General features: G+C 63.1%; 810 protein-coding genes, 2 tRNA genes, 1 other RNA gene, 33 pseudogenes and 1 riboswitch (1 of these 847 running past the window's edge). Of the genes and pseudogenes, 500 read left to right on the plus strand and 346 right to left on the minus strand.

Annotated features, from left to right (window positions below; all coding sequences use genetic code 11):
* Positions 1 to 7 precede the first annotated feature (7 nt).
* A complete protein-coding gene (locus tag ACVWYQ_RS30490; RefSeq protein WP_057027770.1) occupies positions 8 to 469 on the plus strand; it encodes an Lrp/AsnC ligand binding domain-containing protein in 462 nt (153 codons plus the stop codon).
* A 172-nt stretch (positions 470 to 641) separates the two neighbouring features.
* Here the strand turns inward: ACVWYQ_RS30490 and ACVWYQ_RS30495 are convergent, their stop codons facing one another.
* From ACVWYQ_RS30495 to ACVWYQ_RS30510, 4 genes are all read right to left on the minus strand, one after another.
* Complete coding sequence (locus ACVWYQ_RS30495; protein ID WP_008563500.1) at positions 642 to 842, minus strand: cold-shock protein; 201 nt, start codon at positions 840 to 842, stop codon at positions 642 to 644.
* Between the two features lie 208 nt (positions 843 to 1,050).
* On the minus strand, positions 1,051 to 1,359 hold the full coding sequence (gene sorB, locus ACVWYQ_RS30500) for a SorB family sulfite dehydrogenase c-type cytochrome subunit (RefSeq protein WP_271541433.1): 309 nt from the start codon (positions 1,357 to 1,359) through the stop codon (positions 1,051 to 1,053).
* 12 nt (positions 1,360 to 1,371) lie between these two features.
* Complete coding sequence (sorA, locus tag ACVWYQ_RS30505) at positions 1,372 to 2,571, minus strand: SorA family sulfite dehydrogenase catalytic subunit (RefSeq protein WP_271541435.1); 1,200 nt, start codon at positions 2,569 to 2,571, stop codon at positions 1,372 to 1,374.
* A 332-nt stretch (positions 2,572 to 2,903) separates the two neighbouring features.
* On the minus strand, positions 2,904 to 4,631 hold the full coding sequence (locus tag ACVWYQ_RS30510; RefSeq protein ID WP_404543776.1) for an adenylate/guanylate cyclase domain-containing protein: 1,728 nt from the start codon (positions 4,629 to 4,631) through the stop codon (positions 2,904 to 2,906).
* A gap of 354 nt (positions 4,632 to 4,985) precedes the next feature.
* On the opposite strand from ACVWYQ_RS30510, the gene ACVWYQ_RS30515 reads away from it, so the two are divergent.
* The gene (locus ACVWYQ_RS30515) at positions 4,986 to 6,548 is read left to right on the plus strand and encodes a glycosyltransferase family 39 protein (protein WP_404546348.1); all 1,563 of its coding nucleotides are present in this window, start codon (positions 4,986 to 4,988) and stop codon (positions 6,546 to 6,548) included.
* An 8-nt stretch (positions 6,549 to 6,556) separates the two neighbouring features.
* Here ACVWYQ_RS30515 and ACVWYQ_RS30520 read toward each other — a convergent pair whose 3' ends face one another.
* Positions 6,557 to 7,684, minus strand: coding sequence for a threonine synthase (locus ACVWYQ_RS30520; RefSeq protein ID WP_275508126.1), 1,128 nt, complete (start codon positions 7,682 to 7,684; stop codon positions 6,557 to 6,559).
* 349 nt (positions 7,685 to 8,033) lie between these two features.
* Between ACVWYQ_RS30520 and ACVWYQ_RS30525 the strand changes: the two genes are divergently transcribed.
* The 4 genes from ACVWYQ_RS30525 to ACVWYQ_RS30540 all read left to right on the plus strand — a co-directional run bounded on the left by ACVWYQ_RS30525 (position 8,034) and on the right by ACVWYQ_RS30540 (position 11,580).
* Complete coding sequence (locus tag ACVWYQ_RS30525) at positions 8,034 to 9,290, plus strand: GTP cyclohydrolase II (RefSeq protein ID WP_404543773.1); 1,257 nt, start codon at positions 8,034 to 8,036, stop codon at positions 9,288 to 9,290.
* A 5-nt stretch (positions 9,291 to 9,295) separates the two neighbouring features.
* Positions 9,296 to 10,534, plus strand: a complete 1,239-nt coding sequence (locus ACVWYQ_RS30530; RefSeq protein WP_404543771.1) for a URC4/urg3 family protein — start codon at positions 9,296 to 9,298, stop codon at positions 10,532 to 10,534.
* 136 nt (positions 10,535 to 10,670) lie between these two features.
* Positions 10,671 to 11,300 (plus strand): uracil phosphoribosyltransferase, encoded by a 630-nt coding sequence (gene upp, locus ACVWYQ_RS30535; RefSeq protein WP_036009715.1) that lies wholly within the window; start codon positions 10,671 to 10,673, stop codon positions 11,298 to 11,300.
* A gap of 67 nt (positions 11,301 to 11,367) precedes the next feature.
* Entirely contained in the window at positions 11,368 to 11,580 is a 213-nt protein-coding gene (locus tag ACVWYQ_RS30540) for a hypothetical protein (protein WP_036009716.1), read from the plus strand.
* An 18-nt stretch (positions 11,581 to 11,598) separates the two neighbouring features.
* Here the strand turns inward: ACVWYQ_RS30540 and ACVWYQ_RS30545 are convergent, their stop codons facing one another.
* Positions 11,599 to 12,708: a M48 family metallopeptidase gene (locus ACVWYQ_RS30545; protein WP_271541447.1), complete on the minus strand. Its 1,110-nt coding sequence runs from the start codon at positions 12,706 to 12,708 to the stop codon at positions 11,599 to 11,601.
* Positions 12,709 to 12,711: 3 nt separating this feature from the next.
* The gene (locus ACVWYQ_RS30550) at positions 12,712 to 13,866 is read right to left on the minus strand and encodes a DUF898 family protein (RefSeq protein ID WP_456727215.1); all 1,155 of its coding nucleotides are present in this window, start codon (positions 13,864 to 13,866) and stop codon (positions 12,712 to 12,714) included.
* Positions 13,867 to 14,166: 300 nt separating this feature from the next.
* Between ACVWYQ_RS30550 and ACVWYQ_RS30555 the strand changes: the two genes are divergently transcribed.
* Positions 14,167 to 15,432: a cytochrome P450 gene (locus tag ACVWYQ_RS30555; RefSeq protein WP_271541451.1), complete on the plus strand. Its 1,266-nt coding sequence runs from the start codon at positions 14,167 to 14,169 to the stop codon at positions 15,430 to 15,432.
* A 24-nt stretch (positions 15,433 to 15,456) separates the two neighbouring features.
* A complete protein-coding gene (locus ACVWYQ_RS30560) occupies positions 15,457 to 16,731 on the plus strand; it encodes a cytochrome P450 (RefSeq protein WP_271541453.1) in 1,275 nt (424 codons plus the stop codon).
* Between the two features lie 225 nt (positions 16,732 to 16,956).
* Here the strand turns inward: ACVWYQ_RS30560 and ACVWYQ_RS30565 are convergent, their stop codons facing one another.
* Positions 16,957 to 17,877: a LysR substrate-binding domain-containing protein gene (locus ACVWYQ_RS30565; RefSeq protein ID WP_404543767.1), complete on the minus strand. Its 921-nt coding sequence runs from the start codon at positions 17,875 to 17,877 to the stop codon at positions 16,957 to 16,959.
* Positions 17,878 to 18,002: 125 nt separating this feature from the next.
* Between ACVWYQ_RS30565 and ACVWYQ_RS30570 the strand changes: the two genes are divergently transcribed.
* The 4 genes from ACVWYQ_RS30570 (at position 18,003) to mdlC (ending at position 22,912) form a co-directional block, all read left to right on the plus strand.
* Entirely contained in the window at positions 18,003 to 19,172 is a 1,170-nt protein-coding gene (locus ACVWYQ_RS30570) for an acyl-CoA dehydrogenase family protein (RefSeq protein WP_057027777.1), read from the plus strand.
* A gap of 10 nt (positions 19,173 to 19,182) precedes the next feature.
* A complete protein-coding gene (locus tag ACVWYQ_RS30575) occupies positions 19,183 to 20,283 on the plus strand; it encodes a CaiB/BaiF CoA transferase family protein (RefSeq protein ID WP_404543763.1) in 1,101 nt (366 codons plus the stop codon).
* Positions 20,284 to 20,298: 15 nt separating this feature from the next.
* Positions 20,299 to 21,150 carry an FAS1-like dehydratase domain-containing protein gene (locus tag ACVWYQ_RS30580; RefSeq protein WP_271541461.1) on the plus strand — a complete coding sequence of 284 codons (852 nt, stop codon included), beginning with the start codon at positions 20,299 to 20,301 and terminating at the stop codon, positions 21,148 to 21,150.
* A gap of 139 nt (positions 21,151 to 21,289) precedes the next feature.
* Positions 21,290 to 22,912 carry a benzoylformate decarboxylase gene (gene mdlC, locus ACVWYQ_RS30585; RefSeq protein WP_404543761.1) on the plus strand — a complete coding sequence of 541 codons (1,623 nt, stop codon included), beginning with the start codon at positions 21,290 to 21,292 and terminating at the stop codon, positions 22,910 to 22,912.
* 8 nt (positions 22,913 to 22,920) lie between these two features.
* On the opposite strand, the gene ACVWYQ_RS30590 is transcribed toward mdlC, so the two are convergent.
* On the minus strand, positions 22,921 to 23,697 hold the full coding sequence (locus ACVWYQ_RS30590; RefSeq protein ID WP_456726666.1) for an SDR family NAD(P)-dependent oxidoreductase: 777 nt from the start codon (positions 23,695 to 23,697) through the stop codon (positions 22,921 to 22,923).
* A gap of 141 nt (positions 23,698 to 23,838) precedes the next feature.
* Here ACVWYQ_RS30590 and ACVWYQ_RS30595 point away from each other — a divergent pair, with 141 nt between their 5' ends.
* Complete coding sequence (locus ACVWYQ_RS30595) at positions 23,839 to 24,297, plus strand: MarR family winged helix-turn-helix transcriptional regulator (protein WP_404543756.1); 459 nt, start codon at positions 23,839 to 23,841, stop codon at positions 24,295 to 24,297.
* Positions 24,298 to 24,460: 163 nt separating this feature from the next.
* Here ACVWYQ_RS30595 and ACVWYQ_RS30600 read toward each other — a convergent pair whose 3' ends face one another.
* A complete protein-coding gene (locus ACVWYQ_RS30600; protein WP_128266575.1) occupies positions 24,461 to 25,255 on the minus strand; it encodes an SDR family oxidoreductase in 795 nt (264 codons plus the stop codon).
* Positions 25,256 to 25,296: 41 nt separating this feature from the next.
* Positions 25,297 to 25,992: a PAQR family membrane homeostasis protein TrhA gene (trhA, locus tag ACVWYQ_RS30605; protein ID WP_036009743.1), complete on the minus strand. Its 696-nt coding sequence runs from the start codon at positions 25,990 to 25,992 to the stop codon at positions 25,297 to 25,299.
* 185 nt (positions 25,993 to 26,177) lie between these two features.
* Here trhA and ACVWYQ_RS30610 point away from each other — a divergent pair, with 185 nt between their 5' ends.
* Both ACVWYQ_RS30610 and ACVWYQ_RS30615 read left to right on the plus strand, forming a co-directional pair.
* On the plus strand, positions 26,178 to 27,647 hold the full coding sequence (locus tag ACVWYQ_RS30610; protein WP_271541471.1) for a YcjX family GTP-binding protein: 1,470 nt from the start codon (positions 26,178 to 26,180) through the stop codon (positions 27,645 to 27,647).
* Positions 27,644 to 28,672 (plus strand): YcjF family protein, encoded by a 1,029-nt coding sequence (locus ACVWYQ_RS30615; protein ID WP_271541473.1) that lies wholly within the window; start codon positions 27,644 to 27,646, stop codon positions 28,670 to 28,672. Before ACVWYQ_RS30610 ends, ACVWYQ_RS30615 begins: the two co-directional genes overlap by 4 nt.
* Positions 28,673 to 28,691: 19 nt before the next feature.
* Here the strand turns inward: ACVWYQ_RS30615 and ACVWYQ_RS30620 are convergent, their stop codons facing one another.
* Both ACVWYQ_RS30620 and ACVWYQ_RS30625 read right to left on the minus strand, forming a co-directional pair.
* Positions 28,692 to 29,507, minus strand: a complete 816-nt coding sequence (locus tag ACVWYQ_RS30620) for a DUF2927 domain-containing protein (protein WP_036036088.1) — start codon at positions 29,505 to 29,507, stop codon at positions 28,692 to 28,694.
* A 71-nt stretch (positions 29,508 to 29,578) separates the two neighbouring features.
* The gene (locus ACVWYQ_RS30625) at positions 29,579 to 30,079 is read right to left on the minus strand and encodes a L,D-transpeptidase (protein ID WP_404546346.1); all 501 of its coding nucleotides are present in this window, start codon (positions 30,077 to 30,079) and stop codon (positions 29,579 to 29,581) included.
* Between the two features lie 341 nt (positions 30,080 to 30,420).
* Between ACVWYQ_RS30625 and ACVWYQ_RS30630 the strand changes: the two genes are divergently transcribed.
* The 6 genes from ACVWYQ_RS30630 to ACVWYQ_RS30655 all read left to right on the plus strand — a co-directional run bounded on the left by ACVWYQ_RS30630 (position 30,421) and on the right by ACVWYQ_RS30655 (position 35,186).
* Positions 30,421 to 31,968, plus strand: coding sequence for an acetolactate synthase large subunit (locus ACVWYQ_RS30630; protein WP_157284959.1), 1,548 nt, complete (start codon positions 30,421 to 30,423; stop codon positions 31,966 to 31,968).
* A 38-nt stretch (positions 31,969 to 32,006) separates the two neighbouring features.
* Positions 32,007 to 32,525: a hypothetical protein gene (locus tag ACVWYQ_RS30635; protein WP_271541478.1), complete on the plus strand. Its 519-nt coding sequence runs from the start codon at positions 32,007 to 32,009 to the stop codon at positions 32,523 to 32,525.
* A 175-nt stretch (positions 32,526 to 32,700) separates the two neighbouring features.
* Complete coding sequence (locus ACVWYQ_RS30640) at positions 32,701 to 33,039, plus strand: hypothetical protein (RefSeq protein WP_036009769.1); 339 nt, start codon at positions 32,701 to 32,703, stop codon at positions 33,037 to 33,039.
* Positions 33,040 to 33,317: 278 nt separating this feature from the next.
* Positions 33,318 to 33,845 carry a hypothetical protein gene (locus ACVWYQ_RS30645; protein WP_404543749.1) on the plus strand — a complete coding sequence of 176 codons (528 nt, stop codon included), beginning with the start codon at positions 33,318 to 33,320 and terminating at the stop codon, positions 33,843 to 33,845.
* A 55-nt stretch (positions 33,846 to 33,900) separates the two neighbouring features.
* Positions 33,901 to 34,383, plus strand: coding sequence for a transcription elongation factor GreA (greA, locus tag ACVWYQ_RS30650; protein ID WP_157284957.1), 483 nt, complete (start codon positions 33,901 to 33,903; stop codon positions 34,381 to 34,383).
* Positions 34,384 to 34,508: 125 nt separating this feature from the next.
* Entirely contained in the window at positions 34,509 to 35,186 is a 678-nt protein-coding gene (locus tag ACVWYQ_RS30655) for a hypothetical protein (protein ID WP_157284956.1), read from the plus strand.
* Positions 35,187 to 35,341: 155 nt separating this feature from the next.
* On the opposite strand, the gene ACVWYQ_RS30660 is transcribed toward ACVWYQ_RS30655, so the two are convergent.
* Positions 35,342 to 36,115 carry an SDR family NAD(P)-dependent oxidoreductase gene (locus ACVWYQ_RS30660; RefSeq protein ID WP_404543745.1) on the minus strand — a complete coding sequence of 258 codons (774 nt, stop codon included), beginning with the start codon at positions 36,113 to 36,115 and terminating at the stop codon, positions 35,342 to 35,344.
* Positions 36,116 to 36,370: 255 nt separating this feature from the next.
* On the opposite strand from ACVWYQ_RS30660, the gene ACVWYQ_RS30665 reads away from it, so the two are divergent.
* The 4 genes from ACVWYQ_RS30665 (at position 36,371) to ACVWYQ_RS30680 (ending at position 42,439) form a co-directional block, all read left to right on the plus strand.
* Positions 36,371 to 40,483 (plus strand): GAF domain-containing protein, encoded by a 4,113-nt coding sequence (locus ACVWYQ_RS30665; RefSeq protein WP_456726667.1) that lies wholly within the window; start codon positions 36,371 to 36,373, stop codon positions 40,481 to 40,483.
* A complete protein-coding gene (locus ACVWYQ_RS30670) occupies positions 40,480 to 40,869 on the plus strand; it encodes a response regulator (protein ID WP_036009791.1) in 390 nt (129 codons plus the stop codon). The genes ACVWYQ_RS30665 and ACVWYQ_RS30670 overlap by 4 nt, the downstream gene beginning before the upstream one ends.
* A 118-nt stretch (positions 40,870 to 40,987) precedes the next feature.
* A complete protein-coding gene (locus ACVWYQ_RS30675; RefSeq protein WP_404543740.1) occupies positions 40,988 to 41,827 on the plus strand; it encodes a universal stress protein in 840 nt (279 codons plus the stop codon).
* Positions 41,828 to 41,896: 69 nt separating this feature from the next.
* A complete protein-coding gene (locus tag ACVWYQ_RS30680) occupies positions 41,897 to 42,439 on the plus strand; it encodes a 2'-5' RNA ligase family protein (RefSeq protein ID WP_404543738.1) in 543 nt (180 codons plus the stop codon).
* Positions 42,440 to 42,467: 28 nt separating this feature from the next.
* Here the strand turns inward: ACVWYQ_RS30680 and ACVWYQ_RS30685 are convergent, their stop codons facing one another.
* Positions 42,468 to 42,899 carry a hypothetical protein gene (locus tag ACVWYQ_RS30685; protein WP_404543735.1) on the minus strand — a complete coding sequence of 144 codons (432 nt, stop codon included), beginning with the start codon at positions 42,897 to 42,899 and terminating at the stop codon, positions 42,468 to 42,470.
* 598 nt (positions 42,900 to 43,497) lie between these two features.
* Here ACVWYQ_RS30685 and ACVWYQ_RS30690 point away from each other — a divergent pair.
* Positions 43,498 to 44,829 (plus strand): tyrosine-type recombinase/integrase, encoded by a 1,332-nt coding sequence (locus ACVWYQ_RS30690; protein ID WP_456726668.1) that lies wholly within the window; start codon positions 43,498 to 43,500, stop codon positions 44,827 to 44,829.
* Here the strand turns inward: ACVWYQ_RS30690 and ACVWYQ_RS30695 are convergent.
* From ACVWYQ_RS30695 to ACVWYQ_RS30705, 3 genes are all read right to left on the minus strand, one after another.
* Complete coding sequence (locus ACVWYQ_RS30695; protein WP_456726669.1) at positions 44,774 to 45,646, minus strand: hypothetical protein; 873 nt, start codon at positions 45,644 to 45,646, stop codon at positions 44,774 to 44,776. The two genes, ACVWYQ_RS30690 and ACVWYQ_RS30695, sit on opposite strands and share 56 nt — an antisense overlap.
* A 459-nt stretch (positions 45,647 to 46,105) precedes the next feature.
* A complete protein-coding gene (locus ACVWYQ_RS30700; RefSeq protein WP_100235003.1) occupies positions 46,106 to 46,300 on the minus strand; it encodes a hypothetical protein in 195 nt (64 codons plus the stop codon).
* 219 nt (positions 46,301 to 46,519) lie between these two features.
* Complete coding sequence (locus ACVWYQ_RS30705; protein WP_456726670.1) at positions 46,520 to 46,930, minus strand: phasin family protein; 411 nt, start codon at positions 46,928 to 46,930, stop codon at positions 46,520 to 46,522.
* Positions 46,931 to 47,266: 336 nt separating this feature from the next.
* Between ACVWYQ_RS30705 and ACVWYQ_RS30710 the strand changes: the two genes are divergently transcribed.
* Complete coding sequence (locus ACVWYQ_RS30710; protein ID WP_456726671.1) at positions 47,267 to 47,521, plus strand: hypothetical protein; 255 nt, start codon at positions 47,267 to 47,269, stop codon at positions 47,519 to 47,521.
* Between the two features lie 2,209 nt (positions 47,522 to 49,730).
* Here ACVWYQ_RS30710 and ACVWYQ_RS30715 read toward each other — a convergent pair.
* On the minus strand, positions 49,731 to 50,696 hold the full coding sequence (locus ACVWYQ_RS30715; protein ID WP_456726672.1) for a hypothetical protein: 966 nt from the start codon (positions 50,694 to 50,696) through the stop codon (positions 49,731 to 49,733).
* A 674-nt stretch (positions 50,697 to 51,370) separates the two neighbouring features.
* On the opposite strand from ACVWYQ_RS30715, the pseudogene ACVWYQ_RS30720 reads away from it, so the two are divergent.
* From ACVWYQ_RS30720 to ACVWYQ_RS30735, 4 genes and pseudogenes are all read left to right on the plus strand, one after another.
* Positions 51,371 to 51,591: pseudogene (locus ACVWYQ_RS30720) on the plus strand (hypothetical protein).
* A gap of 26 nt (positions 51,592 to 51,617) precedes the next feature.
* Positions 51,618 to 51,984 (plus strand): annotated as a pseudogene (locus tag ACVWYQ_RS30725) (hypothetical protein); the annotation flags it as partial.
* A gap of 839 nt (positions 51,985 to 52,823) precedes the next feature.
* Complete coding sequence (locus tag ACVWYQ_RS30730; RefSeq protein WP_456726673.1) at positions 52,824 to 56,168, plus strand: AAA family ATPase; 3,345 nt, start codon at positions 52,824 to 52,826, stop codon at positions 56,166 to 56,168.
* Between the two features lie 260 nt (positions 56,169 to 56,428).
* Positions 56,429 to 57,193 carry a molybdate ABC transporter substrate-binding protein gene (locus tag ACVWYQ_RS30735; RefSeq protein WP_456726674.1) on the plus strand — a complete coding sequence of 255 codons (765 nt, stop codon included), beginning with the start codon at positions 56,429 to 56,431 and terminating at the stop codon, positions 57,191 to 57,193.
* A 529-nt stretch (positions 57,194 to 57,722) separates the two neighbouring features.
* Here the strand turns inward: ACVWYQ_RS30735 and ACVWYQ_RS30740 are convergent.
* Both ACVWYQ_RS30740 and ACVWYQ_RS30745 read right to left on the minus strand, forming a co-directional pair.
* Positions 57,723 to 58,919 carry an alpha/beta fold hydrolase gene (locus ACVWYQ_RS30740; protein ID WP_456726675.1) on the minus strand — a complete coding sequence of 399 codons (1,197 nt, stop codon included), beginning with the start codon at positions 58,917 to 58,919 and terminating at the stop codon, positions 57,723 to 57,725.
* Positions 58,920 to 58,935: 16 nt separating this feature from the next.
* Complete coding sequence (locus ACVWYQ_RS30745) at positions 58,936 to 60,384, minus strand: DUF4403 family protein (RefSeq protein ID WP_456726676.1); 1,449 nt, start codon at positions 60,382 to 60,384, stop codon at positions 58,936 to 58,938.
* 462 nt (positions 60,385 to 60,846) lie between these two features.
* Here ACVWYQ_RS30745 and ACVWYQ_RS30750 point away from each other — a divergent pair.
* Positions 60,847 to 61,062, plus strand: a pseudogene (locus tag ACVWYQ_RS30750) (tyrosine-type recombinase/integrase); the annotation flags it as partial.
* Here ACVWYQ_RS30750 and ACVWYQ_RS30755 read toward each other — a convergent pair.
* The 3 genes from ACVWYQ_RS30755 to ACVWYQ_RS30765 all read right to left on the minus strand — a co-directional run bounded on the left by ACVWYQ_RS30755 (position 61,007) and on the right by ACVWYQ_RS30765 (position 68,002).
* The gene (locus ACVWYQ_RS30755) at positions 61,007 to 61,366 is read right to left on the minus strand and encodes a hypothetical protein (protein WP_456726677.1); all 360 of its coding nucleotides are present in this window, start codon (positions 61,364 to 61,366) and stop codon (positions 61,007 to 61,009) included. The pseudogene ACVWYQ_RS30750 and the gene ACVWYQ_RS30755 sit on opposite strands and share 56 nt — an antisense overlap.
* Positions 61,367 to 61,900: 534 nt before the next feature.
* Positions 61,901 to 62,944 carry a tyrosine-type recombinase/integrase gene (locus tag ACVWYQ_RS30760; protein ID WP_456726678.1) on the minus strand — a complete coding sequence of 348 codons (1,044 nt, stop codon included), beginning with the start codon at positions 62,942 to 62,944 and terminating at the stop codon, positions 61,901 to 61,903.
* Positions 62,945 to 63,595: 651 nt separating this feature from the next.
* Entirely contained in the window at positions 63,596 to 68,002 is a 4,407-nt protein-coding gene (locus tag ACVWYQ_RS30765; RefSeq protein ID WP_456726679.1) for an NACHT domain-containing protein, read from the minus strand.
* Here ACVWYQ_RS30765 and ACVWYQ_RS30770 point away from each other — a divergent pair.
* Both ACVWYQ_RS30770 and ACVWYQ_RS30775 read left to right on the plus strand, forming a co-directional pair.
* Complete coding sequence (locus ACVWYQ_RS30770; protein ID WP_456726680.1) at positions 67,979 to 68,914, plus strand: hypothetical protein; 936 nt, start codon at positions 67,979 to 67,981, stop codon at positions 68,912 to 68,914. The two genes, ACVWYQ_RS30765 and ACVWYQ_RS30770, sit on opposite strands and share 24 nt — an antisense overlap.
* A 68-nt stretch (positions 68,915 to 68,982) precedes the next feature.
* Positions 68,983 to 70,311, plus strand: coding sequence for a hypothetical protein (locus ACVWYQ_RS30775; protein ID WP_456726681.1), 1,329 nt, complete (start codon positions 68,983 to 68,985; stop codon positions 70,309 to 70,311).
* Positions 70,312 to 70,332: 21 nt separating this feature from the next.
* Here the strand turns inward: ACVWYQ_RS30775 and ACVWYQ_RS30780 are convergent, their stop codons facing one another.
* Both ACVWYQ_RS30780 and ACVWYQ_RS30785 read right to left on the minus strand, forming a co-directional pair.
* Positions 70,333 to 70,917, minus strand: coding sequence for a mobile mystery protein B (locus ACVWYQ_RS30780; RefSeq protein ID WP_456726682.1), 585 nt, complete (start codon positions 70,915 to 70,917; stop codon positions 70,333 to 70,335).
* Positions 70,914 to 71,366, minus strand: a complete 453-nt coding sequence (locus tag ACVWYQ_RS30785) for a mobile mystery protein A (protein WP_456726683.1) — start codon at positions 71,364 to 71,366, stop codon at positions 70,914 to 70,916. The genes ACVWYQ_RS30780 and ACVWYQ_RS30785 overlap by 4 nt, the downstream gene beginning before the upstream one ends.
* Positions 71,367 to 71,626: 260 nt before the next feature.
* Between ACVWYQ_RS30785 and ACVWYQ_RS30790 the strand changes: the two genes are divergently transcribed.
* The 4 genes from ACVWYQ_RS30790 (at position 71,627) to ACVWYQ_RS30805 (ending at position 75,968) form a co-directional block, all read left to right on the plus strand.
* Positions 71,627 to 73,261, plus strand: a complete 1,635-nt coding sequence (locus tag ACVWYQ_RS30790; protein WP_456726684.1) for a VPA1262 family N-terminal domain-containing protein — start codon at positions 71,627 to 71,629, stop codon at positions 73,259 to 73,261.
* The gene (locus tag ACVWYQ_RS30795) at positions 73,246 to 73,926 is read left to right on the plus strand and encodes a hypothetical protein (RefSeq protein ID WP_456726685.1); all 681 of its coding nucleotides are present in this window, start codon (positions 73,246 to 73,248) and stop codon (positions 73,924 to 73,926) included. Before ACVWYQ_RS30790 ends, ACVWYQ_RS30795 begins: the two co-directional genes overlap by 16 nt.
* Positions 73,883 to 74,728: a hypothetical protein gene (locus tag ACVWYQ_RS30800; RefSeq protein WP_456726686.1), complete on the plus strand. Its 846-nt coding sequence runs from the start codon at positions 73,883 to 73,885 to the stop codon at positions 74,726 to 74,728. The genes ACVWYQ_RS30795 and ACVWYQ_RS30800 overlap by 44 nt, the downstream gene beginning before the upstream one ends.
* Positions 74,729 to 74,891: 163 nt before the next feature.
* Entirely contained in the window at positions 74,892 to 75,968 is a 1,077-nt protein-coding gene (locus ACVWYQ_RS30805) for a restriction endonuclease (protein WP_456726687.1), read from the plus strand.
* On the opposite strand, the gene ACVWYQ_RS30810 is transcribed toward ACVWYQ_RS30805, so the two are convergent.
* Together ACVWYQ_RS30810 and ACVWYQ_RS30815 are read right to left on the minus strand one after the other, a co-directional pair.
* The gene (locus ACVWYQ_RS30810; protein WP_456726688.1) at positions 75,941 to 76,552 is read right to left on the minus strand and encodes a hypothetical protein; all 612 of its coding nucleotides are present in this window, start codon (positions 76,550 to 76,552) and stop codon (positions 75,941 to 75,943) included. The two genes, ACVWYQ_RS30805 and ACVWYQ_RS30810, sit on opposite strands and share 28 nt — an antisense overlap.
* A gap of 135 nt (positions 76,553 to 76,687) precedes the next feature.
* On the minus strand, positions 76,688 to 78,388 hold the full coding sequence (locus ACVWYQ_RS30815; RefSeq protein WP_456726689.1) for a hypothetical protein: 1,701 nt from the start codon (positions 78,386 to 78,388) through the stop codon (positions 76,688 to 76,690).
* 282 nt (positions 78,389 to 78,670) lie between these two features.
* On the opposite strand from ACVWYQ_RS30815, the gene ACVWYQ_RS30820 reads away from it, so the two are divergent.
* The gene (locus ACVWYQ_RS30820; RefSeq protein ID WP_456726690.1) at positions 78,671 to 78,976 is read left to right on the plus strand and encodes a hypothetical protein; all 306 of its coding nucleotides are present in this window, start codon (positions 78,671 to 78,673) and stop codon (positions 78,974 to 78,976) included.
* Between the two features lie 147 nt (positions 78,977 to 79,123).
* On the opposite strand, the gene ACVWYQ_RS30825 is transcribed toward ACVWYQ_RS30820, so the two are convergent.
* The 5 genes from ACVWYQ_RS30825 to ACVWYQ_RS30845 all read right to left on the minus strand — a co-directional run bounded on the left by ACVWYQ_RS30825 (position 79,124) and on the right by ACVWYQ_RS30845 (position 85,983).
* Positions 79,124 to 79,858 carry a peptide arginase family protein gene (locus ACVWYQ_RS30825; protein WP_456726691.1) on the minus strand — a complete coding sequence of 245 codons (735 nt, stop codon included), beginning with the start codon at positions 79,856 to 79,858 and terminating at the stop codon, positions 79,124 to 79,126.
* Between the two features lie 347 nt (positions 79,859 to 80,205).
* Entirely contained in the window at positions 80,206 to 82,869 is a 2,664-nt protein-coding gene (locus ACVWYQ_RS30830; RefSeq protein ID WP_456726692.1) for a M48 family metalloprotease, read from the minus strand.
* Positions 82,859 to 83,347, minus strand: a complete 489-nt coding sequence (locus ACVWYQ_RS30835; RefSeq protein ID WP_456726693.1) for a hypothetical protein — start codon at positions 83,345 to 83,347, stop codon at positions 82,859 to 82,861. Before ACVWYQ_RS30835 ends, ACVWYQ_RS30830 begins: the two co-directional genes overlap by 11 nt.
* Before the next feature lie 637 nt (positions 83,348 to 83,984).
* Positions 83,985 to 84,722: a helix-turn-helix transcriptional regulator gene (locus ACVWYQ_RS30840; RefSeq protein ID WP_456726694.1), complete on the minus strand. Its 738-nt coding sequence runs from the start codon at positions 84,720 to 84,722 to the stop codon at positions 83,985 to 83,987.
* A 274-nt stretch (positions 84,723 to 84,996) separates the two neighbouring features.
* Positions 84,997 to 85,983, minus strand: coding sequence for a LysR family transcriptional regulator (locus tag ACVWYQ_RS30845; RefSeq protein WP_456726695.1), 987 nt, complete (start codon positions 85,981 to 85,983; stop codon positions 84,997 to 84,999).
* A gap of 770 nt (positions 85,984 to 86,753) precedes the next feature.
* Here ACVWYQ_RS30845 and ACVWYQ_RS30850 point away from each other — a divergent pair.
* From ACVWYQ_RS30850 to ACVWYQ_RS30885, 8 genes and pseudogenes are all read left to right on the plus strand, one after another.
* Positions 86,754 to 88,328, plus strand: a complete 1,575-nt coding sequence (locus tag ACVWYQ_RS30850; RefSeq protein WP_456726696.1) for a phytoene desaturase family protein — start codon at positions 86,754 to 86,756, stop codon at positions 88,326 to 88,328.
* 65 nt (positions 88,329 to 88,393) lie between these two features.
* Positions 88,394 to 88,585, plus strand: coding sequence for a hypothetical protein (locus ACVWYQ_RS30855; protein WP_456726697.1), 192 nt, complete (start codon positions 88,394 to 88,396; stop codon positions 88,583 to 88,585).
* Positions 88,586 to 88,593: 8 nt separating this feature from the next.
* A complete protein-coding gene (locus tag ACVWYQ_RS30860) occupies positions 88,594 to 89,355 on the plus strand; it encodes an SDR family NAD(P)-dependent oxidoreductase (protein ID WP_456726698.1) in 762 nt (253 codons plus the stop codon).
* A 19-nt stretch (positions 89,356 to 89,374) separates the two neighbouring features.
* Positions 89,375 to 90,652 (plus strand): MFS transporter, encoded by a 1,278-nt coding sequence (locus ACVWYQ_RS30865; protein ID WP_456726699.1) that lies wholly within the window; start codon positions 89,375 to 89,377, stop codon positions 90,650 to 90,652.
* Positions 90,649 to 91,698: a quinone oxidoreductase family protein gene (locus ACVWYQ_RS30870; RefSeq protein WP_456726700.1), complete on the plus strand. Its 1,050-nt coding sequence runs from the start codon at positions 90,649 to 90,651 to the stop codon at positions 91,696 to 91,698. The genes ACVWYQ_RS30865 and ACVWYQ_RS30870 overlap by 4 nt, the downstream gene beginning before the upstream one ends.
* A gap of 133 nt (positions 91,699 to 91,831) precedes the next feature.
* Positions 91,832 to 93,469 carry a CocE/NonD family hydrolase gene (locus ACVWYQ_RS30875; RefSeq protein WP_456726701.1) on the plus strand — a complete coding sequence of 546 codons (1,638 nt, stop codon included), beginning with the start codon at positions 91,832 to 91,834 and terminating at the stop codon, positions 93,467 to 93,469.
* A gap of 191 nt (positions 93,470 to 93,660) precedes the next feature.
* A complete protein-coding gene (locus tag ACVWYQ_RS30880; RefSeq protein WP_456726702.1) occupies positions 93,661 to 95,676 on the plus strand; it encodes an acetoacetate--CoA ligase in 2,016 nt (671 codons plus the stop codon).
* A 122-nt stretch (positions 95,677 to 95,798) separates the two neighbouring features.
* Positions 95,799 to 95,991, plus strand: a pseudogene (locus ACVWYQ_RS30885) (D-amino-acid oxidase); the annotation flags it as partial.
* A gap of 72 nt (positions 95,992 to 96,063) precedes the next feature.
* Here the strand turns inward: ACVWYQ_RS30885 and ACVWYQ_RS30890 are convergent.
* Positions 96,064 to 96,792, minus strand: coding sequence for an IclR family transcriptional regulator (locus ACVWYQ_RS30890; RefSeq protein WP_456726703.1), 729 nt, complete (start codon positions 96,790 to 96,792; stop codon positions 96,064 to 96,066).
* A 230-nt stretch (positions 96,793 to 97,022) separates the two neighbouring features.
* Here ACVWYQ_RS30890 and ACVWYQ_RS30895 point away from each other — a divergent pair, with 230 nt between their 5' ends.
* The 8 genes from ACVWYQ_RS30895 (at position 97,023) to ACVWYQ_RS30930 (ending at position 103,297) form a co-directional block, all read left to right on the plus strand.
* Positions 97,023 to 97,865 carry a cyclase family protein gene (locus tag ACVWYQ_RS30895; RefSeq protein ID WP_456726704.1) on the plus strand — a complete coding sequence of 281 codons (843 nt, stop codon included), beginning with the start codon at positions 97,023 to 97,025 and terminating at the stop codon, positions 97,863 to 97,865.
* A gap of 55 nt (positions 97,866 to 97,920) precedes the next feature.
* Positions 97,921 to 98,274: a cupin domain-containing protein gene (locus ACVWYQ_RS30900; protein ID WP_456726705.1), complete on the plus strand. Its 354-nt coding sequence runs from the start codon at positions 97,921 to 97,923 to the stop codon at positions 98,272 to 98,274.
* Entirely contained in the window at positions 98,271 to 99,068 is a 798-nt protein-coding gene (locus ACVWYQ_RS30905) for an SDR family NAD(P)-dependent oxidoreductase (RefSeq protein ID WP_456726706.1), read from the plus strand. Before ACVWYQ_RS30900 ends, ACVWYQ_RS30905 begins: the two co-directional genes overlap by 4 nt.
* Positions 99,068 to 99,991, plus strand: coding sequence for a 3-hydroxyacyl-CoA dehydrogenase family protein (locus ACVWYQ_RS30910; RefSeq protein WP_456726707.1), 924 nt, complete (start codon positions 99,068 to 99,070; stop codon positions 99,989 to 99,991). The genes ACVWYQ_RS30905 and ACVWYQ_RS30910 overlap by 1 nt, the downstream gene beginning before the upstream one ends.
* A 4-nt stretch (positions 99,992 to 99,995) precedes the next feature.
* Entirely contained in the window at positions 99,996 to 100,937 is a 942-nt protein-coding gene (locus ACVWYQ_RS30915; RefSeq protein ID WP_456726708.1) for a 3-keto-5-aminohexanoate cleavage protein, read from the plus strand.
* 34 nt (positions 100,938 to 100,971) lie between these two features.
* Entirely contained in the window at positions 100,972 to 101,640 is a 669-nt protein-coding gene (locus ACVWYQ_RS30920; RefSeq protein ID WP_456726709.1) for a DAPG hydrolase family protein, read from the plus strand.
* A gap of 69 nt (positions 101,641 to 101,709) precedes the next feature.
* Entirely contained in the window at positions 101,710 to 102,924 is a 1,215-nt protein-coding gene (locus ACVWYQ_RS30925) for an amino acid ABC transporter substrate-binding protein (protein WP_456726710.1), read from the plus strand.
* Entirely contained in the window at positions 102,917 to 103,297 is a 381-nt protein-coding gene (locus ACVWYQ_RS30930; protein WP_456726711.1) for an ABC transporter permease subunit, read from the plus strand. The genes ACVWYQ_RS30925 and ACVWYQ_RS30930 overlap by 8 nt, the downstream gene beginning before the upstream one ends.
* 180 nt (positions 103,298 to 103,477) lie before the next feature.
* On the opposite strand, the gene ACVWYQ_RS30935 is transcribed toward ACVWYQ_RS30930, so the two are convergent.
* From ACVWYQ_RS30935 to ACVWYQ_RS30945, 3 genes are all read right to left on the minus strand, one after another.
* Positions 103,478 to 104,332: an endonuclease/exonuclease/phosphatase family protein gene (locus ACVWYQ_RS30935; protein WP_456726712.1), complete on the minus strand. Its 855-nt coding sequence runs from the start codon at positions 104,330 to 104,332 to the stop codon at positions 103,478 to 103,480.
* A 103-nt stretch (positions 104,333 to 104,435) separates the two neighbouring features.
* On the minus strand, positions 104,436 to 104,564 hold the full coding sequence (locus ACVWYQ_RS30940) for a hypothetical protein (protein ID WP_456726713.1): 129 nt from the start codon (positions 104,562 to 104,564) through the stop codon (positions 104,436 to 104,438).
* Between the two features lie 96 nt (positions 104,565 to 104,660).
* Complete coding sequence (locus ACVWYQ_RS30945) at positions 104,661 to 108,014, minus strand: P-loop NTPase fold protein (RefSeq protein ID WP_456726714.1); 3,354 nt, start codon at positions 108,012 to 108,014, stop codon at positions 104,661 to 104,663.
* A gap of 1,288 nt (positions 108,015 to 109,302) precedes the next feature.
* Between ACVWYQ_RS30945 and ACVWYQ_RS30950 the strand changes: the two genes are divergently transcribed.
* On the plus strand, positions 109,303 to 111,564 hold the full coding sequence (locus tag ACVWYQ_RS30950) for a DUF2235 domain-containing protein (protein WP_456726715.1): 2,262 nt from the start codon (positions 109,303 to 109,305) through the stop codon (positions 111,562 to 111,564).
* Positions 111,565 to 111,727: 163 nt separating this feature from the next.
* Here the strand turns inward: ACVWYQ_RS30950 and ACVWYQ_RS30955 are convergent.
* Positions 111,728 to 111,973 (minus strand): annotated as a pseudogene (locus ACVWYQ_RS30955) (catalase); the annotation flags it as partial.
* A gap of 63 nt (positions 111,974 to 112,036) precedes the next feature.
* Positions 112,037 to 112,678 (minus strand): HD domain-containing protein, encoded by a 642-nt coding sequence (locus ACVWYQ_RS30960; RefSeq protein ID WP_456726716.1) that lies wholly within the window; start codon positions 112,676 to 112,678, stop codon positions 112,037 to 112,039.
* Positions 112,679 to 112,783: 105 nt separating this feature from the next.
* Between ACVWYQ_RS30960 and ACVWYQ_RS30965 the strand changes: the two genes are divergently transcribed.
* The gene (locus tag ACVWYQ_RS30965; protein ID WP_456726717.1) at positions 112,784 to 113,776 is read left to right on the plus strand and encodes a GlxA family transcriptional regulator; all 993 of its coding nucleotides are present in this window, start codon (positions 112,784 to 112,786) and stop codon (positions 113,774 to 113,776) included.
* A gap of 175 nt (positions 113,777 to 113,951) precedes the next feature.
* Here the strand turns inward: ACVWYQ_RS30965 and ACVWYQ_RS30970 are convergent.
* Positions 113,952 to 114,331, minus strand: a pseudogene (locus tag ACVWYQ_RS30970) (hypothetical protein); the annotation flags it as partial.
* Between the two features lie 158 nt (positions 114,332 to 114,489).
* Here ACVWYQ_RS30970 and ACVWYQ_RS30975 point away from each other — a divergent pair.
* The 4 genes from ACVWYQ_RS30975 to ligD (ACVWYQ_RS30990) are packed head-to-tail and all read left to right on the plus strand — an operon-like array spanning position 114,490 to position 118,157.
* Positions 114,490 to 114,951 (plus strand): hypothetical protein, encoded by a 462-nt coding sequence (locus ACVWYQ_RS30975; protein ID WP_456726718.1) that lies wholly within the window; start codon positions 114,490 to 114,492, stop codon positions 114,949 to 114,951.
* Positions 114,952 to 116,634, plus strand: coding sequence for a helix-hairpin-helix domain-containing protein (locus ACVWYQ_RS30980; RefSeq protein WP_456726719.1), 1,683 nt, complete (start codon positions 114,952 to 114,954; stop codon positions 116,632 to 116,634).
* Positions 116,634 to 117,197, plus strand: a complete 564-nt coding sequence (locus tag ACVWYQ_RS30985) for an MOSC domain-containing protein (protein WP_456726720.1) — start codon at positions 116,634 to 116,636, stop codon at positions 117,195 to 117,197. The genes ACVWYQ_RS30980 and ACVWYQ_RS30985 overlap by 1 nt, the downstream gene beginning before the upstream one ends.
* Positions 117,198 to 117,209: 12 nt before the next feature.
* A complete protein-coding gene (gene ligD / locus ACVWYQ_RS30990; RefSeq protein WP_456726721.1) occupies positions 117,210 to 118,157 on the plus strand; it encodes a non-homologous end-joining DNA ligase in 948 nt (315 codons plus the stop codon).
* A 32-nt stretch (positions 118,158 to 118,189) separates the two neighbouring features.
* Here ligD (ACVWYQ_RS30990) and ACVWYQ_RS30995 read toward each other — a convergent pair whose 3' ends face one another.
* Positions 118,190 to 119,014, minus strand: coding sequence for a ribonuclease HII (locus ACVWYQ_RS30995; protein ID WP_456726722.1), 825 nt, complete (start codon positions 119,012 to 119,014; stop codon positions 118,190 to 118,192).
* Positions 119,015 to 119,246: 232 nt separating this feature from the next.
* Here ACVWYQ_RS30995 and ACVWYQ_RS31000 point away from each other — a divergent pair, with 232 nt between their 5' ends.
* Positions 119,247 to 120,350, plus strand: coding sequence for a DNA topoisomerase IB (locus tag ACVWYQ_RS31000; RefSeq protein ID WP_456726723.1), 1,104 nt, complete (start codon positions 119,247 to 119,249; stop codon positions 120,348 to 120,350).
* A gap of 375 nt (positions 120,351 to 120,725) precedes the next feature.
* On the opposite strand, the gene ACVWYQ_RS31005 is transcribed toward ACVWYQ_RS31000, so the two are convergent.
* From ACVWYQ_RS31005 to ACVWYQ_RS31025, 5 genes are all read right to left on the minus strand, one after another.
* Positions 120,726 to 121,142 carry a hypothetical protein gene (locus ACVWYQ_RS31005; protein ID WP_456726724.1) on the minus strand — a complete coding sequence of 139 codons (417 nt, stop codon included), beginning with the start codon at positions 121,140 to 121,142 and terminating at the stop codon, positions 120,726 to 120,728.
* 18 nt (positions 121,143 to 121,160) lie between these two features.
* Positions 121,161 to 121,361, minus strand: coding sequence for a hypothetical protein (locus tag ACVWYQ_RS31010; protein ID WP_456726725.1), 201 nt, complete (start codon positions 121,359 to 121,361; stop codon positions 121,161 to 121,163).
* 271 nt (positions 121,362 to 121,632) lie between these two features.
* On the minus strand, positions 121,633 to 122,307 hold the full coding sequence (locus ACVWYQ_RS31015) for a class I SAM-dependent methyltransferase (protein WP_456727216.1): 675 nt from the start codon (positions 122,305 to 122,307) through the stop codon (positions 121,633 to 121,635).
* Positions 122,308 to 122,746: 439 nt separating this feature from the next.
* Positions 122,747 to 123,634 carry an SMP-30/gluconolactonase/LRE family protein gene (locus ACVWYQ_RS31020; RefSeq protein ID WP_456726726.1) on the minus strand — a complete coding sequence of 296 codons (888 nt, stop codon included), beginning with the start codon at positions 123,632 to 123,634 and terminating at the stop codon, positions 122,747 to 122,749.
* A 12-nt stretch (positions 123,635 to 123,646) separates the two neighbouring features.
* Positions 123,647 to 124,315 (minus strand): GntR family transcriptional regulator, encoded by a 669-nt coding sequence (locus ACVWYQ_RS31025; RefSeq protein WP_456726727.1) that lies wholly within the window; start codon positions 124,313 to 124,315, stop codon positions 123,647 to 123,649.
* 175 nt (positions 124,316 to 124,490) lie between these two features.
* Here ACVWYQ_RS31025 and ACVWYQ_RS31030 point away from each other — a divergent pair, with 175 nt between their 5' ends.
* From ACVWYQ_RS31030 to ACVWYQ_RS31080, 11 genes are all read left to right on the plus strand, one after another.
* Positions 124,491 to 125,507: a TRAP transporter substrate-binding protein gene (locus ACVWYQ_RS31030; protein WP_456726728.1), complete on the plus strand. Its 1,017-nt coding sequence runs from the start codon at positions 124,491 to 124,493 to the stop codon at positions 125,505 to 125,507.
* 19 nt (positions 125,508 to 125,526) lie between these two features.
* The gene (locus ACVWYQ_RS31035) at positions 125,527 to 126,042 is read left to right on the plus strand and encodes a TRAP transporter small permease (protein ID WP_456726729.1); all 516 of its coding nucleotides are present in this window, start codon (positions 125,527 to 125,529) and stop codon (positions 126,040 to 126,042) included.
* Between the two features lie 21 nt (positions 126,043 to 126,063).
* Positions 126,064 to 127,344: a TRAP transporter large permease subunit gene (locus tag ACVWYQ_RS31040; RefSeq protein ID WP_456726730.1), complete on the plus strand. Its 1,281-nt coding sequence runs from the start codon at positions 126,064 to 126,066 to the stop codon at positions 127,342 to 127,344.
* A 25-nt stretch (positions 127,345 to 127,369) separates the two neighbouring features.
* Positions 127,370 to 127,852: a type II 3-dehydroquinate dehydratase gene (locus tag ACVWYQ_RS31045; RefSeq protein WP_456726731.1), complete on the plus strand. Its 483-nt coding sequence runs from the start codon at positions 127,370 to 127,372 to the stop codon at positions 127,850 to 127,852.
* A gap of 16 nt (positions 127,853 to 127,868) precedes the next feature.
* Complete coding sequence (locus ACVWYQ_RS31050) at positions 127,869 to 128,525, plus strand: hypothetical protein (RefSeq protein ID WP_456726732.1); 657 nt, start codon at positions 127,869 to 127,871, stop codon at positions 128,523 to 128,525.
* Between the two features lie 59 nt (positions 128,526 to 128,584).
* Positions 128,585 to 130,312 carry an FAD-dependent oxidoreductase gene (locus ACVWYQ_RS31055; RefSeq protein ID WP_456726733.1) on the plus strand — a complete coding sequence of 576 codons (1,728 nt, stop codon included), beginning with the start codon at positions 128,585 to 128,587 and terminating at the stop codon, positions 130,310 to 130,312.
* A gap of 90 nt (positions 130,313 to 130,402) precedes the next feature.
* Positions 130,403 to 132,232, plus strand: a complete 1,830-nt coding sequence (locus ACVWYQ_RS31060; protein WP_456726734.1) for a tannase/feruloyl esterase family alpha/beta hydrolase — start codon at positions 130,403 to 130,405, stop codon at positions 132,230 to 132,232.
* A 583-nt stretch (positions 132,233 to 132,815) separates the two neighbouring features.
* Positions 132,816 to 134,258: a DUF4403 family protein gene (locus ACVWYQ_RS31065; RefSeq protein WP_456726735.1), complete on the plus strand. Its 1,443-nt coding sequence runs from the start codon at positions 132,816 to 132,818 to the stop codon at positions 134,256 to 134,258.
* Positions 134,259 to 134,445: 187 nt separating this feature from the next.
* On the plus strand, positions 134,446 to 135,471 hold the full coding sequence (locus ACVWYQ_RS31070) for an alpha/beta fold hydrolase (protein ID WP_456726736.1): 1,026 nt from the start codon (positions 134,446 to 134,448) through the stop codon (positions 135,469 to 135,471).
* A 1,064-nt stretch (positions 135,472 to 136,535) separates the two neighbouring features.
* Complete coding sequence (locus tag ACVWYQ_RS31075; protein WP_456726737.1) at positions 136,536 to 136,757, plus strand: hypothetical protein; 222 nt, start codon at positions 136,536 to 136,538, stop codon at positions 136,755 to 136,757.
* Positions 136,758 to 136,763: 6 nt separating this feature from the next.
* The gene (locus tag ACVWYQ_RS31080; RefSeq protein ID WP_456726738.1) at positions 136,764 to 137,546 is read left to right on the plus strand and encodes a hypothetical protein; all 783 of its coding nucleotides are present in this window, start codon (positions 136,764 to 136,766) and stop codon (positions 137,544 to 137,546) included.
* Positions 137,547 to 137,674: 128 nt separating this feature from the next.
* On the opposite strand, the gene ACVWYQ_RS31085 is transcribed toward ACVWYQ_RS31080, so the two are convergent.
* Complete coding sequence (locus tag ACVWYQ_RS31085; RefSeq protein WP_456726739.1) at positions 137,675 to 138,667, minus strand: hypothetical protein; 993 nt, start codon at positions 138,665 to 138,667, stop codon at positions 137,675 to 137,677.
* A gap of 1,278 nt (positions 138,668 to 139,945) precedes the next feature.
* On the opposite strand from ACVWYQ_RS31085, the gene ACVWYQ_RS31090 reads away from it, so the two are divergent.
* From ACVWYQ_RS31090 to ACVWYQ_RS31135, 10 genes are all read left to right on the plus strand, one after another.
* Complete coding sequence (locus ACVWYQ_RS31090) at positions 139,946 to 140,773, plus strand: S1/P1 nuclease (protein ID WP_456726740.1); 828 nt, start codon at positions 139,946 to 139,948, stop codon at positions 140,771 to 140,773.
* Positions 140,774 to 140,937: 164 nt separating this feature from the next.
* Positions 140,938 to 142,902, plus strand: coding sequence for a DNA/RNA non-specific endonuclease (locus ACVWYQ_RS31095; protein ID WP_456726741.1), 1,965 nt, complete (start codon positions 140,938 to 140,940; stop codon positions 142,900 to 142,902).
* 282 nt (positions 142,903 to 143,184) lie between these two features.
* Complete coding sequence (locus tag ACVWYQ_RS31100) at positions 143,185 to 143,979, plus strand: hypothetical protein (protein ID WP_456726742.1); 795 nt, start codon at positions 143,185 to 143,187, stop codon at positions 143,977 to 143,979.
* A 659-nt stretch (positions 143,980 to 144,638) separates the two neighbouring features.
* Positions 144,639 to 145,667, plus strand: a complete 1,029-nt coding sequence (locus ACVWYQ_RS31105) for a phosphatase PAP2 family protein (protein ID WP_456726743.1) — start codon at positions 144,639 to 144,641, stop codon at positions 145,665 to 145,667.
* Positions 145,660 to 146,841: an acyltransferase family protein gene (locus ACVWYQ_RS31110; RefSeq protein WP_456726744.1), complete on the plus strand. Its 1,182-nt coding sequence runs from the start codon at positions 145,660 to 145,662 to the stop codon at positions 146,839 to 146,841. Before ACVWYQ_RS31105 ends, ACVWYQ_RS31110 begins: the two co-directional genes overlap by 8 nt.
* Positions 146,842 to 147,067: 226 nt before the next feature.
* Positions 147,068 to 148,783, plus strand: coding sequence for a GspE/PulE family protein (locus tag ACVWYQ_RS31115; RefSeq protein WP_456726745.1), 1,716 nt, complete (start codon positions 147,068 to 147,070; stop codon positions 148,781 to 148,783).
* A 50-nt stretch (positions 148,784 to 148,833) separates the two neighbouring features.
* Positions 148,834 to 150,057, plus strand: coding sequence for a type II secretion system F family protein (locus ACVWYQ_RS31120; protein WP_456726746.1), 1,224 nt, complete (start codon positions 148,834 to 148,836; stop codon positions 150,055 to 150,057).
* A gap of 2 nt (positions 150,058 to 150,059) precedes the next feature.
* The gene (locus ACVWYQ_RS31125; RefSeq protein ID WP_456726747.1) at positions 150,060 to 150,512 is read left to right on the plus strand and encodes a GspH/FimT family pseudopilin; all 453 of its coding nucleotides are present in this window, start codon (positions 150,060 to 150,062) and stop codon (positions 150,510 to 150,512) included.
* The gene (locus ACVWYQ_RS31130) at positions 150,505 to 150,903 is read left to right on the plus strand and encodes a PulJ/GspJ family protein (protein WP_456726748.1); all 399 of its coding nucleotides are present in this window, start codon (positions 150,505 to 150,507) and stop codon (positions 150,901 to 150,903) included. Before ACVWYQ_RS31125 ends, ACVWYQ_RS31130 begins: the two co-directional genes overlap by 8 nt.
* The gene (locus tag ACVWYQ_RS31135; RefSeq protein ID WP_456726749.1) at positions 150,900 to 151,547 is read left to right on the plus strand and encodes a prepilin-type N-terminal cleavage/methylation domain-containing protein; all 648 of its coding nucleotides are present in this window, start codon (positions 150,900 to 150,902) and stop codon (positions 151,545 to 151,547) included. The genes ACVWYQ_RS31130 and ACVWYQ_RS31135 overlap by 4 nt, the downstream gene beginning before the upstream one ends.
* 29 nt (positions 151,548 to 151,576) lie before the next feature.
* Here the strand turns inward: ACVWYQ_RS31135 and ACVWYQ_RS31140 are convergent, their stop codons facing one another.
* The 8 genes from ACVWYQ_RS31140 to ACVWYQ_RS31175 all read right to left on the minus strand — a co-directional run bounded on the left by ACVWYQ_RS31140 (position 151,577) and on the right by ACVWYQ_RS31175 (position 159,158).
* Entirely contained in the window at positions 151,577 to 152,350 is a 774-nt protein-coding gene (locus ACVWYQ_RS31140; RefSeq protein ID WP_456726750.1) for a prepilin peptidase, read from the minus strand.
* Between the two features lie 28 nt (positions 152,351 to 152,378).
* Positions 152,379 to 152,873 carry a type II secretion system major pseudopilin GspG gene (gene gspG, locus ACVWYQ_RS31145; protein WP_456726751.1) on the minus strand — a complete coding sequence of 165 codons (495 nt, stop codon included), beginning with the start codon at positions 152,871 to 152,873 and terminating at the stop codon, positions 152,379 to 152,381.
* Positions 152,873 to 153,838, minus strand: a complete 966-nt coding sequence (locus ACVWYQ_RS31150; protein WP_456726752.1) for a cytochrome-c peroxidase — start codon at positions 153,836 to 153,838, stop codon at positions 152,873 to 152,875. Before ACVWYQ_RS31150 ends, gspG begins: the two co-directional genes overlap by 1 nt.
* 101 nt (positions 153,839 to 153,939) lie before the next feature.
* Complete coding sequence (locus ACVWYQ_RS31155) at positions 153,940 to 154,797, minus strand: hypothetical protein (RefSeq protein WP_456726753.1); 858 nt, start codon at positions 154,795 to 154,797, stop codon at positions 153,940 to 153,942.
* Positions 154,766 to 156,739, minus strand: a complete 1,974-nt coding sequence (gene gspD, locus ACVWYQ_RS31160) for a type II secretion system secretin GspD (protein ID WP_456727217.1) — start codon at positions 156,737 to 156,739, stop codon at positions 154,766 to 154,768. The genes ACVWYQ_RS31155 and gspD overlap by 32 nt, the downstream gene beginning before the upstream one ends.
* Positions 156,740 to 156,973: 234 nt before the next feature.
* Entirely contained in the window at positions 156,974 to 157,522 is a 549-nt protein-coding gene (locus ACVWYQ_RS31165) for a hypothetical protein (RefSeq protein WP_456726754.1), read from the minus strand.
* Entirely contained in the window at positions 157,519 to 158,103 is a 585-nt protein-coding gene (gene gspM, locus ACVWYQ_RS31170) for a type II secretion system protein GspM (protein ID WP_456726755.1), read from the minus strand. The genes ACVWYQ_RS31165 and gspM overlap by 4 nt, the downstream gene beginning before the upstream one ends.
* On the minus strand, positions 158,100 to 159,158 hold the full coding sequence (locus tag ACVWYQ_RS31175; protein ID WP_456726756.1) for a PilN domain-containing protein: 1,059 nt from the start codon (positions 159,156 to 159,158) through the stop codon (positions 158,100 to 158,102). Before ACVWYQ_RS31175 ends, gspM begins: the two co-directional genes overlap by 4 nt.
* A gap of 722 nt (positions 159,159 to 159,880) precedes the next feature.
* Between ACVWYQ_RS31175 and ACVWYQ_RS31180 the strand changes: the two genes are divergently transcribed.
* From ACVWYQ_RS31180 to ACVWYQ_RS31195, 4 genes are read left to right on the plus strand one after another with little or no spacing between them, the layout of a single operon-like run.
* Positions 159,881 to 162,955, plus strand: a complete 3,075-nt coding sequence (locus tag ACVWYQ_RS31180; RefSeq protein ID WP_456726757.1) for an IPT/TIG domain-containing protein — start codon at positions 159,881 to 159,883, stop codon at positions 162,953 to 162,955.
* Positions 162,956 to 163,005: 50 nt separating this feature from the next.
* Positions 163,006 to 163,914, plus strand: coding sequence for a carboxypeptidase-like regulatory domain-containing protein (locus tag ACVWYQ_RS31185; RefSeq protein WP_456726758.1), 909 nt, complete (start codon positions 163,006 to 163,008; stop codon positions 163,912 to 163,914).
* Between the two features lie 26 nt (positions 163,915 to 163,940).
* A complete protein-coding gene (locus ACVWYQ_RS31190) occupies positions 163,941 to 168,086 on the plus strand; it encodes an RHS repeat-associated core domain-containing protein (RefSeq protein ID WP_456726759.1) in 4,146 nt (1,381 codons plus the stop codon).
* Between the two features lie 51 nt (positions 168,087 to 168,137).
* Positions 168,138 to 168,809, plus strand: a complete 672-nt coding sequence (locus ACVWYQ_RS31195) for a CPBP family intramembrane glutamic endopeptidase (RefSeq protein ID WP_456726760.1) — start codon at positions 168,138 to 168,140, stop codon at positions 168,807 to 168,809.
* 65 nt (positions 168,810 to 168,874) lie between these two features.
* Here the strand turns inward: ACVWYQ_RS31195 and ACVWYQ_RS31200 are convergent, their stop codons facing one another.
* The 8 genes and pseudogenes from ACVWYQ_RS31200 to ACVWYQ_RS31235 all read right to left on the minus strand — a co-directional run.
* Positions 168,875 to 169,705, minus strand: coding sequence for an IS66 family transposase (locus ACVWYQ_RS31200; RefSeq protein ID WP_456727218.1), 831 nt, complete (start codon positions 169,703 to 169,705; stop codon positions 168,875 to 168,877).
* Positions 169,609 to 169,919, minus strand: a pseudogene (locus ACVWYQ_RS31205) (IS66 family transposase); the annotation flags it as partial. The pseudogene ACVWYQ_RS31205 and the gene ACVWYQ_RS31200, both read right to left, overlap by 97 nt.
* Entirely contained in the window at positions 169,835 to 170,107 is a 273-nt protein-coding gene (locus ACVWYQ_RS31210) for an IS66 family transposase zinc-finger binding domain-containing protein (protein WP_456727219.1), read from the minus strand. The pseudogene ACVWYQ_RS31205 and the gene ACVWYQ_RS31210, both read right to left, overlap by 85 nt.
* Positions 170,108 to 170,200: 93 nt before the next feature.
* Positions 170,201 to 170,830, minus strand: coding sequence for a hypothetical protein (locus tag ACVWYQ_RS31215; protein WP_456726761.1), 630 nt, complete (start codon positions 170,828 to 170,830; stop codon positions 170,201 to 170,203).
* A 19-nt stretch (positions 170,831 to 170,849) separates the two neighbouring features.
* On the minus strand, positions 170,850 to 171,080 hold the full coding sequence (locus ACVWYQ_RS31220) for a hypothetical protein (RefSeq protein WP_456726762.1): 231 nt from the start codon (positions 171,078 to 171,080) through the stop codon (positions 170,850 to 170,852).
* A 1,125-nt stretch (positions 171,081 to 172,205) separates the two neighbouring features.
* On the minus strand, positions 172,206 to 172,427 hold the full coding sequence (locus tag ACVWYQ_RS31225) for a hypothetical protein (RefSeq protein ID WP_456726763.1): 222 nt from the start codon (positions 172,425 to 172,427) through the stop codon (positions 172,206 to 172,208).
* Between the two features lie 513 nt (positions 172,428 to 172,940).
* A complete protein-coding gene (locus tag ACVWYQ_RS31230; protein ID WP_456727245.1) occupies positions 172,941 to 173,321 on the minus strand; it encodes a hypothetical protein in 381 nt (126 codons plus the stop codon).
* Between the two features lie 657 nt (positions 173,322 to 173,978).
* Positions 173,979 to 174,599, minus strand: a pseudogene (locus ACVWYQ_RS31235) (winged helix-turn-helix domain-containing protein); the annotation flags it as partial.
* Between the two features lie 159 nt (positions 174,600 to 174,758).
* Here ACVWYQ_RS31235 and ACVWYQ_RS31240 point away from each other — a divergent pair.
* Both ACVWYQ_RS31240 and ACVWYQ_RS31245 read left to right on the plus strand, forming a co-directional pair.
* On the plus strand, positions 174,759 to 175,454 hold the full coding sequence (locus ACVWYQ_RS31240; protein ID WP_456726764.1) for a hypothetical protein: 696 nt from the start codon (positions 174,759 to 174,761) through the stop codon (positions 175,452 to 175,454).
* 26 nt (positions 175,455 to 175,480) lie between these two features.
* A pseudogene (locus ACVWYQ_RS31245) lies at positions 175,481 to 175,817 on the plus strand (hypothetical protein).
* Between the two features lie 208 nt (positions 175,818 to 176,025).
* On the opposite strand, the gene ACVWYQ_RS31250 reads toward ACVWYQ_RS31245, so the two are convergent.
* Positions 176,026 to 176,322 carry a DUF1127 domain-containing protein gene (locus tag ACVWYQ_RS31250; protein WP_456726765.1) on the minus strand — a complete coding sequence of 99 codons (297 nt, stop codon included), beginning with the start codon at positions 176,320 to 176,322 and terminating at the stop codon, positions 176,026 to 176,028.
* A 245-nt stretch (positions 176,323 to 176,567) separates the two neighbouring features.
* Between ACVWYQ_RS31250 and ACVWYQ_RS31255 the strand changes: the two genes are divergently transcribed.
* Together ACVWYQ_RS31255 and ACVWYQ_RS31260 are read left to right on the plus strand one after the other, a co-directional pair.
* Positions 176,568 to 178,046 carry a winged helix-turn-helix domain-containing tetratricopeptide repeat protein gene (locus ACVWYQ_RS31255; RefSeq protein WP_456727220.1) on the plus strand — a complete coding sequence of 493 codons (1,479 nt, stop codon included), beginning with the start codon at positions 176,568 to 176,570 and terminating at the stop codon, positions 178,044 to 178,046.
* A 248-nt stretch (positions 178,047 to 178,294) separates the two neighbouring features.
* Positions 178,295 to 178,510, plus strand: a pseudogene (locus ACVWYQ_RS31260) (caspase family protein); the annotation flags it as partial.
* A 192-nt stretch (positions 178,511 to 178,702) separates the two neighbouring features.
* On the opposite strand, the gene ACVWYQ_RS31265 reads toward ACVWYQ_RS31260, so the two are convergent.
* The gene (locus ACVWYQ_RS31265; protein WP_456726766.1) at positions 178,703 to 179,551 is read right to left on the minus strand and encodes an SDR family NAD(P)-dependent oxidoreductase; all 849 of its coding nucleotides are present in this window, start codon (positions 179,549 to 179,551) and stop codon (positions 178,703 to 178,705) included.
* 162 nt (positions 179,552 to 179,713) lie between these two features.
* Positions 179,714 to 180,346 carry a tyrosine-type recombinase/integrase gene (locus tag ACVWYQ_RS31270; protein WP_456726767.1) on the minus strand — a complete coding sequence of 211 codons (633 nt, stop codon included), beginning with the start codon at positions 180,344 to 180,346 and terminating at the stop codon, positions 179,714 to 179,716.
* A 306-nt stretch (positions 180,347 to 180,652) separates the two neighbouring features.
* Here ACVWYQ_RS31270 and ACVWYQ_RS31275 point away from each other — a divergent pair, with 306 nt between their 5' ends.
* Positions 180,653 to 182,527, plus strand: coding sequence for a tetratricopeptide repeat protein (locus ACVWYQ_RS31275; protein ID WP_456726768.1), 1,875 nt, complete (start codon positions 180,653 to 180,655; stop codon positions 182,525 to 182,527).
* A gap of 690 nt (positions 182,528 to 183,217) precedes the next feature.
* Here the strand turns inward: ACVWYQ_RS31275 and ACVWYQ_RS31280 are convergent.
* Entirely contained in the window at positions 183,218 to 183,346 is a 129-nt protein-coding gene (locus ACVWYQ_RS31280) for a hypothetical protein (RefSeq protein WP_456726769.1), read from the minus strand.
* A 91-nt stretch (positions 183,347 to 183,437) separates the two neighbouring features.
* Positions 183,438 to 185,213, minus strand: a complete 1,776-nt coding sequence (locus tag ACVWYQ_RS31285) for an adenylate/guanylate cyclase domain-containing protein (RefSeq protein WP_456726770.1) — start codon at positions 185,211 to 185,213, stop codon at positions 183,438 to 183,440.
* Positions 185,214 to 185,884: 671 nt separating this feature from the next.
* On the opposite strand from ACVWYQ_RS31285, the gene ACVWYQ_RS31290 reads away from it, so the two are divergent.
* The 3 genes and pseudogenes from ACVWYQ_RS31290 to ACVWYQ_RS31300 all read left to right on the plus strand — a co-directional run.
* Positions 185,885 to 186,832 carry an ABC transporter substrate-binding protein gene (locus ACVWYQ_RS31290; protein ID WP_456726771.1) on the plus strand — a complete coding sequence of 316 codons (948 nt, stop codon included), beginning with the start codon at positions 185,885 to 185,887 and terminating at the stop codon, positions 186,830 to 186,832.
* A gap of 482 nt (positions 186,833 to 187,314) precedes the next feature.
* Positions 187,315 to 187,773 carry a GFA family protein gene (locus tag ACVWYQ_RS31295; protein WP_456726772.1) on the plus strand — a complete coding sequence of 153 codons (459 nt, stop codon included), beginning with the start codon at positions 187,315 to 187,317 and terminating at the stop codon, positions 187,771 to 187,773.
* 101 nt (positions 187,774 to 187,874) lie between these two features.
* Positions 187,875 to 188,003 (plus strand): annotated as a pseudogene (locus ACVWYQ_RS31300) (N-acyl homoserine lactonase family protein); the annotation flags it as partial.
* 81 nt (positions 188,004 to 188,084) lie between these two features.
* Here ACVWYQ_RS31300 and ACVWYQ_RS31305 read toward each other — a convergent pair.
* The 3 genes from ACVWYQ_RS31305 to ACVWYQ_RS31315 are packed head-to-tail and all read right to left on the minus strand — an operon-like array spanning position 188,085 to position 190,631.
* Positions 188,085 to 189,092, minus strand: coding sequence for a methyltransferase (locus tag ACVWYQ_RS31305; RefSeq protein WP_456726773.1), 1,008 nt, complete (start codon positions 189,090 to 189,092; stop codon positions 188,085 to 188,087).
* Positions 189,093 to 189,104: 12 nt separating this feature from the next.
* On the minus strand, positions 189,105 to 190,082 hold the full coding sequence (locus ACVWYQ_RS31310; protein ID WP_456726774.1) for a Bug family tripartite tricarboxylate transporter substrate binding protein: 978 nt from the start codon (positions 190,080 to 190,082) through the stop codon (positions 189,105 to 189,107).
* Positions 190,083 to 190,106: 24 nt separating this feature from the next.
* Positions 190,107 to 190,631, minus strand: coding sequence for a MarR family winged helix-turn-helix transcriptional regulator (locus tag ACVWYQ_RS31315; protein ID WP_456726775.1), 525 nt, complete (start codon positions 190,629 to 190,631; stop codon positions 190,107 to 190,109).
* Positions 190,632 to 190,907: 276 nt separating this feature from the next.
* Between ACVWYQ_RS31315 and ACVWYQ_RS31320 the strand changes: the two genes are divergently transcribed.
* Positions 190,908 to 191,453, plus strand: coding sequence for a hypothetical protein (locus ACVWYQ_RS31320; RefSeq protein WP_456726776.1), 546 nt, complete (start codon positions 190,908 to 190,910; stop codon positions 191,451 to 191,453).
* 130 nt (positions 191,454 to 191,583) lie between these two features.
* Here the strand turns inward: ACVWYQ_RS31320 and ACVWYQ_RS31325 are convergent, their stop codons facing one another.
* On the minus strand, positions 191,584 to 193,257 hold the full coding sequence (locus tag ACVWYQ_RS31325) for an amidohydrolase (protein WP_456726777.1): 1,674 nt from the start codon (positions 193,255 to 193,257) through the stop codon (positions 191,584 to 191,586).
* Positions 193,258 to 193,450: 193 nt separating this feature from the next.
* Here ACVWYQ_RS31325 and ACVWYQ_RS31330 point away from each other — a divergent pair, with 193 nt between their 5' ends.
* A complete protein-coding gene (locus ACVWYQ_RS31330; protein WP_456726778.1) occupies positions 193,451 to 195,112 on the plus strand; it encodes a winged helix-turn-helix domain-containing tetratricopeptide repeat protein in 1,662 nt (553 codons plus the stop codon).
* A 634-nt stretch (positions 195,113 to 195,746) separates the two neighbouring features.
* On the opposite strand, the gene ACVWYQ_RS31335 is transcribed toward ACVWYQ_RS31330, so the two are convergent.
* The 7 genes and pseudogenes from ACVWYQ_RS31335 to ACVWYQ_RS31365 form a co-directional block, all read right to left on the minus strand.
* Entirely contained in the window at positions 195,747 to 196,250 is a 504-nt protein-coding gene (locus tag ACVWYQ_RS31335) for a septal ring lytic transglycosylase RlpA family protein (RefSeq protein ID WP_456726779.1), read from the minus strand.
* 894 nt (positions 196,251 to 197,144) lie between these two features.
* Positions 197,145 to 197,318, minus strand: coding sequence for a hypothetical protein (locus tag ACVWYQ_RS31340; RefSeq protein WP_456726780.1), 174 nt, complete (start codon positions 197,316 to 197,318; stop codon positions 197,145 to 197,147).
* 1,443 nt (positions 197,319 to 198,761) lie between these two features.
* Positions 198,762 to 198,986: pseudogene (locus tag ACVWYQ_RS31345) on the minus strand (NYN domain-containing protein); the annotation flags it as partial.
* Between the two features lie 19 nt (positions 198,987 to 199,005).
* On the minus strand, positions 199,006 to 201,177 hold the full coding sequence (locus ACVWYQ_RS31350) for a peptidase domain-containing ABC transporter (RefSeq protein WP_456726781.1): 2,172 nt from the start codon (positions 201,175 to 201,177) through the stop codon (positions 199,006 to 199,008).
* Entirely contained in the window at positions 201,155 to 202,441 is a 1,287-nt protein-coding gene (locus ACVWYQ_RS31355; RefSeq protein ID WP_456726782.1) for an HlyD family efflux transporter periplasmic adaptor subunit, read from the minus strand. Before ACVWYQ_RS31355 ends, ACVWYQ_RS31350 begins: the two co-directional genes overlap by 23 nt.
* A gap of 77 nt (positions 202,442 to 202,518) precedes the next feature.
* Complete coding sequence (locus ACVWYQ_RS31360; protein ID WP_456726783.1) at positions 202,519 to 202,716, minus strand: hypothetical protein; 198 nt, start codon at positions 202,714 to 202,716, stop codon at positions 202,519 to 202,521.
* A 63-nt stretch (positions 202,717 to 202,779) separates the two neighbouring features.
* Positions 202,780 to 202,968 carry a hypothetical protein gene (locus ACVWYQ_RS31365; protein ID WP_456726784.1) on the minus strand — a complete coding sequence of 63 codons (189 nt, stop codon included), beginning with the start codon at positions 202,966 to 202,968 and terminating at the stop codon, positions 202,780 to 202,782.
* A gap of 131 nt (positions 202,969 to 203,099) precedes the next feature.
* Between ACVWYQ_RS31365 and ACVWYQ_RS31370 the strand changes: the two genes are divergently transcribed.
* The 6 genes from ACVWYQ_RS31370 to ACVWYQ_RS31395 all read left to right on the plus strand — a co-directional run bounded on the left by ACVWYQ_RS31370 (position 203,100) and on the right by ACVWYQ_RS31395 (position 209,362).
* Positions 203,100 to 203,351: a hypothetical protein gene (locus tag ACVWYQ_RS31370; protein WP_456726785.1), complete on the plus strand. Its 252-nt coding sequence runs from the start codon at positions 203,100 to 203,102 to the stop codon at positions 203,349 to 203,351.
* 257 nt (positions 203,352 to 203,608) lie between these two features.
* Entirely contained in the window at positions 203,609 to 204,370 is a 762-nt protein-coding gene (locus ACVWYQ_RS31375; protein ID WP_456726786.1) for a response regulator transcription factor, read from the plus strand.
* Positions 204,371 to 205,492: 1,122 nt separating this feature from the next.
* A complete protein-coding gene (locus ACVWYQ_RS31380; RefSeq protein ID WP_456726787.1) occupies positions 205,493 to 207,049 on the plus strand; it encodes a hypothetical protein in 1,557 nt (518 codons plus the stop codon).
* A gap of 51 nt (positions 207,050 to 207,100) precedes the next feature.
* Complete coding sequence (locus ACVWYQ_RS31385) at positions 207,101 to 208,138, plus strand: TAXI family TRAP transporter solute-binding subunit (protein WP_456726788.1); 1,038 nt, start codon at positions 207,101 to 207,103, stop codon at positions 208,136 to 208,138.
* Positions 208,135 to 208,767, plus strand: a complete 633-nt coding sequence (locus tag ACVWYQ_RS31390) for a hypothetical protein (RefSeq protein ID WP_456726789.1) — start codon at positions 208,135 to 208,137, stop codon at positions 208,765 to 208,767. The genes ACVWYQ_RS31385 and ACVWYQ_RS31390 overlap by 4 nt, the downstream gene beginning before the upstream one ends.
* A gap of 22 nt (positions 208,768 to 208,789) precedes the next feature.
* Positions 208,790 to 209,362, plus strand: a complete 573-nt coding sequence (locus tag ACVWYQ_RS31395) for a DsrE family protein (RefSeq protein WP_456726790.1) — start codon at positions 208,790 to 208,792, stop codon at positions 209,360 to 209,362.
* A gap of 239 nt (positions 209,363 to 209,601) precedes the next feature.
* On the opposite strand, the gene ACVWYQ_RS31400 is transcribed toward ACVWYQ_RS31395, so the two are convergent.
* Positions 209,602 to 210,306 (minus strand): Crp/Fnr family transcriptional regulator, encoded by a 705-nt coding sequence (locus ACVWYQ_RS31400; protein WP_456726791.1) that lies wholly within the window; start codon positions 210,304 to 210,306, stop codon positions 209,602 to 209,604.
* A gap of 793 nt (positions 210,307 to 211,099) precedes the next feature.
* Here ACVWYQ_RS31400 and ACVWYQ_RS31405 point away from each other — a divergent pair.
* The 23 genes from ACVWYQ_RS31405 (at position 211,100) to ACVWYQ_RS31515 (ending at position 240,978) form a co-directional block, all read left to right on the plus strand.
* Entirely contained in the window at positions 211,100 to 211,903 is an 804-nt protein-coding gene (locus ACVWYQ_RS31405) for a LuxR C-terminal-related transcriptional regulator (RefSeq protein WP_456726792.1), read from the plus strand.
* Positions 211,904 to 213,186: 1,283 nt separating this feature from the next.
* Positions 213,187 to 213,729: a bacterial transcriptional activator domain-containing protein gene (locus ACVWYQ_RS31410; protein ID WP_456727221.1), complete on the plus strand. Its 543-nt coding sequence runs from the start codon at positions 213,187 to 213,189 to the stop codon at positions 213,727 to 213,729.
* A 429-nt stretch (positions 213,730 to 214,158) separates the two neighbouring features.
* Positions 214,159 to 214,347 (plus strand): hypothetical protein, encoded by a 189-nt coding sequence (locus ACVWYQ_RS31415; protein WP_456726793.1) that lies wholly within the window; start codon positions 214,159 to 214,161, stop codon positions 214,345 to 214,347.
* A 71-nt stretch (positions 214,348 to 214,418) separates the two neighbouring features.
* Positions 214,419 to 216,743, plus strand: coding sequence for a phage tail sheath family protein (locus ACVWYQ_RS31420; protein ID WP_456726794.1), 2,325 nt, complete (start codon positions 214,419 to 214,421; stop codon positions 216,741 to 216,743).
* A gap of 14 nt (positions 216,744 to 216,757) precedes the next feature.
* Positions 216,758 to 217,285, plus strand: a complete 528-nt coding sequence (locus ACVWYQ_RS31425) for a phage tail protein (RefSeq protein WP_456726795.1) — start codon at positions 216,758 to 216,760, stop codon at positions 217,283 to 217,285.
* Entirely contained in the window at positions 217,282 to 218,028 is a 747-nt protein-coding gene (locus ACVWYQ_RS31430) for a T4 family baseplate hub assembly chaperone (protein ID WP_456726796.1), read from the plus strand. Before ACVWYQ_RS31425 ends, ACVWYQ_RS31430 begins: the two co-directional genes overlap by 4 nt.
* 2 nt (positions 218,029 to 218,030) lie before the next feature.
* Positions 218,031 to 218,762, plus strand: coding sequence for a hypothetical protein (locus tag ACVWYQ_RS31435; protein WP_456726797.1), 732 nt, complete (start codon positions 218,031 to 218,033; stop codon positions 218,760 to 218,762).
* Positions 218,759 to 220,096 carry a DUF4255 domain-containing protein gene (locus ACVWYQ_RS31440; RefSeq protein ID WP_456726798.1) on the plus strand — a complete coding sequence of 446 codons (1,338 nt, stop codon included), beginning with the start codon at positions 218,759 to 218,761 and terminating at the stop codon, positions 220,094 to 220,096. Before ACVWYQ_RS31435 ends, ACVWYQ_RS31440 begins: the two co-directional genes overlap by 4 nt.
* On the plus strand, positions 220,093 to 222,054 hold the full coding sequence (locus ACVWYQ_RS31445; protein ID WP_456726799.1) for an ATP-binding protein: 1,962 nt from the start codon (positions 220,093 to 220,095) through the stop codon (positions 222,052 to 222,054). Before ACVWYQ_RS31440 ends, ACVWYQ_RS31445 begins: the two co-directional genes overlap by 4 nt.
* Complete coding sequence (locus ACVWYQ_RS31450) at positions 222,051 to 222,320, plus strand: hypothetical protein (RefSeq protein WP_456726800.1); 270 nt, start codon at positions 222,051 to 222,053, stop codon at positions 222,318 to 222,320. Before ACVWYQ_RS31445 ends, ACVWYQ_RS31450 begins: the two co-directional genes overlap by 4 nt.
* Complete coding sequence (locus tag ACVWYQ_RS31455) at positions 222,317 to 224,272, plus strand: eCIS core domain-containing protein (RefSeq protein ID WP_456726801.1); 1,956 nt, start codon at positions 222,317 to 222,319, stop codon at positions 224,270 to 224,272. The genes ACVWYQ_RS31450 and ACVWYQ_RS31455 overlap by 4 nt, the downstream gene beginning before the upstream one ends.
* A 50-nt stretch (positions 224,273 to 224,322) precedes the next feature.
* The gene (locus tag ACVWYQ_RS31460) at positions 224,323 to 226,566 is read left to right on the plus strand and encodes an eCIS core domain-containing protein (RefSeq protein WP_456726802.1); all 2,244 of its coding nucleotides are present in this window, start codon (positions 224,323 to 224,325) and stop codon (positions 226,564 to 226,566) included.
* Positions 226,567 to 226,607: 41 nt separating this feature from the next.
* A complete protein-coding gene (locus ACVWYQ_RS31465) occupies positions 226,608 to 227,222 on the plus strand; it encodes a hypothetical protein (RefSeq protein WP_456726803.1) in 615 nt (204 codons plus the stop codon).
* Entirely contained in the window at positions 227,219 to 227,587 is a 369-nt protein-coding gene (locus ACVWYQ_RS31470; RefSeq protein WP_456726804.1) for a Base plate wedge protein 53, read from the plus strand. The genes ACVWYQ_RS31465 and ACVWYQ_RS31470 overlap by 4 nt, the downstream gene beginning before the upstream one ends.
* The gene (locus tag ACVWYQ_RS31475) at positions 227,584 to 228,714 is read left to right on the plus strand and encodes a hypothetical protein (RefSeq protein ID WP_456726805.1); all 1,131 of its coding nucleotides are present in this window, start codon (positions 227,584 to 227,586) and stop codon (positions 228,712 to 228,714) included. Before ACVWYQ_RS31470 ends, ACVWYQ_RS31475 begins: the two co-directional genes overlap by 4 nt.
* Positions 228,711 to 229,223 (plus strand): phage baseplate assembly protein V, encoded by a 513-nt coding sequence (locus ACVWYQ_RS31480; protein WP_456726806.1) that lies wholly within the window; start codon positions 228,711 to 228,713, stop codon positions 229,221 to 229,223. Before ACVWYQ_RS31475 ends, ACVWYQ_RS31480 begins: the two co-directional genes overlap by 4 nt.
* 11 nt (positions 229,224 to 229,234) lie before the next feature.
* Complete coding sequence (locus tag ACVWYQ_RS31485; protein WP_456726807.1) at positions 229,235 to 229,558, plus strand: hypothetical protein; 324 nt, start codon at positions 229,235 to 229,237, stop codon at positions 229,556 to 229,558.
* Entirely contained in the window at positions 229,495 to 229,929 is a 435-nt protein-coding gene (locus tag ACVWYQ_RS31490; RefSeq protein WP_456726808.1) for a GPW/gp25 family protein, read from the plus strand. The genes ACVWYQ_RS31485 and ACVWYQ_RS31490 overlap by 64 nt, the downstream gene beginning before the upstream one ends.
* Complete coding sequence (locus ACVWYQ_RS31495; protein ID WP_456726809.1) at positions 229,926 to 232,538, plus strand: putative baseplate assembly protein; 2,613 nt, start codon at positions 229,926 to 229,928, stop codon at positions 232,536 to 232,538. The genes ACVWYQ_RS31490 and ACVWYQ_RS31495 overlap by 4 nt, the downstream gene beginning before the upstream one ends.
* Positions 232,535 to 235,267: a putative baseplate assembly protein gene (locus tag ACVWYQ_RS31500; RefSeq protein ID WP_456726810.1), complete on the plus strand. Its 2,733-nt coding sequence runs from the start codon at positions 232,535 to 232,537 to the stop codon at positions 235,265 to 235,267. The genes ACVWYQ_RS31495 and ACVWYQ_RS31500 overlap by 4 nt, the downstream gene beginning before the upstream one ends.
* On the plus strand, positions 235,264 to 237,405 hold the full coding sequence (locus ACVWYQ_RS31505) for a hypothetical protein (RefSeq protein ID WP_456726811.1): 2,142 nt from the start codon (positions 235,264 to 235,266) through the stop codon (positions 237,403 to 237,405). The genes ACVWYQ_RS31500 and ACVWYQ_RS31505 overlap by 4 nt, the downstream gene beginning before the upstream one ends.
* Positions 237,406 to 237,424: 19 nt before the next feature.
* Positions 237,425 to 240,073 carry a DUF6519 domain-containing protein gene (locus ACVWYQ_RS31510; RefSeq protein WP_456726812.1) on the plus strand — a complete coding sequence of 883 codons (2,649 nt, stop codon included), beginning with the start codon at positions 237,425 to 237,427 and terminating at the stop codon, positions 240,071 to 240,073.
* Positions 240,070 to 240,978 (plus strand): DUF6734 family protein, encoded by a 909-nt coding sequence (locus ACVWYQ_RS31515; protein WP_456726813.1) that lies wholly within the window; start codon positions 240,070 to 240,072, stop codon positions 240,976 to 240,978. Before ACVWYQ_RS31510 ends, ACVWYQ_RS31515 begins: the two co-directional genes overlap by 4 nt.
* 250 nt (positions 240,979 to 241,228) lie before the next feature.
* Here the strand turns inward: ACVWYQ_RS31515 and ACVWYQ_RS31520 are convergent.
* Positions 241,229 to 241,834, minus strand: a pseudogene (locus ACVWYQ_RS31520) (integrase); the annotation flags it as partial.
* 2 nt (positions 241,835 to 241,836) lie between these two features.
* Here ACVWYQ_RS31520 and ACVWYQ_RS31525 point away from each other — a divergent pair.
* Positions 241,837 to 242,148: pseudogene (locus tag ACVWYQ_RS31525) on the plus strand (transposase); the annotation flags it as partial.
* 655 nt (positions 242,149 to 242,803) lie between these two features.
* Here the strand turns inward: ACVWYQ_RS31525 and ACVWYQ_RS31530 are convergent.
* The 3 genes from ACVWYQ_RS31530 to ACVWYQ_RS31540 form a co-directional block, all read right to left on the minus strand.
* Positions 242,804 to 242,878 (minus strand) — tRNA-Val (locus ACVWYQ_RS31530).
* Positions 242,879 to 243,028: 150 nt separating this feature from the next.
* The gene (locus ACVWYQ_RS31535; protein WP_404543733.1) at positions 243,029 to 244,342 is read right to left on the minus strand and encodes a coiled-coil domain-containing protein; all 1,314 of its coding nucleotides are present in this window, start codon (positions 244,340 to 244,342) and stop codon (positions 243,029 to 243,031) included.
* Positions 244,343 to 244,462: 120 nt separating this feature from the next.
* Positions 244,463 to 245,068, minus strand: a complete 606-nt coding sequence (locus ACVWYQ_RS31540) for a DUF1134 domain-containing protein (RefSeq protein WP_157284949.1) — start codon at positions 245,066 to 245,068, stop codon at positions 244,463 to 244,465.
* Positions 245,069 to 245,207: 139 nt separating this feature from the next.
* Between ACVWYQ_RS31540 and ACVWYQ_RS31545 the strand changes: the two genes are divergently transcribed.
* A complete protein-coding gene (locus ACVWYQ_RS31545; protein WP_157284948.1) occupies positions 245,208 to 245,693 on the plus strand; it encodes a YHS domain-containing (seleno)protein in 486 nt (161 codons plus the stop codon).
* 9 nt (positions 245,694 to 245,702) lie between these two features.
* Here ACVWYQ_RS31545 and ACVWYQ_RS31550 read toward each other — a convergent pair whose 3' ends face one another.
* Positions 245,703 to 246,527 carry a 3'(2'),5'-bisphosphate nucleotidase CysQ family protein gene (locus tag ACVWYQ_RS31550; RefSeq protein WP_456726814.1) on the minus strand — a complete coding sequence of 275 codons (825 nt, stop codon included), beginning with the start codon at positions 246,525 to 246,527 and terminating at the stop codon, positions 245,703 to 245,705.
* A gap of 200 nt (positions 246,528 to 246,727) precedes the next feature.
* Here ACVWYQ_RS31550 and chpT point away from each other — a divergent pair, with 200 nt between their 5' ends.
* The 6 genes from chpT (at position 246,728) to ACVWYQ_RS31580 (ending at position 253,431) form a co-directional block, all read left to right on the plus strand.
* Positions 246,728 to 247,381 carry a histidine phosphotransferase ChpT gene (gene chpT, locus ACVWYQ_RS31555; RefSeq protein WP_198399822.1) on the plus strand — a complete coding sequence of 218 codons (654 nt, stop codon included), beginning with the start codon at positions 246,728 to 246,730 and terminating at the stop codon, positions 247,379 to 247,381.
* Between the two features lie 196 nt (positions 247,382 to 247,577).
* Positions 247,578 to 250,355 carry a hybrid sensor histidine kinase/response regulator gene (locus ACVWYQ_RS31560; RefSeq protein ID WP_456726815.1) on the plus strand — a complete coding sequence of 926 codons (2,778 nt, stop codon included), beginning with the start codon at positions 247,578 to 247,580 and terminating at the stop codon, positions 250,353 to 250,355.
* A 32-nt stretch (positions 250,356 to 250,387) separates the two neighbouring features.
* Positions 250,388 to 250,858: a chemotaxis protein CheW gene (locus ACVWYQ_RS31565; protein WP_036036030.1), complete on the plus strand. Its 471-nt coding sequence runs from the start codon at positions 250,388 to 250,390 to the stop codon at positions 250,856 to 250,858.
* Between the two features lie 75 nt (positions 250,859 to 250,933).
* Complete coding sequence (locus ACVWYQ_RS31570) at positions 250,934 to 251,299, plus strand: response regulator (RefSeq protein WP_007600538.1); 366 nt, start codon at positions 250,934 to 250,936, stop codon at positions 251,297 to 251,299.
* A 75-nt stretch (positions 251,300 to 251,374) separates the two neighbouring features.
* The gene (locus tag ACVWYQ_RS31575) at positions 251,375 to 252,562 is read left to right on the plus strand and encodes a protein-glutamate methylesterase/protein-glutamine glutaminase (protein ID WP_456726816.1); all 1,188 of its coding nucleotides are present in this window, start codon (positions 251,375 to 251,377) and stop codon (positions 252,560 to 252,562) included.
* Positions 252,559 to 253,431: a CheR family methyltransferase gene (locus ACVWYQ_RS31580; protein ID WP_456726817.1), complete on the plus strand. Its 873-nt coding sequence runs from the start codon at positions 252,559 to 252,561 to the stop codon at positions 253,429 to 253,431. Before ACVWYQ_RS31575 ends, ACVWYQ_RS31580 begins: the two co-directional genes overlap by 4 nt.
* 156 nt (positions 253,432 to 253,587) lie before the next feature.
* Here the strand turns inward: ACVWYQ_RS31580 and ACVWYQ_RS31585 are convergent, their stop codons facing one another.
* The 4 genes from ACVWYQ_RS31585 to ctrA form a co-directional block, all read right to left on the minus strand.
* The gene (locus tag ACVWYQ_RS31585; RefSeq protein WP_456726818.1) at positions 253,588 to 254,748 is read right to left on the minus strand and encodes a glutathionylspermidine synthase family protein; all 1,161 of its coding nucleotides are present in this window, start codon (positions 254,746 to 254,748) and stop codon (positions 253,588 to 253,590) included.
* A gap of 3 nt (positions 254,749 to 254,751) precedes the next feature.
* Entirely contained in the window at positions 254,752 to 255,135 is a 384-nt protein-coding gene (locus ACVWYQ_RS31590) for a hypothetical protein (protein ID WP_157285284.1), read from the minus strand.
* A 1-nt stretch (position 255,136) separates the two neighbouring features.
* Positions 255,137 to 255,541: a DUF350 domain-containing protein gene (locus ACVWYQ_RS31595; RefSeq protein WP_128262757.1), complete on the minus strand. Its 405-nt coding sequence runs from the start codon at positions 255,539 to 255,541 to the stop codon at positions 255,137 to 255,139.
* A gap of 165 nt (positions 255,542 to 255,706) precedes the next feature.
* Positions 255,707 to 256,408 (minus strand): response regulator transcription factor CtrA, encoded by a 702-nt coding sequence (gene ctrA / locus ACVWYQ_RS31600; protein ID WP_016848562.1) that lies wholly within the window; start codon positions 256,406 to 256,408, stop codon positions 255,707 to 255,709.
* 448 nt (positions 256,409 to 256,856) lie between these two features.
* Between ctrA and fliI (ACVWYQ_RS31605) the strand changes: the two genes are divergently transcribed.
* The 6 genes from fliI (ACVWYQ_RS31605) (at position 256,857) to ACVWYQ_RS31630 (ending at position 263,129) form a co-directional block, all read left to right on the plus strand.
* Complete coding sequence (gene fliI, locus ACVWYQ_RS31605) at positions 256,857 to 258,182, plus strand: flagellar protein export ATPase FliI (protein ID WP_036011877.1); 1,326 nt, start codon at positions 256,857 to 256,859, stop codon at positions 258,180 to 258,182.
* Positions 258,183 to 258,303: 121 nt separating this feature from the next.
* Positions 258,304 to 258,723, plus strand: coding sequence for a flagellar export protein FliJ (gene fliJ / locus ACVWYQ_RS31610; RefSeq protein ID WP_025032035.1), 420 nt, complete (start codon positions 258,304 to 258,306; stop codon positions 258,721 to 258,723).
* Between the two features lie 313 nt (positions 258,724 to 259,036).
* The gene (locus ACVWYQ_RS31615) at positions 259,037 to 259,582 is read left to right on the plus strand and encodes a sigma-70 family RNA polymerase sigma factor (protein ID WP_157285283.1); all 546 of its coding nucleotides are present in this window, start codon (positions 259,037 to 259,039) and stop codon (positions 259,580 to 259,582) included.
* Between the two features lie 37 nt (positions 259,583 to 259,619).
* Positions 259,620 to 260,681 (plus strand): anti-sigma factor, encoded by a 1,062-nt coding sequence (locus ACVWYQ_RS31620; protein WP_456726819.1) that lies wholly within the window; start codon positions 259,620 to 259,622, stop codon positions 260,679 to 260,681.
* A gap of 150 nt (positions 260,682 to 260,831) precedes the next feature.
* The gene (locus ACVWYQ_RS31625) at positions 260,832 to 261,791 is read left to right on the plus strand and encodes a helix-turn-helix transcriptional regulator (RefSeq protein ID WP_157285281.1); all 960 of its coding nucleotides are present in this window, start codon (positions 260,832 to 260,834) and stop codon (positions 261,789 to 261,791) included.
* Positions 261,792 to 261,908: 117 nt separating this feature from the next.
* On the plus strand, positions 261,909 to 263,129 hold the full coding sequence (locus ACVWYQ_RS31630) for an NAD(P)/FAD-dependent oxidoreductase (RefSeq protein ID WP_271538813.1): 1,221 nt from the start codon (positions 261,909 to 261,911) through the stop codon (positions 263,127 to 263,129).
* 280 nt (positions 263,130 to 263,409) lie between these two features.
* Here the strand turns inward: ACVWYQ_RS31630 and ACVWYQ_RS31635 are convergent, their stop codons facing one another.
* The 8 genes from ACVWYQ_RS31635 to ACVWYQ_RS31670 all read right to left on the minus strand — a co-directional run bounded on the left by ACVWYQ_RS31635 (position 263,410) and on the right by ACVWYQ_RS31670 (position 270,784).
* A complete protein-coding gene (locus ACVWYQ_RS31635) occupies positions 263,410 to 263,610 on the minus strand; it encodes a hypothetical protein (RefSeq protein WP_057027387.1) in 201 nt (66 codons plus the stop codon).
* A gap of 294 nt (positions 263,611 to 263,904) precedes the next feature.
* Positions 263,905 to 266,046, minus strand: a complete 2,142-nt coding sequence (gene flhA, locus ACVWYQ_RS31640; RefSeq protein ID WP_271538810.1) for a flagellar biosynthesis protein FlhA — start codon at positions 266,044 to 266,046, stop codon at positions 263,905 to 263,907.
* Between the two features lie 340 nt (positions 266,047 to 266,386).
* The gene (locus tag ACVWYQ_RS31645) at positions 266,387 to 266,689 is read right to left on the minus strand and encodes a copper-binding protein (protein WP_157285277.1); all 303 of its coding nucleotides are present in this window, start codon (positions 266,687 to 266,689) and stop codon (positions 266,387 to 266,389) included.
* Between the two features lie 17 nt (positions 266,690 to 266,706).
* Positions 266,707 to 267,162 carry a cupredoxin domain-containing protein gene (locus ACVWYQ_RS31650; protein ID WP_157285276.1) on the minus strand — a complete coding sequence of 152 codons (456 nt, stop codon included), beginning with the start codon at positions 267,160 to 267,162 and terminating at the stop codon, positions 266,707 to 266,709.
* A 32-nt stretch (positions 267,163 to 267,194) separates the two neighbouring features.
* Positions 267,195 to 268,529 (minus strand): multicopper oxidase family protein, encoded by a 1,335-nt coding sequence (locus ACVWYQ_RS31655; RefSeq protein ID WP_271538805.1) that lies wholly within the window; start codon positions 268,527 to 268,529, stop codon positions 267,195 to 267,197.
* A gap of 13 nt (positions 268,530 to 268,542) precedes the next feature.
* Positions 268,543 to 269,970: a TolC family protein gene (locus ACVWYQ_RS31660; RefSeq protein WP_404543718.1), complete on the minus strand. Its 1,428-nt coding sequence runs from the start codon at positions 269,968 to 269,970 to the stop codon at positions 268,543 to 268,545.
* A 9-nt stretch (positions 269,971 to 269,979) separates the two neighbouring features.
* Positions 269,980 to 270,261 (minus strand): hypothetical protein, encoded by a 282-nt coding sequence (locus ACVWYQ_RS31665; RefSeq protein WP_271538801.1) that lies wholly within the window; start codon positions 270,259 to 270,261, stop codon positions 269,980 to 269,982.
* A gap of 76 nt (positions 270,262 to 270,337) precedes the next feature.
* Positions 270,338 to 270,784, minus strand: coding sequence for a hypothetical protein (locus ACVWYQ_RS31670; RefSeq protein ID WP_404543715.1), 447 nt, complete (start codon positions 270,782 to 270,784; stop codon positions 270,338 to 270,340).
* Positions 270,785 to 270,933: 149 nt separating this feature from the next.
* Between ACVWYQ_RS31670 and ACVWYQ_RS31675 the strand changes: the two genes are divergently transcribed.
* Positions 270,934 to 272,199 (plus strand): MFS transporter, encoded by a 1,266-nt coding sequence (locus ACVWYQ_RS31675; RefSeq protein WP_271538855.1) that lies wholly within the window; start codon positions 270,934 to 270,936, stop codon positions 272,197 to 272,199.
* A gap of 74 nt (positions 272,200 to 272,273) precedes the next feature.
* Here ACVWYQ_RS31675 and ACVWYQ_RS31680 read toward each other — a convergent pair whose 3' ends face one another.
* Positions 272,274 to 272,678, minus strand: a complete 405-nt coding sequence (locus ACVWYQ_RS31680) for a DUF4864 domain-containing protein (protein ID WP_271538797.1) — start codon at positions 272,676 to 272,678, stop codon at positions 272,274 to 272,276.
* 219 nt (positions 272,679 to 272,897) lie between these two features.
* Between ACVWYQ_RS31680 and ACVWYQ_RS31685 the strand changes: the two genes are divergently transcribed.
* Positions 272,898 to 273,275, plus strand: a complete 378-nt coding sequence (locus ACVWYQ_RS31685) for a PRC-barrel domain-containing protein (protein ID WP_074448090.1) — start codon at positions 272,898 to 272,900, stop codon at positions 273,273 to 273,275.
* Between the two features lie 601 nt (positions 273,276 to 273,876).
* Here ACVWYQ_RS31685 and ACVWYQ_RS31690 read toward each other — a convergent pair.
* Together ACVWYQ_RS31690 and ACVWYQ_RS31695 are read right to left on the minus strand one after the other, a co-directional pair.
* Positions 273,877 to 274,365, minus strand: coding sequence for a hypothetical protein (locus ACVWYQ_RS31690; protein WP_271538794.1), 489 nt, complete (start codon positions 274,363 to 274,365; stop codon positions 273,877 to 273,879).
* A gap of 257 nt (positions 274,366 to 274,622) precedes the next feature.
* Entirely contained in the window at positions 274,623 to 275,276 is a 654-nt protein-coding gene (locus tag ACVWYQ_RS31695; RefSeq protein ID WP_271538853.1) for a TetR/AcrR family transcriptional regulator, read from the minus strand.
* Between the two features lie 238 nt (positions 275,277 to 275,514).
* On the opposite strand from ACVWYQ_RS31695, the gene ACVWYQ_RS31700 reads away from it, so the two are divergent.
* Genes ACVWYQ_RS31700 through ACVWYQ_RS31710 form a run of 3 tightly spaced genes read left to right on the plus strand, consistent with a single transcriptional unit; the run spans position 275,515 to position 279,318 of the window.
* The gene (locus ACVWYQ_RS31700; RefSeq protein WP_271538792.1) at positions 275,515 to 276,012 is read left to right on the plus strand and encodes a (2Fe-2S)-binding protein; all 498 of its coding nucleotides are present in this window, start codon (positions 275,515 to 275,517) and stop codon (positions 276,010 to 276,012) included.
* Positions 276,009 to 277,064, plus strand: a complete 1,056-nt coding sequence (locus ACVWYQ_RS31705) for an FAD binding domain-containing protein (RefSeq protein WP_271538790.1) — start codon at positions 276,009 to 276,011, stop codon at positions 277,062 to 277,064. Before ACVWYQ_RS31700 ends, ACVWYQ_RS31705 begins: the two co-directional genes overlap by 4 nt.
* Positions 277,057 to 279,318: a xanthine dehydrogenase family protein molybdopterin-binding subunit gene (locus ACVWYQ_RS31710; RefSeq protein WP_271538788.1), complete on the plus strand. Its 2,262-nt coding sequence runs from the start codon at positions 277,057 to 277,059 to the stop codon at positions 279,316 to 279,318. Before ACVWYQ_RS31705 ends, ACVWYQ_RS31710 begins: the two co-directional genes overlap by 8 nt.
* A gap of 233 nt (positions 279,319 to 279,551) precedes the next feature.
* Here the strand turns inward: ACVWYQ_RS31710 and ACVWYQ_RS31715 are convergent, their stop codons facing one another.
* Positions 279,552 to 280,100 carry a cupin domain-containing protein gene (locus ACVWYQ_RS31715; protein ID WP_018646206.1) on the minus strand — a complete coding sequence of 183 codons (549 nt, stop codon included), beginning with the start codon at positions 280,098 to 280,100 and terminating at the stop codon, positions 279,552 to 279,554.
* Positions 280,101 to 280,248: 148 nt separating this feature from the next.
* On the opposite strand from ACVWYQ_RS31715, the gene ACVWYQ_RS31720 reads away from it, so the two are divergent.
* Together ACVWYQ_RS31720 and ACVWYQ_RS31725 are read left to right on the plus strand one after the other, a co-directional pair.
* Positions 280,249 to 281,577, plus strand: a complete 1,329-nt coding sequence (locus tag ACVWYQ_RS31720; protein WP_404543704.1) for an aspartate aminotransferase family protein — start codon at positions 280,249 to 280,251, stop codon at positions 281,575 to 281,577.
* A gap of 66 nt (positions 281,578 to 281,643) precedes the next feature.
* A complete protein-coding gene (locus ACVWYQ_RS31725) occupies positions 281,644 to 282,909 on the plus strand; it encodes a D-amino acid dehydrogenase (RefSeq protein WP_404543702.1) in 1,266 nt (421 codons plus the stop codon).
* Positions 282,910 to 283,041: 132 nt separating this feature from the next.
* Here ACVWYQ_RS31725 and ACVWYQ_RS31730 read toward each other — a convergent pair whose 3' ends face one another.
* Positions 283,042 to 283,686, minus strand: a complete 645-nt coding sequence (locus ACVWYQ_RS31730) for a helix-turn-helix domain-containing protein (protein WP_271538780.1) — start codon at positions 283,684 to 283,686, stop codon at positions 283,042 to 283,044.
* Between the two features lie 175 nt (positions 283,687 to 283,861).
* On the opposite strand from ACVWYQ_RS31730, the gene ACVWYQ_RS31735 reads away from it, so the two are divergent.
* Genes ACVWYQ_RS31735 through ACVWYQ_RS31750 form a run of 4 tightly spaced genes read left to right on the plus strand, consistent with a single transcriptional unit; the run spans position 283,862 to position 287,342 of the window.
* On the plus strand, positions 283,862 to 284,620 hold the full coding sequence (locus ACVWYQ_RS31735; protein ID WP_456726820.1) for an ABC transporter substrate-binding protein: 759 nt from the start codon (positions 283,862 to 283,864) through the stop codon (positions 284,618 to 284,620).
* A 45-nt stretch (positions 284,621 to 284,665) separates the two neighbouring features.
* The gene (locus ACVWYQ_RS31740) at positions 284,666 to 285,319 is read left to right on the plus strand and encodes an amino acid ABC transporter permease (protein ID WP_024341720.1); all 654 of its coding nucleotides are present in this window, start codon (positions 284,666 to 284,668) and stop codon (positions 285,317 to 285,319) included.
* Positions 285,316 to 286,047, plus strand: a complete 732-nt coding sequence (locus ACVWYQ_RS31745) for an amino acid ABC transporter ATP-binding protein (RefSeq protein ID WP_404543695.1) — start codon at positions 285,316 to 285,318, stop codon at positions 286,045 to 286,047. The genes ACVWYQ_RS31740 and ACVWYQ_RS31745 overlap by 4 nt, the downstream gene beginning before the upstream one ends.
* An 11-nt stretch (positions 286,048 to 286,058) precedes the next feature.
* Positions 286,059 to 287,342: an NAD(P)/FAD-dependent oxidoreductase gene (locus ACVWYQ_RS31750; RefSeq protein ID WP_404543693.1), complete on the plus strand. Its 1,284-nt coding sequence runs from the start codon at positions 286,059 to 286,061 to the stop codon at positions 287,340 to 287,342.
* Positions 287,343 to 287,394: 52 nt separating this feature from the next.
* Here ACVWYQ_RS31750 and ACVWYQ_RS31755 read toward each other — a convergent pair whose 3' ends face one another.
* From ACVWYQ_RS31755 to ACVWYQ_RS31770, 4 genes are all read right to left on the minus strand, one after another.
* Positions 287,395 to 287,613 (minus strand): hypothetical protein, encoded by a 219-nt coding sequence (locus ACVWYQ_RS31755; RefSeq protein WP_198399845.1) that lies wholly within the window; start codon positions 287,611 to 287,613, stop codon positions 287,395 to 287,397.
* Positions 287,614 to 287,760: 147 nt separating this feature from the next.
* Positions 287,761 to 289,350, minus strand: a complete 1,590-nt coding sequence (locus ACVWYQ_RS31760) for a gamma-glutamyltransferase family protein (protein WP_404543691.1) — start codon at positions 289,348 to 289,350, stop codon at positions 287,761 to 287,763.
* A gap of 533 nt (positions 289,351 to 289,883) precedes the next feature.
* Entirely contained in the window at positions 289,884 to 290,060 is a 177-nt protein-coding gene (locus ACVWYQ_RS31765; RefSeq protein WP_198399843.1) for a hypothetical protein, read from the minus strand.
* Between the two features lie 9 nt (positions 290,061 to 290,069).
* Positions 290,070 to 290,303, minus strand: coding sequence for a DUF6894 family protein (locus ACVWYQ_RS31770; protein WP_157285260.1), 234 nt, complete (start codon positions 290,301 to 290,303; stop codon positions 290,070 to 290,072).
* Positions 290,304 to 290,503: 200 nt separating this feature from the next.
* Between ACVWYQ_RS31770 and ACVWYQ_RS31775 the strand changes: the two genes are divergently transcribed.
* From ACVWYQ_RS31775 to ACVWYQ_RS31785, 3 genes are all read left to right on the plus strand, one after another.
* Positions 290,504 to 292,591 (plus strand): PQQ-dependent sugar dehydrogenase, encoded by a 2,088-nt coding sequence (locus ACVWYQ_RS31775; RefSeq protein ID WP_404543688.1) that lies wholly within the window; start codon positions 290,504 to 290,506, stop codon positions 292,589 to 292,591.
* Complete coding sequence (locus tag ACVWYQ_RS31780) at positions 292,548 to 293,483, plus strand: SMP-30/gluconolactonase/LRE family protein (RefSeq protein WP_271538761.1); 936 nt, start codon at positions 292,548 to 292,550, stop codon at positions 293,481 to 293,483. Before ACVWYQ_RS31775 ends, ACVWYQ_RS31780 begins: the two co-directional genes overlap by 44 nt.
* Positions 293,484 to 293,608: 125 nt before the next feature.
* Positions 293,609 to 294,634 carry a histone deacetylase family protein gene (locus ACVWYQ_RS31785; protein WP_404543686.1) on the plus strand — a complete coding sequence of 342 codons (1,026 nt, stop codon included), beginning with the start codon at positions 293,609 to 293,611 and terminating at the stop codon, positions 294,632 to 294,634.
* A gap of 232 nt (positions 294,635 to 294,866) precedes the next feature.
* Here ACVWYQ_RS31785 and ACVWYQ_RS31790 read toward each other — a convergent pair whose 3' ends face one another.
* The 3 genes from ACVWYQ_RS31790 to ACVWYQ_RS31800 all read right to left on the minus strand — a co-directional run bounded on the left by ACVWYQ_RS31790 (position 294,867) and on the right by ACVWYQ_RS31800 (position 302,576).
* Positions 294,867 to 295,598, minus strand: a complete 732-nt coding sequence (locus ACVWYQ_RS31790; RefSeq protein WP_404543683.1) for a 4'-phosphopantetheinyl transferase family protein — start codon at positions 295,596 to 295,598, stop codon at positions 294,867 to 294,869.
* Positions 295,599 to 295,819: 221 nt separating this feature from the next.
* Positions 295,820 to 295,993: a hypothetical protein gene (locus ACVWYQ_RS31795; protein ID WP_275508170.1), complete on the minus strand. Its 174-nt coding sequence runs from the start codon at positions 295,991 to 295,993 to the stop codon at positions 295,820 to 295,822.
* Between the two features lie 139 nt (positions 295,994 to 296,132).
* Positions 296,133 to 302,576 (minus strand): amino acid adenylation domain-containing protein, encoded by a 6,444-nt coding sequence (locus tag ACVWYQ_RS31800; protein ID WP_456726821.1) that lies wholly within the window; start codon positions 302,574 to 302,576, stop codon positions 296,133 to 296,135.
* Positions 302,577 to 302,712: 136 nt separating this feature from the next.
* On the opposite strand from ACVWYQ_RS31800, the gene ACVWYQ_RS31805 reads away from it, so the two are divergent.
* The 3 genes from ACVWYQ_RS31805 (at position 302,713) to ACVWYQ_RS31815 (ending at position 308,011) form a co-directional block, all read left to right on the plus strand.
* Positions 302,713 to 306,171, plus strand: coding sequence for an ATP-binding protein (locus tag ACVWYQ_RS31805; protein ID WP_404543677.1), 3,459 nt, complete (start codon positions 302,713 to 302,715; stop codon positions 306,169 to 306,171).
* A 1-nt stretch (position 306,172) separates the two neighbouring features.
* On the plus strand, positions 306,173 to 306,967 hold the full coding sequence (locus ACVWYQ_RS31810) for a protein-L-isoaspartate O-methyltransferase family protein (protein ID WP_271538748.1): 795 nt from the start codon (positions 306,173 to 306,175) through the stop codon (positions 306,965 to 306,967).
* Positions 306,968 to 307,063: 96 nt separating this feature from the next.
* Entirely contained in the window at positions 307,064 to 308,011 is a 948-nt protein-coding gene (locus tag ACVWYQ_RS31815) for a DUF6492 family protein (RefSeq protein ID WP_404543674.1), read from the plus strand.
* A gap of 3 nt (positions 308,012 to 308,014) precedes the next feature.
* On the opposite strand, the gene ACVWYQ_RS31820 is transcribed toward ACVWYQ_RS31815, so the two are convergent.
* A complete protein-coding gene (locus ACVWYQ_RS31820) occupies positions 308,015 to 309,082 on the minus strand; it encodes an endo-1,4-beta-xylanase (protein ID WP_456726822.1) in 1,068 nt (355 codons plus the stop codon).
* Complete coding sequence (locus ACVWYQ_RS31825; RefSeq protein ID WP_404543672.1) at positions 309,079 to 310,167, minus strand: glycosyltransferase family 1 protein; 1,089 nt, start codon at positions 310,165 to 310,167, stop codon at positions 309,079 to 309,081. The genes ACVWYQ_RS31820 and ACVWYQ_RS31825 overlap by 4 nt, the downstream gene beginning before the upstream one ends.
* A gap of 278 nt (positions 310,168 to 310,445) precedes the next feature.
* Here ACVWYQ_RS31825 and ACVWYQ_RS31830 point away from each other — a divergent pair, with 278 nt between their 5' ends.
* Both ACVWYQ_RS31830 and ACVWYQ_RS31835 read left to right on the plus strand, forming a co-directional pair.
* Positions 310,446 to 311,882 carry a lipopolysaccharide biosynthesis protein gene (locus ACVWYQ_RS31830; protein WP_404543669.1) on the plus strand — a complete coding sequence of 479 codons (1,437 nt, stop codon included), beginning with the start codon at positions 310,446 to 310,448 and terminating at the stop codon, positions 311,880 to 311,882.
* Positions 311,883 to 312,133: 251 nt separating this feature from the next.
* Positions 312,134 to 313,675, plus strand: a complete 1,542-nt coding sequence (locus ACVWYQ_RS31835; protein ID WP_404543667.1) for a L,D-transpeptidase — start codon at positions 312,134 to 312,136, stop codon at positions 313,673 to 313,675.
* 29 nt (positions 313,676 to 313,704) lie between these two features.
* Here the strand turns inward: ACVWYQ_RS31835 and ACVWYQ_RS31840 are convergent, their stop codons facing one another.
* The 3 genes from ACVWYQ_RS31840 to ACVWYQ_RS31850 all read right to left on the minus strand — a co-directional run bounded on the left by ACVWYQ_RS31840 (position 313,705) and on the right by ACVWYQ_RS31850 (position 316,176).
* Positions 313,705 to 314,517, minus strand: a complete 813-nt coding sequence (locus ACVWYQ_RS31840) for a class I SAM-dependent methyltransferase (protein WP_271538735.1) — start codon at positions 314,515 to 314,517, stop codon at positions 313,705 to 313,707.
* An 89-nt stretch (positions 314,518 to 314,606) separates the two neighbouring features.
* Complete coding sequence (locus tag ACVWYQ_RS31845) at positions 314,607 to 315,146, minus strand: VOC family protein (RefSeq protein WP_271538733.1); 540 nt, start codon at positions 315,144 to 315,146, stop codon at positions 314,607 to 314,609.
* A 25-nt stretch (positions 315,147 to 315,171) separates the two neighbouring features.
* A complete protein-coding gene (locus tag ACVWYQ_RS31850) occupies positions 315,172 to 316,176 on the minus strand; it encodes a Bug family tripartite tricarboxylate transporter substrate binding protein (protein WP_404543663.1) in 1,005 nt (334 codons plus the stop codon).
* Between the two features lie 100 nt (positions 316,177 to 316,276).
* Here ACVWYQ_RS31850 and ACVWYQ_RS31855 point away from each other — a divergent pair, with 100 nt between their 5' ends.
* The 3 genes from ACVWYQ_RS31855 to ACVWYQ_RS31865 are packed head-to-tail and all read left to right on the plus strand — an operon-like array spanning position 316,277 to position 318,360.
* On the plus strand, positions 316,277 to 316,975 hold the full coding sequence (locus tag ACVWYQ_RS31855) for a TetR/AcrR family transcriptional regulator (RefSeq protein WP_404543661.1): 699 nt from the start codon (positions 316,277 to 316,279) through the stop codon (positions 316,973 to 316,975).
* On the plus strand, positions 316,953 to 317,513 hold the full coding sequence (locus ACVWYQ_RS31860; protein WP_271538727.1) for a carboxymuconolactone decarboxylase family protein: 561 nt from the start codon (positions 316,953 to 316,955) through the stop codon (positions 317,511 to 317,513). Before ACVWYQ_RS31855 ends, ACVWYQ_RS31860 begins: the two co-directional genes overlap by 23 nt.
* A gap of 1 nt (position 317,514) precedes the next feature.
* Positions 317,515 to 318,360, plus strand: a complete 846-nt coding sequence (locus tag ACVWYQ_RS31865; RefSeq protein WP_456726823.1) for an SDR family NAD(P)-dependent oxidoreductase — start codon at positions 317,515 to 317,517, stop codon at positions 318,358 to 318,360.
* Between the two features lie 51 nt (positions 318,361 to 318,411).
* Here ACVWYQ_RS31865 and ACVWYQ_RS31870 read toward each other — a convergent pair whose 3' ends face one another.
* Genes ACVWYQ_RS31870 through ACVWYQ_RS31885 form a run of 4 tightly spaced genes read right to left on the minus strand, consistent with a single transcriptional unit; the run spans position 318,412 to position 320,977 of the window.
* Positions 318,412 to 318,951 carry a DoxX family protein gene (locus ACVWYQ_RS31870; RefSeq protein ID WP_157285245.1) on the minus strand — a complete coding sequence of 180 codons (540 nt, stop codon included), beginning with the start codon at positions 318,949 to 318,951 and terminating at the stop codon, positions 318,412 to 318,414.
* Complete coding sequence (locus ACVWYQ_RS31875) at positions 318,948 to 319,730, minus strand: HvfC/BufC N-terminal domain-containing protein (RefSeq protein ID WP_456726824.1); 783 nt, start codon at positions 319,728 to 319,730, stop codon at positions 318,948 to 318,950. Before ACVWYQ_RS31875 ends, ACVWYQ_RS31870 begins: the two co-directional genes overlap by 4 nt.
* Positions 319,720 to 320,634, minus strand: coding sequence for an MNIO family bufferin maturase (gene bufB, locus ACVWYQ_RS31880; RefSeq protein ID WP_271538720.1), 915 nt, complete (start codon positions 320,632 to 320,634; stop codon positions 319,720 to 319,722). The genes ACVWYQ_RS31875 and bufB overlap by 11 nt, the downstream gene beginning before the upstream one ends.
* Before the next feature lie 37 nt (positions 320,635 to 320,671).
* Entirely contained in the window at positions 320,672 to 320,977 is a 306-nt protein-coding gene (locus ACVWYQ_RS31885; protein ID WP_036026732.1) for a BufA1 family periplasmic bufferin-type metallophore, read from the minus strand.
* 303 nt (positions 320,978 to 321,280) lie between these two features.
* Here ACVWYQ_RS31885 and ACVWYQ_RS31890 point away from each other — a divergent pair, with 303 nt between their 5' ends.
* The 4 genes from ACVWYQ_RS31890 (at position 321,281) to ACVWYQ_RS31905 (ending at position 326,362) form a co-directional block, all read left to right on the plus strand.
* Positions 321,281 to 323,371: an adenylate/guanylate cyclase domain-containing protein gene (locus tag ACVWYQ_RS31890; protein WP_271538717.1), complete on the plus strand. Its 2,091-nt coding sequence runs from the start codon at positions 321,281 to 321,283 to the stop codon at positions 323,369 to 323,371.
* 180 nt (positions 323,372 to 323,551) lie between these two features.
* Positions 323,552 to 324,490 carry an alpha/beta fold hydrolase gene (locus ACVWYQ_RS31895; protein WP_271538715.1) on the plus strand — a complete coding sequence of 313 codons (939 nt, stop codon included), beginning with the start codon at positions 323,552 to 323,554 and terminating at the stop codon, positions 324,488 to 324,490.
* Positions 324,465 to 325,052 carry a HutD/Ves family protein gene (locus tag ACVWYQ_RS31900; RefSeq protein ID WP_404543649.1) on the plus strand — a complete coding sequence of 196 codons (588 nt, stop codon included), beginning with the start codon at positions 324,465 to 324,467 and terminating at the stop codon, positions 325,050 to 325,052. The genes ACVWYQ_RS31895 and ACVWYQ_RS31900 overlap by 26 nt, the downstream gene beginning before the upstream one ends.
* A 104-nt stretch (positions 325,053 to 325,156) precedes the next feature.
* The gene (locus ACVWYQ_RS31905) at positions 325,157 to 326,362 is read left to right on the plus strand and encodes an adenylate/guanylate cyclase domain-containing protein (RefSeq protein ID WP_271538713.1); all 1,206 of its coding nucleotides are present in this window, start codon (positions 325,157 to 325,159) and stop codon (positions 326,360 to 326,362) included.
* Here ACVWYQ_RS31905 and ACVWYQ_RS31910 read toward each other — a convergent pair.
* From ACVWYQ_RS31910 to ACVWYQ_RS31925, 4 genes are all read right to left on the minus strand, one after another.
* Positions 326,349 to 326,642 carry a hypothetical protein gene (locus tag ACVWYQ_RS31910; RefSeq protein ID WP_128262803.1) on the minus strand — a complete coding sequence of 98 codons (294 nt, stop codon included), beginning with the start codon at positions 326,640 to 326,642 and terminating at the stop codon, positions 326,349 to 326,351. The genes ACVWYQ_RS31905 and ACVWYQ_RS31910 overlap by 14 nt on opposite strands.
* A gap of 262 nt (positions 326,643 to 326,904) precedes the next feature.
* Positions 326,905 to 327,084, minus strand: coding sequence for a hypothetical protein (locus tag ACVWYQ_RS31915; RefSeq protein ID WP_271538709.1), 180 nt, complete (start codon positions 327,082 to 327,084; stop codon positions 326,905 to 326,907).
* 86 nt (positions 327,085 to 327,170) lie between these two features.
* On the minus strand, positions 327,171 to 327,377 hold the full coding sequence (locus ACVWYQ_RS31920) for a hypothetical protein (protein ID WP_050991724.1): 207 nt from the start codon (positions 327,375 to 327,377) through the stop codon (positions 327,171 to 327,173).
* A gap of 94 nt (positions 327,378 to 327,471) precedes the next feature.
* Entirely contained in the window at positions 327,472 to 327,840 is a 369-nt protein-coding gene (locus tag ACVWYQ_RS31925) for a rhodanese-like domain-containing protein (protein ID WP_157285238.1), read from the minus strand.
* Between the two features lie 175 nt (positions 327,841 to 328,015).
* Between ACVWYQ_RS31925 and ACVWYQ_RS31930 the strand changes: the two genes are divergently transcribed.
* Positions 328,016 to 328,813 carry an adenylate/guanylate cyclase domain-containing protein gene (locus tag ACVWYQ_RS31930; RefSeq protein WP_271538706.1) on the plus strand — a complete coding sequence of 266 codons (798 nt, stop codon included), beginning with the start codon at positions 328,016 to 328,018 and terminating at the stop codon, positions 328,811 to 328,813.
* Positions 328,814 to 329,031: 218 nt separating this feature from the next.
* A complete protein-coding gene (ku, locus tag ACVWYQ_RS31935) occupies positions 329,032 to 329,973 on the plus strand; it encodes a non-homologous end joining protein Ku (RefSeq protein WP_271538704.1) in 942 nt (313 codons plus the stop codon).
* A 27-nt stretch (positions 329,974 to 330,000) separates the two neighbouring features.
* Here ku (ACVWYQ_RS31935) and ACVWYQ_RS31940 read toward each other — a convergent pair whose 3' ends face one another.
* Positions 330,001 to 330,270 (minus strand): hypothetical protein, encoded by a 270-nt coding sequence (locus ACVWYQ_RS31940; protein WP_157285235.1) that lies wholly within the window; start codon positions 330,268 to 330,270, stop codon positions 330,001 to 330,003.
* A 248-nt stretch (positions 330,271 to 330,518) separates the two neighbouring features.
* Here ACVWYQ_RS31940 and ACVWYQ_RS31945 point away from each other — a divergent pair, with 248 nt between their 5' ends.
* Positions 330,519 to 330,995: a DUF3833 family protein gene (locus tag ACVWYQ_RS31945; RefSeq protein WP_456726825.1), complete on the plus strand. Its 477-nt coding sequence runs from the start codon at positions 330,519 to 330,521 to the stop codon at positions 330,993 to 330,995.
* A 146-nt stretch (positions 330,996 to 331,141) separates the two neighbouring features.
* Here ACVWYQ_RS31945 and ACVWYQ_RS31950 read toward each other — a convergent pair whose 3' ends face one another.
* The 3 genes from ACVWYQ_RS31950 to ACVWYQ_RS31960 all read right to left on the minus strand — a co-directional run bounded on the left by ACVWYQ_RS31950 (position 331,142) and on the right by ACVWYQ_RS31960 (position 333,131).
* A complete protein-coding gene (locus ACVWYQ_RS31950) occupies positions 331,142 to 331,600 on the minus strand; it encodes a nuclear transport factor 2 family protein (RefSeq protein WP_128262808.1) in 459 nt (152 codons plus the stop codon).
* A 139-nt stretch (positions 331,601 to 331,739) separates the two neighbouring features.
* Complete coding sequence (locus ACVWYQ_RS31955) at positions 331,740 to 332,213, minus strand: methyltransferase family protein (RefSeq protein ID WP_456727222.1); 474 nt, start codon at positions 332,211 to 332,213, stop codon at positions 331,740 to 331,742.
* A 21-nt stretch (positions 332,214 to 332,234) separates the two neighbouring features.
* Entirely contained in the window at positions 332,235 to 333,131 is an 897-nt protein-coding gene (locus ACVWYQ_RS31960) for an NAD(P)/FAD-dependent oxidoreductase (RefSeq protein WP_271538697.1), read from the minus strand.
* A gap of 113 nt (positions 333,132 to 333,244) precedes the next feature.
* On the opposite strand from ACVWYQ_RS31960, the gene ACVWYQ_RS31965 reads away from it, so the two are divergent.
* The gene (locus tag ACVWYQ_RS31965) at positions 333,245 to 333,898 is read left to right on the plus strand and encodes a TetR/AcrR family transcriptional regulator (protein WP_456726826.1); all 654 of its coding nucleotides are present in this window, start codon (positions 333,245 to 333,247) and stop codon (positions 333,896 to 333,898) included.
* A gap of 222 nt (positions 333,899 to 334,120) precedes the next feature.
* Positions 334,121 to 334,534, plus strand: coding sequence for a hypothetical protein (locus ACVWYQ_RS31970; protein ID WP_271538849.1), 414 nt, complete (start codon positions 334,121 to 334,123; stop codon positions 334,532 to 334,534).
* Between the two features lie 1,408 nt (positions 334,535 to 335,942).
* On the opposite strand, the gene ACVWYQ_RS31975 is transcribed toward ACVWYQ_RS31970, so the two are convergent.
* On the minus strand, positions 335,943 to 336,068 hold the full coding sequence (locus ACVWYQ_RS31975; protein WP_271538691.1) for a hypothetical protein: 126 nt from the start codon (positions 336,066 to 336,068) through the stop codon (positions 335,943 to 335,945).
* A 411-nt stretch (positions 336,069 to 336,479) separates the two neighbouring features.
* Between ACVWYQ_RS31975 and ACVWYQ_RS31980 the strand changes: the two genes are divergently transcribed.
* A complete protein-coding gene (locus ACVWYQ_RS31980; protein WP_404543641.1) occupies positions 336,480 to 336,827 on the plus strand; it encodes an SDR family NAD(P)-dependent oxidoreductase in 348 nt (115 codons plus the stop codon).
* Between the two features lie 70 nt (positions 336,828 to 336,897).
* Here the strand turns inward: ACVWYQ_RS31980 and ACVWYQ_RS31985 are convergent, their stop codons facing one another.
* The 12 genes from ACVWYQ_RS31985 to ACVWYQ_RS32040 form a co-directional block, all read right to left on the minus strand.
* A complete protein-coding gene (locus ACVWYQ_RS31985) occupies positions 336,898 to 337,872 on the minus strand; it encodes a tripartite tricarboxylate transporter substrate-binding protein (RefSeq protein ID WP_404543639.1) in 975 nt (324 codons plus the stop codon).
* 24 nt (positions 337,873 to 337,896) lie between these two features.
* A complete protein-coding gene (locus tag ACVWYQ_RS31990; protein ID WP_050991723.1) occupies positions 337,897 to 338,613 on the minus strand; it encodes a GntR family transcriptional regulator in 717 nt (238 codons plus the stop codon).
* Positions 338,614 to 338,636: 23 nt separating this feature from the next.
* Positions 338,637 to 339,377: an SDR family oxidoreductase gene (locus ACVWYQ_RS31995; RefSeq protein WP_456726827.1), complete on the minus strand. Its 741-nt coding sequence runs from the start codon at positions 339,375 to 339,377 to the stop codon at positions 338,637 to 338,639.
* A gap of 23 nt (positions 339,378 to 339,400) precedes the next feature.
* Positions 339,401 to 340,171 (minus strand): SDR family oxidoreductase, encoded by a 771-nt coding sequence (locus ACVWYQ_RS32000; protein ID WP_456726828.1) that lies wholly within the window; start codon positions 340,169 to 340,171, stop codon positions 339,401 to 339,403.
* A 16-nt stretch (positions 340,172 to 340,187) separates the two neighbouring features.
* The gene (locus ACVWYQ_RS32005) at positions 340,188 to 340,568 is read right to left on the minus strand and encodes a carboxymuconolactone decarboxylase family protein (RefSeq protein WP_036011548.1); all 381 of its coding nucleotides are present in this window, start codon (positions 340,566 to 340,568) and stop codon (positions 340,188 to 340,190) included.
* Between the two features lie 29 nt (positions 340,569 to 340,597).
* Complete coding sequence (locus tag ACVWYQ_RS32010) at positions 340,598 to 341,833, minus strand: ABC transporter substrate-binding protein (protein ID WP_275497221.1); 1,236 nt, start codon at positions 341,831 to 341,833, stop codon at positions 340,598 to 340,600.
* 30 nt (positions 341,834 to 341,863) lie between these two features.
* Complete coding sequence (locus ACVWYQ_RS32015; RefSeq protein WP_271538677.1) at positions 341,864 to 343,096, minus strand: ABC transporter substrate-binding protein; 1,233 nt, start codon at positions 343,094 to 343,096, stop codon at positions 341,864 to 341,866.
* A 32-nt stretch (positions 343,097 to 343,128) separates the two neighbouring features.
* On the minus strand, positions 343,129 to 343,836 hold the full coding sequence (locus ACVWYQ_RS32020) for an ABC transporter ATP-binding protein (protein ID WP_036011537.1): 708 nt from the start codon (positions 343,834 to 343,836) through the stop codon (positions 343,129 to 343,131).
* The gene (locus ACVWYQ_RS32025; protein ID WP_456727223.1) at positions 343,823 to 345,595 is read right to left on the minus strand and encodes a branched-chain amino acid ABC transporter ATP-binding protein/permease; all 1,773 of its coding nucleotides are present in this window, start codon (positions 345,593 to 345,595) and stop codon (positions 343,823 to 343,825) included. Before ACVWYQ_RS32025 ends, ACVWYQ_RS32020 begins: the two co-directional genes overlap by 14 nt.
* A gap of 2 nt (positions 345,596 to 345,597) precedes the next feature.
* A complete protein-coding gene (locus ACVWYQ_RS32030) occupies positions 345,598 to 346,533 on the minus strand; it encodes a branched-chain amino acid ABC transporter permease (RefSeq protein ID WP_036011532.1) in 936 nt (311 codons plus the stop codon).
* Between the two features lie 79 nt (positions 346,534 to 346,612).
* A complete protein-coding gene (locus ACVWYQ_RS32035) occupies positions 346,613 to 348,007 on the minus strand; it encodes an MmgE/PrpD family protein (protein WP_456726829.1) in 1,395 nt (464 codons plus the stop codon).
* A 30-nt stretch (positions 348,008 to 348,037) separates the two neighbouring features.
* Positions 348,038 to 348,931, minus strand: a complete 894-nt coding sequence (locus ACVWYQ_RS32040) for an NAD(P)-dependent oxidoreductase (protein WP_456726830.1) — start codon at positions 348,929 to 348,931, stop codon at positions 348,038 to 348,040.
* 244 nt (positions 348,932 to 349,175) lie between these two features.
* Between ACVWYQ_RS32040 and ACVWYQ_RS32045 the strand changes: the two genes are divergently transcribed.
* The 4 genes from ACVWYQ_RS32045 to ACVWYQ_RS32060 all read left to right on the plus strand — a co-directional run bounded on the left by ACVWYQ_RS32045 (position 349,176) and on the right by ACVWYQ_RS32060 (position 352,069).
* The gene (locus ACVWYQ_RS32045; RefSeq protein ID WP_456726831.1) at positions 349,176 to 350,528 is read left to right on the plus strand and encodes an MmgE/PrpD family protein; all 1,353 of its coding nucleotides are present in this window, start codon (positions 349,176 to 349,178) and stop codon (positions 350,526 to 350,528) included.
* Between the two features lie 28 nt (positions 350,529 to 350,556).
* Positions 350,557 to 350,943, plus strand: coding sequence for a carboxymuconolactone decarboxylase family protein (locus tag ACVWYQ_RS32050; protein ID WP_157285224.1), 387 nt, complete (start codon positions 350,557 to 350,559; stop codon positions 350,941 to 350,943).
* A gap of 27 nt (positions 350,944 to 350,970) precedes the next feature.
* Positions 350,971 to 351,765 (plus strand): N-acyl homoserine lactonase family protein, encoded by a 795-nt coding sequence (locus ACVWYQ_RS32055; RefSeq protein WP_456726832.1) that lies wholly within the window; start codon positions 350,971 to 350,973, stop codon positions 351,763 to 351,765.
* Between the two features lie 151 nt (positions 351,766 to 351,916).
* Entirely contained in the window at positions 351,917 to 352,069 is a 153-nt protein-coding gene (locus ACVWYQ_RS32060; protein WP_456726833.1) for a hypothetical protein, read from the plus strand.
* A gap of 42 nt (positions 352,070 to 352,111) precedes the next feature.
* Here the strand turns inward: ACVWYQ_RS32060 and ACVWYQ_RS32065 are convergent, their stop codons facing one another.
* The gene (locus ACVWYQ_RS32065) at positions 352,112 to 352,717 is read right to left on the minus strand and encodes a MarR family winged helix-turn-helix transcriptional regulator (protein ID WP_456726834.1); all 606 of its coding nucleotides are present in this window, start codon (positions 352,715 to 352,717) and stop codon (positions 352,112 to 352,114) included.
* Positions 352,718 to 352,868: 151 nt separating this feature from the next.
* Here ACVWYQ_RS32065 and ACVWYQ_RS32070 point away from each other — a divergent pair, with 151 nt between their 5' ends.
* Genes ACVWYQ_RS32070 through ACVWYQ_RS32115 form a run of 10 tightly spaced genes read left to right on the plus strand, consistent with a single transcriptional unit; the run spans position 352,869 to position 362,024 of the window.
* Positions 352,869 to 353,387, plus strand: coding sequence for a flavin reductase family protein (locus ACVWYQ_RS32070; protein ID WP_404543623.1), 519 nt, complete (start codon positions 352,869 to 352,871; stop codon positions 353,385 to 353,387).
* Positions 353,388 to 353,407: 20 nt separating this feature from the next.
* Complete coding sequence (locus ACVWYQ_RS32075) at positions 353,408 to 354,877, plus strand: 4-hydroxyphenylacetate 3-hydroxylase family protein (protein WP_404543621.1); 1,470 nt, start codon at positions 353,408 to 353,410, stop codon at positions 354,875 to 354,877.
* Between the two features lie 17 nt (positions 354,878 to 354,894).
* Positions 354,895 to 355,275: a cupin gene (locus ACVWYQ_RS32080; RefSeq protein ID WP_404543619.1), complete on the plus strand. Its 381-nt coding sequence runs from the start codon at positions 354,895 to 354,897 to the stop codon at positions 355,273 to 355,275.
* A gap of 52 nt (positions 355,276 to 355,327) precedes the next feature.
* Positions 355,328 to 356,716 carry an ABC transporter substrate-binding protein gene (locus ACVWYQ_RS32085; RefSeq protein WP_404543617.1) on the plus strand — a complete coding sequence of 463 codons (1,389 nt, stop codon included), beginning with the start codon at positions 355,328 to 355,330 and terminating at the stop codon, positions 356,714 to 356,716.
* Positions 356,717 to 356,749: 33 nt separating this feature from the next.
* A complete protein-coding gene (locus ACVWYQ_RS32090) occupies positions 356,750 to 357,649 on the plus strand; it encodes a branched-chain amino acid ABC transporter permease (RefSeq protein ID WP_404543615.1) in 900 nt (299 codons plus the stop codon).
* Entirely contained in the window at positions 357,649 to 358,572 is a 924-nt protein-coding gene (locus ACVWYQ_RS32095) for a branched-chain amino acid ABC transporter permease (protein WP_456726835.1), read from the plus strand. Before ACVWYQ_RS32090 ends, ACVWYQ_RS32095 begins: the two co-directional genes overlap by 1 nt.
* Positions 358,569 to 359,315, plus strand: coding sequence for an ABC transporter ATP-binding protein (locus tag ACVWYQ_RS32100; protein WP_404543612.1), 747 nt, complete (start codon positions 358,569 to 358,571; stop codon positions 359,313 to 359,315). The genes ACVWYQ_RS32095 and ACVWYQ_RS32100 overlap by 4 nt, the downstream gene beginning before the upstream one ends.
* Positions 359,315 to 360,007, plus strand: coding sequence for an ABC transporter ATP-binding protein (locus tag ACVWYQ_RS32105; protein WP_456726836.1), 693 nt, complete (start codon positions 359,315 to 359,317; stop codon positions 360,005 to 360,007). Before ACVWYQ_RS32100 ends, ACVWYQ_RS32105 begins: the two co-directional genes overlap by 1 nt.
* Positions 359,991 to 360,674: a DUF2848 domain-containing protein gene (locus ACVWYQ_RS32110; RefSeq protein ID WP_404653540.1), complete on the plus strand. Its 684-nt coding sequence runs from the start codon at positions 359,991 to 359,993 to the stop codon at positions 360,672 to 360,674. Before ACVWYQ_RS32105 ends, ACVWYQ_RS32110 begins: the two co-directional genes overlap by 17 nt.
* Before the next feature lie 21 nt (positions 360,675 to 360,695).
* Complete coding sequence (locus tag ACVWYQ_RS32115) at positions 360,696 to 362,024, plus strand: amidase family protein (RefSeq protein WP_456726837.1); 1,329 nt, start codon at positions 360,696 to 360,698, stop codon at positions 362,022 to 362,024.
* A gap of 500 nt (positions 362,025 to 362,524) precedes the next feature.
* On the opposite strand, the gene ACVWYQ_RS32120 is transcribed toward ACVWYQ_RS32115, so the two are convergent.
* Positions 362,525 to 363,754, minus strand: a complete 1,230-nt coding sequence (locus ACVWYQ_RS32120; RefSeq protein ID WP_456726838.1) for an nSTAND3 domain-containing NTPase — start codon at positions 363,752 to 363,754, stop codon at positions 362,525 to 362,527.
* Positions 363,755 to 364,142: 388 nt separating this feature from the next.
* On the opposite strand from ACVWYQ_RS32120, the gene ACVWYQ_RS32125 reads away from it, so the two are divergent.
* From ACVWYQ_RS32125 to ACVWYQ_RS32140, 4 genes are all read left to right on the plus strand, one after another.
* Entirely contained in the window at positions 364,143 to 364,505 is a 363-nt protein-coding gene (locus ACVWYQ_RS32125; RefSeq protein WP_456726839.1) for an XRE family transcriptional regulator, read from the plus strand.
* 64 nt (positions 364,506 to 364,569) lie between these two features.
* Positions 364,570 to 366,318 (plus strand): SIR2 family protein, encoded by a 1,749-nt coding sequence (locus ACVWYQ_RS32130; protein ID WP_456726840.1) that lies wholly within the window; start codon positions 364,570 to 364,572, stop codon positions 366,316 to 366,318.
* A complete protein-coding gene (locus ACVWYQ_RS32135; protein ID WP_456726841.1) occupies positions 366,315 to 366,938 on the plus strand; it encodes a hypothetical protein in 624 nt (207 codons plus the stop codon). The genes ACVWYQ_RS32130 and ACVWYQ_RS32135 overlap by 4 nt, the downstream gene beginning before the upstream one ends.
* The gene (locus ACVWYQ_RS32140; protein ID WP_456726842.1) at positions 366,935 to 369,382 is read left to right on the plus strand and encodes an AAA family ATPase; all 2,448 of its coding nucleotides are present in this window, start codon (positions 366,935 to 366,937) and stop codon (positions 369,380 to 369,382) included. The genes ACVWYQ_RS32135 and ACVWYQ_RS32140 overlap by 4 nt, the downstream gene beginning before the upstream one ends.
* A gap of 301 nt (positions 369,383 to 369,683) precedes the next feature.
* Here ACVWYQ_RS32140 and ACVWYQ_RS32145 read toward each other — a convergent pair whose 3' ends face one another.
* Together ACVWYQ_RS32145 and ACVWYQ_RS32150 are read right to left on the minus strand one after the other, a co-directional pair.
* The gene (locus ACVWYQ_RS32145) at positions 369,684 to 370,277 is read right to left on the minus strand and encodes a DUF6036 family nucleotidyltransferase (RefSeq protein WP_456726843.1); all 594 of its coding nucleotides are present in this window, start codon (positions 370,275 to 370,277) and stop codon (positions 369,684 to 369,686) included.
* On the minus strand, positions 370,274 to 370,660 hold the full coding sequence (locus ACVWYQ_RS32150) for a hypothetical protein (protein ID WP_456726844.1): 387 nt from the start codon (positions 370,658 to 370,660) through the stop codon (positions 370,274 to 370,276). The genes ACVWYQ_RS32145 and ACVWYQ_RS32150 overlap by 4 nt, the downstream gene beginning before the upstream one ends.
* 231 nt (positions 370,661 to 370,891) lie before the next feature.
* Here ACVWYQ_RS32150 and ACVWYQ_RS32155 point away from each other — a divergent pair, with 231 nt between their 5' ends.
* From ACVWYQ_RS32155 to ACVWYQ_RS32180, 6 genes are all read left to right on the plus strand, one after another.
* Positions 370,892 to 371,200 carry a hypothetical protein gene (locus ACVWYQ_RS32155; protein WP_456726845.1) on the plus strand — a complete coding sequence of 103 codons (309 nt, stop codon included), beginning with the start codon at positions 370,892 to 370,894 and terminating at the stop codon, positions 371,198 to 371,200.
* Positions 371,197 to 371,562: a helix-turn-helix domain-containing protein gene (locus tag ACVWYQ_RS32160; RefSeq protein WP_456726846.1), complete on the plus strand. Its 366-nt coding sequence runs from the start codon at positions 371,197 to 371,199 to the stop codon at positions 371,560 to 371,562. Before ACVWYQ_RS32155 ends, ACVWYQ_RS32160 begins: the two co-directional genes overlap by 4 nt.
* On the plus strand, positions 371,562 to 372,467 hold the full coding sequence (locus ACVWYQ_RS32165; RefSeq protein WP_456726847.1) for an ImmA/IrrE family metallo-endopeptidase: 906 nt from the start codon (positions 371,562 to 371,564) through the stop codon (positions 372,465 to 372,467). Before ACVWYQ_RS32160 ends, ACVWYQ_RS32165 begins: the two co-directional genes overlap by 1 nt.
* Complete coding sequence (locus ACVWYQ_RS32170; protein ID WP_456726848.1) at positions 372,460 to 373,317, plus strand: thymidylate synthase; 858 nt, start codon at positions 372,460 to 372,462, stop codon at positions 373,315 to 373,317. The genes ACVWYQ_RS32165 and ACVWYQ_RS32170 overlap by 8 nt, the downstream gene beginning before the upstream one ends.
* An 86-nt stretch (positions 373,318 to 373,403) precedes the next feature.
* Positions 373,404 to 374,471, plus strand: a complete 1,068-nt coding sequence (locus ACVWYQ_RS32175; RefSeq protein ID WP_456726849.1) for a nucleotide kinase domain-containing protein — start codon at positions 373,404 to 373,406, stop codon at positions 374,469 to 374,471.
* Between the two features lie 15 nt (positions 374,472 to 374,486).
* Positions 374,487 to 375,383: a nucleoside triphosphate pyrophosphohydrolase family protein gene (locus ACVWYQ_RS32180; protein ID WP_456726850.1), complete on the plus strand. Its 897-nt coding sequence runs from the start codon at positions 374,487 to 374,489 to the stop codon at positions 375,381 to 375,383.
* Between the two features lie 12 nt (positions 375,384 to 375,395).
* On the opposite strand, the gene acpS is transcribed toward ACVWYQ_RS32180, so the two are convergent.
* Positions 375,396 to 375,785: a holo-ACP synthase gene (acpS, locus tag ACVWYQ_RS32185; protein ID WP_456726851.1), complete on the minus strand. Its 390-nt coding sequence runs from the start codon at positions 375,783 to 375,785 to the stop codon at positions 375,396 to 375,398.
* Between the two features lie 224 nt (positions 375,786 to 376,009).
* Here acpS and ACVWYQ_RS32190 point away from each other — a divergent pair, with 224 nt between their 5' ends.
* Positions 376,010 to 378,154 carry a metallophosphoesterase gene (locus ACVWYQ_RS32190; RefSeq protein ID WP_456726852.1) on the plus strand — a complete coding sequence of 715 codons (2,145 nt, stop codon included), beginning with the start codon at positions 376,010 to 376,012 and terminating at the stop codon, positions 378,152 to 378,154.
* On the opposite strand, the gene ACVWYQ_RS32195 is transcribed toward ACVWYQ_RS32190, so the two are convergent.
* The 4 genes from ACVWYQ_RS32195 to ACVWYQ_RS32210 all read right to left on the minus strand — a co-directional run bounded on the left by ACVWYQ_RS32195 (position 378,151) and on the right by ACVWYQ_RS32210 (position 381,115).
* Complete coding sequence (locus ACVWYQ_RS32195) at positions 378,151 to 379,410, minus strand: hypothetical protein (protein WP_456726853.1); 1,260 nt, start codon at positions 379,408 to 379,410, stop codon at positions 378,151 to 378,153. The two genes, ACVWYQ_RS32190 and ACVWYQ_RS32195, sit on opposite strands and share 4 nt — an antisense overlap.
* 90 nt (positions 379,411 to 379,500) lie before the next feature.
* The gene (locus ACVWYQ_RS32200) at positions 379,501 to 380,226 is read right to left on the minus strand and encodes an SOS response-associated peptidase (RefSeq protein WP_456726854.1); all 726 of its coding nucleotides are present in this window, start codon (positions 380,224 to 380,226) and stop codon (positions 379,501 to 379,503) included.
* Between the two features lie 3 nt (positions 380,227 to 380,229).
* A complete protein-coding gene (locus ACVWYQ_RS32205; protein ID WP_456726855.1) occupies positions 380,230 to 380,679 on the minus strand; it encodes a hypothetical protein in 450 nt (149 codons plus the stop codon).
* A 46-nt stretch (positions 380,680 to 380,725) separates the two neighbouring features.
* Positions 380,726 to 381,115 (minus strand): hypothetical protein, encoded by a 390-nt coding sequence (locus ACVWYQ_RS32210; RefSeq protein ID WP_456726856.1) that lies wholly within the window; start codon positions 381,113 to 381,115, stop codon positions 380,726 to 380,728.
* Between the two features lie 146 nt (positions 381,116 to 381,261).
* Here ACVWYQ_RS32210 and ku (ACVWYQ_RS32215) point away from each other — a divergent pair, with 146 nt between their 5' ends.
* From ku (ACVWYQ_RS32215) to ACVWYQ_RS32225, 3 genes are all read left to right on the plus strand, one after another.
* Positions 381,262 to 382,191 carry a non-homologous end joining protein Ku gene (ku, locus tag ACVWYQ_RS32215; protein WP_456726857.1) on the plus strand — a complete coding sequence of 310 codons (930 nt, stop codon included), beginning with the start codon at positions 381,262 to 381,264 and terminating at the stop codon, positions 382,189 to 382,191.
* Positions 382,192 to 382,255: 64 nt separating this feature from the next.
* Entirely contained in the window at positions 382,256 to 382,759 is a 504-nt protein-coding gene (locus tag ACVWYQ_RS32220; protein WP_456726858.1) for an NUDIX domain-containing protein, read from the plus strand.
* Positions 382,756 to 383,241, plus strand: coding sequence for a metallophosphoesterase family protein (locus tag ACVWYQ_RS32225; RefSeq protein ID WP_456726859.1), 486 nt, complete (start codon positions 382,756 to 382,758; stop codon positions 383,239 to 383,241). The genes ACVWYQ_RS32220 and ACVWYQ_RS32225 overlap by 4 nt, the downstream gene beginning before the upstream one ends.
* A gap of 10 nt (positions 383,242 to 383,251) precedes the next feature.
* On the opposite strand, the gene ACVWYQ_RS32230 is transcribed toward ACVWYQ_RS32225, so the two are convergent.
* Both ACVWYQ_RS32230 and ACVWYQ_RS32235 read right to left on the minus strand, forming a co-directional pair.
* Positions 383,252 to 385,765, minus strand: coding sequence for an AAA family ATPase (locus tag ACVWYQ_RS32230; RefSeq protein ID WP_456726860.1), 2,514 nt, complete (start codon positions 385,763 to 385,765; stop codon positions 383,252 to 383,254).
* A 715-nt stretch (positions 385,766 to 386,480) separates the two neighbouring features.
* The gene (locus ACVWYQ_RS32235; protein WP_456726861.1) at positions 386,481 to 386,744 is read right to left on the minus strand and encodes a hypothetical protein; all 264 of its coding nucleotides are present in this window, start codon (positions 386,742 to 386,744) and stop codon (positions 386,481 to 386,483) included.
* 822 nt (positions 386,745 to 387,566) lie between these two features.
* Between ACVWYQ_RS32235 and ACVWYQ_RS32240 the strand changes: the two are divergent.
* Both ACVWYQ_RS32240 and ACVWYQ_RS32245 read left to right on the plus strand, forming a co-directional pair.
* Positions 387,567 to 387,684, plus strand: a pseudogene (locus ACVWYQ_RS32240) (ArdC-like ssDNA-binding domain-containing protein); the annotation flags it as partial.
* A gap of 67 nt (positions 387,685 to 387,751) precedes the next feature.
* Positions 387,752 to 388,671, plus strand: a pseudogene (locus tag ACVWYQ_RS32245) (IS3 family transposase); the annotation flags it as partial.
* A gap of 257 nt (positions 388,672 to 388,928) precedes the next feature.
* Here ACVWYQ_RS32245 and ACVWYQ_RS32250 read toward each other — a convergent pair.
* A complete protein-coding gene (locus ACVWYQ_RS32250) occupies positions 388,929 to 389,951 on the minus strand; it encodes an IS110 family RNA-guided transposase (RefSeq protein ID WP_456726862.1) in 1,023 nt (340 codons plus the stop codon).
* 80 nt (positions 389,952 to 390,031) lie between these two features.
* Between ACVWYQ_RS32250 and ACVWYQ_RS32255 the strand changes: the two are divergent.
* Positions 390,032 to 390,310, plus strand: a pseudogene (locus tag ACVWYQ_RS32255) (integrase core domain-containing protein); the annotation flags it as partial.
* 45 nt (positions 390,311 to 390,355) lie between these two features.
* A protein-coding gene (locus tag ACVWYQ_RS32260) for an IS3 family transposase (RefSeq protein ID WP_456726863.1) occupies positions 390,356 to 391,455 on the plus strand; the annotation gives its coding sequence in 2 pieces (ribosomal slippage) (positions 390,356 to 390,608 and positions 390,608 to 391,455; 1,101 coding nt in all).
* Between the two features lie 313 nt (positions 391,456 to 391,768).
* Here ACVWYQ_RS32260 and ACVWYQ_RS32265 read toward each other — a convergent pair.
* Both ACVWYQ_RS32265 and ACVWYQ_RS32270 read right to left on the minus strand, forming a co-directional pair.
* Positions 391,769 to 392,917: a trypsin-like serine peptidase gene (locus ACVWYQ_RS32265; RefSeq protein ID WP_456726864.1), complete on the minus strand. Its 1,149-nt coding sequence runs from the start codon at positions 392,915 to 392,917 to the stop codon at positions 391,769 to 391,771.
* 287 nt (positions 392,918 to 393,204) lie between these two features.
* Entirely contained in the window at positions 393,205 to 395,379 is a 2,175-nt protein-coding gene (locus tag ACVWYQ_RS32270; protein ID WP_456726865.1) for an endonuclease, read from the minus strand.
* A gap of 668 nt (positions 395,380 to 396,047) precedes the next feature.
* Between ACVWYQ_RS32270 and ACVWYQ_RS32275 the strand changes: the two genes are divergently transcribed.
* Positions 396,048 to 396,362 carry a hypothetical protein gene (locus ACVWYQ_RS32275; RefSeq protein ID WP_456726866.1) on the plus strand — a complete coding sequence of 105 codons (315 nt, stop codon included), beginning with the start codon at positions 396,048 to 396,050 and terminating at the stop codon, positions 396,360 to 396,362.
* 59 nt (positions 396,363 to 396,421) lie between these two features.
* Complete coding sequence (locus tag ACVWYQ_RS32280; RefSeq protein ID WP_456726867.1) at positions 396,422 to 397,531, plus strand: endonuclease/exonuclease/phosphatase family protein; 1,110 nt, start codon at positions 396,422 to 396,424, stop codon at positions 397,529 to 397,531.
* A 57-nt stretch (positions 397,532 to 397,588) separates the two neighbouring features.
* On the opposite strand, the gene ACVWYQ_RS32285 is transcribed toward ACVWYQ_RS32280, so the two are convergent.
* Positions 397,589 to 400,138, minus strand: coding sequence for a hypothetical protein (locus ACVWYQ_RS32285; RefSeq protein WP_456726868.1), 2,550 nt, complete (start codon positions 400,136 to 400,138; stop codon positions 397,589 to 397,591).
* 582 nt (positions 400,139 to 400,720) lie between these two features.
* Here ACVWYQ_RS32285 and ACVWYQ_RS32290 point away from each other — a divergent pair.
* From ACVWYQ_RS32290 to ACVWYQ_RS32310, 5 genes and pseudogenes are all read left to right on the plus strand, one after another.
* Positions 400,721 to 401,068 (plus strand): DUF2958 domain-containing protein, encoded by a 348-nt coding sequence (locus tag ACVWYQ_RS32290; protein ID WP_456726869.1) that lies wholly within the window; start codon positions 400,721 to 400,723, stop codon positions 401,066 to 401,068.
* A 36-nt stretch (positions 401,069 to 401,104) separates the two neighbouring features.
* Positions 401,105 to 401,269: pseudogene (locus ACVWYQ_RS32295) on the plus strand (ParB/RepB/Spo0J family partition protein); the annotation flags it as partial.
* A gap of 304 nt (positions 401,270 to 401,573) precedes the next feature.
* Positions 401,574 to 402,836 (plus strand): hypothetical protein, encoded by a 1,263-nt coding sequence (locus ACVWYQ_RS32300; RefSeq protein WP_456726870.1) that lies wholly within the window; start codon positions 401,574 to 401,576, stop codon positions 402,834 to 402,836.
* Positions 402,837 to 403,032: 196 nt separating this feature from the next.
* Positions 403,033 to 403,389, plus strand: a complete 357-nt coding sequence (locus ACVWYQ_RS32305) for a hypothetical protein (protein WP_456726871.1) — start codon at positions 403,033 to 403,035, stop codon at positions 403,387 to 403,389.
* Positions 403,390 to 403,823: 434 nt separating this feature from the next.
* On the plus strand, positions 403,824 to 404,051 hold the full coding sequence (locus ACVWYQ_RS32310; protein ID WP_456726872.1) for a helix-turn-helix domain-containing protein: 228 nt from the start codon (positions 403,824 to 403,826) through the stop codon (positions 404,049 to 404,051).
* A 407-nt stretch (positions 404,052 to 404,458) separates the two neighbouring features.
* Here ACVWYQ_RS32310 and ACVWYQ_RS32315 read toward each other — a convergent pair whose 3' ends face one another.
* From ACVWYQ_RS32315 to ACVWYQ_RS32345, 7 genes and pseudogenes are all read right to left on the minus strand, one after another.
* On the minus strand, positions 404,459 to 405,064 hold the full coding sequence (locus ACVWYQ_RS32315; RefSeq protein WP_456726873.1) for a hypothetical protein: 606 nt from the start codon (positions 405,062 to 405,064) through the stop codon (positions 404,459 to 404,461).
* Positions 405,065 to 405,236: 172 nt separating this feature from the next.
* A pseudogene (locus ACVWYQ_RS32320) lies at positions 405,237 to 405,726 on the minus strand (IS3 family transposase); the annotation flags it as partial.
* On the minus strand, positions 405,727 to 407,082 hold the full coding sequence (locus tag ACVWYQ_RS32325; protein WP_456727224.1) for an IS110 family RNA-guided transposase: 1,356 nt from the start codon (positions 407,080 to 407,082) through the stop codon (positions 405,727 to 405,729). It lies immediately after the preceding pseudogene.
* A gap of 228 nt (positions 407,083 to 407,310) precedes the next feature.
* A pseudogene (locus ACVWYQ_RS32330) lies at positions 407,311 to 407,586 on the minus strand (transposase); the annotation flags it as partial.
* A 58-nt stretch (positions 407,587 to 407,644) separates the two neighbouring features.
* Positions 407,645 to 407,815: a hypothetical protein gene (locus ACVWYQ_RS32335; RefSeq protein ID WP_456726874.1), complete on the minus strand. Its 171-nt coding sequence runs from the start codon at positions 407,813 to 407,815 to the stop codon at positions 407,645 to 407,647.
* A 105-nt stretch (positions 407,816 to 407,920) separates the two neighbouring features.
* On the minus strand, positions 407,921 to 408,505 hold the full coding sequence (locus ACVWYQ_RS32340) for a hypothetical protein (RefSeq protein ID WP_456726875.1): 585 nt from the start codon (positions 408,503 to 408,505) through the stop codon (positions 407,921 to 407,923).
* A gap of 6 nt (positions 408,506 to 408,511) precedes the next feature.
* The gene (locus ACVWYQ_RS32345) at positions 408,512 to 410,899 is read right to left on the minus strand and encodes a DUF2235 domain-containing protein (protein WP_456726876.1); all 2,388 of its coding nucleotides are present in this window, start codon (positions 410,897 to 410,899) and stop codon (positions 408,512 to 408,514) included.
* A 266-nt stretch (positions 410,900 to 411,165) separates the two neighbouring features.
* On the opposite strand from ACVWYQ_RS32345, the gene ACVWYQ_RS32350 reads away from it, so the two are divergent.
* The 3 genes from ACVWYQ_RS32350 (at position 411,166) to ACVWYQ_RS32360 (ending at position 416,481) form a co-directional block, all read left to right on the plus strand.
* Complete coding sequence (locus ACVWYQ_RS32350) at positions 411,166 to 411,501, plus strand: retropepsin-like aspartic protease (RefSeq protein ID WP_456726877.1); 336 nt, start codon at positions 411,166 to 411,168, stop codon at positions 411,499 to 411,501.
* A gap of 790 nt (positions 411,502 to 412,291) precedes the next feature.
* A complete protein-coding gene (locus tag ACVWYQ_RS32355) occupies positions 412,292 to 413,152 on the plus strand; it encodes an ArdC family protein (RefSeq protein WP_456726878.1) in 861 nt (286 codons plus the stop codon).
* A gap of 383 nt (positions 413,153 to 413,535) precedes the next feature.
* Entirely contained in the window at positions 413,536 to 416,481 is a 2,946-nt protein-coding gene (locus ACVWYQ_RS32360) for a patatin-like phospholipase family protein (protein ID WP_456726879.1), read from the plus strand.
* Between the two features lie 153 nt (positions 416,482 to 416,634).
* On the opposite strand, the gene ACVWYQ_RS32365 is transcribed toward ACVWYQ_RS32360, so the two are convergent.
* Complete coding sequence (locus tag ACVWYQ_RS32365) at positions 416,635 to 416,970, minus strand: S1/P1 nuclease (RefSeq protein WP_456726880.1); 336 nt, start codon at positions 416,968 to 416,970, stop codon at positions 416,635 to 416,637.
* Between the two features lie 682 nt (positions 416,971 to 417,652).
* Between ACVWYQ_RS32365 and ACVWYQ_RS32370 the strand changes: the two are divergent.
* From ACVWYQ_RS32370 to ACVWYQ_RS32460, 19 genes and pseudogenes are all read left to right on the plus strand, one after another.
* Positions 417,653 to 418,008 (plus strand): annotated as a pseudogene (locus ACVWYQ_RS32370) (ArdC-like ssDNA-binding domain-containing protein); the annotation flags it as partial.
* Between the two features lie 180 nt (positions 418,009 to 418,188).
* Positions 418,189 to 418,716, plus strand: a complete 528-nt coding sequence (locus ACVWYQ_RS32375; protein WP_456727225.1) for a zincin-like metallopeptidase domain-containing protein — start codon at positions 418,189 to 418,191, stop codon at positions 418,714 to 418,716.
* Positions 418,713 to 419,243: pseudogene (locus ACVWYQ_RS32380) on the plus strand (ParB/RepB/Spo0J family partition protein); the annotation flags it as partial. The gene ACVWYQ_RS32375 and the pseudogene ACVWYQ_RS32380, both read left to right, overlap by 4 nt.
* Positions 419,244 to 419,308: 65 nt before the next feature.
* Positions 419,309 to 421,072 (plus strand): relaxase/mobilization nuclease domain-containing protein, encoded by a 1,764-nt coding sequence (locus ACVWYQ_RS32385; protein ID WP_275512474.1) that lies wholly within the window; start codon positions 419,309 to 419,311, stop codon positions 421,070 to 421,072.
* A 36-nt stretch (positions 421,073 to 421,108) separates the two neighbouring features.
* On the plus strand, positions 421,109 to 423,094 hold the full coding sequence (locus tag ACVWYQ_RS32390) for a conjugal transfer protein TraG (RefSeq protein ID WP_456726881.1): 1,986 nt from the start codon (positions 421,109 to 421,111) through the stop codon (positions 423,092 to 423,094).
* Between the two features lie 6 nt (positions 423,095 to 423,100).
* Positions 423,101 to 423,523 (plus strand): CopG family transcriptional regulator, encoded by a 423-nt coding sequence (locus ACVWYQ_RS32395; RefSeq protein ID WP_157286347.1) that lies wholly within the window; start codon positions 423,101 to 423,103, stop codon positions 423,521 to 423,523.
* Between the two features lie 135 nt (positions 423,524 to 423,658).
* Positions 423,659 to 424,987, plus strand: coding sequence for an MFS transporter (locus ACVWYQ_RS32400; RefSeq protein ID WP_157286346.1), 1,329 nt, complete (start codon positions 423,659 to 423,661; stop codon positions 424,985 to 424,987).
* 228 nt (positions 424,988 to 425,215) lie between these two features.
* Positions 425,216 to 426,130, plus strand: a complete 915-nt coding sequence (trbB, locus tag ACVWYQ_RS32405; RefSeq protein ID WP_157286372.1) for a P-type conjugative transfer ATPase TrbB — start codon at positions 425,216 to 425,218, stop codon at positions 426,128 to 426,130.
* A 1-nt stretch (position 426,131) separates the two neighbouring features.
* A complete protein-coding gene (locus tag ACVWYQ_RS32410) occupies positions 426,132 to 426,458 on the plus strand; it encodes a TrbC/VirB2 family protein (RefSeq protein ID WP_157286371.1) in 327 nt (108 codons plus the stop codon).
* On the plus strand, positions 426,458 to 426,721 hold the full coding sequence (locus tag ACVWYQ_RS32415) for a VirB3 family type IV secretion system protein (protein ID WP_157286345.1): 264 nt from the start codon (positions 426,458 to 426,460) through the stop codon (positions 426,719 to 426,721). The genes ACVWYQ_RS32410 and ACVWYQ_RS32415 overlap by 1 nt, the downstream gene beginning before the upstream one ends.
* A gap of 9 nt (positions 426,722 to 426,730) precedes the next feature.
* Positions 426,731 to 429,172 (plus strand): conjugal transfer protein TrbE, encoded by a 2,442-nt coding sequence (gene trbE / locus ACVWYQ_RS32420; RefSeq protein ID WP_456726882.1) that lies wholly within the window; start codon positions 426,731 to 426,733, stop codon positions 429,170 to 429,172.
* Positions 429,169 to 429,900: a P-type conjugative transfer protein TrbJ gene (gene trbJ, locus ACVWYQ_RS32425; protein WP_157286343.1), complete on the plus strand. Its 732-nt coding sequence runs from the start codon at positions 429,169 to 429,171 to the stop codon at positions 429,898 to 429,900. Before trbE ends, trbJ begins: the two co-directional genes overlap by 4 nt.
* Positions 429,897 to 430,268, plus strand: coding sequence for a putative entry exclusion protein TrbK-alt (gene trbK-alt / locus ACVWYQ_RS32430; RefSeq protein WP_275512477.1), 372 nt, complete (start codon positions 429,897 to 429,899; stop codon positions 430,266 to 430,268). Before trbJ ends, trbK-alt begins: the two co-directional genes overlap by 4 nt.
* Positions 430,265 to 431,494, plus strand: coding sequence for a P-type conjugative transfer protein TrbL (gene trbL, locus ACVWYQ_RS32435; protein ID WP_157286341.1), 1,230 nt, complete (start codon positions 430,265 to 430,267; stop codon positions 431,492 to 431,494). The genes trbK-alt and trbL overlap by 4 nt, the downstream gene beginning before the upstream one ends.
* 98 nt (positions 431,495 to 431,592) lie before the next feature.
* Positions 431,593 to 432,276: a conjugal transfer protein TrbF gene (gene trbF, locus ACVWYQ_RS32440; protein WP_157286340.1), complete on the plus strand. Its 684-nt coding sequence runs from the start codon at positions 431,593 to 431,595 to the stop codon at positions 432,274 to 432,276.
* Positions 432,273 to 433,307 carry a P-type conjugative transfer protein TrbG gene (trbG, locus tag ACVWYQ_RS32445; RefSeq protein WP_338122793.1) on the plus strand — a complete coding sequence of 345 codons (1,035 nt, stop codon included), beginning with the start codon at positions 432,273 to 432,275 and terminating at the stop codon, positions 433,305 to 433,307. Before trbF ends, trbG begins: the two co-directional genes overlap by 4 nt.
* Entirely contained in the window at positions 433,304 to 434,515 is a 1,212-nt protein-coding gene (locus tag ACVWYQ_RS32450; protein WP_456726883.1) for a TrbI/VirB10 family protein, read from the plus strand. The genes trbG and ACVWYQ_RS32450 overlap by 4 nt, the downstream gene beginning before the upstream one ends.
* A 3-nt stretch (positions 434,516 to 434,518) precedes the next feature.
* Complete coding sequence (locus ACVWYQ_RS32455; RefSeq protein ID WP_128263965.1) at positions 434,519 to 434,767, plus strand: DUF2274 domain-containing protein; 249 nt, start codon at positions 434,519 to 434,521, stop codon at positions 434,765 to 434,767.
* A gap of 1,376 nt (positions 434,768 to 436,143) precedes the next feature.
* A pseudogene (locus ACVWYQ_RS32460) lies at positions 436,144 to 436,551 on the plus strand (transporter substrate-binding domain-containing protein); the annotation flags it as partial.
* 94 nt (positions 436,552 to 436,645) lie between these two features.
* On the opposite strand, the gene ACVWYQ_RS32465 reads toward ACVWYQ_RS32460, so the two are convergent.
* Positions 436,646 to 437,542, minus strand: coding sequence for a LysR substrate-binding domain-containing protein (locus ACVWYQ_RS32465; protein WP_157286338.1), 897 nt, complete (start codon positions 437,540 to 437,542; stop codon positions 436,646 to 436,648).
* Positions 437,543 to 437,651: 109 nt separating this feature from the next.
* Between ACVWYQ_RS32465 and ACVWYQ_RS32470 the strand changes: the two genes are divergently transcribed.
* The 5 genes from ACVWYQ_RS32470 to ACVWYQ_RS32490 all read left to right on the plus strand — a co-directional run bounded on the left by ACVWYQ_RS32470 (position 437,652) and on the right by ACVWYQ_RS32490 (position 443,372).
* Entirely contained in the window at positions 437,652 to 438,401 is a 750-nt protein-coding gene (locus ACVWYQ_RS32470; protein WP_157286369.1) for an SDR family NAD(P)-dependent oxidoreductase, read from the plus strand.
* Positions 438,402 to 438,424: 23 nt separating this feature from the next.
* On the plus strand, positions 438,425 to 439,276 hold the full coding sequence (locus ACVWYQ_RS32475) for a transketolase (RefSeq protein ID WP_128263963.1): 852 nt from the start codon (positions 438,425 to 438,427) through the stop codon (positions 439,274 to 439,276).
* The gene (locus ACVWYQ_RS32480) at positions 439,273 to 440,283 is read left to right on the plus strand and encodes a transketolase family protein (RefSeq protein WP_193760455.1); all 1,011 of its coding nucleotides are present in this window, start codon (positions 439,273 to 439,275) and stop codon (positions 440,281 to 440,283) included. Before ACVWYQ_RS32475 ends, ACVWYQ_RS32480 begins: the two co-directional genes overlap by 4 nt.
* Positions 440,284 to 440,448: 165 nt before the next feature.
* Entirely contained in the window at positions 440,449 to 441,474 is a 1,026-nt protein-coding gene (locus tag ACVWYQ_RS32485; RefSeq protein WP_275497141.1) for a TRAP transporter substrate-binding protein, read from the plus strand.
* 35 nt (positions 441,475 to 441,509) lie between these two features.
* Positions 441,510 to 443,372, plus strand: a complete 1,863-nt coding sequence (locus tag ACVWYQ_RS32490) for a TRAP transporter large permease (RefSeq protein ID WP_456727226.1) — start codon at positions 441,510 to 441,512, stop codon at positions 443,370 to 443,372.
* Positions 443,373 to 443,416: 44 nt separating this feature from the next.
* Here ACVWYQ_RS32490 and ACVWYQ_RS32495 read toward each other — a convergent pair whose 3' ends face one another.
* From ACVWYQ_RS32495 to ACVWYQ_RS32520, 6 genes are all read right to left on the minus strand, one after another.
* Positions 443,417 to 444,307 carry an SMP-30/gluconolactonase/LRE family protein gene (locus ACVWYQ_RS32495; RefSeq protein ID WP_157286335.1) on the minus strand — a complete coding sequence of 297 codons (891 nt, stop codon included), beginning with the start codon at positions 444,305 to 444,307 and terminating at the stop codon, positions 443,417 to 443,419.
* A gap of 37 nt (positions 444,308 to 444,344) precedes the next feature.
* Positions 444,345 to 445,448, minus strand: coding sequence for an ABC transporter ATP-binding protein (locus ACVWYQ_RS32500; protein WP_275497139.1), 1,104 nt, complete (start codon positions 445,446 to 445,448; stop codon positions 444,345 to 444,347).
* A gap of 10 nt (positions 445,449 to 445,458) precedes the next feature.
* Complete coding sequence (locus tag ACVWYQ_RS32505) at positions 445,459 to 446,298, minus strand: carbohydrate ABC transporter permease (protein ID WP_128263957.1); 840 nt, start codon at positions 446,296 to 446,298, stop codon at positions 445,459 to 445,461.
* A complete protein-coding gene (locus ACVWYQ_RS32510) occupies positions 446,295 to 447,218 on the minus strand; it encodes a carbohydrate ABC transporter permease (protein WP_275497138.1) in 924 nt (307 codons plus the stop codon). The genes ACVWYQ_RS32505 and ACVWYQ_RS32510 overlap by 4 nt, the downstream gene beginning before the upstream one ends.
* A 61-nt stretch (positions 447,219 to 447,279) precedes the next feature.
* Complete coding sequence (locus ACVWYQ_RS32515; RefSeq protein ID WP_157286333.1) at positions 447,280 to 448,716, minus strand: ABC transporter substrate-binding protein; 1,437 nt, start codon at positions 448,714 to 448,716, stop codon at positions 447,280 to 447,282.
* A 44-nt stretch (positions 448,717 to 448,760) separates the two neighbouring features.
* Complete coding sequence (locus ACVWYQ_RS32520; protein WP_157286332.1) at positions 448,761 to 448,937, minus strand: hypothetical protein; 177 nt, start codon at positions 448,935 to 448,937, stop codon at positions 448,761 to 448,763.
* A 1,195-nt stretch (positions 448,938 to 450,132) separates the two neighbouring features.
* Between ACVWYQ_RS32520 and ACVWYQ_RS32525 the strand changes: the two genes are divergently transcribed.
* Positions 450,133 to 450,402, plus strand: a complete 270-nt coding sequence (locus ACVWYQ_RS32525) for a hypothetical protein (RefSeq protein WP_275512480.1) — start codon at positions 450,133 to 450,135, stop codon at positions 450,400 to 450,402.
* Positions 450,403 to 450,430: 28 nt separating this feature from the next.
* Here the strand turns inward: ACVWYQ_RS32525 and ACVWYQ_RS32530 are convergent, their stop codons facing one another.
* Entirely contained in the window at positions 450,431 to 451,057 is a 627-nt protein-coding gene (locus tag ACVWYQ_RS32530) for a LysE family translocator (protein ID WP_157286330.1), read from the minus strand.
* Between the two features lie 250 nt (positions 451,058 to 451,307).
* On the opposite strand from ACVWYQ_RS32530, the gene ACVWYQ_RS32535 reads away from it, so the two are divergent.
* Positions 451,308 to 451,571: a hypothetical protein gene (locus tag ACVWYQ_RS32535; protein ID WP_133408717.1), complete on the plus strand. Its 264-nt coding sequence runs from the start codon at positions 451,308 to 451,310 to the stop codon at positions 451,569 to 451,571.
* A 603-nt stretch (positions 451,572 to 452,174) separates the two neighbouring features.
* Here ACVWYQ_RS32535 and ACVWYQ_RS32540 read toward each other — a convergent pair.
* The gene (locus ACVWYQ_RS32540; protein WP_456726884.1) at positions 452,175 to 453,860 is read right to left on the minus strand and encodes a recombinase family protein; all 1,686 of its coding nucleotides are present in this window, start codon (positions 453,858 to 453,860) and stop codon (positions 452,175 to 452,177) included.
* 29 nt (positions 453,861 to 453,889) lie between these two features.
* On the opposite strand from ACVWYQ_RS32540, the gene ACVWYQ_RS32545 reads away from it, so the two are divergent.
* The 8 genes from ACVWYQ_RS32545 (at position 453,890) to ACVWYQ_RS32580 (ending at position 460,248) form a co-directional block, all read left to right on the plus strand.
* Positions 453,890 to 454,204, plus strand: coding sequence for a hypothetical protein (locus ACVWYQ_RS32545; protein WP_456726885.1), 315 nt, complete (start codon positions 453,890 to 453,892; stop codon positions 454,202 to 454,204).
* Positions 454,205 to 454,235: 31 nt separating this feature from the next.
* Entirely contained in the window at positions 454,236 to 454,955 is a 720-nt protein-coding gene (locus tag ACVWYQ_RS32550; RefSeq protein ID WP_456726886.1) for a hypothetical protein, read from the plus strand.
* Positions 454,956 to 455,142: 187 nt separating this feature from the next.
* Positions 455,143 to 455,358: a hypothetical protein gene (locus ACVWYQ_RS32555; protein WP_456726887.1), complete on the plus strand. Its 216-nt coding sequence runs from the start codon at positions 455,143 to 455,145 to the stop codon at positions 455,356 to 455,358.
* 15 nt (positions 455,359 to 455,373) lie between these two features.
* Positions 455,374 to 456,360 (plus strand): DUF7146 domain-containing protein, encoded by a 987-nt coding sequence (locus tag ACVWYQ_RS32560; RefSeq protein WP_456726888.1) that lies wholly within the window; start codon positions 455,374 to 455,376, stop codon positions 456,358 to 456,360.
* Positions 456,353 to 458,875 carry a hypothetical protein gene (locus ACVWYQ_RS32565; RefSeq protein WP_456726889.1) on the plus strand — a complete coding sequence of 841 codons (2,523 nt, stop codon included), beginning with the start codon at positions 456,353 to 456,355 and terminating at the stop codon, positions 458,873 to 458,875. The genes ACVWYQ_RS32560 and ACVWYQ_RS32565 overlap by 8 nt, the downstream gene beginning before the upstream one ends.
* A gap of 121 nt (positions 458,876 to 458,996) precedes the next feature.
* Positions 458,997 to 459,533, plus strand: coding sequence for a hypothetical protein (locus tag ACVWYQ_RS32570; RefSeq protein WP_456726890.1), 537 nt, complete (start codon positions 458,997 to 458,999; stop codon positions 459,531 to 459,533).
* Between the two features lie 165 nt (positions 459,534 to 459,698).
* Positions 459,699 to 459,854, plus strand: a complete 156-nt coding sequence (locus tag ACVWYQ_RS32575; protein ID WP_456726891.1) for a hypothetical protein — start codon at positions 459,699 to 459,701, stop codon at positions 459,852 to 459,854.
* A 70-nt stretch (positions 459,855 to 459,924) separates the two neighbouring features.
* A complete protein-coding gene (locus ACVWYQ_RS32580; RefSeq protein WP_456726892.1) occupies positions 459,925 to 460,248 on the plus strand; it encodes a hypothetical protein in 324 nt (107 codons plus the stop codon).
* Positions 460,249 to 460,546: 298 nt separating this feature from the next.
* On the opposite strand, the pseudogene ACVWYQ_RS32585 reads toward ACVWYQ_RS32580, so the two are convergent.
* The 3 genes and pseudogenes from ACVWYQ_RS32585 to ACVWYQ_RS32595 all read right to left on the minus strand — a co-directional run.
* Positions 460,547 to 460,869 (minus strand): annotated as a pseudogene (locus ACVWYQ_RS32585) (Ku protein); the annotation flags it as partial.
* A gap of 896 nt (positions 460,870 to 461,765) precedes the next feature.
* Positions 461,766 to 462,062, minus strand: coding sequence for a hypothetical protein (locus tag ACVWYQ_RS32590; protein WP_456726893.1), 297 nt, complete (start codon positions 462,060 to 462,062; stop codon positions 461,766 to 461,768).
* Between the two features lie 435 nt (positions 462,063 to 462,497).
* Positions 462,498 to 462,623 (minus strand): hypothetical protein, encoded by a 126-nt coding sequence (locus ACVWYQ_RS32595; protein WP_456726894.1) that lies wholly within the window; start codon positions 462,621 to 462,623, stop codon positions 462,498 to 462,500.
* 217 nt (positions 462,624 to 462,840) lie between these two features.
* Between ACVWYQ_RS32595 and ACVWYQ_RS32600 the strand changes: the two genes are divergently transcribed.
* The 4 genes and pseudogenes from ACVWYQ_RS32600 to istB (ACVWYQ_RS32615) form a co-directional block, all read left to right on the plus strand.
* Complete coding sequence (locus ACVWYQ_RS32600) at positions 462,841 to 463,293, plus strand: helix-turn-helix domain-containing protein (protein ID WP_456726895.1); 453 nt, start codon at positions 462,841 to 462,843, stop codon at positions 463,291 to 463,293.
* A 1-nt stretch (position 463,294) separates the two neighbouring features.
* Positions 463,295 to 463,771 carry a hypothetical protein gene (locus ACVWYQ_RS32605; protein WP_456726896.1) on the plus strand — a complete coding sequence of 159 codons (477 nt, stop codon included), beginning with the start codon at positions 463,295 to 463,297 and terminating at the stop codon, positions 463,769 to 463,771.
* 696 nt (positions 463,772 to 464,467) lie between these two features.
* Positions 464,468 to 465,957 (plus strand): annotated as a pseudogene (gene istA / locus ACVWYQ_RS32610) (IS21 family transposase); the annotation flags it as partial.
* An 8-nt stretch (positions 465,958 to 465,965) separates the two neighbouring features.
* Positions 465,966 to 466,688, plus strand: a pseudogene (gene istB, locus ACVWYQ_RS32615) (IS21-like element helper ATPase IstB); the annotation flags it as partial.
* 395 nt (positions 466,689 to 467,083) lie between these two features.
* Here istB (ACVWYQ_RS32615) and ACVWYQ_RS32620 read toward each other — a convergent pair.
* From ACVWYQ_RS32620 to ACVWYQ_RS32665, 10 genes are all read right to left on the minus strand, one after another.
* Positions 467,084 to 468,274 (minus strand): cupin domain-containing protein, encoded by a 1,191-nt coding sequence (locus ACVWYQ_RS32620; protein WP_456726897.1) that lies wholly within the window; start codon positions 468,272 to 468,274, stop codon positions 467,084 to 467,086.
* A gap of 76 nt (positions 468,275 to 468,350) precedes the next feature.
* The gene (locus ACVWYQ_RS32625) at positions 468,351 to 469,124 is read right to left on the minus strand and encodes an enoyl-CoA hydratase-related protein (protein WP_456727227.1); all 774 of its coding nucleotides are present in this window, start codon (positions 469,122 to 469,124) and stop codon (positions 468,351 to 468,353) included.
* A gap of 719 nt (positions 469,125 to 469,843) precedes the next feature.
* Complete coding sequence (locus ACVWYQ_RS32630; protein WP_456726898.1) at positions 469,844 to 470,077, minus strand: DUF6894 family protein; 234 nt, start codon at positions 470,075 to 470,077, stop codon at positions 469,844 to 469,846.
* Between the two features lie 180 nt (positions 470,078 to 470,257).
* On the minus strand, positions 470,258 to 470,563 hold the full coding sequence (locus ACVWYQ_RS32635; RefSeq protein WP_456726899.1) for a hypothetical protein: 306 nt from the start codon (positions 470,561 to 470,563) through the stop codon (positions 470,258 to 470,260).
* Positions 470,564 to 470,885: 322 nt separating this feature from the next.
* Complete coding sequence (locus ACVWYQ_RS32640; RefSeq protein ID WP_456726900.1) at positions 470,886 to 471,710, minus strand: alpha/beta fold hydrolase; 825 nt, start codon at positions 471,708 to 471,710, stop codon at positions 470,886 to 470,888.
* A 30-nt stretch (positions 471,711 to 471,740) separates the two neighbouring features.
* Positions 471,741 to 472,706, minus strand: a complete 966-nt coding sequence (locus tag ACVWYQ_RS32645; RefSeq protein ID WP_456726901.1) for a 3-hydroxyacyl-CoA dehydrogenase NAD-binding domain-containing protein — start codon at positions 472,704 to 472,706, stop codon at positions 471,741 to 471,743.
* Positions 472,707 to 472,760: 54 nt separating this feature from the next.
* Positions 472,761 to 473,684: a 3-hydroxyacyl-CoA dehydrogenase gene (locus ACVWYQ_RS32650; RefSeq protein ID WP_456726902.1), complete on the minus strand. Its 924-nt coding sequence runs from the start codon at positions 473,682 to 473,684 to the stop codon at positions 472,761 to 472,763.
* 33 nt (positions 473,685 to 473,717) lie between these two features.
* Complete coding sequence (locus ACVWYQ_RS32655; protein ID WP_456726903.1) at positions 473,718 to 474,947, minus strand: CaiB/BaiF CoA transferase family protein; 1,230 nt, start codon at positions 474,945 to 474,947, stop codon at positions 473,718 to 473,720.
* Positions 474,948 to 475,001: 54 nt separating this feature from the next.
* Positions 475,002 to 475,784 carry an enoyl-CoA hydratase-related protein gene (locus tag ACVWYQ_RS32660; protein ID WP_456726904.1) on the minus strand — a complete coding sequence of 261 codons (783 nt, stop codon included), beginning with the start codon at positions 475,782 to 475,784 and terminating at the stop codon, positions 475,002 to 475,004.
* Positions 475,785 to 475,912: 128 nt separating this feature from the next.
* A complete protein-coding gene (locus tag ACVWYQ_RS32665) occupies positions 475,913 to 477,133 on the minus strand; it encodes an acyl-CoA dehydrogenase family protein (RefSeq protein ID WP_456726905.1) in 1,221 nt (406 codons plus the stop codon).
* Between the two features lie 986 nt (positions 477,134 to 478,119).
* Between ACVWYQ_RS32665 and ACVWYQ_RS32670 the strand changes: the two are divergent.
* The 3 genes and pseudogenes from ACVWYQ_RS32670 to ACVWYQ_RS32680 form a co-directional block, all read left to right on the plus strand.
* Positions 478,120 to 479,367: pseudogene (locus tag ACVWYQ_RS32670) on the plus strand (PAS domain S-box protein); the annotation flags it as partial.
* Between the two features lie 24 nt (positions 479,368 to 479,391).
* A pseudogene (locus tag ACVWYQ_RS32675) lies at positions 479,392 to 479,742 on the plus strand (PAS domain-containing protein); the annotation flags it as partial.
* A 309-nt stretch (positions 479,743 to 480,051) separates the two neighbouring features.
* Positions 480,052 to 480,480 carry a sensor histidine kinase gene (locus ACVWYQ_RS32680; protein WP_456727228.1) on the plus strand — a complete coding sequence of 143 codons (429 nt, stop codon included), beginning with the start codon at positions 480,052 to 480,054 and terminating at the stop codon, positions 480,478 to 480,480.
* 9 nt (positions 480,481 to 480,489) lie between these two features.
* Here the strand turns inward: ACVWYQ_RS32680 and ACVWYQ_RS32685 are convergent, their stop codons facing one another.
* A complete protein-coding gene (locus tag ACVWYQ_RS32685) occupies positions 480,490 to 480,963 on the minus strand; it encodes a response regulator transcription factor (RefSeq protein WP_456726906.1) in 474 nt (157 codons plus the stop codon).
* 457 nt (positions 480,964 to 481,420) lie between these two features.
* On the opposite strand from ACVWYQ_RS32685, the gene ACVWYQ_RS32690 reads away from it, so the two are divergent.
* Both ACVWYQ_RS32690 and ACVWYQ_RS32695 read left to right on the plus strand, forming a co-directional pair.
* On the plus strand, positions 481,421 to 481,639 hold the full coding sequence (locus ACVWYQ_RS32690; RefSeq protein WP_456726907.1) for a hypothetical protein: 219 nt from the start codon (positions 481,421 to 481,423) through the stop codon (positions 481,637 to 481,639).
* A 328-nt stretch (positions 481,640 to 481,967) separates the two neighbouring features.
* Complete coding sequence (locus ACVWYQ_RS32695) at positions 481,968 to 482,600, plus strand: response regulator transcription factor (protein ID WP_456726908.1); 633 nt, start codon at positions 481,968 to 481,970, stop codon at positions 482,598 to 482,600.
* Between the two features lie 215 nt (positions 482,601 to 482,815).
* On the opposite strand, the gene ACVWYQ_RS32700 is transcribed toward ACVWYQ_RS32695, so the two are convergent.
* Complete coding sequence (locus ACVWYQ_RS32700; RefSeq protein WP_456726909.1) at positions 482,816 to 483,019, minus strand: hypothetical protein; 204 nt, start codon at positions 483,017 to 483,019, stop codon at positions 482,816 to 482,818.
* A gap of 29 nt (positions 483,020 to 483,048) precedes the next feature.
* Between ACVWYQ_RS32700 and ACVWYQ_RS32705 the strand changes: the two genes are divergently transcribed.
* The 8 genes and pseudogenes from ACVWYQ_RS32705 to ACVWYQ_RS32740 all read left to right on the plus strand — a co-directional run bounded on the left by ACVWYQ_RS32705 (position 483,049) and on the right by ACVWYQ_RS32740 (position 489,371).
* The gene (locus ACVWYQ_RS32705; protein WP_456726910.1) at positions 483,049 to 483,303 is read left to right on the plus strand and encodes a winged helix-turn-helix domain-containing protein; all 255 of its coding nucleotides are present in this window, start codon (positions 483,049 to 483,051) and stop codon (positions 483,301 to 483,303) included.
* Between the two features lie 14 nt (positions 483,304 to 483,317).
* Positions 483,318 to 483,443, plus strand: a pseudogene (locus ACVWYQ_RS32710) (sulfite exporter TauE/SafE family protein); the annotation flags it as partial.
* 9 nt (positions 483,444 to 483,452) lie between these two features.
* Positions 483,453 to 485,507 carry an FUSC family protein gene (locus tag ACVWYQ_RS32715; protein WP_456726911.1) on the plus strand — a complete coding sequence of 685 codons (2,055 nt, stop codon included), beginning with the start codon at positions 483,453 to 483,455 and terminating at the stop codon, positions 485,505 to 485,507.
* On the plus strand, positions 485,504 to 485,713 hold the full coding sequence (locus ACVWYQ_RS32720; protein WP_456726912.1) for a DUF1656 domain-containing protein: 210 nt from the start codon (positions 485,504 to 485,506) through the stop codon (positions 485,711 to 485,713). Before ACVWYQ_RS32715 ends, ACVWYQ_RS32720 begins: the two co-directional genes overlap by 4 nt.
* Positions 485,710 to 486,150, plus strand: coding sequence for a DUF983 domain-containing protein (locus ACVWYQ_RS32725; RefSeq protein WP_456726913.1), 441 nt, complete (start codon positions 485,710 to 485,712; stop codon positions 486,148 to 486,150). Before ACVWYQ_RS32720 ends, ACVWYQ_RS32725 begins: the two co-directional genes overlap by 4 nt.
* A complete protein-coding gene (locus ACVWYQ_RS32730; RefSeq protein WP_456726914.1) occupies positions 486,147 to 487,091 on the plus strand; it encodes an efflux RND transporter periplasmic adaptor subunit in 945 nt (314 codons plus the stop codon). Before ACVWYQ_RS32725 ends, ACVWYQ_RS32730 begins: the two co-directional genes overlap by 4 nt.
* A gap of 841 nt (positions 487,092 to 487,932) precedes the next feature.
* Positions 487,933 to 488,205 carry a hypothetical protein gene (locus ACVWYQ_RS32735; protein ID WP_456726915.1) on the plus strand — a complete coding sequence of 91 codons (273 nt, stop codon included), beginning with the start codon at positions 487,933 to 487,935 and terminating at the stop codon, positions 488,203 to 488,205.
* Between the two features lie 20 nt (positions 488,206 to 488,225).
* Positions 488,226 to 489,371, plus strand: coding sequence for a hypothetical protein (locus ACVWYQ_RS32740; RefSeq protein WP_456726916.1), 1,146 nt, complete (start codon positions 488,226 to 488,228; stop codon positions 489,369 to 489,371).
* A 663-nt stretch (positions 489,372 to 490,034) separates the two neighbouring features.
* Here ACVWYQ_RS32740 and ACVWYQ_RS32745 read toward each other — a convergent pair.
* The gene (locus tag ACVWYQ_RS32745) at positions 490,035 to 491,648 is read right to left on the minus strand and encodes a DHA2 family efflux MFS transporter permease subunit (protein ID WP_456726917.1); all 1,614 of its coding nucleotides are present in this window, start codon (positions 491,646 to 491,648) and stop codon (positions 490,035 to 490,037) included.
* A 4-nt stretch (positions 491,649 to 491,652) separates the two neighbouring features.
* Positions 491,653 to 492,861, minus strand: a complete 1,209-nt coding sequence (locus ACVWYQ_RS32750; RefSeq protein ID WP_456726918.1) for an HlyD family secretion protein — start codon at positions 492,859 to 492,861, stop codon at positions 491,653 to 491,655.
* 68 nt (positions 492,862 to 492,929) lie between these two features.
* On the opposite strand from ACVWYQ_RS32750, the gene ACVWYQ_RS32755 reads away from it, so the two are divergent.
* The 4 genes from ACVWYQ_RS32755 (at position 492,930) to ACVWYQ_RS32770 (ending at position 497,111) form a co-directional block, all read left to right on the plus strand.
* Complete coding sequence (locus tag ACVWYQ_RS32755; RefSeq protein ID WP_456726919.1) at positions 492,930 to 493,625, plus strand: TetR/AcrR family transcriptional regulator; 696 nt, start codon at positions 492,930 to 492,932, stop codon at positions 493,623 to 493,625.
* Between the two features lie 168 nt (positions 493,626 to 493,793).
* Entirely contained in the window at positions 493,794 to 494,249 is a 456-nt protein-coding gene (locus ACVWYQ_RS32760; RefSeq protein WP_456726920.1) for a (2Fe-2S)-binding protein, read from the plus strand.
* 2 nt (positions 494,250 to 494,251) lie between these two features.
* On the plus strand, positions 494,252 to 496,447 hold the full coding sequence (locus ACVWYQ_RS32765) for a molybdopterin cofactor-binding domain-containing protein (RefSeq protein ID WP_456726921.1): 2,196 nt from the start codon (positions 494,252 to 494,254) through the stop codon (positions 496,445 to 496,447).
* A 499-nt stretch (positions 496,448 to 496,946) separates the two neighbouring features.
* Positions 496,947 to 497,111, plus strand: coding sequence for a hypothetical protein (locus ACVWYQ_RS32770; protein WP_456726922.1), 165 nt, complete (start codon positions 496,947 to 496,949; stop codon positions 497,109 to 497,111).
* A 115-nt stretch (positions 497,112 to 497,226) separates the two neighbouring features.
* Here the strand turns inward: ACVWYQ_RS32770 and ACVWYQ_RS32775 are convergent, their stop codons facing one another.
* Both ACVWYQ_RS32775 and ACVWYQ_RS32780 read right to left on the minus strand, forming a co-directional pair.
* Positions 497,227 to 497,985, minus strand: coding sequence for a sulfite exporter TauE/SafE family protein (locus tag ACVWYQ_RS32775; protein WP_456726923.1), 759 nt, complete (start codon positions 497,983 to 497,985; stop codon positions 497,227 to 497,229).
* A 129-nt stretch (positions 497,986 to 498,114) separates the two neighbouring features.
* Entirely contained in the window at positions 498,115 to 498,774 is a 660-nt protein-coding gene (locus ACVWYQ_RS32780; protein WP_456726924.1) for a helix-turn-helix domain-containing protein, read from the minus strand.
* A gap of 277 nt (positions 498,775 to 499,051) precedes the next feature.
* On the opposite strand from ACVWYQ_RS32780, the gene ACVWYQ_RS32785 reads away from it, so the two are divergent.
* Entirely contained in the window at positions 499,052 to 500,140 is a 1,089-nt protein-coding gene (locus ACVWYQ_RS32785; protein ID WP_456726925.1) for a TRAP transporter substrate-binding protein, read from the plus strand.
* Positions 500,141 to 500,184: 44 nt separating this feature from the next.
* On the opposite strand, the gene ACVWYQ_RS32790 is transcribed toward ACVWYQ_RS32785, so the two are convergent.
* The 9 genes from ACVWYQ_RS32790 to ACVWYQ_RS32830 all read right to left on the minus strand — a co-directional run bounded on the left by ACVWYQ_RS32790 (position 500,185) and on the right by ACVWYQ_RS32830 (position 509,182).
* Positions 500,185 to 502,989, minus strand: coding sequence for an ATP-binding protein (locus ACVWYQ_RS32790; protein WP_456726926.1), 2,805 nt, complete (start codon positions 502,987 to 502,989; stop codon positions 500,185 to 500,187).
* A gap of 509 nt (positions 502,990 to 503,498) precedes the next feature.
* Positions 503,499 to 504,272, minus strand: coding sequence for a transglutaminase-like cysteine peptidase (locus ACVWYQ_RS32795; protein ID WP_456727229.1), 774 nt, complete (start codon positions 504,270 to 504,272; stop codon positions 503,499 to 503,501).
* Positions 504,273 to 504,367: 95 nt separating this feature from the next.
* The gene (locus ACVWYQ_RS32800; protein ID WP_456726927.1) at positions 504,368 to 505,351 is read right to left on the minus strand and encodes an efflux RND transporter periplasmic adaptor subunit; all 984 of its coding nucleotides are present in this window, start codon (positions 505,349 to 505,351) and stop codon (positions 504,368 to 504,370) included.
* Positions 505,348 to 505,791 (minus strand): DUF983 domain-containing protein, encoded by a 444-nt coding sequence (locus ACVWYQ_RS32805; RefSeq protein ID WP_456726928.1) that lies wholly within the window; start codon positions 505,789 to 505,791, stop codon positions 505,348 to 505,350. Before ACVWYQ_RS32805 ends, ACVWYQ_RS32800 begins: the two co-directional genes overlap by 4 nt.
* Positions 505,788 to 505,997, minus strand: coding sequence for a DUF1656 domain-containing protein (locus ACVWYQ_RS32810; protein WP_456726929.1), 210 nt, complete (start codon positions 505,995 to 505,997; stop codon positions 505,788 to 505,790). Before ACVWYQ_RS32810 ends, ACVWYQ_RS32805 begins: the two co-directional genes overlap by 4 nt.
* Positions 505,994 to 508,048 (minus strand): FUSC family protein, encoded by a 2,055-nt coding sequence (locus tag ACVWYQ_RS32815; RefSeq protein ID WP_456726930.1) that lies wholly within the window; start codon positions 508,046 to 508,048, stop codon positions 505,994 to 505,996. The genes ACVWYQ_RS32810 and ACVWYQ_RS32815 overlap by 4 nt, the downstream gene beginning before the upstream one ends.
* Before the next feature lie 25 nt (positions 508,049 to 508,073).
* Entirely contained in the window at positions 508,074 to 508,307 is a 234-nt protein-coding gene (locus ACVWYQ_RS32820; RefSeq protein WP_456726931.1) for a hypothetical protein, read from the minus strand.
* A gap of 12 nt (positions 508,308 to 508,319) precedes the next feature.
* Positions 508,320 to 508,676, minus strand: coding sequence for a hypothetical protein (locus ACVWYQ_RS32825; RefSeq protein WP_456726932.1), 357 nt, complete (start codon positions 508,674 to 508,676; stop codon positions 508,320 to 508,322).
* A 365-nt stretch (positions 508,677 to 509,041) separates the two neighbouring features.
* Positions 509,042 to 509,182, minus strand: a complete 141-nt coding sequence (locus ACVWYQ_RS32830; protein ID WP_456726933.1) for a hypothetical protein — start codon at positions 509,180 to 509,182, stop codon at positions 509,042 to 509,044.
* Positions 509,183 to 509,409: 227 nt separating this feature from the next.
* Between ACVWYQ_RS32830 and ACVWYQ_RS32835 the strand changes: the two genes are divergently transcribed.
* From ACVWYQ_RS32835 to ACVWYQ_RS32945, 23 genes are all read left to right on the plus strand, one after another.
* On the plus strand, positions 509,410 to 510,306 hold the full coding sequence (locus ACVWYQ_RS32835) for a LysR family transcriptional regulator (protein WP_456726934.1): 897 nt from the start codon (positions 509,410 to 509,412) through the stop codon (positions 510,304 to 510,306).
* Between the two features lie 252 nt (positions 510,307 to 510,558).
* The gene (locus tag ACVWYQ_RS32840) at positions 510,559 to 510,747 is read left to right on the plus strand and encodes a hypothetical protein (RefSeq protein WP_456726935.1); all 189 of its coding nucleotides are present in this window, start codon (positions 510,559 to 510,561) and stop codon (positions 510,745 to 510,747) included.
* A 47-nt stretch (positions 510,748 to 510,794) separates the two neighbouring features.
* Complete coding sequence (locus tag ACVWYQ_RS32845; RefSeq protein ID WP_456726936.1) at positions 510,795 to 511,121, plus strand: hypothetical protein; 327 nt, start codon at positions 510,795 to 510,797, stop codon at positions 511,119 to 511,121.
* 54 nt (positions 511,122 to 511,175) lie between these two features.
* On the plus strand, positions 511,176 to 511,661 hold the full coding sequence (locus tag ACVWYQ_RS32850; RefSeq protein ID WP_456726937.1) for a hypothetical protein: 486 nt from the start codon (positions 511,176 to 511,178) through the stop codon (positions 511,659 to 511,661).
* A 103-nt stretch (positions 511,662 to 511,764) separates the two neighbouring features.
* Positions 511,765 to 512,181: a cupin domain-containing protein gene (locus ACVWYQ_RS32855; RefSeq protein WP_456726938.1), complete on the plus strand. Its 417-nt coding sequence runs from the start codon at positions 511,765 to 511,767 to the stop codon at positions 512,179 to 512,181.
* A gap of 26 nt (positions 512,182 to 512,207) precedes the next feature.
* Positions 512,208 to 513,173: an NAD-dependent epimerase/dehydratase family protein gene (locus ACVWYQ_RS32860; protein ID WP_456726939.1), complete on the plus strand. Its 966-nt coding sequence runs from the start codon at positions 512,208 to 512,210 to the stop codon at positions 513,171 to 513,173.
* Positions 513,174 to 513,810: 637 nt separating this feature from the next.
* Entirely contained in the window at positions 513,811 to 514,377 is a 567-nt protein-coding gene (locus ACVWYQ_RS32865; RefSeq protein WP_456726940.1) for a helix-turn-helix domain-containing protein, read from the plus strand.
* 333 nt (positions 514,378 to 514,710) lie between these two features.
* Positions 514,711 to 515,925, plus strand: coding sequence for an acyl-CoA dehydrogenase family protein (locus ACVWYQ_RS32870; protein WP_456726941.1), 1,215 nt, complete (start codon positions 514,711 to 514,713; stop codon positions 515,923 to 515,925).
* A gap of 58 nt (positions 515,926 to 515,983) precedes the next feature.
* Complete coding sequence (locus ACVWYQ_RS32875) at positions 515,984 to 516,823, plus strand: enoyl-CoA hydratase-related protein (protein ID WP_456726942.1); 840 nt, start codon at positions 515,984 to 515,986, stop codon at positions 516,821 to 516,823.
* 25 nt (positions 516,824 to 516,848) lie between these two features.
* Entirely contained in the window at positions 516,849 to 518,075 is a 1,227-nt protein-coding gene (locus ACVWYQ_RS32880; protein ID WP_456726943.1) for a CaiB/BaiF CoA transferase family protein, read from the plus strand.
* A gap of 33 nt (positions 518,076 to 518,108) precedes the next feature.
* Entirely contained in the window at positions 518,109 to 518,891 is a 783-nt protein-coding gene (locus ACVWYQ_RS32885; protein WP_456726944.1) for an enoyl-CoA hydratase, read from the plus strand.
* A gap of 20 nt (positions 518,892 to 518,911) precedes the next feature.
* A complete protein-coding gene (locus ACVWYQ_RS32890; RefSeq protein WP_456726945.1) occupies positions 518,912 to 520,399 on the plus strand; it encodes a class I adenylate-forming enzyme family protein in 1,488 nt (495 codons plus the stop codon).
* A 16-nt stretch (positions 520,400 to 520,415) separates the two neighbouring features.
* Positions 520,416 to 521,339, plus strand: coding sequence for a 3-hydroxyacyl-CoA dehydrogenase (locus ACVWYQ_RS32895; RefSeq protein ID WP_456726946.1), 924 nt, complete (start codon positions 520,416 to 520,418; stop codon positions 521,337 to 521,339).
* A gap of 21 nt (positions 521,340 to 521,360) precedes the next feature.
* The gene (locus ACVWYQ_RS32900) at positions 521,361 to 522,398 is read left to right on the plus strand and encodes a 3-hydroxyacyl-CoA dehydrogenase NAD-binding domain-containing protein (protein ID WP_456726947.1); all 1,038 of its coding nucleotides are present in this window, start codon (positions 521,361 to 521,363) and stop codon (positions 522,396 to 522,398) included.
* A 36-nt stretch (positions 522,399 to 522,434) separates the two neighbouring features.
* Entirely contained in the window at positions 522,435 to 523,466 is a 1,032-nt protein-coding gene (locus tag ACVWYQ_RS32905; RefSeq protein ID WP_456726948.1) for a heme o synthase, read from the plus strand.
* Position 523,467: 1 nt separating this feature from the next.
* A complete protein-coding gene (cyoA, locus tag ACVWYQ_RS32910; RefSeq protein WP_456726949.1) occupies positions 523,468 to 524,343 on the plus strand; it encodes a ubiquinol oxidase subunit II in 876 nt (291 codons plus the stop codon).
* Between the two features lie 2 nt (positions 524,344 to 524,345).
* Positions 524,346 to 526,328, plus strand: coding sequence for a cytochrome o ubiquinol oxidase subunit I (gene cyoB, locus ACVWYQ_RS32915; RefSeq protein ID WP_456727230.1), 1,983 nt, complete (start codon positions 524,346 to 524,348; stop codon positions 526,326 to 526,328).
* Positions 526,325 to 526,957, plus strand: a complete 633-nt coding sequence (locus ACVWYQ_RS32920) for a cytochrome (ubi)quinol oxidase subunit III (protein WP_456726950.1) — start codon at positions 526,325 to 526,327, stop codon at positions 526,955 to 526,957. Before cyoB ends, ACVWYQ_RS32920 begins: the two co-directional genes overlap by 4 nt.
* A complete protein-coding gene (gene cyoD, locus ACVWYQ_RS32925) occupies positions 526,954 to 527,349 on the plus strand; it encodes a cytochrome o ubiquinol oxidase subunit IV (RefSeq protein WP_456726951.1) in 396 nt (131 codons plus the stop codon). Before ACVWYQ_RS32920 ends, cyoD begins: the two co-directional genes overlap by 4 nt.
* A 5-nt stretch (positions 527,350 to 527,354) precedes the next feature.
* A complete protein-coding gene (locus tag ACVWYQ_RS32930) occupies positions 527,355 to 527,810 on the plus strand; it encodes a hypothetical protein (RefSeq protein ID WP_456726952.1) in 456 nt (151 codons plus the stop codon).
* A 250-nt stretch (positions 527,811 to 528,060) separates the two neighbouring features.
* Entirely contained in the window at positions 528,061 to 528,285 is a 225-nt protein-coding gene (locus tag ACVWYQ_RS32935; RefSeq protein ID WP_456726953.1) for a hypothetical protein, read from the plus strand.
* Positions 528,282 to 528,515, plus strand: a complete 234-nt coding sequence (locus tag ACVWYQ_RS32940; RefSeq protein WP_456726954.1) for a DUF6894 family protein — start codon at positions 528,282 to 528,284, stop codon at positions 528,513 to 528,515. The genes ACVWYQ_RS32935 and ACVWYQ_RS32940 overlap by 4 nt, the downstream gene beginning before the upstream one ends.
* A gap of 90 nt (positions 528,516 to 528,605) precedes the next feature.
* Positions 528,606 to 529,493: a hypothetical protein gene (locus ACVWYQ_RS32945; protein WP_456726955.1), complete on the plus strand. Its 888-nt coding sequence runs from the start codon at positions 528,606 to 528,608 to the stop codon at positions 529,491 to 529,493.
* Here the strand turns inward: ACVWYQ_RS32945 and istB (ACVWYQ_RS32950) are convergent.
* The 3 genes and pseudogenes from istB (ACVWYQ_RS32950) to ACVWYQ_RS32960 all read right to left on the minus strand — a co-directional run bounded on the left by istB (ACVWYQ_RS32950) (position 529,463) and on the right by ACVWYQ_RS32960 (position 532,623).
* Positions 529,463 to 530,326 (minus strand): IS21-like element helper ATPase IstB, encoded by an 864-nt coding sequence (gene istB / locus ACVWYQ_RS32950; RefSeq protein ID WP_456726956.1) that lies wholly within the window; start codon positions 530,324 to 530,326, stop codon positions 529,463 to 529,465. The genes ACVWYQ_RS32945 and istB (ACVWYQ_RS32950) overlap by 31 nt on opposite strands.
* 8 nt (positions 530,327 to 530,334) lie before the next feature.
* A pseudogene (gene istA, locus ACVWYQ_RS32955) lies at positions 530,335 to 531,825 on the minus strand (IS21 family transposase); the annotation flags it as partial.
* 423 nt (positions 531,826 to 532,248) lie between these two features.
* On the minus strand, positions 532,249 to 532,623 hold the full coding sequence (locus tag ACVWYQ_RS32960) for a hypothetical protein (protein WP_456726957.1): 375 nt from the start codon (positions 532,621 to 532,623) through the stop codon (positions 532,249 to 532,251).
* A gap of 106 nt (positions 532,624 to 532,729) precedes the next feature.
* Here ACVWYQ_RS32960 and ACVWYQ_RS32965 point away from each other — a divergent pair, with 106 nt between their 5' ends.
* The gene (locus tag ACVWYQ_RS32965; RefSeq protein WP_456726958.1) at positions 532,730 to 532,933 is read left to right on the plus strand and encodes a hypothetical protein; all 204 of its coding nucleotides are present in this window, start codon (positions 532,730 to 532,732) and stop codon (positions 532,931 to 532,933) included.
* 135 nt (positions 532,934 to 533,068) lie between these two features.
* Here ACVWYQ_RS32965 and ACVWYQ_RS32970 read toward each other — a convergent pair whose 3' ends face one another.
* Positions 533,069 to 533,260 (minus strand): CsbD family protein, encoded by a 192-nt coding sequence (locus tag ACVWYQ_RS32970; RefSeq protein ID WP_456726959.1) that lies wholly within the window; start codon positions 533,258 to 533,260, stop codon positions 533,069 to 533,071.
* 490 nt (positions 533,261 to 533,750) lie between these two features.
* On the opposite strand from ACVWYQ_RS32970, the gene ACVWYQ_RS32975 reads away from it, so the two are divergent.
* Together ACVWYQ_RS32975 and ACVWYQ_RS32980 are read left to right on the plus strand one after the other, a co-directional pair.
* The gene (locus tag ACVWYQ_RS32975) at positions 533,751 to 534,104 is read left to right on the plus strand and encodes a hypothetical protein (RefSeq protein ID WP_456726960.1); all 354 of its coding nucleotides are present in this window, start codon (positions 533,751 to 533,753) and stop codon (positions 534,102 to 534,104) included.
* A 168-nt stretch (positions 534,105 to 534,272) separates the two neighbouring features.
* Complete coding sequence (locus ACVWYQ_RS32980) at positions 534,273 to 534,491, plus strand: hypothetical protein (RefSeq protein ID WP_456726961.1); 219 nt, start codon at positions 534,273 to 534,275, stop codon at positions 534,489 to 534,491.
* A 203-nt stretch (positions 534,492 to 534,694) separates the two neighbouring features.
* On the opposite strand, the gene ACVWYQ_RS32985 is transcribed toward ACVWYQ_RS32980, so the two are convergent.
* The 3 genes from ACVWYQ_RS32985 to ACVWYQ_RS32995 form a co-directional block, all read right to left on the minus strand.
* Positions 534,695 to 534,997, minus strand: a complete 303-nt coding sequence (locus tag ACVWYQ_RS32985; RefSeq protein WP_456726962.1) for a hypothetical protein — start codon at positions 534,995 to 534,997, stop codon at positions 534,695 to 534,697.
* A gap of 560 nt (positions 534,998 to 535,557) precedes the next feature.
* Positions 535,558 to 535,983, minus strand: a complete 426-nt coding sequence (locus tag ACVWYQ_RS32990) for a hypothetical protein (protein WP_456726963.1) — start codon at positions 535,981 to 535,983, stop codon at positions 535,558 to 535,560.
* Positions 535,984 to 535,990: 7 nt separating this feature from the next.
* Positions 535,991 to 536,320, minus strand: coding sequence for a hypothetical protein (locus ACVWYQ_RS32995; RefSeq protein ID WP_456726964.1), 330 nt, complete (start codon positions 536,318 to 536,320; stop codon positions 535,991 to 535,993).
* Between the two features lie 293 nt (positions 536,321 to 536,613).
* Here ACVWYQ_RS32995 and ACVWYQ_RS33000 point away from each other — a divergent pair, with 293 nt between their 5' ends.
* From ACVWYQ_RS33000 to ACVWYQ_RS33050, 11 genes and pseudogenes are all read left to right on the plus strand, one after another.
* Entirely contained in the window at positions 536,614 to 537,060 is a 447-nt protein-coding gene (locus ACVWYQ_RS33000; protein WP_456726965.1) for a hypothetical protein, read from the plus strand.
* 536 nt (positions 537,061 to 537,596) lie between these two features.
* Entirely contained in the window at positions 537,597 to 537,809 is a 213-nt protein-coding gene (locus tag ACVWYQ_RS33005; RefSeq protein WP_456726966.1) for a hypothetical protein, read from the plus strand.
* Between the two features lie 403 nt (positions 537,810 to 538,212).
* Complete coding sequence (locus tag ACVWYQ_RS33010; protein WP_271542116.1) at positions 538,213 to 538,650, plus strand: hypothetical protein; 438 nt, start codon at positions 538,213 to 538,215, stop codon at positions 538,648 to 538,650.
* Between the two features lie 1,121 nt (positions 538,651 to 539,771).
* Positions 539,772 to 541,319, plus strand: coding sequence for a tetratricopeptide repeat protein (locus ACVWYQ_RS33015; protein ID WP_271542115.1), 1,548 nt, complete (start codon positions 539,772 to 539,774; stop codon positions 541,317 to 541,319).
* A 389-nt stretch (positions 541,320 to 541,708) separates the two neighbouring features.
* Positions 541,709 to 543,125, plus strand: a pseudogene (locus ACVWYQ_RS33020) (glucan biosynthesis protein G).
* Positions 543,113 to 545,233, plus strand: coding sequence for a glucans biosynthesis glucosyltransferase MdoH (mdoH, locus tag ACVWYQ_RS33025; protein WP_456726967.1), 2,121 nt, complete (start codon positions 543,113 to 543,115; stop codon positions 545,231 to 545,233). The pseudogene ACVWYQ_RS33020 and the gene mdoH overlap by 13 nt, the downstream one beginning before the upstream one ends.
* Positions 545,234 to 545,378: 145 nt before the next feature.
* On the plus strand, positions 545,379 to 546,434 hold the full coding sequence (locus tag ACVWYQ_RS33030) for a sugar phosphate isomerase/epimerase family protein (RefSeq protein WP_271542112.1): 1,056 nt from the start codon (positions 545,379 to 545,381) through the stop codon (positions 546,432 to 546,434).
* A 15-nt stretch (positions 546,435 to 546,449) separates the two neighbouring features.
* The gene (locus ACVWYQ_RS33035) at positions 546,450 to 547,625 is read left to right on the plus strand and encodes a Gfo/Idh/MocA family protein (protein ID WP_271542111.1); all 1,176 of its coding nucleotides are present in this window, start codon (positions 546,450 to 546,452) and stop codon (positions 547,623 to 547,625) included.
* A 223-nt stretch (positions 547,626 to 547,848) separates the two neighbouring features.
* Complete coding sequence (locus ACVWYQ_RS33040) at positions 547,849 to 548,010, plus strand: DUF2934 domain-containing protein (protein ID WP_157281972.1); 162 nt, start codon at positions 547,849 to 547,851, stop codon at positions 548,008 to 548,010.
* On the plus strand, positions 548,007 to 548,192 hold the full coding sequence (locus ACVWYQ_RS33045; RefSeq protein ID WP_246732151.1) for a hypothetical protein: 186 nt from the start codon (positions 548,007 to 548,009) through the stop codon (positions 548,190 to 548,192). The genes ACVWYQ_RS33040 and ACVWYQ_RS33045 overlap by 4 nt, the downstream gene beginning before the upstream one ends.
* 142 nt (positions 548,193 to 548,334) lie before the next feature.
* Positions 548,335 to 548,613, plus strand: a complete 279-nt coding sequence (locus ACVWYQ_RS33050) for a DUF2934 domain-containing protein (protein ID WP_404543264.1) — start codon at positions 548,335 to 548,337, stop codon at positions 548,611 to 548,613.
* A gap of 287 nt (positions 548,614 to 548,900) precedes the next feature.
* Here ACVWYQ_RS33050 and ACVWYQ_RS33055 read toward each other — a convergent pair whose 3' ends face one another.
* Positions 548,901 to 550,688, minus strand: a complete 1,788-nt coding sequence (locus ACVWYQ_RS33055; protein WP_157281966.1) for a peptide ABC transporter substrate-binding protein — start codon at positions 550,686 to 550,688, stop codon at positions 548,901 to 548,903.
* Positions 550,689 to 551,019: 331 nt separating this feature from the next.
* Between ACVWYQ_RS33055 and ACVWYQ_RS33060 the strand changes: the two genes are divergently transcribed.
* The 8 genes from ACVWYQ_RS33060 to ACVWYQ_RS33095 all read left to right on the plus strand — a co-directional run bounded on the left by ACVWYQ_RS33060 (position 551,020) and on the right by ACVWYQ_RS33095 (position 558,904).
* On the plus strand, positions 551,020 to 551,802 hold the full coding sequence (locus ACVWYQ_RS33060; RefSeq protein ID WP_271542109.1) for a MetQ/NlpA family ABC transporter substrate-binding protein: 783 nt from the start codon (positions 551,020 to 551,022) through the stop codon (positions 551,800 to 551,802).
* Between the two features lie 160 nt (positions 551,803 to 551,962).
* Positions 551,963 to 553,000, plus strand: coding sequence for a putative FMN-dependent luciferase-like monooxygenase (locus ACVWYQ_RS33065; protein WP_271542108.1), 1,038 nt, complete (start codon positions 551,963 to 551,965; stop codon positions 552,998 to 553,000).
* 38 nt (positions 553,001 to 553,038) lie between these two features.
* Entirely contained in the window at positions 553,039 to 553,638 is a 600-nt protein-coding gene (locus ACVWYQ_RS33070) for a CMD domain protein (RefSeq protein ID WP_442869322.1), read from the plus strand.
* An 11-nt stretch (positions 553,639 to 553,649) separates the two neighbouring features.
* Positions 553,650 to 554,225 carry an alkylhydroperoxidase domain protein gene (locus ACVWYQ_RS33075; RefSeq protein ID WP_404543262.1) on the plus strand — a complete coding sequence of 192 codons (576 nt, stop codon included), beginning with the start codon at positions 553,650 to 553,652 and terminating at the stop codon, positions 554,223 to 554,225.
* 58 nt (positions 554,226 to 554,283) lie between these two features.
* The gene (locus ACVWYQ_RS33080) at positions 554,284 to 555,441 is read left to right on the plus strand and encodes an ABC transporter substrate-binding protein (protein WP_275497129.1); all 1,158 of its coding nucleotides are present in this window, start codon (positions 554,284 to 554,286) and stop codon (positions 555,439 to 555,441) included.
* A gap of 54 nt (positions 555,442 to 555,495) precedes the next feature.
* Positions 555,496 to 557,319 carry an ABC transporter permease gene (locus tag ACVWYQ_RS33085; protein ID WP_456726968.1) on the plus strand — a complete coding sequence of 608 codons (1,824 nt, stop codon included), beginning with the start codon at positions 555,496 to 555,498 and terminating at the stop codon, positions 557,317 to 557,319.
* Positions 557,319 to 558,167: an ABC transporter ATP-binding protein gene (locus ACVWYQ_RS33090; protein ID WP_198399649.1), complete on the plus strand. Its 849-nt coding sequence runs from the start codon at positions 557,319 to 557,321 to the stop codon at positions 558,165 to 558,167. The genes ACVWYQ_RS33085 and ACVWYQ_RS33090 overlap by 1 nt, the downstream gene beginning before the upstream one ends.
* Complete coding sequence (locus ACVWYQ_RS33095) at positions 558,164 to 558,904, plus strand: ABC transporter ATP-binding protein (protein ID WP_404543260.1); 741 nt, start codon at positions 558,164 to 558,166, stop codon at positions 558,902 to 558,904. The genes ACVWYQ_RS33090 and ACVWYQ_RS33095 overlap by 4 nt, the downstream gene beginning before the upstream one ends.
* Before the next feature lie 144 nt (positions 558,905 to 559,048).
* Here ACVWYQ_RS33095 and ACVWYQ_RS33100 read toward each other — a convergent pair whose 3' ends face one another.
* A complete protein-coding gene (locus ACVWYQ_RS33100) occupies positions 559,049 to 560,563 on the minus strand; it encodes a helicase HerA domain-containing protein (protein WP_456726969.1) in 1,515 nt (504 codons plus the stop codon).
* A 118-nt stretch (positions 560,564 to 560,681) separates the two neighbouring features.
* On the opposite strand from ACVWYQ_RS33100, the gene ACVWYQ_RS33105 reads away from it, so the two are divergent.
* Positions 560,682 to 560,807, plus strand: a complete 126-nt coding sequence (locus ACVWYQ_RS33105; protein WP_404543258.1) for a hypothetical protein — start codon at positions 560,682 to 560,684, stop codon at positions 560,805 to 560,807.
* Positions 560,804 to 561,388: a LysE family translocator gene (locus tag ACVWYQ_RS33110; protein WP_404543257.1), complete on the plus strand. Its 585-nt coding sequence runs from the start codon at positions 560,804 to 560,806 to the stop codon at positions 561,386 to 561,388. Before ACVWYQ_RS33105 ends, ACVWYQ_RS33110 begins: the two co-directional genes overlap by 4 nt.
* A gap of 27 nt (positions 561,389 to 561,415) precedes the next feature.
* Here the strand turns inward: ACVWYQ_RS33110 and ACVWYQ_RS33115 are convergent, their stop codons facing one another.
* The 5 genes from ACVWYQ_RS33115 to ACVWYQ_RS33135 all read right to left on the minus strand — a co-directional run bounded on the left by ACVWYQ_RS33115 (position 561,416) and on the right by ACVWYQ_RS33135 (position 567,855).
* Positions 561,416 to 562,480, minus strand: a complete 1,065-nt coding sequence (locus ACVWYQ_RS33115) for a ketopantoate reductase family protein (protein ID WP_036006955.1) — start codon at positions 562,478 to 562,480, stop codon at positions 561,416 to 561,418.
* A gap of 1,042 nt (positions 562,481 to 563,522) precedes the next feature.
* Complete coding sequence (locus ACVWYQ_RS33120) at positions 563,523 to 564,158, minus strand: MarR family winged helix-turn-helix transcriptional regulator (RefSeq protein ID WP_157281942.1); 636 nt, start codon at positions 564,156 to 564,158, stop codon at positions 563,523 to 563,525.
* 810 nt (positions 564,159 to 564,968) lie between these two features.
* Positions 564,969 to 566,294 carry a flagellar protein export ATPase FliI gene (fliI, locus tag ACVWYQ_RS33125; RefSeq protein WP_271542099.1) on the minus strand — a complete coding sequence of 442 codons (1,326 nt, stop codon included), beginning with the start codon at positions 566,292 to 566,294 and terminating at the stop codon, positions 564,969 to 564,971.
* 40 nt (positions 566,295 to 566,334) lie between these two features.
* The gene (gene flgF / locus ACVWYQ_RS33130; protein ID WP_036027436.1) at positions 566,335 to 567,063 is read right to left on the minus strand and encodes a flagellar basal-body rod protein FlgF; all 729 of its coding nucleotides are present in this window, start codon (positions 567,061 to 567,063) and stop codon (positions 566,335 to 566,337) included.
* A gap of 3 nt (positions 567,064 to 567,066) precedes the next feature.
* Complete coding sequence (locus ACVWYQ_RS33135; protein ID WP_275497125.1) at positions 567,067 to 567,855, minus strand: DUF1217 domain-containing protein; 789 nt, start codon at positions 567,853 to 567,855, stop codon at positions 567,067 to 567,069.
* Positions 567,856 to 567,996: 141 nt separating this feature from the next.
* On the opposite strand from ACVWYQ_RS33135, the gene motA reads away from it, so the two are divergent.
* The 37 genes from motA (at position 567,997) to ACVWYQ_RS33320 (ending at position 598,680) form a co-directional block, all read left to right on the plus strand.
* Positions 567,997 to 568,893, plus strand: coding sequence for a flagellar motor stator protein MotA (gene motA / locus ACVWYQ_RS33140; RefSeq protein WP_404543254.1), 897 nt, complete (start codon positions 567,997 to 567,999; stop codon positions 568,891 to 568,893).
* Positions 568,890 to 569,831, plus strand: coding sequence for a flagellar motor switch protein FliM (locus ACVWYQ_RS33145; RefSeq protein ID WP_456726970.1), 942 nt, complete (start codon positions 568,890 to 568,892; stop codon positions 569,829 to 569,831). Before motA ends, ACVWYQ_RS33145 begins: the two co-directional genes overlap by 4 nt.
* Entirely contained in the window at positions 569,812 to 570,117 is a 306-nt protein-coding gene (locus tag ACVWYQ_RS33150; RefSeq protein ID WP_036037681.1) for a hypothetical protein, read from the plus strand. The genes ACVWYQ_RS33145 and ACVWYQ_RS33150 overlap by 20 nt, the downstream gene beginning before the upstream one ends.
* Positions 570,118 to 570,193: 76 nt before the next feature.
* Positions 570,194 to 570,568: a flagellar motor switch protein FliN gene (fliN, locus tag ACVWYQ_RS33155; RefSeq protein WP_057030117.1), complete on the plus strand. Its 375-nt coding sequence runs from the start codon at positions 570,194 to 570,196 to the stop codon at positions 570,566 to 570,568.
* 2 nt (positions 570,569 to 570,570) lie between these two features.
* Positions 570,571 to 571,611 (plus strand): flagellar motor switch protein FliG, encoded by a 1,041-nt coding sequence (locus tag ACVWYQ_RS33160; RefSeq protein WP_157281925.1) that lies wholly within the window; start codon positions 570,571 to 570,573, stop codon positions 571,609 to 571,611.
* 13 nt (positions 571,612 to 571,624) lie between these two features.
* Positions 571,625 to 572,710, plus strand: a complete 1,086-nt coding sequence (flhB, locus tag ACVWYQ_RS33165; RefSeq protein ID WP_157281922.1) for a flagellar biosynthesis protein FlhB — start codon at positions 571,625 to 571,627, stop codon at positions 572,708 to 572,710.
* 64 nt (positions 572,711 to 572,774) lie between these two features.
* A complete protein-coding gene (gene flgB / locus ACVWYQ_RS33170) occupies positions 572,775 to 573,176 on the plus strand; it encodes a flagellar basal body rod protein FlgB (RefSeq protein ID WP_157281919.1) in 402 nt (133 codons plus the stop codon).
* An 11-nt stretch (positions 573,177 to 573,187) separates the two neighbouring features.
* On the plus strand, positions 573,188 to 573,604 hold the full coding sequence (gene flgC, locus ACVWYQ_RS33175) for a flagellar basal body rod protein FlgC (protein WP_036006988.1): 417 nt from the start codon (positions 573,188 to 573,190) through the stop codon (positions 573,602 to 573,604).
* 2 nt (positions 573,605 to 573,606) lie between these two features.
* A complete protein-coding gene (locus ACVWYQ_RS33180) occupies positions 573,607 to 573,936 on the plus strand; it encodes a flagellar hook-basal body complex protein FliE (protein WP_456726971.1) in 330 nt (109 codons plus the stop codon).
* Between the two features lie 18 nt (positions 573,937 to 573,954).
* Positions 573,955 to 574,743 (plus strand): flagellar basal-body rod protein FlgG, encoded by a 789-nt coding sequence (gene flgG / locus ACVWYQ_RS33185; protein WP_036006992.1) that lies wholly within the window; start codon positions 573,955 to 573,957, stop codon positions 574,741 to 574,743.
* A gap of 13 nt (positions 574,744 to 574,756) precedes the next feature.
* Positions 574,757 to 575,233 carry a flagellar basal body P-ring formation chaperone FlgA gene (gene flgA, locus ACVWYQ_RS33190; protein ID WP_198399648.1) on the plus strand — a complete coding sequence of 159 codons (477 nt, stop codon included), beginning with the start codon at positions 574,757 to 574,759 and terminating at the stop codon, positions 575,231 to 575,233.
* Positions 575,230 to 576,360, plus strand: a complete 1,131-nt coding sequence (gene flgI, locus ACVWYQ_RS33195) for a flagellar basal body P-ring protein FlgI (protein WP_128263899.1) — start codon at positions 575,230 to 575,232, stop codon at positions 576,358 to 576,360. The genes flgA and flgI overlap by 4 nt, the downstream gene beginning before the upstream one ends.
* A 67-nt stretch (positions 576,361 to 576,427) precedes the next feature.
* Positions 576,428 to 577,174 (plus strand): MotE family protein, encoded by a 747-nt coding sequence (locus tag ACVWYQ_RS33200; RefSeq protein WP_404653175.1) that lies wholly within the window; start codon positions 576,428 to 576,430, stop codon positions 577,172 to 577,174.
* Positions 577,175 to 577,882 carry a flagellar basal body L-ring protein FlgH gene (flgH, locus tag ACVWYQ_RS33205; protein WP_456726972.1) on the plus strand — a complete coding sequence of 236 codons (708 nt, stop codon included), beginning with the start codon at positions 577,175 to 577,177 and terminating at the stop codon, positions 577,880 to 577,882.
* 42 nt (positions 577,883 to 577,924) lie between these two features.
* The gene (locus ACVWYQ_RS33210) at positions 577,925 to 578,368 is read left to right on the plus strand and encodes a flagellar basal body-associated FliL family protein (RefSeq protein ID WP_404546309.1); all 444 of its coding nucleotides are present in this window, start codon (positions 577,925 to 577,927) and stop codon (positions 578,366 to 578,368) included.
* Positions 578,365 to 579,105, plus strand: a complete 741-nt coding sequence (fliP, locus tag ACVWYQ_RS33215) for a flagellar type III secretion system pore protein FliP (protein ID WP_404653174.1) — start codon at positions 578,365 to 578,367, stop codon at positions 579,103 to 579,105. The genes ACVWYQ_RS33210 and fliP overlap by 4 nt, the downstream gene beginning before the upstream one ends.
* 264 nt (positions 579,106 to 579,369) lie before the next feature.
* Positions 579,370 to 580,278 (plus strand): flagellin N-terminal helical domain-containing protein, encoded by a 909-nt coding sequence (locus tag ACVWYQ_RS33220; protein ID WP_157281907.1) that lies wholly within the window; start codon positions 579,370 to 579,372, stop codon positions 580,276 to 580,278.
* A gap of 270 nt (positions 580,279 to 580,548) precedes the next feature.
* On the plus strand, positions 580,549 to 581,463 hold the full coding sequence (locus ACVWYQ_RS33225) for a flagellin N-terminal helical domain-containing protein (protein WP_157281905.1): 915 nt from the start codon (positions 580,549 to 580,551) through the stop codon (positions 581,461 to 581,463).
* A 297-nt stretch (positions 581,464 to 581,760) separates the two neighbouring features.
* Positions 581,761 to 583,386, plus strand: a complete 1,626-nt coding sequence (fliF, locus tag ACVWYQ_RS33230; RefSeq protein WP_404543243.1) for a flagellar basal-body MS-ring/collar protein FliF — start codon at positions 581,761 to 581,763, stop codon at positions 583,384 to 583,386.
* A complete protein-coding gene (locus tag ACVWYQ_RS33235) occupies positions 583,383 to 584,078 on the plus strand; it encodes a hypothetical protein (RefSeq protein WP_404543242.1) in 696 nt (231 codons plus the stop codon). The genes fliF and ACVWYQ_RS33235 overlap by 4 nt, the downstream gene beginning before the upstream one ends.
* 6 nt (positions 584,079 to 584,084) lie before the next feature.
* Entirely contained in the window at positions 584,085 to 585,398 is a 1,314-nt protein-coding gene (locus ACVWYQ_RS33240; protein ID WP_404543241.1) for a MotB family protein, read from the plus strand.
* Positions 585,395 to 586,573, plus strand: coding sequence for a chemotaxis protein (locus tag ACVWYQ_RS33245; protein WP_404543240.1), 1,179 nt, complete (start codon positions 585,395 to 585,397; stop codon positions 586,571 to 586,573). The genes ACVWYQ_RS33240 and ACVWYQ_RS33245 overlap by 4 nt, the downstream gene beginning before the upstream one ends.
* A complete protein-coding gene (fliK, locus tag ACVWYQ_RS33250) occupies positions 586,570 to 587,913 on the plus strand; it encodes a flagellar hook-length control protein FliK (protein ID WP_404543238.1) in 1,344 nt (447 codons plus the stop codon). Before ACVWYQ_RS33245 ends, fliK begins: the two co-directional genes overlap by 4 nt.
* Positions 587,864 to 588,445, plus strand: coding sequence for a transglycosylase SLT domain-containing protein (locus tag ACVWYQ_RS33255; protein WP_404543236.1), 582 nt, complete (start codon positions 587,864 to 587,866; stop codon positions 588,443 to 588,445). Before fliK ends, ACVWYQ_RS33255 begins: the two co-directional genes overlap by 50 nt.
* Before the next feature lie 106 nt (positions 588,446 to 588,551).
* A complete protein-coding gene (locus tag ACVWYQ_RS33260) occupies positions 588,552 to 589,784 on the plus strand; it encodes a flagellar hook protein FlgE (protein ID WP_275497112.1) in 1,233 nt (410 codons plus the stop codon).
* A gap of 35 nt (positions 589,785 to 589,819) precedes the next feature.
* A complete protein-coding gene (gene flgK, locus ACVWYQ_RS33265; RefSeq protein WP_456726973.1) occupies positions 589,820 to 591,295 on the plus strand; it encodes a flagellar hook-associated protein FlgK in 1,476 nt (491 codons plus the stop codon).
* A 3-nt stretch (positions 591,296 to 591,298) separates the two neighbouring features.
* Positions 591,299 to 592,345, plus strand: coding sequence for a flagellar hook-associated family protein (locus ACVWYQ_RS33270; RefSeq protein WP_275497110.1), 1,047 nt, complete (start codon positions 591,299 to 591,301; stop codon positions 592,343 to 592,345).
* Positions 592,346 to 592,413: 68 nt separating this feature from the next.
* On the plus strand, positions 592,414 to 592,758 hold the full coding sequence (gene flaF, locus ACVWYQ_RS33275; protein WP_157281887.1) for a flagellar biosynthesis regulator FlaF: 345 nt from the start codon (positions 592,414 to 592,416) through the stop codon (positions 592,756 to 592,758).
* Positions 592,758 to 593,168 carry a flagellar biosynthesis repressor FlbT gene (flbT, locus tag ACVWYQ_RS33280; protein WP_157281885.1) on the plus strand — a complete coding sequence of 137 codons (411 nt, stop codon included), beginning with the start codon at positions 592,758 to 592,760 and terminating at the stop codon, positions 593,166 to 593,168. The genes flaF and flbT overlap by 1 nt, the downstream gene beginning before the upstream one ends.
* 15 nt (positions 593,169 to 593,183) lie before the next feature.
* The gene (flgD, locus tag ACVWYQ_RS33285) at positions 593,184 to 593,603 is read left to right on the plus strand and encodes a flagellar hook assembly protein FlgD (protein WP_036007048.1); all 420 of its coding nucleotides are present in this window, start codon (positions 593,184 to 593,186) and stop codon (positions 593,601 to 593,603) included.
* Positions 593,600 to 593,866 (plus strand): flagellar biosynthesis protein FliQ, encoded by a 267-nt coding sequence (gene fliQ / locus ACVWYQ_RS33290; RefSeq protein ID WP_025034323.1) that lies wholly within the window; start codon positions 593,600 to 593,602, stop codon positions 593,864 to 593,866. The genes flgD and fliQ overlap by 4 nt, the downstream gene beginning before the upstream one ends.
* A 73-nt stretch (positions 593,867 to 593,939) precedes the next feature.
* A complete protein-coding gene (gene flhA / locus ACVWYQ_RS33295) occupies positions 593,940 to 596,021 on the plus strand; it encodes a flagellar biosynthesis protein FlhA (protein WP_271542083.1) in 2,082 nt (693 codons plus the stop codon).
* Positions 596,018 to 596,770 (plus strand): flagellar biosynthesis protein FliR, encoded by a 753-nt coding sequence (fliR, locus tag ACVWYQ_RS33300; protein WP_271542082.1) that lies wholly within the window; start codon positions 596,018 to 596,020, stop codon positions 596,768 to 596,770. Before flhA (ACVWYQ_RS33295) ends, fliR begins: the two co-directional genes overlap by 4 nt.
* Before the next feature lie 7 nt (positions 596,771 to 596,777).
* Complete coding sequence (locus ACVWYQ_RS33305) at positions 596,778 to 597,197, plus strand: hypothetical protein (RefSeq protein WP_157281879.1); 420 nt, start codon at positions 596,778 to 596,780, stop codon at positions 597,195 to 597,197.
* A complete protein-coding gene (locus ACVWYQ_RS33310) occupies positions 597,194 to 597,673 on the plus strand; it encodes a rod-binding protein (protein ID WP_198399646.1) in 480 nt (159 codons plus the stop codon). Before ACVWYQ_RS33305 ends, ACVWYQ_RS33310 begins: the two co-directional genes overlap by 4 nt.
* 39 nt (positions 597,674 to 597,712) lie before the next feature.
* On the plus strand, positions 597,713 to 598,225 hold the full coding sequence (locus ACVWYQ_RS33315; protein WP_271542081.1) for a flagellar biosynthesis protein FlgN: 513 nt from the start codon (positions 597,713 to 597,715) through the stop codon (positions 598,223 to 598,225).
* Entirely contained in the window at positions 598,222 to 598,680 is a 459-nt protein-coding gene (locus tag ACVWYQ_RS33320) for a hypothetical protein (RefSeq protein ID WP_036007081.1), read from the plus strand. Before ACVWYQ_RS33315 ends, ACVWYQ_RS33320 begins: the two co-directional genes overlap by 4 nt.
* A gap of 112 nt (positions 598,681 to 598,792) precedes the next feature.
* Here ACVWYQ_RS33320 and ACVWYQ_RS33325 read toward each other — a convergent pair whose 3' ends face one another.
* Positions 598,793 to 599,563 (minus strand): response regulator transcription factor, encoded by a 771-nt coding sequence (locus ACVWYQ_RS33325; RefSeq protein WP_157281875.1) that lies wholly within the window; start codon positions 599,561 to 599,563, stop codon positions 598,793 to 598,795.
* Between the two features lie 817 nt (positions 599,564 to 600,380).
* On the opposite strand from ACVWYQ_RS33325, the gene ACVWYQ_RS33330 reads away from it, so the two are divergent.
* Positions 600,381 to 601,346: a hypothetical protein gene (locus ACVWYQ_RS33330; RefSeq protein ID WP_404543230.1), complete on the plus strand. Its 966-nt coding sequence runs from the start codon at positions 600,381 to 600,383 to the stop codon at positions 601,344 to 601,346.
* A gap of 12 nt (positions 601,347 to 601,358) precedes the next feature.
* On the opposite strand, the gene ACVWYQ_RS33335 is transcribed toward ACVWYQ_RS33330, so the two are convergent.
* Positions 601,359 to 601,937 carry a MarR family winged helix-turn-helix transcriptional regulator gene (locus ACVWYQ_RS33335; protein WP_271542079.1) on the minus strand — a complete coding sequence of 193 codons (579 nt, stop codon included), beginning with the start codon at positions 601,935 to 601,937 and terminating at the stop codon, positions 601,359 to 601,361.
* 613 nt (positions 601,938 to 602,550) lie between these two features.
* Between ACVWYQ_RS33335 and ACVWYQ_RS33340 the strand changes: the two genes are divergently transcribed.
* Positions 602,551 to 603,438: a dienelactone hydrolase family protein gene (locus ACVWYQ_RS33340; RefSeq protein ID WP_456726974.1), complete on the plus strand. Its 888-nt coding sequence runs from the start codon at positions 602,551 to 602,553 to the stop codon at positions 603,436 to 603,438.
* Between the two features lie 58 nt (positions 603,439 to 603,496).
* Here the strand turns inward: ACVWYQ_RS33340 and ACVWYQ_RS33345 are convergent, their stop codons facing one another.
* Together ACVWYQ_RS33345 and ACVWYQ_RS33350 are read right to left on the minus strand one after the other, a co-directional pair.
* On the minus strand, positions 603,497 to 604,765 hold the full coding sequence (locus ACVWYQ_RS33345) for a serine hydrolase domain-containing protein (protein ID WP_456726975.1): 1,269 nt from the start codon (positions 604,763 to 604,765) through the stop codon (positions 603,497 to 603,499).
* A 122-nt stretch (positions 604,766 to 604,887) separates the two neighbouring features.
* Entirely contained in the window at positions 604,888 to 605,736 is an 849-nt protein-coding gene (locus tag ACVWYQ_RS33350) for an SDR family oxidoreductase (protein WP_456726976.1), read from the minus strand.
* 154 nt (positions 605,737 to 605,890) lie between these two features.
* Between ACVWYQ_RS33350 and ACVWYQ_RS33355 the strand changes: the two genes are divergently transcribed.
* Positions 605,891 to 606,616 (plus strand): HAD family hydrolase, encoded by a 726-nt coding sequence (locus tag ACVWYQ_RS33355; RefSeq protein WP_456726977.1) that lies wholly within the window; start codon positions 605,891 to 605,893, stop codon positions 606,614 to 606,616.
* Between the two features lie 56 nt (positions 606,617 to 606,672).
* Here the strand turns inward: ACVWYQ_RS33355 and ACVWYQ_RS33360 are convergent, their stop codons facing one another.
* Positions 606,673 to 607,080 (minus strand): nuclear transport factor 2 family protein, encoded by a 408-nt coding sequence (locus ACVWYQ_RS33360; protein WP_157281862.1) that lies wholly within the window; start codon positions 607,078 to 607,080, stop codon positions 606,673 to 606,675.
* A gap of 95 nt (positions 607,081 to 607,175) precedes the next feature.
* Positions 607,176 to 608,660 carry a mannitol dehydrogenase family protein gene (locus ACVWYQ_RS33365; RefSeq protein ID WP_456727231.1) on the minus strand — a complete coding sequence of 495 codons (1,485 nt, stop codon included), beginning with the start codon at positions 608,658 to 608,660 and terminating at the stop codon, positions 607,176 to 607,178.
* Between the two features lie 159 nt (positions 608,661 to 608,819).
* Here ACVWYQ_RS33365 and ACVWYQ_RS33370 point away from each other — a divergent pair, with 159 nt between their 5' ends.
* The 6 genes from ACVWYQ_RS33370 to uxuA all read left to right on the plus strand — a co-directional run bounded on the left by ACVWYQ_RS33370 (position 608,820) and on the right by uxuA (position 615,197).
* Positions 608,820 to 609,632 carry a FadR/GntR family transcriptional regulator gene (locus tag ACVWYQ_RS33370; RefSeq protein WP_404543225.1) on the plus strand — a complete coding sequence of 271 codons (813 nt, stop codon included), beginning with the start codon at positions 608,820 to 608,822 and terminating at the stop codon, positions 609,630 to 609,632.
* A gap of 81 nt (positions 609,633 to 609,713) precedes the next feature.
* Positions 609,714 to 610,679 carry a sialic acid TRAP transporter substrate-binding protein SiaP gene (locus ACVWYQ_RS33375; protein WP_404546305.1) on the plus strand — a complete coding sequence of 322 codons (966 nt, stop codon included), beginning with the start codon at positions 609,714 to 609,716 and terminating at the stop codon, positions 610,677 to 610,679.
* Between the two features lie 219 nt (positions 610,680 to 610,898).
* A complete protein-coding gene (locus ACVWYQ_RS33380; protein WP_271542074.1) occupies positions 610,899 to 611,477 on the plus strand; it encodes a TRAP transporter small permease in 579 nt (192 codons plus the stop codon).
* Positions 611,478 to 611,481: 4 nt separating this feature from the next.
* On the plus strand, positions 611,482 to 612,888 hold the full coding sequence (locus tag ACVWYQ_RS33385) for a TRAP transporter large permease (protein ID WP_036042393.1): 1,407 nt from the start codon (positions 611,482 to 611,484) through the stop codon (positions 612,886 to 612,888).
* Positions 612,885 to 613,934: an L-idonate 5-dehydrogenase gene (locus tag ACVWYQ_RS33390; RefSeq protein ID WP_456726978.1), complete on the plus strand. Its 1,050-nt coding sequence runs from the start codon at positions 612,885 to 612,887 to the stop codon at positions 613,932 to 613,934. The genes ACVWYQ_RS33385 and ACVWYQ_RS33390 overlap by 4 nt, the downstream gene beginning before the upstream one ends.
* A gap of 75 nt (positions 613,935 to 614,009) precedes the next feature.
* The gene (gene uxuA / locus ACVWYQ_RS33395; protein WP_456727232.1) at positions 614,010 to 615,197 is read left to right on the plus strand and encodes a mannonate dehydratase; all 1,188 of its coding nucleotides are present in this window, start codon (positions 614,010 to 614,012) and stop codon (positions 615,195 to 615,197) included.
* Positions 615,198 to 615,436: 239 nt separating this feature from the next.
* Here the strand turns inward: uxuA and ACVWYQ_RS33400 are convergent, their stop codons facing one another.
* The gene (locus ACVWYQ_RS33400; RefSeq protein ID WP_157281852.1) at positions 615,437 to 616,375 is read right to left on the minus strand and encodes a LysR family transcriptional regulator; all 939 of its coding nucleotides are present in this window, start codon (positions 616,373 to 616,375) and stop codon (positions 615,437 to 615,439) included.
* Positions 616,376 to 616,586: 211 nt separating this feature from the next.
* On the opposite strand from ACVWYQ_RS33400, the gene ACVWYQ_RS33405 reads away from it, so the two are divergent.
* The 6 genes from ACVWYQ_RS33405 to ACVWYQ_RS33430 all read left to right on the plus strand — a co-directional run bounded on the left by ACVWYQ_RS33405 (position 616,587) and on the right by ACVWYQ_RS33430 (position 622,477).
* On the plus strand, positions 616,587 to 617,669 hold the full coding sequence (locus ACVWYQ_RS33405) for an ABC transporter ATP-binding protein (RefSeq protein ID WP_271542072.1): 1,083 nt from the start codon (positions 616,587 to 616,589) through the stop codon (positions 617,667 to 617,669).
* A 37-nt stretch (positions 617,670 to 617,706) separates the two neighbouring features.
* Positions 617,707 to 618,423 carry an HAD family hydrolase gene (locus tag ACVWYQ_RS33410; RefSeq protein WP_157281848.1) on the plus strand — a complete coding sequence of 239 codons (717 nt, stop codon included), beginning with the start codon at positions 617,707 to 617,709 and terminating at the stop codon, positions 618,421 to 618,423.
* Between the two features lie 14 nt (positions 618,424 to 618,437).
* On the plus strand, positions 618,438 to 619,745 hold the full coding sequence (locus ACVWYQ_RS33415) for an NAD(P)/FAD-dependent oxidoreductase (RefSeq protein ID WP_275497093.1): 1,308 nt from the start codon (positions 618,438 to 618,440) through the stop codon (positions 619,743 to 619,745).
* Between the two features lie 22 nt (positions 619,746 to 619,767).
* Positions 619,768 to 620,814 carry an ABC transporter substrate-binding protein gene (locus ACVWYQ_RS33420; protein WP_456726979.1) on the plus strand — a complete coding sequence of 349 codons (1,047 nt, stop codon included), beginning with the start codon at positions 619,768 to 619,770 and terminating at the stop codon, positions 620,812 to 620,814.
* Between the two features lie 68 nt (positions 620,815 to 620,882).
* The gene (locus ACVWYQ_RS33425) at positions 620,883 to 621,695 is read left to right on the plus strand and encodes an ABC transporter permease (RefSeq protein WP_456727233.1); all 813 of its coding nucleotides are present in this window, start codon (positions 620,883 to 620,885) and stop codon (positions 621,693 to 621,695) included.
* Positions 621,692 to 622,477, plus strand: a complete 786-nt coding sequence (locus ACVWYQ_RS33430) for an ABC transporter permease (RefSeq protein ID WP_036042384.1) — start codon at positions 621,692 to 621,694, stop codon at positions 622,475 to 622,477. The genes ACVWYQ_RS33425 and ACVWYQ_RS33430 overlap by 4 nt, the downstream gene beginning before the upstream one ends.
* Positions 622,478 to 622,508: 31 nt before the next feature.
* On the opposite strand, the gene ACVWYQ_RS33435 is transcribed toward ACVWYQ_RS33430, so the two are convergent.
* A complete protein-coding gene (locus ACVWYQ_RS33435) occupies positions 622,509 to 623,198 on the minus strand; it encodes an aspartate/glutamate racemase family protein (protein WP_456726980.1) in 690 nt (229 codons plus the stop codon).
* Positions 623,199 to 623,411: 213 nt separating this feature from the next.
* On the opposite strand from ACVWYQ_RS33435, the gene ACVWYQ_RS33440 reads away from it, so the two are divergent.
* The 4 genes from ACVWYQ_RS33440 (at position 623,412) to ACVWYQ_RS33455 (ending at position 628,015) form a co-directional block, all read left to right on the plus strand.
* Positions 623,412 to 625,073 carry a thiamine pyrophosphate-binding protein gene (locus ACVWYQ_RS33440; RefSeq protein ID WP_456726981.1) on the plus strand — a complete coding sequence of 554 codons (1,662 nt, stop codon included), beginning with the start codon at positions 623,412 to 623,414 and terminating at the stop codon, positions 625,071 to 625,073.
* Between the two features lie 4 nt (positions 625,074 to 625,077).
* Positions 625,078 to 626,343 carry an NAD(P)/FAD-dependent oxidoreductase gene (locus tag ACVWYQ_RS33445; protein WP_456726982.1) on the plus strand — a complete coding sequence of 422 codons (1,266 nt, stop codon included), beginning with the start codon at positions 625,078 to 625,080 and terminating at the stop codon, positions 626,341 to 626,343.
* A 9-nt stretch (positions 626,344 to 626,352) separates the two neighbouring features.
* Positions 626,353 to 627,096: an aspartate/glutamate racemase family protein gene (locus ACVWYQ_RS33450; protein ID WP_036007157.1), complete on the plus strand. Its 744-nt coding sequence runs from the start codon at positions 626,353 to 626,355 to the stop codon at positions 627,094 to 627,096.
* Positions 627,097 to 627,235: 139 nt separating this feature from the next.
* The gene (locus ACVWYQ_RS33455) at positions 627,236 to 628,015 is read left to right on the plus strand and encodes an SDR family NAD(P)-dependent oxidoreductase (protein ID WP_404543213.1); all 780 of its coding nucleotides are present in this window, start codon (positions 627,236 to 627,238) and stop codon (positions 628,013 to 628,015) included.
* A gap of 168 nt (positions 628,016 to 628,183) precedes the next feature.
* Here the strand turns inward: ACVWYQ_RS33455 and ACVWYQ_RS33460 are convergent, their stop codons facing one another.
* The 3 genes from ACVWYQ_RS33460 to ACVWYQ_RS33470 form a co-directional block, all read right to left on the minus strand.
* Positions 628,184 to 628,978 carry an IclR family transcriptional regulator gene (locus ACVWYQ_RS33460; RefSeq protein WP_404543211.1) on the minus strand — a complete coding sequence of 265 codons (795 nt, stop codon included), beginning with the start codon at positions 628,976 to 628,978 and terminating at the stop codon, positions 628,184 to 628,186.
* 77 nt (positions 628,979 to 629,055) lie between these two features.
* Entirely contained in the window at positions 629,056 to 630,789 is a 1,734-nt protein-coding gene (locus ACVWYQ_RS33465) for an FAD-dependent oxidoreductase (RefSeq protein WP_456726983.1), read from the minus strand.
* Between the two features lie 7 nt (positions 630,790 to 630,796).
* Complete coding sequence (locus ACVWYQ_RS33470) at positions 630,797 to 632,011, minus strand: ABC transporter substrate-binding protein (RefSeq protein ID WP_456726984.1); 1,215 nt, start codon at positions 632,009 to 632,011, stop codon at positions 630,797 to 630,799.
* Positions 632,012 to 632,410: 399 nt separating this feature from the next.
* Here ACVWYQ_RS33470 and ACVWYQ_RS33475 point away from each other — a divergent pair, with 399 nt between their 5' ends.
* Positions 632,411 to 633,712 carry an MFS transporter gene (locus ACVWYQ_RS33475; RefSeq protein ID WP_456726985.1) on the plus strand — a complete coding sequence of 434 codons (1,302 nt, stop codon included), beginning with the start codon at positions 632,411 to 632,413 and terminating at the stop codon, positions 633,710 to 633,712.
* Here ACVWYQ_RS33475 and ACVWYQ_RS33480 read toward each other — a convergent pair.
* Complete coding sequence (locus tag ACVWYQ_RS33480; RefSeq protein WP_404543206.1) at positions 633,701 to 635,263, minus strand: glycosyl hydrolase family 79 N-terminal domain-containing protein; 1,563 nt, start codon at positions 635,261 to 635,263, stop codon at positions 633,701 to 633,703. The genes ACVWYQ_RS33475 and ACVWYQ_RS33480 overlap by 12 nt on opposite strands.
* Positions 635,264 to 635,571: 308 nt before the next feature.
* Here ACVWYQ_RS33480 and ACVWYQ_RS33485 point away from each other — a divergent pair, with 308 nt between their 5' ends.
* From ACVWYQ_RS33485 to ACVWYQ_RS33500, 4 genes are all read left to right on the plus strand, one after another.
* Positions 635,572 to 636,033, plus strand: a complete 462-nt coding sequence (locus ACVWYQ_RS33485) for an Hsp20 family protein (protein ID WP_036042370.1) — start codon at positions 635,572 to 635,574, stop codon at positions 636,031 to 636,033.
* Positions 636,034 to 636,107: 74 nt separating this feature from the next.
* Positions 636,108 to 636,599: an Hsp20/alpha crystallin family protein gene (locus ACVWYQ_RS33490; RefSeq protein WP_057026078.1), complete on the plus strand. Its 492-nt coding sequence runs from the start codon at positions 636,108 to 636,110 to the stop codon at positions 636,597 to 636,599.
* Between the two features lie 87 nt (positions 636,600 to 636,686).
* A complete protein-coding gene (locus tag ACVWYQ_RS33495) occupies positions 636,687 to 637,022 on the plus strand; it encodes a hypothetical protein (RefSeq protein WP_157281818.1) in 336 nt (111 codons plus the stop codon).
* Between the two features lie 161 nt (positions 637,023 to 637,183).
* Complete coding sequence (locus ACVWYQ_RS33500) at positions 637,184 to 638,293, plus strand: trypsin-like peptidase domain-containing protein (protein WP_404653138.1); 1,110 nt, start codon at positions 637,184 to 637,186, stop codon at positions 638,291 to 638,293.
* 293 nt (positions 638,294 to 638,586) lie between these two features.
* Here ACVWYQ_RS33500 and ACVWYQ_RS33505 read toward each other — a convergent pair whose 3' ends face one another.
* On the minus strand, positions 638,587 to 638,763 hold the full coding sequence (locus ACVWYQ_RS33505) for a hypothetical protein (RefSeq protein WP_193760435.1): 177 nt from the start codon (positions 638,761 to 638,763) through the stop codon (positions 638,587 to 638,589).
* Positions 638,760 to 638,978 (minus strand): hypothetical protein, encoded by a 219-nt coding sequence (locus ACVWYQ_RS33510; RefSeq protein WP_157281816.1) that lies wholly within the window; start codon positions 638,976 to 638,978, stop codon positions 638,760 to 638,762. Before ACVWYQ_RS33510 ends, ACVWYQ_RS33505 begins: the two co-directional genes overlap by 4 nt.
* Positions 638,979 to 639,242: 264 nt before the next feature.
* Between ACVWYQ_RS33510 and ACVWYQ_RS33515 the strand changes: the two genes are divergently transcribed.
* Positions 639,243 to 639,647: a hypothetical protein gene (locus ACVWYQ_RS33515; protein ID WP_456726986.1), complete on the plus strand. Its 405-nt coding sequence runs from the start codon at positions 639,243 to 639,245 to the stop codon at positions 639,645 to 639,647.
* A 250-nt stretch (positions 639,648 to 639,897) separates the two neighbouring features.
* Here ACVWYQ_RS33515 and ACVWYQ_RS33520 read toward each other — a convergent pair whose 3' ends face one another.
* Positions 639,898 to 640,749 (minus strand): HpcH/HpaI aldolase/citrate lyase family protein, encoded by an 852-nt coding sequence (locus tag ACVWYQ_RS33520; protein ID WP_456726987.1) that lies wholly within the window; start codon positions 640,747 to 640,749, stop codon positions 639,898 to 639,900.
* Complete coding sequence (locus ACVWYQ_RS33525; protein ID WP_333919378.1) at positions 640,749 to 641,252, minus strand: MaoC family dehydratase; 504 nt, start codon at positions 641,250 to 641,252, stop codon at positions 640,749 to 640,751. The genes ACVWYQ_RS33520 and ACVWYQ_RS33525 overlap by 1 nt, the downstream gene beginning before the upstream one ends.
* Before the next feature lie 96 nt (positions 641,253 to 641,348).
* Between ACVWYQ_RS33525 and ACVWYQ_RS33530 the strand changes: the two genes are divergently transcribed.
* Positions 641,349 to 642,515 carry an acyl-CoA dehydrogenase family protein gene (locus ACVWYQ_RS33530; RefSeq protein WP_036007218.1) on the plus strand — a complete coding sequence of 389 codons (1,167 nt, stop codon included), beginning with the start codon at positions 641,349 to 641,351 and terminating at the stop codon, positions 642,513 to 642,515.
* Between the two features lie 20 nt (positions 642,516 to 642,535).
* Here the strand turns inward: ACVWYQ_RS33530 and ACVWYQ_RS33535 are convergent, their stop codons facing one another.
* The 3 genes from ACVWYQ_RS33535 to ACVWYQ_RS33545 form a co-directional block, all read right to left on the minus strand.
* The gene (locus ACVWYQ_RS33535) at positions 642,536 to 644,110 is read right to left on the minus strand and encodes an AMP-binding protein (protein ID WP_456727234.1); all 1,575 of its coding nucleotides are present in this window, start codon (positions 644,108 to 644,110) and stop codon (positions 642,536 to 642,538) included.
* A 33-nt stretch (positions 644,111 to 644,143) separates the two neighbouring features.
* Complete coding sequence (upp, locus tag ACVWYQ_RS33540) at positions 644,144 to 644,779, minus strand: uracil phosphoribosyltransferase (RefSeq protein ID WP_404653129.1); 636 nt, start codon at positions 644,777 to 644,779, stop codon at positions 644,144 to 644,146.
* 84 nt (positions 644,780 to 644,863) lie between these two features.
* On the minus strand, positions 644,864 to 645,604 hold the full coding sequence (locus tag ACVWYQ_RS33545) for a crotonase/enoyl-CoA hydratase family protein (RefSeq protein WP_456726988.1): 741 nt from the start codon (positions 645,602 to 645,604) through the stop codon (positions 644,864 to 644,866).
* Positions 645,605 to 645,689: 85 nt separating this feature from the next.
* On the opposite strand from ACVWYQ_RS33545, the gene ACVWYQ_RS33550 reads away from it, so the two are divergent.
* Positions 645,690 to 646,271, plus strand: a complete 582-nt coding sequence (locus ACVWYQ_RS33550; RefSeq protein WP_456726989.1) for a TetR/AcrR family transcriptional regulator — start codon at positions 645,690 to 645,692, stop codon at positions 646,269 to 646,271.
* A gap of 40 nt (positions 646,272 to 646,311) precedes the next feature.
* Here ACVWYQ_RS33550 and ACVWYQ_RS33555 read toward each other — a convergent pair whose 3' ends face one another.
* Together ACVWYQ_RS33555 and ACVWYQ_RS33560 are read right to left on the minus strand one after the other, a co-directional pair.
* Positions 646,312 to 646,503 carry a hypothetical protein gene (locus tag ACVWYQ_RS33555; protein WP_456726990.1) on the minus strand — a complete coding sequence of 64 codons (192 nt, stop codon included), beginning with the start codon at positions 646,501 to 646,503 and terminating at the stop codon, positions 646,312 to 646,314.
* A 23-nt stretch (positions 646,504 to 646,526) separates the two neighbouring features.
* Positions 646,527 to 646,991, minus strand: a complete 465-nt coding sequence (locus ACVWYQ_RS33560) for a hypothetical protein (RefSeq protein ID WP_456726991.1) — start codon at positions 646,989 to 646,991, stop codon at positions 646,527 to 646,529.
* A 393-nt stretch (positions 646,992 to 647,384) separates the two neighbouring features.
* Here ACVWYQ_RS33560 and ACVWYQ_RS33565 point away from each other — a divergent pair, with 393 nt between their 5' ends.
* The 7 genes from ACVWYQ_RS33565 (at position 647,385) to ACVWYQ_RS33595 (ending at position 655,815) form a co-directional block, all read left to right on the plus strand.
* On the plus strand, positions 647,385 to 647,591 hold the full coding sequence (locus ACVWYQ_RS33565; RefSeq protein WP_456726992.1) for a hypothetical protein: 207 nt from the start codon (positions 647,385 to 647,387) through the stop codon (positions 647,589 to 647,591).
* A gap of 11 nt (positions 647,592 to 647,602) precedes the next feature.
* Positions 647,603 to 647,692, plus strand: coding sequence for a K(+)-transporting ATPase subunit F (locus ACVWYQ_RS33570; protein ID WP_035698142.1), 90 nt, complete (start codon positions 647,603 to 647,605; stop codon positions 647,690 to 647,692).
* 113 nt (positions 647,693 to 647,805) lie between these two features.
* A complete protein-coding gene (gene kdpA, locus ACVWYQ_RS33575) occupies positions 647,806 to 649,509 on the plus strand; it encodes a potassium-transporting ATPase subunit KdpA (protein WP_456726993.1) in 1,704 nt (567 codons plus the stop codon).
* A 23-nt stretch (positions 649,510 to 649,532) separates the two neighbouring features.
* Positions 649,533 to 651,650 (plus strand): potassium-transporting ATPase subunit KdpB, encoded by a 2,118-nt coding sequence (gene kdpB, locus ACVWYQ_RS33580; RefSeq protein ID WP_275508596.1) that lies wholly within the window; start codon positions 649,533 to 649,535, stop codon positions 651,648 to 651,650.
* Positions 651,651 to 651,759: 109 nt separating this feature from the next.
* Entirely contained in the window at positions 651,760 to 652,365 is a 606-nt protein-coding gene (locus tag ACVWYQ_RS33585) for a K(+)-transporting ATPase subunit C (RefSeq protein ID WP_456726994.1), read from the plus strand.
* Positions 652,366 to 652,405: 40 nt separating this feature from the next.
* On the plus strand, positions 652,406 to 655,129 hold the full coding sequence (locus ACVWYQ_RS33590; protein WP_456726995.1) for a DUF4118 domain-containing protein: 2,724 nt from the start codon (positions 652,406 to 652,408) through the stop codon (positions 655,127 to 655,129).
* A complete protein-coding gene (locus ACVWYQ_RS33595) occupies positions 655,126 to 655,815 on the plus strand; it encodes a response regulator (protein ID WP_271542004.1) in 690 nt (229 codons plus the stop codon). Before ACVWYQ_RS33590 ends, ACVWYQ_RS33595 begins: the two co-directional genes overlap by 4 nt.
* 120 nt (positions 655,816 to 655,935) lie before the next feature.
* Here the strand turns inward: ACVWYQ_RS33595 and ku (ACVWYQ_RS33600) are convergent, their stop codons facing one another.
* On the minus strand, positions 655,936 to 656,820 hold the full coding sequence (gene ku / locus ACVWYQ_RS33600; RefSeq protein ID WP_157281790.1) for a non-homologous end joining protein Ku: 885 nt from the start codon (positions 656,818 to 656,820) through the stop codon (positions 655,936 to 655,938).
* A 118-nt stretch (positions 656,821 to 656,938) separates the two neighbouring features.
* Between ku (ACVWYQ_RS33600) and ligD (ACVWYQ_RS33605) the strand changes: the two genes are divergently transcribed.
* Positions 656,939 to 659,614, plus strand: a complete 2,676-nt coding sequence (gene ligD, locus ACVWYQ_RS33605; RefSeq protein WP_404543196.1) for a DNA ligase D — start codon at positions 656,939 to 656,941, stop codon at positions 659,612 to 659,614.
* Positions 659,615 to 659,744: 130 nt separating this feature from the next.
* On the opposite strand, the gene ACVWYQ_RS33610 is transcribed toward ligD (ACVWYQ_RS33605), so the two are convergent.
* Positions 659,745 to 659,909 carry a DUF3309 family protein gene (locus ACVWYQ_RS33610; protein WP_009798696.1) on the minus strand — a complete coding sequence of 55 codons (165 nt, stop codon included), beginning with the start codon at positions 659,907 to 659,909 and terminating at the stop codon, positions 659,745 to 659,747.
* Positions 659,910 to 660,089: 180 nt separating this feature from the next.
* Here ACVWYQ_RS33610 and ACVWYQ_RS33615 point away from each other — a divergent pair, with 180 nt between their 5' ends.
* A complete protein-coding gene (locus ACVWYQ_RS33615) occupies positions 660,090 to 660,407 on the plus strand; it encodes a polyhydroxyalkanoic acid system family protein (RefSeq protein ID WP_404543194.1) in 318 nt (105 codons plus the stop codon).
* A 3-nt stretch (positions 660,408 to 660,410) separates the two neighbouring features.
* Here ACVWYQ_RS33615 and treY read toward each other — a convergent pair whose 3' ends face one another.
* From treY to ACVWYQ_RS33645, 6 genes are read right to left on the minus strand one after another with little or no spacing between them, the layout of a single operon-like run.
* Positions 660,411 to 663,197 (minus strand): malto-oligosyltrehalose synthase, encoded by a 2,787-nt coding sequence (gene treY / locus ACVWYQ_RS33620; protein ID WP_404543192.1) that lies wholly within the window; start codon positions 663,195 to 663,197, stop codon positions 660,411 to 660,413.
* 1 nt (position 663,198) lies between these two features.
* Positions 663,199 to 664,950: a malto-oligosyltrehalose trehalohydrolase gene (gene treZ / locus ACVWYQ_RS33625; RefSeq protein ID WP_404543191.1), complete on the minus strand. Its 1,752-nt coding sequence runs from the start codon at positions 664,948 to 664,950 to the stop codon at positions 663,199 to 663,201.
* Positions 664,947 to 667,025, minus strand: a complete 2,079-nt coding sequence (gene glgX, locus ACVWYQ_RS33630) for a glycogen debranching protein GlgX (protein ID WP_404543190.1) — start codon at positions 667,023 to 667,025, stop codon at positions 664,947 to 664,949. The genes treZ and glgX overlap by 4 nt, the downstream gene beginning before the upstream one ends.
* 3 nt (positions 667,026 to 667,028) lie before the next feature.
* Positions 667,029 to 669,167 carry a 1,4-alpha-glucan branching protein GlgB gene (gene glgB, locus ACVWYQ_RS33635; RefSeq protein ID WP_404543189.1) on the minus strand — a complete coding sequence of 713 codons (2,139 nt, stop codon included), beginning with the start codon at positions 669,165 to 669,167 and terminating at the stop codon, positions 667,029 to 667,031.
* On the minus strand, positions 669,160 to 672,453 hold the full coding sequence (gene treS, locus ACVWYQ_RS33640) for a maltose alpha-D-glucosyltransferase (protein WP_456726996.1): 3,294 nt from the start codon (positions 672,451 to 672,453) through the stop codon (positions 669,160 to 669,162). Before treS ends, glgB begins: the two co-directional genes overlap by 8 nt.
* An 11-nt stretch (positions 672,454 to 672,464) precedes the next feature.
* A complete protein-coding gene (locus ACVWYQ_RS33645; RefSeq protein ID WP_404543187.1) occupies positions 672,465 to 674,411 on the minus strand; it encodes a maltotransferase domain-containing protein in 1,947 nt (648 codons plus the stop codon).
* 204 nt (positions 674,412 to 674,615) lie between these two features.
* Between ACVWYQ_RS33645 and malQ the strand changes: the two genes are divergently transcribed.
* Together malQ and ACVWYQ_RS33655 are read left to right on the plus strand one after the other, a co-directional pair.
* Positions 674,616 to 676,577, plus strand: coding sequence for a 4-alpha-glucanotransferase (gene malQ, locus ACVWYQ_RS33650; protein ID WP_404543185.1), 1,962 nt, complete (start codon positions 674,616 to 674,618; stop codon positions 676,575 to 676,577).
* Between the two features lie 30 nt (positions 676,578 to 676,607).
* A complete protein-coding gene (locus tag ACVWYQ_RS33655; protein ID WP_275497062.1) occupies positions 676,608 to 678,410 on the plus strand; it encodes a glycoside hydrolase family 15 protein in 1,803 nt (600 codons plus the stop codon).
* Between the two features lie 205 nt (positions 678,411 to 678,615).
* Here ACVWYQ_RS33655 and ACVWYQ_RS33660 read toward each other — a convergent pair whose 3' ends face one another.
* Genes ACVWYQ_RS33660 through ACVWYQ_RS33685 form a run of 6 tightly spaced genes read right to left on the minus strand, consistent with a single transcriptional unit; the run spans position 678,616 to position 686,105 of the window.
* Positions 678,616 to 679,428: an HAD family hydrolase gene (locus ACVWYQ_RS33660; protein ID WP_404543184.1), complete on the minus strand. Its 813-nt coding sequence runs from the start codon at positions 679,426 to 679,428 to the stop codon at positions 678,616 to 678,618.
* The gene (locus ACVWYQ_RS33665; RefSeq protein WP_404546297.1) at positions 679,425 to 679,931 is read right to left on the minus strand and encodes a gluconokinase; all 507 of its coding nucleotides are present in this window, start codon (positions 679,929 to 679,931) and stop codon (positions 679,425 to 679,427) included. The genes ACVWYQ_RS33660 and ACVWYQ_RS33665 overlap by 4 nt, the downstream gene beginning before the upstream one ends.
* 22 nt (positions 679,932 to 679,953) lie before the next feature.
* Positions 679,954 to 680,703, minus strand: coding sequence for a 6-phosphogluconolactonase (gene pgl / locus ACVWYQ_RS33670; protein ID WP_404546295.1), 750 nt, complete (start codon positions 680,701 to 680,703; stop codon positions 679,954 to 679,956).
* The gene (zwf, locus tag ACVWYQ_RS33675) at positions 680,703 to 682,214 is read right to left on the minus strand and encodes a glucose-6-phosphate dehydrogenase (protein WP_275508610.1); all 1,512 of its coding nucleotides are present in this window, start codon (positions 682,212 to 682,214) and stop codon (positions 680,703 to 680,705) included. The genes pgl and zwf overlap by 1 nt, the downstream gene beginning before the upstream one ends.
* A gap of 29 nt (positions 682,215 to 682,243) precedes the next feature.
* Entirely contained in the window at positions 682,244 to 683,242 is a 999-nt protein-coding gene (gene gnd / locus ACVWYQ_RS33680; RefSeq protein WP_057026081.1) for a phosphogluconate dehydrogenase (NAD(+)-dependent, decarboxylating), read from the minus strand.
* Between the two features lie 13 nt (positions 683,243 to 683,255).
* Positions 683,256 to 686,105, minus strand: a complete 2,850-nt coding sequence (locus ACVWYQ_RS33685; RefSeq protein ID WP_404543182.1) for a bifunctional transaldolase/phosoglucose isomerase — start codon at positions 686,103 to 686,105, stop codon at positions 683,256 to 683,258.
* Between the two features lie 849 nt (positions 686,106 to 686,954).
* Here ACVWYQ_RS33685 and ACVWYQ_RS33690 point away from each other — a divergent pair.
* Genes ACVWYQ_RS33690 through ACVWYQ_RS33700 form a run of 3 tightly spaced genes read left to right on the plus strand, consistent with a single transcriptional unit; the run spans position 686,955 to position 691,741 of the window.
* On the plus strand, positions 686,955 to 688,898 hold the full coding sequence (locus ACVWYQ_RS33690) for a PrkA family serine protein kinase (RefSeq protein ID WP_036007284.1): 1,944 nt from the start codon (positions 686,955 to 686,957) through the stop codon (positions 688,896 to 688,898).
* A gap of 30 nt (positions 688,899 to 688,928) precedes the next feature.
* A complete protein-coding gene (locus ACVWYQ_RS33695; RefSeq protein WP_338122584.1) occupies positions 688,929 to 690,206 on the plus strand; it encodes a YeaH/YhbH family protein in 1,278 nt (425 codons plus the stop codon).
* Complete coding sequence (locus tag ACVWYQ_RS33700) at positions 690,203 to 691,741, plus strand: SpoVR family protein (RefSeq protein ID WP_271541966.1); 1,539 nt, start codon at positions 690,203 to 690,205, stop codon at positions 691,739 to 691,741. Before ACVWYQ_RS33695 ends, ACVWYQ_RS33700 begins: the two co-directional genes overlap by 4 nt.
* 210 nt (positions 691,742 to 691,951) lie before the next feature.
* On the opposite strand, the gene ACVWYQ_RS33705 is transcribed toward ACVWYQ_RS33700, so the two are convergent.
* From ACVWYQ_RS33705 to ACVWYQ_RS33730, 6 genes are all read right to left on the minus strand, one after another.
* The gene (locus ACVWYQ_RS33705; RefSeq protein ID WP_157282129.1) at positions 691,952 to 692,389 is read right to left on the minus strand and encodes a DUF1801 domain-containing protein; all 438 of its coding nucleotides are present in this window, start codon (positions 692,387 to 692,389) and stop codon (positions 691,952 to 691,954) included.
* An 11-nt stretch (positions 692,390 to 692,400) separates the two neighbouring features.
* Positions 692,401 to 692,592: a hypothetical protein gene (locus tag ACVWYQ_RS33710; RefSeq protein WP_157282126.1), complete on the minus strand. Its 192-nt coding sequence runs from the start codon at positions 692,590 to 692,592 to the stop codon at positions 692,401 to 692,403.
* A gap of 51 nt (positions 692,593 to 692,643) precedes the next feature.
* Positions 692,644 to 693,072 carry an SRPBCC family protein gene (locus ACVWYQ_RS33715; protein WP_225182720.1) on the minus strand — a complete coding sequence of 143 codons (429 nt, stop codon included), beginning with the start codon at positions 693,070 to 693,072 and terminating at the stop codon, positions 692,644 to 692,646.
* Positions 693,069 to 693,392, minus strand: a complete 324-nt coding sequence (locus ACVWYQ_RS33720; protein WP_271541960.1) for an ArsR/SmtB family transcription factor — start codon at positions 693,390 to 693,392, stop codon at positions 693,069 to 693,071. The genes ACVWYQ_RS33715 and ACVWYQ_RS33720 overlap by 4 nt, the downstream gene beginning before the upstream one ends.
* A 217-nt stretch (positions 693,393 to 693,609) precedes the next feature.
* On the minus strand, positions 693,610 to 694,059 hold the full coding sequence (locus tag ACVWYQ_RS33725) for a DsrE family protein (protein WP_271541959.1): 450 nt from the start codon (positions 694,057 to 694,059) through the stop codon (positions 693,610 to 693,612).
* Positions 694,060 to 694,099: 40 nt separating this feature from the next.
* Positions 694,100 to 694,720: a hypothetical protein gene (locus tag ACVWYQ_RS33730; protein WP_271541957.1), complete on the minus strand. Its 621-nt coding sequence runs from the start codon at positions 694,718 to 694,720 to the stop codon at positions 694,100 to 694,102.
* A gap of 323 nt (positions 694,721 to 695,043) precedes the next feature.
* On the opposite strand from ACVWYQ_RS33730, the gene ACVWYQ_RS33735 reads away from it, so the two are divergent.
* Both ACVWYQ_RS33735 and ACVWYQ_RS33740 read left to right on the plus strand, forming a co-directional pair.
* Positions 695,044 to 696,576 (plus strand): SUMF1/EgtB/PvdO family nonheme iron enzyme, encoded by a 1,533-nt coding sequence (locus ACVWYQ_RS33735; RefSeq protein WP_404543180.1) that lies wholly within the window; start codon positions 695,044 to 695,046, stop codon positions 696,574 to 696,576.
* Positions 696,577 to 696,593: 17 nt separating this feature from the next.
* On the plus strand, positions 696,594 to 697,040 hold the full coding sequence (locus ACVWYQ_RS33740; RefSeq protein ID WP_271541953.1) for a DUF4399 domain-containing protein: 447 nt from the start codon (positions 696,594 to 696,596) through the stop codon (positions 697,038 to 697,040).
* On the opposite strand, the gene ACVWYQ_RS33745 is transcribed toward ACVWYQ_RS33740, so the two are convergent.
* The 10 genes from ACVWYQ_RS33745 to pqqA all read right to left on the minus strand — a co-directional run bounded on the left by ACVWYQ_RS33745 (position 697,041) and on the right by pqqA (position 707,168).
* On the minus strand, positions 697,041 to 698,096 hold the full coding sequence (locus ACVWYQ_RS33745) for a 2-oxoacid:ferredoxin oxidoreductase subunit beta (RefSeq protein WP_404543178.1): 1,056 nt from the start codon (positions 698,094 to 698,096) through the stop codon (positions 697,041 to 697,043). It lies immediately after the preceding gene.
* Positions 698,097 to 698,226: 130 nt separating this feature from the next.
* Complete coding sequence (locus ACVWYQ_RS33750; protein WP_404543177.1) at positions 698,227 to 700,074, minus strand: 2-oxoacid:acceptor oxidoreductase subunit alpha; 1,848 nt, start codon at positions 700,072 to 700,074, stop codon at positions 698,227 to 698,229.
* Positions 700,044 to 701,843 carry an FAD-dependent oxidoreductase gene (locus ACVWYQ_RS33755; RefSeq protein WP_404543176.1) on the minus strand — a complete coding sequence of 600 codons (1,800 nt, stop codon included), beginning with the start codon at positions 701,841 to 701,843 and terminating at the stop codon, positions 700,044 to 700,046. The genes ACVWYQ_RS33750 and ACVWYQ_RS33755 overlap by 31 nt, the downstream gene beginning before the upstream one ends.
* Before the next feature lie 240 nt (positions 701,844 to 702,083).
* Positions 702,084 to 702,761, minus strand: a complete 678-nt coding sequence (locus tag ACVWYQ_RS33760) for a hypothetical protein (RefSeq protein WP_404543175.1) — start codon at positions 702,759 to 702,761, stop codon at positions 702,084 to 702,086.
* 13 nt (positions 702,762 to 702,774) lie between these two features.
* Positions 702,775 to 703,761, minus strand: a complete 987-nt coding sequence (gene pip, locus ACVWYQ_RS33765) for a prolyl aminopeptidase (protein WP_404543173.1) — start codon at positions 703,759 to 703,761, stop codon at positions 702,775 to 702,777.
* On the minus strand, positions 703,751 to 704,932 hold the full coding sequence (gene pqqE / locus ACVWYQ_RS33770; protein WP_128263812.1) for a pyrroloquinoline quinone biosynthesis protein PqqE: 1,182 nt from the start codon (positions 704,930 to 704,932) through the stop codon (positions 703,751 to 703,753). Before pqqE ends, pip begins: the two co-directional genes overlap by 11 nt.
* The gene (pqqD, locus tag ACVWYQ_RS33775) at positions 704,929 to 705,240 is read right to left on the minus strand and encodes a pyrroloquinoline quinone biosynthesis peptide chaperone PqqD (protein ID WP_157281739.1); all 312 of its coding nucleotides are present in this window, start codon (positions 705,238 to 705,240) and stop codon (positions 704,929 to 704,931) included. Before pqqD ends, pqqE begins: the two co-directional genes overlap by 4 nt.
* Before the next feature lie 11 nt (positions 705,241 to 705,251).
* Positions 705,252 to 706,007 (minus strand): pyrroloquinoline-quinone synthase PqqC, encoded by a 756-nt coding sequence (gene pqqC / locus ACVWYQ_RS33780; protein ID WP_404546293.1) that lies wholly within the window; start codon positions 706,005 to 706,007, stop codon positions 705,252 to 705,254.
* Positions 706,008 to 706,027: 20 nt separating this feature from the next.
* Positions 706,028 to 706,957: a pyrroloquinoline quinone biosynthesis protein PqqB gene (gene pqqB, locus ACVWYQ_RS33785; protein WP_404543171.1), complete on the minus strand. Its 930-nt coding sequence runs from the start codon at positions 706,955 to 706,957 to the stop codon at positions 706,028 to 706,030.
* A 130-nt stretch (positions 706,958 to 707,087) separates the two neighbouring features.
* Entirely contained in the window at positions 707,088 to 707,168 is an 81-nt protein-coding gene (gene pqqA / locus ACVWYQ_RS33790; protein ID WP_007595659.1) for a pyrroloquinoline quinone precursor peptide PqqA, read from the minus strand.
* A 262-nt stretch (positions 707,169 to 707,430) separates the two neighbouring features.
* On the opposite strand from pqqA, the gene ACVWYQ_RS33795 reads away from it, so the two are divergent.
* The 5 genes from ACVWYQ_RS33795 to tarD all read left to right on the plus strand — a co-directional run bounded on the left by ACVWYQ_RS33795 (position 707,431) and on the right by tarD (position 711,407).
* Positions 707,431 to 707,688: a DUF6894 family protein gene (locus ACVWYQ_RS33795; protein WP_036007354.1), complete on the plus strand. Its 258-nt coding sequence runs from the start codon at positions 707,431 to 707,433 to the stop codon at positions 707,686 to 707,688.
* Between the two features lie 239 nt (positions 707,689 to 707,927).
* Positions 707,928 to 709,328 carry an amidase family protein gene (locus ACVWYQ_RS33800; RefSeq protein WP_271541933.1) on the plus strand — a complete coding sequence of 467 codons (1,401 nt, stop codon included), beginning with the start codon at positions 707,928 to 707,930 and terminating at the stop codon, positions 709,326 to 709,328.
* Between the two features lie 2 nt (positions 709,329 to 709,330).
* On the plus strand, positions 709,331 to 709,807 hold the full coding sequence (locus ACVWYQ_RS33805; protein ID WP_157281731.1) for a glutathione peroxidase: 477 nt from the start codon (positions 709,331 to 709,333) through the stop codon (positions 709,805 to 709,807).
* 11 nt (positions 709,808 to 709,818) lie between these two features.
* Positions 709,819 to 710,061, plus strand: a complete 243-nt coding sequence (locus ACVWYQ_RS33810; RefSeq protein WP_036007363.1) for a DUF3297 family protein — start codon at positions 709,819 to 709,821, stop codon at positions 710,059 to 710,061.
* 176 nt (positions 710,062 to 710,237) lie between these two features.
* A complete protein-coding gene (gene tarD, locus ACVWYQ_RS33815; protein WP_404543170.1) occupies positions 710,238 to 711,407 on the plus strand; it encodes a D(-)-tartrate dehydratase in 1,170 nt (389 codons plus the stop codon).
* Between the two features lie 227 nt (positions 711,408 to 711,634).
* Here tarD and ACVWYQ_RS33820 read toward each other — a convergent pair whose 3' ends face one another.
* Complete coding sequence (locus ACVWYQ_RS33820) at positions 711,635 to 712,987, minus strand: malonyl-CoA decarboxylase (protein WP_109144743.1); 1,353 nt, start codon at positions 712,985 to 712,987, stop codon at positions 711,635 to 711,637.
* 226 nt (positions 712,988 to 713,213) lie between these two features.
* Positions 713,214 to 714,089 carry an AraC family transcriptional regulator gene (locus ACVWYQ_RS33825; RefSeq protein ID WP_404543169.1) on the minus strand — a complete coding sequence of 292 codons (876 nt, stop codon included), beginning with the start codon at positions 714,087 to 714,089 and terminating at the stop codon, positions 713,214 to 713,216.
* A 51-nt stretch (positions 714,090 to 714,140) separates the two neighbouring features.
* On the opposite strand from ACVWYQ_RS33825, the gene ACVWYQ_RS33830 reads away from it, so the two are divergent.
* Entirely contained in the window at positions 714,141 to 715,313 is a 1,173-nt protein-coding gene (locus tag ACVWYQ_RS33830) for an MFS transporter (protein WP_275497045.1), read from the plus strand.
* A 267-nt stretch (positions 715,314 to 715,580) separates the two neighbouring features.
* Here ACVWYQ_RS33830 and ACVWYQ_RS33835 read toward each other — a convergent pair whose 3' ends face one another.
* The 6 genes from ACVWYQ_RS33835 to ACVWYQ_RS33860 form a co-directional block, all read right to left on the minus strand.
* Positions 715,581 to 718,733: an efflux RND transporter permease subunit gene (locus ACVWYQ_RS33835; protein WP_404543167.1), complete on the minus strand. Its 3,153-nt coding sequence runs from the start codon at positions 718,731 to 718,733 to the stop codon at positions 715,581 to 715,583.
* A gap of 12 nt (positions 718,734 to 718,745) precedes the next feature.
* Positions 718,746 to 719,942, minus strand: a complete 1,197-nt coding sequence (locus ACVWYQ_RS33840) for an efflux RND transporter periplasmic adaptor subunit (RefSeq protein WP_271541921.1) — start codon at positions 719,940 to 719,942, stop codon at positions 718,746 to 718,748.
* Between the two features lie 176 nt (positions 719,943 to 720,118).
* On the minus strand, positions 720,119 to 721,099 hold the full coding sequence (locus tag ACVWYQ_RS33845) for an NAD-dependent epimerase/dehydratase family protein (protein ID WP_271541920.1): 981 nt from the start codon (positions 721,097 to 721,099) through the stop codon (positions 720,119 to 720,121).
* Positions 721,100 to 721,166: 67 nt separating this feature from the next.
* On the minus strand, positions 721,167 to 722,240 hold the full coding sequence (locus ACVWYQ_RS33850; protein ID WP_404543165.1) for a hypothetical protein: 1,074 nt from the start codon (positions 722,238 to 722,240) through the stop codon (positions 721,167 to 721,169).
* 70 nt (positions 722,241 to 722,310) lie between these two features.
* Positions 722,311 to 723,801, minus strand: coding sequence for a flavin-containing monooxygenase (locus ACVWYQ_RS33855; RefSeq protein WP_404543164.1), 1,491 nt, complete (start codon positions 723,799 to 723,801; stop codon positions 722,311 to 722,313).
* Between the two features lie 99 nt (positions 723,802 to 723,900).
* Entirely contained in the window at positions 723,901 to 724,350 is a 450-nt protein-coding gene (locus ACVWYQ_RS33860) for a cupin domain-containing protein (protein WP_024339447.1), read from the minus strand.
* Positions 724,351 to 724,537: 187 nt separating this feature from the next.
* Here ACVWYQ_RS33860 and ACVWYQ_RS33865 point away from each other — a divergent pair, with 187 nt between their 5' ends.
* Positions 724,538 to 725,563, plus strand: coding sequence for an AraC family transcriptional regulator (locus ACVWYQ_RS33865; RefSeq protein ID WP_404543163.1), 1,026 nt, complete (start codon positions 724,538 to 724,540; stop codon positions 725,561 to 725,563).
* A gap of 29 nt (positions 725,564 to 725,592) precedes the next feature.
* On the opposite strand, the gene ACVWYQ_RS33870 is transcribed toward ACVWYQ_RS33865, so the two are convergent.
* Positions 725,593 to 726,225, minus strand: coding sequence for a cupin domain-containing protein (locus ACVWYQ_RS33870; protein ID WP_157281711.1), 633 nt, complete (start codon positions 726,223 to 726,225; stop codon positions 725,593 to 725,595).
* Positions 726,226 to 726,444: 219 nt separating this feature from the next.
* Between ACVWYQ_RS33870 and ACVWYQ_RS33875 the strand changes: the two genes are divergently transcribed.
* The 8 genes from ACVWYQ_RS33875 to ACVWYQ_RS33910 all read left to right on the plus strand — a co-directional run bounded on the left by ACVWYQ_RS33875 (position 726,445) and on the right by ACVWYQ_RS33910 (position 739,017).
* Positions 726,445 to 728,136, plus strand: coding sequence for a peptide ABC transporter substrate-binding protein (locus tag ACVWYQ_RS33875; protein WP_456726997.1), 1,692 nt, complete (start codon positions 726,445 to 726,447; stop codon positions 728,134 to 728,136).
* Positions 728,137 to 728,163: 27 nt separating this feature from the next.
* Positions 728,164 to 729,114, plus strand: a complete 951-nt coding sequence (locus tag ACVWYQ_RS33880; RefSeq protein WP_157281707.1) for an ABC transporter permease — start codon at positions 728,164 to 728,166, stop codon at positions 729,112 to 729,114.
* Between the two features lie 4 nt (positions 729,115 to 729,118).
* Positions 729,119 to 729,994, plus strand: a complete 876-nt coding sequence (locus tag ACVWYQ_RS33885; RefSeq protein WP_057026066.1) for an ABC transporter permease — start codon at positions 729,119 to 729,121, stop codon at positions 729,992 to 729,994.
* Between the two features lie 52 nt (positions 729,995 to 730,046).
* On the plus strand, positions 730,047 to 731,375 hold the full coding sequence (locus tag ACVWYQ_RS33890) for an NAD(P)/FAD-dependent oxidoreductase (protein WP_404543160.1): 1,329 nt from the start codon (positions 730,047 to 730,049) through the stop codon (positions 731,373 to 731,375).
* A gap of 7 nt (positions 731,376 to 731,382) precedes the next feature.
* Complete coding sequence (locus ACVWYQ_RS33895) at positions 731,383 to 732,309, plus strand: 2-hydroxyacid dehydrogenase (protein ID WP_404543159.1); 927 nt, start codon at positions 731,383 to 731,385, stop codon at positions 732,307 to 732,309.
* Positions 732,310 to 732,509: 200 nt separating this feature from the next.
* Positions 732,510 to 734,378 (plus strand): ABC transporter ATP-binding protein, encoded by a 1,869-nt coding sequence (locus ACVWYQ_RS33900; protein ID WP_271541903.1) that lies wholly within the window; start codon positions 732,510 to 732,512, stop codon positions 734,376 to 734,378.
* Between the two features lie 443 nt (positions 734,379 to 734,821).
* Complete coding sequence (locus tag ACVWYQ_RS33905; RefSeq protein ID WP_271541901.1) at positions 734,822 to 735,340, plus strand: hypothetical protein; 519 nt, start codon at positions 734,822 to 734,824, stop codon at positions 735,338 to 735,340.
* Between the two features lie 302 nt (positions 735,341 to 735,642).
* Positions 735,643 to 739,017, plus strand: coding sequence for an adenylate/guanylate cyclase domain-containing protein (locus ACVWYQ_RS33910; RefSeq protein ID WP_404543157.1), 3,375 nt, complete (start codon positions 735,643 to 735,645; stop codon positions 739,015 to 739,017).
* A gap of 3 nt (positions 739,018 to 739,020) precedes the next feature.
* Here ACVWYQ_RS33910 and ACVWYQ_RS33915 read toward each other — a convergent pair whose 3' ends face one another.
* Positions 739,021 to 740,244, minus strand: coding sequence for a polyhydroxyalkanoate depolymerase (locus ACVWYQ_RS33915; protein ID WP_271541897.1), 1,224 nt, complete (start codon positions 740,242 to 740,244; stop codon positions 739,021 to 739,023).
* Between the two features lie 164 nt (positions 740,245 to 740,408).
* Here ACVWYQ_RS33915 and ACVWYQ_RS33920 point away from each other — a divergent pair, with 164 nt between their 5' ends.
* Positions 740,409 to 741,065: a glutathione S-transferase family protein gene (locus ACVWYQ_RS33920; RefSeq protein ID WP_157281691.1), complete on the plus strand. Its 657-nt coding sequence runs from the start codon at positions 740,409 to 740,411 to the stop codon at positions 741,063 to 741,065.
* 280 nt (positions 741,066 to 741,345) lie between these two features.
* Here the strand turns inward: ACVWYQ_RS33920 and ACVWYQ_RS33925 are convergent, their stop codons facing one another.
* The gene (locus ACVWYQ_RS33925; RefSeq protein WP_024339451.1) at positions 741,346 to 741,570 is read right to left on the minus strand and encodes a hypothetical protein; all 225 of its coding nucleotides are present in this window, start codon (positions 741,568 to 741,570) and stop codon (positions 741,346 to 741,348) included.
* 184 nt (positions 741,571 to 741,754) lie between these two features.
* Here ACVWYQ_RS33925 and ACVWYQ_RS33930 point away from each other — a divergent pair, with 184 nt between their 5' ends.
* Positions 741,755 to 742,111: a hypothetical protein gene (locus ACVWYQ_RS33930; protein ID WP_271541895.1), complete on the plus strand. Its 357-nt coding sequence runs from the start codon at positions 741,755 to 741,757 to the stop codon at positions 742,109 to 742,111.
* 9 nt (positions 742,112 to 742,120) lie between these two features.
* Here ACVWYQ_RS33930 and ACVWYQ_RS33935 read toward each other — a convergent pair whose 3' ends face one another.
* A complete protein-coding gene (locus ACVWYQ_RS33935) occupies positions 742,121 to 743,224 on the minus strand; it encodes a mandelate racemase/muconate lactonizing enzyme family protein (RefSeq protein WP_271541893.1) in 1,104 nt (367 codons plus the stop codon).
* Between the two features lie 171 nt (positions 743,225 to 743,395).
* On the opposite strand from ACVWYQ_RS33935, the gene ACVWYQ_RS33940 reads away from it, so the two are divergent.
* The 4 genes from ACVWYQ_RS33940 (at position 743,396) to ACVWYQ_RS33955 (ending at position 747,707) form a co-directional block, all read left to right on the plus strand.
* Positions 743,396 to 744,229, plus strand: coding sequence for an AraC family transcriptional regulator (locus ACVWYQ_RS33940; protein ID WP_271541891.1), 834 nt, complete (start codon positions 743,396 to 743,398; stop codon positions 744,227 to 744,229).
* A 136-nt stretch (positions 744,230 to 744,365) separates the two neighbouring features.
* Positions 744,366 to 745,292: an SMP-30/gluconolactonase/LRE family protein gene (locus ACVWYQ_RS33945; RefSeq protein WP_271541889.1), complete on the plus strand. Its 927-nt coding sequence runs from the start codon at positions 744,366 to 744,368 to the stop codon at positions 745,290 to 745,292.
* Between the two features lie 158 nt (positions 745,293 to 745,450).
* The gene (locus ACVWYQ_RS33950) at positions 745,451 to 746,044 is read left to right on the plus strand and encodes a GNAT family N-acetyltransferase (protein WP_271541887.1); all 594 of its coding nucleotides are present in this window, start codon (positions 745,451 to 745,453) and stop codon (positions 746,042 to 746,044) included.
* Between the two features lie 16 nt (positions 746,045 to 746,060).
* Positions 746,061 to 747,707, plus strand: a complete 1,647-nt coding sequence (locus ACVWYQ_RS33955) for a GMC family oxidoreductase (RefSeq protein ID WP_271541886.1) — start codon at positions 746,061 to 746,063, stop codon at positions 747,705 to 747,707.
* A 1,001-nt stretch (positions 747,708 to 748,708) separates the two neighbouring features.
* Here the strand turns inward: ACVWYQ_RS33955 and ACVWYQ_RS33960 are convergent.
* Positions 748,709 to 749,551: an AAA family ATPase gene (locus tag ACVWYQ_RS33960; protein WP_036042145.1), complete on the minus strand. Its 843-nt coding sequence runs from the start codon at positions 749,549 to 749,551 to the stop codon at positions 748,709 to 748,711.
* A 107-nt stretch (positions 749,552 to 749,658) separates the two neighbouring features.
* A complete protein-coding gene (locus ACVWYQ_RS33965; RefSeq protein WP_008559660.1) occupies positions 749,659 to 749,904 on the minus strand; it encodes a GlsB/YeaQ/YmgE family stress response membrane protein in 246 nt (81 codons plus the stop codon).
* 161 nt (positions 749,905 to 750,065) lie between these two features.
* Between ACVWYQ_RS33965 and ACVWYQ_RS33970 the strand changes: the two genes are divergently transcribed.
* The 3 genes from ACVWYQ_RS33970 to sseA all read left to right on the plus strand — a co-directional run bounded on the left by ACVWYQ_RS33970 (position 750,066) and on the right by sseA (position 752,778).
* The gene (locus ACVWYQ_RS33970) at positions 750,066 to 751,241 is read left to right on the plus strand and encodes a vWA domain-containing protein (RefSeq protein WP_036013185.1); all 1,176 of its coding nucleotides are present in this window, start codon (positions 750,066 to 750,068) and stop codon (positions 751,239 to 751,241) included.
* A 129-nt stretch (positions 751,242 to 751,370) separates the two neighbouring features.
* Positions 751,371 to 751,784, plus strand: coding sequence for a rhodanese-like domain-containing protein (locus ACVWYQ_RS33975; protein WP_036013188.1), 414 nt, complete (start codon positions 751,371 to 751,373; stop codon positions 751,782 to 751,784).
* Between the two features lie 136 nt (positions 751,785 to 751,920).
* Entirely contained in the window at positions 751,921 to 752,778 is an 858-nt protein-coding gene (gene sseA / locus ACVWYQ_RS33980) for a 3-mercaptopyruvate sulfurtransferase (RefSeq protein ID WP_456726998.1), read from the plus strand.
* Between the two features lie 171 nt (positions 752,779 to 752,949).
* Here sseA and ACVWYQ_RS33985 read toward each other — a convergent pair whose 3' ends face one another.
* Entirely contained in the window at positions 752,950 to 753,720 is a 771-nt protein-coding gene (locus ACVWYQ_RS33985) for a hypothetical protein (RefSeq protein ID WP_271541879.1), read from the minus strand.
* Positions 753,721 to 754,087: 367 nt separating this feature from the next.
* Here ACVWYQ_RS33985 and ACVWYQ_RS33990 point away from each other — a divergent pair, with 367 nt between their 5' ends.
* A complete protein-coding gene (locus tag ACVWYQ_RS33990; protein ID WP_271541877.1) occupies positions 754,088 to 755,284 on the plus strand; it encodes a L,D-transpeptidase family protein in 1,197 nt (398 codons plus the stop codon).
* A gap of 55 nt (positions 755,285 to 755,339) precedes the next feature.
* On the opposite strand, the gene ACVWYQ_RS33995 is transcribed toward ACVWYQ_RS33990, so the two are convergent.
* Positions 755,340 to 756,302, minus strand: a complete 963-nt coding sequence (locus ACVWYQ_RS33995) for a D-2-hydroxyacid dehydrogenase family protein (protein WP_456726999.1) — start codon at positions 756,300 to 756,302, stop codon at positions 755,340 to 755,342.
* A 131-nt stretch (positions 756,303 to 756,433) separates the two neighbouring features.
* The gene (locus tag ACVWYQ_RS34000; RefSeq protein ID WP_128263772.1) at positions 756,434 to 756,649 is read right to left on the minus strand and encodes a hypothetical protein; all 216 of its coding nucleotides are present in this window, start codon (positions 756,647 to 756,649) and stop codon (positions 756,434 to 756,436) included.
* Positions 756,650 to 756,884: 235 nt separating this feature from the next.
* Here ACVWYQ_RS34000 and ettA point away from each other — a divergent pair, with 235 nt between their 5' ends.
* Positions 756,885 to 758,534, plus strand: a complete 1,650-nt coding sequence (ettA, locus tag ACVWYQ_RS34005; RefSeq protein WP_157281665.1) for an energy-dependent translational throttle protein EttA — start codon at positions 756,885 to 756,887, stop codon at positions 758,532 to 758,534.
* A 7-nt stretch (positions 758,535 to 758,541) separates the two neighbouring features.
* Positions 758,542 to 759,768, plus strand: a complete 1,227-nt coding sequence (locus ACVWYQ_RS34010) for a lytic murein transglycosylase (protein ID WP_456727000.1) — start codon at positions 758,542 to 758,544, stop codon at positions 759,766 to 759,768.
* Positions 759,769 to 759,847: 79 nt separating this feature from the next.
* Here the strand turns inward: ACVWYQ_RS34010 and ACVWYQ_RS34015 are convergent, their stop codons facing one another.
* Positions 759,848 to 760,129, minus strand: a complete 282-nt coding sequence (locus ACVWYQ_RS34015; protein WP_456727001.1) for a hypothetical protein — start codon at positions 760,127 to 760,129, stop codon at positions 759,848 to 759,850.
* 210 nt (positions 760,130 to 760,339) lie between these two features.
* On the minus strand, positions 760,340 to 760,660 hold the full coding sequence (locus ACVWYQ_RS34020; protein ID WP_057026972.1) for a hypothetical protein: 321 nt from the start codon (positions 760,658 to 760,660) through the stop codon (positions 760,340 to 760,342).
* Positions 760,661 to 760,785: 125 nt separating this feature from the next.
* Here ACVWYQ_RS34020 and ACVWYQ_RS34025 point away from each other — a divergent pair, with 125 nt between their 5' ends.
* The 3 genes from ACVWYQ_RS34025 (at position 760,786) to bfr (ending at position 762,159) form a co-directional block, all read left to right on the plus strand.
* Positions 760,786 to 761,103 (plus strand): hypothetical protein, encoded by a 318-nt coding sequence (locus ACVWYQ_RS34025; protein ID WP_404653052.1) that lies wholly within the window; start codon positions 760,786 to 760,788, stop codon positions 761,101 to 761,103.
* 161 nt (positions 761,104 to 761,264) lie between these two features.
* Entirely contained in the window at positions 761,265 to 761,537 is a 273-nt protein-coding gene (locus ACVWYQ_RS34030; RefSeq protein ID WP_036013202.1) for a (2Fe-2S)-binding protein, read from the plus strand.
* Positions 761,538 to 761,670: 133 nt separating this feature from the next.
* Positions 761,671 to 762,159 carry a bacterioferritin gene (gene bfr, locus ACVWYQ_RS34035; RefSeq protein WP_036013205.1) on the plus strand — a complete coding sequence of 163 codons (489 nt, stop codon included), beginning with the start codon at positions 761,671 to 761,673 and terminating at the stop codon, positions 762,157 to 762,159.
* Positions 762,160 to 762,254: 95 nt separating this feature from the next.
* On the opposite strand, the gene ACVWYQ_RS34040 is transcribed toward bfr, so the two are convergent.
* Entirely contained in the window at positions 762,255 to 762,857 is a 603-nt protein-coding gene (locus ACVWYQ_RS34040) for an MSMEG_1061 family FMN-dependent PPOX-type flavoprotein (RefSeq protein WP_271541862.1), read from the minus strand.
* Between the two features lie 77 nt (positions 762,858 to 762,934).
* A complete protein-coding gene (locus ACVWYQ_RS34045; protein WP_271541860.1) occupies positions 762,935 to 763,288 on the minus strand; it encodes a hypothetical protein in 354 nt (117 codons plus the stop codon).
* A gap of 259 nt (positions 763,289 to 763,547) precedes the next feature.
* Here ACVWYQ_RS34045 and ACVWYQ_RS34050 point away from each other — a divergent pair, with 259 nt between their 5' ends.
* Together ACVWYQ_RS34050 and ACVWYQ_RS34055 are read left to right on the plus strand one after the other, a co-directional pair.
* On the plus strand, positions 763,548 to 763,817 hold the full coding sequence (locus ACVWYQ_RS34050; protein WP_157281655.1) for a DUF2277 domain-containing protein: 270 nt from the start codon (positions 763,548 to 763,550) through the stop codon (positions 763,815 to 763,817).
* Positions 763,818 to 763,910: 93 nt separating this feature from the next.
* Positions 763,911 to 764,126: a hypothetical protein gene (locus tag ACVWYQ_RS34055; RefSeq protein ID WP_157281653.1), complete on the plus strand. Its 216-nt coding sequence runs from the start codon at positions 763,911 to 763,913 to the stop codon at positions 764,124 to 764,126.
* On the opposite strand, the gene ACVWYQ_RS34060 is transcribed toward ACVWYQ_RS34055, so the two are convergent.
* The 3 genes from ACVWYQ_RS34060 to ACVWYQ_RS34070 all read right to left on the minus strand — a co-directional run bounded on the left by ACVWYQ_RS34060 (position 764,123) and on the right by ACVWYQ_RS34070 (position 766,004).
* Positions 764,123 to 764,638, minus strand: a complete 516-nt coding sequence (locus tag ACVWYQ_RS34060; RefSeq protein ID WP_404543145.1) for a collagen-like protein — start codon at positions 764,636 to 764,638, stop codon at positions 764,123 to 764,125. The two genes, ACVWYQ_RS34055 and ACVWYQ_RS34060, sit on opposite strands and share 4 nt — an antisense overlap.
* A 168-nt stretch (positions 764,639 to 764,806) precedes the next feature.
* The gene (locus ACVWYQ_RS34065; RefSeq protein WP_157281651.1) at positions 764,807 to 765,055 is read right to left on the minus strand and encodes a helix-turn-helix domain-containing protein; all 249 of its coding nucleotides are present in this window, start codon (positions 765,053 to 765,055) and stop codon (positions 764,807 to 764,809) included.
* 181 nt (positions 765,056 to 765,236) lie between these two features.
* Positions 765,237 to 766,004 (minus strand): SDR family NAD(P)-dependent oxidoreductase, encoded by a 768-nt coding sequence (locus ACVWYQ_RS34070; RefSeq protein ID WP_271542776.1) that lies wholly within the window; start codon positions 766,002 to 766,004, stop codon positions 765,237 to 765,239.
* A gap of 111 nt (positions 766,005 to 766,115) precedes the next feature.
* Between ACVWYQ_RS34070 and ACVWYQ_RS34075 the strand changes: the two genes are divergently transcribed.
* Positions 766,116 to 766,601, plus strand: a complete 486-nt coding sequence (locus tag ACVWYQ_RS34075) for a J domain-containing protein (protein ID WP_456727002.1) — start codon at positions 766,116 to 766,118, stop codon at positions 766,599 to 766,601.
* 79 nt (positions 766,602 to 766,680) lie between these two features.
* Here the strand turns inward: ACVWYQ_RS34075 and ACVWYQ_RS34080 are convergent, their stop codons facing one another.
* From ACVWYQ_RS34080 to ACVWYQ_RS34090, 3 genes are all read right to left on the minus strand, one after another.
* Entirely contained in the window at positions 766,681 to 766,932 is a 252-nt protein-coding gene (locus ACVWYQ_RS34080; RefSeq protein ID WP_271542772.1) for a hypothetical protein, read from the minus strand.
* Between the two features lie 239 nt (positions 766,933 to 767,171).
* Complete coding sequence (locus tag ACVWYQ_RS34085) at positions 767,172 to 767,432, minus strand: hypothetical protein (RefSeq protein ID WP_057026969.1); 261 nt, start codon at positions 767,430 to 767,432, stop codon at positions 767,172 to 767,174.
* Positions 767,433 to 767,603: 171 nt separating this feature from the next.
* A complete protein-coding gene (locus ACVWYQ_RS34090; protein ID WP_157281647.1) occupies positions 767,604 to 767,987 on the minus strand; it encodes a RidA family protein in 384 nt (127 codons plus the stop codon).
* Positions 767,988 to 768,500: 513 nt separating this feature from the next.
* On the opposite strand from ACVWYQ_RS34090, the gene ACVWYQ_RS34095 reads away from it, so the two are divergent.
* On the plus strand, positions 768,501 to 768,935 hold the full coding sequence (locus ACVWYQ_RS34095; protein ID WP_157281643.1) for a hypothetical protein: 435 nt from the start codon (positions 768,501 to 768,503) through the stop codon (positions 768,933 to 768,935).
* Between the two features lie 103 nt (positions 768,936 to 769,038).
* Here ACVWYQ_RS34095 and ACVWYQ_RS34100 read toward each other — a convergent pair whose 3' ends face one another.
* Complete coding sequence (locus ACVWYQ_RS34100) at positions 769,039 to 769,734, minus strand: glutathione S-transferase family protein (protein ID WP_404543142.1); 696 nt, start codon at positions 769,732 to 769,734, stop codon at positions 769,039 to 769,041.
* Between the two features lie 232 nt (positions 769,735 to 769,966).
* On the opposite strand from ACVWYQ_RS34100, the gene ACVWYQ_RS34105 reads away from it, so the two are divergent.
* On the plus strand, positions 769,967 to 770,512 hold the full coding sequence (locus tag ACVWYQ_RS34105) for an HD domain-containing protein (protein WP_404543140.1): 546 nt from the start codon (positions 769,967 to 769,969) through the stop codon (positions 770,510 to 770,512).
* A 14-nt stretch (positions 770,513 to 770,526) separates the two neighbouring features.
* Here the strand turns inward: ACVWYQ_RS34105 and ACVWYQ_RS34110 are convergent, their stop codons facing one another.
* Positions 770,527 to 771,177: a glutathione S-transferase family protein gene (locus ACVWYQ_RS34110; RefSeq protein ID WP_456727003.1), complete on the minus strand. Its 651-nt coding sequence runs from the start codon at positions 771,175 to 771,177 to the stop codon at positions 770,527 to 770,529.
* 336 nt (positions 771,178 to 771,513) lie between these two features.
* Complete coding sequence (locus ACVWYQ_RS34115; protein WP_271542763.1) at positions 771,514 to 772,026, minus strand: mismatch-specific DNA-glycosylase; 513 nt, start codon at positions 772,024 to 772,026, stop codon at positions 771,514 to 771,516.
* 44 nt (positions 772,027 to 772,070) lie between these two features.
* Between ACVWYQ_RS34115 and ACVWYQ_RS34120 the strand changes: the two genes are divergently transcribed.
* Positions 772,071 to 772,625 (plus strand): DUF4262 domain-containing protein, encoded by a 555-nt coding sequence (locus ACVWYQ_RS34120; protein WP_271542761.1) that lies wholly within the window; start codon positions 772,071 to 772,073, stop codon positions 772,623 to 772,625.
* A gap of 94 nt (positions 772,626 to 772,719) precedes the next feature.
* On the opposite strand, the gene thiC is transcribed toward ACVWYQ_RS34120, so the two are convergent.
* From thiC to ACVWYQ_RS34150, 6 genes are all read right to left on the minus strand, one after another.
* Entirely contained in the window at positions 772,720 to 774,618 is a 1,899-nt protein-coding gene (gene thiC / locus ACVWYQ_RS34125; protein ID WP_404543136.1) for a phosphomethylpyrimidine synthase ThiC, read from the minus strand.
* 180 nt (positions 774,619 to 774,798) lie between these two features.
* The gene (locus ACVWYQ_RS34130; protein ID WP_404543134.1) at positions 774,799 to 775,404 is read right to left on the minus strand and encodes a thiamine phosphate synthase; all 606 of its coding nucleotides are present in this window, start codon (positions 775,402 to 775,404) and stop codon (positions 774,799 to 774,801) included.
* Positions 775,391 to 776,173, minus strand: a complete 783-nt coding sequence (locus tag ACVWYQ_RS34135) for a thiazole synthase (RefSeq protein WP_036028480.1) — start codon at positions 776,171 to 776,173, stop codon at positions 775,391 to 775,393. The genes ACVWYQ_RS34130 and ACVWYQ_RS34135 overlap by 14 nt, the downstream gene beginning before the upstream one ends.
* A 174-nt stretch (positions 776,174 to 776,347) precedes the next feature.
* The gene (thiS, locus tag ACVWYQ_RS34140) at positions 776,348 to 776,545 is read right to left on the minus strand and encodes a sulfur carrier protein ThiS (protein WP_157281625.1); all 198 of its coding nucleotides are present in this window, start codon (positions 776,543 to 776,545) and stop codon (positions 776,348 to 776,350) included.
* Positions 776,536 to 777,546, minus strand: coding sequence for an FAD-dependent oxidoreductase (locus ACVWYQ_RS34145; protein ID WP_404543131.1), 1,011 nt, complete (start codon positions 777,544 to 777,546; stop codon positions 776,536 to 776,538). Before ACVWYQ_RS34145 ends, thiS begins: the two co-directional genes overlap by 10 nt.
* Positions 777,534 to 777,662, minus strand: a riboswitch (TPP riboswitch). It overlaps the preceding gene by 13 nt.
* 160 nt (positions 777,663 to 777,822) lie before the next feature.
* Positions 777,823 to 778,383 carry a lytic transglycosylase domain-containing protein gene (locus ACVWYQ_RS34150; protein WP_157281621.1) on the minus strand — a complete coding sequence of 187 codons (561 nt, stop codon included), beginning with the start codon at positions 778,381 to 778,383 and terminating at the stop codon, positions 777,823 to 777,825.
* A 230-nt stretch (positions 778,384 to 778,613) separates the two neighbouring features.
* On the opposite strand from ACVWYQ_RS34150, the gene ACVWYQ_RS34155 reads away from it, so the two are divergent.
* A complete protein-coding gene (locus ACVWYQ_RS34155) occupies positions 778,614 to 778,814 on the plus strand; it encodes a hypothetical protein (RefSeq protein WP_157281619.1) in 201 nt (66 codons plus the stop codon).
* Between the two features lie 43 nt (positions 778,815 to 778,857).
* Here the strand turns inward: ACVWYQ_RS34155 and ACVWYQ_RS34160 are convergent.
* Positions 778,858 to 779,662: pseudogene (locus ACVWYQ_RS34160) on the minus strand (histidine kinase dimerization/phospho-acceptor domain-containing protein); the annotation flags it as partial.
* Positions 779,663 to 779,895: 233 nt separating this feature from the next.
* On the opposite strand from ACVWYQ_RS34160, the gene ACVWYQ_RS34165 reads away from it, so the two are divergent.
* Positions 779,896 to 780,423 (plus strand): PRC-barrel domain-containing protein, encoded by a 528-nt coding sequence (locus ACVWYQ_RS34165; protein ID WP_036013268.1) that lies wholly within the window; start codon positions 779,896 to 779,898, stop codon positions 780,421 to 780,423.
* Between the two features lie 78 nt (positions 780,424 to 780,501).
* On the opposite strand, the gene ACVWYQ_RS34170 is transcribed toward ACVWYQ_RS34165, so the two are convergent.
* From ACVWYQ_RS34170 to ACVWYQ_RS34200, 7 genes are all read right to left on the minus strand, one after another.
* Complete coding sequence (locus ACVWYQ_RS34170) at positions 780,502 to 781,332, minus strand: ABC transporter permease (RefSeq protein WP_404543128.1); 831 nt, start codon at positions 781,330 to 781,332, stop codon at positions 780,502 to 780,504.
* Positions 781,329 to 782,591 (minus strand): ABC transporter permease, encoded by a 1,263-nt coding sequence (locus tag ACVWYQ_RS34175; protein WP_456727004.1) that lies wholly within the window; start codon positions 782,589 to 782,591, stop codon positions 781,329 to 781,331. Before ACVWYQ_RS34175 ends, ACVWYQ_RS34170 begins: the two co-directional genes overlap by 4 nt.
* Positions 782,592 to 782,597: 6 nt before the next feature.
* Positions 782,598 to 783,647 (minus strand): ABC transporter substrate-binding protein, encoded by a 1,050-nt coding sequence (locus ACVWYQ_RS34180; RefSeq protein WP_036038424.1) that lies wholly within the window; start codon positions 783,645 to 783,647, stop codon positions 782,598 to 782,600.
* 64 nt (positions 783,648 to 783,711) lie between these two features.
* Positions 783,712 to 784,821, minus strand: a complete 1,110-nt coding sequence (locus ACVWYQ_RS34185) for an ABC transporter ATP-binding protein (RefSeq protein ID WP_456727005.1) — start codon at positions 784,819 to 784,821, stop codon at positions 783,712 to 783,714.
* A gap of 290 nt (positions 784,822 to 785,111) precedes the next feature.
* The gene (locus ACVWYQ_RS34190) at positions 785,112 to 786,680 is read right to left on the minus strand and encodes a DUF4403 family protein (protein ID WP_456727235.1); all 1,569 of its coding nucleotides are present in this window, start codon (positions 786,678 to 786,680) and stop codon (positions 785,112 to 785,114) included.
* A 272-nt stretch (positions 786,681 to 786,952) separates the two neighbouring features.
* Positions 786,953 to 787,591 carry a Vgb family protein gene (locus tag ACVWYQ_RS34195; RefSeq protein ID WP_404543120.1) on the minus strand — a complete coding sequence of 213 codons (639 nt, stop codon included), beginning with the start codon at positions 787,589 to 787,591 and terminating at the stop codon, positions 786,953 to 786,955.
* 29 nt (positions 787,592 to 787,620) lie between these two features.
* Positions 787,621 to 788,841: a helix-turn-helix domain-containing protein gene (locus tag ACVWYQ_RS34200; RefSeq protein WP_404543119.1), complete on the minus strand. Its 1,221-nt coding sequence runs from the start codon at positions 788,839 to 788,841 to the stop codon at positions 787,621 to 787,623.
* 90 nt (positions 788,842 to 788,931) lie between these two features.
* On the opposite strand from ACVWYQ_RS34200, the gene ACVWYQ_RS34205 reads away from it, so the two are divergent.
* Both ACVWYQ_RS34205 and ACVWYQ_RS34210 read left to right on the plus strand, forming a co-directional pair.
* Positions 788,932 to 789,726, plus strand: a complete 795-nt coding sequence (locus ACVWYQ_RS34205; protein WP_157281604.1) for a DUF899 domain-containing protein — start codon at positions 788,932 to 788,934, stop codon at positions 789,724 to 789,726.
* On the plus strand, positions 789,723 to 789,989 hold the full coding sequence (locus tag ACVWYQ_RS34210) for a hypothetical protein (protein ID WP_404543117.1): 267 nt from the start codon (positions 789,723 to 789,725) through the stop codon (positions 789,987 to 789,989). Before ACVWYQ_RS34205 ends, ACVWYQ_RS34210 begins: the two co-directional genes overlap by 4 nt.
* Positions 789,990 to 790,119: 130 nt before the next feature.
* Here ACVWYQ_RS34210 and ACVWYQ_RS34215 read toward each other — a convergent pair whose 3' ends face one another.
* The 3 genes from ACVWYQ_RS34215 to ACVWYQ_RS34225 form a co-directional block, all read right to left on the minus strand.
* Positions 790,120 to 790,458 carry a GIY-YIG nuclease family protein gene (locus ACVWYQ_RS34215; protein WP_456727006.1) on the minus strand — a complete coding sequence of 113 codons (339 nt, stop codon included), beginning with the start codon at positions 790,456 to 790,458 and terminating at the stop codon, positions 790,120 to 790,122.
* A gap of 196 nt (positions 790,459 to 790,654) precedes the next feature.
* Positions 790,655 to 791,071 carry a c-type cytochrome gene (locus ACVWYQ_RS34220; RefSeq protein ID WP_404543115.1) on the minus strand — a complete coding sequence of 139 codons (417 nt, stop codon included), beginning with the start codon at positions 791,069 to 791,071 and terminating at the stop codon, positions 790,655 to 790,657.
* Positions 791,072 to 791,182: 111 nt separating this feature from the next.
* Positions 791,183 to 791,905 (minus strand): L,D-transpeptidase, encoded by a 723-nt coding sequence (locus ACVWYQ_RS34225; protein ID WP_157281595.1) that lies wholly within the window; start codon positions 791,903 to 791,905, stop codon positions 791,183 to 791,185.
* A gap of 273 nt (positions 791,906 to 792,178) precedes the next feature.
* Here ACVWYQ_RS34225 and ACVWYQ_RS34230 point away from each other — a divergent pair, with 273 nt between their 5' ends.
* The 3 genes from ACVWYQ_RS34230 to ACVWYQ_RS34240 all read left to right on the plus strand — a co-directional run bounded on the left by ACVWYQ_RS34230 (position 792,179) and on the right by ACVWYQ_RS34240 (position 794,739).
* Positions 792,179 to 793,231 carry a glycosyltransferase family 4 protein gene (locus ACVWYQ_RS34230; protein ID WP_456727007.1) on the plus strand — a complete coding sequence of 351 codons (1,053 nt, stop codon included), beginning with the start codon at positions 792,179 to 792,181 and terminating at the stop codon, positions 793,229 to 793,231.
* Between the two features lie 33 nt (positions 793,232 to 793,264).
* The gene (locus ACVWYQ_RS34235) at positions 793,265 to 793,954 is read left to right on the plus strand and encodes a class I SAM-dependent methyltransferase (RefSeq protein WP_271542726.1); all 690 of its coding nucleotides are present in this window, start codon (positions 793,265 to 793,267) and stop codon (positions 793,952 to 793,954) included.
* Between the two features lie 125 nt (positions 793,955 to 794,079).
* On the plus strand, positions 794,080 to 794,739 hold the full coding sequence (locus ACVWYQ_RS34240) for a hypothetical protein (protein ID WP_404543113.1): 660 nt from the start codon (positions 794,080 to 794,082) through the stop codon (positions 794,737 to 794,739).
* Positions 794,740 to 795,045: 306 nt separating this feature from the next.
* On the opposite strand, the gene ACVWYQ_RS34245 is transcribed toward ACVWYQ_RS34240, so the two are convergent.
* Positions 795,046 to 796,710, minus strand: coding sequence for an aminotransferase class III-fold pyridoxal phosphate-dependent enzyme (locus ACVWYQ_RS34245; protein ID WP_456727008.1), 1,665 nt, complete (start codon positions 796,708 to 796,710; stop codon positions 795,046 to 795,048).
* A 35-nt stretch (positions 796,711 to 796,745) separates the two neighbouring features.
* Here ACVWYQ_RS34245 and asd point away from each other — a divergent pair, with 35 nt between their 5' ends.
* Both asd and ACVWYQ_RS34255 read left to right on the plus strand, forming a co-directional pair.
* Positions 796,746 to 797,609, plus strand: coding sequence for an archaetidylserine decarboxylase (gene asd, locus ACVWYQ_RS34250; RefSeq protein ID WP_128263736.1), 864 nt, complete (start codon positions 796,746 to 796,748; stop codon positions 797,607 to 797,609).
* A gap of 68 nt (positions 797,610 to 797,677) precedes the next feature.
* Positions 797,678 to 798,259, plus strand: coding sequence for an NUDIX hydrolase (locus tag ACVWYQ_RS34255; RefSeq protein WP_271542719.1), 582 nt, complete (start codon positions 797,678 to 797,680; stop codon positions 798,257 to 798,259).
* Positions 798,260 to 798,466: 207 nt separating this feature from the next.
* On the opposite strand, the gene ACVWYQ_RS34260 is transcribed toward ACVWYQ_RS34255, so the two are convergent.
* Positions 798,467 to 799,243 carry a DUF2147 domain-containing protein gene (locus ACVWYQ_RS34260; RefSeq protein WP_275508675.1) on the minus strand — a complete coding sequence of 259 codons (777 nt, stop codon included), beginning with the start codon at positions 799,241 to 799,243 and terminating at the stop codon, positions 798,467 to 798,469.
* Positions 799,244 to 799,437: 194 nt separating this feature from the next.
* Here ACVWYQ_RS34260 and ACVWYQ_RS34265 point away from each other — a divergent pair, with 194 nt between their 5' ends.
* A complete protein-coding gene (locus tag ACVWYQ_RS34265) occupies positions 799,438 to 800,337 on the plus strand; it encodes a DUF2147 domain-containing protein (RefSeq protein WP_404543112.1) in 900 nt (299 codons plus the stop codon).
* A 196-nt stretch (positions 800,338 to 800,533) separates the two neighbouring features.
* Here the strand turns inward: ACVWYQ_RS34265 and ACVWYQ_RS34270 are convergent, their stop codons facing one another.
* Entirely contained in the window at positions 800,534 to 800,713 is a 180-nt protein-coding gene (locus ACVWYQ_RS34270) for a hypothetical protein (RefSeq protein ID WP_271542713.1), read from the minus strand.
* A 95-nt stretch (positions 800,714 to 800,808) separates the two neighbouring features.
* Between ACVWYQ_RS34270 and ACVWYQ_RS34275 the strand changes: the two genes are divergently transcribed.
* Together ACVWYQ_RS34275 and ACVWYQ_RS34280 are read left to right on the plus strand one after the other, a co-directional pair.
* The gene (locus ACVWYQ_RS34275; protein WP_404543111.1) at positions 800,809 to 802,011 is read left to right on the plus strand and encodes an extensin family protein; all 1,203 of its coding nucleotides are present in this window, start codon (positions 800,809 to 800,811) and stop codon (positions 802,009 to 802,011) included.
* A gap of 134 nt (positions 802,012 to 802,145) precedes the next feature.
* A complete protein-coding gene (locus ACVWYQ_RS34280) occupies positions 802,146 to 802,733 on the plus strand; it encodes a histidine phosphatase family protein (RefSeq protein WP_404543109.1) in 588 nt (195 codons plus the stop codon).
* Positions 802,734 to 802,751: 18 nt separating this feature from the next.
* Here ACVWYQ_RS34280 and ACVWYQ_RS34285 read toward each other — a convergent pair whose 3' ends face one another.
* The gene (locus ACVWYQ_RS34285; protein WP_404543107.1) at positions 802,752 to 803,093 is read right to left on the minus strand and encodes a DUF6665 family protein; all 342 of its coding nucleotides are present in this window, start codon (positions 803,091 to 803,093) and stop codon (positions 802,752 to 802,754) included.
* 41 nt (positions 803,094 to 803,134) lie between these two features.
* Entirely contained in the window at positions 803,135 to 803,770 is a 636-nt protein-coding gene (locus tag ACVWYQ_RS34290; RefSeq protein ID WP_225128345.1) for a TetR/AcrR family transcriptional regulator, read from the minus strand.
* A 191-nt stretch (positions 803,771 to 803,961) separates the two neighbouring features.
* On the opposite strand from ACVWYQ_RS34290, the gene ACVWYQ_RS34295 reads away from it, so the two are divergent.
* The 4 genes and pseudogenes from ACVWYQ_RS34295 (at position 803,962) to ACVWYQ_RS34310 (ending at position 810,667) form a co-directional block, all read left to right on the plus strand.
* Positions 803,962 to 805,275: an efflux RND transporter periplasmic adaptor subunit gene (locus ACVWYQ_RS34295; RefSeq protein ID WP_404543106.1), complete on the plus strand. Its 1,314-nt coding sequence runs from the start codon at positions 803,962 to 803,964 to the stop codon at positions 805,273 to 805,275.
* 202 nt (positions 805,276 to 805,477) lie between these two features.
* Complete coding sequence (locus tag ACVWYQ_RS34300; protein ID WP_157287782.1) at positions 805,478 to 807,064, plus strand: DHA2 family efflux MFS transporter permease subunit; 1,587 nt, start codon at positions 805,478 to 805,480, stop codon at positions 807,062 to 807,064.
* A gap of 350 nt (positions 807,065 to 807,414) precedes the next feature.
* Entirely contained in the window at positions 807,415 to 809,214 is a 1,800-nt protein-coding gene (locus ACVWYQ_RS34305; protein ID WP_404543105.1) for an ABC transporter ATP-binding protein, read from the plus strand.
* 51 nt (positions 809,215 to 809,265) lie between these two features.
* A pseudogene (locus ACVWYQ_RS34310) lies at positions 809,266 to 810,667 on the plus strand (MATE family efflux transporter).
* Positions 810,668 to 810,698: 31 nt separating this feature from the next.
* Here ACVWYQ_RS34310 and ACVWYQ_RS34315 read toward each other — a convergent pair.
* Both ACVWYQ_RS34315 and ACVWYQ_RS34320 read right to left on the minus strand, forming a co-directional pair.
* Positions 810,699 to 811,442, minus strand: coding sequence for a sulfite exporter TauE/SafE family protein (locus ACVWYQ_RS34315; protein ID WP_404543102.1), 744 nt, complete (start codon positions 811,440 to 811,442; stop codon positions 810,699 to 810,701).
* A gap of 312 nt (positions 811,443 to 811,754) precedes the next feature.
* Positions 811,755 to 813,125, minus strand: a complete 1,371-nt coding sequence (locus ACVWYQ_RS34320) for an aminotransferase-like domain-containing protein (RefSeq protein ID WP_456727009.1) — start codon at positions 813,123 to 813,125, stop codon at positions 811,755 to 811,757.
* 79 nt (positions 813,126 to 813,204) lie between these two features.
* On the opposite strand from ACVWYQ_RS34320, the gene ACVWYQ_RS34325 reads away from it, so the two are divergent.
* Together ACVWYQ_RS34325 and ACVWYQ_RS34330 are read left to right on the plus strand one after the other, a co-directional pair.
* A complete protein-coding gene (locus ACVWYQ_RS34325; protein WP_404543100.1) occupies positions 813,205 to 813,645 on the plus strand; it encodes a DUF983 domain-containing protein in 441 nt (146 codons plus the stop codon).
* Positions 813,646 to 813,713: 68 nt separating this feature from the next.
* Positions 813,714 to 814,427 (plus strand): alpha/beta fold hydrolase, encoded by a 714-nt coding sequence (locus ACVWYQ_RS34330; RefSeq protein WP_404543098.1) that lies wholly within the window; start codon positions 813,714 to 813,716, stop codon positions 814,425 to 814,427.
* Between the two features lie 177 nt (positions 814,428 to 814,604).
* Here the strand turns inward: ACVWYQ_RS34330 and rnpB are convergent.
* Positions 814,605 to 815,035, minus strand: an RNA gene (rnpB, locus tag ACVWYQ_RS34335) — RNase P RNA component class A.
* A gap of 149 nt (positions 815,036 to 815,184) precedes the next feature.
* Here rnpB and ACVWYQ_RS34340 point away from each other — a divergent pair.
* Together ACVWYQ_RS34340 and ACVWYQ_RS34345 are read left to right on the plus strand one after the other, a co-directional pair.
* Positions 815,185 to 815,538, plus strand: coding sequence for a YciI family protein (locus ACVWYQ_RS34340; protein ID WP_157286942.1), 354 nt, complete (start codon positions 815,185 to 815,187; stop codon positions 815,536 to 815,538).
* A gap of 128 nt (positions 815,539 to 815,666) precedes the next feature.
* Positions 815,667 to 816,896: an RNA polymerase sigma factor gene (locus ACVWYQ_RS34345; RefSeq protein ID WP_404543097.1), complete on the plus strand. Its 1,230-nt coding sequence runs from the start codon at positions 815,667 to 815,669 to the stop codon at positions 816,894 to 816,896.
* A gap of 122 nt (positions 816,897 to 817,018) precedes the next feature.
* Here the strand turns inward: ACVWYQ_RS34345 and ACVWYQ_RS34350 are convergent, their stop codons facing one another.
* A complete protein-coding gene (locus tag ACVWYQ_RS34350; RefSeq protein ID WP_225136852.1) occupies positions 817,019 to 817,879 on the minus strand; it encodes an N-acetylmuramoyl-L-alanine amidase in 861 nt (286 codons plus the stop codon).
* A gap of 440 nt (positions 817,880 to 818,319) precedes the next feature.
* Between ACVWYQ_RS34350 and rsmH the strand changes: the two genes are divergently transcribed.
* The 20 genes from rsmH to ACVWYQ_RS34450 all read left to right on the plus strand — a co-directional run bounded on the left by rsmH (position 818,320) and on the right by ACVWYQ_RS34450 (position 846,106).
* Positions 818,320 to 819,309, plus strand: coding sequence for a 16S rRNA (cytosine(1402)-N(4))-methyltransferase RsmH (gene rsmH, locus ACVWYQ_RS34355; protein ID WP_404543096.1), 990 nt, complete (start codon positions 818,320 to 818,322; stop codon positions 819,307 to 819,309).
* A gap of 3 nt (positions 819,310 to 819,312) precedes the next feature.
* Positions 819,313 to 819,705, plus strand: a complete 393-nt coding sequence (ftsL, locus tag ACVWYQ_RS34360; RefSeq protein ID WP_128263717.1) for a cell division protein FtsL — start codon at positions 819,313 to 819,315, stop codon at positions 819,703 to 819,705.
* Positions 819,702 to 821,468, plus strand: coding sequence for a peptidoglycan D,D-transpeptidase FtsI family protein (locus tag ACVWYQ_RS34365; RefSeq protein WP_404543094.1), 1,767 nt, complete (start codon positions 819,702 to 819,704; stop codon positions 821,466 to 821,468). The genes ftsL and ACVWYQ_RS34365 overlap by 4 nt, the downstream gene beginning before the upstream one ends.
* An 86-nt stretch (positions 821,469 to 821,554) precedes the next feature.
* A complete protein-coding gene (locus ACVWYQ_RS34370; protein ID WP_404543093.1) occupies positions 821,555 to 823,027 on the plus strand; it encodes a UDP-N-acetylmuramoyl-L-alanyl-D-glutamate--2,6-diaminopimelate ligase in 1,473 nt (490 codons plus the stop codon).
* Positions 823,024 to 824,406 (plus strand): UDP-N-acetylmuramoyl-tripeptide--D-alanyl-D-alanine ligase, encoded by a 1,383-nt coding sequence (locus ACVWYQ_RS34375; RefSeq protein ID WP_404543092.1) that lies wholly within the window; start codon positions 823,024 to 823,026, stop codon positions 824,404 to 824,406. The genes ACVWYQ_RS34370 and ACVWYQ_RS34375 overlap by 4 nt, the downstream gene beginning before the upstream one ends.
* 138 nt (positions 824,407 to 824,544) lie before the next feature.
* The gene (gene mraY, locus ACVWYQ_RS34380) at positions 824,545 to 825,648 is read left to right on the plus strand and encodes a phospho-N-acetylmuramoyl-pentapeptide-transferase (RefSeq protein ID WP_157286936.1); all 1,104 of its coding nucleotides are present in this window, start codon (positions 824,545 to 824,547) and stop codon (positions 825,646 to 825,648) included.
* Positions 825,649 to 825,655: 7 nt separating this feature from the next.
* Complete coding sequence (murD, locus tag ACVWYQ_RS34385) at positions 825,656 to 827,053, plus strand: UDP-N-acetylmuramoyl-L-alanine--D-glutamate ligase (RefSeq protein ID WP_404543090.1); 1,398 nt, start codon at positions 825,656 to 825,658, stop codon at positions 827,051 to 827,053.
* Positions 827,054 to 827,281: 228 nt separating this feature from the next.
* Positions 827,282 to 828,433, plus strand: a complete 1,152-nt coding sequence (ftsW, locus tag ACVWYQ_RS34390; protein WP_271542677.1) for a putative lipid II flippase FtsW — start codon at positions 827,282 to 827,284, stop codon at positions 828,431 to 828,433.
* Positions 828,434 to 828,638: 205 nt separating this feature from the next.
* Positions 828,639 to 829,739, plus strand: coding sequence for an undecaprenyldiphospho-muramoylpentapeptide beta-N-acetylglucosaminyltransferase (murG, locus tag ACVWYQ_RS34395; protein WP_404543088.1), 1,101 nt, complete (start codon positions 828,639 to 828,641; stop codon positions 829,737 to 829,739).
* A 149-nt stretch (positions 829,740 to 829,888) separates the two neighbouring features.
* Positions 829,889 to 831,292: a UDP-N-acetylmuramate--L-alanine ligase gene (gene murC, locus ACVWYQ_RS34400; RefSeq protein WP_271542675.1), complete on the plus strand. Its 1,404-nt coding sequence runs from the start codon at positions 829,889 to 829,891 to the stop codon at positions 831,290 to 831,292.
* A 5-nt stretch (positions 831,293 to 831,297) separates the two neighbouring features.
* Entirely contained in the window at positions 831,298 to 832,215 is a 918-nt protein-coding gene (gene murB, locus ACVWYQ_RS34405) for a UDP-N-acetylmuramate dehydrogenase (protein ID WP_404543086.1), read from the plus strand.
* Between the two features lie 132 nt (positions 832,216 to 832,347).
* Positions 832,348 to 833,334: a D-alanine--D-alanine ligase family protein gene (locus ACVWYQ_RS34410; protein ID WP_271542672.1), complete on the plus strand. Its 987-nt coding sequence runs from the start codon at positions 832,348 to 832,350 to the stop codon at positions 833,332 to 833,334.
* A gap of 350 nt (positions 833,335 to 833,684) precedes the next feature.
* Positions 833,685 to 834,701: a cell division protein FtsQ/DivIB gene (locus ACVWYQ_RS34415; RefSeq protein ID WP_271542670.1), complete on the plus strand. Its 1,017-nt coding sequence runs from the start codon at positions 833,685 to 833,687 to the stop codon at positions 834,699 to 834,701.
* Positions 834,698 to 836,020 carry a cell division protein FtsA gene (gene ftsA / locus ACVWYQ_RS34420; RefSeq protein WP_036003557.1) on the plus strand — a complete coding sequence of 441 codons (1,323 nt, stop codon included), beginning with the start codon at positions 834,698 to 834,700 and terminating at the stop codon, positions 836,018 to 836,020. Before ACVWYQ_RS34415 ends, ftsA begins: the two co-directional genes overlap by 4 nt.
* An 87-nt stretch (positions 836,021 to 836,107) precedes the next feature.
* Positions 836,108 to 837,886 (plus strand): cell division protein FtsZ, encoded by a 1,779-nt coding sequence (gene ftsZ / locus ACVWYQ_RS34425; RefSeq protein ID WP_404543085.1) that lies wholly within the window; start codon positions 836,108 to 836,110, stop codon positions 837,884 to 837,886.
* Positions 837,887 to 838,250: 364 nt separating this feature from the next.
* Positions 838,251 to 839,210 (plus strand): UDP-3-O-acyl-N-acetylglucosamine deacetylase, encoded by a 960-nt coding sequence (gene lpxC, locus ACVWYQ_RS34430; protein ID WP_404543084.1) that lies wholly within the window; start codon positions 838,251 to 838,253, stop codon positions 839,208 to 839,210.
* Between the two features lie 242 nt (positions 839,211 to 839,452).
* On the plus strand, positions 839,453 to 840,343 hold the full coding sequence (locus tag ACVWYQ_RS34435; protein ID WP_404543083.1) for an outer membrane protein assembly factor BamD: 891 nt from the start codon (positions 839,453 to 839,455) through the stop codon (positions 840,341 to 840,343).
* Between the two features lie 13 nt (positions 840,344 to 840,356).
* Entirely contained in the window at positions 840,357 to 842,030 is a 1,674-nt protein-coding gene (recN, locus tag ACVWYQ_RS34440) for a DNA repair protein RecN (protein WP_404543082.1), read from the plus strand.
* Between the two features lie 165 nt (positions 842,031 to 842,195).
* Positions 842,196 to 844,349 (plus strand): NAD-dependent DNA ligase LigA, encoded by a 2,154-nt coding sequence (gene ligA / locus ACVWYQ_RS34445; protein WP_456727010.1) that lies wholly within the window; start codon positions 842,196 to 842,198, stop codon positions 844,347 to 844,349.
* Between the two features lie 308 nt (positions 844,350 to 844,657).
* Positions 844,658 to 846,106: a cell wall hydrolase gene (locus ACVWYQ_RS34450; RefSeq protein ID WP_404543080.1), complete on the plus strand. Its 1,449-nt coding sequence runs from the start codon at positions 844,658 to 844,660 to the stop codon at positions 846,104 to 846,106.
* A 157-nt stretch (positions 846,107 to 846,263) separates the two neighbouring features.
* Here the strand turns inward: ACVWYQ_RS34450 and nadC are convergent, their stop codons facing one another.
* Genes nadC through nadA form a run of 3 tightly spaced genes read right to left on the minus strand, consistent with a single transcriptional unit; the run spans position 846,264 to position 849,869 of the window.
* Positions 846,264 to 847,142, minus strand: a complete 879-nt coding sequence (gene nadC, locus ACVWYQ_RS34455; RefSeq protein WP_404543078.1) for a carboxylating nicotinate-nucleotide diphosphorylase — start codon at positions 847,140 to 847,142, stop codon at positions 846,264 to 846,266.
* Between the two features lie 10 nt (positions 847,143 to 847,152).
* Positions 847,153 to 848,757 carry an L-aspartate oxidase gene (locus tag ACVWYQ_RS34460; protein WP_456727011.1) on the minus strand — a complete coding sequence of 535 codons (1,605 nt, stop codon included), beginning with the start codon at positions 848,755 to 848,757 and terminating at the stop codon, positions 847,153 to 847,155.
* An 11-nt stretch (positions 848,758 to 848,768) separates the two neighbouring features.
* Entirely contained in the window at positions 848,769 to 849,869 is a 1,101-nt protein-coding gene (nadA, locus tag ACVWYQ_RS34465; protein ID WP_456727012.1) for a quinolinate synthase NadA, read from the minus strand.
* 339 nt (positions 849,870 to 850,208) lie between these two features.
* Between nadA and ACVWYQ_RS34470 the strand changes: the two genes are divergently transcribed.
* The 6 genes from ACVWYQ_RS34470 (at position 850,209) to ACVWYQ_RS34495 (ending at position 857,491) form a co-directional block, all read left to right on the plus strand.
* On the plus strand, positions 850,209 to 851,462 hold the full coding sequence (locus ACVWYQ_RS34470; protein WP_404653001.1) for an MFS transporter: 1,254 nt from the start codon (positions 850,209 to 850,211) through the stop codon (positions 851,460 to 851,462).
* A gap of 42 nt (positions 851,463 to 851,504) precedes the next feature.
* Positions 851,505 to 852,491 carry an acrylyl-CoA reductase (NADPH) gene (gene acuI / locus ACVWYQ_RS34475; RefSeq protein ID WP_456727013.1) on the plus strand — a complete coding sequence of 329 codons (987 nt, stop codon included), beginning with the start codon at positions 851,505 to 851,507 and terminating at the stop codon, positions 852,489 to 852,491.
* Between the two features lie 114 nt (positions 852,492 to 852,605).
* Positions 852,606 to 853,193: a hypothetical protein gene (locus ACVWYQ_RS34480; RefSeq protein ID WP_456727014.1), complete on the plus strand. Its 588-nt coding sequence runs from the start codon at positions 852,606 to 852,608 to the stop codon at positions 853,191 to 853,193.
* 163 nt (positions 853,194 to 853,356) lie between these two features.
* A complete protein-coding gene (locus ACVWYQ_RS34485) occupies positions 853,357 to 853,602 on the plus strand; it encodes a DUF6894 family protein (RefSeq protein ID WP_157286918.1) in 246 nt (81 codons plus the stop codon).
* A 200-nt stretch (positions 853,603 to 853,802) separates the two neighbouring features.
* Positions 853,803 to 855,539: a methyl-accepting chemotaxis protein gene (locus ACVWYQ_RS34490; RefSeq protein ID WP_456727015.1), complete on the plus strand. Its 1,737-nt coding sequence runs from the start codon at positions 853,803 to 853,805 to the stop codon at positions 855,537 to 855,539.
* Between the two features lie 263 nt (positions 855,540 to 855,802).
* Positions 855,803 to 857,491 carry a methyl-accepting chemotaxis protein gene (locus tag ACVWYQ_RS34495; RefSeq protein WP_456727016.1) on the plus strand — a complete coding sequence of 563 codons (1,689 nt, stop codon included), beginning with the start codon at positions 855,803 to 855,805 and terminating at the stop codon, positions 857,489 to 857,491.
* Positions 857,492 to 857,561: 70 nt separating this feature from the next.
* Here ACVWYQ_RS34495 and ACVWYQ_RS34500 read toward each other — a convergent pair whose 3' ends face one another.
* The 6 genes from ACVWYQ_RS34500 to ygfZ form a co-directional block, all read right to left on the minus strand.
* Positions 857,562 to 860,273: a DUF2339 domain-containing protein gene (locus ACVWYQ_RS34500; protein ID WP_456727017.1), complete on the minus strand. Its 2,712-nt coding sequence runs from the start codon at positions 860,271 to 860,273 to the stop codon at positions 857,562 to 857,564.
* Positions 860,274 to 860,403: 130 nt separating this feature from the next.
* On the minus strand, positions 860,404 to 861,372 hold the full coding sequence (locus ACVWYQ_RS34505; protein WP_271542642.1) for an NUDIX hydrolase: 969 nt from the start codon (positions 861,370 to 861,372) through the stop codon (positions 860,404 to 860,406).
* Positions 861,373 to 861,598: 226 nt separating this feature from the next.
* Entirely contained in the window at positions 861,599 to 862,105 is a 507-nt protein-coding gene (locus ACVWYQ_RS34510; protein WP_036038271.1) for a tyrosine phosphatase family protein, read from the minus strand.
* Positions 862,106 to 862,234: 129 nt separating this feature from the next.
* Complete coding sequence (locus tag ACVWYQ_RS34515; RefSeq protein WP_271542640.1) at positions 862,235 to 862,849, minus strand: HD family hydrolase; 615 nt, start codon at positions 862,847 to 862,849, stop codon at positions 862,235 to 862,237.
* Positions 862,846 to 863,472 (minus strand): DNA-3-methyladenine glycosylase I, encoded by a 627-nt coding sequence (locus tag ACVWYQ_RS34520; protein ID WP_036003631.1) that lies wholly within the window; start codon positions 863,470 to 863,472, stop codon positions 862,846 to 862,848. Before ACVWYQ_RS34520 ends, ACVWYQ_RS34515 begins: the two co-directional genes overlap by 4 nt.
* Complete coding sequence (gene ygfZ, locus ACVWYQ_RS34525; RefSeq protein WP_271542637.1) at positions 863,469 to 864,344, minus strand: CAF17-like 4Fe-4S cluster assembly/insertion protein YgfZ; 876 nt, start codon at positions 864,342 to 864,344, stop codon at positions 863,469 to 863,471. The genes ACVWYQ_RS34520 and ygfZ overlap by 4 nt, the downstream gene beginning before the upstream one ends.
* A 96-nt stretch (positions 864,345 to 864,440) precedes the next feature.
* On the opposite strand from ygfZ, the gene ACVWYQ_RS34530 reads away from it, so the two are divergent.
* The 5 genes from ACVWYQ_RS34530 to ACVWYQ_RS34550 all read left to right on the plus strand — a co-directional run bounded on the left by ACVWYQ_RS34530 (position 864,441) and on the right by ACVWYQ_RS34550 (position 868,709).
* Positions 864,441 to 865,775 (plus strand): dihydroorotase, encoded by a 1,335-nt coding sequence (locus tag ACVWYQ_RS34530; protein WP_271542635.1) that lies wholly within the window; start codon positions 864,441 to 864,443, stop codon positions 865,773 to 865,775.
* 141 nt (positions 865,776 to 865,916) lie between these two features.
* Positions 865,917 to 866,786: a sulfurtransferase gene (locus tag ACVWYQ_RS34535; protein ID WP_456727018.1), complete on the plus strand. Its 870-nt coding sequence runs from the start codon at positions 865,917 to 865,919 to the stop codon at positions 866,784 to 866,786.
* Positions 866,787 to 867,065: 279 nt separating this feature from the next.
* Complete coding sequence (locus tag ACVWYQ_RS34540) at positions 867,066 to 867,758, plus strand: RNA polymerase sigma factor (RefSeq protein WP_198399970.1); 693 nt, start codon at positions 867,066 to 867,068, stop codon at positions 867,756 to 867,758.
* 87 nt (positions 867,759 to 867,845) lie between these two features.
* The gene (locus ACVWYQ_RS34545; RefSeq protein WP_404543072.1) at positions 867,846 to 868,379 is read left to right on the plus strand and encodes a DUF4142 domain-containing protein; all 534 of its coding nucleotides are present in this window, start codon (positions 867,846 to 867,848) and stop codon (positions 868,377 to 868,379) included.
* A 9-nt stretch (positions 868,380 to 868,388) separates the two neighbouring features.
* Positions 868,389 to 868,709, plus strand: a complete 321-nt coding sequence (locus ACVWYQ_RS34550; protein ID WP_157286906.1) for a cupredoxin domain-containing protein — start codon at positions 868,389 to 868,391, stop codon at positions 868,707 to 868,709.
* Positions 868,710 to 868,907: 198 nt separating this feature from the next.
* Here the strand turns inward: ACVWYQ_RS34550 and ACVWYQ_RS34555 are convergent, their stop codons facing one another.
* The 4 genes from ACVWYQ_RS34555 to ACVWYQ_RS34570 form a co-directional block, all read right to left on the minus strand.
* Positions 868,908 to 869,174 carry a hypothetical protein gene (locus ACVWYQ_RS34555; RefSeq protein WP_036003643.1) on the minus strand — a complete coding sequence of 89 codons (267 nt, stop codon included), beginning with the start codon at positions 869,172 to 869,174 and terminating at the stop codon, positions 868,908 to 868,910.
* Between the two features lie 266 nt (positions 869,175 to 869,440).
* The gene (locus ACVWYQ_RS34560; protein WP_036003646.1) at positions 869,441 to 869,818 is read right to left on the minus strand and encodes a TIGR02301 family protein; all 378 of its coding nucleotides are present in this window, start codon (positions 869,816 to 869,818) and stop codon (positions 869,441 to 869,443) included.
* A 45-nt stretch (positions 869,819 to 869,863) separates the two neighbouring features.
* Positions 869,864 to 870,298 (minus strand): NUDIX hydrolase, encoded by a 435-nt coding sequence (locus ACVWYQ_RS34565; RefSeq protein WP_271542626.1) that lies wholly within the window; start codon positions 870,296 to 870,298, stop codon positions 869,864 to 869,866.
* Positions 870,299 to 870,307: 9 nt separating this feature from the next.
* Positions 870,308 to 870,817 (minus strand): hypothetical protein, encoded by a 510-nt coding sequence (locus tag ACVWYQ_RS34570; protein WP_036003651.1) that lies wholly within the window; start codon positions 870,815 to 870,817, stop codon positions 870,308 to 870,310.
* 63 nt (positions 870,818 to 870,880) lie between these two features.
* On the opposite strand from ACVWYQ_RS34570, the gene ACVWYQ_RS34575 reads away from it, so the two are divergent.
* On the plus strand, positions 870,881 to 871,645 hold the full coding sequence (locus ACVWYQ_RS34575; RefSeq protein ID WP_271542622.1) for an SOS response-associated peptidase: 765 nt from the start codon (positions 870,881 to 870,883) through the stop codon (positions 871,643 to 871,645).
* A gap of 115 nt (positions 871,646 to 871,760) precedes the next feature.
* Here ACVWYQ_RS34575 and ACVWYQ_RS34580 read toward each other — a convergent pair whose 3' ends face one another.
* The 7 genes from ACVWYQ_RS34580 to ACVWYQ_RS34610 all read right to left on the minus strand — a co-directional run bounded on the left by ACVWYQ_RS34580 (position 871,761) and on the right by ACVWYQ_RS34610 (position 879,068).
* A complete protein-coding gene (locus ACVWYQ_RS34580) occupies positions 871,761 to 872,954 on the minus strand; it encodes a CaiB/BaiF CoA transferase family protein (protein WP_271542620.1) in 1,194 nt (397 codons plus the stop codon).
* 35 nt (positions 872,955 to 872,989) lie between these two features.
* The gene (locus tag ACVWYQ_RS34585) at positions 872,990 to 873,919 is read right to left on the minus strand and encodes a glycine reductase (RefSeq protein WP_271542618.1); all 930 of its coding nucleotides are present in this window, start codon (positions 873,917 to 873,919) and stop codon (positions 872,990 to 872,992) included.
* A 143-nt stretch (positions 873,920 to 874,062) separates the two neighbouring features.
* The gene (locus ACVWYQ_RS34590; RefSeq protein ID WP_404542838.1) at positions 874,063 to 875,160 is read right to left on the minus strand and encodes an ISAs1 family transposase; all 1,098 of its coding nucleotides are present in this window, start codon (positions 875,158 to 875,160) and stop codon (positions 874,063 to 874,065) included.
* 248 nt (positions 875,161 to 875,408) lie between these two features.
* Complete coding sequence (locus ACVWYQ_RS34595; RefSeq protein ID WP_271542616.1) at positions 875,409 to 875,990, minus strand: NUDIX domain-containing protein; 582 nt, start codon at positions 875,988 to 875,990, stop codon at positions 875,409 to 875,411.
* A 183-nt stretch (positions 875,991 to 876,173) separates the two neighbouring features.
* Entirely contained in the window at positions 876,174 to 876,620 is a 447-nt protein-coding gene (locus tag ACVWYQ_RS34600) for a GNAT family acetyltransferase (protein ID WP_271542614.1), read from the minus strand.
* Positions 876,617 to 878,044: an FAD-binding oxidoreductase gene (locus tag ACVWYQ_RS34605; RefSeq protein ID WP_404543070.1), complete on the minus strand. Its 1,428-nt coding sequence runs from the start codon at positions 878,042 to 878,044 to the stop codon at positions 876,617 to 876,619. Before ACVWYQ_RS34605 ends, ACVWYQ_RS34600 begins: the two co-directional genes overlap by 4 nt.
* Positions 878,045 to 878,060: 16 nt before the next feature.
* On the minus strand, positions 878,061 to 879,068 hold the full coding sequence (locus ACVWYQ_RS34610) for an L-threonylcarbamoyladenylate synthase (protein ID WP_271542611.1): 1,008 nt from the start codon (positions 879,066 to 879,068) through the stop codon (positions 878,061 to 878,063).
* A 50-nt stretch (positions 879,069 to 879,118) separates the two neighbouring features.
* Here ACVWYQ_RS34610 and ACVWYQ_RS34615 point away from each other — a divergent pair.
* Positions 879,119 to 879,195, plus strand: a tRNA-Pro gene (locus ACVWYQ_RS34615).
* 273 nt (positions 879,196 to 879,468) lie between these two features.
* Here the strand turns inward: ACVWYQ_RS34615 and ACVWYQ_RS34620 are convergent.
* The 3 genes from ACVWYQ_RS34620 to ACVWYQ_RS34630 are packed head-to-tail and all read right to left on the minus strand — an operon-like array spanning position 879,469 to position 882,202.
* Positions 879,469 to 880,599 carry a DSD1 family PLP-dependent enzyme gene (locus ACVWYQ_RS34620; RefSeq protein WP_275508714.1) on the minus strand — a complete coding sequence of 377 codons (1,131 nt, stop codon included), beginning with the start codon at positions 880,597 to 880,599 and terminating at the stop codon, positions 879,469 to 879,471.
* A gap of 2 nt (positions 880,600 to 880,601) precedes the next feature.
* Positions 880,602 to 881,561: a tripartite tricarboxylate transporter substrate-binding protein gene (locus ACVWYQ_RS34625; RefSeq protein ID WP_456727019.1), complete on the minus strand. Its 960-nt coding sequence runs from the start codon at positions 881,559 to 881,561 to the stop codon at positions 880,602 to 880,604.
* An 11-nt stretch (positions 881,562 to 881,572) separates the two neighbouring features.
* Complete coding sequence (locus tag ACVWYQ_RS34630) at positions 881,573 to 882,202, minus strand: HAD-IA family hydrolase (RefSeq protein WP_275496926.1); 630 nt, start codon at positions 882,200 to 882,202, stop codon at positions 881,573 to 881,575.
* A gap of 71 nt (positions 882,203 to 882,273) precedes the next feature.
* Between ACVWYQ_RS34630 and ACVWYQ_RS34635 the strand changes: the two genes are divergently transcribed.
* Positions 882,274 to 883,185, plus strand: coding sequence for a LysR family transcriptional regulator (locus ACVWYQ_RS34635; protein ID WP_404543066.1), 912 nt, complete (start codon positions 882,274 to 882,276; stop codon positions 883,183 to 883,185).
* 141 nt (positions 883,186 to 883,326) lie between these two features.
* Here ACVWYQ_RS34635 and ACVWYQ_RS34640 read toward each other — a convergent pair whose 3' ends face one another.
* Together ACVWYQ_RS34640 and ACVWYQ_RS34645 are read right to left on the minus strand one after the other, a co-directional pair.
* Positions 883,327 to 883,626 (minus strand): hypothetical protein, encoded by a 300-nt coding sequence (locus ACVWYQ_RS34640; RefSeq protein WP_404543064.1) that lies wholly within the window; start codon positions 883,624 to 883,626, stop codon positions 883,327 to 883,329.
* A 20-nt stretch (positions 883,627 to 883,646) separates the two neighbouring features.
* A complete protein-coding gene (locus ACVWYQ_RS34645; protein WP_404543062.1) occupies positions 883,647 to 884,090 on the minus strand; it encodes a hypothetical protein in 444 nt (147 codons plus the stop codon).
* A 47-nt stretch (positions 884,091 to 884,137) separates the two neighbouring features.
* Between ACVWYQ_RS34645 and ACVWYQ_RS34650 the strand changes: the two genes are divergently transcribed.
* The 6 genes from ACVWYQ_RS34650 (at position 884,138) to ACVWYQ_RS34675 (ending at position 888,473) form a co-directional block, all read left to right on the plus strand.
* Positions 884,138 to 884,329, plus strand: coding sequence for a hypothetical protein (locus tag ACVWYQ_RS34650; RefSeq protein WP_275496925.1), 192 nt, complete (start codon positions 884,138 to 884,140; stop codon positions 884,327 to 884,329).
* Positions 884,330 to 884,675: 346 nt separating this feature from the next.
* On the plus strand, positions 884,676 to 885,635 hold the full coding sequence (locus ACVWYQ_RS34655) for an N-carbamoyl-D-amino-acid hydrolase (RefSeq protein ID WP_404543061.1): 960 nt from the start codon (positions 884,676 to 884,678) through the stop codon (positions 885,633 to 885,635).
* Positions 885,636 to 885,712: 77 nt separating this feature from the next.
* On the plus strand, positions 885,713 to 886,333 hold the full coding sequence (locus tag ACVWYQ_RS34660; RefSeq protein WP_404546287.1) for a TetR/AcrR family transcriptional regulator: 621 nt from the start codon (positions 885,713 to 885,715) through the stop codon (positions 886,331 to 886,333).
* Between the two features lie 83 nt (positions 886,334 to 886,416).
* Positions 886,417 to 887,604 (plus strand): MFS transporter, encoded by a 1,188-nt coding sequence (locus ACVWYQ_RS34665; RefSeq protein ID WP_456727020.1) that lies wholly within the window; start codon positions 886,417 to 886,419, stop codon positions 887,602 to 887,604.
* 122 nt (positions 887,605 to 887,726) lie between these two features.
* Positions 887,727 to 888,146, plus strand: coding sequence for a DUF4118 domain-containing protein (locus ACVWYQ_RS34670; RefSeq protein WP_157286987.1), 420 nt, complete (start codon positions 887,727 to 887,729; stop codon positions 888,144 to 888,146).
* A 129-nt stretch (positions 888,147 to 888,275) separates the two neighbouring features.
* Positions 888,276 to 888,473: a hypothetical protein gene (locus ACVWYQ_RS34675; RefSeq protein WP_157286986.1), complete on the plus strand. Its 198-nt coding sequence runs from the start codon at positions 888,276 to 888,278 to the stop codon at positions 888,471 to 888,473.
* Positions 888,474 to 888,708: 235 nt separating this feature from the next.
* Here ACVWYQ_RS34675 and ACVWYQ_RS34680 read toward each other — a convergent pair whose 3' ends face one another.
* Positions 888,709 to 889,686: a LysR family transcriptional regulator gene (locus ACVWYQ_RS34680; protein WP_456727021.1), complete on the minus strand. Its 978-nt coding sequence runs from the start codon at positions 889,684 to 889,686 to the stop codon at positions 888,709 to 888,711.
* Positions 889,687 to 889,804: 118 nt separating this feature from the next.
* Between ACVWYQ_RS34680 and ACVWYQ_RS34685 the strand changes: the two genes are divergently transcribed.
* From ACVWYQ_RS34685 to cbbX, 7 genes are all read left to right on the plus strand, one after another.
* Entirely contained in the window at positions 889,805 to 890,842 is a 1,038-nt protein-coding gene (locus ACVWYQ_RS34685) for a class 1 fructose-bisphosphatase (RefSeq protein WP_271542590.1), read from the plus strand.
* Between the two features lie 11 nt (positions 890,843 to 890,853).
* Positions 890,854 to 891,729, plus strand: a complete 876-nt coding sequence (locus ACVWYQ_RS34690; RefSeq protein ID WP_036003856.1) for a phosphoribulokinase — start codon at positions 890,854 to 890,856, stop codon at positions 891,727 to 891,729.
* 16 nt (positions 891,730 to 891,745) lie between these two features.
* A complete protein-coding gene (gene tkt / locus ACVWYQ_RS34695; RefSeq protein ID WP_271542588.1) occupies positions 891,746 to 893,764 on the plus strand; it encodes a transketolase in 2,019 nt (672 codons plus the stop codon).
* 12 nt (positions 893,765 to 893,776) lie between these two features.
* The gene (gene fba, locus ACVWYQ_RS34700; protein WP_271542586.1) at positions 893,777 to 894,862 is read left to right on the plus strand and encodes a class II fructose-bisphosphate aldolase; all 1,086 of its coding nucleotides are present in this window, start codon (positions 893,777 to 893,779) and stop codon (positions 894,860 to 894,862) included.
* A 38-nt stretch (positions 894,863 to 894,900) separates the two neighbouring features.
* Complete coding sequence (locus ACVWYQ_RS34705; RefSeq protein WP_271542584.1) at positions 894,901 to 896,361, plus strand: form I ribulose bisphosphate carboxylase large subunit; 1,461 nt, start codon at positions 894,901 to 894,903, stop codon at positions 896,359 to 896,361.
* 11 nt (positions 896,362 to 896,372) lie between these two features.
* Positions 896,373 to 896,780: a ribulose bisphosphate carboxylase small subunit gene (locus tag ACVWYQ_RS34710; RefSeq protein WP_271542582.1), complete on the plus strand. Its 408-nt coding sequence runs from the start codon at positions 896,373 to 896,375 to the stop codon at positions 896,778 to 896,780.
* Positions 896,781 to 896,880: 100 nt separating this feature from the next.
* Positions 896,881 to 897,712 carry the 5' portion of a CbbX protein gene (cbbX, locus tag ACVWYQ_RS34715; RefSeq protein WP_271542580.1) on the plus strand. 101 nt of this gene lie beyond the right edge of the window, so only the first 832 of its 933 coding nucleotides appear in the window; it begins with the start codon at positions 896,881 to 896,883; its stop codon lies beyond the right edge, outside the window.

The raw sequence follows: 897,712 nt of genomic DNA on the forward strand, positions 1-897,712 counted from the left end.
ATAAGCTATGGAACTGGATCGAACAGACCGGAAAATCCTCTCAATCCTGCAGGAGGATGGGCGCATTGCCAATGTCGAGCTCGCCGAGCGCATCGGGCTGTCGCCGACCTCGATCGGCGAGCGGTTGAAGCGCCTGCAGCGCGAGGGCTTCGTCGAAGGCTATGGCGCGCGGCTCAACCCGCACCGGCTGGGCCTTGGGCTCCTGGTGTTCGTCGAGGTGCTGCTCGACAAGACGACGCCCGAGAATTTCGAGCGGTTCGCCCGAGCCGTGAGGCTCGCCCCTGAAGTGCTGGAGTGTCACATGGTTGCCGGGGGCTTCGACTATCTTGTGAAGGCGCGGCTTGCAGACATGACCGCCTATCGACGCTTTCTCGGCGAGACCCTGCTGTCGATGCCGGGCGTGCGCGAGACGCGAACTTATGCGGTGATGGAGGAGATCAAGCGCGACGCACCGCTGCCGGTGGGTTAGCGAAGTGCAGTCGCGATTGTCATTGCTGTGGTTCGATGAGCGGTCTTCGCAAGGAAAAAATAGCTATCCTTGTGCAATCGCAACGCCTGTCGTCGAATGCACCGGCCGTCTTCTTAAATTTTCTTGGCCCGCTCCCGGACAAATCCGGGAGGCAGCAAAGGCTGGCGCGGGCTTATACTTTGAGGTTTTCCGCGGAGGTCTTGCCCCGGTTTGCGATCTCTTCATATTCCACCGTCTGTCCCTCGTTGAGGGTCGACAGACCGGCCTTCTGCACTGCCGAGATATGCACGAACACATCCTTGCCACCCGACGCAGGCTGGATAAATCCATAACCCTTCGTCGGGTTGAACCACTTGACCGTACCTTTAGCCATCACGACTTCTCCGCGGGTCTTCCTCCGAGATCTCGAACCGCCAGTCCCCGCCAACCGGCCGGTTCGGTCCTAACAGGATACGCGGAATGTGGCAGGCTTGGTAGCTCAAACCACATCGCCATTTCGCCGAATTCCGCTCAACTTCGCGGCGTTTTTGCCGGTTTTGCCCGTTTCGCGGTCAAATGGCCGGCACGCGTGACGGCGTCGGTCAGTAGGTCGCAGCCAGATAATCGACGATCTTGCCGACATCGGCATCGTCGATCGGTGCGCCATAGACCTTGATCATCTTGGTCACCTCGGCCTGCCAGAACGCCCTTTTGTCCTTCATCGGCGGCTGCGTGGCGACGTAGTCGGACGAGTGGCAGGCGCTGCAATTGCCCTGCACGACCTCGAGATTGGGACCGGGCTTGAAGGCGGCGACTTCGTCGGGGGTCTTGTAATTGACGGGCGCTGCAAGTGACGAGCCCATTAATGCGGCGACGGCGAGCGTGATGGCGAGGCGAACGATGCGCTGCATGGTCAGTCTCCTTCAGGCCACTCTGACGCGGACGGCTTCGACGGCGTTGCGCAAATAGCCCGCCGGGTTCCAGCGCGGCATGTCCGGCTGGGTCTCACCGCCATTGCCGGTGGCGCGGACCTTGAGCTCGTGGCTGCCGGCCGCGAGCTTCACCGGCAGCTTCCATTCGCGGAAGGCGTACTTGCCGAGGTCCTTGCCGAGCTTGGCACGGGCCCAGGTCCTGCCGCCGTCGGTGGAGACCTCGACCTGCTTGATGCCCTTGCCGCCATCGAACGCGATGCCGCGCAGGGTCACGGCTCCCGCCTTCAGCTTGGCGCCATCGGGGACGCTGGTGATGAAGGAGCGGATGGTGAAGCGGTTGATCGGAATCGTCGCCTTCGGCGCGGTGCCCGGCTCGACCGCATTGTTCGGCGTGTCGGGGATGCGGTAGGCCGACTTCATCCAGAAGCCGTCATAGACGTTGTCGATGACGATGATCTCGTTGAGGTGCTTGACCCAGTAGGTGCCGTAATAGCCGGGCACGACCAGGCGCAGCGGAAAGCCGTTGAGGAACGGCAGGTCCTCGCCGTTCATGCCATAAGCCAGCATCACCTCGCCGTCAGTGGCGTGATCGATGTCGAGTGCCTTGATGAAATCCGGCGTCTTGTCGTTGACCGGTCCGTCCATGCCGTTGAAGGTGACCTGCCTGGCGCCGCTTTGCACGCCGGCCATCTCCAGCACGTTCTTCAGCGGCACGCCGCGCCAGCGCGCGCAACCCATCGCACCGTTGGCGAGCTGGCCGCCGGCGACGCGCGGCTCGAAGAAGCCGCGGCTGTTGCCGGAGCACTGGTTGACGGCGACGATCTCCGTCGCCTTCATCTTGCGGATGTCCTTCAGCGACAATTTCAGCGGCTTGTCGACCTTGCCCTTGACCTCCAGCGTGAACTTGTCGGGGTCGAGATCGTAGGGCAGGTCGGAGAGGTGGTAGCGCACGAAGAACGCGTTGTTCGGCGTGATCGGGCCGTCATTGAACACCGCAAACGGCGTCTCGAGCTGCGGCGGCCGGCTGGTCAGGCCGATCATCGGCCGCTTCTGCGGATACTTCACCAGCGGCCGTTCGCCGTTGGCGAAGGGCAGGGTCACCGTGTCGAGGGCCAGCGCCTTGGTGGAATTCAGTGTGGCCGCCATGGCGGCAAGGCCTGCTCCCTTGAGCAGGTCGCGTCGATCGAACATTCCTTCTCCTCCCGGAGCTTCTCGTTGGATCGGCGGTCATCACCACGATCCTGCGCTCATCTGTCGCAACCATTTGCGTGAAGTCAATTCGCGCTTTCGCGGCAAGCCCGTGCCGCTGCGTTGCAGCAGGCCGGTGTTACGCATGTAGGAGATTGTGCCGAGCTGTGGCTGCGACGGCGGTGCGCTCCCTCGCCCCGTTCTTACGGGGAGAGGGTTGGGGTGAGGGGCCTCTCTCCACACCTTCGACTGCCGCGAGACCTGTACCCCCTCACCCGGAATCCGCGCAACGCGCGCATTCCGACCTCTCCCCGCAAGCGGGGAGAGGTGAACAATCACGCCGCCACGCGCTCGCTGCGATCGACCAGCGCCGCCAGCTCCCTCGCATTCGCCACCACCCGCACCGCGAGCGGCTGGTCGCGGCCGCGGATGGCGACCTCCTGCTGCGGCAGCGCGTCCTCTGCAATATCAGCGGTACGGCGCACTTCATCCGAGACGACGGCCTCGCAGGCCAGCGTCTTGGTCATGTCCTGCAGGCGGGCGGCGACGTTGACGGCATCGCCGAGCGCTGTGAAGACGATGTGATCGCGATAGCCGATGTCGCCGATGATGACCTCGCCGCCGTGGATGCCGATGCCGAAGCGGATCGGCTGGCGCAGATCGTGGCTCAGGAGATCGTTGAGCTCGTCGATATGCGCAGCGATTCCCGCGGCTGCCTTCATCGCCTGCCGGCAGGCGGTTTGCGGGTCGGCCGCGAGTCCGAACAGCGCCAGCATGCCGTCGCCGACGAACTGGTTCGGCTGGCCGCCGTTCTCGATCACCGCTTGCGACACCGCGCCGAGGAAGCGGTTGACGATGAAGACGGTGTCGAACGGCAGGCGCTTCTCGGCCAGCTGCGTCGAGCCGCGCATGTCCACGAACAGGCTGACGAGATACCGTTCCTGGCCGATACTGGCCGATGTCGAGGCTCCGTCCGTTGCATGCGTGTGAGCTGCGAAGAGCTGGAAGAAGGAGAGATCGGAGGTCGGACGCAGCTGACAGGCCAATCTGATCGAGGGATCGGCGGTGCCGACGCGGGTGAGCACGAAAGCCTCGCGCTGCGACGGAGTGGGCAGGGCATCATGATCGCCGATGATACGGATGCGGCAGGTCGAGCAGCGAGCGCGGCCGCCGCAGACGCTGGCGTGCGGCACGTTGTGGCGCAGGCTCGCCTCCAGCACCGACAGCCCCTTGGGGACCCGCACCGTCTTGCCGTTGCCGTAGGACAGCGCGATCATGCCGCCGCGCCGTTCGCGCAGGGCGCGCACGCCGCGCGCCGCCAGCACCAGTCCCAACAGACCGAAATAGCCCATGGTGAGACCGCCCGCGATGCGCTCGAGCGTGTTGCCTTCCGCAACCGTGCCGACCTGGCGGCGGGTGAGATGCTGCTTACGCCATTCGCCGTCGTCACTGTCGGCGGCGACGCTGCGGCCGCCCTGGTAGACGCCGAGCAGCGATAGCGTCGGGATCAGCACGGCGGCCGCGAGCAGATAGGGCGCCGCGCGCGTGAAGAACGGCTTCAGCCGAAGCCAGAAATAGACGCCGATGCAGCCGTGCACCCAGGCAATGAGAAGCAGGATCGTCATCTGCCAGAGCAGACCCGGCGCCGCGACGAAGAACAAATAGAGCTCCTGCGGATACAGCTTCTGGTGTCCGTACAACGTCTGTGCGAGCCGCACGCCGATGATGTGGCCCATGACGAGGACGGGGATGCTCAAGCCGAGCACGAGCTGGAGCGGCTCGATCGTTCGCCAGCGGAACTGGCGGCGCTGATACAGCGCGTAGAGGCCGAGGCCCATATGGGTGAGGGCGGCCGTGTAGAACACGATCGCGACCGGGAGGAACTGCCAGAACAGCGTGTGGTAGTAGACCCCGGCCTCCATGGCGTCGACCGAGATGTTGCCGAGCGCATGGTTGAGGAAATGGCTGACGACAAAGGCGAACAGGATGATGCCGCAGACGAGCCGCACCTGCCGCACCCCGGCGGCGCGGACGACTGACATCTGTGTGGGAGCGGTGGCCATGATTCGGTTGTGTCAGGTCATGGAGGAGACCAGCCAGCGTAACCTTTAATTCCGGCGGCGGACAGCCTGTCCGATATGCGTCGCAAGGCACCGCTGTCGTTCCCGGACGAGAACCGTAGGGTGGGCAAAGGCGCGCACTTGCGCGCCGTGCCCACCATTTTTATCCCGATATGCTCACGGTGGGCACGCTTCGCTTTGCCCGCCCTACGACGTCTGCGCTTGTCCGGGACCACCCCCGGGAAGAGAGTTTGCCCCACATTGACTCCCCCTTCCAAGTCGGGGAAAAGCGCCGCCGTGACGATCGCTCCCGACATCTCTGCGAAGCCGGCCGGCGCCGAACGGCGTCTGATCCTCATGGCCGCAGCGATCATCGCCGCGATGACGCTGCTCCGCATCGTCTACGCCTCGGCCATCGAGCTGCGCACCGACGAAGCCTATTACTGGACATGGTCCAAGGAGGCTGCGCTCAGCTTCCTCGATCATCCGCCCGGCATCGCCTGGCTGATCCGCTTCGGAACCGCGATCTTCGGCGACACCAATCTCGGCGTCCGCTTCGGCGGCATCGTCGCGATGCTGGTGACGCAGCTGCTGCTCGCCGACATCGTCCGCCGCCTCACCCATGATGCGCACGCGATCGTGTTCGCGGTGCTGATGCCGGAGGCCGCGCTTTATTACGGCCTGTTGATGGCCAAGGTCGCGCCCGACGTCGCGATGATCCCGTTCGCGGTCGCGATGATGTGGTCGCTGGTGCGGCTGGCGCAAAGCGGCGACGGCCGCTGGTGGCTGGCGGCCGGCCTGTTCGCGGGCCTCGCGATGCTGTCGAAATTCACCGTGGTCATGTTCGCGCCGGCCGTTGCCGCCTTTCTCCTGGTGCCGGATTGGCGCTGGCGCTGGCTGCGCAGTCCTTACCCCTATCTCGCCGTGCTGGTCGCGCTAGCGGTGTTCTCGCCGGTGCTGATCTGGAACGCGCAGCACGACTGGGCCTCATTCCGTTTCCAGGGCGTGCGCGCCACCGCCAATTACGGCATCTCGCTGCGTACGATCGGCGATTACGTCGGCCTGCAATTCGGTCTGGTCGGCTTCGTCTTGCTGCCAGTGGTGCTGACGGGCCTGGTGCTGACGGCGTGGCGCGGCTATCGCACGCGCGAGCCGGTCGCGATCCTTTTGTCGACGGCGGTGCTGGTGTCGTTCGCCTACTTCTTCTTCAAGTCGCTGACGCTGCGCGTCGGCGACACCTGGCCGATGTTCATGTGGCCAGTCGGTTTTGCCGCCACCGCGGTCAACCTCGTCACGATGAGGAAAGAGGGATGGTCCGCCAGGATGCTGGAGTCCTCGCTGTTCTGGGCCAGGACGGCGATCGTCTCAGGCATCCCCTTCGTCATCATCGTGTTCCTCTACTACGTTGCCGCGCCCTGGAATCTGCTCGGCAAGATCGACCCGATCGGCGCCGAGGCCGGCTACGAGCAGGTCGCCGCGCGGGCGCAAGCCGCCCTCGACGCAACAGGCGCGACCTGGATCGCAACCACGGACTACCGCACCTACGCCATGATGCGCTGGCTGTTTCGGGGCCGCGTGCCCGTTATCGAGATCAACGAGCGCGGCCGCTTCCAGGATTTCCGCGACCCCGGCATGGACAGGATCAAGGGTCATGCCGGCATCTATGTCGGGCGCGAGCCGGACAACCGCGCATCGCTGTGGGAGCACATTCCGGCGCAGCGCGAGCAACTCGCCACGGTCGAACGCCGCTGGCGCGGCGTCGTGACCAACACCTATGTGATCGAAAAGCTCACCGGCTGGACCCCGCAGCTCTCGCCGCCAAAGGACTCGCCGCTGTTCCAGTGGAAGGTGCTGGCGGACGCCGGCGGGCGCTCGCGTTCTCTCTCCAATCCCCTCCAGGAGCCTGGAGCGGGAGGGTAAGCGCGAGCCTACTGCACGAGATCGGCGACGGTGGTTGCGGCCTTGAGGCCGGTGCCGGTGAGAACGGCGACCGTGGTGTCGTTTGCATTGATGGCGCCGGTTGCGGCGAGCTTGTCGAGCGCCGCAGCCGCGCTGGCGCTGGTCGGCTCGGCAAACAGGCCCTGGCGCGCGAGGCGGCGCAGGGCGGCGACGATCTCGTCCTCGGTGAGCGCGATGGTGCCGCCGCCGCTCTCGCGCAGGGCGGCGATGATCTCACGCAGGCGGAGGGGAGTCTTGATCGCGGTGCCCTCGGCAACGGTCTTGCTCACCTCGCGCGCGACCGGCGTATCGACACCGGCCTTGAAGCTTGCATCGATCGGCGAGCAATTGAGCGGCTGCGCCGCGAACAGGCGCGGCAGCTTCGAGATCTGCCCGGCCTTCAACAGCTCGCGGAAGCCGAAGGCGCAACCCAGCAGACTGCTGCCGGCGCCGACGGGAATGATGACGTTGTCGGGCGCGCGGAATCCCAGATCTTCCCAGATCTCGTAGGCCAGCGACTTGGTGCCTTCGAGGAAGAACGGCTGCCAATTGTGGCTGGCGTAGAAGGTCTGGCTCGACTGGCGGATGGCCTCGGCTTCGGATTCCTCGCGCGGGCCCTCCACGAGCTGCACGGTCGCGCCGTAGGCGCGCACCTGCGCGATCTTGGCCGGCGAGGTCGAGGCCGGCGCCAGAATCTTGACGCGCATGCCGCCGGCCGCACCCAGCCCCGCCATCGACGAGCCGCCGTTGCCGGAGGAATCCTCCAGAATGGCGTCGACGCCGATCTGTCGCAGGAACGACAGCATCACCGCCGAGCCGCGGTCCTTGAAGCTGCCGGTCGGGTTGAACCATTCGAGCTTGAACAGCGGGCGCAGCGCGCCCCAGTCCTGCTGGACCAGCGGCGTGCAGCCCTCGCCGAGCGTGATCGGGTCCTTGATCTCGACCGGCAGCGCCGCCCGGTAGCGCCACAGCGAGCGCGTCCGGCCATCGATGTCCTCGCGTGAGATGCCCGCCCCCGGCGTCACCAGCAGCGGCGTGCGCTCGTCCGAGCACCAGCGCGGCTGGTCCAAGGGATAGAGCTTTCCGTTGCGGGGATCGATGTAGCTGGCGGCAGGCATGGCAGTCTCCAAGGCAGGGCAGCGCGGTGCGCCGAACTTGAAGCCCACCGCACGAAACGAAGCAACACCTTGAAAACACGAAAAATGGAACTATTTCAATTCCTTAAACTGGCCTCGCAGGCCGAGCGGCAAGCGCGATGCGCGCGCTGGCATCGGATGCGACAGGCCTGACGGCCCTCTCGATGACGGGAATTTGGCCCCGAACGGCCCCTGCGCCCTGCCACGATTAACTTGTCTGTCGTCGCCGGCCGCTACAATATGTTGGATTGAGCTTGCGCCGCCGGTTCGGCGTCGCAAGTGAGCCAGGCCCGTCCGAGCGGCGGGCCGTTGGCTTTTTGGGAGCCTGGACATGAGCCGTGCCAACCGTACCGACCACATCCGCCTGACCTCCCATCCGGAGCCGGGCAGGAAGGCCGCCTTTCCCATCCATTGGGGCGCCGCTGATGCGCGCGCGCGTGGGCCGATCATCGGCACGGTGTCGCGCGCAGGGGATCGCAACGTGATTGGCAGCCATGGCGGGTCCTACGCGATGTACCGCGCGCTCGCGGTCTCCGCCGGCGCGCTTGATCCGATTCGCAGGCCTGACCTCACAAACACCTTTCCGGCCGCGACCATCGGTCCGTTCGAGCAATGGACCGATCCCACAAAAATCGTCGCGCTCGATCCCTGGGGGCATCTGGTCGCCGAGAATTTTCGCCAGGAGATCGCTGAGGGCGCGGACATCCGCCCGAGCATCGCGGTGACGCGGGCGCGGCTCGATCTGCCGGAGATCCGCGACGCGCTCGCCGCAAAGCGGCTGCGCGCCGATGGCGAGGTCGTGCACGCCAATGGCAGCGTCTCGGTGGTGAAGATCGCGATCGATCCGGTGTGGCACCTGCCTGGCCTTGCGGCGCGCTTCGGCACCGGAGAGACCGAGTTGCGGCGCACGCTGTTCGAGCAGACCGCCGGCATGTTCCCGGAGCTGGTGACGCGCCCGGACATGAAGGTGTTCCTGCCGCCGATCGGCGGCACCACGGTGTATCTGTTCGGCGACGTGACAAAACTGCCGGACCATCGCACCAGGATCACCTGCCGCGTGCATGACGAGTGCAACGGGTCCGACGTGTTCGGCTCCGACATCTGCACCTGCCGGCCCTATCTGATCCACGGCATCGAGGAATCCGCGCGCGGCGCGCAGGAGGGCGGGCTCGGGCTCGTCGTCTACAACCGCAAAGAAGGCCGCGCGCTCGGCGAGGTCACCAAATTCCTGGTCTACAATGCGCGCAAGCGGCAGGAGGACGGCGATGCGGCCGCCGCTTATTTCGAGCGCACCGAGTGCGTGGCTGGCGTCCAGGACGCGCGCTTCCAGCAATTGATGCCGGATACGATCCACTGGCTCGGCCTCAAGCGCATCGATCGCTTCCTGTCGATGAGCGACATGAAATACGACGCGCTGACTTCGCAAGGCATCGACATCGTCGAGCGCGTGCCGATCCCGCTGGAGCTGATTCCGGCTGATGCCCATGTCGAGATCGCCGCCAAGAAGGCCGCCGGCTATTACTCCACCGACATCGCGCCGGAGCAGTCCGTGAACGGCGTCGTCGGGCGCTCGCTGGAGAAATACTGATCGCGATGGCGGACGCTTTGGACTCGCAGGCGCGCGCGTTGCTCACCGCAAGGGCGGTGCGCGCGCGCGCCGGGCAGATGCTCGAGCTCGGCCTTGCCGGCGGGCTCACCCATTTCACTGTCGATCTCGGCCGCATCGATGGCGTTGCCGATGCCGTGCTCGCGGTGACCCGTAAAGCCTATCCGACGCTCGACATTCCGTTCCATGCGCGCTGGCGGCACTTCGTGCTCGGCGGCGTCGACCGCTGGGCCCGGCTCGCCGATGCTGCGTCCTGGCCGGATCGCGCGGCGCGGGCGCGCGCCGAGTTCGACCTCGCCATCGTCAGCGTGCTGCTCGATGCAGGTGCCGGCGCAGCATGGCGCTATCGCGACAGCGTGACGGGAGCAGACGTAGGGCGATCGGAAGGGCTTGCGATCGCGAGCCTCGACATGTTCGCGAGCGGGCTGTTTTCACACGATGCGCGCGCGCCGTTCAGGGCGGATGCGGAGGTGCTCGCAAAGCTGCCCCTTGGCTCACTCACCTCCGCCTTTCAGGTGACCGAGGCCAATCCGCTGCTCGGCCTGGAGGGACGCACCGACCTGCTGCAGCGTCTGGGCAGGCAGGTCTCGGAGCGTGCGGACGTGTTCGGCCTGCACGATATGCCGCGGCCGGGCGGGCTGTTCGATCATATCGCAGCGCGTGCGGTCGGCGGCGCCGTCGCTGCGCCCGCGATCCTGTCCGCGGTGCTGAACCAGCTCGGGCCGATCTGGCCGTCGCGACTTGAGCTTGCGGGCGTGCCGCTCGGCGATTGCTGGCGGCATCCGGCGATCAAAGCGGACGACGGCACGGCAGGCCTCGTGCCGCTGCACAAGCTGTCGCAATGGCTGAGCTATTCGCTGATCGAGCCGCTGCAGCGCGCCGGCTTTGAGGTGACCGACATCGACGGCCTCACGGGCCTTGCCGAATATCGCAATGGCGGCCTGTTCGTCGATCATGACGTGCTGCGCCTGCGCGAGGCCGCCGACGCCGAGCGCGCGCATGCGGTGGATTCGCTGCTCGTCGTGGAGTGGCGCGCGCTCACAATTGCATTGCTCGACAGGTTGGCGGAGCGCATTCGCGCCAAGCTCGGCCGCACCCCTGAGACCTTGCCGCTTGCGAGCATCCTCGAAGGTGGCAGCTGGGCGGCGGGCCGCGCCATCGCACTTGCACGCCGTCCCGATGGATCGCCGCCGCTCAAGGTGATCAGCGACGGCACGGTTTTTTAGAGAATGGATAGAGATTTTCGGCCAAGCGCGTCATTGCGAGCGCAGCGAAGCAATCCAGAGTCCCACCGCGGGCAGATTCTGGATTGCTTCGCTGCGCTCGCAATGACGTCTCGGTGAATTTCAGGAGCATCCCATCATGGAAGGCGTCACGATCGTCGATCATCCGCTGGTGCAGCACAAGCTGACGCTGGTGCGGGACAAGTCCATCTCGACCAAGTCGTTCCGCGAGCTGATCAAGGAGATCGGCATGCTGCTGTGCTACGAGGTGACGCGCGACCTGCCGCTTACCGATACCGTGATCGAGACGCCGCTGGCGACGATGCACTCGGCCAAGATCGCCGGCAAGAAGCTGGTGTTCGTGCCGATGCTGCGCGCCGGCACCACCTTCGTCGACGGCATGATGGATCTGGTGCCGACCGCGCGCGTCGCCCATATCGGGCTCTACCGCGAGCCGCACAGCTTTGCCGCCGTGGAGTACTTCTTCAAATCGCCGTCCGACCTCAGCGAGCGCCTCGCCATCGTGGTGACGCCGGTGGTCGCCACCGCCAACACCGCCGTCGCCGCCATCGACCGGCTGAAGGAGCGCGGCGCCAGGGACATCCGCCTGGCTTGCCTGATCGCGGCACCGGAAGGGCTCGAGCGGCTGCGCGGATTGCATCCGGACGTGCCGATCTGGACCGCGGCGGTGGATGAAGGGCTCGACGACAACGGGTTCATCCTGCCGGGCCTCGGCGATGCCGGCGACCGCGCCTACGGAACGCGGTAAGCGCTGGGCGCGTTTTAGGAACAGCTTCCGCCGCGCGAGGTTCTCCTGCACCAACAGGGAGAGCACGATGACCTATCAGAATGATGACCCCAGGACTGACCGTGCACGCCGCAACAGCCCGGTCGGCTGGGCAGTCGGCGCGATCTTCGTGATCGCCGTGGTCGCGGCCGTCTTCTTCTACAATGGTCGCGAGTTCGGTCCCCAGACCACGACCTCGAACCCGAACACGGCGCCGAACGTCACCACCGGATCGAATCCACCGGCTGCGCCGGCGAAGTGATGCGCTAGGAGCGGGTCGTCACACCTTCCCGCTGCCGCAGATGCCCTTCAGTGCCTGCCATTCCTTGTCGGTCAGCAGCGGCGGGCCGCTGGCGGGCCGGTCCTCCTTCGTCATGCGCGCGAGGCGATCCTCGGTCAGCGGATGGCTGGCGAGGATATTTGTCAGGCCGGAGCCGCCCTCCTTGCCGGTGATGCGGAACATCAGTTCGGCCGCGGGCTTCGGCGAACGGCCGAGCGCATGCATGATCTCGATCGCGAAAGTGTCGGCGCCGGTCTCGGCTTCGCGCGAATAGGACGCTTCGACCAGACTGCGCGAGGCGAAGATCACGGCCGAGGAGCCGGTAATGTCGCCGAACAAGAGGCCGATCAGGAACGAGGTGCCGCCGTTGTAGATCAGGCCGCGCATGTTGTCGTAATGCTTGAGATGGCCGAGCTCGTGGGCGAGGATGCCGGCAAGCTCGTCGGGACTCTGGGCCTTGTCGAGCAGGCCCTTCAGCACGAACACCTTGCCGCCGGGCAGCGCGAAGGCATTCGGCACCGCGGTCGGCAGCACGCCGGCCGTCATGGTGTCGTCGAGGCCGGCCGCATCGCGCAGCCGGTTGACGAGCTTCGTGAACGCGGCCTTGCCCGCGGGGTCTTCGCACACGCTGCGGCCGAAGATGGTCTTCATCTGGACCTCGGCCGCGTCGCCGATGCGCCGTTCCACGGGCTTAGGCACCAGCGGCGCGAGCCGGTCGGCGGCGAGCGGCACGCCGAACAGGACGACGCAGACGATGGAGACGGCGGCGGCAACCGACCAGCCCACGATCTTCGCGACGCCGCTGCGCGTCGTCCGGTGCTCGTCGAGACGCGTGCAGCGGGCCGCCACGTCCGCGGCGAGCGCCGCATCGCGGATCTCCAGCCGAGCCAGAGGCGGTGCAGACGTCGCAGCCAGGCGCAGGATTCCGGGGGGACTGTCGGCGCGGCGAAGGTCGGCATAGGCCCAGCGAACTGGCGTTGCGCCGTCCTCGGCGATCTCGAGCGCATCACTGAGCGTCAGCGTCACCTGCCGTCTGCGGCTCGACACGCCGTCGAAGAAGATGGTCGGCCTCTCCGACTGCGCCGGGGGCTCGGCAAACACGTCACTCACAGCTCAGAATCCCGCGACATCGAGTCCGTCGGCAAAGCCTTCGCCGAGCGCGCCGGCAAGCTGACCGCTGCCGCGCACGTCCGCCGCGGCCCAGATGTTGTGTACCTCGACGGTCTCCAGCACCTTGGCCCAAAGATCGCGCTGAAGATAGACCCGCATGACGATGTTGATGGCAAGGGCGAGTGCGAAATAGCCGATCACCATCATCACCACCATCGGGATGCTCTTCGTCGCATTGTCGCCGGCGAAGATCTCCTCGGCGGAAACGCCGGTGAGCGAGACGACCAGGAAGGCGCCGCCGGCCATATAGGCCGTAAACGCGACCGTGAGCAGCATCCACCAGCCGATCACCTTCCAGTACAGGCCGTAGAATGCGTCATGCGGCAGCTTTGAGGACAGGCTGACGCCACCGATGCGGATGCCGTCGAGCCACCAGCGCCATTCGCGCGCCTTGAACTCGGCATAGAAGAACGGTGCGAGCGGGAAGACGACGAACGCGATCGGGCTGAGCAGCCACAGCCACCAGCCGCGCTTGAAGAAGGTCCAGCCGTTGGCTTCGAAATCGCCGCGGAGATCACCGTAATGGGTGTGCCGCATCTTGTAGCGTTCGAGCGCCGCCGCGCGCCAGGGCAGCGCAAGACCGAGCGTCAGGAGCACCAGCAAGCCCCACAGCATGGCGCGAAACGCGTAAGCCCAGCCCGAGCCGTCCATCCAGAAACGGACGCCGCGCCAGACCGTGCGCGTCAGGCGGTAGCGCCGCGCGCGAAAAATCGCGAACTGGCCGAAGGCGTAGAAGGCGATGAAGAGCGGCGTCGAGGCAAAGGCCTGCCAGCGCTCGAACTCAATGCCAATGAGAAAATAGGCGAGATAGATCGGCACCAGGATCGCGAGCGCGAACAGGAAGCCGACCAGGAGCTCCTTGGCCCGCCCGGTGTATTCGGCCGCGTCGCCGTCGATCGCGGTGTGCGTCCACAGGTGACGGCGGATGTCGGTGACGAGCCAGAACCGGTAGAAGCCGAAGGTGACGAGCTCGAGCATGGCACCCTTGGTGACCATTTTGCGGAACTCGGAGCGGCTGCCGGAGAAATCGACCCGCGTCGCCGGCAGCGGCGGGGGCAAGGGTTCGGACCCGATCGGGGTCCATTGCATGTCGTTCACGGCGGCAACCTCGGGATGCGGATCTGTTCCGGCCAAACTATAGATCAGAGGTTAGTCGATCCCCAAGATGAGCGGGTTCGATTTAGCTCGATTCCAGCGGATTTCTCGCGCGATACTCTGTCGTCCGGCGTGCGGGAGGTCACGTTCTCGTGGCGTCGTGACGATCGTGCAACGCGCTCGTGAAGGCTGGATGAGGCAAAACTCTCCCTTGCCCCGGCGCAGACAACCGGCTGTAATTGCAAATCAAATACCGCAGCGCAGAATTCAACGACGCGCGGTTCATATCCAGGGAGAACGGTCATGCATGGGACCATCGAAAGCGCGGGCAAGCTCGACGCCTTGCGCGAGCGCGCGATGTCGCTGCCGCTGGAGCAGTTCGATCCCGGCGACCCCGAATTGTTCAGGACCGATACGTTCTGGCCCTATTTCGACCGGCTGCGCCGCGAGGATCCCGTGCATTACTGCAAGGACTCGATGTTCGGGCCGTATTGGTCGGTGACGCGCTACAACGACATCATGGAGATCGAGACCAACCATGCGGTGTTCTCCTCGGCCTCCGCGCTCGGCGGCATCACCATCCGCGACATCGATCCGGATCTGCGCCGTGAGAGTTTCATCTCGATGGACCCGCCGCGCCATGCCGCCCAGCGCAAGACCGTGGCGCCGATGTTCACGCCGACACACCTCGACAATCTCGCCATCAACATCCGCAAGCGCTCGGCCGAGTGCCTGGACAATCTTCCCCGCGGCAAGGTGTTCGACTGGGTCGACCGCGTCTCGATCGAGCTCACGACGCAGATGCTGGCGGTGCTGTTCGACTTCCCCTGGGAGGATCGCCGCAAGCTGACGCGCTGGTCCGATATCGCGACCACCATTCCCGGTCCCGACGGCCTCGTCGCCACCGAGGACGAGCGGCAGGCCGAACTGACGGAATGCGCGGTCTATTTCTCGAGGCTGTGGAAGGAGCGCATCGAGCAGCCGCCGAAGAGCGACCTGTTGTCGATGATGGCGCATGGCACTGCTACGCGCGACATGGATGCGAAGAACTTCCTCGGCAATCTCATCCTCCTGATCGTCGGCGGCAACGATACTACGCGCAACACCATGTCGGGCTCGCTTCTCGCGCTGAGCCAGCATCCGGAGCAATATCGCAAGCTGCGCCAGAACCCCGATCTGCTCGACAGCTTCGTGCCGGAGGTGATCCGCTGGCAGACGCCGCTCGCGCATATGCGCCGCACGGCGCTGTCCGATTTCGAGTTCCGCGGCAAGCAGATCAAGAAGGGTGACAAGGTCGTGATGTGGTACGTCTCGGGCAACCGCGACGAGGACGTGATCGACAGGCCCTACGAGTTCATCATCGACCGTGCCCGCCCGCGTACGCACCTGTCCTTCGGCTTCGGCATCCATCGCTGCGTCGGCCTGCGGCTCGCCGAGCTCCAGCTCAAGATTATTTGGGAGGAAATTCTCAAGCGGTTCGACCATATTGATGTGGTCGGCGAACCCACCCGGGTCTATTCGAGTTTTGTAAAGGGTATCGAAACGCTGCCGGTGAAGATTGCTGCGTGAGTCGAACGCAACGGAGCCACGATCATGAACATCCAAGCGCCGGTTAAAGTGGACAAGGCCGAACGCATGCGGAAGGCGCGCGAGGAGGCCTATGCCACGCCGTTGTCGCAATTCCACCCCGGCGCGCCCCGGCTATTCCAGGACGACACGCTGTGGCCCTGGTTCGAGCGGCTGCGCAAGGAAGAGCCGGTGCATTACTGCACCAATGCGCCGATCGAGCCGTACTGGTCGGTGGTGAAGTACAACGACATCATGCATGTCGACACCAATCACGGCATCTTCTCCTCGGATTCCAAGCTCGGCGGCATCTCGATCCGCGACGTGCCGGAAGGCTACGACTATCCGAGCTTCATCGCGATGGACCAGCCCCGGCATTCGGCGCAGCGCAAGACGGTGTCGCCGATGTTCACGCCGACACACCTGGACGAGCTGGCAAAGCTGATCCGCCAGCGCTCGCAGACCGTGCTGGACAATCTGCCGCGCAACGAGACGTTCAACTTCGTCGAGCGCGTCTCGATCGAGCTGACCACGCAGATGCTGGCGACCCTGTTCGACTTCCCCTGGGAGGAGCGGCGCAAGTTGACGCGCTGGTCCGACGTCTCCACCGCGCTGCCCAAGAGCGGCATCGTCGCCAGCGCCGAAGAGCGCCGCCGCGAGATGGACGAGTGCTATGCCTACATGTCCAAGCTCTGGAACGAGCGTGTCAACTCCGCGCCGCGCAACGATCTGTTGTCGCTGATGGCGCACAACGAGGCCACGCGCCACATGGACCCCGACAACCTCATGGGCAACATCATCCTGCTCATCGTCGGCGGCAACGACACCACGCGCAACACCATGACCGGCTCGGTGCTGGCGCTGAACGAGAACCCGGAGCAATACGACAAGCTGCGCGCCAATCCGGAGCTGATCGATTCCATGGTGCCGGAGGTGATCCGCTGGCAGACGCCGCTGGCGCATATGCGTCGCACCGCATTGCAGGACACCGAGATCGGCGGCAAGCACATCAGGAAGGGCGACCGGGTCGTGATGTGGTACGTCTCCGGCAATCGCGACGAGGAGATGTTCGACAAGCCGAACGAGTTCATCATCGACCGCCCCCGCCCGCGCACGCACCTGTCCTTCGGCTTCGGCATCCACCGCTGCGTCGGCATGCGCCTCGCCGAGCTGCAGCTCAAGATCGTCTGGGAGGAGATGCTGAAGCGCTTCGACCGCATCGAGGTGGTCGGCGAGCCCAAGCGGATCTATTCGAGCTTCATCAAGGGATATGAGACGCTGCCGGTGCGGATTCCGGGCTGAGCTCTCTCCTACCGTCATTGCGAGGAGCGAAGCGACGGAGCAATCCAGACTGCCACTGCGGAAAGATTCCTGGATTGCTTCGCTACGCTCGCAATGACGGGGCGACTTCCGCGTATAACACTGGTCGCAGAAAGCTCGGCGGCAGCCCAGCTATAAAATTTCGGCATGACAGCTCGCGCCAGATGCGAAGGCACGACCGCGCGCGGCTGTTCTACCACACGCCATCTAACTCAGCCGGATGTCCCACACGCCTTCCTTGCGGCAGGCGGCGACTTCCTCGCGCAACAGCGAGGTGATGGCGAGCGAGGCCGTCGAGGCCGGGCGGTCGATTGGAGAGGCAAAGATGAGCTCGCGGGTCATCGGCTTCGATACGGGGGCGGTTTCCAGCCGCCCGTCCGCGACCTCGCCATGGACCGAGGACGGCGGCAGCAACGCGAAGCCCAGGCCCTCCTCGACCAGGCTCGTCAGGACGCGAAACGAATCCGCCTCCAGCTGGACGTCGAGCTTGATCTTGCGCTGGGCCGCGGCGTGCTCGATCAGCGCCCGGAGGCCGTGGGAATGAGAGGGCAGCACCAGCCGCTGCCGCAGCAGCCAACCGATGTCCACGCTCTTCTTGCGGGCAAGGCCGCAGCCGCGCGGACCGACCGCGACGATATTGTCGCGCCCCAGGCTCTGCACGTTCAGATGCAGATCGGCGGAACGGCCGTAGAGGATGGCGAGATCCATCTCGCCGCGATGCAGCCATTCGACCAGGTGGCCGCTATAGCTCTCGACGATGCGCAGCGAGATGCCGGGAAATTTTTCGACGCAGCGCCGTGCAAAGCGCGCCGACAGCACGCAGCTCACGGTCGGAACGAGACCGAGCACGACCTGACCCGAGGGCGGGCCCTTGGCCGACTGGATGTCGTCGCGGATCTGGTCGATCTGCCGCACGATGCCGGAGGTGCGCGCCAGCAGCAGGCGGCCGGCCTCGGTCAGCACCATGCCACGGCCGTTGCGCGTGAAGAGTTCTGTGCGCAGCTCGTGTTCCAGCAGCTTGATCTGCCTGGAGAGCGCCGGCTGCGCCACGCGCAACGTGTCGGAGGCCTTGGACAGGCTGCCGAGCTCCGCCACGCAACTGAAGGTCCTGAGCTGCCGGAAATCCATGCTTGCCAATCCTGGAAGGCTACTCCATACGCTATAACAAATGAGCATAGGGGGCGGGCATTGTTTTCACAACGCCCGTGGGTTGGCCGGCGTTATCTTAACTGCCGCTGAGAATTGGAAACGCCATGAGTCAAGAACACCACACCGAAGATTACGCCGACATCCGCGAGGCCGTAGCCAAGCTCTGCGCCCAGTTCCCCGGCGAATATTGGCGCAAGCTCGATCGCGAGATGGCCTACCCCAAGGCGTTCGTCGATGCGCTGACCGAGGCCGGCTATCTCTCGGTGCTGATCCCCGAGGAATATGGCGGCGCGGGCCTGAAGCTGTCGGCGGCCGCGGCGATCCTGGAAGAGATCCAGCGCGCGGGCTGCAACGGCGGCGGCTGCCATGCGCAGATGTACACCATGGGCACGGTGCTCAGGCACGGCAATGCCGAGCAGAAGGCAAAATACCTGCCGAAGATCGCGAGCGGCGAACTGCGCCTGCAGGCGTTCGGGGTTACCGAGCCGACCAGCGGCACCGACACCTCCTCGCTGAAGACGTTCGCGCGCAAGGACGGCAACGACAGCTACATCGTCAACGGCCAGAAGATCTGGACCAGCCGCGCCGAGCATTCCGATCTGATGGTGCTGCTGGCGCGCACCACGCCGAAGGACCAGGTCAAGAAGCGCACCGATGGCCTGTCGGTGTTCATCGTCGACATGCGCGAGGCCAAGAACAACGGCCTCGAGATCCGCCCGATCCGCACCATGATGAACCACGCCACCACCGAAGTGTTCTTCACCGACATGAGGGTGCCGGCGGAGAATCTGATCGGCGAGGAAGGCAAGGGTTTTCGCTACATCCTCTCCGGCATGAATGCCGAGCGCATCCTGATCGCCGCCGAATGTGTCGGCGACGCAAAGTGGTTCATCGCGAAGGCGACGAACTACGCCAAGGAGCGCGCCGTGTTCGGCCGGCCGATCGGCCAGAATCAAGGCATCCAGTTTCCGATCGCCAAGGCCTACGCCTCGATGCGCGCGGCCGAGCTGATGGTGAAGGAAGCCACGCGCAAATACGAGGCCGGGCTCGATTGCGGCGCGGAGGCCAACATGGCCAAGATGCTGGCGGCGGATGCGTCCTGGGAAGCGGCGAATGCCTGCATCCAGACCCATGGCGGGTTCGGCTTCGCCGAGGAATACGACGTCGAGCGCAAGTTCCGCGAGACGCGGCTCTATCAGGTGGCGCCGATCTCGACCAACCTCGTGCTGTCCTTCGTCGCCGAGCACGTGCTCGGCATGCCGCGCTCGTACTGAGGTTGCGGCCATGGGAGCATTGGACGGGATCAGGGTGATTGCGGTCGAGCAGGCGGTGGCGGCGCCGTTCTGCTCCTCCCGCCTGGCGGATGCCGGCGCGGAGGTGATCAAGGTCGAGCGGCCCGAAGGCGATTTCGCCCGCGGCTATGACGCGGCGGCCAAGGGCCAGAGCAGCTATTTCGTCTGGCTCAATCGCGGCAAGCAATCGGCGGTGGTCGATCTCACGACGAAGGACGGCCGAGCCGAGCTGGAGAAGCTGATCGCGAGTGCAGACGTGCTGATCCAGAACCTGAAACCCGGCTCGATGGACAAGCTCGGCTTCGCGCGCGAGCGGCTCTTGAAGGACTATCCCAAGCTGATTTCCTGCACCATCACCGGCTATGGTGACGAGGGTCCCTACGCCCACCGCAAGGCCTATGATCTCCTGATCCAGGCCGAGAGCGGGCTCGCCTCGATCACCGGCAATCCCGATGGCGCCTCGCGCGTCGGCATGTCGATCGTGGATGTTGCGACCGGCGCCACCGCGCATGCCGCGATCCTGGAGGCACTGATCGCGCGCGGGCGCACCGGCAAAGGGGCCGACATCCGCATCTCCATGTTCGACGTGATGGCGGACTGGTGCACCGTGCCGCTGCTCAATGCCGAAGCCGGCAATCCGCCCAAGCGCATGGGCCTGCGCCATCCATCGATCGCGCCCTATGGTGTGTTCACCTCCAAGGACGGCAAGGACATCCTGATCTCGATCCAGAGCGAACGCGAGTGGAAGACGCTGTGCGCGAAGGTGCTGGATCAGCCGGACCTGCCGGCCGATCCCCGCGTCGCCAACATGGTCGAGCGCGTGCGCAACCGCGACTTCACCGACACGACGGTGGCCGACATCTTCGGCAAGATGACGCGCGACGAGCTCCTGAAGCGGCTGTCGGACGCCGACATTGCATTCGCCGAGGTCAACACCATGGCCGACCTCGCCAACCATCCGCATCTGCGCCGCATCGAGGTCGACACGCCGAACGGCCGCGTCAGCTATCCCGCGCCGGCGCCGATCATCGTTGGCGAGACGCGCAGCTACGGCGCCGTGCCCGCCATCGGCGAGCGTCCCCAGTCCAAATAGCGAGAGCGAGGCGTCATGACCGAGAAGCTCGACATCGATCATCTCAGGCAATGGATCGGGCGCAGCCAGGAGGCCACCGACATCGTCACCGCGCAGCTCGTGAAGGGCCTGCGCGCGACGCTGTTCCAGGAGGTCGGCGAGCCCAAGGCGGGCGACGCTGCGCCGTTCACGGTGCACTGGTGCCTGGCGCAGCCGGTGTTCCCGATGTCGATGTTGGGGCCCGACGGCCATCCGACTCGCGGCGGCTTCCTGCCGCCGGTGCCGCTGCCGCGCCGGATGTGGGCCGGCGGCGAGATCGAGTTCTTGCAGCCCTTGCGCGTCGGCGATGAATCGACGCGGACTTCGCGCATTGCCGACGTGCAGGTGAAATCGGGATCGACCGGCACGCTGTGCTTCGTCTCGGTCGAGCACAGCATCTCCTCGCCAAGGGGCACGGCGATCCGCGAGCGGCAGGACATCGTCTATCGCGAGATGAGCGGCGGCGCGCCGGCTGGCGGCAAGGCGTCGCCTCCGCCGCCGCAGGCGCAGCATCGCGAAACGCATGTGTCCGATCCCGTGCTGCTGTTCCGCTACTCCGCGCTGACCTTCAACGGCCACCGCATCCATTACGACCGCGACTACGTCACTGAGGTCGAGGGCTATCCGGGCCTGATCTTCCACGGTCCACTACAGGCAGCGCTGATCGTCGAGATGGCGGCCAAGCTTCGTGGCGGCAAGGCGCCGAAGAGGTTTTCGTATCGCGGCGTGCAGCCGCTGTTCGAGGGCACGGAGTTCTCCGTCAACGCCAATGACAGCGGTGAGAGCATGGAGCTGTGGACCGCGAACGCGGAGGGGCAGCCGACGATGAAGGGCACGGCGGTGTGGTGATACTCTCTCCTCGTCATTGCGAGGAGCGAAGCGACGAAGCAATCCAGACTGCCTCCGCGGAGAGATTCTGGATTGCTTCGCTTCGCTCGCAATGACGAGCGGGGCTGGTAGGGCGTCAATAAACGCAGGGACGGAAACCATGGCCAAGAACGGCAAGACCGGCACCAAGCCCGTCACCGTGAAGCAGGCGACGCTCGACCTGCTGCGCGCCTTCGGCATCGACAGGGTGTTCGGCAATCCTGGTTCGACCGAGCTGCCGTTCCTCAGCGACTGGCCCGACGATATCGACTACGTGCTGGCGCTGCAGGAAGCTTCCGCCGTCGGCATGGCCGATGGCTATGCGCAGGCGACGCGCAATGCCGGCTTCGTCAACCTGCATTCGGCCGCCGGCGTCGGCAACGCGCTCGGCAACATCTACACAGCCCATCGCAACCAGACCCCGCTTGTGATCACCGCAGGCCAGCAGGCGCGCTCGATCCTGCCCTTGCAGGCCTTCCTCTATGCCGAGCGCGCCTCCGAGTTTCCGCGGCCTTATGTGAAATACAGCGTCGAGCCGGCAAGGCCGGAGGACGTGCCCGCCGCGATCGCGCGGGCCTATTACACCGCGATGCAGCCGCCGTGCGGGCCGACCTTCGTGTCGATCCCGATCGACGATTGGGCCCATGCCTGCGCGCCGGTCGAGGCGCGCAAAGTGAGCCGCGAGATCGGCCCTGAGCTGGAGCCGATGAAGGCGCTGGTTGCGGCGCTCGCCTCAAGCAAACACCCTGCGCTCGTCGTCGGCCCTGGAATCGATCGCGCCGGCGCGGTTGATCTGATGGTGCGCGTCGCCGAGAAGACCAGGGCGAGCGTCTGGGTTAGTCCGTTCTCTGCACGCTGCTCGTTCCCCGAGAGGCATCCGCAATTCGCGGGCTTTCTGCATGCCTCGCCGGCGCAACTGTCCGACGCGCTGCGCGAGCACGATGTCGTCGTCGTCATCGGCGCGCCGGTGTTCACCTTCCATGTCGAGGGCCATGCGGCGATCTTCGACGGCGGCGCGACCATCTTCCAGATCACGGATGATGCGGATGCCGCCGCGGTGACGCCATCAGGCACCAGCATCATCGCGACGATGAAGCCGGCGCTGAGCCTGCTGCTCGACCTGCTGCCGGAGAGCAAGCGCGCCGCGCCGAAGGGCCGCACGCTGCCGCCGGCGCCGCAGCCTGCCGATCCGCTGCCGGTCGAATTCCTGCTGCATTCGCTGTCGCAGGCGATGCCGGATGACGCATCACTTGTCGAGGAAGTGCCCTCGCACCGGCCGGCGATGCAAAAATTCCTGCCGATGCGCGGCCAGGACAGTTTCTACACCATGTCGAGCGGCGGTCTCGGCTACTCGCTGCCGGCTGCTGTCGGCATGGCGCTCGGCAAGCCGAAGCAGCGAACGGTGTGCCTGATCGGCGACGGCTCGGCGATGTATTCGATCCAGGCGCTCTGGACCGCCGTGCAGCGCAAGCTGCCGCTTACCGTCGTCGTGATCAACAATTCCGGTTACGGCGCGATGCGCTCGTTCAGCCAGGTGATGCAGGTGCGCAACGTGCCGGGGCTGGAGTTGCCGGGGATCGATTTCGTCCGGCTTGCCGAGGGCATGGGGTGCCATGCGGTGCGGGTGACGAAGGCTGCGGAGCTGGGCGAAGCGCTGAAGCGCGGCATGGCGTATGCGGGCACTAGTCTCGTCGAGGTCGTCGTGGATTCCGCAGTGCCGGTGCTGTACGGGCAGAAGCATTGACGGCGTCATCACGACGCCAAAAAACCTCCGTCCGCCGCGAGCACATGCCCGACGACATACGACGACGCATCCGACGACAACCACACCACCGCCTCGGCGACCTCCTCCGGGCTGCCCATCCGCCGCAGCGGCAATCCCGCACCGACCGTTGCCACATCGCCGACGCCGGCGCGCAGCATCATGTCTGTGACGACGCGGCCGGGCGCGATCGCATTGATGCGAATGCCACGCGGCGCGTTCTCCATCGCCGCCGAGCGTGTCAGCGAGATTGCGGCGGCCTTTGAGGCCGAGTAGAGCGAAAAGCCTGGATTGGGATTGCGCACCCCGCTGACGGAGGTGTTGACGACGATGCTGCCGCGCCCCTGCGCCAGCATCGCCGGCAACTGATGGCGCAGGCAGAGGAACAGCGCGCGGACATTGGTGTCGAACACGCTGTCGTAGATCTCCGTGCCCTGCTCCTCCAGCGGCGCGCGGCGCTCCTGGAAGCCGGCATTATTGAAAGCGACGTCGAGCCGGCCGCAGCGCCCGACGGCTGTGGCTACGAGGCGCGCGACCTCGTCATCCTCAGTGATGTCGGTCTTGAGCGCGATCGCCTCCGTGCCGAGCTCGCGGCACGCGGCGGCGGTGGCCTCGATCTCGGCCTCGCGCCGGCCGGCGACGACGACCGCTTCCGCCCCTTCGGCAGCCATCCGCAGCGCCGTCGCGCGCCCGATGCCGCTGCCGCCGCCCGTGACCAGGCAGACCTTGCCGCTCATCCGCTGACCTGCCGGCAAAGCTCCGCTCATGGTCCGCTCCAAGACACTTGAACTCCAAGACACTTGGACTCCAAGACACTTGGACTCCAAGACACTTGGACTCCAAGTCACTTGCGCGCGCCGTTGCGCCCATATAGTTGTATGATACAACTATATGGGTTGAGTCAAGCCATGGCCGAGCTTTCGCTGATTGACGACATCCGCGCCGCCTCGCGTCTGATGGTGCGCGAACTCGGCTTCATGGACGCCACGGTGGCGGCCTCGGGCTATCCGCCCTCGGCGGTCCACACCATCCTGGAGATCGGCATCCGCGGCCCGATGAATTCGGGCGAGCTCGGCGATTTCCTGCGGCTGGAGAAATCCAGCGTCAGCCGCCTGGTGCGCAAGCTGATCGATTGCGGCGAGCTCAAGGAGACGCCGGACGAGGCGGATGCGCGCAGCAAGCTGCTATCGCTGACGGCGAAGGGCCGGCGCACGCTGGAGGCCCTCCATGCGTTCGGCCGGCAGCAGGTGCGCGGCGCGCTAGCGGCGCTGACGCCGGCCGAGCAGCGCACGGTGTGCGAGGGCATGATGCTCTATGCGCGCGCGCTGCGGGCGAGCCGGGTGGGGGAGACGGTGGCGGTGGTGTGATGCGCGAGGTTGCTGAAGCTGCTCCTACACGCTCGGTGTCATCGCCCGCGAAGGCGGGCGATCCAGTACTCTGAGACGGTTGTGGTTGAGCCGACGGGGGCGGCATACTGGATGCCCCGCCTCCGCGGGGCATGACAGCGTCTAGCGTGGGAGCACCTAACGGTCACTTCCCGAATTCTTCCCGCATCCGCGCCTGGATCTTGGCCATGCCGCCGATCCAGCGGTCGTAATTCTCGGTCTTCTTGCGCATGTAGCCGAGCACTTGCGGGTGCGGCAGGATCAGGAACGTCTCCTGCTCGAGGCCGGCGAGCACGTCTTTCGCCACTTGCTCGGGCGTCAGGTCGCCGTCGCCGGATTGCGGGCCCTTGGGAATCGAGCGCAGCATGTTGGTGTCGACACCCTGCGGGCAGAGGATCGAGACCTTGATGTTGTGGGCCTTGTGCGAGATCGCGAGATTCTCGGCAAAACCGACCGCCGCGTGCTTCGTCGTCGAATAGGCCGGGCTGCCGACCTGCGACAACAGGCCCGCGGCCGAGATGGTGTTGAGGAAATAGCCGCCGCCGCGCGCCCTCATGCGGGGGACGAGATGCCGTGCCGCATAGACATGCGCCATGACGTGGATCGCCCAGCTGCGCTGCCACGGCTCGTCCGAAGCGCCGCCGGCATTCTCCGACATCGGATCGAAGCCGCCACCGATGCCGGCGTTGGAGCAGAACAGCGCGATCGGGCCGAACTGCCGCTCGGTCTCCTCGATGACGTGGACGATGTCCTTTTCCTGCGCGACGTCGCATTTGAACGCGGCGCCATCGACCATGGCCGCGACCGCTCGCGCATTGGCGGCGTCCATGTCCGCGACCACGACCTTGGCCGCACCCGCATTGTGAAAGGCCTCGCACAGCGCCTTGCCGATGCCGTTTGCGCCGCCCGTGACGACCACGACCTTGCCGGTCACCTGCATGCGACGTCTCCTCTCGTCTTATACCGCTTCGCGGAAACTTCTCAGCTCAACACGAGGTCGAGCACCGCGGTATAATGACATGCCGCGCCGGCCAAGACAAAGCCGTGCCAGATCGCATTCTGAAAGCGCAGCCGTCGCCAGGCGTGGAAGATCACGCCGAAGCTGTAGAGCAGGCCGCCGGCAAGGATGAAGCCCAGCACCAGCGTGGGCAACGCCCTGACCACGGCATCGTAGAGCATCATGCCGCTCCAGCCCATCGCGAGATAGATGCCGACCGAGACGCGGTCGAACCGGCCGGGATAGAGCAGCTTCAGCACGATGCCGAGGATTGCCACGCACCAGACGCCGGCCAGCAGCACCAACGCGAACACGCTGTCCTTCAGCTCCAGGATGAACGGCGTGTAGGTCGCGGCGATCAAAAGATAGATCGCGGAATGGTCGAAGCGGCGCAGCAGCCATTTAGCCGGCGAGACCGGCCAGAGATTATAGGTCGCCGACAGCACCAGCATCGAGAGCAGGCCGGCGACATAGACGGAGACGCCGACGATGTCGGTGGCGTCGGCATAGACCGCCGTCAGCACCACCAGCACCGTCGCGGCAATGATGCCCGCGAGCACGCCGATCCCGTGGACGATGCCGTCGGCGATCAGCTCGGCACGATCGTAGTCCCAGCCGATCGCGTCGGCTGCGGCGTGGACGGAAGAGGATGCAAGCTGCTTCAACTGGAAGACGGTCATGGCAATCCGCAAAGGCTCGAGGCAATGCCCTCTCGATGGGTGTTTCGGGACCGGCGGGTCGTTCAAACGGCTGATTTGCCGAGAAAGGCGGTGGAAGTATGAAAGCTTGAATTTCTTCAGGCAATTGCCACTTTTGTGACTAATCCGTTTTGCGTATCCCTCGCCCGAGATCCCCTCACGTTCATATGGCATTCAGTTTCCAGGATATGGTCGAGGAAGCGCGGCTGTCGGCGCGGGCGCTGATCGACTATGGCGAGCATTTCTTCAACCCGACGGTGCGGCTTGGTGTCACCGGTCTGTCGCGCGCCGGTAAGACCGTATTCATCACCGCGCTGATCCATGGACTGACGCGCGGCGGCAGGTTTCCGGTGTTCGAGGCCTATGCCTCGGGCCGGATCGCGCGGGCGCACCTGGCGCCGCAGCCGGACGATGCCGTGCCGCGCTTTGCCTATGAGACCCATCTGCGCGCGCTGATCGAGGAACGGCGCTGGCCGAGCTCGACCGTGGACATCAGCGAGCTCAGGCTCGTGATCGACTACCAGCGCCCGAACGGCGCCGACCGAACGCTGACGCTCGACATCGTCGACTATCCCGGCGAATGGCTGCTGGACCTGCCGCTGCTTCACAAGAGCTACGAGCAATGGTCGGCGGAGAGCCTGGCGCTGTCGCGCGAGGCGCCGCGCGCGCATCTCGCGGCCGAGTGGCACAGTCATCTCGCAACGCTCAAGCCCGAATCGCGCGAGGACGAGCAGGCGACGCTGACGGCCGCAAAGCTCTTCACCGATTATTTGCGCGCCTGCCGCGACGAGCGCTTTGCGATGAGCCTGTTGCCGCCCGGCCGCTTCCTGATGCCTGGCAATCTCGCCGATACGCCGGCGCTGACCTTTGCGCCGCTGGACGTGCCTGCTGTCGGGCAGGCGGGCGAGGGATCGCTGTGGGCGATGATGGTGCGGCGCTTCGAAGCCTACAAGGACGTCGTCGTGCGGCCGTTCTTCCGAGATCATTTCGCGCGGCTCGACCGTCAGATCGTGCTGGCCGACGCGCTCTCCGCTTTCAACTCAGGCCCCGAGGCGCTGCACGATCTCGAAGCCGCGCTATCAGGCATTCTCGACTGCTTCAACACCGGCCGCAGCACGATTCTCTCCAGCCTGTTCCGGCCGCGCATCGACCGCATCCTGTTCGCCGCGACCAAGGCGGATCATCTGCATCATTCGAGCCACGACCGGCTCGAGGCCGTGCTGCGCCGCGCGGTCGCGCGCGCGGTCGCGCGCGCGGAAAACACCGGCGCGGCGATCGACGTCGTGGCGCTGGCCGCGGTGCGCGCCACGCGCGAAGCGCAGGTGGCGCACGGCCGCGACAAGCTGCCGTCGATCCTCGGAACACCCGCCGCGGGCGAAAGCGCCGGGGGCGAGTTCTTCGACGGCAACACCGAGGTTGCGACCTTTCCGGGCGATCTTCCGCTCGATCCCGAACCGCTGTTCAACGGCACGGATGCGTTCCGCGGGCTCGCGACGGCGGCGGCCGGGAACAGCGATTTCCGCTTCCTGCGCTTCCGCCCGCCGAAGCTCGAACGCGAGGGTGCCGAAGAGCCGACGCTGCCACACATCCGCCTCGACCGTGCCTTGCAGTTCCTGATCGGAGACAAGCTGTCATGACCGAGCGATCCAAGCCACGGCGGCCGGCGACGTTCCGGCTCGACGATCCCGGCGTCGTCGTCGCCGAGGCCGATGAGACCGGCCGTCTCGGTCGCGTCACCATCCAGATCACGCCGGAGCCCGATCCGGCGATGCTGCCGGTGCCGGTGCAAGCCGCAGTCCCGGCGCGGCGCGGCTTTCCCTGGGGCACGCTGTTCTGGTCGGGGCTCGCCGGATTGACGCTGCTCGGCACCGGGCTCGGCGTGGTCCACCTGATCGAGGATCTGTTCGCGCGCAACGAGACACTCGGCTTCGTCGGGCTTGCCTTCGCCGCCGTCACCGCGCTGGCGCTTGCCGTGGTGATCGGACGCGAGGCGTTCGGTCTCGCGCGCCTTGCGACCATCGAGAAGCTGCACCAGCGCGCAGCTTCCGTGCTGGCCAGCGACGATCGCAAGGAGAGCCGCGTCATCGTCCAGGACCTGCTCAAGATCGCGCACCAGAATCCGCAGCTGGCGCGCGCCCGCGCGACGCTGGAGAGCCACGCCGGCGAGATCATCGACGGCGCCGACATGATCCGCCTCGCCGAGCGCGAGCTGATGTCGCCGCTGGACGCCGAGGCGCGGCGGCTGGTGTCCTCGGCCGCGCAAAAAGTCTCCATCGTGACGGCGGTGAGCCCGCGCGCCGCCATCGACGTGCTGTTCGTGTTCGTGGCGGCGCTGCGCCTGATCCGCCAGCTCGCTTATCTCTATGGCGGCCGTCCCGGCGCGCTCGGCATGATCCGCCTGCTTCGCCACGTCATCGCCCATCTCGCCATCACCGGCGGCATGGCCGCGAGCGACAGCCTGGTGCAGCAGATGCTCGGCCACGGCATCGCGGCGAAGCTGTCGCAGCGCTTGGGTGAAGGCGTGCTGAACGGGCTGCTGACGGCGCGGCTGGGATTGGCCGCGATCGATGTGACGCGGCCGCTGCCGTTCGCGGCCCTGCCGCCGCCGAAGCTGTCGGATCTGGCGACGGATCTGCTGCGGAAGAAGGACGGGGACGAGTAGATCGCTCCCTTGGACCGCCTCACTCCTTCAGATTATTCGCCCGCTTCACCCAAGCGCGCACGTCCTTGAGGACGGCGGGAAGCACGGCCTTGACCTCCGCCACGGTCATGCCCGCCTTGATGCGGGGATCGTACAGCAGGTTGAGGATGTACTGGTCGTAGACGTCGAAATAGCCCATCGAGACGTTGTCGTTGAACATGGTCCAGGGCACGCTCGTGGTGTCGTTGATCGGCCCGAGCGATTGCAGCAGCTCCTCATAGGCGCAATCGAGGAAGGTGAAATCGCCGTTGTCGACGGTGAGGATGACGTCGGAATGCTCGATCTCGAAATTGTCGTTCTTGCGGAAGCCGGACAGGCATTGCGGATCGAGCGAGGAGCGGATCTCGCGCGCCTTCTCGGCGCCGTAGAAGCTCGAGATGGTGCGGAACAGATCGCGGTCGCGCACCAGCTTCACGCGCACATTCGCCGCTTCGTTGGTGTCGATCATGGCGATGTCGAGATGCTGCACGCGCTTGCCGATGTCGGCCACGACCTTGGCGAGCTGCGTCTTGCGATCCTCGCGGTCGCTCTCGGCGTAGACGCGCACCGGCCCGTCGAACTTGCGGATGCGGTCGACGCGGCCGGCAAGATGGTATTCGGCGCCGAATGCCGTCTTCAGGAAGCCCTCGATGATCTCGCCGTCGGTGAAGCTCTTCTTCTCGGCGCGCTGGCGCGAGGACACCGCGGGCAGCTCGCCGGCGGCAGCCATGGGTGCGATGTCAGGCGCGCAGGCGAGCGTCGCGAGGGCCAGCAGGGCGAAGCGAAAGCCGGGCGAGGGCGGGACGAATGCGCTCATCGTGCTGTGACGCTGCCGCATTCGCCCCGCGTGCACAAGAGCGCAAATTCACGCGCCGCGCGGGTTCCTGGTCAGTTGTTCAGCACCACCACCGGGGTGCCGATCGAGACGCGGCTATAGAGGTCGGTGACGTCGTCGTTGGTCATGCGGAAGCAGCCCGAGGAGACGGCCTGACCGATCGTCTCCGGCTCGTTGGAGCCGTGGATGCGATACAGCGTCGAGCCCAGATACATGGCGCGGGCGCCGAGCGGGTTGTCGATGCCGCCCTTCATGTGGCGCGGCAGGTCCGGCCGGCGCGCCAGCATCTGCGAGGGCGGCGTCCAGTCCGGCCATTCCTTCTTGGCGGTGATCCTGTGCACCCCGGCCCAGCGGAAGCCGTCGCGGCCGACGCCGATGCCGTAGCGCAGCGCCTGCCCGTTCCCGAGCACCAAATAGAGCCGCCGCTCGGCGGTGTTCACCACGACGGTGCCCGGGGCGTAGGTGCCGTTATACATGACGGTGGTGCGGGGGATCGGGCTCGCGCCGCCGCGGCCGATATAGCTGGTGGAACTGGTGCCCGTGAAGTCTATCATCCCCGTCGCGGACGCGTCGGTTGCGCCAGCCAGCAGCAGCGCCATTGCGGCCATCGGAGCGGCAAAAAACCGGATCATCATCTCCCCCAGAAAAAATCGATTCAACCGGACCCAGAGGCCATATTTGCGCGCGTTTCGCAAGCCACGGGCCCGTGAGGGTCGCATCGTTAACGACTGACGTTACCAAATCGCAACTGCGCCAATTTGCTGGAAAGCGTTAGCCAAATCCGCGTCTCACCACGCGGGGCAGGGCCGCAATGCCCGCTATTGCTTTGACGGGCGGCGCGAACAATGATTGATCGAACGGATTGCTGGAAATGCCGGTTGCGGGAGCAGACAGAATGAACGGTGCGGAAAGCCTGGTGCGGACGATGGTCAAGGGCGGGGTGGACGTCTGCTTCACCAACCCCGGCACCTCCGAGATGCATTTCGTCGCGGCGCTCGACCGTGTCCCCGGCATGCGCTGCGTGCTCGGCCTGTTCGAAGGCGTGGTGACGGGCGCGGCCGACGGCTATTTCCGCATGAAGGGCACGCCGGCCTCGACCCTGCTGCATCTCGGCCCCGGCCTCGCCAACGGCCTTGCCAATCTGCACAATGCCAAGAAGGCCAATTCCGGCATCGTCAACATCGTCGGCCAGCACGCCGTCTACCACATCGGCTACAATGCCCCGCTGACCTCGGACATCGAAGGCCTGGCCCGGCCGATGTCGTCCTGGGTCCGCACCTCGCCGGATGCCAAATCGGTCGCCGCCGACGGCGCCGCGGCAATTGCCGCCGCCAAAAGCGCGCCGCCGCAGATCGCGACCCTGATCCTGCCCGCCGATACCGCCTGGAACGAGGCCGACGGCATCGCCGAGGTTCCGGCCGAGCAGCAGCGCGCCAGCTATTCGCCGCAGGCGGTCGAGCAGGCCGCAAAGATCCTGCATGGCGACGGCGAAGGCACGCTGCTCCTGATGACCGGCAGCGCGCTGAGCGCGCAGGGTCTGGCCCTGGCCGAGCGCATCGCCGGCAAGACCGGCTGCACGGTGATGGGCCCGACCTTCCGTCCGAAGATGGCGCGCGGCCGTGGCCGTTTCTCGATCGACCGCATCCACTACGTCATCGATCAGGCCCTGCCGATGCTGGCGAAATTCCGTCACATCGTGCTGGTCGAGTCCGACGACCCCGTGGCGTTCTTCGCCTATCCGAACAAGCCGAGCATGCTCAAGCCGCAGGGCTGCGAGGTGCATCGCATGACCTCCTGGGGCGAGAATTCGGTCGCCGCGCTCGAGGCGCTCGCTGGCGCCGTGAAGGCCAGCACCAGGGACGTCAAGCCGCAGGCGCTGCAGGAGCTGGTCAAGCCGACGGGCGCGCTCACCTTCGCCTCCATCGCGCAGGCCATTGCCTGTGCGATCCCCGAGAACGCGATCATGGTCGACGAATCCCTCACCACCGGCCGCGGCTTCTTCCCGCCGACGGCGGCGGCCGCCCCGCACGACTGGCTGCAGAACATGGGCGGCTCGATCGGCTTCTCGACGCCGCTGTCGATCGGTGCCGCGATCGCCTGCCCGGACCGCAAGGTGATCACCATGGTGGGCGACGGCAGCGCGATGTACACGATCCAGTCGCTGTGGACCCAGGCACGCGAGAACCTCGACATCGTCACCATCGTGTTCGCCAACCGCATCTACCAGATCCTGCGCGGTGAGTTCGACAATGTCGGCGCCGGCGAGCCCGGCCAGCGCGCCAACGACATGCTCCGCCTCGACCGCCCGACCTTGGACTTCGTGGCGCTGGCCAAAGGCATGGGCGTTCCCGGCCGCGCCGTCACCAACGCCGACGAGTTCAACAAGGCGCTGGCAGAGGCCGTCGCCGAGCCCGGCCCGCGCCTGATCGAAGTTCAGATGTAGGGCGGCAGCAGACAGAGCGCCGTGAGCCCGGAGGCACGATGCAGACCGAGCTGAACAAGGTGATCGCTTCTGTCAGGGACTTCTACGCCCACGAGGGCTTCCTGTTCGAGAAGGACGTCGGCGAGCGGGCGGTCACGCACCGTTTCGCCGTGCATCTGGAGAAGCAGTTTTCGGGCTGGTCGGTCGACTGCAATTACGACCGGCTCGGCGAGCGCACGCTGCATCTGCCGCACGGCACCATCATCTCGACCGACGACCATCTCGGTAAGTCGATCTACCCCGATGTCGTCGTGCATCAGCGCGAGATCCCGAACAATCTGCTCGCCGTGGAGATCCGCAAGGCGAGCAACCACACACCGCTCGATCACGACCAGCACAAGCTGCGGGCGCTGACCGACGTCCATGTCTGGTTTCCCTATTGGATCGGCCTGCTCCTGGTGCTGGACAGGCAACATGTGACGATGTCGGAGGTCTATGTCAGCGGTGCCGTCGACGAGCCGCTGTCACGCTGGTTCGCCTCGCGACTGGAGGAGGCCGGCCGCGCAGCTCGCGCATAGCCGAGCGCGCCATTGCGCACCTGCGCGCGCTGCGAGGTCGTGAGGCAGACCATGCCGGGAGTGTGACCCCCACCACAGTTTCGGCGTGCGATCAGGCCTATCTTGGGCGGACTTGCACGCGTCGATGCCGGAGGCCTACGCTGGCTCATTCGGATCAGGCACTTTGGAGGTTCTGATGCAGAAATCATATTTGCTGGCTGCGACGGCAGCGCTGATGCTCATGATGCAATCGCCGCTCGCGCTGGCGCAGGGCGCGCCGGCCACGGGCGGAACCGCTGCGCCTGCCGCGACAAGCACTGCGCCGGCTGCGACGACCACAGCGCCAAGCGCGACCACCGACACGTCCAGCCAGCCTACTGACGGCAAGAAGAGCGCGTCGAAGAAGCCGGCGAAGAAGAAGATGACCCGCCAGCAGGAGATCGATCATTCGGTCGACACCGGCACCGTGCCGGCGCGCTACCGCAGCTCGGTGCCCAAGCGATACCACCAATACATTCCGTTCGCTAAGCAGTAACGGATCGCACGCTATCGCCTATGACTTGTGGCGCGGCCGGCGCGCACGCCTCGTCCTTCGAGACGGCGCTTACGCGCCTCCTCAGGATGAGGCTCTGCGGCACCAGCGCTCGTTGAAGCTGCTGCCGCGCACTCCGACCTCATCCTGAGGAGCCCGCCAAAGCGGGCGTCTCGAAGGATGGCCGCAAGGGAAGAGCTCCCATGTGCGATAGCCCTGCCACATCGCCGGTGGCGGTCTGCGCGAGCGGTGCTAGAGTAGGCCGAAGCCCGGGGGGAATGATGAGCGACGAGGTGAAGGATGCCGGCCTTGTGGCCATGATCAGCAGCATCCTGGGAGGCAACAAGCGCGCAGACCCTGTTGCACCGCCTCCGCTCGCCGAGGTCCCGCCGATCGTTCCGGCGGATCCCGTGGAGCCGGCCGCGACGTCCAGGTCCGAGTCCAAGTCCGAGTCCAAGTCCGAGTCCAAGTCCGAGTCCGGATCCGATGCGGCCAAAGCCGAGAGCGCGCCCGATGCCGCAGCGGCGGCCGCCGAGCCGGCCGAGCCGCCCGCGCAAATCGCAACCACGCGTGACGGCAAGCGGCTGCTGCCGGCGGAGGCGATCGCCGATCTCGTGCTCGGCGAGCTGCGCAAGCTGGACAACTTCCCGAGTTCCGGCGTCTCGGTCACGGTCTATGGTTACCGGCACTGGAACGCGATGCTCACTTTCGCGCCGTTCTCCACCAGTTTCCGGAACGCAACCCGGTTCCGCCAGGCCGTGCCGGACCTCGTCTTCAAGCTCCGCCGTTTCGTCGAACTTGAGATATAATCTCGGTCGTCGGCGCCATGGCGTCGCATGCGAAACAGTTCGACAGGATCTTCAATTGAGCGTCGCCTTCACCAAGGAAGAGAGCGCCGAAACCGCGTCCGAGACGCTGTTGCCGGACCGCCCGATCTCGCCGCATCCGAACCTCGTGACGGAAGCAGGCCTCAACGCATTGCAGGCGCAGCTCGCCGAAGCGCGGGCGGCCTATGAAGCCGCGCAAGCCATCGAGGACGTCAACGAGAAGCGCCGGCAGTCCGCCGTGCCCCTGCGCGATCTCCGCTATCTCACCGAACGCTTGCGCACGGCGCAGGTGATGCCCGATCCTGTCGCGACCGAAATCGTCGCCTTCGGCAGCACCGTGAGCTTCAGCCGCGCCGACGGCCGCGTCCAGACCTACCGCATCGTCGGCGAGGACGAAGCCGATCCCAAGGCCGGCTCGATCTCGTTCGTCGCGCCGGTCGCGCGGTCGCTGATGGGCAAGGCGGTCGGCGACGTCGTCGGCTCTGGCGCGCAGGAGATCGAGATTCTGTCGATTGCCTAGAGGCGGGCACCCCGGGGAAGTTCGCGTGGCAAAGAGCGCCATCGACAGCAGCAATCCCATTCGCCTAAAGCATGATCCGGAACAGCGCGAGGCCGTCGTCTCCGCCAAACGAAGTTGATGATTGGATGAGACGGTTTTTGTCTGGAGCCTTGCCGTTCTATGCGCTGGCGGGCCTCGCCATGTGCATGTACCTCGTTCTCTACAGGACGAGCCTGTTCGACCTGAACGCCATCGTCCATGGTGCGGCCGGGTCGGCATGGTTTCCAGCCTTCATGTTCGCCTGCGTGCTGGTGGAAGCGGTCTTCCCGTATTTCGGCTATTTTCCCGGCACCGCCCTCATTCTGATGTCCGTGGCGCTCAGTCCGAAGGCCGTGGATGGCTCCGTCTTCCTCGCGGCGTGGCTCGCCATCATCCTGGGCGCCGTTCTCAGCTATGGACAGGCGCGTTTCTTCAGGCCGTTTCTGCAGCGGGTGGCCTCGAAGGCGGCCCTGCGCCGATGCGAGTCGCTGTTCGACGCCTATGGCCGCTATGCGCGCATTGCCTTGTTCGTTCATCCCAACGCCTGCTCGATGTATTTCACCGCGCTCGGACTGCTCGGCCGCAGCCTGACGCGCGAGCTCGCTTATCTCTGCGTGGGGGCCGCGGCCGCAGTGGGCATTCTGTTCGTCATCGTATCCCGGCTGGTGTCGTCCATCGGCCCCACCGACGATGGCGAATTGCAGGTGCTGCTGGCGGCCGCGCTGGTCGCCATGGGGACACTGATCGGCCTCTACACGGCCTGGCGCCCACAGCGCGCGATGTGAGGCGCCGCTCTCTCCACCGTCATTGCGAGGAGCCCTTGCGACGAAGCAATCCAGAGTCTTTCCGCAGAAGGATTCTGGACTGCTTCGTGGAGCCTGTCATCGGGCCGCGCTTCGCGCGGACCCGTTGGCTCGCAATGACGAGGATACATCGAGCGTCACACCTCCGGCAGCTCGACGCCCGTCAGCTCACTCAGTTTGCCGATGAGCCGGTCCTGAAATCTCGAATCCGTCGCCTCACGGGCCGGCGCTTGCTGCTCGAGGTGATGCCAGTAGCGCCCGCTCACGAGGGCCGCGGGATCCTCGCTGACTGCCAGCCAGGTCTGGGTGCGTTGCCCGGTGTCGATATCGACCGGGGCGCCTGCGCCGCCCATCTTCGTGCGCACCCAACCGGGATCGACGGCGTTGCAGAGGACGTTGGGCCAGCGTCGCGCCAGTGCGAAGGCGAGCGCGACGACGTGCAGCTTGCTCTCGGCATAGGCCGTGCCCGCGTCCCACGTCCGCTTGGTCCAATCGAGATCGTCGAGCGAGCCCTCTCCACCGCGGTGCAATCCGCTGCTGAGATAGACCAATCGGGCCGGCCGCGCGATCAGGGCCGTCAGCATGAACGGCGCTAGCGTGTTGATGGCGAGCGTCTCCGCATGGCCTTCCGGCGTCGACCCGCGGCTCGGCCGCATGTAGACGCCTGCATTGTGGATGACCGCATCCATGCGCCCGATCGCGTTGACCTGGTCGGCGATGCTCCGCGTCTCCGCCGCGCTCCTGAGATCGCCGACCACCAATCCCTTCGCACGCGACGCGAGCCCGCCGAGGGCTGCCCCACGATCGGCCGAACGCGCGTGCAGCACGACGCGGTGCCCCTGATCGAGCAGCGATTGCGCCGCCGCCCGGCCGAGGCCATCCGTGCTGCCCGTGATGAATATGGTCGCCATGCGGTTCTCCCAGGCTGTTTCAGGACGCAATCTACCGCCCCCGCGGATCATTTCAGATACGGCTCGTCGCTCACCATTTCCAGCCGCCCCCCTTTGTCCTTGCCGCAGATCGTGGAGGCGAATCGACGCGCAGTCGATTGAAAATCAACTCACGATAGGTCTGGTCGGAAGCACCTGATGGTGGAATAATCCCGACGCTTTCTTGATTGAATTTTGACGTCGGCCGCGAACCGGCTGGCGACGTGGATTTTCATCATGGCCGCGCTTCCTCAGGACGTTGTGGCGGAATTGCAGCAGGAGAACGCGCGGCTCCTGGCCGAGTTGCGCGCCGCACAAGATCGCGAGACCGCCACTGCGGACATTCTCAAGATCATTGCCAGTTCGCCATCGGAGGTAAAGCCGGTATTCGATGCTATCGCGAGGCGCGCAAATGCCTTGCTCGGCGGCTTTTCGACGACCGTATTCCGCTTCATCGACGGCAATGCCCACTTGGCGGCGTTCACGCCGACGAATTCTGCCGCCGATGAAGCCTTGAAGAAGATGTTTCCGCGTCCGATCGCCGATTTCGAGAGTTTTGCGAGGACAGAGGCCGGCAAGGTGGTGCCGACCCCCGATACGGAAGCGCTGACGAATGACATCAAGTTCATCGCGCGTGCCCGCGGCTTTCGCAGCATGTTGTTCGTTCCGCTCGCGACTGGCGGCACGGTGATCGGCATGATCAGCGTCACGCGAGCGGAGCCGGGGGCCTTCGCTCCGCATCACGTGCAGCTTCTGCAGACCTTCGCCGACCAAGCTGTCATCGCCATAGAGAACGCGCGGCTGTTCGACGAGGTGCAGGCGCGTACCGACGATTTGCGGGAATCGCTGCAGCAGCAGACCGCGACCGCGGATGTGTTGAAAGTCATCAGCCGCTCCGCGTTCGATCTGCAAACGGTTCTCGACACGCTGACGGAATCGGCGGCGTCGCTGTGTGGCGCCGACATGGCGGCAATCGTCCGGCAGGACGCCGATGGTGCCTACTCTCATGCAACTCGGTACAATTTCTCGCCCGAATGGGCCAAGGTCTCGGCGGGCATTCGGCTCAATCCCGGACGCGGTAGCCTGGTCGGGCGCGTCCTCCTGTGCGGCAAGGCCGTTCAGATCCCGGATGTCCTGGTCGATCCCGACTATGCCTATCCCGAGCAACAGAGGGCCGGCGGTTACCGCACCCTTCTGGGCGTACCCCTGCTTCGGTCCGGAGAGGTGATCGGCGTGCTATTCCTGGGCCGCAAGACCGCGAACTCGTTCACGGACAAGCAGATCGACCTTGTCTCCACTTTCGCTGATCAGGCCGTGATCGCGATCGAAAATGTGCGGCTGTTCGATGAGGTCCAGGCGAAGACGCGCGACCTCGCCGAGTCGCTCCAGCAGCAAACTGCGACGGCCGATGTGCTGAAAGTGATCAGCCGCTCGACCTTCGATCTGCAAACCGTGCTCGACACGCTGGTCGAGTCGGCGGCACGGCTGTGCGAAGCGGAGATGGCATTCATCATGCGCCGCGAGGGCGATGAATATCAGGCCGGAGCGGCGGTCGGGTTTTCCGAGGACTACATTGCCTTTCTGCAGGCTCATCCGATCGCCCCCGGACGGGCCACGGTCACGGGTCGGGCCGTCCTCGAACGCCGTCCGGTGCAAATCCTCGACGTCGCTGCCGATCCCGAATACGGCCTGCAGGCGTCGATCACGATCGCTGGTCAACGCACGGCGCTCGGTGTTCCCCTTCTGCGCGAGAATGAGCCGATCGGCGCAATCGTGATTGCCCGCAAGCGCGTGCAGCCCTTCACCGAAAAGCAGATCGAGCTCGTCGCCACATTTGCCGACCAGGCGGTGATCGCCATCGAGAATGCGCGGTTGCTCAAGGAGTTGCGCGAACGTACTGAGGATCTCAGCGAGTCGCTGCGCCAGCAGACCGCAACGGCCGACGTGCTGAAGGTGATCAGCCGTTCGGCGTTCGATTTGCCCAATGTTCTCGAGACGCTTGTCAGCTCGGCCGCACGGCTCTGCGGCGACCCCAGAGCCGCGATCTATCTCATTCGCGATGGGTTGCTGCACCTGGAAGCCTCCCATAACAACCCACCGGAATGGGTCGCGCTCCGCAAGAGCCAGCCGCTTGCGCCGAGCCGCGACACGCCGAGCGGCCGGGCAGCGCTCACTGGCCGCGTCGACCATGTCGCCGATCTCATGAAAGACCCCGACTTCTCGCGGCACGACCTCGCGAGAATCGGCGGCTATCGCGCGACCCTCAACATACCGCTAATACGCGAGGGCACCTCGATCGGGGTTCTCAGTTTGGCGCGACCGGAGCCGGGCCCATTTACCCAGCGACAGATCGAGATCGTGCAGACCTTTGCCGACCAGGCGGTGATCGCCATCGAGAATGTCCGGCTCTTCGAACAATTGCAAACCAGGACGCGAGATCTATCCGAGGCGCTGACGTACCAGACCGGCAGCGCCAATATCTTGCGGGTCATCGCTTCCTCTCCGACTGAAGTCGGACCGGTGCTCAAGGCGATCGTGGAAAGCGCATGCGGGCTTTGCGAGGCATATGATGCGCTGGTCGTTCTGAGGGATGGCGACGATATCGTCATCGAGGCGCATCATGGCCAAGTTCCCGTGGTGTGGAGCCGGCGGGCGATCAGTGTCAAATCGCCCACCGGCCGGGCAATTGTCGATCGTCGCACCGTTCAAGTGCACGACTTGCTTGGGCCCGATGGAGAGGAATACCCAATAGGACGCGAATATGCGGCTCGCTCGAACGTTCGGACTGTTTTGAGTGTGCCGCTCTTGCGCGAAGGCGAGAGCATGGGGGCGATCGTGCTGCGTCGTATGGAGGTGCGCCCATTCGACGACAAGCAGATCACCTTGCTGCAGACCTTTGCCGATCAGGCTGTTATCGCCATCGGCAATGTGCGTCTGTTCGAGCAATTGAATGAATCGCTGGAGCGGCAGACGGCAACGTCGGAGGTGCTGGAAATCATAAGCGCTTCATCGGGCGCACTCACCCCTGTCTTTCACAAGATGCTGGAGAATGCGACGCGAATTTGCGGCGCCGGCTTTGGCACCATGAATCTCTACGAGGAGGGCGGTTTTCGCACGGTCGCATTGCACAACGCGCCGCAAGCTTATGTCGATACCCGGCTGTACCAGAGCATTCGCCCACATCCCGCGAGCGGGCTCGGCACCGTCGAGAAGACTCATCAGACGGTTCATATCGACGACATCAGGACGCAGCCGCCCTATATTGAAGGCAACCCCAATGTTCGCGCGCTCGCTGCCCTCGCCGGCGCAAGGACCCTCGTCATCGTGCCCATGCTCAAGGAAGATGAGCTGATTGGCACCATCACGATCTTCCGCCAGGAAGTGAAACCGTTCACAGACAAGCAGATCGAGCTCGTGTCCAACTTCGCACATCAGGGCGTGATCGCGATCGAGAATGCACGCCTGCTGAATGAACTGCGCGAGCGCACCATGGAATTGTCGCAATCGCTCGAGGAATTGCGAAATGCGCAGGATCGTCTGATCCAGACCGAGAAACTTGCCTCGCTCGGGCAACTCACCGCCGGCATTGCGCACGAGATCAAGAACCCGCTCAATTTCGTCAACAATTTTGCTGCGCTGTCCTCCGAACTCACCGACGAGCTCGGCGAAGCGCTGCGCTCAGCCAGCCTGGGCGAGGCGGAAAGGCAGGACATCGATGCGCTGATCCACATGCTGCAAGGTAACCTGGAAAAGATCGTGCAGCACGGAACGCGCGCCGATTCCATTGTCAAGAATATGCTTCTGCACTCCCGCGAAGGGTCTGGCGAACGCCGCGCGGCGGACATCAACGCCATCCTCGAGGAAAGTCTCAACCTGGCCTATCACGGAGCCCGCGCGGAAAGAGCCGGCTTCAATATCACGCTTGAAAGAAAACTCGATCCGTCTGCGGGAGCGCTCGAGCTGTATCCGCAGGAAATCACGCGGGTGTTCCTCAATCTGGTTTCAAACGGTTTCTACGCGGCCAGCAAGCAAAAGGAGGTCGTCGGTGACGGCTTCGAGCCAAGGCTGCGTGCGACGACCACAGACCTCGGCGGCGCCGTCGAAATTCGCATTCGCGACAATGGCACCGGCATCCCGGCCGATGTCAGAGAGAAGATATTCAATCCATTCTTCACGACCAAGCCGGCCGGCGAAGGAACTGGCCTTGGGCTTTCGATCTGCCACGACATCATCGTGAAGCAGCACGGCGGCAGCATCGAGGTCGATACCGAGCCGGGCGAGTATACCGAGTTCATCATTACGCTGCCACGTACGCGGGCGGCACCATTGCAGAGCGGAGGCAGAAGTTGAGCGTCTATATCATGGTGGTCGACGACGAGCCCGATGTCGAGGCGCTGTTCCGGCAGCAGTTTCGGCGCGATCTGCGCGCCGGTCGTTTTCTGATGGAGTTTGTATCCTCGGCGCCCCTGGCATTGCAGCGCGCGGCCGAGATTGCGGATGCCACCCTGATTCTGATCCTGTCCGACATCAACATGCCCGGAATGAGCGGACTGGAGATGCTGCCCATCGTGCGCTCGGCCCGCCCCGATGTGCCTGTTATCATGATCACGGCCTACGGTGATGCCGAGACCAAGCGCAAGGCGCTGGAGAAGGGCGCCGCCGACCTGTTGACCAAGCCAATCGACTTCGCCGCGCTGCGCCAGGAGATCGATGCGAGGCTTGAGCAGGCCGCATGATTGCAACCGTTGCCGGTGGTAAACCAGAGCGGCTCGCAAAGTGAAGCTGTTGCAGACGCCGCCCCAATTGAGAGCATGCATCCACCGTCAATCTTCGTCAGAAAATCGGAGATTCGAAATGAAGACGCTCCTGGTTCCGCTTCAGAATATTCCGATGATGACAGACACGCTCGCTGTGGCCGTAGGCCTAGCGCGTCGCTCCGGCGCCTATATTGAAGGCTTTCCACTCCGGTTCGGCATCCCACAATATGCGGCCGCCGAATTGGCCACCGGCATTCTCCTGGATTCGTATCAAGTGAAGAGCGAAGCCGAGCTGAACGACATGCGCAACTTTTTTGAAGCATTCATGCTGAAGCATGATGTTCCCCGCGCCACTGCAGGGTCGAACCCGCCTTGCTTCGGCTGGCTGGAGACCGCGCCTGAGGGCGAAGACTTTGTCGGAAGTTATGGGCGCGCTTTCGATCTGATCGTGATGGCGCGGTCTGATATTGATGCTGCGGGCCCTCACCGCCGCGCGATTGAGTCCGCGCTGTTTGAGAGCGGCAGGCCCGTTCTACTGGCGCCGTCGAATGGACCAAGAAGCGTCGCAACAAACATTATGATCCACTGGAACGGGAGTACCGAGCAAGCTCGGGCAAACGCATTTGCCATGCCGCTGCTTCGTCTGGCCGAAAGGGTATCGGTCCTAACCGTTGTCGGCGGCCAAGCGGTGCCAGGACCGTCTGCCGGTCAGATCGCTCGGCAACTCCAATACAATGGCATTGCGGCCAGCTTGATCAGCGTTGAGCTGGACGGGCGCGAAACTGGTGAGGCGGTCCTCGATGCCGCCAGGGCACACGGTTGCGATCTATTGATCAAAGGAGCCTTCACCCGCACGCGGCTACGGCAGATGATATTCGGTGGAGCGACCAGCTATATCATGGAGCACGCGGATATCCCCGTCCTTATGGCTCACTAGCGCACAAAAGGCCTGGTTTTGTTGCCATTGGTGAGGCAAAAATCCATTGCTTCACAGAGCGACCGGCGCATGGCTTTGGCTATCAACATTCGGTCCGACCATTCCTCCGCAGAGCGGATCGAAGCCTTGTGGGATGAAGTTGCCGCGTTTGAGAGCCAGCCTTCGATGAGGGGTCTCGGCTATCGGCCGCATTTTACATTCGCCATTTATGATGCGCCCGAGATTGCCGCCAAGACCGCGTGGGAGACCATGCTCCGCGCAGTTGGAGGCGAAGGGCCATTGCAGGTCGGGTTCAAGCGAATTCGTTGGTTCGCAGGTCCGCCACTCGTGCTCTGGGCGGAGCCGGAGTTCGATGAAACGCTCGTCCGGTGGCACGCTTCCATCAGCGCTGCAATCGATCCAGCCTTGTGTCGGCTGCATTATCGGCCGGAAAACTGGCGACCTCATTGCACGCTCGGCACACAGATTGCCGATGCAAAGCGCGATGACGCGATCGCTTTCGCTCAGTTATTCAGCGGCAGCATCAGGGTGCTGTTCGACGTCGTGGATTGCGTTTCTTTTCCGCCTGTGCGCGTGGTTGCGGAGCAGAGATTGCCGGTTCGGGCTCCGTGAAGTGGTGATCATTCGTCGAGCCCGCAGATCATTTGTAATCGATCCGGATCGAGCCGACCTTCTCATCGTGCCGGATGAAGCCTCCCTCGACCCCTGGCATCATCGCAATTTCGACGACGTTGCTCCCGCGCCAGCTGGGTAGTATCTCCGCGTGACCGGCGAAGCCGACGAATGCGTGGTTGCGATCGGGTGAAAAGGTCCGGTCCATCGGCGCGATACTCGCATATGTGGAATCCGGTACCGTTGCGTTGCATTCCTGCCTGAAGACGAACACGGCCTTGGTGCCGTCGGGCGACCGGGTCGAGCTCAGGACCACGTTGCGGCAGCTGGCGAACCCTTCGAGTGCGAACCAGATGAGACCAACCATGACCGCGACTCCGATCCCGGCCACCGCAAGCCCCGTGATCGCGATTCGTATCCAGAGTTTCGAAGGAGGGCGAGGGAGCGTCATCCAGCTCATCCCTGAATCTCTAAGCCGGCGATGCCGTGCGGGCGGTCAGACGCAGCATGCTCATCAAGCCTGCGCCCCTTCCGATGATGCCATCATGCCCCTGTTTTGCCCGACGGAGCAAGAAAAATTCGGAAAAGTCGTAACACCTTGATCCCGCTGTTGCTGTTTACTGTGCATGGGGTTGTTTTCGAGTTTTTGACAGAGCCGAAGCAAGACCCGCAGTCCGGCTACGTTCTTCGAGCTACGCCGGACACGCTTCGCTGCCATTGGGGGTGGCTGCGCCACGCGAAGCCTTTTGGCGAAGCGTGGTGGGCGCACAAGGGATCGAACCTTGGACCTCTCCCGTGTGAACCACAATCCGTAGGCCCGAGCCAACCAAATCCGGCCATAGTTGAGATGTAAAAAATCCTTTAGATGAAGTGGGTTGATCCCTTATGAGGCCATAAGAGCCCATAGGTGACCTTACTACATTTTGTATGCCCCCGTTGTGCCCGCCGTGGATTTTCCCTTGGGGCACAAAAACTGGGGAGGTCTGAGACCCGGTTCTGTTCGAGGACTGACCGCCGTACTTGCGGGGCACACCGGGCACAGAGAGAGGGAAGGATTCATGACGGAGCCGGCCAACCAGCTGACACTCACCGATGCGGTGATCCGCAACGCAACGCTGCCGCCGGGGAAGGCGCAGCATTATCTCCACGACGACAAGCTGCCCGGCCTCGCGTTGCGCATGCGCGCCACCGGCGGCCGGACCTGGGTTTACCTCTTCACCAAGCCGGGGGTGAGGGGGACCCAGCGCAAGACCCTCGGCGCGTGGCCCAAATATAATGAGAAGGCCGCGCGCAAGGCCGCCACCATCGCCGCAGGCGAGGTCGTCAAGGGCTTGGATCCGAACGATGCGAAGCGCGAGGCGAGGCGGCAACAGGCAGCCGAAAAGCAACGCACCACGCTCGCGACGCTCATTGTTGTAGATGGTCCCTACCAGACGTCCTTGACCGAACGTCAAGTCGTCAACTGGAAGCCAGCAGTGTCGGCGCTGCGGCGCGGGCTCAAGGATCACGCCGAGAGCGGCGTGGGGGACCTGACGCGACGGCAGATCATGGCTGCGGTCGACAAGATTGCAAAGACCGGCAAGCGCGGCGCAGCCAAGGACTTGCGCAAGCACGTGCATACCTTCCTAGAATGGTGCGTCGGCGAAGGTTACGTCGAGCACAACGTGCTCGCCGGCTATCGCGCGCCCAAGGAAACCCGCGCCCAAAGGGTCGGACGCCGAACGAAGGGCCGCGCGCTGACCGATGAGGAAATCATCAAGGTCTGGGATGCATCCGGCAAGCTCGGCGCTTTCGGTCTTCTGACTCGCATGTGCCTGCTCGGTGGCCCGCGCCGCAGCGAGCCTACCATGATCGAGTGGCGAAAGCACATCATGGATGACCGTATCACCTTCGATGCGGCGTGGACCAAGATGGGGCTGCACCACGATGTGCCGCGCACTCACTTGGTTGACGAGGTGCTCTCGGCCGCGAAACATTTCCAGCGGGCAACCTCCGACTATGTCTTCCCGTCACCAAAGACCGGCGGCCAGATGTCCGGCTTCACCAAGATGGTCAACCGCCTGGTCAAGGAAGCGGGCGTCGCCAAGTTCACCATGCATGACTTAAGGCGCAGCTTGCGCACTATCATGTCACGCTGTGGCTACGACAACGAAATCCAGCGGCTGTGTGTTGGGCAAAAGCCAAGCGGAATCGATCAGGTCTACAATCACGACGAACAATGGATCATCCGCAAGATGGCGTTCGAAGCGGCTCACGACTACATTGCGGAGTTGGTCGGCGCGAAACGGGTCGGCAAGATCGTGCGCCTGCAACGAACCAACCCGCTTGACCCAATCAAGGCCGAGCTCCTCGGGCGTCTCCGTGAGCATTATGCGGCTGAGGCGTCTTAGTGGTCTTGTCGCACTGGGCCAGATAGTCGGGAACCGCATCGACACGACAGAGTGGCCGGCCATCGACGTAGCGCCATTTCAGCGGGTGGTTCGGATCGCGCCGCCACTGCTCCAGCGCTCCAGGCGTGCGCCGGATGACCGCGGCCGCCTCTAACGATGTCAAATTAGAGCTGCCCGGCAGCGTACGGTTGGCGTCATTGTCACCCCATTCGCGTGCCGCGGCCGAGCTGATCTCCACTCCGCGCCGCACCAGTTCCTGACGGAACTCGATGAACTGCTGGATGCGCTGCCGTAAGCTCGAGAACAGTTCGGCCTCCTCGTTGCCGATGTTCTTCTCCATGCTGTTGACGACCTCGGCAAGCTCTCGGTTACGGCGCAAGAGGCCGTCCGCGAACTGCTTCATCTTGGCGCGATCGGCCGTCATGTAGATGCCGCGCGACTCCATGACGATCGCATAGATCAGCGCATTGATGCGCCCGACATTGATCGCAGCCGCGGGCGAGGAGGCATGCATGTGACGATAGGTTGTCTGCAAGCGCACCGACTGGACCGACATCACCAGCAGGAAAGTGGTGACGATCGCGAGGAAGGCGGCAATGCTATAGACCTTCTCCGCAACGGTCAGCGTGTCGACGCCGCGAACAAAAACGAACGATTTTCTTGAAGAATCTGCTTCCGGCGCCGATTCCAGATCCCAACGCCGCAGCCCCCATGGCGCCGCTCCTCCCGGTTGAAAACGCGTCACCTTGGGACGTTGGCCGGATTGCGCTAGCGCAAGATTAAAATGCCAGGCCGTATTTCTACGGCGTACCGGCAAGATGCTGGACTTCCTACCTCGGCGAGGTTATCGCGCGTCTACGCGGCCAGGACCTCGAAGAAGAGCCGACACTGCTTTGATGGGCACGGGAATCGGCTGGCCATTGAAGAAGGGCGCGCCGATGTGAACCACCGCAGAAGGCCCACATCCGAGGCGCCCCAGTGCTAGTTCGGCTCCGCAGTCGGGTGTCTCCATTTCCCCCGCTGTTGAAGCTTGCGGGTCCTAGACCTCGCATCGCTGGGCGCTGCCCAGATCGCGCGCTCCTTTCAAAGCATTCCAATCAAAATAAAGAGCCCAACCTCGGCCAGGAAAGTGGCGCCCATGATCGCGACCGTAAGGAACACGTCGCTCGGCGATAGAGGGTTCATGAATGTCTCGCACGTTGTCCCGGCCGACATGAGCCGGTCATGTAGCTTGTGTCTGAAGACCGCCGGGACCGAACAAAGCCGGGAGCCGCCGCTACGACGGCGCGATCCGGATGCCCGGCTCGTCCACCCAGGCTTCCCGCGCAAACCACGCGTGATCGGTGCGGCAGATCGGACAACGCGTGCGCGAGAAAAACACCGCGCGGCGTCCAAAGCTCTCACGATCAGTCTGGATACCGGTGGGAATCGCGTGTCCGGTTTGCGGGCACTTGACCATAACCATTCCCATGTTGCCCTCCCTTGCGATTTGTCTTTTTGTCTTTGTTGTATTTTGCAGAAAAGCACCGGCCGGTTGGAATACGCCTCTTGTCGGTGCGGGGTTGGGGGCATCGCGCACCTTGTTGATCGAGCATGGGGGCAGTGTGGGGCGTGCTCGCTCAGCTCGGCTTGCTCCAACCGGCCGGGTCCCTCCTCAAACGAATCTGGATGTGAAGTTGAGCGCGCTTTTTTAGCCGCCGCCTTGGTGGAGAACCCTGGTGAAGTGCTTCCTGATCGGCTCACCCGTTTCCGTCGCGAGCTTCTGGGCAAGCGCCCACAATTCCTTGTTCTGGTCGGAGGCGGTGTCGAACGCCTTGCGCGCTTGCGCCGCCGATAAGGTATAGACGTCGGTCGCTGACTTGCTGCCGAACAGATGGACGAAGAAATCGAGCGCAGAAGCGACATTGGCGTTTGAGATTTCGAACAACTTGAGCCCGTAGTCGGTCGTGCATCTCGCATTGCTCGAATAGGTCTCGCGCAGCGCCTCCGTCATCTCTTCCGATGCGGCCTTGATCTTCTCGCAACCTTCCCGTGCGCGGGCGAGGCCCCGCTCGGTAAGCTCGCGCCCCCCGCCGGGCAAGGCGACCTTCGAGAAATCCAACCATGGCATCCCGAAAACATTCGTTCCGTTCGGCGTCGATTTCATTTCGCTTTCACTCACGCAACATTCCCTTTCTCAAGCGAAAGCATTCCTCGCGACGCTCGCTTGCGCCACGAGAGCTCACGCTCTGTGTTCGATCAGATTTTGGATGAGCCGTGATTTAGCCCCGACCCAATACGACTTTGTTAAAGAGAAGCGGGAATGTCGGTTCGGTTTGCGACTCTCGCTCAAATTTTTGTTGAGATTGTCAAGACAAACGAAGGTATGTCGGGGAGTGACTGTGCATAACAGGGATATCGCAAGGGGTGGGAAGTCCTTTCCGGCTAGTGCTGGCTCATGAAGCTCACGACCGAACGTCCCTTTGCCGACCCGGAAGCCGCCGCGCGCAAGTTGGTCGAGATCGCCACCGGTATCGCACGAGTGCAGGACGGCCCGATCCATATCGAGAAGATCAACGCTCCGTTCCTCTACACAATGAAAGTTGCAGGCGAGGAGTTTGGCGCCGGCATAAAATACGCCGTCCAGCATGGTTGGCTCGAGCTCCACGAGAGCGGCACTTGTGCGGCGGCTGGAAGGAAAAGGCTGTCCTGAGTAGACCACATCGGCCCCAGCCTGGAGGTTTTTCCGGATCGAAAAACGAGCTGGGACCGAGAGGTCTGCCGTTGGATGGCAAACGCAGCTTCATCCCAAACAATCATCCCTTTGGGATTAACAAATGTGAATCCAGCATCAAAGGAACGCCCCGGCTCGCGAGCTGTGACTAAGTCTTGGAACAGCTCTTGCGAACGGATGGCAACGCAACGACTGACAGACGAACCGAGTCGACACGATCGTTCCTCGGCATCGGCTGCGCGGTCGCAAGCTAGGCGACCGACCGCTAGCGCTTCCTGCCGATAGGCTCGGGACGGCGATGACGCCTCCTCTTCTGCTTGGGCCTTGCTGATTGTTCGCATTGCTCGGCCGCGAGAACTCGGGCTCGAACCTCCTCTAATTCAACAAGTGCAGAAACGATGCTCAGAAGACGTTCGCGAATGACAGCAGCAGGAATGAGCGCTCGACCGCGGGTACTCATTGGACGCCCCCGACTTACTAGCCCTCCATTGGAAACCGCCCAAATTCTTCTCCCATTCGGCGAGGGTAGTCCATAAGTAAAAATGACGCTGCCCGTCACGGCCAGCTCGAATTGTTCCCCCGGGAACAGCCTTCGAGCGAGGCGAGATCGAGCCCGACCTGTTCCGGGCGGCTTGCCGGATGGCCCTAGAAGGCCTGGTCTCCAAATATCGCGACCGGCCTTACCGTGGCGGCCGGCAAAAATTCTGGATCAAGGTCAAGAACCGCAGTCACCCGCAATGGCGCGAGAGCTATGACACTCCGCAAGCGGTTGTCAGTTTCCTGCGGGGTAGGGCGGGTACGCCATGGCACAATAGGAAGGACCATCTGCCGCACCCGCTTTTGATTTAGTTCAAGGCAAGAGTGGAAGACTCCTAGCCGCAGACCCACACGAATCCGATTGGACTGCGACGCCAGCAAGCGCCTACGCCGTAGGGCCACCAGCGGCCGTTCCAATAGCGCCTTCCAGTGCCGTACCAGACGCCACCGTAATAGGGCCGACCAACGACAGCGGCTCCGCCCCGCGGGCCGACGACGGCCGCGCGGCCACGCGGGCCAACGACAGCAGCTCCGCCGCGTGGGCCGCGAACGGCCGCCCCGCGTGGGCCAACAACAGCGCCTCCACCACGCGGACCGCGCACGGCAGCCCGAGCCAAGTGCACGTTGGACGGCGACGAAGCAATCGCGCCGACCAGGTGCGGGTCAGCAGGAACGGCACGCGCAGCGTTTTGCGCGCCGAACCCGACCATGCAGACAAGCGCAACGGAAAACAGAAGAGCCTTGTGCATGTTTTAACCTCCAAGACGCCCCCACCGATAAGCCTATCCCACCTTGACGCTCGCGGGCTGTTTTTTTGCTCGGTACGACTTCCGATAATGGGTTCGCCAGCAAGATACCCGCGCTTGACGCACTCACATGATCACTTTACCCCCGGCGTGATCACGTTGGAGAGCATCAAGTGGCAAAAAAGACGAAGAGCAAGCGCAAAGAGTATACGAAGGAAGACGTCAAGCTACTGAAGGCACATTCCAAGGCTCGCACGCCGGTAGCCAAGCTCTCGAAGCTGATGAAGCGATCCGAGGGCTCGTTGAGGCAAAAGGCACGTAGCCTTGGAGTTGGCTTAGGGCATCAGCGCTAACTCTGCACACAATGAGCAGGGCCCGCCGGTTCACGCTGGTGGGCCCTGCTCCAGTTTCACTTTTTCAGGCAAAGACCAATTGTCGGCGGAGTGCTGCACTTTCCGCCATCCGCGCTGCCACCAGTGGGGCAGAACACCGACACAAGCATTTCGCTGCTGTCGCAATTGACGGCGCCGTCGGCCTGCACCACTCGGATATTGACCGACGCCGGATCGCCCTTGTCTCCCTTGTCACCTTTCGGTCCCTGCGGTCCTTGGGGACCTTGCGCGCCTGCTGGCCCCTGTGGGCCTGGCACGCCCTGAATCCCTTGGGCACCTTGCGGCCCGGCCGGCCCCTGGGGTCCTGGATCACCCTTCGGTCCGGGTTCTCTGCCACACGCTGCAAGGGCTAAAGCGGCAGTCATTGCGACTACCGTGATCATTTTTTGCATTGCGATCCCTCCAATCGAAGAGACCATTAAACTGGTCGCCTGAGAGAGCCGCAATAGAGAAGCCCGCCGGAGTTACCGACGGGCTTCTTCCTAAAGATCAGGGTAGTTCCGATAGAGGCCTTCAGGACCAGAGACCGACGCTGACCCTCTCGATCAGGGGCATATCGCTATCATGGAATGCCGGCGCATCGAGCGATACCGGACCATACTTGGTCGGGAACATGCGATCGGTGCCGCGCAGGAACTCGCGATATCGGCGCGGCGCGTCCTCGATGGATAATTGTCCCTCCAAGATCGCAAGCATCATGTCGCCCATAACGTCCTTGCGCGTGTGATAGTCCAGATGGCGCGGAACGGCGCGGTCAACCGCCGTGAACACTTCGTGCGACGGTCCGGCAATGATGCCGGTCAGTGTCGGGCCTCGGATGACTGACTTGCGCGTGATCAGCCTGCGCGGGTTGTGCAAACTGTTCCTCAAAAAGAGGGGCTTTAGGATAGCCTCAATCTGCGGGTTGTCGCGCATCGCGTTTTTCAGCGGCCCGAGCGCCATGACGCGCTGACTGCTGCGGTAGCTCGTGAGCTTGTACATTGAAGCACCGGCTTTCGCTCGCTCGATCACGTTGGCAACGTCGCTGGCCTTGTAGCTTCTGGTATGCTCATAACCTCGCTCGCAGATCAGGCAGCGACGGACCTGCCATTGCCCTTGCTTAAGTGTGCGAACGACTGACGTTTCCGCGGTGAGTAGGTGTCCGTTTCGACAATGTGTCTTTGCCATCATCTTCTCAGGGCATGTCCTCACCTTGCGAGCGGTGGTGTTCGCGTGAGACTTGCGAATGACCTCAGCCCACCATTCGGGCCGCTCCGCTTTCAGTATGTCGCGGAAATGTATGCTGACAGGGCAATCTCGTAGTGTGCCGCCCTCATGGAGGTGAGCTGTGATCTTGGCGGCATTGCCTTCGTTGTCCGGGACAGACGGTATCCGTCCGCCATTTCGCTTTGTCGCAGCAGACACCTTTGCTGCACACGATACGCTTGTCTGTTGTTCGATACTCATAGCCAAGCCATTCTCGTGGTTGATGTCGGCCAATTGCCGACGCCTGATTGACAGCCTGAGTCGAGGCACGATCGCGGCACGCCGAGCCATCAGAAAGCGCAGTCACGGCGGATGGGCGGCTGATTCTCGAGCGCCGGCAGCACCCCCAGGCACTGCCGGCTCGCAGTTGCTAGTTGGCCAACTGGCTGTTCGGCTGGGACGTCGAAAGGCAGGCGCCCGTCGCCTCACCGGACTGCATCATTCCGCCGATCTCAATCATCGCGCCACGCTGGCGGCTCGACGAAAAGGCCGCAGCGATTCAGCTCGCCGCGGCCTGCGCCGTGTCAAAAAGGAACCGGGTGAAAGAGGTAGGTGCATTATGGTGCCAGCCCCGGTTTGCCAAGTTTTCCCGATATCTGGGTTCCGGCCACAACAAAGGTGAATCAACGGTGGGTTTCACCTTGATCCAGTGCGCGTGCCCACTTCCGCAGCCGCTCGCATGCTTGGAAGCCAGATCCCGCGACCCATCCCCACGACGGCCGTGACCACGATCGTGCCAGAAGCCGTCGAAGGCGAACAGAAGCTGGCCGCCTCGCTCGTCGCCTTCGCGCTTTCGAATGCCGGTGTGACATAGAGGGCTCATCGCTGGCGTCTCTATCGAGCTCACTTGCCACTAAGCTGTCTCGCTGGCGTTCGAACGATTAGGAACGGGGAGCGCATGTTCCACATTGCTTGTGAGGATCGTGATGGATCACAGTGGCCAGCCGGCACTTCTTCGACAACTCCAATGCAGAAGCATTGGTCGAGGCGGAGAGGCTTTTTTCTGCAATTTACCACCAAAGGATATACCGGGGCGGTGCGGAAGGGGCCCGGTGAGGTAACAAGGATCACCGCGTTCGATCCTATCGCCGAAGAGACATTGTTCTTCCCGCGGCTCGTGGGCGGGTGAGCACCAGTGAGGAGAAGGTTCGCCGCATCGGCCCGTGGACGCCTCGGAGCCTGGCTATCGGTACGCTTTATCGAGCAGCAAAGGAGGAGAAAACGGTTCAGGCTCGAGCGCTGCGACTGCTGCGTTCTTGGCTTTCGCCCCAGCAAAGGGTCGAGTTCGAGAGGAAGGGGTACTTCGACGTCGTTGGGTGCGATACCGGAAAGCGATACCGCATCCGGCGGGGAACGTCCGGCAACGTCAACGAGATCGACGAATACGGGCGGCTCAGCACCGGGTGGTGCTTCGTCCCGGTGGGTGGCTTGGTCGAGGGCGATGTCATGCTAGCTCAAAAAAATAGCTCTTGAGACCGAGGAGGAACGCGCCTTGAGCATCGCCAATAGCTTCCCCCGGGCCGATCCGATGGCGCCGGCCCGATACTCGTCCGTCAGAGGGGAGAATTGCGCTCTTAGAGGCGGACTGGTGTCGCGGACCGGCGCCAAGCCAAGAGCGGCGCCAGCAATGGGGCGTGCGCGGAGCTTGGTCGCACATCAACAAGAAACCCGCCACTTAGAGCCCAAGCAAGAGGCAGCCGCGATTTCGTTGGAACGCTGCATCACGGCATAAATTGAGCAGAGGGGGCGAACTCTTAGGAAGAATGCGGTGCGTGCGATTTTGACCTTGAGCGTTTTGATAAGCGTGTGCGCGGTCGTAAACGCAGCATCTGTGTATCAAGGGCATCGCGGGCACGCGGTGCTCCGTCCCCATCATCACATGTGCCCATCAGGCTCAGCCTCGGGCTTTGCCTATGCGCCGCGTCCATACTATCGGTCAGCCAGCCCCTGTGACAGGCCAGAACCGTATTTCGGCGCTTGTCAGGGTTATGCGCCTGGTGAAAAGGAGCGTTTTCTTGAGAGCGTGTTCAACCCTTACTAGTTGAGAGGCTCAGCCGGTCGCGACTGAAAGAGCGGCCGGGCAATTCAGGCCGTTGCCCCTCCTGGCAGCGCAACGATGCCAGCGGCTGCAATGTCCGCTCGGGTCAAAGTCCGAAGAACTCAGGTCCAGCAAATCTGGCCCGCTCTGGCAACGAGCGGACTTCCGATCGTCGGGCGCAACGCCGGCGATGGGCCATGAGCCGACATCAGTGGGGCCGGCTTCTTCCGGGATTCCTGCAGTGAGAAGATACCTTTTGGAGCGCGGGCTCGATCTGGTAAAATGCGCAGCCACCGACGGCCTGAACGACCAGGGAGGAGGCCGTGGACGAGTTGGAGCGCTGGCTGGCGCCGCTTGGCCTGGCCGGGATTGCACCCGCATTACGGGCGAACGATGTCGATCTCAAGATCCTGCCTGAGCTGAGCGAGGCGGACCTGGAGAAGCTCGGTCTCTCGCTTGGCCAACGCAAGAAGCTATTGAAAGCGGCCGCCCGCCTGCCACAGCCCTCGGAGTTGGCAGGCCCGAGCGCCGCGCCGGCACCAAGCCTGAGCGCCGTCTCCTCGGCCGAACGGCGGCAACTCACGGTGATGATCTGCGACCTCGTCGGTTCGACCGCGCTATCGGCTGGTCTTGACGCCGAGGACCTACGTGAGGTGATCGGCGTCTATCACCGCTGCGTCGCTGAGACGGTCGCCCGCTTCGACGGCTTCGTCGCCAAGTACATGGGCGATGGCGTACTGCTTTATTTCGGCTACCCACAGGCGCATGAGGACGATGCCGAGCGAGCGGTGCGCGCCGGTTTGGCCCTCATCGACGCCGTCGACCAACTGGAAACATCCGAGCGTCTTCGGATCCGGATCGGCATCGGCACAGGGCTTGTCGTGGTCGGTGACCTCATTGGCTCAGGCGAAGCACAGGAACGCGCCGTAGTAGGCGAGACGCCCAACCTCGCGGCCCGCCTGCAAGCTCTTGGCGAGCCGAACACCATTGTCGTAGGCCCCACGACGCGCCACCTGCTAGGCGATCTTTTCGAGTATCGTGATCTCGGCGCGATCGCGATCAAGGGCTTTCCGCAGCCGGTCCAAGCCTATCAGGTGCTCCGGTCGAGCGCCGTCGAGAGCCGGTTTGAAGCCTTCCATTCGGCCGGTCTTACGCCGCTGGTCGGCCGCGAGGAGGAGATCGAACTGCTGCTGCGCCGGTGGCAGCGAGCGATCTCTGGCGAGGGGCAGGTGGTGCTGCTCTCAGCCGAGCCCGGGGTCGGGAAATCGCGGCTGGTGGCGGCCCTTCAGGAGAAGCTTCAAGCCGAACCGTACTCGCGCCCGCGCTGCTTCTGCTCGCCGCACCACCAGGGCAGCGCCCTGTACCCCGTCATCAGGCAATTGGAGCGAGCGGCCCGGTTCACCCGGGACGATCCGCCGACGGTCAAGCTCGACAAACTGGAGGCGCTGTTGGCGGGCGCAGCGACCGCCGTCGAGGACGTGCCGCTCTTGGCGGAACTGCTGTCGTTGCCCTCCGACCGCTATGATCCAGTTGCGCTCAGTCCGCAGGCGAAGAAGGAGCGCACGCTTCAGGCGGTGGTACGGCACGTCGAGGACCTGTCTCGGCGCAATCCCGTACTGATGATCTTCGAAGACGTGCACTGGATCGACCCGACCACGCTTGAGTTGCTCCAGGTGACAGTCGATCGCGTGCAGCATCTGCCAGTGCTGTTGCTCCTCACCTTCCGACCGGAGTTCCCGCCGCCGTGGATCGGCCAGCCGCACGTCACGATGCTGACGCTCGGTCGCTTGAACCGCCGCGACACCGCAACCCTCGTGGAGCGGGTAGTCGGCGAGAAGGTGCTGCCTCGCGCGATCGTCCACGAGATCATCGACCGTACGGACGGCGTGCCGCTGTTCGTGGAGGAACTGACCAAGGCGGTGCTCGAGACGGGAGCCGGTGAACGGGACGCCCAGGGCGTGCTGTCGCGAATCTCACCGGGTGCACTCGCCGTCCCAGCTACCCTGCACGCCTCGCTCCTGGCCCGTCTCGACCGCCTCGGCCCGGAAGCCAAAGAAATTGCCCAGACTGGCGCCGCCATTGGCCGGGAGTTCTCCGACGATCTGATACGGGCCGTCTCGCCCCTGTCGGAAGCTCCCTTGCAGGCGGCCCTTGAACAGCTTGCTGCGTCACAATTGATTTTCCGTCGTGGTTCATCGGCCTATAGCTTCAAGCACGCCCTCGTCCAGGACACCGCCTACGGCACACTGCTGCGCATCAAGCGGCAACCGCTGCACGCGCGCATCGCACGAGCGATGGAGGAGAAGCTCCCGGACGTTGCCGCCACCCAGCCGGAGGTGCTTGCGCATCACTTCACCGAAGCTAACCTAACGGAAAACGCTGTTGCCTACTGGCGCAAGGCCGGCCAGCGCGCAGCAGAGCGCTCGGCCCACGCGGAGGCGATCGCCCATCTCCGCAATGGGCTGATGGTCGCTGAGCAGATTGCCGATCCAGCGGAACGAGCCTGCCACGAACTCGAGTTGCAGCTCGTGCTTGCGCCTGTGCTGATCGCCACCAGGAGCTGGTCGGCACCGGAGGTGGAGCAAGCATACTTGCGCGCCCGCGACCTGTGCCGGCAAGCCGGCGATGTGGCGCAGCTCTTTACCGTTAGTTGGGGCTTGTGGCTCGTGTACCAGCAGCGCTGCGACTTCAAGACGGCTCGCGATCTGTTGGACGAGCTGTTTGCAGTCGCTCGGCGGAGCGCCGATCCGGGACTCCTCCTGCAGGCGCATCATGCCGCATGGACAACGCTTCTCAATCTTCCGGAGCCGACCGCGTGCCGCGCGCATCTCGAGGCGGGACTGGCGCTCTATCGGCCGGACGCGTACCGCGCTCACAAGTTCCTCTACGGCAGCCACGACGCGGGTGTCTGCAACCGATACACCGCGGCCGCCGCACTGTGGCCGCTCGGTTTCCCCCAGCAGGCGCTCGCGATGGCGCGCGAGGCCGTGAGCATGGCGCGGGAGCTGTCGCACCCCTTTAGCCTTGTGCTCGCCCTGGTGTTCGCGGGGATGATCTACCAGCATCGGCGGGAAGCGGAGCCGGCCCTGGAGCACGCAGAGGCCGCAATCGCGGTGTGCGCCGAGCATGGCATCGCACCGCACTTGGCGGCGGCTGGAAGCATTTTGCGGGGTTGGGCGATCACGGTACGCGGGCAGGCGGTGAAAGGGATCGCGGAGGTTCGCGACGGTCTCGCGGCCGTCAAGCCGACGGGGGTGCGCATCCGTCGACCTTATTATCTCGCGCTGCTGGCTGAAGCTTTGGCGTGGGCCGGAGAAATCGAGCAAGGACTGACTGCACTGTCCGAAGCTGCGGCCGCTGTCGAGGAGACCGGGGAGCGGCGATGGGAGGCGGAAATTTATCGCTTGATTGGGGAGCTGACGGCGGCGAGGCCAGGCGGCGATAGGACCGAAGCGGAAGCGCACTTTCGGCGAGCGCTTGACGTGGCCGGTCGCCAGAGCGCGAAGGCTCTGGAGCTGCGCGCTACCACGAGCTTGGCCCGGCTCTGGTGTGATCAGGGCAAGCAGCAGCAGGCCTGTGATCTCCTCACGCCGGCCTATGGCTGGTTCACGGAAGGTTTCGACACACCTGATCTGCGGGAGGCCAAAGCGCTGCTTAGTGCGCTCTAGTGACGCTCCTGCGATATTAATCGACGCCGACGATTGGCACTTGCTCCGGGGTCGCTCCGGAATGACCGCTTCGGGTCAGAATGCGAAGAACTCATTGAGCAAATCTGGTCCGCTCTGCCGCGATAAGCACCTCCGTGAGACGCAGCGCAACTTCGCAGATGGGCCCAGAAGCGGACATTACTGGATTTTCCTGACTAGAAGAGGGACCCGACAGAGGCGCTGCTCTTGATACGTGGGCCGAGGGGACAGGGAGGACGAAGATGCCCGACCGCATATTCAGTTGCTACGCCGCATTTCTGGTCATCGCATGTACGACCTTTAGCGCCCCACTATTGGCAACAGAGTTGAAGGTGATCGCCCCGAACGCTGTGAAGGAAGCGGTTGCAGAGCTTTCAGCCCGTTTCGAGAAGAAGGCGCGGGTCACGCTGGTCCTGAGCTGGGCTGGATCGGAGGCGATCGCCAAACGCGTTTTGGAAGATGAGATATTCGATGTTGTCATCAGCACCTCGCCTGGCCTTGATCGGCTGACGAAAGAGGGACGACTTGTAGCAGCATCCAAACAAGACTTCTCCCGATCTGCAATCGGCGCAGCCGTAAAGGCGGATGTTGCCCGGCCCGATGTGTCGACGACGAAGGGGCTGCGCGAGGCCCTGCTGAAAGCCGAGTCGATCGGCATTTCCTCCGGTGCAAGCGGCCGCTACTTGGAGCAATTGTTTCAGAAGCTTGGGATCGCCGATGAAATCAAGCACAAGATCAAGCAACCTCCATCAGGCGCCCAGATTGGTGATCTTGTAGCCCGCGGCGATATCGAGCTCGGCTTTCAACAAGTAACCGAGCTGGTGCATGCGAAAGGGCTCCAGTATCTCGGCCCGCTTCCGGCCGAAGTTCAGGGGTTCACAATCTGGTCCGCGGCCGTTCACACGGGCTCGAAGGAGCCCGACGCTGCCGCAGCTTTCGTCAAGGCTCTGTCAGCCCCGGAAGCTGCTGCTGCCATTCGATCGAGTGGAATGGAGCCACTGCCCTGATCCCACTCGACAGAGAGCCTACTAGCCTTGGGCAAACGCTCCCCCGCCCCTCGGAACGAGGTCTGCTATGCGCTCAATAGCGGCGTGAAAGCGAACATCGCACGAGGTCGCAAATGGGCCTCAAAATGCGAAGAACTCCGCGTAAGTAAATCTAGTCCGTTCCACCCCACTAAGCGGGCCCCAGAGAGGTGCCTCACTTCGCATCTGGGGCCAAATTCGGACTGATGCGGCAAGCAAATTGGCTCGAGCGCTTCGACCCCGGCATCACCCACGGTAAGATCAAGGTTTCGCGGGTCTTCGGACCTCAACGTTCTCTCCGACCTCGATCACCTTCAGATCTTCACCAAGCTCCACTGGCCCAAAGGTCTTCCGCGTTGGTGGAATGAGATCTTGCTCGATGGTTTGGGCAACACGACGTGTGAATACACCGCCAGCTTGGGCCTTGTCTCCTGCCGCGCATAAGGTCTGGTTGCTGGTTCGAGTTCTGCCGGGCCCACCAACCTTCGCTCGCGTAGCGAGCGACCGTGCCCTATCTGACGCAGTCGTCTGGAGGTGTTTTCCGGGCGAAACGGTCAGTGATCCAGTTCACCGCCGCCATCGTGCTCGCTTGTGCGGCGCGTCCATGGCCGATACCGGGCAGCATGATCATCCTGACCTTGCTGCCCGCCTTGCACAGTCTGTCCATGTAGGCCTGCGTAACCGCCGGCTGGATGATCTGGTCGCTGGTTCCCTGTGCCAGAAAGATGGGGATCTCAGGAGAGAGCACACCGGTGCTGTTCTGTTCAAGAAGCGAGCGCCAAGGTTCGGCCTTGGTCGGATCTTGCACCATCAGGAAATATTGCTCGAGTGGCCTCCCTGTTCTTTGCCTGACGATCAGGTCGAAAGGCCCTTCGATGCATTCTTGCGCTAGCCTTTCAATGGCAGGCATGGCGCGCGGATCGACAACATCGTCGATGGCGGCTCCATAGACCCGGTGCCACGACCATAGCGTCATCGCCGTGATGTTCTTGCCACCGATCGAGTTGATATCGTCACTCATCAGCTTCGCAAGATCCGTAGCTGGCGCCGCCGCCGCGACGCCGAGAAGCTTCAGCTCAGGGGCGTAAACGCTTGCCATCATCCCAGCGAAGAGCGCGGCTTGCCCGCCTTGCGAATGTCCCCATACGATGAAGTCCTTGCCCTCGCCTGCCCGGGGAAGGGAGCGTGCGGCGCGCACGATATCGATCACGGCGCGACCTTCGCTCTCACCCACCAGATAAGGATGCGGGCCCGGCGTGCCGAGCCCCGGATAATCGGTCGCCACCACGACGAAGCCACGGGCGATCATCGAGCGAAGGCCCTGGATCTGCTGAAACAGAAAAATCGCCAGCGACGGCGCGCACCGCGGGACGATGCCCGATGTAGGATGCGCCCAAGCAACGATCGCACGACCGCCGGGCGGGGGCGCACCTTGCGGGACGACAACGACGCCGGACACAAAGACCGGCCGGCGGTTCAGCCCCGTTGACCGATAGAGTACGCGATAGGTGGAGGCGCCGAGCGGAGCGCCGTCCATCGGCTCCTGCCGCACCAGGGTGCCCGGCGCACCAGCGAGCAATGATTCCGGCGCATCATAAAATGCCGTCTGGGCCGACGCTATCCGCGCCAGGCCAAAGATCGCTGCGGCGACGAGCGCATTTGACATCCGTTTGCGTCGCCAGCGGCCGACGAAATTGAAGTACTGCATGGTTCAGCTCACGTGCTTACAAGCCGTAAGATATCTTCAGACCGCCGCTGGCATGAAGAGCAATCAGGATCCCTTCGCTCAACAACAGCACTTTCTCGAGCCTTGCCGAGCCGAGGCGCCCCTCCATGCGAAAGCCATCCTTCAATGGGCGCGTCAGGCGCTCGTTCGCCGCCATGAGCAGGTTCTGATAGGAGATGCCGTAGTCGAGATTAGCGACATTCTTCAGTTGCGCCGCCAGCTGTTGCACGGCAGATCGAATCTGGCTGTCATCTGACGAAGTTGTCAGGTCGATTTCGCCGAGACTGAAGGTCCTGGCGTTAGTATCGACATTTGGCGAGGCGGAGAGATAGGTCCATTGGCCTGCGCTGGAATCGGTGTCCGAGCTCTTTGCCAGGCGCAGGCCGATCACGAGTTTACCCGATGACGGATAAACCTGAACCTCGCGCACGGAAGTGTCCAGGGTCGGCGCGGCTGCCATCGCCTGGCTGATCTTGTCCTTGAGTGTATCGTAGTTGATGCGGATGGGAAGAATGACGTCGAAAGTTCCCGGCTCCGCCACCGCAGTGCCGAGCGGCGGCAGTCCTGTTGGCGTGACAGCCGGCGGCTGCTGCCCTATCACGGTTTCGGCGGAGCCGGTAAGTTCAAGCGATCCCCACAACAGCTTGGCGTTGGCGCGGACCCCGGCGAAAGCCGCGCTCTGCGGGGTCAGCTGCAGCCAGGCCGGTGGATCCTCCGCGAGTTTGATCGGTTCAAACGCGTGACGCCACGCCATCTCGGCTTTGCCGTGCAGGTCGAGTGCGCGCGCCGCCGCCAGCGCGCGCGACCGGATGCGGCTAAGTTGCGTCCGGATGTTGGGCTCAACATAGGGCGCCAGGTCAAACTCGCGGCCGAGCACGTGAAGGTAGGGATGTTCGCTCCAGTGGAAGGAGTCGCTGATGTTTAGCTGCAGCGACCCATCCCTCCGCAGTTCGGGGCGCGCTTCAACCTCGATCGTCGCGCGCGCCTCGGTGTCGCCGCGAATGCGCGCCGTGAAACGATTGGCTCCTTGGCCTTCGGCGGCGCCATATATGGAGACCGCTCCGAAGACGTGGTCGCCCCGGCCATACAGCGCAACGGGGCTAGTCCGGTCGACGAAGCCCCAGACGTCGCAATTGGCGTTGACGCGGAAGATAAAAACACGACGATGAACGCAGTTGACGCGTTCGTCGATGGTGGCAAGCCGCTTTGGAATATCCCGCTCGATCGCCGCAGCGAGAGCCGGCAGCCCGAACTCGATCGTCGCAGAGATGCGCGAAGTCGTTACGAGCGGTGTTGCTGTGTCCGGGCTCAGCGCCGGCTTATCGGCGCCGAACGCGACTGACGGGAGCGCGCCGAGAGTGAGTGCGGCCAGACGGGCTATGCCCATACGTGATCTATTCGCGATTGGTTCGTATTCCGGCTGATAGCTGCGTGATCGAGGAATCATTCTGGTGCTCCAGCTTCAAGGAAAACGAGAACCACAGTCTGTGCTCAATGCGCTCGCGAGCGATAATAATGCTTTACGTTAGGAATGCACGAACGGCGGAAGCTGTTTCGCGACCCGGGCTCGGCAAGTTGGCAACCACCGCCATTCTGTATCCGGTTTTCGACGGGTGCTGCGCGGATCTTCCACGAGCTCGAGAACCTCAGAAAGCAACCTAACGATGAACGTCTGGCGTCTCACAAGTCAAATGACAAATGATGATGGCCTTGCAGACCCTTCGCGTTACCGCACAGTTTCACACCAGAAATGGCCTCGACGACGCGGCGCTGCTGGACTACTTCCGCGATCACACGTCAGCGCCCTGAGCTAGTTTGGGCGGTACGGTCCTCGCGCGACAAGATGTCCATAACGCAGCGCAAGATGCAGCGGCCTAATCATTCCGGGTGAGACGTTCGCCATGCTCGGAAAAAGTCCAGCGGAATCGATCAGGTCTACAATCACGACGAACAGTGGATCATCCGCAAGATGGCATTCGAAGCGGCCCACGACCACATTGCAGAGTTGGTCGGCGCAAAACGGGTCGGCAAAATCGTGCGCCTACAGCGGACGAATCCGCTTGACCCGATCAAGGCCGAGCTCCTCGGTCGGCTCCGTGAGCATTATGCGGCTGAGGCGTCCTAGTGGTCTTATCGTACATGGCCAGATAGTCGCGCACCGCATCGACACGATAGAGGGGGCGACCATCGACGTAACGCCATTTCAGCGGGTGGTTTGGATCGCGCCGCCACTGCTCCAGCGCGCCAGGCGTGCGCCGGATGACCGCGGCCGTCTCTAATGCCGTCAAATTGGAGCTACCGGGCAGAGCATCGACGTCGAACGTCGCGGGCGGCGGCATGCCACGGTTTTTGCGTGGCCGCTTCGTCGCGTGCAGCTTCTTGCCACCATCTGGCGCCCCTAATGCCTCGATCGGAGTCTTCCCGCCCATGCCTGCGTCCGAACCGTGACCCGCTGAGGCAATAGAAGCGCAGGCTTCTCCAGGAACAAGAGGTCTAGAGCTTAAGCATAGCTGCCGGGTAGCTGTGGCGTGCAAAAAGGACGAATTGCATCCATTTGCCGAGAGGTATGGGGCTTGTAAGGGCGTCGCGGGGCCGATCGGTACTTAAATGTCAGAGAGACCTCGCATTAGGGAAGAGCTGCGCACAATCGATTATTGGAGCACCTGACTCTTAATCAGCGGGTCCCAGGTTCGAGCCCTGGTGCGCCCACCAATCTTTTCAAAGACTTGGGCAGACCTCGCGCAGAACGGACCTTTCAGTTGGGAGGTCAGTTGGGAGTTTTTGTTCGGTTTCCGTGCTCATCGACACTGCCGATCTCCTCCACGATTGGCGGGATGGCTGCGCGTTACCGCAGCGGCTATCTCGTTTCCGGCGGCGTGGAGCGCTCTCTCACGCAGTAGCCTTGGCGACCGGTGAACGCCTTCACCTGGATCCATCCACATCCCCAAATCCTCGCTTTTTTCCTATCCGTAGACCGCGCTCAGCTTCTTGATCGCTGATTCCGCAAGTTCAACGCGACCCCCGAGGTAGTGTGCCTCGAGTATCTGCTGCACTGTAGCCATGGAGTGCCCGGTAATCGCGGCGATCTCGGGTACCGAGCAATTCGACAGCGCAAGCCGCGTGACCGCCGTTCCGCGCAAATCATGAAAGTGCAAGTCTTTCAGGGACGTCTTTTTGAATGCCTTGTCCCAACTTGTCCGGAAACCGTCTTCCGTCCAGGGTCGACCGAACGAGTTGACCAAAATGGTGACAGCTGAACGCTTCTCCTTAAGCGCAGCATCGAGGGCCTCCTTCAGCGGTGGTCCGACTGGTATCGTTACACGCTGCCGCCCCTTATTGCCGCGACCCTTTGACTGGCGCATCCGGATATACGTGCCATCGTAGTGGCTCCAGGTCAGCCGCAGCAGATCTCCTTGGCGCTGGCCTGTCCATAGCGCAAGCAGGAGAGCGGCCTGCAGCTCGATGGACGCTACGCCGCAAAAGGCACGGATATCGTCGGCGGTCCAGATTATCTCCGAGCGATCGGACTCATAAAGCCGACCACCGCGTTCGCAGACGTTCACACCGATCTTGCCGTGGTCCTTTGCGACCGAGAGCACACGCGCGATCGTCGTCCAGACGTAATCTGCCTTACGCGGTGTGGACGCGAAGGTATTCCGAAATGCCTTGAAGTCCCCCCGTGCACGCCTATCCTCGATCGCGCCAAGCGGCATCGCGCCAAACTTGGCCTCGATCAGCGCAAGATACTGATCGTAGGCACGCTTGCTCTTGTCGCCCAGACCTGTGTACTCGCTCTGGTCCTTGAAGTAGTCGATGAGCGAGCTAAACGTTTCTGCATCCTTCCTTGGTTTGGCTGCGATTGCCTCACTGTACAGCCGTACGAAATCCAGTGTGCCAGGCTCTGCATCGATACGTGGACCACCCTTCCAAGCGTACCAGTACGTCTTGACTGTGCCGTCAGCCAGCCGCTTTGTTAAGCTGTTGATGCCTTTGAGCCGCATCCGCATTTTGCGAAGCCTTCCATTCGTCGTAGGGTGACAGCTGCGGTCGAATTTTAGAGTCGAGACCAGACATCCGGTCAAGGGCTGCGTCGATTGCTTTTCTATCCCATTTGCGTGTTCCCGGAATCGACTTCGGCATAATTCCGCGTCGAACCCAGTCGTTGAACGCCGAAATTGACTCGCAACCTGCGTAAGCGGCAGCTAGTTCATTCGACATGCCACGGGACTCGATCACTCGGCGCGCTCCATTGCCACTCTTGGTGTCGAACTTCGGCTGTTGTTGATCAATGCCTAGAAGGCGGACGACAAAATGGTGGAAGGCTAAGCGTCGCAAATTCGGCTAGCGTGGAGTGGGAATCGGACGGTCAATTCGCGCGAACGACTCCAGAATCGACTTTGTTTTTCTGGTGCGGTGAACCTATCCCGCGCCCGGCACTCCGCTGTTTTGAGTTCTGAGCCAGCGAAGTAGATCCTACGGTCAGACCGTTACGAGCGGCAGATTATCGGTCAGATTTGTTGATTTTGCTGCATTTTCAGATGGATTCGAGCGCCTTCATTGCGCTTTGTTGAGGTCGTTTCTGGTGCGAAACTGGTGCGGTGCCCTCGGGTCGGAAGTCAAAGCCTTATGTAGCGGCCCGTGCAGTACGTCCCTGGAGTCTACGTCGCCTCCGGCGGCCACGGCCGTTCGGACGTGACATCCGGATGCCGAGGATCGTTGGCCGCGATACCATGTTCATCCCGAAGCTTGTCGATGGCCACCAGGCATCTCTTCGCAAGGGCCGCTTCCGCCGGAGAGCCGTCGAGCAGATCGAAAAGCGCCTTACGCAATTTCCCTACAGGGGCCGGATAGATGCTGTAGGCATTTGAGCCTTCGCCTACGGGCACCTTGTCAACCGCCACAGCTTCAACGGTTCGTGCCATCTGGCCATCATAAGCTTTGTTGTCCGCCGCATATTTCTTGACCATGGCAAGGAGATCAACCTCGCTTGCCGTCTCGCCAAAGAACTCCTCTAGCATGCGACGGCCCGGGCCGGCACCGACCGTTTCGTACCGCTTCCTCAGTTCAGAGGTTAGTTCGGGAAATCTCTGGGCATATTCCGCAAGCTGGCGACCAACGTGCCACGCATCCACGCCGTGAGGCTCGGTCCCGAAGATGCGCTCAATGAACAGGTCGACGTACATGAGCACGGATTCAAGAGTGCCCCGATTGAGAAACGCCTGCACCCACGCATGCTCGTCGGCGATATTCTTGTGGGCGCGCGCCAGGCTGCCGAGGAGGCCAATCCCCTCTGAACCCGGGATGGCCGCCACGGCCGTTAGCACGCGTTCCCACCGCTTTGCCCAGTCGCGGCCATAGAACGCCTTGACCTTTGTCAAACCATCGAGCACGGCGTCAGGTCGCGTCGTGAAGGGCAGCAATTCCACCCACCGTTCGATTTCCAAATTGTCTTGCCGTTTGTGCCAGGCCTTGTTTGCTTCGCTACTGGCATCCAAGAGCCAATCGTCGATGGCCCGCATGACGAGATCGACATCGATGATCTGCCCGTCGAGCACCACGGCAGCAAGAAGCATCTGCTTTGTCGCTAATGGCTGTGGCAAAGCCAACACACGGGCGACGAGCTCTTCATGGTCGCCGTGGGGCAGACTTAGAGCGATGCGCGTTAGGGTAATGGCGAGCGACTGATCCTCTTTTTCTGCTTCCGGCCTTGCCAATCGATCTATGGCTGCAAAGATCGGCATGGCGAGAGCATTTTGAGGTGCCGGCTGAGGCTGGGCTGCCCTGCTCTTGCGTGCTGCGTCCACTCCGTCGAACCACGGCCACTGACGACGCCAACCGGGCTCGGGTACGCCAAGCTGCCGGTCGGATATCGATTTGATTATTAGCGCTGCCGAAAAACCAAAGTCCCTGTCTTCGAGGTATTGCGCTGCAAGGGTGGCGACAACATCCCCACCGATGTGAATGAAAGATGCCCTGTACTGATTATCGTAGTGCATGCTTGCATCTGACGATGTTACGATCATTCCACGCCGCAAGGCGTCGGCGTGCCCTTGTCGTGCACTCCTGAAGCGCGAGAGTTCTTCGTCCAGCAAGCGCTTGAGGTCGGGGACCAGCTCCTCGAGACCTAAGCGGCCGACGGCCTCGCCTACATAAGCAAGCTCGTGCCGACCTGCAGTCTGTGATGCAATCATCACGTCGATCCAGCGTCGCAGGAGTTCGACCCACATGGTCTTCGTCGACGGATCAATCCCAAGAGGCCTGTCATGATCCTCATGGCGGGCACCGTGCTGCGCGACAAGGGATGCTAGGGCCGAAATGATACAAGGGTCGTCCGACTGTCCTTTGCGCAGGACGCTCGCCGCAAAAATTGCGGGACGTGTGCAGTGGATTCGAGCCTCGGTGCGATGATGCTCATCCCACAGCGCACGATTATCCCGTGCTGTCCGCAAAGCTCGCGTCGTCGCCAGATACTTGTCGATCAGCGCATCGATTGTCGCGAGACCGACCAGTCCGGCCGCGGCATTTATATTGCGGTCCTCGCGCTCAACATCGAGGACTGCGCCGACAATGGGGCCGTTGTCGATCACGTCTAGTTTTAGCAAAACGTCGCCCGCATGAAAGGGTAGATCGAGACCGGCCTCCAGGCGCTGGCGAAGTCCTTCCGCTAAGGCCGTGGGCGCGTATCGCTGCGTAACATAAAGCCAATTGCTTTGCGTATTGTTGACCACGAACCGGGGGTCCGCGATCGAGGATGAGATAGCCGCATCCCGTTCAGGATCGTCAGAAGCTTGCTGAAGAAGAAGGCTTAACCGCTCGGATGGTTCGGTTGCCTGCTCAAGAGCCTTGGCTCGAATAGCATTCAACTTCTTCACGACCTCGGGGGCATGGATTTCCTCCGCATAGCTGCGTCGTGCGACCAATTCCCATGTTTCTTCATGCGCATCGGCGAGCAAGCTGGCGACGTGCCGATCGGCCAGCCGAAACTGAAGATGTTGAACGACATCTGCCTGGACGTTTGGGCTTGGATCAGCCTTGGCGAGTTGGACTGCGAGATCCATTCCGTCCAGACCACTCTCTCCGGCGATTAAGCCAAGGAGTTCCTTGCGCGTCTCCTCGGAAAGTTCTCGGACCTTTGTCTGAAGATCAGGACCAAGGACTCGCGGACGAAAGCGCGGCGCGATACGCAAAGTCGGGATCAGTGTTTGCTTGTCGCTGCTCGATGCGAGCGGCCAGATCTGCGATGCAAATTCGGGCCGGCCGGTCACGATCATAAAGCGCACTGCGCGATCCACCTTTCCAGGCCTGTGCCAACGCGCCACGAACGGCATGACGTCGCCGCTCACGAGATCCCACACTGCGGACGCCGCGCGATAGATCATCTCGGCGGCCAACATAGCATCAATAGGCAAGGCCAGACGCACGGCGTGCGCAACAACCTCGACGCCGTCTTTTTCGCGCGACAATCGTTCCGTCGCGAACCAGACAGATTCCTCCCACGTTGGCTGGTCCAAGATCGCGGCGCGTAGTTGCACGCGGGCACCAGCGTCACCCCGAGCGGCCGCCAGCATCAACCCAGTAACCCTGTGGCTGGCGTACCACTCCTGGAATTGCTGATGCTGAAACGCGACGCCTCCGCCGGAGCGCATCAAGGTGTGATGACTTGTCAAAGCTTCAAGAACTGAAATCGGCTCCAGCGGAGCGACAATCTGACCTTGCTCTCGCAATCTGGCAGCCGTTGATGTCACAACCCGGCGTGCGTCGGCCTCGGACATTGTGGTTGCGCCGACGGCATTGAGATGACTTGCCAGCTCCGTCAAAATCACCGTGTGACATCCAAGCAGCGCCGAATGCAGGGCTTCGGCGTGGTCACCCGCCTTCTCGTGCTGTTGGACGAACAAGCGCAGCACGGCTTCCTTGGTATCCGGCATGGCGCCTTGCGCACCACCGCTAAGCAGGGCGGAGAGATAGAGGGGGATCGCAATCAACGCGCGAACACCCGGCGTCCGCCAGGCATCGTCGACCATCTTCGTACCGATCGCGCCATAGAGTGCGTCTGCGATCGAAATCTGTTGATCTTCGGAGAGCGGTTCGATGTCAACGCGCGGCCCCGGTATCGGAACGTCGAGTGCCTGCCGCCTCGTTGTGACAATGATGCGCAAATCGGGCCAATCGCGACGGATTTGCCCAATCTCAACGCGCAATCGCTTGTGGGCATCCGGAGCAAGCTCGTTCCAGCCGTCGAGCAACAGCAGGAGCCGGCCGCGACCGGCAAGAGCGCCGATATCTTCGGTGCTAACCGTCCGGAAAGCGGCGCGTTGATGCAAGCTGGTAAGCAGCCCTGTTGATCCCGCAGACCAATCGCCCAATCTGAAATACAGCGGGACGATGGACTGCGCGGTGAGCGCATGTCCGGCGAGTTGCAGCAGCGTCGTGGTCTTGCCCGTACCCGGTGGCGCCACGATGGTCACGTCGGGCGCGGCTTCGATCGCCAGCGGTAATTTACTGATACTGAAAGACGGTGCGGCGCCGTCACCATCGATCCTTAGAGTAAGCTCAACTGTCGCACCCAACCAGAGCGGTCCGCGCTTATGCGTGGCAAGGTCGGTCGTCGCCGCAGCATGAACTCTTTCGAATACCGTGTCGAACGCGGCATCATGGGGGCGATCATCCGCCGCAATCGCCGCACCAACCCGTGCAGCCTCCTCAGCGTGGGTGGCATCGGGTGCGACGAGCTCGCGGAAAGCCCGCGCTTGCGCGCCGTGCTTCCACTCGGCCAATTGCTCGACCGTAAACCGGTTGGGATCCGCGTCGACCAGCCTCCCGCAATTCTGGCAAAGCCAGAGTCCATTTTCCTTACTTCGGCGAGCCTCCTGCGTTTGGGCTGCATTGTAACGCGGGCCCCCAGGAGAGGCCGCGCAAATATGGGCTGCCACGCCTATGGTGATCGTGCCGTCCTGTGCCGCATTAGCACCGACCGTCGGCCGACGACATTCGGGATTGGAGCAGCGATAGGCAACGCCCTTGGCAATCTCGATAATCGTTTGCTTGGTGAAATCGTCGCGCACGTGCCGCCCAAAACTCGAGGAGCCGCCTTCGAACCCCATGCTAAGAAGGAACGAATCCTTTATAAAACCAATAGCATAGAAAGCCTGCTGCTGCACGTCTGCGCGATTGCCGTTGTTTCTTCGCAGGGTGTTCGGCAGAACCGATCATCTAACATCGGATCATCAATGCCGAAAGTTGTTCCAAGCCAGATCGCAAACGCCATCGATGGCATGTTCGGCGCTAGCCGCAGCGAGATTGATGCCGGCGCCGTCACATATGTCCATCGTGCCGAAGTTCATGCACTGCTAGGTCTTCTCGATCAAATTCCAAGCGAATTGATGGATCTGCCGACGACGGACTATCTTGAGTATTCGCGCTGTCGCGCGGTGCTCGCGACTTCGCTTGCGCTCTGGAATGTCGGCGATACGCGGCCTGCACGAGATGTCGGCGGCAAGGACGCGGTCGAGCGAATCCGTCGGCTCATGAAGCAATGTCGCGACGAACTGCCCCCGTCAGAGCCTGAACTGCCCTTTATCTCCGATAATGATATTCGCCTCGGCATTGAGGATCGCATTCGAGCCGCGTGGATGGATTTCAACGCGCGTGAATGGATGGGGGCGACTGTTTTTGCAGGTGCGGCTCTCGAAGCCCTGCTCCTCTGGGCCCTAAAACAGATAACACTTGCCAGCCCACCCAAACGGCCGTTGGATCAGCTTCATCTCGCGGACCTGATTAGCCTTGCTACGTCAAATGGTGTCATCGACGCTGCGACGGAACAACAGGCAGGCCTTGCCAAAGACGCGCGCAACCTCGTTCATCCTGGCCGAGCGCTCCGTTCGGGCGAATCTTGTAATATAGCTACCGCGCTTGCGGCGCTTGCCGCGGTTTATCGCCTCATTGACCAGTTCAGAAAGCCACCGCCCTCGCCTTGAAGCCATATTCCCCGCAACACGGGACTCACTTAGCATCTATCGCTTTATCGAGACGATCCGAACACATCATGCCAGTTTATGCACGGCGTCGCTTGCAGGCGATGCTCAATGATTTAGCTCCGCTCCTGACGGTCGAAAAGGCTGCCGATCTCCTGGCGAGATTGGAGCACAAGAATGCCAAGGATGCGCTCGCGGCGGAGGTTGAGCTGAGCCTCCTGTGGAGCGTTCAGCAGGTTGCTGATCTGGAAATTGACCCCGTCCTCGCAAATTCTAGCGCTCGGCCAGATGCGTTCACGCGCACACTATTTCCGCGTGGTCCTGCGCTCGTTGAAATCAGGGCGGTGTCCGACGACACGTTTTCCGGAAAGGACTTGATGAATCGAGCGGCTGACAAGATCGGACATTTTTGTAATCGCAAACGTAAGAAATCCGGGTCCCACCTCTACTATCGTTTTATGGAAGCGCGGAGACGTGAGGGAAATCAATTGCGTCGTGTCCGGCGAGTCACGAAGGATTTTGAACTTACGCCCGCCCTTGAGAGAAAACTAGAAGATTGGGTTTCCGCACCTGATTGGCCAACCCCTCCAACCCTTCAGCTCACCGACGAGCAAATCGACGTCATTATTGAATGGCGCAAATACGTCCATCCTGAAGGACGTGTTTTCTGCTCGATGCCTCCGGTCGCGGATCACATTGAAGATAATCCCATATATAGCGCTCTGCGTTCCAAGGAACGACAGCTGTCTAAGTCAGAAGCCGGCGTGCTCAAATGCATTTTCTTAGGTGACGCGGGTTGCCACATGCTTCGCGAGTTGAAACCTCTGGGCGGGTTTCAGGTCAGCGGAGAACAGGTGATCCATTATTTTCTTCAACGCTCAAAGGTAGATATTGTCTGCGTGTTTTCGCCGTACAGAAGTTGGGGGCCTTTTATGGCGGCGGGCTCCAACTCTCCCAAATGGAAAGTGACTCTCTTTGAACGCGAGCCCTCCGCGCAGCGGGATACCGAATACGAGAGGCTCAACCGCATTGCGCTAGGATTGCCGCAGCCGCAGCTTGAAGGGTACCAAGCGCGCTCCTGGCACAGGCAAGGTCTCTTCGATCCGCAGGGTAAAGGGATTTATCTCGGGACGACTATCTCATCGAAAGGAGATTTCAAGGTGTCGATCAGTATCTCGTCGCGCATGGTGCTCGAACTATTGGCGGGGCGCATAACTCTTGAGCAGTTTCAGAACTATGCCTTTCGGGGTGACAATTTCTTCGAACAGCAACTCAAGGGCGGTCGCACTATTCAGGCGACCCGCTTGGAAAAAGGAGGCCTGGACGAAGACGACGATCAACTGGTGTTCGAGTTTGAGTCTGACTGGGGCGCGAGACCACTCCGTAATCCAAAGCTCTAATGTCTGGTCTGCGAGCCCTTCTTACGATCGAGCAAAAGCAACGAGAGGTCCGAGATCATGATTGTCGGCAGCCTGGAGCGCGGTGATGTAGGCCATGCGCGCGGCGCCGGCCTTTTGCAGGTCGGCTCCGCCCCAGGTGAAGCGTGGCCCGCCGAGCTGCGTGACCAACACGTCGGCCGCTAAACGCGACCAACGACCATTCCCATTCGGAAAGGGATGCACCGAAACAAGACGGTGATGAAAGCGAACGGCAAGCTCGTCGGGCGGGTAGGTCTTGTGTTCAACCCAGTAGCGCACGTCGTTCAGCACGTCGTGCAGCGAGACTTCAATCATGTGAGGCTTGACGCCAAGATTTCGCTCGGTCGTCCGGTACTTGCCGGACCAGCGCCACACGCGTTCAAACATGCGTCGGTGCAGGCTCTTGAGAAAACTCTCACGCGTCGGAACCTTGCGGCGAGCAAACGCCCAACGGTTTGCCGTGGCGATATTCTGCTGCTCGAGTTCGTTCAGTTCGCTGCGTAACGTAATGTGGGTTGGGATAAGCTCTTCGCGTTCCTGGGGCGTCAGCGGTGTCGCATGATCGTCGGCGGCGTGTAGATCTGTCATTCGTCATCCCAGAGACGCGCGGGGCGTTTCAGCAAATCTTCGATCGCTTGCTCCCGAAGAGCGCGGGCGGCCCGATTGTCCTCCACAGCCTGGTCCTCAAGCCGCATCGTCTGCTCGATGGCTCGTGATTGCCGCTCAGCGATTTCGGCGGCTCGCTTGGTTACAACTTCTGCGAGGGGCCGCTCGGGTACAAGCACATAGACCAAACGGCAGCCGAGGGCCTCGGCTGCACGTTGAAGCGTGTTGAGGGTTACACTGCCGCTTTGCTCGGATTTTTCAAGTTCCACGATGCGCGGCTGCGAGACCCCCAGCCTCTTTGCATATTGGGCCGTCGTCATACCTAGCGCGTCCCGAATCGCACGAATCCAACCCTTCGGAGGGCGCTGGGCATTTGAGAACGCTCGAAGTGTGGCGAAGCGGCTGTCGAGGTGACGGATGGCATCTTTCATCCGATAAGGTATAGCATATTACCAGTTATCAAATCTATAAGATATTCCTTATTAAATCTGTGTATTGCAATAAGGCATATCCTGTAGATTTTGTTCTGGATTATAAGGAATATCCTATTGAATTGCCTCAATGTTGGCCGGTTACCATTGAGCTTCAAGCAAGCGGACAGCTGCATCCAGGGGTTGAGGTTGTTCCCTTAATGTTCTATTTTGATTTGCCTCACCGCTGCCGGTCATCGGCTTACATCTGTTAGACGCCCATGCTCCCGCGCAGTTGGAATCCCGACATCGCCAAGAATGAAATTGCCCGGTGGATCGAGCCCGGCATTCTCGGGTTCTACACGCATTTTGAAGTAACCGAGATTTTTGCCTCTCTGCCCGGCAGTGCTCCGCCCATCAACATCTTCACGATCTTGGTCGCCGAAGAAAGACTGCCGGATGCTCGGGAGCAACCGAGATACCTCAGCACGAAGCCCATCATATTGCGATCGCTTAAGGGATGGTCATTTGGAATTAAGCGCTATCTGAAACTGATTGCCGAACTCGTCCCTTCGCTCGATCATCTGTGCTCGAACGGCACTTGGCGGGCCTCTGGACATTCATTGAGCGTCGCCGAGCTGGTCTCTATTCCAGTGCAATTCGTGCCGGCCGATAATGCCGGTAGCGTTCCCATCAACCGAGTTCTAAAGAACAATTTTTGGTCCGGTTCGCAGGTCTTCGAATGGGTCGATACGACCAAGACAAGATTGAAGGCATTGTTCGATGATCCGCCGGCCTTGCAGGAATTGTCGGAGGCGGTGAGCAAACACGTGCCGATTGGGCTGGCCAGCCTGTCGGATCGTCTGGGCAACATCCTGGTGCAGTTGCCGGTTACCGTCCTCAAATCAAAGTTCGGCGAGATGCGGGAGACGGGTGAACTGACGGTCGAAGTCGCTTGGCATCCAAAAGCGCCACCAAGAACGCTGCGCGTGCTTTGCGAGACGGAGTATGACGGCGCGATATCAGGCTTCAATTCCTGCAACCTCGACCAGCCGCAAACGCTGTTGTCCATGCAAGACGGAGAGGGGCTTCGTCGCGCGGTCTTGTGGGACGAATCAAACGGCCTTCTGCTGGCGGCCAGCGGAGAAATGAGTTTCATCCGCTCCATCGAATTCGCCATGCATGTTGTGGGAGGTGAGCCGCGAGTCTTTTCGGTGCCCAACGTAAGCGGCGGCTTTGACGAGTATCGCGTTGGCGTGAATCCCCGACCAATCAAGAGCATCGTGGGTGACGCGTCCTCTAACCCTGTTCGCGAGTGGCGACAGTCCCGCATGTATCGGGAGGAGGCAAGCCGATTGCGGGAAAGCCGCGCTTTTAAGCAATATCTTCCGCAACCAGGCCAAGAACAAGCATCGCACGATGAGGCCATCGAGGACGTAAGGTTCCTTATTCGCCAACATGGACGAGAAGCTGCATGGCTTTGGGACCCCTACCTCAGCGCAGAGGATGTCATCAAGACTCTGTTCCACTGCCCTTATGCCGATGCCGATTTGCGCGCGCTTTCCGATGCACAAGGGTTCGATGCTGCGCAGTCTTCGACGTCGATATCAAAGACAAAGTTCATTGAGCAGCAACGCGCTTTCTTCAGCGGACTCAGGTCAAACTGGAGTGGCCTTCGCTTGGAATTCCGCACGCGGATCGGTGTGGCCGGCTGGTCCTTTCATGACCGGTTTCTCATCTTCCCGGCGACTGGCACCGGCGCTCAAGCATGGTCCCTTGGAACATCCGTTAACGGGCTCGGCAAACAGCATCACATCCTCCAGAGAGTCGAGGATGGCCAATTAGTCTGCGATGCCTTTGAAGATCTTTGGCGTCGGCTCGATCAACCCGAGCATCTCGTATGGAAGAAGCCGTGAACCATTCCGGCAATGAACTTCTCACCGAAGCTTTGCGCCTCGCCGCAGAGGATGGAGAATCGCTGGCGCCCGACAAGCTCATTGCTCTTATCGATGGTTTCGAACAACCTCTTCGCTTGCTTGAGGATCACGATCAAGCGGCTCAGCTCTTTCATGCCTTTCATGAGCGGTTCAGCTTTATCCGGCTGAGCTTCCGACCGCCTTGGCCGCCGGATCAGATAGTCGATGCTTCTATCGATCTGGCCCGATATGCATCCCTGTTGCGCTGGCTTATCGGCGAGATGCGCGTATGGGAAGGGGCAGCGGATTCGAAGCTTGCGCGGCTGACCGCTATCATCGTCGTTGCCCAGGTCTGCGACTTCGGCGGTGCGCTGTGGAATTTGCTGCCTGAAGACGTTGGAGCGAACAGCAGCCTCGTCAATCAATTGAGCCGGATTGCGGCGTCCATCGATGTCACGATTATCAGTGCCGGTGGGCAACCCCCGCCGATCCGGGAAGCCGAAATCGTCGAAGCTTTCTTAAAGGCGGACGCAGAAGGTGACTGGGCCAACATCATCGGCGGTTGGCGAAGGTTTCCGCCAATATTCCCGAAACGCCATCCAGACGCAGACGATGCGCTTCTTGCTTCGCTATGCGAGGCAACAACTTCTCGTGTGTCTAAATAGAGTTCAGAAGACGCCGCTCGCGTTCATCCTTGTGCAGGTCTTTCCCGCCGAGCAGTGCCTTCGGTTAGCTCTCGAAAGCGAAAATCCGCGCTTTCAATTTGCGGCAGTCTATCGCTCCTTTGCGGATCAACTCCAGTCGCGTCGCACACCAACCGCCGACGAGGCTGCTCTGCTCACAGACCTATTCATCGAGGTTTCAAAAGACAAAGTGTGTTGGGACGGGTGGATGCTGGCGCTGGCCGAGCAGCCAGACTTGCAGGAAGCGCTCGGTAGGGCGTTGGTTCACGTTCCGGATGCCGCTCTCAAAGGGTATGTCGAGGCAATTCGTCTATGGAGCAGGCCGGTGCAGTTGAATCCGATGCGCCAGTCCGTCACCAATTGCCTAAGAGCATTTTATGCGGAGGCGTCCTCAGGACGACGATCTGCTCTCTGGACTATAGCGTTTAAGCGCTGGAACGCCTGGCGGTTCAGTGACGACGGATGGCGCTCCGCGATACAGCGGTCGGATCTCGACTACGCTGTTGTAGGCTATGCTCTGGAGTGCATGACGCAGGATGCGCGAGATCAAGCAATCGCGTCGATAAACCAGCGGATCTCCGTTCTTGAAGATCAATGGCATGAGAGCATTTCAGACATCGTTCATGAGTACTATCGCTTGCTGTCTGAACTCCAGCCCTACGCGCATGCATCGCAGGTGGTCCGGATCGGTGGCGACTGGTTGCCGGAAACGACTCTATACGTGCCCGAGGAGGCACGGAGCCCTTACCTCTCGCTTATGTATGGAGCGGTGCAGCCAAGCTAGAAGGTGGCTCGATACATGAATCGGTAATCGATGCGAGCTCGCGGGCTGATCGAATCCATTCTCATCGCCATTCTTCGTCCTCTTGCCCGCATCAGCATGCTGTGAGACGCTCCCAGGCGGAGATAAAGAATCGCGCGATTGGTAGCGATACGATTGGAAAAGGATGACTGCTAAGCGCAAGGGCGACATCTTGGAAGACCTCGTTGCCATGATGCACGAGGTGGCGGGCGTTGTCGTCGAGAAGCGGAAGAAGCTGCCCGTCTTACACAGCAAAACAAGGCGCCGCCGCGAGATTGACGTTCTGATTACATCCAGCGTGGCGGGCTATCCGGTGCGGCTCGGTGTGGGATGTAAGAACGAGGCCAAAACCCTCGGCACTGGGGCTGTCGATAATTTCATTCGCATCCTCGAAGAAGTCGGCATCCCTGTGCAGCAAGGCATACTGGTCAGCGCGAATGGGTACACTGCCGATGCTCAAGATGCGGCGAAGTCGCGCGGCATCAAAACGCTTGTCTTCGAAGGTCTCACCGCGGATCGTCTCACGCAAGAGATCAACGCAGCGATCCAGTCCACGGTTTTCTTGCTGATAACGCAAACTGCGTTCACCGTGCTCCCCTATGTCGAGGGACGATTTGATGACCATCCACAATTCATCAACGCGGCCTTAGACCTAACTGATGAGCCATCTGGCCCGCAATTGCTTTCGTGCATGGCGTGGCTTTGGATGAACGGAGCGATCCCTTCGTTGATAGGTGAGCACATCGTCAGTCTAAAGCCGGAGCGCGAGGAAGCGACGTGGCATGTCATGGCCACGGCGACCGTGACCGGATTGATTGCTTCCGTGCCGGGCACATTCAGTCAGAGCATTCTGAGAAACGCCGAGGCCGGGCAAGTCGAGCGCCTGCACATTTCGGCGAAGTTTGACGAGATCAAGGGGCCGCTAACACTGGAGCCAGTCACTTCTGAGGAGGCTTTGTCGGCCATCGCTCACAACGCGCAGATGTCGCTGGTAACGCGGGTTCGTGTCCCCCGGTTGGTGACCGATTTCGGTTACTGGCCCCCCCTCCGAGGAAGCGATGCAGAAAGCCAAAGCTCTGTTCGATGCGGGCAAGCCGGTGACCTTCGAAGACATCGAGACCTCAAATCTCGCGGATGCATGGCGTTTCCGCAAGCGTCAGAAATGACATCTTCATGGCGCGCGCAGCAAGATGTTCAATATTTATCGAAACTTGGGTTGTAATCTCGACTAGCAAATTCCCCAAGCACCGAGCGAGCCGTGCGCAGCGCCTTAAGGGCTAGTGGGTTCGCTATCTCCTTCAGCGAAATCTCTTCTCGAGAGAGTTGAATGGCGAGACGCAGAAGAACAGCCATCGCCTCGCGGACAACGTCAAGCGTGGGCTCGTCGGCCCAGAAGTCACCAAACTCGCGCTTGCGGATCTCGCCATGCCATCTGGGGTTCCTCGCATACACCAGCGTACTACCTAGCGTCATGGCCACGCCGTGCGCGATGTTGTGCCTGATCGTGAAGCCGTCACGTGCTGACCTGCACCACCCTTCGAGTAGTGTCTTTTCATCTCCCGGTGCCAGGTCGGTGGCAAAACGTTCAAGCATTGAAATCAAATCGGTGATTACACGTGCATCCGTCTCGGGCTTTACGCCCTTCGGATCGATGCGCCGGAGCCGCCACAGCGCACGCTCCAAATGATACTCGATGCTGCCAGCAAAAGTGATGATGGCGGCGAGCTTCTGGCCAATCGACGGACTTAACCCGAGCTGTTGCTGAATGAAGTCAGCCCTACCGTACTCCTGCACTGCATCTATCATTGACAAATGATCCCGTCCCGGAAATTGCGTGATGTCGCGCGACCGACGGTTCGCGTGCTCCGGTTGCGCGCCCAGATAATTTCTTGGCGCGCTCGCTTTCGTGCTCCCGCACCGCACGACGCAAACGCTTCTCTATTATAACTGCGTGCCATTCTGGTTCCGTGCATCTTCGAAATGCTGTAGCTCCCGCTCATAAATCCGGACGATATCCTGGACTGCCTCGATCCGCTTGCCGTCCCCTTCGCTCAGTCCCGAGCGCATTTCCTGATAACCCGCGAGGCTGCTGGCAAGACGTTTTCGAATGCGTTCCGGATAGTCGATCGGTTCCACGCGGAGCCGCTGCGGAAAAACGCCAGACAGCACATAGGGGCGCCGCGGGCTTCCTTCATAAACGTCGCGCTGAGCTGCCCAGAGCGCTACGGCCAGCGGCTTGCCCCAATGCCTATCCAGGATTCGTGTGGCCACTTCCGATGCTTCGATCGGGGTCACGGGAAACAGTGTTCCGATGTAAGCGCGCGCCCCAGCGTACGTAATGTCTCCCGCCAACCGCTGCCACGAAACACAAGCGTTATTGATGACGATCGGCGTCCCCATGTCGGCTATCGAATGCTGGGCGAAGATGAAATTGCTGTCCGACATCATCAGCGCCGACGAGCCAACGACACGGTCGATCGTTTCTCTCTTTGTGTAGTTGAACTTGCTCGGGCCGCCGTCCATCAGGCGATTGAAGTCGTGCACGGCTTCGCCGACGTACAATTTGGCCTTGGCGGTTCGATCCGTCCAATCGACGCCGTCAAGAGAGACGAAGCGGAAGAAGTGGCCAACTTTCAGCATCTCGGGATCGTCCGTTCGCTGGAAGCCAACAGCCAGGTCCACAACCATTGTGCGGTGTAGCCCCTCGGAGTCTGTATACTCGTACGTCTGCCGGTAACCAGAACTATCACCACAATGCGTCGCGAAGATCAGAAGATCATAGGGGAAATGCTCCATCATTTCGGACACGTGCCGTACATTGGCGCTGCGGTCCTGATAAACGCGGATAAAGGCGCGCCGGGGCTCCAGGAGATTGACGGCGGACTGAATTTCTGGTGCCGGCGTCGTGCCGGGATCGACCAGCATCACCACGCCTGTGCCCGGCTGACCCGGCTGCTCCGCCGCGAACCCGTTGACAACGGACGTGCCCAAATCCGGATACTTGAACAGATGCGTCGAAGGATGCTCAGGATATGCGAAGCCGTACGGCAAGCGGCCGACAAAGGTGATCGATCCTCCGTCGGGGACTGGGATTGATCCGCACAGGCCGAGCAGTTCCTGCGTCAGACTTGCTTGAGCTTCCCGTGGCGTGCCGCCGGGCCGATCATCGAGCGAATAAAAGGCTTCAAGAATGTCGTCTGCCCGATCCCTGTCCACTTCCGGGATCAGGAATAGTCCGGCATCCAGAGCGTAAGCGTAATTTGCAGCTATGACTTCGGAGATCTCCTCGCCCTGCTCACAGACAACGATGTGACCGCTTTTAGACGGAAGCCACTCGTAAGGCGAGGGTTTGTCTTCAAACACGATCTCCTGCCCGGTGCGAAGGGCCTTCAGAAGGCCGATGCCCATACGGTCGCGACCCCAGGTCAAAATGTTACGCTGGCCCGCGTGAGGAATTGCCGACACAATATCGTCCGAAGATGAGATACGAATGCAGGGGACCTGCCTGTGCGCATTCAGCGACTGACTGAGCGCCTGGATAGCGTTGACAGGCAAGCCCGCCATGAATGCGGTCTTCGCGCGCGTCCGCCCCATGGCATTATGCCGCCGAAGCACCTCGAGTTTGTGATCCGGACGCTGCATTCGAGGACCATCGCAAACTCCCAGATAATGGCCCGGCCTGGCGAGCAACGAAGAGAGCCTCGCTGCAAGCCTTGCGTCATCTGCAAATATGAAACGATCGGCAAAAGGTGGGCTATGCATATATCACGTCACAGGTGGGCCGCCGATGTTTACGGGCGAAGTGCCTCGAGGGCCTCCGCTTCAATCTAACGGAAAGGTGCACGAATTGCAGGCCTTTTACCCTGATATGTGATTTCAGCGATCATCAAAGTCCGGCATCTCTGCACGTGGAAGCAGCAGCCTGTGGCGCAGGAAATCCTGGAGATGCGCACGGTGAGGAGCGACTTGGTCAAGGAACGAAGCCTGCTTGGCGACAACGAGCCCATTCTCGTGCACTATTTGTTCATTCCTCGCCGACCGCCGATGCCGTCGCGTGTGCCGGTGCGCAGCTCCGCCTCGTGCCGCGGGAGGCGACAGCGGCATGACCCAACGCGCGCGGCCTACTTCTCCGACATGCAGGACACCCCGGAATTTCTGGCGGCGCTCAACCACGCGCGCAAGCGTTCGTGCCATGAGGGTCGAGGCCGGATGCACATCGAGGCGATCTAGGTCGCGATCGATCAGTATGCTGAAACCGAGCTCGGCAATCGCGAGTTCTTTCTGAACAAACAGCACTCCATTGGTCCCACAACATTCCGTAGGGCGATGACCCTCTCTTCCGCGAGTCTGGACCTGCGTCGCTGACCTAAACGATGATCAGCGCGGTAGCACGAATTCAATTCCAAGAGGCTTCAAGACCGTATCCAGCACCTCTTCACTCTGCTCCCAGCCGCCGCAATATTCGGGCGACAGCGCAATCGTCAGCACGCCGATTTTTCCGCTGCTCAAATTGGCGCGGACGGTCTTCATCGTCTCACCTATATAAGCCTTGGATAGCATGCGGCGGCACGCGTCATCCTCCGTTCCGTGCCAAAAGAAGTAGTCCAGATCTAGATTGAAAATCCATGGCGCGCGCGACTGGCTCAGCCAATAATCAAGATTCGCCGGCACATTCCAGAGATCGCAATTCGAATGCGCGCAGTCTGGTGGCGTGCCCTTGCCATGGGTCGCAAACAAAGCGGTCTCCAGAGCGGAGCCGAACACGGCCAGGAAAATGGATAGATAGTTGTCCCAGCGAAATAGAAGAGCTGGTTGGGGGATATCCGGATATTTGACTTCGTGAGACAGGTACGCCTCGATGTCGAGGCGCCAGTCGGTTGGCAGATTCTCCAGCCATGTGGGCATCCGGCTGGCGAGTGTGTCGTAGTGCTGATCCATGTGAAAGAGCGAATAGGGTTGCGTCGGATCCATGTGCTGGAGCCAGCACCATAGCGCCGCGCGATGGTTGTCCATCACGTAGACGTTACGTTGCTTCCACAAAAAATTCTGGGTGAAAGTACTGGAGGGGTTCCTCCCGCGAAACGGGATGAGCCACTCAGACGTTTCCGACATCGACCTACCTCAACCTCTCACGAGCCACGGAGCGGCAAGCGCAGGCTCCGATGGCGTATCTCCTTTTGGTGTCACCCCGCAGGCTGTCAAGGGTCGGCCGACAGCATCAGTTGGCGGGCCTCGGCTAGAGGGGGGGTCGATTGGCGAAGAACAGAAGCGGATGCCGCAGCCCTGATAGGGCGCAGGCTATTCTTGCAAAGGCGAGGGCGCGGTAGCCCTGATTTTGTGTCTTGCGCGTGAGCAAGACAGCCGTTGTTGCATCGCCGGCCCATGCATGAGCCTCGATCGCAATGAGCGCCAAGGCGGCGTCGGTCCAGAGTGCCTGGCCGGCGCTAGTGTCCCCCTGTTCAAGCGCCTCTTTCACGTTCGACTTTCCGGTCTGCGCTTGGGCGACGGCTATTTCGTAGAAAGCGCGGGCGCGCAGGCGCCTGTCCGCAACACCACGCGCGAAATCCAGAGCGGCGGCCGTATCGCCAAAGAACGTCTGATAGCGCAGGGGCGACGAAAAGCCACGGTGGTTGCAGGGAATGCAGATCGAGACCGGCGCTTAGCCGCTGCCAAATCACGGATGAATCATCCCGGTCGACCACAACATCCAAGAGATAGAGAGCCTGCGGGCCAGCGGGAGCGATCGACAAGGCCTTGCCGATCAGTATTGTCGCGTCCGTTTGATCGCCCAACGCACGAGCCTGCCGCGCCAAATCCACCAGGAAGAAAAATTGTGGGCCTGCGGGCAGTGTTTCGATATGCCGTTGCAAGGGTGCCAGATCTGCCTTGATCGCCGCGAGCACCCGCACGAGAAGCACCGCGTGGGGAGTGAGGGTGCCACCCGTGATCCTTTGATAAATCTCGATCCCTTCATCTTTGCGACCCGCCAAGGCCAACGCGTTTGCCAGCTGCATCAGGTAGGCTGGCGATGTCATGAACACGGCGGATCGCGCAGGCATGGGCGCCAGCCGCGTAACAATCTCTTGCGCGGTCGTTCGCGCGCTTTCGACGTTTCCGAGTGCCTGATCCGCGATCATGACACTGCCGACAGCTGCAAGCCCGATTTGCGGGTTTGCGGCCATCAGCCCCATGGTCAGCTCGCCAAAGGCCTCGCCGTGGGCTAGCTGCATGAGGCAGGCGCGCGCCGGCCGGGCGGCACACTCGGCATTCCTGAGCCGGTCTTCGACGAAAGTGAGGGTAATGGGATTTCCATTGGCGCCGTGAACGGCCGCGGCCGACTTGCTATCAGGATAACGCGCTAGGATGCGCTCGAACGTCTTCCGCGCCGATGCGTAGAGCTCGATGGCGGCATCGGGGGAGGCCCGATCCGCCTCGAACACCTTCTCTTGCGCGTCACGAAACATCTCGTCGGGCTTGGCTTCGCGTTGCTGATAATCCTGGATCGCTATCTCGAGCCAGTTGAGGCCAGGCCCCTTTATGGCAGGGGCGAAGGCGATAATGGTCAGTGAAAGGACCCAGACGGATAGGACCCATAGCGGCAGCGCGATGAACCGGCGGACACGCCAGCGAAAGCTTGCAAAATCGGCCATCGGGGCGCCCGCGTAAACGAGAAGATTCACAAATCCTATAACCACAATGAGGCAAAGGAGAGCCTTGGGGTTGGCGATGAGAAATCCCGTCGCCCCGCCAAAGGCCGGCCAATCATTCCAGCGGCGCCAGAGCGCGAGCGGATTTAAAAATTCACCAAGGACGATGCCGGCACTGAACGGAAGTGCCAGAATGACTGTGGCGGCTAACAACCAGGTTCGCGCCTTCTTTGCGACGCGCGCAAAGGCGGCGAGACGCAGATTGAGCGAACCAACCAGGACAAACACCAGCAACGACGTCAAAGTGACCAGGAGCGCGTTCACCAGCCAACTTGTATCGCAGCATTGAGGCAGACCAGACGTAACCCAACGCGTGCCGGCGGGGTCTGGCCGGTTCTCCGTCACGTAGGTCGTGGCGTACACGATAAAGAGTCCCGCCAGATACCCCGAGGCGAGTGCCTGAAAGATTGTCGGGCGTAGGACAAGATCGGGCTGGCTGACGACCCGGTACCGGCGTGCGATCGTCGGATGCGTGCGGAAAATGTTCGGGATGACCGTACGTTGCCTGCGTCCGTCGCTAAACAGGGACTTCAGAGTGTCGGCTCCGACAACAGACCCGGCGAAGATGTCGGCGTAATGCTCCCGACTCCGAAGTGCCGCGGCATACTCAAGATACAAGACAAGAAAAAAGAAGGCGGGGCTGCCGAGCACAAATACGAATGGCGGGCCGTAAAACGGCTCAAACTGATGCGCAAATTCCAGCGCTTGCAGGATCGGTATGCGCCCATGCCAGAAGCCGGTCCAGAGATTGGCGACCGTTTTCGCGTTTTGCGGGGTACTCAGGAAGATGGTGAGGCCCATGATCTGGATCACGAGCGTCACGCCCGCCAGGCATGCTGTCGCCCAGGCTACGCCCCTTGTAAGAAGGCCGAGATCCACATCGCTATGCCGCAAATGACCGAACTCATGAGCCGTCACCGTGCGGGCCAGGATTGGAGCTTTGCTGACCACCAGCCGCATGCCGCCGCCAAATCGGACCTGCCGTCGTCCGGGAAATCCAAAGGCGATGGCCGTCTGGTTTCTCAAGTCGCTTGTGACCGAGAACGCCACCCGGCTCAGTTTCATCTGGATCGCAAGATCTGAGGCCAGTTGGCCAAGCGCCGTGCCCGGGTCGAGGGGACGCCCTTCGCCAAAGCGGCGCCGCGAAATGACCGGGTGCAGCAGATAGACGACGAGTGTGGCCGTCAGAAAGATGAGAACACCGATGAGAACAAATTCCAGGCTCGTGACATCGCCGGTGAAAATGACAAACTTGGCGGGATTCCTCCAATGTAGCGCGGCAACGACCCAGACCGTCGATGCGAGATAGGCTGTAAACAGGACGCCGGTCAGCAGCAGGATCAAAAAACGTTCGCGGAAGCCGCTGGGGAGGGCAGCCCAGTCGATCGTTGAGCCTTCCTCGCTGTCATTTGCCATCACGCTCGTCCGGTCGCCCCTCTTCGAGCGCTTTTTGTACACGGTCCAGGACCTGCTGCTTGGTCTCCTTGGACGCCCGCATCCGGTCCACCTTTGTCTCGACCGTTTTCATGATCGAAGCGATCTGCCCTTCGGACAGTGCGAGCGGCACAGGCTTCCCAAATTTCCTCTTGATCCAGGCGGTGATCCCCGGCGCAAGAGAGTCTTCAATGGATTTTTCGGTCGTGCCTTGCGCAACGGCCCACAATCCTCCGATAACGGCCTCGCCGATCTCAAAAAAATAGGGCGAGATAGCCTGAACGATCTCGCCTAATCCGCTGCCGAGAGGGTGGTCGTGTTTTGCTTTCCCGGGGCTCCGGTGGGAGGCGACCAATTCGGGATAGAGTTCAACTTCTTCGGGATTGAATTCTTCAACAAGCACCGCACCAAAAGCGAGCGCCTGTTGATCGAGCATCAGGCTCGACCGGGCCTTGTTCACGCACCGTCTCCGTTGAAATTAACGCGCAATCGAAGCGAAGAGTACAACCTCGATTAGACACCGGAAAAGCTCATTTCGCCAGCAAAATGCAAGGTGAAGCAACGATTTCCACATTGCGCCCAGTCCTCCATGCCGAGAGATCAAAGGGCGGCGGCGATCAATCCAGAGTTAGCACTTCGCCTCGCAGGAGAAATCCGCAACGCTGCCCGGTTAAGTGTCGCTACCGCGCTCTGGAACGTTTCAACTTTCGATGACAGGTTCATTGGACGAGATGACGGGCGCGTCCGCTCCGCGGACCGGGCTCTACGCGCTCCGCTTGCCGAGCCAAGCTGTCTCGGCCCTTCGGGTCACGATCCCATCGCGCAAGGGCTGATGTGCGCCTCGCCGGGGGCACTCGGAAAAGGGGCTCGCCTGCGGCGACCGCTATCACTGCCCCGTTCCCGGGTGCCCTTTTAACCGGTCTCGTCGCTGCACTCGTTCCGCGTGCCGGCTTCGCCGTCGCTATGCTCACGCGGCCCGGGTGCCTTTTCAGATGGGCGATGCGCCTGCGGCGCACGCCTGGTTCGAAACGCTAACGATTAGAGTGAATGGGATCGGCCCCGCTTTCTGCAACGATCAATCGATACTGTTGAAGAGGCTAAGCAGCCCGCTTCATGCATCCGCCGGCTGCGTCGGCTAGCTGCGTCACCGCTTGTGCGATTGTTCGAACGCCCAGCTTTTCCTTTGCGTTTTCTAGGTAGGAAGCAACTGTGTTGCGCGAGATGCCGAGGATGCACCCGATCTCCCAAGCACTTTTCCCCTGTGAAGCCCATTCTAAGCACTCAAATTCGCGCCGCGATAAGCGGCATCCATGCACGCCAAAATCGTTCATAAGCTTGCGCCGGACGTGGGCGTGAAAGTACATCGCCATAAGCTGAAGAACTCTGCCATGCGTATCGACGAAATGTTCGAAGCGCGGCCGTGTTTTGTCAGTGGCAAACGTAAGGGCGGCGACTGGACCGTGCCCGTCGTGAATTGGGACAGTAAAGCCAACTCGGATTCCGAACTGTGCAGCCTCGTCGAAGAGTTGCTGCTGCGCCATCGAATTAGTCTCTGCTCGGAAATCGATTCCCCATCGAAAAGGTTCGGTCGTCCGGAGCGCCTCTTCAATGACCGGATCGATGGTTTGATAGCGATTGCGCAAATAGTGAGCCGTCCATCGCGAGGGATAAGTGGAGAGTAGGCGCGGCTCCTTCTTCTCTGCGCGCTGCAAGGCAAGGTAGGCAAAGCAGGATAGATCGAGGGCGGCGGCCGTGTCCGCCATGGCTCTGGAGAAATCCTGAGGATGATCTGCTATCGATAGGAGATCAATGAAGTTCTGGAATACGCGATGCACTACATCTTTCTCCCACTCTTCCGGCGACACCCGCGCAACCGATGCCGCGCCGAAATCTGCTGCCGATCTTGCAGCGGAAAAACTATCCCAAAATCCCTCCTCGAACAGCTTTGTCCAGGCTGCTTGACGAGTGCCTAAACGGACACCTGTTCTCTAACATCAACGACTTGATTGAAGAATGGAGGGGCAACTACAACACCCGGTCGCACACGACGCTCGACGGGTTCTCGTCTAAATCGCGCACCAGGACGATCCAGGGCAAGGCAGCGACAGTCTACGTTCCAGCAAAGGTGTCCGCGATTAGATGCCTGAGCCACCGGTGTCCAGCGTCCTCCTGACTTCTCCGGTGCCAGATCATCCCGAAAGCCAAATCCGGCGGTGCGATTGGAAGCGGAAAGATCGCAAACTCGTTTGGATTGGGTATCATTTCCACAAGATGCTGACCAACGACCCCGACGAGGTCGGTGCCCCGTACCAGCTCGGGCACGGAAGAGAAGAACGGCGTTTCGCACGCAATCAAACGTTCCGCGCCGCGGAGCCCCAGGACTCGATCTATATCTGCATTTCCCAATTCATTGCCCGGAGTGACCCGGATATGTCGTGCGGCAAAAAAGCTGCGCTCATCGAGCCGCCCGTCACGAAGCAGCGGATTGTGTCGATCGACGAGGCAAACAAGCTCGAGTGGAGCAAGGTGATGACGACTGATCTGCTGCGGGATGTCTGCGTATACATCCAACGCTAGCTCGACTCGGCCGGAGAGTAGAGCCTCGATGCCTTGATTCTCCGTAAGGCCGACAATCGCCAAAGTTACGTTGGGAGTCTCGCGTCTCACGCGCCTTAGAATCTTCGGCAGCGCGCCCGAAGCGGCCGCATCGTTCATTCCCAAGACGAACCTGCGCACGGATTGCTCCGGCAAGAACTTCATCTGGGGTTTCAGTGCCTCCCTGATATGGGCAAGCGCCAAGCTGATTGTAGCGTCGAGTTCCAGCGCCCGAGGACTTGGCGTCATCCCATCGCGAGTGCGAACGAATAGATTGTCGTCGAAGAGCTGTCGCAGCCGCTGCAATAGGTGGCTCATCGCCGATTGGCTCAACCCGATTCTTGTCGCGGCGCGAGAAACGTGGCGCTCTCGCATGAGCGAATCGAATGCCACGAGAAGGTTTAGATCTTGTCGAGCGAGGTTAACAAATTCCTCGTCGGGCCAACTGTTTCCACCGCTCGGCCCCGGTCGACGAATTCCACTCTCTGCTGGCGCAGTCATGAAACAACACCGGCCTGGCCAAAAACCTTTCGACAGGCGTTCGCTGGTACGGATCGAAGCTCCGTAGACAAACGACCATACTCGGCTCCGAGAATGCGTCTTAGGGCAGCGGGCGCTGCCGCTCGCACCCAGCTACGCAACGCGGGCGTGCCGCTCCAGAAAGTCATGGAATGGAATCGACGATTGATCCTGACGTGAATCCCGCGCCTCACCTTGTCCTCCCTGTCCGCGCCTTGTTGCTGCTCGTGGCAACGGGCGTCCTAAGTGCCACAAAAAATACCACGCAGGAACGTAAACTCAAGCTAGACGCTCTGCAGCCGTGTCTCGCGCTGACTTTCGCCCTGTTGCGTATGGCTCGGGATGAGTGTTCGGTGCCGAAACCTCGGCTAAAATTGTGCTAGCTCACCAGAAGCGGCTCGCTTTCCGCCAGCCTAGTACTTCTCATCCGCCGCGCCGAATGGCTCGAGCGGATCTACCTGGGGTCGATCTCCGAACCCGTTTGCCGCGCTCCCTGACTTGAATCGGACTGCGGCAATGGCGCCTTGCGCAAAGCAATATGAACGGCGTGCATGATGTCGTGCTGAATTGCCATTTCCCTTGTTTTCGCCGATGCGGCTATTACGCATTCAACACTGCGGATGAAGATTCCGGGGGAAACCAAAGGACGGCGAGAACCTGCGCATGATGCGTGGGTACTCGCGGGGCGCTTGCCGGTCTTCTGGATTGCTGCGGTGGCGACGCGGGATCGAGACACAGAGCAGGCGCGCTAGATGCCAAGAAAGTACGACGTTATTTCCATCGGATCGGGTCACAACGGACTGATCGCAGCCGCATATTTCGCGAAAGCCGGCAGAAAGGTTCTCGTCGTCGAGAAGCGAGAGCACTTCGGCGGCGGGGTCGTGACCCGTGAGATGACGGCGCCGGGTTTCCTCCACGACGAGCACAGCGTGGCGCACATCTTTATCCAGGCCAATCCGCTGATCTTAAATGACGAGCTCGGGCTCATCTCCAGATACGGTCTCAAGTACACCAGACCGGAGGTGCCATTCATCTCGGTGTTCGAGGACGGCTCGACGCTTCCGGTCTTTGCTGACGTGGAGAAAAACCGGCAGGCGATCGCACAATATTCGGTCAGGGACGCCGATTCATTCATGCGGCTATGTGATTTGTCGGCGCGCTTTCTGCCGATGCTCCTTTCATCGCTTTACACGCCGCCGCTTCCTGTGGGGGCCATGATGGCGATGCTCGACCAAAGTCCCGAAGGTCGCGAGATCTTCGCGATCATGCAGAAGAGCGTGTTCGACATCGTAACGGAGTGGTTCGAAAACGAGAAAGTTCGCATCCACTTCATCAAGATGGTGTCGGAGAACCTGGTGATGCCGGAGGAGAAGGGCACCGGCATTGGACTCTTCATGTTCCTGGGCTACCTGCAGCAGTACGGGGTTGGCGTTGCTGTGGGCGGCAGCGGCAAGCTGACCGAGGCGCTGGTCCGCTGCATCCAGGATCACGGCGGCGAACTCATGACTGAAACTGCGGTCGAGAAGGTCCTCGTCAAGGAGGGCCGAGCGGTCGGCGTGCGCACCCGGGACGAGGAATACCTTGCAGAGACGTGCGTGATCGGCGCGCTCCACCCCCATCTGCTGCATCGGTATATCGACGATCTGGATGCGGGTGTGGACAAGCGGGCGAGGGGCGTCCACTTGGCGTCGTTTAGCGCCTTCGTGGTGCACGGGGCGCTTAAGGAGCCGATGAGGTTCAAGGCGGGCAGCGAGGTAGACAAGGGCTGGCTCATCGAGTTGTTGCCAACCCGCCTGGATGCGCTACGGCGTTCGTTCGATGAACTAAAATACGGCATGACCCCGACCGTGCCTCTGTTCGGCGCCGGATGTCCATCATTGCTCGATCCCGTGCGAGCTCCGCCCGGTCGCGCGACGCTCTACTTTTTCTCCTATGCACCTTATCACCTGGCCGAGGGGGGCGCGCGGCGCTGGGACGAGATCAAGGAGACCTATGCGGATCATTTGGTGGCGCAGCTCGGCAAGTTCATCACCAATATCGGTCCGGACAATTTCATTGCCCGGAACGCGCGGAGCCCAATCGACATGGAGCGAGACTCCGACAGCTTCCAGCAGGGCGATATCCACGGTGCGGCACCGTTCTTCTATCAGTTCGGCGCACACAGGCCGACACCGGACCTCGGCAACTACACCGTCCCCGGAGTCAGTCATCTCTATTTGGTGGGGCCTTTCATGCACCCTGGCGGTGGGGTGTTCGGTGCCGGTCGCGCCGCGGCGATGAAGGCCTTTGAGGATCTCGGAATGAACTTTGAGAAAGCGGCGACGTGAAAATCCACTCGAGCGACAAGTCGGAATTGATGAATGTTCTCGCGCTCGAGCGGCGGGACAACAAGTTGATCATCAAGGGCAAGATCATGGGAGCGATGCCGATGACGGCGGTGCTCACCCCCGAGCAGGCAAGGAAGGGCCTCAAGTTGCTCAATCCGCGGCTCGGCTGGTTCCTTCTGAGCTTCCTATTTCGGCGGTCCGACCAGACGGCTGACGTGAGCGGCGTTTCGCGGAGAGATCAGAGGCGGGATGAGTGATGATGTTCATGGATAGGGCCGTTGTCGCCACGGGCGCGGCGTCTGGGATCGGAACTGCGACAGCGCTGAACTTCGCCCGCAATGGCGCCAACCTCGTGCTGGTCGATCGCAAGCCGCTTGCGGAGGTCGCCGAGCGGGCTCGATCGCTCGGTGCGACGATTGAGTGCGTGGAGGGAGATCTCGCCGATGCGGCGGTATGTGATCGCGCCATCGATGCTGCGATCTCGACATTCGGTCGGATCGATATCCTGATCAACAACGCCGCGATTGGCTTGGCCGGCAGTGTCTTGACGACCGAGGACTCGATGCTCGAGGCAATTTGGCGGGTCAATTTTCTTGCCCCCTTACGCTTGGCGCGCCGTGCCATTCCAATAATGCAACGGCAGCGGTCCGGAGTGATCCAGTTCACCGGGGCCTTGGCCGGCATGTACGGCATGGCCAACGCGGTGGCCTACTCCACCACCAAGGCGGCACTGATCAATCTCTGCAAGGCGCTGGCGATCGAACACGCCAGGGACGGGATCAGAACCAATTGCGTGAGTCCGGGGCCGGTCGAGACGCCGATGCTGCAGGGGGCAATCGAGGCATTTGGTCTCTCTCGAGACATGTTCCGCGCGATCTCGCCGGCTGGCCGGATAGCGACCGCGGAGGATGTCGCTGAAGCGCACACCTTCCTTGCCTCTGATGCCGCGCGGTCGATCAATGGCCACCTGCTTGTCGTCGACAACGGCATGTATGCGGGGATGTTCGCACCAAGGCCTGCCGACTAGCACGTCAATCGCGTAACAGATGCAGCGCGAGAAGCTGCAGGGACAGCGCAAAAAGGGGGAAGCCATGAAGACGACGACGGAAGACTGGACCGGCCGGCTCGTCCTGCTCATCTGCCACGTTGCGGGGTTGCTCGACCTGGTTATCCTCCCGTTGTGGGTAGGGGGGCTCATCCAGACCTACCAGTTCGAACCCCAGGCTGCTGGTGGGCTGGTGACCCTCTATCTCATCGGTATGGTGATCTCGAACGTCGTATTGGCATTCCGATTTGAACGATATCCACCGAAGCTGGTCGCGGGACTAGGCTTCGCGATTCCCGCAATAGCCTTTCTGATCATGTTGCGGCTTGGCGACGTCGCCCCTGAGGTGCGACCAATCGCCTTGGCCATCCTGAACTTCGTCGGTGGCCTCGGTGCCGGTATCGGCATGGCCGCGGTGCACGGGACGATCGGGCGAAGCGCGAATCCGCATCGGCTCTTTGCGTTCGTAAATTTCGGCGTGGGAATCTTCGGTGTCATCTTCTTCGTCGTGACGCCCGGCATGATGGCCCAAATGGGGGTCTCTGCGGTATTCATGAATGCCGATATCGTGATCATCTTGGCGGCGATCGCCGCATTACTGGCCTTTCCGGTGATGCCGGCACGGCCCGAAAAGGGAGGCCAGGGTAGTACGTCGAGCTTTTCGCGGACCGGCGCCGGCACAGGCACGCTTGCGATCTGCTTTATCGGCATCGTATTCCTGCAGGTCGGGAACGCGGCGACGCTCAGCTTCGTGGAGCGTATCGGAGACTTCCGTGGGTTCGGCGCTGACGCGATCGGCATGTTGCTTGCCGTTGGCGGTCTGGTGCCGCTCTTGGCGCCGATTGCTGCCGCTGTGCTGCAGAAGCGCATGACACCCATTTGGGTCGTGGTATGCGGCATGCTGTTTCACGGTGTCCTATCGATCACGCTGTCGAACTCGTCGACGTTCGCGCCCTATGCGGTCGCTTACGCACTGCTTACGGCTACCGTAGTCTTCACCCATACGTTTGCGTTCGGGTTGCTCGCGCAGCTCGAGCCGTCCGGGCGGATTAATGCGCTCACGCCGACTATGATGATGACCGGAAGCGCAGCCGGCCCATTCCTGGGAGGGACGATCGCGCAGTTCGCCGGCTTTTCGAAGGTCGGAGTCGGCGCGGCGATCTGCGCCGCGCTTGGATCGATGTGCTACTTGGTCGTCGCTAGCCAGTTGCGCCGCACATCTCCCAAGCCCGCATTGTCGCCGGTATCAGAACCTCTTGGGAAGACACGAGCATCATGAACAGCAACCAATCCAGTGCGAACTTCTGTCGCGATGGGGAGATAGTCATCCCGCGAACCATGCAGTCCGTTTACTTCCATCGCACGGGCCCAGCGGACGTACTCGAATGCGAGGAGACCGCTGTTCCCGCGCCGGGAGAGGGCGAGGTCCTCGTTCAGGTGGTGGCCGCCGGTGTCAATTTTGCAGACGTGGTGCGGCGAAGGGGCGGTCACTATCCGGCTCCTACGCCGCTGCCGTTCAACCCGGGCGCCGAGATCGCCGGCATCGTCGTGGCGTGCGGCGAGGGCGTCAGCGAAAGCTTGCGAGGGCGTCGGGTTATCGCTGCGATCATCACTGGAGGCGGGTACGCGCAGTTCGCCTTGGCCAATGCCGAGCGGTTGCTGCCATGGCCGGAAGACCTCTCCGCCGCGCAGGCTGTTGCGTCGCTGGTTCAGGGCATTACAGCCGGTCTTGTGCTGCGTGAAGCGGGCCAGCTGCGTGCCGGGCAGTCGGTCTTCGTACAGGGGGCGGCCGGAGGCGTCGGATCGATCGCGGTGCAACTCGCGAAAGCGTTTGGCGCGAAGTACGTTGTCGGCGGCGTCGGCAACCATTCGAAACAGCAGGGTGTGCTGACGATGGGCGCAGACCATGTCGTCGATTACAGCGAGAACGGCTGGGTCGAGCGGGCGCGAGCGGCCCGTGGCGGCGACATCGATCTGGTGCTGGATGCCACGTCCGGTGAACTGCTGAAACAGAGTTTTGGCTTGCTCGCTCCCTACGGTCGAGCGGTGGTGTATGGCGAAGCGGCGTCGACACCTGACGCCATCGATGCGAGGAGTGTAATCTCGAAGAACCAGACGGTCGCGGGCTTCTTCCTCGGGAGATACTTCGTCGACCGGCCGCAGGTCGCGGTCGATATGCTGCATGAACTGGCAAAACTCGTGCGAACCGGTGCGCTGAAGTTGCACATTCACGCGACTTTGCCACTGTCGAAAGCCGCAGATGCGCACCGTATGATGGAAAGCCGCGAGCATCACGGCAAGATCGTGTTGGCGCCCTGGTGCTAGCACAGAAAATGTTGGCTCTCCGGCGCGCGAGGCGAATCGTGTCGATATCGGGCAGCAGATCGCGGCGTGCACCCCGCGATGTTTGATGTCCGTGCAATGAACAAGTCGAAACTCTGTAAGGCCAGCAAACAGCATGAAGAATCCTCATCTACTCACCGGCATACAATATGATGTCGTCACATCGCAGCTGCCCGCCGGCATCGTCACCGACCACGATGTACGTATTCCTATGCGCGATGGCGTTCATCTAGCGGCGTCTCTCTACCGCCCAGCGACGCCTGGAACGTATCCAGTGATAATGGCGATCACGCCATACGGTAAGTCCAATTTCGAAACGATTTCTGGCTTTTCCAGCGTCCCGAACAATCACATTGGCCATATTCGGCTGTCAGATTCGGTCTCCTTCGAATCGGCCGACCCTGGGTATTGGGTACCTCACGGCTACGTGGTTATCATGGTTGACGTTCGGGGGCAGGGAGCGTCGGAAGGCGACACCGACCTAATGAGCCCGACCGAGCAGGACGATTACCAGGAACTTATCGCTTGGGCATCGAGCCAGCCATGGAGCAATGGTAAAGTAGGACTTCACGGCGTGTCCTATCTTGCAATCACGCAATGGGCGGTGGCGCAACACAGGCCGTCTGCTCTAAGAGCGATCGTGCCGTGGGAAGCTTTTACTGATCACTATCTGCGCGCGTATCCCGGGGGTATTCCCGAGGTGGGAATGTGGCGCTTCGTGTTCGAAGACATCATCCTGCCCAACCACAATTCGGCGTCTGGGTTTGTGGTCGCACCTGAGGGAATGACGCCGGCTGATCATCCACTGCGCGACGAATTCTGGATTGCTCAACGCTTTGCCGTCGAGAAGGTAGAAATCCCGGTGCTTTTGTGTGCAAGTTTCTCCGATCAAGGTCTCCACACGCGAGAATCCTTTGAGAACTTCAATCTCATCAGTTCGACTAGGAAATGGCTCTACAGCCATCGACAGCCAAAATGGCAGGCCTACTACGGTGCCGAAGCCCTGTCCTACCAACTCGCTTTCTTCGACCGCTTTCTCAAGGGAGTGGATAACGGCTTTGAAGCGACGGCACCCGTCCGCCTCGAGATCAATCTCGATCGAAACCGCTACAAGGTCATAACGGGCCAGGCTTGGCCGCTTCCACAAACGCAATATCAGACGCTCTACCTCTCTGCCGCATCCGCCAAACTGAGCGAAGTGATCCCACTTGATGAGAGTGCCTCCGAGTACGAGTCGACGATAGGTCTCGCATCGTTTGACTTTCGCTTTGATGCTGAAACCGACGTCGTAGGAAATGCCAAGCTGAAATTGTGGGTCGAGTCGATTGGCTCCGACGATATGGACCTCTTCGTCGGTATCAAGAAGATCGACACAGCCGGGCACGAGGTTTACTTCTATGGCTTTGGCGGAACCAATCCCAACGACGTTGTAGCGCGGGGTTGGCTGCGGGTTTCTCACCGCGAGCTGGATACGAGGGCGTCGCGCCCGGATCGACCCGTCCATACCCATAGCAAGTGCCAGAAGCTGCAGAGTGGGGAAATCGTCCCAATCGAAATTGAGATCCTCCCTTCTGGCACGACGTTCCTCCCGGGCGAAATATTGCGGGTTGTTGTTCAAGGACGGGCCATCGAGCCCGATGCTGTTCTCTTGACCTTTCTCCCCTCCAACAGAGGCGCTCACAGAATTTGGACAGGCGGGAAATACGACTCTCATCTTCTGTTGCCGGTCTTGCCGCCTGATGAAGCGGCATAACCGAGTTCTGAACGGCACATAGCTTGTCGGAAATGCGAGAGGTGCGAACGATCGGTGATGGCCAATTGCGGGGTCGAGTTGGCCGATAATTACTTCGGCACTCGTAGTCGGGGAAGACTTCATCCCGATCGCGAGCCGCCTCAGAAGCCGAGGTGAAACTGCCGATCAAGCACACGTCATAAGGAGCCGCCATGTTGGAATCGCCTGAAACTCGGGGTCGCGATCCTGAGCTGCTTTGGACACCGTCTCGAGAGAAGATTGAAGCGTCGCGGCTGTGGGATTATATCGGGTGGCTACGAACCGAGCGTGATCTCGAATTTACTGCGTACGACGACCTTTGGGCATGGTCAGTCGCCGATCTCGACGCGTTCTGGCGTTCGATCTGGGATTTCTTCGCCGTGAAGTCGGACGGCGAGACCGAGCCGGTCCTGCTCTCGTCTAGAATGCCAGGCGCGGAATGGTTTCCTCGCGCCCAGTTGAACTACGCCGAGCATATCTTCCGCAATGCAAATAGTACGACGCCAGCGCTAATTGCGCGCAGCGAAACGGGCGGCTTGCGCGAAATGACCTGGGACGACCTCAAGCGCGAAACGTTTGCGTTAGCCACCAAGTTGCGTGCGCTTGGCATTAGGCCCGGCGACCGCGTTGCCTCGTATATGCCCAATCGTTCCGAGACGGTAGTCGCATTTCTGGCTTGCGCCAGTATGGGAGCCATATGGTCCAGCTGCTCTCCTGAAATGGGCCCGGCCACGGTGCTCGATCGATTTGGTCAAATCGAACCGAAGGTGCTGTTTGCTGTCGATAGCTATAGCTACAACGGGAAGCTGTACGACCGCTATGGCGAGGTCGAAGCGCTGATCAAAGGGCTGCCGAGTGTACAGCACGTAATTCAGGTCCTTGGTCCGCTCGGCCAGAAGGCGGACGCTGGATGGCGCAACGCCATTGGTTGGGCCGAAGCTGTGAACGGTCCGGCAGAGATGCAGTTTGATCGAGTCTCATTCTCTCATCCGCTCTGGATAGTCTATTCGTCGGGAACGACCGGCAAGCCTAAACCGATAGTACACGGTCACGGTGGCATCCTGTTAACTCAGCTCAAGACAATGAGCTTGCAACATGACCTTAGGCCGGGGGATCGACTGCTGTTTCTGGGCAGTACGGGATGGATCGTCTGGAATGCTTTGGTGGGCGGACTGCTGACGGGAGCCACGATCATCCTCTATGATGGCAATCCGGTTTGGCCTAACGTACGGACAATCTGGCAATTCATGGATGAGCTCGGCGTCACGTTGTTCGGATGCGGCGCTGCGTTTCTCGTCAATTGTATGAAAGATGGTCTGCGACCGAACGAGTTTGTCAAACTGGAAAATCTGCGTTCGATCAATTCGACAGGGTCTCCGCTGCCGGCCAAAGCGTATCGCTGGGCCTACGACGCAATCAAATCCGATCTTTGGCTGGCTTCTGTGAGCGGAGGCACAGATATCGCTTCCGGCTTCGTCGCGTGCAGCCCGATATTGCCGGTCTATGCAGGGGAAATCCAGTGTCGCGAACTAGGCGTCGCCGCTTTCGCTTTCGATGAGGCTGGCGAAGCTGTCGTCGACGAAGTAGGCGAGCTTGTTATCGTAAAGCCGATGCCGTCAATGCCCCTATTCTTTTGGAATGATCAGGATCATCGTCGCTATCAGGGGACGTACTTTGATCAATTTCCGGGTCTTTGGCGGCACGGCGATTGGATCCGGTTCACCTCTCGAGGAACGTCGCAAATATTCGGACGGTCTGATGCGACAATCAATCGGTTTGGAATTCGCATCGGTACTGCGGAGATCTATAGGGTTGTCGAGGAAATTCCCGAGGTCCGCGATAGCCTCGTTGTAGATCTCGAGTATCTCGGTCGGGAATCGTTCATGCCTCTGTTCGTGGTCCTAAGGGCCGAGCTTTCGCTTGACCGAGAACTGAAAGAGCGAATCGTAGCTCAGATCAGAACGCACTGTTCATCGCGTCACATCCCGAATGAGATATTCCAGGTGGACGATATTCCTCGCACACTTTCTGGCAAGAAGATGGAGGTTCCGGTACGCAAACTTTTGCTCGGCATTCCGCTGGACAACGCGGTGAGTTTCGACTCCGTCGCAAATCCATCGAGCTTTGCCTATTTTGCAAAGTTTGCTCAAACGCTCAATCAGATAAGACCGAGCAATTTGGTGAGCTAAACTAAGGCTTGCGCCGCGACTTCACTTCAGACGGAGCGTAGGTTGCGGTTCTGGAAGCCCAGACTGGATTTTGCAGCCGACGATTCTTCCAGCTTCTCCAAGAGGCCAGCGAAGGGTGGGACGATTGCACGCCTGACGCAGTGCCTGTGGTGTCGCAGGTGGAGGGGTTGAAGGCCTCGTCCTCGCGGCGGGCTGCTCTGGCAGCGGCTTCGTTTGGCCCCCGGGCTCGGCTACCTGGCCACAGAGCTCGTCGTCAACGTAATGCATTGCGTCGATCCCACACCGTTCCGGCTCTCGCGTCTGGCCGACGGCTAAGTCATGGTCGGCGGGCAGGTCGCCCAGGCCAAGTGCCGCATCACTAAACCGACATGACTGTCTTGCGACGGCTTAGCGGCCGACGATGGTCCGCAGCTTTTCGCGGAACCGTAGTAGTGCCTTGGCCAGCATCTCGCGCTGGTCGTTGAAGCGATGCGACGGCGCCGGGATCGAAACGGCCACCGGCTTTCCAAACGGGTCCAGCACTGCAATGCCGACTGCGCTGATGCCGATCCCATGCTCGGCGTGATCGAATGCGAGATGCTTGCGGCGTGCAGCCTCAATGTCCTTGAGGAGCAAGGCCTTATTGGTGAGGGGATGCTCGGGGTGCTCGGCCGCGCTCTTCTCGATAAGCTTGGCGGAATCGTCCCGACTGAAGCATGACAGGATCGCTTTGCCGTTGGCCGTGCAATGCAGGGGAAAGCGCTCCCCAATCCCCGACAGGGCCACGAGGCGCTGCTGGCCGGGAATTTGGTCGATGAACACCGCCGATCCTCCGGACAGGATCGAGAGATCGACTGTTTCGCCGACTTCGTCTCGGAGCGCCACCAAGTGCGGATGCAGGATCTCCGTGAAATTGGAGCTGAGCGAGGCCGCGATGCGGGCAAGTCCCGGCCCGATGCGCACGCCACGGCCGGGCTCGGCCTCGGTGACGAAGTCTTCCGTGGCCAGCGCTGCGACGATCCGCTGCACGGTCGACCGTGCCAAGCCCAACTCACGCGCAATCTGACCAAGACTCAATCCCTCGGGCTTGCCTTCGAGGGCGCGCAGCACGCTGGCCGCGCGGGCGATCACCTGCACGCCAAGTCCCGCGCCCTTCTCGTCGTCGTCCATTCGCTCGCCCACCAAGAATTATCTCCGTCTGCCGCAAGCCATATCGCGCCGGGGGCCGGCAAACAAATGCTGCCGCATCGCGGACCGGATTGACTGCAATGTGATACATGTGCATTGTATCTCGGTACAACAACGTCGGAGTGCGCAAGCGTTCCGCGAGGGAAACGCAAGACCAGACGAACAGGAGGGGCGGGCCGATGAATATTCGCGGCATCGAGTTTCAGGGCAATCTCGACAATGCGATGGGGCTGGATTTCTACAATCTCTCGCATCGCTTCGGTTTTCAGTCGCCGAACTGGCCGTACTTCGAAGACGTCAAGATCGAGCGCATCCACTACATGGCGAAGTCGGGCGTGCTGTCCCAGCGCATCACAACCAGCATGCACAACACCACCCACATCGACGCCCCGGCGCATGTCGTCGAGGACACCCCCTTCATCGACGAGGTGCCACTGCCCCACTTCTTCGGCTCCGGCATCGTGGTCTCGATACCCAAGGACTACTGGGAGCCGATCGGCTACGACGATCTGGAGAAAGCTGCCGGCAAGCACGTTCGGCCGAACGACGTCGTCATCGTCAACACGGGTTGGCATCACAAATATCGCGACAGCGAAGAGTATTTCTGCAAGTGCCCGGGCTTCGTGAAGTCCGCCGGGGACTGGTTCGTCGAGAAGAAGGTCAAGGTGGTCGGGCACGACACCCAGGCCAACGACCATCCGCTCGCCACCGCGATCGGCCCGCATCGCAACGGTCCGCTGCATCCGCATCTCGCCGATGAATACAAGAAATGGTCGGGCGGGCGCGACTGGAAGGACGATCATCCCGAATGGGAGCCGGTGCACCGCAAGCTCTTCACCAACGGCATTCTCGGCATCGAGAACGTCGGCGGTGACCTCGACGCCGTGACCGGCAAGCGCGTCACCTTCGCGTTCTTCCCCTGGAATTGGGACCGCGGCGACGGCTGCATAATCCGGCTCGTCGCGATGATCGACAAGTCGCAGAACTACCGCATCGAGCCAGGCGCTTCCTTCGGTGGGTGATGCGCGCTGAAGACATCATCGTTGATCGCAAGTGTCGCCAATTGAGGAGGTGCGCATGCATCTCAAGCGCTTCGTCGATGCCAAGCCCTATGACGCACCGAACCATCGCGGCGTCGTCGGTCTTCGCCTGCAGGGTTTCGAGCTCGGCGGCCCCGCCAATCAGTGGGTGGGCTACTCGCAGTTTCTTCCCGGCGGCGGTGCCGGGCCGGACTCCACGCCGTTCGAGAAGGTCTACATAGTCCTCAGTGGCCACATGACCGTGATCATCGACGGTACCGAGACAGTCCTCGGTCCGATGGACTCCTGCACCATCGCACCGAACGAGGTGCGCGAGATCGTCAATCGCTCCAACCACGTCTGTAACATGCTCGTCGTGATTCCTTATCCGCTGGGGAGTGCTCCACGATGACCATCATGTCAGATCCGGCGTCGCTGTTTTCGGTCAAGAACAAAGTCGCCATCATCACGGGAGCATCGGGGGCGTTCGGCGTCGTCGCGGCTTACACCCTGGCATCAGCGGGCGCGAGGCTCGTCCTTGCGGCCGGCCGGCAGCAGGAGCTTGGCCTCGTCGCCGAGGAGTGCCGTCAGCGCGGTGCGGATGTCGAGGTGCTGGCCGTTCGTCCAACCAGCGAAGCAAATTGCGACAGCATCGTAAGCGCGGCGGTCGCCCGGTTCGGCCGCATCGACATCCTTGTCGTCGCATCAGGCAAGAACGATGTCTCTAAGATCGACGAGATGTCCGTCGAGCGCTTTCTCGACGTGATGGACGTCAACGTCACCCAAAGCTGGCTGATTGCACGCGCGGCCGGCAGGCAGATGCTCAAACAGGGCGATGGCGGCAAGGTCATCCTGATGTCGTCAGCGCGCGGCCTTCTCGGCCATCCCGCCGGGTATACCGCCTACTGTGCGTCAAAATCCGCAGTCGACGGCATAACACGCGCGCTCGGTTGCGAGTGGGGCCCGACCGGAATTACCGTGAACGCAATCGCGCCCACCGTGTTCCGCTCTCCGCTCACGGCCTGGATGTTCGGTGATGACGAGCGCGCCCGCACCGTCAGGGCTGGCTTCCTGGCGCGCGTGCCGAAAGGCCGGCTCGGCGAACCCGACGATCTCGCGGGGCCGCTGCTCTTTCTCGCATCGAAGGCGTCGGATTTCTATACCGGCCATATTCTCTACGCCGACGGCGGCTACACGGCGGGCTGATGATGAGCGCGCAACGCGTCGGCGTCCTCGGCGGCGGCCTCATGGGGCACGGCATCGCACTGGTGTTTGCCGTGGCTGGCTACGACGTCGTCCTGACAGATCCGATCGCTGCCGTCCGCGGACAGGTGCGCGAGCGCATCGCTGCAACGCTTGCTGAGCTCGGGCATCCCCTTGCGGCGCTGGACCGCGTCACCGTCGTGCAAACGCTGGAGGAGTGCGTCGCCGGCGCGCAATGGGTAATCGAAGCCGCACCGGAAGATCTCGCACTGAAGCAGCGGATTTTTGCCGACGTCGAACGTGCCGCGCCGCCGGAGGCCATCCTGGCATCGAATACGTCGGTCATCCCGATCGGCCAGATCATGACGAATGTCGACCGGAAGCATCGGGCGATCGGTACGCACTGGTGGAATCCACCTTATCTGGTGCCGCTGGTCGAGGTGATTAGGACCGCCGACACCTCCGACGCCACGGTCACAGCGACCCTCGAGATGCTGCGCAGTGTGGGGAAGTCGCCCGTCGAGGTGAAGAAGGACGTCCCGGGCTTCGTCGGCAACCGACTGCAGCATGCGCTTTGGCGCGAAGCGATTGCGCTCGTCGCTGAAGGCGTCTGCGACGCTAGGACCGTCGACGATGTCGTGAAGTCCAGTTTCGGCGCACGCCTTGCGGTTCTCGGCCCGATCGAGAACGCGGATCTGGTCGGCCTCGACCTCACGCGCGCGATCCACTCCTACGTATTTCCCACGCTCGATCGCGCAACGGCGCCGTCGCCCTTGCTCGAGCGGCTGATCGCCGACGGGCGCCTGGGCTTCAAGAGCGGCGAAGGTTTTTCGACCTGGACAGAAGAACAGCAGGCCGCCGTACGCAGCCGGCTGTCGCGACACCTGAAGGCAAGCTTCGGTGCGGCAGAGAACGAGAGGGAGTGAGACGGTGGCCAAGAAGAAGTCCGATAAGGTGATCATCACCTGCGCGGTCACCGGCGGCATTCACACCCCGACGATGTCGGACGCACTCCCGTTCACCCCGGACGATATCGCGGCGCAGTCGATCGCCGCGGCCGAGGCCGGCGCGTCGATCCTGCATCTCCACGCCCGCGATCCCAGGGACGGTCGGCCCTCGCCTGACCCGGCCGTGTTCATGCAGTTCCTGCCGCGCATCAAGCAGTCAACCGATGCGGTGCTGAACGTCACCACCGGCGGCAGTCTCAGCATGACGGTGGAGCAGCGGCTCGCGGCACCCCTGGTGACCAAGCCGGAGATGTGCTCGCTCAATATGGGCTCGATGAACTTTGCGATCTTCCCGCTCGCCGACCGCTACAAGAGCTTCAAGTATGATTGGGAAGAACCCTATCTGCGCAGCACCGACGATTTCATCTTTCGCAATACCTTCCGCGACATCGAACGTATCTTGAAGATGCTCGGCGAGGAGCACGGCACCCGCTTCGAGCACGAGTGCTACGACGTCGGTCATCTCTATAATCTCGCTCATTTCGTGGACCGGAAGCTCGTCAAGCCGCCGTTCTTCGTTCAGACCATCTTCGGCATTCTCGGCGGCATCGGCGCCGACATGCGCAACTTGCTGTTCATGAAGGAAACCGCCGACCGGCTCTTCGGTGACGACTATCATTGGTCGGTGCTTGCAGCCGGCCGTTCGCAGATTCCTTTCGCGACGCAGGCCGCGATGATGGGCGGCAATGTCCGCGTCGGCCTTGAGGATTCACTGTTCATCAGCCGCGGCAAACTGGCGACGAGCAACGCCGAGCAGGTCGGCAAGATGCGCCGCATCCTGGAAGAACTGGGCCATTCGATCGCAACACCGGCCGAGGCGCGCGAGATGCTCGCTCTGAAGGGGGGCGACCAGGTCGGCTTCTGACTTCGGGCAAAGCAACGAAATTGGAGAGGGAAGGATGACCATGCGATTTGAAGATGCCAACGACATGCTCAAGCCTGGCTATCTGCCGTTCGAATCTGGTTATCAGGAGATCGAGGACGGCAAGTGGGTCGTTGCGGGCTTGACCCGCATGCCAGGCTGTCGGGCCAAGATGGTGAACTGGTGGTTCGGCTGGCTCGGTGACATCGACTGGTATCGGCTCTGGCATCCGACAGATCACGTCTACAGCGGTTGGGAAAATCGTACGAACGGCAAGTACGTCGGCGCCTCGCATCTGGTGCATGAATATCTTGGTGGCAGGGATGGCCCGCTATTCAAGCTTCGTATCGATTTTCACGATCCGTCAGAGACGTTCGACGATGCCCGTTATAAAGCCTCGGGCATGCTCGCAGTTTGCGCGCGGCCGGGCCTGCTGGAAGCGCCAATCCACACCGGGCGGATGTGCCACCTGGTTCGCGACACCGACTATGGCTGCGAGATGCGGTCGCGCTTCTGGCTAGGCATGATCGCACACCGCGACCCCACCGTCACGATACCGGACGCCCAGTTGCAACAGATGCGCGCTCAGAACCTCAACGCGGAATTCACGCGCAGGCTGCACCAGCACTGCGTCGAGGAGATGGGTTACCTCGCCGAAATCCTGCCGACACTCTACCGGCGCGTCACGCTCGACAACGCCGGCTGAACACCGGCGATCCATAAGACAGGGAAAACGCACAATAGCCGACCAACAGACCCTTGGAGGGAACATACGATGAGAAAGACCGGAAGGACGACCGTCATTTGCGGGTTTGCCGTTGCCGCGCTGGCGCTCGGCGTCGCTGCAGCGGACGCCGCTGACGAGATCGTCATCGGTGCCTCGATCCCGCTGTCCGGGCCACTCGCCGGCTTCGGCAGCTTTCAGCAATGGGGCTACAAGCGCGCGGTCGACGAGGTGAACAAGGCCGGCGGCATTGCCGTCAACGGCACCAAGCGACAGGTCAAGCTCATCATCCGCGACGACAAGACCGATCCGGCCGTCACGGCCGCCAACACCGAGACCTTGATCTCGCGCGAGAAAGTAGTCGCGATGCTTGGCTCCTGTACCCCGGCACTGGTCAATGCTGGCGCGCTGGTCGCCGAACGTGCCAAGAAGCCGCTCGTCACAGGCTGCGACCCGCTCGAGGCATTCAAGTCCGTCCGCAAGTGGAACTATGTCTGGGACCTGTTCTTCCACGAGCCCGAGCTTTCGGCGGTGCAGTTCAAGGCGCTGGCCGATCTCGGCGCGCAGACCAACAAGAAGCTCGCGATCTGGCACGACAACGGCCCGGACGGCAAGGTCGTCGGAGGCAAGCTTTGGCCGGCCTTCGCCAAGGAGTTCGGTTACGACGTGGTGCAGAACGCCGAGTTTCCGCCGGACAATACGCAGTTCACGGCGATCATCGGTGAAGCCAAGAGCAAGGGTGCCGAAGTCGTGCTGGTGGACGTCATCACGCCGCAGGCGATCGCGATCCGCAAGCAGATGGCGGCGGCCGATTACAAGCCGAAAGTGCTTAACATCGAGAAGGGCGCAGAGCCGGTGCAGTTTGCCGAAGCCTTGGGCAAGCTCTCGGACGGTGTGATTGTCGGCGGCTACTGGGATCCAAGCTTCCCGTATCCGGGTGCGGCTGATCTCGCAAGGGCCTTCGAAACAGAGACGAAGCTGTCCTCGAGCCAACATATTGCGGACTCGTATGCTGCAGCTCAGGTCCTGCTTGACGCCATCACGTCAGCCGGCTCGATCGATCCGGAGAAGATCAACGATGCGATCCGGGCAACCGACAAGACCTATGTGGTCGGCCCAATCAAGTTCGACGAATTCCACACAGCCAAGTCTTCCTGTGGTTTCGCTGCAGTGGCAGGGTGGCAAGACCGTTGTGATCTGGCCGAAGGACGTCAAGACCGGCGACTTCCTGTTCCCGCTGCCGTGAGGTCGACGCAGCATGTATGACATCGGAATCATCTCCAGCACGATCGCTGCTGGCGTGTTGCTTGGCGGAATTCTGGGTCTCACCGCGCTCGGACTGTCGATCGTTCTCGGGGTCATGCGGCTCGTCAATCTCGCCCATGGCGACTTCCTGGTGGTCGGTGCCTATGCCGGCCTCTTCTTCCTGCAGTTCAGCGGCATCGATCCGCTGCTTGGCCTGCCGGTGATCGCGCTCCTGCTCGGAGCGCTGTCGATACCGCTCTATCGCTTTCTTCTTGCGCCGCTTGCCGACCGCGGCGCTGAGGCGCAGATGATGACCATGTTTGCGATCTCGATCATCCTCGAAAACATTTTCTGCAAAGAAACAGAATGTTATCGCCTTCGGCGCATAAGATGAAAGAAGGCATTGCCGCTTCCGCGTTGCGGACCGGGCTGCCGTAAACGGAACCGCGAAGACACGTCTCCGAAATTCGGCTTCCATCCCTCGCGCAAGGCATAAGGTATCGCTCGCCGGAGGCGCGCGGTCCGGTTTCCGCCGCTTCGCGTCGGCGCCAGGCTGACCCTCCCTTTGATTTCCTTACGGCAGCGAGAAGGTCGCGACGACCGGCCGATGGTCCGAATAACCTTGAGTCTCGCGGTTACAGTAAGCGGCGGTGCGAAAGAGGATCTCAACGCTTACGGCTGAAGGCCCGAGATTGCTTGTGTGATAAACCTGATCAAGCATCGAATTGAATTCGGGATCGCACTGCGTCTTGATGGGAATTGACGGCGCATTCCACACCAGTCCTCCATCCTCGACCAGCTTCCGGAAGGCTGGAGCCGTGACCTGTTCCGGGGTCTGTCCGGGCTCGATCGGAATATTCGTGTCGCCGAGCAGAATGACGGGCGCATCCTGCTTCTTGATCCAGGCCGCCAGCAAACTTGTTTGATGCGCGCGCTGGTCAGCGCCTTCCCCGCAGCATTTCAAATGCACCGTTCCGACGTAGAATTCCTTCCTACTCGGCACATGCTGTAGACGAAGAAACAGCGCCCCGCGCAGGCGCCAATCGGTGCGGCCGTACTTGCTGCCGTCGTCACGCGACCGGAGCGCATGGAATTCGACGGTCTCCAACTGCCGGAAGATGTCCGTACGGTAGAGAATCCCAAGATGATCGGATTGCCGGTCGGTGTTGACGCCGCTCTCGCTGAACACAAAGCGCCATTGCTCGGGGCGGACGCCGCGGGCAGCATCGCGATAGAGCTTGACGGCCTCATAGTCCTCGACTTCCTGGAGCGCCCAAATATCGACATTCGTCACTTGGCCGATCGTCTCGGCGACACGGGCAGGTTGCGTGTCGTCATCGGACTCCGTGTTGAAGGTGGCGACGCGAATATCGAACGCACTTGCGGTCGATGAAACGAACAGAGCCGCGGACAGAATAATCCAGCGCATGACAAACTCCCTTGTTCAACCTCTGGGCTTCGGCTCACGCCGAGGATGTTCAGCTGCACCCGATCGCCGGGATAGAAACTGGCTTTGGGTGTCGTCGCCTTCTTCAGGTCGTCGTTTCCGGCTTGAGATGATTTCCAGAAGCGAGGTCAACGTCAATGGCATTGCCCTGCGATCCGGCGTCCGTCATCCCGCCGTCATTCATTTCCGCGATTTGAAGGGCAGTCGTTTGCATCACCCGGCTATTTCCTGAATTGCCCAAGCCGCCTCGCAGTCGGAAATCGCGTACTTTACGGCTCACCAGCGCAGTGACAAGCCGGACCACCGAGTGCTAGCGATTTCGTGGCCTAAAGGTAAATCGGGCCGCCTCGGAGAATGCTTCTGTGAAGCGTTCGCTGCCGCCCATTCGATTTTCAAAAATAGCATCGTGCCGCACCACGTTTTCTGAAGATGAGAGACCCGTGCCGCTGACGCGGGTCTCCGCAGGGTTGCCGTTGGAGGCGGCAATGTAGACGGCGCGTACGGCAGTGAGCACGGCAGAGCGCATTCCTTCCTGGTCGAGCCGATCTCGCAGCGCCGTCTGTTCTTCATCCAATTGGCCGACGGCGTCGCTGTCGGCCAGTACGCAGTTCACGAGCGGATGCCGGCCGGTTAGCGGCACTTGCCTGTTGGCAACGTCGATGAGCAACGCTGCGGTTTCGGTGGTCAGACCAACCTCGCAAGCAAGTGCAAAGAGCAAATACGGATAGAGCGGCCTCGCGCCGCTGCGCCCATGCTCCAGATCGGGGATGCCAGTTGATCCCCGCATCACTCTGATCAAGCGATAAGTATTGACGAGGCGTTTGAGGCCACGCGGTGATTTTCCGGCGAGCGGCGCCATGGCAGCCAGCGCCCGGCGTTCGGATGGCGACATAGTGGCCTGCCGTTGCGTCTGGCGCTGGCGGAGGGTGGGATCAGGCGTGGCATCCACCGCTTTCATCGCACGGCTCGCCGTCGATTGAGTTGAATGTCTGGACTCATCAGTGCCGGGCTCCTCGCCTTTGACGACAGACGCATCGATGCCGTTCACGAATGTTTCGACCGTAGCGGAACTGCCGATAGGACGCATCCAGATCGGCAGCTGAAAAATCTTCTCGAGATAATCGGCGACGGTAGCGCCAGTGGCTTGCGGCGCCTGATCCGACCCCCAGGGCGCGGCGAGTTGGCCGCTATAAACCTTGCCCACGGCGCGATGCAGCCAGCGCGCGTCTACCGCAACGACGACGACGAAGAGATCGAACGCAAGAAGAAGGTGGATGGCTTGCAGCACCTGAACGACGTGCTGCTCAGAACAGCGGTCCAGATCATCGATATAGACGACGATGCGCTCGATGTCGGGAATATGTTTCAGGTCGACGGCCTTCCCGGTCGTGGGATCGCTAACTTCTTTACCCTCGATGACATCACGTTTGTCGCGCATGATCTGCTCAAGGGTCTGGAAGCAGCGCCTGACCGAAGCCAGAAGGCCCAGCTTCTTGCGGATCTCGGCGAGTTCCGGCGAATAATTGATGAAGTAGCGAAGCAGGCCCTCGCGTGATCGTCCCTCTGCCGCAACGCTGTAGGTTGTGGCAAATTCCGCCGCACGCTTCTGCTCGGCAAGCATGCTCTCAAGCTTCTCGCGTTCCTGCCGGACGGTGTCGGCAGCTTCACGCCGCTTCTTGTTGAGCTCAGCCTCCTGGTTTTCTTTGCGGGCGAGAAACTCCGCCGCCAGCGCAAGGATCGGCGTCGCGCGGCGAATCCCGACGCCGGCCGTGCCAACCAGGGCTCCGAGCGCCGTCAGGAACGGGGCTGCACTGACAGTTTGGGTCCAAACGTCGCGGAAACTACCCGGCCCCAGGAGCCAGACGGCGAAGCCTGCGACCATGAGAAGCAGAACGAGAGCGACCGGGATACCGAACAGCGCACCTCGACCGAGACTGCGACGAAGCACAATGAAGAGAAGCGCGGTGCGTCCGGGCAGTTCAAACAGCCCCGACAGCAGCGCCGATAATTTCTTGGGATCGCGTTCGCTGGCGGGCACGCCAGCCGCCTCCAGTATGCCTTCGAGTTGCTTTTTGTTTTGCTCTGCTTCGTAGTTTTCTTTGACCTTGCTCGGGTCCGCCATTTCCGTCTTGCTGAGCTGCTTAGGCTTAGCTTTGGCGAGGAGCTCACCGACCATTTCGCTGGCGACAGTGGCGGTCACGGGTTCGTTCTCAAGCTTCGCCAGAGTGGTTTCTGCCGCGTGCAAAGTCGCGCGCTGGAGGTCGACATTTGCGGCAACCTGGGACCCAGCCTCTGTATCTTTACGCAGTCGCTTGGCGATTTCCGTAATCAGACCTTTGCGCAGCTTGCCATCAGCCTTCTCGCGTCCGTCGATCGTATCGGCGATTTGTTCGAACAGTTCGGCCGTGAGGGAAGCCCAAAGGTTTTCAGCATCGGCATGGCTCCAGGCGTCGAAATTGATCTGAACAATTTTCTGTGCCGTTGGAGCGGTATTCTTCGGTGGCGTCTGGTCAGAAATCCGGTCCTTGAGCATCCGAAGGAGGGTGCTTTTGCCGGAGCCCCATGGGCCGAATACGCCGACTGCGACCGGTGGCTTGAGATCCCGAAGCATGAGAAGATCGGCAATTGCCGCAGCATCGCTACCCGTGTTCAGCAGGTCGGCTTCCGTCCGGTCATTGGCGAAAGCGTGCGTTTCGCCAACGGCTTGCGCGGGCGCACTGGCCCGCCGCATCTCGTCGATGATGGGGGCCCAGGCCTCCAGACTATCGCCGAGGTCCACGTAGTGCCTGATTTCCTCAGCCACGATGTTGGACAGAATGTCACGCCACCGTGCGAAATCCAGGCCTGCGGACGTGCAGGCTACGCGGCCGATCTCTTCAAGTATGAGGGCCGCGAGGAAATGCCGGACCCCGCCTTCCGCGAACCTGTTGTTGGTTCTTTTGCGAAGCGACGACATGGCCAGCAATATGGCCACGAGCTCAGGGCCAACGATGATCCCATTGTCGCTCTCGATTGCCGGCTCATCGGGATAAGCGAACTCACCGAGTTTAGCCGGCCTGTCTCCATAGTTTTCGGCAATCTGCGGAAGAAAGATGCGCGGCCTTTCGCCCATACCGTAGCCGATCCGAGGATGCAGCAGAGTATCAAGCACCTGGTGTGGCCTCAGGATTTTCTCGTTTCCAAGCCGCGTCGCCGCGACACGCAGCACACGATCGAGGTTTACCGATACGTAAGGGGCGCTGCCATGGGTACTGCTCTCTGGCCACATGAAACCAAGAATGTCCCGCAGGAGTACGCCACGGCCACGCGCCGCCTCCAGCGGATCGTCTACAGGCTCGCTGCCAGTTACCTTGGGAGCAGCTGGCCCTTCGTCGGCCGCTCGGATCGCATTCGTATCGGGTTCTTCGGCTGCTGGTTGCCGGTCGTTCGGAGCCGCGTGGCGGCCCTCCCCGCGGCGCAGGTTTGCCAGTTCCTCTTCGAGCTCGAGCTGAAGCTGCGTCTTGTCCCAGGGCGCATCCTGAGAAGACAAAGATTCAAGACCGTTGAAATCTCCCTTTGAACCTGACGTTGTGACATGAGGCTTGTTGCGCGCTGCTTCGAGCCTGAAAATCTCTCTTTCCAACGCCGCCATCCGCTCGCTGACGCTGTTCGTGCGTTCTTGCATGACTTGCCCTGATGCTCGTCCTGGAAGCGCTCTAAAATTCGAAATGCGTAAGGCGCTCTAAAACTGGAAATGCGTAGTCAGGCAGGCAAGGGAATTCGATGTTCCTCACTAGCCGCTGCACGAAGCCTACGCTACTATCAAGGACTGCGCCAGCGTAAGTAGCCCGCGAAAGTTGCGTAGCCGTTTGCTAGCCGGGGATCACATCTGAATGGGTGATGAGACGGACGTGCGGCGAGAAGCGTCGTCAGTACCGCCATGCCGAGACGTGTTACTTCCGAACTCCAATTTTAGCGGCACGCTGTTTTGTGAATATTCAACTGGGGCGCATCCGCTTCGCGGACCGCGCTGTCGTGAACGGAGCCGCGGTAAGAGAGTAAGGACGCGTCTCCGCCATCCGGCTTCTATCCCTTACGCTTCATTCAGCATCGCTCGCCGGGGCTCTCGCATTGAGGTCGCCGCCAAGGCATGCCAGCGTGCTGTCACTGCCCGAACAGGGCCTTTTAGACGGGTATTACAGTTTCATCCGCGTCGGCTCGCACAGCGTTTTGTCCCTTCGCGCGGTTCTGCTATCAGTTGGCCACGCCAGATTGCTAAGGGCACGCAAGCACAAGCGTTTTCTATGAATGCATATCTGCCGAACATTTCTGCGATCGTTGAACTCTTCCAAAGCCAATACGGCTACTTAGCGTTTCACGGGCAAGCCACGCTAAGTGTCGCGAGCGACGCCGCATTGTCTGCGCTTGGGACCTCCCTGTTGGCCATCATTGCGGCTCAGCGATTGCCCTTCTTGACGCCGACACTGTCGTCGCTCTCCGCAATCAGTCAATCTTTTCCACTTCAGCGATCGCTCCCCTCATACTTATTGTACTGGGATTGAGTTTTTGGACGAAGGTCTTCAAACAGCAATTCGAAGGCTATTCGTGCGGCCCGACCCATATCTATTCTCCCCGGGAGCGCCGCGCGCGTCTCTCCAAATTGACATGAATGAATAAAAAGAGCCCTTGAGCGCCCAATCGAGAGCTTGGGCAAGCGAAAGGCGGCGCAGGTGCTGCGGCTGCCGCTGCGGGCGCCGCAGGCCGCGCTTGCCGATAAAGGCCGATCAGCTGAGGCTTGGCACGTCCCCGCAGCAGGTAGCCAGGGGCCGGTGTTCGCCCTCCACAGCGCGGGGCGGATGGCCCTCATGAGCTCGCTATGCCCGCGCCGGTGAAACGTCTATCCAAGGTTGAATTCCTCCCGGCACCTGTTACGCTTGCTGCATTCACTAAATCTTTTCAGGGAGGGCGCCCGCATGGCCAGCCCCAAGATCATTATCCTGTCTGACGGCACCGGCAATGCCGCCTCAAGTGTCTGGCGCACAAACGTCTGGCGGATGTTCCAGGCGCTCGACCTGCAAGGCAACAGCCAGGCCGCGAAATACGACGACGGCGTGGGCACCTCCTCCTTCGTGCCGCTCGCTGTGGTGGGCGGCGCATTCGGGTTCGGCCTCAAACGCAACATCCTCGACGCCTACAAGTTCATCTGCCGCAACTACGACCACCAGACCTCCTCGAAGATCTACCTCTTCGGCTTCAGCCGTGGCGCGTTCACCGTGCGCGTCCTCGGCGCGCTCATCCTCCAGCAGGGCCTGGTCGTGGCGGATACCGAAGCGGAGCTGCATAACGGCGCGGTCAAGGCTTACAGGGCCTACCGGGCCAAGGGCTACCATTCGATCTTGCAGATCGAGGTGGTCTTCCGCGCCTTGCGCGACTACGTCCTGGTGCCGGTGTTCGACCTCCTGCGGGGCAACAAGCCGTATGCCGAAATCGTCCGCAAGGACATCCCATCCATAGAGTTCATCGGCGTGTGGGACACGGTCGCGGCCTACGGCCTGCCCATGGATGAGATGACGCGCGGCGTCAGCAACTGGATCTGGCCCCTTGAGCTCCCGAATCGAATCTTGAACCCACGTGTCAAATGCGCAAGGCACGCACTTGCGCTCGACGATGAGCGGACGACTTTCCATCCCGTGCTCTGGACCGAGGAAGGCGAATCCAAGCCCGCGGTCCCCACCACCATTGACGACGAGCGCCTGGTTCAGGTCTGGTTCGTCGGTATGCACGCCAACGTGGGCGGAGGTTATCCCGACGACGCTGTCTCGTTCGTGCCGCTGTCCTGGCTTGTCGACGAGTCCGTCAAGCGTGGTCTCGTGTTCAAGGAGGCTCCCTTCGCAGACCCCGACTCCATCAAGCTAATCAATTCAGCGCAAGACAAGGATGGCCGCCTTTATGACTCGCGGGCCGGCCTCGGCTCCTACTACCGCTATGGTCCGCGGAAGGTCTCCGACCTGTGCAATGACCCGGATGTGGGCGTCAGCGTCAAGCTGCCGAAGATCCACGAAAGTGTGTTCGACCGCATCGACAGCGGCTGCAATGCCTATGCCCCGATCGGCTTGCCGCCGGAATACCTCGTGGTTTCCCGCAACGGCAAGCTCACGCCGCTCGGGCCGACGACATTCGAGACGCCAGCGGGCGCGACCGCCCGTTTTGCGGCACAGGAGAAGCTCTGGAATTTCGTCTGGATGCGTCGGCTGGTGTATTTCGCGACCCTGGCCGCCACGCTGCATCTTGCGGCGTTCTGGCTGTTCCACGACCGCATCAAGGAGCATGAGTTCGAGTCACCGATCCGGATGGTTTCCGAATTGGTGCGGTTCATCGAATCCTTCCTGCCGAAATCACTCCACTGGTGGACGGACTGGTACGCCGCGAACCCTGAATGGTTCGCCGGCGGCATCGCCGCCGTTGTCGTCCTGATGGTTCTTGGCGGCAGCCTCAGCGCCAAAATCAAGGACCGGATGCGGCTTCTTTGGCGAGACCGTGCGGCGCCAGTGCCGCTCTCCGGTCTGATGCACGACGCCATTTACGCGTTCAGGACCCACCCGGCCTATCAGTTTGTCATCCGCGCCGGGAAACGGCACGTCCTGCCCCTGCTTCTGGTGGTGGCGATGGTCTGGGTTGGCGCGACTCTCGCGAGCCATTTCCTGTTCAATGTTGCGGATTCGATGGGGGCATTCTGCAAAGGCACCGTGGAAGCCTCGCTTATCCCCGTCAACAAGGGCATAGAACAAGACGGCGCAGACTTTGCGACCTCGGCGATCTGTGCGCCGACAGGCCTCAAGGTCTTTTCCGGTCGCTCGTATGAGATCAGGATCGCGGTCACCGAGCCTTGGAACGACGCCGAGCGGCCGACCACACCCGCTGGCTTCCGGACCTCCACCGTCGAGTTTGTTAACCGGTGGAAGTTTCGCAGCGCCATTTTCCTCCGCCGCATCCTGTTCAGGCCCTGGTACCGCATTATAGCTCGGGTGGGCGAGACGGGCGTGGACGAGTATTTCCTTGATCCCATCCCGCTTCCGAACACGACACCGCAGACGTACAAGGCAACGTTCAAGGCTGCACGCAGCGGTGAGCTTTTTCTCTATGTCAACGACGCGGTGATCGGCCTGCCATGGCTCAGCGATTCGTTTTACCCGAACAACGGAGGCAAAGCGAAGGTGACCGTCAAATTGCTGTGAGGCGCGCCCGGCCAGAGCATTTCCTCGACTCGCGTAATAGTCGCTGGGCCGATTTCAAACTGCGTCATTGTGGATCTCTTTAACGTTTGCTTCTTCCCCAAATTGGAAATGCGTGATCGTAAAACAGAAACGGTAACGGAGCTCGCTCGAACGACTACGTGTTGGCGAAGATCCTCGCCTTGGTATAGCGGGTAATGTCGTGCGTCACAGTGAAGGTGCCGAAGGCGCCGGAGCCCTTGGCGTGCATACGCCGCTCGGGAATCACCTCGCGATCGAAATGGGCCAGCTTTTCGATCAGCCAGACGTCCTGGAGAAGGGCGGGGCCGCGGCGTCCCGCCGTCAGGATGTTCAGGTTGTCGCTGACCGGCGCGCCGGTGGCGTGGGTGAGATGGGGTGGGTTGTCGCTCATGGGACGATTCCTGATGCGTGATCTGAACTGAAAAGGCGGCGGGGCCACGCAGCGTAAAGCCGCTCAGCCGTGCCAATGCGAGCCGCGGATGACGCTGCAGAAATTGCCGCGATGGAAATGCGGCTCCTTGTCGGCGATGACGTCGGCCTTGACGTTGCCGAAGGTCGTATCCGGCTTGTGCTTGATGCCGTCGTAGAACGCCTGGATGATGTCTTCCTTGAAGTGCGGCGTTCGCGGAAACGCCCGCACCACCGCCTCGCGTTCCTCGTCGGAATAATCCTTGTAGGTGATCCCGAGCACGTCCATCTCGACACCGGCGGTCACCAGGGCGACGACGGGATGCATATGCTGCGGCACGCCCGGGGTGGTGTGCAGCGCGATTGCGGTCCAGACGGTGTAGGCGTCAGCTTCGGAGATGCCGTGGCTGCGCAGGAAGTCACGGGCTGCGTGCGCGCCGTCCACCTCGAACCGTTCATGCTTGCTGGCATGGCCCGGCATCACGCCCAGATCGTGAAACATCGCACCGGCGTACAGTAGCTCGCGATCAAATTTCAGGCCGCGACGGATGCCGGCCAGCGCGCCGAAATGGTAGACGCGACTGGAATGATTGAAGAGCAGGTCCGTCTCGGTATCGCGGATATAGGCGGTGATGGCGCGCGCCAGCTCGCTGTCGGGAATTGCGGCGGCCTCGGTGATCTCTCGCATGATGGTCTCCTTGAAACTTCTTCTCGCCAGCAAGCTAGGACCGGGGTATCCTGTCCGCAATTGACGTAATACGGCTAGAACGGACAAATACCGACCGAGGCGGCCATGGGCGCGAAACCGAAATCGAGAACCGTTGTGATCGTTGCGCTCCCCGGCGTGCAGCTTCTCGACGTCGCGGGTCCTCTGGACGTCTTCGCCGAGGCAAACGTGCAGGCCGGTCACGAGGCCTATGTGCTTTTCGTGGCGGGAGCGGAGCCGGGGCCGATCCGTAGCTCCTCAGGCGTGCGGCTGATGCCCGACCGGATCATCGATCGCGGCTTCCAGGAGAGCATCGACACGTTGTTGATCGCCGGGTGCCCGAATGCCGCCGACGTGCCGGCCGACGGCGTGGTGACCGACTGGCTCCGCCGGCGGGCCGCCAAAACCCGGCGCTACGGGTCGGTGTGCTCGGGTGCGTTCTTCCTGGCGGCGGCGGGCCTTCTCGATGGCAGACGAGTCACGACGCATTGGGCGGTTGCGAACCGGCTGGCCGAGAAATTTCCGTCGGTCGCTGTGGACAAGGACGCGATCTACGTCACCGACGGCAAGCTCCGCACCGCCGCCGGCGTAACCGCGGGGCTGGACCTCGCGCTCGCCCTGGTCGAGGAAGACCTGGGACGCGAGACGGCGATGAAAGTTGCGAGTCAGCTCGTCATGTTCTTCAAGCGCCCTGGCGGACAAATGCAGTTCACCCGCACGGGTGAGACCGTCCCGGCCGGCCGCGCCGCGCTGCAGGAGTTGCAGCGCTGGGTTGCCGCCAATCCCGGACTGGATCATAGCGTCACGAGCTTGGCGAAGCGTATGGATATCAGCCCGCGTCACCTTGCACGGCTGTTCCGCGCCGAAGTCGGCATCACGCCTGCGACCTGGGTTGAGGAAGCCCGCATCAATAGGGCGAGGCGCCTGCTGGAACTCGGACATGAGCCGCCCAAACAAGTGGCCCTGCATTGCGGATTTGCCGATGCGGACACATTGCGCCGCGCTTTCGTCCGCCACGTCGGCGTGACGCCTGCCGAATATCGCAAGCGCTTTGCACGTATCGCCAACGATGCATTATAAGGGTTTTGCGAGCAAGCAGTCTACCTGATGACGCGCTTTGCCTGTCTTTCACTTGCCGCGGAGATAACCAGATTCGGCTTCGTCATTTGCAATCGTTGCAAGCTTGCTCGAACGTACGCAGCCGATTTTCGGTCGCCGCAAGCACCTCTGCCTGCCGGATCGCCGTAGTCACTTAAACATCGACGATGATCGCGTTCTCGATATCGATCAGGTAGTTCGAGGATTAGGCGAAGAAGGCTTGGCCATCGTGAGCCCACGTCCAGCGCGCGACGGGGTCGTAGGGCGACACGAAATTCGGAGTGACTTCGGTCGCTGCCCCGAAGGCTGCATCGTCGAGGACAGATACTCGTCGATGGCTCGTCCGGCCCCTCTCGGTGGAAGTCCCTTGTCGCCTTCGATGCCCTTCACGTCAACAAACCTGTCGATCGACCTGAGCAGGTGATCGGTGGAAATATGCTTCTCAAATGAGAACTCGTAGAACAAAGCGGAATGCTCGACCTGCCGATCCCCATCATGATCTTCAGTCCTGCAAACTAGCCAGGCTGAATCACTGATCTATCTGCGCCGCAACAGCCGCCTTTTTCAACGGAATCGGCCGAAGCGGACTTCAGTTCGTTAAAGAGGCGCGCGGCTGGCGGATCTGAAGCGTACCTGAGCACGACCGCTGCGTGAGCGCCTCACCGATCCGGGGTTACTCCTATTGCGAATGATCGATGCGGTTGCAACGCCGCAAGGATTCGCAGGTTCCGGAGCCATTTCCTACCTGCCGGCTTGAGGGGGCGAGTTGTTGCGGCGATTGCCGTTTATACGACCTTCGAGCTGCTCGTCGCCTCTCCCGCAAGCGGGATGCCGGCTTCCGAACCATAGGCGACAACGCACGTTATCAAACCATGTCAGACGCCTTTGACTACTTCCGGGCCTACGCGGTCCGAGCTCTCTGCAAAGCCCGCTCGATGCCGCAGGGCAAGATGAAGCATCTGCAGCTCGTGGCCGGACGAATTTATAACCTCCTCAAGAAGGAGGCCGCTTACGCTCCGAACATGCAGCACCTCGAGGACTTCCGTGCAGCGCAAAAGCTCGAGAGGTCTCTCAATCGGGAGCCTGACGTCGCCGTGACCGCTCAACGTCGTGTCATTCCAGAGGAAGCGCAGGACATGGAGCGAGAGGCTCATTGAGTGTCATCCCTCGACACCCGCGCCGTAGCAGGCCTCCTTCGAGAATATGCGCAGCGCAGCGCCTTGCGCGGCGGCAATCCGTACCGCGCAAAAGCCTACTCTCGGGCCGCGGACAGCCTGGCGGCCCTTGCCATCCCGCTTCATGTCCTCATCGCCGAGGACCGGCTTACCGAGATTCCGGGCGTCGGTGAGGCGATCGCCGACATCATCACGAAGCTGCACAAGACGGGCACGCATCCGAGCCTGGAAAAGCTGCGCAAGGAAATTCCTGAGGGCGTGCTCGAGATGTTCTCCGTGCCCGGTCTACGCCCTGAGAAGGTGCTGCGTCTCTACAAGGATCTCGGCATCACGTCCCTGGCCGAATTGGAGGCTGCTGCCAAGGACGACCGCATCAAGAAGGCCAAGGGACTCGGAGCCGCCTTGCAAACCAAGATCCTGCAGAACCTTGCCATCGCGCAGAGCGGTGGAGGCCGCCTCCATCTGCACCGTGCCGCCGCCCTGCTGGCGCATGCCAGGGATTCGATCCGCAAGTCGCGGCCCGAGCTGAAGCGCGTCACGATCGCCGGCGACTTTCGCAGGGGCTGCGAACTCGTCGGCGATCTCTCGATCGTTGCTGAGGGCCCCAAGGCCGCCAAGGCGGCGAAGCCGTCGCCGACGGACGGATTGCAGATCCACCTGTCCGACCGCAAGCACTTTGGCGCCGCGCTTTTGTTCGCGACCGGCTCCGCCGCCCACATCGAGCAGCTCCGGACGTTGGCCGCCGAAAAGGAGATGCGGTTGGAAGCCGATGGCTTGCACAAGGGGCGCACCCTGATTGCCGGCCAGGAGGCCGAGATCTACCGCGCCCTCGGTCTGCCCTTCATCGACCCTGAGCTCCGGGAGGGGCGCGGCGAGATCGAGGCGGCTCTGAAGGGCAAGCTCCCAAAGCTCGTCACCGACCAGGACCTGCGCGGCATCCTTCACTGCCACACCGATGCCTCCGACGGCACCGAGACCCTGGAAACCATGGCCAAGGCCACGCGCCAGCGCGGCTTCGAGTATTTCGGCGTAGCCGACCATTCCAGGTCCGCCCACTACGCCGGCGGTCTCTCCGTCGAGGCGATCGCGCAGCAGCAGCGTGAGGCCGACCGTCTGAACAAGCGCTTCGGGAAGGATTTCCGGATACTCAAAGGCATCGAGTCGGACATCCTGGCGGACGGCTCGCTGGACTATCCGGACGACGTGCTGGAGCGTTTCGATTTCGTGGTCGCCAGCATTCACGGCCGCTTCAAGCTGGACCGCAAGGCGCAGACGCAGCGCTTGCTTCGGGCCATCTCCGATCCTCATACCACCATCATCGGCCACATGACGGGGCGGCAGCTTCAGCGGCGGCCGGGCTACGAAATCGACATCGAGAAGGTGCTGAGGGCCTGCGCCAAGCACGATGTTGTCGTCGAGATCAACGCCCATCCCTGGCGGCTTGATCTTGATTGGCGCTGGCACCAGGCTGCGCTCGAGTTCAGCTGCATGCTGAGCATCAATCCGGACGCGCACTCGATCCCCGAGCTCGACCACATGCACTGGGGCGTCTTGATGGCCCGGAAGGGCGGCGCCCCTGCCGATCGGGTCCTGAACGCGATGAAGCTTCCCGAGATCACGCGCTACTTCCGCCAGAAGCGGCGCTCGCTCGCCCGCGCCGCCTGATGCCGCAGGCGCACGATCTCTCGCTTAAGGGAAAGGTGGCGGCGGTCGCCGCCGACCCTGGGCACCACTTCAGCAAACCGCTCCAGGATCGCATCGTTCTGGTGGAGGGCCATGGCGTCCAAGGTGACGCGCATGCCGGCCCTTTCGTCCAGGACCGCTATCTCGCCCGCCGCCGGCCCCGCCTGCCCAATCTCCGGCAGGTCCACCTGATCCCGGCCGAGCTCTTTGCATCCCTCGCGGAAGCTGGCTTCGAGGTCGCAGCAGGGGACATGGGTGAGAATATCACAACGACTGGCGTTGACCTGGAGCGGATGCCGCTCGGCACCCTCATCAAGTTGGGCCCGTCGGCCATCGTCGAGCTGACCGGTCTCCGGACGCCCTGTGTCCTCATCGACCGCTTCCGGGCCGGCCTGAAGCGACAGGTGCTCTCGTCGGCGGAAACGGGCCCTCCATTCAAATCCGGCGTGCTGGGCGTGGTACGGGCCGGCGGGATGGTCGCAGCTGGTGATGCCGCGCGGGTACGCCTGCCGTCCTCGTCGTTTCGGTCTCTGCTGGCCCTGTAGAGAGCCCCCGCCATGGCCCGAAAATCCACCTTGCCTTATCGCCTACAGCCCATGCTGGCCACGCTGACGGATGCTCCGTTTGACGATCCCGATTGGGTCTTCGAGGACAAATTCGATGGTTTCCGCATGGTCGCGGAAATCCGGCGTGGCCAGGTCGCGCTCTACAGCCGCAACGGGAAGATCATCAGCCACTCCTATGTGGAGGTCGCGAAAGCACTCGAGGGCGTGAAGACGGATGCCGTGATCGATGGCGAGCTCGTCGCGATCGGCAAGGACGGCGCATCGCATTTCCAGTTGCTCCAGAACGCCCTGCGCCATGAAGCCAAGCTCTTGTACTGCGTATTCGACCTCATGTTCGCGGACGGCAAGGACCTGCGCACGCTGCCGCTCCTCGAGCGCAAGAAGCGGCTGAAAGCCATCCTGCCGCGCCACAAGCTGATCGCGTTCAGCAGCCACCGCAAAGGTAACGGAACGAAGTTCTTTGCAGAAGCCGAGCGGAGACATCTCGAAGGCATCATGGCCAAGCGCGCCGACAGCCCGTACGCGTCCGGACGTCGGACGGCCGATTGGCTGAAGGTGAAGACCGCGCAGCGACAGGAGGTCGTGATCGCCGGCTTCACGGCGCCGAGGCGAACCCGGCCCTTTTTCGGCGCGCTCGTGCTGGCAGTGCGCGAAGGGGATGCATGGCGGTACATCGGCCACGTCGGCACGGGCTTCAGCCACCAGGTTCTCGCAGAGCTTCACGGCAAGCTCATGAGGCTCAAGGCTGGCAAGTCGCCGTTCCCCACCAAGGTGAAGGATGAGCAAGTCACGACCTGGGTACGTCCTTCGTTGGTCGCGGAAGTGAAGTTCGCCGAGTGGACCAGCAAGGGCGAGCTGCGCCAGCCGGTCTATCTCGGCCTGCGGTCCGACAAGAAGGCCAAGGACGTGTTTCGCGAAAAGAGTTGGTCGCGAAAATAGCGCCGCCGAGAAAGAGGAGACGTCCGACCCGGTCAGCCGGCTTCGCGCTCGGCTGCCGAAGGCCACGGCGGCAGGGGCGGCAACCCGAGAGCCTTGCGTACGGGTCCGAACGACCGACGGTGAGCTGCGCATGCACCAAGCTTGGCAAGAGCTTCGTAGTGAGCCGGCACGGGGTAGCCCTTATGATCCGCAAAGCCGTAGCCGGGGTGACGAATATCGAGAGTCCGCATAACCGTGTCGCGCTCCACTTTCGCCAGGATCGACGCAGCAGCGATGCTGGCGGACTTGGCGTCACCCTTGATGATGGCCTGCTGAGGGATATCGATCTCCTTCAACCGCTTCGCGTCGATCAGCAAGTGCTGCGGCGTCAATCCCAGTCCCCTGACCGCACGCTGCATGGCCTGAATGCCGGCCCAATAGATGTTGATCGTGTCGATCTCCTCGACCTCGACGAACGCCACACACCAACTCTCTGCCTTCGCCTTGATCTCCTTCGCGAGTTCCTCGCGAGCCGCGGCGTCGAGTTTCTTCGAGTCGTCGATCCCGATCATCCGCGTGCCGGGCTTCAGGATCACGGCGCCAGCGGAGACTGGCCCGGCGAGAGGGCTCATTCCGGCCTCGTCCACGCCTGCCACGGCATGAAGGCCGCTCTCCCAGAGAGTGGTTTCGAAGCTGAGCATCTTGCGGAGGCGTTGCCCTTCCGACCTGTTTTCGAAACGCCGTTTGTCGATCGAGGCCAGGATGGCACGGGCTCCCGCGCGGGTGTCGGCCCGCAAGGTTTGCTCGACGCTGGCCTCGAGCGGTCTTTTCTCGACGACATAGCGCTGACGCAGCACATCGAGTGAATACTGGGACATGGAAGCTTTCGTGGAGACTGCTGTGGGGAAGCATGTCGGTGAACTTTGTGGCGATTGTCTGAAGGTAAGCTACGCCGCCCAACGACTCGCAGCGCCTTGTCGAAAAGGAACCGGCCCGGCCTTCACCTGAGATGGATTGCATCCACCGATCTCAGAACGGAACTAAACGGTGTCCTCAACCCTTTAGGAGGAGTGGAGCCTCGGTCCCAGGGTGCTTCCGAGGGACAGGCCCATGCTCCGAGAGACCGGCAACGAAGAACAGGTTCTGGACCGCACCGCCGTGGTGGCGGCCACCATCGCGGAAGAAGGGCTTCGGTATGTCAGCGACTCCGCGCCGGGCTACACCCGCAAGCGGACCGGAACCACGTTCAGCTATTACGACAAGGATGGAAAGCGCATCACCGATGCCGCTGTCATCCGGCGCATCAAGTCGATCGGCATCCCGCCAGCTTACGAATCCGTGTGGATCTGCCCCTCGGCGAACGGCCACATCCAGGCAACCGGGCTCGATGCGAGGGGCCGCAAGCAGTATCGCTATCACCCGAAGTGGCGGGAACTTCGTGACCAGAACAAGTACGAGCACATAATCCAGTTTGCGGCCGCGCTGCCGGCGCTCCGCGCCCGGATCGAAGCCGACATGAAGCTGGACGGACTACCTCGCGAGAAGGTGCTGGCCACGATCGTCAGTCTTCTGGAGAAGACGCTGATCCGGGTCGGCAACGCCGAGTATGCCGAAAAAAACAAGTCCTACGGGCTCACCACGATGCGCCGCAAGCACGTTGCGGTGGGCCGCGGCGTCCTTCGGTTCGACTTCACGGGCAAGTCGGGCAAACAGTGGAAGCTCCGCGTCGAAGACAAGCGGATAGCCGCGATCGTGAAGCGTTGCGCGGAAATTCCGGGACACGAGCTCTTCAAGTACTTGGACGACGACGGACAACCCCGCACGGTCGATTCAGGGGACGTCAACGCCTACATCAAGGACATCACGGGCGAGGACTTCAGCGCCAAGGATTTCCGGACATGGGCGGGGACGGTTCTTGCGGCGTTCGCCCTCTCCGAATTCAAGAAATACGATAGCCAGGCCGAGGCGAAGCGCAACGTGGTCGCCGCGATCGAGAGCGTCGCGAAGCAGCTCGGCAACACGCCCGCCATCTGCCGCAAGTGCTACGTGCACCCGGAAGTTCTAAACGCCTACATGTCCGGTGAGCTCGTCAAGATGATCGAAGTCAAGATCGCGCAGAAGTTCAAGCGACAGTACGCCAAGCTCACGCCGGACGAGATCATGGTTCTGGCGTTTCTGCGTAAGCGTCTCGATTCTCTGAAGGCCCCCGCCTAGTCCCGCGACCAGTTTTTGGACGACCTGCGCCCCTCCGCGATGGTGCTGAGCTGGCCTTACACGGCACGTGCTCTCGTCGGCGGAAACGGGCTCCCGTTCAAGTCGGCGTGCTGGGCTTTGTCCCGGCGGGGACGGTCGCGGTTGGCCATAACGCTCGGGTTCGGCTCCCGTCCAAAGTTGACCTCTTGCCGGCTCGGTAGACTGCCCCGTGCATAACTCGGCGGCCCGATGGCCGAATCAAAGCGCGTCCGGTAGCTCGGAGCGGCATGGCCGCAAACAAGGTAACGGCGGTACGCTTGGGGTGGGGAGGCAACCGACGGTCCGGGACTATCAAGCCGCCCAGCTCCGCTGGTGGCTTTTTCGGCTCGACCTCCTTCAGGAGGCATTCGCCCTCGCTCGTTCACGGGCCGCACGGCGACGCTCCCGGCGCTCGCGGCGCCGCTTGGCTCGATCGGCGGGCTGCCGCAGCGGAGGAATGCTCTCCGGCAGGGACGGACTGGAACTCTCCGAGGCGGTCACATGAGCCGCCTCTGACGCCGCCGGGCGGGCCTCCATGACCTCGAGCACGGCCCGCCCTTTGGCGGTGATCTTCCATCCTCCACTTAGACGTTCGACAAGTCCTTGTGACCAGATGTCGAGGCCGGGCGCCCTTGCCGCGAGCCGCCTGGTCCGGTCCGCCCAGTCGCGACCGCTAGTCGCCAGGATAGCCATGTCACGCTTGAGGTCCTCCATCACAGCAAACCCGTCCGGATACGCCGCCAGGATTTTCAGGACCGTCACCTGGAAGTTCATGTCCGCCCCCCGGCATCACTAGCGCCACATGGTGGGCGCGTGTGACAGGGCCCTGCGGCCGACCTGCCTGAGGTCCTCGGGAGAGAGCTCGCCCCTGGTGGCAGCCTCCAGGATCTTCGATGCCACATGCGTACGCGCCCCGACCTCGCGGTGCGGAAGACCGTCACATACTTCGTCGAAGACCGCGCGCAAAAGCGCGGTGGTTGCCGTATCGAACATGAGGTGCCCCCAAGAAGGGAAAGCACCATCTTAGCCGAATTTTCTCGGTTCTGGGATTCAGGCATGTTGATCTGAGATGCGAAACTGAGGCAGCAAGGACGCCTTGAAAGCGCCTCGCGGACATCCGGGGTCCGGAAGGACAATAGCGGCACTCGGTTGCCTAAGGCCGCCATCCAGCGAGGAAATTCCGAGGCGGCCATCGACCTGGCGGTGATTGCACTGCTGGGTGCCTGAATTCGTCGAGACCACGACTGACGCCGCGCAATGCAACTTACAGAGAATCCGGTGAGATGGTCCAAACCGCCGTATGCTTGATCTCGACATCTTCGAGGTCACGGGGCACCGGTACGCGATAGTCGGCGAGTCGGACAAGTTTTGCCTTCGGAAGGAAAGTGCGCCCGGGGTCGCCGATCAAGATGGTCGCGCCGGCGCGCGCATGGTCGGCCAGAAATGCGAAGGCACGCGCCGCGGTGTCGCGTTCATAGAAAATGTCGCCCGCGAGGATGGTCTGCCATCGGTCGTTTGGTTGAGTGTCGAGCACGTCCTCGCCGCACGACGTAAGGTGGACCTGGTTGACCTCCGCATTGAGTTCGGCCGCCGCGATCGCGAAGGTGTCGATATCAGACACCGTCACCCCGGCCGCGCCGGCCTTCATCGCCGCGATGCCGACCAGTCCGGAGCCAGAAGCGATGTCGAGCACGTGCCGGTCCCGCACGGTATCGGGATGATCGAGCACATAGCGAGCCAGCGCTTGGCCGCCCGCCCAGGCAAAGGCCCAGAAGGGCGGGGGAAGGCCGGCCTCGTTCAGCTCGTTCTCGGTCTGCTGCCAGAGCGGCACCGATTCATCGGCGAGGAAGACCGCGATTTCCGGCACCAGCGGCACCGACCGCAGACGGGTGTTGGCGCGGATGAACGATTGCGGGTCGGCAATGGTCGTGGCTGTCAAGGCGGGCCGTCCCTGTCTTGGTCCCGTGATGACTAGCACGAACCGTCTCGCGCCGCGAAAGCGGGCGTAGAGCGGCCGCAAATGCGACTGCGCGAAAGGTCGCGAATGGTCCGTTCCGCGATCTCCGCACCTATCATCCCTCCTCTCCGCCTCCCGCGAAAGCGCCCTGTGATCCGGTTCTACGATCCTCGACCGGCTCGAAAATGCCTGACATTGAAAGTCCGAATCGCCGAACCGGTGGTACACAGCGGTGGTCAAAAAACCAACCGGCCCTTCAGGAATCCTTGTTTTTCGGCGGTTTTCGCGCATCCGGCGCTCTGGGGAAGAGAGTCCCACTCTCTCCGCCGCCATCTGCCTTCGGCACCGTCAGTGGCCAGTCCGCGAGCAGCCAGGAAGAAGCACCCGTGTTGCTCTTGTTGGGAGACGGCAACGACGGGCATCAAACAAACCGATGTTCCGGAAGTCCCTGAGCGAGGTTCTGGACGGCGAGCAGGTGGCCGGCTTCAGGCTCCCCGCTCAACTGTCTGGGGTCGAGGAATTTTCGCGCGCTCGTGATGAACATGGTCTTGTAGTCGCTGCCGCCGAAGCAGACGCAAGTCGGATTGGTCACAGGCAGCGGGATGACCGTGTCAATCCGGCCGTCCGGCTGATAGCGGACCACGCGCCCTCCCGAGAAGAACGCGGTCCAGAGCCCGCCATCGACATCGACGCAGGCGCCGTCGGGGCGTTCGCCGGAGGCCGTGTAATCCGCGAACAGCTTTTGGTCGCGGATCGTGCCGTCGTCGAGATCGAAATCGAAGCTCCAGGTGCGGTAGCGCCGTGTATCCGTGAAATAGAGCGTCCGGTTGTCGGGCGAAAACGCAATGCCGTTGGTGACGATGACATCGCCGAACATGCGTCTGACCGCACCCTTGCCGTCGACCCGGTACAGCGCGCCGCTTGGCCGATGCAGCTCGTTGTCCATCGTCCCGATCCAGAGGCGTCCCCGCGCATCGACCCGTCCGTCATTGAGACGATTGTCCAGGCCCATTTCGACATCGCAGATCCGAACCATGCCGCTCGCTTCATCGCGGCGAAACAGGCTGAGATCCTGCGCGAGGATGTACGATCCGTCGGACGCCAGCGCCTGGCTCCCGAGAAACCGGCAATCATAGCGAAGAGTGGCGTGCATGCCCGTCGCGGGATCGAAGGATTGATGCAGCTGCCGGTCGATGTCGACCCACCAGAGCTTGCCCGAGCGACCGCACCACAGTGGTGTCTCGCCCAGGACGTCGCCGGCCGGCACCGCGACCTCGACCCGGTCGGCCGCGATCATCCGCGCCGTCATAGCCGCGCTCCCTCAACGCAACGAGCTGTTGGCAATTGCGTGGGCGACGCAATTGTTGACATGTGCCGACAGCACCTTGTTCGCGGTTTCGACGTCGCGCTTCAGCGCACAATCGAGCAGCGCCTGATGTTGTGCGGCCGGTTCGGCGCCGCGATAGTGGAAAGCCACCATCTGGTATCGAAAGTATTTGTCGAAGGCGAGGCTGTGCGTCTCCATCAACAGGCGCGATCCGCAGTTCGAGATCAGCGCCTGATGGAATTCGCCGTCGTACCGCTTCCATTGCTCCGGCTCTCCAATTCCGGAATCCATCAGCCGCTCCGTCGAGGCGAGCTTGTGATGGGCGGAGACGACGCGGCCCTCCCATTCCACGTCTGCATTGGCAAAGGAGATCGCCATCGCGTGCTGCTCGAGCAGCAGCCGCAGCCCGGCGAGCTCACGCAGATTTTCGGCGGAGACCGCGGCGACCTCGAAACCCCGCTTGCCCTCGGCCACTACGAACCCCTCGGCCGTGAGCCGGGTCAGGATCTCGCGCAGCGTGCTGACGCTCACGCCATAGCTTTCGCGCAGCGCTTCGAGCCGCAGCCGCTGGGCCGGCGCCAGCCGGCCGAAAACGATGTCGGTCCGGATCCGGCGATAGCAATCGTCGCTGACTGCGGATTCTTCCTTGTCGATCAAAGGCATGGCGTCGGCCTTGGCGCAGCTGCCGGGCCTGACGGCCCGCAAATTCACATCTCAGACGATACCAACTTCATCGGATAAAATCCATTTCGTATTTTGACTCTCATATTCTCATGTGTTTATCCTCACGGTCAACGCTGCGACGCCAGAGCGCGGCGACATACGAGGGGAGGTCGGCATGCGGACTAAGATGCTGGGCTTGACGGTCGTTGCGCTGGCTGCGGTTCTCGCCGCGTGGCCTGCCGGGGCGCAGGTGCAGGAGCGAACGATCCGCTGGGGGCATCTCAACAATACCGATCATCCCGTCAGCCTCGGCGTGCAGAAATTCGCCGAAGTGCTCGGCACCAAGAGCGGCGGCAAGCTCAAGATCCGCGAGTTTCCGGCCTCCCAGCTCGGCAATGAGCTGCAGCAGCAATCGGCCGTTCGCGGCGGCACCCAGGAGATCTTCTCGGCCTCGACGACCTCGCTCGCCGGTGTCGTCAAGGACCTCGGCCTGTTCGATTTTCCCTTCATCGTCGCGACGTTCGATCAGGCGACGGCGCTTGCAGACGGCCCGTTCGGCAAGGCGATGATGGATCTCCTGCCCGAGAAGGACCTGATCCCGCTGGGCTATTGGGGGCTCGGCTTCCGCAACGTCACCAACAGCCGGGGGCCGGTCGCGAAGGTTGAGGATCTCGCGGGCCTGAAGCTGCGCGTGATCCCGAACCCGGTTTATCTGGAGACCTTCAAGGCGTTCAAGGCTAACCCGGTGCCGATGGCATTCGGCGAGCTCTATACCGCGCTCGAGAACAAGACGGTCGACGGCCAGGAGAATCCCTACAGCGTCATCCTGTCGAACAAGTTCTACGAGGTGCAGAAATACGTCTCGGCGACCAACCACACCTTCACCCAGAACATCATCATCGTGAGCAAGAAATTCTGGGACAAGCTCTCGCCCGAGGAGCAAAAGATGTTCCGCGACACCTACGCGGAGACGGTCCAGTACCAGCGCGAGCAGACCAAACGCGCCGCCGATCAGGCACTCGGCGAGCTCAAGGCCAAGGGCATGCAATTCAACGAGATCGCGCCGGCGGAATATGCGCGGATGCAGGACGCGGTGAAGCCCGTGATCGACAAGTTTTCCGCCGAGTACGATCCGAACAAGGTCAAGCTCTTCAATGCCGAGCTCGCGCGCATTCGCAGCACGGTCAAGTGAGCGGCGGGGCAGGGCCGACATGGCAAGGCTCCTCGACGCCTACTGCGAGATCCTCAAGGCTGCGATCGCGTTGTGCCTCGCTGCCATGGTCGTGCTGGTCTTCAGCAACGTCGTGCTGCGCTACGTGTTCAATTCTGGCATCGCGGTGTCGGAGGAGCTATCGCGCTGGCTCCTGGTGTGGCTGACCTTCCTCGGTGCGATCGTCGCGCTGCGCCAGCACGCCCATCTCGGTGTTGACATGCTCGTGCGCGCGCTGCCGCCACGCGGCAGGACCATGTGCTTCGCGGTCAGTTATCTCCTGATGCTGCATGCCGACGGCTTGTTGACGCTCGGGAGTTGGAAGCAAGCCGTCCTGACCTTCGCCGACGCCGCGCCGGCGTCGGGGATCTCGGTCGGACTGTTCTTCTATTCGTCGGGTCTCGTGTTCGGCGTCTCGGCCGCCGTCATCCTCGTCTACGATCTTTATCGTGTCCTGACAGGGGCCGCGACCGGAGAAGACCTCATTGCCGTCAGGGAAAGCGACGAGCGCACCTGAGCTCCGCGGTCGGATGAGATCATGACGATTGCCGTCTTCACATTGTCCCTGCTCGGCGCCATGGCGCTGGGCATGCCGATCGCCTTTGCGCTGATCGTCTGCGGCGTCGCCTTGATGCACTATCTCGACATCTTCGATTCGCAGATCGTCGCGCAGAACATCATCAACGGGGCCGACAGCTTCCCCCTGATGGCGGTGCCGTTCTTCATGCTCGCCGGCGAGATCATGAACAAGGGCGGGCTCGCCAAGCGCATCGTGGACATCGCGCTCGCTGTGGTCGGTCATGTCAAGGGCGGGCTCGGCTATGTCGCGATCCTGGCATCCTGCGCGCTCGCCTCGCTGTCCGGCTCGGCCGCTGCGGATGCAGCGGCATTGGCCGCGCTGATCGTGCCGATGATGGTCGCTGCCGGGCACAGGAAGATGTACGCGGCCGGGCTCGTCGCCGCCGGCGGCATCATCGCGCCGATCATCCCGCCGAGCATCGGCTTCGTGCTGTTCGGTGTCGCCGCAGGCGTCTCGATCTCGAAACTGTTTCTCGCGGGCATCGTGCCCGGGCTGCTGCTTGGCGTCGGCCTCTGCTTCGCGTGGTGGTGGGTTGCCCGCAATGAGGACATCGAAAGTCCGCCGCGCAAGTCCCTGCGCGAGGTCGTCGCCGCGGTTTTCGACGGCTTTTGGGCCCTGATGCTCCCGGTCATCATCGTGGTTGGCTTGCGCTTCGGTATCTTCACGCCGACCGAGGCCGCGGTGGTGGTGGCAGTCTATGCGCTGTTCGTGGCGACCTGCATCTATCGCGAGCTGAAGCTCTCGCAGCTGTACGAGGTCATGGTCTCGGCGGCGCTCAGCACCAGCGTCGTGATGTTCCTGGTGGCGGCGGCGCTGGTCTCGTCCTGGCTGATCACGGTGGCCGAGATCGCGACCCAGGTCGTGGATCTCGTGCGCCCCTTCATGGGAAGTCCGACGCTGCTGCTGCTGGCAATCATGGTCCTCGTCGTCATCGTCGGCACCGCGCTCGACATGGCGCCGACCATCCTGATCCTGACGCCGATCCTGATGCCGATCGTCAAGCAGGCCGGCATCGATCCCGTCTATTTCGGCGTCCTGTTCATCATCAACAACGCCATTGGCCTGATCACGCCGCCGGTCGGCGTGGTCCTGAACGTGGTGTGCGGCGTCTCGCGGATCAGCATGGAGGAGGTCATCAAGGGCGTGTGGCCCTTCCTGATCGCGCAGCTCGTCGTGCTGCTGCTGATGGTCCTGTTCCCGCAATTGGTCACGGGACCCGCGAAATGGTTGACCGGCTAGTCACGTCTTGCGAAGGAGCGGCCCGATGGCGACGAGGATCATGATCCTGAACGGCCCCAATCTCAACTTCCTTGGCGTTCGGGAGCCGCACATCTACGGCAAGACGACGCTTCGCGAAATCGAGGCCAGCTGTGGGGAGGTCGCGCGGCTCCTCGACGTGTCGCTGTCGTTCCACCAGACCAACATCGAGGGTGAGCTCGTCGGCTTGATCCAGCAAGCCCATGGCAGCGTGGACGCGATCATCGTGAATCCGGCTGCATTCTCGTTCACCTCGGTCGCCCTGATCGACGCCCTGAAGATCTTCGATGGCCCGAAGATCGAGGTCCACATCTCCAACATCCACGCCCGCGACGAGCTGCACCGGCATTCGATCACCTCCAGCGCGTCGACGGCGGTGATCTGCGGGCTCGGTCCCTACGGCTATATCGCTGCCATTCTCGCTGCCGTGCAAAAGTTGGGGCGCGTGCCCACGGCCATCCCTGTCGCCTTGCACGGGCTCAAGGCGTGAGAAACGGGAGGGGCGAATGCGCGGCTCGGGATTTCTGGCGATCTGGAGTGATATTGAGCCGGCCGATCTCGTCGACTACCGGCACTGGCTGACGCGCGAGCACACGACGGAACGGGTGACGACAAAAGGCTTCCTCGCCTGCCGGGTCTTTCGCGCGGTACGAGCCGACATCGATCGCTTCTTCATTCTCTCTGAGCTGGAAACGCCGGAAGTCCTCGATGGCGAATCCTATCTCGCCCGCCTCAACGCGCCGACCCCGTGGTCGCAGCGCATCATGCCGAAACTCGGCAATTTCATCCGGGGCGGGGGCAGCGTGGTCGGGCGTGCCGGGCGAGGCGAGGGAGCCACGGTCATGGCGCTCCGGATCGAAACATTGCCGAAAGATCCGCAACAGCTGGCTCAGGCGCTCGTTACGTGCGACGGAATTGCCGCCGTGCAGATCGGCGCGACCGACGAGGCGCGTACGTCGGTGCGGACGGCCGAAAAGGGCATGAGGAAGAGCGAAGGCTTTTTCGGAGCACTCTTGCTGATCGAGGCACTCGACATAGCGTCATTGCAGGCAGCCTTGAGTCAGGTACGCAAGCTTGCGCCCGACATGCTCGCCCAGGCAAGTGAGTCCGAAGTCTATCAGAGCATGTTTGCGCTGGATGCCCGCATCGCGGATTTCGGCTGATGGCGACGCGCTCGCACGCCGTGTTCACCGTGCGTCGAGGGCCGGAAGGGTAGCTCGGGATGCCGCAGGCCGATCGCTCCTGGGACGTTGAGACCGACCTTCTCGTCATCGGGGCGGGCGCGGGTGGCATGACGGCCGCGCTCGTGGCTGCCCTTGAAGGCCTCGACGTGATCCTGTGCGAGAAATCAGACACAGTTGGCGGCACCACCGCGACCTCCGCCGGCACGGTCTGGATTCCCGGCAACCAACAAGGACATTGTACAGGGACGCCAGACAGAATCGAGGCAGCGCGGGTCTATCTACGCGCATTGCTCGGCGAACATGCGGCGGACGAGCGCGTGGATGCATTCCTCCAGGCCGGCCCCATGATGCTCGACTATCTCGCGCGCAGGACGAGCGTATTGTTTGCGGCGCCGCCGATGCATCCCGACTACAAAGATCTTCCCGGTGCAGCGATCGGCGGTCGTGCGCTCGGCGCCGTGCCATTCGACGGCCGCACGCTCGGCAAGGACTTCGATCGCGTCCGGCCGCCGCGGGGAGAGTTCATGGTTCTCGGCGGCATGATGGTGGCCAAGGCTGATATCGCGCCGCTTCTGGCGCCGTTCCGAAGCTGGAGCAACTTCAGGGATGCCAGTCGCCTTCTCGGCCGGTATCTACTCGATCGGCTTTCCTACAGGCGCGGAACGCGCCTAGTCATGGGCAATGCTCTCGTCGCGCGATTGTTCGACAGCGTCCTGCGCGCAGGTGTGCATCTGCGATACGAGACGGGACTGAGTGAGTTCGTTTGCGACGGCGAGGCGGTGGTAGGCGCCGTCGTCTCGTCCCGCGCCGGAGCGTTGGCGATACGGGCGCACAAAGGCGTCGTGCTGGCGTCGGGAGGCATTGGCTGGAGCCGCGAGCTTCGCGAGAAGTTCTTTCCGGAGGCCGCGCGCCAATTTTCGCTCACGCCGTCGTCCTGTACCGGGGACGGCTTGCTTGCGGCCGAACGCGTCGGTGCCATCATCGAGCGCGATCTCGATAGCCCGGCCTTGTGGATGCCGAGCTCGGTCATGACGCGAGCCGATGGCCAAGTGTCCGTGTTCCCGCACATCATGCTGGATCGTGCCAAGCCAGGACTGCTTGCGGTGAACAAGTCGGGGCGTCGTTTCGTGAATGAAGCCGATTCGTATCACGACTTCGTGGCGGCGATGCTTCGATCGAACGCGACTTCCTCGTCAGCCGCGTCGACTTTCCTGATTTGCGATCAAGCCTTTGTCCGCACCTACGGCATCGGTCTGGTTCGTCCTGGAACGAAGGACTTGAGGAAGTTTCTCAGGGCCCAATATCTGCTGGCCGCCGATAGCATTGAGGCGCTCGCCGAAGAAATCGGCGTGGACAGCGACGAACTCGCCCAAACGGTGGAGCGATATAATCGTTTAGCCGAGAGTGGCGTGGACGAGGATTTCGGCCGCGGTTCGAGCGAGTTGAACCGGTTCAATGGTGATCCACTGGTCAAGCCGAACCCGTGCCTGCGGCGGATCGGTCCCGGGCCATACTATGCCGTCGCAGTGTGGCCGACGGATCTCGCCAGCAGTGCCGGCCTGCGCACGGACGCAACGGCCCGGGTTTTGTCGCGCCGCGGAACGGTGATCCCCGGACTCTACGCCGTCGGTGCCGATTCCGCGTCGATCTTTCGAGGCACCTATCCGGGGCCGGGGACCATGATCGGGCCTGCAATGACATTCGGCTGGTGCGCGGCGATGCATGCATCGAGAGCTTCACCGGCTCCGGGTGCGGCGGAAAGATAACATCGTGTTAGGTCAGCGTAACAAACCAATAATTGTCTGGGGTCGCTGACGCGCTATCGTTGCACGCCCGCAAATCGAGGGGATATGTCGATGTCGACGCCGCCACGGAAACTCATCTGGTCGCTTCTGCTGCTGGCCGTCTCGAGCCAGTTCACCGCTGCGCTGGCCGAGCCGCTGGCGTGCGACGACGGTATCAAGCAGGCCTTTCGTCCTGATGAGAATACCAGCGTCGTCGCCGTTCGCCTGGTAAAGAAGGGCGAGGAATTGCGCGCGCCGGACGCGCCGACGCCGATCACGGCGGCCGCCGACCTCTGCCTGGTCAAATTGCTGGTCGGCCCCGGCGTCACTGCGGAGAAGGACAAGTCGGCGCGGTCGTATTCTGAAGGCATTGGCATCGAAGTCTGGCTGCCCACACCCGCCAATTGGAATGAGCGCATTCGCAACTATGGCGGCGGCGGCTGGGTCGGTGGTGGCCATCGTTATGCCGACAAGATCGGAAGCAAGGTGCCGGCCATCGTCAATGCCAACGTCGGATATGCATCCGGCACCACCGATGCCGGCCAGCCCTGGTACCAGGACGGTTCCTTCACGTTTTTATCCGACGGCAAGGTGAATGCCGAGGCGCTGCGCAGCTTTTCTGTCGGTGCGATGGTGGAGCAGGCGGTCAAGACCAAGGCGCTGGTCAATCTCTATTACGGCAAGGCGCCGAAGTTCGCCTATTACGACGGCCATTCGCAAGGCGGCCGACAGGGCATGAAGATCGCTCAGGACTTTCCGGAGCTCTATGACGGCTATCTGATAGCCCAGCCTGCGCTCAACATTGCCAGATTCGGCACGGCCTCGATCTATCCGCAGATCGTGATGAAGACCGAGCTCGGCATCACCGCGGTCAACAAGGATCAAGCGGCTGCCTTCGCGTCCAAGGTGGATGCCGCCAACAAGCGCGCGGTGGCGACCTGCGACAAGGCGGGGCTCGGCTTCCTGCTCGATCCCTTTGCGTGCGACTACGATCCCGCACGCGATGCGGCAGCGCTCTGCGCGGGGGAAGCGGGAACCGGCGTCACCGGCAGCAGCAATGATGCCGCGACCTGCATGAGCGCCAGCGAGGCGAGGGCGCTCGGCAAGATCTGGTATGGCGCGACGCGTGACGGCAGCGTCGATACAGCACAGACCCGCGACGGTCGGAGCGGCAAGTCGCTCGGCAATGCTCAGCTCTGGTGGGCGTTCACGCGCGGCACCGCGATCACGAGCGTGATCAAGAGCGCATCCACAGACAGTCTGGCGCTGGCCTTGCAGGACGTGCGCTATGCTGCCGATGCCAGCGCGACCTCGTCGATCCCGATCGCGAACGGCTCCACCAGCGTCCGGAACAAATGGCTCGAACTCGACTATGCCGGCGTTGCCGATGCCGTCGACAAGAACGTGGCGCTGCAGCCGACGCTGTTCGCGGGTCTCGCCACCGACAAGGCCGATCTTGCCAAGCTGCGCGACCTCGGCCGCAAGGTGATCGTCTGGAGCGGGCTTGCCGACGACGCCATTCCGCCGGCCGGCAACGTCAATTATCACGAGCGCGTCCTGGCCGCGATGGGAGGTCATGCCGAGGTACAGAAATTCATGCGCATGTACCTGTTGCCCGGCGTCGCGCATTCCTCTCAGGGACGCGCTTATGCGGCTGGGGGCCGCAACGATGCGGTGCCGTTGCCGAAACTGCCCGGCAATGCCAACCAGAAGCCCACGCGCGAGCAGGATCAGTTCTTCTCCGCGCTCACGAACTGGGTCGAGAAGGGCGTCGCCCCAGAGGAGATCATGCTGGTGTCGCGTGATAACACCGTGAGCTATCCGGCGTGTGTCTATCCGCTGATGACCACATGGAACGGCGGCGGGCCGGCAACGCAGCCTTCAAGCTTCAGCTGCCGCTGACCCCTTCCGAATGATTTTGGACGCCTCACGCTCGAATGGATCGCCGTTCTCCCGGCGGTCTCAGAACGATGAATTGTGCCGCGTGCGATTGCAGGAAATTGTCGGCTTGACCGAACAAAGTCGACCAGCCGCCGAGTCCCTACCTTACAGCATCAAGACTGGACCGCTGGCGACTGTGTGGTGCGAGAACGAGAGCGACCCAGCTGCTGCACCGTTGTTAAATCAGCTTTATTGCGAGGAAGCGCGTGATAGGTTTTTGCCTGCTTCAGCCGATTTATTGCTGGGTCGAGGCCGCTTGTGGCGCGAAACTGAGGCGTAACACCGCGGCGCAATGCCATGGTTGCGTCATTTATCATTTGACATGCGAGAGGTCAGGCGCTCATCTTGAAGTTGCTTCTTGTGCTTTCAAGCGCGGGATCGCCCCAGCGTTAAAGGATAGCGGCAGTAGCTCCATTCCGGGATGCCAAACAGCCGAGTCCGAGCAGCTTTCGCCGCCCCACCCCTAACGTATGGGGCCGCTATCGTCGCGAGCGCAATGGGCGGCGACTGTGGTTCTGGTTTTCATTGAACCTGGAGCACTAGAATGATTCCTGCATCACCTTCATGTCGGCTGGAACCCCCTTCGAGCAGATCACACCTGGGCGTGGCCAGCCTGGCCGCGCTCGCTGTGGGGGCGCTCCCATCAATCGCGTTCAGCGCCGATAAACCGGCGCTGATTCCGGATCCAGCAACGCCCCTCGTAACGACCTCGCGCATCTCTGCGACGGTCGAGTTCGGGCTGCCGGCTCTTGCTGCCGCGATCGAGCGGGATATTCCAAAGCGACTTGCCACCATTGACGAGCGTATCAACTGCGTTCATCGTCGTGTGTTCATCTTCCGCGTCAATGCCAATTGCGACGTCTGGGGTTTCGTCGACCGAACCAGCTCGGTCTCGCTTTATGGCCGAGGCGACCGCGTCTTCGGAGCGGTCTCCGTACACGGCGCTGCCGAAGGCCAGGGAGCCAACCGTTTCACGGCGCGCATTCGCGGCGAGACCGAGGCGAGCGCGACGATCGAGGTCGAAGCTCGCCCCGAACTGAGGAGGGATGGATCGCTCCAGCTCAACATCAGCGACTCGTTTCACTGGAGCGAACATCCCTACCTCCACGTCCTCGGCCGCGCGTTTGACCTTGCGCCTTATGTAGAGCCTAACATCCGGACGCAATTAGGCCGCATCCGGTCGCGAGCGCTGGCGGCGGCACGCGCGCTTGATCTGCACGCGAAGGCCGAGACGGCTTGGCGCCACGCATTTGAACCAATCAGACTCGCGGAGGATCCACCGGTCTGGCTGCAGCTGACCCCGGAGAGCGTGGCTTTCGCAGGTGTCCGCGCCGACGACAAGGTATTGCGGGGATCGCTTGAACTTACCGGTTCCGCCGAAACCGCAATCGGACAGCAGCCGCCAGCTGTTACAGCAGCGGCCTTACCGCCGCTCAGCGCCGCGGTGGCGGAGCCGGGCACTTTCGATGTCATTCTTCCGATCCGCATCAACTATGACGCGCTCAAGGAAAAGATCAGTCAGGTGATCGCAGCCATGCCGGCGCAGAACGCATCCGTGCGCGAGGTCCAGATTTACCCGTCGTCGGGTAAACTCGTGATTGGTCTGCGCATCGAAAAGAGCCCCGACACCGATCCCAATGCGGGCCAATGGATCTATCTCTCGACCACGCCAGCAGTCGACGCCAACGCCAAATCCTTCAGACTCGGCGATGTCGACATGACAACTTCGTCAGACGACAGCCAGATTGCATCTGCCGTGCAACGGCTAACGGCGCACTTGAAGAGTGTCGCTTATCTCGACTATGGCGTGTCCTATCAGAACCTGCTCTTGGCAGCGAACGAGCGCCTGACGCGCCCGTTGAAGGACGGTTTTCGCATGGAGGGCCACCTCGAATCGGCAGGGCTCGAGAAATTGCAATTGCTGCGCGATGGCGCCACGATTGCTCTTCGTGCCAGAGGCAGTCTGAAGATACTTTACGGTCTGTAGGCACATGGGCTGGACAATGCGATGCTTCAATTCCGTTGGCCGCCCGCGGCGCGAATGGAGGCCAAACGCGCTCATTGCAGCAGCTTTCTTGGGGATGGCGGGAATAGCGTCAGCCCAGACACCATTTTATGACGCGCCGGAATCGTTGCTCGCTGGCGCTCCAGGCACCCTGGTGCGGCAGGAGCCGATGGATGGCGCTCCCCTCGGCGCCTCCACCTATCGCGTGCTCTATCGGTCGACGGGGCTGAACGGCCGGCAAATCTTTGTGTCCGGCGTCGTCATTGTTCCGCAGGGCGCGCCCCCGTCCGCCGGTCGTCCGATCGTTGCTTGGGCACATCCTACATCGGGCATCGTCCCGCGCTGCGCGCCCTCCCTCGCGGTTTTTCTCTTTCAGCAGATCCAGGGCCTTCGCTCGATGATCTCCCGTGGTTTCGTCGTCACGGCGACCGATTATCCGGGGCTCGGCACGCCTGGCCCGCATCCTTATCTGGTGGGTGAGAGCGAAGGGCGCGCCGTGATCGACATCGTGCGCGCGGCACGTTCCCTTCCCCGGGTAGGCGAGGGCAAGGACTTCACGGTGTGGGGACATTCGCAAGGCGGGCAAGCTGCGCTCTTCGCCGGCATGATGGCGAACGCGTACGCCCCTGAGCTGAGGCTTCTTGGTGTCGCCGCGGCGGCGCCAGCGACAGATCTTGCGAAGCTGATGAGCGACGATATCAACTCGATCGGGGGCAAGAATATTACCGCGATGACGCTATGGTCGTGGCACCGAATCTACGGAGCCGCTATCGACAATGTCGTCGATCCGCGCGCGATCCCCGCGATCGAGAGGCTGGCGCAAGAATGCATCGAAAGTCCTTTCGACTTGATCGTCAGGCAGAGGACAGGGCGGCCACTCGAGCAATATTTCCTGACGGTGCAAGATCCGACCAAGCTCGACCCCTGGCGATCGCTTCTCGAGCAGAATAGCGTCGGCGTACTCTCCCCTGAGATCCCCATCTTTTTGGCGCAGGGGAACAATGACCAAATCATCCAGCCGGCGATTACCAAGTCCTACATGGCCAAGCTGTGCAAGGCTGGCAGCAAGGTTAGGATGGTCATCCTTCCCGGTATCGGGCACGGACGCGCGGCACAGGCGAGCACGATGGCCGCGGTGAACTGGATGACTGATCGCTTTGCCGGGAAACCACCTCCGGACGATTGCGTCAGATAGGGCATCTCCAGAGAGCTGAAGGAGTTGGCCAGGCGGCCCGATGGACCATTACCACCTTCGACTTCGCCCAGCGTCCGGCGATGCACGAACTTCAGGATGCCAACCATCTTTCAAGACGTCTCTGCAATCTTGCTCAGGCGAGAGGGACAATCAATCGGCAGTCCCGTGCTATCTGCCCGATCATCCGAGGCCGGGAACGAGCATGGTGATCGAGTCGTGAAGCCAGCCTGGTCCGCCCAATAGCTTCAATGCGCATGCTGAAATCCCCCATCGAAAGGAGATATGCAAGCTCAACCAGCGCGCGAGATCAATAGGGCCTTCGCTGAATCGATAAAAATACGGATGAAGCACGACCGGTGAGAGGGCGAAAGAACGGTCTTCGCGATACGAGCCTTCCGGTTAATGCGGCTTCTGGCTGTTCTCAGCGAGCCGCACCTTCTCTCTGAGCTGCTCAACGTCCTCCATTGCTTTAAGCAATCTCACCAGATCGGAGACCATGTGTGCCACAGTGGGCTTGCGCGGCTTAAGGACTCGAGATTTCTGTTTCATCGCGAAACGGCTCCCTGCCAGGACCGACGGACATTCTCTGGCTCTGCAAGGAGCGCGCCAGCCGGAGTACAAACGCTTCGATGCGGGGCTGGCGCCTCGGCGGCTGATAAGGTTTGGTCGCAAACCTTATTAGTTGCTAGAGTCCGCATGCGAGGTGAAGCGGCGGCCGGTCCGACATAAACCCGATCGGCGTTCCCTCCTGCTGCATAATCCACAGGGACCCTTCGTCTGCCTGCGAACGCTAAACGCAACAGTTCACGGTTATATCGGCCGCTCGCATGTGAGAATTCGCAAATGTTTTCACTTCGCGCAAGTTGCAACCACCAAACCTAGGAGAGTGCGTTAAGTTAGCTATACACACGCGCGACGGGACCGCGCAGAAGTGCGGATCTTTGCGTTCTGTCATCCTTTAGTTCGATGAGGCGTTGTCGCGCGCTAGGCACAATGGCCCCCCTTGGTATATTCTGCGAAGCTGCTCGACACGTATTCCTTTTTGCAGCATGCAGGAGGGTCGAATGATCCTGACGCAAAGCCTTGATTGGCTCTACGAGCAATTGACAGACGCCAAGAAGAATAGCCGGCCTTACAACACGCTGCTGCTGGAGGAATTGGAGATTTTAAGAGAGGACCCGGGAATCAAAAAGAGCATATTTGAGCTCTATGCACAGAATCGCCTGCCGCCAGTGACCGGCCCTAGGCCATCGAACTGTGCGAGCTGCGGCAAGCCGCTTCCCTAAATCACTATGGCCAAAGCACCACGACCAGCTGCTTCTGGTGCCTACATTATCGTCGACGATGATGGTGATTCCGGTGCCTTCCGCTTCGCGCCGCGCGGTGGGAACGAGATCCCGGCGGATCAGAAAAAGGTTATTGCCACTGCGACCGAGCATTACGCTCGCATTCTTGAGTACATCGAAAGTGAGTCCGAGCAGAATGAGTGGCTGAGCGATCTTAAGCAGATCGTCAGCCTCGGCGCTGTCCAAGAGAACGCCGATCCAGCGAGCGCTCTGGCTCAGATTAGGGGCCGCGACAAGCTATTAGAGGAACGGTTGGCTACGTTCCTTAGACCGGCTCGCAACCGCCTAGTGAAGGCGGCAGGAGTGGTATTTGCCCTCGCCGTAGCGCTTGGCATCAGCCTGCGGCTTGTCTCTTGGAGTTACGCGCCCCAACTCGATCTCGCCTCGATTGCCAGCTATGCTTTTGCGGTCGCGTCATCGATGCCCGCTCTGGTCATCCAGTATCTTGTAGCAATTAGGAACGTATCGCCAAAGACGTATGCGGAACTAAAGTTTGACCTTTCGAGCGCGGCGTTGGACACGCTCGCTTGCGCTATCATGTGTGTTATCGTCGTGGCTCTCTTCGCGAGTGGTGCGGTCGCAGTCAACATCAAGGGCCTTGAGACCAAAGATGTTGAGTCGAACGTGCGTACTGCAATCGTCGTCGGGATAATCTGTGGCCTCGCCTCACGGCGGCTTGGGCCGGCTCTCCTGGGGCTCGGTGCTAGGCTCACGACGCGACTAAGATAGCTAGTGAACAGTAAATGGCAAAAAGCTTGTCAGTCTAAGGCTTGTGATACTGGAACGGTGCTCTGATTACAGGAACTCTACGCATAATGAAACCAGCAGTGCTCAAATTCTGCGAAGTGCCACTTTACCTACCTCACGGGCGCAATAAGGCCGACGGTGTTTATCTTTGGAATGTCCGTAGCCTTCGTACGAAGAACGATCACTTGAGACACGAGATCTAAGACCTGGAGCGATCGAGCTTCCTCCACCGACCCGAACGCAGGCCTCGGAATGTGAAATGCGTCGCCACCGTATGAGACCGTCACAGCCGCTCCAGCCGGGGCGGGAAGATTCCTTCGAACTTGAAAGAGTGGCACCGCTCGATAACCGATCGATGTTCCTACGAGCACGGTCGGATCAAACCGATGCTCTGAATAATTCTGCGCAGCTATTAGTTCACCTAGGTAGTACAACAATCCCATCGGTGTGCGTAGCGTTACACGTATCCGAGAATCCCTCAGTACATTAATTCCGAGCAGCCGAGTTTGCCGAAGAAACAACTGGAAGGGATACATGCTGCAAGCGTCCCGTCCACTGTTGAAAAGGACAGGCCGCCGCCCATAGTGGAAGCAGTGTAACGACACTAGTTCAGCTTGCTGGGACGCAATCCGCTCGCAGATTTGAGCTTCACGCTCAGTCGCTGGACTGAAACATAGTTGCTCCGCCTTCGCCAAAATAGTGTTCTGGAGGCTGGGCGAAACGGTCAGCGAGCCGATCAAGAGCAGGTCTATCAGCTCTTCCGGCCATTTCTGAGCTTCAAAATAGTAAGCGAGCTCTATGGGAATTTGGATTCGCATCCTCTGGGCAAACTCGGTTGTGTTCAGATTATCCATTGTAAATGAGTTGAAGCCACCGCCGATCGAGAGACCTGGATTCACGCTTTGGGATGTGAAGCCTGCGGGATCGAAGTTTGCGCTTGTCGCAATCGTTCCTGAAAAGGTGGGAGTTGCGAGCACCTGGCCGAATGAAACGAATGACATCGGAGCCCGCTGACTTGCGCGCACCGCGTTGAGAAGGATCGCCTCGTTGCTCGAAGTAGCAATCGCCGAGTCGTACGCCGCCGATTTGTCAATCAGTTCCACGCGTGTGCACGAGCAAAGGACCATCAGCGGGAGAATGAACAAATGCTTCAGAGCCGCGTTGCAACAGCTCCTTAGTGCGACCCGAGCGCGTGAGCATGCTTTCGCTAACAAGAGCGAAGATGCTTGCAGGAGAGTATTCGAGGAATGCATCATGTGTCCCCCGCAATGCGGCACTGCGCACCTTGCGTGGCCTCTTCCGGGCCCTGTGCAAAAGAACTTCTGATTCAAGCGACTACAATGCGCGCGCCAAAGGCCAAGTCGCGGAATATGAATATACGTTGCGGTATATATCTAGCCTTCAGTCTCAAATCTTTTGCGGCTCATCGATCGAGCGCGTTGTTACATTGACGAAAGATGCGTTCCATAGTTGCACAATCTGAAGTGGCGAGCTAGTTTTTTTGAAGTGGTTGCTCGTGCGCGCGTGTTACCAGCAATCAAAAACTCCGGCGAACTATCTCCGCTGTTATCGAACAATAACAGCGAGCGTGAAGCAATCGACACGTTCGAGACTGCCCGGACAAGCTCAGCACAATACAGAGGCGAGAATCTGAGACCGATGCAGTTGGCTGGCGGGGTATGACATGAGGTGCGTCCTTGTAGCCCTTGTCATCGCGCTTTGGTCGACGGGGCCCTGGCGCAAAGCACTGACTGCTGTGCCGTCGGACCCGCAGCCAAACTCGACGAAAATAAGCTGGTGTCAGGGAATATTCAGGAACTGCCCTCCATCAAAGTGTATGACGGCCCAATTCAGTCTGACAATGGTTTCGAAGACCTTCGCCTATACCGCGGTGCCATGAAGCGGATGCCTACGCGCTCTGGGAGATCGCAAGCCTGCGCGCGCTTGGGCGGGTGTTTCCGCCTTCGCAGCACGTTCTTTGTCGCGGACCAGCGCGGGATACCTCCAGATTATCCGGAGAGACAGTTTAGCGGCATTTCGCCGCAGTGGGTTATGGAGGCAGCGATGGTCTTCACCGCGCCTCCGGGCCGGCAGTATGTACCCGAAGAGGATACCTCGCCGAGCCGAGGGCTAAGCGATCATTGCCCGATCGAGTTCAAACCGAATTCCTGTAGTCAGAAGGACGACAGATTTGTGCGCCTTAGGCGCGCTCGCACCCGGTAAGGCCCGTAGCGGCTCTGATGCCAATTGTGTCTACGACGTTGGTTTCTGGAGGCGGAGTCCGTCTTGCGGAAAACAGCAGAGGCGGTATTGTCATGGCGCGTGTGACAAGACTTTTGATCATTCTTTGGTTGTGATTCATTAGCGAGGGGAAGCGTGCGATGCGCCGGATCATTGGCGCAATCCTGATGTGGATGGCGTCGCAAACGACCGCTTGGACTTGGGGCCAGGAAGGACACAGCATTGTCGGGGAAATAGCGCAGAGGAGACTCGCTGGTGATACTCTACGTGCCACCGCCGAACTCATTGGCCCGGGCGTGTCGCTCGCTTCGATATCAAACTGGGCAGATGATGAGCGGTCGCGAGACCGGCGTACTTCGCGCTGGCACTTTGTCGACATTCCTCTGGCTGAAAATGATTACGTCCCGGTCCGCGATTGTACCCCAAACCCCGAACAAGGCGATTGCATCGTCGCCGCAATAGCACGACAGCTGGGGGTCGTCGCGTGCTTGGCAAAACCGAAGGATGAGAGGCGTCGTGCACTTCTCTTCCTGGTTCATTTGCTAGGCGATCTGCACCAGCCCCTTCATGCCATTAAGGAGGACAGGGGCGGCAATGACATCAAAGTCACCATTGTCGTCCGTAACGGGGCCAACGGGAGTGCGGCCGAAGACACCAACTTTCATTCTGCCTGGGATTCGGGGCTCATTCGTAAGCTCGCCTGGTCCTGGGGGTCTTATGTTGATCGGCTCGAGCAGGTTTGGCTGCCCTCAGCGAGCGCTTCCCTTACAGACGGCACAGTTGAAAGCTGGGCACTCGAGACCCATCGTGCTGCGATTGATCTGTTCAGCATTCAGCCGCCGAATGGCGTGTTTGACGACGCCTACCTCGTCAAGGTTCGCCCTATTCTAGATCGTCAGCTATCCGTTGCCGGAGTACGGCTGGCGAAGCTTCTCAATGACGCCTTCGCTCAAAAACGGTGTGAGTGATATGGACAAGACGCGGCAGCCGACAGAGAGTGCAGTACCGCCGCTTGACGTCTCCGGCAACGCGGCGAACCCGCAAGGCGGGCGGCGGCGGCGGAGGAGGAGGCGGCGGAGGTGGACCTCATCAGGCGCTTAAGGCACGTGGGATCGAGGAGGTACGCTCGGATGTGAAGGAGGTCGACGTACCCGCTCTCGCGCAAGCGTTAAAGGGGCATCGTGAAGCGCTCGCATATACCGATCGTGAAGTGCTCCTCGACGCGAGGGACACGTCCAAGCGGATCGAGACTCGCCGTAAATTGATCGAGCCACACGAGCGCGATCCAAACGGGATCGAGCGTGTGCTCGGCGCGAGCAATCTCTGCTCCATCAATTTTCTCGCTCGGGGCCTGCAAGCTGCGGCATCGATCGCCCGCATCCGCGTACGGCTTAAGGACGGTTCTGGTGAGTGGTTTGGAACCGGCTTCCTGGTTGCTCCAAATCTACTTATGACCAATCATCACGTCCTGCCAAATGCGCCCGCTGCATCCCTGGCGATCGCAGAGTTTAATTACCAACATGACCTGAATGGCGTGGAATCTCTTCGCCGCGTTTACAACGTTATGCCCTCGTCACTTTTCTTCACGGACGCCAGTCTGGATGTGTCATTCGTCGAGGTTTCCCCTCGCGCGTTCGACGGAACGCCGCTTTCGGAATTCGGGTTTCTTCCACTTATTGCACGATCAGGAAAAGTTCTTGATGGAGAGTGGGTCTCCATCATTCAGCATCCCGGCGGTCAGCCCAAGCAGATTGCAATCCGCGACAGTCAAATACTTTCGCTTTCCGCCGAGGATGTAGAAGGCACTGATCCGGAAAAGTTCATTCACTATTCAACCGATTCAGAGCCCGGCTCCTCTGGCGCCCCTGTATTCAACGACCAGTGGCAAGTTCTCGCGTTGCATCACAAGGCGGTGCCTGACTACGACACCGAACATCGCAGGCTTGCGCGCGATGGAAAGACGGTTTGGACACCAGAAATGGGGGAGAAGGAGAAAGGGTGGATTGCAAACGAGGGGGTTCGGATCAGCGCCATCTACACGATGGTTGGCGAACGGCGTTTTGAGGATCCAGCCGCAAATGTCGTACGAGAACGTTTGTTATTTGGTTTGGCCAGCGCTCCCAGACTCATCCTTTCAGAGCTGTCGCCGCCGGCGGATGACGAAAGTCTTGAACACCAAGCCGTCGACTCACCAGCTGAGTTTTTTGAGGATGCGGAAGGATACGATCCAGAGTTCCTGGCTCGCAAAATTGCTCTTCCAAAAGTCAAATCGCCGGCGGACCGCGACAGACTCGCAGTCTTAATCAATGCCGGGGATGAAGTTGAACTGAAATATACGCACTTCTCGATTGTATTCGATGCGGAGCGCCGCTTCGCGCGATTTACAGCCGTTAACATCGATGGCAACAAACTCGTCCGTAATTCAGGGGTCAAGACATCTTGGCGGCGCGATGGGCGGATCGATGTTGAACGCCAGTGTGACGATGACTTCTATGTAAAATCTGTCGCCAAAGAGTCCGTCTACTTCCAACGCGGTCACTTGGTCCGCCGGGTTGATCCATCCTGGGGTGACCAAGAAGAATCCGAACGAGCGGTGAAGGACACGTTCCACTTCACCAACGCCGCCCCTCATGTTGCTAGGTTCAACAATACTATCTGGGGCAATCTCGAGGATTATCTCCTGGAGAAATGTGACCGCACTCGCAAGCGCATGACCGTCTTTTCTGGCCCGATTTTCCGCGCAAGCGACCCGGGATCCTATGGCAAGAAGCGTCCGAAGGGGCCTTACAAGGTTCCGGTCGAGTATTGGAAAGTGGCCGTCATTCAAAAGACGCCGACGAAGATTGCCGCTGCGGCTTTCAAGGTTGGACACGGAGATCTTCTCGATGATTTGACAGGCGCTGAGCGGGTTTTTGATGGTCTGCAGCCATTTACACCTCAGGAGCTCGTCGAGAACGGCATCCAAACAACGATCGAGATAATTGAGGAAGAAACCGGGCTCGATTTTGGTGGGTTGAAGAAGTTTGACAGCGTTGCGGGGCTGGAATCGACCTTTCACGTCCGACGCCTTCGCGCTCCCGAGGACATTATTATCTAACCAGTAGTGCAGATTTCGCTCGACTTGGGGGCCTCGGTCCCACGTGCCATTGAAATCTCGCGGGACCTCAGCGATCACGTGATCGAAGTTTGAAGTTGCTCTCCCGGACAGTGTGTCGAAAGATGTCTCTGGGTCGGAGAGTGATCCACTGAAGCAAATGGGGAGACAATGGGCGGAGAGCTGGACGACAACAAGAGTGTTGAGCCAAGTCCAATTGCTGATCTAGCTGCAACGGAACGCAGGGAGCTTCGAGAGGATGCTCTCCGCCGTTACGAGTCTCGGATGAAGCTTTGGACCGTGGTGTTGGGTACGATGGCAGTTGGCCTCGCAGGTATATTTGTTCCTGCGGCGATCAACTATACAACGTTGCTCTTCGACAGGCAGAAGGCCTATCAGACATACATCACCTCATTCTTAGAAAAAGGCATTAATCAGGATATTGAACTCCGGCTGCGTCTAGCAGGTTACTTTGCAAACGTGTCGGACGCAGATCAGAAGAAGCTTTGGGAATCTTATGAAACCAAGCTCTTCAAGCGACGCAACGAGGTTCGTGACACAATTAACGACCTTGAGGAAAAGTTTGCGATTTTGTGCCGGGGAAATGGGGGCAAGACGTTTGATATAGTCGGTATCGATCGCACACGCCGTTTGCTTGAGTGGGCCTATTCTGAGATTGGCTATGCCCAGACCAATCGCAGCATCATCACGCCGTCCTTTGACGCTCTAGAGCGTCGCAGGAGAGAATTATACTCGGAGACTCGGTCAGTCGTTGAAAGGCTCTCCCAGGTGAATGCGGCGATCCTCAAGTCCAGCGCAGACTACCGCCGCTTCTGGGAGCTCTATCGCAAGGACCTAATCGGAATCGAAAGCCGCGAAGTGGCCTCGCGTATGATTACCCTTGGGGCACAAATTGAGTCGCTAGTTGACAATGGGGTTGGCAATCAGGACGGCTACAAGAACGCAGTCCGCCAATTGTTCGAACAAATCGATCGAGAGTCGGGCGACTCGATCGCTGGGCCGCCAGTGGCGTGTAGTGCGTACGACGAGACAAAGGGCCGTCAGCAGCCTGCTCGGTAGTGGACTGTCCTTCACTCCACAGTCCGATAAGCAAACGAGCCAGATGGATTGGGTCCACCAACTGCTGAATAACATACGAAACGGGGCTCGGTAGCGCACGATAATGAATCAATCAAGGCCGTTGGTCGACCAAAAACTGGAGTTAGTCGTCTAACCGACAAGGAAGTTCGCCGATGGAGTCAGTTCGCTGACTGATAAGGTTTCATACGATAGCTTATCAGTTTCGGTGGACGAGGATGAACCTCCCGAGAAGTTAGGACAGACGCAAAAGCCTCCGGTGGAAAGAACAAGGGCGCCAATGTGCAGGCATTCGACCGACAGATAGAAATGATTTTCAACGAGCCGATTGCATCACTTTTCGACCGGTGCGGGTCGTTCACAGCAGGAATTGCCGAAGGACGCTCCATCGGCGAGTGGGTGTCCTCGTAAATCCGTGACGCCTATATAGCCAGCCGACTGGACTCCATTTGAGATATTCCAGCCTCACTGGCCGAGACACCTCATCGCAGACCTTTAAGACGTGGCGAAGAATGCGTGCATTGCCGAGTTTTCCCGAAATTCTATTGCAGAGGGGGATTGACGAAATACACACGCTGGAATTGTGACTCTTTTAAGAGTTGTTCTGTCATAAGCATTCTCCTGAAATGCGAGAATGCCCAATGAGAAAAGAAAGCGATGAGGCCCTGCCGCAATCGCTTCTCCATGCGCCGCTCGAATGGCCGCCGTTTGACCCGTCACTCTCACTCCTTCGGCTGAATTGGGCGCTAATCGGCGCACTCGCCGCGATATTCGGCGTCAGCGTTCTCCTGACCGACTTCAGCATCAAGTGGAACGGATATCTCACAGTAGGTGGGGCGGCAGCGGTCTACGGCTTTATGGGGCATGTCAACGCCAGATCCTCGACCGCCAGTCCCAGGGTCTATGCAACACTCCTGCTGCCAGCGCAGACCGTCCTGTTTCTCATCCTTCTCGTATCCATCGGCTACATTGCGGTCTCCGCGAATCTGCCAATGCAGGAATCCAGCCTGCTGGCCTTTGATCGCATGCTGGGATTGGACTTCCGGGCCTACGTTCACTTTGTGGACGAGAGGCCGGGTCTGCTGCATGCGTTCGCGCTCACCTATGATTCCATTAATAAGCAGATGCTTCTGTTGATTATCCTCCTGCCGCTGTTCGGATTCCATCAGCGCGGGGCGGAGTTTGTGCTCGGCTTGGCCGTAGCTCTGATCGGAACCACCTTCATCTCGACGCTCGTTCCTGCGACGGGAGCTTATGGGGCCGCAGGACTTGATCTCTCCGACCACCCGAACTTCGAGCCGGTTTGCTATTACGCGACTTTGCGCGAGTTGCCATTGATCCGGCAGGGCGTCACCAGGGTGATCGATGTGTACGCCTTAGCTCCCGTTCTGACCTTTCCCAGTTTTCACGCCGTTTTAGCTGTCCTCTATGTGTGGGCGATGTGGCCGATCCGGTGGTTGAGAATTCCGGGCGCGCTGTGGAACGCGGTCATGCTCGCTGCGACGCCGATCGGAGGCGGTCATTTCTTCGTCGATGTCATTGCCGGGGCCGTCATCGCTTTGCTGACAATAGTTGCCGTTCATTGCCTTGGACGTCGCTTGTCCCGCAACCACAAGATGGCCAAGCCGGCACCGCTGCCGCTCACGACCACGGCGGCGGCCCATGCGTGACCAGTCTTTTCTGCACCTAGCAGATCACCAGATGCAACGTCCCCGTCAGTCCCTCGTAGCGGCAGAACTCCCGCCGCAGGGCGAGACTTACTGCGATGGTTCGGCCAGACGCCAAGCTTCTAAAACGCCGCAGGTGTTCGCGGGTGTACAGGCAATGCGCGGCATTGCGGCGCTGTCGGTGGTCTGCGGGCATGCAGTCAGTGCGAGACCCGATATGGTGGGCCCGGAGCTTGCCGAAGGCGCGATGACCATTCTTGCGAGCGGTGTCGACATCTTCTTCGTTATCTCCGGCTTCATCATCGCAACAACAGCGGCGGCACAACACAACCCTTTCAATTTTGCGTTCAGACGAGCCCTTCGAATTTATCCGGTCTATTGGCTCGTGTTGCTGGCGGCGTTCGCCAGCTCCTACTGGATCATACTGGCGCCAGGGGAACGTCCGGCACTCGACGCCGGAACGATCTTCGCGTGGACATATCCGAACTGGTACATAGGGCCAGCATGGTCACTCGCTTTCGAGCTTCACTTCTATGCTGCGGTCACGATCATTGTCGCGATCAAGCCGAACCGGCTATTCGAAATGCTCTTCGCGTGGCTCGGTATGGTCGTCGTCGCGCTCTACTTCGGAATTCAACTCGGCATCTACTCCCACCCGCTGGTGCTGGAATTCGGCGCTGGCGTTGGTATCGCCTATCTCCTGATAAACCGCGGACTGCGCTTTTCACTCCGTCTCGTAGCCTATTCAGCAGGTCTGTTCTTTGCCGGCTGGTACTGGATCTTCGTGCACGGAGCGACCGATCCACAGTTCGCCCGCGTACCCACCTATGGCCTTGGCGCGGGATTGCTTATCCATGCGGTGGTATCTGCCGAGATCGAAGGGCGATCCTTCTCGCCCGTCTTGCAATACCTGGGCAAGATTTCGTACTCGCTGTACATGGTCCATTACCCGTTGGTGAAATGGGTCGCCAATTTTGATGGGCCGTGGCTGCTGTCGGTCGTCGGGACAGTCATCGCTCTCATCCTGCTCTCCATCGGTCTCGCCATCGCCTTACACATCCTCATTGAAGCGCCGATCCTCTCTTGGGGAAGAAGATTAAGCATTATGCGCCGGAAGCAACCAACCTCGGATCCACGGAAACGAGAAGGGACCATGTTTGCGGCAAGGATTGAATAAACAATTCCCTCCGCAGCGGGCGCCGGCAAGTGCCCGGACGCCGACGCGGTACTTCTGTGGGCTGTCAGTTGCCGTGGACGTAGCGGACCGATACGCCCGACCTGAATTCTTGTGGGGTCTGGTTCGTTCTGGGGCGCCACTTCCTACAAGCTCGCATTGAGCTTGGGTTGCAAAGAAAGTGCAATTCAGCTAAGACGAGACATGCATTGTTTCGGCGCGAGAGGCGATGTCAACTGCCGACGTGAGTGGACGGTCAAGCGATCCTATATCGATACTGGTCGATGCTGGACACCTGAATCAGGAATCGCTTTCGCGGGCGCGTCGACTGTCCACCGAGACCGGCGAGACGATCTCGCTTGCACTCACTCGACTTGGACTCGTTACCGAACATCAGATGGCGGACGCTTTTTCCAAGGCGCTTCACCTGCCGCGTATCAATGCGGAAGCTTTGCCAAGCGACAGATTGCCCTATGAAGGGCTGAGCCCGGCCTTCTTGCGGCACACTCGTGCATTGCCCTTCGCTAAAGAAACAGGCGGTGAGTTGGCGTTGGCAATGGCGAACCCACTCGACGACGCCACCGCTGAGGCGGTCGAATTGTTCGTCGGATTGCCGGTTCATCGGTATATTGCTTTGCCGACGGATATCGATACCGCTCTTGATAGGCTTTTTTCACACAGTACGGCTGATGCGTTGGGTGAAACCGGCGCGGAAACTGGTGACGATGTTGCCCGGATGGGTCTTGGAACATCCGATCTAGATCGGCTGCGTGAGGCGGCCAGCGATGCCCCTGTGATCCGCCTCGTGAACAACCTGCTCGGACGCTCCGTTGATGAGCGAGGTTCTGATCTTCATCTTGAGCCAACCGCTGACGGCCTAACTGTGCGACTGCGTGTGGATGGACGCCTCCACATCTTGAATCCTCCGGTGCCTCTTCGGCTACGCGACGCCGTCGTAAGCCGGGTAAAATTGATGGCCGGGCTAGACATCGCCGAACGGAGATTGCCGCAGGATGGGCGCATTGCCCACGCAGTCCGTGGGCGGGAGATTGACTTTCGCGTGGCGACGACGCCCACCTCTCATGGCGAAAGTGTCGTGATCCGAGTCTTGGACCGAACTCAGGTTCAGCTGGATTTCGACGCGCTTGGCTTCGATGAGCGGGCTATGGCGGAACTTGCACCCTTGCTCCGCGCACCGCATGGAATGATCCTCGTAACCGGTCCAACTGGAAGCGGCAAAACCACGACACTCTATGCTGCTCTTTCCTTGCTTAATACGTCCGATCGTAAGTTGATGACGATTGAGGATCCCGTAGAATACCAGCTTGGGGGCGTTCAACAGGTGCAGGTGCAGCCTGGCATTGGCCTTAGTTTTGCGCGTGCACTGCGGTCATTCTTGCGACATAACCCCAATGTTGTCATGGTCGGTGAAATTCGCGATCTGGAGACGGCCCAGATTGCGGTGCAAGTTGCTCTGACGGGCCATCTGGTGCTGTCGACTCTGCATACAAACGATGCTGCAACCGGCGTGACGCGCCTGCTTGACATGGGGGTCGAGGACTATCTGATCGCATCGACATGCAATGCCATTCTCGCCCAGCGGCTGGTGCGCACGTTATGCACCGATTGCCGCATACCATATGAGGCGAGTTCGAGCTATTTGAGCCGATTGGGCGTTCCCAACGAAAACCCGATGACACTGTTTCAACCGGGCGGTTGTGCCTCGTGTGGCGGAAGCGGTTATCGAGGGCGCACGACAATCCTCGAGATCTTGACCCTGACTGATGCTGTTCGCGAGATGGTTTTGCGGCGAGCGTCGGCTGCCGAGATCGCGCGGGCTGCTATGGAGCAGGGAATGCGGACCATGCATGCGCATGGCATGGAAAAGGCTCTTGCGGGACGGACAACCGTTGAAGAAGTGCTTGCCGCGACGCGGGCCACTTGAGCATAATGACGTGTTGGTCTCAGCTACAGCCACCGGTACGTGTGGAACGCATGGCCCAGTTTCAATATAAGGTTGTTGCCCCGGACGGTTCGGTTGCGCGCGGACGCTTGGAGGCAGCCGACCGATATGCGGCCGCCGCGCGCCTGCAATCACAAGGCAACGTGCCGCTCACCCTTGAGCCGTTCGAGCCCGTTACCGGCTTCCGGGCCTTGCTCTCGCAGGAAATCGGCGGTGCGCAGCGGCGCGGGCCAAAGCTTGCCGCGGATCTGGTGGGCCGCCTATCCCCGCTGCTCGACGCGGGCGTTGCCCTTGAGCCGGCGCTGTCGCTGCTTGCCGGATCGGAGGGCCAAGCTGCCATCAAGCACCTTGCCGCAGAGCTCCTGAGACGCCTTCGCGGCGGAGCGGGTCTTTCCGACGCCATGGCCGCATATGGCGATACGTTTTCGCCTCTGGTCGTTGCCATGGTGCGGGCCGGCGAGGCGAGTGGCGCCCTGGCTGCGACCCTCGGCCGTTTGGCTGATCATCTCTCCCGGGCGGAGGCTGTGCGGCAGTCGATCCGCTCTGCCCTTATCTATCCAGCCGTGCTTCTAATGACGGCCGTCGGATCTGTATTATTGGTGTTGCTCTCCGTCCTGCCTCAGCTCGAGCCCATCTTCGCTGAGGCCGGCGAACGGTTGCCGCTGATGACGCGGATGGCATTCGCGGCAAGCGCTCTGCTGAGACAATTTTGGTGGGTGGGAGTCGTCTGTGCCGGCCTGTCTTTCCTGGTCGGCCGCCGCCTCCTTGCCGATCCAAACATCTGCAACCGAAGAGACGCCATTATGCTGCGTCTTCCCGTGCTGGGCATGACGATTCGACGCGCGGAGGCTGCTCGCTTTGTCCGAGTGCTGGGTACGTTGCTGAGCGGAGGTATAACCCTCGCACCGTCCTTGGTGCTTGCACGTCCCGTCCTCGGCAATCGGATGATCGTCGAGGTGATTGAACGCACCATCGGCGCGGTCAGGGGGGGCAGCGGGCTTGCCGGTCCGCTGGCGCAGGGAAACGTCTTTCCCGAGCTTGCGGTTCAAATGATCAAGATTGGTGAGGCAACGGGACGCCTTGATTCTATATTACTCCGGCTAGCGGACCTCCTAGATTCCGAAGTTCAGCGCACGCTCGATCGAGCGTTGGCGCTGCTTGTTCCCATCTTGACGATCGGCCTCGGCGGTCTCGTTGCGGGAATTATTGCCTCGGTGATGCTTGCCGTGCTCGGTATCAACGACCTCCTGCACTGAAGATGTTCAAGACGGTCACCTCAAGCACAGACGTTGGTTTCACTTTGCTGGAGCTATTGGTCGTGCTGGCGATCCTCGGAGGGCTCGCCGCGATGTCCCTGCCGAAATTGAGATTAAACGAAGGCGCGCGATTGCGAGCGAGCGCGCATGCGCTCGTCGTCGATCTGCGCCTTAGCCGAGACGAGGCCATTCGGCGTGGACAAGTGACTGCCCTGGTGTCGGATGGGCACGGATACCGACTTCTCCCCGGTGGGCGGCGCAAGTCCTTGGCAAGCGGGATGTCGCTTACGCTGGGGACATCTGGTGGTCCGCTTGTGTCATCGGCCATAGATGAAATTCGCTTCTTTCCCGACGGGAGCGCAACTGGTGGAAGGCTGACAGTGCAACAGGGGGAAGCTGCGGCTATTCGCGTGGGGGTGCGCGGCTTCGATGGTAAGGTTCGATTGTATGAGTAAGACGTCTGGCAAGGATCGCGGATTCACGCTCTTGGAGATGCTGATCGCGCTCGTCATTCTCATCACTGGCTTTGCCGCATACTACCTTGCGCTCGGCGGCGGCCTGCTGGCCGGAGCCACTTCCGAGCGGGCATGGCGGACGGCAAATGCCGCGGAGAACCTGGTCGCCTCGCTGGGCCGTTCGATTGCGCTCGACAGACGCTCGCTCGATGGAGAGTTGCGCGACGGACAGCACTGGAATCTTCATCTCGAACCGTTCGATCCGATTGCAGCAGATGGTCCCAGGCCGCCGCTCAGGGGGCATACCGTCACTCTGGACATTGTCCCGGCCGAAGGTCGGGGAGAGGTGCTACATCTCCAGACGTTCCTGATTGGTCCAAAGCTGCCATGACTCCCGCTCGTTCATCACAAGACGCGGGGCTGACGTTAGTGGAATTGCTCGTTGTGCTCGCACTCACGGGTATGCTCGGAGCTTTGGTCGCCTCCGGCTTGCATACGGCTTCCGGCACCTTGCAGCGAACATTGCTGCGCAATAGCGACAACGAAGAGCTTCTCGCGATCAGCAGGCAGATGAGGCAGCTGCTATCAAGAGTGTCGTCGGAAAAACTCGGAAGTTGGTCCCACGGGACTATACGATTTGAAGGAAGTCGAGATCACATCAAGTTCCTTGCGCCGCTGGCTCCGCGCTTCGGTGCCCAGGACATTGTGGCCTATGCAATTGACTTCACCGGAGAGGGCAAACTCAGGACAGCTTGGCAGCTTGATCGCGAGTCGCCGTCGGCCCGCAAAACTGCTGCGTCGACTCCGGTGCAGGAAATTCTGGAAGGGGCTACTGACGGAGCATTCGCCTATTTCGGCGCGGCGGATGGTCAGCCGGCTCAATGGACAGACAGTTGGCTGGCACAAGCGCGGCTTCCTCAGCTTGTCCGAATCCGCTTTGTTTGGCGTGGCCAGACCGAGGAATTGATCGTGGCTCCCATGTTGACCACCGGGCCCTGTGCGATTCCCGACTCGGACCTGCCATGTTCGAACTAGGGAGACGTTCAGTGGCCCTCGGGATCATCTCAATCGAGCTGGTAGAGCAGCATGGGGCCATAGATATATGTCAACCAGATTGCAGCTGATAGAAATGGCCCGAATGGAATAGCTGCGGTTCGATCGATTGCGCGACCGCTGATCCGGCCGAGCACAATTGCCAGAATCCCGAGGAGAGCTGCTAGGAGGACGACGTTGGGAAGTGCGCTCCCTCCGAGCCATGCTCCGGCCGCAGCCATGAGCTTTGCGTCGCCCAGGCCTAGACCTTCACGGCCGCGGAGGGCCCGATAGACAGTCGCGATCGCCCTGAAACTGGTATAACCGAGCAATACCCCGACAACGCTCTCGGGCAGTTGTTCCGGCGCGAGCATGGCCTGTGTAGCCAATCCGGCGGCGAGCAGGGGCAAGGTTAAGGCATCCGGCAAACGGAAATGCTCGGCGTCGATCCAGGACAGGATCAGAAGTATCCAGCCGAGGATGCAGGCAGTCCACAGCCAAAGCGGAGCACGGTCGATTATGGTGGCCCAGCACGCAAGGGCCACGCAGGAGAGCTCGATCGCGAGATGGAATGGGGATATCGACGCATGGCACGTGCGGCATCGTCCCCTCAGCGCCAGATAACTGATGATAGGCACGAGGCACAAAGGTGAAAGCTTGCAATTGCAGGCGTCGCATCGCGAGCGCGACCAGAACAGATCGCGCTTTTGCGGAAGTCTCCTTATGACCACGCCGGCAAAGCTGCCGGCTATCGGAGCGACGCAGATAGCAAGCGGCCACGAAGAAAGCTGAAGTTCTTGCAACATGACTGTGCCGTCGTTGGAGTGATGTCGCTCATGAAGCGTTGCAGATCAGCTCCGGACCGTTACTGCTCGCGTCCCCGGATTCGCCCTTGGAGCACAAGTCGTAGTCGCGTCCGGGACGCTGGGAGGGACTTCGATATATGTAGGGCCTGCCCCAGGCATCGAGCGGTACTACCTCGCCTTTGACGTAGGGACCGTTCCAGCGCGGCGCCGACGTCGGTCGTGTTATGAGGGCTTGCAGACCCTGCTCCGTGGTCGGAAAGCCGCCGACGTCCAGCTTGTACATCTCCAGAATCGAACCCAGCCGCTCGATAGATTGTTGGGCAATGGAGACGCGCGCCCCACCCAACTGCCGGAGAGCGACGGGCGCGACAAGGCCGATCAGCAAGCCGAGAATGGCGACGACCACCAGAAGCTCCAACAGCGTAAATCCGTCGTCGCCGGAGCTGGCGGAGCGGGGTTGTAGGTGGACGAAATCGCAGCGTCTTCCGCGACGGAGGAGCGTTGAGGCAATGTTGAATCGCATTACTTGGTCTCCTTTATGTTGGAGCTTGCCGAAACGGGGTCCGTGTTGATCAGGTTCTCTGGCGTCAAAGCACCCAGGAATGCGATGATCGCGTCGACCTCGTCGACGCTTAGGTAAAGAGGACCAAGCCGGCCACCGAGAGTGGGCGCTTCTCCAATACCGCGGTTGTACCGTTCGACAGCCGCCCGCAGAGAGGAGATGCTTCCATCATGCATAAGGTATCGGCGCAGCGCGACGCCCCGCAGACTGGGCGTCTTGAAAGCAGCAGTGTCCGAATTGTTGCCGGTAATCGCAGCGCGGCCGGCATCAAGGCATGAGCCGCCTGTGCAGCCCACGCCCGTTGCGTGAAAGTTTCCGTCCGTGAAAGGCGCGTGCAGCCCATTGACAAGATGGCAGCTAGCGCAGCGAGCCTTGTGGGTAAAGAGTCTGAAGCCGTCCAGCTCTTGAGATGTAAGAGCCTGCTCATCGCGACGGAAATTGTAGCGGTCAAAGCGGGACTCTCCTGGCACGAGCGAGGCGACATAGGCGGCAAGTGCATCCAAGACCAGATCCCGATCGATATCCGCAGCACCGAATGCGGCAACCAGCTTGCCCGTGGCTTCATCGGAATTCAGCCGCTCCAGCGTGATCGGCCAGTCTGTCGCCATCTCGGGCGATTCAAGAGGGAAGGTCGCCTGGCTGCGCAGGTCCCCGGCTCGTCCGTCCCACATGAGGGACTTGGCTTCCTTCAAACCGAGCAGTGACGGAGCGTGTCTGCTGCTCTGGAAGCCCGCAACGCCCACGGCGAGCGGGCGATCTCCTGAAAAGCCCAAGGCAGGGATATGACAGGTTTGACATGATGTGGAGCCATCGCGGGACAGCAGTGGCGAACGAAATAGCTGCTCGCCCAATGACACCAGAGCCGGGGAGGGATGATCAGCCGTCGTCTTCGATATGGAGTTTGTCGCGGTGCCGAAGAGCGCCATGGCGCTCCCGAAAGCGATCGCGAACCGCAGCGTCAACCAGTGTCGTCTGCCCCTTTCCCGAACGAGGGGTATCTGCGGCCTTGCGTCGATCGGTGACATTTCTATTGCCATGCGAGCACTCGATAAGGCTCATCCCGGTCGCCCGAAATTTGGATGGACGCAGAGCGCCTCACAGTCATGTCCGAGAACTCGGCGGTGGCGACGATCGTGATGGCTTCGCCAACTGCCGCTACTCGGGCCGCTCCAGCTGCGTTGCCGTTCTGCCGGGCCGCAAGTTGAGCCGAGGCGAAATTATCGCTCCCCGCGGCAAGGACGCGGAGAAGAGCATCCTTCGCGACGCTTAGATCGACTGTTCCACTACTGGACCACACGGTCGTGAAGGGAGCTACCGCAGCCTGGAGCGCATCGGTCATTCCAATGACGAGACGCAGTTCGTCAACGGATCGAAATGGCGCAAAGCGCGGACCGTACGTGCGGCCCGCTTCGGTGTACAAAGCCAGGACAGGCTCGACCGGTGAATTCCGGAGGGGCGAGCGCCAGACCTCGATCTGCTGGGCAATGAACTCGGCTTCATCGTTCGACAGGCCCTGGGCTTGCAATATCGAGATTAGTTGTTGGGGCGACGCAGCGTTGAGATCCAGTTTTCCCGCCTCGCTTTCACAACTGAGAACGACGCGCGCTCCCAGGAAGTTGATCTCGCGGGGCGCGCCGTCCAGAGGGAGCCGTACCGGATCACGGGGGTCGAGCAGCGACAGAATGGCCCGATTGATTGCGCCGTCCGCGATCATGCGGCCTCGCAGCTGCGACACCGCAGTATTCGCAATGGTCTTTGCCGCCCGGGCCTCGAGCAGGAAGCTGCCGGCCAGGACCGACAAGAGGAGCAGAGCCCAGAGCACGAGAACGAGGGCAAAGCCTTTATCACGATCTTCAGGGGCGTCGCGGCGCACGGAAACTGTCATGGAGCATCGGAAGTTTTGCACTGAGTTCATCTGTGGCCGCATCGGCGGAGGCGGCATTACGAATGACATGGGGTTGGATCAGCACCAGAAGCTCGGTGCGGTTGATCCGGTCGTCGCTCGTTCCGAAAAGCGGCCCGACCCCAGGAACGTCCTTGAGCCATGGGACGCCCCTGCGATCACGTGCACGACTGTCGCTGATTAATCCTCCGATGGCGACTGTTTGTCCATCTTCGACGACGACCGAAGTGGCGACACGGCGCTGCTGAATGGTCGGACTGTTCAACGTCGAAGTCGTGGTCGGGATGCTCTGGCTGACCTCCTGGGCGATGTCCATCAGGACCCTGCCATTGCGGTTCACACGAGGGGTGACGCGAAGGATGATGCCGGTGTCGTACATCTGGATCGAGTTAACGGTCGGAGCGTTAGGTGTGATGTTGCTGACGGATGAGGAAGTTGCGATAGGGACCTGATCGCCGACCTGGAGCGACGCGGTTCGATTGTTCAAGACCATCAGCTTCGGCGCCGAAATCACGCGAACCGTCGTGTAGTTCGATAAAAAATCCAATGTCGCTTTGATATCACTGCGGAGCAGCGCGGCGGAGAGACCTCCGGTGGCCGGCCCAAGCGCCGTAGCTGCAACCGCCGAACTCAAGGCCGAGAAGGCACCCGTGTTCAGCGATACCTGGACGCCATACCGGAAGCCGTCGTTGAGATCGACTTCGGCGATCGAAGCTTCAAGCATGACTTGCAAGGGAGCGGCATCGAGCCTGACCAGTGCCGCTTCGACCTGAGCGTAGCGCTCGGGTGTCGTCATGATCAGAAGGGCATTGTTGGGTTCGTCGGCGGTGATCCGCAGGTCCGTCAAAGCCGCCCCGGCATCACTCCCCGGGTTATCCGGCGTGGACGCCGTAATTGAGCCGACTGGTGTGGTGAGTGACGCTAGTGCAGCGCCGGAGCCGCCGCTCGCTGAGTTCACAAGCGGCGAACTGAGTCCCGGCGAGATCGGCGGCGGGGACTCGGTCGGAGGGGCAAAGTCGTCGACCGACGGGACGGCAGACGGGCTGGTTGGAGCTGACGTGGTGCCGGCCCGGGATTGCGAGAGAGCCTTGGTAAGGACGCTCGCAAGGTCCCGCGCACGCCCATTCTGCACGTGGTAGACGAACAGGCGGGGCTTCAACACGTTCCGGCCGCGATCGAAGCGCTCGACCCAGGTCCGCATCTCCTCGACGTGGGCATAGTTCTTCGAAACGACCAGAATCGCGTTGAGATGAGCGATAGGGACGATCCGCACGACTCCGGCCAACGGTCCCTGCTTGCCAATAACGCTATTGAGGCCTTCCGCGACATTGGCGGCTGAGGAGTAGCGCAGGGGGAATAGTCCAAAGGATTGACTGCGTAGCCAATTGACGTCGAACATTGCTATCGCTCGCTCGGCACGGTCGACGTCGCTCGCAGTGCCTGCCAGAGTGATTAGGCTGGCGTTGGATGCGGCCGCCGGAATCACTGTCCCAGGCGGCACCAGGGGGTCGAGGACACGCTGAACATCGGGCGCGGTGACGTAGCGCAAGGGAACGAGCCTGACTTGATACCCTGGGCTCAGTGAATTTCCGGAGAGGCCGATTGCACCGCGTTGTGCCGCGTTCGCGATTGGCACCACCTGATACCCCGAGGAGCCAGGGACCAGAGCTGCGCCAGCTAGCTTGAGAGCTTCTTCGAAGGCCGGCAGAATAGCTGCTCGCGAGAGAGGCTTGGCGGTGCGCAGCGAGATGGTCCCCTGGATGGCGGGATCAACGATGTAATTGATTCCAAGCATGTCGATGAGGACGGCCTTGAGAACGTCCCGGATATCAACGTTGTCGAAATTGAGCACATACTCGCCATTCTTGATCGTTGCGGTCGGGACATCGGCAGCGATGGCCGGCAGGTCGTTGGCACCGCGCACCAAGATAGGCGCACTAGCTCCGGTGGCCGCGTCTGCCGAAGGCGGAGGAGCTCCCGCCCTGGGAGCCGTATTCATCGACGAGCGGAACGGCCGAAAAGGACCTGGGCTGGCGTCGTCCAATGCCTGATCCGGAATGGCCGGGCCAAAGGTCTGGCATGCACCGAGCGCCGACGAAAGGGAAAGTACTATGAGCAGCCGTGGGAGAGGGATCTTTTGACTACCAAACCTCATCGGTCATTGCCTTCTGCGCACGAGCGCTCCTGGAACGGCTGTGCGCGCGACTTGAGCTGGCGAGGCTTGGTGAGCCGGAAAAGAAAGGTCGAGATTGACGTCCTTGTGCTGGAACTGAGCGAGATCGGGCGACACCCGCTTGAGTTCCCAGCCGTCTATCGAGCCGCCTTCGGCGACGGTGACACTCTTGCCGCTGCTTAGCCGAACGACGGCAGATTTCACATCGGGTGAGATGATGATTCCAATGAGCGTTGCGGACAATGGCGGTGGAGGCGCTACAGAAGCGGCTTGAGGCTTCGGCTCCGCTGCGGCGACTTTGGGAGGTGTTGGCCGTCTTGTTTGCGAGAACAGAGGACGATCGACGATCGCCTGGAATTCCGAGGCCAGGTGGCGCAGCGGCATCTGCGGTAAAAGCGTCTCGCCCGTCCTTGGCTGCAAGCTCGACGCCGGCATCTCAGTATTGGCTGAGACTGCCCACCCCAAGGTGATCGCGCCAAGGCCGCCCGCAAGAGCGAGTACGGCGCGTAGCTGCGCGGTCCAAACGACAATCATCTGACGCCTGCCTGCGTCCGCCTTGCATAGGAGACAAGCCGCAGGCTGATGCTGAGCGCGGGTTGCCCGTCTGCGGCCGTTGCCGTCGCGCCCGTCTCGGGCACTTGGGCGAATAGCCGCTCGACGACGACGATTGGTTCCGCGCCGGCGATGGCTCGCAGCAGCTTGCTCAACTCGGCGGCGGAGGCTGTCAGGTCAAGGTCAAGGCCGATCCGATCAAATCCCTTCTCCAGCGCGGCTTGCAGGCTCTTGCTGTTGCGCAAGAGAGCGCCACTGCCAGTAACCAGACCCCGAAGCGAGTTCTGCATCTCGGCTGCGGCGAGTGCTGGCGATGCGGACGCAAAGAAGTATTTGGCTGTAGCGCTCCTGCCTTGGAGTTCGTCGAGTTGTGCTTCGATAGCAGGCAAGCTGGCCTCGAGATGGCGATATCGGGCCAGCAATTCGTTCGAGCTTGCGATGGTCTCGCGATCTTGAGCCATTTGCCGCAACAGCGGGGCAGCAACGAAAGCGCCAGCCGCCCAGCACAAATTAGCGAGAAGTCCCCATGCTATCAGTCGACTTGCAAGCGGTGACAGGGTCATTGAGCTGACCCATACTGTACGCGCAACTCGAACCTCGTTGGGCCACCTACGACGCCCTGGACGACCGGCGCGGCCAGTTCGGGCGCGGACAACGGCGGACGCGCAAGCTGCTGCAGCAGCGCAGGAAGATCGGAGGTGAGGCCAGAGAGGGTGGCATCGCCTGCGCGGATTTCCAGGCGAAATACCCAGGCGGTGTCTGGTATCTGGCGGCTGAGCGCATCAAGAAATTCCAGGGAGTGCGGACCGCGCAGTCGATCCGGCAAAAAACTCTCCGATGCGATGAGCGCGTCCAGTCTGGCTTGCGCGTTGGACGCCTTGGCAGCAATTGTTGCGGCAAGGGCCGCTTGACTCCGCGATGTTTCAGCCAGGAGATGGATCCGAAAGACAACCAGAAAAGGTGCGCTGATCAGCAGCAGAACGCCAACGGCAAGTGCCAATCTCGTGAAGGATTGAGTCTTGGGCGCAATCTTTGCGCCAATCTGCGGGAGATAATCCAGAGGCGGCTGCGAGGCATCGCCCTCGACGAAAATCGCGGTCGGTTGGAGACCGTGGGTGGTGAGATGCTCAAGTGCACGCTTGAGCGCTTCGCGTGGTGTTACCGCAATTTCGGCGCGAATGGTCTTCCTTTGACGGTCTTGCGCCAAAAGCCGCGCGACGTAATGCACCTCGTTCGGCTCGAACGGCGTCACACGCCCAATTTGGAACGAGGCCGACTCGTGCAGGGTAGCCTTGGCTGCGAGCGGGAGTTCAATCGTGCGTCGCAAGACCATGGTGACAGGCAGCAGTAGTGCCACGGGTTCCGGCTCCGACTCATGGCAGTCCGCCGGGAGAGGCAACACCTTCCAGTTTCCAGTCTGGAGATCGTCGTCGCTGATTTCGACTTGCTCGTCCTGGACTCGCACAAGACGCCTTTCTTGCGCCGGCGAGAATTTGCGCCGGATCGAAGATGGAATCGACTGGGCGAGTTCGTTGATCCACCAACGGATGGTAGCGCTCAGTACCCCGCAAGCACGAACACCAAACTCAAACCTGACAATATCGACGATCTGTTTCATCGCTGTCGTGCGCATTAAGTACCACGTGTAGTAGTGGAGTTATTTCACCGGGTTGTCAAAGAGAGAATCGAGCGCCGCACTAGAATGCACGTATGAATTGTTCGGTTTGCCCGGGTCGAATCTGGGAATTGTGCACGATTCAGCATTGGGTGTTGAGCTTGCGCGCGTCACCGATACCGAGCGGCAAGTTGTGGACAACGTTTCGGCGAGAAGCGTTCCATTGGCGACAGAGAGACGCTTGCGAAGCCGGGGATGTCCTCGCGCGATCGTTATCGAACCAACCAGAAGGCCAAGTTCGTCGAGTCTCGGCCGTTATCTCGCGTAGATTCGTCCGTTCCACCAATGCCTCGCTTTAGGGAGTCATCCGACCGCGTGAGAGGAATGCTCGATCTCTGGTGATCAAGTCGTCTCGTCAGAAAAATATTCTTGGTTGAAATGCGTGATCCCAGATCTGGTTTTTCGAGATCGTTGACTCATGGCGTCACCGCTGTTTTCTCAAGCATTTAGCGGCATATGTGTTCAGGCCAGAAAACTATTCGACGTAAGGTAGTGAAGCAAATGTGAGAGGCGGTACGCGTCGTCATGGGCGAAAAGGGACTTGCAACCTGTGCGAGATTTGTGTCTCACTAGAAGCGGGACAGGAATTGCTTCTCTATCCTTCTGGAATTTGGCGTCGACCCTTCGTCTGGAGGGCGTGTGCCTCGTTGCGCTGGTGGTGCCGTATGCAATCATATGCAGTTGTTCGCCGGATCTCGGCGTCCTATGTGTCCGGTTCTCTCATCGACCGCCCAGACCTCGCCCCACCCAAACTCAGACGAAGAAAGATAGCACTGGAAGCAATTGCCGTTTTCGTTGCGGCACTTACGATTTGGTTTGCCAGTTTCGCCGCGGGACGCGCCGACAGTGCGCAGTACTATTATGATCCCGCAGGCAGATTGACTGTAATGGTCGATCCGACAAATGGCAGCGCGCAGTACAACTACGATGCTGTGGGCAACATCCTTTCGGTAGTGCGGCGGCCAATAAGCGATCTTGTTGTGGCGCAGGCGTCGCCGAGCCGCGGACGCGCCGGGGAGATGATCACGATCTACGGCACCGGCTTCGGATCTCTGACGAATACAACGGTTTCATTCAATGGCGTGCCGGCGTCACCAACCGCTGTCAGCGCGACACAAATCACGGTCGCGGTACCGTCAGGGGCAACGACTGGGCCGGTCTCCGTGACCTCTCCGGCCGGAAGTGCGAGTTCGATCGCCAGTTTCACGATCCCGGTTTTAGGCGCGCCGACAATAGCGTCTGTTTCTCCAAGCCAGGTGAAGCCAGGAGATACGATCACAATTACTGGGACGAACTTCGACTCGGTTGTCAGCAATAACAAGGTTCTCGTGAATGGTCGGTACGCGCAGATAAATTCTGTAAATGCCACCACGTTAACAGCGGTTGTCCCGATTGTGTCGTCCGGCAGGGTAAGTGTTATCACGCCCGAAGGCACAGAGACCTTCAGCGGCTATCTTACAGTGACGCCAGTGCCGTACGTCCCGAGCAACATAGGCTCGGTAGTCACCTCGTCGATCGGAAGTTCGGTGACGATCAACATCGCGACAGCCGGGCAGATCGGGTTGATCTTGTTTGACGCGAATGTGGGCCGGCGGCTCGCGGCTCAAGTGACGGCGTCTTCGACCGGAAGCGCGGTGCAAATTTTGGGGCCAGACACGTTGGTTCTTGGATCGTCGGCCGCATCGACCGGATCATTTGCGGATACGGCCGTGATATCGCACGCCGGAACATATGCGGTTCTTGTCGTTCCAGGGGGAGCGGCCGGGTCGATAACTATCACACTCGTTGATGTGCCGCCAGACGTGACCGGCACTATATCTACGGGCGGCAGTCCGGTGTCGCTCACGACAACGACGGCTGGCCAGAACGCAAGTCTCACGTTTGCCGGCGTTGCCAACGAACGCATCAGCCTGGTGACTCAAGTCAGCGGCTTCTCCTGTTGGGCGTGGGCTGTGGTCCAGCCGAGCGGAGCTACGTCACACTACTCTGCACCCTGCGGCAGCGGGTCATTCTTCACGGATACTCTGGTATTGCCAGTTGCGGGAACGTATCGGATTATTCTCGATCCCGCTGGCCCCAACACTGGTACAGCTACGTTCAGGTTATATGACGTCCCCCCAGATTTGACAGGTACCCTGGCTATCGGTGGCGGCGCTGTTCCGATGACGACGACCGCGCCCGGCCAGAACATGAGCCTCACGTTCAGCGGGAGCGCCAATCAGAATATCAGCCTTACCACACAGGCCAGCGGCTTCTCTTGCTGGGACATGAAAGTTCTGCAACCGGGTGGAACAACGCAATTCTATTCGAACCAGACTTGTGGCAGTGGGACGTTCTTTACAGATGTCCTCACTTTACCGGCATCGGGGACGTACACGATCCTGATCAATCCGAGCAGCTTCCAGACCGGCACCCTCGCATTTACACTATACAACGTGCCGCCAGATGCGACTGGCACCTTGTCGGCCGGTGGCAGCGCTGTGCCAGTGACAACGACGGCACCCGGCCAGAACATGACTCTCACGTTTAGTGGGATGGCTAACCAACGCATCGGTTTAACCACACAGAACAGTGGCTTTTCTTGCTGGGATATGAAGGTGCTGCGGCCGGATGGTGCGACGCAGTTCTACTCCACTTCATATTGTGGCGGCGGTACGTTCTTCACGGATGTCCTGGTACTGCCCGTCTCTGGAACGTACACGATCAAGATCAATCCTAGTAGTTTCCAGACCGGCACGCTCACGCTTACGCTATTCGATGTGCCGCCGGATGCTAGCGGGACGATCTCGCCAGGCGGAAGCGCGGTGTCGCTGACGACAACGGCACCGGGCCAGAATATGAGCCTGACGTTCGTCGCCACGGCGAACCAGCGGGTGAGCTTGGCCGTGCAGCCGACTGGCTTTTCCTGCTGGGATACAAGCGTCCTGCAACCAAATGGAGTTTCATCGGTCTACACTAGACAGGATTGCGGCTCCGGCACCTTTTTTAGCGACATCTTGGTGCTGCCGATTGCAGGCACGTACACCATACGGATCAATCCAGGCGGTGTGAACACGGGCACGGTCACATTCAATTTGTACGACGTGCCAGCGAATGCCAGCGCAACGGTTACGCCAGGCGGAGGTACGGTGTCGCTGACAACGACGGTACCCGGCCAGAACATGGAGCTTACCTTCGCGGGCACGGCCAATGAGCGCGTAAGTCTTCTTACGCAGCTAAGTGGCGGTCTGAATTGCTTGAAGCTGACCGTATTGCAACCGAACGGGACGACGCAGGTCTACAATAACGACAGCTGTGGCTCTCGATTTACCGACCTTCTCGTGCTTCCGGTCGCGGGAACTTATTCGATCGCACTTAATCCTTCGAGTGTAAGCACTGGATCGGCAGCATTTACGCTGTACGACGTTCCGCCCGACACTGCGGGAACGACGAGCATCGGCCAGGCGGCAGCCAATTACGACGTCACCGTGCCTGGCCAAGCGATCCAAGTTGCGTTCGCTGCCTCCGGGGGCCAAACCGCCACGGTCTCTATCGGAAGGGTAAGCAGCACACCCTCTGGGGCTTGCTACAATATCACGATGAAGAAGCCGGATGGCAGCACGCTGCGTGGTGATGGTACCTGCAACAACGGATACTCGAGTGGCTCGCTAACGTTGCCGACCAGCGGCACCTACACGGTCGTAGTCGATCCACAGGGTACCGCGATCGGTACCTTCAGCGTTGGAGTGAGCGCGCCATGATCAGGACTAGAACAAACTCGGTTGCGGCTGTTGCAATGAAGAGCATCTCGTTGGCGACGGTCTCGCTGTTGGTTGCTGCGAACCTCGCCTGGTCCGAGCCGCTGCGCCCAGCCGACAACAAACCGGATGCTCCGTTGCAGGGGCCGGACGGTGTCACGTCGCTCTCCGGCCAGGTGGTGGACCTCGATGGGCGGGGGCTGCCCGGGGTGGAGCTGAGCGCTGTCGGCGCCAAGACGACGTCCGACGCAAGCGGTCGGTTCTTGCTCACCTATGTCCAGCCAGGGCCCAGCGTGCTGCATATCGATGGCCGGCGCGCGGGAGCCAAGCGCGATGCCGACTACGGGTTCTATCAGGCGCGGGTAGAGGCAAAGGCCGGGCAGACCAATGTGCTGCCTTACAAGAACTGGCTTCCGCTCATCGATCACAGCCATGACGTGACCTTGAGCGTGCCGACGCGGAGCGAGGTGGTGGTGCGCACGCCTGGAGCCCCCGATCTCGAGTTGCGCATCGATGCCGGCGTCGTGATCCGCGACGTCGATGGGCGCGAGGTGCGCCGCGTCGGGATCACGGCGGTGCCGGCCGACCGGACCCCGGTGCCGCTGCCGGCCAATGCCAACATTCCGACGTTCTTCATCATCCAGCCTGGTGCGGCATGTCTTTATGACGCGAAGGGCGGCATCGGCACGGCGAGGCTGGTGTTCCCAAATTTCGACAAGGAGCTGCCGAAGGCGCGCGCAACGCTTTGGCGCTACGAGCCGGATGGCAACGGCTGGGCCCCGTATGGCCAGGGCACCGTGAGCAGTGATGGCCGACAGGTGATTCCGGATGCCGGCGTGGTGCTCACCGACTTCTCCAGCGCCGAGTGCGATCCTGCCACGCGCACCCGACAGCCGCCGCCGGAGCGTATCACGCAAGACCAGATACGCATGCAGAAGCAGATGCGAACGAAGCAGCAGTGAGTGCAGCTATGCAGATGAGCCGACCGATGACCTTCACAGGCTTGATGACCCTGTCGACGCGTGTTCTGCTGGCTGCTTTGATTGGCCTCGAACCGGGCCTGATGTCGCTGGCCCAGGCAGCGCCCGTTCCTGCTTCGGAGCGGGTTGTCGCACCGATCAGCCCGGCGACACCGTTCGTCGCGCCGATACCTGCCGGCGAGATCTCCTTGCGCGATGCGCCCTCCGATCCGGCGCCGGAAGGCAGCCCGCCGCTGCGCGTAGCCGCGGATGGTGTGACCGCGATCGCGGGCCGCGTCCTGGCAACGGACGGAACGCCATTGGAAGGCGTGACCTTGCGCATGGGAACGGTGCGGGCGCAAACCGACGCACACGGCCTGTATCTTCTAGAGCGCGTCTCCCCGGGCGAAGCCGTGCTAGTGATCGATGGCCGCAAGGCTCGTGAAGCCAATCGATCCGAGGCGGTCGATCACGGCATCCACGAGACGCGTGTGAAGGCGGAGGCGGGGCGGACCACGGCGCTGCCGTGGGTGAGCTGGTTGCCCCGCATCGATCACGCGCATGAGACGGTGCTTGGCGTCCCATTGGCAGAAGATGCAGTCGCCACGACGCCAAACGTGCCGGGACTGGAGCTGAGAATTCCGAAGGGGGCGGTGTTGACAGGCATTGATGGTGAAGCCGTCACGCGTGTCGGCCTGACGGCGATTCCCGTCAACCGTCCGCCGTTCCCGCTGCCGCGCCACGTCGAGGTTCCGATCTACTTCACGGCCCAGCCGGGCGGGGCCGTGATCAGCAGCACCGATGGGCAATGGCTTGGGATGCAGGTCGTCTACCCCAACTATGGGCGCGAGCTCCCAAAGGCGCGTGGTGTGTTCTGGCGCTACGAGCCTGATGGACTCGGATGGTCGGCATATGGTGCGGGCTCTGTCTCTGCTGATGGCCAACAGGTGGTGCCAGATCCGGACACCCGCATTTACGCCCTCTCAGGCGCGATGTTCAGCCAAGGCGGTACGCCTGCTGGGGGCGGAGGACCAGGTGGGGGCGATGGGAACGGAGGTCCCGGGCCGGGGGCGCCTTTCGGCGGACCCGATGGAGGCCCCGCTGGTCCGCCACCAACAGACGGCGACCCGATTGATTTGGCGTCCGGGTTCTTCGTTCAGACTCAAACAGACTTGCTGCTCGGTGGTGTGACGCCGCTGGCGGTGACCCGAACCTATCGCCCGGCCGACTATAACCGTCGCAACTTCGGGGTCGGTACTTCACTGACCTACGGGTCGAAGCTGTACTCTGCCAATCAATATCAGCAGGTGGATCTCATCATGCCGGATGGCGGCATGGTGCATTACACGAGAATCATCGACCCCAACAATCCGACCGACAATGGCTTTGTGACAGCTCACTTCACGACAAATACGCCAGGTCCCTTCTATAAATCCCGTATCGACTGGAACGGCAATGGCTGGAACTTGGTCCGGACCGACGGCGTGACGTACGTGTTTGGCGAAAACGCGCCGTTGCAGAGCATTCAGGACCGGTTCGGCAACAAGGTGACGCTGACCTACTCGAATGGCATCTCCGGCAATCTTGTCCAAGTAAGCGCGTCGAACGGCAGATTCATCCGCTTCAGCTATAATGGCAATAACTGTATAACCCAGGCGGTGGACAACATCGGCCGCACGGTGACATATACCTATGACTCCTCGAGCCGGTTGACGACGATCACGGACCCCAATGGTGGTGTCACGATCTATACCTGGGACAGCTCGAACAGAGTTCAATCAATCAAAGATGCTCGCGGCATTACGTATCTGACCAATACCTACGATACCTCAGACAGAGTGACGTCGCAGTTGCTGGCCGATGGAAGTTCGTATGGGTTCTCATACTCAACGACGTCGGCTGGGCGCACCACTACAGTCACTGATCCGCGCGGCAATGTTCGAACGGCTGTGTTCGATGGAAACGGTTACGTATTGAGCGATACACTTGCGCAGGGTACTCCGCAGGAGTCGACACGGGTCTACGTCCGCGATCCGGTCTCTCATTTTGTCACTTCCGCCACTGATCCGCTCGGACGCCGTTCTGACTTCACCTACGACGACAATGGCAACACGTTGAGCGTGACCCGACTCGCCGGCACGTCCAACGCTGCGACCACGAGCTACACCTATGAGCCCGTCTTCAACCAGCTCACTAGCGTAACTGATCCACTCGGACACGTCACGACGTATCAGCGCAATAGTCTAGGTCAATCGACTGCAGTCACCGATGCGAACGGCAACACCACTAGTTATACGTACAATGCCGCCGGTAGTTTGCTGATGACAAAGGATGCACTGAACAACACGAATCAGTTTAGCTACGGCTTCGATGGAGATCTTTCCTCCGTGATCGACCAGCTTGGTCGTGTGACAGAACTCTCTACCGACGCTATTGGCAGGAATTTGCGATACACCAACCCGATGGGGTCGCAGACAACGCTCGTGCGCGATCCGATCAACGGTGTGCTACAGACGATCGAAGGCAACGGCGCCGCAGTTACAAATACATATACGCCAATTGGAAAGCTTGCGACTGTTACCGACGCACGCGGTGGTCAGATTTCCTACACCTATGACAGCCGGAATCTGCTCACCACACGTACCGATGCCGTCAATGCAGTGGAGAGCGTGATGCAGCGCGACGGCATGGGCAACGTGCTGGCCTCGTCGGATCGGAAGTCTCAGGCAAAGTCCGTGACGTACGATCCGCTGAATCGTCCCGTGACAGCAACGCATGCCGATGGCAGTACTATTGCCTGGACCTGGGATCTCGGCGGACGCCTCACGCAGGTCCAGGACAGCGTTGGTGGCACCGTAACACGCGCCTACGACGACCTCGATCGGCTCACGAGTGAGACAACACCGCAGGGCACGGTCAGCTACACCTACGATGCCGCGGGGCGGCGGCTTACCATGCAGGCGGCAGGCCAGGCGCAGGTCTCTTATTCGTATGACAATGCCAACCGCCTGACAGCAATCACACAGGGCAGCACAAGCCTGAGTTTTGCATACGATGCCGCCGGCCGCCGCACTTCAGCCTCGCTGCCGGGTGGTGTCATTGCGAGCTACACGTGGGATGCAGCCTCGCAGCTCACCGGCATCAGCTACGCCAACGGTTCAACCACGCTGGGTAATCTCACTTATAGTTATGACGCTGCCGGACACATTGTGTCTCGTGGCGGCACACTGTTTCAATCACTGCTGCCTACTGCGGTGACATCTGCGATGTACGACCCTGCCAACAGGCTGAGCGCGCGCACGGCGGCTGGCGTCACGACAGCGCCAACCTGGGACGCCAATGGCAATCTGACCAGCGATGGCGTAAACACCTACACTTGGGATGCACGCAACCGCCTGACGGGAATCCCGGGCATCGCGAGCTTTGTGTATGACGCGTTCGGGCGCCGGCAGACGGCAACGCGCGGCGGCACCGCCACTTCGTTCCTTTACGACGGCTGGGATGTCGCGCAGGAGCAGCAGGGCGGCATGCCAAGTGCGGACGTCGTGAACGGCCTCAATATCGACGAACGCTTTGCACGCAACGGGGCAGCCATCCTCACAGACTTGCTCGGCTCGACGCTGGCACTGGCATCCTCGGGCGCGGTGCAGACGAGCTACGGCTACGATCCCTACGGTGCTGCGCAAGTCACGGGGAGCGCGTCGGACAATCCGTTCCAGTACACCGGCCGCGAGAACGATGGCACCGGCCTCCTGCACTACCGCAACCGATACTACAGCCCTACGTGGGGAAAGTTCATTTCCGAAGATCCCATCGGTCTCGGAGGTGGTGATATCAATCTCTATCGCTACGCCAGCAGTAACCCAATCCAACACTCTGACCCGCTCGGATTGCAATCGGAGGGCCCCACCCCGCCTTGTCCTCAGGACCAAAATTGCCAACCTCCGCCCGTTTGTCCTCCGCGCTGGTCACATTGCCACGAGGATCGTCCTCCTGTCCCGCCTGTGGCTCCTCCTCCTCTCCCGCCTTTCCCTCCTCAACCTCCCCCGCCTTCGCTTCCACCTTGGCTTGAAGATTTCTTCCGATGGCTAACACCGCGGCCGAAACCTCTCCCCCCGTTGAGAGAGCCGCCCCAGGGAGGTACAAGAGCAGACTCTGGCAGCGTGATCAGATAAACTGAAGAAGTTCGACGGCCACGTTGAAGACTCGAATATTTGAGACGACGAGTGAGTGCTGAGATGCTGGCGACCGGATCTGATGACGGCTGTCGACCTAAAATGACCTGGCTTGCAAGGTTCGCCATCATTCTCGCGATTGGTCCATTCATTATCAAGCGGATCATCCTGCTTTATGATGACCAAGAGGACTATGTTGTCTGGTTGGCCATGGACTACGCGGTGCGATGTGTTTCACTGCTTGGAGTCATGCTCGGCTTTCAAGCTGGGCTCATTGAGCGGCCTAAGTTTCGAGCGGGATGGTTCGTTTCTGGTGTTGTTCTCGCTGGTCTGCTGTCCGCAGAATTGTTGCGGCAAACCTTGGTCTTTCCAATTTTGCGGGACAACCTTGACTATTTTCGTTTGTCGTCGATGCCAATCATTACGAATGTATACGTAAGGTGGGTGGACCTCGTATTCGGCATATTATTGGTGGCTGTTAGTGAGGAGCTTGTCTTTCGACGACTAATATTCTCGATCTTTGGGCCAAGAAGATCTTTATCGGCAACGCTTTTTGGCGCGCTTATCTTCGCGTTGGTCCACCTGACTTCGGGCCTTGCGGATACTGTCAATGCATTCATTAGTGGCATTCTATTGGGTATCGCATTTTGGATTACCCGTCGCATCTCTGTCTGCATCGTCTCCCACTACGTGCTAGATGTGAAAATATTCGGTGGGTTTTAGGCTTGGTGCCCGGAAGCGCCTGTGACCCTCAAGAATACGCAACGAGGAATGTGCAGTCAGCGTGGTTATTCTTGATCAATACGCATCCGGCGAAGGCCCCCGGGCAAGCCGGATTTGACGGAAGGCTGATCGCGCTTAAGCGGCGTGAGCGACGCTTTGAGGCCGCCAGAAGGCAGCAGTTCGTCAATGCGCTTGGCGGGGTGATCCGGTAGGCGCGCCAGCACTTCGGCAAGCCAAGCCTGTGGGTCGATGTCATTGAGCTTGGCGGTGGCGATGAGGCTGTAGATGGCGGCCGCACGCCGGCCGCCCTCATCGGACCCGGCGAAGGTCCAATTTTTTCGCCCGACGGCGACCGCCCGTAGCTCGCGCTCGGCAGCATTGTTCGACATGCAAAGCCGTCCGTCATCGAGGAAGCGGCTAAATGCATCCCATCGGCTGAGGCAATAATTGATCGCTTTGGTCGTGTCGTTGTTCCTGGAGAGCTTGGCACGCTGTTCGCGCAACCACGCCTCAAGCTCGATGATCAGGTGGCGGCTACGCTCCTGGTGCACACGCAGGCGCTCCCTCCGGCGCAAGACCGTTGATCTCACGCTCGATGGCGAACAGGACATCGATACGCTTGACGGCCTCAGCCGCGATCGGCGCTTGGTAAGCCGTGCCAGATCAAAGAACTTGCGTCTGCCGTGCGCCCAGCACGCGGCCTCGATGATCGGGCCGCCCTTGCGATTGGCCTCGTAGAGCCTGCCAAACCGGCGTAGGCGTCGGTCTGCATCAGTCCGGCATAGCCGGCGAGATGCTGCTCCGGATGCGCACCGCCACGATCTTGCGAGTAGAAGAACACGGCCGCCGGCGGATCTGGGCCGGCAAACGGACGGTCGTCGCGTACGTAGGTCCAGAGCCGACCGGTCCGGGTCTTGCCTTGGCCAGGACCGGCACCGTGGTGTCATCTGCGTGGATGCGCGCGGCTGCGAAGACGTGGCTCCGGATCGCATCGACCAGAGGCATCAGGGTTGCCGCGGAGGCACCTACCCAGTCCGCGAGCGTCGATACGTCGAGATCGATGCCTTCACGCTGGTAGACGTCGCTCTGACGATGAAGCGGCAGGTGCAGCCGTAGTTGGCGAACAGGACAGGGGCCAGCAGCTTGGGTCCTGCACGCCCGCGCGCAATCGGATGCGAGGGGGCCGGCGGTTGAGTGATCGCTTCGCAGGCCCGGCAGACGAGCTTCTCGCGCACGTGCTGGATCACCTTCCACTGGTGCGGAACCAGCTCCAGCTTCTCGGTCACGTCCTCGCCAATCTTGCGCCTTTAGCGGGACGGCCTCAAGCATCTCCTTCGAATAATATGACGATGGACTCATATGCTCAGCGCTCGTTCTAACACCGACTAACCTCAGCTGTTCCCGTACTCGCCTGTCTGAAATTCGTCGCCCCGCATCTCCCGCTTTACCTTCTCCCACTCTTCCTTCAGCACGTCTCTACCCGCCTCGACTAGCGCTCGTCTAAGCCTTGCCTTTCTGACTGGGAGTCTAGCTTGTAGAGTTTGTCTGCTATTTCCCACAAACGTTGCTGCAGTTGATCCCTGCGATTGAGCAGCAAGTCCAGCTGTGTGCCCAGGCGGGCGGGATAGCGTTCTCACATCCTCTGCCTTCAACTCCTCTCCATCCTCGGTGCTCATGAGGATGGCGTGATACTCACAAAGGGACTGTCGCAATTCCTCCATCCAACTCATCCGCAACTTAGCGATCTCTCGAGCGCCAGCCGTGCGGGCGGTGAGCATTGAGGCTTCTGCCGATGTTTGACTTGCAATGGCTTGCCGCCGTCCGATCCGCCACTGAACCAAAGGCCCGAGCACGCCCGCAATGAATGCGAAGACGGCAGCGACCGCCGCTACTGCAGCAGCGGGATTGCCCTTGATGAATTCGGCAATTTCAGCAATTGGCAGGCGCACGAAGAAGACTGCCAGTCCTCCGACAATCGCCCCTAGCGCGACCGCAAGCAAGAACCTCACCCTCGACTTCATCGTCAGAAGCTCCGGCAGGTCACGCCATGAACGGCGGAAAATCTTCGTTGGCCGGCCCGTACAGATAGTTGCCCTGGATCCACCACCTGCCCGAGGAAGCGCCGGACCCGTAAATGTAGCCGTTGTCGATGTAAAACTTGCCGCTGTTGCGCGGCCCGTAGATGTAGTTTCCGTCAATCCAAAATTTTCCGCTGTCGCGGGGCCCGAAAATGTGTTGACCGGAAATATAGAACTTGCCGCTGCCGCCCATTACGTCCTCCTCCCCGATGGCATTGATTGCGCAACCGGAGCGCGAGCGCAATAGGACGGAAGGCGGCTTGGCAGATGATCCACCGATTGGCATGCTCACCAACTCGGGAGGACCCACTGTGCCCGCCTACCTCGTTCGCATCATCGGCACCCGCGACCTCGTCGGCATCTTCGTCGCCGATGCGGCTTCCTCTGAGTCGAACACTTTCAGGTCCTCGCCTTGGTCATAGATCCACACGGTCATGGTTCTCGCTCCGGGAGTTCTGAGGCCGGGCTGCATAGCATGTTTCCTTCGAGGTTCGCTCCGCCATCACTTGATGCGCCTGCATTTCGCGATGGCAAGATACCCTACATAGAGACGGTTAGTGTCGGTCTTTGGGCTTGAAACCAACGGAGCGAGAAGCGCAAACGATAGGGAGTCACGAATAGGGCTCGGGCTCGCCGGCTCACGTCGGCGGGCCGGCCTATTGCAGCATTCCTGCCCAGCCGGTTTAATGCCTCTGGCCACAGGGAGGTAGAAATGCAGAGACTGGTCGGCGTATCCGCGCTTGCAGTTGCCCTTGCACTTGCAGGATGTGGAAGAGATCCAGGGCCCAAGGGCGAGCCGGGACCTCAAGGCCCCGCCGGCCCACAAGGTGCTCAAGGCATCCAGGGCGTTCCCGGTCCCCAGGGACCTGCCGGTGCGCAAGGCCCTCAGGGTCCCCAGGGACCAAAAGGCGACAAGGGAGACAAGGGCGAGCCGGCGCCGGTCAATATCCGGGCGGTGCAAGCTGACGGTGCGGTCAACTGCGACAGCAGCGAAACGCTGGTCTCCGTGTTCTGCCCAAGTGGGGGAGCTGCAGATGGAGCGAAGTGTGGGACATCCCCGACAATTGGGCTTTGCATGAAAAAATAAAACTCGGATCCGCCGGTTCACGTTGACGGGCTCGACGAAAAGGCCGCAGCGATTGAGTTCGCTGCGGCCTGCGCCGTGTCAAAAGACCGGGTGAAAGAGGCAGGTGCAATATGAACGCCAGCCCCGGTGTGCCGAATTTTCCCCGCGCCTCCGGTTCCGGCTACAACATTGTGAATCTAGCGCCTGCGCTGAATGTCCGAAACGCCTCAGCGGCCTGCGCGACCTATTAAATCACTCTGCGGCCTTCAAACCCTCTTCCGTGGGCTCGTAGCGCTCTCCATGCTTCACCAGCCAGCCACCCTCAACCATCTTGTGCGCCAAACGCAGCGAGCATGCCGGTTGGCTGCCGCCCGGGTGATATATGCCGTCTCCGCGCTCGACGAGAAAGCCGTAGACGCGCGCCAGGCGTAGCGGCTTGAGCATGCCGGGAATGAGGATGATGGTCGAGGTCATTGCTTCCCAAGCGCGCGCTATCAGGAACGTTCCGAAGCGCAGCCTTGGCGACGAGCACCGAGGTCGGGCTTACACTGTGAGAAGACTACGGCGAGCGGGACGGGCGCACTCTGGGCCTGCAACAAAGAAACGGCCCCAGGCCAAGGGGAAGGACCCAGGGCTGGGGCCGCTCCGGCTACAACAGATAGCCTGGCGCCTGAAGCGCATATAAATCAAATACCATGGAGGACGGGGGTTCCTATCAAGAGGCGGACGCACTCTGGGTTGGTGCAGCAAAGCCCGAGCAAGGCCTTACGCTGGTCCTGTTGCCCAAACTTAGCTCCAGCTCGTCCCCCCGGGCTGCAGCGTCCCTTTGCAATGGATTCACAAATTTGAATCCCAAGGGCATAATTTTTTGAGATGAAGCTGCGTTTGCTGAACTAGACAGCGGCAGACCTCTCGGTCCCAGCTCGTTTACGATCCGGAAAAACCTCCGGGCGGGCCGATGTGGTCTACTCCGGGCGTAAGCCATCGTTAGTACCAGCCCATCTTGAAACAGAGACCAAGCCACCCAGCAAGCGCGACTAGAGCGGCAATGTTGATGTACTTCTGAGCGTTCTGCATCACTTCACCGCAATCAAAAGCGCCCCGCCATTCGGAAGAATGGTGGTTGGTCACTGCCCGTTCCGTCTCTCCGCCCTTGACCGGATCAATAAGGTTCCGGTTTCTGGCGCCCAATTCATCGCCGGAGCTCGGGGTTCTCCACCTGATGTGCTTTGGCGTGTTCTTCTCGACCTGCGGGACCATGCGGGCGGGGTCGGGAGCACCCGGAACGCCCCGCGGGCCGAGCAGCTCACGCGCAATGTCATCCTCGCTTCTTTCCGGCTCGACGCCGTTAATGGGCCGCTGTCGCACGGGAGCGACCTCCTGATACGCACCGGCAAGCTCAAGCCACCTTAAGGTTTGGAGGTCTGCGGTGGCTGCTCTGGTGGTGGCATTATGAAAGGAATGGGGATCGTCGTACGCGCGAGCTTACCAGCGCCGCTCGTTCCTCGAAGAGACGATTTTTGATGTACTCGCGCTCCAGATCGGAAAGGCGGGTCTTGAGCAGCCTGTGGTAGCGGTGAATGTTATTGCGGTGGGTGCGCAAGCGAGCGAGCTTATGTTCGAGTATCATCATCGTCGTCCTCGACGGTGGCAAGCAATCCTTTCTAAAAGAGGTCGGAGGAGCCCCCTCTGGCGCAAGACTTAGAGACGCCTGATCTGATTTCAAGACGGATAGGGAAGTTAGGGCGATGGGGCGGACCGGCCCGCTGCTTGGGAGGACATCGGGTAGGGGCAAAAATCCTAGCCGTTTCTTGGGCGCTGGCTGGCTTCTGCCGTAGCCTTGCCCCCGCCTGCGGTATCTGCCGTAAATCTTGCGACCCGCCTAGGGCCGCTCCAGACCTCGATCACCGGGTGCGCTTCGAGGTATTTCACAGCTCGACGCTTAGCGTCATCGTCGCAGCCGCACTCTAACTCATAGGTCGCATGAGCGACACCCCACAGATCGACTGCATATGCCACGTAACGCATGCGAAGCCGCTTGCCGCTGCGTTGCACTGAACCTTCGAGCACGTAACGAACGTTTAATTCGCGGCCGACTTGCCGTACATCGACTGCTCTACCCTTGTATGAGACGGCGCTGTTCCGTGCGATTACAAATGAAGCAGCGATCCGCGACAAGTCTGTGGTCAAACTCTCGGTTACACCATCCACGAAATAGTCCTGCTCACGATCAGCGCTAAGGTTCGTGAAGGGTAGCACGACGATGGATAGGCGCGGCGGCGTGTCGCCGGTTCGTTCGACTGAGCCAACCGTCTCTATTGCGGAGCTCCCGGCTTCCTGCACTGCACCCACGAAACGGAAACCTTTGCGCGGGAGCGTCTTGATGAGGTCCTGCTTCTCGCCAGTGTCGCCGATTGCACACCTCGCACTATTGATGCGCGTCGTCAGAGCGGCATCCGAGACGATGCGACCATTCCAAACGCCGGCGATGAGCTCGTCCTTACTGACAACGCGTTCCCTGTTCCGGATCAAATAGTTCAGAAGGTCGAATACCTGTGGCGCGACAGAGATTACCTCGGCTCCTTGCCGCAGCTCCCGTCGTTCCGTATCCAGCGTGAAATCCGAAAAAGAGTAAAGCAATTGCATCCTCCTGCGGTACGATCGCACCCCAGCGGAGCTGATATGTAAGCAGACGGTAAGAAGAATGGAAGGCGCCTGTAAAGCGCTTCTCATGACCTTGGCGCATCCTCGTGCGCGGTAACAGGATGAACTGCTTGCGGATTTCGCGTCACGAGGGAGGATGCCATGAAGCGGACGGCTGCACTGACGTGGGCTGCCACTGCAGCGAGGCTCTTGATCTGCATCGTATGCGCTCTCGCCTCTGCGAACCGCGCTCACGCTCAGTGCTCGGCGCGCGATGTGTTGCAGAGGCAGTTAGTGCTCAAGGCGGCGCCCGTTGCCCCGACACGCATGGGTCCAGTAACCTCCGTTTTGGATGTTGCCGAATGGAAAACAATCAGTATCGGGACGTTCTCGGATACATTTTCTCTCCTGACCGCGCTGAGTGCGATTGGTTGCGGCGTCGGTAACTCGGCTGCGGAGGCTCTTGCCCGACCGGCGTTTACGCTCAGCGGTACCAGAAGGGCGGTAACACTTCTGACAGTCACCGCGGCCGATCTGGGCTTCAGAGGTGAGACGGTGCCATTGCGGCAAATCTACGAACTCGCGCAGCAACTGGGCTTTGAGCTTGCACCGGCCGAAATCGCTCCGCAGCTCAGGCTTCAATATCTGGACCAGCCCGTAGGTGAGTTTCTCGTCATCGGGATGAACCCGATCCGGACGTGGACTGGTGAAGAGGTCATCATGACCGTCGCAAATGGGGGAGCTGGTCTCATTCTCATCGGCCAGGATGGTCGCGCCGACGCGGAAATACCAGTGACCTCCCGCTTCGTATTCCTGCGCTCCTTGCCCATTACGCCAGCTGCGCTGAATCGAAACTGATTTTCCGAGATGGCCGAGGTGACGAAATGCTGGCGATCAGAGCGATGAAGCGCTTGGCAGCTCAAATTTTCCTCCTGCTGCTGGTGTCGACCGCGACCATTTGGCCGAGATGACGGCCGCTATGCGAATTCCCCGTTGAAGCCCTGCTTCGAGAGTCTGCAAACCGAATTCGGGAAGTGCTGTGAGGACTCGGACGCCTACGTGGTCTCCGAACCGAATTGGAAGTCCGATCACGACAATATCGCGTTCGCATCGACGACGAATGGGTGCTCGTGCCAGACGGCGCTGTCATCAAGCAACCAAATCTTGCCGGACGGACCATGGTCTGGACATCCTCGTGTCCGCTGTTTCATTCCGGAGTGAACCTCGCGCATGATCCAAGATCGATGGTCTGGTCCACCAGTGGGATCCGTTGCTCAGTTTCGTTAAAGCAAGAGGCTTCGTCTCTTTGTTGTTGCGGTGCCTACATCCGGAAATGGCCCCTTCTGGACCTTACCGCGACCAGTTCCAATGTGCTGTCTGAGGAAGATCAGAAAGGACTTCAGGCGCAGCAATACGGCGCACGTGACTCCTATCGGAAGTCGGTAAGCCCAATCTGGCCGTCGACGGTTGGCAGATATCGCAGCCATTCACCGGATCGGATGCCTCGAGGGTCAATACCTCGGTGCGAGGCGACGTGGTCGATCTCGCCGCGCGTGATGCCGATATCCCTCAGCTCCGTGTCGCTCAAGTTGGACAAGCTGGCGCGCAGTTTTTGGCCCTTGCGGCGCTCCTGAACGGCAGCCCAATATTTCCAGATGAAGCCGGTGACATGCCGGGTCGATCCGGATGTCCATTCCAGCCATGTAGTGCCGTGCGTCGTGGTCATTGCGGCGTCTCCAGGACGGTGTTTTTGCACCGACCGGAGAGTGCCGCGGAATTGGCGGGGACGCTTAACCGGCAGCTTACATTTTCCGTACCGGCGGCTTATTCTCGCGATTTCCGGTGAGGCCAGAACGCTGCCCGTCATGGGAGCCCTCATCCAACGGGATTCGCATTTTGCGCTATCTCTTTGCAGAGTACGTATTCGACACTGACTGGCGCGAGCTGCATCGCTGAGCAACGGTCGTTTCCATTACACCACAGGTGTTCGATTTGCTCGAATACCTGATCCGGAACCGGGAGCGCGTCGTCAGCAAGGACGATCTCATCGGCGCCATCTGGCACGGCCGCGTTGTGTCCGATGCCGCGCTGACGACCCGCCTCAATGCTGCCCGCGCCGCGATCGGCGATACTGGCGAGGAGCAGCGCCTCATCAGGACGCTTCCGCGCAAGGGATTCCGTTTCGTGGGACAGGTGCGGGAGGTGCAAGATGTTGCGAGCCCAAATCCGGTCGGTTCGCCCGTGAGTGCTCCTGCAGTACCCGACAGGCCCTCCATTGCCGTGCTGCCGTTCGCGAACATGTCTGGCGATCCCGAGCAAGAGTACTTCGCTGACGGGATGGTTGGTGAGATCACGACCGCGCTCTCGCGGTTCAAAGGGTTGTTCGTGATCGCGCGCAATTCAAGTTTCACCTTCAAGGGCAAGGCGGTCGACATTAAGGACGTCGGGCGCCGGCTTGGCGTGCGTTATGTCCTGGAGGGTGAGGTTCGCAAGGCCTCGGGGAAAGTTCGCATAACAGGCCGGTTGATTGAAGCAGCTACGGGTACCCACATCTGGGCGGACAGGTTCGAGCGCGACATGACGGACATTTTCGCGCTGCAGGACGACATCACGCTCGCCGTCGTCTCAGCCATTCGGCCAAAGTTGTTTCAAGCCGAACTTGCACTGGCATCGCGGCGACGACCGGAAGACCTCACCGCGTATGATCTCTATCTCCGGGCCATACAGCAAATAGTCCCATCGACCCGCGAAGGGTTGGCCGAGGGGCTCCGACTGGTCAAGCGCGCCTTGGAACTTGATCCCGGATTTGCTGGTGCCGCCGCTCTGGCAGGTGCCTGTCATTCGGAGAACGTGGTCAGGAATTATGCCATCGATCCTCAATTCGAACGCATGGAAGCCGTTCGGCTCATGCGCCTGGCATTGAGCCTCGACGATGGTGATCCCGACACGTTAGCGGGTGTTGCCTTGATTTCGGCGCTCCTTGTCGGCGATTGCGAGAGCGAGATCGAGATGTCCGACCGGGCGGTCAAGCTCAACCCGAATTCATACTACGCATGGCACCGCAGAGGCTGGGTCTATAAGATTGCGGGGCAGCCAGAGGAAGCGATCCGGAGCTTTGAACACTCCATGCGAATGAGCCCGGTAGACCCGCAAGCATTCATAGCGCTGACCGGGATAGGGTTTGCCCTTATCGAGCTTCGTCGCTTTGACGAGGCCATCATTGCAGCGAGGAAGGCCTTACGTCTCAACCCCTACTATCCAGGACCATATCGCTGCCTCATATCCGCTTTCGCCTATCTCGGACGCGACGCCGAGGCCCGTGAGGCGGTGGCTCGCATGCTTGAGATCGATCCTGGTTTCACGATTTCGGCGTGGATCGACAGGAGCCAGCTATCAAAAACCGCGAAGCTGATGATTGAGGGCTTTCGCAAAGCGGGGTTGCCCGAATAACTTCCAATGTCCACAAGGCGATCAAATGTCTGCAGCGCATGAGTCCGGAGTTGGCTCATCTCCGAGGTCGCGCCGGGTTTGACGGAGTTCCGCTCATCGCAGCAGAGCGGTCCAGATTTGCTCAGCGTGAGTTCTTCGCATTTTGACCCATTGCGGACTCGGACGTGACCATCATCACAGATCAGCCGCTTGCCTTCCAGCATGCTCCGATTAGTCTGGACTACATTGCATCAGGGGCAGCTACGGGCGTGGTTCGACCGCTTGTTTTGATCTTTTGTTTCGTCTGGCTCGCCTGCGGATCGGCCCAAGCCGAGAAGCGAGTGGCGTTGGTCATCGGCAATTCCGCCTACAAGAGCGTACCTCAATTGCCTAATCCGGCAAACGACGCCGCTTTGGTTGGGGACATGTTCAGGCGCGCCGGCTTCGACCTGGTTGAGACGAAGAACGATTTGAACGTCGCCGATAGACCAATACCACTACTGCCCCCGGTGATAAGCACAACCTTTCCTTGCATATCAGAATAACGCGGCATCGCGGAAGTTCGTTCGTGAAGGCTATTTGTCACGCTTCCTCCATAAGCAACAGATTACGTGGTTCTTGCCCCGCAACTCGTAGACCTGACAAAACAATGATCAGGTTGGAGAAAGTCTGCGCACTCATCGCTTCGGGGTGCGCCCGCGGATTTGGTCAAAGCCTTGCTTGATTCCGGCGAAGCGCGCTTCGACTATCGGCTCAAATTCTAGGTCGGTGAAGATATAGGGCCAGTTGTTTTCGACGCCTTCGCGGACGAGTTCGCCGACATAGATGGGGTCGATACCTTGAGTGACGCGTTCCCGGATCTGATCGATCCGTTCGGCAATCGGGCCCGAAGTCGGCGGGGCACGGACTGCCCCGACGAAGCGCTTGGGGAGGTTGCGGCCTGAGTTCATGATTTGAGTGCGGATGTACCCAGGACACAGTACCGATACGCCAATTCCGCGGGGCGCGAGCTCTTGCCGCAGCCCCTCGGACAGCGCGACAACGCCATACTTTGAAACGTTATACGCAGTGCTCGCTCCTGAAATGAGGCCTGCGATCGAGGCTGTGGAGACGATATGTCCACCCTCGCCATGCTGCTCGATCAACGGCCCGAAGATCTCGATCCCCCAAATGGTCGCCATCAGGTTGACGCCCAAGGTCCAATTCCACGACGTATCGGTCCAGGTGCCGTAGGGCCCACCGCCGCCGACGCCTGCGTTATTGACGAGAATATGGACCTTGCCGTAGCGGGCGGTCGTGACTTCTGCCGCAGCCGCGAGTTCGGCTTTGAGCGAGACGTCTGCCTTCACGCCGTCGACATCGACGTTGGTGAGCCGCAGTTGCTCGATCGCTGCGGACAACGCCGCCTCTTCAATATCGCAAAGCATCACTTTCGCCCCAGCCTGGGCGAAAGCGGTCGCGATCCCCAATCCAATGCCCGACGCCGCACCGGTCACGAATGCTGTCTTTCCCGCCAGTTCCTTCACGCGCATTCTCCCCGGCTGAGCGGACACGCTCGCTCCACAACGCCAAGTTTTACCTGACGCTCACCGCACTTTCAAACGAATCGGAAGTATGCGGGATGTCCGTTTTTGGCCGGAGCCGTTTGTGAGGGCAGCGCAGAGCGCGTCTGCTCTGCCCCCCCGAAGTCAGACGTCGACCTGTTCTGCGATCGCGAGGGCGTCGTCGACCTCGATGCCGAGATATCGAACGGTGCTCTCAATCTTAGTATGCCCCAGAAGGAGCTGTACGGCTCCTAGATTGCCGGTTCGGCGATAGATCAAGGTCGCCTTGGTCCGGCGAAGGGAATGCGTCCCGAACAGATGCGGGTCTAATCCGATGTCGGCGAGCCAGCGGGATAGGAGGCGGGCATACTGCCGGGTCGTCATATGTCCACTCAGCCGCCGGCCAGTGAACAGGTATTCTCCTGACTTCTTGCCCGTAACCCGCAGGTAATCATCGATTGCCTGTCGGGTCGATTCCGTCAGTTCAAATTTGACTGGCCGGCCGGTCTTCTTTTGTCGAACGGCTGCGCGGTCGGCCGCATAGCCGCTCGGCGCGAGGTCATCAACTTTCAAGGCTACGACGTCGCAGCCGCGCAGCTTGCTATCGATGGCGATGTTGAACAGTGCCAGATCGCGCATTCGGCCTTCGACCTGGAGCTTGGTTCGGATTGACCAGACGTGCTTCGGACGGAGCGGCGGCTTTGCGCCGACGATCTTCCCCTTGTTCCAAGGAACGTGCTTCGAGACGGCGAGGATGGTGCTTGGGGTAACGGTCATGTTGACCTCCTCAGCTAGAGAGGTCGGTCATTTTTGGTGCGAAGCCCTTCTAATCCGACGTCCGCTTCATGACGATTGGAGACGTGCTTGCGTTTAATTCGGCATGCAGCCTTCAAAAAAGGGCCCTGATTCACCAAGCAATTATCTCACCAAGATCCGCTGCCGTAGATCGATGGCGAATCCGGAGGCATGCAACTTTGCTGAGGCAGCCTCTCGTTTGATGCATACGTTAGGCTGATGCATCGATCCATTACTCGTTATCAGCGAATCACCTAGAGATTGTGCCAAGCCACTCGTGGAGTTGCAATGGAACAATCTGACCGTCAAATCGTCCAGAAGAAATCCGAGGTGCTCGATAAAGATCATCATCCAGCCATGCGCCTTGAGGAACTTCGTGCCGCTGCGATCGAACATTTGCGTGGTGGTCAAGTACTGAAGGCTCAATCTTGCGTCAAAGAAGTGTTCAAGCTCGATGCGGAGAGCGCTGATAGCCTTCACCTCATGGCCGTTGTAGAAGCTGCCGCCGGCCGCGCGGACAGAGCGATAGATTGGGCCTCCCGTGCGATCCGGAAAGATCCCCAACCTGCCTACTTGGCCACGTTGGGCAATGCGCTTGCGAGTGCTGTCCGCCTGGACGAGGCTTTGAGAGTCTTCGACAAGGCTATTCAGCTCAAGCCGAGCGATGCCGAGCTTTGGCGGCAGATGGGAGATGCGCTGATCCAGGCTCGAAGAAACAGCGAAGCTCTACTCTGCTTTCGTCGCGCGTTCGAACTTGATCCGGGGCATGTCGAAGCTGCGTATAAGGCAGGTCATCTTCTGCATGGGGCGGGTCAACTTGCGGAAGCCCTCGCATATTTGAATCATAGCGTCAATCTACGGCCTGACGATGCGCAGGCTTTGCACACGCGTTCACTCATCCTAAACGGCCTCGGAAGGATCGAAGAGGCGACGGCAGATTGCAGGCGCGCAGTCCAACTAGACCCTAAGAACGCTGACACGCTAAGCAACCTTGGTGCACTCCTACGAGCGCAGGGCCATTTGGAAGAGGCTTTGTCCTTCTTCGACCGCTCCCTGAAGATCAAGCCCAATACTGGAAAGGCCATTGTAGGTCGGGCAAGCGTACTAGCCGAGCTGGGTCGTGTCGAAGAAGCAATGTCTGCTTACAAGCGATCCGCAGCCATTCTCCCAGAGCACTCGAGGTCCGTCTGGAATCTTGCTTTGCTTCAGATGCTCACTGGCGATTTCAAACGTGGTCTGAAGGGGATGCAGGCGCGTTGGGACGTTCCGGGCTTGCCAAACGGTTATCCACCGCTTTCCGGGCCTAAGTGGCTTGGTGACGGGGAGATTGCCGGCAAAACGATATTGGTATGCGCCGACGAGGGGCTGGGGGACGCAATTCAGCTCGTACGCTACATTCCGCTGCTTGCTGGCCGTGGTGCGCGCGTCGTTCTAATAGTGCAGGACGCCTTGTGGCCGCTATTCGCGAAAATGGAGGGCGTCTCAGAATGCTTGCCCGGATCATCGGGAGCTCGCTTGCCTCCCTTCGATCTTCATTGCCCTCTTAGCAACCTGCCGCTCATCTTTGGAACCCGACTGGAGACTATTCCGGCGGCCGTGTCCTATTTGCCGCTGCCCTCTCAGGAGCGTGTTCAAGCTTGGGAGAGCCGGCTTGGTCCGCGTGCTCGATCACGAGTAGGGCTTGTCTGGTCAGGTAATCCGGAACATTTGAATGACCACAATCGGTCTATTCCATTTCGTATGCTGACGGGCCTTTTGGATGCCAAGGTGAGTTTTGTCAGTCTTCAGAAGGACGTCAGGCCCAACGACCGAGCTGAACTGCTGGCTCGAACTGATATCTTCGATGCGGCACAGCATCTTACTGATTTTGCGGAGACGGCAGCTCTGATTTCTTGCCTCGATCTCGTCATCACGGTGGATACCAGCGTTGCTCATCTTTCGGCCGCCCTTGGGAAACCGACCTGGATTTTGCTACCTTTTATGCCGGACTACCGCTGGCTCCTCAACCGCGAAGACATCCCCTGGTATCCGACCGTTCGCCTCTTCAGGCAAAACGAGGGGCGGGAGTACGGCAGCGTCATCGATCGCGTGCGTCGAGACTTGCAAAGCTTGATCGGCAACGAACTTGATCGGGCACAACAGACAGGCAGCGCCCGCTTCTGACCCAAAGCGGACATGCAATTTTAGGGAGAATTAACACCTGCCTCGCACGTTGGTCGTGACGATGATCGCGTGTCCGGAGAGTTGCCTTGAGATCTTTTTCGCGAATTGTAGTGATGGTCGTTGTTTCGCTCGTAGTGCTCACGATCGGCGGGGGCGGATACGCGCGCAATTTCGCGGGACTCTTCGTCCTATTCAGCACGTTTGGGGGACTGCCACTTCTCGCTCTCATTTCGTTGTTCCACTTTCTCGACAAGCGCTTTGGACCCCGCGCTCGCTATCCAATAGCAGCAATCGGGCTTTGCCCTCTCTTGCTCGTCCTCTACATTGGTCGAGGCGATCCGACGTTTATGATGGCAGCTGTTCTGTCGGGACTCGCTTGGTCTGCCGCTTGGTTAATTACGTCCCACAGCCTTGCATCTAACCCCTCGCAGTCGGTCCGAACGGCAAATGGCTAAGCTGGGTGTAGGCTTGGTCCTTGCCATTCTTGTAGGTCTCTATTTCTACGGATCGCCGCGCTATAGAGCACTAAAGAAAGAGTGTATTGAAACTGGCATGGAGCATTCCGATGCTCCATCGGACGACGATTTGCACCGCTTGTGGATGGCTTGCCGCAAGATAGGCTTCGGTGCTCCGTTGTGAAAAGAGGCAAGTGAATTAGGTCGGCTGTTGGCCCTAAGCTGCCTCTCGGTATCAACGTCCTAACGTCGGCTCGCGGGGTGCGAGCGGACCAAAGACGAAAATCGCCGCGACGCCTGCTTTTGACCCGTAAGGGACCTCGCGCGCCGCTAATTCGATCATTTCGTCGGTACCAGCGATCATGCTGATCACTCCCCCAGTTCAGTATGTCTCTTCTGGCTTGGCGAACTTTGCGGCTCAGCGCGTCAGGATGCAGTCCATTAGGAGGAACGTATCAACCCGTCAGGCCCGCCTTCCTCAACCCCTCAAGAAAGTGTTCGCGGTCCAAATGATCTCGGTATCTGTCCGCCCGCAACAGCACAAGGTCGAGACGGCTCAGCGGTAGCGCTTCGCCTCGCTTCCTCAATTCGCGCTCCCGTTCCCCGATAAACGCGTCTAATTCGGTCCGGGCTTCGTCGAGCCTGTCGATCTGCCCATAGCAGGCGGCCAGGAGGCCATGCGACCAGCGGTCGAGGGTCCGAATCTCCCGAAGCGCTCTGATGGCTTGCTCGTATTCGCGGGCCGAATAGAGGGCAAGCGCGTGGTACCAATGGTAGATATTAGGCGGTAGCGGGTTTAGACGTTTAGCTGTGTCGATCCATGTGAGCGCCTCTCGCCACCTTCCCCAGTAGACGAGAACATTGCCGAAGACGGCGGCGACGTCTGCGTCGTTGGGATTGAACCCAAGCGCGCGCTTGAAGTGGATTTCGGCCTCATCGTCCCTCTTGAGCAGGAATAACAATTGCCCGAAGACACCATGAGACCAGGCATCGCTGTCGTCGATGTCGAGGGCTATCTCCACATGTCGCAGCGCCTCATCCAGCGATGACGCATCCGCGGCCTCGAGGAACACGTTGCAGACATGGGTCCAGGCCACGTTCGCGTGGGCGCGCGCATAATGGGGGTCCAGGGCCACGGCGCTGCGGAAATGATCCAGCGCGTCGGCAAGGTCTTTCCGCGTCAGACGCCGCCATCGTTCGTTACCAAGCAAAACCAGATCGTATGCGGTGATGTTCGAAGTCTGCTTGCGCTTGGCGAGGTCGCGGTCGGCGTTCTCCAGCCTGCCTGGCAGGGTCGAGACAACGGCTCGGGTGATCTCATCCTGGACGACGAAGATGTCCTCAAGCTTGCGGTCGTAGCGCTCGCCCCACAGGTGATTGCCACTTGCCGCATCAAGGAGTTGGACTGTAACCCGCACCCGTTTATCGGCCTTGCGAACGCTGCCTTCAACCAAGTAACGGACACCGAGCCGGCGGCCAACTTCATTAACATCCGTCTTGCCACGCAGCGAGAACGACGAATTGCGCGCGACCACGAACAACGATCGGAACCGCGAAAGCTCGGTGATGATGTCCTCTGCAATCCCATCGGAAAAGTAGTCCTGGGCCGGATCGCCACTCATATTCTGGAATGGAAGTACAGCAATGGACGGCTTCTGCGGAAGCGATAACGTCGGTAGTGGGCTCGCTGCCGCACCTGCGCCCTGCACTCGGTACACTTTCGCCGGACGCGCAATATTCTTGAGCTGGTGCTCGCCTCTATCCTCGAAAGTCACATCAAGCTTGTCGCGCACCTGCTGATGCGCGGCATCGGAGATGTAGATGCTGCCCGGCTCGGCAATGCCTTCGAGGCGGGCGGCGATATTGACGCCATCCCCAAGGATATCGTCGCCCTCAATTAGCACGTCGCCAAGATTGATACCGATCCGGAACAACATTCGCCGATCCTCCGGAACATCGACGTTCCGTCCTGCCATGAGGTTCTGGACTGCCAAGGCGCACTCGACTGCGGCCACAATGGAAGGAAACTCCACGAGGAGGCCGTCGCCCATTGTCTTGAAGATGCGACCGCCATGGCTCGCCATGATTGGATCGATTGCCTCGCGATGTTCGCGGAGTGCCCTCGCTGTGCCGAGTTCGTCGGCACCCATGAGCCGGCTATAACCGGCGACATCGGCGGCCAGGATGGCAGCTAGTCGGCGATCGATGCGCCCCTGCTGAGGAGTGGCCATGGCGGTGCTCCTTTGTGCGGGTATTCTACACCAACGGCAGCGGCGGTGTATGCCTCGCCAGGCTCAAGCCCGCTCTGGGGCCTAGCCTGACACAGGTCAGGTGTCCTGGGCTCACCCGCGCTTCATGGAGGTCGGCACTTGGCCCGAATGCGAAGTCTAGGCAGCATCCCGGGTGGTCGGCTCTTAGGGGCGGACCGGAAGCAGCCGGCCGGCGCTCCGAAGGGCGCTCATGACCCCGAAGCGGACGTTTGGTTTCGCTTCCCGAGCCGCCCTTGCGGCTACAAACATTCAATAAGATTTGCGGCTTTCGTCTTCGAACGGCGGGCGACTGAGATGCCTCGTGAGACGCCCTTCATTGCCCCATCTGTATCGCTTAGCGAGTGGGATATACAGAAGGGCGGCTAGGCCCAACGCGATCAGTACACTAATCAGGCTGAGGCCGATGAAGATGAAAACGCTGGACGTACCCCCGACAATGAGGGCAAGCATAAGGGCGGAACGAATGCTATAAGGCGACATACCCGCTAGGGTAGCACGAGCACGCTCTTACTCGGTAGGCTTCGACAGTTAAGGTTTGCGGACCATTAAGTCCGCTTCTGGCCCCGAAGCCGACACCAATCCTCGCCTCGAACGTGCTAGAGTGAACCCGGTTAGATGTTTTCGGGACCCCCATGAAGCGGCGGGAGTTTATCACGCTGATTACTGGCGCTGCGGTATTGCCGTTCGAAGCCCGCGCACAGCGGGCTGGTCGGCCGTACCGCGTCGCGGCCTTGGGACCTGTTCCGCCCAGCTTCTTCGATGAGCTGGGCAGAGCCGGTTTTGTCAAAGGTGGCAATCTTGAGATCGATAGCCGCGGCGAAGGCGTGGCTCCCGCTTCTTATGACAGTGCGGCCGTTGAATTGACCGAGGCAGGTCCAAATGTGTTGATGGCGGTCGGCGCCGAAGCAGGGCGTGCAGCACAGAAAGCGACGCGGCGTATTCCAATCGTGGTGATCGCAGACGACTTGCTCGGCAGCCAGCTTGTCGCCTCTATGCCGCGTCCCGATGGTAACACTACCGGCGTCGCCATCTTCGCATTCCAGCTCGACGCGAAGCGGTTGGAGTTGCTGCATGAAGCACTACCAGGTGCCCGGCGAATTGGCGTTCTCGCCGACCGCCTGCCGATTCCAAACATGGATGCTCTCAGAAGCGCGGCCAAGAGGCTCGGCGTCGAGATCGTTCCGTTTGCCGCGAGGTCCGAGGACGACCTCATCCGCGTGATTGACGCCATGAAGGTCGAAGAGATCGAGGCCGTCAACCTGCTGGCCTCGCCGATCTTGGCATCGAGATTCCAATACCTAATCCGCAATCGGCTGGCGCTCCGTCGTCTGCCCGCCATTCTCCAATGGCCCGAGCAGGCGGAAGAGGGCGGACTGATGGGATATGGCCCTCGCCTCAGCGCGGTCTTCGACCAATGCGCCCGCCAGGTCGCAAGACTATTGCGAGGCGCAAAGATCGCCGACGTACCTGTTGAGCAGCCGATAAAGTTCGAACTGGTCATCAATCTCAAGACAGCTAAAATGTTAGGTGTCGAAATTGCTCCGATACTACTCTCTCGCGCCGACAGCACGATCGAGTGAGTGATCGAGTCGTGCTTCTCTCGTTTCGCTTCCTGCGGGTTGGCGGGAAGCCCAAGACCATCACAAACTGAACAACTCGGGAATTGATCGCGAAACTACCGAGCAACATCGAAATGGCAGCAGATCGTTGTCTTGAGCGAACGTGACGATAAAGGTCGGCTGTGTCTGCTCGTGGCCCGAAGGCGAAGATCGCGATAGGGTCCGGCAAGTCGGTAGTTGAGGCCAGACCGGACGTGGCGGTGATGCGACCAACTCGACGTGAATGACCCATTGCAGACGTAGTACGTTTTGCAGCGCTTACTGAAAAAGCGGGTCTTTACACAGCGAGACTCCGCCGATCTTTGCACGCCAGGCCATGTCGCTTCAATTACGTCGGCTGCCAGACCAACGACAGTCCCTGCAACAAATCCTCCACGTGATTGTCACCTGTTCAGACAACCTGTAGTCTAGTGCTTCGCTCGGAAGACGGCGGGAACTTTGCTATGGGCTACGCAAGGTGCAATTGCGGTGCGGTCACGCTCTCACTTCCAGAAGAACCGTCCAAGATAGTGGTTGCTTGTCACTGCATCGACTGTCAACGCCGAACGGGCGCGCCGTTCGGTGTAGGCGCGTATTACCCTGCAGAGGTCGTCACCATTTTAGGAACCTCAACAGAGTTCACGCATGCCGCCGCAAGCGGCGGGGAAATGCATAACTATTTTTGTCCAAAGTGCGGATCAACAGTCTATTGGAAAGTCACTAATTTGCCTTCGATGATCGGTGTTGCAGTCGGCGCGATGGCAAATCCAAAATACCCAGGCCCCGGCATATCGGTTTTCGAGCAGTCGAAGCATGACTGGGTTCAAATCGATGGTGCCACCAAGCACTTCCGCGAAAATTATCAGCCGGAACCGGAGAGCAGCGTAGCGATGGAAGGTCCATCCGTTGGGAGAGCGTCATGAGTGTCAGCCCGTGACGCAAGCGACATGCCGGCAAATCTCTCGGTCTGCTATCGTCCGCGCCGTTCCAGAGTTCATCTGGTGAATGTCACGTTCGTTTCACCAAAGAGCAGACTGCCGCATCGTTGCAGGCCCGTGGCGAGGTCCTCGCAAAGGAGAAGGCGCAACTTTGGATCAACCACGACAAGGCGCAGCGCGACAGCCTAAAGATGGCCGCTCGCTTCTACGATTGAGGCGCTGGGCAGTCCCGAACGTCTGCTGTTGCCCTAAGGGGACATGTGCGACCTCCGGGATAAGCGATCAATCTTTTGAATTCATTGCAGTCCAGCCTCAATCACATTGTGGATGCCCGCGGGAGCAACGCGCGTCAACTCGAAGCCGGATTTGGTAAAGAGGTCTGAAAATTCCTCGAGCGTTCGCTCTCGCCCGCCCGGCGATACCAGCATGTTCAGATCGCTGAACTTCGCCGCGGGCATTTCATTAGGAGGTGCGATGAGCCGTTCAATGAGAAGCAATCTTGCCGTTTCGCGCATCGCGAGCCGGCACACTTTCAGGATAGCCAGCGCTTCGTCGTCTTCCCAATCGTGGATAACCACCCGCATCAGATAGGCATCGCCGCCTTCAGGCACCGTTTCGAAGAAACTTCCGCCCACGATAGTGCAGCGGTCAATCACGCTGCGCTCCGTCAACAGGGTCTTTGCTCCCGCCACGACGTCGGGCTGATCGAACAGCGTGCCGCGCATGTGAGGGTGAGCGCGTAGGATCGCGGCCAGCAGCAAACCTTGTCCGCCACCTACGTCCACGATATGGCGAAACGGGGAGAAATCATAGGCGCGGATCACTGCTTCGGCGCTGCCGCGTGAAAGTTGCGTCATTGCCCGATCGAACGTTGCGCCGTATTCGGGGTGCTCGGCGCGGAACTGCCATACGTCCTTGCCATTCAGATCTTGAAATGCGTTCTCGCCGGTCTGGACGCTGTGCAACAGATGGCCCCAGGTCTGCCAGAAAAAGGGGCTTCCGACGACTTCCGCCCACGCCCCCAGTGGCGCTGCTGAATCCGTGCGCAAGCAATCTCCCATGGGCGTGAGCGCAAACTGGCGGCCTTCTTCTTCCCGGAAAACACCGACTGCAGCGAGTGCGCGCAGCAGCCGGTACAGCGCATCGGGATGGCTTTTCGTCACGCGAGCGAGTTCGTCGGCCGAACGAACCCCATCATTCAGATGGTCCGCTATTCGCAGGATTGACGCGACGTGGATTGCCTGCGTGATCTGAAAGCCATTGATCAGGCCCAATAGCTCCAGGCGAGGGTCGGATCTGAACATGGCCGCATCCGATCACTGGGTCACTTTGAAATCGATGGTTTTCGCGAGATCGGCAAGGCGTCGACGGTATTGATCAAGCAAAGCGGCGAACTCGGCAGCCGTGCCTGGGCGAGCGGCCTGTCCGACGGCGGCCAGTTTTTCACGAATGCCGGGATCGCTTGCGACGACGCGCACATCAGATGCGATCCGGTCGCGCAATGTGTCGGGGATTCCGCGTTTGCCGTAAAATCCCACAACGCCGTCCATTCGAAGCTCGGGGAATCCGGCTTCGGTTACGGTCGGCGCATCAGGAGCAAGCGGCACGCGAACGTCGCTAGCAACTGCAAGCAGCCGCGCTCTGCCCGACTGCACCTGCGGCATGATCACACCCAGCGCGTGAACGAATACATCTATGCGGCCCTCGCCAAGATCCTGGAGGGCGGGGCCAACATCGCGATAGGAGACAAAAGCAAGATCCAGTTTCGAACTCTTGAAGAACCCGCCTGCAACGAAGGGCGGAAGACCAGGCGAAGCGGCCCAGTTCAGCTTGCCCGGTTGAGCGCGAGCCGTTCGAACCAAGTCATCAAGCGAGCGGATTGAATTCTTTTCGGAGGCCGCAATTGCAAGGACGACGTCCGAAGTCGGGGAGATCGGGACGAGGTCACGAACCGGATCATAAGGCAGCTTCGGTTGCGTGATCGGATGGACGGTAACTACCGCCGAGATTGCATAAAGCAGGGTATGATCGTCGTCGGCGCCGAGGAAAGCAGCGACTCCCATCACCCCATCGGCTCCCGGCCGGTTTTCCACGATGACGGACTGTCCCCAGCGTTGGGAAAGCCGCTCGGCAAAGAGCCGGGCGGTGAAATCCGCTGCGGCTCCCGCCGGCGTAGGTAGAATTAAACGGACAGTCCGCTGCGGCCAGTCGCCGGCAACGGCAGCAGAACTCGAGCAAAGGATGGCGCTGAGCAGGAGACCGACGACAGCGACGGAGCGACTGACAATGCGCATGGCATTCTCCTTCAGCAACGGTGTTTAGCGCGATTTTGGTTTTCGGCGGCCGGCTCCGGGGCGGACGTATTCTTCATTTGCCGTGACCACCTGCGACATCAAATCGATGAAGAGTTCACGGTGTGCCGGTTCAAGGCACGACAGCAGCCGTTCCTGGCTAGCAAGCGCTCGCGGACGTAACCGGTTGCGGATCTTGTGCCCAAGCGGGGTGCAGCGAAGCATCCATACCCGCCTATCTGAATCATGAGGTCGCCGTTCAACAAGCCCCTTCGCTTCGAGCTGATCCACCAGGCGGCCGGTATTCGTCCTGTCAATGGCGACGACTTCGGCAAGACGGCTCTGATCGATCTCGGGATGGTTTTCGACCATGATCAGAACCGCCCATTCCAACACCGATATGTCTTCGCCTTCGAATTCTTCCGCAACAATGGCGGTGGAAATCATCTGCAGCCGGCGGATCAGGTAGGCCGGCACGCGGCGGTAGGGTGGAGGCTCCGCTCCGATGCGGAACGACCGACCTGGTGAAGCGATCGCCTTTGTGATTGTCATAATTGTTATTATCAGATTGGACACCAGTATGTCAAACGGAAGGCGCGCGACTGTTGGAGACACGGTTCAAAAGCGGTGCGAGCGGCCGCGTTACGATCTGTTGGGCTTAGCGGGCGGTTAAGGCCGCAGACAAATGTCAGCTCATGGCCCATCTGCGAAATTGAACCGTCTGTCGGAGGTCCGCTCATCGGGATAGAGCCGACCAGATTTGCTCAATCTGAGTCCTTCGCATTTTGACCCATTGCGGACATTGCAGATAGTTGGCATCGTCGCTCGATGATCAACAACTTGCTTGCCGATATTCGCGCATGGGCTGTTTGTCTGATTGCATGTTGCGCTGCTTGCGCTGGCGCAGTGGCCTGTACGTTGCCGCGTACGTCGGCCTCATTAAAAGGAATTCTCTTCGAGCACGTCCCGACCAACATCGACGCACCGGTGGTCATCGAAGCGACCATCTACGACGCGACGGATAATGTGAGCTTCGCGTATGATAGAAACTTCGTACCCGCCACACTCATGAAAGCGCGAGTAGATCGAGTGATCAAAGGATCAATCGATACCAAGTACCTCACGATATTCGTATACATGAATAGCTGCGCGCGTGTCGGCGTCGGGCGGGGAATCGTTCTTGGAACAGTTCGAGACGATCCGCAGCGTGGGATCATGTTGGAAGCAATCCAGAAGGCCGACATGCGCAACTGGTCCAAAGAATTTGTCGCAACACAGGCAGCAATTCATAGTGCTACAAAGTGCTTCAGAAACGAATTTGGGGCCCCTGAGTGCCGCCTACCCGGCATTGGTCCGGAATCAACTCAGCCCTGATATCCGAAGCAGGTCCGCTTCTGACCCGCGAACTCTAGGTGGCTTGCCGGTGGTCGGCTCATAGGGGTAGACCGGAAGCACCGGCCGCCCCCTCCGAAGGGCGCTCATGACCCGAAGCGGACCTTCCCGACTAGTTGGATGATGTGAACATCGCATCGGCGAAAATCACTTCGCCATCCACGATAGTCAACAGACTGGTCGTGGCGGCCAGTTGCGGCGTTGGAATCGTCAAGACATCCTGGGAGAGCACGGCGAGGTCGGCGGCAAAACCGGGTGCAAGCCGTCCCTTGCGCCGCTCTTCGCCCTCGGCAAACGCGCCGCCGGCGGTATAGGCCGTCAGGGCCTGTTCGCGTGTCAAAGCCTCGGCAGGCTCGTTTGGGACGAGCACGGCGAGCATCAAGTTCAGAAACGGATTCTGCTCGCTCGGGCCGCCGTCGGAACCGAGCGCCAACGGAACGCCGGCGTTGCCAAGGCTCCTTAGCACCATGTCGTGCTCATGCATCTTCTTCCCCGCGATCGGCGGAAGTGCAAGATGGGTCGGGTTCTGGATGACGACGAGACCGAGCCTTGCCACGCGTTCGAACACGTCACGCCCGATGCCGTCGCCGTGTTCGATCCGCACGCGCTTCGACCGCCAGACCGACGCAGGCGCGAGTTGCTCCATCATGTTCAGCAGGCGGTCGGTTTCGGCGTCGCCGACGACGTGCAGCGCGAGCTGCGTCGGCCGCGCCAAGGCCAATTGCAAAATTTCGCGCAGTTGCTCATCGGAAAAGTTCGACCGCCCGTGCCATCCGGGGCGCAAATCGTAGGCTGCGCGCTGCAACGAATTCTGTTCGATCGGCGTACCGTCGAGCATCCACTTGGGTCCTTCGATACGCACCTTGGCCGGCACCCGCTTGGCAGCGGCATCAATCACGGCCCAGGCGCCCGGAATGCGTTGTGCCGTCGTTTGCCAAGTGCCCCATGAATAAACCGTCCATTTCTGTTGCGGCTTTGCCGCGGCGAGTCCCGCAAGCGTCACCTCCAGCGACTTGTCGTTATTCATCAGGTGAATCGACGTCACTCCCCAGCGCGCGTAGCGCTTCTGCGCCTCGCCGAAGCTTGCTGCCAGCCCTTCGGCGGTGGCGGGACGGATGCGCGGTGTGATCGTCTCGGCCGCCTCATAGGCTCGCCCGTCGAGCCGGCCGCTTTCGTCCCGCCCCCACCAGCCGCCCAGGGGATCGGCGATGTCCTCAGAGATATCGAGCCGCCGAAGGCCTTCGCTGTTGACAATGCTGGTGTGCCCCCAAAATCCGCGCAGGAACACCGGCGTTTCCGGCGCAACGGCATCCAGCGCCTTGCGCCAGTTGCGGCGATCGCGCGCAATGAGCGGACCGACATAGGCGGTGACCCAGTCCTTGCGCGTCTTGGCCGCCTGCTCCACCGCGGCCAGGACCTGCTCAGGCGTCGGGCCGGGAAACGGCAGGTTCGGCACGGCAATCGGGCGAGTCGGCAGTTCGGTTCCAAGATGGACATGCGCTTCGATCAGCCCGGGGGTGACCAGCCTGCCACCCGCGTCGATGACCCGCGTACCCGGTCCGCCCAGCGCGCGCACCTGCTCGTTGCTACCGACCGCCAGGATACGACCGCCTTCGACCGCGACAGCTTCCGCGTAGGGCAATGCGGGATCGGCGGTGAAAACCTTGGCGTTGACCAGAAGCAGTTGCGGTTCGGCGAGAGCGCCTGAGCCGACAAGGAGCGCCGCAGCGATCTCCATGCATGCCGCAAGGTGGCCGATCCGGCCACGAACAACCGTCATCCTCATGATAATCCCTCCTCTGCCATGGTGGCGCGGATCTAGGCACAGCGCGGATGGCCATTTTTGTCGTCGCAACCCTTGCGCGTCCTGAAGGAACGCTGAAGAATTGCCGACGCAGCGCTGAAATACGCGGACTTTGCGGCGCTTGCGGCTGAAATCGGTCAGGAAGGGCAGGATCTGGATGTCAACAGACCGGTACTTGATCGGTGAAGCGACGCTCGACCTCTCGCTCGGCCATCTCTGCCGCAACGGCACCGAGATTCCAATGCGGCCCAAGAGCTTTGCCCTGCTGCAATATCTCGTCACCCACGCCGGCCGCCTCGTCACCAAGGACGAGTTGCTGTCAAAAATCTGGCCCGACGTGGTCGTGACCGAGGACTCGCTGACCCGCTGCGTGAGCGAGGTGCGCGCCGCGCTTGAGGACACCGACCAGACGATGATCAAAACCGTGCCGAGGCGCGGCTACGCCTATGTCGGACCGGTGACGAAACTGGACGATAGTGTGGTCGGCCGGGCACCCGTTGAAGCACCGGCTCCCGAACAGTATGAGATCAGAAAATGGCGATGGGCGCCAGCGCTGCTCGCGATAGCGGCCATTTTCGCGCTCGCCGTCGGCGCCTGGTACGGCATCCTCTGGCGGCAACAGACGAGTGTCCCACCTCGCCTGTCGCTGGTGGTGCTCCCTTTCGCCAATCTGAACGGAGACCCAGCCCAGGATTACCTCGGATATGTCGTCACCGAAGACCTCACGACCGCATTGTCGCGGCTACGCGGCTCGATGGTCATCTCCGCCGGCAGCGCACTTACCCTGAAGGGCAAAGTCGACATCAAACAAGTCGGTCGCGAGCTTGGCGTGCGCTACGCGCTCGATGGCAGCGTGCTGCGAAGCGATGGATCGCTGCGCATCAATGCGAGGCTGGTCGATACGCAATCGCTGACGACACTCTGGTCGGACCGTTTTGACGTCAATCGTGCCGATCTGTTGCGGACGCAGGATGAAATCGTTGCGCGGCTGGCCAGCGCGCTTCAGGGCGAACTGATGCAGGCGGAGGTCCGGCGCTCGCCGAGCGATGCAGCGTCGAATGTCGACGCCGAGGATCTGGCGATGCAGTGCGAGGCTTCCGCCTATCGCCTCACCGGCGAGGTCACGACACCTCGCCTCGAGCTCTGCGAACGCGCCCTTCACATCGACCCCCGCAACGTTCGGGCACTGGTGCGGCTCGCGACCTATTATGGTTCGCGCGTGTCGCGCGTGCAAAGTACCGATCGGGAGGCTGATCTGGAGCTGGCCAACACGTTGGTGTCGCGGGCGCTCGAGATCGATCCTGGTTATTATGCTGCACACTGCGCCAAAGCCACTGTGCTCGAAGGCCGACGCCGCGTGAGCGACGGCGTGGCCGCCGCCGAACGCTGCTTGGCACTGAACCCGAGTTCCGTCGACGCCTACAGGGCGCTCGCAATCCTGAACTTTTTTCTCGCTCGGCCTGAGCAGGTACTCGCCTATGTCGACCGTGGAACGCGTCTGAGCCCCCGTGATCCCGCAACACCAATCTTCCTACTGTTCAAGGGCTGGGCGTACTTCTTGATGGGCCACGACGACGAGGCCCTCGTATGGCTGCGGCGCGCGGCAGCCGCCTCTCCGGAGACGCCGATCATCCTTGCCGCTCTGACCTCACAGCTTGCTTTAGCCGGGCAAGACGCTGAGGCACGCGCGACGCTGGCACGATATCTCGCGCTCCCTGGCACGCGGACCCGGGCCGTGGTACAGTGGGACTACGTCCCGGACGACAATCCCGCGTTCGCGCAATTCCATCAGCGATTCAGGAGCGGGCTACGCAGGGCCGGAATGCCGGAAAGGTGAGCGCTAATCGCTGCACTCTGCAGGGACTAGTGGATTGCGACGGGCATGCCCAACAACCGATCATCGCACAATTTCAACTTCCGCTTCTGGCCCATCACGTCAGTTTGGCCGACGCAGCGGCTTGTCTGGAGTTGGGAGCAAAGCCGACCTGAGGGTTGAGCGCCCGGACTTCTCAGTTTGACCCAAAGCGGACCTCCCGATGAGGCGGAAATCGTTCCCGTCAATCCTCCAGGAAAATCTAGACTAGATTCAACGGATCATCCGACCTGTCTCGCGCAGCGAGCCCGCATTGCCGAGGGTCTTCGCAAGGCAGGACTAATTGCCGCTGTGGAAGCATCCCAATTCCTCTGGCGAGTCTGCACGGCTGGTCGGCAAGATTTTCGCCGTGCCCATTGCCCGCGGCTTTGATCGGTATGGCAGTGCGTCACTACATCCCGCGCCCATGTCGGTCAGGTGTGAGCGGTGACAATCCACATTGCCTCGCGATCGCGGCCTGGAGCAGGATCGTGCAAGGCATGACCGACCTAGGAAAGACACCGGACCCGCGCTCAACTTTCTGCCCACGTCAGCTGCCGAGGCGAATCGCCCACTGACAGCCGCATACGACTGTTGCCACATAGAGCGCGGCGCTTACCTACAGGACCTCAACTCGAACTTGTGCCACACCTCGATCAGTAATTCCTAGGCCGCGTGCTGCGCCAAGGGAGAGGTCCAGCACGCGGTCGCGAATCCACGGTCCGCGGTCTGCAATACGAACTATGACCGACCTGCTACTCGCAATGTCGGTGACGCGAACCCGAGTTCCGAAAGGAAGACTTCGATGGGCTGCCGTCATCTCATCACGATTGTAGAGCGACCCGCTAGCTGTTTTGCCTTTTGTATAAGAATAGAAGGACGCTTTGCCGGTGAAGACTTTATTGAATGAAGGCCGGGGATTGTCTGGCGTCCGCGTCCATAGTGGCCCTGCCTGAATATGCTCAGGAGGACTTTGTTTTTGCTCCTTCTCTTCAGGAGCAGGTTCAGCATGTGCCTTCGGAATAATAGACCATCTATCGTCGAAGTTCTGTGCTGAAGCACACGGAGACTGCAAGCAAGCAGATAAGGACGCGATCGCGATTCCTGCAAACAGACGACGCATGATCAACTCCACTCACTGACCAAGACCAAAGAATCAAATGATTTTCAATGAGCGGCGTTCCCGAGCGTGCAGAGCAGCATACAAGGGAACGGCGTCATCAATTTGCGGTGATTTTCTGGTTAGTCGGAACTACTCTGTGGCGCACATCAGCTTCTGGCCCGCAGCCGAACCATGCTGATGCTATTCTGACGTCGGCTATCGGCTGTAGGTAGACGCCGGGCGGCGCTTGCCTCATCCGCCCCTTTTGACCCGGACCTTGGGTAGACCAGATCAAATCGTGCACTGACTGCTGCGAACCGAAGACCTTTGAGGTACCCGCTACTGGAGCGAGATATCCACTCGCGATTTCCTTGCGCGTACTGTCCCTTATTAAGGAATGTGGAGAGTGATACAGCGGCTGCAGCCATGAACCAGGTCAGCATTTTTGTAGACAATAGCTACAGCAGCGCAATGTCCCCCGTTAGGGCCGATGCTGCTGAAGTTGGATGGCTTCCTGACGGAACACGCTCGACCGTACGGGGCAAGCCGGGCGCAGAGTAGCCGCTTCGGCGCAAGAGCTGGGGCGCAATCGGCTCACGGATGACACGGTCGTCAGCGAAGCGGCGGGTCAACTCCGCCGTCAGCGCCTCCCCTCTGCTGCCTGAAACCGCAGGCGAGCCGCTTGCGAACATATCATCATAGGAGAACGGGATCCGTCGTTCCGCTGGCGCGTTCACGTCAGCACAATTGCGGGCGGGTTTGCACTGCAAGGAGCAGCCTCGCTATCAACGACTCGGTTCTGGCGCAGCTCGGCTGCCCCAATGCGATTCTACCGTCACGGTGCACCTATGTTGTGGACGCGGGCGGCCGTGCCTCCTCGCAGGGGCACGGCTATCGCGATCAAAACTACGGTGTTTACTTGGCGTTCGCGCCGGGGCGGTCGTGCGGATTCCCTGCGAAGACGTCTACCTTGTGGCCGCCTTCATTCTTGCCGCTTCCTTGGGCCGGCGGTGCGCCACCGTGGACAAATTCCAACTCGGCTTCGGTGATCTCTCTCAAACCGTCCATCTTTTTCAACAGAGTATCCATGACATTCTCCTTGGTCTGTATCGGACGAATTCTTGATCAGCGTTCCGCCGACTACTGGAGTCCCGGAGGCAGGTCTTTATTTTGGCCCGGAGGGGCATTACCATTCCCTGAAGTAGTGGTCATCTGCGATGCACCGTGGGGCTGCCCGCCAGGGTTTTCAGTCGTTAATTTTCCACCACAGACCTGCTCTAGTTCTTTCTCACTGAGTTCTCTCAGCGTGCGTCTGTCTTGCATGATGTTCTCCTTGCTTTGCTCGGAAGCGCACTGCTCTCGCGCGTTCAGCCCCGCAATACTCTCGCAAGAAACAGCCGCCTGCAATTCAGCGTTGGCTTTATGTCTTTCGATTTACGTCGTTCGGTCATCGGGACTCTAGACCCATCAACGTGCGTTATAGCCTGCACGCGCAAAGGAACGACGCAATCTGAACGCGGGCGCTCGCGCCGTGAAACGAGAGGAGGAGTCGGGGCAATCAGAGGGCAGGAATGCAGCATTCGCCTGGGTAATATCGCATTGCTGCGTACCTGCAAGCACTCTAGAGCCGAGTTGCCACACGTACAAACGCTCCTCGTGCCTGCACTTACTTTGGCGCTGCCTTAGACGAACATTCGACTACGATCGTGTCCCCTGGTGCCAAATAGCATCATGCGGTACAGTGTGTTCGTGATGGACAGCAACCGACGAGTGATCTGCGCCGCGAAGCTCGACTGCATCGTTGAGCCGAACTCAGAGATGTCGAGCCGAGCAAATGTTTGGCGGGCACAACGTTGAGCTTTGGGAAGGGGATCGGCTCGTCGCCATCTTTTGAGGTGCAACGTCGAAGGAGAATCGAAGCGATCGCTTGTCCTGAAAAAAGGGCCTGTCACGTCGCCGCGTTAGTCCCCCTTTTGCTCTGCTGCCAAGTTTGGCCCGCCAGGTATTCTACCGCTCTCACTTCTACATGTCGGGTCTAGTTCGAAGCTCTCCAGTTCTCCGAGCTCCGACACAGGCGGTTGGGTCCGCTCCTCAAAACGGCACCTGTAACATGCTGGTAACCAACTATTGCCGATCCGCGACAGCGAATTCGGTCTTTGCAGCTGACCGGAACTAGTTTCGGTGTGAGCTTCACATCAGTTTCGAATACTGCTTGCTCGGACCTCGTTACCCGGCAAAGTGCGCCTCGCAGCAATATCGCGACGCCTATCCGGGAGCGCGGAGCAGCAACACGACATGCGAAGTTCATAGGCCAGCATTGCAATGTCAGAAACCGAACCGACTAAGCGCGAAGACTTTTCTCTAGTTGGTCCGTTGTTGAGAACCTAACCTTATTGGCGATTAGCCCGGCGCAAATGCCGGGCTTATTCGCTGCGTTCCACTCGGGGGCTCAGCTCGCCGGAACGAGCACGTGTGCCTGCAACCCGTTCATGCTGGTAGCTGGCCCTCGGAGCTCAGTTTTCGAGCACGCCATCATTTTTCCTTGATCCTTGAGCTGGTCTCACTCTGAGGGAGCTGGTGCGAGCGATAGCGCGACTTGCGCTCACGAGGTGCGGGCCGCTTAGACCGGTTGCGACCAATTTTAGCTTTGAGCTCCGTAGGGTCGGGGAACACGTCGGCTTGGCGGCGCAACTCGTCAGCAATCAAAGCGGGATGGCTAGCGTTCGTGGAGACCACGGAAAGGCGGAGGCCGCGCCGCGGCGGGTCTGGGCTTAAGCTAGAGTGCTGTGCCCCCCTGTTTTTCCAGCTCTAGGAAGGGAGGGATGACGGCTTCATCCGGTTGGCAGTGCTCGCCACGCTTCAGATCGCTCGTCAACGTCCTCGCAATTCGCACAATTCGATCTGCTCCGCTACTTGTCTCAGGCCGGTGCGCGACATTTATCCGAGTCATCTGCAAGCCTTTAAGGCTCTCGTTGATACGCTTTTCGTTGTCCACGTCCAAATGGGCCGTCCCCTCGTCCAGAAACAGAATGCTAGGCTGTCGATAAAGCGCCCGTGCGAGCATTAGTCGCTGTTTCTGTCCACCTGATAGTGAGCTACCCATGTCTCCGATTAGACTGTTGTAAGTCATGGCCATCGCCATGATCTCTTCGTGTATACCTGCCAGGTGCGCACATCGAGTCATCCGCTCTTCGTCGAATGATGTATCAAAAAAGCAAATGTTATCGGCAATAGAACCTGAGAGTAGTTGATCCTCCTGCATCACTGCGGCCACGTGCTCACGATAGGCTCTTCCACTCATCGTCGAGAGAGGGACATCGTCAATCAACACTTCGCCGCTTGTCGGTTCCAGCAACCCGAGCATGACCTTAACGAGGGTCGTCTTGCCTCCACCTGAGGGACCCATAATCGTGATGAATTCCCCAGGTTCAATGATAAAGCTGACGTCTTCAAGTACAAAAGGATCCGTTTCAGCATATCGGAAAGAGACCTTTCGCAATTCGATCCGGCCCTGAACGCGCGGCGTATAGGCCAACGGCCGATCATGGCCGCGTTCAAGGGGGCTTAGGGCAATATCAGCCAACCGCTCGAGATGTAGTTCAATAATCCGGAAATCCAGAATTTTTTCGACGAACTGAACAGCCTTCTCGATAAACTGCTGTTTATAGCTAATGAATGCGAAGATCATGCCGATCGTGAAGTGATTGCCTAGAACCAGTTGGACGGCGAGGTAAATGGTGAGAATGTTCTCAAGTCCAAACAGCGCGTCATTAATACCTGTGAAAGTTATTCTGATGTGACCCAGCCGAACATTGGCGCTGACCACATCGGCATAACGGTTAAGCCATTGCGTCTCGCGGTCAGTCTCACGATTGAAAATCTTCAAGCTTTGGATCGCGCGCAGGGTCTCGATAAACGTCGAGTTTTCATGAGCCTTAGCTTCTATCACGGCTAAGTTGCGCTCTCGCAGCAGGCGATAGAGACTTAGACGCACTACCGCATAAGCTGCAAATGTCGCAAGAACGACCGCCCCGAGTTGAGTGCTATAGACAAAAATCATCGCCAAGGTTGCAACCGCCATGACTCCGTCAATCGCGGCGGTTATCACGCCTTCTGCGAGTGCCGTGCGAATTGGTTCAATGGACGTGAAACGCGAGAGCACATCGCCGATGTGTCGCTTTTCGAAATAGGCGATCGGTAATCTGATCAGGTGGTGAAACAGACGAGCGCCGATTTGGAAGTGCAACGCATTCTGGACAACCAGAATAATCGAGGAGCGGATAATAGTGGAAACAACTTTGATGGCAGTTAGGAGAGCAAATCCAAGAGCCAGCACCGTCATGAGATCGGCATCGCCCCTGGCGCTGACCTCATCGACACTGAGCTGGAGGTAGAACGGGCTTGCAATCACAAATGCTTCAAGAACCAACGAAAGCATGAAAACCTGAGCCAGTGCATGTGTGCTACCGCGCAGCTGTCTCCAGAAGGTTGAAAATGGGAGGCACGCTCTCTCGTCTTTGGGGCGAAATGCCTCGGTTGGGGATAGCTCAAGAGCGACGCCAGTCAGATGCTTGGAGGCTTCGACAGTCGGAAAGAACCTCTCTCCCAAAGCCGGGTCATGGACCACAATACCTCGCCTCGTGGCCGACTTCAGGACTACGAAATGGTTCATGTCCCAGTGCACGATCGCGGGCAGGTGAAGGTTCCTGATGTTATCAAGCTCATAGCGCAGAGGACGACTAGCCAGTTGCATCTGACTGGCCACCTGAATTACGGCTCTTAGCGTCACCCCCTTCAGCGACACTGGATAGCGCCGCCGCAGCGTGTTCAGATCGATTTGGTGGCCATGATAAGAACTTATCATAGCAATGCACGCGAGACCGCATTCCGCCGCTTCTGTTTGTCGGATTACCGGCAGGTTATGCCTACGGTTTAGTACATGCACCATGATTACATCCTGAGATTGACATTCTGACGCTGAGCAATGGATCGAGCAACCATCTGATCAGAGATCGTCTTTCAAGAATGATGTCTGCTTTCAAAAGCATGTCCGGCTGAAGCCGTATGCGCTTGCCATACGCGTCAATGTCCGGGCGATCGAGTCTCGCCGTGACCCGGTATGCAGGCTCCTTGAGCTCAATGGGTGCGGAGGTCTCAGCGCGCGTCAACATCGTCTGTGAGACTTCACTTACGCGACCGTGATATGTACCGAACTGCTGATAGGGGAACGACTCATATAGTATTCTGACGTCCTGCCCTGGCTGAACAAAGCCTATGGCCCTGGCCGGAATAAACAGGTTTGCTTGCAGTTCGCTATGGTCAGGGACGATCTGCATTTGCGGTCTTTGCGGATCTGCGAACTGACCAACAGTCGCTTGCAGGATCGAGATCCGTCCCGCCGCTGGCGCTCGTACCTCGTACGCGCGGCGTCCACTAATTTCGGCTATGCGCTGTTCTGTCGTGGCAAGTGCGCTGCGCAGGTTCTGGATCTTTCCTGCCGTGATGGTCGGCAGCTGTTCGAGAGAAGATCGGGCTTCGGTAAGCTCACTCTGCCGAGCCGCTGCCTGCTGCTTCAAGGAGTCGAGCTTCTGCTTCTGTTCGAGCGCGGCGATTTCCCGCTTTTTATATTCCACGTCTGAGACTATGCCTCTGGCCGCCAGGTTCGTTACAGACGAAACGAGTTCGCTGGACAACCGAATTTGTTCGCGCTGGTTCTCTATCTGAGCGTCGAACCGGGATAGTTCAGTTTCGAGGCTTGCAATTTTGGCTGATAGGCGCGCTTCCTCGGAGTTAATGCGGTCCTGCTCCGCGCAGATTTGATTTCTTAGTGAAACTTGCTCCACCCCCAGTGTGCCGAGCATCACATCGTTCACGTCCTGCCCATTTGCCGCAATCTGAGCAGTTTCGATGGTTAAAAGCCTCTGCCCTCCTTTAACCTCCTGCCCCTCTTTGACATGAACCTCTTTGATTGTGCCCGACTTTGAGGCGAAAATCTTCGCCGTGCCTGCGATCGGCGTCAGGTACCCCGCCACAGTCTCCTTTCGAGCATACTGGCCGAGAAATAGGAAGGCGGCTGTGAGTGTGACTACCGTCGCAATCAACCAGCTTATAATCTTCGTCGATCTCGTCTGGAGCAGCGCGACCCGGCCCCACTGCCGATGGTCCTGCTGGAACTCGACTACCTCCTGGCGAAACAGAAGCTGCGGTGACACGGCTCCAGAACCCAATTCCTATGTACCTCGGGACAGGTCTCTGTCCATCAGAGGCTATGTTGGTGAACTGAAACCCACTACCTGCTGGGCTTGCCGATCGACATAGCGCCGATGACAGTCCTGTCATTCGTTATGACATCGAGTTGGCTTCCGCCAGTTTGTGTGATGGTTTGACCTGACGATCTCACGACGATCGCGATGTGGATGCTTTGACCCGCAGAGACCATGTCAATGTCCCGCTCGTCCAAGTCAGAGAGCGCGTGCTCATAAGCCATTGAGATTCTCCTGTTGAAGAGCCCGCTCCTCCGCAAGTTCAATCGGGAGGAGCGGGCAATCACTCACCCGACTTGAAGACCAGTATTGTTGTTGTTGGACTGGTAGATCCAGACGTCCTTGCTCTTGTTCACCACGGCAACGTTCTTCTGGAAGGCCCAAATGTCTCCCGTTCTGAAGCCTCCCCCTCCACACACTGCATCCAGTTCCTTATCGACCAACTCACGCATTCCGTGGTTGCTAGTCATGGTCATTGCAGCCTCCTGTTTCAGTAGGTCTGACGCAATAGATTGCCTGTGCCGGCAGTCTTCTTGCGATCCAAGACCGTACGTGGATTTCAGTGTTGCGCAACGCTGCATGAGGTGTACGACAATTGAATGGTCCAATGGCCAATATCGCCGTGTACGACGGTTGCCCCCAGAGCGGCGATACGACCTTTGACCTAAAACCACCTTCGTTCTGTTGCGACGCGCGATCGAGCCATGACCATCCGTTCAATTGCACGCTGGGCGCCGCGCTGCCGCAGCGCACGGACCTGAACGCACCCGCCGCTCGCTGTCCTCATCCTGATCTGGCTGACCTGATACGTGATCTGAAGGCGCGTCTCGCCTGGCGGTCGCCATCACCATTCTTTTGATGGGAGCTTCATGATCTGTCCCATCCCCCTCTGAGGCGATGGACTCTACCCATTCTGAAGGGGATTGCGGGACTCGGGCCAATCGAGTTATCTGAATGACCAATCACAAATATAGGTGTGTGAGGCGCAGACGCATGAGTTGCGGAATGTCTATCCCTCACGGAAAACCGCTAGTTGCGGTTATAGACTCAAAAAGTCTGCGACGCGCAAGCTTGATAAGCTTCTTTCAGCATTGGGCAAACTCGGAAGATCTGAGGTTGACATCTTTCGATGTCGATGAGGCCTGCGAAGCACTTCACGCACAAACAGACATTCGGATGCTGATTGTCAACGTGGGCGGCGACTCCATCGCTGATCCGGGACACTTGCAAACGTTTATGATGCTACGTGGGCAATCGGGTGACGTCCCTTTGATCATTATCTCGGACAGGGATGAGCCTCAAGAGATCGCAGCCGCAGTCGCCGCCGAGATAACAGGCTTCGTCCCTACCGGCATAGACGCCAATCTCGCATGCGAGGCATTATCATTTATCCTACATGGCGGTTCGTATTTTCCACAAGCCGCTATTCGTAAACTGCAGCGGCAATCAGCGCAGAACCAATCACAAGAAGAGAGACCCCGATCACACTGCGGTGCCGAGTCCGCACTGAAATCCGATCAGAACGGGCGCAGGATGAAAAACAAGCTGACGGGACGAGAAGGAGAGGTGCTTGAGCGTGTCCGCCTCGGGCACTCAAATAAGATGATCGCGCGGGAGCTCGGGATGACGGAAGCAACTGTGAAGGTATATGTAGGTCAATTGATGAGGAAGTTTGGCGTAGCAAACAGGACGCAATTGGCTCTCGTTGGAAATCAGGATACTGCGCTTGATGGAACTGGGTTGACTGAAATCGCGGCTGCGGAAGCATGTGCTAACTCGGCCGACATTGAAGAACGGAGTGTCAAACCCATGTTGCGTTTGGATAACATTCTTGACGAGGTAGACGAAGCGAGCAGATCGACGAACGGCAGGTTGTAGTCGAATCGCATCCTCACTGTATAGCCGCGACGATCCAGCGACGCCGAGAAAAGCGGCCAACATGGTCTAAGGGGACGCAACAAGCTACCTATTGCGCATTCCAGCGAAGCAGGGCCTCGATTCCGTGTTGAGTCAGGGGCGGTGCCGAGGGGCTAAGATGGCTGTTCTGATATTCGCTTCGTTTGCAGAAGCGGACGCGAATTCCTGTTGGCGCGACGCAACGATTGGGCATCTTCTGTAACCCGATGTCGCGTTGCCAACAATCTTTTCGCCGTTAGGACTTTTGAGCGCATCGCTCGCGATCCCCCGAACGAGTAAGTCCGGTCCTGCTTACGCATCCGCAACCATCAGCAGATCACCTGCAATTGCCAACGGAGGCATCCCGCCTCAACGCTCTGTCGTGCACGCCCCTAACCCGAAAGGATAGACAGGGATCGGTCATCCGAGGAACACAACAGGGAGTACGTCCCGTCCTCCATGCGAGGAATGGCGGCACAAAGATGCGAAGAGTATCGTTAGACATCGCAGTAGGGGCGGTTCGCCATGCGGAAACGGATTAGGTATGCTCCGGCAAAAGAGCAGAATGATCTTCTAAAAGACGCAAACGCTTGCGCAATATCGAGTGGCTCCGCCGAGCCACCTACTCTTTTTGCACAACGGCCGGTGCGCCAGCTTTTCCCTCATGGGCCAGCGGTGGTCCTCATTGCCGTAAGCGCGCTAGCGGCCACATCAAGGGCGGAAACGCGCGCGTCTTCGGAGTCCCCGCAGGCCCAACGGCCAGTCTCCGCCGGTTCCCTCATCGCGGGTGCGCGATCATCCAATGTCGGCGACGCGTCGACCCGGCTTACGCAAGCGGCGGCAAGCAAACCGATATCCGGGCAGGCGCCGGAAGAACACCACGGAGCCAAGCTCCAAGCGCCTGAGTTCGGCACCGCAAAGGACCCCTATCTTTCCAATCGACGCAGCAGCGAAAAAATAATGCATATTTCGCCAGCGGCCGTCAGCGATATAGGCCAATCTCCGGGACACCACTCGGCGGATAAAGGGTCCTGCGAACTCACCGTTGGAACGCGTGCTCTCGGATTGCTGCAACCTCTCGAGCCGAGCCATCATAAGGCTGATTTGCTGGAGCAGCAGTTCACCGGAAATCAGCGCGATAGTGAGGCCCAAACAGCACTAACAGCCAAGGGGGCGGAGGGTGCGGCGCGAGCGCACGTCACGGACAGTGGCGCGGCCGAGTTGCGAAAACTACTGCAGCAGGAACACGAACGAGCCTCGCAGCTCGAAAAGGATTTGGCATCGGCCAAGCACGATGTCGAGACGCAAGCGGCCCTGGCAACTAAGGCAAACGAGGAAACCAGCCGACTGAAGCAGGCTGCAGCGAGTGATGCAACGCAGTTGAAGCGATCGCTACAGCAAGAGCATGACAAAGCCGAGGCGCTGGCGAAAGAGCTTTCAACCGCGCGCACCCGAACATACGCATACCAGGCGCAGGCACGTAAAACCGATGAGCAACTGGAAGACCTCAAGAAGAGAGCATCGGATACTGGCGCGGCCGAGTTGCGAGAATCCCTGCAGCAGGAACGCGAACGAGGCTCGCGGCTCGAACAGGAGATGGCATCGGTCAAGCGCGACGTCGAGACGCAAACGGCGTTGCTGGCTAAGGCACAGGACGAAACCAGCCGACTGAAGCAGGCTGCAGAGAGTGATTCGACGCAGTTGAAGCGATCGCTACAGCAGGAGCGTGACAAGGCCGAGGCGCTGGCGAAAGAGCTTTCAATTGCGCGCACGCAGACATATGCCTACGAGGCGCAGGCACGTAAAACCGATGAGCAACTGGAAGACCTCAAGAAGAGAGCATCGGACACTGGCGCGGCCGAGTTGCGAGAATCCCTGCAGCAGGAACGCGAACGAGGCTCGCGGCTCGAACAGGAGATGGCATCGGTCAAGCGCGACGTCGAGACGCAAACGGCGTTGCTGGCTAAGGCACAGGACGAAACCAGCCGACTGAAGCAGGCTGCAGAGGGTGATTCGACGCAGTTGAAGCGATCGCTACAGCAGGAGCATGATAAGGCGGAGCGGCTGGCGAAAGAGTTGCAGGCGGCGCACGCCACGAGAGATGAATACGAGGCCCGGGCTCGCAATGAGAGCGGGCAAAGTGAGCAGCTGAAGAAAGTGGCGGAAACGGACACTACGGAGCCGCGCAAGTCGCCGAAACAAGAACAAGCAGGCTTGAAGCAAGCCGATCCCGGGTCCGAGCGCAGGAACATGCACGCGCTTTCCGCCGCAGTGGTAGCGAACGCGCGTCCGATCGCAAGCGCGCCTGAGATTGACAGGGCAAAATCCCTCCAAGCAGACCAGATCAAGTCAGCGCGTGCCGGAGGCGAACGGCCCGACAGCGCCGGTGAGGATGCGGCCGCGGGAAGATTGGTAGCACGTGCGGGGATCTTGCTTGAGCAGGGCGATATAGGCGCCGCACGGATTGTGCTTGAGCGCGCGGCCGAAAGAGGCAGCGCACAGGCTGTCTTCACACTAGCGGAAACCTACGACCCCCACGTGCTTCCCAAGTGGTCAACAGTTGGCACGCTTGGGGACGTGACAAAGGCGCGAGAGCTTTACGCAAGGGCCGAGGCGGTCGGCAACACGCAAGCGAAACAGCGATTGGAAGCGCTTCAGTAGAACTGTGGCGCTGCGACAAACGGGCATTCTCACAACTAAAAGGAGTACCGAATGCAAAGGTTCTTTCGACCGCAGCTGTTGCTCGCTGCACTCGCTCCGTTGTTGCTGCTGCAGCCCTCTAGCCTTGATGCGCGGACAAAAGGTGCCAAGATGAATACTGCTGCCTCAGCGAACGCAACCGATCACCCTGAACCGAGAGCGAAGATGAATGCCTGGACCGTTGGCCTTGCCGGAGGCCTCCTCGAGGGCGCGCCTATCCGTCTTGCCGCAGAGATCGCTCGTGTTACGGACGACGGCGACAATCTTCATGTATTGCCCATCGTGACGCGAGGAGCGGCCGAAAACGTCAACTCACTGCTCTATTTGCGCGGCATCGATGCAGCCATTATCAACGCCGACGTGCTCGACGAGTACAAGAGGCAAGTGCCGGACATCCAGCGTCGCCTCGCCTACGTGCTGAATCTCTTTCCCTCAGAATTGCATATTTTCGTTCGGCCGGAGATCCACAGTCTGACAGACCTGGTCGGGAAGAAGGTCAATTTCAACAATCAAGGTACGGCCGCAGCCTATTCTGGGCCGCTCATCTTCAGCCGTCTCGGACTTGACGTGCAGCAGACCTTCATCCCGCATCAGGTTGCCTTGGAACAAATGCGCAAGGGCGATATCGCTGCGGTCGTGTTCATCACGTCGAAGCCGGTCGAGCCCTTCGTGCGCGGACGCTGGGAGCCTGGATTCAAGTTCCTTCCGGTACCGTACGAAAGCAGGCTGGAGGATTACTATCTCCCTGCATCTCTCGAAGCATCCGATTATCCTGGCCTGATCAAAGAAGGCGAACACGTCGACACGATCGCCGTGCCGACCGCGTTGGTCGCCTACAACTGGCGAAATAAGAATAACACGTATCGCTATGAGCGTGTCGCTCGCTTTGTCGATCATCTGTTTTCCCGCATCAACAAACTGCAGGAGCCCGGATTTGATCGAAAATGGAAATCGATCAATCTAGCTGCGACGGTGCCCGGGCTTACCCGCTTCCCAGCGGCGCAGGCGTGGCTGGATAACCATTCTAGCGGTACGCAGGCATCGCAATGATTCGCGCCATCTTTATTGTGGCTTCCGCGCTCGCCGTCCTTACAGGATTGGCACCCGCGCGGGGCGCCGAGGATCCGTTGACCCAACTTCGTACTTGCAGTCTGATGCAGCGGGAGGAGCGGGTGGAATGTCTGGACAAGCTCGCGCGAACTGTCGGGCCGCCAACCGGGCCCACAGCAGCGGCAAACGAGTGGGTCATCGGTCAGACGAGTTCGCCAGTCGACTACACGCCGATCGCTACCGCGACGATCTCGTCGCGCGAGGTCGCGGACGGTTCATCGCTGCAGCTGATCATGCGCTGCCGGAGTGGACGGAGCGAACTCGCTGTCTCCGGCTCCGCGATCCCCGGGCGGGCTGAGGATTACATCATTTCCTACAGCGCCAAGGGCGGCCCGCCCATCCAAATCGCTGCGGCACCCCCCGCATTCGGTGCCGGCATTGCGTTCAAGACCGATTCGAGCGCCCTATTTCGGTCACTTCCAAGCGATGGCGAATTGGCCGTGGACATTGCTTCCCGCCTGGGAGCTGCTCAGCATGGAACGTTCTCTTTGATCGGACTTGACGTGGTGCGCAACAAGATAGCCGCGGCATGCAAATGGCCTGCCGTTATCGCAAAGCCGAACGGCTGATGCTGGCACAAATGGGAGGTAGTTGAGCATGTTACGGCAAATTGTGCTGAAGGGAACAACAAGCCTGGCTATGCTTCTTATCGCGGCATCTTTGTCTACGGCGCAGGAAGCTGCACGATCGGTCGACCGGGCATCGGAGTCGCTTCTTCGAAAGCATAAAACGGTGGTTCCGACTATAAACGTGCGCCGCTTGCCCAGATCAGAGAATCGACCCACGGCTAAGAACAAAGAACATCGCCTCATCTTGCAGGTGAATAGCAACGATGCGGCGGCGATGAATTTGACCCTGAACAACGCTACAAACGTGGTGCAACATTATAAGGACATGGGCGAGAAGGTTAAGATCGAGGTGATCACCTTCGGGCCCGGCTTGCACATGCTCCGCACCGATACCTCGCCGGTGAAGGACCGAATTGAAACAATGTCGATGAGCACGCCGGAGGTCATGTTCAAAGCGTGCGGCAACACGCGGGAGAACATGCGCAAACACGAGAACAAAGAGATACGGCTCATTCCAGAGGCTCAAGTCGTCAACTCCGGGGTCGTACACATTATGGAGAGGGAGGAGCAGGGCTGGACCTACGTCAAGCCCTGACCGTGTTACCGCCAAGGCATCGCGAGCCCTGCTGCGTACATTACATACATACAATTGAAGGCCGCAGGACCAGATTTTGGTTCAGCGACGTACAGAATCGGCGCGCGTGCTGCCGAGACCCGGCAAGTCGGATTGGCGAGTTTGTTTCAGAGCTGCTTAGGAACTTCAGAGCTGCTTAGGAATGCTCTCGCGGGGGCTGGGTCATGTTAGCGCCCGCTCGCAACTCCGTCGCGAGGGCCTCACGCATACGTCAGGGGTAGCAGTCGCCGATATGTCGTTCGAATGATTCCGTAGCACTCGCAACTCGCATTCTCGAGCCCCGAACGATCCAGCACTCGAATCCTCCCGTAGGACGTCTCGATGAGTCCATCGTTTTGAAGCTTCTTGAGAGCCAACGAAACGGTGGGTCGCACCGTACCAAGCATTTCCCCTAAAAATTCGTGCGTGAGATGGACAACGTCACCCTCAGTTCTGTCAAGCCCCATAAGGATCCAGCGCGCGCATCGCGAGAGCACATCATGGGCTGCATTGCACGCAACTTGCTGCAGAACATGTGCGGCGAAGGCCTGTTGAAAGTGACCGACGAGCCGCCGGATTCCTTCGCTTTCGGAAACTGCCTTCTTCATCCGACCGAGCTTGACCACGGAACAACGGCCCGGAATCTGCACAATCGATCGTGTTAGAGCAATGCTATCACCATGAATCGCAAAAGACCCAACAATCCCTTCACAACCGATTGTACCCGTTTCGATCGTCCCGCCCTCTTTCAGGTGGGTCAAAAGCGATACAAGCGCTGTATGAGGGAAGTAAATTCGGTCGACCCGACCGTGCCAGTCGAACAAGACATCACCGCGCGAGAACTCGGCTTCATCCGGCCTGAGAAGCTCAACCTCGGCTGGCGACATAGCGGCAAGCAATCTATTTTTAACCAGCTGCCTCGTCATCGTAAGTCTATCCTGGAAAACGAATTGTCAGTATTGGCATTCGCCGCCGATAAGACCCGATGGCGAATACCTCGCGCCCAGGCGGCCTGCTTGCACAAGTTTTGAGCAGCGACCGCATCCGCGCAAGTACATCCTTTGGGCTATTCCATAACGATCAGCCACCCTAACGTCGTTCAAGAAGTCGCGTGGGCAGCTGCGTAGGACCGTCCTGCCGTAGCGAGGAAATTAGATTTGCACCCCCCTCCCAATCCTCGTATTTCAAACAGGTGCGCCCCGGGGAGCTTGCCGCCGATTTCGGTTCCACTTTGATTCAGCGCGAAATAAAGTGGTAAACTGTATTGAGCAATACAGACTCTCACGTGGTCTTTGTGCGACTGCCTCTTCAGTAGTGGCTGCGTATACAGCGTGCGTGCTCGGCCCACCATGTGGTCGCGCTACGCTACATGAGCCCAATGCTGCGGGCCCAAGCTGCGGCGATTTCCCGTTTCATCGGTATTTTGCCGGCAATGGCGCTTCTCAATTCGCAGGCAACGGAGCCTCCGAGTCGCGAGACGCAGGCTCAGCCAGGCCGCATGGAATACAAACGCACAATAACTGCCGCCCACCGGCATCCTATCGTTTGCAAGATTTGAGTCGCGTTCTGCAGGAGATAATTATGCTTAGAGGATCAAGGAGGAAGCGCTCTCTAACAACCATAGTCATTGGAGGAAACAGCTTACGAAAAGACGCTCTTACGGAATTCCTACGCTCTGCTGATCTTGGCACAGTGAGGGCGGTGACATGTGCGGATCAATTGTACGCATATGAATTCGAACACGGACAAAAGCTGTTCGTCCTTGTACATACCGGCGACGATTTCCAGATTGCTCACGAGCAAATCGAGCCTCTCAGGAGAGGTCACCCAGATTCGCGCGTAGTTGTGGTTGCCGATCGATACCGGCCACATGAAGTGGCTGCAACATTTCAGGCCGGCGCGAATGGCTACTTTGTTGACGTCATGAGCCGCGAGGTATTCATCAAATCGATCGAACTCGTGATCATGGGCGAAACAGTGTTTCCTCCGGCATTTCTGCCCTTGGCTCTCGATCTCAAAGATGAACACACTGATCGCGCGGGAGCATGTGACAGTCGCAAGAACCTGACAGTCGCGCCAGACGACCGGACTGCCCAACAGCTTTCTCCACGGCAAAAATCGATTCTGCGCTGCGTTGTCGAAGGCGATTCGAACAAATGCATTGCGCGAAAGATCGACATCGCCGAGTCGACGGTTAAGGTCCATGTAAAGGCGATCCTTCGCAAAATCGGCGTGCACAATCGGACGCAAGCCGCCGTTTGGGGCATTAACAACGAGCTTAACGAAAACGAAAACGCGCACTCCCGGCCCGTAGCGCCAAATTTGCTGGTCCCGCACTCCGTCCAAGGAACAGCCGCAGTCAAACGAAGCGACGCATCTCTGATAGCAAACATGGTCGAGAACAAGGAACGCAACTTGAACGCCGCACATGCAGAAGGCGTCGCTCAACTCCGCGGTCGTTCAGCTTCGCAAGGCAGGGTTGTGAGCTTCGAGGGGACATCGAGAATGCCCTCGAAAGCTTGAAGGCATGCTACTGACATTTGCGCTGAAGGCGATGAACTTGCTCGCTCGTTGCGAACAGGTTTGCGAAGATCGACGCTGGCCCGCCGGCGGCAACGGTTTGCAGGGCACCGGCTTGGTTCGAGGTTCATACCAAGGCGGCGCTGGAGCTGCGCGCGGCCACGCCTTGCGACGCCCCCCACGAGTCCGTGCGCGCGAAATCCTTGATCTGGCTGCGCAAACGTCGGGGGGCCGGTTTCACCAACCCGGCCCTTGCCGCGCGGTCGCTGCGATCAGCTCGTTTGAAATACGCGCTCGAGCTTCGGGCCGATGCAACAGTGCGGCTTGGCGGAGCGAAGAGGAGCAAAGCGCCCGTGGCACTCCCGCTCAGCGTCTGCCTCCCCGGCCGCCGCTCGCACGCCGCAGCAGCTCTTCGGCCTCGGCCCGGTTCGGGACCCGCTGGTCATGCGGCTCCGGTTTGCGCATGCGGCTGCGCCTGCCCCGCCGCGGCCGTGATCGCGGTCGAAGCGTGGCGGTGGTGGTGGCTCGTCCAGCCCATCTCCGAAGCTCTGCACCTGCGCTCTCTTATCGAGACTTGCGACGCCAGTTGGCGTCAGCTCGATCGGATAGCGCGGGGCCTGCGCCACTAGGACCGGCCGCCCCCCCCGCCGCTGGCGGGATCGTCGATCATCCGCGCGGCCGATCTCCGCAGCCGAGCCGCGGGCATTGCGGTCGTTCTCGTTTTAGGTGAGCGCCCGTCAGGCGTTTTATCAAGCCGCGCGAAAGGCCATGTCCGCATGAGTTCCAGGAGGCCAGCGGTGCTAGGCGGACATGGGACGCCTGCTGATTCGTGCCCGGTCGCACGCTCGTTGCATTGTACGCTCAAAATGAAGGTCCGAACGGCTCACCTTATTTTGCGCGACAGATAGCGATTATAGACGTCGGCTGGTACTCAGGAACCATATCCGGGCGTGTCTGGTCTCGAAAACCAAGATCGTGTAGGTTGTATCTCTTCTGGGAGACCCGCCATGCTTCAGATCCGTATGTTTGGTGGTTTTTTCGTCACCGCCGGTGGGCATCTCGTGCCTTCAGATTTCGGGACCAAGGGACGTCGCCTATGCGCCTTCCTATTCGCGTTTCCCAATCTCATTCACCGCCGCGCCAAACTTACGGACCTGTTCTGGCCGGAGCTTGATGGCGAGGGTGCGCGCGCCGCATTCAGCACCGCGCTGTGGAGGTTGCGTCGCTTCCTCGCCGCCGATGAGGAAAGCGGGCATCTGAGGATCAAATCTACCCCGCAGGAACTCGTGTTGCAGCTAGACGACACGCGCGCAATCGACATTCATCATTTTCGCTTGCGCATCGCTGCGGCCTCAGGCGGAGATAGTGCGGCCATCGACTATAAAATGTTGGAGGCCGCAACGGCGCTCTATGCAGGACCGTTCCTCGACGGTGAGGATGATTGCTGGGTCCTTGAAGAGCGCGAGGCACTGCACTGCGTTTACGTTCGCGCGCTCACCGAATTGATGCGCTGGACTGCCGAGCAGGATCGCTTTGAGGACGCGCTTGCATATGGACGCCGTATCCTCGCATGTGATCCGACGCGGGAAACGATCCAGCGCTGGGTGATGCTGCTCTATGTGTTGAACGGTCAGCGCGGCGAGGCGGTCCGCCAATACGATCGCTGCCACCACGCCCTGCTTGACACCTGCGACGTGGAGCCCATGCCGGAGACGACGAAGCTCGCGGCAATGATCCGCTCCGGCGAGTTGCTCACCCGTCTCCCCGAGCTGCGGCAGGCCATGTGGGTCATCGACGGCCGCGATCCTTTCCTTCTCTCTCTGCACTAGCTCGGTTCTGTTTCGATCCAGTCGCCTCCCGGAGCTGGCGTTCATGCATGGCTACGTCGGCGGTCGCACAGCTGCCCGCGCAGCACGGAGCGAGCGCGCTTGGTTGCCTGCGCGCTGCCGTGGCAAGGTTACTCAAACGTCTGACCTGAGAATTCGGAAAGCGGCTTCTCCGCTCTCCCCACGTGCTCCTGCGCGCCCGAAAGCGGCAGACCAGGCCAACCAATTGATAAACCAGCGAAAAAAGCTGAACGGTTGGCCCTCGTTAGATTCTCGTGAGATTTCGCAGAAACCGGTCCGAACTTCTCGCGAGACGGAAATGAACCGCCAACGAGCCGTCGGACAGAAGCCCGACAGCGGCCGTTGCTAGTCTCGCTCCATCAAATTGAAGGCTCCACCGGCGGACAGGCGAATATGGCTCGTGTGCCTATCATGGCCCCTTCCAACGAGCACGTGTTCACCGTCCGCCTGTGGTGGGAGCAGAGCAGAGACGAGGCGAAGGACGAGCACTGGCGAGGTCGTCTGTATCACTCGCAGTCGAAGACGACCCGGCATTTCGTTGGCCTCGCGATGCTGTTCGATCAGATTCGAGAGTTGCTGGAGCGAGAAGACCGACAATGAGGTGATCTCTTCTGCGCTCTGTCGGCCGCGCTCCGCGGCATCCAATTCGGTCTGCAGGGAAAGGGCGAAACATGCCAGCCAGTCTGAGCTACCCGGGCGTCTACATCGAGGAGATCCCGAGCGGCGTCCGCACCATCACCGGAGTGGAGACCTCAGTCACGGCGTTCCTCGGGTATGCCCAGCGGGGCCCCACCAACCTAGCGACCCAGATCTTCAATTTCAGTGACTATGAGCGAGCATTCGGCGGCCTGCATCCCGATTCCGACCTGTCCTACGCGATCCAGCACTTCTTCCAAAACGGCGGCGGGAAGGCCTGGGTCGTGCGGGTCGCCAAAGGGGCCGCAAAGGCCGAGGTGCGGCTGAAGAACAGTGTCGGCGATAGTGCCGTCACGGTGCTCACTGCGACCGCCAAAACCGATGGCCTGTGGGGCAACAACCTGCGCCTGGACCTCGACTATGACACGGTCAATCCGGCCAGTCTGTTCAATCTGCGGGTGACCGAATTCGTCGACCGCGGGGGCACGCTGCAGCCGAGCCGCGTCGAAGTTCACCGGAATCTCAGCATGAGCAGCCTGTCGCCCAGTTACGCGGTCGACATCATCAAGGCGAGCTCCGACTTGATCGAGGTCAGCCGCTCTCCCGAGGCGCTGACCGCGATCCAGAACAAAAAGGCGACCAGCATCAGCGGTCCGCTCGCCGACGCCGATCTTACCCAGCTCTCCGACAATCGCCGGCGCCTTGCCGTCACGATCGATGGCGACGGGCCGCACGAGTTCGACATCTTCGATAGCGGCGGTATCCTGTCGGGCAGCACCCTCAATCAACGCCTCGACGATCTCGCGGCGCGCATCGAGGCGCGCGTGCGGGCGATCAAGCCGAGCGTGCCGGCGTTCGGCGATTTCACCTGCACCCGTTCGGACAGTGCGGTCACGGCAACCTCCGGAACGCCGAATGGTCGGGGCGAGGAATCGTCGGTCCGCTTCGGCAACGCGAGCCAACGCAATTCAGCGGTAGTGCTGAAGCTCGGTGTCGCTAATGGCGGCCATGAAGCTGATGGCGCCGCAGCTATCCGCCCGCCGCGGACCGGGACGGTCGGAAGCAGCCTGGCCGCGCTCAATCTCTCGACGCTCAATCAGCCGGCGCACGTGGATGTCACGGTCAGTGCGCCGGGCGTGGCCGATGACGGGCCGCATTCGTTGACGCTTTGGGGTGACACGGGGCGCCCGGCCTCGCGTGAGGCGCTGCGCAGCAGCTTGCAGGCAGCGCTCGCGGGCTCGTCGCGCGCCGCGCTCAACCAAGCCGCGGTGACCCTAAGCGACGGCGCCTTGCAGGTCGTGGCCGGGGGAATAGATCCCAACGTGCGCCTGCAGTTTGCTAATTCGGGCTCCGACACTACCGCCACTACAATCGGTCTTGCCGGAGGTACTGAAAACGTATCGCGCTACGCGCTCGGCAACGGGCTCGAATCCGGAGCGCAGACCGGCGCACTCTCGGGCGACGACGGCACGCCGCCAAGTCCCACCGAGCTGAAAGGGAGCCGGCTCGCCAAAACCGGGCTTTATGCCCTTGAGGACGTCGACCTCTTCAACATTCTCTGCATCCCGAACCAGTCCGATGCGGCGCTTCTATCGGATGCCTTGAGCTACGTTGAGGAGCGGCGGGCGATGCTGATCATTGATCCACCGAGTACGATCGACACGTTTCTGGAGGCTAAGAACTGGATCGCTAGCGTCGGAACGCTGCGTCACCGCAATGCGGCTGCCTACTTCCCGCGCGTCCGCGCGCCCGACCCGCTCAGTGGAAACCGCCTGCGCTCATTCGCCAACAGCGGGATGATTGCCGGTCTCTATGCCCGCACCGACGCCGCGCGCGGAGTGTGGAAGGCTGCGGCCGGCATGGATGCGACGCTCCGTGGGGTGCAGGCGCTCGAGTACCTCCTCACCGATCAGGAGAACGGCGCACTTAATCCGGTAGCGCTCAACTGTCTGCGCAACTTTCCCAACCTCGCACCGATGGTGTGGGGCGCGCGCACTCTCGAGGGTACAGACCAGATGGCTTCCGAGTGGAAATACATCCCGGTGCGGCGGCTAGCGCTATTCATTGAGGAGAGTCTATTCCGCGGTACCCAGTGGGTGGTGTTCGAGCCGAACGGCGAGGAGCTGTGGTCACAGGTGCGGCTCAACGTCGGCGCTTTCATGAACAATTTGTTCCGGCAAGGCGCGTTCAAGGGAACGACTCCGCGCGAGGCCTATCTGGTCAAATGCGACAGTGAGACCACGACCCAGAACGACATCAATCTCGGCATCATCAACATCGTCGTCGGGTTCGCTCCGCTCAAGCCGGCCGAATTCGTGGTGATCAAGATCCAGCAATTGGCTGGCCAGATTCAGACCTGATCGAGGGAGCCGCCATGGCCCAATTCAGCGTCAATGCGCAGCGCTTCGACCCGTACAAGAACTTCAAGTTCCGAGTGAAATGGGATGGTCGGTATGTCGCCGGCGTGAGCAAGGTGGGTGCGCTGAAGCGTTCCACCGAAATCGTCGAGCACCGCGAAGGCGGCGATCCGAGCACTGGGCGCAAGTCGCCCGGTCGCACCAAGTACGAAGCGATAACGCTCGAGCGCGGGGTCACGCACGACACCGAATTCGAGAAATGGGCCAACAAGGTGTGGAACTTCGGCTCGGGCCTCGGCGCGGAGACGTCGCTGAAGGACTTCCGCAAGGACATCATCATCGAGCTGTACAATGAGGCCGGGCAGCTCGCGCAGGCCTATAAGGTGTTCCGCTGTTGGGTCTCGGAATTCCAAGCGCTGCCGGACCTCGATGCCAATGCCAACGCGATCGCCATACAGACAATCAAGTTGGAAAACGAGGGCTGGGAGCGCGACTACGACGTTGTCGAACCGTCCGAGCCAAGCTTCGTCGAGCCGCAGGCATGACGCAGCCCTTCAGCAGTTCCGACATCCTCCGCATCTACGAGACGGGCCGCGCGCGGCACGCGTTGGACCGGGCACTGCTGCTTGTTCACGTCGCCGATCCGCAACTGTCGGAGCAGGAGCTGTTTGAGCTGCCGATTGGTGCGCGCGACGCCCGGCTGTTCGACGCTCGCATCGGCACGCTCGGCGACCGGTTCGACGCGGTGGCATCCTGTCCGCGATGCGCGGCGCTGCTTGAGCTCTCGTTCAGCGGCCGGGACATTATAGGGGCGGCCTCGCCACAGCCGGGCGCCACGCAAAAACGCGATGATACTGTTGCGCTCTCATGCGGCCTTACAATCCGTCTGCGCTGTCCCAACAGCCGCGATCTCGCCGCCATCGCCGGAGCCGCCGACGTAGAAGCGGCGCGGCACGCACTAATCGCCCGTTGCGCCGAGCCGATACGGGCGGCGGGGGAGCAGGGGGCACTCGAGCGGTTGCTCGCCTGCAGCGAGGAGATTTCCGTCCTGCTGACCGAGCAGGATCCACAGGCCGATGTCGAACTCGCCATCGGCTGCCATGCCTGCGGCCATACGTGGTCAGCGATCTTCGATATCGCCTCATTCTTCTGGAGCGAGATCGAGATGCTCGCGCGCCGTCTTGTGCAGGAGGTCGCGTTGCTGGCGCGTGCGTTCGGCTGGAGCGAGGCCGACATTTTGGCGAAGAGCCCGGCGCGGCGAGGGCTCTATCTGGACCTGGCGGTGTAGCAATGGCCGACTTCCTAGCCCGCCTCAGCGCTCGTACTCTCGGCTTCGCCGCGGCGGTGCAGCCGCGACCGGCCGCCTTCTTTGGCGCGCCGCTGAGAGAAGCAGACGTGCCTGCATCGCAGCAGCCGGACGAGGGCTCCAGCGTCGTATCGCCGGCAACCGAACTGCCGCTCGTTGAACAGACGACGAGGCGGCCTGATACGCCGGTGGATGCTGGCTCGGCGCGCGCTCGCCCACTCTCGTCCGTTGCGCCGAACACCAGTCGGCCTGCTCCGCCGCCCGCACAAGCGGAGCAGCAATACGCTGAGGAGCCGGTCGCGCGCCGCAGGACACCGCCGCAACGAGCGCCCGCGCCACTCGTCCGGTTGACGCTGCCAGCGTCTGCAGTCGCAGCGCTGGCGCAACCGGTGAGCAAGGACGGCGCGCCCGTCATGCCAGGACTGGCACGTGTGGGCGCAAGTACGCCAGCCGCGCCGACAGCGATGGCTCCGCGCCCGGCGCGCATCGAGGCCGCGTTCGAGCCGGCACAGCTGCTGCACCCCGAACGGCTGAAGCCCTACATGCCAATGTCTGCGGCGGCACCCCAACGCGCCTCCACGGACATCATCCGCATCACCATCGGTCGCGTCGAAGTGCGCTCCTCCGCGCCGGCCCCCCCGGCGCCGCGCCAACCACTGGCTCCCTCCGGCCCTTCGCTCGACGAGTACCTCAAGCGCGGAGGGACGGCGCGATGAGCAACGCGTTGGCGATCGCCTCGGTGACGCGAGTCCTGAAGGACTTGCTGAACGACGGCTTCGTCAACCATGACGTCAGCGGGGCAATCGGCGGCAACGTCACCGTGACGGCGCTGCCACCCGATCGCATAAGCACCGATGTGGACGCTGCGCAGACGAGCCAGATCAATCTCTTCCTGCATCAGGTGACGCCCAATTCCGGCTGGCGCAATCGTGATCTCCCGACCCGAAACACAGAGGGACAGCGGCTCGGCAATCCGCTGCTCTCGCTCAACCTGCATTACCTTGTGACAGCCTACGGCGCCGAGGAGCTCCACAGTGAGATCCTTCTCGGATACGCGATGTTGCTTTTACACGAGAACACAGTGCTCACGCGCGAAGCGATCCGCAGTTCGCTCGCCGGCGTAGCCGTCGATCAGGAAAGTCTGCCGCCGGCGCTGCGTGCGGTCGCCGGTTCAGAACTCGCCGAGCAGCAGGAGCTAATTCGCATTACGCCCGCGAACCTGTCCACCGAGGAGATGTCCAAGCTGTGGAGCGCCTTCCAAGCGCGCTACCGCCCGACCGCTGCCTACGAGGTTTCGGTCGTCCTCATGGAGAGCAAGCGGCCGCGACGCGCACCACTCCCGGTGCTCACACGCGGTCGCCGCGACCCGGATACGGGCCGTGAGGAAGGCATCACGGCGAGTCCGACCCTGCTGCCGCCGTATCCTACCCTCACGGCGCTGACCTTTGCCGATGAAATGAACGTGGTGCGGATGGGCGAGGTCGTCACGCTGGAGGGGCACTACCTGGCCAGCGACGAAATTGTTGTGTGCTTCACCGATCCGCGGACCCGCCGCGCCTTTTCGCTGAAGGCGGTCGCCGGCGGGACGCCGTTAAGGCGCACGGTGCAGCTTCCGTCCGATCCGGCGACCGGACCGGTCGCAGCCGACGCACCGGAGAATCCCGAGAACTGGCGTCCCGGTCCTTATGACGTGACGATCGTGCTCAAGCCTCCGGGAGAGGATGCGGCACGCACCAGCAATGCGCTCGCGATGATGCTCGCGCCGCGCATCGTGAGCGTCGCATACGCGGCCGCCAGCAAACAGATCAACGTCGAATGCAGCCCGCCGGTCGGCAAGAACCAGCGCGTCTCGCTGATCGTCGGGCAGCGGGAAGTCCCGGCCGAGTCGATCACCACGGCGTCGACCCGGCAGCTCACCTTTTCGACCGCCGGGATCGTACCGGGCACGTATTGGGTGCGGCTTCGCGTCGATGGCGCCGAAAGCATCCTGATCGACCGCTCGGCGCGGCCGCCGGCCTTCGTGGCGACGCAGAAAGTGGTAGTGACGTGAACGTCCTGGCGCAGCGATGGGCGGAAGCCAACCAGCACGGCCTGAGCCGCGAGCTCGCCCGCGTGCGTGGACATCTGCTCGCCCACGCGCGCCGGCTGGGTGTCACCGGCCTCGGCGGCGCTGAGCCAGATCACGCAGGCGCGCCGTCCGCTGCAGACCCGGCCGGATGCGAGCCTTCGATGCTGCGCCGTCTGTGCGAAGCGTTCGGGCTTTCAGGCTTCGAACGGGACGTTCTTCTGCTCTGCGCCGGCGTCGAGCTCGACAGCCGCCTGGCCACACTGCTCGCCGCGCTCTTGGGCGATAGGCAGCGCTGCCATCCGACGTTCAGTCTCGCGCTCGCGGCGCTACCGAACGCGCACTGGAGCGCACTGACGCCAGTGGCGCCGCTGCGGCGCTGGCGCCTGGTCGAGGCTGCCGGCGATTCGCTGACGACCGGAGCGCTGCGTGTGGACGAGCGCATCCTGCACTATCTCACGGGCATCTCCTACATCGACGAGCCATTGCAAGGCATCATGGAGCCGGTCCATCCCTCGGCCCTGCTGGCGCCCTCGCAGATCAAGCTCGCCGAGCAACTCGCGCTCTTGTGGCGCCGACCGGCCGAGCGCGGGGTGGCCGTACAGCTCTGTGGTGAGCTCGGCAGCAAGATCGCGATTGCGACCGCGGCGGCGGATCGGCTCGGCCTGCAACTGCTCGGCATCTCGGCCCGCGACATTCCGCAAGCGCCTGGGGAGCGCGCAGCGCTGCTGCGGCACGCCGAACGAGAGATGGTGCTCAGCGGCTCCGCGTTGATCCTCGATTGCGAGTCGCTGACGCCCGGCGAAGCGCAAGAGCGCTCAGCCATGTCGTTCGCGGCCGCGATCGCCGGCCCGCTGGCGGTGTTCTGCCGCACGCCGCTGCGCTTCGAAGGAACCCCGATGTCGCAGCTTGAGATCCAGCCGCTGAACTGGAGCGAGCGGCGCGGCCTCTGGCGTACTGCCCTCGGCAGCGCCGCCGAAAAACTCAACGGCGAGCTCGATGCACTCGCTAGCCACTCACTCCCCTCCGAACAGGCGATCCGCGCCGTGCGCGTCAGCCTGGAGAGCGACGCCGGCATCTGCGGCGCCGCCCGCGAGCTACGAGCGGTTTTCCGTTCCGATGCGCGAACGATTATGAGCGAGCTTGCGCAGCGCATCGAGCCATCTGCCAACTGGGACGACTTGATTCTGCCGGGCTGCGAACTGCAAACCTTGCGCGAGATCGCCGCCAATGTGCGCCAAAGCCACACTGTGTATGAGACCTGGGGCTTCGCTGCCAAGGCCACGCGCGGCCTCGGCCTCGGCGTCCTCTTCTCCGGCGCCAGCGGCACCGGAAAGACGATGGCAGCGGAAGTGCTAGCCAACGAGCTCGGGCTCGATCTCTTCCAGATCGACCTCTCGCAGGTGGTCAGCAAGTATATTGGCGAAACCGAGAAGAACCTGCGCCGCATCTTCGACGCCGCCGATCGGGCACGCGTCATCCTGTTGTTCGACGAGGCGGATGCGTTGTTCGGCAAGCGTAGCGAGGTCAAGGACAGCCACGACCGCTACGCAAATATCGAGGTGAGCTATTTGCTGCAGCGCATGGAAGCCTATCGCGGCCTCGCCATTCTCACGACGAACATGAAGGCGGCGCTTGATCCTGCCTTCCTGCGCCGCCTGCGCTTCGTGGTTAGATTCCCATTCCCCGACGATGGCCAGCGCGCGCAGATTTGGCGCCGCATCTTTCCGGCCGCAACTCCGACCGAGGTACTCGACTTCGACCTCTTGGCCCGCCTCAAGATACCGGGCGGCAATATCCGCGGCATCGCCCTCAACGCCGCCTTCCATGCCGCCGAAGAGGGAAAGCCGATCAGCATGGCGCACCTGAGACGCGCCGCCGAGCGTGAATACGCCAAGCTGGAAAAAGCCCTGACGGCAAGCGAGATCGGAGGCTGGCAATGACTGCGGCAGTCGAGCTGCACATTGGTGAGCTAGTCCTCGATGGCATAGAGGGAGATGGTCGCGGCGTCGCACAGGCGATCGAGCGCGAGCTCACCCGCCTGATCGGCGAGCGGGGCCTGCCGGCGCTCTACAAGGCGCAGGGCGCCCATGCAGCGCTCACCGCCCGGCGGATTTCGCTTCGAAATCAGCCATCCGCGCAGACGATCGGGTCCGCGGTCGCCGAAGCCCTCTACAGCGCCGAACCTCAGGGGAATACGAGGCGATGACGGCGAGCGCGCTAGGCAGAACAACCAGAGAGCCGGCTTTGGGCGATGGACCCGCGCCGGTCGGACTCCTGCAGCGCAAGTGCTCTTGCGGCGGCGCGGCCTCTCTGCAAGGTGAATGCGAGGAATGTCAGAAGAAGCGTCTGCACCGGCGCGGGGGTGGCGCTGCTGCAGCGATAGCGCCGCCCGTCGTGAACGAGGTGTTGCGCTCGCCGGGCCAGCTGCTCGACGCCGGAGCCCGCGCGTTCATGGAGCCTCGGTTCGGGCACGACTTCGGCGGCGTGCGTGTGCACATCGATGCGCGGGCGGCCGAGTCGGCACGCAATGTCAATGCGCTCGCCTACACGGTCGGTCGCGACATTGTGTTCGGATCCGGCCAGTACGCCCCCGACAGCGAATCCGGGCGCAAGCTGCTCGCGCACGAGCTGCATCACGTCTCCCACGATGCGGGCGACGCGCGGCCGGACTCGCCGATCGAGATCGCCGGTGCAGATGCGCCTGGCGAAGCGGAAGCACGCGCCGCCGAGGCGATGGGCGCGGAGGCAGCCGCGTTGGCGCCGGCTCCGCTGGCGCCAGGCCGTCTGCGCCGCAAGGAGCAGCCCGCGCAGAGTGCGGGTGCATCGCAGCCCCAGCACGCCAACGCCGCTTTAATATCGCCTTGCCTGCAACCGATCGCAGGTGAAGAAATCGAGATCCTGTTGGAATCGCGCGCCGTCACGATCGTCGAATACGGGGCCGAGTGGTGTCATCCCTGCAAGGACCTGCAGGCCGACTTGACAGCGATCTGCCAACGGTTCCGCACAAACCCGCCGCCGGTGCCTGTACGCTTCTACACCGTCGACGTCGACGAGCCGAGCAATGCCACGACCGTCAAGAAGGAAGCAGCCGGTGACGTTCCGCAGCTGGTGATCTACGTCGGATCGACCGAGCGTTATCACATCGTAGGCCGGCCGGATCCGGAAGTCCTCGAGCAGCGGATCAATGAGCAGATCGAATATGCGTCCCGTTCCGGCGCGGCGCGCGGAGCCTGGAGCGGCCTCAAGTGGGGCGCAGGACTCGGCGCGGCCGCTGGGCTTGCACTTGGCGTGGGGCTTGCGTTTGCCGGCGTGCTGAGTGGCGGCACCGTGCTTGCAGCGCTGGCCGGGCTCACCGCGGGCGGTGCGGTGGCCGGCGGCGGACTAGGAGCCGGGCTCGGCGCAATCATCGGCGCGCTCACCGACCGCCGTGAGCGCGCCGTGAGCGCACGCGTCGGCTTCAACGAAGCCGAAAGCCTGATCCGCCGCCGCTACGGCAAGTATCTCAGCGCCGGCGCCGGGCCGCTGCATGGCGCTCGCTTCCGTCCGGTGACGCAAGCCGAGCTGCAGATGTGGTTCAAATGCCGTCACCCCGAATCGGCCAACCAGGACATGGGCAATCTGGTGGGCTGGACAGATACCGGTCCGGAGCCCCCGAGGGTGATCGCATCGGCGGCAGACGAGCCGACGTGCGCAGGCGGGCAGCTCGAGCATGCGACGCTTGATCGGCCCGTCATCTACTACGCCGTTGACCGGCGTGATCTCACCGTCTTGATCCACGAAGGCCTGCACGCCCATGCCCACCCGAAATTCGCTCAGCAGCTTCGCAACTTCATCAATGAAGGCACGGCCGAGTACTTTACCCGCAAGCTCGCGAACGAGATCGGCGCGACATCGGAGAGTGGCTATGGCGACAACGTGCAGCAGGTGATGAAGCTCGTCGCCGTGATCGGCGAAGATGCTCTTGCGGCGGCGTATTTCGAAGGAGATTTCACGGCCGCCAATCGGGTGCTCGGCGCCTGCGGTCTGGAGCGCTGGGCGCAGCTCTTGCAGGCAATGTACGGGCAATCGCAAGAGGCCGACGGGGTCCTGAAGTCGCGGGGAGGAAACTACTGCGCCGCCATCAAGGCCTTCCCCGGCGTTCCTAGGGACGAGCAATGACGGCCGGGCGGCCCGCACGCCACCCTGAAAGCGCGGCCGGGAGAGCGCCGATGAGCAAGCCGCGTCGAGCGCCGCTCTCGGCGAGAGCCGCAGCTCCCGCCAGTACCGCGTGCGCCTTCAGCCTGCAGCGCACATGCGGCTGCGGTCGCACGCAAGCCTTCGGCTTTGAATGCGAAAGCTGCAGCCGGGAAGCGGCTGGGCGAGCTCACGGTGACGGTCGCACGGCGCCGCCGATTGTGCACGAAGTGCTGCGCTCGGCGGGCGAGCCGCTGGACCCGTTAACCCGCGCCTACATGGAGCCCCGCTTCGGGCACGATTTCAGCCGCATACGTCTGCATACCGACCCGACTGCCGCGCGCTCCGCGCAGGCCGTCGATGCCCACGCCTATACGGTCGGGAGCCATGTCGTTTTCGGGCGCGGACAATATGCGCCATCAACCGCCGTTGGCCGCCGGACGCTTGCGCACGAGCTTACACACGTGATGCAGCAGGAAGCGGTCACGCGCTCGCACCCTTCCGTCCTACACGTCGGTCCGGCTCGGGACGCCAATGAGAGCGAGGCCGATCGCGCCGCCGCGATCGTCGGCTCAGGCGGTTCGCTTGGCCGAACCCCAGCGGCCGCAGCAGAGTCCGTCCTGCAACGGCTTTCGATCGGGAGCAGCGCGCTCCGCTTCTTCGGCATCGAGTCCGGTGAGTTCTCGGATGAAGAGCTCACCGAGTATCTCGATCGCGTGGTCAAGAACATGCAGTGCGATTGCGGAACCCTCGATTTCTTGAGCGACGACAAGGCGCGCGCGATCATCGGGAAGGATGGGGTCGGCACCTGGCGCCTGGACCAGGACTACAAAGGGATGTCGTCGGTCGATGTCCGGCGCATCCTGATCCAGGAGCTGCTCGCCGGGCCTACGGGCGAGGTAGATGAGCGGGCGATCATCAAGATCTTCAACAAGGCGGACCCTGCAGATGTCCTCACTCTTCTCGACCCCAGCAAGGGGCTCTCAATCAACGAGATCGTGACTGATGTCGATGGCGACAACCACGCTGAGCTGTCGCGCGTGCTGAATGAAAAGCAGCCGACACTCGCCGCCGGGCTGGTGACGCGCAGTGAGACGCCCGGCGCCAAGAGCGGAGCCTGCACGGCGACGCGGGCGGTCGCCATTCATTTCGCGTTCGAAGAGGCCAAGCGGGCGGTGGCCAACGCGCTCGAGCTGATCAACAAGTCCAGGCAATCGCCGAGCCTTTTCAAGCAGGTCGGGGGTGTTATCGACTGCTTCTTCAAGGACGCAACCGACGCAGACGTTGACCGGATCGTCACCGACCTCAACCAGATCGCCAAGGCGCTCGCGCGGCTCAATCTCATCTGTCCCGCCGATCCATTCACCGGCTTCCGAACCCACAGCAAGAGGGGGGACACGACAGAGCTACCGCCCGAGCCTGGCCTTCTCGCGCGAGCGCTGGTGGAAGGGGACGACCCGGCTGCGCCGGCCGGCGGCGCCCCCGTCGCCGACAAGGACGTCATGCCGCTCAAGGTAGCCCTCTATCCGGAATTCTTCGACCTCAGTCCGCTCGCCCAGACGTCGGTGCTTGTTCACGAGGCTTTCCATCACGCGAAGAAGCAAGGCGACGCCAAGGACGAGACATACAATCCGAAATGCGGCGCGCTCGACAAGGGTGCGGCGTTCGACAATGCCGACTCGTATGCCAAGTTGGTGATGCGGCTACGCAATGACGCGCTGCAGATCGAGTTCACCGATTGTCCGCCGCAGTGGAAGGCGGAGCTCGTCTCCTGCGCACAGACCGCCCAGCTCTGGATCCGCGGGGCGGTGAGCAAGCTCGACGCTTTGTCGGCCGCCGGCACGCCCGACCCGCGGGTCGCCTTTCAGCTCAAACGTCATTTCAAGATTGAACCCAAGGCAACCAGTGACCTCATGCGCGTCCGCAAACGCTTCGCCGAGATCGAGGCGGCGCTCAGCGGCGAGCTGCCATTCGAGTGTGAAACGAACTGCGACAGCGAAGATACGGTAGCCTACACGGGTGGTTTCCTGGGCATTTCGCCGCGCGGGGGCAGTATCCATTTTTGCCCGCGCTGGTTTCAGGTCTCGGAACGGGACGAGCGCGTGGTGACGATCGTCCATGAAATGGCGCATCGCTATGCGGGCCGGGGGGAGGAGGCCTGGCAGAGGTACACGCCGCGGCCTTACGCCGGCATGACCGCCGATCAGGCCTACGACAATGCCGATTCGTATGCACAATTCGCACGCAATGTGCGGGACGGGGGGACGACACCGCCATGACATCCTTCCCGAATTCTCCACGCATTCTCAAGGGCGGCATTGTGCTGCTCGATCCGCTGAGCGCTGCAGTCAAGCGCGTCATCATGCTGCAATATAATCCGGATTCCATCACCCGGACGCTGCAGGTGCAGTCTGCAGCGGAAGGTGGCGGCAGCCGCTCGCAGCCACTTCGGCTGAAGGGGGCGCCGGTTGAGACGATCAGGCTTGATGCCGAGATCGATGCCACCGACCAGCTGGAATTCCCCGACCGCAACGGCGTCACGACCGGATTCGGCGTGTTTCCTCAACTCGCGGCGCTCGAGACCATTCTATACCCCACGGGCGCGACGCTGCGGACCAACAATGCGCTCGCCAATGCCGGCACGCTCGAAATCGCGCCAATGGATGCACCGCTCGCGTTGTTCGTGTGGGGCAAGAGCCGGGTGCTGCCCATCCGGATGACCGATTTCAGCGTTACGGAAGAAGCGTTTGACGCCGCCCTTAATCCCATCCGCGTCAAGGTTTCACTGGGCATGCGGGTGCTCAGTGTCGACGACGTCGGCTTCCTCCATCGCGCCGGCGATATGTTCATGAGCTACCTGCAGGCCAAGGAGCAACTGTCGGCCAAAGGCGCACAGACCGATCTCGGCGGCCTCGGTATCGGAGCACTGCCATGAGCAACCCGGTTCAGGCGCTGCTCCAGGCAGGCGTCGTCAACACGACATTGTTTGCGACGACCAGCCGCTACTATGGCCTCGGCACCGCGACTTTCGAGACAGCGGGTGCGACGGTCGTGTACTTGCGCCGTCGGTTCGTCCCGTCAGCTGATCGCTTCGCGCTTCTGCAGGAGCACACCGTCGTTCAGGAAGAGCGCCTCGATGCGGTGGCCACCCGCTATTACGGCGATCCCGAGCAGTTCTGGCGCCTTTGCGATGCAAACGGCGCCATGCGTCCGGCCGAACTGGTCGAAGAGCCAGGACGGCGCATTCGGATCACTTTGCCGGAGGGAATTCCGGCGCCGTCCGACGGAGCCTCACGATGATCCAGGGCATCCGATTGACGCTGATGAGCGGGCCAGGCACGCCCTTGCCGGTGCCGCGCGATGTGCTGGATGCGCTGGATAGCGTGCAAGTCAACACCTACTCGGGCGACACGCAGAGCGGATTCGAGCTGAGCTTCTCGCTCGACAAACGGTCGTCGGTCCATACGGTATTCCTGATCACGGCGGGCGCCATGCCGCCGCTCCTGCGCGTGATTATCGCGATCACGCTCAACGGCACGACCGACGTCCTGATCGACGGGGTCGTGACACATGTCGCCGTCGCTCCAGGCAATGCCGCCGAGCCCTCCATGCTCAAGGTGCGGGGAAAGGACCTCAGCGCCGCGATGACCCTGCTCGACTTCAGCGGGGTGCCATATCCAGCCATGACGCCGGCGGCGCGCGTCCTCCTGGTGCTCGCGAAATATGCCTGGCTCGGCATCGTGCCGATGGTTATCCCGGGCATCGTCGAGGATCTGCCGATTCCAGTCGAGCGCATCCCGCGGCACCAAGGTAGCGACTTCGACTACGTGCAGAAGCTCGCACGGGAAGCCGGATACGTCTTCTACATGCGGACCGGCAATCAGCTGGGATTGAGCTTCGCCTACTGGGGGCCAGAGGTCAGGGTGGGCGCTCCCCAGCCGGCGCTGAACGTCGACATGGATGCGCACACCAATGTCGAAAGTCTCAGCTTCACATTCGACAAGGAGAAGAAAGAGTTGCCGGTGATCTTTATTCAGGAGACGGTCACGAAGGCGCCGATCCCAATCCCGATACCGGATATCTCTCCGCTCAACCCGCCGCTCGGCCTCATACCGCCGCTGCCCCCGAGGGTGCAACCGCTCAACGACACAGCACAGCTCTCGCCACTGCAGGCAATCATGCGTGGCCTCGCCTATGCCGCGCAGCACTCCGACGCGGTGTTCGCCGACGGCACGGTCGATGTGCTGCGCTACGGCAGAGTTCTCAAATCGCGCGAACTCGTCGGCGTGCGCGGCGCCGGGCCTGCGTTTGATGGCCTCTACTACGTGAAGAGCGTAGCTCATAACCTCAAGCGTGGGGAATACAAGCAGCGCTTCAGCCTGGCCCGCAATGCACTCGTCTCGACCCTGCCGAGGGTGCCGGTATGAGCGATAAGAAGTTCTACGGCAAGTACCGCGCGACGGTCGTCAACAATATCGATCCAATGGAGATCGGCCGCATCCAAGTCATCGTGCCCGACGTCTCCAACGTCATGCTGACGAGCTGGGCGATGCCTTGCGCGCCGGTAGGCGGGCTGCAGATGGGCCTGTTCACAGTGCCGCCCATCGCGGCCGGCGTGTGGGTGGAATTCGAGAAAGGCGATCCCGACTATCCGATCTGGGTGGGATGCTTCTGGGGAACGGTCGCCGAGGTACCGGCGATGGCGCGTCTCGTCCCGCCTGCCGTGCCCGGCATCACCATGCAGACGACGCTGCAGAACGGCATCACGGTGAACGATGTGCCGGGGCCGACCGGCGGCATCATGCTCAAGAGCGCCACCGGTGCCACTATCATCGTCAATGACACGGGCATCTACATTCAGAACGGAAAGGGAGCGAGCATCATCATGGTCGGACCAGCGGTAAGCATCAACAATGGCGCACTCGCCGTAGTTTAATGGGGGCACCCATGCCGGGCTTCATCCTGCATCTCGGAGCGACGGTGCTGTGCTCGCATGCCGGGCAGGCGCAGCCGCTCAGTCCTAATCCACGCGTGCTGGTAAGTGGGGCGCCGGTGGTTACGATCGCCAGCCTCTACGCGGTGGCCGGTTGCACGATGCCGCCGCCGCCCGCGGGCAATGGTCCTTGCGTCACGGCCCAGTTCGTCACCGCGGCTGTGAGAGTTTCGGTCCTGGGGCAGCCGGTCCTGCTCCAGAGCGACCAGTCGGTGTGCGTGCCGACCGGTACACCGCTGGTGCCCATTTCTATGCAAACGCGCGTGACGGGGAGCTGACGGCCATGCATGTCGACTACCCATTTCATTTCGACGGCCGCACGCGCACCGCGACAACCGGTGATGACGATTACATCCGCGACCTGATCGAGCAGGTGCTGTTCACGGGTGTGGGCGAGCGGGTCAATCGTCCTGATTTCGGCAGCGGCGTCTCGCAGCTCGTCTTTGCACCGAATACTCCGGAGCTCGCCGCCTCAACTCAGTTCCTCGTGAAAGGAGCGCTGCAACGCTGGCTCGGTGATCTGATCGTCGTCGAGGACGTCGAAGTGTCGGCTGACGAAGCGAACCTGACCGTTCGCATCGTCTATACCAACATCCGCAGCCAAGAGAGCGTCACGGCCGAGCTCGCCAGGAAGGCGGCAGCGCCATGATCTATCGCTGCCGCAATCGTCGCCGTCGCGATCTCGTCGAGCAACAGAATATGCTCAACGGCATCGACTTCCTTGAGGTCGTGGATCGTAGCGCGCCCGTACATACTCCGCGCCAGCGCACTCTGCTGGTGCGCTTGCTGCGTCCCGCTGCCAGCCTGAGCGGCGCAAACGTCATGATCGAAGGCGGCGAACGTATCACGCAGATCCGCGTTTCGTGGGCGCATCCAGCCAACGCAATCCCGCCTGCGGCGCTCGGAAACGAAGATGCCGCGTTCTTCTCCGGCCTTCCAGAGGCAGCGAAGACTTTGGTGGTGCGGACCGATGTCGCTGGCGATTACGCGACCTATCGCCTGCGCATCGTGCTCGCGCCGGGCGATCCGCAGCCCCGCAACGACTTCGATCCGCCCCTCTCCTTCGTCGATTTCTCCTTCAAGGTCGAATGTCCGAACGAGTTTGATTGCCATCCCGAACGGGCAGAGGCGGTGACGCCGACCCCGGCGCCGCCGATCAACTATCTCGCCAAGGATTACGCCAGTTTCAGGCGGCTCATCCTGGACCGCCTGTCGATGTTGATGCCTGCCTGGCGCGACCGTAATCCGGCCGATGTAGGAATGACCCTGGTCGAGCTCTTGGCCTATGTCGCTGACCATCTGAGCTATGAGCAGGACGCCGTGGCCACGGAGGCCTACCTCGGCACGGCACGCCGTCGCCTGTCGGTCCGACGGCATGCGCGCATGGTGGACTATCGCATGCACGATGGCGGCAACGCGCGTGCTTGGGTGCAGCTGAAGCTTGTTCCTTCAGGAAACCCGCAGACGCAGGGCGAGGGCGTCCCTGTGGCAACGAAAACGAAGCTCCTTACACGCGTTGCGGATGCCGCGGGACGCATTGGCCTCATCGGAGTACCCGGTCGCCCGAACCCGCTCAGCCTCGCTCTCGACCAAAATCCGACAGTGTTCGAGACGTTGCACCCGGTCACGCTCTTCGAGGCCCACGATCGCATGGCTTTCTATACGTGGAGCGAGGGCGAATGCTGCCTACCGAGGGGCGCTACCCGCGCGACCCTTAAGGGACATTTTCCCCATCTTGACGCCGTAGCGCCCGCCCGGCGCGGCGATGTGCTCATTTTCGAAGAGGTCTTGTCGCCGATCACCGGCCGTGCCGAGGATGCAGACCCGATCATGCGCCACGCGGTGCTGCTCACGGCGGTTCGTGCATTCAAGCACAAAGTCAATCCGGGCGACCCGGACGAGCCGCTTACCGATCCCGCCTTTCCGACCAACGAGATCACTGAGATCGCCTGGGGAGAAGAGGATGCGTTGCCGTTTTCGCTCAGCATTTCCTCTCGCACGGATGCCGACCACGGCCGGATCGCGCTTGAGGGGGTCAGCGTCGCCCGTGGCAACATCGTACTCGCCGATCATGGTCACACGATCGAAGCCGAGCCCCTTGGTCCAGTACCGTCCCCCCGCGCATCCCTCGAGCGCACGAGCGCAACGCATGGGCATAGCGAGGCGCAGCGAAGCGCGCGCCCGCCGCGCTTTCGCCCGTCGCTGCGCTCCGGGCCGCTGACCCACCGCATCGTCTTCGACGATACGGCGCTGCCTCGCTCCGCCCGCGCCGCGATGCTCTGGTCACCCGACGAGCTGCAACCGGATCTGGAGCTGGTCGAGAGTTCCTCGCCACAAAAGCTCTCCTGGAAGCCACGGCCCGATCTCCTCAAAAGCGGGGCTGACGCACGCCATTTCGTGGCCGAGATGGAAGACGACCGAGCGGTGCTGCGCTTCGGCGATGACCGTCATGGCATGCGAGCGCCCACCGGAACTACGTTCACGGCAACCTATCGTATAGGCCAGGGAAGTGCCGGCAATGTCGGCGCCGAGGCGCTGGTGCATGTGGTTTCGGATCACGGCCGGCTCGCCGGCGCGCGCAATCCGCTCCCCGCAACTGGCGGCCTCGATCCCGAGAGCATCGAGGAGGTGCGACAGCGGGCCCCGTTTGCGTTCCGCACGCTGCAACGGGCGGTGACGGAAGAGGACTACTCGGCGATTGCCGAACGGCATCCGGATGTCGGCCGCGCCGCCGCGACGCTGCGCTGGACCGGCAGCTGGCACACAGCCTTCGTCACCATCGATCGCTTAAATGCCCGCGCAGTGACACCCAAATTCGAGCTGGCAATGCGCGGCCACCTTGAGCGCTACCGGTTGGCCGGCCATGACGTGGAAGTAGATGGTCCGCGCTTTGTGCCGCTTGAGCTCGACCTGAGCATCTGCGTCAACCGCGACCACTTCCGTAGCAACGTCAAGGCAGCCGTGCTTGAAGCATTGAGCAGCCGCGTTCTGGCCGATGGCCGCCGCGGCATGTTCCACCAGGATAATCTGACGTTCGGGCAGCCGATCTATCTGGGCGTGATCTACGCGGCGGTCCAGGCGATTCCGGGCGTCGAATCTGTTGAAATTACGCGCTTTCATCGCATTGGCGAGCCCGATCGCAAGGCGCTCGAAGCGGGCCAGATCGAATTCGGGCGCCTGGAGATTGCTCGTCTCGACAACGATCCGAACTTCCGCGAACGCGGTCTGCTGCGGCTGACGATGGGCGGTGGCAAATGAGTGACGGCTCGAACGAAATTATCGTGGGCAGCGCCGCATTGGCGCAGGGCGCCGAGGAGTGCAGCTGCAATCGAGCGGCCGCGAGCGATCTGCGCGCCAATCCTCCTGGACAACCGGCAATCTCCTATCGGGCCGGTACCCATGCGACGTTCAAGGAGGCGATGCTGGCCTCGCTCTCAGGGTCCCAATTTCCGGCCCTGAGCCGATTGCGGACGCGCAGCAATGACGATTTCTCGATTGCGCTCGTCGATGGATGGGCGACGGTCTGCGACGTGCTGACCTTCTACCAGGAGCGCATCGCCAACGAGTCGTTTCTCGCGACCGCGGTCGAATCCGTCTCCGTCACCGAGCTGGTGCGGCTGATCGGCCATCGCCGCCGGCCGGGCGTGGCCGCCTCAGTCGAGGTGGCGTTCACGATCGAGTCCGCCCCCGGCACGCCCGAACTTGGCCTGGCTGAAGCAACCATTCCGACCGGAACCAGGCTCCAGAGCATCCCGGGCGCAGGCGAGCAGCCGCAATTCTTCGAAACCATCGAGGAGATGCGAGCGCGCGCCGCTTGGAACGCGCTGCAGCCGCGACGCTCGCAGCCGCACCGACTACGTCCCAACGATTCGATCCTGTTCCTTCAGGCGCCCGCCGTGCCCATCAAGGCCGGTGATCCTGTGCTTCTCGTCGGCCCGCAACGGATTGACCGGCGGGGATCTCCGCATTGGGAGCAGCGCATCGTCGCGGCCGTCGCGGCCGACGATGCCGGCCGTGTGGTCTTGACGTTGGATCGCGGCGTCGGCGCGTGGGTCGCCGAGGTTGCCGCGTCAGCAAGACTTTCCATCTATCTGATCCGGCAGCGCGCGGCGCTCTTCGGCTACAACGCGCCACATCCCGGCGCGCTGCACCCCACGGTGCTGCGCGAGGCTTTCCCCCGTCAGGCAGCCACCGACGACTGGCCGTTCGTGATCACTGAGGACGTGATCGACCTGGATAACGCTTATCCAGCCTTGTTGCCGCGAAGCTGGGTCGTGCTGTCAAATCCGGACGCACAGGAGCTCTACCAAGTCGGCGCCGTCAAGGAGACGGCGCTTACCCGCTACCTCGTCAGTGGCAAGAGTACGCGACTGCAGCTCGACAGTACGGTCAATCTCGATCGCTTCAGTGGACCGAACTATCGCGGAACGACGGTGTTCGGCCAAAGTGACCCGCTGCAACTCGCCACCGCGCCGCTGACGGAGCCGGTTCAGGGCGATGCAATCCCGCTGGAAAGCGTTGTCAGCGATCTCGTCCCGGGACGGCGGCTGATCGTTCGGGGAAGGCGCCCGTTGATGCTGATCCGAAAACGGATGACGCTCCTGTCGGAAACGGGTGAGTGGTTCACGGTAGCGGTTGACAGCATCCTCACGGTGATGGGCCCGGGGCTGCCACTTCCGGGCGGCCAAAGCCTGCGTTGGCGTCTACGCACCGCAGCGGGCCGGGACGGCATGCTCGATGTCCTCAAGGACACGCCGCCAACCTTTGTGCCGGCACGGCCGGAAGATCCCGTGGTTGCCGAATCCGTCATCCTGGACCGGGTGGAACGGGAAGACGACGCGCATTCCTGCCTTCGACTGATTAAGCCGATGGTTAACGCCTACGACCGCTCCTCGGTCCAGGTGCTGGCCAACGTTGCGCGTGCGACCCATGGTGAGCTGGTCACCGACATCCTGGGAAGCGGCGACAGCAGTCGCAAGCATCTGCGCTTCGCGCTGCGCCAGCGTCCCCTTACGTATGTCCGCATGCCGACCGACGAGGGTCGCCAATCCACCCTAACGGTTCGGGTGAACGACGTGAGGTGGCAAGAAGTCCCCTCGCTCTACGGCCGAGGCGGACACGAGCAGGTCTACGCAACCCGAACTACCGAAGACGGCACCACTATCGTCGAGTTCGGCGATGGCGAAACCGGGGCCGCTCCGCTCTCGGGGCAGGACAATATCGTCGCCTCCTATCGCAAGGGGATCGGGCTCGCGGGCATCGTCAAGGAAGGGCAGATCGGGCTGTTGGTGACGCGCCCGCTCGGCCTGAAAGCAGTCACCAATCCGCTGCCCAGCGAGGGCGCGCAAGATGCCGAGAGCACCGACGAGACGCGCCGCGTCGCGCCTCTCACCATGCTGACACTTGGTCGCGCCGTTTCGCTCAAGGACTACGAAGATTTCGCCCGCACCTTCGCCGGCATCGCCAAGGCGAGCGCGACGCTGATTTGGGACGGGCGAGGACGACGGATTTTCATCACGGTGGCCGGCCCAGAGGGGGCCCGCGTGAGCCCCACAAGCGAGACCGCTAACAGCCTGTTGAAAGCTTTGCATGGCATCGGCGATCCCTTCGCGCCGATCGAGGTCGGTTCGTATCGGCCCGTCGACGTCCGGCTCAAGCTGCGCGTCAAAGTCCAGCACGATTACCGTGCCGTGACCGTGCTTGCGGCGGTGGCGGTCTCTCTACGCAAGGTGTTTAGCTTTGCGGCACGGGAATTCGCACAATCACTCAAACTCAGCCACGTTATTGCGGTGAGCAGCACCGTCCCAGGTGTCGAGGCGGTTTCGGTTGATCGCCTTTACCGCAGTATGCCGCCACAGGATGCGCCGGAACCGCACGCGTTCCTTCCAGCACGGCCGGCCGAGCGTCTCGCCGACGACAGCCTCGCAGGGGCGGAGCTGCTGTCCTTCTCGGCTGATCCATTCGACGGGCTGGAGGTGATGTCGTGAGCTACGACGCAAACGCGCTCTACCAGCTTCTCCCCGCAATCCATCGGCTGCGCGACGCAGAGCAAGGAGGTGCCCTGCGTGATCTAATAGCCGTCTTCGCCGAGCAGGTGGCGGAAATCGAGGAGGATCTGGCGCAGCTGTACGATGATCAATTCATCGAGACCTGCGCGGACTGGGTGGCGCCGTACCTTGGCAGCCTGATCGGCTACCAGCCGCTGCATCATGTGATTCCGGAGCTCTCCAGTCCGCGCACCGAGGTCGCCAATACAGTCGCGTACCGCCGGCGCAAGGGCACGGCGACGACGCTAGAGCAGGTCGCACGTGACGCGACCAACTGGGGAGCGCGTGTGGTCGAGCTGTTCGAGCGTGTCGCGACGACACAGTATCTCAATCACCTGCGTCCGCACAGCACGTACACGCTCGATCTGCGCAATTGGGAGGCGCTTGAGCGCGCCGGGACCGCGTTCGATCAGCATCAGCATAGTATTGACGTGCGCTCGATTGCCCGCAAAGGCGGCCGCTACAATATTCCGAACGTTGGACTGTTCCTCTGGCGGCTCCTCTCGTATCCGCTGCGGCGTGCCACTGCGCTGCGCGTCGATGATCGCCGCTTCCTGTTCAACCCGCTGGGAATTGATGCACCGCTGTTCACTAAAGCTGATCCGGAAGAGGACCATCTTGCAACACCGCTCAACGTGCCGCTACCGATCAGCCGCCGCGTGCTCGCGCATTACCTCGACCTCTACTACGGACCAGACAAGAGCCTGCTGATCGAAGTCAGGAGCGGCCCAGGTCAGGCGCTCACGACCATTCCGGCCAGTGAAGTCCAAGTCTGCAATCTCTCGACCCGGACGGGCGGCGCATGGTCGCTGGCGAGCCCGGCCAAGCGGGTGGCTATAGATCCGGTTCTCGGGCGGCTGTTGTTCCGCGATGCGCAACCGCCCGAGGCTGAGACGCGAGTCAGTTTTCACTATGGTTTCAGTGCTCCGATGGGGGCCGGTCAGTATGATCGCGCGGACTTCCTGGGTGCGTCGGCTCAGCCGATCACGCGCGTATCGGAGGATTCGGCGCAGAGGCCGACTATACAGTCGGGCCTCGATGAGATCGCATCAACCGGGGGCATCTGCGAGATCGCGGACAGCCGAACCTACGCGGAGGCGATCACCGTCAAGGTCCCGGCCGGCAAGACCGTGATTCTGCGCGCCGCGAATAGACAGCGACCTACCATCAATCTTTCCGGCGACCTGACCGTGAAGGTCAATGGCACAGGCGGCGAGGCTCGCTGTATTCTCGATGGTTTGGTGTTGGCAGGCCGTCCGGTTTTCCTTGATCTGCAGGCGAAGGGCCTGAAACAGTTGCTCATCCGTCATTGCACATTGGTACCAGGCCGCACACTCGCCATCGACGGCACACCGCAAAGCAGTGACCCCAGCCTGATTGCCGATGTCGCCGATACCGAGATCGTCATCGAGCGGACGATCATCGGCGGTCTGCGCTCGTCGGTGCGCGCGCAGACAGTGGTGAAGGACAGCATTGTGGATGCCACAAGCCCAAGTAGCCTTGCCTATGCGGGCACTATCACAGGGCCTGACGGCCGCGTTGGCAACGGCGGTCCGCTCAGGCTCGATGCCACGACGGTGATCGGCCACATATTTGCGGAGGCGTTCGAACTCATCACGAACTGCATCGTGCTGGCCGATGCGGAAGCGGGAACGACGCCTCCGCCGCCGATCCGCGCCGCGAGGCTGCAGAACGGATGCGTGCGATTTTCGTTCGTCTCGGAATCCGCGGTGACGCCGCGACGCTTCCAATGCCAGCCCGATCACGAGATCTCGGCACAGATCAGGGAGCGCGAGCTCGCCACCAATGCCTTGGTCAAAGATGGCGAAGCTGCATCCGTCCGCACCGCCGTCCAGGCTTGGCTACGACCGAGCTTCACGTCTCTGCGCTATGGCCGACCCGGCTATGGACAACTCGGGCGCTCGTGCCCGACCGAGATCGTGACCGGTGCAGAAGACGAAGCGGAGATGGGAGCGTTTCACGTGCTGTTACAGCCGCAGCGGCAAATGAACCTCGACGTTCGAGTCGAGGAGTATCTGCGGTTTGGTCTCGAGGCGGGAGTCTTCTTCGAAACATGACGCGTAGCGCGAGGATGTGATGAGCGGTGACTATAGTCGGAACTCCTTCGAGCCGCAGCGCAACTTCAGTGCTGTGCGGATGCAACAGGGGCGCGTCGCGCTCGACGCCGATTGGAATGAACAGGGCGCCATTATCGAGCGGCGTGCTCGGGCCCAAACGGTGGACCTGCTTGGACGGCGCGGCGTTCCGCGAGAGACTGCCGACGGCTTCAAGGTCTCGATCGTGACCCAAGGCGGGCGGCGCATGCTGAAGATCGGACGCGGTCGAATGTATGTGGACGGGCTTCTCGCTGAGAACCATGGCGCCACGCCGTTCACCTTCGATCTCGCCGAACCACTTGCCGAGGGTGGCACCATCGGCGTGCTGGGCGAAGCAATCGGGCAGACGATCGATTATGACCAGCAACCGTATTGGCCCACGCCCGATGCTCTCGCCAGCGGCGACGGACCACACCTAGTCTACCTGGATGTGTGGCAACGCGAGGTCACCTCGATCGAGGAGCCGGCATTGCTGGAAAAGGCGCTCAATGGCGTCGATACGACCACCCGGTTGCAAACCGTCTGGCAAGTTCGTCTCCTGCCGAACGTCACCGGCGGCGGTGGAAGCCTGCAGCTTGCTTTGGCCGCGCTCACGGAGCGGACCCGGCCCTCTGCGGGCCGTCTGACCACCGAGGTCGATCCGACAAGCCTAGCAACCGACCCATGTCTCATTGCCATGAGCGGCGGATATCGTGGCCTGGAAAATCAACTCTACCGCGTCGAGGTGCATGAGGGCGGTAAAGCTGGCACGGCAACCTTCAAGTGGTCGCGAGATAACGCGACGATCGTGACGACCTTGACCGAGATCATCTCAGGCACGACCGTTCGCGTGGCCTCGACCGGGCGTGATTCGGTTCTCAACTTCAAGCGTGGGCATTGGATCGAACTCACTGACGACCGCCGGGAGTTCGCGCAACGTGCCGGCGCCATGCTCAAGATCCAGGATGTGGATTACGAAAATCAGCGCATCACATTTGCGAGCGCCATTCCAGCTGACTTGATACCGACCGGCGTGATGACAGACATCTTGGCGGCACGGCGGACCCGTATGCGGCGCTGGGATCAGGCGGGAATCGTTCGCGACGCCGCGGGCGCTGTGGTGATCGACCTCGATGCTGCGGCTGCGCCCGGCACGATTCCGGTGCCCGCTGCGGCGAACCGGCTGATCACGCTAGAGAGCGGCATCCGTGTGGCCTTCGATGTCGAACCTGCTGACGGGCTCTTTCGTGTCGGCGACTTCTGGACATTTGCAGCGCGTGCGATCGATGCCTCGGCCGAGAAGCTTGATCGAGCGCCCTCGGGAGTGGCCCATCACTATTCACCGCTCGCCTTGTTGCGCTTTCCGGACGAAGTGCTGGATCTGCGTGCACCACTTAATCCGGTGGTCGGCAGCACCCAAGTCCTGTCGGTGCTGCATGTCGATCCCATCGGCCGCTCGCGTCCGCTGGAGACCGGTACTGAGCTCCCTGCTAGCCAGTTCGCCGAGGGGTTCGATATCCTTGTCCCGCAGAAGCTCGATCCGGACGCAGTCAACGATGCGTCAGTATTTGTCGTTAGCGATATCCCATTTCGGGCACCCGGGGGCCCGGCCAGCGGCGACGCCGGCGCCATCGTCGGCTATCAGCAGGTGGTGCTGTCGGGAGATGTTTCACTGCGCAATGACGGCGTGGTCGACTGGCGCCCCCTGCCGCAAACAGCAACGTTCTTGAGCGATCTTCTCCGGCGCGACGTTCCCCGCGTCAGAACGGTGCCGTTCGAGCGTGAATTCCAAGTCTTCGACTACAGTGGTCCCGCCTCTCGATGGCAACTCGGGCCGGGCAATCTGGTGCTGCAGACGGCGAAAAACGCAGGTACGCGGCCAGACTCGACGCCGGGCCAGTCGGTGATGCCAACCACGGCGATCAACCGCTATGTTCTAAAGGAAAACGCCCAGTATGTGGGTACAACGATAGAGACCCCAAATAACGGCACAGCTGGCATCGTCTACAACTGGATTTCGGAGCAGGAGTTCTCTGTCTTCTTCTGCGTCCATGAGGCAACGGGAGGCTTCAGTGGGTTTCGCTCCGACGTCGAGCTCTTCCATGCCGACATCCGCGACGGGCAAATCCTCGAGTCGTCGATCAGGCGCGTCACCGTATCGAGAGGTCAAAGCGTGCCGGTTCGCATCAGCCTCGACATCAAGCGTGCCAGCGACGGCTTGCACTTTGGTCACAGTACTGCGCTCAGCGGCGCACCCACTAGTTCGTCCACCAACCTGGAAGAGCTCTTTCAGCGCGGCCGTACTTTCGTCAAAGGCTCGCGACTAGGCGTCCTGACGCGCGGGACGGGCAACGCAAGGTTTACCCGGTTGCAGGTGGTCTATGGCAACGACCCGCTCGTCACTCTCATCCCCGCCGGTGTTGCTTCCCGTATATTATCCCGACTTGTGGTCAAGCGGTCGCTGCTTGATGCAAGCCCCCGTGCGAGCGCCGGAAGTGTCTTCTCATCGCCTGTCCCGGAGCCCGATTTCGAGACGTGGTTCTGGCTCCTGCCGTCGTTACCCCGCTACTACACCTATCGATATGCCGGGCCGCTCGGTTTTGTCGGAATCGGCGCGGAGCGCCTGATCGCCGAAGGGGGGATCGCATGAAGGCAGTCTGGTCTTTGTGGACAAAGCCGCTGAACGCAAATCGGCGTCCGGGCTGGCTCACGCCGAAGCATCATCTGCTATCTTGGGTGCTATCATTCGAGCTTGCGCGCCAACACTATCGGGACACGCAACTGTTAACCGATCGAGACGGGGCCGCATTGCTGGTGGATGGCCTCGGCCTTGAATTTGCCAGCGTCAGTTTGGCGCTTGATGCGCTCGCCGATCACGATCCGGATTGGTGGGCGATTGGCAAGCTGTATGCTTACGCGGCGCAGGATGCTCCATTCGTCCACCTCGACAGCGACGTGTTCCTGTGGAGGCCGCTGCCGCAGCGGCTCGAGCACGCGCCGCTGTTCGTTCAGAGCCCGGAGCATATGAATTACGGCGCATCATCCTATCGCCCGGAGAGCATCGAGCACGATATTCGCCGCACCGGCGGCTGGATGCCTCTCGAACTCGACGCCTACATCCCGATCGCCGGTGAACTGAAGGCAGAGAATTGCGGCATTGTTGGAGGTACGCGCACCGACTTCATCCGCCACTACGCGACTGAGGTGATCCGTTTCATCGAGCATCCCGACAATCAGCTCGCCTGGCAGCAGCGCCCCCGGCGCGACGAGGATTTTGTCACCATGGAGCAGTTCATGCTCTCGGCCTGCGTTGCCTACCATCAGAGCCGCTCCACATCTCCATTTTGCGAAATCACAGTATCGTATCTGTTCGACAGCATCGAGGGGTTGGCGCAAGCGGGGGAGGCTGGCTTCACTCACCTGATAGCTAGCTCAAAGCGCGACCCTGATTTGTGTGAGCATCTAGAACGCGTAGTCGCCCGCAAGTATCCAGAGCGCTACCAACGATGCTTGGCGCTGAGTGATAGCTCGGCGAGCCAGTTTTCCACAACGTAGAGCACGAAAAGGAGCGGGCTGGAAGCGTTCGACCTGCTCCTTTCGCGCGGATAAAATCCAAAAACAAAGAGAAATAGTGGCGGTAAGAAGCGCAGCATTTCGAAATGAACGGTTGGCCAATTTTCGTTCTTATCCGGTTCGGCACGCGCTCAATTGCAGCGAGGATAACTTTTGATCGAGTTGGTTCTCGCTGGCCTAAATCAGCCCAAATTGGCCCATGATGGATTGGACCGATTCGTGAGCCGAAGTGTCAACGCACCGAGCCCCCGATTGATCCTTGCTGAATTTGAACAACCGGCGGGGCCGCGCCTTGTTTATCTGAAGCGGCCCGTTGGGTTGCTCTTCGGCTACCACCTCTTCCAAGCCAATCCTGCAACGAGCCCTCCCGGGTCACCGACGCGCCCAAGGCAGCAAATACGGCGTTGCTGATCGCCTGCTGCTGGGAACGCAGATGATCCTCAAGAAGCTTATGCCGCGTGATGTAGCCTCCGTTCACTCCAGGAATGGCATGATTCATCAGCAACTTGGCGTCGACTTCCGAGACTCCCGCAGCCGTTGCAATCGTACGGAAGGTCTGTCGGAGATCATTGCCCCATTTCGAAAGTATTTCTCGATCTTCCTTCGTTTCCGCCAAATGCCCTGACGCGCTGTCGGCTGGAAACACCCATTCTTGTGCTTGCAGAGGATACATTTGTTTACCGAACCGGATTGCGCGGATAAGGCAAAGGATCATCTGTCGCGACAACGGAATATCGAAGGCCTTCTTCTTCCCGCCCTTTGGTTTGGGAATGTGCAGCGTGCGTCGCCGAAAATCGACGTGTTCTGGCTTGGCTTGCTGGAGCGCGGTGGGCCGAGAAGTGTCAAAGCTGTTCGCTCAAGACCCAATGCACGCCTGGGTCAGAACGGCGGCTTACGCGATGGGAGCATGAGCATCTGCTCGAGGCTGTGCAGCATCGCCTTGATGCAAACCCGCACGCCATGCGTCAGCGTCGCGAAACAGTCGAACATCCGTTCGGCACCATGAAAGCCCGCATGGGAGCGACACACTTCCTGACCAAAACGCTTCCGAAAGTGGCGGCCGAAATGGCGCTCTCCGTCCTGGCCTACAATCTGACACGGGTCATGAACATCGTCGGGATCAAGCCGCTGATGGCTGCGATCGCGGCCTGACACCAAGCGATCATGACTTCCGCTCGACTGCCTAGCGACCGGCGTTTTTACACGACCAAGACCCACAGCGGACTTTGGCGTTGAGTCGGTTTGCTCTGAGTGCTACCTTTCAGTGACATCATCCCTTTAGGGCTGATGGGGCGGGTGGGTCACTAGGCTTACGGACTGCCACCTGCCATTTTGGGAATTGGAATACTTTTTGGCCACGGGCCCCGCCTCCGGACGCATCAAAGTCGGGAGGAATGTTCGTGGATGACATTTTTCCTCCGTTCTTCCCATTGACTCGGAGGCGGGCTTTTTGTGTCCAACGCTTCAGAAAAAGCTGTCCGCCATGTCTATTTTCAGAAGCCGAGCCCGGTGCACGGCGGGTAATGGCTATTCAAGCGCAACGCGAGTTTGCCGCTACATTTTGGCTTCCGTGCTCTGGGCCGCCTGCGTCGTTCTCTTCGCGGGCAACGCGATGGCTCAATGCACAGCCCGAGATGTCTTGCGGAACCAACTGAAGCTCAAGACGCACTCGGCCCCAGCGTACCAACAGCCTATCGGGTCCGCTCGCGACGTCGCCGCCTGAAGGTGTGCCCCTGTTGTGCCCCAAACTTTTCGGGGCACGGTCCCGGGGAATCGATTTGCTAAGTTATTGGATTAAGGAGTCTAATGGTGGGCGCACAAGGGATCGAACCTTGGACCTCTCCCGTGTGAAGGGAACGCTCTCCCGCTGAGCTATGCGCCCGGGACCATCATGCAGGCGGCCGCAACCTTAGGCCGGCCGGCACGTCGGAGCCCGCGATTTAGAAGTGCCGGCCCAAGGTGTCAAGTTTTCAAGGCGTCGCCGGGGCGGAAAACCTTCGCCTCCCGCAGGGGAAGCCGGGTTTTGACCCGTTTACGCGCCCTGCTGGCGGGCGCGGGAGGCGTGGGCCTGGAGCGCGCGGATGCGCTCGGCGAGCGTTCCGCCCCCTTCGGGCAGGCGGGGCGCAGAACCGCTGCTGGTCGCGGCGCCGTTGGTCGCGGCGTCGTTGGCCGGGCGCGGCGCCGGCTTCGGCGGCTGGCCGGCCTCGGCCGCGAGCAGCGCCTCGATCGGCGAGTTCGGGCCTTCGAGCTGCATCGCGAGTTTTGCCACTTCGGCCGCGATGTCGTTGATGCGCTCGCGCAGCAGCGCGTTCTCCATGCGCTCGGTCGCCCAGGAACTCTCGGCCTGCTGCTGGATCGCGTTGATGTCGCGCTGGAGTTTCGCGCGCTCGTCGCGCGCGCTGCGCAGCTGCTCCTCCAGCGCGGCCTTTTCCGCGCGCAGCTGCTCCATCGCAGCCGACGACTTGCCGCCGCTGAGGCCCGCGATCTCGACGCGCAGCTCCTTGATGGTGCGCTCATTGCCCTCGTTGGCCTGGCGCAGCTGGTTGTTCTCGTAGTCGCGCTCGGCGAGCAGCTTGCCCTGCGTGGCAAGGCGTCCCTCGAGATCGGCGACGCGGCTCGACAGCATCTCGGCCTCCTTGACCTGCACGATGAGCTGGCGGTCGAGCTCGGTGACGCGCTGGCTCAGATTCTCGACGCGGCCGCGCGCCTCGCCGAGCTCGCGCGAGGCGGTCTCGGATTCGGTGCGCTCCTGTGCGAGGCGCGCTTGCGTGGCGGCAAATTCCTTCTCGGCATCGCCGACCCGGTGCTTCAATTCCTCGATCTGCGCGCGCACTGCGACCAGCTCGACCTGGCGGCTCTCCGCCATCATCGAGCGGTCGGACAGTTCGGAGTTGATCTTGGCGAGCTCGGCCTGCTTGTCCGTCAACGCGATCTCGGCTTCGCGCAAGGACGCCGTCTTGGCGGCGAATTCCTCCTCGGTGGCGCGGAGCTGCTCCTTCACGGCCTTCTCGCGCGCCTCCAGCGCGAAGATGGTGGCGTTCTTCTCGCCGAGCTCGATCTTCATGCGGTTGATGGCGTCGCTCTTCTTGCCGAGCTCGGCGAGCTGGCTCGTGGTCTTGTTCTTGAGCTGCTCGACGCTCATCTCCAGCCGCCGGGCGGACATGGCGAATTCGGCGCGGAGCTGGTCCTTGTCGGCCTGGATCTCGGCCATCGATAGCGGGGTGGCGGCTTCTAACCGGCGCGTGGTCAGGCGCACCGCGCGGTTATGCACCAGCGGCACGATCGCAAGCCCGCACAGCATCGAGAGCAGGAAACCGATCGCCAGGTACATGATCGGTTCGACCATGGGCCAGAACTCCCAAGCTTAAGGAAAAATTCACCAACGACAATGCCATGGCGGGCCGGCAGAAAGCCAGCCCCGCTCTGTCGTTAACCTTGATCGGTGGGCAGTGGGGAGGACGCGGGCCTAGAACGGGTTCCAGGTCGCCCGCGGGGTGTATTTGAGATAGCCGATATTGGCGCCGAGGCGCAGGCCGAGCCCGGAGCGGATCGGCACCAGCACGATGTTGTTGGCGGTGAGCGCCGTCATGCCGAAGCCGCCGATGATGTAGGCCGAGCCGTCGATGCCGCCGAAGCGCTGGTAGATCGCGTTGGTGGCGGGCAGGTTGTAGACCAGCGTCATGGTGCGGGCGCCGTCGCCGCCCCAGTCGAAGCCGAGCGAGGGGCCCTGCCAGTAGACGCGCAAGTCGCCGGCGTTCTTGGTGTAGAGCGTGCCCTCGCCGTAGCGCAGGCCGGCGACGAAGGCGCCGGAGCCTTCCTCACCCAGGATGTAGCCGTTCGGCAGGCCCCATTGGCTGACCGCCTTCTCGATGATCGAGGCGAGCCCGCGCGAGACGTTGCCGAAGAAGCGATGGCCGGCGGTAACGAGCTCGTCCGGCCCATAGGTATTGGGCGTCGGGGTCCGCTGCGGCGGCGGCAGGTCAGGCGGCGGCGCCTGCTGGGCGGAGGCCGGCACGATCCAGCCGATCATCGCGGCAAGCGCGAGCGCAGCAAGGCGTGATGCGAAAGTCATAAAAGAACCCCTGGTACCGAATCCGGTCGCTTCCTTAACCTCACGCCAACAGGCATGGCTCTAGGTTGCGCCGGGTGTCCCCTCGACTCGGATGTTATCCGCAGCAACTATGACGGCACAACGGCAGGAAGATAGCCCTTTGCGCCCCGGAATTGCCTTGATCGCCCGCCGCCTCTGCCTGCTGGCCGGCATTTGGATCCTCGGTGCCGGCGGACCGACAGGGGCCGCCACCACTGAGCGGATCGTCGTCAATCGCTTCAGCGGCGTCGCCATCGAGGGTTTCGACCCCGTCGCCTATTTCGTCGCCGGTGCGGCCGTGCAGGGGACGGCGGAGTTCGAGGCGAACCTCTGGGGGGCCGTCTGGCGCTTCCGGAACGAGGGCAACCGCGCCTCTTTCCAGGCCCATCCCGAAATCTACGGACCGCAATTCGGCGGTTATGATCCGGTCGATATCGCCCGCGGCATCACCGTCGCCGCCAATCCGCATTTCTTCGCGATCGTGGCGCAGCGGCTCTATTTGTTCAGCCGGGAAGACAATCGCGACGCCTTCGTCGCCGATCCCGAGCGCTTCCTCTATGAGGTGGGTAAGCGTTGGCCGGCCCTGCAGGAGAAGCTCGGGCAGTAACGAGCCCGGTCAGTAGCAGCCTACCGCCTGCTTGTCGCCCCAGGCGATGAACTCCGGGATGATGAAGCCGGTGTCGCTGCGCTGACCGAATCGGAGCTCGCCGCCCCCGCCGTCGGTCACCTTGCCGCCGGCCGCGGTCACGACCGCGCAGCCGGCCCCGACGTCCCATTCCGAGGTCGGCCCGAAACGGGGATAGATGTCGGCGCTGCCTTCCGCGATGCGGCCGAATTTCACGGCCGAGCCGCACGTCATCCTGACGGCATGGGGCCTGTCGGCGATGAACGCCTCGCTTCTGGCATCGCCGTGCGAACGGCTCACTGCGGCGATCCAAGGCTCCCCGCGCGTCGGCAGCTTGCGGGTGCGGATCAACTCGGCGGCGGCGATCGTCGCGCCGTTGAACCTCACGCGCTCGGCGCCGCGGCCGACGATGCCGCGCCAGAGCAGGCCGAGTGCGGGTGCGGAGACGATGCCGAGCAGCGGCACGCCGTCCGTCACCAAGGCGAGGTTGACGGTGAACTCGTCGCGGCCGGCGAGGAACTCCTTGGTGCCGTCGAGCGGATCGATCAGGAAGAAGCTGCCCTGGAACGGCGGGGAGGCGAGCTGGGTCCGCTCCTCCGACAGCGTCGGAACGTCGCCCGCGAGCTGCGCGAGTCCGTCCGCGATGATGCGGTCGGCGGCAAGGTCGGCCTCGGTCACCGGCGAGCCATCCTGCTTGCCGTCGATCCGCATGGCCGCGCGGTTGACGGCGAGGATCGCTTCGCCCGCCTTCACCACCAGCGCAGTCAGCGGCTCCATCAGGCCGGCAGCGGCCGCTCCGTCAATGATCCGCTTCACCTGGATGCCTCATCTGTCGGCAATATCGTTCCTCATCCACTGATTCGCCCCGATCGATTCGCTTGGGGCTTAGGGCCGCCTCGAGCCGATCGCAAGCTAGCTGCCGCGGGGTTGCGAATGTTAGAACCCGCAGCATCCGTCAAGCATGCGTGATTCGCGGCGTCCAGCGCCGTGCAAGGAACCCTCCAGGACCCCATTATATGTCTGACGCTTCGTCGCCCGCGACCACTGCCGCTCCCGATATGCTCGAACTCGCCGCGCTGTTGTGCTCGCGGGTCTGCCACGATCTCATCAGCCCCGTCGGCGCCATCGTCAACGGGCTCGAAGTGCTCGACGACGATCCCAAGCCCGAGGATCGCGAGTTCGCGCTCGACCTGATTCGCAAGAGCGCCAAGACGGCCTCCGCCCGGCTCCAGTTCTGCCGCCTTGCCTTCGGCGCGGCCGGCTCCTCCGGCGCGCAGATCGATCTCGGCGATGCCCACACCATGGCGAAGGGCCATATCGAGGACGGCAAGTGCTCGATCACCTGGAATCTGCCGCGGCTGCTGCTGCCGAAGAACCGCGTCAAGCTGCTGCTCAACATGCTGGTCGTCGCCCAGCACACGATCCCGCGCGGCGGCATGCTGACGGTCGATCCGGTCGGCGAGGGCGAGGCGATGAGCTTCCGCATCACCGCGACCGGACACAATGCACGCCTGCCGCAGAACATCTCCGAGCTCCTGAGCGGCGAGCGCGGGCCGGCTGCCGATGCGCATGCGATCCAGCCTTACTATACGCGGCTGCTGGCGCAGGCCTGCGGGCTCACCGTGACGCTCAAGCCGGAAGGCGAAGCCATCATCGTTACCGCTTCGTAAACGGCGCGTCGCGCCCGACCTCTTAATCTATTCTTTACGAGGCGCTTCGGCTTGTCCGGAGCGCCTTATCTCTTTGTTGGTGCCGTTCTTTTGCACATACTCAACCAATATTAAACGCTTTGCGGTGAAGCTGGCCCCATTCCGAAATGGCGCATCACGCCTCGTGCGCGCCTTTCCTGTATGAAGGCCTGTTTTCATGGATGATCTGTTGCGGGAGTTTCTGACGGAGACCAGCGAGAGCCTGGACACCGTGGACAATCAGCTGGTGAAGTTCGAGCAGGAGCCGAACAACGCCAAGATCCTGGATAACATCTTCCGCCTGGTCCACACCATCAAGGGCACCTGCGGCTTCCTCGGCCTGCCGCGGCTGGAAGCGCTGGCCCATGCCGGCGAGACCCTGATGGGCAAATTCCGCGACGGCATGCCTGTCACCGCCGAGGCGGTGACGGTGATCCTGTCCTCGATCGACCGCATCAAGGAGATTTTGGCTGGCCTGGAGGCGACCGAGGCCGAGCCGGAAGGCAACGACCGCGATCTCATCGACAAGCTGGAGGCGATGGTCGAGCAGGGCATGGCCGCCATGGCGGCAGGCAGCGCTCCCGTCGCCGAAGCTCCGCCGCTGGTGCCGGAAGCGCCCACCGCTGCAGCCGCCCCCGCCAAGGAGATGACCATGGGCACGCTGGTCGATCAGACCCTGGAGCGCCCCTTGCGTCCGGGCGAGGTCTCGCTCGACGAGCTCGAGCGCGCCTTCCGCGAGACCGCGATCGAAGTGCCCGCGCCCGTTGCCAAGGCCGAGGTCAAGGCCGAGCCCGCGGCAGCTGCTGAAGCGCCCGTTGCCGCAAAACCCGCCAGGGAAAAGGCCGCGCCGAAGAAGTCGATGGCCGACGAGATGGCGGGCGAGGGCGACCGCATCGCCAACCAGTCGATCCGCGTCAACGTGGATACGCTGGAGCACCTGATGACCATGGTCTCCGAGCTGGTCCTGACCCGCAACCAGCTCTTGGAGATCTCCCGCCGCAACGAGGACACCGAGTTCAAGGTGCCGCTGCAGCGCCTCTCCAACGTCACCGCCGAGCTGCAGGAAGGCGTCATGAAGACGCGCATGCAGCCGATCGGCAATGCCTGGCAGAAGCTGCCCCGCATCGTCCGCGACCTCTCATCCGAACTCGGCAAGCAGATCGAGCTCGAGATGCACGGCGCCGACACCGAGCTCGACCGCCAGGTGCTCGACCTGATCAAGGACCCGCTCACCCACATGGTGCGCAACTCCGCCGATCACGGCCTCGAGACCCCCGCCGAGCGCCTCGCCAGCGGCAAGGGCGAGCAGGGCACCATTCGCCTGTCCGCCTATCACGAGGGCGGCCACATCATCATCTGCATCGCCGACAACGGCCGCGGCCTCAACACCGAGAAGATCAAGGCCAAGGCGCTCTCGTCCGGTCTCGTCACCGAGGCCGAGCTCGAGAAGATGAGCGAAGCCCAGATCCACAAGTTCATCTTCGCGCCGGGCTTCTCCACTGCCGCTGCCATCACCTCGGTGTCGGGCCGCGGCGTCGGCATGGACGTGGTCCGCACCAATATCGACCAGATCGGCGGCACCATCGACATCAAGTCGGTCGCGGGCGAAGGAAGCTCCGTCACCATCAAGATCCCGCTGACGCTCGCCATCGTCTCGGCGCTGATCGTCGAAGCCGCCGGCGACCGCTTTGCGATCCCGCAGCTCTCGGTCGTGGAATTGGTCCGCGCCCGCGCCAACTCCGAGCACCGCATCGAGCGCATCAAGGACACCGCGGTGCTCAGGTTGCGCAACAAGCTGCTGCCGCTGATCCATCTGAAGAAGCTCCTGAAGATCGACGACGGCGCGGCCTCCGATCCCGAGAACGGCTTCATCGTGGTGACGCAAGTCGGCAGCCAGACCTTTGGCATCGTCGTCGACGGCGTGTTCCACACCGAAGAAATCGTGGTCAAGCCGATGTCGACAAAACTGCGCCACATCGACATGTTCTCCGGCAACACCATTCTGGGCGATGGCGCGGTCATCATGATCATCGATCCCAACGGCATCGCCAAGGCGCTCGGCGCCGCCGGCTCCTCGGCCCATGGCATGGGCGACGAAGCGGCCGGCCATCACATCGGAAGTGGCGAGCAGACCACCTCGCTCTTGGTGTTCCGCGCCGGCTCGTCGCAGCCCAAGGCGGTCCCGCTCGGCCTCGTCACGCGCCTGGAGGAGCTGCCGGCCGACAAGATCGAGTTCTCGAACGGCCGCTACATGGTGCAGTACCGCGAGCAGCTGATGCCGCTGGTGGCCATGGAAGGCGTCACCATCGCTTCCCAGGGCGCCCAGCCGATCCTGGTGTTCGCCGACGACGGCCGCTCCATGGGCCTCGTCGTCGACGAGATCATCGACATCGTCGAGGAACGGCTCAACATCGAGGTCGGCGGCTCCTCCTCCGGCATTCTCGGCTCGGCCGTGATCAAGGGCCAGGCCACCGAGGTGATCGACGTCGGCCACTTCCTGCCGATGGCGTTCGCCGACTGGTTCACCCGCAAGGAGATGAAGCCGTCGCTGCATTCGCAGTCGGTGCTACTGGTCGACGACTCGGCCTTCTTCCGCAACATGCTGGCGCCGGTGCTGAAGGCGGCTGGCTACCGCGTCCGCACCGCGCCGACCGCGCAGGAGGGCCTGGCAGCACTGCGCGCCCAAAACTTCGATGTGATCCTGACCGACATCGAGATGCCCGACATGAACGGGTTCGAGTTCGCGGAAGTCGTCCGCTCCGACAACAACCTCGCCGCGACGCCGATCATCGGCCTGTCGGCGCTGGTGTCGCCGGCGGCGATCGAGCGCGGCCGTCAGGCCGGCTTCCACGATTACGTCGCCAAGTTCGACCGTCCCGGCCTGATCGCGGCGCTGAAGGAGCAGACCGCGGGCGCCGCCGGCGCCTCCGAGCTGAGCCGGGCGGCCGCGGCTTAAACCGTAAGCGGCATGGACCAGGAGACACTGAAATGAGCAAGAAGACCCAGTCCGCTGAAGGCGCCATGGTCGAGTACGTCACCGCGATGATCGGCGGCCAGCTGTTCGGCCTGCCGATCTCCCGCGTCCAGGACGTGTTCATGCCCGAGCGCGTCACCCGCGTGCCGCTGGCCTCGCGCGAGATCGCCGGCGTTTTGAACCTGCGCGGCCGCATCGTCACCGTGGTCGACATGCGCTCGCGCCTCGGCCTGCCCAAGGACGAGGACGGCAAGACCGCGATGGCGGTCGGCGTCGACCTGCGCGGCGAATCCTATGGCCTCCTGATCGACCAGATCGGCGAGGTGCTGCGCCTGCCCGAGGACGGCAAGGAAGAAAACCCCGTCAACCTCGACCCCCGCATGGCCAAGCTCGCCGGCGGCGTCCACCGCCTCGACGGACAGCTCATGGTCGTCCTCGACGTCGACCGCGTCCTCGAGCTCGCGCCCGAGATGATGGCGGCCTGATACGGCGGCATTTGCCGCCGAGGGACTTGCGATTGGAAGTGCCCCCGCAAAGGGGGGAAGGAAGCAGAGGTTCACATGCGAACTTGTCTCGTCGTTGATGATTCCAGCGTCATCCGAAAGGTTGCGCGCCGGATCCTGGAGGGGCTCGACTTCCAAATCCTCGAAGCCGAGGACGGTGAGAAGGCGCTGGAGGCCTGTAAGCGCGGCCTGCCGGACGCGGTGCTGCTCGACTGGAACATGCCGGTCATGGATGGCTACGAGTTCCTCGGCCATCTCAGGCGAATGCCCGGCGGCGACCAGCCCAAGGTGGTGTTCTGCACCACCGAGAACGACGTCGCGCATATCGCGCGCGCTCTGCACGCCGGCGCCAACGAATACATCATGAAGCCGTTCGACAAGGACATCGTGACGGCGAAATTTCAGGAAGTCGGCCTGATCTGAGCGATCGCCCGGAGGCTGAACGGATCCTTCGGCGCTTGTTTTCAACTGAACCGTTTCAGTCTGAGTTGGTGGGTAATGAGTGTTGCGTTCGCAGGTAATTCGACCACGGGCACGTCGCGCGAAACCGGGCCGCTGCGGGTGATGATCGTCGACGACTCGGTCGTCATCCGCGGTCTGATCTCGCGCTGGATTGGTGCCGAGCCCGACATGGAGGTCGCGGCCTCGCTGCGCACCGGGCTCGAGGCGGTCAACCAGCTCGAGCGCATCAATCCCGATGTTGCCGTGCTCGACATCGAAATGCCCGAGCTCGATGGCCTCTCGGCGCTGCCGCAACTGCTCGCCAAGAAGCGCGATCTCGTCATCATCATGGCTTCGACCCTGACCCGCCGCAACGCGGAGATCAGCTTCAAGGCCTTGTCGCTCGGCGCGGCCGATTACATTCCCAAGCCGGAATCGACGCGTGAGGCGTCGGCCGCGGATATCTTCCATCACGACCTGATCCAGAAGATCCGCCATCTCGGCGCCCGGCTGCGTCGCAAGTCTGCGGTTGCGAGCCCGCCGCTGGCGCCCGCGAGCCCGGCTCCCGTCGCGCGCAGTCCTGTCGCGCGGCCTGCCGCGCCTGCGCCCGCTCCGGCCCCCTCGTCAGGCTCGGTGTCAACGCGTCCGTTCTCGACCCAGGCGCCCAAGGTGCTGCTGATCGGCTCATCGACCGGCGGGCCTCAGGCGCTGATGGCGCTCGTCACCGAGCTCGGCCCGGTGATCGATCGCTTCCCGGTGCTGATCACCCAGCACATGCCGCCGACCTTCACCACCATCCTGGCCGAGCATCTGGCGCGCTCGAGCCGCCGGCCGGCGGCTGAGGCGGTCGACGGCGAGCCGGTGAAGCCGGGACGGATCTACCTCGCACCGGGCGGCAAGCACATGCGCGTCACGCGCAGCGGCGCCGATCCTGTGATCGCGCTCGACGACGGCCCCGCCGTCAATTTCTGCAAGCCTGCGGTCGATCCGCTCTTCACCTCCGCCATCGACGTCTGGCACGGCAACATCCTCTCGGTGATCCTGACCGGCATGGGCTCGGACGGCATGCGCGGTGGCAAGGACATCGTCGCGGCCGGCGGCAGCGTGATCGCGCAGGACGAAGCCTCCAGCGTGGTCTGGGGCATGCCCGGCGCGGCGGCCAATGCCGGCATCTGCGCGGCGATCCTGCCGCTCAACCAGATCGGCGCCAAGGTCAACCGCCTGTTCGCGGGAGACCGTTCGTGACGCCCGCCGATTACGACTATCTGCGCAAGTTCCTGAAAGAGCGCTCCGGTCTCGATCTCTCCGCCGACAAGCAATATCTGGTCGAAAGCCGGCTGCTGCCGCTCGCCCGCAAGGCAAGCCTTCCCGGCATCCCCGACCTCGTCCTGAAGATCAGGAACGGCGACGGCCGGCTTGCGACCGACGTGGTCGAAGCGATGACCACCAACGAGACGTTCTTCTACCGCGACAAGATTCCGTTCGATCACTTGCGCGACACCATCCTGCCGGGCCTGATCCAGGCGCGTGCGGCGCGCAAGTCGATTCGCATCTGGTCGGCGGCCGCCTCGACCGGGCAGGAGCCCTATTCGATCGCGATGTGCGTGAAGGAGATGGGCGCGGCGCTCGCGGGGTGGCGCATCGAGATCGTCGCCACCGATCTGTCGCAGGAGGTGCTGGAGAAATCCAAGGCCGGCCTCTACAGCCAGTTCGAGGTGCAGCGCGGCCTTCCGATCCAGCATCTGGTGAAATACTTCACGCAAACCGGCGAGCTCTGGCAGCTCAACGCCGACATTCGCGCCATGGTGCAGTTCCGCCAGCTCAATCTGCTGCAGGACTTCTCCCATCTCGGCACGTTCGACGTGATCTTCTGCCGCAACGTGCTGATCTATTTCGACCAGGACACCAAGGCGGTGATTTTCGAGCGCCTGGCGAAGGCGATGGAGGCCGACGGCACGTTGCTGCTCGGGGCGGCCGAATCCGTCGTCGGCATCACGGACGCGTTCCGCCCCATCGCCGATCGCCGCGGCCTCTATCAGCTCAACCCCGCGCGCTCCGGCCGTCCGATGGGCGGATTGATGCCGCCGTCGCTCAAGATCGCCGCGGCGAGGTGAGTTCTCTTTGTCATCCCGGGCCGCGCATTAGCGCGGAGCCCGGAATCCATAACCACAGGCCATCGAAATAGGCAGGCGGTTAGACCAGGGCCATTTCATCCGACTGTGGTTATGGATTCCGGGCTCGCGACTTTGTCGCGCCCCGGAATGACAAAATCACAAAATCGCATGCGGCAAGAAGCGCGAGCGGTTGCCCGTGATCGGGCTCTCGTCCTCGCGGATCGACAGCCCGCAGGGCTCGTGGTTCACCAGCCAGCTTCCGATCACCGGATAGAAGCCCGAAAAGTTCGGCAGCGGTGACAAGGCCTGACGTACGAAACCTTCGGCGCCGTACGGCCCCGTCTGCTCGTCGAGCGGCAGGCCGCCGGACACGATCGTGACATTGGCGCCTTCGCGCGACAGCAGCGGCTTGCGCACATAGGACGTGCCGAGCTCGGCGGCGCGCGGATCATCCTCGAAGAAGGCCGGCAGCAAATTGGGATGGTTCGGAAACATCTCCCAGAGCAGCGGCAAGATGCCCTTGTTGGAGAGCACCGCCTTCCACGGCGGTTCAATCCAGCGCGTCGGAGCATCCTTCAGCTTTGCGCCGAAGGTGTCCTGGAACATCCATTCCCAGGGGTAGAGCTTGAAGGCGAGCGCGATGTCGTTCTCGCCGAGATCGACGAAGCCGCCGGCCTCGTCGCGCCAGCCGACCTGCTCGATGTCGAGCAGCGTCGTCGAGAGTCCGGCCTGGCGCGCGGTGTCTTCGAGATAAGCGAGCGTGCCGGCGTCCTCTTCGTTGCCGGTGATCCCTGTGAGATGGACGTGACGGCTCCCAGCGATCTCCTTCCATGCAGCGATCAGCCGCTCGTGGATGGAGTTGAATTGGTCGGCACGCGAAGGGATGACGCGGCGTTCGATCGCCTGTTCGAGCCAGCTCCATTGGAACACCGCGGCCTCGAAGATCGAGGTCGGCGTGTCCGCGTTGTATTCGAGCAGCTTTGCCGGCGACTTGCCGTCGAACCTCAGATCGAGCCGGCCATAGAGGCTGCGGTCGTGGCGCTTCCAGCTCTCGGCAATCAGGCCCCAGAACGCTTCCGGAATCTTCAAGCGCCGCAGATGCCGCTCGTCGCCGATGACGCGGCCGGCAAGCTCCAGGCACATCGCGTCGATCTCGCCGGTCGGCGCCTCGATGCTGCGCTCGATCTCGTCCAGCGTGAAGCCGTAATAGGCGCGCTCGTCCCAATAGCGCTCGCCGTCGATGGTGTGGAAGACGAAGCCGCATCGTGCCGCGGTCTCTCGCCAGTCGTCGCGCTCCAGGCAAGTGATGCGCTGCATGGATCAGCCGCCGCCCGAGAAGCCGTGGCCGAACGAGCCGAAGCCGCCGCGGCTCACGCTGCTGTGGCTGATATCGGACGACGTTCCCGACGAGGTATGGCTGGAGGAATCGCCGCTGAACAGGCTCGATCGCGACGACCAACGCGAGCTGCTGCCGCCCGACGAACTGCTGCTGCTGCTGGTGCAGGTCGTGGTCGTCTGCCCCGGCACGGTGCCGGGCGTGGGCTCGCAGTTCTGCCGCGGCATTAAGGTATAGGCCGTGGTGCCGACGGCGATCGTGCCCATCACCAGCAGCGCGACGTGGCCGGAGCGCTTCACCGGCGGTCGCGGCGGCTCGGCGACTGGCCGGCGCTTTCCGAACTCCTTCTTGGTGGGTTTGTCGGCCATGTCAGTAGATCATGCTGGCGGCGTTGAGTAGTCCCGCGGCGAGCGAGGACAGGCCGAGCCAGATCGCGGGGGCAAGCTCGCCGTCATCGATGCGCCTCGACAAGTCCGGCACCGGAACCTTGACGAGATAGAACACGATGACCTGCACGATGAGCGCGATCGTCGCCCAGATCAGGCAGTCCAGCACGTTGGCCGAATGCGCGATGGCGCTGACCAGCGGCGCCACGAAGCCGAGCAGGCTGAGCCCGAGCGCGATCGCCGCGGCCGGCTGGTTGTCGCGAATGAGCTGGAATTCGTTATGCGCCGTGATGCGGGTGTAGACGAACAGATAGGCCACGATCGCGATCAGCCCGGTGCAGAAATAGACCAGGAAGGCGGGCAGGCCGGCGAGTGATTGCAGGATCATCGTTCCCCCATCGTGCAGCGACCATTCGTCGGCAGGGGAAGGCTAGTGGTTCAAACGTTAAGCTTCCGATGAAGCGTCCCCCAAAAACGAAAACCCCGCCATTTGCGGCGGGGTCCAGGCTGGGAGGAGCGAGCCTGACTGGGCTCGCGACGTAAACCCCAGGGATCAGGCGGGGATGCGCTCGTCGGCCTCGTGCGGCTCGCGCAGCACGTAGCCGCGGCCCCAGACGGTCTCGATGAAGTTGCGGCCCTCGGAGGCGTTGGCGAGCTTCTTGCGGAGCTTGCAGATGAAGACGTCGATGATCTTCAGCTCGGGCTCGTCCATGCCGCCATAGAGGTGGTTGAGGAACATTTCCTTGGTGAGGGTCGTGCCTTTGCGGAGCGAGAGCAGCTCCAGCATCTGATACTCCTTGCCGGTCAGATGCACGCGCTGGCCGCCGACTTCCACCGTCTTGGTGTCGAGGTTGACGACGAGGTCGCCGGTCTGGATGACCGACTGGGCATGGCCCTTGGAGCGGCGCACGATGGCGTGGATGCGGGCCACCAGCTCGTCCTTGTGAAAGGGCTTGGTCATGTAGTCGTCGGCACCGACGCCGAGACCCTTGACCTTGTCCTCGATGCCGGCGAGGCCGGAGAGGATCAGAATCGGTGTCTTGATCTTGGAGACCCGGAGCTGCTTGAGCACATCGTAGCCGGACATGTCGGGCAGGTTGAGGTCGAGGAGAATAATGTCGTAATCGTATAGTTTACCGAGATCGACGCCTTCTTCCCCCAAATCGGTCGTGTAGACGTTGAAGCTCTCCGACTTCAGCATCAGCTCGATCGACTGCGCGACGGCGCTGTCATCTTCAATCAGCAAAACGCGCATGCCAGTTCCCCATAGTCGCCGCTCCTGGGCGTCAGGTCGGCCGCATTCGCGGCACTCAACAAAACGCCTTTGAACAACTGATTCGGATCCTGACAACAGATGGTTAACAAAGTCTGATTCTGGAACGCAAGTCCCCCCGGTGCAATTTATGTCGAATCGCCCTAAGGTCTTGCGTACGAAGCAGCTTTCGTTACCCGATTCCGTTCAAGCTCCACTTTAAGAGACGGGCCTAACCGACTCCCGCGACTCAGCCTTCTTCTGAAGGGGAGTCACGCTCAGTCTCAAAGACAGTGACGCAATGATTAATGATGCGGGTAAACACGAAGTTAAGCGCCGTTCAGAAATATGGCGAAACTTAAGGTTTTCACCGTGATGTCCCGGGATCACCGAAGGCGACCATCTCATGAGGACCCTCATATGAAGGTGCGCTGCTGATGAAGGCCCCCCTATGAAGGCGCTGGCCGAACAGATCGGCGACATCGACGGCATCAACATCTATGGCCGCGTGGTCGGCGTTCGCGGTCTGATGGTCGAGGTGGCCGGCCCTATCCACGCGATGTCGGTCGGCGCGCGGCTGGTGATCGAGACCGGCGCCAACCGCACCATTCCGTGCGAGGTGATCGGCTTCTCCGGCAACAATGCCGTGGTGATGCCGTTCGCCGGCCTCGAGGGCGTGCGCCGCGGCTGCAAGGCGGTCATCGCCAATGCCGCCAACCAGGTGCGGCCGTCCGCGGCCTGGCTCGGACGCGTCGTCAATGCGCTGGGCGAGCCGATCGACGGCAAGGGGCCGCTGCCGCAGGGCTCTTCGCCGATGCCGTTCCGCAATACGCCGCCGCCCGCACATTCGCGCAAGCGCGTCGGCAGCCCGCTCGATCTCGGCGTGCGCGCCATGAACACCTTTCTCACCTGCTGCCGCGGTCAGCGCATGGGCATCTTCGCAGGCTCCGGCGTCGGCAAGTCGGTGCTGCTGTCGATGCTGGCGCGCAACGTCGATGCCGATGTCAGCGTTATCGGGCTGATCGGCGAACGCGGCCGCGAGGTGCAGGAATTCCTGCAGGACGATCTCGGCGAGGAGGGCCTCGCGCGCTCGGTCGTGGTGGTCGCGACCTCCGACGAGCCGGCGCTGATGCGCCGCCAGGCGGCCTACCTGACGCTCGCGGTCGCCGAATATTTTCGCGACGAGGACAAGGACGTGCTCTGCCTGATGGACTCGGTGACGCGCTTTGCCATGGCCCAGCGCGAGATCGGCCTGTCTGCCGGCGAGCCGCCGACGGCCAAGGGTTACACGCCGACCGTCTTCACCGAGTTGCCGAAGCTGCTGGAGCGTGCCGGGCCGGGATTGGGCGAGGGCGCCATCACCGCGATCTTCACGGTGCTGGTCGACGGCGACGACCATAACGAGCCGATCGCCGATGCCGTGCGCGGCATCCTCGACGGCCACATCGTGATGCAGCGCTCGATCGCCGAACGCGGCCGCTATCCTGCGATCAACATCCTCAAATCCGTCTCGCGCACGATGCCGAAATCGGCCGATCCGCAGTTCTGGCCGGTCATCCAGCGTGCCCGCCAGGTGATGGCGACCTATGCCGACATGGAGGAATTGATCCGTCTCGGTGCCTACCGCGCCGGCTCCAGTCCCGAGGTCGACGAGGCGATCCGCCTGAACGAGCCGCTGGAAGCCTTCCTGCGCCAGCGCAAGGACGAAAAGGCGTCGCTCGCGGAGGGCTATCGCCAATTGGCGCAAATCCTCGGCAATTTGGAAACGGAACGCTAACTTTGTCCGGTCATCATCCGATCCCACAGAGTAGCAGAGCCGGTCTGGGCCCCGATCGGGCCCGTGGGGTGACCGGTATCGTCCCACGTGCAGCGGGGGGACTTCTGGGGAGTACGAGTCGATGAAGTCACGAGATACCCTCATCCGCCTGAAGAAGTTTCAGGTCGACGAGAAGCGCCGCCGGGTCACCCAGATCGAGACCATGATCGCCGACTTCCAGCGCATGTCGGTCGATCTCGAACGCGAGATCCAGACCGAGCAGGAGCGCGCCGGGATCAACGATCCCTCGCACTTCGCCTACCCGACCTACGCCAAAGCCGCGATCCAGCGCCGCGAGAACCTGACCCGTTCGGCCGACGAACTCAAGGGCCAGCTCGAGGAAGCCAAGGCCGCACTGGCCGAGGCCTTCGAGGAGCTGAAAAAGGTCGAGCTGCTCGACGAGCGCGACCAGGCCCGCGAGCGTGCCGAGGAGAACGCCCGCGAGCAGGCCGACCTCGACAGCATCGGCCTGATGCGTGCCCGCATCGGCGCCGTCGCCTGAGCCGCTAGCCGCCCCTCCAGGAATTGCCAAAACCCGGACCCGCAAGGTCCGGGTTTTCGCATGTGCTGTCCACAGTGTGGCGCCGCGCCCCTTGGTGGTCGGCTTGGCCCGGCGCTATGGTGGCGGGAATGAATGCTGTGTCAGCGACGGCGGTGCCCGCCTCTCCCTTGGGAGAGGTCGGCGCGGAGCGCCGGGTGAGGGGTGACGGTTTCCCGTTGGCCCTGCGCCCCCTCACCCGATTTGCTGCGCAAATCGACCTCTCCCCGTCGGGGAGAGGTGAAGGGAAGCGACGGACCGCGGTCCAGGGGGCTGAATGCTGACGCCAGCGGAGCTGGTCGGGTTGATTGAGGCGGTGGCGAAGGGCGATCAGGCCGCGTTCGAGCGCCTCTACGCCGCCACGCGCGCGAAACTCTATGGCGTCGTGCTCCGTATCTTGCGCAGGCAGGATCTCGCGGAGGAGGTCATTCAGGAGACTTACGTCAAGATCTGGAGCAGCGCCGGCCAGTTCAATCCGGCCCTGTCCTCGCCGATCACGTGGATGGCCTCGATCGCGCGCAACCGCGCCATCGACATCGTCCGCAAGAAGTCGGAAGCCTCCATCGAGGAAGAGCCTCAGGCGATGGAGGTCGCGGCCGAAAGTCCCGATCCGCTGGCGCGCCGCGAGATGACCGAGGAGCTGAAGCGGCTCCTGGAATGCATTGGCCGGCTCGAGCCGGACCGTCAGAGGCTCGTGCTGCTCGCCTATTACAACGGCTGGAGCCGCGAGCAATTGGCGGAGAAATTCGCCGCGCCCGTCAACACGGTGAAGACGTGGCTGCGGCGCAGCATGCTGGATATCCGGGAGTGCCTCGGACTGTGAGCGCTAGGATGATGAGGGTGGTTCTGGACTGCAATTGATGGCCTACACGGAGGACCATATCGCGCTCGCCGCGGAATATGCGCTCGGAACGCTCGGCGCCGACGAGCGCGCGCAGGTCGAGACCATGATGGCGGTGGACCCGGCGTTCGCCGAGGTCGTGCAGGCCTGGGCCTATCGGCTCGGCGTGCTCAACCAGATGGTCGGCTCGGTCGAGCCGCGTCCGATCGTGTGGGAGAACATCAGGGCGGAGATCGCGCGCACGACCGCCGCGCAGGAGCCGCCTGCGCCTGCCGAAGCTTCGCCGCCACCACAGCCGCCTGTGCCCGAGACGTTCTCGCTTCGACCTGCGGAGTCTCCGCCCGAGAGCTCGCAGCCGCCGGAGATGCTGCAGCCCGAAGCCGGGCCGACTGAGGCGCCGCGTCCCGATCCTGATGCTCTTCCGGACATCGCGCCGCAATTCATCCCGCAAGTCCATGCGCCGGATGCCAACGTCGTCCGTGCGCCCCAAGCGCCGCTCGCCGACGACAGCAATGTGATTCGACTCGAGGGCCGGGTGAAGCGCTGGCGCACCGTCGCATCGGTGCTCAGTGCGCTCGCGGCTGCGCTGCTCGTGACGCTGTCGCTGCAGATCTTCCTGCCCGATGCGCTGCCGAGCGCCTTGCGTCCTCCGCCGCGCATCCAGACGGTGGAGGTGAAGACGCCGGCCGCGCCGCTCGCCGCCTCCGCGCAATATGTCGCGCTGCTGCAGGGCCAGGGCGGCGGCCCCGCCTTCATCCTCACCATCGACGGCGCGACGCGGAATTTCACGGTGCGGAAGGTCGGCGCGACGCCGGAGCCCGGCAAGAGCTTCGAGCTCTGGCTGATCTCGGACAAGCTGCCGCGCCCGCGCTCGCTCGGCGTGATCGGTGCCGGCGATTTCACCGCGCGTCCACTGCTCGCCTCCTACGATGCCGAGGTCGTCAATAGCGCGACCTTCGCCGTCACCGTCGAGCAGGCGGGCGGCTCGCCGAACGGCCAGCCGACCTCCGCCCCGGTGTTTTCCGGCAAGCTGATCGAGACCGTGCCGCCGTCCCAACCGCAGGCGCCCGCGCAGAAATAGGTGCCACGGCGACTGTCGCCACGGTCCATCCCGCTGTCGCAGCCCGACAAGTGCCCCCGAATCCGCCCCCGATTTGAACCTCCGCTCGCTCCGCGGCGTCAAATCCCCGGAATTTGAAGTCGGTGATGCCGGAAAGGGCGAGAAAATCAGATGGATGCAGCGAGAACGCCGGGCATCTTCCTTCACCAATATGCAGGCCTGCCGCACGGTCCGGCCTTCGAGCATTGGCGCGAGCGGGCCGTCGGTCGCTGCGGCCTCGATATCGGGCCGAGCCATGGCGACAGCATCGATTGCCGGCTGCAGATCAGCGTCGTCGACAACATCACGCTCGCCATTCCGGAAGGCGCCTCGGCGCAATATTCCCGCACGCAGAGCCAACTTGCCGACGGCAGCGACGATCTCGTCCTGATCGCGGCCCACGCAGGGCTCGTCCGCGTCGGGCAGAACGGCCACACCGTCGAGCTCGCGCCCGCCCAGATGGTGCTTGTCGACATGAGCGTGACCGGGACCGTCGGCCACACCGAGGCCGACCGCTTCACCAGCATTCGCATGCCGCGCCGTGCACTGCTCGACATCAATCCGCGCGCCGAGGACAAGCTCTCGCAGGTGCTCGTCGACGGCGCGGTCGCCGAGACCATCTTCCGCTACCACGCGATCGCCGCCAATCACGCGCCGCATCTCGATGCGGTCGGCCAGCGCCTGACCGCGCAGCACATGGTCGATCTCGTCGGTCTCCTGCTCGGCACCGATGCCGAGCACGCAAGCCGCGCACGCGGTCGCGGGCAGGCGGCGGCGCGCCTCGATCTCATGCGCGCCGACGTGATGGCCGCACTCGGCCGCAACGATCTCTGCCTCGCCGAAGTTGCGACGCGCTCTGGCTTGAGCCCACGCCAGGCCCAGCGCCTGTTCGAGCAGGCCGGCACGACCTTCACCGAATTCGTGCTGGAGCAGCGCCTGCTCCACGCGCGCAAGCTGCTCGGCGATCCCCGCGCCAGGATGCGCAAGATCAGCGACATCGCGCATTCCTCCGGCTTCTCCGATCTGTCCTACTTCAACCGCGCCTTCCGCAAGCGCTTCGGCACGACGCCCTCGGAGCTGCGCGAGGCATAAATCGCGATTTTGTGCAGCGGCGCGGACGCCGCCGCATTTGGTCGGCGCGTGTTGTTGCGCTAGTCTGTCTCTGCGGGCAGGCCGCAGTTTTTCCTCTGGAAAGTGCAGTAGGCGGAGATGGCGCGTATCGTCGTGCTCGGCGCCGGGTTTGCGGGGTTGTGGGCGGCCATCGGCGCCGCGCGCAAGCGCGAGGAGATCGGTGCGAGCGATCGCGACATCGAGATCCGTCTCGTCGACCGCAATCCCTATCACAATATCCGCGTGCGCAATTACGAGGCCGATCTCGCCGAGGTCGCGCTTCCGCTTCCGCAATTGCTCGATCCGATCGGCGTCAGCCACGGCGTCGGCGAGGTCGAGGCGATCGATCCGGCCCGGCGCGAAATCTCGCTCGTCACCAGCGCCGGCAAGGAGACGCTGCACTATGACCGCCTGGTGCTGGCGCTCGGCAGCGCGGTGATGCGCCCCGACATTCCCGGCCTGGCCGCACACGCCTTCGACGTCGACACCTATGCCGCGGCGCTCCGCCTTGAAGATCATCTGGTTTCGCTCGGACGCAGCGCGCCGTCTCCGGGCCATTCAACGGTGGTCGTGGTCGGCGCCGGCTTCACCGGCATCGAAGTCGCAGCCGAGATGCCGGACCAGTTGGCGCGCGCAGGGATCACCGGCCGCCGCCGCATCATCCTCGTCGATCCCAATCCGAGCGTCGGCGCCAGCATCGGCGCGAACGCGCGCCCGGTGATCGAGACGGCCCTGGCTTCGCTCGACATCGAGACGCGGCTCGGCGTGCGTGTCGCCGCGATCGAGGCCGCGGGCATGCGCCTGAGCTCGGGCGAATTCATTCCGGCACGGACGGTGATCTGGTGCGCGGGCATGCGGGCAAGCCCTTTGGCGGCGAGCTTTCCGGGCGGGCGCGATTCCCTCGGGCGTCTCCTCGTCGATCCCTACATGCGCGTGGCCGATGTCGACGGCGTGTTCGCGGCCGGCGACGTCGCCTCGACCGTGATCGACGGGTTGCATCCGACGGTGATGTCCTGTCAGTTCGCCCGTCCCATGGGCCGCTTCGCCGGCCACAACGTGGTCGCCGATCTCGTCGGCTTGCCCATGCTGCCGCTGCGGATCGACTGGTACGTCACTGTGCTCGATCTCGGCGGCTGGGGCGCGCTCTATACGGAAGGATGGAATCGCGAGGTCCGTGCCACAGGCGCGGAGGCAAAGGCGACCAAAGAGACCATCAACCGCAAGCGCATCTATCCGCCGCTCTCGGGGCGCAAGGACGAGCTGTTTGCCGCGGCCGCTCCGACCGTGCAGGCGCCGCCGCCGACGTATGGGGGAAGGTAGTTGGCAGGCAGGGCCGTGCCGCTTGCTCCGTCATTGCGAGCGCAGCGAAGCAATCCAGAGTCTTTCCGCGGAGGCAAGTCTGGATTGCTTCGCTGCGCTAGCAATGACGAATTGGACGCGCGTGCGCTCGCAATGACGAGGTACCAGAAATGGGAAAGCGCCCGTGGGGGGCGGGCGCTTTCTGTAGTCGACTTGGGGTTGGGGTCGTCTACATATCCACGTGGCGACTTTGGGGGGCTGGTAAAGAGCCGCGTGAATTCACAAAACTCGTCAGATCTCCTTAGCGAACGAGGGACGCGTTCGAACTGGTGACAACGACCGGCTTGCCGGCCTTGATGACGTGGGCGGTCTGGGTCAGGCCTTCATCCGAACCCGAGCGTGCCGTGATGCCGAGGCCAGCCACCGCGACCCCTGCGACGAGGGCGACGACCACGATTTTCAAATGGGTCGCGCGATCTGCGCTGTAGATCGAGTGGTTCATGGAAGCCTCCTGCCGCCATCTACCCGAAGTAGTCGCCGGCCGTTTGAGGCAGGTTCATGCTTCCGGTGCCCATCAACCTAGTATTGGGGGGATTCGTTCCCAAGGGGCCATCACAAGGGCGTGATATGACGTGATAGATCGCGATCAAAGTCGACCCTTGATCGTTCTTTTATATAATTATTTCAAAGCTATAATGAGCCTATTGCCGGGCTTTTGAGGCCTTGGTCGACAAGGCGCCAGGAACTCAAAAACCATTTGCCTGTGGCTGAAAAACACACGGCTTCTTAAGGCAAATCAGATGCTTCCGACCGTTTTCAGCCTCGCCCTGGGGTGGATTTCGGCCTGCGACAGCACGGTGGTCTGGGCCCGGAACCGTTCCACCAGGGAGCGCACGAAGGGCCGAATGGAAGCGGAGGTGACCAGCACCGGCGCCTCGCCTTCGCGGGCGGCACGCTCGAACGCCTCGCGCACCGCGGTCATGAATTCCGAGAGTTTCGAGGGCTGCATGGCAAGGCTCCGCTCCTCGCCCTGGCCGATGATGGATTCGGCAAAAGCCTGCTCCCATTTCGCCGACAGTGCGATCAGCGGCAGATAGCCGGCGTAGGAGGTGTTCTGCGCGCAAATCTGCCGCGCCAGGCGGGCGCGGACGTGCTCGACCATGGTTGCGGGGTTGCGCGAGAAGGCGAGCGAATCCGCGATGCCTTCGAGGATGGTCGAGAGGTCGCGGATCGAGATGCGCTCGGCGAGCAGCAGCTGCAGCACGCGCTGGATGCCGGAGACCGTGACCTGGCCGGGGACGATGTCCTTGACCAGCTCGCTCTGCTCCTTCGGCAGCTCCTTGAGCAGCTTCTGCACCTCGCCGTAGGATAACAGGTCCGACATGTTGGCCTTGAGCAGCTCGGTGAGATGGGTCGAGAGCACGGTCGCGGCGTCGACGACGGTGTAGCCCTTGAGCGAGGCCTCTTCCTTGAGGCTGGCATCGACCCAGGTCGCGGGCAGGCCGAAGGTCGGCTCGGTGGTGTGGATGCCGGGCACCTGCACCTGGCTGCCACCGGGGTCCATGACCATGAACTGGTTCGGCCAGATCTTGCCGGTGCCGGCGTCGACCTCCTTGATCTTGATGATGTAGGTGTTGGCCTCGAGCTGGACGTTGTCGAGGATGCGCACCGCCGGCATGACGAATCCCATCTCGATCGCGAGCGAACGGCGCAGCGCCTTGATCTGCTCGGTGAGTCGGTCGGTGCCGTCCGGGCCGTTGACCAGCGGCAGCAGGGCGTAGCCGAGCTCGATCTTGAGGTCGTCGATCTTGAGCGCGGCCGAGATCGGCTCTTCCGTCGCGGCAGCCCCTGGCGCACCCGGCGTTCCCGGAGCGGGCGCGGCCTGGGCGGCCGCTTCGGCCTTGGCCGTCACCCGGTTGCGGTTGCGCGCGTTCCAGGCCAGCGCGCCGGCGCCGGCGCCGAGCGCGAGGAAGGGAAGAGTCGGAATGCCCGGCAGCGCCGCCAGCACCAGCATCACCGCCGAGGACATCGCCAGCGCCTGCGGATAGCCGGAGAACTGCTTCATCAGCGCCTTGTCGGCGGCGCCGGAGACGCCGGCCTTGGAGACGAGCAGGCCGGCCGCGGTCGAGACGATCAGCGCCGGCACCTGGGTGACGAGACCGTCACCGACGGTCAGCAGCGTGTAGGTGCGGCCGGCGTCGGCGAAGGACATGCCCTGCTGCGCGACGCCGATGATCATGCCGCCGACGACGTTGATGAAGACGATCAGGAGGCCGGCGATCGCGTCGCCCCGGACGAACTTGGAGGCACCGTCCATGGCGCCGAAGAAGCCGCTCTCGTCCTCGAGCTCTTTGCGCCGCTCCTTGGCGACCTTCTCGTCGATCAGGCCGGCGGAAAGGTCGGCGTCGATCGCCATCTGCTTGCCGGGCATGGCATCGAGGTGAAAGCGCGCGGCGACCTCGGCGATGCGGCCCGAACCCTTGGTGATGACGACGAAGTTGACGATGATCAGGATGGCGAAGACGATGATGCCGATGACGAAATTGCCGCCCATCACGAAGTTGCCGAAGGCTTCGATGACGTGACCGGCCGCGGCCGTGCCCTCGTGCCCGTGCGACAGGATCAGGCGGGTCGAGGCCATGTTGAGCGACAGCCGCAGCATGGTCGAGATCAGCAGGACGGTCGGGAAGGCCGAGAACTCCAGCGGCGTCTGGATGAACAGCGACGTCATCAGGATCAGGATCGACAGGGTGATCGAGATCGCCAGGAACACGTCGAGCACGATCGCCGGCAGGGGCAGGATCAGCACCACCAGGATAGTGAGGATGCCGAGCGCCAGCGCGATGTCGCCGCGCTTGAGGACGGTGACGATGTCGTTGAGGGAGGGGATGCCGGGCTTCGCGCCGCCTACGCCCTGTCCCGCGGTGACGTCGACCATGGTAGCTGCCTCCCCGCGCGCCTGCCGTCCGCGCGCCCCAAACGTCTGCGCGGCGGCCGACGGGCCGCCGTTCCGAAAGTGAGGCACCGCACTGGCGTCCACGGGAGCTCCCGTTCTACGCGGCTGACGACACTCGACTTTACCCGGCAATTTTTGCCCGGTGTATGGTTAGCAAAGGGTTAACGAGGGGGTGGGAAGGGGACGGCAGGGGATGTTTCGGGATCGGGTTGTCATTCCGGGGCGATGCGGAGCATCGAGCCCGGAATCCATCGTGCGGCGGAGTTGGTCGAGGAATGGATTCCGGGTTCGCCCTGCGGGCGCCCCGGAATGACACGGAGGGCTACTTCGCCTTCTGCATCTTGGTCACCGTGTACCCCGACGCCGCTTCCTCGGCCTCGAAGGTGATCTTGTCGCCGACCTTCACCTGCTTGAGCATCGCCGCGTCCTTGACGCGATAGACCATGGTCATGGGGTCCTCCATGCCGAGGCTCTTCGCCGGTCCGTGCTTGAGCGTGATCTTGCCGGCGCCTTCGTCGATCTTCTTCACCTCGCCGCTGATCGCGGCGCCCTCGGCGGCGAGGGTTGCAGTCGCAAGGCCGAGAGTCAGCGCCAGCGCCGAAGCGATACGGATGATGCGGGTCATGTGGATCTCCTTTCGCGTTACTTCACGGTGACCTGGCCGACCATGCCGTATTCGCGATGGTCAGGAATGAGGCACGAATATTCGAACGTGCCGGCTTTGCTGAACTTCCAGAGGATCTCGGTCGTCTTTTTTGGGGCAAGCCGCGCCGCATTGGGCTCGTCGTGCTCCATGTGCGGATGCTTCTTCATCTGCTCCGCATGCGCGAGATTCTCCTTAGGTGTGGCCAGCAGGAATTCGTGGTCCTCCTTACCGACATTGCGCAGCACGAATCGGATCTGCTCGCCGCGCTTCACCTCGATCTTCGCCGGCGTGTAGTCCATCTCGTTCATCAGGATCTCGATGGTGCGCGCGGGCTTCTTGGGATCGCCGGGCTCGCCGGCTGAATAGTTTCCGTGCCCGTGCTTGTCGTGCGCAAAGGCCGGCGCGGTCGAAAGTGCAGCCAGAGCGAGGGCGAGCTTGATCGTGGTCTTCATCGTAGTCTCCGGTTGGTGGTTCATCGAAACGCTCACATCTTGTGCTTCATCGGCGGACTGCCGGATTTCTGCCGCGCCGGCTCCGGGGCGGGTGCGGCGACTTCGTAGGCGACGGTGCCTGGCGGGAATTTGTACGGACCAGGATCGCGGTAATCGTCGCGCGCGAGGTCTTCGCGGATCTTCATCACGGTGAACATGCCGCCCATCTCGATCGGCCCGAACTGGCCGGTGCCGGTCATCATCGGCAGCGTGTTGTCGGGCGTGGGCATCTCCATGTTGCCCATCGCCATGCCGGTCGAGCCCATGGCCATGCCGTCGGGCGCGAGCTTGCCGACGGCCTTGGCGAGGTCCTTGCGCGACACGCCGATCAGGTTGCGCACGTCGTGTCCCATCGAATTCATGGTGTGGTGCGACTTGTGGCAATGGAACGCCCAGTCCCCGGGATTGTCGGCGAGCACGTCGAACACCCTGATGGCGCCGACGGGGACGTCGGTGGTCGTCTCCGGAATCTGCGCGCTCTCCTGAATCCAGCCGCCATCGGTGCAGGTAACGGCGAAGCTATGGCCATGCAAATGAATCGGATGGTTTGTCATGCTGAGATTGCCGATGCGCACGCGCACCTTGTCGCCGAGCCTGACCGGTAGCGGATCGATTCCGGGAAAGACCCGCGCGTTCCAGGTCCACATGTTGAAGTCCGTCATCTCGTTGACGTGCGGCAGATACGTGCCGGGGTCGACACGATAGGTGCTCATCACGAACACGAAGTCGCGGTCGACGGCGCGGAAGTTCGGGTCGCGCGGGTGCACGATGAACATGCCCATCATGCCCATCGCCATCTGCACCATCTCGTCGGAATGCGGATGGTACATGAAGGTTCCGCTCCTCTTCATCTCGAACTCGTAGACGAAGGTCTTGCCGGGCTGGATGTGCGGCTGGGTCAATCCGCCGACGCCGTCCATGCCGCTCGGGATGATCATGCCGTGCCAGTGCACCGTGGTGTATTCGGGCAGTCTGTTGGTGACGAAGATGCGGACCTTGTCGCCCTCGACCGCCTCGATGGTCGGGCCCGGCGATTGCCCGTTGTAGCCCCACAAATTCACCTTCATTCCTTCCGCGAACTCGCGCACCACCGGCTCGGCGACGAGATGGAATTCCTTCCAGTCGCCGTTCATGCGGAACGGCAGCGACCAGCCGTTCAGCGTGACCACGGGTCGATAGTCCGGGCCGCTGCTCGGATGCAGCGGCGGCTGCATCACCACCTTGTCCATGGTGGGTGCTTCCGGAATCGACGCGGCCTGGACACGGCCTTGAATGGCGGATGCGCCGACAAGCGCGGCGGTGCCTAAAAATCCTCGGCGGGAAAACATCTTGGCCTCCGTCTCAGTGGCCGCCGCCTTCGGCAGGAGCTGCCGCGGCAACGGTGGTTGGATTGTCGCCAACGCCGGCGGGTAGGCCGCCGCCGTTGACGGCGGTCTGCAGATCGGCCTGGGCGAGAAAGAATCTCTGCCTGGCGTCGATCGCGCCGCGCAGCGCCGCGAGGCGCTGTCGCGCTTCGGTGAGCAACGCGAAGATGTCGACCTGCATGCTGGAGAAGCGCAGCTGCATCTCCTCGGTGATGATCTTTCGCAACGGGATGATCTCGCGCTGGTAGTGGCCGGCGATGTCGTAAGTGGAGCGATAGACGCGATAGGCGTCGCGCGCCTCGGACCGCACATTCACGGCTCGCTCGGTCAGGCGGTTGAAGGCGAGGTTGTAGGTCTCCGCCGCCTGACGCACGCGCACCTCGCCGCCGTCGAAGATCGGAATCTGAAACTGCAGGTCGAAGCCGCGCTCGCGGAACGGCGGCCCTTCCGGATCCTGGGTGCGGCGGGAGATGCCGGCGATATCGAGCAGCGTCACGAAGCGCGTCGCCTCGGTGAGGTTCAGCGCCTTCGCCAGCGCGGCCAGCTCCAGCCGCGCGATCTGCAGGTCGAGGCGATGCGCCACCGCGTCGGCTTCGATCGTGGGAAGGGTTAGCGGCCGGCGCGGCAGTGGCGGCAGTTGATTGGGCAGGCGGAAGTCGAGACCGTCGTCCCACAGCCCCATCAGGCGCGCCAGCCTTTCGCGCGCGCTCGCAGCCATCTGCCGCGCGGTGGCGAGGTCGGCGGTGGTCTCGGCATAGAACACCTGCTCGCGGGCCTGATCGAGCTTGTTGAGCGAGCCGGTCTCGCCGAGCTTGAGCGCGAGCTGTGCGGTCGATTCCGCCGTCGCCTTCGCGTCGGTCAGCAGCCCCACCATCTCGTTGGCGGCAACCGCACGGACATAGGCGCGGCGCACGTCCGAGGCGAGCCGTAGCGTCGCCAGCGCCGCGCGAAGCTGCGCGCCGCGGAAGCGTTCGCGGGCGATCTCGGACCGGAACGGCAGGGTGGCGAGCGCGAGGATGTCGCCGACCACCTGGCGCTCGATCTCGCTGGCGCCATTGCCGGTGATGCGGGAGATTGCGAACACCGGATTGGCCGGCAGGCTCTGCTCGACCAGCTCGGTCTCCGCCAGCGCCAGCTCGTTGTAGGCGGCCTGCAGTCCCTTGTTGTTGAGCAGCGCGATCTGCACGGCGGTGTCAACGCTGAGCGTGCGCGAGAGCAGCTGCCGGACGCGGGCATCGACCGCGGCGGCGCCCTCGGCCGAGCGCACGAAGGCGACGTCCTTGTTGATGGCCTGGCTCGTCAGATCCGAGACCGCGCTCATGCCGCTGTCGGGCGAGAACGCGGCGCAGCCGGAAAGTCCGAGCGCGGCGAGCACGAGCAGGCCTCGCGCAAAATGCTGTGACATCGCGCGCTCCTACCGCTCTTGCTTCGGCTGCGGCGTCACCGCCTCGTTGCGGCCACGCCAGGGTGCCGGGGTCGCAGGCCGCAGGCTGGTATAGGGCGCGATGGTCGAGCGATAGCCGATGGGGGCCACCTTCGCCGCCGGATCTGCGGGATCCGCGCTGGCCATGTGCGTCGTTGCCGGCATGCAGCCGGACAGCGTCGGCCCGGCAAAGGCCAGCAGCAGCCAAGTGAAACGTGAGTGTCGATCATCCACCGAGGATGCGGCAGATTTCGCCCCGGAAAGCGCAACCATGTCTTAATTCCTGATCTGGAGACCACAGGTTCGCGCGCGCAAAAGCGCGCATCGAAACCGACGCCGTCGTGTCAGATCAGGCGATGGGAGGACGGTAGTGCTGGGGCGGCGCCGCGCTGTTCAGGCTGGGCACGATCTCGGGTGCACAGGTCGACATCGGCCGGAGCGGCGTGGCGACGCTGGGCAGATCGGCCGGCAGCGCACTGACGCACATCATCGCACAGCACGGGCCCACTGTTCCCTTGCCGTCGTGATGATTCGGGGCAGGTGCGTCCTTCGCGGCGGTCTGCGAAGGCGTTCCCGCGTGCTCGTGCGGAACATCGCCAGGGTTCGCAGCCATATCATGGTTCGCAGCCATATGGTGATGCGCCGGAACGAGGTCAGCCTGGGCATCGTCGCCGAGGCAGGGCGCAGCATTGCCCCAGGCGAGGCTTGCGGCCGGCGCGAGCACGCAGAACAGATAGGCGAGGGCGATGATCCGCCCCACCCTGATCCGCATCGATCGCGTCAATCGCATCAACATCCCGCCGATAGGCTCCTCGCGCGGCAATGTTGCACACGCTTGTTGCAAACTAATGGCAAAAGACACATTCGCCAAGAGCTTCTTACCGCAGCGCACCGCGCATGCCCAATATCGCGGCAAGATGGTTGACCATGCGGCGGTCCGCGAACATGGTCCTGCTCGTGCACGCGCCAAATCATCCAGGGCAAACACCTGACGCCTTCACCCCTGACTCCCGTCAGGCCTGGGTGCGGCTCGTCATTGCCCTCCTGATCGGCTCGATCGGGGCCGTCGGCATGTGGGCGGTCGTGGTCGTGATTCCCGTGGTGCAGGCCGAATTCGGAGCCACGCGCGGCGCGGTTTCGCTGGCTTTCACCCTCATGATGTTCGGCTTCGGGCTTGGCGGCGTGATCGCCGGCAAGATCACCGACCGGTTCGGCATCGTTCCGGCGATGGCGATCAGCATCGCCTTCCTCGGCGTCGCCAATGTGCTCGCGGGCCTGTCGGGCCAGCTCTGGCAGTTCGTGGCGGCTTATTTCTTCATCGGGCTCGGGACGTCGGCGACCTTTGCGCCGCTGATGGCCGAAGCCTCGCACTGGTTCGAGCGCTATCGCGGTCTTGCCGTGACCATAGTCGCCAGCGGCAATTACGTCGCCGGCGCGATGTGGCCGCCGATCGTGAGCTGGGGCACGCAGGACATCGGCTGGCGTTACACCCATATCGGCATAGGCATCGTCTGCGCCGGCCTGATGACGGTGCTGGTGCTGATCCTGCGCGCGCAGATGGGGCGCGACACTGTCCACGACCATGCCAACGCGCCGCCGCCGCGGGTCGATCTCAGGCTGTCGACGAATACGCTGACGGTGCTGCTCTCGATCGCCAGCATCTCCTGCTGCGTGGCGATGGCGATGCCGCAGGTGCACATCGTCGCCTATTGCGGCGATCTCGGTTATGGAGTCGCGCGCGGCGCCGAGATGCTGTCCCTGATGATGGGCTGCGGCATCGTCAGCCGGATCGGCTCGGGCTACCTCGCCGACAAGATCGGCGGCATCTACACGCTGCTGGTGGGATCGCTGGCGCAGGGCTTTGCGCTTGTGTTCTATCTGTTCTTCGACAGCCTGACCTCGCTCTATCTGATCTCCGCGATGTTCGGCCTGTTCCAGGGCGGCATCGTGCCGAGCTACGCGATCATCGTGCGCGAGGCGATGCCGGCGAGCGAGGCCGCGACCCGCGTCGGCATCGTGATCTTTGCGTCCGTGTTCGGCATGTCCTTCGGCGGCTGGGTGTCCGGCGTCATCTTCGATGCCACCGGCTCCTACGCCGCGGCGTTCGCCAACGGCGTGGCATGGAACGCGCTGAACATCGGCATCGTCGTGCTGCTCTTGATCCGCGCGCGGACGGGCTCGGTCAAGACCGGCCCGAGCTTTGCCACTTGAAGTTTGAGCATGATCTTTTCGGAAAACCGCTACACACTTTGCGCTAACGCGGCCCTCCGGGTCCGGATCGTGCTTTAAACCGATTGTCCCGCCTTCAGCAGCGAGCAGCCGGTGATCTTGTAGCTGCCGTCGCCCTGCTGCTCGAGCGTGTAGAGTGCCTCCCAGACCTCGCCATTGGCATCGATGATATGAACGCGCTGGGCGATCCAGCCGCCATCGGTCTTGCTCTCGCCAAATTCGAAACTCTTGTGACGATAGACCGGCGCGTAGCCGTTTCGCACCACGGACATGAAGATGTCGGGTGCGGGAAAGGTCTCCTTGATCGCCGGTGCCGCATAGGAATAGGCCGCCGCTGCATCGTCGCGAACGAAGGCCTGCTCCTGGGCGCGGATAACGCTTTGGGCCGCCGCGATATCGCCGGCAAACGCTGAATGATGACAGGCAACAATGAGAGCGATCAGCAAGGCTGCGATGCGCATGGCAGGCTCCGCGTTGAGATCCCGGCGGAGGCGATGCTAGCACTCTGTGCCGCCAGGGCGTGTACTCAGATATCACGCGCTGGGTTTGAACGCTCCAGGTGCCGCTCATCCGGGACAGCGGCGCAGCAGCAGGCAGCTGCGACATGTTCTCCTAAGGCAGGAACGGCTCCGCGACGGCCGAGTTAAGCCGGCAAAACCACCTTACCAAGGAGCAAAGTCATGGCCCGTGCAACAGCACATCCGGATCATCACTGCATCTCAAGCGAGGACATTGAGGGAACCGAGGTCTATGGAGCAGATGGGACGAATATCGGCGAGATTGATCACCTCATCATCGACAAGGTGTCAGGCCGCGTGGCTTATGCGGTCATGAGCTTTGGTGGATTTGTGGGCTTGGGTCACAGCCACTACCCGATTCCCTGGGGCGCTCTGAAATATGACACGTCGCTTGACGGTTTTCGAACCAATATCACCGAGCAACAACTGAGGGATGCGCCTGAGTTCAGCGATGACTCCTGGGAAGATCGGGATTGGGAAACGCGAACCCATCGGTATTATGGGACGCCAACTTACTGGGAAGGGCGAGGTGGCCTATAACGCCAGCGGCGCGTCAGGACAGCTGAACTGATTGACCGGCTCTCATTGGATGCTGTCGGGTTTGATCCGGCCGACTGGGGGCTTGGTGCTCGATGCCTCAGTCGCCGCGCCTTGTCGCGGCGACTGGCGATGAATCGCGGTCATTGGCTCAGTCGAGGCAAAACCAGCGATAACCATATCCATCAAGCGCGATAGCAGTGCCGTCGGCGCTGGACTTCGAATCGTAAATTCGGTTGCCGAATATATCGGTCAGCTTGCGGCCTTGCATTCTTCGGGCTTTTGTTGGTGGCGCGCCGCAAAAGCACGCGAACGAGCTGCTGAACTCGCAGCAACGGGACTGGGCACTCGCCGTTGTATTGGGTGTCGAACGAGCTGGTTACTGTCCTGTTGGGCCTCGTGTTGTACATTGCCCACATCCACAATCAGTCGCCCGTTCCAGCTTTGCTCTGGCTCGCCGACCTCCCAATCATTGTGGCTTTGCTGTTCCTGCGACGCGCGTTGAAATGGCGCGACCCTGTTTAGTGCCGATGGCCGAAATCATCCTGCCCAGCATTGGCGTTTTAATCGAAGGGTTGATCGGGCCAATAGCCGGCCCGCCGCATCACAGATTTTTCACCAAGCGTCGGTGCAGCGTTGCGGCGTTGGGCTGCCTGGCGGCCCACTCCAGATTGCGTTCGCCATCGATCTTCACCCAAAACGTACGAGTCGGCGCATCGCTGCCAGTGAGCGACTTGAATGTACATGATGCCCTTTCTCGCATGATGGCGCCGAGGGAATCCTGAGCTTGGTAATCAATCACCGCCTCATACTGAACCGGCAGGTGGCGTGCTGATTGCATCATGAATCTTCTGGTTGACTCGGGTACGGCCCGTTCCGGCTCGGCGAAAAATTCGTCCCACGTGATCGTTCTTCTGGAGTCTTCCAGGTCGATCCGTTGATAGGTGGAGGAATCCGTCAGCCGCTCTTGAATCGCGTTTTCGCAGGTTTGCACAAATTGAGACGTGAACGGCGGATAGCTACGCACGTAAGCATAACCGAGAACAGCGATACCGAGGACTGCAAATGCTGCAATGGCAAGTTTGATTTTCATATCCGACTCTTACAAGAAAGACCACAGACTCATACGGCCTCGGGGTGCAAGCAGCAACGAGCGGACTAAACTGGACTAAGCCTAAGCGTGTATTAACTGGCGAGCACAACCCTACACTCTAGAGTGTGGTACTTTGCCGCTGGCGTGTGACGAGGAGTTGTCCGATTTTGGCTCTGGCCAGAATGTTTGGGTCACAAGCCACGATGCTCCGGCCGATCAGCAGATTTCCGCTCCGCCCGCAGGACCCGACTTTCCTTTTATGAGTACCGCGCCGAGCGCTTCCGCTTCATCGCCGGCTTCGTCGTCTTCGACGAGCGCGCCTTGGCCTTGCCGGGCGGCCGCACGCGCAAGCCGTCGACGAACACGTCGAGCAGGCGCAGCGCCGTCTCTTGCCAACCAGGTTGGTCGTGCACATAGCACATACCGAAGAAGGCGCGCAGCAGATCCTCCGGGTTGATGTCGGCGCGCATCTCGCCGGCTGCGACCGCCCGGTCCAGCAGCGAGCCGATCGCCTTGGTCAGACGCTCGAAGGAGAAGGCATGCAGCTCCGACCCGCTCTGCACCGCGAGCGCGAGCGCTGCCATCATCCCCTTCTTGGTCGCAACGAACTCGACCCCTGAGCGCAGCCAGCGCCGCAGCGCCTCGACCGGGTCCTTGGCATTCTTCAACTGCTCGGCCAGCTCGCTGAGCTGCTCGACCTCGCGGCGGTACACCGCCTCGAACAAGGCCTCGCGCGTCGGAAAATGCCGGTACAGCGTGCCGATGCCGACGCCGGCCCGCTTCGCCACCGCTTCCAGGCTCGCCTCCGAACCGCCGGCGCTGAACACCAGCTTGGCCGCTTCGAGCACGCGCTCGCGATTGCGCACGGCGTCGGCGCGGGGCTTTCGGGTCTGATCGGTGTGGTCGTCCATGCGCGCAATGTAGATCACGAATTGGTTAGATTGAACCCATTGGTCGCCTTATCGCGTTGGTGACGCACGGGCTTTTGACGAATTCCAGATTTTTCGCACCGACCTTGTTAAGCGGAGGCAGCCTCCGTATCTTCGATCGAGCGCCGGCCGCATCATGTTCGGCGGCGTGCAATCGACGGCGGCCACGGCGGTGGCGCGCTGCGCGATGACTCATGTCCAAATCTGATCGGAGCCTTGTATGAACCACTCCATCAGCCTCACCGTGAACGGTGCACGGCGCGACTTCGTCCTCGACGATCCGCGCGTCACGCTGCTCGATCTCCTGCGTGAGCGCCTCGATCTGACCGGAACCAAGAAGGGGTGCGACCGCGGCCAGTGCGGCGCCTGCACCATTCTCGTCGACGGCAAGCGCATCAATTCCTGTCTCGCGCTCGCCATCAGCCATGACGGGGCCGACATCCTCACCATCGAAGGCCTCGCGCGCGGCGACCAGCTGCATCCGGTGCAGGCCGCCTTCATCGCCCATGACGGCTTCCAGTGCGGCTTCTGCACGCCGGGCCAGATCATGAGCGCGATCGGCATGATCAAGGAGGCGCAAGCCGGCAACGATCCGGAACGCATCCGCGAATGCATGAGCGGCAATCTGTGCCGCTGCGGCGCTTACGTCGGCATCGTCGATGCCGTGCTGGAAGCGCAAGGGCAGATGGACGAGACCAATCAGAGGCGCTCCGCATGAAACAGTTCGATTATGTCAGGCCGGCCACGGTCACTGAAGCCGTTGCTGCCGCGGCCCAGCCGGGCGCGGTCTACCTCGCCGCGGGCACCAACCTGCTCGACCTAATGAAGGGCGGCGTCAGCCGTCCGGACCGGCTGGTCGACGTCACACATCTCGATGGGCTCGACGGAATCGAGACTCTCGCGGACGGGTCCTTGCGCATCGGCGCCTTGGTGCGCAATGCCGATCTCGCCCATGATGCGGAGTTCGCGCGGTCCTATCCGGCGGTGGCCGAAGCGCTGCTCTCGGGAGCGTCGGCTCAATTGCGCAATGCCGCCACCGTCGGCGGCAATTTGTTGCAGCGGACGCGCTGCGCGTATTTCTACGACACCGCCAGCCGCTGCAACAAGCGCGAGTCGGGCTCCGGCTGCGACGCGCGCGACGGTGAGAACCGCAGCCATGCCGTGCTCGGCTGGAGCGAGAGCTGCATCGCTACGCACCCCTCCGACTTCTGCGTGCCGCTGGTCGCGCTCGATGCCATCGTCGAGATCGAGGGCAGGGGCGGCCGGCGCGATGTCGCGCTCGACGAGCTGCATCGCCTGCCCGGCGATGCGCCCGAGCGTGAGTCCGTGCTCGAGCCTGGCGATCTCATCGTCGCGGTGCGCCTGCCGCCTGCCGCACGCGGATTTTCCGCGCATGCGCGTTACCTCAAGGTCCGCGAGCGCACCTCCTATGCCTTTGCCGTCGTCTCGGCCGCTTCTGCGCTGCGGATCGAGAACGGCAGAATCGCACAGGCGCGGCTCGCGCTCGGCGGCGTCGCTGCAAAGCCCTGGCGCGCACGCGGAGCGGAAGACGTCCTCAAGGGCGTCGCGCCGACCGCCGACGCGTTCCAGGAGGCAGCCCGGCGTGCGCTCGAGGGCGCGAAGCCATCGGGCGACAACGCCTTCAAGATCGAGCTCGCGCGCCGCATCGTCGTGCGCGCGCTGACCTTGGCCGCCGCCGGGACGCCTGCGCGTATCCCCGCGCTGCCGGCCTCTCCCTTTGCCACGACCTCCGGAGCCCTCCATGTCTGAGCTCAATTTGACCAGTGCGCCCGCGCATCTGCGGCACGGCTCGAATATCGGCCAGCCGCTGACCCGCCGTGACGGCATCCTCAAGGTGACGGGGCAGGCGACTTACGCCGCCGACAACCATCCACCCGGCATGTTGTTTGCGGTGATGGCCGTCTCGAGCATCGCGCGAGGCCGTGTGGTCTCGCTCGATGTCGCTGCCGCAAAGCGCCATCCCGGCGTCGTCGACGTCATGACGCCCGACCACAAACCAGCGCTCGCGATCGACCCCGACCTCAAGACCAATCCGTTCGTGTTCCGGATGGAGGTGTTGCAGAGCAACGATATCCGCTACGCCAATCAGGCGATTGCGGTCGTGATCGCCGAGACGCTGGAGGCCGCGACGGAAGGTGCGGCGCTGCTGGCCCCGGCTTACGAGGTGCAGCCTGCGCTCGTCGGCCTCGATGCCGGCGAGAGCTTCGTGCCGCCGGTCGTCGGCGTCGGTAATCCCACGGAAAGCCATCGCGGCGATGTCGAGGCGGGCCTCGCCGCGGCCGACAAGCAGATCGACGCGATCTACGAGACGCCGCCGCAATATCACAATGCCATGGAGCCGCACGCGATCGTGGCGCGCTGGGATGGTGACAAGCTCTTCTTGGACACGCCGAGCCAGGCCATGGTGATGGCTCGCGGCCGCGTCGCCGAGCTGTTCGGCCTCGCGCCGGAGAAGATTCACATCCGCAGCCCGTTCCTCGGCGGCGGTTTCGGTTCGAAGGGCTTCCTGACCGGGCCGCAGATCCTCGGCGTCATGGCCGCGAAGCTGGTCGGCAGGCCGGTCAAGCTGGTGCTGCGCCGCGAGCAGATGTATGGCCCGGTCGGCCACCGCGCGCCGACGCGCCAGCGCCTCCGCCTCGGCGCCGATGGCGAGGGGCGTCTGACTGCGCTCGATCATCACGCCCGAACTGTGTCGAGCACCTTCGACGATTTCTACGAGCCTGCCGCCGACGCCTCGCACACGCTCTATGCGGCGCCCGCGATCCGCACTTCGCACGATGCCGTGCGCGTCAACACCGGCACGCCGCTGTTCATGCGAGCGCCGGGCGAGGCGACCGGCTCGATCGCGCTCGAGAGCGCGATCGATGAGATGGCGTGGGCCTGCGGCATGGATCCGCTCGCCTTCCGCCTCGCAAACTACGCCGAGGTCGAGCCGATGACGGGCCGGCCTTTCTCCTCCAAGGCGCTGCGGGCCTGCTACGAGCAGGGCGCCGCGCGCTTCGGCTGGGCCAAGCGTCCGCTGCAGCCGCGGCAGATGCGCGACGATGCCGGCCTCCTGGTCGGCTGGGGCATGGGCACGGCGACCTTCCCGGCGCTGATGTTCCAAGCCGAGGCGCGCGCGGCGATCCGCCGCGACGGCTCCGGCGTGATGGAGATCGGCGCGCACGACATGGGGCAGGGCGCCTGGACGGCGCTGGCGCAGATCGCGGCCGATGCCGTCGGCCTCGACATCGACCGGCTCGACTTCAAGTCCGGCACGTCCGACCTGCCCGACGCCGGCATCGCGGGCGGCTCGGCGCACACCGCAACGGCGGGCGCTGCGATCCACAGCGCCGGCGCGGCCGTGATCGGAAAGCTCGCCGATCTCGCCACCAGCGACGAGCGCTCGCCGCTGTTCGGCGCCGGCAATGCCGGCGTGATCGCGCGCGACGGCAGGCTGATCCGCCGCGACGACGAGAGCCGCAGCGAGAGCTATGCCGGGATTCTGGCGCGCGCGGGCGTTGCCGAGGTCGAGGCCCGCGGCACCGGCGCGGCGAACCCTGCGGCGATGGAGCAATATGCGATGCATGCCCACGGCGCAGTGTTCGCCGAGGTAAAGGTCGATCCCGAGCTGGGCCAAGTCCGCGTCAGTCGCATGGTCGGCGCCTTCGCCGCCGGCCGCATCATCAATCCGCGCATGGTGCAGAGCCAGCTGTTCGGCGGCATGATCTGGGGCATGTCCTTCGCGCTGCATGAGGAGGCCGTCACAGACCGGCGCAGCGGACGGATCATGAATTCCAATCTCGGCGAGTACCACATCCCGGTGAATGCCGATGTGCCGCCGCTCGACGTCATCACCGTCGAGGAGCACGATCCGCACGTGAATGCGCTTGGCATCAAGGGTGTCGGCGAGATCGGCATCACCGGCAGCGCCGGCGCGGTCGCCAATGCGGTCTGGCACGCAACTGGCGTGCGCGTGCGCAAATTCCCGATCCGGATCGAGGAGTTGCTGACGCAGCGCTGAAGCGCGATTGAAATGGGCCACATCGCTGCAGCGACGGAGGTGCGCTCCCTCTCCCGCTTGCGGGAGAGGGTCGGGGAGAGGGTGTCTCCGCAATGGGACAATCCCCCAGAGGAAAGAGTCCTCACCCGCGCCGGAGCTTGTCATCGGGCGCGCCTTCGGCGCTACCCGGTGGGCGCGACCTCTCCCGCAAGCGGGAGAGGTGAATGAGCCGCACCGGATGCGCCGATCTCGCGTCAGAACGTCGGCGGCGTGCAGGCCGAGATCACCTCGCAGGGCTTGCCGCCGACGCAGCGGAAGCGATGCGGGCGGCGGCTCTCGAAATAATAGGCATCGCCGGGATTGAGGATGCGGCGCTCGTCCTCGACCGTGACTTCGAGTTTGCCTGAGATCACGATGCCGCCCTCCTCGCCGTCATGGACGAGATGGACGCGCCCGGTGTCGCTGCCGGGCTCGTAGCGCTCCTTGAGGATCTGCAGGCTGCGGCCGAACAGATTGTCGCCGACCTGCCGATAGGAGATCGGCTTCTTGCCGACCTCGGTGAGCTCCTCGGCGCGGTAGAAGATCTTGCGCCTGGACTCCGGCTCCAAGGCGAAGAACTCGGCTAGGCCCATCGGGATGCCGTCGAGGATGCGCTTGAGCGCGCCGACCGACGGGTTCATCTGGTTGGATTCGATCAGCGAGATCGTCGAATTGGTGACGCCGGCGCGCTTGGCGAGCTCGCGCTGCGACAGCTTGTGACGGGCCCGGATGAATCGCAGCCGTCCACCGATGTCGACGCTCATGCCCAAGTCCCGTGTTGCAGGTGTTGCGGATCGCGCAAATATGGACCGGCAGCCCCAGTCAAATCAATGGCTTGCAGGTCATCAGAAAAGGACTTGTTGCGGTTTCCAAGCCGTGGCTCTGCTGGCGGGTCAGCAAAGGAGCGCGGCCGTGACCCTTCATCAGATTCCGAACACTATCAAGACCGACTCGTTCTGGATGCCGTTCACGGCCAATCGACAGTTCAAGAAGGCGCCGCGCCTGTTCTCCTCGGCCGAGGGCATGCATTACACCACCGTCGACGGCCGCAAGGTGATCGACGGCTCCGCCGGGCTCTGGTGCGCCAATGCCGGCCACGGCCGCAAGCAGATCGCCGCCGCCGTCGAGCGCCAGCTGATGACGCTGGACTTCGCTCCGTCCTTCCAGATGGGCCATCCGCTGGCATTCGACTTCGCCGAGCGCCTTGCCGAGATCGCGCCCAAGGGTCTCGACCGCATCTTCTTCACCAATTCCGGCTCCGAGTCGGTCGATACCGCGCTGAAGATCGCGCTCGCCTATCACCGCGCCAACGGCCAGGCCAGCCGCACCCGCCTGATCGGCCGCGAGCGCGGCTATCACGGCGTCGGCTTCGGCGGCACCTCGGTCGGCGGCATGGTTGCCAATCGTCGTGCGTTTGCGACCCTGCTGCCGGGCGTCGACCACATCCGCCATACCCACGATCTCACCCGTAACGCCTTCGCCAAGGACCAGCCCGAGCACGGCGCCGAGCTCGCCGACGATCTCGAGCGTCTGGTCGCGTTGCACGGCGCCGAGACCATCGCCGCCGTCATCGTCGAGCCGGTGCCGGGCTCGACCGCGGTGCTGCCGCCGCCGAAGGGATATCTGCAGCGCCTGCGCGAGATCTGCGACAAGCACGGCATCCTCCTGATCTTCGACGAGGTCATCACCGGCTTCGGCCGCCTCGGCACGCCGTTCGCCGCCAACTTCTTCGGCGTCACGCCGGACCTGATGACCACCGCGAAGGGCATCACCAACGGCACCATTCCCTGCGGCGCCGTGTTCGCGAGCCGCAAGGTGCATGACGGATTGATGGTCGGTCCCGAGAACCAGATGGAGCTGTTCCACGGCTATACCTACTCGGCGCATCCGACCGCCTGCGCCGCCGGCATCGCCACGCTCGACATCTACAAGGACGAGGGCCTGCTGACGCGCGGTGCCTCGATTGCCGAATATTGGCGCGATGCGCTGCATTCGCTCAAAGGCCTGCCGAACGTCGTCGACATCCGCAATTGCGGCCTGATGGGCGCCGTCGAGCTGGCGCCGCGCGACGGCGTCGTCGGCGCGCGCGGCTATGACGTGATGGTCGACTGCTTCAACACCGGCCTTTACCTGCGCATGAGCGGTGACAGCTTCGCGATGTCGCCCCCGCTCATCGTCGAGAAGAGCCATATCGACCAGATGGTCTCGATCCTCGGCGACGCCATCAAGAAGGTGGCCTGATAATTGCTCTCGCCGCCAGCGAGTTGTGTCCTTGCAGCGGCGAGCGCCGCGGGAGTTTGACGAAGCGTGAAAGTTCTGATCCTCGGCAGCGGTGTCATCGGTGTCACCTCTGCCTACTACCTCGCGCGTGCCGGCCATGAGGTGACGGTCGTCGACCGCCAGCCGGAGCCGGCACTGGAGACCTCCTTCGCCAATGCCGGCGAGGTGTCGCCCGGCTATTCCTCGCCCTGGGCCGGCCCCGGCGTGCCGGTGAAGGCGATCAAGTGGCTGTTGATGAAGCACGGCCCGCTGGTGATCCGGCCGAAGCTCGATCCGGTCATGTGGGTCTGGCTGCTCAAGATGCTGCGCAACTGCACCAGCGCGCGCTACGCAGTCAACAAGAGCCGGATGATCCCGATCGCGGAATACAGCCGCGACTCTTTACGCGATCTGCGCCGCGACATCGGCATTCAGTATGACGAGCGCTCGCAGGGCACGCTGCAGCTGTTTCGCTACCAGGCCCAGCTCGACGGCACGGCCGAAGACATCGCCGTGCTCAAGCAATACGGCGTTCCCTTCGAAGTGCTGAACCGCGAGGGCTGCATTGCGGTCGAGCCGGCACTTGCCGGCGTGAAGGAGAAGTTCGTCGGCGGGCTCCGCCTGCCGCAGGACGAGACCGGTGACTGCCACATGTTCACGCAGGCGCTGGCGAGGCACGCCCAGGCGCTCGGCGTGCGCTTCCTGTTCAACACCTCGATCGACCGTATCGTCACCGATGGCGCGCGCGTCAGCGGTGTCGCCACCAGCGCCGGCCTGCTGCAGGCGGACGCTTACGTGCTCGCGCTCGGCAGCTGGTCGTCGCGGCTCCTGGCGCGGCTCGGTATTTCGCTGCCGGTCTATCCGGTGAAGGGCTATTCGATCACGGTGCCGATCAAGGACGCCTCCGGCGCGCCAGAATCGACTGTGATGGACGAGAGCTACAAGGTCGCGATCACCCGGCTCGGCAATCGCATCCGCGTCGGCGGCACCGCCGAAATCTCCGGCTATTCCGACAAGCTCTACGACGCACGCCGCGCCACGCTCGATCATTCGCTGACCGACCTGTTCCCGCGCGGCGGCGATCTGTCCAAGGCGACATTCTGGAGCGGACTGCGTCCGATGACGCCGGATGGACCGCCCGTGATCGGCCGGACCCACTACGCCAACCTCCACCTCAACACCGGCCACGGCACGCTGGGCTGGACCATGTCCTGCGGCTCGGGCCGCGTGCTCGCCGACATGCTCTCGGGCAAGAAGCCGGACATCGACGTCAGTGCGCTATCGGTGGAGCGGTACAAGCACCGGTTCGGCTAAGGCTCTATCCGCGTCATTGCGAGGAGCCCTTGCGACGAAGCAATCCAGGCTGTCTCCGCGGTGAGTCTCTGGATTGCTTCGCTACGTTCGCAATGACGGCGATGGAGTTGCGTTCGCGGTCTGATAACAGAGCTACCCCGCCCCCGTCACGCAATTCACCCACAGCACCACGGCCTTCGCATCCTGCGCCGGATTGGAAAACCGGTGTGGCCTGCGGCTCGCAAATCTAAAACTGTCGCCCGTCTTCAGCGACCACGTCTGGCTGTCCACCGTCAGCATCATCTCGCCTTCCAGCACGAGCCCGGCCTCTTCGCCGTCGTGGGTGTAGAGCTCATCGCCGGTGGAGCCGCCGGGCTCCAGATGCACCAGAAACAGATTGAGCTTGTTGTCGCTGCTCGCCGGGCTCAGCAATTGCTTGGACACGCCGGTGCGCCACAGTTTCAATTCGGGCCGCTGCACTCCGCGCGTCACCACCTGATCCGACGCGCCGTCGGCGCTCGGGCTCGCGCCGAACAATGCGGCGATGCCGACACCGAGCACGTCGGCAAGCGTCGCCAGCACCCGCAGCGACGGCGACGACAGCCCGCGCTCGATCTGGCTGAGGAAGCCGATCGACAGCTCCGTGCGCGCGGCGACCGTCTCCAGCGAGAATTGCCTGACCCGCCGGAGATCCCGGATGCGGCGGCCGACTGCGACGTCCATCGCCGGCTCGGCCGGTTTGGCTTTCACCCTGGCCGGCTTTTTCATGGCCGGCTTCGCGGCGGCCGGTTTGCGCATTCTTTTGCCACCGCTCACGTCAAACCGCTTCCTTCATGTGCATGAAAACTGCTTGCATCGTTCGCAAAAGTGTGACCAAATTTTCATGTTGGTGAAAATAGGCCGAAACGGGCCGGCCCGCAACGCCTGATCGCGACATGCGCGCGCCGCCGGCCGGGCCCAACAGGGGGATGCGATGAAGCGTTTTGTTCAGGCCGCAATCGCGGCGCTCGCCATTGCCGCAGTCGCGCCGGCTTCGGCGCAACAGGCTTTGAAGGTGGGCTCGACGCCGACAGGCATTCCCTTCACCTTTCTCGACACCAAGACCAACACCATCCAGGGCATCATGGTCGATCTCATCACCGAGGTCGGCAAGGATGCCGGCTTCAACGTGCAGATCGAGCCGATGCAGTTCTCGGCGCTGATCCCCTCGCTGACCTCGAGCAAGATCGACATCATTGCGGCCGCGATGTTCATCACGCCGCCGCGCAAGGAGGTCGTCGACTTCTCCGACCCGATCTACACCTATGGCGAAGGCCTGGTGGTGCCGAAGGCCGACACCAAGACTTACGCCACGCAGGAGGACCTGAAGGGCGAGACCGTCGGCGCCCAGGTCGGCACCGCCTTTGTCGACGCGCTGAAGAAGACCGGGCTGTTCGCCGAGGTAAAGGCCTATGACACCATCCCGGACATCCTGCGCGACGTGAACACTGGCCGCCTCAAGGCCGGCTACGCCGATTATCCGATCCTCGCCTACAATCTGAAGCAGGGCGGCTTCCCCGAGGTGCGCCTGGTCGACGGCTACAAGCCGGTCACGGTCGGCTCTGTCGGCATCGGCGTGCGCAAGGGCGAGAGCGCACTGCTCGGCAAGATCAACGCTTCGCTGGCGAAGCTGAAAGCCAACGGCACCATCGACAAGATCCTCGATAAATGGGGCCTGAAGGCACAAGGTTGATCGTCAGCGTCTGACCGATGAAGGCTCCTTAGTGAAGGCTTGCCGATGAAAGGCTTCTGGCGCGACGCCGTCGAGTTCTTCCCGATCCTGCTGAACGGCGTCGCGCTGACGATCATCGTCACGATCGGCTCGCTGCTGCTGTCGACGGTGCTGGGCCTCGTCTGGGCGATGATGCGGGTCTCCGGCATCAAGGCGCTGTCGATGCTCAGCGCCAGCCTGATCAACGTGATCCGCGGCATCCCGATCATCGTGCTGTTGTTCTACCTCTACTTCGTGATGCCCGATCTCGGCGTTACGCTCAGCGCGTTGCAGGCCGCGATCCTCGGGCTCGGCATCGCCTATTCGGCCTACCAGGCCGAAAACTTCCGCGCCGGCATCGAGGCGATCGACAAGGGGCAGATCGAGGCGGCGCAGTCGATCGGCATGGGCTGGTGGCTCACCATGCGCCGCGTGGTGCTGCCGCAGGCGGTGCGCATCGTGCTGCCTCCTTACGGCAACGTGATGATCATGATGCTGAAGGATTCCTCGCAGGCCTCGACCATCACGGTCGCCGAGCTCGCGCTGCAGGGCAAGCTGATCGCGTCCTCGACGTTCAAGAACACCAGCGTGTTCACCCTGGTCGCCCTGATGTATCTCACCATGAGCATTCCGCTGATCCTCTTGGTCCGTCACTTCGAGAAGCGGGCCGGCAAGCGATGATCGAGCTGAACGACGTCCACAAGAGCTTTGGCAAGGTCGAGGTGCTCAAGGGCATCACGGCCTCGGTCGAGAAGGGCGAGGTGGTCTGCATCATCGGCCCCTCCGGCTCCGGCAAGTCGACCATCCTGCGCTGTATCAACGGTCTCGAAAGCTACGACCGCGGCGAGATCAGCGTCGAAAGCTTGAAGGTCGACCGCGACGCGCCGTCGATCGTGAACATCCGCACCCAGGTCTCGATGGTGTTTCAGCGCTTCAATTTGTTTCCACATCGCACCGCGCTGGAGAACGTCGTCGAAGGTCCGCTCTACGTGAAGAAGGAGCCGCGCGCCCAGGTGCTCGAGCGCGGCCGCGCGCTGCTCGCTCAGGTCGGGCTTGCGGAAAAGGCCGACGCGCATCCGCCGCAGCTTTCCGGCGGGCAGCAGCAGCGCGTCGCCATCGCGCGGGCGTTGGCGATGCAGCCGAAGGCGATCCTGTTCGACGAGCCGACTTCGGCGCTCGACCCCGAGCTGGTCGGCGACGTCCTCGGCGTCATGCGCAAGCTCGCCGACGACGGCATGACCATGGTCGTCGTCACCCACGAGATGGGCTTCGCGCGCGACGTCGCCGATCGTGTTCTGTTCATCGATGGCGGCGTCATTGTCGAGCAGGGGCCGGCAAAATCGGTGCTCAATCATCCGCAGCACGCGCGGACGCAGGACTTCTTGCGCCGCGTGCTGCATCCGCTCTGACCGGACTCGCCATGACGCGCCTGCCTCTGCCGCCCTCGCTCTATGCCGACACTGCCGTCGCGCCGGTTGCCACGCCGCCGCTCGATGTCGACAAGAGCGTCTCGGTCGCAATCGTCGGCGGCGGCTACACCGGCCTTTCCACCGCGCTGCATCTGGCCGAACAGGGCGTCGAGGCGCTGGTGCTGGAGGCGCAGGAGCCGGGCTGGGGCGCGTCGGGCAACAATGGCGGCCACACCAATCCCGGCCTGAAGCACGATCCCGACAAGATCGAGGCCGATTTCGGCAGCGATCTCGGCCGCCGCATGATCGCGTTCGCCTACGGCACGACCAACTTCACGCACGATCTGATCCGCCGTTACCAGATCCCGTGCGAAGCGCGGCAGAACGGCACCTTGCGCGCGGCTTACAATGAGAGCAGCGCCGCTGCGATCGAGAAGACCGCGCAGCAATGCATCCGCCGCGGCATGCCGGTGACTTATCTAAACCGCGAGCAGCTCCGCGACATGACCGGCACCGATCGTTACATCGGCGCCATGTTCGATAGAAGCGGCGGCGATCTGCATCCCCTGAGCTACGCCCGTGGTCTTGCGCGCGCCGCGATTTCGGCGGGCGCGAAGATTCATGGCGACACGCCGGCCTTGTCGCTACGCCGCGAGGGCTCGCGCTGGCGCATCGAGACGCCGCGCGCGGTGGTTCATGCGGATAAAGTCCTGCTCGCCACCAACGGCTTCACCGACGATCTCTGGCCGGCCCTCCGCCGCACCATCGTGCCGGTGTTTTCCTCGATCGCCGCCACCGCGCCGCTGTCCGACGCAGTCGCCCGTTCGATCATGCCGACGCGCCCCGTCCTCTACGAGAGCGGCCACATCACGGTCTACTATCGCATCGATCAGCAGAACCGTCTGTTGATGGGCGGGCGCGGCCCGATGCGCTGGATCAAGTCGCCGCATGACGTCGCCTATCTCATGCGTTATGCGGAGCGACTCTGGCCGCAGCTCAAGGGCGTCGTCTGGACCCACGGCTGGAACAGCCGGCTCGCCATCACCGGGGATCATTACCCCCACGTGCACGAGCCCGCCGAGAGCGTTTTGATCTCGCTCGGCTGCAATGGCCGCGGTGTCGCGCTTTCGACTGCGATGGGCGCGCAACTCGCCCGCCGCCTGATCGGCGGCGCCAAGGCCGAGATCGACATGCCCATCACGGGCATCAAGCCGATCCCGATGCACGCTTTCTGGCCGGTCGGCGTGACCACCGCCGTGATCGCGGGCCGGGTCCGGGACCGGCTCGGCATATGAAGAAGGCGCCGCTCGGTGAGGAGCGACGCCTTGCTTGAATCCTGGATCGGCTTTAGCAGCGACCCTGCTTCCACAGTCCGGGCGGGCACGCGTGACCGCGCCAGCCGACCTTGCGACCGTGGTACCATCCGAATGACTTGCCATGGTGATGATGGCCGATCTTGTGGCCATGTCCGTGGCCATGACCATGCCCACCCTTCGCCAGCGCGGGGCTCGTCAATGTGAAGCCGGCCGCAATGATCAGCGAGGCGGCGAGCGCAAGTTTCTTCATGATGTCCTCCAGTGGGGCGAGCGCATTTGTCCGTTCAGTGAACGAACGGTGGATGGGTAAGTTCCCTGCGAATGTGGAGGAGTCGTGACGCTCGCCTGGATGCGTAATCGCGCCGGAGCTCAACGCGCGCTGGCATGTCGAGCGGAGTCAAGCCTCCGCCACCGCATCGGCCCAGGGTTGGAAAATCTCGACCGCGCCGGAATTCACCGCGCCCTCGCGCATCACGACGCTCGGGAAGGCGAACTTCTGCGGCACCGCCTGCAGCCGGGTCTCTTCATAGTCGAAGCGCGCGGCCAGCGCCTCGCGCACCTCCGCCGGCAGGCGCGCATCGCCAATCACCACCGCGCCTTCACTGGCGTCGATGCGCGGCTGGTGGATGGCAGCGTCGAGGTCCATGCCGTAATCCATCGCGAAGGATACAAGCTGCATCACCGCGGGGAGGATGCGGCGGCCGCCGGAGGCGCCGATTGCGAGGCGCTTGCCGTCCTTTGTCTCTGCGATGACGGGCGTGTAGTTGCAGAGGCAGCGCTTGCCCGGTGCCAGCGAGTTGGTGGTATCAGGCGTCGGGTCGAACCACATGATGCCGTTGTTCATGGTGATGCCGGTGTGCGGTGTCACATATCGCGAGCCAAAGGACGAGAGCAGCGTCTGCGTCACCGCCGCGATGTTGCCGTGGCGGTCGACCGCCGAGAAATGCGTGGTGCAGGCCGGCGCCAGATATTCGGCGCCGAGCGAGCGCTTGCCGTCGGCATCGCCCATATCCTTGAGACGCTCGCGGAAGGCGGCCTGCAGGGCGAGCGCATATTCGACATAGGCGCCGGCATCCGGCGCGTCTGCCGGCGTCAAGCTCTGCTGCAACAGCCGCAGCGCATGCGCCATGGTCGGGCCCGCGGTGAGCTCGGGGGTCGCGAACACCTTGCCTTCGCGATAGGGGATCGCCAGCGGCCCGCGCAGATGGGCGCGGAATGCAGCGAGATCCTCCACCGACAGCGAGCCGCCGTCGGCCTTGATGTCGGAAGCAATGCTCATGGCGAGATCGCCCTGATAGAAATCACGCGCGCCCGCGTCCGCAAGATGTGACAGCGTCGCCTTCAGGGCGTCCTGCGGCAGCCGCGTCTCGAATTTGATGCCCCAGGGCGCGGTCGGCGGCAGGCCGTCCTTCAGATATGCGGCCGCGCTCGCGGAGTAGCGCCTGAGATCGGCGGCCGAGCCCGCGATCGTCACCGTCGTCCACCAATCGACCAGCAGGCCTTCGCCGGCGAGCTGAGCTGCCGGCGCGACCAGATCCTTCCACGGCATTTTGGCATGGCGGCGGTGCGCCTCTTCCATTCCGGCGACGACGCCGGGCACGGCGATCGAGCCGGGGCCGTGGATGTTGCGATCGTCCTTCACCCTTGGCCAGGGAAACAGGTCGGACGATGGACCTTCGCCGCTGAGCGGATAATCGGCCGTGCGCAGGCTTTGCGGCGCGCACATGCCGTAGTCGATCACCTCATAGCGATTTTCCTTGGCGCGGTAGAGCACCATCGCGCCGCCGCCGCCGATGCCGCTGTTCCAGGGCTCCAGGACGTTGAGGGCAAACGTGGTCGCGATGATTGCGTCGACGCAATCGCCGCCCGCGGCCAGCACCTGCGCCCCGACTTCGGCCGCCCGCCGCGATTGCGACGCGACGATGCCGCCCTTGGAGGTGACGGCGGGCTTGCGGACGGTCTGGTTGAGGCTGAACTGGTGAGGCATGGTGTCGTCTTGATGCTCGTCGATGGCTTCGCTGCGTTGAATGCGAGGCTCCGCGACTGGCGAAGCGCGCGGACAATGGCACATTGCCGCCAACGAGAACATCCAAAGGCAGGCGCGGCATGGCTGGTGTGAAACAGGCGCGGGATGAGAGCTTTTCGCTGCGGCCATCCTTCGAGACGCCCGCTTGAGGCGGGCTCCCCAGGATGAGGGCGGAGTGCGCGGCAGCAGTTTCACGGGACACTGATGCCAAGGAGCCTCATCCTGAGGAGGCGCGTCAGCGCCGTCGCGAAGGACGAGGCGTGCACGCAGGCGCCCTCGCGAGTCATATGCGATACTCTTGGCAGTGAGGTGCGGGGCTGCCCCCAAGCCCGTCATGCCCGGGGCTTGATCCGCCTGTGCGGCCGAAGCCGCTTCGGCGAGGCGAGGCCCGAGCATCCACGTCTTCGTATCCGCGCCCCAAAACGTGAATGGCCGGGACAAGCCCGGCCATGACGGAAGATACAAATGTCCGAAAAAGCGCGGTAAGCGCCGCCTCAGTGCGAGCGATCCAGCCGGCTGGCCTGGTACTTGGCGCGCCATTTCGGGCCGGGTCCGCGCATGTAGTGCAGCTCGGGCCGATAGGGGTTGCCCGCGACGCGGATCAGCGTCTGCCATCGGGTGGCGACGAAGCTGAGGGGCTGGCGCAGCAGGGTCAGGGAAGCGAGCAACATGGCATCACCTCAATGCGGCTTGCCGAGCAGGGCGGTGAAGGGGAGGTCGAACAGATCCTCGCCGTCGGAGCCGCTGACATGGATCACCCAGTCGCGCCAGTCTTCTGCGCCGGGGGTCTGGATCATCGAGTTCATGATCTGAGCGGCGCGGTCGCGCGCCTCGGTCAGATTGGCGACTGCGGCGCCGTAGCGGTCGATCAGCGTGCCCTCGGTGTTGGAGCAGTGAAAATAGACCTGGACCATAGGCGCCTCCTGTAGAAAGCGATTGGGGACGGCAAACGGATACCACCCCAAGCATTCGCGAAACATTCGGGTCGAGCCCGGTAAGGGAATCTACGGATATTGGTCGGGCCCAAGGTCGTTACAGGTTTAATCACAGGCGGGTGATGACTGGACGGCGCGGCGGCGGCATGGAACAACGCCGGCGGGAAGGCGGGGGCACCGTGAACGAGTTCACATTCGCGCGCGAACGGCGAAATCTGCGCTTGCCTGCAGCGGCCGTTGTTGCAGCGGGCTTGGCTGCCGCGCTGCTCGGCTTCGCCCCGGCCTCGTCCGAGCCGGTCAGGAAGAGCGGCTATGTGATCGGCACCGAAGCCTGCGGCAGCGGCGATCTCGCCTTTCCCAGGATCCAGATCGACATGAAGGCGGGATTTTGCGCCGGCCTCGTTGCCGACGAAGAGGATCGCCTCAAATTTCCGCGCTCGATCGTCCAGGTGCCCGGCCGCGACCTTTTGGTGGTCGCCGACATGGGCGGCTGGGGCCACACCGACGGGCGGCTGCTGCTGCTCGATCCGCGCGCCCCGCAGGGGCAACGCCTCAAGGAGCTGCTGACGGGGATAGAATATCCGTTCGCTCTCGTCATCGGCCCGGACAAAAAGCTCTACGCCTCGACCGCGGAGACGATCTTCCGGTTCGACCCGCTCGCGGACAATCCACGCAGCACGGTCGAGACCATCATCCGCCACATGCCCGGCCGCCGGATCACGCTGCCCGATGGTAAGAGGCTCGATGAGAGCGCGCATCCGCTCAAGCAGTTCGTGTTCGACCGGAACGGCCGGCTGTTCGTCAATGTCGGCTCGCACAGCGACGATTGCATCACGCCGGCGCCGATCACAAAACCCTGTGCGGCGGCCGAGGGCGCGTCCGCGCTGGCATCGATCTGGCTGTTCACGCCGCCCGCAGGCGGCGTCTTCCCGGCATTGAAACCCGGCGATCCCGACCCGCCGCACAGCGTCTATGCGCGCGGCTTGCGCAACTCGATGGCGCTGGCGCTGCACCCGAAGTTTCCGGATGCCGGCTACGCCTTTCTCCAGGGCGAGAACGCCCGCGACCTCCCTGATCTCTTCAAGCCGAACGAGGAGATCAACGCCATCGAGCAGGGCAGGCACTATGGTTGGCCCTATTGCTACGATTTGTCGACGCCGAGCCCCGAATTCAGACTCGTGCTGCAATCGGGCGCGTACAAGTCGTTCTGCTCGGCCAATGCGCTTTACAAGGCGCCGCTCTCGCTGCTGCCGCCGCACGGCGCGCCGCTCGCGATGCTGTATTACCACGGCGCGAAATTCCCCGAGCTTGAGGGCAAGCTCCTGGTCGGCCTGCACGGCTATCGGCCGACCGGCAGCCGGCTGCTGGTCTATGACGTCGACGATCACGGCTTTCCAGAGCCCAGCGCGGCACCGGTGCGCTATCACGTCAGCTGCGCGGCCGAGCCGACCCGCAGTTTCCGGACCGATGCCGGCGAGGTCGCCGCCGCGCCGTTCGAAGAGCTGATCGCCGGTTGGCACCGCGTCAACGGCGCGCGGCCGCAAGGTGCGCCGGTCGGCATGACGGTGACGGAGGACGGCGCGATCTGGCTGGTCGAGGACAAGAACAAGACCGTGATCCGGATCGATCGCACGGCCGGCGAGCGACCTCAGCCGCTCCCCTGCGATACCCGCAGCCAGGCGATGATCGACCAGCTCGCAGCCTTCGTCGCCAGAGACGCGCAGAACAGCGTTCGCCTCACCACCTTACGCAAGGGCCTCGTCGAGAAGCATTGCACCGGCTGCCATTCGGATTTCGGCCTGAGCGCGGCGCAATCGGATGCGGAGAAGGACAGGGCGGTGTTGCACTTCATGCTGGCGCAGGACGGCTGGATCTATCCTGGCGATCCCGACGCCGGCAGGCTGCGGACGCGCCTGCGCGGCCTTGGCGCCGAGAAGCTGATGCCGCCGGGCGGCGAGAGCCTGCCGAAGCTGGAACCCGGTTACACGCGCCTGCTCGATACCGCGGACCTGTTCGTCGCCAAAATGGTTCCGGGCACGCGCATGCGGATCAAGCCGGGCCCGCCGCAGCGGAAGTTTTTCAGCAAGGCCAACAAGGAATGCGGCGAAATACCGGCCGGAAAGGTCGTCGTCGTGACACAAAGGGACGCTGTAGACAGACCCGGCTTCAGCCGACTCTTCCGGCCAGCCGATCCCTATCTCAACGGCGAGTGCACCGACGGCGATGGCTATTACATCCGGCAGGAACTTCTGGTGCCTGTGCAGTAGCATCCTGCTGGTCACGCTGCCGGCCGCTGCCGAAACAAAACTGTTCGAAAGCGCACAGGTGACGCCCGCCAGCGAATACACCTTCGGCATCGAAGGGCCGGCCGCCGATCTCGACGGCAATCTGTTCGTCGTCAATCTCGGCAAGCCCGGCACCATCGGCAAATTGCCCGCGGGTGGCGCCGCCTCGGAGCTGTTCACGACGCTCCCCGAAGGCAGCGTCGGCAACGCAATCCGTTTCGACCGCAGCGGCACTATGTTCATCGCCGACTACAAGAAGCACAACATCTTCGCGATCCCCAAGGGTGCGACCGAGCCCGCGGTGTGGTTTCACTCCGGCGAGATGAGCCAGCCCAACGACATCACGATCGCGCCGGACGGCACGATCTATGCGAGCGATCCGAACTGGAAGGGGCGCGAAGGCCACATCTGGCGCATCGCCAGGGGAGCGGACGGTACGGTGCGAGGGCAGGTGATGCCGGCGCCGCGCGCGATGGGCACCACCAACGGCATCGACCTCAGCCCTGACGGCAAGACGCTCTATGTCGGCGAATCCAGCAGCGGCCAGATCTGGTCCTATGCGATCAGCGGCAACGAGCTGACGGCTGCAAAACTCGTCAAGGCGTTTCAGCCCGACACCATCGACGGCCTGCGCACCGACGTTGCCGGCCGCCTCTACGTCGCGCGCATTCTCAAGGGCACGATCGCGCTGATGAAGCCGACCGGCGCGGTCGAGCGCGAGATCCCGCTGAAGGCCAAGGAGCCGACCAACATTGCCTTCGGCGGCAGCGACGGCAAGACCATCTTCGTCACCCAGCGCCAGGGTGGCTTCATCGAGTCCTTCCGCACCGACCAGCCGGGCCGCGAGCACTGTCTTCAGCGAGGCCGTTGCTGAGCTTCGCAAGCGCTCTGCTTTCGGCGCAGGGCAGCGCGACGCTGGGCGGCATTCTTCTTGCTTGCATCCGGCGGCCGTGGCGATCAAGACTCTGCGGCACGTCCATGCGACCACGGAGTGTTTGAGTGAAAGCCGTCCATACCGAGCTGCACCGCAGCCACGATCCGCAATTCTTTCTGGTGCGCGGTGTCGTCAAGCGCACCACTGAGCAGCCCGAGCGCGCCGACCGCCTGCTCAGGGGATTGCGGGATGGCAAGCACCAGCTGGTCGAGCCAACCAAGTTCGGGCCCGGGCCGCGCGCACGCATTCACAGCCCGGAATACCTGTCGTTCCTCAGCGAAGCCTGGGACGCTTGGACGGCGCTCGGCGATTCCGGCCCGGAGATGATCGGCAATATCCATCCCGTGCGCCATGCCGCGACCTATCCGACCCACATCGTCGGCAAACTCGGCTGGCATACCGCCGACACCGCAGCGCCGATCGGCCCGGGCACGTGGGCCGCGGCCTGCGCCGCCACCGATGTTGCGGTGACCGCAGCGCAGATGGTGATGGACGGCGAGGACGCAACTTACGCGCTCTGCCGTCCGCCCGGCCATCACGCCTATCGCGACATGGCCGGCGGCTTCTGCTTCCTCAACAACAGCGCGATCGCGGCGGCGCATCTGCGGCAGAAGCACGAGCGCGTCGTGATCCTCGACGTCGACGTCCATCACGGCAACGGCACGCAAGGCATTTTTTACGCCCGGCCCGACGTCTACACGATCTCGATCCATGCCGACCCCGTTGCGTATTATCCCTACGTATGGGGCTATGCGCATGAGCGCGGCGAAGGACCCGGCCTCGGCACCAATCTCAACATTCCGCTTCCCATCGGCACCGGCGATGACGGTTATCTCCAGGCGCTGGACCTCGCGCGCAAGGCGATCGAGTCCTTCGCCCCCGGCGCGCTCGTCATCGCGCTCGGCCTCGATGCCTCCGAGCACGATCCGCTGAAAGGATTGGCCGTCACCACGCCCGGCTTCCGCCGCATCGGCCAGGCCATCGCGAAGCTGGGCCTGCCGACCGTGCTCGTGCAGGAAGGCGGCTATCTCTCGGATATCCTCGGCGCCAACCTGACCTCTGTGCTGGCGGGTTTCGAAGAAGAGCGCTGATACTTACCTCTCCCCGCCTGCGGGGAGAGGTCGGAATTTGCGCAGCAAATTCCGGGTGAGGGGATACAGGTCTCACAGCGATCCCCCGTGCGGAGAGAGGCCCTCACCCCGACCCTCTCAGCGCGAGCGAAGCTCGTCGCGTCCCCGTAGGAACGGGGAGAGGGAGAAGAGCCGCATCGCTCGCGACTCCAAAATAATCCAATCGGCGCGCGCGCCTCGCCGCTGGCGCGCCTCACTCAGCCGCTTCGCGGAGGGGCCAGGCATGGCGGCTGATGGGAAGGCCACCGCCCGCGCGGGAGCCGTCGGCGATCGCGAGGCGATGCGCGGGCGATGGCGAGCACAGCGAGAAGCGCCAGGCGTCCGGATCGTCGACGATGTCGGGCTTGAAGCTGATTTCGATGGCCTCGCGTGACACCTGCATGGCGAAGGCGTCGAGCGGCAGATTGAGCCCGAAGCCCCTGGCCTTGAGATAAGCCTCCTTGAGCGTCCAATAGTCGAAGAAGCGCTCGATCGCCGCGGGCTCCGGCAGTCCGCGCAAGGTTTCGACCTCTTCCGGCGCAAAGAAGCGAAGCGCGGTGGACAGCGGCGCGACGCGCCGCGACACGGTTTCGACGTCGACCCCGACGGCCTCATGCCGCGACACTACGCAGGCGACGCAGCCGTCGGCATGCGACAGGCTGAAATGCAGCGCGGTCGAGGTAGCCGGTGCTGCGACGAACGGCCGGCCATAGCGGCCCGCGCCAAACGTCCAGTCGGTCGGCGCCACGTTGGAAGCGACCTGCGACAGCGCGAGGCGCAACATCGCATGTGCGAAGATGTACTGCCGCCGATGCCGCTCGAACACGAAGCGATCGGCCCGGGCCCGCTCGTCGACCGAGAGCAGGCGTCGGCACGCCTCGGCCGCGCCCGGCACGTCAATGGTCTCGATCAGTCCGACAAAGAGTTCGATTCTGTCGTCTGCCATCAATTGGGCCCATGGCGTCGGGCGAGGCCAAATCCCTCGGTCCCGACGGAAGAAACAACTGCGCAAGAATCAGCCGAGAGGACCGTACCTAGCGGTCCACCCGGGCGAATTCTTGTCGATTTGCAGGCCGGTTTACAGGCGTAAGCTTGTGCGAGCCCCCAAACTCGACACGCAAGCGGCCGCTCTGCGAAGATTCGTACGGCCGTCCCCGACCGACGAATTTACTTCTTCTTCTTCTTGGACTTCTTCTTGGACCCGCGCAGAGCCTTAAGGCTGGCGTCGACATCCTTCAGCGCGAGCTGGAGTTTTTGCTTCTCGAAATTGAGCAGGTCTTGCAGCGCCTTGCGGTCCTCTGCGCTAAGCGAGGTCTTCTTGGTAAATTTGATGAAACCCATAACACTCCCCCGGTTGAAAATGATCATCCTAATCAAAACCCGAGAATAATCTTGCGCGACGACGCCAAATAATCAAGCTGCAACTTGATCATTCACAGCTTTGGGGCGTGAACCCGTATTCCGGCGCGATGTCGCGGCATCAAGCGGCCCTGCGCGCGAGCAATCTGCCGAGTGGTGCGTTGGGCTGGGCGATCGCCGCCGTCAGCAGGGCGACGAGGTCCTCCATCCATTCGCCGACCGCTCGGCCCTCGAGCAAATCGCGCTTGTAATTGCAGGAGCCGGTAATGCCGGTCGGGCGCTCCTTGAGCATCAGCGACAGCCAGGTCTGGTCGATCGGCAGCACCGGCTGGCCTTCGCGCGCGACGTTGCCGATCGATTCCGTCGCGAGATCCGGGAGATCGAGCGGCCGGCGCAACGGATTCTGCAGCGTGAAATAGACCTGGAGCAGCGAGGCCGGATCGATCCCCTCCTGCTCCAGTCGATCGGCCAGGACGCTGAACGGCAGCTCCTGCCGCGCATGCGCCTCGAGCACGCGCTGGCGCACCCGCAGCAGAGCCTGCGCGAAAGACAAGTCCGGCGTGATTGTCGTGCGGACGATCACCGTGTTCTCGAACGGGCCGATGATCCGGTCGGTGTCCGGCTGGGCACGATTGGCCATCGCGGTCGCGACCGCGATGTCGGTGCGGCCCGTCCGGGCCAGCAGCATGGCCTTCAGGCCGGTGAGCATGCACATGAACAGCGTGCAATTGTGCTGACCGGCAAGCGCCGTCAGCCGGTCGATCAGCTCGCGCTCGAGGCAGACCGGATGATGCCCGGTGGAGGCGCCCGGGCTCGCTTCGCCGTCGAAGAGGGGACCCGCTCCGCGCAAATTCAGGATCCAGTCGGAAGCCTGGCGGCGCGCCGCGTCAGTGCCGCACCACCAGCGCTGCCAGCGTGCCACGTCCGAAAAGGCCGGCGGCGGGCTCGGCAGCGGCGCAGACGGATATCCGGCCAGCGCGGCATAGCGGCTCGACAATTCCTCGAACAGCACGCCGATCGACCAGCCGTCGACGACGGCGTGATGCAACGTCAGCAGCAGCACGTGGTCGTCGTCGTGGAGCCGCAACAGCCGGGCGCGCAACAGCGGCGCGCGCCTGGTGTCGATCGGGGTATAGGCCTCCTGCTCGATCAGGAGATCGATCTTCCTGAGCTCGAGCGCCTTGCGGCGCTTGTTGTCGTGGGGATGACCGTCGCCGATCGTCTCGACCGTCATGATTCGGCCGATCGTGCGTGGCGCGGCGATGCGGCTTTCCGGCTCATCGCCGTTCCAGGCGAACGCGGTGCGCAGCGATTCGTGTCGGCGCACCACGTCGTCGATCGCCTTTGCCAGGGCGGCCGAATCGAGCGGGCCCTGCAGGCGGAAGGCGAAGGGCAGATTGAACTGCGGCAGCCCCGGCAGATTCCGCTCGATCTGCAGCATCTGGTCCTGCCCGATGGAAGGCGCCGGCGGCCCGCCCGCAGCCGATCGCGGCAGGCTTGCGGCAGGCTTGTGCGGCTTCGTGGCCACGGTCTGTTCGACCCGCCGCGCCAACCCCTCGATCGTCGGCGCCTCGAAGATGGCCTTGATCGGCAGCGACACGCCGAGCGCCCGCGCGATGCGCGCCATCACCTGGCCGGCCAGCAGCGAATGGCCGCCGAGGTCGAAGAAATTGTCGGTAACACCGATGCGTTCGACGTTCAGCAGGTCGATCCAGATGTCGGAGAGCACCTTTTCGGTGAAGCGCCGCGCCGGGACGACCGCATCCGCGCCGGACGTTTCCGGCGGGACGGACGCCAGCAGCGCCGAGCGGTCGATCTTGCCATGGGCGTTGAGCGGCACCTGATCCAGGAACAGGAAGGCGGAGGGGACGGCGTGGACGGAGAGGCGGCTCTTCAGGAAATCGCGCAGCTCGCTGGCACTGCTGCGGCTGCCGGGCTTGGCGACGACATGGGCGATCAGCCTGATGTCGCCGCTCGCCTCGCGGCGCGGTTCGACGATGGCGGCGCGCACGCTTGGATGCTCGGCCAGCGCGTTCTCGATCTCCTTGAGCTCGATACGATAGCCACGGACCTTGACCTGATGGTCGGCGCGGCCGAGGCATTCGATCGTCCCGTCGGCGCGGCGCCGGGCCAGATCGCCGGTCCGGTAGAGCCGGCTGCCGGCCTGGCGCGAGAACGGATCGGGCAGAAACCGCTGCCGGCTCTGCGCGGGATCGTTGATATAGCCGCGGCCGATTCCGGCGCCGCCGATGCAGAGCTCGCCGGTCACGCCGATCGGTTGCGGCTGGAGCTGCGCGTCGAGCACGTAAAGCTGCGTGTTCGGCAGCGGCGCCCCGATCGGAACGTTGGCCGCCGCGATCGCCGGCGCCTTGGTCAGGCGATGCAGGGAGACGTCGTCGGAGCATTCCGAGGCGCCATAGGCATTGATTAGCGGCACCCTCGGGCAGCGCGCAAACCAGGCGCGGCAGAGCTCGACGGGCAACGGCTCGCCGGTCGAGATCAGCAGCCGCAGCTTCGCGAAGGCGCGCCGGATCGGCGCCTCGTCCATACGCTCGAGAATGAGGCGCAGCAGCGAGGGCACGATCTCGAGCACCGTGATGCCCTCGCCCTCGATCTCGCGCGCTAGCAGCATCGGGTCCTGCACGATCGCGCTGCCGCAGACATGGACGCGCGCGCCGACCATGGGACCGGCGAGGAATTGCCAGACCGAGATGACGAAGCTCTGCGGCGCGGTCTGCGCGATCACGTCCTTAGGCGAGAGGCCGAGCTCGGAGATGAGCGAGGCCAGATGGTTCGACAGGCCGCGCTGCTCGATCATGACGCCCTTCGGCGCGCCGGAGGAGCCGGACGTATAGACGAGATAGGCAAGGCTCGAGGCGGCGCGCCGTGCGGCGCGGGCCGGCTTGTCTGCCCTTGTCGCGACCACGTCGTCGAGCTCGGCCACCGGGATGCGCTCGACCAGCGGTTCGAGCAGGGCCTCGACCATGGCAGACTGAGCCCGCCCGATCAGCAGCACGCGGGCACAGCTCGATCCGAGGATGGTCGAGAGCCGTGCCGTCGGCTGGTCGGGATCGAGATTGAGGAAGGCCGCGCCAACGCGCTGCACCGCGATCATCGCGGCGAGCAGGTCGGGCCCGCGCTCCGCGAGCAGGGCAACCACGCTCTCCGCGCCGACGCCCTCACGGGCCAGCCAGCGCGCGGCCGCTCCACTGCGGCGCGCCAGCTCGCGATAGGTCAGGGACGTGCGATCGTCCGAGACCGCGACGGCGTTCGGCGTCTTCCCCGCCTGGCGCTCGAAGCGGTCGCTCAGATTGCCGCGTGTGGTGAAATTGGCCGGCATGCCCCGGCCTTTTGCCAGCGCTTGCCGGCGTTCGGCCTCGGTCAGGAGCGGCAGGCGCGAGATGCGCTGCTCCGGATTGGTGATGACGGCCTTGAGCAGCGTCTTGAACTGGGCCGTCATGGCTTCGATCGTCGCGGCGTCGAAAAGATCGGTGGCGTATTCGAAGAAGCCGGTGAAGCGGCCATCGGCCTCGACCAGTTCGAGCGTGATGTCGAACCGCGCCACCCTGGGATCGACTTCCAGCCGCCGGGTCGACAGGCCAGGAAAGCGCGCCGCCTCGATCGAGGCGTTCTGGAGGATGAACATGGTCCGGAACAGCGGATTGCCGTCGCTGCGGCGCGCCACCTGCAATGCGCGCAACACCTCCTCGATCGGAAGGTCCTGGTTGCGGTAGGCGTCCAGCGTGACCTGCCGCACCCGCCGCAACATCTCGCCGAAGCTCGGATCGCCGCTGAAATCGTTGCGCAGGACCAGGGTGTTGGCGAACAGCCCGATCAGGCGTTCGCTCTCGATCTGGTTGCGATTGGCGATCAGCGATCCCGTGGCGACGTCCTCATGCGAGGTGTGGCGGAACAACAGGCACTGGAAGGCAGCGAGCAGCGTCATGAACGGCGTGACGCCCTGGTTCTGGCTCAGCGCGCGCAGCTCGGACGAGAGGGACTTTGAGAATTCAAGGTAGTGACGCGCGCCGTGTCCGCTCCAGATCTCAGGTCTCGGCCTGTCGGTTCGCAGCGGCAGCATGGTGATGCCGTCGAGCTGGGCCCGCCAATAATCGAGCTGCTGCTTCGCCGCCGGTGTTTGCGCCCAGCTTTGCTGCCAAAGTGCGAAGTCGCGATATTGGAAGGCGGGCGGCGGCAGTGCGGCCAATTGCTTCTTGCGCGCCGCGGCGTAATGGACGGCGAGCTCCTGCCAGAACAGCCGCTGCGACCAGCCATCGGTGGCGAGATGATGGACGTTGACCACCAGCGCATGGCTGTTCCTGTCGAACGACAGCAGTGTCGTCTTCAGGGGCGGCGCGTGGGCCAGGTCGAATTGATGTTGCGCAAGCCTGAGCGCCTCGCGCCGGATTGCCGCCGGCCGCCTGCCCGCAGGGCATGGCTTGAGCTTGATGCGCTCCAGCCGCGGCGTCGATGACAGCACGAGCTGCACCGGCTCGCCCTGGCGCTCGATGAACACCGAGCGCAGCGCCTCATGGCGCGTTGAGATCGCAGCGAGGCTCGCAGACAGCGCGGCGGCGTCGACCGGGCCCTTGAGGACGGCGATCTCGACGACGTTATAATTGTACCGGGTCGGGTCCTGTCCCGAGAGCACGTACATCCGCTGCTGCTGGAACGACAGCGGTGCGTCCGTCCCCGTAAGCCGGCGCCAGCCCGGCAGCGCCGTCTCGCGCCGGCTTGCGGCGGTCTCGATCCGGGCCGCAAGCGCTGCGATCGTCGGGCAATCGAAGATGTCCTCGAACGAGAAGTCGACATCGAAGCGGTCGCGCAAGCGCGAGCGCATCTGTGTCACCGCGAGCGAATCCGCGCCGAGCGCGAAGACGTCCTGGTCGGCGCCGACCTGCGGCAGCTCCAACAGGCCGGCCCAGATCTCGGCGAGCTGGCTCTCGATCGCATTGCGCAACAGCCGGGTCTCGTCGCCCGCGTCGACCGTTGCAATCAGACCGGCGAGGGCGTTGCGCTTGACCTTGCCGCTGGCGCCCTTCGGCAGCGCCGCCACGCTGCGGATCAGGCTCGGCACCTTGTAGGCCGCAAGGCGCTTTCGCGCGAATTGGCGCAGCTGGTCCGAGGTCGCCTCGGCGTTCGGCCGCAGCACCACGACGGCCGCGACGTTCTCGCCGAGCTTGTCGTGCGGGACCGCGAACACGCCGGCTTCCAGCACCGCCGGATGGCTGAGCAGGACGTCTTCCACCTCCAGCGGCGATATCTTCTGCCCGCCGCGGTTGATGACGTCCTTGATGCGGCCGACGATGAAGAGATAGCCGTCGTCATCGAGATTGCCGAGGTCGCCGGTCCTGAACCAACCGTTGCGGAATGCGGCCCGCGTCGCCGGCTCGTCATTATAATAGCCGCGGCTCATGTTCGGCCCGCGCAGCACGATCTCGCCGTGCGCCCCGCTTGCGAGCGTGCGGCCGGTCTCGTCCATGATCGCGATCTCCGGGCCGGCGGCGCGGCCGACCGACCCGACCTTGCGCAGCTCGAACGGATTGGCCGCAATCTGCGAGGCCGCCTCGGTCATGCCGTAGGTCTCGAGCACGGGCACGCCGAACGTTGTCTCCAGCCCGGCGAGAATCGCCGGCGCGAGCGAGGCCGAAGCCGACCGGATCACGCGCAGCGACGATGGTCGGGCGCGGTCCGGGTTTACTTCCGCCGCCGTCAGCAATGCGCGATGAATAGTCGGCACCGCCGTGTACCAGGTCGGTTGCAACTCCCGCATCCAGCCGAAGAACGACGATGCGTCGAAACCGTCGGTGCAGATCACGCTGGAGCCCGCGGCCAGCGCCGTGAGCAGGCCGGAGATCAAGCCATGGGCATGAAACAGCGGCAGGACGTTGAGCAGGCGATCATGCGTCGTGAGCGACAGCACATGGCCGGCATTGTAGGCGGAGAGGCAGACATTGCGGTGGGTCAGCGGCACCATTTTCGGCCGCGCCGCCGTGCCTGACGTCAGCAGGATGAACGCATCGTCGTCGCCGCGCGAAGAGCCGCCGGCATTGGCCGGCCCGATCGCCGGAGCGATGAACGCGCAGCCGCCGAGATCGCGGGCGGGCCCCGCCACGAAATCGATCACGGCGATGTCGAGCACTCTGGCGGCGTCGCGGCTCGCCGAGTTCATGTCGGCCCGGGTCACGAGCGCCGTCAGCTTCAGTTCGCTGAAATAGCGTTGCAGCTCGTCCGCCGTCAGATCCGGGTTGATGGGGACGCAGGCGCAGCCTGATGCGACCGCGATCAGCGCCAGCGCAGTATCGGCGCCGCGCGGCAGCGCGACCGCGATGCGGTCTGCGGGACCGATGCCGAGTTCACGCAAGGTACGGACCAGTTGCCGGATCGACTCGGCCAGCACGCCATAGCTGAGCGCCGGCCGGCCGGGAGCGAGGAGTGCGGGTGCCGCCGGCGTCCTGCGGGCGTAGAATTCAAGAAGGCCGCTGATATGCGCGAACACCTTCGTTTCGGCCGTGGTGCCGGCTGATGCTTCGTCCGCTCCGGATGCAATGTCCGACAACGCCATTCCCTTTTGGTCCGATTAAGTTATTCTTCCAAGAAGTTGGGGAATGCGTCCAGTCCGAGGTGAAGTTTGGACCCCAAAATCTGTGGTTGAGGGGCCCTCGAGCCCTTCGACGGAGTAAGGGTCGGGCAGAATCGCGATGCTGGAGAACGAGCCGAGCACGAGTTTGGAAGGTGGGCTGAAGCACTGGCTCGAAAGCATCGGCCTCGGGCACTACACCGATCTTTTCGCGCAGCACCGCCTCGATCTCGACGTCATCGCGGATCTCACCGAAGCCGATCTGGTCGAGCTCGGATTGCCGCTCGGCGATCGCAAGCGGCTGCAGCGGGCGATGGCGGCGCTGTTTCAAGCGGAAACCACGGAGGCGGAGGCGCCGCGTCCGCAAATCCGGGCGGAGGTCGGAGCCGAACGGCGCCAGCTCACCACGATGTTCTGCGACATGGTGGATTCCACCTCGCTGTCCGCGCAGTTCGATCCGGAGGACGTCCGCGACATGATCGCGGATTTTCGCGAGACCTGCGTCCGGGTCGTCAAGCAATACGAGGGCTTTGCCGCCCGTTTTGTCGGCGACGGTATCCTGGTCTATTTCGGCTATCCGACCGCACATGAGGACGATGCCGAGCGCGCGGTGCGCGCCGGGCTCGAGATCGTGCGGGTGCTGTCGACGGCGCACGCGGTCGAGTCGCGCGGTGCGCTCAGCCATCCGCCCGCCGTCCGCATCGGGATCGCGACCGGGCTCGTCGTGGTCGGCGATCTGGTCGGGCAGGGCACCGAAGAACGCGACTCCGCTGTGGGCGAGACCGTCAATCTCGCCGCGCGCCTGCAAGGCCTGGCGCCGCCCAACGGCGTGGTGATCTCGGCCTCGACGCAGGCGCTGCTGAAGGGGAAGTTCGACTACCGCAATCTCGGCGTCCACGACTTGAAGGGAATCCCCGAGAAGGCCCAGGCCTGGCACGTGGTGCGCGCCTCGCGGGTGGAGACCCGGTTCGCTGCGGCGATGGGTACGCGGCTGACACCGCTCGTCAACCGCGAGGAGGAGATCGCGCTTTTGATGGGACGCTGGCAGCAGGTCAAGGACGGCGACGGCCAGGTCGTGGTCAAGTTCGGCGAGCCCGGCATCGGCAAGTCGCGCATCATCCAGGAGATCTTCGAGCGGATATCGGACGACCGCCATGGACAGGTCTCGCTGCAATGCTCACCCTACTACACCTCCACCGCGTTCCATCCCTTCGTCGCGCAGCTCAAATTCTCCCTCGGTCTCGATCGCGAGGATTCGTCCGCGCTGTCGTTGGCGAGCCTGGAGAACGCGATCGCGGCTGCTCATGGCGACGTCGAGCAGGTCACCCCGCTGTTTGCCGCGCTGCTGTCGATACCGACCGAGGACCGCTATCCGCCGCTCGAGCTGTCGCCGCAGCAGCAGAAGGATGCGACCGTCGTGGCGCTGGTCAACCATTTCCTCGGCCTTGCGCGCGAGATGCCGCTGGTGATCGCGTTCGAGGATTTGCATTGGATCGACCCGACCTCCCGCGAGGTGGTCGACCTCCTGGTCGATCGGGTGCAGAACCAGCCGATCCTGGCGATCATCACCGCGCGCTCGGAATTCCAGCCGAGCTGGAACGCGCATTCGCACATCACGACCCTGGTCCTGAACCGCTTGAGCCGGCAGTTGCGCACGACGCTGGTCGAGCGCGTCGCGGGACGCGAGCTGCCCAAGGAGGTTGTCGAGGAGATCATCGTCAAGACCGACGGCGTGCCGCTGTTCCTGGAAGAGCTGACCAAGACGGTTCTGGAGTCCAATCTGCTGACCGAGCGGCACGGGCGCTACGTGCTGTCCGGACCGTGGCGGCAGCTCGCAATCCCGGCCACCCTGACCGACTCGCTGATGGCGCGGCTCGATCGGATGGGACCCTTCAAGCGCATCGCGCAGATCGGCGCCACGATCGGCCGCGAGTTCTCCTACGAGACGCTGCATGCCGTCGCCAATACGCCGGCCGAGCAGATCGAGGCGGCGCTCAGTCATCTGCAGGAGGCCGGGCTGATCATGCGCCGCGGCCATCCGCCGGATGCGCTGTACTCCTTCAAGCACGTGATGATCCAGAACGCCGCGCATGCGAGCCTGTTGCACAGCGAGCGGCGCAAGCTGCATGCGCGGATCGCCCAGGTGCTCGCCGAGATGTATCCGGAGAGGACCGAGCGCGAACCGGAGCTGCTCGCCCATCATTTGACCGAATCCGGCCAGAGCGAGGGCGCCGCCAGCTTCTGGCTCAAGGCCGGCAAGCAGGCGGCCAAGACAGGGGCCAATCTGGAGGCGATCGGCCACCTGCGCCGCGGCCTTAACGTCGTGCAGGCCAATGCGCGCATGCAGGGCGCCGACGAGATGGAGCTCAAGCTGCGCATCGCGCTCGGCAACGCGCTGATCGCCGCCAAGGGCTACGCGGTGCAGGAGGTCGAGGAGAACTACATCCGCGCGCTGGAGCTCGGCCGTCAGCTCGATGACGACGAAAAGGTCTTCGCTGCGACGCGCGGGCTCTGGGTGTGCCATTTCATCCGCGCCGATCTCACCCGCGCGCACGATCTCAGCGTCGAGCTGTTGAAGTTTGCCAAGCGCGAGCGGCTGAACGAGCGGACGCAGCCGGCGCAGCAGACCGGCTATCTGATCGAGGCGCACCGCGCGATCGCGATGACCATGCTCTATCGCGGCCGCTTCGCAGCCTCGCAGCACCATTTGCACCGCTGCATCAACCTGTTCAGCCCCGATCTGCACTCCGACCTGATGGAACGGCACGGCATCGATCCCGGTGTCGTTTCGCTGTCTTATCTCGGTTACCTCCTGTGGTTCCTCGGCCGGCCCGACGCGGCGCGCCAGCACAGCGAGCAGGCGATCGCGAACGCCGAGAAGATCCGTCATCCTTTCACGCTCGCCTTCGCGCTGGTGTTCGGCGCCTATCTCCGCCAGCATTTGCGCGACGTCGAAGGCACGCGCGACTACGCCAACCGCGCCATGATCATTGCCACCGAGCACAATTTCCTGCACTGGAAGCAGCAGGCGGCGATCCTGCGGGGCTGGGCGCTGGCTCAGCTCGGCGAAGCGGACGAAGGGCTCGCCCAGATGCGCTTCGGCCTCGACGAGTACGAGGCGATGGATTCCTGGCTCGCCGGCTGCTGGTTCCGCTGTCTGCTCGCGGAAACCTACGCCAAGGTCGGGATGCGCGACGCCGCCTTGCGCGCGCTGGATGGTGCGCTTGCGACTGCAAGGCGGACCGGCGATCACTTCTATCTCGCCGAGGTCTATCGCCTGCAAGGCGAGATCACGCTGGCGGGTGGCGACCCGGCGTCGGTACAGGAGGCGGAGGACCTGTTCGGCCTTTCGCTGGAGACCGCGCGCAAACAGGGTGCGCTGTCCTGGGAGCTTCGCACCGCCCTCGGCCTCGCGCGCCTGTCGCAACAGGCCGGCAAGCGCGACGACGCAAGACTCTTGCTCATGCCGATCGTCGGCAAATTCAGCGAGGGCTTTTACACGCCGGACCTGAAGCAGGCGTTGCAGCTCGTCGACGAACTCGGCATGGACGCGCCGGTGCGCGAGCAGGCCGGTCTGTGACATGAGCGAGCTTGCCGCCGCGCGGGCGCACTACGTGGAGTTGATCGCCAGGCGCGAGCGGATTGCCTCGAAGCGTCTGCTCGCCGCGCTCGCCGCCGTTCCGCGCGAGAAATTTCTGCCAAGGGGGCCCTGGCGCATCAAAGGCGAGGCAGCGCGCAGCTACCGGCTGACGCCCGACGCCGATCCCGTTCATCTCTACGACAACGTGCTGGTCGCCATCGATGCACGCCGCAAGCTCGACACCGGCCTGCCGAGCCTGTGGGCGCATTTGATCGACATTCTCGACGTCAAGCGGGCAGACCGTGTCGTGCAGATCGGCTGCGGCCTCGGCTATTTCTCGGCGGTGCTGTCGATGATGGTCGGCAAGAAGGGCCGCGTCCATGCGATCGAATGCGACGAGCGGCTCGCCGCCCGGGCGTCGAGCTATTTGCGCGGCTATGGCAATGTCACGGTCGTCCACGGCGATGGATGCAAGGACGTGGGCGAGCCCGCCGATGTGATCATCGTCCACGCCGGCTTCCCGCACCCGCACCCGCTCTGGCTGCGGTCGCTCCGTCCGCGCGGCCGTCTTCTGGTGCCGCTGACCCAGCGCGACCGCGAAGGCGCCGCCCTCAAGATCACGCGGAGGGCCAGGGTATTCGAGGCAGAGGCGATCCAGCAGATCCGGATCTTCCCCGGCCGGGGCCGCGGCGTGACCGCCCTCGACGACCGCGTCGCCGACTGGTGGCAGCGCGCCTCAGCCCTGGCACCGCTCCGCTTTCGCGAGCTGGAGCAGGGGCTGCCGTCGGATGGCTAACACTTCGTTTCGCTTTACCTTGATTTCGATCGTGAGTTTCCGGCATCTCGCATTGCCGCTATCAGTGCGGGTCTGATGGCCATTTGAGCGTGCTCCATGCATTCCGTTGCCCTGCTGACTGCCAGCTACGCCAAGGATATCGAACGCTTTTCGCTGCTTAGCGAGAGCATCGACACCTGGCTGTCAGGATACACGCGCCATTATGTGCTCGTTAACGATGAGGACGTGCCGCTGTTCGCGCGCTTCGCGTCCGACAAGCGGGTCATCGTTCCGGCCTCGCGCTATCTGCCAAAATGGCTGTTCGCGCTGCCGCCGGCGCTCCAGTTCGGCAGCCGGCGCGTCTGGCTGTCGCTGCTGTCCTCGCCCGTGCACGGCTGGCACATCCAGCAGATCCTGAAGATCGCCGGCGTCCTCAACGCGCCCGAGCAGCGCGTCTGCATCCTGGATTCGGACAATCTGTTCTTCCGCGAATTCGACGTCGGCCGCTATGCCGGCGCCGAGACGACGCCGCTGTTCGTCACGCGCAAAGCGATCGCCGCCGACCACCCGTTGCACGGCCTGTGGCTGCGCACCGTCGACCAGCTTCTCGGCATCAAGGAGCGCGCGTTCCCGGCGGACGATTATGTCGGCAACGCGCTGGTGTGGGACAGGGACACTGCGCGTGCGATGACGGACGCGATCAAGTCGGCGACCGGCCTGAGCTGGGCGCTGGCGCTGTGCCGGAAGAAGAAGTTTTCGGAGTATCTGCTTTACGGAAACTTCGTCGCGACCTCGCCGGAACACCTGGCGCGACATCGGCTCACCGAAGACAGCATCGCGGTTTCGCACTGGGACGACACGCCGCTCGACCGCCCGGCCATCGAAGCGATGATGCGCACGGCCTCGCCCGAGCAGGTCGCGCTTTGCATTCAGTCCTATTCGTCGACGTCGATCGCCGACATCCGCGACGTGTTCCGCCTCTCCTCGCGCGAACGGCGCGCGCCGAGCCTGGCCCCCGAACACATCGGCGATGTGGCCGCGTTCGAGACGCCGAAGACGCGCTGATTTCTAAGCGTCCTTCGTGAACTTGCTGATGACGTCCATGAACGGCTTCGGCTTGAACTCGCCGTCGAGCGGCAGCGGACGGTTCGGCTGCTTGTCCTTGCGGGCGAAGGTGCCGTTGATCCAGCTGTAACGGTCCGAGATGCCCCAGGTCAGGATCGAGCGCACCGGGCCGCTCGCGGCAACGGCCGTCAGCAGGTCGTCGACGCGCTTGGCGACGACGGCGTCGCGCTCCGCAGGACTGCCCGCCAGCTTCTGGTCGTCGACGTCGAGCTCGGTGATGAGCACCTCGAGCCCCCAGGAGCGCAGCTCGGTGACGAACTCGGCGAGCCCGTGCGTGTCGATCTCGAGCTCGGCGTGAAGATGCGCCTGCAGCCCGACGGCGTGGAGCGGAACGCCCTGATCGAGCAGGTCCATGATGAGGGTGCGGTAGGCGGCCCGCTTGGCGATGAAGGAATCTTTCGCCGATTCGATGTCATATTCGTTGATCGCGAGCTTGACGAAGGGGTCGGCCGCGGCCGCCGTGCGGAACGCCAGCGGAATCCAGCGATCGCCGAGATGTTGCGTCCAGAAGGTGTCGCGCCGGTCCTTCGGGCTGTGCGGATTGTCGGGGATCGGCTCGTTGACGACATCCCACGACGTCAGCTTGTCCTTGTAGTAGGAAACGACGGTGCCGATGTGGTCGAGATACGCGCGTTCGACGCCCTTGCTGCCCTTGATCTGCTTGGTCCAGTCCGGAATGTCGTGATACCAGGCGAGTGCGTGGCCGCGCATGGTCAGATCGTTGTCGCGCGCGAAATCCAGGATCGCGTCGGCGCGCTCGAAGGCGAACGTATGGGCGTCCGGCCGCAGCATCGGCCATTTCAGCTCGAGCACCGGCACCACCTGCGTGCAATAGGTGCTGATGGCCTCGCCGAGCCGCGGATCGGCTTGCAGGTCCCAGAGCGTGGCGGCTGCGCCGTAGCCCGGGCGGCGTTGGGCGCGTTTCGAGGCCGGCACCGCGGACGCCGATGCGCCTGCCGCAAGCGTGGCGGTACAGCCGAGCAGGAATTCGCGTCGGTCGAGCCCGGTCACGCGTGCCGCTGCATCGCGGCTTCCGCGATTTCGTAATAGTGAAGCGCGCCCTTCTCGAGCGTCAGGTGGTCCAGCACATAATCGCGCGGCGCGAAGCCTCCTGCGTCGACCTGCGACCAGAAACGACCCCAGCCCTCCGCGAAGCTGCCCGCATCAGTGAAGGTCATGCCGCAGCGCGCGTCGAAATAGGGCACCGAGGACACGTTGCCCTCGTATCGCACCTTGTCCGGGAAATATTTCGGATCCTGCCAGGGGCCGCCGCGATCCCAGGCGAAGACGGGCACGCCGCTCGACAGTGCTTGCTGGCAGGCGATGCCCTGGCTCTCGTGCTCGCAGAGGAAGATCATGCTGCGGCAGCGAGCCAGCGCGGTCTTGTAATCCTCTTCTTTGTAGTGGCCGTAGCGGATCGTTTCGACCGTGCGGCCGCTGGCTTCGAGAAGCTTTCGGATCGGCTCGATCAGCTCCGGCTGGTACCGGTCGTAATCCCAGCGCACCTTGTCGTAGAGCAGCACGTCGACCTTCTTCTGCGCAGCCGGCGTGGGGATCCACAGATCCGTCTCGATGCCGACGGGCCAAGCACCGACATGGGGCCAGTGCGGACGAAACATGTCGGCATACCAGGCGCAGGGCAACAGCACCCGCCTCACGTCGAGGTCGTTCAGAGTTTCCGGTGCGTCGATCGGATGGTCATACATGGCGACGCCAAGCAGCAGCGGATTCTTCCACTTGAACCAATCAAGCACGAACGGCCGGCCTATGATGCAGGCCAGTTCCTCCGGATGCTTCCGAATGTAGCGATAATCGTTGACGCGGTAGCGAATGCCGAGCCGATCAAGGCCTGCGCACAGATTGAGCAGAACGCGCCGCTGTCCGCTGATGAAGGACTTGCCCATCAACAACCGGCGCAGCAGCGGCCGAAGGTGACGGTCGCCGGGAAACCAGCGGTCGTCTCGTTCCTCGAAGAAGAGGTTGAGAACCATCCTGTCGCGACCTTTCGCGCCGGGATACGCGGGAACCGCGGGAGCAGTGGCGGTTCGACGCGGGAGGGAGGTCGATCTCGCCCGTGTTCGTTCGACAACGTCCATGTCAGTCACATCAGTGCGTCGGAGGAGTCGGGCGACGGTTCGCTATCAATACTTCTTTTCTGTGATCGCGCCCGCTCCTTCAAGAACAGGGCAAATTTAACGCTAACGCGCGATAACCGCGCGCTCGCTCCTTTAGCGATCCGATTTGCAGGGTTATCCGGCTATCCTTGACCCGTCCTTGACCTATCCTTGGCAATGCCAGCGGCGAGCCCGATTGTCGCACCCGATCGTCTTAACGACCCGTTAATCCTGATGGCTGCCCACGGTCCCGTGCTCGCATGCTGAACCGCCATTTCTCGATCTATCTCGTCGCCTACATCCTGCCTGCGGCGGTGGGCTTCTTCGCCGTCACGGCCTATACGCGGCTCTTGAGCCCGGCGGAGTACGGCGTCTATGTCGTCGGCATCAGCCTTGCCGGGATTCTGGGCGCGATCTTCTTCGCCTGGATCAAGCTGTCGGTGTCGCGCTATCAGGCGATGTCGGCGGAGGTCGATTTTCGTGGCACGGCAATCGTCGCCTTCGCGCTCACAGCCGCGGTGCTCTGCGCCACCACTCCGCTGGTCGTCCTGGTCCGCAGCGATCTCAGCGTCGAACTGCTGCTCGCCAGCATGTTCGTCGCGATCATGGCCAATGCGGTCGATGTCGGCCAGGAGTTCGAGCGCGCCAAATTGCGCCCCTACCGTTTCGCGGCGATCTCGATCGTGCGCAGCGTCTCCACCGTCGGCTTCGGTCTTCTCGGCATCTGGTTGGGCTGGGGCGGATTGGGGCTGCTCGCCGCTTTCGGCCTGGGGTCACTCGCCGGCATCATCCTGAACCTCGTCGGCGACCGCACCGGGATCGCGCGCTTCCAGCGCGGCCAGTTCATGCAGCTGGCGCGCTACGGCCTGCCGCTGACGCTGGCGGGATTGTCCGTGGCGGTCTATTCGGCCTGCGACCGCCTCATTGTCGCTTATCTGCTCGGCAAGGATGCTGCCGGCATCTTCGGCGTTGCCGCCGATCTGCCGCGCCAGTTCATGGTGATGATCGCATCCAGCGTCGCCGCGGCGACCGTGCCGCTGGTGTTCCGGTCATTGTCTGAGACCAACGGCGAGACGACGCGGGAGCGGCTGACGGAAAGCCTCGAGCTGCTGCTCGTCGTGGTGGCGCCCGTTGCGGTCTGGCTTGCGCTCGCGGCGGACCAGGTGGCCGGAACGCTCGTCGGGATCGACTTCCGCGCCGGCGTCTCGGCCCTGTTACCGACGCTGGTGCTTGCGCGGCTTTTCGGCATCGCCAATCAGTTCTACGTGCAGATCAGCTTCCAGCTCGCCGAGCGGCCGTTCATGCTGGCGGCGCAATCTTTCCTCACGCTGGTGATCAGCGTGATCCTGATGTTCGCGCTGATCGGCGGCTACGGCCTTTACGGCGCGGCGCTGGCGACCTTGGCGACCGAGGCGATCGGCTTCCTCGTCGCACTCGTCCTGATGTATCGGGCCCATCCGGTCCCGTTCGAGCTCAATCGCCTCGCCGGCGTCGCTGCCTCCGCGGCCGCGATGGCCGCCGCGATCCTGATTGCGCGGGCGCAAGTGGGCGGCACCGGCCTCGTGCCGCTCGTCATCGTTAGCCTCGCCGGCGGCCTTGCCTATGCCGCCGCGGCCTGGCTGCTGAATGTTGCGAACGTGCGCACCTTGTCGCTGCGTGTGCTGCGAACGTTGAACCGCAAGGCGTTGGGCGTCTAGTCGCGCTTCCGTGGGCGCGTCTCCGGCGGCTCTCCCGGACATTCTGCCGCAGTGGCCGAGACCAGCTTCGGGCCAGCCCGGCTGACGGCCGCCTTCCGCCTGCGCAAGGCGTCGTATATGAGAGATTTGTCGCCGCAACGTGCCGAATCTCGCCACAGAGGGAACGTAAGGCGACTGCAATTTCTTAATGCAACGATTCCAATCTGACACGTGAGCGATACCAGCCGACTGGCAGCTCGACCGAGGATGGCATGAAAAACCGATCGACGACGGCGCAATCCATCAGGGCGGTGGGGCGCCGGGGGCCTGCCGGAATCATGGCGCTCGTGGCGGCGGCGACCCTTGCGGCGGCCACCCCGGCGATTGCGGCTAAGCAGCAGCGCCAGGTGGCTGAGGCAGTCGCGCCGCGGGCGGCCGGCGATCCGGTCATGGCGATCGTGTCGATCAAGAGCCAGCAGGTCACGTTCTACGATGCCGATGGCTGGATCGTGCGCGCGCCGGTATCGACCGGCACCACCGGACGCGAGACGCCGGCCGGCGTCTTTGCCATCCTCGAGAAGAACCGGGAGCATCGCTCGAGCCTTTATGACGATGCCTGGATGCCGCACATGCAGCGCATTACCTGGAACGGCATCGCCCTGCATGGCGGACCGCTGCCCGGCTATGCCGCCTCGCACGGCTGTGTGCGAATGCCGTTCGGCTTCGCCGAGAATGTGTTCGACAAGACCTATATCGGGATGCGCGTGATCGTCTCGCCGCATGACACGGTCCCGACGGAATTCTCTCATCCCTCGCTGTTCGTGCCAAAGCCGGAGGCCATCGCGGCCGTGCCCGGCCGGGCCGACAAGCTCTCCGCCGAGGCGGAGGAAGCCACAAGGGCGGCCGACGAGGCCAAGAAGGCTGCGTCCGTCGCCGCGAAGGAGGCCTCCGCGCTGCCGGCCGCGCTGCGCAAGCTGGAACAGCAGAAGACCCGCGCCGATGCCGAGCTCGCCTTCGCCGACAAAATGCTCGCAAATGCCAAGACGGATCAGGCCCGCGCCAAGGCCGAGGAGCTGAAGCAGAAGGCAGCAACCAAGGCTGCCGACGCGGCGACGCAGCTCGAGGCCGCCAGGGCCGCCGCGCAGCCGAAGCGCGATGCGGTGGCTGCGACCAAGGAAGCCGCGAAGACCGCTGCGGCCAGAAAGACCGAGGCCGTGAAGGCGGCGACCGACGCGAAGCTCGCGGGCGAGCCGGTCTCTGTCTACATCAGCCGGGCGACGCAGAAGCTCTATGTGCGGCGGAACACGCACAAGCCGGCGCCCGACGGCGGCGGCGAGGTCTTCGACACCAGCATCGAGGTCCCCGTCACGATCCGCAATCCCGAGCAGCCGATCGGCACGCATATCTTCACGGCGATGGCGAAGACCGCGACGGGGCTGCGCTGGAGCGTTGTCACGATCGAGAACGGCGATGAGGCCCGCAACGCGCTCGACCGCATCACCATCCCGCAGGACGTATGGGACCGCATCGGGCCGACCGCGTTGCCGCGTTCCTCGATCGTCATCTCGGACGAGCCGCTGAGCAGCGAGACCAATTACCGGACCGAGTTCGTCGCGGTCCTGAGCAACGAGCCGCAAGGCGGCTTCATCACGCGCAAGCCGACCGCGCCCGCCATGGTCGCCAGCGACGACGGCTGGGACAACGGCTTCGGCTTCTTCTACCGCGATCCCTACGTCCAGCCGGCCAACCCGCGCCGGCGCAGCCAGTATCAGTACTATCAGCCGGCGCAGCCGTTCCAGCGCGGCTTCTGGTAAAGGACGCGCCGCCTCGGCCAACGCCCCTGCTACGGGCGGGCCTCGATCACGATCGCCTGGATCTTGCCCTCCACCGGACCGGATCCATGGCGGGCCCGGATTGCCTCCGCAACCGTATCGGTCGCAGCCTGAAGCTTGCCGGCATCCCGTGCCTCGATCTCGCTGCGCAGTGGCGTGCCCTGGCAGAGCGCAATGGCGACATCTTCGGCTGAAGGCGCGCGGCTGATTTCGGATCGGGTTTCGATCGAGATGTCGCGGAAGCCAGCTCGTTCGAGATCGCTCCTGATGACGGCCTTGTCGTGATAGCCGTGCGGCGTCCGGACCATGAAACGCGGCGGATCATTGGGAAACAGCTTCTCGAGCGCGACCGTTGCTTCATGCGTGAGTGCATTCTCCTCGATGCGATCCCAAACGTTGAACACGAACGTGCCGTCCGGCTTCAGGACGCGCCTGACCTCGCCATAGGCCTTGATGCGGTTCGGAAAGAACATCGCGCCGAACTGGCAGCAGACCACGTCGAACTCGGCGTCGCCGAAGGGCAGGGCCATTGCGTCCGCCTGACGCCAGGTGATGCGATCGTCATTCGCCTGGCGCTGCGCTGCGACCGCGAGCATCGGTTCGTTGAGGTCCGTTGCAAGGTATCGAACGCCGCGCGGCAGCGCCGCCGCCACGGCCCGCGTCACCGCACCGGTGCCCGCTGCGATCTCGAGCAATACAGCGGGAGAGCGTGCGGCAACGCGCCTTGCGATGTCCTCCGCATAGACGGCGAAGATCATCGGGACCAGATACTCGTCGTAGATTTTCGGAATCGAGCCGGCGAAGACCTTGTCAGTGTCGGGCATGCTAGCCTCGCTGAAGGTTCGGACACGAGGCCACGTTACCATGGTTTCCCGCAAGAGCCAGCAACGGCGTACATTGCGGGCAATCGGTTCTACGATCTCCCGCCGCCGACCTCGCGGATCGGCCGCGTGCCGTCCCAGTTCATCGCGGCCTGCCGCACCTTTTCGAAGAACGGTCCCTTGGTGCCGCTGATATCGGAGATCTCGATCACCGTGCCCGGATGCGCCTGCGTGTCGAAATAGGCAAAGCGTCCCTTCTCGCCGCCGATCTGGCCCTCATGGCCGAGCCTGTAGCCGAGCCCGAGCGCCTTGTCGTAGAGCGCCTGATAGTCGTGGCTCCAGTACGACATATGCTGGAGGCCTTCGTGCCCGGCATCGAGAAATTCCTTGTAGAGCGAGGGCGCGTCGTTGCGCTGCTGGATCAGCTCGATCTGGAGATCGCCGGAATTCGCCAGCGCAATGCTCATCTCGACGGCCGAATCCCGGCCGCGATGGCGGAACCAGTCGGTCTTGACCCGGTCCATGTAGTACCAGGGCCCGACGCCCATCACCTCGATCCAGTGCTTCATCGCGGCGTGGATGTCCCGCACCACATATCCGTTCTGGCGCACCGCGCCGAAGATGCGGCTCATGCCCGCGCTCCCCTCGTCACGTCGATCACTTGACCTCGATGCCCGCGTCCTTGGCAACCTGCTTCCAGGCCGTGATGTCGCGCGCGTTGATGTCGCGTTGCTCCTCGCCGGGCACGAATTGCGGCGTGATGCCGAGCGCCAGCAGCTTCTGCTTCACGACGTCATCGCCAAGGGCCTCCTTCAGCGCCGCCGACAGCTTCTGCGCGATCGGCGGCGCCACGCCGGCGGGCGCATACATCGCCCAGGAGAGGCTGCGGTCGAACGCCACACCCTGCTCCTTGTAGCTGGCGACGTCAGGCAGGCTCGGCGACCGCTCGCCGCAGGCGGCCAGCGCCTTGATCGAGCCCTCCTTCACCAGCGGCGTTGCGGTGGCGACGTCGAGCGTCGCGAGCGAAATGTGGCGGCCGAGCAAATCGCCGGCCAGCTTTGCGATGCCGTTGAACGGCACGTGGTCCATCCTGATGCCGGTCTGCTGCATCAGGATTTCCGCGCAGAATTGCCCGGTCGAGCCGACGCCCCAGCTGCCGTATTGGATCGGCTCGCCCTTCTTGGCCAGCGCGACCAGATCCTTGATGTCATTGGCGGCAAAGTCCTTGGTGGCCACCAGCATGATGGCGGAGACGCCGACGCGCCCGATGGTCGTGAAATTCTTGATCGGATCGTAGGGCAGTTTTGGATAGATCGCGGGCGCCAGCACATGCGTGGTCATGCCGCCGACGGTGATGGTGTAGCCGTCATTCGCGGAAGTCGCGACCATCTGCGTGCCGATCGTGCCGGCGGCGCCGGTGTGGTTCTCGATATAGATGCTCTGCCCGAGCGTCTTGCCCATCCTCTCCGCAAGCAGCCGGCCGACCACGTCGCCACCGCCGCCGGCCGCATAAGGCAACAGCATCCTGATCTTGCGGGTGGGGTAGGCGGCAGCATCCTCGGCGCGGGCGGACGCCCCCGCAGACAGGATCAGCAGCAATGATGTGACGATGCGAAGCGCTGCGATGGTTGGCGCGGGCAAAAGGCGAGCGTGGCTTGCCATGGCGTTCTTCCCCCAATTGCTCTCCGCTTATCGAGCGGAGTTGAAACGAACGATCGTTCGTGCGGTTGACTAGCGAACGAGCGTTCGTTAGTCAAGTATCATGGCTGTCCATACCTCCAGCGCGGCGGCAGCGGCTGCGCCCACGACGCGCGAGCGCATCCTCACCGAAGCGCTCAATTTGTTCGCGCAGAGCGGCTATGGCGGCGCCTCGATGCGCGAGCTCGCGCGCCGCGTCGGCATCCGCGAGAGCAGCCTCTACAATCATTTCCCCGGCAAGGCGGCGATCCTCGAGGCGATCGTTAGCGAGCATGGCCCGGCCAGCTCGGCGAGCCGGCTGGAGGAGCCGCGCTACAAGCAGCTGGCGCGGCAGCCGGCGGAGTTCTGCCGGCAGTTCGCGCTCGACCTCGTCGAGCAATGGTCCGATCCGCGCGAGCACCAGTTCCAGAAGGTCATCACCGCCGAGCGCAACCGCGTGCCCGGCATCCGCGCCAAGTTCGCCGATCATTTCTACGCGCGCGAGCAGAGGCTGATGACGGATTATTTCCGCGGCTTCGCGCTCGCCGGCCTGATCTCGACACCCGACCCGCGCGAGACCGCGCGGCTGTTCGCCGCCGGTCTGATCTACATCCGCCTCGAGCATTACGTGATGGGCGCGGTGCCGTCGCCGCGGCCGAAGGTGATCGAGGCGATCGACCGCTACCTTGCCTTCTTCCTGTCGCTGGTCGCGGCAGGCGGTGACGCCGACAACAAGAAACGAAAGCCCAAGGGAGAAACGCGTGGCAAGGCTGCCCCTGATTGATCCGGAAACGACGAGCGGCGACATCCGCGCCTCGTTCGACCGCATGCCGGTCAAGCTCAACATCTTCCGCATGATGGCCCACGCCGAGGCCAACATGATTCCGGCGATGCGGCTCGGCAATTCCATCCTGCACAAGCAGAAGCTCAGCGCGGTCAACCGCGAGCTTCTGATCCTCCAATCCGCCCAGCTCGAAGGCGGCGCCTATGAATGGCGCCAGCACGTGCCGATCGCGCTCGGCGTCGGCTGCACGCAAGCGCAGATCGATGCGGTCGAGCGCAAGCACTACGACGCTGCCGGCCTGAGCGAGGCCGAGCGCGCGCTGCTGAAATTTGGCCGCGAGGTGGTCGAGAACGTCCGCGTGGCGGAAGCGACTTTCGCGGCCGTGCGAAAGCATTTCAGCGACCAGGAGATCGTCGAGGCTATCGTCGCGCTCGGCTTCTACATGATGATGGCGCGCCTGACCGAAGCAACGGAAACCGATCTCGATCCCGCGGCCGGCATGCAGGTCTATGACGGCGGCAAGAAGCCAGGCGGCTGAGATGGCGGACACCGAAGGCAAGCCGGAGCGCTATGTCCGTCCGCCCAGCGCGGAATCATCCGGCGAAGCGCCGGGCAGGGGGCGCCTCAAAGGGCGCCGCATCCTGATCGTCGGCGGCGGCCAACGCGTGTTCGACGCAGCGAGCGATCCAATCGGCAACGGCCGTGCCATGAGCATCCTGTGCGCCCGCGAGGGCGCCAAGGTCGCGGTCGCCGATCTCAACCGCAGCTCCGCCGAAGAGACGGTGAAGCGCATCACGGATGAAGGCGGCGAGGGTTTTGCCATCGCGGCCGACGTCACCTCAGAGGCCGACGTCGTCCGCATGATCGACGAGGCGCACCGCGCCATGGGCGGGCTCGACGGCATGGTGCTGAACATCGGCACCTTCGGCAAGGTCGGGCTCGATGCCGTCAGCCCCGAGGAGTGGAACAAGATCTACGACGTCAATGTCCGCGGCCCCATGCTGTGCTGTCGCGCCGCGATGCCCAGGTTCGACGATGGCGGCGCCATCGTCTTCATCTCCTCCATCGCGGCGCTGAAGGCGGGCTCGCAGATGGCGGTGTACGATTCCTCGAAAGCCGCGCTCGGCGGCCTGATGCGCAACATCGCCCATCTCGGAGCGCGCCGCGGCATCCGCGCCAACCTCGTCTATCCCGGCCTCGTCGACACCCCCAACGGCCGCGAAGCCGGCGCCGGGCGCCCCAGCCGTCGCAAGGGCCACATCCCCTTTGGCCGTCAGGCGACGGCCTGGGAGATCGCCTATGCCGTGCTGTTCTTCCTCTCCGACGAAAGCGTCTACGTCACCGCACAAACACTCGCGGTCGATAGCGGCTTGAGCGGGATGTAAGTGCTCTTTTGTAGCCCGGATGGAGCGCAAGCGTAATCCGGGACCGATGCCTCACCGTGCAACCTGCCCCGGATTGCGCTGCGCTCCATCCGGGCTACGGATGCGACAGATCAGATGATCGAGCGAGATGTGCCCCGGCCCGTAAGCCATGAGGGCAAGCGCCATCGCCGCCCAGGTGAGATGGATCGGCCAGCCGTCGGGCACCGTGAGCTCGACGATCACTGTCATCATCAGCAATCCGAGCGCTGCGAACCGCGTGCCCAGCCCCAGCACCAGCAGGATCGGCAACATGATCTCGCCGGAGCCCGAGAGAAAGGCCATCACCGTCGGGGCCGGAAAGTGATAGGGACCGCCGGGCAGATGCAGCATGAATTCGTCGCTGAACAGCGTTACTGCCGTGTCGTTGAGCCTGAGGAAGCCGTCCCATTTGAGCAGGCCCGAGCGCCAGAACGGCACGGCGAGCGCGAGGCGCAGCACCAGCTGGACCAGCGATGGCACCGCGAGCGCCTGCACCAGATGATTGGCTCTGTCGACGATTGCTCCGGGCGACGGCAGGCCGCTGGCGGGCGTCATGGGTTGCTCCGTGATCATGATGGGTCGCCGCAACAGGGCGAGGTGAAGGCACCGGCTTCGATCAGCCCGGCAATGTTCGCGGCGATGTCGAATTCGCTCGCCGCCTCCAGCGCCGCCGCCGCGGCTTCGCCGAGCGGGCGGCCCGACATGAGATGGTGGGCGAAGACCGCGCCGCCGGGTGGAAGGCGGCGCACGGCGACGTCGAATTCGCCTCGCGTGATCAGGGCATCTTCCGGCGTCGAGGCGTCGATCCGCATGACCGGTGCGTCGTCGCGGTTAGCCGTAAAGATCGTCACGGCAGCATAGTCCGAACGCAGGCATCGCGCGGCCGGGTGCGGAATGAAAACCAGATCAGCCAGGCGGTCGGGTGTCACCGCCGAGAGCCGGGCCGGCGACAGCGGGACGGCGTCGGCGGCGTGATAGGCATCGAGCCAGGCCCGCTCGAGACGCGCGACGTCGGCGAGCCAGGGCATATCTTGCGCATGCTCGTAAGCTTCGATGAACTCCGGGAAATCGCGGCCGTATTCGAACAGCAGCGGCGATGTCGGCGGCTTGCTGCGCACATGCAAGCGCGCCATCGCGCGGAAGAAGTCTATGCCGGTGATGCGCTGCACCGCCGGATAGATCGCGGCGAGCGCGTCGATCAGGCTGACCGTGACGTTGTTGCGGTAGACGTCGTAGCGCCGGCCGGCGGCCTTGCCGTTCGGGCCGGTCACGAGCTCAGGCGTGCTGCGCGCCGGATCCAGCAGCGCCGGCGCGAACGATGCGGCAAAGCACAGACCTGGTTCAGGCGGCATGACGCTCTCCTGCCGGCACGGCGGACTGATGGCGGTCGAGGATCGCCTGGGCGGCAGCAGCTTCCGCTTGCAGCACCGGCCAGTCCGGAATCTTGCTGTCCCATTCGATCAGCGTCGGCACCGACCCGCGGCGGCGGATCACGATCTCGTAGAGCTTCCAGACGGCATCGGTCACCGGGCCGTCATGGCTGTCGATCAACAGCAGGTCACCTTCGTCGTCGGCCTGCTCCGCATGCCCGGCGAGATGAATTTCCTCGACGCGCGACAGCGGGAAATCAGCGAGGTAGTCGAGCGCCGAATATCCATGGTTGGCCGCGGAGACGAACACGTTGTTGACGTCGAGCAGCAGGCCGCAGCCGGTGCGCTCCGCAACGGCGCGGATGAATTCGGTCTCGCGCATGGAGGATTCGTGGAAGGCGAGATAGGTCGACGGGTTTTCCAACAGCAGCGGTCGCCGGATCGCCTCCTGAACCTGATCGATGTGATCGCAGACGCAAGCCAGCGTCGCCGCGGTATAGGGCAGGGGCAACAGATCGTTGAAGAAGCTGGTCTCGTGCGTCGACCAGGCGAGATGCTCGGAGACCAGGGCCGGCTGATAGCGCGCGACCAGGCCGCGGAAGCGCGCCAGATGCGCCTTGTCGAGCGGCCGGGGCCCGCCGATCGACATGCAGACGCCGTGCAGCGAGAGCGGATGATCGCGGCGGATCGCCTCCAGTGCGCGATGCGGCGGCCCGCCGGCGCCCATGTAGTTCTCGGCGTGGACCTCGAAGAAGCCCCGCCGATTCTTTGCCTCGAGGATTGCCGGGAGGTGCTCGGGCTTGAAGCTCGTCCCGGCAACGCCGCCGATCGGCGTTGCGAAGCGGAGCGGCAGTGCTGGTGGCGGGGCCGGCTTGATTGTGCTCATCGTGCTGCTCCGTTCGCGCTTGCCGTTGCGCCGGCCGTCAGATCGGCTTCAGCGAACCCTTCTTGCCGCCCGGCAGCTCGATGCTGGTGCAGGTGCCACCCTTGACGAATTTCCAGGCATTACCCTGGTAGTCCACGGTCGAGGTGCCCTGGCAGGTGGTGCCCGGTCCCGCCGCGCAATCGTTCTGGCCTTTCAGTGCGACGCCGAAGCACTTCTCTTTCTTGGCGGCGACGGCGGCATCGGCTTCGGCCTTGCTCAGAGGGGCGGCGGAGGCAAGGGTCGCGAGGGCGGTCGACACCGCACCGGCGAGGACCAGGGAGGTGACGGTATGTTTGGCAGACATCGAGGTTCTCCTGTTCGAGGTGGCATCGCCTGGGATGCGCGCATGGTCTCCTTCGCTGCGCGCGCCGCCCGCGTTACGGCGGGCTGCTCACGAATACGTGAGACCGGTTGGATCGGGCGCACGGGCGGTGCGCTTGGACGGGATTAGCGGGCAAGTGGGTGCCCAAATCCAATGCCTTGGCGCTATCGACACGTTAGAGCGAGAGCATTGGATGCCTCCTACCAAGGTTGGCAGAGGTAACGGACGGCAGGACATCTGCGTAGCGATCACAAGAGTCGTACCCAGCCAAAGGCGGATACAACCATGAACGTCGATCCCGGACGCCAGCTTCGTGCGCTTGCAGGGCTGACGGTCAGCATCCGTCTTGCGGTGTCCGCGCTCGTCCTGGCCGCGATCCTGCTGACCGCGGCGCTCTCCAGCCTGCTCTGGTGGCGCACGGCGGAGGGCGCAAGCCGGCAGCTTGCCTCGACCATCAACGAGCAGATCGTGGCGGCGGTGCGCAAGGAGGTCTCGGCCATCGTCGACGAGGCGCGCGCCGCCCACACCGCGATCCGCACGCTGTTCCTCCAGAACGTGCTCGACACCCGCGAGGCCGACAAGCGCGAGTTCGTCTTTCTCTCGCAATTGCAATCGCAGGCGACGATTTCCTGGGTCGCGTTCGGCTGGCCGGACGGCTCCTTCTTCGCCGCGCACAAGCTCGGCGATCGTCGTCTGGAGATGATGGAGATCTCGCTGACGGATCATCCGGGCCAGCGCCGGGTCGACGAATACGACGTGGTGCCCGGCGACATCGAATTCGCCAACCGCCGCTTCGAGCCGACCGATTTCCGCGTCGCCGATCAGGCCTGGTTCAAGGCCGGCCTCGGCGCGGACGACCCGCAATGGTTCAGGGTCATGGACCACGCGACCGGCGAGCGGCCATCGATCGCCTTCGCCGGACCGATCGACGTCTATCAGGAGCGGCAAGGCGTGCTTGCCGTCATCATCGAATATACCAGGCTCGCGCGCTTCCTGTCGCAGCTGGAGGTCGGGCGCACGGGCACCGCCTTCATCGTCGATGGCAGCGGTGAGCTCGTCGCAGCGCCGGACAAGGACGCCGACGAGCTCCATCCGGCCCGCGGCGACACCGCGCTGCTGCCGCTGGCGCGCACAGCGCTCGACCAGGCGGGGGAAGGCGGCCGCAAGGAGGCCTGGCGAAGTCGGCTCACCTCGGGCGGTGCGGCCTATGAGGTCGCGCTGACGCCGCTGCCGTTTCCCGGCTGGTCGCTCGCGACCGTGATCCCCGAGGCCGAATTTCTCGGACCGGTCGAGACGACATTGCATCGCCTGATCCTCGGCCTCGCCATCGGCGCGGTGCTCGCGGCGCTGGCCTCGGCGATGATGGCGCGGTCCGTCATTGCGGCGCCGCTGTCGCGCGTGGTCGGCGAACTGCGCCATGTCGAAGCCTTCGCGCTGGAGCAGGTCCGTCGCCATCCATCGCGGCTCAAGGAGATTGCAAGCCTATCGGGCGCAATCGCGGAGATGGCGTCCGGCCTGTCCGCATTCCGCAAGTTCATCCCGGCCGATCTCGTCCGCGGCCTGCTGCGCCAGGGCGTCGAGGCGAAGCCCGGCGGCAGCGTGCAGGAGCTCAGCGTGATGTTCATCGACATTGCCGGCTTCACCGGATTGTCGGAGCGGCTCGGCGATCGCGTCGTGCCGCTGCTGTCGCGCTATCTGGACCTCACCTCGGAGATCATCGTCGCCAATGGCGGCACGATCGACAAGTTCATCGGCGATGCCGTGATGGCGTTCTGGGGTGCGCCGCAGCCGCAAGGCGATCACGCCGCGCGATGCTGCCGCGCCGCGCTCGCCTGCCGCCGGGCGCTCGACGAGTCGGGCCTGGTCGACGATCTCGGTCAGCCGCTCCAGATCCGCATCGGCATCAATTCCGGCCGCATGCTGGTCGGCAATATCGGCTCGGAGCTGCGGCTGAACTACACCGTGATCGGCGATGCCGTGAACGTTGCGAGCCGGCTCGAAGGCGCTAACAAATCCTACGGCACGCAGATCCTGATCGGCGCGGCGACCGAATGTCTGGCGCACGGTGCCGTCGTCACGCGCGAGGTCGACAGCATCGCGGTCTACGGACGCGAGGAGGGACTCTCCGTTCACGAGCTGATCGGGATGGTGAACGAGATGGCGGTTGGCAGCACCGGCTGGATCGCCGATTACGAGCGCGGCCTCGCCGCCTATCGCGCCCGCCGCTTTGCCGATGCGCTCGCCGATTTCGAGGCGGTGCTGAAGCAGCGCGGCGACGATCGCCCGGCCGAGCTGATGCGCGACCGCTGCCGTCGGCTCGCTGCAGCTGCGCCCGACGTCAGCTGGCGGCCTGTGGCGGCATTGGCGTCGAAATAGCCGCGCGGATTCCGCGGGCGTCATGCGCGCGTCCGCGCATTCCGCAGGCCGAACCCTTGAGCTAGCCGGGGGCCTATTGTAAGGGATCGCCTGGGTCTGCAGTTCACCCAGGCGTCAGCGTCCCGCGAAGCTTCTGCGTCATCTCAAGGCCGGCGCACCCGGAAGCGTGGAAGGCGCAACATGACCGCAAATCCGGACGCATTGCCGCTCGCCGGGCCTGCTCCGGTCTCGGTGCAGACCTCCCGCGGGATCATCCAATGCTCGGTCGCAGGCGAGGGGCCTGCGATCCTCGCCATCCATGGTGGCATGGGCGGCCACGACCAATCGTGGCTGCTCGCGCGTGCACTCACTTCGACGCTCGGCGACAAGCGGGTTCTTGCCGTGTCTCGTCCGGGCTATCTCGGCTCGCGCCTGGAGCTGGGCGCCTCGCCCGATGACCAGGCTGATCTCTATCGCGATCTGCTCGACGCGCTCGGGATTTCCAGCGCGGCCGTCGTCGCGGTCTCGGCCGGCGGCCCTTCGGCGCTGCAATTTGCCGCGCGGCATCCCTCGCGCTGCCGCGCGTTGGTGCTGGTGTCGGCCTGCACGGGACGACTGCAAACGCCGCCGGACATCGCCGCGCGCCTGCGCATGATGCGCCATCTTGCGCGTCTTCCCGGATTGCCAGGGGTCCTGAAGTGGCGGGCTGAACGCAATCCGCAAGCTGGTGCGCGCCGCGCGATTCCCGATGACGCAATGCGCGAGCGAACCTTGCGCCATCCCGAGGCAGGCCTCTTATTGCGCACCTTGCAGGCGAGCGTGTTCGAGCATCTAGCCGCCAGGATCCCCGGGACCGTCAACGACATCGCGCAATTTGCCGCGCTCGAGCGGTTGCCCGCAGGAACGGTCTCGGCGCCTGCTCTCGTCGTGCACGGACGCGCCGATGATGTGGTGGCGTTCTCGCATGCCGAGAACGTCTGCCGGGCAATCCCGCAGGCGAAGCTGCTGGCGCTCCCCGATGGCGGTCACGTCTCGCTGTTCACGCATCTGGACACGGTGCGCAAGGAGGCCGAGCCGTTCCTGGATCCGCACCCTCATCGCATTGGGGATCTCCATGAAGACCACGCTGCTCAATCCTGAAAACTACACCCGCTCGCCGTGGAAGAACGGCGGCGGCGTCTTCACCGACATCGCCGACGCGCACCGGGCCGATGCGCCGCGCAAGGACTGGGACAGCCTGCTCTGGCGCTTTGCGTCGACGCCGATTTTTGCGCCCGGTCCCTTCTCCCACATGCCCGGCATCGACCGCTTGCAGATGGTCGTCGAAGGGCGCGGGCTGGTGCTGAAGTCGCCGACGCAGGAATTCGACGAGCGTGAACCTTTTACGACGGTGCGTTTCACCGGCGAGCTCGAGATCGTGACCGAGCTCGCGGCCGGTCCCGTCGAGGTCGTGAACCTCATGGCGCGGCGCGGTGCGGCCGAGATCGATCTCCTCGCACTGAAGCAGCCCGGCGATCACCGGCACCTCGCCGCCGGCACGCATCTGGTCTACGCCCCGCGGGGCGAATGCCGCATCCGCCTCGACAATGAGGAATTTGCGATTCCCCGCACCGGCACGCTGAAGCTCGAGCTGGCGGGGCCGTCGCAGCTTGCGCTCGTCGCGGGTCTGGCGGTGCTGGGGTCGATCCGGCTTCTGGTCTAGAACCTCGGACCGATGCGCACAATCCATGCAACTGGCCAGGTTGACGCCGCCCGGCCGGCACACGATATCTGCTTCGCTAAAGATGTCAGCTCGAGGGGCAGAATATGAACGCGCCAGACACATACGCCCCCACGCAGGCCGACGGCGTCATCGACTGGCTGACCAACGGCACGCGCGACGAGCGCTTCATCGACAACATCTTCGCGCAAATGTGCATCCGCCTGCAGCAGGCGGGCATCCCGCTCAAGCGATCGACGCTTCACGTGATGATCCATCATCCGCAATGGCTGGGGGCCCGCATGATGTGGTCCGACGGCAAGCGCGAGGCGGAGATCACGCTGGCCGACTATGACGTTCGCGAGCGGTCCGAATATATCGGCAGCTCCGCCAACGAGATCCATGACGGTGCCGACGAGGTCCGCGAAAAGCTCGAACAGGATTCCTCGCTCGGTCGCAAGCATGCTCTCTATGACGACATGCGCTCGCTGGGCATGACCGATTATGTGGCCTGGCCGCTGCTGCACACGCTCGGCAAGCGCCACGTCGTCACATTTGCCACTGATCGTCCCGGCGGTTTCGACGACGCGCATGTCGCCGGTCTGAAGAAGCTGTTGCCGGTGCTGGCGCTGGTCAGCGAGATTCGCATCAAGAATCGCCTGGCGCGCACGCTGCTCGAGACCTATGTCGGCTCCCATGCCGGCGAGCTGATCCTGGCCGGCGCCACAAGGCGCGGCACCGGCACGACGGTGCGCGCCGCGATCATGATCTGCGACCTCAGGGACTTCACCAAGATCTCCGACAACTGGCCGCGCGATGACGTCATCGACCTTCTCAACGACTATTTCGACGCAATGTCGGAGCCGATCGCGCGGCACGGCGGCGAGATCCTGAAATTCATCGGTGACGGGCTGCTCGCCATCTTCCCGCTGCATCAGCCGAACGCCTGCGCCAATCTTCTGCACGCGGTGGCAGAGGCGAGGGGAGCCATGGCCGCGCTCAACGATCGGAACAGCGCGACCGGCCGCGCGCCGCTGAACTACGGCATCGGCGTCCACGTCGGCGATGTCATGTACGGCAATATCGGATCGGCCCAGCGGCTGGATTTCACGGTGATCGGCCCGGCCGTCAACATGGCCTCCCGCCTGGAGGCGCTGACCAAGACGCTCGGCAGGAACGTGCTGTTGTCACGCGATTTCGCCGAGCTTGTCGAAAAGGAGTTCGCATTGGAGCATGTCGGCCGGCACGAGGTCCGCGGCTTCAACGCCCCGATCGAGCTGTATGCCTATCCGGCTCGCGCTATTTCCGGTTAGTTCCGGGAGCGTTCGGCAGGGCCTGCTGGCCGCCCTGGGTCTGCCTGGCCGGATCGTTGTCGCCCGGCCTCATCGTTGACGACTTCGCCGGTGCACTGGCGCCGCCGCTGTTGGCGTCCGACGACGTATTGAGGCTGGAGGCGCCCGCGCCGGTCGTGCCGCCGGTGCCGGTCGAATTGATGCCGGAGCCCGTCCTCGACGGCCCCGCGCCGCTTTGCGCGAAGGCGTAAGGAGACGAGGCGAGCGCCGCGATGAGCCCTGCTATGACGAGTGCTTTCATGTCCGCTCCTGTGCTCGGCCTAGTGCATGATCCGGAAAAGTGCGCAGCGGTTTTCCGAAAAGATCATGCTCAAACAATAACCTAGAGCGCGATGACGGTTCATCCTGATCGCATCGCTCTCTAGGCGGCCTCGGCCCGGCATCCGGGGGCGGGGCTTGAGCCGAGGCCGCCATTTGCCGGAATGGTGAGACGCCGGCGAAAGGCCAATGCGCGGGAACGCGCGGTCGTTCCAATTCCTGCCGGCGGTCGCAACCCCGCTGAACTACGCCGACCAGCGATCCTGCTCTTCCTGGTGGGCGTGCTCGTTCAGCCGGTCGGCGATCTCGTCCGCAATCTGCTCGGTCTCGGCCGAGCCCACCGGCTCGCCCTTGTGGGTCTTCAGCTTGTCCTTGTCGACTTCGATCGGAAAATCGTCGGGTGTCAGTCCGGTCGTCTTGTTCATAGTGCGCCTCACTGTCTCCAGTTGGAGAAAACACACGTGAAGGGCCGATCGTTGCTACGAAGATGAAGCCGCTGGACGAGGCGGCGTCAGGCGCCGCCGACTGCCCGCGTGATGGTGCCGCTCCCGCCGCAGGTGGCGCAAGGCGCGCCGTCGATGCGTCCCTTGCCGTGACAATCGGGACAGACGTCGTCGCCGGTGCCCTTGGTTCCGGGCGGGGCTTCGTCACCGGGATTGAGCGCTGCTTGCGTCGGAATCTTTGCGTCTTGCGCGTGGGCAGCCTTGGTCTTGGTCATCTGCGCCTCCTCGACAACACCGCAACGCGCCTTGCCGCAGAAAGTGCCAATCGGAGTTCGCAGCGCAGTCAACGGAACCGCGCTGCTGATCTCGCTACTTCTCGACTGCGCCCGTCCAGTCCTTGAAGCCGCCGACGTTGTAGACGTTCTCGTAACCCATATCCTTCAAGAGCTTACCGGCCAGCGCCGACCTGCCGCCGGATGCGCAATAGAGGATGACGGTCTTGCTCTTGTCGAACGCCTTGTCGTGATAGGGCGACTCCGGGTCGGCGCGAAACTCCAGCATCCCGCGCGAGACATTCACGGCGCCGGCGATCTTGCCGCTGGCGGCGACTTCCGGCGCATCGCGAACGTCCACGACTAGCGTGTTGCCCTGGTTGATCATCTCGGCCGCCTGCTCCGAGGTGATCTTCGGGACCGCCGCGTTCGCAGCTTCCAGCATTTGCTTGACACTCGTTGCCATGGGTTCTCTCCGGGTCTTCATCTGCCGCCCCACAAGAGGATAGCACATCGATCTGGACATCGCTCCCGGATGAACTTGTCCTGCTGGAGTCAGCAGGCCGGGGCCGGTTGCCAAGGCCGGATTGTACGACTAGCTTTGCCGAAGCTACGCCCAAACGGTCTCTGGCCGCGCCTTCATGCCCAAATTCCTCCGCATCGGTGTCCATCAGTCGAACGTTTCCGGATACACCTCGAAGGCGTGGTGCGTCAGGCGGGTCGGCTCGGCGGTCTTCCTGAAATGGGGCGCGGTGGAGGTGCATGGCACCGGAGCGGCGCGCAAGGTCTATTGGTCGCGTCTGCCGCAGGAGAAGACCGTTCGTTGCGGCACCGCGCAGCGCGCGCAGGACTACACCAAAGCCGCGATCGCGCGGCGCCGCAGCCATCGCTATGAGCCGCTGACCGGCACGATCGCGAACCGGCGGCCGTCGGCCGCACGTGGGGCCGAGCTCAAGCAGGCGCTCGCCACCATCCTGATCGTCGACATCGTCGGCTCCACCGCGAAGGCGGCCAAGCTCGGCGATGCGCGCTGGACCAAGGTCATGGGCCATTACTACGCGGCGGTGCGCAAGGAGCTGAAGACGTGCGGCGGCAAGGAGGTCGTGACCACTGGCGACGGCGTGCTGGCAACCTTCAAGAAGCCCGCCGCCGGCATCGCCTGCGCCACCGCGGTCCAGAAAGCCGTGCGCACGCTCGGCCTCGAAATCCGCGTGGGCCTGCACGTCGGCGAATACACCATCAGCGGCGGCGAGATGGTGGGCCTCGCCTTCCACATCGGCACCCGCATTGCCGCGAAAGCGCGCGCCGGCGAGGTGCTGGTGTCGAGTGCGGTGAAGGAGCTGATGACGGCGCAGGCGGCGATCGCACTGCGGGATCACGGCGTGCACCGGCTGAAGGGCGTCCCGGAGCGGTGGCGGCTGTGGCGGGTGGAGGGGTGACGGAGCTGGACAGCCCTTGCGAGGCTGCGCCCGGATGGAAGGCTCCGGCTATTCAAGCTTCCAAACAAGCGTTTCGCGCCGTTTCGGCCCGAATTGAGCCGATCGCAGGATGCGGTCGGTCAACGGAAGTCCCGCGATTTTCTGTTCCATGCCATGTCGGAACCGGAGCCCGCCGTTCGTCTTGAATCCAAGTCGCCTCGAACCGGAGTTCTGCGTACATGGCCCCGCGCGCCAATTGGAAAGGCTTCCTGAGACTGTCCCTCGTCACCTGTCCCGTGGCGCTCTATCCCGCGACGTCCGAGAGCGAGAAGATCTCGTTCAACCAGCTCAACCGGCAGACCGGCCACCGCATCAAATACGTGAAGGTGGACGCGGAGACCGGCGACGAGGTGCCGAACGAGGACATCGTCAAGGGCTATGAGCTCGAGAAGGGCCAGTACATCGAGGTCTCGAAGGAAGAGCTCGAGGAGATCGCGCTGGAATCGACGCGCACGATCGAGATCGACGAATTCGTCGACAAATCGGACATCGACCCGCGCTACCTGATCCGCCCCTATTACATCCGCCCCGACGGCAAGGTCGGCCACGATGCCTTCGCGGTGATCCGCGAGACCATCCGCGAGATGGACAAGGTCGCGATCGGGCGCGTGGTGCTGACCAACCGCGAGCACATCGTCGCGCTGGAGCCGATGGACAAGGGCCTCGTCGGCACGCTCCTGCGCTACCCCTACGAGGTGCGCAGCGAGCAGGAATATTTCGACGACATCCAGGACGTGAAAGTCACCAAGGACATGCTCGATCTCGCCCGGCACATCGTCAACCAGAAGGCCGGACGCTTCGCGCCCGAGAAATTCGAGGACCATTACGAGACCGCGCTGATCGAGCTGATCAACGAGAAGCGCGCCGGCAAGGTGATCCGGCCGAAGGAGCGGCCGAAGGGCGAGAACGTCGTCGACCTCATGGAGGCGCTGCGCCGCAGCGTCGGCAAGGACGCCGGGAAGCAGGCCGCGCCCGCGAAGGCGGACAAGCCGGCGAAGAAGCCGAGGAAGGCGGCGGCCGGCCAGAAGGAGATGCTGATGCCGATCGCGGGCAAGAAGGCGGCCGCCAAGGAGACGTCCGCGAAGAAGCAGGCCTCAGGGGCGCGGCGGAAATCCGCATGAAGCACGCGAAGCGCCTTGCAGCAGGCCTCAAAGGCCCTCGTCAGGACACTCCGGACAGGTATCGCCGATCGAATCGAGGACATCGTTGATCTCCGCGATCGCCTCATCGGCCGAGACGCCGTCCGGCGGATCCTGGCGCGCACGCTCGACCGCGCGTTTCCGAGCGTGCGGGTCGGCGCGATCCTTGGCCCAGCCGTGCTCCTCGCATTCGCAGATCGCGCCGGCCTCGTGCAGCACGTGGATGGCCCAGCCGCGCAGGGTGCGGATCGCCGGTCGTCTTTCCCTGGTCATCAGCATGCGAGGCCGCTCCTGCGGGACGAATCCGTCCGCCCACCCACTCGTTCCTCGCGGTTAGCACGGGTCAGGGATTCCCAAACGGCAGGACTCGGCTTGTCCACCTGTTCCGGCAGACTGTGGAGAACGCGAGGTATTGGCGCGGGGTCTGCACGCGTTGCAAGCACGCGGCCGATACAGGCAAGTTTCCTCCTGAGGAACCTGGTGCTGAGAGGCGGCTTATGTCGTCACCGGTTTCGGAGGAAAAGCCCATGGCCATTGATGCGTTTGCCGGCACCACGCCGGTGTTTCTCCCTGAGCAGTTCTTCGTCGGCCGCCTTGAAGGATGGGCGGTGGTCGAGAGCCTCGTCGGCGGGCTTCTGAAGCGCGCGTCGATCGCGGCTCATGGCGAACTGGACGCGGACACCGACACCGTCGTCCTGACCGAAACCTACACCTTCGATGACGGCCACAGCGACACGCTGCGCTGGACGATCCACAAGCTGGGCGAGGGTCAATACACCGGCCATGAGAACCGCCTCGAAGGCGAAGCCACCGGCGAGCAAGCGGGTTGTGCCTTCCATTGGACGTATACGCGCGACACGCCCCAAGACGATGGAAAGTCGTTCAAGCTGAACTTCGATGATTGGTTCTATGCGATCGATGACCGCGCCTGCATCGTGCGCGGATCCGCCGGGCGTGCGGGCATCCCGTTCGCGACGGCGCATGTGACGTATCGCAAGCTATAGGTTTGGCGCGATGGTGACAGTATACTCTGTACATCCTTGTGTGGAATGCGCGTCACTCTGCATTTCGAATGCCACCACGCAACGGCTCAGGTGCTCAACGCCTGTTTAACGCCAAGCTGATGGTGGCATCACACGAATGATCGGCGTTAGCTCACGATTGGTCCAGCCGCAGCTTCCTCCAAACCGGCACGAGCCTGGATAGCGAGGCTTCGTTCTGCAGCCTGCGAGTCGAAGTATTCCTCAATCGAATAAACCTTGCCCCATCGCAACTTGAAGACGTGGACGCCCCTGTTCACATACGAGCTTTGGCCGTCAAGTAGCCTCGCGTTGGCCCGCCACTTGACGAACACTGTGGTGTTCCATGGCCAACCCGTCACCTCGACCTGTTCAATATCTATGTGCAGCTTCGGGAAAACACGGCCCATGCGCTCGAACCACTGCTTCACCGATTGCTTTCCATGTCGCTCACCCCCCAACGCATGATCTCCGGCAACCCAGTGATACGCGTTTGGCGTTAGGCCTTTTGCAGCATCATCCCAACGTTGGTTGTTGACATGATCGAAGCTCCTGCGGATCTCTTTTTTGACAATTTGACTGTAGACCATTGATGCCTCCAGTTGTTTGGACGGCCCTGCAAGACGGATGGATACTTTCCAGACACTGAAGAGTTGCTCCGGGTAAGGACGGCGATCTGTCGGGACAGCTGGCTGACGGCCGGCCCCACACGCGGCAGCGGCGGAATAGTCAGAGCCAGCGGCGAACCTTGGCCTTGTAGCGGCGGTAGTCGTCGCCGAACTTCGCTTCGAGATAGCGCTCCTCGCGGGCGATTACCTGCGTCTGGATCGCGATCAGCACCAACGGCAGCAAGGCGAAGGCGATCGGCCCGTCGAAGCTGATCGCAAGGCCGGCATAGATAAGCGCCATGCCGAGATACATGGGATTGCGGGTCCACCGATAAGGGCCGGTCGTTGCGATGAGGGTCGTTGGCTGCGACGGCGGAACGTTGGTGCCCAGCCGCCGGAACAGCCCCGCCGCCGCAAGCATCATCGCCGCGCCGGCAACGAACAGCAGCGCGCCCGCCGCGACCAGCAACCGCCAGTCGATGCCGAAAGAGCGCTGGGTGACGAACCGCTCCGCCGCCAGCCCCAACAGCAGCGCTCCCAGATAGACGAAGGGCGGAGGGAAGCGCACACCCGCGCTGTCTCGTTCGACGGCCATGCTCATCCTGCATCTGTGCTCTCAAACCACCATCGACTGCTGGGCAAAGATACCCGCCATCGCGCCGTGCGATGATGCCAGGGTGACCGATGGCGGCGTGATGGGGTTGGCGAGGTCGCCGGCGGCGTAGATGCCGTGCATGCTGGTTTCGCGGCGCTCGTCGACCTTGAGGATGATGCCGAGGGGTGTTTTGACCGTGGCGAGGCCCAGTGATTCATGCAGGCTTGCGGACGGCTTGTTGCGCGGATGCGCGAACAGGATGTCGACTGCGACATTGGGGCCGGAATCGAGCTTGACGGTGGCGTTATGGGCCCCGCGTTGGGCGATCCCGGTGATCCGGCCATCGACGACGGGTATGTTGCGTCGCGCCAGATCGGCCCGGATATCGGGCGGAATATCGTGACCATCGGCGAAGAGCGTCAACCTGTCGGTCCAATCGCGGAATAGCCTGACCTGATTGTGCGACTGCGGGCCGGACCAGACGAGGCCCCAATGCTGGCCGGCGACTTCAAAGCCGTCGCAATACGGGCAGGGCACGATCGACGTGCCCCAGCCTTCGGCAAAGCCCGGAACATCAGGCATCTGGTCGGTGATGCCATAGCTCAGGATCAGGCGTCGCGCCCGAAAGCTTTCGCCACCGGACGTGAGGACGGAGAAATTGTCGATGGCGCCGGAGACGCTGTCGGCCCGGGCATTGACCAGCCTGATCGTGGGATAACGCGCCAGCTGCTGCCGCGCCTCGGCCAGGATATCCAGCGGCGGCTTGTGATCGTGGCCGAGCAGGCCATGCGAGTGGTGGGCAAAGCGGTTTCGCGGCAGGCCGGTGTCGAGAACGGTGACCTTGCGCCGCGCACGGCCGAGCTGGAGGGCGCCGGCGAGACCGGCAAAGCTGCCGCCGATGATGATGACGTCATCCATGGGGATAAGCTCCGTTGGAGGACAGGTCGAGACCTACCCATTGGCTTGGACATTTTGGACACTGCGTGGTATCGTAATTCAAGAATTAGGATACTGTCAAGGACTGTAATTTGGTGACCGAAAATCGCCAGCGCCGGCGCGGCCGGCCCGCCAACGAGGCGCTTGGCCAGACGATCGTCGACGCCGCGCGCGAACTCTTTTTGGAATTGGGGTTTCAAGCGACGACATTGGACCAGGTCGCCCGGCGCGCGAAGATATCCAAGCTTAGCATCTACAGGCACTTCGAGAACAAGGAGGCGCTGTTCGGCGCGGCCATCGCGGCCGGCTGCCAGCTCTTGTTTGCACCACAGGCCCTGCATGAGGACGACGATGGTTCGGTCGAAGATCAGCTCATGGCGGTGGGATCATTGCTGCTTCGCACGCTGCTCAGACCGGACGTCCGCAGTGTCGAAGCCATGGTCATGGCCGACAAGACCAATCAAACGTTGCTAAGCAAGCTCCATTTCGAAGCCGGCCCCGCCCATGTCATCGGCCAGATCGAGGCCCTGTTGCGTCAGTTGCACGCGAAGGCGCTTCTGAACGTGCCCGATCCTCACCGGTCCGCCCGCTTGTTTGCCGCGCTTTTCAAAGGATCCGATCTCGTGATGATCGCGCGCTTCGATCAGGCGAGAGCAGAGAACGACAAGGAAATCGAATCCTATTGCCGGTCGGCCGTCGCAATGTTCATCGCCGGGCACGGTGGCAGGGACGACGCGGTATCACGGTGACAATGCACCTAATTCAGGACTTCGGACCCGCGAAAGCCGGAGTTAATTGTGCGCACTGTCACCGTAATCCCAGGCTGGTGACGCGGGCTGCAGCCATGCCTGCGCGCCCTTCTTTCTCAAGCTTAACATTTTTGAATCGCGAACGCACGGAAGCAAAGTACGGTGGCCATTTCCCGTGAGGGGATCTTCTGGCGCTGATTGATCCAGGGCGGGGGCGGGGGCGTGAATTTCCAGGTTACGGTTTTGAAGATCCTGGTGAGCTATCCGGACGGCTTTGCCGTCATGGAAGACCTCAAGCGCGACATGGCCATCCTGGCGACCAGTGGCCGCGATTGGGCCGACCGGACGAGGCGTCTCGCCAGCCGGGTGCCGGACCTCGACATCTTTTCACAGGGGCTTGTCGAGCGCATCAGCGGTGGCTGGAGACTGACGTCCAAGGGGCGAGACATATTGGAGTTCATGGAAGCCCGCCCAGCACCGAGCGAGCCCAGCCTGACGTCCCTGGTCAATGAGACGTCCCAGCCGGTATTCGAGATTGCTCCGCTGCCGCAGCCAGCTGAGCGGGCCAAGCCGCGGCGCGAGCGCCGAGAGCGCCGCCGCGAAGCCCGCGAACGGGCGAGGGCGAACGCCTCCTGAACCGGGATTGAGGTCGGCGGCGAACTCGCTGTACATCGCCGCGCTCGAAGGGCGCCAAGTCGGCGGAGACGCGGCGGGGAGGGGTGTTAACCACCCCATCCCTCGTACGGATTATGACCTGGTTCTGGTTGGTCATCATAGTGCGGGGTCGGTTGATGGCGGGCCGGCCGTGCCGGTGAATAGGCCCAGGCCCCAGCGGTCCCAGTCGTCAAAACACGAGAATGCGCTGTCGCATGATGCCGATGGACCTGATGCCGATGGACTTGGCCTGCCACCGCGGCGCTGACGGGTGCACACAGGATTATCAAAAGGCTCAAAACGACACCCGATCGCATGGTAGTTTCTCCGATAGATCTACGATGAGGAGTTAGATGAGTCTCGGTCTACGCCCTCGCAATCGGCCACGCCTGCAAGACTGGTAACGTCCTCGGCATCCCGCGCCGGTCGGCGGTCGAATTCGTGCGAATCTGCAAACCTCGCACTCGGCTTCATGCTGGCCGTTGCGTCACGGTTTGGAGTCCTTCGTCGCCGGGGTGCGTCACGCAATGGTGAGCACACCGATTTGCCATTCGCGCAGGCGTGATTGTTCACCCACGTGTTTTTCCCGAGCGCATCCCCACCTAATGTTCAACCAAGAAATTCGAAGGAAACGCATTTCAACAGAGCAGCCGGTCGAGGCAGCGCGAATGCTCCGCACGAAAGCAACAGCCGTTCGGAGCACGACCATGACTGGATTCAGGACCTTTGTTATTGCAGCGATGATGTCGATTGGCGCGATAAGCTCTGCAAGCGCCCAGTGCCCGTTGTGGGCGATTCAAGATCCAAATTCGTTTCAGGCGCAATATCCCGATCGGGATGTGTTGAACGACTGCGAATTGACGCCAGCAGGCAGAATGGGCCTGGAACGCCCTGGCGGCGCGGCTCCCGTGTTTGGGGCCAACAGGGCTTATGAGACAACGCCTGGCGTTGCCCAGCACCACGGCTTTCGCCACCGATCGCGGTGAGTATCTGAAAATGGATCCGGATGGTCGGATTGCGGCGGAGAAACCGTAGCGCGCCAAGTCGAATCGCCAAGTCGAATGATCAGAAAATCAATCCGCTCGATTAAGTCATTGATTTCGCGTCCGTCGCCAAAAGATCGCGAGTCGGAAAAACAAGGAAGTGCGAGTCGTTTCAGGTCACTTCCAAAGATTTGCGAGTCGAATGGGTGATGACGCCGGATCTTGGGTTGGATGCCGCGATTTGTTGTCCAGATGTCGTGGTCTTGTGGAGCTTGGTGCTGCGAGCGCGGCCCGCAATGAACAACCTGCTCGAGGAAAAACCGTCGGGGCCAGCACAAGTCGTCTGAAGCGGTGGAGCGCTATCGAGAGATCGATGTGCGATCGTCGAGCGCCGCGCCGGTCGAGGCTTAGCCGCCACCGCCAAAACCACCGCCGTGGCCACCGCCACCACCGCCGCCATGTGCATTGGCCGCGCCGACGGCGAGCGTCGAGGCGAGTGCTGCTGTCGCCAGAATAATGATTGCACGTTTCATGGATGACTCCTCTTGTTGCGCTGTCCGGCCATGTTCCGCGCGAGGTTGCCGATGGCCGGGTCAGTGATGAGGGAGAGGTAGGTCCGGTACGAGGCGATCCAACTGAATTCGATGTCAGATGTCAGGCAAGCCGCTCGCGAAGAGCGTCTCGCGGATCGGCGCGACGCACGCGTAGGAGCGGGCCGACCAGCGCAGTCCGCTCCTTGTTATTGCACAATGCGGCGAAGCTACAGGGCAGGCTGCGTCACCCAATCAGTACTGTGCCCGGCTCGCACGGTACGTTGTTGCCGGTCCACGGCGCGGTAACAAAGGCGCCGACGCGCGGCGCCGGAACGCAGGCCCGCTCGCCCGGATAATGGAACGGCGTGGTCGCCGCGACTGTGTCGGCGGCCACGTCGGGCCGTCTTCCAGATGACCCAGGCCGTGGTGCCACATATGAAGGAGCGCAAATACGGGCGGATCGTCAACATCGCCTCGCTCGCCGCTCGAGCGGGCGGTCCGGGACAGTCCCACTACGCTGCATCGAAGTCGGCCGTGGTCGGCTTCACCCGGGTGTCGTCCATGGAGTTCGGCGGCTACGGCATCACGGTCAATGCCGTATGCCCGGGCATCATCGTGACTGAGATGGGGATGAACAATCTCCGCGATCCCGAGCGTGTCGCCTATTTCGAGAAGGTCACGGACCTGCACCGGCTCGGGCAGCCGGAGGACGTCGTCGGGCCCGTTGCGTTCTTTGCGTCTGACGATTCTGCTTTGTGACCGGCCAAGCCCTCAACGTCGACGGAGCATCTTCTACAGCTAGCAACGGGGTCGATCCGCTCTAGCTAACCTATTGCGGCTCGATGCCGGCTGCCTTGATGATCCTTCCCCATTTGCCGATCTCAGCCTTGAGAAAGGCTTCAAGGGCTTCCGGCGTCGCGCGTTCGGGTTCAACCGGGGACATGCTGAGCTCACCAAACCGATTGATCAGGGCGGGATCCTTCAACGCGGTCTGCAGCGCGCCGACGAGTTGGTCGACGACGGGCTTCGGCGTGCCGCGCGGGGCGTAGAGGCCATACCACGTCGTCACGTCGAACGCGGGAAGGCCGGCCTCGGCCGAGGTCGGCACGTTCGGCAGCGTTGCAACCCGCTTCTTGCTCGTGATCGCGTAGCCCTTGATCGTGTTCGACTGAATATAAGGCGTCGGCCCGGTTGCAGGGTCGCAATAAACGTCGATGTGGCCGGCGATGACGTCGTTCAGCGCTGGGCCGCCGCCCTTGTAGTAGATCGGGGTGAGCTTGGTATCGGTGGTGCTCATGAACATCAAACCGCAGAGCTGTGAGGCCGAGCCGAGTCCGACATTGCCGAAGGTGATCTTGTCGCCGGCATTGCGGATCTGCGCGATGAGCTCGTTGAGGTCCTTGGCGGGAAAGTTCGGCCGCGCCACGAGGATCATTGGGACGTCGGTGACGAGCCCGATGGGGGCGAAATCGCCGACCGGATCGAACGGCAGCTTGGCGTAGAGGGCCGGCGCGGTGGCCTGGCCGACATGCATCAGCAGCAGCGTGTAGCCGTCGGGGGCCGCCTTGGCGACACGGTTGGTGCCGAGCGTGCCGCCGGCGCCGACGGCGTTTTCGATCACGATCGACTGCTTCAGCGTCGCACTCATCGCGCCGCCGAGGATGCGTGCGATCACGTCGCCGGGACCGCCAGCTGAGAACGGCACGATCATCGTGACCGGGCGGGTGGGGTAGTCTTCCGCAATGGCTGCGCGGCAGGGATAGAGCAGGGCAAACAGGATCAGCGATCGTACGAGATACGTCATCGAACACTCCCTGGCGGCAATGTTTTAGTCGTCGGAAGGCGCCGCCTCCTTGGCTGCCGACGATTTTTCGATCATGTCGAGCGCGGCCACCGCAGCCGCATTGATGTGGTCGACGCAGCAGCGCTCGGCGAGGTCAGCATCGCCGTTCTGGATCGCGCGCCAGATCGCGGTAACCTCGCGCAAACTCTTGTTGATCCGCTTCGGCTGCGACATCGAGGTGATCCGCAACAGCTGGATTCGGTCATGCAGCGGCTTGAGCATGCGCTCGATGAACGCGTTGCGGCAGCCACCGATCAGAGCAGCGTAAAAGTCGGTCTTGGCTTCCAGGCATCCGACGAGGTCCTGCTTGGCTGCGGCTGCCTTCAGCCGGGTCAGAGCTTCCCCGATCCGGCGAGCCACTTCCGGGTCGTGAAGCCTGGCGCATTCACGGCCGGCGAAGCCTTCGAGCACCGCGCGGGCGGCGTAGAGCTGCCGGGCCTCCTCCAGGCTGATCGTGGAGACCACAGGGCCGCGGTGAGGGACCGTATTGACCAGCCCGTCGGCCTCGAGGGCGCGTAGTGCTTCGCGGATCGAGGGGCGGCTGACGCCCATCATCTCGCAGAGCTCGCGCTCGACCAGACGCTGGCCCGGTTTCAGCGTGCCGGACATGATCGCCTCGCGCAGCTTTTGCGCCACCATCGCTCGGACGGTCGGTACGTCATCGATGCGGAGTGTCGACTGCAATTCGCGGCGTCTTTCCATGTCCGGGCCTTGGTTGGAATGATTCAATACCGGTTTACAGGCAGAATCATCATTTCGGCAATTTGAACGTGGGCGGGCTGATCCAGGGCGAACACGATCGAGCGGGCGATGTCGGCCGGCTCGAGCGCCATCCTGAACTGGTCGAAATAGTCCTTTTCCTTCTGCTTGTCGCCGCGGTAACGGGTCAGGATGATGTTGGTCCGCGTCAAGCCGGGCTGCAGCTCGGTGACCCGGATCGCAGTGTCCGCCAGCTCGCCCCGGAGAGTCTCGGTGAACATGTGCACGCCTGCCTTGCTGGTGCTGTAGGCGGCCATGTCCGGGACAATACGGACGGCGTTGATGGAGCTGATGTTGACGATATGACCGGCGTTGCGCCGGACCATGTCGGGCAGCAGCGCCCGGGTGACGCGCATCAGGCCGATCAGGTTGGTCTGGATGATGTTGGACCAGTCGTCCGCGGAGCCGACGTCGAACCGCGTCCGGCCGCCGATATCGTGGCCGGCATTGTTGATGAGGATTTCGACCGGCTTGAAATGAGCAGGAATGGCCTCCGGCAGATTATCCACGTCCCGGGAATCGCTGACGTCGAGCTGAATCGGAAACACCTTGTCGCCGACGGTGGCCGCCAGTTGCTGAAGCGCCTTGGCGTCACGATCGACCAGAACGACGCGGCGGCCGCTGTCCAGCAGCGCGTTGGTGATGGCGCGCCCCATGCCGCCGGCGGCGCCGGTCAGGACGACGGTCTGGCCCGATCCTTCAGTCATCGCAACACTCCCATTTCATGCTCTCATGCGATGGACCAGCCGCCGTCGATGGGCAGGCTGGCGCCGGTGATGTCATTTGCCGCGGTACCGCAGAGAAAGACGACCATGGCGGCGACCGCATCCATTTCGACGAAGCGCTGCGTCGGCTGCCGCTCGCCAAGATATTCGCGGGTCACGTCATCGACGGGGCGTCCGCTATTCGCGGCCATCGTCGCGATCTTGTTCAGGATCGCCGGCGTCGGCAGCGTACCCGGGCAGAGCGCGTTGCAGGTGATTCCGCTGCGGGCGGTCTCGATGGCCACCGCGCGGGTCATGCCCAGAATTGCCGCTTTGGTCGTGACGTAGTCGATGCGATCTTCGACCGCGCGGCTCGAATAGATCGAGCCGATATTGATGATCCGGCCCCAGCCGCGCTGCTTCATCGCGGGCAGCGCAAGGCGGATCAGGTGGAACGGCGCCGACAGATTAACAGCGAGCGCCTGGTCCCAGCGGTCGGGTGGAAACTGCTCGATCGTCGAGAAATGCCTGACAACGGCGTTGTTGACAAGGATGTCGATGGCTCCGCAGCGGTCGAGCAGGCCGACCATCATGCTCTCGATGTCGTCGCGCCCGGACAGATCGGCAGCGGCGGGGATGACCTCGACGCCGAAGCGGGCGCTGAGGTTGTCCGCGGGCTGCTTCGGCGCAACGAGGTCGTGCAGGACAATGTTGCAGCCCGCGCCGGCCAGGCCTTCCGCGATGGCGAGGCCAAGGCCTGCGGTCGCGCCGGTCACGAGTGCCCATTTGCCCTTCATCGCAGCCCGCGCTCCCTTATTTCTTGTCGAGCTCGGCGAAGACTTCCTTCGCGTTGCGGAACGCGTCCACGCCGGCCGGCACGCCGCAATAGATCGCGACCTGCATGAAAACCTCGCGGATCTCCTCTTTGGTCGCGCCATTGGCGAGGGCGCCGCGGACGTGGGTCTTCAGCTCGTGCGGACGGTTGAGCGCGCAGAGCATCGCCAGATTGAGGAAGCTGCGCGTCTTTCGCGTCAGCCCTTCGCGGCCCCAGACGTAACCCCAGCAATACTCGGTGGTCAGATCCTGCATCGGGCGGTTGAACTCGTCGGCTGACGCGATCGCCTTGTCGACGAACTCGCTGCCGAGCACGCTTTTGCGGATTTCGAGGCCGCGGTCGTAGGTCGCCTTGTCCATTCTGTTCTCCGTTTCGCTTTCGAGCGGTATCAGGTCTTGGGCCAGAACGGCTTCGCCAGCGCAAGCTCAGGCGGGAACACCGTCACCGGCACGCCGGATTGCCACTGCACGATGGTCATGCCGGCGCCGACGCGACGGCCTTTCTGGTCGAACTTGATCTCGCCCAGCGGGTAATATTTCGAGGGACCCGCATCCATGGTGCGCAGCGCTTCGCCGACGGCGACGCGGTCGGCCTTGCCGGCCTTCTCCAGCGCGTCCTTGATCACCCACATGTCGCCATAGGTGGAGATCGCGTTCTGCGTCATCCACGGCTCCTTGTAGCGGGTCTTCAATTCGGCGATCAGGGCTTCGTGGCCCTTTGCGCCCCAGCTCGCAACGCAGGTCAGGACTCCCTGTAGCAGTTCAGGGCTCACGGTCTGCAGCATGTCCGGCTCGGCGATGGCGATGCCGAACGAGATGGTTGGCACCTTGCCCTGGCCGAGGCCGAACTCGTTCATCTTCTCGAGCAGCAATTTTGCGTCCGAGATCACCGTCGGCAGGAAGAAGAGCAGGTCGGGTTTGGCCGAGCGAATCTTCTGAACCAGCGACGTCGCGTCCGCCAGCGGCGGCGTGAAGGTCTCGTCCACGATCGGCTGCAGCTGGTTCTCTGCCAGCAGGCCCTCGCGCATCGATTTCGCCGAGGCGATCGACGCCGCCGTGTTGTCGGTGAGGATCGCGACCGTCTTCGGCCGCTTGCCCGACGCCGTCTCGGCCAGCTTGATGATTTGCGGCAAGGCCTGACGGGCCTGTGAGCCTGCCGTGGCCGAGGTCTGGAACACGTATTTGAAGCCGCGATCCGTGATCAGGTCGGAGTAGGAGAGAGTGAGGACGGGCAAGTTGGCGCGTTCCGTGACCTCGGTGACCGCGAGCGTGAAGGATGACAGGTAGGCGCCGCTTGCTGCGACCAGGTCGCTCTCCTGCGCCACCATACGCTGGGCGGCGTTCTTGGCCTTCTCAGTGGTGTCGCCGGAATCGAGCACCACGAGCTTCAGCTTGGCGCCGCCGAGCGCCTTGACTCCGCCTTGCGCGTTGATGTGCTCGACGGCCATCTCGGCGCCCTGACGCATCACCGTGCCGGGACGGGCGTAGATACCGGAGATCGGCACCAAGAGGCCGACCTTCACCTCCGAAGGCTGCTGGGCCCAGGCGTGGGATGCGATCAGCGTGCCGGACGCGCCCGCAAGCAGTGTTCGACGGGTGATCGTGATCTTGCTCGTTGCACTCATGACAATCCTCCTCCCTGAAAATGCGCGATGCTATTTCTTCGGCCAGAACGGCTGCGCCTGCGCGAGCTCGGGCGGATAGACGGTGACTGGCACGCCCGATTGCCATTGCACGATGACGACGCCGGCACCGACCCTGCGGCCCTTCTCGTCGAACTTGAGCTGTCCGCCGGGATAGTATTTCGACGGTCCGGCATCCATGGTGCGGAAGGCCTGCGCGACCGCATTGCGGTCAGCCTTGCCGGCCTTCTCCAAGGCTTCCTTCATCAGCCACATGTCGCCATAGGTCGAGATGACGTTCTGCGTCATCCAGGGCTCCTTGTATTTCGCCTTGAGCTCGGCGATCAGCGCCTCGTGACCTTTCGAGCCCCAATTGGCGACGATGGTCATGATGCCCTGCACTGTCTCCGGGCTCACACTTTGGAGCATGTCCGGCTCGGCGATGGTGATGCTGAAGGACACGGTCGGGATCTTGCCCTGGCCAAGGCCGAACTCGCTGATCTTCTCGAGGCCCAGCTTGGCGTCCGACACCGCGTTCGGCATGAACAGCAGCAGATCGGGCTTGGCCGAGCGAACTTTTTGGATGAGCGGGGTGGCGTCCGCGAGAGGCGGCGTCCACACCTCCTCGACGACGAGCTGCAGGCCTTCCTGCGCGAACAGCTTCTCCTTCAGCGCCTTGGCCGTGGCAACCGAAGTCGCGGTGTTGTCCATCAACATCGCGACCGTCTTCGGCTTCTTGCCCGACGCATTCTCGGCGAGCTTCATCAGAGTCGGCAATCCGAGCTCGGACTGGCGGCTCGCGGTCGCGGCGGTCTGGAAGATGTATTTGAAACCGCGGTCGGTCAGAAGGTCCGAATAGGACAGCGTCAGCACCGGCAGCTCGGCACGCTCGGTCACTTCGGTGACCGCCAGCGTGAAGGACGACAGATAGGAGCCGGTGGCCGCGACGAGATCCGGCTCCTGCGCCACCATGCGCTGCGCCGCGTTCTTGGCCTTCTCGGTGGTGTCGCCGCAATCGATCACGACGAGCTTCAGCTTGGCGCCGCCGAGCGCCTTGATGCCGCCCTGCGCGTTGATGTGCTCGATGCCCATCTCGGCGCCCATCTTCATCACCTGACCGGGGCGGGTGTAGATGCCCGACAACGGCACGATCAGTCCGACCTTGATCTCGGCCGGTGTCTGCGCGCGTGCCACGCCGGCAAGGCCCACGGCGGCGGCGCCGGACAGCACGGTCCGTCGCGAGAGTCCCTTCGATGTCTTGTTCATTTTGTTTGCTCCCTGGTCTTTTTTTATGGTCGTCACATACCGAGATAGGCCTTCCGCACGCGGTCGTCGGCGCGCAGCGTGTCGTTGTTGCCTTCGAGCACGACATGGCCGGCTTCGAGGACGTAGCCGTGGTCCGCGGATTCCAGCGCTTCCGCCACGCGCTGCTCGACCAGCAGCATGGTCAGCCCGGACTGGCGGCGAATCTCGATCAGCCGATCGAAGATGAAGTCGGCGGTTGAGGGCGCCAGCCCCATCGAGGGTTCGTCCAGCATCAAGAGTTTCGGGGAGGAGGCGAGGCCGCGGCCGATCGCGAGCATCTGCTGCTGGCCGCCTGACATCGTGCCCGCGAACTGGCTGCGGCGCTCCTTCAGCACCGGCAGCCATTCGAAGATGCGCTCGATGTTGCTCTGCCAGTCGCGTCGACCGCTCTCCGTCATCGCACCCATCTCCAGATTCTCCATCACGGTCAGTGACGGGAAGACTTGGCGGCCCTCGGGGACGTGGGCGATGCCGAGATGGGCGCGCTGTGGCGGCGGCACTGCGAGGAGATCGACGCCGTCGAACGTGATGGCCCCGCCGCTTGGCTTGACGATGCCGGAGATGGTCTTGAACAGCGTGGTCTTGCCGGCGCCGTTTGGCCCGACGATCGCGACGAACTGGCCGGCGCCGACATTGATCGAGATGTCGTTCAGCACGGGTTTGGCCGAATAGCCCGCGCTCAATCCCTCAATTCGCAGCATGGCCCACCCATTTCTTGCCGAGATAGGCCTCGATCACGCGGTTGTCGCGCGTCACGACTTCCGGCAGGCCTTCGGTGATGACGGCGCCGTGGTCGAGCACGACGAATCTGTCGACCAGGCGGACCATCGCCTGCATCGTGTGCTCGATGATCGCGATGGTCGTGCCGTCGCGCGCCAGTTGCCGGATCACTGCGACGACCTCGTCGGCCTCGCCGTGGCCGAGGCCTGCGAGCGTCTCGTCGAGCAGCAGGATGCGTGGCTGGCCGGCGATCGCGCGGGCAAGCTCCATCAGCCGCAGCTCCTTGGTCGAAAGCTCGCCGGCGACGCGGTCGGCGACGGCGGAGAGCCCGACACGGGCAACTGCATCGGCGGCAAGCTTGCGAGCTTCGTCGTCGGACCGCGCGCGCACATAGGCACCGACCACGACGTTGTCGAGGATCGACATGCGCAGGAATGGTCGCATCACCTGGAAGGTGCGGCCGATGCCGGACTCGCAGATCACGTGCGGCCGTTGGCCGGACATGTTGCGGCCATCGATCAGCACCTCACCCTCGCTCGGCTTCAGGAAGCCGTTGAGGAGATTGAACAGCGTGGTCTTGCCGGCGCCGTTGGGGCCGATGATGCCGAGGATCTCGTTCTGGTGCAGCTTGAAGCTGACATCCTGCACCGCCTTGAGCCCGCCGAAGGACCGGGACAGGTTCTTGACTTCGAGCACGACTTCACCGGTGGCGGCGCGCTGCCGGGGGGCGGGCTTCAGCGTGGTGACGTTGGCAGCCGATGTTTCGGGCGGGTTGGAGGCAGCCGCCTTAGGCGCGATCCGTTTGCGCAGGAGATCGCGCAGCTTCCAGAACAGGCCTTCCGGTGCCAGCAGGATGACGCAGACGATGGCGAAGCCGAAGATCACGCCCTGGATGCCCGGGAAGCGTGCGCCGGCCTCGGCGTGCAGGATCTCGGCGAGCGGGATCAGGATCACCGAGCCGATCACCGGTCCCCAGACCGTGCCGACCCCGCCGAACATCGCAACCGTCAGCGCCTGGGCCGACACCAGCATGCCGAACACCGATTGCGGCGTCACGACCAACAACACCTGCGCGTAAAAGCCGCCGATCGCCGCGGCAATGGCCCCGCTAAGCGTGATCGCGCGCAGCTTCCAGGCGAGCGTATTGATCCCGGCCGCCTCGGCGGCGGCCTCGTTCTGCTTGATCGCGAGCAGTGCCATGCCGAAGCGGGAGCGCTCGATGAATTGCGTCAGCACGATGGTGGCAAGCATGATTGCGAGCCCCAGCAGCGTGTAGATGCGCGGATCGGCGAACTGCATGTAGGCGATCGGCGCGTCGCGCTTGATCGGAAGCGTCACCTCCTGGAAGCCGAGCCACTCGAACACGTAGAGGATGGCAAGCGGGTAGGCGAGCATCGCCAGGGCGAAATAGTGGCCCTGGAGGCGGAAGGTCGGAAATCCGATCAGCAGCCCGGCGATGCCGCCGAGCACGGCCGCGATGGGGATCAGCAGCCAGGGGGAGATGTCGAAATAGATCTGGCCGAGCGCGGTTGCATAGGCGCCGATGCCGAAGAACGCGGCGTGGCCGAACGAGATCAGTCCGGTGTAGCCGCTGAGCAGGTTCCAGGAGAGGCCGAACACCGCCCACACCGGCACCAGCGTCAGGATCAGCTGGTAGTAGGAATTGGTGACGCCGAGCGACAGCGCGGCATAGGCGATCGTGAAGAGCAGGGGAGGAAGAAAGGAGCGCATCCGGAGCATGATCACGTCCTCTCCACCATCCGCCCGAAGAAGCCTTGCGGTCGGAAGAAGATGATGAGGAGGAAGACGGCGAAGATCGCGGCGTTCTGCAGCTGCGTCGGCAGGATCAGCGTCGACATCTGCTGCACGAGCCCGATCGTCATGCCGCCCCAGAACGCGCCGATGATGCTGCCCATGCCGCCGAGCACGACGCCCGCATACATGACGATGACGTATTCGAGGCCAACGAACGGGTGGAACGGATAGTTCGTAGCGAGGAGGCCGCCGGCGATCGCCGTGATGCCGCAGCCGAGCGCGAAGGCGGTCCGGTGCGCGCGGTCGACGTCGATGCCCATATAGGTCGCGGCGGTCGGATTGTCCGCGGCGGCGCGAAGCGATTTGCCGATCCGCGTGCGCGTAATCAGCAGCGAAAGCAGGATCATCATGATCAGCGAAACGATCATGTCGATGCTGCGGGCCTTGTTGAGAAAGATGCTCATGTCGAAGAAGGGGCCGAGCTCCCAGGCCGAGCTCGACAGCGGCGTGCGGATCGAGGCCAGCACCGAGCCGAACACGATGAGGCCGCCGTTCTGCAGGATCAGCGCGATGCCGAGCGTGAGGATCAGCTGGGCGTAGTGTCCCTCGCCTTCGAGCGAGGCGGTGCGCGTCCCCGAGACGTGCGAGATCAGTGCCCGGTGGACGAAGTAGCCGAATACGGCAAGCACGGGGCCGGCCAGCAGGATGGAGACGAACGGTCCGACGGCATTGCCGAAGAACGACTGAACGCCGGCGGCGGTGAACAGATAGAAGGCAGTGTACATGCCGAGCATCATGAAATCGCCATGGGCGAAGTTGATGACGCGCATGACGCCGAAGATCAGGCCGAGCCCGACGCACATCAGGCCGTAGACGGCGCCGATCAGAAGGCCCGCGGCGAGCGCTTGCAAAAATCCTTCCATCAGCTTCGCCTCCGCGCGGCTGACGAACCTAAGCGGGTCTCGAAGTCGACCATGTTTCCCCCGTACTCTCCGGCACTTCTTATGATGCCGATCGTAAAACCCGTTCCGCCGTGTCCAGGCGGCATAGTGCTGCGATATCGCCGGCATTGCCGAGCCGTTCGCAGTTCTCGATGAGTTGCTCCAACTGGCACGTGCGGTCCTCACCGAGGACTCCCTGAGCGGCCGTGCGAAAGCGCGTGCGAATATCTGAAGGCGTCGCGGCGATGACGTCGGGTAGCGCGTGCCGGATCGTCCGGCCGCTCTGCAGATGCACGCTCACATCCGCGCCCTGCTTGTCGGGGAACGCGGTGGTGAAGCCGACATCCGGCTCAAGCTTCGTGATCGCAACCAGGCGGATGATATCGACATCATCGAGTTCGGCGTAGTTGCCTTCCTCGATCTCGCCCCTCACGAGCGTGGCCGCGACGCTGAAGGGAATGCTCATTTTGGCCTGGAGCGCGTTCCGATACGGGCCGGTGGAGGCGCACCCAGGATAGCGCACGGCGGCATCGGGAGCGCGAATGACGACGCGGTCGATCTCCTCGGGGCCGGTGAGTTCGTGCGAGACGCGAAGGGCTGCTTGCGCGGCGGTCTGCGCGAAATTGCAGGCCGGCACCGGCTTGTTGTAGACCGCCATGATCTCGCATTCGCCATTCGGGAACAGCGCGATGCTGTCGGGCGCGGCCTGGCGACGATAGGCGGCGAACAGGCCCGCTTCGCCTTCGAGGATCGTTTCGGAGCCGAAAGCGCCGGCTGCGGCGAGGCCGATTGCCTTGATCGCATTGCTGGCGGCGAAGCCCGGATGAAAATACATATCGGAGCCGCCTGCATGCGGCCACTCGTTGAGACCGCTGGACGTGTTGGCTGCGATCGCGATGGCGCTGGTCGCTGCGTCTTCGGACAGGTTGAGCGCGAAACTTCCGGCGAGCGCCGCGCCCAGCGGGGCCACGAGGCCGGTCGGACGATAGAGCCGGGCGAGATCGGAGGTCAGCAACGCGCGGCCGATCCGCGCGCCGGTCTCATAGCCGATTATCGCGGCTGCAAGCAGCCTTGAGCCGTGCAGCTCCGACTGTTCGGACAGCGCGAGCAATGTCGGCCAGATCACCACGCCGTGGTGCGCAATGCTGGCGGCATGCATGTCTTCCCGCACGAGCCCGTGCCCCATCACGGCATTGGCGAAGGCGGCATCGGCCGGCGAGGAGAGTCGCGACATTCCGACGATGGTTGCGCTGCCGCCACCTTGTGCGATCGCGATTGCCTGACGACTCCAGGGATGATGGCCGGCCTCGAAGGCGCAGGACAGGAAGTCGAGCAGGCAGAGCTTGGCCTTGGCGACCACTTCAGGCCCGAAATCTCCGAGATCAACGGCAAGTGCGCTCCGCGCCATCTGGCGCGCGAGCGATACCTTGCCTGATCCGGTCGGGCCGTTCGTCATCGCAAGTGTTTCTCCCAAAGGCTCTTGCGCTCAGCCGCGCATCTCGACCCCGGCCCACTCCTCGAGCACCTTGGCGATCGAGGTGAAATCGGATGACGGGCCGTATTTGGCGTTGGTGATCGCCAGCATCTGCCGTACCACTGCGCCGCAGACCATCGGCACGCCCATGGCCTCGGCCTCGTCCACGCAGAGACGGACGTCCTTGTAGGAAAGGCCGGTGGTGAATCCGAAATCGAACGTGCCCGGCAGCACCGAACGTGGAAATTTGTCTTCGGAGGCGCTGTTGCGGCCGCTGCTGGCGTTGATGATATCGATCAGCACCTTGGCGTTGACGCCGCCCTTGACGCCCATGGCGACCGCTTCCGACGTGATCACCAGCGCCGCCGCCGCCATCAGATTGTTGGCGAGCTTGGCGGTCTGCGCCACTCCGGGCTTGTCGCCGGTGTAGAACAGCTTGCCGAAATTCTTCAGGATCGGCTGCACGATGTCGTAAGTCGCTTGCGGGCACGACACCATAACTGCGAGCGTGCCGTTCACGGCGCCCTTGATGCCGCCGCTGACGGGCGCATCGACCAGCGTCATGCCTTTGGCTTTCAGCCCTTCCGCAACGAGCTTCGCCGCGCCGGGACCAGAGGTCGAGAGATCAACGACGATCTTGGCGCGGCTGCCGCTGCTGATGCCGTCCTCGCCGAGAGTGACGGCCTTGACGATGTCGGGCGTCGGCAGACTGGCGAGCACGATGTCGGCGCGCGAGGCGACGTCGGCGGGCGACTTGCCGACCAAGGCGCCGCGCTTGACCAGCGGCTGCGTCGCGTCGGTCTGCGTGTCGTAGACGACGAGCGAATAGCCCGCGTCCATCAACCGCCCCGCCATGGGGCCGCCCATGCGGCCCGTTCCGATCACACCGAGCGTCTCTACCGCCATAGTTCACTCCCTGTAGCGCGCCCCAGCAGGGTGCGCCGTCTTGATCTTGTCGTTGTCTGTTCGCCGGCCGTTCCGGACGGCCGCCGTCATTGTGGCGGCGGGACCCCGCGCGAGCGTTCGGATTGTTATGATTGTCAGACAAGCTGTCAAGCATAACATTTGGGGTCGACAGTTTGCCGCGGATCGGCATAAGGTCCGAAAAACGAGGAAGACGCCCCGCGTGCCGCAAGACCCAATTCCCAGCGTGAGCAGGACGCTCGCCGATTTCGTCGCGGCGACGTCGTGGGCGGACGTGGAGGCGCAGAGCGGCGAGGCGCGACGCTCGATTCTGAATTTCTTCGCCACGGCACTCGGCTCCGCACGCGATCCGGTGGTGATGGCGGCGATGCGAACCCTGTCGCCGTTCAGCGGCGCCGCGACCGCGACGGTCATCGGTCATTCGCAGCCGATGGACGCGATGTGCGCATCGTTTCTCAACGCCATCTCGGCCAATCTGCTCGATTTCGATGACACCCATCCCGAGACGATCATTCATCCGGCGGCACCGGTCGCAGCTCCAGTCCTCGCACTCGCGGAGACGCATAAACTGTCTGGACGCGAGTTGTTGACGGCGTTCATCCTCGGTGTGGACGTCGAATGCCGCATCGGCGCCGCCGTTTCGCCGCGCCATTATGCGCGCGGCTGGCACATCACTTCGACATGCGGGATCTTTGGCGCCGCGGCGGCTTGCGCCAAACTATTGGGCCTGCCGGCGGAGGGCATTGCGAATGCCATCGGGCTCGCGGCGAGCCAGTCGGCAGGCAATGTCGAGAATCTGCCCAGTGCCGCGAAGAATGTCAGCGTCGGTAACGCGGCGCGCAACGGTTTGTTTGCGGCGCTGCTTGCAGAGCAGGGTTATGAGGCGGCCCCCCAGGCCATTGAAGGCCCGCTCGGTTGGGCACGCACGATGGGTGACGAGCTGGATATTGCCCGCTTGCTTGATGGTCTCGGCAAGACCTGGGAGATCGCCAGGAACACCTACAAGCCCTATCCCGCCGGCATCGTTTTTCATGCGGTCATTGATGCCTGCCTTCAGTTGCGAGAGCTGATCGGTCGGCGATTCGACCAGATTGACACCGTGACCGTTCAAGGCTCGACGCTGCTGCTTTCGCGCGGCGACCGCCCCGTCAACAACGAGCGCGATGCGCGCGTCAGCATCCATCATTGCGTGGCGTGCGGATTGCTGCTCAGCAGAGCCGGCGTCGCCGAGTTTGCACGCGAGACGGTCATCCGGCCCGATATTGTGCAGCTGCGACAGAAGGTGACAGCGGAGTGGGATGACGGGATGCCGGATGGTGCGGCACGCGTGACCGTGCGCCTGTCGTCCGGCGAGGTTTTCACCGAGACCGTCATCTCGCCGCGCGGCAGCCGGGCAGCGCCGCTTGGAGATCGCGATCTCGAGGCCAAGCTGCGCGAAAGCGTGCGAACGGGCCAGAGCAATTGGGACGCGGACGGTGTCATCGATGCCGTCTGGCGTCTCGATGCGGTGGCTGACGTCGCCGAACTGCTGCGATCGTTGCGGCCGCCCTCGGCGATGCGCCGAACAACTTCCAACTAGACTCTCGCAAGACCTGAAAGGGACGATCATGACCAAGACCGAACTGTTCGAAAAAGGCCTCAAAGTCCGCAAGGAGGTGCTCGGCGAGGACTACGTCAACAAATCGATCGCCGGTGCCGACGAGTTCACGCGCACGATGGCGGAATGGTCCACCGAATTCTGCTGGGGCGCGCTGTGGACGCGGCCCGGCGTCGACCGTCGCACGCGCTCGATCGTCAATTTGGCGATGCTCGGCGCGCTGAACCGGCCGCACGAGCTGAAGCTGCACGTAAAGGGCGCGTTGAAGAACGGGCTAACGAAGGAGGAGATCAAGGAGATCCTGCTCCAGGTCGCTGTCTATTGCGGCGTGCCCGCCGGCATCGACGCTTTCCGCAACGCACGCGAGGCTTTTAAGGAAGTTGACGCGGAGTCCTGAACGCGCCCCATTTGGTTGGTGGAAGTCATGAGCGAGCCGGAATACGAGCTCTTTGCCATCCGCTACGCGACGCGGGATGCGCGGCGGAGCGAGCACTTCATCGGCGGTGACCCGCACGACGGGCCGATGCCGATGGATTATTTCATGTGGCTGGCGAGGGGTGGCGGACGCGTCTTCGTCATTGACACCGGCTTCAACGCCGCGATCGCGAAGCAGCGCAAGCGGGCGTTCCTGCGCTGTCGCGCCTTCGACATCGACGCAGCCGACGTCAGGGATGTGATCCTCACGCATCTGCACTACGACCATGCCGGCAATTTCGACCGCTTTCCGAACGCGCGATTTCATCTCCAGGAGCGCGAGCTTGCCTACGCCACCGGCCGCTACATGCAATATCCGAGGCTGTCGCATTCCTTCGAGGTCGAGGATGTCTGCGGCATCGTGCGGCTGAACTATGCGCGCCGCGTCCTGTTCTACGATGGCGATGCTGAGATCGCTCCGGGGCTGACGGTCCATGCGGCGGGGGGACATTCCGCCGGGCTTCAATTCGTCCGGGCCAACACGCGCCGCGGTCCGGTCGTGCTCGCTTCCGACGTCAGTCATTTCTACGAAAACCTGACCAGCGAGCGTCCCTTTACGACGGCGTTTCATGTCGGCGACATGCTGGTGGGGTTCGACAAACTGCGCGCCGCAGCGCCGGATGCGGACCACATCGTTCCAGGTCACGATCCGCTCGTCATGATGCATTATCCAGCGCCGACTCCGGATCTGAACGGGATCGCGGTCCGCTTGGATGTGGCGCCGTCCGGGCCTGCTCACTCCTAGGGCGGCGAGAGGACCACGCACCGCATCCTTGTCGAGCTTCCGCATCTTCAACTCTGGCACGATCTGCGGCCGATCGGAGACGGCTGACTATCCTGCAAGAAAGCCGCCATCGATGGCGACGACGGTGCCGGTCGCGTATTGCGAGGCCGGCATGCAGAGGAACGCAACCGCGCAGCATCTAGATCATGATGCGGTCAGGTTGGAGGCGCCAAGCGGATTGGAACGAAAGGCCTTCGCCAAGCATCGCTACATCGGCTCGATGCCGATCTTCTTGATGATCCCGGCGCACTTCGTGGTCTCGTAGATTGAGCCGAGGGCTGGTCAAAACGCCAACTTCCGATTGCCGCTATCGACCGCTGCTGCGCGTTGCGCGCCGCTTCTTGCGGGACTCCGGCGGAGGCGCTGTGGAGGCCGGCTGTTCCTCCTGCGACTTGAGCGTAGCCTGCATATGTACGGCCAGCTTCAACGCGCTATCAGCGTTTGATGCGAGCCGGGACAGCAGCTGGCCCAGCATTTTGAATTCCTCACGCGTCAGCATTCCAAACAGTGCGTCGTTGACCGGTCGCTGCAAGGCGGCAAGGCGGATCAACAAGCTCATTCCACGCTGGGTGAGAGCAAGTTGCACCCGACGTCCGTCCTCGGGATGGGGGGTTTTCTCGAGGAAGCCATCGGACACCAGTTTGTTGATCTCGTTGGTGACGAAGGCGCCGCTCAGGTACAGCCGTTCGGCGACCTGGTTCACGCCCATCGGTTCTTCCGCAGTCGAATTCTTGATCGCGATCAAGATCAGATACTGGGTAGGCGACAGGTCGACAAAGCCCGCGAATATTTCACGGCAGGCTTCGAGGCTGCGTCCGAACGCGAAATAGTCGTAGAGCAGGCCGCGAAGCGTGCGGTCTCCCTCCTTGTCGAGCAGCTCAGGTTTAGACGCCGTCAAAAGCGCATCGGTCACGCGGTCAATCTCCTCACCAAATCATGGCGTTGCGGCTTGCTTAAGAAGCACGCATGCGCCCGCCCAGCAAGTAGGCTTGACATTTCCAGATAGCTTTGCAAAAAAGCTACTTGAGAATTATAATTCGCAGTGGGAAGCGAGGCGGAGTCCGATGGAGGACCGTGCATTCAGGCGTGCCCTGGGCGAATTCGCCACCGGCGTTGCGGTGGTGACGGCGCGCGGCAAGGGGGAAGAGCTCATCGGTATGACCATGAGCTCGTTCAACTCCGTTTCGCTCGATCCGCCGCTCGTTCTCTTCAGTGTCGACCGCAAGGCGCGCAGCCTGCCGGCAATGCTCGAAGCCAAGGGCTTCGCCGTCAACATTCTCGCGCGCGATCAGGAGCAGATCTCCAATCAGTTCGCGCGCGCTCTCTCCGACAAATGGGACCAGGTGAGAACGTCGGTCGGCCATGCCGAGGCGCCGCTGATCTCGGGCGCGATGGCGCATTTTGAATGCACGCCCTATGCGATTTACGAGGGCGGCGATCACGTCATCTTTGTCGTCCGCGTCATCAGGCACGCGAGCCGCGCCGAGGCCGCTGCTCCCCTGATCTTCTTTCGCGGCCGATACCGCGATCTCGTCGATGAGACCGAGCGCGAGCCGACCTGGCCGCTTCCCATCCACTACTAGCTTTGAACCGGAGACCTGCGATGCGTAGCGCAAAGGAATATTTGTCAGGCCTGAAGGACGGCCGGACCATCTACATCAACGGCGCCTCGGTCGGCGATGTCACGACGCACCATGCCTTCCGCAACCTCGCCAGCTCCATGGCGGGCATGTTCGACTTCGCGAGCGCGTCTGAGAACACGGAGCTGATGACCTTCGACACGGGCGCAGGTCGCGCCAACCGCATCTGGCAACTTCCGACCTCCTATGCCGAGCTCGTGATGCGGCGAAAGGCGCTCGAGGCGTGGGCCTCGCTGCATGCCGGCTTCATGGGCCGCGCGCCGGACCACGTGGCGTCGTGCATTTCCGGGCTCTACATGGGGCTCGACGTCTTCAAGGCGTATGATCCTGCCCGCGCCGGCGCGCTCGAGAGCTACTATCGCTACGTCCGCGACAAGGATCTCTATCTCACCTACGTCATCATCAATCCCCAGGCGGACCGCTCGAAAGGCGCAGCCGAACAGGCGGATCCGTTCCTCACCGCGGGAGTCGTCGACCGCGACGCGGAAGGCATCACCATCCGCGGCGCCAAGATGCTCGCCACCGGCGGCGTGGTCGCCGATGAGGTCTTCGTCACCACCATCCAGCCGATGCGTCCGGGCGAGGAGCGTTATGCGATGTCCTTCGCGATTCCGATGAACACGAAGGGCCTCAAGATGCTGTCGCGCAAGTCCTACGAGGATGCCGCTGGCGCAGTGTTCGACAATCCCTTGTCCAGCCGCTTCGACGAGAACGACGCGGTTCTCTACTTCGACGACGTGAAAGTGCCGTGGGACCGCGTCTTCATCGAAGGCAACGTCGAAATGTGCCAGAAGCAGTTTCACGGCACGCCGTGCCACGTCTATCAGAACTACCAGGCGATGGTGCGCTTGAGCGTCAAGCTCAAATTCCTGACCGGCCTTGGGCATCGGACCGCCGACATGAACGGCGTCACCCAGTTCCCGCAGGTGCGCGAAATGCTCGGCCAGCTCGCGGCCGAGACCGGCATGGTCGACGCGCTGGTGGCCGCGATGGAAGCCAAGGGCACGCAGGTCGGTCCCTATTTCATCCCGGACCGGCACACCCTCTACTCCGCGCAGGTGCTGACACAGCAGCTCTACGCGCACGTCATCAATACGCTTCGCGAGCTCGCCGGCGGCGGCATGATCATGCTGCCTTCGTCGGTCGCGGACTTCGACAATCCCGAGATCGCGGCCCTGATCGGCAAGACCCAGCAGTCGCCCAAGGCCAATTCGCATGACCGGGTGAAATTCTACAAGCTCGCTTGGGATGCTGTCGGCTCGGAGTTCGGCTCGCGCCATCAGCAATACGAGATGTTTTACGCCGGCGCGACCTTCGTCACCAAGGGGCATTCCTATCGCACCTACGACTGGGCCGGCGCCGACCGTCTGGTGCAGTCCATGCTCGATTCCTACGACCTCAACGGCGTCTCGGCGGCCAGCAAAGCCGCCTGATCCGAAGGAGACAATGCATGCCCGTCAACAAGAAGCACGACGAATTTCACACGCTCGACATGACCACCGGCTGGGAAGTGCCGGCAGGCTATCCGGCCGGCATCCAGCAGAAGATCATCGCGGGCGGATTGGACGAGGAGAACCGGCGCGGGACACGGACGCGGCTGCTGCGCTTCGCGCCAGGGGTCTACACCACGGCGCCGTTCTCCCACGAATATTGGGAGGAGGTTTATCTGGTTTCGGGTGATTTGATCGTCGGTAACGATGCGGACGGCGAGGGCGGCAAGAGCTTCCCGCCGAACACCTATGCCTGCCGCCCACCGCACGCGCCGCATGGCCCGTTCAAGTCCGTGAACGGCTGTCTGCTTCTCGAGATGCACTATTTCGATCCGGTGTGATCCGGATCGCTGCCGCGAACATCATTCGACCAGCACAGGGGGAAGAGAAGTCATGACGTCCAAAGGTATCTCTATCGTAGTTGCGCGTTGCCTGTCGTCACTTGAACGGCTCTTCAGGCTGGATCGCGGTGTGCCCCAAGGCAAGGTCCGATGGGTGGTGGACGGACTTGCCGGGGCGCTCGCGCTCGGTGTCGTCGCCGCCACGCCGGCCGCTGCGCAGGAGAAGCCGGGCGCGTTGGGGCTGGGTATTTTCACGTTCACATCGGGTCCTGCCGCAGCCTACGGCATGCCGGGCAAGAACGCGGCCGACCTCATGATCGATGAGATCAATGCAAAGGGCGGCATCGGTGGCGTGCCGGTCAGTGCGACCTACGTCGACGAGGCGCAGGGCGCGCAAGGCGTGATCGCAGAGTATCGGCGGCTCGCCGGAGACGCGAAGAACCAGGTCATGGTCGCCGCCCTGTCGAGCGCGAACTGCCTGGCGCTGGCGCCGCTCGCCGAACAGCTCGAGGTCCCCACTGTCGGCTGGAACTGCGATACCCATCAGCTGCTGATGGACGGCAAGAGCAAATTTCTGTTCCGGCCCAACGGCAATACCGTGCCCGAATTCATCGCCTACGCGATCTACCTGCTGGACCGCAAGCCCGACGTGAAGACGGTGGCGATCATCAACCCGGACTACGCGTTCGGCCATGATGCGGCAAAGATCTTCACCGCGGCGTTGAAGGCCCTGAAGCCTGACGTCGAGATCGTCGCCGAGCTCTATCCGAAACTCGGCTCGCCGAACTACCAGACCGAAATCTCGCGCCTTGCGACGGCGCGCCCGGACGTGGTCTTCTCAAATCTTTGGGGGGCCGACCTCGAGAACTTCGTTCGCCAGGCCGCGCCGCGTGGAATCTTCACCTCCAGTCAGGTCATCCTGGCGCTCGGCGAGACCGTGCTGCAACGCGTGCCGTTGCCGGACGGCGTGATCGTCGGTGTTCTCGGTGATGGCTGGTGGATGTCGCCGGACGCCAAGAAGAAGCCGGAGACGGTGAAGTTTGCCGAGGCCTACAAGGCGCGCTTCGGCGAGTATCCGGTGTTCCCGTCGATCAAGATGGCCAACGCGCTGATCTACGTGAAGGGAGCCTACGATGCGGCGATGCAGAAGAACGGCGGCAAATGGCCGACGCGTGCCGAGCTCGCCGCCGCCATGAAGGGCAGCAAGGTCGAGACCTTGACCGGCATGGCGCAGACGCGCGCCGACAATGACGGCCTCGTCGACCAGATCGTCGGCGTCACAGCCAAGACCCCGGCGCAGCAGTTTCCCGTCATCGGCGACATGGCCCGCTACAAGGGCGACAGCCTGATGCCGCAGGCCGGCCAGGATCCGCTCGCCTGGATTGCGACGCTCAAGCCCGAATTCGCAAAGAGCCTGCCGAAGCCCGGCAGTTACAAATAGACCGGGATGATGTTCACGTGAGGGCGTAGGCCGATGTTGAATGCAATAATCCCCCTGCTGCTGGACAGTCTGGCGAACGCCGCGTTGATCTTCTTCGCGGCGGTCGGCCTGACGCTGGTGTTCAGCGTGCTGCGCGTCCTCAACGTCGCCCATGGCAGCCTGTATTCGATTGGTGGCTATGTCGCGGCCTCGATCTGCCTGTTCATCGCGAGCCGGCAGCTCAACCCGTATTTGTCGTTCCTGGCGCTCCTGTTCAGCGCTGTGTGCGTGGCGGCGATATTCGGTCCGCTGATCGAACGCGGCTTGGTTCGCTGGACCTATGGCAAATCGGAAGCCGTGCAGATCCTGATCACGTTCGGACTGTTCCTCATCCTGGAGGACCTTCAGCGCGTGATCTTCGGCGTCCAGTCCTTCTATGAGGACGCGCCGATGCGATTGCTCGGCACCACAAGCATCGGTGGCGTCGTCTATCTCAACTACCAGATCCTCCTGATCGCCATGGCGCTCCTCGTCGTCATCGGCCTGCGGCTCCTGATCAATCACACCCGGCTGGGGCGTCTGATCACGGCTGTCGTCACCGACCGCGAGATGGCGCAGTCGATCGGCATCGACACCAACCGGATCTTCATCCTGGCGTTTTCGCTTGGCGTATTCCTCGCCGCATTGGGCGGCGCGCTGGCAACGCCGACGTCAGGGATCGCGCCAGGTCTCGGCGCCGACACCATGGTGCTCGCCTTTGCGGTCGCTGCGATTGGCGGTCTCGGGCAGATCGAGGGAGCCGCCTTGGCTTCGCTGATCGTCGGGCTGGCGCGCGTGCTCGCGATCTATCTGGTGCCGTCGCTGGATGCTGTCGCGCCCTATGCGGCCATGCTTGTCGTTCTTCTGATCCGCCCCTATGGCCTGTTCGGATCAGTGACGGCGCGGAGGATATGATGCCAACGATCATTGCCGCTGCGGCGGTCGTCGTCATTGCGCTTTTGCCCGTGGCCGCGCCCTGGCTTCAATTCGTCCTGACGCTTGCGATCGCCAAGGGCTTTGCGGCGCTCGGTGTCGCCGTGCTGCTCCGCGCCGGGCTGATCTCGATCGGCCATGCGATGTTCTTTGCCGCGAGTGCCTATGCAGTCGCGTTCCTGGCGCGTGCCGGGGTCAACGATCTTGGGCTGCTGCTGATCCTCTCGGTGCTGGGCGGGGCGCTCATCGGCGCCATCGCCGGATCGTTTCTCGTCCGCTATCGCGCGATCTTCTTCGCGATGTTGAATCTTGCGGTCTCCATGGTGTTCTACGCGCTCTGCGCCAAGCTCTATGGTGTCACCGGCGGGACCGACGGCATGCCGGTGCCGGTTCCGGCCGCTTTCGGCGTCGTGCTTGGCGAGCCGGCCTTCAAGAGCGTGCTGTTCTATCTCAGTCTCGGGCTGATGGTGCTCGTCGGCCTGGCCGTGCAGCGCTACCTGAACAGCCCGCTCGGTCACGCGCTCTCGGCCGTCCATACCAACGAGATCCGGCTCGAATATCTCGGCATCCCGGTCTGGGCGATCCTGCTGATCGCCTATGTCGTCTCGGCGGCGCTCGCCGGGCTTGGCGGTGCGATCGCCAGCTTTGCGATCGGTCGCGTGGTCCCGGATTTCGCGTTCTGGACCGCATCCGGCCACCTCGTGCTGATCGCCGTGCTCGGCGGCATCGGTGGCGTGCCGGGCGCGTTCATCGGTGCCCTGTTCCTGGAACTGCTGCACAGCGCCGCGGTCACTGTTACCGATTCCTGGAATTTGATCGTGGGCATGACACTGATCATCGTGATCATGTTCATGCCGCAAGGGGTCTATGGATTGTTCGCGCGCAAGGAGGCGACGAGCCTATGACGCCTCCCATCCTGGAAGCAAAAGGCCTCCACGTCGCATTCAACGGCGTCAAGGCCGCCGACGATGTCAGCATCGCGATCCATGACGGCGAGTTCCTCGCGATCATCGGTCCGAACGGGTCTGGCAAGACGACGCTGCTCAACATCTGCACGGGCTACATCCGCCCGAGGTCGGGCAGCGTGCTGCTCGACGGCGACGACATCACCCATCTGTCGCCGCGCGCCATCGCGCGCCGTGGTGTCGCCCGCTCATTCCAGATCCCGCAACTCTTCTCCGCACAGCGTGTGATCGACAACATGATGCTGGCGCTGGCGGCAACCGATGGTCTGTGGAGCGCGGTGCAGCCGCTCGAAACCGCGAGCCGGCGCCAGGAGGCGAGGGCCTTGCTCGACCTCGTCGGGCTCGCCGACGATGCCGACCGGGTCAGCAGCACGCTTCCCGAAGGGCATCGCAAGCTGCTGGATATCGCGGTTGCGCTGGCCCTGAAGCCTCGGTTGCTGCTGCTCGACGAGCCGACCAGCGGGGTGAGCGCCCTCGAACGCTTCCCGCTGATGGAGGCACTGATGGCGGCGCTGCGCCAGCGCCGCATCACGGCGTTGTTCGTGGAGCACGACATGGACGTGGTCGCGCGTTACGCGAGCCGAGTCCTGGTGTGGAACGCCGGCAACATCATGGCCGAGGGACGGCCCGACGAGGTGTTCAGCAACGCGCAAGTGCGCCAACGAGTCGTAGGGGTGGCCTGATGCTGAGGCTCGACAAGGTCAGCGTCTCGATCGAGGGCGTCCGCGTGCTGCGCGCCGTGAGTTGCGAAATCATCGCGCGCAAGTCGACGGTGTTGATCGGGCGCAACGGCGCCGGCAAAACCACGACCCTGCGCGCAATCATGGGCCTCATCGCGATGGACGAAGGCTCTGTTCGGCTCGATGCCGAAGATCTCGGCAACAGGCCTGCCCACACCCGCGCCCGCGCCGGGATTGGCTATGCGCCGGAGGACCGCCGTCTGATTCCGGAGCTGAGCGTGGAGGAGAACATCCGCCTCCCGGCCCTGGCGCTGAAGCTCGACCGTGCCGAGGTCGTGCGAAGGCTCGACGAGATCTATCATCTGTTGCCCGAATTGCATGTGATGCGGTTCCGGCCGGCCGGCGGCGTGTCCGGAGGGCAGGGCAAGATGGTCGCGCTGGGGCGCGCACTGACGGTAGCACGCAAGGTTCTGCTGCTCGACGAGCCGTTTCAAGGTCTGGCGCCGGCCCTCGCACTCGACTATGCGCGGACGCTTGACGAATTGCGCAAGCATCGGCCGGAACTCGCCATGCTGATTACGGAATCGTCGCCTGCGCTGCTCGACCGGATCGCAGACAGGACGCTGCAGATCGAGCGCGGCGAAATCCTGACCACATCGATCAAGGATAGGGAATTCCATGTTGCTGCAATTTGAACGCCTCGCCAATGACCGGACCGACCGCATTGCCGTCGAGATCGGGTCCCTTGTCATCGCGGGCTGGGCGGGCAGGGATGCGGCGGCGATCGAACATCATGTCGAGGAGCTCGCCGCGCTCGGCATTCCGCGTCCCTCCACCACACCGCTCTACTATCGTGTCGCTGCGCAAACATTGACCCAGGACAGCCGCCTGACCGTCCTTGGGCCCGACAGTTCCGGCGAGGTCGAGCCTGTCGTTGTCGCCATGGCTGATGGGCTCTGGGTCGGCATCGGCTCCGACCATACCGACCGCAAGGCCGAAGCGTCCGGCATCGCCCTTTCGAAGCAGCTGTGCGGCAAGCCGGTCGGCTCACAGCTCTGGTCTTATGCAGATGTCGCGGGGCATTGGGATGAACTGGTCCTTCGCTCGTGGGCGACGATCGACCGGGAACGGGTGCTCTACCAGGACAGCCCGGTCTCCTCGCTCCGAACGCCGCGCGATCTGATTCGTCGCTACGCCGGCACGGACATACTACCAGCCGGCACGCTGATGTTCTGCGGAACGCCGGGCGCGATCGGCGGCATTCGGCCGGGGACGCGTTTTGAGATGGAGCTGAAGGACCCGGTCCTGAACCGGTCCCTGATCCATGGCTACGACATCGATGTCCTGCCGGTCGTCTCCTGATCTTTCTGCCCGGCGCGTGTCATGACAGCAACAAAGGATCCATCGCACCCTTCGGCCGTCGCACGGCTGGAGGCGGCACTTGCGCGGATCCATTCGCCGGAAGCGAACAACGTCTTCACGGCCGTGTTTGCGGATAGCGCCCGCTGGGAGGCCGAAGCTGCGGATCGTCGCGCCGCTGCCGGAGCGCTCCGTGGTCCGCTCGATGGTCGCATCGTTTCGATAAAAGCGCTGTTCGACGTCGCCGGCACCGTCACGAGCTCGGGCTCGGCTGTCCTGCGCGGCCGGCCACCGGCCGTCGAAGATGCCGAGGTCGTCAAGCGGTTGCGCGCTGCGGGTGCCATCGTCATCGGCAAGACGCAGATGACGGAGTTCGCTTTCTCCGCGTTGGGTACGAACCCACACGACGGGATGCCGGCCAATCCGCGGGACCGCACCCGCATTCCGGGAGGCTCCTCAGCGGGCGCTGTCGTGTCCGCAATTGGCGGCATGGCGGACATCGCCATCGGCAGCGATACCGGCGGTTCGATCCGAATCCCCGCCTCACTGTCGGGTGCGGTCGGATTCAAGCCGACCAGCGGTTTCGTGCCGACCGCCGGCGCGTTCTCGCTGTCGTCGAGTCTCGACACGATCGGTCCGGTCGCCGCGAACGTCGAGGACTGTTTCGCGGCCGATCAGGTGCTTTCAGGTGAAGTCGCGCCGTCGCGGCTGCGGCCAGCATCCTCCGGCACGTTCCGCCTTGTCGTTGCCCGCGGGCGCTTGTTCGATCGATGCGAACCCGAGGTGCTCGCCGCGTTCGAGAACGCCATGGAGCGGCTTCGATCAGGCGGCTTGCAGATCGGGGATGGATCCATTGAGGCTGCGCTCGATGACGTCGCCCAGATCGACAAGATCGGCACCTTCCCGTCGATCGAGGTCGGCGCGACGCTGCGCAGTTTGGGGCTCTCGGTGCTGGATGGGGTCGATCCTCGAACGCGCGTCCGCATTGAGGCTGGCGCTGGCATTCTCGCCACGGACTATGTGCGCATGGTGCGGCTGCGGCAGGATGCGATCCGATTCTTCGAACAGTCCTTCGGCAACAACGAGGCGTTCGTCCTGCCGACGACGCCCATCCGAGCGCCGCTTCTTGCGTCCGTCGCGGAGCATGCGGCATTCCATGAGCTCAATGGCCTCGTCCTGCGCAATCCGCGCGTCGCCAACCTGCTCGACTGCCCGTCGATTTCGCTGCCGTTGCCGCTCGAAGGTCTTCCCGTGGGTTTGATGTTGATTGGCCGCAGGAATGCCGACCGGCGGTTGCTGGAGATCGCAGCCAGTGTAGAAGCGCTGCTGCGAGGACATTTGCATGCTGCATAGCCCTTTCGCGCGAAAGGCCGCCAAATCCACGATCACGCGGAGAAGCTGTGGCGAGGCCGCCTGTGAAGCTGTAGCTTGCCGATTGCCAATGTATGTCCATGGGGACAGAAACGAGACGTTTCTGGTGCGGTGGACTGACGAACGACAACGGAAATCTGGCAATCCGCTGATTTTTTCTGGTGGGCCCGGCAGGACTCGAACCTGCAACCAGACCGTTATGAGCGGTGGACTATCGGTCAGCTTCGTTGATGTTGCTGCGGTTTCATCTGCGTCCGATCGCGTTTGTAGCGTCTCCGTGAGATCCTTTCTGGTGCGAAACTGGTGCGGTTCGCCTACGCATGCAGACGGGTCGGCTTGATATCTATTCTTGGCGTGCGAACATAATCTCTGGTCAGAGCCGCCCGATATAACCGTGCGACCTATTGGAAAGAGCAGGCAGAGCTGAAGCAGGCCTTGGCAAACATCCAACTCCGGCTGCTGACATAAGCGATGCTGGGCGGTCAGTGACGGCGTAAGGTTGAGAACAGGCTGAGGATTTCCGTGTCTGTAAATTTATCTGGCTCCCGCATCTTGGGCTCGGGAACGGGTTCCGGAGCCTCATCCGGAGTTTCGCTATTTAGCGCGCGAATTCTAGCCTTCGCATGCTGAAGGGCAGGGTCTGCGTCCCCACCAACGCGTGACGCTAATTTCACCAGCGCCTTTTGGTGGTCTTCGAGTTCCGATTCTGAGTCTAGTTGATCAACCACCGACTCCGCCTCATCGAGGTGACGCTGAACGGCATATTGAAACGCCTCTGTCATCTGCGGAGACAACTCCGGGCCGAGGTGAAGATCAACCCGGTCCCACATTTGGGAAAGCGCATCGCTGGACGGATCATATCCTACCACCTCAATGAGTTTTGCCTCGAGAAGATCGGCCTGTTCTTTGATTGCGGAAAAGTGCGATACCGGCCACTCCGAAAATCGGAAATGAGCGCAAGCCTTACTTGGCCCAGAAAGTCGTCGAAGAAGAAGACCGGTCTTCTTCGTATCGTCTATTTTTGCGAATCCGTCGTCTAGGTCACGAACAGCTACGAGTTGCCAGTTCTCAGCAAGATATTTGTAAGCCAGCATTTCAGCGAGCGTCGTTTTTCCGACGCCGGGTGGCCCAGACACGATGATTACGTGTCGCTTTTCGAGGAGATCTGAGGCTTCCTTAAAGCTTGGATTCTGAGCGTAAACCTTAACCTTTCTCTCGATCTCGTCCTTAGTCGCGTTGGTGAACCCGCTGAGCGCGGCGTTGACGATTTGGTCAAGGACAACTGCGCTTGAAAGCCAAAGCTTGATGTGCGCCTTCTCGATATCGGGGTTCTCCCTAAGGATGCGATTCAGCTCGGCGGGGCCAAGGATATCGCTCTCAGATTGGAGCGAAGACCCGATAATTTCGGCGAGAGCAGTCTTGTTATCCGGCGTCAGAGCGTGAGAAGTCGCTAAAATATAGCGGGTCGGTTGCAGTTCTTCGATCGAAGCTCGCTCGTGCCGCATGGCGCGGGCTAAATCGGAGAATCGCGAACCGCGATAGTGTTTGACCTGCAGGATGATCATTTCATCGGCTTTGGCGTGCCGTCCATCGATGCCGCCGTCCGGACCCGGACTAAATGCCTCAAATCGGAAGCCGGCGTGCGCGCCTGCTAGATCGAGGCACAGACTTTCAAAATCGGGATGCGTTAGTGAAGAGAAATCGTAACTCACGTTCCGGCCGCCCGTTTAAGAAATGTCAGAAATGCATAGTTAAACATGTAAAACCCAAGAGCCTTAAACTGCAACTGAGACAGACCGGTGCGGTCCGGTGTCCGGGCCGACTGTCTCCGGCGAGGGGCACATAGCCGTTCGTTCAATCGTACCGGTAACAGCATTCTATGGTTTCTCTCGATCACTCAGCTCGAACGCAACAAAATCGGACTGCCAGAACTCCCTCCAAACCGCCTTCGTTTGGCCAACGCCCGATTTTGCGTGTGAGGCCTGGCGCACTCTCGTTGACGTTACATAGCCTAGAAGCTATATTCGCGCCACGAGTAGTGGTTGGCGCGCCGCTGCCTGACGGGCTTTGCCGCCCCGAAGCCTCAAGCCGAGTGATGAGATGAGAGAAAAGTTGCATGGCGTCGTCGCCTCGGCGCATCGCCGGGGTCAGTTCGGGCAACCTTTAGATCAACAGAAACAGGAGGTCGAAGGTCTGCGCGAATTGCGTCAAATCGCTGGTAAAGGGCAGGCGGACGTCGCATCAGCTCTCAACATCAAGCAGCCATCTGTCTCGAAGATCGAGAAGCAGTCGGATATGTATCTCTCGACCTTGCGCTCATACGTCGAAGCGATAGGCGGGCAGCTTGAGTTGACTGTGAAGCTGCCCGCTCGACCGGCGGTCACGGTTCAGCGTCTGGGTGACGTCGGTTTGGCGAACGATGAGCAAAAGAATGGGCCGCGGCGACGCGACGCCACTCGGTGACGATGACCAAGAGAATGAGTAGTAACGGGGGAAGGCCGTAGCCTTCGCGTGGGGAAAAGAAGCAATGACCGTGGCACCGATAGACGCCACTACGATTTCCGTTTTGCATACGCTTCACAAGCTCGACAATGACTTTGGTGCGATGGCAACTGCCTTTGAGAATGGAGAGTTTGCCCTGTGGGTCGGCTCCGGTATCTCCCGGAAGGCGCCGAGTCTCGGTAATCTCGTAACGCGCGCCGTCGAGTTCCTCCGACAACGAACCGCCGATCCCGCGACGTCGGCCCGATTTCGCCCTGCCCTTGCTACTGCTCTCAGATATGGCGGTGTAGAAATCGCCGACGTCGAACCTCACCTCGGTGTCTCCTTCTCTTTGTGGCCCAACTACACGCAAATCCGTGATGCCCTGTGGAACAGGTACTCCGAACTCTTAGACGTGCGTCTCCAGGGAGAACCAAGCGATTTCATGTTATGGGACGCAGTCGATGTGCGCGACGCGTTCAGTCACCCCGCTCCACCCGCCAGTGAGCAACTGAGCATCGCTGTCCTCATTCTTGAAGGCGCGCTCCAAGAAATCGCGTCGGCAAACTGGGATGGGTTTATCGAAGCAGCCGTCGAGCAGCTCGCTGGGACCATCCACGGCAATTTACAGGTCGTTGTCGATCCGGCCCATCTACGAGATGCGCCGGGAAAAGCCCGCCTGCTCAAGTTTCACGGCTGCATCATCCACGCGACCGACGATCCTGCAACCTATCGTAACTCCTTGATCGCAAGCAAAACGCAGATCCTGAACTGGCCGGAGGCTCAGGCAACCGCCGCGATGCGGGCCGAGGTAGTCTCAGCCGCGACAAATCTCAAGGCCCTCATGGTCGGGCTTTCGCTTCAGGACGTGAACCTTCAATCTGTCTTTGTCAGGGCCCGCCAAGCAAATCCATGGCCTTGGCCCAGCACGCCGCATGCGCAAGCTCATGTTTTCTGCGAGAACGAAATCGGCGAGGGGCAGCGCCAGATCCTAAAGACCGTGTATGCGGACGCGTATAATGACAATATCCCCGACATCGAGGCGAGCGCCCACCTCCAGGCATGGGGTGAGCAAGTCTTGCTCGCCTTTGTCTTAAAGGTGATTACAGACAAGCTTACCGTGCTAATGCGCCTCAGCGTCGAGAGCAAATCAAGCGCGGCGAGCGCAGATCAACTCGCTCATTCTCTCAAGCAATTGCGGGATGCGATCGCAGCGCAAGCAGTCGGCGATCGCACCGCATTCGCCAATTCTGCGATTGCCATGTGGTCGCGCATGATCAGCCTGTTTCGGACCGGCGAACTGCCGGCTGCGCCAAACGCCTATCAGCTTATCAGCGGCAGCTCCCTTGGCCAATTGGCCCAGGACGCGAATGCCCGAGCCGCCTCGTTCGGGGAGCTTGCCATCGCCCTAGCTCTGTTGTCAGACGGACAGGCCGAAGGCCTCTGGCAGCTGAGTGGGCCGACGGGCGCCGATTTGTCTGCCGGCGCACTTACATCAACCCCGACCTGGGAGAGTGCGCAGCCACGAGCCATCTTCTTTGTCCGGTCCGCAAAAGTCGCGCTCGACTTGCAGAAAAGTGGAGCGTTTGCCAACGACAACACCATTGTTATTCATGCGGACGATGCATGGCATCAGCTTCAACAGCGAGGCACTCCGTCGCCGCGCAGGCCGAAGCGCTCTCCCGGCCGCACAGGCGGTCCCACCACTCTTCATGTTAGCATCACCCAGATTGCCGAAGCGGAGCCCGACATCGCCGCATTACGCAAGCGCTTTTCCTCTGAGGTGATCCTATGACCGGCAGCTTGCTCGTCCGCGGCCTCGTGAAGAGATTGGAGGCTGCAGGATATCAGTCTCTTGAAACGCCATTCAGAGTGGCATCCGTCGATTTCGAGTTCACCGCGGCGTTGCTCGGCACCGCGGGCCGCGGGCTAGATCTCATCTTGGTTGTCGACACCGCCACAGGCGACCACGGCGATCGCGATGCAACCAAAGTCAGGCAGCGGGTCGAGGCTCTCAGCCGAGCACTCGACATCACCGGGTCTCGCTACGTCTTGACCGTCATTCTTGCCGGTGCTTCGCTTCAAGACGATATCGAGGCCCTCTCAGCGACCTGCCGGGTGCTGACCATCGAACATGCTGCGCTCGACGGCGCCGGACAGCCTGTAGGAGATGCGGCGGCGGAAACTCTAGATGACCACATTCGCGTGTTACTCCCATTGGACCTGCGAGGCGATGATGCCGGCGAAGCTCTCCAGGGTGATCCCATTGCGGAGCTTCTGTCTGTGCTGCCTAAGGCTGTAGACAGTGAGTTGGTCCGGGCGATTACCGAAGCTTCAATGAACGGCGATGAGGCCGTGACGAAGGCGCTGGGAACGCGTTTAGAGGAGGTCCTTTCAGAGGACGAGAGCCCATGACGGATATTCTGCTCCGCCAGCTGGAGATTACAAATTTCCGCAGCATCAGGGGGACCATCCAGGCGCCCTTAGATGCGAAGGTGGTGCTCGTGCATGGGGAGAATGGCGCTGGGAAAACAAGCCTGCTTTCGGCCATCGAACTCGTGCTTACTGGGCGGGTCATTTCCTTGCAGCGTGCCGATCCGCAGTATATGTCCCAACTTCTGCACCGTGCGCCGATGCCGAGCCTTGGCAACCGCGGTTCTATCAGCTTGCAAACAGAAGGCTTGGCCGGCGAGAACAGCTTCTCAGCCGAGATCAACCAAGCTGGCGTGCAAACGCGGACGATCCTGGCCAGCGGTGCCGCGTCGTTCTTCAGCGAGCGATGCTACCTTCCGCAAGCCCTACTAGGGCAGTTATTGCAGATCTACCAGGATTCGGACGCTGCGCCAGATTCCCCCCTTTCTCGCTTTGTCAACGAACTGCTCGGCTTGGATCGCCTGGACGCAATCGAAACAGGCCTGTCGCCCGTCGGAGATATCCGCAATCTCCGGAAGACAACTGAGCGATACGGCCAAGTCGAGTACGAGAAATCCCAACTTGAACGCAGCCTCGCGGAACACCGCCGCACACGCGACGTGGCTGAGAAGGCGCTCGACGCCGCATTGTCGGAACTCAATAATGCGCGGTCGGTTCTCGACCTAACCGACCCGGTCGATTGTTCAAATCTTGACGCTGTTTTGGATGAGCTACGGGAAATTCCGGAGGAAGCGGCGCTTTCTGATCTCCACGACCAGCGGCTCCGACTGGAGGCGATTGCTCGGGAGGCAAGTCGCAACGCCGATGCAGACAGCCAGCAAGATGAAAGTGTGCTTGCAGAGGCCCATCGACAAGCGAGTGAGCGTCTCCGCCTGTGGCAACAGCAATTTGATCGGCCAGTGCAAGCCCTGCGCACGCGCATCGCTCGGACGTTCCCAGAACTCAATGCATCTCACTCCGACCCGCAAGCGTACCAGAGCTTGGCTCTTGCATCCCTCCGTGAGAAGCGAAAGCAAGCTGAAGATCGTTCTGCTCGTGCCGCGCAAGACACGAAGCGGCAAGCAGAAATCAACAGCGAACTCGTGGTCGCCACGAAAAATCTTCAGACGATCGACGACGAGATCGGACGAATCGCCGAGAATTCCGGAGCGTTGGGAGCCGTCCTCGCCGAACTTACATCGTTCATTTCTAATGAAACATGCCCCGTTTGCGATCGTGATTTCGGGGAAGAGCGTAAGGGACCATTATCCGATCATGTAAATCACAAGGTTCGCGCTCTAACGGGATCAGCGGAACGCCTGCTCGGTCTCAGTCGCAATCGATCATCCCAACAAGAGCAGATCGAGCGTCTGGAGCGAGAAAGCGCAGAGATCCAGTCCCGGTCTGTCCCGCAGAAGGAGATCATTGATCTCGATCGACTAGCTGGCACTCTCGACGAACTGATCGCCGAACTGGAGCGGCTTGCTCCTGCCATGACTGAGGGAGCAGCACATGCGGCCTCCGAGACCGCGGCGCGGCGCGCCCTAAGCGACTATCAGTCTAGTAATTTAGCTCGGACCGCGACGATGGCAACGCTCGCGGAATTTGCAAGCTCATTGAATCAGAAGGCGCCCGGTCCGCTGGATATACCAGAACAGGTCGTGACACAATTCAGAGCTGTGATCGAAGAGCGCATCCGGGTACAGACCTCCCGCGCGACAGAGAGAAGCCGCGCGCGAGATTCCGTGACGCGAGCCAAGGTCGAATTGGCGCGGCGAAAGGACGCTGACGATCGGATCCTCGAAGACCAGACCAAGCACGCTCGTGCCGACGAGGCTCTGAAGCGGGCAGCGGAGATACGTTCCGACGCTCAAACGATCAAGAATAAGGTCGAGGCCGTAAGGTCCAAAATTATCGGCAAGGAATTCAACGATCGGCTAAATCGGCTATGGCGGGATCTATTTATACGCTTGGCTCCAAATGAGCCCTATGTTCCAGCCTTCCGTATCCCGACAGACTCTACTCACAGATTACAGCCGAAGCTGATCACAACCCATCGCTCCGGGCAGGCAGGTGGCACACCTGGTGCGATGCTCAGCGCAGGAAATCTCAATACCGCAGCGCTCACGCTTTTCATCGCCCTACATCTAACCGTGACGGCACAGCTGCCGTGGCTCATTCTCGACGATCCAGTGCAGTCGATGGACGATGTTCACATCGCTCACTTCGCCGCGCTACTGCGGACGCTGTCCAAGCAGCACGGGAGACAGATTATTATCGCTGTTCACGACCGCCAGCTCTTTGAGTATCTTAAGCTGGAACTCAGTCCCGCGTTTGAAGGCGATAGCCTGAGGACGCTAGAGCTGTCGCGCGGCGCCGCCGATACACTTTGTTTTCCTGATCGGCGGAGCTTCAGGCAAGAAACGGCGCTTCGATTCGTTGCGTAGGTTGTGGATGCCTGAGCCAGCACTCTAACGATATCAGCCCTTCGGCGCTGCACGCCGAATTACGGCGTTGGCCGTATCCGCCGTTTTTGCGCGTGCTTCGTCGTAATTTTTGCCCAGCTGGGCAAACACGGCGTCCTTGCCATCCGCATTTGCTAAGCTAGAAATCCAGTCGAGATTTCTCAGGGCATACGATCTTTCCGACGGCCTTCGTCCGTCGTCCTCGTCTCGATCGAAGCATCACCCGAACGGTCCACTTTGCGTAGAACGACTATCCGTTCGAGGCCGGTAGCATTGCATGCGGCTACTTTGTAAGATGGGTGATGAAGCCAACTGCCCGCTGTTGCAATTCGGGCTCTAGACCGGTTGCCTTGATTCTCTCAATAATCAGTTCGGAATTGAGGGGCCGAGCGGCGTGGTAGGCTTCGACGAACTCGGTGTCCTTATCCGACAACCGCGCGAGTTTGGACACGATCACGTCCTCAGGGCAGGGCGCAACCGCCAAAACCGTTCGGTCGTCGACCTCTACCTCCTTATAGATCGCCCTCGTGTTCCAGTCAGACGGAAGACGGGCCGTATTTTCGTCCACCCCATCGATATAGAAGCCGTGATTCCGATGAAAATCAGAGCCTTCGCCAAAGAACGCGTTAATCTCTTCGGAAGCTTCCGGAGGGAAATCCGGATCTAGTTCCTTTTGAGTGATCTCCCATAACCTGGCGTTCTCAGGATACGCGTCGATTTCGCCAGATGTTCTCAGGATGACCGGAGCGTCCGGCCAGGAGAGAAGAATGCTTTGACTGCCAATAATGAAGACCTTGTCGGTTTCAAACAGCCGGGCTATCGCCCTGACCGTCTCGACAAGGTCTTCAAAGGTTCGAACGAACGATTGCTGCGTCACGCGGCGATCCGCGCACCCGTGGATTCATGCGCAGCCGATTTCACGGCAAGACGCTTCGCCGCCTGCCAGATACGACGCCTTAGCGCAACGTCGCTAAAGTCGATCCCATCGGCAATCACGAACGGCGACGACAGACGCAAACGAGTCATTCCCTCGTCGCGGCTCGTCAACCGGCGACGTACCTTCGACGGCGGAAGGCGAAGCAAATCATCCCATTCGCTGACGAATGAATAGCCCGCGTAGCGCTCCGAAGCGCTACGATCGAGCGAAATCTTCGCACTGTCGATCAAGGAAGGGTCGCGGCCGATCGCCCGCGCAATAAGCCGATGAATCATCAGCTTCGCGGTGTCGTTTACGTGCTCCTGGTTGACCCGAATGGTCATGGTTTCTGTTGCCTCAAGGGGGGAGCATAAGCATCAGCTAGTAAAAATCAAACTAGCGGCCCCGATCCTTGTTCCCTTTGCGTTCCTTTGTCAGTTCCACTCTACGTTACAACACCCCTCAAGGGCCAGCCTTCACCCCCTTAAGACTTCACTTTTCGTGCCGAACCCCCTTGAAGAAGACGCTGTGTAAGATTATCTTACCTTATGTCGGAGAGCCAAAAGGAGGCGAGCATGGACCCCGTTATGGTTAAAGAAACACTGATCAAGGTTCTCAGTCAGATCCAGACTGATAGCGGCCTGGAATGCCCGCCCCTTAACGGGGCAATAAAGCCGGTCGAGAACATCCCCAAATTCGACAGTAAAGTCTGGCCGGTCGCGACCACAATCCTTGCGACCGAGATCAAGGCTGAGATTCCCAACGACGTGAATATCTTCGTCGACGAGACGACCAAACTGCCTCGAACAATCGACGAGACGGCGGCCTTTATCTGCGACCTTCTCAAGAAGCAAAGCGAGCAAAAAGCCGCCGCAGCAGCATGACCGAGGTTGATTCAATCAAGCGCAGCCAAATTGCTGAGCGCCTCAAGCAGGCACGTAAGCTCGCGGGCCTATCACAAGGTCATGTCGCAAAAATACTGGGCCTGCATCGTCCTTCCGTCACCGAAATGGAAGCCGGCAACCGCCGCGTTTCAGCTGACGAACTCGCTCGGCTTGCCGAGATCTATGACGTCAGCGTCGCTTTTCTGCTTGGCGAGGCGCCGGAAAAGCTCGATGCCCAGGACCCACGGCTCGAGCTTGCCGCGCGCGAACTCTCCAAACTCAAGCCTGATGATCTGGAACGCCTGCTCAAACTGTTGGCCGCAATGCGCAGCGATCCGAACCCCAGCGGAGGCGATCGCTGATGAGCGTGACGCGCACCACCAAGCTCAGCTTCAACCGCCGTGCCTTGGCGACTGAGGCCATGCAGGCCGCCGCGGCCACACGGGCCAAGGCCAAGTTCGATCAGGCCGGGCCGATCTGCATCTACGGATTGTGCGAGACGCTGGGTGTAGTGGTGCGCTTTAACAACATCAATATGGAAGGGATGTATCAGCGCGGCCTTCCTCCGCGCATCCACCTCTCAGCGCGACGGCCACTGCCCCGGCGCGCTTACAATTGTGCGCATGAGCTCGGCCATCACGTATTCGGTCATGGCTCGTCGATCGATGAGCTGCGCGAGGATGCGAAAGCGCAACCCTGGGACGATCCAAAAGAGTTCCTGGCGGATACCTTTGCAGGGTTCGCCCTCATGCCGATCATCGGCTTGCGTCGCGCCTTTGCTGTTCGGCGCTGGACGCCGGAAACGGCGACGCCATCGCAGATATTCACTATCGCCTGCGAGTTCGGCGTCGGCTACGCGACACTTCTCACTCACCTCTCGGCAGGGGTGAACATGCTGTCGCGCGGCCGCGCGGCCGCTCTGCAGCGAGTCACGCCTAAAGACTTGCGCACAAATATTCTTGGCACGCTTACGCCTGAACCGTTGATCGTTGCAGATCGCCATCGTACCGCGCCCACTTTGGATGCGGAGGTCAAGACGCTGCTTCTCCTCCCGTCTGGCGCTGAGATCGCAGGCGATGGACTTGCTTTCGATCGCGATCTAGCTGCTGGACGCCTGTTCCGAGCGGTGAAGCCGGGGATCTTCCAGGCCACCGCCGGTGACTGGGCGGTCTTCGTGCGCATCGCTCCGGTCCAGAAAAATGAGCCGAAGTACGGCTACATCGGTCTCGCTCAATATCGCCACTTGGAGGAGGACCTGGATGAGTAAGGCCAAGATTTTCGTAGCGCCGCCGCCTTTGATGATTGACGACACCAATCTGTCGCGCGCCTGGGCGAGACTGCTACTGCAGATTCTCGACGGCGCCGGGACCGAGGTCGCCCCGTTGACGTTGAGCCTGAGCGGCTTCGACGAAAATGGCGCTGCCTCCGAAAACCCAGCAGTGCGCCAGGCTCTCGATCGGCTGCTCAAGCGCAAGAGCCGGCTCGTGGTCGACGACGTCGCGTTCACGATCTTCCCGCAACGCCTTTGGGAAATGTCACGCGGCGACCGGGCCCGCCTTTTCACCCTCTATCGCGCGACATTCCCGCGCTGGCAGGCGATGAACCGCAAAGCCAATGGCCGCGGGCTGTATTTTGAGCGCATGGTCATGTATGGCCGGGGACCCTGCAATGGGAATCAACTGGAGTGGATCTTGTCTCAATACAATTCCCGGACCGGCGTACGGCGATCGATGCTGCAAGCAACGACGTTCGATCCTGAGCGCGACCATGTCGCCAGCGCGCAGCTCGGATTTCCGTGCCTGCAACAGGTCAGCTTCGAGCCCACCCCCGCCGGTCTGGTCACCAACGCTTTCTATGCTACGCAGCAGATCTTCGATAAGGCCTACGGCAATTATCTCGGCCTTGCTCAACTCGGCGCGTTCATGGCTCGCGAGATGGGCATGCCATTAGCCCGCCTGAACGTCATGGTCGGCGTCGCCAAGCTGGAGCGCATTAGGAAGACAGATGCTGATTTCGTTCCCCTCGTGACCGCTGCCCGGGCTTTGCTGGCGCCGCCTACCATAACGGTTCAATCCCATTCCGCAGAATCGGCCTTTTCTGCGTCGGTGGCATCTTGACTTTGAAACCGCCCAAGCCCGCGACGAAGCGTCCCCGTGGCCGTCCTCCTAAATCGCGCAGCAAGCCGTCAACCGCAACTCTTCCAATGGACCTGCCTGTTGCAAGGCAGGCGGCCGATGTCCATCGAGGCGTAGCCGCGCCAATAGTCTTCCGTCACCTTGCGCCAGCAACGGTGACAGAGGTTTATGAAAGCTATTGGCGTTTCGCAGCCGAGCGCCAAGCGGTGTTTTTCCGTCGCGCAAACGGCTCCGTTTATCCCTGGACGCAAGATCCGGTCCTTCTAGTTTACAAATTCACCAATGCCTATCGCGCCTCCGATCGCGTGAGCCAATATCTCATTCGTCACGTCATCTACCGCGACGATCTGCCGAAATCGCCGCGCGAGGTGTTCTTCCGTATCCTGCTGTTCAAGCTCTTCAACAAAATAGAGACATGGGAACGTCTGGAACGCGCGCTTGGCCCGATTACCTTCGAGGATTATCGCTTCGCCGCTTATGACCAAGAGCTAGCGAAGGCGATGAGCGCCGGCCACCGCATCTATTCGGCAGCCTATATCATGCCGCCGGGCAGCAGTGCCTTTGGTCGGTCGGCAAAACACCAGAATCACTTGCTGCTGCTCGAGCGCATGATGTCCGACCGCTTGCCTGAACGCTTGGCTCAAACTCCCACCATGCAGGAGGGATTTGAGAAGCTGCGCGCCTATCCGACGATCGGCGATTTCCTTGCGTATCAATTCATCACCGACATTAATTACAGCGAGCTGACAGACTTCAGCGAAATGGACTTCGTTGTTCCGGGTCCCGGCGCCCGCGATGGCTTACGCAAATGTTTCGCCGACCCAGGTGGCCTCAATGAGCCGGAGCTTATTCGCCTGATGGCTGATCTTCAGGAACGCGAGTTCGAACGACTCGGCCTCGATTTTCAGTCACTTTGGGGCCGGCGACTTCAGTTGATCGACTGCCAGAATCTCTTCTGCGAGGTCGATAAATACGCGCGCGTGGCACACCCGCAGATCATGGGCAAGACTGGCCGCTCTCGCATTAAGCAGAGGTTCGAACCAATGCCGGCGCCCATCGATCTATTCTATCCCCCAAAATGGAAACTCAATGAAAAAATTCGCGTCGCCGCGCAGATCCGACCGGCCGCGAGGTGACGTGAGGAGACGAGTATGGATTTCAATAAGTACCAGAAAGAGGCCCAACGCACGGATCGGGTACCTGCGCGCCGTGAGGCAGACGATCCAGCTTCGCTCATCGTGCCAATGCTCGGTCTCGCCGGCGAAACTGGCCAGTTGCTCAGCGAATACAAGAAGCACCTGCGCGACGGCGAAGCGCATCGCCTGTTCAAGGAACGGGTGTCCGAAGAACTCGGCGATCTGCTCTGGTACATTGCCAACGTCGCGAGCAAATTTGACCTATCGCTCTCCGATATTGCCACCGCCAATCTTTCAAAGGTGAAGGAGCGCTGGGCCAATGATCGCGCCGAGACACCAAATTTCGACACGGACCTTCCTGAGAATGAACAGTTGCCACGCCGATTCCAAGTCGAGCTTATCGACGTAGCAGGCGAGACAGGCCAACGGGTCCGGGTCCTGATCGACGGAAAGCCGTTCGGCGCCGAGCTGACCGACAACGCCTACGATCCGGATGGCTACCGCTTCCACGACGTCTTCCACTTCGCCTACGCCGCCGTGCTGGGGTGGTCACCGATAGCGCGCTCTTTGCTCAAACGAAAACGCAAGAGCCGCCCCCTGCTTGACGAGGTGGAAGACGGCGGACGTGCCGCTGTGATTGAGGAAGGCGTGGCCGCCCTTGTCTTCGACTATGCTCGTCGTCACCGGATGCTGGAGGGAGTCGCTACCCTCGACTTCCAGCTTCTCCGCACCGTCAAGGACATGACATCTCATCTTGAAGTTCGACAGCGCACCACAGGCGAGTGGGAGCAGGCGATCCTGCAGGGCTTCGAAGTCTGGCGTGCCGTGCTGGCTGCGCGAGGCGGGAGAATTGCCGTGGACCTTGACACGCGGCGCATAACCTTCCTGGGTCCGCCGACGGCTCAACCCTGAGCGTTCCCAATCCTAGGTGCGCGGACCCAGTGCAAGAGCGCTGGCCATCGCCAATCCGCCCGCGTGGCTGATGCTGAGCCGCCATTCTGTGACCCCAAGCGCCTCGGCTGCCTTCGCCGCTCCGCCTGAGAGCAGGACCTGGGGCGCAGCACCTGGCGCTCGAGAAATCCGGACGTCAGTGAACGCCACTCCCGCCCCATACCCTGTTCCCAGCGCTTTCAACACCGCCTCCTTCGCGGCAAATCGACCGGCCAGACGATCAGTACGGTCGGTTCCGGCCCCGATCTCATCCAGTTCAGTTTGCGCAAAGCATCGCGGCACCAGCGGATCGCGTGGATCTTCAATCCAGCGCCGTAGTTCGGCAATTTCTACGAGGTCGATTCCGTGTCCGATCACGTTCATGTCTGTTTGCATGCTGAGATGCCCCGGGGATTGGCCGTCCCGTGTACAACTGCCTGTTTATGTGCCCGAGTAGGACACGACTAGGTGGATTTTTCTCTCAATATCGTCTCCATTGTATATCCCCGGGTACCCGTCCTGGCTCGACCGACACCATTCCCAGCGTTTCAACGGCTCGACCGCAGCTCAATGTAACCGCCATGCCGACCTCCGCGACATTCCTTCACTTGACCGATATGCACCTCGCCAAGGCCGGCGTCCCATTCGAGCGTGATGACCACAAGGTGGAAATTCCAGGAATCGAGCGCGAGACACGGGAATCCGCCCTCGAGCTGATGTTCGGCCGTCTCTCTGAGCGGCTAAAGCAGGGCGGACGCCGACTTGACGGCGTACTGTTCTCAGGGGATGCCCAAGACCGAGGGCAGCCCGGCGGCCATCAGATCCTACTCGACCTGCTGCTCCACCACTTCGGATCTCTCGGTATAACAGCTGCGAACATTGTTGCAGTCCCCGGCAACCACGATGTGCCGCGCACGAGCCCGCCGAGTTCGGCTCTGCGCTACGAGGAGTTCACTCAGGTTTGGCGTAAGGCAGGATGTGTGACGCCGTGGCTCGATGGCGTCGATTCATCTGCCAGTGACGGCGGGCCCCATCAGCTCCTCAGCGGAAACCGCCTCTGGGCCGTCTTTCCGATCAACACCAGCAATTGGTCGCATGTGGCGCGAACGCTACCTGAGCCCCTCGCAAGTGCATGGGCCAATCTGCCTACACTCGCGGCAGCCGGAGATTCGGACCGTGAAGGGAAGCTGCGCGAGCAGCTGGATGGACTGGCACGGTACGACATGGCTCGCGTGTCCGGTCGGCAACTAGAGATTCTGCGCGGCCTTATCGAGAGTACGCCACAGCCCGCTGCCGGGCGCCAACTTCGGATCGCGGTGCTTCATCATCACCTTCGCGCTCCCAGCTTGCGCGAGGAGCTAAAGACTTTTGCGGATCCCTCTAACTTGGAGCAAATCAGAAGCTTTTTACGCGACCAGGAAATTGCTGTTGTCGTCCACGGCCATAAGCACGAGCATGCGGCCCAGTTCGAACACATTTACGACCAGATCGGCGACCGCGACCACCGTGCGCTTGTGATCTCAGGCGCGACATTCGAGCCTGGTCGGGATTCTGATGCCGCGCGTCTGATCACCATCAAGGGCATGCCCAACAGCCCGGCCGTCACCATCGAACAGCTCTCCGTCCCGCGTAGCGGCGTGGAAGCCCGTGATCTACCTCCAATCAACCGCAGGATTTGGTCGACAGGTGCTGTTCCAGGGGCCCCTGTGATCATTCAAGGCAGCGACCTCGATGAGGTATACGACCGTGTCTGCGAGGCGGCGGCACATGATGCAGCAAACGGAACGTTGATCGTGCATCTTGATCTGCCGACTGGTGCAAGCGGCGATTTGCCGTTGCCTTTAAACTACCCATTGCCTGAGCCGATGGATGAGGTCGAACGTCGGCGCTGGTTGCGAGAGCTTGTGGAATGGTGGCAGCTTGATCGATCAGGGCTCGAGCACCGCATGCCATTTGTGCATGGAAGTCGACTACGACGTTACGGCGGCAAAATTAATCAGGTGGATCGGATCATCAAGTTATTGAGGGCGCAGGCCAGTACGCGCGCGCTCGCCGTCCTTATCGATCCGTTTCGGGATTTCACACATGACGGGGCGGGAGAAGAATTCGCATCGTTCTGCCTGGTCGAGTTCAAACGACGTGCCCTTGGCGGCGCACAGCACGCGGTTGATGTCATTGCGTTCTATCGCGCGCAAGAGTTTGCGCGTTGGTGGCCGATCAACATTGCCGAAATTCGCCATCTTCAGTGGGAAATTTGCACCGCAATCGGCTTTTCGCCCGGGCGGATCACCACGATCGCCGCTGACGCTCGGACGCATTCGCGCACGCCAACGCAAGTTGCGATGCCCATCATCGATCGTTGGCTCGACCAGGCGCCAGAGCGCATACATTTGCTAGCGAACGCATTTATAACTGGAACTGTCAGAGCTGGCGCCCAGCAGGATGCGGTGCGCGGCTGGGAGCGCTCTTTAGCCGATCTGGAGGCCACCGCAAGCGAGTTCAATGCCGACGGCCTGCCGATCGCCATCGAGGGACTGAAGCTCCTAGCTTCCTACCTTGAGGCTATGGACGAAGAGAAGGAGCCGATGCTAGCGAACGTTGTCCGCGTGCTGCGTCGTCTTGCACGCGCCAACGAAGTCTTTGAGGACCGACGGCCCCGTTCCAAATCGGATTTCGATCTGTGGGCACCAAGCGCATTGGAGGCGGTCGCAGAACTTCGTATCCTCACGCAACAGCGGTTCGGCACGGTCTAGCTCGCCTTGTCAGCGTTGGGACTGGCCAGCTGTGGGTTGTCCTGTTCAGTCAATTCGACGGGCGACTCGGCAAGATCGGACTCAGGAGACGATGGTCCGATGCTGCCCGTATAAGTCTCGTCCGACATGAGCGCAAGGAGCGACGAGGCGTCGGCTGGACTTACTGGAAACTTAGGCTCAGGATTGAAAACCGCGAACGCCGGCGTGCCCAACACCCCGTTACGCAAAATGACTGCTCCGAACGCAGTCACGTAAGTCGCGGTTACATGCGACCCGCCATAGCGACCATATAGGGCCAACGACAGGATGGCTGCTCGTCGCTGGACATGGGGAAGCATGAGATCAGCAGCCGCAATCGCGTGATCCTGGATCGCAATGAAACCCGGACGCTGGCCGGACAACTGGCTCGCGGCTTTGCGCATCGCTTCGAGCAATGGTTTAGAGGAGTCGTCCTCGCGCTTGCTGCGCATGACAACAAGGCACCCGCCTTCCGCGGTAAGGCCACCCGAGATGTGCGTGTTCGGTCCGAATGCTGTACCGCAAGCCTTGTACAGCGCCTCGGGGCCGGACATCGATTGATCCGCCAACACAGCATCGAAGTTCAGGCGTTCCAGAACGAAGCCATCTCCAGCAAATGATGTCTCCGCACCGTCCGCTAGAACCGACCGGACTGCCGTCAGGAGTCCGGCTTGGTCCGAAGTGTTCGGCGACAGCCGCGTGTCGAGAGTAATGAGCAAGACTTCGCGTCGGCAAACAGCGCGTTGAACTTCAAGCGCTGGCAGAATCGCTTCCATGAAGCGGTAGAAGTCTTTCCGGTGGATCTGTCGACCAGCATCAGCCGACTGGCTTTTGCATTCAACCTCACCGGCGAAAGTATCCTTGCTGAATAAGAGATCGAACTGGGCCGTTCCCTCCATGTCGGCAAAACTAACGTCGAACTCAGCATCCATCAGCCTTTGGGCGAGATCGAGCTCGAGGAACAGAGACGCGTAACCTGTCTCTGCCTTGAGGCAATCGCGCAGCCGGCCTTCAAGGTTCTTTTGCCCGACGCGCGATAGCCGCGCGTGTACTTCGACCGTCGTTGCTGCAAACCTCAGAGCTGTGACGATCAGTTCATCGATCAGTTCTGGCCGCAAAACGCCTTCCTTCGTTAAGACGTCATGCTGAAAGCCGATCGCCATTTCAAGCCAGTGATAGTCGCTGATGATCTTCCAGCGGAATGGGGATTTATGCTGTTCCGCATCGAGGTGGTCCAAGCGTTTGAACCAAAGAGGTGTCCATGTCGATGTGGATGATCTTGCGTTGGCGGCTCGGGGAAGCTGCCTAATCTTCATCGCCCTCGATAGTCACGTGGCTAGCCCGGCCGTATCCTCCTTGACGCCGCGGGCGACGATCCGGAGCGTTCCGTCGGCAAGCGGCCGCTGTAGCTTCAAGGCCTCGTCCGGAGGGGCTGTCATCCAGGCCTCCACTTCCTCCGGCGTCGTCAGGATGACCGGCATTGCCTTGGGGTGGATTGCGCCGACCTCGGCGTTCGGCTCCGTCGTGAGGAACGCATAGAGGTCGTTGGTGGTCTCGCCTTCCTTGACCTTCCGAACTGATGTCCAGTTGGCCCAGATGCCGGCGAAGCAGGCGAGGGGACGGGTCTCATCGAGGGCGAACCAGATGTCGCCGCCCTCGGTCTTGTTGAACTCGCTGAAGGAATTGAATGGGACGATGCAACGGTTCTCGACGCCGAGCCAGCGCGCCCAGTGCTTGCTCTTCACGTTGCGGATGTTTGTCGTCCCGCCGTCCGGCTCCATTCTGAGCAATTCCATGAAATCGACCGGCTTGCCCTTGGCCTGCAGTTTTTCGGCCCGTTTCTTGGTGGCGTCCATCAAGGCCTTTGATGACGAAGGCATTCCCCACCGCGCCGTGGCGAGCTCGCGGCCCTCAGCTCCGTTGCGCACGATCGGTGCCTTGTAGTCGGGAAACACGCCGGGCATCGGCGCCAGATTGCCGACGTATCGGTTCACTACGCGAAACAGCGCACTAATAGCAGCTTGGTTGGTCGTGATCGAATAAAGATTGCACATCGGTCAGGACTCGTTTCGAGGGTGGCGCGGCTGCCACGTCAACTGTAGCAGAGTCGCGGATGGACGCCGGCCCGCCTTGGCGCATTTGCGGCAGCGCAGCCGGCTGGCGAGATCGTGCACGAAGGTGGTTGGCGGGTGCTTCATCGCCGCAAGATCGACGTCGCTCGGCGTCTTGCAGCGCGTGCACCTGATCTCGAGCCAAGGGAAGCCTCCGTTCACGGCCTGGTCGATCGTGGGCGACGGATCGATCGGTTCGCCGTCACTCCACATCCGCTCATTCCAGCTTTCGCAAAGCAGCCTGTCAGCTTGCTGGATCATGGCCTCGCCCTTGGCACGCATCTCCGCCGACTGGGCAGCAAGCATGTTGGCCATCGCGCGTGCCTTGCCGAGCTCTTTGGCCAGAGCCTTGCGGTCGCCGCCCGACAAGGGCGTAGGGTGATACTTCGGGGCCATCCGGACATCCAGGCGCTAAGAGATCGGATCGGCAATCCGGAGCGGTTTACGGCGTCTCGAACGCCGGCCAGCACCCGTCTTCTTCATGCCTGCCGGTGCGCTGCTGGCACATGTTATCGAGCAGTGCCACGTCCTTCCAGACCGCGTTGCCGCCATACAATCGGACTGCATCGGCGGTCTGGATTTCCACGGTCCGCTCACAGCGGCGGCAGGAGACGCGCAGCACGTGGCGTTGAATCTCGGAGAGACGTCGCTGTCGCTTCTCGGCTCCGGTGGTGGCGACGCGAGGGTCTTTCAGGAACGCTTCCCAATATTCCGCCGGAAGCGGCGCATCCGGGGGCGCCGAGGAGGGATATCGCCTCCGAGCGGCTTCTGCGGCCAGCTTTTCCATCTGTTTTTGGGTCGGCATACGCCAGCTTGCGGGTCGATCGGTCATTCCGAATTAGAACATAACAAGAACAAATGTCGAGTCCGCTCGGACCCTCATCTTGAAAAAATCATCCTGTTGGAAGGGGCGCGGTGTCGGAACCAAGCCGGGCCGTTCGTCTTGAATCCGGCGTCAGTAATGGAGTTCCCCCGCGAATGGCTCCCCGCGCTAACTGGAAAGGCTTCCTGCGTCTTTCCCTCGTCACCTGTCCGGTAGCGCTCTATCCGGCCACGTCGGAATCCGAAAAAGTCTCGTTCAACCAGCTCAACCGAAAGACCGGCCACCGCATCAAGTACGCCAAGGTGGACGCTGATACCGGCGAGGAGGTTGACAACGAGGACATCGTCAAGGGCTACAAGGTCGACACCGACACATTCATCGAGGTGACGAAGGAGGAGCTCGAGAACGTCGCGCTGGAATCGACGCGAACGATCGAGATCGACGAGTTCGTCGACCGCAGCGAGATTGATCCCCGCTACCTGATCCGTCCCTACTATCTGCGTCCCGATGGCAAAGTCGGTCACGACGCTTTTGCCGTCATTCGGGAAACCATCCGAGAAATGAACAAGGTCGCGATCGGTCGCGTGGTGCTGACCAATCGCGAGCACATCATCGCGTTGGAGCCGCTCGACAAGGGACTAATGGGGACACTGCTGCGCTATCCCTACGAAGTCCGGTCCGCGGAGGAATATTTCGACGATATCCAGGACGTCAAAGTCACCAAGGACATGCTTGATCTCGCCAAGCACATCGTCAATCAGAAGGCAGGTCATTTCGAGCCGGAAAAGTTCGAAGACCAGTACGAAACCGCACTCATCGATCTCATCAACCAGAAGCGCGCCGGCAAACCCATCACCGCGAAAGCGCGCCCTCGAGGCGAGAACGTGGTGGACCTGATGGACGCGCTGCGTAAGAGCATCGGAAGAGACGCGGCGGCCGCGACAGAGGCCCCCAAGAAGCCAGGTAAAAAGCCGCGTGCGGCGGCCGGGCAGAAGGAAATGCTGATGCCGATCGCAGGCAAGAAGCCGGCGAAAGAGGCCGCGACGAAGAAGCCGGCGGCCAAACCGCAGCGGAAGTCGGCTTAGCGCCTCCTGAAGCAACCAGTGATGCCAGACGGCCGTTACGTCGTCGTCCGCGGCGGAGAGCGATATGGCTGCCCTGAAAAAGACTCCCAGGAGATCGGTGTTAAGCGCGGGCATTCTCGCCTACCGCAAGGGAGCGCGGGGGCTCGAGGTTCTGCTCGTTCATCCCGGCGGTCCGTTCTGGCGCAAGAAGGATGACGGCGCCTGGTCCATTCCGAAGGGCGAAATCGATGCCGCCGATGCTCCGGAAGACGTCGCTCGACGCGAGTTTGCCGAAGAACTCGGCCCGAGCGCTTCGATTGGTCCACTCCAGGCGCTAGGGGAAGTCCGACAGCGAGGAGGGAAGCGCGTCATCGCATTCGCCGGCCAGGGCCATTTTGATCCGGTGGCGCTGACTAGCAATACCTTCGATATCGAATGGCCGCCCCGAAGCGGTCGACGGCAGAGTTTTCCCGAAGTCGACCGCGCGGAATGGTTTGATATCGAGCTCGCGCGGACCAAGATGCTGTCCGCTCAAGCTGAGTTTCTCGATCGCCTTTTGGCGACCGCGTTTGAGGGCGCCGGGAAATGACGTTCAGGATTGGAATCATTTCGGACACGCACGGCCTGTTGAGGCCCGAGGCGGAACGAGGCCTGACGGGCGTCGATCACATCATTCATGCCGGCGACATCGGGCGTCCCGAGATCGTCGACGCGCTCCGCCGGATCGCGCCTGTCACGGCTATCCGTGGAAACGTGGACAATGGCGAGTGGGCCCGCGAATACCTCGACACGAAACTCGTACGCCTGGCGGGAAAGTCGATCTACGTTCTACATGACCTGAATTCGCTGCAGGCCGATCTTGGCACCGCCATCGACGTCATCGTCTCCGGGCATTCCCACGTGCCGAAGATCGACACGGTCGGTGGCGTTCTCTACCTGAATCCCGGCAGCGCGGGACCCCGGCGCTTCAAGCTGCCGATCACGCTTGCGACGCTCGAAGTCACGCCTGCGGGCGTGCGAGCGGAGATCCACGACCTTGGAGGCGACCGAGTCCCACCGCGGAGGGAATAGAGCGTGCACATTATTGCAGATAGTCTTTCTTCAGCCGATTAAGGTCGCCGGCAGCTACTTTGAGCTGGGCCGTGGATGGCGGCGTGTCGTCGTGCGGCCCCGGCGTGACATAGCTGTACGCGGCGGTGAGTTTGCCGCGATGGGCTGGATCGAGGGTTAGCAAGGCAAGCGCTTGCGCGCTGTAGTCGCCATAGTTCTTGCTGTCATAGTCCGTTATGGACGCCATGCTGTCACCCCGCGTCCGCCTGGATTTGACGATCAACTCCTTGCAGAGGCGTTCGATCACGCGGCGCAGACGCGTTGCTCCTTCTTTGCGCTGATCGCTGTCTTGAGAATTGATGAAAGGGCGCGCTTGGGCAAGCATGGTAGCGAGTGCATCATCCTGCCCCCGAATCTCAGTGCCAGCCACGGCGTTTTCGCGGACAATCTGAAACTGCGCTGCGCCACGATGTTCCCAGCGATGACCAATGTCTTTCCAGCTCTTATGGTCTTGCGTGATGACGATAACCTGCACGCTCGAATCCAAGAGAGCTTCGATTACGGAGGAAGCGAAGTTCGGGCGAAAATCGTCGTCACTCGTGAGGACCGGATCGTCAAGTACGACGAAGCCCGCTCCTCCTTCGATCGCTCGGGCCAGGAATAGCGCGAGGCCCAAGCAATGGAGCTGCGATTGGCTGAACACGGCCACGGCATCGCGAAGCTTGATATCGCTTCGATCATCTTTGGAAGAGAGTGCGACTTTCAAATCGACGGTGCGCCGCGTTTTCACTCCGCGCCGCTGCACCGCGCTGAAGAATGTCGGCTCGCCAGGACGGAGCCGTTCCCACCACGCCAGCACCTGAGCGCTTAGGTCGGCGAATTTCTCGTCAGCTACCTTGCCGCTGGCCGTGTCGATATCGCGAACGGCTCGTTCGATCGCTTTGACGACCTGTTCATGATGGCGGAATAGCTCAAGTGCAAGCCAGGCTGCTGAAGGCTTGCGGGCAAGCGCAATGAGTTCCTCCCATCCGCGAGTGTTCGTGCTCAGATCGACGGACGCCTTGAGTGTTGCGCTTATGCCGTCGATGGCCAGGCCGTAGCCGCTGGCGGCTGACTCAAGGTCAGCATAGTAATCTCGCAGACGATCCAAGCTTTGCGCGAGAGCAGTATCACGCCTCCAAGAAAACGGATCGCGCATCGCGTAGCTGATCTCGACCCTGATCGCTTCGATTAAGCGGCGATGCCGCATGTACGCGCGGAAAAACACGCGGGTCGCGGCGACCCAACGCGAGGTCCCCTCTTGGTCGGCCGACAACGTCGCGACGCGGGCTACGCGGAAGTCGCATTTGCGCCGCTCCGCAGCCAAAATACCCATGAACTTTGGCAAGGCGGCTTTGGCGGCGTCATTAAGCGCAACGAGCTTTGCGTCGGCGGCGCGGAGGGAGGCTAGCAACGCCTTCTCTGCACTTTGATAGGATTCGTTCGTGCGGAGCTGAGCATTTAGAAATACGACCCGCTCGGGAGTAACGGCATCGGCGGTACCACAAAGGGGACAGTCTGTCGGTTCGATGCAGTCGTGAACGGCAGGTATTGCAAGAGCGCTTTCGAACAGCGACACGAGACGGCGCGTCTCCTGTGAAATAGCAGCCTGCTCGCGTCGAAAAACGTCGACGGTGCTGGCAAGATCATCGGCAGGGGCATTCCACGGCGCAAGGGCTTTCCGAGCGAAGAGGTCGATTGGAAACGCTTGCGACCGCCTTGTCTCCAGCTCCGCACTCAGTTGTTGGATGCGTTCAGCCGGCGTTGGCTTAAGGGCGATCCCAATTGAGAAAAGCAGAGCCTCAACCGAGCGAGAAAGTGCCGCTCCAAGCGCTGGCTCAGTCTTGGTGTTGCGCATCGCTTTTGCGTGTGCGGCATGGCCTGGAATCGTGTCGAGAACGGCGAGTGCCTCGAGTTCAGTATTTTGCGGGGGCTTGAGACGGGATGATAGGCTCGCAACCGCAGACCGGAAGTCTTCGAGGTCTTGAGTGTCGAGCACCGCCCGAAAATATGCCGCGCGATCGGTGGGGGAGGCGGTAAAGACGTACGCCAAGGTGTGTTGGGCGAGCACAGGTGCGCGAAGCGGCGGATGAAGAAGACGAAGCCCTAATGTTCCTTCGACGTCGGATTCGGTGCACCGCACTCCGTCCATCTGGAGCGTACTTGTGCAAGCGGTGCTGCCGTCATAGTCGGAAGTCAAGGTTCGACGGAGGCGGTGGCTTACTCCATCCGGACACATGAACGTTGCTTCGACAAAAACCGAAACGGCAGCTGGAAGATGCGCATTTCGCAGGGATTGGGAAAATTCGTCCTTGGCGCTGGCGAGGAGCTCCCGCCTTGCGATGTGCCCCGTCATAAGGAACTCGATCGCTTCGGCTAGGCTCGTCTTGCCCTGGCTGTTGCCGCCCCAAAGAGCGGTGACGGTTTCTGGCAAGGTGAAGGATTGCGGACTTGCACCAAATCCGCGGAAGCCCTGAAGGTCGATCCTTTGAATGCGATGTTTCATTTCGTCGTTCGGCTTTTGGTGACGTGCTGATCCACGGCAGAAAGCATTCGTTCCTGAACAGTAGAAGATGGAGCGGTGAGCCAACTATCCAGCAGCGCTATGGCGAGACTGCCGTTCGTCAGGTTCGTGCGCAGCCGATCAAAGTTGGATGGTGCGGGGTCTGGTTGTGATCCAGGGGAAGAAGTTCTGTCAGACATTAAAGGGGACTCGCGTGCGTTAGCCCATGTCAGGGAACAACCGCAGGGCGAAGGGCCGCAAGCTAAAACTTGGCCGACGGCCGTTTCCTCCACAACCCGGCCACCTAACCTAAAGTAGCGATTGCAACATTATTCAATGATTTCAGTATATTAGCAGAAGCGGTGGCCGTTCTAATAGGCGCCGACTGTTCTTTTTGTTTTCCCTAGCCCGTCTGCGGACTTGCATATGGATGTGCTAGAAATTTTGCACAGTCGTCAGGATTACGCTGAACAGGTCAGGTTCTTATGCTTCGCTAAACGCAATCAACGAAGGCTTTGGCATCACGTATGAGTTCGTCGTAGTGATGATATCTATCTGTTGCATGCCGCGTTGGAGATGCAGCGCGCTTCGTCTATCCAAGGCATCCTGATCCTCCCCTAGTGAGAGTGATGGAGTATGTTGCCGGCCGCGCGCTCGTTAAAAGCAAAGGTCTTGGTCGAAGCGCGCCTGAGCGCATTGAGGTGCGGCACCAGCCCTTTTAGTCTGCGGGGCATTCCGGGCAGGTATCACCGATCGAATTCAGCACGTCGCGAACCTCGGCCGCCGCCGCGTCTGGGGAGACGCCTGCTGGCGGATCTCCGCGGGCGATATCAAGGGCCCGCTCCCGTGCATGCGGATCCGCGCGATCTTGCATCCAACCGTGTTCTTCGCACTCTCGGATGGCGCCCGCTTCCTGGAGCACCTGGTTCGCCCATCCGCGCAGCGTCCGTATCGAAGGCCTTCGTTCACGCGTCATCAGCATTGAGAAGCTCCTGATACGACGAATCCTTATGTCCGTCATTCGTTCCCCCCTGCTAACAGAAGGCTGGGATTCGCAATGACGAAAATAGCAAGGTTAGGGTGCAATGCGACCGCGAACTGCCCGCGTCTGGTTGCGCGCTTAACGTGAACAGCCGACCGAAGTCCGCATGCGATCCTAGGCGACGCCGCGGCAGTGGAAGAATTGTAAAGCGCTTCCTGATGCTCTAGATTCGAATCTCGTGGACCAACGTTCGCGACGAGCTCGCGGACTGCCTCGTCTTGGCTTTCCTGACCCTTCGTTTGGGCGCGTGCGGCTTCGCCGCACCGGGCTCTCGTGAACCGAGCCGCTTTGCGTCTCGGCCATTCGGCTTCGATCCCTCGCGCAAACACTGCGGAGCTCCTCGCCGGGGGCACTCGGGAAAGGGGCTCGCCTTCGGCGATCGCTATCACTGCCCCGTTCCCGGGTGCCGCTGTTAACCGGTCTCGTCGCTGCACTCGGACCGCGTGCCCCTTCGGGTCGCTATGCTCACGCTCTCCGGGTGCCATTTCGGTGGGGCGATGCGCATTCGCGCACGCCTGGCCTGGGCCTGAGGCCCAGGCAGTCAACGCGAAGTCCCATGGAGAACTGGGACCTTAGGCCGGTCGCCTCGCAGATTTCGCATTCTCTCACGCGTGCGTATGGGCGAGGGCCGAACCCAGCTGCCGTATGTCCCACGCCGTTCTTTCCCCGCGCAAGAGGCTGAGAGTAAGAGAGCTGATGGGTTTGCCGTGACGGGCCACAGGCTGCGAGAGAGGCTCGCGGCGCCCGTCGCGGAGACCCGCGATGTCCAGACATTATCCTCGGGCGCGTACCGGTGGGGACCGGGCAAGCCTTTATGACGAAATCCAACAAGATCATCGGTGAACTTGAGGCGGGCCGAGTACCGTGGGTGCAGCCTTGGGTGACCTGAGCCTCGGTATTTCCTCCAAAAATGGGTAGAGTCGATAACCCGGATTGGGGGATGGACGATGAAGAAGAGCCGGTTCACTGAAGAACAAATCATCGGGATTTTGCGAGAGCAGGAGGCAGGGGCTGCGACGGCTGACGTCTGCCGCAAGCATGGGATCAGCAGTGCGACCTCTACAAGTGGAAGGCGAAGTACGGCGGCCTGGAAGTGTCCGACGCCAAGCGGCTGAAGGCGCTGGAGGACGAGAATGCGAAGCTAAAGAAGCTTTTGGCTGAAGCGATGCTCGACAATGCCATGCTCAAGGACGTCGCTTCAAAAAAATGGTGACGCCCGCCGCCAGGCGAGAGGCCGTCGCTCACCTGCAGAGTGCGTTCGAGGTGAGCGAGCGACGGGCGTGTGCGGTGCTCGGGGTGGATCGCACCTCGTTCCGTTATCGAAGCAGCCGGCCGGCCGATGCCGCCGTGCGTGCCCGCCTTCGCGAGCTGGCGGCAGTCCGCCGACGGTTCGGCTATCGCCGCCTGCTCGTGCTGATGCGTCGCGAGGGTCTGACCATGAACCACAAGAAGTTCCGCCGCCTCTATCGTGAGGAACGGCTGCAGGTGCGCCGACGAGGCGGACGTAAACGGGCACTTGGCACACGGGCGCCGCTGACGATACCGCAGCGGGCCGAACCAGCGCTGGAGCCTCGACTTTCTGTCGGATGCCTTCGTCGATGGTCGGCGCTTCCGCATTCTTTCGGTCGTCGACGACTTTACCCGCGAATGCCTGGCGCTGGTCGCCGACACTTCCTTACCCGGCTTGCGTGTCGTGCGCGAGCTCGAGGCGATCGTCGCCCGGCGTGGCCGTCCGGCCATGTGTGTCTCAGACAACGGCACCGAGTTCACCGGTATGGCGGTTCTGCGCTGGTGCCAGGAGATCCGGATCGAGTGGCACTACATTGCGCCCGGCAAGCCAACGCAGAACCCCTTCATCGAGAGCTTCATGTATAGACGGCCCCGCGGATGCAAGGGATTTCAGCAGTACTTTGGATACCGGTCGGGTGCGTTCATGTATACGGCCTGTTTGTGCGACCGATGCCATGGCCGCTGGCCCTGATGGAGATCGCGGATCGAGGCCTCATCAACGGGTCGCGCTTGTTGCGCTTAAAGCTCTTCGGGCTTGCTCGATCCCCAGCTCCGCCGGTGTCCATCATGCTGTCATTTGCCCTCACACCATAACGTGGCCAACCCACGCGACATTCAGGTCGCGAGCTTAGGCCGATAGAATTCCCCGGTCGTCATCATCGCCCAGACGATCCGGGCCAACTTGTTGGCAACGGCGATGGCGACGACCATCGGTCGACGCCGTTCAAGCAAGGCTTCGATCCAGCCGCCTCCAACCCGGGAGCGTGCCTTTGGGTACCGAACGACGTTGCGTGCTCCGATGACAAGCAAGTGCCTGAGATAGGAATCGCCCTGCTTTGTTATGCGGCCGAGCCGGTCCTTCCCGCCGGTGGAATTCTGCTTAGGCGTCAGGCCAAGCCAGGCCGCGAACTCCCGCCCGGAGCGGAACATGGTCGCGTCCGGCACGGTCGCGGCGAGTGCCGTGGCCGTAATGGGACCGATCCCGGGAATCGAGGACAGCAACTTCGCCATCGGATTTACTTGCTGGATCTCAGCCAGTTCGCGCTCGATGGCCTCGACCTGCCGGTCCAATTCCTTCAGTTGGCTCACAAGGACGACCAGTGCGATGCGGGCGTGGGCCGGTAGCATCAGTTCTTCGTCATCCAACAAGTCCACTAGACCATCCACCCGTTGCCGGCCTTGCCCGACAATGATTCCGAACTCAGCAAAGTGAGCCCGAATGGCGCAAGCTGTCATGGTGCGTTGGCGGACCAGCAAGCCTCTTGCACGATGAAGCATCAAGAAGCCCTGGTTCTCGGCGCTCTTGATTGGAACGAACCGCATATTGGGACGACTGACCGCTTCGCAGATCGCGGCCGCGTCAGCGGCGTCATTCTTGGCTCCTCTTCGGAGGTAGGGTTTAACATAGGCTGGCGGAATCAATCTGACATCGTGTCCAAACTGCCGAATCTCCCGCGCCCAGTGGTGAGCAGTCGCGCAGGCTTCGATGCCGACCAGACAAGGTGCGAGCGAGGAGAAGAACGACACGATCTCGGCTCGCCGGAGACGTTGGCGACCGGCCACTTGGCCTTGGTCATCAACTGCATGGATGTGAAATACGTGCTTCGAAATATCCAACCCAATTGTGGCGGCTTCCATTGGTCAATTGCTCCTGTTAGCGGGTTCGTCCATCGCCAGTATATCGCCGGCGCCGAGGGAGCGGGGCCGTCTTCCCCATCAACGGCCGGCTGCGCGACGAGTTGCTCAACGAGACGCTGTTCACCTCGCTCTCACAGGCTCACGCCGTGCTGGCTGCATGGAAGGACGACTACAACAACGTTCGCCCACACAGTTCGCTCGGCGATCTCACGCCGAGCGAATTCATCGATCGCAGTGCTTGCGGACCGCAACGGGGCGAGGCGCTGCGCTATGCCGGGGGCTCCGCGCCCCACCCCGTTGCTTCACCGAGCCTATTGGGCTCAAATGTGACCTGCTCCCGCCAAATTAGGCCAGTCTGAACTGGAATTTTCCAATTATGATCCCACCGGGACGAGGAGAGTTCCATGAAGGCATCGAAGTTTTCGGAAGCGCAGATCGCGTTCGTTTTGAAGCAGGCGGAAGATGGCGCGGCAGTGGCGGAGGTCTGCCGCAAGGCCGGGATTAGTCAGGCGACGTATTTCAATTGGAAGAAGAAGTATGCGGGGCTGATGCCCTCTGAGATGAAGCGACTGCGCCAGCTTGAGGAGGAGAATGCCAAGCTGAAGCGGATTGTCGCCGACCTGTCCTGGGACAAGGCCATGCTGCAGGACGTGCTCTCAAAAAAGCTCTGAGGCCTGGCCGCAAGCGGGAGCTTGTCGACAAGGTGCGGAGCGACTGGAAGGTGTCGATCAGGCGGGCCTGTTCGACCCTTCGAATCGATCGCGCACTTTACGTCTACAAGTCGAAGCGCGGTGACCAGGCCGCCCTCAAAAATCGGATCAAGGACATCTGCGAGACGCGGGTGAGATACGGCTACCGCCGCGTCCATGTCCTGCTGCAACGTGACGGTTGGGCAATCAACGTCAAACGTGTCTATCGCCTTTACAGGGAGTTGCGCCTGCAATTGCGCAACAAAACGCCGAAGCGTCGTGTGAAGGCCAAGCTACGCGAGGCTAGGATGGAAGCAGGTCAAATCAATGAGACCTGGGCGATGGACTTCGTTCATGACCAGCTCGCCACCGGTCGCAAGATTCGCGTGCTTACCATTGTCGATACCTTCAGTCGCTTCTCTCCAGCCGTCGATCCGCGCTTCAGCTATCGAGGCGAGGATGTCGTGTTGACTTTGGAGCGCGTGTGCAAAACCGTCGGCTACCCCAAGACCATTCGGGTCGACCTGGGGTCGGAGTTCGTCTCCCGCGATCTCGACATCTGGGCTTACCAGAAGAATGTCGTTCTCGACTTCTCCAGGCCGGGCAAGCCGACGGACAACAGCTTCATCGAATCCTTCAACGGCAAGTTCAGAAACGAATGCCTGAACACGCACTGGTTCCTCAGTCTTGACGACGCTCGGCAGAAAATGGAGGATTGGCGTAGAGACTACAACGAAGTCCGCCCACACAGCGCGATTGGCAACAAGGCGCCGATATCGCTGTTGAATGGCTCATCGGCGCCCCCGCCGGCATGAGCCGAACCCGGAAAATTCCAGCTCTGGCTGGCCTAGTTTTGGGGAGCGTTTCAAATGTCACCGGGACTCTACTCATCGGTGGATGAAAGTTGGGGCTCAGGTCAGCCTGAACGTCGTCTTGCAACTATAGAAGTCCGATTGCGATCCGGCACGATGCGCAGATCGGAGTTGTCACGGTCAATTCTCGTCGCGGCCGCGTTCCTCAAGCAGCTGAGAGGCGGCAGACCGCCCAAAGCGTCCCTCGGACTTGAGAGCGCCGTTTGCTAGGCTCAAGCTCAGAGGCAAGAGGATCCCTAGGATCAAGCGTAAGGAGCTATTCTCGAAGCATGGTTTCCAAGACGCTCCGCTGGGCTGGGGGTAGCGTCGGAGCCACGAAAGCCAAATTACTTATTATGGATGAAACAAGATATCCTTCCTTCGCGATCTTGCGTAGGGAATCGAAGTCGGTTTCTTTACTCAACGGCAATCCTTTTTCGTTTAGCACACGCCCTTCGTTGTCCCGAGCGGGGACGAATCCCGAGTGCACCGCAATTACTTCCGACCGATTGTTCAGGACAGGCCCCCCGCCCGAACCGGGCTCTGAAAAAACCCCGTAGTGCAGGAGATTTGTCGTTCTGGCTAAAATCGATCCCCCTCGGAAATTGACCTTCTTTTCCGCGCCTTTTGGGTGATGAATAAGGCTGATCGAGTCCCCAATAAGAATTTTGCCGCCGCGGCTTAAATTTAACTTTCCGAACTTTGCCAGAGTCTCCCCTTGCTTAGATTCAGGCTTCACCGCCACGATCGTGTAGCCTGCAATCTCGCTGCTCACGAAAAACGCCTGCGGGTCCAAAGAAAATTCTGCCGGCACTCCCGCGTTGCCATTCTCGGAAGCTTCGGCTCTAAACTGGACAACGGCATTCTCCGCGGCCTCCTTATCGTGCAACACGTGATGCACCGTCATTAACAGGCGATCGGAGATCAGAAAGCCTGTTCCGCTGCCGAGTTTTCCAGCTATCTTTCCAACCGCATGCGAAGCTTTCAGAAACTTTTCAAGCTCGAACGGATTTAGGTCATCCGAACTTCGACCGACAATCTTCTCGGTCTCGACTGATGGGAGTTCCTGGTCGGACAGGCTGAGTAGAGCCTCCTTGTACGGGCTGCCAATAAGGTTGATTCTTGCATAAGCTTTGAGATTGCGCGTTTGCTCTTCGGCGGAGCCCTTCTCCAGTGTCTTGGCGATTATGTCGCGCACAAACTTTTGAGCTTCCAGTTCCACTTGATGTTCATGCTTAGCTTTTTCCAGCTTGTAGCTGTTCTCTACCTCTAGCTTTTTAACATCCACATCCCTTGTCGCTGTCGTCACGGCAGTGAACTGGGTGACATAATGTCCAGCGAGCGCACCAATAAGCGCTATAAGGGCGGCAGCTACAGTGGCGAGCTGTGGGGTCAGATACCTGCCGGACTCTGCCTTGGCATCCATTGTCCCGACCTCCCAATAGCTCTTCGTTACTTATGCTTCGGTTCTCGACCGTTCTTTGACAACCACATGGCGAGGGTCCACTCGGTCGATGCGCCCAAGCCGTGCTTCAGAGGAAGTGCGAGGCTGGCGCAAGCCTTCGAAAGCTATGCACCCATAGACGTATGCTGTTGGCAATATGCGCGCTATCGACTTCATACCAATGATAAATGGCGTTACCATTGCAGCCTCGCCCCGGGATTGCACGCGAACTCGAGCGGTCCGCCCGGCTTCCAATGGAGCTGCAGCGCTTAGCTCCTGCCGAAACCGAACTTCAGCAGGGCCTCGGTTGCCGCATCGGGACGATCGATAAACGGATTTCGGTTTCCCTGAGCCTTGAATATGAGCCAATTGCGGTGACGCTCATAAGTATCAATGGGATTCTCTTCGTGCCATCGCAACAGCACCGGAAGCCGATCGGCGGTGAGTTCGCGCCGAACGTTACCGACCTCTCCTGGATAGCGCATCAAAAAGTACAGCGTCGCGCGCGCCACGGCGCCCTTGCCGTGCTCGGGCTCGAACTTATCGTTCTCGCGACGGCCGCAGAGGTCCCGCTCGACCTCTTCCTCTGCTGGGAATTGCCAATAAGGAATGTTTCCGCGGAACGAATTGCAGCCCGGCTCGCAAGCGAAAAGATGGTGCAGGTCGGAACGCATCGGCTCTTCTTTGTCGAACCATGACTGCGGCACGACATGCTCGCAGTTCATCACTTCACCTGCCTCCTCGGCAGCATCGAACGCCTCGTCAGCCGCCAGCAACTGCTCAACTCGGCTCACGGTGGCCTCAACGCCGCGCGCCTCAAGGCGCGGGAGAACGATCGCAAGCTCGCGTGCAATCGCCTCAGCCGGATCGAGGGGTGTACCCGAATAGATATTATGAAGCTTCCCATCTTCCCTCAGGTCGACGGCCGGATAGAGAAACTTCAGGCGGGCATCGGCATATGAGTGTCGCTTGGAATGTGTCGTCTCAAGGTGCTTGCGAAGGTTTTCGAAAAGATTCTTGGGCCGAAGGCTCCAATCGATATTATCCCAATAGGCTTCAGCGGCCTCACTGTCTTCCTTGGCATCGTAGTAGGGCCCCTTGTGCCGGAATCTCTCAGCGAAGCGTTCCGCAGCTTCGCGTACGTTCTGGCCGCTGGCTTTGGCAACCGGCCCGTCCCGGTCAGGCCGAAGCGTCGTCGGTCCAGAAGCTGGCATAGGAGCTGGGCACCGTGCGGCGCGGTGCTGTGCCACCCCTTGCAATTGAAGTCCAGGACCACTTACCGGTCCGAATGAAAGCCGGAATAGCCAGGATGCGCCGCCATCAGCGTCCGCCTCCCTCGCCATCGGATGCGAAGCAGCCTTTTCGGCCGGAGCTCGCCACCCTGTGCCACCGAACAGATCCCATAATTCCAAGGGCCGCGGCGGCTGCGAACAGGCTTCCCATAGTGCACGCCTTTCCACCGTGAACTTGTTCGTCTTCACGTATTCGCGGTCGACGTACTCCATCAGGCTGCTAATACGTACGCCCTCGTTAGCGATCCATTCTATCTGATCGAGGTCATCTCGCCGGCCTGACCATGGCTGCCCGGTACGCGTAAGAATGCGCTTGCTGGCATCACGTTTGGGAACGCCGGCATGATGCAACGCCGCCATTTCCCACTGGTCGTTGAAAACGGGCGCCCCCGATGATCCCGGTTGCGTGTCAGCCTCATACTGGAGGAAAAAGTCTTCGATGGCGACGATCGTATTTTCGCGGACTGTTACCTGCATGCGTTCGCCGCTGGGGTGCTGAATGATATTGACGCGCTCACCCTTGATAGCCTTTCCGGAGCCGGCGATCAGAGGACACCAGCCGCGCGCCTCCAGCGGTTGCTTGGCTGCATTCTGGTTCTCAAGCGCTACAATCGAGATATCCAGCTCGGAATCTGTGATGAAGAAAACGTCAGGGCGCATTCGATAGAGATGCGGATCCCGCGCTGCGCCCGAAGCGGTCGTCAGATACTCGAACTGTGCGAGGCTTCCGCTGGCCGTGTCCTCATCGGGCAGCACGTGATTGTTAGTCAGGAAGAGCTGGGGCGAGATGAGCACGCCCGAACCATAGCCCTGAAGATAGCCGCCCACGCCGCGTATTTCGACGCGAGCGACCGCACGGGCCGCAATCAAACCGCGCTCGAAAAACTCAATTCCGAAAAGCTGGCTCTGCTTGATCACCCGCTCAAGTGCCACGAGGGCCGTATTGTCGCGATTGACCAGCCGCTCGGCTGCATCATACTCGCCGATGCGCGTCAGTCTCCGTCGAAGACGGCTAGGTTCTTCGATCTTGAGCAAGTCGGGCGTTCCACCCGTCTCGAGCTTTCTCAGCTCGCTGACAACAGCTTCACGTTGCGGCTTGGCGCGTTTCCAACGTTGCTCCGCAGCCTCAATTTGTGACTCGATCGTCGACATACATTTCCCTCGCAAAGGATCATTGGGAACAATCGAAGACAGTTGCGGCAATGAAGAATTCAACCTTGTGGTCTTCCTTGAAGGCGGGGACCAGCGCCTTTTAGGAGTCTTGTCAGCTTCGTCCAGGTGATCTTGTCTAAGGAGCGATTTCGACACTCGCTGCTTATCATTGCGCTCACGGAAAGCAGGTGGCCAAGATGGAATGCAAGAAAATAGGTACTCAGGAAAATCGGATAATAGAAAAACCATCGGCTCTGCGGCCGCAGAACGCCAAGCTCCTTCGGTTAATCTAAAGAGCCAATGGCACTCAGCTCAGCCCCAATTGTTATCACTCTTTCCGGGTCTCAGACCAAAATACAACCATGGTTGGTTTTCCGATGCAATAGTGCTTGGACCAATCCGGACAAAAAATCGGCCAACTAGGTCTTATTGCTTCGTGCGGACGACCCGCAAAGATCGCAAGCATCACCACAGTCTGCAGCTGACCGATTAGGAAGAGGCTGGCGGAGTAGAGCCGGTGAGTTTGCAGATTGACTTTCGCTCTATAAAACCGAAAATCCGTGTCGGTAGAGAACGGCAAGACCAGCAACTGCCCAACCTCATGTCACGATCTTCTCTTCGCACTAAGGAGTGCGTTGGCAACAAACCCAAAATATGCGGAACCGCCAATGTCAGAAGATGAGAACGAGGAGCAATATTCCGAGAGGTCCGTCACACTCAACACCCACAACCGCACGGGGAGTTTCCGTGTAGGAACTCGAGGTGGCCAACTGCGGGTCATGACACTGTCGCCCGGCTGTCATATCCGGGTTTACGGCGCTCGGTTAAATACAACCATCGAAGACGTTATAACGGTCGATGTGCCGCCAAACGATCGCGGCAGTCTTGAGATCACGCAGGTCAAAAACTACGGCAGCGCCTTCTACGAGTCCTGGATTGTCGTCGTCAGTCAGGGAGCGAGCAGCGGCGGGGGCGATAACTAAGGATACGGAAGCCGTTCTTCGCTGAATTTGTCATTTCATAGACGTTGCCGGGGAAGCTCATGCTGAAACCGTTTATTCTGTTGGCCGCGCTCCTTGCGGCAGGCCCCGCCTACAGCCAGCAGTTTCGTACCATCGTCCTGATGTCCTGGAACGTCGAAAATCTATTCGACACGCAAGACGATCCCGCCAACCCGTTCGACAACACCTATCTGCCGCTCAGCGTCAAGCAGAGCCGGCCCGACCACGCCCAGCATTGCCAGACGCACTTCGACATCCCGACTTTCCGTCGTGAATGCATGACGATCGACTGGACCGAAGAGAAGCTGCGCAAGAAGCTCTCGGATATCGCGGGCGTGATCCGGGCGGTCCAGCCCCAGCCCGACATAGTCATTCTCCCCGAACTTGAAAACCCGGCGATCCTCACCAGACTAAATACCGAATTTCTGTCGGGCCTCGGATACACCGTCGAAGTCGAACTGAACTCCACCGTTGTCGATCTCGACCGGGGTATTGATGTTGGCATCCTCTCCCGATTGCCACTGGCCGGTACGCCACGTGCGCACAAGATCGACTTCAGAAACGACAAGGAGGAATGCCGCGCAACGCGCGACATCACAGAAGCTCCTTTTCAGTTGCCTGACGGGAAGACGCTTCACCTGTTTGCGGTGCATTTCCCGTCCGGCGGCAACCCGCTGCGTTGCCGCGAGCATGCGATGCGCACACTTAATGAGCTCAGCTCAGCGCTGCTCGAAGATGCGGTCGCTGTTGCGGGCGGGGATTTCAATTTCCCCTGCAACGAGGCGCAGAGTGATCTGTTCGACCGTATGCTGACGGAAGGCCGCTGGATCGCCCCGCCTGAAGTCAAAAAGGGCTGCTCCCCGCCCGGCTCCAACAAATTCCGCAACTCGCGGCCCGGTGGTAGGAGCTGGTTCACCTGGTCGTTCCTCGATTTCTTTCTCACTTCAGAGACGCTCTCGACCGAGCGGCCATCCCCAAGTGGCTGGTTTGTCAATCTGGGAAGCTTCCGTACCGCGGTAGTCTCGCCCGCGCAGGTAGAAACGAACCAGGGCTTTGTTTCCCCGCGACGCTATGATTTCGACAACTCTACCGGCATATCCGATCACTGGCCTGTCCTTATCGACCTCGTGACGCGGCCTCAGGGTCCGTGAAAGGCCGCGACCTCATTGGCGCTTCAACCCATCTGGCGCAAAATGCTCAGGCTGGTGTTACCGCTGCTCTGGAAGTCTCAGCGGGCGGGTGCGATCCAGGTGGTTGAGAACGCGTCTCAGCGACTGGATGTTGAAATGATCACAAAGCTGAGCGTCGAGCACGCGCTGCGTGAATGGGGATAGCCACCAGCTCATGACCGGCTGATACAAAGCGACACGGCTTCGCCTGTCCTTGACGGGGGGCTCGCCGCAGAACCTGGCATCGCTCGCAACGTTCACCGCACGGCGAACCCGAATAGCAATGAGGCTGCCTTTTAGCTGCTCATAGGCCCGCTCAAGCGCTCCTTCCTTATGTCCAGAGCGAAGACTGTAGAGTGTCGTCAGGGGCTCGGTAATCCAGGAGAGCATCTGCGCATAAGATCTTTCCGGAGGAAACTCCAGATAGGAGTTCAGGATCGGCGTCAGCTCGCTCTGCGCAAAAGGCCGACCCGCTCTCATCACTGCTTTTCCGAACCAGGGATCATTGGTCAGGTAGAGGACTTTGGGCTTGATCTGTCTGGCCCGGAGATAGGGCACAAGCCTCATGATCGTTTCGAGACCGCTGTTATCGAAATAACCTCCATCAACGACGTGGTCGGTTGCCTTGCCCTTGAAGCGCAAAGTGCCCGCGGGCGACACGACAGGAAACCGCGCGCTCAGAACGGCGGCGGTGGAAAAGCGAATGTCGGCCGCCTCTTCAAGACCGGGCCAGATGCAGCTTTCCATCTGATCGGCGGCAGGTTCATTGGGGGTGAAGGGGTTTCTCGCATAGAGCTCGAAGAGATTCTGGCCGAGCACCGAGAGCATCGGACAGTTGGCGCGGTCCTGCGGGGAGACCGCGAGCTGCAGATCCGAAACAAGAATCGGCCGCCCATTGTCCATCGACGTCGCATTGAGCAGGAGCAGTGGAGTCCATCGCTCATCCTGCCGCGGATAGCCAAAGGGCCGGCAGAAACCGCGAAGATCTTCGCGCCCGCCGCAGGCGGTCCTGCTACCGTGCACGACGGCATTGTAGTGCCTCTCGATGCCCTGCTCGAGAAGGGTTGCGCGGTCGCTTGGGGACAGCAACGCGAAGTGGTCCCTGAAGGACAGGCCCACAATGACCGGCGAGAGATAGTCGCCCGAGGCCAGAAGCTGAAGGCAGGCGCGCCAGCTCGCCGTCGGATCGCGCCTGGTCCCCGTCGAAAGGCTGTCGCCGGCACCAAACCAGATCGGATCCGTATGACGGCACGGCGCGGCGCCGTCCTTTGCCTCAGTCAAGGCGGTTCGGAAGGCCGCCGCGCCCACGGCGCCACCCGAAACGCCGGAGATCGCGAAAACCGACTGAGCGAAATTGACGTGCTTCTCCGATCCGCGGGTCGCGTCAAGAAGCGCTCCAAGGACAGTTGCCGTGAAGAAAGCCGCGCGGCTGGCGCCGCCTTCCGTCGCAACGAGGACCATGCGGCAATCTTCAGGTTTGTCGGCGCAGCCGTTCAGCTCCATCCAGCGGTCGATCATCTGATCGAGATGAGCCTGCCGCGGCACGTCCCTCGGCGCACCGCCGGCCTGCGCAACAGTGGGGGAAGTCAGACCGAGAGTCCTCATATCGTGATAATGTGTGGCGTAGGACGAGGCGATGAAGAGCGCCACGACCGCCGTTATGCCCACCGCCCAGCGGATGCCTCTGCGAATTCCCAGGCTGTGCGACAGGCGGGACAGTCCGTCGATAAGCGGTAGCGGGCTTCCCACCAGGACGGGGATCAGGGAGGCGCGGCTTGTCCAGTCCGTGAGCTCGAACGGCCAGTAAAAGGCCCAACCGAAAATAAACGCCATCGCGGTCAGGTTGGCGAGACGGAGCTTTGCAACAGCGGTTGAACGAAGCCGGGCCGCGATCTGATCTGCGGACACCATGAAAAGGAAGAACAAGGCCGCCGCGGCGCCGACGATTCCTTCCAACCTTCCGAGGCGTGCGAGTGACTCTGATACTTCGGACAACGAATAGGCCGCCGCGGGCGGAGGGACCGCGTCCCTAGCCGCAATTGCCGCTTCCCAGTTACCGATGTCCGAATCCGTGGCGTAGCCCATGCACAGGCGGAGCCGTTCGATATCCGCAATCTGCTCACAATAAAGAACGTCGAGCCGGGACAGCCATGTGGCCCATATGACAATCGCGAAGGGGAGCACGCCAAGGAGGATCGGAATGAAGCCATCGATAGCCGGGGCTCGCGGCAGCCAGCGGCTCTTCATTGAGGGCGGGAGGCCGTCGTCGGCCAGGGTTTCGATGAAGCGCGCAGCCGGGTTGCGCGAAACCGCAAAGCGTGCCGACTGCCACACCTGCAGGGCCCAAACCATTGTCAGTAGAAGGACGTATTTGAAGAGTCCCGCGCTGCCGGTGCGGTCATTGAAAAGATCACGGGCTTCCTGAAATCGGGAAAGCAGTACGAAGCCAATCAAAAGGCTCGCCACGGAAAGCTTGCACGCCCAGATCCGGGAAAGAACCACTCGAAAGAGCGTTCGCAAGGTGCAGCAGGAATCGGACCAATATCGAGGCAGCGCTTCCAAGCCAACAAAAGCCATGCGGTATTCCATCAATATCAATCTTGAAAAGCAGCGTAGGCAGCATAGCGCGAACAAGGTCATCCTAACAGGAATGAACGCGCCGGCTTCGCCGGCCGGGCTGTCGTGAACGGAGCCGCAAGCGGCGTCTCCGCCATCCGGCTTCCATCCCTCGCGCGAGGCATAATGTATCGCTCGCCGGGGGCTCTCGGGAAGGCGGCTCGTGCCGTTGGCCTGAACGCTATCACTCCCGCATTCCCGGGAGCCGCAAGTGACCGGTCTCGCGATCGCACTCGGTCCCGCGCCTCCAAGTGGCGCTCTTGCGGGTGCCCTGTTGCGCTCCGCGCGCTGGCGGCATGGCCGCCGTTTTCTCCTGAGTGGCGGCTGACCGCCGCCGTTTGATTGCTTGCTAAGGGGCGCCGCCCCTCGCGCGGGCAAGGCATCCCGACATGCCGCGCCGCATCCCCGCGTATCCCGCGAGCGGGAGCCCTCGCGCGGACCCTCGGCTTGCGCGTCGGGAGCCCCACCTTGCCCTTGCTAACCCCGGTCTCGCCGACGGGCAGAGGTTCATGCGCGGCGTTTCGCGCAGAACCTTAAGCCTGAAGGAGAACCAACATGAAACTATTCACCGAAGATCAGCGCCGGCAGTTGCTGGCCAATGGTCATGCCAACGCGGGCCGCGAGCAGACGCAGGATTTTCCGCCCGTCGTGAAGCTCTTCACACCATGGGGCGGGGCGACGTGGCTGCTCACCGAACTCGATCCCGAGAATGAGGATATCGCCTTCGGCCTCTGTGATCTCGGCGTAGGCTGCCCCGAACTCGGCAGCGTCAGCCTCAGCGAGATTGGCGCCGTGCGCGGTCCGATGGGCCTTCGCGTCGAGCGCGATCTCTACTTCAAGGCCGAGAAGCCGCTTTCCGCTTATGCCGAGGCCGCCCACCACGAAGGCCGCATCATCGCCTGACCATTTTCATCACCACCATCTTAAAGGAGATCCAACATGACTTTAGCCATCCAGCAAATCCCGCTCTCGAAACTCATCCCCTCCGATCTCAATGTCCGGCGCACGAACCGCGACGCAGGCGTGAAAGAACTTGCCGCCAGCATCGAAGCCCACGGCCTTATTCAGAACCTGACCGTGCGCAAGGTGCTGAAAGGCAAGAGCAAGGCCGTGCTGTTCGAGGTCGTGGCCGGCGGCCGCCGCCTCGCGGCGCTCAAGTCGCTCGTCAAGAAGAAGGCCATCAAAAAGGATGACCGCGTTCCCTGCCATGTGCTGAATAGCGGGATCGCCGAGGAGATCAGCCTTGCCGAGAACCAGCATGAGCCGATGCACCCCGCCGACGAATACGAGGCCTTCGCCAAGCTGCATAACGAGCATGGCATGAGCCGCCGATATCGCGGCGCGGTTCGGCGTCACGGCGGCGGTAGTCAAGCAGCGCCTCAAGCTCGGGGCCGTCAGCCCGAAGCTGATGCAGGCCTATCGCGACGAGAAGATCAACCTCGACACGCTCATGGCCTTCACACTCACCGACGACCACACGCGGCAGGAGGAAGTTTACGAGGCGTTGCCACGCGCCAACCGCTATACCGTCCTGCAAGCCTTGACGGAGGGCCAGGTCGAGGCCGATGACCGCCGCGCCGTCTTTGTCGGGCTTGAGGCTTACCGGAAGGCCGGTGGCATGATCACCCGCGACCTCTTCGACAAGGAGAATGGCGGCTATCTGACCGATGCCGTGCTGCTTGACCGGCTGGTGCGCGAGAAGCTGCAAGCCGTCGCCGCCACGGTTATGGCCGAGGGCTGGAAATGGGTCACGGTCGAACCCGAGTTCGACTATGCGCACACCTCAGCCATGCGGCGCATCTATCCCACACCTTTGCCCTTGCCTGAGGAGGATCAGGCGAAGCGCGAGGCGCTGGAAGCCCGGTGCGAAGCCTTGGCCGAGAGCGAGGAGCTCTCGGACGAGGAAGCCAAAGAACTGGAGCGCATCGAGGCCGAGCTTGAGGCGTCGCAGCCGCCCGAGGCCTATAGCGACGAGGACAAGGCGCAGGCGGGGGCCATCGTGACCCTCGGCCATGATGGAGAAATCCACATCGAGCGTGGTTTCATCCATGCCGAGAACGAGGCGGAAGCACCGACCGTGGAAACGGAGGTTTACGAAGAGGCCGCGCCCAAACCGGCGATTTCTGCTGCGCTGCTAGCCGAACTTTCCGCGCATCGCACGGCGGCCTTGCAGAACGATCTTGCCCAAGCGCCCGAACTGGCGCTGATCGCAGTCGCGCATGCGCTCGCGCTGCAATGCTTCGACTTCGAAGGCGATGGCGCATCATGCCTCGAGATCGGTATGAAGACGACGTGCCTTTCGGCGGTCGCCAAAGGCATCGAAGAGTCGGTCGCCTGCCGTGCCATAAGCGAGCGGCATGAGGCATGGGCCAAGCGCATGCCGCGCGAGGCGTCGGCGCTCTGGTCGTTTGTCGCGGCGCTGACCATTGACGATCTGCTCTCGCTTCTCGCCCATTGCGCCTCGTGCTCGCTCGATGTCGTGCAACGCGCGGGCAGCCGAGAGGACGCTCGGCTTCTCCAAGCGGCGACACTGGCGAAGGCCATGCCGCATGACATGAACAGCTATGGGCAAGTATCCGCCAGCTTCTTCGGTCGTATCTCGCGTGAGCAGATCATCAACGCAGTGCGCGAGGGCGCGGCGACGAGGCCGTCCGCAACATCAAGGACATGAAGAAAGCCGCCATGACCACGAATGCCGAGAAGCTTCTCGCGGGCAAAGGCTGGCTGCCGGAGGTGCTGCGCTAGCCGGAGGCGGCGGCTGGAAAAAATTGGGCCGCGCCCCACGGGGCGGCGGCCTTCTCGCGTGGTAAGCTCCTTTGAAGAGAACTCAGGGAGAGAAAGCAATGCCACGGCGAAGTGCGGCTTCGATGGCCGCTTCGGTTCCGGCCGGTTTTCGCGGTGTCGAAGCGGTGATCGACGAAATCGAGGACGAATGGCGTCGCGCCAAGCGAGGCGGTCGCGAGCGGCTGCTCGATTTTCAATGCACTTACGCGGGGCGCTTTGTCGAGAAGCATGCTCTTCGCTTCTGGCTCCGCGTACGCGCTCTCGAATGGCCAGGCCCCGCCGCACTTTCGTTGGCGACGCGATTTTACGCCGTCTATGTGCAGTGGGAGACCGCGCTGCGGAGACTTACCGGTGGGCGGGCCGGATATGCGGGACCATCAGGCGCTCCTGGCAGCCGCCAACGCTACATCGCTGAACTTTCTCACGACGACATTGTTTGACGGAGGCAAGCGCCGCTGTTGGGCGCAGTCATGCTTCCTTCAGTGGTGCGTCGGCAACAAGGCAGCCGGTTTGATCGGGAGACCATGCCGAGGGGTCGGCGGACGACAACTCCGCTCGCTTCGCCTCTCTTCCTCGATGCATTCGGGGTGAGTTCGATAATAGGCGGCCCGCCAGGCAGTCACGCGGCAGGTTATCAAGCGGGTAATGAAAGCCGCGCGCATATTCGGCAAGCGTGCATGCCCTCGCGGGCTACGGCATGCCTTTGGCATCGTCACACTATAGACCGGTGTGCCACTCCCTCTTATCCAGCGCTGGATGGGGCATGCGCGGCTCAGCACCACGACGTCGATGTGTGCGGACCTGAGGAACTCAGTTTCGCGCGCAACTTCTGGCGCCTCAGCAGCCAAATTGATGAAGCACACGCAGGTAGGCAATGCACAGTGAGATAGACCGCCTCATTGGAGCAAACATTCGACGGGTTCGACTTGCGAGAAAAATGACGCAGACCAAGCTCGGGCGCGTCGTCGCGGTGAGTTTTCAGCAGGTACAAATATATGAAAACGGACAGAACCGAATTCCAGCCAGTACGCTCTTTGCATTCTCGGGTACCTTAGAGGTTTCCATCTCAGAATTCTTCCGCACAAACCCTGAAGTTCGATAGCCGAGCCCTTCACCATCGGAAAGGACACAGCGAGCGCTAACCCCACGACGCCCCGCAACTTCGCCCTAGAGGCAAACCGAAAGGTCACCCGCGAAACACTTCCAACGGGTTCAATTCCCGAGGCGAATAGGCGCGCAGTGAGCAGTGCGCGCTCGGCTCGACGTTAGATGAAGTCTCACTCAGTAACTACGATGCGCGTTCATCCGATCGCGTCGTCGCTGCAGATCCAGACGCCTTTTTCCGCATCCCAGTGGCAATACCGAGCGGCCCGACCGGTTTGCGCATCGAGCGTCACCATGATTACCGTGCGCGTTTCATTCTTAAGCCCCCGAAAAGGCGTTTTCATTTCCGTTTGCTTCTTGTAGCCAAGGCGCTTCGCGGCGGTCGGAGTTCGGGGAATCGAAGGCTTATGTCGCGGCTTTGCTGTTCTGATATGGAATGAGGTTGCTGAGATTCGGCAGCAAGGCCGCATGAAGCCAGTCGTAGAGCTTGAGGTCGCTTTCTATGAATAGGCTCGCTGGCGCCGGCTGCCTACTGATGCATGTTAGATGTCTGGACGGAAAGCCTTGCGCTAGCTCGGCCACCGTGAAGAACATGTTGAGCTTATTCGTGCGGGTGGCGGTCGAGCTCAGGTTGCCGCCAAGGCCCGCAGTGAAAGATTGTGAGCCCCAGTTTCTGATAAAGGAGACCCCCGGGGCGACGCCGCTGTTTTCGGCAATGTTCAAATTCAACGTGACCTGCACGCCCCAGCTTTGCTCGAACCAGTCGAGATGTTGAATTTGAATGGGCGGGGCGTCGGGATGAGGCCTCACCATGACGGGCCGCTCCCTGTCTTCGGCCAGAACCTTCTGGACGGCTCTGCGGAGCTCGCAGACGACCTGGCCCGAGATCGCCATCACCTTCGTCGCAGCGTCCTCGGGCGTGCCCCAGAATTCCTGAATATCCGGAACGACGGTGCCGCATCCTGCGAGGACCATCGCTATCAGAGGCGAAAGCCGGCTCTTCGTTGACAATGCATGCCCCCGCTAAAAGGCTCATCCGGAAATTGTCGTCAAAAAAATCGGCACGTCCGATCTTTCCTGCATGAAATTACAATCGAGCCGCTCCCGCAACATTCTTGGTTGCATAGACACTAAATGTCTCCGGGTGTTGCGACGGGGTCACAACCACATTCTGTCATTCGGCTTCGATGTAGTCGAACACATCGGCGCGTGCCTCATCTCTGGTTCGATAGATCTTGTTGGCCGTACGCTCGGTCTTGAGCAAGGAGAAGAAGCTCTCCATCGCCGCAAAGGTTGGCCGGCACCGTCTCGAGCTGTCGATCGCCGCTGTCCTTCGGCAAGCGGCGACGTCGCGGCCGTGCCCTCAAGCCTTGCAGGCGCATCAGCCGCTCAATGCGGTGCAGGCCGCAATCCGCCCCGTCGGCGAGCAGGTCACGCCACACCCGGCGTGCGCCATAGGTGCGGTCGCTGGCGGCGAAGCTGGCCTTGACCCTGCCGCCGAGCTCCTCGTCGCTGCCGGATCTGGCGCTGGGAGAGCGGTTCAGCCAGGCATGGAAGCTCGACCGCGACACTCCCAGCGCATCGCATAGCCATGCCACCGGCCAGATCGTCCGGTGCTTCGCGACGAAGGCGAACTTCATGTCGCTTCCTTCGCGAAGTAGGCTGCGGCCTTCCTAAGAAACAGCCGGATTGGCGTCCCCCGGAATGGCCTGCAACAGGAAGCCTAGCGATTTGGCCCTCCGCTGAAGGTTGGCGACGACGCGGCTGCGATATTGTTGCTCATATTGGGTGGCACCCGGATCCCTGTAGCTCATGCCGTACCGGAGCGTGTTGTAGAATAAAACCGCAATCTTGCGGGCGGTCGCCGTTACGGCCTTCGACTTACCTGCCCGTGAGGACAGCCGACGATAGAATGCTCCCAGCGCTGTATCACTTCGACCGACCGTTGTGGCCGCCAACCGCAACAGCGCGGCTGCCCGACTGGAGGATCGTCGCGTACGCGAAGACAGCACCTTGCCACCGGAGATCTTGTTGCCCGGTGCGAGGCAGAGCCAGGAGGTGAAGTGCTTGGCGGTCGGCCATGCCCTCAGATCTGTGCCGCACTCGCCGATGAGCTTCAAGGCGAGCGACGGACCCAACCCATGGATCTCGGTTAGATCGACGCCGAGCACACCATACAGCGCGGTCCTGACATCGAACGTGGGTGTGTTGACCTGCTTGGTCTTTACGCGTGGCCTGGGTAACTTTTTGCCCGGTTTTGTCCCTCTGTCGCCCAACGCAGCGATCAAAACTTCGAGCTTGCGATCGCAGTCCAGCATCTTCGCCTGGTAGACGTCGTAGAGTTCCAGCGATTGGGTCAGGGCGAAGATATGTTCATGTCGGTTGTTGCCCACCAGTGCGGCGCGGATCGTCTCTATGGAAGAATGGCAGCGTGCATCCCGGTAGGCCGCCAACACGTCGGGATTGCGTTCGCCCGCAACAATAGCTCGGATGATCCGCATGCCAGTCGCACCCGTGATATCCGAGACCACGTGATGGAGCTGCAGGTTCATCTCCATCAGGGCCTTCTGCATATGCTGGATATGGGCAGCGGCATATTCCACCAACCGCTCCCGCTGGCGCAAATAGGCGCGCAGGGTTGCAATCTCGGCATCAGGTCTGAAGCTGCCGCGTAACAGGCCATAGGAATGAAGCTGGCGCAACCATGCGGCATCGCTGACATCGCTTTTGCGCCCGGGCACGTTCTTTGCGTAGCGAGCGTTGACCAGAATGACCTCAAACCCGCGCTGCTCCAGGATCTCGTAAACCGGGATCCAATAGACCCCGGTGGATTCCATCGCGACACTCGTCACGCCGCAGGCCTTAAACCAGTCTGCCAGATGATGCAGGTCTTCTGTGAATGTGCCGAACGTGCGCACCGGCAGATCAGTGCAGGCTGGGTTCACCGCAGCCATGTGCATCTTTGATCCGATGTCGATGGCGGCCGCGCCGACATTGACCGGCTTCAGCTCCGGGCGGTTACCAGTCATCCTCTTGGGCATAAGCGGGTCCTCCATTTAATGATGGGCAGGAGGGTCTGGGTTATGCCAATCGTCATCTTCCTAATCGGGATCGCTGCCGGAGCAGCGTCACCACTCCCAAGTCCGCATGCACCCATGGACCACGTTTTTTAACGGGGATTCTGCCTCCAATAAGCTGACGGCCGCTACCCTCCCAGCCAAGAAGATAGCACAAGGCTGTTTCTACCCCGCGCAGGTGCGCCACAACGCTGGACAGTTTTTTAGGATATCCCGCTCGGCCTTCAGCTTGGCGACCTCACGGCGCAGCCGCTCGATCTCTTGCTGCTCGGGCTTCATCTGCCCATGGCCGGGGAACGCCTGTACCGGGTCAGAGCCGAACTCCTTCACCCATTTGCGCAGTACGTTCTCATGAACCCCCAGGTCGCGACCGGCTTGCGCCACCGACACCCCGCGCTCCCTGACAAGCTTAACCGCTTCGATCTTGAACTCTCGGCTGAACTTCCGTCTCTGCATGACCAACCTCCGGCTTGATAAAACACCCAATCTCGGTGTCCATCAAACCGGCAGCAGCTCAGCTGCCATCTTGGCTTTCCACGAATTCGACGGTTTCAATCTCCGCATAGTCGCGCCCCATCTTCACGACGCTTACCTCGTCACCCCAGGCCAATGTCCTGAGGGGAGTCCTGCTGTCCTTCTCCGCCCAAACATCGGCAAGGTCGACGTTGATCACGTACTTGGCCATAATGATGAACCCCCATTGAGATGAACTAGGTCAGAATGATCACTGATCGTCTGGCAGACACTGTTCGCTGGCTCAAAGAGAGAGGCAGCCTCCATTGAAAAATTGCTATGCAGCCCCTGTATCTCGCTTGCCGAACAGTCCGGCTTTGTCGAACAGGCCCAAAGCGCCCCAAATCAACAGCGCTACCAGCGAAAGGCAAATCATCACTATCTTTAGGCGCGTCAGCGCAACAACGCGGTCCGCCTTCTCCTTAGAAATCTGGAAGCTGGGCCTCAGCAGCGTGCGGAGAACTATATCTTCCGCGAAATCGAACAAGCCATAGGCGACCGATCCAAAGCCGCAGACCAGCGAGAGCCAGCCCATGAATGGAAGGTTTATCGTTCGGGACGCCAAGCCCCAGCAAATCACGCTAAATGCCCCGAGTGCGATGGCGAAGGCGCCGTCGAGAAGCAGCACCCGCTGCCGATAGACCTCAAGGGCGGACATTCCAAACCTCGTCTGCGACTTCAGAGCCGCCTGCCTGAACTGCAGCAAATCTTGGGTCGAATAGCTCCAGCGACGTTCAGGTACCAATAGGGGATTAACAGCAACGTCAACAGCATCGCGATACTTGCTGTTCACTGCGTAACAGCCGACCGTCGCCACGCCTGAGGCGAGCAGCCCACCGATGCAAAGAGCGTCAACGTCCATGGGACCCTACGGCGATCGATTCACTGATTTTATGAAGAATGAGAGGCAGCCGCCGTTGTCGTTGTAGAACCGCTGCCAGCTGCGCGGCAGGACAAGGACGGCGTCGTTCACGTAGAAGAATAGTTCGTCGCTGACCTTTGGAGTTACGTGTTCCGAAATCGTTTTGACGCGGCGATCAGGATCTGGTTCAAGGAAGTCAACCTCACTGCCGAGCGAACCATAACGAGCGATTGGTTGGAACCATGGCTGGAAGTAATAGCGTCGCAGAGGAGTGAGAAGCGTGTGCCATATGGTGTCGCCCCAGGAAAGCTGTGCCGCGTCGGACGGATTGCTAAAGGTCGAGTATCCGCGCGCGTCTGTCTGAACCGCCCCGCTCGTCAGCGTCGGGCTCTTCGGCGGTGTCGCAGCGTTACAGGTGTCCTTGTCTACCGCAAAACCCTTATATGCATTCGCGAGTGCAGCTGGCTCCGGATTGGTCCACACCAGGTATCGAGCAAGGCGCGCCACCTTGTAACCGGTAGCAAAACACAAATTGGACGGCTTGAACGAAACCAGCACACCATTCTCCGGGATCAGCCGCGGGCGATCGGTGGGGTTGCAGTAAAGCCCGGCTTGGTCGACCGCGGTAAACAGGAATCTGTTTCCAACACTGAGCACCAGGTAAGCGATGACGATGGCGGAAAGCGCAGGAGCGAGGTAGTAGCGCCATCCGGTTCGGATCCAGACAAGAAGACGATCACCGCCCGCAGGCGTCGAACTGGGCGGTTTTCCCGGCGCCGGAAGCGTTCCTGCAAATGCCTGCGACCACAGTGAGGCCATACGGTCCTGAATGGCCGCAGCGATTCTGCTGTTACCCCACAGCAGGCCTCCGATCAGAGACACGAGGACCACAAAGGTTATGGGGTACTGCGCGTATGAGACAAACCACTGGGACGCCCAGGATGGCAGGAAGCCCCCCAAAGTCCGTATGAAATCCGAAAGCCATTTTAGGGCGTTGGTTCTCTCGCCAAGGGGATCGCCACGGCCGGTGAGCGGAAAGATCACGAACACTAGGGTCGCAAGGAGCGTCGAAAAATACAGCAGAGCTCGGAGATGAACCAGCGGCCAAATTCTTTCGCGTTCGGCAATGACGCGGGCCTGAGCCTGGGTCGCCGTTTCCGGAGTGTTCGGCGTCACCTCCACCTGCGTGGCCGGCAAACCGTCAATACGGAAGTGCAGGCAGCCATCCGGTGCGACCACCGGTGACACAACGTCGTAATCGTGGGGAATGCCGATCGGCCCATAGACATGGGCATTGTTCTGGATTCTGCGCAGAGCCGTTTGATGAATCTTGGGCTTCTGAACGTAAACCTCGTCCCCCGTAGTCCACGAGAACGTTTGTCGTGTGAGCCGGGATATCCGTCGCGGTCCATATCGATAGTATCCGCCGATACCGGCTCGGGAATCATAGAGACGGCCATCCTTGTCTTGTGCCTGTTTGGTCTCATCCAGCGCGGCAGGGTTTGCGGTCTTAAAGCACAGGCCGCAGGCGCGGGCCTCCTCCATGATCCAGTAGAGCGGAATGTGGGAGAGTGAATCGTCCGGGTACCCGCCTCCAACGTTTGCGTGCACCCCCGCGAACCAGACCTGCGTCAACCGCTCGCTGAAGGTATAGCGCGGCCCGGGTGGAGGTGCCGGCTCTGACCGTTCATTCCAGAGCACCGGGTGGAAGGTCGTGCGCTCGTCATCAAGGGCGAGCGCGTGGCAAGCACGCTTCACGTTGGGATTCAGCGTATGATTGGGAAGCTCAAGGGGCCATATCCACTGGCTAACACCGAGAGTCAATTCGTCGATCGGGAGGCCGTAAGCCGCCACGGTATCCCAGAGCCCGAGGAAACGAATGATCGGCATTGTTCGTCCCGACGGCATCCCGCCGGGCGGGCGCGCGGTTCGGCCAAACAGCTTCTTGAGGTTCTGGAGGATTAGGTACCAGTTCGTGTGGAAGTGCCGATTGTGATATTCGCGATATGCCTTCTTTGCCTCCCTATCCAGGTCGCTCTCAGCCATGCCGGAGCCCGGAATAAGGCCCTGGTCAAGAATAAGACCTATGGTGACACGTATAGTAAAGGCGCCCCGGCTGAATCCGAACGCGAAGATCTCATCGTCCGGATTGCGGTAATTGCGACAGGCGAACTTGTAGAGCGTGATAACGTTGCGGCGCAAACCGATGCCGAACGCCCCGCCCAGCAGGGCCAGGGGCTTGAAAGACGAGGTGCCTACCCCGTTGTCATAGCAGGCAATCTGATCATCGTGCGTAAGGTCCAGAGCGCTGAACATGCGCCAGACGTTGGTGCGCCAGACATTCGCTGATGAATTGCCGGTGCCGTCTGAAAGCAAAACGATGCGTCGCGGCATGACGTCCTCGTCTCTGAAAATGACTGTCGAGAAAAAGATGAAACAACAACAAGTTGCACTGCCTGCCAGTTGAACGTCAGTCTTTTCACGAGTCAAGACCTTCCAGTGGGTGGCGCACAGCTAAGACCTCCGGCGCACTGCCGTCCTCCGCCCGCAAAGAAACTCCGGCGTGTCCTTAAGCCCCACCTTCACCTCAAGCTTGGAAACCCATGGTGGCGCGGTCCTATTGCATCTCCGGCCCATCTCCCGTTGCGCGTCTGTCCCCAATGCACGGCCAGGAGGACGGGGAAACTGGCCCCGAGGCGCGTACGCGCAAGGCATCCAGCCGTATCCCTGAAGGGGCCCTCGGCCGGACCCTCCGTTGCGCGCCCGCTATCTCCTCGTCTCCCAAACATTTCCCGTCCGGCCGCAAACCGGGAAAGCACAGTTCATCATCTGACGTGACCATTAACGGAGCCAGGGGGCGGATGATTGTCGACACCGGCGCTTCGATGGTCTCGATGACTCAGGCCTTTGCGGCACGTGCGCGGATCATGCCTGACGAGAGCAATCCGATTACGTTCCAGGTGGTCGGCGGCACTCACCAATCTGCGCCAGGGTAACGCCCAGCTCATCGAGGTGGGTGGTGCGCGTGCCGCCAACGTGCCGGTCGCGATATCGATGGGAAGCGCTGCCGCATACGGCCCGCAGGTTGACGGCCTTTTGGGCATGACATTCCTCGCCCGCTTCAACATAACTCCTGCCGGTGGCGCCCTGGAACTGAAGCCGCGCGCCCTGAACTGACGACCAGACTGCCTGCCCACACTCTCATTGAGCAAAGAGGATATCTTATGCGTTTTCTACTTCTTCTTCTCGCCGCCATTGTGATCTCCGGTCCTGCCAGCGCCCAGCAGAAGCCCTCGAAGCCGCAGCCGAAACAGGCCGCGACGTGCACGTACGATGATTGCGTATCCGGCGCCAAGGCGCGCGGCTGGAGCGGCTCCGAGGCAAGCAGCTGGTGCAGCCGCAACGCGGGTGCCTGTCCCCCGCGTTGACGATTAATCCCTTCCGCCACATCGAGGCTCGGAAGGCCAAGCGATAGCAAGTTTGGCCGCTCGGGAGCGGCAAGACCGGATGGGGCAAGCCGCCCTTACCACCAGTGATCTTGCCGCATCCGTACTGGCTTAGCTGCGCCCTAGCTGCACAGGCGCTAGCGCATCACTCCCGCAGCCTTCCTTCACGTCTCTCCTTCGCGTTCCCCGCCATGCTCATTCGGCTGACCTGACGCGGATACCCGTCCGCCGCAAGGGTCAAGCCCTCGCGCAGGCGCGCCCTTGCGGGTGCGGCAGCCGTCTCTCCGCGTCTCTCCGGTCGCCGGCACGGCCGGATGGCCGCAAAACAAGGAGAGACGACATGAGCAAGGAACGCTTCGATATTCACCAGCACCTCACCGACCGCATCGTGGAGGCGATCGAGGCCGGTGCGGGGCACTGGCAGATGCCCTGGCATCGCGGCAGCGGTGGGCGGGCACCCGTCAACATCGCCTCGGGCAACAGGTATCGTGGCGTGAACGTTCTCGCCCTTTGGGTTGAGGCCCAGGTCAACGGTTACGGTTCGCACCTGTGGGGCACGTACCGGCAGTGGGCGGAGAAGGGGGCCGTCGTCCGCAAGGGCCAGAAGGCGTCCTACGTCGTTTTCTACAAGGAGGTTGAGGTCGACTCCACTGAGGACAGCGAGGATGAACGCAAGAGCCGCCTGTTTGCGCGTGCGACGCCGGTCTTCAATGCGGACCAGGTCGACGGTCTGAACGAGCCTCCGGTTGCTGCTCCGGTCGAGGAATTGCAGGACGTGGATGGCTTCATTGCCCGCACTGGGGCGAACATCGTCTACGGCGGAAGCCGGGCCTGCTACATGCCGAAGCCGGACGAGATCCACATGCCGCCGCGCGAACTGTTCACAGGGTCGGCGACCTCAACGGCCACTGAGGCCTACTACTCCACCCTGCTCCATGAGCTGACCCACTGGACCGGGCCGGCGCATCGCTGTGACCGCGACCTCTCCGGCCGCTTCGGGACTGAAGCCTATGCGATGGAAGAGCTGGTCGCCGAGCTTGGCGCTGCGTTCCTGTGCGCCGAACTTGGGATAGCGGTTGAGCCGCGCGCCGACCATGCGCAGTACCTGGCACATTGGCTGAAGGTGCTGAAGGCCGACAAGCGTGCGATCTTCACTGCGGCGTCCAAGGCCAGTCAAGCGGTATCATTTCTTCGGGTATGAGCGCCGGAAGTGCCGTCATACACGATGCTTGGCGGTCTCCCGCGCGGAGGGCGGTGCTGAATATGATGCATTTGACCGCTCCTGCTGGTTAGGTCGGGGCCGACGAAGTCCCAAATGCCCCTCCACATCGATGCCGGACAAACCTGATCCAGGCGGAAACAAGCGTTGGTCCGGACCGCGCTGGTCGGGAGCTTGTTGCCCGTCTGAGTCTCCTGAAGGTTGGACTCAAAAGACGGAAAGTTCGTTTGCGAGCGAGCGACGCCTCTGGTAGCATTCCCGGATTGGTAAAAACTTGTGATTGTGCGGCACGTTTTCGATCGCACCCAAAATAGTTGGGCCCTCAACACCCAGGACGATCAAGCGCTTGCAACGGCAGGGTAGCCATGAACAATACCCAGGAAAGCGTTGCGCAGGATAAAGCGTCAACGAAACCCACACACCCTGACTGGGCCGAGCTCGAAGCGATTCTGCGGGATGAGGCTGAGCATATAGCCGGCTTGCACGAAGGAGAGTTGCAACAGCCAAGCCGCCGGGAAGAACGCGTCGGACTTGCGTTGTCCGGCGGTGGCATTCGAAGTGCGACCTTTAGTCTTGGCGTTATTCAGGCCCTCGCACAGCGCAAACAAATTGCGCGCATCGATTATCTTTCGACTGTATCGGGCGGCGGCTACATCGGTGCCTGGCTTTCGGCATGCATCTACAGGGCTGGCAAAGCGGGCAGCCCCAATCCGGTTCATGATGTTGAGGAAACCATAGCGCCACGAAACATTCGCCGTGCGGCCGAAGAGCCCAGCGAGATCAGGTTCCTGCGGTCGTACAGCAATTATCTAACGCCGCGCCTTGGGCTCTTCAGTGGGGACACGCTGGCTGCCGCTTCCGGGCTGCTTCGTAACCTCACGCTTAATCTTCTGCTCGGGATGCTATGCATCATTTCCATCCTGGCTTTTCTCCATGCCGCGGTACCGATCTTGGCAGCCGGACTCGAACTTGAAAAAATAGGAGGGGGCATCCTGCTTGCGCTGTTTCTGTCATTTTGCGCCGTGTCCCTGTCGCTAACTCTGCAAAGATACGACCTCAGAATTCTCGACCCGACCAAAAGAACAACAATGCTCAGAGCTCTTCGTTCAGCTCGGATCGTTGGATTGTTTTTCCTGAGTAATGCTCTCATCAGCGGCTCCGTGTGGGTCGGCTTGAATGCCAAGAGCTTCGGCGGGGTTGAGATCATTATGGTACTCGCAGCCGCCACGCTTGGCATGGGCGCGGGTGCATTGGCCGCCGTCGGAACAATGCGCCACTGGAGCCTTGCAGACGAGAAGGCGGTTCTTCTGAATTCGATCTTTTCCAGCGCTGGCGTAGCCATCAAAGAGTGGAAGAGTGAACTTCTGCGATATGCTTTTGCGATTATTGTTTGCTCGGCGGCCACGGCCGCGTGTGCCTACTATGCAGGGCAATTCTTCAACATCGCGCAACTCGACACAAAAAGCCTTATCCACGTTGTCGCTCTTGGTCCGACATTAGGGGTGGTTTTCTTCTGGCTTATTCTCATCCTATGGACTGGCATCGTGGGTAACACCTACTCGGAATTCACCCGCGAGTGGCTGAACCGGTTTCTCGGTGAAATGTCGGGGCTTGCAGCCTTCTGGATGGTAGCGGTGATTCTGATTGTGTACGCACGGCCGCTATGGCTCTGGGGGCTGACAAATGCGGGAGACCTGATCGCGTCTTATCTGTCGCCCTCCCTTTTTCCCGCCATGTTCATCCTTGGATTCGCAATTGCCGGATGGCTATTTTGGCGAGGCCGAAGGATGCGACCGCAAGAGCCCGAAACAAAGCGCACAGGTCTCATGGCCTTGTGCCTGATCCTGGTCTGCACGCTTGTTTTCGCGATCACGGTCTTCTTCCAGGGAAGCCTGCTCTTCTCTAGTGTGGGGCTGCCGGACAAAGCCTGGTCTGGGTTTCTGCAGTCTCAGATCTCGCAGTTGGAGACTGCTTTTTCAATTAGATCAGGCCCCATTCGCTGGTTTGACCCGGCAACCTGGCCGTTCCTCTCGCCGGCCGTGGTGCTTCTCTTTTATGTCGCCGTGGTTTCGCTGGGAGCATTTGCCTGTGTTGACGTCAATACGTTCTCTCTCCAAAACCTTTACCGCAACCGCCTTGTTCGTTGCTATCTCGGTGCTGCGCACGGGTCGAACAGATTGGAGAATCCCTACGCCGGCTTTGATCCGCGCGATGACTTTCCCCTCTGCGAACTTAAGGATCAGCGCCCCTACCTGCTCGTGAATGCCGCGCTCAATATCACGCATGGTCCGAATCTGGCTTGGCAGCAGCGCAAAGCGGCCGCCTTTGTTTTCTCCCCGCGCTGGTGCGGGTACTGGCTGGAGTCAGGCGAGAGATCTTCCGCCGATCTAACCGATGCAAGCCGTGGCGGCTACGTGCGCACCACCAGTTTCGTCCATGAATACCCTGCCTTCGAGAGTAAATCCGAGGGTATCCTTATTGGAACGGCGATTGCCACTTCGGGAGCCGCCGTCAGCTCGCAAATGGGATTCGCCAGTCGTGGTCCTCTTTCCTTCTTGCTCACGCTCCTGAATCTACGCTTGGGGCGCTGGTTCCCGAACCCAGCTCCACCGGGATTTGGACTGATGTGGAGCGTTAGGAAATGGATGGAGTTGTCCAGCGCGCAATCGGCCTGGAACGCTAGAGAGGAAAACTGGAAAAAGACCAGCCCGAGGATTGGAGCGGCTTGGTACCTAAATGAGCTATTGGGTACGACCAGCGAGCGGTCCAGTTGGATATATGTTTCCGACGGCGGCCACTTCGAGAATCTCGGGATTTATGAACTTGTAAGACGGCGATGCACATGGATCATCTGCGTTGATGCCGGCGCAGATCCACAGCGGACCTTTGACGATCTGGGCAATGCGGTCCAGAAATGCCGTGTCGATTTTGGCGTCGACATCGAGATTGACATTCGTGATTTGCACATCGGATCAGACGGTATGAGTGACAAGGGTTACGCATTTGGCAAGATCAGGTATCCCGCAACCCGGAACTCAGATCCGCTTACGGGCGAACTGCTTTACCTCAAGCCGTCTCTGCCGCGGTCCTGGACAGAGCTGCCAGCCGACATCCGAGCGTATCGAGCGCGCCATCCCGAGTTTCCCCATGAGGCGACGATAAATCAGTGGTTCTCGGAATCACAATTTGAGAGCTATCGGCAACTTGGCTTTATGTCAGGCATAAAAGCGCTGTCTGAGCTGGATAGCCAAAGCGGGGCTCGGCTCCAGTCGGTGCCTCAGGCGCAAGAGGCGGACGAATATCCTCGATAGTCCGGCGGTGCGCGGTCGACATTGCGCTGGTCGCGATGGTCATGCCGTGTTGGCCTAGCGTGCAGCCTCAAGCGATCAAGCGCAAATTCGGCTATGGAACTGGAAGCGATAGCCGACTCCGCAGGAACCCTTTGCCTCGCTATTCGCAGTGCACTACTTCAACGCATCGTTGAGAAGACGCGCAAGCCGCCCCGCACCGAGCGCCGCCTGGGCTCGCGCGATGTTCCAGGCGTTGGTTTCATGCTCGCGCGTGAGAAGCACGGGATTGGGTCCCAGGCTCACGGGGCTGGCGTAGGCATATTGTTCGGCCAGTTCGGCGCCCTCATCGATCCATGCCTGCGGATCGGAGACCGTCGCCATGCTCTCGTTGACCTTGATATTAGCAAGGCCATCCTTCACCTCAGCATCGAAAATCGCGCCATATGGCGACACGTAGCCGCCGAACAGGCTGTCCCAGTAGGCGTGCAGCGCCATCACATCGCCGGCCACTGATCTTTTGCCACCTCCGGGTCGCAATCCGGATGAAAAGCGAGACCTTCCCAAAGGATATGAAGCGTCCTTTGCAGCCTCAGGGGCGCGGTCGTCATCGACGTCGGCGCTGTGGAGACGTCTTTTTGCGGCTCCGTTCAGGGTGCCTCTTTCGCCGCGTCGCGAGTGGTCTTCGCTTTCGCTCCGCCCACAGACCTCTCTTCCACAATTATGAGACCCCTGTAAAAATGCCAGGCGGTTCTCGTATCATTGCCTGCATCACGTTCGCTCAGGTTTTGGCGCGTGCGACCAGGGCCACACCGGGCTCTCTCGTGAACCGAGCCGCGCATCGTCTCGGGCTTGCGGCTTCGATCCCTCGCGCTAGAGCTTTGGTGCTCCTCGCCGGGGGCACTCGGGAAAGGGGCTCGCCTGCGGCGATCGCTATCACTGCCCCGTTCCCGGGTGCCGCTATTGAACCGGTCTCGTCGCTGCACTCGGACCCGCGTGCCCCTTCGGGTCGCTGTGCTCACGCTCTCCGGGTGCCATTTTCCGTTGAGGCGATGCGCCCTTGGGCACACGCCTGATCGGGCCTGGGTCCCAGGTAGATGGCGCTAGAGGCTGAAAGTAAGAGCGCAGGGTGGGTTTTTCGTGACGGGTTACAAGCTGCGAGAGAGGCTCGCGGTGCCCGTTGCGGAGACCCGCGATGTCAAACCCTAAAGCTTGCGCGCGCACCGGCCACGATCGGGCGAACCTCTATAGCGAAATCACCGACAAGATCATCGCCGAGCTTGAGGCCGGACGCGTCCCCTGGGTCCAGCCCTGGGGTACGGCCGCGGCGAAAGCGCCGTTGGCTATTCCAAAAAATGCGTCGACCACCGGCAATACAGCGGCGTTAACATCCTCATACTCTGGGGCGCCGTGATCGAACGCGGATTTACAGGTCAAAGTTGGCTCACCTTCCGTCAGGCTCTCTCGCTTGGCGGCCACGTTCGAAAGGGGGAGCGCGGCGCCACTGTTGTCTACGCGGATCGTTTCGTACCGAACGACGAAAAGCGCCGCGCCGCCGAGACCGGTGAAGACGCGCAGGCGATTCCATTCCTCAAACGATTTACCGTTTTCAACGTCGATCAGTGCGCAGATCTGCCTCACGAGATTGCCACCGCTGCGCCGCCACCGCCGGCTGGCCTGATTGAACCCACGGTTGACGCCCTGATCAAGGCCAGCGGAATTCCATTTCGCATTGGTGGAGATCGCGCATTCTACGCAACAGCCGAAGGCTATGTTCAGGTCCCGCCGCCGCAGGCCTATTTCGAACCCATCAACTGGCACCGCACAGCGCTGCATGAACTCGGTCATGCGACCGGGCATTCCTCGCGCCTCAATCGCGACCAGAGCGGATCCTACGGTACGAAGAAATATGCCTTTGAAGAACTGGTCGCCGAGTTGAGTTCCGCATTCAGCTGCGCGTCGCTCGGAATCGTCCCCACCGTTCGCCATGCCGAATATATCGGCTCCTGGCTTGAAGTCCTGCGCGAAGACAATCGGGCCATCGTGCGGGCCGCCTCGCAGGCGAGCAAGGCGCGGACTATTTGCTCGGCTTCGTTCCTGGGTCTATCGAGCCCCCATCGCTGGATATGGTTGTCGCCGATCACGCGGCGGCGTGATGCTCCTCGTGACCGCGCGAGAGTGAGAGGAGGGAGGCTGTTCGCGACGGGTTGGAAGCCGAGAGAGAGTCTCACGGCCGCCCGTCGTGGAGAGCCAAGATGACGAAAGCCGTCCAAAAGATCACGCTGTCGCCTTCCCGGGACATTCCCTTCAGCAAACTCGTGCTCAGCCAGTCGAACGTTCGCCGCGTCAAGGCCGGTGTCTCGATCGAGCAGCTAGCCGAGAGCATCGCGCAGCGTACGCTTCTGCAAAGTCTGAGTGTCCGGGCCGTTGTTGATGCAGATGGTAACGAGACCGGCATGTTCGAGGTGCCAGCGGGAGGCAGGCGCTATCGCGCTCTCGAGCTCCTTGTGAAACAGAAGCGGATGTCGAAGACACAGGCAGTGCCGTGCGTCGTTCGCGAAGGGGGCATTGCCGCGGACGATTCGGTGGCGGAGAACGACGAGCGGGTCGGCCTGCACCCGCTCGATCAGTTTCGGGCCTTCCAGACACTCCGCGATCTCGGCATGTCCGAGGAAGACATCGCCGCCCGGCACTTCGTGAACCCAGCGATCGTGAAGCAGCGGCTGCGGCTGGCGTCGGTGTCGCCGAAGCTCCATGAGGTCGGGGCGCGTGCCGCGCTTTGCATTTTGACGAATTCAATCAAAGGCTTTTTCGGCACCATGTGCGCTTTTGATCTTGGGGAGGCCCTGCCGTGAGCGCGGGCGACAGCGATCTGCGTGTTCGGCCCGGACGCATTCGCAGTACCCGCGCGCCGAAGCAAAAGAGCTTTATCAACCAGGTGCTGCGCGCCGCCAAGAAAGCAGGACACACGCCACGTCAGGGGACCGCGGGCAGGCGTTCTGCGGCGTATGGACGCTCGACGTTTGGCCGCGGCAGGCTATCCTTTAGCCGCGCCAGATTGTTCAGCCCGACGCGCCGCGTTGTGGTGAAGGCGCGCGTGGTTCGTCATAAAGGGCGAGTCTTCCGTTCAGCACCACTGACTGCCCATCTCTCTTACCTGAAGCGCGACGGCGTGACCCGGAGTGGTGAGCCGGCCAAGATGTTCGACGCCGGCAGCGACCGTGCCGACAGCGCGGCTTTCGCAGAACGCTGCAAGGACGACCGGCATCATTTCCGGTTCATCGTCTCGCCCGAGGAGGCAGGCGAGATGACCGACCTGAAGGCCTTCACCCGCGACCTCGCCAAGCAGATGGAGATCGATCTCGGCACGCGGCTCGATTGGATAGCCGCCGATCACTGGAATACGGACAACCCCCATATCCATCTTCTCGTTAGGGGAGTCGATCGGGAGGGAGCCGATCTCGTGATCTCCCGCGACTACATCAGCCAGGGCCTGCGCTCCCGCGCCGAGGAACTGGTCGCCATCGAACTGGGTCCGAAACCGGAGCATGAAATCCGCAATTCGCTGGAGAGGGAAATCACGGCAGAACGATGGACGCGGCTTGATCGGGAGATCCGGCTGGCAGCAGATGAGACTGGCTACATCGATCTCCGCCCCGAACATCCCAGCGGCTCCGATCCCGAGATACGGCGCCTGATGATTGGTCGCCTTCAACACCTGGAGAAGATGGGTCTTGCTGCCTCGGCCGCACCAGGCGATTGGATGGTAGGGCTTGAGGCCGAGCGTAGCTTGCGCGACCTCGGCATGCGCGGCGACATCATCAAGACCATGCACCGTGCCTTCACCGAGCGTGGGGAAGCGCGCGGCGTTGCCGACTTCGTCATCGAGGGTGGACGGCCGACAGCCCAGATTATCGGACGGCTGGTCGACCGCGGATTGCATGACGAACTGACCGGCGAGGCCTATGCCCTGATCGACGGAACAGACGGACGGGCCCACCACGTGCGCTTCCGCGGCGTCGAGGCCTTCGAACATGCACCGCCGGTCGGCGGGATCGTCGAAGTGCGACGGTTCGGTCAAGCTGGCGAGCCGAGTCCCACCGTGATGCTTGCGACCCGTTCCGATCTCGATCTCAGTGCGCAGGTCACCGCGAAAGGGGCGACCTGGCTCGACCATCGCTTGGTCGAGCGCGATCCGATGCCGATCGCCATGGGCGGATTCGGCCGCGAGGCCCGCGATGCCATGGAAGCTCGAACCGAGCATCTGATCCAGGAAGGTCTGGCACGGCGTCAGGGACAGCGCATCATCCTGCAGCGCGACCTCCTCAACACGTTGCGCCGGCGCGAGCTGGACGAGGTGGCCGCAAAGGTCTCGGCCGACACGGGGCTAGCTCATGTGGCGGCCGCGTCCGGGGAACACGTGGCAGGCACGTATCGCCAGCGGCTGACCCTCAGCTCGGGACGCTTCGCCATGATCGATAATGGGCTCGGCTTCCAGCTAGTGCCGTGGTCGCGCGAGCTCGAAAAGAGGCTCGGGCAACACGTCAGCGGCGTCGTGAAAGACGGCGGTGGCATCGAATGGGGCTTTGGCCGCAAGCGCGACCTCGGGCTCTAGCAATCTCTCCAATTCAGCTGCGGAAGGACGTTCGGGATGTCGGGAACCAAGATCCTCTGGGGACAGGTCATCGTTGTCGGCCTGATCGTCTTGCTCGCCATCTGGGGAGCAACCGAATGGACGGCCTGGCGGCTTGCCTATCAACCGGAGCTTGGGCGGCCATGGTTCAAACTCTTGGGCTTCAAGGTCTATTACCCCCCGGTCTTCTTCTGGTGGTGGTTCGTCTACGATGCCTATGCGCCTCAGGTCTTTGTTGAGGGAGCCTTCATAGCGGCGTCGGGGACCTTCGTTTCGATCGCGGTGGCGATCGGCATGTCGGTCTGGCGGGCGCGCGAGGCCAAGAACGTCGAGACCTATGGCTCGGCGCGCTGGGCCGGTGCGGAAGAGGTTCGAGCGGCCGGACTTCTCGGTCCCGATGGTGTGGTGCTCGGCAAGCTCGACCATGACTACCTCCGCCATAACGGACCGGAGCACGTCCTGTGTTTTGCGCCAACGCGATCGGGCAAAGGTGTCGGGCTCGTCGTTCCCTCGTTGCTGGCCTGGCCCGGTTCGGCCATTGTGCACGATATCAAGGGCGAGAACTGGCAGTTGACCGCCGGCTTTCGCTCTCATCACGGCCACGTCCTGTTGTTCGATCCGACCAACCCAAAATCCTCGGCCTACAATCCGCTGCTCGAGGTCCGGCGTGGGGAGTGGGAGGTGCGCGACGTCCAGAATGTCGCCGACGTCCTGGTTGACCCCGAGGGTTCACTCGACAAACGGAACCATTGGGAGAAGACCAGTCATTCGCTCCTGGTCGGCGCCATCCTCCATGTTCTCTATGCCGAGGCGGACAAGACTTTGGCTGGCGTCGCCGCTTTTCTCTCCGACCCGAAGCGACCCATCGAGGCGACGCTGAAGGCGATGATGACCACGCGACACCTTGGCGAGCAGGGCGCTCATCCCGTGGTCGCTTCGACTGCGCGCGAACTCCTCAACAAATCGGAGAACGAACGTTCAGGCGTCCTGTCCACGGCGATGTCGTTCCTCGGGCTGTACCGCGATCCCGTCGTGGCCAAGGTGACCTGCCGATGCGACTGGCGGATCGCCGACCTGATCGCCGATCACCGACCGACGACGCTCTACCTGGTGGTGCCTCCCTCCGATATTTCGCGGACCAAGCCCCTCATCCGTCTGGTGTTGAACCAGATCGGCCGGCGCCTGACCGAGGACATGCACGCCCGCGATCGTCGACATCGAGTCCTGATGATGCTTGACGAGTTCCCGGCGCTGGGGCGTCTCGATTTCTTCGAGTCCGCACTCGCCTTCATGGCGGGGTACGGCATCAAAAGTTTCCTGATCGCGCAATCGCTCAATCAGATCGAGAAGGCCTATGGGCCCAACAATGCGATCCTCGACAATTGTCACGTCCGAGTCAGCTTCGCGACCAATGACGAGCGAACCGCCAAACGCGTGTCCGACGCCTTGGGTACGGCGACGGAGATGCGCGCGATGAAAAACTATGCCGGGCACAGGTTGAACCCCTGGCTGGGGCACCTCATGGTCTCTCGGCAGGAGACGGCGAGACCGCTGCTGACCCCCGGCGAAGTCATGCAGCTTCCGCCGATGGACGAAATCGTGATGGTGGCAGGCACGCCACCGATCCGGGGGAAGAAGGTGCGCTACTATGAGGATCGGCGGTTTAGCGAGCGGGTCTTGCCGCCGCCCGATCCGGCGACATCCGGTCGGTCATCGCGAACGGACGGATGGTCAACGGCCGGAACGCTGAGACCGGTGCCACTTCCAACTGACAGAGCGCAAGGAGAGGAAGACACGGCAAACAGCGGCCTTCGTCGCGAGCCCGAACTCCCCGATCACGTTGCGATCGCAAAGGAGACGACCGAGCCGACGCCGGCAGAGGAATTTGCCGTCGTTCTTGACGACGACGAGGATGCAGTCCGCCAGTCCCAGCTTATGCGTCAGCAGATGCGCGGCGTTGCCCGTCAGGTCGCCATGGACCCCTACGATGGTATGGAGCTCTGAGGCGACATGCGCGACCGGATGAACGTCTATTTCCCGCCAGAGCTTCTGAAGCAGATCTCGGATCTCGCCGACCGCAAGAAGCTTTCCCGGTCTGCGATCGTGGAAGCGGCCGTTGCTTCATTTCTGTCACCGGACGCAGCGGACAGGCGGGAAGCAGCATTCACGCGGCGCCTCGATCGGCTGTCGCGTCAGATGCAGCGCTTGGAGCGTGATGTTGGTCTAACGGCTGAGACCTTGGCCCTCTTCATTCGCTTCTGGCTGACAATCACGCCGCCGTTGCCCAACGACGCGCAGGCGGCCGCGCAGATAAAGGGTAGGGAGCGCTTCGAAGGATTTGTCGAGGCGCTCGGACGCCGCTTGCAAAAAGGGCAAAGCTTTCTGCGCGAGATTCCAGAAGATATCCGTCAGGAACCGGCCGGCGAAACCTGACTGAGCGTCCTTGATGCGCCGACCGCGTCGGCTCTTCTTTTTCTACGCCAGCCTACGACCGCAGCAACTTAGCCGAACTGACAAAAAGCTGGACGCGCTATCCGCTCGAACGAGCCGATAGCGAAAAGGACCAGCATGCAAATCTCACTAGGATGGTCTCGAATTGCGCGCGTTTTCCTCCCATTTGCTGCTGGATACTATCTTTCGTATCTGTTTCGAACGATCAACGCTTTGATCGGAAGTCATCTCAGCTCGGATGCCGGGCTGGGTACCGCCGACCTCGGGTTGCTGACGTCAGTCTATTTCCTTGTTTTCGCAGCCGCTCAGATCCCCGTCGGCATATTGTTGGACCGCTTTGGTCCGCGCCGAGTCCAGAGTGTTCTGCTTTTGGTCGCCGCCGCCGGCGCCGAACTGTTCGCGATATCGACCGCCTTCCTGTCACTTTTGATCGCGCGGGCAATGATCGGGCTTGGCGTGGCGGCGGCGCTGACAGCTGGACTGAAGTCCATCATCATCTGGAGTCCCAAGGAGCGAGTTGCCTTGCTGAACGGCTACATGGTCATGCTGGGCTCGCTCGGAGCGGTCACCGCTACCGCTCCCGTCGAACACCTTCTCGCCTGGATCGGCTGGCGGCAGCTCTTTGAGATCCTGGCGGCCGCTACTGGTGCGGTAGCCATTCTCATCTATGTCGTGGTGCCTGAGCGAGGCATTGTCCCATCAACAGCGCCCGCCACCCTTAGCTCCGTTTTCGGCGATCAGCGCTTCTGGCGAATGGCCCCGTTGTCGGCGACTTGCGTTGGATCGGCTTGGTCCCTGCAGGGATTGTGGGCCTCACCGTGGCTAGTGGACGTGGAAGGCCTTGATCGCGCGAGTCTGGTCGGGCAGCTGTTCATGATGTCGATCGTACTTAGCGGCGGCGCCTGGCTGTTTGGTACGACAGTCCACCGCATGAGGCGACGAGGAATCGGAGCTGAGACAGCATTGGCGATAGTCGCGGTGCTGTTCGTCGTAGCGCAGCTCGCCCTGATCTTGCGCGCGCCTCTGCCATCCATTGTGCCATGGTCCGTGGTGGCAATTGTAGGAACGGCAACCGTGGTGAGCTTCGCGGTAATAGCGGATTACTTTCCGCCGGAGCTTGCCGGTCGTGCCAACGGCGCCTTGAATGTCTTGCACTTTGGTTGGGCGTTTCTGGCACAATACGCGACAGGTCTTATCCTGGAGCAATGGTCTGCGAATGATGGCCATAGGCCCCTCCAAGCCTATCAAATAGCGTTCAGCCTCAACGTAGCTCTGCAGATCGCATCGTTTGTCTGGTTCGCGCGGCCCTGGCGCCGATCCATCGCTTCGTGGACGAGTTCAATCCTCTTGTTCAGGCCCGCTGATGTTTCCTACGCTCCCGAGTCAGTTGGGTTGTATGAGGATTCGGTTATCGTCCTGCCCGCGGATGATGATGGGGAGTGGTGAGCAACGACTCGCTACGAGCGGATACGATTAAGTAGCCGTCAAATACCAGTTCTCAGTCTTCCTTTTTCTACGCCAGCCTACGATCATTAAAGGCGCTTGTTGCGCCAAGTGCATTGGTGCCTTTTCTAATGATCCCCATCTGAGGACGCGCTTTGGACGTCCTCATTCGTGGGGCGAACGGTGGCAATCCATACCTTTCAATCGGAAGCGAATTCGCGCGGTGCGCGAATGCTACGTAGCGCGCTTGGCGCTGCGATCGCCGGTTACCTCGAAGACGAAGCGATTATCGAGGTGATGCTCAACCCGGATGGGCGGCTGTGGATTGATCGGCTGTCAAATGGCCTGATCGATACAGGCGAAACTCTGTCCGCAGCCGACGGCGAGCGCATCGTTCGCCTTGTAGCGCATCACGTAGGTGCCGAGGTGCATGCCGGCGCGCCCCGGGTTTCGGCCGAACTGCCCGGGACCGGCGAGCGTTTCGAAGGTCTCTTGCCTCCGGTCGTTGCGGCACCGGCTTTTGCCATCCGCAAGCCCGCGGTCGCCGTGTTTACGCTGGACGACTACGTCGGCAGGGGGATCATGACCTCGGAGCAGGCCAGGACGCTGAAGGGCGCGGTCGATGCTCGTAAGAACATCCTCGTCGCCGGGGGGACATCGACCGGCAAGACAACATTGACGAATGCGCTCCTGGCGGAGGTGGCCAAGACCTCCGATCGGGTCGTGCTGATCGAAGACACGCGGGAACTCCAGTGTATGGCACCCAACCTTGTGGCGCTGCGGACCAAGGACGGCGTAGCCACCCTATCTGACCTCGTTCGGTCCTCGCTCCGACTTCGTCCTGATCGCATCCCGGTCGGCGAGGTTCGCGGTGCCGAAGCACTCGATCTGCTCAAGGCCTGGGGCACCGGCCATCCCGGCGGCATTGGCACCATTCACGCAGGCAGCGCGCTCGGCGCGCTGCGGCGGCTCGAGCAGCTCATCCAGGAAGCCGTCATCACCGTTCCGCGGGCTCTGATCGCCGAGACCATCAACATCGTCGCTGTCCTTGCGGGTCGCGGCGCTGACCGTCGCCTCGCTGAACTCGCCCTCGTTTCAGGGCTTGGCGCCGCTGGCGACTACGACCTTTCACCAGCAGGAGACTGACATGCGTCATAAATTTCGCCTTCTTCGAGATGTCGCTTCATTAGCTGCCTCCGGCACCGTTTCTTTGGTGTCGGCGCCGGCATGGGCGGCCGGCTCGAACATGCCGTGGGAGCAGCCGCTCAATCAGATCCTTCAGTCGGTTGAGGGACCTGTCGCCAAGATCATCGCCGTCATCATCATCGTCGTGACCGGGCTCACGCTCGCGTTCGGAGATTCGTCTGGTGGTTTCCGCAGGCTGATCCAGATCGTGTTCGGGCTGTCGATCGCCTTTGCCGCCTCGAGCTTCTTCCTGTCGTTCTTCTCGTTCGGTGGCGGCGTGGTGATCTGATGGACGATCAGGTGGCAGGCTTTGTTGTGCCCGTTCATCGCGCGCTCACTGAGCCGATCCTGATGGGTGGTGCGCCGCGGTCCGTTGCGATCGTCAACGGCACGCTTGCTGCGGCCCTCGGGCTCGGATTGCGGCTCTGGATCGCGGGCCTCGTCCTCTGGTTCATCGGCCACATGGCCGCCGTCTGGGCCGCCAAGCGCGATCCCGCTTTTGTCGATGTGGTGCGCCGACATCTGCGCATTCCAGGTCACCTCAACACCTGAGCCCCGGTCATGATGAATCTCGCCGAATATCGCCATTCCAATACGCGTCTTGCCGACTTCCTGCCCTGGGCAGCACTCGTCGACGAGGGAATCATCCTGAACAAGGACGGCTCGTTCCAGAGGACAGCAAAGTTCCGGGGGCCTGACCTCGACAGCGCGGTGCCGGCTGAACTCGTCGGCGTCGCCGGTCGCTTGAATAATGCGTTGCGCCGTCTGGGATCTGGTTGGGCTGTATTTGTCGAGGCGCAGCGTCATTTTGCTGGGGCCTATCCTCCGAGTGCATTTCCAGATGTCGCGTCCGCGCTGGTCGATGCCGAACGCAGGGCTCAGTTCGAAGAGGCCGGCGCTCACTATGAATCCAGCTTTTTCCTGACCTTCCTCTATCTGCCGCCGGAGGAGGGAGCCGCCAAGGCAGAGCGCCTGCTCTATGAGGGCCGCGATCGGACTGTTGGCGCTGACGCGCAGGAGGTGCTTCGCGGGTTTATCGATCAAACCAATCGCGTGCTGCAGCTCGTCGAAGGATTCATGCCTGAATGCGCCTGGCTCGATGATCAGGACACGCTGACCTACCTGCACTCGACGATCTCGACCAAACGGCACCGCGTCCGGGTGCCGGAAATTCCCATGTACATCGATGCGCTGTTGGCCGACCAGCCGCTGACCGGCGGGCTTGAGCCGATGTTGGGGTCAGCCAACGTCCGGGTTCTGACGATTGTCGGCTTTCCCGGTGCGACGACGCCGGGAATTCTCGACGATCTCAATCGTCTTGCATTCTCCTATCGCTGGTCGACCCGCGCGATCATGCTCGACAAGACCGATGCCACCAAGCTGCTGACCAAGATTCGCCGGCAGTGGTTCGCCAAGCGAAAGTCGATTGGCGCCATTCTCAAGGAGGTTATGACCAACGAGGCAGCGACGCTGCTCGATACCGATGCACACAACAAGGCGTTGGACGCCGACGCGGCGCTACAGGAACTGGGGTCGGACCAGATCGGACAAGCCTTTGTCACGGCGACCGTCACCGTCTGGGACCGCGATCCCGATGCTGCCGACGAAAAGCTGCGGCTGGTCGAAAACGTCATTCAGGGCCGCGATTTCACCTGCATGATCGAGACGGTGAACGCAGTAGAAGCCTGGCTCGGCAGTCTGCCGGGGCATGTCTATGCGAACGTGCGGCAGCCACCGGTATCGACGCTCAACCTCGCTCATATGATTCCGATGTCGGCCGTGTGGGCCGGCGAGGCGAGGGATCTGCATTTCAAAGCTCCGCCCCTCATGTTCGGCAAGACCGAGGGATCGACCCCCTTTCGGTTCTCGCTTCACGTCGGCGACGTCGGCCATACGCTTGTGGTGGGACCGACCGGTGCGGGCAAGTCGGTGCTCCTCGCTCTGATGGCGCTACAGTTCAGGCGTTATCCAAACTCTCAGGTCTTTGCGTTCGATTTTGGCGGTTCAATTCGTGCGGCCGCACTCGCCATGGGCGGTGATTGGCATGATCTCGGCGGTGCATTGTCTGACGGGGACGAAAATCCCGTTGCGTTGCAACCGCTGGCCTGGATCGATGATCCCTCTGAGCGCGGATGGGCCACGGAATGGATCGGGGCGATCTTGGCGCGCGAAAAAATCGAGATCACGCCGGAGGTCAAGGACCATCTGTGGTCGGCGCTGACATCTCTCGCCTCGGCGCCGAGGGATGAACGCACCCTGACCGGGCTATCGGTCCTCCTGCAATCGAACTCCCTGAAACGCGCCTTGCAACCGTACTGCCTGGGTGGTCCGTCCGGGCGCCTGCTCGATGCCGAATTCGAGCGCCTTGGCGAGTCCTCGGTCCAGGCCTTTGAGACCGAAGGGTTGATCGGAACGAGCGCGGCCCCGGCCGTGCTGGCCTACCTCTTCCATCGTATCGGCGATCGTCTCGATGGCCGGCCTACACTCCTGATTGTCGATGAAGGTTGGCTTGCCCTCGACGACGAGGATTTCGCCGGTCAGCTCAGGGAATGGTTGAAGACGCTTCGGAAGAAGAACGCGTCCGTCATCTTCGCCACCCAGTCGCTGTCGGACATCGATGGCTCCGCGATCGCGCCCGCGATCATCGAAAGCTGCCCAACGCGTCTGTTGCTGCCGAACGAACGGGCGATCGAGCCGCAGATCACTGCCATCTATCGCCGCTTTGGCCTCAATGACCGCCAGATCGAGCTTCTGAGCCGGGCAGCGCCGAAGCGCGACTACTACTGCCAGTCCCGCCGCGGCAACCGGATGTTCGAACTGGGTCTTGGCGAGATTGCGCTCGCCTTCACCGCGGCCTCTTCCAAGACCGACCAGGCTGCCATCGCGCAGCTACTCGCCGAACATGGGCCGGACGGCTTCGTACCGGCCTGGCTCCAGCGCCGTGGCGTCGCCTGGGCCACCGACCTGATTCCCAATCTCGTCAATCTGGAGAAATCGCTATGAGGCGTCTTGCCCTATTGGCGACCGCTGGCACCGTCGCGCTGGTGCTTGGCGTCGCGGTACCTGCACGGGCGCTGATCGTCTTCGATCCCAACAACTACGTCCAGAATGTCCTGACCGCCGCGCGAGAACTTCAGCAGATCAACAACCAGATCACCTCGTTGCAGAACGAGGCACAGATGCTGATCAATCAGGCCAGGAATCTGGCAAACCTGCCGTACTCTTCGCTGCAGCAATTGCAATCATCGATCCAGCGCACGCAGCAACTGCTGGCCCAGGCCCAACGCATCGCATACGACGTGCAGCAGATCGATCGGGCTTTTTCGACCAGCTACGCGCCGGCGACAAGCAGCCAGTCGAACCAGTTGCTGATCGCCAACGCTCAATTGCGGTGGCAGAATTCTGTAGCCGCATTGCAGGATGCGCTCCGTGTTCAGGCCGGCGTCGTCGGCAACCTCGACACCAACCGCATCCAGACGTCAGCGCTTGTAACTTCAAGTCAGGGTGCCAGTGGCGCCTTGCAGGCAACTCAGGCCGGCAATCAGATCCTCGCGCTTCAAGCGCAACAACTTGCCGATCTCACGGCTGCCGTGGCGGCGCAGGGCAGGGCACAAAGTCTCGAAGCGGCACAGCGCGCATCGGCCCAGGATCAGGGGCGAGAGCAGCTCAGGCGCTTTCTGACGCCAGGACAGGGCTATCAATCCTCCAACGTGCAGATGTTCCACCGATGACCGACGTAAAGGCATTCAAGGCGCTGTCGCTGCTTACGACAATCGGCCTAGTGGCCGTCGCCGCCTGCACGATTCAGCTTCGTGGTGGAGAGGAGTCTCGGTCGTCGCCCCAGGCGGAGCAGACGACAGGCATAACGAGCTCAGACCTCGCACGTTGCCGCAGCGTCACTTCGGAGGAACCGGCAGCCTATCAACATTGCAAGCAGGTTTGGGCCGAAAACCGGCGTCGCTTCTTTGGCAGGAAAGACGGTGCGGCCGTTCCTGGCCATGATGATTCTGCCGCAGCCTTGGCGCCCGTCCCAAAGGATCAGAGCCGGATGCCGCAAAGATATCCACCCTTGGCGACACCTGACGCGAGCAAGCCATGACCGATACGGGGATTATCGACCAGTTCTTGGAAACGTTCACGCGTTACATCGACAACGGCTTCGGGCTGTTGGGTAGCGATGTCGGGTATCTCGCAGCGACCCTTGCCGCGATCGACATCACGCTTGCTGCGTTGTTTTGGAGTTGGGGCACCGACGAGGACATCATCGCCCGTCTTGTCAAGAAGACGCTCTTCGTCGGCGTCTTTGCCTACCTCATCGGCAATTGGAATAGCCTGGCGCGTATCGTCTTCGAGAGCTTTGCCGGCTTGGGACTGAAAGCATCAGGCGCAAGCCTCTCCGCGGCAGATTTCCTGCGACCGGGAAAGATCGCTCAAGTCGGCCTCGACGCCGGCCGACCGCTGCTCGATTCGATCTCCAACCTGATGGGCTATATCAGCTTCTTCGAGAATTTCATCCAGATCGTCGTTCTCCTATTCGCCTGGGTCGTGGTTCTGCTCGCTTTCTTCATTCTGGCGATCCAGCTCTTTGTCACCCTGATCGAGTTCAAGCTCACGACGCTCGCTGGCTTCGTCCTCATTCCCTTTGGCTTGTTTGGCAAGACCGCCTTCGCGGCAGAACGGGTGCTGGGCAACGTTATATCGTCTGGAATCAAGGTCCTGGTCCTGGCCGTCATCGTCGGCATTGGTTCGACCTTATTCTCGCAGTTCACCGCAGGCTCCGGCGGGGCGCAGCCGACTATCGAAGACGCGATGACGCTTGTCCTTGCGGCACTTTCCTTGCTGGGTCTGGGCATCTTTGGTCCCGGCATCGCGAACGGTTTGGTCTCTGGCGGACCCCAACTAGGCGCCGGGGCCGCAATTGGAACAGGCATCGCCGCAGGCGGCATCGTCGCGGCGGGTGCGGGCCTCGCTGCCGGCGGCGCCGGTCTCGCAGGAGGCGCAATGGTCGGCGCCGCGCGCGGTGGCGGCGCTGTCATCAGCGGAGCATCAGCCGCCTATCGAAGCCGCGGCATTGCTGGCGTCGCGGAGGCCGGCGCCTCAGCTGCCATGAGCCCTTTACGTCGGGTAGCGGCTGCGCTCGGCGGAGGTGGGCAAGCGGGCAGGCAGACCGCGAGCTCCTTCGGGGAAGGGCAGCCCGACTGGGCGCGTCGCATGAAGCGTGCTCAGGCCGTTCGACACGGTGCATCCGCCGCTGGTCATGCGGTCCGCTCCGGTGATCACGGTGGCAGCGGATCCTCTGTCGATTTGTCCGAAGGAGATCGCTGACGGGCAGTCAATAGGCGCTCGCCACCGGCCGTGCGCCCACACGTTAAATCCAAACACACTCGTTGAAACGACGACCTTAATCTAAGGGGCCATTATCGATGTTCAAACGACCTTCAGTTCACTACGGGCGCATGCCCGAGCCGATTACGCCTTATCAAAAGGCAGCACAGGTTTGGGATGAACGCATTGGATCGGCCCGCGTGCAAGCCAAGAACTGGCGTCTGATGGCGTTCGGCTGCTTGATGCTATCCGCCGGCCTCGCGGGCGGACTTGTTTGGCAATCGAGCCGAGGATCGATCACGCCGTGGATCGTCGAAGTCGATCATCTCGGTCAGGCTCAAAGGGTTGCGCCGGCCAACATCGACTATCAGCCCACTGACGCTCAGATTGCCTACCATCTGGCGCGCTTTATCGAGGATGTCAGAGGCCTTCCTGCCGATGGGATCGTTTTGCGCCAAAACTGGCTCAGGGCCTATGATTTTACGACCGATCGCGGCGCCGCTGCTCTCAACGACTACGCGCGCAGCAATGATCCCTTTGCCAAGCTGGGCAAGGCTCAAATCTCGGTGGACGTATCGAGCGTCATTCGTGCGTCTTCAGAAAGCTTTCGGGTCGCGTGGACCCAGCGCACCTACGACAACGGCTTGTTGAGTGCGACCGAGCGTTGGACAGCAATTCTCACAGTCGTGATCGAGACGCCGCGCGATGCCGAACGTCTGCGCAAGAATCCCCTTGGCGTCTACGTCCGCGCCATCAACTGGTCGAAGGAGTTGAGTCAGTGACCAAGACGACCTCTGACATTCAATCGAAACGCTTCCTCCAGCAAAGCGGGCTCGATCCGACGCCGCCCAAGTCCGTGACCGCCAAACGAGCATGTCTTCACACTCTGCTGCTTTGTGCGTCGATGCTTGGCGGGTGCGCGACCTACATTCCGCCCGAGATCAGCTATGATGCTGAAGTCCCTCCGTTGCCGGCGCCGGCAGTTACTCTCGACGACAGACCACGACCGCTTCACGTGCCGCCGCTCTGGAAGCCGGCTCTCGGCGGCAGGTCCGCCGCGAAGGAAGAGCCCGAACCCGTGAGCCGGGTTGAGACGGCAAACAGCGCAGCCCGGGTTGAACCGCGCAAGCGGGGGTATTTCAACGCGGCGCAAATCTATGCCTACAGCCCAGGGGCGCTCTATCAAATTTACGCCGCGCCTGGACAGATCACGGATATCGCGCTCGAGGAAGGGGAACAGTTGACGGGATCAGGGCCCATTGCGGCCGGTGACACCGTGCGCTGGGTCGTCGGCGATACCGAGAGTGGGAGCGGGGACACACGACGCGTCCATATCCTGGTCAAACCGACCCGCGCATCGATCGAGACCAACCTCGTCGTCAATACTGACCGGCGCACCTACCTGCTTGAGCTCCGTTCCCGCGAGCGGCCCTATATGCCATCAGTTGCCTGGTACTATCCGGAAACATTGCGCGAACGATCGCGCGCAGTCGCTTTGAAGCCGGTCCTTCCGGAGCCGGCGCAGCGTATCTCTCGATATGCGATCGAAGGAGACAGTCCGCCCTGGCGGCCGCTTGCCGCATATGACGATGGCCGCAAGGTCTATGTCGAGTTTCCGCAAGGCATCGTCCAAGGCGAGATGCCGCCCCTCTTTGTCATCGGCCCGGACGGCAAGACCGAACTCGTCAACTATCGCGCCTACGGCAACGTATTGATCGTCGATCGGCTGTTTGCTGCCGCCGAACTGCGGCTCGGCGGCGAGCACCAGCAGAAGGTCCGCATTGTCCGGACCGACGGGAGGCCGTCGTCATGAATGTCAGGAATGGAAACGATCAGGAGCAAGCGGCTCCCCCTGAGACACAAGAGGATCAGTCCAGGAGCTTCCGCTTGAGAGCAGAGCATCCGCGCGTGACCCGGTTGTCACGGAAAGTTCTGGCTGGAGGGAGCGCGGTTGCCCTGCTTGTCATCGGCGGAGCCGTGTTGTGGTCGCTGCAGAGCAATCGCCCCCGCAACCAAGCTGCCGATGAGCTTTATAGCACCGACCATCATAATGTTGCCGACGCCATTGCGACGCTGCCGAAGGACTACGCGGCTGCTCCACGCCAGACTATCCCACAGCTTGGTCCACCACTCCCTGGAGACCTCGGTCGACCGATCCTTGCTGCGCAAGGCCAACTGGCGACGAACGGCGCTGACCCGGATCAACAGCGCCGGGACCAAGAGACCGAAGCAGCACGTATCAGCCATCTGTTCGCTTCGACAAATGGGAGTGTCGGGCGTCAACCCGCAGCTGCAGTTGCAGGGAGCGACCGCAGCGCGTCAGCGAATCCAACGAGTGCCAGCGGCGATGGATCGGCGCAAAACGGTCAGGACCGAAAGCTTGCCTTCGTCAACGCATCTGTGGACCGTCGCACGGTCAGTCCTGACCGCATCACCAGGCCAGCTTCACCATATATCGTGCAGGCTGGGACGGTTATTCCGGGAGCCCTGATCACCGGAATCAGATCGGACCTACCAGGCCAAATTACGGCGCAGGTAACCGAGCACATTTTTGATACGCCGACAGGCCGCTTTCTGCTAGTGCCCCAAGGAGCGCGTCTGATCGGGGTTTACGATAGCCAGGTTACTTTCGGCCAGTCGCGCGTTCTGCTCGTCTGGACGCGCCTGATCATGCCGAATGGGCGTTCAATCGTCCTCGAGCGGCAGCCTGGCGCGGACGCTGCGGGATATGCGGGCCTTGAAGACCAGGTCGACAATCACTGGGGCGAACTCTTCAAGGCTGCTGCACTATCGACGTTTCTGGCAGTCGCGACCGAACTAGGTACCGGCTCTGACACCAACAACAACGACGGCGCAATCATTCAGGCGTTGCGGCATGGCGCCTCCGACTCTCTGAACCAGACTGGACAGCAGGTCGTACGGCGCAGCCTAAATATTCAACCTACTTTGACGGTACGACCTGGTTTCCCAGTTCGCGTTCTTGTCAACCGCGACCTCATACTTGCGCCATACGAAGGGTAATGCATGCCCAAGCTTAAAATAGGAGCCTTGCCCGACGATAGGCCGGTCAAGGTCACCACCGAGCTCTCAGCAAGAGTTCATCGAGATCTCGTCGCCTATGCAGAGGCTTTGGCACGCGAAAATGGGCAGCCCATCGATCCGCTAAAGCTGATCGCGCCTATGCTGGCGCGCTTTATGGCCTCGGACCGGGCCTTTGCAAAGGCGAGACGGGTCGGTCAGGCCCCGAGAGCCGGCGGAGACGGAACAGATTGAAGAAACGGTTCAGAGCCGGATTCTCATTGTTTTCGCGCGGGCGTGCTGCGTTGGAAAGCGAAGACCCGGTTTTTGTATCGGGGCGACGCGCCGCCGCTTACTCGAGGAGGTCGACCGACCGTCGCTCAGGCCAATCGCCGGGAGGAGAGCGCTGCGTCGTCCCGGAGTGGCGGCTCCATCGCAGCGGCCTCGATTACGCCGAGGTGAAGAAGCATTATTTCAGCGCCGCGCATCGCTTTGTGTGCGCCGAGGGCAAGGTGCGGTGCATTGCCTCAATCGTATCTCGCTCCCTTTGCGCTGATTGAGATTCATCGGGCCTTCCGCGCGCCAAATCTCGAAACGCTTGCAACTTGACTTTCTGCCCAGTGCGGCTGCGACCAAATGGCTCACTAGAATTAGCGCGTGATCTTCGGCCAATCAGAGGGCTGACCAACAACGCGCACACGCAGAGTGGCTTGATTCTAACGTAACGTCAGGATGTAGAGATCTTGCTCTTGAGCTACCCTTCGCACCCAGAGTTGTTGAGACGCAGCCCAGCGCAAATTTCAAGGACACACATACAGCAGGGGACGGAAGTGAACCGGCTTATTAAGGGGACGTCTTCGGCCGCTTGGCAGAAGGCGCGCGCTCACGAGATCTGGACTTCATGCTTCTCGCCACGTGAGAGGGTGAAGTATATCCGCCGAAATCGCTCGCAATTCGAGTTCAGCAGCTACGCCCAAATGTTCGACGTGGTGCGGCGGCGTCGGTTCAATGGTTGCGCATTGACGTTAATCCACTGGCGCAATCGACTAAGGACCACTACTTGGCGGGAGGCCGTGGTCTTCTGCATTGCTATCTGGGCGCTAATCATCTTCATCGGTGTCCGCGCCGTACAGGCTCTAGCCGGATAGTTTAGAGGAGCGAGTCTCTCAGCCGGAGAACGAATGCGCCCCCTGCGGTTCGCGGCGACGCCGCCGCCTTGATGCGATCCCTTCAACTGCTTTCCCTACGAAAAAGCAGCTGGGGCGCGTCCAGCTGTAAAGTCGGAGGCACAATGTCGGTCCGGTGAGGCCTTGATCACCAGTAAGTTTGCCCAATCGGACTGCTCCGCCGATCGACGAAATCTTGAATGAAAATCACTCGCTTGAAAGAGCTCCCGCCTACGTCGCGTAGCCATGGCCTTGCCCGGTGGTGATGGAAGCCGGTGTGCCAATATTGTTTCACCCTAAAGCCGGTGATCGCCAGCGATGATTGCCGCTGAACGGACCAGGCGCATGGGCTTCCGGCCCGGAGAGAAGATCGAGCGCGGAGCCACGGCGAGCCATTCCTTTATGATCGGGAGGAGTCGAGCATCGATGGCCAACGTGGCAAAGGCTTGAGCCGCACATAGCGGGGCCTCGACCAAGGGATCGACCTCCGAGCTCGCGATCAAGCTGAACTAGTCGGACCCGCTCACCTTCGTCGACACAGGCTCGGCCTACATGGCGGTCCAGCAGAACAAGGTGGTCGGAATCGTGGCCAACACCATGACCATCACCAAGCTCGTCAACGAATCCAAGAGCGCCGGCCAGCCGCTGAGGATGATCGAGGAGCCCATGGTGCTGCAGCCGATCGGTATCGGTATGAAGAAGGACGAGCCGGCGCTGCTCGCCAAGGTCAACGAGACGCTGCTCGCGCTCGATCAGGCGGGTGAGATCAACCAGCTGTGGGACAAGTGGCTCGGCCCGAACACCGAGTTGAAGATGACCCGCTCCGACAAGGTCGTGCCGCTCAGCGAGCTCAAGTTCACGTCGTTACCGTGAGCAGTGCCGCCGGGATCGGCCCCTCCTTCCGTCGAGACGCAGATCAGCCGTCCGCTTGTTCAGCTTCCGAGATGTTCGGTCAGACAGTTCGATCTCACCGCGACGACCCCGGCGTCTCGACTCCGAGTTGCGCTACGACCCAGTCTGCGAAAGCTCGCACCGCCGATCTCTGTCGGCTGGCGCGCGGGTAGATGAGGCGGTGACCAACATATCGAATATTGGTTGCGCGCTTCGCCAACGGAGCAACCAATCGTCCGCTGGCCAGTTCGCGTTCAGCCAGAAGCGTCGATTCCAGAGCAACCCCCAATCCCTCGGCCGCCGTCGCAATCGCCAGAAAGCTGCGATCGAATCTCATGCCGTGAAGTGCGGGAGCTTCCAATCCGTTTGCGGTAAACCATTGGTGCCACTGGACCTGTTTGACATCGGAGCGGATCAGCGTCTGATCGAGCAGGTCGGCAGCCTTTTTTATCGACTTTGCGAGTGAGGGCGAGCAAAGCGGCGTGACCATCTCCTGGGCTAGAGGAACAACTTCGACACCCTCCGCACGCGGTGGACCGTAGACGATGTCGACATCGAAGTCGTCGTTGCTGAAGCGCGCATATTCCGTGCTCGCAGCAAGCCGAACCTCGAGCTTCGGATAAGCGGCGAGAAATTGTGAAAGCCGTGGCGCCAGCCATTGCGCAGCAAAGCTCGGCGCGGAGTGGACGCGTACCAATTGCGGTCCGCGTGCGGCGACCTCTTCGAGCCCGCGGCGGATTTGATCGAAAGCGGCTCCGGTGTGACGCATCAGATTTTCGCCCTCAGGGGTCAGTCGCACCGAGCGCGTACTGCGTTCGAACAGAACGGTCCGAAGCGTATCCTCAAGCTTGCGGATCGCATGACTGACCGCACTCGGCGTCAGGTGAAGCTCATTCGCCGCATCACGGAAGGATCCCGTGCGGGCCGCAGCTTCAAAGACGCGAATTGCCGATATTGGGATGTTTGAAAGCATTTCATAAGTGAACCAGATTCATCGATCCGTGACAACTATGCGCTTGTCCGTTTTCGTCGCGCAGGTCATTCCTAATCTTGGCAAGCAGAATAATTTGAGGGAGGAACGGATGCTGCTCAGCGGTAAGACGGCCATCATCTCGGGCGCGGCGTCGCCGCGGGGAATCGGGCTTGCCACGGCACGGCGGTTCGCCGCTGAGGGTGCTCGGGTCGCCATCCTGGATATTGACGCCGGCGCTGCCGAGGAAGCTGCGGCTTCGCTTGGAAAGTCCCACATCGGGCTTCGGTGCGATGTTGCCGACAAATCGTCTTGCGAGCAGGCGGTCGCGAGCGTGGTCGAAGCGTTTGGGGGCATCGACATCCTGATCAACAATGCTGGAATCACCCAGCCGGTCAAGTTCCTAGACATCTCGCCGACCGATTGGGATCGCATTCAGGACGTCAATCTCAAGGGCATCCTGTTCCTTTCTCAAGCAGTAATTCCGGACATGCGCGCCCGGAAGGCCGGGTCGATTGCCTGCATGTCGTCGGTATCGGCCCAGCGCGGTGGCGGAATTTTCGGCGGCCCGCATTACTCTGCCGCCAAAGCCGGCGTTCTTGGTCTCGCCAAGGCGATGGCGCGGGAGTTCGGCCCGGACGGCATTCGTGTCAACTGCGTTACGCCCGGCCTGATCGGAACTGATATCACGTCAGGCAAGCTGACCGATGAGATGCGAGCGAAAATTCTGGAAGGCATTCCGCTCAATCGCCTCGGCACGGCGGAAGACGTCGCCGGCATCTACACCTTCCTCGCGTCTGATCTCTCCGCCTACGTCACGGGTGCCGTGATCGACGTCAATGGCGGGATGCTCATCCACTGACCCGCAAGACAAGGTCCAGTTCAATGGCAACCTCTACCAAGACGCTGACCAATACGCCTACCCTCGCGGATCGGGCGTACAACATTCGCCGCAATGCACTCCGCATGGGTGAAGTTCAAGGTCAAGGTTATATCGCGCAAGCGCTAGACATCTCCGACGTCCTTGCTGTGTCCTATTTCCATGCAATGCGCTACCGGCCCGAAGATCCGTCCTGGGAAGAGCGCGACCGCTTCCTGCTTTCAAACGGCCACTACGCCATCGCGCTTTACGCAGCTTTGATAGAGGCTGGCATCGTCCCCGAGGAGGAGCTCGAAACCTATGGCAGCGACGAAAGCCGCTTGCCAATGTCAGGCATGGCGTCCTACACGCCTGGAATGGAAATGTCGGGCGGCTCGCTCGGGCTTGGGCTCAGCATTGCAATCGGCATGGGCCTCGGGCTCAAGCGCAAGAAATCCGAGGCTCGGGTATACACCTTGTTCTCCGATGGTGAGCTTGATGAAGGCTCCGTCTGGGAGGCGATCCAGTCGGCAGGCCACTACAAGCTCGACAATCTGATCGGCATCGTCGACGTCAACAATCAGCAGGCGGACGGTCCTTCCACGCAGGTCATGGCATTCGAGCCGCTCGTCGAGAAGCTTCAGGCCTTCGGCTGGTTCGTGCAGCGTATCGACGGCAACGATCTGGAGGCGGTAATCGCAGCATTCGATAACGCCAAGTCACATCCCGAGCCAAAACCGAGGATGATCGTTGCAGACACGTTGATGGGGAAGGGAGTACCTTTCCTGGAACAGCGCGAGAAGAACCATTTCATCCGCGTCGAGCAGCACGAATGGCAGCTCGCGCTTGCGGCACTCGAAGCCGGGAGGCAGGCATGAAGACCGTCAGATCGGCACCACAACTGGGCAGGCCGCGCCTGACCACTTCGGCCATGATCGCTTCGATCGCAGCCGAGGGACAGAAGACGAAGCCGGCGCCCTTCGGGCATGCGCTGGTCGAGCTCGCTCGCACCCGCTCTGATGTGGTCGGCATGACAGCCGATCTCGGCAAATACACCGACCTGCACATCTTCGCCAAGGAATTCCCAGATCACTACTATCAGATGGGTATGGCCGAGCAGCTTCTGTTCGGAGCTGCCTCCGGCCTTGCGGCAGAAGGCTTCATGCCCTTCGCGACCACTTACGCGGTGTTCGCATCGCGTCGCGCCTACGATTTCATTCACCAGACGATCGCGGAGGAAGACCGCAACGTAAAAATCGTCTGCGCGCTGCCGGGGCTGACTTCGGGCTATGGCCCGAGCCATCAGGCCGCCGAGGATTTGGCGCTGTTTCGCGCTATGCCGAACATGACGGTGATCGATCCCTGCGATGCTCATGAAATCGCGCAACTGGTTCCCGCCATCGCGGCGCATCAGGGACCGGTCTACATGCGCCTATTGCGCGGCCAAGTGCCGGTCGTGCTGGACGAATACGGCTACAACTTCGAGCTCGGCAAGGCCAAGCTGATCCGGGACGGGAAGGATGCCCTGATCATTTCATCAGGCATCATGACGATGCGTGCGCTCGAGGCCGCGCAAGCGCTGAAGAACGACAGCGTGGACGCCGCAGTGCTGCATGTTCCGACAATCAAGCCGCTCGATGCTGAGACCATCTTGCGGGAAGCCGGCAAGCCGGGCCGCCTTGTGGTGGTTGCCGAAAACCACACCGTCATCGGTGGCCTCGGTGAAGCAGTGGCCGCACTCCTCATGCGTTCAGGGATTCATCCGGCTTTCCGCCAGATTGCATTGCCTGACGAATTTCTCGACGCCGGCGCACTTCCGACCTTGCACGACCGTTACGGGATTTCCACGGCAGAGGTCGCAAGGCAGATCAAGCAGTGGCTTTAGTCTGCCGGCGCTAGGCGCCAACCAAGCCAAGCCTCTGTGAGGACCTACGCCCGCCGCATGGTGCGGCGGCGAACGATGGCTCTTTGCCCAAACGCGAAGAGCCCGAATACCCGCGCGTCGGCGATGCAGCGGGAAGCAAATTCAAAGCAGGACCTGGAGGAACACATGACCGTCTCGAAGACAGGAAGCATCAACCGCCGTTCGTTATTGATGGCAGCCACGGCCCTACCTCTTTGCGGGGTTCTGACCCGCCCGGCCTCTGCCGCCGAGTTCGTCTACAAGTTCGCGACGGGACAGGATCCGGCGCACCCGGTGAATGTCCGGGCGCAGGAGGCGATTGACCGCATCCGCGAAGCGACCGGCGGCCGGCTGGAGATCCGGTTGTTTCCGGCCAATCAGCTCGGCTCCGACACCGAGCTCCTGACCCAGGTTCGCAGCGGCGGAGTCGAGTTCTTCAACCAATCGTCCTCGATCCTTGCCACCCTGGTGCCCAGCGCGGGCATCGTGAATACCGGCTTCGCATTCGCCGACTACGACAGCGTATGGAAGGCCATGGACGGCGATCTCGGCACTTACATTCGGGCGCAGATTGCGAAAACGCCGATCATGGCGGTCTCGAAGGCCTGGGACAATGGCTTCCGGCAGGTGACCTCGTCCGGGCGCGAGGTGCGCACGCCGGAAGATCTGAAGAACTTCCAGATCCGCGTTCCGCCGGCGCCGCTCTTGACCTCGCTGTTCAAGGCTCTCGGGGCGGGGCCAACGCCGATCAATTTCAACGAGGTCTATTCCGCGTTGCAGACCAAGGTCGTCGATGGACAGGAGAATCCATTGCCGATCATCGCGACTGCGCGCCTCTATGAAGTGCAAAGCACGTGCAGCCTGACTGGGCACGTCTGGGACGGTTATTGGATCCTCGGCAACAAGCGCGCCTTCGAGCGTCTTCCGAAGGATGTGCAGGAAATAGTGACGCGTGAGCTCGACCGCTCCGCCATCGATCAGCGCGCCGACATCGCAAAGCTCAGCCAGTCGTTGCGAACCGATCTCTCGGCCAAGGGACTCAAGTTCATCGACGTCGATCGCGCCGCCTTCCGCCAGGCCTTGTCGAAAACTAGCTTCTATTCCGACTGGAAGGGCAAGTTCGGCGGGGAGGCGTGGTCCCAACTCGAAAAAGCCGCGGGACAGCTATCATGACCGGCATGAGCCGTACGCCGCACCTCGATGCCGGTATGGCGGCCGGCGCATCTCAAGGAGGCTTGCGCAGTTGGACAGTGAAAGCGAATGCGGTGCTCGGTCACGTCGTCGCAGTACCGGCGGCGTTACTCGTGCTGGCCGAGGTCGCGGTTCTATCCGCTGGCATTGTAGCCAGATACGTGTTCCGTTCGCCGATCGTCTGGTCGGACGAACTTGCCGGTATCCTCTTCCTCTGGCTCGCCATGTTTGGATCCGTGATTGCGTTCCAGCGGGGCGAGCATATGCGGATGACCGCCATCGTCGGGATTCTCAGGGCGGACGTTCGCGCGTTCCTGGATGTCGTGGCCGCCGCTGCATCGCTTGCATTCCTCGCGCTCGTCGTCTGGCCGGCCTATGAATTCGCGGCCGACGAGGCATTCGTGACAACGCCGGCGCTCGAGATCGTCAACAGCTGGCGCGCGGCAGCGCTACCCATCGGCATCGGACTGATGCTGGTCGCAGCGTCCCTTCGCCTCATTCGCATCGCGAGCCTGCGTAGCTTGCTGGGTTCCTTGGCCATCGTCGCAGGCATCATCGGGACGTTCGTTCTGCTGGCGCCGGTCCTGAAGCCGCTCGGCAATCTAAATCTTCTGATATTCTTCGTCTTCGTCGTCGGGGCGATGGTCTTTGCTGCCGTGCCGATCGCATTCGCATTCGGCCTTGGCACCGTCGGCTATCTCGCCCTGACCACCAGCACGCCTGACGTGGTGATGATCGGACGAATGGATGAGGGCATGAGCCACCTGATCCTGCTAGCCGTGCCGCTCTTCGTCTTTCTGGGCCTTCTCATCGAGATGACCGGGATGGCCCGCGCCATGGTCGGCTTCCTCGCGAGTATTCTGGGCCATGTGCGCGGCGGACTGCACTATGTGCTGGTCGGAGCGATGTATCTGGTTTCGGGCATTTCGGGTTCCAAGGCAGCGGACATGGCTGCTGTGGCTCCGGTGTTATTTCCCGAGATGCGGCAAAGGGGGGCCAAGCCGGGCGATCTCGTTGCGCTCCTGGCGGCGACCGGCGCGCAGACCGAAACGATCCCGCCCTCGCTCGTTCTGATCACGATCGGCTCGGTGACCGGCGTTTCGATCTCAGCGCTGTTCACCGGCGGTCTTCTTCCGGGCGTAGTCCTTGCCGTCATGCTCGCGGCCGTGGTGTGGTGGCGATATCGCCGGGAAGACCTGTCTCACGTCAAAAGGGCGACCGGACGGCAGATCGGCCGCGCCTTCGTTATCGCGGTCCCTGCCATCGCCCTGCCGTTCGTGATCCGGACCGCCGTCGTAGAAGGGGTTGCGACGGCAACGGAGGTCTCGACCATCGGCATACTATACTCGGCTTGTGCGGGTCTCTTTATCTACCGCCAGTTCGATTGGCGCCGGATCTATCCGATGCTGGTCGAAACAGCCTCGCTCTCGGGAGCGATCCTGCTCATTATCGGCGCGGCGACCGGCATGGCCTGGGCGCTTACCCAGTCTGGATTTTCTGCCTCTCTCGCGAAGATCATGACCAGCCTCCCGGGCGGGGTGCCCGTCTTCCTGGCCGTGACGATCGTGACTTTCGTGATCCTCGGCAGCGTGCTCGAAGGGATTCCGGCCATCGTCCTGTTCGGCCCGCTGCTGTTCCCGATTGCGCGGCAGGTTGGCGTGCACGATGTTCACTATGCGATGGTTGTCGTTCTCGCCATGGGCATTGGCTTGTTCGCGCCCCCGTTCGGGGTCGGCTACTATGCGGCCTGTGCCATCAGCCGCATCAACCCGGATGAAGGCATGAAACCAATCGTGGGCTACATGATCGCGCTCCTGATCGGGACACTGATTGTGGCCGCCGTGCCCTGGCTATCGATCGGATTTCTTGAGAAGCCGTAGCGATGATGTGCGATGCCTCGCGGGACAGGCCGCGAGGCTCCTCGTCAATCGAATTTAGGCAGATGCAGCGGCAGACCCTCACAGGGCACATCGATCTCCTCGACCTGGCCCTTGCCGACTTCAGTGACGCGAAGCTTCTTGCCCTCGAGCGTGAAGGCACAATTCGTTGGCTGTAGTCCGTCTAAGATCAGGCGGTCGACCACCTCTCCTCGGCGGTCTAGTACCGTGACGTTCTTCTGGTTGTACACCGTGCAATAAAGCCGGCCGTCCTTGCTGAAGGCCATTCCGTCTGGGCCCTTGAAATCGGGATTGGCATCGGGTTGCAGGACGTTGCCGAAGACCACGCGTTCCGGCGCGGTCTCGCCGAACACGTCGTATCGATAGACATCGCCAGTGAAGGATGCGTTAGCATAAAGGTGATTGTCAGGACCGAAGGCAATACCGTTGGTGAAACGGATCTTACGATCAAGGACGCGCAGCACCTTCATGGCCGCCGGATCGATCTCGTATACGCGGCCGTCCCAATCGAGGTCCATGTAGCCGACTACAAAGGCCTGGCCATTGATGAAATCCTCGGCGGCCATGCCGGAATCTGTCATGTAGAGCAGTCCGTTCGGACCGAAGCAGAGGTCGTTCGGAAACAGAAAGCGATCGGCGCCTTCGCCCTGCATGCGTCGGATTTCGTTTCCGCTGTCATCGATGCAGATCAGCGCGCGGAGCCCGGCTTCGGCGATCCAGATCCGGCCATGGCCATCGATCGTCAGTCCGTTCGGACGACCGCCCGTTGTCCGGATCACCCTGCGGTTGCCGCGAGGGTCGAGCCGCGTGATGCAAAGGGTCGACGCCGACATTTCCGTGACATACATGGACCCGTCCGGCAGGCAAATCGGTCCCTCGGGTGCTCCAATTCCCCTCGCAAAAAGCTTCGGCGTCATTTCTGTCATCCTGTTCTCGATGTTGACCCGGCCCTTGCTATGCAATGACCAGCCCACTAGCCGGATCGATCAGCACCACGCGATTGAGGTCGATGGCGAGATCGATCCGCTCGCCATGCCTGCTGACGTCATGAGCCTGCAGCTCGGCAACCACATCCACTCCGCCTATCTTGATGGTGGTGAATGTACGGGTCCCTGTCGGCTGAATGAGATCAGCGACGGCCGAATAGGCGACCACTCCATCGCGGAGAGATCCGCCGCCGGCCCGACTGAAATGCTGCGGACGAATGCCGACGAGAACCTGTCGCCCTTCCGCGCTGGTCAGTGACGTGGTCTTCGCGCTCGGAAGTGTCATCGTACCACCGGATTCAAACACAACCGCTGCGCCGCCGCCGTTGATCTTGAGGGTCGCTGGGATGAGGTTGATCGACGGGGAGCCGAGGAAGCCGGCCACGAAACCGGTTCGAGGCTGCTCGAATAGCTCGAGCGGAGCTCCCTGCTGCTCGATCTTCCCGTCGCGCAGCAGCACGATGCGGTCGGCGAGCGTCATCGCCTCAACCTGGTCATGGGTGACGTAGATCATCGTCGTCGTGATCTCGTGATGCAGACGCTTGATCTCAGTCCGCATCTCGTCGCGCAGCTGGGCGTCGAGATTCGAGAGCGGCTCGTCGAATAGAAACAGGTCCGCCTTGCGGACAATGGCGCGGCCGATGGCAACCCGCTGACGCTGTCCGCCGGAGAGCTGACGAGGATAGCGTTGGAGAAGACTGCCGATCCCGAGCATCTCGGCGGCTTCGCCGACCCGCTTCCTGATCTCGATCTCGGGCGTTTTGCGGGCACGCAGACCGAACGCGATGTTATCGTTGACAGTCAAATAGGGATAAAGCGCGTAGTTCTGGAATACCATGGCGATGTTCCGTTCGCGCGGGCGTAGATCGTTGACCACTGCGCCGCCGATCGTGATCGTTCCATCGTCCGGATCTTCGAGGCCGGCGATGGTGCGCAAGAGCGTGCTCTTGCCACAGCCAGACGGTCCCACGAGCACGGCGAATTCACCGTCGCCGATGGTCAGATCGAGACCTCGAACCGCGTGCACATTGCCGTAATATTTGTGCACCCCGGACAGCTTGACGTCAGCCACTCCGCTCTCCCTAACCTTTGACAGCGCCTAAGGAGATGCCGCGTACGAGATAGCGCTGCATCACCGAGACGGCCACGAAGATCGGCAAAGTTCCCAAGACAGACATGGCCGCGATCTTCCCCCAAAAATTCGATTGTCCGCCAAAATAGTGTGTCAACTGGACCGGGAAGGTGATGACCTCGGTACGTGTCAGCACGAGCGCAAAGAGAAAGTCATTCCAGGCGAATACGAAGGTGAACACCGATGTGGCCATAAGGCCGGAACGAACCATGGGGAAGACGACTTTCCAGATCACTTCCCATCGATTCAGTCCGTCGACGAGAGCGCTTTCCTCAAGCTCGAGCGGAACATCGACGATGTAACCGCGCATCATCCAGATGACGTAGGGAAGGTTGAATGCCGTGTAGAGCAGGATCAATCCGAAGAAGCCATCAACCATGCCGAAATGGACGTAGAGCAGGAATATCGGGAAGACGACCGCGATGGGTGGGATCATGCGCTGGGAGATGATCCACATCGCGAGGTTCTCACCACCGGTACCGAAGCGGGCAAGGCTGTAGGCGCAAAGCGTACCCAAAACGATTGCGATGCCGGAACTGACGCCGGCGACGATCAGGCTGTTCAGGATGGCTACAACGTCACCATCCTTGAACAGAACGTAGTAGTTCGAGAACTGGATCTGTGCAGGAACCCACAAGGGCGGCACGTGATAGATCTCGTCCGGTGTCTTGAACGAGATCATGAACAGCCAGTATACCGGAAACAGAAACAGCAGCGTCACGACGGTCGCGCCGAGATAGCGAAGGCCCAGGATGCGGACCTTTCTCGCTGGAAGTTTTCCGACTTTCATCGCGCAAGCTCCATGCGCTTGAGGACGAGAGTGGTGATGATCGTCAGCAGCGCGATTACGAGGAAGGAGATTGCGGCTGTGTAACTGATCTCGAACTGCGAAAAGCCTTGCACGTAGGTGTAGAGCGATATGGTTTCGGTCATCGAACCCGGACCGCCTTCGGTGAGGGCCCAGATGATGTCAAAGATGCGGACGAGGTCGAGGCCGCGGATCAGACAGGCAACAGCTATCACCGGCGCAATCGAAGGCAGAATGATCGCGCGAAGCACGCGGAGGTATGACGCCCCGTCGATTTCCGCAGCTTCGAGCTGCGACTGGTCCACGTTCGACAGGGCCGCAAGCAGCAGCAGGAACATGAATGGCGACCACTGCCAGACCTCGCAGATGATGATCGCCGGGTAGACGTAGGCGGGATTGACAGTCCACAAGATCCGGACCGGCTCGCCAGCGAAGAAGCTGAGGATCTGGCCTATCGGACCGAAGCGAACGTCGAACATCAACCGCCAGGTCGCTCCGGCGACAATCGGGGAAATCACGGTCGGAAGCACCAGGAGCGCGACGAAAAGTTGGCGGCCCGGCAGGCGGTCAATGAAAAGCTGCGCCATCAGAAAGCCGATCAGAAGCTCGAGGGGCAGGGCGACTGCGGTGATGATCGCAGTATGACCAAGCGATGCCCAGAGGCGGGTGTCCCTGAATAGCTCTGCATAGTTCAGCAGGCCGACAAAGGACGTGTCGTTGTCGGTCATCGTGATGCGCTGAAAGCTCACGACCAACGAGTAGATGAGTGGGAACAAGCCGACTAAAAGAAGAATGAAGATCGCGGGTGCGACGATGAGATAGGGTAGGCGGTCCTCGAGCATACGCCCGAGACGGCTGGGGCGGCGTTGTTCAGCCCCATTGAGACTTGTGGCAAGCGTCATCATCAATCCAGGAGACAGCGCTGCATGGGAGGAGGCGCCTCCCATGCAGCAACAAAGGCAGTTACTGTGGATAGGCGCCAGGCTTTGCCGCCCAGACCTTGTAAACGGCCCTTTGATTTTCGATGCCGACCTTCTCCGTGATGGCGTCGAATTGTTGTGCCAGGCGGTCGAGAATGGCCTTGGCATCTTCGCCCGCCCAGAGGCTGGAGATCGCCTTGGTCATTGCCTCGTCGTACTTGTCCTGTTGCAGCAGGGAGAGATCGAGCAGGCCCTTCTCACCGGATGTCTTGACGGTGTCGAGATAGGAGGGTGCATCGGGCCAGAGCGAACGATATTTCTCGCTCGCGTAGTGCGACACGCGGAACGGGTCGCGCAGCGTATAGGGGAGCTGGACGCGCTCGAGGCTCGTCTTCTTGCTGTTCAGCCACTGGATGAACAGGTAGGCGGCTTCCTTGTTCTTGCTGGTGGCAGAGACCGCGAGGTCGAAGCCGACACCGAGTTCCGGCCGACCGAGCGGGTTGAGGGCATAGCCGACCTTGCCGGCCACCTGCGATTTTGGCACCCATTTCAGCGCCTCCTCGCCGGAGCCATAGCCTGCTGCCCAACGTCCATAGGGAGGCCAGGAGATCGTCATTGCCGTGGTGCCCTGGAGGAACGCCGCGAGATTGTCGACGAAATTCCACTGCTCCACGCCGGGCGGCATGAACTTGTTTTCCGCCAGCATCTGCTTGAACACTTTAAGGCCGACGTCACTGTTCACCGTCGCCTTCATGGTATCCGCATTGAAAAACTTGCCGCCTTCCATGCGGAAGCGTTCCTGAAACATGTACTGCGGATAGGGCGCGGCGCGAAAGAAGCCGGCGCCGTAAACCTTGGGCGCCATCTTGTCCGTGATGAACTGGCCGATCTCGTCGAACTGCTTCCAGTCTTTCGGTGGCGCCAGTTCGTAGCCGAACTTGGCCTTGAACTCGTCCTTCATCTTCGGATCTTCGAAGATGTCCTTCCGATAGTAGAGCAGCATCACGTCGCCGTCGTCCGGAAAACCGTAGATCTTGCCGTCATACTGCATCTGGTTGTCGCGGTAGGCGGCTGCAATGTCCTGCAACTCGTCGCGATAGCCGAATTTGTCGACATACTTATCGAGAGGCTCGAGTGCGCCGGCGCGTGCAAGGTCTGGCATCCAGGACGGAATGACGTTCAGCGCGTCATAAGCTCCTGCGCCCGATTTGAAATCCTGCATGATCTTGGTGAACATCTGGTCGGTAGGGACTTCGACCACCTTGACCTTTATGCCGGTGAGCTTCTCCCATTTGGGACCCGAATAGTTCAGCGGGTCGAGAGATTGGAGGCCGGCTTCCCAGACGATGCTGATCGTCGCGCCCGCATATTTCTTTGCGGCTTCGACGGCGGTGTCGGCCGCATCCTTATCGGCGGCATGCGCCGAGGCGCCGGTAAGCGCCAGCATGGCCGATGCACCAAGAAACGTCCTGAACTTCATCCCTTCTTCCTCCTCTTCTGAGCGTCCGCGGGCCGCCGGTCGGCTTAGGTGCGCTTCTCATGTGATTTTTCGCCGAGCAGCCAGCCGTGAGCGTCATCGGACGCCGTTTCGGCACGACGAGCGATCGAACAAACGGATTCAACTATGTCGAGATTTGCCGCGCGGGCCCAAAATGCCGGGTGACTTTGCGCCAACACGCCCGAAATACGCGATAGCTTCATTGAAGCGCCTGTATCCTCCCCAAAACGCTCGCAAGCTTTGATTTTGGAGCAGTCTGCGTCGTCGTGGGATGGACGGACAAATGAGAACTTTGCACGTATGGGTGATCTGGATTCACTTGTCTGTCTGCACCCGAAAGAAAGCCGGTTAGAGCATGGCCAACCCCATAGTCCGGACGCGGCTCGTGCCATGCATGGATCCAACAGGCCAGCTAAATCGATCGCCCAAGTTGCGGCGCGCTTCGAAGCCGGATTTCCACTTCGTGCGCGATGATTTAGCCGTGGGGCCGATTTCGTTCGCCGCTCAATACGCGAAGCGCTGACATCGAACCGGGCATCTATGCAAAAGCCGAGATCACGGTAATAGTGCGAAGCCGCAGACGACGGGCCACGATGGGAATCGCCCTGCAGAGACGTTGAGAAAGCGTTTGAGGTTCGAACCGGCGCGCGAGCCGTCTCCGACTAGACGGATCTAACCCAGCGCCGCAGGCCTTCGATCGTGCGAAACCCGTCGGCAGCGTAGGACCAGCGATGACTCGGAGGCTTACACCGTCTGGGCAGGCGCATGTGCTGGGTCGAGGTCTAGCACGGCCTTTGCACCCCGCTCTGCAACCGCTTTCAGAGTTGCCGTCCAGTCGATTTGGCGCGACCTGGTTTGCAAGTTTCGCAGGCCGCGGCGGCGGAGAAGATGCGTTCGCCCTCACGCCGGCAAGCAGAACGTGCTGGCCTGCGACGGCCGAGTGCTTGCCGGCATCAAGCGCTTGCTGCAGAGGCGCCCGCGCGAGCCTCGCAACAAGGCCTGTGCGCGCGCTCCCTTGGCAGCCCTCGTCGCGGAGAGCGCTGACATCCGGCTCCGCGCCCCCGCATACGAGCAGACCGGACTCTTTAAGCAGGCGACTTGGCGAGCCAACGGTCCCGTTCAACAATTTAGGCCAATTGTCGATGGAACTGTTGAAATTGATTTTCCTCGATAAATTTCGTTTCAACGGCGGGGTCAAAAATCGGGCCGGATTGTTGAAGCCATGGATTTTCAAGAATTTAACAACGGTCAGGTCAATAGTCAGCAGCGCTTCCGCGCCCTGAGGGACGCCAAAGAGGCTCCGCTGGAGCGCAGCCGTTTGATCGAGCTCCACGAAGGCTCGCAACCAGCCAGAGCCGGGCTGCGATCAAGAACACGATCATCTTCGCAACGAAGGGGGTGCCGATCATCACGATCACCGCCTTGAATACACCGCGGCTCAACACCGGCGTCCGCATCAGTTTAGCCAAAGAGCGTTTGCGCTATAGTACAATCTTAGGAGAGAAAAATCTGGCTGGATCGCCTCGCAAGCTCATCCAAGTATTGCAGATGTCGTATTTTATGAGGGATCAATTTGGGCGCGCTTCGAAATCTTTTGCAATGCTGGCCCAGCTATCAACCACCATTTGCCCAGCCGCCCCGTTCTCATTTGACCGCCGAGCTAGATGAGAAGCACTACCTGAGTTATTTCGAATAGCTAGCTCGTGCGACGTGCTAGCAGCAGCGTCGCTCCCAGACCGCACATGACGGCGCCCGATGCCTGTCGCATCCTAGCAACAAACGACGGGCGCTTCGCCAATCCATCTCTAGCTTTCGCAGCCCAATAGGTCACGATCAAGTCTACGCTCGTGTTGAGTGCAACCGAGATAAGGCCCAGCACGACGAACTGCTCTGCAACATTCGCCGATGGGTCGACGAACTGCGGGATGAAAGCAAGAAAGAATGCCGCCGTCTTCGGGTTGAGTGCTTCGACGACGATGCCCTCGCGAAACGCTCGACGCGCGCCGGTCGTGCGAACTTCGCCAGGTTCGACGAGACGCGCTTCGCGCCAACTTTTGATCCCCAACCAGACGAGATACAAGCCTCCCGCGATCTTCAGTACAGCAAAGGCCTCCGCGCTGGCCATGACAAGGGCTGATAAGCCGATGGCGCCCGCCAGGACGTGCACGAGGCCACCGAGGCCTAGGCCGACGCTTGACGTCAAGCCCTCAGTTCTGCCGCCCGCGAGTGTTCGTGCAACAATATAGAAGATCCCGGGTCCGGGCGTGACCGCCACCAGCAATGCTGCTGCCGAGAATAGGACGAAAGTCTGGTATCCGAACATGGCTTCTCCATATCGCATAAGGGCAAAGGAGATCTGCTCGTCTCCTTGCTACAAGGCCGGGGGTGGGCAGGGCTGCACGGCTAAGGCGTCTCGCGCTTGGCCTCGAACCTGATCATGGGGATACAACACGCGGACGACACGAAGCAACCGAGCGTTAAGGTTGTGCTTGACTGCTACGGCCTGGCCGCGAAGCTTCTGCGCGGCTTTCAATCGGGATCGCGGTACGGATCATACGATCAGTGTAGAGGATATGCCTGTCAACCTGCCGACGCACGGACATGGGCAAGGCTACGCCGACGTCAAGTTCCTGATCCCCGGGCTGGTCCAGCCGGTTGGTATCCGCAAGGTTCATACTTCGCAACTGTCCGCAATTCGCTACGCTTGCGCGGTCAGCATCGACGCCATTAACAGCCTGCCGACAACTATCGCGGAAATGACCTTGGCAATTTTGGGTGTCGCCGCGGCGGGTTCCACCGAGGCAGGCGGCGGCGCACTGATCGCCGGTCAAGAATAGCAGCAGGGACTATGCGTGGAAGGTGTCGCACAATGGGCGCAAGATCAACAGAGCCCTGCGCTGTAGCCAAGATACCGCAACCGATTGGTTCACGCTCTCGACACTGATTAGACGGCGCAGCGCGCCATTGATCCGGTATGTCATCTGCCGCTTCGGCTCGCTGGATCCACCGACGGCGCCACCTTCCGTCACTTCAGCCTCTCCGGCAGCTGTACGATAGTTTGCTCGGCGCACGCGACTAAGACGAGTACTCCTACGGTGCTCCTATCTTGTAGTTTTTTGCGTCTGCTCGCCTGTCGAGTTCAGAATCAATGAAATCAATGAGTTAGTAGGCGCCGTATGGTTCGAGACGCAGGGGGCGTCCACCGTCAGATCCCGACTTGAACCGATGCCAATCGGTGGTTGCGTCTTCCCGATTTGAACCTACAACCGAATTGTCTCAGCGGCCTCATCTCGGACCCGCAGTACGAGGCAGGACCCTAAGCGCGCTTGGCTTCCATTTTACACGACATTGCCCGCTTTCGTACAATCTGCGTTGGCGACCGTTAAACACTTCTCGTCAACGGCGTAAAGCAGCTTCTCGCTCAAGTCTCCCGAACTGCTTCATGCGAAGGAATGGATGAGATATCGTATGTTTTGGTGGTGTGGGGAAAAGCGGTAGCGCTCCCCCGCTACCAACGATCCCCCCGACATAGCCATGTTCGGAAACAGGGCGGGATTGCCGCAGAGCGCGGCGAGGCGCCCCTTGATATCGATCCGCACGCTCCGGTCATCCTCGGCGTTGGCTTTGGTTCCGGCGCCGCCCGGCCGGCTCGGGCTGGCATGCACAATGATCGCGGTCACCAGCTCGCGGATGGTCGCGAATTCGATTGGGGATCCGCGCTTCAGCTCGTCGTCCAATTCCCGAACGGCGCGCTTGTAGCGGTCGATCGCTTTGGGATGCAGGGCGATCACGGTGTCGGCTTCGTTGGTCTCCTCAAGGCGCGCGGCGAGCGCCTTGCGATCGGCCTCCAGTTCATTCATTCGCGGGATGAGCGCATCGGTAGCCATCCCTTTTACGATGAAATCGACGATGCGCTTGATCTCACGCTCGATCTCGCCCAGGCGTCGCTCGATCCGGGTGCGTTCGGTGCTTGCCTCTTTCTTCAGCCGCTTGCGCTCCGCGTTGTAGGCGTCGACAAACTCGGCAATCACCTCGGGGTGAGCGAGGTGCTGGCGCAATCCCTTGATCGCCAGCGCTTCAATCTCGTCGAGGTAGACGCGTCGGCTATTGGGACATGAGCCGCTTTCCCGATGTGTCGTGCATTGCAGGCGCACGCCTTTGCGATCGGCGCCGATGGATGCCATGCCGCCGCCGCAACAACCACATCTGATCAAGCCAGAAAAAACTCGCTTGGGCGCACGCGCTTTTTGCACCGTCGCGGGCATCGCGTTGTGACGACGGTTGATCTTGATGGCTTGCGCGGCCTTCCACGTCGCATCGTCAATGATGCGCAGGTGTGGCGCCTCGACGACCTTGTGCTGATCCTTCGGATTGGGCCTCGAGAGGCGCTTGCGCGTCACAGGGTCCTTGACCATCTTCACTCGGTTCCATGTGATGAAACCGCCGTAGAGACTATTGAGGATCAGGCCTCCGCCCCGCGACACGTTGCCGTTGATGGTCGAGGCATTCCAGAGCTGGCCGCGCGGTGCGCGAACCTTGCGGCTGTTGAGATCGTGCGCGATCGCGCGTGGCGTCTCGCCGGCGATGTAGCGGGCAAAAATCTCGCGCACGATTTCGGCCTCATCCTCGACGATCTCCAACTCCCCAGGCTTGCTGGGCACCGCACGATAACCGTAGGCGCGCCCGCCAGCGTGCCGTCCGTCGCGGATTACGCCTTCCAGGCCGCGTCGCGTATGCAGCACCAGATTCTCCACGTACATCTCGCTCATGAGCGCGCGCAACGCGCCATCGAGCTTGCCAACCTTGCCGCTTGCCGTGTGGATCGCGATACCGAGATGGTCGAGATGTTTGCGGGTGGTGTGGTAGTCGGCCTGGTCGCGGAACAGACGATCCATGTCTTCGGCGACGATGACATCGAACAAGCCCGCTTCGGCGGCGCGCATCAATGCTTGAAATCCGGGGCGGTTGATTGCTCCGGCGCCGGAAATGGCGCGGTCCTCAAAAGTGGAGATCACCGCCATCCCCTCGCGCGTGCATAGATCGCGGCAAAGAGCAATCTGATCGTCGATACTGCGATCTTTCTGGCGGTCGCTTGAAAATCTGGCGTAGATGACGCAGCGGTTCATGGGCGCTTGGGGATAGCGGGGTTCGATGCGTGGCGGGCCGCGATCTCGGCCGCATGATCCTCGTGCGCGAGTCGTTTGGCAAGCTCCCGCACATACCGAAGAACGGCCTCGTCGGGCCGATCCAGCGGTATTATGGGATTCGCAACCTCGTCAGCGACAATCGCCGGCCGCGCTCGCACCGGGCGCTCCAGCTTCAGCGACTCATGATAAAGGTGCTTTTGCTTCACTCGGAACAAACTGGAGTATCAGGCATTCCGAAGGAAGATTTAGCTAGCCAAAATTGCGTCCCTCAACCCAATGCTTCGTGGTCCGAACTGGCCGACAGAGACATGGATCTCGGATGATCCAGCTCAAACGCGCGCTCAGCTGGCGGCCGTGCTCAAGGCCTTTGGCCCAATCGAAACAATAGTCGACTACGTCGGACCGGATTGGGGAGCTGTGGCCGAACCTGATCTGTTCGATCGACCGACACGCGCCAACGAAGTGGCTCGCCATGTGGAGCACAGGATCCGAGAGGCCGGACACCTATACTGGAGAGTGGCGCGGTTCCGTTCGGTTGCGGAGACTCGTGGGCTACTTGACGACCTTCAGGTGAAGCTACGCGTCGTCTCCGGGCTCATGGAGCAGCTACCGAACGTGCGCAGAGCATTTAACGCTGCACGGGATCGAGATGTGCCCGACAGCGGGTGGTATGGAGATCTGCCCGAGAATCCATGGGTTCCGTATGTATTCGATGCGAGCGTTAATGCAGACGAGGTTCCCGAGCACGAGAAATGGGGGCGGCTCTTGGTGGCAATCGACGACGGCTGGGTCAGAATTGAGTACTTGCTGAGAGGCGACGTCGATCTGAGTGAACTGCTGGAGCAGCCGCCCAACAAAAAGACTCCAGAGCGCCTGTTATGGGAACGCATCTTCGCGCTACTGTGGGAGTGCGGCATCAAGCCGCTGGAAAGGCATCAGCCTCTGATCCACACGCTCCGAGCAGCTCACCTGTTGTTCGGGATTGAGGAGCCACCGCACCCTGGCCACCTCGGCTATGTGAAGTCTGAATTCCTGAAACAGGGAAGCAGCGGCGAAGAGCAAGGCATTGGATAAGGCGGACAAATAATCCCTAGCCAAATCTTCCAGGCAGGACGGCTTCCGGCTCAATGAGAGAACCTCGTCGACTCAGCGCGGCGGGGTTTTTTCTATCTGAACCTGGGTCGCTTCCGGTCCTGGCTCGGTCACCCGCGCGCGGTGATGATGCCAGGGCTGACGACCCCGCAGCAGCGGAGGTCATCCCATGAGTTTCACAATCGTCCCGCCCGGCCGCAAGCCGAAGCCGCCGATCCCGTTGCATCGCTCCAGGCGCAATGCCTTCCGCGACATTGAGCGCATCACTGCGGCGGATGAGCTAGAGCGTGCTGTCGAGCTGCGCGTGGCCGAAGATCGCGCGGCTCATCAGGAGAAGCTCGCGGCGATCCGTGAGCGCGAAACCGACGCGTGTTTGCACAAGTAATCGAACACGCAGCCCGTGAACACACGCAATAACCCTTGCCACGATCATCGCACGCTCGACGACGACGCGCGGCAGGAACTGCGCGCCCGTGCGGCTGAGATCGTCCAGTCGTTCCTCGGTCCCCCCAATCGCCGCCTCAGCACCAGGCGTCAATTGCGCTGGGGCAATCGCGGTTCATTTGCTCTGAGCCTGCAGGGCGCCAGCGCCGGGCTCTGGTTCGATCACGAGAACGGCTGTGGTGGAGACATCATCAGCTTTCTCGAGCGTCAGCTCGGTTGTTCCGTTGGCGACGCCATCGTCTACGCTCTTCGCTATTTGGGTCCCGCGTTCGGCGTCACCAGGCAGATTCCGCGCCAGGTTCATCGTGAGGAAACCGACGATGCCGTTCGCATTCGTCGTGCGCTCCAGATCTGGGGCGGCGTGTTGCCCCTGCGCGGCTCGTTGGCTGAGCGGTATCTCGCCCATCGAGGCATCATCGTTCTCGATGAAGCGCTGGATGTCCTGGGCTTCCACCCACGTTGCCCGTTCCGGGGCACGACGGCACCGGCGCTTGTCGCGCTGATCCAGGACATCACCACGGGCGAGCCGGTCGGTGTGCACCGCCGGCAGCTGACGCCTGATGCTACCGCCGCCGGACCGCCCATGAGTCTCGGTCCGAAGGGCGGCGGCGTCATCCGGCTTTCGCCGGCGTTTTCGGCGGCCCTCGCGATCGGCGAAGGTGTGGAAACGTGTCTCGCCGGCATGATGCTCGGCTCCGGGGCGACCTGGTCTGTGCTGGATGCTGGCGGGATCAGCGACTTCACCGTTCTTGAGCATGTGCAGCGGCTCACGATCCTGGTCGATCACGACGTCAGCGGGACGGGTCAACGGGCTGCTGCCGCCTGCCGAGACCGCTGGATTGCCGCGGGCAAACACGTCCGCTTGGTCATGCCCGACACGCCCGGTCAGGACATCAACGACCTCCTGCTCGCTGAGCCCGGGAGTTCACCAGAGCATGCGTGAGCTCCGCGGCGCGATCATCGATCAGTTCGATCCGGATACCGCCAAGCAGTCGGATGCGCTGCCGGTTGAGGTTGCCCGCGACTTGCTGAGCGCGGCGATCGATCGGCAGATGACGATCGCGATCCAGCATCATGAGGCGGGCGCCGATTCGGTGCTGGAGGCGGTCTGCGTCCCGACCGGCGTCGGAAAGTCTGAGGCTGCTCGCGTTGGCATCGTCCACTACACTGAGCAGGCCAAAAAGACCTACGCGGCGAAGAAAGCCGGCAAGAAGAAGCGGAAGCGCATCCCCCACCGCGTCATCGTTTTCGTCCCCACCCACAAACTGGGTGAGGAAGCCCGGCACCGCCTGCCCGACGGTATCACGACTGCGCTGTGGCAATCCCGTAAGGCCAACGACCTCACCACTGGCGAGCCCTTGTGCTTGAACCTGCAAGCCGTTGCCGCAGCAGAGGCGATTGGAGCCCATGTCGAGCGGACGGCTTGCCGAAAGGGCCGCAAGGGCCAGGAGCCGATCCTGTGTCCGTTTTATCACCAGTGCGGCTACCAGGCGCAGAAAATTGCCGCGAAGAAAGCAGATGTCGTGTTCTGCGCGCACGAATACATGTTCGCGCCGCCCGAGGAACTGACCAGGAAGGTCGGCCTTGTGGTGATCGATGAAAGCTTCTGGCAGTCGGGTCTGTCATTCTCGCACATCGCGGTCGATGCCTTGGACGCCGAGCTGCAGACCTTTCCGGTCCGCAACAACGGCCATGAGAAGAATGGTGATGACACCGCGCGTCTGGAAGATCTGATCTACCGACTGAAAATGGCGGTTTCGTTGGCCCGCGGAGAGCAAGTGGCTGATGCCGGCAACTACGCGCGGGAGGACGGCTATCTGACCAAGGCCGCGCTTCTCGCGGCAGGCCTGCTGCCGGGTGACAAGTATGACGAAGGGTCGGGTGCGGCTGCCGCCAAGCTGGAGTGGCGGCGCAAGGTCGAGGTCGATCTGACGCCGCAGAGCAGTGAAGAAACGGCCCAAGCTCGCGTCAAGGAATTCCGGTTCTTGGGGCAGCTCGGTAAGCGCGCTGCGATGTGGGGCGCCGTTGATGAGTTGCTCTCCGGTCCCGACGAGGCGACCGGCCGTTTGCGGATCGTTCTGAAGCATACCAAAGACGGCACCGTGCTCTGCTTGCGGATCAACGGCCGGCGAGAGATCCATAAACGGATCGCCAGACTGCCGGTCATTGTGCTCGATGCGACCCTGCACCTGGAGATCCTGAAGTACTTCTTCCCGCAGATCGAAGTGGCGCTCGATCTGAAGGTCATGGCCCCCCACGAGTACATGACGCAGGTCATCGGGTTGCCGGTCGGCAAGAGTTCACTGTCAAAATTGGAGCCGGGAAAGCGGAGCGCCGCAGAGGAGAAACGTGTCGGCAACAAGCGGGAGCGTTTGCTCAAAACGGTCCGCAAGCTGGCTGCGGGCCGTCGGACGCTGCTGATTACGAACAAGGAGCTCGAGGAGCAATTCGACGGGGCGGTGCCCAACATGGAAACTGCGCATTTCAACGCGGTAGAAGGCATCGACCGGTGGCGCGATGTCGAATGTCTCATCATGATCGGCAGACCGCTGCCGGCCCCGGAAGCGATCGAACACATGGCGGCCGCTTTGACGGGCAAGCCAATATCGCTGCGCTCGCTGCCACCCAAGCGCCCTGGCGGCCGGCCGCAGTCGATGATCGAGCAGGAGCGGGCCGTTCGCCTGAAGAACGGCACGGAGGTGAGGCTGACCGCCCGCGTGTTCGAGCAGCCTGAGGCCGAGCTGATCAGGCAAGCCGTGACGGAGGCGGCGATCGTGCAGGCCGTCGGCCGAGCCCGCGGCGTCAATCGGTCGGGCGCGAACCCCGTCGAGATCTGGATGATCCTGAGCGACACGGTGGTGCCGCTGGCGCTGGATGCCGTGGCTGAGTTCGCCGATCTGGAGCCGAACAAGATCGATGAGATGATCGAGCGCGGCATCGTTCCGGCGTTCTCGGCGGATGCTGCGAAGCTCTATCCCGACCTGTGGGCGACATCGCAGGCGGCCCGGAAGGCGTACAGCCGCGATGGGCTCGACGTGGAGCGCAATCGCCGGAGGACTGTGACCGCCTCTGATAAAGACGACGGCACCGCCGCGCGGCCGAGGAGTGTGACAGGCTCTTATAAATATAGATTTATAAGGGAAAGTCACACTCCTCTGATCCGCTATCAACCCAAAGGTCCGGGGCAGAAATCACGCATTGCGATGGTTGACGCCGCCAGCATCAGCGACGCGCGGGCGCGAATCGAGGCTGCGCTCGGCGAACTTGCGGCGTTCGAAGTGGTGATGGGCGAGGAGCAATCAGAGCCGTGGCACCTCAGCTTGGTCTGGGGTCTGCCGGGCAGCAATTTTCGAGCTGGGTCAACACCTCAAGACGAGAGCAGGTCGTGGCGGATGCGTTGGCGAGCAGGAATGCTCCATGGATCGCCTACGTTCACGGCAGCGCACGTGGCTGCCTGATGGATGGTCTACACGTTGCCCTCTCATGGATAACCCAACTGCGGCGGATTTCCCGCCACGCCCGGATGATGATGGGACACATCATCGCGGGATCAAAAGGGTCCCGATAGCGAGAGAATTAATGACTGCATCGAGCAACAAAGACCCGCATATTCCGATCGTAATGCAAAACGGCTGCGATTGCCGCTTCGCCGGCTCTTGGCTTTTGAAGGTGGCGGAAGCGCAGAGCTTCTGGTCTCAGATGTCGGGCCATCCTCCTTTTGAGTATTGTGAGTCGGCCCTATGTTGGTACGATTATCCCAGCCTCGAATGCGTCGCACTTGAGGCTCTGAGCGCACGGAAGCAGGTGGACTCTCTTTTCGAGTCCGATCAACCCAGCAACGTCCTGGGCGAGTCCTACCCCTTTGAATTTGCCGTCATGATCCAGCTCGGCTTCTTCGTGCTCGCCGATCAGACCTATCAGATGACCGTTCCAGACTCCGTAACGTTTGAGCAGGTGCAGCGCGCCGCGTTGAAGGCCGCGGCAATCAAGGCGCACGACGTCGCCCGGCGGGACCGCCTGCTGCACACGCTGTCTCAAGCAGAAGCTCAAGCAGAAGCTGAAGCAGCGAGATGTACCCGGCTTGCGCTGCGCCGCGCAGGTTTCAGGGATTTTTGAGGAGGGTGGCGCATGCAGCCGATGGGCCGCGATTAAGCACGAGCTGGTCCCCGGTTCGGGTCCTTCCCGGACCAGGGAACGACGCCGGTTGCGCTAGCGCGCCCGGCTGCCTTACAACAACAGCACAAAATTCCATGGGACCCCCCACAGCAGGCGGGAAAGGGGATGAATAATCTATTTTCTATCAACCGCGCGGCCGATCTCCTTGAAAGAGACAGGGCGACGCTGGTGCGCGCGCTGCGGCACCTGCCGCCCGAAGGCTACACCAAGCATGGTCACCCGCGCTGGAGCATGCAGACGATCTCAATGCCCTTGCGGTGAAGCCTCGAGCGAGGCGCGAAACCGGCAAATTCGTGATCGGTACAGCCTCCGGTCGACGAAGCTCGACCGCATGCGCCGTGAATACGAGAATGGCTTAGCCCTCATCGGCGCCGAGCCGTCGCTCGGCAAGCGCCTAGAGATGGCACTCCAGCTCGCAACGCTGCTCGAACAATACCAAGCGGCATATCTCGAAATTACCCGATCGCTGCAAATCGCCGACGATGACGTGCTCACCGTCCGGAGCGATTTGATTTCGAGCGAAATGATGGATGAGCTCAGCGCGGCGGCCGAGTGGCCGCGCTATGAGGGCTTCTTTGAAAGGATGAACGAGGTCATTGGCCTCATGCCGATGACGAGGAGGTGGGGTGAGGTTAAACCGGCTCAGGAGCTTTGATGCGGTCGAGCTTCTTGAGCATTCCTAGCTCGGTCCTATCTACAAGTAAGGCTGGTACCTTCACCAACCTACCCGCTAGCCTAGTCCTAGCGCGGCGCGACCCAGGTGCCGAGTAGGAACTCGACGAGGAGCGAGGACAAGGGGCTTGCACAGTCACCTTGCGTAGCCGTTCGGCCCAGCGCAGTGCCGCGTCGTTCGCTGGCGGAGCGACCTTCGGGTCCGGATCGAGTCCGTTTGGCCGCTAGGCTGCGGTGCGCCAAAGCTTCTTTCACATCCATGCGGTCCTCCTATTCCGACCTCAGGCCGACTTCCGCTGCGGCCGGCGTCGGCTTCTTCGCCGCGGCCTCCTTGGGCTTCTTGCCCTCGATCGGCATCAGCATCTCCTTCTGGCCGGCTGCCGCCTTCCGTGGCCTCTTGGCGGGGTTCTGCGGCCTCCGACGGCGCCGCCTCCTTGCCGACGGATCGGCGCAGCGCCTCCATCAGATCGACGACGTTGGTCGATGCTGGGCGCTCCTTCGGTGTGATCGGCTTGCCGGCGCGCTTCTTGTTAATCAGGTCAATCAGCGCGGTCTCATAATGGTCCTCGAACTTCCCGGGATCGAACCGCCCCGCCTTCTTGGAGGACGGGAACTGCGTGACGGTTCTGCAAAGAAGTCGGGTGATCGGGCCAAACTCGCGCCCGCAGTCATCAGAACAGGTCTGATGTCTGGCCGATCCCTAATCCCAATGACCAAACGGAAAGGAAACCGACGCGACAAGCGCGGAGCGGACATACTGCACGCCGAGCTAATCGTCGCACGCCGCGCCGCCGCGCCGACCGACGCGGCAACGGCGGAGCGCAAGCCGCACGCGGGGGGGGGATCAATAATGTTGCGCCGCGGGGGAACCTGAACCGCACGGGGTGGTCCGCACGCACTAGGACCAAATTCCTAGATGGGGGTTTGCCCATTCTGACAGCATTTGGCAGGGGAGGTCGCTGGCGCGCCAATAACTGTTGCAGATTGGCCTCGCGCGCAGGTGGGGAGGCACCGCAAACCGTTCCCGCCCATCGCGAGGATATCGAAGGCGTATAGCTGCACCTCATGATCGTGCTGGCGGCTGTGCAGCGCGTTGAAGTCGCTGATACCGTCCATCCCGAGGATGACGGCCTCGCCATCGATCACGAAGCGCTTCTGCCAGGTCGGCTTTACGAGTCGGTAACAAGTGGCAATCCGGGGGATTGTCTCTCTGCTCCGGCGACCCCAATAGCCCCCAAAGCCGGTGCAGACCCCAACGGCCTCAGCTCCCGCCCAGCTGAGGCCGTCCTGTCGTCAGCTACGTGTCAGCGGGCGTTCTCCGGCCAGAACAATTTGTGATATCAATCGGTCGTGCTTTGTTCTTACAGCGTGTATTTATAAGCGGAACACCCGGGGAGCCCCATTTCAGAGCCGTAACATAAGTTAAATGACAGTGGGCAGGATTTATGCCCAATTCTTGGGCGCCAACACCTTGGCTTGGGACCCCGCGGTACGGCCGCCTCAGTTGGCGGTCTCTTTCGGTGCAGCCCCTGTGATGGCGAGCCGAGGGTTGCCGCGCTCGAAGTCGGGCCGAACAGCGGCGCCGCGATTACCGCAAGCCTGACATATGAAGCGCGGCTCAATATCAGAAAGCCGCACCTCGTCAGGCCACTCGTCAGCGTCCAAGGCAATATGATGGCTGCAGTGGCAGTAGACCAGGATGCCGCGCAAGCCCATCGCGCGCATCCGGCCGAAGGTGATCTTCATCGGTCTGCCATCGGGATGGGTCGGCGTATGGCGTTGGACGGGGTGGGGCATGCGACCGAGACCTAGGGCGGTGGTGCCATGCCGGATTGATTCTGTGGGGCAGGGTCTTACACAAGCCGCTAGTTTGGGGGCACGCTAGGGCGGAGCACACTCTAATCGGTCAAGTTAGAGCTTAACTTCGCGTTTTGGAGACTGGGTCGCCCGCCGCAACGTGGCGGATCGAGGGGTAATCCAAGTTGATTGATGCAGAAAACTCGTGGACATACGCGGGGTTGTGGCGCAGAAGGGCAAATCACACGTATGAGCTGTATTTTTGTCACACTGTGGGAACCTATTGAGCTTGCGCGGAGTAAACTTATATATTAACCGTTGCCGCCGAAATTAGGGTCTGCCACGTTGATATCGGCGGCAACATACGAGATCGTTTGCATAGGAGAGGTAGCGGAGGTGCGGCTGTCCCCTAGCGCAAAAGTTGAGTACGACGCGTTAATCGCGCGCACGGACAACATATCGCGCGCCCAGGCGCGCCAGCTCCAGCGTTATCTCGAACGCTTTTGCAATCATGAACCCCATCGAATGGTTGAAGACCACTACCGACACGAGGGTAGTCATTCGGATGGACGTCCCGGGGGCAAGAAAGTTCCGGTATGGGCGTTTAAGCCCGACGGTTGGCGACTATATGGGGCTGTCATGACCGTCAAAAGTCGAAAGACGTTCGTTGGAGTTGATGTAGATCCGGCCAAGAAGAAGAACAAAGTAGATCAGAGTAGACTTAAAGCCGTGGGGCTTCTGATCGGCGATCTTATCGAGTGGAAGTGAGGTACAGGACATGCGCAACGATACTCCCATGCCAGCGGGACTTATAGAGGCACAAGAGGATCTGGTCATCGATGCTCAATTTCTCCTGCATGACCTTATGATTGAACGTGGCGTAAGCCGCGCCGAGTTGGCGCGCCGCCTCGGAATCAGCAAAGCTCGCCTATCTCAGGTTTTCCGCCCCGGCGCCAACCTGACGCTTAGGACTGTTGCAGCGCTTTTCTTTGCCTTGGGAGAGACTGCAAAGCTCAGTCGCGCGAAAGCGTCTTCCCTCCAACCGAAAACTGCAACCGATACCAAATGGGCGGAAGCTGATTTTGAGAAAGTCGGTCATGTCAAAGCATTGACACAGCGCGATGTCGCTTCTGTTTTTGCTCTACTGGCCTCGCGAATTAGCTTTGAGTGCGCAGAGCCAGCCAATGATTCGCATGTCCCAAGTGCTAATGACTTTGAGGTAGCGGCCTAAGATGGCTGAAGAAATTACGAGCGGCCAACCCGAGCTGGAAGATGCCCAGCGGCGACGAGTCGAATACAATCGGGCCGTCAGAAGAGCCAGGTTGGCTGCGATTTTATTGACGTCGGTCAACTTCAAAGTGGATCGTGACGTGCTTGATCCAGGCAGGAGTGATCAAATCAAACCCTCGTATGGAGGGCGCGTGAAGGAGGTGGCTTTCAATGCGGATCAAGGCAACCTGATTTGCACTATTGAGTGGACGGTTGATTTCCGGTCAGGTCGTAAGCGCTTTGTGAAATGTGCCGCGGAATACGAAGTGGCATATGAAGGGCTAGAATCATTTCAGGAGGCAACCGTTTCATTGCTCGCCGAAAATGTAGCTCGGCCTGCATCTTACGCCTACTTTCGAGCTCTCTTCGCTAATCTAGACTGGTCAGCCGAACTGCGGTCACCGCCGCTGCCCGTCGTAAAGTTTCATCCAAAGGTTTAGGCAGGCATCCGCACCCGCTATCGAGTGTGGGTGACGTGAACAGGTCGTTCTGTTTGGGGGGCTCTATCGCAATCACGATGGCAGGTCCGCGATTGCCGGCGGCAGGTCTTGGCCTCGCTCGGAAACCAAATCCCAAAGCTCCCGCGCGACGGCATCATTGACGTCCGCGATCTTGGCAGAAACCGCTTTCCTAAATGTGCGTCGAACGGCGGCGTGCTGCGGATGATCCGATAGCCGCTCAGGTGACGGTTCGTCGGTGTAGCCATTGACGCATTGAGCCGGATGCAGATCCGTGCTGCGAGCTCATTCGCCGCGACGGACGGAGTCTGTCAAGGCTGCCGTCACGTTTACTTCGATGCCCAAACTCGGTCAGGCTGAGGCTTAGCGCTCAGCAGGTCGGAGCCCTGGTACACCAACGCCGCGCACCTTCCGGGTTGCCGTGGAAGGCTCCTGAAGAAGAGATAGCCCGTTGATAACAGCCAGGCAGCGGCCCCATGCACGGCTTGTAGGTGCCGCCTGCTTGAGATGCGACCGCGCGCACCGCGGGTCGCTCTTTAACATTGCTGCCTTCGTCAGCCTCGGTGTCATTCGGCCTGCAATATTGACCCCCTAAGCCGGGGGATCGGCGTCCAAAATTGACCCCCTACAGATTGATCTGTTGCGCTGCCTGCTTTGGAACGAAGCAGGTGGTGGGGGATGCTGATCGTGGAGACGATTGCCCGGATCCGGCGCGAGCACTTCATCAAGGGCAAGACGATCAAGGAGATCGCCCGTGACCTGAAGGTGTCGCGGAACACGGTTCGGAAGGTGCTGAGGTCGGGAGAGACCTCCTTCGAGTACGAGCGGCAGGTGCAGCCGCGGCCAAGGCTGGGACGATGGGCAGTAGAGCTTGACGGGTTGCTGGCGGCGAACGCGGCTAAGTCGGCTCGTGAACAGCTGACGTTGATCCGGATCTTCGAGGAGCTGCGCGGCCGCGGCTACGACGGCGGTTACGATGCGGTGCGGCGTTACGCCAGGCGCTGGAGCAAAGAACGCGGGCAATCGACCGCAGCCGCTTATGTCCCGCTGAGTTTTGCCGCAGGCGAGGCCTATCAGTTCGACTGGAGCCACGAGGTCGTCCTGCTGAGCGGCACCACGGTGATGGTGAAGGCTGCCCATGTCCGGCTCTGTCACAGCCGCATGCTGTTCGTGCGGGCTTATCCGCGGGAGACGCAGGAGATGGTGTTCGACGCCCACGACCGGGCGTTCGCCCTGTTCAAAGGCACCTGCACCCGCGGCATCTACGACAACATGAAGACCGCCGTAGAGACGATCTTCGTCGGTAAAGGCGTCTCTACAATCGCCGCTTCCTGCAGATGTGCAGCCACTATCTGGTCGATCCGGTCGCCTGTACGCCAGCCTCGGGTTGGGAGAAGGGGCAGGTCGAGAACCAGGTCGGGCTGGTCCGGGAGCGCTTCTTCACGCCGCGGCTGCGGTTCAAAAATCTCGACGAGTTAAACGCCTGGCTGCTCGACAAATGCATCACCTACGCCAAGGCTCATCGCCATCCGGAGCTGGCCGATCAGACAATCTGGGAAGTGTTCGAAGCCGAACGCCCCAAACTCGTTCCCTATGCCGGCCGCTTCGACGGCTTCCACGCGATGACGGCATCGGTCTCGAAGACCTGCCTGGTGCGCTTCGACAACAACAAGTACTCGGTCGCAGCCAGCGCAGTCGGACGACCGGTCGAGGTTCAAGCCTATGCCGATCGCATCGTGATCCGTCAGGATGGAGGCATCGTTGCCGAGCACCCGCGATCCTTTGGCCGCGGCGATACCGTCTACGACCCCTGGCATTATGTGCCGGTGCTCGCCCGCAAACCCGGCGCCTTGCGCAACGGTGCTCCCTTCAAAGACTGGGTGCTGCCGGCCGCGATCGAGCGGATCCGGCGCAAGCTGGCCAGCACCGACGATGGCAATCGGCAGATGGTCGACATCCTCAACGCGGTGCTGACTGACGGTCTGCCCGCGGTGGAAGCGGCCTGTGCCGAAGCGCTCAGCCACAGCGTCCATTCCGCCGATGTCGTTCTCAATATCCTGGCCCGTCAACGTGAACCCGCCCCACCGGCCAACATCATGACGCCGGCCGCACTGACGCTCCGTCATGCACCGATCGCCGATTGTGCCCGCTACGACAACCTCCGGAGGACCTTCTGATGGAACGAACCCAAATCTTCGACCTCATGGGCGAACTCAGGCTCTACGGCATGAAGGCTGCCTTCGACGAGATCATGGCAACTGCCGTCAAGCGCCAGCACGAACCTCAGCGCATTGTCGGCGACCTGCTCAACGCCGAGATCAACGAGAAGCAGGCCCGCTCGATCAAATACCAGCTAACCATCGCCAAGCTGCCATTGGCCAAGGACATCGCCGACTTCCAGTTCGACGGCACGCCGATCAATCAGACTCTCGTCAATGATCTCGCTGGCGGCGGCTTCATCGCCCAACAACGCAACGTCGTGCTGGTTGGCGGCACCGGCACAGGCAAGACCCACCTGGCCATTGCCATCGCCAGAAGCTGCATCCGATCCGGTGCCCGCGGCCGCTTCTTCAACGTAGTCGACCTCGTCAATCGCCTCGAGATCGAGACCCGCAATGGACGGCAAGGTCGGCTCGCCGAGCATCTGACCCGGATGGACTTCATCGTGCTGGATGAACTCGGCTATTTGCCCTTCGCCCAGTCCGGTGGCCAGCTTCTCTTCCATCTCGTCAGCCGGCTCTATGAGCGCGCCTCCGTCATCGTGACCACCAATCTCGCATTCGGCGAATGGCCGACCGTGTTCGGCGACGCCAAGATGACCACCGCGCTGCTCGACCGGTTGACCCATCACTGCGACATCGTCGAGACCGGCAACGATAGCTGGCGCTTCAAGAGCCGAGACGACGATCACGCCACCCGCGCTCGTCTCGCCTCCGCTATCCCGGCCAGCTCCGACGAGACGAGCGCTACCAGCAAAACCCGCCGCGCAAAGGGGTCAAAATTGGACGCCTATGAGGGGTCAAATTTGCAAGCCGATTACACGCACGGCTCGGTCAGCCATGAAGCTGCTCGACGACCGGGCCAGGCAAACCTTGAGGTCGTCCTCGAGGATGTCTGCCGGGTGCTGCGGCCCCAAGGCGGCGATCGCGAACTCATAAGACACATCGCCGAAGTTGCTGGAGAGCGCTCTGGCAGGCACTATCACGCCCGGCAGTCTGACAGAAATAGCTAAGCAGCCCTGCACCGCGTGGCGGCGAGGGGACGCGTCCGACGATAAGGCGCGTCCTGACTCAACTATGTCTGCTTGAGCTTCGAAATCGTTGTTTCGGGCACGCCGGAAAGGTTGTTGCCCAGAAGGTAACGCGGGCTCGACTGCACCCATTTGGTGAGGTCGATTTCTTCGAACTTGCCGTTGTCCCAGGTCTGTACGATCTCGAGATCGTCATCGCCGACGTTCTTGACCGCGTGTCCAAAGCCCTGCGGAATGTAGGCAACATCTCCCGGCTTGAACTCTGCTACCTTGCCGCGACCACCTGAGCCGAACAGCGCTACCTGCGCTTTGCCTCGCAGATAATAGTGCCATTCGTTGGCGTTCACGTTCCAGTGCAGCTGCTTCATGGCGCCCGGCTTGATGATCATGACGCCGCCCGACATCGTCTTGGAGACCGGCCACTCGTCGACCGTGGCGAGCCGGAAGGAGCCGCCATCGAAGTCGCGCACGGCCCGATTGTCGCGCAGCAGGCTGAACTTGTGCGTCGACTCCTTGGGCCACGGCGCGTCGAGGGCTTCGGAAGCGGGCAGCACTGGCCCGGCCTGGATGTAGGTCTCGCCCTTGGGGAAGGCGTCGAAGATGTCCTTTGATACGCCGAAATTGAGGGCCAGCAGGTCCTTGGGCGTCACATCGATCCAGTCCGTGATCGAGAATGTGCCGTGCTCGGAAAAGGCGCCGTTATCGAAGGACAGGATGAAGTGACACGGCTTGTCGCCGATGGTCTGGATCGAGTGACCATGGCCCTTGGGGAAATACCAGAGATCGCCCGGTCCGTAGTTGTTGATCTCGCTCGCGCCCGACGGATCGAGAACCACCGTCTGGCAGCGGCCATCGATGACAAAGGCCCATTCGGCTGCGATGGCGTGCCAGTGCAGCTCGCGCGATGCGCCCGGCTCGAGGAACATGTGGACACCAGCGATCCCCTTGCTGATGGGAAATTGGTGGACGGTAGCCTCTTTCGCCCAGCCGCCCGAGGTCACCTTTGGAACACTACCGTCGAGCGAGAAGTGGAAATCGGGAAGAGCAGCCACGTCCTTGGGATCGTGGTAGGCGACCTTCTCGCCCGGCGGCAGCTCGACTGCTTGTCGTGCAAATCCCCCGTCCCCCGGCTTGAACTTCGACGGGTCGGCGGCATGCGCATTGCTAAGTGCAGTTGTCGCCAGGAGGCCTCCGCCGCTGGCAGCCAGTATCTGGCGACGTGAAAAGATGTTCATGGCATTGCATCCAATTATTCAGCGGACCCAGGTCAGGTCCATTCGAGGTTTCAACGACATCGCAGCGTCAGCGGCCTCAGGTGGATAGCCTCGCGAAATCAGGAGGCCTGCGTTCGGCGAATGCGGCAAACGCCTCGCGTGCCTCCGCGGTCTTCAGCTGCTCCTTGAACAATCGCCCTTCTTCAGTGGCTTGCGCCGCGATCCGCTGATAATCGCGCATCAGTCTCTTGGTTTGGCTAAGCGAGCCGCCGGGCAATCTCGAAAGTGTGAGCGCTGCGTCACGCGCCTTCTTGCGAAGTTCACCCTGTGGCACCACCGCATTCGCCAGGCCGCAAGCAAGCGCCGCTGCCGCTTCCATCGGCTCGCCCAGCGCAAACATGGCGTAGGCGCGAACGTGACCGATCCGTAGCGGTAACAGCCAGCTCGAAGCCGCTTCTGGGACCAGCGCGAGCTTGACGAACGGCGTGATCAGCCGCGCATTGTCTGCGAGATAGACGAGATCGCAATGCAGAAGCATGGTCGTGCCGATGCCGACAGCATTGCCTTGGACGGCGGCGACCAGCGGCTTGCTCGCGTTGCTGATGGCTCCGATGAAGCGACGGACGGGACTCTCAGCGGAATTGTCGGCTCCGGCCTGGCGTGCGAAGTCCGCCATATCATTTCCGGCAGTGAAGCTGTCGCCGTCGCCCTGGAACAAGACGACGCGGACTGAATCGTCTACGTCGGCTTGTCGAACCGCATCCGACAATGCGTTATACATCGCTCCGCTAAGCGCATTTTTCTTGTCCGGACGCTGCAAGGTCAGCGTCATTACGCCGTCGGAAATCTCTCTTTTGACATGTTCACTCATGACAGCCTCCATTGGCAACGATTAGGACTTCCCGCACCCCAGGATTGAAGAACCCCATATCCATTTGATCAGCGCCGTCATCAGTCTCGGTGAAGGGGAACGACCGGTCCTCGGGGGAAGGACCGGCCGCATTTTGGCGTGGGGACAAGAAGGGACGGGTACTAAACACTTGCGAAGCTCTTATCTCTGCGATTCAAAGCTATGCGCCAAGGAGTGTCGGAGCGAGTGAAACGATCTAAATCCCGGCAAATCGTCGCAAATGCGGATGCTGGCCCGTCGCCCAAACGGAATGATGCGCACCTCGTCGATTGCTCCGTGTATAATATCCAGCGTTCGGTCGTTAAGGTGGATCAGGTCGTTCCTTTTTGGTTCCGATAGCTCCGAGCAAATCGCCTGACTCCCTGATCGTCGAGTACGAACTCCGGGATAGCCCGCACGACATCTGTTTTGCGTCGCTCGTGGGACTGATTGCGAGGTTATTCGCTCTGTTGATTGCGCCGGACAAGGAGTGCCAGCCTGACATTGCGCGATGATTTCAAGACACAGGCGATCTCGGCCCCTGCACGACGCCATTTTGTCCGATAGCGCGTCTGCACCAACGGTCCAGGCCGCCATGGACGTCCAGAACGCTCGTCAGTAATTCGTCCAAGGCATTTTCTCCCCAATATCAAACTCGGACCGGCTAAACAGCACCATCGGTCACGGACTTCAGCGGTCACTCAATGTGGCTTGCCGAGCACGAAAGCGAAGGGGACGATGAAGAGCTCTTCGCCGAGGTCGTCGTTGACGTGCAGGACCCAACTGCGCCAATCTTCGGGGCCGCCCGCTGCAGTGAGGGATCGTACGACATTAGCCGCGTGATCACGCGCCTCAGCGAGATCGTCGACTACGGCGCCATGGTGATCGACCAAAACTTCCTCTGCGTTGGTGCAGTGGAAATATAGCTGGGTCATGTTCAGTCTCCCTCAAATTGGACAGGTCGCATCGAGATGTCGCTGTCTCAGGTCTCGTGAGCCGGCCGAGCAAAGGAGAAAAACGAAGACGCTGTAATGATATGGAGCCATATCCAGCTGGTCATGAGTGGGAAGAGGATCATGTCTGCACCTATTGCTATTGCCGGTAAGAAGTGGGGCTCAACCGCCGCATTTCGTCGACATCAGTTCATTGATGGCGTTGATCTCGGAATCGAGCAGAGCGAGATTCCGCTCGGCGCCGGCGCATCTTGCAGCGGCCTGCCGCAGCAATACGGATTCATAGAATGAGGTAGCGTAGGCGCGACAAATCTTCTCTCGCTCGACATTAGCTGTTTGACTAAGCAGCGTCGCCCGGCGCGCGCGCGAAGCGTCGAGATCGCTGGGTGACATGCATTCCGACGCAACTGCAGGAATCGTGGATGCATTGATCACGGCAGAGGCGACGAGAAGAGCAATTCTCCTCATGGTATTAACTCCGCAGGAACGAGTTCTTGCGAAGAAACTTAGAGCCTATCGCTCATTCTTCCCATTGCACGCGAGTCGCTCAGGATGCGGCTATGGTTTCGCCACCTAAACCTTGGCGTATGGCGAGGAAGGCTCGTAATCTCCAAATACCTCGACGGTTTGCGGTGACTCCCGCACCCAGTTCGACGCCGTCGAGAGAGAACGGGAGTACAGCGAGCCGGCGGCACGGTTGCAGGCTGGCCCTTTGAATCCCTGTCGGCGCCCGGTCGCCGCCTGACGCCTGCTAAGATGCGGGCGAAGGTGGCAAGACGCCACCTCTAGCCTAGCTTCTGAAGAACGCTAGAAGGTCGGCATTAATCGTGGCTGCCTCTGTCGTTGGCATGCCGTGCGGGAAGCCCTTGTAGGTCTTCAGCACACCGTTCTTCAGAAGCTTTGCAGACAATGGGCCCGAATCCGCGTACGGGACAATTTGATCGTCGTCGCCGTGCATCACCAGGACGGGGATGCCGATCTTCTTGAGATCTTCGGTGAAATCGGTCTGGGAGAAGGCGACGATGCCGTCAAAGTGCGCCTTGGCGCCGCCGGTCATACCTTGCCGCCACCAGTTTTGGATCACCGCCTCGGATGGCTTGGCGCCCGGCCGGTTGTAGCCGTAGAACGGACCGGCCGCGAGGTCGCGGTAGAACTGCGAGCGATTGGTCGCGACCTGCACCTGGAAACCGTCGAACACATCTTTCGGCAGTCCGCCGGGATTTGCCGGGGTCTTCACCATCAACGGCGGCACCGCAGCGACAAGCACGGCCCTTGCCGTCCTGCTTTCGCCGTGTCGAGAGAGGTAACGCACCACCTCGCCCCCGCCCGTGGAATGGCCGACGTGGATGGCGCTCTTCAAATCGAGATGCGCCGTCAGCGCCGCAAGATCGTCGGCGTAGTGATCCATATCGTGTCCGTCGGCCACTTGGGCAGAGCGGCCATGGCCGCGTCGATCATGGGCGATGACGCGGTAGCCGTGATCGAGGAGGAACAGCATCTGCGCGTCCCAGTCGTCAGACGACAAAGGCCATCCATGACTGAACACGATCGGCTGCCCCTTGCCCCAGTCCTTGTAGAAAATCTCGACACCGTCTTTCGTTGTGATCGTGGGCATGGCAATTTTCTCCTTGGCTGATGGTTGCTGTCACAAAAACGAAGGCGAGGCGCCAAATAAGTCATCGTCATGCTGCGAGTCGCCGCTTTGTGCACGCTTGGCGCGCAGCTCCAGGAGGCCGAGCAGAAGCTCGTCCCGCTCGGCTTCGAGCTCCTCGATGGTACGCGATCCGACCTCAGCGTGGACGCCGTCGACGAGCTTCTTCTGGATCTCCGGGGTGAGCACCGGCGAGCCGAGGCTCTTCCACGAAGTCGTCATTGGGCCGGCAAACTGCTGGAAAAAGTGCTCGATGCCGCCAGGGCCGCCGCCGAGGTGATTAAGCATCATGTTGCCCATGATGCCCCAGCGCAGACCGGGACCCCAGGACAAGGCGTCGTCGACGTCCGCAGCGCTCAGGACATCCTCGGCAATGAGGTAGTAAACCTCACGGGCCAGTGCGCCCTGCAGGCGGTTGGCGACATGGCCCGGCATTTCCTTGTTGAGGCGGATCGCCTTTTTGCCGATCGACTTGTAGAACGCGATCGCGCGCTGGATGATTTCTTCCGAGGTCTTGGTCCCGCCGACGACCTCAACCAGTGGGATCAGGTGCGGCGGATTGAAGGGGTGACCGATCACGCAACGCTCCGGATGCAATGCAGCGCCCCTTTGGATGTCGCTCATCTTGATCCCGGACGAGCTCGACGCGATGATTACGTCCGGCGGCAGCAGCTCGTCGAGCTGCTTGTACAGCCTCTGCTTGAAGTCAAGCCGTTCCGGCCCGTTTTCCTGGACGAGGTCGGCGCCCGCCAACGCCTCCGCAAGGTTGGCAGTGAACTTCAGGTTCGACTGCGAAGCGCCGGGCGAGAGGCCGAGCCGTTCCAGCGCCGGCCAGGCCGCCTTCACGAATCTCCGCAATGCGATCTCTGCGCCCGGCGCGACATCCGTCGCGACGACCTGTAGTCCCTGGGCGAGGAACTGCGCGGCCCAACTGGCGCCGATCACGCCGGTGCCGATCACGGCGATACGACGAATCGTCTTGATGTCAGTCATGTTGTTCTCCGATCAATGCTGTTAGATTTCGGTGTAGGCGATGCCGGTAAGATTGCCTTGAGCTCCGAGCACCGTCCGCTTGTTCGTTCCATCGAGCTTGGCGACATAGAGCGAGCCGGCGAGGTCGGTCACGAACATGCGATTGCCCGGAACGTCCAGCGCGATTCCAATGCCTTCCATAAGGTCCGAGACCACGATCTCCGCCACTTCCTGCGCGGGCTTCGCGTCGATGGGCGTGCGGTTCACCGTGTTGCCGCGCGGGGGATTGCCGCGATCGGTCCAGTAAAGGATGCGATGTTCGAGATCGATCTCGAGATCGATCGGCTCGGGAAGACCGTTGAAGAAAACGTCGATGTCGCTGCGATTGATCGCTGTTTCGCCCTTCGGAATGTCGATCCCGGCACGCAGAATGCGCCCGACTTCGGCGTTGTCTCCGCCCTTTTGCGTCCAGTAGATCTGACCTCGTTTGGGATCGACCGCGATTCCCACGCACCAGCGCGTCTGGTCGCGGCGATCTGCTTCGCCTTCTCCGGCCTGGACGAGGATTTCGACCTGCGAACCGTCGAGGTTTGCGCGCATAACCCGCATCCCCTCGCGATCGGACCAATAAAGCTTGCCGTTCGCCTTATCGAGATGGATCTGTTTCGGCGTATAGGTGCCGCCAGGCGGGACGATGAACCTGCGATTCTTTCCGTCGAGGTCGGCGCGCTCGATCGAACCATCGTTCGCGCTGGGGACGCCCATATTGGTCCAGTAGACGTGACCGGCGGCGACGTCGACGACCACGCCATCGGGATGCGGGCAACCGCTCGCAATGACTTTGCGGTTTGACCCGTCCGGATCCAGGGAGAGAACATGCCCTCCGCTCAGGTCGAGGAGAAACAGCCGGCCGGAGCGGTCGGTATTCGACCGCTCCCTTGTTCTCGTAGCCTCGCGTACACTCATTGCTTGCTTCCTTGCTGGTGTTTGGCGCTGCGTCTACGCCGCCACGTGTTTTTCTGTCTGCGGGATGGCGCCGTCCTCGCGCAGGCTCTCGATGCTCCTGGCGTCGAAGCCGAGCTCTCCGAGGATCTCCGTGGTATGCTCGCCCAAGGCGGGCGCGCGCCGGGCCGGAACCTTCGCGACGCCATGCACCTGGATCGGACTGCTGATCGTCGAGGTCATCTTGGCACCCGCGCCTTCGAGCGGAACGACGATCTCGTTTGCCCTCAGCTGCGGGTCGTCGATCACTTCCTGAGGTCCGCGGACCTCGCCAAAGGTGACGTTCACTCCGGCGAAAACCGAATGCCAATGCGCCATGGCCTGAGCACCAAATACCTCGTCAAAGATGGCCGTGAGCTGTGGCATGTTCGCGACAAGCTGCGCCGGTTCGGAGAAGCGCGGATCGGTCAGCAGGTCCGCGCGGCCGATTGCATTCACGACGGCCGCAAACTTGTCCGGCGTGATGATGAGAACAAACCAGATTCCATCGGCGGCGCGATAGACGTTCGTCGCGGCACTGACGGGATGAGTGCGGTCGTGCATTGGAGGAAATTTGGCGCCCGCGAGAGCTGCCTGAATCGATACGCTCGCGGACCACACGCCCTCGGCAAGCAGCGACGTCGTGACATACGCGCCTTTACCGGTCCGCTCGCGCCGGTAAAGGGCGGTGACGATCGCCGAATAGAGGCCGACAGCCGTGGCATTGTCGCCGCTGCCGCTCACCGGCCAGGTGGGCGGCGCGCCAGCGTCACGCGTCAGCGATAGCAGACCACTGCGTGCCCAATATGAGGTGAGGTCGAAGCCGGGCAGATTGGCATCCGGACCTTTCTCGCCGAAGCCGGTGAGATCGGCGTAGATCAGACGCGGATTCCATCCCGCGACGTCGTCATATTCGAGCTTCAACTTCTTTCGCGCATGGTGCGGCGTATTGACGACGAACACGTCGGCCCAGTTGACGAGCTCGAACAGGACCTGCTGCGCGGCCGATGACTTGAGATCAAGCGTAATGCTGCGCTTATTGCGGTTGGCAAGATGCCACTGATAAGGATCCTGGGATTGCGGTTGAATCGGCGTCTTGTGCCCGTGTCGCCACGGGTCGCCGTGGGGCGGCTCGACCTTGATGACGTCGGCACCGAAGTCGGACAAGATCACGGCGGCGCTCGGGCCCGCGATGAAGCTCGACAGATCCACGACCTTCAGTCCTGAGAAGATATTGTCGCTTGCCATTGATGGCTCCTGGGTTGACGTGTGACTCTCGTGCTGACCGAAACTCGACCGAGGTCAGCGACCGTGAAATTGCGCTGAGCGCTTCTGGAGGAATGCCGACGTGCCTTCCTTCTTGTCCTCCGTTCCGGCGCACAGTCCGAAATAGGAGGCTTCGAGGGCGAGACCTTCGGTCTGGCTCATCTCCATCCCCTTGTTGACGGCGTCGAGCGCATATCTGACGGCGAGCGGCGCGTTGGTAGCGATTTCATTTAGAATCGCTTCCGAACGCGGGATAAGGTCAGCGGCGGGAACGATCTCGTTGACAAGTCCGATGCGGTGAGCTTCCTGCGCGTCGATGATTCCGCCCGACAAAATGAGCTGAAGAGCGCGGCCTTTGCCGACCAGCCGCGGCAGCCGCTGGGTGCCGCCGCCGCCGGGAAGCAATCCGAGCTTCACCTCCGGCTGGCCAAATTTCGCACGCTCCACCGCGATCCGGATGGCGCAGGCCATCGCCGTCTCGCAGCCGCCGCCCAACGCAAAGCCGTTGATCGCAGCGACCACCGGCTTGCCGAGATTCTCGATGAGATCGAGCACCTGCTGCCCACGGCGGCTCGCCCGTTCGCCATCGATCGCGCTGGCCTGTGCGAGGTCGCTGATGTCAGCGCCGGCGATGAAGGCTTTGTCGCCAGCGCCTGTCAGAATGACGCCGCGTACGGCCGGATCATTCTGCGCATCCTCGAAGGCGGTCCGCAGGTCCTGCCAGGTCGCCGAGTTCAGGGCGTTCAGCACCTTGGGCCGATTGACCGTCACGTAAGCGATTGCACCACGTTTCTCGTAGAGAACGTTCGCGAGCGTCATCGTCGCCGTTGACGAAACGGTAGGTGCAACCGAGGGTGATTGCGGAATTGTTGCTGTTGCCAATGTCATGTTGATTGCTCCTGACTGACTGACGGGCCGGCATGGGAAATGCCGGCCCGCCGGCGACCTCACACGAAGGCGCTGAACCCAGTGACGGACTTGCCGACGATCAGGTTCTGCATCTGGAAGGTGCCCTCGTAGGAATAGAGCGCTTCGGCGTCGGCGAATAAGCGTCCGACATTGTTGTCGACGATGATGCCGTTGCCGCCGTGCACCTCACGCGCCCAGGCGACTGTTTCGCGCATCCGCGCCGTCGTGAATGCCTTGGCGAGCGAGGCATGCTGGTCAAGAAGCTTGCCTTCTTCCTCAATCTCGGCGAGTCGCAGCATCATCGATTGGCACGCCGTCACGTTGGCGAGCATCCTGGCGATGAGATCCTGAACCAACTGGAATGCGGCGATCGGCTTGCCGAACTGCAAGCGCTCCTGCGTGTATTTGAGCGCGGCCTCGTAAGCGCCCATCTGCAATCCGGTCGCCATCCAGCCGACGCCGGACCGGGTCAGGCGCAGCACGTGCGCAGTGTCGCGGAACGAATTGGCCTTCTGTAGGCGGTTCGCTTCCGGAACCCGGCAGTTGGTCATGGTGATCAAGCCGTTCTGGACCACCTTGAGAGCCATCTTGTTTTCGATCTTCTCGACGCTGAAGCCGGGCGTCGTCTTGTTCTCAACGATGAAGCCCTTGACCTGGTTGTCCTCGACGTCGCGCGCCCAAATGATCGAGACGTCGCACCAGGGTGCGTTGCCGATCCACTTCTTCTGGCCGTTGAGGATCCAGGTGTCGCCGTCGCGCTTGGCCGTCGTGGTGAGGCCCCCGCCGGTCCCGGAGCCGACCAGCGGCTCGGTCAGGCCGAAGCATCCGATCTTCTCCAGGCGCGCCATTGGCGGAAGCCACTTCTGCTTCTGCTCCTCGGAGCCCAACAGATTGATCGTGCCCATGGAAAGGCCGATGTGGACGCCAAAGAATGTCGCAAACGACGCGTCGATCCGGGTCATCTCCATGCTCAGCATTCCGTGGAACTTGTCGCTGGCACGTTTGTAGCCGTAACCATCGATACCGACGCCGCCGATATTGAGCTCCTTCAGAGGTTCGATCAGCTCGAACGGGAAAGCGTCTTCAACCCAGTATTTGTTGATGATGGGCGCAACCTTCGTCTCCATGAAGTTGCGTACCTTCTTGAGGAGCGCCTGCTCATCGGCATTCAATGTCTCCGTGATTTGATAGAAATCGCCGTTCGGCGGCGGAAGCTGCTTCCGTGTAACCGAAGGCTTGAGCGCGATGGCGGTCGTCATGCGAGTCTCCGTGTTTTTTGTCTGCCGATCTGCGCGCTCTAATTGGCACCTGGCGCTCTCCCGGGCGAGTGAAGCGCGACAAATCATGACAAATCGTTGCAAAGGGAGGGGGCGGAGTACGCACGCGCCGGCTCAGCCGACGTCAACGGACGGCTGCCATTTCTTCGGAAATGCGCTAAGATTTCCGAAGGAGACGGACCGCGGGTGCCTGTGGGGCTTGCATGCCGAGCTGAATTTAAAAGCCCGGTGCCGGAGCTAAAGGATGGTGCAGTATTTGGGGAGCGCGTCGTATTTTGATGACGATTCTCGGAAACTGTGGGCGGACGGCGAACGCGTGTTCTGCCATTGCTCGTAATCGGACGTCAAAGGCAAGAAGCGCGAGATCCTGATCGTTCAGCCTACGGAAGAGGATCCGTCGCGACCGGGTTACCGACGGTTCGGACGATTAGGAACGAATTATTGCAATGCCGCGACCGGTCGCTGTTCATGGTCGCCTGCATCGTGCTCGGGGTATCGCCCGGCCAACACGTCTCCTGCTCCAGCGCTGGCTCTTGCGCCCACTATGAGCAGGAGTCAGGCCGGGTGCCGAGACGATCTTTCGCGGTACCGGAGCGTCAGGAGTGACGACAATGCCAATTCGCATAGCTGCACATGATCAGGGCAAGAGTTCATCCATGAGCCACACCGCATTGCGGCTCTCCTCGGCAATGCTCGCCCTTGCGGTCTTCCTCGTTGACGTCCTCACTCCGTTGGAGGGCGCCGTCGCCGTGCTCTACGTCGTCGCAATTCTGCTTGCCGCGAAAACCACTCGCCGCAATGATATCATTATCGCCGCCTGCGGGTGTGTCGTGCTGACGATAACCGCATATCTGCTTTCGCACGATCTGAGTTCCGTCGCCTCGCCTGCCCTGCGCGCACTTATGAGCCTCGCGGCCATCACCATCACGACTCTGCTATCGCTTCAGAACCAGGCAGCAACGAAACATCTTGCGACGATGATCGATGTGTCGCAAGCGCTGTCAGGCGAGTTCGTCTTGGAAAAGCTCATCGACAAGTTGATGCGGAGGGCCATCGAGCATGCTGGTGGCGAACGGGGTCTTTTGATTTCACCGCAAAGTGATGGGCTGCAGATCGATGCGGAAGCCATCGCGAGTGGAGAGACAATAGTTGTGCACTTGTCGGAGCGCGCTACTCACGTTTTAGGCGAGTTACCGGAATCCCTCATTCGTCATGCAATGTGTACGAGAGAAGCCGTAATTCTCGACGATGCTTCGTCATCTCAGAATCCGTTTAATGCCGATCCCTACATCGTTGCGCGTCGCGCTCGTTCTATTCTCTGCTTGCCATTAATCAACCAGAGAAAGCTCATCGGCGTTCTCTATATTGAAAACAATCTTACGCCGCGCGCTTTCACGCCTGCGCGGATTTCGATGCTAAAGGTGCTCGCATCACAGGCGGCAATTTCGCTGGAGAATACGCGGCTCTATCGCGACCTTGCAGATCGCGAAGGAAAGATTCGGCGTCTTGTAGACGCCAACATCATTGGGATTTTCGTTGCCGACCGTGAAGGTCGAATCGTCGAGGCCAATGATGCGTTTCTCCGTATCCTGGGATACGACCGCGAGGATCTGGTTTCGGGACGCGTGCGCTGGACCGAGCTGAGTCCGCCGGAATGGCATGAACGGGACATGCGCACCCAGGCGGAATTGAACTCAATTGGATCCGTTCAGCCGTTCGAGAAGGAGTATTTCCGGAAAGACGGCAGCCGCGTTCCCGTGTTGATCGGTGCCGCACTGTTCGAACGCGGCGGCAACGAGGGCGTCGCCTTCGTGCTGGATCTGAGCGAGCGCAAGCGGGCTGAAGAAGCGGTAAAATGGAGCGAGGAAAGTTTTCGCGCTATCGTGGAAACGACGCCAGAATGCGTGAAACTGGTCGCTCGCGATGGCACCGTGTTGCTCACGAATGCGGCCGGCGCGGAAATGGCAGGTGTGCCGTCCGCAGACGCCGTGGTTGGACAGAGGTTTTTTGATTTCGTCGCGCCGGAGCACCAGAAGCTATATCGCGAGTTTCACGAAAGGGTCTGTGCGGGACAGCGAGGCTTTCTGGAATTCGACCTACTCAACGCGCAGGGCGTTCGCTGGCACATGGAAACCCACGCCGCTCCCCTGCGAACGAGCGATGGGTCAATCGTGCAGCTTGGGGTCACACGAGACATGACAGCTCGCAAGAGAGCGATAGAAGCGCTGCGTGAAAGCGAACAGCGTTTGAGGTCCGTAATCGATGGAATACCTGGCTTTATTGCCATTCTGGCGCCAGACGGCGATGTCGAGGCCATCAACCGCCAGATTGTCGACTATTGCGGTGAAACGTTGGAAGGGCTGAAGCAATGGGCTGTAAACGGAATCATATATCCAGAAGACCTTCCACATCTCGCCGACGTGTTTGGAAGATCGATCGCCGAGGGTATTCCGTACCAATGCGAAGCCCGATTACGTCGCTTCGACGGTCAATATCGGTGGTTTGACATTCGCGGCATTCCGGTTCGCGAGAACTCGGGTGGTGTCAGCTGTTGGTATGTCTTGCTGACTGACATTGAGGATCGCACGCAGGCGCTGGCCCGATTGCAACAGATGCAGGCGGATTTCGCCCACGTGAACCGGGTGAGCATGATGGGAGAATTGGCCGCCACGCTGTCCCACGAAATCACGCAACCGATTGCCAGTGCACGAAACAATGCTCGTGCAGCCATAAACTTTCTCGACCAGATACCGCCGGACCTGCGTGAAGTCAGGGAGGCGCTCGGCTGCGTCGTGGACGATTCCGATCGAGCCGGGAACATCATTGGCCGAATCCGTGATCAGGTAAGGAAAGTACCTCCGCAAAAGCATCACTTTGATCTTAATGCGGCGGTATCCGAGATGATCGTGTTGGCACGAAGCGCAATCATCAGAAATAGCGTTTCGGTTCAGACTCAGCTTGCTGATCAATTATCTCATGTTTATGGGGATCGAGTGCAATTGCAACAAGTTGTCTTGAACCTGATTCTGAACGCGGTCGAAGCGTTGGGTACGGTTGAGACAGGCGTTCGAGAGCTGTTGATCAGCACCAAACAGGATCACAGCGATGTCCTCTTCGTCGTGCGAGATTCCGGACCAGGCATCGATCCGACGCAGTTGGAACGCCTTTTCGAAGCCTTTTACACCACGAAGCCAAATGGAACGGGAATGGGGCTCTCGATCTGCCGGTCAATCATCAATGCTCACGGGGGTCGGCTGTGGGCAGGTGCCAACGAGCCTCGTGGCGCCGTATTTCAGTTTACCTTGCCCGGCATGAAAGCAAGCTCATGAACGGTCTCCTCAGGAGCTTCTAGGGGAAAGAGCGGTACGAAGGCACTGCACTAAGTCATGTTCATTAACTGGCTTGCGAAGATAACACACGGCCCCGTCGCCAATGGCGCGGGCACGGTCAACGTCATTGGGATAGGCGGTCACGAGGATCGCGGGAATCGGACGACCCATCTCGACAAGGCGCCGTTGAAGTTCGAGCCCCGTCATCGCAGGCATGTGCACATCGGCTATCAGGCAGGCTGTTTCGTTGACACGGGGCGACGCAAGGAACTCCGCTGCCGACGAAAATACGTCAACCATATAGCCCAGGGATCTCATGAGCCTCTGCATGGACTCACGAAAGAACTGGTCATCTTCAACGATTGAAATCAACGCCTTTTTCATCATGCAGCCTGTGGCAGCTCGCTTGAACGCTACGAAGTCAGGCGCGACACTTTCGTCGCCCGCATTGGATTGCGCATGGAGTTGCCTGAAGTGGGTCAAGAATGGCACCGGCGCAATGCCGGTGTCGCCTAAGCTTTAGTTTATACTCTGCTCTTGCGCGGGCTGACACGTTGTGACTCGTGTGTCCCTGACGCTCCCGGACCAGTGCGGTAAACCTTCGTATCAAGCCATGCCTCGCGGGCAGGGCCCACGTCAACCCGCGGCCAATTGAGCCGCCCGTCGGGACCGCTTTAAGTGCATGCATCGGCAAAGCTGCGATAGAGACAGGAGAGAATAAAATGCTTAGTCGCTCCGACAGCGTTGAATCTCGCAGAACCCCGCGATGCGCAGTCTGCGATGGCCAGTTTGGACTGGTCCGCCACTACTCGTGGCAAAGCCCGCTTTGCTCTAAGAGGTGCGTCGATGACTTCAGAGCACGCCATGAACGTGATCTAGAATGGGTGGGCTGGAGCAAAGCTACCATCACTTTGAACGCGGCAAATTACGGGAGGCCATCATGACGTTCCAGATTTCACAACGAGGCAAACAATACTTAAAGACCGCACAGACTCTACTCAGCGCTGCGCAAACCATGACTGACGCCGTCGTTGAAAGTCAGCTCAAAGCGCTTGCCGAGGACTACCACAGACGAGCTGAAAAAGCGTCGCGCGACGATGCTGCCAAAGCGCTGGCTCGCGCCGCAGCACTGGCAGACCAGGAGCAGTACGTGGTCTAATGATTGGGAACTAGCTTAGGCGTCGGCCCCCCAAATTGGAAACCCTGTCCCCACCTCTCGCTTGATCGCCCTCGTTTCCGACCATCGGCGCAAAAGTCAAAACGAACCGAGCAAGGTCCGCTATCGAGCCACCAGCAGCTCGGCCTTCTGCTAACAATCAACAGCGCTTTGGACAATGGATGCTCGAAGGGGGGTCATGACGGGTAATCTGGCGGTGGCTGCGGGGAAGGGGGCTGTTCAGGTCAATGGATTGCAATTAGAACTAAGCGGCCGAACCCTTGCGAACCCAAGGGCATAGGCCCGATTTGCGTTTATCCGAGTGGCCGCGATGTCTGACGCAACCTCCACGGTCCTGGTCATCGACGATGATCCAAACGTTCGCGCCTCCATCGGACGGTTGTTGAGATCGCTCGGTCACAACGTTCAGTTATTTGCCTCCATTGATGACTTTTTCAAATCCGATCCACCGGACGGGCCCACTTGCCTGGTTCTCGACGTCAGATTGCCTGGGCAAAGCGGTTTGGACTTGCAGCGAGAGCTTGCTGCTGGAAGCAGAGATCTCCCGATTATTTTCGTCACGGGGCATGGCGATATCCCGATGTCCGTGCAAGCGATGAAGGGAGGTGCCATCGAGTTTCTGACCAAACCGTTTCGAGATCAGGATCTCCTCGATGCCGTTCAGCTTGGTCTATCTCGCGACCGCACACGCCGTGAGAACGAGAAGGACCTGGCCGCTCTTAAGGAACGCTTCGCCTCCCTTAGTCCCAGGGAGCGCGAGATCATGATTCAGGTCGCCCGCGGCCGCCTTAGCAAACAGATTGCCCACGATATCGGCATTGCCGAAGCCACGGTGAAGGTTCACCGCAGCCGGGCGATGCAGAAGATGAAGGCCGGCTCACTTCCGGAGCTGGGCCGAATGGTCGACAGGCTAAAACTTGTGCCCGATAAGGCGCAGACTTAAGCCCTGTGGGATCGGTTGATCGCATGACAGTCAGGTCGTTGTCGCCAGTTGACGGGCGCACGCGCTGTATCCCGTAAATTTAGGTTTACATGGGACCGCCCTACTGTTCGGTTGCGTGCAACCCGCGTGCAATAGCTCGCCAGAACTAAATCCATCACATTGCGGTTCAAGAAGATCGATTTCTGCTGCGGCTCTTCCAAAGGCAGGCGAGGTTATTATGCGCGCATCAGCATTGAGTGCAGCGTACCGGCATCCGCCCCGGCCAGCGCCGGTACAACATCATCCAACGCCGGCAGCTCGCTCGATTCAAGTAGACCGAAGTCCGCATCCAGACCAACCATTCGCTGAGCAACGAACTGGACCAGAGCGCGCTGTACCGACCGAGATTTCATTCGGACCGTTTCGCTTGCTTCCGTCACAGTTTCTCCTGCTGGAGTGCGATAAGCCAGTGCAGCTGGGAAGCCGTGCTCTGGAAATCCTCGTTGCCTTGGTGGAACGCCCCGGCGAGTTGATCACTAAGCAAGAATTATTGGCCCGCGTGTGGCCCAACATCTTTGTCGAACCAGCCAATCTCAGTGTCCATGTTTCTGCATTGCGTCGCACGCTGCGTGACGGGCGAGACGGAAATCGATTCATCATCAATGTTCCTGGACGTGGCTACAGCTTCGTCGCCAACGTCGCCGCGGGGGTCCAGCACCCATGATGTTTCTTCCGAAGGTGCACATCTGCTGGCGACTTCACGGAAGGCTGGACTAGCGCCAGATCTATCGAGCTTGCTACGGATTGCTTGTCGTGACGGCGCTGAAATTATTGTGGGACGGTGTTTCTGGCTACCTCGGGTAAGGGACTGTCATGAGCCAGCCTTCGTCATTTTGGGTTCGATACGCTGCTCTCGTCTTTTCACTGAAGACGTTTGCAGCAGCAATGCTGGCGTTCTCGATCGCGCTTCTTCTGGATATGCCGCGTCCATATTGGGCGATGGCTTCGGTCTACATCGCCTCCAACCAGCTGACCGGTGCGACCAACTCAAAAGCCGTCTATCGCATTACGGGAACACTGATTGGCGCGGCGGGGACCATTATCTTGGTCCCCAACCTCGTCAACGCGCCGGAATTGCTCAGCCTTGCCATCGCGCTGTGGGTTGGGATTTGCCTCTACCTCTCGCTGATCGACGGCACCCCACGCAGCTACGTGTTCATGCTGGCCGGCTATACCGTCGCGCTGTTGGGGTTCCCGGTTCTGTCGATGCCACAAGCAACATTCGACATCGTCGTCTCCCGCGTCCAGGAAATCATACTCGGACTTATCTGCGCGAGTGTCGTCGCGATGCTCGTGCTACCGCGCAGCGTCGCTTCTGCGGTGACCGCACAGGCGGATGCCTGGCTGGCCGGCGCGCGCCGGCTCGGCGTCGATGTCCTCACCGGTCGTGGCAGCAACCAGGAGCGCGACGCTGAGCGTATACGTCTTGCCGCGGTGGCGTCGGAAATCGACCAGCTCGGGCGGCACCTCGGCTATGAGGCCGTCCGTTCCTCGAATATCGCGGACGGCTTGCGCCGGCTCCGGCAGCACATGCTGTCGCTGCTGCCACTGCTCGGCTCGATTGAGGACCGCAAGCTCGCGCTCGCCTCCAACGAGGAAGCGGCAACGCATGTTGCTGAAATCTGCCAAAGGACCGCACGGTGGCTGGAAGCGGGCGGCCGCGACGGACTGGAAGCCGATGCGCTGCGCGCGGCGCTCGACCAGATACGGCCGGCGCTGAATACGGCTGCCGGCTGGATCGATATCACGGTCGCCGGCCTCGTTGTCAGGCTACGCAACCTCGTGGACACCATGCAGGACTGCCAGCTTCTGCGCGAGGCAATCGCCGAGGATCGCAATCCGGATTTGCTCAAACTCGCCTTCATGCCTAATACGCTGACGTTCGCCGTCCCGCACCGGGACCACGGGCTCGCGCTGCTATCGGCCGCGTCCGTGGCGCTTTCCATTCTGGGCTGCTGCGCCTTCTCGATTGCCACCGGCTGGCCGGACGGCGTTGCGGCTCCGCTTTTCGCTGCTGTCGTCGGCAGCTTTTTGGCGGGCCTGGACGATCCGCTCCCAGCTTTCCGCAATTTTTACGGACTATTCCTGGTCGTTATCGCCATCCATGGAATCTACCTGTTCGGCTTATTGCCACCGATCACGACCCTTGAGATGCTGATTGCCGCACTCGCGCCGGCTTTTCTGTTGTTCGGCTGGATGGCTGCACGGCCTGCGACCGCGCGCCTCGGCTCAATCCTTGCCATCTACCTTTCGGTGCAGCTGGCGCTGACCGAGACATACTCGGCCGATTTCTCGTCCTATGCCAACTCCAGTATCGCGCTGATGGTGGGGGTCACGCTCACGGGCGTCATCTCCAGCATCGTTCGCCTGCTCGGGGCCAACTGGAGCGCCGGCCGATTGCTTCGCAGCAACTGGACAACGCTCGCCGCGGTCGCTGAACGCAGGTCGGACCAGGATCGCCTCGCGCTTGCCAGTCTCATGCAGCATCGCCTCGCCCTCCTTGCCGCCCGGATCACCGTGGTTCCCGCCGAGGCAAGGAGTGACGCCGCCAATCTTCGCCAGCTGCGGACGGCGTTCAATATCCTCGATGTCAGGCGGGCGAGCTTTGGCCTGTCACGCCATACCAGAGCAGCCATCGAAGCGTTCCTTGCTCGTCTTGCGTTGCTCGCCAGGACTCATACCGCGGGGCCGCTTCCCGATGGACTGGTGCAACAGCTCGACAGCACGATCGCACTCACGTTGCAGGACCCGTCGCTCGAAGGTCGCGATGAGGTGCTGATGGGTCTCGCCGGCATTCGTCCCGGGCTGTTCCCGGAATCGCCGGCCTATCAACCGCTGGAAATCGAACACAGGACAATCGCCGCATGAAATACGAACTTGATCTGTTCGGCGTCCTGGTTCCGAGCCTCCTGCTCTGGAGCGTGCTGGCCTATGTCCTCGCCCGCGGCGTGAGCAAGGTGATGGGCCGCGTCGGCCTCTATCGCCACGTCTGGCATCCCGCGCTGTTCGATTTCGCCGTTTATGTCTGCATCGTCACCAGCTTCGTCTACGCTTCCAAGGAGTTTTTCTCATGAACGCCCCGGTTTCATTCCCCAAGGCGTTATGGCGCGGGTTCACGATGAAGTGCCCGAACTGCGGTCAGGGACATCTGTTTGGCCGCTTTCTGAAGGTGGTCGACAGCTGCGAGATTTGCGGCGAGGACTACACGTCGCAACGCGCAGACGACCTTCCAGCCTATCTGGTCATCGCTATCGTCGGCCATCTTGTCGTGCCGGCACTCCTTGCCGTCGAGATGGCCTATTCGCCTCCCGTCTGGCTTCAATTGCTGATCTGGATGCCCGTTACCGGGCTTGCCGCAGCCTTTTTGTTGCAGCCTGTGAAAGGGACAATTGTTGGCCTGCAATGGCAGACCGGCATGCACGGCTTCGAAGCCGCCAAGCGCCGTCGGGATCGAGAAGTCAGCGATGGTGGCGCGCCCCCGCCGAACGTCGTCAAGGAATTGGTGTCATGAAAGCCCTTCTAAATTCGCTACGTCGCTTCACGCTCACCGGTGTCATGGCGCTTGCCGCGCTCTGGGCCGGCTACAAGCTGTGGGATTATTATTTTGAAGCGCCCTGGACTCGTGATGGTCACGTTCGCGCCGACGTGGTTCCGATTGCTCCCGATGTCTCCGGCTTCGTCACTGAAGTCCTCGTCAAGGACAACCAGCAGGTCAAGCGCGGCGACGTGCTGTTCCGAATCGATCGGGCGCGGTATGAGATCGCGCTGAAGCAAGCCGAGGCGGTGTTGCTCGGCAAAGGCGCCTCGCTCGAGCAGGCTAACGCCGACCTGATGCGCTACAGCGCACTGACGCCCGGCGTCGTGGTCTCCAAGCAGAAGATGGACCAGGTCATCGCCACCCAGGGTTCGGCCCAGGCTGCCCACGACCAGGCCGCAGCGGACCTTGCTCTCGCCAAGCTCAACCTCGAGCGCAGCGAAGTGCGCGCCTCCGTTAATGGTGTCGTCACCAACATGGAGCTGCGTCCGGGCACCTATCTCACGCCCGGCAAGGGTGTGATGGCGCTGCTCGATTCCGACACGCTGCACGTCCAGGGCTATTTCGAGGAAACCAAGCTGCGGCGTATCCATATCGGCGACTCCGTGAATGTGCGGCTGATGGGCAGCGACCATGCGCTGCGCGGAAGGGTGGATAGCGTCGCGGCCGGTATCGAAGACCGGGATCGGAGCGCGGGCGCCACCCTTCTCGCCAACGTCAATCCGACGTTCAACTGGGTGCGGTTGGCCCAACGTGTTCCGGTCCGGATCGCGCTCGGCCGCGCCGAGCGAAGCGAACTCGTTGCCGGAGCCACCGCGACCGTCGAGGTGCTCGATTCGACTTCGCATGGTAACGCCCAAAGCCGACCAAGCACCTCACAGCGGACCGCACTGGGACTTTCGCACTTGTCCGACTGAGCGGTGAGGTTTCGAGATCCCAATCCCGAAGGGTCGTTCCCCCGGCGATCTACTGCACCGGTGGAATGAGGCACAAGCGACCGTCTACGGCGTAGGCCTTCACGAGAGGCTCCAGCTTCGCGAACAAGTCGCCGAACCAGGCGCGTCGGCAGGGCGCCGCAGAGTCATGAACGTCGCGCGAGGTGACGGCACAAAATCACCGCAATGTCGAGAAGCTCAGCTCGCTGCCTAATAAGAAAAAGGCCGGCGGGCGCTACGCCGCCGGCCTTGTCTTGCAACTGCCGGCTCGTGGGTCCGGTTCCGTTGCACTGGATTCCGTCTTAGAGCATTGACTTTGATCCGTAGCACCCAGCGACGGCCGAAGCCATTGCACGGTGGGATGGCTACCCAATACCGAGGTAGGCTGACACTACGAAATCGGATGGAGCCTAACTATTCGTTGGTTTAGGGTGACCCATGAGGGCCGGATTGTTGCGTTCTCATGTCCGCTACGCACTCGATATCGACCAAATCTTCAGCGCAGCGAAATGGCCAAAACTTGGAAACTCCTCAAGCGCAAACGCACACGCAGGGCGTCGTGCACCGTTGCGCAAGATGTGACCTGTCGCTCGGCAGGGTCTTTGCGAACTCGCAAGCACACTTGGAGGATAAACGACTTCACCGGCTGATCGACCGGTGTTGCTCGAGCAAGGTGCGACGAGGTCCTAAACCTAAGTGTACTCCTCTCGCACTATGTACCCTACGAGATCGACCTCGGTGCAATAGCTTGGTCTACTTCTCGTGACTATGCTTCGGTTGTGACTGCCAATGTCTCGAGCGGCGGCACAACGGGAGGGAGTTCATGAGAATCATAGATCGAATTGCACTGGCAGTTTTCGCTCGTAAGACAGCTGAGTCAGCTTCCGACTTCGCCAGCATGGTTCACAACCTGATCATGGACGTGCGCGACAGCTATCGGCCCGAGTTGCACTACATGCGTGGCCCCGGCCCGAAATGGCGCGCCAAGCATCAGCCCTGGCTAAAATTCAATTCCCAATCCCTAGCGCCGGCCGGACACTATCAGCTGTTGCCGGTGTATGAGGACCGTCGTGATGCGGCTAACCCCACCCGATAGCCGGTCGAGGTCACGCAATCATGTTCGTGATACCCCTGTTCCTGCTTGCCGCTTCGCGCTCGATCAAGCTGGCGACAACGCCGAGGGCCGAATTCTCGGAGCGCACCCGCATCTCCGAACTAGCATCGGATCGCGCTCGTTGGGCGGAAATCCGAGGTTGGATGCTGCTCATTGGCGCCGCCCTTTGCATCGCATTGGTGGCTATGCTGAGCAGTTCAGCGCAGGCCGACGTCCCCCTCGAAGCACGCAAACTGCCGATGAAGTTCAGCTGGGTCGATTGCCAGCCGAATTGCCGGGGCTGGGTCAGCGCGGTTGGCATCGTGACCGCCAGTACTCCAAGAGATTTCGATGATTTCGCGCGTGGCCGACAGCTCCGCGGCACGACCATCGTGCTGGATTCCAGCGGCGGTTCGGTCAACGACGCAATCGCGCTCGGACGGCGCTGGCGCAATCTCGGGGCGCTGACCACCGTCGGCACCAGCATCCGGACCAATACCGCGCAGGGGGCTTCTACCCACATGGCCCCCGTCGCGTATTGCGAATCGATGTGCGTGTTCCTGCTTCTGTCGGGCAAGACGCGTTACGTGCCGAAGACTGCCCATGTTCGGGTGCACCAGATCTGGATGGGCGACCGCGCCTACAATGCACGAGCTGCGAACTACAGCGCAGATGATCTCATGATCGTAGAACGCGATATCGGGCGCCTCGCCAAATACACCTTCGATATGGGCGGCACGGGTGATCTGTTGTTGCTGTCGCTGAACGTGCCGCCTTGGGAAGATCTGCATGAACTGTCTCGGGAAGAATTGAGAATGACCAATCTCGTCACGACCGACATGATCGCTCAGTCGGACGGTCCCGACGCAGCGGAGGTTGGACTAGCATTCAAACCGGCGCGCGACCGCTTCGTAAGCAGCGCGGTTGCGACAGAGACGAATTCAGCACCGATGAACTCAGCCAAGTCGGTTGAGGCAATGGGACGGGGGGGTAGGCGTACGACCTCTAGCGCGTCCGACCGCGCTAGTGCCGATGCCATCGTGCGTGTAGGCGCCTCAGTCCGCGTAGCGGGCGGCGAGCCGCCGGGCAGGAGGCTGGATGCTTCGCTCCCGTTCCGCCTCGTCGCAAGGAGCCGGTGTCGTAAAGACTCATGGAGGAAGCCGCGATGACAGGCGCGCTAGATGGTTCACGGGGGTGAGAGGGATGTCGTCCCAAGTCTTTGATTTCAGAGAATAATCTTACAATCTAAGCGGGAATCCCTCCCTCTCCGCCACCTTAAGGCAGCTTCGAGAAGGCCCCGTAAAATAAGGCCGTTCTGCACGCCAGAAGTCTCTGGTGTAGCCCCGGGGTGTAGCCCCTGAGCGTGACCTGAGCTTGACATGGCTTGCTGATATTCTCAACTCGGTCCCGGGCCGCGCTTCCAATAGAGGATCGCGATTTCATGCAATCAGTAGCTGGGTGAATGCGTCTTCGGAGCTCGGTGTCGCCTAATGGGTGTGTTTTCGAGGCTGACAGTCAAGCAGGTCGCTGGGCTCAAAGATCGCCCGCCCGGCAGTCCTTCATTCTGTCGCGCGTTGATACGTAACGAACTTGAGCTGCCTTTGGCCTTGACCGATCGGTTAGGAGAGATAGCCCGAAACTCCATCCTATAGGTTCGGTGCGGTAACGACCAGTAATGCGTAGCAGGCGTGGAAGATCTGCTGCTGATAAAGGAGTCCGTGCAGGCACCCACCAAGCCAAACGCCGCTGGGAATGGCAAGCAGGCCGCAAGCTAAAAGGTTGACGAGGCTTCATTTCAAGTCTGTGATAGGGTGGCGTGTTTTTGTCGCTTCTCAATGGCTCCCGCCTGCCGGCGCACCTTTGGGCTTGCTAGTTAGCAGGAGAGCGATGCCGGCCAGCACCAGCACGATTCCGACCACCGCGAAGGTGTCGGAAAAGCCCATGACCAGCGCCTGCTGCTTGACGGTCTTGCCGAGCGCAATGATGGCTTGGTGGCGGGCTCCCGCCGGATCGGTCATCCCGTGCGCCATGAAGTAATCGGTCATCGTTGCGATCCGCTCGCGCACTTCCTCCCGGCCAAGATCGACGGCCTGGCCAATGATGTTCGAATGGAACTGTTCGCGCTTGGTCACGATGGTCGACAGCATCGCCGTGCCGATGGCGCCGCCGAGGTTGCGCATCATGTTGGCGATGCCCGAGGCGGCGGCTGCATCCTGCGGCGCCACGCTGCCAAGGGAAATCGCGCTTAGCGGCGTCAGCAACAACGCTTGGCCGACGGCGCGGACGATGTTGGGGACGAAGAGCTGGTCGCCGGAGTAGTTGAGTGACATCGCCGTGTTCATGAAGGAGCTCGCCGCGAAGAGGGCGGTGCCGGCAAAGGCGATGAAGCGGATGTCGAAACGCTCCATCAGCTTCGGAACCAGCGGGATCAGCAGGAGCTGCGGCAGCCCGGTCCAAGCCAGCACGGTGCCGATCTGCTCGGCATTGTAGCGCTGCACCTGGCCGAGATAGGCCGGCAGCAGATAGATCGAGCCGAACAGCGCAAAACCGATGAAGACGGCGGCAAGCGTGCCAAGCCCGAAATTGCGTTGGGTCAGCAGCCGCAGACGCAGCAGCGGCTTTTCGACCAGCAATTCGTTGGCGACGAACAACGCAAGACTAACAGCCGCAACGATTGCCAGCTTCACAATGAAGGGCGAGCCGAACCAGTCGTTCTTGTTGCCTTCCTCCAGCACGGCCTGCAGCGCGGACAAGCCGACCGCCATCGTAGCGATGCCGAGCCAGTCGCCTTCGCGAAGCAGGCCGAGGTTGAGCGGCTGGCGCTCAAGGGTGAGATAAAGGGCGGTCACCATCACCGCCGTCGGTACGACGTTGACGAAGAAGATGGTTTGCCAGCCGTAATTTTCGGTGAGATAGCCGCCTATGGTGGGGCCGATGGCCGGCGCAAAAGTCACCGCCAGCGAGAACATCGAAAGGCCGATCGGCTGCTGCGCTTTCGGCAGCTTGGTGAAGACCAGCGTGAACGCCATCGGGATCAGCACGCCGCCGAAAAACCCCTGCAGCGCACGGAACGTGATCATCGTCGGCAGGTCGGTGGCGAAGGCGCAGGCGATCGAAAAGGCGGCGAACAGGCTGGCGAAGCTCAGCATGATGTTGCGGAAGGAAAACACCCGGCTGAGATAGTCGGTCAGTGGAATCACCACGATCTCGCCGATCAGATAGGAAGTCGAGATCCAGGAGCCGTTGTCGACGCCGGTGCCGATGCCGCCCTCGATGTTGAGCAGTGAGGCGTTAGTGATCTGGATGTTGAGGATGGCCATGAACGCGCCGATCATGGCGGCGAAGATGGCGACCCACACGGTGGCGCTGGCGCGGTCGGGTTGGGTGGTTAACGGGGCGGGCGCGGGTATGGCGGATTCGGGGCCGGTGAGGGTGAGACTGGACATGGCATCACCTGTTCGAAGCGATCTGCGACGTGGCGGGGCGAGGGCGCGCGGGCTGCGCGGCGACCGCCTCGGGCGCCCTGGTTTGGATGCGCGGAATGACCGACATGCCCGGCCGCAAATCGGTGTCATGGCCGTCGAGCAGGATCTTCACGGGGATACGCTGCACGATCTTGGTGAAATTGCCGGTGGCATTGTCGGGCGGCAGCAGCGCGAATTCCTGGCCGCTGGCGGGAGCAAGGCTGTCAACATGGCCATGGACGGCCTTGCCGGGGAACATGTCGACCTCGATGTCGACAGGCTGGCCGGCGCGCACCTGGCCGAGCTGGGTCTCCTTGAAATTGGCGATGACATAGGCGCCGTTCGACGGCACCAGCGACATCAATTGCGTGCCGGCCTGCACGAATTGGCCGACGCGCAGCGTGCGGTTGCCGACCACGCCGTCGATCGGCGCGGTGATGGTGGTATAGGATAGATTGAGCTCGGCTTGTCGCTGCAGCGCTGCGGCCCGCGCATCGGCGGCGATGGCCTGCGCCAGTTCGGCCTTCAGCAGTTCTACCTGCTTTTGCGCGGACGCCAAATTGGCCTTGTCACGGGCGATCGCAGCAATCTGGGTGTTGTCCCGGGCCCGCGCGTTCTGCGCGTTCTGGACGCTGCCATAACCGGTTTTCTCGAGATCGGTGTAGCGCTTGTTCTCCTGGGCAGTGAAGACTTGCGCCGCGATGTCGACGTCCAGCGTTGCTTTCGCCGCATCGATTGTGCCCTGGTGCACGTCGAGCTGCGCGCGCTTGCTTTCGACCGCCGCGTCCGCGGCGGCGACGTCGGCTTTGGCCTGATCCAGCGCCACCTTGAGGTCGCGGTCGTCGATCCGCGCCAGCACCTCGCCCGCCTTCACATGCTGGTTATCGCCGGCCAGCACCTGGTTGAGATAGCCCGAAACCTTCGGAGCGATTGTGGTGTTGTCGGCCTTCACATAGGCGTCATCGGTCGAGACCAGGAAGCGGCCCACCGTCCAATAATCCCAGCCGTACCAGGATGCGGCGGCCAGCAAGGCGACGGCGGCGCCGGCCAGGAACGCGCGTTTTAGCCCGCCCTTTCGTGTGGATTTGGGCTCCGCCACGAGGTCGTGGGCGGGAGCAGGGGCTGGAGCCTTGGCTTCGGCGGCTTCAGCCGGAAGCTGTTGAATAGGCTGGAGAGTGGCGATTTGGGCGCTCATGGCGGCCCTCCTTAATTAGGAAACTTGATATTTTCCAAAATAGACTCTATCTTTGGACTGTCAATGGAATGACAGGCATCATGGAAAGGCATGGCTGGCCCATGGCGATCACGAAGAAGAGAGTACCGGGCGATGATCCGGGCCCGCGCGGCCGCGGCCGCCCGCAAACACGACCGGATAACGAAACGCGTGCCGTCATTCTCGATGCGGCACGGGGCGAATTCGCTTTGACCGGGTATGCGGCCACCAGCATGGAAGGCGTGGCGCGGAGCGCCGGCGTATCCACTAAGACATTGTATCGCCTGATCCCCAACAAGGCAGCACTGTTCGAGGCTATCATCACCGATGGGATCGACCGCTTCGTCTCGCGGCTGAGGCTCAGGGCATGCGAAGGCGGAGACATCGAGGCTGCGCTGCGCGAGGCGCTGATCGCCTGCGGCGAACTCATCCTCGACGGTGCCGTTATAGGGCTGCAGCGCATGGTCATCGGCGAAGGCGACAAATTTCCCGAGATCGCCGAGACGTTCTACAGCAAGGCGATCAAGCGCACCGAGAGCACCCTGGCGAACTGGCTGAAGGCGCAAGCCGAACGCGACCTGATTTCAATCGACAATGCCACCGACGCCGCCGGCATGCTGCTCGGCATGCTTGCCTTCCAGCCGCAGCGCGCCGTGATGCTGGGCCATGCGCCGCCGCCCGCACGCGATGAGATTGAGCGGCGTGCGTATATGGCTGCCAAGCTGTTTCTGCGAGGCTGTGCATGATAACGTGCTACCTGTGGCGCAGCACGTGGTCGCGAAACTGTGATTTATCGGCTGCAGGATATGCGCGCGATAAATGGCGATGCAAGTGAAATAGCGCTGAATAAGGGGTCCAGCGCAACCAGATGCCACCACTTGCAATCATGACAGGCCAACAATAGAGAGGTGAGGATGGCTTTCCAGCTTACGATCAACGGCGATCGTCATTCCGTCGATGTAGACGGTGACACACCTCTGTTGTGGGTGTTGCGCGACGTGTTGGGCATGACGGGCACGAAATTCGGCTGCGGCATGGCGCTATGCGGCGCCTGTACTGTCCATCTGGGCGGCAGCCCGACTCGATCCTGCATCACCTCCATTGACAGCATCGGCGACTCCGCCGTCACGACGATCGAAGCGATCGGCAAGACGCCGGACGGGCAGAAGATCCAGAAAGCCTGGCTCGAATGTGAAGTACCGCAGTGCGGTTACTGTCAGTCAGGACAGATCATGTCGGCTGCGGCCCTGCTGGCGAACAATCCTCGTCCGAAAGATTCCGACATTGATGATGCGATGTCCGGCAACATTTGCCGCTGTGGCACCTACGTCCGCATTCGCGAAGCCATCAAGCAAGCTGCGGAGGGCTGACCATGGGACGCGATATCGTTGAACTCACCGCCATCGACCGTGACCGCTCCGCATTGGGGAATCTTTCCAGGCGCAGCTTTCTTGAGGCGAGTGCCGCCGCGGGCGGAGGTCTGTTGCTCAGTTTGGGCCTGCCGCTTGGCGCAGGCGAGAGCCGGGCGGCCTCCAGTGATTTCGTGCCGAACGCCTTCATCCGGATCGGTAGCGACGGCCAGGTCGTCCTCACCATGTCCTATGTCGAGATGGGGCAGGGCACCTATACCTCGATCCCGATGCTGATCGCCGAGGAGCTGGAGATCGACCTCAAGCAGGTGCGTCTGGAGCACGCGCCTCCGAACGAAAAGCTTTACGCCAATCCGCTGCTCGGCGTTCAGGCCACCGGCAACTCCAATGCGATCCGCGGCGCCTGGCAGCCGCTCCGCAAGGCCGGCGCCACCGCAAAAGCGATGCTCGTGGCGGCCGCCGCCAAACGCTGGAACGTCGATCCCGCTACCTGCCGCGCGCAGACCGGCGCGGTCTCGCACGAATCATCGGGCCGACGCGCCAGCTATGGCGAACTTGCCGCGGACGCTGCCAGCATGCCCGTTCCCGAGAACGTCACGTTGAAGCGGTCGCAGGATTTCAGACTGATCGGCACGCCGGCGAAGCGGCTCGACACGCCGGCAAAGATCAATGGCACTGCACTTTATGGCATCGACGCACGGCCGCCCGGCGTGAAGATCGCAACGCTGGCCCAATCGCCGGCGTTCGGCGGACGCGTTAAAAGTGTCGACGACGCGGAAGCGAAGGCGGTCAGGGGCGTGCGGCAGATCGTCCGACTCGATGATGCGGTGGCGGTCGTGGCCGACCACATGGGGGCTGCTAAAAAAGGACTCGCGGCGCTCAAGATCGAGTGGGACGATGGACCTCAGGCGGGGCTCGGCACCAAGGATATCGCGCGCGAGCTCGAGAGCGCGACACAAAAGCCGGGAGCGGTCGCGCAGAACAAGGGCGACGCCGACAAGGCGTTCGCGGGAGCGACAACTAAGGTGGAGGTGGGTTACGAGGTCCCGTTCCTGGCGCATGCGACGATGGAGCCGATGAACTGCACCGTTCATCTTCAGAAGGATGCTTGCGAAATCTGGGTCGGCAGTCAGGCGCTCGCGCGCGCCCAGGCTGCTGCCGCCAAGACCGCCGGTCTGCCGGTCGAGAGGGTCATGGTCCACAATCATCTGATCGGTGGCGGGTTTGGCCGCAGGCTTGATGTCGACGGGGTAGTTCGCGCGGTCGAGATCGCCAAGCAGGTAGATGGTCCAGTGAAGGTGATCTGGACTCGCGAGGAAGACATCCAGCACGACATGTACCGGCCATACTGGTTCGACCGCATTTCCGCCGGGCTTGACGACAAGGGCAGGCCGGTTGCCTGGCGCAACCGGTTCGCAGGATCTTCCGTGATCGCGCGCTGGCTACCGCCAGCCTTCGCCAATGGTCTCGACCCGGACACCACTGAAGGCGCGATTGATCTCGTCTACGATCTGCCGAACTTTCACGTCGAGTATGTGCGGGTAGAGCCTCCGGGGATTCAGACGGCGTTTTGGCGCAGCGTCGGACCCTCGCACAATGTCTTCGTCACCGAAAGTTTCATGGACGAACTGGCCACGGCGGCGAAGCAGGATCCCGTTGCCTACCGGCTCGCGCTGCTCGGCAACGCGCCGCGCGCCAAGACCGTGCTCGAGCTTGCCGCGCAGAAGGCCGGCTGGGGACAGCCGCTGCCCGCCGGAAGCGGGCGAGGTGTGTCGCTGCAACATGCGTTCGGCAGCTACATGGCGCAGGTCGCCGAGGTGGAAGTGGCGAAGTCCGGCGTGGTCCGCGTCAAGCGCGTCGTTTGCGCAGTCGACCTCGGCACGTCAGTCAACCCCGACACTATCCAGGCGCAGGTCCAGAGCGGGGCGATATTCGGCATCACCGCCGCGCTCTATGGCGAGATCACGCTGAAGAACGGGCGTGTCGAACAGTCCAACTTCGACACTTACCAGATGCTGCGCATCGACGAGGCCCCCGTCATCGAGGTCCATGTCGTGCAAAGCAGCGAGCCGCCCGGCGGCCTCGGAGAAGCGGGCACGTCGGGCGTCGTGCCCGCGGTCAGCAACGCCATCTTCGCGGCCACAGGCAAGCGGCTCCGCAAGATGCCGGTCGATCCCGCCCTATTGAAGGACGCATAGATCCGCGCGATCGGTTGCGGCGTCACTCGCGCATGACACGATAGACTGAATGCCGCCTGGCGGCTATTCGCCCTCCTACGGACCGAATTTATCTCTGGTCACGCCAGCCGCATGCCGCGGCTTCGGCTGGATTTTCAAAGACGACGAAGATGCCGGACCAAATCAGCAGGGACCGCCGCCATACGATCACGATCGAGGGCGACGCCAACGACGCCGCCGCACCCGGAGCCGGCCTCCTACGTCAAAAAGTTCTCGGGCAACATTCGCACCGGACCTTCAGCGGTGGCATCGGGCACAATCCGCCATAGGAAGCCCCACAGCAATTTGCTGAACTGTTGCTCGAAGCGGCAACGATGTGAACTGCGCCTACTGGCGCCTTGTTGATGTCATTGGCGGGTTCTTCCGGCCTTGCGCTCAAGCGCAATTTTATTGCCGCGAACCTTTTCTGGGTTCCATTAGTTGGCTAGTTTGGGCTAGGGACAGTAACGGGGTGCGCAACATGACCGAACAATTGATCGAAACGCCGCGCGACAGTTTTATGGAAGCTGCGCATAGGGAGATGATCGCGTTCGAGCGTAAAGAACGAGAATTTCGCAAGAGGGATAAGCAGGAGCGGGCCGAACAACTAGGTATGCCTGCCCTTAAGAAAGAGTTGAATAATTAGGCAGGTGGTTCGGGTCAGACAATCGGAGGGGCTGCCCGCCCGGTAGCCACTTTCATTTTTCTGGCGGGTATTGGCACGTAACGAACTTGAGTTGCCCTTGGCCACGATCGCCCGGTTAAGCGAGATAGCCCGAAACTCCGTCCCACAATAATTTCAGCGCGGTGATGACAAGCAATCCGTAGCAGGCCCGGTAGATCTGCCGCTGGTCCAGCCTGCCGTGCAGCCGCCAACCGGCCCACACGCCGGCTGGAACGGCAAGCAGGCACGTCGCCATCACGATCCAGACGTTGTGGCCCGGCCTCACCAGCAACAGCCACGGTACCGCCTTGAGCGCATTGCCGACGGTGAAGAACATGCTGCTCGTTCCGGCATAAACGTCCTTGCTTAGCCCAAGCGGCAGCAGATACATCGCGAGCGGCGGTCCGCCGGAATGCGCGACCATTGAGGCGACGCCGGAGCTAAGGCCGGCTGCGACCGCCTTCCGCGTCGAACGCGGCCGGATCGTCGCCTCGGGACCGCCGAAGAACCACAGCGCGACGAAGATCAGGGTGACCCCGGCCATTACGATCGCGACGGCTCGATGGTCGAGCACGCGAAACAGCACATAGCCGAGCCCGATGCCAGCCACCAGCCCCGGAAACAGCAGCTTGAGGTCCGGCTTCGACCATGTCGAAGGCTTCCAATAGCGCAGCGCATACAAGTCCATCGCGATGAACAATGGCGCGAGCAGTCCGCCGGCGGTCACGGGGTCCATGACCAGCGACAGCAGGGGAATGCCGACGATGGCGAACCCGCCGCCGAACGCGCCTTTCATGAAGCAGATCAGGAAGACGCCGGCAAAAGCGACCAGGATCGTGGTGGTTGTGAGTTCCACGGCTCTTCTCTTTCGTCGATCCTTGGACATTCGGTACAATCAGTACATCAGCGGATCAATTAGAAGAGTTATCCGAACATTGTGTCGGTGCAAGTATAACATTGAACTCGGTGCAATTTACTCCAGTTCTTATGCCGCTTGTGGTGTGTTGATCGCATTAGGAGCCCGGCCGCGCAGTCTGAGCTGGCTGCCCAGCTCATCGAAAGCCTTGCCAAGATCGGTGCGCGGTAATTCGGTTTCCTTGAAACCGCTCCTCACGCGCAGCGCATTCATGTCGCTCGCCGCGGTCACCTCGCGACGATATTGGCCGGGTGCCATACCGGCCGATTGCCTGAATGCGCGAGTAAAGTTTGCCTGGCTCGAAAATTGGAGGACCAGCGCGATTTCGACCAAAGGTGCTTCGCCTTCCGTCAACAAGACTTTCGCGCGCTCGAGGCGCCTCGCCATGACATAACGAAGAGGCGATTCCCCGACGGCTCGCTTGAAGGCCCGCGCAAAGTGGAACCGGCTGAGGCAGGCGACCGAAGCCATGCTGTCAAGGGTGAGATCGCCTTCCAAATGGCGATCAATGTAGTCGAGTACGCGGAAGAGCCGGCGTCGATCGAGCCTTCCCTTTGCTGAAGGGCCGATAAATGGGGTGGTTGGCGCTATGGTTCCCGGCTGAAGCGGCCTGGCGTCAAGGGCAACCGGTTGTCTATCTCCAATTTCCAAGGCGGCCTCCTGCCAGTCCTCGTGGGATTGCACTTTGAAGAGGATAGGTGGCCGAACGACCTGCGCGGCATCCGTCAAATGACCAGTCCGGTGACCGACTAGACCGAAGTATCAAATTGCTGGCTGGAGAGGATAGAGGACAGGCCCGATCGGGACGTGGCTCCGATCTTCGAAAAGACCTGCATCGTCGCCGACGGTCCGGTGAGACATGAGGCGCATCAGCGCTTAAAAACATGCTTTCCACACCTACTAGCGGAGGGGAAAAATCTTGCCGCTATGATAGGAGTCGAACAGCCCAGTGACTCTTGCACGCTCGCCGCCAATGGCACCTACAGTTCAAGGGAGTGAGCACATCATGAAGCGCCGTGAATTCCTCAAGGGCGGTGCGCTGGCCGGTGCAACGACGCTGGTTGCGGCACCCGCTATCGCGCAAAGCGCACCCGAGGTCAAATGGCGGCTGACCTCGAGTTTTCCAAAATCTCTCGACACCATTTTCGGCACGGCGCAGACATTTGCAAAATACGTGGCTGAGGCCACTGACAACAAGTTTCAGATCCAGACCTTTGCCGCCGGCGAAATTGTGCCCGGCCTTCAGGCGCTAGACGCGGTGAGCACCGCGACGGTGGAGATGACGCAGACGCCACTCTATTTCTACGTCGGCAAGGAGCCGGCGCTCGGCTATTTCACGGGCGTGCCGTTCGGAATGAATCATCGCCACCAGCATTCCTGGTGGACCTTCGGTGGCGGCGCCGATCTCTGCAACGAGGCGCTGAAACCGTTCAAGACTCACGCCATCCTGTGCGGTAACTCCGGCACGCAGATGGGCGGCTGGTTTCGCAAGGAGATAAAGACCGTCGATGATCTCAGGGGCCTGAAATTCCGCATCGCCGGCATGGGCGGCCAGGTGCTGGCCAAGCTCGGCATCGTGCCGCAGCAGATTGCGGCAGGCGACGTTTACAGCGCGCTAGAGAGGGGCTCGCTCGACGCTGCAGAGTTCGTCGGCCCCTATGACGACGAGAAGCTCGGCTTCTACAAGGTGGCGAAGTACTATTACTATCCCGGCTGGTGGGAAGGCGGCGCCATGCTGCAGATGATCGTCAATGACGAGAAATGGAAATCGCTTCCCAAGCACTACCAGGCGGTCCTCAACCAGGCCGGGACGGCCGCGGGTTCGTGGATGATCGAGAAGTACGACAGCGTCAACCCTGCCGCGTTGAAGCGCCTGATTGCCGGTGGTGCGGAGCTGCGCGCGTTCCCGCAAGCGGTGATGGACACTTGCTACCAGACCACGCGGGATCACCTGAACGGGATTGCGGAGAAGAGCCCGCTGTTCAAGAAGATCAGGGACAGCCACGATGCCTACATGAAGGAAGTGCTGTTCTATACGCAGATCGGAGAGAATTATTACGACAACTATTTGCTCAGCAAAATGCGCAAGAGCTAAGCGTGCTCTGCACCCGCGTCGAACAAGAACCAAGCCGGACGCGATCAAAGTGCCGAATTGCTGGCTGTGGAAAGGATAGAGGACAGGCCCGATCGGGAGGTGATACCGATCTTCGAAAAGACCCGCTGCAGGTGGTAGCCGACGGTTCGGTGGGACAGATAGAGCCTCGCCCCGATGACCTTGTTCGAATGCCCTTGGGCAGCGAGCTGGGCGATGTGCAGCTCCTGCGGGGTCAGGTTTTCCCAAACTTGCGCGGTCCGGCGAAGGCTTGCCTCGCCCGCTGCTCGCAATTCTTCCCGCGCGCGATCACTCCAGGGCAAGGCGCCAAGTGCGTCAAAAACATCACGTGCCTGGCGCAGCGGGGCCCGCGCATCGGCAGAGCGGCGCTGTCGGCGCAGCCAGACGCCATAAGCGAGCAAGAGACGCCCTCGCAAGAAGGGCCAATTCTTCGCAGCTGGCCCAAGACCTTCCAGGAAGTATCGTTCGGCTTCTTCATTCGCCGCGACCAATGCCTTGCCGTAGGATAACATCGTTTCGACCCACGGCACCGGTCCGGGGGCAGACGCGCGTTCCATCTCATCGATCACGCTACGCGCATCCTGCACTCGATCCGAATGAACAGCGGCCTCGACAAAGTCGGCCAGCGCAAAGAACTGTAGACCAGCGTTGAAGGCTGGATCGGCAGGCACAAGTAGGCGCTGCAGATGCTCGAATGCTTCTGAATGCCGGCCGGCGCTGATTGCCGCTATGCCCCGCGCCATTTGCAGCATCGCGAGCAAGAAGCTTGCGCCACTGGACAAAACGAGGCGTTCTGCCTGGTTCGCATATTCTTCGGACCGCTCCAGACTGCCTTGCATGCCGGCAACCTTTGCCTTCACGATGGTGGCGGCGGCCTTCCACACGGTGGATCCTGTCTCTTCCGCAAAACGGATCGCTTCCTCGGCTTCTCTCATCGCGCCGATCCAGTCGCCCACTTCTATTTCGGCCCATGCTTGGGCGAAAAGCGCACGTGCCAAATTGCCGATCCGAGCTTGTTTTCGCAGCTCTGCCGTGGACTCAGCGAGGAAGCTCACACCAAGATCGAATACGCCGATGACATTCGCAGTGCTTCCCAGTATGCGCGCGACATGGGGATCGTTACCCCTCCTTTCGGACAGCACCTTCAGCCTTGCGTACACCTCGCCACCTCGGCGAAGCGGCTCGACATAGGCCGATATCGCGATTCCGCGTGGGTCGAGGTCCAGCAGCTTAAGTCGCCTTGCGCCGGCGAGAACGTTTGAGCACGTGTCGCTACTCGCGTTGCTCCACCAGCAGCGTTGTGCCGCTCTCCAGAGAAGATTGCTTGCCAGATCCTTCGCGCCGCCCGCATGTGCCTGTTCAGAAAGTTTGACCAACGCGGAAATCTTGCCGGGATCGTTGACCGTCAAGGGTTGGCTCATTTCGCGACACCACCCGACTCGCGCCGTACCCAGCTCGTCTGATGGATCAACCGCGGCCTCCTGCAACAGATGCTCAAGCAACTTCGGCCGCCCGAGGTCCGTTACAATTTCGGCGGCCTGTAAAAGTCGCTCTCTCCTGGCCTCTGCCGTCTTGCTTAGTTTTGCTGCCTTTTGCAGGACTTCGATGACCACGGTGAGGGCACCTCTGCGCTGCGCGCGGCGTGCCATGAGATCCAGTTCGGCGGCCAATTCATCGTCAGGACCCACTGCCGCCGCCGCACGATGCCAAAGCTTGCGATCTTGATCCTCGATGACCTCGGCGAGTGCAGCGTGGACCTTTTGGCGCATTGCCACATTGGCGGCCTGATGGATCGCGGATCGCACGAGTGGGTGTCGAAACCGCATCTCCGCTGCGTCGAGATCGACAAGCTTCGCCGAGACGGCGGGCTCAAGGGCCGCAACATCAATCTTCTGGGCGAGCAGCACTTCGCCAGCGCGCATGACCTCGTAGAGAGAGCTTCCGTCGTTTTCAGCGGCGGCATACAGGAGCATGCGTGTAACCTCGGGAAGCTCAGGCAGGCGGCTCGAGAACGTCTGTTCAAGCCGCTCCGTCAATGGGACCCATGCGGCCTCGCGATCATCTTGCGATCGCAAGCTGCGCGGCAGCTCCACCAAGGCCAAGGGATTGCCGGCGGCTTCCCTCAAGAATCGGCTGCGCAGATTCTCGGAAAGGCCGGGTGCCTGGATCGCAAGCAACCGGGTCGCATCGGCCTCGCCAAGAGCCGGAACGACGTGCCGCAAAGTATCGGCATCGCCAAATGGAAGCTCAAAACCCTCGCGTAGAGCCAGCAGCAAAACTATGGGATCCGAGCTCAACCGGCGGGAAACAAAGGACAAGACTTGGCGCGTCGTTTCATCCAGCCATTGGGCATCGTCAACCACCAGCAGGATTGGCTTGTGACTTGCGCCTTCAGTCAGAAGTGTAAGCGTTGCAAGCGCAACCAGCCAAACATCCGGCGCTTCGGCGATTGCGCCGCCCATGCCAAATGTGTTGAGCAAGGCAGACCGTTGATGAGCAGGCAAAGACTTTGCCTGCTTCATGAGTGGATGCAGCGCCTGTTGAAGCCCAGCGAAGGCCAAGTGGGCTTCGGCGAGAACGCCCGTCATGCCGAGGACGACGATGCCGCGTTCTCGCGCTCGATTTTTGGCCTCCTCCAGCAGCGCTGATTTGCCAATTCCAGGCGCTCCGTTGATAAAGAGAGTAGTCCCACCTTGATCGATCCGGTCGAGTAGCTGATCGATCAGAGCGATTTCGGTTTCTCGTCCCAGCAAAAATGGCGCGCTGGATCGCGGGATACGATTGCGCTGCTTCTGCTGGGGTAACGTGGATTCTTTCGGCCGCTTTGGCATCGTGGGTTTGTGTTCTGCTGGAAATTCCAGTCCGGTCCCGAGGCGCACCCTATCACGGCCCAACGAGGAGGGCACACCTGGTCCGCGCTGTTGCTGCTCGTATTCGCTGGTAACCGACAGCGTTCGGGAGCTTTGAAATATCCATTGTGCTTACGTGCGACGTTGTCCTGGACACCCCGGACGTCAAGTCTCGCTTGCGGCATGGTAGCGGTAACCCTTTGATGTCACAGTCATTCTTGGGAAGGTAGTTTCGATGGATCGAACTGTGGTGCGACCGCCCCAGGCGCGATTTACCGACACGAACGTCGATGGCTACGAACCTGGACGTGGGACCGGCTTAGCTAGGTTCGCTGTGGTTCAGGCCGGATTTCGGATGAAGTCTCATCGCCCGTGCTCGATCGCTTCATCGTCTCATCCCTTCGATCGCGCTCCATGGGTTCGGAGCGAGTCAACAATGTGGGCCGCAAAAACACCCGCGCTCGCCAAGGCCAGAAGGGCTATTAGGATACTCATGAGGCCCATCCTCGCGTTCGAGGAGGCTGGTTTCCTGAGACGAAGCGCCAGACGCCTATCTGATCGAGGGCGAACACCGGCATCGTTCGCATGAGATGCGTGTCGCGAACCAGTGTGAGTGTGCGGTTGTCGAGGATGAGCCACTCGTCATCAACACGTGCTGCCACCACCGCGTGATCTTCGTTCGGAAAGATGCTTTTCAGCACGACGATTTTCAGATCCGCCTCGGACACTCCCGAATCCAGCAGTGCCGAGTATTTGACGATCGCGTAGTCCTCGCAGTCACCTCGTTCAGATTGGAGGGTCTCGAGCGGCGAGCTCCAATGGTCTGTAACCTTCCATTGTGCCTCGTCGCTCGTGGGCGAAATGGCGAGATTTACCGCCCGGTTTATGTGGCCCAGCCGGGCGCGCCCGTTTCGTCCGGCACCTGCCGAACTCAAGTCGATAAGCCGCCGTGCACCGGTGGGACACACATTGTCTTTCCGGCACCGGTCAACAATTCGAAGCTCGCGGGCGATTTCGGCCCTTGCAAGATTCCACTTGTTCGCAACGTCGCCTCGAGTGACAAGTTCGATGTCCATGCCGAACAAGGTAGGCCATTTGTCACTCTTCGGAGATCCCATGTCCTGACTGAGCGCACTAGCACTGTCGAGGACGTAGGCGATGGCTGCAGTCTCGTCAGAATAGAAGAGCTGATCAGATCGAGCCGGGCGGTTGGGCGAGGGCATCTGCACCACCGCAAGAAGGATGGCGAGCAGGAAGCCCGTCACGAACGCCAAAAATGCTCCGCACCTTGGCATAGAGTGATTTTGCAGTGCCGTTAACATGCCAATGGCCGTTCTTGAGTAGTACGATTCAGGTCGACTTATTGAAGTCCCGTTCTACAAGGTGAGAGACCGGCCGTGCCGTTGCCAAAGCACCCAACATCCCGTGAAGCCGCTAGTCGGCTACCGGCTTTCCTGGTGTCGGTGCGCTGAGGCGCTTCAAGGACTTCGACAGTAGCCGTGGCTCCGGCGACGAGCTCGTTGCGTTCGTCGGCGCGGTCGAGTGCGATCCGGACCGGCACGCGCTGGGCCAGCCGCACCCAGTTGAAGGTCGGATTGACGTTGGCAAGAAGGCTAGAGCCATTGCTGCGATCGCGATCTTCGATACCGGCCGCAACGCTCTCCACCTTGCCCTGCAACACATGGCTGCTTCCCATCAGCCGCACGGCGACTGGATCGCCGACGTGGATGCGCTGCAGCTTGGTCTCCTCGAAGTAGCCCTGGACATGCAACGTGTCAGTATCGAGCAGGGCCATCACACCCTTTCCGGGGGTCAGGTAGGCGCCCGGTCGTAGCTCGTTGTTGGTGACAATGCCGCTGACGGAGGCACGGACTTCGCTGCGCTCGAGATTGAGATTTGCGAGAGCGCGGTCCGCAACCGCTTGATCATAGTTCGCCTTCGCTGTGGCCTGCGTGGCGACGACCTGATCCATCCTCTGCCTGGAAACAACGACATCGGTTGTCAGCGCGCTGTAGCGCTTCAGATCTGCATTCGCGTTATCGAGCGTGGCACGTCTGGCGCCCAGCACCGCCTCAGCCTGTTGCAGGGCGATGGCGTAGCGCGCCCGATCAATCCTGAACAGCACCTCGCCGCGCCGGACCTGCTGGTTATCCCTCACCATCACTTCGCTGACGAAGCCGGAGACATCGGCAGCCACGGGCACGACGTCGGCTCTCACGTGACCATCGCGTGTCCAGGGCGCATCAAAGTAGTAATCCCAAAGCTTGTAGCTTGCCCACAGCGCCAGCGCCACCAGGAGACCAGTCAGCGCGAAGCGGCGAAGCGAATTCAAAACGGCTTTCATGACACCAACTCCTTGGAGACGAGGTTCGGCGGGGACCCGACAGCATCGCGGGCTTCTCTATCCCGGCGTCGCCTAGCGGTTTCGAAGCCGTGCATGCCGGTCTGCCATTGCAGGCCGACAATTATCCCCTTCACAGGTTGCAGCAGAAAGAATGCAGCAAGCCCGGTGACCGGCAACCAAATCAGAAGTTGAAGCCAGGCCGGAGGTTCATAAGCCATCTCGACGGCGAGAAGTGCCGGGACGACAAGATGGCCGACGACGGCGATCACAAGATAGGCTGGAAGGTCGTCTGCGCGTTGCGGCGTGTAATCCTCGCCGCAAATCTCGCAGGCGTCGACCACCTTCAGAAAGCGGCCGAACAGATAGCCTTGACCGCAGTTCGGGCACTTCATCGTGAACCCGCGCCATAAGGCTTTCGAGAACGAAACAGGCGTGTTCATGAGAAAAGCTCCTTGGAAACAAAGACGAAGCTGGTGACGATGCAGACATAAACGGCGAAATCGAGCAGTGCGGGATGCCAGACGTGACGATAGAGGCCGACGCGCCCCATGATCTTGCTCACCACACGAGCGACGACATAGGCGAGCACGCTCCAGAGCAGCAGGCTCGGAACGATCACGCCGAACAGATCAAGTTGGTATTTCATGCTGCGATTGTCCTCGGCTCGACTTTCTGCGATTGATAGGGCGGCGATTCCGGGAAAAGCCCGGAGCGAATACCGGCGAGACTCACAAGCACCTCATCGCGGGCTTCGCCCGACGACTCCTGCAACGTGAATGCGATCGTGTCGTCGAGCTGTCCCACCAGGCCATGGGGAAGGGGGTCGACCATGTGGTTCCTACAAATCGAAGCAAGGTGAGCGAGGAACGCTTCGATTGCCGCTCTCGTATGTCGTGACACGCCAACGCTCACCCGCCTGACGTCGAGAACATTCAGCGCCGTTCGAAGCTGGCGAAGATTGGCGGCGTCGCTCCTTGCATCGGCAGGAACCACGGCGATACGCGCGGCAAGAAGGGCCAGGCGATGCTGCATAAGGCTGGCAAGCGCAAAGGGATCCTGGTCCGACTTGCGTTCAGCGACGGCGGCAAGTGTTGTCCAATTGCTCTGGAGTAAGCGGCTTGCGATCCAGTCGGCTCCGAGCAGGCGAACGATGCCGCAGGTGACGCCGGTCAGTGCGACGCCCAGCATCAGTGCCACGCTGGAATTGGCATAGGACGAGAATTCGGCGGAGTAGGTCTCGGTCAGGGCCAATTGCACCGAGAGGTAGATGGCGAGAATGGAGCCGATGCGTGCCGTCGCAGGCCGTGCGGCCATCCAGCCGAACAGCAGGAAAGTCGGCATAAGGGCTGCGATCAGCATCTCGAGGGTCGTGATCCGCGGCAAGACGCCAAACAGGTAGATTCCATGGACGGCGATGACGATGAGGAACAGGCCGTAGAAATTGCGGAAGGTCGGGAGGGGATCGTCTACGCCGCCGAGAAAGCTGCCGACGACGGCAGCGAACAGAGGAGCTGCTACGCCGTCAGGCCAGCCGGTCACGATTGAGAACGTGCTGCAAGCGAGCACGGCGAGCGCGACGGACGCAGCTGCCAGGAGCGCAGACACGTGGTCCCGGTGTGGGACGACCATAGGCAACGTCTCAGGTCTGAAGATGAGCGGAAGCGAATCCGGATGGCGACCATCGGCGATCGCCTCGCGCAGAAGATGGCAATCCTGCATGACATCGACAAGATTGCGCAGCCGGATGACGAGACCGGCGACCGCGATGTCGATCCACCCGGCATCCGCGTCCAGAACGGGCCGGACTTCGTCAAGTGCTGCGCGCAACGCATTGGCCTCCCGACCATAGCGGCCGCCCTCTTCGAGCCATCGCGCTATCCTTTCGCAGATTGCGGCAACGCGCGTCGACGCTTCCTCGTCCGAATTGAGCGAAAGCTTGCGGTCCTCGATCGACCCGAGCAGGGGAAGCAGCGACAGCATGTGCTGTCGCAGGCGCTGCAAGCCTTGCGCAACATTCGTGGAAGCGGCGACCTCATAGCCGAGATGGCGCCCAAGCTGGTCGATTTCGGACGCTGCGGCGGCAAGGCGGATGCGCTCGCGGTCCCGTTCCTGGTCGCTGCCACGGCCGGTGAGAACATCGATGCCAAGCCGCCGCGCACCGGCGAGCCAGCCATCGGCTTGCGCGGTGAGTACAGAGGCGATGCTCCGTGGCAGCACGATCATGGCAACGACGCTCGCGCAAAGGATTCCAAGCCCGATCTCCTGCACGCGGGAAACCACGATGTCGAAAGCCGATTGAGGGGTTGCAACGATCGGGAACCCAAGCAGCGCCACGGTGTAGCCTGCCAGCATGAACACATAGCTGCGCGGTGTGCCGTCGATCAGCGAAAGGTACAAGCAAATGCCGACCCAAAGCGCGATGCCGAGGCTGAGCAACTCAGGCGCATTGACGAGGTTCGGCACCAGAACGATCGTCCCTGTCGCGCCGATCAGCGTCCCGAGAACGCGATAGACGGCTTTCGAGTAGGTCGCCCCGGTGAACAAGTTGGCGGTGATGTAGACCGAGGCCATCGCCCAGTAGGGACGCGGCATGTCCAGCAGGAGCGCCAGTGAGAACGCCGACATCGCCGCTGCAAAGGTCCGCACCGAAAAGATGACGGCGGCGTGTCGATTGAGAAATGAGGACAGGTGGCTCATGACGAACCTGGCGCGGGCTATTGTTTCAGCACTGCGCGACGCTCGGACGTGCACTGCACGGCCCAACATCGGCTTCCGAAGTAGTTGCCAGGATATTTGAGCCGCATCCGTGTATCCTCGAACGTGCCATGCTGCACTCGGCGGATTTCGCCGACGTCTTGACGGCGCCGATGCTGCCGTCTGGCTTCAGGACGGTCACGAACACCATGAGACACAACAATTTGCCGGCAAACACGGCGAGGCTCAAAATGTCCTTCATGTCAGCTCCTGATCAGTCGGCCTTGACCATTCCAGTCATACGAAACGTTCCGGGCCGCGGCTTTGCGTGGATTGCTGATACTTGTTCATTTGTTGCTGCTTGCGCCGCATCTGCAGGTTCCGTCGCTGCGAATGCATTGAGCGGTCCGCGTTGCTCCAACGCGGCGAGATCTTGCGCCGACGGCGCGTGTAGTTCGGGATGAGCCTCTGCAGCGATTGGCAAACCTGAACGCGCGGTGTCGAACACAATACGTTCGGGCCATTTGTGATCGGAGCGGATCCGAAGGTTGGCCCGTTCATTCGGAGGAATTTCAGAATGTGGGCAAGCGGAGGGGGCAGGAAGCCACCACTCGGCGACGAACAGCGCCACGAGGAGGACGCTTCCCACCCACGAAAAGTACTGACGTATTGGCATGGCAGCAGACCTTCGTGGCCGTGAATGACCTCCAAAGTTAAGGAGACGACATTCGCGATCGGGGACGGCTCATTCCCCTTGATGAAGTCGAGGATAGTGAAGTGAAAGGCAGCAAGCTTTGCATCGCTTGCTATCGCTTTGTCATTTGTTGCTGGCGACAGAATCCCGGAGGCCACGATCTGATCGTCGGTCGCAAAGATTGATGAAGCCGTGAACTTCTTTCACCTCCAAGGCTTGTTTGTCGTTCAGGCGCAATGAATGCCGAACGGGTGGTGGAAGCTGCCGACACCGCGACATCTGAAAGCAGGGAGGGCGAGAACTCAGTGGTCCGCCGGTTGCGGAATCATCCACCTGGAGATCGTGCGCCAAGTGCCGTTGCTCGACTTGCGTTGGTACGCGACGAAGTCGGCGTCATCGCTGTACTGAATTTCGTACCGGTAGGATTCGACATGATTCGTCATTGAAGTCTCCTCATCCGTGCTTGGCAGGCGGCTCGCGCCTTCTTCTGAAGAGATTGAATGGGCGGCCCGACTAAAAAAGGGGCCGAGCGTGGAAGGAGCCTTTCCAAACAGCGGAAGGCCGGTCGACTTACGGTCCTAGACCGCTCGCAAGTGGTTGGCCGCCTTCCGGATTGTAGGATGATGTGGCAAAATGGAAGGCATTCTTTCGGATGGTGGAAGGGAATGTGATGGATCGCCTCGAAGCGATGTCGACCTTTCTGACCGTGGTCGAGCAGGGTAGCTTGTCCGCGGCGGCGCGGCGATTGAAAACGCCGCTCACGACAGTCAGCCGCAACGTATCCGAGCTCGAGTCTCACTTGCGGACGAAGCTCTTCAACCGATCGAGCCGGCAGCTTGTGCTGACGGATACAGGCACTTCCTACGTTGCGGCCTGCAAGCGCATTCTTGCCGATGTGAGCGAAGCGGAGCGTTCGGCTTCCGGCGAGTATACCGCACCGACGGGCGAATTGGCGGTGACGACCCCGTTGGGCCTCGGGCGCGTCATTCTCATGCCGATCATCGCGGACTTCCTCAAGACCTATCCGGACATCAAGGTTAGAATGATCCCGACCGATCAAAAGCTCAGTCTGGCTCAGGAGCAAATCGATGTCGCAGTGCGTATCGGCGAATTGCCGGATTCGAGCCTGGTAGCGTTACGGCTCGGCAGGACGCGCCGGGTAGCGTGCGCCAGTCCCGCCTATCTGGCGGCTCGGGGAACGCCGCGCACGCCGGCAGATTTGGCCAAGCATGATTGCATCAGTTATCCTGGCTTCTCGCCACCAGATGTCTGGACATTTGTCAAAGGCAAGGCGACCATAGCGGCGCCGGTGCATACGCGGCTCATCGTCGGCAGCGCTGAAGCGGCTTACGCGGCAGCCCGGGCTGGCATCGGAATTTCCATCGCCTTTGCTTATCAAATCGAGGCTGCTCCGGAAGAAGGAGCATTGACAACTGTGCTGGATGAATTCCAGCCGCCGCCAATGCCGGTCAATCTCGTGTATACGGCCAACCGGTTTCTGCCGATCAAAGTACGGGCTTTTCTGGACTTTGCAGCACCGCGGCTGAGACGAGCCTTCGCGGAGTAGGCCGCGAACACTGCGATCTCCGCTGTTCAGAGAATGCGGTCGCTTCTAGGCGCCAAAAGCGGACCGCGTCAGCACACAACCTCTGGCCGGGTTTGCTCGCGCTACTTCGGTTGGCGGAGTTGATCAGCACTCGGTCCGGATTTGCAAAATTCGGAAGGAGGACTTCCGATTTCCCCGCCTGTTGACCCGGCCTCGTCTTCCCATCTGCCAACCATCACCCGCCGGAACACGGCGTTACAGATGGAGGCGAATATGGGTGAAGTTGTCCAATTTATCCCGAAAGCCGAGCGTGAACGGCTCCGCCTGATACGAGAAGCCCGCGCGAACTACGACAGCGTCTTCCCGCCGGCCGAATCCGTCAACGAGCTGCGCGAAAACGAACCAATAGTTCATTCGGTCAACGGAACCTGGATTCATCAAGGCGGCGAATCGTTGTCGTGATCAACGACGTGGCCTTGCTCGATAGTCGACCAATAGGAGAAATCGCTATGTCAGTCCGCAGTATGCTTTTCGCCGCTGCATTCGGTATCGCCTCCGTGGCGGCCGCCCGTGCTGATGGTCTGCGCCCGATGGAGGGCAAGAGCATCGACCTCGGTGGGATATCGGGCATCGCTTACTACACCGTTGAGCGTGACGGTTTTCACGTCGTCGCCACTCTTGCGCAGGGCGAGGCGGGAACGCCTATCCGCGTAGTATCTGTTCTTGCACCCGGTCAGCGCGTGGTTCTCTCAACAACGCAACGAGCAGATGCGATCGAGATCAGCCGGAAAGGCGACAGCGTATTCGTTCGCAATGCGAACACGGCCTCGAACTGAACGTCGACTCGAACGAACGCGGTCGTTGTGCGGAACATAACAAGGAGACTACGCATGTCTACCATCCACCTTCAGCGGACGACCATAGCGACGCCCGAGCAGTACGTTGCCGGCCTTACCGATTTCGGGCCTGGTCGCTCGAAGCTCTTTGTCAACAGCGCCGATGCGTATCTCAAGGTGCATCACCGGGGCGGCTCGCATGCCGATGTCACGGAAGGCTCGGGCGGGATCTGGGAGCGCCTGCATTACGACTGGTCCGATCCTAACCGCGTTGTCCTCACGACGACCGACTCCAATGTGTGGGGTGGCGCATCGGGTCACATCTATACCTTCACTCGTCAGACTGACGGTATGACCCACATTGATGTGGTTGTCATACGCGAGGGCAAAAACTTGAGGGGGAGGCTGCTCGGTTTCGTGCTCGGGACCATCGGCAGGCGGGTTCTGGCCAAGGCGTTTGAAAACTCGGTCACGGCCATCGAAGCCCGGAACAGCAAGACTGAACGACTGGAAGCAGGTCCTTCCAGCCTCGCGGCCTGAGCAGTGCGTCAGCGGGCGAAACCGGCCCGAAGTCACTGTCACCAACTTCAGGACGGACATCGCCCTGGCTTTCACCTTTTCTCTGAGCGAAAGACGAATAGCTGTGAAGGTACAAACCCTCGTCGCTGCCGCGTACGCCGCCCTTGCCATTGCAACCAATTCAACGGCCTTCGCGCATGATATAGGCGACAAGGTCACGCCGAACTTCGAGCAGTCGATAGCCAATATTCCGGGCAAGTCGCTGGTCGCCGTCGTCGTCGACTATCCGCCAAATGCAGCGTCCGTTCCGCACACGCACGCAAGATCGGCCTTCATTTACGCCTACGTCGTTTCCGGAGAAATTCAGTCGAAGGTGAACGACGGCAAGACGCGGACCTACAAGGCGGGCCAGAGCTGGTTCGAGCCACCTGACGCCAGCCATCCCGTCAGCCGCAATGCGAGCAAGACCAGGCCGGCAAAGCTGCTCGCGGTCTTCGTCGTCGATACCGACGACAAGGCACTGACTACGCCCGTCAAATAGAGAGCTGAACATCCAGGAGCTTCGTCATGAAGGTACTCGTTGCTGGCGCCACTGGCACCGTAGGCCTTCCGCTTGTGCGCGCCCTATGCACGCTCGGTCATCAGGTAACCGGCATGACAAGGGCTGGTCCGGCCGCAAATCGTCTCCGCGAACTCGGCGCCGCGGTTTCCACCGCGGACGCATTCGATCCGCAGGCGGTACGTGATGCGATCGCGGCGGCGGCGCCGGATGTGGTGATTGACCAGCTGACGTGGCTTCCCGCCAATCCCGCCGACATCATCAAGTCCATGCCCAACGATACCCGCCTTCATCGCGAGGGCGGGGGAAATCTGCTCGCCGCGGCCGAACAGCTCGGCGTCAGGCGCTACATCCTGCAGTCGCGTGGCTTTTACCTTGATGCTCCCGCAGGGCGGCTTGCCGACGAGACCGCCAAACTTCGTTATCAAGCACCTGGCGAGATCGGCGAGAGCACGCGCGCGATCGGAGTCTATGAGGATCGTGTCCTAGCGTCGGCAGCCTTGGACGGCGTGGTTTTGCGCTATGGCTTCTTCTACGGTCCCGGCACGTGGTACCGCCCGGACGGAGCTATTGCCGAGCAGGCGCGCAATCGCGAGTCGGCGATCATCGGCGACGGCAACGCAGTTTGGTCCTTCGTCCACATCGATGACGCCGTCGCCGCAACGGTTGCTTCAGTGACAGCTGAACCCGGGATCTATAACGTCGTGGACGACGATCCGCTGCCGGTCTCAGAATGGCTGCCGGCCTTCGCCCGCTGGGTCCAGGCACCGGAGCCGTCTCGCGTGAGCGAAGAAGAGGCGCGGAGGACCGCGGGCGAGGAGGCGGTTTACTACCATACGAAGCTGACGGGCGCTTCCAACAGCCGGGCCAAGGCAAAGCTCGGATTCGCACCGCGGCCATTGCTTTGGAAAAGGCCGCCCGGCCGGCCTCTTTCGCGCGGGGAGACCGCAAAGGCGAAGTCCCCCGCATATTGAGTCGGCGGCGGTTGGCATTCCCGTCGAGCAAGGCGACTACAATGCAGCGATCGGCCATGGGCTTTGTTTCGGGTTGCTGTCGCTTTGTCATTGGTTGCTGGCGACGGGCGTTTTAGAAAGCCGCCGTCTTGCAAGATGAGTGATGTCGCGTATCTCCGAAAGCGGTCGCCGGCTTCCGGAGGCGAACAACGTGGCCAATTCTTCAGGAGCGCGTCATGGACGTTCGACAACAGCAACCGGTAGCTGCCGGCCGCAATGAGCCGTGGCCATACCTGGATTTTTGGGGGAAACATGGCTGCGTCAACCTGCTATCGATGTCGACGAATCGAGGCTGGTCCGGCCTGTCGGCCCAATTGTGCAGTGTCAGGAAAACGGTGGCACCGTGGCGGACTCCGCAATCCGAGATCAGGATTTGCGTCGATGTCAGTGGTAACAAATCGTCCATCGCGCGGCGGGCCCCGGGCATCGAAAGCCGGATAGTCGTACGGCGAGGCACAGTTTGGTTCTCTCCTCCCGGTTTGCAGGAAGGATCGGTCGACATCGCTGACGACATGAGCGGAGTTTTACATATCTTCCGCTTGTCCACTTCTCGCCGGGCAATTTTGATATCAACATCGGTGAGTCCGTAGTCGGCGGATTGAGCTGCGAAGATGCTTTTGACGATCCGTTGCTGGCCGAGATCGGATACGCGATCGCGTCAGAGCTGCAGACTGAAACCTCCGCCGGCCGCCTTCTCATTGAAGGCCTTGCATCCAGCCTGGCGGCGAGGCTGGTTCAAAAATGCACAAGGGAATCGACCGGCCAGTCCATTGGCTCTCCCGCGCGAGGCGCACTCGATCGGCGCAGACTCCAGCGTGTGCTGGATTACATTGAAGAGAATCTGGAAGGCGATCTCACACTTGATGACATGGCATCGATTGCTTGCCTGAGCCGGTTTCACTTTGCCCGTGCCTTCAAGGAAGCCGTCGGACAATCGCCTCATCGCCACGTCAGCGCCAAGCGCCTAAACCGCGCGAAAGCCTTGTTGATGCAAGGGGATCGATCGTTGGTGGATATTGCGCTGTCGCTGAGCTTTTCCAGCCAGGCAAATTTCACGCGCGCATTCAGGCAAGCAACAGGTCACACGCCTGGTCAGTTTCGTCAGGCATTTGGATCGCAACAATCGGAGCCGTCATTGAGACGAGCTCTGCCTGTTCCGGCTTGAATCGGAAAACCCAGGCTTCTGCCAACGCTCCTGAATGAGATCGTTACTGCGCAGACGATCGTCTTTTCATTAAGTCAATTGTCGAGTTTGCACTTTGAGCAAGCTCGACCGCTCCGACATTCCATCAATCGTCAAAGAATTTAGCAGCGCGGCTCGCGTCCACCCGCGCGCGTCATCATTTCGAATCTGCCTGTGCGGTCCCGATCGCCAGCAACAAATGACAAAACCAAAGCAAGCGATGCAAAGCCACTGGCCGATGGCTTCACTATTTTCGATGCGATGGAACGAGACGCCTGTCGCAGTCGCAGGCCCCGCAACGAAATGGAGATCGAAATGGCCGCCGTTACCGCACTGAAGCCTCCGAAACAGCTTCCGCCGCCGAATGCCGACTTTTTTCAATTCGTTGACTTGCTGGGCGACGAGGAACGGGCGGTCGTCAAGAAGGTGCGGACCTACATGGAGACGAAAGTCCAGCCCATCATCAACAAGCACTGGGTGGAGGACTCGTTTCCGTTCGAACTGCTGCCCTCCTACAAGGAGCTGAACCTCGCCGGCATCGGCATCAAAGGCTACGGCTGCCCGGGAGGAAGTCCGCTGCTGGTTGGTCTGGTTGCGCTGGAGATCGCGCGAACTGACGTTTCCTTCTGCACTTTCCACGGCGTTCACACCGGTCTTGCGATGGAATCCATCTATCTGGCAGGCACCGAGGAGCAGAAGCAGAAGTGGCTGCCGCCCATGGCCCGCATGGAAAAGGTCGGCTGCTTCGCGCTGACCGAGCCGCTGGTGGGCTCGGGCACCGGTGCCGGTCTCATGACCACGGCGAAGCGCGAAGGCGACACCTGGATCCTCAACGGCCAGAAGCGCTGGATCGGCAACGCGCCGTGGTGCGATATCTCGATCGTCTGGGCGCGTGACGTCGCCGACAACCAGGTCAAGGGCTTTATTGTCGAGAACAAGACAACACCCGGGTTCAGCGTCGAAAAGATCGAGAACAAGATCGCGCTGAAGGTCGTGCAGAACGGCCAGATCACGATGACCGACTGCCGCGTGCCTGATGCGAATCGTCTGCAGGGCGGCCAAGGAACATTCCGCGACCCCGCGCTGGTGCTGCGCGGCACCCGGCACGGCGTCGGTTGGGAAATCACCGGTGCGCAGATGGGCGCCTACGAGAATGCGCTGAAGTACGCCCAGGGGCGCCTGCAGTTCGGCAAGCCGATCGGATCGTTCCAGCTCATCCAGGAGCTGCTGGCGAAGATGCTGGCCAACATCGTCGCGTGCCAGGGCATGCTGGTCCGCGCGGTGCAGCTGGAAACCGCGGGCAAGCTGACGGATGCGCAGGCCGCGATCGTCAAGGCGTTCTGCACCAGCAAGGCGCGAGAAACGGTTGCCTGGGCCCGCGAGGTGTTGGGCGGTAACGGAATCCTGGTCGACTACAACGTGGCGCGCTTCTTCTCCGATACCGAGGCGATCTACTCCTACGAAGGCACCTACCAGATGCAGAACCTGATCGTCGGCAAGGCGATAACCGGCTTCAGCGCCTTCGTGTGATGTCACGCCGGGCCGGCGCCTGCGCGCCGGCCCGTCCCCTCAGGCAGGAGCAATCGACATGTCGACAGCAGAAGTTGCGCCGTCACCGGCGCTTGTGCCACCCGTTTCGCAAGCGCCAACGCTTGCGAACGTTCTCTACGAAAAGCGCGGCGCGATCGCCTATGTGATGGTCGACCGGCCCAAGGTGCTCAACGCCCTGAACACAGCGACATGGCAGGACCTGTCGAATGCGTTCGAGGACGCGAAAAACGACCCGGCCGTGCGCGGCGTTATTCTGACGGGCGCGGGCGACAAGGCCTTCATCGCCGGCGCCGACATCAGTGGCCTGGCGCAAGCGACCGCGATCGAGGCTGAACGGTCGAGCCGCTTCGGCCAGCGGGTTCTCGATCTGATCGAAAATCTCGGCAAGCCCGTCGTCGCGGCGATCAACGGATTTGCGCTCGGCGGCGGCTGCGAGACCGCGATGGCCTGCACTATCCGCATCGCCGTGGAGCACGCGAAGTTCGGCCAGCCGGAGGTGAAGCTCGGATTGCTACCCGGTGGCGGTGGCACGCAGCGGCTGCCGCGCCTCGTCGGTAAGGGCCGTGCTCTCCAGCTCATTCTGTCGGGAGGACTGATCAGCGCGCAGGAAGCTTACCGCATCGGGCTCATCAACGAAGTCGTCGCGGCCGCGGACCTGGTCGCGCGTGCAGAGGCAATCCTGAACGAGATCGCCGCCAACGCGCCGATCGCCGTCAAGTACGCGCTCGATGCCGTGAACAAGGGAATGGAGACCAGCCAGGACGAAGGCCTAGCCCTCGAAGCCGCCTACTTCGGGCTGTGCGCCGGAACGGAAGACAAGAGGGAAGGGACCTCGGCCTTCCTCGAAAAGCGAGCACCGCATTTCGCGGGTCGTTGATCACAATCATTTCAGGAGAAACGCAATGGCAAACGAAAACATCTTCTCGGGCTTGAAGGTCGTAGACTTCTCGAGCTTTGTCGCCGCTCCAGGCGCCGCGGTGATCCTCTCCGACTTCGGCGCCGATGTCATCAAGGTCGAGCCGCCGAACGGCGACACGTGGCGAAAGGGAAATCAGACCCCGATCCAGCCGATGTCCGAGAATCCCTATCAGTGGCATCTTGCCAACCGCAACAAACGCAGCATCGCGCTTAATCTTAAGTCACCAAGCGCGCAGCAGGTTCTTTTCGAGCTTGTCAATTGGGCTGACGTGTTCATCGTCAATACGCCGCACCACGCGCGCAAGCAGCTGAAGCTCGAATATGCTGACGTCGTGGGGTGGAACCCGCGCCTGATCTACGCCGATCTCACCGGCTTTGGCGAGAACGGGCCGGATGCCAACCTGCCAGGCTTCGACATCACCTCGTACTGGGCGCGCAGCGGTCTGTTGTCGATGACCCGCGATGCCGGCGCGCCACCGACCTGGCCGGTGGGCGGCAGCGGCGACAACGCCACCGCGGTCGGACTCTACGCGGCGATTGTCACCGCTCTCTACCGCCGCGAGCGCACCGGCAAGGGCTCGTATGTCACGACTTCGCTGCTTGCCCAGGGTGTGTGGTCCGCGAGCGTTTCCATTCAGGCGGCACTGGCCGGCGCCAAGTTTCCTCCGATGCACGACCGCACGCATCCCGCCAACGCGGCGATGAACGTCTATCGTTCCGCCGACGGGACCTGGTTCGTCCTGATCGTCACGCCCGACAAGTTCGTCACCGTCGTAAAGGCAATCGGCCGCGCGGACCTGCTGAACGATCCGCGCTTCTCCAGTCCGGCGCAGATCATGGCGAATATGGCGCCGCTTACAGCGATCTTTGATGAGGTTTTCAATGCTCAGCCGATGGCGCACTGGCATTCGGTCTTCACCGGCCTCAACGTCACCTTCGGAGAAGTCCGCGGACCGCAAGAGGTGATCAATGATCCGCAGCTGCAGGAGAACGAGATCATCGTTCCGCTCAACGGCGCCGGCGGCAAGATGACCTCGACGATCTCGAGCCCGTTCTCGGTGCATGGCGTCACCAAGGTTCCGGCCCGGCGTGGGCCCGGCCTCGGTGAGCACACCGAGGAGATTCTCGGCGAGCTCGGTTTCGACGCCAAGAGCATCGAGAGCTTCCGCGAGAGCGGCGCCGTTGCGAAGGCAAAAGAGCCCGCGGCCTGATCGCGGAGAAATTATCAAACAAGGAAGCTCACCATGAGTGACATCATCACCGAGCGTACCGGCGGCATCCTTCGGGTGCAGTTGAATCGCCCCGAAAAGCTGAATGCCCTGACCTCCGCCATGTACACGCGCCTCGCCGAGATCTTCCGTGAGGCCGACCAGGACGAGGCGGTCCGCGTTGTGCTGTGGTATGGCGCCGGAAATGCGTTCTGCGCCGGCAACGACCTCGAGGATTTTCTCAAACCCCCGGAGCCTGGCGAAAGCCCGCAGGCCCGGCTGATGGACGCGTTCATCCGCTTCGAGAAGCCGATCGTCGCAGCCGTGCACGGTGCCGTGATCGGCGGCGGCACCACCATGCTGACGCATTGTGATTTCGTTCATGCCGGCGAGAGCGCGAAGTTCAAGCTGCCGTTCATTGATCTCGCGCTGGTGCCGGAATTCGGTTCGAGCTTTTCGATCCCGGCCCGCATCGGACATCTCAGGGCGGCGGAACTGTTTCTTCTGGCCGCGCCTTTCACGGCCGTGCGGGCGGAAGAGCTCGGGCTCGTCACCCGCGTGGTGCCCGACGCGGAGCTGTTCGTCACGGCGACGGCAACGGCGCAGAAGCTGGCCGCCAAGCCTGCCGGCGCGTTGCGGGCCGGCAAGCGGCTGATCAAGCAGGCGTCGATCGCCCAGCTCAGGGCAGCGATCGCCAGCGAAAATCAGGAGTTCACGGCTCATAAAGGCTCCGCGGAGGCGAAGGAAGCGTTTACCGCGTTCCTCGAAAAGCGTCCGCCCAACTTCGCTCACCCCGCGCCGCCGGTTGCGGCGGAATAGTTCGCGGAGCGCCGGTCATGATGTACACCCACTCGCTAGGCAGAGCCGTCCGCTATTTTCCGGAACGTGCGGCCATTGGGTCGGATGGAAAACGCTGGAGCTTTCGGCAGCTACGCGATCGCGTTGCCGGCATCGTCGCGGCGCTGACCGGAGATGGCTTCAAATGCGGCGACCGGCTTGCGCTGCTGCTTCCGAACGAGCCCCGGTATCTCGAACTGATCTACGCCTGCGCCTGGCTTGGGGTGACCGCTATTCCGATGAACGCCCGGCTATCGGTGGCCGAGATCGATCGCATTCTCACTGACGCCAACCCTCGCGGCATGATCCGGCATTCGTCGCTGCCGGCGCCGACTGTGCAGCTTCCGTGGCAGCGCGTGCTCGACAAGAAGCCGCTGGACGCTGCGGGTGCGTCCTGTCCGGATCCGATTTACGACCCGGACGCGATCTTGGCGCTCATCTACACCAGCGGCACCACCGGCCGCCCCAAGGGCGTCGTGGTCAGCCACGCCAATATCATGGATGATATCGATCACATGAATTACTGGCTGCCACAACAGGAAGGCGGCGTGCATCTGCATGCGGCGCCGATTTTTCACATCCTGGATTTTCCATTCATCTTTGCGGCGCCGGCGTTCGGTACCTGCCAGATCACGATCCCGAAGTTCACCGTGGCAAGTTTCTGCGAAACCGTGGCACGCGAGTGCGTCAGTCGCACCGTGCTGGTGCCGACGATGATCAATCTGCTGCTTCAATCGCCGGAGCTCAACCGGTTCGACCTGAGCAGCCTTGAGAATGTGGCCTATGGCGGCTCTCCGATGGCCCCGGAACTGGTCCGCCGTGTGCGTGAAGCCTTGCCGCAGGTGAAGCTGACGCAAGGCTATGGCCTGACCGAGACCGGGTTTCTCACCGGCCTGCTCGACGACGAGCATACGCCTGAAAGGCTGACGTCGTGCGGGCGCACCTGTCCCGGAATTGATCTGCGAGTCGTGGACGGTGTGGGACGCGAGGTCCAAGCAGGTCAGCGCGGCGAACTGGTAGTGCGTGGTGCCAATGTCATGCGTGGCTATTGGCACAATCCGGAGGGCACCGACGGTGCGTTCCGGCAGGGAATGTTCCGCACCGGAGATATCGGCTATCGCGATGCCGACGGCTATTTCTACATTCTCGATCGGTCGAAGGACATGATCGTAACAGGTGGCGAGAACGTCTATTCCGGCGAGGTCGAAGCGGTCATCTATCAGCACCCGGCGGTGCTCGAAGCAGCGGTCTTCGGTATTCCAGATCCAGAATGGGGCGAACTCGTCGCAGCCAGCATTGCGCGAAAGCCGGGACATATCCTTGAGGCCGACGAACTGCTCGATCACTGCCGCCGATTTCTCGCCAAGTACAAGGTTCCTCGCCACGTCGAGTTCTCGGACACGGAACTACCGAAGGGCGCCTCGGGCAAGATTCTGAAGACGGCTTTGCGCGAGCGTTACTGGACCAATCACAAGCGGGCGGTTGCCTGAGACGAAAGGAAAAGCCATGACCATACTTGAAGCCACAAGAACAAAGGCATCCCAGGGCAAGGCTCGCAGCGGCCGCTTGTTCCTTCTCGACCTGAGCGGGGGCCGCGTCCTCTCGATGAATCCCGATGGCTCCCATCAGCAACTCATCGCAGCCGACTGTCCGCATCCCGACGGGATCGTCGTCGACCAGGAAGCGGGTCACGTCTACTGGACCAACATGGGCGTTCCCAGCCGCAACGACGGCTCCATCGAACGCGCCGACCTCGATGGCGGTAATCGGAGGTTCGTCGTCGCACCCGGCGGCACGTTCACGCCGAAGCAGCTGCATCTCGATAAGGCGAACGGCAAGCTCTACTGGTCCGATCGCGAGGGGATGCGCGTCATGCGCGCCAATCTCGACGGCTCGCAGATCGAAATCCTGGTCCAGAGCGGAGAGGGCGAAGCCGACCGCCGCGACCAGGAAAAATGGTGCGTTGGCATCGCCGTCGATCACGGGCGCCAGCAGATCTACTGGACGCAAAAGGGCGGCGACAACGCCGAAGTCGGACGCATCCTGCGCGCCGGAATCGAAATCCCGAAGGGCGAGACGGCTGCCAACCGCAGTGACATCGAGGTCTTCTTCAATGGCCTTCCCGAGCCGATCGATCTCGAAATCGACTTCGAGCATCGCGTCCTGTACTGGACCGATCGCGGCAATCCCCCACGCGGCAACACGGTGAACCGCGCGCCGATCGACGCCAGGCCCGCGCAAAACGTGCCGCAGATCGTGGTCTCGGACCTGATGGAAGGCATCGGCATCGCGCTTGATGTGCCGGGCAACCGCATGTTCGTGACCGATTTCGCCGGCTCACTCTATATGGCGAAGCTTGACGGGACCGACAAGCGAATGCTGCTCGGCGCCCAGGGCAATCTCACCGGCATCGCCTACGTCGAAATCTGACATACACATCGGAGACATGACATGACCAATACCAAACCTATTCGCCGCGTCGCAATCATTGGCACCGGCGTGATCGGCGCGAGCTGGGCCGCGCAGTACCTCGCCAAGGGACTTGAAGTCGTCGCGACGGACATTGCGCCTGGCGCAGAGACCGTCCTGCGGAAGTTCGTGAAGTCGGCCTGGCCGGCGCTGGAACGGCTGGGCCTGTCGCCTGGCGCATCGCTGACGAACCTGAAGTTCACCGCTGACCTTGCCGAAGCTCTTGTCGATGTCGACCTCGTTCAAGAGAACGGGCCGGAACGGCTTGACTTCAAGCAGAGGCTGTACAAGCAGCTCGACGAGCTGCTGCCGCCGGACGTAATCATCGCGTCGAGCTCGTCCGGGATCAAGATGAGCGACATCCAAAGGGGCGCTGCATTGCATCCGGAGCGTTGCGTGATCGGTCACCCCTTCAATCCGCCGCACCTGATCCCACTGGTTGAGGTCGTCGGCGGGACCAAGACCTCGGAAGAAATCATCCAGCGCGCGATCGCGTTCTACAAGTCGATCGGCAAAAAGGCGATCCGCCTCAACAAGGAAATGCCGGGCCATGTCGCCAACCGCCTGCAGGGCGCACTGGCCCGTGAGGTTTACTACCTCATTGCCGAGGATGTCCTGAGCGCTGCGGACGTCGACGACGCCTTGTCCTGGGGTCCCGGTCTGCGCTGGGGCATCATGGGCAACATGATGCTCAATCATCTTGGCGGCGGCACTGGTGGTATCGAGCACTTCTTCCAGCAGTTCGCCGGCCCGATGCAGAAATCATGGAAAGCACTGGGTTCGCCAGAGCTGACTCCGGAATTGCAAAGGAAGCTCGTCGACAGCGTCCATGCCGAAGTGGGATCACGCTCCATCGCGGAGCTCGAAGCGGAGCGGGACGAGATCCTGCTTGGCCTGCTCGAACTGCGTGCGAAGGGTGAGAAGACCGCTTCCCCGCCGACGGCTTGGTCGGGCAGAAAGGACGGCCTCGATGACTCGCAAGACAGCAAGGACCTGTTCGGCGCCTCGCCCCTGTTTTGATGGCCGGAGCCGGATAGACGCCTTGAGGAGCCAGCCATGAACGGCATCGCGCTTTCGACATCACGCACTCGGCTGACCTCCTGGTTCGTTTGGGTGGAGCGGCCGCGCCAATTCGTCAGTTTGGCCAAGCCGCGCGTGATGGCGCTCTCGCTGTTCACTGCGTTCGTTGGAATGATGATCGCGCCGATACGCCCGGAACCGCTTCCTGGCTTGATCGCTATCCTGGCCATTGCAGCCGGCGCCGGCGCTGCCGGCGCACTCAACATGTGGTGCGACGCCGACATCGACGCGGTTATGGCGCGCACCGCGATGCGGCCAATTCCCCGCGGCAAGGTTTCTAGGACTGAGGCGCTCGTCCTCGGTCTCGCCCTTGGCGTCGTCGCAGTCGCGGCCCTCGCGTTGGCGACGAACCTGGCGGCAGCGGCGCTGTTGGTCTGCACCATTCTCTTCTATGTCTTCGTGTATACGGCGTGGCTGAAACGAGCGACGCGGCAGAATATCGTAATCGGCGGTGCCGCGGGTGCATTGCCACCTGTGATCGGATGGGCCGCCGCGACCGGGCAAATCGGGCTTGAGCCGCTGACGCTTTTTCTCATCATCTTCCTTTGGACTCCGCCTCACTTTTGGGCGCTCGCGCTCAATCGCACTGATGATTATGCGCGTGCCGGTGTTCCCATGTTGCCGGTTGTTGCAGGACGAGCCGCAACGACGCGGCAGATCCTGATCTACAGCGGCCTGCTTGTTTTCGCTTCGGAACTGCCCCTGGGCCTGGGCTTTGCAGGCGTTATCTATGGCGCGATCGTCGCCATCTGCGGGGCGTTCCTTCTCTTGCTGGCATTTCAGCTGCACAGGAGTGCTGCAGCCGATCGTCGCGCGCCTCACAAACTGTTCGTCTTCTCCATCGCCTATCTGTCCTTGCTGTTTGCCAGCCTGCTCGTCGATCACAACGGCAGTGCATCCGCGCCGGTGCGTTCGCCGCATGACAACCAGGCAAGCGCGTCGACGCCTGCTGCGCGACAGCCAGGCGCTGTGCACAGTGCTCGCACCTGCAAGGTTCGGGAGGCTTGATATGCGATACCGTTCGCTCACCGTGCTCCTGCTGGCGGCCGCAACGCTTGGTGGCTGCGACGGCGTGCTCGATCCCAAGGGGCCGATCGCCCTTGCCGAGCGGCAAATCCTGTTCAACGCGACCGGCATCATGCTGGCGATCGTGATCCCGGTGGCCATTGCGACGCTAGGCGTTGCTTTCTGGTTCCGTGCATCGAACGAGCGTGCGCGCTATCGGCCGGACTTCATCTATTCCGGCCGCATCGAAATGCTAGTCTGGTCGATCCCGCTGATGACGGTGCTCCTGGTCGGCACCGTCGCCTGGATCGGTGCGTACGATCTCGACCCGCCCAAGCCGATTGCCTCCTCCACTCGGCCGCTGAAGATTCAGGTCGTCTCGCTCGACTGGAAATGGCTGTTCATCTATCCGGAGCAGGGTATCGCGAGCGTCAATCATCTGACGATTCCGGTCGGCACGCCGGTCAGTTTCGAACTGACGTCCTCGGGCGTCATGAACAGCTTCTTCGTGCCGCAGCTCGCCGGCCAGATCTACACCATGGCTGGAATGGTGACGCGCCTGAACCTCGTGGCTGACCATCCCGGCACATATCGCGGGATGTCGGCGAATTACAGCGGCGCGGGCTTCTCCGACATGGTCTTCAAGGTCGACGCGGTGGCGCCCCAAAACTTTGCGCAATGGGCGACTGCAACGCGCAGCACCGGCCCGGTGCTCGACGAACGGACTTACGCCGACCTGCTCATGCCGAGCAGGGCGGTGGCGCCCTTCACCTATCGGTCGGTCGTGAACGGCCTGTTTGCCAACGTCATGAGTGCCGCGATGCAGCCGGCCGCGGGTCTCTGTGTGCCTTATCCCAAATCCACGAGGGCAGAACGATGAACCTGCTGGGCAAACTCGACTGGACCGCCATTCCCTTTCATGAACCGATCATCATGGGCACGGTGGCGAGCGTCGGGGCCGTCGTCCTGGTGGCTCTCGCATGGGTCACCGTCAGGGGATACTGGCCGTATCTCTGGCGGGAATGGATCACGTCGGTCGATCACAAGCGCATCGGCGTGTTGTACATCGTCCTTGCGCTGCTCATGCTCGTGCGCGGCTTTGCCGACGGCATCATGATGCGCACGCAGCAGGCCGTCGCCGCAGGAGGAGCGCAAGGATATCTGCCGCCCGAGCATTTCGACCAGATCTTCTCGGCGCACGGCACCATCATGATCTTCTTCGTGGCGATGCCGCTCGTGATCGGCCTGATGAATTTTGCCGTGCCGTTGCAGCTCGGCGTCCGCGACGTGGCGTTTCCCACCATGAACTCCGCGAGCCTTTGGCTGACCGCGACGGGAATCCTGCTGATCAACGTCTCGCTGTTTGTCGGCGAGTTCGCCAAGACCGGCTGGGTCGCCTACCCACCGCTCAGCGAGCTGCAGTTTTCGCCGGGCGTCGGCGTCGACTACTACCTTTGGTCCCTGCAAATCTCGGGCATCGGGACCCTGTTGAGCGGCGTCAATTTCGTCACCACGATTTTGAAGATGCGGGCCCCGGGCATGAGCTACATGCGTATGCCGGTTTTCTGCTGGACTGCGCTCGCCTCGAATCTGCTGATCGTGGCTGCATTTCCGGTGCTCACTGCGCTGTTCGCAATGCTGCTGCTCGACCGTTACCTCGGCTTTCACTTCTTTACGCTGGATGCCGGCGGCAACGCGATGATGTACGTGAACCTGTTCTGGGTCTGGGGTCACCCCGAAGTCTACATCCTGGTCCTGCCGGCATTCGGCATCTATTCGGAGGTGAGCGCGACATTTTCCGAAAAGACGCTGTTCGGTTACCGGTCGATGGTCGGTGCGACCCTGGCAATCTGCGTGCTCTCCTACACCGTGTGGCTGCATCATTTCTTCACCATGGGTGCAAGCGCGGGCGTGAACGCCTTCTTCGGTATCACAAGCATGATCATCGGGGTGCCGACGGGCGTCAAAGTCTTCAATTGGCTGTTCACGATGTACGGTGGTCGGGTCAGGTTCACGGTGCCGGTGCTATGGACGATCGGCTTCATGGTGACCTTCGTCTTCGGCGGCCTGACCGGAGTTCTGTTGGCTTTGCCGGCGGTCGATTGGCAGGTGCACAACAGCGTCTTCCTGGTCGCCCATTTCCATCACGTCATCGTCCCGGGCGTCCTGTTCGGCGCGATTGCCGGCTACAATTACTGGTTTCCAAAGGCATTCGGATTCAAGCTGAATGAGCGCTGGGGCGCCGCCGCGTTCTGGTGCTGGTTCATCGGCTTCCATCTCGCTTTCATGCCGCTCTATGTCACAGGGCTGATGGGCATGACCCGCCGCCTGCAGCACTATGATGTCCTCGCCTGGCAGCCCTGGCTGTTGGTCGCCGAGGCAGGCGCGGTCGTCGTGATGGCCGGAATAATCTGTCAGGTCGTGCAGCTTGTGATGTCCATTCGCCACCGCGAACAGCTCCGCGACACCACGGGCGATCCGTGGAACGGCCGCACCCTGGAATGGGCAACCGCATCGCCTCCGCCGGCCTGGAATTTTGCGGTCCTGCCTCGTGTAGATGAGATCGATGCTTTCTGGGCAAAGAAGCAGCGCGTGCTGGCGCAACGCGACATGCCCGGTCGGCAGCGCAGGTACGAGCCGATCGAAATGCCCAAGAACAGTCCGGCCGGTTTCGTGACCGCGTTCTTCGCAGTGATCACCGGTTTCGCCTTGATCTGGCACATCTGGTGGATGGTGGGCGTTGGACTTTTCGGCATGGCCGTGACGTGGCTTGCCTTCATGTTCCGCACAGAGGACGAAGTCGAGATTCCAGCAGAACAGCTTGGCCGGTTCGATCGGGCGCATTCGGCGGAGGTATCGCTATGAACGTCTTGGTTGATGCAGACGCTGTCCATAAGGCCGAACTGCTCGATGTCAGCGAGGCGGGTCCCGCATCCAGGCGAATCATCGCCGGCTTCGGGTTCTGGATCTTCCTGCTGAGCGACATCGTGATGTTCTCGGCGCTGTTTGCGAGCTACTCCGTGCTCGCCAAAGCGAGTGCGGGCGGCCCGACCGGTGCCCAGTTGTTCGACCTGCGCAACGCCGCGATGGAGACTGCCCTTCTCCTGCTCTCCAGCTACAGCTGCGGGCTGATGTCGCTCGCCATCGATTCGCGCCACCGGCTCGGCGTCTTCTTGGGTGCCGTGGTGACGTTCCTCCTCGGTGCGGCATTTCTCAATCTCGAGCTCCGCGAATTCCAGGACATGATTGCGGTGGGGGCGTCCCCGCAACGCAGCGCCTTTCTGTCCGCTTTCTTCACGCTGGTCGGCTGTCACGGACTGCACGTGGCGGTCGGACTCGTCTGGCTGGTTCTCATGATGGTTCAGCTGTCGCTGAGGGGTTTCCAGCACGTCGTGGTGCGCCGCTTGCACTGCTTCTCCCTGTTCTGGCACGCGCTCGACATCATCTGGGTTCTGATATTCACGATCGTCTACCTGATGGGAGTCCTGCCATGACCGACACGCGTTGGGATGTTGCACCGGGAGACAGGCCGGCGATTCCGGCCTTGGAGCGAAGCGCGTCTTCCGGCTTGTTCGTGTACACGATCGGCTTGCTGCTGGCAGCGATCCTGACAGCCACATCGTTCTGGGTGGCAAATACCTCGGCGATCTGGGCTCCCGGCGTACCGGCCGGACTCGCTGTCCTTGCCATCGCCCAGATGGGCGTGCACCTGGTCTTCTTCCTTCACATCACGACGGGACCGGACAGCACCCACAATGTGCTGGCGCTCGCGTTCGGCGTGCTCATCGTATTCCTGATCCTTGCAGGATCGATCGTGATCATGGCCAACCTGAACGAGAACATGATGGCGCATGGCGAGATGATGAATTTGCAAATACAGCGCTGAACCAAATGGACGCTTCTATCATCTCTGCGCTCGCCGCGCTCACCGGCGCAACGATTGGTGGCCTGACGAGCGGGATCGCCAATTGGCTGAACCACCGAAGCCAGGTCCGCGCGCAATGGCTTCTTCATGAAAAAAACCGGCGACAGATCCTCTACAGGGATTTCATCGAGGAGGCCGCAAGATGTCACATCGATGCGCTTCAACATCATGAGGTAAGCGACGGGACCCCAGGCATGGTCGCGCTGTATGCAAAGCTCAATCGGATGCGAGTACTGTCCTCCAGGCCAGTCGTGCGAAGTGCCGAGCACATCGCAAAGACGATCATGGATACCTACCTGGAGCCGGACAAAAGTTTCGGTGAGCTGCGTGACATGGCAAAAAGCGGATCCATTGATTTGCTGCGCGAATTCAGCGAGGCCTGCCGCGAGGAATTCGACGAGATGCGCGACCGGCAGCTCTGACCGAGGATGCAGAGCATCGGGGACTTGTCTTCGTCCAGCGATGGCGCCGACAGATCCACCATCCCGCCTGACCAACGGAAGCGTCTCTTACTTCGGAAGTCGCGGGCGCATCGGCCGATACACCGACCGCCATCGACAGCAACCCATGACAAAATCGCGGCAACCAAAACAAAGCCACGGCCGGAAAAATTCTGCATAACACGAGCCAAGCCGAATCGATCTCGTCAATTGCTGGCCCAACGGAGGCATCATGACGTTGCAAATCTCACGACGTGGCAAGGAATACCTGAAAACGGCGCAGACTTTGCTCCACTCCGCCAACACCGTTGTCGATAGAGCGGTTGCGGATCAGCTGAAGGCCCTTGCCGACGTGTACGAGCGGCGGGCGGAGCAAGCTTCGCGTGTCGATGCGGCCAAGGCGTTGGCTCGCGCGGCCGCCGATGCCGAAGCACCGTTCGAAGGAGGTCGGGCATGACCCAGGTATATTTCCACCGCTCCACCACGAAGAAGGTTTTCCTCGATCACCAGGGGGCCGTTGTGAACGATCTCGCCGAGGCGCGCGATCATGCGACACGGATCGTGCGATCCTTCACCAGCGAGCACAGCCTCGAGGATTGGCGTGACTGGGTCCTGCATGTCAGCGACGACCAGGGCGATGAGCTGTTCGTCGTCCCCTTCGTCTTCGTGCTGGGCAAGCCGCATTGAGGTCAACATGCGCGCAATACGATCGTCGGCAGTACTGTTGCGCCGAGGGGTGAATGAAGTCACCAGAGCAACAAGACCGGCACCAAGCTGGTGAACGAGACGCGCAACTGGATTCTGCGGCGGCCCGAGCTGTGGCGCGACGGCGAATTGCCCTGGGATCAGCACGGCAAGATTCCGACGCGCTCGGGCCTCGTCGATCCCAAGACCGGCGCGCTGGAGCCGGCCAAGCCCCATCACTTCTGCACGTGGCGCGTCGAGGTCGACTATGATCCGGCCGCGAAATGCCCGTGGTGGGAGACCATGATCGCCGACATGTTCGGCGACCGATCCGAGGGCGAGCAGCGCGCCCTGGTCGGCGTGGTGCAGGAGCTGATGGGCGCGGCGCTGATCGATCGCAAGCCGCGCGCGCTGTCGAAAGCGTGCGTGTTCTGGGGCATCGAGAACCGCGCCAAGTCCGGCGTGCTCGACGTCGTCGCCGGCATGTTCGGCGGCAACCCGATCGGCGCCTCGCTGTCCTCCACCGAGGGCACCCATGGCCTGATGCCGTTCCAGCGCCGCGCGCCCTGGATTTTGCACGAGGCGTTCGGCGGCCAGTGGCACCTGTCGGCCACGGTGAAGTCGATCGTCACGCAGGAGCCCGTCATGATCAACATCAAGAACGGTCCGATGCCCACCACCGTGATCCGCGCGCCGATCTTCTGGGCCACCAACTTCCAGCCGCAGTTCAAGGAAGCGACCAAGGCGATCGTGTCCCGCATGATCGTGATCGAGGTCACCAGGGCGTTCGTCGAGGGCAAGCCGATCGGCGCCGCGGCCGAGGCGATCAAGCGCGGATTCAACAAGCCGGGCGAGTTCATCGTCGCTACCGAGCTGCCGGGCGTGCTGAATTGGGCCATAGCGGGCCTGCGGCGGGCGCTGGAGCGCGGTTCGATCGCGAGCACCGAATGTCAATCGGCTTGCAAATTTGACCCCTCATAGGCGTCCAATTTTGACCCCTTTGCGCGGCGGGTTTTGCTGGTAGCGCTCGTCTCGTCGGAGCTGGCCGGGATAGCGGAGGCGAGACGAGCGCGGGTGGCGTGATCGTCGTCTCGGCTCTTGAACCGCCAGCTATCGTTGCCGGTCTCGACGATGTCGCAGTGATGGGTCAACCGGTCGAGCAGCGCGGTGGTCATCTTGGCGTCGCCGAACACGGTCGGCCATTCGCCGAATGCGAGATTGGTGGTCACGATGACGGAGGCGCGCTCATAGAGCCGGCTGACGAGATGGAAGAGAAGCTGGCCACCGGACTGGGCGAAGGGCAAATAGCCGAGTTCATCCAGCACGATGAAGTCCATCCGGGTCAGATGCTCGGCGAGCCGACCTTGCCGTCCATTGCGGGTCTCGATCTCGAGGCGATTGACGAGGTCGACTACGTTGAAGAAGCGGCCGCGGGCACCGGATCGGATGCAGCTTCTGGCGATGGCAATGGCCAGGTGGGTCTTGCCTGTGCCGGTGCCGCCAACCAGCACGACGTTGCGTTGTTGGGCGATGAAGCCGCCGCCAGCGAGATCATTGACGAGAGTCTGATTGATCGGCGTGCCGTCGAACTGGAAGTCGGCGATGTCCTTGGCCAATGGCAGCTTGGCGATGGTTAGCTGGTATTTGATCGAGCGGGCCTGCTTCTCGTTGATCTCGGCGTTGAGCAGGTCGCCGACAATGCGCTGAGGTTCGTGCTGGCGCTTGACGGCAGTTGCCATGATCTCGTCGAAGGCAGCCTTCATGCCGTAGAGCCTGAGTTCGCCCATGAGGTCGAAGATTTGGGTTCGTTCCATCAGAAGGTCCTCCGGAGGTTGTCGTAGCGGGCACAATCGGCGATCGGTGCATGACGGAGCGTCAGTGCGGCCGGCGTCATGATGTTGGCCGGTGGGGCGGGTTCACGTTGACGGGCCAGGATATTGAGAACGACATCGGCGGAATGGACGCTGTGGCTGAGCGCTTCGGCACAGGCCGCTTCCACCGCGGGCAGACCGTCAGTCAGCACCGCGTTGAGGATGTCGACCATCTGCCGATTGCCATCGTCGGTGCTGGCCAGCTTGCGCCGGATCCGCTCGATCGCGGCCGGCAGCACCCAGTCTTTGAAGGGAGCACCGTTGCGCAAGGCGCCGGGTTTGCGGGCGAGCACCGGCACATAATGCCAGGGGTCGTAGACGGTATCGCCGCGGCCAAAGGATCGCGGGTGCTCGGCAACGATGCCTCCATCCTGACGGATCACGATGCGATCGGCATAGGCTTGAACCTCGACCAGTCGTCCGACTGCGCTGGCTGCGACCGAGTACTTGTTGTTGTCGAAGCGCACCAGGCAGGTCTTCGAGACCGATGCCGTCATCGCGTGGAAGCCGTCGAAGCGGCCGGCATAGGGAACGAGTTTGGGGCGTTCGGCTTCGAACACTTCCCAGATTGTCTGATCGGCCAGCTCCGGATGGCGATGAGCCTTGGCGTAGGTGATGCATTTGTCGAGCAGCCAGGCGTTTAACTCGTCGAGATTTTTGAACCGCAGCCGCGGCGTGAAGAAGCGCTCCCGGACCAGCCCGACCTGGTTCTCGACCTGCCCCTTCTCCCAACCCGAGGCTGGCGTACAGGCGACCGGATCGACCAGATAGTGGCTGCACATCTGCAGGAAGCGGCGATTGTAGAGACGGCCTTTACCGACGAAGATCGTCTCTACGGCGGTCTTCATGTTGTCGTAGATGCCGCGGGTGCAGGTGCCTTTGAACAGGGCGAACGCCCGGTCGTGGGCGTCGAACACCATCTCCTGCGTCTCCCGCGGATAAGCCCGCACGAACAGCATGCGGCTGTGACAGAGCCGGACATGGGCAGCCTTCACCATCACCGTGGTGCCGCTCAGCAGGACGACCTCGTGGCTCCAGTCGAACTGATAGGCCTCGCCTGCGGCAAAACTCAGCGGGACATAAGCGGCTGCGGTCGATTGCCCGCGTTCTTTGCTCCAGCGCCTGGCGTAACGCCGCACCGCATCGTAACCGCCGTCGTAGCCGCGGCCGCGCAGCTCCTCGAAGATCCGGATCAACGTCAGCTGTTCACGAGCCGACTTAGCCGCGTTCGCCGCCAGCAACCCGTCAAGCTCTACTGCCCATCGTCCCAGCCTTGGCCGCGGCTGCACCTGCCGCTCGTACTCGAAGGAGGTCTCTCCCGACCTCAGCACCTTCCGAACCGTGTTCCGCGACACCTTCAGGTCACGGGCGATCTCCTTGATCGTCTTGCCCTTGATGAAGTGCTCGCGCCGGATCCGGGCAATCGTCTCCACGATCAGCATCCCCCACCACCTGCTTCGTTCCAAAGCAGGCAGCGCAACAGATCAATCTGTAGGGGGTCAATTTTGGACGCCGATCCCCCGGCTTAGGGGGTCAATATTGCAGGCCGAATGACACCTTACCGATGCTACGCGAGCCGCCGGTTTTTATCCACATGCTCCGGCGCGCTCCCCAACGTACAATTACGGGCCGTTGGCGAAGTGCGCGTTTGTGAGATCAGGCGCGCGCTCGAATCGGGTCCTTTGAAACAGTTCGTTAGCTTTCTTGTGGCTTGCTGGGCGCGTGCCGATTACCGCTGATTACGGCACACGGAATGGGAATGTCGGCCCCGGCTGTTTCTCCCAACCTGCGGCTGGGGCCGTTTTGAACTTTCGCCGCATCGTTCAACCCGGTCCACAACCATGTTTAGAGGCATTGCCATCACGCTATTTGGAATGGGCATCTTTTCGCAGCTTGATCGAGCGTTCTTCTATGACCGCAATACCGACGCCGCGCTCAAGTTTGCGCGGGAGATTGGCCAAGGCTTTGGGCTGTAGGTCCAACGCCCTTGGATGGGGCAACAATTGCGCTTTTGAGGTCTTCAGAAGACCGTCAAACGAACGTGCCGGGCCTGAGTTAGGCTTGGTCAACCAGTCGCTGATCTGCGCGGCTTTTTCAGCTTGTTGCACTCGCTTCATCAGAAGCTCACGCTCAGTACCTGGTGGGAGTCGCTCTGCCGCTTCTCGACACTTGGCAGCCTCATCCATGAGGCGTTCCTTAAACGTCTTCGTATGTTGCATACGACGCCGACGTTCACTCATGGCTTCCCTCCCTACTATACTGCACCGCACTTGGAGCTTGCGTCGCTTGACACCGGAACGCGCCGGATCAACATAGGTTCCATAGTTGGAACGTAGACGAGGGACCATGAGTTTAGCGGACGGTATTAAGGCGAATTTGGAAGTGGTGCTCGACGAGGTGTGCCGCGAGCTTCCTAAACGGGGGAGACCACGAGGTTCGCAGGGTAAGGGACCCACGCTGTCGTGCTTGGAGGAGGCGCGCCGGATCATCGAGGAGTACGCGGCCAGTCTCCGGGAGATCATCAAGCAGCTACGCCGCAAGATGAATTAAGGCCCTCGGTCGCGGCCTCTGCAGCCCGGTCGGACAAACGTCCGCAAGTGACCATGGCAGCAAATCCAAGCAGAAAGTCCTGCCGTAAAAGAAGTGGCCGCCCGGAGGCGGCTAGTTCTTGGTCTTACATCTTCATTATTTTTTCAGGGCGTCAGCGGCGTCCCGCGCCGCATCCTTCACATCTCCTGCCGCGTTGTGGGCGGCCCCCTTGGCTTTATCGATCTTGCCTTCGGTTTCCATGTCTTTGTCGCCAGTAAGTTTACCGGCACCTTCTTTGATGGCGCCTTTTGCTTTGTCGGCAGCGCCCTTCACGTGTTCGCGGTCCATGATCGTGTTCCTTTGCTGTCCGGTTGACCAGCCCAACAAAGGATTTGCGCAGTGGTTCCTCGGGACGCAGCTTCAAGGCGAAGTGGACTGAATTCGCTGGGTCAACCGCCGCGCATCTGAAACCGACGGCGCGAACCGACGTTGAGCCATCATGGATGACAAAGAGCTGCAAGCCCGCAGTGAACAGGCTCTGGTAGTTGTGTCGCTCAGTACAGCAACACTGATCGCGTGTGTCACCTTGCTAGTTTCTCAATTGTAAGGCCGCCTTGCTGAGCGGGCGGTGGAAGCGCGTAAGGTAGCCGACCGGCTCGCCTGCGAAGCATGACAAGCCCGCCTTTCAGAGGTCAGCCCAGCCGTCGCCAGCGCTGGGGTCTCTCAGACGCACCAAGATTTCAGCAAGCGAATCGCGCGGTCGCACTGGTGGCCGGGGAGAACGGCGCTGCGGAACTATCTGACGTGCAGCTCATTGAGCGGTTTAGAGGACCGCTCAATGAACCAAATCGCCGCTATTTTGATCCTACTCATCAGCGGCTTTTCGCTCGCCTTGGCCCAGAGTACGGGTGGATCGAGCAGCGGTGGCTCGGCGAGTGGACCTGCGGCTGCAGGGTCTACCGGCTATGCGGGCAGCACGTTATCGACCGGGCACGCCATCAGCGGCACTGGAGGCTCCTCCGGTCCCAACCTCGGCAACGCGCTCAGCCACGCAGCGACCGGCGACCTGGATGCTTCCTCGGTTAGTCCGGCTCCAACTTCCCACGACAATGCGGTGGATACGCCCGCCGCCGAACGCGCCATAGAGAACTTGGGCAACACCGATAATATTGGCATTCTAAAGAAGAAGTAAGACCCATGCTGCAAGTCGGCCTGACGACGAGTCTTGACGAGCGAATCGAGAGCGATCTAGCTGGATGGTGCGCGCAGCCAAGGTTGCCCTCGCCCCTCGCCAACCCACCAGCGAGCTAGCGGGATCGCCACAACAGTGGAACTTCCTTCGAGAAGGAGTCCATTTGTCATGGCCTCAATCAAAATTCGTGAAGATCGCGTTCGTCGTCAGCTCGCCAAGCGGGATATGCGCCTTTGCAAGACGCCCGCGCGGTCCTGGCTGCGAGCATTCTATAGCCCCGGCTATATGGTGGTCGATCACAGGAACGTCGTGATCAGCGGCTGTGGCACCCGGCAGTATGACGCCAGCCTTGAAGACGTTGAGAGGTTTGCGTTCGAGCCTCGATAGCGGGCGGCTATTGGCCGACGTGAACTGCGACCACGGATGTACTGGCGCAGAACGCGACGAGCGGGGCGATCCGGGGCGCATATGTATTCGCGACCTCTGATCGCCCGCCGGACGATGCCGCATGTGCCACGCCACAAGGGTTCAGCGGTGTGACTAACTAGCCCGTGTCCGTTACATCCTGCGAACAAGACTTCTGATCCAGATCATCGAGTTCTCGATAGCCCAGTTGGTCTGGTGATCGGTGAGGTCGGCATAGGCGCAGAGCCGGGGTCGTGTCCAAACGGATTTCGGACCCTCGTAAAGAAGTGCTTCAGCGCCTCCATCTCCCATACTTCTATGAGTTTTGCGCCCCTCAGGTTATCGATGTATTGGTCCGCGCCTTTCTCATTACCTCGGGTCAACAGCTTTTCGTCCGAGATAATCTTGATGGTGCTTTCCAGTGAGCGAGCGGCGTAGAACGCCGGGTCGCGTCCGCCGGTATCACGCAGAGCAATTGCCTCCTTCATGTCGTGGTCGACGTTCCGCCACTTCGACTCCGCGACCAGATTCCAAAGGGAGTCTCAATCTCTCGCGACCGATTCGTCCTGAGAAATTTGAATATAGCCGTTGTGGTAGTGCAACTTGCATTCAGCTTGTCGGAGCGGCGTTTCTGATTGCTTTCGCCTTGCGATTAGCTCTCGGTCCGCCGCCTCCAATCATCTATTAGGGTGATCGTGTGGATGGCTTGCTCACCGGGCAATGTTTGACATTCCAAGTAGAGAGACACTAGCGCCCCGCCAAATGCGCTCACTCGGCTCGTATGGGCCATCAGGTTGTCACCGCGAGTCGAGAAGGCGGTCCGTGCTGCTTTCATTATTCCTTTAGCCATCTCCGACTTTTCAGCGTTACTTAAGGAATTAGGCATTTCTGACATCATTGCCTCGAAGGCCGACACAACAAGGTGCTGATCGGGGGCGTTCATCGCGTACCAACGCCGCAGCGTGTCCTCAACTTCCTTTCTCGCCTCCGTTGCCCTTGCCTCTGCCCATCGCCTCTTGATTCCTTCGAACACCGTGCTCCTCCCAAATCATTTTTTGAAAAAAGCGAGGACGCCGAAGATGCTGCCGATCAGAGCTAGTCCCAGGGTAACTCTGTTCGCCCAGTAGTCCCAATCGGCCTTTTGTTCTGCACGAATATCGGACCGCAGCTTTTGAGCCGCCGCCGCGGTGAGGTAGCGATCCTCGTAACTGTAATCCGGAGGGAACGAATCCCAGTCCTCTTCTCGATCTGTAACAGGGACGTGATACCTATGGGCCTGCTCTAGGAGATAATCCGATCGGAATTTATCTAGCATGCGAGTTTGCAAGTTTAGAGATTTTCCTGCTTGGAATTTGGGGAAGTTCGTACCGTCCGCATCAGGCTCATCAGGTACTTGATCGTAAGATCGGCGTACCAGTTTATGTTTTTTCAGAAACTTCCTCAGCGCCCAACGATACCGAAGCTCATCAAGCATTTGCGGATCATCCTCTGACAGTCGAGAGGTCAACCGTCGCAGGAAGATCCCGGCCGCGCTCATAAACCAGCCGCCAAAGGTCTTCTGGAGCCAAAGCTCTTCCCTCCGCTTCTGCCAAGACGTTCGCAATGGCGACAGCAAAATCGCTGGCGTATGGTGGACTGTTCGAAATGATCCGGTAATGATGCGCAGGAGGAGGTGGCATTGCTGCGGACAGTCGCCTGCAAATACTTGCGGCAAGCGTGTTTGCTTTAGCTGGTAGCAGACCGCCTTCGTCGCGGATTAGCTGTGCGATCATCCGCTCCGCCTTGTCAGCATCAAATCGAATTTCCGCCATAGGCTTCAATCCTTTTGCGAATCGAGACCTATACAGTGACACAATGCAGGGTAGCAACGCGAGGGTGAGGGAGCTTGTCCCGGTTATTCACAGGGATACTGTTATGGATCAACGCGCGCTGATTCGACTGGCTAGACCGCATGCCACTTTCGCCATTTATCGTAGCACGATCTCAGCTACTGACAGCAATTGATCTGTTCTTCGAAGACCGTGATCCGGTTTCCGTTCAAGCTTTAGCCGGTAACGCTCGTGAATTGCTTGAGAGTCTGTGCAGACTTCGCGGGATCGAACCAATGACCGAACTATTCCTGCGCGATCATCCGGGCCGCCCAAAGAAAGATATCTACGCAGCGCTAAATTTATACCGAAACTGTTTCAAGCATGTCGGCAACACCGAAGCCGCGCGCAAGGATGATCAATTGACGCTCGATCAGTTTGACGACACCAAGAACGATTATCTTCTCTATGTTTGTGTGGAGGACTACCTAAGGCTTCGAGAAAAGTCGCCGGTTGCGATGCAAATTCTTCAAGCGTGGTTCTGCGCACTTCATGTTGAGCTTTTGACAAAACCAGAACTGGGCGAGATATTCCTCAGGGCTTTCCCCGGAATTCGCGAGATGAGCCGCGATGAGCAAAAGCGCGGCGGGCTCGGTGTTCTGCGGAAATTTGAGAACGACCCTAGGCTTCTATCTCACCCGGACACCGAGCCCGTCATCTTGCCTGACGATGATTGCGGGTGACGCGCGTGAACTGCGCCAGCCTTGGTGTGTATGTAGACGCCCGAATTAAGTGGCGGAGGGAACCACGCCTAAGGGACATAATGGGGAAACCGCCCTTTGTTTCCCTCGTGTAGTCAAAAGTTAAGTTGAAGCCGGTGTTAACAGAGAGGGGCTGGGCTTAACGCTGCTCCACCCTTTCGCGCCAAAGGGCATCGAAAGTGTTTCGGTCAGCCGGCGCCCAGGCTTTTGCGTCCATCGGATCCCTAGACTTTTCGGTAAGAGCGCCTTCAAGTTCTCTATCGGATTGCGACTGGGTCGAAGCTGGAGCGGGCCACTCCAACAATGACTTCGAAAGCATGGGCCTGCCCTCGTACCAGCATCTTCGTCCGTCGATGATGCGCCAAGACCAATACTCCCGCGCATTTGGTGGCACCTCGGCGCTGCATTGTTGTTTCGCCTGCGCAGTTGGCGGTCCAATCAACAGGAGCGCAGCGATGCAAGTGGCAAAACGAATCGATGAAAGTTGTTTTGCCATCTGAGCGCTACGGGCTACTTCGTTGCTGCAGCCGAGCTATGGCGACCACCAGATCGGGCCGCTCAAGAACCTCCACCAGCTTGTCGAGGATCATCCGCTCATTGTCGTGGGGGCGAGGCTGAAGGTGTTCGTCCAGTATGCATTGGGCTTCGCTGATGGCGTGAATAGCCAATTGCTGATCTGTCATTGCGTCTTACCTATTCAGATCGCATTCAAATCGCAGGGGCGCGTGTAAAGGAAGATGGAAGATCAAGTCCTGATTTTGACTTATCCCATCAAGTTTTATTTCACTGCGTGGTAATGGCGTGCTGTTCCCCGGAGCAAGCGTTGACAGGCCCCGCCGAGACCCGCGGAGGGACGATTAGGGGCGGGACGTAGGTGGGTCCCGGCTCCCTGGGTTTAATCACGGGGGGCCTGGGCAGAACTAAGCAGCGGAGACCAAAAACTCGGGTAAATGCTGTCGGGGGGAACGTAGGTAGCGCTCCCCCGCTACCAATCCAGCTAAACAGCTGATGTTTTTTCAGAGTATCGCGTGCACTCGGCTCGATGCTAGCGGATTGCGTTATGCTGGTCCTATAGCTGGCGCGCGGCGTCGCGCGCGCTGCATTGATCGGCAATTGGGCGCAGAGCGATAGGAAATGTCCGACCAGCTTGAACTCGTAGTGCTTCATCGGAGCGGTTGCGGAAGCCCCGCGAAGAAGGAGCGGTACACGTTCGATTTTGTCGTCAATGGCCAATCTCTCTTTGCCGTCACCGGTGCCTCCAGCTTTGATTTGTCCGGTTGTCTTTCAGTCCCTCAACGAGAGCCCGAGCTTGCCGTTCGCCTCAACGACAGACTTGCGCGACTTCTGACGTCGGCCGTTTCGGTCGGTGAGAGTAACCGCGTAGCTCTGTATGTTTGTCCGGAATGCGGAGACCTTGGCTGCGGAGCTATCACGGCACGTGTGTCGCGAAGCGACGACGTCGTGCGTTGGTCCGACTTTGCGTACGAAAACGGAGATGACAGCGAAACCAAGCTGTCGAAGATCGGCCCCTTTGCGTTCGAATGGACGTCCTACGTAACTGAAATCGAATGAGCTTGCGCTGGCTGACGGGTCTGTAGGATGGGTAGAGCACTTGCGAAACCATCGTGTTCCACGGCGGGCGGTATCGATGGGTTTCGCTTTCGCTCTACCCATCCTACCCTGTTTCGCCACCCGTCAACTCTTTCCCACAAAAATATTCCCCTTTACCGAAATTCGGAAATATCGTACACCTCCGCCCATCCCGGCTTCATCCTGAGGGGCGATCGCGTCGTCGTCTTGATCGCGAGCCGGGCTTGCGGTGGACGCGGCAGCGTCGGGCGCGAAGGGTAGCGGGCAGGGAGGGTAGTCCCCGGTGAGCTCGCGGCCGCGCGCGGACGAACGGCGCTGCTAGGTCTCGTCTCGTCTTGCAAGTTTCCGGCGCTGTCGACGGTGCCAGGGAATACTGCGGCGAAATGGCGGGCCGTGCGTACGGCAAAACCGTGTGGTCCTGGCCGTCGTTGCTACGGTCAAGCTCTTGCGGAGGCGGTAGTCGCGTCAACCGGCGCGGGCGCCGGTGAATTCCGCGAGCGCGAGGGAGGCCCGAAGGAACTCGGCTCCCGGGAGAGCGCGGCATAAGCCGTCCGACCATCGCGCAGGGAAGGCCGAGTGATCGGCACCACCTGTATGCTGCTGTGCGGTTCTTCCTGCGTGTGCATTTCGCGCAGCGGACCGCGGGTGCGATGTCAGCACCCGGCCTTCCCTGCGCCCTCTTGGCTCAAGAGGGTGGAGTGACCAGGCAAAGCTCGGGCGAATTCAGCCGCGAGAACGCGGAACTGTGTCCCGGCATTTGGAATCGAGGCTGATTGGCGAATGGCAAGTGTGGCTGGGGTGACCGCGGCGCGCCGCCGCATCTGCGTGATGTTGATGCCCCGCTCCGAGCTTTGGCAACCGACGGTTCTGTGATCACCATCACAGGTGTGGCCGCCTTCCACTATCTATATTGTGGGCTCGGCAGCAGGGTGGCGACCATGCGGAATCGGATTGCACTGGTTTTCAGTTTCTTTTTTTTCGCTTCTCTGGCAGCCGCTGATCGTGCGGCCGCAGACGATCGGACAATCTGCGCGCAGCGCGGCCATGAAGACCGCATCGCCGCGTGCTCGCGGCTGATCGCAAAGAGCGGCGGGCGCGACGCCGTGGCGTTCGACAATCGCGGCGCCGAATATGGCGACAAGGGCGACTACGATCGCGCCATCTCCGATTTCAGCGAGGCCATCCGCATCGATCCGAAATACGCGCTTGCCTGGCAGCATCGCGGCGCCGCCCTGCTTCGCCGGAACGAGGTGGATCGGGCTATCGCCGACCTGACCCAGTCGATCCGGCTCGATGCAAACAATCTGAACGCCTTGAACGACCGCGGCATGGCCTATGCCGCTGCAGGTGATTCCGAGCGCGCGCTTTCGGATTACAACGCAGCGATCCGCATCAATCCGAGGTTCAAGTTCGCCTACTTCAATCGAGGGCGGCTCTATGCCGGCAAGGGCGACCACGCCCGGGCGATCGCCGAATACTCCGAGGTCATTCGCATTGACCCGACCTACGGTTATGCGTTCAACAATCGCGGACTGTCCTATCGGGACACCGGCCAGTCCGAGCGTGCCGTGGCCGATTTCAGCGAGGCGATCCGGCTTTTGCCGAGGACGACGCTGGCCTACAACAACCGCGGCGACATCTATCTCCTTCAGGGCAGGTACGATCAAGCCCTCGCCGATTTCAATCAGTCGCTGCGCAATGATCCGCAACACCAGAGCGCGCTGGTAAACCGCGGAATGGTGTTCGAGAAGCTGGGTGAGGTCGCAAAGGCCCGTGCCGACTTCAACGCAGCTCTGGCTGCCCCGCAAAAGTACGATAGCGCGAAATGGGCGATGGATAAGGCGCGCGAACGCCTCGCAGCGCTGGACGATACGTCCATCAAGACCGTTCCCGCCACCACCACGCCGGTCATCGCGCTGCCGGGACCGTCGAGTAGAAATGACAGGCGCATCGCGCTCGTGGTCGGAAACTCCGCTTATGAGAATGTCGCGGCGCTCGCCAATCCGGCGCGCGATGCGGCGCTCGTCGCCGAAGCGCTCAAGATCACCGGATTCGATTCCGTCACGCTGCTGACCGATCTGCGCAAGGATGCGTTGACCGCGGCGCTGCGCGACTTTGCAAGGCAGGCGGAAATCGCCGACTGGGCGATGGTATATTACGCCGGTCACGGCATGGAGGTCGGCGGCGTCAACTATCTGATCCCGATCGACGCGAAGATAGCCTCCGACCGCGACGTCAGCTTCGAAGCCGTGGCGCTGGACCAGGTGTTGAACGCGGCGGAACGCGCCAAGCGGCTGCGCCTCATCGTCCTCGATGCTTGCCGCGACAATCCCTTCGCCAACCAGATGAAGCGCACCATGACGCTGGCGTCCCGTTCGGTGTCGCGCGGCCTTGCGGCGATCGAGCCCGAGGCGGGCACGCTGGTGGTGTATGCCGCCAAGGACGGAGAGATGGCGCTCGACGGAGAGGGCAGGAACAGCCCGTTCGCCACGGCGTTCGTCAATAATATGCGCAAGCCCGGCCTCGAGGTGCGCCGGCTGTTCGACGTCGTGCGTGACGACGTCATGGAGGCGACCAATCGTGCACAAAAGCCGTTCAGCTACGGATCGGTCTCGGGACGGCAGGATTTTTACTTCGTTGCCGGGAAATGACATGCAAGGCTTTGGCTGTCGCGCCGGCCAAAATTCATGGTATTGAGCCGAAATTCGGAAATACCGCATAAAACCTGCCCATCCCGGCTCATCCCGAGGGCCTTCCCTGTGCCCTCTTCAGAGGGTGGAGTGACGAAGCAAAGCTCGGGCGAAAGTCGTCGCGAGGATGCGAAGCCGTGTCGCAATCAGCCGGCGATCTCACGCGGGCGGCGCGCGAGGGTGGAACTGGGCCGGTTGGAACTCGCGTGCGTGATGGTCGTTTGCTTGGCCGGGGCAGCAGTAGCGAGTAGGGAGAGCACGTGAACCGACGCCAGCTTGTTCAAGGGTCGGCAGTGCTGCCGGCGTTGCTGCTCGCTCCCCGATGCAGTCTGGCCGCGCCTTCGGACGACATGTTCGGTCCGTCCACCGTGCGGGACCTGGCACGGAAGCTGGCGAGCAAGCCCTACGAGGCGCCGGACGAGAAGCTCCCGAGCGGATTGAAGGACCTGGATTACGATCAGTATCGTTCGATCCGCTTTTTGCCCGAGCGGGCGCTCTGGCGCGGCAAGAATCTTCCGTTCGAGGCGCAGTTCTTCCACCGCGGCTTCTTCTACAAGAACAGGGTGAACATCTTCGAGGTGGCGGACGGAAAGGCATCCGAGCTCAAGTACCGCAAGGCGGACTTCTCCTTCGGCGAGAAGGTCCCGGCGTTCGAGGACAGCGATCTCGGATTCGCGGGCTTCCGCATCCATGCGCCGATGAACCGTCCCGACTATTACGACGAGGTCTGCGTCTTCCTGGGCGCGAGCTATTTCCGCGCCGTGGCCAAGGGGCAGACGTACGGGCTCTCCGCCCGGGGACTTTCGATCGATACGGGCGAAGCCAAGGGCGAGGAATTTCCGCTCTTCAAGGCCTTCTGGCTCGAGCGGCCGGCGCCGGGTGCGACATCGTTGGTGATCCATGCTCTGCTCGACAGCAAGAGCTGCGCCGCGAGCTACCGGTTCACGGTGCGCCCCGGGGAGACGACAGTCTTCGACGTCGAAATGTCGGTCTACCCCGCGCGTCGAGATGCCGCGCGCCGGTCTCGCGCCCATGACCAGCATGTTCTTTTATGGTCCGAACGACCGCAACGACATCGACGATTTCCGCCCCTCCGTCCACGATTCCGATGGCCTTGCGATCTTCAACGGGAAGGGCGAAAGCCTCTGGCGGCCGCTCAGCAATCCCCACGATCTCCAGATCAGCACCTTCCAGGATCTCAATCCGCGTGGCTTCGGGCTGATGCAGCGGGAAAGAAACTTCTTCGCCTACCAGGATATCGAATCCAGTTTCGAAAAACGTCCAAGTCTCTGGATGGAGCCGATCGGCGATTGGGGCGAGGGCGGCGTCGTGCTGTTCGAGATTCCGACCAAGGAGGAGATCCACGACAACATCGCCGCATTCTGGCGGCCGAAAAGCCCGCTCCAGGCCAAGGGCGAACACAACTACACCTATCGGCTGCATTGGGGGCCAGATAGCCCGAAGCCGCATTCGCTGGCCAGGTTCACGCGAAGCGGGATCGGGGCGAGGGGCGGAGATGCGCGCCTGTTCGTGCTCGATCTGCATGGCGACAACCTCAAGGGCGTCGATCCTGCCGCTGTCAAAGGCGTGGTGACGGCGGAGAAGTCCGAGGTGAAGAACATCGTCACGCAGCCCAATCCCTACACCGGTGGCTGGCGGCTCAGCTTCCAGTGCCGGGTCAAAGGCGAGCCGATCGAGCTGCGGGCATTCCTGGCAGAAGGCGACAAGCCTTTGTCGGAAATCTGGGTCTACCGATGGGCACCCTGAGCACTGCACCGCGGCCGGTTGTCGGCGATATCGCGACCCAGCGCCTGCTGCCGACGGAGGCCCCCCTTCCGATGGCTCCTGGCGACCTCGGAAAAAGCCTGGTGCCCGACCGTATTCCTGCGCCGGTTGCCCCCGCCATGGCCTGGCGGCGCGGCCTCATCCTGCTCTCGACGGCGGCGCTCACCGGGGCCGGCGGATATGAGATGTATCGCGTGCTGCAGGTCGGCGGCGTCACCATCCTTGAAGCCATGGTGCTGGCGCTCTTCCTGGTCTTGCTCGCCTGGGTCGCCTTCTCGTTCGCCTCCGCGCTGGCCGGCTTCTTCGTGCTGCTGGCCCATCGTCCGGGCGCCTTTGCGCCGGACGAGGAGCTGCCTGCGATCGCAAGCCGCACCGCCATGCTGCTTCCCACCTACAATGAAGATCCGCACCGATTGACGGCGCGGCTTCGCGCGATCATCGAATCCCTGGAGACGACCTCCCAAGGAAGGCTGTTCGACTGGTACGTTCTGAGCGACACCACCGATCCCGACATCTGGGTCGCCGAGGAAAAAGCGCTCCTCGCGCTGCGACAAGCCGTCGGAACGCCAAGGCTGTACTATCGCCATCGAGCCGACAACACGGCTCGGAAAGCCGGCAACATCTCCGAGTGGATCACTCGGTTCGGCGCCGCCTACGACTTCATGATCGTGCTCGACGCCGACAGTCTCATGAGCGGGCAGACCATCGTCCGACTGGCCCATGCCATGGAGAGCAATCCGAGCGCCGGCCTCGTTCAGACGCTCCCCATGGTCGTCAACGCACGAAGCCTGTTCAGCCGAGTCCAGCAATTCGCGGGCCGCCTGTACGGACCGATGATCGCCGCCGGCGTCGCCTGGTGGCACGGCTCCGAAGGCAATTACTGGGGCCACAATGCGATCATCCGGGTGAAGGCGTTTGCTGAAGAGGCGGCGCTACCGCAGCTTCGGGGACGGAAGCCGTTCGGCGGGCACATCCTCAGCCACGATTTCGTCGAGGCTGCGCTGATGCGGCGCGCCGGGTGGGGCATCTACATGCTGCCGACGCTCGGCGGAAGCTACGAAGAGGTGCCGCCTTCGCTGCTCGATTTCGCGGCGCGCGACCGACGCTGGTGTCAGGGCAATCTTCAGCATCTGGCTGTCGTGCCAGCGCGGGGTCTCCACTGGGTATCGCGCGTGCATTTCATGGTGGGCATAGGAGCGTATCTGACGGCGCCGCTGTGGCTGCTGTTCCTGCTGCTGGGAATGCTGATCTCGCTGCAGGCTCGCTTCGTGCGGCCGGAGTATTTTCCGAAGGGGTTCTCGTTGTTTCCGACCTGGCCGGCCCAGGATCCCGTGCTTGCGATCTGGGTGTTCGTCGCCACGATGGGGTTGCTGCTGTTGCCGAAGCTGCTCAGCCTCGTGCTCGTTTGGATGCGAGGCCCGATGAGACGCCAGTTCGGCGGCGCGTTGCGTGCTTCGGCCGGAGTTCTCGCAGAGATCATCGTGTCCGCGCTGATGGCGCCGGTGATGATGATCTTTCAGTCGATCGCTGTGATCGAGATTCTGGCCGGCCGCGATGCCGGCTGGCAGACGCAAAGGCGCGACGACGGCACGGTGGAGCGGCGCGAGCTCTATCGCAAATACGGCGTTCCGACCCTGTGCGGCGTTGCGATGGCTGCAAGCGCCTACGCCGTTTCGCTGCCGCTTCTGCTCTGGATGTCGCCGGTCATCGTTGGGCTGCTGTTCGCCGTTCCCATAGGCGCGCTGACCGCCAGGCCCGTCTCCGGAAGATTGTTTGTCACTCCGGAAGAACGAGAGCCGCCTCCCGTCCTGCGGCGAGCGAACGAACTCAGCGCGTCCGCGGACCTAGGGGGCAGCCCCGCCTTGGTGGAGCTGCGCCAAGACCCCGCGCTCCTGGCCTTCCACCTCGCGCAGCTGCCGCCGCCTTGTCCCATCAGACCCGACACGGTCGACGCCAATCTGGCGGTCGGCCGTGCCAAGGTCGATGCGAGCGAGACTTTCGAGGAGGCCGCAGAGCATCTATCCTCGCGAGAAATCTTCTCGATTTTGAACGATGGTTCGGCGCTCTCCACAGTGTTGCAGAAGCGATGAAGCTGCGGCCTGGATCTGTCCTGCGGCCGTTTGAAGCTTTTCTCGTTGCATAGTCCGGTATTGCTCTCTCCCTTGATGGCCGGCATCCTCGAACCAAGTGCGCGGAAAAGCGCGCCCCGGAAACGTCCAAGGAAGGAAGCACTCGATGAAGATGATCAAAGGGCCTGCGATATTCCTCGCTCAGTTCGCTGGCGATGCGGCGCCGTTCAATTCGCTCGATGCGATATGCGGATGGGCCGCCTCTTTTGGCTACAAGGGGATTCAGATTCCGAGTTGGGATGGGCGGCTCTTCGACTTGAACAAGGCCTCGGAGTCTCAGGCCTATGCCGACGAGGTGAAGGGCATTGCGGCTCGTCACGGCCTTTCCATCACCGAGCTTTCGACCCATCTGCAAGGCCAACTCGTCGCCGTTCACCCGGCCTATGATGCGGCGTTCGACGGCTTCGCAGCGCCGGACGTGCGTGGCAATTCCAAGGCCCGCACGGAATGGGCCGTCGATCAGGTCAAGCGCGCCATCCTGGCGTCCCGGCGGCTCGGGCTCAGTACGCAGGCGACGTTCTCCGGCGCGCTTGCCTGGCCCTATGTCTATCCCTGGCCGCAGCGTCCCGCCGGCCTGATCGAGACTGCCTTCGATGAGCTCGCCAGGCGCTGGCGGCCTATCCTCGACTATGCCGACGAGCACGGTGTCGATCTCGCCTATGAGATCCATCCTGGCGAGGACCTCCACGACGGTGTCTCCTACGAAATGTTCCTCGAGCGGGTGAACAATCATCCGCGCGCGACCCTGCTCTACGATCCCTCGCACTTCGTGCTGCAACAGCTCGACTATCTCGACTACATCGACATCTACCACCAGCGCATCAAGGCGTTTCACGTCAAGGACGCCGAATTCAATCCGACCGGTCGCCAGGGCGTCTATGGCGGGTTCCAGAGCTGGGTCGACCGTGCCGGCCGCTTCCGCTCACTCGGCGATGGTCAAGTCGATTTCGGCGCCATCTTCTCCAAGCTCACGCAATACGATTACGACAGCTGGGCGGTGCTCGAGTGGGAGTGTGCCCTGAAACATCCCGAGCAAGGCGCGGCCGAGGGCGCCGAGTTCATCCGAAACCATATCATCCGGGTGACGGAGAAAGCTTTCGACGATTTCGCAGGCAGCGGCGCTGACGCGGCTGCCAACCGCAAGATGCTCGGCATCTCCTAAAAGAGAGGGTGCAACATGGCGATCGAAGCAAGCAATGAAACCGGCGGCCATCGCCGTATCCGCCTCGGCATGGTCGGCGGGGGCCAGGGCGCCTTCATCGGTGCAGTCCACCGCATTGCCGCGCGCATCGACGACCAGTTCGAGCTGGTCGCCGGCGCGCTCGCGTCGGATCCGGCTCGCGCCAAGACTTCCGCAAAGGAGCTCGGTATCGCTGACGGCCGGGCCTATGGCTTTTTCGAGGAGATGGCGCGGGCTGAAGCGGCGAGAGCGGATGGCATCGAGGCGGTCTCGATCGTGACACCCAATCACCTGCACAGCCCGGTCGCGAAAGCTTTCCTCGAAGCCGGCATCCACGTCATCTGCGACAAGCCGCTGACGACGACCGTTGCAGAGGCCGAGGAACTGGTGGCGCTGGTCAGGAAGACCGGCAGGGTCTTCGTCGTCACGCACAATTACACTGGCTATCCCATGGTCCGGCAGGCGCGCGCCATAGTCGCGAATGGCGATCTCGGCGAGATCCGTCTCGTCAAGGTCGAGTATCTGCAGGATTGGCTGACCGAGCCATTGGAAACCAGCGGCCAGAAGCAGGCGGCGTGGCGCACCGACCCGTCCCGGTCCGGCGCCGGCGGGTGCATCGGCGACATCGGCACCCATGCTTACAATCTTGCCTGCTTCGTCACCGGGCTCGAGCTCGACGAATTGCTTGCCCAATTGTCGACCTTCGTCGAGGGGCGGCGGCTCGACGATGATGTGCAAATTCTCCTCAAGTGGAAGGGCGGCGCCAAGGGCATGCTGTGGGCGAGCCAGGTTGCCGTCGGTAATGAGAATGGGCTCACGCTGCGCGTCTACGGCAGCAAAGGCGGCCTCGAATGGGCGCAGGAGAATCCGAACCACCTGTGGTTCACACCCTACGGCAAGCCCAGGCAGCTCCTGACCCGCGGCGGGGCCGGCGCATCGGGCGAGGCCGCCCGCGTTAGCCGCATTCCATCGGGGCACCCCGAGGGCTACCTTGAAGGCTTCGCAACGATCTATGCCGAGGCGGCGCGCGCCATCCGCGCGGCAGCGGCCGGTGAAAAGCCGCATCCCGATGTCGTCTTCCCGACGGTCGAGGATGGCCTTGCCGGCGTGAAGTTGATCGATGCTGCGGTGAAGTCGTCCGCGGGTAATGGCGTCTGGGTTCGGATGACGTAACGGCCCACGTGCATCCGACATCGGCGCAATGCCGGGTGGAAAGGCATGCACGCCCCGGGACAAGCCGGCCATCCGGCACGGGCAGACGTGTAGGAACTCTTGCACATGGTTGAAACTTGACTCCGCGGGTCAGCATCGCCGCCGATCGCTGGCCTGCACGGCCCCGCCTCCAAGCCCCCCATACCCCCCAGGGTGGGGCCGTGCTTCCAAGCAGGAGGTGCAATTGTCCGAGCCGACCGAGCAAGAGATCAGAGAACGCGCGCACCAATTGTGGGAGCAGGCGGGCAAGCCCGAAGGCCGCGAGGAGGAATTTTGGCACGCGGCGGAGCAGGAGCTGCGCAACGAGGACGGGTCGAACACGCTGCGGACGCCGGATACGCTGTGACCGACAAGGCCTGCCCATTCTGCCAAGGTCTTGGATGGGTCTGCGAAAACCATCCGCTCCGGGTCTGGAGCGAGAAGCTCGGCGGCTGCCGCTGCGGCGAGGGCATGCCCTGCACCTGCAACACGACTGAGGATCCTGAAATCAGGGTGGTGGTCGTCGAAGCCGACACGACGTGGCACTAGCGGCGCCGGCGGCTTCGGCTGGACTGATGGTGCGACCTTCGTCCTTTCCGAAACGCCGCACCTCAGGGAACGGACCGTCGGGGAAGGGAATTTAGTCTCCGCACGGCTCCGACAAGAACCCTTTCCCACGGCAGTTTCGGCGGTGGACGAACAGAAGAAGCTAGAGCACCAGATCGAACTCGCAACGCGAGCGGCTTCGCTCGTCAGGGACGAAACCACCGGGCAACGCTTCAGGAGCTTCGCCGAGGAACTGAAACGAAAGCTGCTTCGCATGATGCGCCGTGGCAAGGTGCGCACACGCGCCTATGAGCTCTGGGAGCAGGCGGGACGGCCGATCAATCGCGAGTTGGAGTTCTGGCTCGAAGCCGAACGCCAGATCGAGGAAGAGCGTGAGGAGAAGAAGGGCTCGGGCGCTTCATAGCGCCAGGCGGGATCCGTGCCCGCTGCACGCGGTCTCGCGGGTGCCGCTCGCGCAAAGCAAGGAAAAAGCCGCCGGATTCTTCATCCTGACGGCTTCGCAAAGTCCGTAGCTGTTGATCGTCTTCCCAGCCTCGTGCGTACCGCCGTTACCTTGTTTGCGGCCATGCCCGATCTTTGTAGGCGATGGTGCGCGATTCCGCTGTGATCTGGAGCACACAGTGGACGGGATTCGGCATCGCGATCTGAATCCCGCGCTGCGCTGCAACCATAGGCGCGCTCACGAGCCCCTCAGGTCCGATACCACGCCGCCAGGTTCCACGTGATGGTGTCCCAGCCGGAGATGTCGATCATCAAATTGTTGGCGCCGGCGTTGACGACGTGGCGCGAGAGCAGGGGCAGGAACACGTTGGCCTCGCAGAAGATCTCGTCGACCTTCATCAGCAGCGCGGCGCGCTTGACCGGATCGAGTTCGTTCTGCGCGGCCTTGTAGGCCTTGTCGGCTTCGGGATCGGAATAGCGCGAATTGTTGCGGCCGAGCCATTTGTTGTCCTTGGTGGCGATCTCCCAGGACACGCACTGGTTCAAGAGGCGCTCCGGATCGGGCTGCGGCTGCGTGGTGTTGTACATCTCCATATCGGCATAGAATTTCGAGTAGGTGTCGGGATTGCCGACGTCGGATGAGAAGAACACGGAGGCGGTGACCGCCTTGATCTCGATGTCGATGCCGGCCTTCTGGCACGCCTGCTTGATGATGGCCTGCGTCTTCTGGCGCGGCGCGTTGGTCGAGGTCTGGAATACGTATTTGAGCTTCTTGCCGTCCTTCTCCCGGATGCCGTCCGCGCCCTTGGTCCAGCCGGCCTCGTCGAGGATCTTGTTGGCCTTGTCGATGTCGAACTCGTATTTCAGCTTCGGCGACTTGAACTGCTTGGGCGCGTTGACGAAGCTCGCGGTGGCGATGGCGGCGCGTCCGTAGATGAACTTCTGGATCGAATCGCGGTCGATCAGAACATTGATGGCGCGTCGAACGGCGGGATCGGACAGCGTCGGATGCTTGGTCTTGACGCTCGAGCGCTCGCCGTCGACCTCGGTCCAGGGGTCGGTCGTGTTGAGGATGATGAACTCGACATTGCCGGAAGGCGTGATGTCGAGCTTGCCCTTGCCGCCGGCCTCCATGCGCTTGAGGACCTCCTCCTCCACCTGCATGTTCCAGGCAAAGTCGTATTCGCCGGTCTGCAGCACGGCGCGCGCCGCAGACACCGCATCGCCGCCGCCCTTGATCTCGAGCATATCGAAATGCGGCTGGTTCTTGATGTGATAGTCGGGATTGCGCTCGGCGCGGATCATGTCGCCCGGCTTGAACTCGACGAATTTGTACGGGCCGGTGCCGACCGGCTTCAGATTGCCCGGCGCTTCACGCGACTTGGCCCCGACATACTCGCCGAAATGATGCTTCGGCAGGATCATCCCGACCGAGCCGACGAACGGATCGGCCCAGAACGGCGTCGGCGCCCGGAAGATCACCTTGACGGTGTGGTCGTCGATCTTCTCGACCTTGATGTCCTTGTAGGAGCCCGTGGTGTAGGCCGCGGTGGCGAGATCTGCGGCGTATTGCCAGGTGAAGACGACGTCGTCGGCGCTGAAGGGCTTGCCGTCATGCCAGGTCACGCCTCGCTTCAGCTTCCAGATCACGCTCATGCCGTCGGCCGCAAGGCCGCCGTTCGCCTTGGTCGGAGCCTCGGCGGCGAGGCAGGGGATGAGGTTGCCCTCCTTGTCCCAGCCGGCGAGCGGCTCGAAGAAGATGCGCGAGGCGATCTGGTCCTTGGTGCCGAGCGCGAAATGCGGATTGAGCAGCGTGGGCGCCTGCCAGAGCAGCATCTTGAGCGTGCCGCCGCCGCCGGCCTTGGCCGGCTTGTACGGCAGCGTGGCGTCAGCCATTGCGACGTCGTGCCAGACCAGGATTTGGCTCGCGATCGGCGCTGCGATTCCGACCGCGGCCATTGTCCTGATGAACGAGCGCCGCGACAGCGTGCCTTGCTTCACCTCTGCGACCAGATTGCGGATTTCGTTCTCGTTCATTGGATGATCCCCACTTCGTCGCCACCGGCTCAGTGCGCGCTAACTCAGCACGTCGGGCGTGGTGGAGTCAAAGAGAAGGACGCCGGCCCGGCTGCGGATGGAACGAAAGTGCAATCCGGGCTTCTTGCCACGAGCGGCAGCAGCCCTGCTTGCGCGGCGCTTCGTCCGGGTTACGCGCGCACTTTGTCGCACTCTGCATTCGTTTTCCGTTTGCGGCCGATTGGAGAAAGGCTGGCCCCGAGCCGCGCCCAATATGGATTTCCATTTCATTGATTTCGCATCGCAGAAAAGGGAATACGGTTCCGTTGCCGCAAGACCTAAGGAGACCAAGATGTCGTTTCGCTTTCCCCTGATTCTCTCTGCCGTGCTGGCCGCATGGTCCGCCGCAGCCGCGGCCGAGACCATCAAGATCGGCGTGACGCCCGGGCCGCATGCGCAGATCCTCGAAGCCGTGAAGCCGATCGCCGCCAAGCAGGGCCTCGACATCCAGCTCCTGGAGTTCTCCGATTACGTGGTGCCGAACGCGGCGCTCGATGCCGGCGAGATCCAGGCTAATTCGTTCCAGAACCAGCCTTACCTGGACAACCAGAAGGCCGACCGCGGCTACAAGATCGAATCCGTCGGCCTGACCGTGAACTTCCCGATCGGCGTCTATTCGAAGAAGCACAAGGCCTTCGGCGACATCCCCGCGGGCGGCAAGGTCTCGATCCCGAACGATCCAACCAATGGCGGCCGCGTGCTGCTGCTGCTGCGCGACAAGGGCGTGATCAAGCTGAAGGACGGCACCGGCTTCAAGCCGACCGTGCTCGACATCACCGACAATCCCAAGAAGCTGAAGTTCATCGAGGTCGACGCGGCGCAGGCACCGCGCGCGCTCGACGACGTCGATGCCGCCGCGATCAACACCAACTATGCAACCCAGGCGGGCCTCGATCCGGTCAAGGATCCGATCCTGCGCGAGGATCCGAAGGGGCCCTATGTCAACCTGATCGCGGTGCGCAGCGCCGACAAGGACAAGCCTTGGGTCAAGATCCTCGTGGACAGCTATCACACGCCTGAAGTCAAGGAGTTCGTCCTGACCAAGTTCAAGGGCGCGGTGCTGCCGAGCTGGTAGGCAATCTGCCTGCCCAGAGTCCACATCAAGGCGATCCGGCGGGCAGCCTTGCGATCAGCCTTGCGCAGGAATCTTGCGTATGTGCCCTGCGTAATGCCCGCTTGTCGGGAGCTGCGGCAACCGACATCATCGGGACCCATCCTCGCCCGACAGGGATCGTATGAAACGCTTTGCCAACCTGAAACGCCTGGGCTTCTTCACGCGGCTGCTCGACGAGGCGCCGGCGGCGGACCGCTATCGCTTCGCCGCCGAGCAGATCGTGCGCGCCGAAAAGGCCGGGCTCGATTCCGCGTGGATCGCGCAGCATCATTTCCATGAGCGCGAGGGCGGCCTGCCATCGCCCTTCACGTTCCTGGGTTATGTCGCCGCGCAGACCTCGCGCATCCGCCTCGGCACCGGCATCGTCACCCTGCCGCTGGAGAACGCGGTGCGGGTGGCGGAGGACGCCGCGGTGCTGGATCTCCTCTGCAACGGCCGCTTCGAGCTCGGCGTCGGCACCGGCGGCAACCCGTCGGCCTTCGCCGCCTTCGGCCTCGACAGCGCCCAGCGCAACGAGATCTTTGCCCGCAATCTGGACATCGTGCGCAAGGCCCTGACCGGCAAGCCGCTCGATGGCGGCGACACGCTCTATCCGCAGCGGCCGCAACTGGATAAGCGCATCTGGCAGGCGACGTTCTCCGTTGCCGGCGGCGCCCGCGCAGGCAAGGCCGGCGACGGCCTCCTGCTCTCGCGCACGCAGCCGCGGGCCAAGGATGCGCCGAACGCGACGCTCGCCGAAATCCAGAACCCGATCATCGACGCCTATCTCTCAGCGCTGCCGCCGGGCTGCGAGCCGCGCATCATGGCCTCGCGCAGCATCTTCGTTGCCGACGACCATCGCGAGGCGCTGCGCCTCGCCGATATCGGACTGCGCCGCGCGCTGCCGCAATTCATGAAGGGCGGACACCTTCCGCCGGGCGAGACACTGGAAGAGATGATCACCGCGTTCGACACCCATGTCGGCGATGCCGACCACGTCATCGCCTCGCTTCGTGCCGAGTCCACGCTGGAACGGGTGACCGATCTCGTCTTTCAGGTACATTCAGTGGATGCGCCGCATCCTTACGTCCTGCGCTCGATCGAGCTCGTCGCCGACAAGGTCGCCCCAGTGCTGGGCTGGGCCCGGACGGCCGCCAAAGACGTTGCCCTCGCAGGCTAGCCGGAAATGAATAGAGTCGCGTTGCACGAGGCTGAATGATGGCACCGAAAGATATCATCGACACGCTCGCCGGCATCGAGCCCGGCTCCACGCTCGACGCCATCCGCGCGCGCCGCCTGCAGGCGCGCGAGAATGCGCAGAAGAGCTATCTCGCTTTGTTCGAGCCGGTCGACGCCGGCGATATTTCGCGTACCGAACGCGCCGCGGTCGCGGCCTTCGTGACCGGGCTCCACGGCGAGTCCCCCGTTGCCGCCTTCTATCGCGACAAGCTCGCCGCAAACGCGGATGGCGCGCCTCTGCTCGATGCGATCAACGCCGAGATCGAGCGCGGCAAGACTTCGGGTCCATACGGCGCCTATCCGGCCGGTCCGTTGTCGATCGAGAACAAGGCCGGCTTGATCTATCGCGTCAGCGCGGAGCGCAAGCCTGTCCTCGGCCCCAGGCTAGTCGCAGCATTGGAGCACGCGCATCTCCTTGTCTTCCACCCGCGCGATGCCGCGTCCGCCGACATGAAGGCGCTGCTGGCTGCCGGCTGGTCGGCCACCGGCATCGTCACGTTGTCCCAGCTCGTTGCATTCCTGTCGTTCCAGGTGCGCGTCGTCAGCGGCTTGCGCACGCTCGCCGCCGCAAGCGCGTAGGAGGCCCAATCATGAGCACTGTCAATCCGCCCGTCGTCTTCACCCAGGACGAGCTCGGCTGGGTCTCGTGGATCGACCCGCTGCCCGAGGCCGAGCTGACCGAGCGGCACTACGCCGGCCTCGTCGACCGCGCCCGCGCCAAGTCGGAATATTTTCGTCTCTTGGTGCGCGATCCCGAAGTGCTGGAAGCCCGCACCAAGACCGACAAGGACATCTTCTACAACGTCGCCGACGGCCTACCGCGCGCCGAGCGCGAGCTCGCCGCTGCCGCGACCTCGCGCTTCAACGGCTGCATCTATTGCGCCTCCGTGCATGCGCGCTTCGCCAGCACCTATTCCAAGCGCCGCGACGACGTGCAGCGCCTGCTCGACGAGGGCGTTGGGGCCGATCTCGGCGAGCGCTGGAATGCGGTGGTCAAGGCCTCGGTGGCGTTGGCCGCAACGCCGATCGCATTCGGGCCTGACAATATCGCCGAGCTGCGCCGCGCCGATCTCGACGACGCCGAGATCGTCGACGTCATCAACGGCGCCGCGTTCTTCAACTGGGCGAACCGGCTGATGCTGTCGCTCGGCGAGCCCTCGAAATAGGCAATCTCACCGGCACGAGAATTGCTGCTGTATCAACATTGAATGGATGGAGCCGTGAATGAGCAACATCGATCGCCGTACCCTGGTCAAAGGCTCGCTCGCCGCCATGATGGCGGGCACAGCCTTCTCGCGCGCCGCACTGGCGCAATCCGCCGAGCCGATCCTGCTCGGGGTCAGCGGCCCCCTCACGGGACCGAACGCGCAATATGGCGCGCAGTGGAAGCAGGGCTTTGATCTCGCGCTCGACGAGATTCACGCCGCCGGCGGCATCAACGGCCGCAAGCTCGCCTACCAGTTCGAGGACAGCCAGAGCGATCCGCGCCAGTCGGTCGCGATCGCCCAGAAATTCGTCTCCGATCCTCGCATCGTCATGGAGCTCGGCGATTTCTCCAGTCCCGCCTCGATGGCGGCCTCCCCGATCTATCAGCGCGGCGGCCTGGTGCAGTTCGGCTTCACCAATTCGCACCCCGACTTCACCAAGGGCGGTGACTTCATGTGGAGCACGTCCGTGAGCCAGGCCGACGAGCAGCCGCTGCTGGCGTCCTACGCCGTCAGGCGGCTCGGCCTGAAGAAGCTTGCGGTGCTGCACCTCAACACCGATTGGGGCCGCACCAGCCGCGATCATTTCGTCAAGGCGGCCAAGGAATACGGCGCCGAGGTCGCGATCACCGAGGGCTACATCGCCGAGGAACGCGACTTCCGCTCTACCCTGGTGCGCGTGCGCGACGCCAGCCCGGACGGGCTGATCCTGATCTCCTATTATTCCGACGGCGCGCTGATCGCGCGCCAGGCGCGCCAGGTCGGCCTGAAGCAGACGATCTGCGCGGCCAGCTCGGTGTACTCGCCGAAATTCATCGAGCTCGGGGGCGAGGCGGTCGAGGACGTCCATCTCGGCACGCGCTATTTCCCGCAAGATCCGCGGCCCGAGGTGAGGAAGTTCATCGAGGGCTTCAAGGCCAAGTACAACGGGCAGGAGCCCGACGCCTTCAACGCCTATTCCTATGATGCGATGAACATGGCCGCTGCCGTGGTGAAGATCGGCGGCACCGACCGCCGCGCCATTCGCGATGCCTTCGCCAAGGTGAAGGACGTCTCCAGCGTCATCTTCGGAAAGGCGACGTTCGACGTCGAGAGCCGCCGCGTCAAGGGCGCCATGAACGCCGAACTCGTCGTGCGCAAGGGCCAGTTCGCGCTGTGGGACGGCAAGCCGACCTGATGTGATGGCCGAAGCGATCGCTCCGGCCGCTTTCTCCCTGATTAGGAATGCTGCGTGTCCTCCTGGCTCGACCACACCATCAACGGGCTGATCGTCGGCAATGTCTACGCGCTCGTTGCAGTCGGGCTCGCGCTGATCTTCGGCGTCAGCCGGCTGATCAACTTCGCGCAAGGCTCGATCTATCTGGTCGGCGCCTATATCGGCTGGATCGCGGTGGTGCTGCTGCACACGCCGCTGTCTCTCACCATCATCGTGGTCGCCGTGGCCGCGGCGATCGTCGGTCTGATCATCGAGCGGTTCGGTCTGCGGCCGCTGCAGAACTCGGTGCGGATCGCGCCGCTGCTCGCGACCATCGGCATCAGCTTCGTGCTTGATCAATTGGTGATGCTGATCTTCTCGCCCAATCCGCGCGCGTTGCCGAGCCAGTTGCCCGATGTCCGCTTCCAGGTCGGTGGCGGGACGATTGGGCCGCTTGATCTGCTCATTGCCGGCGTCGGCCTCACCAGTGCGCTGCTGCTGTTCGTGTTCCTGCGCTACACCAAGCTCGGCTGGGCCGTGCGTGCCACCGCGCAGGACCGCGACGCCGCCATGCAGATGGGCGTCGACGTCAACCGGGTCAATCAAGCCGTGTTCGGTATCGCGGCGGCGCTGGGCGGCGTCTCCGGCATGCTGGTCGGCATGTACTACAACCAGATCGATACGGCGATGAGCCTTCAGGCGACGCTCAAGGGCGTCGTCGCGGAAGTCGTCGGCGGCGCCGGCAACGTGCCGGGCGCGGTGATCGGCAGCCTGCTGCTGGGCCTCGTCGAGAGCTACGGCGTCGCCGTGCTCGGCACCAGCTACCGCAATTTGTTCGCGTTCCTGCTGCTCGTCGTCGTGCTCGTGCTGCGGCCGAACGGCCTGTTCGTCAGCGCACGGCAGGCGCCGCCCGAGCCGCTCACCGGCACGTTCATCGCGCCGAGCCGCCCGGTGAATATTCCGCGCTGGGCGCTGTTGGCCGCCGTTGCCGGCTTTGCGATCCTGCCGCTGTTTCCGGTGTCCTTCTACGTGCTCCAGACCCTGATCAACGCCTGGCTGCTCGGCATGCTCGCGCTCAGCCTGACGCTGGTTGCGGGCACGATGGGGCAGGTCTCGCTCGGGCATGCTGCGCTGCTTGCGATCGGCGCCTACACCTCCGCATTGCTGTCGCTGACGCTGGCCGTTCCGGCCGGACTTGCCGTCATCGGTGGTGGCCTGATGAGCGCCGCGCTCGGCACGCTCCTGATCTCGCCGTCCTTCCGCCTGCGCGGGCATTACGTGTCGATCGCGACGCTCGCGATCGGCGAGATCGTGGCGCTGGTGATCCTGAACTGGGAGAGCGTGACGCGCGGCCCGATCGGCATCTCCGGCATTCCGCCGCTGGCTCTATTCGGCTATGACCTGATCAGCCCGACCTCGGTCTATTGGTTCAGCCTTGCGGTGATGGTCGTGCTGGCGCTGCTGCAGGGGCGGCTGCTCACCTCGCATCTCGGCCGCAGCTTTCGTGCCATCCGTGACGACGACATCGCCGCGCGCGCCTATGGCCTCAGCCTGAATCGCTACAAGTCGATCGCCTTCATCTTCGGCGGCTTCGCCGCCGGCGTCAGCGGCGGCATCGCCGCGCATCTTTATTCCTACATCAACCACGAGACCTTCAACACGCAGCAATCCATCCTGGCGCTGACCGTCGTGATCCTCGGCGGCCTCGGCAACGTCGTCGGCGCGATTGTCGGGTCGGTCGCGCTGGTCGGCCTGCCGGAGGTGTTCCGGATCGCGGCGGAGTATCGCATCCTGATCTACGGCATCGTTCTCTTGCTGCTGGTGCGGTTCAGGCCGCAGGGCCTGTTGGGAACGGTCTGATGGAGAAGCAGCTTCACGCCATGCTGTCCCTGCGCGGCCTGACGCGCCGTTTCGGCGGCCTCACCGCGGTCGATACGATCGACCTCGATCTCGCCAAGGGCGAACTGATCAGCATCATCGGCCCGAACGGCGCCGGCAAGACGACGCTGTTCAATCTCGTCACCGGGCTTGACCGGCCCGATGCCGGCACCGTCAGCTTCGAAGGGCAGGACATCACCGGCCTGTCCCCGGAGCGGCTCGCGGCCGAAGGCATCGCGCGCACCTTTCAGCTCGGCCGCGTGTTCGGCAATCTCAGCGTCATGGACAATGTCCTGATCGGCGCGCACACGCGGCTGCGCGCCGTGAAGCCGGCCGTGCCGGTGATCGGTCCGCTGCTGGAATTGGGTCTGGCCCTGCTGCGTCCCTCGCGCGTCAGGGCCGAGGAAGAGCGGCTGCGTGAGGAGGTCAAAGCGATCCTCGCCCGTTTCGGCGAGCGGCTGCTGCCGCGCATCGACCAGCCCGCCTATAGCCTCTCCTATGCCAACCGCCGCCGCGTCGAGATCGCGCGTGCGCTCGCGCTGAAGCCGCGGCTGCTTCTGCTCGACGAGCCCACCGCCGGCATGAACCCGACCGAGACCGCGGAGATGCAGGGGCTCGTCGCCGAATTGAAAGCCGAAGGGCTGACCATCCTGCTGATCGAGCACAAGCTGGAGATGGTGATGCGCCTGTCCGACCGCGTCATCGTCATGGACGAGGGCAAGAAGATCGCGGAAGGGCCGGGCGAGCAGGTGCGAACCGATCCCAAGGTGATCGAGGCCTATCTCGGTCACGGGCTATCAGGGGCGGCGGAGCAGGAGAGCGCGGCATGACGAACTCTACTCCCGAACCGCTGCTGGCTTTGTCTGATGTCAACACCTTCTACGGCCAGGCCCAGGTGCATTTCGACCTGTCGATCACGGTCGCGCGCGGCCACATCGTCTGCCTGCTCGGCGGCAATGCGAGCGGCAAGTCGACGACGATGAAGATCATCTTAGGCCTGGTGAAGCCCCGATCGGGCGAGGTGACGTTCGACGGCGCTTCGCTGATCGGGCTCACCACGCCGCAGATCGTCCGCCGCGGCATCGCCTCGGTGCCGGAGGCGCGGCGGCTGTTCGCCGACATGAGCGTGCGCGAGAACATCCTGATGGGCGCCTTCGTGCGCAACGACCGCGACGCCATAGCGCAGGATCTCGACAGGATGCTGACGCTGTTCCCGAAGCTCGGCCAGCGGCTGTCGCAGCGCGCCGGCTCGCTGTCCGGCGGCGAGCAGCAGATGGTGGCGATGGCGCGTGCGCTGATGAGCCGCCCGCGCATGATCGTGATGGACGAGCCGACCATGGGCCTGTCGCCGCTTTATGTCGATCGCGTGCTGGAGCTGATCCGCAGCATCAACCAGGCGGGCGTCTCGGTGTTCATGGTCGAGCAGAACGCCAGCCTCGCGCTCGAGATCGCGCACGAGGCCTATGTGCTGCAGACCGGCAAGATCGTGCTGTCTGGCCCCGCGCGCGCACTGAAGGACGACCCCCGCATCCGCGACGCCTATCTCGGCGGCTCCGAGGCGGCCTGACGGTCCCAACCTCTCCCGCTTGTGGGAGAGGTCGCGCCGAAGGCGCGGGTGAGGGCTCTTGGGGGCTGTCCCTTTGCGGAGAGACCCTCTCCCCAACCCTCTCCCGCAAGCGGGAGAGGGAGCGCATCTCATTCGTAGTACCAATCAAGCCGACGCCGCGCTCGCGACCTGCTCCGCTGGCTGATCATCTCCGTTGGGATCGCCCGGCGCGGTCGCCCAGGCGAGCTCCACCAGCGTCACGATCCGGCGGCCGCCGCCGTCGAGCTGGACGACGATCAGGCCCTGCTCCTCCATGTAGCCGAGCAGGCGCTGTGCGCGGCGCAGCGAGTGCGAGCCGTAGGCGCGGGCGATTGCGGCATCGCCGGGGCAGGGCCAGCCTTCCTTCGCCGCGCGCGCGATCATCATGAACACGCCCTGCATGTCATCGGGCAGGATCGAGGCGCGCAGCGCCACGTCCTGCCAAGCGTCGTCTGCAGTGAGTTCCGTCCCGAGCCCGGCGCGCGCATGCGTCAGCATGCGCCGGAATTCGTTGAGATCGGGCACCGCCGCCCCTAAGCCCTCGATGCGGCAGCGGACCACGAACTCCTGATAGAGCACGCCGATGGCGCGGAAGCCGGCATCGGGCTCGGCCATCACGGCACGCAGCGTGCGATCCACGCGCTCGCGCCGCTCGGCGAGCTCTTCGGCACTGACGGGAGCCTCGACCGCCTCTAGCCGAATCTCCGGCATCGCGGCGGCCTTCGCCGCGCGAAGCTGCTCGAGCAGATCCGGAGCCGGCCGTCGCTGCGGCCGGCTGGCATCGGGCGGCGGTGCGGCGAGGATGACCGCGCGGGCATCTTCAAGCGTGGCTTCCGGCAGCGGCATCAGCCGCGGCGTCGAATTGCGCGGGCTGGTCTCGGTCGGGCCGATGTTGAGGCGCAGCGGCCGGCGCGACAGCGCAGGCCCCAGCGCCATGAACTGGCCGCGCTCGAGATCGCGGAAGGCTTCCGCCTGCCGCCGCTCCATGCCGAGCAGGTCGGCGGCGCGCGCCATGTCGATGTCGAGGAAGGTCCGCCCCATCAGGAAGTTCGAGGCTTCCGCCGCGACGTTCTTGGCGAGCTTGGCCAGGCGCTGGGTCGCGATGATGCCGGCAAGCCCGCGCTTGCGGCCGCGGCACATCAGATTGGTCATGGCGCCGAGCGAGAGCTTGCGTGCTTCGTCCGAGACTTCGCCCGCCACCGCCGGCGCAAACAGCTGCGCTTCGTCGACGACGACGAGCATCGGGTACCAATGATCGCGGTCGACGTCGAACATCCCGCCAAGGAACGCAGCCGCGCGCCGCATCTGGTTCTCGGCATCGAGACCTTCGAGATTGAGCACGGTGGAGACGCGATGCAGCCGTGCGCGCTCGCCCGCGACCTGGAGGCCGCGCTCGGTGTGATCCTCGGCCTCGATCACCAGATGGCCGAAGCGCTCGGCCAGCGTGACGAAGTCGCCCTCGGGATCGATGATGGCCTGCTGCACCCAGGGCGCGCTCTGCTCCAGCAGCCGCCGCAAGAGATGCGACTTGCCGGAGCCCGAATTGCCCTGCACCAGGAGACGGGTCGCCAGCAGTTCCTCGAGGTCCATGGCGGCCGCGGCGCCTGCCGTGGTCTGCCCCATCTCGATCGCAACCGTCATGTCCCCGACTCAAAGTCCGTCATTCGCGGACAGCGGCTTATCAATCCAGCCGCGGCGCGTCGAGCGCTCCAGCGCGAATCAGGCGGTGTTGCCCACGCCAAAACCGGAAAGCTCCGCCGTGCGCGGCAGGAACCCGGTGCCGAACGGCGCCGGCTTGGGGAAGATGGTGCAGACCGCCATCGCTCGGCCCGAAATGACGCAGATCAAGATCGACCGGCCCGAGACCTGCTATCCGGCCGTATGACCTTTCTGACCTTCTTCACGGCGACCTATTTCCTGCTGGCGGTGCCGGGGCCGACCAACACCCTGCTGGCGACATCGGGGGCGGGAGCGGGCATCTCGCGCTCCCTTCATCTGCTCGCGGCGGAACTGTGCGGCTATCTGCTGGCGATCGCGGTGCTGCGGCTGGCGCTCGGTCCAATCATCAGCGACATCCCGATTGCGGCGCTGCTGCTCCGCGTCGCCGTGACCATCTACATCCTGTGCCTTGCGGTCATGCTCTGGCGCGTCAACACGCGCGAGCTGCGCGGCGGCGCTGCGGTGACGTTCGGTCAGGTGCTGCTGACGACGCTGCTCAACCCGAAAGCACTGGTCTTCGCGTTCCTGCTGCTGCCGCTCGGGGCCGGACCGCTCGAACTGCTGCCGTGGCTCGGCGTGATCGCGCTTCAGATTCTCACCGCCGGCGCGGCGTGGATCATTCTCGGCGCAACGCTCGGACGTGGCGCCCGTCGCCTCGGGCGCCCTGACCTCGTCACGCGCACCGGCGCGGTCACGCTGGTCGCGGTGACCGGGCTGATCTGGCTGCAATCCTTCCTGGTTGCCTGAGCGCCGGCGTTGCCGGGGCGCGCCGCGCTACTGCGCGCCGGAGCCGCCCTGCACGATCTTCTCGTTCAGCTTCTGGTCCACGGTGTCGACGGTGCGGTCGATCTCGGCGTTGGGTACGCCGAGCTGATGCGAGATCAGCTTCACGAGCAGGTCGACACGCTCGATGAAGGGGGCGCCGCTCGCGACCGCGCGCGCGGCCGATGACGGCTTGAGCAGGCTCTCCGCGGCCTTGGCGTATTTCGCGAACGGCACCTGGTCCTGCGGATCGGCGCCGAGGCGGCGCGCGATCGCATCGACATGGTCGTAGATCGTCTGCGAACGATTGAGATCGCCGTGCACGGCGTCGCGGATCGACTGCGGCTCGTTCGGCGTGATGCAGCGGTAATTGCCGGTCAGCAGCATCGACCATTTCGCCAGCGGCACGAACAGGGAATCGAACACTTTCAGCTTCACCGGCACGTCGTGGCCGTCGAGCGTCACCGCGTCGATGTCGGCCTCCAGCTCGCGCAGCAGCTTGTTGTGCTTCTCGTCGGCGAAGACCGACGCCTTGAAGTTGGTGGGCAGGCCGACATGCAGCACGTTGGCGGCCTCTTCCGGCGGCCGGAAGGCCTGCGGGTCGGGCGAGCACAGCGTCACCAGCCCGGGCTCAAACCGCTCCCACACCTGCGCATTGGTGTAGGCCTCCTCGAGATCCATGTCGGCGAGTGCCGGAATCCGCTTCAGATAGGGCAGGGGCGGCATGTTCATGATCGACAGGCACGGCAGCTTCGCCGCGGCAATCTTGACCATGAGGACGCGCACCGTGTGGTTGGTGTATTGCGGCTCCTGCATCGCGAGGCCGACCAGATCGTAGCGGGAGAGGTCGACATTGGCCGGCGTCACCGCGTCGAGCTTGCCAGGGAGGTTGCGGGAGAAGATCGCCCGGTGCACCGCCTCGTCGCGCAGCTTGATGCGCACCTCGGTACCGTCGCGGTTGATCAGCTCCGCGGTCTTGGCGCGGCAGACCAGGGTCACGTTGTGCCCGGCCATCAGCAGCTTCGTGCCCAGCAGGGAGCCGTAAGAAGCCCCAAGAATCAATATGTTGCGCGCCATGCTCCGTCCCCTGGAAATCTGTGTGATTTTTGCGGCCCCGGCCGTCATCCGCGGGGCGACTTGGCGGCATGTAAAGCGAACTGCGGGGGGATGGCAACTGGGATAATGCATACAAGGCTGCCAGGCTTGGCGCGGCCCCGCCCGACGTCTCGCGCTTTGCGACCTGCGCTCCAGGGCGGCTGCGCGACCGTGCCTGTTTCGCCCGCCGTCAACCCGGTCAGGCAAAAATATTCCGCTTTACCGAAATTCGGAAATGGCGTATGTGTCGTCTATCCCGGCTCAATCTCGAGGGGCGATCATGAGGTCGTCATTGTCGCGAGCCGGGCTTGCGGTGGACGCGGCAGCGTCGGGCGCGAAGGGTAGCGGGCAGGGAGGGTAGTCCCCGGTGAGCTCGTAACCGCGCGCGGACGAACGGCGCTGCTAGGTCTCGTCTCGTCTTGCAAGTTTCCGGCGCTGTCGACGGTGCCAGGGAATGCTGCGGCGAAATGGCGGGCCGTGCGTACGGCAAAACCGTGTGGTCCTGGCCGTCGTTGCTACGGTCAAGCTCTTGCGGAGGCGGTAGTCGCGTCAACCGGCGCGGGCGCCGGTGAATTCCGCGAGCGCGAGGGAGGCCCGAAGGAACTCGGCTCCCGGGAGAGCACGGCATAAGCCGTCCGACCATCGCGCAGGGAAGGCCGAGTGATTGGCACCACCTGTATGCTGCTGTGCGGTTTTCTGCGTGTGCGTTTTGCGCAGCAGACCGCGGGTGCGAGGTCAGCACCCGGTCTTCCCTGCGCCCTCTTGCCGATGAGGGCGGCGAGACGAAGCAAAGCTCGGGCGAAATCAGCCGCGGGGATGCGAAGGCATGTCTGCAGGCTGACACGAGAGTTGGTGAATGACCATGCGACCTCATATTCCGTCATTGCGAGCGAAGCGAAGCAATCCAGAATCCCACCGCGGAGAGACTCTGGATTGCTTCGCGGAGCCTGTCATCGGGCCGCGCTTCGCGCGGACCCGTTGGCTCGCAACGACGATATTGATGGAGCGCCGCTTCTTGGCAGCCTCAGCCCTGGCTCGCCATGCGGTCGCGGTCGAGATGCTGCTCGATCTTGGGGCGGTCACGGGTGCGCTCGAAGCTGGTGCAGAGCAGCTCGGTCTCCTCGAGCGAGATCGGAGCACGATAGAGCCGGCACATGAATTCGGCGTTTCCGCGTCCCTTGGAGGTAGCCGGGCCGCGCTCTGCGAGAAACATGCAGTCCCGGCAGATGCTCGCTTCGAGCCGCTGATGGGCTGCATCGAGGTGATTGAGGATCTCGCGGAGAGAGTCGCGCAGCCTGATGCACTCCTCGGTCCCGAGCGACGTCACCGCGTTGACTACGTGATTGATCGGGTCGTGCTGGTTCAGGCACTTCTCACCCTGGGACGTGACGTGGAGGACGACGGAACGCTTGTCCTCATGCGACGGCTTTCGCACCAGGAACGACTTGCTCTCCAGAGTCTTCACGATCTGCGACGCCGTCGCGCGTGTGGCGCCGATGAAGCCGGCCAGTGCGGACGGCGTGCGCGAAAACCTGTTGGCGCGCCCGAGAAAGCGCAGCGCCATCCATTCCCGATCGCGCAATCCATGCTGATTGCCCTCGAAATACCAAGCCCGCGCCGCCTGAACCAGCAGCTCGACGGCTTCCCGCGCCAATGGCATGAATCTACCTCGTCCCCGGAACTTCGTCTGCGGCGTCCCGAAGCCGCTTTGCGCCCTGAGTGTCAGACGAGCATGCCCTGTCGAACTCTCGCACAATGGCGCGGATCGCACCGCGCCCGACCTCGGCCGATGAGCGTCGCATCGTCCGCAGCGAGAAGCCGTATCGCTGATGACATGCCAACAGCGTGGTCGTCGCGCGGGAGCTCGGGTTGCCGTCGCCGGCAAACCGTGGAACGGAGTAGCTCAACCGAAGCCCCCAAAGTTCAAGTCACAAGCAGACGTTTCTTATACTCAACCAAAACGATGGATGAGCTTCTCAACAAAATCAAGTAGAGACCCTCTCACAGGCTGGATGTCGTCGCAGGCGAATGTAACGTTCAAGGGCAATCTCGTTGTTCGGGACACATGATGGTGAACGCAATACATGGCGCGGCGAGTAATATGCACTCGATATTGTGAGAGTTTGATTGCACGCGCGTTGTTGTCTTGCGTTGATGCAAACTGATCGAAGCTTGTGCATCACGATGACGTTTGGCGGCACGTCATCCACAACTTGTGCGTTCTGCCGCGGAATCGTCGAGGGAACTCATTGGAATTGCACGCGGCGGTTGTTCCCGTCGTGCTTGCAGAATAGACTCTTCGATCGCTTGCACAGCGCTTGCCAGCTCGTGCACACCCGAACGGCGAATTCGCTCACTACGAAGATCGGTGTGCCTGTGTGCACGCGCATGCGCTGGAAGCGTAGCGACATGCGCAATCTCTTGTCGAAAACCACGGGCAGGGCGGACGGCGCCTCACCCTCTCCACCCGTCAGTCGCCCTTGAGCATGTCCCGAAGCTCGCGGAACGGATCGGCGCTCGGCGGAGCCGACGCGCCCTGTCGCATCGCGTTGTAGATTCGCGGAACCATCTCGACCGCCTGGTCGAGGCCCGAATCACGTCCCGGCTGATAGCCGCCCATCAGGCGAAGGTCGCGCGTGTCCTCGTATTTCGCGATCATGGCGCGCAGCTTGCTCACCAGTTCGCGCTCCTCGGGGTCCCAGACGTTGTGGGCGAGGCGGGAGACCGAGGCCAGAACGTCGACGGCCGGATAGCGCGCCTGGTCGGCGATGTGCCTTGAGAGCACGATGTGCCCATCGAGCGTGCCGCGGATGGTGTCGGCGATCGGCTCGTTGTGATCGTCGCCATCGACCAGCACGGAGAAGATCCCGGTGATGGTGCCGGATCCCTCCTCGCCCGGACCGGCGCGCTCGAGCAGGCGCGGCAGATCGGTGAAGACCGTCGGCGCGTAGCCGCGCGCCACCGCGGGCTCGCCGGCGGCGAGCGCGACCTCGCGGGCGGCGTGGGCAAAACGGGTGATCGAATCCACCATCAGCAGGACCGATTCGCCGCGGTCGCGGAAATATTCGGCCACCGCCATCGCCGTCTTCGGCGCCAGTCGCCGCATCATCGGGCTTTCGTCCCCCGTCGAGACGATTGTGACAGCGCGATGACGGTCGTTGCCCAGCACGTCCTCGATGAACTCGCGCACCTCGCGGCCGCGCTCACCGACCAGGGCCAGCACGACGGTGTCGAAGCCCTGGCTGCGGGCGAGCATCGCGAGCAGCGTCGATTTACCGACGCCCGATCCGGCAAAGATGCCGACGCGCTGGCCGGCGCAGACCGGCGCGAACAGGTCGATGACGCGTACGCCGGTGCGCAGCGGCTTGTGCACGCGCGCACGCTTCATGGCCGACGGCGCCTCCGCCTCCGCCGAGACCGCCTGCGACCCTTGCGTGAGCGGCCCCTGTCCGTCCAGCGGCGCGCCGAGGGCGTTGATGACGCGGCCCTTCCAGCTCGGATCGGGCGCAAAGGACAGCGGCGGCATGCGGGAGGCGACCGAGCCGAGCCCGCCCGCGAACTGCCGGTCGAACGGCTTGGCGATGATGCCGTCGCTGTCGATCCGCACCACCTCGCCGATCTGGCGCTTACCGCCGCAATGGACGCCGATGAGCTCGCCGAGCCTGACGAAGCGCGACAGGCCGGAGACGCGAAAATGCGTCGGCGCGATCTCGGAGATCGCGCCACTGACGCTTGCCAGGGGAGTGCTCTGCTGAAGCTCCAGCAGCGCCCACTCGAGTTGCCGAAGAGCGTTCAAGGAAACCGTCCAACCTCATCCTGCGCGCTTGGCGCGCAATCTACTTGCCGGGTTCGCCGAGGGTCCGGATCGCGTTCTGCAGCGAGCTCTCGGTGCCCTCGATCATCGAGTTGGTGCCGTCGAAGGCGCGCGAGGCCGAGATCAGCCGCGTCAGTTCGAGCATCGGATTGGCGCCGGAGCCTTCGACATATCCCTGCTTGAAGCCGTCCCGGGAGAAGTCCGCGATGGCAGTCGCTGGCCGGTCGGGCGTCACGCCTGAATTGCCGTAGCGTTCGAGATTGGCGTCGGCCGGAATGCTGAACAGGCCGATGGTGCCGATCTCGTTGTTGTCCTGGATGATCGCGCCGCTGCGCGCGATCGAGATCGGTCCGCCGTTCGGGTCGAGCGTGATCTGCGCGCCGCCGGAATCGACGATCGGAAAGCCGCTCACGGTCTGAAGATCGCCGTTGGGGGCGATCTGGAGCCGGCCATCGCGCGTGTAGACCGTGCCGTTCGGACCGGCGAATGCGATCCAGCCCTGGCCGACCACGGCGACGTCGAGCGGGTTGCCGCTTTCGGTGATGTTGCCCATCTCTCGCGAGATGATGTTGTCGCCGGGCGAGGAGAACGCCACCGGTGTCGGACCTGCCTTGGACAGCACGGTCTCGAACTTCACCACGTCGGTGCGGAAGGCGGCCGTGTTGACGTTGGCGACGTTGTTGGCGATCGTCTGGAGGCGCTTTTCAAGGGCGACCTGCGCCGACAATCCCACATAGAGAGCCGATTGCATGACTTACCTGTTGAACTTGATGTTCTGAAGCGTCGTGAGCACGTTGGTATCCATGCTGACCGACGTCGCGGCGCCGGCGATCAGGACCAGCGCGGGATTGGTCGAGCTGTCGTTCCGGGCCTGGGTCGCATCCCACATCGCCGCAAAGCGCTGCACGAACTTGGTCACCTTGGCCGGATCCTGAAAGTCGGTGAGCTTGATCTTGTCCGCGATCATCTTGGCCTGGGCGTCGATGTTGGCCGCGCTGATCGTCGACGGCAGGCCGAGCGCGGTCTGCACCACCTGCGTCAGCGCCTTGTCGGCCAGGATCTGGTAGGCGGTCGTGATCGTGGAAGCCTTGCGGGTGAAATACAGCGCCAAACGCAGGCCTTCGTTCTGATCGCCGGCCTTCTCCTCCATCGTCTGCGTGACGTACTGGGTCGCGGTGCCGGTCGTGGCCGCGGCGCTCTGGGTCGCCTTGTCGCCGAGTGCGGCGAAATTGAAGGCGGTCGCGAATTGCCGGTAGCGGGTGTCGGTCAGCTTGTTGGCGAAGGCGTCCTTGCTCGCGACGCCCTCGGTCAGCACCTTGCGCATGAACGCCTTGGCGTATGTCATGTCGCTGAGGCCATAGGCCTTCATCGCATAGGAATAGAGACGATAGTCCTTCAGGAAATCGTCGATGGTCTTCACTTTGCCGATATGGCTGAGGAAGTAGTCGGTCTCGCGGCTGACATCCGGCTGCTTCGCGACTTGCGTCAGCGACTTGCCCATGTCCTTGGTCAGCCTGGTGTAGTCCGCGATGGTGGATAGCATGAAACGCGCCCCTCTGGCCGCCGGTGCGACCCGCTTCAAGCTGCCGCCAATTGCTTGCGCGGGGCTGGCGACCTCGAAGCCAGCTTCGCGCAAGCGTCGCCGACTAGGTATTCCAGGTGGGATCGGCGATGGAGCGGCGCGTTGGGCAGTTTCGTGGGGATTTTCATCACGGTAGCGGCGCTGCTCGGCGGCTTTGCCGCCATGGGCGGGCATCTGGCCGTGCTCATGCAGCCGTGGGAGTTCGTGATCATCATGGGAACCGCGGTCGGCACCTTCATCGTGGCGAATCCATGGAAGACGGTGGTGGACACGGGCGTCGCCTGCATGCAGGCCATCACCAACGCGGTGCCTGGACAGCGCTATTACCTCGACCTGCTCGGCGCGCTGCACGCCTTGATGCGTGAGCTGCGGGGCAAGGGCCGCAACGAAGTGGAGGCGCATATCGACGATCCCTCGTCCTCGGAGATCTTCAAGGCGTTTCCCAGCGTGCTCGGAGATCCCTCGCTGCTCCAGTTCATCTGCGACTACGTCCGCCTCATCATCATGGGCAATGCGCGCACGCACGAGATCGAGGCGCTGATGGACGAGGAGATTCATACCATCGTGAAAGGCAAGCTGGCGCCCTATCATGCACTGGTGACGGTGTCCGAGGCGCTGCCGGCGCTCGGCATCGTCGCCGCCGTGCTCGGCGTCATCAAGGCGATGGGCGCGCTCGACCAGTCTCCGAAGCTATTGGGTGGCTTTATCGGTGCAGCCCTGGTAGGCACCTTCGCGGGCATCTTCCTGTCCTATGGCGTGCTTTCGCCCTTCGCGATCAAGATCAAGATGACGCGCGAGAAGAAGTGTCGGCCCTACATCATCGTCAAGCAGACGCTGCTGGCATTCATGAACGGTGCCATGCCGCAGATCGCCGTCGAGCACGGTCGCAAGATGATCTCCAGCAGCGAGCGTCCCTCGATCGACGTCGTCGAGAACGAGACGATCGCAGGTCCCAAGGCCGTCGTTGCCGACGCTGAACCCAAGGCGGCGCGCGCATGATGATGGAAGACACCGAGGTCGACCAGCGCAAGCAGCTGCCGAACTACCTGCTGGACGCTGCCGGCATATCGATCGAGCGTATGCCGATGCTCAATGTGATCTTCGATCGCATGGCGGCATCGTGCACCGACAGCCTGCAGCCGATGGCCGGAACGCCCTGCTATTTCTCTGTCAACGGCATCACCAACGACCGTGTCGGCGATATCATCAAGGACTACGAGGCCAACGCGGTCGCGGCGGTGCTCTATGCCGAGCAATGGGACTCCCGCGTCATCATCATGCTGGACCGTGACTTCGTGTTCACGATAGTCGAAGCGATGTTCGGATCCGACGGCGCCGAGCCGCCGCTCGACGTCGAGCGCGCGTTCTCCAACATCGAGCTCCGCCTGGTCCAGGCGCTGTTCGAACGGTTCGCCAAGGCGCTGCAATCCGCCTTCGCCGGCACGTCGAACGTGACCTTCCGCGTCGAGCGGGTCGAGACTGCGATGGCCTCGCTCGCGATCGGGCGGAGCGGCAACATGTCGATCTGCGCGAACATCATGCTGCAAGCGCTCTATCGCGGCGGCCAGATGTTCCTCATTATTCCGCACTCCGCGCTCAATCCGCTGCGCCAGAAGCTCGCTCACGTGGTCGTCAGCGACGGTCGCGCCGCCGACCCACGCTGGCGCGAGCAGATGGAAAGCGAGGTGCAGCGGACCGAGGTGACGCTCAGCGCCGTGCTCGACGAGAAGATGGTGACGCTCGGCGACGTCGTGAAGTTCGAGGTCGGGCAGGTGCTCGAGCTCGAGGCCACGCCGCGCACGCTGGCCCGTCTCGAAAGCAACAATCAGGTGTTGTTCTGGTGTCAGATCGGCCAGCTCGACGGCTATTACGCCATGCAGGTGGCAGATCCCGTCGATCAGAAGCGGGAGTTCGTCGATGATATCCTATCTCGTTGATATCGTGCTGCTGGCTGCGCTCGCCTTCACCAGCATGCGGGTGACCAGGATGCACCGCGAGCTGGCGCGGCTGCGCAGCTATCAGGGCGAGTTCTCCACCATCATGCACGAGACCGCGGGCGCCTTCGACACGGTCATCACCGCGGCGCACGATTCAACCGCGAATCTCGGACGCCTCGCCAACGTGCTGAGCACGAAGATCGACCAGGCTCACGAGGCGATCGCGGCGCTCGATGCGCGCAGCGGGCTCGCACCCGCGGCGACCGCCGAGTTGAACAAGCACTGAAAGCCGGCACCGGCAGAAAAATACGGCCGGAACGCCGCGGCGCTCCGGCAGCGGAAGTACCAAGAGGCGATACCAAATGGCGCAATCCTTCGACTATGAGCCTGCATCTGCATCGACCGAGGCCGAGACCTCACCGCTGGAACGCCTGGCCGAGATCGCCCAGCGCACCGCCGAGGAGACTGGCAAGTTCGCCAACGTCGACGCCATCTTGCGCATTCCCGTCACCATGCAGGTGGTGCTGGGATCGGCGACCATTCCGGTGGCGAACCTGATGAAGCTCGGACGCGGCGCAGTGGTTCCGCTCGATCACCGGGTCGGCGAACCCGTCGACGTCGTCGTCAACGGCCGCATCGTCGCCCGTGGCGAGGTGGTCGTCGTCGAAGAGGACAATTCCCGCTTCGGCGTCTCGCTGACGGAGATCGTGGGGCCGCTGGGGCAGGGTGATACCTGACCATGGCGGCACCGGTCGGCATCGCTCCCGTCAAGCAGCGAGGCGTTACCACGCTGGGCGGCACGGAAAAGGTCGCCGCGCTCCTGCTGGCCATGGGCCGGCAGGCGGCGGCGAGCGTGCTGCAGCAGTTCGAGCCGCAGGAGATCCGCATCGTCACCAAGGCGGCGGCGGAGCTGCGGCCGATCACCGCGCAGGAGCTCGAGGGGATCGTCGAGGAGTTCGCCCAGCAGTTCTCGATGGGCGCGAACATCCTCGGCACGCTCGGCGGTCTGGAGGCCGTGCTCGGCGACGTGCTGCCGGCCGACCAGGTCTCGCAGATCATGTCCGATCTGCTCGGCAATTCGAGCCGGTCGGTGTGGGACCGCGTCTCGTCGGTGTCGGAAAACTCGCTGGCGAGCTACCTGTCCAAGGAGCATCCGCAGACCGCGGCGCTGATCCTGTCCAAGGTCAAGCCGGCCTGCGCCGCCAAGGTCATGAGCCAGCTGCCCTCGAGCCTGCGCAACGAGCTGATGCGGCGCGTTCTGAGCCTCAAGCCGATCGTCGACGACGCCATGCGCATCATCGAGAAGACGCTGCACGAGGATCTGACGTTGAATTTCGCCCGCAACCTCGGCGCCGACACCTACGCGCGCGTCGCCGACATCATCAACAAGATGGAGCGCGGCCACATCGAGGACATGCTGAAGAGCCTGTCGGAGAAGCGGCCGAAATCGGCCGAAGTGCTGAAGGAGCTGCTGTTCACCTTCGACGACGTCGTCAACCTGACACCGAAGGCGCGCACCATGATCTTCGACCAGGTGCCGACCGATCGCATCGTCGTGGCGCTGAAGGGCACCGACAAGCATTTCCGCGAGCTGATCCTGTCCTCGGTCGCCTCGCGCGTCCGCCGCGTCGTCGAGCACGAGCTCGCCATCGGCGAGCCGTCCAACCAGCGCGACGTGCTGGAGGCGCGACGCGTGATCACCGACCTTGCGCTCGAGCTGGCGGAGAAGGGCGAAATCGAGCTCAACCCCGAGCAGGAGGATGAGCTGGTCTTCCGCTGACCGCTGAACGGGCATGGCAGAAACATCCGATCAGGAGAGCAAGACAGAAGAGCCGACCGAGAAGAAAGTCCGCGATGCGCTCGAACAGGGCAAGATTCCGGTCTCTCGGGAGGCCTCCATTTTCGCCTCGATGGCCGCGCTGATGGTGATCCAGGCGTTCCTGATCGGCCAGGGCGTGCAGCAATTGACGCCGACGCTGAAGAGCCTGCTCGACGATCCCGAGGGCTTTCCGCTCTCGACCGGTGCGGACGCGCAAAACCTGCTCACCGTGGTCGGCCTGCAGGCACTGCGGTTCCTGGTGCCGTTGGTGGTCATCCTGGTGGTGTTCGGGCTCGCCGCCTCGCTGCTGCAGAACGCGCCGCGCCTGGTGCTCGAGCGGATCAAGCCTGACTTGTCGCGAATCTCTCCAGTCAGCGGCTGGAAGCGGTTGTTCGGGACGCAGGGCCTGATCGAGTTCGCCAAGTCGCTGTTCAAGCTCGCCGCGGTGACCGCCGTGGTCGCCTTCGTGCTGCGCGCGTCCGAAGCGAGGGCGTTCGAGGCCATGTACACCGACCCGGTCGCGCTGCCGGAGATGATCCTCAACATCGCGATGCGAATCGTCTCGGCGATCTGCATCGCCACCATCGTCCTGGTGGCGATCGATCTCGCTTGGGCGCGCTTCCACTGGCGGCGCGAGCTGCGCATGACCAAGCAGGAGATCAAGGACGAGCACAAGCAGGCGGAAGGCGATCCCCTGATCAAGGCGCGTCTGCGCTCGCTGGCGCGCGACCGGTCGCGCCAACGCATGATCGCCTCGGCCTCGCGCGCGACGCTGGTGATTGCCAACCCGACGCACTTCGCGATCGCGCTGCGCTACAAGCGTGAGGAAAACGCCGCGCCGCTGGTGGTGGCCAAGGGCATGGACGTGATCGCGCTGAAGATCCGCGAGATTGCCGAGCAGAACCGAATCCCCGTCATCGAAAACAAGGCGCTGGCGCGCGCGCTCTACGAGGCAGTCCAGGTCGATCAGGTGATTCCGGCGGAATTCTTCCGGCCCGTTGCCGAGATCATCTACTTCCTCCAATCCAAGCAGGCGCCGCGGCCCGAGAACGTCCGATAGATTTCCGAGGATGGTGCTTCGCGCAACAGCTTGACGAAAGCTTAACGCCCTAGGCTCGTCCCGAATGGATCAGAATGGGGCCGTCGTGGGACCGCTTTATCTCTTCGAACTCGCATCGTCGCAGGCGCGCTATCTCGAGCTGCGTCAGTCGACCATCGCCACCAACGTCGCCAACGCCAACACGCCGGGCTTTCGGGCGCGCGACGTCGAGCCGTTCAACAAGGTGCTCGACGGCATGCCGGTGAGGCTTGCGACGACGTCGCCGTCCCACATGCAATTGGCCGCAGCCGAGACCGACACGCGGGCGACCGCGAAGAAGGACAGCTGGGAAGTGGTTCACTCCGGCAACTCCGTCAGCCTCGAACAGGAAATGATCAAGGGCAACGACGTCAATCGCGACTATTCGATGAACGCGGCGATCGTGCGGTCGTTTCACCGCATGGTGCTGTCGAGTGCAAAGGCCTGAGGTGAATTGACATGCTGGACTCATTGAGTGCCTCGCTGACGGTCGCAAGCTCCGGGCTCGAAGCGCAGTCGACGCGCATGCGCATCGTCTCGGAAAACCTCGCGAACGCCACCTCGACGGGGCGCGCCGCCGGCGCCGATCCGTATCAGCGCAAGACCATCACCTTCGATGCGGCGATGGATCGCGCCTCCGGCGCACAGCTCGCGAAGGTCAAGGAGATCGGGGTCGACACCACGCCTTACCGGGTGGAGTACGATCCGGGGCATCCCGCCGCCGACAAGGCCGGCTACGTCAAGCTGCCGAACGTGAACATGATGATCGAGATGGCCGACATGCGGGAGGTCAACCGCTCCTATGAGGCCAATCTCCAGGTCGTGAAGCAGGTGAGGTCCATGCTCGGCATGACCATCGATCTCTTGAGGAGCTGACCATGCTTGAGGCGATTTCATCCACCGCGATTTCCGCAGGGCAAGCCGCGGGCCGTGCGACCCAGACGCAGGCCGTCTCGCCGGCGGCGACCACCGCGATCCAGACCAGTGACGACGTCGGCTTCGAATCGGTGATGAAGCAGGTGACGTCGGATGCGATCGGGACGCTGAAGGCGGGCGAGGCGGCATCGATCTCGGCAATGCAGGGCAAGGAATCGACGCGCCGCGTCGTGGAGGCGCTGATGTCGGCCGAGCAGGCCCTGCAGACGGCGGTCGCGGTGCGCGACAAGGTCGTCCAGGCCTACCAGGAAGTCGTTCGGATGTCGATTTGATCTGAAGGAGTGGGACCAGTGAAATCGCTCGCCATTGCGGCCACGGGCATGAACGCCCAGCAGACCAACATCGAAGTCATTGCGAACAACATCGCCAATATCAACTCGACCTCCTACAAACGGGCGCGCGCGGAGTTCACCGATCTGTTCTACCAGATGGACCGCATGCAGGGCGTCGCGAATACCAACGGCTCCTCGCCGATTCCGGAAGGTGCCAATCTCGGCCTCGGCGTCAAGTCCGCGGCGATCCGCAAGCTGCACATCCAGGGCGCGCTGACGCAGACCGGCAATCCCTATGATCTCGCGATCAACGGACGTGGCTGGTTTCAGGTGCTCGGCCCCAACAACGAGGTGCAATACACCCGTGCGGGCTCGTTCAACGTCAACGCCAACGCTCAGCTGGTCACGATCGACGGTTACCTGCTGGATCCCGCGATCACCATCCCGCAGGGGACGGTCGAGGTCACGGTCAACCAGACCGGCCAGGTGTTTGCCAAGCTCGACACGGAAGTGAATCCGCGGCAGATCGGCCAGCTCAACCTCGCCAACTTCGCCAACGAAGCGGGTCTCGAGCCGCTGGGCAGCAATCTCTACAAGGAGACCACGGCGTCCGGCACGCCGGTCGTCGGTCTGCCGGGCGATGCCGGTTATGGCAAGATCAACCAGAAATGGCTCGAAGCCTCGAACGTCGACCCGGTCAAGGAAATCACCGAGTTGATCTCGGCACAGCGTGCCTACGAAATGAATGCCAAGGTCATCCAGGCCTCGGATGAAATGGCCCAGACGGTCTCGAAGGGCATGCGCTAGTTCCGGTGTCTCGATGTTGAACAGGGTGGGCCTGATCGTGCGCGGGTTGGCCGCCGTGCTGCTGGTTCTCGCCGCGGCGCGGGCCGCCGCAGCCGAGGAGAAGCGGCTTCCCGTGCCGGCCGTCTCGATCCGCGCCGGCGAGCTGATCCGCGAGGAGATGATCACCGAGCGCGCCTTCGCGCCGAGCCTGCTCGGCGTCGCCATGTTCATCGAGGCGCGTCAGATCCTGGTCGGCCGCATGGCGCGGCGCGCGCTGTTGCCGGGCCAGCCCATTCCAACCAATGCGGTGGAGGACCCCTGGACCGTCGCGCGCGGCGCCATGGTCAAGGTCGTGGTCGAGGACAGTGGCCTCTCCATCGTCACTTACGGCTCGGCCATGCAGTCGGGGGCGGCCGGCGCGCTGATCCCCGTGCGCAATACGGATACCGGCGTGATCATCAGGGGCGTCGTCCAGCCGGACGGCAGCGTCAAGGTCATGGACGGGTCATGACCAGGCTCCTGCTTGCGCTCATACTGCTGGTGTCGGCCGCCAGCGCCCAGGCCGCCGTCCGCATCAAGGACATCGCGGACATCAAGGGTCTGCGCGAGAATCAGATCGTCGGTTACGGCCTCGTCATCGGCCTCAACGGCACCGGCGACACGCTGCGCAACGCGCCGTTCACCGAACAGTCCCTGCAGTCGATGCTCGAGAACATGGGCATCAACGTCAGGAACGAGACCACGAGCACCAACAATCCCCCGCGTCCAACCACGCTGCGCACGCGCAACGTCGCAGCCGTGATGGTGACGGCGGACCTTCCGCCTTCGATCGGGCCCGGCGAGCGCATGGACGTCACCGTGTCCTCGCTCGGCGATGCGACGTCGCTGCTCGGCGGCACATTGGTGATGACGTCGCTGCGCGCGGCGGACGGCGCCGTCTATGCGGTGGCACAGGGCGCGATCACGGTTGCCGGCTACAGCGTCGGAGGCCAGGCGCAGAACGTCAGCCAGGGCACGCCGACGGCCGGGCGCATCCCGAACGGTGCGCTGGTCGAACGCGAGGTGCAGGGAAGCCTCCACGAGATGGAGTTCCTGGTGCTACAGCTGAAGAACCCGGACTTCGTCACCGCAACGCGCATCCTCGACGCTGTCAACCGCTACGCCGGCGGTCGCTACCGCGCGCAGATCGCCTTCGAGCGCGACTACCGCACCATCGTGCTGTCGAAGCCGCGTCATGTCGGCCCTGTCCGCTTCCTCGCCGAGATCGGCGAATTGGTGGTCGAGCCGGATACGCCGGCGCGGGTCGTGATCAACGAACGCACCGGCACGGTCGTGATCGGGCGCGACGTGCGGATATCGACCGTCGCCGTGACCCACGGCAATCTGACGGTTCGCGTCACGGAGATGCCGGTGGTGTCGCAGCCGGCGCCGTTCTCGCGAGGACAGACGGTGGTCGTCCCGCAGACGGTGGTCGAAGCCAACGAGGCCGGATCGCAGGTGGCGATCCTGAGCGGGGTCGATCTCCAGCGCTTGGTGCGCGGGCTGAACCAGATTGGCCTGAAGCCATCGGGGATCATCGCGATCCTGCAGGCGATCAAGACGGCAGGCGCGCTCCAGGCCGACGTCATCGTGCAATGATGCGCAAGCGTCGTGCAAGCTTGGTCGCTCAATGCTCAGGTCTGAAGCGAGAATCGCACGCGGCCCGATGCTGAAGCTGGATCACAAAGGCAAACTCCTCCTGCTGGCCGCGGTAGCAATGCTCGCGAGCGCCTCGCCCGCGCTCGCCTTGGACGAGACCAAGCCGTCGAAACCGCTCAACCTGCTCTCCTTCGCCCGCGCCCGCGCGGGCGGACCGCAGAAGCCGCAGCCGCCGGCCACCGCGACACCTGGCGACAATGCGTCGGTCCGGGCCACGGCATGGGCGGCCGAGGAGTCGGGCCCCGTTATCACCGGCGCGGTGCCGGAGACACCGGCGCCTGCCCGTCCGGCCAAGCCTGGCAGCGTCACGGCGCCGCCGAAGCCTGCACCGCCGCAGGCTGCGCCGGCCCCCGACAACGAAATCGCGCTGTTCTGCAGCAACGTTGCCGATCCCGCCGTCGACGCCAGGCTGGCCTGGCAGCTCAAGGAGCTCGAGAAGGCCGAGAGCCTGCTGCGCGAGCGCATCGCCGAGGTCGAGGCCAAGCGCGCCGAATACGAGAAGTGGATGGCGCTGCGCGACGACTTCTTGAAGAAGGCCGAAGCAAGCGTCGTCGAGATCTATTCGCGCATGAAGCCCGAAGCTGCGGCGACGCAGATCGCCGGCATGGCCGACGAGACCGCCGCCGCCGTGCTCGCCAAGCTCAGCCCGCGCAGCTCGAGCGCGATCTTCAACGAGATGGACACGGCACGCGCGGCGCACCTCGCAGACCTGCTCGGCGGCATGCGTCGCGTGGACGACGGAAAGAGCAAATAGATGAACAGGCAGATCCTCATCCTTTCGCTGCTCGCGGCGTCCGTACTTCTGGCCGGTTGCTTCCATGATCCGGCCGAAGTCCTGACCGGTCCGCAGATGTCGCCCGTCGGCAGCGGCCTGCGGATGCAGGCCGATCCGATCCCGGTGACGCCGCGCATGCGCACGCCCGTCAGCTACCGCTCCACCTGGGACGACGGCACCGATCTCTACCGCGATCCCCGCGCCCGCCGCACCGGCGACGTCGTGACGGTGATCATCTCGATGCAGGACAAGGCCAAGCTCGACAACAAGACCGGCCGCTCGCGCGACTCGCAGGTCAAGTTCGGTCTCGACTGGCTGATGGATATCGCCGGATGGAACGACACGGGTTCGGCCAACGCCAATCTCAGCACCAACACTCAGATCAAGGGCAACGGCCAGATCGACCGCACCGAGGACATCAGGCTCTCGATCGCGGCCATCGTCACCGACGTGCTGCCCAACGGCAACATGATGATCAGCGGTTCGCAGGAATTTCGCGTCAACACGGAGATGCGCGTGCTCAAGGTCGGCGGCATCGTGCGTCCGCGTGACATCTCGCGGGCCAACACCATCTCCTACGACAAGATCGCCGAGGCGCGCGTGTCCTACGGCGGGCGCGGAAATCTGTCGGACGTGCAGCAGCCTGGGTGGGGACACCGGATCTATGACGCCGTGGCACCATTCTGAGACCGGCGTCGGCCGGGGCGCGTTGCGATGCCAGGGGACGCCATGCGCCTGATCGCCGCCATCGTCGTGCTGACCCTGATCGCGATCGGCGCGGGCGCGATTGCCGGTCTGCATCTGATCGCGACCGCCGAACGCGTTGCCGACGCCAAAAAGAACGCCACATTGCCGCCGATCGCGTCGAGCTACGCCGGCAGCGCGCGGCTCAGGAAATTGTCTCCGATCGTGACCAACCTCGCCGCGCCGGCCAACAATTGGGCGCGCATCGAAGCCTCGATGGTGACCGACAGCATGAGCGACGAGGATGCGGGCATTCTGGCCGCCCATATCAGCGAGGACATCGTGACCTATTTGCGGTCGGCGACGGTGGCGCAGTTCGAGGGATCGCGCGGGCTCCAGCATCTGCGTGACGACCTGACCGAGCGTGCCAATATCCGCTCATCGGGCAAGGTCCGCGAATTGATCATCGAGACGCTGGTGATCCAGTGAGGGTGATAGTCCTGCTGCTCGCAATGGTTCTGGTCGTGCTGCCCGAAGCGGCGCTGGCCCAGATTCCGGACCTGAATTCCCTGCTGCCGCCCGGAAACGGCTCGACCAGCGGCCGGATCATCCAGCTGATGGCGCTCATCACGGTGCTGTCGGTGGCGCCGGGGCTGCTGATCATGGTGACGAGCTTCACGCGATTTGCGGTGGCGTTGTCGTTCCTGCGCGCCGGTCTCGGCCTCCAGACCACGCCAGCCAACCTGGTGCTGATCAGTCTCGCGCTCTTCATGACCTTCTACGTGATGGCGCCGACCTTCGACCGCGCCTGGGAGACCGGCGTCCAGCCGCTGATGAAGAACGAGATATCGGAGGAGGAAGCCTATCTGAAGATCACCGATCCGTTCCGCGAGTTCATGCTGGCCCATGTCCGCGACAAGGATCTCCAAACCTTCGAAGCGCTCGCTGCCGAAAGCTTCCGCAGGAAGTTCGACGACAAGCGGGTCGATCTGCGCGTCATCATTCCGGCCTTCATGATCTCCGAGCTCAGGCGCTCGTTCGAGATCGGATTCCTCATCATCCTGCCGTTCCTGGTGATCGACATGATCGTGGCGACGCTGACCATGTCGATGGGCATGATGATGATGCCGCCGACGATCCTCGCGCTGCCGTTCAAGATGCTGTTCTTCGTGCTGATCGACGGCTGGAATCTGCTGGCTTCCGGGCTGGTCCGCTCGTTCTCGTGAGCACCGCGAGCGCCCGCCGGCCGATTATGGTTAAGCGAAACGCGCTGGATATGGTTATCGGCGCGTAATTTTAACCATATGATATTACTGTGGAATTCAAGCTCGTCTTAATCCGGAAGCAAGATTCGGCGTGCTAGCAATGCGGCACGGCGGGTTGGACCCACACAGATCGGTCCAAAGGCATGATGCCGCCCTTCCGTACCGGTGCAAGCCCGGTATGTCCCCTCGTGAAAATGTAAACGCGTACATAAAGGGACATTCGCAATGTCAAGCCTGCTTACGAACTCGACTGCCATGACCGCACTCCAGACCCTGCGGTCTGTGGGTTCGCAACTTTCCACCACGCAGAACCGGATCTCGACCGGCCAGCGCGTGTCCACCGCGTCGGACAACGCCGCCTATTGGTCGATCGCAACGTCGATGCGCTCCGACAACGCTGCGCTCTCGGCGGTGTCCGACTCGCTCGGCCTGTCGGCTGCGACCGTCGACACCGAATATACCGCTCTGACCTCGGTGATCGGCGACAAGGACTCCGGTCTGACCAAGCTCCAGGCGCTGCTGGTCCAGTCCAAGACCGCAGGTATCGACCGCACCAAGATCCAGGCCGACATCACCCAGATCCAGCAGGACATGAAGCTGAAGGCCAACTCGGCGACCTTCAACGGCATCAACTGGCTGAGCACGACGACGGGTACCACTCCGACGAGCTTCAGCCTCGTGTCGTCCTACTCGCGCGTCGGCGGCACACCCACCATCGGCTCGATAACGGTGACGACGGCCAACTACACGCTCTACTCGACCACGCAGACCGGCATTCTGGACACCGTGGCCGGCAGTGCGTCGGTCGACACGATCAACATCTCTGCGCTTACCGACTCGGCCGCCGACCAGACCACGCTCGATGGCTACATCGCGCAGGTGACGACTGCGATCAACTCGGTGGCCTCGGCCGCCGCCAACCTCGGTGCGGTCAAGAACCGTATCTCGACCAACACGAACTTCGTGAAGTCGCTGATGGACTCGGTTGACCGCGGTGTCGGTCAGCTCGTCGACGCCGACATGAACGCGGAATCCACCCGCCTGGCCGCCCTTCAGGTTCAGCAGCAGCTCGGCGTGCAGGCGCTCTCGATCGCCAACAACAGCAGCCAGAGCATCCTGTCGCTGTTCCGCTAAGACGGAAGTCATCGGAGGAGGGCCGCGCTTCTCGCGAAGCGCGGCCCTTTCGTTTGGGCAAGGCCACGCGCGCCCAAGTCCGGCCGCCTGTTGCGGCAGGAACACAGGGCCACAAGCCCCGCACAAGCTTCGCTCGCTAACCTCGCCGCTACGACAGATTGGGCCTTGAACCCGCGTTTGCGGCACGCCCAAAGGCATGACGCCGCCCTGTCGTACCGGTGCAAGCCCGGTATGTCCCCAACTCAAGTCAATCTTCAAAGGGACATCAAAATGGGTTCTAGTCTTCTCACCAACTCCTCCGCCATGACCGCGCTCCAGACCTTGCGGTCTGTCAGCACGCAACTCGCCACCACGCAGAACCGGATCTCCACCGGTCAGCGCGTGTCCACCGCCTCGGACAACGCTGCCTATTGGTCGATTGCGACCTCGATGCGCTCCGACAACGCCGCGCTGTCCGCGGTCTCCGACTCGCTCGGCCTGTCGGCTGCGACCGTCGACACCGAATATACCGCCCTGACCTCGGTGATCGGCGACAAGGAATCCGGCCTGACCAAGCTCCAGGCGCTGCTGGTCGAAGCCAAGACTGCCGGTATCGACCGCACCAAGATCCAGGCGGACATCACCCAGATCCAGCAGGACATGAAGCTGAAGGCCAACTCGGCGACCTTCAACGGCATTAACTGGCTGAGCACGACGACGGGTACCACCCCGACGAGCTTCAACCTCGTGTCGTCCTACTCTCGCGTCGGCGGTACGCCCACCATCGGCTCGATCACGGTGACGACCGCCAATTACACGCTCTACTCGACCACGCAGACCGGCATTCTGGATACCGTGGCCGGCAGCGCCTCGGTCGACACGATCAACATCTCCGCGCTGACCGATTCGGCGGCCGACCAGACCACGCTCGATGCCTACATCGCGCAGGTCACCGCCGCCATCAACTCGGTGGCCTCGGCAGCTGCCGATCTCGGTGCGGTCAAGAACCGCATCTCGACCAACTCGGAGTTCGTCAAGACCCTGATGGACTCGGTTGACCGCGGTGTCGGCCAGCTCGTCGACGCCGACATGAACGCGGAATCGACCCGCCTGCAGGCTCTGCAGACCCAGCAGCAGCTCGGCGTTCAGGCGCTCTCGATCGCCAACCAGAACAGCCAGAGCATCCTGTCGCTGTTCCGCGGCTAAGCGGCGCTTTCGAAAACGACCGTGCTCCCTCAGGGAGCACGGTCCCCGCCGTGATGGTGGGCGCCGACACGCGATAGGCCGGCAATCGAACCTTCGTCATACGTCTTGCAACATGCCGCAGCCGCTCGGGCTGCCGTGCGCCCGAGCGCTCGCTCGCAGCTGCCAAACCGATTGCGCCGCCTCGTCTTGCATAATTGCAACGCCTCGCCAGCGAACCCGAAACATTCGCGCCTCGCGCAACCTTCAGACAAGGTTGGCAGCTGAGTGTCGTCACCATTCGCATTGGTACGAGGTCATATGCTCAGTCGTGCGCAGGTACAGCAACTGCTCAACAATCTGCTGGAGCTTGGGCCGCGACGCCTGATGGCCTTGGGACTGATCGGTTTTGCGGTTCTCGTCACCGTCGTCGGCGGCGCCTATTATCTCAGCCGCCCCGAGTTCGAAACGCTCTACACCGGCCTCACCCGCGAGGACGTGACGCGCATCGGCGCGGCGCTGCGCGAGCAGAACATCACCTTCGACGTCAATTCCGCCGGCGACGCGGTCTCGGTGCGTCCGAGCCAGACCATGCAGGCGCGGATGCTGCTCGCCGAGAAGGGGCTGCCGACCAGCGCCAATTCCGGTTACGAGCTGTTCGACAAGATCGGCTCGCTCGGGCTGACCTCGTTCATGCAGGAGGTCACCAAGCTGCGCGCGCTCGAAGGCGAGATCGCCCGCACCGTCCAGCTGATGAAGGGCGTGAAGGCGGCGCGCGTGCATATCGTGCTGCCGGTGCGCGGCTCGTTCCGCGCCACGCAGCAGCCGCCTTCGGCATCGGTCGTGCTGCGCACCGACGGCGCGATCGAGGCGCGCACGGCGCAGTCGATCCGGCATCTCGTCGCCGCCGCCATTCCCGGCATGAGCCGCGACAAGGTGACGGTGCTCGACGCCGACGGCTCGATGCTGCTCGCCGAAGAGGACGAGGCCAGCGCCGCGCCGACCAAGATGGCGAGCCTGCAGAAGACGGTCAGCGGCATGGTGCAGGAGAGCATCCGCAAGGCGCTGACGCCGTATCTCGGCCTCGACAATTTCGAGGTGAGCGTCGCTCCGCAGTTGTCCACCGACAAGCGGCAGATCAACGAGACGGTCTACGATCCCGAGAACCGCGCCGAGCGCTCGGTGCGGGCCATACGCGAGAAGGAATCCTCGCAGAACGCCGACCGCTCGTCGCCGACCACGGTGCAGCAGAATCTCCCCGACCAGCAGGTGAATGCGGGCGGCGGCAAGAACTCCAGCGAGGACAAGACCCGCCGCGAGGACGTCACCAATTTCGAGGTCTCCTCCAAGACCACGACGACGGTCAGCGACGGCTATTCCGTCAAGAAGCTGTTCATAGCCGTCCTGGTCAATCGCGCTCGGCTGGTCGCCGATCTCGGCGACAAGAGCAACCAGGCCATCATCGACAGCAAGCTCGCCGAGATCAGTCAGCTCGCGGCGACGGCGGGCGGACTGGACAAGGCGCGCGGCGATCAGATCCAGGTGACGGCCGTCGATTTCATCGAGGGCTCGCGTGAGCTGGCGCCGGTGCCGCCGATCAGCTTCGTCGAGATGATCAACAAGCAGCTCGGCAGCGTCATCAACGCGATCACGATCCTGGCCGTGGCTTCGATGCTGGTCTGGTTCGGGCTGCGGCCGGCGGTCAACGGCATTCTGACCCATCGCGCGGAGCAGGAGCAGGCGGAGGCGGCCGAGGCCGCTCAGCTCGAGGCCTCGGCGGCCCTTGCGCTGCCCGACGGCGAGGAGGCCGAGCTCAACCTCGTCGAAGACCTCGAAGGCAAGATGCAGCGAACGCCGCAGAAGCGGCTCGAGCAGATCGTCCGGCTCGATCAGATGCAGGCGGCGGCGATCCTTAAAGACTGGATGCGACGCGAGGAGGCGGCATGAACGCGGCAATCGGAAAACTCCTGACGCAGTTCGATGCGAATGGCCGGGTCAAGTCGTCGCCGCCGCCCCCGCCTCCAAAAATCCAGGACGTGCTGACCAGGCCAAAGGAGGCGAGGCGCGATCCGCAGCCTCAATCGCAGCCGCAGGCCCACACGCAGCTTCAGGCTCAGCACCCGGCCCCCGCGACGGAAGCGCCGCCGGTCAATCTCCTGGACGATGCCTATCGGCGCGGCCATGCCGCTGGCGTCGCGGAAGGCGACGCCAAATTGGCCGAGGAGCGCGTCCGCAGCGCGATCCGGCTCGGCGAAGAGCGGGCGAAATGGTCCGATCAGCAGGCGGTCGCGATCGTCAGCGGCTTCGAGGCGGCCTGCCGCGAGATCGAGACCAACATCGCAAGCTCCGTGGCGCGGATCCTGCTGCCGTTCCTCGCCGATGCGGTGCGCGACAAGGCGATCGGATCCCTGGTCGAGCAGATCGCGGCACTGACCGGCAGCTCGTCGGCGCCGGCCTTCAAGGTCACCGGCCCGAGCGAGCTGCTGGACCTCGTGAAGACGCAGCTCGAGGCGTCCAAGCGAACCGGCATCGCATACGAGGCCGCCGAGACGCTCGAGGTGCGCGTCGTGGCCGACCAGACCGTGATCGAGACGCAGATCTCCGCCTGGAGTGAACGCCTCAAGGAAGCGCGCCGGTAGTCCGCCATGGAGGAGGTCAAGCATGAGATCGTGATCGTCCGCCGCCGCAGCGCCTTCGCCGAGGAGGCGCATCACGGTGGCGTCTGGAAGATCGCCTATGCGGACTTCATGACCGCGATGATGGCGTTCTTCCTGGTCATGTGGCTGCTCAACGCGCTCAACCAGGACCAGAAGCAGGTCGTCGCGAGCTATTTCAACCCGATCAAGCTCGCTGAGAACTCACCTGCCCCAAAGGGCCTCAAGGATCTCTCAAAAAAGGAGCCGTCGTCGTTCGAAGGCCAGGACGGCAAGCGTCAGCCGGCCGGCACGAACGAGGAAAGGCGCGGCGATTCTCCGACGGCTGAGAAGCCGGCCTCTTTCGAGGAGAAGGTCCTGTTCCGTGACCCCTATGCGACGCTCGCCGAGATCGCCAACAGCGCGAACCAGTCCACTGGCCAGCGGCGCGCCGGCGCACTGACCTCCGCCGAAGAGGACGGCCTCAAGGGGGGCGATGCCTATCGCGATCCATTCGATCCCGGCTATTGGAAGCTGGCGCCACAGGCGTCCAAGGACGCCGATCGCTTCATCGAGAGCGAGCCGAAGCCGAATGCCTCCGCACGAGACGGCGCAGCCGGAGCAAATCCGGGCGAGGTGCAGGCGCGCCGGAGCAGGACGGATGATGCCGGCGGCAACGTGGCTCCGGGCCCGGAGAGCTCGTCCGCAAATCTGTCGCCGCTGGTGCCGCCGGGCGCCGCACCGACGCAGTCGCCGCGCGAGGGCAGCGCCCAAGCTGGCGTTCAGGTGAGCACCGCCCCGCAGGCTCGTCTCAACGATACGGCCAAGGAAACCGAAGCGCGCGACGCGGCGCAAACGCAGCAGCCCACCCTCAAGCAGCTTCAGTCCGCGGTCGCGGAGGCGCTGTCGGACATCAAAGCAGGGGCGGGGCCGGCGGCCGAGGTGCGTCAGGTCGAGGAAGGGCTCCTGGTCAGCCTCACCGACGATGCGAGCTTCGGCATGTTCGCGGTCGGCTCGGCGGAGCCGCGGCCCGAGCTGATCCGCGTGATCGACAAGATCGGGCCGCTGCTGATGAAGCGCCAGGGCATGATCATCCTCCGCGGGCATACCGACAATCGGCCGTATCGGTCGGAAACTTACGACAATTGGCGGCTGTCGACCGCGCGTGCGCAGATGGCCTATTACATGCTGGTCCGTTCCGGCGTCGATGCGCGGCGGATCGAGCATATCGAAGGTTACGCCGATCGGCGGCCGAAGCTCCCGAACGATCCGGCGGCCGCCCAGAACCGCCGGATCGAGATCCTGATCCGGGAGAAGCGCCCTTGATCAGGCTGCTGCGCCGCGCCATCTTGCTGCTGCCGTTCATCGCGGCAAATGCGCTTGCCCAGCCTGCACCACCCCAGGGCAGCGAACCCTATGAGCTCGTCCGCGCGCTGCAAGCGGTGCAGGACGGCATCGCCAATGGCGACACCGCCGCACATGGCAGTCATATCGCGCTGATCCGGCAAATCGGCGAGAAGTTTCTCGCGGCCGATCCCGCGGTGTGGAGCAATCCGCGGAATGGCCAGGCGGCCGTTATCTACCTGCTCAGTGGCGGTGCGCCGCAAGTCGTCCGCAAACTGCCGCGCGACAAGATGAACGTCGACGAGCGGCTGTTCAACGGTGCGCTCGCCTATGTCGAGGGTCGCCAGGAGGAAGCGCGGGAGCTGCTCAAGGAGATCAAGCCGCGGACGATTCCCTCGGGACTGGGCGGACAGGTCGCGCTGGTTCAGGGCGCGCTGTTCGCGCGCGCCGAGGCCTCGCTCGCGATTGAGCGTCTGGACGATGCGCGCCTGCTGTTGCCCGGCACGCTGGTCGAGGAGGCGGCGCTGCGGCGCGAGATCCTGTTGGTGGGGCAGGCGGAGGATTTCGAGAAGTTCGAGTTCCTGACGCTGGCCTATATCCGCCATTACCGCAACTCGATCTATGCGGGCGATTTCTGGCAGCGCTTCTCCGCGGGGCTGACGCAATCTAGCCTGGCACTCGACGAGCGCCGCTTTGCGCGGATCTCAGCCTTGCTCGAGCAGGTCGATCGCGCCAGCCGTCTCAAGCTCTATCTCGTGATCGCGCGCGCCGCGATGGTGCGCGGACGGCTGACCGTGACCCGACTTGCGGGCGAGCGGGCCTTGACCCTCAGCGCGGATGCATCGGCGGAACGCGAGCGCGCCCATTTCTTCCGCGGCGCCTCGCGCGTGCTCACCGACGAATATGACGGCGGTCTCGCCGAACTGAAGGCGCTCGACCGGTCGAAACTGCCCGAACGCGACGTCCCCCTTCTCAATGCCACGGTGCAGCTCGCGCTCGATGTCCGCAAGCCGTTCGCGGGCGGATCCGCCGCGGCGGCGGACAAGCCCCCAGCAACGCCGGCGCGCCTCGATCTGGCGTCGTCGACCGCGACGCTCGCACGCGCGCAGAAGCAGCTCGGCGAGCTCGAACTTCTGACCAAGGACCGCCGTCCATGACCAAGCTCAGTGGAACCTCCGGACAGCTCTTCAACGGTCTCGCCGAGAGTCTCAACATGCGCGGGTCGCGCGCGGCAAAGGGCGCAGCGACCAAACCGCAGGCGAATTCGTCCTTCAACGAATTGCTCCACACCGTCTCTAATCTCGCCAAGCAAGCCCTGAGCGAAGACGGCAGCGAGACAGCCGCGAAGACGGGAACGCTGCGCACGCGTCCGATCCAACCGATCGAGCAGGAGCAGCCGAAGGAGGCGGCGCTGCGCGAACGCGTCGCGACCACTGCAGATCCAAAGTCCATGGACGAGAACTCCGACGCCAAGTCCGACGGGCTGGCGGAGAAACAACGTCCGGTCGATCATGTCACCGGGACAGATCGCCAGGATCAATCCGGCATCGCTGTGATGGTCGGCCAGGAGATCGCTGCCGCGGCTGCCGTGAAGCCGCAGATGCAAGTGCCCTCCGCAGACAAGGACGCGCCTGCGCGCGACGAGCGGTCAACCTCGGCGAAGCACGAGGCTCCGGGCGTGATGAAGGCGACAACAGTCAATACCGTCCCATCCGGACTTGCCCCGACCGCCGCACGCTCGCAGGCTGCGGCTTCGCAAGCGATGGCCGCGCCGCAGCCGGCGCTGACGCAAGGTATGGAGGCTTCGAGCGCAAGGCCGGCATCACCCGGCTTCGAGGCTGTTACGGCCGATGTCGAGCGCGCTGCCAAGGCTTCGGCGCACGCCGCGCTGCCCGAGGCAACCAAGGTCACCGTGGTCCAGCAGGAAACCCATCTGCCACCGGCGCAGTTCAACGCCCCGCAGCAGGTTGCCAATGCCGTCGTCGCCGAGCTGAAGGAGTCCTCGGCACCGGCTGCGTCCGCGGCACCCGATCTCGCCGCATCCCAGACCAACGCACCGGATCAGCCGCTCAGGATCCTGACGGTCAATCTCGAACCGCCCGCGCTCGGCAACGTCACGGTGCGCTTGCGTCTCGTCGGCACCGAAGTGTCCGTCCAGCTCGCGGCCGAGCGCAAGGACACGAGCCAGATGCTCGACCAGCAGCGCGACCAGATCCGCGATCTCATGCAGTCGGCGGGCTACGTCGCTGACGTCGCGCCGGTCCAGCACGGATCGCTGGACGGATTCCAGGGCAGCTCCGGCCAGTCGCAGCCGCAGGCCCCAGGCCAGCAACAATCCTCGCCGCAGTCGCAAGGCGCATTCGGCGGTGCCGGCACGTCGTCGGGGCAATCCGACGGCGGCGCGAAGCAGGCCCGCGAGGAGCGCCAGTTCAACCAGGAGACGCGTCATGAGCAGGACGTGGCGCCGCATCATCGTCGCGGCCCTGTTTATCTCTAGTGCGGGCGCTGCCCAGGTGGCCGCCGAAACTGCGCGCCCCTGCGAGCGCGAGATGGCGCGCGCGGCCCGGCAGCACGGGATTCCGCTCGGCATTCTCTATGCGGTCGGACTCACCGAGACCGGCCGGCGCGGGGCGCTCCATCCCTATGCCCTCGGTGCCGACGGCCAGACCGTGTTCGCCAAGGACATCAACGATGCAATCGCGAATTTCGAGGCGATGCGCAGCAAAGGCATCAAGTTGATCGATCTCGGCTGCATGCAGATCAACCATTACTATCACGGCGAAAAGTTCGCTTCGGTCCGGGCGATGTTCGATCCCGCGGGAAACGTCGAGTACGCCGCGCGCTTCCTGAAGGAGTTGAAGCAGCGCGAGGGCAGCTGGACCATGGCGGTCGCCCGCTACAACGCGGGTCCCAACAATCAGCCGGCGCAGAAGCGCTATGTCTGTCACATCGTTGCGCATCTCGTCTCGAGCGGTTTCGGCGCGTGGACGGACAAGGCGCGCTCGTTCTGCCAGCCCAGGACGAGCTGAAGCAGAGCTGACCGGATCACGACAAGCTGTGCATCGCGCCCAATCATCAGCCCCGCGCAAGCAAGAACCCCCATTGTAGCTGCAACCTACCAAAGGAGCCCAATTCATGAGCCTGTATGGTGTTATGCGCACCGGCGTTTCCGGGATGAACGCGCAGTCCAACAAGCTGTCGACGGTCTCGGACAACATCGCCAACGTCAACACGACGGGCTACAAGCGGGCTTCGACGGAGTTCTCCTCGCTGATCCTGAAGAGCGGCTCCGGCAATTACGATTCCGGCGCTGTCGAAACCAAGGTCCGCTATGCCATCAGCGACGGGGGCAATACGCAATATACCACGTCGACCACGGACCTCCGCGTCCAGGGCAATGGCTTCTTCGTGGTGTCGAACGCCAACAACACGCAGCAATATCTGACGCGGGCCGGCTCGTTCGTGCCCGACAGCCAGGGCAACCTGGTCAACGGGGCCGGCTTTTATCTTCTGGGCCAGCCCGGCAACGTGACCAACTTCTCGCAGAACAGCCTGTCCGGCATGCAGATCGTCAACATCGCCCAGGTCTCGCAGGTGCCGGTGCCGTCAACGGCGGGGACGCTGACGACCGGCAACCTGGATCCGAAAGCGGCCGTCATTGCTGGCCCGCCTGGTCCGGCGTCATATTCATCGAAGAGCTCGATCGTGGCCTACAACAATATCGGCCAGGCCGTTACGCTCGACGTCTATATGTCCCACACGGCGACGGCTGCCGGCTCGGATACCTGGCAGATCGAAGTTTACGATTCCGCGACGGGCACCTCCCTCGGCGCGGCCACGACCTTCACCTTCGACACCACGGCGGCCGGGCGGGGCGCGCTCGCCGCGGCGAGCCCGACCGGTCTTGCCTTCACCGTTCCCGGCGGTGCGGCGATGACCCTGGACCTCTCGAACCTGACCCAGGTCGGCACCGACTTCAGCTTCAAGGCCACCGTCAATGGCAGCGTTCCTTCGGCCATCGAGAAGGTCGATATCGACGATGCCGGCCACGTGACGGCGATCCTCAAGAACGGGCAGCAGATGACGCTCTACACCATCATGCTCGCCGACGTCGCGAGCCCCGACAATCTGACGCCCGAACCGGGCAACGTCTATTCGACCAATATGAATTCCGGCAACGCGCAGGTCGGAAATGCCGGCACGGGTGGGCTCGGCACGATCCAGTCTAGTGCCCTGGAGGACTCCAACGTCGACCTTGCGGACGAACTCACCGGCATGATCGAGGCCCAGCGCGGCTTCACGGCGAACTCGAAATCGTTCCAGACCGGCTCGGATCTGCTGGACGTCGTCGTCAACCTGAAGCGCTGAGTTCTTCGGCGCTCGTTTTCGGGCAAGAGCACGCCATGTCGCTTACCGCCGCTCTCAACTCGGCTCGCTCCTCGCTCATGGCGTCGAGCGTCCAGTCGTCGGTCATCTCGCGCAACATCGCCGGGGCCAGCGCCACCGGCTATTCGCGCAAGCTCACCGTGCTGGACAATCTGCCTGGCGCCGGCGTCTATGTCGCGGCGATCCAGCGCGCCGCCAGCTCGGGCCTCTACAACAACGTCCTGATCGCGACCTCGTCGTCCGCCAAGCAGACCGCGATCTATGACGGCCTGCAGAAGATCGCCACCGCGACGGTGGACGATCCGGAGCTCGACCAGTCGCCGACGGCGCAGCTCAACGCGCTGAAGCAGGCGTTGCAGAAATATGCCAACGCCCCGGACAACGCCACGCTGGCGCAGGCGGCCGTCGCGTCCGCCAAGGACATGGCGACCGCGCTCAACCAGGCGACCCGGACCGTGCAGTCGGTCCGCGAAAGCGCCGATGCCGACATGCAGACGTCGGTTCAGAACATCAACCAGTTGCTCTCCCGGTTCGAGACCGTGAACACCGCGATCGTGAAAGGCACGATCTCCGGCGACGACATCACCGACTATCTCGATCAGCGCGACAGCATCGTCTCGCAGCTGTCGCAGGAGGTCGGCGTCAACATGTCGATCCGCCCCAATGGTGACGCGGCGCTCTACGCCGACAGCGGCGTCGTGCTGTTCGACAAGACGGCGCGGACGGTGAGCTTTGCGCCGACGAATGCCTACACCGCCGGCACCACGGGCAACGCCGTCTACATCGACGGGGTCCCGGTGACCGGCGCCAATTCGGTGATGCCGCTGAAGTCGGGCAAGCTCGCAGGCCTCGCCCAGCTGCGCGACCAGGACACCGTCACCTATCAGAGTCAGCTCGATGAAATCGCACGCGGCCTGATCAATACGTTCAGGGAAAGCGATCAGACCGCCGCGGCGCTGCCCGACGTTCCCGGCCTCTTCACCTATCCGGGCGCACCGGCGATGCCGGCGAGCGCGACCGTCTCGGTGGGTCTCGCCGGCACGATCTCGGTCGCGGCCTCGGTCGATCCGACCCTGGGCGGCAACCCGAATCTGCTGCGCGACGGCGCGATCAGCGGCAACCCCGCCTACCGATACAACACCGCCGGCAACGGCGGCTATTCGGCCCGACTGCAGCAGCTCATCGGCGGCATGGATGCCGCGCAGCCGTTCGACGCAACGACGCAAGGCAAGCCGAGCGGCAGCCTGATCGACTTCGCATCGTCGTCGGCGAGCTGGATCGAGAATCAGCGCAAGGTCGCCAACGACAACTCCGAGTACCAGAGCACCTTGCTCAACCGCAGCATCACGGCGTTGTCAAACGTCAACGGCGTCAACATGGACGACGAGATGGCCTTAATGCTTCAGGTCGAGCGCACTTATTCGGCCTCGTCGAAGATCATCTCGACCGTCGATGAAATGCTGCAGAGCCTGCTGGCCGCCGTGGGGAACTAAGCCATGATGAGCGCAAATTACGTTTCCACCCTGATGCTGTCCTCGTCGTTGAGGTATTCGATCACGAACAATCAGGCGGCGCTGAGCAGGGCGTCGACCGAAGCGACCACCGGCCGCTTCTACGACGTTGGTCTGGAACTCGGTGCCTCGACGGGAAGCGACCTCACGCTGCGGGCGGACTGGAGCTTTGCCGACCAGCTCGTCGACACCAACGGTCTCGTCTCGGGACGCCTCGACGTGACGCAGAATCGGATCACCCAGCTCAGCAAGACCGCGACGGACTTCCTCAAAGACTTGATCGCGGCCCGCAGCACCGACGGCGGCGGGCGGGTCATCTTGCCGCCTGCAGCCTCCAATCTCCAGGACCTGATCGGCGCACTGAACGTCTCCTATAACGGCTCCTATCTGTTCTCGGGCATCAACACGCAGAACGCGCCCATCACGCCTTACGCCGCGGGCTCGGCCAGCAAAAACCAGGTCGATGCGGATTTTCTCGCGGCCTTCGGCTTCTCGCAATCCGCGCCCGGCGTGGCCACGATCACCCCGGCCCAGATGCAGACCTTCCTCGACACCACCTTTGATGCCGAGTTTGCCAGCCCGGCCTGGAACACCAATTGGTCGTCGGCGACAGACCAGACCATGCAAAGCCGCATCTCCACGACGGAGATCGCGGAAACGTCGGTGAGCGCCAACCAGATCGGCTTCCGCAGGCTCGCCGAGGCCTACACCATGATGGCCGACCTCGGGAACGTCAGTCTGAGCCAGGAGACGTTCCAGGTCGTCGTGGACAAGGCCATCGGCCTCGTCGGCAACGCCATCAACGATCTCGCGGCGCTCGGCGGCAGCGTCGGCACGGTCCAGCAGCGGGTCACCACCGCAACCGCCAAGCTCAAGACGCAGCAGGACATCCTGAACAATCAGATCGTCGGCATGGAGAAGGTCGATCCGACCGAAGCCTCGGTCCGGGTCAATACGCTGCAGACACAGATCCAGACCGCGCTGGCGCTCACCTCGCAGCTCCAGAAGATCAGCCTCATCAATTATCTCTGAGCCAAGGCTGCGCTGTCAGGCTCGTAACCTTTGTCCAGTTGTTCGGTTTTCTGCGAAGAGTGGTCCTGATGACGTTTGAAGCCTATGAAGCGGTCGTTGACGAAAGTGGCTATGAGGCGCGCAGCCGCGAGCGGCAGGCGCTCAGCCTCGGCATCGACCGGCTCGAGCGGATCCAGAAGGGGCGTTTCAGCCTCGAGGATCAGGTCGAGAGCCTGCTCTATGTGCGGCGGCTGTGGACGATCTTCATCGAGGATCTCGCGCACCCGGACAACGGCCTGCCGGACAAGCTGCGTGCCGACATCATCTCGATCGGCCTGTGGGTGGTCAAGGAGGCCGACCGTCTCCGCGAGCAGCGGTCCAGCGACGTGGTGCAGCTCATCGAAATCAACCGCCTGATCCGAGACGCGCTTTAATGAAGATCTCCTTGCGCGCGGGCGAACGGATCTACATCAACGGCGCGGTGCTCCGCGTCGACCGCAAGGTCTCCGTCGAGCTCGTCAACGACGTGATGTTCCTGCTCGAAGGGCAGGTCATGCAGGCGTCCGACGCCACCACGGCGCTGCGGCAGCTCTATTTCATCGTCCAGCTCATGTTGATGAACCCGACCGACGTTCGCGATGCTGCGGCGCTCTACGCCCAGCATCACGCGGCCTTGTGTGCCGTTTGCGAGAACCGCGAGATGCTCGATGGGCTCGGCGCGATCGACGAACTGGTCGGGGCGACCCGCTATTTCGAGGCGCTCAAGCGGATTCGCGCGTTGTTTCCGGTGGAGCAGGCCATCCTGGCCGGCGCCGCCGCCGTTTCCCCAGTCGAAGCTGCCTGACAGCGGAGGGACAAGATGAACGTCACCAGCGCGACCGACAGCACCAGCAGATCCAGCTCGACCGACACCAACTCGACGACGTCGAGCAACAGCGTAGACTACAACACGTTTCTCCAGCTCCTCATCGCCCAGATGAAGAACCAGGATCCGACCAATCCCATGGACACCGCGCAGTATATGAGCCAGTTCGCCCAGCTCTCGACGGTCGAGCAGGCGATGCAGACGAATGCGAAGCTAGACGCGCTGCTATCCTCGCAGTCCTTGTCGCAGGCCAACGGGCTGATCGGGAAGACGGTCAGCTTCACCGACTCGACCGGCGCGACCTTCAGCGGCAAGGTCGTCTCGGTCTCCATCAACAGCGACGGCTCCATCGCGACGCTTCAGGACGGCACCAAGGTCGCGGTCGGACCGGGCCTCACGATCAGCCAGTCATGAACGAGCGGGACGCCCTCGATATCGTCCAGGCGGCGATCTGGACCATCATCGTCGCCTCCGGGCCTGCGGTCGGCGCAGCCATGCTGGTCGGCACCGTCATCGCGCTGATCCAGGCCCTGACCCAGATCCAGGAGGTGACGCTGACCTTCGTGCCGAAGATCATCGTCATTCTCCTGGTCGTTGCCGTCTCCGGCTCCTTCATCGGCGCGCATCTGTCGACCTTCACCGAGATGGTCTATTCCAGGATCGAGCGCGGCTTCTGATCCGGCGGCCCCGGCACCATCCCCGCGTAAGCTTTGCGCGGCAGATTACGGGCGGACCCCCTGCCGGTGACCCATGGCCGATACGTTAGCTGCTAGCCCGCCCAATCCGCGCCGTCTCGGAACGGATGCCTTTTTCGCCGCCGGCATCGTGACCATGCTCACGATTCTGTTCCTGCCGATTCCTCCGATCCTGATCGACCTCGGCCTCGCGTTCTCGATCGCGCTGTCGGCCCTGATCCTGATGGTGGCGCTGTGGATTCAGCGTCCGCTCGACTTCTCGGCTTTCCCGACCGTGCTGCTGATCGCGACGATCCTGCGCCTCGCGCTGAACATCGCGACGACGCGCCTGATCCTGTCGCGCGGCGGGGAGGGTGAACATGCGGCAGGCCATGTCGTTGCCGGCTTCTCGCAGTTCGTCATGGGCGGCGACTTCGTCATCGGCCTCATCATCTTCGCGATCCTGGTAACGGTGAATTTCGTCGTGATCACCAAGGGCGCGACGCGTATCGCCGAAGTCGGCGCCCGTTTCACCCTGGACGCCATCCCGGGCAAGCAGATGGCGATCGACGCCGACCTGTCCGCCGGCTTGATCGACGACAAGGAAGCGCAGCGCCGGCGCCGCGAGCTCGAAGAGGAGAGCGCGTTCTTCGGCGCCATGGACGGCGCCTCGAAATTCGTCCGTGGCGACGCCATCGCCGGTCTCATCATCACCGCGATTAACATCTTCGGCGGCATCGTCATCGGCGTCACCCATCACGGATTGACTCTGTCCCGCGCGGCCGACGTCTACACCAAGCTCTCCGTCGGCGATGGTCTGGTGTCGCAGATGCCGGCTTTGATCGTGTCGCTGTCGGCGGGCCTCCTGGTCTCCAAGGGCGGCACCACGGGCTCGGCGGAGCAGGCGGTGCTGCGGCAGCTCGGCGGCTATCCGCGCGCGGTGTCGGCCGCCGCGCTGATGATGTTCGTGCTCGCTTTGATGCCGGGACTGCCGATGGCGCCGTTCGTGCTGCTTGGGGGTGTCATGGCCTTCGTCGGCTATTCGTTGCCGAAGCGGCAGGCCGCGCTGAAGCAGAAGGAGGAGGCCCGCAAGGCCGACGAGCGCGCCCAGGCTGAGGCCAAGGAGTCCGTCAAGGAGCAGCTCAAGACCGCCGAGATCGAGCTGGCGCTCGGCGGCCACCTTTCGGTCCATCTGTTGGGCTCGCGCACCGAGCTTGCCCACCGCGTGGCCAAGATCCGCAAGAAATTCGCCAAGCAGTACGGCTTCGTCATTCCCGAGATCAAGCTCACGGACAATCTGTCGATCGATCCCAAGAGCTACCAGATCCGGATTCACGACACGCGCGTTGCCCATGGCGAGCTCAGGCTCGGCGAGGTGCTGGTGCTGGTCGACAAGGACGGCAAGCCCGACGTGCCGGGCGACGAGGTGATCGAGCCCGCGTTCGGCATGAAGGCGCTGTGGGTGACGGAAGCCTTCACCGACGAAGTCAAGCGGCAGGGCTGCAAGCCGGTCGACAATTTGTCGGTGCTGCTCACGCATTTGAGCGAAGTGATCAGGGCGAACCTTGCCCAGCTGCTGTCCTACAAGGACATGCGCGCCCTGCTCGACCGGCTCGATCCCGAATACAAGCGCCTGGTCGAGGATCTCTGCCCGTCGCAGATCTCCTATTCGGGCCTGCTGGCGATCCTGAAGATCCTGCTTGCCGAGCGCGTCTCCATTCGCAATCTTCACCTGATCCTCGAGGCGATCGCCGAGATCGCGCCCCATGTGCGGCGCTCCGAGCAGGTGGCGGAGCACGTTCGGACCCGACTCGCCCAGCAGATTTGCGGTGATCTCTCCGACAATGGCGTGCTCAACGTGGTCCGTCTCGGCAACCGCTGGGATCTCGCTTTCCACCAGAGCCTGAAGCGCGATGCCAAGGGGGACGTCGTCGAGTTCGACGCAGACCCGCGCCTGATCGAGCAGTTCGCGACCGAAGCCAGCGCCGCGATCCGGAAATTCACCGAGAGCGGCACCAGCGCGGTGCTGGCAGTGACGCCGGAAGCGCGCCCCTATGTCCGGATGATCCTGGAGCGGGTGTTCCCGACTTTGCCGATCCTGTCGCATGTCGAAGTCGCGCGCAGCGCCGAGATCAGGGCGCTGGGAGCCATATCGTGATCTCAGGGCTCGCCGACAGCGTGCTGGTGACGTTCATCGTGTTTTGCCGCATCGGCGCCTGCCTGATGCTGGTGCCCGGCTATTCCAGCGTCAACGTTCCGCCCCAGGTGCGCCTGTTCGTCGCGCTGGTCACGACGTTTGCACTGACGCCGATCCTGATTGCCGTCCTGAAGCCGCTCACGGACAACGCGGCTCCCCTGACGCTCGCGCTCCTGATCTGTTCCGAGCTCGTGGTCGGCAGCGTCATCGGGCTCGGCGGGCGCGTGTTCTTCCTCGCCCTCCAGACTATGGCGACCATGATGGCGAGCGCGATCGGGCTGAGCAACATCCCGGGCACACCGATCGCCGACACCGATCCGGCGCCGGCCCTGGTGCCGCTGATCATGGCGGCCGTCACCACGCTGTTCTTCATGACCGACCAGCACTGGCAGGTGCTGCGGGGGCTGATGAACTCCTACGACGTCTGGAAGCCCGGCAGCAGGCTGGGCGGCAGCGTCGCGCTCGAGCTGCTCGTCGGCCGCCTTTCGGAAGCGTTCGTGCTGACGCTGCGGATCTCGAGCCCTTTCATCGTCTATTCGGTCATCGTCAACCTGGCGGTCGGCCTGATCAACAAGCTGACGCCGGCCATTCCGGTCTATTTCATCTCGGTGCCCTTCGTGCTGTTCGGCGGCTTCCTGCTGCTCTACCTCACCAGCGACGAGCTGCTGACGCAGTTCATGCTGGGCGCGTCGTCGTGGCTGGCGGAGTGACCGGGTCATGACATCGCGCGCGGACAAGCTCGGCCGGATGGTCTCGCTGGTGAAGCTGCAGCTCCGGCTCTCCGAATGGCAGCTCGCTCAATTGCGGCAGCAGGAGCGCAGCCTGCAGGACGAGCAAGAATGGCTGGTCGGAGCCTTGAACGATGGAAAGCCGCCGGCGGGATCGTCGAACGAATCGATCGCGCGGCGTCTCAACAGGGCGAGCGTCGGCGCCCGTGCGGTGCAGGCGCAGGCCGTGCAGCAGCTCGACCAGGTTCGCAGGGAGACCCGCCGCGTGAAACAGATCGAGGAGGTCGCCAAGGCCGCACTCGCAGACAAGCTCCGCGATGCCGAGAAGCGCTCGCTCGAGGACATGACGGGAACGAGCCTTACCGTGCACGCCTGGACGCCACAGCCAGCCAACCGGAACAAGACATGATCGTGACAGCGACGCCCGACCTCGTCCTCGACGTCCTCGAAGCCGCGGACCCCGCGACGCAGCGCGCCGCGACCGCGAAGCTCGACGCGCTGAAATCGTCGGACGCCGATTTCGCCGCCACGATGGAGGCGGAAGTCGGCAAGGCCAAAGCGGCGACCGCCGATCAATCCGCGGCGAAAGTCGCGGAAGCGCAGTCGGGTGCCGTGAACGGGGCGCCGGTGCAGGTGATCAAGGCGCCGGCATCCGGTGAGGTTTACCGCAAGTTCGAAGCCTTCATCCTCCAGACCTTCGTCGAGACGATGTTGCCGAAGGAGTCGGAGGAGGTCTTCGGCAAGGGCACGGCTGGCGGCGTCTGGAAGTCGATGCTTGCAGAGCAGCTCGGCAGCCAGCTGGCAAAGGGCAACGGTGTCGGCATCGCCCGGCAGCTCGCCGCCGCGCATCCGGCTGGACCGGACGCTGCGAAGGCCAAATCATGATCCGCGAACGGGTGACAGAAGTTGAGAGGTGAATTTCCAATGCAGGCACAAGAAGGCGCGGTGGCCGTGGCGATGGACCAGGCGGTCGCGGACACCGAGATGGTGACGACGGAAGCCGAAGCGGGGGATGCGCTGCTGCCCGTGTTGCTGCCGATCGGGGGTGGCGAGGCAAGGGTCGACGCCGCCGACACGGTGAGATCGGACGAAATGCGTGGCCTGCTGGCCGCAATCCGCCGGCTCACAGGTATCGTCGAGGAGGAGACGACCGCGCTCGCGACCGGCCAGAAGATCGATTTCGACGACTTCAGCGCGCGGAAGAGCCGGAGCATGCTCGAGTTCGTCCGCCTGATGCGGGCGCGGATGCACCTTGGCGGCGAGGTCGAGATCACCGAGGAGATTCAGCGGCTGCGCGAGAAGCTCGAGCGGAATCGCTCCATTCTGGAAATGCACTACGACGCGGTCCGCGAAGTCGCGAGCATCATCGTCAAGGCGGTCAAGGACGCCGAGTCCGACGGCACCTATACCGGTCGCACAGCGCAGGACGGAAAATGATCAGGCTGGTGCTGGCCGGGCTCTGGGTATGCATCCTCACGGCGGGCACGAGCTATGCCGTCGCCTATTGGAAGGAGAAGGGCAGCCTGCTGCCGGCGAAGGACGAGTATCTCGAAGGGCTGCAATATCACAAGACGCGGGCGCTGAGCGTGCCGATGGTCGAAAACGGCAATGTCCAGGGCTACATCGTCGCGCGCTTCGTCTACACCATGGAGGCGCGGACCATGCACCAGCTGAACGTCCCGCCGGAGCCGTTCGTCGTCGACGAGGCCTTCCGCAGGATCTATGCCGACGATCGTCTCGACTTCAGGAAGCTCGCCCGTTACGACCTCGCCATCCTGACGACGGCCATCAAGCAGCGCGTCAACGAACGGATGCAGGGTGACATCGTCCAGGACGTCCTGGTCGAGGACTTCAATTACGTGTCCAAGGAAGAATTCCAGCAGAAGCCGTAGCGCGGGATGGCTGTATAAGCGCTGCTCATCCGATCGTCTCCGCCGCTGAACGTGCAACGGCCTCCGCGAAGTGCGGAGGCCGTTGTCGGTTCGTGCCAGGCTTGCGCCCTTGTCAGTTTCCGGCCGGGTATGCCGCGGGGGCGGCCTGCGCCCGCTTCAAGAGGATGCCGACGTCCTCGAGCTCCTGCACCGGCTCGTCGAGAGTTTCGCCCGCCGGGATGTTGAGGCGGTAGCCGACGTAACGCCTTGCCACGATCGCGTCGAAGCCGAGGCGGTCGCGGAGCTTCTTGCGCAGCTTGCTGACGTGGCTCTCGATCACGCTCTCGTCGAAGGTGGACTCGAAGATGCCGTAGACCGCGTTGAAGATCTGCGTCTTGGTGATCCACTTGCCGTGGTTGGCCACCATATATTCGAGAATGCGCAGTTCGCGGCGGGGCAGGGTGAGGGCGTGGCCCGCGATTTCGGGATCACGGCCGTTGAAGAAGACCTGGATCCTGCTCTCGCAGGGCCTCGGCAGCTCGCCCACCCGGCGGCGCGCGATCGCGGCCGTTCGTGCGAGGATCTCGCGCAGATGGATCGGCACGTGCACGACGTCGTCCACGCCCGATTCGAACAGCTCCAGCGTGTTCTTGAGCATCTTCTGGCCGCTCATGGCGATGATAGGAGCCGATGAGCGCTTGCGCATCGCCCGCGGCAGGCTTCCGCGGGCATCGCAATCCCCGAGGAGAAAAGCGTCCACCGCCGCCAGATCGGATTCGCTCGCAGATTGCAGCCAGTCCCAGAATTCTCCGGAGGAGAAGCCGATCGACGATACGCCTTCGCGAACGAGCCCTCCGACATAGCTGTTCGCGACGCTCTCACGATCATCAACGATAATATACATCAGTCTTTCGCCCCTGTTTCGCACTTGTTGCGGCCGGTTGGTTGTTGTGATGCCCCGGCTCGGCAACGATGCTGTTTGACGACATTCCATCCCGCGAACCGTTGTTGTGGTTTCGATATTCGCGGGCAGCCCTACGCGTTCAGCGCCTGCGTCTCGCAGGCCTGTTACTTCAACTCGATACTGAAACGCTTACTGCGTGAGGCTCGGCGGGTGTCTTACTGATCACCTCGCGGAGCAGGTTGAGAAACGACCTAGAACAGTTGCGCCAAGTTGCTCATCGCGTCCGAACACTGCTGAACCGTGTCGATCTCCTCGCCAACTGGCGAGAATCACTTGAGTAGAACCGTAGCGATTGCCGATTCCCGATCAAGCGTGCGTAAGAAAGCGATTGCTACACGCGCTTGATGCTGTTGATTTGTTTCAGGTTGTTTCTTGATGTATCAGATCGCATCAGTTGATTTTGATGCCAAACTAGTTTTGCATCGTGATGGTTGTATAGTTCCGCATCCCCGTACAATTACAGCTATTTCGGGTGGTGCTCCGGGGCACGCACATTGATGGGTTTTCAACCCCGGATTGACTCTGGAACTCGCTTTTCCGCATGCGGCAGTTCGACTCACGTCTGCGCCAAGACTCCAACTTGGTGAAATCTTGGCGTATGTGTGTCTTTCGAGTCGCACTATCGCCACGTGTATGACGCGATCGACTCATGCGATGTCGCATCGCGCGCGATGAACGGCTTTCGACCCGCACGTTTCAGGCAAGCTTCGGCAAATATCGTCGTTCGACAGACCGAAACCGAACGGAGCATTTTCATATGTTGTCCGATGGACAAGCTCGTCCCAACGCGACCGCGGATGCTTCCGCGGCGGCGAAGCCGGCGCCGGACGCGAGCGATGCAATGGACAACGCGGCGCGAACGACCAAGCCTGCCGCGAGCGAAAAGCGCGTATCGGCCGCGGCCAGCGACGAGGCTCTCGCAAAGGAGGCACTCGATGGCTTGAAGCGCATCCGTGCCAAGGCCCGCCTCGACAAGATGGCGATCCCGAAGCCCGCGCCGGCCGTGATCAAGCCGGCCGTGATCGTGGCGAAGCCGCCGCCACCCCGTCCGACATGGGTCGCGCCGCTCGCAACTCTGGCGGTCGCTGCCATGCTCGTGGTCTGCGCCTGCACCGGCGTGATCGCCTATCTCACCACGCAACCCGCGCCGAACAACGCTGCGGCCAATGCGGAAATCAGGATTCTGCGCGAGACCGTCGCGCAACTGCGCAAGCAGGTGTCGGGCGTGTCTGAAAACCTCGACGGCTTGCGGACCGCGGTCGATCAATCCAGCAAGGTCACGAACGATCGCTTCGGCAGGTTTGCCGAGAATCTCGACCGGATCGAGCGGGTGAGCTCGTCCTCCACGGTGAAGCTCGACAAGCTCGCTCAGGTGCAGGCCCAAGCCCAAGCCGCCCAAGCTCCCGCGCCGGCGACGGTGCAGACGCAGCCGGTGTCAGCGCAAGGGCCGATGATGGCCGCGGTCGCCGCGCCCGAGTTCACGGGATCGGTGCCCGCACCCGAGCGTGCGTCGGCGCCGCGCAAGGCGATCAAGGGCTGGGCGGTCCGCCAGGCCTATGAGGGGATCGCGATCCTACAAGGCCCGAACGGCGTCATCGAAGCCGTGCTGGGACAGCAGGTGCCCGGCCTTGGCCGCATCGAAGAGATCAGGAACGAGAACGGGCGCCTGGTGGTGGAAGCCAGCGGCGGTGTTATCTATTCGTCGCGCAAGGCGACGCCCTGATCGAGCCGCCTTCTACTGGCGGTGATGCTCGAAGCTGGTGCACAGCAGATCGACCTCCGCCTCGGCGATCGGTGCGCGAAACAGGCGGCAGCTGAACTCGGCCGTCGTCTTGCTGTCGGTATTGGCGCGATCCTCCCGCAGGAAGATGCACCGCTTGCAGACGTCGGTGTGGTGCCGCTGCTCGGCGGCATCGGAGTGGTCCAGCACGTGCCGGAACGTGTCGCGGAAGCGGATCTTGACCTCGTCGTCCAGAACGGCAATCGCTTCGACGAGGACGCTGACGGGATCGCGCATCAGGAACTTCTTGCCCTGCTGGGTCACGCTCAACGTCACCGACCGCTTGTCCGTGGCCGAGCGCTTCCGCTCGAGATAACCGAGCCGCTCGAGCTCGCCGATGATGAACGAGGCGGTGCCGCGCGTGGTGCCGACGTAGCTCGCCAGCGCCGAGGGGGTTCGGGAAAATCGGTTGGCGCGGGAGAGGAAGCGCAACGCCATCCATTCGCGGTCGCGCAAACCGTGCTTGGTGCCTTCGAACCAAAGGATGCGTGCGGCCTGCTCCAACAGTTCAATCGATTCACGAGCCAAATTCATTTCAGAGGTCGGATAACGATTATTCAACTGGGCCTCAGGTAGCGCAATCGGGGCGGACGAGAATGAGACCCGCTCGCGCTCCGTCGTCCGTTGCGGGCGAGCATCGCGCGTCGCGGGAAGAAGCCTCTGCGTTTCCGAAGATGGAACTTCCGGCCGTGGAACTAGGGTGTCACAAAGAAAGACCGGGTAAATCGCGCGGCCAAGATCCTCTGAAAATTTCAATCAAATGACCGCGGTTCGCACGTGATTTGGTGATGATGAGCGATGCGCAAGCAACATGATGTGTCACTGTCGTCACCCCGGCTGCCATTTGTTGCGGCAGGGCACGTCGGGTGCGCGCACAGGTGCATTCTCTGCAGCGCCAAGAGGCTTGGCGGGCAGGGAAAGAACCATTCGTTTCGGTTAATGGATGTTGCGATGCAGTGCAGCCAGACGGTTAAGTCCGGCACCACGCCCCACGCTCCGGCGGACGGCGGACACCGGCGCTCGCCAACGAAGGGCTTGACGTGGCGAGCCGCGTCCTCGCAGGCTGGTGACTTGCGTTTATCCGGCAATTACTGGCGAATGCGGCGCCCGAGAGGCATCAGCATGGGAATCAGGAATGGGAAGATCGATGAGCTTTGATACCACCATGACATCCGACGTCGTTGGACTGACGAAAGTCGCCCCGCTCTCGCGCCGCGGATTCATGAGCGCGACCGCGGCCGTCGCCGCCGGCTACACGCTCGCGGCCGGTCCGGTCCGGGCCGACATCATCACGACGGATACCAGCGGCCTCCAGGTGGGCGATGCCAGGATCAAGGTCGGCTCCGAGGAAATGCCCGCCTATTTCGCCCGCCCGGCCGGCAACGCCAAGGCGCCGGTGATCATCGTGGCGATGGAGATCTTCGGACTGCACGAATACATCCGGGATGTGACGCGGCGCCTCGCCAAGCTCGGCGCGTTCGCAGTGGCGCCCGACTATTATTTCCGCAAGGGCATCGACCTGACCAAGGTCACGGATATCAAGGAGCTGCTGCCGGTGGTGAATGCGAAGCCGGACGCGGAGCTGTTGTCGGATCTGGACGCGACGGTCGCCTGGGCAGGATCGCAAGGCGGCGACACGACGAAGCTCGGCATCATCGGCTTCTGCCGGGGTGGCCGCACGGTCTGGGAATATGCCGCTCACAGCGGTGCGCTCAAGGCGGGCGTTGCCTTCTACGGGACCTTGGTCGATCCAGCCAACCCGTTGTGGCCGAAGAGCCCGCTGCAGCTCGCGCCCGAGATGAAGGCGCCGGTGCTCGGCCTCTATGGCGGCGCCGATACCGGCATTCCCGTCGCCCAGGTCGAGCAGATGAAGGCCGCGCTCGAGCAGAGCAAGAAGACGGCCGACTTCAAGATTTACCCCGAAGCGCCGCACGGCTTCCATGCCGACTATCGCGGCAGCTACCGCAAGGACGCCGCGGAAGATGCCTGGAAGCAGGCAGAGGCCTGGTTCAGGAAATACGGCGTGTTGAGCTGACGGTGATTAATAAGGGCGGCCGGAGCGGCCGCCCTTTCTCTTTCAGGGCATGACGATCTCACTTCGTCATCGCGCCGTAGACGATGTCCTGGACCTGCTCGCGATAATACTTCCTGAGCTCACCCGGTGCCGCCGTCCCCACCACGACGACGAGACGCTCTTTGGGATCGCAGAAGAACTGCGTCCCGTAGGCTCCGTTCCAGGTGAACTCGCCCGGATTGCCGGGGACCGACGACAATCCTTCGGCCGTCCGGACCGCCACCGAAAGGCCGAAGCCGAAGCCGCCGCGATGCGGCTCGACATTGGCGACGTTATTCTTGATCTCGGGGCCGAGATGGTTCGCCGTCATGTGACGGACGGTCTTCGGACCGAGGATGCGCTGGCCGTCGAGCTCGCCGCCGTTGAGCAGCATCTGTCCGAAGCGGATGTAGTCGCCGACCGTCGCGAACGAGCAGGCGCCGCCGCAATCGAACTTGGTTGGGGTGTCCAGGAGCTTGATGGCCTGCGGCTTGCCCGTCAGCGGATCGTTCGGGAAGGGGCGGGCGAGGCGCGGGCGCTGCGCCTCGGTCGGATGGAAGGTCGCATCCTTCATGCCGAGCGGCTGCCAGACATTGGCAGCGAGATAGTCGCCAAGCTTCTGCTCGCTCACCTTCTCGACGACAGCGCCGAGCACATCGATCGAAAAGCCGTATTCGAACGCGGTCGAGGGCTGCTGCGCCAGCGGCAGCTTGGTGATGCGATCGATGAAAGCCTGGGTGTCGCCTTCGATCGCCGGCGCAATGCCATCGGGATATTGCCGCGCCACCGGGCTCGATGAGTCGGGGCGGCCGCCATACATCAGCCCCGACGTATGCCGGTAGAGATCGTGGATGAAGATCGGCGAGGCCTGCGGTTCGAGCTTGAGTGATCCGTCCGCCTGAGGCACGCCGACCTTCATGTCGGCGAAGCCCGGGTAGTATTCTGACAGCTTGGCCTGGAGCGGCAGCCGTCCCTGCTCCATCAGCGTCAGGCCGGCGACCGCTGCCATCGGCTTGGTCATCGAGGCCAGCGCGAAGATCGCATCGAGCGGCATCGGCGTGCCCTTGGCCGGATCGAGCAGGCCATAGGCCTTGTAGTGGACGAGCTTGCCGTCGCGCGCGATGGCGACCACTGCGCCGGGAACGCGCTTGGCCGCGATCTCGCGCGCGAAGAAATTATCGAGGCGTGCAAGGCCTTGCTTCGAAAATCCGACGTCGTCGGGATTGGCTTCGGGCAGCGGCGCAGCGCGCGCGGCGCCGAGCGTGACGACAGCAATCGTTGCCGCGATCATGGCGATCGTCTTGTTCATTGCATTCTCCCAAGGCGCGAGCTCGTTGTGCGGTGGCTCGCTCGATGCCTAGATCATGACCGCACCGGGATGAAGTCAAGCGCGGGGGCGGCATGTCTGGGACGCATCGGAGCGCAGGAACCCTAACGTCCTTCGCCTGCGCGCCAGAGAGCGTCGAGGCCGTGCCGATAGGTGGGGCAGGCCAGCGTGACGCCGAGCTCGCGCTTCAGTTTCTCGTTGGAGACGCGGGCGCTGCTGGCATAGAAGCTGCGCGCCATCGGCGACATCTCGGCGGTGGCGAACGCTTCTTCCGGCGGCGGCGCCACGCCCATCAGCTGCGCGGCATAGCCGATCACGTCCTGCGGCGGCGCCGGCTCGTCGTCGCAGACGTTCCAAACGCCGCCGCCTTGGTGATGAATAGCGGCCATGATCGCGCTCGCGATGTCATCGACGTGGATGCGGTTGAACACCTGTCCCGGCTTGATGATGCGCCTCGCCGTTCCCGCGCGCAGCGTCGACAGCGCGTTGCGGCCGGGACCGTAGATGCCGGCAAGCCGCAGGATCGCGGCATCGCCGCCCGTCGCATCCGTCCAGGCCTGCTCCGCCGCGATCCGCATCCGCGTGCGGTCGAGGATGGCCTGCGGCGGCGTGCTCTCGTCGACCCACGCTCCACCGTGATCACCGTACACCCCGATGGTGGAGAGATAGACGACCTTGCGGCGGCTTCCCTGCAGAACGCCGCCAAACGCCGCGATCGCGGGATCGCTCGTGCTGCCGGGCGGGATCGACACCAGGAGGACGTCGGCGTCGCGAACCCGTTCAACCGTCTCGGGCGACGGAAGGCTGCCGGAAAACGGATGCACCTCGATCCCGGCAAGGTCATCCCGCTGCGCGGGATTGCGCACGGTGCCGGCGACATGCGAGAAGCTGTCGCCGTGCTTGCGGACGAAATGCCGCGCGCTGTAGCCGAGGCCGAGGATGAAGAGCCGCATGCGTCTCCCGTGCAGGTCGAAAGTTCCCGTTCGCGCGTCGCGCCCCGTTCGCTCATAAGAGATTTTTGGGTCCGGCAAAAGATATTGCGATTTGTCTCGCCCTCCGGCTCGGCCGATGCTCGCTTTACGCAGCGCCGGAAGGGAGGCATCGATCATGCAGACCGAAGGGTTGGTTCAGTCGCCAGCGGACGCCGCCGATCTGATCCGGCGCGCGGCCGCGCTGATCTTCGACGTTGACGGCACCCTGGCCGAAACCGAGGAGCTGCATCGGCAGGCCTTCAACCTTGCCTTCGCCCGCCACGGGCTCGACTGGCAGTGGGACCGCGCCGTCTACAAGGACCTGCTGCGGGTGACGGGCGGCAAGGAACGCATGCGCGCCTACCACAACGGGCTACTGACCGCTCCGCCCTTGTCGGACATTGACATCGCAGAGCTCCACCGCATCAAGACCGCGCATTATGCCGAATTGGTCGAGAACGGCCGCTGCTCCTTACGGCCGGGCGTGACGGATTTGCTCAGGGCCGCGAAGGCGAGGGGCCAGCGGCTTGCGATTGCGACCACCACATCGCACGGCAATATCGATGCGCTGCTGTCGCAGGCGCTGGGCAAACGCTGGGCCGCGGATTTCGATGCGATCGTCGCCGGCGACGACGTCAGGCACAAGAAGCCGGCACCGGACGTCTATCTCGAGATCCTGGCGCGGCTGAAGCTCGAGGCATCCGATTGCGTTGCGATTGAGGATTCCGCCAACGGCCTGATCGCGGCCTCGCGCGCGGGCATCCCGGTTCTGATCACCCGCAGCACGTTCTTCGGAGGCGACGATGACTTCACCGGCGCGCATTTCGTGCTCGACGATCTGTCGGAACTTTCGGACCGCTAAACAAAGCTGAAGAACAACCCCATGCACAGTAGATCACGGCGCCGTGATCGCCGTGCTCAGTGGACGCGGTGACTTGTTCTATCGTCCTCAGCCTGCTCGACAATCTGCGCGATTGGGCTGGACTGATGATGCACCAGGCGCCAGTCGTCGCCGACGCGGCGAAAATGGTTCGCCGCAGCCAACGCGGTGCCGTCGACGATCTCGATGCAGAGCACGCGGGCGCTGTCGCCGTCGACGATGGCCTGCGGCTCGGCGCAGACGATCTGCGGCCGCTGCGGGTTTTGCAGGATGTCGCGCCAGCTTCCGATCACTGTGGCGCGGCCGATGATGGCCGGCCAGCCGGGATGGATGCAGGAGATGCCGTCGTCGTCCGCCCACATCCGTTCCATGCCGGCGAAGTCGCCGGTCGAGAACGCCGCGTAAAAGGCCGCGTTGGCGGCGATGACCTTAGTGTCGTTTCCCATCGCTCTCGGGTGGGGCAAGGACAGGCAAAAATCAAGCGCGACTTTCCGTCGACTTTGGCCGCAGTGCAGCATTCATGATGCTGCCCACGTCGTGGTCACGCCGAAACGTGCGTTGCCACGGCCCGCCGCGCGCCGTCGGCATAAAGGCGGCCGAGCGCCGCGGTAACGGCCTCGCGCAGGCGCGGCTCGGCGCCGAGCGGCCCGAACACCTTCGCCACCCCGAGCAGTGCCGGCGCGAGGCGCTCGGCAACGGGTCCCGCCTCGCGCGCCAGCGCGGCGAACTCGGCGGCGAGCGGGTCGCGCACGTCGATCGGCCGTCCCTGCTCGTCGACGCCGCTGACGTAGCGCATCCAGGCGGCGACCGCGAGCGCATGCGTTGCGATCGGCAGGCCTTTCGCAAGGCGATCCTGCATTGCGCCGAGCAGCCGCTGCGGCAGTTTTTGCGAGCCGTCCATGGCGATCTGCCAAGTGCGGTGGTGCAGCGCCGGATTGGCGAAGCGCTTGAGCAGCGAGGCGCGATAGGCTGCGAGATCCGTCCCCGTGGGCATCGTCAGCGTCACCGCGGCCTCTTCCATGACCTGGGCGGCAAGGCGCGCAAAATGCGGATCCTGCATCGTGTCGGCGATGGTCTCGTAGCCGGAGAGATAGCCGAGATAGGCCAGCGCGGAATGGCTGGCGTTGAGGAGCCGCAGCTTCATCAGCTCGAACGGCTTGACGTCGCCGACGAGTTCGACGCCCGCTGCGGCAAGGTCCGGCCGGCCCGCGGTGAAGCGGTCCTCGACCACCCATTGCGTGAACGGCTCGGTCATGACAGGCCAGGCGTCGCGCATGCCCAGCGCGGATGCGACCGCATCGCGGTCGGCATCCGTCGTCTCCGGCACGATGCGGTCGACCATGGTCGAGGGGAACGCAACCGTGTCGGCGATCCACTTGCCGAGTTCCCTAGAACGCAGCGCGGCGAACTGCGTGACGATCCGCTGCACGGTGTGGCCGTTGGCGGCGAGGTTGTCGCAGCACAGCACGGTGAAGGGCGAAAGACCCTGCGCCCGCCGCCGTGCCAGCGCGGCGACGATGAAGCCCGGCGCCGAGCGCGGCGCATCGAAATTGTTCAGATCATGCACGACATCAGGATGCCGCTCGTCGAGATCGCCGGTCTGCGGCGTGTGGCAATAGCCCTTCTCGGTCACCGTGAGCGAGACGATGCGGATGGCGGGATCGGCCATCCGCTCGACCAGGGCTGCCGGCTTCTCGCGCGCGACGACGCTGTCGAGCAGGGCGCCGATCACGCGGTGCTCGGTACCTTCGGCGGAACGCACGGCGACGGTGTAGAGATGGTCCTGCGGGGCGAGGGCGTCGCGCGTCTCCGGGCTGCGCAGGCTCGCGCCGATGATGCCCCAGGACATGCTGCCACTAGCAAGGCAATCGTCGATGACCACCGCCTGATGGGCACGATGAAACGCCCCGAGGCCGAGATGCACGATGCCGGGCGTGACGCGCGAACGGTCATAGGCCGGACGGCGGATGGCAGGTGCCAGCCGGTCGAGATTGGCGCGACCAAGGCAAGTGGAATCAAGGCGCATCGAGCTCTGGCGCATGGACGTCTTCCCTTTGCTTTGCCGCTGCTTGACATGGCGTCCGTATCAGGTCAATGCTCCGGTCAATTGGTAAGACCAATTTTCCAGAATTGGCGGGCCGCGGGCGCCGAAGGCGCCGCGCGAGACCTTTTCGGGAGGGCCAGCGTGCCGCTGGAAGCTGTGGAGGCGAGACGGCTCTATCGCCAGGTCGCCGATCAATTGCGAAGCCTGATCGACAGCGGCGAGTACGCGGTCGGCAGCCGCTTGCCGACCGAACGCGAGCTCGCCGAGCAGCTCAAGGTGTCGAGGCCCACCGTGCGCGAAGCCTTGATTGCGCTCGAGGTCGAGGGCCGCCTGCGCATCCGCGTCGGATCCGGCATCTATGTGATCGAGCCCGCCGCAATCGCCGCGCCGGCGCCATCAGCGGTCATAGAAGGCCCGTTCGAGCTGCTGCGTGCCCGCGAATTCCTCGAAAGCGCCATCGCAGAGCAAGCCGCGCGCGTGGCGACCAAAGATGACATCGACCGCATCGACGCCGCGCTCGTCGCGATGGAGAATGTCGACCATCCTGGCGAAGCCTCGATGGTTCATGACCGCGCCTTCCATATCGCCGTGGCAGGATGTCTCGGCAATGCCGTGCTGGTGCGGGTTGTCGGCGAGTTGTTCGACCAGCGCCTCAATCCCTATTTCGCGCAGCTAGCGCATTATTTCGAGAACCCCACCACGTGGCGAACCGCGCTCGACGAGCACCGGGCCGTGCGTGACGCCATCGCTGCGCGCCGGCCGCTGACGGCCCATGACGCCATGCGCGATCACCTCGCGCATTCGCAGGAACGCTTTGCACAGAATTTTGGTGCCGAGACATCAGCAGGGGCGCCGGCTGCACAGAAGCGGGCGGCGCCGTCCGGGGTTCAGCCGGCGAAATCAAAACGACCATCGAAGAAACGGGCCAAGAGCGGTGGCGCGCGGAGGCCATGAAATTGGGCGGTCCGTTCCGGTTCGGGGCGGGCAAACAAGAAGCAGACTTGAACGATGGAGGAAAAGTCGATGTTGAAGAAGATGACGATTGCAGCAGTGATGTCCGCCGCCACGCTGTTGGCAGCGACCAGCGCCAGCATGGCGCAGACCAAGCTCAAATGGGCCCATGTCTACGAGCCCTCGGAGCCGTTCCACACCGCCTCGGTCTGGGCCGCGCAGGAGATCGGCAAGCGCACCAACGGCCGCTATGCGATTGAGGTCTATCCGGCCTCTCAGCTCGGCAAGGAGACCGACATCAACCAGGGCCTCTCGCTCGGCTCGGTCGACATCATCATCTCCGGATCGAGCTTCGCGGCCAAGAGCTTCGCGCCGATCGGCGTGACCTATTATCCCTACACCTTCCGCGATGCCGATCATCTGCTCGCCTACACCAAGAGCGACATCTTCAAGGAGCTCGCCAAGGGCTATGAGGACAAGAGCGGCCACCACATCGTCGCGGTGACCTATTACGGCGTGCGCCAGACCTCGTCCAACAAGCCGATCAAGACCTGCGCGGACATGAAGGGCCTGAAGATCCGCGTGCCCGACGTTCCGGCCTACCTCGCAATGCCGCGCGCCTGCGGCGCCAACACCGCGCCGATCGCCTTCGCCGAGGTCTATCTCGCGCTCCAGAACGGTACCGTCGAGGCGCAGGAAAATCCGCTGACGACGATCGAGGCCAAGAAGTTCTACGAGGTGCAGAAGCACATCGTGCTGACCGGCCACATCGTCGACCACCTCAACACGGTGATCGCCGGCGCGCTGTGGAAGAAGCTCAGCGACGAGGACAAGAAGATCTTCACCGATGTGGCGCAGGAGGCCGCTGCCAAGGCCACCGGAGAGATCAAGCAGAACGAGGCCAAGCTGGTCGCCTTCTTCAAGGACAAGGGGCTGACCGTGACCGAGGTTGACAAGAACGAGTTCCGCGACACCGTGCTGAAGAACGTCGCGTTCGAGACGTTCGGGTACCGCAAGGCCGACTGGGAGAAGATCCAGGCGGTGAAGTGACCGCCGCTTGCCCCGCCATAAGACCCTCATGGTGAGGAGCGCGAAGCGCGTCTCGAACCATGAAAGCCCAGGCGTCGCCCGGGGGCATCCTTCGAGACGCTTGCTTCGCAAGCTCCTCAGGATGAGGAGCGGAGCAAGCGTGAGACAGTAGAACAAAGACGTCATTCCGGGTTCGACGCTGACGCGTCGCCCCGGAACGACGATTTGGAGAGAGGTAACATGTCCACCGCCGAAATCCACCGGCAGATCACCGCGGACGAGATCGCGCACACCTTCGAGGAGGAGGCGACGCCGAAGGTCGATCTCGGCGTCTACGCCTTCGAGGACTGGGTGGCGCTGGCGATTTTCTGGGTGATGGCGCTCGCCGTCTTCCTGCAGTTCTTCACCCGTTACGTGCTCAACGACAGCTACGCCTGGACCGAGGAGATCGCGACCTATTGCCTGATCGGCGTGGTCTTCATCGGCTCGTCGATGTGCGTACGGCTGTCGCGGCATATCCAGGTCGACCTCGTCTATCGCTACCTGCCGCATGCCGTAGGGCGCGTGCTGTCGACCGCGATCGACCTGATCCGGATCGCCTTCTTCGGCTACGCCATCAAGCTGGTCTGGGTCTACATCAGGATCATCGGCGACGAGCAGATGACCACCATCAATCTTCCCAAGGACTATGTCTATTACGCCGTGTTGCTCGGGTTCGTGCTGATGCTCGCACGCTCCGTGCAGGTGGCAATCCAGAACTGGCGGCAGGGTTACTCGGTCCTCGAACGTCCCGGTGCCTACGACGGATCGGAAGGATAAAACCATGCTGCTGTTGCTCGGAGGCTTTCTCGTTCTCATGCTGCTCGGCGTTCCCGTGGCGATCGCCATGGCGGTGTCGTCGCTGCTCTACATCCTGGTCAGCGGCGTGACGCCAGATGTCACGCTGGCGCAGCGCATGATCGCCGGCGTCGAGAGCTTCCCGCTGCTCGCCGTGCCGTTCTTCATCCTGGCCGGCAATCTCATGAACATCGCCGGCGTTACCGGCCGCATCTACAAATTCGCGGTTGCGCTGGTGGGGTGGATGCGCGGCGGCCTCGGCCACGTCAACATCATCGGCTCGGTGATCTTCTCCGGCATGTCCGGCACCGCGATTGCGGATGCCGCCGGTCTCGGCACCATCGAGATCAAGGCGATGAAGGACCACGGCTACTCCACCGAGTTCTCGGTCGGCGTCACCGCGGCCTCGGCAACGCTCGGGCCGATCATCCCGCCGTCGCTGCCCTTCGTGATCTACGGCATGATGGCGAACGTCTCGATCGGCGCGCTGTTCCTGGGCGGCGTCATTCCCGGCGTCGTGCTGACGCTGTTCATGATGGTGACCGTCACCTATTTCGCGCACAAGAACAAATGGGGCAGCGACACGCCGTTCTCCTGGCCGCAGCTCGGCTCGGCCGGCCTCGAGATCCTGATCGTGCTGTCATTCCCGATGGCGATCTGGCTGATGGTCCTCGCCGGTCTCTCAGTCAACACGGCCGTCGTCATCGGCCTCGGCACGCTGCTCCTGATCGACTGGTATTTCGATTTCTCGGCGGTGATGGCGCTGATGGCGCCGGTGATCCTGATCGGCGGCATGACGCTCGGCTGGTTCACGCCGACGGAAGCTGCGGTTGCCGCGGTGATCTGGTCGCTGTTCCTCGGCCTCGTGCGCTACCGCACCATGACGTTCCAGACCGTCGCCAAGGCGACCTTCGACACCATTGAGACCACGGCCTCGGTGCTGTTCATCGTCACCGCGGCCTCGATCTTCGCCTGGCTGCTGACGGTGTCGCAGGCGGCGCAGATGCTGTCGGACTGGATGCTCAGCATCACCCAGAACAAATGGGTGTTCCTGGCGCTCGCCAACGTGCTGATCCTGTTCGTGGGATGCTTCATCGACACCACGGCGGCGATCACCATTCTTGTGCCGATCCTGCTGCCGATCGTGCTCAAGCTCGGCATCGACCCCATTCATTTCGGCCTGATCATGACGCTGAACCTGATGATCGGCCTGTTGCATCCGCCGCTCGGCATGGTGCTGTTCGTGCTCGCCCGCGTGGCGAAGCTCTCCGTCGAGCGAACGACGGTGGCGATCCTGCCCTGGCTGGTTCCGCTGATGCTGGCGCTGATCGCGATCACCTTCATTCCCGAACTGACCCTCTGGCTGCCAAAATACATGGGACTCTCCAAATGACCTCGACCGCTCTCGCCGCGACCCTGTTCGGCCCCGAAGACCTGCGCATGATCGAGCATCCGCTCGACAAGCTCGCTGACGGCATGGTGCGCATCCGCTTCGGCGCCGGCGGCATCTGCGGCTCGGACATGCACTATTTCCGTCATGCCCGCACCGGAGACTTCGTGGTGAAGTCGCCGCTGGTGCTGGGACACGAGATCTCGGGCGAGGTCGTGGAGATCTCCGGTGCCGCTGCGAACCTGAAGGTCGGCGACCGCGTCGCCGTCAACCCGTCGCGCTGGTGCGGCCATTGCGTCGCCTGCCGCGAAGGCCGGCCGAACTTGTGCGAGAACATCTATTTCATGGGATCGGCCTCGAAGACGCCGCACATGCAAGGCGGCTTCGCCAATTATTTCGATGCGATCCCGGCGCAGTGCGTGAAGATCCCGGACCACGTCTCGTACCAGGCCGCGGCGCTGGCCGAGCCGCTCGCGGTGTGCCTGCACGCGGTCGCGCGCGCCGGCAAGATCGAGGGCAAGCGCGGCATCATCTTCGGCGCCGGCCCGATCGGGCTTCTGACCATGCTCGCGGCGCACCGCGCCGGCATGGCCGACATCACCGTGGCCGACATCGCGCCGGCGCCGCTGGCTTTTGCGACCAAGCTCGGCGCCTCCCATGTCGAGAATGTCTCGGCCGGCGAGGAAGGGCTGAAGGCGCAGGCCGCGTTGCGCCCCTATGACGTCGCCTTCGAGGTCTCGGGCACGGCTGCGGGCCTTGCGAGCGCGATTCAGATCGTCAGGCGCGGCGGCGTCGTGGTGCAGATCGGCAATCTGCCGGGCGGCCAGATCCCGACGCCGTCGAATGCGGTGATGGCCAAGGAAATCGACCTGCGCGGCTCGTTCCGCTTCGGCTTCGAGTTCATGAATGCGGTGGAACTGATCGGCAACGGCAGCGTCGACGTGTTGTCGTTGGTCACCGCCGAGCGGCCGCTCTCGACCGCGCCTGATGCGCTGCGGCTGGCGCTGGACCGCTCGCAGAGCGTCAAGGTCGTGCTGACCGCGAACTGACTTTTGTTTTGACGCGTTTTCTTCACGCGAACCGGTACCCGCTTCGCTCGAAAACGTTTTGGGAGGCAGCACATGATGCTGGAGGGATGGCGCTGGTACGGGCCGGATGATCCGGTCTCGCTCGATGACGTCAGGCAGGCCGGGGCGAGCCAGATCGTCTCGGCGCTGCATCAGGTGCCGATCGGGGAGGCCTGGACGCGCAAGGCGGTCGAGGAGCGCAAGAATTTTATCGAGAATGGCCAGCCCGGCCGCTCGCAGCTGACCTGGTCGGTGGTGGAATCGATTCCGATCCCCGACGACGTCAAGCGCCTCGGCGGAAAAGCGACCAAGTCGATCGAGGCGTGGATTGCGAGCCTGGAGGAGGTGGCGGCCAGCGGCATCAAGATCATCTGCTACAACTTCATGCCCGTGGTGGACTGGTGCCGCACCGATCTGGAATGGGAGCTGCCGAACGGTGCCCGTGCCATGCGCTTCGACCAGGACCGCTTTGCGGCATTTGAACTGCACATCCTGAAGCGCCCGGCGGCCGCGCAGGAGTATAGCCCCGAGCAGCAGGCGCGCGCGAAAAAGCTGTTCGAGCAGATGAGCCAGGCGGATATCGACTATCTCGTCATGGTGATCGCCAGCGCGCTGCCGGGTTCGACCACCGAGCCGATGACCATCCCGCAATTCCGCGACCGGCTGGAGACCTATCGCGACATCACGCCTGAGATCCTGAGGCGGCATCTCGCGGAATTCCTCGCGCGCGTGACGCCGGTGGCCGAGCAGCTCGGTGTCTCCTTGACGCTGCACCCGGACGATCCGCCGCGGCCGCTGTTCGGCCTGCCGCGCATCGCCTCGTCGGCCGACGATTATCAGGCGCTGTTCGATGCCGTGCCGTCCAAGGCCAACGGCATCTGCTTCTGCACCGGCTCGCTCGGCGTGCGCGCGGAGAACAATCTGCCTGATATGGCCGAGCGTTTCGGCCCGCGCATCGCGTTCGCCCATCTGCGCGCGACCAAGCGCGAGGCGGACGGCCTGTCGTTCTACGAGTCCGACCATCTCGACGGTGACGTCGACATGATCGCGGTGCTCAAGGCGCTGCTAAAGGAGAACGCACGGCGCGCACCGGACAAGCGAATCGTGTTCCGTCCCGACCACGGCCACCGCATGCTCGACGATCTCGCCGCCACCAAGCGCACCAATCCCGGCTACACCGCGATCGGCCGCCTGCGCGGCCTCGCAGAGTTGCGCGGTGCCATCAGGGCGATCGAGCATCGGTAGAGCCACAACTCTATCCACGTCGTCATTGCGAGCGCAGCGAAGCAACCCAGAATCCCTCCGCGGAAAGACTCTGGATTGCTTCGCTACGCTCGCAATGACGTGGAGGGAGGGGGGCGACGCCTCCACAGCGTCATGGCCGGGCTTGTCCCGGCCATCCACGCCTTACCACGTGGCACGGCGAACGTGGATGCCCGGGACAAGCCCGGGCATGACGGCTTCTTGTGAAGCTCGCTCCAGGCTCAATAGCACGCCGCCATGGCGCCGAGCTTCGGATAGAGCCGGTCGATCGCGGCGATCTCGCTTTTCATCTGCGCGATGATCCAGTCGCGGATCTCGGCGGCGATCGGGCGCATCGGGCGGTTGCGCGGCGGCAGGAATTCGCAGATGCGGCGCGTGGTGGTGAGCCGGTCGGAGGCCGGCACCAGCGCGCCGGTGAGCAGCCAGTGCGAGGCGACCGTCAGCCAGCCGAGCGCGATGCCCTGGCCGAGCAGCGCGGCCTGCACCACGACGGCATAGTCGGTAAAGCTCAGCGCCTTGGCCGCGCCGCGGCGGCCGGTGAGGAGGGAAGCGTAATCCGCAGCCCAGTCGCCCGGTGTCTCGGCGAGGCGGATGATGGTGTTGCCCTCGGCGGGATCGGTCTCGCCGAGATAGCCGGGGCTGCACATCGGCAGCATCACTTCCTTCATCACCAGCGTGCCGCCGGAGGGCGGCTCGTCGCGGTCACGGAAGCGCATGCCGAGATCGACATTCTCCACCGGTCCGCGCAGCGCGCCGGAAATCAACTGGAAACGCAGATCGACTTGCGGAAACTGCTTCTGCAGCTTGTCGATGCGCGGCATTAGCCAGTGCGTGGTGAAGGCGGAGGAGACCGACAGCGTCACCGTCTCGGTGCCCTTGCGGCGCCGCTCGATCTCGACGAGCCCGCTCTCGATGCTGCGGAAGCCTTCGAGCACGCGGCGATAGAGCAGCTCGCCTTCCTCGGTGAGCACCGCGCGGCCCGCCTTGCGATCGAACAGGCGGACGCCGAGATGCTCCTCGAACTGGCCGAGCATGCGGCTCACCGCCGGCTGCGTGACGTTCAGCTCGGCGGCCGCAGCCGTGAAGCTGCCATTGCGCGCCGCCGCGTCGAAGACGAACAGGGCGTTGCCGGACGGCAGCATGCGACGGAGCTCTGGCATAACGTCATGTTATGGGCGCGGTGAGAATTTGGCAATTGCCGGATTTTGCCAAGTCTGGTGTCATGAGCATGACAGCCTAAAGACAGGCCCTTAGAGCGAGGATTTGGTGCAGCGCACGCTTCGGCCGTGAGTGCTCCAAATCCCTGTCTATAAAGCAGGCTTATGGCGCGCAGTGAGGCACGCCGGCTGAGGGACATCGCGAGGTCGATCGTTGGACAAGCGAGCGGAAAGCGTCGAGATCAGGTCCGCCAGCAAGGCCTATGGCGCCGTTCGCGCCCTCGATGACGTTTCGCTCAATGTCAGCGCCGGTGAATTCGTCTCACTGCTTGGCCCGTCCGGCTCCGGCAAGACCACGCTGCTCGGCATTTTGGGCGGCTTCATCCTGCCGACCTCAGGCACGATTCTATTCGGAGGCCGTGACGTCACCTACATGCCGCCGCACAAGCGCGACATCGGCGTGGTGTTCCAGAACTACGCGCTGTTTCCGCACATGAGCGTCGGCGAGAACGTCGCCTTTCCCTTGCGCGCGCGACGCCTGCCGAAATCCATCTGGCCGGACAAGGTGCGCGCAGCGCTCAGCATGGTCGGGCTTGCCGGCTATGAAGAGCGCGGCATCGCGCAGCTCTCCGGCGGTCAGCGCCAGCGCGTGGCGTTGGCGCGCGCCATGATCTTCGAGCCGCGCCTGATCCTGATGGACGAGCCGCTCTCGGCGCTCGACAAGCAGCTCCGCGAATCCATGCAGATCGAGCTGCGCGCGTTGCACAAGCGCATCGGCGCGACCATCATCTATGTCACCCATGACCAGCGCGAGGCGCTGACCATGAGCGACCGCGTCGCCGTCATGAAGGACGGTCGGTTGGTCCAGATCGACGAGCCGGCGCGGCTGCATGACCATCCCGTCGATTCCTTCGTCGCCAGCTTCATTGGCGAAGCCACGATGCTGCCGGTCCGCCGCGTCGATGGCTCCAGCGTTGCGCTCGGCAATGCCTTGCTGCGCAGCGCACGCGCCATTCCCGATGGCGATGCCCTGATGCTGGCCGTGCACAGCGAGAAGCTGCTGATCGATGATGGCGCGCAGGATGCCGCCTGTAACCGGCTGACCGGGACCGTCACCGACATCGTCTATCAGGGCGAGAGTCTGCGCGTTTTCCTCGCGCTCGCCGATGGCATCGCACTCAGCCTGCGCCAGCCGAGCTATCACCAGGCCTATCACCGCATCCCGCCGCTCGGCGGCAGCCTTACCGTCACGCTCCACCCCGAGGACACCATTGTCGTGCCCAGGGTGCGGGACTGAAACTGAAGCCTCATCCAACCCGAGAGAAGAAACTGATATGTCGACACAAGCCGCGTTCAGCAATTTCAAGGTGCTCACCTTCGACGTCGTCGGCACCCTGATCGATTTCGAGACCGGCGTGCTTGAAGCGGTCCGCAAGATCGGAGGCAAGAAGGCGGCCGAGCTCAGTGATGACCAGATCTTCGAATCCTACAAGCGCGGGCGCGATAAGCATTACGAGCGTTCGAGCGAGGTGATGTTCTACGTCTACCGCTATCTCGCCAACGAGCTCGGGCTGCCGGCGGACGATGCCTCCTGTGACGTCTTCCAGCTTGCCGTGCTGCGCTGGGGGCCGTTCTCGGACTCGGTCGAGGCGCTGAAGCGCCTGCGCACGAAGTTCCGCCTGGTGGCGATGACCAATGCCGACCGCGTGGCGCTGTCGTGCTACGCGCATGCGCTCGGTAATCCCTTCGATGACACCGTCTGCGCCGACGACACCGGCGTTGCAAAACCGAACCCGGAATTCTTCGCCTACAACAAGGGCCGCCAGTCGGCCTTCGGCTACAAGCAGTCCGACATCCTGCACGTCGCGCAGAGCCAGTATCATGACATCGGGATCGCGCGGAAGCTCGGCTACAAGGTGTGCTGGATCGAGCGTCGCCAGGGCATCGCCGGCTTCGGCGGCACGCCGGCGGTGGAGACGCTGACCAAGCCGGACTTCCATTATCCGACGTTGAAGGCGCTTGCCGACGCGGCCATCGGGCCGGCGGCGTAACGGAGAGCTGTGGCATGACACGGGACTGGCGCGCGCTGCCATCGGTCAATTCACTGTGGGAAGCCACGGCGGAGCCGGCGCGCGCGTTTCCCGTGCTGTCGGGCGAGCAAAAGGCGGATGTGGTGATCATCGGCGCCGGCTACACCGGCCTCTCCGCCGCGCACCACATCGCCAAGAGCGGGCTCAGCCCCGTCGTGCTCGAAGCGAACCGCCCCGGCTGGGGCGCGAGTGGGCGCAATGGCGGGGTGATCACGGCAAAGTTCCGCCTGTCGTTTCGCGAGATCGATGCCGCGCACGGGCGCGCCATGGCACGGCGCATGTACGAGATCGCGCATGAATCGACCGACATGGTCGAGGAACTGGTGTCCGAATTCGGCATCACCAGTGCGAATTTGACGCGCACCGGCCAGGTCAAGGCCGCGCATAACGAGACGACGCTGAAGGCTGCGATCGACGAAGCCAACTGGATGACGCGCGAAATGGGCTCCGGCGCGGTCCGCATCCTCGACAGGAACGGCGTGCGCGAGGAGACCGGCTCCGACATCTTTGTCGGCGGCGTGCTCAATCCCGGTTCGGGCGGGATACATCCGTTGAACTATCTGCGCGGCCTCGCAAACGGCGTTGCAAGCCGCGGCGTTCCGATTTTTGCGCAGTCGCCGGTCGTCAAGCTCCGGCACGAGAACGGCGGCATCGTCGCCGAGACGCCGCAAGGCGCGGTGCGTGCAAAACAGGCGATCATCGCCACCAACAGCTATTCGGATCTGACCGGCGCCACAGTGCATCTGCAGCGCACGCTGATTCCGTTCCGCAGCGCCATGGTCGCAACCGAGCGGCTCCCCGGCAATCTCGCGGGAAAACTGATGCCGACCGGGCGCACCTACACCGAGACCAAGCGCATGATGCGCTGGTTCCGCATGGTCGACAACCGCGTCATCTTCGGCGGCCGCGGCGCCTTCGGCAAGCAGGATTCGCAAGCCGCGTTCGACGCCTTGCGCAAGGCGATGGTCGGCATCTTCCCCGATCTCGCCGATGTCCCGCTCGCATACAAATGGTCAGGGCTGGTTGCGATGACGCTGGACTCGGTCCCGCATATCGGACGGCTCGACGACCGCACGCTCTTCTCGGTCGGCTACAACGGCGCCGGAGTTGCGATGTCGAGCCTGATGGGCCGCTATCTCGCCGCCTTCGCGCGCGGCGAGACGCCCGACGTCGGCCTGCTCGACGCACGACGCATGAAGGCGATTCCATTCTATCCGCTGCGGGAGCCCGCCGTGCGCATGGTCGCCGGATGGTACCAGTTTCTCGATGCGATCGGTCGGTGAGATCTATTTGGAGGAGGCGAGGATGACGATGAAGCAGAAGTTTGGACTGGGCTGCGCGCTGCTGGGCGCAATCGGATTGACCAGCGCGGCTGATGCCGCCGAGCAGATCACCTTCGTCTCGCAGGGCGGCGCCTATCAGCAGGCGCAGACTGTGGCGATCCTCGATCCCTCCGCCAAGAAGCTCGGCATCACCATCAACCAGGACTCCATTCCGGACGCCTGGCCCGCGATCAAGACGCAGGTCGGCAGCGGCAAGCCGATCTGGGACGTCGTCGACACCCCGACCGGCAACTGCCTGCGCGGCGGCGAGCAGGGGCTGATGGAGAAGCTCGACTTCTCGAAGATTCCAAACGGCGCGGCGATGCCGGAGGCCTATCGCAGCCCCTATTCAGTGTCCTACGAGTTCTATTCGAGCGTACTTGCCTACAGCCAGAAGAAATTCCCGAAGGACGCGCCGAACAGCTGGGCCGATTTCTGGGACGTGAAGAAATTCCCCGGCCGCCGCGCGCTGCGCAACCATCCGTTTGCAACGTTAGAGGCGGCGCTGATGGCCGATGGCGTCGCGCCCGACAAGCTCTATCCGCTCGACGTCGACCGCGCCTTCAAGAAGCTGGAAGAGATCAAGCCGCACATCACGGTGTGGTGGACCTCGGGCGCGCAGTCGGCGCAGTTGCTCAATGACGGCGAGGTCGACATGGAGATGGCCTGGAACGGTCGCGTCACCGCGGTCGCCAAGGAAGGCGCGAAGGTCACCTTTACCTACAACCAAGGCATCCTGCAGAGCACATCGCTCTGCATCCTCAAGGGCGCGCCGAATCTCGCCACCGCGGTGAAATTCCTCAACGAGGCCGTTGATCCCGTGCACCAGGCCAATCTGCCACTGCACATCGACTATGGTCCGGGTAACCCCAAGGCGTTCGAGACAGGCGTGATCAAGCCCGAGCGCGCCGCGCAATTGCCGAGCGAGCCGGCCAACGCCGCCAAGCAGGCGCTGATGTCCTACGCCTGGTGGTCCTCGCCGGCCGGCGAAGCCGCCGAGAAGCGCTGGGCGTCCTTCATGCAGAAGTGAGCGAGGCAGCGTTGACGACTTCAGTGCCAGATCCCTCCCAAAAGCATCAGCGCCGTGAGCACGGCCTGATGCTGGCACTGGTGTCACCGGCGCTGCTGGTGATCCTGGCTCTGATCGTGCTGCCGGTCGGCTGGCTGGCCTGGCAGTCGATCTACCATGACGGCTTCACACTGGAGAATTATCGCCGCGTCTTCACCGAAGACGTCTACTGGCGCAGCTTTGCGCTGACCTTCGAGATCAGCCTCGCGGTCACGGCAATCGCGCTGCTGCTCGGCTATCCCGTGGCCTACCTCGCCAATTCGGTGCCGAAAGGGTGGAGCATCCTCATCCTCTCGCTGGTCGTGCTGCCGTTCTGGACCAGCGTGCTGGTCCGCGCCTATGCCTGGCTGGCGCTGCTGCAGCGCACTGGCGTGATCAACCAGTTCCTGCGCTACCTGGACGTGATCTCCGAGCCGCTCGCGCTGGTCCACAACACCTTTGGCACGGTGGTTGCGACCGTGCACATCCTGCTGCCCTTCATGGTGCTGCCGCTCTACGCCACCATGCAGAAGATACCGAACGATCTCATGCAGGCCGGCGCCAGCTTGGGTGCGAGCCCGTCGCTGACGTTTTTCCGCGTGTTCCTGCCGCTGTCGCTGCCGGGTGTGCTCGCGGGCTGCACCATGGTGTTCGTGCTCTGCCTCGGCTTCTACATCACGCCGGAGCTGCTCGGCGGCGGCCGCACCGTGATGGTGTCGATGCTGGTGAGCCGCAATGTCGAGCTCTACAACCAGTTCGGCGCGGCCAGCGCGGTCGCCGTCGTGCTGCTCATCAGTGTGCTCGTGATCTTCTTCATTGTAAGTCGCTTCATCTCGCTCGACCGCGTGTTGGGGCAGAAATGATGCGCGCTTCGCCTGCACGGATTGCCCTCTACGTGATCAGCGCGCTGGTGCTGATCTATCTGATCCTCCCCGTTCTGATCATCGCGCCGATCTCGTTCTCCAGCGCGCGCTTTCTGACCTTTCCGCCGCCGTCCTTTTCGCTGCGCTGGTACCAGCAATATTTCTCAAATCCCGCCTGGATGCAGGCGACGCAGGTGACGTTGACGGTCGCCCTCCTCACCGTCGTGATCGCGACCCCGTTCGGGGTGGCCGCCGCCTATGCCATCAGCCAGTCGAAGCTACGCATCATGAGGCTGATCCACTTGGCGCTGCTGTTGCCGCTGGTGGTGCCTATCATCATCACCGCCGTCGGCATCTTCTTCGTCTATGCCAAGGTCGGTCTGGTCGCGACCATGCCCGGCCTCGTGCTGGCCAACGTGATGCTGGGCCTGCCCTATGTCGTCATCTCGGTGCTCGCGGGCCTGCAGAGTTTCGATCCCGCGCAGGAGATGGTGGCGCGCAGCCTCGGCATGAACCGCCTGCGCAGCTTCTTCGCGGTGACGCTGCCGCAGATCAAGTCCAGCGTGGTTGCGGGCGGAATCTTCGCCTTCATCTCGGCGATGGACGAGACCATCGTCGCGCTGTTCATTTCCGGTGGCCAGTATCAGCCGTTGACCAAGCGCATGTTCACCGCGCTGCGCGACGAGATCGATCCGACCATCGCCGCGATCTCGACCTTGATGACGGCGGCCTCATTCATGCTGGTGCTGCTGGCGAGCGCGCGGCAGAAGCGAAGCGGGTGAGGATAGCGGGGCTGAAATTGACGAGATCGATTCACCCGATGGCGAAATCGGCGGCCGTTTCCGCGTGAATGGCGGTGGTGTCGAACGTCTCGACCGAGGTGTCGTCCGGGCCGACCAGCATGGTGATCTCGGTGCAGCCGAGGATGATGCACTCGGCGCCGCCGGCGACGAGCGCCGCCATCACCTCCTGATAGCGCTGGCGCGAGGGCGCGGCGACGTTCCCGAGGCACAGCTCGTCGTAGATGATGCGGTTCACCTCGGCGCGCTCGTCCGCGGGAGGGACCATGACGTCGAGACCGTGCGCGCGCAACCGGTCGATGTAGAAGTCTTCCTCCATCGTGAACTTGGTGCCGAGCAACCCGACCCGCCGATATCCCTTGCCCCGGATCCGCTCGGCCGTCGCATCGCCGATGTGGATGAACGGAACGCTCACGCTGGATATGATCTCGGGCGCCAGTTTGTGCATTGTGTTCGTGCACAACACGATCGCCCGCGCGCCGGCACTTTCGAGCAGCCGCGCGACCTCCGCCAGGCTCGCCGCCGCCTCCTGCCAGCGGCCGGCATATTGCATCTGCTTGATCTCCTCGAAATCGTAGGAATACATCAGAAGCGGGGCCGAATGCAGCTTGCCGATGCGGTCGCGGACCCGCTCGTTGATGAGCTTGTAGTAAAGCGCGGTGCTCTCCCAGCTCATGCCGCCGATCAGGCCAATGGTTTGCATTCCGGTGCTCCCGAACAGTGATTCAGAGGGATCGTAGACGAAGATGCCGAACCTCGCCATCATGGCAGCGGCAGGGCCTGTAGTGCAAACGACAGGGACGGGCATGACGCCTGCGCAGGCTGTGAGAAGCCTTTCGACCTTGCGCACGCTCTCGGCCTGTCTTAGGCCAGTTCCCGAACAAGTGCGCATCGCCGAAGTCTCGAGGGAGCCGACATGACCATTCGCAACACCCGCACCGGGGGCCAGATCCTGATCGATCAGCTCGTTGCCCAGGGCGTCGAGCGCGTCACCTGCGTGCCGGGCGAGAGCTATCTGGCGGCGCTCGATGCGTTGCATGACAGCCCGATCGACGTCGTGATCTGCCGCGCCGAAGGCGGTGCGGCGATGATGGCGGAGGCCTATGGCAAGCTCACGGGGCGGCCGGGCGTCTGCTTCGTCACCCGCGGCCCCGGTGCCACCAATGCCAGCCACGGCGTTCACATCGCGATGCAGGATTCGACGCCGATGATCCTGTTCGTCGGCCAGGTCGACACCGGCATGCGCGAGCGCGAGGCGTTCCAGGAGCTCGACTACAAGGCGGTGTTCGGCTCGATGGCGAAATGGGCGGTCGAGATCGATCGCCCCGACCGCATTCCGGAGCTGGTCGCGCGTGCCTTCCGAATCGCCATGCAGGGCCGCCCCGGTCCCGTCGTGATCGCGCTGCCGGAGAACATGCTGACCGAGACCGCGGCCGTTGCCGATGCCATGCGCATCGAGCCCGCCGTGAGCTGGCCGGCGCCTGCCGATATCGAAAAGCTCGGCGCCATGCTGGCCGGCGCCAGGGCGCCACTCGTCATTCTCGGCGGCTCGCGCTGGACCGATGAGGCGGCCAAGAGCATCGCGCGGTTCGCCGAACGGTTCGACCTGCCGGTCGCGACCTCGTTCCGACGGGCCTCGCTGATCGACGCCGACCATTCGCACTATGCCGGCGACCTCGGCATCGGACCGAGCCCCGGCCTGAAGGCGCGCATCGACAATGCCGACGTCGTCCTGCTGATCGGCGGCCGCATGTCGGAGATGCCATCGTCGTCCTATACGCTGCTCGACATTCCGAATCCGAAGCAGAAGCTGATCCATGTGCATCCGGGCTCCGAAGAGCTCGGCCGCATCTATCAGCCTGAACTGGCGATCCAGGCGACGCCGGCCGCCTTCGCCGCCGCCGTCGAGACGCTGAGGCCCTCCGGCGCAGTGGCGTGGAAGGGCGAGGCCGCCAAGGCGCATGCCGATTATCTGGCCTGGACCGGGAAGGCGCGCGAGCTGCCGGGCAGGTTCCAGTACGGCGAGGTGATGACTTGGCTGCGCGACCGCCTGCCGAAGGACGCGATCGTCTGCAACGGCGCCGGCAATTATGCCGGCTGGATCCATCGCCATCACCGCTTCCACAGCTTTGCCGCGCAGCTCGCGCCGACCTCGGGCTCGATGGGCTATGGTGTGCCGGCGGGCGTGCTGGCCAAGCGGCAATATCCGGATCGCGTCGTGGTCGCGTTTGCGGGCGACGGCTGCTTCCTGATGAACGCTCAGGAATTCGCCACCGCCGTGCAATATGACGCGCCGCTGATCGTCATCATCATCGACAATTCGCAATACGGCACCATCCGCATGCACCAGGAGCGCGACTATCCGGGCCGCGTCGTCGGCACCCAGCTCAAGAATCCGGACTTTGCGATGTATGCGAAGGCGTTCGGCGGCCATGGCGAGCGTGTCGAGCGGACCGAGGAGTTCGCACCGGCGTTCGAGCGCGCGCTGGCCTCGGGCAAGCCGTCGATCCTCCATTGCATCATCGATCCCAGGGCGATCTCGGTCGGCAAGGATTTTGTGCCAGCGGTGAAAGCTTAAAGCGATGCCTGACGGCCGCCACGTCGCCATCATCGGAGCCGGCGCGGTCGGCGTGATCAGCGCCATCGAGGCGCTGCGCGAGGGGCACCGCGTCACGCTGATCGATCCCGGCGAGCCTGGCGGCGAACAGGCGGCGAGCTACGGCAATGCCGGCTGGCTCTCCTCGCATTCGGTGATTCCGCCGGCGGAACCGGGCGTCTGGAGGAAGGTGCCGGGCTATCTGATGGACCCGCTCGGCCCGCTCGCGATCCGCTGGTCCTACTTGCCGAAGGCGCTGCCCTGGCTGATCAAGTATCTGCTGTCGGGCTGGACCGCGGCGCGGGTCGAGACGACGGCATTCGCGCTGCGCGACCTCCTGAAGGACGCGCCGCTGCTGCATAGGAAGCTCGCGGAAGAAGCCGGCGTCCCCGAGCTGATCGAGCGCAACGGCGTGATGCACGTGTTCACCTCGCGCGGCAATTTCGATAACGATCTCGGCTGGCGCCTGCGCAAAAAGGTCGGCGTCGAATGGCTGGAGCTCAATGCCGACGAGATGCGCCAGCGCGAGCCGGATCTGCATCCGCGCTACACCTTTGGCGTCGTGGTGGAGGAGGCCGGGCGCTGCCGCGATCCCGGCGCTTACGTTGCAGCCCTCGCCAATCATGCGATTGCGAGCGGCGCGAAGCACGTGCGCGCCAAGGCGACCGGGCTGAAGCTCAGCGGCGGCAAGCTCGTGGCTGTCCTCACCGAGACCGGCGAAATTGCCTGTGATGCCGCAGTGGTCGCGGCGGGTGCCCGCTCGAAGCAGCTCACAGCGTCGGTCGGCGATCCCCTCCCGCTCGAGACCGAGCGTGGCTATCATGTCGTAATCGAGAATCCGGAAGCAGGTCCACGCAGCTCGATCATGGCCTCCGACGCCAAGATGGTGGTGAACTGGACCAACAAGGGCCTGCGTGCCGCCGGCACGGTCGAGATCGCCGGCCTCGAGGCCGCGCCGAACTGGAGGCGCGCCGAGATCCTGCGCAACCACCTCGTCGGCATGTTCCCGAAGCTGCCGAAGGACATTCCGGCCTCGCGCGTCAAGACATGGTTCGGCCATCGCCCGAGCATGCCGGACGGACGTCCCTGCATCGGCTATGCGCGCGCCTCGCGCGACATCGTCTATGCTTTCGGCCACGGCCATGTCGGCCTGGTCGGCTCGGCTCGCACCGGTCGTCTGGTCGCCCAGCTCGTGAGCGGCAAGGCGCCGGAGATTCCGCTTGCGCCGTTCGCACCCGATCGTTTCCTCTGAGAGCGCACCATGACCACCTCAGCCAGCTCGTCCTCTCGCATCGCCCGTGGCGGCAAGGCCATCTACGGTGCGCCGCTCGGCATCCTGATGCTGGAGGCGCGCTTTCCCCGCATTCCCGGCGACATGGGCAACGGCACGACCTGGCCATTCCCGGTGCTCTATCGCGTGGTGAGCGGCGCCTCGCCGGAGAAGGTGGTGCTGAAAGGCGCGGCCGGCCTCTTGCCCGATTTCATCGATGCGGCGAAAGATCTGGTGCGGCTCGGAGCGGAGGCCATCACCACCAATTGCGGCTTCCTCTCGCTGTTCCAGAAAGAGATCGCGGCGGCGGTCGGCGTTCCCGTCGCGACCTCCTCGCTGATGCAGGTGCCGTGGGTGCAGGCGACCCTGCCGCCCGGCAAGCGCGTCGGCCTCGTCACGGTGTCGGGCTCGACCTTGACGCCGGCCCATCTCGAAGGTGCCGGCGTGCCGCTCGACACGCCGCTGGTCGGCACCGAGAACGGGAAGGAGTTCTTCCGTGTCCTGATCAAGGCCGAGAAGGACGACATGGACATCGCGCAAGCCGAGCGCGACGTGGTCGAGGCCGGCAAGGAGCTGGTTGCCAAGCATCCGGATGTCGGCGCCATCGTGCTCGAATGCACCAACATGCCGCCTTATGCCGCCGCGCTTCAGGCTGAGGTCGGATTGCCCGTCTACGACATCTATTCCATGATCACCTGGTTTCATGCCGGGCTGCGCCCGCGCGTCTTTGCGTGAATGCGTCCGTGAGATCGTCACTAAGCATGATCCGGAAAAGTGCGCAGCGGTTTTCCGACAAGATCATGCTCAAACAATAACCCAAAGCGCGATGACGATTCGTCCTCATCTCATCGCGCTTTAGTCCAGGAGTGAACCCATGAAACTATCCGGCAAGGTCGCCGCCATCACCGGCGCGGCGCGCGGCATCGGCAAGGCCTGCGCGAAGAGGTTTTTGGACGACGGCGTCAAGGTCGTCATCTCCGACGTCGATGCCGATGGGCTCGCCGCCACGGCCGCCGAGCTCGGCCGGCCGGATGCGCTGCGCACTGTCGTCGGCAATGTCGCCAAGCGTGCTGATGTCGATCAGCTGGTCGCGACCGCGGTGAAGGAGTTCGGCCGGCTCGACATCATGGTCAACAATGCCGGCGTCGCCCGCAACCGCGACATCCTCGACATCACCGAAGAGGAATTCGACGAAATCATCGGCATCAATCTGAAGGGCGCCTTCTTCGGCGTGCAGGCGGCGGCGAGGCAAATGATCGCCCAAGGCGGCGGCGGGGTCGTCATCAACATGTCCTCGGTGAACGCGCTGCTGGCGATCCCTTCGCTTGCGACCTACGCGATGTCGAAGGGCGGCATGAAGCAGCTGACCTCGGTTGCCGCCGTCGCGCTCGCTCCGCACAACATCCGCGTCGTCGCGGTCGGACCGGGCACGATCTTAACCGACATGGTGGCCTCCGCGATCTACACGTCCGAGGACGCGCGCAAGACCGTGCTGTCGCGCACGCCGGCGGGCCGCGGCGGCGAGCCGAGCGAGGTGGCCTCGGTCGTGGCGTTCCTCGCCAGCGACGATGCCTCCTACATCACCGGACAGACGATCTATCCGGATGGCGGAAGGCTCGTCCTGAACTACACGGTGCCGGTGAAGGAGAAGTAGGGCTGGGAAAGTCGCCCCACACTGGCTGTCATCGCCCGCGAAGGCGGGCGATCCAGTATTCCAGAGGCCGGCGTTGAAGATCTCGCTCCCGCCGCATCCGCCGCGGCGTACTGGATTCCCCGCTTTCGCGGGGAATGACAGTCGTCGTGAGGCGAGGAGTATTCCTTATCACTCCGCCGCGACCGTCAACCCGTAACCCAGCCGCTTCGAAATGCCCCCCGCGCAGTCGCGCAGCGCGTGCGCGATCGGGCTGTCCCAGCGGGCATCAAAAGTGCCTTCTGGGCCCATCGCGGTGACGACCAGCGCGACGTGGCCGGAATGATCGAACACGGGCGCTGCGAACGCGTTGACGCCGGGCAGGGGATCGCCGAGCGCACGGGCAAGGCCGTGCTTGCGCACCTCGGCGAGCATGTCGGCGACCTTCGCCCCCTTCACGGCGCGCTTCGGGTTGTAGCCGACGCCATGGCGGTCGAGGCCGCTATCGAGCGCGGCGCAGATCGTCTTCTCCGGCAGGAACGCCGCAAACGCGCGGCCGGTCGCGGTCTCCAGCAGCGCCATCACCGAGCCGACGCGCATCACGATGTGCACCGGCTGGGCCGGCTCTTCGAGCTGCACCACGGTTGGACCGTGCGTGCCCCAGACCGCGAGCGAGACGGCGTGGCCGATCTGGCTCGCGAGGCCCGCGATCTTGGGACGCGCGATGCGCACGCCGGAGAGGCGGCGCAGGCTGATCAGGCCGAGCTCCAGCGCCAGCGCGCCGATCTCGTAACGGCCGGTGCTCTCGTCCTGCTCGATCAGGCCGATGCGGGAGAAGCTGGCGAGGTAGGGATGCGCCTTGGCCGGCGTCATGCCGGCCTCGCGGGCGAGATCGCGCAGCATCATCGGCTCGCCGCTGCGGGCGAGCGCGCGAAGCAATTCGCCGCCGACCTCGATCGACTGGATACCGCGGCTCTCTCTCTTCATGCGCCTCCGATGCGCCTGGGTCGTTGCTTGAGCATGATCTCTTCGGAAAACCGCTGCACACTTTTCCGGATCATGCTCTACGCCGCGTCGCGCTTGGCGGCGCTGTCGGCAAGATGCCTGCCGGCAATGTAGCCGAAGGTCAGTGCCGGCCCAAGCGTGATGCCGGCGCCCGGATAATTGCCGCCCATGATGCTCGCCATGTCGTTGCCGGCGGCATAGAGACCGGGAATCACCCGGCCCTCGGCGTCGAGCGCCCGTGCGTTCGCGTCGGTGACGATGCCGGCATAGGTGCCGAGATCGCCGATCACCATCTTGATGGCGTAGAACGGTCCGTTCTCGATCGGCGCCACGCAGGGGTTGGGGCCGTGCAGCGCATCGCCCTGGTAGCGGTTATAGGCCTTCGAGCCCTTGCCGAAGGCGGCGTCGTGTCCGAGCGGCGCCGTCGCATTGAACTGCCTGACCGTCTCGGCGAACGCCTCGGAGTCGATGCCGGCTTTCGCCGCCAGCGCTTCCAGCGTGTCGCCGCGCATGAGATAGCCGGTCTTCAAATGATGACTGAGGGGCATCGGGAAGGGCGGCACGCAGCCGAGGCCGTATTTGCGCAGCGTCTTGTGATCGCAGACGAGAAATGCGGCGATCTCCTCGCCGGGCTTGGCCGCCTTGATCATGGCCTGGACGAAGTCGTGATAGGAATTGCCCTCATTGGCAAAGCGCCTGCCGTCGCGCATCACCGCGATCACGCCGGGCTTGGCGCGATCGATGAAGTGCGGCATCACGCCCTTGGAGCCGTCCTTGCGTGTGGTCAGCGAGACCGGCACCCAGGCCGCCGCGTTCGGCAGGCGATCCTCGATGCGGCCGCCGGCGCCTTCGGCAAGGCGCAGGCCGTCGCCGGTGTTGCCCGTAGGCCCGGGCGAATAATGCTCAACGCCGGTCGGCGCGTGCGGGAACATCTTCTTGCGCCGCTCGACGTCATGCGGAAAACCGCCGCAGGCGAGCACGACGCCTTGTCGGGCGCGGACACGCACCTCGCGTCCCTCGCGCGAGACGATGGCGCCGGTGACCGCGCCGTTCTCGACCGTCAGCTCGCGCACGGGCGAAGACAGCCACATCGGAATCTTGAGGTCGAGCGCTGACTTTGCGAGGCGCCCGGCGAGCGCATTGCCGTTGGTGAGCGTCATGCCGCGGCCGTAGCGCAGCACGTCCACGACATGCCGCGACAGGCGCTTGGCGACATAGACCGCCGAGGTCAGCGACTTCGTCACGCGCATGAAGTGGATGATCTCCTTGCCGCTTCCGAGCATCATGCCGAACACGGTGAGCTCGGGCAGCGGCATGCCGAGCGATTTGATGAGATCGCCGAGCTCGCGGCCGTCGAACGGGCGCGTCACCATGGAGCGGCCGCCCTGGGCGCCGCCGGGCGCTTCGGCGTGGTAATCGGGAAACACCAGCGGCATGTCGAAGCGCAACGCGGTCTTGGTGGTGAAGAAATCGACCGCTTCAGGACCGGCGCTGAGGAAGGCATCGACGCGTGCCGCGTCGTAATTGTTGCCGGCCTCATGCCGCAAATACGTGCGGGCCTGCTCCGGCGTCTCTTCGATGCCGTACGCCTTAGCCAGCGACGTGCCGGGGATCCACAGCCAGCCGCCGGAGCGGGCCGTGGTGCCGCCGAAGCGCGGCTCCTTCTCGACGATCAGCACCTCGAGGCCGCGATAACGCGCAGTGATCGCGGCCGACATGCCGGAGCATCCCGATCCGGCCACGAGCACGTCGCACTCGTAGGTCTCCGTGGCGCCATGCTCGTTGCCAGCCATATCGGCCTCACTTCTTCAGGAGCGGACACTTGGATTCGGAGACCGGGCGGAAGGCGTCATCGCCCTTCACGGTCTTGACGATGTCCAGATAATCCCACGGCTCCTTGGACTGCGCGGGGGTTTTCACCTTGGCGAGATACATGTCGCGGATGACACGGCCGTCCTCGCGCAACTTGCCGCCATGGACGAAGATATCCTCGATCGGCAGCTCGCGCATCTTCGCCATCACCTTGGCGGAATCGTCGGTGCCGGCCGCCTTGATCGCCTTGAGATAGTGCAGCACCGCGCCGTAGACGCCGGTCTGGATCATGGTCGGCATCACCTTGGTGCGCTCGTAGAACTTCTTCGACCAGGCGCGGGTGGCCTCGTCCATGGCCCAGTAAGACGCCGTGGTCATATAGGTGCCCTGCGCGGCCTTCAGGCCGATGGCGTGCACGTCGGTGTCGAACATCAAGAGGCCGACCAGCTTCTGGCCGCCCTGGACCAGGCCGAATTCGCCGGATTGCTTGATGGCGTTGTCGGTGTCCTGGCCGGCATTGGCGAAGGCGACCACGTCGGATTTCGAGCTCTGCGCCTGCAGCGCGAAGGAGGAGAAATCGGCGGTGTTGGTCGGATGCTTGACGCCGCCGAGCACCTTGCCGCCCATCTCGTTGATGAAGCGCGTGGCGTCCTTCTCGAGTTGATGGCCGAAAGCATAATCCGCGGTGATGAAGTACCAGGATTTTCCGCCTTCCCGGATCACGGCGGAGGCCGTCACCTTCGACAGCGCATAGGTGTCGTAGGTGAAGTGCACGGTGTTCGGGCTGCACAGCTCGTCGGTCAGCGAGCTCGCGCCGGGGCCGGAGAGCAGGGCGACCTTGCCGCGCTCGCGCACCATGTTGTGGACGGCGATGGCGATGCCGGAATTGGGGATGTCGACGACCGCATCGACCTTGCCGTTGTCGAACCAGCCGCGGACGATCTGAACACCGACGTCGGTCTTCATCTGGTGGTCGGCGCTGATGATCTCGATCGGCTTGCCGAGGACGGTCGGCCCGAATTCCTCCACGGCCATCTTGGCGGCCTCGACCGAGCCCGGTCCAGAGTTGTCGCGGCCCCAGCTCGACAGGTCCGTCAGCACGCCGATCCGCACCACGTCGTCGGAAACTTGCGCGGTCGCTGCCGATGTCATGACCGCCGAAGTCATGGCCGCGAGCATAGTGCAGGCCAGGAGCCCTCTCATTGTCGTTTCCTCTCTTTTTGGCCGCTTGGTGCGGCGGGGTCGTTGTGGAGGTAAATTAGATAATGGCGAATGAATTTGTCAATGGCGAACTATGGTGCCGGGTGGGTTCCACGATCGCCGGGTGATGCTGGTAAGGAGCGCTCCTGCCTCGACACGCGTCATTGCGAGCCACCGGGTCCGCGCGAAGCGCGGCCCGATGACAGGCTCCGCGAAGCAATCCAGAGTCTTTCCGCGGAGGCGGTCTGGATTGCTTCGTCGCTAGGGCTCCTCGCAATGACGGGTGTTGCGCCACCTGCGCACAAAATCCCGCGCCGTAATCCTGTGGGAGGCACACCTCCACAGATTGCAGCCGTCACAACGTTTGGCCATGATGCCCACTGGAATCCTTTGGGGCAGGGCATGACGACAGCAACGGGGGTCTCCGCTTCCGCGGAGAGATCGACGACGGCGCACGTGGTGTGGGCGAGTGCGCTCGGCACCGCGATCGAGTGGTACGATTTCCTAATCTACGGCACGGCGGCAGCGCTCGTGTTCAACAAGCTGTTCTTCCCGAGCTTCGATCCCTTCGTCGGCACGCTGGCGGCGTTCTCGACCTATGCGGTCGGCTTCGTCGCGCGGCCGATCGGCGGCGCCATCATCGGGCATTACGGCGACCGGCTCGGCCGCAAGACCATGCTGGTTGCGACCATGATCGCGATGGGGCTCGGCACCTTCCTGATCGGCTGCCTGCCGACCTACGATCAGATCGGCATCTGGGCCCCGATCCTGCTCGTGATCCTCCGTTTCGTTCAGGGCATCGGGCTCGGGGGCGAGTGGAGCGGCGCGGTCGTGATGGTGATCGAGCACGCCGGCAATCGCCGCGGCTTCTACGGCAGCCTGGTGCAGGTCGGCTTCCCCGTCGGCGTCGCCGCCTCCACCGGCATCTTCGCCCTGATGACGAAGCTGCCCGAGGCGGACTTCCTCAGTTGGGGCTGGCGCGTGCCGTTCCTGATCAGCATTCTGCTGGTCGGCGTCGGCTTCATCGTGCGGCTCAAGCTTGCGGAGACGCCTCACTTCAAGGAGATCGTCGAGCGCAAGGAGGTGCTGGCGCAGCCGGCCCTCGAAGTGCTGCGCCGCGACTGGCGCAGCTTTCTGCTCGCCATCGGCATCACGATGTCGGAGGTCGGGCTCGCTTATCTCCTCACCGTGTTCACGGTGGTTTACGCGACGACCAGGCTCGGCCTGCCCCGGCAGGTGATCCTGGATGCAGTGGTCTATGCCGCGATCGTCGAGTTCGCGACGCTGCCGCTGGCCGGCTGGCTGTCCGACATCTTCGGACGCAAGGCGCTGTATCTGGCCGGCGGCGTCTTCTCGGTGGCGCTGGCATTCCCGCTGTTCTGGTTCGTCGACACCAGGGAGCCGGCGCTGATCACGCTTGCGCTCGTCGTCACGATGACGCTCACCCATGCGCTGCTGTTCGGGCCGAAGGCCGCGTTCATGCCGGAGCTGTTCCGCACCCAGGTGCGCTACAGCGGCGCCTCGCTCGGCGCCAACGTCGCGGCGGCGCTCAGCGGCGGCTTCTCGCCCCTGATCGCGGCTGCGCTGCTGGCCTGGGCCGGCTCGTACTGGGCGGTGTCGGTCTACATCGTCGCGCTGTCGATCGTCACGATCCTCGCGACGCTGCTGGCGCCGGAGACGGCGCGGGACTCGCTAAGATCCTGAGCGTCGGGACAAGCAAGCCGGATTTGCAGCGTTCGGAAACACCAGGAAGGTGATGGTCGTCGGCGCAAGCCTGACCGTTCCCGGCGGTGCTGCGCGTGCCTCGAGCCGGGGCAGCTGGCCCTCAGGGGTCAGCGTGAGCCTCTTGCCGTTCAACTGCACAATCGTACCCTGCAACTGCGCTGCGTGCAGCGTGTACCGCTCGGCGGACTCCGGCAGCGATAGCGTGCGCGATGTGCCGCGCGACGTGTTGATTGCGAGCAGCGACACCGCGCCTGTCGTGGCTGGGTGGCAGTGCGCGTAAAGATGGAGATTGCGCGCAGCAGGTTTGCCTGCGTCGAGCACGATCGTTCCCATCAGCCGGCGCCAGAGCAGCGCGGCCCAATAGCTCGGCCGCGGTCGGAACGTTGTTTCGTCGAGCAGGCCGTAATCGCTGGCAGCCAGCGTGTTGTGCATCACCACTTGGACACCGGCCTTCGCCAGGCGTCCGAGCTGGTCGAGATAGCGGAACGTGTCCAGAAAAGTCCGGTCCCATAAGCCGCCGCCGCAGGCGGCATCAGCCGTCTCGGTCAGCCAGATCGGCTTGCCCGGCTCGAATGCGTCGCGCAGCGCCTGGTAGGTCCCGAGCGTCGCATCCGTGCGCGCCAGCCATTGCTCCGAGAGGGCCTGCGCCGGATCGTCGTGCCCGCCACAGCGCGGTGAGATCGTGTTGTAATGGTGATAGGAGAACCGATCGACGCCGGGGCCGGATGCGGCAAGCAGGTCCCGCGTGGTGAGCCCCGTTCCGGACGGCGATGGTGCATCGCCGACCGAGCCGGGACCGAGGATCAGCGTCTCCGGTGCGGCGCGCCGCATCCACTCGCGAAAGATCTTGAAGTCGCGGCCATAGGCGGCCGCGTCATAGCCCGCCGGTGCACCGCCCGTCGCTGCGAGCGTCGGCTCGTTCATGAATTCGGCGGCGGCGATGCGCCCACCCAGAGCGCGCGTGGTGTCGACCAGCTGCTGCGCCTGATCCGGCTTCCACATGCCGTTGTCATCGCGGCTGCCGGGACTGATCGCAAAGGAGGTGACGATCTCCGCATCGACCGCATGCGCGAACTCCACGACGCCGCGCCACTGCGCTCGGCTGAGCACCGAATTGAATCCCGGCGGTGGCTCTCCCGGCGCCTCGGCAAAGAACGTCGCATTGGCCCAGGTGCCGCTCACGCGCAGATAGGCCGGCGACAGCGCCGCGGCGAGCAGGCGCAGTCGCGCATTGGCAAGATCGATCGGCGGCCGCGCGCTGTAACGATCCCGTTCGTCGAAGGCACGTGCGGTTCGCGGATAAGGCTTCCAGAACCGTCCGCCGGTCACCTCCACCATCTCGATGTTGTAGGATTGAAAGCGCGCATCGATCGTTCCGAGCGTCTCTAGCCCGGCAGGCGAGATGGCAATGTCGTCGGCATGCGCCGCAAAGGCGGTTGCGGCGGCCAGCAGGGCAATCGCACCCGCCGTGCGACCGGCCGGACGCGGTCGGGTCCCTGGTCTGCGGTGTGCTGCCGCCTGGTTCGTCATGCGCGTTGCCCGGGGCCAGATGCGCGGAGGCAACGTGGCCTTACCTCGACCCGCCCATTGTACCCCTATTTTACCTTGCCGTTGCCGCCGAGAGCGTCCGGGCTCGGCGGACCATCGATGGGGTCGAAAAAAAATCCGCTGGCCCCTCTTGAAACCGGTTTCCGGTTTTCTAAGTCGTTTTTCGCCGCGAGAGCGGTGTGTCGGATGCCAACCGGGTCCGGCACGGGCGCCGGGTTGGTCTTTCGGACCCGTCTGAAATCCCGCCTTGCGCTCCTTCGTATCCATCTTGCTCTTTGGAGGACTTGGTTATGAGGACCAGCTTTGACTTCGCGCCGCTGTGGCGCTCCACCATCGGCTTCGACCACCTGGCCGACCTCGTCGACAGCACGCTCCGCCAGGCGACCGAGGACAATTATCCCCCCTACAACATCGAGCGATCCGGCGAAGACCATTACCGGATCAGCCTTGCCGTGGCAGGCTTCGGCGCCAACGACATCACCGTGACGGCCGAACAGAACGCGCTTACCATCGAGGGCAGGAAGCCCGAGACGGCTGCGCGCGAATACCTGTACCAGGGCATCGCCGCGCGTCCGTTCCGGCGCGTGTTCAACCTCGCTGATTACGTCCAGGTGAAGCAGGCCTCGTTCCAGGACGGGCTGCTGATTATCGACCTCGTCCGCGAGGTTCCGGAAGCCATGAAGCCGCGTCGCATTCCGATCGCGGGCGGCGCTCCTGCGGCAACGCAGATCGAGCAGAAGAAAGCAGCCTGAGCGCTCGATCGAACAGGCGGAACGCGGCGCGCGCATGCGCGGGCCGCGCTTTCCGATGCAAGAAGGAGGGTACCATGGCTTTTCGTGATCTCATTCCCTGGTCGAAAAACCAGGAGCTTGCGCCGGCGCGCGACAATTTCGATCCGTTCCTGACGCTTCACCGCGAGATGAACCGTCTGTTCGACGATGTCTTCCGCGGCTTCGGGGCGACCAACCTGTCGCCGCTGATGGAAGGCCGTTTCGGCTGGCCGAAGGTCGAGCTCAGCGAGACCGACAAGACGCTGACTGTCTCGGCTGAGCTTCCCGGCCTGACGGAGAAGGACGTTCAGGTCGAGATCGCCAATGGCGTGCTGACCGTGCGAGGCGAGAAGAAGGCGGAGCGCAACGGCGAAGGCAGGTTCTTCACCGAGTGCTATTACGGCGCCTTCGAACGGCAGATTCCGCTGGAGGGTGTCGAGGAGGACAAGGCAGAGGCGTCGTTCAGGAATGGCGTCCTGACCGTGTCGCTGCCGAAGTCGGAGAAGGCACGCGAAGGCGTCAAGCGCATCGCGATCAACACGCATTAAGTCAAGTGAGACGGCGGCGATGTGGCGCCGCCGTCTCATCGTCAACAAGCCGTCCCCCTGGAAAGGAGCATGTGGGAGACTTAACCGATGACCAACGTGAATACCAATTCCGGCACTCTCAATCCGCTGTTTCATCCCGCCGCCCACTACGACTCGCCTGCCGACGTCCTGAATGCCGAGGAGCTCTCACCGCCCGAAAAGCGCGTCATCCTGTCGTCCTGGGCATCGGACATGTACGCGGTCGAATCCTATCCCGCCTTGCGCGAGATTCCCGGCATGAGCCACACGGTCCGGCTCGCCGACATTCTGGCCGCCTTGCGCAAGCTCGACGGCGACAACGACAATGACGACCCGCCACGCGGGGGCGGCGTCCCGATGCGGTTGCGGCGGCCATGGGCCGCCGCCGAAGGGCAGGCGGCATGATCCTCACCAACACCGTCCTCGCCCTCGTGCTGCTCGGCCAGGCCGCGGCAGCCTGGACCGTCCCGCTTCTGGCCCTGCAAGGCTGGATCGTCGCATCAGGCGACGAAGGCTGAAGCACCAAGGTTCCGACTATCCTCACAACACAACGCGGCAGGGTGACGATGATGAATGCTGTGCGTCTGCTGTTCCTGGCCTTGCTGATGCTGACGCTCACGGCGTCGCAGCCTGCCGCCGGCCAGATTCCGGATCTGAAGACCGGCGGTCCGGTACCGACCCTGGCGCCGCTGGTGCGCCAGGTGACGCCGGCCGTCGTCAACATCTCCGTGCATGGCCGCGTGCGCGAGGACAACCCGCTCTATCGCGACCCGCTGTTTCGCGAGTTCTTCGACGTCCCCCGGCAGATCGAGAAGGAGGTCAATGCGACCGGCTCCGGGGTGATCGTCGACGCCCAGCGCGGCTATGTGCTGACCAACAATCACGTGGTCGAGGGCACATCCGCCGTTCAGATCACGACCAAGGACGGCCGGCAGTTTTCCGCCAAGGTCATCGGCCGTGATCCGCCGACGGATGTCGCGGTGCTCCAGGTCCAGAACCCGGTCGGGCTCAAGGCGCTTGCCTTCGGCGACAGCGACGGGCTCGATGTCGGCGATTTCGTCCTCGCGATCGGCAATCCCTTCGGCCTCGGCCAGACCGTGACCTCAGGGCTCGTCAGCGCGCTGGGCCGCACCGGCCTAGGCAAGCAGGGCTATGAGGATTTCATCCAGACCGACGCGGCGATCAATCCCGGCAATTCCGGCGGCGCGCTGGTCAGCCTGCGCGGCGAGCTCGTCGGCATCAACTCGGCGATCATCTCGCCCGCGGGCGGCAATGTCGGTATCGGCTTTGCCATTCCGGTCAACATGGCGCGCAAGGTGATGGAGCAGATCATCGTGAGCGGCCGCGTCGAGCGCGGTCGCATCGGCATTTCGCTGAAGGACCTGCATCCGTCGGTCAACAAGGGATTGAATCAGGGCGCCGTCATCGCCGAGATCGCGGCGGATTCGCCCGCAGAGAAGGCCGGCCTGCGCAAGGGCGATGTCGTGACCGGCGCCGACGACCGCCCGATCCGCACTGCCGCCCAGCTCCGCAACACGATCGGCCTGGCGCGGATCGGCGAGGACGTGAAGCTCACGCTGCTGCGCAACGGTGCGCCGTTCACCGCCACGGTGAGAGTGGCGCCGGCAGCCGGCACGAGCAGCGCGCTCGCAGGCCCCAATCGCCTCGTCCGCTGAAACGAATGCGCAGGGACGAACCGCGCAAGCGGTTCGTCGTGCGATGGCAGGGCTATGGCATATGACTTGTAGCGGCGGCCGGTGCGCACGCCTCGTCCTTCGAGACGGCGCTTACGCGCCTCCTCAGGATGAGGCTCATCGGCGTCAGTGTCTCTTGAAACTGTAGCCACACACTCCGTCCTCATCCTGAGGAGCCCGCCTCAAGCGGGCGTCTCGAAGGATGGCCGCAGGGGAGAGCTCTCAAATGCGATAGCCCTCCCTGCGACGGTGCCGGGGAGGCGTGATCTCCCAGCTCAGGCCGCGCGGTGATCCCATTCGCCTTGCAGGTCCCGGATCAGCCGCCGCTCGCGTTCGATGCGCTGGCGATAGAGCTCGCGCTCATGCTCGTTCTTGGCGCTGGCAAGAAGCAGCTCGTAATGGCCGATGACCTTCTCGCTGCCGCGGATGAGCAGGTCGCGTTGGCTGTTCATTGCGCCATCCCCATTGCGCCCGCCGGCGCTTCGGCGGCGCGGAAGCCGACGGGAAAGGTGGTGGCGGTCAGGCCATCGAGCGCCGATCGCTCTTCCGCAAGTCGCCTCTCGATGAATTGGCGCTCAAGCTGCGACAGCCTGGTCTTCAGCAGGCGCCGGTAGCGGTGGATGTTGTTGCGGTGCGCACGAATGCGGGCCAAATTCTCATCGAGCATCGTCGTCTCTCCAGACGGTCGCGTTAGATCCTTTGGTTTGCGAGGATGAGAAGATCTCTTCTCGGCGAAAAAATATTCAGCGGCTAAGCGGTGTCAAGATGTTGGCGCGCCTGTCCTCGTTGCTGGCTCCTGGGATCGATGATCGGCCGGTCGAACCGTCCGGCCGGCTGGGTTCCGGGCGCGATTGCCTTTTGTTGGCCGGCAAGCGAACCTCGTGTGGCCATATTTGAGCAGGAGTGATCTGTCGCTAAGGGAGGCGCTCCGATGAAAAAGGCACTGATCACTGCTGTCGCAATGCTGGCCTGCGTGCCCGCGAGCGCGCTCGCGCAGGAGCGCGCGGGCGATGCGGCGCTCGGCGCGGTCTCGGGTGCGGTCGTGCTCGGGCCGGTCGGTGCGGTCGCCGGCGCCTTGATCGGCTACACGGCCGGACCTTCGATCGCCCGGTCCTGGGGCCTGAGAGGCTCGCAGTCGGCCAGGCACCGGCAGCCGCCGCCACGTCGCGCCGCCGCGACCGGCAGCCCGTCGCGCACGCGCGAGGCGATGGCCGCCAATGGCCAGATGAGAGCTGCCGGCAATCCGGCTCCGCCGCCGGTCCAGGCTCCGCCGGTTCAAGCCGCTCCTGCCGCGCCGGCGCATTCCCCGGCACCGCCCGTTCAGGGGTTCGACTGAGACCGCCAACTTCAGGCTGCAGCCTATAGCGCGATGGTTTAGCTCGAATACTGCCGCGGGCCGGTCACCTCTCCCGCTTGCGGGAGAGGTCGGCGCGAAGCGCCGGGTGAGGGCTTTCTCCTCTAGGGATTGTCCCATTGCGGAAGCACCCTCTCCCCAACCCTCTCCCGCAAGCGGGAGAGGGAGCGTACCTCCCTCCTTGCAACATCGAATCTCATTTCGCTTTAGCGGACGAGGCTTGCGTCCCGCTCTAGGACTGGCCGAGAATCTTCATCGCCGCGCGAAGATGCGGCTTGTCGATCATCTGACCATCGAGCCGCAGCGTGCCGGAATTGGGATTGCTCGCGAACGCCGCGATCACCTTCTCCGCCCAGGCGCGCTCGGCCTCCGTCGGCGCGAAGGCCGCGTTCACGATGTCGACATGCTTGGGGTGGATCAGCGCCTTGGCCGAAAAACCGTCGCGCCGCGCGGCACGCGTCTCCTGCTCGAGGCCGGCAAGATTGTCGATGTCGGTGTAAACCGTGTCGATCGGCGCGACCTCGGCGGCTGCCGCCGCCATCAGGCAGAGATCCCGCGCCAGGCGATAGGGGCTGTGGAACACGCCGCCGCTCGCCTTCTCGGTAGCGCCGAGCGAGGCGGAGAGATCTTCCGCGCCCCACATCAGGCCGGCGAGGCGAGGGGAGCAGCCCTTGTAGCTGCCGAGCCCGAAGATCGAGCCGGCAGTCTCCGTCGCGACGCAGACGATGCGGGTCGCGCCGATCGCGATGCCGGACGCGGCTTCCAAAGCTTCGAGCCAGGTTGCGACCTGACGCACGTCCTCGCCGCCTTGCGATTTCGGCAGCACGATGCCGTCAGGCCTGCCCGGCATGATCGCGGCGAGATCGGCCAGCGTCATGCCGGTGTCGAGTGCGTTGACGCGGACATAGAGCTGATGCGGGCCGGGGCGGCTCTTCAGCATCGAGAGCGTCAGCTCACGCGCCTCCGCCTTCTTCTCGGTGACGACGGAATCCTCGAGATCGATGATCAGCGCGTCGGCCTTGCCTTTGCTCGCCTTCTCGAATTTGCGCGGGGAATCGCCCGGCACGAACAGCATCGAACGCATCAGACCGGCCTCTTGTGCATCATCGCCATGCGGCGGCATTTGCCGACAATCTCGTCGTTCTGGTTCAGGGCATGGTGCTCGAACTCGACGATACCGGCCTTGGGCCGCGATCTGGATTCTCGCACTGAGAGCACCTTTGTCGTGGCCCGCAACGTGTCGCCATGGAAGACCGGCTTCGGAAAGGTGACGTCGGTCATGCCGAGATTGGCGACGGTGGTCCCTAAGGTCGTATCATAGACCGTCATGCCGATCATGATGCCGAGCGTGTAAAGGCTGTTGAAAATGCGCTGGCCGAACTCGGTCTTCTCGGCGAAATGCGCATCGATGTGCAGCGGCTGCGGATTGAGCGTCAGCAGGCTGAACATGGTGTTGTCCATCTCCGTGACGGTCCGGGTCAGCGGATGCCTGAACTCCTGGCCCACGGAAAAGTCCTCGAAATATAGTCCGGCCATCGCGGTTTCCTCCCTGCGAAATAACGGCGCACGCGCAGCGTCGCGCCGCATGACCCCATGCATGGTAGACACACTTCGCGGGCAAATTCACGTATCTGCCTGCAGTTTTTCGAGCTAAAGAACGCTTGGCGAAGGGAGATCAAGACCATGGATTTCGCGCTCACCGATCAGCAGGAAGCCATTCGCGACGCCATCGCCAAGATCTGCGAAGGCTTTCCCGACGCCTATTGGCTGAAGAAGGACCACGACGGCGGCTTCCCGCACGACTTCCACAAGGCGCTGGCGGACGCCGGCTGGCTCGGCATCTGCGTGCCGGAAGAGTATGGCGGCTCCGGGCTTGGCATCACGGAAGCGGCGATCATGATGCGCACCATTGCCGAGTCGGGTGCCGGCATGTCCGGTGCCTCGGCAGTGCACATCAACGTGTTCGGGCTCAACCCCGTCGTCGTGTTCGGCACCGAGGAGCAGCGCAGGCGCATGCTGCCGCCGATGGTCGAAGGCCGCGAGAAGGCGTGCTTCGCCGTCACCGAGCCCAACACCGGCCTCAACACCACCCAGCTCAAGACCCGCGCGGTCGCCAAGAACGACCGCTACATCGTCAATGGTCAGAAAGTGTGGATCTCGACGGCGCAGGTCGCGCACAAGATTTTGCTGCTGGCGCGCACCACGCCGCTGGAGGAGGTGCGCTCGCCTACCCACGGTCTCAGCCTGTTCTACACCGATTTCGACCGCAACAGGATCAAGGTCCACGAGATCGAAAAGATGGGCCGCAAGATCGTCGATTCCAACGAGCTGTTCTTCGAGGACTTCGAGATCCCGATGGAGGATCGGATCGGCGAGGAAGGCAAGGGTTTCGAGTACATCCTCGAAGGCATGAATCCGGAGCGCATCCTGATCGCGGCCGAGGCTGTCGGTTTGGGAAAACTCGCGCTATCGCGCGCGACCGAATACGCCAAGACGCGAATCGTGTTCAACCGGCCGATCGGCAAGAACCAGGGCATCCAGCATCCGCTTGCGGTGAACTGGGTCGAGCTCGAGGCGGCCTGGCTGATGGTGATGTCGGCGGCCTGGCAATACGACAAGGGCATGCCCTGCGGCGCCGCGGCCAATGCCGCAAAATATCTGGCGGGCGAAGCGGGCTTCTCGGCCTGCGAGCAGGCGGTGATGACCCATGGCGGCTTCGGCTACGCCAAGGAATTCCATGTCGAGCGCTATTTGCGGGAGGTGCTGATCCCGCGCATCGCGCCGGTCAGCCCGCAGCTCGCGCTCAGCTTCATCGCGGAAAAGGTGCTGGGGCTCGCCAAATCGTACTGAACAAGTCGTACTGAACGGGTCTATTCGGCGGCGATCCGCTCCATCGCCATGGCGCGAAGCCGGGCGCGCTGGATCTTCACGCCGTTGGCGCTGTCGGTGACCGGAAAGGCATCCACGACATAGATCCGCGCCGGCACCTTGTAGCCGGCGAGCCGCTCGCGCAGACGCGCGATCAGCGTCTCCTGGATGGGCGGCTCCGTTGTCGGGATCACGAAGGCGACGCAGCGCGCCTGGCCCTTGAGATCGATGGCGACGACCTGGGCGTCGGCGACACCGGTGCAGGATTTGAGCTCGTCCTCGATCTCACCGGGCGCGACCAGGAAGCCGCCGAGGCGCATCGCATCGCCGGCGCGAGTCTCGTAGACGAACGACCCGTCGCCGCGCAGCCGGCCGATGTCGCCGGTCCGGAAGAAGCCGTCGGCGGTGATCGCCTCGCGCGTCGCCTCCGGATTGTTGAAGTAGCCGAGGAAGCGCGAGGGCGCGCTGATCTCGATCTCGCCGGAGACGCCGCTGGCAGCGAGCTCGCCTGTCTCGACCTCGCGCACGCGGACTTTCGCCTCCGGCGACATCGGCCAGCCGCCGCCCTCGACCCGATCGGCAAAGGCATCGCCGGGGCGGCCGATCGAGAACAGCGCCTGCACCTCGCTCGATCCGTAGAGGCCATACAGCTTCATGCCGCGCGCTTCGGCTTCCACAGCCAGCTCGCGCCAGCCGGGCTGGAACGCGGCGAAGCCGCAGACTTCGAGATGCGGAAACGGGCGTGGTGCATCGGTGAGGGCGAGGATGCGCCGGAACATCTCGTCCGAACCGAAGGAATGCGTGATGCGCTCCGTGCTAAGGATCTTCAGCGCCGGCGCTGCCTCGAAGGCGTCGAGCACATGAATAGTCGCACCGGCGGCGAGGAAGCCGAGCAGGCTCGTCATGCCGAACGTGCCGCAGAACGGCAGCATCGCCAGCAGCGAATGACGCCGGGGATCGAGCTGGAGCGCGCGGGCGACGGAGACGGCGTGCGTCGCCAGCGTCGCTTGCGAATGCGCGACCAGCTTCGGCCCCTTGGTCGTGCCTGACGTGGTGTAGAGCAGCACGGGCAGATCGACATCATACTGGATCGGCGGAGGGGGCGGGTAAGGCGTCTCGAACGCATCGAACCGCACGCAGGGCCAGCGTGCGGGGATCGCATCCGCGCCGACCACGGCCAGCCGTTGCAGCGCGGGCACCTCGGCCTCGGCGACATCGGCGAGGATGGCGGCAAAGTCGATCGCGCGAAATGCGGCCTCGACGACCATGAGCTTCGCGCCTGATAGCTTGAGCAGGTGCGCGACTTCTGCGCTGCGATAGCGCGTATTGACGGCGGCGACGACCGCACCGAGCCGTGCGGCGGCGAACAGCAGTGCAAGCCATTCGACCCGGTTGACCAGCCAGACTGCGACGACGTCGCCCTTGCCGATGCCTTGCGCGGCCAGCCAGGCGGCGGTCTGCTCGATCTTCGCCGAGAATTCCGCGCGAGAGACGGCCTTGCCGTCGAATACCAGGGCAGGGTCGGCGGCGGTCTTGATCCGGAGCAGCGATTGCAGCGAAAAATCGTTGGCGCTCATGGCCATCGGACTAACCCGGTCGCGCAAGCCTGTCTACTTGGTGCCGAACATCCGGTCGCCGGCGTCGCCCAGGCCCGGCACGATATAGCCGTGGTCGTTGAGCCGCTCGTCGATCGCGGCGGTCCAGATCGTCACGTCGGGATGCTCGCTCTGGAACTTGGCGATGCCTTCAGGGGCGGCCAGGAGGCAGACGAAGCGGATGTCGCGGGCGCCGCGCGCCTTGAGCAGGGAGGCGCCGGCGCAGGCGGAATTGCCGGTCGCCAGCATCGGATCCATCAGGATCACGGTGCGGTCGGACAGGTCCTGCGGCGCCTTGAAGTAATATTCCACGGCCTGCAGCGTCTCCGGGTCGCGGTAGAGCCCGATATGGGCGATGCGCGCCGAAGGCATCAGCGCCAGCATGCCGTCTAGGAAGCCGACGCCGGCGCGCAGGATCGGCGCCAGCGTGAGCTTCTTCCCGGCGATCTTTGGCGCCTGCATCGCCGCGATCGGCGTCTCGATCTCCACCAGCTCCAGCGGCAGGTCGCGCGTCACCTCGTAGCCGAGCAGCATCCCGATCTCGTTCAGGATCTCGCGAAAGCTCTTGGTCGAGCGGTCCTTCTCCCGCATCAGGGAGAGCTTGTGCTGGACCAGGGGGTGGGCGACGACGTTGACGTTGCTGGTGCTCATGAAACCGCTCTACACGGTTCCGTGAAACTGCGCCAGATCGGCCAGGTGGTTTTAGGCAACGCCTTTTCCGCGGGATAGCCGGCCTCAACCGGGCAGCGCGACTGCGCTGCGCGCGCGGTTGCTTGCCTCATAGGCAGCCATGGTCAGCTCGCGGTCGATCGCCGCGCGCATGGCGTCCATGGCTCCCCGGCGCAGGCGCCGCTTTGCGGTGGCATGCGACGGCTTGTGGATGGCGCGCAGGCCGGTGATGATCGTCTCGATCGTGGCGTCGACCATCTCAGGTGCAACCACGCGATCGAGAAAGCCGGCCGTCTGCGCCTCCTCGGGCTCGTACATCTCGCCCAGCGTGACGGTACGGCTGAGCCAGGCCGGCTGCAGCCGGCTGCGCGCGAGCTCGATGGCAAAGCTGGGAGGCGCGATGCCGATCGCCACCTCGTTCAGCCCCATGCGGTGCGGTCCGCGCGCGCCCAGCCTGACGTCGCAGGCGAGCAGCAGGAACGTTCCCATCGGGTAAGCATGGCCCTCCATCACGCCGATGGTCGGATGCGGAAACGACATCAGCCGCAGCGCAAGCTCGGCGCCGGCCCGGACCATCTCCAGGCTCTTGGCAGCATCGCCCGAGGCGAACACTTTCAGATCGAAGCCCGCGGAAAAGATGCCGGGCCGGCCTGAGCGCAGCACCACGATCTCCGCCTCCGTCTCGGCGCGGTCGAAGGCGGCGCCGATCTCGCCCAGCATCGCGGCCGACATCACGTTGACCTTGCCGTCGTCGAGCCCGATCCGCGCCACGCCGTCGTTCAGTTCATAGGTCACTCTCTCAGGCATCTGCCTCTCTCCGTCATTGCCATGCCTTGACTGTCGGAGGCTGATGTAGACCAATCAATATAATTTCAGAGCGGAGGAGAGTGCCATGCCGGCCGTGCCGAAGCACCGTCAGCCCATCATCAATGCCGCGGTGACGCTATTCCGCCGCCAGGGATTTGCCCGCACCGGCCTCAACGACATCGTCGACGTCAGCGGCGCGCCGAAGGGGTCGCTCTATCATTACTTTCCGGACGGAAAATCCTCGATCGCGGTGGCGGCGGTGGAGGAGGCGGGCCGCCGCGTCGCGGCGACGGTCGCCGAGCTCGCGGCAGAGTGCGGTTCGACCGGCGAGCTCTTGCGCGCGCACGCCAGACTGCTGGCAGGCTGGATGCAGGGCTCCGGCTTCCGTAACGGCTGCCCGATCACGACCGTGCTGCTCGAGCTTGCGCCGCGCGAGCGCGCCGTGTCGGAGGCCGGTCGCAAGGCCTATGCGGCACGGCTATCGATCCTGCGTGACAAGCTGGTCGCCGAAGGGTTTGCCAGGCCGCGGGCGGAGGCGCTGGCGGTGCTCTGCACGTCGGCGCTCCAGGGCGCGCTGATCCAGGCCCGCGTCGAGCGCAGCGGCCGGCCGATCGAGGTCACCGCGTCGGAGCTGGCGCGCCTGATCGAGGCGGAGGTGAGGCGCTAGCCGCCGAGGCCGCGAAAAGTCATGACATCTGCAATGCCGGTCAGGCGTGGAGATGCCAGATATGGATTGCGGTCCTCAGCGCGATCAGCGCGGTGAGCACGCTGCCCATCGACAGCATGGCCAACCCATCCAGGGCGATACGCTCGAGTCGAGCTTTGCGCAGCTTCGATATGCGCAACTGCTGTTCAGCCCTCAGACGGGGGCGTTCAAAGCCGAGAATCGGCGTCGGCATTTCTCGTGTCCTTTCAGATGCGTCTAGCGGGAATTGTGGCAGGCGACCGGCTCGTAAAGCGGATCCAGCATAGGGCGCACAGACGGAACGCTCGGCCGCGACACTTCGATGGCCAGCGTCCGGACTTCGACGAACGCCGACAACAGAGAGAGCGCGAGGTCGGCATGGCGCGCATCGACCGCGGAATCCAGCCAGTCCGGCAGCTCGCGCTCGCGCGACAGCGCGCAATGCCACTCGCCGTCATCGTAGGCGATGCGGCGGACCTGCCACATCGGCAGCTCGAGCTCCATCAGCGCCAGCGCCGCATCGGCCCAGGCTTCCGCATCGATCAGGCGCATGACGCGGGCTGCGCGTTCGCTCCGGCCCAGCGACGGCAAGCGTCGGCAGGCGCGACCGATGATGTCGAGCATCAGCGGCCGCGTCATTGAATGGGCCTTGCGCAGCTGTTCGGCGAGCGAGGGGAGATCGAGCGGGTGGAGAGCGGTCATGTCAGGCCTCCTGGAATTGGCGTCGGTCAGTCGGCCGGCCTCGCCAAGGTGGCGGGAAGAGCATTTGAAAACGAGAGAGGGATCGGGCGAGAGATATAGGGATTCCATAAGCGGCCGGGTCTTCCCGGTCAGCGGACTCGTAGCGGCAGCCCGTGCGCACGCCTCGTTCTTCGAGACGGCGCTGACGCGCCTCCTCAGGATGAGGCTCATCGGCGTCAGTGCCCGCTGAAACTATGGCCGCGCACTCCGCCCTCATCCTGAGGAGCCCGCCCCAAGCGGGCGTCTCGAAGGATGGCTGCGGGGAAGGCTCTCAGCCGCGATAGCCCTGCGCCGAGACGGGTCGGCCTTTATGAGATTCCTATAACGTCGCCACAGGTCTCATCTCGAAAACCTATGGGCACGGTGGCACTTCAGGCCGGTGAAGTTCCGGCCCGTGCCGCGCTCGATTGCAGCAAGCGGCCCGCCGGGATCCAGAGACGGGCTATCCCGGACTCGTCTCTCCTAAGGAGTATCGCCATGATGGACCTTTTGATGCTGGCGCTGGGCTTCTTCTTCTTTGCCCTCGCGATCGGCTACACCTATGCCTGCGAACGGCTGTGAGGGAGCGGACCATGATCTTCGATTATGCGCTCGCCGGCGCCGTCTCGTTCGGCCTCCTGATCTATCTCACCTATGCACTGCTGCGGCCCGAGCGGTTCTGACGCCGTGCTGCTGCTCGCAAAATTGCTTCTGGCCGAGGCTGCGCTCGTCGCGGGCCTGCTCGCGCTGCTCCTGCCGCTTTTGCGCCGGACCAAAAGCCTGAAGGGTTAATGCCATGACTGTGATCGGTTGGTTCCAGATCATTCTCTATTGCGCGATCGTGGTCGCGCTGACCAAGCCGCTCGGCTGGTACATGACGCGCGTGTTCAACGGCGAGCGCACCTTCCTGTCGCCCGTCCTGCGGCCGATCGAGGCCGGCATCTATTGGATCTCCGGCGTCGACGAGAAGCGCGAGCAGCACTGGCTGACCTACACGGTCGCGATGCTGCTGTTTCATGTCGGTGGCTTCCTCATCATCTACGGCCTGATGCGGCTGCAGGCCGTGCTGCCGTTCAATCCGGCCGGTCAGTCCGCGGTCGCCGAGGATTTGTCCTTCAACACCGCGATCTCCTTCATCACCAATACCAACTGGCAGAACTACGGCGGCGAGAGCACGCTGTCCTATCTGACCCAGATGGTCGGCCTGACGCACCAGAATTTCCTGTCGGCGGCCACCGGCATCGTGCTCGCGGTTGCCCTGATCCGCGGCTTTGCCCGCGCGTCCATGCGCACAATCGGCAACTTCTGGGTCGATGTGACCCGCTGCACGCTCTACATCCTGCTGCCGATCTGCGTCGTGTTCACGCTGTTCCTGGTCTGGCAGGGCATCCCGCAAACGCTTGGCGACTACGTCGAAGCGACCACGCTCGAAGGCGCCAGGCAGACCATCGCGGTCGGCCCGGTGGCCTCGCAGGTCGCGATCAAGATGTTAGGGACCAATGGCGGCGGCTTTTTCAATGCCAATGCCGCGCATCCCTTCGAGAATCCGACCGCGCTGTCGAACTTCGTGCAGATGCTATCGATCTTCGCGCTCGGCGCGGCGCTCACCAACGTGTTCGGCCGCATGGTCGGCAACCAACGCCAGGGCTGGGCGATCCTCGCCGTGATGGGCGTGCTGTTCGTCGCAGGCGTTGCCGTCTGCTATTGGGCGGAAGCGCAGGGCACCTCGACCATGCATGCGCTGGGCCTGACCGGCGGCAACATGGAGGGCAAGGAGGTCCGCTTCGGCATCGTCGCGTCCTCGCTGTTCGCCGTGATCACCACGGCCGCTTCCTGCGGCGCGGTCAACGCCATGCATGATAGCTTCACCGCACTCGGCGGCATGATCCCGCTGATCAACATGCAGCTCGGTGAGATCATCATCGGCGGCGTCGGCGCCGGCCTGTACGGGATGCTGCTGTTCGTCGTGCTTGCGATCTTCGTCGCAGGCCTGATGGTGGGCCGCACACCGGAATATGTCGGCAAGAAGATCGAGGCGCGCGAGGTCAAGATGGCGATGCTCGCCATTCTCGTCCTGCCGCTGATGATTCTCGGCTGGGCCGCCGTCGCTGTGGTTTATCCCGCGGCGGTGGCGTCGATGGCGAATGCCGGACCGCACGGCTTCACCGAAGTGCTGTACGCCTTCACGTCGGGGGCGGCCAACAACGGCTCGGCCTTCGCGGGCCTCACCGGCAACACGTTGTTCTACAATCTCACGCTCGCCAGCGCGATGTTCGTCGGTCGCTTCTTCATGATCGTTCCGGCCATGGCGATCGCAGGCTCGCTCGCCGCGAAGAAGTCGATCCCCCCGTCGATGGGCACCTTTCCGACCACCGGCGGCCTGTTCGTCGGCCTCGTCGTTGGCGTCATCCTGATCATGGGCGGCCTGACCTTCTTCCCGGCGCTCGCACTCGGTCCCATCGTCGAGCATCTCGCGATGAACGCCGGCAACGTCTTCTGATCTCGCTTTTCGGAGTGACCTCCATGGAACCTGTCCACAAATCCAACAAGCGCATGCCGGTCTCGGCGATGCTGGATCCCAAGATCGTGATGCCGGCGATCGGCGCTGCCTTCACCAAGCTCGATCCGCGCGCCATGATCAAGAACCCCGTGATGTTCGTGGTCGAGATCGTGGCCGCGCTCACCACCGTGATCTTCCTGCGCGACCTCGTCACCGGCGGAGAAAACCTCGGCTTCACCTTCCAGATCATCCTCTGGCTGTGGTTCACCGTGCTGTTCGCCAATCTCGCCGAAGCCGTCGCCGAGGGCCGTGGCAAGGCGCAGGCCGAGACGCTGCGCAAGACCCGCACCGAGAGCCAGGCCAAGCTCCTGAGCGGCGCGGGCCGCGACTACAAGCTCGTGTCGGGCACGAGCCTGAAGGTCGGCGATCTCGTGCTGGTCGAGGCGGGCGACACCATCCCCTCGGACGGCGAGGTGGTCGAGGGCGTCGCCTCCGTCAACGAGGCCGCCATCACCGGCGAGTCCGCGCCCGTGATCCGCGAATCCGGCGGCGACCGTTCGGCGGTGACGGGCGGGACGCAGGTGCTGTCGGACTGGATCCGGGTGCGCATCACCGCCGCGCAGGGATCGACCTTCATCGACCGCATGATCAAGCTGGTCGAGGGCGCCGAGCGGCAGAAGACGCCGAACGAGATCGCGCTCAACATCCTGCTCGCCGGCCTCACCATCATCTTCGTGTTCGCCACCGTGACGATCCCGAGCTACGCCGCCTATGCCGGCGGCTCGATCTCGGTGGTCGTGCTGGTGGCTCTGTTCGTGACGCTGATCCCGACCACGATCGGCGCGCTGTTGTCCGCCATCGGCATCGCCGGCATGGACCGCCTGGTGCGCTTCAATGTGCTGGCGATGTCGGGCCGCGCGGTCGAGGCCGCCGGCGACGTCGACACGCTGCTGCTCGACAAGACCGGCACCATCACGCTCGGCAACCGGCAGGCGACCGCCTTCCGTCCCGTGCGCGGCGTCACGGAGCAGGAGCTGGCGGATGCCGCCCAGCTCGCCTCGCTCGCGGACGAGACGCCGGAAGGCCGCTCCATTGTCGTGCTGGCCAAGGAGAAGTACGGCATCCGCGGCCGCGACATGGCCGAATTGGGTGCGACCTTCGTTCCGTTCACGGCGCAGACCCGCATGAGCGGCGTCGATGCGGGCGGCTCGTCGGTGCGCAAGGGCGCGGTCGATGCGATGCTGAACTATGTCGGCCGCGGTGCACCGCTGGCGGTTGCCTCGGGCAGCACCGCGCGTGCCCTTCAGCCCGGCGGGCTCTCTGAGGTTGGCCGCGAGATCCAGACCATCGCCGATGAGATATCGAAGGCCGGCGGCACACCGCTGGCGGTCGCCAGGGACGGCAAGTTGCTCGGCATCGTCCAGCTCAAGGACATCGTCAAGGGCGGTATCCGCGAGCGCTTCGCCGAACTCCGCCGCATGGGCATCCGCACCATCATGATCACCGGCGACAACCCGATGACGGCGGCCGCCATCGCCGCGGAAGCCGGCGTCGACGACTTCCTGGCGCAGGCAACGCCCGAGGACAAGCTCAAGCTGATCCGTGACGAGCAGGCCAAGGGCAAGCTGGTGGCGATGTGCGGCGACGGCACCAACGACGCCCCGGCGCTCGCCCAGGCCGATGTCGGCGTCGCCATGAATACCGGCACTCAGGCCGCCCGCGAGGCCGGCAACATGGTCGATCTCGACTCCAACCCGACCAAGCTGATCGAGGTGGTGGAGATCGGCAAGCAGCTCCTGATGACGCGCGGTGCGCTGACCACGTTCTCGATCGCCAACGACGTCGCCAAGTACTTTGCGATCATCCCGGCGATGTTCCTGGCGTTCTACCCTCAGCTCAACGTCCTCAACGTCATGAACCTGTCGAGCCCGCAAAGTGCCATCCTGTCGGCCATCATCTTCAACGCGCTCGTCATCATCGCGCTGATTCCGCTGGCGCTGAAGGGCGTCGCCTATCGCGCCGTCGGTGCCGGCGCGCTGCTCCGCCGCAACCTCCTGATCTACGGCCTCGGCGGCATCGTCATTCCCTTCATCGGCATCAAGGCGATCGACCTCGCGGTGACCGCCTTGCACCTGGCGTAACCGGTCATTGCGAGGAGCTCTTGCGACGAAGCAATCCAGACTGCCTCCGTGGAAAGACCCTGGATTGCTTCGCTTCGCTCGCAATGACGGAAGACATTGGAGACCCAACATGCTCAGAGAAATCCGCCCTGCCATCGTCCTCTTGCTGGCGCTCACCGCCATCACGGGCCTTGCCTATCCGCTCGCCATGACCGGCATTGCCGGCGCGCTGTTTCCCGTGCAGGCGCAAGGCAGCCTGATCGAGAAAGACGGCAAGGTGATCGGCTCCGCCCTGATCGGGCAGGAGTTCAAGGACGACAAGTACTTCCACGGCCGCCCCTCGGCGACGCTGGCGCCGGACCCGAACGATTCGACCAAGACGGTGCCCGCGCCCTACAACGCCGCCAATTCGGGCGGCTCCAATCTCGGTCCGACCAGCAAGGCGCTGGCCGACCGGCTGAAGGAGGATGTGGCCAAGCTCAGGGCCGAGAATCCGAACGCCCCCGTGCCGGTCGACCTGGTGACGACTTCGGCCAGCGGCCTCGACCCGAACATCTCGCCGGAAGCGGCGCAATTCCAGGTGCCGCGCGTGGCGAAGGCGCGCAATCTGCCCGAGGATCAGGTCAAGCAGCTCGTGACCGCCAGCACCGAAGGCCGCCTGCTCGGCCTGCTCGGCGAGCCCCGGGTTAACGTTCTGGCCTTGAATCTCGCGCTCGATCGCATGGCCGCGAAGTAGCGGTCTAGGCTCGCAGTGGACGGGTGATTATACTGGCAAGATGGTCCGAGAGCGTCGCGATCCCGAACAACGTCCGTCACCGGAGGCCCTGCTGGAAGCGGCGCGCCGGGAGGAGGGGGCGAGCGGCAGGCTGAAGATCTTCGTCGGCGCCGCTCCCGGCGTCGGCAAGACCTATGAGATGCTGCAAAGCGCCCAGGCCAAGCGCAAGGCCGGCATCGATGTCGTGGTCGGCTTCGTCGAGACCCATGGCCGCGCCGAGACCGAGGCGCTGGTGCGCGGCCTCGAAGTGGTGCCGCGCAAGCGGCTGGACTACCGCGGCCAGATCGTCGAAGAGATGGACCTCGACGCGGTGATCGCGCGGCGGCCGCAGATCGCGCTGGTCGACGAGCTCGCCCACACCAATGCGTCCGGAAGCCGCCATCCCAAGCGCTATCTCGACGTCGAGGAGCTGCTCTCGCATGGCATCGACGTCTATACCGCCGTCAACATCCAGCACATCGAGAGCCTGAACGATGTCGTTGCCCAGATCACCCATGTCCGGGTGCGCGAGACCGTACCGGATTCGGTGTTCGACCGAGCCGACGCGATCGAGCTGATCGACCTCACGCCAGACGACCTGATCCAGCGCCTGAAGGAGGGCAAGGTCTATGTGCCCAAGCAGGCCGAGCGGGCGCTGGAGCATTATTTCTCGCCGGGCAATCTCACGGCGCTGCGCGAGCTCGCACTGCGGCGCACCGCCGAGCGGGTCGACGAGCAGCTGCTCAACCACATGCAGGCGAATGCGATTCCGGGGCCCTGGGCGGCGGGCGAGCGCATCCTGGTCTGCGTCAGCGAGGACCCGCGCGCGGCCGGCCTCGTGCGCTACACCAAGCGATTGGCTGACCGGCTGCATGCGCCGTTCACCGCGATTTCGATCGAGACGCGGCGATCGCTGCAATTGTCCGACGAGGAGCGGGATCGGCTGGCCGACACGCTGCGGCTTGCGGAATCGCTCGGCGGCGAGGCGCTGACCATTCCCGCCGTCGGCCGCCGCATCGCGGACGATCTCATCGGTTTCGCGCAGGGCAACAACGTCACCCAGATCGTGATCGGCAAGTCGACGCGCTCGCGCTGGTTCGAGATGACGCGCGGCTCGGTCGTGCACGATCTGGTGCGCCGCGCGGGCAATATCAGCGTTCACGTCATCCCCGGGAACGAGCTTTCCGAAGAGGCCGCGCCCAAGATGGCGGTGCAGACCGCCGCACGATCCGAGCCGTTCGATTCCTTGCCTTTTCTCAAGGCGCTTGGGATCGTGCTTGTGGGTCTCGGCGCTGCCAAGCTGATCCAGCCCTATTTCGGCATCGAGAACGTCGATCTCGTGCTGCTGACCTCGGTCGTCGCGGTTGCCGTGCGCTACGGCCTGTGGCCCTCGCTGCTGGCCACGGTGGCGGCCTCGCTCTGCTACAATTTCTTCTTCATCCCGCCGATCTACACCTTCACGATCACCGACCCGACCAATGTCGCCGCTTTCGTGCTGTTCATGGTGGTGGCGATGATCGTCTCCAATGTCGCGGCGCGCGTGCGCATCCAGGCCGACACCGCGATCGGCCGGATCAGGATGACCGAGCAACTCTATGCCTTCAGCCGCAAGCTGGCCGGCACGGCCACGCTCGACGACGTCTTGTGGGCGAGTGCCTACCAGACCGCATTGATGCTGAAGGTCCGCGTGGTGCTGCTGTTGCCGGATGAAGGCCTGCTGACGGTGAAATCAGGCTATCCACCCGAAGACGAGCTCGACCAGGCCGATCTTGCCGCCGCCAATTGGGCCTGGAGCAACGATCGCCCGGCCGGCCGCGGCTCGGACACGTTGCCGGGCGCAAAACGGCTGTTTTTGCCGATGCGCACCGGCCGAGGGCCGATCGGTGTGATCGGCATCGACAACGATCGCACCGGCCCGCTGCTGACGCCGGACCAGCGGCGGCTGCTCGATGCGCTGGTCGACCAGGGCGCGCTCGCGATCGAGCGTGTGCTGCTGGTCGAGGACATGGACCGCGTCAAGCGCACCGTCGAATCTGAGCGGCTGCGCTCGGCGCTGCTCACCTCGATCTCGCACGATTTGAAGACGCCGCTCGCCTCGGTGTTAGGGGCGGCCTCCACCATGCGCGATCTCGCCGGCGCGCTCTCGGACACCGAGAAGCGCGATTTGCTCGCCACCGTGATCGACGAATCCGAGCGGCTCAACCGCTTCATCGCCAATCTGCTGGACATGACCAAGCTCGAATCCGGCGCCATCGTGCCCAACACAGCGCTGCACGATCTCAGCGAGATCGTCGGCAGCGCGCTCCGGCGCGCCAGCAAGATCCTCAGCCGCCACAAGGTCGAGCTGGTGCTGGCCGCCGAGCTGCCGATGCTCCAGCTCGACGCCGTGCTGTTCGAGCAGGTGCTGTTCAACCTGCTTGACAACGCCGCGAAATACGCGCCCCCCGAAACCACGATCTCGATCCGCGGCCGGCGCGACAGCGCTCATGTCGTGCTCGAGGTCGCCGACGAGGGCGCCGGCATTCCACCGGACGAGCTCGAGAGCGTGTTCGACAAGTTCTATCGCGTGCAGAAGGGCGATCACGTCCGTCCCGGCACCGGGCTCGGGCTTGCCATCTCCCGCGGCTTCGTCGAGGCGATGCGCGGCACGATCTCCGCCGCCAATCGCAGCGAGCGGAGCGGCGCGGTCCTCACCATTCGCCTGCCGGTTCCGGCAGAGAGCCACGCATTGGATACCGCCGCATGAGCGCTGCTCCGATCAAGGTCCTGGTCATCGACGACGAGCCGCCGATCCGCAAATTGCTGCGGATGGGGCTGACGACCCAGGGCTACGAAATCCTGGAAGCGCCGAACGGCAAGACGGCGCTGCAGAAACTTGGCGAGGAGCCGGCGCTGATCATCCTCGATCTCGGCCTGCCCGACGTTCAAGGCCATGAGCTGCTCCGCACCATCCGCGCCCGCAACGACGGCGTGCCGATCGTGGTGCTGTCGAGCCGCGGCGACGAAGCCGGCAAGGTCCAGGCGCTCGATCTCGGCGCCGACGATTATCTCACCAAGCCGTTCGGCATGGAGGAGCTGCTGGCGCGCCTGCGCGCCGCGCTGCGCCACCAGCTTCAGGTCAAGGGCGAGCGCCCGGTGTTCCGCACCGGCGATCTCTCGGTCGATCTCGTTCGCCGCATCGTCAAGGCCGGGGATCGCGAGGTGAAGCTCTCGCCGAAGGAATACGACCTGTTGCGGGTGCTGGTGCAGCACGCCGGCAAGGTGCTCACCCACCGCTTCCTGCTGAAGGAGCTGTGGGACGAATTGACCGACGCGCAATATCTGCGCGTCTATGTCCGCCAGCTTCGCCAGAAGATCGAAGCCGATCCGGAACGGCCGCAATACGTGCTGACGGAGACCGGGATCGGGTATCGGCTCAAGGCGGGGGAATAGACCCCGGCTGTCATTCCGGGACGCGCCCGTTGGCGCGGGCCCGGAATCCATTTCTCTGCCCGTCGCGCTTGGCACGATGGATTCCGGGCTCGATGCTTCGCATCGCCCCGGAATGACGAACTAACCCGCCTTCCTGTGCCTTGCCGTCGACCGGTGCGCCTTCTTCGCGCTGCGGTGCCGTCCGGTCGCGCGGCGCGCATGGGACTTCGCCGCCGTCTTCTTCCCGCCGCGTCCCTTCAGGCTCTGCTTCAGTGCGTCCATCAGGCTGACGACGTTGCTCGGCCGCTCCTCGGGCTCGGGCAGCTCGATCTTCTTGCCGCTGGCCTTGCGCTTCACCAGGGCCTTCAGCGCGTCCTCGTATTCGTCCTTGAACTTGCTGGGATCGAAATGCGCCGCCTTGGTCTGCAGGATGTGACCGGCGAGCTCGACCATGTCCTTGGTGATCTTCGGGCTCTTGATGTCGTCGAAGAACTGGTCCTCCTCGCGCAGCTCGTAAGGGAAACGCAGCGTGGTGCCGAGCAGGCCCTTGCCGCGCGGCTCGATCGCCATGACGTGCTCGCGATTGGTCAGAACGATCTTGGCGAGCGCCACGCGCTCCTGGTCCTTCATCGCGTCGCGGATCACCGCGAACGCATCGACCGCCGCCTTGCCGTCGGGCGCGATGTAATAGGGATGGTTGAGATAGCGCTGGTCGATCTCCTCGCGTGGCACGAAGCTCTCGATATCGATGGTGTGATTGCTCTCGATCTGGACCGCCTCGAGCTCCTCCGGCTCGATCTCGACATACTTGCCCTTGCGCACTTCGTAGCCGCGGCCCTTCTGCTCGCTCTCGACGACGTCGCCGGTCTCGGAATCGATCATCTGCTGCTTGAGCCGGTTCCCGGTCTCGCGGTTGATCAGGTGAAATCGCGTCTTCTCGGCCGCGGTGGTCGCCGGATAAAGCACGACCGGGCAACTGACCAGCGACAGCTTCAACGTTCCCTTCCAATAGGCGCGCGGGGCCATTCCATTCTCCAGCGTTTTCAAGGCGTTTTGGAACCCCAACCGCCCCATGGGGTTTTGGTTCCGGGCGGGACTTTCGCCGTGATAGGCTTCAAGTGCCGAACGAGAAGCGGGACCGGACGTGCTGCAGAAACTCTCCACCTACCGACAGAAGCGGGACTTCGAGAAAACGCCGGAGCCATCGGGCAAGACCGCCGTGGCGCCATCGAAACAGCGGCGCTTCGTCATCCAGAAGCATGATGCGACCCGGCTGCACTACGACCTCCGGCTCGAATTCGACGGCGTGTTCAAGTCCTGGGCGGTGACGAAGGGGCCTTCGCTCGATCCCCACGACAAGCGGCTTGCAGTCGAAGTCGAGGACCATCCGCTCGATTACGGCGATTTCGAAGGCACGATCCCCGAAGGCCAGTACGGCGGCGGCACCGTGATGTTGTGGGACCGCGGCACCTGGGAATCGGACGATCCGGAAGCCGGCTTCAAGAAAGGCGATCTGAAGTTCACGCTCCACGGAGACAAGCTGCAGGGAAGCTGGGTGCTGGTGCGGATGCGAAACCGTGGCGGCGAGAAGCGGACCAACTGGCTCTTGATCAAGCATCGTGACGAGTATGTCCGCGAAGGCGCGGACAACGATATTCTCGAGCAGGACAAGTCCGTCGCCTCGGGCCGGGCGATGGAACAGATCGCGGAGGGAAAGGGCCGCGCGCCGAAGCCGTTCATGCTGGCGAAGGGGACCAAGGGCAAGGCCGACGCGGTCTGGCAGTCCAATCGTGCCGAGGAGACCAAAGGGCGGACGGTGAAGCCGGCGCCGCGCACCGCGTTGAAAGCCGGCAAAGCGGCGAAGAAAACTGCCACGACCGCGGCGAGGGCCAAGACGGTGTCAGAGATGCCGGATTTCGTTGCGCCGCAGCTCTGCACGCTGGTCGAGCGGCCGCCCGGAGACGAGGGCTGGTGCCACGAGATCAAGTTCGACGGCTATCGCGTCCAGCTCCGGGTCGAGGACGGCGAGGCGACGCTGAAGACGCGCAAGGGCCTCGACTGGACCAGCAAATTCGCCTCCATCGCCGAGGAAGCCGCCGCGCTGCCGGACGTGATGATCGACGGCGAGATCGTCGCGCTCGACCACAACGGTGCGCCGAACTTCTCCTCGCTGCAAGCTGCGCTGTCCGATGGCAAGACCGACGACCTGATCTTCTTCGCCTTCGATCTGCTCTTCGCGGAAGGGCAGGACTACCGTCGGCTGCCGCTTGGGGAGCGCAAGGCGCAGCTCAAGAAGCTGCTGGAATCGCGCAAGCGGAAATCGAGCCAGCTCCGCTATGTCGAGCATTTCGAGAGCGGCGGCGATGCCGTGCTGCAATCGGCCTGCAAGCTCGAGCTCGAAGGCGTGGTGTCGAAGAAGCTGAATGCGCCGTATCGTTCGGGGCGCACCGAGAGCTGGGTCAAGTCGAAATGCCGCGCCGGCCACGAGGTGGTGATCGGCGGCTACAAGACCACCAACGGCAAATTCCGCTCTCTGATGGCCGGCGTGCAGCGCGGCGATCATCTCGCCTTCGTCGGCATGGTCGGCACCGGCTTTGGCGCTGACAAGGTCAAGCGCATCATGCCGGCGCTGAAGGCGATTGAGAGCAAGGAAAGCCCGTTCGGCGGCAAGAATGCGCCGAAGAAGACGCGGGACGTGCACTGGCTGAAGCCGGAGCTCGTCGCCGAGATCGAATTCGCGGGCTTCACGGCCGACGGCAATATTCGCCAGGCGGCGTTCAAGGGCCTGCGGCAGGACAAGCCGGCCAAGGAGGTCGAGGCGGAGACGCCCGTCGACACCGAGCTCGCCGAGCCCAAAACCAGGAAGCCAGCGCGCGCGAAGGCGAGCGGGCGAGTGAAGCAGACCGCTCAAAATGCCGAGGTCATGGGCGTCGTCATCTCCAAGCCGGACAAGCCGCTCTGGCCGGATGACGGCGATGGTGGCGCCGTCACCAAGCTGGACCTTGCCCGCTACCTCGAAGCCGTCGGCGAATGGATGATCGTGCATCTCAAGGGCCGGCCGTGCTCGCTGATCCGCGCGCCTGATGGCATCAAGGGCGAATGCTTCTTCCAGCGCCATGCGATGCAGGGCACGTCGAACCTTCTTGAGCTTGCGCGGGTCTCCGGCGACCGCAAGCCGTATCTTCAGATCGACCGGATCGAAGGGCTCGCCGCGGTGGCGCAGATCGGCGGCGTCGAGCTGCATCCCTGGAACTGCGCGCCCTATGCCTATGACACCCCGGGCCGCCTGGTGTTCGATCTCGACCCCGCCCCCGACGTGGACTTTCCCGAGGTGGTCGAGGCGGCGAAGGAGATGCGGCAGCGGCTCGCCGATATCGGCATGGACAGCTTCTGCAAGACCACCGGCGGCAAGGGCCTTCACGTCGTGGTGCCGCTGCTCCATGGCGCGCGCGACAAGGTGAGCTGGAAGGAAGCCAAGGCCTTTGCGCAAGGCGTCTGCCAGTGGATGGCGGACGACGATCCCGAACGCTATCTGCTCAACATGTCGAAGAAGCTGCGCAAGGGAAAGATCTTCCTGGATTATCTGCGCAACGACCGCATGTCGACGGCGGTGGCTCCGCTGTCGCCGCGAGCGCGCGCCGGCGCAACCGTGTCGATGCCGGTCACCTGGGCGCAGGTGAAGAGCGACCTCGATCCCAAGCGCTATACGCTGCGCACCGTGCCGGCCCTGCTGGCGCGATCGAAAGCGTGGGAGGGTTACGACGATGCCGCCGTGTCGATCAAGGCCGCGATCAAGAAGCTGGCGGGGAAGGTGAAGTAGGTCTGCCGCTGTTGCGGCGAAGGCGGGTGTCGTAGGGTGGGCAAAGCGGAGCGTGCCCACCACCTTGTTTCGTTCGAGCGAAGTGGTGGGCTTGGCGTGTTGCGCCTTAGCCCACCCTACGGAGCCAGTACTAGATCCTTCCCATCAGGATCAGGATCAGCAGAATGACGATGACAAGCCCGAGGCCGCCGCCGCCGTAATAGCCGGTGCCATAGAACGGCCCGCCGCCGATGCCGCTGAAGCCGCCGAGCAGGGCGATGATCAAGATGATCAGAATGATCGTGCCGATTGACATACGAATCTCCTCCAGCCCTTCGTAAGAAGGGTCATTGCAAACCTGTCCCGTTGTGCGGGAGCAACTTGCCGTAGGTTGTAAAGTTCCGGCCTTGAAACACAGCCGGGGGATCAACTTGCATGGAACCTTTGTTGGTCGACCCGGCATGATTATGTGACGTCAGTCAGAAGAGGCAGGACCATGTCAGCACCGCTCGTCGTCTCGATTCCGCATCGTCTCGGCCGCGAAGAAGCGGTGCGCCGGCTCAAGACGGGGCTTGGCCGCGCCGCGGCGAGCCTTCCCGTGATGCAGGTCGAGGAGGAACGCTGGAGCGGCGACACTCTGGCCTTCCGCATCCGCGCGCTCGGCCAAGTCGCGACGGGGCAGATCGATGTCGGCGACGATCAGGTCCGGGTCGAGGTGGTGCTGCCCTGGCTGCTGCAGCGCTTCGCCGAGATGGCGCAGGCCACGATCAGGAAGCGCGGCCAATTGCTGCTGACCAAAGACGGGGAGAAGTAACTTTCAGGCGCGCACGCGTTGCCGCGGCGCCCTGACAGCATTCGCCGTTCGGGCCGCGATGACCAAGGCAGGACAGTCACGGAAGGCCTGCGCGAGCGGCAAGTCGTTGCCGGCAAGGCCGGGCACGGCATAGCCCGTGATGTCGATGGTGGCGTCCATAGCTTCGGGTGCGGGCCATTCCCGGCCCGCTTGGCTGAAAGGCGCGAAATGACGCCCGACAACGACGATCGCGGCGGCGCGGCCATGACGACGCGCGAAGGCGATGACATGGTCGGCATGGGCGCCCCGTACCTCAAGCGGCTGGTAGTCGCCCTGCGCGAAGACGTCGGCCAGCTCGTTGCGCAGCTTGAGCAGATGCCGCGTCCAGGCCAGCTTGAGCTTGCCGTCCGGCCAGCTCTTGATCAGGTCGCTCCAGTCCGGCGCTTCCAGTGATGGCAGCGCCGCGTGGCGCGCGGCGAAGTCCACCGGGCGGCGGTTGTCGGGATCGACCAGAGACAGGTCCCAGAATTCGGTGCCTTGATAGAAGTCCGGCACGCCCGGCAGCGTCGCCTTGAGCGTGAGCTGGCTCAGCGAGTTCAGCGTGCCGAGCAGCGAGACGCGGCGCGCCAGCGTCTGCAAGGCCTGAAGGAATTCCGCGGACTGGTCGGGGTCGAGGATCTTCGCGATGAAGTCGCGGATGCCGTTCTCATAGGCTTCATGCGGGTTGAGCCAGCTCGTCTCCTCCTTGCCCTCGCGCGCGGCCTTGAGAGCATAGGCCTGGATGCGCTCGATGAAGGCGGCATCGGCCGGCGCTTGAACCGGCCAGACACCGAGCAGGGTCTGGTAGAGCATGTATTCGAACGTTGCCGACGGCGCGCGGAAATTGCCGTGCAGCGTGAGGTGCGGGGCGTTCAGCACCTTCCAGCGCGCCACCGCGCTGGTCCATTCACCGGGAATCTCGCTGAGCGATGCGATGCGCGTGCGCGCATCCTCGCCACGCTTGGTGTCGTGGGTGGCGGTTGCGGTCATGCCTTGCGGCCATTCCCTGGCGCGGCCCTGCATGGCCTGATGGAAGGCGGGAATGCTGAGGCCGGTGCTGGCGGGGTCGCCGCCGACCTCGTTCAGCGCCAGCAGCCGGTGGAATTGATAGAACGCGGTGTCCTCCAGCGACTTTGCCATCATCGGGCCGGTGAATTGCTGCACCTTCAGCGCGAAGCGGCGCACGCGCGGGGCGCTGTGCGGCGGACGGCCCGGCTTGAGCAAGTCCATGGTCAAGGCATCGCGCAGGAAGTCGAAAATGCCTTCGTCGGCGGCGAACCAGTCGCGGCGAGCGCGCGCGATGGTGTCGTCGATCAGCTTGCGGTCCGACGCGGTGGGACCGCTGTGCGTCAGGTAGGTGCGATAGACCGGGAAATGCAGCACATAGAGCTCGAGCGCTTGCCGCAGGCTGTCGGCCGAGAAGTCCCGCGTCGAATAATGGCCGTTGGCGATGCGCGCAAGCAGGCGCGTCAGCACGGTGAACTCGCTGGTGAGCAGCGTCTCCAGCACGCGCCGCTTGGCGTCCTTGACGTAAGGCACAAGCCGCGGCGGCCGGTTGCTGATCTGCCGCCAGGTCTCGTCCAGCGCCTCCAGCCCCCTGGGATCGACCAGCACATGAGTGATGACATTCATCCATTCATAGCCGGTGGTGCCCTGGACGCCGGCGAAATGCGGCAGGCGTTCGTGCTCGCACAGGATCTTCTCGATCACGGTATAGAAGGGCTTTGCGTTGCCCTGCGCGTCGCGCACCAGGCGGCGCAGCCGCTGGCAATATTGGGCCGGGTCGCGCAGGCCGTCGATGTGATCGAGCCGGATTCCCTGCAATTTGCCGTCGGCGATGAGCTGCTTCACCAGCCGGTGCGTGGCGGCAAACGTGCTCGCGTCCTCGACGCGCAGGCCGGCGAGGCCGTTGACGTCGAAGAAGCGGCGATAGTTGATGTCGCTGGAAGCAAGCCGCCAGTGCCCGAGCTTGTAGTGCTGGCGCTCCAGGAGGTGATGCAGCGTCAGCGTTTGTGCCGGGCGGTCCTTGCCGGCGCGATAGGCGGCAAGGCCGCGCTTGATGACCTCAGTGGCACCTGCGATCTCCTTGAGCTCGGACTTGAAGCCGGGAGCTTCCTTGCGATTGGGGCGCCGCAACCCTGTGTAGCGGGTCGCGAGCGACAGCAGGCGCTTGCCGGGCTCCATTTCCGCCGCGTCCGCCTCCTTGACGACGATCCGCAGCATCTCGCCATAGCGCTCCGGCGCGATCGGTAAGCGGTGCTCGAAATACCAGGCGGAAAAAGTCCCTTCGGCCGGGTCGTAGCGCAGCTCGATGTCGCCGCGCTCCAGCGCCTCGCCGTAGGACGCGCCGAGGATCGGCAGCAGCACGCCGCCGCGGGCGCGGTAGGCCAGCTGGTCCCAGTCAATGTCGAAGGACGCGGCGTGCGGCGAGGCCTGGCCCCATTCCAGCACGTCGAGCCACCAGGGATTGTCGGCAAAATGCACGCCGACATGGTTGGGGACGAAATCGATGATGAGCCCGAGATCGTGCTGCTGAAGCGCCTGGCTCAGCCGCGTAAAGCCGGCCTCGCCGCCGAGCTCGGGATTGAACTGGCCGTGATCGACCGTGTCGTAGCCATGGGTCGAGCCTTTGCGGGCCTTCATCACCGGCGAGGCGTAGAGATGCGTGATGCCCAGCGCCTTGAGATAAGGAACGACCGCGGCGGCCTTGTCGAAATCGAAATCCGCGGTGAGCTGGAGCCGGTAGGTCGCGAGCGGAATGGCGGGAGGCATTCTAACCTCCGAGGCGCCAAACCACCGACCAGGGCGTGAGCCGCTCGCCGGTTCCGCCGCCCCAGATCGGCGTGCCCGCGCTGACGCTGGAGGTGATCTCGTGATCCGACAGGTTGGCGGCAAGACGCAACGTGGTGCCGTCGCCCATGCGCCAATGTGCGGTGACGAGGCCGTTGTCGGCCGCCTCGGCATCACCGAAGCTTGCGCCCTTCAGCCGCGGCACGATCTGCTTGCGACGAACGCCGAGCAACTCCCGCACCAGCGCGAGCCGCGCTTCCTGTTGCGGCGTGCGGCCGGTCCAGTCGAGCACGGCCGATTGCAGCGTTGCCGGATCGAGCGGGTCGGGCACCTCGTCACCGTATTTCTCGTAAGCCCAGGCATATTCGCGCTTGCGTCCCTTGCGCACGGCATCGGCGAGGCCGCCCTGGAAATCGCAGAAGAACGGGAAGGGGACCGTCGAGCCCCATTCCTCGCCCTGAAACAGCATCGGCACCATCGGCGCGAGCAGGGTGACCGCGAGCGCGGCCTCGATCTGCTGTGGCGATGCCAGGCTTTCCAGCCGCTCGCCCAGCGGGCGATTGCCGATCTGGTCGTGGTTTTGCAGGAAATTGACGAAGGTCGCCGGCGGCAGCTGGCCGCTCGGCTCGCCGCGCGGCTTCTTGCCCCAGAATTCCGAGATCTCGCCCTGATAGACGAAGCCGGAGGCGAGCGCGCGTGCCAGATCCATGCGCGGCGTCTGGTAATCGCCATAGTAACCGGCATGCTCACCGGTCAGCATCACGTGCCAGACGTGATGATAATCGTCGTTCCACTGCCCGCGATATTTGCCGTTCGGCGGGTCCTGCGCAGCGTCGAGCAGGCTGGCGCGGTTGTCGCCGTTCTCCAGCACGAGATGGATGTGGCGTCCCGTGGCCTTGGCAAGCTCGCCGGTGGCAACGCTGAGGTCCTGCAGCATGGACTGCTCGCCCGGGACAGCCATGATGTGGTTGGCGGCGTCCAGCCTGAGGCCGTCGAAGCGGTAGTCACCGAGCCAGGACAGCGCGTTCTCAACGGCGAAGGCTCGCACCTGCGGCACGCGATAATCGATCGCGCTGCCCCACGGCGTGTGCGCATCGGTGAAGAAGGTCGGCGCGTAACGGCCGAGGTAGTTTCCTTCCGGGCCGAAATGATTGTAGACGACGTCGAGGAACACCATCAGCCCGCGCAGATGCGCCTCGTCGATCAGCGTCTTCAGGTCTTCGGGCCGGCCATAGGCGCTGTCCGGCGCATACCACAGCACGCCGTCATAGCCCCAGCCGCGGCGTCCTGCGAAATCGGCGAGCGGCATCAATTCCAGCGCATTGATGCCGGTCGCGGCGAGGTGATCGAGCTTGTCGATCATGGCGCGATAGCTGCCTTCGGAAGTGAAGGTGCCTACATGGGTCTCGACCAGCACCGTCTCTTCCCAGGGACGGCCCCGCCAATCGCGCGCGCGCCAGACGAAGGCATCGTGATCGATCACCTCGCTCGGGCCGAACACGTCGTCGGGCTGGAAGGCCGAAGCGGGATCCGGCACGTCGATGTCGTCGTCGATCCTGAACTTGTACTTGCTGCTAGATGACAAGCCGGCGATCTCGGCGACGAACCAGCCATCCTGCCGGCGCTGCATCGCGTGCCTGCGGTCGAGCAGGAGATCGACGCGGCGCGCGGCCGGCGCCCACAGCCGGAACGACACGCCGTCCTTCGTCGGCCTCGCCCCGAAGGATGGCCTCATAGCGCGCCTGCGAAGGCGAGCACGGAGCGCGGCGGCGCCTTGCTGTCGCTCCCCGGCAGGAAGTCGATCGTATTCAGCTTGGCATCGGTCGTGTTCAGCAGCTGCTGCCAGCTCTTGTATTCGGTCATTTTGGGCAATTTGAATGCGATCTCTTCGGGAGCGGCGTTCAGTACGATAAAGATCGCAGCTCCACCCGGTTCCATCGGGCCCATCACATAGGAGAGAAACCGCCCATCCGGGAATGTCCAGTCGCTCTCCGTCATCTCGTTGCCGGCGGGAGTCAGCCACAATGCGCCGTAGGAGACGCCGTCCTTGGGCCGGCCGTCGAGCCAGCGATGGCTGCGCAGCTGTGAGAAACGGCGGCGGATGTCGGCGAGCTGGGCGACGAAGTCGATCATGTCGTCGCCGTCCTTGCCGAGATTGTCCCAGCCGACCCAGCCGACCTCGTTGTCCTGGCAATAGGCGTTGTTGTTGCCGGATTGCGAGTTGCCGACCTCGTCGCCGGCGAGGATCAGCGGAACGCCCTGGGCCAGCATCAGGCAGGCCAGCACGTTCTTGCGCAACTGGCGGCGCAGGCTGATGATCTTTGGATCGTCTGTCGGGCCCTCGACGCCGCAATTGTTGCTGTGATTGTCGTTGGAGCCGTCGCGATTGTCCTCGCCGTTGGCCTCGTTGTGCTTCTCGTTGTAGCTGAAAAGGTCGGCGAGCGTGAAGCCGTCGTGGACGGTGATGTGGTTGATGCTGGCGCGCGGCCGCCGTCCGTCGTGGTTGAACAGGTCGGAGGACGCGGTCATGCGGCTGGAAATGTCGCCGATCAGGCTGCCTTCACCGCTCCAGTAGCGGCGCATGGCGCTGCGGTAGCGGTCGTTCCATTCCGACCATTGCGAGGGAAAGGCGCCGACCTGATAGCCGCCGAGGCCGAGATCCCACGGCTCGGCGACGAGCTTGACCGAAGCCAGCACCGGGTCCTGCCGTACCGCGGTCAGGAACGAGCTGCCGCGATCGAAACCGTTCGGCCCGCGCGCCAGCGTTGTGGCGAGGTCGAAGCGGAAGCCGTCGACATGGCAGACCTCGACCCAGTAGCGCAGGGAATCCATCACCATCTGCAGCACGCGCGGATGGGTGAGGTTCACCGACGAGCCGCAGCCGGTGAAGTCGTCGTAATAGCGCGGGTTCTCGCGGTTCAGCCAATAATAGGAGGCGTTGTCGATGCCGCGATAGCACAGCGTCGGACCGAGATGATTTCCCTCGGCGGTGTGGTTGTAGACGACGTCGAGCATCACCTCGATCCCGGCGTCGTGCAGCCGCGCCACCGTGGTGCGGAAGGAATCGAGCGCGTTGTCCTGCGCGTAGCGCGGCTCGGGCGCAAAGAACGACAGCGTGTTGTAACCCCAGTAATTGGCGAGCTTCTTTTCCACCAGGATGCGGTCGTCGACGAAGCTGTGGACCGGCAGCAGCTCGACCGTGGTGACGCCGAGCTTCTTCAGGTGCTCGATCATCGCGGGCGATGACAAGCCGCCATAGGTACCGCGCAAATTCGGCGGCACGTCCTCGCGCTTCTGCGTCAGGCCCTTGACGTGGGCCTCGTAGATGATCGTGTCTTCCCAGGGAATATTCGGCCGGATCTCGCGGCGGCCCCAGTTGAAGGTCTCGTCGACCACGACGGCCTTGGGCATGCCGCGCGCATTGTCGCGCCGGTCGAACGACAGGTCCTCGCGCGGGCTTCCGGTGCGGTAGGCGAAATGCGCATCGCTCCAGACCAGGCGCCCGGCAAGCCGCTTGGCGTAGGGGTCGAGCAGCAGCTTGTTGGCGTTGAAGCGATGGCCGTGCTCGGGCTCGTAGGGGCCGTGCACGCGATAGCCGTAAAGCTGGCCCGGCGAGACGTCGTTGAGATAGCCGTGCCAGACATCCTCGGTCTTCTCCGGCAGCTCGATGCGCTCAAGCTCGCGGCGGCCTTGCGTGTCGAACAGGCAGAGCTCCACCTTCTGCGCGTTGGCGGAGAACAGCGCGAAATTGGTGCCGCGTCCGTCCCAGCTTGCGCCGAGCCGTGCGGGCGATCCGGCAGTCAGGCGCATCGATCAGCCTTCCGGAACGAGGAAGATCGCAGCCAGCGGCGGAATGGTGAGGCGCAGCTCGCCGCCCTCGGCATTGACTTCGCCGACATTACCGACATTGCTGCCGCCGTAATGGGCGGAATCGGAGTTGAGCACTTCCTTCCACTTGCCGCCGAAGGGCACGCGAACGCGATAGTTCTGGTAGACGTTGGGCGAGAAGTTGACGATGACGACACACCGCGCATTCTCGTCGAATCCCTTGCGCAGCCAGGCGAAGACGTTGCGGTTGGCATCATCGGTAATCAGCCATTCGAAGCCGGCCTGCTCGCAATCCATCTGGTGCAGCGCCGGAACCGCGCGATAGAGCCGGTTGAGGTCGCGGATCAGGGCCTGGACGCCGGAATGGACCTTGTATTCGAGCAGGTGCCAGTCGAGCGAATGGTCGTGATTCCATTCGCGGCTCTGCGCGATCTCGGCGCCCATGAACAGGAGCTTCTTGCCGGGATGGCCGAACATGAAGCTGTAGTAGGCGCGCAAATTCGCAAAGCGCTGCCACTCGTCGCCGGGCATGCGGCCGAGGATCGAGCGCTTGCCGTGCACGACCTCGTCATGCGACAGCGGCAGGATGAAGTTCTCCGAGAACGCATAGTGCAGGCCGAACAGGATCTCGCCGTGATGATGCTTGCGGTGGATCGGATCCTTGCTGATGTAGTTCAGCGTGTCGTGCATCCAGCCCATGTTCCACTTGTAGCCGAAGCCGAGCCCGCCGAACTCGACCGGGCGCGAGACTTGGGGCCAGGCGGTGGACTCTTCCGCGGCAGTCGTCGCCTGCGGGAAGCGGGCAAACACTTCCGTGTTGAAGCGGCGCAGGAAGTTGATCGCCTCGATGTTCTCCCGCCCGCCATATTGGTTCGGGATCCAGGCGTCGGGCGGCCGGCTGTAGTCGAGATAGAGCATGGAGGCGACCGCATCGACGCGCAGGCCGTCGATGGCGTAACGCTCCATCCAGAACAGCGCATTCGACACCAGGAAGTTCGTCACTTCGGTGCGGCCGTAATTGTAGATCAGCGTGCCCCAGTCGAGGTGGCGGCCCTGGAGCGGGTTGGCGTGCTCGTAGAGCGCGGTGCCGTCGAAATGGCCGAGCCCGTGCGGATCGTCTGGGAAGTGGCCCGGCACCCAGTCGAGCAGCACGCCGATGCCTTCGCGGTGGCAGGCATCGATCAGGGCGGCAAAATCCTCGGGGCTGCCGAAGCGGCTGGTCGGCGCATAGAGGCCGGTCGGCTGATAGCCCCAGGAGCCATCGAACGGATGCTCGTTCACGGGCAGGAATTCGAGATGGGTGAAGCCCATGTCGCGGGCATAGGCCGGCAGCTGCTCGGCCAGCTCGCGATAGGTCAGCCATTCATTGTTGTCCTTGCGCCGCCACGAGCCGAGATGCACCTCGTAGATCGACATCGGCGCCGACAATGCGTTGATGCCTTCGGGCGCCGGGCGCGGTCGCGGCAGGCGCGCCTCGTCGAACACGATCGAAGCCGTCTTCGGCCGCAGCTCGCTGGCAAATGCCATCGGATCTGATTTCAGCGGCAGCAGATGACCATGCGGTCCGACGATCTCGAACTTGTAGTGATCGCCGGCCTTCGCGTGCGGGATGAACAATTCCCAATAACCGTTGCCGCGCACCCGCATCGGATGGCGCCGCCCGTCCCAGAAGTTGAAGTCGCCGACGACGGAGACGCGCCGCGCATTCGGCGCCAGCACCACGAAGCCGATACCGTCGACGCCTTCGAGCCGCATCGGATGCGCGCCGAGCTTGTCGTAGAGGCGCTGATGGGTGCCTTCGCCGAGCAAATAGAGGTCGAAATCGGTCAGGATCGGCGGAAAACGGTAGGCATCCTCGAACTCGACCACGTCGTTGCCGAACTTCGCGCGCAGCTGGTAGTGCTTCGAGCCGTTGGGCAGGGCGCCGATGAACAGGCCGGAATCGTGGACGCGATCGAGCGGCGCGACCTCGCCGTGGTCGCCGACCGCCTCGACATTGGTGGCCTCGGGCAGAAACGCGCGGACAACGCTCTTTCCGCCCTCGGGATGCAGCCCGAGATAGTGGAAGGGGTCGGAGTGGCGGCCTTCGATGATCGCGTAGGCTTCTGCAGGCAGTTTAGGCATGGGCTTCGCTCTCGGCACTTGACAGAATGCGAAGCAGTCCGGTCAGCGGCGCATGAAGTCCCTCAGGCCGGCGGGACAGCTCGTACTCTACGTCGTGGAACGCTCGATCCAGCAGGAAAAATCTCAACAGGCCTTCCGCGCAGGACCGATCGTCCGGCCACAGCCTCCGATCGGTCATGGCTTCGCGGTAGGCGGACAGGAAGGTCGCGGTGGCGCGCTCGCGCCATTCGGCGAGGGCGGCCGCGAGCCGGTCCTGCTCGTCGGAAGCGCCGGTGGGCGCGCGGCTCAGCGCCACGTTCACAGAAAGGTCGATGGAATGGATCAGGCCGGCGACGTCGCGCGCGGCCGGCGCCTTGCGGCGCTTGTTGGCCAGAGGCACACGCGGATCGCCGTCGAAGTCGATGATGAAGATATCGTCCTTCACGATCAGAGTTTGCCCGAGCCGGAAGTCGCCATGATGACGGATGTTCAACCCGCCGATCTCGGATGGCAAGAGCGCATTGAGGTGGTCGAACAGGTCGGCGCGTGCGGCGATGAGCCGGTCGATCAGGGGCCGGTCCGTCTCCCGCAGCCCGTCGCGGCTGTCGGCCAGCAGCTCGAGAATCCGCTCGGCCCGCGCCTTGAGGTCGGAGAGCGCAGCCTTGATCTGGGCGGAGTCGATCGGCTCCGGGGCGAGATCGGCGGGCTCTGCCGCGGCGAGAGCGACATGCAGCTCGGCGAGCCGCCGGCCGATCTGCGCGATGAAATGCAGATAGGGCGCCTGCTCCTGGGTCTCGCGCGGCATCTCATCGGCCGGCGCCACGCGCTGCTCGTCGATATAGCGGTCGAGATACCCGGTCGTCACGGTCCAGCCGTCGCCCTGGTTCTCGACATAGGCATGCAGCACGCCGAGCGCGCTGCGCTGGTTGCCGTCGACCAGCTCGACGCTGCCGAGCAGCGCCGGCGTGTTGGCAAAGCGGGCGACCTCGGTGAGATAGTAGCCGATCTCGATCTCAGGGCTGATGCCGCTTTCCAGCCGCCGATAGATCTTGGCAACGTACTTGTTGTCGACCAGCGCGGTGCTGTTCGACTGTTCGATGGCGCGGATGCGTTCGGGCTCCTTGATGGTGTAGTCGGCGAAACGGCTGGTCGCCTTGAACTCGAGCCGCAGATTGTTCTCGTCCACGACCAGGTTTTGCGACAGCCCTCGCAAGAACAGACCGATGAAGATCTGCTCGGTCGCGACGTCGAGGAGCGTGCCTTCGCGTGCGCCCTGGCGGACGGCGGCGAGCGCCTTCGGGTTGAAGCGCTCGCGGTCGAAGCGCACCCATTCGATCTGCATGGGCATCACGTACCGCGTCGTCACCTCGTCGCGCGTCGTCTCGAAGAACGCGATCCAGGGTCTGTTGTCGCCGATGTCGCTGAACGGTACCGCGGAGGTCAGCGTGGTCCGGATGTGCTTGGGATTGTTCTCGGGATACCAGCGCGTCCGCGACAGGAAGCCCGGCAGCACGTCGCGCTCGAACACGCCGCGCTCGCGGGCGAGCGAGACCCAGTTCGAGTTCACCGGCACGACCAGCGTCTCGAACTCCGGCACCGCGCGCGGCACCACCGGCTCGGACTTGTCGCGCTCCAGAAGCTGGAACCAGTAGAAGCCGTACGGCCCCAGCGTGATCATGTAGGGCAGTTCGCCGATGGCGGGGAAGCGCGTGCGGCCGAGCATCTCCTGCGGGATACGGTCCTTCCACGGCGACAGATCGAGCTCGGTCGCCTGCGCCGCGCGTGACAGATTGGCGACGCAGAGGATCACCTCGTCGCGGTATTGGCGGACATAGGCGAGCACGGCGCGGTTGGCCGGGCGGATGAAGGTCATGCTGCCGCGGCCGAAGGCGAGCGTCGACTTGCGTACCGAGATCAGCCGCTTGGTGGCGCTGAGCAGCGAGGACAGGCTGCGCGACTGCGCCTCGACGTTCACCGATTCATAGCCGTAGACCGGATCCATGATCAGCGGCGCGTAGAGGCGGGCGGGGTCGCAGCGCGAGAAGCCGCCGTTGCGGTCCGGGCTCCATTGCATCGGCGTGCGGACGCCGTTGCGGTCGCCGAGATAGATGTTGTCGCCCATCCCGATCTCGTCGCCGTAATAGATGATCGGCGTGCCCGGGAACGACAGCAGCAGCGAGTTCATCAGCTCGATCTTGCGCCGGTCGTTGTCCATCAGCGGCGCAAGGCGCCGGCGGATGCCCACATTGATGCGCGCGCGGGGATCGTTGGCGTAGGTGGTCCAGAGATAGTCGCGCTCGACGTCGGTGACCATCTCCAGCGTCAGCTCGTCGTGATTGCGCAGGAACAGCGCCCATTGGCAGCTCGCCGGAATGTCGGGCGTCTGGCGCAGGATGTCGGTGATCGGGAAGCGGTCCTCCTGGGCGATCGCCATGTAGATGCGCGGCATCAGCGGGAAGTGATAGGCCATGTGGCACTCGTCGCCACGGCCGAAATATTCCTGCACGTCCTCCGGCCATTGATTGGCCTCGGCCAGCAGCAGCTTGCCCTTGGAATACGCGTCCAGCTCCTGGCGCAGGCGCTTGATGATCGCATGCGTCTCGGGCAGGTTCTCGTTCGAGGTGCCCTCGCGCTCGCACAGATAGGGAATGGCATCTAACCGGAAGCCGTCGACGCCGGCATCGAGCCAGCGCTTCATCACCTGGATGATGGCGCTGACCACGCGCGGATTGTCGAAATTGAGGTCGGGCTGGTGCGAGAAGAAGCGGTGCCAGTAGAACGCGCCGGCCTCCGGATCCCAGGTCCAGTTCGACTTCTCGGTGTCGGTGAAGATGATGCGTGTGCCCTGATATTTCTGGTCGGTGTCGCTCCAGACATACCAGTTGCGCGCGCTCGAGCCCGGATGGCTGCGCCGCGCGCGCTTGAACCATTTGTGCTGGTCCGAGGTGTGGTTGACGACGAGCTCGGTGATGACGCGCAGGCCGCGCTTCTGCGCTTCCTGAATGAAGCGCTTGAAATCCTTCATCGTCCCGAAATCGGGATTGACAGCGCCGTAATCGGCGATGTCATAGCCGTCGTCGCGGCCGGGCGAGGGATAGAACGGCAGCAGCCACAGCGCGGTGACGCCGAGCTCCTGCAGATAGGGCAGCCGCTCGGTCAGCCCGGCGAAGTCGCCGATGCCGTCATTGTTGCTGTCGGCGAAGGCTTTGACGTGGAGCTGGTAGATGATGGCGTCCTTGTACCAGAGCTCATCTACGACCTCGGCAGCCTCAGCCTTCTTGGTATCGACGGAAGACAGAACATTCATGGCGTGACCCCTTACGCCAGGCAGCGGAACAGAAGTGCCGGATCGCGGTCGGGATCGATACGCAACTTGATGCCGCCCCATTCGATGCGTGACTGTTCGCCGGTGAGGAGGTTTTCGAGTGTCGTCACATGGTGACGCCGCCCGCCGGCGTCAACGGTGAGACCGCCGAGCGGCAGCCAGCATTCTCGCTCACGGCGCGACAGCGCGATCACGACGACGACAATGTTGGCCGGATCGGCCGCCTCCTTGGCGAAAGCGATCGTCTCGCCGTCCTCGATGGCGAGGAAGCGCAAATTCGCGGTTTGCTGGAGCGCCGCGTTCTCGTTGCGGATGCGGTTGAGCGCGGCGATGTAGGGTTTGATGTTGCCCGACCTGTCCCAGTCGCGCTGCCTGATCTGGTACTTCTCGGAATCCAGATATTCTTCGCGTCCGGGAATGGCGTCGTGCTCCAGCAGCTCGAATCCGCTGTAGATGCCGTAATTGCCTGAGAGCATTGCCGCCAGTGCGATGCGCGACTTGAAGGCCCAGGCCTCTCCGCTCTGGAGGTGAAAGGGCAACAGGTCAGGCGTGTTGACGAACATGTTCGGACGGTAGAAATCGCGTTCGGGATAGCGCGTCATCTCGCCGAGATATTGCTCCAGCTCCCACTTTTCCGTGCGCCAGGGGAAATAGGTGAAGGACTGCGCGAAGCCGAGCTTGGCCAGGCCCTTCATCAGCTTCGGCCGTGCATAGGTCTTGGAGAACAGGATCACGTCGGGATGACGGCGGCTTATATCGCGGATCAGCCACTCCCAGAACGCGAGCGGCGCGGTGTCGTGATTGTCGATGGCAAAGATGGTCACACCCTTGTCGATCCAGAACAGCATGGCATCGCGAAACGCATTCCACAGCCCGACGCGATCGACCGAATTGAAGTCGGGGATAACGATGTCGGAATAGGGGCCGTCCGCCGTCCGCACCGAACGGTCGGGCCGCCATTTGAACCATTCGGGATGCTGCGTCAGCCAGGGATGATCCGGCGAGCACTGCACCGCGAAGTCCAGCGCAAGCTCGAGCCCGTATTCGAGACAGGTGGCGACCAAGGCGCGGAAGTCCTCGATCGTGCCGAGCTCCGGATGCAGCGCATCGTGGCCGCCCTCGGCTGAGCCGATCGCATAGGGCGAGCCCGGATCGCCTTCACGGGCCATCGGCGCATTGTTGCGGCCCTTGCGGCTGGTCTTGCCGATCGGGTGAATCGGCGTGAAGTAGAGCACGTCAAAGCCCATCGCGGCGATGTCGGGCACGCGCGCGATGCAATCGCGCAGCGTGCCATGCCGGCCCGGCAATGCGCTCTGGCTGCGCGGCATCATCTGATACCAGGTGCTGAAGCGCGCCTTGTCGCGGTCCGCGGTCAGCGGGAAGAATGGCGAACGCGTCAGGTCCGGCCGCGACTGGCTCTCGGCCATGGCTTCGCCGAGCTCGGTTGCGAGCAGCGAGGTGATGTCGCCGTTCTTCAAATAGTCCTCGCACTGCCTGATGATGATAGCTGCGGCGTCCTGCCGCGCGCCATGCGCCTTGGTCAAAAGCCCGGCGCCCTCGATCGCATCGAGGCTGACATCGGCCCCGGTGCGCCGCTTTCGCGCGGCGGCGTGCGACCATGTGGCGAACTCGTCGGTCCAGGCTTCGATCGCGTAGACATATTGGCCGGGCTCGGGGGGCGTGAACGCGCCGGACCAGCGGTCATTGCCGTGATGGGTCATCGGCTCGCTCCGCCATTCGCGCTCCTGCTCTCCTCGCCAGATCAGCGCGGCTGAGATCACGGCCTCACCATCGCGGTAGATGTCGGCCCAGATCTCAACCGGCTCGCCCGCGATCCGCTTCACGGCGAAACGGCCGCCGTCGATCGCGGGATAGACGTCCTCGATCAGGAAAGCGCTGCTGGCCGCGGCACTCTCGACAGTTTGAATTGTCTTGTTCACGGTGATGCCATTGACAAGAAAGCAGGAGCCCGTTTCCCTTGTCGGGAACCCACGCTTGGTACCATGATAGAAAGCCGCTTGTGTGTCATTGGTTCCCTTGGGAACGGCAAGCGCAGTTTGCGAGTTACCCCTGACTAACCTCTTCCGCGATCTCGTTATTCTCGATGCCCCTGGCCAATTAATGGCCTGCAAGCTGCGTGCCGAATGGATCTTTTAGCTCAAGCCCGGATCAAGGGCGTTCAATCCGAATTCATCGATGCCCTCGGCAAGCTGCGGGTCACCGCGCCCGAGGCCCTCAAATCCATCCTCGACGCCCTGCCGGAGAAGCGGGTCTATCGCTTCGTCAGCGGGCCGGTCGTGGTCCGTGCGCTCGGACGCCCGCGCACGGAATTGGCGTCGGTTGGCGCGCCGCCGCTGCAATGGAAAATCGCCGGCAATGGCAATGTGATCGCGGCAGGCGAGACGCGGGAGCCCGTGATCGCCTGGCCCGCGGGCCTGGCGCTCGGGTATCACCGCCTGACGCTGACCGATGCCGAAGGTGTGAGCGAAGACGTGCCGATGATCGTGGCCCCCGAGCGCTGCTTCGGTGGCGATTTCGACCGCGGCTGGCTGCTCGCCGTGCAGCTCTACAGCGTCCGCTCCGACCGCAATTGGGGCATCGGTGATTTCACCGATCTCGCTGGTCTCGTCCGGCTCGCCAAGCAGCTCGGTGCCGACGGCGTCGGGCTCAATCCGCTGCATGTCCTGTTCGACGATCACCCGGCCGATTGCAGCCCCTATTCGCCGAACAGCCGGCTCTTCCTCAACCCGCTCTATATCGACGTCGAGGCTATCCCTGAATTCTCGGCCGACCTCGTGCCCGACGCAGCCGCGACGGCGGCCCGTCTGCGCGAGGGCGATCGCGTCCCTTATGCCGACATGGCGGCGCTGAAATGGCTGGGCCTGCGCGCCGCCTTTAACAGCTTCGTGACAAGCGCGAGCGAGGCGCGTCGCAAGGCGTTTGACGCCTTCCGTGCGGAGCGCGCGCCGCTGTTGTCCCGCTTTGCCTGTTTCGAGGTGCTGCGGCATCGCTTCGCCGGACCCTGGTGGGAATGGCCGCAAGAATGGCAGCAGCCGGACGGGGCGAAATGCGCCGAGCTGCGCAATGGTCCCGACAAGCGCGAGGTCGAGTTCGTCGAATTCGTGCAATGGACGGCCGACAGCCAGCTGCATGCCGCCAAGGCGCTCGCCGGCCAGCTCGGTATGCGGGTCGGGCTCTATCTCGACGTCGCCGTCGGCGTGCAGTCCAACGGCTTCGATGCCTGGAACGAGCAGACGGCGATCTCGCGTCATCTCGCGGTCGGCGCGCCGCCCGACGTGCTCAACACCATCGGCCAGGATTGGGGCCTTGCCGGCTTCAATGCCGGTGGCCTGGAAGCGCAATCCTTCGTCCCGTTCGCCGACATGCTCGCGGCCTCGATGCGCCATGCCGGCGCGATCAGGCTCGATCACGTGCTCGGTCTGAAACGGCTCTATCTCGTGCCGCGCGGCTTCAAGCCCGACAACGGCGCCTATGTGCAGATGCCGTTCGAGGCGCTATTGGCCGCCGTAGCGCGCGAGAGCGCAGCCCACAAATGCATCGTGATCGGCGAGGACCTCGGCACCGTGCCGGAAGGTTTCCGCGAGATGATGCAGGATTTCGGCATCTGGTCCTATCTCGTCATGATGTTCGAGCGCGACGATGCCGGCCATTTCCGCAATGTCGACCATTACCGGCCCAATGCGCTGGTGACGCTGAACACCCATGATCTGTCGACCTATGCCGGCTGGCGCTCCTTCAGCGATCTCAAGATGAAGCGCTCGCTCGGGCTCGATCCCGGCGAGAACGACCAGGCGCGATGGGATGCGCTCGGCGGGCTCGACGAGATCCTGCGCCAGAACGGCATCAGCGCCAACGATCTCTACTCTGTGCTGGCCTTCCTGTCGCGCACGCCCTCCCGGCTGCTCGCGGTGTCGATGGAGGATCTGCTCGGCGTGATCGACCAGCCCAACATTCCCGGCACGATCGACGAGCATCCGAACTGGCGCCAGCGCCTTCCGGTCGCGCTCGACAAGATCGCGTCCAAGATCGATCTCGCAGCTTTGAAGGCTGCGACGCGGGAACGTTCATTGCCCGGCGGGAATTGAACCGCCGGGACTTGCCAGGCGCGCACGACATTGGCTCAGAGGATCGAGGACTATGCGCTGATCGGCGATTGCGAGACCGCGGCGCTGGTCGGGCGCAACGGCTCGATCGACTGGCTGTGCTGGCCCGCCTTCGATTCCGACGCCTGCTTTGCCGCCATCCTCGGCACCCACAAGAATGGCCGCTGGCTGATCGCGCCGAGCGAGAACGCGACCCGCATTTCGCGGCGCTATGTCGGCCATACCCTCGTCCTCGAGACGCGCTTCGAGACGAAGAGCGGCACCGTCGCGCTGATCGATTTCATGCCGCTGCGCGGCAAGGCGTCGGACATCGTGCGGCTGGTCCGCGGCATCCGTGGCACCGTGAAGATGAGGATGGAGCTCGTCATCCGCTTCGGCTTCGGCGCGGATATTCCCTGGGTGCGGCGGATCGACCATTCCTTGATGGCCATCGCCGGCCAGGACATGACGGTGCTGCGCACGCCGGTCGAGACCCGCGGCGAGGATCTGACCACCGTCTCGGACTTCGAGGTGAAGGAAGGCGAGACCGTGCCATTCGTGCTGACTTACGGTCCCTCGCATCTCGACCCGCCTGCGCCGATCGATGCGGAGCTGGCGCTTCAGGAGACCGAAAAATTCTGGGAGGACTGGTGCGGCCATTGCACCCGTGACGGCGACTATCAGGAGCTGGTCCTGCGCTCGCTGATCACGCTGAAGGCGCTGACCTTCGCGCCGACCGGCGGCATCGTCGCGGCACCCACCACCTCCTTGCCGGAGAAGCTCGGAGGCAGCAGGAACTGGGACTATCGCTTCTGCTGGCTGCGCGATGCCACCTTCACGCTGCTGGCGCTGATGAACTCGGGCTACACCGAGGAAGCCCTGGCCTGGCACAATTGGCTGCTGCGCGCCGCGGCCGGCTCGCCCGCGAACATGCAGATCATGTACGGCATCTGGGGCCAGCGGCGCCTCCTGGAATGGGAGGCGGGCTGGCTCGACGGTTACGAGGGTGCGCAGCCGGTGCGCGTCGGCAATGCCGCCCACGCGCAGCTCCAGCTCGATGTTTACGGCGAGTTGATCGACGCCTTCCACCAGTCTCGCATGGCGAGGCTCAAGCTCGACGACGAGACGACCTGGGCGCTGGAATGCGCCGTGCTCAACCATCTGGCCGAAGTCTGGGATCGGCCCGACCACGGCATCTGGGAGCGGCGCGGCCAGCCCAAGCACTATGTGTTCTCCAAGGTGATGACCTGGGTCGCCTTCGACCGCGGCATCAAGAGCGCCGAGACCTTCGGCTTCAAGGCGCCGCTCCTGCACTGGCGCGCGCTACGCGATGCCATCCATCGCGATGTCTGCAACAGGGGATTCGATGCGGAGGAAAATGCGTTCGTCGAGTCCTACGGCTCGAAGATGCTCGACGCCAGCGTGCTGTTGCTGCCCGCCGTCGGCTTCCTGCCGGCGGACGACCCGCGCATCCGCGGCACCATCGCCGCGGCCGAAAAATGCCTGATGCGCGACGGTTTCGTGCTGCGGCACGACCCGCGCGAGCTGCCCCCGGACCAGCCGCCGCTCGAAGGCGCCTTCCTGGCCTGTACCCTATGGCTCGCCGATGCCTATGTGCTGTCGGGCGATCTCGACAAGGCGCAAGTTCTGCTTGACCGCGTAGTCGGCATCGCCAACGACGTCGGGCTACTGGCCGAAGAATACGATTCCGTGGCCCGCCGCCAGACCGGCAATTTCCCGCAGGCCCTGACCCACATCGCGCTGATCAACACGGCGCATAATCTGTCGGCGGCACGGCAAGGCAGCGAGAAGCCGGCGGTGCAGCGGTCGAAGTAGCAAGCGCCGTCAGGCGCTTTTGCCCCCACGAGCACGGTGCGCTCCCTCGCCCGCTTGCGGGAGAGGGTTGGGGAGAGGGTGTCTCCGCAATGGGATAGCCCCCTAGAGGAGAAAGCCCTCACCCGCGCCTTCGGCGCGACCTCTCCCGCAAGCGGGAGAGGTTGCACCGAGCCCGTGGCAATCGATTCAATCTAAGCCATTCCGTTCAGCCAACCCCATTCCGCGTCAAGATCATCTCCATCGCCTCGGCAAAGCCGTCCTGCTCATTGGTCGCAGTGACATGCGTCGCCTCGTCCTTGACGTTGTCGGCGGCGTTGCCCATCGCGATCGAGGTGCCGCTGACGCGGAACATGGCGAGGTCGTTCTGCATGTCGCCGATGGTGGCGACCGCGTCGGTCGAGATGCCCAAGCGCTTGGCCATCGCTTGCACGAATGTGCCCTTGTTGAAGCCCGGCGGGGTGATGTCGAGATAATAGGTCTGCGAGCGCACCGCGGTGGCCTCGCTGCCGAGGGCTTCCTGCATCACCTTCTCGCACGCCTCGAGCCGGGCGGCGTCGGCGCTGGCGCCGACGATCTTGCAAGCGCTGGCAAGGTAGGACGAGAAGTCAGTCACGATCGTCGGATCCGAGCGGATCGTGTGCTGCTCGTGCGCGACGTAGCTGCCGCTGGGATTGTCGATCAGCCATTTGTCGGTGGTGAACAGCCAGATGTCGGCGCCGTAGTCGCGCAGGATCTGCAAGGTGCGTTCGGCCGCGCGCGCGGGAATCAGGTGCTGCTCGACCGCCCGCATCTCGGGATCGACGATCGAGGAGCCGTTAAACGGCCCAACCGGCAGCCACAGCGCCAGCGGCTCGATCAAGAAGCGCATGCCGATCGCCGGACGGCTGGAGGTGATGGTGAAACCAATGCCAGCCTGGTGCAGCCGCTGCACGGCGTTTTTCGCGCGCTCCGTCAGCGTCTTGTCCTTGGTCAGCAGCGTGCCGTCGACGTCGGAGACCACGAGTGAGATTTGGGTCATGGCAGAACCTTGGGTGTTGCGCCGCCCAGTTTGAGCTGCCGCACGATGCCGTCCACGATCGCTTCGACGGTCTCGTCGATCGAGACGATGATGGCGTGCTCGCCCGGCTCCGGCGGCTCCAGCGTCTCGAACTGGCTGGCGAGCAGTCCGGGCGGCATGAAGTGCCCCTTGCGCTGCGCGAGCCGCTCGGCGATCAGCTCCTTCGTGCCCTTCAGGAACACGAAGCGGACGTCGTCGCGTCCGCGCAGCAGCACGTCGCGATAGGCGTGCTTCAGCGCCGAGCAGGCGATGATGACGTGCTCGCCGCGGCCGCAGACCCGCGCGATTTCGTCGGCGATGGCATTCAGCCAGGGCCAGCGGTCTTCGTCGGTGAGAGGATGTCCGGCCCGCATCTTCTCGACATTGCTGGCGGGATGGAAGCTGTCGCCGTCCTCGAAACGCCAGCCGAGGCGCTCGCCGAGCGCCTTCGCGACCGTGCTCTTGCCGGAGCCCGACACGCCCATCACGATCAATGCACAAGGTGCTTCAGCGCGGCCCACGAATGTCCTCCGGAAGCGCGGCCCTGTCGACCAGCCAGACGGTTTCGCCGTTCGAGCGCGCGCGTAAGGCCGGCAGATTCTCGCCATTGCAGAGGCGCGTCAAGATCGGCCGCTTGTCGTGCCCGGCAATCTCGAACAGCATTTCGCGGCAGGAGGCCAAGACGGGCAGGGTGAGCGAGACCCGCGGCACGAACGGCGCGACGTTCGCCTTGGGCACGCCGACGACCCAGCGTCGGGTCTCCTCGATCTCGGGGTAACCGGGAAACAGCGAGGCGGTGTGGCCGTCCGGTCCTGCGCCCATCAGGACGAGATCGAACAGCGGACGTGCCGGATCGAGCTGGTCTCCAGCATAGAAGGCCTGCAGCTCGCGCGCATAGGCTTCCGCAGCGGCATCGGGATTTTCGGCTGTGGTCGGGATCGGGTGAATATGGCCGGCGGGCGCATGGCGGTCGAGAAAGGTCGCGCGCGCGACCGCCATGTTGTTGAGGGGATCGCTTTCGGGCACGAAGCGTTCGTCGCCGATGAACCAGTGCACGCGCTCCCACGGAATCCTGCCGCGCCAGGCCTCGCTGCCGAGCAACTGATACAGCTTCCTCGGGCTGGAGCCGCCGGTGAGGCAGATCGCGATCCGGCCGGGATTGGCTGCGATCCGCGCCATCACGCGTTCAGCCGCGGCGCGGGCGAGAGCTTCGGCATCGGCCTCGATGATCAGCTTCGGCTGCTCGGCCGGAGCCATCACGAGTACTTCCGCCAGCTTCGGCCGTCGCGCCGGAGCAGCTCGTCGGCGCAGGCAGGGCCGTCGCTGCCGGCTTCATAGGTTTCGATGCCGTTGCTGCCCGCGCTCTTCCAGGCGTCCAGGAACGGCTGCACCGCCTGCCAGCCGGCCTCGATGCCGTCGGCGCGCTGGAACAGGATGTTGTCGCCGATCATGCAGTCGTAGATCAGCGTCTCATAGCCGGTCGAGGGATCGGCGCGAAAATAGTCGCCATAGCGGAACTTCATCTCGACGCCGTCGATGGTGATGCTCGGCCCCGGGATCTTGGCGTTGAACTGCAGCTCGATGGTCTCAGTCGGGGCGATGCCGATGGTGAGGAAGTTCTGAGACAGGCGGTCGACGTCCGTACCCGAAAACATCGACAGCGGCGCCTGCTTGAACTTGATCGCGACTTCGGTGCGCTTGTGGCCGAGCGCCTTGCCGGTGCGCAAGTAGAACGGCACGCCGGCCCAGCGCCAATTGTCGATCATCAGCTTGAGCGCAACAAAGGTCTCGGTGGTGCTGTCTGGCTTGACGTCCGCGGTCTTGCGATAGTCCGTGATCTCGTCGTCGCCGCTGCGACCCGCGAGATATTGCGCGCGCACCGAATTCTTCAGTGCGTCCTCCCGGCTGGGCAGCTGGATCGATGTCAGCACGTCCGCCTTCTCGGAACGCACAGAGTGCGCATCGAAGCGGGCGGGAGGCTCCATCGCGACCAGCGACATCAGCTGGAACAGGTGGTTCGGCACCATGTCGCGCAGCGCGCCCGTGGCATCATAGAAGCCGCCGCGGTGGCCGACCCCGAGCTTCTCTTCCACGGTGATCTGGATGTGGTCGATATGGTTGCGATTCCAGATCGGCTCGAACATGCCGTTGGCAAAGCGCAGCACCAGGATGTTCTGCACCGTTTCCTTGCCGAGATAATGATCGATCCGGTAGATCTGGTGCTCGTCCATGATCTTCAAGAGTTCGGCATTCAGCGCGCGGGCCGAGGCGAGGTCGGTGCCGAACGGCTTTTCGATCACGAGCCGCCGCCAGGCGCCGTTCTCCTTCATCATGCCGGTGCGGCCGAGCTCCCGCGCGGTCGGCGCGAACGCGGCCGGCGGGGTTGCCAGATAGAACAGCCGGTTGCCGCCGGTGTCCTGCGCGCATTCCAGCGAATCCAGATGATCGCGCAAGCGATCGAAGGAGGGCGGATCCTTTGCGTCGGCCTCGACGAAGGTCACGCATTCCAAAAGCCTCGTCGCGATGTCGTCGTCCACCGGGCGCGTCGCGAATTGCCGCAAGCCCTTCAGCAGGCTGTCGCGCAGCTCCTCATCCGACTGGCCCCTGCGGGCCACGCCGACGACGCAGAATTTTTCCGGCAAAAGATGCTCGGCCGCCAGGTTGTAGAGTGAGGGCATCACCAGGCGATGGGTGAGATCGCCGGTGACGCCGAAGATGACGAAGGCGCAATTTTCCGGCTTGCGCTTTGGCTGCGGGTCTTTTGTCACGAATGGTCGGCCTTCGCTTGGTTTACGCGTTACTTCGGCTTCGCCGCGCCCGGCTGCGTCGGCTCCTTGTGCCCGCCGAACCCTGCACGCATCGCCGAGAGAATTTTTTCGGCGAAGGTGTGTTCCTTGCGGGAACGGAAACGTGTGTAGAGCGCCGCGGTCAAAACCTCGGCTGGCACGGCCTCGTCGACCGCGGCATTCACGGTCCAGCGGCCTTCGCCGGAATCCTCCACGAAGCCGGAATATTCCGACAGTTGCGGACTGTCGGCGAGGGCGGTCGAGGTGAGGTCGAGCAGCCAGGACGGAATCACGCTGCCGCGCCGCCACACTTCGGCGATGTCGGCGAGATCGAAATCGTAGCGATGATCCGCCGGCAAAGCCTCGATATTGGCATTCCTGAGGATGTCGAAACCTTCGGCATAGGCCTGCATCAGGCCGTATTCGATGCCGTTGTGGATCATCTTGACGAAATGGCCGGCGCCGACGGGCCCGGCGTGGATGTAGCCTTGCTCGACGCGGGGATCGCGGCCCTCGCGCCCCGGCGTGCGCGGAATGTCGCCGGCGCCCGGCGCGAGCGCCGCGAAGATCGGATCGAGCCGGTCGACCACCTGCTTCTCGCCGCCGATCATCATGCAGTAACCGCGGTCGAGCCCCCACACGCCCCCGGAGGTGCCGACGTCGACATAATGGATGCCGCGCGCCTTCAGCGCCTTGCCGCGGCGGACGTCGTCCTGCCAGAAGGTGTTGCCGCCGTCGATGATGACGTCGCCTTCCTGCATCACGCCGGCGATTGTCTCGATCGTGGTCTCGGTGATGCGTCCTGCCGGCAGCATCACCCAGGCCGTGCGCGGCCGCTCCAGCTTGGCGACGAACTCTTCCAGCGTCGCCGAGCCGACCGCGCCGTCGGCGGCAAGGCCAGCGACGGCCTTGGCGTCCTTGTCGTAGACCACCGTCGAATGCCCGTGGCGCATCAGGCGGCGAACGATGTTGCCGCCCATTCGGCCGAGGCCGATCATGCCGAGTTGCATCTGCGTTATTCCTTTAGTTCAGCGCGTCGTTGAGCGCTGCATTGAGCGCGGCGAGGCCTTTCTTGAGCCCACCCTTCAGGTGCACCCGCAGCGCACGCCGGCCGCGTTCCGTCAGCACGTCGAAATCGCCGCGCGCCTGCGCCGCCTTGATCACGCCGAAGCTCGCCTTCTGCCCCGGTACGGGCAGATCCTTGGCGTCATCGGCTGTGATCTGGAGGAAGATGCCGCTGTCGGGCCCGCCCTTGTAGGCCTGTCCCGTCGAGTGCAGGAAGCGCGGGCCGAACTCGGCGCAGGTCGCGACATGCCGCTTCTCGCGCACCTCTAAGCGCATGGCCTGAAGCGCGTCGATCGTGGCCTTGTCGCGCGCGATGTAGCCGAGCAGGGCGACGTAGTCTCCGTCGCTGGATCGCGACAGATGCGCCTTCAGCCAGGAGCCGAGATCGCCATTGGCGCCGGCGGCGCGCAGCGCCGTGGCATTGGCCTCGTCGGTGTAGAGATCGGCGTCCTTGGTGCTGACCACCGGCTCTTCCGCCGGCAGCTTGCCGGTCTTCTCGAACGCGGCGGTGAGCTCGCGGGTCTTGATTTTCGCGGCCTCCACGTCCGGCTGGTCGAACGGGTTGATGCCGAGAATGCTGCCGGCCACGGCGGTCGCCATCTCGAAGCGGAAGAATTCCTGGCCGAGATGCTCGATCGACTTCATGACGATGCGCACCACGGGGTGACCCGCCGCCTGGATCGCGGCAAGCTGGGAATCGTGTGCGGCGTCCGCTTCGCCTTCGACACGGATGTCGATGAAGAAGCGGTCGTTGCCGTAGACGGAGGGATCGCCCAGCGGCTCGCCCTCGATCGGGATCAGGCCCTTGCCCTCCTTGCCGGTCGATTCCGCGATCAGCTGCTCGGCCCAGGCGCCGAAATCGGCGATCTTCTTCGACGCCAGGATCGTCACCTTGTCGCGGCCTTCGAGTCCCGCGAGACCCATGGCAAGGCCGAGCTGCACGCCCGGGTTTTCGGACGGCGGCACATCGGGGCCACAGGAGCGGGCCATCGCCAGCGCATGCTTGACGAAGCTCTTGACGTCGATGCCCGCGGTCGCCGCCGGCACCAGCCCGAACGGCGAGAGCACCGAATAGCGTCCGCCGATCGAGGGCTCGCCATGGAAGATGCGGGCGTAATGAAGGCTCTTCGCCGCCTTCTCCAGCGACGAGCCGGGGTCGGTCACCGCGATGAAGCGATGCCCGGTCTTCACCTTTGCACCCACCGCCTTGGCAACCTGCTCGTGGAAATAGTCCTTCATCGCGTTCGGCTCGGTGGTGCCGCCGGACTTGCTGGAGACGATGAAGACGGTGTTGGCGATGTCGATCTTCGCCTCCATCGCCCGCACCTGCGCCGGATCGGTGGAGTCGAGCACGTGCAGCTTGGGGAAGCCGGGCTTCTTGCCGAAGGTCTCCGCCAGCACCTCGGGGCCGAGGCTGGAGCCGCCCATGCCGAGCACGACGGCGTCGGAGAATTTCTGGCCCTTCACGCGGCCCGCATAGTCCTCGTAATCGGCAATGTCGGCCTTGGCTGGACTGTCGAGCCAGCCGAGCCATTTGTCCTCGTCCGCACCGGTCCAGACCGACTTGTCGCGCTGCCACAGCCTGCGGATCTTGGCCGACGCCCGCCATTCCTCCGTGGTCTTGGCCAGCGCCTTGCCGAGCGCCTCGCCCAGCGAGAGCTGCTGGCGGTCGAGTGCGGGCCCGAGCACGACCGCCCGCTTGTGGGCGACGGCGCCGTAGAGCTTGTCGGCGGCATCCGCAAACAGCTTGACGCCGTCCTTGACCAGCTCCTCGGCGATCGCATCGAGCGAGATGCCGGAGCGCTCCAGCTCGTCCAACACGCGCTTGGCGTCCTCGACGTTCTCCTCCAGGCTGTCGCGCGGCTTGCCGTGGTCGCGGAACGCATCCAGCGTTGCCGGCGGCACGGTGTTGATGGTGTCGGGGCCGATCAGCTCCTCGACATAGAGGACGTCGCTATAGTCCTTGTTCTTGGTGCCGGTGGAGGCCCACAGCATGCGCTGCGGCTTGGCGCCCTTGGCGGCGAGCTTCTCCCAGCGGGGGCCTGCGAACAGGCGCTTGTAGTCCTGGTAGGCGAGCTTGGCATTGGCGATCGCCACCTTGCCCTTGAGCGCGGCGAGCCGCTCCTTCTCGGACGGATCGTTGGCACGGGCGATCTTCTCGTCCAGCTGCTTGTCGACCACCGAATCGATCCGGCTGACGAAGAAGCTGGCGACGCTGGCCACATGCGACGGATCGCCGCCGCCGGCGACGTAGGTCTCGAGACCGGCGATGTAGGCCTCGGCCACCTCGAGATAGACGGCCTTGGAGAACAGCAGCGTGATGTTGATGCTGATGCCTTCGCTGATCAGCTGCTCGATCGCCGGCAGGCCCTCCGGCGTCGCCGGCACCTTCACCATCAGGTTCTTGCGACCGACGTCCTTCCAGAGCCGCCGCGCCTCCGCGACCGTGCCTGACGTGTCCATGGCGAGATAGGGCGAGACCTCCAGGCTGACATAGCCGTCGCCGCCCTTGAGGCGGTCATAGACCGGGCGCAGCACGTCGGCGGCGTTCTGGATGTCCTCGATCGCGACGGCCTCGAACAGGCCGGCCACGGTGCGGTCGCCGCGCTTCAGCGCCTTGCCGATCGGGGCGTCGTATTCGTCCGAGCTGCCGATCGCCTTCTCGAAGATCGACGGGTTGGAGGTGACGCCCTTGACGCCGTCGGTGTCGATCAGCCGCTTCAGGTCGCCCTTGGCGATGAAGCCGCGGGCCAGGAAGTCGAGCCAGACCGCCTGTCCGTGCTTTTCCAGTTCTTTGACGGGATTCATGATGCTTATTATCTCCAAGCCTGCGGACGAGGGTTTTCGCGAAGGTCTGTCGCGCTATCCTCTAGCCTACATGCACCCGGGAGGGAACCAATCAAGGGTGCAGGAGTCATACCCTCCAGTGTAACTCCGTCGCGATCATGGCGATCCAGACGGGCAGCTTACTGTTGCGTAAAGGTCGTTCACCATCCGGCCGATCTGAGCGCTTCGCTGCCCAGCGGGCATGTCGTCGTCATCCACTCCTTCGCATCCGCGCTTTCCCGTATCGACAATGAATTTCTGCCACGGGGTTCGATAGCGGAGATCTTGCTCGAAGATTGCCGCGGTCACGAAATGATCGTGCTGAGGCCGACGCCGGACATGCGAAGAGCTCCGCAGCATCCCAAGCTGGCCGTTACGCAGAGAACGATCGCGTTGTCATCCGTCGGGGTGGGCCTGGCCTGGCAGCGATTGTGACACGGTGCTGCGCGTTGCCGTGACGTAGGCCGCCAGCACACCGCATTGCAGCAGGAAGATGAACGGGGACCGCAAGGCTTCGCCGTACGAGCGTCATAAGATCGCCGCTCCCCGATCGCTATGCTGCACCGCCGGATGGGGCCATCCCCGGGAACGCCCGGATGTGGCGACCGAGTGACATTTTCTGGAAATGAGCCAGAATAGACGGAGATTCGCACAAATTACAGGCAGGTGCCTGTTCGTAACTCATGGAGTGCCTACGTTGTGCGTTGCGTCGAGTCGGCACCAGGGTGTCCAATGATTGTCATGTGCTCACGCTGATTCGAAACGGCCTGAGGAACGGTCCGGTAACTGCTTTCGTTTCAGCTTGTAGCGGAACTCACGCGGAGAGGGATCATGTACAACGATTCTCTATTCAACGCTTTCGCTCGGTCGTTCGAGGCGAGAAGCCAGCACGACATGTCGATGGCGGAATATCTGGAATCGTGTCGAAGCGATCCCATGAAATACGCGAACGCGGCTGAACGACTGCTAGCGGCGATCGGTGAGCCTCAGACGATTGACACGGCCAAGGACCCACGCCTTGGCCGTATTTTTTTGAACCGCACCATCCGCACCTATCCAGCCTTCGCCGGCTTCTACGGCATGGAAGAAACCATCGAGCGCATCGTCGGTTTCTTCCGTCATGCGGCGCAAGGTCTCGAAGAGCGCAAGCAGATCCTCTACCTGCTCGGCCCGGTCGGCGGCGGCAAGTCCTCGCTCGCCGAGCGGCTCAAGTCGCTGATGGAAGTGCAGCCGATCTACGTGCTCAAGGCCGGCGACGAGCTCTCGCCCGTGTTCGAGAGCCCGCTCAGCCTGTTCGATCCCGATCAGCTCGGTCCGATGCTGGAGGAGAAGTACGGCATTCCGCGCCGTCGCCTCACCGGCCTGATGAGCCCGTGGTGCTACAAGCGGCTGGAAGCGTTCGGCGGCGACATTTCCCAGTTCCGTGTCGCCAAGATCCAGCCGTCGCGGCTGCGCCAGATCGCGATCGCCAAGACCGAGCCCGGTGACGAGAACAACCAGGACATCTCCTCGTTGGTCGGCAAGGTCGACATCCGCAAGCTCGAGACCTACGCCCAGAACGATCCCGACGCCTACAGCTATTCCGGCGGCCTCAACCGCGCCAACCAGGGCGTGCTCGAGTTCGTCGAGATGTTCAAGGCGCCGATCAAGATGCTGCATCCGTTGCTGACCGCAACCCAGGAAGGCAATTATATCGGCACCGAGAACATCGGCGCGATCCCGTTCACCGGCATCATCCTGGCGCACTCGAACGAAGCCGAGTGGGCGAGCTTCAAGGCCAACAAGAACAACGAAGCCTTCATCGACCGCATCTGCGTCATCAAGGTGCCCTACTGCCTCAGGGTCACCGAGGAGCAGAAGATCTACGAGAAGCTGATCCAGGGCTCCGAGCTCGCCTCGGCTCCTTGCGCGCCGTCGACGCTGGAGACGCTGGCGCGGTTCTCGGTGATGTCGCGCCTGCGCAAGCACGAGAACTCCACCCTGTTCGCCAAGATGCGGGTCTACGACGGCGAGAGCCTGAAGGAATCCGATCCGAAGGCGCGCAGCGTCCAGGAATATCGCGACGCCGCCGGCGTCGACGAGGGCATGGATGGCGCCTCGACCCGCTTCGCCTTCAAGATCCTGGCTGCGACGTTCAACCACGATCCGCAGGAGGTGGCCGCGGACGCCGTGCATCTGATGTACGCGCTGGAGCAGGCGATCCGCCGCGAGCAGCTGCCTGAGGAGACCGAGAAGCGCTATCTCGAATTCATCAAGGCCGAGCTCGCACCGCGCTACGCCGAGTTCATCGGCAACGAGATCCAGAAGGCCTATCTGGAATCCTACTCGGATTATGGGCAGAACCTGTTCGATCGCTACGTCGACTATGCCGACGCCTGGATCGAGGACCAGGACTTCAAGGATCCCGATACCGGCCAGCTGCTCGATCGCGAGCTTTTGAACCAGGAGCTGACGAAAATCGAGAAGCCGGCGGGCATCGCCAATCCCAAGGATTTCCGCAACGAGGTCGTCAAATTCTCGTTACGCTCCCGGGCCCAGAACGGCGGCAAAAACCCGACCTGGACCTCCTACGAGAAGATTCGCGATGTGATCGAAAAGCGGATATTCTCCCAGGTCGAGGACCTGCTTCCGGTCATCTCCTTCGGGTCGAAGAAGGACGGCGAGACGGAAAAGAAGCACGGCGAGTTCGTCGCACGCATGGTGGAGCGCGGCTATACCGAACGTCAGGTTCGCCGGCTCGTCGAATGGTACATGCGCGTGAAGCAGGCCGGTTGAGGCGGATGGGAGGCGAATGGTAAAGTGCCCATTCACATTATTGACAGGCGCCTGAATCCAGGCGGCAAGAGTCTTGAGAACCGCCAGCGGTTCTTGCGTCGGGCCAAATCCCTGGTGCAGGGCGCCGTCAAGAAGACCTCGCAGGAACGCGACATCAAGGACGTCCTGGAGGGTGGTGAGGTTACGATTCCACTCGACGGCATGCACGAGCCGCGTTTCCGCCGTGAAGGCGGGACGCGCGACATGGTCCTGCCCGGCAACAAGAAGTTCATCGAAGGCGACTATCTCCAGCGCTCCGGCCAGGGCAGCGCCAAGGATTCCGGTCCCGGCGAAGGCGACAGCGAGGACGCCTTCCGTTTCGTGCTGAGCCGTGACGAGTTCGTCGATCTGTTCCTCGACGACCTCGAGCTTCCGGATCTCGCCAAGCGCAAGATCGCACAGACCGAGAGCGAAGGCATCCAGCGCGCCGGCTACACCATGACCGGCTCGCCCGCCAACATCTCGGTGAGCCGGACGGTGAAGCTCGCGCTCGCCCGCCGCATCGCGCTCAAGCGTCCGCGCAAGGAGGAGATCGAGGAGCTGGAAGCCGCGATCGAAGCCTGCACGGACGAGGACGAGCGTGCGGCTCTCGTGGCCCGGCTCGAAACGTTGAAGGCGAAGTCGAAGCGCATCCCCTTCATCGATCCGCTCGACATCCGCTACCGGCGCTTCGAGACGGTCCCCAAGCCCGTCGCGCAGGCCGTGATGTTCTGCCTGATGGACGTCTCCGGCTCGATGTCCGAGCACATGAAGGACCTGGCGAAACGCTTCTACATGCTGCTCTACGTCTTCCTGAAGCGGCGCTACAAGCACGTCGAGATCGTCTTCATCCGCCACACCGACCGCGCCGAGGAGGTCGACGAGCAGACCTTCTTCTACGGTCCGGCCTCGGGCGGTACGCTGGTCTCCAGTGCGCTGCAAGCGATGCACGAGATCGTGCGCGAGCGCTTCAACCCGTCGGACTGGAACATCTACGCCGCGCAGGCTTCCGACGGCGACAATTCCTATTCCGACGGCGAGCTCACGGGGCTCCTCTTGACCGAGAAGATCCTGCCGGTCTGCCAGTTCTTCGCCTATCTCGAGGTCGGCGAGGCCGGCGGCAGCGCCTTCGATCTCTCCGACTCCTCGCTCTGGAGTCTCTACGAACGCCTGCGCAACAGCGGCGCCCCGCTCTCGATGCGCAAGGTCTCGGAGCGCAGCGAGATCTTCCCGGTATTCCACGATCTGTTCCAGCGCCGCGACACTGCCCAGGAGAAGGCCGCTCCATGAAGGAACGTTTGTTCGAAGGCGCCGATTGGGATTTCCACACCTTGCAGCGCATCACCGATGCCTGCGAGGAGGTGGCGTTGAAGGATCTCGGCCTCGACGTCTATCCGAACCAGATCGAGGTCATCACCGCCGAGCAGATGCTGGACGCCTATTCGTCGGTCGGCATGCCCCTGTTCTACAAGCACTGGTCGTTCGGCAAGCACTTCGCGTTCCATGAGGCGTCCTACCGCAAGGGCCTGATGGGGCTCGCCTATGAGATCGTGATCAACTCCTCGCCCTGCATCTCCTATCTGATGGAGGAGAACACGGCGACGATGCAGACGCTGGTGATCGCGCACGCCGCCTTCGGCCACAACCATTTCTTCAAGAACAATTATCTGTTCAAGCAGTGGACCGATGCCGACGGCATCCTGGACTATCTCGACTTCGCCAAGAACTACGTCATGCAGTGCGAGGAGCGCTACGGCCGCATCGAGGTCGAGCGCACGCTCGATGCCGCGCACGCGCTGATGTCGCACGGCATCGACCGTTACCCCGGCAAGAAGAAGCTCGATCTGCGCGCCGAGGAGAAGCGGGCAGGGCGCCGCCGCCAGCACGAGGAGGAGGTCTTCAACGATCTCTGGCGCACGGTGCCGAAGGGCGCCGCCAAGAGCCGCTCCACGCTCAGCATCGAGCGCCGCCGCAAGCTGCTCGGCCTGCCGCAGGAGAATTTGCTCTATTTCCTGGAGAAGAGCGCGCCGCGGCTGGCGCCCTGGCAGCGCGAGCTGCTCCGCATCGTCCGCCACATCGCGCAATATTTCTATCCGCAGAGCCAGACCAAGGTCATGAACGAGGGGACGGCGACCTACGTTCATTATCGCATCATGACCAAGCTGCACGAGCAAGGCCGCATCAGCGACGGCAACTTCCTCGAATTCTTGGGGTCGCACACCAACGTGGTGTTCCAGCCCGAATTCGACGACCCGCGCTTCTCCGGCTTCAACCCTTACGCGCTCGGCTTCGCCGTGATGCAGGACATCGAGCGCATCGTTAGCAATCCGGAGGACGAGGACCGCGAGTGGTTCCCCGACATCGCCGGCAAGGGCGATGTCATGGGCGTGCTGCGCGACGTCTGGGCCAATTATCGCGACGAGAGCTTCATCGGCCAATTCCTGAGCCCGAAGTTGATGCGGCACTTCCGCATGTTCCATCTGCACGACGATCCCGAGGAGCGCGCCGGCATCCGGGTCGACGCCATCCACGACGAGCGCGGCTTCCGCCGCGTCCGCCGCGAGCTGGCGCGGCAGCACGATGTCGGCTACATCGACGCCAATATCGAGGTGGTCGACGTCGATCTCTCCGGCGACCGCCGCCTGATCCTGCATCATCACGTCATCAAGGGCTCGCAGCTCAACGAGACCGACGCCAAGCGCGTGCTCCAGCACCTGGCCGATCTCTGGACCTACGACGTCGCACTGATCGAGGTCGATGCCAACGACAAGGTCCTGCGCGAATACGTCGTCAGCCCACGCCCGATTCCCGCCGCGGTGGCGTGAGGCTGTCTCCTCTTTTGAAGTGAAGCTCGCGCGCCGAAGGCGGTGCGCTCCCTCCCCCGCTTGCGGGGGAGGGCTGGGAGAGGGTGTCTCCGCAGTGGGGTTCCCCAAGAGGATAGAGCCCTCTCCCGCGCCTTCGGCACGACCTCTCCCGCAAGCGGGAGAGGTTGCACCGAGCCCGGGGCAATCAAGTCAACCTAAAGCCATTCCGCTCTACGCCGATCGCTTCCCCGGCTTCTTCTTCGACACATTCAGCTCCACCGCCGCGCGGATCAACGCCTTCAGCGCCTTCTCGTTGACCTTTTCGCCCTCGCGAAGATCGATCGCCCGGCGCACATTGCCGTCGAGGCTGGAATTGAAGAGGCCTGCGGGATCCGCGAGTGCCGCGCCCTTGGCGAAGGTCAGCTTCACCACCTCCTTGTAGGTCTCGCCGGTGCAGATGATGCCGTCGTGCTCCCACACGGGAACGCCCCGCCATTTCCACTCTTCGACGACATCAGGGTCGGCCTCCTTGATCAGCGCGCGAACCCGCCCCAGCATCTCACCGCGCCAGTCGCCGAGCTCCTTGATCCTGCCGTCGATCAGCTTGGATGGCGAGGCGGTACCTGCTTGCTTCGCGCTGCTCGTCTTGGCCGCCACGGGCTTCTTCATCATGGCCTCGTTCACGCGTCGCTGCGGCCGCGATAAGGCAGCGCGAACAGATAGAGCCCGGTCGCGAGCAGCGGAATCAGCGGCACCAGTGCCAGGAAGCCGATCCACACGGCCTCGACTTGCATCGTCATCGCCACGATGTTGGCGATGACGGCAAGCGTGAAAGCCATCGACAGCCAGCGATGAATCTGCCGAATCCACATAGGCGTGCTCACTGGGACCTCCTTTGAGAATGATCGGAATGGGTGGTGGAGCTAGCTCGCCCGCGCCAGCAGATCGTCCAGCTTCGCCAAAAACTGCTTCCAGCCGGCATGCGCGCCGCCGAACGCCTGTTTCTGCGTCGGGCGGAAGCCCGCCTGCTCGACGCGCAAATGCGTGCCCGCGCTCGTCGGCGTCAGCGTGAAGGTGACGATGCTCTTGAGATCGAACGCGGCGTCCTCGTGCGAGAAATTCCAGGTGTAGGCCAGCGTCCTCTGCGGCTCGATGGTGAGCACCTCGCAGTCCAGCACGCCGCCCCATTCGCCGCGCAGATTGAAGCGATGGCCGACGACCGGCTTGAAATCGTTCTTCATCAGCCATTCCTCGATCAGATGCGGCTGCGTCAGCGCGCGCCAGAGCCGCTCGGCGGGATAGGCAAATTCGCGCTCGATGACGACGGAGCGCGTTTCGGCGGGTTCGTTCATTGGTCCATCCTCGTCAGGAGATCGTCGAGGGCATCTAACCTTTTCTGCCAGAACCCGGCCATCTGGCCGGTCCAGTCGATCAGCGGATTGAGCGCGCCGGGCTGCGCGCTGTAATGGGTCTGCCGTCCTTCGTGCCGGTCGCGCACCAGGCCCGCCTGCTTCAGGGCGCCAAGATGTTTCGACACCGCCGGCTGCGATACGCCGGATCGCGCCGTCAGCGCCCCGACCGTCTGCTCCCCCTCACGGCACAGCCGCTCGAAGATCGCCCGCCGGGTCGGGTCGGCGAGCGTCCTGAACAGGAGGTCGGGGGTGGGAGGCATGAAAAATCCATAACCGGGAGGTTATGAATAGACTCATAACTGTGGAGTTATGGGTAAGTCAAGTACGATGGGGCCTGCGGCGCCGCCATACGCCCCCGTCATTGCGAGCGCAGCGAAGCAATCCAGAATCTGTCCGCGGAGGCTGTCTGGATTGCTTCGTCGCAAGGGCTCCTCGCAATGACGCGGAAAGGGCTGCGCCAGACGTCGCCGTGCCCGCCTACGGCCGCAAATACAGATACCCCTGCGACTGCAGCTCGGCGAGCCGCACCACGCCGCCGTTCTCTGCGTTGACGAAGCCTGGCAGCAGCTCGCTCAGCGTCACGTTCTGCGCCTTCATCGTGTTGCCGCAGGCCGCGAGCTCGACGCCGCCCGTGGAGAAGTCACCGACGCGCTTGCTGACGTCGGGGTTGGCCTGCGCCGAGTGAAACGCCTTCAGCGCCGGGCCGTGGATCACCAGCGCGATCGTCACGTGCTCGGGGCCGCCGACGCCGTCGATGTGGTTCTGGATATTGCCGAGCACGAAATGGACCTTCTCGGCGTCGCTGAGGTGATAGGCCACCTTGAGCTTGTTCGACCGCGCGGTGGCGGTGGTGGCTTTCGCGCTGGAGCCGCCAAGCGCCGCACCGAGTGCCGAGACGGCGCTCCACAGGATGTTCCGGCGGTTCATGGCGATCTCCTCGACGAAGCCCGAATTTGCCGCAGGCATATCATTTGTGGCGCAGCGCCGCGAGTTCCTTGCGGTCGATCACCAGCGAGGCGCACTCGCGATTGTCGGCCCGGTCGAGCCGGAAAATCTTGTCGTCGGCGCCGGCGGTCAGCGAATGCTCGGCGTCATCGTCCGGCTTGTTGTTCTGCCAGACCCTGACACGTTCGAGCCGGACGATCGCGGACTTGTCGTCCTTGGAGAGCGCAACACCGATGCCGCCGCCATCGCAGTCGACGCCGCAGCCGAGGCGCACCTCGTCGCCGCTCCTGGTGAATACGGCGTGGTTGCACGAGCCGCTGGAGTCGAAATCGCCGCTGCGGTGACGGTACCTGAAGCCAAGGCGGAAGGAATGGTGAAGCTCCTTGTCCTCCTTGTCGAATTCCGCGGAGATCAGCAGCTTCATCGCGGCGACCTTCTGCTTCGGATGCCGCGCCAGATGGTCGGCATCGTAGCGGCGGACGAAGCAGGCATAGGCCTTGTCGCCGGGAGGCTTCGCATACATCCGCGTATTGAAGGTCTCGGCCTCGGCCTTGCTGGGCTCGCGAATATCGTCGACTTCCTCGGCGCGGCCGACGCTGGTCAGCGCAGCAAAAGTGAGGGCAGCAAGGATGACGAGCTTCATGAGGGCCTCGCGCACACGACAATTTCGTCGCAGCAGGACAGAGCTGCTGTCTGTTAGACGCAGAATTGGTGACCCGCGTTCAACCGTCGCAAGCCGCTCGAGCGGTGGTCGCGGTGCGGATTCGCGCAACTCGCTTCACGCTCCGCCTTAGTCACTGATGGGCTTGAGAAGGTTCAAGCGGTGAAGCGGGCGGCCCTTCGGAACTTGAAGTCTGCAATCGCTGCGACATTGTCTCGGTTCGTCAATGTGATAGCCTTCACAAACGACCGCCTTCGGCGGTCGTAAGCTGGGGCTGCCTTGTCAGTATGTGGAGTCCCCCCGCAATGGGCGAAATTCGCAGCTTCAAATCCGGCAATCAAGACGAGCCGCCTGCGCACGGCGCCATGCCTCGTCGCCTCGCAGCGATCATTGTCGGTGACATCGCTTCGTACAGCCGCATGATGCAGGCCGATGAGGAGGGGACGCATGTCCGCGTCAAGCGGATCGAGCGCGACCTCATCTATCCAAGCATCGTCGAGCACCATGGAACTCTGGTGAAGACGACAGGCGATGGCTTCATCGCCATTTTCGACAGCCCCGTCGAGGCCGTTCGATGCAGCATCGTCATCCAGCAGAACCTCATCGGCCGCAACGCGTCGCTTCCCAAGCATTCGCGGCTCGAATATCGGATCGGCGTCAATCTCGGCGATGTGATCGTGGAGTCGGACGATGTCTACGGCGACGGCGTCAACATCGCCACACGCATCGAGGGCATTGCCGAGCCCGGTCAGGTCTATATCTCGGGCGCGATCTACGAGCAGATCAAGCACAAGGTAGTATGCGGCTATGAGTCGCTCGGCGACCGCAAGGTCAAGAACATCACCGATCCGGTGCGCGTGTATCGTGTGCTGCCGGACGCTGATGCGATCGGCAAGACAAGAAGCCGGCGTGAGAACGCGCTGATCTTTTTGCTGGCCATTACAGTGCTGATGATGGCCACCGGCGTGCTCTGGTATTTGCTGGCGCAACCCGGCAAGATGGGCGAGCAGGCTGCCGCGCCGCCCACCGCTCCGGTGGTCTCACCGGTTCCTCAGCCGTTGCCGAGCGAGGCGGCGAAGCAGACGCCGCAACCCTCTCCGTCATTGGCTTCGTCGCCTTCGGCCCCGACTCCGGCTCCGGCTCCCAGCCCATCGGCAACGCCGGTGCGCGAGCCCGAAATGATCGCCATTCGCGGCGGCAGCTTCGCCATGGGAAGCAACGACGATCCGACCGAGCGTCCCGTCCACCAGGTCACGATCAAGCCGTTCTCGATCGGAAAATACCCGGTGACGGTGCAGGAGTGGAACGAATGCGCTGCCGCCAAGGCGTGCGGATTCACGGCCACCGGCAAGGACGATGCCCCGGTCAGCAATGTGAGCTGGATCGATGCGCAGCAATATGTCGCCTGGCTCGCGCAGGCGACAAAGAAGCCCTATCGGCTTCCGAGCGAAGCCGAATGGGAATATGCGGCACGCGGCGGGACACAGACCAAATATTGGTGGGGCGACAAGCTGCAGCCGGGCATGGCCGGCTGCAAGGATTGCGGTGAACTTGCGGCCGAGCAGCCGGCCAAGGTCGGCAGTTTCAAGCCCAATCCGTTCGGGCTTTACGACATGGGCGGCGGCATCGATCAGTGGGTCGCGGACTGCTGGCACCGGACCTATCAGGGCGCGCCCAGCGACGGCTCGGCGCGGACCAGCGCTGACTGCAGCTCTCATGTCCTGCGCTCAGGCTCCTGGAAGAACGATTCGAGATATGTGCGGCCGTCAAACCGCGGTGGATACGACACCGGCGTCCGTTACCCCACGCATGGATTCCGGATCGCGCTCAGTCCGTAGGTACTGGAGTCAATTTGATGAAGATCGTTTCCTGTATCGCGCTGGCGGCCGCCATCGCATTGTTCCCCGGCGCGGCCTATCCGCAAGGCAAAGCTGCGCCAAAGGACGCCAAGCTTTATTTCATCTCGCCGTATGACGGCCAGAAGATCCGTGGTGGGTTTTGGGTCCGTTTCGGCCTGCGCAACATGGGCGTGACGCATGCCGGCGACGACTACCACAATGCCGGCCACCATCATCTGTTGATCGATGTGAAAGACCCCATCAATGCCAAGGAGCCGATTCCGCAGGACAAGTCCCATCTGCATTTCGGAGCGGGACAAACCGAAACGTTTCTCGAGCTTCCGCCGGGCACGCACACGCTGCAACTGGTGCTTGGCGACGCCAAGCACTATCCGTTCGAACCACCCGTCGTGTCGGAGAAGATCACGATACGCGTCAGGCCGGCGGCATCAGCGCGAAGATGATCACCGCAGGCTGGCGTTGATCTTGTCCAGCACCGCCGAGCCCGGGCAGAGCGTGTCCGCCTCGAGCGCGTTGAGCGGCGTCTCGACCGTGTTGAGATGCTCGTGCAGGTCCTCCGCGTCGGGGTCGACGTACAGAAGACCGGTGACGATCTGGCCCTTGGCGGCGTGCCTTGCGAGGAAGGTCTGGGCGCCCAGGCGGTCGTGCGGATCGTAATCCGCATCGATCTTGCGCAGCGCGATCTTGCTGCCGTCGTGCTGCTCGACCACCTGCACCGTGCCGGGCGCGTAGTCCACCGCAATCGGGTCGCGGTCGACCAGCACGTCGAGCCGGTTCACGGCGTCATTGTGCTCGCGGACATAGTCGAAGCTCTTGGTCGAGCCGGCATGGTTGTTGAAGGCGATGCAGGGGCTGATCACGTCGATGAAGGACGCGCCCTTGTGGCCGATCGCGGCGGCGATCAGCGGCACCAGCTGGCTCTTGTCGCCGGAGAACGAGCGCGCCACGAAGGTGGCCCCTAACTGCAGCGCGATGGCGACGAGGTCGATGGCGTTGTCGGTGTTGGTGACGCCCTTCTTGCTCTTCGAGCCGCGGTCGGCGGTCGCCGAGAACTGACCTTTGGTCAGGCCGTAGACGCCGTTGTTCTCGACGATATAGGTCATGTTGACGCCGCGCCGGATCGAATGTGCGAACTGGCCGAAGCCGATCGAGGCGGAATCGCCGTCGCCGGAGACGCCGAGATAAATCAGATCGCGGTTGGCGAGATTGGCGCCTGTGAGCACGCTCGGCATGCGGCCGTGCACGGAATTGAAGCCGTGCGAATTGCCGAGGAAATAGTCCGGCGTCTTCGACGAGCAGCCGATGCCGGAGATCTTCGCCACCCGGTGCGGCTCGATCGAGAGCTCGTAGCAGGCTTCGATGATCGAGGCCGTGATCGAATCATGGCCGCAGCCGGCGCATAGCGTCGAGATCTTGCCCTCGTAGTCCCGATGCGTGTAGCCGAGCGCGTTCTTCTTCAGGCCCGGATGATGGAATTTCGGTTTTGCAATGTAGGTCATGAAAGCACCTGCGATCCCAGGGCCGTCATGGCCGGGCTTGACCCGGCCATCCACGTCTTGGCCGAGAAAAAGAAAGGCGTGGATGCCCGGGTCAAGCCCGGGCATGACGAAAGAGAGAGTGATGCGCTAATCATGACACGGCCTTGCGGAGCGGGGTCACCTTGAGGTGGTCCTGGTGGTCGCCAATGGCCTTGGCGATGAAGCGGGCAGTGATCGGCGTGCCGTCGTAATGCACGATCGGCACCAGCCGGACGGGATCGATGCCGTTCTCGTTGACGATGAGCTGGCGCAGCTGGCTGTCGCGGTTCTGCTCGACGACGTAGACGAAATCGTGCTCGGCGAGGAAGCTCGCCACGCTCGAGTGGAACGGGAACGCGCGGATGCGCAGGCGGTCGAGCTGATGCCCGCGCGCTTCCAGCAGGCCGATCGCCTCGTCCATCGCCGGCGAGGTCGAGCCAAAATAGATCACGCCATATTTGGTCGGCCGTTCCGCATTGGCCTGCAGCGGCCGCGGCACCAGGTCCTGAGCCGTCTCGAACTTGCGCACCAGGCGCTGCATGTTGTCGGCGTAGACGGTGCCTTCCTCGGAATAGCGCGCATAGCGGTCGCGCGACGTGCCGCGGGTGAAATAGGAGCCCTTGGTCGGATGCGTGCCGGGATAGGTGCGGTAGGGAATGCCGTCGCCGTCGACGTCGAGATAGCGGCCGAAGTCGCGGCCCTCCTCCAGCATCTCCGCCGTCATCACCTTGCCGCGGTCATATTGCCTGGCGTCGTCCCACTTCAGCGGGCGGCAGAGCCGGTGGTTCATGCCGATGTCGAGGTCGAGCATCAGGAAGATCGTGGTCTGCAGCCGCTCGGCAAGGTCGAACGCGGCGGCCGCGAACTCGAACGCTTCGGCGGGGTCTTCCGGGAACAGCAGCACATGCTTGGTGTCGCCGTGCGAGGCATAGGCGCAGGCGATGATGTCACATTGCTGGGTGCGGGTCGGCATGCCCGTGGAGGGGCCGGCGCGCTGGATGTTCATGATCACGGCCGGGATCTCGGCAAAGTAGGAGAGGCCGATGAACTCCGTCATCAGCGAGATGCCGGGGCCGGAGGTCGCCGTGAAGGCGCGGGCGCCGTTCCAGGACGCGCCGATCACGATGCCGATCGAAGCCAGCTCGTCCTCGCCTTGCACGATCGCGTATTTCGCCCTGCCGGTCTCAGGATCGTGCCGGTACTTCTTGCAATGGGCGGTGAAAGCTTCGGCGACTGACGAGGACGGCGTGATCGGATACCACGCGCACACGGTGGCCCCGCCATAGACGGCGCCGAGCGCGGCGGCGCTGTTGCCTTCGATGAAGATACGGTCGCCGACCTTGTCGGACTTCTTCACGCGCAGCCCGATCGGGCATTTCAGGTTCTGCAAGGCCCAATCGCGGCCGAGATGCAGCGCATGGACGTTGGAGGACAGCAGCTTCTCCTTGCCCTTGTACTGCTCGCCGATCAGTTGCTCGATCAGCTTCGGATCCATGTCGAGTAGCGCCGAGAGCGCGCCGAGATAGATGATGTTCTTGAACAGCTGGCGCTGGCGCGGATCGGTGTAGGTCGAGTTGGTGATCGCGGTCAGCGGCACGCCGATCACGGTGATGTCGTCGCGGAATTTGGTCGACGGCATCGGCTTGGTGGAATCGTAGAACAGGTAGCCGCCGGGCTCGATGCCGGCGACGTCCTTGTCCCACGTCTGCGGATTCATCGCCACCATCATGTCGACGCCGCCGCGTGCGCCGAGATGGCCGGCTTCCGTCACGCGCACCTCGTACCAGGTCGGCAGGCCCTGGATGTTGGAGGGGAAGATGTTGCGTGGGCTGACAGGCACGCCGTGGCGCAGGATCGCGCGCGCGAACATCTCGTTGGCGCTGGCCGAGCCCGAGCCGTTGACATTGGCGAAGCGGACGACGAAGTCGTTTACGCTGCTGATCGGCTTTTTGTCGGACATGTCGAACCTGCGTGGGTCATCTCGATGAAATATTTCTGCATGTCCCAGGCGCCGGTGGGACAGCGCTCGGCGCACAGCCCGCAATGCAGGCAGACATCCTCGTCCTTCACCATCACCCGCCCGGTCTTCAGATCCGAGGAGACGTAGAGGTCCTGGTCCGGGTGAGCGGAGGGCGCCTTCAGGCGCTGGCGCAGATCGCTTTCCTCGCCGTTGGCGGTGAAGGTGATGCAATCCATCGGGCAGATGTCGGCGCAGGCGTCGCACTCGATGCAGAGCGAGGTCGAGAACACGGTCTGCACGTCGCAGTTCAGGCAGCGATGGGCTTCGCCGAGCGCCAGCTTGACGTCATAGCCGAGCTCGACCTCGGCGCGGATGTCCTTGAGCGCAACGACCTTGTCGCGATGCGGCACCTTGTAGCGCTTGTCGGGCGAGATGTCGTTGTCATAGCTCCATTCGTGGATGCCCATCTTCTGCGAGGAGATTTGCACCTCCGGCAGCGGGCGCTCGTCGACCGCTTCGCCCGAGAGCATCTTGTGGATCGACAGCGCGGCGTCATGGCCGTGCGCGACCGCCCAGATGATGTTCTTCGGGCCGAACGCGGCATCGCCGCCGAAGAACACTTTCGGATTGGTCGAGGCGAAGGTCTTCGGATCGACCTTCGGCATGTGCCATTTGTCGAACTCGATGCCGCAATCCTGCTCGATCCAGGGGAAGGCGTTTTCCTGACCGACCGCGACCAGCACGTCGTCGCAGGGAATGGTCTGATCGGGATCGCCCGAAGGCACGAGGTTGCGGCGGCCTTTGGCGTCGTATTCGGCTTTGACGTGCTGGAAGGTGACGCCGATCAGCTTGCCGGCGACATGCTTGAAGGCCACCGGGACCATGTAGTTGAGGATCGGGATATCCTCGTGGATCGCGTCCTCCTTCTCCCAGGGCGAGGCCTTCATCTCGTCGAAGCCGGAACGCACGACCACGGTGACTTTCTCGCCGCCGAGCCGGCGTGCGGTGCGGCAGCAATCCATCGCCGTGTTGCCGCCGCCGAGCACGATGACGCGCTTGCCTATCTTGTCGACATGGCCGAACGACACGTTGGCCAGCCATTCGATGCCGATATGGATGTTGGCGGCGGCCTCTTTCCGGCCGGGAAGCTCGAGCTCGCGGCCGCGCGGCGCACCGGAGCCGACGAAGATGGCGTCGTATTTCTCGGCGAGCAGCGCCTTCATGCTGTCGATGCGATGACCGCCTTTGAACTCGACGCCGAGATTGAGGATGTAGCCGGTCTCCTCGTCGATCACGGAATTGGGCAGGCGGAATTTCGGGATCTGGGTGCGCATCATGCCGCCGGCTTCCGGGTCGGCATCGAACACGGTGCAGTGATAGCCGAGCGGCGCGAGATCGCGTGCCACCGTCAGCGAAGCGGGACCGCCGCCGACCAGCGCAATGCGCTTGCCGTTCTTCGGCCCGGGCTTCGGCAGGCGCTGCCTGATGTCGTCCTTGAAATCCGCCGCAACGCGCTTGAGGCGGCAGATCGCGACAGGATTTTCCTCCACGCGTCCGCGCCGGCACGCCGGCTCGCAGGGACGATCGCAGGTGCGTCCCAGAATGCCGGGAAATACGTTCGATTTCCAATTGATCATGTAGGCATCGCTGTAGCGGCCTTGGGCGATCAGTCGGATGTATTCGGGAACCGGGGTGTGCGCAGGACAGGCCCATTGGCAATCGACCACTTTGTGAAAGTAGTCGGGGGCCGCGATGTCGGTCGGTTTCATTCCTACCCTGTCCGCGCAGGCCCGAAGACCCCGCGGCCTTTTTTGTTAGAGCTTGGCGAGCGCTTAACGCGCTTCGATCTGGTTTCTGAATGACGTCATTGGGTTAGCTTATTAGAACCGTTCCGAAGTACAACGGCAAATTTGCGCGCGTCACCGCTTTCATGGGAGCTACGCGTGCACGGCATTAACGCGCGGCGCACGAGATGCGTGCGGTGCAATATGCTGCGATGCGGGTGCCGTTCAGCCGCGCGCGATGTCGCTCTTGGCGAGGTCCCACATCAGGCAGTAGGTGCCGACGGAGATGGGGAGCGGGAAGGGCGCCGCAGCCGGGCCGGTGAAGCGCTCGGCGATGACGGCGGAGACCGCATTGACATGCGTGCCGTCGATCAGCACGAACCAGTCTCGCGCGCCCTCGTTGCGCACCGCCGGAATTCCCGCCGTTGCGCCCGACAATTCCGGCTCGCTTTCGAGCAGGTGCATCGAGATGATGCCGTCGCGGTCTTGCGGCGCCAGCTTTTCTTGCAGCGCATCACGCCACGCACCGGCGTTGTCGGGCGTCGGCCGCAGCCGCACCAGGCCGAGCGACGTGCCGCGGCCAGTACCCTTGCTGATTGTGATGCGCGCGACCACGCGCAGCATGTCCCGGAAGCGCGCCATGGATCGCCGCGACCATTCGGTCTGGTCGGCGAGCCGCGCCCGGTAGGCGGGGCTGTCGAGCACGCCGAGCGTTTCGGTCGAGTACAGCGAGAGATATTTGGGGTTGGCGGCATGCGCGACATAGCGCCGCGCTTCGAGAAATCCGTCGATTGCGACGCGCTCTTCCAGATGCTCGCGATCGTACCAGCGGTTGAAATCGGCCTCGTCCACAGCGTCGATGTTCATCGACGTCAGCAGCATGCCCTTTCCGGCGAGCGGCATTCTTCTTGTCCTCTCATCGCCCGATCTTCGATGCGAGGTCCGCGATCGACTTCATGACCGCGTCCCTCACGCCGCCATCATAGAGCGAATGCCCGGCTTCTTCCACGATGCGAAGCTCGGAACCGGGCCATACTTTCGCAAGGGCCTGCGCTGTCGCGGGAGGACACAATAGATCATAGCGCCCCTGCACGATGATGCCGGGAATGCCGTCGAGCCGGCCCGCGTTCCGCAGCAGCTGGTCCTCGTTCATGAAGCTGTCGTTGATGAAATAATGCGCTTCCATGAACGGCGTCGCCGGCAATGTGCGCCAGACGTTCAGCGCGGCGAGGTCGAGCCGCATCCTGGCCGGCTTGTGCTCGGACAAGGTGCGCTCGGTGTCGTGCCAGGCCTTCGCCGCCGGGCCATGCACGGCAGGGTCGGCATCGAGGATGCGGCGCCAAAAGGCCTCCACCGGCTGCGCCCGCTCTTGGGGCGGCAGCACGCTGAGGAAATCCTCGTACAGCGCCGGATGGAATTGCGACAGGCGCGAGGTGAAGGCCGTCTCGACCTCGGCCCGCGTGCCGAGAAACGTCGCGCGCAGCGCAATGCCCGAGACGCGCTCGGGATGCACCTCGGCATAAGCCAGCGCCAGCGTCGCGCCCCAGGAGCCGCCGACCACCATCCAGCGTTCGAAGCCGAACTTTTCGCGGATCGTTTCCATGTCCGCGATCAGATGCTGTGTGGTGTTGTGCTCGCGCGATCCCTTGGGCCGGCTGCGGCCGCAGCCGCGCTGGTCGAACAGCACGGCGCAGAAGCGGTCGGGATCGAACAGCCGGCGATGGTCGGGCTGGCAGCCGCTGCCGGGCCCGCCATGCAGGTAGACCGCGGGGATGCCGTCGGCGCGGCCGACGCTCTCGACATAGAGCTCATGGCCGTCGCCGACGTCGAGGATGTCGGAGGTCAGCGGCGCAAAGGGATCGGCACGTTTGGTGGAAGCGGCCGCGTCGGCGTCAGGTCCCATTCTCGGATTCCAGGGTGCCGCCGGCAAAGTTGCGATAGAGGAAGCGGCTGGTCTCGCCCTCGGCCTCGGCTTCCGCCTGCTTGAAGATGGTCTCGTGCAGCGGCGACAGCGCGCAGGCCGGGTCGGTGTTGGCGGCATCGCCGGTCAGCGCGAAGGCCTGGCAGCGGCAGCCGCCGAAATCGATCTCGCGGAATTCGCAAGACTTGCACGGCTCCTTCATCCAGCCGGTGCCGCGATAGCGGTTGAAGGCCTCCGAGTTCTGCCAGATCCAGGCGATCGAATGGTTGGAGCGCACCGACTCGAAATCAAGCCCGGTGATGCTCTCGGCGGCATGGCAGGGCAGCACCTTGCCGGCGGGCGAGATGTTGAAGAACTGCCGGCCCCAGCCGCCCATGCACTTCTTCGGCCGCAGCGCGTAATAATCCGGCACCACGTAGTCGATCGTCAGTCGGCCCTTCAGCCGCTCGCGCGCCTCCTCAACGAGGCGGGTACACTCATCGAGCTGCGCCACGGTCGGCATTAGCGCGGCGCGGTTCTTCAGCGCCCAGCCGTAATATTGCACATTGGCGACCTCGAGCCGGTCGGCATCGAGATCGAGCGCCATCTGGATGATGTCGGGCAGCTGGTGCAGGTTCTGCCGGTGCATCACCGCGTTCACGGTGAGCGGCAGGTCGAGCTCGCGCGTCCATTTCGCGACTTCGAGCTTCTTGCGGTGGCCGCCCTTGTAGCCGGCAACGCGATCTGCGAGGCCGTCCTCGATCCCCTGGAAAGAGATCTGCACATGGCAGAGCCCGGCATCTGCGAGATCGCTGAGCCTCTCGCGCGTCAGCAGCACGGCCGAGGTGATGAGATTGGTGTAGAGCCCGGCGTCGCTTGCATGCTTGACCAGCTCGACGAGATCTTTCCGTGCCGTCGGCTCGCCGCCGGAGAAATGCACCTGGAGCACGCCGATCTCGGCGAGCTCGCTCAGCACCTTCTTCCACTCGTCCGTCGTCAGCTCTTTGCCAGAGCGGTCGAGCTCGACCGGGTTGGAGCAATAGGGACATTGCAGCGGGCAGCGATGGGTGATCTCGAGCAGCACGGCGAGCGGAATGCCGAACGTCTCCGCCGTCGAGCGCTGCTTCTCAAGCACCGCGAGGCTGTCGCTGGGCGGGATGGTCACGTCGCTCATGACGTCTTCTCCCTGATCTCGGTGAGAAAGCCCTTGTCGGCGAGATCCTGCAACATGGCGATGACATCGGTCAGGATCGCCTCGCGCGGCGCTGCGTACTTTGTGGCGAGCTGATCGGCGACCTCGCCGACATTGCGCTCGCCGTTGCAGAGTTGCAAGACCTCGACCGCGATCTCGTCCGGCGCTAGCACCCGCTCCGGCGCCAGGATCACCCAGACCTTGCGAGTCTCGTCATATTTCAGCTTGGCATGCCGCGGCAGCACGGGGCGGCTCGCCTCGCTGACGCTGATGTTCCGCGGCCCGGCCATTGCTTTTATCCTTAGCTCGCTTTGGGCACGAACGCGCCCGGCGGAATGTGGCCCTCGACATAGGCATGCTGGAGCGCGTCCAGCTGCACCCACAGCACGTTGGTCTTGAAGATCAGCGCGTTGCAGACCTGCGCGCGCTGCTCCGGCGTCGTGGCGTGCCTCTTGACATAATCGAGCGCGAAATTGGCGTCGCGCGGCGCCTGGGTCAGGCGGCGCTTGAAGTAGCTCATGATATCGGGGTTGACGAAGTCGTAGTGCTCCAGCATGCCCGAGATGCGTTCTTCATGCAGGTTCGGCGCGAACAGCTCGGTGAGCGAGGAGGCGATCGCCTCCAGCGGGCTTTTTTCGCGGCAGAAGTGCACATAGGCTTCGACCGCGAAGCGCGTCGCCGGCAAGATGCCTTCGGTGGATTCGACGTAAGCGGTGTCGAGCCCGAGCCCTTCGGTCAGCTTGATCCAGCGCTCGATGCCGCCCTCGCTGCCGATATCGCCGTCATGGTCCTCGATGCGATGGCGCCATTCCAGGCGGGTGGCGCGGTCGCGGAAGCGCGAGATCACCACTGCGTCCTTGATCGGAATCGTGCTCTGGTAATAGTAGCGGTTGAGCGCCCAGGCCTGCACCTGGCCCTTGTTCAGCTTGCCGCCATGCAGCAGCTTATGGAACGGATGCAGGCTGTGATAGCGCGTGGCGCCGATGTGGCGCAGCGCCGCCTCGAGCTCCTCAGCCGAGTTGAGCTTCAAGTCCTTGCCGATCGAGAGCGCGGTCATTCCAGTCAGTGATGCGGCGTTCACAGCACGATCTCCGTTCCATCCGCCGGTATCTGCCAGCCCGCCTCCTGAGTAATCTTGCGCTCGGGCGAGCCGGGCAGCAGTGCCGGATTCGAGTTATTGATATGCAGAAACAGCTTCCTGTCGATATTGAGGTCGGCCAGCCGCGCGATGGCGCCGTCCTCGCCGGACATGGCGACATGGCCCATGCTCTTGCCGGTCTTGTGGCCGAGGCCGGCCCTGATCATCTCGTCGTCGCGCCAGACCGTGCCGTCGAAGAACACCAGTGAAGCGCCGTCGATCTCGGCCTTGAGCGCGTCGGTCACTTCGGCGCAGGCCGCGATGAAGTAGAAGAACTTGCCGGTGGCCTTGTCGGTGATCTTCAGGCCCAGCGTGTCGCCGTCGCCGCTCTCGCCGCCCGGATGCGCCTTGCCTTCGAGATACCACGCCGACTTGCCCGGCACCGCGAAGGGCAGCACCTCGAGCCCCGAGCGCGTGCCGCCGGGCAGCCGCGGCTCGAACGGCTCGCGGATCGCGATCGGCTGGCGCCGCACGTTCTTCTCGTTCAGCACGTTGAAGATGCTGTTGCTGGCAAGGATCGCCAGCACCTTCTCGTGCGCATAGATCGTGAAGGGCGAGCCTTCGCGCATCGACAGCAGGCCGGCCACCGCATCGACTTCGCTGTTGGTCAAGATCACGCCCGCAATCGGCGTGTGGCGCAGCGCGCCCGCCTTTGGGTGCAGCTGCGGCGTGGCGTTCAATTGCTGGCGAAGATCGGGCGAGGCGTTGATCAGGAACCAGTGCTCGCCGTCGCCGCTGAAGGCGACCGAGGCCTGGGTTCGAAAGAGCTCATGTCCCTTCGCACGAGCCGCGCGGCAGCCTTCGCAGCCGCAATTCCACTGCGGAACTCCGCCGCCGGCCCCGGCGCCCAGGACGACGACGCGAAGCATGATCCGTCTCCTGGAGGCGAATTGGCGAGGTGGATCTCAGGCCGAGACAGTTTCGGACAAGGTTTCTGACTGTCGGAAACGTATCGTGACCGAAAGAACCACCTGCGCAGAACGCGTTTCCACCAGCCGCTTACTTGCGGGTGGCGCTCACATACATATTGATTTCCATGCCGCAGGGCACTTCGACGATCTTCGGGGCTTTCCAGGCCATTTGGCTCTCCATTTTCGCGAATTCGGACGTATCCGCCCATTGGACAAGTTAGTGCGGACGGCAAAGTTCGCCAGTGAAATTTTCCCGACCTAGGTAGTAGGCTGCGGGAATTGTTGCACTGCAAAGATGGCGTATTGCGGCCGCAAAGATGAGCGGATCAGATACGCAAAATTGCCGATAGGTCGTGATCCCTGTCGGGATAAACCAGTTGTGAGTATGGATCGGCTTCTCATCGGCGACAGACGACCCCATTGGATCAGGCATGCCCAGATATTTCTTCAACACCCGCATCGGCGACGAACTGATTGTGGATCCTGACGGCGAGGACCTGCGCAACCCCGATCGCGCCTGGGAGGTCGCGCGCCAGATGATCCTCGAGGTCGTGAAGTCGGAAGGAACCCAGCCGGCGCTGCTGGAGGCCGTCATCGAGGTCACCGACGCCGACGGCGAGATCGTGCTGGAGTTTCCCTTCACCGAGGCGCTGCTCGACATGCCGGACCAGTCCGCCACGAGGCATTAGCCGGACCAGTCCGCAAGGTGGCAAGAGAGGCCCACCACTCCCTCCACGTCATTGCGAGCGTAGCGAAGCAATCCAGAATCCCGCCCCGGAGGCAGCCTGGATTGCTTCGTCGCAAGGGCTCCTCGCAATGACGGAGAATGAGGCAGCACCCGGGCCAAACCCGCCCTCCACCCCCGCGAAATCCGCATGGCTTTGCCGCGTTCCCGGCGCTAAAAGACGCCGGTCATACGGAGCAAGCCATGCAAGATCTCTGGCGCCTGTCGGCCGCCGACCTCGCCGCCCTCGTCAGGTCTAAAAAAGTGTCCGCCAGGGAGGCCGCCAAGGCGGGTCTCGCGCGGCTCGATGCCGTCAATCCCCAGCTCAACGCGGTGATCGACCACCGGCCGGACGACGTGCTCAAGCAGGCCGATGCCGTCGATGCCGCAATTGGGCGGGGCGAGGACCCCGGCGTCCTTGCCGGCGTGCCCGTCACCATCAAGGCCAATGTCGACCAGGAAGGCTTTGCCACCACCAACGGCCTCAAGCTGCAGCGCGACCTGATCGCGCGCGAGGACAATCCGGTGGTCGCCAATTTCCGGAAATCTGGCGCCATCCTGCTCGGCCGCACCAATTGCCCGGCCTTCTCCTATCGCTGGTTCACCACCAATCTCATCCACGGCGACACCAAGAACCCCCGGGATGCCTCGCTGACGCCCGGCGGCTCCTCCGGCGGCGCCGGCTCGGCGGTCGCGGCCGGCATCGGCCACATCGCGCACGGCACCGATATCGCCGGCTCGATCCGTTATCCCGCCTATGCCTGCGGCGTGCATGGTCTGCGCCCGACGCTCGGCCGCATTCCCGCCTTCAACCCGGCGCTGCCGGAGCGCCCGATCGGACCGCAGATCATGGCGGTGTCGGGCCCGCTGGCGCGCACGGTCAACGATTTGCGCATCTCGCTCGAAGCCATGTCGGCCCGCGACATCCGCGATCCCTGGTTCGTGCCGGTGCCGCTGCAGGGCCCGGCGCGGGACAAGCGCGCCGCGCTCTGCCTCAATCCGGGCGGCCTTGCCACCGCGCCGGAGGTGAAGGCCGCGGTGAGCGATGCCGGCAAGCGGTTGGAGCGCGCGGGCTGGACCGTCGATGTGATCGAGGACACGCCGCCGATGCGCGAGGCGGTCGAGTGGCAGATCAAGCTCTGGCTCGGCGACGGCTATGAGGCGCAGCTGGAGATGGCCGAGCGCGAGGGCGATCCCGGCGCGCTGGCCTGCCTGCGCGGCAACCGCGCCAGGGTCACGCCGATGGATCAGGCCAATTACGCCAGGGCGCTGACCCGACGCGCCACGCTGACGCGCGACTGGATGCTGTTCTTCGAAAAATACGCCGTGCTGCTGACGCCGGTCTCCGGCGAATTGCCGTTCCCCGACCATCTCGACCGCAAGGACGAGGACTCCTTCAAGCGGGTCTGGGAAGCGCAGCTGCCGCAGATCGCGATTCCCTTCATGGGACTGCCGGGCCTCGTCGTCTCCACCGGTCTCGTCGGCAAGGCGCCGGTCGGCGTGCACATCGTCTCCGGCCGCTATCGCGAGGATCTGTGCCTGCTCGCGGGCGAGGCGATCGAGGCCGGCGGCGTGCCACCGTCGCCGATCGATCCCATGGGCTAGCGATGACTGATATCTACGACTTCAAGGCCAACTCGCTGGCCGGCGAGGAGGTCGCCCTGCGGCGTTTCGAGGGGCAGGTGCTCTTGATCGTCAACACCGCGAGCAAATGCGGCTTCACGCCGCAATATCGCGGCCTCGAGGATCTCCATCGCGACCTCTCGCCGCGCGGCTTCTCGGTGCTCGGCTTTCCCTGCAACCAGTTCGGCGCGCAGGAGCCGGGGCAGGCGAGCGAGATCCAGGAATTCTGCTCGACCCATTACGACGTCACCTTTCCCCTGTTCGAGAAGATCGACGTCAACGGGCCGAAGGCGCATCCTCTGTACGAGTACCTGAAACGCCAGCAATCCGGGCTTCTCGGCGCCGCCATCAAATGGAATTTCACCAAATTCCTGGTGAACCGTGAGGGCCGCGTGGTGGCGCGCTACGCGCCGACCGCCCGGCCCGAAGGATTGCGCAATCAAATCGAAACACTGTTGTGAGCGAGACAATCATGAGCGACGAATTTCCGGACCGCCTGTCGGTCGACCCGAACAGCCCCTATTACAACGCGGAGATCCTGTCGCGCGACGTCGGCATCCGTTTCAAAGGCATCGAGAAGACAAACGTCGAGGAGTACTGCATCAGCGAAGGCTGGGTCCGCGTCACCGCAGGGAACGCCAAGGATCGCCACGGCAACCCGCTGACCATCAAGGTGCACGGTCCGGTCGAGCCGTATTTCCGGGATAAGAAGTGACGGCGAAGCCGTCATTCCGGGATAAGACATAGTCTCGTATTTCGCCCACACTCTGTCGTCATGCCCGGGCTTGACCCGGGCATCCACGTCTTCAGACTTGCTCCGTGGCAAAGACGTGGATGGCCGGGTCAAGCCCGGCCATGACGAGCGGAGAGATCCAGCCAGGAAAACCGCCCATGTCCGTCCGCATCGTCGACGTCCGCGAAATTACAAAACCGATCTCTTCGCCGATCCGCAACGCCTATATCGACTTCACGAAGATGACGACCAGCCTCGTCGCCGTCGTCACCGATGTGGTGCGTGACGGCAAGCGTGTCGTCGGCTACGGCTTCAACTCCAACGGCCGCTATGGGCAGGGCGGTCTGATCCGCGAGCGCTTTGCCGCGCGCATCACGGAAGCTGATCCGAAGTCGCTGCTCAACGCAGCCGGCGACAATCTCGACCCCGACAAGGTCTGGGCCGCGATGATGACCAACGAGAAGCCGGGCGGCCATGGCGAGCGCTCGGTCGCGGTCGGCACCATCGACATGGCGGTGTGGGACGCGGTGGCGAAGATCGCGGGCAAGCCGCTGTTCCGTCTGCTCGCCGAACGCCACGGCGTCAAAGCCGATCCGCGCGTGTTCGTCTACGCCGCCGGCGGCTACTATTATCCCGGCAAGGATCTCTCGATGCTGCGGGCTGAGATGCGCGGCTATCTCGATCGCGGCTACAACGTCGTCAAGATGAAGATCGGCGGCGCTGATATCGACGAGGACCGCAGGCGCATCGAGGCGGTGCTGAAGGAGATCGGCAAGGACGCGCAGCTCGCCGTCGACGCCAACGGCCGCTTCAACCTGGAGACCGCCATCGCCTACGCCAAGATGCTGCGCGACTATCCGTTGTTCTGGTACGAGGAAGCCGGCGATCCGCTCGACTACGCGCTGCAGGCTGCGCTCGCGGAGTTCTATCCCGGCCCGATGGCGACCGGCGAGAACCTGTTCAGCCACCAGGACGCCCGCAACCTGATCCGCTACGGCGGCATGCGCCCCGATCGCGACTGGCTGCAATTCGACTGCGCGCTGTCCTATGGCCTGTGCGAATACCAGCGCACGCTGGAGGTGCTGAAGACCCACGGCTGGTCCCCCAGCCGCTGCATCCCGCACGGCGGCCACCAGATGTCGCTCAACATCGCCGCCGGCCTCGGCTTGGGCGGCAACGAAAGCTACCCCGACCTGTTCCAGCCCTATGGCGGCTTCCCCGACGGCGTGCGCGTCGAGAACGGCCACATCACCATGCCCGAGCTTGCAGGCATCGGCTTCGAAGGCAAGTCGGATCTCTACAAGGAAATGAAGGCGCTGGCCGAGTAGGCGCGCGCTTCGGAGTTCGAGGCGAGACGGCCGCGCCAACAACGGTGTCGTCCCCGCGAAGGCGGGGACCCATAACCCCAGGGAGGAGTCGTTTCGCGAAGCTAATAACTCCGAGTCCCCGTAACCACGAGCTCCTGTGGTTATGGGTCCCGGATCTGCGCTTCGCTCGAGACAACGCTACGCGTTGTCGGGAGCTGCGCTTGTCCGGGACGACGCCGAGTGTGTCGTTACGACAACCTCATATCCAGCAGCCTTCGCCCCTCGCCCTTCAGCAGCTTCTTCACTGCACTCGACGCCACGACCTCGCCGTCATTGGCGTAGGCCTCGTGGTTCTTCTCGATGTCGTCGAGGCGGTAGAGGTAGTTGACCATCACGCCGGCGGACTCGCGCATTCCCTTGGGCGAGAGGTCGCCCAGCCAGTTGATGCGCTCCAGCCGCGCGCCGTTGCCGAGATGGAAGCGGGCGACGGAATCGATCAGCTTGCCTTTCGGCGTGCGCGCCTTGAGGAAATAGTGCGCCGCGAGCGGCTCCAGCACGGCGCGGAGCAGCGCCGCCGTCTCCGGGCTCTCGAACCATCTGGGATCGTCGAGGCGCCTCAGCACCTCGCGGTCCTCGTCCGACAGCGGCAGATCCTTGTCCTGCTTCACCCAGGCCATGAAGCCCGGCACCGGCGACAGCGTGACGAAGGTGTCGAGCTTCGGCAACTCGCGGCGCAGCTCTTCCACCACCTGCTTGATCAGGAAGCTGCCGAAGGAGATGCCACCCAGGCCGCGCTGGGTGTTGGAGATCGAATAGAACACGGCGGTGCGCGCGCGCTCGATCGGCAGGTGCTGGCGGTCGACTGCGAGCAGGGGCTGGATCGCGCCGGGGATCGTCTCGGTCAGCGCCACCTCGACGAAGATCAAGGGCTCGTCCACCATCGCAGGATGGAAGAAGGCGTAGCAGCGCCGGTCGACCGGATCGATGCGGCGGCGCAGATCGTCCCAGTCCGAGATCTCGTGCACGGCCTCATAACGGATGATCTTTTCGAGGATGTTGGCCGGGGTCGACCAGTCGATCCTGCGCAGCACGAGAAACCCCCTGTTGAACCACGAAGAGAGAAGATGCGAGACGTCGCGATCGAGCGCGGCGAGATCGGTGTGCCCGTTCATCATGCCGAGCAGATCGGCGCGCATGTTGACGAGATCGCCGGTACCGCCGGGTGCGCGGTTGAGCCGCCGGATCAGCTCCTGCCGGCGCGGCTCTGAGGCGAAGTGCAGCGAGCTTGCGTCCTCGTCGCTGGGCGCGGCCCGCCATGTCTCGATCGCCTTGGACAGGCGCTCCCGGTCGGGACCGAAATCGCGCACCAAGCCCTCGAAGAAGGCGCGGCGTCCGGCCGCGTCCAGCTCCCGGTAGATGTCGAGCACCTCGCGCGCCATCGCGGTGCCCGAGGCTTCGCCCCGGCCCGACAGCAGCGCATCGCAGAGCTCGAGCAGTCCGTCGGCATCATGCTTGGTATCGGCGGCGTCTCCCCGGCGAAGCAACGTGCGGCCGCGCTCGGAGATGGTGGCAAGCAGGTCGGAGAAGAAGGCGTTGGCCATCGGGGCTTTCGTATCAGGTCTGTGCGATGCGGCAAGCTTACACGGGATTTGGGTGCAAGCCGATCACAATCAAGCAGGCGAATGCGGCATCTTTCGTCGGGCCGTGCGTTTGGAGAATGAGGGCATGCCGGAACGGGTCGATGATATGCCGGGCAGTGCTCATTCCAAAACGCGCTGTCATGCCCCGGCTTGACCGGGGCATCCAGTACGCCGCAGCTTCTCGATTCTAGCCGAGCCGTCTCGGCGTACTGGGTCGCCCGGTCAAGCCGGGCGACGACACCGCGTGTGTTGCAAACTCCGTCGGCGTCCGCCCCGTCACCTGGCGGAACGCGGCCGAGAACGCCGGCACGCTGGCATAGCCGAGCTGGGTCGCGAGCTGCTTCACCGAGACATTCGCATCCGTCGATAACCGCTCGATCGCCGCCGCAATCCTCGCGCGCTGGCACCAGCTCTTGAAGCTCAGCTGCGTCTCGCTCGAAAACAGCCGCGACAGCGTACGCCCGGAGGTTCCCACCTCGCGCGCTAGCGTGTCGATGTCGTGCAGGCCGGTGGGATCGTCGAGCACGATCATCGCGGCGCGGCGGCAGCGCGCCTCGCGCGGCAGCGGCACGAAAGTCGCGGAATCCTCGGCCTGGTGCAATTCAAGCATCACCAGGCGCACCAGGAGCTCGGTGCGTTCCTCGGTGTTGCGCCCGTCGAACAGCGCGAGGATCGCCTGATTGAGCAACGGCGACACCCGCACCACGAATTCCCTCGTCAGACCGTCATAGCGCTGCTCGCGCTTCAGCCAGGACAGGTCGAAATACAGCGTGCGCATCTCGATGTCGGCGAGCAGGTCAATGGCATGCTCGAGCCCGGCCGGCACCCAGACCGCGCGGTCCGGCGGCACCAGCCAGCGTCCGGCGGGCGTCGTCACCTGCATCGTGCCCTTTGCCGCATAGATCAGCTGCGACTCGCGGTGCATGTGCAGATCGATCCGCATCCCCTTGGGATAGTCGCGGGCGACCAGGTGCACGCCCGCGGGCGAGCGGTGGTTGCTCCGGACCTCCCGCAGCATTGGCGTTTCCAAGATTGGCCTTTCCACGACAGTCATTGGCAGCATCTCGTCATTGGGAGGACATATAACTCATTTCGGAGCAGGAGAGGATTCGGAATGAACAGCCCCAGCCGGGTCATCGGTTTCGTCAACGCAGGTCATTTCATCGACCATTATTCGATGCTGATCTTCGCAGCCGCCGTCATCATCATGGGTCCGGCGCTCGGCATGGCCTATTCGGAACTCTTGCCCTACGCGACGCCGGGCTTCGTCGCCTTCGGCGCCGGCTCGCTGCTCACCGGCTGGCTGGGCGATCGGTGGAGCCGCCGCCACATGATGCTGATCTTCTTCGTCGGCATCGGCCTTTCGATGATCGCGGTCGGCTTCGTGCAGACCCCCGTGCAGCTCGGCGCCGCGCTGCTCGCGATCGGCATCTTCGCCTCGATCTATCACCCCGTCGGCACCGCCATGATCGTGTCTTACGCCGACCGGCTCGGCCGCGAGATGGGCATCAACGGCGTCTGGGGCAATCTCGGCGTGGCCTCGTCGGCGCTGGTCACAGGCGTGATCGGCCAATATCTCGGCTGGCGCTTTGCGTTCATCGTTCCCGGCGCGGTCACCGTCCTGATCGGCATCGCCTTCGCGCTGACCATCGTGCACGAGGACCGCAAGGGCTCGAAGCAGGCCGCGGCGCAGGCGCGGGTTGCCAGGCAGGACATGTGGCGCGTGATCCTGGCGCTGCTGATCGTGGTGATCGCGATTTCCACGACCTTCAACGCCGTCACCGTGGCGCTGCCAAAGCTGTTCGCCGAACGGCTCGCGGACCTGACCAAAAGCCCGGCGCTGTTAGGTGTCATCGCCGCCGGCGTCTACGTGTTCGGCGCGATGACGCAGTACACGATCGGACGGCTGCTCGACCGCTATTCGCTGAAGACGGTGGCGCTGCCGCTGTCCTTCATGCTGGCGCCGTTCCTGTATCTCGCTGCGAGCCTGAACAATCTTCCGCTGATCCTGGTGTCGATCGGTATCGTCATGGGCGCGTTCGGGCAGGTCACGGTGAACGACGCCATGGTCGGCAAATACACGACGGAAGAGTGGCGTTCGCGCGCCTATGCCGTGCGCTATTTTGTCGGTTTCACCGCGGCCGGCGCCTCGGTCGGCCTCGTTGCCTGGCTCTACGAGCAGGGCGGCTTCGTCACCATGCTGCACGCCTTCGCCGCCCTTTGCCTGCTCGCCATCGCCGCCGCGCTGATCCTGCCGCGCGAGATCAGGACACCGCAGGCGGTGTGAGCCGAACTCTCTCCACCGTCATTGCGAGGAGCCCTTGCGACGAAGCAATCCAGACTGCCTCCGCGGAGGCGGTCTGGATTGCTTCGCTTCGCTCGCAATGACGGAGGATGAGGAGGCACCCTCGCCATGCCGCCTATGATGCCATTATGCCCCTGTTTTGCCCGACGGAGCAAGCCGGTTCGGTAAGACCGAAATTACGCCAACCTTTTCAACTCCATCCCTACTGTGCATGGGGTTGTTTTTCGCACTCTTTGTTTTGAGCGGAAGCTAAGTCTTCACCTCCGCCACCGCCTGCGGCTTCTTCTTCGACGCCCGCCAGTTCTCGAAGCGCTGCACCACCACGAAGAAGGCCGGCACGAACAGCACCGCAAGGCAGGTCGAGGCCAGCATGCCCGAGAACACCGTGATGCCGATCGACTTGCGCGCGCTGGCGCCGGCGCCGGTGGCGAGCACCAGCGGGACGACGCCGAGGATGAAGGCGAACGAGGTCATCAGGATCGGGCGGAAGCGGGCGCGCGCCGCCTCGATCGCGGATTCGATGATCGGCTTGCCGTCGCGGCCGTGCAGCTCGAGGCCGACCTCGACGATCAGGATGGCGTTCTTGGCCGAGAGCGCGATCAGGAGGATCAGGCCGATCTGGCAATAGAGGTTGTTGTCGATCTTGAGCGCGGAGAGGATCAGCATCGGTCCGAGCAGCGACAGCGGCACGGCGAGGATCACCGAGATCGGCGCGTACCAGCTCTCGTACTGGCCGGCGAGCACGAGATAGACCAGCAGCATGGCGAGCCCGAACACCCAGTAGATCTGGTTCGAGACCGCCTTCTCCTGATACGACATCGCGGTCCATTCATAGCCGGTGCCCGGCGGCAGCGTCTTGTCCGCGATCTCCTCCATCAGCTTCAGCGACTGGCCGGAGGAGTAGCCCTGCGCCGGTAGGCCGATCACGGTCGACGACGGATAGAGATTGTAGAGGCTGATCAGCGACGGCCCCGTGGCCGGGGTGATCTTGGCGACGGTGCCGAGCGGGATCATGTCGCCGTTCGAGTTGCGCACCTGCATGTTGGCGATGTCGCGCTCGGTGACGCGGAAGGCGGGATCGGCTTGCGTGTAGACCTGGAACACGCGGCCGAACTTGTTGAACTGGTTGACATAGGACGAGCCGAGATAGGTCGACAGCGCAGAGAACACTTGATCGGTGGTGACGTGCAGGGTCTGGGTCTTGATGCGGTCGATCTCGACGTTGAACTGCGGCACCGAGGAGCGGAACGAGGACTGCACGCGCTGCAGTGCGCTCTGGCTCTGTGCGTTGGACACCATCGCGCCGGTGATGGCCTGAAGCTTGGCGAAATCGCTGTTGCCGTCGCGCAGCTCGACCTGCATCGAGAAGCCGGCGGCGTTGCCGATGCCCTGGATCGGGGGCGGCGGCAACACGATGGTGCGCGCCTCCATGATATCAGCGAGCTTGTCGTTCAGGCCAAAGACCAGCGAGCGCAGATCCTCACCGGGCCCTTTGCGGGCGTCCCAATCCTTCAGGATGATGTAGGCGACACCGGCATTGGCGAGGCTGGCGCTGTTGTCGAGCGCGGAGATGCCCGCGATGGTGATGACCTGCGCCACGCCGGGCGTCTCCTTGATCAGCCCGCTTGCTTTGTCGAGCACGGCCTGCGTCCGCTCCAGCGCGGCGCCGTCGGGCAGCTGCACCGCGGCGATCAGATAGCCCTGGTCCTCGATCGGCAGGAAGCCGGTCGGCACCCGCGACAGGCCGTAGCCGCTGGCTGCGATGATCAGCAGCGCGAACGCGACCGAGATGGTGGCGTGCTTCACGAGAAACGTGATCAGCCGCGTGTAGCCGCGCTCGACGCGGTTGTAGACTGCATTGAAACCCCGATAGAAGAAATTGCGTTGCTCCGGCGGCACCGCCGGCCGCAGCCACAGCGCGCATTGGGTCGGCTTCAAGGTCGCGGCGTTGATGGCAGAGAGCAGGGCGGTCGCGGCGATCACCAGCGCGAATTGCGAATAGATGCGCCCGGTCAGTCCTGCCAGGAACGAAGCCGGCAGGAATACCGAGATCAGCACCAGCGTGATGCCGACGATCGGCGCGAACAGCTGGTCCATCGCGCGGATCGCGGCGTCATGACCGTTCATGCCCTGCTCGATGTTGTGGGCGGCGCCCTCGACCACGACGATGGCGTCGTCGACCACGATGCCGATCGCAAGCACGATCGCGAACAGCGTCGACATGTTGATGGTGAAGCCGAGCGCCGCCATCGCGGCGAAGGCGCCGATGATGGTGACGGGCACGGTCGTCGCCGGCACCAGCATCGCGCGCCAGTCCTGCAAAAAGATGAGGATGACGACCAGCACCAGCAGGCCGGCCTCGATCAAGGTCATGTAGACCTCGTGCACCGAGGCCTCGACGAACTTGGTGGTGTCGAACGGCGTGTCGTACTTGATGCCTTCGGGGAAGCGCTTGGCGAGCTCCGCCATCTTCTTCTCGACGGCCTGTTCGACCTGGAGCGCGTTGGCGCCCGGCGATTGGAATACGCCGATGCCGACCGCGGGTTGCTTGTTGAGCGAGAAGATCTGGCTGTAGGTCTGCGCGCCGAGCTCGACCCAGCCGACGTCGCGCACCCGCGTGACGTCGCCGCTCGTGCCGGTCTTGACGATGATGTTCTCGAACTGGCCGGCATCGTCGAGGCGTCCGTTGACGTTGAGCGTGTACTGGAACGCCTGTCCCGGCGGCGTCGGCGGTGCGCCGACCTGGCCGGCGGCGACCTGCTGGCTCTGCTGCTGGATTGCCTGGATCACGTCCTGCGGCACCAGGCCGCGAACCTGCAGCTTGTTGGGATCGAGCCAGATCCGCATCGAGTATTGCCCGGCGCCGAATACGGTGACGTTGCCGACGCCGGGCAGGCGCGAGAGCTCGTCGCGGATGTTGATGGTGGCGTAGTTGCTCAAGTAGAGGCTGTCGTATCGCGAATCGGGCGAGGTCAGCGTCACGAACAACAGGATCGAGGTCGACCGCTTCTGTACGGTGACGCCCTGGTTCTGCACGGCTTGCGGCAATTGCGACAATGCGCTGGAGACGCGGTTCTGCACCAGCACCTGCGCGAAGTTGAGGTCGGTGCCGATCTTGAAGGTCACGGTCAGTGTGTAGGTGCCGTCGGAGCCGCTGTAGGACTGCATGTACAGCATGTCCTCAACGCCGTTGACCTGCTGCTCGATCGGCAGCGCCACGGTGTCGATCACGGTCTTGGCGCTGGCGCCGGGATAGCGCGTGGTGACCTGCACGGTCGGCGGCACCACGTCGGGGTATTGCGCAATGGCGAGATTGAACAGCGCAACGCCGCCGATCAGGATCATCAGGAGCGCGATGACGTTCGAGAGGACCGGCCGCTCGATGAAGAACTTTGAGATCATGGCTGGCAGCCCCTACTTGCTCGAGGCCTGCGTCTGCTCGATCTTCGTCACCTGCGGGTCGATCTTCTGGCCCGGGATGACGCGCAAGAGCCCCGCGGTCACGACCCGATCCTCTGGCTTCAGGCCGCTCTCGATCACGCGCAGGCCGTTATCGACCGGGCCGATCTGTACCTTGCGCTGCTCGACGACGTTGTCGTTGTTGACGACGAGGAGATAGCGGCCGCCCTGGTCGCTGCCGAGCGCGGTATCGGGAACGAGCAGGGCGCTCTTCTCCTGGTCGAAGGGCACGCGGACGCGGACGAAGTAGCCGGGCAGCAGCACCCGCTTGTCGTTGGGAACGAGGCCGCGCACGGCCAACGTGCCGGTCGACTGGTTGAGGGTCGGCGAGACGTAGTCGAGCTTGCCCTCATGCGGGTAGCCGGTATCGGTCTGCAGCCCCACTTGAATCGGGAAGTGCTTCATGTCCGCGGGCGTCAGTCCGCGACGGGTCGCCTCGGCGCGGATGCGCAGCACGTCCTGCTCGTTGACGGTGAAGTTCACATAGATCGGGTCCATCGCGACGATGGTGGCGAGCTGGGTCGGCGAGGACACGCCGACGAGCTCGCCGATCGAGACCATGTGCGCGCTGACGATGCCGTCGAACGGTGCCGTGACCTTGGTGTAGCCGTAATTGACCTCGGCCAGCTTGGTGTTGGCCTGCGCCTGCTGGAGATTGGCCTGGGCGTTGTCGCGGTTCGAGGTCGAGGTGTCGAGCGTGGCTTGCGAGACGGCCTGGCGCTGCACCAGCTCGGCCTGCCGCTTGTAGTCGGCTTCCGCTTGCCGGAGCGAAGCCTGCGCGCCGACTTCGGCCGCTTGCGCCTGCTCGAGCTTGAGCTTGTAGGTCTCAGGCTCGATCGTGAACAGCTGGGTGCCCTGCTTGACGAACGTGCCGTCCTGATAATCGATCGTTTGCAGAAAGCCCTGCACGCGCGCGACGAGATCGACGCTCTTGATCGGTGCCGTGTTGCCGGTCGCCTCGATGTAGCGCGTCACCGGACGCTGCACCGGCGTCGCGACGTCGACCTTGGGCGGCGGCGGCGCCACGAACGTGTTCTTGTCCTCGCAGCCGGCGAGCACAGCCAATGCCGCGGTTGCGGCGAGTGCCCGACCGATATGTTTCCTCGCTGCTCCATTGCGTCGTGCGGGAGATGCGGGATTGGCGCGCGTCATTCGGTGGTCCCCGATTGCTGTCTGTCGGTGCGGCAGGCTACCAACAAATGGGCAGTCGTGGAACACCATAGCCATGGCGGTCACGGACCTTGCACAGCAAACGGCTGTGTGGCTTTTGACAGAATTTGTCACGACAAGGCGCTTTTTCACCCGGCGAACGATCGGCCCGTCCGCACCTAGGGCTGGCGCGCATGCCACGCCGCGAGCACATCCTTCTCGTCTTCGGCAGTGAGACCGACGACTGGCCCGTTGTTGGCGCGGAGCCAATGAAGCGTATCGCGCGCGGTGTCTCCCGGCGGTCGCGAGGTCAAGCCGGCCGCGCGCGCGGGCGAGGTATCGCGCGTCAGGAAGCCGGCGTAGTCCGGCAATGGCAGCCACATCGGCAAGGACCGCGGGCCCGCCCAACGCCTGACGTCATGCGCTTCCAGAAAGTCGCGATCGACCCAGGTGAAGGTGCAGGAAGCGTTCAGCGCGGCTGCGCATTCGCTCAGGAATCCGCCGCGCGTGCGGATCGGCCCAATCCCGTCATAGATGCCCGTGAGATCGGTCTCTGCCGCATGCACGATCCATTGCGCGAGATCGCGCACGTCGATGAACTGGACCGCATCCTCCGGCGATCCCGGCGCCAGCACCTCGCCGCCGCGCGCAAGCCGCGCCGGCCAGTAGGCGAACCGTCCGGTCGGGTCCTCAGGCCCTGCGATCAGTCCGGCGCGGCAGATGAAGGCGTCATCGCCGACCGCCTGTTCGCAGGCCACCTTGGCGGCGCCGTAGATCGCCTCGGTGCTGTGCTCGATCTCTCCCGCAACAGGCTCGCGCAGCGGCGCGGAGTCGGCGCGTTGCCCCGGGATGCGGTTGTCCGCATAAACGCTGATCGTCGAGACGAAGGTCCAATGCACGCCCGGCCGCTTTAGCGCGGCGACTGCGCGACGGACCTGGCCAGGATGACGCGAGACATCGACCACGGCGTCGAATGTCTCACCCGCGAGTGGCGCAAGTCCGTCGGCCACGTCGCGGTCGATCCGCAGGAAGCGGGCGCCCGCGGCAATCGGCCCTGCGAGGCCGCGAGCGGCGCAGGTCACGTCATGCCCGCCAGCGCAGGCATGGCTTGCGATCGCCCGGCCGAGAAACTGGCTGCCGCCGAGAACGAGAATGCGCATGGAAAGGTCCGCGTGATCGATGCCACCGCGAGACTACAACCTGCGCTGGCAGTTGCAACCCGCTTCCTCAGCGTGCCCTGATCTCCGCGTATTTCGCCATTGCCTTCTCGAACTTCCGGTTGAACAGCCACATCGCGGCGAAGATCTCGCGATAGCTTGCCGAGGTTCGCGCCCGGTCGGCCTGTCCGAACGCGAAAATGCTGTTGTTGCGCAGGTACCTCATGATCCTGGGGCTGGACACCCGGTAGTTCAGGAGATCGCCCGATCTCAGCGCGGACCGCGTCGGGGTGGGAACGATCTGGATCAGTTGAAACAGCTTCATCTGGTCGATCGTATCAGGCAGCGTCTTCGCGATTCCCGGGATCTCACGAAACAGATCGGCGTGCGCGTTCATCAGGCCGTTGCGCACGTTGGTCCAGTGGTTGAAGCGCTGATCGGTGCCGCGGGCGCGCGCCTCTTCCTTGTCGTCGCGCGCGCTCAGGTGCGGATCGATCGCGGCGATGTCGCTCTTGATGGCCTCCCATTTCCGCCGGCCGTTGCGGTCTTCGGAGGGGCCGGTCTGGAAGCTGCCCATATAGGTGTTCGAGCGTGCATTGCGGACATTCTGCTTGCCGTTGGTCTCCGCAAAGAACAGCCCGAGGCTGATGCGCCCGGCAGCTTCGGCATGCTCGGGGGCGAGGCCCTTGGCGCGCGCAATTACAACGGCGAGATCGACGACGTCCTCGAACGGCGTCGGCGAGCTCTGCGCGCTGGCAGGCGGCGCCTCCATGATGTCGAACAGCTTGCCGTATTCCTCGACCAGCGGCTCGATGTCGGCATCGAAATAGGCCGGAGGAATCTCGAACTTGTTGGGCCGGCCGATCCGCGACGGCATGACGTCGGTGAGGTCCTTGTAGCTGCTGATCACAGCGACGCGCGTGAGATAGAGCGCCTGTCCCGGCAGGTTCGGCAGCGGCTCCTTCGCCTCGATCTGGCGCCGCCGCTCGGCGAGAATGGATTTGAAGCCGCCGAGCGCGCGCTCGTAAGCCGCGAGCGCCTCCGATTGCTGTGGCGTCGGCGCCGCCTCCTGCGCAGCGGCGGGTGCCGCGCCGAAGAAGGCAGCAGCCGCAAATGCTACGGCAGCAAGTCGTCTCGATCCCATGGCTGGTTCCCGTCGATTCGATGGCCAGCGAGATCGTAGACGTCGGAGGCGAGCCGCCGCAATTCTCCTTTCACGCCGCCCGGTAGTCCGGCGCCGTCGCCAGGAACTTGGCGTAAGCATCCGCATCCGGCGGCTGGAAGCGTCCCGCAAGTCCGCCGCGCTTCTGCTGCTTGGCACCGATGTCGGCCATCAGCTCGTCGAAATGGCGGTAGTGATAGGGGGCGACGCAGAGGCCGCCATAGACGCCCGCGGCCGGCCGCTCGACGCGCTTGAAGTGCAGCATCATCTCGATGTTGTCGCGCATCGTCTGGGCCGTCGGCTGGTTGGCGAGCTGGCCGTCGGCATAACGCACCAGCCAGTTCGCCGCGAGGTCGGCGCAGAGCACGGTGCAGAACGAGGAGTTGAAGCCGACGAAGCCGAGCTCGGGCAGATCCGGATTGGCGATCAGGCGATAGAGCCGGTACTGCCCGTCGGTATCGACCAGTTTCTGCCGGTAGGCTTCGGGCAGGAACGGCACGCCGAGCTTGTAGCCGATCGCGAGCACGGCGACGTCGGCGCCCACGCGCTCGCCGCCACTCATCACGATGCTGTCGCCCTCATAATGGTCGAACGTGCCGAACACGGCCTTGATGCGGCCGTCGGCAACCATCGGGTAGAAGCCCGGCGTTGCGATGGGCACCGAGCAGTTGACGCCGTCCTCGATCCGCTCCTTCGGCACCATCTTGCAGCGGCCGAGCTTGAGCTGCGCCTTCAGCAGGCTCTCCAGCCCGCGCCAGTTCGCCCAGACCAGCGGCGCGGCGATGCGGTGCGCGAGCCGCCCCATCGCGCTGATGCCCCAGCCCGGAAACATGTCCTCCTGCGCGCGGATGTAGAGGATGCGCTTGAAGTTCACGAGACCGCCGATGAAATAGGGAATGCGCCAGACCGGCTCACGCATCACGATGGTGACCTCGCGCGCGCCTGACTTCACCGCATTCACGGCGATGTCGGTTGCGGACTTCGAACCGCCGAGCACGACGACGCGGCGTCCCTTCGCCAGTGTCGGATCGCCGTATGTCGACGAGTGCAGGATCTGGCTGCCCTGCGCCAGAAAGCCGTCCTCGCCGGGGCAGTGCAGCTCGCGCGGCTCGTTGAACTGCCCGGTGCAGACCGCAACGAAATCGAAATCCTCGTTCGTGGTCGTGCCGTTCTTGTCCTTCAAGGCAAGCGTCCATCCCGGCCTGCCGTCCGCCCGGCGCGCCATGCCGGCGACTTCGGTGTTGAGCCGCAGCATGCGCTCGAGGCCAAAACTCTTGGCATAATCGGCGAGGTAGGCGTGGACCTGCGGCCCGGTCGGCCATTCCGGATAGGCCTCCGGCATGGCGCGGTCGGTGTAGCGGTAGAGCTCCTTCGGGCTCTGGGTCTGCACCTCGGGGTAGGAGCGCGCCGGCTCCCAGACGCCGCCGAGATCCGAGCTGCGCTCGACGATGGTGACGCGGTGGCCTCGGATGGAGAATGCTTTCGCGGCGGCAAGGCCGGAGACGCCGGCGCCGATCACGCAGACATGTTTTGGGCTGACCATGGGATTGCTCGATGTGTTTGGCGCGCAAGCGGCCGCGTTCGGCCGCAAGGCACGGCCGGCCGGACTGCAAGCAAATGGAAGCGGAGGAAGCGGCGACGGCTAGTCGTTGGCCTCGGGCGGCAGGAAGTCGACCTCGTGCAGCGCCGAGATGCGCACGACCTCGGCCGGGTCGGTCAGATTGTGCAGCTGGTTGAACAGCGCCTCCAGCTTCTGCATCGGTGAGACCCAGAACAGCGCGCGGCACGGCTTGTCAGACTTGTTGAAATAGCCGTGCGGGATGCCGCGTGGCATGCGCACGAGGTCGCCGGCATGGGCCTTGACCCATTGACCGTCGAGCTTGAGATCGAGCGTGCCTTCCTGCACCAGGATGAACTCGTCCTGGGTCGGATGGATATGCACCGGCACGAACTGGCCGGGATCGCTGTTGGTCTCGAACGCGAAGGTGGAATCGGTGACGGCCTTGGGGAAATAGACCTGGCCAAGGATGTTCCAGCTCTTGCCGCCGTAGCCTGTGCCGTTCGCGGTGATACCTTTTTCGAGTGCAGTCATGGCTTGCTCCTCATGGATTCCGGCGGGGCGGAGCATCGGCCGGGGACGGACCGCCTGTCTATCCGCTAAACGAATCCGGATGAACCTATTGCCATGCAGCACGACGAATTTGCGAGCTACGGCCCTTTTCGCCCCCGCGGAACTATTCTAGGCTTAAAGGAATTCCGGGCGCGAAGCATGGTCGACGATGTCCGCAGCCGAGCTGGAAATGAGCGCAACAGCCTCTGCAGCCGAACGGCTTGCGGCCTTCGCCCGCGTCACCACTGATGACGTCGACGAGGCGGCCGAGCAGATCGGGCGCATCTTCTGCCCGCATGATCTCAAGCCGACACAGGCGCGCGCGGCCGGCTTCTCGGCCCGGCACAATTGCGCGGCCTTCGACGGCTTTTCCATCAACTACGTCGCCTATGGCGGATCGGTCAGCATCGATCCGGGCTGCCTCGAGCGCTTCTTCCTGGTGCAGGTCCCGCTCGCGGGCAGCGCCCGCATTCGTGCCGGTCGTCGCGAGCTCGATGCGGCGCCGGGCCGGATCGCGTCGCTGCTGTCGCCGACGATTCCGACCCGGATGACGTGGACCGATTGCGCGCAGGCGATCCTGCTGCTCGACCGCCGCATGGTCGAGCAGCGCGCCGCGGCCTTGTCGGGCCGGGCGGCCGGTGTGGTCGAGTTTGATCCGGTAATCGAGCTGGATGCGCCGTCCGGGTGGGCTCTGCAGGCCAGGCTCGCCGACCTGATGACACTCGCCGAGCGCCTCGGGCCATCAGGCCGGCTGTCGCCGGCCGCGATGGCCGATTGGCGCGAAGCGCTGCTCGATCATCTGCTCAACCGGCAGCGGCATGGCCTGTCGGATGCGATTGAAACGTTCTCGGGGCAGGCCGAGCGTTTGCCGCGCGCCTTGCGCGCCGCGCGCGATTACCTTGCCGACCATGCCGGCGAGCCGCTCGATCTTGCGCAGCTCGCCTGCGCTTCAGGCATCGGCATCCGCGCACTGCAGCTCGGCTTCCGCCGTCACTTCGGCGCGTCGATCTCGCAGATGCTGCTCGACATGCGCCTTGCAGGCCTTAACGCGCGCCTCGCGCAAGCCGCTCCCGATGTCTCCATCACTGAGATCGCCTTCGATCTCGGCTTCACCCATCTCGGCCGCATGGCCGGCGCCTACCGCGAGAAATTCGGCGAGACGCCGTCAGCCACGCTGCGGCGAAGGATGAGCTAGATCCGTCTCGCCAGACCTTGATGCCGGACTCAACCCGCCGGCGAGTCGGTCTGGCGCAGCGTCGTCACCCAGATCACGCGCGCCACCTGCTGGGTCGGGTTGTCGAACATGTGCGGCACGATGCTCGGAAAACGAAAGCTGTCGCCGGCTTCCAGCACATGGGCCTGGTTGTCGAGCCACAGCCGCAGGCTGCCCGAGAGAATGTAGCCCGCCTTCTCGCCGGTGTGCTGCAGGAAGTCGGTGCCGGAGGAGGCGCCGGGGTTGAGCGTGAGCTCGTAGAGCTCGAGCTGGCCCTTGCCTTCCGGCGTCAGCGCTTCCTTGACGACGCCGCTGGCGGTGAGCCGCAGCAGCCGCCTGGCGTTCTTGCGCACGGTGTAGCGCGGCGCTTCAGTGGGATCGCTGCTCTCGAAGAAATAGGAAATGGGAACGTCGAGCGCGATGCTGAGCAGGCGCAGCGTGCGGATCGACGGCATCGCGCGCGCACGTTCGAGCTGGCTGATCATGCCGGTCGACAGGCCGGTCTTGTTGGCGACGTCCTGGATGGACAGGCCGGCGCGCTGACGCAGCAGCCGCACGGTTTCACCCAGGCGCTGGTCGACCGCATCGTCAGCTTCGATCGCCGAAGCGTCCTTGCTGCCGTTGGTATCGCCGCGACCATCCATGTCGCTCTCCCATGCATCATCTCAGCGTCGGGGATCGAGCCCCGCGCCTTCAGTCAGAGTGAAAAGCTGGCGCATTCTAGCAATGCGATTGACAGCTGTATTTAGTCGTGATGAACTTTTGCGAGAAAAAATTTAGAAGCACTAAAGCCCACTCCTGTCCCTTTGCCGGGGTCTCGGGGGCGCGGGAGACGGTGCCGCGTGCGGAACGGAGAGTGGGTCATGGCGAACGACACCGGCGAGTTCGGCGTTGGGGCAGGGCATCTCGGCATTCCGAATCGCCGTCAATTCTTCCAGCTCGGCGCGGGCGCAGCCGCAGGCTGGACGCTTTCAGGGAACGCCTTCGCACAGACCGAACGTCCCTCTAATCCGCCGGACAAGCCGCGCGGGCAGGTGATCGCGGCGCTGTCGCAGGAGCCGACCGTCTTTCATCCCTTGATGCCGGGCATCGAGGTTGACCAGGGCGTCTGGTGGCAGGTGTTCTCGCCGCTCTGGTACATCGAGCCCAACGGGAAATTCGTTCCCGACCTCGCCCGCGAAGTCCCGACCATCGAGAATGGCGGCCTCTCGGCCGACGGGTTGACCTGGAAGATCAAGCTGCGCAGCGACGTGAAGTGGCACGACGGCACGCCGTTCACCGCGGAGGATGTCAAATTCTCCATCGAATTGATCAACAATCCCGGTTTCCGCGCGCGCAGCCGCGTCGGCCATAGCCTCGTCAAGGACATTACCGTCGTGGCGCCCGACGAGATCCATTGGCGGATGGAAGCGCCCTATTCACCCTATATGTCGATCCTGGCCTCGTTCACCTTCATCGTGCCCAAGCACATCCTGGAGAAAGTGTCCGATCCGAACGCCTCACCGTTCCACAATGCGCCTGTGGGGACCGGCCCGTTTCGCTGGGGCGAGCGCGTGCCCGGCGACCGTATCCAGTTGAACGCCCACACCGGCTATCATGGCAAGGGGCCGTACGTCGAACGCGTGGTCTTCAAGTACATCCCTGATCTCACCGTGCTCTACACCCAGTTCCGCACCGGTCAGGTCGATTACACCGGCCTGCAAGGCATCCTGCCGAACTTCGTGCAGGAGGCAAAGACGCTGAAGGGCCGCAAGATCTTCGTCTCCTCGACCTCTTCGGTGGAACACATCGCGCCCAATCTGGAATTCGGGCCCTTTGCCGATCGCACCGTGCGCGAGGCGCTCTATCTCGCCATCAACAAGCAGGCGATCATCGACGCGCTCTATTACGGCCTGCCGACGCCGACCGAGAGCTTCGTGCCGCAGCAGGCCTGGTCGTTCCAGCAGGGGCTGCCGCAGCACAAATACGATCCTGCCAAGGCCAATGCGCTGCTCGACGCCGCGGGCTGGGTTCGTGGCTCCAGCGGCATCCGCGAGAAGGGCGGGGTCAAGCTCGAGTTCGCCAACTCGACGACGGCAGGCAGTGCCGTGCGCGAGCAGTGCCAGCAGCTCCTGATCCAGGACTGGCGGGCCATTGGCGCGGCGATGCGCGTCAACAACATGCCGGCGGCCGTGATTTGGGGCGACTTCTGGCAGCAATCGAAGTTCAATTCGGTGATCGTCGGCGTGAACTTCATGCTTGGCAGCGACCCTGACGTGACGCCGCGCTTCGGCTCCGGCGCCATTCCCGCCAAGGGCGGCCGCGGCTTCAACACTTATCAATATCAGAGCGCGGAGGCCGACCGGCTGTTGTCTCAAGGCGCCAAGCAATTCGACCTGGCGCAGCGAAAGGCGACCTATGGCGAGCTGCAAAAGCTGATCCGCAACGACCTCGCGATCCTGCCGCTGTTCCAGGGCTTCATCGCCGAAGGCATCAAGGAGGGGCTGCAAGGCTTCCGTCCCAACATCAACATGTCGATCAACAGCTGGAATATGCGCGAATGGTATTGGGCCTGATGTCTCGGGCTGGTCGGATCGCCTGAGATGGCCCGCTACGTCGTCAATCGCCTGGCACAGGCGATCATGCTGCTGGTGATCGTCTCGGGAATCGGCTTCGCCATCCTGCATCTGGCGCCCGGCGGGCCGCTGTCGCAGTTTGCCGTCTCAAGCCATATGACCCAGGAGGATCTCGACCGCGTCACCAGGCAGCTCGGCCTCGATCGGCCGTTGCCGGTCCAATATCTCGACTGGTTCGGCCGCATGGTGCGGGGTGATTGGGGCAAGTCGTATCGCGACGGCGAGGCGGTGCTGTCGGTGATCTCCTCGCATCTCGGCGCCACGCTGGAGCTGATGGCGACGGCGACGATCATCGCGGTGCTGCTCGGCTGCTGGATCGGCATCCTCGGCGCGCTACGCCGCTACTCGCTGTTCGATACGCTCGCCACCGTTGGCGCCATGATCGCGCTGTCGATCCCGACCTTCTGGTTCGGCCTCGTCACCATCTACGTCTTCTCCGTCAAGCTCGGCTGGCTGCCGGCGGGCAACCGGCACACCATTGGCGACGGCTCCTTCCTCGACCTGCTGCATCATCTGATCGCGCCGGCCATGGTGCTGGCGCTGGTCGAGACCGCGATGTGGGGCCGCTTCATGCGCTCCTCGATGCTCGAGGTCATCAACCAGGACTACATCCGCACCGCGCGCGCCAAGGGCATGCCGGAATGGCGCATCCTCACGGTGCACGCGCTGCGCAACGCGCTGCTGCCGATGATCACGGTCGCGGGCCTGCAGTTTCCGACGCTGCTCGGCGGTGCGCTGGTTGCGGAGACCGTGTTCACCTGGCCGGGCATGGGCCGCCTGTTCCTGGATTCGATCGGTTACCGCGACTATCCCGTGGTGATGGGCATCCTGATGTTCTCGGCGACGATGGTGCTGATCGGCTCGCTGCTCGCCGACATCCTCTATGCCGTCGTCGATCCCCGCATCCGGGTGGGCTGAAGCGATGGCAACCGCAGCCCTCTCCACGGTTCAGCTCGCGCCCGGCCAGGCCGCGTGGCGGCGCTTCCGCCGGCATCGGCTGGCGCTCGCGGGCGCATTGATCATCCTCGTCCTCGTGCTCGGTTCGGCGTTCGGTCCCTACCTGCTGCCGTTCGACGACACCTACATCGACATCATGAAGCGGTTCGCGCCGCCGCTCTCCGGCGCGCACATCCTCGGCACCGACGAGCTCGGCCGCGACGTGCTGGCACGGTTGATGATGGGCGGGCGGGTCTCGCTTTCGATCGGCATCGTCGCGATGGTGATCGCGATGGCGGTCGGGATCGTCGTTGGCGCCTTTGCCGGGTTCTATGGCGGCGCGGTCGGTGCGGTTCTGATGCGGCTGGTCGACGCCGTGCTGTGCTTTCCGACCATCTTCCTGCTGCTGGCGCTCGCAGCGCTCACCGAGCCCGGCCTCGTCACCACCACCGTGCTGATCGCGGCGACGGCCTGGATGGCGGTGGCGCGCGTGGTCGAGGCCCAGGTGCGCTCGTTGCGTGAGCGGGAATTTGCAGTCGCCGCGCTCGCCTTCGGCTCCTCGAACCTGCGCATCATGTTCCGCGAGCTCGTGCCCAACGCGATCGCGCCGATCGTCGTTGCCGCGACGCTCAACGTCGCCAAGGCGATCCTGCTCGAATCCTATGTCAGCTATCTCGGCTACGGCATCCAGCCGCCGGCGGCGAGCTGGGGCAACATGCTCAACAATGCGCAGATCTATCTGACCAGCGCGCCCTGGCTCGCGATCGCGCCGGGCGTCGCCATCACGCTCGCGGTGACCAGCTTCAACTTCCTCGGTGACGGCCTGCGCGATGCGCTCGATCCGCGAATGAACATCCCGTGACGCGCAAGACCTCTGACGCGCAAGAGCTCGAACTGAACTCCAGGAGTGCCCCATGTCCCCGCCGCTCAACCGCATCAACAGCGACGAACGCCTGCCGGCGCAGGTAGATGTCGTCGTCATCGGCGGCGGCGTCATCGGCGTCTCGGCCGCCTATCATCTGGCGAAGAAGGGCCTCTCCGTCGCGCTGGTCGAGAAGGGCCATGTTGGCGGCGAGCAGTCGAGCCGCAATTGGGGCTGGTGCCGCCAGCAAGGCCGCGCGCGCGAGGAGATTCCGCTCGCCCGCGAGGCGCTGCGGTTGTGGGAGGACATGCAGAACGATGCCGGCGTCGATGCCGGCTTCCGGCGAACAGGGGTGTTGTTCCTGACCAAGAGCAAGGACGAACTGGCAAGCTGGGAGCGCTGGGCAGCGGTCGCGCGCGAGATGCAGGTTCACTCCACCGTGCTGACGCTGGCCGAAGTCGCCGAGCGCATGCCCGGCAATGCTGACACGTGGGTCGGCGGCCTGCACACGCCGAGCGATGGCCGCGCCGAGCCGTCGATGGCCGTCCCTGCGCTCGCCACCGCCGCACGCAAGCACGGCGTCACCATCCACCAGGGCTGCGCCGCGCGCGGACTGGAGACGACGGGCGGACGCGTCAGCGCGGTCGTCACCGAGAAGGGCACCATCCGCACGCAATCCGTGCTGCTGGCGGGCGGCGCGTGGTCGTCGCTGTTCTGCCGCCGCCACGGCATCGAGCTGCCGATCGGCCTCGTCAACGCCACCGCGTGCCGGACTACGCCGGGACCGGAGATCACCTCCGGCGCGCTCGGCACCGATTTCTACTGCATCCGCCGCCGCCTCGACGGCGGCTTTACGCTGGCGCTGCGCAACCGCGGCACGGTCGAGCTGTCGCCGGACCTGTTCCGTTACGCGCGCACGTTCTGGCCGACCTATCAGCATCGCAAGAACGGATTGAAGCTCTCGTTCGGCAAGTCGTTCTTTGATCAGCTCGTGCGCGGCACCAGCTGGAGTTTCGACAAGCCATCGCCCTTCGAGGCCGAGCGCGTGCGCGATCCCGCGCCCGACATGTCGCTGGTCAATGCGGCGCTGGCGGCGCTGATCAAGTCGAATCCGGAATTGAAGGACATCGCAATCGCGGAAGCCTGGGGCGGCACCATCGACTGCACGCCCGATACGATTCCGGTGATCTCACCGGTCGATGCGCTGCCGGGCTTCTTCCTCGCGACCGGCTTCTCCGGCCACGGTTTCGGCATCGGTCCAGCCGCTGGCAAGCTTGCGGCCGACCTCGTGACGGGCGCGACGCCGCTTGTCGATCCCGCCGCCTACAGCCACAAGCGCATGATCGACGGCCGTCGTCTCGCGCCGGTCAGCCCGTTCTGAGGCCGGCATGACGGTTCTCTACAAGGCCAACATGGTGCGCGGCGCCGAGTGGGCGCGCTTCTTCGCGGAGCGCGCGCCCGACGTGCCGTTCCGGCTCTGGCCTGATATCGGCGACCCCGCCGCGGTGCGTTATCTCGTGGCCTGGGTGCCGCCGGATGACATCGCGACGACCTTTCCCAATCTCGAGCTGGTCTTCTCGGTGGGTGCCGGCGTCGATCAGTTCGACACCACGAAAGTCCCAGCGCACATCCCGCTGGTCCGCATGCTGGAGCCCGGCATCGCCGAGACCATGGTCGAATACGTCACCATGGCCGTGCTCGGCCTGCATCGCGATCTCCTCGATTTCATCGGCCAGCAGAAGCAGCAGGTCTGGCGCGAGATCCGGATCACGCCGGCCAGGCGCCGGCGGGTCGGCGTGATGGGGCTCGGCCAACTCGGCCAGGCCGTGCTGAAACGGCTCAAGACGTTCGGCTTTCCGCTACTTGGGTGGAATCGTTCGCCGCGCGAGATCGAAGGCGTCACCTGCTATGCGGGGGCCGATGCCTTGCCAGAATTTCTGGCGCAGGCCGACATTCTCGTCTGCCTGCTGCCGCTGACGGATCAAACGCGCGGCATTCTCAATGCCGAGTTGTTCGCGCGCCTGCCGCGCGGGGCAGGGCTCGTCAATGTCGGGCGCGGCCCGCATCTCGTCGAGGCCGATCTCCTCGCAGCCCTCGACAGCGGCGCGCTATCAGGTGCGGTGCTCGACGTCACCGATCCCGAGCCGCTGCCTGCAGGCCACCCGTTCTGGAGCCATCCGCGCATCCTGCTGACGCCGCACAATGCCAGCATGACGACGCCCGATACGGCGGTCGATTTCGTGCTCGACGTCATCGCGCGGCATCGTCGCGGCGAGGAGCTGCCCGGGCTGGTCGATCGCAAGCGGGGGTACTAGGGCGGAATGGTGATGGTGACATCAGTGCTGCCACGGGCTCCTCTTACCTCTCCCGCCTGCGGGAGAGGTCGGCGCGTAGCGCCGGGTGAGGGCTCTCTCCTCTGGGGGGATCTCGCTTGCGGAGACACCCTCTCCCCAACCCGCCCCCGCAAGCGGGGGAGGGGGCGCATCTTCTCCGCGGCGGTTGGCGGAGGCCTCGCATGAGCATCGTGGCAAACATTTCGAACGAAGCCATCGCCAACGCACAGGGCCCCGTGCTGTCGGTCGCCGGCCTCACCACCTCCTTCATGCTCGAGCGGCAATGGGTACCCGTCGTCCGCAACGTCTCGTTCGACATCGCGGCCCGCGAGACCGTCGCGATCGTCGGCGAGTCCGGTTCGGGCAAGAGCGTCACCGCGCTGTCGATCATGCGGCTCATCCCGAGCGAGATCGGCCGGGTCGAGGGCCGCGTCATGCTGGCGGGGCGCGATCTGCTCGCGCTGCCCGAGGCTGATATGAAGGATATCCGCGGCAATGACGTCGCCATGATCTTCCAGGAGCCGATGACGAGCCTCAATCCGGTGCTCACCATCGGCTTCCAGATCGCGGAGGCGCTGATCCAGCATCGCGGCCTGTCGCGCGCGGCAGCGGAGGCGGAGACCATCCGCCTGCTCGATCGCGTCCGCATCCCTGCGGCGGCGTCGCGCTTCCACGAGCATCCGCACCGCTTCTCCGGCGGCATGCGCCAGCGCGTGATGATCGCGATGGCGCTGGCCTGCAAGCCGAAGCTTCTGATCGCGGACGAGCCGACCACCGCGCTCGACGTCACCATCCAGGCGCAGATCCTCGAGCTCTTGAAGGAGCTTCAACAGGAGGAGGGCATGTCGATCCTCTTCATCACCCACGACATGGGCGTGGTCGCCGAGATCGCGGACCGCACCGTGGTGATGTATGGCGGGCAGGCGGTGGAGACGGACGCCACCGCCCGCATTTTCGCCGCGCCTGCGCATCCCTATACGCGCGCGCTGCTCGCGGCCGTGCCGCGGCTCGGCTCGATGGACGGGCGGATGCGGCCGATGCGGTTTCCGATCGTCGACAAGGTGACGGGCACGTCGGACGAGCCGGCCGAGACGCCCGATACGGTCTCGCCCGCCGAGCGGCCTCTGCTGGAAGTCTCAAACCTCACAACGCGCTTTCCGATCCGCTCCGGCCTGTTCGGCAAGGTCTCGGGCCGCGTCCATGCGGTCGAGAACGTCTCCTTCACCTTGCGCGCCGGCGAGACACTGGCGGTGGTCGGCGAATCCGGCTGCGGCAAGTCGACCACCGGCCGATCCATCCTCAAGTTGACCGAGCCGGACAGCGGCACCGTCCTGATCGACGGCCAGGATGTGCTGGCCATGAACGGCCGGGCTCTACGCGATGTCCGCAAGCACATGCAAATCGTGTTTCAGGATCCGTTCGCGAGCCTCAATCCGCGCATGTCGGTGGGGACGGCGATCGCCGCGCCCCTGCTTGCCAACGGACTCGCAACGGCGTCGCAGGCGCGCGACAAGGTCGCCGACCTGCTCGTCCGCGTCGGCCTCTCCGCCGACATGGCCGCGCGTTTCCCGCACGAATTCTCCGGCGGCCAGCGCCAGCGCATCTGCATCGCGCGCGCGCTCGCCCTCGGGCCGAAGCTGATCGTCGCCGACGAAGCTGTCTCCGCGCTCGACGTCTCGGTCAAGGCGCAGGTCGTCAACCTGATGCTCGACCTCCAGGCCAGCATGGGCCTTGCCTATCTCTTCATTTCCCACGACATCGCCGTGGTCGAGCGCATGAGCCACCGCGTCGCCGTGATGTATCTCGGCGAGATCGTCGAGATCGGCCCGCGCGCGTCGGTGTTCGGCAACCCGCAGCATCCCTATACGAAAAAACTGATGGCCGCCGTGCCGGTGCCCGACCCGTCACGCCGCGGCACGCGGCGCCAAGCCTCGAACGATGAGATCAGAAGCCCGGTCCGCGCGCCGGACTACCAGCCGCCGGTGCGGCAATATCGCGAAGTGTCGCCCGGCCACGTGGTGCAGGTGTGGGGCGAGGAATGGTCGACATGAGGCTGCGAGCTTCACGAAAGCAAGCGCGGATCTTTGATTTGGGCCAGACGTGATCAGCGTGCTGACCAACCGCGCGTTGCAGAGCCAGCATGTTCGCCCTCCCTTATCGCAACAATGCAGGCGCGTCCTCCGGAAATTGTGACCGAATAGAGCGACAGGGAAGAGCCGTGTGTGAACCGTTTCATACGCAATCGCTCTCTTTCTGAATTACCACTCTCGCAACGAAATTGCCGCACCCGGATCATTTCAAACACGGGTGAGAGGCAATGCCTGCGCAGCCGCATGCTCGCAGCTTTGGATTGGCTCCATCTTGCTCACGAGCAAGCCAGTCCCATCACTCAGCAAAGATCCTTCAGAAATTGGAATGAAAGGGCATCGCGCAACTCACGCAGCTTCTGTTCGGGGTCGGCCGGTAGGCTGCTACTTACTCAGAAGGAGCTCCTATGAAGATAAGCAGCGCAATTTCCAACGCCTTCTCCGCAACAAGGCGGGTCGGCAATCTTCGGATCCCCCGTTCCAGTTTGATCAAATCGGCCCATCTTCTTGAAAGAATCGGACTGGCCGCGGTTGGGGCCTCTGGCGGGCTCTATGTTGGTGCGACCCTGTTACGTCAGAAGGCCGGACTGTTTGAAAGCGGCTGGATCGTCCTGATAACGATACTCTACGGAGCTCTTGGCTATTACATGGGGATTGATTTGTCGGGCAATGCCCCCGCGCAGAGGTCGACATCGAGCATCTCGGAAGAGTGGAACGGTTCCGAGCCGATAGAGATCATGAGTGCGGCCGGCACGTTCGGCGCGGCAATCGCTGCAACTCTGTCCGTCAGCATCCTTGTCCTTGATCAGAATTTGCCAAACGGCCTGATCGGCTTTGTTGCCGGCTGCTGGGTAATTGGTTCTTCGCTGCAGGTTGCGGCGGGCACGATGGCTCGCAGCTACGAAGCGCCGATCAGCGAGCAATGAAGGAGCTGCTGTCGCGGAAAACGTCCGTTCGGCACAAGCCGCAGTGTTGGTTCGGTTTCGGTTCGAAATGACCGCCACGACTCATCGCAACCTCCGCCGTCCAATGCTGCGTGCCGACGATGTTTGGTAGCAAAGCCGTTCGCATCGAGCAGCGTCACCGCTTGAATGCGATATCGGCATTGAGAAACCCAGGTTATCGCGCAACAAACAAGACGTGCCATCATGGTGGTGTTGGTATATTGTCCCCGCGCGCCGTGGTCCAAAATTTCTGCTAACCGCTAACCACACGATCGGTGGAGCCAATGCAGATTGCGGAGTGGCTCGAGAAGCTGGGGCTTGCGCAATACGCGGAGCGCTTTGCCCAAAATGGGATCGACATAGGCGTCCTTCCCGAACTGATGGACGAGGACTTCGATAAGCTCGGAGTCCTGCTCGGCCATCGCCGCAAGATGCTGCGTGCTATCGCTGACCTCGATCCGGCCGCGTTGATCGCATCTCCCGCTCCTCCTCAGGACGCCGAGCGGCGTCATCTCACGGTCATGTTTTGCGATCTGGTCGGCTCGACTGCGCTCTCGGCGCGTCTCGATCCCGAGGATATGTGGGAGGTGATCCGGGCCTATCGCGCTGCCTGCGCGAGCGTGATTGCTGCTTATGATGGCAGGATAGCCAGATTCGTCGGTGACGGAATACTCGTCTATTTCGGCTATCCGCGCGCCCACGAAGATGATGCCGAGCGCGCGGTGCGCGCCGGCCTCGACATGATCTCCGCGATACGCCAGCTCAAGACAGGGACCGACGAACGAGCTGAACTGCGGATCGCAATTGCGACCGGACTCGTGGTGGTCGGAGACCTCATCAGCGGAGATGCGTCGGAGGAGCACGCAACCATCGGCGACACACCAAACCTCGCCGCCCGGCTCCAGAGCCTGGCGGAGCCGGGGGTCGTCGTCGTTGCTTCATCGACGCGCCGGCTGCTTGGCGATCTCTTCTCCCTGCGCAATCTCGGCCGTCGGGAGGTCAAGGGAATGGCAGACCCCATCGCGGTCTGGGCGGTGGAAGGCGCGACCGCATCCGAGAGTCGCTTCGAGGCAGTCCGTGCCGCGCGCTCGATCGGCTTTGTCGGCCGTAAGAACGAGATCGAGTTCATCCTCTCGCGCCAGCGGGAGGCATGGCAGGGCCGGGGACAGTTCGTGTTGATTTCCGGCGAAGCGGGCATCGGCAAGTCGCGTATTGTGGCAACGCTGTCCGAAAGTCCCTCGTTGGGGACGCACCGTCGCGTGCGATATCAGTGTTCACCTTACCACACCAACAGCGCGCTTCATCCCTTTGTCGCGCAGCTCGAGCGCGCCGCCGGAATTCGCTCGCACGACACGGCGGATCAAAAACTCGACAAGCTCGAGGCAATGCTCGCAATAGGAACCCAGCAGGTCGCCCGGGCAACACCGCTCATTGCGGCATTGCTTTCGATTCCCACCGGCGACCATTGCCCGCCCCTCGGCTTGAGCCCGGCGCAGCAGCGGCGGCAGACATTTGCCGCCCTTCTCGATCAGCTTGAGGGACTGGCGAGAGGCCAGCCGCTGCTGATCATCTGCGAGGATATGCATTGGGCCGATGCCACGACACTTGAACTGTTCGATCTCGCGGTCGATCGGATCAGAGGGCTGCCGATACTCGTGCTCTTGACGTCCCGGCCGGAGTTCGAGCCCTCCTGGTCGGGCCTTGCCAACGTCAGTCTGTTGCGGCTCGACCGGCTCGATCGGCAGGACACCCGCGCGCTCGTCGAGCAGATTGTCGTCGGTCGCCGGCTGCCAAGCGAGATGATGGAGCAGATCATCGACAAGACCGATGGCATTCCGCTATTCGTCGAGGAATTGACCAAGATGGTGCTGGAGTCCGGGCTGCTCGTTGAGGATGCCGGGCGCTACCGCCTGAATAATCCGCTGCCGCCGCTTGCTATCCCTGCGACGCTGCAGGATTCGCTGATGGCGCGGCTCGATCGGCTCGCTCCGGTCAAGGAGGTGGCCCAGATAGGAGCCGCCATTGGCCGCGACTTCTCGTACGCGCTGCTGAAAACCGTGGCGGGACGCGACGATCTGACGCTGAGCGCTGCGCTGGGACAACTCGAAGAGGCCGAACTGCTGCTTCGTCGCGGGACGCCGCCCGAAGCGAGTTATAGTTTCAAGCACGCCCTTGTTCAGGAAGCGGCCTACGAGAGTCTGCTCAAGAGCAAACGGCAGGTTCTTCACACACGAATTGGCGATGTCCTGCGTGAGAAGTTTCCAGCCGTCGCCGAGACCGAGCCGGAAGTTCTGGCGCACCACTTCACCGAGGCGGGGCTGAGCGAGATCGCCCTCGAATGGTGGCGCAAGGCGGGCCAGCAGGCGTTGAAACGCTCGGCCTATTCCGAGGCGATCGCCCATCTCGGCAAGGCCATCGCGATCGCCGATCAATTGCCTGGCGAGCCCCACCGGATGACGAGCAGGCTGCATCTTCAAATCGCATATGGCCGTGCCTTGCGGGGCAGCCTCGGCCACAGCGCTCCGGAAACGGTCGCCGCATGGACGCGCGCGCGACAATTCGCAGCCGGTATCGATGATCCCGTTGAACTTGCGCCGGTCCATTCCGGCCTCTTCAATGCCTGCCTGACCCATGGCGAACTTGCTCCGATGCGGGAGCTGGCGGATGCCATCAGGAGCGCCGCTGAGCGACGGCCGGACTCGCCGGTGGCCGCCGTCGTGGCCCATTGGACTGGGGGCGTGACCTGCTGGTTCGCCGGCGAGTATTTGAACGCGCGTACGCATCTTGAGCGGGCGCTGGCGATCTATCGGGCCGAACCGGATCCCGCGACCTTCAGGGCTTCGGCGCTGGATCTCCCGTTCGTGATCATGCGATTTCTCGCTTTGGTGCTCTGGCCGCTCGGCGACATCGCTCGTGCGCGCAAGCTCGCCGCGGAAGCGGTGGGTACTCCAGGAGAAAAACGGGCGCTGTCCCAGGCCAATGCGTTGGTTCATCGCGCGGTGTTCGACGGAGTATGCGGGGGCATGTTGCAGCAGACAGAGACGATCCTGGCGCTCGGTCTCGCACGCGACCACACGATGCCGCTGTACGTGGCCGCCGGCACCTACCTGAACGGCCTCGCCAAGTGGCGTGCAGGAGACCGAATGGCCGGACTGGCGGACATGCGTCACGGCTGGACCTTCCTGCACGAGAACGATTGCTACCTCTGCGAACCGTTCTGGGGGATGCATGTCGCCCTGGCGATTGCAGATCTAGGCGAAGTCGAGACCGGGCTGGAAATCCTGGACGAATTGATCGCCGGGACGGGACAATCCGGCCAGCATTGGCTTGATGCCGAGCTGCATCGTGTCCGCGGTAAACTCTTATCGCGCCATGATCCTTCGGACGAATCCAGCGCCGAAGACGCCCTCAAGCGGGCGCTGGACATCGCACAACATCAGCGGACCAAGACTTTCGAGCTGCGCAGTGCCCTTGAACTTGCACGCCTGTACAAGACAAATGGCCGAGCGCGTACGCTATCCGAAGTTCTCGCTCCCGTGCTCGCCGAATTCGAGGCGGAACGAAATCTTCCGGAATCCGTGGAAGCGAAAGAGCTGCTCAAGCAAGAGCATGAGGCACATGCCGTTGCCCCAGGCCGGACGTCGTATCGGCAGAGATGATCCTCACGAATTCACGTGCACGAAGTCCCGCAGCAGCGGATAGATCTCGTTGTTCCAGCGCTTGCCGGAGAACACGCCGTAATGGCCGACGCCGGCCTGCATGTGGTGGACGCGGCGATAGGCGCGCACGCCGGTGCAGAGGTCCTGGGCGGCGAGCGTCTGGCCGATCGAGCAGATGTCGTCCTTCTCGCCCTCGACCGTCATCAGCCCCATGCGACTGACGGCTTTGGTGTTCACTTGACGGCCGCGATGCATCAGCTTGCCTTGCGGCAGGAGGTGCTCCTGGAACACGTCGCGCACGGTCTCGATGTAGAACTCGGCCGGCAGATCCATCACGGCGAAATATTCGTCGTAGAAGGTCTTGATGGTCGCGGCCTTCTCCTTCTCGCCCTTGGCGATGTGGTTGGCGAGGTCCATGTGCTGCTTGATGTGGCGCTCGAGATTCATCGAGACGAAGGCGCTGAGCTGCACGAAGCCGGGATAGACTTTGCGCAGGGCGCCGCGGCACTGCACCGGCACGTAGTTGATCAGATTGCGCTCGAACCATTCGATCGGCTTGCTCTTGGCGAACTCGTTGACCCTGGTCGGCTGGATCCGCGTGTCGATCGGGCCGGCCATCAGCGTCAGCGTCGCCGGGCGCGAGGGATGGTTGTCCTCGCACATGATCGCGGCAGCCGCGAGCGCGGAGACGGACGGCTGGCAGATCGCCACCATGTGCGGGCGCGGCCCGAGCTGCCCAAGGAAGTCGATCAGGTGCTCGGTGTAGTCGTCGAGCCCGAAGCGGCCCTCGCTGCGCGGGATGTCGCGCGGATTGTGCCAGTCGGTGATGTAGACGTCGTGGTCCTGCAGCAGCGTCTTCACGGTGCCGCGCAGGAGCGTGGCGAAATGTCCGGACATCGGCGCCACCAGCAGCATGCGCGGCTGCTCGCCGACGCCTTCTTTCTTGAAGTGCAGCAGCGAGCCGAACGGCGTCGCGTAGGCGATCTCCTCGCTGACTGCGACCTCGCGGTTGCCCACCATGACGCTGTCGATGCCGTAGGCGGGACGGTCATAGGTGAGGGTGGAGCGCGAGATCAGCTCCAGCGCGGCCGACAGCCGGCCGACCACCTGGTCCGATGAGCCCTGAGGCACCAGATTGAGGAATTTGAGTGCGGACGAAGCCCCCGCGCGCCATGGCGCAGTCAGGTCCATGTGGTTCTGAAAAGCCTGATAATACATCGACATCATACTGAAGCGCCCACTTGCCTCCTGTCGTGATGCAATATCGAAGCCAGACGGGAGCCGGACCGCCCGGAAAATTGGCACGTCGCTTGCTGCGCCCCGGGCGGGTAGGCACAGATCACGGGCACGCACGCGCGGGGTGCGTTGCCCAGGCGTGAGGGAAGGGCTCTATGGCGAAGGCGACACTGACCATCAGCAGCAAGAACTACTCGTCCTGGTCGCTGCGTGGCTGGCTGCTGACGAAATTCTCCGGGCTCGACTTCGAGGAGATCGTCACCGCGCCGGACGATCCGTCGGCGCGCGCGGAGATCCTGCTGCTGTCGTCCTCGATCCTGGTGCCGTGCCTGCGGCACGAGGGCGCCGTGGTCTGGGACACGCTGGCGATTGCCGAATATCTCAACGAGGTGATGCCGGACGCAGGCCTGTTGCCGGCCGACCGCATCCAGCGCGCCCATTGCCGCTCGATCTCAGGCGAAATCCATTCCGGCTTCACCACTTTGCGCGCCTCGCTGCCGGTCAACCTGAAGGGGCACTTTCCCGGCTTCAAGATCTGGTCGCGGGCGCAGGCCGATATCGACCGCGTCTGGTTCATCTGGCGCGACTGCCTGGAGAAATCGGGCGGTCCCTTCCTGTTTGGCGAGAAGCGCACCATGGCGGATGCGATGTACGCTCCCGTCGTGACGCGCTTCGTGACCTACGACGTTAAGCTCGCACCGCCGCTGAAGGCCTATGCCGACACCATCATGGCCATGCCCGAGATGCAGGAATGGGTCGCGGCGGCAAAGGAGGAGCCGGCCGAGATCGAGGAGCTCGAGGTCGAATATTAGGCAGGCGTTGCACGGCTGTGCCTGTTTCGGGGGCGGCGGCCCTCCGCTGCGGACCGCAGCGCTATGCCTTTGCAACAATTAACCTTTGGACCCGGTGACAGGCGCCTGCGATCCGGCCGGCTGCGCAGATATTGTGCGCGCCTGCCGAACCGCAGCGAGATCTAGCCGTGAACAGGTGCGTACAAGGCGCTTCGGCTGATTCGGACGTGATTCGTTCGGGCCGCGTTGCGAAGGTTAAAGCGCAGCGCCGCCCCGTCGCATTTTGAAACAGACACCGCCTTCAGGCGGCCCCGCGCTGCTTCACGCGCGGCAGGCGCCAGCCGATCACGGTTGCTTCCACCGCAATCCCGGCCTCGTGGTTCTGCCAGCGTCCCTCGACATAGCGGCAGGCGAACGGCAGTTGATAGGTCCCGCTGTGATCCTCGCACAGCACTTCGAGTGGCAGGCCCGGCGGTGGTTCTCCGGCGCCGTCGAATTCCGCCAAACGTCTATCGCGCGTTGCCATTCCGAAAATCTCCCCTAAACAAAGCCGCGGAGAGCGCCCACTTCTTCCGCATGCGGTTCACTGCTCCCCCGTCCCAAGGGGAACGAGCCCAAGCTCAACGCGAGAATGCGGTGCGAGTGTGGTAGCCTCACGCTGCAGTGCGCAAACAGCGCACATTGATGTGATCGACTGGCGAGGAACTTTCATGCTGCTTCGAAACGCCGGCATTTGTTTCGCAATGTTGCTGCTCGCAGCGCTGGCGCCTCTGCCCGTGCTCGCGCAGGACGTGCCCGGCATCGAGATCTGCACGGTCGAGAAGACCATGGAACGCCGCACCAGCTGCCTTCAGAGCAATGTCGACTTCCTGCAGAAGACGATCACCAAGCTCTCCCTCGATCATCAGCAGAAGCTGGATGCGGCGGGTCGCCAGATCGATGCGTTGAAGACAGCCGTCGCCGGCCTGCAGAAGACGCTTCTTGATCTCCAGGCCGCGCAGGCGAAGACCGCCGAGGATCTGAAGAAGAAGCAGGACGCGCCGCCGGCGAAGGATGCTGCGAAATAGGCGCGCCGGTCACGCCACGCGATAGCGCTCCATCACGCCGCGATCGGGCTCATAGCCAAGCCCGCGGTCCGTGGGCACCGCGACGTGGCCGCTTGCATCGACATCGGCGCGGCCGCCCCAGAGGCAGGCTTCGCGCTTCAGATAGAACATCTCGACCAGCCCGTCGTCGCGCGTCGCGAGCAGATGCAGCGTCGCCAGCAGGCCCGGGCCAAAGTAAGGAGAGTGCGGCACGATCTTGACGCCGGACCGATCGGCCAAGTCTGCGACCTTCAGGAATTCCGTGATGCCGCCGACCTTGATAACTGACGGCTGGGCGTGGCTGACCGCGCCTGCCTCCATCATCTGGCGGAATTGATATTCGGTGCAGGCATTCTCGCCGGCGGCAATTCCGACGCCGCTCTTGCTGCGCACCTCGGCAAGCGTGGCGAAGTCTTCCGGCGGCCAGACCGGCTCCTCCAGGAACATCGGCTGCGCCTCGCGGCATGTCGCCGCGAACGCGATCGCCTGCTCTCCGGTCAGCGGGCAGTTCATGTCGACCATCAGTGGAATGCTCGGGCCGATCGCCGCGCGCGCGGCGAGCACCGCAGGCGTCGTGGTCTCGTGCAGCTTGATCGCGCCATAGCCGAGCGCGAGCGCCTTCCTGCATTCGGCGGCGATGGTGTCGGGCGCGCCGATCCGGAGCAGGCTCGCGTAAGCCGGAATGGCGGTGCGCCTGATCTCGCCCAGCAGGCGATGCAGCGGCACGCCGGCGACCTTCGCGGCCAAGTCCCACAAAGCGATATCGAGCCCGGAGATCGCGAACATCGTGATGCCGTAGCGGCCGAACAGATGCAGGTTGCGCTGGATCTGCTCCATCACCGCGGCAATGCCGGCCGCATCGGGCACCTTCAGCCCGCGGGCCTGCGGCGCGATCATCTCCTCGACCGCGCTGCGCGTCGTGTGCGGGCAGACATAGGCGAAAGCATCGCCCCAGCCGGTCAGCCCAGCATCGGTCGTGACCTCGACGAGGACCATGTCGAGGGCCGTGATGGCGGAAGCGCCCTGGCGGAAGCTCGCGACGCCGGCATCATAGGGGATGCGGATATGGTGCGCCCGCACATCGGTGATTTCCATGACCCGGTTCCTCTTTCTCGTGAGCGGTTTCGGTGAGTGTAGCCACGAACACCGGGGCGTTGCCAGCTTCCATTGGCCGGCTATCCTCATGCGGAGCACCGCAATGCCGATCAAGCAGGGTGATGCCGACCGGCGCATCATCGCCGCGCTTCGAACGAGGGCCTGAACCACATGAATCCAGCCCAGCGCGCGCTCTGGTATATCGAGAGCCATCTGGCCGAGCCGATGACGCTCGACGAGATCGCTGCGATCTCGGGCGTGTCGCGGTTCCACATCGTGCGTGCGTTCGCCGCAGCCGTCGGTCTGCCGGTGATGCGCTACGTGCGCGCGCGGCGGCTGAGTGAGGCGGCGCGCAGTCTTGCAAAGGGAGCGCCGGACATCCTGTCGCTGGCGCTGGAGGCAGATTACGGCTCGCACGAAGCTTTCACCCGCGCGTTCCGCGACCAATTCGGCACCACGCCCGAAGCGGTGAGGGCGGCAGCGTGCGTCAACCAGCTCAGGCTACAGGAGCCGATCCTCATGGACTCCACCATGCTCGACCATCTTGCCCCACCGCGTTTCGAGACCGCAAAAGCCTTCCTCGTCGCCGGTCTCGCCGAGCGCATCTCCTGCGACAACGGTGCCATGATCCCTGGTCTATGGCAGCGCTTCAATCGGGAGGTCCTCGACATTCCCGCGCGCGTAGGCAACGTCGCCTACGGCGTCTGCTGCAACGGCGATGATGCCGGCAATTTCGATTACATTGCCGGCGTCGAGGTCGCCGATTTCTCCGACCTGCCGCGCCGCTTCGGTCGCATCCGCATTCCGGAGCAGCGCTATGCGGTGTTCACGCACAAGGATCACGTCGCCTCGATCCGGCGCACCGTCAACACGATCTGGAATCAATGGCTGCCGGCGTCTGGCCTGAAAGCCGCGGACGCGCCCAACTTCGAGCGCTATGACGAAAAGTTCGATCCCGCCACCGGCAACGGCGGCTTCGAAATCTGGATACCTGTCAGCGAATAACACGCAACGCTGGCATACCGTCCCGCTTGCTTGGCAAGCTCCGGCGACTTTGCCATAACCGCAGGCAAATCTTGCCTGCGGGGGCCCGTGCCGGACATCCCGTGCAAGCCATAACAAGCAGCCGGGAGGGTCTCCGATGTCCAACGTCCGCGTTCTCGCCACCGACCTCGAATTTCCCGAAGGGCCGGTCGTGATGCCGGACGGTTCGGTGGTGCTGGTGGAGATCCGCGGCCAGCGCCTGACGCGCGTCTATCCCGACGGCCGCAAGGAGATCGTGGCCAGGATTCCCGGCGGCCCGAATGGCGCCGCGCTCGGACCCGACGGCAAGATCTACATCTGCAACAATGGGGGCTTCTCCTGGATTCCGGCCGGCAAGATGATCATGCCGGGTCCGCAGCCGGACGATTATCTCGGCGGCGCGATCCAGCGCGTCGACCTGCAATCCGGCAAGGTCGAGACCGTCGTGACCAAATGCGGCGTCCACGATCTGCGCGGGCCGAACGACCTCGTCTTCGACAAGCACGGCGGCCTCTGGTTCTCCGATCTCGGCAAGCGCCGCGCGCGCGAGATGGACGTCGGCGGCATGTATTACCTCAAGCCCGGCATGAGCGAGGTCGTCGAAATCGTGCATGGCGTATTGCCGGCCAACGGCATCGGCCTGTCGCCGGACGAGAATACGGTCTACATCGCGGAGACGCCGACCGGGCGGCTTTGGGCCTATGAGCTCTCGGCGCCGGGCACGCTCAAGCCGCGCGATCCGATCTATCGCGGCGAGCGCGGCCAGCCGATCTGCGGCCTCGGCGGCTACCAGATGTTCGACTCGCTCGCGGTGGAAGCTGGCGGCAATGTCTGTATCGCCACGCTCGTCTCCGGCTGCATCTCGGTGATCGCGCCCGACGGCACCCTGGTGGAACAGGTCCCGACCGGCGACCGCGTCACCACCAACATCGCCTTCGGCGGCCCCGAGCTGAGGACCGCCTACATCACGCTGTCGGGCAAGGGCGAGCTGATCGCCATGGACTGGCCGCGCGGCGGATTGCCGTTGAATTTTCTGAACAAGTGAATGTATCTGGACGAGTTGTGCCAATACATCCGTCGTCATTCCGGGATGCGTGCGCCAGCACGCAGGCCCGGAATCCATAACCCCAGGCGGTGGTTATGGATTCCGGGCTCGCGACTTCGTCGCGCCCCGGAATGACGGCAGTCATTATGGAGTGAGAAATGCCCTGGCCCGATCCCATCACCCTGCGCGGACAGCACGCCCGTCTCGAGCCGCTGTCGCATGACCATCGCGAAGGGCTGGTCGAGGCGGTCAAGGACGGCGAGCTGTCGAAGCTGTGGTACACCGCAATCCCGCTGCCGGAGAACATGGGCAAGGAGATCGACCGCCGCTTAGGCCTGCAGGCCGCGGGCTCGATGCTGCCCTTCACCGTGTTCGATGCCGGCGGCAAGATCGTCGGCATGACCACCTACATGAACATCGATGCCGCCAACCGCCGCGTCGAGATTGGCTCGACCTGGTACGGCAAGAGCGCGCAGCGCGGCCCGCTCAACACGCAGTGCAAGCTGCTGCTGCTGCGCCATGCCTTCGAGACGCTGAACTGCATCGCGGTCGAGTTCCGCACGCATTTCTTCAACCACCAGAGCCGCCGCGCCATCGAGCGCCTGGGCGCCAAGCAGGACGGCATCCTGCGCAGCCACCAGGTCGCGCCGAACGGCACGTTGCGCGATACCGTCGTCTACAGCATCACCGCCGCCGAATGGCCGACGGTGCAGGCGCATCTCGAATTTCAACTCAACGACAAGCCGCGCTAGGGGCGGCCGAGGGACCATGGATAGATTTGATTATGTGATCGTCGGCGCGGGCTCCGCCGGTTGCGTGCTCACCAGCCGGCTCAGCGAGGACCCCAACACCTCCGTTTGCGTACTCGAGGCGGGCCCGTCCGACTGGCACCCCTACATCCATCTGCCGGCGGGTTTCATCAAGACCTTCCACATGAAGAGCATCAACTGGGCCTATCAGCAGGAGCCCGGTCCCTGGACCGGCGGGCGCAGCATCTACGCGCCGCGCGGCAAGACGCTGGGCGGCTCGTCCTCGATCAACGGCCACATCTACAATCGCGGCCAGCGCATGGATTTCGACACCTGGGCGCAGATGGGCAATCGCGGCTGGGGCTATGCCGACGTGCTGCCCTATTTCCGCCGACTGGAGAAGCGGATCGGCGAGGGCGAGGACACCTATCGCGGCCGCGACGGCAACCTCATCGTCACCACCATGAACTGGCGCGATCCGCTCTGCGAGGCCTTCATGGAAGGCGCGGTCTCGCTCGGCATTCCCCGCAATCCCGATTACAACGGCAAGACCCAGGAAGGCGTCTCCTACTGCCAGCGCACCATCAACAACGGCCTGCGCGTCTCCGGCGCCACCGCGTTCCTCAAGCCGGCGATGAAGCGGCCCAACGTGCATGTGCATACGCATGCGCACGCGACCGAGATCATCTTCGAGGGCAAGCGCGCCGTCGGCGTGCGCTACATGAAGGGCGGCCGCGGCGGCCATCCCGTCGAAGTGCGCGCCAACAAGGAGGTGATCCTCTCAGGCGGCAGCTATAATTCGCCGCAGCTGCTGCAGCTCTCCGGCATCGGCTCGCCGGATCTGTTGCAGCAGCACGGCATCGCCGTGCGTCACGCGCTGCCGGTCGGCGAGGGCCTGCAGGATCACTACGCCCCGCGCACGGTGGCGCGGGTCAAGGACATCAAGACCATCAACGAGCTCCGCCGCGGCTGGCGTCTCTGGGTCGAGGCGGCGAAATGGGCCACCGCGCGCCGCGGCCTGCTGTCGCTGTCGCCGACCATGGTCTATTGCTTCTGGCATTCCGGCGAGAGCGCGGAGAGCTCCGATCTGCAGCTTACCTTCACGCCGGCAAGCTACAAGGAGGGCGTGCAGGGCCAGCTCGAGGATGAGCCCGGCATGACGGTGGCGTCCTGGCAGCAGCGGCCGGAGAGCCGCGGCTATGTCCGCATCCGCTCATCCGATCCGTTCGCGCCGCCGATCATCCAGACCAATTATCTCGATGCCGAGCTCGACCGCCGCGTCATCGTCGGCGGCATGAAGCTCGCGCGCAAATTGCTGAAGTCCGCGCCGCTGTCGCCCTATTACGCCTACGAGGATTTCCCCGGCCCCAACGTCAACACAGACGACGAATTCTTGCACGCCGCCACCGAGCGCGGCACCACCACGTTCCACCCCGGCTGCACCTGCCGCATGGGCCCGGCGGATTCCACCTGGGCGGTGGTCGACGACCATCTCCGCGTCCACGGCCTCGAAAGCCTCCGCGTCATCGACGCCTCGGTCATGCCGCGCATGATCTCGGCGAACCTCAATGCATCCACCATGATGATCGCCGACCGCGCCTCCGACCTGATCCGCGGCAAGCAGCCGATGGAAGCCGCAAGGATTCCGGACGCCGCGGTGGCGTGAGGCACGACTGCGTAGGGTGGGTTAGCGTAGCGTAACCCACCACTTCTGCCGATGCAGAAACGAAAGAGGTGGGTTACGCTGACGCTAACCCACCCTATGAGACCGGCTGTGTCGCTGCCCCGTCAACCCCTTCCCGCAAAAATATTCCGCTTTACCGAAATTCGGAATTGCGGCATAACCTGAACAGCCCGGCCCGACGAAGAGGGGCGGTTCGCGAGTCGTTCGAAACGCGGGCCGGGTTGCGGTGGACGCGGCAGCGTCGGCACGATGGGTGCGGGCAGGGCGGGTAGTCCCTGTGAGCCCGAGGCCCCCGTGCAGACGAACGGCGCTGAAGTCCGGCGAAGCCTCTTGGCGAAGCCGGATGAGCTGCGTACGGCAAAACCGTGTGGTCCTGGCCGTCGTTGCTACGGTCAAGCTGGCTGCGGAGATGCGCGCGAACCCAACCGGGCGGACGGCATCGTCAATTCGCGGGGCGAGGGAGGCCAGAAGGAATTCGGCTCCCGGGAGAGCGCGGCATAAGCCGTCCGACCATCGCGCAGGGAAGGCCGAGTGATCGGCGACACCTGTATGCTGCTGTGCGGTTTTCTGCGTGTGCTTTTCGCGCAGCGGACCGCGGGTGCCCGTCGGCACCCGGTCTTCCCTGCGCCCTCTTTCTTTTGGGCGACGGAATGAAGCAAAGCTCGGGCGAGATGAGCCGCGAGGCTGCGAAGGTATGTCAGCAAATTGAATTGGCTTGCTCCGTCATTGCGAGCGCAGCGAAGCAATCCAGACTGTCAATGCGGAAAGATTCTGGATTGCTTCGCTGCGCTCGCAATGACGATGGGGAAGCAGGCGGGTGCCACACTCTCACTGTCATCGCCCGGCTTGACCGGGCGATCCAGTATTCCGAGACAGGAGTGATTCAATCGAGATGCTGCGGCGTACTGGATTCCCCGCCTTCGCGGGGAATGACACCAATGTTTGAAGCGACAGCGGGGCGCTATCGCGAGCGAGCCCGAGGCTCACACTTCCCGTCGACTCAAGAACGCCAGCCGCTCGAACAGATGCACGTCCTGCTCGTTCTTCAGCAGCGCGCCGTGCAGGGGCGGAATCAGCTTGCGCGGGTCCCGTTCGCGCAGCTGCTCGGCGCTCATGTCCTCGTTGAGCAGCAGCTTGAGCCAGTCCAAGAGCTCCGAGGTCGACGGCTTCTTCTTCAGGCCGGGCACCTCGCGGACCTCGAAGAAGATGCGCAGGGCTTCTTCCACGAGGCGCTTCTTGATGCCGGGGAAGTGAACGTCGACGATGCGGCCCATCGTGTCGGCGTCGGGGAACTTGATGTAGTGGAAGAAGCAGCGGCGCAGGAACGCGTCCGGCAGCTCCTTCTCGTTGTTGGAGGTGATCATCATGATCGGGCGCTGCTTGGCCTTGATCGTCTCGCCGGTCTCGTAGACGTGGAATTCCATGCGGTCGAGCTCGAGCAAGAGGTCGTTGGGGAATTCGATGTCGGCCTTGTCGATCTCGTCGATCAGGAGCACCGGGCGCTGCTCGCTGGTGAAGGCGTCCCACAGCTTGCCGCGCTTGATGTAGTTCCTGATGTCGGACACGCGCGCATCGCCGAGCTGGCTGTCGCGCAGGCGCGATACCGCGTCGTATTCGTAGAGGCCCTGCTGCGCCTTGGTGGTGGACTTGATGTGCCAGGTCAGAAGCGGCGCGTTCAGCGCCTTCGCCACTTCCTCCGCCAGCACCGTCTTGCCAGTGCCGGGCTCGCCCTTCACCAGGAGCGGGCGCTCCAGCACGATCGAAGCGTTGACGGCGACCTTGAGGTCATCGGTCGCAACATAGTCCTTGGTGCCGGTAAATTTCATTGCGCGTCCTTGTTGGTCGTCGTCGCAAGGCATTGCCAGTCTCAATGGCCTTGCTCACGACAAGCGAACGGCCGCTCGCGGCGGCCGTTCCTGGTTCGGTCAGGCTTTCAGACCCGTTTTATCAGCGAAAGGATGACGAGCACAATCACCGCGCCGATCGTGGCATCGACGATGGCGCCGATCGTGCCCGTTGCCAGCTGGATGTGCAGCTGTGGCAGAACCCAGCTCGCCACCAGCGCGCCGATGATGCCGACGACGATGTTGCCGACCAGCCCAAATCCCGCCCCGTGGACAATCTTGCCCGCAAGCCAGCCTGCGATCGCGCCGATGATGAGCGCTGCGAGAATTCCCATTGCAAACGTCCCCCAAACCACCCCTTGATTTCGCCAATTCTAGAGCAAAAAGTGATTGGGTCCACGTTGAATTGGTTCGCCGACGCGCGTGGTTCACCTCTCCCAATGGGAGAGGTGCGCCGCCCCTTGACGTTCGCCACCCGACGGGCAATCTGTCACCCATGTTCCTGCAATTCTTCACCTCTCTGCGCGATGCGCAGGTCCCCGTGACGCTGCGCGAATACCTCACGCTGATGGAGGCGCTCGACGCCGACCTTGCGGACTACACGGTCGAGAACTTTTATTACCTGTCGCGCGCCTCGCTGGTGAAGGACGAGCGCAATCTCGACAAGTTCGACCGCGTCTTCGGCACCGTATTCAAGGGGCTGGAAAGCCTGCTCGACGCCATGGAGAAGGCGGAGATCCCCGAGGAGTGGCTGAAGAAGCTCGCCGAGAAATACCTAACCGAAGAAGAAAAGAAGCAGATCGAGGCCATGGGCTGGGACAAGCTCATGGAGACCCTGAAGAAGCGCCTCGAGGAGCAGAAGGGCCGTCACCAGGGCGGCTCGAAATGGATCGGCACCGCCGGCACCTCGCCGTTCGGCGCCCACGGCTACAACCCCGAAGGCGTGCGGATCGGCCAGGAGAAGAACCGCAACAACCGCGCCGTGAAGGTGTGGGACAAGCGCGAGTTCAAGGATCTCGACGGCAATGTCGAGCTCGGCATCCGCAACATCAAGGTGGCGCTGCGGCGCCTGCGCAAATTCGCCCGCACCGGCGCGCCGGACGAGCTCGATCTCGACACCACCATTCGCGAGACCGCCAATCACGGCTATCTCGACGTGCACATGCGACCCGAGCGGCGCAACGCGGTGAAGCTCTTGGTGTTCTTCGACATTGGCGGCTCGATGGATGCGCATATCGAGCAGGTCGAGGAGCTGTTCTCGGCGGCAAAGAGCGAGTTCAAGCATATGGAGTATTTCTACTTCCACAATTGCCTCTATGAGGGCGTGTGGAAGCAGAACAAGCGCCGCTTCACCGATCGCACGCCGACCTGGGACGTGCTGCACAAATACCCGCACGACTACAAGGTCGTGTTCGTCGGCGACGCCTCGATGTCGCCTTACGAGATCATGGTGCCCGGCGGCTCGGTCGAGCACGTCAACGAGGAGCCGGGCTCGGTCTGGCTCGACCGCATCATCCGCACCTATCCGCATACGGTGTGGCTGAATCCGGTGCAGCAGAAGCACTGGGACTATTCGGAATCCACCACCATCATCAAGCGCATCTTCGCCAATCGGATGTATCCGATCACGATCGAGGGGCTGGAAGCCGCGATGAAGGAATTGACGCACTGATGCCTCCCGTCGTCATTCCGGGGCGCCCGAAGGGCGAACCCGGAATCCATCGGGCGCAGTGCATGTAGAGGAATGGATTCCGGGCTCGCGCTACGCGCGCCCCGGAATGACAACAAGAGGGAGAAGCACGTGCCCCAGACCATCACCCGCGGCATCAAGGCGCTGATCGACGAGGCCAATGCCGAGATCGAGACGCTCACCGCCAAGGACGCGATCGAGATCTCCAGGAACGGCGACGTCGTCATCGTCGACATCCGCGATCCCCGCGAGATCGAGCGCGACGGCCGCATCCCCGGCGCCTTCGCCTGCACCCGCGGCATGCTCGAATTCTGGATCGACCCGCAGAGCCCGTACGCCAAGCCGATCTTCCAGGAAGACAAGAAGTTCGTGTTCCACTGCGCCGGCGGCTTACGCTCCGCGCTCGCCGCCAAGACCGCGCAGGACATGGGCCTCAAGCCCGTCGCCCACATCGCCGGCGGCTACGCCGCCTGGCGCGATGCCGGCGGGCCCACGGAGAAGTGGGAGCCGAAGAAGAAGGGGTGAGTTGGACGCCGCGCGTGCCACACACTCCGTCATGCCCGGGCTTGTCCCGGGCATCCACGTCTTCGCCGCAAGAAAGAACGTGGATGGCCGGGACAAGCCCGGCCATGACGACTGAGACAATTGCCGGAGCATGCCCATGACCATCGCCACCGACCCCCTCGTCTCCACCGAATGGCTCGCCGCTCACATCGACGATGCCCACCTCAAGATCCTCGACGCCAGCTTCAAGCTGCCGGGCGTGCTGCCGCTGCCGAAGGACGACTATCTCGCCGCGCATCTGCCGGGCGCCGTGTTCTTCGACGTCGATGCGGTGTCCGATCATTCCAACCCGCTGCCGCACATGTTTCCGAGCGCGGAGCAGTTCGGCCGCGACGTCGGCAATCTCGGCATCTCCAACGCGGACACCGTCGTGCTCTATGATGCCGGCGGCTGGGTCGCAGCGCCGCGTGCGTGGTGGATGTTCCTGTCCTATGGCCACAGCAACGTGCGTATCCTCAATGGCGGGCTGAAGAAGTGGCGCACTGAGGGACGCGCGACCGAGAGCGGCGAGGTCAAGCCGAAGCCTGCGACCTTCACGGCGAGCTATGATGCAAACCGCGTGCGCAGCATGCAGCAACTGATCGCCAATGTCGAAAGCCGCAACGAGCAGGTGATCGACGCGCGCGCCGCCGATCGCTTCGAGGGCCGCGCGCCCGAGCCGCGCCCGGGCATCCGCTCCGGTCACATCCCCGGCGCCCGCAACGTGCCCTACAATCTGCTGTTCGACGCCGCGACCGGCGAGATGAAGCCGCTCGACGAGCTCCGCGCCGCCTTCACCAATGCCGGTGTCAAGCTGGATGCGCCGATCGTGACGAGCTGCGGCTCCGGCGTCTCGGCCGGCGTGCTGACGCTCGCGCTCTACCGCCTCGGCATCACCGACACCGCGCTCTATGACGGCTCGTGGTCGGAATGGGGCCAGGCCGGCGGCCCGGCCATCGCGACCGGCCCGGCGTGATATGAGTATTGGATGCGTTCGCGCTTCCACAGCGTCATGGCCGGGCTTGTCCCGGCCATCCACGCCTTGACGCGCAGTACGAAGAACGTGGATGCCCGGGACAAGCCCGGGCATGACGACCTCTGTGAGCGTTCCAGATCGGCTCCCGCAAGCGGGGCGAGGTGAAGAAGATCACCGCGTGCGTGCGGTCGTTGTTGTCGCGAAAGCCGGCTGCTGCTGACCGAACGGATCGAGCTGCTGCTGCAGCTGCTGAGGCGGCGGGCGCCGCACCACGCGCTGGCGCTTCTTGGCCTTGGCCTTGCGCTTGGTCGCCTTGCTGTCCGACTTGGTGCTCTCGACCTTGCTGTTCTCGGTTCTGGCCTTCGCCGGCGCGTCCGTCGCCGCCGTGGCAGCGTTCAGCGCAGCGAGCCTTGCGGAGGCGACATCGAGCGCCGCGGCGGCGAGGGCCGGGTCAGCCGGTTCCGGCTCGTTGGCGATTGCGGCAGGCTGGGCCTCGGGAATCCCGGCCGTGGTGTCGGCGGGGGTCAGCGTATCGATCGAAGCCGGCGCTGCGGCCGCCACCGTCGGTTCGGGCTTGGCTGGTTCGATGGCCGGCACTTCAGCCAGGGGCGCGGCGGCCTCAGGCTGGACGTCGGTCTCGGTCGTGAGTGCGGCCACCTGTTCGGGCTCGCTCAAGGGCAGAGCGATGGTCGGCACTTGGTCGCGCAGCGATGGCGTGGTCTCGGCGGGCGGCTCCGGCTCGGCCCGCAGCACCGCGAGCACCGGCTGGGCCGGCTCGGGCGCTTGCGCAAACACCTGCTCCTGCGGCCCGTTCCGCCAGCCGGGGTTGTTGACATATTGCTGATGGGTCGCCCGGAGCAGCGCGGCGGCCCCTAGGCCGAACACCAGGATGGAGGTTGACAGCAGGATCGCGGCAAACAGGAAGCGAAAGCCGGGAAGCATTGAGCGATTGCGAATTTCCGCCCCGGCGGCGGAGTGGCCGGGGCTCAAGAGCCATCTGAACGCGGTGACGGTACTGCTTGCCGCGTTCGCCACGCGGGATCGGAGCTCAAAAAGGTGGCGAATCAGGCTGATTCGACCATATCGCAACGTCTCCGCATCGTTCCGTTAAAATCGCGGTCGACCGTCGCGCCAATCGAAGGCGCGACACGATTTCAGCCCCGTGATGCAACGGGGCAACGGTAGTCTTGCGGATCACAAATCGGCAAATCCGGCGCAAATACGCCTGATATGTCTTGAATGTGCCGCTATCTTCCGTCATCTGGCCGTTAACGGTCCGATCGGGCTTGGGGACTATACAAGAGCGATGATGATCAAACACTTTCTGACGATATGCGCTGCCGCAACAGTCGCTGCGGCGGGAACCTCGCTCGCTCAGGCTCAGAGCTATCCGATCCAGCAGGTGCCCGGCTATGGCGCACCGGCCGAATATCGGCCCGGTGACCGCATGCCGAATTTCGACGCGCTCGACGAAGACGACGAGGCGATGCCGCATGCCTCGCTGCCGCCGCCCGGTCCGGCCGACGATCCGCGCTACGGTCGTCCGATGAGCGCGCCTCCGGTCTATTCGGCTGCCCCGCCCCAAGGTCCGGTGATGTCGCCGGATGATCCGCGCTATGGGCGCCCGGCTGGCGCCCCGCCGGTCTATTCGGCCGCGCCGCAGGGCCCCGTGATGTCGCCCGACGATCCCCGCTACGGCCGGCCCGCCGGTCCGCCGGCGGTGATCTACGCCGACCGTCCGCCTCAGCAATCGCCCGCCAATGATGGCCTGCGTCCGCCCGAGGCTGTGGGCGGTCCTGCCGCGACCGGGGCGGTCCAGGCCGGACAGCCGCCCGTGGGCACGGATGGCCGCCCGGTGGCCTTGGCCGCGCTGCCGCCCGAGGAGCAGCCCGATGCTGCACCGGTGCAGCTGCCGCCGAACCTGCGCCGTCAGGAGGTCGCGTTCCAGACCAAGGAGCCGGCCGGCACGCTCGTGGTCGATACGCCCAACACCTACCTCTATTACGTGCTCGGAGGCGGCCGTGCGATCCGCTACGGTGTCCGCGTCGGCCGCGACGGCTTCACTTGGACCGGCGTGCAGAAGATTACCCGCAAGGCCGAGTGGCCGGATTGGCATCCGCCGACCGAGATGATCGAGCGCCAGCCCTATCTGCCGCGCTTCATGGCCGGCGGCCCGGGCAATCCGCTCGGCGCCCGCGCGATGTATCTCGGTTCGACCGTCTACCGCATCCACGGCACCAACCAGCCCTCGACGATCGGCAAGTTCGTCTCCTCCGGCTGCATCGGCATGCTGAACGAGGACGTCTCCGACCTGTTCGAGCGCGTCAAGGTCGGCACCCGCGTTGTCGTGATGCCGGGTGGTCCGCCGCCGGGAACGGCGACGGCCTCCGCCGCGCCGACGCAGAGCGCTGCCGGGCCGGCTCCGATGTCCGCCCAGGCGGGCCCGGTCCCGGGGACGCAGCCCACCGTTGTGCCGCCGCTGCCCGCGCCGGTTACGGTGCGCTGAGCGCCTCAACTCGATGAGATTGCGAAGGGCGTGCCGTCGGCACGCCCTTTTCGTTTCAGGCCAGCTTCCGCGGCAGCTCGCCGCCTTTGGTGAAGGCGTCGATCGCCTCGACCATCTGGCCGTAATGGATGCGCAGGCCATCCGTGGTGGCGTAGCCCAGATGCGGCGTCAGCACGAGATTGTCGAGCTTGCGGAAGGGATGGTCGACCGGCAGCGGCTCGACCGAGAACACGTCCAATCCGGCACCTGCGATCTTGCGCTGCTGCAAAGCGTCCAGCAGCGCCTGCTCATCCACGATCGGCCCGCGCGCGGTGTTGACCAGGAAGGCCGTCGGCTTCATCCGCGCAAGATCCGCGCGGCTGACGAGGCCACGCGAGCGCTCGCTCAAGACCACGTGGATGGTGACGATGTCGGCCTTGGCGAACAGCTCCTCCTTGGAGGCGTAGCCGACGCCGGCCGCCGTACATTTCTCCGCGGTGAGGTTCGGGCTCCAGGCGATCACGTTCATGCCGAACGCCTTCGCAATGCCCGCCATCTTGCTGCCGAGCTTGCCGAGCCCGACGACGCCGAGCGTCAGCCCTTCGATCTCGACACCGGCAAAGGTCTGCCAGGACTCGCCCGCATGCATCCGCGCGTTCTCGCGGCCGATGCCGCGGGTCAACTCCAGGATCAGACCCATGGCGAGCGGCGCCGTCGGATCACGGGAATATTGCGTGCCACCGATGGCGATGCCGCGCGCTTTCGCGGCCTCGATGTCGATCGCAGCGTTGCGCATGCCCGACGTCAGCAGCAGCTTCAGCTTCGGCAGGCGATCGAACAGGCTCTTGGGAAACGCCGTGCGCTCGCGCATCGCGCAGATGATTTCGAAGTCGGTGAGCGCACTGGCTGCGGCCTGCTCGGAGGCGAAGGGATGGCTGAACACGGTGACGTCGACGCGATCCGACAATTTCGGCCAGTCGGCGACGTCGAGGGCGAGATTGAAATAGTCGTCGAGGATTGCGCAGCGCAGCCGGCTCATCAGCATTCATCCATGGCGAGAGGTGAAGGCGCCGGGCGGGCGCCGTCATCGGAACCTGGCCATGGTTTGCGCGCAATCGCGCCGGCGCGCAAGCAGCCTGCGCCTTCAAAAATCCGATAGGAGATCGTCGCTCAGAGGTCGCGGGGCTTCAAGCGGAACGGTGCATCCATGCCGTGCTTGGCGCGCCAGGCGGGGCCGGGGCCGCGCATGTAATGCAGCTCGGGCCGGTAGGGATTGAAGGCGGTGACGAAGAAGCGCTTCCAGAAGGCCTTGATCTCCGAGGCGAACCCGGAGTCGCGCCCGGCTCCTGCCGGAACAGGAAGAGAATGGGTCTCGATCAGAGCCATGATGCGGCCTCGCTGTGCTCCCCGTTCGTTCTGAGCGGGTGGCGCTGTTTCCGCGCGAAACCGAGCTTTGGCCTGATTTATTAAAAGATGGTTTCAATTGTCCGGATCGGTGGCCGGATGGTTTCCTGACCGTATTCATCCGTGGTGAACGGACGGAAAACGTTGCCCTTTGGGGGCGGGATCGCTACATCGGCGGCAAGCAAAATTTCCTCAAATCGAAGGTTTCACGGGACCGATGGCGCGCCAGTTCATCTATTTCATGCAGGGCCTGACCAAGAGCTACCCGACCCGGAAGGTGCTCGATAACATCCATCTGAGCTTCTACCCGGACGCCAAGATCGGCGTGCTCGGCGTCAACGGCTCGGGTAAGTCGACGCTGCTCAAGATCATGGCCGGTCTCGACAAGGAATACACCGGCGAAGCCTGGGTCGCCGAGGGCGCCCGCGTCGGCTATCTCGAGCAGGAGCCGCAGCTCGATTCCAAGCTGACCGTGCGCGAAAACGTCATGCAGGGCGTCGCCAAGCAGAAGGCGATCCTGGACCGTTACAACGAGCTCGCGGTCAACTATTCGGACGAGACCGCCGACGAGATGACCAAACTGCAGGACGAGATCGAGGCCCAGGGCCTGTGGGATCTCGACAGCAAGGTCGACCAGGCCATGGACGCGCTGCGCTGTCCGCCCGACGATGCCGACGTGACCAAGCTCTCGGGCGGTGAGCGCCGCCGCGTCGCGCTGTGCCGCCTGCTGCTCGACCAGCCCGAGCTCTTGCTGCTGGACGAGCCGACCAACCATCTCGACGCGGAATCCGTGTCGTGGCTGGAAGGGCACCTGCGCAATTATCCGGGTGCGATCCTGATCGTCACCCACGACCGCTACTTCCTCGACAACGTCACCGGCTGGATCCTCGAGCTCGATCGCGGCCGCGGCATCCCGTACGAGGGCAATTACTCGTCCTGGCTGGTGCAGAAGCAGAAGCGTCTGGAGCAGGAGGGCCGCGAGGATGCGGCGCACCAGAAGACGCTGGCCCGCGAACAGGAATGGGTCGCCTCGTCGCCGAAGGCCCGCCAGGCCAAGTCGAAGGCGCGCTACCAGCGCTATGAGGAGCTGCTGAAGAAGGCGAGCGAGAAGCAGACCCAGACCGCGCAGATCATCATCCCGGTCGCCGAGCGGCTCGGCGCCAACGTGGTCGATTTCGAAGGCCTGAGCAAAGGCTTTGGCGATCGTCTCCTGATCGACGATCTCACCTTCAAGCTGCCGCCGGGCGGCATCGTCGGCGTGATCGGTCCGAACGGCGCCGGCAAGACCACGCTGTTCAAGATGATCACCAAGCAGGAGACGCCTGACAAGGGCACGATCACGGTCGGCGAGACCGTGCATCTCGGTTACGTCGACCAGTCGCGCGACGCGCTCGACGGCAAGAAGACGGTGTGGGAGGAGATCTCTGGCGGCAACGAACTAATCCTGCTCGGCAAGAAGGAAGTCAACTCGCGCGGCTATTGCTCGTCGTTCAACTTCAAGGGCGCGGACCAGCAGAAGAAGGTCGGCGCGCTCTCGGGCGGTGAACGCAACCGCGTCCACCTCGCCAAGATGCTGAAGTCCGGCGCCAACGTCCTGCTGCTCGACGAACCGACCAACGACCTCGACGTCGACACGCTGCGCGCGCTCGAAGAGGCGCTAGAGGATTTTGCCGGCTGCGCAGTCATCATCAGCCACGATCGCTGGTTCCTCGACCGCATCGCGACGCACATCCTCGCCTTCGAGGGCGAGAGCCACGTCGAATGGTTCGAAGGCAATTTCCAGGATTACGAGAAGGACAAGATGCGCCGGCTCGGCCAGGACAGCATCATCCCGCACCGCGTGAAGTACAAGAAGCTGACGCGGTGATCGCGGCATGATGCGGCGGGCGCTTATTGCTGCGGTGATCGTTATCGCCTGCGGCTGCTCGCCCGCCCATGCTGCCGACGCCGCCTTCACACAGTTCATCGCCTCGTTATGGCCGGAAGCGCAGGAGGCCGGCGTCTCGCGCAAGACGTTCGAGGAGCAGACGCGCGGACTCGAGCCCGATTACAAGCTGCCCGATCTGCTCTTGCCCGGGCGGCCGGCGACTGGCGCGCCGTCGCAGGCCGAGTTCGTGCAGGTGCCGGCCGACTACGTCAAGGAAGCCTCGATCGCGCGGCTTGCAGGCGAGGGGCAGCGGCTGCTCCAAAAGCATCGTACCTCGCTGGACGAGATCGAGAAGAAGTCCGGGGTGCCGGCGACCGTCATGCTCGCCATCTGGGGCCGCGAGACAGACTATGGCCGGCACACGTTGCCCTACGATCTGGTGCGCGTACTGGCGACGCAGGCCTATGTCGGACGCCGAAAGGATCAGTATCGCAACGAGTTCATTGCCGCGCTCAAGATCCTCGATGAGGGCGTCGTCACGCGCAAGGACATGCGCTCGTCCTGGGCCGGCGCGACCGGCCTCACCCAGTTCCTGCCGTCCGAATATTACAAGCATGGCGTCGATTTCGACGGCGATGGCCGCATTGACATCTGGCACTCGGTGCCGGATGCGCTGGCCTCGGCTGCGCAGCAGCTCGTCAACAAGGGTTGGCAGAGCGGCGTGCGCTGGGCTTACGAGGTGCAGGCGCCGCCGAAGGTCGATTGCACGACGGGCGTGCCGGAGGTGACGAAGCCGATCGGCCAATGGCTGCGCGAGGGTTTTGTCCCGGTACGCGGCCAAAAGCTCAGCGCCGCCGAGCAGGCGCAGCCGGCCTCGCTGCTCCAGCCCGAAGGCATCTACGGCCCGTCATTCCTGACCACGAAGAATTACTTCGTCATCAAGGAATACAATTTCTCCGATCTCTACGTGCTGTTCGTCGGCCATCTCAGCGACCGCATGACGAGCCCGCTGCCGTTCGCAACGCCCTGGTCCGCCTCGAAGCAATTGCGCACGAAGGACGTCGAGACCATGCAGCGCGGGTTGACGCGGATCGGACTCTACAAGGACAAGATCGACGGCAAGGCCGGCATGCAGACGCGTGCCGCGCTCGGCGCCTATCAGAAGTCGGCGGGCCTCAAGGTCGATTGCTGGCCGAGCGAAGAGGTGCTGCGTTCGATCCAGGCGGCGCGATAGCGTGCGACCAAAGAAAAAGCCCGGCCGAGGTGCTCGGCCGGGCCTCGATCGCCGCGCTCATGAGCGCGTTGCGATCAGATCAGTAGCAAACGCGAATCGGACGGCTGACCCAGCCGTAGCCGTCCCAATAGCGCTCGCGGCGCCAATAGCAGGGCGCGGGCGGCGGGGGCTCGGCGATGTAAACGGGGCCGCCATAGGCGGGACGGCTGGAGGCGATGGCGCCGCCGACGATGGCGCCACCGATCAGGCCGGCTGCGATACCGGCGCCGACGCCGTCATGGGCCTTCGCGGACGGAGCGGCGGTCACCAGCGAACCGGCGACCGTCGCGACCGTGAGCGCGGCAACTAAAGTCTTGTTCATGCTCTTGGCTCTCCTGGGAGATGGGTCCTCCTGTTAGAGGCGCCCGGGTTTCAAAGGTTCACGCACACTCTGATGGAATTGGCCTTGCAGCTAGGAAGCGCGCAAATGGTCAATCCACGGTAAACGCACACGGAGCTGTGACGAGAAAAAGCGGTCTTTTTCAGGCCCTGAGATGAACGGCGCATCCGTAGTCAACCGGCTTGGCGCGCCTCAGCCGCAGACTCGGACGCGACGGACGCGCCAGGCATAGCCATCCCAGAAGCGCTGCTTCTGCCAGACGCAGCCGCCGTAATAGTCGTCGGCAACATAGCCTGGACCCGGGGCGTAGTAGCGCGGCGGATAGTAACCCGGCCCATAGTAGCCATAGCTTGGTCCGTAATAATACGGAGAAGCCAGCGCGCCGCCGACAATGGCGCCGCCGATGATCCCGGCCGCCACGCCTGCCGCGACACCGCGCTGGGCATGGGCCGGCGTTCCGGCCGTCAGGGCCAGAATGGCGACGGCAGCGACCGCCAGGAGCGACTTCTTCATTGCTTGACCTTTCAGACGAACACGCGGGAACCTTTGGGCCGCAAGGTTCCATATTTCGCTTGAATGATCAATGAACGGCACCTTTGCCGGAGACGACCAATTGGTATGGGTCCCACCGGGAGACGATGATGGGCAACGCGATGGTTAATGCTTTGATTGCGGCCGGGATCGTTTCCGCGATCGGCTACGGCTGGATCGCACATCTCCAGAACCGCGCACGGCGCTCCCGCGCCACCGCCGGCAGCCACGGAGGGAGTAGCGGGGACAGCAGCTATTCCGGGACGAATGACGGCTTCTCGCTGGGAAGCTGGTTCTCCGGCGGCAGTTCGGGGAGCTCTGGCGACGGCGCAAGCTGTTCGAGCAGCGATAGCGGCAGCAGCAGCGGCGGCGACTGCGGAGGCGGTGGCGACGGCGGAGGAGGAGGCGGCGGTGGCGGCGACTAGTCCGGCTACAATCTTGATCCAGCGCAAGAGCTTGATTTAGAGCCGTTCTAGGCTTTGATCAGGCCAGTTTGGAATAGCTTCAAATACCTGTTTTTCCTTTTGCATCCGGCCGGCCTGTTAAATATCGATGATGGCGCATCACCGAAGGGCCGGCCGCTTCCATGATCGTTTGTTCCTGTAATGTGCTGAGCGATGATGATATCCGCGCCGCCGTCGCCGAGTCCGACGACGCCGTGCGGCATGCCAAACAGGTCTATGGCTGTCTCGGCTGCAGCGCCGAATGCGGCCGCTGCGCCCGGACGATCAAGAGTATCATCGACGAAGCGCTCGGCCCCTGTGCGCAGTCCTGCTGCGCCGGCTGCCCGCATAGCCACACCGTGGCCGCCAACGACGAGACCGCCGAACCCGCCGAGTTCGCCCTCGCGGCCTGCTGAAAACTTCCGCAATTCCGGCTGAGCTTTTCCCCGGCTGGGTTCCCGTAGCCGGTTGCTCTCGCTCGCAAAGTGATTTAGAAGCGTTCTAAACTCGGTTTGGGACCGATTTGGACTGCAAGAGCTGGAGTGAACCATGCAGGGCGACGCAAAAGTCATCGACTATCTCAACAAGGCGCTGCGTCACGAACTGACTGCGATCAATCAGTACTGGCTGCATTACCGCTTCCTGGACAATTGGGGCCTGCTGGACATGGCCAAGGTCTGGCGCAAGGAGTCCATCGAGGAGATGGAGCACGCCGACAAGCTCACCGAGCGGATCCTGTTCTTCGACGGCTTTCCGAACATGCAGGTGCTCGATCCCCTGCGCATCGGCCAGAACGTCAAGGAGATCATCGAGTGCGATCTCGCCGCCGAGATGAGCGCGCGGGCGCTCTATCAGGAAGCGGCGACCTACTGTCACAGCGCCAAGGACTATGTCACACGCGACCTGTTTGAGAAGCTGATGAGCGACGAGGAGCACCACATCGACTTCCTCGAGACCCAGCTCGATCTGATCGGCCGCATCGGCCTTGAGCTCTACACCCAGAAGCATGTCGGCGGGCTCGAGGGCGAGGGGCACTAAGCTCGGGCCCGGCTCCCTCCATCGTCATGGCCGGGCTTGACCCCGGCCATCCACGTGCTGCCGCACGACGTTTCGGTTTGCGGAACCGCTCTCGGCTACAGCTGCGTCTTGTAGAGCTCTTCCACGGCCTCCTGGCTCGCCGGTTCGCCGAGGCCGGTCTGCTCGTGAATGACCGTGACGATGCTCGGCATCACCGAGCGCTGCACCTTCTCCGACGACCACAGCTTCGAGCGCATCAGCGCCTTGCCGCAGTGGAAATAGACCTCGCTGACCGCGACATTCAGCACCGCGCGCGGCGGCTTGCCGAATTCCACCATCGAGGCGAGCAGATCCGGGTCGGCCGACAGCGTGCCGCGGCCGCCGACGCGCAGCGTCTCCTCGATGCCCGGCACGAAGAACAGCAAATGCACGAAGCCTGAGCCTTCGACCACGTTGCGGAAACTGTCGATGCGGTTGTTGCCGGAGCGGTCGGGCATCAACAGCTGGTTGGGGCCGGCGACGCGGACGAAGCCGATGCCGCCGCCGCGCGGCGAAGCGTCGACGCTGCCGTCCGCTCCCGATGTCGCGAGCACGCAGAATGGCGACATCTCGATGAATTTCTTCGCATGCGCATCGATCGCGGGCCGTGCCTTCGCGATCACGCGCGGGCTCGGCTTGGCATAGATGGCGGCGAGGTCTTCGGCGCTAAGATCGGTCAACGGCGTGCCTCCGCTTCAGCTAGGCTTCAAGCTACCCGATCGGGCCGTCGCCAGCCAATGGAAATCACCAAGGCGCGTTACACCGCATCCGCCGGCACGAAGCAGCTGATGATGATCGAGCCGCGGTGGTGGACGTACCACACCACGGCCTGGCCGATCGGGTTGCCCTGGTTGCGGATGATGGCGCGTTCGGGCACCTCCATCCATTGTCCCTCGATCGGCACCCAATAGGCGCCATTGCGCACGTCGTATTCAGTGCGATGGCCATCGGAGATGTCACAGCAGGGAACCCCGTTCGGCGCGATCACGCTCTTGAACCAGGCGCGGATGTCGGGCGGAACGTGGTCGTATTGGCCATTGTCGCGCGCGAACGCAACGTTAGCCAGCGCTGTCGCCGCAACCAGCCAAACGCACAGTGCGAGCCTGTGCATGCGATCCTCCTCATCGCGTATCGTGCCATGGGCGCGCGATTGTCCTGCGCGTCTTTCCCTATCGTTGGCACGGATTAAGCCTGAGCCGTCACTGCAATGCATGCTCAAATAATATGCGATGCCGGCGCCCCGCTTATGATGCGCTGCGAGATGCAGCTTGTGGCGATGCGCATCCACCAAGTTGGTCGCAGAAGCGAGAAGGGGGATGTAGGATTTCGGCTCGGACCTTCGTCTTCAGGAAAACGCCGGGAGAAAGTGCATGTGCCGCAACATCAAGACGCTGTTCAACTTCGAGCCGCCGGCGACGGAGGATGAGATCCACGCCAGCGCGCTGCAATTCGTGCGAAAGCTGTCGGGTTTCAACAAGCCGTCGCAGGCCAACGAGGTGGCGTTCGAGCGTGCGGTGGCCGAGGTCTCCGAGGCGGCGCGAAAACTCCTGACCTCGCTGCATACCAATGCGCCGGCGCGCGACCGCGAGGTTGAGGCGGAAAAGGCGAAAGAGCGTTCGCGGCTGCGCTTCGGTGCGTGAGCTCAGGCAGCGTGCTCCGTGATCTGGCTCACGGTATCTGCTGCCTCAGCTTGCGATGATGGCGGCCGGGGTTTTGATCGCCCGGAGCACGACATGAGCCACCCCCTTCTTCCTTTGAAAGCAGGTGCCATCGTCTTCACGCTGCTGTGGACCGCGTGGATGATGTGGTGGAGCGGCTCGTTCTCGAGCGCGAATGTGATCATCCTCGCCCTGTGCGGCGCGGCGGTCGGCTATCTCTGGTATCGCGCCATGCGCTGGCAGTTCGAGCGCATGGGCATGCTGCCGCGGCGCGAGGATCGGCCCGACTAGACCCGTCGGCTATCCTTGCCCTGCTTCTTCTTTTTCTTTTTCTTCCGGTGATCGTCGACGTCATCGCCCTCGTCATCGACGGTTGCCTCGTCGGTCTCCTGGACGGCGGCTTCGAGCGCTTCGCGCTCAGCGGCTTCGCGCTCGCGCTGGCGGCGGCGTTCGTCCCAGGCGTCGAAGAGCTGGTCAAGCCAGGGCAGCACCTGCTCGATCGACGGCAATTGGCCGGGCGGACCCGGCTCGCCGCGCGGGCCTTGCGGCCCCGCCGGTCCCTGCGGCCCGGCAGCGCCGGCTGGCCCACGCGGACCGGCTTCGCCCTGTTTGCCTTGCGGACCGGGCTTGCCGGGCGGTCCGGCCTTTCCGACCGGGCCCGGCTTGCCCTGCGGCCCGGGCTTGCCGCGTGCGCCGTCGGGGCCGCGCCGGCCCGGATGGCCCTGTGGCCCCGGCCGTCCCGGCTCGCCTTGCCGCCCGCGAGGCCCCTGAGGCCCCGGCCGTCGTCCCTGGTCGTCTGCCACGCCACCGCTCCCTTCACCTGGAGCAAGCTACTTAGCGGCGTTTGACGACAGCAGCAATTCTGCCCGCGCATCGTGCCAGGCTTGATCAACATCAATCGGCGGCGCGAGCGGCCGCCTCATCGCGCGTGGCTGCGCAGCGCGTCGTCGCTGTCCGACTGATGTCGTGCGCTAATCCTGACAGGCGGGCACGTCGATGCCGGAGGCGGCATAGAGCCTGATCTTGTTGCGCAGCGTGCGCACGGAAAGGCCGAGCACGCGCGAGGCGCGCGTGCGGTTGCCGTCGCAGCGCGCCAGCGTCTGGAGCACGAGCTCACGCTCGACCTCGTCGACGGTGGCGCCGATCAGAAGCGGAACGATCTGATTCGGGGCAAGGAATTGTGCGTCCGGCCCGGACGCGGCGACATGAACAGTGGTCATCAACACACCTCCCGATCAACGCCCGCTTCCATCGTCGGAAGCGGATCGAGAACCAACGACCCCCAAGCCGTGAATCTACGGTGGTCGCGTTTGGTTAATGAAAGGTTAATTGGAGGGGCTGCACCGAATTGATCTTGAGAATGCCCAGATGCCGCCGCGATTGGTGCGAGCCTCGCATCCCTCACACCGTGCGATAGCCGCCGTCCACCATCACGATGGTTCCGGTGACATAGGCCGACAGGTCGGAGGCGAGGAACACCGCGGGACCGACGATGTCCTCGGGCTTGCCGGTGCGCGCCAGCGGGGTGTGATCGATGAAGGCCTGCACCAGCGCCGGATTGGTCGCGCGCGCATTGGCGTTGAGGTTGGTCTCGATGAAGCCGGGGCCGATCGCGTTGACGCGCACGCCTTCCTTGCCGAGCTCGACCGCGAGCGCCTTGGTGAAGCCGAGCACGCCGTGTTTCGAGGTGGTGTAGGCCGCCGAGCTCGGCGTGCGCAGATGCACGAAGGACTGGATCGAGCCGATGTTGACGATGCGGCCTTTGCTGGCGCGCAAGGGCGCGAGGAACGCCTGCGTCACGTTGAAGACGCCGTTCAGATTGAGCGAGATGATGTCGTTCCAGTCCTTCGCCACCGTCTCGGTCTCCGCGGTGAAGGCGTTGCGGCGGGTGATGCCGGCATTGTTGACGAGGATCGAGACCTGCCCGATCTTGTCCGCGATCTGCCTGGCGAGCGCGAAGCAATCCTCGCGCCTGACAACGTCGAGCGCAAAGCTCTCGGCCTTGCCGCCCGCTGTCCGGATCTCCTGCGCCGTCTCCGCCACCGTCTCGGCGTTGACGTCGAGCAGCACGACCTGCGCCCCCTCCCGCGCATAGCCGGCGGCGATCGCCCGGCCGATTCCGGAACCGGCGCCGGTGACGACGGCGATGTGGTTTGCGAGCAGCGCCATGGCAGTTTCCTCCCGTTTTCGTTTCGAAGTTTCTCGAAACGCTAACGCGAAATTAAGGGGTCGGAAACGGCGGCCTTGGCATACTGATCCTGATTGCTAAACGTTGCGCGCATGATGGAACGGCTCGAAACCTGGAAACTCGCTCTGGAACGCGGGCGGTCCGCGCAAGCGCCGGATTGGGCCGAGGCCGGCCGGCTGGTGGCCGAGATCGCGCGGATGAGCAGCGACGTCACGCTGCGCCAGGCTGCCGAGCAGGCGCTGCCGGTGCTGCGCCAGGCCGTCGACAATGACGATCATAGCGTGACGCTGGCGGCGCAGCGCCGTCTCGGCGTGGTGCTCGAGGTCGTGCACGATCTGACCGCGCCGCGCTTCGGCCGCCGCAACGCCGCGCCGAAGAAGCTTTCCAGCGAGGATCGCGCCCGCAAGGTGCTCGGCCTGCCGCTCGCGGTGCAGCTCACTTGCGAGGACATCAACCAGGCCTATCGCCGTGCCGCCAAGGGCTTGCATCCCGACCAGGGCGGCAGCGCCGAAGCCTTTATCGACCTCGCCGCCGCGCGCGACATCCTGATCCATCCCGGCGCGCACAAGGACGCGTGAGCGTCACGGGCCTTCGAAAAGCAAACCGGGCAAGGACGCTCGCGTCCTTGCCCGGTTCTTCGTCCGCCGATCGATTACCTTACCACTTGCAGCTACCGCTCTTGAGCGCGGCGTCCTTCACCGCGAGCGCATCGACGAAGGTCGGCACGCTGGCGCTGGCGCGGTGATAGCCGGCCGGCCACGGCGTGGTCGGGATGCTCTCGTCCCAGATCTGGCAGAAGCCGGTGTCCTGCCAGCGGATCAGATGATAGCTGGCTTCGGCCGGGCTCGCGGCGACGAACGCGGTGACGGCAAGACCGGCGGCAGCGCACAGCATGGAAATACGACGCATGATCAGCTCCTCAAATGAATGATGTGATGCGCCTCCCGACAATGACGGGGAGGGGTGGTGCGGGACGCGCTTGGCATGCGCCCCGGACAAGATGTGAGTAGTTCCACCCGCCGAAGAGGTTCAAAGAATGTGCGCGGGACAGGTCTGATGGCGGCCGGGGAAACGCGTCAGGCCACCGCAAAGCAAAAGGGCGGATCGCCCGCGCGACCCGCCCTTCAAACGCTATTCTCGCGTCCGGCTCAGAGCGTGCACTTCCGCTCGGCGCGCATCTTGATCTGCAGGTCCGAGGCTTGCTGGAAGGTCGGGAACGGCTTGCTGACGACCTTGTAGGTCGAGACACCGAACTGGAACGGCTTGTACTGCAGGTCCTCGTTCCAGACCTGGCAGATGCCGGTGTTGTCCCAGCGGATCACGTAATAGCCGACCTTCGCGGAGGCGGGCACGGCGAACACGGAACTAGCGATGCCGGCAACGGCACTGAGCGCGAGAAGGCGACGCATGAAGTATCTCCTGGTGGGACATGGGTGGTGGGACATGGGACCGAAAAAATTCGTGCGGTAAAAGCAGGTTCTTTGCAAGCCGGGGAGCCGCCATTCACGGACATGTCAGCCGTGCCCAACGTATTTGGTTTGGACGCGTGCCCGATAGGTCACACGCAGCTGACTCGGCGCCTACTTGGCCAGCGAAGCGACCGCCTCGATTTCGATCAGCATCTTCGGATCGGGCAGCGCCTGCACCACGCATGTGGTGCGCGCCGGGTAGGGCGGCGGGCCGAAGGCGCCGGCATAGAGCGCGTTCATCGCGGCGACGTCCGAGGCGCGGGTCAGGAGCACGTTGACCTTGACGAGATCATGCATGCCGGCGCCGGCCTCGCCCAGCACGCGCTTGATGTTGACGACGACATTGGCGAACTGCGCCTCGAAGCCGTCGGGCAGCGCGCCATTGGCATCGAAGCCGGGAATGCCGGAGACGAACAGGAGGTCGCCAACCCGCGTCGCAAAGGACAGCGGCGGCGCCTTGACGTGCGGCGGGGGCGCGAAATGCTGGATCGGCATGGGATCACCTCGGGACGTGGCTGAGGCAGGAGCGTAGCGGCTGGCGCGGGCTTCTCAAAACACAAAGTGCGAAAACAACCCCATGCACAGTAGGGATAGTGCGGAGATCGTTGGGGTTTTCGGAAATTCGGGATTGCGGAAGTGCGCGTTTGCTCCGTCGGGCAAAACAGGGGTAGTATGGCATGCTGGCGATGGTGGTCTTCGCCTCTCCCCGCGTGCGGCCTGCGCGTGGTGAGAGAGCAGGCCATTCACCCCGTCATTGCGAGGAGTCCTTGCGACGAAGCAATCCAGACTGCCGCCGCGGAGCGATTCTGGATTGCTTCCGCCTTCGCCAAGGCTTCGGCGGACAAGTCGCTGCGCTCGCAATGACGGAGCATGAGGACCTTCCGCGAGTCTCGCCGCCTCCTTGTTTGCGGAAACGCCCGCCGATCATGTTGCCGCCCCGATCGATCAGGTACATTCGCTCCGTCTGATTCGAATCCTCCTTTTAAAAAGCAGCCCCCGGAGACCCCCATGAAGCTCGCATCCACCCTCCGCGCCGCGTGCGTCGCCATCGTCGCCCTGGCTGGCCTCTCGACGACGGCGCAGGCCGACAGCGGCTTCGTGACGCTGACGATCTACAAGGCGGGCTGGATCATCGGCGGCTCGGGCGGCTCGGGCGTGCTGAACTTCCGCGGCCGCTCGTACGGGCTCTCCACCGGCGGCCTCGACTACGGCCTGGTGTTCGGGGGCTCCAAGACCGTGCTGCGCGGCCGCGTCTCCAACATCAACCGCCCCTCTGATGTCGCCGGCGTCTACGGCGCCGCCGGTGCCGGCCTCGCGGTCGGCCGCGGCGCCCGCGCCATCGTGCTGACCAACCAGAAGGGCGCGGTGCTGGAGCTGACGGGTCACCAGGTCGGCCTGATGGCGAATGCGGATCTCAGCGGGCTCGCGATCACGATGCGGTAAAAGACGGTGCCGTAGGGTGGGCAAAGGCGCGAGAAGCGCCGTGCCCACCATCGGTCTTGGTGCCATACGCAAAGGTTGGTGGGCACGCTTCGCTTTGCCCACCCTACGATTTCCCGACCATCGCATGCACCCGCTCGCAATGCGCGACGAGGTTTGCGTGCGCATCGACGAAGGCCTTCAATGGGGTCGCGATCGGAAAGAAATAGATGTTGGCGATGAAGCCGTAGATGCCGGCATCAACGCTCGTCGGCGCCGCGCTGTGCACGAAGCCTTGCGCCGGCACGATGTCCGCCAGCACCTTCAGATCGGCGAGCCCCCGGGCATAGGCCTGCTCGGGCGTGTAGCGGCCGATGCCCTGGAAATGATAGCGCTGCGCGTTGTAGGCCTTGGCCTTCTCGAAGCCGGCCGGGTCGATCTGCGGATGCTGCGCGATGAAGGCGTCGCGGAACGCCGGATAAAAGCGCTCGTCCTTCCAGCGCGAATAGGACATCACCCAGTAGAGATCGTCCAGCATGCGCGTGACGAGATGGTTGGTGCGGCGCTGCTCCGCTGACAGGCCGGCGTCGATCGTGAGGCGATATTTCGCGATCGCATGCGCGATGATGGTCTCGCTGTCGCCGATGATCTCGCCGTCGTCGACGATGTAAGGCAGCTGCCCGCGCGGCGCGGCCGAGGCATCGAAGACGTGCTCATGCACGAACGGCACGCCCGCGAGCTTGAGGAAGGCGTAGACCTTGAGGCCGTAGCCGTTGTTGTCGGCGACGCCGAAGAGCTCTGGGTAGGAGTAGAGGGTCAGCATGGGCGGGCTCCTCCGGGGTGGCGGAGGCCAGCATGCTAGGGAGTGGAAACGGATGCAATCCTTGTAGCCCGCATGAGCGCAGCGACATGCGGGAAGGGGCTCCCGGATATCGCTTACGTCAGAGCGCCATTTGCGAACTGCCTTTTGCGCAATAGGATGACCGCAATCCCCTGGTCCGGGAGATCACGATGGCCATCAACAAGGACAAGATCGACAACGTGAGACCTCGCCCATGACCCGCGACGAATTGGTCGCTGCCTATGCGGCGCCCGGCCGCCACTATCACAATCTCGCGCATATCGAGCATTGCCTGGCGGTGCTCGCGCGCGCCGAGGGTCTTTCGGCCGCCGAGCGCGAGACGCTGTCGGAAGCGATCTGGTGGCACGACGTCGTCTACGATCCGACGCGAACGGACAACGAGGAACGCAGCGCGGAGCTCGCCGAGCAGCACGTCCGCGCCGAGCTTCGCCAGGAGGTCGGCCGCCTGATCCGGCTGACCAAAACGCACGACGTTCCCCCGGGCGACCGTCTCGGGGCGATCCTGATCTCGATCGACCTCAGCATTCTCGGCGCCGATAACGCCCGCTACGACGCCTATGCCGCCGCGATCCGTCGGGAGTTCAGCCATGTCGCCGAGGACGACTATCGCGCCGGCCGCGCCCGCGTGCTGCGCCGTTTCGCGGCACGCGAGGTCATCTTTCCCGACCCGGTGTTCGCCGCGACTTTCGATCGGCAAGCCCGCGCGAACCTCGCCCGCGAACTGGCCCAGCTGAGCTGAAGCGGCTAACCCGCTTACGAACGCGACGCCGCCGTGAACACCGCAAGCTGCGCCTCGAACGCGCGCCGGAACGCCGGCCGCGCCTCGCCGCGTGCGACATAGGCGGCGATATCGGGGAATTCCTCGAGCAGGCCTGATTTGTTCAGCCGCCGCAGCACCGTCACCATCATGAGATCGCCGGTGCTGAAGGCGCCGTCGAGCCAGTCGGCCTTGCCGAGGCGGCGGAACAATTCGCCGAGCCTGGTGCGCACGCGCTCCTGCAAGCCGGGCAGGCGCTCGGCGTACCAGCTCCTGTCGCGCTCGAACAGCATCGCCATGGTGAGCTCGACGATCGGCGGCTCCACCGTGTTCAGCGCAGCGAACATCCACGCGATCGCGCGGCTCCTCGCGTTCGCATCCTTCGGCAGCAAGCCGTCATGGCGCTCGGCGATGTGCAGCACGATCGCCCCGGACTCGAACAGGGTGAGATCGCCATCCTCATAGGTCGGGATCTGCCCGAACGGATGCAGCGCACGATGCGCCGGCTGCTTCATCGCGGCGAAGGAGAGAAGGCGGACGTCGTAGGTCTGGCCGACCTCTTCCAGCGCCCAGCGCACCCGCATGTCGCGCGCGTGGCCCTTGCCGCGGTCGGGGGAGGATTCGAAGGCGGTGATGGTGGGAGGCATCTGGGGCTCCGGGGTGATCGTTTCCAGAGGACGAACGACGATGCGGTTTTCCGACAGACACTGTGCGAAATATCGGTGGTGGCGTGCCCCGGACGCAGCGCAGCGCGCCCCTGACGATGCGAAGCATCGTCCAGTGCGGCGTGATGCGCTGCAGAGCCGGGGCCCATGGCGAACGCGCGCCGGGGCTTCTGGGTCCCGGGTCTGCGCTACGCTTGCCCGGGACACGAGAGCAAGGTCCCGTAGGGTGGGCAAAGGCGCTCTTCGCGCGCCGTGCCCACCGTCCTGCCGGACCCATGGAAAGATCGTGGGCACGGCGCAAGAGCGCCTTTGCCCACCCTACGCGGCGATCCACGCCGCCAGCTCGCGCCACGGCTCAATCGTCCAATGCCCGGACGCCGCACCCGACGGCGACGGCAGCACAAAAATTCCCGGTAGGTTTTCATCCCGCGCCTGCCGTCCCAACGCAATCGCAGCTGACGGTCTGCCGTAAAACAAGCTCGCCGCCTTCTTGCTCGTGAACGCAATCGTCCGCGGTCGGTACTTGTCCATCTTCGCCCGAAAGCCCGGCACGTCGATCGTCTCCGCCGCGATCTGGTGATCCATCCCGGCGCCCGTCTTGCAGAGATCAGTGAAGCCGATCCCGAGCTCGATCAGCGAAGCAAACTCGCCCGGCTGATAGCGCCGCGGCGTGATCCCGGCCTCATGGATCGCGCGCCAGAAGCGGTTGCCGGGATGGGCGTAGTAGTGCCCGAGCTCCGCCGAGCGCGTCGAGGCGGCGGTGCCGACGAAGACGAGGCGGAGGTTGGGGCGGAGGAGGTCGGGGAGGCGGTGGAGCTTGCTATCGGACAAAATCACTTATCCGTGGAGTTGTAGCCGGCAGGAGCGTCAGCGATATGCTAGCGACAAAGACCCCGGATGTCGCTACGCTCGTCCTGGCTGCGCTTGTTTCATCTGGGTTGAAAATGCAAGATCAGTTCGAATGGCCCGAGCCCGAGCACGAAGCCGATAAAGTCATTTTGCGCAACGTCCGCAATCACGGCTGCCATATCACGGGCATACCAGATGCAAATCCACCGTTTGCATTTTCAATTGGTCTGCATCTGAACTATGGTCATCCCGAACTCATCATTTTCGGCCAGAGAGCCGAAAGGGCGCAGGCCATCATCAACCTTGTCCGTGACCGAGTGCAATCCGGCCATAAATTCGTCGATGGCGATATCTCCGATGATTTGCTGGAGAACGGCTACAAGCTCGGCTTCTGGGAAGTGCCGTTCGCGGCCTATCCCGAATATCTCGGCACGGCGATCTGGTTCTACTGGAAATCGCGGCGTGCATTCCCCTGTCTGCAGGTCATCTGGCAGGACGTCAATCGGCGCTTCCCTTGGGAAGTGGAATGTTTGCCCGCGGTCAAAGAGGACCAGCCGTTATTGAAGAAGAGGATTTCTTAAAGCGAGTTTCGAAGAAAAAGCCGGGCTGTCTGCCCGGCTCCTCTTTTTCGGATGGATGCCCGGGTCAAGCCCGGGCATGACGAGGAGAACTCTCTCACAACACCCGATTGCTCTCCTTCACCTTCTCCGCATCCAGATACAAGCTCTCGCCCATCTCCTTGAACTTCGCGCTCATCTTGGCCATGCCGTCCTCGGCCGTCCCGCTCATCGACATCCCCACGCTGTTCGGATCGTTCAGCGTCGCCGCGTAGTCGCGCACGTCCTGCGTGATCTTCATCGAGCAGAATTTTGGGCCGCACATCGAGCAGAAATGGGCGACCTTGTGGGCTTCCTTCGGCAGGGTCTCGTCGTGGAAGTTTTTCGCGGTGTCGGGATCGAGGCCGAGGTTGAACTGGTCGGTCCAGCGGAATTCGAACCTCGCGCGGGAGAGGGCGTCGTCGCGCAGTTGCGCGGCGGGGTGGCCCTTGGCGAGGTCGGCGGCGTGGGCGGCGATCTTGTAGGTGATGACGCCGGTCTTGACGTCGTTGCGATCAGGGAGGCCGAGATGCTCCTTCGGCGTGACGTAGCAGAGCATGGCGCAGCCGAACCAGCCGATCATGGCGGCGCCGATGCCCGACGTAATGTGGTCGTAGCCCGGCGCGATGTCGGTGGTCAGCGGCCCCAACGTGTAGAACGGCGCCTCGCCGCACTCCTTCAGCTGCTTGTCCATGTTGATCTTGATCTTGTGCATCGGCACGTGGCCGGGGCCTTCGATCATGACCTGGCAGCCCTTGTCCCATGCGATCTTGGTGAGCTCACCGAGCGTCTCCAGCTCGGCGAACTGTGCACGGTCATTCGCGTCCGCGATCGAGCCGGGGCGCAGGCCGTCGCCGAGCGAGAACGAGACGTCATATTTGCGCATGAGGTCGCAGATCTCGTCAAAATGCGTGTAGAGGAAGCTTTCCTTGTGATGCGCGAGGCACCACTTCGCCATGATCGAGCCGCCGCGGCTGACGATGCCGGTGACGCGGCTCGCGGTGAGGTGGATGTATTGCAGGCGCACGCCGGCGTGGATGGTGAAATAGTCGACGCCCTGCTCGCACTGCTCGATCAGGGTGTCCTTGTAGAGCTCCCAGGTCAGCTTGACCGGATCGCCGTTGCACTTCTCCAGCGCCTGATAAATGGGAACGGTGCCGATCGGCACCGGCGAGTTGCGCAGGATCCATTCGCGCGTGGTGTGGATGTTGCGCCCCGTGGAGAGGTCCATCACGGTGTCGGCGCCCCAGCGGATCGCCCACACCATCTTCTCGACCTCCTCCTCGACCGACGAGGTCACCGCCGAGTTGCCGATATTGGCGTTGATCTTGGTCAGGAAGTTGCGGCCGATGATCATCGGCTCGAGCTCGGAATGGTTGATGTTGGAGGGAATGATGGCGCGGCCGCGCGCGATCTCGTCGCGGACGAACTCGGGGGTGATGAAGGCGGGCACCGAGGCGCCAAAGCTCTCGCCGTCGGCGAGCGCGGCTTCGGCGCGCTCGAGCTGCTGCTTGCGGCCGAGATTCTCGCGTTCGGCGACGTAGATCATCTCCTTGGTGATGATGCCGGCGCGGGCGAATTCGAGCTGGGTCACCTTGTGACCGTCGAGGCCGCGCAGCGGCTTGTGATAGGCCGAGAAGGCGCGCGCGGCCTTGTCGGTGGAGACGCTGCCATTGTCCTCCGGCTTGATCTGGCGGCCCTCATATTCCTCGACGCCGCCGCGCTCCAACACCCATTGCTTGCGGTCGCGCGCCAAGCCGGCGTTGACGTCGATGGTGACGGAGGGATCGGTGTAGGGGCCGGAGGTGTCGTAGACCGGCAGGTTCGGCTCGCCGGCGCCTTCGGAGAGAATGATCTCGCGCAAGGGCACGCGGATATCAGGCGCGGCGTCGGGCGTTGCGAAGATTTTTCGCGAGGAGGGCAGCGGGCCGGTGGTGACGGCGGGAACGGTTTTTTCGGGATTGGAGCGGATGTTCATGGGATCCTCCGGTTTAATTCGTTAGTTTCGCTACGCGAGAGGCAAATTCCGGTGTCATCCCCGCGAAGGCGGGGATCCAGTACTCCGAGGCGGTGCGGCTGGAGCCGAGAGGCCGCGGCGTACTGGATCGCCCGGTCAAGCCGGGCGATGACAGTTGAGGGTGTGGGGAAAGCGTGCGCATCACGCCGCCTCCTTCAGACCAAGCCATTGCCGCACGCGGGCATCGGGATCGGGGTTTTGGGTGACGTCGGAGACAACAGCAATCGAATCCGCGCCGGCGGCGAAGATCTCCGCGGCTTGCTCGAACTTGATGCCGCCGATCGCGACCAGCGGGATGGTGCCAATGCGCTTTTTCCATTCGGTGATTTTGGGAATGCCTTGCGGCTCGAAGCGCATCGATTTGAGCGTGGTGAAGAAGATCGGACCGAGCGCGACGTAGTCAGGCTTGGCGGCCAGCGCGGTCGCAAGCTCGGCGTCGTCATGGGTGGAGATGCCGAGCTTGAGGCCGGCCTCGCGGATCGCGCCGAGGTCGGCCTCGGCCAGGTCCTCCTGGCCGAGATGCAGATATTCTGCGCCGGCGACGATCGCGGCGCGCCAATAATCGTTCACGACCAGCTTGGCCTGCGTGCCCTTGGTGATCGCCAGCGCGTCGGAGACGATCTGCAGCGCCTGCGAGTCGTCGAGGTCCTTGGCGCGCAGCTGGATGGTGCCGACGCCGAGTTTTGTCAGGCGCTCGACCCAGGCGAGGCTGTCGACGACGGGATAGAAGCGATCAGGATACGGCATGCCAGAACGGGGTCCCAACGACAGGGGTGGAGGGCGAAGCGAAATCGCGGGCGTTCATCAGCCCGGCCTCGTAAGCGGTGCGGCCGGCCTCGCAGCCGAGGCGGAAGGCGTTCGCCATTGCGACGGGATCGGCGGCTTTGGCGATGGCGGTGTTGAGCAGCACGGCATCATAGCCGAGCTCGAACGCCTGCGCGGCGTGGGAAGGCGCCCCTAAGCCAGCGTCGACCACCAGCGTGATGTCGGGCAGCCGCTCGCGCAGCAGTTTTAGCGCATCGCGGTTGGTGATGCCCTTGGCGCTGCCAATCGGCGCGGCCCACGGCATCACCACCTTGCACCCAGTTTCGACCAGGCGGCTCGCGACCGAGAGATCCTCCGTGCAATAGGGAAAGACTTCAAAACCGTCCTTGATCAGGATGCCGGCGGCTTCGACGAGACCGACGACGTCGGGCTGCAGCGTGTCGTTGTCGGCGATCACTTCGAGCTTGATCCAGCTTGTGCCGAACAATTCGCGCGCGAGTTTTGCGGTGGTCACCGCCTCGCGTACGGTGCGGCATCCCGCGGTGTTCGGCAGCACGGTGACGTCGAGCTCGCGGATCAGCTTCCAGAACGCATCGCCGGTCTTGCCGCCGGCGGATTCGCGCCGCAGCGAGACCGTGACGATGTTGGCGCCGGAGGCGCGGATCGCGCCTTGCATGATCGCAGGCGAGGGATAGAGCGCGCTGCCGATCAGCAGGCGGGAGGCGAAGGTTTTGCCGTAGAAGGTCACCATGTGGCAGGTGTCTCCGCAAGTGCAGGAGTCATCCCCGCGAAGGCGGGGATCCAGTACGCCGCAGCAGCGCGGCTGGAACCGTGAAGCCGCGGGGTACTGGATCGCCCGGTCAAGCCGGGCGATGACAGTGGGGTGTAGGGAATGCGCCGGTGGGACAAATAGACAGCCATCACCTCACCCTCCCTGCCGCGGCGTGATGATCTCGATCTCGTCGCCGGCCTTGAGCTGCGTCTCGGCCCAGCGGCTCTTCGGCACGACGTCGTAGTTCAGCGCGATGGCGAAATGGCTGCCTTCGTAGTCGAGCTCGGCGAGCAGCGCGTCGACGCTGGCTGCGCTGACCTCGCGCGGCTCACCGTTGACGATCAGGCGCATTGCATTACCTCGTTGTCGATCTGGCCGCGCTCGACATAGGCGAGCGTCAGCTCGGCGAGCGCCGGCGCGATCAGGAAGCCGTGGCGGTAGAGGCCGTTGACGCTGATCTTGCGATCGCGAATGCCGATGCGCGGCAAATTGTCGGGAAAGGCGGGCCGAAGCCCCGAGCCGAACTCGACGATACGGGCCTCGCCGAACGCCGGGTGCACGGTGTAGGCCGCGCCCAAGAGCTCCAGCGCGGAGCGGACGCTGACGCCGGTGTCTTCCGCCTCGATCGAGGTCGCGCCCAGCATGAACAGGCCGTTCTCGCGCGGGATCACGTAGAGCGGCCAGCGCGGGTGGATCAGCCGCACCGGGCGCGCCAGCTGCACCTCGTCCGTCTCGATCAGGATCATCTCGCCCTTGACGCCGCGAAGCTCGCTCTGCTCGTCGCGGGCACCAAGGCCGCGGCAGTCGATGACGATGCCGTCAAGCTCGTTCGCAGTGACGTCGCTGCAGAACTTGATGGTGCCGCCGGCAGCCTTGATGCGCTCGTGCAGCTGCGGCAGCACGCGGCGCGGCTCGACATGGCCCTCGGCGGGGAAGAACAGCGCATCGCGGAAGCGGCCCTCCAGCGACGGCTCGAGCGCGGCAAGGCCGGCGGCATCGAGCCGGCGGTGATGCTCGGTCATGCGCGCAAACCGCTCGAAATCGTTGCGCTCGCGCGGATGGGCGACGACCAGCGAGCCGTTGAACGGCGTGTCGGGCAGCTCGCGCCGCCAGAGATCGAGCGAGCGCAGCCCCAGACGGCTGATGATGGGCTCGGCGACTTCGGCCTCGCAATAGGGCGCGAGCATGCCGCCGGCCCAATGGCTGGTGGCATCCGTCATCGCCTCGTCACCGCGCTCGTGCAAGGTGACGGCGTGACCGGCCTGCGCGAATAGCAGCGCCTGCCAGGCGCCCGCGATGCCTGCGCCGATGATGGATACCGGTGAATCCGGTCGCTTGATGGTCTGCAACATCCCTGTCCCTTCGCCGGCATGACCCGGATCAGGTTCAAAGGGTCACCGCGGTCCTGGGCGGTATTGCCCATTTAGCGGTATCTCAGCTCCTCCTCGGAGCACCCCTCGGAACGGTGGTAATGTATGCCAGCGGGACGGGGTGGTCAACGCGTGTTGGCGCGGAACCCGACCGTGCCCCGGACGCAGCGCTGAGCCGGGGCCCATTGTTGTGTAGGGGCTGGGTCCCGGCTCTGCGACGCAACGCTCGCGCGTTGCGTCTCGTCCGGGACACGAAGGCTACTTTAATGCCTGCGCCCGCGCGTTGCGGACGCGCTGGGCGAGCTTCCTCTGCGCCGGCGCGGCGAACATCGGCTGCGGATTGCCGTTCGGCTCGAGCCAAGGTTGGCCCATAGTGCCCTGGCCCATGGTGTCGCCCATACTCGCGACCTGGACGGCCTCCTGCCGCTGGCGCTTTGCAGCGTAGTAATAGCCGCCCGCGAAATAACGCACGGCTCGCGCGTGATCGCCATTGGCGGCGCGGTAGGCGCCGGCGAGGTACTTCACCGCATAAGTGAGGTTGGTGTTGGGATCGCGCAGGCCGGCGGCATCGCCGGTGTAGCCGACCCCGCGGGCGGTCGCGAGCTTGATCTGCATCAGCCCGATGGTGCCGCCGCGACCGACCACATGCGGCTGATAGCGGCTTTCGCGCATGATGACGCGATGCACCAGCGCTTCCGGCACGCCGTTGGCGCGGGCATGGGCGGCGACCATCTCGGCATATTCGGCTTGCCCGGCGAAAGCTGCCTGCGGCAACGTCAATCCGGCCGCGAGCAGCGCGACAATTCGTAAGATTTTCATCGAAGTATTCCTCGGCAGAACGGACCCGCACCCAGCGCGTTAGGCCGTGGGAACACGGCGATGATGTGGCGAAATGTCACCAGCGGCAATTTTTGCCGGCTCGTCGCTTTTGCGACTCAAACCTGGGTTAAGCTCGGACCTGGTAGAGCGCCTTACGCGACAGCGGGTCTGTCCATTTCGCGCATTCGCCCAACAATCGCTACTCAAAACCAGCACTCGGGAGGACGTCCATGAATCCTGCAGACATCGACGACATTCCCAAGCAGAACCCTTGCGCACAATGTGGCACACCGATCCCGTTTCCTGACTGGATCGAGCCGGGCGAAGGCCGCGTCTCTTATCTCTGGACCTGCCACGCCTGCAACTATCGCTTCGAGGCGGTGGCGATCTTCCCGCACGAGGCCATCGAGCACCCGCCGCTCGCGGCTTGATCAGGCGGCGCGGCGCCTGCGAGACCGGCAATTTCATCCGCACGACCAGCTTGGTGACGCCGCGATGCAGATCGTCGGGGCGCGCGGCGGCGGTCGCGGACGCCGGCCCGACATAATGCACGAGGTGGCCCATATCGCCGAACTGATTGGCGACGAGCTGCAGCGTGCTGGCGATGTCGACCAGCGTCACCGCCTCGACCTTGCGGTCGTCGCGCAAGAGCGACAGCACCGATTCCAGCATCGCGCGCATCTGGTCTAGATCCATCAGCATGCGCTTGCGGTTGCTCTCGTCCTCGATGAACTCGGCGCGCAGGCGCAGCCGCGTGATCGGCGTGCGCAAATCGTGGCTGATGGCGGCCAGCATCCGCGTGCGGTCCGACATCAACCGCACGATCCGCTCGTGCATGCGGTTGAGCGCGCGCGCCACCGCGCGGATCTCCTCCGGGCCGCGGCTCGGGCAGCGGCTCGGCGGCGCCGTCGAGGCTGAAATTCTCCGCCGCCGCGGCGAAGGACGACAGCGGCCTCGTCAGCGCGCGCGCCGCCCACAGGCCGAGCACGGTGACGCAGATGAAGGCGCTCATCAGCCAGGGCGCGCCAGAGAACAACGGCCGCGGGGCGCCATCGACATGGCCCGCGATCACGGTGCCGTCGGGCAATTGCACGCCGATACGGGGCTCGATGCTGCCTGACGCCAGCCGTCCGGTCTTGTAGGCGCGGCCGAGATGGCGGCGCATCCAGCGCAGATGCAGGCTGTCGCTCTCCGCGAGATCGGCCGTGCCGGGCGCCAGCATCTCAATGCCGAGCCCGGGAAAGGCGCGCGCGAGATTGGTGACAAGGCGCGGACGCGCTCCTAATCGACTACAAGAGCTGACCTCGGCGACGCCGGGTCGGCGCGGTCCTCGCCGCGGTCCTGCCTTGCCCCAATGCGCACGATCGTCGGGGGGAACCGTGCATCGCAAAATGTTCCTGAGTGACGCAGGAACAGTTCGCGCATGGCGCGACGAAATTGCGGCACGCACGGAACTGCGCCCGATCAGAGCGGTTTTCTCCGCACGAGTTTTCTGTGAAGGAGAGGACAACCATGTTGATGAAATCGATCGTCACCGGCCTCGCCGGTACCGCGCTACTTGCGACCGTCGCAATCGCGCAAACGCCGCCCGCCGCCACCACCGACAAGGCGGCCCCTGCGGCCACCGCAACGACCACGACGGCTTCCGGCCAGTGGCGCACCTCGAAGATGGACGGCCTGAAGGTCTACAATGAGGCCAACGAGAACATCGGCACGATCAACGACCTGCTGATGGACAAGAACGGTGACATCAAGATCGCCGTGATCGGAGTCGGCGGCTTCCTCGGCATGGGCGAGCATCTGGTCGCCGTGCCCTACGAGAAGCTGAAATTCGTCAACGAGCCCGTCGCCTATACCGGCACCGGCGCGAACACCGGCGCCCGGCCCGCTGGCACGACGACCGGCGCTGCGACCGGTACCGACAGGCCCGCAGCGACCGCATCGACGTCGTCCGCGTCAAAATGGTATCCGGACCACGCCGTGTTCAATGCCAGCAAGGACGAGCTGAAGAACATGCCGCAGTTCAAGTACGCGGAGTAATGCGGCTCGCGTAACTGCCTGAACGAAGCGCGCCTGGTTTTCACCGGGCGCGCTGTCGTGCTTCGACCTCCTGCGTCCTCAACCCCCGCTGCCCTTCAGCCGTTCATTACGCCGCCGCAGGGCTTCCAGGGTGGCAAGCAAGATGACCGAGACGGTCGTCAAGATCACGGCCGCTGCCGTGATGGTCGGGCTGATGTTCTCGCGGATGCCGCTGAACATCTCGCGCGGCAGGGTCCGCTGCTCGGGACCCGCCATGAACAGCACGATCACCACCTCATCGAAGCTGGTCGCAAACGCGAACAGGGCGCCAGACGCCAGACCCGGCAGGATCAGCGGCAGGATCACGCGACGGAACGCGTAGATTGGCGAGGCGCCGAGCGAGGCGGCGGCGCGCGCCAGGTTGGTGTCGAAGCTCTGCAGAGTCGCCCCGACCGTGATCACCACGAAGGGCGTCGCCAGCGCGGTGTGGGCCAGGATCAGGCCGAGATAGCTGCCGGTCAGGCCGATCGGCGCGAAGAAGAAGTACAGGCCGACCGCGGTGATGACGCCGGGCACGACCACCGGCGACAGCACGAAGGCCAGCACGAGCGGCTTGAACCGGCTCTTCCACTGCGCCAGCCCCAGCGCGGCCAGCGTGCCGAGGACCATGGACAACAGCGTCGAGGCGATGCCGATGATCATGCTGTTCTTGAGCGAGTTCATCCAGCGCGGCGAATTGACGAAGTCGTCGTACCAGCGCAAGGAAAGACCCGGCAGCGGATAGGTGAGGTACGAGCTTGAACTGAAGGACAGCGGCATGATCGCGAGGATCGGCGCGATCAGGAAGATGAAAACCAGCGTGGAGACAACGATAGTCGCGGTCCACGCGATGCGCTGGCTGGGGGTGCGCAAGGAGGAATTGTCGCTCAATTCTTCATCCCTCCCGTGACCTGCTGGCCCTGCACCAGCTTGCCGTAGACGAGAGCGAGCAGAACGGTGGCCAGCAGCAGCACCGCGCCCAGCGCCGAAGCAAGGCCCCAATTGGCCGTCTCGGTCGTGTAGAGGGCGATGAAGTAGCTGATCATCTGGTCGGCGGCGCCGCCGACGAGGGCCGGCGTGATGTAGTAGCCGAGCGCCAGGATGAAGACGAGCAGGCTTCCCGCGCCGATGCCAGGCAGGGTCTGCGGCAGGTAGATCCGCAGGAAGGCGGTGAGGGGTGGCGCACCGAGCGAGGCGGCGGCCCGCATGTAAGCGGGCGAGATCGCCTTCATGCTGCTGTACAGCGGCAGGATCATGAACGGCAGCAGAACGTGGGTCATGGCAACGCAGACGCCGAAGCGGTTGTAGATCAGGCGCAAGGGCGCGTCGATGATGCCGAGCCAGAGCAGACTGTCGTTCACGACGCCCTTGCTCTGCAACAGGACGATCCAGGCGCAGGTGCGAACCAGGAGCGACGTCCAGAACGGCAGCAGCACGAAGATCATCAAGAGGTTCGACCGGCCGGGCGGCAGCGTCGCCAGGAGGTAAGCGACCGGAAAGCCGAGGATCAGGCAGAGCGCCGTGACACCGAGGCTGATGAGAAATGTGCGGAGGAAAATGTCGCGGTAGATGGCCTGATCCGGTGGTGCGGCGACGATCGCGCCGTCCGCGTTTCGCGTCAGGTCGAGCGAGGCAAGCAGGTAGAAGCCGGTGATCGGGCCGCTCGCGTTCTTGATCGTGGTCCAGGTGGCGCGTTCGCGCCAGGCGGGGTTGATCCTGCCCAGCGTCTCCCTGGCCGTACCGGGCTCAGGCACCGCCTTCAGATTGCGTCCCGTGCTGGTCAGGATCGTGCGGAAGCCGTTCAGCGCGTAGTTGAGCCGTTTGGCCGCAATCGCAAGGGTGCCAGCGGCGCGCGCCGCCAGGATGTCGCTTGCAAGCGCCGCATAGGCGTTTTCATCCGGCAGGTCCTTGCCGTCCCAGCTGGCAAGAGCAGCGACCGTTTGCGGCAGGACCTGACGCACCTCCCAGTCCTCGACCGAGCGCCACAGCATGCCGGCGATGGGACCTGCGAAGGTGAAGAGCAGAAACAGCAGAAGCGGCAGGACCAGCGCCAATGCCTTGACCTGGCGTGTCCGCTCCGCACGCCGCAATCGGCGTTTGAGCGGCACCTCGGTCGACGCATTGGCGCCAGTTAGAAGCGCTTTGGTCATTGATTGCTATTTCGCGGCCCATTTGTTGAAGCGCTCGGTCAGGCGGTCGATGTTCTCGAGCCAGAAGGCCACGTTGATCTCGACCGCGTTCTTGATGTTATCAGGCGCCGTCGGCAGGTCCTTCAGGACGGCGGGCGCGAGCCGGCCGGCGGCATCCTTGTTCGAAGTGCCATAGGCAATGTTCTCCGACAGCTTGGACTGGTTCTCCGCCTTGCCGACGAAGTCCAGGAACTTGTAGGCCGCGTCCTTGTTCGGGCTCCCCTTCAGGATGACCCAGCTGTCGAGAGTGAACAGCGCGCCGTCCCACACCATGCCAAAGTTCTTCTTCTCGTTTTTGTTCGCGGTGTCGATGCGGCCATTGTAGACCGAGGTCATCGCCACCTCGCCGGAGGCGAGCAATTGCGGCGGCTGCGCGCCGGCCTTCCACCAGACGAGGTCGCCCTTGATGGTGTCGAGCTTTTTGAAGGCGCGCTCGATGCCTTCGTCGGTCGCCAGCACCTTGTAGACGTCCTTCGGTGCGACGCCGTCGGCCATGAGGGCGATCTCCAGCGTGGTCTTCGGGCCCTGGCGCAGCGCGCGCTTGCCCGGAATCTTCTTGGTGTCGAAGAAGTCGGCCCAGCCTTTCGGGGCCTCCTTCAGCTTGTCCTTGTCGTAGCCGAGCACGAAATCGTAGAGGATGGCGCCGACGCCGCAAGGATTGACCGACGGCGGGATATAGGCGGCCTCGCCGCCGATCTTGGAATAGTCCAGCTTCTCGAACAGGCCCTCTTCACAGCCGACCGCGAGCTCATCGCTCTCGACCTGGACGACGTCCCAGGTGGCGGCACCTCCCTGCACCTTGGCGCGCAGCACGCCGACGCCGCCGTCCCAGGATTCGTCGTTCATCGCGATGCCGGACGCTTTCTTGAACGGCTCGAAATAGACCTTCTTCTGGGCCTCCTGATACGCACCGCCCCACGAGACGACGGTGAGGTCACGCGCCTCCGCGACATTGGCCAGCGCAGCACTGGCGCCCAGTGCCGCGGCGAAACCCAGAGCAATCTTGCGCTTCAGCATGGTCTTCGTTCCTTCTTCATGTGAGTTGCGTTGACATCGAGTGTTCAGTTTCGTCGCCGGCAGATCAGACGGGATCGAGGGCGAGGCAGTCCTCCGGGCGGAAAGTGATGAGCACGCTTTCGCCAGGTCTTAGGCCGTGATGCGCTCCCGGCTGAAGCTTGACCATGAACTCGGCGTTGCCGGCCACATCCAGCACGGCCAGCGCGTGGTCACCGAGATAGATGGTGTTCTGCACTTTTGCCGGCAGCCGGTTCGGTCCCTCACTGGAATTGCCATTGGGAATTATTGCGACACGCTCCGGCCGCACCGACAGGGAGGTCGATGCGCCTGCGCCTGACACGTTGACCGCCCGTGCGGCGACTGTGCCGCCACCGGCCAGCGCGACGCGGCAATAATCCCTTTCGACACTTTCCAGGGTGCCGGCGAGCACATTGTTCTCGCCGATGAAATGGGCGACGAAGCTGTTCACGGGATGCTCATACAGCGCGTCGGGGCGGTCGATCTGCTGCACGATGCCGTCGTTGAATACGGCGATGCGGTCCGACATCGTGAGCGCTTCGCTCTGGTCGTGGGTGACATAGACGACCGTGATGCCCATCGTCTCGTGCAGCTGCTTGATCTCCAGCTGCATCTGCTCCCGCAGACGCTTGTCCAGTGCGCCCAGGGGCTCGTCCATCAGCACGAGCTGCGGATTGAACACCAGCGCGCGGGCCAGCGCCACGCGTTGCTGCTGACCGCCGGACAATTGCCCGGGCCGCCGGTGCGCCAAAGTTTCCATCTTGATCATGCGCAGCGCCGCGCTGACGCGCTCTTGCGTTTCCGCCTTGCTCGACTTGCGCACCGACAGCGGGAAGGCGATGTTTTCAGCGATCGTCAGGTGCGGAAACAGCGCGTAGTTCTGGAACACCATGCCGATGTCGCGCTTGTGCGGCGGCACGTTCTTGATCGGCCGCTCGCTGAGGTAGATCTCGCCATGGGTCGGCACCTCGAAGCCGGCCAGCATCATCAGCGTGGTCGTCTTGCCCGATCCCGACGGGCCGAGCAGGGTGATGAATTCGCCCTTCCTGATGTCGAGGTCGAGGTTCTTCACCACGAGATGCTTGCCATCATAGGTCTTTTGAATGCCGGAAAAACGCACCAGCGCCGGCGCAGGCGTGACCATGCCGGCTTCCATGTTGTCCTCGCGTTGTCCCCTACAATGCGCGTGCGAGATTAGCATCCTGCAGCGAGAATGCCAGCGGCGCAAGCGACGAGGAATTGTGCAGGTCCGGCGAGTGGCGGGGCTATCGCATATGAACAGTGCACGTCTGGCACGATAGTCCCCACATCGTCATGGCCGGGCTTGCCTCGGCCATCCACGCCTTGCCGCGCAGCACAAAGAACGTGGATGCCCGGGACAAGCCTGGGCATGACGACCTCTGGTGAAGGTCCAAATGCAATAGCCCTGCGACTCGTAGGGACGCGCTACATCCCCGACAGCTTCGTCACGAATACGTTCAGTGAGCCGCCGGCTTCCGCAACCACGCGCAGAGTCTTGGAATCGAAGGCGATGTCGGCGAGAGTGAGGCTCTCGATCCTGGCCTCGACCTTGAGGCCGTCCTCGCTCTTCTGGTAGTCGGCGATTGCGGCGGCGATCTTCTCGCGGGCGTTGGCGGCGATCGGCTTCAGATCGAGCGTTGCCCTCTGCAGCAGCGCCTGCTGCATCTGCGGGACGACGGCGCGGGCGGCGGCACCCAACAGGCCGAAGGCGGCCTCGGATTCCACCGCGAGCTGGATGTCGGTGAGCCGCAGCGTCTGCTGCGCCTGGTCGAGCACCGGCCGGCCCCAGATGTGCACATTCGCCTCGGCGCCGAGGCCGAACCAGCTCTTCTTTTCCTTGGCGCGCACCAGAAGCGAAATCAGCAGTTGGTCGCCGGAGGGGATCACGTTGGCGCTCTTGACGGTGACGTCGACCGGGCCGGAGCCGTCCTCGGGATAGGTGCGGCCGACCATCTGCGCCGCGATCAGCTTGTTGATCTCGGTGAAGGGCACGTCGATCGGCACGCCGATGTTCACGCCGGTGCCGGTCGGCGGTACGATCGAGATCTTGTCGGGGAACGGACAGTCCGGCTTGGTCGGCGTCGAGGTCACGCGTGTCTCGGCTTCGAGGCCGAGCAGCAAGGTCACGGCCTGCGCATCGACGCGCGGCTGCGCCGCGATCGCGCGCACCGGCTTCATCTCGAGCCAGAGCGGCGGCAGCGCCGCCGAGGCGCTAGATCCTTGCAGCGGGATCGAGCGGCAGGCCTTGATCCATTGCGCTTTGGCATTCTCGCGCAGCGAGGAATCGTTGCGGATGCGCTCGGAGACGGCGTTGATCTGCTCGCCGACGGTCTTGTCAATCAGCGGCTTGACCTGCGCGGGCACGTTGACCTTGGCGCCGGCGACGTTGAGGTTGGTGTCGCCGAGATTGACCTGGGCGCCGAGATTGGGCTCCAGATACCAGGCGGCGGCGAGCTTCGGGCGCGAGGTGACGACGACGTTGCCCTTGATCTCAGCGCTCGCGTTCAGGTTCTTGATGTTGACCGCGCCGATCCGCTTCGCGGCGTCGCCGCCGAGCACGCTGCCGAGCGCATCGCCAAGCGCGCCTGTGGCCTTCGACGACAGCGAGCCGGTCACGTTGAGCTTGCCGGTGAGCGGGGTCGAGATCGTCAGCACGTCCTTGTCGCCGGCTGCCGCCATCGGGCCCCGGACGGCGGACCAGCCGATATCGGCATTCTCCAGGATCTGCGAGATCGGGTTGTCGGCCTTGCCGGCGAAATTGCGCGGCGCGGCCCTCTCGGCCTGCTCGCGGATCGCCGACAGCGCGATGGCGACCGGCGCGATCACGATGGAGCTCTTCGAGGCCGGCGGCAGCGGCGGCAACTGAGCGACCGGCGGCGCCGAATCTGTCGCGCGCGGCGCCAGTAAGTCCATCGCCTTCAGGCTGATGAAGAACGACGCCGCGAGCACCGCGACACCGATCAGGATAGTCTTCACATTCCACGTCAGATGCATCAATCCCCCAAGTCGCCCCGACGGGGATTCTACAGGGCGGGCGAGGAGGGCGCTAGAGCGCACCCGTTGGGTGGAATTGGGGCGAAACCGCAGCGTGAGATCTGCGACTGCGGCCATCCTTCGAGACGCCCGCCGTTGGCGGGCCCTCAGGATGAGGACCGTGTGTGTGCGGCGCTGGCTTCAGCGAGCGCCGATGTTGCTTAGCCTCATCCTGAGGAGACCGCGAAGCGGTCGTCTCGAAGGACGAGGCTAAGCGCTCAGCTCACCGTGAACTAGCTTTGCCGCGGGCGCCGGACCGCTCTCACCTTGCCGCGATTGCCGCCGCCGCAGAAGAAACGGTCACCGCCGTCCGATTCCAGGCCTGACACGATCGTGCCGGCGGGCATGTCGATCTGCTCGATCACTTGTCCCGTTTCCGAGTCGATCCGGCGCAAATCGCTCTGTTCGTTCTCCCAGGTGCCGTGCCAGAGCTCGCCGTCCACCCAGGTCACCCCGGTCACGAAGCGCTTGCTCTCGATGGTGCGGAGGATCTTCCCCGTTTCGGGGTCAATTTGATGGATCTTGCGCTCGCGATATTGCCCGACCCAGAGCGAGCCCTCGGCCCAGGCGAGGCCGGAATCGCCGCCGCCGCCGGGCGCCGGAATGGTGCCGAGCACCTTGCCCGAGGCCGCATCGATCTTCTGGATGCGGTCCTCGGCGATCTGGAATAGGTGCCGTCCGTCGAACGCCGTTCCCGCATGCGCGGCGACGTCGATGGAGCGCGCGATCCTGCCGTCGGCCGGATCGAGCGCGTTCAGCTTGTCGCCGGAGGCGAACCAGACTCGCGTGCCGTCATAGGTGACGCCATGCACGGCTTCGACGCCTGGAAAGGGGCCATATTCCGTGACGATCTCGGCGGCTGAACGTTTCATGTGCTTGCTCCCTGTGCTTAACGCGCATCCTACGTCTTCAGGAGCGGCGTGGGGAGTAACAAGCCTGTCGGGAAACCCGGAACGGGCGGCGTCATCCAGCGGCGCGCCCGTCCGTGTCCGTACGACTGCACCTTGCCCGACCGCGCCAGGTCCTCGAGCGCGCGCTGCACGGTGCGCGGACTGATGCGAAGCGCAAGCGCGAGCGCCGAGCTCGACCATGGCTCGCCGTCGGTAAGAAAGGCGAGGACGGCGGCGTGCCTCTCCTCAACGGGCCGCGCCAGCACGAGGACGTCGCGCGTCTTCCGCGGCGCCAGCACGAAGCCTTGCTTCGTCGCGCTGATATCGGCCAGCGGCGCGAGCTTGGTGCGGAGCCGTCCGATCTCGACGCGCAGGCGCGCGCGGTGCGATTCGTCGGCGTGCCCGGCTCGAAAGGCGCCGGATATCAGCGTCTCGCGCGAGACATCCGCAGGCCATGCCTGGGCCAGGAGACGCGCGAGCGCGAACAGCACGGGGCGCGTTCCGAGCGACACCGCGACGCCTTGCCTGCGCACGACGTGATGAAAGGTATCCACGACCAGCGCCGTCGAGGTCGCCAGACGTTCGACCTCTCCCAGCAACAGCGGATGTTCGCTGCCGCGGGCGATCAGGCGTGCTGCCGGCGTGTCGAGGATCAGGCTCGCGCTGTCGACCTCGGCCACGAGCGCCGGAATGGCTGCAAGGCGCGCTGCGTGAGCCGCGCGGCCGAGCGCCGTGCGCGCGTCGTTCGTTCTGAGCCGCCTGATGGCGATGCCGGCGAGCACGAGCTCGCGGACGACCTGCGACGCGGGCGGGAGCATGGCGGGACGGACTTCGGCGAGCGTGCGCTCGGCCTCGTCGAGGCGCCCGACCAGAAGCAGGCGGCGGGCCTCGACATGGCCTGCATGGGCGGCATTGACGAGATCGCCGTGCTGTTCGAGCGTCGCGCGTGCCGCCGCGAGCGTCTTCACCGGCCAGTTCAGATCGCGCGAGACCAGCGCGATCTCGGCTTCGGCCACCAGGCATCTTGCGCGTGCCACCGCCTCGCGCGGACCGAAGGCGCGCGCGGCGGTGCGCAGCAGCAACTTGGCCTTGGCGAGATCGCCGAGCTGCGCCATCGCGATGCCGCGCAGCGCCAGCGACGGCGCATCGTTGCGCAGCGCGACGCGGTTCAGGGCCCCGAGCGGATCGCCGGCCTCTAACGCGCGCGCAGCGGCAGTGATCAGCGATTCCATGTCAATCCCGCCACACTTGTTACTCCCGCACCGTGGCCGCTTGGTGCCAGAAATCGTTGGCAGGACGTCGAGCAAAAGCTTTGGAGAGTCATGATGACATCAGCAGAAAAAGCAGGAACCAACGGAAAGACCGCCATGCAGACACCGCCGGTGGTGTCTCCGCAGGACTGGGAGGCGGCCCGTCTGCAGCTGCTCGTGAAGGAGAAGGCGCATACCCGTGCCCGCGACGCCCTGGCCGCCGAGCGGCGCCGCATGCCATGGATGGCGGTCGACAAAACCTATGCGTTCGAGGGCCCCGGCGGCAAGCTCAGTCTGCACGAGCTGTTCCAGGGCCGGCGGCAACTGATCGTTTATCGCGCCTTCTTCGAGCCCGGTGTGTTCGGCTGGCCCGATCACGCCTGCCGCGGCTGCTCCATGGTGGCCGACCAGGTCGCCCATGTCTCGCACTTGAATGCCCGCGACACCACGCTGGTGTTCGCGTCGCGCGCGCCGTACGCCGACATCGTCAGGCTGAAGCAGCGGATGGGCTGGACCATGCCCTGGGTCACCATCACCGACAGCTTCGATGCCGATTTCGGCGTCGACGAATGGCACGGCACCAACGTGTTCTACCGCGACGGAACGCGAATCTTCCGCACCTATTTGGTCAAGAGCCGCGGCGACGAGCAGATGGGCGGGACCTGGAACTATCTCGACATCACCCCGCTCGGCCGCCAGGAGGTGTGGGAGGACTCGCCTCCGGGCTATCCACAGACGCCGACCTACAAATGGTGGAACTGGCACGACAGCTACGAGGAGGGCGCCGCGCCCGACAAGCGATGGGTGGAGATCTCGGACGCCGGCGAGAAAGCCTTCCGCGAGGAGGCCGCGGGAGAACGGAAATGACCGGCCCGGTCAGCGCGGTCCCCGGCGCCAGCCCCGACGCTGTGGCGGCCGCGCGCCACCTCGCCAAATGGCTGGCGCTGGCGGCCACGCCGACTTTCGCGATCATGGCCGTGATGACGGCCATGATCGGGGGTGGGCCGGCGGACATGCTGTGCGGCGCCGGGCAAGGCTCCCTGCTCGGCGGGATGGTGCCGATGTATCTCTTGATGAGCGCGTTTCATGCCGCGGCGTGGCTGAGGCTGATGGCGGAGCGGCGGCGGTAGCGGCCGGTGAAGCGATCCGCCGGTGCGAACGCCTCGTCCTTCGAGACGCGCGCAAGGGCGCGCTCCTCAGGATGAGGCTATCTGGCATTTGGCGAGTGGCGCAAGTACTGGATGACTGCGAGCCACACACTCAGTCCTCATCCTGAGGGCCCGCCGTAGACGGGCGTCTCGAAGGATGATGTGATCCTCGCTTTGCCAGCTCATGCAGCTCGGCGAAGCCGCCGCGCATGAACGCCTCCTTCTTCGCGCGGCTCCATTTCTTGAGCTTGCGCTCGCATTCGATCGCGTCGGTGATGTGGTCGAACCATTGGGAGAAGATCAGCGTGACGGGGCGACGAGACATCGTGTAGCCCTCGAACGTGCCGGCGTTGTGTTGAGCGACCCTAATCTCGAGCTCGGTGCGCGTCGTGCCGATGTAGTAGCTGCCGTCCGCGCATTGGAGAATGTAGAGCCACGCGCCGTCGGTCATCGTGAACGCCTCGTCCTTCGAGACGCGCGCAACGGCGCGCTCCTCAGGATGAGGCTATCTGGCAGTCCTGCCTTGGCGCAAGAGGATTGATCATGACCGGGAAACGTCTCGGCAGCCAATCGAAGCAGCAGACTCAGTCCTCATCCTGAGGGCCCGCCGCAGGCGGGCGTCTCGAAGGATGCGCCGCAATCACCGGTCACTGCGACATTGCCTTCAGATGCGTTACCACTTTCGCCGCCTCCTCCGCCGAGATACCGCCATAGGGCTGCATCTTGTGGCCGGACACGACTTCGTCCGGCTTGACCATGAAGCGGGTGAGCTTGTCCTGGTCCCAGGCGAAGCCGGCTTCTTTCATGGACGAGGAGTAATTGTAGTCCGGCAGCGAGCCGGCCTTGCGTCCGACGATCTTGTTGAGATTGGGACCGAGGCGATTGTCGCCTTCCTTCATGGAATGGCAGGTGCGGCAGGAATTGTTGAAAGCCTGCTTGCCGGCGTCGTCATTCGCGGGTTGCTGCGCGCGCGAGGCGTGCGCGGACACGAGCAGCGTCAGTGCTCCGGCGCAGGCGAGGGCGTGCAGCCATGGGCTTGGCGAGGGTTGCCTTCGTGGTCGCATTTGCGCCTCCATCGGGGATTGCGCCGCAACAGGCGCAACGGGGATGTCGAGGGCAAACGAAAACGGCCCCGGTGGGTTCCGGGGCCGTTCGCGTTACGTTGTCCTGTCGCTTCAGCGGCTCGCGGCGCCGAGGTCTGCGCGGCGCTCGGTCATCGGCAGCACGATCACCTTGGTGCCGACGTTGACGCGGGAATAGAGGTCGGTGACGTCCTCGTTGGTCATGCGGATGCAGCCGGAGGACACGCGCTTGCCGATGGTTTCAGGGGCGTTGGTGCCGTGGATGCGGTAGATGGTGCCGCCGAGATACATGGCGCGCGCGCCGAGCGGATTGCCGGGGCCGCCGGCCATGTGGCGCGGCAGATAGGGCTGGCGGGCGATCATCTCCGGCGGCGGCGTCCAGGCCGGCCACTCGGCCTTGCGGCTCACTGACTGGATTCCGGACCAGGTGAAGCCGTCGCGGCCGACGCCGATGCCGTAGCGCAGTGCCTGGCCATTGCCGAGCACGTAATAGAGATAGGTATTGGGCGTATCGATGATGATTGTGCCCGGCGCTTCGCGCGTCGCGTAGGAGACGGTCTGGCGGCGGAAGCGGGCCGGCAGCTCGACCGCGTCCTGATCCTCAGGCTCGGTCTGGTAGGTCGGCGCCTGATAGGGCTGATACGGCTGATAGGGCTGCAGCGGCTGCGGCGCGGTCATCGGCGGCAGCGGCTGGAAGAACGGGAAGATCTGCACCGGCGCGGCCTTGGCTGCACCAGCGAACGCGATTGCGGAAACCGCGACGGCACTGAGTGCAACGGCGCGCGAAAACGTCTTGAACGTGTCCAGATTGAACATGTGATCGCCCCTGTTTGCTCGGTGTTTTGCTCACCGCGGCACCGTTGCGGTGCTCCGTTGCCTAAAGTCCTAACGGCAAAACGTTTCGGGACATTTGCGCGGAAAACCGAAAACGGTTTCACGGCGGCAAGAATTGTTTCATGACAGTTTCGTGGCTCCGCCGGCTCGTTAACGAACAAAACAGCACGCCGACACTTCTGTGACGTCACACGCCTGAAATAACCTTCGTTGATGGTCGATGCCTGAGAATCATCAAACTCTCGGGATCTTCCCATGCGGGTATTAATCGCGACGGACGCCTGGCATCCGCAGGTCAACGGTGTGGTCCGCACCCTGACCTCCCTAGCGAATGCGGCCAAGGCCCTCGACGTCGAGATCGACTTCCTCACCCCCGACGGCTTTCCGTCCTGGCCGCTGCCGACCTATCCGGGCCTGCGCTTCGCGCTGCCTTCGGCGAAGGAGATCGCGCGGCGGATCGAGAAGGCCGCGCCAGAGGCGCTGCATATCGCGACCGAGGGCCCGATCGGCTGGGCGGCGCGCGCTTATTGTCGCCGCAACCGGCTCGCCTTCACCACCTCCTACACGACCCGCTTTCCGGAATACGTCTCGGTGCGGACCGGCATCCCGGCGGGCGTCGGCTACGCGGTGCTGCGCCACTTCCACGATGCCGCCGCCATGACCATGGTGGCGACGCCCTCGCTGCGGCAGGAGCTGTCCGAGCGCGGCTTCAAGCGGCTCGGCTTCTGGACGCGCGGCGTCGACACCGGGCTGTTTCATCCCGACGCTCCGGCACAGCTCGACCTGCCGCGCCCGATCTTCATGACAATGGGGCGCGTGGCGGTGGAGAAGAATCTCGAAGCGTTCCTGTCGCTCGACCTGCCCGGCACCAAGGTCGTCGTCGGCGACGGCCCGCAGAAGGCGGCGCTGGAGAAGAAATATCCGGACGCAGTCTTCCTCGGCGAGAAGAAGGGGGCGGATCTCACGGCCCATCTCGCCGCGGCCGACGTATTCGTGTTTCCGAGCCTGACCGACACCTTTGGCGTGGTGCAGCTCGAGGCGCTCGCCTGCGGCACGCCGGTTGCGGCGTTTCCGGTGACGGGACCGAAAGACGTCATTGCCGATCACCCGATCGGCGCGATCGACCACGATCTGGGCTCCGCCTGCCTGCGCGCGCTCACGATGTCGCGCGAGACCTGCCGCAATTTCGCGCTGGAGCACTCCTGGGAGAACAGCGCGCGCCAGTTCGTCGGCAACCTCACCTCACTGCAGCCCAGCCGCGTCCTGCGCGCCTCGCCTCGCATGGCGCGGCGGCCGGTGCGCGGCTGACCGTTTATTCGAACCACAGCGAGAACCTCATCGATGGCTAAGATCATGAACTTTGACGGCACCCAGCAGCTGGACCTCACGCGCGGCACGGTCGAGCAGGCCTATGACCGCTGGGCACCGGTCTACGATCTCGTGTTCGGCGGCGTGTTCGCCAAGGGCCGGCAGGCGGCGATCGCGGCCACCAACAAGATCGGCGGCCGCGTGCTCGAGGTCGGCGTCGGCACCGGCATCTCGCTGCCGCTCTACGCGCCGAACCTGCGCATCTTCGGCACCGACATTTCGGAAGCGATGCTGGACAAGGCGCGCCGCCGCGTGACGGAGCAGAAGCTGAAGAACGTCGAGGGCCTCGCGGTGATGGACGCCGAGAAGCTCGAATTCCCCGATAATTCCTTCGACGTCGTGATGGCGCAATACGTCGTCACCGCCGTGCCGAACCCGGAGAAGGCGCTCGACGAATTCGCCCGCGTGCTGCGTCCGGGCGGCGAATTGATCATCCTCACCCGCGTCAGCGCCGACACCGGGATGCGCCGCTTCATCGAGCAGAAGCTGCAGCCGGTGGTGCGTCCGCTCGGCTTCCGCACCGCCGAATTCGCCTGGTCGCGCTATGCCAAATGGCTCGCCGGCGCGCACGGCATCGAGCTTGCCGAGCGCCGCTTGATTCCGCCGCTGGGACACTTCTCGCTGGTGCGCTTCCGCAAGGTCGACGTCGCCAAAGCGGCGTGATCTGAAGCTCACGCGTCGCGTGCGTCATCGCGCCGCTGCACATCGTCACATGACAAAATGATGATGTCACACGGCCTACATCGAATCCCTGTAATCCTGAACCCGAAAGCATTTTGGGGAAGAGCATGATCAAGAATTATCTCGAGCAGCTGCGGATCCAGCGCTGGGACGACCATCGCTACTATCACCACAGCCGCATCAATCAGAGCCTGCACTTCGTCAGCGCGCTGAGCTTCCTGTTCGCCTATGTCTGGCTGTTCATCGATCCCGTCGTCTCCGCGCTGGTCGGCTGGTTGGTGTCGATGACCTCGCGCCAGGCCGGCCACTTCTTCTTCGAGCCGCACACCTACGACCACATCAACCAGGCGACGCACGAGTACAAGGAAGAGATCAAGGTCGGCTACAATTTGCAGCGCAAAGTGGTGCTGATGGCGATCTGGGCGCTGTCGCCGCTGGTGCTGGTCGTCGATCCCACCCTGTTCGGCATCTTCACGCCCTGGCAGAGCGCGACCGACTTCATGCGGCAGGTGGCGAAGATCTGGCTCGTGGTCGGCGGCGGCGGCCTGTTGTTCCGCACCGTGCACCTGTTCTTCATCCGCGACGTCGAGACCGGCCTCGTCTGGATGACCAAGATCCTGACCGATCCCTTCCACGATCTGATGCTCTATCGCAAAGCCCCGCTCGCTTTGATGCGCGGCGAGCTGATGGATCCCGGCCTGCACCTCAATCCCGAGCACACGCTGGGCTTCATCGACGAGCCCGTGCTCGAAGAGCAGCACGCTTGAAGCGCGCGGCGCACGCGACAGGCTCCGATGTCTGATGGCTACGTCATGCCCGGGCTTGTCCCGGGCATCCACGTGTTCGGGGCTGCGAACGCGGTGCTTCCTTCACCTCTCCCCGCGTGCGGGGAGAGGTCGAATTTGCGCGGAGCGCAAATTCGGGTGAGGGGGGCTATCCGCGGGGACGCTGCCAGATGGTCGTGCGTCAATGCTCACCGCACGCGCGGAGAGCCCCCCTCACCCCGACCCTCTCCCCGCAAGCGGGGCGAGGGAGAAGGGCGAGCGGTGATCGGGGCTAAGTGTCAGAGAGCCTCAGCGCCCGAAGCGCTTGGCCAGCATCTCTTTCAGGATCTGGCGCTTGATCTGCTTGTTGGTGAGCACGCCATCGTGCCACCAGAAGCCGTCGGCCTTCATCTTCTGGGCGGCGCGGACGAAGCGGTCGGCGACTTCGGTGAAGTCGGCGTCGGTGTAGTTGAGGCTGAAGATCAGCCGTCCCGTGCCGACCCAGCTCAACGCCAGGCCTTCGGCGCGCAGGTAATATTGCAGCATCCAATTGTAGCGGGACGGCGTGGTGTATTTCACCGTCCAGATCGAGGAGAAGTTGGCGAAGCGCACCGGCAGGTCGGCATCCTGCATCATCTGGTTGAGCTTCTTCACGCGCCCGTTCCAGGTCTCTTCCAGCCCGTCATAAACGGCGCGGAAGTTCGGGCTGGCGAGGCGGCTCAGGAACTCGTCCATCGCCGTCATGACGTAGGGATGCGAGTTGAAGGTGCCGCGGGCGAAGCAGATGTCGGCGGGACGGTCGTCGCGGAAGCGCCGCATCAATTCGCGCTTGCCGCAGACCACGCCGACCGGCAGGCCGCCGGCGAGGCTCTTGCCATAGGTCACCATGTCGGCCTTGACGCCGAAATATTCCTGGGCGCCGCCGGCGGCGAGGCGGAAGCCGACGAAGACCTCGTCGAAGATCAGGACAATACCGCGCTCGCTGCAAACCTCGCGCAGCTTCTTCAGCCATTCGGTGTAGGCCGCGCGATCGAAATTGCCGCCGCGGGAGGAATCGACCAGCGAGGAATCCCCGGGCGCGTTGGCGTTGGGATGCAGCCCCTGCAGCGGGTTGACCAGAACGCAGGCGATGTCCTTGCGCGTGCGCAGGACATGGAGCGTCTTCTCCGACATCTCGGCGAGGGTGTAGGTCTCGTGCGCAGGAATGGGATTGCCGACGCCCGGCTGCACGTCGCCCCACCAGCCGTGATAGGCGCCGGCGAAACGAACCAGGTGCGTGCGCTTGGTGTGGTAGCGCGCCAGCCGCACCGCCTGCATCACGGCTTCGGTGCCGGACATGTGGAACGAGACCTCGTCGAGGCCGGAGATTTGGCAGAGCCGCTGCACATTCTCGAGGATGACGGGATGGTAGGGGCCGAGCACGGGGCCGAGCGCATGCGCGCGCTTCTCGGCGCCCTCGATGCACTCCTTGTAGAAGTCGTTGCCGAAGATGTTGACGCCGTAGGAGCCCGTGAGGTCGTAGAAGCTGTTGCCGTCGACATCGGTGACGGTGACGCCGCTGGACGATTCCATGAAGGTCGAGGTCCCCAGATGCTCGCGGACGAGGCGCGAGAACTGGAACGGCACGCGATAGCTTTCGGTGAAGTTGAGATCGGAGATCTGCTCCGCCGCTTCCTTGGTCATCGCGCGGCCTTTGGGGTAGCGCTCGGCGTAGAGCCTGGCGAGACGGAAGAAGGCGTCCTTGCGTTGCGCTGCGATGTTCGCCGGCGCACCGTCGCAGGCGAAGTATTGATCGCCCTCGAACTCGTAGAACGGCAGCAGCCGCGCCACCCGGCGCGACATCTTGGAGTGCCCGGCGAGCGAGCGGTGCTTGGCGCGGGAGAGTTCGACCCGCGCCTTGATCTTCGGGAGGACGGCGGCAGCGGACGCTGCGGCGGCCACGGACATCGAGAGAATCGGGAGTGTCGTTTCCATGACAACAAGCGCTAAACCTGCGAGCTGACAGATTCATGACAGTCAAAGCCCTCATCGCCTCTTTCACTCAGCAGGAAGACCTCAACTTCCTGTTGACCAATCGCATCCCCCGCGCGGCCCTGACCCGCTTCATGGGCTGGTTCTCCAAGATCGAGAATCCCCTGGTGCGGGACTTCTCGATCGCGCTGTGGAAGCTGTTCTCCGACCTCGATCTGTCGGAGGCAAGCAAGACGCAGTTCAGGAGTCTGCACGACTGCTTCACCCGGGAGCTGAAGCCGGGCCTGCGGCCCTTCGATCCTGATCCTGCGGTGGTGGCGAGCCCCTCCGACGGCATCGTCGGCGCTCACGGGAAAATCGCGGACACCGAGCTGTTCCAGGTCAAGGGCGCGCCCTATTCGCTGCTCGATCTCGTCGGCGATTCCGCGCTGGTCGAGCAGCACCGCAACGGCTCCTTCGTCACGCTGCGGCTGACGTCGAGCATGTATCACCGCTTCCATGCGCCCTATGACGCGCACATCGAGCGGGTCACGCTGATCCATGGCGACGTCTGGAACGTCAACCCGATTGCGCTCAAGCGCGTCGAGCGTCTGTTCTGCAAGAACGAGCGCGCGGTGATCCGCACGCATTTGTCGACCGGCGAAGCCGTGACGCTGGTGCCGGTGGCGGCGATCCTGGTCGCGAGCATCCGCCTGCACTTCCTCGACATGGTGCTGAACGCGCAGACGCGCGGCCCGGTCAATTTTCCCTGCGACGTCAACGTGAGCAAAGGCGAGGAGCTCGGCTGGTTCGAGCACGGCTCGACCATCATCATCCTCGCGCCCGGCGATTTCTCCTTCTGCGACGGCATTGCCGAGGGCACGCGCATTCGCGCGGGGCAAGCGTTGCTCAGGAGAAAGTAGCCTTCAATCCGCCGCCCCCGCCGCCTATATCGTCGGGTGGGGACGATTCGATCGATACGGATGTGACGATGGCGCGGGCGCCGGTCATGGCGGCGGGTGGTATTGTGTTGCGGCGCGCGCCGGTGCCGCTGGTTGCAGTCGTGCGCCAGCGCAAGCGCAACGAATGGGTCCTGCCCAAGGGCAAGCTCGACGACGGCGAGACGCCGAGGGAAGCCGCGCACCGCGAGGTGCTGGAGGAGACCGGCCACGACGTCGCCGTGCACGAATTTCTGGGCACGCTGGTCTATCAGTCCGGCGGGCGCTCCAAGGTCGTGCATTACTGGCGGATGGAGGCCGACGGCGGGCCGGTCCGCAAGCTGATGAACGACATCAAGGCGGTCGACTGGTTGACGCTGGACGACGCGATCGCCCGTCTGTCGCGCGAATACGAACGCGTCTTCCTGACTCAGATCGGACCGATCGCGCTCGCGGCGGCAGGGCTGGCGCCTCTGTCCGTCCCGGAGCAGGTTTCCGAGCCGGTGTCGCCGTTGGCGAAGGACGACATCCATGCATCTTTGCAGACGCTGACACAAGCGGAAGCAGCTTCTGTCGATGAGTTGCGGCATGGCCTGTTGCAGAAGGTGAAGGCTTGGCTGCGCGGCGAGGCGTGAGTTCTCTCGACCTCGCCCCGCTTGCGGGGAAAGGTCGGATTGCATCGTAGGTGCAATCCGGGTGAGGGGGACTCTCCGCGAGTCTCACTGTCACTATTTCTGCCGAAGCAGCCCCTCACCCCAACCCTCTCCCCGTAAGAACGGGGCGAGGGAGCGCACCGAGCGCGCTCACGTGCGTCGAACGTGTTTGAGCCGACCCTCCGCGCGTCAGCTGACGCGCTTCCAGGTCTGACCGCCGCAGAACATGCCGCCGAAGGCGCAGCCCTGCACGCGCATCACGTTCGGACCTTTCATCGAGATCGTGGAGTCGTAATTGCGTCCGGAGTTGGGATCGCGAATGCGGCCGCTCCACTTCGATCCTTCGGGCTTCATGTTGATCAGGATGCGCTCATTGGTCTTCTCGGCATAGCCGCAGAGATTGGCGCCACACTGCTCGACGCGGACATTGCCCTTGTTCTCTTCGGTCGCCCAGATGCCGATCGGCGAGTTCGCTGCGGCCACGGGCGCGGCAGCCACCGGAGCCGGCGCGGGAGCCGCGGCGACGGGAGCGGTGGCAGCAACGGGCGCGGGCGCCGCAACCGGAGCAGGCTGCGAATTGTCGAAGCCAATAGAGGGAGCGGCGGCAGCGGTCGCGGCTGGGGCAGCGGGCGCGGCTGGCGCTGCCGGCGCAGTCGCTTGCGGCACCGGCTGCTGCTGCACGGGAGCCGGCGCGGGCTGCGCCGTCGTGGGCGCCGGAGCCGGCGTGGTGTCCTCGTCATCGTCCTTGGAGCCGCCAAGGCCCTTGAGGTTGATGTTGTTCAGCTTGATCGGCTTGTCCGACAGGCCCGGCGCGACGATGGTCACGCAGTTGAGCGAAGCGCAGTTGCGCGGCGTCTCGATGCGGATGTGCTGGCCCTCGATCTGGAACGAGATCGAATTGCCGGCATGCGCGGCGGCGGTCGAAGCCAGGAAGAGGGCGGTGGCGGCGATGGAGAGCTTGTTCATGACAACCTCCGAAAATAGCGCGGTCCCGATATGGACTGGTGTCGCTGGTGGATGAAGCGTGGTTCGACCCTACGCCGCGGCGGTCGGGCGTTCTGTGATGGGCGTCACAACGAGCGAACAACGCCTGGGTGATGCAGCGCACATTCAGCCTCGCCTGCGCTGCGTAACGTCGTCGCGACCTGAGGGAAACGCAGATGCAGCGGCTTGCAACCTGGCTTGCCACTTGTCTTGCCACATCGATCGCGCTGCTGGCGGTCGCGCCGACGGCGCAGGCCGGCTCCTACACGTTCTCGATCGGCGGCAGCCGGTTCCATGTCGAGGCGCCGCGCAATTGCCGAGCCGCGTCCTGTATTACGGTGGCTCCCAAGCGCAGCCTCAGGCCGACGGGGGATGTCGGCCCGGCACGAACTGTGCAGCCGGCGCCCGCGCCGATGGTCCAGGCGCCGCAGCCGGCTTGTCCGGCGGCAGCGGTCAAGCCGCCACAAGCGGCTGTGGTGGTGCCGCCACCGGCGCCTCCCGCCCTTGCCGCGGCGACATCGCAGCCCGTTGCACCGCCGCCGGCGCCAAGCTTGGAGATTGCAAGAATGGAGACGCTGAGCCCCGGTCCGCCGCGGGTTGACCTGGAGCGCACCGATCAGCCGAAGACCGCCGCGCTCGAACCGCCGCGCATCGAGCCGCCGGTCATCGTTCCGAGCACCGAGATCAATCAGACCGTAGCGGTGGCGCAGATCACCACTGACACGGGCCACGCGCTGCTCGGCGAATGGGAGAGCCTAGGTGCCAAGGGCACGGTCCGCATCGAGCGCTGTGGAGCTGCGTTGTGCGGTTACGCGCTCAGTGAAGCGTCGAGCCGCGGCGAGAGCGTGCTCGTCAACATGAAGCCGAGGAAGCGCGATGTCTGGGCCGGCAGCATCTACAGCCGCTCCAGCGGCAACACCTACTACGCGAGGATGACGCTGAAGGGCTCCGGCAAGCTGCACGTCGAAGCCTGCGCGCTCGGCCGCTTCTGGTGCTCCGGCAACGACTGGACGCGAGTCGATGCGCCACGGGAGGAGATCACCGCCTCGTCGCAATCCTCGCGCACGCGGTCGTAGTGTTTCTTACCCTCCCTTGGAGGGGGAGGGTCGATCGCGCGCAGCGCGAGCGGGGTGGGGTGATCTCTCCTCTCGGACACTGTGGATGGGGAGAGACTGTCACCCCACCCCGCTACGCATTCCGCTTCGCTACATGCGCAGCGACCCTCCCCCTCCAGGGGAGGGTAAGCAGCCGCGTTGTGTCGATCGATGCCGTCTAAATCATCCCGAGCACGATGGCGCCGACGAAGGCCATGGCGAGGTAGGCGGTGATAACGCTCAATCTGCCGGCGAACGTCATGAGGTCGCTCCCTCCGTGCGCGTTGCTTGGCGCGCAGCTCTTATGGTTAACAGAAAGTCTCTTTCTGAAAAAGTCAGGCTCGCTGTCGCTCGTCATCGGCAGCAACCGGCGCCGCCGCGCCCGGTATGGTTAAAGAACACTGAAATCAACACGTTGAAGAGTCTTTAAGTAAATTCACCGAACGTGCGTTCATGACGCGCGGAGTTCGTTTGTATCTCGTCGGCTCCATCGTCCTTGTTTCGCTAGCGGGTTGCGGTCGCGGCTTCTTCCAGGCCGAACGCGAACCGTGGCGGGCCGAGGCAGAAGCCGCATGCCTGAAATCGGGCGCAGTCAAGGAAAGTGCGGACATCGTCCGCATCGACCCGATCTCCGGCCCTGGCAGCTGCGGCGCCGAGTTTCCGCTCAAGGTCGCCGCCATCGGCGAAGCCTCCGGCACCTATGGCTTTGCCGACGAGGCGCTGCGCCCCCCCGGCAGCATCGGCAACCAGCCGCGTTGGCCGGTGCAGCCGCAGTCGAATTATCCGCAGAGCCGGGGATATCCCGCATCGTCCTATCCGCAGCCCTCGAACTATCCCGAGAGCGCGGTGCGCCAGCCCGCCGGCTACGGCACCTCATCCGGGCCGATGTCGCTCAACGCTCCCGGCGTGGCTGCGCAGGAGGACGAGATCGACCTGCCGCCGGAGGGCACCGATGCCGCGGGGGCGGCACGTTACATGAACACACCGAGCTATCCGGCTCGTCCGGCGCCTTACTCGCAGGCGCCGGCACAGCAGCCGCTGCCGCGTCTTGGTCCTGCGCAGGGTAATCCCGTCACGAGCGTCGGTCCCGTCGCGATCAAGCCGACCGCGACGCTCGCCTGTCCGATCGTGTCCGAGCTCGACCGCTGGCTCGCCGACACGGTGCAGCCGTCGGCGATGCGCTGGTTCGGCGTACGCGTCGCCGAGATCAAGCAGATCTCCGCCTATTCCTGCCGCGGCATGAACGGCAATTCGCGGGCCCATATTTCGGAGCACGCCTTCGGCAACGCCCTTGACATTTCCGCCTTCGTGCTCGCCGACGGCCGCCGCATCACCATCAAGGACGGCTGGCGCGGCATGCCGGAAGAGCAGGGCTTCCTGCGCGACGTGCAGGCTGGGGCCTGCGCGCACTTCACGACCGTGCTGGCGCCGGGCTCCAACGTCTTTCACTACGATCACATCCATGTCGATCTGATGCGCCGCGCCAGCCGCCGCCTGATCTGCCAGCCCGCCGCAGTGTCGGGCGAAGAGGTCGCCTCCCGCGCGCAATCGCGCAAGCCCTATGCGAGCGCGCGTGAGCCGGCGGTGACCGGTTCGCTCGGTGCGCGCAAGAGCACGATGCACAAGCGGGAAGACGACGAGTACATCGACGAATAGGCATGACCTTGCGGAAGTCATCTCCCGCCGTCATTGCGAGCGGAGCGAAGCAATCCAGACTATCACCGCAGCGGCAGTCTGGATTGCTTCGTCGCAAGGGCTCCTCGCAATGACGAGGAGAGACCGGATTCACTATGACCGCTGGCATCGTCCGCTATCTCACCCACCCGCAGGTGCAAATCGATCCCGATGTGCCGGTGCCGCAATGGGGCCTGAGCCCGGTGGGTCGCGCGCGCACCGAAGCTTTGGCGAATGCAGGCTGGCTCGCAAGCACGACGCAGATCGTCTCCAGCGGCGAGCGGAAGGCGATCGAGACCGCCGAGATCATTGCCGCTCGGCTCGGACTCATGATCGAGATCCGCGAGGCCATGCACGAGAACGATCGTTCGGCGACCGGCTTCCTGAAGCCGGCCGAGTTCGAGCAAGTCGCCGACCAGTTCTTCGCCGCGCCTCATCTCAGCGTGCGCGGCTGGGAGCGCGCTGCGGATGCACAGGCGCGGATCGTGCGCGAGGCCGAGGCGGTGCTGGCGCGACATCGTCCCGGCGACGTCCTGTTCGTCGGCCACGGCGCAGTCGGCACGCTGCTGTTCTGCCACATTGCGGGCCACCCCATCGCCCGCATCCACGATCAGCCCGCCGGCGGCGGCAACTGCTTTGCGTTCGCGCGGGAGGGGCGGCGCGTCCTGCACGGGTGGCGCGCAATGGAAGACATCGGAATTTGATCCCAGCGGAGCCGGGGTTCATCCGGCGGCCGGCTTCCGCGGCGCGGGTGCCAATCCCATGCAGCGCTGCACCTCACCCGGGACGTTGTAGGTGCGCATGATGTGGCGGCTGTCGCGCAAGCCGGACGCCTCGCGTTGCACCACGAACATCCAAAGCGCCTCGCCAGCTTCCAGCACCAGCTTGCGCCTGGCCGGTTGCATCGCTTCCGGCACATCGGTCGCTGCGTGGGCGGCGTCGAACTCGCGCAAGCGCGACAGGCTCTGTTCGAGGGCACGGCCCATCCGTCCAAGCGCGGAAGCCTGTTCCTGGACGATCTCGTAGTGGAGGATGTCGACCGGCGGGCGAAGATCGCGAGACATGGCCGCAATATAGCCGCCCGGCCCACAGGCGCAACGCGCGGCTACTTCGCCTTATACGCCGCCAGGAACATCCGCGTTGCGCTCTCGACCACCGCACTCATGCGCTGTTCCGACGGCGCGGGCGCCGCCTGGAACACGAAGGGCAGGAACAGCGAGGCCTTGCTGAGCTCCATGAACTGCGAGGCGGCGAGATCGCAATCGTCGATCGCGAGATCGCCCGAGGCGACACGGGCCTTGAGATAGTCGGAGAGGCGGTTGATGCTCTTGTCCAGCACGCGCGCATAGTAACGGCGGCCGACATCCGGCATGCGCTCGGCGATCGCCATCACGGTGCGGATCGCCGATCCGCCACCGGGGCGGCAGACCAGGTGAAGATAGGCGAGGCCGAACTCCTTCAGCGTCGTCTCGGCCTCGCGCTCGGGATCGAAACTGAACACGACCTGGCCATGCTGGAGCGCCTCCTGTTCGACGATGGCTTCGAACAGCGCGAATTTGTCGGCGAAATAGACGTAGAGCGTGCCCTTGGAGACCTGCGCGGCGCGGGCGATCTCGCCCATGCTGGCGCCGTCGAAGCCAAGATCCATGAACACCTTGCGGGCACCGTCCAGAATCTGGCGGCGCTTGGAATTGTCCTCGTCCGGGACGACGTGCAATTGTTCGCCGGCAGCTACAACCATTGGTTTAGGGTCTCGGAAGCTTTTTGGTTCGGATCAGGGCCATGAAACGCCAACGAAGGCTTCGCGGCAGTAAGGTCTGCAGGACACGATCTCTATATTGACCGAACCGTTCGGTCAATGGTATTTGAGATCCAGCGAGGAGACCGCCCGCAGCAGCGGGCGCCCTCGGTTGCGTTTTTGGGGAGGCCTGGATGGCCGCATCGAGAGACCAGACGGCTCGCGTCCTTCGCCAGGAAGCGGTGGAGGGCCAGGCGGGTGGTGATGCTGTCTCCGAGGCATCCGCACTCCCTGCCGAGCAGCTGCGCCCTCATGTCGCCGAGGAAGCGAAGCGTCCGACCCGCGAGGCGCCGGAGGGCCCGGTGACCGACAAGCCGCCGGCACCCGCGACGGAGGTGCCTGCCGCCGCTGCGCCCAAATCCGGCAAGCGCAAATTCGTCCTGACCGGCGTCGGCCTCGCGCTCGCGCTCGCCGTTGCGGGCTATGCCGGCTATTACACGCTGGTCGGCCGCTTCTACATCTCGACCGACGATGCCTATGTCCGCGCCAACAACACCATGCTCGGCGCGCGCGTTGCCGGCCATATCTCCGCGATCCTCGCCGGCGACAACACGGCCGTCCAGGCCGGCGACATCATCTTCCGCATCGACGACGGCGATTACCGAATTGCGGTCGAAGCCGCCGCGACCAAGATCGCGACCCAGCAGGCCACCATCGATCGCATCGGCCGCCAGGTCGCCGCGCTCGACAGCCAGGTCGCCCAGGCCAAGGCGCAGCTCGTCTCCGCGGAAGCGGGCCTCAAGCGCGCCGACCTCGATTACGAGCGCCAGCAGGCGCTGAGCAGCAAGGGCTTTGCCTCGCGCGCCACCTTCGAAAGCTCGGAGGCCGGACGCGACCAGGGCGCCGCCGCGGTCAAGGCCGCACGCGCCGCCTATGAGGTTGCCGTCAGCAATGTCGACGTCGCCAAGGCGCAGCAAGCCGAAGCGCAAGCGCAGCTCGCCGAGCTCAAGACCACGCTCGCCAAGGCCGAGCGCGACCTCAGCTTCACCGCGGTGCGTGCGCCGGTCAACGGCACGTTCTCGAACCGCCTGGTCAACACCGGCGACTTCGTCGCGGTCGGCCAGCGCCTCGGCAACATCGTGCCGCTGGATGAGGTCTATATCGACGCGAATTTCAAGGAGACGCAGCTCAAGCGCATCCGTCCCGGCCAGCCGGTGACGATCAAGGTCGATGCCTATGGCATGCGCAAGTTCTCCGGCGTGGTCGACAGCATCGCGGCGGGCGCGGGCTCGGTGTTCACGCTGCTGCCGCCCGACAACGCCACCGGCAATTTCACCAAAATCGTGCAGCGCGTGCCGGTTCGCATCCGCGTGCCCAAATCAGTGGCGAAGCAGAACCTGCTCCGCGCCGGCATGTCGGTCTACGCCACCGTCGACACCAACAAGGGCGCCGCCGACGCCGACACCGAGGTCGACCTCGACCATCCCACCGCGGTCCATCCGCAGTAGGGACGATGACATGAGCCGCGCCGCTGCCCCGAATGCAGGTGCGCTCCCTCTCCCGCTTGCGGGAGAGGGCTGGGGAGAGGGTGTCTCCTCCAGGGAGACTCCCCAAGAGGAGAAAGCCCTCACCCGCCGCGCTCTTCGAGCGCGTCGACCTCTCCCGCAAGCGGGAGAGGTAAGAGCCCGCCGCTCCAGTCCGAACTGACACATGGCCACCGCCACCACCGCTTCACCTGCCATGATGGCGGATCCCGCTTCGGAGCGCATTGCGCCGAAGCGGCTGTTCGCGTTCATCATCATGGTGTTCGGGATGTTCATGTCGATCCTGGACATCCAGATCGTCTCGGCCTCCTTGAGCGAAATCCAGGCCGGGCTGTCGGCGAGCTCGAGCGAGGTGTCCTGGGTTCAGACCGCCTATCTCATCGCCGAGGTGATCGCGATCCCGCTGTCGGGCTTCCTGTCGCGCGCCTTCGGCACGCGGCTGCTGTTCGCGATCTCGGCGGCGGGCTTCACCGCCGCAAGCCTGCTTTGCGGCTTCGCCACGACGATCGAGGAGATGATCCTCTGGCGTGCGCTGCAGGGCTTTCTCGGCGCCGGCATGATCCCGACCGTGTTCGCTTCGGCCTACACCGTCTTTCCGCGCACGAAATTCCACATCGTCGGACCCATCATCGGCCTCGTCGCGACGCTGGCCCCGACCATCGGGCCGACGGTCGGCGGCTACATCACCGACCTGATGTCGTGGAACTGGCTGTTCTTCATCAACGTCGTGCCCGGCATCGGCATCACGTTGGGCGTGCTGGCGCTGGTCGATTTCGACGAGCCGCATTTCGAGCTGCTCGAGCGCTTCGACTGGTGGGGCCTATTGTTCATGGCCAGCTTCCTCGGCACGCTGGAATACGTGCTGGAGGAAGGATCGCAACATCAATGGATGCAGGACACGTCGGTCGCGATCTGCGCCTGGATCAGCGGTCTCTCGGCCATCGCCTTCTTCTGGCGCGTGTTCACGGCGGCCGAGCCGATCGTCAATCTGCGCACCTTTTCTGACCGCAATTTCGCCGTCGGATGTACGCTGCAATTCTGCATCGGCATCGGCCTCTACGGCCTGACATACATCTACCCGCGCTATCTCGCCGAAGTGCGCGGCTACAGCGCGCTGATGATCGGCGAGACCATGTTCGTCTCCGGCATCACCATGTTCCTGGTCGCGCCGCTGGTCGGCCGGCTCATGGCGAAGGTCGACATGCGCTACATGATCGCATTCGGCCTCATCGTGTTCGCGATCGGCTCCTACCAGATGACCTTTATCACGCGCGAATACGATTTCTACGAGCTGCTGGTGCCGCAGATCCTGCGCGGCATCGGCATGATGTTCGCGATGGTGCCGACCAACAACATCGCGCTCGGCACGCTCGCGCCCGAGAAGGTGAAGAACGCGAGCGGCCTGTTCAACCTGATGCGCAATCTCGGCGGTGCGGTCGGCCTCGCCGTCATCAACACCGTGCTCAACGAACGCACCGACCTGCACATCGTCCGCCTGCAGGAGCGGGTGACCTGGGGCAACGCGACTGCGACCGAAACCCTGACCATGTTGATGCAGAAGTTCCAGGGGCTCGGCGATTCCGCGCTGATGGCGATGAAGCAGCTCAGCCAGATCGTGCATCGCCAGGCCGTGGTGATGAGTTTCGGCGACGTCTTCCTCATGCTGGCGCTGTTCTATCTCGGTCTCAGCCTGCTGGTCGCGCTGCTGAACAAGCCGGCTTCGCCGTTCGGCGCCGGCGGCGACGCGCACTAATTTGCAACACTCGTGCGTGATCTCGCGCGAGGCCCGTTGCAATCGGCTGGCGACACATCTATAAAGCGCACCTCATTCATTCGAACCGGGGAGAGATTTGCATGATTTCGTCGCAATCGCAGATCGTACGCCCGCGCTCGATGATGACCTCGATCACGTTCTGGCTCGGTATGTACGCGGCCTGTTAGAGGCCTCTTCCGCCAGCTTCGATTGGGCCAAGGTTTTGGCCAAGCGTCCCGATCGCTTCGTTTCCCAAGTCAAAATCAGTCTTACGTGACGCCGTCTCGGCCCTCGCGGCCGGCCTGCGTCCACCGATGGAGCCGGCCCGCGCGAAGCGGCCGGATGATGCCATGACCGCTCTGTCCAAGAAGCCTGCGGCGATTCGCGTCGTGCTTCCCTTCGTGTTCAAGCATTGGCTGAAGCAGCCGGGGCGCGGCCTCGTCGTGGCCGGCGGCCTGCTCGGCGCAACCGCCGCCGATTTGTTCATGCCGGTCTTCTCCGGCCACCTGATCGACGCGCTGACCCGAGGTCCGTCCGACCCCGATGCCCGGCACGCGGCGCTGGTCGCGTTCGGCGCCATCGTGGCGCTGGGTGCGGCCTCGATGGTACTGCGGCTCGCGGGATTGCAGGCGATCGTGCCGTTCACGCTGCAGATCATGTCCGAGGTCGCGCAGGAGGCGTTCACGCGCGTGCAGCGTCTCTCGACCGACTGGCACGCGAACTCCTTCGCCGGCTCCACGGTCCGCAAGATCACTCGCGGCATGTGGGCGCTCGACCTGCTCAACGACACGCTGCTGCTCGCGCTGCTGCCCTCGTTCGTCGTTCTGATCGGCTCGATGATTCTGCTCGGCCTGCACTGGACCTCGCTCGGCGCGGTGATCGCGCTCGGCGCGCTGGCCTATGTCACGATGACGGTGCTGTTCTCGACCCGCTACATCGCGCCGGCCGCGCGCGTCTCCAATGCCTGGGACACCAAGGTCGGCGGCACGCTGGCGGATGCGCTGACCTGCAATGCCGTGGTGAAATCCTTCGGTGCGGAGCTGCGCGAGGATGCGCGGCTCGCGCGCGTCATCAACCGCTGGCGCGTGCGGGTGCGGCGGACCTGGTTTCGCTACAACTACACCGCCATGGCGCAGCTGACGCTGCTGCTGGCCTTGCGCGCCTCGGTGATCGGCGGCTCCGTGTGGCTGTGGGTCTCCGGCTACGCCTCGCCTGGCGATGTCACTTACGTGCTGACGAGCTACTACGTGATCCACGCCTATTTGCGCGACGTCGGCATGCACATCAACAACCTCCAGCGCTCGGTCAACGACATGGAGGAGCTGGTGGCGATCCACGACGAGCCGATCGGCATCGCCGATGCGGCCGACGCGCAGCCGATCGCGATCGAGGGCGGCGAGATCGTGTTCGACGACGTCACGTTCCATTATGGCGGCCATCGCGCGCCGCTCTATGACGGGCTCTCGCTGACGATCCGCGCCGGCGAGCGGGTCGGCCTCGTCGGCCGCTCCGGCTCCGGCAAGACCACCTTCGTCAAGCTGGTGCAGCGGCTCTACGACGTCAGCGGAGGCCGGGTGCTGATCGACGGTCAGGACATCGCGCTGGCCACGCAGCAATCGCTGCGCAGCCAGATCGCGATCGTGCAGCAGGAGCCGATCCTGTTTCACCGCACGCTCGCCGAGAACATCGCCTATGGCCGGCCCGGCGCCAGCTTGGAAGCGATCGAGCAAGCGGCGCGGCTTGCCAATGCGCACGACTTCATCCTGCGCCTGCCGAAGGGCTACGGCACCCTGGTCGGCGAGCGCGGCGTGAAATTGTCGGGCGGCGAGCGGCAGCGCGTGGCGCTGGCGCGCGCCTTCCTGGCGGATGCGCCGGTGCTGATTCTGGACGAGGCGACCTCGAGCCTGGATTCGGAATCCGAGGCGCTGATCCAGGAGGCGATGGAGCGGTTGATGCAGGGCCGCACCTCGATCGTGATCGCGCACCGGCTGTCGACGGTGAAGAGCCTCGATCGCATCCTGGTGTTCGATCGCGGCGAGATCGTCGAGCAGGGCACGCACGCGGTGCTCGCGCGCAAGCCGGACGGCATCTATCGCAGCCTGTTCGAGCGCCAGGTGGTGGAGCTCGGACAGATCGCAGCAGCGGAATGACGCGCGTGGCCGGCGGACGAATGCCGGCGCGCCGCGTGAGGATCGAATGACATGAAAGACCTGACGCACGGCTCCATCGCAAGTCACATCCTGAGCATGGCGCCTCCGATCATGGCCGGCATGATCTCGATCATGATTCTGCCAGCTGGTCGATCTGTATTTCGTGTCTAGCCTCGGCGATGCCGCGGTTGCCGGCGTCGCCGCGGCCGGCAATGCCGGCTTCCTCGTCAACGCCTTGATGCAGGTGCTCGGCGTCGGCACGGTGGCGCTGATCGCGCATGCGGTGGGACGCAAGGACCGGCGGGACGCCAACCTGATCTTCAACCAGTCGGTCGTGCTGTCGGTGCTGGCGGGCGTCTCGACCCTCGTGATCGGTGCGGCGCTGTCGCGTCCTTACATGCGTTCGATTGCCGCTGACCAGGCCACGATCGAGGCGGGGACCACTTATCTGTTGTGGTTCATGCCGGCGCTCGCGCTGGAATTTGTCATGCAAGTCATTGCCTCCGCCCTAAGCGGGACCGGTATCGTTCGCCCCGCTATGTTGGTGCGGATCCTTGCCGTCATCATCAACATTGCACTGGCGCCGGTACTGATCTCGGGCTGGGGCACCGGTTATCCGCTCGGTGTCGCCGGCGCCGGACTGGCGAGCACGATCGCGGTGGGCGCCGGCGTCCTGATGCTGCTGGCGTATTTTCGCAAGGTCGAGCGCTACGTTGCATTCAATCCGGTGCAGTGGCGTCCGCAGCCGCGCTACTTCAAGCGCATCCTCAATGTCGGTCTGCCGGCCGGCGGCGAGTTCGCAATGATGTTCATCTTCATGGCGGTAGTTTACTACGTGCTGCGCGACTTCGGCGCGGCGGCACAGGCCGGATTCGGTATCGGCCAGCGCGTGCTCGCCCTCATCCAGATGCCGGCGCTCGCGGTTGCACTGGCGGCCGGGCCGATCGCAGGCCAGAATTTCGGCGCTGGCGACGCCGCGCGGGTGCGAGAGACTTTCGTCAAATCGGCGCTGATCGCCACGGTCGTGGCGGTCGGCTTCATGATCCTCGCGCAGCTGAAGCCGGAGCTGCTGCTGGCCGGATTCTCCAACGACCGGGAGACGATGGAGGTCGCCTTCCTGTTCCTGCGGATCATCTCGCTCAACATGGTGGCGCAGGGCCTCATCTTCACCTGCTCCAGCATGTTCCAGGGCCTCGGCAACACCAAGCCTGTGCTGCTGAGCTCGCTGACGCGCGTGTTCACCTATTCGGTGCCGGTGCTCTGGCTGTCGACGCGACCCGGATTCCGCATCGAGCACGTCTGGTATCTTTCGATCGCGGCGACGACGCTGCAGGCCGGCTTGAGTCTGTGGCTGATGCGCCGCGAGTTCGGCAAGCGCTTCGCGCCGCGGGACCAGGCTGCGGAGACCGTGGAAGCCGAGGCGGTCGCGCCTCCCGCGCGTGCTCCCGCGTAGAGAAAATGACCGCCCGCCAGTTCGCGGCGCTTCAATGCCCGCCAAGGCTATTCCAGACGAGCGTCAGGCCGGACAGGAACAACAGGCCGAGCACGACATCGCCGAAATGCTTGTCGTTCAGCGCATGGTAGACGCGCGCGCCGGCCCAGGCGCCGACCAGCGTGCCCGGAAACGCGACGGCCGCGAGCCAGACCACCTTGAGGGCGACGAGACCTGATGCCGTTTGCAACACCAGCGCGGTGGCGAGCACTGTGAAGTTAAAGAGTTGGAAGATGCCGCGCCGCTCGTGCTTGTTCCAGCCGCGGATGTTGGCCCAAAGGATCGGCAGCGGGCCGGACAATCCGGCAAGTCCGCCCAGAATGCCGCCGGCAAAGCCGATCGCACTGTCTGCGACCCGGCCGCCGATTTTGATCGCGAGCGGTCTCTTGTTCAGATACAGCGCGCTCGAAAAGATCAGGATCAGCACGCCGACGCTCAGCCTGAACACCTCCGGGTCCGCGGAGGCGACCATCATGGTCCCGAGCGGCACGCCGATCAGTCCGCCGATCAGGAACGGCCAGACCAGCGAGAGATCGAAATTCTTCCACATCGAGGGCAGCGTCGAGGTCTGCGCGATGACCGAGCAGATCAGCACCAGGGGCACCGCGAGCGAGGGCGGCAGCACGTAGAGCCAGATGCCGAGCGCCATCAGCGCCGTGCCGAAACCGGCCAGTCCCGAGACGAAGCCGCCGGCGAGCGCGCCGAGCAGCAGCAGGACGTAGGTGAGCGTTTCCAACGGATTGTCCTTGTCGCAAGGGGCGACCCTGAACGGTTGATCGCGCGGCTCGCATAACATGCCTGCCGGCATCGAGGTCAATCCAACCGCATGCAAGCGTGGTCTGCGGCCGCTTCACCGTCGGTGATCTGAAGTGCGATGAATGTAGCCCGATTGCTACGAGGGAGGTGCGCTCCCTCGCCCGCTTGCGGGAGAGGGTTGGGGAGAGGGTGTCTCCACAACGGGACAATCCCCCAGAGGAGAAAGCCCTCACCCGCGCCTTCGGCGCGACCTCTCCCACAAGCGGGAGAGGTGAAGGAAGCCATTTCCGCACTAGACGATCTGCCTGGTGTCGGCAGGCTTCTGCAGCGCGCCGACCAGGATACGCAGCGCTTCCGTCAATTCCGATCTGTTCCGGGCCGCGCCGAGCGAGACGCGTGCCGCATGCGGCGGTGCCCCGTCGACGGTGAAGGCATCGCCGGCGACGACGGCAAGCCCGTTCCGCAGCAGATGTGCCGCGACGTCGGGGCGTCCTTCCGGCAGCCGCAACCAGAGATGATGCGCAGCGGGCCTGGCGAGGAACTGAAAGCCTTTCAGTGCGCGTTGCGCGAGCTGCTGGCGTCCGACCGCCTCGTTGCGGATGGCGCTGACGATGCGGTCGGCGATGCCGTTTTCGATCCAATGCGTTACCAGCGCGACCATCAGGGGCGCCGGCATCTGTACGGTCGCCTGCAGGGAGGTGCGCATGTCCCGCTGCGAGCCGCTGTCGGGCGTCACCAGATAGGCAACGCGCAGCGCCGGCGCGATGCATTTTGACAGCGTGGTTGCAAGATAAGTCCGCTCCGGAATGAGGTTCGCGACGGGCGAGGCCGAGCGGTCGAGCAGCCCGTAGGCATCGTCCTCGATCAGGATGGTGCCGGCATCGCGGATGATCTTCGCAATAGTGCCGCGCCGATCGGCGGAAAGCGTCGCCGTGGTCGGATTGTGCAGCGTCGGAATGAGATAGACGGCTTTCGGCGTATGCACGCGGCACGCCTTTGCCAGCGCGTCCGGCAGGATGCCGTCCTCATCCATGGGGACACCGACGAGCTTGACGCCGAGCAGTGCCGCGGCGGCCTTGATGCCGGGGAAGGTGAGGGCTTCGGTCAGCACGGTCTCGCCGGGCCGCGCAAGATGGCCGAGCAGGTTGAAGAGGATCGTCTGAGCGCCGGGAAAGACCACCAGCCTGTCGGCCTGCGCATGCGGAACGCGGGCGCGCATCCAGCGCGCCGCGACCTCGCGCTCATGTGCGCTGCCGCCGGGCGGCTGATAGTTGAGATACGCCGTCAGGCCCGATTGCGCGCGCAGGGCCTCCAATCCGGCAATGATGCGCTCGTCGAGCTGCGCCTCCAGCGGGTGCGGTGGCACGTTCATCGACAGGTCGATCGCGACCGGGTGCGGCAGGTCGACCGCGCGCCGCGCGCTGGTCTCCGACACGAACGAGCCCTGTCCGACCCTGGCTTCCATGATACCCCGGCGCCGCGCCTCGGTGTAGGCGCGCGTCACCGTGGTGAGGTCGATGCCGAGGGCCTTTGCCAGCGCGCGCTGCGTCGGCAACTGTTGACCGCGCACCAGCCTGCCGGCGGCAATGTCCGCCTCCATGGCCTCGACGATGCGCTGGTAGCGCGGGCCCGAAAGCTCCGAGATTGTAGGGATCCATTCCATGCAATTTAGGCCCATAACCTTTGAATGTATGGATACAAGATAGTATTGTATGGATCATCGAAAAGGAAGAGGTGTGGTCATGTCTGTCTCTCCGGCGACGGTCTCTCTGGCCAAGGCGATGTGGCGCGGTTTCAGCGGCAAATGCCCGAATTGCGGGGAAGGGCACATGTTCGGCCGCTTCCTGAAAGTGGCGGAGGCTTGCGACCATTGCGGCGAGGAGCTGATCCACCAGCGCGCCGACGACTTTCCCGCCTATCTCGTGATGGTGGTGGTCGGCCATCTCGTGGTCCCGGCGATCCTCGCGGTCGAGACCGCCTACGCCCCGCCGGAATGGCTGCAACTCGCGGTGTGGCTGCCGGTGACGCTGTTGGCCTCGCTCGCGCTGCTGCAACCGACCAAGGGCGCCATCGTCGGCCTGCAATGGCAGCTCGGCATGCATGGTTTCGAGGCGGGCAAGTTGCGGCGTAACGCCGGCGAGCTTGCGCCGGTGCTGGTGAAGGCAGACACGCGCGCCGCCTGAGGCGGCGTTTACATCGCGCGGCATGCCGCTACACTCCATCATATCAAGCAAGAATGATGGAAACCCCGATGGCCCCGCGCGCGAAGACCTTCCTGCTCTGTCATGGCGCATGGTCCGGCGGATGGGCGTGGAAGAAGATGCACCCGCTGATGGCGCAGGCCGGCCACCGCCTGGTGGCGCCGACCTACACCGGGCTCGGCGAGCGCGCGCATCTGGCCAATCCGTCGGTCGATCTCGACACCCATATCCAGGACATCCTCAACGTCATCGCTTTCGAGGACCTCAGCGACATCGTGCTGCTCGGCCACAGCTATGGCGGCATGGTTGCGACCGGCGTCGCCGACCGCGCGCGCGAGCGCGTAACGCAGCTGATCTATCTCGACGCCTTCGTGCCGCGTGACGGCCAGTCGCTGTTCGACCTCAACGAGGGCGGGCGCGTGCCGATGCGCAAGGCAGTCAGCTCGGGCGACGGCTATCGCATCCCGCCGAACCCGCCGCCGCCGGACACCTCGCCGGCCGATCTCGACTGGCTCAACGCGCGCCGCGTCCCGATGCCGATCAAGTGCTTCGAGACGCGCCTGAGGGTCGAACACGGCGAGCCGGAGATGCCGCGCAGCTACATCTACTGCACACGCCTTCCGCCCGGCGATGTGTTCGGGCAGTTTGCCCAGCGCACGAAGAGCGAGGAGGGCTGGCGCTATGTCGAGCTCGACGCCAGCCACGCGCCGAATGTGACGGCGCCGGAGGTGTTGATGAAAGTGTTGAGCGAGATCGTGGCGTAGTTCGTCATTCCGGGGCTCGCGAAGCGAGAACCCGGAATCCATTCATCCACCGACACTGCCGCGCGATGGATTCCGGGTTCGTGCTGCGCACGCCCCGGAATGACACTGGTTGAATGTTTGCGCGCTCGTACAATTGGTGAGGGGTCCGATGCGCTAGCATCGAACCCCTCGTTGCAAGATATCAGCCGGCCTGTAAGCCGGGTTCTGTAGGGCACCGTCCGCTTGCGCGAACGATACGTGACGGCCATTCCTCTGGGACCATGTTTGCACACGGCCTCGAGCAACCTACCCGGACGGCGGGCCTGACATCGCCCCGCGGCGTTATCGCTTTCGCGAACAGCCCGCTTAAGCCGTCCCTATTCGGTTTTGCTCCCGGTGGGGTTTGCCATGCCGGCTCCGTTGCCGGACCCGCGGTGCGCTCTTACCGCACCTTTTCACCCTTGCCGCGCCGAAGCCCCGGAGGGCGAAGGCGGGCGGTTCGTTCTCTGTGGCACTTTCCCTGGGGTCACCCCCGCCGGACGTTATCCGGCACCGCATGTCAAGGGAGCCCGGACTTTCCTCCCCGGCGGCCTTTCGGCACCTGCCGGAGCGGCCGTCCGGCCGACTGACGGCTTTAGGCATGGGCATTTGTGACGGTTTCGTCAAGCCGATATCGCGAGGCACGCTCGCCCAGAAATAATTTATCCTGAAGATGTCGTTTGGCGCGTGCCCCGTTCGACTGGATGTCGGCGATGGAGCCGAACACAGGAGTGAAGCAATGCAATATCTGCTGATGATCTACCAGAACGAGGTCGAGTACGCGAAGATCGACGCGGCGACCAGCCAGAAGATCCTGGCCGAGTATCAATCCTTCACGCAAGACATCATCCAGAACGGCAATTTCAAGGCCGGCGACCGCTTGCAGCCGACCACGACCGCGACAACGGTGCGCGTGCGCGACGGAAAGACGCTGACGACCGATGGTCCGTTCGCGGAAACGCGCGAGCAGCTCGGCGGCTATTACCTGATCGAAGCCAAGGATCTCAACGCCGCCATCGAGATCGCGGCGCGGATTCCGAGCGCACGCATCGGCTCGATCGAGGTGCGGCCGATCTGGGTCTACGACAAGTGACGGCTCTCACCTTCGTCATTTCCGGGATGCGCCGCAAGGCGCAGGCCCGGAATCCATATCCCCGAATCGTGGTTATGGATTCCGGGCTGCCGCGCCCGGGAATGACGAGAGGGGAGTGATAGCGTGACATGACCCCGAGCGAGATCGGAAAAATCTTCCGCGACGAGGCGGGGCGGGCGCTGGCCACGCTGATCCGTCTCGTCGGCGATTTCGATCTCGCCGAGGACGCGCTTCAGGATGCTTTTGCGGTCGCGCTGGAACGCTGGGCGTGTGAGGTCCCCGACAATCCGCGCGCCTGGCTCGTCAACGTCGCCAAGCATAAGGCGATCGATCGCATCCGCCGTCAGGCTGTGTTCCGCGGCAAGCAGCAGGCGCTGGTGCACGAGCTCGAGCTTAACGCGCTGGGCCCGGACGAGCCGACCGCAACGCTTGACGACGACATGCTGCGGCTGATCTTCACCTGCTGCCATCCCGCGTTCGCGCCCGAGGTGCAGGTCGCGCTGACGCTGCGCACCGTGTGCGGACTGTCGACGGCGCAGGTGGCACGCGCCTTCCTCGTCGGCGAGGAAGCGATGGCGCAGCGGCTCGTCCGTGCCAAGCAGAAGATCAGGCTTGCCGGCATCCCCTATGAGGTGCCGGAGCGCGAGATGCTGGCGCCGCGGCTCGATGGCGTGCTCGCCGTGATCTATCTCGTCTTCACCGAAGGCTATGTCGCGACCGAGGGCGCGGACCTGATGCGGCCCGATCTGGCGAGCGAGGCGATCCGGCTTGGCCGCCTGCTGAACCGGTTGATGCCCGACCGCGCCGGCATCAAGGGCCTGCTGGCCCTGATGCTGCTGCACGACGCGCGCCGCGCCGGGCGACAGACGCCGGCCGGCGACATCGTCCTGCTCGAAGAGCAGGACCGCTCGCTGTGGGACCGCGCGCAGATCGAGGAGGGCTTACGACTGGTGGAGCATGCGCTGCGCGTGCCGGGCCGGCCGCAGCCCTATGCGGTGCAGGCTGCGATCGCAGCGCTGCATGCGCGTGCGCCGAGCTTCGAGGAGACCGATTGGCCGCAGATTGCGGGGCTGTACGGGGTGCTGCTGCGCATCAATCCGTCGCCGGTGATCGAGCTCAATCACGCCGCGGCGCTGTCGATGGTCGATGGGCCGGCACGAGCGCTCGATCTCGTCGATGCGATCGCCGCGCGCGGCGGGCTTCGCGGCTATGAGCTGTTGCCCGCCGTGCGCGCGGATCTGTTGCGGCGGCTCGGCAGGACGGAGGAGGCGCGCGAGGCCTATCGTGCAGCGACGGCGGCGACACAGCTCGCGCCGTTGCGAAGGCTCTATGCGCGAAGAATGAGGGAGATGGATTGAGTTTCCGTCTTGGCCGGGCTTGTCCCGGCCATCCACGTTCGCATGCGCGGAGGCAAGACGTGGATGCCCGGGACAAGCCCGGGCATGACGGAGCAAGAGGTCACATTCTCGGAAGACCTCTGCTATGTCGACGCCACCGGCGTTCCTTCCGCCGGCAGGCTCGCCAGCAGCGCTTGCAAGGTCGACAGCGTCGAATGATCGGCGACGCCGTCGAGCCGCGCCGGGCGGAAATGGCGCTGGAAGGCGGTGACGACTTCCATCGTCGCAGCGTCGTACTTGCCGTTCAGGGGCACGCCATAGCCGTACCTTGCCAGCGCCTGCTGCATGCTCAGCACCGCGTCACTGATGGTGCCGAGCATGAGAGTCTCGCCGCGGACGATCGGCGCGGGCGTCACCCAGTGGCCGACGCCGGAATTGGCCAGCGAATGCCATGGAAATTTCTCGCCGGGATCCTTCTTGCGGGCGGGCGCGACGTCGGAATGGCCGAGCACCCGGTGCGCCGGCACCTTGCGGCGGAGCATGATGCCGCGACACAGCGCGATCACGGCAGCGATCTGGCGCAGCGGATACTCCGGATAGCCCCAGTCATGGCCGCGATTGATGATCTCGATGCCGATCGAGCAGGAGTTGATGTCGTCCTCGCCGGCCCAGGAGGAGACGCCGGCGTGCCAGGCACGCTTGGCCTCAGGCACGCATTGCACGATGCGGCCGTCCTCCAGCACGACATAATGCGCCGACACTTCGGTGCCGGCGGTGCAGAGGCGCGCCAGCGCGCCTTCGACATCGGGCATGCCGGTGTAGTGCAGCACGATCATGTCCGGCTGCCGTCCCTTGTTGCGCTCGCCATGGTTCGGGGAGGGGATGATGTCCGAGACGATCGAGGAATCGGGCTCGAAGGTGCGCAGGCCCGCCACGGTCTTGGGAACCGGGAGAACGCGGTGACGCTTCGAATCAGATCCAGGCGTGGACGAACCCGAGGGCATGAGCAGCTCAAATCGACGGAGAGTGGGGCAAGCCCTTCTCTTTACTATTCCTTTACCCTCCATCGCGCGCAATCGCGCGGCGCGGTTAACGGATTCATTTTGGCAATGTGTGTGGATGACGCATCACCCCATCGTCACCTTTTCCACTTGTCTCGAACCGAGCAACGCTTTCTTAACGCTAAGGGCCGTTACTGAGGGATGAAGAGCCGACCCGCGTCCGGAGGCGGCCAAAGCGTATTTTGGCTCGAAATCCCATGGCTGCCCGACAAATTCCACTGGGAACACTGGGTTTGTGGCCCAGGACGATCGGGCTCGGTAACCATGCTGGACGGGGGCTTTGTCGTGGAACCGCCGCGACGCGCAATGATTCGAGGCGTTATGGGCTTGTTCGGCCTCGATTCCGCTCGGGTATTTCGGCCGGCGGCCGGCAGGCGTCGCCCATGAGCTCGACTCCGCATATCCCCGTTCTGGGCCGTGAGGCCATCGCGCATCTCGCTCCGCGCGAGGGCGGCGTCTATGTCGATGCCACCTTTGGCGCCGGCGGCTATAGCCGCGCGATCCTGGACGTGCCGGGAACCCGACTGATTGCCATCGATCGGGACCGCACCGCGATTGCCGGCGGCGCCGAGCTGGTCGAACGCGCCGCGGGCCGGCTGACTCTGGTCGAGGACCGCTTCTCCAATCTCGCCGAAGTCTGCGCGGCGCAAGGCGTCGATGTTGTCGACGGCGTCGTGATGGATGTCGGGGTATCCTCGATGCAGCTCGACCAAGCCGGCCGCGGCTTCTCCTTCCGCCTCGACGGTCCGCTCGACATGCGGATGGGACAGACAGGTCCGACCGCGGCCGACATCGTCGCGCGCGCCTCGGAAGGCGATCTCGCCGACATCATCTATCTCTTCGGCGAGGAGCGGCATTCGCGCCGCATCGCCCGCGCCATCGTGGCGGACCGGCAGGAAACCCCGTTCACGACCACGCGTGCGCTCGCCGATCTCGTCGGCAGGGTGGTGCGATCGAAGCCCGGCGACATTCATCCGGCGACACGGACGTTCCAGGCGCTGCGCATCTTCGTCAACGAAGAGCTCGAGGAGCTCCAGGCGGCGCTCGTTGCGGCCGAGCGCGTGCTCAAGCCCGGCGGCCGCCTCGTCGTGGTCTCGTTCCATTCGCTGGAAGACCGCATCGTCAAGAATTTCCTCTCCGAGCGTTCCAAGACCGGCGGCGGCTCGCGGCATCTGCCGGAAGTCGCGCAAGTCCCGCCGAGCTTCCAGCTGCTGACGCGGCGACCGGTCGTCGCCGGCAAGGACGAAGTTGCGCACAATCCGCGCGCGCGCTCGGCAAAGCTGCGCGCGGCCGAGCGCAGCTCGGCGCCGGCGCATGAGACTGATGAGGCATCGTCCTGGCCGAAGCTCGCCGACGTGATGAGGGGCGGCTAGCGCATGCGCATCATCCACCTCCTCGTCATCGGTGCGCTGATCTTCGCAGCCGCCCATGTCTACCGGATCAAGATGGACTCCACGGCGCGCACCGAGAAGGTGCTGCGGCTGCGTGCGGAGATCCGCGAGCAGCGCGATGCGATCGCGGCGCTGCGCGCCGAATGGGCCAAGCTCGATGCGCCCCACCGCCTCCAAGGCCTCTCCGACCGGCATCTGCACCTCAAGCCGGTCAACGGCACGCAATATGATTTGCTGAAGAACCTGCCGGAGCGTCCGCCCCGGATGTTCAGGCCGGGCGAGCCCGATCCGATCGGGGCCATGCTCAAGACCATTGAAGCTGCGAGCGATCCCGACACGGTGACGGGCTCCGTGCCTCAGCCCGAGGACAAGCAATGAGCCCGGCAACGCCTGCAAAACTTACCGAAAAGTCGACCGAGCGGTCAGGTGAACCTTGGCGGCGGCGGCTGATCCGAAGCCTGCTCTACGGGCGCAACGTCGATCGCGCCGCGAAGGCGCGCGCGCGTGTCGGCCTCGCCATGCTCGCCTTCGCTTCGGTCTATGCCCTGATCGGCGGGCGGCTCGTGATGTTCGCCATCGGCGCCGACGCCCACAGCGCGCGCCGCGCCGCAGCGCAAGAGGTGGTTGCGACCGCGCGGCCCGACATCGTCGATCGCAACGGCGCCATCCTTGCGACCGACGTCAAGGCGGCGAGCCTGTTCGGCGAGCCGCGCCGCATCATCGACAAGGACGAGGCGATCGAGCTCCTCACCGCGACCATTCCCGACCTCGACGAGGCTGAGGTGCGCGAGCGCCTGAGGACACGCAAGGGCTTCGTCTGGCTCAAGCGCGAGGTCACGCCGGCGCAGCAGCAGGCCGTCCACAAGCTCGGCATTCCCGGCATCGGATTCCTGCGCGAGAACAAGCGCGTCTATCCGACCGGCAACGAGGTCGCTCACCTCATCGGTCTCGTCAATATCGACAACCAGGGCATCGCCGGCCTCGAGAAGTGGCTCGACAATCAAGGGCTCGCCGACCTCCACCGCGCCGGCTTTGCCACCGACCGGTTGCAGAAGCCGATCGAGCTCGCGGTCGATCTGCGCGTCGAGCACGCGCTGCGCGACGAGCTGTTGAAGGCCAAGGACAAGTTCCGCGCCAAGGCCGCCTCCGGCATCGTCTCAAACGTCAAGACCGGCGAGATCGTGGCGATGGTCTCGCTGCCGGACTTCGATCCCAACAATCCGAAGGAAGCGCACGACCCCGACCGCATCAACCGCCTCACCACCGGCGTCTACGAGATGGGCTCGACCTTCAAGGCGTTCACGCTGGCGATGGGGCTCGATTCCGGCAAGATCAGTCTGAACTCGATGTGGGACGCGCGCGGAAACCTGCATTACGGCAAGTTCACGATCCACGACAGCCATCCGGTCGGGCGCTTCATCAACACCAAGGAAGTGTTCACCTATTCCTCCAACATCGGCGCGGCGCGGATTGCGCTCAACCAGGGGGTCGAGGCGCACAAGGCGTTCCTCGCAAAGCTAGGCCAGACGACGCGGCTGCGCACCGAGTTGCCGGAGAGCGCGGCGCCGCTTCTGCCGCGGCGCTGGAGCGAGCTGAACACGGTAACCGCCGCGTTCGGCCAGGGCCTGTCGGTGGCGCCGCTGCAGGCGGTGATGGGCATCAACGCGCTGGTGAACGGCGGCCATCTGATTCCGCCGACATTCCTGAAGCGCAGCGAATCCGAGGCCATGGCGATGGCCAAGCGCGTCATCAAGCCGGAGACCAGCGACAAGATGCGGTTCCTGATGCGGCTCAATGCCGAAGTCGGCTCGGCGAGAAAGGCGGACGTCAAGGGCTATTACGTCGGCGGCAAGACCGGCACGTCCGAGAAGGTCGTCAACGGCCGCTACGCCAAGAAGCGCGTGCTCAATTCCTTCACCGCCATCCTGCCCTGCGATGATCCCAAATATCACGTCCTGATCATGCTGGACGAGCCGCAGGCACTGCCGGAAACGCATGGTTTCATCACCTCGGGCTGGAACGCGGTGCCGACCGGCGGCAAGGTGATCGAGCGGATCGCGCCGCTTCTGGGGGTCGAGCCGCGGTTCGAGCTGCCGCCTGCGGAGCGCCTTATTCTTGCAGCATCCAGGACAACCCAGTAATCAACCGGGTGGGCCATTGCCGCTGCTGAGTCGGGATTTTCTCCCGAGAATTCGGCCTTCCGGCAGGGCATGTCGACTGGAACACCATGAAGCTGCGCGACCTCTTGAGTCAGGATGTCAAGGGCAATGATGCCGCAATCGAGCCCGCTGTTGCGGCGCTCGAGGTGAGCGGCGTTGCGCTCGACAGCCGCCTAGTCAAGCCGGGCGATCTCTTCTTCGCGCTGGCAGGCAGCAAGACCGACGGCGCCCGCTTCGTCGATGCGGCGATTGCCGCTGGCGCTGTTGCCGTTGTCGGTGACCATGCACCGGCCGCGTGCAAGGTGCCGTTCATCACGAGCGCCAATCCGCGCCGCGCGTTGGCGTTGGCCGCTGCGAGGTTTTTCCCGGCACAGCCTACGACGATCGCCGCGGTGACCGGAACCAGCGGCAAGACCTCGGTCGCCGCGTTCACGCGCCAGATCTGGGAGCGGCTCGGGCATGCCTCCGCCAGCATCGGCACCATCGGTCTGGTGTCGCAGAAGCGCACCGTCTACGGCTCGCTGACCACGCCGGATCCGATCGCGCTGCACCGGCAGTTGGACGAGATCGCGCGCGAGGGCGTCACGCATCTCGCCTTCGAGGCATCTTCGCACGGGCTGGACCAATATCGCCTCGACGGCGTGCGCATCTCGGCCGGCGGCTTCACCAATCTCTCCCGCGACCACATGGATTACCATCCGACCGTCGCGCATTATCTCGCGGCCAAGCTCCGCCTGTTCCGCGAGCTGGTGCCGCCGGATGGCGCCGCGGTGATCTCGGCAGATCATGATTGCTCGGCGGAGGCGATCGATGCGGCGACATCGCGCGGCCTGCGCGTCATGGCGGTGGGCCGCAACGGCGATGGCGCAGGCGAGGGCATCCGCCTCACGGAGGCCGTGGTCGAAGGCTTCTCGCAAAAGCTCACGGTCGAACATCGCGGCAGGGCTTACGCGATCCGGCTGCCGCTGGTCGGCGAATTCCAGATCGAGAATGCGCTGGTGTCGGCCGGCCTTGCCATCGGCACGGGCAGCGATGCTGAAAACGTGTTTGCGAGCCTCGAACATCTCGAAGGCGCCAAGGGCCGGCTCGAGCGCGTCGGCGAGCGCAACGGCGCGCCGATCTTCGTCGATTATGCGCACAAGCCCGATGCGCTCGCGAAGGCACTGCAGGCGCTGCGGCCTTATGCGAGGCGCAAGCTGGTCGTCGTGTTCGGCGCCGGCGGCGACCGCGATGCCGGCAAGCGTCCGATCATGGGCGAGATCGCGGCGGAGAATGCCGACGCCGTCATCGTCACCGACGACAATCCGCGCAGCGAGAAGCCGGAAGCGATCCGCGCCGCGATCCTCGCCAGCGCCAAGGGCGCGCGCGAGATCGGCGACCGCGCCGAGGCGATCCGCGCCGCGATCGAGGACTTGCAGGAGGGCGATGCGCTGCTCATCGCCGGCAAGGGCCACGAGACCGGGCAGATCGTCGGCGGCGAGGTGCTGCCTTTCAGTGATCACGAGGCGGTCGCCGCCGCACTAGCGTCGAGGGTTGCATGAGCGGGCCAATATGGACGGTTGCCGAGGTCGCGCGCGCGCTGGGCGTCGCCGGATCGTTCCCGGAGACGCCGATCGATTTCGTCACCCAGGACAGCCGGCTGGTGAAGCCGGGCAGCCTGTTCGTTGCGCTGAGCGGCACGCCGAGCGGCGGCTTCGTCTCGGCTTTTGCAAGCGCGCGCGACGGCTGGGAGTTCGCCGACAAGGCGGAAGCCGCAGGCGCAGTCGCGATGATCGTACCGCACGAGATCGCGGGCATCCGCATTCCCCAGATCGTCGTCAACGACACGCTGATCGACGGCCTCTGGGGCCTCGCGCGCGCCGCACGCGCGCGCTTCAATGGCCCGGTGATCGGGCTCACCGGCAGCGCCGGCAAGACCAGCACCAAGGAATTTCTCGCCGCCTATCCGAACGCCTATGCCAGCCCCTCGAGCTTCAACAATTTCTGGGGCGTGCCGCTGACGCTGTGCAATGCCAGACGGGACGCCAGCCTCTGGGTCGTCGAGATGGGCATGAACCAGAAGGGCGAGATCGCGCGATTGAGCGAGCTCACGCAGCCGACCGTCGCGCTCGTCGTCAACGTCCAGCCGGTGCATCTGGAAAAGCTCGGCTCGCTCGAAGCCATCCGGCGCGAGAAGGTATCGATCGCGCTCGGACTGCCCGAGAACGGCGTGCTGGTACTGCCCGCCGGAATCAAGGCTTCCGAGTGGAAGGGCAAGGTCGTGCGCTTCGGCGGCGAGCATGCCGAGGTGCACGAGGTCGCGCACGCGCCGCACGGCGAGAGCTGGCAGGTCGTGGCCGCGATCGGCAGGAAGGAGATCGCCTTCAGCCTCACCCCTGGCGCGCCGCACCGGGTGCACAATGCGCTGGCCGCGCTCGCCTCGGTTCATGCCGCGCATCTCGACGTCGCGACCCTCGCGGTCAAGCTCGACCGAGTCGGCATCATGACCGGCCGCGGCGTCGAGCAGGCGGTCGGCGACGTCACCGTGATCGACGACAGCTTCAATGGCAATCCGGCCAGCGTGGCCGCGGCGCTGCAAAGCCTGCAGGCGCGCAACATGAGCGGCGGCCGCCGCATCGCGATTCTCGGCGACATGCTCGAGCTCGGCGCGGACGCAACGAGCTATCACACCGGCCTTGCCAGCCACCTCGACGGCATCGACGGCGTCTATTGCGTCGGGCCGCTGATGCGCCACCTGTTCGACGCATTGCCCTCGGGCAAGGGTCTTGGCTGGCACGACGATCCCGCCACGCTGAAACCGGCGGAGGTCGCAAACCTGCTGAAGGCAGGCGACGTCGTGGTTGTCAAGGGCAGCAAGAAGATGTTCTGGGTCAACAAGTTTGTGCCGGGGCTGGTGGCCGCCTTGCAGGCAAAGGCGTAAACTGCTTGGAAGGCGCCGTTCCCGAATCCCACCCCTTGCGGCGAAAGCCGTCCGTTTCCCGAACGCGCGGCCCATGACGAAGACCAGCGAATGCGCGTGAAGCACCTGGACGTGCAAAGGCGCCATAGGACCGTCTGAATGTTTTACTGGCTGATCGAGCTTTCCAACACATTTCCGGGCTTCGGTGCCTTTCGCACCTTCCTGAACGTCTTCCGCTACATCACCTTCCGCACCGGTGGCGCCATCGTGACCGGCGCGCTGTTCGTGTTCCTGTTCGGCCCCTGGATCATCGATCACTTGCGCATCCGTCAGGGCAAGGGCCAGCCGATCCGCACCGACGGTCCGCAATCGCATCTTTCCAAGAAGGGCACGCCCACCATGGGCGGGCTGATGATCCTGTCCGGGCTCACGGTCGGCACCGTGCTGTGGGCGAATCCGCTCAACCCCTATGTCTGGATCGTGCTCGCGGTGACGCTCGGCTTCGGCTTCGTCGGCTTCTATGACGATTACCTCAAGGTGACCAAGCAAACCACGACCGGGTTCGGCGGCAAGCTGCGCCTCTTGATCGAAGCCGTGATCGCGCTGGTCGCCTGCTATGCGCTGGTGCGGCTCAACCGCGATCCCGCCTCGACCGCGCTGACGATTCCCTTCTTGAAGGATACCGTGCTGCATTTCGGCTGGTTCTTCGTCGTCTTCGGCGCGTTCGTGATCGTCGGTGCCGGCAATGCGGTGAACCTCACCGACGGGCTCGACGGCCTCGCCATCGTGCCGGTGATGATCGCCACCGCGAGCTTCGCGATGATCGCCTATCTCACCGGCAACTTGGTGTTCGCCGACTACCTCCAGATCAAATATGTCGCAGGCACCGGCGAGCTCGCGGTGCTCTGCGGTGCGCTGCTCGGCGCCGGTCTCGGCTTCCTCTGGTTCAACGCGCCGCCGGCCTCGATCTTCATGGGCGACACCGGCTCGCTCGCGCTCGGCGGCATGCTCGGCGCGATCGCCGTCGCGGTGAAGCACGAGATCGTGCTCGCCGTGATCGGCGGATTGTTCGTGCTCGAGGCGGTTTCGGTCATCGTCCAGGTCGTGTCCTTTAAGCTCACCGGCAAGCGCGTGTTCCGGATGGCGCCGATCCACCATCATTTCGAGCAGAAGGGCTGGACCGAGCCGCAGATCGTGATCCGATTCTGGATCATCTCGGTGATGCTGGCGCTCGCCGGCCTCTCGACGCTGAAGCTGCGGTGACCGATCGATGATCCCCGTCACGTCCTTCGCCGGCAAGACGGTCGCGGTGTTCGGCCTCGGCGGCTCGGGGCTCGCCTCCTGCCATGCGTTGAAGGCCGGCGGCGCCGACGTGATCGCCGCCGACGACAATGCCGAGAACGTCGCTAAGGCCGCGCAGGCCGGCTTCATCACCGCGGACTTGCGCAACGTCTCCTGGGCGAAGTTCGCCGCGTTGGTGCTCGCGCCCGGCGTGCCGCTGACGCATCCGGTGCCGCACTGGAGCGTGTTGAAGGCGCGCGAAGCTGGCGTCGAGGCAATCGGCGACATCGAGCTGTTCTGTCGGGAGCGGCGCCGCCACGCGCCGGACGCCCCGTTCGTCGCCATCACCGGCACCAACGGCAAGTCGACCACGACGGCGCTGATCGCGCATCTCACGAAAGTCGCGGGCTACGACACCCAGATGGGCGGCAACATCGGCACCGCGATCCTGTCGCTGGAGCCGCCGCGCACGGGCCGCGTCCACGTCATCGAGATGTCGTCCTACCAGATCGACCTGACGCCCTCGCTCGATCCCTCCGTCGGCATCCTGCTCAATGTCAGCGAGGACCACATCGACCGCCACGGCACGATCGAGCACTACGCCGCGGTGAAGGAGCGCCTCGTTGCCGGCGTGCAGGTCGGCGGCACCTCGATTGTCGGTGTCGATGACGGCTTTTGCCGCGACATCGCCGACCGGCTCGACCGCGCCGGCAAGAACGTGGTGCGCATCTCGGTCAAGAACCCGCTCGCGTCGGGCATTTACGTCGAGCACGGCACCATCGTGCGCGCCGCGGGCGGCGCCCGCAGCGAGGTCGCCGCGCTCGGTGGCATCGGCTCGCTGCGCGGCCAGCACAACGCGCAAAACGCGGCCTGCGCGGCTGCTGCCGCGCTCGCGATGGGCATCAGCCAGGACGTGCTGCAGAACGGCCTGCGCAGCTTTCCGGGCCTGGCGCATCGCATGGAGCAGGTCGGGCGCCGCGGCAACGTGTTGTTCGTCAACGATTCCAAGGGCACCAACGCCGACGCCACGGCGCATGCGCTGTCGTCCTTCGCTGACATCTTCTGGATCGCCGGCGGCAAGCCCAAGGCGGGTGGCATCACTGGCCTCACGGGCTTCTTCCCGCGCATTCGAAAAGCCTATCTGATCGGCGAAGCCGCGCAGGAGTTTTCGGGCACGCTCGGAACGGTCCCGCACGAGATCAGCCAGACCCTCGACGTCGCCGTCGAGCACGCCGCGCGCGATGCCGAGGCTTCGGGCCTCACTGATGCGGTCGTGCTGCTGTCGCCCGCCTGCGCCTCCTTCGACCAGTACCGCAATTTCGAGATCCGTGGCACCAAGTTCCGCGAGCTGGTGCAAGTCCTGCCGGGCGTGAAGCCGGTGGTGTGAGGGCGCTCTCGTGTCCCGGACGCGCGGAGCGCGAGCCGGGACCTAGAAGGCGATACGGTATACTGTTGAGAGTTGGGCCCCGGCTCTGCAGCGCAGCGCGCCGCAAAGGGCGGCGCGCTGCGCTGCGTCCGGGGCACGAGACTCTCCACAACTTGAACCATCATGTTAACCCCCCGGTAACCAACCTCGGCGACCAATGAACGGACCTCTGTCCGAAAGCGGCCGCCCATGCTCTCCCGTGAAGAACGCACCCCCTTTTCCGAGTGGTGGTGGACCGTCGACAAGCCGCTGATGGGCGCCATCCTGGGGCTGATGCTGACCGGGGTGATCCTGTCACTGGCGGCGAGCCCGCCGGTTGCGACCCGCATCGGGCTCGATGCCTTCCATTTCTTCAGCCGCCACGTGCTGTTCCTGGTGCCCTCCTGCATCGTGCTGCTCGGGGTGTCCTTCCTGTCACCGCGCGCGATCCGCCGCTCGGCGCTGATCATCTTCGCGGCGAGCATCGTCCTGATCGTGCTCACGCTCGCCTTCGGCCCGGAGGTGAAGGGCTCGCGCCGCTGGATCACGCTGCTGGGCGTCAACATCCAGGCCTCCGAGATCGCAAAGCCGTCCTTTGTCGTGATCGCTGCCTGGCTGTTCGCGGAATCGACCAGGCGCCCGGAGATGCCGGCGACCTCGATGGCAGTGGTGCTGCTCCTGATGCTGGTCGCGCTATTGGTGATGGAGCCGGATTTCGGCCAGACCATGCTGGTGCTGATGGTGTGGGGCTCGCTGTTCTTCATCGCGGGCATGCGGATGATCTGGGTGTTCGGCCTCGCAGGGCTCGGCGCGGCCGGCCTGTTCAGCGCCTATCTGTTCGTCCCGCACGTCGCAGGACGTATCAGGCGCTTCATGAACCCGGCCTCCGGCGACACCTTTCAGGTCGATACCGCCATGGAGGCGTTCTACAACGGCGGCTGGTTCGGGCTCGGACCGGGCGAGGGCATCGCCAAGCGCAGCCTGCCGGACAGCCACACCGACTTCGTGTTTGCGGTCGCTGGCGAAGAGTTCGGCATCATCCTGTGCCTTGCGATGCTTGCGCTGTTCGCCTTCGTCGTGATCCGCACGCTGTCGCGCGCCTATGCCAACGAGGACATGTTCGCGCGCTTTGCGGCCTCCGGGCTCGCGATCCTGTTCGGCGTGCAGGCGGCGATCAACATGTCGGTGAACCTGCAGCTCATCCCCGCCAAGGGCATGACGCTGCCCTTCATCTCCTATGGCGGCTCCTCGATGGTCTCGCTCGCCTATGGCGTCGGCATGATGCTGGCGCTGACGCGGCTGCGCCCGCGCACCGAGGTCGAGGCGAGCGGCCACGCCGAGGCGATGCGCAGTTACGCGTGAAGCTCTCGTGTCCCGGACAAGCGCAGCGAAGCGGAGCGCAGAGCCGGGACCCAGGATGCCGCAGCCATATCGCAGAAGGAATGGGCCCCGGTTCAGCAGCGCACCACGCTGCGAAGGGCAGCGCGCTGCGCTGCGCCCGGGGCACGAACACTCATTGTTGCCTTCGCTCGCAATGACGAGAAAGACCCTGTAAAACTCTCTCATTATGGACACGTCCCCCCTGATTCTTCTCGCCGCGGGCGGCACCGGCGGCCATCTGTTTCCGGCCGAGGCGCTCGGCGTCGAATTGATCCGGCGCGGCTATCGCGTCCGCCTCGTCACCGACGAGCGCGCGCTGCGCTATAGCGGGCTGTTCAGCAAGGACATGATCGACGTCGTCAGAAGCGAGACCGCGCGCGGCCGCAATCCGTTCCAGCTCGCCTATGCCGGCCTCACGCTTGCCGCCGGAACGCTGTCGGCCTATGCGCTGATCAAGCGATTGAAGCCCGTCGCTGTCGTCGGCTTCGGCGGCTATCCGACGCTGCCGCCGCTGGTCGCGGCGAAATTCGCCGGCGTGCCCGGCATCATCCACGACGCCAACGCCGTGCTCGGCCGCGCCAACCGGTTCCTGTCGCGCCACGTGCGCGCCATCGCGACGTCCTTGCCCGGTGTGCTCGATCGCGACCCGGCGCTGGCAGGCAAGACCACGACCGTCGGCACGCCGATGCGTCCGGCGATCCTCGCGGCCGCTGCGGTGAAATATGCAGCGCCCGAGCCAAACGGTCCGCTGCGTCTGCTCGTCGTCGGCGGCAGCCAGGGCGCGCGCATCATGGCCGACATCGTGCCGGGCGCGATCGAAAGGCTCGAGCCTGCGCTGTGGAGCCGTCTCGTCCTCACCCAGCAGGTGCGCGAAGAGGACATGAGCCGCGTGCGCGCCGTCTACGACAAGCTCAAGATCAAGGCCGAGCTCGCGCCGTTCTTCACGGATCTGCCGGCGCGGCTCGCCTCCAATCATCTCGTGGTATCGCGCTCCGGCGCGGGTACCGTGGCCGAGCTCGCCGCGATCGGCCGCCCCTCCATCCTGGTGCCGCTGCCCGGCTCGATCGACCAGGACCAGTTCGCCAATGCCGGCGTGCTGGTCAAGGTCGACGGCGCAATCCGCATCCCGCAGACCGAGTTCACCTCCGACCGGCTGGCGTCGGAAATTTCTGGCTTCGCCGCCGAGCCGGCGCGGCTTGCCGCGATGGCTGAAGCCGCCCGCGGCGCTGGCCGGCTCGATGCGGCCGAGCGGCTGGCGGATCTCGTGGTCAAGGTCGCGGGAATCTGACGCCTGTTCCGGCCCGAATGGCCAAAAAAGTCACTTGTCATGCCCCGCGAAAGCGGGGCATCCAGTATCCGACGCAGTTGATTTGAATCTCAGGCGTCGCGGAGTACTGGATCGTCCGCCTTCGCGGACGATGACCCCAAGGAAACCACATGAGACTGCCGCGCGAGATCGGACCCATCCACTTCGTCGGGATCGGCGGGATCGGCATGAGCGGCATCGCCGAGGTGCTGGTCAATCTCGGCTATGCCGTGCAGGGCTCGGATGCCTCCGACAATTACAATCTCGACCGTCTGCGCAAGAAGGGCGCGAAAGTCTCGGTCGGCCACAAGGCCGAGAACATCGACGGCGCCGAGGTCGTGGTCGTGTCCTCCGCGATCAAGCGCGACAACCCGGAACTGATGGCCGCGCGCGAGAAACGCATTCCCGTGGTGCGCCGCGCCGAGATGCTGGCCGAGTTGATGCGGCTGAAGAGCTGCGTCGCCATCGCCGGCACGCACGGCAAGACCACCACGACGACGATGGTCGCAACGCTGCTCGACGCCGGCGGCCTCGATCCGACCGTCATCAATGGCGGCATCATTAACGCCTATGGTTCGAACGCACGTCTCGGCGCGGGGGACTGGATGGTGGTGGAAGCCGACGAGAGCGACGGCACCTTCCTGAAGCTGCCGACCGATGTCGCGATTGTCACCAATGTCGACCCCGAGCATCTCGATCACTTCAAGACCTTCGAGGCCGTGCAGGACGCGTTTCGTCACTTCGTCGAGAACCTGCCGTTCTACGGCTTTGCCGTGATGTGCATCGATCATCCCGTGGTGCAGAGCCTCGTCGGAAAGATCGAGGACCGCCGCATCATCACCTATGGCGAGAATCCGCAGGCCGATGCGCGGCTGGTCGATCTCACCGCGGGCGGCGGCGGCTCGAAGTTCAAGGTCGTGATCCGCGACCGCAAGAACGGCACCACGCACGAGATCGCCGATCTCGCGCTGCCGATGCCGGGCCGGCACAATGCCTCGAACGCGACGGCGGCGATCGCGGTCGCGCACGAGCTCGGCGTGTCGGACGAGGTGATCCGCAAGGCGCTGGCCGGCTTCGGCGGCGTCAAGCGCCGCTTCACCAAGACCGGCGAGTGGAACGGCGTCACCGTGATCGATGATTACGGCCATCACCCCGTGGAGATCGCAGCCGTGCTGAAGGCCGCGCGCGATTCCTACACCGGCAAGGTGATCGCGGTGGTGCAGCCGCATCGCTATACCCGCCTGCAATCCCTGTTCGAGGAGTTCTGCACCTGCTTCAACGATGCCGACGCGGTCGTCGTCGCCGATGTCTATGCCGCCGGCGAAGCGCCGATCGAAGGCATCGACCGCGATCATTTCGTCGCCGGCCTGCGCGCCCACGGCCATCGCGAGGTGATCCCGCTGCCCAATGCCGGCGAACTAGCCAAAATCGTCCATGGCATCGCCAAGAGCGGCGATCTCGTTGTGTGTCTCGGCGCCGGCAACATCACGCAATGGGCGTATGCGCTGCCGGACCAGTTGAAGGCGTTGGGGTAAGGACGGTGGGTTTCCCCGACATCACGCCCGCTCTCAAAGCCGCGATGCCGGATCTGCGCGGCCGGCTGCTCGCCAACCAGTCGCTCGCCGAACTCACCTGGTTTCGCGTCGGCGGTCCAGCGCAGGTGCTGTTCACGCCAGCGGACGAGGCCGATCTCGCTTACTTCCTGGCGCATCTCGCCTCCGACATTCCCGTCTACGTCATCGGGGTCGGCTCCAACCTGATCGTGCGCGACGGCGGCATTGCCGGCGTCGTGATCCGCCTTGCGCCGCGCGCTTTCGGCGAGGCGAGCGCGAGCGGCGACATCGTCACAGCGGGCGCCGCCGCGCTGGACAAGCGGGTGGCCGAAGTCGCCGCCGCCGCCAATATCGGCGGGCTCGAATTCTACTTCGGCATTCCCGGCACGATCGGCGGCGCGCTGCGCATGAATGCCGGCGCCAATGGCGGCGAGACCAAGGACGTGCTGATCGAGGCGAGGGGTGTCGGGCGCGACGGCACCAAGCACGTCTTCTCCAAGGCCGAGATGAAGTTCGTCTACCGCAGCAGCGGCGTCGATCCCTCCATCATCTTCACCTCCGCGCGCTTTCGCGGCGAGATCAGGGACGCGGAGGCGATCCGCGCGCGCATGGCGGAGGTGCAGAGCCATCGCGAGACCGCGCAGCCGATCCGCGAGAAAACCGGCGGCTCGACCTTCAAGAATCCGCCCGGCCATTCCGCCTGGAAGCTGATTGACGCCGCCGGCTGCCGCGGCCTGCGCGTCGGCGGCGCACAGGTTTCGGAGATGCACTGCAACTTCCTGATCAACACGGGCGATGCCACCGCGCACGACATCGAGACGCTCGGCGAGACCGTGCGCGAACGGGTGAAGGCGAATTCCGGAATTGAGCTACACTGGGAAATCAAGCGGATCGGGGTTTCATGATCACCGTCATTCCGGGATGCGCCGCAGGCGCAGGCCCGGAATCCATAACCCCGACTGGTGGTTATGGATTCCGGGCTCGCGCTTTCAGCGCGCCCCGGAATGACGATGCAGATAGGTAACGGACCAAAAAACATGCGCATCACCATCCTCTTCGGCGGCTCCAACCGCGAGCGTCTTGTCTCGGTTGCCACAGCCCAGGCGCTGCATCAGGCGCTGCCCGAGGCTGACCTCTGGTGGTGGGACGTCGAGGACAAGGTGCACGTCGTGCAGTCGAAGCAGCTGCTCGAGCATGCCCGCCCGTTCGAGGACGAATTCAAGCCGGGCACGCGCGGCGTCCCGCTCGCGCAGGCGCTCGACCGGGCCAAGGCTGAGGATCGCGTGCTGGTGCTCGGCCTGCACGGCGGGCGTGCCGAGAACGGCGAATTGCAGGTGATGTGCGAGGCGCGCGGCGTGCCCTTCACCGGCTCGGGCTCGGCGTCGTCGCATCTGGCCTTCGACAAGATCGCAGCCAAGCACTTCGCCGCGCTCGGCGGCGTGACGCCGCCGGAAAATCTTGCGCTCGATGATATCGACGAGGCTTTCGCCGAGTATGGAAGGCTGATCGCAAAGCCCGCGCGCGACGGATCGAGCTACGGCCTGATCTTCGTCAACGCCAAGCAGGATCTCGTCGCTGTCCGCAACGCAGCGAAGCATGAAGAGTACGTCATCGAGCCCTACATCGCCGGCGTGGAGGCGACCTGCGGCGTGCTGGAGCGCACCGACGGCTCGATCATCTCGCTGCCGCCGATCGAGATCATTCCGGGCGAGGGCAATTTCGACTACGCGGCGAAGTATCTTTTGAAGTCGACCCAGGAGATCTGCCCCGGCCGCTTCGCACCCGAGATCACCGCCGCGCTTAAGGAGCAGGCGATGCTGGCCCACCGCGCAATGTCCTGCACCGGCTATTCCCGCTCTGACTTCATCGTCTCGGACAAGGGCCTCGTCTATCTCGAAACCAACACGCTGCCCGGGCTGACCAAGTCCTCGCTCTACCCCAAGGCGCTGAAAGCCGAAGGCATCGAGTTCGTCGACTTCCTGCGCGGCCTGGTCGAGCTCGCCTGCCAGCGCGTGCGGAAATAGTCAGGACTGGTTAACGGCCAGACCGGCGAAACGGGGCGGTTTGGTGGCCAAAACCGGTAAAATGCCGGACATCGCGGCGCAAATGCCAGACATCGCGAGGCAAAATGCGCGAGTCGTTAACGAACTTTACCTTTTGTTTACCAGGACGTCCGAAGGTTAACGCTGGCGGCGCATATGGCGCTTTGGCTGCCGGCGCGTGAGCTGTCGCGGGTGATGTCACCCCCAGCGAACGCTTTGAAGGGGAGAGGTTTTCTTCTGCTGAAGACCAGCACCCGGCCCGGCAGGTCCGAGACGTCATGTTCGCCAGGATCCGCGCGATGTCGCGGGCAAACTGTTGACGAGCTCGTGCAATGGATGGTGCAGGACGCCTCACCCGATCGCTTTTAAGGTCGCTGAGGCCCCAAGCTGACCTGAAGGCGGCCGCTATCGGAGCGGTCGTGCTTCTGCGCGAGTGGATGCAGGACAAGCACGAAGCGGCGCGCGCTGCCGCCAGGGACAAAGCCAAGGCCAAGGCCGTCATCGAGCGCGAGCCACCGCCGCGCCTGGTCGCGCTGGTCGAGCGCTATCTGCCGCGCCGGGTCGGCCTGACCATGACCGTGCTGCTGTTGATCGGCAGCTGCGGCTTCGGCATCGTCAAGGGCGGCCACCTCCAGGATTTCGTCACCGCGGTCAGCGATGCCCGCAATGCGCTGGCCAATTCCGCCGGCTTCCGGATCACCTCCGTCGTCATCAACGGCCGCAAGCAGCTGACGCAGGACGAGATCCTCGCGATCGGCGGCGTCAGCGGCCGCTCCTCGCTGCTGTTCCTCGATGCCGAGGCGGTGCGCGACAAGCTCAAGGCCAATCCCTGGATCGCTGATGCGACCGTGCTGAAGCTTTATCCGGGCCAGCTCATGATCGAGCTCACCGAGCGCAAGGCGTTCGCGCTGTGGCAGGAGGCCGGCCGGCTCTCCGTCATCGCCGACGACGGCGCCGTGCTCGAGCCCTATGTCTCGCGCCGCTTCCTGTCGCTGCCGCTCGTAGTCGGCAAGGGCGCCGAAACCCAGGCGCGCGATTTCCTGGCGCTGCTGGCGCGCTATCCGCAGGTCCATTCGGTCACCAAGGCCGCGATCTACGTCGGCGAGCGGCGCTGGAACCTGCGGCTCAAGGACGGTCTCGACATCCGCCTGCCCGAGCAGGACGTCGGCAACGCGCTTGCGATGCTGTCGAAGCTCGACAAGGAGGACAGGCTCTTTTCGCGCGACATCGTCGCCGTCGACATGCGCCTGCCGGACCGGCTGGTGGTGCAGCTCTCCGAGGACGCCGCCAAGGCGCGCGAGGAGCTGTTCAAGGACAAGAAGAAAAAGAAGGCCGGGGATTCCGCATGACCGGTCTCGATCGCACCCAGACGCCGAAGACGCGCCCGATGCCGCACAAGCGCGGCGGCATCGTCGCCTGCCTCGACATCGGCACCAGCAAGATCGCCTGCATGATCGCGCGGCTGAAGCCCTCGCCGCCGAGCGATGCGCTGCGCGGCCGCACCCATGCGGTGGAATTGATCGGCTATAGCCAGATCCAGGCGCGCGGCATGAAGGCCGGCGCTGTGATCGATCTCGGCGAATGCGAGCAGGCGGTGCGCCAGGCGGTCGGGCTTGCGGAGAAGATGGCCAAGGTGCGGGTCGAGTCCGTGCTGTTGTCGGTCTCCGGCGGCCGGCTCGCCGGCCAGCTGGTCGAGGCTGCCGCCGACATTCGTGGCGGCGCCGTGACGCCGGCCGATGTCAGCCGCGTCACCTCCACCGGCATGCGCCACGCCACCGGCGAAGGCCGCACCGTGCTGCACGCCCTGCCGGTCGGCTACACGCTCGATGGTGTCAAAGGCATCCGCGATCCCCGCGGCATGGTCGCGCACCAGTTCGGCGTCGACATGAACGTCGTCACCTGCGACGCCACCGTGGCGCGGAACCTGATGCTGGCGGTGGAGCGCTGCCACATCAATGTCGAAGCCATGGCAGCGAGCCCCTATGTGGCCGGATTGTCGGTGCTGACCGACGACGAGGCCGATCTCGGCGCCGCTGTCGTCGAGATGGGCGCCGGCACCACCACGATTGCCGTTTATTCGGGCGGCCGCTTCGTGCACGCGGCGGGTTTTGCGGTCGGCGGGCAACACATCACGATGGATCTTGCGCGCGGACTCTCGGCGACCATTGCCGATGCCGAGCGAATCAAGACCTTATACGGCACCGTCATCACCGGTGGATCGGACTCGCGTGAGCTGATGTCTGTGCCGACAGCCGGTGACGAGCAGGATCTGCCGCAGATCGTCTCCCGCGCCACCATCGCGAACATCGTCAAGCACCGTGCCGAGGAAGTCTTCGAAATGGTTCGGGACAAGCTGAAGGATTCGCCCTTCGCCGCAGAGCCGAACGGCCGTGTCGTGCTCTCGGGCGGGGCCTCGCAGCTGACCGGCCTCGTCGATCTCGGCACCCGGATTCTCGGCCGGCCCGTGCGGGTCGGTCGTCCGCTCGGCTTCGGCCGGCTTCCCAACGAGGCGAAGAACGCCGCGTTCGCGGTGCCGGCCGGACTTCTGGTCTACCCGCAATATGTTCACCTCGAACATGTCGAACCGCGGCATACGCGGCAGCAGATCAAGACAGGGACCGGCGGATATTTCGGAAAGGTCGGACGATGGCTACGCGAGGGCTTCTGATGACCGCTTTCCGCAATCTTCGATTTTCACCAACTCCCGCGGCCACCGGCCGGGGCGAACCCACGCGCGCGTGATCGAGAGGCAACCATGACCATCAGCATCAATGTTCCTGATATTCACGAACTGAAGCCCCGGATCACCGTGTTCGGCGTCGGCGGCGCCGGCGGCAACGCCGTCAACAACATGATCACGGCGGGCCTGCAGGGCGTCGACTTCGTGGTCGCCAACACCGACGCGCAGGCGCTGACGATGTCGAAGGCGCAGCGCATCGTGCAGATGGGCACGGCCGTCACGCAAGGCCTCGGCGCCGGCTCGCAGCCGAACGTCGGCGCCGCGGCCGCGGAAGAGGTGATCGACGAGCTGCGCGACCATCTCTCGGGCGCCAACATGGTGTTCGTCACCGCCGGCATGGGCGGCGGCACCGGCACGGGTGCAGCTCCCGTCATCGCCAAGACCGCGCGCGACATGGGCATCCTCACCGTCGGCGTGGTGACCAAGCCGTTCCACTTCGAGGGCCAGCGCCGCATGCGCACGGCCGAAGCCGGCATCTCCGAGCTGCACAAGGTCGTGGATACGCTCCTGATCATCCCGAACCAGAACCTGTTCCGGGTCGCCAACGAGAAGACCACCTTCGCCGACGCCTTCGCGATGGCCGACCAGGTGCTCTATTCGGGCGTCGCCTGCATCACCGACCTGATGGTCAAGGAAGGCCTGATCAACCTCGACTTCGCCGACGTCCGCGCCGTCATGCGCGAGATGGGCAAGGCGATGATGGGCACCGGCGAAGCCTCCGGCGACAAGCGCGCGCTGACCGCCGCGGAAGCCGCGATCGCCAACCCGCTGATCGACGACTCGTCGATGAAGGGCGCCAAGGGCCTCCTCATCTCCATCACCGGCGGCAAGGACCTCACTTTGTTCGAGGTCGACGAGGCCGCGACCCGCATCCGCGAGGAAGTCGACCAGGACGCCAATATCATCGTCGGCGCCACTTTCGACGAAGCGCTCGACGGTCTGATCCGCGTCTCGGTGGTCGCCACCGGCATCGAGCAGGCCGCGATCGCCCGCAACAGCCAGGCCACCTCTGCGCCCGTCGCCAACCCGGCACCACAGATGCAGCAGGCTGCCGCCCCGGCCGCCGCCGAGAGCCGTCTCGCCGACCTGACCGCCCGGCTGCGCGCCGACAACCAGCGTCTGGCCGAGCGCGCCCAGAAGCTGGAAGCGCAGACCCCAGCCGCCGCGCCGGCTCCCGCTGCGCCCCGTCCGAACGTCGAGCGTGCTGCGCTCGCCGCGATCGCCGCTGCCGTTTCCGAGGTGCCGCAGGCGCCCGCGCCGCAGACCTATGGCGACGTCACCGTGCGCCCGATCGCGCAGAAGCCGACCCTGTTCCCGGAGGCCGATATGGCCCCGGTCACGGTGCAGGAGCCGATGACGCCTGATACCTTCATCCCGCCGCAGGCCGAGCGTCCGGCCCGGACGCCGCGCATGCCGCGAATCGAGGAGCTGCCGATGCCGGCGCAGGCCGAGATTCGGCAGGCACGCGGCGAGGCCGAGGAGGAGACCCCGCAGAAGACCCGCCTGTCGCTGTTGCAGCGCCTCGCCAATGTCGGCCTCGGCCGTCGCGACGAGGAAAGCGAGCCGCCGGTCGCGGCCCGCACCGCCGGTCCTGCCATGCCGCCGCTGCCTGAGCGCCGGCCGCAGAAGACCGTGGCGCAGCAGATCGCGTCCAATGAGCCGGTATCCGAGTATGCCCGCCGTCCCGCGCCGCAAGGGCTGGACATCCACGGCCGCCCCGCGCCTGTTGCGCCGGCGCCACAGGGTGACGACCATCTTGATATCCCGGCCTTCCTGCGGCGGCAGGCGACCTGAGAATTGTTACAATAAGGCGGACGAAAAAAGGTCCCGGCGAGAAGCTCGCCGGGACCTTTCCTTTTGTCCCGGGCACATCCGGATAGCGCAGCCAAACAACTGATTTTAAATCATTAATTACGACTTCAGTGGTTCAGTAAAACTGCCGATAAGGGTCCCGAAACCCGGTGCAATTTGGTTAAGCCTTGGCGCGAATACGGCAGGTTTGGGGTAACAATCGGTAAAAAAGCGTGAGTTGGCGCTGTTTGAGGCTGCAACTATGGTTTGCCGTGACTTGGGGATACGGAGATTCGGTAGCGTCGGCTCTGGCCGGGCAAGCGGGTCTCGTATAAGTCGCAGTGGGTCGTAGCGGGGCGGGTTCCTGATGAAATTTAGCCGGCAAACAACGCTTCGTGCGCAAGCCTCTGTGGCAGGCGTCGGCGTTCATTCCGGTCTTCCCGTCACTCTCACGCTTGGGCCTGCGTCTGTCGACGCGGGTTTTATTTTTGTCCGGACCGGACTTGAGGGAAGTGATCGCGAAGTTCAGGCCACCGCCGAGCAGGTGATTGCGACTGACTTTGCCACCGTCCTCGGCGACCGCAACGGTCCGCTGGTGTCCACCGCCGAGCATGTCCTTGCTGCACTGCGGGGAATGGGCGTGGACAACGCCACCATCGAGATCGACGGTCCCGAAGTCCCGATCATGGACGGCAGCGCTGCCGCCTTCATCGCGGCAATCGACCAGGCCGGCATCGTCACCCAGCCGGCGCAGCGCCGCTTCATCCAGGTTCTGAAGCCGATCTCGGTCAAGATCGGCGACTCCTTCGGCGAGATCAGGCCCCACACCAATGGGTTCCGCGTCGAGGTCGAGATTGATTTCACCAATCCCGTCATCGGCCAGCAGGCTTACGCCTTCGACGTCAACCCTGAAGGTTTCCGCCGCGAAGTCGGCCGGGCCCGGACCTTCGGCCTGATGTGCGACGTCGCGCGGCTCTGGAGCGCTGGCTATGCCCTCGGCGCCTCCTTCGACAACACCGTCGTGTTCGACGACGAGCGGCTGCTCAATACCGAAGGCCTGCGCTACGCCGATGAATGCGCCCGCCACAAGGTGCTGGACGTGATCGGCGACCTCGCGCTGGCCGGCCTGCCGCTGCTTGGCGCCTACCGCTCGGTGCGTGGCGGCCACAAGCTCAACCACGCCGTCCTGACGGCGCTGCTCGCCGACCGGACCGCCTGGCGGGTGGTCGAGGGCGAGGCTGCCCGCCGCACCACGCGCGCCATGGGCGAGGTCGGTCGCGGCATCGTCGGCGGCCGGGTCGCTGCGGCCTTCGGACCGGATGTGTGACGCGGCCTGCCGCCTTCAGAACGTGGTTGGCGGCCCCCGGGAAACTCCTGGTAACCATGATCGGCTAGCATTGCGGCAGGTTCGCCTTAATCCGGGCGAAATGCCTCCCTATCCGGTTCGTTAACGATCGTTTTCGGATACATCGGCGTGGTCGCGTGGCAGGCACCACGGTTACATTTCGCGCCCATGAGGGGTTCGTGGGCTGGCGGACACCGCATCACAGGGCGTCAGGGCTTAAACTCATGTCGGCACAGCGTATGACGCGCGGATATTTCTCGGTCTCGTCGCGAGCCCGCGGGCTGCTTCAGGCCGTCACCTTCATCATGCTCGCGCTGCCGCTCGCCGGATGCGGCACGGGCGCGCTCTGGGACAAGTTCACCGCCAAGGACGACACCTTCGTCGAGGAGCCCGCCGACAAGATCTACAATGAGGGCCTGTACCTCATGAACGAGAAGAAGGACATGAAGGCGGCGAACAAGAAGTTCGAGGAGGTCGACCGCCAGCATCCTTATTCCGACTGGGCCCGCAAATCGCTGCTGATGTCGGCCTATGCGTCCTATCAGGGCGGCGATTATGACGGCTGCATCGGTGCTGCCACCCGCTACGTCACGCTTCATCCCGGCAGCCCGGATGCGGCCTATGCGCAATATCTGATCGCCGCCTCCCATTACGACCAGATCCCGGACATCAGCCGCGACCAGACCCGCACCGAAAAGGCGATCGCCGCGCTGGAAGAGGTGGTGCGCAAATATCCGAACTCGGAATATGCGACCTCGGCCAAGGCCAAGATCGAGGGCGCGCGCGACCAGCTCGCCGGCAAGGAAATGAGTGTCGGCCGCTACTACGCCCAGAAGCGCGACTACACGGCTGCGATCAATCGGTACAAGACCGTCGTCACGCAGTACCAGACCACCCGCCATGTCGAGGAGGCGCTGTTCCGGCTGACCGAGGCCTACATGACGATCGGCATCGTCGGCGAAGCGCAGACCGCGGCGGCCGTGCTTGGGCACAATTTTCCTGACAGCCGCTGGTACAAGGACGCCTATAATCTTGTAAAATCCGGCGGTCTCGAGCCGAGCGAGAATCAGGGGTCCTGGATCAGCCGGACCTTCAAGAAGATGGGTCTCGGCTAGGAAATTTGGTTCCATGCTGGCGCGTCTGTCGATCCGTGACATCGTCCTGATCGAACGGCTCGATATCGAATTCGCCTCCGGCCTCGCGGTTTTGACCGGCGAGACCGGTGCGGGCAAATCCATCCTGCTCGATGCCTTTGCGCTGGCGCTCGGCGGCCGCGGCGACGCCGGCCTCGTGCGTCACGGCGCGGAGCAGGGGCAGGTCACGGCCGTGTTCGATGTCCCGAAGAATCACCCTGCCGCGAAGATCCTGGCCGAGAACGGTCTGGACGATACCGGTGAGATGATTCTCCGGCGCGTGCAGCTCGCCGACGGCCGCACCCGAGCCTTCATCAACGACCAATCGATCAGCGTGCAGACGCTGAAGGCGGTCGGCACCGCCCTGGTCGAGATCCACGGCCAGCACGACGAGCGCGCGCTGGTCGATGCCGCAACCCACCGCCGCCTGCTCGACGCTTTTGCCGGCCTCGAGAAGGACGTCGCGGCCGTCGAAGCGCTCTGGGACGCGCGCCGCACCGCCAACACCGCGCTGGAGGAGCATCGCGCCGCCATGGAGCGCGCTGCGCGCGAGGCCGATTATCTGCGCCACGCCTCGGACGAGCTGAAGCAGCTCGCGCCCAAGGACGGCGAGGAAACCGCGCTGGCCTCCCGCCGCACCACCATGATGCAAGGCGAGAAGATCGCCACCGACCTGCGCGAGGCGCAGGAAGCGGTCGGCGGCAATCATTCGCCGGTTGCCGCGCTCTCGGCGGCGGTGCGCCGGCTGGAGCGGCGCGGCGTCAACTCGCCGGCGCTGGTCGAGCCGGCGGTGAAGGCGATCGACGCCGCGATCAACGCGCTGGAGGAGGCCGATCAGCACCTCCAGGCGGCGCTGGCCGCAACCGATTTCGATCCGGCCGAGCTCGAACGCATCGAGGAACGGCTTTTTGCTTTGCGTGCGGCGTCTCGCAAATATTCGACCCCGGTTGACGGCCTCGCCGCGTTGGCCGCCAAATATGCCGCTGACGTCGTGCTGATCGATGCCGGCGCCTCGCGCCTGAAGAAGCTGGAGCAGGCCGCGATCGAGGCGGACAGCCGCTATGCGGCGGCCGCCAAGAAGCTGTCGCTGGCGCGGCAGAAGTCGGCCGAGAAGCTCAACAAGGCGGTCAATGCCGAGCTTGCCCCGCTCAAGCTCGAACGCGCCAGGTTCATGACCCAGGTCGAGACCGACGAGGCCGCGCCCGGGCCGCAAGGTTTCGATCGCGTCGAGTTCTGGGTGCAGACCAATCCGGGCACCAGACCGGGGCCCTTGATGAAGGTCGCCTCCGGCGGCGAGCTGTCGCGCTTCCTGCTCGCGCTCAAGGTCGTGCTGTCCGACCGCGGCTCGGCGCCGACGCTCGTCTTCGACGAGATCGACACCGGCGTCGGCGGTGCGGTTGCGGACGCCATCGGCGGGCGCCTGGCGCGGCTTGCCGGCAAGGTCCAGGTCATGGCCGTGACCCACGCCCCGCAGGTCGCCGCCCGCGCCGACCAGCACCTGCTCATCTCCAAGGACGCCCTCGACAAGGGCAAGCGCGTCGCCACCCGCGTCAATGCGCTCGCCGCCGACCACCGCCGTGAGGAAATCGCCCGCATGCTCGCCGGTGCCGAGATCACGGCCGAGGCGAGGGCGGCGGCGGAGAGGCTGCTGAAGGCAGCGACGGCTTGAGGTTCGTGTCCCGGACGCGCGGAGCGCGAGCCGGGACCCAGAATGCCTGCCGCGACATGTGGCGCCGGCTCGCAGCGCACCGCTGAAGGAGCGCTGCGCTGCGTCCGGGGCACGAGATTTCCACAAGCCTTTACCCTCCCGCCCGCTCCGTCGTATCCAAGCGCCATGGCCAGAGCAGCAAAATCCAAAGCAACACCGCAACGCGACGTCGCCGAACTCACCAAGGCGCAGGCCAGGGTCGAGCATAAGCGGCTCGCGCTCGAGATCGAGGGGCACAACGAGCGCTACTATCAGGAGGACGCGCCCACCGTCTCCGACGCCGAATACGACGCGCTGCGCCAGCGCCTCAACGCGATCGAGGCGCGTTTTCCCGAGTTCGTCACCGCGGACTCGCCCTCGCAGAAGGTCGGCGCCGCGCCGTCAGGGCGCTTCAAGAAAGTCCCGCATGCCGTGCCCATGCTGTCGCTCGACAACGCCTTTGCGGAGGAGGACGTGCGCGACTTCGTCGGCCGCATCGTGCGTTTCCTGAAGCTCGACGACGACAAGATCGACTTCTCCGCCGAGCCGAAGATCGACGGTCTCTCGATGTCGCTGCGCTATGAGGGCGGCGAGCTCGTCACCGCCGCGACGCGCGGCGACGGCGCTGTCGGCGAGGACGTCACCGCCAACATCCGCACGCTCGAGGACGTGCCGCAGAAGCTGAAGGGCCGCAACATCCCCGACATCTGCGAGGTGCGCGGCGAAGTTTACATGACCAAGAAGGCGTTCCTGGCGCTCAACGAACGGCAGAAGGCGGCAGGCGATACCATCTTCGCCAATCCGCGCAATTCGGCCGCCGGCTCGCTCCGCCAGAAGGACCCGACCATCACCGCCTCCCGTCCCCTCGGCTTCTTCGCCTATGCCTGGGGGCAGATGAGCGCGATGCCGGAAGAGACGCAGAGCGGCATGATCGGCTGGTTCGAGCGCTGCGGCTTCAAGACCAATCCGCTGACCAAGCTCTGTCACTCGGTCGAGGAGCTGCTCGCCTTCCACCATGCGATCGAAGAGCAGCGCGCGCGGCTCGATTACGACATCGACGGCGTCGTCTACAAGGTCGACCGCATCGACTGGCAGGAGCGGCTCGGCTTCGTGTCGCGGACGCCGCGCTGGGGCATCGCGCACAAATTCCCGGCCGAACGCGCCATGACGGTGCTGCGGGACATCGAGATCCAGGTCGGCCGCACCGGTTCGTTCACGCCGGTCGGCAAGCTCGAGCCGGTCGGCGTCGGCGGCGTGATCGTGCAGAACGTGACGCTGCACAACGAGGACTACATCAAGGGCATCGGCAACAAGGGCGAGGTGCTGCGCGAGGGGCGCGACATCAGGATCGGCGACACCGTGGTGATCCAGCGTGCCGGCGACGTCATCCCGCAGGTGGTCGACGTCGTCCTCGACAAGCGGCCGAAGACCGCCAGGGAATTCCACTTCCCGAAGAAGTGTCCGTGTCCGCTGCACACCGACGTCATGCGCGAGGAGACGGCGACGGGCGAGGAGGGCTCGCGTGCCCGCTGCACCGGCGAGTTCGCCTGTCCCTATCAGAAGATCGAGCATCTGAAGCTGTTCGTGTCGCGGCGGGCCTTCGACATCGACGGTCTCGGCGAAAAGCAGCTCCAGTATTTCTTCGACGAGGGCTGGGTGAAGGAGCCTGCCGACATCTTCACGCTGGAGCAGCGCAACGCGAAACTCAAGCTCGAGGAGATCGAAGGCTACGGCGCGACCTCGGTGCGCAACCTGTTCGGCGCCATCGAGAGCCGCCGCAAGATCGCGCTGGAGCGCTTCATCTTCGCGCTCGGCATGCGCCATGTCGGCGAGACCACGGCGCTGGCGCTCGCGCGCGGCTACGGCTCGTGGGACGCCTTCCACGATGCCTGCCTGAAAGTTGCCAAGGGCGACGAGGAGGCGATCGCGGACATGGACGCGCTCGACCAGATCGGCGACACCGTGATCAAGAGCATCGCCGATTATTTCGGCGAGAGCCACAATCGCGGCATCGTCGAGCGGCTGACCAGGGAGGTCGAGATCGTCGACGCCGAGAAGCCGAAGAGCAATTCGGCCGTCGCCGGCAAGACCGTGGTGTTCACGGGCTCGCTGGAGAAGATGACACGGGATGAAGCCAAGGCGACAGCCGAGCGGCTCGGGGCCAAGGTGTCGGGCTCGGTTTCGAAAAAGACCGACCTCGTCGTCGCGGGCCCCGGCGCCGGCTCCAAGCTCGCGGACGCCAACAAGCACGGCGTCAAGGTGCTGACCGAAGACGAGTGGTTGAAGCTGATCGCCGAGTGAGGGGCGCGTTGGCCCCTCGCAACCGTCGTCATCGCACAGGCGCTCCCCCAACAGCTTCCCGTGATGGTACGCGGACGCAAGAGTTCCTTCACCATTCGCGTTGACCCGATGTTTACCGCTTCACGTGAGGCCGCGTTTACCAATGCGCGACGTCGCCCCGTGAAAACACCTGCATTCGCTTGAGTGTACCGCCTGCGCAACGCCGATTAACGCCCCGGCAACCTAAATTAGATACTCACAATAAAGGTCGAATTGCACGGATGTACTGAGTTCGATCAAACGAGCGTAAGCGTAGCGTGAGCGTATCGATGTCTGTGTTGCGTAACCATCCGAAGGGCGCGCGGTTCGCGTCCTTCGGCATCGGTCTCTGCATCTTCGCATTGATGCCGAGAGAGACCGGCTATCAGGACATTGCCTCGCTGCTGGCGCGCCAACCCGGCGTCGCCGAGCGGTGGCAGAAGCAGGTGTTCTCCGCTGCGTCCTCGATCCAGCTCGCCACCTACAGTTTTTCCCGGCCCATCGGCACCTCGGTTCCGCAGAGCGCGATGGTTCGGCTCGCGAGCCTCGACGGCAGCGACGTCACCGGCGCAATCCGCCGCAATCCGGCGCTTCAGGCACCGCCGCGCTACCACGCATCCGACTTTCCCAAGGTCGATCGCGCCCTGAAGGGCGATCGCCTCGCAATCGTCGCGCCGACGCAGTCGCCTGAGACGGCCGCGCCGGCTGCAGCACCGGCCAAGGAAGATCCCGCGACCTCGAACAGCTCGGTATTCGGCGCCAAGACCGCCGCATTGCCGCCGGCGATGTCGCCGGAATCCGCGGCCCCGCTCGATCCCGAGCTGCAGGAGGCGATGCGCGCGCCGCCGCTGCCACAATATTCCAATCCGCCGCAGGCGAGCGAGGCTGCGCGCGCGTTCGCGGTGCAGCCGCTGGAAGCGCTGAAGCGCGCCACGGCGCCGGCTGCTCCCGCGCGCGATCCTTTCAGCGTCAAGACATCGAGCCTGTTCTTCGGCAGCTCCTCGCTGGGCGGCAATCTCGAGACCATCGAGAGCTGGCAGCCCGGCGCCGAGCCGCTGATCGTGATGCCCGACCCCGACATGAAGGTGACGGCCTCGCTGACCCCGCCGACGGCGGAGATCGCCAAGGACATCGAGAGCGGCGAGAGCGTCGCGCCGAAGGGCGAGGTCAACGCCGACAACCAGCGCGGCAAGTCGCCGGCGGAGCGGCTCGCGCTCGACGACAAGTCGCGCGCCAAGTCCGAGAAGTGTCTTGCCGAAGCCGTCTATTTCGAAGCACGCGGCGAAGCCGTGCGCGGCCAGATTGCGGTGGCGCAAGTGGTGATGAACCGCGTCTTCTCCGGCAAATATCCCGACACCGTGTGCGGCGCGGTCTACCAGAACAAGCACCGGCATCTGGCCTGCCAGTTCACCTTCGCCTGCGACAACAATCCGGACGTGATCCGCGAGCCCGAAATGTGGGAGCGCGCCAAGAAGATCTCAAAGGCGATGCTCGACGGCCAGATCTGGCTGCCCGAGGTCGGCAAGTCCACGCACTACCATGCCTACTGGGTCCGCCCGTCCTGGGTCGCCGAGATGAAGAAGCTGTACAAGACCGGCGTGCACACCTTCTATCGGCCGCGCAACTGGGGCGACGGCAGCGAGCTGCCGAGCTGGGGCACGCCGGCGCAGACCGCTGCGCTGTCGGCCGAGCTCGCGCAGGAAGCCAAGAGCTCCGCGGAGTTGGGCGAGCGGCGGTAGTTTTCTCAACCTCGCCCCGCTTGCGGGGAGAGGTCGAATTCGAGCGAAGCTCGAATTCGGGCGAGGGGGTACAGGACTCTCGACTGGTCGCATGTGCGGAGAGAGGCCCCTCACCCAACCCTCTCCCCGTAAGAACGGGGAGAGGGAGAAGAGCTCCCTACGCCTCGATGTCCAGCGCACAATCGAAATTCGGCGCAGAATGCGTCAGGGCGCCGGCCGACGCATAGTCGACGCCGGTAGCCGCAATGGCGGCGATCGAGTCCAGTGTGACGCCGCCGGACGCCTCCAGCGCGAGGCGGCCCGCGTTGAGCTTCACCGCCTCGCGCAGCGTCGCAAGGTCCATATTATCGAGCAGCACCGCATCGGCCATTCCGCTGTCGAGCACCTCGCGCAGCTGAGCCAGCGTGTCCACCTCGATCTCGATCTTGACGAGATGGCCTGCATGGGCGCGGGCGCGCTCCAGCACCGGGCGGATGCCGCCGGCGACCGCGATGTGGTTGTCCTTGATCAGGATCGCATCGTCGAGCCCGAAGCGATGGTTGAAGCCGCCGCCGCAGCGCACGGCGTATTTCTCCAGCGCGCGCAGTCCCGGCGTGGTTTTTCGCGTGCAGCAGATGCGCATCCTGGTGCCTTCGGCGCGGGCGACATAGTCCGCCGTGAGCGTGGCGATGCCCGACAGCCGGCCGACGAAGTTCAGCGCGGTGCGCTCCGCCGTGAGGATGGCGCGCCCAGGACCCGAGATCGTGAGCACGTGCTGGCCTCGCGCAACCCGAGCGGCATCGCGAACATGTGCGCGCACCTCGATCTCGGGCGACAGCTTCTGCAAGGTCGCGAGCGCCAGCGGCAATCCGGCGATCACGCCGGACTGGCGCGCGACAAGGATGGCTTGCGCGCGCGTCGCCTCCGGGATCGTCGCCAGCGAGGTGACGTCGCCGGCGCGCCCCAGGTCCTCGTCGAGCGCGCGACTGGCGGCCGCCTCGATCGCGAGCGGCGAGAGGAAGGCATCGGGATAGAGCAGTGAGGTCGGGGTGATCATGGGGCCTCCTTCAGGCGATCATGGATTGCGCAAGGCGTGGCCGCGGGTGCTCGTCGAGGCTTTCCGCGACCTCGCGCGCCGCCGCGAGCGTGGTCATCGTTCTCTGCGCCAGCGCTGGGTTTTCGGCCGGGTGATCGGAACGGTAATGCGCACCGCGGCTCTCGCGCCGGGTCCAGGCCGCAGCGGCGACGAGCAGGGCCGAAATCGCCATGTTGCCGAGGACGCCGCGTCCGGCCTCGCGCTCGAGCCTTGCGAAATGGCGCATGGCTTGTGCAAGCCCGCCATCGTCGCGGATCACGCCGACATGTGCGCTCATCGTCGCGCGCAGCCGCTTCACTTCTGCGGCGTCCGGCGTGCCAGCGCGCGACCTCACCAAAGAGTCGGGAAGGCGTGCCGGCGGGGGCACGGTGCGGCCGGCGATGTCGTCGGCAATGCGGGCGGCATAGACGACGGCTTCGAGCAGGGAATTCGAGGCAAGCCGGTTGGCGCCGTGCGCGCCCGTGGAGGAGACTTCTCCGGCGGCCCAGAGACCGTCGATCGAGCTGCGACCGCGCGCGTCCACCGCGATGCCGCCCATGTGGTAATGCGCGGCCGGCGCGATCGGAATCGGCTGCGCCGCGGGATCGATGCCGGCGGCGATGCAGCTCGCATGCACGGTCGGAAACCTCGTCGCAAAGCGCGCGCCCAGCGCCTGGCGCGCATCGAGGAAGGCGCCGCGCCCGGCCGCGATCTCGGCGAACACGCCGCGGGCCACGATGTCGCGGGGCGCGAGCTCGGCGAGCGGGTGGCGGGCGCTCATGAAGCGCTCGCCGTTGCCATTGATCAGCGTTGCCCCTTCGCCGCGCAGCGCTTCGGTGGCGAGCGGCGCCGGGTCGCGGCCGACCATGATGGCGGTCGGGTGGAACTGCACGAATTCAGGATCGGCAATCACGGCACCGGCGCGGGCGGCGATCGCAAGGCCCGAGCCGCTCGCTTCCGACGGATTGGTGGTGACGGCGTAGAGATGGCCGAGCCCACCGGTCGCAAGCACGACCGCACGCGAGGCGAGCACGAGCGGCCGTGCTGCGGGATTGCCGGCCTCGCGCAATTGAAGCCCGGTGACCGCGCCGTCCTCGGTCAGCAGTGCTTCGGCGACGAAGCCTTCCATCAGGCGGATCGAGGGCGTGCGGCGCGCGGCCTCGCTCAAGGCCGCGATGATCGCGGCGCCGGCGCCATCGCCGCGCACATGCACGATGCGGCGCGCCGAATGCGCAGCTTCGCGTCCGACGGCAAGCCTGCCGTCGAGATCGCGGTCGAACGGAACGCCAAGGGCGAGAAGATCGTGAATGCGCGGCGCCGCTTCGCGCGCGATCCCGAGCGCGACGGCTGCATCGACGAGGCCGCCGCCGACCGCGACGGTATCGGCAGCGTGTGTCTCCGGCGTATCGCCTTCGGCAACTGCCGCGGCGATGCCGCCTTGCGCCCACGCGGAGGATGCGCCGTGCCCAAGCGGTGCCGCCGAGATCAAGGTCACCGGCCGCGGTGCAAGCTTCAGCGCGCAGAACAGTCCGGCAAGACCGCCGCCAACGATGACGACGTCGTCGGTGCGGGCGGGGTCGTGGATGTCGTGTTGCATGTTGCTCGCTCTCAATTGCTCAGATTGATCATGCGCTGGACCGAGCGCCGCGCACGTTCCGCAAGCGCGGGATCGATCGTCACTTCCTCACCAAGCGTCAGCAGGCTCTCCAGGATGTTCGCGAGCGTGATGCGCTTCATGTGCGGGCAGAGATTGCAGGGGCGAAGCATCTCCACGTCGGGCAGCTCGGCCCGGACATTGTCGGCCATCGAGCATTCCGTGATCATGACGAGCCGCCGCGGCCGCTTCGCGCGTACCCAGTTGATCATGTGCGCGGTCGAACCGGTGAAGTCGGCTTCCGCCAGCACGTCCGGCGGGCATTCTGGGTGCGCGATGATCTGCACGGACGGATCGGCCTCGCGAAAGCTCCGCAGCTCTTCGCCCGTGAAGCGCTCATGCACCTCGCAGGCGCCATTCCAGGCGATGATCTTCACGTCGGTCTTCGACGCCACGTAAGTGGCGAGGTATCGGTCGGGCAGGAAGATCACGGTCGGGGCGTTCAGGCTCTCGACCACCTGCACCGCGTTCGAGGACGTGCAGCAGATGTCGACCTCGGCCTTCACCTCCGCCGAGGTGTTGACGTAGGCGACGACAGGCACGCCGGGGAATCTCTCCCGCAGCAGCCGCACGTCCGCACCGGTGATGCTGGCGGCGAGCGAGCAGCCCGCACGCGAATCGGGAATCAAGACGGTCTTGTCCGGATTGAGCAGCTTCGAAGTTTCCGCCATGAAGTGCACGCCGCATTGGACGATGATGCCGGACTTCACCTTGGTGGCTTCGACCGCGAGCTGGAGCGAGTCGCCGCCGATATCGGCGACGCAGTGGAAGATCTCCGGGGTCTGGTAGTTGTGGGCGAGGATGACCGCGCCCCGCGCGCGCTTGAGCTCGTTGATCGCATGAATCGTCGGCGCCATCAGCGGCCATTCGATCGACGGGATCACGTGCTTGACGCGGTCATAGAGCGGCGCAGTGGCGCGTTCGACCGCCGGCGTCCATTCCAGGGAGGGCATCGGCCATGTCGGTCCCGGAGGCGCGGCGCGGGGGAAGGTGATCGGCTGGCCTTGCGGCCGATTGGCAAAGTCGTCGGGACCGTACATTCCAGTGATCGGCATTGAAGCCTCCCAAGTGTGGCCATTAGGTGTGCCATTATGCTCAGTTTGAGAATATATAGGGCCCGAGAAAGCCGGCCGAGCAGGCCGGACAGAAAGCCATATATGCTCAATATGAGTAGATCAAACGTAGCACGCACGGGCGAGTATCGCTAGGGCCTGCCGTACACATTCCCGTCACCGCGCACCTGTCAGGCGAGGTCGGATTGAAACGCAATGCTCCCGCTTCAGCTCTTCGTGGAATGCAATCGTTTTTGCCTTGGGATTTTCATGCATATGCATTAAACGGGCTGTCCCGCGGCTGCTGATTTGCGGCTCCGCCAAGGACAGACGAGGACAACCATGTCGACACAGATCGGCGAGCTCGCACCGGCCTCGCGTTCCTCCAACTGGCGTACCCCGGCCGTCATCATCCTCTGCGGTTGTGCCATCGGCATGCTCGGCTTCGGTCCGCGCTCGGCGCTCGGCTTCTTCGTGCAGCCGATGAGTCACGAATTCAGCTGGGGCCGTGACGTGTTCGGCCTCGCCATCGCCGTGCAGAATCTGTTGTGGGGACTGGGCCAGCCGTTCGCCGGTGCGGTCGCGGATCGCTTCGGCCTGTTCCGGGTGATGTGCGTCGGCGCGCTGCTCTATGCCGGCGGGCTGCTGTTGATGCGCTATTCCTCGACGCCGCTGTCGCTCAACATCGGCGCCGGGGTGATGATCGGCTTTGGCCTCGCCGGCTGTTCGTTCAATCTGGTTCTGTCGGCCTTCACCAAGCTCTTGCCCGCGGAGAAGCGCGGCATCGCGCTCGGCGCCGGCACGGCGGCGGGTTCGTTCGGACAGTTCCTGTTCGCACCGATCGGTGTCGCCTTGATCGACAATTTCGGCTGGCAGCAGGCGCTCTCCGTATTCGGCTTCCTGATGCTGCTGATCATCCCGCTGTCGCTGGCGCTCTCGACGCCGCCGGTGACAAGCGTGAACAGCGCAACGCCCGCGGATGACCAGACCATCACCACGGCGCTTGCCGAAGCCTTCGGTCATCGCTCCTACGTGCTCCTGGTGCTCGGCTTCTTCACGTGCGGCTTCCAGCTCGCCTTCATCACCGTGCATCTGCCGGCGTTCCTGGTCGATCGCGGTATCACCGCACAAACCGGCGGCTGGGTGATCGCGGCGATCGGCCTGTTCAACATCATCGGATCGCTGAGCGTGGGGTATCTCCAGAACTATCTTCCCAAGCGCTACATCCTCTCGGCCATCTACTTCACGCGCGCGCTTGCGATCCTCGCTTTCATCTCGTTCCCGATCACGCCGTTCTCGGCGATCGCGTTCGGCGCGATCTCCGGCTTGACCTGGCTGTCGACGGTGCCGCCGACCTCGGCGCTGGTGGCGCTGATGTTCGGAACGCGCTGGCTCGCGACGCTCTACGGCTTTGCCTTCGTCAGCCATCAGGTCGGCGGCTTCCTCGGCGTCTGGCTCGGGGGCATCGTGTTCGAAAAGTTCGGGTCCTACACGCCGATCTGGTGGCTCTCGATCCTGTTCGGCGTGCTCTCGGCGCTGATCAATCTTCCGATCGTGGAGAAACCCGTTCAGCGGGCGGTTGCGCAGCCTGCCTGATCGGCTAAACATCCCCGACAAACAAAGTCAGGGAGTTCAGTCGTGGCCACATTCAAGGCGATCAGGATCGACAAGGCGGACAAGGGCACCACCGCGCAGCTCGCGCAGTTCGACGAAGCCGAGCTGATGGAGGGCGATGTCACCGTCCGCGTCGAATGGTCGACGCTGAACTACAAGGACGGCCTTGCGCTCACCGGCAAGGCGCCGGTGGTGCGTCGCTTCCCGATGATCGCCGGCATCGATTTTGCCGGCACGGTCGAAGCCTCCTCGCATCCGCAGTGGAAGGCGGGCGACAAGGTCGTTTGCACCGGCTGGGGCATGGGCGAGACCCATCTCGGCGCCTATGCCGAGAAGGCGCGGGTGAAGGGCGACTGGCTGGTCGCTCTTCCGCAAGGGCTATCGGCGCGCGACGCCATGGCGATCGGCACCGCCGGCTTCACCGCGATGCTCTCGGTGCTGGCGCTGGAGAAGCATGGCATCTCGCCGAAGAGCGGCCCGGTCTTGGTGACGGGCGCTGCCGGCGGCGTCGGCTCGGTCGCGATCGCCGTGCTCTCGAAGCTCGGCTACCACGTCATCGCTTCGACCGGGCGGGCCTCCGAGGCCGACTACCTGAAGCAACTGGGGGCTGCCGAGATCATCGACCGCAACGAATTGTCGGCGCCGGCAAAGCCCCTCGCCAAGGAGCGCTGGGCCGGCGGCGTCGACAGCGTCGGCTCGACCACCCTCGCGAACCTGCTCTCGATGACGAAATATGGCGGCGCGATCGCGGCCTGCGGCCTCGCCGCAGGCATGGACCTGCCGTCCTCGGTGGCGCCGTTTATTTTGCGCGGAGTGTGCCTTCTCGGCATCGATTCCGTGATGTGCCCGATTGAGCCCAGGAAAGCGGCCTGGCAGCGTTTGGCCTCCGACCTGGACCGGACAAAACTGGCTGAAATCACTGAGGAAATTTCGCTCGACGAGGTTCAGGGCTGGGGCGCGAAGATCCTCGCCGGCCAGGTTCGCGGCCGCGTCGTGGTAAAAATTGTCTGACGGCGTTCAGACTTTACCAACCAAGCTGCTTCAATGTCGCCATGGTTGGTATGGTAAGCAGCGGGTAAAGAGATAAAGGCATCGCCCGCTGCGGGGGTTGGTTCGGAGTTGAGCATGCTTGCGCGTATTGTGTTGGGGGCTGTCACGGCGGCAGCGACGTTTGCGCCGGCCATCGCTGGAAGCATGAACGCCGACGAGGCACGCCGTTTCGTGGCCGGCAAGGTGTTCGCCTTCACCTGTTTCGACGGCACCCGCGGTGCAGGTCGCATCCTCGACGATCTCGGCGCCGCCGGTGCGGTGCAGTTCTCGGGCGCAGGCCCGGTCCGTCATCTCCGTCTGCCCGGCAACACGCTCCAGATCCGTGGCCAGAACGTCTGCGCCTCGATCAAGGGCATTCCGTTCGAGCCCTGCTTCAACCTTGAAAAGACCGACGAGCGCAGCTTCCGCGGCTCGGTGTCGGGCATGGGCTTCGCCTATTGCGACTTCCGTCACCAGGGCGGCAACCAAATGCTGATGGCGCGCGCTGCGGCGCGGCCGCGCTCGCTGCACAAGCCGGAGCACACCGGCACGGTTGCCGCATCGAACACCGAGGTAGCCGCGCGCGTCGAGACGCCGCGTGTCGAGGGCAGCCGGCTCGAGCCGGTGAAGTCCGAGCCGGCGAAGAACGAGGGACCGCTGGAGCTGCGCCGCTCCACGCAGTGAGCTCGCCTGCGCGGGACAACCCGCGCCATTGATCGTCGAAGGCATCATCGAACACCAAGCCGCCTGCGCCGTAGTCATACGGACGGCGGCTTTCATGCCTTGGTAGCTGTTCGGGCCGCAGTTTGCGCGCGGCCGGGGGGCGGTCCCACGCAAGGGTTCAACGATGTCGCTCTATTTCTTCCGCATCAGCACCGGCCGTTATTCCGGCGCCGCCGACCTGCCGTACGAGTTCGAGGATCGCGCAGCCGCCTGGACCGAGATGACCGAGGTGTGCGCCAATCTGCTCAGCGGTATCGCGCGCAGCCTGAAGCCGAACGCCGAATGGTGCATGGAGCTGCTCGACGAGGACAAGCAGCCGGTCTTTCGAATCAGCCTCGTCGGCGAGGCCATCGGATGTAAAGCGTCCTAGCTCCGACTTGAAGCTGCAATTTACAACTATGACGGGATCATTTCCTTTCGCGCTCAATCATTTAGCGTGCAAAGTCAGTATTTCTGCGAGGGGTTTCGTTAACCAAATCGGAATGTGAGAAGCTCACTTTTTGGGCAATGGCGCAGTCAGGGGAAGCCGACAATGACTCGGCTGCGCGTTCCTTCGGGGGAAGCATGCCCATGTTGAGCCTAGTTCAGAATCTGAGGATCGGGACCAAGCTGGCGATTGCGTCGGCACTCGGTGTGCTCCTGGTTGGGGCCATGATTGCAAGCCAGATGCTCGGCAATGCGGGCATTCGCGAGAGCAGCCAGAGCGCGCTTGCGCAGCAGCAGATCGCGCGCGACGCAGTCAAGGCCGAGGCTGCGGTTCGCGGCATGCAGCTCGCGGTACGAGACCTTCGCCTTGCCAATAGCCCGGCTGACATTCAGAAGGCCGTCCAGAATCTGGGCGACCAGCAAAAATCGATGAATGCGCTGGTCGATGGAATGCTGAAGCTTTCTCACGAGGTGGAGAACCGCGCTCGGATGGAGAAACTGAGATCGCTGGCTGCGAATTACGAAAAGGCCGCGCAGCAGATCGCCGGCGTGCGCGGCGAAGCCCTGGCCGCCAGCGGTGCAGACGGAGCGGCCCGCGCTGCGAAGCTCAATGAAGACGTCGTTCGCATCGCACGCGAGGTGACCCTGCCGATTGCCGGCGAACTCGACGTGCTGATCGGCCAGATCGCCGACTACGCAAGGCACAAATCCGAGGAGAAGAATGCCGCGGCCGCGGCCCAAATGAGATCGAGCGAGCAGCTTGCGATCCTGGTCGGCGCACTCGCCATGCTCGTCCTCGTCGGCTCCTGGCTGATGTCGTTCCTGACCATCGCGCGGCCGATCCGTGCGCTCACGGTCGCCATGGAAAAGCTCGCCGGCGGCGATTTCTCCGTGGTTCTGCCCGGTCTCGGCCGCAAGGACGAGGTCGGCGGCGTCGCGGCGGCCGTTGAAAAGTTCAAGGTCGTGTCGGAGCAGAAGGCGCGCGAGGACGCCGAAGCCAAGATCAGGCAGGACCAGATTGCGGCCGCGCAGCGCAAGGCCGAGATGCACAAGCTGGCTGACAGCTTCGAAGCCGCGATCGGTGAGATCGTCGATACCGTGTCCTCGGCCGCGACCGAGCTGGAAGCTTCCGCCTCGACGCTGACCGCGACCGCGGCGCGCGGCCAGGAGCTCACGACCATGGTTGCTGCCGCTTCCGAGGAAGCGTCCACCAACGTGCAGTCGGTCGCGTCGGCGACCGAAGAGCTGTCGTCGTCGATCACCGAGATCAGCCGGCAGGTGCAGGAATCCGCCCGCGTCGCCGGCGATGCGGTGAACCAGGCTCGCACCACGACCGATCGCGTCGGGGAGCTCTCCGCTGCTGCGGCGCGGATCGGAGACGTGGTCGAGCTGATCAACACCATCGCCGGCCAGACCAACCTCCTGGCGCTCAATGCAACCATCGAGGCCGCGCGCGCCGGCGAGGCAGGCCGCGGCTTTGCCGTCGTCGCTTCGGAGGTCAAGGCGCTTGCCGAGCAGACGGCGAAGGCGACCGGCGAGATCGGCCAGCAGATCGCCAGCATCCAGACCGCCACCGAGCATTCGGTCGGCGCGATCAAGGACATCAGCCACACCATCGAGAAGCTGTCGGAGATCTCCTCGACCATCGCAGCCGCGGTGGAAGAGCAGGGGGCCGCAACGCAGGAGATCTCCCGCAACGTGCAGCAGGCGGCGACGGGCACCCATCAGGTGTCGTCCAACATCACCGACGTGCAGCGCGGCGCGAGCGAGACCGGTTCGGCATCCTCGCAGGTGTTGGGGGCCGCGCAATCGCTGTCCGGCGACAGCAACCGGCTGAAGCTCGAAGTCGGAAAATTCCTCGATACCGTGCGCGCGGCCTGACACGTGCCTTTTCGCGAGCGTCCGCATCGTAACGGGAAATGCTGGTGCGGCTGCAACAGAGAGTTGCAGCAAAACCACGATCGCTGCGCACGAGCCGTATTTTTACGTAGCCTCCTGTTAACGCCTGTTTGCGATTATGCGCGCAATCCTTCGGGAAAAGAACCAGCCAGCATTGTTGAACTGACCTTCGCCCGGGTCGTCCGTTGTGACGTCTGCGGCGCAGGTGATGTGCGCGTTGCCGGGTAATCATCGGGATTGTCGTGATGTCGAAGTTGTCGATCGTCTTCAAGCTGCTGACCGTGCTGTCGGTCCTCGTGCTCTCGCTCGCCGGCGTCGGCGTGATGGCGATCGGCACGATGCAGAACATCAACGCCCACACCGTCGAGATCGCGGAGAGCTGGTTGCCGAGCGTGCGAGCCCTCGGCTCGATGCGCGCCGACATCAACGAGCTGCGCGTCGCGCTGCGCCTGCACCTGATGCAGGACACCGCCGAAGGCAAGGAGGCCGCCGAAAAGCGCCTCGCCAATTTGCGCGAGCGCATCGAGAAGACCCGCAAGGTCTACGAACCGCTGATCAATGCGGCCGAGGAGCGCGCGCTCTACCAGCAATGGTCCAAGGCGTGGGCCGAGTACCTGAATGGTGTGCAGGACGTCATGGCGCTGTCCCGCAAGAGCGTTGGGCGCTTCCCGACCGACGCCAACGAGATGTTGCAGACCAAGGTGGCAAAGATGGCCCAGGCGGCCGATCCGCTGCTTCAGAAGGGCATCGAACTCAACAACAGCGGTGCCGAGCTGGAGACGAAGCAGGCGGCGGAGAGCTACGCGGCGGTCTTCCGCGTGCTGGTCGGCGTCATCGTCGCGGCTGTCGTGATCGCGATCGCCGCCGCCTATTACCTCGTGCGCGACGTTTCTCGCGGCATTGCCTCGATCATCCGTCCGATGCAGTCGCTCGGCGAAGGCGACCTCTCGGCCGAGGTGCCGCATCGCGGCGAGAAGACCGAGATCGGCTCGATGGCGGATGCACTCCAGATTTTCAAGGAGGCGCTGATCGCCAAGAAGGCCTCCGACGAGGCAGCGGCGCGCGACGCCGAGGCCAAGATCGAGCGCGGCCGCCGTGTGGATGCCATCACCCGCAATTTCGAGGTCATGATCGGCGAGGTCGTCGAGACCGTGTCGTCGGCCTCGACTGAGCTCGAGGCCTCCGCCGCGACGCTGAGCGGCACCGCGCAGCGCGGCCAGGAGCTCGCAACCGTCGTTGCGGCCGCATCGGAGGAAGCTTCCACCAACGTCCAGGCGGTGGCCTCTGCTTCCGAGGAGCTGTCGTCCTCCATCACCGAAATCAGCCGCCGCGTGCAGGATTCGGCGCGGATGGCGGCGGAAGCGGTCGAGCAGGCGGCGCGGACCAACGAGCGCGTCAACGCGCTGTCGCAGGCCGCCGCCCGCATCGGCGACGTCGTCGAGCTCATCAACACCATCGCGGGCCAAACCAACCTGCTCGCGCTGAACGCGACCATCGAGGCGGCGCGCGCAGGCGAAGCCGGCCGCGGCTTTGCCGTCGTCGCCTCCGAGGTCAAGGCACTGGCCGAGCAGACCGCGAAAGCGACCGGCGAAATCGGGGCGCAGGTCTCGGGCATCCAGGCGGCGACGCAAGAATCCGTCAACGCCATCCAGGAGATCGGCGGCACCATCGAGCGGCTGTCGGAGGTGTCCGCGGCGATCGCCGCCGCCGTCGAGGAGCAGGGCGCGGCCACGCAGGAGATCTCGCGCAACGTTCAGCAGGCCTCGCTCGGCACGCAGGAAGTGTCGTCCAACATCACCAACGTGCAGCGCGGTGCGATCGAGACCGGCTCGGCCTCGAGTGAAGTGCTGTCGGCGGCGAAGTCGCTGGCGACCGACAGCACCCGCCTGAAGGTCGAGGTCGCGCAGTTCCTGGAATCGGTCCGCGCGGCGTAGAGGCACCCGCTCGATCGTTGTTGACCTCTCCCCGCTGGGGAGAGGTGGAGTGCCCGCCCGACGATCCAGTCTAGCTGCCCGTCTGCGGCGCGGCCGGCGGCGGTGCGATCTGCCGCCGGAACAGGATACGCTGGTAGAGCCAGCCGATCGCGACCAGCACGACGCCGAGGCACATGAACGAGAGCGCCCGGTAGACACCCGTCAGCGTCCACACGTCGACCGCGAAGGCCTTGAAGATCGTCAGCGCGATGACGGCGGCAGAAGCCAGCCGCGCACGCTCCGAATTGACCAGGATACCGACGCCGAGCAGCGCCACGCCGAAGGCGAGCCAGCCGATCGAATAGGTGTATTGCTCGGCACTCGTGGTGTCGCCGTAGAGCAGGACCGGGCCGTGATAGAAACGGCGGATCTCCAGCGTCACATAGGTGAGCGCGAACACCAGGGCACCACCCGCAATCGTGTTTGCATATGCGACACTGCGGTGTCCTGCGACCGCGTAGGAGAGCAGCAGCATCAGCACGGCCGGCAACGCATAGCCAAGCAGCAGCAGATTGAACACGAGGCCGCCGACATTGACGCTGGAGAGCAGCAGCGGGTTCTCCAGGATCAGGAGACCGAACACGCTGATGAGGCCGGCGATCGCCGTCAGCACGACCGCGCCGACATTGTGCACGATGCTGTGGGTGCGCAGCCGCAGGCGCTCCAGGCCGATTGCCATGGCGAGCGTGACACAGACTTGCAGCGCGAACTCGAGCAGTGAGGGGGCCGCGGTCATGCGACCGCCAGTCGCGAAGTGCCGGATCTCCATGAAAGCGAGCAGGGCCGTGAACAGGATGGCGGCGGTCTCGACCACGCGCAGCGGCGCGTCGTCGGCGCGGCGGCGCAGGAAGATGCTCGCGCCCCAGAACGAGGCGGCCGGCAGGCCATAGCCCCACAACAGCCAGTTGAAGATCGGCGTGGTGCCGACGGCATCGCCGACGATGCGCGGATCATAGACGATGCGCGCGGTGACGATCGCAGCGAAGATGGCAGCCAACCGCCGCAGCACCGGAATCGGCCGCTGCAACGAGATCCAGGCGGTGCCGAGCGACATTAGCGCGAGCGCGATGGTGAGCCAGCCCTTCTCCAGGGCGAAGGTCAGCGCCAGCGCCAGCGCGCCGAGTGTACCGGTCGCGAACAGCGCGATCGAGGTTGCAACGCCGGGGCGCTCTTCGCGGCGCATCAGCGCTTCGGTCGCAGCGCCAAAGGCCGCAGCGAGCAGCACGGCAAGGATCGCAAACGGGATCGAGCGGTCGAGATGGGCAATGCGCGCATAGAGCGCAACCAGGATGGCGATGGGCGTTGCGACGCCCGCCGCCGACCACACCACGGGAATGATCGCCGAGTTCGAGCGGCCTTGCGCGAAAAAGCCCGTGACGCCGAAGCCGGCGGCGAAGATCGCGGCCGTCACCAGATGCAGCGTCACCGCGCTGTCGGTCGCGACCGGGCCGACGCCCGGCATCGGGCCGCCCGGCAGCACCAGCATGTCGGGGTTAGCGCGCACCGCCCATTCGGCAAACACGATGAAAACGGTCGCCGCGGCCGCGCCCAGCGCGCCGGTCGCCGCCGGTGCGCGCCAGGCGACGAACAGCGTGCCGCCGACGAGGAGCGTGAACGCGATCAGCGCGAGATCCGCATGCGCGCTCGACAGCACGACCAGCATCGCGCCGAACAAATAGGCGCCGAGCGCGCCCGATGAGACCGGCTCGATTTCGCCGTCCTCCATGCTGGGTCCGAACATGAAGCCGCAGACGACGAGCAGTGCGGCGAGCACGAAGCCGGCGATGGCATGGAAGGCGTGCGGCGCGACCTGCACCTGTTCGATATCGAGACCCGGGAATATCCAGAGCACCGCGAAGGCAATGGTCGTGACCGCAAGCCAGCGCCATAGCCTGATGCGGGCGAGCCCGAAACTCGCGGCCGTCACGACCGCAAGATAGATGTAGAGCGCCCAATAATCCGGCTTGCCCGAGGAGACGAGGATCGGCGTCACGAAGGCGCCGACGACGCCGAGCCCGGCGAGCGCGGGGCCGTGCAGGAGCGCTGCGGCCAGCGTGCCCATCGCAACGATGCCGAGCAGCACGAAGGCTGTCGCAGGCACGAGGAAGTCGTAGAGCGCGTACGCCGCGTAGATGGTCGCGAACGCCACCGCCGTGCCAGCCGCGGTGAGGATCGCGGGAATGTTGGCGATAGGCAGCGCCGCGATGCTCGAGATGCTCTCCTTGCGCCGCGTCCATTCGCCGGCGCCGAGCAGCGCAGCGGCGAACAGGCCGCCGAGGAACACGCGCACGCCGGGGCCGAGCAGACCGGCCTCGATCGAATAGCGCACCATGAAGAAGCCGCCGAGCGCGAGCGCCAGGCCGCCGATCCACACCACCCAGCGCGTGCCGAGCCGCTCCTCCAAGCCGGGTGCGGGCGCCGGCAGCGGCGGCGGTGCGCCGGGCTCCGTGTCGGCCTCGAGCGGGGGAGAGGAAGCATCCTCGGTTAGGGGCGGAGGCGGCGTCTCGGGTTCGGGCGCAAGCGGCGGCGGCTCTGGGGCGGCCGTTGTGGTGGCGGCTGCGGGCGCCTGCTCCCAAACAGGCATCAACGGCGGCGGCTGGACCGGACGTTGCGCGGAAAACATCTCTTCAAGCGAGTTCAGCCGCCGGCGCAGCTCGGTCGCCTGGTTGGAGGACTTGATCGCGATCAGGAAGGCGATGATCGCAATGATCAGCGCGAAGACGTCAAACGGGCCGTCGAACATGAAGCCTCCAGGCAACCGGCGGGGCAGGGGCCGGTCGCGCATATCAGGATCTTAATTTCTTGAGCATGATCTTACCGGAAAACCGCTACGCACTTTGCGCTAACGCGGCCGTTCGGGTCCGGATCATGCTCTAGCGCCGGGAGCGTACGCGCAAGCCCGGCGCGGGCCGCTCCTGGAGCACCTCGCGGCGGAAGCGGTAGAGCGCTGCCGGCCGTCCGCCCGTCTGTGTCGACATCACCCCGGTCGGTTCGACCAGGGCCTCCATTTCGACCAGGCGGCGGAAGTTCTGCTTGTGCAGGTGCCGGCCGGAGATCGCCTCCACCGTATGCTGCAGTTCAGTGAGTGTGAATTCAGCCGGCAAAAGTTCAAAGACGACAGGACGATACTTCAACTTTGCGCGCAGCCGCGCGATTGCCGTGGCGAGAATCCGGCGGTGGTCGAACCGCATCGAGGTCCCGAGCGGGGGAAGCGTCTTGCGCGCCAGTGCCGCAGGACGTCCGTCGCGGCGGGCCTCCTCGATCAGCCCGGCCTCGTAGAGCAGCTCGTAGCGGTCGAGCACGCGCTCCTCGTCCCAGGGCGCGCCGTCGAGACCGAAATAGAACCGCACGCGATCCTTCCGCGGCAGCGCGCGAACAGTCTCCGGCGTCTCCGCCTCGGCCCATTCGCTCAGCGCAGGGATGATGTCGCGGGCGATCATCGCCGGCGGCTGCTCGCGCCAGTCTTCCCAGGGGAAGAAGCGATACCAGGGCGCGAAGCTCGCCGTGTTGGTCGCGAGCTCGCCGCCCGCAGGGCGCGTCAGCGCGAGATAGCCGATCGAAACGATATGGGCGCCGGTGTCGCCGGCCTCGGCATGACGGCCGCGGTCGCCGAACGTGTAGAGCTGCTCGACATAGCCGAGCCGCAGCCCCGCCTGTTGCTCGACCCAGGCGCGCAGGCCGATCTCGAACGTGCGATGGCTCACCGCGTCGAACGGACCGAACGGCAGGCCGGCAAGCCCGTCGGCACCGTGTGCGGTCAGGATCAGCGGCTCGTGGTTCTCGATCGCGACGATAGCGGCGGTGAGGCCGATTTCGATTGGCGTCAGCAGCGTCTCGCTCATACGGCTGCCGTGTCGTTGAATTGAACGGAATGCCGCATGGTTAAGACGGCCCATCCGCGGACTCGGTGCACCTTTCCCGCTTGCGGGAGAGGTCGCGTCGCATCGACAGATGCGAGGCGGGAGAGGGCTCTATCCTCTGGGGGAGTCTTCGTCGCCGAGATACCCTCTCCCCAACCCTCTCCCGCAGGCGGGAGAGGGGGCGCACCTCCATCGTGACAACCAGCTGTCATTCGAGCTCGATCGCGAAGGGGCGGCCTTCCACCATCATCGCGCCGGGGCCCATCTCGTCGAGCGCGCGCAGCATGCGGCCGTTGCGTCCGAGCGCATGATCGGCGAGGCTGACGATGCGCCGGTTCGGCGAGGCGATCGGCGAGGCCGCGCGAATCTTCCTGGCGATCTCGATCTCGTCGCGATTCGGATTAAGCGCGCAAACGGCCGCGAACGCACTGGCAGTGGAGCGGCTGATCCCGGCATAGCAATGCACCACCAGCGGGGCGCTGCGGTCCCAGCCGCGCACGAAGTTGAGCACCTGCTCGATATGCGTCTCCGACGGCGCGACGAAGCCGTCCATCTCCTCAGTGATGTCGTCCATCGACACTTTGAGATGGTTGGCCGGGAGCACCGACACGGGACGCGCCACCTGCTCGACATTGGCCATCACGGTCAGCACGTGGCTGGCCTTGGTGAGGCGGACGGTTTCGGGAAGCGCGGCGAGGGAACAGACGTGGATCATGGCGAACCTTTTTCTTGATTATAGCCGCGGCCGTTGGGTGGGCAAAGCGAGGCGTGCCCACCACTTTTGTCGCAAACGCGAAGTGATGGTGGGCACGGCGCAAGAGCGCCTTTGCCCACCTTACAAGACTCACGCAAACACGGCGCCAAACCGCTCCAGAAACTGCTTCTCGGCCCGCGCCGCGGTCCAGGGCGTCAGATAGTCGCGTCGGACGCTGTCGGAGAGACCCGGATCCTTGCCGAACAGGCGCCGCGCTTCGCTCGCGCTGAAGCCGGCGAGCTCGGTTGCCTCGAGATAGGCCGCGCCGCGATCGGCGGCCTTGATGGCCTGCGTGATGTCATCAGGCAAGACCGGCGGCAAACCGAAGCGGATATGGATGGCGCCGAGCAGCCGCTTCTCGACGACCTTGTAATGACCGTCGAGCACGGCCTTGAACGGCGAGATCATGTCGCCGATCACATATTCCGGCGCATCATGCAGCAGGGCCGCGAGCCGGACGCGCTGGTCGACGCGGGGTATCTCATGGCGCAGCACGGTCTCTACCAGCAGCGTATGCTGTGCGACCGAAAAAATGTGCGCTCCGAGGGTCTGTCCGTTCCAGCGCGCCACCCGCGCCAGGCCGTGCGCGATGTCGCCGATCTCGATGTCGAGCGGGGAAGGATCGAGCAGATCGAGCCGCCGGCCCGACAGCATGCGCTGCCAGGCGCGGACCTCTTCGTTGCGCGCTGCCTTCTTCGCCGTCATTTGGCCTTGAGGCGCAGCTTGCGCTGGGTCTTGCTGCAGGTCGCATGACAGTGGCAGTCGACCAGGTGGTCGTTGACCATGCCGGTCGCCTGCATGAAGGCGTAGACGATGGTCGGGCCGACGAATTTGAAGCCGCGCGAGGACAGCTCCTTGGAGATCTGCACCGACAGCGGCGTCGAGGCCGGCACGCTTGCCGTGGTCTTGAACTGGTTGACCTTCGGCCGTCCGTCCATGAAGTCCCACAGCAGCTTCGAGAAGCCCGGGCCCTTCTCCATGATGTCGAGATAGGACTTTGCGCTTAGGATCGCGCCTTCGATCTTGGCCTTGTTGCGCACGATGCCGGCATCGTTCATCAGCGCGTGAACCTTCTTGGGCGTGTAGCGCGCGATCTTCTCCGGCTGGAAATCGTCGAAGGCTTTGCGGAAATTGTCGCGCTTGCGCAGGATCGTGATCCAGGACAGGCCGGCCTGGAAACCGTCCAGCATCAGCTTCTCGTATAGCGCGCGGTCGTCGTATTCCGGCACGCCCCATTCGGTGTCGTGATAGGCGACATAAAGCGGATCTTCGCCCGGCCAGGGGCAGCGGGTCAGGCCATCGGGATGCAGGCGGGCCGCGCGGCTCATGCGATGGGCTGCTTGGCTGGAATGCGAACGACGTCTGGTTCAGCCAGCGTCAAAGCCAGCCCCCCAGCGGTGAGCGGCTGGCCTGCATCGAGTGCATCGGCGACACGATCGATGCGCACCAGCGCGATGCCCTTGCCGCCGGCCGTCGAGCCGATGGTGCCGACCGGCTTGTCGCCGGCGAGAATGGTTGTGCCAGGCTCGGGCGAGGCGTCTTCGAGCAGCACCTTCACGCTGCGCGTGCGCGCGGTGCCGCGATGCTGCATGCGCGAGACGACCTCCTGGCCGACATAGCAGCCCTTGTCGAAATCGACGCCGGCGAGGCGATCCATGTTGGTCTCATGCGGGAACGCATCGCTGTACATGAAATCGAGCCCGCCGCGCGGCACGCCGAGCGCAATGCGGTGCGCCTCGTACTCGGCTGCATCGACCAGCTCGGCGCCAATGAGATCGGACAGTTTCTGCTTGAGATCTTCCGGGACCAGGATGCGGTAGCCGAGCCCCTCAGCCCGCGGATCGGCAAAGGCAAGGTCAGGCTGCGCCGCCGGCTCGCCGTCCCACGCCGCGAGCACGCCGAGGTCGAGCTTGTCCACGGTGACCTTGGCGCGCAGCTTGTAGAATTTCAGCTTGGTGGCGAGGGTGTCCGCCAGCGCTTTCGGGCAGTCGATCAGGAACCCGCCGCCGTGGCCCGCGGGCGCTTCCGTGATCAGGAAATCCACGATGATCTTGCCCTGCGGCGTCAGCAATGCGCCGAATCGCCCCAGACCAGGCTTCAGCCTGTCCAGGTCGGTGGTGACGAGGCCATTGAGGAAGCTGCGTGCATCCTCACCCGCGACTTTGATCACGCCCCGGTCGGGAAGAAACGCCGATTTCATGCGAAAATCTCTTGCGACATGTTGCTCCGGAACGTAAGCCCGCAACGCATAAACGACAAGACCTCGAGCCCTGCGCTTGGGGATGAGAGAGGCCCAATGACCCAGCATTTCGATGTGATCCTCAAGGGCGGCACCGTAGTCAACCAGGACGGCGAGGGCGTCCGCGATATCGGCATCACGGGCGGTCGCATCGCCGAGCTCGGTCCGCTATCGCAAGACTCAGCCGCCGAGGTGATCGACTGCAAGGGCCTGCACGTCCTGCCCGGCGTGATGGACACGCAGGTGCATTTCCGCGAGCCCGGGCTGACGCACAAGGAAGACCTCGAGACCGGCTCGCGCAGCGCCGTGATGGGCGGCGTCACCGCCGTGTTCGAGATGCCCAACACCTCGCCGCTGACCGTGACGGAGGCCGAATTCACCGACAAGGTGAAGCGCGCCCATCACCGCATGCATTGCGATTTCGCCTTCTTCATCGGCGGCACCCGCGAGAACGTCCAGGTCCTGCCGGTGCTGGAGCGCGCACCCGGCTGCGCTGGCGTCAAGGTGTTCATCGGCTCGTCCACCGGTGCGCTGCTGGTCGAGGACGACGAGAGCCTGCGCCGCATCTTCCAGGTGATCCGCCGCCGCGCCGCCTTCCACGCCGAGGACGAATACCGCCTCAACGAGCGCAAATCGCTGCGCATCGAGGGCGATGCGCGCTCGCATCCGGTCTGGCGCGACGAGACCGCGGCGCTGTTGGCGACGCAGCGCCTGGTCAAGCTTGCACACGAGACCGGCAAGCGCATCCACGTGCTGCACATCTCGACCAAGGAGGAGATCGAGTTCCTGCGCGACCATAAGGGCGTCGCCTCCTGCGAGGCGACGCCGCACCATCTGACGCTGGTCGCGCCGGAATGCTACGAGCGGCTCGGCACGCTGGCGCAGATGAACCCGCCGGTGCGCGGCGCCGATCATCGCGCCGGCATCTGGCGCGGCATCGAGCAGGGCATCATCGACGTGCTCGGCTCCGATCACGCTCCGCATACGCTGGAGGAGAAGCAGAAGATATACCCGGCTTCGCCCTCAGGCATGACCGGCGTGCAGACGCTGGTGCCTGTTATGCTCGATCACGTTAATGCGGGTCGGCTCTCGCTGGCGCGCTTCGTCGACCTCACCAGCGCCGGCCCTGCGCGCCTCTACAACATGGCCTGCAAGGGCCGCATCGCCGCCGGCTACGACGCCGACTTCACCATCGTCGATCTCAAGCGCAGCGAGACCATTACCAACAAATGGGTGGCGTCCAAGGCCGGCTGGACGCCGTATGATGGCGTTCGCGTCACCGGCTGGCCGGTCGGCACCTTCATTCGCGGCCGCCGCGTGATGTGGCAGGGCGAGCTGGTGACGGCCGCGCAGGGCGAGCCGGTGCGGTTTCTGGAGACGCTGAAGGCGTAGGGGCGGCAAGCTCGTCATTGCGAGGAGCGAAGCTACGAAGCAATCCAGAATCGTTCCTCGGTGGCAGCCTGGATTGCTTCGCTTCGCTCGCAATGACGAGAGGAGAGGTCTACATTTCATTTCGAACGGGAGTGTAGTCCGATGTCCCAGCCATCATCTCTCATCACCACCGAACAGCTTGCCGCTCGCCTCGGCGATCCCGACCTGCGCCTCTACGACTGCACGACCTATCTTGAGCCCGCGCCGGAAGGCGGCGTCGTGCCTTATCGCGCAGTTCCCGGTGACAAGACGTTCGCCGCCGGCCACATCCCGGGCGCCGATTTCCTCGACCTGCAAGGTGAGTTCTCGGACACCTCGTCGCAACACTTCTTCATGATGCCCGATGTCTCCCAGCTGGAGGCCGCCTTCGGCCGCCACGGCCTCGATGCGGGCAAAACAATCGTGCTCTACAGCATCGGGACGATGATGTGGGCGACACGGTTCTGGTGGATGCTGCGCGCCCTCGGCATCGATGCCCACGTGCTCGACGGCGGCTTCGACAAATGGCAGCAGGAGGGGCGGCCGGTCGAGACGGGCGCGCCGAAGGGCTATCCAGCGACGACCTTCAAGGGGGCACCGCGCGCAGGCTGCTTCGTCGACAAGGAAGCCGTGCTGGCGAAGATCGGCGATCCCGCAACCGTCATCGTCAACGCGCTCGGGCCGCAGTTTCACCGCGGCCTCGAGCCGAGCCGCTATGGCCGTCCGGGCCGCGTTCCCGGCAGCGTCAACGTTCCCGGAGCCACACTCGTGAATGCCGACAAGACGGTGACGAATCTTGCGGATGCGCAAGCGAAGTTCGCCGCCCAGGGCGTCACGCGCGAAAAGAACGTGATTCTTTATTGCGGCGGCGGCATCTCGGCGACGATCGACCTCTTGCTGCTGACGCAGCTCGGCTACGACAAACTGACGCTCTACGACGCTTCGATGGGCGAATGGGCGAGGGATCCGGCGCTGCCGATCGAGACGGATTAGGTTTGCTGACGCTTCCCTCAGTGAAAGATCCCATTTGTCCTGCACAAGAGGTCGTCATGCCCGGGCTTGTCCCGGGCATCCACGTTCTTTCATGCTGGCGGCAAGACGTGGATGGCCGGGACAAGCCCGGCCATGACGATGTGGAGACTAGTGTGGCCAACGCGCACTGCTCATATGCGATAGCCCTTCCTCCAGGAGAGGGTAAGATCGGGGCAAGAAATCTCGGAACCTTTGCCCTGGGCCTGCATCCAATGTCCGAAGCCAAGGGAGCTAACCGCCATGCCAGGGACCGCAGCCGGCCTGACCGCCGGCGCCAGGACGTCGGAAGCCGCGCTGGTGGACCGCGCGCGGCGCCGCGACGAGGCCGCTTTGCGCGAGATCATGCAGGCCAATAACCGCCGGCTCTTCAGGCTCGCCCGCGGCATCCTGCGCAGCGACAGCGACGCGGAGGACGTGGTGCAGGAGACCTATGTCCGCGCCTTCACGCACCTCGATGGATTTCTTGGCGAGTCGGCGCTGTCGACGTGGCTATCGCGCATTGCCATCAACGAAGCGCTCGGACGCACACGCGGTCGCAAGCCGCAGGTCGAGCTGGGATCGGTGCCGGAGGCAACGCTCGAAGCGCAAATCATCCAGTTTCCGCTTTCGTCCGCCGCGACTGATCCGGAAAAGTCCATGGCCCAACGCGAGATCCAGCGTGTCGTCGAACGCGCGGTCGATGAACTGCCCGAGACCTTCCGCATGGTCTTCATTGCGCGGGTGATGGAAGGGATGAGCGTGGAGGAGACCGCCGAGCTGCTCGGCATCAAGCCCGAGACCGTGAAGACGCGGTTGCACCGTGCGCGTACGATGCTGCGCGAGAACGTCGAGAAGAAGATCGGTCCGGTCGTGATGGATGCGTTTCCGTTCGCTGGTGAGCGTTGCGAGCGCCTGACGGAGGCCGTGCTCAGGCGCCTTGGCATCGGGGCGTAAATTTCTCGGGAACGTTCGCTCGAAATTGGCATCCAACCTGTGCAAGCAACAGTCCGGAACGTTTCCGGCCCACAGGAGTGTCAAGTCATGTTGATCCGATGGAGCGCGGCGGCCGTCGCGGCGATGATCTTGTCGTGTCCCGTATTGCTGCAAGGCGCCAGCGCAGCCGACAAGCCCACCGATCCCCAGATCGCGCATATTGCCTACATCGCGGGCGTGATCGACATCAACGCCGCCAAGCAGGCGCAGAAGAAGGCCAAGAACAAGAACGTCAAGGCGTTCGCCGAAGACATGCTGCGCGACCACGAAGCAGTCAACAAGCAGGCCCTCGCGCTCGTCAAGAAACTGAACGTCACGCCGGAGGACAACGACACCAGCAAGGCGCTCTCGAAGCAGGCGGCAGACAAGCTGGCCGAGCTCGAGAAGCTCGATGGCGTGGCGTTCGACAAGGCCTACGTCGCCAACGAGGTCGCCTACCACAAGGCAGTCAACGGCGCCTTGGAGACGCAACTCATTCCGTCTGCGAGCAATGCCGAGCTGAGGAGCCTGCTGCAGACCGGGCTGAAGATCTTCCAAGGTCATCAGCAGCACGCCGAGCATGTTGCGGCCGAGCTGAAATAGGAGCCTCGCATGATGCCGGGACGTCTCGCTTCGATCGCGCTTGCGCTCGTCCTCCTGTCGACGATCGTCCCGGCACGCGCCGCGACGATCGAGATTACGATGGACAATCTCGTGATTGCTCCGGCTGAAGTATCGGCGAAGATCGGCGATACCATCACCTGGGTCAACAAGGACGTCTTCGCCCACACCGCCACCGCCAGGAACGGCGATTTCGACGTGATGCTGCCGCCGATGCAATCGGCGACGTCAGTTCTGAAGAAGGCTGGAATGGTCGAGTATTACTGCCGCTATCATCCCAACATGAAAGCGACTCTCAAGATCGAGCCGTGACCGAGGGAGAGAGCGCGTTCCCGACTCTGTCGGGAACATGTCCCGGTCATCGCGAGACTAATGCTTGTCTGCCGGCAACGGCTTCCGTGCGATAAGAGCGGCAGACTTCGCGACGACTTTCGCAGAGTCATTCATCCGTCAACTGGCCCCGCCCGCGTGGCGGGGTCATTTTCAGGCGGCTTACTGCTTCAGGACGGCTTACTGCCTGCAGATGCCGACCGAGAATTCGCCGTTGCGGATGCGGCCGGGAAAGCCCTCGACGAACTTCGCAACCGCGTCCTCGCCATAAGTGCCGACGAGCTCGGCGAGGGCCGCGAACAGGCTCGCCTGCGCCAGGCAGTCGCCGTCGACGCCGTCATGACGCGCCTCGGCCCAGGCCTCGTTGAGATAGCTCAGTGCGGCCTGTTTCTGCTCGTGATCGGGCAGCGGCGCGCGGGCGGGGGCGTAGGAAATCGGCTGGCTCATGAAACTCGGTCAGGCTGGGGCGCGATCCACGGCGATGCGCTGTGCGAGAGGTGTAGCACGGGCGTTAACGACCGCTAGGCCACATCTTTAAGAACGGTTAACGGCTGTGAACAAAGTCGATGACAGGGTTCCAGTCACGCACATGCGTCGACCGCGCCGTCGTTCCGGGGCGCGCCTCGCGCAAGCCCGGAATCCATCGGGCATCAGAGACGGTGGATGAATGGATTCCGGGCTCTCGCTTCGCGAGCCCCGGAATGACGGGGTAGCTAGTTCGCGTAGCGCGCCGTGAGATCGCGCGAGATCTTCGAGCCTTCCTCGATGTAGCGGCGGATCGCCACCATCGCGGCCGGCGTGCAGCTGCGATAGGTCTGCTGAAAACCGTTATAGCCGCGATTGAAGCCGGCGATCATGCGGGTGCGGCGCTCGCCGGAGGGGGTCTCGGCATCGATCAGCGCCTGCATCTCGTTGCGCCATTTGTTACCCTCATTGGCCCCGCAGATGCCGCGGAGATAGTGCAGGCCGCCGAGGATCTCGGCCAGCCGCTGCAGTTCGCCGTCAAACGGCGCCGCCACGTCCTGGGCCCTCGCAGGCACGGAGGCGCAGGCGAGAATCAGGACAAAAATGGCCAGAAATCGCGACGACATCGGCGGCTGTATGCCCCCTCGGGACGGCTGGCGCAAGGCGGGCCGTCAGGCCCCAAGCAGCCGGTGAGCGGACTGGATGACCTCCTCCAGCCCCCCGGTCAGCTTGAGGTCGCCGAGGCTTGCCAGGGCGCCAGGGGCGATCCAGCGGTAATCGTCGAGTTCGTCGTTCAGCGCCGGCTCCCGGGCCGTCCAGCGCGCGGCAAAGGACATGATCAGGTAATGGCCGGCGCCGGTCGCGGCCGGCAGCACCTCGCGCCAGCCGGCGAGGCCAATGATCTCGATGCGAAGGCCGGTTTCCTCGTCGACCTCGCGGCTCAGGGCCTGATGCAGCGATTCGCCGAACTCGACCCGGCCACCCGGCAGCGAATAGAAGCCCTTGGCCGGCGAGCGGGCGCGGCGGACCAGCAGCACCTTGCCGTCGCGGAAGATCGCCGCGCTGACCGCAAGCTGGGGATGGGCAGGATGGACGATTGCGGCCAATCGCGTCACCTATCCGGATGAATTCGCCATGATGGTGTCGACGTCGGCCTCCGCGCCACCATTGATGATGCCGCCGCAGGCTGCGATCAGCGGCTTGACCCAAAGCGTGGCCTGCTCGGCGAGGCGGACGCGCGTCGTGTCCTTCTCGACCTCGCGCATGGCCGAGCCGACCGCGGTCAGGATCGAGGTCATGGTATCCGTCAAGTGGTCGAACTGGGCACGCACGTTGGGATCGGCTTTCTCATAGGCTTCGATCGCCAAATCCCGCGCCTTGAAATTCGACGCCGTGAAATGCTCGGCATAAGACAGCGGCGTCCAGGTCAGGAAGTCTTCGGCGCATTCCGGCATATCCGGCACCATTTCGAGCAGCATCACGGCTTCATTGAAATGGTTGAGATAGTCGGTGGCAAGCCCGGTCCGCGGATTGATGTTGGCCACGCGCAGCCGCTCGGCCCAGGCGGTCGCCTCAGGGCCCGTCTGTACATGCGTCCGCGCGGGTTGGGAGGCCGTTGAGCTCATCTGCCGCAGTGTTAACGTTCGGGGTTAAAAGGACCTGAACGGACCCTATATAGGCCTCCAAGGATGTGTGGACGCTTCGTCATAACTTCGGCCCCCGCGGCTTTGCGGCAACTGTTCGGCTATGTCGAGCAGCCGAATTTCCCGCCCCGGTACAATGTCGCCCCGACGCAACCGATTCCGGTGGTGCTGCTCGAGAACGGCGCCCGCCATTTCCGCCTGATGCGTTGGGGCTTGTTGCCCGGCTGGGTCAAGGATTCCCGTGGGTTCACGCTCCTGATCAACGCCCGCTCCGAGACGGTGCTGGACAAGCCTGCGTTCAAGAATGCGATTCGCCGCCGGCGCGGCCTGATCCCGGCCGACGGCTATTACGAATGGAAGACGGAAGGCGGCCGCAAGCAGCCGTTCTTCATCCACCGTGCCGACGGCGAGCCGCTCGGCTTTGCCGCTGTGTTCGAGACCTGGGTCGGTCCGAACGGCGAGGAACTCGACACGGTCGCGATCGTCACCGCCGCGGCGGGCGAGGATCTCGCCGCGCTGCATGACCGCGTGCCCGTCACCATCAGCCCGCGCGACTTCGAGCGCTGGCTCGACAGCAAGGGCGACGAGATCGACGCGATCCTGCCCTTGATGAAGCCTCCGCGCGCCGGCGAATTCGCCTGGCACCCAGTCTCCACCCGCGTCAACCGCGTCGCCAATGACGACGAGCAGCTCGTGCTGCCGATCAGCGCGGAGGAGATCGAGGCGGAGGCCGAGGCGGCGAAGCCGAAGAAGCCGACGCGGAAGGTTGCGGCAGCGTCATCAGATGACGGGCAGGGGTCGTTGTTCTAGGTGCGGTGCCGTAGGGTGGGGAAAAGGCGCAACGCGCCGTGCCCACCATCTCTCTGGTCGTCCGCTGCGCGATGGTGGGCACGCTTCGCTTTGCCCACCCTACAGCAGCGGTGTTCTAAACAATCTCCCGCGCCCGCAGCCCCGCGATCTCTGCCGCATCGAACCCCAACTCGCCCAGCACCGCATCCGTATCCGCGCCCAGCTCCGGCGCCATGCGATCCAGCCTGCCGCCGCCATGGGCGAGCTTGAAGCCGCTGCCGGCAAAGCGCAGGCGGCCGTATTCCGTGTCCAGCTCCTGGATCGCGCCGCGCGCCTTGATTTGCGGATGGTCAATGACCTCTTCGACCTTCCAGATGCTGGCGCAGGGCGCGCCGGCGTCCTCCAGAATTGTCTCCCATTCGCGTGCCGGCCGTTTTGCCAGCGCTTGCTCGATGATGGCGCGCAGCGCGCCCTCGTTCTCGTTGCGGGCGAACCAGTCCGCAAAGCGCGGATCTGACAGCGTGTCCTCGCGGCCGAGCGCAGCCATCAATGCGCGGTACTGCTTCTCGTTGTTGACGGCGAGCAGGATATGGCCGTCGCCGCACTTGAACAAATTTGCCGTGGTCCGGCGGCTCACTGCCTGGTTGCCCGACAGCTGCTGCCGATGGCCGGCGACAGACCAGTCCGCAATCTGGCCGGAAAGAAACGCCAGCGTCGCCTCCAGCATGGAGACGTCGATCAGCTGCCCCTTGCCGGTGCGGTCGCGCTGATACAGCGCGCTCGAGACACCAAAAGCAGCGGTGGCGCCCGAGAGCACGTCGCACACGGCAAAGCCCGCGCGCGTCGGCCCCGTCTCGGGGTGGCCGGTGATCGCCATGATGCCCGATAGCGCCTGCATCTTGCCGTCATAGCCGGGCCGCAGGCGGTCCGGGCCCGTCTGGCCGAAGCCCGACACCGCGCAATAGATCAGCTTCGGGTTGACGGCCGACAGCGCCTCGTAGCCGATGCCGAGCTTGTCCATCACGCCGGGGCGGAAATTCTCCATGACCACGTCGACGCGGCCTGCGAGCTTCTTCACGATCGCGATCGCCTCCGGCTTCTGCAGATCGAGCGTCAGGCTGCGCTTGTTGCCGTTGACCGCCTGGAATGCCGGCGCCAGACCGCGCTCGGCCCATTCGCGGCTGAGCGGCGTGCGGCGCATGTCCTCGCCCTCGCGCCGCTCGACCTTGATGACGTCCGCGCCCAGCAGTGCGAGCTGATAGCTCGCATAGGGGCCGGCCAGCACTTGCGTGAAATCCAGGATCTTCACGCCCTCGAACGGTCGCGTCACGTCGCTCTCCCTCGGCTTATTGTTGTTGGAGGACGTCAGGCGGCGCGGTTGCCGCGCGCAATCTCCTTCTGCTTGTCGAAATCGGCGCGGCGCCGCGCCAGCTCTTCGGGCGAGAGCTGCGCGACATTGTTGTAGTCGAGCTTCCAGGAGGCGTCCTCGCTCCAGCGCAGCGGCGATTGCATCGTGGTCTGCGGACCGCTCGCGCTCTCCAGCAGTCGGAGCGCCAGCTCGAGCGTCTGCGCCTGCGAGGCGATGTCGTGCGGCTTGCCGGCGGAATTGCCGAGCGGGAAGTCGGAGAACAGGAAGCGCGGCACGGCCGCGTGCTCGACGATGTCCTTGGCGCAGCCCATGATCACGGTCGGGATGCCATTGCGCTCCAGGTGCCGCGCCACCAGCGCCGTGGTCTGGTGGCAGACCGGGCAGTTCGGCACCAGCACCGCGACGTCCACCTTGTCCGCGAGGCAGCGCGCCAGGATCTCCGGCGCGTCGGTGTCGAGCGTGACGCGATGGCTGCGGTTGGTCGGCGCGCCGAAGAAGCGCGGCGCGACTTCGCCGATGCGGCCGGCGGCGGATGCCTTCAACAGCTGCGGTAGCGGAAACCAGGTGCCGCTGTCGGTGGCCGACGTGTGCTTGCGGTCATAGCCGATGTGCGAGATGCGCAGATCGTGCTCTTTCGACGTGTCGCCGTCATAGACCTGATAAAACTTCGCGCTGCCATTATACGCCGCGCCCGGCCCCTGGTCGCCCTTGGCCGGATCGTAGGGCGCCGCGGTGGTGATGATGGTAACGCGCGACTGAGCCAGCGGTTTCTTCAGCGGCTGGAACGGCGCCTCGGTGTAATGCGCCCAGCGGTACGGCGTGGTGTAGCCGATCGCCGCGTAATAATCGCGGGTGCGCTGCATATAGGGGACGGGGGAATCGTAGTCGGGCGCAAAGCCGAATTCGTCGTCGCGCGGAGCAGACATGGCGCGTCTCCTGGTTCTTGGTTGGGGCCAGACTAGAGATAGTTGCGGGGTTGCTCAACGGGGGAGGGAGAATGCAGGACAGAATTGCAGTTGAGGATAGCGCGGCGCGGACGGTGCCTCTTACCCTCCCCTGGAGGGCAGGGCTATCGCATGTGGCCTAGGAGTTCGAAGAAGAAGGTATCGTTCCAGCCGGCGCGCTTGAGCTTGAGGCGCAAGGAGATTTTTGTATCGGGGTGAGCTCTGGCGACGTTGAGGGCGAGTCGTCTGAGCACGGCAAGGTTGGCCGGACCGTTGTCCTTGCGATTGCGGGCCAGATCCTCGTCGAGGATGACATCGAGCGGCCAGTGCAGGCCGTTTTCGATGGTCCAATGGGTGCGAACAATGCGCAAAACCTGCGTTCGACTGTAGTTCTGGCTCATCAGGAAGTAGCGTTCGACGGTTTTATCGTTCCCCCGCTTGCTCCTGATCCGCGCGACTGCCTTGAGGCCAGGAAAGTTATGCTTTTGGGCCATGTCTTTGACGGGCACGACAAGCGCGCTGCGCTTTTCTTTTCGCCCATGGTCTGCATCCGTGGTGGCGACCGGCTTCTGACCCTTGCGCGTGGCTGCGGCAATCGCTGCCTTGGCGTCAGCCAACAGCGCGGGCTGATTCTCCTTCACAGCCAGCACGTAATCGCCGCCCCGCGTCACGATCTTTTCGGCCATGCCGCGGTGGCAATGCAGTGCATCCGCCGTCACTACGCAGCCTTTGAGTTGCAAGAGTTCGAGGAGTTGCAAAGCGCCGAGAGCTTCGTTGTTGTTTGGCGCCAGAACATTGGCCAACGCCATACGCGTCTGCGCCGCCCAGGCCGTCACCATGACCGGCGGCATGTGGCTTTTGCCGCTCTCGTAGCCACGCCGCAGCGCCTTGCCGTCTAACGCGATCACGCCTTGTGGCTGTGCAATCTTCGCACCTTGAGCGAAAGCCTCCATAAAGCGTCGGAATGCCGCTTCGAACGCTTTTGGATCGAGCATGCGGAACACACGGCTGAACGTATCATGGCTCGGTAATCCATGCTTAAGCACCAGCACGTCCTGCCAAAGGTAAGCCTTCAGCCGCGCAAACAGCGCCATGTCGGTGCAACTTGTCGCTCCGCACAACGTAGCCATCAGGGCGATGAACAAAAGCTCCGTCAGGTCGTGCAGCGCATTGTCCGCACGCGGGTCGGGCAGCTCTTCGAAGCACTCCGAAAATCGATCCATCGGTCGCTCCTTCCAACTCCGGGAGTCACCTTCAGAATCGATTTCTCTCCAAATCGCAATGCCTTAGGATTACATGCGATTCCCCTGCCCTGGAGGGGGAGGGTCGATCGCGCGTAGCGCGAGCGGGGTGGGGAGATCTCTCCACTCGGGCACTGTTGGAGGTGGAGAGACCGTCACCCCACCCCGGCTCACATTTCGCTGCGCTCAATGTGAGCCGACCTTCCCCCTCCAGGGGAGGGTAAGCACACCTACCTGAACACATGCAGCGCCACATACTGCAGCAGCATGATCGCCTTGGCGTCGATGATGCGGCCGTCGGCGATCATCGCGAGGGCCTCGTCGATGGACAACTCCAGCACCTCGATGTCCTCGCCCTCGTGTTCGAGGCCGCCCCCATCGCTCACCCGCATCTCGGGCTCGTATTCGGCGACGAAGAAATGCAGCTTCTCGGTGATGGCGCCGGGGCTCATGAAGGCCTCGAACACCTTGTGGACGTGGTGCAGGCGATAGCCGGTCTCTTCCTCTGCCTCGGCCCGGATGCGCTCCTCGGGCTCGGCGTTGTCGAGCACACCGGCGGCCGCCTCGATCAAGAGGTCGTCGTAACCGCGGATGAAGGCCGGCAGGCGGAACTGGCGCACCAGGATCACGGTCCGTCGCGCAAGATTATACGGCAGCACGGCGGCGGCATTGTCGCGCTCATAGGTCTCGCGGTGCTGGGTCTGCCACTCGCCGTTGGCGCGCCGGTACTCGAACGTTGTGGTCTTCAGCGTGGTCCAGCCGTCCGAGAGCACGTGGACGTCCTTGATGCGGACGCGGTCGGAAATGGTCATGAGGTCTCTCTCTTCTTCACCTCTCCCCGCTTGCGGGGAGAGGTCGGATCGCCCTTGCGATCCGGGTGAGGGGGTACAGATCCGTCGACGGTCCCACGTGCGGAGAGAGGCCCCTCACCCCAACCCTCTCCCCGTAAGAACGGGGCGAGGGGGCGCAGTTGCGTTCGCGGCCGCATCCCGAACTCAATTGCTTGGCGTTGTCGCGCGGCCGTCGAGCCACTTCTGGAACATCACGGATGTCGACAGTTCGAAACCCAGCGAGCCATAGAACGCGTTGGCCTGCGCGTTCTCGCGCCGGACCAGAAGCTGCAGCTTCGAAATCCCGGCGCTTCGCAGCCAGTCCTCGGCCGCCGCCATGATAATGCGGCCATGGCCACGCTTCTGACAGCTGGGATCGACGGCGACGTAATAGACCCAGCCGCGATGGCCGTCATGGCCGACCATCACGGTGGCGACGATCGCGCCATTGTCGCGGCCGAGCAGCACGGTGGAATTGTCGCGCCGCCGCGCCAGTGCGATGTCGGCATGCGGATCGTTCCAGGGCCGCGTCAGGCCGCAGCGCTGCCACAGCGCGACCACGGCCTCGACATCGGGGTCGGTGATCGCATCGATCGCAAGGGAAGAGCTCACAGCACCTTCCCCGGATTCATGATGCCGAGCGGATCGAGCATGGCCTTGATGGAACGCATCAGCTCGATCGCGGTCTTGTCCTTCACTTGCGGAAGCTCGTCGCGCTTGAGCACGCCGATGCCGTGCTCGGCGGAGATCGAGCCGCTCATGCGCAGCACGATCTCGAAAACCACCGCGTTCACATCATGCCAGCGCGCCAGAAAGTCGGCGGTGTCGGCGCCGATTGGCTGGCTGACGTTGTAGTGCAGATTGCCGTCGCCGAGATGGCCGAACGGCACCGGCCGCGCGCCGGGGATCAGGTTCACCACGGCCGCATCGGCTTCCGCGATGAATTCGGGCACGGCCGCAACCGGGACGGAGATGTCGTGCTTGATCGAGCCGCCTTCCGGCTTCTGCGCCGCCGACATCTCGTCGCGCAGCTTCCAGAACGCGCCGCGCTGGGCGAGGCTCGCCGCGATCACGGCGTCGTCGACGATCTCCTCCTCCATGGCACGGCCGAGGATCATCTCCAGCGGCGTGCGGGCATCCTCGCTCGGCGATGACAATTCCATCAGCACGTACCAGGGATGCTTCTCTGCGAGCGGATCGCGCACGTCGATGCCGTGGCGGACCGAGAAATCCACCGCCAGCTCCGACAGCAGCTCGAAGCTCGTCAGCGCGTTGGCGGCTTCGCCTTGCGCGATGGTGAGCAGCTTCAGCGCCGCCGCCGGCGATTTCAGCCCGACGAAGGCGGTTTCGATCGCCCGTGGCTTCGGAAACAGTTTCAGCGTCGCCGCGGTGATGATGCCGAGCGTGCCTTCGGCGCCGATGAAGAGGTTGTGCAGATTGTAACCGGTGTTGTCCTTCTTCAGCTTCGACAGCGAATTGAGCACGCGCCCGTCGGCGAGCACCACTTCCAGGCCCAGCGCCATCTCGCGCGCGACGCCATAGGCGAGCGCCGCGGTGCCGCCGGCATTGGTCGAGAGATTGCCGCCGATGGTGCAACTGCCTTCGGCCCCTAACGACAGCGGAAACAGCCGGTCGACCTCGGAGGCCTTGGCTTGCGCGATCTGCAGCACCACGCCGGCCTCACACGTCATGGTGTTGGAGGCGGTATCAACTTCGCGGATCTTGTCGAGCCGGCGCAGCGACACCACCACCTCGCCATTGTGCGGCGTCTGGCCGCCGACGAGCCCGGTGTTGCCGCCCTGCGGCACCAGCGCGATGTTGTGCGCGGAGGCGAGCTTGCAGATCGCGGAAACCTCCGCCGTCGAGCCCGGGCGCAGCACCAGCGGTGAGCGGCCGTGGAACAGATTGCGCTCCTCGGTGACGTAAGGCTCGATATCAGTCGGGTCGGTGATGGCGTGGCGGTCGCCGACGATCTTGCGGAATTGCTCGATCAATTCGGGCGCAAGCGGCGGGGTGGCAGGCTTGTTGATGTTCATGTCCTCGTCTCTTGCTTCAACGCGCCACCGCGGCGCGGCGCAGCCGGTCGTTGATCGCCTCGCCCAGACCATCTTCGGGAATCGGCATCACCGCAATCGCCCGCGGCGCTTTCGCGTCGAGGCTGCGAAGATAGCCGAACAGATTGGCGGCGGCTTCATCGAGATCGGCGGTGGGCGACAAATTCATGACGGCCGAGGCGGCGTCAAGCCCGGGCAGGCGTTCCGGGCCGAACGCCAGCAGCGCATCGCCCGGCGCGACCTCGCGTGCGTTGAGCCGCACAAGGGCGCGCGGCGCGTAATGCGAGGCCAGCATGCCCGGGGCCAGCGGCTGGCTGTCGTCGCTGTCAGCCTCCACCGGCGGCCGCGCCAGCTTCGCGCCCAGCACAGCCTCGATCCGCTCGCGCGATAGCCCGCCGGGACGAAGCAGCATCGGCGCGTCGAAGCAGCCGATGATCGTCGATTCCACGCCGACCATAACAGGTCCGGCGTCGATGATCAGGTCGATCCGCCCGGCAAGGTCGCTCTCGACATGGGCGGCCAGCGTCGGCGAGACGTGGCCGGAGATGTTGGCCGAGGGCGCCACCACGGCGCCGCCGAAGGCGCGCAGGATCGCCTGCGCGACGGGATGGGCGGGGATGCGGATCGCCACCGTGTCGAGGCCGGCCGTGGCGAGATCCGCCACCGGGCAGTCCTCGGTCTTGGGCACCACCAGCGTCAGCGGCCCCGGCCAGAACGCCTCCGCGAGCGCCAGCGCGCGCGCATCGAACCGCCCGATCCGCCGCGCGGCTTTGAGGTCCGCGACATGCGCGATCAGCGGATTGAACGCCGGCCGGCCCTTGGCGGCGTAGAGATGGGCGATCGCGACCGCATTGGCAGCATCCGCCCCGAGCCCATAAACCGTCTCGGTCGGGAATGCGACCAGCCCGCCGGCCGCAAGTCGCCGGGCGGCGGCTTCCGCGCCGGCCTCGCCGGCCGGCAATATCAGCGTTTCGACACCCGTTTTCACAGGGATAAAATTCCTCATCTCGGCCGCTTGCAGTGCGTCAAGCCCGACGCTATAAGCCGCCTTCTTGTCGGAGTGTGGCTCAGCCCGGTAGAGCACTGCGTTCGGGACGCAGGGGTCGCAGGTTCGAATCCTGCCACTCCGACCATTCTTCCAAGTACTTATAGTTTCTATGTTTTTCCTGCGCAATGAAATGCGCAATGATTTCAGGCACGGCAGCCATGCCTGTCGCTCCCAAGGCTTATGCCAAGGGCGTCGAGGAGCAGATAAGGCGAACGCCTGCCGCCTCTTCATCCGGATGGTGAAGGCCGTCGTTGGCTTCCAACTTCTCTACGCTCATTCCAAGCCTGCGCGCGGCCTCCCTATCGACACCCGCTTGGGGCCAGGTGTGCCACTGCGTGAGGATTCTAGGCAGGCAATGTCACCAGCCATTAAACCTCTGCCATCTTTCAATGCCGTTGTCCGTGGCGGCATAATATTCGGAGAATTGAGCTCCGGTCGCACAGGCGTGATTCGGGAGTATTCGAAGTCGTGTGCCAATCGGAAAGCAATTTTCAAGAGAGATGACAGAACCGTCTCTTACGGCAAGGATTCCGTGTTCCTGATTTGCTGCGATCATCACCAAGTCTTCCTTGAGGGGGCGCCCCCCTAAATCGCATGCGATCCCGTATCCGTAATCATGGCGCTGACGAGCAGTGCCGCGGTCTCGGCTCATCGCCATCCATCCGGCATCGACGATAATCCAGCCTTTCTCCGACTGATGGCCGACCACGGTCGTCAGCACGGAAAGGGCAATATCGTCGAACGCGCAGACGCCGACATTCGTCATGAATAGATCGAAGAACACGTACACGCCGCAGCGCACTTCCGTAACGCCGTCCAAGGCGCGGGCGGACAGCGCTGTCGGGGTCGATCCGACGCTCACGACCGGGCACGGAAGGCCGGCAGCGCGAAGCCGTTCGGCCGCGCGAACGCTCAAGGCACGCTCCTGCTCCGCCAAGCGCTCCAGGGCCCCGGGCTCGTCGAGCTCATAGGAGTTTCCGGCATGAGTCAGCACGCCGCGAAGTGTGGCGCCGCCGGTGTGAAGAATGCGACCGATCTCGATGAGACGCGCATCCTCGGGGCCTACACCCGATCGGTGCCCGTCAGTGTCGACCTCGAGCAGGACGTGGAAAGGATCGCGATGGGACTGCGCCTCGACGACGGCCTGCGCAGCCTCGACCGAGTCGACCAGAATCTTGAGGCGGCAGCCCCGATCACGCAGTCGCTGAGCCCGGCCGAGCCGGTGCGGCGCGATGCAGACGGCGTAGAGGATGTCGTCGTAGCCCGCAGCAAAAAACTCCTCGGCTTCGCGCAGGGTCGAGACGGTGATGCCGTTCGAGCCCGCGGCGCGCTGCCTGTCCGCAACAGCGAAGCATTTGGTCGTCTTGACGTGGGGACGGAAACTGACGCCCAAGGCGCTCATCCGGTCCTGCATGCGGGCGATATTACGCTGCATGCGCACGACGTCGACGATGGCAGCGGGCGTTTCGATGTCGGAGAAAGATGTCATGCTTAGTCCAGATATTCGCCCTTGACGCGCAGCACTGGCACGTCGTGCTCCAGCCCTTCGGCGATCAGCGCGCTGACGGCGCCGGGCTCGAGATCCGCTCCCCGTGGCAGTTCGACACCAACCGCCGTCATTTGCCGCACGAGATCCGGGTCGGCGAGTGCTGCGCGCAAGGCGTCGTTTAGTTTCTGACGCACCGGAACGGGCGTTCCCCTCCGCACGAAGATCGCGTTCCAGGAGCGGAGTTTCACGCCCGGAAAGCCGGCCGCTGCCGCAGTGGATATTTGAGGCGCCTGCGGCAGGGGTTGATCACTCAGCGCCGCGATTGCCTTGATCGTTCCGCCGAGCACTTGAGGTAGCGCCGTGGTGGTCTGGTCACACATGAAGTCGACGTGACCACCCATGAGGTCGTTCATCGCTGGGGCAACGCCGCGATAGGGAACATGGGTGATGTTCAGTTTCAGGTTTGACAGCAGCAGAACGCAGGCATAGTGCGAAATCGATCCGACGCCAGCGCTGCCATAGGTGAGTTTATCGCGGTTGGCACGGGCATAGGTGACGAACTCATGTAGATTGGATGCCGGCAGGTCCGACTTCGCGACAAGAAGTGTGGAAGCCATCCCTGCGAGCCCCACAGGCTCGAAGTCGGCGGTTGGGTCGTAAGGAAGGCGCTTGTAGAACGCGACATTGGCGACATGTGTGCCGATGGTGCCAAACCCGAGCGAATATCCATCCGCAGGCGCCTTTAGCAATTTGGTTAGGCCGATGGTGCCGCTGGCGCCGCCAACATTTTCCACGATGATCGATTGCTTCAAGTGGGCGGCCATGGCTTGAGCCACCGCCCGGCCAAGTGCATCGCTCGGGCCACCGGCGGGAAACGGAACGATCAGCGTCAATTGCCTCTCGGGAAACTCCTGAGCCGTTGCCGCAGAGATGTTCAATCCGACTGCGAAGATGGCGGCCAACGTGCGAGATATCATGAAAAGTCCTCCAGCCACGGAACGAGGTCGTCGAGGTTCGGAGATTCTTTCTCGGCTGCCGGCGCGCCCTCCGGACGAGCCAAGCCCACGCGATTGTGCCAGTAGGTGCGCAGCCCGACGGCTGAGGTGCCGATGAGGTCGTAGCCGGAGCCTGCGACAAACGCTGCGTCCGCGGCCGACACGCCCAGCATGTCCAACGCAAGACGATAGGGGCGGGTGTCGGGCTTATAGAAGCCGGCCTCTTCCGCGGTGATCACGACGTCCCATTGTGTGCGGAGGCGGGCGGCGGCCATTCGTCCAAGGCGCGTCGAGCAATTGGTCACGACTGCCAGGCGCGCGCGTCCTGCCAACTGGTCTAGCGCAGCCTGCGCCCCGCTCCAGACCGGGAGGGACATCCAATTTGCTTCGAGGGCGTCTGCCGTCGACGGCGCGAGACCGGTTGCGCGCGCAGCCTGGCGGACCAGACTGTCATACGGAACATACCTCCCGCAACCATACGTCAGGCGGAGATACTCGGCCCTCCAGGCTCGGCCCGATGCTTCGGATCCGGCGGCGGCATTCCAGACGCTCCAAGAATCGAGGAGCGCCGTGAGAAGATCGAAAAGAACGGCGCGGGGCATGGTCATTGTCAAACTTCTATCACTTTCGTGATCAGTTGTGATTAAGTATGATTGTCTCTTCCCTTCAGGAAAATTGAATGATTGCGCTTGAGGATTTTCGGTTCGTGGTCGCCCTGAGCCGAACCGGCTCGCTAAGCGGGGCAGCGAGGGCGCTCGATGTCACGCCGCCGGCGCTTTCCATGCGATTGAAAAAACTGGAGGCCGTTCTCGGGATCAATCTTGTCGTCCGCAACTCCCGAGGGCTGCGCTTCACGCCGGAAGGCGAACAACTCGTTCATGAAGCCCAGTCTCTGTTGGCGCGCATCGATGATCTCGGGAACAGTCTCAGCGGCGGCGTATTTGCCGGCCCCCTAAGGGTTGTCGCGCCGTTCGGCTTTGGCAGGATCCATGTCGCGCCCGTCATGGCGGCATTCATTCGCGACTACCCACAGGTGCGTGCAACGCTGGATCTTTCCGAAACGCCGTGGAACAGCAATGTCGAAGCTGACGTCGTCATCTATATTGGGACAGTCCGGGATTCCTCGTGGATCGCTCATCTTCTTGCCCGCAACGCGCGCTGGGTGTGCGCCAGTCCCGACTATCTTCGACGACGCGGAACGCCGTCACATCCTCGCGACCTGGCGCAGCATGCATGTCTCTCCGTTCGCGAAAACGAAGAGGACGTGACGCTGTGGCGCTACAAGAGCAGCCACGCGTCATCCAGGCGATCAGAAGCGCTTCGAATAACTCCGGCACTCACGAGCAACAATGGTGAGGTCGTTCGCGAGTGGGCTATTGCAGGGTTGGGCATCGCACTCAGGTCCGAATGGGACGTGGCGCCATCCGTTAAGAGGGGCGAGCTGCGTCGGCTGTTTCGTGAATATGAATTCGAAGGCGCCGATATTCTGGCTTTGGTGCCAACGCGTCGCGGGGTCTCAGCTCGTGTTTCGCATTTTGTTGAAAGCCTCAAAGCCCGCTTTCAACCGAGGCCGCCTTGGCGAAGTATTTGACGTGCATGCCACTCGGCAGCGGGACAACCGGCAATGTCCGCTATGGGCGCGGCAGGGCGGGGTCATGGCCCAGAGCCGAACCGGGCAGGACAGCGGCGCGGCCGTGCGACCGCGCCGCTGTGACGCTGTTATGTGGAGGCCCTAGTCCTCGTAAGGCGCGTAGGCTGACGTGCCCCAGCGAGGCCCTTCATAGCCGTAACCAGGACCCCAATATCCGTAGGTGTTGGTGGGGTGCCAACTGCTGCCGATGCGCTGGCATTGGCCGACGCCGGCCATCAACTGGCCGCCGCTCATGGCGGGCCCAGCGGCGCCGACTGCTTCTCCAGCTGGTGGGGTGCACGGGCCGGGACCGCGTCCCGCAGCGAGGCTGGGGCTTGCAGTTGCGAGCGGCAAAGTCGCGGCCAGAGTTGCGGCGACGCTCACGAGTTTCGTACGTGTCATGGTTGTCTCCATGTTCGGGTTCAACGGGAGACCAATCCCTCCTGCTTCGAGACGTTCCGCGCGGAACGGTCGCGATTTCGCGAGCAAAAAAGGTTTCCTCTGGTTTCACGGAACGCGGTGAATCCATTCACGTAGCGCGCCGTCACGGGCGCATCATCATCTGCGAGCCACCAGCACACCAACGAGGAAGGCCACCAGCAGCGACGGCAGCGGGGCGTCGCGCACCACCAGTGCTGCTCCGGGACCAGTTTCGGCGATCGCACCCTAGGCGCGGGATCGATGCTCCATTGTGATGCGAGTTCGGCGATCTCGCTTTGCGCGAGGCGCACGCCGTCGCGGACGCGAAAGATCGCCGCATCGGACCGCTCGCGCGGCGCGAGCAGCATCAAGGTTTCGACGGCGGTGCGCAGCGTCATCTCGCCGTAGCCTTGCAGCCTTACCTGCTCCTCGGGGTCGGACGTCATGCGAAATCCCTCGCAGCGCCAATTCTTCATGACGCGAAGTGCTTTGCATGGAAATGGCCGCCGCCGAGCTTGGTTCCCTGCGCGGCGCGAATCGGCGGGCCGACTATTTCCGCAGCAGCTCGCTCAAGGCCGCCGTCGCTTCGGCGCAGCGGATGTCGTCGATCTCCCGCGACAGGCTGAGCGCGCTCGATCTCAGCTCCTCGAGCTTCCAGCTGTCCGGATGCTGGTTTTCGAGCTGACCGAGACGCTTGTTCAGATCGTCCAGTCTCGATTGAAGCTGCCCGATGCTGGCGGCCCCATTCACTTTCCAAACGCGTTGTGCACGCATCGTCGTTCCCCTGATAGTCTCACGGCCTTGTGAGAGCGGTTCATGGCCGGAATGGGAGTTTGTTTTGTCCGGCTTCAGACGGTGGGGAACCGTTGCAGATCGGCAACGAAGTTCTTGTTTGGTGCTCACCCAGCGCCGCACGATGGTACCCGCAGGGACAGAATTTGATTGTGCCCTCAGTAGGGGGCGCCGAGGAAGCCTGTGCGCGCGATGATAGGCTCGGGCCGGGCGCACTTGAAAAAGATGAGGAATGACGCGTGACGAGAATTGTGACCATTGCAGCCGGCCAGCTCGGACCGATCGCGAGGAGCGAGACCAGGACCGCGGTGGTGGCGCGGCTGATGGCGTTGATGCGCGAGGCGCGGGCCTGCGGCTGCGACCTGATCGTCTATCCCGAGCTGGCCCTGACCACGTTCTTTCCGCGCTGGTACTTCGAGGATCAGGCCGAGATCGACAGCTTCTTCGAGCGCGAGATGCCGGGTCCCGAGACGCAGGCGCTGTTCGATCTCGCCCGCGAGCTCGGCATCGGCTTCTGCCTCGGCTATGCCGAGCTGACGCTCGAGGCCGGGATTGTCAGGCGCTACAACACGTCCATCCTCGTCGACAAGAGTGGCGCGATCGTCCTGAAATATCGCAAGGTGCATCTGCCCGGCCATGCCGAGCACGAACCGTGGCGCGAATTCCAGCATCTGGAGAAGCGCTATTTCGAGCCCGGCAGCGGCTTCGGCGTGGTCGATGCCTTCGGCGGGTTGATGGGCATGGCGATCTGCAACGACCGCCGCTGGAGCGAGACCTATCGCGTGATGGGCCTGCAGGGCGTCGAGATGGTGCTGATCGGCTACAACACGCCCGTGCACAATCCGCCCGCGCCGGAGCATGACGATCTCTCGCTGTTCCACAATCATCTGGTGATGCAGGCCGGCGCCTATCAGAATGGCACATTCGTGGTCGGGGTCGCCAAGGCCGGTGTGGAGGAGGGCGTCGACCACATCGGCGGCAGCTGCATCATCGCGCCCTCGGGCGAGATCATTGCGGCCTGCACGACAAAGGGCGACGAGATCGCGCTGGCGCGCTGCGATCTCGATCTCTGCAGTTCCTACAAGCGCACCACCTTCAATTTCGACGTGCACCGCCAGCCGCGCGCCTACGGCGTGATCGTCGAGCGGAAGGGCGTGACGATCATGGCGGATGGGACGCCGGTGCCGCGCAGGGGGTGACGCTCTCTCCTTCGTCATTGATTCCCTTCACGACCACGTGTGTTTATTTGGAAACGTTCATTCCCTATTATCCCGCAATGCAAAAGACCGCGCGCCGCTCCCGGCCTGCCGCCCGTCTGCCCGGCCGTCCCCGGGAATTCGACATGGACACCGCGCTCGACCGCGCCGTGCGTGTGTTTCGCGAGCGCGGCTATCATGCCACCTCGATCGGGGACCTCACTGCGGCGATGCGGCTCGCGACGGGAAGCATCTACAAGGCGTTTCGCGACAAGCATGCGGTGTTTCTCGCCGCCTTCGAGCGCTACACGGCCCTGCGCCAACAGCAGACCCGCAGCGCGGCGGCGCGTGGTGCAAACGGTCGCGAGCAAATCCGCAACGTGCTGCTGTCCTATGTCGAGCACTCCCGGGGAATCGAGGGGCGGCGCGGCTGCCTCGTGGTCGGCAGCGCGGTCGAACTGTCCGCGCTCGATCCGGTCGTGGGTGCCCGCGTCAGCACACAGCTCGCGAGCAACGAGAGCTTCATCGCCGGCCTCATCCGCGCCGGACAGGCCGATGGCTCGATCCCCCGCCATGTCCTAGCCGACGACACCGCGCGGCTGATGCTCTGCATCACGCAGGGAATGCGCGTCGTCGGCAAGGCGCGTCTGCCGCTCGACGCAGGGCGTCTCGTCGGCGCCGCAATGAAGCTGCTCGCCTGAATTTTTTGTCAGAATAGGGAATGACCATTCCCTATACCCTACCTAATGGCCATTTCCCTGCGCCTTACCTGGAGTCCATGCGAATGACGATGAATGCCACGATCGAGACCGCACCCGGGCCGGATGCGGTATCGCAGCGTCTTACCTTCGTGCTTGCCGCGGCCTGCGGCATGGTCGCCGCCAACATCTATTATGCGCAGCCGCTGATCGCCCCGATCAGCGCCGCGCTCGGCCTGTCGCATGCAGCTAGCGGGCTGATCGTGACGATGACGCAGATCGGCTACGGCACCGGGCTGCTGCTGATCGTGCCGCTCGGCGATCTCGTCGAGAACCGCGCGCTGATCTGCTCGGTGATCATGCTCGGCGCCGCGGCGCTGCTCGCCGCGGCGTTCGCAACCCATGCGCTGCCGTTCCTGCTCGCCGCACTGTTCATCGGCCTCGGCTCGGTCGCGGTGCAGATCATCATCCCCTATGCGGCGCATCTGGCGCCTGAAGCCATCCGCGGCCGCGTCGTCGGCAACGTCTCGACCGGCCTGATGCTCGGCATCATGCTGGCGCGTCCGGTGTCGAGCTTCGTCACCGCCTTGCTGTCGTGGCACGCAGTGTTCTTCGCCTCCGCTGCGCTGATGATCGTGCTCGCAGCCGTGCTCCGGATGACGCTGCCGAAGCGCAAGCCGGTCACGCGGATGCATTACGGCCAATTGCTGCTGTCGATGCCGGATCTGGCCACGCCGCTGCTGCGGCGCCGCGCGCTCTACCAGGCGAGCCTGTTCGGCGCCTTCACCCTGTTCTGGACGGTGGCGCCGCTCCAGCTCGCCGGCGAGTTCGGCTTCTCCCAGCGCGGCATCGCGCTGTTCGCGCTGGCCGGCGTCGCCGGCGTGTTCGCAGCACCGATCGCCGGGCGCCTCGCGGACCGCGGCCATAGCCGGATCGCGACGCTGGTCGCGATGCTGCTCACGGCCGTCGGCTTCCTCGTGACCTCCATCGGCGCTCCCGGCTCGATGCTGAACCTCGCCTGTCTGGTGGTGGCCGCGATTGCAATCGATGTCGGCGTCCAGGGCAATGTGGTGCTGGGCTTCCGTGCCATCTTCGCGCTCGGGCACGAGCACCGCAGTCGCCTCAATGGTCTCTACATGGCGACGTTCTTCGCCGCCGGCGCGGTCGGCTCGGCGGTCGGAGCCTGGGCGTTCGCACAGGGCGGCTGGACGCTCGCATCGGCCATTGGCCTTGCTTTGCCTGTCGCGGGGTTGCTCTACGCGCTGACCGAGTAGCGGCCGCCGCCGGAACGGTGCGGCCGACCTCGCGATGACGCAATTTCCATCTCGCGGACTGGTTGCGGTTGTAGTACTTTCGTCGCAACGCACCTGGTTAACGGGCGGCAGGGGGGATGCTGATGAAACGTGCGGGGCTGTTTGGCGCACGGCGGGTACGGCCATGGTCGTGGCGGGCGTTTCTGCTCGGACTAGCCGTCGTCGCGGTGTCGGCCGTGGTTCAGGGCATCTGCGTCCTGCTCGGCGCAAAGTTCTATTTCGCAGCGTTCCTGCCCGGCCTGTTTGTGCTTGCGCTGATGGCGGGTGCACCGGCGGCGGCATTCGCCGCGCTGCTCACCGTGCCGCTGGTGTGGTGGGCGTTCATCCCGCCCTTCTTCGAGCTCAATGCGCTGACCAGCGCGCATGCCGATTCCATCAACCTGTTCTGTCTTCTTGCCGTCCTCCTGATCGGCCTTGCCGATCTCTGCCGCGCGACGATGACGATCGTCAGAAGCGGCGGGCTGAAGCCTTCGGGCGAGAGCGCGGCAACGAATCCGCAATAAATCGAGCCGCGCGCGTTGCGCCCGAGCAACAGTCCGGCAACCATCCGCGAACTTGCCGCGCGCCGCTAACTTTTCGAAAAAGATTTGGCCGCAGTTTCTCCCGCGGGAATGACGAGGGAGTTTTCGGACATGAACGGTCACGCCATCCTGGAGAACGTGCGCCGCTACCGCGGCATCGCATCGCTCTATCGCCAGACCGCAGCGTTCCGCCCGGGCCAGAGCTGGTCGCTGCTGGAGCAGGCGAGCGAGTGGGAGGCGCGGGCGCTGTCGGAGCTGGAAGCCTATTTCGCCTCGCGCACGGACCACGCCGCCCCGCTCGCGGCCTGATCGCCGGCCATCGGCGCGCCCCTGAACCGGCTCGCCGAAGGCGCGACCGCCACGGGCAACTACGGAGTTGTCTCCGCATCCTTCTGTGCTAGCAACGGCCGAGACATTCTTCACGTCGGCCGGGGCACGCGATGACCACCTTCAACCGCATCTTCACGACGGAGCGCCTGCTCCAGATCATCGTGGTGCTGGCGGCGACGCTCGCCATGAAGCTGATGAGCTGAGCGAAGCCCGGCTATCGTCCGCCTAGCTCGGGCAAATCAGGCAGATAGTTCGAGCCTTCCGAGCCGAGAAAATCGAACATCGCCTGCGCGGGCGGCAACAGCACCTTGTCGCTGCGGCGGATCACGTACCATTGCCGCACGATCGGCAGGCCCGCGACGTCGAGCACGACGAGCCGGCCCTCGGCGAGCTCATGCGCCACGGTGTGAGCCGAGATGAAGGCGATGCCGAGCCCGGCGATGACCGCCTGCTTGATGGTCTCGTTGCTGCTCATCTCCATGCCGATGATCGGCTCGAGTTCCGATTTCTGGAACATGCCCTCCATCAGCGTCCGCGTGCCCGAGCCGGGCTCGCGGGTGAGGAAGGTCTCGTGCACGAGATCGGTCAGGCTGAGGCCGGAATCCTTCTCCAGCCAATGGCCCTTGCGCGCGACGATGATGTGCGGGTTGCGCCCGAGCTGGCGGACGTCGACGGTGACGTCGGCCGGTGGCCGACCCATTACCGCGAAGTCGAGGTCGTAGCCGTGCATGGCCTCGCGGATCTCCTCGCGATTGCCGATGGTGAGCTTGATCTCGATCTTGGGGTAGCGCTTGGAAAACGCCGCGATCGCATGCGGCACGAAATATTTCGCGGTCGAGACCGCGCCCAGATGCACGGTGCCCCCGGTCCGCCCCGCGAGCAGGTCGAGCGCGCCCTGGCAATCGGTGATCGCGGCTTCGACCCGTTCGGCCAGCGCCAGCACCTCCCTGCCGGCTTCCGTCAGGAGCATGCCGTCGCCGGTTCGCTGCACCAGGGGCAGGCCGGCCAGGTCCTGCAGCTGCCGCAGCTGCTGGGTCACGGCCGGCTGGGTCAGCCCGAGATGGCTCGACGCCGCCGTCACGCTGCCTTTGGCCGAGAGCGCCGCGAGCGAGCGCAGTTGCCGGATCGTCAGATGCCGGAGCTGGGCCGCTGCATGGCCGGCGCCATTATAAGAAAATTCTTTGAGGCTCATTATGATTAGAAATTTTCCTTATTAAGCGGCCCCTGTCAATCTCCTGATGCCGGCACTGACTGCGACCTGCCTCCACCGGGAGGGAATGGATGCGGCACCGGCAAAGGGATGGACGCAGATGACCGGGCAACTCAGGCTGGACGACCACCTTCAACGGTATTCCGAGACCGCGCCGTATGCGCTGGCCGTGGCAGCCGCGGTCGATGCTATCGCGGCCGGGGCGATCGAGATTGCCGATCTCATCGCCAGCGGCGATCTCGCCGACGCCTCGGGCCTGACCACCGGGCGCAACAGCGACGGCGATCTCCAACGCGACCTCGACGTCCAGGCGGACGCGATCCTGCGCCGCTGCCTCGGCCGGCTGCCGATCGCGGCGCTGGCGTCGGAAGAGATGCGCGAGGCCCAGATCGTCGATCGTCAGGGGCGAATCTGCATCGCGATCGATCCGCTCGATGGCTCCTCCAACATCGACATCAACATGACCGTCGGCACGATCTTCTCGATCTTGCCGGCCCCCGATGATCTCTCACTCGCCTTTCAGCAGCGCGGCTCGGCGCAGCTCGCGGCGGGCTTCGTCACCTACGGTCCGCAGACCTCGCTGGTGCTGACGCTCGGCGACGGCGTCGACATCTTCACGCTCGATCGCAAGGCGGGCTGCTTCCGCTTCGCGCGCAGCGGCGTGCAGATCGCCGAAGCCTGCGAGGAGTTCGCGATCAACGCCTCGAACCGCCGGCATTGGGATCCGCCGGTGCGCGCCTTCATCGACGAATGCCTCGCCGGCGTCGACGGGCCCGCCAACCACGATTTCAACATGCGCTGGATCGGGTCGCTGGTCGCGGAGGCTTATCGCATCCTCACCCGTGGCGGCGTGTTTCTCTACCCTTCCGATGCGCGGCCCGGCTACGGCGACGGCCGTCTGCGCCTGACCTACGAGGCGCACCCGATGGCGATGATCATCGAGCAGGCCGGCGGCTCGGCCTCGACCGGGCGCGAGCGCATCCTCGATCTGTCGGCGCAAAACCTGCACCAGCGCGTGCCGCTGATCATGGGCTCGAGCAACGAGGTGCGGCGCGCCGAGGAGCTGCACTGCGACCCGCTGCTGGTCGCCAGCGTCTCGGCGCCGCTGTTCGCGCGGCGCGGATTCTTCCGGCTCTGAGCGAGGCGCCGATGTCCAGAAAGCATCCGATCATTTCCATCACCGGTTCCTCCGGCGCCGGCACCACCTCCGTCAAGAAGACCTTCGAGCAGATCTTTTTCCGCGAGAAGGTCAACGCCGTCTACATCGAGGGCGACGCCTTCCACCGCTACGACCGTGCCGAGATGCGTGCGCAGATGGCGAAGGAGGCCGAGCGCGGCAACAAGCATTTCAGCCATTTCAGCCCCGAGACCAATTTGTTCGAGGAGCTGGAGCGCGCCTTCCGCGACTACGGCGAGACCGGCACCGCGGTGACGCGGCACTACGTCCACGACGCCGAGGAATCGGCGCTGCATGGCGCGGCACCAGGCACCTTCACCGACTGGAAGCAGCTGCCGGAGGATTCGGACCTGCTGTTCTACGAGGGCCTGCACGGCGCCGTGGTCACCGATAAGGTGAACGTCGCGCGCTATGCCGACCTCAAGATCGGCGTCGTGCCCGTCATCAATCTCGAATGGATCCAGAAGCTGCACCGCGACCGCAGCGCACGCGGCTATTCGACCGAGGCCGTCACCGACACCATCCTGCGGCGGATGCCCGACTACATCCACTACATCTGTCCGCAATTCACCGAGACCGACATCAACTTCCAGCGCGTCCCGACCGTGGACACCTCCAATCCATTCATCGCGCGCTGGATCCCGACGCCGGACGAATCGATGGTGGTGATCCGCTTCAAGAATCCGCGCGGTATCGACTTCCCCTATCTGCTCTCGATGCTGCCGCAGAGCTGGATGTCGCGCGCCAATTCGATCGTGTGCCCGGGCGCGAAGCTGGACCTGGCCATGCAGCTGATCCTGACGCCGCTGATCATGCAGCTGATCGAGCGCAAGCGCAGCCTGAAGTGAACAGGGAGAGACTCCGATGAACATCTCCGTCCATGCCGAAGCCGACCTCAATGCGGTCACGCACAACGATCTCGCCAATGCCGTCCGCTTCCTCGCGGTCGATGCCATCGAGGCAGCGCAGTCAGGCCATCCCGGGCTGCCCATGGGCATGGCTGATGTCGCGACTGTGCTGTTCTCGCGTTTCCTGAAATTCGACTCCGCGCACCCCAATTGGCCTGACCGCGACCGCTTCGTGCTGTCGGCGGGGCATGGCTCGATGCTGCTCTATGCGCTGTTGCATCTCACCGGCGGCGATATCAGCCTCGACGACATCAAGGCCTTTCGCCAGTGGGGCTCGAAGACGCCGGGTCATCCTGAATATGGCCACACGGCTGGTGTCGAGACCACGACGGGACCGCTGGGCCAGGGCATTGCGACCGCGGTCGGCATGGCGCTCGCCGAGCGGATGGCGAATGCGCGGCATGGCGATGGGCTCGTCGATCACTTCACCTATGTCATCGCGGGCGATGGCTGCCTGATGGAAGGCCTCAGCCAGGAGGCGATCTCGCTGGCCGGTCATCTCGGGCTCGGCCGGCTGATCGTGCTGTTCGACGACAACGGCATCTCCATCGACGGTCCGACCTCGCTGGCGACATCGGACGACCAGCTCGCGCGCTTCGCCGCCTCCGGTTGGTCGGTGCGCCGCGTCGACGGGCATGATCCCGCAGCGGTGGCGCAGGCGATAGCGGAGGAGCGGGAGACCGCAAAGCCGTCGCTGATCGCCTGTCGCACAATCATCGGCTATGGCGCGCCTGATAGACAGGGCACCGAGAAAGTGCATGGCGCGCCGCTCGGCACCGAGCAGACGGCAGCGGCGCGGCGGACGCTGGGTTGGGACTATCAGCCTTTCGTGGTGCCGATCCCGGTGCTCAAGGCGTGGCGGATGATCGGGCAGCGCGGGCAGGTCGACCGCCTCGCCTGGCTCGATCGCTACGAAGGAGCGACGCCGGAGCAGCGCGACCTGTTCGTCGAGGGCAAAGCCGTGACTCTGCCCGCCGCCTATGCGCTGGCCGCGGCGAAATTGCGTGAGCACTTTGCATCCGAGCGGCCGAAGCTGGCGACGCGGCAGGCCTCGCAACAGGTGCTCGAGGGAATCGCGGGAACAATTCCCGGCCTGGTCGGCGGCTCCGCGGACCTCACCCATTCGAACCTGACGCATGCCAAGGCGCAGGCGCCGGTCAAGAGCGGTGCGTTCGCCGGCGACTACATCCATTATGGCATTCGCGAGCACGGTATGGCCGCGGCGATGAACGGCCTCGCGTTGCATGGCGGCTTCATCCCCTATGGCGGCACGTTCTTGGCGTTCTCCGATTACAGCCGGCCGGCGATCCGCCTGGCGGCCTTGATGCGGCTGCGCGTCATCCATGTCATGACCCACGACTCCATCGGGCTCGGCGAGGACGGCCCGACGCATCAGCCGGTCGAGCATCTCGCGGCGTTGCGCGTCCTTCCCAACCTGCTCGTGTTCCGCCCCGCCGATGCGGTGGAGACGCTGGAAGCCTGGGATTGCGCGCTCGCGGCGGAGCATCGCCCCTCAGTGCTATGCCTGTCGCGGCAGGCCCTGCCGACCTTCCGCAGCGATGCGCGCGGCAGAAACCACGTAGCGAACGGAGCCTATCTCGTCATCTCGCCGGATGGTGGCCGCGACGTGACGCTCATCGCAACCGGCTCGGAAGTCTCGATGGCGCTGGAAGCCGCACGCTTGCTCGCGACCGAACACGTTCGCGCCGCAGTGGTCTCGGCGCCGTGTTTCGCACTGTTCGAGGAGCAGCCGGAGGATTACCGCGCCTCGGTGCTCGGCACCGCGCCGCGTGTCGGTGTCGAGGCCGCTGTCGCCGGCGACTGGCATCGCTGGATCGGCACCGACGGTGAGTTCGTCGGCATGCGCGGCTTCGGCGCCTCGGCCCCGGCGTCGGTGCTGTACCGCGAATTCGGCATCACGCCGCAAAGCATTGCGGAAGCGGCCCGCCGGGCGATCGCCCGCAAGAGCCAATAAGGAGGACGCCCCTTGGCCCGTATTACTCTCCGCCAATTGCTCGATCACGCTGCCAGCCACGGCTACGCCGTGCCGGCGTTCAACATCAACAACATGGAGCAGGGCATCGCCATCATGCAGGCGGCGGCTGCGGTCGATGCGCCGGTCATCATCCAGGCCTCGCGCGGCGCGCGCAGCTATGCCGGCGATCTCATGCTTTCGCACATGATCGACGCGCTGGAGCGGACTTATCCGGACATTCCGCTCTGCATGCACCAGGACCACGGCAATGACGAGGCGACCTGCGCGTCCGCCATCGCCCACGGGTTTACCTCGGTCATGATGGACGGCTCGCTCAAGGCCGATGCCAAGACGGCGGCCGACTATGATTACAACGTCGCGATCACGCGCCGCGTCGTCGATCTCGCCCATTGGGTCGGCGCTTCCGTCGAAGGCGAGCTCGGCGTGCTCGGCTCGCTCGAGCACGGCGGCGGCGAACAGGAGGATGGCCACGGCGTCGAGGGCAAGGTCGGCCACGACCAGCTCTTGACCGATCCGGATCAGGCCGTCGACTTCGTTCGCGCGACCAAGGTCGATGCGCTCGCGATCGCGATGGGCACCTCGCACGGTGCCTACAAGTTCAGCCGCAAGCCGGATGGCGATATCCTGGCGATGCGGGTGGTCGAGGAGATCCACGGCCGGCTGCCGAACACGCATCTGGTCATGCATGGCTCCTCCTCGGTGCCGCAGCCGCTGCAGGACATGTTCAACCAGTTCGGCGGCGAGATGCCGCAGACCTGGGGCGTGCCGGTCGAGGAGATCGTTCGCGGCATCCGCAGCGGCGTGCGCAAGGTCAATATCGACACCGATTGCCGGCTGGCGATGACCGCGGTGTTCCGCAAGGTGGCGGCGGAAACGCGCTCCGAATTCGATCCGCGCAAGTTTCTCAAGCCGGCGATGGACGCAATGCGCGAATTGTGCCGCGAGCGGTTCGAGCAGTTCGGTACCGCAGGCCACGCCAGCAAGATCAAGGTCATTCCGATGAGCGAGATGGCGCGGCGCTATCGCGCCGGCGAGCTCGACCCGCGCATCGATGCCCGCGAGCCGGTTGCCGCCTAACCAATCAGAAAGAGCAGAGAAAAGAGCAGGAGAGAGACATGAACGCACATGCAGGCACGGTCCGCGGCAAGGAGCGCTATCGCTCCGGCGTGATGGAATACAAGCGCATGGGCTATTGGGAGCCCGACTACACGCCAAAGGACACCGACGTCATCGCGCTGTTCCGCGTCACGCCGCAAGACGGCGTCGACCCGATCGAGGCCTCAGCCGCTGTGGCAGGCGAATCCTCGACCGCGACCTGGACGGTGGTGTGGACCGATCGCCTGACCGCGGCCGAGAAGTATCGCGCCAAGTGTTATCGCGTCGATCCCGTTCCGGGCTCGCCGGGCTCGTATTTCGCCTACATCGCCTATGATCTCGACCTGTTCGAGCCGGGCTCGATCGCCAACCTCTCGGCCTCGATCATCGGCAACGTGTTCGGCTTCAAGCCGCTGAAGGCGCTGCGGCTCGAGGACATGCGCTTTCCCGTCGCCTATGTGAAGACCTTCCAGGGACCGGCGACCGGCATCGTGGTGGAGCGCGAGCGGCTCGATAAGTTCGGCCGGCCGCTGCTCGGCGCGACCGTGAAGCCGAAGCTCGGTCTGTCCGGCCGCAATTACGGCCGCGTGGTCTATGAGGCGCTGAAGGGCGGGCTCGATTTCACCAAGGACGACGAGAACATCAACTCGCAGCCCTTCATGCATTGGCGCGATCGCTTCCTCTATTGCATGGAGGCGGTGAACCGCGCGCAGGCCGCTTCCGGCGAGGTGAAAGGGACCTACCTCAACGTCACCGCGGCCACCATGGAGGACATGTACGAGCGTGCGGAGTTCGCCAAGGAGCTTGGCTCGGTGATCGTGATGATCGACCTCGTGATCGGCTACACTGCGATCCAGTCGATGGCCAAGTGGGCGCGGCGCAACGACATGATCCTGCATCTGCATCGCGCCGGCCACTCCACCTATACGCGGCAGAAGAGCCATGGCGTGTCGTTCCGCGTCATCGCGAAATGGATGCGGCTTGCCGGTGTCGACCACATCCACGCCGGCACGGTGGTGGGCAAGCTCGAAGGCGATCCCAACACCACGCGCGGCTATTACGACGTCTGCCGCGAGGACTTCAATCCGACCAAGCTCGAGCATGGCCTGTTCTTCGACCAGTCCTGGGCGAGCCTCAACAAGATGATGCCGGTAGCCTCCGGCGGCATCCATGCCGGGCAGATGCACCAGCTGCTCGACCTGTTAGGCGAGGACGTCGTGCTGCAGTTCGGCGGTGGCACCATCGGCCATCCCATGGGCATTGCGGCCGGCGCGACCGCCAACCGCGTGGCGCTGGAAGCGATGATCCTCGCCCGCAACGAGGGCCGCGACTATGTCCACGAGGGCCCGGAGATCCTGGACAAGGCGGCCCAGACCTGCACGCCGCTGAAGGCTGCGCTCGAGGTCTGGAAGGACGTCACCTTCAACTATCAATCCACCGACACGCCGGACTTCGTGCCGACCGCGCTGGAAACCGTCTGAGGAGATTTGAGATGAAGATCACCCAGGGCTGCTTCTCGTACCTGCCGGATCTGACCAACGAGCAGATCACCAGCCAGGTGCAGTATTGCCTCGCCAATGGCTGGGCGGTGAACATCGAGTTCACCGACGATCCGCATCCCCGCAACACTTATTGGGAGATGTGGGGCCTGCCGATGTTCGATCTCCAGGACGCCGCCGGCGTAATGATGGAGCTCGCCGAGTGCCGCAGGGTCTATGGTAACAGCTACATCCGCATCAGCGGCTTCGATGCCAGCCACGGCTGGGAATCGGTGCGGATCTCCTTCCTCGTCAACCGGCCGAAGCAAGAGACGGAGTTCGAGCTGGTGCGGCAGGAGTTCGGCGGCCGTGCGGTCCGCTACACCACGGTTCGAAAGCCGGCGGCGCACGCGCCAGCTTGAGTCATCCGCTTCCGCGCGGAGCTCTCCCTGCTTCGCATCCTTGGCGGACAACTGCTTCGCCGCCTTGCTCGCGGCGAAGCTCTTTTCTTCGAGGGTAGTCATGCTTGATGTCCCCCACGCAACCACGACCGAACACAGCGAGACCCATTTCGATCTCCGCAAAGAGGCTGAAGCGGCCGGGATCACCGAGACGCTGCAACAGCTCGATCGGGAGCTGATCGGGCTCAAGCCGGTCAAGAACCGCGTGCGCCAGATCGCCTCGCTGTTGCTGATCGAGCGCATCCGGCAGCGTGCGGGCCTGGCTTCCGCGCCGCCGACGCTGCACATGTCGTTCACCGGCAATCCTGGAACAGGCAAGACCACCGTCGCTCTGCGCATGGCCAGGATCCTGCACGGCCTCGGCTTCGTGCGTCGCGGGCAGGTGATCTCGGTGACGCGCGACGATCTGGTCGGCCAGTACATCGGCCACACCGCGCCGAAGACCAAGGAGATCCTGAAGAAGGCAATGGGCGGCGTGCTGTTCATCGACGAGGCCTATTACCTGCATCGTCCCGACAACGAACGCGACTATGGTCAGGAATCGATCGAGATCCTGCTCCAGGTGATGGAGAACCAGCGCGAGGACCTCGTCGTGATCCTCGCCGGCTACGGCGAGCGGATGACGAGTTTCTTTGGCTCAAACCCCGGCTTCCGCTCGCGCATCGCCCACCACATCGAATTCCCTGACTACGCGGAGGCCGAGCTGCTCGTCATCGCCGAGCTGATGCTGAAGGAGCGTGGCTATCGCTTCTCGGCTGCGGCGCGAGAGGCGTTCGAGAAGTACATCGCGCTGCGTCGGACCCAGCCGTTCTTCTCCAACGCGCGCTCGATCCGCAACGCCGTCGACCGCATCCGCCTGCGGCAGGCCGATCGGCTGGTGTCCGATCTCAATC

The organism is Bradyrhizobium sp. USDA 3397, from assembly GCF_054060965.1.

What these genes read in the sequence shown, in the direction of transcription:
- ACVWYQ_RS30490 (WP_057027770.1), top strand. Translation starts at nt 8, where the DNA reads ATGGAACTGGATCGAACAGACCGGAAAATCCTCTCAATCCTGCAGGAG.
- ACVWYQ_RS30495 (WP_008563500.1), bottom strand. Translation starts at nt 842, where the DNA reads ATGGCTAAAGGTACGGTCAAGTGGTTCAACCCGACGAAGGGTTATGGA.
- sorB (WP_271541433.1), bottom strand. Translation starts at nt 1,359, where the DNA reads ATGCAGCGCATCGTTCGCCTCGCCATCACGCTCGCCGTCGCCGCATTA.
- sorA (WP_271541435.1), bottom strand. Translation starts at nt 2,571, where the DNA reads ATGTTCGATCGACGCGACCTGCTCAAGGGAGCAGGCCTTGCCGCCATG.
- ACVWYQ_RS30510 (WP_404543776.1), bottom strand. Translation starts at nt 4,631, where the DNA reads ATGGCCACCGCTCCCACACAGATGTCAGTCGTCCGCGCCGCCGGGGTG.
- ACVWYQ_RS30515 (WP_404546348.1), top strand. Translation starts at nt 4,986, where the DNA reads ATGGCCGCAGCGATCATCGCCGCGATGACGCTGCTCCGCATCGTCTAC.
- ACVWYQ_RS30520 (WP_275508126.1), bottom strand. Translation starts at nt 7,684, where the DNA reads ATGCCTGCCGCCAGCTACATCGATCCCCGCAACGGAAAGCTCTATCCC.
- ACVWYQ_RS30525 (WP_404543773.1), top strand. Translation starts at nt 8,034, where the DNA reads ATGAGCCGTGCCAACCGTACCGACCACATCCGCCTGACCTCCCATCCG.
- ACVWYQ_RS30530 (WP_404543771.1), top strand. Translation starts at nt 9,296, where the DNA reads ATGGCGGACGCTTTGGACTCGCAGGCGCGCGCGTTGCTCACCGCAAGG.
- upp (WP_036009715.1), top strand. Translation starts at nt 10,671, where the DNA reads ATGGAAGGCGTCACGATCGTCGATCATCCGCTGGTGCAGCACAAGCTG.
- ACVWYQ_RS30540 (WP_036009716.1), top strand. Translation starts at nt 11,368, where the DNA reads ATGACCTATCAGAATGATGACCCCAGGACTGACCGTGCACGCCGCAAC.
- ACVWYQ_RS30555 (WP_271541451.1), top strand. Translation starts at nt 14,167, where the DNA reads ATGCATGGGACCATCGAAAGCGCGGGCAAGCTCGACGCCTTGCGCGAG.
- ACVWYQ_RS30560 (WP_271541453.1), top strand. Translation starts at nt 15,457, where the DNA reads ATGAACATCCAAGCGCCGGTTAAAGTGGACAAGGCCGAACGCATGCGG.
- ACVWYQ_RS30565 (WP_404543767.1), bottom strand. Translation starts at nt 17,877, where the DNA reads ATGGATTTCCGGCAGCTCAGGACCTTCAGTTGCGTGGCGGAGCTCGGC.
- ACVWYQ_RS30570 (WP_057027777.1), top strand. Translation starts at nt 18,003, where the DNA reads ATGAGTCAAGAACACCACACCGAAGATTACGCCGACATCCGCGAGGCC.
- ACVWYQ_RS30575 (WP_404543763.1), top strand. Translation starts at nt 19,183, where the DNA reads ATGGGAGCATTGGACGGGATCAGGGTGATTGCGGTCGAGCAGGCGGTG.
- ACVWYQ_RS30580 (WP_271541461.1), top strand. Translation starts at nt 20,299, where the DNA reads ATGACCGAGAAGCTCGACATCGATCATCTCAGGCAATGGATCGGGCGC.
- mdlC (WP_404543761.1), top strand. Translation starts at nt 21,290, where the DNA reads ATGGCCAAGAACGGCAAGACCGGCACCAAGCCCGTCACCGTGAAGCAG.
- ACVWYQ_RS30590 (WP_456726666.1), bottom strand. Translation starts at nt 23,697, where the DNA reads ATGAGCGGAGCTTTGCCGGCAGGTCAGCGGATGAGCGGCAAGGTCTGC.
- ACVWYQ_RS30595 (WP_404543756.1), top strand. Translation starts at nt 23,839, where the DNA reads ATGGCCGAGCTTTCGCTGATTGACGACATCCGCGCCGCCTCGCGTCTG.
- ACVWYQ_RS30600 (WP_128266575.1), bottom strand. Translation starts at nt 25,255, where the DNA reads ATGCAGGTGACCGGCAAGGTCGTGGTCGTCACGGGCGGCGCAAACGGC.
- trhA (WP_036009743.1), bottom strand. Translation starts at nt 25,992, where the DNA reads ATGACCGTCTTCCAGTTGAAGCAGCTTGCATCCTCTTCCGTCCACGCC.
- ACVWYQ_RS30610 (WP_271541471.1), top strand. Translation starts at nt 26,178, where the DNA reads ATGGCATTCAGTTTCCAGGATATGGTCGAGGAAGCGCGGCTGTCGGCG.
- ACVWYQ_RS30615 (WP_271541473.1), top strand. Translation starts at nt 27,644, where the DNA reads ATGACCGAGCGATCCAAGCCACGGCGGCCGGCGACGTTCCGGCTCGAC.
- ACVWYQ_RS30620 (WP_036036088.1), bottom strand. Translation starts at nt 29,507, where the DNA reads ATGAGCGCATTCGTCCCGCCCTCGCCCGGCTTTCGCTTCGCCCTGCTG.
- ACVWYQ_RS30625 (WP_404546346.1), bottom strand. Translation starts at nt 30,079, where the DNA reads ATGATAGACTTCACGGGCACCAGTTCCACCAGCTATATCGGCCGCGGC.
- ACVWYQ_RS30630 (WP_157284959.1), top strand. Translation starts at nt 30,421, where the DNA reads ATGAACGGTGCGGAAAGCCTGGTGCGGACGATGGTCAAGGGCGGGGTG.
- ACVWYQ_RS30635 (WP_271541478.1), top strand. Translation starts at nt 32,007, where the DNA reads ATGCAGACCGAGCTGAACAAGGTGATCGCTTCTGTCAGGGACTTCTAC.
- ACVWYQ_RS30640 (WP_036009769.1), top strand. Translation starts at nt 32,701, where the DNA reads ATGCAGAAATCATATTTGCTGGCTGCGACGGCAGCGCTGATGCTCATG.
- ACVWYQ_RS30645 (WP_404543749.1), top strand. Translation starts at nt 33,318, where the DNA reads ATGAGCGACGAGGTGAAGGATGCCGGCCTTGTGGCCATGATCAGCAGC.
- ACVWYQ_RS30655 (WP_157284956.1), top strand. Translation starts at nt 34,509, where the DNA reads ATGAGACGGTTTTTGTCTGGAGCCTTGCCGTTCTATGCGCTGGCGGGC.
- ACVWYQ_RS30660 (WP_404543745.1), bottom strand. Translation starts at nt 36,115, where the DNA reads ATGGCGACCATATTCATCACGGGCAGCACGGATGGCCTCGGCCGGGCG.
- ACVWYQ_RS30665 (WP_456726667.1), top strand. Translation starts at nt 36,371, where the DNA reads ATGGCCGCGCTTCCTCAGGACGTTGTGGCGGAATTGCAGCAGGAGAAC.
- ACVWYQ_RS30675 (WP_404543740.1), top strand. Translation starts at nt 40,988, where the DNA reads ATGAAGACGCTCCTGGTTCCGCTTCAGAATATTCCGATGATGACAGAC.
- ACVWYQ_RS30680 (WP_404543738.1), top strand. Translation starts at nt 41,897, where the DNA reads ATGGCTTTGGCTATCAACATTCGGTCCGACCATTCCTCCGCAGAGCGG.
- ACVWYQ_RS30685 (WP_404543735.1), bottom strand. Translation starts at nt 42,899, where the DNA reads ATGAGCTGGATGACGCTCCCTCGCCCTCCTTCGAAACTCTGGATACGA.
- ACVWYQ_RS30690 (WP_456726668.1), top strand. Translation starts at nt 43,498, where the DNA reads ATGACGGAGCCGGCCAACCAGCTGACACTCACCGATGCGGTGATCCGC.
- ACVWYQ_RS30700 (WP_100235003.1), bottom strand. Translation starts at nt 46,300, where the DNA reads ATGGGAATGGTTATGGTCAAGTGCCCGCAAACCGGACACGCGATTCCC.
- ACVWYQ_RS30710 (WP_456726671.1), top strand. Translation starts at nt 47,267, where the DNA reads ATGAAGCTCACGACCGAACGTCCCTTTGCCGACCCGGAAGCCGCCGCG.
- ACVWYQ_RS30735 (WP_456726674.1), top strand. Translation starts at nt 56,429, where the DNA reads ATGCCCGACCGCATATTCAGTTGCTACGCCGCATTTCTGGTCATCGCA.
- ACVWYQ_RS30740 (WP_456726675.1), bottom strand. Translation starts at nt 58,919, where the DNA reads ATGCAGTACTTCAATTTCGTCGGCCGCTGGCGACGCAAACGGATGTCA.
- ACVWYQ_RS30745 (WP_456726676.1), bottom strand. Translation starts at nt 60,384, where the DNA reads ATGATTCCTCGATCACGCAGCTATCAGCCGGAATACGAACCAATCGCG.
- ACVWYQ_RS30755 (WP_456726677.1), bottom strand. Translation starts at nt 61,366, where the DNA reads ATGGGCGGGAAGACTCCGATCGAGGCATTAGGGGCGCCAGATGGTGGC.
- ACVWYQ_RS30760 (WP_456726678.1), bottom strand. Translation starts at nt 62,944, where the DNA reads ATGCGGATGCGGCTCAAAGGCATCAACAGCTTAACAAAGCGGCTGGCT.
- ACVWYQ_RS30775 (WP_456726681.1), top strand. Translation starts at nt 68,983, where the DNA reads ATGCCAGTTTATGCACGGCGTCGCTTGCAGGCGATGCTCAATGATTTA.
- ACVWYQ_RS30780 (WP_456726682.1), bottom strand. Translation starts at nt 70,917, where the DNA reads ATGACAGATCTACACGCCGCCGACGATCATGCGACACCGCTGACGCCC.
- ACVWYQ_RS30785 (WP_456726683.1), bottom strand. Translation starts at nt 71,366, where the DNA reads ATGAAAGATGCCATCCGTCACCTCGACAGCCGCTTCGCCACACTTCGA.
- ACVWYQ_RS30790 (WP_456726684.1), top strand. Translation starts at nt 71,627, where the DNA reads ATGCTCCCGCGCAGTTGGAATCCCGACATCGCCAAGAATGAAATTGCC.
- ACVWYQ_RS30795 (WP_456726685.1), top strand. Translation starts at nt 73,246, where the DNA reads ATGGAAGAAGCCGTGAACCATTCCGGCAATGAACTTCTCACCGAAGCT.
- ACVWYQ_RS30805 (WP_456726687.1), top strand. Translation starts at nt 74,892, where the DNA reads ATGACTGCTAAGCGCAAGGGCGACATCTTGGAAGACCTCGTTGCCATG.
- ACVWYQ_RS30810 (WP_456726688.1), bottom strand. Translation starts at nt 76,552, where the DNA reads ATGATAGATGCAGTGCAGGAGTACGGTAGGGCTGACTTCATTCAGCAA.
- ACVWYQ_RS30815 (WP_456726689.1), bottom strand. Translation starts at nt 78,388, where the DNA reads ATGCAGCGTCCGGATCACAAACTCGAGGTGCTTCGGCGGCATAATGCC.
- ACVWYQ_RS30825 (WP_456726691.1), bottom strand. Translation starts at nt 79,858, where the DNA reads ATGTCGGAAACGTCTGAGTGGCTCATCCCGTTTCGCGGGAGGAACCCC.
- ACVWYQ_RS30830 (WP_456726692.1), bottom strand. Translation starts at nt 82,869, where the DNA reads ATGGCAAATGACAGCGAGGAAGGCTCAACGATCGACTGGGCTGCCCTC.
- ACVWYQ_RS30845 (WP_456726695.1), bottom strand. Translation starts at nt 85,983, where the DNA reads ATGACTGCGCCAGCAGAGAGTGGAATTCGTCGACCGGGGCCGAGCGGT.
- ACVWYQ_RS30850 (WP_456726696.1), top strand. Translation starts at nt 86,754, where the DNA reads ATGCCAAGAAAGTACGACGTTATTTCCATCGGATCGGGTCACAACGGA.
- ACVWYQ_RS30860 (WP_456726698.1), top strand. Translation starts at nt 88,594, where the DNA reads ATGGATAGGGCCGTTGTCGCCACGGGCGCGGCGTCTGGGATCGGAACT.
- ACVWYQ_RS30865 (WP_456726699.1), top strand. Translation starts at nt 89,375, where the DNA reads ATGCAGCGCGAGAAGCTGCAGGGACAGCGCAAAAAGGGGGAAGCCATG.
- ACVWYQ_RS30870 (WP_456726700.1), top strand. Translation starts at nt 90,649, where the DNA reads ATGAACAGCAACCAATCCAGTGCGAACTTCTGTCGCGATGGGGAGATA.
- ACVWYQ_RS30875 (WP_456726701.1), top strand. Translation starts at nt 91,832, where the DNA reads ATGAAGAATCCTCATCTACTCACCGGCATACAATATGATGTCGTCACA.
- ACVWYQ_RS30880 (WP_456726702.1), top strand. Translation starts at nt 93,661, where the DNA reads ATGTTGGAATCGCCTGAAACTCGGGGTCGCGATCCTGAGCTGCTTTGG.
- ACVWYQ_RS30895 (WP_456726704.1), top strand. Translation starts at nt 97,023, where the DNA reads ATGAATATTCGCGGCATCGAGTTTCAGGGCAATCTCGACAATGCGATG.
- ACVWYQ_RS30900 (WP_456726705.1), top strand. Translation starts at nt 97,921, where the DNA reads ATGCATCTCAAGCGCTTCGTCGATGCCAAGCCCTATGACGCACCGAAC.
- ACVWYQ_RS30905 (WP_456726706.1), top strand. Translation starts at nt 98,271, where the DNA reads ATGACCATCATGTCAGATCCGGCGTCGCTGTTTTCGGTCAAGAACAAA.
- ACVWYQ_RS30910 (WP_456726707.1), top strand. Translation starts at nt 99,068, where the DNA reads ATGATGAGCGCGCAACGCGTCGGCGTCCTCGGCGGCGGCCTCATGGGG.
- ACVWYQ_RS30920 (WP_456726709.1), top strand. Translation starts at nt 100,972, where the DNA reads ATGACCATGCGATTTGAAGATGCCAACGACATGCTCAAGCCTGGCTAT.
- ACVWYQ_RS30925 (WP_456726710.1), top strand. Translation starts at nt 101,710, where the DNA reads ATGAGAAAGACCGGAAGGACGACCGTCATTTGCGGGTTTGCCGTTGCC.
- ACVWYQ_RS30930 (WP_456726711.1), top strand. Translation starts at nt 102,917, where the DNA reads ATGTATGACATCGGAATCATCTCCAGCACGATCGCTGCTGGCGTGTTG.
- ACVWYQ_RS30935 (WP_456726712.1), bottom strand. Translation starts at nt 104,332, where the DNA reads ATGCGCTGGATTATTCTGTCCGCGGCTCTGTTCGTTTCATCGACCGCA.
- ACVWYQ_RS30940 (WP_456726713.1), bottom strand. Translation starts at nt 104,564, where the DNA reads ATGCAAACGACTGCCCTTCAAATCGCGGAAATGAATGACGGCGGGATG.
- ACVWYQ_RS30945 (WP_456726714.1), bottom strand. Translation starts at nt 108,014, where the DNA reads ATGCAAGAACGCACGAACAGCGTCAGCGAGCGGATGGCGGCGTTGGAA.
- ACVWYQ_RS30950 (WP_456726715.1), top strand. Translation starts at nt 109,303, where the DNA reads ATGGCCAGCCCCAAGATCATTATCCTGTCTGACGGCACCGGCAATGCC.
- ACVWYQ_RS30960 (WP_456726716.1), bottom strand. Translation starts at nt 112,678, where the DNA reads ATGCGAGAGATCACCGAGGCCGCCGCAATTCCCGACAGCGAGCTGGCG.
- ACVWYQ_RS30965 (WP_456726717.1), top strand. Translation starts at nt 112,784, where the DNA reads ATGGGCGCGAAACCGAAATCGAGAACCGTTGTGATCGTTGCGCTCCCC.
- ACVWYQ_RS30975 (WP_456726718.1), top strand. Translation starts at nt 114,490, where the DNA reads ATGCGGTTGCAACGCCGCAAGGATTCGCAGGTTCCGGAGCCATTTCCT.
- ACVWYQ_RS30985 (WP_456726720.1), top strand. Translation starts at nt 116,634, where the DNA reads ATGCCGCAGGCGCACGATCTCTCGCTTAAGGGAAAGGTGGCGGCGGTC.
- ligD (WP_456726721.1), top strand. Translation starts at nt 117,210, where the DNA reads ATGGCCCGAAAATCCACCTTGCCTTATCGCCTACAGCCCATGCTGGCC.
- ACVWYQ_RS30995 (WP_456726722.1), bottom strand. Translation starts at nt 119,014, where the DNA reads ATGTCCCAGTATTCACTCGATGTGCTGCGTCAGCGCTATGTCGTCGAG.
- ACVWYQ_RS31000 (WP_456726723.1), top strand. Translation starts at nt 119,247, where the DNA reads ATGCTCCGAGAGACCGGCAACGAAGAACAGGTTCTGGACCGCACCGCC.
- ACVWYQ_RS31005 (WP_456726724.1), bottom strand. Translation starts at nt 121,142, where the DNA reads ATGAACTTCCAGGTGACGGTCCTGAAAATCCTGGCGGCGTATCCGGAC.
- ACVWYQ_RS31010 (WP_456726725.1), bottom strand. Translation starts at nt 121,361, where the DNA reads ATGTTCGATACGGCAACCACCGCGCTTTTGCGCGCGGTCTTCGACGAA.
- ACVWYQ_RS31020 (WP_456726726.1), bottom strand. Translation starts at nt 123,634, where the DNA reads ATGACGGCGCGGATGATCGCGGCCGACCGGGTCGAGGTCGCGGTGCCG.
- ACVWYQ_RS31025 (WP_456726727.1), bottom strand. Translation starts at nt 124,315, where the DNA reads ATGCCTTTGATCGACAAGGAAGAATCCGCAGTCAGCGACGATTGCTAT.
- ACVWYQ_RS31030 (WP_456726728.1), top strand. Translation starts at nt 124,491, where the DNA reads ATGCGGACTAAGATGCTGGGCTTGACGGTCGTTGCGCTGGCTGCGGTT.
- ACVWYQ_RS31035 (WP_456726729.1), top strand. Translation starts at nt 125,527, where the DNA reads ATGGCAAGGCTCCTCGACGCCTACTGCGAGATCCTCAAGGCTGCGATC.
- ACVWYQ_RS31040 (WP_456726730.1), top strand. Translation starts at nt 126,064, where the DNA reads ATGACGATTGCCGTCTTCACATTGTCCCTGCTCGGCGCCATGGCGCTG.
- ACVWYQ_RS31045 (WP_456726731.1), top strand. Translation starts at nt 127,370, where the DNA reads ATGGCGACGAGGATCATGATCCTGAACGGCCCCAATCTCAACTTCCTT.
- ACVWYQ_RS31050 (WP_456726732.1), top strand. Translation starts at nt 127,869, where the DNA reads ATGCGCGGCTCGGGATTTCTGGCGATCTGGAGTGATATTGAGCCGGCC.
- ACVWYQ_RS31055 (WP_456726733.1), top strand. Translation starts at nt 128,585, where the DNA reads ATGCCGCAGGCCGATCGCTCCTGGGACGTTGAGACCGACCTTCTCGTC.
- ACVWYQ_RS31060 (WP_456726734.1), top strand. Translation starts at nt 130,403, where the DNA reads ATGTCGACGCCGCCACGGAAACTCATCTGGTCGCTTCTGCTGCTGGCC.
- ACVWYQ_RS31065 (WP_456726735.1), top strand. Translation starts at nt 132,816, where the DNA reads ATGATTCCTGCATCACCTTCATGTCGGCTGGAACCCCCTTCGAGCAGA.
- ACVWYQ_RS31070 (WP_456726736.1), top strand. Translation starts at nt 134,446, where the DNA reads ATGGATGGCGCTCCCCTCGGCGCCTCCACCTATCGCGTGCTCTATCGG.
- ACVWYQ_RS31075 (WP_456726737.1), top strand. Translation starts at nt 136,536, where the DNA reads ATGATCCTGACGCAAAGCCTTGATTGGCTCTACGAGCAATTGACAGAC.
- ACVWYQ_RS31080 (WP_456726738.1), top strand. Translation starts at nt 136,764, where the DNA reads ATGGCCAAAGCACCACGACCAGCTGCTTCTGGTGCCTACATTATCGTC.
- ACVWYQ_RS31090 (WP_456726740.1), top strand. Translation starts at nt 139,946, where the DNA reads ATGCGCCGGATCATTGGCGCAATCCTGATGTGGATGGCGTCGCAAACG.
- ACVWYQ_RS31100 (WP_456726742.1), top strand. Translation starts at nt 143,185, where the DNA reads ATGAAGCTTTGGACCGTGGTGTTGGGTACGATGGCAGTTGGCCTCGCA.
- ACVWYQ_RS31105 (WP_456726743.1), top strand. Translation starts at nt 144,639, where the DNA reads ATGAGAAAAGAAAGCGATGAGGCCCTGCCGCAATCGCTTCTCCATGCG.
- ACVWYQ_RS31110 (WP_456726744.1), top strand. Translation starts at nt 145,660, where the DNA reads ATGCGTGACCAGTCTTTTCTGCACCTAGCAGATCACCAGATGCAACGT.
- ACVWYQ_RS31115 (WP_456726745.1), top strand. Translation starts at nt 147,068, where the DNA reads ATGTCAACTGCCGACGTGAGTGGACGGTCAAGCGATCCTATATCGATA.
- ACVWYQ_RS31120 (WP_456726746.1), top strand. Translation starts at nt 148,834, where the DNA reads ATGGCCCAGTTTCAATATAAGGTTGTTGCCCCGGACGGTTCGGTTGCG.
- ACVWYQ_RS31125 (WP_456726747.1), top strand. Translation starts at nt 150,060, where the DNA reads ATGTTCAAGACGGTCACCTCAAGCACAGACGTTGGTTTCACTTTGCTG.
- ACVWYQ_RS31130 (WP_456726748.1), top strand. Translation starts at nt 150,505, where the DNA reads ATGAGTAAGACGTCTGGCAAGGATCGCGGATTCACGCTCTTGGAGATG.
- ACVWYQ_RS31135 (WP_456726749.1), top strand. Translation starts at nt 150,900, where the DNA reads ATGACTCCCGCTCGTTCATCACAAGACGCGGGGCTGACGTTAGTGGAA.
- ACVWYQ_RS31140 (WP_456726750.1), bottom strand. Translation starts at nt 152,350, where the DNA reads ATGTTGCAAGAACTTCAGCTTTCTTCGTGGCCGCTTGCTATCTGCGTC.
- gspG (WP_456726751.1), bottom strand. Translation starts at nt 152,873, where the DNA reads ATGCGATTCAACATTGCCTCAACGCTCCTCCGTCGCGGAAGACGCTGC.
- ACVWYQ_RS31150 (WP_456726752.1), bottom strand. Translation starts at nt 153,838, where the DNA reads ATGGCGCTCTTCGGCACCGCGACAAACTCCATATCGAAGACGACGGCT.
- ACVWYQ_RS31155 (WP_456726753.1), bottom strand. Translation starts at nt 154,797, where the DNA reads ATGACAGTTTCCGTGCGCCGCGACGCCCCTGAAGATCGTGATAAAGGC.
- ACVWYQ_RS31165 (WP_456726754.1), bottom strand. Translation starts at nt 157,522, where the DNA reads ATGATTGTCGTTTGGACCGCGCAGCTACGCGCCGTACTCGCTCTTGCG.
- gspM (WP_456726755.1), bottom strand. Translation starts at nt 158,103, where the DNA reads ATGACCCTGTCACCGCTTGCAAGTCGACTGATAGCATGGGGACTTCTC.
- ACVWYQ_RS31175 (WP_456726756.1), bottom strand. Translation starts at nt 159,158, where the DNA reads ATGAAACAGATCGTCGATATTGTCAGGTTTGAGTTTGGTGTTCGTGCT.
- ACVWYQ_RS31180 (WP_456726757.1), top strand. Translation starts at nt 159,881, where the DNA reads ATGCAATCATATGCAGTTGTTCGCCGGATCTCGGCGTCCTATGTGTCC.
- ACVWYQ_RS31190 (WP_456726759.1), top strand. Translation starts at nt 163,941, where the DNA reads ATGACCTTCACAGGCTTGATGACCCTGTCGACGCGTGTTCTGCTGGCT.
- ACVWYQ_RS31215 (WP_456726761.1), bottom strand. Translation starts at nt 170,830, where the DNA reads ATGAAGTCGAGGGTGAGGTTCTTGCTTGCGGTCGCGCTAGGGGCGATT.
- ACVWYQ_RS31220 (WP_456726762.1), bottom strand. Translation starts at nt 171,080, where the DNA reads ATGGGCGGCAGCGGCAAGTTCTATATTTCCGGTCAACACATTTTCGGG.
- ACVWYQ_RS31225 (WP_456726763.1), bottom strand. Translation starts at nt 172,427, where the DNA reads ATGACCTCGACCATCATCCTCATTCCCGGCATGCTCAAGCCGCTACGC.
- ACVWYQ_RS31240 (WP_456726764.1), top strand. Translation starts at nt 174,759, where the DNA reads ATGAAGCGGACGGCTGCACTGACGTGGGCTGCCACTGCAGCGAGGCTC.
- ACVWYQ_RS31250 (WP_456726765.1), bottom strand. Translation starts at nt 176,322, where the DNA reads ATGACCACGACGCACGGCACTACATGGCTGGAATGGACATCCGGATCG.
- ACVWYQ_RS31270 (WP_456726767.1), bottom strand. Translation starts at nt 180,346, where the DNA reads ATGACCGTTACCCCAAGCACCATCCTCGCCGTCTCGAAGCACGTTCCT.
- ACVWYQ_RS31275 (WP_456726768.1), top strand. Translation starts at nt 180,653, where the DNA reads ATGGAACAATCTGACCGTCAAATCGTCCAGAAGAAATCCGAGGTGCTC.
- ACVWYQ_RS31280 (WP_456726769.1), bottom strand. Translation starts at nt 183,346, where the DNA reads ATGATCGCTGGTACCGACGAAATGATCGAATTAGCGGCGCGCGAGGTC.
- ACVWYQ_RS31285 (WP_456726770.1), bottom strand. Translation starts at nt 185,213, where the DNA reads ATGGCCACTCCTCAGCAGGGGCGCATCGATCGCCGACTAGCTGCCATC.
- ACVWYQ_RS31290 (WP_456726771.1), top strand. Translation starts at nt 185,885, where the DNA reads ATGAAGCGGCGGGAGTTTATCACGCTGATTACTGGCGCTGCGGTATTG.
- ACVWYQ_RS31295 (WP_456726772.1), top strand. Translation starts at nt 187,315, where the DNA reads ATGGGCTACGCAAGGTGCAATTGCGGTGCGGTCACGCTCTCACTTCCA.
- ACVWYQ_RS31305 (WP_456726773.1), bottom strand. Translation starts at nt 189,092, where the DNA reads ATGTTCAGATCCGACCCTCGCCTGGAGCTATTGGGCCTGATCAATGGC.
- ACVWYQ_RS31310 (WP_456726774.1), bottom strand. Translation starts at nt 190,082, where the DNA reads ATGCGCATTGTCAGTCGCTCCGTCGCTGTCGTCGGTCTCCTGCTCAGC.
- ACVWYQ_RS31315 (WP_456726775.1), bottom strand. Translation starts at nt 190,631, where the DNA reads ATGACAATCACAAAGGCGATCGCTTCACCAGGTCGGTCGTTCCGCATC.
- ACVWYQ_RS31320 (WP_456726776.1), top strand. Translation starts at nt 190,908, where the DNA reads ATGATCAACAACTTGCTTGCCGATATTCGCGCATGGGCTGTTTGTCTG.
- ACVWYQ_RS31325 (WP_456726777.1), bottom strand. Translation starts at nt 193,257, where the DNA reads ATGAGGATGACGGTTGTTCGTGGCCGGATCGGCCACCTTGCGGCATGC.
- ACVWYQ_RS31335 (WP_456726779.1), bottom strand. Translation starts at nt 196,250, where the DNA reads ATGCGTCGTCTGTTTGCAGGAATCGCGATCGCGTCCTTATCTGCTTGC.
- ACVWYQ_RS31340 (WP_456726780.1), bottom strand. Translation starts at nt 197,318, where the DNA reads ATGGATACTCTGTTGAAAAAGATGGACGGTTTGAGAGAGATCACCGAA.
- ACVWYQ_RS31350 (WP_456726781.1), bottom strand. Translation starts at nt 201,177, where the DNA reads ATGGTGCATGTACTAAACCGTAGGCATAACCTGCCGGTAATCCGACAA.
- ACVWYQ_RS31360 (WP_456726783.1), bottom strand. Translation starts at nt 202,716, where the DNA reads ATGGCTTATGAGCACGCGCTCTCTGACTTGGACGAGCGGGACATTGAC.
- ACVWYQ_RS31365 (WP_456726784.1), bottom strand. Translation starts at nt 202,968, where the DNA reads ATGACCATGACTAGCAACCACGGAATGCGTGAGTTGGTCGATAAGGAA.
- ACVWYQ_RS31370 (WP_456726785.1), top strand. Translation starts at nt 203,100, where the DNA reads ATGGCCAATATCGCCGTGTACGACGGTTGCCCCCAGAGCGGCGATACG.
- ACVWYQ_RS31385 (WP_456726788.1), top strand. Translation starts at nt 207,101, where the DNA reads ATGCAAAGGTTCTTTCGACCGCAGCTGTTGCTCGCTGCACTCGCTCCG.
- ACVWYQ_RS31390 (WP_456726789.1), top strand. Translation starts at nt 208,135, where the DNA reads ATGATTCGCGCCATCTTTATTGTGGCTTCCGCGCTCGCCGTCCTTACA.
- ACVWYQ_RS31400 (WP_456726791.1), bottom strand. Translation starts at nt 210,306, where the DNA reads ATGACGAGGCAGCTGGTTAAAAATAGATTGCTTGCCGCTATGTCGCCA.
- ACVWYQ_RS31415 (WP_456726793.1), top strand. Translation starts at nt 214,159, where the DNA reads ATGGCCCCTTCCAACGAGCACGTGTTCACCGTCCGCCTGTGGTGGGAG.
- ACVWYQ_RS31420 (WP_456726794.1), top strand. Translation starts at nt 214,419, where the DNA reads ATGCCAGCCAGTCTGAGCTACCCGGGCGTCTACATCGAGGAGATCCCG.
- ACVWYQ_RS31425 (WP_456726795.1), top strand. Translation starts at nt 216,758, where the DNA reads ATGGCCCAATTCAGCGTCAATGCGCAGCGCTTCGACCCGTACAAGAAC.
- ACVWYQ_RS31430 (WP_456726796.1), top strand. Translation starts at nt 217,282, where the DNA reads ATGACGCAGCCCTTCAGCAGTTCCGACATCCTCCGCATCTACGAGACG.
- ACVWYQ_RS31435 (WP_456726797.1), top strand. Translation starts at nt 218,031, where the DNA reads ATGGCCGACTTCCTAGCCCGCCTCAGCGCTCGTACTCTCGGCTTCGCC.
- ACVWYQ_RS31440 (WP_456726798.1), top strand. Translation starts at nt 218,759, where the DNA reads ATGAGCAACGCGTTGGCGATCGCCTCGGTGACGCGAGTCCTGAAGGAC.
- ACVWYQ_RS31450 (WP_456726800.1), top strand. Translation starts at nt 222,051, where the DNA reads ATGACTGCGGCAGTCGAGCTGCACATTGGTGAGCTAGTCCTCGATGGC.
- ACVWYQ_RS31455 (WP_456726801.1), top strand. Translation starts at nt 222,317, where the DNA reads ATGACGGCGAGCGCGCTAGGCAGAACAACCAGAGAGCCGGCTTTGGGC.
- ACVWYQ_RS31460 (WP_456726802.1), top strand. Translation starts at nt 224,323, where the DNA reads ATGAGCAAGCCGCGTCGAGCGCCGCTCTCGGCGAGAGCCGCAGCTCCC.
- ACVWYQ_RS31470 (WP_456726804.1), top strand. Translation starts at nt 227,219, where the DNA reads ATGAGCAACCCGGTTCAGGCGCTGCTCCAGGCAGGCGTCGTCAACACG.
- ACVWYQ_RS31475 (WP_456726805.1), top strand. Translation starts at nt 227,584, where the DNA reads ATGATCCAGGGCATCCGATTGACGCTGATGAGCGGGCCAGGCACGCCC.
- ACVWYQ_RS31480 (WP_456726806.1), top strand. Translation starts at nt 228,711, where the DNA reads ATGAGCGATAAGAAGTTCTACGGCAAGTACCGCGCGACGGTCGTCAAC.
- ACVWYQ_RS31485 (WP_456726807.1), top strand. Translation starts at nt 229,235, where the DNA reads ATGCCGGGCTTCATCCTGCATCTCGGAGCGACGGTGCTGTGCTCGCAT.
- ACVWYQ_RS31495 (WP_456726809.1), top strand. Translation starts at nt 229,926, where the DNA reads ATGATCTATCGCTGCCGCAATCGTCGCCGTCGCGATCTCGTCGAGCAA.
- ACVWYQ_RS31500 (WP_456726810.1), top strand. Translation starts at nt 232,535, where the DNA reads ATGAGTGACGGCTCGAACGAAATTATCGTGGGCAGCGCCGCATTGGCG.
- ACVWYQ_RS31510 (WP_456726812.1), top strand. Translation starts at nt 237,425, where the DNA reads ATGAGCGGTGACTATAGTCGGAACTCCTTCGAGCCGCAGCGCAACTTC.
- ACVWYQ_RS31515 (WP_456726813.1), top strand. Translation starts at nt 240,070, where the DNA reads ATGAAGGCAGTCTGGTCTTTGTGGACAAAGCCGCTGAACGCAAATCGG.
- ACVWYQ_RS31535 (WP_404543733.1), bottom strand. Translation starts at nt 244,342, where the DNA reads ATGGTCGAACCGATCATGTACCTGGCGATCGGTTTCCTGCTCTCGATG.
- ACVWYQ_RS31540 (WP_157284949.1), bottom strand. Translation starts at nt 245,068, where the DNA reads ATGACTTTCGCATCACGCCTTGCTGCGCTCGCGCTTGCCGCGATGATC.
- chpT (WP_198399822.1), top strand. Translation starts at nt 246,728, where the DNA reads ATGTCTGACGCTTCGTCGCCCGCGACCACTGCCGCTCCCGATATGCTC.
- ACVWYQ_RS31560 (WP_456726815.1), top strand. Translation starts at nt 247,578, where the DNA reads ATGGATGATCTGTTGCGGGAGTTTCTGACGGAGACCAGCGAGAGCCTG.
- ACVWYQ_RS31565 (WP_036036030.1), top strand. Translation starts at nt 250,388, where the DNA reads ATGAGCAAGAAGACCCAGTCCGCTGAAGGCGCCATGGTCGAGTACGTC.
- ACVWYQ_RS31570 (WP_007600538.1), top strand. Translation starts at nt 250,934, where the DNA reads ATGCGAACTTGTCTCGTCGTTGATGATTCCAGCGTCATCCGAAAGGTT.
- ACVWYQ_RS31575 (WP_456726816.1), top strand. Translation starts at nt 251,375, where the DNA reads ATGAGTGTTGCGTTCGCAGGTAATTCGACCACGGGCACGTCGCGCGAA.
- ACVWYQ_RS31585 (WP_456726818.1), bottom strand. Translation starts at nt 254,748, where the DNA reads ATGCAGCGCATCACTTGCCTGGAGCGCGACGACTGGCGAGAGACCGCG.
- ACVWYQ_RS31590 (WP_157285284.1), bottom strand. Translation starts at nt 255,135, where the DNA reads ATGGCCGACAAACCCACCAAGAAGGAGTTCGGAAAGCGCCGGCCAGTC.
- ACVWYQ_RS31595 (WP_128262757.1), bottom strand. Translation starts at nt 255,541, where the DNA reads ATGATCCTGCAATCACTCGCCGGCCTGCCCGCCTTCCTGGTCTATTTC.
- ctrA (WP_016848562.1), bottom strand. Translation starts at nt 256,408, where the DNA reads ATGCGCGTTTTGCTGATTGAAGATGACAGCGCCGTCGCGCAGTCGATC.
- fliI (WP_036011877.1), top strand. Translation starts at nt 256,857, where the DNA reads ATGAAGGCGCTGGCCGAACAGATCGGCGACATCGACGGCATCAACATC.
- fliJ (WP_025032035.1), top strand. Translation starts at nt 258,304, where the DNA reads ATGAAGTCACGAGATACCCTCATCCGCCTGAAGAAGTTTCAGGTCGAC.
- ACVWYQ_RS31615 (WP_157285283.1), top strand. Translation starts at nt 259,037, where the DNA reads ATGCTGACGCCAGCGGAGCTGGTCGGGTTGATTGAGGCGGTGGCGAAG.
- ACVWYQ_RS31620 (WP_456726819.1), top strand. Translation starts at nt 259,620, where the DNA reads ATGGCCTACACGGAGGACCATATCGCGCTCGCCGCGGAATATGCGCTC.
- ACVWYQ_RS31625 (WP_157285281.1), top strand. Translation starts at nt 260,832, where the DNA reads ATGGATGCAGCGAGAACGCCGGGCATCTTCCTTCACCAATATGCAGGC.
- ACVWYQ_RS31630 (WP_271538813.1), top strand. Translation starts at nt 261,909, where the DNA reads ATGGCGCGTATCGTCGTGCTCGGCGCCGGGTTTGCGGGGTTGTGGGCG.
- ACVWYQ_RS31635 (WP_057027387.1), bottom strand. Translation starts at nt 263,610, where the DNA reads ATGAACCACTCGATCTACAGCGCAGATCGCGCGACCCATTTGAAAATC.
- flhA (WP_271538810.1), bottom strand. Translation starts at nt 266,046, where the DNA reads ATGGTCGACGTCACCGCGGGACAGGGCGTAGGCGGCGCGAAGCCCGGC.
- ACVWYQ_RS31645 (WP_157285277.1), bottom strand. Translation starts at nt 266,689, where the DNA reads ATGACCCGCATCATCCGTATCGCTTCGGCGCTGGCGCTGACTCTCGGC.
- ACVWYQ_RS31650 (WP_157285276.1), bottom strand. Translation starts at nt 267,162, where the DNA reads ATGAAGACCACGATCAAGCTCGCCCTCGCTCTGGCTGCACTTTCGACC.
- ACVWYQ_RS31655 (WP_271538805.1), bottom strand. Translation starts at nt 268,529, where the DNA reads ATGTTTTCCCGCCGAGGATTTTTAGGCACCGCCGCGCTTGTCGGCGCA.
- ACVWYQ_RS31660 (WP_404543718.1), bottom strand. Translation starts at nt 269,970, where the DNA reads ATGTCACAGCATTTTGCGCGAGGCCTGCTCGTGCTCGCCGCGCTCGGA.
- ACVWYQ_RS31665 (WP_271538801.1), bottom strand. Translation starts at nt 270,261, where the DNA reads ATGGTTGCGCTTTCCGGGGCGAAATCTGCCGCATCCTCGGTGGATGAT.
- ACVWYQ_RS31670 (WP_404543715.1), bottom strand. Translation starts at nt 270,784, where the DNA reads ATGTTGATGCGATTGACGCGATCGATGCGGATCAGGGTGGGGCGGATC.
- ACVWYQ_RS31675 (WP_271538855.1), top strand. Translation starts at nt 270,934, where the DNA reads ATGGTCCTGCTCGTGCACGCGCCAAATCATCCAGGGCAAACACCTGAC.
- ACVWYQ_RS31680 (WP_271538797.1), bottom strand. Translation starts at nt 272,678, where the DNA reads ATGCGCATCGCAGCCTTGCTGATCGCTCTCATTGTTGCCTGTCATCAT.
- ACVWYQ_RS31685 (WP_074448090.1), top strand. Translation starts at nt 272,898, where the DNA reads ATGGCCCGTGCAACAGCACATCCGGATCATCACTGCATCTCAAGCGAG.
- ACVWYQ_RS31690 (WP_271538794.1), bottom strand. Translation starts at nt 274,365, where the DNA reads ATGAAAATCAAACTTGCCATTGCAGCATTTGCAGTCCTCGGTATCGCT.
- ACVWYQ_RS31695 (WP_271538853.1), bottom strand. Translation starts at nt 275,276, where the DNA reads ATGGACGACCACACCGATCAGACCCGAAAGCCCCGCGCCGACGCCGTG.
- ACVWYQ_RS31700 (WP_271538792.1), top strand. Translation starts at nt 275,515, where the DNA reads ATGAACCACTCCATCAGCCTCACCGTGAACGGTGCACGGCGCGACTTC.
- ACVWYQ_RS31705 (WP_271538790.1), top strand. Translation starts at nt 276,009, where the DNA reads ATGAAACAGTTCGATTATGTCAGGCCGGCCACGGTCACTGAAGCCGTT.
- ACVWYQ_RS31710 (WP_271538788.1), top strand. Translation starts at nt 277,057, where the DNA reads ATGTCTGAGCTCAATTTGACCAGTGCGCCCGCGCATCTGCGGCACGGC.
- ACVWYQ_RS31715 (WP_018646206.1), bottom strand. Translation starts at nt 280,100, where the DNA reads ATGAGCGTCGACATCGGTGGACGGCTGCGATTCATCCGGGCCCGTCAC.
- ACVWYQ_RS31730 (WP_271538780.1), bottom strand. Translation starts at nt 283,686, where the DNA reads ATGCGCAAACCGGCCGCCGCGAAGCCGGCCATGAAAAAGCCGGCCAGG.
- ACVWYQ_RS31735 (WP_456726820.1), top strand. Translation starts at nt 283,862, where the DNA reads ATGAAGCGTTTTGTTCAGGCCGCAATCGCGGCGCTCGCCATTGCCGCA.
- ACVWYQ_RS31740 (WP_024341720.1), top strand. Translation starts at nt 284,666, where the DNA reads ATGAAAGGCTTCTGGCGCGACGCCGTCGAGTTCTTCCCGATCCTGCTG.
- ACVWYQ_RS31745 (WP_404543695.1), top strand. Translation starts at nt 285,316, where the DNA reads ATGATCGAGCTGAACGACGTCCACAAGAGCTTTGGCAAGGTCGAGGTG.
- ACVWYQ_RS31750 (WP_404543693.1), top strand. Translation starts at nt 286,059, where the DNA reads ATGACGCGCCTGCCTCTGCCGCCCTCGCTCTATGCCGACACTGCCGTC.
- ACVWYQ_RS31755 (WP_198399845.1), bottom strand. Translation starts at nt 287,613, where the DNA reads ATGAAGAAACTTGCGCTCGCCGCCTCGCTGATCATTGCGGCCGGCTTC.
- ACVWYQ_RS31760 (WP_404543691.1), bottom strand. Translation starts at nt 289,350, where the DNA reads ATGCCTCACCAGTTCAGCCTCAACCAGACCGTCCGCAAGCCCGCCGTC.
- ACVWYQ_RS31765 (WP_198399843.1), bottom strand. Translation starts at nt 290,060, where the DNA reads ATGTTGCTCGCTTCCCTGACCCTGCTGCGCCAGCCCCTCAGCTTCGTC.
- ACVWYQ_RS31770 (WP_157285260.1), bottom strand. Translation starts at nt 290,303, where the DNA reads ATGGTCCAGGTCTATTTTCACTGCTCCAACACCGAGGGCACGCTGATC.
- ACVWYQ_RS31780 (WP_271538761.1), top strand. Translation starts at nt 292,548, where the DNA reads ATGGCTATTACATCCGGCAGGAACTTCTGGTGCCTGTGCAGTAGCATC.
- ACVWYQ_RS31790 (WP_404543683.1), bottom strand. Translation starts at nt 295,598, where the DNA reads ATGGCAGACGACAGAATCGAACTCTTTGTCGGACTGATCGAGACCATT.
- ACVWYQ_RS31795 (WP_275508170.1), bottom strand. Translation starts at nt 295,993, where the DNA reads ATGGGTTTCATCAAATTTACCAAGAAGACCTCGCTTAGCGCAGAGGAC.
- ACVWYQ_RS31800 (WP_456726821.1), bottom strand. Translation starts at nt 302,576, where the DNA reads ATGGCGTTGTCGGACATTGCATCCGGAGCGGACGAAGCATCAGCCGGC.
- ACVWYQ_RS31805 (WP_404543677.1), top strand. Translation starts at nt 302,713, where the DNA reads ATGCTGGAGAACGAGCCGAGCACGAGTTTGGAAGGTGGGCTGAAGCAC.
- ACVWYQ_RS31810 (WP_271538748.1), top strand. Translation starts at nt 306,173, where the DNA reads ATGAGCGAGCTTGCCGCCGCGCGGGCGCACTACGTGGAGTTGATCGCC.
- ACVWYQ_RS31815 (WP_404543674.1), top strand. Translation starts at nt 307,064, where the DNA reads ATGCATTCCGTTGCCCTGCTGACTGCCAGCTACGCCAAGGATATCGAA.
- ACVWYQ_RS31825 (WP_404543672.1), bottom strand. Translation starts at nt 310,167, where the DNA reads ATGGACGTTGTCGAACGAACACGGGCGAGATCGACCTCCCTCCCGCGT.
- ACVWYQ_RS31830 (WP_404543669.1), top strand. Translation starts at nt 310,446, where the DNA reads ATGCTGAACCGCCATTTCTCGATCTATCTCGTCGCCTACATCCTGCCT.
- ACVWYQ_RS31835 (WP_404543667.1), top strand. Translation starts at nt 312,134, where the DNA reads ATGAAAAACCGATCGACGACGGCGCAATCCATCAGGGCGGTGGGGCGC.
- ACVWYQ_RS31840 (WP_271538735.1), bottom strand. Translation starts at nt 314,517, where the DNA reads ATGCCCGACACTGACAAGGTCTTCGCCGGCTCGATTCCGAAAATCTAC.
- ACVWYQ_RS31845 (WP_271538733.1), bottom strand. Translation starts at nt 315,146, where the DNA reads ATGAGCCGCATCTTCGGCGCGGTGCGCCAGAACGGATATGTGGTGCGG.
- ACVWYQ_RS31850 (WP_404543663.1), bottom strand. Translation starts at nt 316,176, where the DNA reads ATGGCAAGCCACGCTCGCCTTTTGCCCGCGCCAACCATCGCAGCGCTT.
- ACVWYQ_RS31855 (WP_404543661.1), top strand. Translation starts at nt 316,277, where the DNA reads ATGGCTGTCCATACCTCCAGCGCGGCGGCAGCGGCTGCGCCCACGACG.
- ACVWYQ_RS31865 (WP_456726823.1), top strand. Translation starts at nt 317,515, where the DNA reads ATGGCGGACACCGAAGGCAAGCCGGAGCGCTATGTCCGTCCGCCCAGC.
- ACVWYQ_RS31870 (WP_157285245.1), bottom strand. Translation starts at nt 318,951, where the DNA reads ATGATCACGGAGCAACCCATGACGCCCGCCAGCGGCCTGCCGTCGCCC.
- ACVWYQ_RS31875 (WP_456726824.1), bottom strand. Translation starts at nt 319,730, where the DNA reads ATGCCGCCTGAACCAGGTCTGTGCTTTGCCGCATCGTTCGCGCCGGCG.
- bufB (WP_271538720.1), bottom strand. Translation starts at nt 320,634, where the DNA reads ATGAGCACAATCAAGCCGGCCCCGCCACCAGCACTGCCGCTCCGCTTC.
- ACVWYQ_RS31885 (WP_036026732.1), bottom strand. Translation starts at nt 320,977, where the DNA reads ATGTCTGCCAAACATACCGTCACCTCCCTGGTCCTCGCCGGTGCGGTG.
- ACVWYQ_RS31890 (WP_271538717.1), top strand. Translation starts at nt 321,281, where the DNA reads ATGAACGTCGATCCCGGACGCCAGCTTCGTGCGCTTGCAGGGCTGACG.
- ACVWYQ_RS31895 (WP_271538715.1), top strand. Translation starts at nt 323,552, where the DNA reads ATGACCGCAAATCCGGACGCATTGCCGCTCGCCGGGCCTGCTCCGGTC.
- ACVWYQ_RS31900 (WP_404543649.1), top strand. Translation starts at nt 324,465, where the DNA reads ATGAAGACCACGCTGCTCAATCCTGAAAACTACACCCGCTCGCCGTGG.
- ACVWYQ_RS31905 (WP_271538713.1), top strand. Translation starts at nt 325,157, where the DNA reads ATGAACGCGCCAGACACATACGCCCCCACGCAGGCCGACGGCGTCATC.
- ACVWYQ_RS31910 (WP_128262803.1), bottom strand. Translation starts at nt 326,642, where the DNA reads ATGAAAGCACTCGTCATAGCAGGGCTCATCGCGGCGCTCGCCTCGTCT.
- ACVWYQ_RS31915 (WP_271538709.1), bottom strand. Translation starts at nt 327,084, where the DNA reads ATGAACAAGACGACCGGACTGACACCCGACGATTTTCCGATCGAAGTC.
- ACVWYQ_RS31920 (WP_050991724.1), bottom strand. Translation starts at nt 327,377, where the DNA reads ATGACCAAGACCAAGGCTGCCCACGCGCAAGACGCAAAGATTCCGACG.
- ACVWYQ_RS31925 (WP_157285238.1), bottom strand. Translation starts at nt 327,840, where the DNA reads ATGGCAACGAGTGTCAAGCAAATGCTGGAAGCTGCGAACGCGGCGGTC.
- ACVWYQ_RS31930 (WP_271538706.1), top strand. Translation starts at nt 328,016, where the DNA reads ATGCCCAAATTCCTCCGCATCGGTGTCCATCAGTCGAACGTTTCCGGA.
- ku (WP_271538704.1), top strand. Translation starts at nt 329,032, where the DNA reads ATGGCCCCGCGCGCCAATTGGAAAGGCTTCCTGAGACTGTCCCTCGTC.
- ACVWYQ_RS31940 (WP_157285235.1), bottom strand. Translation starts at nt 330,270, where the DNA reads ATGCTGATGACCAGGGAAAGACGACCGGCGATCCGCACCCTGCGCGGC.
- ACVWYQ_RS31945 (WP_456726825.1), top strand. Translation starts at nt 330,519, where the DNA reads ATGGCCATTGATGCGTTTGCCGGCACCACGCCGGTGTTTCTCCCTGAG.
- ACVWYQ_RS31950 (WP_128262808.1), bottom strand. Translation starts at nt 331,600, where the DNA reads ATGGTCTACAGTCAAATTGTCAAAAAAGAGATCCGCAGGAGCTTCGAT.
- ACVWYQ_RS31955 (WP_456727222.1), bottom strand. Translation starts at nt 332,213, where the DNA reads ATGGCCGTCGAACGAGACAGCGCGGGTGTGCGCTTCCCTCCGCCCTTC.
- ACVWYQ_RS31960 (WP_271538697.1), bottom strand. Translation starts at nt 333,131, where the DNA reads ATGGATGACGTCATCATCATCGGCGGCAGCTTTGCCGGTCTCGCCGGC.
- ACVWYQ_RS31975 (WP_271538691.1), bottom strand. Translation starts at nt 336,068, where the DNA reads ATGAAACGTGCAATCATTATTCTGGCGACAGCAGCACTCGCCTCGACG.
- ACVWYQ_RS31980 (WP_404543641.1), top strand. Translation starts at nt 336,480, where the DNA reads ATGACCCAGGCCGTGGTGCCACATATGAAGGAGCGCAAATACGGGCGG.
- ACVWYQ_RS31985 (WP_404543639.1), bottom strand. Translation starts at nt 337,872, where the DNA reads ATGACGTATCTCGTACGATCGCTGATCCTGTTTGCCCTGCTCTATCCC.
- ACVWYQ_RS31990 (WP_050991723.1), bottom strand. Translation starts at nt 338,613, where the DNA reads ATGGAAAGACGCCGCGAATTGCAGTCGACACTCCGCATCGATGACGTA.
- ACVWYQ_RS31995 (WP_456726827.1), bottom strand. Translation starts at nt 339,377, where the DNA reads ATGACTGAAGGATCGGGCCAGACCGTCGTCCTGACCGGCGCCGCCGGC.
- ACVWYQ_RS32000 (WP_456726828.1), bottom strand. Translation starts at nt 340,171, where the DNA reads ATGAAGGGCAAATGGGCACTCGTGACCGGCGCGACCGCAGGCCTTGGC.
- ACVWYQ_RS32005 (WP_036011548.1), bottom strand. Translation starts at nt 340,568, where the DNA reads ATGGACAAGGCGACCTACGACCGCGGCCTCGAAATCCGCAAAAGCGTG.
- ACVWYQ_RS32010 (WP_275497221.1), bottom strand. Translation starts at nt 341,833, where the DNA reads ATGAGTGCAACGAGCAAGATCACGATCACCCGTCGAACACTGCTTGCG.
- ACVWYQ_RS32015 (WP_271538677.1), bottom strand. Translation starts at nt 343,096, where the DNA reads ATGAACAAGACATCGAAGGGACTCTCGCGACGGACCGTGCTGTCCGGC.
- ACVWYQ_RS32020 (WP_036011537.1), bottom strand. Translation starts at nt 343,836, where the DNA reads ATGCTGCGAATTGAGGGATTGAGCGCGGGCTATTCGGCCAAACCCGTG.
- ACVWYQ_RS32025 (WP_456727223.1), bottom strand. Translation starts at nt 345,595, where the DNA reads ATGCTCCGGATGCGCTCCTTTCTTCCTCCCCTGCTCTTCACGATCGCC.
- ACVWYQ_RS32030 (WP_036011532.1), bottom strand. Translation starts at nt 346,533, where the DNA reads ATGGAAGGATTTTTGCAAGCGCTCGCCGCGGGCCTTCTGATCGGCGCC.
- ACVWYQ_RS32035 (WP_456726829.1), bottom strand. Translation starts at nt 348,007, where the DNA reads ATGACGAACGGCCCGACCGGATCAGGCAAGGTATCGCTCGCGCGCCAG.
- ACVWYQ_RS32040 (WP_456726830.1), bottom strand. Translation starts at nt 348,931, where the DNA reads ATGGCGGTAGAGACGCTCGGTGTGATCGGAACGGGCCGCATGGGCGGC.
- ACVWYQ_RS32050 (WP_157285224.1), top strand. Translation starts at nt 350,557, where the DNA reads ATGACCAAGACCGAACTGTTCGAAAAAGGCCTCAAAGTCCGCAAGGAG.
- ACVWYQ_RS32055 (WP_456726832.1), top strand. Translation starts at nt 350,971, where the DNA reads ATGAGCGAGCCGGAATACGAGCTCTTTGCCATCCGCTACGCGACGCGG.
- ACVWYQ_RS32060 (WP_456726833.1), top strand. Translation starts at nt 351,917, where the DNA reads ATGCAGAGGAACGCAACCGCGCAGCATCTAGATCATGATGCGGTCAGG.
- ACVWYQ_RS32070 (WP_404543623.1), top strand. Translation starts at nt 352,869, where the DNA reads ATGGAGGACCGTGCATTCAGGCGTGCCCTGGGCGAATTCGCCACCGGC.
- ACVWYQ_RS32075 (WP_404543621.1), top strand. Translation starts at nt 353,408, where the DNA reads ATGCGTAGCGCAAAGGAATATTTGTCAGGCCTGAAGGACGGCCGGACC.
- ACVWYQ_RS32080 (WP_404543619.1), top strand. Translation starts at nt 354,895, where the DNA reads ATGCCCGTCAACAAGAAGCACGACGAATTTCACACGCTCGACATGACC.
- ACVWYQ_RS32085 (WP_404543617.1), top strand. Translation starts at nt 355,328, where the DNA reads ATGACGTCCAAAGGTATCTCTATCGTAGTTGCGCGTTGCCTGTCGTCA.
- ACVWYQ_RS32090 (WP_404543615.1), top strand. Translation starts at nt 356,750, where the DNA reads ATGTTGAATGCAATAATCCCCCTGCTGCTGGACAGTCTGGCGAACGCC.
- ACVWYQ_RS32095 (WP_456726835.1), top strand. Translation starts at nt 357,649, where the DNA reads ATGCCAACGATCATTGCCGCTGCGGCGGTCGTCGTCATTGCGCTTTTG.
- ACVWYQ_RS32100 (WP_404543612.1), top strand. Translation starts at nt 358,569, where the DNA reads ATGACGCCTCCCATCCTGGAAGCAAAAGGCCTCCACGTCGCATTCAAC.
- ACVWYQ_RS32105 (WP_456726836.1), top strand. Translation starts at nt 359,315, where the DNA reads ATGCTGAGGCTCGACAAGGTCAGCGTCTCGATCGAGGGCGTCCGCGTG.
- ACVWYQ_RS32110 (WP_404653540.1), top strand. Translation starts at nt 359,991, where the DNA reads ATGTTGCTGCAATTTGAACGCCTCGCCAATGACCGGACCGACCGCATT.
- ACVWYQ_RS32115 (WP_456726837.1), top strand. Translation starts at nt 360,696, where the DNA reads ATGACAGCAACAAAGGATCCATCGCACCCTTCGGCCGTCGCACGGCTG.
- ACVWYQ_RS32125 (WP_456726839.1), top strand. Translation starts at nt 364,143, where the DNA reads ATGAGAGAAAAGTTGCATGGCGTCGTCGCCTCGGCGCATCGCCGGGGT.
- ACVWYQ_RS32130 (WP_456726840.1), top strand. Translation starts at nt 364,570, where the DNA reads ATGACCGTGGCACCGATAGACGCCACTACGATTTCCGTTTTGCATACG.
- ACVWYQ_RS32135 (WP_456726841.1), top strand. Translation starts at nt 366,315, where the DNA reads ATGACCGGCAGCTTGCTCGTCCGCGGCCTCGTGAAGAGATTGGAGGCT.
- ACVWYQ_RS32140 (WP_456726842.1), top strand. Translation starts at nt 366,935, where the DNA reads ATGACGGATATTCTGCTCCGCCAGCTGGAGATTACAAATTTCCGCAGC.
- ACVWYQ_RS32150 (WP_456726844.1), bottom strand. Translation starts at nt 370,660, where the DNA reads ATGACCATTCGGGTCAACCAGGAGCACGTAAACGACACCGCGAAGCTG.
- ACVWYQ_RS32155 (WP_456726845.1), top strand. Translation starts at nt 370,892, where the DNA reads ATGGACCCCGTTATGGTTAAAGAAACACTGATCAAGGTTCTCAGTCAG.
- ACVWYQ_RS32160 (WP_456726846.1), top strand. Translation starts at nt 371,197, where the DNA reads ATGACCGAGGTTGATTCAATCAAGCGCAGCCAAATTGCTGAGCGCCTC.
- ACVWYQ_RS32165 (WP_456726847.1), top strand. Translation starts at nt 371,562, where the DNA reads ATGAGCGTGACGCGCACCACCAAGCTCAGCTTCAACCGCCGTGCCTTG.
- ACVWYQ_RS32170 (WP_456726848.1), top strand. Translation starts at nt 372,460, where the DNA reads ATGAGTAAGGCCAAGATTTTCGTAGCGCCGCCGCCTTTGATGATTGAC.
- ACVWYQ_RS32175 (WP_456726849.1), top strand. Translation starts at nt 373,404, where the DNA reads ATGGACCTGCCTGTTGCAAGGCAGGCGGCCGATGTCCATCGAGGCGTA.
- ACVWYQ_RS32180 (WP_456726850.1), top strand. Translation starts at nt 374,487, where the DNA reads ATGGATTTCAATAAGTACCAGAAAGAGGCCCAACGCACGGATCGGGTA.
- acpS (WP_456726851.1), bottom strand. Translation starts at nt 375,785, where the DNA reads ATGAACGTGATCGGACACGGAATCGACCTCGTAGAAATTGCCGAACTA.
- ACVWYQ_RS32200 (WP_456726854.1), bottom strand. Translation starts at nt 380,226, where the DNA reads ATGTGCAATCTTTATTCGATCACGACCAACCAAGCTGCTATTAGTGCG.
- ACVWYQ_RS32205 (WP_456726855.1), bottom strand. Translation starts at nt 380,679, where the DNA reads ATGGCCCCGAAGTATCACCCTACGCCCTTGTCGGGCGGCGACCGCAAG.
- ACVWYQ_RS32210 (WP_456726856.1), bottom strand. Translation starts at nt 381,115, where the DNA reads ATGACCGATCGACCCGCAAGCTGGCGTATGCCGACCCAAAAACAGATG.
- ku (WP_456726857.1), top strand. Translation starts at nt 381,262, where the DNA reads ATGGCTCCCCGCGCTAACTGGAAAGGCTTCCTGCGTCTTTCCCTCGTC.
- ACVWYQ_RS32220 (WP_456726858.1), top strand. Translation starts at nt 382,256, where the DNA reads ATGGCTGCCCTGAAAAAGACTCCCAGGAGATCGGTGTTAAGCGCGGGC.
- ACVWYQ_RS32225 (WP_456726859.1), top strand. Translation starts at nt 382,756, where the DNA reads ATGACGTTCAGGATTGGAATCATTTCGGACACGCACGGCCTGTTGAGG.
- ACVWYQ_RS32230 (WP_456726860.1), bottom strand. Translation starts at nt 385,765, where the DNA reads ATGAAACATCGCATTCAAAGGATCGACCTTCAGGGCTTCCGCGGATTT.
- ACVWYQ_RS32235 (WP_456726861.1), bottom strand. Translation starts at nt 386,744, where the DNA reads ATGCTGATGACGCGTGAACGAAGGCCTTCGATACGGACGCTGCGCGGA.
- ACVWYQ_RS32250 (WP_456726862.1), bottom strand. Translation starts at nt 389,951, where the DNA reads ATGGAAGCCGCCACAATTGGGTTGGATATTTCGAAGCACGTATTTCAC.
- ACVWYQ_RS32265 (WP_456726864.1), bottom strand. Translation starts at nt 392,917, where the DNA reads ATGGATGCCAAGGCAGAGTCCGGCAGGTATCTGACCCCACAGCTCGCC.
- ACVWYQ_RS32270 (WP_456726865.1), bottom strand. Translation starts at nt 395,379, where the DNA reads ATGTCGACGATCGAGTCACAAATTGAGGCTGCGGAGCAACGTTGGAAA.
- ACVWYQ_RS32275 (WP_456726866.1), top strand. Translation starts at nt 396,048, where the DNA reads ATGTCAGAAGATGAGAACGAGGAGCAATATTCCGAGAGGTCCGTCACA.
- ACVWYQ_RS32280 (WP_456726867.1), top strand. Translation starts at nt 396,422, where the DNA reads ATGCTGAAACCGTTTATTCTGTTGGCCGCGCTCCTTGCGGCAGGCCCC.
- ACVWYQ_RS32285 (WP_456726868.1), bottom strand. Translation starts at nt 400,138, where the DNA reads ATGGAATACCGCATGGCTTTTGTTGGCTTGGAAGCGCTGCCTCGATAT.
- ACVWYQ_RS32290 (WP_456726869.1), top strand. Translation starts at nt 400,721, where the DNA reads ATGAAACTATTCACCGAAGATCAGCGCCGGCAGTTGCTGGCCAATGGT.
- ACVWYQ_RS32300 (WP_456726870.1), top strand. Translation starts at nt 401,574, where the DNA reads ATGCAGGCCTATCGCGACGAGAAGATCAACCTCGACACGCTCATGGCC.
- ACVWYQ_RS32305 (WP_456726871.1), top strand. Translation starts at nt 403,033, where the DNA reads ATGGCCGCTTCGGTTCCGGCCGGTTTTCGCGGTGTCGAAGCGGTGATC.
- ACVWYQ_RS32310 (WP_456726872.1), top strand. Translation starts at nt 403,824, where the DNA reads ATGCACAGTGAGATAGACCGCCTCATTGGAGCAAACATTCGACGGGTT.
- ACVWYQ_RS32325 (WP_456727224.1), bottom strand. Translation starts at nt 407,082, where the DNA reads ATGACTGGTAACCGCCCGGAGCTGAAGCCGGTCAATGTCGGCGCGGCC.
- ACVWYQ_RS32335 (WP_456726874.1), bottom strand. Translation starts at nt 407,815, where the DNA reads ATGGCCAAGTACGTGATCAACGTCGACCTTGCCGATGTTTGGGCGGAG.
- ACVWYQ_RS32340 (WP_456726875.1), bottom strand. Translation starts at nt 408,505, where the DNA reads ATGGACGTTGACGCTCTTTGCATCGGTGGGCTGCTCGCCTCAGGCGTG.
- ACVWYQ_RS32345 (WP_456726876.1), bottom strand. Translation starts at nt 410,899, where the DNA reads ATGCCGCGACGCATCGTTTTGCTTTCAGACGGCACCGGCAATTCATCA.
- ACVWYQ_RS32350 (WP_456726877.1), top strand. Translation starts at nt 411,166, where the DNA reads ATGCACGGCCAGGAGGACGGGGAAACTGGCCCCGAGGCGCGTACGCGC.
- ACVWYQ_RS32355 (WP_456726878.1), top strand. Translation starts at nt 412,292, where the DNA reads ATGAGCAAGGAACGCTTCGATATTCACCAGCACCTCACCGACCGCATC.
- ACVWYQ_RS32360 (WP_456726879.1), top strand. Translation starts at nt 413,536, where the DNA reads ATGAACAATACCCAGGAAAGCGTTGCGCAGGATAAAGCGTCAACGAAA.
- ACVWYQ_RS32390 (WP_456726881.1), top strand. Translation starts at nt 421,109, where the DNA reads ATGTCGGGAACCAAGATCCTCTGGGGACAGGTCATCGTTGTCGGCCTG.
- ACVWYQ_RS32395 (WP_157286347.1), top strand. Translation starts at nt 423,101, where the DNA reads ATGCGCGACCGGATGAACGTCTATTTCCCGCCAGAGCTTCTGAAGCAG.
- ACVWYQ_RS32400 (WP_157286346.1), top strand. Translation starts at nt 423,659, where the DNA reads ATGCAAATCTCACTAGGATGGTCTCGAATTGCGCGCGTTTTCCTCCCA.
- trbB (WP_157286372.1), top strand. Translation starts at nt 425,216, where the DNA reads ATGCTACGTAGCGCGCTTGGCGCTGCGATCGCCGGTTACCTCGAAGAC.
- ACVWYQ_RS32410 (WP_157286371.1), top strand. Translation starts at nt 426,132, where the DNA reads ATGCGTCATAAATTTCGCCTTCTTCGAGATGTCGCTTCATTAGCTGCC.
- ACVWYQ_RS32415 (WP_157286345.1), top strand. Translation starts at nt 426,458, where the DNA reads ATGGACGATCAGGTGGCAGGCTTTGTTGTGCCCGTTCATCGCGCGCTC.
- trbE (WP_456726882.1), top strand. Translation starts at nt 426,731, where the DNA reads ATGATGAATCTCGCCGAATATCGCCATTCCAATACGCGTCTTGCCGAC.
- trbJ (WP_157286343.1), top strand. Translation starts at nt 429,169, where the DNA reads ATGAGGCGTCTTGCCCTATTGGCGACCGCTGGCACCGTCGCGCTGGTG.
- trbK-alt (WP_275512477.1), top strand. Translation starts at nt 429,897, where the DNA reads ATGACCGACGTAAAGGCATTCAAGGCGCTGTCGCTGCTTACGACAATC.
- trbL (WP_157286341.1), top strand. Translation starts at nt 430,265, where the DNA reads ATGACCGATACGGGGATTATCGACCAGTTCTTGGAAACGTTCACGCGT.
- trbF (WP_157286340.1), top strand. Translation starts at nt 431,593, where the DNA reads ATGTTCAAACGACCTTCAGTTCACTACGGGCGCATGCCCGAGCCGATT.
- ACVWYQ_RS32450 (WP_456726883.1), top strand. Translation starts at nt 433,304, where the DNA reads ATGAATGTCAGGAATGGAAACGATCAGGAGCAAGCGGCTCCCCCTGAG.
- ACVWYQ_RS32455 (WP_128263965.1), top strand. Translation starts at nt 434,519, where the DNA reads ATGCCCAAGCTTAAAATAGGAGCCTTGCCCGACGATAGGCCGGTCAAG.
- ACVWYQ_RS32465 (WP_157286338.1), bottom strand. Translation starts at nt 437,542, where the DNA reads ATGCTTTCAAACATCCCAATATCGGCAATTCGCGTCTTTGAAGCTGCG.
- ACVWYQ_RS32470 (WP_157286369.1), top strand. Translation starts at nt 437,652, where the DNA reads ATGCTGCTCAGCGGTAAGACGGCCATCATCTCGGGCGCGGCGTCGCCG.
- ACVWYQ_RS32475 (WP_128263963.1), top strand. Translation starts at nt 438,425, where the DNA reads ATGGCAACCTCTACCAAGACGCTGACCAATACGCCTACCCTCGCGGAT.
- ACVWYQ_RS32480 (WP_193760455.1), top strand. Translation starts at nt 439,273, where the DNA reads ATGAAGACCGTCAGATCGGCACCACAACTGGGCAGGCCGCGCCTGACC.
- ACVWYQ_RS32485 (WP_275497141.1), top strand. Translation starts at nt 440,449, where the DNA reads ATGACCGTCTCGAAGACAGGAAGCATCAACCGCCGTTCGTTATTGATG.
- ACVWYQ_RS32490 (WP_456727226.1), top strand. Translation starts at nt 441,510, where the DNA reads ATGGCGGCCGGCGCATCTCAAGGAGGCTTGCGCAGTTGGACAGTGAAA.
- ACVWYQ_RS32495 (WP_157286335.1), bottom strand. Translation starts at nt 444,307, where the DNA reads ATGACGCCGAAGCTTTTTGCGAGGGGAATTGGAGCACCCGAGGGACCG.
- ACVWYQ_RS32505 (WP_128263957.1), bottom strand. Translation starts at nt 446,298, where the DNA reads ATGAAAGTCGGAAAACTTCCAGCGAGAAAGGTCCGCATCCTGGGCCTT.
- ACVWYQ_RS32510 (WP_275497138.1), bottom strand. Translation starts at nt 447,218, where the DNA reads ATGACGCTTGCCACAAGTCTCAATGGGGCTGAACAACGCCGCCCCAGC.
- ACVWYQ_RS32515 (WP_157286333.1), bottom strand. Translation starts at nt 448,716, where the DNA reads ATGAAGTTCAGGACGTTTCTTGGTGCATCGGCCATGCTGGCGCTTACC.
- ACVWYQ_RS32520 (WP_157286332.1), bottom strand. Translation starts at nt 448,937, where the DNA reads ATGAAGCTATCGCGTATTTCGGGCGTGTTGGCGCAAAGTCACCCGGCA.
- ACVWYQ_RS32530 (WP_157286330.1), bottom strand. Translation starts at nt 451,057, where the DNA reads ATGTTCGGATACCAGACTTTCGTCCTATTCTCGGCAGCAGCATTGCTG.
- ACVWYQ_RS32535 (WP_133408717.1), top strand. Translation starts at nt 451,308, where the DNA reads ATGCCTGTCAACCTGCCGACGCACGGACATGGGCAAGGCTACGCCGAC.
- ACVWYQ_RS32540 (WP_456726884.1), bottom strand. Translation starts at nt 453,860, where the DNA reads ATGAACCGCTGCGTCATCTACGCCAGATTTTCAAGCGACCGCCAGAAA.
- ACVWYQ_RS32555 (WP_456726887.1), top strand. Translation starts at nt 455,143, where the DNA reads ATGAGTTTCACAATCGTCCCGCCCGGCCGCAAGCCGAAGCCGCCGATC.
- ACVWYQ_RS32565 (WP_456726889.1), top strand. Translation starts at nt 456,353, where the DNA reads ATGCGTGAGCTCCGCGGCGCGATCATCGATCAGTTCGATCCGGATACC.
- ACVWYQ_RS32570 (WP_456726890.1), top strand. Translation starts at nt 458,997, where the DNA reads ATGACTGCATCGAGCAACAAAGACCCGCATATTCCGATCGTAATGCAA.
- ACVWYQ_RS32575 (WP_456726891.1), top strand. Translation starts at nt 459,699, where the DNA reads ATGAATAATCTATTTTCTATCAACCGCGCGGCCGATCTCCTTGAAAGA.
- ACVWYQ_RS32580 (WP_456726892.1), top strand. Translation starts at nt 459,925, where the DNA reads ATGCGCCGTGAATACGAGAATGGCTTAGCCCTCATCGGCGCCGAGCCG.
- ACVWYQ_RS32590 (WP_456726893.1), bottom strand. Translation starts at nt 462,062, where the DNA reads ATGCCCCACCCCGTCCAACGCCATACGCCGACCCATCCCGATGGCAGA.
- ACVWYQ_RS32595 (WP_456726894.1), bottom strand. Translation starts at nt 462,623, where the DNA reads ATGACTACCCTCGTGTCGGTAGTGGTCTTCAACCATTCGATGGGGTTC.
- ACVWYQ_RS32600 (WP_456726895.1), top strand. Translation starts at nt 462,841, where the DNA reads ATGCGCAACGATACTCCCATGCCAGCGGGACTTATAGAGGCACAAGAG.
- ACVWYQ_RS32605 (WP_456726896.1), top strand. Translation starts at nt 463,295, where the DNA reads ATGGCTGAAGAAATTACGAGCGGCCAACCCGAGCTGGAAGATGCCCAG.
- ACVWYQ_RS32620 (WP_456726897.1), bottom strand. Translation starts at nt 468,274, where the DNA reads ATGAACATCTTTTCACGTCGCCAGATACTGGCTGCCAGCGGCGGAGGC.
- ACVWYQ_RS32625 (WP_456727227.1), bottom strand. Translation starts at nt 469,124, where the DNA reads ATGAGTGAACATGTCAAAAGAGAGATTTCCGACGGCGTAATGACGCTG.
- ACVWYQ_RS32630 (WP_456726898.1), bottom strand. Translation starts at nt 470,077, where the DNA reads ATGACCCAGCTATATTTCCACTGCACCAACGCAGAGGAAGTTTTGGTC.
- ACVWYQ_RS32635 (WP_456726899.1), bottom strand. Translation starts at nt 470,563, where the DNA reads ATGAGGAGAATTGCTCTTCTCGTCGCCTCTGCCGTGATCAATGCATCC.
- ACVWYQ_RS32640 (WP_456726900.1), bottom strand. Translation starts at nt 471,710, where the DNA reads ATGCCCACGATCACAACGAAAGACGGTGTCGAGATTTTCTACAAGGAC.
- ACVWYQ_RS32650 (WP_456726902.1), bottom strand. Translation starts at nt 473,684, where the DNA reads ATGAGTGTACGCGAGGCTACGAGAACAAGGGAGCGGTCGAATACCGAC.
- ACVWYQ_RS32655 (WP_456726903.1), bottom strand. Translation starts at nt 474,947, where the DNA reads ATGGCAAGCGACAATATCTTCTCAGGACTGAAGGTCGTGGATCTGTCG.
- ACVWYQ_RS32660 (WP_456726904.1), bottom strand. Translation starts at nt 475,784, where the DNA reads ATGACGCTCGCGAACGTTCTCTACGAGAAACGTGGTGCAATCGCTTAC.
- ACVWYQ_RS32665 (WP_456726905.1), bottom strand. Translation starts at nt 477,133, where the DNA reads ATGACGACCGCCATCGCGCTCAAGCCTTCGGTTACACGGAAGCAGCTT.
- ACVWYQ_RS32680 (WP_456727228.1), top strand. Translation starts at nt 480,052, where the DNA reads ATGATCGTGTTGGCACGAAGCGCAATCATCAGAAATAGCGTTTCGGTT.
- ACVWYQ_RS32690 (WP_456726907.1), top strand. Translation starts at nt 481,421, where the DNA reads ATGACGTTCCAGATTTCACAACGAGGCAAACAATACTTAAAGACCGCA.
- ACVWYQ_RS32695 (WP_456726908.1), top strand. Translation starts at nt 481,968, where the DNA reads ATGTCTGACGCAACCTCCACGGTCCTGGTCATCGACGATGATCCAAAC.
- ACVWYQ_RS32715 (WP_456726911.1), top strand. Translation starts at nt 483,453, where the DNA reads ATGAGCCAGCCTTCGTCATTTTGGGTTCGATACGCTGCTCTCGTCTTT.
- ACVWYQ_RS32720 (WP_456726912.1), top strand. Translation starts at nt 485,504, where the DNA reads ATGAAATACGAACTTGATCTGTTCGGCGTCCTGGTTCCGAGCCTCCTG.
- ACVWYQ_RS32725 (WP_456726913.1), top strand. Translation starts at nt 485,710, where the DNA reads ATGAACGCCCCGGTTTCATTCCCCAAGGCGTTATGGCGCGGGTTCACG.
- ACVWYQ_RS32730 (WP_456726914.1), top strand. Translation starts at nt 486,147, where the DNA reads ATGAAAGCCCTTCTAAATTCGCTACGTCGCTTCACGCTCACCGGTGTC.
- ACVWYQ_RS32735 (WP_456726915.1), top strand. Translation starts at nt 487,933, where the DNA reads ATGAGAATCATAGATCGAATTGCACTGGCAGTTTTCGCTCGTAAGACA.
- ACVWYQ_RS32740 (WP_456726916.1), top strand. Translation starts at nt 488,226, where the DNA reads ATGTTCGTGATACCCCTGTTCCTGCTTGCCGCTTCGCGCTCGATCAAG.
- ACVWYQ_RS32745 (WP_456726917.1), bottom strand. Translation starts at nt 491,648, where the DNA reads ATGTCCAGTCTCACCCTCACCGGCCCCGAATCCGCCATACCCGCGCCC.
- ACVWYQ_RS32750 (WP_456726918.1), bottom strand. Translation starts at nt 492,861, where the DNA reads ATGAGCGCCCAAATCGCCACTCTCCAGCCTATTCAACAGCTTCCGGCT.
- ACVWYQ_RS32755 (WP_456726919.1), top strand. Translation starts at nt 492,930, where the DNA reads ATGACAGGCATCATGGAAAGGCATGGCTGGCCCATGGCGATCACGAAG.
- ACVWYQ_RS32760 (WP_456726920.1), top strand. Translation starts at nt 493,794, where the DNA reads ATGGCTTTCCAGCTTACGATCAACGGCGATCGTCATTCCGTCGATGTA.
- ACVWYQ_RS32765 (WP_456726921.1), top strand. Translation starts at nt 494,252, where the DNA reads ATGGGACGCGATATCGTTGAACTCACCGCCATCGACCGTGACCGCTCC.
- ACVWYQ_RS32770 (WP_456726922.1), top strand. Translation starts at nt 496,947, where the DNA reads ATGACCGAACAATTGATCGAAACGCCGCGCGACAGTTTTATGGAAGCT.
- ACVWYQ_RS32785 (WP_456726925.1), top strand. Translation starts at nt 499,052, where the DNA reads ATGAAGCGCCGTGAATTCCTCAAGGGCGGTGCGCTGGCCGGTGCAACG.
- ACVWYQ_RS32790 (WP_456726926.1), bottom strand. Translation starts at nt 502,989, where the DNA reads ATGCCAAAGCGGCCGAAAGAATCCACGTTACCCCAGCAGAAGCAGCGC.
- ACVWYQ_RS32800 (WP_456726927.1), bottom strand. Translation starts at nt 505,351, where the DNA reads ATGAAAGCCGTTTTGAATTCGCTTCGCCGCTTCGCGCTGACTGGTCTC.
- ACVWYQ_RS32805 (WP_456726928.1), bottom strand. Translation starts at nt 505,791, where the DNA reads ATGAACACGCCTGTTTCGTTCTCGAAAGCCTTATGGCGCGGGTTCACG.
- ACVWYQ_RS32810 (WP_456726929.1), bottom strand. Translation starts at nt 505,997, where the DNA reads ATGAAATACCAACTTGATCTGTTCGGCGTGATCGTTCCGAGCCTGCTG.
- ACVWYQ_RS32815 (WP_456726930.1), bottom strand. Translation starts at nt 508,048, where the DNA reads ATGAGCCACCTGTCCTCATTTCTCAATCGACACGCCGCCGTCATCTTT.
- ACVWYQ_RS32820 (WP_456726931.1), bottom strand. Translation starts at nt 508,307, where the DNA reads ATGAAGGACATTTTGAGCCTCGCCGTGTTTGCCGGCAAATTGTTGTGT.
- ACVWYQ_RS32830 (WP_456726933.1), bottom strand. Translation starts at nt 509,182, where the DNA reads ATGACGAATCATGTCGAATCCTACCGGTACGAAATTCAGTACAGCGAT.
- ACVWYQ_RS32835 (WP_456726934.1), top strand. Translation starts at nt 509,410, where the DNA reads ATGGATCGCCTCGAAGCGATGTCGACCTTTCTGACCGTGGTCGAGCAG.
- ACVWYQ_RS32840 (WP_456726935.1), top strand. Translation starts at nt 510,559, where the DNA reads ATGGGTGAAGTTGTCCAATTTATCCCGAAAGCCGAGCGTGAACGGCTC.
- ACVWYQ_RS32845 (WP_456726936.1), top strand. Translation starts at nt 510,795, where the DNA reads ATGTCAGTCCGCAGTATGCTTTTCGCCGCTGCATTCGGTATCGCCTCC.
- ACVWYQ_RS32850 (WP_456726937.1), top strand. Translation starts at nt 511,176, where the DNA reads ATGTCTACCATCCACCTTCAGCGGACGACCATAGCGACGCCCGAGCAG.
- ACVWYQ_RS32860 (WP_456726939.1), top strand. Translation starts at nt 512,208, where the DNA reads ATGAAGGTACTCGTTGCTGGCGCCACTGGCACCGTAGGCCTTCCGCTT.
- ACVWYQ_RS32870 (WP_456726941.1), top strand. Translation starts at nt 514,711, where the DNA reads ATGGCCGCCGTTACCGCACTGAAGCCTCCGAAACAGCTTCCGCCGCCG.
- ACVWYQ_RS32875 (WP_456726942.1), top strand. Translation starts at nt 515,984, where the DNA reads ATGTCGACAGCAGAAGTTGCGCCGTCACCGGCGCTTGTGCCACCCGTT.
- ACVWYQ_RS32880 (WP_456726943.1), top strand. Translation starts at nt 516,849, where the DNA reads ATGGCAAACGAAAACATCTTCTCGGGCTTGAAGGTCGTAGACTTCTCG.
- ACVWYQ_RS32885 (WP_456726944.1), top strand. Translation starts at nt 518,109, where the DNA reads ATGAGTGACATCATCACCGAGCGTACCGGCGGCATCCTTCGGGTGCAG.
- ACVWYQ_RS32890 (WP_456726945.1), top strand. Translation starts at nt 518,912, where the DNA reads ATGTACACCCACTCGCTAGGCAGAGCCGTCCGCTATTTTCCGGAACGT.
- ACVWYQ_RS32895 (WP_456726946.1), top strand. Translation starts at nt 520,416, where the DNA reads ATGACCATACTTGAAGCCACAAGAACAAAGGCATCCCAGGGCAAGGCT.
- ACVWYQ_RS32900 (WP_456726947.1), top strand. Translation starts at nt 521,361, where the DNA reads ATGACCAATACCAAACCTATTCGCCGCGTCGCAATCATTGGCACCGGC.
- ACVWYQ_RS32905 (WP_456726948.1), top strand. Translation starts at nt 522,435, where the DNA reads ATGAACGGCATCGCGCTTTCGACATCACGCACTCGGCTGACCTCCTGG.
- cyoA (WP_456726949.1), top strand. Translation starts at nt 523,468, where the DNA reads ATGCGATACCGTTCGCTCACCGTGCTCCTGCTGGCGGCCGCAACGCTT.
- ACVWYQ_RS32920 (WP_456726950.1), top strand. Translation starts at nt 526,325, where the DNA reads ATGAACGTCTTGGTTGATGCAGACGCTGTCCATAAGGCCGAACTGCTC.
- cyoD (WP_456726951.1), top strand. Translation starts at nt 526,954, where the DNA reads ATGACCGACACGCGTTGGGATGTTGCACCGGGAGACAGGCCGGCGATT.
- ACVWYQ_RS32930 (WP_456726952.1), top strand. Translation starts at nt 527,355, where the DNA reads ATGGACGCTTCTATCATCTCTGCGCTCGCCGCGCTCACCGGCGCAACG.
- ACVWYQ_RS32935 (WP_456726953.1), top strand. Translation starts at nt 528,061, where the DNA reads ATGACGTTGCAAATCTCACGACGTGGCAAGGAATACCTGAAAACGGCG.
- ACVWYQ_RS32940 (WP_456726954.1), top strand. Translation starts at nt 528,282, where the DNA reads ATGACCCAGGTATATTTCCACCGCTCCACCACGAAGAAGGTTTTCCTC.
- istB (WP_456726956.1), bottom strand. Translation starts at nt 530,326, where the DNA reads ATGGAACGAACCCAAATCTTCGACCTCATGGGCGAACTCAGGCTCTAC.
- ACVWYQ_RS32960 (WP_456726957.1), bottom strand. Translation starts at nt 532,623, where the DNA reads ATGAGTGAACGTCGGCGTCGTATGCAACATACGAAGACGTTTAAGGAA.
- ACVWYQ_RS32965 (WP_456726958.1), top strand. Translation starts at nt 532,730, where the DNA reads ATGAGTTTAGCGGACGGTATTAAGGCGAATTTGGAAGTGGTGCTCGAC.
- ACVWYQ_RS32970 (WP_456726959.1), bottom strand. Translation starts at nt 533,260, where the DNA reads ATGGACCGCGAACACGTGAAGGGCGCTGCCGACAAAGCAAAAGGCGCC.
- ACVWYQ_RS32975 (WP_456726960.1), top strand. Translation starts at nt 533,751, where the DNA reads ATGAACCAAATCGCCGCTATTTTGATCCTACTCATCAGCGGCTTTTCG.
- ACVWYQ_RS32980 (WP_456726961.1), top strand. Translation starts at nt 534,273, where the DNA reads ATGGCCTCAATCAAAATTCGTGAAGATCGCGTTCGTCGTCAGCTCGCC.
- ACVWYQ_RS32985 (WP_456726962.1), bottom strand. Translation starts at nt 534,997, where the DNA reads ATGAAGGAGGCAATTGCTCTGCGTGATACCGGCGGACGCGACCCGGCG.
- ACVWYQ_RS32990 (WP_456726963.1), bottom strand. Translation starts at nt 535,983, where the DNA reads ATGCTTGATGAGCTTCGGTATCGTTGGGCGCTGAGGAAGTTTCTGAAA.
- ACVWYQ_RS32995 (WP_456726964.1), bottom strand. Translation starts at nt 536,320, where the DNA reads ATGGCGGAAATTCGATTTGATGCTGACAAGGCGGAGCGGATGATCGCA.
- ACVWYQ_RS33000 (WP_456726965.1), top strand. Translation starts at nt 536,614, where the DNA reads ATGACCGAACTATTCCTGCGCGATCATCCGGGCCGCCCAAAGAAAGAT.
- ACVWYQ_RS33010 (WP_271542116.1), top strand. Translation starts at nt 538,213, where the DNA reads ATGTCCGACCAGCTTGAACTCGTAGTGCTTCATCGGAGCGGTTGCGGA.
- mdoH (WP_456726967.1), top strand. Translation starts at nt 543,113, where the DNA reads ATGGGCACCCTGAGCACTGCACCGCGGCCGGTTGTCGGCGATATCGCG.
- ACVWYQ_RS33030 (WP_271542112.1), top strand. Translation starts at nt 545,379, where the DNA reads ATGAAGATGATCAAAGGGCCTGCGATATTCCTCGCTCAGTTCGCTGGC.
- ACVWYQ_RS33035 (WP_271542111.1), top strand. Translation starts at nt 546,450, where the DNA reads ATGGCGATCGAAGCAAGCAATGAAACCGGCGGCCATCGCCGTATCCGC.
- ACVWYQ_RS33055 (WP_157281966.1), bottom strand. Translation starts at nt 550,688, where the DNA reads ATGAACGAGAACGAAATCCGCAATCTGGTCGCAGAGGTGAAGCAAGGC.
- ACVWYQ_RS33060 (WP_271542109.1), top strand. Translation starts at nt 551,020, where the DNA reads ATGTCGTTTCGCTTTCCCCTGATTCTCTCTGCCGTGCTGGCCGCATGG.
- ACVWYQ_RS33065 (WP_271542108.1), top strand. Translation starts at nt 551,963, where the DNA reads ATGAAACGCTTTGCCAACCTGAAACGCCTGGGCTTCTTCACGCGGCTG.
- ACVWYQ_RS33070 (WP_442869322.1), top strand. Translation starts at nt 553,039, where the DNA reads ATGGCACCGAAAGATATCATCGACACGCTCGCCGGCATCGAGCCCGGC.
- ACVWYQ_RS33075 (WP_404543262.1), top strand. Translation starts at nt 553,650, where the DNA reads ATGAGCACTGTCAATCCGCCCGTCGTCTTCACCCAGGACGAGCTCGGC.
- ACVWYQ_RS33080 (WP_275497129.1), top strand. Translation starts at nt 554,284, where the DNA reads ATGAGCAACATCGATCGCCGTACCCTGGTCAAAGGCTCGCTCGCCGCC.
- ACVWYQ_RS33090 (WP_198399649.1), top strand. Translation starts at nt 557,319, where the DNA reads ATGGAGAAGCAGCTTCACGCCATGCTGTCCCTGCGCGGCCTGACGCGC.
- ACVWYQ_RS33095 (WP_404543260.1), top strand. Translation starts at nt 558,164, where the DNA reads ATGACGAACTCTACTCCCGAACCGCTGCTGGCTTTGTCTGATGTCAAC.
- ACVWYQ_RS33100 (WP_456726969.1), bottom strand. Translation starts at nt 560,563, where the DNA reads ATGACGGTTGCGATCGAGATGGGGCAGACCACGGCAGGCGCCGCGGCC.
- ACVWYQ_RS33110 (WP_404543257.1), top strand. Translation starts at nt 560,804, where the DNA reads ATGACCTTTCTGACCTTCTTCACGGCGACCTATTTCCTGCTGGCGGTG.
- ACVWYQ_RS33115 (WP_036006955.1), bottom strand. Translation starts at nt 562,480, where the DNA reads ATGGCGCGCAACATATTGATTCTTGGGGCTTCTTACGGCTCCCTGCTG.
- ACVWYQ_RS33120 (WP_157281942.1), bottom strand. Translation starts at nt 564,158, where the DNA reads ATGCCATTGGCGCGGGAAGCCGTCGAGCTGCTGGTTCAGGCGGCGCGG.
- flgF (WP_036027436.1), bottom strand. Translation starts at nt 567,063, where the DNA reads ATGCAATCGGCTCTCTATGTGGGATTGTCGGCGCAGGTCGCCCTTGAA.
- ACVWYQ_RS33135 (WP_275497125.1), bottom strand. Translation starts at nt 567,855, where the DNA reads ATGCTATCCACCATCGCGGACTACACCAGGCTGACCAAGGACATGGGC.
- ACVWYQ_RS33145 (WP_456726970.1), top strand. Translation starts at nt 568,890, where the DNA reads ATGATGATGGAAGACACCGAGGTCGACCAGCGCAAGCAGCTGCCGAAC.
- ACVWYQ_RS33150 (WP_036037681.1), top strand. Translation starts at nt 569,812, where the DNA reads ATGATATCCTATCTCGTTGATATCGTGCTGCTGGCTGCGCTCGCCTTC.
- fliN (WP_057030117.1), top strand. Translation starts at nt 570,194, where the DNA reads ATGGCGCAATCCTTCGACTATGAGCCTGCATCTGCATCGACCGAGGCC.
- ACVWYQ_RS33160 (WP_157281925.1), top strand. Translation starts at nt 570,571, where the DNA reads ATGGCGGCACCGGTCGGCATCGCTCCCGTCAAGCAGCGAGGCGTTACC.
- flhB (WP_157281922.1), top strand. Translation starts at nt 571,625, where the DNA reads ATGGCAGAAACATCCGATCAGGAGAGCAAGACAGAAGAGCCGACCGAG.
- flgB (WP_157281919.1), top strand. Translation starts at nt 572,775, where the DNA reads ATGGATCAGAATGGGGCCGTCGTGGGACCGCTTTATCTCTTCGAACTC.
- flgC (WP_036006988.1), top strand. Translation starts at nt 573,188, where the DNA reads ATGCTGGACTCATTGAGTGCCTCGCTGACGGTCGCAAGCTCCGGGCTC.
- ACVWYQ_RS33180 (WP_456726971.1), top strand. Translation starts at nt 573,607, where the DNA reads ATGCTTGAGGCGATTTCATCCACCGCGATTTCCGCAGGGCAAGCCGCG.
- flgA (WP_198399648.1), top strand. Translation starts at nt 574,757, where the DNA reads ATGTTGAACAGGGTGGGCCTGATCGTGCGCGGGTTGGCCGCCGTGCTG.
- flgI (WP_128263899.1), top strand. Translation starts at nt 575,230, where the DNA reads ATGACCAGGCTCCTGCTTGCGCTCATACTGCTGGTGTCGGCCGCCAGC.
- ACVWYQ_RS33200 (WP_404653175.1), top strand. Translation starts at nt 576,428, where the DNA reads ATGCTGAAGCTGGATCACAAAGGCAAACTCCTCCTGCTGGCCGCGGTA.
- flgH (WP_456726972.1), top strand. Translation starts at nt 577,175, where the DNA reads ATGAACAGGCAGATCCTCATCCTTTCGCTGCTCGCGGCGTCCGTACTT.
- ACVWYQ_RS33210 (WP_404546309.1), top strand. Translation starts at nt 577,925, where the DNA reads ATGCGCCTGATCGCCGCCATCGTCGTGCTGACCCTGATCGCGATCGGC.
- ACVWYQ_RS33220 (WP_157281907.1), top strand. Translation starts at nt 579,370, where the DNA reads ATGTCAAGCCTGCTTACGAACTCGACTGCCATGACCGCACTCCAGACC.
- ACVWYQ_RS33225 (WP_157281905.1), top strand. Translation starts at nt 580,549, where the DNA reads ATGGGTTCTAGTCTTCTCACCAACTCCTCCGCCATGACCGCGCTCCAG.
- fliF (WP_404543243.1), top strand. Translation starts at nt 581,761, where the DNA reads ATGCTCAGTCGTGCGCAGGTACAGCAACTGCTCAACAATCTGCTGGAG.
- ACVWYQ_RS33235 (WP_404543242.1), top strand. Translation starts at nt 583,383, where the DNA reads ATGAACGCGGCAATCGGAAAACTCCTGACGCAGTTCGATGCGAATGGC.
- ACVWYQ_RS33240 (WP_404543241.1), top strand. Translation starts at nt 584,085, where the DNA reads ATGGAGGAGGTCAAGCATGAGATCGTGATCGTCCGCCGCCGCAGCGCC.
- fliK (WP_404543238.1), top strand. Translation starts at nt 586,570, where the DNA reads ATGACCAAGCTCAGTGGAACCTCCGGACAGCTCTTCAACGGTCTCGCC.
- ACVWYQ_RS33255 (WP_404543236.1), top strand. Translation starts at nt 587,864, where the DNA reads ATGAGCAGGACGTGGCGCCGCATCATCGTCGCGGCCCTGTTTATCTCT.
- ACVWYQ_RS33260 (WP_275497112.1), top strand. Translation starts at nt 588,552, where the DNA reads ATGAGCCTGTATGGTGTTATGCGCACCGGCGTTTCCGGGATGAACGCG.
- flgK (WP_456726973.1), top strand. Translation starts at nt 589,820, where the DNA reads ATGTCGCTTACCGCCGCTCTCAACTCGGCTCGCTCCTCGCTCATGGCG.
- ACVWYQ_RS33270 (WP_275497110.1), top strand. Translation starts at nt 591,299, where the DNA reads ATGATGAGCGCAAATTACGTTTCCACCCTGATGCTGTCCTCGTCGTTG.
- flaF (WP_157281887.1), top strand. Translation starts at nt 592,414, where the DNA reads ATGACGTTTGAAGCCTATGAAGCGGTCGTTGACGAAAGTGGCTATGAG.
- flbT (WP_157281885.1), top strand. Translation starts at nt 592,758, where the DNA reads ATGAAGATCTCCTTGCGCGCGGGCGAACGGATCTACATCAACGGCGCG.
- flgD (WP_036007048.1), top strand. Translation starts at nt 593,184, where the DNA reads ATGAACGTCACCAGCGCGACCGACAGCACCAGCAGATCCAGCTCGACC.
- fliQ (WP_025034323.1), top strand. Translation starts at nt 593,600, where the DNA reads ATGAACGAGCGGGACGCCCTCGATATCGTCCAGGCGGCGATCTGGACC.
- flhA (WP_271542083.1), top strand. Translation starts at nt 593,940, where the DNA reads ATGGCCGATACGTTAGCTGCTAGCCCGCCCAATCCGCGCCGTCTCGGA.
- ACVWYQ_RS33305 (WP_157281879.1), top strand. Translation starts at nt 596,778, where the DNA reads ATGACATCGCGCGCGGACAAGCTCGGCCGGATGGTCTCGCTGGTGAAG.
- ACVWYQ_RS33310 (WP_198399646.1), top strand. Translation starts at nt 597,194, where the DNA reads ATGATCGTGACAGCGACGCCCGACCTCGTCCTCGACGTCCTCGAAGCC.
- ACVWYQ_RS33315 (WP_271542081.1), top strand. Translation starts at nt 597,713, where the DNA reads ATGCAGGCACAAGAAGGCGCGGTGGCCGTGGCGATGGACCAGGCGGTC.
- ACVWYQ_RS33320 (WP_036007081.1), top strand. Translation starts at nt 598,222, where the DNA reads ATGATCAGGCTGGTGCTGGCCGGGCTCTGGGTATGCATCCTCACGGCG.
- ACVWYQ_RS33325 (WP_157281875.1), bottom strand. Translation starts at nt 599,563, where the DNA reads ATGTATATTATCGTTGATGATCGTGAGAGCGTCGCGAACAGCTATGTC.
- ACVWYQ_RS33330 (WP_404543230.1), top strand. Translation starts at nt 600,381, where the DNA reads ATGTTGTCCGATGGACAAGCTCGTCCCAACGCGACCGCGGATGCTTCC.
- ACVWYQ_RS33335 (WP_271542079.1), bottom strand. Translation starts at nt 601,937, where the DNA reads ATGAATTTGGCTCGTGAATCGATTGAACTGTTGGAGCAGGCCGCACGC.
- ACVWYQ_RS33340 (WP_456726974.1), top strand. Translation starts at nt 602,551, where the DNA reads ATGAGCTTTGATACCACCATGACATCCGACGTCGTTGGACTGACGAAA.
- ACVWYQ_RS33345 (WP_456726975.1), bottom strand. Translation starts at nt 604,765, where the DNA reads ATGAACAAGACGATCGCCATGATCGCGGCAACGATTGCTGTCGTCACG.
- ACVWYQ_RS33350 (WP_456726976.1), bottom strand. Translation starts at nt 605,736, where the DNA reads ATGCGGCTCTTCATCCTCGGCCTCGGCTACAGCGCGCGGCATTTCGTC.
- ACVWYQ_RS33355 (WP_456726977.1), top strand. Translation starts at nt 605,891, where the DNA reads ATGCAGACCGAAGGGTTGGTTCAGTCGCCAGCGGACGCCGCCGATCTG.
- ACVWYQ_RS33360 (WP_157281862.1), bottom strand. Translation starts at nt 607,080, where the DNA reads ATGGGAAACGACACTAAGGTCATCGCCGCCAACGCGGCCTTTTACGCG.
- ACVWYQ_RS33365 (WP_456727231.1), bottom strand. Translation starts at nt 608,660, where the DNA reads ATGCGCCTTGATTCCACTTGCCTTGGTCGCGCCAATCTCGACCGGCTG.
- ACVWYQ_RS33375 (WP_404546305.1), top strand. Translation starts at nt 609,714, where the DNA reads ATGACGATTGCAGCAGTGATGTCCGCCGCCACGCTGTTGGCAGCGACC.
- ACVWYQ_RS33380 (WP_271542074.1), top strand. Translation starts at nt 610,899, where the DNA reads ATGTCCACCGCCGAAATCCACCGGCAGATCACCGCGGACGAGATCGCG.
- ACVWYQ_RS33385 (WP_036042393.1), top strand. Translation starts at nt 611,482, where the DNA reads ATGCTGCTGTTGCTCGGAGGCTTTCTCGTTCTCATGCTGCTCGGCGTT.
- ACVWYQ_RS33390 (WP_456726978.1), top strand. Translation starts at nt 612,885, where the DNA reads ATGACCTCGACCGCTCTCGCCGCGACCCTGTTCGGCCCCGAAGACCTG.
- uxuA (WP_456727232.1), top strand. Translation starts at nt 614,010, where the DNA reads ATGCTGGAGGGATGGCGCTGGTACGGGCCGGATGATCCGGTCTCGCTC.
- ACVWYQ_RS33400 (WP_157281852.1), bottom strand. Translation starts at nt 616,375, where the DNA reads ATGCCAGAGCTCCGTCGCATGCTGCCGTCCGGCAACGCCCTGTTCGTC.
- ACVWYQ_RS33410 (WP_157281848.1), top strand. Translation starts at nt 617,707, where the DNA reads ATGTCGACACAAGCCGCGTTCAGCAATTTCAAGGTGCTCACCTTCGAC.
- ACVWYQ_RS33415 (WP_275497093.1), top strand. Translation starts at nt 618,438, where the DNA reads ATGACACGGGACTGGCGCGCGCTGCCATCGGTCAATTCACTGTGGGAA.
- ACVWYQ_RS33420 (WP_456726979.1), top strand. Translation starts at nt 619,768, where the DNA reads ATGACGATGAAGCAGAAGTTTGGACTGGGCTGCGCGCTGCTGGGCGCA.
- ACVWYQ_RS33425 (WP_456727233.1), top strand. Translation starts at nt 620,883, where the DNA reads ATGCTGGCACTGGTGTCACCGGCGCTGCTGGTGATCCTGGCTCTGATC.
- ACVWYQ_RS33430 (WP_036042384.1), top strand. Translation starts at nt 621,692, where the DNA reads ATGATGCGCGCTTCGCCTGCACGGATTGCCCTCTACGTGATCAGCGCG.
- ACVWYQ_RS33435 (WP_456726980.1), bottom strand. Translation starts at nt 623,198, where the DNA reads ATGCAAACCATTGGCCTGATCGGCGGCATGAGCTGGGAGAGCACCGCG.
- ACVWYQ_RS33440 (WP_456726981.1), top strand. Translation starts at nt 623,412, where the DNA reads ATGACCATTCGCAACACCCGCACCGGGGGCCAGATCCTGATCGATCAG.
- ACVWYQ_RS33445 (WP_456726982.1), top strand. Translation starts at nt 625,078, where the DNA reads ATGCCTGACGGCCGCCACGTCGCCATCATCGGAGCCGGCGCGGTCGGC.
- ACVWYQ_RS33450 (WP_036007157.1), top strand. Translation starts at nt 626,353, where the DNA reads ATGACCACCTCAGCCAGCTCGTCCTCTCGCATCGCCCGTGGCGGCAAG.
- ACVWYQ_RS33455 (WP_404543213.1), top strand. Translation starts at nt 627,236, where the DNA reads ATGAAACTATCCGGCAAGGTCGCCGCCATCACCGGCGCGGCGCGCGGC.
- ACVWYQ_RS33460 (WP_404543211.1), bottom strand. Translation starts at nt 628,978, where the DNA reads ATGAAGAGAGAGAGCCGCGGTATCCAGTCGATCGAGGTCGGCGGCGAA.
- ACVWYQ_RS33465 (WP_456726983.1), bottom strand. Translation starts at nt 630,789, where the DNA reads ATGGCTGGCAACGAGCATGGCGCCACGGAGACCTACGAGTGCGACGTG.
- ACVWYQ_RS33470 (WP_456726984.1), bottom strand. Translation starts at nt 632,011, where the DNA reads ATGAGAGGGCTCCTGGCCTGCACTATGCTCGCGGCCATGACTTCGGCG.
- ACVWYQ_RS33475 (WP_456726985.1), top strand. Translation starts at nt 632,411, where the DNA reads ATGACGACAGCAACGGGGGTCTCCGCTTCCGCGGAGAGATCGACGACG.
- ACVWYQ_RS33480 (WP_404543206.1), bottom strand. Translation starts at nt 635,263, where the DNA reads ATGACGAACCAGGCGGCAGCACACCGCAGACCAGGGACCCGACCGCGT.
- ACVWYQ_RS33485 (WP_036042370.1), top strand. Translation starts at nt 635,572, where the DNA reads ATGAGGACCAGCTTTGACTTCGCGCCGCTGTGGCGCTCCACCATCGGC.
- ACVWYQ_RS33490 (WP_057026078.1), top strand. Translation starts at nt 636,108, where the DNA reads ATGGCTTTTCGTGATCTCATTCCCTGGTCGAAAAACCAGGAGCTTGCG.
- ACVWYQ_RS33495 (WP_157281818.1), top strand. Translation starts at nt 636,687, where the DNA reads ATGACCAACGTGAATACCAATTCCGGCACTCTCAATCCGCTGTTTCAT.
- ACVWYQ_RS33500 (WP_404653138.1), top strand. Translation starts at nt 637,184, where the DNA reads ATGATGAATGCTGTGCGTCTGCTGTTCCTGGCCTTGCTGATGCTGACG.
- ACVWYQ_RS33505 (WP_193760435.1), bottom strand. Translation starts at nt 638,763, where the DNA reads ATGAACAGCCAACGCGACCTGCTCATCCGCGGCAGCGAGAAGGTCATC.
- ACVWYQ_RS33510 (WP_157281816.1), bottom strand. Translation starts at nt 638,978, where the DNA reads ATGCTCGATGAGAATTTGGCCCGCATTCGTGCGCACCGCAACAACATC.
- ACVWYQ_RS33515 (WP_456726986.1), top strand. Translation starts at nt 639,243, where the DNA reads ATGAAAAAGGCACTGATCACTGCTGTCGCAATGCTGGCCTGCGTGCCC.
- ACVWYQ_RS33520 (WP_456726987.1), bottom strand. Translation starts at nt 640,749, where the DNA reads ATGCGTTCGATGCTGTTCGTGCCGGGCGATTCCCCGCGCAAATTCGAG.
- ACVWYQ_RS33525 (WP_333919378.1), bottom strand. Translation starts at nt 641,252, where the DNA reads ATGCGGCGCGACGCTGCGCGTGCGCCGTTATTTCGCAGGGAGGAAACC.
- ACVWYQ_RS33530 (WP_036007218.1), top strand. Translation starts at nt 641,349, where the DNA reads ATGGATTTCGCGCTCACCGATCAGCAGGAAGCCATTCGCGACGCCATC.
- ACVWYQ_RS33535 (WP_456727234.1), bottom strand. Translation starts at nt 644,110, where the DNA reads ATGAGCGCCAACGATTTTTCGCTGCAATCGCTGCTCCGGATCAAGACC.
- upp (WP_404653129.1), bottom strand. Translation starts at nt 644,779, where the DNA reads ATGAGCACCAGCAACGTCAACGTCGTCGCCCACCCCCTGGTCCAGCAC.
- ACVWYQ_RS33545 (WP_456726988.1), bottom strand. Translation starts at nt 645,604, where the DNA reads ATGCCTGAGAGAGTGACCTATGAACTGAACGACGGCGTGGCGCGGATC.
- ACVWYQ_RS33550 (WP_456726989.1), top strand. Translation starts at nt 645,690, where the DNA reads ATGCCGGCCGTGCCGAAGCACCGTCAGCCCATCATCAATGCCGCGGTG.
- ACVWYQ_RS33555 (WP_456726990.1), bottom strand. Translation starts at nt 646,503, where the DNA reads ATGCCGACGCCGATTCTCGGCTTTGAACGCCCCCGTCTGAGGGCTGAA.
- ACVWYQ_RS33560 (WP_456726991.1), bottom strand. Translation starts at nt 646,991, where the DNA reads ATGACCGCTCTCCACCCGCTCGATCTCCCCTCGCTCGCCGAACAGCTG.
- ACVWYQ_RS33565 (WP_456726992.1), top strand. Translation starts at nt 647,385, where the DNA reads ATGGGCACGGTGGCACTTCAGGCCGGTGAAGTTCCGGCCCGTGCCGCG.
- ACVWYQ_RS33570 (WP_035698142.1), top strand. Translation starts at nt 647,603, where the DNA reads ATGATCTTCGATTATGCGCTCGCCGGCGCCGTCTCGTTCGGCCTCCTG.
- kdpA (WP_456726993.1), top strand. Translation starts at nt 647,806, where the DNA reads ATGACTGTGATCGGTTGGTTCCAGATCATTCTCTATTGCGCGATCGTG.
- kdpB (WP_275508596.1), top strand. Translation starts at nt 649,533, where the DNA reads ATGGAACCTGTCCACAAATCCAACAAGCGCATGCCGGTCTCGGCGATG.
- ACVWYQ_RS33585 (WP_456726994.1), top strand. Translation starts at nt 651,760, where the DNA reads ATGCTCAGAGAAATCCGCCCTGCCATCGTCCTCTTGCTGGCGCTCACC.
- ACVWYQ_RS33590 (WP_456726995.1), top strand. Translation starts at nt 652,406, where the DNA reads ATGGTCCGAGAGCGTCGCGATCCCGAACAACGTCCGTCACCGGAGGCC.
- ACVWYQ_RS33595 (WP_271542004.1), top strand. Translation starts at nt 655,126, where the DNA reads ATGAGCGCTGCTCCGATCAAGGTCCTGGTCATCGACGACGAGCCGCCG.
- ku (WP_157281790.1), bottom strand. Translation starts at nt 656,820, where the DNA reads ATGGCCCCGCGCGCCTATTGGAAGGGAACGTTGAAGCTGTCGCTGGTC.
- ACVWYQ_RS33610 (WP_009798696.1), bottom strand. Translation starts at nt 659,909, where the DNA reads ATGTCAATCGGCACGATCATTCTGATCATCTTGATCATCGCCCTGCTC.
- ACVWYQ_RS33615 (WP_404543194.1), top strand. Translation starts at nt 660,090, where the DNA reads ATGTCAGCACCGCTCGTCGTCTCGATTCCGCATCGTCTCGGCCGCGAA.
- treY (WP_404543192.1), bottom strand. Translation starts at nt 663,197, where the DNA reads ATGCCTCCCGCCATTCCGCTCGCGACCTACCGGCTCCAGCTCACCGCG.
- treZ (WP_404543191.1), bottom strand. Translation starts at nt 664,950, where the DNA reads ATGAGGCCATCCTTCGGGGCGAGGCCGACGAAGGACGGCGTGTCGTTC.
- glgX (WP_404543190.1), bottom strand. Translation starts at nt 667,025, where the DNA reads ATGCGCCTGACTGCCGGATCGCCCGCACGGCTCGGCGCAAGCTGGGAC.
- glgB (WP_404543189.1), bottom strand. Translation starts at nt 669,167, where the DNA reads ATGCCTAAACTGCCTGCAGAAGCCTACGCGATCATCGAAGGCCGCCAC.
- treS (WP_456726996.1), bottom strand. Translation starts at nt 672,453, where the DNA reads ATGAATGTTCTGTCTTCCGTCGATACCAAGAAGGCTGAGGCTGCCGAG.
- malQ (WP_404543185.1), top strand. Translation starts at nt 674,616, where the DNA reads ATGGATCTTTTAGCTCAAGCCCGGATCAAGGGCGTTCAATCCGAATTC.
- ACVWYQ_RS33660 (WP_404543184.1), bottom strand. Translation starts at nt 679,428, where the DNA reads ATGACCCAAATCTCACTCGTGGTCTCCGACGTCGACGGCACGCTGCTG.
- ACVWYQ_RS33665 (WP_404546297.1), bottom strand. Translation starts at nt 679,931, where the DNA reads ATGGGCGTGTCGGGCTCCGGCAAGAGCACGGTCGCGAAGGCGCTCGGC.
- pgl (WP_404546295.1), bottom strand. Translation starts at nt 680,703, where the DNA reads ATGGCTCCGGCCGAGCAGCCGAAGCTGATCATCGAGGCCGATGCCGAA.
- gnd (WP_057026081.1), bottom strand. Translation starts at nt 683,242, where the DNA reads ATGCAACTCGGCATGATCGGCCTCGGCCGAATGGGCGGCAACATCGTT.
- ACVWYQ_RS33685 (WP_404543182.1), bottom strand. Translation starts at nt 686,105, where the DNA reads ATGAATCCCGTCAAAGAACTGGAAAAGCACGGACAGGCGGTCTGGCTC.
- ACVWYQ_RS33690 (WP_036007284.1), top strand. Translation starts at nt 686,955, where the DNA reads ATGTACAACGATTCTCTATTCAACGCTTTCGCTCGGTCGTTCGAGGCG.
- ACVWYQ_RS33700 (WP_271541966.1), top strand. Translation starts at nt 690,203, where the DNA reads ATGAAGGAACGTTTGTTCGAAGGCGCCGATTGGGATTTCCACACCTTG.
- ACVWYQ_RS33705 (WP_157282129.1), bottom strand. Translation starts at nt 692,389, where the DNA reads ATGAAGAAGCCCGTGGCGGCCAAGACGAGCAGCGCGAAGCAAGCAGGT.
- ACVWYQ_RS33710 (WP_157282126.1), bottom strand. Translation starts at nt 692,592, where the DNA reads ATGTGGATTCGGCAGATTCATCGCTGGCTGTCGATGGCTTTCACGCTT.
- ACVWYQ_RS33715 (WP_225182720.1), bottom strand. Translation starts at nt 693,072, where the DNA reads ATGAACGAACCCGCCGAAACGCGCTCCGTCGTCATCGAGCGCGAATTT.
- ACVWYQ_RS33720 (WP_271541960.1), bottom strand. Translation starts at nt 693,392, where the DNA reads ATGCCTCCCACCCCCGACCTCCTGTTCAGGACGCTCGCCGACCCGACC.
- ACVWYQ_RS33725 (WP_271541959.1), bottom strand. Translation starts at nt 694,059, where the DNA reads ATGAACCGCCGGAACATCCTGTGGAGCGCCGTCTCGGCACTCGGTGCG.
- ACVWYQ_RS33730 (WP_271541957.1), bottom strand. Translation starts at nt 694,720, where the DNA reads ATGAAGCTCGTCATCCTTGCTGCCCTCACTTTTGCTGCGCTGACCAGC.
- ACVWYQ_RS33735 (WP_404543180.1), top strand. Translation starts at nt 695,044, where the DNA reads ATGGGCGAAATTCGCAGCTTCAAATCCGGCAATCAAGACGAGCCGCCT.
- ACVWYQ_RS33740 (WP_271541953.1), top strand. Translation starts at nt 696,594, where the DNA reads ATGAAGATCGTTTCCTGTATCGCGCTGGCGGCCGCCATCGCATTGTTC.
- ACVWYQ_RS33745 (WP_404543178.1), bottom strand. Translation starts at nt 698,096, where the DNA reads ATGACCTACATTGCAAAACCGAAATTCCATCATCCGGGCCTGAAGAAG.
- ACVWYQ_RS33750 (WP_404543177.1), bottom strand. Translation starts at nt 700,074, where the DNA reads ATGTCCGACAAAAAGCCGATCAGCAGCGTAAACGACTTCGTCGTCCGC.
- ACVWYQ_RS33755 (WP_404543176.1), bottom strand. Translation starts at nt 701,843, where the DNA reads ATGAAACCGACCGACATCGCGGCCCCCGACTACTTTCACAAAGTGGTC.
- ACVWYQ_RS33760 (WP_404543175.1), bottom strand. Translation starts at nt 702,761, where the DNA reads ATGCCGCTCGCCGGAAAGGGCATGCTGCTGACGTCGATGAACATCGAC.
- pip (WP_404543173.1), bottom strand. Translation starts at nt 703,761, where the DNA reads ATGGGACCTGACGCCGACGCGGCCGCTTCCACCAAACGTGCCGATCCC.
- pqqE (WP_128263812.1), bottom strand. Translation starts at nt 704,932, where the DNA reads ATGAGCGACGTGACCATCCCGCCCAGCGACAGCCTCGCGGTGCTTGAG.
- pqqD (WP_157281739.1), bottom strand. Translation starts at nt 705,240, where the DNA reads ATGGCCGGGCCGCGGAACATCAGCGTCAGCGAGGCGAGCCGCCCCGTG.
- pqqC (WP_404546293.1), bottom strand. Translation starts at nt 706,007, where the DNA reads ATGACCGCGCTCTCGATCGGCAAGGACTTGAAGCTCAACTCGGCTGAG.
- pqqB (WP_404543171.1), bottom strand. Translation starts at nt 706,957, where the DNA reads ATGCTTCGCGTCGTCGTCCTGGGCGCCGGGGCCGGCGGCGGAGTTCCG.
- pqqA (WP_007595659.1), bottom strand. Translation starts at nt 707,168, where the DNA reads ATGGCCTGGAAAGCCCCGAAGATCGTCGAAGTGCCCTGCGGCATGGAA.
- ACVWYQ_RS33795 (WP_036007354.1), top strand. Translation starts at nt 707,431, where the DNA reads ATGCCCAGATATTTCTTCAACACCCGCATCGGCGACGAACTGATTGTG.
- ACVWYQ_RS33800 (WP_271541933.1), top strand. Translation starts at nt 707,928, where the DNA reads ATGCAAGATCTCTGGCGCCTGTCGGCCGCCGACCTCGCCGCCCTCGTC.
- ACVWYQ_RS33805 (WP_157281731.1), top strand. Translation starts at nt 709,331, where the DNA reads ATGACTGATATCTACGACTTCAAGGCCAACTCGCTGGCCGGCGAGGAG.
- ACVWYQ_RS33810 (WP_036007363.1), top strand. Translation starts at nt 709,819, where the DNA reads ATGAGCGACGAATTTCCGGACCGCCTGTCGGTCGACCCGAACAGCCCC.
- tarD (WP_404543170.1), top strand. Translation starts at nt 710,238, where the DNA reads ATGTCCGTCCGCATCGTCGACGTCCGCGAAATTACAAAACCGATCTCT.
- ACVWYQ_RS33820 (WP_109144743.1), bottom strand. Translation starts at nt 712,987, where the DNA reads ATGGCCAACGCCTTCTTCTCCGACCTGCTTGCCACCATCTCCGAGCGC.
- ACVWYQ_RS33825 (WP_404543169.1), bottom strand. Translation starts at nt 714,089, where the DNA reads ATGCTGCCAATGACTGTCGTGGAAAGGCCAATCTTGGAAACGCCAATG.
- ACVWYQ_RS33830 (WP_275497045.1), top strand. Translation starts at nt 714,141, where the DNA reads ATGAACAGCCCCAGCCGGGTCATCGGTTTCGTCAACGCAGGTCATTTC.
- ACVWYQ_RS33835 (WP_404543167.1), bottom strand. Translation starts at nt 718,733, where the DNA reads ATGATCTCAAAGTTCTTCATCGAGCGGCCGGTCCTCTCGAACGTCATC.
- ACVWYQ_RS33840 (WP_271541921.1), bottom strand. Translation starts at nt 719,942, where the DNA reads ATGACGCGCGCCAATCCCGCATCTCCCGCACGACGCAATGGAGCAGCG.
- ACVWYQ_RS33845 (WP_271541920.1), bottom strand. Translation starts at nt 721,099, where the DNA reads ATGCGCATTCTCGTTCTCGGCGGCAGCCAGTTTCTCGGCCGGGCGATC.
- ACVWYQ_RS33850 (WP_404543165.1), bottom strand. Translation starts at nt 722,240, where the DNA reads ATGGGATCGAGACGACTTGCTGCCGTAGCATTTGCGGCTGCTGCCTTC.
- ACVWYQ_RS33855 (WP_404543164.1), bottom strand. Translation starts at nt 723,801, where the DNA reads ATGGTCAGCCCAAAACATGTCTGCGTGATCGGCGCCGGCGTCTCCGGC.
- ACVWYQ_RS33860 (WP_024339447.1), bottom strand. Translation starts at nt 724,350, where the DNA reads ATGACTGCACTCGAAAAAGGTATCACCGCGAACGGCACAGGCTACGGC.
- ACVWYQ_RS33865 (WP_404543163.1), top strand. Translation starts at nt 724,538, where the DNA reads ATGTCCGCAGCCGAGCTGGAAATGAGCGCAACAGCCTCTGCAGCCGAA.
- ACVWYQ_RS33870 (WP_157281711.1), bottom strand. Translation starts at nt 726,225, where the DNA reads ATGGATGGTCGCGGCGATACCAACGGCAGCAAGGACGCTTCGGCGATC.
- ACVWYQ_RS33875 (WP_456726997.1), top strand. Translation starts at nt 726,445, where the DNA reads ATGGCGAACGACACCGGCGAGTTCGGCGTTGGGGCAGGGCATCTCGGC.
- ACVWYQ_RS33880 (WP_157281707.1), top strand. Translation starts at nt 728,164, where the DNA reads ATGGCCCGCTACGTCGTCAATCGCCTGGCACAGGCGATCATGCTGCTG.
- ACVWYQ_RS33885 (WP_057026066.1), top strand. Translation starts at nt 729,119, where the DNA reads ATGGCAACCGCAGCCCTCTCCACGGTTCAGCTCGCGCCCGGCCAGGCC.
- ACVWYQ_RS33890 (WP_404543160.1), top strand. Translation starts at nt 730,047, where the DNA reads ATGTCCCCGCCGCTCAACCGCATCAACAGCGACGAACGCCTGCCGGCG.
- ACVWYQ_RS33895 (WP_404543159.1), top strand. Translation starts at nt 731,383, where the DNA reads ATGACGGTTCTCTACAAGGCCAACATGGTGCGCGGCGCCGAGTGGGCG.
- ACVWYQ_RS33900 (WP_271541903.1), top strand. Translation starts at nt 732,510, where the DNA reads ATGAGCATCGTGGCAAACATTTCGAACGAAGCCATCGCCAACGCACAG.
- ACVWYQ_RS33905 (WP_271541901.1), top strand. Translation starts at nt 734,822, where the DNA reads ATGAAGATAAGCAGCGCAATTTCCAACGCCTTCTCCGCAACAAGGCGG.
- ACVWYQ_RS33910 (WP_404543157.1), top strand. Translation starts at nt 735,643, where the DNA reads ATGCAGATTGCGGAGTGGCTCGAGAAGCTGGGGCTTGCGCAATACGCG.
- ACVWYQ_RS33915 (WP_271541897.1), bottom strand. Translation starts at nt 740,244, where the DNA reads ATGATGTCGATGTATTATCAGGCTTTTCAGAACCACATGGACCTGACT.
- ACVWYQ_RS33920 (WP_157281691.1), top strand. Translation starts at nt 740,409, where the DNA reads ATGGCGAAGGCGACACTGACCATCAGCAGCAAGAACTACTCGTCCTGG.
- ACVWYQ_RS33925 (WP_024339451.1), bottom strand. Translation starts at nt 741,570, where the DNA reads ATGGCAACGCGCGATAGACGTTTGGCGGAATTCGACGGCGCCGGAGAA.
- ACVWYQ_RS33930 (WP_271541895.1), top strand. Translation starts at nt 741,755, where the DNA reads ATGCTGCTTCGAAACGCCGGCATTTGTTTCGCAATGTTGCTGCTCGCA.
- ACVWYQ_RS33935 (WP_271541893.1), bottom strand. Translation starts at nt 743,224, where the DNA reads ATGGAAATCACCGATGTGCGGGCGCACCATATCCGCATCCCCTATGAT.
- ACVWYQ_RS33940 (WP_271541891.1), top strand. Translation starts at nt 743,396, where the DNA reads ATGAATCCAGCCCAGCGCGCGCTCTGGTATATCGAGAGCCATCTGGCC.
- ACVWYQ_RS33945 (WP_271541889.1), top strand. Translation starts at nt 744,366, where the DNA reads ATGTCCAACGTCCGCGTTCTCGCCACCGACCTCGAATTTCCCGAAGGG.
- ACVWYQ_RS33950 (WP_271541887.1), top strand. Translation starts at nt 745,451, where the DNA reads ATGCCCTGGCCCGATCCCATCACCCTGCGCGGACAGCACGCCCGTCTC.
- ACVWYQ_RS33955 (WP_271541886.1), top strand. Translation starts at nt 746,061, where the DNA reads ATGGATAGATTTGATTATGTGATCGTCGGCGCGGGCTCCGCCGGTTGC.
- ACVWYQ_RS33960 (WP_036042145.1), bottom strand. Translation starts at nt 749,551, where the DNA reads ATGAAATTTACCGGCACCAAGGACTATGTTGCGACCGATGACCTCAAG.
- ACVWYQ_RS33965 (WP_008559660.1), bottom strand. Translation starts at nt 749,904, where the DNA reads ATGGGAATTCTCGCAGCGCTCATCATCGGCGCGATCGCAGGCTGGCTT.
- ACVWYQ_RS33970 (WP_036013185.1), top strand. Translation starts at nt 750,066, where the DNA reads ATGTTCCTGCAATTCTTCACCTCTCTGCGCGATGCGCAGGTCCCCGTG.
- sseA (WP_456726998.1), top strand. Translation starts at nt 751,921, where the DNA reads ATGACCATCGCCACCGACCCCCTCGTCTCCACCGAATGGCTCGCCGCT.
- ACVWYQ_RS33985 (WP_271541879.1), bottom strand. Translation starts at nt 753,720, where the DNA reads ATGCTTCCCGGCTTTCGCTTCCTGTTTGCCGCGATCCTGCTGTCAACC.
- ACVWYQ_RS33990 (WP_271541877.1), top strand. Translation starts at nt 754,088, where the DNA reads ATGATCAAACACTTTCTGACGATATGCGCTGCCGCAACAGTCGCTGCG.
- ACVWYQ_RS33995 (WP_456726999.1), bottom strand. Translation starts at nt 756,302, where the DNA reads ATGAGCCGGCTGCGCTGCGCAATCCTCGACGACTATTTCAATCTCGCC.
- ACVWYQ_RS34000 (WP_128263772.1), bottom strand. Translation starts at nt 756,649, where the DNA reads ATGGCTCTGATCGAGACCCATTCTCTTCCTGTTCCGGCAGGAGCCGGG.
- ettA (WP_157281665.1), top strand. Translation starts at nt 756,885, where the DNA reads ATGGCGCGCCAGTTCATCTATTTCATGCAGGGCCTGACCAAGAGCTAC.
- ACVWYQ_RS34010 (WP_456727000.1), top strand. Translation starts at nt 758,542, where the DNA reads ATGATGCGGCGGGCGCTTATTGCTGCGGTGATCGTTATCGCCTGCGGC.
- ACVWYQ_RS34015 (WP_456727001.1), bottom strand. Translation starts at nt 760,129, where the DNA reads ATGAACAAGACTTTAGTTGCCGCGCTCACGGTCGCGACGGTCGCCGGT.
- ACVWYQ_RS34020 (WP_057026972.1), bottom strand. Translation starts at nt 760,660, where the DNA reads ATGAAGAAGTCGCTCCTGGCGGTCGCTGCCGTCGCCATTCTGGCCCTG.
- ACVWYQ_RS34025 (WP_404653052.1), top strand. Translation starts at nt 760,786, where the DNA reads ATGATGGGCAACGCGATGGTTAATGCTTTGATTGCGGCCGGGATCGTT.
- ACVWYQ_RS34030 (WP_036013202.1), top strand. Translation starts at nt 761,265, where the DNA reads ATGATCGTTTGTTCCTGTAATGTGCTGAGCGATGATGATATCCGCGCC.
- bfr (WP_036013205.1), top strand. Translation starts at nt 761,671, where the DNA reads ATGCAGGGCGACGCAAAAGTCATCGACTATCTCAACAAGGCGCTGCGT.
- ACVWYQ_RS34045 (WP_271541860.1), bottom strand. Translation starts at nt 763,288, where the DNA reads ATGCACAGGCTCGCACTGTGCGTTTGGCTGGTTGCGGCGACAGCGCTG.
- ACVWYQ_RS34050 (WP_157281655.1), top strand. Translation starts at nt 763,548, where the DNA reads ATGTGCCGCAACATCAAGACGCTGTTCAACTTCGAGCCGCCGGCGACG.
- ACVWYQ_RS34055 (WP_157281653.1), top strand. Translation starts at nt 763,911, where the DNA reads ATGAGCCACCCCCTTCTTCCTTTGAAAGCAGGTGCCATCGTCTTCACG.
- ACVWYQ_RS34065 (WP_157281651.1), bottom strand. Translation starts at nt 765,055, where the DNA reads ATGACCACTGTTCATGTCGCCGCGTCCGGGCCGGACGCACAATTCCTT.
- ACVWYQ_RS34070 (WP_271542776.1), bottom strand. Translation starts at nt 766,004, where the DNA reads ATGGCGCTGCTCGCAAACCACATCGCCGTCGTCACCGGCGCCGGTTCC.
- ACVWYQ_RS34075 (WP_456727002.1), top strand. Translation starts at nt 766,116, where the DNA reads ATGATGGAACGGCTCGAAACCTGGAAACTCGCTCTGGAACGCGGGCGG.
- ACVWYQ_RS34080 (WP_271542772.1), bottom strand. Translation starts at nt 766,932, where the DNA reads ATGCGTCGTATTTCCATGCTGTGCGCTGCCGCCGGTCTTGCCGTCACC.
- ACVWYQ_RS34085 (WP_057026969.1), bottom strand. Translation starts at nt 767,432, where the DNA reads ATGCGTCGCCTTCTCGCGCTCAGTGCCGTTGCCGGCATCGCTAGTTCC.
- ACVWYQ_RS34090 (WP_157281647.1), bottom strand. Translation starts at nt 767,987, where the DNA reads ATGCCGATCCAGCATTTCGCGCCCCCGCCGCACGTCAAGGCGCCGCCG.
- ACVWYQ_RS34095 (WP_157281643.1), top strand. Translation starts at nt 768,501, where the DNA reads ATGAAGCTCGCATCCACCCTCCGCGCCGCGTGCGTCGCCATCGTCGCC.
- ACVWYQ_RS34100 (WP_404543142.1), bottom strand. Translation starts at nt 769,734, where the DNA reads ATGCTGACCCTCTACTCCTACCCAGAGCTCTTCGGCGTCGCCGACAAC.
- ACVWYQ_RS34105 (WP_404543140.1), top strand. Translation starts at nt 769,967, where the DNA reads ATGACCCGCGACGAATTGGTCGCTGCCTATGCGGCGCCCGGCCGCCAC.
- ACVWYQ_RS34110 (WP_456727003.1), bottom strand. Translation starts at nt 771,177, where the DNA reads ATGCCTCCCACCATCACCGCCTTCGAATCCTCCCCCGACCGCGGCAAG.
- ACVWYQ_RS34120 (WP_271542761.1), top strand. Translation starts at nt 772,071, where the DNA reads ATGCTAGCGACAAAGACCCCGGATGTCGCTACGCTCGTCCTGGCTGCG.
- thiC (WP_404543136.1), bottom strand. Translation starts at nt 774,618, where the DNA reads ATGAACATCCGCTCCAATCCCGAAAAAACCGTTCCCGCCGTCACCACC.
- ACVWYQ_RS34130 (WP_404543134.1), bottom strand. Translation starts at nt 775,404, where the DNA reads ATGCCGTATCCTGATCGCTTCTATCCCGTCGTCGACAGCCTCGCCTGG.
- ACVWYQ_RS34135 (WP_036028480.1), bottom strand. Translation starts at nt 776,173, where the DNA reads ATGGTGACCTTCTACGGCAAAACCTTCGCCTCCCGCCTGCTGATCGGC.
- thiS (WP_157281625.1), bottom strand. Translation starts at nt 776,545, where the DNA reads ATGCGCCTGATCGTCAACGGTGAGCCGCGCGAGGTCAGCGCAGCCAGC.
- ACVWYQ_RS34145 (WP_404543131.1), bottom strand. Translation starts at nt 777,546, where the DNA reads ATGTTGCAGACCATCAAGCGACCGGATTCACCGGTATCCATCATCGGC.
- ACVWYQ_RS34150 (WP_157281621.1), bottom strand. Translation starts at nt 778,383, where the DNA reads ATGAAAATCTTACGAATTGTCGCGCTGCTCGCGGCCGGATTGACGTTG.
- ACVWYQ_RS34155 (WP_157281619.1), top strand. Translation starts at nt 778,614, where the DNA reads ATGAATCCTGCAGACATCGACGACATTCCCAAGCAGAACCCTTGCGCA.
- ACVWYQ_RS34165 (WP_036013268.1), top strand. Translation starts at nt 779,896, where the DNA reads ATGTTGATGAAATCGATCGTCACCGGCCTCGCCGGTACCGCGCTACTT.
- ACVWYQ_RS34175 (WP_456727004.1), bottom strand. Translation starts at nt 782,591, where the DNA reads ATGACCAAAGCGCTTCTAACTGGCGCCAATGCGTCGACCGAGGTGCCG.
- ACVWYQ_RS34180 (WP_036038424.1), bottom strand. Translation starts at nt 783,647, where the DNA reads ATGCTGAAGCGCAAGATTGCTCTGGGTTTCGCCGCGGCACTGGGCGCC.
- ACVWYQ_RS34185 (WP_456727005.1), bottom strand. Translation starts at nt 784,821, where the DNA reads ATGGAAGCCGGCATGGTCACGCCTGCGCCGGCGCTGGTGCGTTTTTCC.
- ACVWYQ_RS34190 (WP_456727235.1), bottom strand. Translation starts at nt 786,680, where the DNA reads ATGCATCTGACGTGGAATGTGAAGACTATCCTGATCGGTGTCGCGGTG.
- ACVWYQ_RS34195 (WP_404543120.1), bottom strand. Translation starts at nt 787,591, where the DNA reads ATGAAACGTTCAGCCGCCGAGATCGTCACGGAATATGGCCCCTTTCCA.
- ACVWYQ_RS34200 (WP_404543119.1), bottom strand. Translation starts at nt 788,841, where the DNA reads ATGGAATCGCTGATCACTGCCGCTGCGCGCGCGTTAGAGGCCGGCGAT.
- ACVWYQ_RS34205 (WP_157281604.1), top strand. Translation starts at nt 788,932, where the DNA reads ATGATGACATCAGCAGAAAAAGCAGGAACCAACGGAAAGACCGCCATG.
- ACVWYQ_RS34210 (WP_404543117.1), top strand. Translation starts at nt 789,723, where the DNA reads ATGACCGGCCCGGTCAGCGCGGTCCCCGGCGCCAGCCCCGACGCTGTG.
- ACVWYQ_RS34215 (WP_456727006.1), bottom strand. Translation starts at nt 790,458, where the DNA reads ATGACCGACGGCGCGTGGCTCTACATTCTCCAATGCGCGGACGGCAGC.
- ACVWYQ_RS34220 (WP_404543115.1), bottom strand. Translation starts at nt 791,071, where the DNA reads ATGCGACCACGAAGGCAACCCTCGCCAAGCCCATGGCTGCACGCCCTC.
- ACVWYQ_RS34225 (WP_157281595.1), bottom strand. Translation starts at nt 791,905, where the DNA reads ATGTTCAATCTGGACACGTTCAAGACGTTTTCGCGCGCCGTTGCACTC.
- ACVWYQ_RS34230 (WP_456727007.1), top strand. Translation starts at nt 792,179, where the DNA reads ATGCGGGTATTAATCGCGACGGACGCCTGGCATCCGCAGGTCAACGGT.
- ACVWYQ_RS34235 (WP_271542726.1), top strand. Translation starts at nt 793,265, where the DNA reads ATGGCTAAGATCATGAACTTTGACGGCACCCAGCAGCTGGACCTCACG.
- ACVWYQ_RS34240 (WP_404543113.1), top strand. Translation starts at nt 794,080, where the DNA reads ATGATCAAGAATTATCTCGAGCAGCTGCGGATCCAGCGCTGGGACGAC.
- ACVWYQ_RS34245 (WP_456727008.1), bottom strand. Translation starts at nt 796,710, where the DNA reads ATGGAAACGACACTCCCGATTCTCTCGATGTCCGTGGCCGCCGCAGCG.
- asd (WP_128263736.1), top strand. Translation starts at nt 796,746, where the DNA reads ATGACAGTCAAAGCCCTCATCGCCTCTTTCACTCAGCAGGAAGACCTC.
- ACVWYQ_RS34255 (WP_271542719.1), top strand. Translation starts at nt 797,678, where the DNA reads ATGGCGCGGGCGCCGGTCATGGCGGCGGGTGGTATTGTGTTGCGGCGC.
- ACVWYQ_RS34260 (WP_275508675.1), bottom strand. Translation starts at nt 799,243, where the DNA reads ATGAACAAGCTCTCCATCGCCGCCACCGCCCTCTTCCTGGCTTCGACC.
- ACVWYQ_RS34265 (WP_404543112.1), top strand. Translation starts at nt 799,438, where the DNA reads ATGCAGCGGCTTGCAACCTGGCTTGCCACTTGTCTTGCCACATCGATC.
- ACVWYQ_RS34270 (WP_271542713.1), bottom strand. Translation starts at nt 800,713, where the DNA reads ATGACGAGCGACAGCGAGCCTGACTTTTTCAGAAAGAGACTTTCTGTT.
- ACVWYQ_RS34275 (WP_404543111.1), top strand. Translation starts at nt 800,809, where the DNA reads ATGACGCGCGGAGTTCGTTTGTATCTCGTCGGCTCCATCGTCCTTGTT.
- ACVWYQ_RS34280 (WP_404543109.1), top strand. Translation starts at nt 802,146, where the DNA reads ATGACCGCTGGCATCGTCCGCTATCTCACCCACCCGCAGGTGCAAATC.
- ACVWYQ_RS34285 (WP_404543107.1), bottom strand. Translation starts at nt 803,093, where the DNA reads ATGTCTCGCGATCTTCGCCCGCCGGTCGACATCCTCCACTACGAGATC.
- ACVWYQ_RS34290 (WP_225128345.1), bottom strand. Translation starts at nt 803,770, where the DNA reads ATGGTTGTAGCTGCCGGCGAACAATTGCACGTCGTCCCGGACGAGGAC.
- ACVWYQ_RS34295 (WP_404543106.1), top strand. Translation starts at nt 803,962, where the DNA reads ATGGCCGCATCGAGAGACCAGACGGCTCGCGTCCTTCGCCAGGAAGCG.
- ACVWYQ_RS34300 (WP_157287782.1), top strand. Translation starts at nt 805,478, where the DNA reads ATGGCCACCGCCACCACCGCTTCACCTGCCATGATGGCGGATCCCGCT.
- ACVWYQ_RS34305 (WP_404543105.1), top strand. Translation starts at nt 807,415, where the DNA reads ATGACCGCTCTGTCCAAGAAGCCTGCGGCGATTCGCGTCGTGCTTCCC.
- ACVWYQ_RS34320 (WP_456727009.1), bottom strand. Translation starts at nt 813,125, where the DNA reads ATGGAATGGATCCCTACAATCTCGGAGCTTTCGGGCCCGCGCTACCAG.
- ACVWYQ_RS34325 (WP_404543100.1), top strand. Translation starts at nt 813,205, where the DNA reads ATGTCTGTCTCTCCGGCGACGGTCTCTCTGGCCAAGGCGATGTGGCGC.
- ACVWYQ_RS34330 (WP_404543098.1), top strand. Translation starts at nt 813,714, where the DNA reads ATGGCCCCGCGCGCGAAGACCTTCCTGCTCTGTCATGGCGCATGGTCC.
- ACVWYQ_RS34340 (WP_157286942.1), top strand. Translation starts at nt 815,185, where the DNA reads ATGCAATATCTGCTGATGATCTACCAGAACGAGGTCGAGTACGCGAAG.
- ACVWYQ_RS34345 (WP_404543097.1), top strand. Translation starts at nt 815,667, where the DNA reads ATGACCCCGAGCGAGATCGGAAAAATCTTCCGCGACGAGGCGGGGCGG.
- ACVWYQ_RS34350 (WP_225136852.1), bottom strand. Translation starts at nt 817,879, where the DNA reads ATGCCCTCGGGTTCGTCCACGCCTGGATCTGATTCGAAGCGTCACCGC.
- rsmH (WP_404543096.1), top strand. Translation starts at nt 818,320, where the DNA reads ATGAGCTCGACTCCGCATATCCCCGTTCTGGGCCGTGAGGCCATCGCG.
- ftsL (WP_128263717.1), top strand. Translation starts at nt 819,313, where the DNA reads ATGCGCATCATCCACCTCCTCGTCATCGGTGCGCTGATCTTCGCAGCC.
- ACVWYQ_RS34365 (WP_404543094.1), top strand. Translation starts at nt 819,702, where the DNA reads ATGAGCCCGGCAACGCCTGCAAAACTTACCGAAAAGTCGACCGAGCGG.
- ACVWYQ_RS34370 (WP_404543093.1), top strand. Translation starts at nt 821,555, where the DNA reads ATGAAGCTGCGCGACCTCTTGAGTCAGGATGTCAAGGGCAATGATGCC.
- ACVWYQ_RS34375 (WP_404543092.1), top strand. Translation starts at nt 823,024, where the DNA reads ATGAGCGGGCCAATATGGACGGTTGCCGAGGTCGCGCGCGCGCTGGGC.
- mraY (WP_157286936.1), top strand. Translation starts at nt 824,545, where the DNA reads ATGTTTTACTGGCTGATCGAGCTTTCCAACACATTTCCGGGCTTCGGT.
- murD (WP_404543090.1), top strand. Translation starts at nt 825,656, where the DNA reads ATGATCCCCGTCACGTCCTTCGCCGGCAAGACGGTCGCGGTGTTCGGC.
- ftsW (WP_271542677.1), top strand. Translation starts at nt 827,282, where the DNA reads ATGCTCTCCCGTGAAGAACGCACCCCCTTTTCCGAGTGGTGGTGGACC.
- murG (WP_404543088.1), top strand. Translation starts at nt 828,639, where the DNA reads ATGGACACGTCCCCCCTGATTCTTCTCGCCGCGGGCGGCACCGGCGGC.
- murC (WP_271542675.1), top strand. Translation starts at nt 829,889, where the DNA reads ATGAGACTGCCGCGCGAGATCGGACCCATCCACTTCGTCGGGATCGGC.
- ACVWYQ_RS34410 (WP_271542672.1), top strand. Translation starts at nt 832,348, where the DNA reads ATGCGCATCACCATCCTCTTCGGCGGCTCCAACCGCGAGCGTCTTGTC.
- ACVWYQ_RS34415 (WP_271542670.1), top strand. Translation starts at nt 833,685, where the DNA reads ATGGATGGTGCAGGACGCCTCACCCGATCGCTTTTAAGGTCGCTGAGG.
- ftsA (WP_036003557.1), top strand. Translation starts at nt 834,698, where the DNA reads ATGACCGGTCTCGATCGCACCCAGACGCCGAAGACGCGCCCGATGCCG.
- ftsZ (WP_404543085.1), top strand. Translation starts at nt 836,108, where the DNA reads ATGACCATCAGCATCAATGTTCCTGATATTCACGAACTGAAGCCCCGG.
- lpxC (WP_404543084.1), top strand. Translation starts at nt 838,251, where the DNA reads ATGAAATTTAGCCGGCAAACAACGCTTCGTGCGCAAGCCTCTGTGGCA.
- ACVWYQ_RS34435 (WP_404543083.1), top strand. Translation starts at nt 839,453, where the DNA reads ATGTCGGCACAGCGTATGACGCGCGGATATTTCTCGGTCTCGTCGCGA.
- recN (WP_404543082.1), top strand. Translation starts at nt 840,357, where the DNA reads ATGCTGGCGCGTCTGTCGATCCGTGACATCGTCCTGATCGAACGGCTC.
- ligA (WP_456727010.1), top strand. Translation starts at nt 842,196, where the DNA reads ATGGCCAGAGCAGCAAAATCCAAAGCAACACCGCAACGCGACGTCGCC.
- ACVWYQ_RS34450 (WP_404543080.1), top strand. Translation starts at nt 844,658, where the DNA reads ATGTCTGTGTTGCGTAACCATCCGAAGGGCGCGCGGTTCGCGTCCTTC.
- nadC (WP_404543078.1), bottom strand. Translation starts at nt 847,142, where the DNA reads ATGATCACCCCGACCTCACTGCTCTATCCCGATGCCTTCCTCTCGCCG.
- ACVWYQ_RS34460 (WP_456727011.1), bottom strand. Translation starts at nt 848,757, where the DNA reads ATGCAACACGACATCCACGACCCCGCCCGCACCGACGACGTCGTCATC.
- nadA (WP_456727012.1), bottom strand. Translation starts at nt 849,869, where the DNA reads ATGCCGATCACTGGAATGTACGGTCCCGACGACTTTGCCAATCGGCCG.
- ACVWYQ_RS34470 (WP_404653001.1), top strand. Translation starts at nt 850,209, where the DNA reads ATGTCGACACAGATCGGCGAGCTCGCACCGGCCTCGCGTTCCTCCAAC.
- ACVWYQ_RS34480 (WP_456727014.1), top strand. Translation starts at nt 852,606, where the DNA reads ATGCTTGCGCGTATTGTGTTGGGGGCTGTCACGGCGGCAGCGACGTTT.
- ACVWYQ_RS34485 (WP_157286918.1), top strand. Translation starts at nt 853,357, where the DNA reads ATGTCGCTCTATTTCTTCCGCATCAGCACCGGCCGTTATTCCGGCGCC.
- ACVWYQ_RS34490 (WP_456727015.1), top strand. Translation starts at nt 853,803, where the DNA reads ATGTTGAGCCTAGTTCAGAATCTGAGGATCGGGACCAAGCTGGCGATT.
- ACVWYQ_RS34495 (WP_456727016.1), top strand. Translation starts at nt 855,803, where the DNA reads ATGTCGAAGTTGTCGATCGTCTTCAAGCTGCTGACCGTGCTGTCGGTC.
- ACVWYQ_RS34500 (WP_456727017.1), bottom strand. Translation starts at nt 860,273, where the DNA reads ATGTTCGACGGCCCGTTTGACGTCTTCGCGCTGATCATTGCGATCATC.
- ACVWYQ_RS34505 (WP_271542642.1), bottom strand. Translation starts at nt 861,372, where the DNA reads ATGAGCGAGACGCTGCTGACGCCAATCGAAATCGGCCTCACCGCCGCT.
- ACVWYQ_RS34510 (WP_036038271.1), bottom strand. Translation starts at nt 862,105, where the DNA reads ATGATCCACGTCTGTTCCCTCGCCGCGCTTCCCGAAACCGTCCGCCTC.
- ACVWYQ_RS34515 (WP_271542640.1), bottom strand. Translation starts at nt 862,849, where the DNA reads ATGACGGCGAAGAAGGCAGCGCGCAACGAAGAGGTCCGCGCCTGGCAG.
- ACVWYQ_RS34520 (WP_036003631.1), bottom strand. Translation starts at nt 863,472, where the DNA reads ATGAGCCGCGCGGCCCGCCTGCATCCCGATGGCCTGACCCGCTGCCCC.
- ygfZ (WP_271542637.1), bottom strand. Translation starts at nt 864,344, where the DNA reads ATGAAATCGGCGTTTCTTCCCGACCGGGGCGTGATCAAAGTCGCGGGT.
- ACVWYQ_RS34530 (WP_271542635.1), top strand. Translation starts at nt 864,441, where the DNA reads ATGACCCAGCATTTCGATGTGATCCTCAAGGGCGGCACCGTAGTCAAC.
- ACVWYQ_RS34535 (WP_456727018.1), top strand. Translation starts at nt 865,917, where the DNA reads ATGTCCCAGCCATCATCTCTCATCACCACCGAACAGCTTGCCGCTCGC.
- ACVWYQ_RS34540 (WP_198399970.1), top strand. Translation starts at nt 867,066, where the DNA reads ATGCCAGGGACCGCAGCCGGCCTGACCGCCGGCGCCAGGACGTCGGAA.
- ACVWYQ_RS34545 (WP_404543072.1), top strand. Translation starts at nt 867,846, where the DNA reads ATGTTGATCCGATGGAGCGCGGCGGCCGTCGCGGCGATGATCTTGTCG.
- ACVWYQ_RS34550 (WP_157286906.1), top strand. Translation starts at nt 868,389, where the DNA reads ATGATGCCGGGACGTCTCGCTTCGATCGCGCTTGCGCTCGTCCTCCTG.
- ACVWYQ_RS34555 (WP_036003643.1), bottom strand. Translation starts at nt 869,174, where the DNA reads ATGAGCCAGCCGATTTCCTACGCCCCCGCCCGCGCGCCGCTGCCCGAT.
- ACVWYQ_RS34560 (WP_036003646.1), bottom strand. Translation starts at nt 869,818, where the DNA reads ATGTCGTCGCGATTTCTGGCCATTTTTGTCCTGATTCTCGCCTGCGCC.
- ACVWYQ_RS34570 (WP_036003651.1), bottom strand. Translation starts at nt 870,817, where the DNA reads ATGAGCTCAACGGCCTCCCAACCCGCGCGGACGCATGTACAGACGGGC.
- ACVWYQ_RS34575 (WP_271542622.1), top strand. Translation starts at nt 870,881, where the DNA reads ATGTGTGGACGCTTCGTCATAACTTCGGCCCCCGCGGCTTTGCGGCAA.
- ACVWYQ_RS34585 (WP_271542618.1), bottom strand. Translation starts at nt 873,919, where the DNA reads ATGTCTGCTCCGCGCGACGACGAATTCGGCTTTGCGCCCGACTACGAT.
- ACVWYQ_RS34590 (WP_404542838.1), bottom strand. Translation starts at nt 875,160, where the DNA reads ATGGATCGATTTTCGGAGTGCTTCGAAGAGCTGCCCGACCCGCGTGCG.
- ACVWYQ_RS34595 (WP_271542616.1), bottom strand. Translation starts at nt 875,990, where the DNA reads ATGACCATTTCCGACCGCGTCCGCATCAAGGACGTCCACGTGCTCTCG.
- ACVWYQ_RS34605 (WP_404543070.1), bottom strand. Translation starts at nt 878,044, where the DNA reads ATGAACATCAACAAGCCTGCCACCCCGCCGCTTGCGCCCGAATTGATC.
- ACVWYQ_RS34610 (WP_271542611.1), bottom strand. Translation starts at nt 879,068, where the DNA reads ATGAGGAATTTTATCCCTGTGAAAACGGGTGTCGAAACGCTGATATTG.
- ACVWYQ_RS34620 (WP_275508714.1), bottom strand. Translation starts at nt 880,599, where the DNA reads ATGACATCTTTCTCCGACATCGAAACGCCCGCTGCCATCGTCGACGTC.
- ACVWYQ_RS34630 (WP_275496926.1), bottom strand. Translation starts at nt 882,202, where the DNA reads ATGACCATGCCCCGCGCCGTTCTTTTCGATCTTCTCACGGCGCTCCTC.
- ACVWYQ_RS34635 (WP_404543066.1), top strand. Translation starts at nt 882,274, where the DNA reads ATGATTGCGCTTGAGGATTTTCGGTTCGTGGTCGCCCTGAGCCGAACC.
- ACVWYQ_RS34640 (WP_404543064.1), bottom strand. Translation starts at nt 883,626, where the DNA reads ATGACACGTACGAAACTCGTGAGCGTCGCCGCAACTCTGGCCGCGACT.
- ACVWYQ_RS34645 (WP_404543062.1), bottom strand. Translation starts at nt 884,090, where the DNA reads ATGACGTCCGACCCCGAGGAGCAGGTAAGGCTGCAAGGCTACGGCGAG.
- ACVWYQ_RS34650 (WP_275496925.1), top strand. Translation starts at nt 884,138, where the DNA reads ATGGAAATGGCCGCCGCCGAGCTTGGTTCCCTGCGCGGCGCGAATCGG.
- ACVWYQ_RS34660 (WP_404546287.1), top strand. Translation starts at nt 885,713, where the DNA reads ATGCAAAAGACCGCGCGCCGCTCCCGGCCTGCCGCCCGTCTGCCCGGC.
- ACVWYQ_RS34665 (WP_456727020.1), top strand. Translation starts at nt 886,417, where the DNA reads ATGACGATGAATGCCACGATCGAGACCGCACCCGGGCCGGATGCGGTA.
- ACVWYQ_RS34670 (WP_157286987.1), top strand. Translation starts at nt 887,727, where the DNA reads ATGAAACGTGCGGGGCTGTTTGGCGCACGGCGGGTACGGCCATGGTCG.
- ACVWYQ_RS34675 (WP_157286986.1), top strand. Translation starts at nt 888,276, where the DNA reads ATGAACGGTCACGCCATCCTGGAGAACGTGCGCCGCTACCGCGGCATC.
- ACVWYQ_RS34680 (WP_456727021.1), bottom strand. Translation starts at nt 889,686, where the DNA reads ATGAGCCTCAAAGAATTTTCTTATAATGGCGCCGGCCATGCAGCGGCC.
- ACVWYQ_RS34685 (WP_271542590.1), top strand. Translation starts at nt 889,805, where the DNA reads ATGACCGGGCAACTCAGGCTGGACGACCACCTTCAACGGTATTCCGAG.
- ACVWYQ_RS34690 (WP_036003856.1), top strand. Translation starts at nt 890,854, where the DNA reads ATGTCCAGAAAGCATCCGATCATTTCCATCACCGGTTCCTCCGGCGCC.
- tkt (WP_271542588.1), top strand. Translation starts at nt 891,746, where the DNA reads ATGAACATCTCCGTCCATGCCGAAGCCGACCTCAATGCGGTCACGCAC.
- ACVWYQ_RS34705 (WP_271542584.1), top strand. Translation starts at nt 894,901, where the DNA reads ATGAACGCACATGCAGGCACGGTCCGCGGCAAGGAGCGCTATCGCTCC.
- ACVWYQ_RS34710 (WP_271542582.1), top strand. Translation starts at nt 896,373, where the DNA reads ATGAAGATCACCCAGGGCTGCTTCTCGTACCTGCCGGATCTGACCAAC.